Genomic DNA, 922,746 nt, shown 5'->3' with positions numbered 1-922,746 from the left:
TGTATCGGCAGCGGCTGCGTTTTGTGCCGACATATCAGTAGTAAAACAGCACAAAATGAATATAGTAGTGGCTATCCACAACTTTACGAAGCTATGGCTTTTATATTTTGTATCCATAATAATTATCTTATTTTATACCTATTATTTATTAGTGATGTTGTAAACCTCTTTATAAACGTTATAATCCGCAAGGAAACCTGAGAGCGGCACCTTGCCGCTGCCGATTAACGTTCTTGTTCTGCATTGTAGAGGGCTATGTCACCACGTTCGGCAGTGCGTATCCGGATAGCGTCTTCGATAGGAATGACGAAAATACGTCCGTCACCGATTTCTCCGGTCTGTGCAGCTTTGATGATAGCCTGCACTGTTTTCTCGGTATTTTTGTCGCGTACGACAATAGAGATCAAAATTCGTTCAATGGTGCTGGTGTCATATACTACGCCACGGTAGATACGTCCTTGCCGTGCTTTTCCAATACCTCTTACATCGTAATAAGAGAACCATTCGATGTCCGCTTCGAGTAGGGCGTCTTTTACGTCCTCGAATTTGGTTTTACGGATAATAGCTTCAATCTTTTTCATATACCTTAAATATTAGTGTTGACCTGTAAAAGAAAGAGGTATAGGGTGTGGCAGCCATAGTAGGTTACCATACAACAAACCGATAAAATCTAAACTCTAACTACCTGATCCCTATACGCTCTTTGATATTCTATATTCTCTCTCTTAAAAACTTAATCCGAATGCGAAGTAGGCTCCTTCTGTCCGTGGATTGACAGATACCTTGGCAAATGCCGGAACGGAGAAGGAATCTGTGATTTTGATATCCTTGGAAGCTCCGAGACTTACGTCTGATACGCAGAACCCACTTGTATAGCCATTGTAGAAAGTTGTCTCCCAAGGAACCATACCTAAATCTACTGTCCAGTCGAGACCTCCCAATTTGAATGGTGCGCTAAGTGCGAGGTAAGAAGAATAAGCCCTTTTGCCATTTTCTTTCACGCCGTCGGCACCTGCAAAATTTGTATACCAGTTGACTGCCAGTGGTCCGAAGTCATATCCGACTTGTGCTTCAAATACATGAGCCGTTGAATGAGCTCCGTATTTAAAATACTTGTTAGTTGCAAAGATCGTTTCTCCATCATCGTCTATGCCAGTTTCTACTTGGGTATTAAACCAATAATCCGTCACTGAAACGCTAAAACCGCCTATCGAATAACCAAGAGTTAAATCGAACTCTTTTGTGTCCGTCGATTCGAATCCTACCGATCCCCATGCTCCGAGTGAGAAACCTTTGTAAGAGATTTCCAGTGAGGGTTGAACGCTCACTCCGCCTAAATCCTGGCCGCGCCAGATGTAACCACTTACCAGATCTGCTCCAACGGAAGCTTCTACCTTATCTTGTGCCATCATTGTAGACGGGACAAGCCCTGACAGTAATAATGCTACTGTTATTACCCTCATTTTTTTGTTAATCGTCGTTTTCATCGTCTTTTTACCTTTAATAGTTAGAAAAATGTGGATGTACGGTCCATGTATATATAGTAGCGCGCGAAATACTATCAAGTAAATTGAAAAACCACTGGTTATGAATAGACTAGGAAAAGTTATTCAAAATTCTTATAGCCAGTTTTTTATTCTTCTCATCGCTTCGATACAGTCGTTGCGTTCGCCAAAGGCAGTCAGGCGGATATATCCTTCACCGCTTGGTCCGAAGCCTACACCGGGGGTACCGACCACATTGGCTTCATACAACATCTGTTCGAAGAATCGCCATGACGAAAGCCCGTTCGGAGTTTTCACCCACAAGTAGGGAGCGTTGACTCCTCCATACACTTTCAGTCCTGTGGCTTCCAATCCCTCTTTCATAATTTTGGCATTGGTCATATAATAGCCGATTGTTTCTTTAATCTGTGCTTTGCCTTCTGCACTGTAAACGGCTTCTGCTGCCCGTTGGGTAATGTAAGAAGTACCGTTGAACTTGGTGCATTGGCGGCGGTTCCACAATCTGTTGAGTGGGATGCGGTCTCCTTCCAATGTGGCGGCAGTAAGCTCTTTCGGAACTACGGTATATCCGCAGCGTACTCCGGTAAATCCTGCCGTTTTTGAAAAACTACGGAATTCGATCGCACACTTTTTAGCTCCCTTAATCTCATAGATAGAGTGGGGGACATTTTCGTCCTGGATATATGCTTCATAAGCGGCATCGAACAGAATCAATGTATCGTTTGCCAATGCATAGTCCACCCATTTCTTCAGTTCCGGTTTGGTTAAGGTTGTTCCTGTCGGGTTGTTCGGATAGCAGAGATAAACAATGTCTATCCGTTTGTCTGGAATTTCCGGAATAAAGTTATTCTCACTTGTGCAAGGCATATAAGTAACATTACTCCATTTACCCGTTTCTTCTTCCAACACTCCGGCGCGTCCGCACATGACATTGCTGTCTATATAAACCGGATAGATGGGATCTGTAACACCTACGCTATTGTCATGGCGAAGAATATCGCCTATATTTCCGGTATCGCTTTTGGCACCGTCACTGACAAATATCTCGGATGCCGAGAAATGAATCCCACGTGGAATAAAGTCATTTTTTATAATTGCTTCAATCAGAAAATCATATCCCTGTTCAGGACCATATCCGCGGAATGTATCCTTGCTGGCCAGCTCTTCTACCGCTTTGTGCATGGCTTCGATACACGCTTTCGGAAGCGGTTGGGTGACATCACCGATACCCAACCGGATAATATCCTGTTTAGGATGTGTTATCTTGAAGGTATTTACCTTTTTCGCTATGTCCGAGAATAAATAGCTTCCCGGTAACTTCAAAAAATGTTCGTTTACTAATGCCATCTTGTTATTGTTTTAAGTTCTGCAAAATCTAATACTCAATACCTGATACTTATTACTTATCCTCAATCTCCCCATCGAAAACTTTGGTTGCCGGTCCGGTCATTAATATATGTCCGGAGATTTCATCCCATTCAATGGTGACTGTCCCTCCATCCATGATTACATCGCTTTTTCTTCCTGTAAGTCCGTTGATGAAGGTGGCTACTGCTGTGGCGCAAGCACCTGTCCCGCAAGCTTGAGTGATTCCCGATCCTCTTTCCCACACCCTCATCCGTATGGTGTCTTTGCTGACAATCTGTGCAAACTCCACATTGGTTCTGTCGGGAAAAAGAGGATGATTCTCCAGTTCAGGACCGATTTCCGGTAAATTAATCTGGGTGATGTCCTCAACAAATGTGACGAGATGCGGATTACCCATTGATACTTTGGTCGACCGGAAAGGATACTTTCCTCCCCACTGAATCTCTTCTGTTTCCAACGGGCTACCCATGTCTACGGTGACTGCACTAACTGTTTTTCCCTCTACATGCAGTTTCAGGATTTTTATTCCTGATCGTGTATCCAGCGTAATTTCTGTTTTGTCAGTCAAGCCGTATTCATATACATATTTGCCTACACAACGGCTTCCGTTACCGCACATCATAGCTTCCGAACCGTCCGCATTGAAAATGCGCATGCTGAAATCCGCTTTATCAGAGACACCAATCAATATAAGTCCATCACTTCCGATTCCTGTATGAAACTTGCTCCATTCGATTGCCTTCTTTGCAGGGTCGGCTATCGGATATTGGCTTGTGTCTACATATATGTAGTCATTTCCCGCTCCATGCATTTTTGTGAACTTAATCTTTGTTGTCATTTTGATTGATATTTGTTAGTTGTTGTAACCTTTTGTTTTATTACGATGCAAAGATATGACTTTTTGCTTTATATTTTACTAAAAAGTATATCTAATATCTATTTATTTTCTTCAAACTTATAATCGCTTTATATACGGCCACATTTAGTTATAATTTGAAATTATACCTATTTATATATTAATAAACTGTTATTTGGATGAATTGTTTTGCATATTCTTCCATAATATATGAAGAATATTTAGCCTTGATAATCGGTGAAATCAGCTATAAAAACAAGAAATATATCCTTTTCCTTTTGACGATATGAAAGTGAAAACCCCTATTTATCTATCATATTGCTCACCGGATATGCTGAAGAACCTTTTTCTGTATTCATTGTTTTAGCACTATCATTAATATAAAAACGTAGAGATATGAATATAGAGAAACAATTAGAAACAGCAGTTAAGACCAACCATTTGGTGTTGGTAGTATTTTATGCCGACTGGTCACCTCATTATGAGTGGATAGGTCCTGTGCTTCGGACTTACGAAAAGAGAACTGTAGAATTGATTAGAGTGAATGCTGAAGAAAATAGAACAATAGCCGATGCGCATAATGTAGAAACAGTGCCCGCCTTTCTTTTATTGCATAAGGGACATGAATTATGGAGACAGGTAGGAGAGCTTACGGTAGGAGAGCTGAAAGAGGTATTAGATGATTTCCAGTAAATCGTTTGTAATCTTTTATTGGCATATATGAAAATGACCTTTTCTTTTTCAGATGAAAAAAATGAGTGTTCTTAATATGCTGGTATTTAGTTTGTTATAAAAGCTCATTTTTCCTTTAAAAGAAACGGGTGGTTCCTTTAAAAGGGACCACCCGTTGTACTAAATCCCGCATACGTAATAGCTAAAGTTTGCTATCTGTATGCGGGATTCCTTTTTTTTTGCTGATTTTAGTGGTGATATTTCCAATGTTCAACCAATAAACATTCTCCACTATGGCAAATTTTATTCAGCGTGCCAGTGACTCCATCTCGGGGTTTGGTCAAAGTTACGAAAAAATTTCCAAACAACTTCTTATTGAGCAGTATTCTCCTGGTAGTATAAAAAGTTATGGCCATAAGTTGGCTGCTATCAGCTTTCACTTCAAAAAACTTCCTGAACACTTAAGCGAAGATGATTGCCGCGATTATTTCAGCATGTTGCTCTCTCGCACTCCTTCACCGGGTTTGAGCTATTTCAAGCACACCGTTTACAGTCTTCGCTGTTATCGCAAGACAATGCATCTTAGTGAACTTAATTTTTCTCTTCCCCGTATCCGTAGTACGAAGAAGCTTCCGGTTGTTCTTTCACAGTCGGAAGTGAGCAGCCTTTTGCGTCACTGCGGGAGTATCCGCAGTCAAGCCCTGCTGGCTCTGATTTATTCTTGCGGGCTGCGTTTACGTGAGCTGGTCAATATGCGAATTTGTGATATTGACAGCAAGCGCATGCAGGTTTTCATCCGCCAGGGCAAAGGTAGAAAAGACAGGTACGTCCCCCTTTCCGGCAACCTGTTGCTTCTTCTCAGGGAGTATTTCATCCAGTACAGACCCGCGGTATATCTTTTCAACAATTGTTTCGGCGGACAAATCGAAGATTCCGAGATCCGCTATCTTTTTAAACAAGCGGTTCATTCGTCCTGCATCCTTAAACCCTGCACGCTTCATACCCTTCGTCACAGTTACGCCACGCACCTGCTGGAGATGGGCGAAAATATACTTCGCATCCGTGACCTTCTGGGACATGCCGATATAAAGACAACCCTGGTTTATCTTCACCTTGTCAATCTTCCTGCCGGAGGTTACGCCTTCAGTCCACTGGACCGTCTTGAGGGAGTGGGATATAACAATACGCAGCCATGAGGACGGAGTTTGAGGTCGGTCAGATTATTTCCCGCTTCAAATCATCCTTTATCAGCCAACATCATCCCTGCGGCAGGGTTCTCCAGGTCCTCTCACGCCTGGAACAGTGCCGTACCTCCGCTTTGGGAGGGCATGTGGATGCCTGTCCCCAGTGTGGAGTCGTACGTGTTAGTTACAACAGCTGCCGGGACCGGCATTGTCCCAAATGCCAGGGAGCCGAACGTGAGGTATGGATACAGGCACGCAAAGAGGATATGTTGCCCGTGAAATACTTCCATGTGGTATTTACCTTGCCGGCCGACTTGCATTCACTGGCACTGGGTAATATGAGACACACCTATTCATGCCTGTTTGCCGCTGCCTGGAAGACACTCGCAGCCTTCGCTGCCAATAAAGGCGCCCAGGCGGGAATGGTAGCCATCCTGCATACATGGGGAAGTAACCTGCACTACCACCCCCACCTGCACTGTGTAGTGCCCGAAGGAGGGATAGATGACAAGGGGGAATGGAGGAAGATCTCAGGGGCAAATCAGGACAGTCCTTTTCTATTCCCGGTCAGGGCCATGGGCAGGGTGTTCAGAGCCAAGTTCATGCAAGAGTGGAGCAAACATGTGAAAGTACCCCAGGCAACAAGAAAGAAGCTGTTTGAAAAAGAATGGGTGGTATATAGCAAAGCACCGTTCAAAGGCGTGGAAAGGGTCATAGAATACTTAGGGCGTTACTCACACAGGGCAGCCATCAGTAATGCCAGGATTAAGGGAATTACAGATACAGCCGTCATGTTTGACTATAAGGATTACAGGGATGGGGGAAAACATAAGATGATGACACTCACGGGAGAAGAGTTCGTACACAGGTTCAGTAGGCATATATTGCCGGCAGGATTTGTACGTATCAGGCATTACGGATTCCTGGCAGCATGCAACAGAAGGAAGTTGACAAGCATACAGATAAGGATGAAAGTACCACCGGCACCACTTAAAAGGAAAAGAGCCAAGTGGAAAGAACTCTGCCAAGACAAATGGAGGGAGTATAACTTATGCAAGCATTGCGGAGGGGCGCAGATGATTACAATTGAAGTTTTCAGACCAGCCAGGTCGCCACCCGGAAGAGGAAGTTCCAAACCGCTGAACGGTACTTTTTGAAGAAGAAAATATATTCACAGGAAGAATGAAGTCCTGGGAGAGAGGCTCTGTGGATATACATAACGGAAAACACGGTAAAAACACCGGATAGAAAGAAAAAGGAGGAAAAAAGGGAGATTGGAATCAAGAAAGGCTGAAAAAACAAGTATAAAAGCAAGCACAGGACATTAGGAAACTGCTGAAAAAAAATACAGATACAGAAGTAACCCCCATAAAAAATAGAAAACGTACAACAAAGGCTCCATATGCCCTAAGGGGCACACGAAGCCCTATTTCGTTCGACACCGAGAAACATCCTGTTTCTTTTAAAGGAACGAGCTGTTTCTTTAAAGACGGATTAAATAGTTTACTTTGTAATGATTTTATCTTATTGATGTTTTTTCAGTTCTTCTTGTAAGATGACTGGTTCGTTGGTGGTAATGAAATCTACTTTCTGTTCGATCAGCGATTTCATATCTTCCACTTCGTCCACAGTCCACACATTTACTTTCAAGCCGAGTTCATGAGCTTCTTTGATCCATTCGGGGTGTTTCTTAATCACTCCCATGTGATAATCAAGACCGGCAGCACCGAGTTCCTTTAATTCTTTGGGAGACAGTTCCCCGTTAAGGTAAAATACCGGAGTACCGGCAGGAGCCAGGCGGATAAACTCTTTCATGGCATGCAGGGAGAACGTGATATATTCCATGCGGTTTTCCAGTCCCATTTTCTTCACCATGGCAAGGATTCCCTGTACGGCTTTGGTTTCACGTTTCTTGTTACTATGTGCTTTCAGTTCGAGAATCAGTCGGGTATTACAGTTTTTCCCGGCTTCCAGATATTGTTCCAGGCTGGGTAAGTTTTCTCCGTTGGATAATTTAAGTCCGGTCAGTGCGTCACCTTTGGAATACTCCATCGGTCTCATCTTGTATACAGGATCATGGTTGACCACCAACTTGTTATCCTTAGCGATCCATACGTCAAATTCTGAACCGTAACAACCGATGGAATCTGCTTTTAGAAGTGATGAAATACTGTTTTGTGATGATCCCGGAGTTTTCCAGAATCCACGGTGGGCTATCACTTTTGTCTGTGCCTGCATACAGCAAGCAACCATTAGAAGGGCAGAAGCCATCATCATTTTTTTTAAATTCATTTGTTTGGTCTTTTAAAAGTTTGATAGATTTAATTTGGTTTGGCCTCAAAATTATAAAAAAGAAAACGCAAATCAGACAATAATATGCTAATCTGCGTTAATCCTTGAGATTTTAAAATAGAAATGTTACAAAAGAATAACAGAAAGAGCAGATTCTGTTATTCTTATCAGTTAAGTATAGGCCTCTTCGTGTATTCCTCTCACCGCACGTCCGCTAGGCTCATTCAGATTCCTGAAAGCAATATCCCACGCCAGCGCTTCTGCTGTGGAGCAGGCCACACTGGGAACACTGGGTACGGTGCGTGCTGCACTTTCACTGGGGAAATGCTCTTCAAAGATACTGCGATAATAGTATTCTTCTTTATTTTGTGGCGTGTTGATAGGGAAGCGTTCGGCAGCATGTTCCATTTGCTGATCGCTCACAGCAGCAGCTGTGATTTCCCTCAATGTGTCAATCCATGAATATCCTACACCGTCACTGAACTGCTCTTTTTGTCTCCACGCCACACTTTCCGGTAACATCTCGGCAAAGGCTTCGCGAACAATCCGTTTCTCAATTTCCTTTCCGGGGCACATTTTAGCTTTCGGATTCAGGTTCATGGCTACGTCGAGGAATTCTTTATCAAGGAAAGGAACACGTCCTTCTACTCCCCATGCTGACAAACTTTTATTGGCGCGGAGGCAATCGTACATGTGCAACTTTGAAAGTTTACGTACTGTTTCTTCGTGGAATGCCTGTGGAGTGGGAGCCTTGTGGAAATACAGATAACCACCGAAAACTTCATCGGCGCCTTCACCGCTCAACACCATTTTGATACCCATCGATTTGATGACACGTGCCAGTAGGTACATGGGAGTGGAAGCGCGTACCGTGGTTACATCGTATGTCTCGATGAAATAAATGACATCACGCAGGGCATCCAAACCTTCCTGAACAGTATAGTTTATTTCGTGATGGACAGTACCGATATATTCAGCCACTTCACGTGCTTTAATCAAATCGGGAGCACCTTTTAGTCCGATAGCGAAGGAGTGGAGTTGAGGCCACCACGCATCACTCGCTCCGTCTGTTTCTATACGCTTTGCCGCATATTTTTTGGCAATGGCGGAGATGACAGAACTATCCAACCCTCCCGAAAGAAGCACTCCGTACGGTACGTCACTCATTAACTGGCGGTGTACAGCCTCTTCTAATGCTATTTTCACATCAACGGTTTGTGCATCATTCTCTTTTACGGTTTCATATTCTGTCCAGTCGCGCGAATACCAACGTTTCATTTTTCCCTCTTTACTATAGAAGTAATGTCCGGGGAGAAATATTTCATATTCGTCGCAAAATCCTTCAAGGGCTTTCAACTCGCTGCCGAAGTAGATTTTTCCCTCTTTATCTTTTCCTATATATAAAGGAATAACCCCTATCGGATCACGGGCAATTAGAAATTCATCCTTTTCCTCATCATAAAGAACGAAAGCAAAGATACCGCTAATATCTTCCAGAAAATGGATGCCTTTATCTTTGTAAAGGGCAAGAATTACCTCACAGTCACTTCCGGTCTGAAAGTTATATTTTCCCGCATATTTAGCGCGAATATCACGGTGATTGTAAATCTCACCGTTGACGGCGAGCACTTGTTTACGATCGGGAGAGTATAACGGCTGTCCGCCACTTTGCGGGTCGACAATGGAAAGACGTTCGTGTGCCAGGATGGCACTTCCGCCTACATAGATTCCACTCCAGTCCGGTCCGCGATGACGGATCTTCTGGGCCATTTTCAGTGCTTTATCTCTTAGCTCTTTCGTTTGAACTTTGATGTTGAGTATACCTGCTATTCCACACATAACTTTAATTTTTAGAGGGGGTAATGTAATCTGTTGATTGTTTATTCGCTATTTCTAAGAAGCTGACTAGTTATTCTTAATTCGTTCCATAATTGTTATCGTTTAGTTCCACAACTGTTTTCCTTTAGTTCCATATCTGTTATTCTTTAGTTCTACAGATATGGAACGAACCGATAATAGCAATCGAGCTTCTTGTTGTACACTGTTGCAAACCTTATTGTATTAGATAAGCATCTATTTCCGCAGCAGCCTTTCGTCCTCCTGCCATGGCGCGTACTACTAAGCTGGCACCAGTCTCGGCATCACCGGCAAGAAATACATTCTTTGCAAATTTGGGTTGTTCCGGTTTCAGGAATCCCATCGCCAATAATACCATATCAGCCTCGATGACTTCCTTCTTCCCTGTTGGTTTCATTGTGGGACGTCCGCCATCTGCTGCCGGAATCCATTCTACTTCTTCCACTTCTACACCTGTCACTTTTCCATTCTTTCCGAGGAACTGATTGGAAGCCAGGCACCAGCGGCGTGTACAACCTTCTTCATGGCTGGAAGTCGTTTTGAAGACTGCCGGCCATTGTGGCCAAGGAGTAGCCGGATTGTAGCCGACAGGAGGTTTCGGCATGATTTCGATTTGAGTGACACTGACGGCTCCCTGTCTCACACTGGTTCCGATGCAGTCGGAACCAGTGTCTCCGCCACCTATCACGAGAACCTTTTTGCCTTTGGCATTTACCAACTTGTCTTTCGGGAAAGTCTGTCCTGCCAGAATCCTATTCTGTTGTGCCAGCATTTCGAGTGCGAAATGAATCCCTTTCAGTTCACGTCCCGGAATACTCAAGTCACGTGCAGTGGGGGTTCCGGTACAGATGCAGTAAGCATCGAATCCTTCCGGTAAATGATTAACGTCTATTTCTACTCCCATCTCAAACTGTATTCCTTCTGCAGCCAATATCTTCATCCGTCGGTCAATTACATTTTTATCCAGTTTGAAATTAGGAATACCGAATCGTAATAATCCTCCGGGCGCTTCATCCTTATCGAATAAAGTAACGCTATATCCTTTTAAATTCAGCTGATTAGCCACCACCAATCCAGCAGGACCTGCACCAATCACCGCCACTTTCTTTCCGTTTCTTTCCGGCGTCTTTACTTGTATATATCCTTCACGAAAAGCCGCTTCTACGATAGCTGCTTCATTCTCGCGAATAGTCACCGGCTGATCGCAGGAAAGTTTCAACACACACGATTTCTCGCAAAGAGCAGGACAAATACGTCCTGTAAATTCAGGAAAATCGCAAGTAGACGACAATACTTCGTATGCCTCCTTCCATTTTCCCCTGTATAATGCATCCTGCCATTCCGGTTGTTTATTTCCTATCGGGCATGCCCAATGACAGAAAGGTACACCGCAATCCATACAGCGTGACGCCTGCAATTTACGGCTGTTTGTATTCAAAGTCTGTTCTACCTGACTATAGTCAGCGATTCGCTCGTTTACAGGGCGGTATCCCGCCTCTTGTCGAGGTATATTTAGAAATGCTTTAGGATCTCCCATCTTGTTATTTACTATTTGACGATTTACTATTTACTATTTCTAGACTATCTTATCATTTGCTATTTGACTATTTACAGACTATACTATACATTCAAATAGTAAATTGTAAATAGTCAAATTGTAAATCTAATAGTCTCTTTGCATATCTGCAATTTTTTGTTGTAACTTTCTCATTTGTTCTTCCTGCAGTACTTTTTTGTATTCGATGGGCACTACTTGGATGAATTGATCTACGTAATGATTCCAGTTGTCGAGCAGGATGCGTGCCAGTTTCGAGCCTGTGTAGAGGTAATGCTGGCGGATTAGTTCGTGCAACTCTTTCCGGTAGCTGGCTTCTTCGATGAGTGACAGTTCCACCATTTCCATGTTACAGAAATAATCGAAGTTGCCGTCTTTGTTCCATACATAAGCTACACCGCCACTCATACCGGCTGCAAAGTTACGTCCGGTTTGTCCGAGGACTACCACACGACCTCCGGTCATGTATTCGCAACAATGGTCACCCACGCCTTCTACGACGGCAACTGCGCCGGAGTTACGAACAGCGAAACGCTCTCCTACACGGCCGTTGATATATACTTCACCGCTTGTTGCGCCATAAAGCAAGGTATTACCGGCGATTGTATTTTTTTCGGCTTCGAAATTGCTGCGGATAGGAGGCAATACGGAGATACGCCCGCCGCTCAATCCTTTACCCAGGTAATCATTCGCTTCACCTTCCAGTTTAAAGTTAACTCCCGGTACGAGAAAAGCTCCGAAAGATTGACCTGCCGAACCTTTGAATTTTACATTCAGCGTATGTTCCGGCAATCCTTTGGCACCATATTTCTTGGCGATTACTCCGGAAAGCATAGCACCTATTGCACGGTCTGTATTGGCAATCGTATATTCTAAAGAAATCTCTTTCTCATGTTCGATAGCTTCTTGTGCGGCATCGATGATGGTTACATCCTTTACAGCAGAAATTCCATGATCTTGGTCGATGACATGACGGATAGCCGCACTGTTGTCAACACGTGCCAGCAATTTGGTGAAGTCGATTAAAGCATGTTTCGGATTTGGGTCATTGGCATCGGACTTGCGCTCGATTAAGTCTGTACGCCCGATGATGTCATCCATCCGGGTGAATCCCATTTCAGCCAAATGCTCGCGGACTTCCTGTGCCAGGAATGTGAAAAAGTTTACTAAATATTCACTGCGTCCATGAAAGCGTTTACGTAACTCTTCATTCTGTGTGGCAACTCCCACCGGACAAGTATTCTGATGGCATTTGCGCATCATTACACACCCTAATACAATCAATGCCGAGGTGGCGAAGCCATATTCTTCGGCACCCGTTAGTGCCATTAAGATGATGTCACGTCCGGTTTTCAGTTGTCCGTCGGCTTGCAGAACTACTTGGCCACGAAGTCCGTTCAGAACCAGTGTTTGCTGTGTCTCGCTCAATCCCAATTCCGGTGAGATACCCGCATAGCGGATAGAAGAAGCCGGAGAAGCACCTGTTCCCCCTTCAGCACCAGAGATGACAATTAGGTCCGCCTTTGCTTTTGCCACACCCGCAGCAATCGTACCGACGCCGCTTTCTGCTACCAGTTTCACACTGATTTTGGCCTGTGGATTTACATTTTTCAAATCGAAGATTAATTGTGCCAAATCCTCAATCGAATAAATATCATGATGAGGCGGAGGAGAAATCAGCGAAATTCCCGGAATGGAATGACGTGTTTTCGCAATCACATCGTTCACTTTAAATCCCGGTAGTTGTCCGCCTTCACCCGGTTTGGCTCCCTGTGCTATCTTGATTTGAATTTCGTCCGCATTAACCAGATATTCTGCCGTTACACCGAAACGACCGGAAGCTACCTGCTTGATTGCACTTCGTAAAGAACTGCCATCGGGCAGCGGTTGGAAACGGGCAGCGTCTTCGCCACCTTCACCGGTATTACTGCGTCCGTGAATTTTATTCATGGCAATAGCCATTGCCTCATGAGCCTCTTTGCTGATAGAACCAAAAGACATAGCCCCCGTGACGAAACGATGCAGAATGTTTTCCACCGGTTCTACCTGATCGATTGAAATCGGATTACGACGGAATCCCAGAAAGTCACGAAGGAAAATAGGCTTCTCTTTTTCGTCTACCAGATGGGTGTACTCTTTAAATTTTTTATAACTCCCCAGTCGTGTAGCCAATTGCAGAGTGCTGATTGTTTCCGGATTCCATGCGTGCTTTTCTCCATCTTTACGGAAAGCATACAAACCGTTATTTTTTAATAACTCTTCATTTTTAATACTTTCAAATCCTTCTTTATGGAAAGCAATGGCATCTCTGGCTATTTCTTCCAGACGGATACCTCCGATCGGTGAACCGAGTCCTCCAAAATAAGCCTTGCTCAATTCTTCACTCAAACCGACAGCTTCGAAAATCTTAGCACCACGATAGGAGCGGATCGTAGAGATACCCATCTTACTCATGATTTTAAACAAGCCTTTACAGATGGATTTGATATAGTTCTTTTCAGCAGTGGTATAATCCAACTGAATATCTTTGTCTTTTACCAGTCGGTCGAGGACAGCGAATGCCATGTAAGGATTCAGGGCACTTGCTCCGAAACCCAACAATAACGCGGCGTGCATCACTTCACGTATTTCACCACTTTCTACGATCAATGCCGTTTGCACCCGTTTACCAACTGAAATCAGGTGGTGATGAACAGCGCTTACTGCCAGCAATGATGGAATGGCAGCATGGGTAATATCCACCTCACGGTCGGTCAGGACAATGTAGTTTACACCTTCCGTCACGGATTCTTCCGCCATTTTACAAAGATGGGTCAGTGCTTCCTGCAGTCCGGCTTTCCCTTTGGCAACCTCAAACAACATGGGTAGTTTGACTGTTTTGAAGCCTTTATACCGGATATTACAAAGAATATCCAGTTGGGTATTGCTTAAAATCGGATGATTCAGGCGTACCATTTTGCAATGACTTTCACTGGGCGTCAGAATATTCATACCGACTGCTCCAATGTATTCCGTCAATGACATCACCAGTTCTTCACGAAGTGGATCAATGGGCGGATTGGTTACCTGTGCAAATTGCTGACGGAAATAGTTGTAAAGCAACTGTGGTTTATCTGAAAGTACGGCGAGTGGCGTATCGTTACCCATTGAATTGATCGGTTCTGCTCCGGTGCTTGCCATCGGCATAATCAGCCTTTCGATGTCCTCTTTGGAGTAGCCGAAAGTACGAAGCATCCGGTCGTAGTTTGCTACGTGATGAGGAACTTTGCGCCCGCTTTTCAGTTCATCCAGTTCGATTCGGTTGGTAGATAGCCAGGTGCGGTAAGGCTTGGCTTCAGCCAACTGTTTTTTCAGTTCGCCGTCATAGTAGATCTCGCCTTTTTCCGTATCTACCAGCAGGATTTTGCCGGGCTGTAAGCGACCTTTTTCTTTGATGTCTCCCGGTTCGAAATCCATAACACCGACTTCCGAAGCCACTACCATCATATCGTTTTTAGTAATCAGATAACGGGCAGGGCGCAGGCCATTGCGGTCGAGCATACCTCCGGCAAATCGTCCGTCGCTGAATAGTAGTGCGGCCGGTCCGTCCCACGGTTCCATCAGGATGGAGTGGTATTCGTAGAATGATTTTAGATCCTCACTGATCGGGTTCTTCTCGTTGAAAGATTCCGGCACGAGCATAGCCATGGCATGTGGCAGGCTCAATCCTGACATCACCAGGAACTCCAGTACATTGTCCAGAGAAGCACTGTCGCTCATACCCGGTTGTATAATCGGGCGGATTTCTTTTATATCGCCTAAAGTGGGAGTGGAGAGTACACTTTCACGGGCTTCCATCCATCCTCGGTTACCACGGATGGTATTGATTTCACCGTTGTGTGCCAGCAGACGGAACGGCTGTGCCAATCCCCATGTAGGGAATGTATTGGTACTGAAACGAGAGTGCACCAATGCCAGTCCGCTGGTAAAATAGCTATTTGTCAGGTCCGGATAATAGTTGCGCAGCTGTAATGATGAAAGCATACCTTTATATATAATGCTTTTGGTAGAGAGTGACACAACATAAAAATCGTCTTTTGCCGGAATAGATGACAATCTGACTTTATTTTCGATTCTTTTCCGGATCAGATATAACTTCCGGTCGGCAGTTTCCGTTTCCGTAAATCCGGTGATGAACACTTGTTTGATGTCCGGTTCGTTTGCCAGAGCCGATTCTCCCAGGATTTCGGGGCAGGTGGGCACATTGCGCAAATGCATCAATGTGAGTCCTTCTTTTTCAATTTCTTCAATAATAATACTTAGAATAGCTGCCTGGTCTTTTTCGTTTTTCGGTAAAAACAATAATCCTGTGCCGTACCGTCCTTTTTCGGGGACAGGAATACCTTGTAATAAAATAAACTCATGCGGAATTTGAAGCATGATACCTGCACCGTCACCGGTCTTGTTATCCGCACCCTCGGCACCGCGATGGCGCATGTTTTCTAATACCTTTAAAGCCGACTCAACAATGTCGTGTGACTTTTCTCCATGAATGTTAACCAGCATACCGACACCGCAGGCATCGTGTTCGTATGCCGCATCGTACAAGCCCACCTGTTGGGGCTGTCGTTGGTAAGGGAATCCTTCTGTTACGTTGTTAAAAAGTTCTTGTTTCTTCATTCTTACTAGCTTTATTGTATGATAATACCTGTTTGATGTATCAAATTGTTTGGCAAAGTTAATATTTTAATTTCAAAATGATAGTGAAATTTAGCTTTTGTGTGACGCGAAATGAGAATAGGAATCTTTATTCTTTTAATTTGTTATTAAAAACAGGAAATTTGCTTTTAATTTGTTAGCTTATTTATCCTTATTTGAAGCTGATTGTAATTTGTTTCTTTTTGAGCTAAAAATAATATATTATTTAACTTTTTGATGTGTTTGCAACTTTTTTATGCGTTTCTGTCAAATAAATATGCTTTTTGTTGTCTTTATGTTATTTGTAATGTGTATATTTGCAGGCGAAATAAAAATATCATAATATGTGTGGAATAGTAGGCTATATTGGTAAACGAAAAGCCTACCCTATCCTTATCAAAGGGCTGAAGCGACTGGAGTATCGTGGATATGACAGCGCGGGGGTAGCAATCATTAGTGATGACCAACAGTTAAATGTGTATAAGACGAAAGGAAAAGTCTCTGATCTTGAAAATTTCGTCACACAGAAAGATATTTCCGGTACAATCGGAATTGCCCATACCCGTTGGGCTACTCACGGGGAACCTTGTTCTGCTAACGCCCACCCTCATTACTCTTCTTCCGAAAAGCTCGCTCTCATTCATAACGGTATTATTGAAAACTACGCCGTTCTTAAAGAAAAACTTCAAGCCAAAGGCTATATTTTTAAAAGTAGTACAGATACCGAAGTCCTCGTTCAATTAATAGAATACATGAAAGTCACTAATCAGGTCAGTCTGTTGACGGCTGTTCAGTTGGCGTTAGGGGAGGTAATTGGTGCTTATGCGATTGCGATTCTTGATAAGGAGCATCCCGATGAGATTATTGCTGCCCGTAAGAGCAGTCCATTGGTAGTGGGGATTGGAGAGAATGAGTTCTTTCTTGCTTCAGATGCTACTCCGATTGTAGAATATACTGATAAAGTGGTTTATCTGGAAGACGGGGAAATAGCTGTTTTGAATCTGGGGAAGGAGTTGAAGGTAGTCAACTTGAACAATGTCGAAATGATACCTGAAATAAAGAAGGTGGAACTCAGCCTCGGTCAGTTGGAAAAAGGGGGATATTCGCACTTTATGTTGAAAGAGATTTTCGAACAGCCCGATTGTATTCGTGATTGCATGCGCGGACGTATCAATGTGGAAGCTGATAATGTGGTGCTTTCTGCTGTGATAGATCATCGGGAAAAGCTGCTGAATGCCAAACGGTTTATTATTGTTGCTTGCGGAACTTCCTGGCATGCCGGACTGATTGGTAAGCATCTGATTGAGAGTTTCTGTCGCATACCGGTGGAAGTGGAGTATGCTTCCGAATTCCGCTACCGTGATCCGGTGATTGACGGGCAGGATGTGGTGATAGCAATTTCCCAGAGTGGTGAGACGGCAGATACATTGGCTGCTGTGGAATTGGCGAAAAGCCGCGGGGCATTTATATATGGTATTTGCAATGCGATTGGCTCTTCTATTCCCCGTGCCACTCACACCGGTTCGTATATCCACGTAGGTCCGGAAATCGGAGTCGCTTCCACCAAAGCGTTTACCGGACAGGTCACTGTGTTGGCAATGCTGGCATTGACGCTTGCCAAAGCGAAAGGAACAATTGACGAACGGCATTATCTTTCAATTGTACAGGAATTAAATCATATTCCGGAAAAAATGAAAGAGGTGTTGGAATTAAATGATACTTTGGCGGAGTTATCGAAAACTTTCACTTATGCGCATAATTTTATTTACCTGGGACGCGGATATAGTTATCCCGTTGCTCTGGAAGGTGCATTGAAATTGAAAGAAATATCGTATATTCACGCCGAAGGTTATCCGGCTGCGGAGATGAAGCATGGACCGATTGCCCTGATCGATGCGGAAATGCCGGTAGTGGTGATTGCTACGCAGAATGGGTTGTATGAGAAAGTAGTAAGTAATATTCAGGAGATTAAGGCACGGAAAGGAAAAGTGATTGCATTTGTGACGAAAGGAGATACCGTTATCAGCAAAATCGCTGACTGTAGTATCGAACTTCCTGAAACAATCGAATGTCTCGATCCGTTAATAACTACGGTACCTCTGCAACTTCTTGCTTACCACATTGCGGTATGCAAAGGGATGGATGTGGATCAGCCGAGAAATCTGGCGAAGTCGGTAACAGTAGAGTAATGTAATTTACAATTAGACAATTTACGATTGAAGAATCAATGATGGATAGTAAGTTGTTTGATTGGCGGGTGGTAATTTAAATTGTAAATAGTAAATCGTCAAATCGTAAATAGTATAGATGGAACAATTGAAACATGAATGTGGCGTTGCCATGATACGCTTGCTCAAACCGTTAGAGTATTACGAGAAAAAGTACGGGACATGGATGTATGGTCTTAATAAACTCTACCTGTTGATGGAGAAGCAGCATAATCGTGGACAGGAAGGTGCGGGACTGGCATGTGTGAAACTGGAAGCAAATCCGGGTGAAGAATATATGTTTCGTGAACGCGCTTTAGGTTCCGGAGCCATTACGGAAATCTTTGAAAACGTTCAAAACAATTTTAAGGATCTCACTCCCGAACAGTTGCACGATGCAGCGTATGCCAAACGAACTTTGCCTTTTGCCGGTGAAGTATATATGGGACATCTTCGTTATTCCACTACGGGAAAATCCGGAATCTCTTATGTGCATCCATTTTTAAGAAGAAATAACTGGCGTGCCAAGAATCTGGCCCTCTGCGGAAATTTCAATATGACAAATGTGGACGAGATATTTGCCCGTATCACTGCCATTGGTCAGCATCCGCGTAAATATGCCGATACATATATCATGTTGGAGCAGGTGGGACACCGTCTTGACCGTGAAGTGGAGCGTGTATTCAATCTTGCCGAAGCCGAGGGGCTTACGGGCATGGGAATCACTCATTATATAGAAGAATATATTGATTTGGCAAACGTGTTGCGCACTTCCAGCCGCGAATGGGATGGGGGATACGTGATCTGCGGATTGACCGGGAGCGGCGAGTCCTTCGCCATCCGCGACCCGTGGGGAATCCGGCCTGCATTCTGGTATCAGGATGATGAGATAGCTGTTCTTGCTTCCGAACGTCCGGTGATCCAGACTGCTTTGAATGTTCCGTTTGAGGAAATCAAAGAATTGCAACCGGGGCAAGCATTGTTAATCAGCAAAGAAGGTAAAATCCGTACTTCGCAAATTAACAAGCCGCGCGAAAATCATGCCTGTTCTTTTGAACGTATCTATTTCTCCCGTGGGAGTGATGTCGATATTTATAAGGAAAGGAAACGGTTGGGTGAAAAGTTGGTTCCGAGAATATTGAAAGCTATCAATAATGACATCGATCATACGGTTTTTTCTTTTATTCCCAATACTGCGGAGGTGGCTTTCTACGGAATGTTACAGGGACTGGACGATTACTTGAATGAGGAGAAAGTGCAGCAAATTGCTGCATTAGGGCATCATCCGGATATGGAGGAACTGGAAGTCATTCTTTCCCGCCGTATCCGTAGCGAAAAGGTGGCGATCAAGGATATCAAACTCCGTACGTTTATTGCCGAAGGAAACAGTCGTAATGATCTGGCAGCCCATGTGTATGACATTACATACGGAAGTCTGGTACCCGGTGTTGATAATCTGGTGATTATTGACGACAGCATTGTGCGTGGTACTACGCTGAAACAAAGTATTATCGGTATTCTCGACCGTCTCGGTCCGAAGAAGATTGTGATAGTATCTTCCTCTCCGCAAGTCCGTTATCCTGACTATTACGGTATCGATATGGCAAAGATGAGCGAGTTTATCGCTTTCCGGGCTGCTGTCGAACTTTTAAAGGAGCGGGATATGAAAGATGTGATTGCGGCTGCCTACCGTAAATCGAAAGATCAGGTGGGACTGCCGAAAGAGCAGATGATAAACTATGTGAAGGATATCTATGCTCCGTTCACCGATGAGGAAATCTCTGGCAAGATGGTGGAACTGCTGACTCCCAAGGGAACAAAGGCGAAAGTGGAAATTGTCTATCAACCGTTGGAGGGATTGCACGAGGCTTGTCCGCATCATAAAGGCGACTGGTATTTTAGCGGTAACTACCCTACACCGGGAGGTGTGAAAATGGTGAACCGGGCGTTCATCGACTATATAGAACAAATGTATCAATTCTAACAACCATACAACGATTCAATAATAAGAATGAGAAATGTGACATTAATCCTTGACGACGGGAGCCGGTTTTCCGGTAAGTCGTTTGGCTACGAGAAGCCGGTGGCAGGCGAAGTAGTTTTTAATACTGCCATGACCGGATATCCGGAGAGCCTTACTGATCCTTCCTATGCCGGACAGTTGATGACGCTTACCTATCCTCTGGTAGGCAATTACGGTGTTCCTCCTTTTACCATCGAACCGAATGGACTTGCCACTTTCATGGAAAGTGAGAAAATCCATGCGGAAGCGATTATCGTAAGTGACTATTCTTATGAATACAGCCATTGGAACGCAGTGGAAAGTCTCGGCGACTGGCTGAAACGCGAGCAAATTCCCGGCATCACAGGCATCGATACGCGCGAGCTGACTAAGGTTCTTCGTGAACATGGAGTAATGATGGGGAAAATCGTTTTCGATGATGAGCCGGATAATGTGCCTGAAGCAGCATACGCAGGCGTCAATTATGTAGATCGTGTATCTTGCAAAGAGATTATTTGCTATCTTCCTGCCGGAACTTCACAAACTTTCTCCATAAATAGCTCCTATGCGCAGCTTAATTCTCAATTCTCAACTTTCAATTCTCAATTTAAGAAGGTTATTCTGGTAGATTGCGGTGTAAAGACAAATATTATTCGTTGTCTGCTGAAACGTGGTGTGGAAGTAATCCGTGTGCCTTGGGATTATGATTACAACGGACTCGAATTTGACGGGTTATTTATCTCCAACGGACCGGGCGACCCGGATACTTGTGATGCTGCGGTGCAGAATATTCGCAAGGCGATGGCAAACGAGAAATTGCCTATTTTCGGTATCTGTATGGGAAACCAGTTGCTTTCAAAAGCAGGCGGAGCCAAAATTTATAAATTGAAATACGGACATCGTAGCCATAACCAGCCGGTGCGTATGGTAGGTACGGAGCGTTGTTTTATTACTTCACAAAACCACGGTTATGCTGTAGATAATAATACGTTGAGTGCAGACTGGGAGCCGTTGTTCATCAATATGAACGATGGATCCAATGAGGGAATCAAACATAAAAAGAATCCTTGGTTTTCTGCACAATTCCATCCGGAAGCGGCGAGCGGACCTACAGATACGGAATTCCTGTTCGATGAATTTGTAAACCTGCTAAAATAACCGACAATCATGAAAGAAAATATAAAGAAAGTATTGCTGTTGGGTTCCGGTGCCCTGAAAATCGGTGAGGCCGGTGAGTTCGACTATTCCGGTTCGCAGGCACTCAAAGCCTTGAAAGAAGAAGGTATTGAAACCATTCTTATTAATCCCAATATTGCTACGGTACAGACATCTGAAGGAGTGGCGGATCAGATTTACTTCCTTCCGGTGACTCCATATTTCGTAGAGAAAGTGATTCAAAAAGAAAAGCCGGAAGGTATCATGCTGGCATTCGGTGGACAGACGGCTTTAAATTGTGGAGTGGCTTTATATAAGGAAGGCATCCTTGAAAAATATAATGTAAAGGTGCTCGGCACTCCGGTACAAGCTATTATGGATACCGAAGATCGTGAACTTTTCGTTCAGAAATTAAATGAAATCAATGTAAAGACCATTAAGAGTGAGGCCGTAGAAAATGCGGAAGATGCTCGTCGTGCAGCGAAAGAGCTGGGTTATCCGGTAATTGTTCGTGCGGCTTATGCATTGGGTGGCTTGGGTTCCGGTTTTTGTGATAATGAAGAACAACTGGATCTTCTTGTAGAAAAAGCATTCTCTTTCTCTCCGCAGGTATTGGTGGAAAAATCACTGCGTGGTTGGAAAGAAGTGGAATATGAAGTGGTGCGTGACCGCTTTGACAACTGTATCACCGTTTGTAATATGGAGAACTTCGATCCGCTGGGTATTCATACTGGTGAATCTATTGTTATTGCTCCGTCTCAAACGCTTACGAATAAAGAATACCATAAACTTCGCGAGTTGGCCATACGTATCATCCGCCATGTTGGTATTGTGGGTGAATGTAATGTACAATATGCCTTCGATCCCGAATCCGAAGATTATCGGGTTATTGAAGTGAACGCCCGTCTTTCCCGTTCTTCCGCTTTGGCATCCAAAGCAACCGGTTATCCGCTGGCTTTCGTTGCTGCCAAATTGGGATTGGGTTATGGACTATTCGATCTGAAGAACTCTGTAACCAAGACTACTTCTGCTTTCTTCGAACCGGCATTGGATTATGTCGTATGTAAGATTCCTCGTTGGGATTTGGGTAAATTCCATGGGGTTGATAAAGAACTGGGTTCTTCCATGAAATCTGTTGGTGAAGTAATGGCTATCGGACGCACTTTTGAAGAAGCGATTCAGAAAGGGCTTCGTATGATCGGACAGGGAATGCATGGTTTTGTGGAGAACAAAGAATTGGTTATCTCCGACATTGACAAAGCCTTGCGTGAACCGACCGATAAACGTATTTTCGTGATCTCGAAAGCGTTTCGTGCCGGCTACACCATCGATCAGGTGCACGAATTGACTAAGATTGATAAATGGTTCTTGCAGAAGTTGATGAATATCATGAACACTTCCGAAGAGTTGCATAGTTGGGGAAATAACCACAAACAGATTGCCGATTTGCCGGACGAATTGCTTCGTAAAGCTAAAGTTCAGGGTTTTTCTGATTTCCAGATTGCCCGTGCCATCGGTTACGAAGGTGATATGGAAGATGGAATTCTTTATATTCGCAATTATCGTAAGAGTGTGGGGATCCTTCCGGTAGTGAAACAGATCGATACGTTGGCAGCCGAATATCCGGCACAAACCAATTATCTGTATCTTACTTATAGCGGTGTAGCAAATGATGTGCATTATTGGGGAGATCATAAGTCTATTGTCGTACTGGGTTCCGGTGCTTACCGTATCGGGTCTTCGGTAGAATTTGACTGGTGTGGCGTACAGGCTTTGAATACCATTCGCAAAGAGGGATGGCGCAGTGTCATGATTAACTATAATCCTGAAACCGTATCTACGGACTACGATATGTGCGACCGTTTGTACTTCGACGAATTGACCTTCGAGCGTGTGATGGATATTCTGGAACTTGAGAATCCGCATGGCGTGATTGTATCTACCGGTGGTCAGATTCCGAACAACCTTGCTTTACGTCTGGATGCACAGAATATCCATATTCTTGGTACAAGTGCCAAGAGTATTGACAATGCCGAGGACCGTGAGAAGTTCTCTGCCATGCTCGACCGTATCGGTGTGGATCAGCCTCGTTGGCGTGAGTTGACTTCTATGGATGACATTCAGGAGTTTGTTGAAGAAGTCGGTTTTCCCGTACTTGTTCGTCCGTCTTACGTGCTTTCGGGTGCTGCAATGAATGTTTGTTCTAATCAGGAAGAATTGGAACGTTTCTTGAAACTGGCAGCCAATGTATCGAAGAAACATCCGGTGGTAGTAAGCCAGTTTATCGAACACGCCAAGGAAGTGGAAATGGATGCGGTGGCGCAGAATGGAGAAATCGTGGCATACGCTATTAGTGAACATATCGAATTTGCGGGAGTACACTCCGGTGACGCAACGATTCAGTTTCCGCCACAGAAGTTATATGTAGAAACTGTTCGCCGTATTAAGCGTATCAGTCGTGAGATTGCCAAGGCTTTGAATATCTCCGGTCCGTTTAATATTCAATATCTGGCGAAAGACAATGATATCAAGGTGATTGAATGTAATCTCCGTGCCAGCCGTTCTTTCCCGTTTGTCAGCAAGGTGTTGAAGATCAACTTTATCGAACTGGCAACGAAAGTAATGCTCGGTCTGCCTGTGGAGAAACCGGAAAAGAATCTCTTCGAACTGGATTATGTAGGAATCAAGGCTTCCCAGTTCTCCTTTAACCGCTTGCAGAAAGCCGATCCGGTATTGGGGGTAGATATGGCTTCTACCGGTGAAGTGGGCTGTATCGGTATGGATACTTCCTGTGCCGTACTCAAAGCAATGCTTTCCGTGGGCTATCGTATTCCGAAAAAGAATATCCTGCTGTCTACGGGAACAATGAAACAGAAAGCTGATATGATGGATGCGGCCCGTATGTTGGTGAATAAGGGATACAAACTCTTTGCAACGGGTGGTACACACAAAACGCTTGCAGAGAATGGAATTGAGAGTACTCATGTCTATTGGCCGAGTGAGGAGGGGCATCCGCAGGCATTGGAAATGCTTCATCGCAAGGAAATCGATATGGTAGTCAATATCCCGAAGAATCTGACAGCTGGAGAATTAAGTAATGGGTATAAAATCCGTCGTGCTGCCATTGACTTGAATATACCGTTGATTACAAATGCCCGTCTGGCTAGTGCATTTATCAATGCCTTCTGTACGATGAGTGTGGATGATATAGCTATCAAGAGCTGGGCAGAGTATAAGTAAGGGAATCAGTTGTTATGTAATAACTGGAAGAAGCCGTTTCTATATTTTTAGGAGGCGGCTTTTTTAGTTGTATCATTTAAACGTAAATAGAATTTGGCTACTTTCTCTCATTTTCCTTGTAGAATTAGACATTTTGGAGTAAATTGCGCAATTATTTAAAAAAAAAACAGGAGAATAACAGGTATGGATAATCATGTTGTAATAATGGCTGGTGGCATAGGGAGCCGCTTCTGGCCGATGAGCATTCCGGAATGTCCTAAACAATTTATTGATGTAATGGGATGTGGCCGGTCGCTGATTCAGTTGACGGCAGATCGTTTCGACGGTGTTTGCCCTAAAGAAAATATGTGGGTCGTAACTTCTGAAAAATACATTGATATTGTTCGGGAGCAGTTGCCGGAAATTCCGGAAAGTAATATTTTGGCGGAGCCTTGTGCTCGCAATACTGCACCCTGCATTGCTTTTGCTTGCTGGAAGATCAAGAAAAAACATCCGAATGCTAACATTGTAGTAACTCCTTCGGATGCATTAGTCATTGATACGGGAGAATTCCGTAGAGTGATGGAGAAAGCCCTTCGTTTCACAGATGATGGCAGCGCCATTGTAACGATAGGTATCCGGCCAACTCGTCCGGAAACCGGATACGGATATATTGCTGCTGCTGATCAGCTCCAGACAGATAAAGAGATTTACACTGTAGATGCATTTAAGGAAAAACCGGATAAAGAGACTGCCGAAAAGTATCTGGCAGAAGGCAATTTCTTCTGGAATGCGGGAATCTTTGTGTGGAACGTGCGTACTATTACTTCCGTGCTGCGTGTATATGCTCCGGGCATCGCACAAATTTTCGATCGCATTTTCCCCGATTTCTATACAGAGAAAGAAAATGAAACGATCAAGAAGTTATTCCCTACTTGCGAAAGCATTTCTATCGACTATGCAGTGATGGAGAAAGCACAGGAGATTTATGTACTTCCCGCTTCTTTTGGCTGGTCAGATCTGGGTACATGGGGAGCACTTCGCGGTTTGCTTCCACAGGATAAGTCTGGAAATGCAACCGTAGGAACCGATATCCGTTTGTACGAAAGCAAAAATTGTATTGTGCATGCCAGCGAAGAAAAACGAGTAGTCATTCAAGGCTTGGATGGATATATCATTGCAGAGAAAGATAACACATTATTGATCTGCAAGCTGGAAGAAGAGCAAAGAATTAAGGAATTCTCGAAATAAAATTTATTTCGAGAATTGATATTCATGTGGTGTCATTCCTGTCATTCGCTTAAAGAACTTCGAGAAAAAAGAAGGATTAGGGAAGTTCAATTCATCAGAAATTTGATAAACAAGCAGATTGCTATGTTTTAGCAATACTTTAGCTTCTAATATAATGGACTGGTTTATCCAGTCCATTACTGTTTGTTGACTGGTTTGGCGGATGATCGTATTAAGATAACGAGGAGTGAGACATAGCTTATCCGCATAAAAACTAACATTACGTTCTTTCTTGCCATAAGCATTGACTAAAGAAATGAAACGCTGGAAAATCTCTTCCTGATGTGTCTGACAGCTCTGTTCTTTTTGATTGTTGTTTTTGACAAGATATTCTATATTGCACAAAAGACTGATTAGTAGATATTGAATAGCTTCCCGTCGGAACGTCGGTTCTTGTAATATATTCCATATTAAAGCAAAATAACTCTTAAACAAGTCGTATTCATGTGAGGTCAGAGATAATATGAGGTTTTTCTGTAACTGTGAGAGATGAGTGAAGAAATTGTCTTTTCCGGCTATAGAAAGAAATTCCGCGTCCATGGCTACCATCTGCATATCAAAATCCGGAGAGACTTCTATAATCTGAAGAATGGAATTCGGAACAATTAATAGTAGCTTGTCCGGCTGAAAAGTTTCTTCTATCAGGTTGATTAATACGCGTGCATATCCCTGTTTGATAACTGCGATACGTCCCTCTTTGATACGATAAGGTTGATCTATTGTGATAAGATTGGATTCTATTTTGGCGAAGCTGTTTACGAATCCGAAATGCGGAGATATGAAACGAGATTCGTTAAATCGGACGATATCCGGATTTTCTAAGATTTCGAGACCTATATTTAATGGTATTTTCTTTTCCATCTTTATCTGTTTTTTCCGCCAAAGATAATAAAAATCAGCAAATAGCCTTTTATTCTTTCTCTTTATCGAACTATTGGAACATTTTTACTAACTATCGGAATGTGAACGTATCTTTGAAACCTCTATCTTTGTCTTTTGAAGAAATTAAAGAAATGATGTGTATGAAAAGAATGGTTTTCAGTTTCTCCTTTTTATTGTTTGTATCGGGAATAAATGCGCAGATAACGTTGGAAGAATGTCAACGGAAGACGCAAGAAAATTATCCGTTGGTACATCAGTATGGCTTGGTGGAGAAAACAAAGGAATATAATCTTGAGAATGCGGCAAAAGGATATTTGCCACAGTTTGCCCTTTCGGCTAAAGCTTCTTATCAGAGTGAGGTAACGGAAATTCCGGTGAAGCTTCCCGGAGTGGATTTGAAAGGAGTGCCGAAAGATCAGTATCAGGTGATGTTGGAGCTACAACAGAAAATCTGGGATGGTGGAGGAATCCGGATGCAGAAGAAACAAACGACTGTGGAAGCGGAGATAGAGAAAGAAAAACTGAATGTGGATATGTATGCGCTAAATAGTCGTGTAAATGACCTTTATTTTGGGATTCTTTTGTTGGACGAGCAACTGAAACAGAATGCATTGTTGCAAGATGAACTGGAGAGAAATTATCGCCAGATTACTGCTTACGTAGAAAATGGCATTGCCAATCAGGCCGATTTGGATGCTGTGAAAGTGGAGCAGTTGAACACAAAGCAGAAAAGAGTTGAACTGGTTTCATCGCGTATGGCGTATTTGAAGATGCTTTCACTTCTGGTAGGAGAGAAGTTGCCACAGGAAACGGTTTTGGAGAAACCTGTTCCTCAAGATAAGATTTCGGCTGTCAGTGAGATTCGTCGCCCGGAATTGTCTTTGTTTAATGCGCAAGGAGTCGGATTGCAAGTACAGGAGAAAGCTTTGAATGTGCGTCATCTTCCACAGTTCGGATTGTTTGTGCAGGGAGCTTATGGAAACCCCGGATTGAATATGCTGAAAAATAAATTTTCTCCTTACTATATTGCGGGTGTTCGCCTTTCATGGAATTTCGGTAGTTTATACACCTTGAAGAATGACCGGAAGGTAATTGAAAATAAACGCCGGCAATTGGATAATAACCGGGATGTATTTCTTTTTAATACAAGATTGGAGATGACACAACAGGATCAGGCTATCCAATCATTGGAAAAGCAAATGCAGGATGATGATGAGATTATCCGTTTGCGTACCAATATTCGTAAATCGGCAGAAGCCAAAGTGGCGAATGGAACATTGACGGTGACCGAGATGCTTCGGGAATTGACCAATGAGAGTTTGGCACGTCAGTCGAAAGCGTTGCATGAAATTCAACGGTTAATGGGAATTTATCAATTGAAATATACTACGAATGATTAATATAACTTCTTTAGATATGGAACGAATGACAAAAATAGGAATGGTTGGAGTGGCATTGATAATGTTGGCTGCTTGTGGTAAGGGAATACCCAGCTATGATGCAACCGGTACGTTTGAAGCCACGGAAGTGATAGTCTCTGCCGAAGCTGCCGGAAAGTTGTTGCGACTGGAGGTAGAAGAGGGGACAAGGCTGAAAGCAGGTGAGGAGATTGGACTGGTGGATACGGTGCAATTGTATTTGAAGAAATTACAACTGGAGGCCAGTATGAAATCTGTGGAAAGCCAACGTCCGGATCTTGCTAAACAGATAGCTGCTACCAAACAGCAAATAGTAACAGCTGAACGTGAAAAGAAACGCGTGGAAAACCTGCTTGCTGCTGGAGCGGCGAATCAGAAACAGTTGGACGACTGGGATGCACAAGTCAAATTGCTTGAAAGGCAGCTTGTCGCACAGGAATCATCATTGCAGAATAGTACAAATAGCCTGATAGAACAAGGAAATTCGGTTGCCATACAGGTTGCACAGATGGAGGATCAGTTAGCTAAATGTCATGTCCAGTCGCCTATCGAAGGTACAGTATTGGCAAAATATGCAGAAGCCGGTGAATTGGCGGCAATAGGCAAACCTTTGTTTAAAGTGGCTGAAGTGGATCGCATGTATTTGAGGGCTTACATTACCTCCGAACAGTTGTCGCAAGTGAAATTGGGAGATAAGGTAACTGTGTATGCTGATTATGGAAACTCGGAGCAGAAAGCTTATCCGGGGGTAGTGACATGGATTTCCGACCGTTCGGAGTTCACTCCCAAAACGATTTTGACGAAAAATGAACGTGCTAATCTGGTATATGCAGTGAAAATTGCCGTGAAGAATGACGGAGCATTGAAGATTGGTATGTACGGAGGAGTGACATTGAAAAATTAATGATTAAAAATTAAACGCAAGGAGATGGAAAAGGGAGAACCCATAGTGGTTGTGAAAGAAGTCGGCAAGAACTATGGAAAGGTGGAGGCGCTGAAAGAAGTTTCTTTCGTTGTGGAACGGGGAGAAATCTTTGGCCTGATAGGGCCTGACGGTGCCGGTAAGAGTACCTTATTCCGTATTCTGACTACTTTGTTGCTGGCGGATAAAGGAACGGCCATGGTTACCGGACTGGATGTGGTAGCGGATTATAAACAGATTCGTACGAAAGTGGGATATATGCCCGGTCGTTTTTCACTTTACCAGGATCTTTCTGTAGAAGAGAATCTGGAGTTTTTTGCTACCGTGTTCCATACGACAGTTCAGGAGAATTATGATTTAATTAAAGATATCTATCAGCAGATAGAACCGTTCAGGAAAAGAAGGGCAGGAGCTTTGTCAGGTGGTATGAAGCAGAAACTGGCATTGAGCTGCGCTTTGATTCATAAACCGGATATTTTATTTCTGGATGAACCCACTACCGGAGTGGATCCTGTGTCACGTAAGGAATTTTGGCAAATGCTCCGAAATTTGCGTGAACAGGGTATTACCATTGTCGTTTCTACTCCCATTATGGATGAGGCTCGGCAATGTGACCGGATTGCTTTCATCAATCATGGACAGATTCATGGCATTGATACTCCCGAACGTATTCTTCATCAATTTGCGTCTATCCTTTGCCCTCCTTCCTTGGAGCGGGAGGAAGTGAAGCATGAAGTAGCTCCGGTCATTGAAGTGAAGCAGTTGACAAAGTGTTTTGGAGATTTTACCGCAGTAGATCATATCTCCTTTCAGGTGAACCGGGGCGAGATATTTGGCTTTCTGGGTGCTAATGGAGCAGGAAAGACGACAGCTATGCGTATGCTTTGCGGATTAAGTAAACCGACATCAGGCATCGGAAAGGTGGCAGGATATGACATTTACCGGGAGGCCGAACAAGTAAAGAAAAATATCGGTTATATGAGCCAAAAGTTTTCGCTATATGAAGACCTGAAAGTGTGGGAGAATATCCGTCTGTTTGCCGGAATTTATGGCATGAAGGAACAGGAGATAGAACGGAAGACAGAAGAATTGTTGGATCGTTTGGAGCTTACAGCCGAACGGGATACTCTGGTGAAGAGCCTTCCGGTGGGATGGAAACAGAAATTGGCTTTTTCAGTATCAATATTCCATGAACCGAGAATCGTTTTTCTGGATGAGCCGACCGGCGGAGTAGACCCTGCTACGAGAAGGCAGTTCTGGGAATTGATCTATCAGGCAGCCGATCAGGGTATTACCGTATTTGTCACTACCCATTATATGGATGAAGCGGAATATTGCAACCGGATATCTATCATGGTAGACGGTCAGATAAAAGCACTTGATACACCTGCCCGTCTGAAACAACAATTCGGTGCGGAAACGATGGATGACGTTTTTCAGAAATTAGCCCGCGGTGCGGTGCGCAAAGCAGATTGATTATGAGACAGTTTATAGCTTTTATAAAGAAAGAGTTTTATCATATTTTCCGTGACCGGCGAACCATGCTGATTTTGTTGGGGATGCCTGTCGTGCAAATTATTCTATTCGGTTTTGCTATCACTACGGAAGTGAAGAATGTTCGGTTGGCGGTGCTCGATCCTTCTAATGATGTGGTAACGCGAAAAATAATTGATCGTTTGGATGCCAGTGAGTATTTCACCGTTACTGCACGTTTTCATTCGCCCCAGGAAATGGAAGCTGCTTTCCTAAAGAATGAAGTTGATATGGCGATTGTCTTTAGCGAACGGTTTGCGGATGATCTCTATACGGGTGATGCTCGTGTACAGCTGATAGTAGATGCAACAGATCCCAATATGTCGACTTCGCAAGTTAATTATGCGACAGGAATCGTTTCTATGGTAGGCCAGGAGATGATTCCCCCGAATATGTCGGCTGCCCGCCTGACTCCTGATATCAAATTGCTCTACAACCCGCAGATGAAGAGTGCTTATAACTTTGTTCCGGGAGTGATGGGCCTGATCCTGATGCTGATTTGCGCCATGATGACCTCGATTTCCATTGTTCGTGAGAAAGAAACAGGTACGATGGAAGTATTATTGGTTTCACCTGTGAAGCCGCTATTTATTATTTTGGCAAAGGCTGTACCTTATTTTGTGCTGTCGTTTGTCAATCTGATAACGATCCTTTTGCTTTCGGTCTTTGTGTTGGATGTTCCGGTGGTAGGAAGTTTGTTCTGGTTAATCACCGTATCTTTGCTGTTTATCTTCGTATCCTTGGCATTGGGCTTATTGATTTCATCGGTCACACGTACACAGGTTGCGGCCATGCTGGTTTCCGGATTGATGCTGATGATGCCCACAATGCTTTTATCGGGCATGATTTTCCCTATAGAGAGTATGCCGGTGATACTTCAATGGATCTCGGATATACTTCCGGCACGTTGGTATATACAGGCTGTGCGTAAACTGATGATTGAAGGAGTACCAGTTGCATTGGTGTATAAAGAGATTGGTATCTCGTTATTGATGGCGACGGTACTTATTACGATCAGTATCAAGAAATTTAAGTATAGATTGGAATAATATGTCGATATGCCAATTGGCTGCATGAATACTATACAGTGTGCTAATGGGCAGATTGATAAATGGAAGAATTATTTATGATAAAGTTCCTGATAGAAAAAGAGTTTAAACAATTGCTTCGCAATTCGTTTCTTCCGAAATTGATTCTTGTATTTCCATGCATGATTATGCTGCTGATGCCTTGGGCGGTAAATCTGGAAATCAAGAATATACAGCTGAATATTGTGGATAATGACCATTCGGCTGTTTCACAACGTTTAGTCAATAAGATTGCCGCCTCTACCTATTTCCGTCTGGTGGAAGTGCCGGCTTCGTATGAAGAAGGCCTACGGAATATTGAAATTGGAACGGCGGATATTGTGATGGAAATTCCGAGGCATCTGGAACGGGATTGGATGAATGGAGAAGATGCCCACATACTGATAGCAGCCAATGCCGTGAATGGAACAAAAGGAGGGCTGGGGAGTTCGTATCTATCTTCTATTGTTAATGATTATGCAGCCGAACTGCGTTCTGAATATCCTGCAACTGCTACAGTCTCCGGTGCTTTCCCTTCGATAGGCATTGATACGCAAGGGGTGTTTAATCCGAATCTGAATTATAAACTCTATATGATTCCGGCATTGATGGTCATGTTATTGACTTTGATTTGTGGCTTCTTGCCTGCATTGAATATAGTTAGTGAGAAGGAAGTAGGAACAATCGAGCAGATTAATGTGACTCCGGTTTCGAAATTTGTCTTTATTTTGGCAAAGCTCTTGCCTTACTGGTTGATTGGTTTTGTCGTGCTGACTGTATGTTTCATATTAGCTTGGTTAATTTATGGCATAGTGCCAGTCGGTCATTTTCTATTGATTTACTTTTTCGCAGTTCTTTTCGTTTTGGTAATGTCCGGTTTCGGACTTGTTATTTCCAACTACTCGGCAACGATGCAACAATCTATGTTTGTTATGTGGTTCTGTTTGTTGGTTGTAATTTTGATAAGTGGTTTGTTTACTCCTATTAGCAGTATGCCGGAATGGGCTCAAATAATTACCAGGCTCAATCCTTTGAGGTATTTTATGGAAGTGATGCGAATGGTGTATTTGAAGGGGAGTGGTTTCTTTGATTTACTGCCGCAGTTTGGAGTATTGTTGTTTTTTGCAGTAGTGTTTAATAGTTGGGCAGTGATTAGTTATCGGAAGAATAACTAAGGATAATAATATAAAAACAGCTCGTTTCCTTTTCAGGGAAAGAGCTGTTTTATTACTTCTTATCACCGTTTCCGGTGAACAGCAAGTGGTTACCGTATTACTTTATTTCGATTTGCCGATTGGGCTTCTTCACTTCTTCTTCAGAGAGTTTCGGAAGTTCGATGTTTAAAACACCATGTTCTACGGATGCAGCAATTTTTTCTTTGTCCACATTGTCCGGTAGAATCATTGTTTGCTGGAACTTAGAGTATGAGAATTCGCGACGCAGATAGCGACCGTCTTTCTTTTCCTCCTTGTTTTCAGTCTTCTTCTCCATGCTGATAACGAGGTTGTTGTCTTCATCAATGCGAACATTGAAATCATCCTTCGTCATACCAGGAGCAGCCAATTCCACTTTGTACTCTTTTTCTGTTTCCAAAACATTAATTGCAGGTGCAGTAGCATTTGCTTTTACCATCCAATCGTTATCAAAGAAATCATTAAAGATACTTGGTAACCAACTTTGAGTTCTTCTAACAGGCATCATAATTTTAGTCTCCTATCTTTAAGTTAAACATTCAATTAATAAATTTAGAACTTCGGCATTTTCACTTCCGATGGTATCGGTTATCCCGCCTTCCATCGTCCGCTCTCGAACCGTTGTTCGCTTCTATAAATGCAAACCTTATGCCAAGAGATTTTAGAGACTAAAATTGTCTATTTGTCATTTTTATAATGTCATTTTTGCAATATAAATGACAAAATGTATCCTGTTTTTATTTATTTTATATAAGATAGATATTAATTTGATAACCTGTTTACTTCTTCTCGATCAGTTTGAACCTTATTCTTAGTGTTTGCCTTTCTTCGTCATAATCATAACTAATGATTTTGAAGGTACCCACTTCAGAAGTATGGGATACATGCAATCCGATGCAGGCGCAGGCATCATAATCTCCAATGCGGACAATGCGAAGAGTTTCGCTTGCATCGGCAGGTAGCTTACTTAAATCTACAATATCTTTGGCCTGTTCATGAGTCATAAACTCAACAGTCACAGGTAGGTTCTGACTGATTACCTCGTTCACTCTATCTTCAATAGACTGGATTTGTTCCGCTGTCGGACATGACGAAAGTATATAGTCACATTTGCTTTTTTTTCTTTCGATGTGGGCATTGCGAGAACGTGGGCAGCCAAAGGTTTTCACCATGGTGGCATTGAGTAAATGCTCTGCTGTATGCATAGGAGGGTATTCCTGCTTGTTGTGATCGTTGAGTTGAATTTGTTGTTCCATAAATTATTTCAATAACTTTTTATTTTTAATATCTTCTAATATGTTCATTTGTTGAATTGCTATTTGATTTAATTTGATGAGTCTATCTTGAGGGGAAAGAGTAAACGCATTTAGTCCTGCTTCTTTTTTAAACCCCTCGAATTCGAGGGGTTTAAAATGGGGGTTGTACAATATCTCCCATAATCCTAAGTATTCAATGGTCATTCTATTACGTAGCCAGTTGGCAATAACAGCATTGGCATCTGTTTTCTGAACTGTAATCTTTGCCATATTCTGATTTTTCAGTAAAGGTAGAGTTATATTTGGGAATAAAGAAACGTATATCACTTTTTATTCAGGATATGTTAAACTCACTTCCATGCATCGGAGATATCTCGCTTATTCAATTATTATTTTCTCTCCCAAGAAATGAGGTTGTTTATCTATACCTAAATCTATGAACATTTTGACTCTTGCGAGTAATTCCCGGATGTTAGTTTTCAGTCCGGCATAAGCATTTACATTTTGGGCGTTGTACCCGATGGCGTCTATTCCATTTTTCTCTGCAAGATAGATCGCTCGTTCGTTATGGAAACGTTGGGAGATGATGGTCAGACGATTTTGTCCAAACACTTCTTTGGCACGTACAACAGAGTCGAGAGTCCGGAATCCGGCATAATCTAAATAAATGGATTTTTCAGGAATACCTTTTTGCATGAGTGCTTTCTTCATTTCTTCCGGTTCATTGTAATCCTCTTTACGGTTATCGCCGCTGATGAGGATATATTTAATTTTTCCGGCTTTATATAACTCTACTGTTGCAAGAATCCGATAATCGAAATATAAATTGTTATTTCCATTTTTCAACTTGGGAGAAGTTCCGAGAAGTAATCCTACATTGTTGGAGGGGATAGTATTTACTTCCGTATATAGTTTGGAGACTGTGTGTTTCTTGATTGTCCTGTTACATACAATTATGCTGATTACACACAGGATAGCTATTATTAGAGTGGTATAAAGTAGTTTGCGTTTCATGTTTCGGATAATAATTGTGACTTTACAAAAATACCATTCTTTTTTAGGAAATCAAGCATATAGACATAAAAAAAGGAGCAACGCCTTGCTCCAACCTTTGTTAACCTTAAATCTAATACTATGAAAAACACAGTGCAAAGATACGGACTGCTATGGAATTAGCAAATAATCCAAGAAAAAACGCATGTTATATAACATAGATTAAGAAAAAACTCCTTCGACTTAACGGTTATTTGTTGTTTTGGATGCCTATATATGGAGTTTTTTTTATCTTTGCATAAAATATTATATTACTAATACTTAATATAAACATGGATAAAAGAAGATGGGGCCAATGGATATTATTGGCTGTTGTTTGCTTGAGTTTCTCGATAGGAGAAAGCTATGCACAGAAAAATGATTTTGCTAATCTACGTCGTTATTCAAAAGAAAATGCTGCACTTCCACAAGCGACAAAGAAAGACAAACGGGTTATTTTTATGGGAAATTCCATTACGGAAGGATGGGTAAGGACTCATCCGGATTTTTTCAAATCAAATGGTTACATTGGCCGTGGAATCAGTGGGCAGACTTCCTATCAATTCTTGTTACGTTTTCGGGAAGATGTGATTAATCTTTCTCCTGCTTTAGTGGTGATTAATGCCGGAACAAATGATGTCGCTGAAAATACACAAGCTTATAATGAAGATTATACATTCGGAAACATCGTTTCTATGGCGGAACTGGCGAAAGCGAATAAAATAAAAGTAATTTTGACTTCCGTATTGCCTGCTGCAGCATTTAAGTGGAGAATGGAAATAAAAGATGCTCCGCAGAAAATTAAATCTTTAAATGACCGGATAGAGGCTTATGCAAAAGCAAATAAAATTCCGTTTGTTAATTATTACAAAGCAATGGTGGTTGACGAAAACCAGGCCTTGAATCCTCAATATACTAAAGATGGAGTTCATCCGACGAGCGAGGGATATGATATTATGGAACCGTTGATTAAAAATGCCATAGAGAAGGCGCTTTGATTTATCATCACTTGAAGTAGGAAATCCAACTATAAAAAATGGGGAGGATTGCAGGAATAGATTCAGTCGTAATGAACGATCAGTCTATATCTGCAATCCTCCTTATTTATTCTTTAGAGAGTTTCCGTTATATCTTTCCAGCTGAGGCGTATAGACATAAAAAAAAGGAGCAACGCCTTGCTCCAACCTTTGTTAACCTTAAATCTAATACTATGAAAAACACAGTGCAAAGATACGGGATTCCGGTAACTTTGCAAATTATCAGCCCTTAACAGGTGTTTTTATAACACTAATTAATAGACTAAATACGAAGTTACAGGTTTGTTAAGAGTTTCAACCCTTAACAATCAGGCTATGATAGGTGAACAATGGGGAAATTTTATCCCCATTTCTCTTTCATCAAGTCCTCCAGTTTCAATAATTCGTCACGATATTGTGCGGCTTCGATAAATTCGAGTTTCTTGGCTGCTTCCTGCATCAGTTTGCGGGTACGCTCGATACTCTTTTCCATTTGCGCTTTACTCATATACTGCACTACCGGATCTGCGGCGATATTCGGAGTAGAAGGTTCTATATAAGCATGTCTTTCTTTCAACAGTTCATCTGCCTCTTTTGCATTGCCGAATACAGACAAGTTTCTGGCCTTTTTAATCTGTTGCGGGGTAATTCCGTTTGCCTCATTATATGCCAACTGCTTTTCGCGGCGACGGTTCGTTTCATCAATCGTCAGTTTCATGCTATCCGTCATCTTATCAGCATACATGATTACCTTACCGTTCACATTACGCGCGGCACGTCCCGCAGTTTGTGTCAACGAACGGTGGGAGCGGAGGAATCCTTCTTTGTCTGCATCGAGGATAGCGACGAGAGACACTTCCGGAAGGTCGAGACCCTCACGAAGCAGGTTCACCCCGATAAGTACGTCATAAACTCCTTGCCGGAGATCATCCATAATCTTCACACGTTCCAGTGTGTCGACATCACTATGGATATAGGTACATCTCACATTATTATTGAGAAGATATTCTGCCAGTTCTTCTGCCATTCGTTTGGTTAGTGTAGTGACGAGTACGCGTTCTTCCTTTTCAATACGGAGCTGGATTTCTTCCATTAAATCGTCAATCTGATTGAGACTCGGACGCACTTCGATGATAGGATCAAGCAGACCGGTAGGACGAATCACCTGTTCCACGACGATACCTTCCGATTGAATCAATTCATAATCCGCCGGTGTAGCACTGACGTAGATTACTTGTTTTGCCATCTCCTGAAACTCTTCGAATTTCAACGGGCGGTTGTCCATAGCGGCAGGCAATCGGAAACCATATTCCACAAGATTGATTTTTCGCGCACGGTCTCCCCCATACATTGCACGGATTTGGGGTACGCTCACGTGGCTTTCGTCGATAACGATCAGGAAATCATCCGGAAAGAAATCGAGCAAACAATAGGGGCGGGTACCGGCAGCACGGCCGTCGAAATAACGGGAGTAATTCTCAATTCCGGAACAATGTCCCAATTCCCGGATCATCTCCATATCGTAAGTTACTCGCTCATACAATCGCTTGGCCTCGTATTCTTTGCCGATAGATTCGAAGAAAGCTACTTGCTTGGTCAAATCATCCTCTATTTCATGAATAGCGCGGAGAGTAGCCTCTTTGGTAGTCATGAACAGGTTGGCCGGATAAATCTTATAGGCGTCAAATGGCGCGATAGTGACTCCTGTGATGGGGTCTACCTCTTCGATACCGTCAATCTCATCTCCCCAGAAGGTGATACGGAGCAGGTTGTCGGTATAAGCCAGATAAATATCCACCGTGTCGCCCTTGACCCGGAAATTTCCACGGTTCAAGTCAATATCATTGCGGACATACAAGCTGTCTACCAAACGACGTAGAAACACATTGCGGTCCATCATCCGTCCCCGTTCTATTTCGATGACATTTTTGTAGAAGTCCGAAGGATTTCCCATACCGTAGATACAAGATACCGAAGAAACCACTACCACGTCTTTTCGCCCGGAGAGTAGGGCGGAAGTGGTAGCGAGTCGGAGCTTGTCGATTTCGTCATTGATGGCGAGGTCCTTTTCTATATATGTATCACTGCTCGGCAGATAAGCTTCCGGCTGGTAATAATCATAGTAAGAAACGTAATATTCTACCGCATTATTGGGGAAAAATCCTTTAAACTCACTATATAGCTGGGCAGCCAGTGTTTTGTTATGGCTCAAAATCAAGGTGGGTTTATTGATATTGGCGATTACATTGGCAATGGTAAATGTTTTTCCCGACCCGGTCACTCCCAATAAAGTCTGTGCGGGAACTCCCTGAAGTACCCCTTCAGTAAGTTGTGTTATAGCTTCCGGCTGATCTCCGGTAGGTTTGTAAGCTGATGTTAGTTCATAATTCATAGTTAAATCCTAAAAAGTGGAGCAATATTCGGTAAAATAATCGAGATAACAAATCATTTTTCCAAATAAATCCTTTACTTTGCAACATATTAATATCAAAAAACAGATTCATACAACTAGTAATACCGGAAACACATGATTTGGAATGAGAGCATTGAGTGTATGGACCGCGAAAGTCTTCGCAAGATTCAAAGCATACGACTCAAGAAAATTGTAGATTACGTCTATCACAATACACCTTTCTATCGAAAGAAGATGCAGGAAATGGGGATTACTCCCGATGACATCAATACGATTGATGATATTGTAAAACTGCCGTTTACCACGAAACATGATTTAAGAGATAATTATCCGTTCGGACTTTGTGCCGTGCCGATGAGCCAGATTGTACGTATTCATGCTTCTTCCGGAACAACCGGAAAACCCACGGTTGTCGGATATACCCGTAAGGACTTGGCTTCATGGGCGGAATGTATATCGCGTGCTTTTACCGCTTATGGAGCGGGACGTTCTGATATTTTTCAGGTATCTTATGGATACGGACTGTTTACGGGAGGATTGGGAGCACATGCAGGAGCCGAAAATATCGGTGCTTCTGTTATTCCGATGTCCAGTGGCAACACGGAAAAACAGATAACCTTGATGCACGATTTCGGATCGACAGTGCTTTGTTGTACTCCTTCCTATGCGCTTTATCTGGCAGATGCTATCAAAGATTCCGGTTTACCACGTGAAGAATTCAAACTGAAAGTCGGTGCTTTCGGTGCAGAACCCTGGACGGAAAATATGCGTCATGAGATAGAAGAAAAGTTGGGAATCAAAGCATACGATATTTATGGATTGAGTGAGATTGCCGGACCGGGTGTCGGGTACGAGTGCGAATGTCAGCACGGGACTCACTTGAATGAAGACCATTACTTCCCGGAAATCATCGACCCGAATACATTGCAACCGGTGGAATCCGGTCAAACGGGCGAACTGGTATTCACTCATTTAACCAAAGAGGGTATGCCGTTGCTGCGTTACCGTACGCGTGATTTGACGGCTTTGCATCATGATAAATGCTCCTGTGGCCGTACATTGGTACGTATGGATCGTATTTTGGGACGTAGTGATGATATGTTGATTATCCGCGGTGTGAATGTATTCCCGACGCAGATTGAATCAGTCATTCTTGAAATGGAAGAGTTTGAACCGCATTATTTGTTGATAGTGGGTCGTGAAAACAATACCGATACAATGGAACTCCAGGTTGAAGTACGTCCGGAATTCTATTCGGATGAGATCAACAAAATGCTGGCTTTGAAGAAGAAACTGGGAGGACGTTTGCAAAGCGTACTCGGACTGGGAGTCAACGTGAAACTGGTAGAGCCTCGCAGCATTGAACGCAGCGTAGGTAAAGCGAAACGTGTAATTGATAACAGAAAAATGTAAATAAGTATTAGGTATTAAGTATTAAGTATTGACCATGCGGGTGATCTTGGAACTACGGTAATACTTGTTACCTAATACCTAATGCTTGTTACCTAATACTTAATACTTATTATTTAATACTTTAATAAATATGGTAGCAAAACAACTTTCTATTTTTTTGGAAAATAAGTCAGGCCGTTTGACGGAAGTGACTGAAGTGCTGGCGAAAGAAAATATCAATCTTTCTGCCTTGTGCATTGCCGAAAATGCTGATTTTGGTATTTTGCGTGGAATTGTATCCGATCCGGATAGAGCATACAAAGCTTTAAAAGATAATCATTTTGCAGTGAATGTGACTGATGTAGTAGGTATAAGCTGTCCCAATGTGCCGGGTGCTTTGGCAAAAGTGCTGGGATATTTATCAGAAGAGGGTGTATTTATTGAATATATGTATTCGTTTGCCAATAACCATATTGCAAATGTAGTGATTCGCCCCAGCAATCTGGATAAGTGTATCGAGGTATTGAAAGAAAAGAAAGTCGATTTACTGGCTGCAAGTGACTTGTATAAACTGTAAATATAACAGTGAGCAATAAATAATGAACGGTAAACAGTTGTGTTATCCAATTCAGGGACAACGCAATTGCTTACCGTTTTTACTATAAATATAGTGACGCTATCCGGTGAAGATAGCGACGGTATATGCCAACGATACCGTCACTATCCCGAACACATACCGTCACTATTGTGATTCGTTTATAATCTGCTGTTTATAGTTTGTCGTTTGTAATTCGACGTCATTTTCTCTCCTTTTGTCGATGTTTAACGCCTTTTATGTATTAAAAAACACAGATTAATTGCTAAATTCCCAGCGAATAAGTAACTTTGCGCATTATTTTTAAATAGGATGAAGAAAAATATCATTATAACTTTGCTTGCGGCGGCTACTCTTACATCATGTGGGGAGTATAATAAATTGCTGAAAAGCACCGATTACGAATACAAGTACGAAGCCGCCAAAAACTATTTTGCGAAGGGACAGTATAATCGTTCAGCTACGTTGCTGAATGAGTTGATAACCATTCTGAAAGGAACCGATAAAGCGGAAGAATCTTTGTATATGTTGGGAATGAGCTACTATAATCAGAAAGATTATCAGACAGCAGCCCAGACATTTATCACCTATTTCAATACATATCCTCGTGGTACTTTTACCGAATTGGCACGTTTCCATGCAGGTAAGGCTTTATTCCTGGATACTCCGGAACCACGTTTGGATCAGTCAAGCACTTATCAGGCTATCCAGCAATTGCAGATGTTCATGGAGTATTTCCCGAACAGCACAAAGAAGCAGGAAGCACAGGATATGATTTTTGCTTTACAGGATAAACTGGTTTTGAAAGAGCTTTATTCAGCAAGGCTATATTATAATCTGGGTAATTATTTAGGTAATAACTATGAGTCTTGTGTAATCACAGCTCAAAATGCATTGAAGGATTATCCTTATACTGATTATCGTGAAGAACTTTCCATTTTGGTTCTGCGTGCAAGACACGAAATGGCTATCTTTAGCGTTGAGGACAAGAAGATGGATCGTTACCGCGAAACGATTGATGAATATTACGCTTTTAAGAATGAATTTCCTGAAAGTAAATATTTGAAAGAAGCCGAGAAGATATTCAATGAATCACAAAAAGTAATTAAAGACTAAATTTAAATAGATTTATGGACTACAAAAAAACGAATGCTCCTGCTACAACAGTAACCCGTGACATGATGGAACTCTGTGCTGATACAGGTAATGTTTATGAAACAGTTGCCATTATTGGTAAGCGTGCTAATCAGATCAGTGTAGAAATCAAAAACGATCTTTCTAAGAAACTGGCAGAGTTTGCTTCTTACAATGACAATTTGGAAGAAGTGTTTGAAAATAGAGAGCAAATCGAAATTTCTCGTTATTATGAGAAATTGCCGAAACCGGACTTGATTGCTACGCAAGAATACATCGAAGGGAAAATATATTATAGAAATCCGGCTAAGGAGAAAGAAAAACTTCAGTAATTTATTTTCTGACGAAGAATTTGATAGTCAAGTAGTAAGTGGGATGATGATCCCTGCTCCTTATTGCTTGGCTATTATTGTTTAACTCAACTACTATTTAGAATACTTATGATTCAACGAATTCAAACTGTTTATTTATTGATTGTTGTAGGATTGCTGATTACAGCCATGTGTTTGCCGATGGGCTACTTCATTGATGCGATGGGAGAACATCCTTTTAAGGCATTAGGATTGGAAGTAAACGGTGTTATCCAGTCTACATGGGGTTTATTCGGAATTCTGATGGTTAGCACCATTGTGGCTGTGGCTACTATCTTTTTGTATAAGAACCGTATGTTGCAGATTCGTATGACAATTTTCAATAGCTTATTATTGGTAGGTTATTACATTGCTTCCCTTGCTTTTTATTTTGCATTGAAGAATGATGAAAATATGTTCCGTATAGGCTGGGCATTGTGTTTGCCGCTTGTTTCTATCATCCTGAACATACTGGCTATCCGTGCTATTGGACGGGATGAGGTGATGGTAAAAGCTGCGGATAGATTGCGATAAAAAGGGCTAAAGCTCCCAGAAATAGAAATCCCCACTAATTCGTTTAGAGTTAGTGGGGATTTTTTTAGTTCGTTGTGAATAGGATTTTTAAATAAGAGGTTTTAATCTCTTCCTCCTTGAAAGAGGGATTATTTCTTCAAATCAAATAAATATGTGAGCTTTATGGTAATTGTACTGTGTGCTGCACGGGCAAAAAAATCTTTCTTTGTAGTGCTGTAAAAATCGGACAAGGCAAAGTAATAGCGACCTTCAACAATGAAGCTACCTGCTTTCTTTGTTCTAAGTTCTACGCCCCCGCCACCGGCAATACCATAGTCAAATTTATTTTGAATCTTAACTCCGTACACGGCTTTCTGGGGACTATTAGTTCTCACATCATTCATATCTATACCTTTCATTGTTTCTGATTCGCTAATTAGGAATCCGATTTGGGGACCTAGATTTATAAATGCTTGCAATCCTCTATCTTTCCCAAAGGCCAAATGGGCAAGAAAAGGAATATCAAGATAGGTCATTTTGCGAGTATAAGTTTTACTAGGGTCCTTTTCTGTTACCTCATATCCATCTGCATTAGTTGTTGTTATTTCAAATAACTCATCCCAACCTCGTTGCGATATATTGAGCTCGATTTGTGCACCACAAATCATAGCAAAATACTTCTCGGATATATAACGTGCTGTCAAACCTCCGGTAATTCCCATCAGGCTATTTTGCTTGATACTAGAAGTAAAAGAAACACTGTTTAAATTGACACCTCCATTGATACCTACCGATAAATTGCTTCGTGCTTCTCCGATTTGAGCGACAGCAGGAAGGGTAAATCCTGTAAGTAGGAGTGTTGCGATCAAAAATGGTTTTATCTTTATCATTTTCGTATTATTCGAAGTCAAGTTTTACTAATTCAAAATTCTTAGTGAAACGTATGAAGAACACCTTTTTATTAATAAATCCTCCCCAGTTGTTTACACGCTCGAATTTGAATCCGGTCTGGATAGGAGTCAGGTTCATTTTAGGCAGATTGTTTTCCAGTTCCGAGCCATAAAGCGATAATCCTTTCAGGAAGAAGAAGCCGGTGTCAAAACCCAGCATTGCGTAATTAGGGTATTTGCTTGCCAAATCTTTGCTATACCATTTATGGTAAGCATTGGTAAACTGCACAGCTGCCGGGAACAACGTATTCGTATAGAATGAAGAATAGAAATATACATCCAATTCAAAGAAGTTTTCCAGATGATCTCTGGTATAGGTCTGCCATTCCGGATAGCCGAACAGATGAATATTCTCTGCAGGATTCTCTCTGACTAACAGCGTCAGTTGAGGAAGTATCTTAATTAGTAAGACGTTGTTGCCTGATGTCGGAATAAAGATGTTTTCTTTATCACTGCGGAGCGCTGCTTTCAACGTTTCTTTCGTTGCGCTTTCACTGACGGTTCTCATTGGAATTCCTTTACTTTTCAACTCTTGTTTCAAGCCGCTGATAAATTCCGCTTTCTCCTTATCAACGCTCGCCGGTTCTATGAAGATAACGTTTGCATTGGGAAATTGACGGGTGAAGTGCTCGTAAACTTCTGAATATAAGTAAGATTGAGGCGTATTGATCTGATAAACAGCCGGGTTGTTGAATACCTCTTCTCCTTTTTGAGAGAAAGGAATCACCAGGCGTATGTCGTTCTTCTCTGCGAAGTCGGACAATGGCTTTATTTGATTCTGATGCATCGGACCGAAGATGATATTCATACTTTTCATCTCGTTCTTGGCAAGAATTGTATTTAATGTAGAAACATCTTTTCCACAATCATATACATATAGATCAAGAGAAATACCTGTACGTTTCAGACTGTCTACTGCCATCAGGAAACCTTCGTAGTATTCCACCATGCGTTTGTCTTCCTGGAAAGGCAACAATAAGGCTGCTTTAATGGTAGACAGCTTTTGGGGAGTCTCTTTACTTTTGCGGAAAAGCTCGCTATTGCTGGGAGGAATAGCGTAAGGATCTTCCTTCTGTGTAGGTTGCACGGTCGTTGCTACCGGGTAAGGGATGCAAAGGAATTGTCCCTTTTTCATGCCTTTTTTCAGTTCCGGGTTAGCTGCAATTAACTCCTGCTCGCTGATTCCATATTCACGGCTCACGCTAAAAATAGTCTCTTTGCGTTTTACCTTATGCATATCCTTGCATTTCGGAACAACAGGACCTTGAATGGTGGTCTGTTCGGTAGGCGTTTGAGTTGCAGTAGCAGTTTGCTCTTCTTTTTTCTGTGGAATCAGGATAACCTGTCCGATACGGAAATTTTCGGCACTCAAACCGGGGTTTGCTTCACAAATATCTTTGGCGGATACATTATACATGGTTGTCAGTTTGTATAGTGTTTCTCCGGCTTGAATTGTATGGAATGTTTCTCCCTTCTGACTCTCTTTTCCCGTAGGGATTTTGATTGTCTGTCCGGCATAGATCTTTTCGTCACAGCCCGGATTCAGACGTATGATGTCTGATGTAGTGACATTATACATCTTGGAGATGGAGTATAAACTTTGTCCTTTTTCGATGGTATGCAAGAAATATGATTGGTTTTCCTGTGCATAACTGATAGCATATGAAACGCTTATAAAAAGCAGAAATAAGAATATACGGTTTATCGGTTTCATCAAATTATAACTATTGGTTCTTGAAATCAAGGAACAAAGGTACAAATAATGCCCTATATCTTCATAAGATTTGAGTTAAGAAAATAATATTGTGCTTTTTTAGGAGCATATTTCGGGCGGAAACATTAATTTTGCAACATTTATGGAAGGATATGAATATGCAGGAAACAGAATATATTAATGTGTACGGTGCGCGCGTGCACAATTTAAAGGATATTGATGCCGAAATTCCCCGTAACAGTTTGACTGTTATCACGGGATTGAGCGGTAGTGGAAAATCTTCTTTAGCCTTCGATACGATTTTTGCCGAAGGACAGCGTCGTTATATCGAAACTTTTTCAGCGTATGCCCGTAACTTCTTGGGCAATCTGGAACGTCCGGATGTCGATAAGATAACTGGTTTGAGTCCGGTTATCTCCATAGAACAGAAAACAACGAATAAAAATCCCCGTTCTACCGTAGGAACGACTACGGAGATATATGATTATCTCCGTTTGCTGTATGCCCGTGCTGGAGTGGCTTATTCGTATCTGTCGGGTGAGGAGATGGTGAAATATACCGAAGAGCAGATTCTGGACTTGATTCTGAAAGATTATAAAGGAAAGAAAATATATCTGCTGGCTCCGCTAGTTCGTTCACGTAAGGGACATTACAGGGAACTTTTCGAACAAATACGTAAAAAAGGATACCTGTATGTACGGGTGGACGGTGAAGTGCGTGAAATAACGCATGGCATGAAACTCGACCGCTATAAAAATCACGATGTAGAAGTGGTTATTGATAAATTAGTGGTAGCGGAGAAAGATGACCGGCGCTTGAAACAGAGTGTGGCAACCGCTATGCGCCAGGGAGATGGGTTGATGATGATTCTGGATGCCCAGTCTGAAAGCATCCGTCATTATAGTAAGCGGCTCATGTGTCCTGTCACCGGATTGTCTTATCGTGAACCGGCTCCGCATAACTTCTCATTCAATTCACCGCAAGGGGCATGTCCGAAGTGTAAGGGATTGGGAGTAGTCAATCAGATTGATGTGGACAAAGTGATTCCCGATCGTGAACTTTCCATTTATGAAGGAGCGATAGCACCTTTGGGAAAATATAAGAATGCGATGATTTTCTGGCAAATCGGTGCTTTGCTCGAGAAGTACGACGCAACACTGAAAACTCCGATAAAGGAGTTGCCGGACGATGCGATTGATGAAGTCTTGTACGGTTCTGACGAACGGATTAAAATCAAGAGTTCGCTGATCGGTACTTCCTCCGATTACTTTGTTACTTACGAAGGAGTGGTGAAGTATATTCAGATGTTGCAGGAAAAGGATGCTTCTGCAACAGCACAGAAATGGGCGGAACAATTTGCCAAAACAACGGTTTGTCCCGAATGTAAAGGGGCTCGTTTGAATAAAGAAGCTTTGCATTTTCGTATCCATGATAAGAATATCAATGAGTTGGCGAATATGGATATCAACGAGTTATACGACTGGTTGATGAAGGTGGATGAGTTCCTGTCCGATAAGCAGAAGAAAATATCGGTGGAGATTCTGAAAGAGATTCGCACACGTTTGAAGTTCTTGCTGGACGTGGGTCTGGATTATCTGGCATTGAATCGTAGCTCTGTTAGTCTTTCCGGTGGTGAGAGTCAGCGTATCCGCTTGGCTACACAGATTGGTTCGCAATTAGTGAATGTACTTTATATTCTCGACGAGCCGAGTATCGGTCTGCATCAGCGTGATAATCTGCGTCTTATCAACTCGTTGAAAGAACTCCGCGACATGGGGAACTCCGTGATTGTAGTGGAACATGATAAGGATATGATGCTGGCTGCCGATTATGTCATCGATATGGGTCCGAAAGCCGGACGTCTCGGAGGCGAAGTCGTTTTCGCCGGAACCCCGCAGGAGATGCTGAATACAGATACAATGACTTCGCAATATCTGAATGGCAAGATGAAGATAGAAATCCCTGCCAAGCGTAGAAAAGGAAATGGGAAATCTATCTGGCTGAAAGGAGCGAAGGGGAATAACCTGAAGAATGTAGATGTTGAATTTCCGTTGGGTAAACTGATTTGCGTAACTGGTGTATCAGGAAGTGGAAAATCCACCTTGATTAATGAAACTTTGCAGCCGATTCTTTCACAGAAATTCTATCGTTCTTTACAAGATCCTTTGGAATACGATTCGATTGAAGGGTTGGAAAATATAGATAAGGTAGTAGATGTGGATCAATCACCTTTGGGACGTACGCCACGCTCCAATCCTGCGACTTATACCGGTGTGTTTTCTGATATCCGTAACCTGTTTGTGGGTCTGCCGGAAGCTAAGATTCGCGGTTATAAACCGGGACGTTTCTCCTTTAATGTTGCAGGTGGGCGTTGTGAAGCATGTACGGGAAATGGTTATAAGACGATTGAAATGAATTTTCTTCCTGATGTATATGTGCCTTGTGAGGTTTGTCACGGTAAACGTTATAACCGGGAAACACTGGAAGTGCGTTTCAAGGGAAAATCAATTGCCGATGTACTTGACATGACGATCAACCGTGCTGTGGAATTCTTTGAAAATGTGCCGCAAATCTTGAATAAGATTAAAGTCTTGCAGGATGTCGGACTCGGATATATAAAACTGGGGCAATCTTCTACCACTCTTTCCGGCGGAGAAAGCCAGCGTGTGAAACTGGCAACGGAGCTATCGAAAAGAGATACGGGCAAAACTCTTTATATCCTTGACGAACCGACTACCGGACTTCATTTTGAAGATATCCGTGTATTGATGGGAGTATTGAATAAGCTTGTAGATAAAGGTAATACTGTTATCGTCATCGAGCACAATCTGGATGTGATTAAAATGGCGGATTATATTATCGATATGGGCCCTGAAGGTGGTAAGGGCGGGGGAGAACTCCTTAGTTACGGAACACCGGAAGAAGTTGCGAAGAGCCCTAAAGGATATACACCTAAGTTTCTTCGCGAAGAGCTGGGTCTCTAATTTAAATCATAGAGTGCCAACTTATCGGACAATCTTCGATGAGTTGGCACTTATCATATCATTTATCAGATATAGAACTTATAAATACAACGAAAATGAAAATCAATAAAACAAATGCCGCACGGCTGTTAGATAAAGCTAAGATAGCCTATGAATTAATTCCCTACGAAGTAGATGAAAACGACTTGAGTGCTGTTCATGTGGCAGCAAGTTTAGGAGAGAATATCGAGCAGGTCTTTAAAACGCTTGTTCTGCACGGCGATAAAAGCGGATATTTTGTCTGTGTCATTCCGGGAGAACATGAAGTTGATTTGAAACTGGCAGCTAAAGCTTCGGGTAACAAGAAGTGCGAGTTGATTCCCGTAAAAGAACTTCTGCCACTTACCGGATATATCCGGGGAGGTTGTTCGCCGATCGGTATGAAAAAGCATTTTCCTACTTATATTCATGAAACCAGCCAACAATTTCCGTATATTTATGTAAGTGCCGGTGTACGGGGACTTCAGATAAAAATAGCTCCGGAAGATTTGATTCGTGAATCCAGGGCGGAAATTTGTCGTTTATTTGAGGAGTAGTTTAACAAATCATTGTGCAAAAACTCGAGAAAAAGTATATATTTGCAAGAAATATTTATTTAAATCAATCAATTATTAATTCTAAAAACTTACATCTATGTTCAGTAAACACCCTAAAGGTCTGATTGCTGCAGCTTTAGCTAATATGGGAGAGCGTTTTGGCTTCTATATTATGATGGCGATTTTGACATTGTTTATTTCAGCGAAATTTGGATTGTCCGAGACAACTACCGGATACATTTATTCCGCGTTTTATGCTTCCATTTATATTTTAGCTTTGGCGGGAGGTGTTATTGCTGATAAGACGAAAAATTTCAAAGGTACTATTTTAGTAGGGCTGATATTAATGGCTGTCGGTTATTTGATTATTGCCATTCCAACTCCGACTCCTGTTCCTAGTATGGCTCTTTACTTGGGATTAACCTGTTTCGGGCTTTTGGTGATTGCTTTTGGTAATGGTTTATTTAAAGGAAATCTTCAGGCTTTGGTCGGTCAGATGTACGATGATCCCAAATATTCCAATCTTCGTGATGCCGGTTTCCAGATATTTTATATGTTTATCAATATTGGAGCTGTTTTTGCACCGTTTATTGCTATTGGTGTACGCAACTGGTGGTTGAAGGTGAACAACTTCGATTATGATGCTACTTTACCTGAATTGTGCCATCAATATTTAGAAAAAGGAAATGATATGGCTCCACAGGCAATGGAGAATCTGACAACTTTGGCTAAGACTGCTGTTCTCGATGGAACTCCTGTAACCGATATGGGTATGTTTGTGAATAGCTATCTTGACGTGTTTAACCGTGGTTTCCAGTATGCTTTTATGGCTGCTATTGGTGCTATGCTTGTTTCGCTGATTATTTATATGGCAAATAAGAAACGTTTCCCGGATCCTGCGACTAAAATGGAAACTGGTAAAGGGACTGCGACTGTGAACAAGGAAGAAATCCAAATGAGCGCTACTGAAATAAAACAGCGCATCTATGCTTTGTTTGCAGTATTCGGTGTTGTTATTTTCTTCTGGTTATCTTTCCATCAGAATGGTTATTCTTTGACCTATTTCGCCCGTGACTATGTGGACTTGAGTGTGATTAATATTGACTTAGGTTTTACGCAGATCAAGGGAGCTGAAATATTCCAGAGCGTTAATCCGTTCTTCGTTGTATTCCTGACTCCCTTTATCATGTGGATGTTCGGTTCAATGAAAAAGAATGGTAAAGAACCTTCTACTCCGATGAAGATTGCCATTGGTATGGGTATTGCCGCGTTAGCGTATGTATTCTTAATGGTATTCTCATTTACATTGCCTTCGAAAGAGGTGTTGGGTACTATGAGTGCTGCTGAAATCAATGCTATTCGTGTGACTCCGTGGATTATGATCGGCCTGTATTTCATTCTTACGGTTGCCGAACTGTTCATCTCTCCTCTGGGATTATCATTTGTATCTAAAGTAGCTCCTCCTCATTTGCAGGGGCTGATGCAAGGTTGCTGGTTGGCTGCAACAGCTGTGGGTAACTCACTGTTGTTTATCGGTGGTATTCTTTATACAACTGTGCCTATTTGGGCTTGTTGGTTGGTATTTGTAGGAGCAACTGGTGCTTCCATGATTGTAATGCTTTCAATGGTAAAATGGTTGGAACGTGTAGCGAAATAAAATCCTGTCATTAACTAAATAACCAAAATGCCCCGGAACATTTATAATATTTGTTCCGGGGCATTTTGGTATATCAAATATCTAGTCCCATAATATAATCATTCATATAATACCCGTTACCAATCGGGAAATCACCTTCCCGCAACTTTCTCATTCCCATGTGCTCGTAAAACTGCAAAGCCTTATTATTACGATTTACGTTGAGCTCCATCAAACAAGGTCCCGGGTGTATCTCCTTGATACACTTGATTGCTTCCTTGAATAAAAAACTGCCGCAATGCGTACCCTGAAAACGGGGGAGGACATATATCTTCTGAAGATGGAATACATCCTTTTCCTGTTGTTGAATGGAAACGTATCCGCATGGTTCATTCTCCTTATAAGCAATGGAGTACACATGTCCTTCTTCCTCCATTTGTTTGCGCACATTGGAAGGAGCATACATCCAGTCCATCATATAATCCAGTTGTTCGGGAGATAAAATTTCCTTGTAGGTGGCGGGGAATACCTCCTTTGCCATCTTATGAATAAGCTCGCAATCGGCTACTGTTGCTTTTCGAATTGTAAACATATCTATTATCTATTCTTGGTTTAACGGGCACAAATATAGCCATTATTTCTTTTTATAATAAGGTGGAGAGTCTCTAATGTTTTAATTATTATTAATTTATAGTACTTTGCAATGCAAGGTACTAAAGTAATGCATATATTTGTGCATCTAAAAGAAGTGAATAATGAAAGTAGACAATGTAAAATCACAGATGAGGAAAGGCATGCTTGAATATTGTATCATGCTTTTGTTGCACAAGGAGCCCGCTTATGCTTCTGATATTATTCAGAAATTGAAAGAAGCCCAACTGATTGTAGTGGAAGGCACCTTGTATCCATTGCTTACCCGTCTGAAAAATGATGACCTGTTAAGTTATGAGTGGGTAGAATCTACCCAAGGACCTCCCCGCAAATACTATAAACTCACTGAACAAGGAGAAGTCTTTTTGGGAGAGCTGGAAATTTCCTGGAAAGAACTTAACGATACAGTGAATCATATAGCCAATAGATAATCCGAAAAAGAAGAAATAAAAATGAAAAAGACATTGACCATAAATTTAGGAGGAATTGTCTATCATATAGATGACGATGCCTACCGATTGTTAGATAATTATCTGTCTAATTTGAAGCATTACTTTCGTAAACAGGAGGGTGCGGAAGAGATCGTAAACGATATTGAGATGCGTATTGCTGAACTGTTTGCAGAGAAAGTAACTGAAGGAAAACAGGTCATCACAGTTTCGGATGTAGAAGAAATTATCGCTCGTGTCGGCAAACCGGAAGACTTTGGAATTGCTGATGAGGATATGGACTCACAGAAAAGAACGGAACAAACATCGTCCGCTAATCAAGGCAGTACGCAAACCGCTGCTCAACGCCGCTGGTTCCGTGATCCGGATAATAAATTGTTGGGAGGCGTAGCGGCAGGATTGGCAGCTTACTTCGGTTGGGACATCACATTAGTGCGTATATTGATGATTATCCTTGTATTTGTACCTTATTGCCCGATGATTATACTTTATATTATCGGATGGATCGTTATTCCGGAAGCCCGTACTGCCGCGGAAAAATTGAGTATGCGTGGAGAAGCAGTGACCATTGAGAATATTGGCAAAACAGTGACAGACGGTTTCGAACGTGTAGCGGACGGAGTTAACAACTATATGAACTCCGGCAAACCTCGTACCTTTCTTCAAAAGATAGGCGATGTATTTGTTTCCATTGCTGCTGTTCTCTTTAAAATATTTCTGGTAGCTCTTGTCATTCTCTGCTGCCCTGTCTTGTTCGTACTGGCCGTTGTACTGGTAGCACTGGTGTTTGCAGCAATTGCCGTGGCAGTTAGCGGAGGAGCACTGCTTTACGAGATGCTGCCTGCCATCGACTGGATGCCGGTTGCTTCCGTATCTCCAATGATGACACTGCTAGGTACGATTGCCGGAGTTGCCCTCATCGGCATTCCGTTAGGAGCTTTCTTGTATACTATCTTGCGGCAATTATTCCATTGGTCACCGATGGGAACGGGTTTGAAATGGTCGCTATTGATTCTATGGATATTGGGTGCAGTCATAATGATTATTAATCTTTCAGCTCTTGGCTGGCAACTGCCTTTGTATGGCTTGCACTGCTCTTAACGAAGTCTCATTCTATTAAAAAAGGATAATATTTATTCCTTTATAAGTAAATGTACCCCGATAGTGTGTCCGGGGTACATTTTTTGTTTACTCTAATTCATCGTAAATCGAGAAATTTTTAGTAAGTTTGTAAATACGTATTCAGGAAATAAAAATGGGTGAACATATATGTTTTAGGAGAAACGAACGTTTAGCGACAGTCAACCCTTATTGGAGAGGAAATCCGATGGTGCGCGGGCGTTTTTTTAATCGGCAGCATCGCTTCCGTCCGGGGATGGGGAGTGTACTGAAATGGCGTCTTTCGCCCAATCCCCAACGCAAAGAGAAGAAAACGGTGAAATGGGATCCAAAAGTTTGTTATCTCCGTTCATTGGATGCAGTGGTGGGAGATTCCCTGATATGGCTCGGACATAATTCTTTCTTTCTCCAGTTAGCAGGTAAACGAATCATGTTCGATCCTGTGTTCGGCAGTATTCCTTTTGTGAAGAGACAGAGCGAGTTTCCCGCTAATCCTGACATATTTACAGGGATTGATTATCTACTTGTCAGCCATGACCATTTCGATCATTTGGATAAACAGAGTATAGCCCGTTTACTGAAGAATAACCCGCAAATGAAACTCTTTTGCGGCTTGGGAACCGGTGAGCTGATTCAGGGATGGTTTCCCGAAATGAAAGTGATTGAAGCCGGATGGTATCAACAAATGGAAGATGAGGGATTGAAGATTACTTTTCTACCGGCACAACACTGGAGCAAACGTTCCGTACGTGATGGTGGCCAGCGACTGTGGGGAGCTTTCATGCTGCAAGGAAATGGAATTTCTCTTTATTATAGCGGTGATACAGGTTATTCCAGTCACTTCCGTGAGATTCCCGATCTGTTCGGAGCACCGGATTATGCTTTGTTAGGCATCGGGGCATACAAACCTCGCTGGTTTATGCGTCCCAATCATATATCGCCTTACGAATCATTGACTGCCGCCGAGGAAATGCATGCTGGGCTTACCATTCCCATGCATTATGGCACATTCGATTTGTCTGACGAGCCTTTGCATGATCCCCCGAAAGTCTTCGCAACAGAGGCTAAGAAACGGAAGATTCCGGTGAAGATTCCCTATTTGGGAGAGATTGTGAAATTGAATAAACAGAAATAATTAGATAAGTACCTGCCATGAATTAATCGTTATTTTTCTAGGTACGGATTTCACGGTTTTTAGTGTTGTTATTGTTGCAAAGTAACCGTGTTAATCTGTGTAATCCGTGCCTAAATTATTATATAAACTAATTATGAATACATATTTACGAATAAAGAGATGAAGAAATTAGAAGTAAAAGATTTGAAAGAAAACTTTTTCGAAGCGATCGGAAAAGAGTGGATGCTGGTTACAGCCGGAACAAAAGAGAAGTTTAACACGATGACAGCAAGTTGGGGTGGCATCGGCTGGTTGTGGAATAAACCGGTTGCTTTCGTTTTTATCCGTCCCGAACGGTATACATACGAGTTTGTAGAGAAGAACGATTACCTGACACTTTCTTTCTTAGGAGAAGAGAATAAGAAAATTCACGCTGTTTGTGGTTCCAAGTCGGGACGTAATATAGATAAAGTAAAAGAAACCGGATTGAAACCTTTATTTACAGAAAAAGGAAATGTCCTGTTCGAGCAGGCACGTTTGAGTCTGGAATGTAAGAAACTTTATGCTGACACTATCAAACCGGAATGTTTTCTGGATAAAGAATCAATAGAAAAGTGGTACGGTGGTGCTCATGGAGGTTTCCATAAGATGTATATTGTAGAAATTGAAAATATTTATTCGGAGTAAATTTAGCGAACTTTTTTATAATTTTAGCCGATTTTGATGAATGCAATGGAGAAGCCCCTGAACTCAAAAGATTGAGAACAGGGGCTTCTTTTAGTTTATTATGTTTATTCTACTATGTAATTAACGTAAAATTTTATTTAGACGGAGCTTTTTTCACCCATTTGTCCAACCATTCAAAGAATGTGCGTTGCCATAGAACCCCATTCTGTGGCTTCAATACCCAGTGGTTTTCATCCGGATAAATTAGCAGCTCTGCAGGAACACCACGCATCACGGCAGCATCAAAAGCAGCCATAGCCTGATTAGCCAGGATACGGTAGTCTTTTTCTCCATGGATACAGAGAATAGGAGTATCCCATTTCTCTACGAATAGGTGAGGAGAGTTGGCAAACGTACGCTGTGCCACCGGATTCTGTTTTTCCCAGTATGCGCCTCCCATATCCCAGTTGGCAAACCATTTTTCTTCAGTTTCCAGATATTGCATTTCCATGTTGAAGATACCATCATGAGCAATGAACGCTTTGAACCGTTTGTCGTGATGTCCGGCCAACCAATATACGGAGAATCCTCCGAAGCTGGCACCTACGCATCCCAGACGATCTTTGTCCACATACGGCTCTTTTGCCATTTCATCGATAGCAGTGAAGTAATCCTTCATACACTGGCCACCGTAATCGCCGCTAATCTGTTCGTTCCATTCCACACCGAATCCCGGCAAACCGCGACGGTTCGGAGCAACGATGATATAATCATTAGCTGCCATAATCTGGAAGTTCCAGCGATAAGACCAGAACTGGCTTACCGGACTCTGCGGACCTCCTTCGCAGAACAGTAAAGTCGGATATTTCTTGTTCGGATCAAACTGTGGAGGATAAATCACCCATGTCAACATCTGTTTACCATCTGTTGTTTTCATCCAGCGACCTTCCACTTTACCCATTTCCAGCTGGTCATAGATTTGTTTGTTCTCCTGTGTCAGTTGAGTGGTAGAACCATCCAGTGCCACAGAGTAAATCTCATCACCCATACTCATTGAATGACGTTTCGCAATCAACTTATCTCCGAAAAGAGCTACCCTTTCGTAATCATACATTCCTGAAGTAATAGCCTTTACCGAATCATTTGCCAGGTCAAGCGCATAAATTTGTGATTCTCCATGCCATACACCTGTGAAATAGATCACTTTTGCATCTGCTCCCCAAACAAAGGCATCCACATTCGATTCGAATGCCTTACTCACAAAACGCTTCTCGCCAGTTTCCAGGTTCATGATGAACAGACGGTTCAGATCAGCCTCGTATCCGTCACGTTCCATGCTTTGCCAGGCAATATACTTGCCGTCCGGTGAGTATTGCGGATTGGTATCATATCCTTTGTTCTCTTCAGTAATGTTTTCCGTTTTCTTGGTGTTCAGGTCATATATATAAATATCCGAGTTGGTAGAAATCGCATATTCCAGGCCCGTCTTTTTGCGGCAAGTATAAGCCACTTTGTCCGAGGTTGTATTCCAGGCAAGTTGTTCGATGCCACCCCAAGGCTTCATCGGACTTTCATACGGTTCGTCGTTCAGGATATCCACGATATTGGAAATACCGTTACCATCAAAGTCAGCAATGAAAGGATGCGGAGCGGTCGTCACCCATTCATCCCAATGCTTGTACATCAGGTCGGTAACGATGATACCGGTGGCTTTCGGCAGGTCCGGATACTTATCAGCGGTGCTTTCTTTCGTCTTTACTTGTGAAATAAATAGCAGTTTTTTGCCATCCGGTGAGATGGAATATCCTTCGATATCTCCGTCGTAGCTGGTCAGCTGCTTGCGCCCGCTACCATCCGGATTCATTTCATAAAGCTGGCTGCTTCCGTTGTCATTACTTAAGAATGCCAGTTTGGTGCCTCCCTTAATCCAAGTCACCTCATTTTCCTGATACGGGGTATGAGTGATTTGTTGATTTTCGCTTCCATCTGCGTTCATTACGAAAACTTCGCGGTTACTTTTGTTTTCCGGTACGCTGTAATACGCTACCGTATACGCAATTTTCTTTCCGTCGGGCGATACGGCGAATCCGCCGATACGTCCCATAGCCCAAAGTGCTTCGGGAGTCATGCGCTTCCCTTCGATCTTAATATCCGATTTCTCGATAAGCACCTGATCTGTCTTGCCTGCGTCTTTGGTTCCTCCGCAGGCAGCTAACAACATTGCTGCCGACACCATAATTAAATTAGCTTGTCTCATATATTTTATAAAATGTTTATTTTCTTGCGAAGATAGTGAAAAAAGGATTTAAATCTTCTTTTTCTGCCAGTTTCCTTTCTTCATATACCAGTAGCAGAACATCAGCGTGAAAATACCATATACGCATTCCGTTGTCCAGGCAAATGCGACGTCCATCCGCAGGTACATGATGAAATATGCAGAGTATGTGACGTAGATAGCCAATACACAAAGTTCCATAGCCAGTGCAGTCCGCGTATTCCCTGTACCTGATACCGATTGGAAATAAACATTGGCAGGCACCAGTACCAGATAGGCAGAACACAATACCCACAGTGAAGGCACGGATGCTGCTCTCAAATCCGGCATATCTGTATAAATACGTAGGATCAGATCCGGAAATAGACAGAAGAATATCAGAATTGGCAATACAAATATATATCCAATGCGAATGTGCTGCCTGATAGTACCCCGTACACAATCCTGTTCACCTGCACCGATCAGATTGCTGACCAATGAACCACAGGTGGATGCAAATGCCATTGCAATCATAAACGGGATTCCCGACACGTTTCGGATAATGTTCGCGATTGCCAAAGAGCGCTCTCCCAAATGTTCCACAAATAGAAAGAACATAAACCAGGTAGACAAAGAAACAAAGTTCTGAATCATTGTCCACACAGAAACATTCAGTATTCGTTTCAGTGTTTTCCCTTGGAACTTAGGCAGTATATTCAATGCATACTTCCTGCAGTCAATCCGCTTCCAGGTATAGATGATAAAGAAAATCACCGATACCATTTCAGCCAGCGAAGAGCCGATAGCAGCACCGGCAATTCCCAATTGCGGGAAACCGAATTTACCGAAAATCAGGATATAATTGAATACCACATTCGAAAGTACCATCACAATAGAGTTCAAAGTCAGCGTCTTGGTCTGCGTCGTACCTACAAAGAAGGCGCGGAACATCACCATGACAAAAGAGAAGAAGAACCCGTACACACGCCAGTGAATATAACTCTCGGCTGCATCGTAAATGTGAGGAGACGAAATGATATTCTTGAGGATATATGGTGAGAATACGATGGAGAACGTGAATAAAATCACTGCCATGGCAAGCAGGAAATATATGCCCTGATAAAAAATGGGTCCGATTTCCTTGTAGTTTCCTTCTCCATTGCGACGCGCAATTAATATCTGGGCACCGATGCTGAAACCGAATGCCATCATGAAAATGGCAAGGTAATATACACCTGCAATGGCGGAAGCACCTAATTCGATTTCTCCGACACGTCCCAGAAAAGCAGTGTCCGTCATACCAATCATCTGTTCCATAATCAGACTGATTAGGATAGGGTAGGAGATTGTCCAGATTTGTTTATAAGAATATTTAGTTTTCATCTTATTTTATTTTTTAGAGAAAGAAAGCCGGGCAACCAAAATAGGATGTCCGGCTTTCTTAGAATATGATTCAGGAATTACTCCTTATTTTTTATTCTGTCTTTGCTGCTGCAATTGCTCTTGTTGCTTTTGCATCGCCTCCAGGCGAGCAGCAAATCCGGTCTTTTTCATTTGTTTCGGGTCTTTCTTTTTCGCTTCAAGAATAGCCAACAATTTAGTTTCGTCAGTCGTTCTACGAAGCAGAATCATAGTACCCACACTAATCAGCGTTGACACGAAGTAGTAATAGTTCAAACCTGACGGATAATCGTTCAAGACGAACAAGAACATAATCGGCATCAGATACATCATCCATTTCATAGCCGCCATTTGTGGCTGCGCTCCGGTATCCTGCATAGACATTGTGTACTTTGTGTTCAGAATATTGGTTACTGTCATCAGCAAGCAGAACAAGCTAAGATGGTTACCCAGGAACGGAATATGGAATGGGAATGTGATGAACGCATCATAAGTAGAAAGGTCGTCCGCCCACAAGAAACTCTGTTGACGCAGCTCGATAGCACTCGGCACGAACATAAACAAAGCCATCAGGATAGGAAACTGCAATAACATCGGCAGACAGCCGCCCATCGGGCTTACCCCGTACTGGCTGTAAAGGCCCATCACCTCCTGCTGTTTCTTCATTGCATCTTCCTGTTTCGGATATTTCTTGTTGATTTCGTCAATTTTCGGTTTCAATACACGCATCTTGGCAGAAGACATGTACGTTTTCCAGGTAGCCGGATAAACCAGTACTTTTACCATAATAGTCAGAATCAACAGAACGATACCCATGCTCAATCCCCAGCCGGACAACCAGTCGAATACGTTGATCGTGATAAACTGGTTAATCCAGCGAATCAGCGGCCAACCCAGGTAAACCAGTCGGTGAAGCTCCCATTTCTCGTCACGTCCTTTATCCAGCGCTTTCAGCGTCTTGAAGTGGTTCGGACCGAAGTAGAAGTACATCTCTGTCGGTTCTTTGCCTGACGGATCAAAGAAAGTATTCATTTCAGCAGAATAATCTTTGATATATCCGCTTCCCTGTTGTTCCATTTTTGACTTAACGGAAACCTTGTCGAAATCCTGTTCAGCGATAAATACAGACGAGAAGAACTGATTCTTGAAAGCTACCCAATCAATGCGTCCCGGCAAATCCTGACTGTCATCTTTGGCAGCAGACAAGTTGTCTACATTGTCACCTGTTACTTTATAAGTCAGTTCCGACAGACGATTCTCATAAGTGAATCCTTTTTCCAGTTGGCGGGCACGTTGTGACCAGTCGATGTCCACATACTTAGTACTAGCCAACTTGTCTTCCATGCCTGTCGCTTTGATTTCAAAGTTCATCAGGTAGCTATCCGGTTTCAGCGTATAGATGAAATCGATATAGCTTGCGCTATCCGCAGCCAGACGCATTGTAACACTACTGTCCGTCTTGTTCACAGCTTCAAAGAAATAATCTTTGGTCTGGATGGCTCCTGCCTTGTTGTAAAAGTTGAAGTTCATCGAAGCATCGTCACCGTCGAACAACATGACCGGCGTCTTTTTGTCTTGTGCCATATAATCTTTCAGCATGGCTGAATAGACACGTCCGCCTTTGGTTGTGAAAGTGATTTCCGCTACATTATTCTGGATGCTGATTTTAGAGTCGGTTCCATGCAAGGCATTGAAAAACAAAGCAGAAGAATCGGCAGCCGATGCCACCTCTTTTTGACTGTTAGCCAGTGCAGCTTCCGTTTTTGCCTTCAGCGCTTCCTCCTGCTGCTGTACCACGGCAATAGAATCGTAGTATTTCTTTTGCGCAGCTATCTGTTCCTCGCTTGGACGGCTCAAAAAACTGAATCCTACCAATAATATACCTATCAGAACGAGACCTGTGATGGTGTTTTTATCCATTCTTATTTTAATTACAAATTATATAAATTACAAACTACCGGTTGTTTACCACGTATCGTTAGCCGTTCACCGTTGCTTTTTCGTTTTCGATGGCAGCTTTCACAAAGGCGACGAACAACGGATGAGGGTTCAGTACCGTACTGCCATATTCCGGATGGAACTGTGTACCGACAAACCATTTCAAAGTCGGGATTTCAACGATTTCTACCAGATCCGATTCCGGGTTGATACCTACACATTTCATGCCGGCAGCTTCATATCGGTCTTTATAATCATTGTTGAACTCATAGCGATGGCGGTGACGTTCCTGAATATGTTCCTGTCCGTAAGCCTGATATGCTTTCGAACCTTTCTGCAATACACATTCGTAAGCACCCAGACGCATCGTACCACCCATATTGGTGATTGCTTTCTGCTCTTCCATGATATCAATCACGTTGTGCGGAGTCTTTTCATCCATTTCACGTGAGTTGGCATCTGCGTATCCTAGTACGTTGCGTGCAAACTCGATAGCAATACATTGCATACCCAGACAAATACCGAAAGTCGGGATGTCATGTGTACGTGTATATTTGATAGCGACAAACTTGCCGTCAATACCCCGTTGACCGAATCCCGGACCAATCATTACGCCCGCCATACCTTTCAAAGCTTCAGCTACATTCTCATCTGTCAGTTTCTCGCTGTTTACGAAATGAACTTCCACTTTGCGGTCATTGTAAGTACCCGCTTGCGATAAAGCTTCACGGATAGACTTGTAAGCGTCCTGCAAATCGTATTTTCCAACCAGTGCAATATTGATCGGTTCTTTTGTCTCTGCAGCGTGACGACGTTCCAGGAATTTACGCCATGGGCCGAGTCCCGGAGTTTCTCCTACCGGCAGTCCCATCTTTTCGAGGATAGTGCTGTCCAGTCCTTGCGCCTGCATCAGGATAGGTACTTCGTAGATTGTTTCCGCGTCGATAGACTGCACAACAGCTTTATCGTCTACATTACAGAATTGTGCCACTTTCTTACGCAGTCCGTCACTTAGCGGATGCTCGGCACGCAGTACCAGTACATCCGGCTGAATACCCACACTTTGGAGTTCCTTTACAGAATGTTGCGTCGGTTTTGTTTTCAATTCTCCGGCAGCAGCAAGATAAGGAACATAGGTCAAGTGTACGCAAAGAGCGTTCTTACCGAGTTCCCATTTCAACTGACGGATACTTTCGAGGTAGGGGAGTGATTCGATGTCACCTACCGTACCACCGATTTCAGTAATCACAAAATCAAACTTGTATTTATTACCAAGCAGTTTAACATTCCGTTTGATCTCGTCTGTGATGTGAGGAATCACTTGGATGGTTTTACCCAGATAGTCTCCACGGCGTTCCTTGTCGATGACACTCTTGTAGATACGTCCCGTAGTAATGTTGTTCGCTTTTGTCGTTTGTATTCCCAGGAATCTCTCATAGTGTCCCAGATCGAGGTCGGCTTCGTGTCCGTCTACGGTTACATAGCACTCCCCGTGCTCATAAGGATTTAATGTTCCCGGGTCGATGTTAATATACGGGTCAAACTTCTGGATGGTTACATTATAACCTCTTGCTTGCAGCAACTTACCGATGGATGATGAGATGATCCCTTTTCCTAAAGAAGAGGCAACACCACCGGTGACGAAAATATACTTTGTTTCTCCCACAGCTATAACTGTTTTAATAATTGTTACTTAGTAGTATTCTTACGAACTTAAAAACCGCAAAATTATAAAAAAAAGAGGAAGATTACAGTCTTTCGTCTCCACAATTTTATTAAAAAATGCAATTTTAAAAGAATCCTATGATTTCTGAACAAAATAATGTAGCTTTGCACTCTAAACCATAGACAAATATGATGAGAATTACTACTTTATGTTCAGCGTTTATCCTGTCAATCTTATCGTTATCGCTTTTTGCACAGGAGCCTGTCGAATCCGCTTTACTTCCGACTGACTCTCTGCAGCCTGCTCCTACAGCGATCAAACCTGCCAAAACGGTTAAATCTTCAACAGTGGTGGCAAAAGCCAGAGTCGTGAGGGCAGATACCCTTTCTGCAGAACTTCAGAAATATTTGATGCTCAAACTGAATATGTCGGGGCCGACTCCGAAACTGGATACCGTTTCTTATTTATATAATAAGTATGTCGCGCAATTAGATTATTTGAACGATCTGTCTGTGCCGCCACGTTATATTCCGTCTGATCCCGATTATTTTCGTCTGTTCACACCATTGGCATATTATTATGCTCCGATGGCACAATATTCGAAATTGGAATGGAAACCTATGCAATGGGACACCACTCCTCAACTGACAGCGGAACTTTTACCTTATGATACCCTGGCATTTACCAAGACCCAGCGTGCCGAGAAAATAGTGAACAGTGCATTGATGGATCTTTATTTGGAACATCCGAACTTGGTTGTCACTACAGAAGACCGTATTATGAGTCGTGATGTATTCCGTTATGATGTGAAGCCGAAGATATCTCCGAAAGCAACAGTTATCCATCTGTTCCAACCGGAAAATATGGATGATAATGTAGGGAAAGCCAATATGAAGATTAGTCGGCCGAACTGGTGGGTGACCGGAGGTAACGGATCGTTGCAGATTAGCCAGAACCACCTTTCGGATAACTGGTATAAGGGAGGTGAAAGTAACTTCTCCGGATTAGCCACTTTTCAGATTTTTGCCAACTATAATGACAATGAAAAGGTGCTGTTTGAGAACCAGCTGGAAGCTAAAGTAGGTATGACTTCCACTCCGTCAGATGAATACCATAAATATCTGTTCAATACAGACCAATTTCGTTTGTATAATAAATTAGGTTTGAGAGCTTTCAAGAATTGGTATTATACCATTTCGTCCGAGTTTAAGACACAGTTTTTCAACGGATATAAAGCTAACAGCGAAGAATTGGTTTCATCTTTCATGTCTCCGGCAGATTTGGCGGTCAGTGTCGGTATGGATTATAAATTGAGTAAGAAGAAATTTAATCTTTCTGTGTTTATGGCGCCGTTGACTTATAACTTGCGTTATATCGGTAATTCTGAAGTAGACGAAACAAAGTTTGGCTTAGACAAAGGAAAATGCTCTAAAAACGACTTTGGTTCCCAGTTGCAATCCACATTGAACTGGACCATCATCTCTGCAGTGACTTTAGAATCCCGTCTCAATTGTCTGACCAACTATCATTGGGCACGTGTAGAATGGGAAAATACATTCAACTTCGTTTTGAACCGTTATCTTTCTACTAAGCTCTATATACATACCCGTTTTGACGACAGCTCGAAACCGACTGAAGGAGACAGCTTCTTCCAGTTGAAAGAATTGCTTAGCTTCGGTATCAATTATAAGTGGTAAGTAAATCAAAGAAATAGAAATCAGGCGCGGAAATTCCGCGCCTGATTTGTTTAGGGATGTTGTATAAAATATGGGTGGTAAAATAGAACCAATGTGATAGCGGATTTTTCACGTCCAAGATAGTCTTAACTGTATATTTCTATTTGTATGTAAAAAAAGAAAGCGTTTTTTCTTGTTTACTATTTATAATTTTATCTATCTTTGTCACCGAATTCAATCCATTGCCTAAGGGGTATGGAAAAATGAGGGGTAAAAATACATGATCATTAAGAAAAATGACGATCGAAATCTTCTGCCAACAGATGTGATTGGCAGCAGCGTAGCGCACTCAAAACGTTGGTTGGTGGCAATCGTACGTATTTGTCACGAGAAAAAAACGGGTGAGCGGCTTACGAAAATGGGGATCGAAAATTTCCTTCCAATTCAACAAGAAGTCCATCAATGGAGCGACCGCCGTAAAATTGTCGACCGGGTACTGCTTCCGATGATGATTTTCGTTCACGTTGATCTGCAAGAACAAAAAGAAGTCCTGACTTTATCTTCTATCAGCCGTTACATGGTATTACGTGGGGAGAGTACTCCGGCTGTTATTCCTGATCAACAAATGTTGCGATTTAAGTTTATGCTCGATTACTCGGATGAGACGATTAGCATGAGTACATCGCCATTGGCTCCGGGAGAGAAAATACGGGTAATCAAGGGACCATTGGCAGGATTGGAAGGGGAATTAGTACATGTGAATGGGAAATCGAAAGTTGCTGTTCGATTGACAATGTTAGGGTGTGCATGTGTAGATATACCGGCTGGGTGTGTAGAGCCGGTATCTGAAAATGGGGATTTACGTGATTGAGTAATCAATCTATTTTATAGGGGTATGGGGATTTTACTGCAAAAATGTAATGAAAGTCTGTAAAATAGCAGGCAGTCTATCTGACATCGGTAACCAAACAGTGGATATATTTATCGATGACCTCTCTCAAAAATAAAAATCCATAAAGTATTATGAATTATATCTTTACAAAAGATATAGTGTAGAAATGTATGTACGTATCGAAAGATGAAGGGATTCTTTGTTGGGCTACACCAACATGGAAATCGTAGTCATAGTCCTTGTACTGATCATAATCAATCAGATAAATCAAATTTCGAAATATTATTTTATTCATTTATACTATAATGGAAAAAACATTGAAGGACATAGTGCAATATGTCCGCAAAAATTATTTCAGTTATTGGGTTATTTTAGGTATTGACACGGCAATTTCTGTATTATGTTCGTTGGTCGCTTATGCGGTAATTGTTAGCGTCCAAAAATGCCGTATAGTATAACCGATATAAAATCCAGATCTTTGCTTTCGTTAAATCAAAATCCAAGTTTATGTATAGTTACAATGATTTTGAGCGTCTATTTTTGCGCTATAAATTGGAAGGTATCCCTGCTGGTGTTTCTATTGAGAAATTTTGTATGTCCAACCAAGTTCCTTATAACCTATTTTCCAAATGGTACAAGGATACCCGAAAGAAGATAATTCCTGTTCAGGTTTTGGGTTCTCCCTCAACGGAAGCAGAAGTGCCGGAAAGTCCTTCCTCAATCCGGGAAGTAAAGCCAGAATCGGATCCTCGGCTTTCTTGTCATACCGAACTTCGAATCCTGGTGGATATCCGCATGAGCAATGGTGTTCATCTCAGTCAGAAAAATTTAAGCTACGAAGGTTTGAAAAGCTTAGTGGAGAAACTGGAGGGCTTATGTTGAATATTACAGGACTAAATCGTTTTTTCTTAGTTCGTGATTTTCATGATATGCGCTGTAAATATGATAAGGTCTTATCCATCATCCATCAACAGTTGAACCGTGAGCCTGAGGATGGTGATGTCTTTATCGTGATGTCTAAAGATTTACGTCTGGTTCGTTTGTTCAGCTATGACCGACGGTCTTACAGTATGTTTGAGAAACGTTTCAGACCCGGCTACCAGTTTATGCATGTAACCTGTAATGGTGCTGAAAGTATTTATTCAATCAATTGGCAGGATGTCATCCTCTTGTTGGAATCCCCTGTTGTTAAACGTTTAATAATCAAATAATTATCAATTAAAAAGTAGTAAAAAATTCTTTTATTTCATTGTTTTTTTGTATCTTTGAAGCAACAAAGATGCTGAATATGAATGATTTGGAAAGAATGAAACAGCTTTCTTCCGCAAGGAAATTGAAGGAACGGGAGGAGACTCCTGCACCTTTTGAAGACCCATATTCAGATATGACCCCTGACGAAAAATCAAAAATGATAATAGCGCTGATGGCTGCCCGTGAGCGTGACGCTGAACGGATCCAACGGGACGAGGCTCGCATAGATGAACTGTTGTCCAAGGTTGATGAACTGTTGTCTTTGCAGAGATCGGCCATTGCAGCTGAAAAACAGCTGGACGATTATAAACAGATGAACATCAATCTGTTGTCTAAAATATCAGCTTTGGAAGAGCGGCTTAAAGTCCGTAATAAGAATCTTTATGATGGTAAGAGCCAAAAAGGAATCCATAAAAAGAAGCGTGAGGTCGAAGAGGACCATACACGTGACAAGGATGATTTCGACGGCACTCCCCAATCCCTCGGCTCCTGCTTGCCACAATCTGGTGAGGCTCATGCGCAGGAAGAGGATTTTGAATCAAAATCAAAAGAAGCCCGTCTTTATCGTCAAGGACTTTCTTATCGCACTATGAGCGCTGACAATACGGTTTGTCATAATAGTGATATCCGCCAACTGCCGGCAGGTTCAAAAATCATCAAACGTTTCCGTAAATATGCCTATGAACAGGTAAGCAAGCTTGTCGAGCATGATTACGAGGTTATCCGCTATAAGACTTCGGACGGGAAAATTCATGAAGGCTATTTCCCTTTCAGTGGGCAGCCTGAAATCATTGACGTGGTTCCTGGAACGCACGCTTCCGGTTCTTTTCTGGCTTATCTTGCTTTCAACAAATATGTTCTGGATACCCCTCTTTATCGTGAAATGTACAGATTATCAGGTGAATCAATGCGTTTGAGCCGTATGAGTCTGACCAATTGGTTGGAGAAAGGCTCTACCCATTTCTGCGGTTTGATTGCTTATCTTAAGAATACTTGTTTGGAAAAGGATTCCATCGTGAACTGTGATGAGACCTGGTGCCGGGTAAAGCGTAAAGGCTGCTATAAGAAGAAATACATCTGGTGTCTGGTCAACAAACTGTCAAAAGTGGTTATCTATTGCTACGAGGATGGTTCCAGAGGACGTGATGCCTTGAAGCATATCTTGGGTGACAGCCAGGTGAAAGCTCTTCAGTCAGATGGCTACAATGTCTATCTGTATTTGGATGATCATATGGTCGATATAGAACATCTTTGTTGCATGGCCCATGCCCGTGCGAAGTTCAAGTATGCGTTGGATCAGGGTAATGATAAGGATGCGGCATTCATATTGGAATTGATCGGTGAGCTTTACAAGCTGGAACGCGAGTATGAAGAAGGGCAGTTGTCCCCCGAGCAGATAAAGCTTTGCCGGAATAACTTAAAGACCAAAGAAGTAATCATAAAGTTACGCAGTAAGCTTGACGTCTTGCTCAGTGACGGTCATCCGCCCCGCGGAGAGTTGATGGAGAAGGCAATAAATTATATGAATACTTTTTGGACTCAGCTGTTCGCCTACTTGAATGACGGCTCTTATTCCATCGACAATTCCATTGCCGAACGTTTTATCCGTCCCTTGGCCGGTGAGCGAAAGAACTCGTTATTCTTCGGAAGTGACAGGATGGCACACGTTTCAGCGGTATATCATACCATCATCTCAACCTGTAAGATGCAGGGTGTGTCTGTGCTTGATTATTTCAAGAGATTTTTCAGCGAAATTGTTAAAGGACGTAGGGATTATGAACATTTGTTACCCTTGACAATCGGACTGGAGTAATAACAAATATTAAAAATCAGTATCTTTTTTGACGTTATTTATGAGGGAACCGCCTTGTGGCGGCTTTCCTTGGGGTACACGTCAAAATTGGACGCTAACGCGGTAATTCATTATATGGAGCATGTTCCAATGACCGATTGGATGCTTTGCAAATTCGCTTGTGTCTCTTTGGTTGCAAGTGTTGCAGGAGCTTTATTATTTCATACTTATCGTAATACGATTCGTTTTTCACAAGCGCGTGAACTTTGGCGTATTATGTGTGCCGTATTATTCAAAATAGCTTGTTTGGCAATCGTTTCTTTTGGACTTATATCTGGGACTCAATTGCCATATAATTATAAAATATCTTATCTTCTATTTGATGGCCTACTGACTCTAGTACTCTTGACAACCTTTCGTGTATCATTGATAATCGTCTATGATTTTTTGTTGGACTGGGTGAATAAAAAGAACATCCGTATTCTTATTTATGGTACTGATGAAGAGAGTGTAGCTTTGAAACTACGTCTAAGGGATAGTGCACATTATAAGGTCGCAGGCTTTTATGTATATGGCAGAAACAACAGCCGGCGTCGATTGGCGGATCTTCCCATTTATTATTTTGAAAATGAGTCGGATGTTGACTATATCATGCGGAAGCGTGGTATTAAGGGAATTCTGTTTGCCCGTTATGAAGACACCCGTTTAGAGGAAAACCGTCTTTTGGAGTATTGCAAAAGCAATAAACTTAAAACATTGATAGCTCCTACTATCAGCGAAGCGGACTCTGACGGAAACTTTCATCAATGGATACGCCCTATTAAAATTGAAGATTTGCTGGGACGTGCTGAAATCAACATCAATCTTCGTCAGGTAGCGGAAGAGTTTCGTGGCAAAGTGGTGTTGGTGACTGGCGCGGCAGGCAGTATCGGTAGTGAACTTTGCCGTCAATTGGTGCAGATGGGAATTCAAAAACTTATCATGTTCGACTCTGCAGAAACTCCTTTGCATAATGTCCGTCTTGAGTTTGAGAAAAATTATCCTGCTATAGATTTTATTCCTGTAATCGGTGATGTGCGTGTGAAAGAACGTGTACGTATGGTGTTCGATCTTTATCATCCTCAAATCGTCTTTCATGCCGCCGCTTACAAACATGTACCGTTGATGGAAGAAAATCCTTGCGAGGCTGTCCTTGTCAATGTGACCGGTTCCCGACAGGTAGCTGACATGGCTGTGGAATATGGTGCGGAAAAAATGATTATGGTTTCTACAGATAAAGCCGTGAATCCTACCAATGTAATGGGTTGCTCCAAACGTTTGGCAGAAATCTATGTACAGAGTCTGGGATGTGCTATCCGTGAGGGAAAAGTGAAAGGTCATACCAAATTCATCACTACCCGTTTTGGAAATGTATTGGGCAGTAATGGTTCTGTCATTCCTCGTTTTAGGGAACAAATTGAGAATGGCGGTCCTGTCACTGTTACTCATCCTGATATCATCCGTTTCTTCATGACTATTCCTGAAGCTTGCCGCTTGGTGATGGAGGCTGCTACTATGGGAGAGGGCAATGAGATCTTTGTTTTTGAAATGGGAAAAGCCGTGAAGATTGTTGATTTGGCTACCCGTATGATTGAATTGGCTGGTTATCGTCCGGGTGAGGACATAAAGATCGAATTTACAGGATTACGTCCGGGTGAGAAGCTTTATGAAGAGGTGTTGAGCGATAAAGAAAATACAATTCCTACCGAAAACAAGAAAATTATGATAGCTAAGGTACGTCGGTATGAATATGCAGATATCCTTGATACTTATGCGGAGTTTGAGAATTTGTCGCGTACAGTAAAGATTATGGATACCGTCAGATTGATGAAGAAAGTCGTGCCGGAATTCAAGTCAAAGAATTCTCCACGATTCGAAGTGTTGGATAAAGAAAAATAAACTAGAATATATTATGAATAAATCATTTTACATTGCTACAAGTATGCAGAAAAAAGTCAAGGGAATACTCTCTTGTTTGATAGCGATCTTTCTGCTTGCTTCCTGTCAGGCATATAAAAAAGTTCCCTATCTACAAGATCCGGAAGTGGTGGGGCAGGCTGTTCAACAGGAAACTCTGTATGATGCCAAGATAATGCCGAAAGATCAGCTTACTGTCGTGGTATCATGTACCAATCCCGAATTGGCAGCTCCATTCAACTTGACGGGAGCTGGTTCTGCCGGTATGACTGCCGGAAATTCACAAAGCGCTTCTCAATCATCCCAACAGACTTATTTAGTGGACAATGAGGGAAATATCAATTTTCCTGTTTTAGGTGCACTGAAAGTGGGGGGACTGACTAAAAAAGAGGTAGAGCAAATGGTGATGGAAAAACTTAAACCCTACATCAAAGAAAATCCGATTGTCACAGTCCGTATGGTCAACTATAAAATCTCAGTATTGGGTGAAGTTGCCAGTCCCGGTACATTTACTATCAGCAATGAGAAAGTGAATCTGTTGGAAGCTTTGGCTATGGCGGGGGATATGACTATTTATGGAATTCGTGACAATGTAAAGTTGATTCGTGAAAGTGCTGACGGTAAACAGGAAATCATAACATTGGATTTGAATAAGGCTGAAACCCTCCTTTCCCCTTATTATTGGTTGCAGCAGAATGATATTGTATATGTGACTCCTAACAAGGCGAAGGCCCGCAATTCGGATATCAGTAACAGTACAAGTCTTTGGTTCTCTGCTACTTCTATTCTAGTATCATTGGCGAGTTTATTAGTTACAATATTTAGATAATATCGTATGATTGAGGAAAAAAAGGAAAAGCACGGAGTACAGTCTGAAGAACAGAACAATATTCAGGAAATTCTGTTTCGTTATCTGATTCATTGGCCATGGTTTGTTGGTTCGATAATAATTTGTATTGCTTGTGCTTGGGGATATTTGCGTTTGACAACCCCCATTTATAATGTTTCCGCCACTGTCTTGATGAAGGATGAAAAAAAGGGTGGGGGAGCAAATGTATCTTCTGAACTGGAAAAGATAGGGATGACTGGTTTTATCTCATCGTCAAGTAATATAGACAATGAAATAGAAGTCCTTCATTCGAAATCTTTGGCAAGAGAAGTTGTGAATCGCTTGGGGCTTTTTGTAACTTATATGGATGAAGATAAGTTTCCCCAAAGAGAACTGTATCGCACTGCTCCTGTATTGGTAAGCCTGACTCCGCAGGAAGCGGATAAACTTCCGCAGACAATGAAGGTAAATATGGTTTTACAGCCTACAGGTGCGATGACTGCACAGATCACCGTAGGAGAAAAAAAATATCAGAAAGAGTTTGAAAAATTACCGGCTGTATTCCCGACTGATGAAGGGACAGTAGCTTTTTTTGTGAATAATGACACCTTATCCTCGGTCCGTCCGGAGAGTGTGACGAAAGAACGACATATCATAGCTTTTATCAATCAGCCATTCTTTGTCGCGAAAGGATATGCTGCCTCTCTGTCAATAACTCCTACTTCAAAAGCGACTTCCGTAGTGACCGTTTCACTTCAAAATTCTAATATTCAACGTGGTAAAGACTATATCGATAAGTTGCTTGAGGTGTATAATATCAATGCCAACAATGATAAGAATGAAGTAGCGCAGAAAACGGCAGAATTTATAGATGAACGAATAAGTATTATTTCAAAGGAATTAGGCAGTACGGAGCAGGAATTGGAGAATTTTAAACGTAGTGCCGGTATTACGGATTTAAGTAGTGAAGCACAAATAGCCTTAACCGGTAATGCTGAATATGAGAAGAAACGCGTAGAAAATCAGACACAGATTAATCTTATCATGGACTTGCTAAGATATATGCAAGGAAATGAATATGAAGTGTTGCCTGCCAATGTAGGGCTACAGGATGTAGGAGTAGCCGGAGCAATCGACCGATATAATGAAATGGTAGCTGAACGGAATCGTTTATTGCGCACATCAACGGAAAACAATCCCGCAATTGTAAATCTTAATACTAGCATCCGTGCAATGCGCAGCAATGTACAGACTACTTTGGATGCCACGTTGAAGGGATTGGAGATTACCAGAGCTGATTTGGTTCGTGAGGCAAGCCGTTATTCCCGTCGTATCAGTGATGCCCCTACCCAAGAACGTCAGTTTGTAAGCATTGCCCGTCAGCAGGAAATCAAAGCAGGGTTATATCTAATGTTACTTCAGAAGCGTGAAGAGAATGCCATTGTTTTGGCAGCTATGGCCGACAATGCCAAAATTATTGACGAAGCACAGGCGGATGGCGGTCCGGTTTCTCCCAAGTGGATGACAATTTATCTGGCAGCCTTGATATTGGGAATAGGAGTTCCGGTAGGTATCATTTATTTAATAAGTCTGACTAAGTTCAAGATAGAAGGTCGTGCTGATGTTGAAAAATTGACTTCACTCCCTGTTATCGGTGATATTCCTTTAGCGGATGAAAAGAATGGATCCATTGCTGTATTTGAGAATCAGAACAATCTTATGAGTGAGACTTTCCGTAATGTTCGTACCAATCTTCAGTTTATGCTTGAAAATGGTAAGAATGTGATTTTGGTGACTTCTACTATCAGTGGTGAGGGTAAATCCTTTGTTTCTGCCAATTTGGCTATCAGTCTTTCTTTATTAGGGAAAAAGGTTGTGATTGTAGGTCTTGATATTCGTAAACCGGGATTGAATAAGGTCTTCAACATACCTAAGAAAGAGCATGGTATTACTCAATTTCTGACTAATCCTGCTATAAACCTGATGGATTTAGTACAGCTTTCTGATGTAAATAGGAATTTATATATTCTTCCCGGTGGAACTGTCCCTCCTAATCCAACAGAGTTGTTGGCTCGTGACGGGTTGGAAAAGGCTGTTGAAATATTGAAGGAGAATTTTGATTACGTAATATTGGATACGGCTCCTGTAGGTATGGTGACTGATACTTTATTGATAGGACGTGTGGCAGACTTATCCGTTTATGTATGTCGTGCTGATTACACCCGTAAGGCTGAGTTTACTTTGATCAACGAACTTGCTGAAAATAGTAAATTGCCTAATCTCTGTATCGCTATCAATGGACTGGATCTTCTGAAGAAGAAATATGGCTATTATTATGGCTATGGTAAATATGGCAAGTATTATGGTTATGGAAAACGTTATGGCTATGGTTATGGCTATGGAGAACATAGGGTGAGAGAAGAGTAAAAAATATATTGTTCCGCCAATTCTTTGAATATACATGGGCTGGATATTTTTGGGGAGGGGATATTATTATCTATTAATACTTGTTGATGTTTTGTGAAGAGAATAATGACAGTAGGTGTAAATATTGCCAATTTTAGAAGGTAAGCACTCAATTGCTTTTTTGTCTGCCTTTTCCAGATAGTTTATCTTCGTGTCATAAATCAAAAAAAAGTATTTATGGCAAGTAGTACAGATTTTAAGCTGCTCTTTGAGAAGTATCAGGAGGATGGTATTAAACAAGGAATTTCAATAGTTAAGTATTGTCAGATGAATGGCATTGTTTATTCTCATTTTGAGCGTTGGTATAAAAAACACCGTGCCGGCGTTGTTCTCCCTGTCGAGATTGTAGATGAGAGTGGTCTGCTTGATAAAAGCGATGGCGGCTCCTCGTCTATCCTCTCGGATAATACTTCTTCCTCTGTGGCGAGTGTTACTTATGTGAGTATCGTTTTTTCGAATGGCCTCGAGGTGAGTAGCCATAACTTGAGCTATCAGTCCCTACGTGGTATGATAGATAAGCTGGAGGTTCTATGTTAGCCATAACCGGTAGTATGAATATTTGGTTCATCGCCAATGTCAACGATATGCGTATGGGTCGTCGTCGCCTGATTGATATCGTCAAGGATCGTTTTCCTAATCCTTATAATGGGGATATGTTCGCTTTCATGTCCAAGAACAGGCAGTTGATGAAGCTGGTCAGATATGAAAACCGTATGTATATGCTTTATGAACTGGAATATGAACGCGGCTACAAATTTATGCATCCTGTATATGAGGATGGTTGTGTCACTCATTTCCAACTCGATTTCAAATACCTGGTGGCATTGCTCAAATGTCCTGTAGTAAGTAAGCTAAGTATTATCGGGTGTTAGTATTAATTAACTGATATACAATATATTAATCAATATTTTATTCGTTATTCTGTTAGATTTTTCGTATCTTTATGGTATGGAAAAAGATCAGAAAACGGATATTGACGGGATGATAATGGGTGCCCATTATCTCCATGCCTTGGACAAAGAGTCCTTGGCGTCCAAACCGCTATCTGAAATGGAACGTGAAGATTATTTAGATACGATTAACAGCTTGACTTCTGTCATAGAACAGTTTAAGGATTCTTACTCCCTGCTGAAAGCCGCAATGGAGTCTTCTGAGAAACGCAATGAGTCTTCTGAGAAGCGTAATGAAACCTTGCAGTCTCAGGTGGTTCGTCTTCAAGAAATAATCTGTACTCTGACAGATGAAATCCGCAGCTTGCGTGAGGAAGTCTCCAAGCAGTCTGATTATACCAAGCGTCACAATAAGATGTCCTACGGCAAGAAGAGCCTTTCTTCCCGTAGCAAGCAGGAGGAGAAGAAGAAGAGCCGTGAGGAGGAGAAGATGGATGATGACGGTTCCGACCCCCCTTCCAATGCAGGCAATGAGCCCTCTCTGGACTTGACAAAGGTGAAATCAGAGAACATCGACAAGGAACGTGGTCCCCGTGGCCCTTATACGGCTATGGAAGCGGCCAAAGTGATACATTTGAAAACCATTCTGGATGTTTCTCCTGAGGGAATGAGATTTATCGGCTATAAAACAGTAGATGAGTTCAACCGTATCAGCTACATTGAGTGCACCCGTTTCGAGGTGGCCGTTTATGAGGATGAATATGGCATCCGCCACGATTTCTATCGTCCGGAGGATTCTAATGACGCACGGCGTCCCAAGACGAATGTAATAAGCGGTACTCCGTGCACTCCTGAGTTCCTTGCCGATATGGTGGTGAACCGTTGGATGCTTCATACTCCCAATCATAGAGAGAATATACGTATGCGCATCGATAAGTTTACTTCCAGCGAGAACAGCCGTTCGAACTGGCTTAAGATAGGTGCAAAGCTTTTGAAGCCTTTATGCGAACATTTCAAAAAGAAATTGCTGAAAATGAAATCCATCCTTAATATCGATGAAACCTGGTGCAGAGTACGTATAAAATATAAAGGGGACGGCACGAAGCTCGGCAAATATCTTAAAAAGTATGTCTGGGTTTTGGTCAACAAGCTTGATGGTTTAGTCTATTTTCTGTATGATAATGATGAGAATGACAGCAGAGGTTGTCGACCGATCGAGGAGTTCCTTGGAGATTTCAAAGGTTCGATACAGTCAGACGGTTACGTGGTTTATAGACATCTGTCTCGTACTCATCCGGAAAATGTCCACCTTCTGTGTTGGGCGCATGTCAGAGCCAAGTTCAAATATGCTGAGGAGATAAGCAAGGATCCTGATGCCGCATGGTTTGTCGAACAGATTGGGCTTTTGTATATGGTTGAAGCTGAGAATATCAAGCTCCACCGGACTGTTGATGAGATAAAGCTGCGACGGTCCAGGTGTGATGTGACAAAAATACTTGCTTCTCTTCACTTCAGAGCTGAAAAGATGATAAAGAACGGGAAACATCTGCATTATGGCGACTTGATGAACAAAGCTCTTACTTATATGCTCAACGGCTGGGGTGAATTGCAGAACTACCGTATGGACGGTCATTATACTATCGACAATATGATCGCTGAGCGTGTCATCCGGCCCTTTACGGTAAACAGAAAGAATTCTTTGTTTTATAGCAGTGAGCAGGGAGTGGATGTAGCGGCTACCTATCTTACCGTAATAGAAACAGCCAAGATGCATGGTCTTGAGGTTCGGGACTATCTGGTGCGTGTATTCCGTGAAATCATGAATGGAAATAAAGACTGTTCAACATACGCTCCTGAGGCGTTTCTAGCATAAAAAAGCAATTTGAAATGTTAAAATTGAAATTATCAGCGATGTTAAGTCGCTGATATTAAACGTGGCAAAAGTAATTGAGTGCTTACTTTTAGAAGGAATATATTTATGTAAATGACTAGATACTCAGGTTGAATAAGTCGATGTTGCTTTGTGAGAAACATATGATTGTTTTCGTGCATAATTTCATAACCTAACAAGGTTAAGGCAAGGGGGATAGTTCTAAGAAGATTGTGTGTAAATGCCATCATCTAAAATATCAAGATTCTAATTTGGTTATTAAAAGAGCAAAATAACTAATATTTTCTTATTAAATTCATGTCAAACGACATATCACAAAATAACAAACGTATAGCGAAAAATACGATGCTGTTATACTTCCGTACTTTCATTACGATGATTGTGGGATTATATACAAGTCGTGTAATGCTTCAAGCCTTAGGAATTGAGAACTATGGAATAAACGCAGCGATAGGTGGCATAGTAGGTATGAGCTCAATATTAACTGTTGCAATGTCTGTAGCAATAAGTCGTTATATTACGTTTGCGTTAGGAAAAGGAGATGAGAGCCAACTAAAACAAATGTTTTCAACATCTATAAATGCACAGATATTATTATCTGTAGTAATAGCTTTAATTTTAGAAATAATTGGAGTATGGTTCTTAAATTCTGAAGCGAATATACCTGTTGAAAGATTGTATGCAGCTAATTGGGTTTTACAATGTTCAATTGTATCATTAGCCATTTCATTAATAAGTTCGCCTTTTAATGCTACAATTGTTGCTCACGAAAGAATGTCTGCTTTTGCATATGTAAGTATTGCAGAAGCTATATTAAGATTGGTCGTTTGTTTTATCATTCAAATTTATAATGGTGATCGGTTGATATTGTTTGCAATTTTACAAATTTTTGTGGCTATTGTTATTCAATCTTTTTATGCAATATATTGTAAACGCAATTTTAGTGAAGCTACATATCATCTGCGAACATTTGATAAAGGTTTATTGAAAGAACTTACAGTGTTTAGTAGTTGGACAATACTTAATAGTGGTGCTTGGACGTTTAGTACTCAAGGAGTAAATATGTTGATTAATGTTTTTTTTGGTGTTACATATAATGCTTCCAGAAATATTGCAACAACTGTAAATGGTGCCGTACAGAGTTTTGTTGGTAATTTTACAACAGCTTTTTCACCTCAAATCACCAAAAGTTATGCAATAGGAAATATAGAATATGCTGTATTATTAGTAAATAGAGCAACGAAATTTACTCTGCTTTTGATGTATATTTTTGTTGTACCTGTATGTATGGAAGCGGAAATGATATTACATTTATGGTTGGGAGATAATGTTCCTACATTAGCGCCATTATTCCTTCGGTTGGCTATGTTTGAATCTTTAACAGTTACATCAGGCTCAAATCTTCTGAAGTTAGTTCAAGCAAATGGAAATATAAAACGATATTCTATTGATACTGCCCTATATGCAGGAATGGTGTTTCCAATATGCTGGGGAGCATTTCGTTTGGGAGCTCCTGTTTGGGCTTCTTATGTGATATTTATAATCATTTTCTTTACACAAAATTTTATACGATATGCCAATGTTAAACGACTGATGCATTTTTCAGTAAAACAACACTTTAAAGATTGCTTGTGGCCATTTATGAAAGTTGCAATAATGTCGTTTACTTTACCAATATGTATATCTTACTTGCTTGAAGGTGGGATTATTCGTTTTCTAATAATATCTGGAATATCTATCAGTTGGACGATATTGTGTTGCTACATATTGGGGTTATCCAAAAATGAAAAACAATTTCTATTAAGTAAAATCAAATCATTAACAAATAGATTAGGATGATTCTTTTTAGTATATTAAAAAAGATTTATGTTTCATATCTCATAAATCGAGCACAAGAAAAGAAACAGTGTTATTTGCAAAAGTTAGGTTTGGAAATATGCTTACCTTTTGATATATCAAATGTCGAACATATCATACTTGATCTTAAGGAGAATGAATTTTGTTATATTGGTCCTAATTCTTGGATGGAGTTGAGAGGTAAATTATTTATTGGCTCTGGAACTATTATTGGACCACGTCTAAGAGTGCATACAGCCAATCATCAATGGGATGGAGAAATGCTTCCGTATGATGATAAATATCTTGTAAAAGATGTTCGAATTGGTAAAAATGTTTGGATTGGATCAGACGTATCGATAATGCCGGGAGTCCATATAGGTGACGGTGTAATAATTGCTGCTAACTCTGTTGTGACAAAAGATGTAGCCCCTTTAACTATGGTTGGAGGTAATCCCGCAAAGGAAATAAAGAAACGCGACGAGGCAAAATATAATAGTTTATGTAAAGAGAATAAAATCTATTTAACGTTAAAGAAAAACGGACAAACAATATTAGATGAGAGTCAACGTATAATAAGACTAGTATAGTGGAATTCCTCATAAAATATAATTTCTTTGAATATGGAAAACTGTATGATATATTTGATATTATTGAATAAAAGTGTAATTAGTACTGTTGAGATACAGGGTAGATTTGTATGGGAATTCTTTGGCTTTTTTATTAATAGTTTTAACAGCAGTAAACTTATTCAAACCTCTTATTAAAGAATATATAATTGACGTTATGGTTAGCGTCCAAAAATGCCGTATAGTATAACCGATATAAAATCCAGATCTTTGCTTTCGTTAAATCAAAAGCCAAGTTTATGTATAGTTACAATGATTTTGAGCGTCTATTTTTGCGCTATAAATTGGAAGGGATCCCTGCGGGTGTTTCTATTGAGAAATTTTGTATGTCTAACAAAGTGCCTTATAACCTATTTGCCAAATGGTACACGGATACCCGCAAGAAGATAATTCCTGTTCAGGTTCTGGGTGCTCCCTCAACGGAGGCCGAAATGAAGGAAAGTCCTTCCCCAATCCCGGAACGAAAGCCGGAAGCGGATACTCTGCTTTCTTCGCATAGCGAACTTCGAATCTTGGTGGATATCCGTATGAGCAATGGTGTTCATATCAGTCAGAAAAATTTAAGCTACGCAGGTTTGAAAAGCTTAGTGGAGAAACTGGAGGGTTTATGTTGAATATTACAGGACTAAACCACTTTTTCTTTGTCCGTGATTTCCACGATATGCGCTGTAAATATGATAAGGTCCTATCCATCATCCATCAACAGTTGAACCGTGAACCGGAGGATGGTGATGTATTTATCGTGATGTCTAAAGATTTACGTTTGGTGCGTTTGTTCAGCTATGACCGACGGTCTTACAGTATGTTTGAGAAACGTTTCAGACCCGGCTACAAGTTTATGCAGGTAACCTATAATGGTGGTGAAAGTGTTTATTCAATCCATTGGCAGGATGTCATTCTCTTGTTAGAATCTCCTGTTATTAAAAAGTTGATAATCAAATAAATAACAAGAAAAAAGTATCGAAATTATTCTTTTATTTCATCGTTTTTTTGTATCTTTGAAGCAGCAAAGGTACTGAATATGAATGAGTTGGAAAGAATTAAACTGCTTTCTTCCGCACGGAAGTTGAAGGAACGGGAGGAGACTCCTGAACCTTTTGAAGACCCCTATTCAGATATGACCCCTGACGAAAAATCAAAAATGATAATCGCGCTGATGGCTTCCCGTGAGCGTGACGCTGAACGCATCCAACGGGACGAGGCCCGCATAGATGAACTGTTGTCCAAGGTTGATGAACTATTGTCTTTGCAGAAAGCCGCGATGGCAGCTGAAAAAGAGCGGGACGCTTATAAGCAGATGGTTGGTAATCTGTTGTCTAAAATAACAGTTTTGGAAGAGCGTCTTAAAGTCCGTAATAAAAACCTTTATGATGGTAAGAGCCAAAAGGGAATCCGTAAAAAGAAGCGTGAGGTCGAAGAGGACCATACACGTGACAAGGATGATTTCGACGGCACTCCCCAATCCCTCGGCTCCTGCTTGCCACAATCTGGTGAGGCTCATGCGCAGGAAGAGGATTTTGAATCAAAATCAAAAGAAGCCCGTCTTTATCGTCAAGGACTTTCTTATCGCACTATGAGCGCTGACAATACGGTTTGTCATAATAGTGATATCCGCCAACTGCCGGCAGGTTCAAAAATCATCAAACGTTTCCGTAAATATGCCTATGAACAGGTAAGCAAGCTTGTCGAGCATGATTACGAGGTTATCCGCTATAAGACTTCGGACGGGAAAATTCATGAAGGCTATTTCCCTTTCAGTGGGCAGCCTGAAATCATTGACGTGGTTCCTGGAACGCACGCTTCCGGTTCTTTTCTGGCTTATCTTGCTTTCAACAAATATGTTCTGGATACCCCTCTTTATCGTGAAATGTACAGATTATCAGGTGAATCAATGCGTTTGAGCCGTATGAGTCTGACCAATTGGTTGGAGAAAGGCTCTACCCATTTCTGCGGTTTGATTGCTTATCTTAAGAATACTTGTTTGGAAAAGGATTCCATCGTGAACTGTGATGAGACCTGGTGCCGGGTAAAGCGTAAAGGCTGCTATAAGAAGAAATACATCTGGTGTCTGGTCAACAAACTGTCAAAAGTGGTTATCTATTGCTACGAGGATGGTTCCAGAGGACGTGATGCCTTGAAGCATATCTTGGGTGACAGCCAGGTGAAAGCTCTTCAGTCAGATGGCTACAATGTCTATCTGTATTTGGATGATCATATGGTCGATATAGAACATCTTTGTTGCATGGCCCATGCCCGTGCGAAGTTCAAGTATGCGTTGGATCAGGGTAATGATAAGAATGCGGCATTCATATTGGAATTGATCGGTGAGCTTTACAAGCTGGAACGCGAGTATGAAGAAGGGCAGTTGTCCCCCGAGCAGATAAAGCTTTGCCGGAATAACTTAAAGACCAAAGAAGTAATCATAAAGTTACGCAGTAAGCTTGACGTCTTGCTCAGTGACGGTCATCCGCCCCGCGGAGAGTTGATGGAGAAGGCAATAAATTATATGAATACTTTTTGGACTCAGCTGTTCGCCTACTTGAATGACGGCTCTTATTCCATCGACAATTCCATTGCCGAACGTTTTATCCGTCCCTTGGCCGGTGAGCGAAAGAACTCGTTATTCTTCGGAAGTGACAGGATGGCACACGTTTCAGCGGTATATCATACCATCATCTCAACCTGTAAGATGCAGGGTGTGTCTGTGCTTGATTATTTCAAGAGATTTTTCAGCGAAATTGTTAAAGGACGTAGGGATTATGAACATTTGTTACCCTTGACAATCGGACTGGAGTAATAACAAATATTAAAAATCAGTATCTTTTTTGACGTTATTTATGAGGGAACCGCCTTGTGGCGGCTTTCCTTGGGGTACACGTCAAAATTGGACGCTAACGACGTTATGTCGAATAGTAATAAGATATTAAGCTTTTAACGGAACTGTTTTTATGTACTGAAATAATATCTAGAATGAGGTATGACTCAAATTTGAATACTAATTTAACTTTTAAATGTATTATAAGAAATGAGATTCATTAAAAATATAATAGAGTTATTGTCAAACCCTATTTTTATTAATGCCATTTTAGCTTATGAGGGGAAGGAAGTTAAAAATGAAAATTGGGGGGATGACATTAATTATCATTTTCTTAGGGAAATTGTTCAGCAACCTATCGTTCATTACAATCATAACTCTATGGCATTGCATTTACAAATGTCCAACTATTTAGTGATAGGATCAACGATACAATGGTTGTCAAATAAAAGAACCATTGTATGGGGAGCTGGTATGATTGATGACCGAATACTGGAACAGAGACCTTACCAAGTATTAGCTGTTAGGGGACCGCTCACAAGGGAAGTATTAATAAAACAAGGAATAGAGTGCCCTGCTGTATATGGAGATCCCGCATTGTTGGTTTCCCGATATTTTCCCATGGATAAGGTTGAGAAGAAATATGATTTGGGTATTATTAATCATGTATCAACGACTTCTCCATTTATTGCTAAGCAACTTCAAAAGCAATATGGTGCAAAGGTAATATCACTAAAAGGATACGAAGATTGGAAGAATGTTATTCAAGAGATTTGTGAGTGTAAGCGTATTATGAGTAGCTCACTTCATGGGCTTATAATTGCAGAATCGTATGGTATTCCAAATGTTTGGTTTGAAACACAAAGATTAATAGGAGGTCATTTTAAATTTCATGATTTTTTTCAATCAATAGGGGTTGACAGGAAGGGACCGTTATTAGTAACGGAGCATACAACTTATAATCAGATTGACAATATGTTCCAGTTATACAAACGAGGCTATATTGATTTACAACCCTTACTAGATTCATCTCCTTTTGAACTGTTGCCTATTGATATTCTCCAAACACATTGTTAATATGAATATATTATTTTATACACCCAATGAGGTCTCTCCGGAAATTGGAGGGACAGAGCGCACAACTACAAACGTAACATCGGCTCTTACAAAATATTATGGGTTTAAGTGTTATTCGATGTACAGTGAACGTATTCCAGATAATTATATTCGTACGAAGTTTGTAGACACAATTTGTTTGGATAATTTCAGTGATGTTACAACGCAGGAGAAATTAAGAAAATTCATTGTAAAATATCAGATTGATATTTTGGTAAACCAAGGAATTTTTGGACTCACGAAAGAATTTCGTAAATCTGTAGATGGTTTATGTACAAAAATCATTCTAGTACATCATTTTGAACCAGGTGGAGAAATCCTTTTTTTACGTTTTAAAAGTGTATTTAATTATCCTGTTCGCTGTATTAGTGAAGTAGCGAAAATTTGTAAATCAATAGTATTGTATCCATTTAATCGATATATGGCTCCAATAAGATTGCGTAGAGCTTATAAGGAGGGGGTTAACTTTTCTGACAAGGTAGTTTTGTTATCAAGACGATTTATTCCTGAATTTTGTAGATATGCAGGAATTGACAATACAGTCAAAATGGATGCGATTAATAATGCATTAAGTTTTGATATGTTTTATGATGTGGATAAATTAAGTGAAAAGAAACATTATGTGTTAATAGTTAGTAGGTTGGATGAATCACATAAGAAAATTTCGTTAGCTCTAAAGGTATGGAGGTTAATAGAGAAGAATACCGAACTGAATGGTTGGAATCTTAAAATATTAGGTAAAGGAAATGATGAAATGTTTTATCGAAAATTGGTTGAAAAAATGCAATTGAAGAGAGTCGTTTTTGAAGGTGTAAAGGATCCTTTACCTTATTATGAAGAAGCTTCATTATTTATGATGACAAGCGTATCTGAGGGTTGGGGACTGACGCTTACAGAAGCACAACAGATGGGGTGTGTACCAATAGCATTTGATACCTATTCATCTCTTTATGATATTATTTCTAATGATGAGAATGGTATCATTGTGCCTTGGAAGAATTTAGAGGAATACGCTAATAAAATGACAGCATTGATGATTAATGAAGAATATAGGATGAGAATAGCAAAAGCATCGATACTGTCTGCTCATCGATTTACACAAGAGTCAATTGGTAGGCAATGGTTTAATCTTCTGTCAAAAATTTAAGGTAGATCGTATAAATGAATAGACAGCGTTTAGATTTTTTGGATATAGCTAAGGGGATTACTGTATTGTGGGTGGTATGGATGCATATGGAAATGCCAATGTATTTATGGGCGAGTTTTCAGATGCCTTTCTTTTTTATTTTATCTGGAACACTTTATAAACAGCCTGATATTAATAAAGGGATAGTATGGATAAAAAGGAAAGCTATTTCATTGTTAGTACCAGCTTTTACTTTTTTCTGTATATCAGCATTGTTAATGGAATCAAAATCAGAGATTGGTGATTTATCTTGGTTTTGGAGGTTTCATAAATATTCACAGGGGGGGATAATTTGGTTTTTACAGGCCATGTTTCTATATCTTTGTTTTCACTATTTGATTGTTCGGTATTTACAATGTAAATATTGGGGAATATTAATTTCATTAATATTCTATCCTATAGGATATTTTCTTTATGGCAAGTTGTATTATGATATTATTCCTTGTATACCGGTCGCACATATTTTGGTAAATTGGATTTATTTTGAATTGGGGTGTTTATGGGGTAGAAATTATCAAATTATAACCGATCCAAAATTGGAAAATAAAAGGTTGTTGTTTGCTTGTTTTGCTGTATTATTTGTCGTTTTAGTTTGTACACCTGTTTTTAATGAATTGTGTTTTAGAAGAATTTTTGGTGGTCAAAATCTTCTGATTCCTGTTTATGGTATGGTTTACAATATATGTATGACCTATTTGGTTGTACTCTTCAGTTATAAGGTCGGTTCATTCTTTATTGCTAGACCTTGGAGGTTCTATGGGCATAACTCTTTGGTTGTATATTTGGCACATTGGCCCATTTATATATATGCGATCAAACCATTGATAGATGATGGTATGAATAAGTTTTTAGGCTATGTCATCGTAGTGGCTTTGATTACGACATGCATTTATTTCTTTAATTTCTGCTGTCCAATATTGATAGGTAAATGTAAATGAAAAATATATTGATTGTTTCTCCTCGTGAGGTGAATCCTATGATGGGAGGAATAGAACGTGTGTCCGATGCTCTCGCTCGCCGATTGATGCAAGAGGGGTATTGTGTGGTATTCCTTTCTGATGAGCGCTCTTCTACAGAACCATATACACCTTGTACCACACAATACCTGCTTGATACCGACCATTCAAAGCGTCAAACTCAATTATTGGATGTAATACGGATACATAGAATTTCCGTGATTATCAACCAAGTAAATCTTTTTAGTATAATGCCACGAGAACTGCTGCCTGATGATGTGAAGGTCATATCGGTAATTCATGATTCTCATTATTCTATGTATCATCATATGGATATGTGCTGGTTGAGAAAGATTCGTTGGAAGTATATTGTATCAAGGGGATTGAAGTATAATTATCGACAGAGCGATAAAGTCGTATTGTTTTCTGAAAAGTTTATTCCAGAATTTCAGTTCTTTTATAAGGACAAAGATGCTTCTAAATTTGCGATTATTCCCAACTTTAATTCCTATATTTCGGTGCAGGAGTTGGAACCCAAACAACGGAAGGTGCTCTTTGTGGGTAGATTGAGTTTTGGACCTAAACGTCCGGATTATTTATTACATATATGGTCAAAGGTTTGTAAAAAGTATCCGGATTGGCAGTTGCAAATTGTTGGGGATGGAGATTATATGGATAAGGTCAATCAATTGGCGATAGAGTTGAAGCTCACGAATTGTAGTTTTGAAGGTCAACAGGATCCGCGTCCATACTACGAGCAGGCTTCTATTTTCTGCCTCACTTCAGCCTATGAAAGTTTTGGCATGGTGGTAACAGAGGCTATGCAGCATGGGGTAGTTCCTTTGGCTTTTAATAGTTATTCCACAGCTCCCGAAATCATTGCAGATGGAGAAGATGGTTTTTTAATCAAACCGTTTGACCTTGATGCTTATGCGGATAAACTTGAAGTATTGATGACTGATAATGCATTGAGAAACCAAATGAGTAAAAAGGCGAAGCGTAATGTGCAGAAGTTCTCACATATAGAAGTTGGAAAACAGTGGGTTCAATTGATTGAAAGTTTGTAGATATGGCAAAAATAACTAATTATTGGCTGTTTCTATTTTTATTAGGCAATATATGTATGCAGTATCAAATACTGACTCCTTTCGGCAATTTGTTCTTCTATCCTTTATTGGCATTAGGGGTTGTTTCGATTGCCATCAATATGAATACTTTACTTGCTCACTTGAATAAGTATAAGTTTATTGGTGCGTATATTGTTATCTTGTGGGTATATCAGTTCGTTTTTGGGTTGAGTCATATACATGAAGGAACATGGGTGTATCTTATAGCCAAGACAACCATGTTGATGATGACGGTAATTGCGATAGAAAAGATCCCGGAGTATTACCATTCGGAATTTTGCAAGAAGTTTTTACTGTTCTGCGTGGTGTTGATTACGGCTGGCTTGGCCTTTTTTGATTCAGCAGGAATAAATGGACGACATGTATTCGGATTTGGAAATCCTAATGCGGCAGGTCATTTGGCTGTCTTAACCTTTGCCGGAATGTTGATGATAAATCCGTTTGTAGGCAAAAAATGGCTTTCTCGAGGACTTATGTTAGTTTGTTTGGTGGCTGTTTTATTAACTGGAAGTCGTTCCTCGGCTGCAATGGCTGTGATAGCCATATTTATTCGGTATGGAATAAATAAAAAACTAATTATCGCATTGGTTGTATGTTATATGACAGCCACCTTGGCTCTTCCCTCTCTTGGCATTCATTTAATTGGCATTGAACGATTCACTGAAAGTGTAGAAAGTGGTGATCTTATATCCAATCGAGAATCAGAGCGTGAGGCGGCTATTTTTATGATCGATGAAAATCCGATAGAGGGTAATGGCATCATGTGCCCCAATTCGGAAGGAGCCAATATGATTAGCGAACTTGGTTCTCATAATACATATTTAGACTGGTTAAAGTGGTTTGGGATCCCATTAGCAAGCCTCTTAATACTTTATCTTGTAATAGATGTACTACAAATCTTTTTTAGGTATTGGAAAACGCAAGATGAGTATATTAAATTCCATCTTTTTGTAGTTGTATCAACAGTTCTTGATTGCTTTTTTGAAGGCTATATTTGGGGTGTAAATGAAATGTCTAATACCATATTCTTTACATCTTTGGCGGTATTGTGCAAAAGAAAAAAATATAAAGTATATTAGACGAACAATATGAAAAAAGAAATAATGTACCCGGCTTTATCTGAGAAGGACTATGGTTGCTTTCGTGTAAGCGGGCCGGGGCTGGCCAATTGTATGTATGTGGCAGCTCGTGCCTATGTAAATGCAAAAATCAAAGGTACTGACATGATTGCGCCTACATGGCGTAAGATTAGTATCGGTCCAATTCTACGAGGCGAACGCGATAAGCGCGTGTATAGTGATTTATTTTATGATAAAGGCATTACAGGATTCCGTAAGTTGTGGCTCTTGAAGATACAACCTAAGCGTTTGGTGAAGTTTATGGGTTGCGGGGACTATTTTACGGATTTAGAACCGCATTATAAGTTGGTACAAGAGTATTTTAATGGAATTATTCGACCAAAAACAATAGAACACGTAACAACTAACGGACTGCTACAAGATTGTGTGGCAGTGCATGTTAGACTGGGAGACTATGTGGAAAGTTGGCGAGTTAGCTTGGATTGGTATAAAGGTGTCATGGAAAATATTCTTAAGATTAATCCGAAACAAAAGTTTGTCATTTTCTCTGATGGATCAGACGAGGAATTGCAATTGTTGCTGAATATCCCTAATGCAGAGAGAGCTTTTTATGGCAATGCTTTTGCAGATATTTGGGCTATCTCAAAATGCAAAATGCTGATAGCTTCTATGTCAACTTTTAGTGGCTGGGGTGCCTTCCTTGGAAGAGTTCCCATTTTGTTTAATAAGAGAAACTTTCCCTCTGTCTTTTCCGGTAATGTTCCTGAAGCTGTAATAGGTGATTCTACTGAGCTCCCTAAAGAATTTAAGGCGATTATAAGTAATAGCTTGTAGAGTGTGATGTATGGGCAATCATTTTGAAATGGTAGATAAATTGTATATTACTATTACTCCATTTTTCCCTTCAAAGGACAAATTGTTTTATTCTTACGTTTATGACCAAGTGCAAGCAATCGAACGTAATAGTGACTATAAAGTGATAGTCTTTCGTCCGAAGTCTCCTTGGGAAAAATTTGAGGATTATCAATATGAAGGAGTGAAAGTGTATTATTTTAATGCGTTTGAAATGCCTTCGCTAATTCTTAATGGTATTTTTAATGGGGTTAATTCACGCTTCTTTATAGATCGCGTTAAGCAATTAGGTATTGATGTCAGTCAAATTGTAGTTGCACATGGGCATACTTCTCAATTTGCAGCTTATGCGCTTGCATTAAAGAAAATAAACTCTAGGATAAAGGCTGTAGTTCAGCATCACGATTGTGATCCATATACCATACGGAATGGTAAATGGGCCCAAAAAAGGTGGAATGCTATTTATAGAGCTCAAAAAAGCATTGAACTATTTGAGAAGGTTGATTTACATCTTTGTATCAGTGATTTTGTAAAGGATTCATTGATGTGCTTCCCCAATCCGCCAAAGAATCTCTATTATGACAGTTATCGCAAAGCGCTAACAAGCGTGGAGGGTGTAAGAAGTCCGATTATTAAGGACACTTATACATTATATAATGGCGTAGATTGTAATAAGTTTTTTCCAAAAAAAACTGCATTGGTAGGTGACGAATGTTCGAAGGAAAAATTTACAATTGGTTGTGTCGCAAATTTCGTTGAGCTAAAAGACCAAATGACTTTGTTGAGAGCAATAAAAATGTTGCGAGACAATGGTGATACATCCTTTAAAGTTGTTTTTGTTGGTTCAGGTGTCAATTTATCGGAATGCCAACGATTTATAGGGGATAATGATTTGAGTAGATTCGTAGAAATTAAGTCGGAGATTCATCACTCGGAATTGAATAAGTTTTATAATCAATTAGACCTGTTTGTGCTCCCTTCTTTTTTTGAAGGCTTTGGTTGTGTATGTACGGAAGCTGCAGCGTGTGGCGTGCCGTTTATGATTTGTAAACATCAAGGAGCGGCTGAATATATTGTAGATGAGGACAAATGGCTGTTTGAACCTCACGATTACAATATGTTAGCAAAGCTTATTTCAAATTATAAGGTGGCGAGGTATAAGCAAGTGCTCAAGTATTCTTACAATATTAATGATTTAATAGAGAAGTATTTGATTTATCTAAATCAGATAGTATAATCTTTAATGAGTTGATTATATGATTGCAAAAGGTTACTCTTTTATAGATTTAATAAAATCGGATATGTTGGCGCGTCCTTATGTGGCGCATTTTTCTTGGAAAGGACTTCTAAAGATGTATTTTACAAGTCCGCTTTTTCGCTTTCAATTTTGGCTTAGATTCTCACGATATTGTAAGAAGCATAAGCTTGTATTGTATTCTCCTATTGGCGTATATAGTTTCTTGCGATTTCGTCATTTGGAGTATAAATATGGTGTGCATATAGGCACCCATATTGAGATTGGTCCCGGCTTACATGTTGTACATGGTGATGGGATTTATGTAAATGTAAAATCAATAGGAAGTAATTTCACGGTTTATCAAAGTGTGACATTTGGCTCAATTAAAGATATACATAAACCTATTATTGGAGATAATGTAACCGTTAATCCCGGTGCTGTAATATATGGTGATGTTGTGTTGCATGATGGTTGCATTGTCGGAGCCAATTCTGTTGTAAATAAAGATGTTGCAGAAAATGATGTTGTGGCGGGAGCTCCTGCCCATTCCATTAAAAGAAAATAGGGGTTATGACAATTGTATTTGTTTCAGTAGTATTAAATATCCATCAGGCGGGTGTCGCTGACGAACTATATCGGTTGTGTGATGGAAACTTTTGGTTTGTTGAGACTGGTAATCCGGAAGGAGACAATGTTAAAGGTGGTAAAAGTGAAGATTTTGAGAAGCGACCTTATTTAATCCGAATATCAGATAATAAACAAACAGAAGAGCACGCATTGCAGTTGATACGTACTGCTGATGTGATGGTTTATGGTGCAGCTCCATTGAATTATTTTATAGAACGTGTTAGAACAGGAAAATTAACTTTCCTTTATAGTGAGAGATGGTTAAAACAGGGTTGGAAGAATTTTTTTTCACCCAATTTGATAAAACAGATGTTTGTTTATCATACTATGTGCCATAACAAACCGATATATCTTTTGGGAGCCAGTGCGTATGCAGCTAAAGATTTTAATTTGATGGGTGCTTTTGGGGGCAAGGCTTATAAATGGGGGTATTTTACACAGTGTGCCGATTTGAATATAGATTGTCTGTTGAAAGCAAAATCCAGTGCTTGTATAATCAACATCTTGTGGTGCGGCCGTTTTATTGACTGGAAACATCCTGAGGTAATGATTTCATTGGCTGAAAGACTTAAGAATGTAGGCATTGATTTTCAAATTAATATGATTGGAACAGGGTGTATGTTTGAGTCCATCCGAACGATGGTGAATAATAAACATTTAGAGGCATATATACACCTTCTTGGAGCAATGCCTAATGAAAAGGTAGTACAAGTTATGCAAGTACATCATATTGTATGTTTGACAAGTGATCGAAATGAAGGATGGGGTGCAGTACTCAATGAGTCTATGGGTAATGGATGCTGTCCTGTCAGTTCATTTGAGGCAGGCTCAACCCCTTATTTAGTCAAAGATGGAGTGAATGGCTTCTCGTTTTCACTTAGAAAAGAGAACGACCTCTTTGAAAAGGTAATGTGGTTGATACAGCACAAAGAGGAGTGTATGAAGATGTCAAAAGAAGCATACAGGACTATTCATGATGTTTGGTCACCTAAGAATGCTGCTGATAATTTTTTTAGGCTTTCTGAAGTCTTATTATCAGGCAATAAGATAACAATAACAAATGGTCCTTGTTCAAAAGCATAAAATTAATTCGGATGAAAGTATTACATTATATTCCTTCGATTGACGAAAACTCTGGTGGAGTAGGAGCTTATATGGCTTTGCTCGCGAGGGATTTGGGTAAGTTATGTGATTTGCATGTGTTGACTCACCTTTCGGAGAATGAGTTGAAGTTAGATAACTGTACCATTCATTACATGCCCTATAGGTATTTGCCTTGGAATAACTGTAAGAAGGAATTTCTACAAATACTCAATGAAGTGAGACCTCAGGTGTTTCATTCCAATTGCTGTTGGTTGCCAGTGTCAGCTTTGACTGTTATGTGGGCTAAATCTGTAGGTCTTAAGGTTGTGTATACCCCTCATGGTATGTTGGAACCATACGCCATCAAGCGTTTTTATTGGACGAAGAAATTGCCAGCAATTCTGATGTTTCAGAGAAAGGGGGTTCAAGTGTGTGATCTTATACATGCAACGGCTGACACAGAACGTGATAATTTGCTGAACCTTGGTTGGAATAGAAACGTTCATGTGATTGCCAATTGTGTGCAGGTTGATAAGATTCAGTTTAAGGATTCGTGGAAGCACACCAAGAATGTGCTTTTTTTGAGTCGAGTGCATCCGAAGAAAGGCATTAATTTCCTCATTGAAGCTGTTGCCAAGCTCAAAGATGAGTTTACTGGTTATACTTTCACTATCGCAGGTCCCGGAGAACAATCGTATGTGCAAGAATTGAAAAACTCTTGTTCAAAAAATGGGGTAACTAAACTATTTGACTTTATTGGTCCTATGTTCGGTGATGGCAAATGGGCTTTGTATCAAAAGGCTGATTTATTTGTGCTTCCTACTTTTAGCGAAAATTTTGGAATTGTTGTTCCTGAGGCTTTAGCTAGTGGAACACCGGTTGTTACAACCTATGGGACTCCTTGGGCGGAGTTAAATGACCACCGATGCGGGTGGTGTATTGAAATAGGAACAGAACCTTTGGTTTCGGCATTGCGTGAATTTTTGAAGTGCTCAGAAGATGATCTTGAGCGAATGGGACGTAGGGGAAAAAAGTTAGTTGAGGATAAGTATGCCAGTACAACTGTATCAAAACAGTTTATCGAAATGTATGAGAATTTAATAAAGTGATATATATGCAAAAATCAAAGATTGGCTTATCGAAATATGAAAATCTTCTTGGTCGAAAGCATCAATTGGTGCGTTTTGCTTGGAGTATTGTATGGGGCTGTTTAGCACGACCGTTGCCTCGTAGTATGGGAAGTGGATGGAAACGGATGTTGCTTCGATTGTTTGGGGCTAAGATTGATTCCACTGCTGTGGTATATTCATCAGCAAAGGTTTACTATCCGAAGAATTTGGTCATGGGGAGATATTCATGTTTGGCATCTAATGTAGATTGTTACAATGTAGCTCCTATAATATTAGGTGACAATGTGACTGTATCACAAGGTGCTTTTCTTTGTACAGCTAGCCATGATGTAACAGATCCATTACATCCTCTTATTACCGCTCCTATTGTGATTGAAGATGCTGTGTGGGTAGCAGTTGATGCTTTCGTGGGTATGGGCGTGACTATCGGTGAAGGAGCTGTGGTTGGAGCTCGTGCTTGTGTGTATAAGGATGTGGAACGATGGAAAATAATCGGAGGGAATCCAGCTAAAGTATTGAAAGATAGAATGTTATCTGGGGTGGTGATGTGAGGAATTATCTTAGCTTTATTTTAGCAACGAAAAGGGGGATAAGATGATCTCTCTTTTTAATCCAATACAAACAAATGGCTTGAGCCGTAATGAAAAAATTAAGAATTTATTGTGGGGGACAGTAAATAGTACCATATTTCGTTGGAGTCCCTCTCGATTGGGAATTTTTCGGAGATATCGTGTGTGGTTAACTCGTCTTTTCGGGAGTAAAATAGATTATACTTGTAGGTTACATCCGTCCTGTAAGATTGAATATCCATGGAATGTTAGCGTCCAAAAATGCCGTATAGTATAACCGATATAAAATCCAGACCTTTGCTTTCGTTAAATCAAAATCCAAGTTTATGTATAGTTACAATGATTTTGAGCGTCTATTTTTGCGCTATAAATTGGAAGGTATCCCTGCTGGTGTTTCTATTGAGAAATTTTGTATGTCCAACCAAGTTCCTTATAACCTATTTTCCAAATGGTACAAGGATACCCGAAAGAAGATAATTCCTGTTCAGGTTTTGGGTTCTCCCTCAACGGAAGCAGAAGTGCCGGAAAGTCCTTCCTCAATCCGGGAAGTAAAGCCAGAATCGGATCCTCGGCTTTCTTGTCATACCGAACTTCGAATCCTGGTGGATATCCGCATGAGCAATGGTGTTCATCTCAGTCAGAAAAATTTAAGCTACGAAGGTTTGAAAAGCTTAGTGGAGAAACTGGAGGGCTTATGTTGAATATTACAGGACTAAATCGTTTTTTCTTAGTTCGTGATTTTCATGATATGCGCTGTAAATATGATAAGGTCTTATCCATCATCCATCAACAGTTGAACCGTGAGCCTGAGGATGGTGATGTCTTTATCGTGATGTCTAAAGATTTACGTCTGGTTCGTTTGTTCAGCTATGACCGACGGTCTTACAGTATGTTTGAGAAACGTTTCAGACCCGGCTACCAGTTTATGCATGTAACCTGTAATGGTGCTGAAAGTATTTATTCAATCAATTGGCAGGATGTCATCCTCTTGTTGGAATCCCCTGTTGTTAAACGTTTAATAATCAAATAATTATCAATTAAAAAGTAGTAAAAAATTCTTTTATTTCATTGTTTTTTTGTATCTTTGAAGCAACAAAGATGCTGAATATGAATGATTTGGAAAGAATGAAACAGCTTTCTTCCGCAAGGAAATTGAAGGAACGGGAGGAGACTCCTGCACCTTTTGAAGACCCATATTCAGATATGACCCCTGACGAAAAATCAAAAATGATAATAGCGCTGATGGCTGCCCGTGAGCGTGACGCTGAACGGATCCAACGGGACGAGGCTCGCATAGATGAACTGTTGTCCAAGGTTGATGAACTGTTGTCTTTGCAGAGATCGGCCATTGCAGCTGAAAAACAGCTGGACGATTATAAACAGATGAACATCAATCTGTTGTCTAAAATATCAGCTTTGGAAGAGCGGCTTAAAGTCCGTAATAAGAATCTTTATGATGGTAAGAGCCAAAAAGGAATCCATAAAAAGAAGCGTGAGGTCGAAGAGGACCATACACGTGACAAGGATGATTTCGACGGCACTCCCCAATCCCTCGGCTCCTGCTTGCCACAATCTGGTGAGGCTCATGCGCAGGAAGAGGATTTTGAATCAAAATCAAAAGAAGCCCGTCTTTATCGTCAAGGACTTTCTTATCGCACTATGAGCGCTGACAATACGGTTTGTCATAATAGTGATATCCGCCAACTGCCGGCAGGTTCAAAAATCATCAAACGTTTCCGTAAATATGCCTATGAACAGGTAAGCAAGCTTGTCGAGCATGATTACGAGGTTATCCGCTATAAGACTTCGGACGGGAAAATTCATGAAGGCTATTTCCCTTTCAGTGGGCAGCCTGAAATCATTGACGTGGTTCCTGGAACGCACGCTTCCGGTTCTTTTCTGGCTTATCTTGCTTTCAACAAATATGTTCTGGATACCCCTCTTTATCGTGAAATGTACAGATTATCAGGTGAATCAATGCGTTTGAGCCGTATGAGTCTGACCAATTGGTTGGAGAAAGGCTCTACCCATTTCTGCGTTTTGATTGCTTATCTTAAGAATAGTTGTTTGGAAAAGGATTCCATCGTGAACTGTGATGAGACCTGGTGCCGGGTAAAGCGTAAAGGCTGCTATAAGAAGAAATACATCTGGTGTCTGGTCAACAAACTGTCAAAAGTGGTTATCTATTGCTACGAGGATGGTTCCAGAGGACGTGATGCCTTGAAGCATATCTTGGGTGACAGCCAGGTGAAAGCTCTTCAGTCAGATGGCTACAATGTCTATCTGTATTTGGATGATCATATGGTCGATATAGAACATCTTTGTTGCATGGCCCATGCCCGTGCGAAGTTCAAGTATGCGTTGGATCAGGGTAATGATAAGGATGCGGCATTCATATTGGAATTGATCGGTGAGCTTTACAAGCTGGAACGCGAGTATGAAGAAGGGCAGTTGTCCCCCGAGCAGATAAAGCTTTGCCGGAATAACTTAAAGACCAAAGAAGTAATCATAAAGTTACGCAGTAAGCTTGACGTCTTGCTCAGTGACGGTCATCCGCCCCGCGGAGAGTTGATGGAGAAGGCAATAAATTATATGAATACTTTTTGGACTCAGCTGTTCGCCTACTTGAATGACGGCTCTTATTCCATCGACAATTCCATTGCCGAACGTTTTATCCGTCCCTTGGCCGGTGAGCGAAAGAACTCGTTATTCTTCGGAAGTGACAGGATGGCACACGTTTCAGCGGTATATCATACCATCATCTCAACCTGTAAGATGCAGGGTGTGTCTGTGCTTGATTATTTCAAGAGATTTTTCAGCGAAATTGTTAAAGGACGTAGGGATTATGAACATTTGTTACCCTTGACAATCGGACTGGAGTAATAACAAATATTAAAAATCAGTATCTTTTTTGACGTTATTTATGAGGGAACCGCCTTGTGGCGGCTTTCCTTGGGGTACACGTCAAAATTGGACGCTAACCCATGGAATGTAACAATGGGAGGTCTTTCATCGTTAGGTGAACAATCATGGGTATATGCAATGGCTCCTATTACAATTGGCGAAAAATCTTGTATAGGAAAGGATGTTTATCTTCTTACAGGGTCACACGATGTTAATAGTCCACATTTTACATTGGTTACGCGTAATATTACTATTGGTAGTGCCGTATGGCTTGCTACAGGTTGTAAGGTGCTTCCAGGAATATGTATTTCCGATGGTGTAGTAGCTTCTGCTGCATCTTTAATCTGTAAGGACATTGAACCATGGACTATAGTCGGTGGGAACCCAGCTAAATTCATTAAGAAGAGAGAACTGAAAAATGAATAAACTTGATTTGACAACCATCATTCTTGTATACAATGAGGAAATACATATTCGTCGTTGTTTGGAGAATGTATGTCCATTTTCTCAAAAGGTGATAGTGGTGGATAGTCCTTCTACTGACAGAACGGTAGAAATATGTAAGGAGTTTGATAATGTGGAAGTTGTTGTTCATAAGTATCCGGGTAATCAGGCAGAACAATTTAACTGGGTATTGGATAACTTGGATATTGATACAGAGTGGATATTCCGTTTAGATGCCGATGAGTATCTTTTTCCTGAACTGATTGAGGAAATGCAACGGACGGTTCCTTCTCTTCCTGTTACTGTCACGGCTTTATCCCTGCCAAGAGCACGTGCTTTTATGGGAAAGAGACTGAAACACGGGATTGTAGAAAGTGTTAGATTGGTTAGATGCTTTAGAAAGGGTAAGGCTCGCTATGAGCAACGTCTGATGGATGAGCAATTGGTGGTGTTGGAAGGTGAAACGATTGAACTGGAAGGCTTGTTTATCGATGATAATCGAATGCCTTTAGGGGCGTTTATCGCAAAGCACAATGACTATGCATTACGGGAAGCAATTGACCAATTAAACAAGATATATCACTTTAATGGGAAGGAAGAAGGCGAACAAAATCTAAGTGATGGCGTACAGAAAAAACGTAATAAGAAGGATTTGTTTAGTAGAATGCCTTTGTTTTGGCGTTCGTTCGCATATTTTATCTATCGCTATATTGTGAAGATGGGGTTCTTGGATGGCAAAGAAGGATTCTGTTGGGATTTCTTTCAAGGCTTGTGGTACAGAATGTTGGTGGATGCGAAGATATATGAAATAAAGTCCAATTGTGGGGATGACAAGGAGAAGATCATTGCATACTTTAAGACAATGTATAATAAAGATTTGACAAATATCAAATGAAGATATCAATTGTAACAGTAACATGGAATAGCGCTGCAACGCTTCGTGACACGATAGAAAGCGTACTCAAACAAGACTATCCGAATTTGGAATACATCATTGCTGATGGCTTGTCCAAGGATGAAACCGTAAATATTATCAAAGAATATGAGCCTAAATTCAATGGGCGCATGAAATGGTTCTCAGAGAAAGACAAGGGTATGTATGATGCCATGAATAAAGGCATAAAAATAGCTACCGGTGACGTTGTGGGTATCATCAATTCGGATGACTTCTTCCATCGTACCGATGTGATCTCGAAGGTAGCAGAGGCTTTTGAACAGGATAAATCCATCGAGGTTGTGTATGGTGATGTCCGCTTTGTGAATGATGGTGATTTGGATAAGACAGTACGCTATTATTCATCGAAAAACTTTGCACCTTGGCGTTTCCGCTTTGGCTTTATGCCTGCACATCCTTCGTTTTATACCTATAAGCACAATTTTGAGAAGTATGGTTATTATCAGTATGACTACAAGATTGCGGCTGATTACGAGTTGCTGACTCGTTTCCTTTATTCAAATAAATTGAAGTCGGAGTATTTGCATTTGGATTTCATGAAGATGCGTACAGGAGGTAAAAGTACTGCTAACTGGAAAAGTAACTGGGTATTGAACAAGGAGATTGTCCGCGCGTGTCGTGAAAATGGAATATGGACATGTATGCCGTTGCTTGGATTGAAATACTTTGTGAAAGTTTTTGAATTGATTTTTACAAAAGAATAATATGAAGATACTTATAACCGGCATCCACGGCTTTGTAGGAAGTAATCTTGTTAAAGCCATGGGGCGGAATCATGAAATTTATGGCCTAGACATTGTTTCTCCGGAAAAGGAAGGTGTGGGCAAAACCTTTTCTTGGAAAGACCTTGATGAAGATAAGGTTCCACAAGTGGATGCTATCATCCACCTTGCTGGCAAGGCACACGATTTGAAGAATACCTCTGGACCAGAGGTCTATTTTAAGGTAAACACTGGTCTCACTCAAAAGATCTATGACTGGTTCCTGAAATCATCTGCCAAGAAGTTCATCTTCTTCTCATCTGTAAAGGCTGCTGCCGATTTTGTTCCGGGCGATATTCTTACTGAGGATATTGTTCCTAATCCTGTAGGTCCTTACGGTGAGTCCAAAATCAAGGCGGAAGAATATATTCTATCTCATCTAGCCGCAGATAAGCAAGTGTATATCCTGCGTCCCTGTATGATACATGGTCCCGGTAACAAAGGCAATCTCAATCTGCTTTATGGTATAGTGAAAAGGGGAGTACCCTGGCCGTTGGGAGCATTTGAGAACCGCCGTTGCTTTACTTCCATTGGTAATCTTTGCTTTGCCATTGAAAAGTTACTTATCCAGCCAGTTCAGAGTGGCATATACAATATGGGAGATGATGAGTCATTGTCAACCAACGAGCTTATTGCAATCATTTGCAATGCGTTGGGCAAGAGAACACATATTTGGCATTTACCTAAGGGGCTGATGAACGGCATGGCGAAGGTGGGAGATGTGTTGCACCTGCCACTAAACTCGGAGCGTTTGACAAAGCTAACCGAAAACTATGTGGTGAGTAATGCTAAAATAAAAAAGGCACTGGGTATAGATAAAATGCCCATACGTGCCGAAGAAGGACTTACACAAACCATTAAATCATTTGCAAATACAAAATAAGTATGGTCGTATATCTGTTAATAGCAGTATTATTGCTTGTTCTTGAATTGGTTTATTTTAAGATTGCTGACAAGTTTAACATTATAGACAAACCCAACTTACGTTCATCGCACAGTACTATTGTGTTGCGTGGCGGAGGTATTATTTTCTTGTTTGGAGCCTGGCTTTATGCTGCCTTCTATGGTTTTACATGTCCTTGGTTCCTGTTAGGGCTCACGATGTTGGGGGGCATCAGTTTTGCGGATGATATTCATTCGGTACCCAATAAGTTTCGCTTGATTGTGCACTTTGTCGCCATGACACTCATGTTCTACCAGTGGGGTATTTTGCTGCCCGAGTATTGGTGGGTGGTTATCATTGCGCTCATAGTATGCACCGGCATTATCAATGCGTATAACTTTATGGATGGAATCAATGGTATTACCGGTGGTTATTCATTGGCGGTATTGATTCCATTGTTGCTCTTGAATATGCAGGGGGAATACACCGACAATAACTTTATTATTGTGACTCTGTTGAGTGTATTGGTATTCTGCTTGTTCAACTTCCGTACCAAGGCAAAATGCTTTGCCGGTGATGTGGGCAGTGTCTCCATTGCATTTATTTTACTCTATTTCCTAGGCTCTTATATTATAAAGACTGGAAACTACTGGGGCATTCTGCTGTTGATGGTATATGGGGTGGACAGTGTGCTTACTATCTGCCATCGTATCATGTTGCATGAGAATATTGGTAAACCTCATCGCAAACATGCCTATCAACTGATGGCTAATGAGCTGCATATTAAGCATGTGACAGTCTCCACCATTTACATGGTTATGCAGCTGGTAATTTCCTTGGGTGCCATCTATCTGCCTGTGAACAAGTGTTTGTATCTCGTGGTGGTATTGGTATTGCTGTGTGTAGCCTATATCTTATTCAAAAAGAAGTATTATCATCTGCACGAAGAGTATTTGCGTGCAAAAGCGAACGAAAGGAATGATGGAAATTAATGATAAATTGCTTGATGAATTATTGTCGCAGGCCGAAACTAATGAGAGACGCCGTGTCAATCTCGATTTGCGTAATGGCAATGGAGACACTTCACAGCGTATGCTCAATGCCTTGCAACCGGGAACGCAGGTTCCTATTCATCGCCACACAGTAACTAATGAGACCGTAATTTTACTTAGAGGTCATGTCACAGAACTTTTTTATAATGAGAAAGGGATTGAATGTGGTCGCTATGATTTGAATCCCATGAAAGGTGTTTATGGTGTTCAAGTGCCTGTCGGAGTGTGGCATACTCTTGTTGTGCATGAACCTTCTGTGATTATAGAGATGAAAGATGGTGCCTATGTGCCTATTACCATGGATGATATTTGGCAATACGAATAAATCCGGTTTATTATTGAGAAAATAGAAAAACGAATGACTGACAATACAAATCCTGTCAGCCATTCGTTTTTTATTAGCTTATACCTGTGAATACTCCTTCACACACCCAAAGCACGGACACTCCTTCATCGGATTTAAATCACGATGTCCCACAATCAACGCTTTCGGGAACTGCCTTTTCAACTCCCTCAACAAAGCAAGCAAAGCTCCTTTTTGCTCCACAGTACGAGTATCCTTCGGCTTTCCGCCCGCATCCAATCCTCCCTCATAACAAACACCAACCGAATGGGCATTATGATTCCGGCAGTGTGCTCCAACCTTTTCTAAAGCACGTCCCCGGTGGATCTCCCCGTCGCGAGTAATGTAAAAATGATAGCCAATATCACGGAAGCCACGGTGCAAGATATGATCCTGTCGGCAAGCCTCCGCCGAAAGGGACTTTCCTTCCGGCGTGGCACTGCAATGAATGATAATTAATGTAATAGTCCGCATGGGGTTACATACAACTCTGTACTCCGATCAAGCCCCCGATAGCGGTGGCAACGGTGATGATTACTTTGATAATGAAGCTCCATACGGAGCGGGGAGATGATGAATTACTCATAATAAGAAGTTTTAAATAAATTGATAATAGTTTTTTTATTCACCACGGAGGACACAGAGGACGCAGAGGAAAGAAATAACCTGTGGTGAAAAAACTCAGTGTCCTCCGTGTCCTCTGTGGTGAACCTTTTAGGCAGCCGGGTCAGGCGCTTCGCCGCCACCATCCGGTTTTGGATCAGGGTTGTCACCCGAATCAGAACCTCCTCCGGCAGTTGTCGGTTTCTGATATTCCGCCTGCTGCTTCAACTGACTGTCGAGTTTCAGATTATTGGTCGACAGATTACCGGTGGCACGAGCTTTCAGACGCATACCGGTAATATTCTTCTCCAGCGAAAACTCTTCCAGCGTATCAGCCGCCTTACTGCGAATACCCACCCCAAAAATGGCAAGATCATCAATTTTCACACATTTGCCATCCAGCAACAATTCCTTGATGCAATCTACCATATCCGAAAGCACACCTTTGATGACACCGCCGGAATACGGTGAATTGTGCTTCGACATATGCTCGGCAAGTTTTGCCAAATCAAACGTCTCGTCGCTTACTGCACGGGCGAACCACTTACCCGCATTCAAGCCTTTCTTCTGCTGGTTCTGATAAATCTTGTAACGAATCATAAAACAATAAATTAAAGGGTTAAACATCGTGTCCGGGGAATTATTTCCCTTTCGACGATACAAAGATACCACCCTCAAACTCCGGAAAATCAATAGTACACAGTTGCGTACGATTGTTGTCGGTTGTGTGCAATTATGATCGATTATTCAATGAAAAAGCGTTGGCTATGTAGAAATATTTTGCTATTTTTGTAACTGTAAATCAGAAACTTATCCATTATGAACGAATTCAAAATACGTGCCTACGGGCGCATGGAGCTGGCGCAACTCTATTCTCCGGAACTTACCGATATTGCCGCTTATCGAAAAATGAAGAAATGGATCTCTCTATGTCCCGGACTTCTGCAACGCCTGTACGACTTAGGCTACGAATCAAAGCGACGTTCATTCACACCATTGGAGGTGAGAGTGATTGTGGATGCCCTGGGAGAGCCTTAAATAATGCGGCACTTTATGATGCATAAAGCACCGCTTTACGATGTCTAAAGCTTAGCTTTACACCTCCTAAAGCGATGCTTTATGCAGTAAAAACGGATGCGGTAATCAAAATGAGTGTACCGGTCCAAACGATTACAGCAAGGAAGGCGGGGACAGTGGGGACACTTTCCCCGTTTCACTCATACACACACACGCACGCGCGTAACTTCCTTTGCCGTCTACACTGATTAGCTTGCCTTGTCGGGTGAGACGTTTCAGCCAGGTGATGGCGGTGCTTTTGTTGATACCCAGAGCTGTTGCTTTTTCCAGCAACTCCGTGCGGGTAAATTCCTTACCCAGTTGCTGGAAGAGGAAATCCCGGTCGGCATTGGGGCGGTGGCTGACTTCCGTGTTGGGGAGGAACGACAGGATATGCATGGCGTGACAGTAGAGAGGTTCCGCCAAATTTAATACGGCGTGGAAATCTTCCGCCGAGATGGATACGTTCCAGCGGGTGACGATGCCGTCCTTGCGGTTGTCCGAAGGAATAGACTTGTCGGGTGTGAAGGGGGAGGAGGAGGAAATTTGGAGGCTGTAGGGATTCGGGTGTTCGAGAGCGCGCAACACGGCTACTTCTGACATGATCCTGCACAAATTGATAGCCATACGCGCCACAAAACTATACATTTCTCTGTCGTTGGCTATGCTCGAACGATCGAACAACTCCGAAAAGACGGCGTCAATTTCGTTTTTCTGCCCGCTCGTGAGCTGTAGCGTGTGAATGCCATGTTCCCTTATCACGTCCAGTTGATTTTTCCATTCCAGTCCCAGAGCGTTGAATACCTCTTCCCAGTCTGTTTCGTCGTCTACAAACTGGCTGACCCATTTGTCGATTCCGTACATGTAGTAGTACAACTGGCGGGAGGATCCTCCGTCTTCCGTTGTCGGGATGAAGGCTTTCACTTGGAGTGGGGTGCCTGACATCAGGAGCGAAAGGCAGACTTTTTTTGTTTCCCGATATTCTTGGTTACCGCGACGGTTGTAGGACAAGAAGTCGTGGTCGAATGCTTTGCGCAGCGTGTCGCTCCAATGGCCATGTTCTGATCCGATGGCGGTGGACAGTGTGTCGGCTTCCGACTCGAAGATAAGTCCTGTACCTTCGGAGTCCATAATGTTTTGTAGGATGCCTGTGCCGGTGTTGTTGCCCGAAATCAAGAACATTTTGTTAGGGGGCATTTGCGGGACTTCCATTTTCGACCGCTCTTTTCCCATCGCGTCGTATTCGGCTTTTTCTTTTTTATAGATCTTCATTTGCGCCGCCACTTTCGCGCGAATCTCGTCATGGATGGGTTGCACGAGCAGGCGGAGGTAGGAGAGGATGCCTTTGCCGGAAGCAGAGGGCGCCACGATGAAACATTGGAGGCTGGGATAATAGTATTTGCCGCCATAGAGGCATCGCACGTGGCGCGACATGCAAGCTCCCAGTGCGGTGAATGCTCCCATCAGCATGATGTCGCGTTGAATCTCATTTTTCGCAACTTTGATGATACGCTGCAGGAGTTTCGGCCAGTTTGCTTCCGGCAGAGTGGGGAGCGGGTGTTGCGGATCGCTACCGGATAGTAGTTCTTCTTTTTCTTCTGTGATCGTTTCTTCGTCTGTTTCCTCATTTGCCACCTTATTAAACGCGCGTGCCTGTGTGAGAATTTGAGGGGCTGTCCTCACTGTCCCCACTGTCTCCACATAGCTGATAGCGACTCCCGTCGCTTCGGCCAGGTGGAAAGCGGTGCCCAGGTGCACTTCTCCGCGTTGGGTGTGGAGTGCGTTGGAGAATACCCGTTCGGCATGTTCGCGCTGATATTTGGGAGACACCCGGCACAGGCGATGAAAAAAGTCACGTCCTGCTTCGCCGCAATCCGTTGCGATGGCGAATGACAATTGTACGTATTCAAGATAAGTGGGAGCAATGTCCGCTCCTGCCGCTTCGACTGCTTCGGTGAGACGGCATAAAGATTCAATATCGGTCATTTGGATTTATGATTTATGATTTATGAATTATTTGTTGGTGGTTCTGAACAATGCTTCCGGGTCGTAACTAAGGAAACAGGATCTCACGAGGTCTTTGCCGGAGAAATCTACTTTGGATTTCTTTTCGGAAGAAACCGCTGTAACTGTACCGTATGCCGTCTCTACGTACCGCATCGCCCAACTCATGTTGTCTGTGATATTGGGGACATCATTTGTCGTGGAGGAATAATGGCAGGGAACAAATGCTTTTACACCCAGTCCGCTGGGACTGATAAAGGTGAGTACAGGTTGTAGGAGAGGATCGTCATAGAGCATACGTCGCATTTCCACTGCTTCCTGATAAGAGTGGAGACCGTCCACATCTACTATCACCAGGTGAGACGGGGAGACGAAATCCTTACTGCTACGGCGGGTGAATGTGCCGCAGGGGGTCACATACGGTAGTAATGACGCTTTGGCGGTTCGTATATCTTCGGAGTTGCGTACTTGTTCGGTCAGGGCTTTGAGATTCTCGTTGCAAGTAATCATTTGGAAAACTTGTTCGATGGAGACTTCGCAGAAGGGGATAAGTGTGGGAGGAGTCATCAGTCGGCCTTGTTTGTCTTTGATAGGAGCGATAGGTGGCATGAAATAGGACATTCTGTAGTTGTTTGACATCATTTTCTTTTTATTTCAAGTTAAAATATTTATTTTTGCAAAAAATATGGGTGTGTTTCAAAACACGGCGTAAAATTAGTAAATGCAAAATAGACATCGTCCCGACATGTTGGGATGAAAGTGAAAATAATTAACCGTTACGGTTTAATTTTAACAATAAAAAAGAATGGAAAATGAAAAAGGTTTTTATGTAGCTTTAGGAGTTTACATAGGAGAGTTGCAAAAGCGTGCGGATTTGAAAAATGACGAAATATGCAAGAGCGTACACATCGGCCACTCTACTTTTAATGATTTAAAAAAGGGGCAAAACGCCCATTGAGTGATTACGTAAAAGTGGTGGAGTGCTGTCTGGATGCCTTCAATGAAGAGGAAGCCGGGGTTATCTGGGATGAATGGAGGAGAATGTATTTTCGATACAGGAGAAGAAAAGAGGAGGAGAGAGGAGAACGGTGAAAAACAGATAAAGTAAAAGCTGCAGGCGGGAAAAAGTTTCCCGCCTGCGGTCTTTATGAATGAATTTTTTTGTAGCTTTGTGAAAAATAAGATTGATATGGAAGATTTGCAAAGATTATATCCTATCGGGATACAGACTTTCTTTAAGATACGTGAGGGGAATTTTCTCTATATTGACAAGACGGAATATGTGTACCGGATGACGCATTCGGCTTCCAGCTATCTGTTTCTAAGCCGTCCCCGACGTTTCGGAAAATCATTGCTTACCAGTACCATTCACTGTTATTTCGAGGGACGGAAGGATTTGTTTGAGGGACTGGCCATGGAGACATTGGAGAAGGAATGGATACAACACCCGGTGTTGCACTTCGACATGAGTACCGCTAAACATGTGGACAGGGAGCAACTGAACGCGGAACTGGAATTGAAACTCATGGCATACGAGGAGATTTATGGACGTGTAGAAGAGGAACTGTATGTGAATCAGCGTCTGGAGGGACTTATAAAACGTGCTTATAAGCAGACCGGTAAAAAAGTGGTTGTCTTGATAGACGAATATGACGCTCCTCTGCTCGATGTGGTTCATGAAGAAAAGAATTTGCCACAGTTACGTAATGTGATGCGTAATTTTTACAGTCCGTTAAAGGCGTGTGATCCTTATCTGCGCTTTGTTTTTCTTACGGGTATAACCAAGTTTTCGCAACTTAGCGTGTTCAGTGAACTTAATAATATCACCAATGTGAGTATGCTGCCTGATTATGCTGCCATTTGCGGTATCACTGCTGAAGAACTCCGTACTCAAATGGCTCCCGATGTAAAGCATCTGGCTACCCGGTTGGGAATTACTGCAGAGGAGATGTTGGACAGACTGAAGGAAAATTATGACGGTTATCATTTTTCGTGGCCGTCGCCCGACGTTTTCAATCCTTTCAGTTTGCTGAAGGCGATGGCTTTGGGAGAGATCGGCTCTTATTGGTTTGAGAGTGGCACGCCCACTTATATCATAGAGATGCTGCGTAAATATGCTGTGTTGCCATCAGAAATTGGTGGCGAGGAAGCGTCTCCCAGTGATTTTAACGTGCCTTTGGAGTTGGCGACTAATTATATGCCGTTGCTTTATCAGGCCGGTTACCTTACGATAAAGGGTGCGGATTTGGAATTTGACGCGTATATGCTTGATATTCCAAACAAAGAGGTGCGTGTCGGTCTGATGAAAAGCCTGATTCCCTCTTATGTGACGAGTGACAGTCATGAGGTGAATAGTGTGGTGCGTAACTTAGCGCGTAACATTGTGCGGGGAGATATGGACGAGGCTTTGAAGCTGCTTCAGGCTTTTCTTTCCACTGTGCCTTATTGCGACAACACGGATTATGAGGGACATTACCAGCAGATGCTATATGTGATATTCTCATTGCTGGGCATTTATACCGATGTGGAGGTGCACACGCTGAAAGGACGTGTGGACATGGTGCTTCGCACCAAGACTACTCTTTATCTGGTAGAGCTGAAATTGAATCAAAATGCGGAGACTGCCATGAAGCAAATTGCTTTGCAGCAATATGCAGATCGTTTTGCTCTTTGTGGGCTTCCGGTGGTAAAGGTCGCGATTAATTTTAGTGCGGAGACTCGGACGATTGCAGATTGGGAGATTTCAATTAAATAATGATGTAACGAATGCATTTTTTATACTAGCAGTTTGATTTATTGGCAGGCGGGAAACATTTTCCCGCCTGCTTTTTTAGTATAATATATCAAATAGTAGCCATATCTTTCCCGTGTGCGATAACGAAAACACAAAAAATAACAATTTATTATGTATAAAAAATAAGAGAGAATGCTTCGTAGTTCACAAATAATGATTAAATTTGCCGCGATTTGTAATGCGGAGTTTGCAAAATGACGAATAATACTATAAAGCATCTAGGTATTGTGGAAAACATACAGGGTTCTCATCTGTCGGTGAGGATTGTCCAGACATCGGCTTGCGCGGCATGTAGCGCAAAGGGGCATTGTTCCTCGGCGGATAGTAAGGACAAAATCATAGATATCATAGATACCGCAGCTTCTTCCTATCAGGTGGGAGAGAAGGTGATGGTGGTCGGCGAAACGTCGATGGGCATGATGGCGGTAGTGTTGGCTTTCGTACTTCCTTTCGTACTTCTTATATTTTCGTTGTTTCTTTTGATGGCATTGATAGAGAATGAACTGTATGCAGCTCTTCTTTCTCTGGCTGTCCTTATACCTTATTATTTCGTTTTATGGCTTAACAAAACGCGACTCAAACAACAATTTTCATTTACTATAAAACCAATAAATAACTAAAAACATTATGAATTTGATTCTGATTGCAGTGATTTCATTGGGAGCTATAGCGCTCGTGCTGGCCGCTATTCTTTATGTGGCTTCCAAGAAATTTGCCGTGTATGAAGACCCGCGGATTGCCCAGGTGGGAGAAGTGCTTCCCCAGGCTAATTGTGGTGGATGTGGCTATCCCGGTTGTAGCGGCTTTGCCGACGCTTGCGTCAAAGCCGGTTCGCTGGATGGTAAATTCTGCCCCGTAGGCGGACAGCCTGTCATGGCACAAATTGCTGATATCCTAGGGCTTGCAGCCGGAGAAGCTGAACCGATGGTAGCAGTGGTAAGATGTAACGGAACGTGTATGAATCGTCCGCGTATTAATCAGTACGACGGTGCGAAGAGTTGCGCTATTGCCGCTTCGCTCTATGGTGGGGAAACGGGTTGTAGTTACGGATGTCTGGGGTGTGGTGACTGTGTGGCTGCCTGCCAGTTTGATGCCATCCACATGAATCCTGAAACAGGACTTCCGGAAGTGGATGAAGCGAAATGTACCGCTTGCGGTGCCTGTGTGAAGGCTTGTCCGAAGGCGATCATCGAAATCCGTCCGCAAGGAAAGAAATCACGCCGTGTGTATATCTCTTGTGTGAATAAAGACAAGGGAGCTGTGGCACGCAAGGCTTGTACGGTGAGTTGTATCGGCTGTGGCAAATGCGTGAAGACTTGTCCGTTCGAAGCTATCACGTTGGAGAACAACTTGGCTTACATCGATCCGCACAAGTGCAAATCTTGCCGGAAATGTGTGGAAGTCTGTCCGCAGAATACCATTATCGAGTTGAATTTCCCGCCGCGGAAACCGAAAGAAGAAGCTCCGGCTGCTCCGAAGGCTACAGAAGCTCCGAAAGTAACAGAATAATAACAGAATAAAATACAGAACTGTATGTTAAAGACATTTTCAATTGGTGGAGTTCATCCACACGAAAATAAATTGTCGGCACATCAACCTATTATCACAGCGGAAGTTCCTGCAAAGGCTGTTATTTTGCTGGGGCAGCACATTGGTGCGCCTGCAAAACCGGTTGTAGCGAAAGGGGATGTGGTAAAGGTAGGCACTAAGATTGCTGAACCTGCCGGCTTTGTTTCGGCGGCAATTCACTCTTCGGTCAGTGGTAAAGTGGCGAAGATTGATACTATTGTCGATGCCAGCGGTTATGCGAAACCTGCTATCTTTATCGATGTGGAAGGCGACGAATGGGAAGAAACAATCGACCGTAGCGCCACACTGGTGAAGGAATGTGAGCTTTCCGCAGAAGAGATCGTGAAGAAAATTGCCGATGCCGGAATCGTTGGTCTGGGCGGTGCTTGTTTCCCTACACAGGTGAAACTTTGTCCTCCTCCTTCTTTTAAAGCTGAATGTGTGATTATCAATGCCGTAGAATGTGAACCTTATTTGACTGCCGACCATCAGCTGATGCTGGAACACGCGGAAGAAATCATGGTAGGTGTTTCCATCCTGATGAAAGCGGTGAAAGTGAACAAGGCATTTATCGGAATCGAAAATAATAAGCCCGATGCTATCGAACTGATGACTAAAGTAGCTTCCAGCTATGCAGGCATCGAAGTCGTTCCCTTGAAGGTGAAATATCCGCAAGGAGGTGAAAAGCAACTGATCGATGCGATCACCAAACGTCAGGTGGCGAGCGGTGCGTTGCCTATCTCTACGGGAGCAGTCGTGCAGAACGTGGGAACGGCGTTTGCCGTTTATGAAGCTGTGCAGAAGAATAAACCGTTGTTTGAACGGGTGATTACCGTGACGGGAAAGTCGGTTGCGAAGCCGTCCAACTTCCTGGCCCGTATCGGTACACCGATGAAACAGTTGATTGACGCTTGCGGTGGTTTGCCCGAAGATACGGGTAAGGTGATCGGCGGCGGTCCGATGATGGGTAAGGCGCTCGTAAATATCGAGGTTCCTACTGCGAAGGGCAGTTCCGGCATCCTGATTATGAACCGGAAGGAAGCCAAACGTGGTGAAGCTCAAACCTGTATCCGTTGCGCGAAGTGCGTGAGTGCCTGTCCGATGGGACTGGAACCGTACTTGCTCGGAGCCTTGTCTGAAAACGGAGATTTTGAAACAATGGAAAAAGAAAGAATCATGGATTGTATTGAGTGCGGCTCTTGCCAGTTCACTTGTCCTGCCAACCGTCCGCTGCTCGACTATTGTCGTCTGGGTAAAGGCAAAGTAGGAGCTATGATTCGTGCGCGTCAAGCTAAAAAATAACGAATATGGAAAATAAATTAATCGTATCACTATCGCCCCACGTTCATGGCGGAGACAGCGTACAGAAAAATATGTATGGCGTGCTGATTGCACTGATTCCGGCTTTTCTGGTGTCTCTCTATTTCTTCGGACTGGGTGCCCTGATTGTCACGGCTACTTCCGTTGCGGCTTGTTTGTTCTTCGAATGGGCGATCGGAAAATATTTAATGAAGAAACCGACCACCACCATCTGCGACGGCTCTGCCATCATCACAGGTGTGTTGCTGGCATTTAATTTACCGTCTAACCTGCCTATCTGGATTATCATCCTCGGTGCACTGTTTGCTATCGGTGTAGGTAAGATGTCTTTCGGCGGATTAGGCTGCAATCCTTTCAACCCGGCATTGGCAGGCCGCGTATTCCTGCTGCTTTCTTTCCCGGTGCAGATGACCAGCTGGCCGGTAGTCGGACAGTTGACCGCTTATACGGATGCTACCACCGGTGCCACTCCGCTGGCCTTGATGAAGCAAGCCATTTACGGTGACACTGCCGCTTTAAGCCAGATTCCGGACGCATTGACCTTGTTGATCGGACAGAATGGCGGATGCTTGGGTGAAGTGAGTGCGCTGGCTCTACTGATCGGACTCGTTTATATGCTCTGGAAGAAAATCATCACCTGGCATATTCCAGTGTCTATCCTGGCTACTGTGTTTGTCTTTGCAGGCATCATGCACCTGGCAGATCCGGAAAAATACGTTTCTCCGGTATTGCAGTTGCTTTCCGGTGGTCTGATGCTGGGTGCTGTCTTTATGGCAACCGACTATGTGACTTCTCCGATGAGTAAGAAAGGGATGCTGATCTATGGTGTATGTATCGGTCTGCTGACGGTAGTTATCCGTCTGTTCGGCGCCTATCCCGAAGGTATGTCGTTCGCCATCCTGATTATGAATGCGTTCACTCCGCTGATTAACACCTATTGTAAACCAAAACGCTTTGGGGAGGTAGCGAAGAAGAAATGAAAAAGTTAGAATCATCTTTAAAGAATATGTTGCTGGTACTTACGGGAGTGACTGCTATTTCCGTTGCGTTGCTGGCTTATGTAAATGAACTGACAAAAGGCCCCATTGCCGAAGCGAACGCGAAGACACTGAACGAGGCCTTGAAAAAGGTTCTTCCCGAATTTACCAATAATCCGGTAGCGGAAAGCGATACGATCTTCAGCGAGAAAGACGGAAAGAAGAATGTTGACTTTATCGTTTATCCGGCTAAGAACGGTGAAGAGCTTGTAGGTACGGCTGTTGAAGCTAAATCAATGGGATTTGGCGGTGAACTGAAAGTGCTGGTAGGCTTTAATGCCGAAGGAAAAATCTATAACTACTCTCTGTTGGCTCACACGGAAACTCCGGGATTGGGCTCTAAAGCCGACAAATGGTTCGGAGCGTATGATCCTGCGAAAGGAGAAAAGGCAGTATCTCACGAAGAGAGTACGAAATCTATTTTGGGTATGAATCCGGGTGAAGCTCCGTTGACCGTCAGTAAAGATGGGGGAGCGGTGGATGCCATCACAGCTTCTACCATTACTTCACGCGCTTTCTTGAATGCCGTGAATGCTGCTTATCAAGCCTATAAGGCCGAAGGCGGGGAAGTGAACGGGGTAACCGGTGCTTCTCAAAAAGCGAAAGGCGCGGACGCAGATGCTGCTGACGCTGCTACGGGAGCTACGATCAAAGTTGAACTAACTGATTCAGTCAGTGCTAAATAAGAAAGGAGACAGATATGAATAACTTTAAAGTAATGATGAACGGGATTATCAAAGAGAATCCTACGTTTGTACTCCTGCTCGGTATGTGTCCTACATTGGGTACTACATCATCGGCTATCAATGGTATGGGCATGGGACTGGCTACCATGTTCGTATTGATCTGCTCGAATGTGGTGATCTCTTTAATAAAGAACCTGATTCCGGACATGGTGCGTATCCCATCGTTTATTGTGGTGATCGCATCCTTCGTGACCTTGCTTCAAATGGTGATGCAGGCTTACGTGCCGGGACTGTATGCTACACTCGGTCTTTTCATTCCGTTGATTGTAGTGAACTGTATTGTACTGGGACGTGCCGAAGCCTTCGCTGCCAAGAATAACGCAGTTGCTTCTATGTTCGACGGTATCGGTATGGGGCTTGGCTTTACCATCGCCCTAACCTTGCTGGGTGCTGTCCGCGAGTTTTTGGGAACCGGTAAAATCTTCGATTTGACCATCATGCCGGAAGAATATGGAATGTTGGTGTTTGTATTGGCTCCGGGCGCTTTCATCGCTTTGGGATACCTCATTGCGTTGATTAACAGTTTCAAGAAAGCCTAATTCAATTAAATAAGAAAAGAATATGGAATATATATTGATATTTATTTCGGCAATCTTTGTAAACAACATCGTGTTGTCGCAGTTCCTGGGTATCTGTCCGTTCCTGGGCGTATCCAAGAAGGTGGAAACTGCGATGGGTATGAGCGCTGCGGTTGCTTTCGTGTTGACCATCGCTACCATCGTCACTTTCCTGATTCAGAAGTTTGTACTGGATGTTTTCGGACTGGGATACTTGCAGACGATTACATTTATCCTGGTGATTGCCGGATTGGTGCAGATGGTGGAAATCATCCTGAAAAAGGTGTCTCCGGCTCTGTATCAGGCGTTGGGTGTGTTCTTGCCGCTGATTACAACGAACTGTTGTATTCTTGGTGTCGCTATCCTGGTGATTCAGAAAGACTATGATCTGCTGACAGGTGTTGTGTACGCGTTTTCTACAGCTATCGGCTTCGGTCTGGCACTGGTGCTTTTTGCCGGATTGCGCGAACAGATGAGCCTTGTGAAAATTCCGAAAGGAATGCAAGGAACTCCGATTGCTTTGATTACCGCCGGTTTGCTTGCTATGGCATTCATGGGATTCTCCGGCGTGGTGTAAGGACTTACAGTTGATAATTAAATAGGGGATTGGAAGCTCTGCTGTGTGGCGACATACAAGTGGGAGTTTCCAATTCTTTTTTGTACCTGATTGCCACCCAATCGTACCTTTATTACTTTTCTGCAAATAAATTTGTGGCAGATTATTGCAATTCCATTTTATTTCCATATATTTGTAACTCAAACAATAATAAGCCGAGAAACTAACCATTTTTTATAAAGTATATGAAAGAAAGAATTTTAGTAACAGGCGGGACAGGATACATCGGGTCTCATACTGTTGTAGAACTACAAAACAGTGGATATGAAGTAATCATCATCGATAATTTATCAAATTCAAGTGCCGACGTTGTTGACAATATAGAGAAAGTTTCCGGTATTCGCCCAGTTTTTGAAAAGCTGGACTGTTTGGACTTTGCCGGTCTGGATGCAGTATTTGCAAAATATAAAGGAATTAAGGCAATCATTCACTTTGCAGCTAGCAAAGCAGTAGGAGAGTCGGTACAAAAACCGTTGCTTTACTACCGTAATAACCTGGTTTCTTTGATTAACCTTCTCGAACTGATGCCAAAACATGGAGTAGAAGGTATTGTGTTCTCTTCTTCTTGTACAGTATACGGTCAGCCGGACGAGCTGCCGGTAACGGAAAAAGCTCCGATCAAGAAAGCGGAATCACCTTATGGAAATACCAAACAGATCAATGAAGAGATTATTCGTGATACGGTAGCTTCAGGTGCTCCGATCAATGCGATCATGTTGCGCTATTTCAACCCGATTGGCGCGCATCCTACTGCATTGCTGGGTGAACTGCCTAACGGGGTTCCTCAAAACCTGATTCCATATCTGACCCAGACAGCCATCGGTATCCGTGAGAAACTTAGCGTGTTTGGTGACGATTATGATACACCGGACGGTTCTTGTATCCGTGACTTTATCAATGTCGTTGACTTGGCTAAAGCACACGTGATTGCTATCCGTCGTATCTTGGAAAAGAAACAAAAAGAAAAAGTAGAAGTATTTAATATTGGTACAGGACGTGGTGTTTCTGTATTGGAATTAATAAATGGCTTTGAAAAAGCCACTGGCGTAAAATTGAATTATCAGATTGTCGGACGTCGTGCAGGTGACATTGAAAAAGTTTGGGCTAACCCGGATTTTGCTAATAAAGAGCTGGGTTGGAAAGCCGTAGAAACTTTAGAAGATACTTTACGCTCTGCATGGAACTGGCAGCTGAAACTCCGTGAAAGAGGGATTCAATAAAAGAGAAACTTGTTTTAAATAACATAAAAGTTTAAACAAATCGTGCATGCGATTTGTTTAATTGATGCTAATCGACCTGAAGCTGTTTATGAGTATGCGAATATACGTAGATAGTACTTATGCCTCCCCGGCATAGACAGGAAAGATTGCATAGTAGTTTTGTCGTGTTTTATTTTGTGTTTGTGTTGTGACGGTACTACGACGTGAGTCGTGGTACCGTTTTTTGTGTTTATGCTTGGTGAATATTTCAAGTGCTTTTTGTTGAAAAATAATAGAATGTTTTGTATTTCAAAACCAAATAGCTACATTTGCATAAACTAAAGTACATGAGAATAATAGCCAGGAGTAAAATAATAGATTATTATACTGATAATCCGGATGCTGAAGTAGCACTTGAAGAGTGGTATCATAAAACAAAAAGAGCGGAATGGACTTGCTTTGCTGACATGAAAAAAACATTCAATAGTGTTGATAACGTAGGTAACCAACATTATGTGTTTAATATTAGAGGTAACAATTATCGGTTAGTAGTTGTTATTAAGTTCACTATAAAAACAGTGCTGATTCGCTTTATTGGTACTCATGCTGATTATGATAAGTTAGATGTTAAAAATGCATAGTTATGGCAAAGATTCAAAATGAAATAGCTTATATGGCTGCAATGGAAAGAATAGAAGAACTTCTTCCATTGGTAGATGATGATACTCCTTTGACGGACAGAAATCTTATAGAATTAGATTTATTGTCAGGACTTGTAGAGGAGTATGAAAAAGAACATTATCCTATCAAGTCTCCATCTTTGGTTGATGTCATGAAACTACGAATGTACGAGATGGGAATAAACCAAGCTAAGTTGTCGGAACTGCTTGGCGTAAGTCCTTCTCGTGTTAGTGATTATCTTACAGGAAGATGTGAGCCTACATTGAAAGTAGCTCGTGAAATGAGCCGGAAACTGAATATTGACGCTAATATAATACTGGGGATATAAGGTTATTCTTATAATGTGCCTTTGAAGCAGAACATGTCAGTTCCCCAATCAATTTCCGGTAAGACGAATCCGGGAGCAAACAGCCCGAATACGGATGAGCCGGAGCCGCTCATGGATGCGTAGATTGCTCCTTGATGATAGAGTTCTTCTTTGATTTCTCCAATGACGGGATGTTGCGGGAATACACTTGCTTCGAAATCATTGATTAACGTATCCTTCCATTCTTGTACAGGACGCTGGATTGCCTCCCTAACCGGATATTTCGGACGATGGGGATGAATGTTTGAAAAGGCTTCCCGGGTGGAAACAAAAACATTCGGTTTTATAATCATGATTTGGTAGCCGTTTAATGAAAGTTCGACCGGGGAGAAGATGTTTCCAATTCCCTCGGCAAATATCGGTCTGTTTTTGATAAAGAAAGCGCAGTCTGCTCCCAAAGTGGCAGCGTATACTTCCAATTGTTCTTCGGATACTCCCAGCTGATAATGATCGTTGAGCAACTTTAGCATGAAAGCGGCATCCGATGATCCTCCTCCCAGTCCGGCTCCTGAAGGGATGTGCTTGTATAAGTGGATTTCGATAGGAGGGAGATGAAATTCCTTATCCATCAATAAATAGGCTTTTACTACCAGATTGTCTTCAGGGTTACCGGCTATTTCCATTCCATGTTGGTGGAGAGTGAATTTTCGGTCAGCGTTAGGGGAGGTACGGATTTCCAGTGCGTCTTCCAGAGCCACCGGATAGAAAACTGTTTCCAGATTGTGGTATCCGTCCGGGCGTTTTTCCGTGATGGAAAGTCCCAGGTTTATTTTGATATTGGGAAAAGCAATCATATTTCTATTTACTATTTTACTATTTACTATTTACAGTGCTTCACATTACAATTAATCATAGCTGGATAATGTGAATCGGGAGCAAAGTTACTAAAATCTTCATTTTTCCTTATTCATTCTTCGTGATTATATTCTATCTTTGTCGTCTCGACTGGAAGAATTCCGTGATAAATGTGATAATAGAGTCTGTCCAGTCGTAAAATAATAAATAGTAAATCGTAAAATAGTAAATATCTCGATGGCCGAACAGAAAAGAAATACCCGCAATTCAAAGTCTACTAAAATACAACCGGTAAATGATTATGGTCGTATTCAGCCGCAGGCGCCTGAACTGGAAGAAGCAGTTTTGGGAGCTTTAATGATTGAAAAGGACGCTTATTCATTGGTGAGTGAAATTCTTCGTCCCGAATCATTTTACGAACGCCGGCATCAGTTGATTTATTCTGCTATCGTCGACCTTGCGGTGAACCAGAAACCGGTGGATATTCTGACTGTAAAGGAACAACTTAGTAAACGCGGAGACTTGGAAGAGGTGGGAGGTCCCTTCTATATTACTCAATTGAGTAGTAAAGTGGCTTCATCCGCACATATTGAATACCATGCCCGTATTATTGCACAGAAATCGCTGGCGCGTGAGTTGATAACGTTTACGAGCAATATCCAGAGTAAAGCGTTTGACGAGACCCTGGACGTGGACGACTTGATGCAGGAAGCGGAAGGTAAGCTTTTCGAGATCTCACAGCAGAATATGAAAAAAGATTATACGCAGATCAATCCGGTGATTGACGAAGCCTATAAACTAATTCAGAAAGCTGCGGCTCGAACCGATGGTTTGAGTGGTCTGGAGAGTGGTTTCACGAAACTTGATAAGATGACTTCGGGTTGGCAGAATTCCGACCTTATTATTATAGCTGCCCGTCCTGCTATGGGTAAGACTGCTTTCGTTCTTTCAATGGCTAAGAATATTGCGGTGGATTACCGGAACCCGGTGGCGTTGTTCTCGCTTGAAATGAGTAACGTTCAGTTGGTGAACCGTTTGATTGCGAATGTCTGCGAGATTCCGAGCGAGAAAATCAAAAGCGGGCAGTTGGCAAATTATGAATGGCAACAACTGGACTATAAACTGAAGAATCTGATGGATGCACCGCTTTACGTGGATGATACGCCGTCTCTGTCTGTGTTTGAACTTCGAACCAAAGCGCGTCGTCTGGTACGCGAACATGGGGTGCGAATCATCATCATTGACTACCTTCAGTTGATGAATGCGAGTGGGATGGCGTTTGGTAGTCGTCAGGAAGAGGTTAGTACCATTTCCCGTTCGTTGAAAGGATTGGCGAAGGAGTTGAGTATTCCGATTATCGCACTGTCACAGTTGAATCGTGGTGTGGAAAGTCGTGAAGGTATTGACGGTAAACGACCGCAGTTGAGTGACCTTCGTGAATCGGGAGCCATCGAGCAGGATGCCGATATGGTGTGCTTTATCCACCGTCCGGAATACTATAAGATATTTCAGGATGATCGTGGTAATGACCTGCGCGGTATGGCGGAAATTGTAATCGCCAAGCATCGTAACGGTGCGGTAGGCGAGGTGTTGCTCCGCTTTAAGGGTGAGTTTACCCGTTTCTCTAATCCGGAGGACGATATGGTGATCCCGATGCCGGGCGAGCCTGCAGGAGCTATGTTAGGATCGAAAATGAATACAGGTAATGCGGGGAATACAGGAAACGGTGCCCCACTGCCCGAACCGGACTTTGTGCCTCAAAGCGGCAACCCATTCGGTGGACCTGGGGACGGACCATTACCTTTCTAAAATCAATCGTCATCTTCTTCAAAGATGCGGGCTGTATTGATGAGCGCCAAATGGGAATAGGCCTGAGGGAAATTTCCAAGTAGGCGCTTTGTTTTGAAGTCGAGGTCTTCACTGAACAACCCCACATGATTGGCATGTGAAAGGAGTTCGTCGAAGATCTCTTTTGCTTCTTCCTTATCTCCAATCTCATGGAGAGCTTGAATTAACCAAAACGTGCAAATGGTGAAAGCGGAAGTGGGGTGACCAAAGTCATCGCGATTGCGATAGCGATACATCAACCCTTCGTGATAGAGCTCTTTCCGAATGCGGTGTACAGTGTTGATGAACCGCAGATCCGTGGGCTCAATGAAACCGTATTGCGCCATGAGTAGTAGCGAAGAGTCGGCATGCGTGCTATCATACGACTGCGTGAAGCTCTGAATCTCCTCGTTCCATCCATTGAGCATAATATCTTCTTTTATCTTATCCGCTTCTTTTCGCCACGCCACCTCATAATCGGGCTGCTTGAGGTAGGAAGCTACTCTCACTCCACGATCGAGCGCCACCCAGCACATCACCTTAGAAAAGACGAAATGCTTCTCTTCATTCCTGATCTCCCAAATGCCCCTATCGGGTAGGCGCCAGATGCCATAGACCGTTTTCACAATGATCCGGACCACTTCCCACATCTCTTCTTTCTCGCCCACAGTGCCGGGGAAATTGAGGAAATAGTAATCGATGATATTCATCAAATAGCCGAAGATGTCGTTCTGCTTCTGATCATAGGCCGCATTGCCTACGCGCACCGGAAGCGAACCTTCGTAGCCCGCCAAATGCGGAAGAATCTCCTCGGTGAGTTTGCGTTCGCCATTGATGCCATACATGATTTGGAAGGAGTCTCCCTTAGAGCGGAGACATCGCTTGATGAAGGTGAGAAAACGGCAAGCGGTGTATTTATGCCCCATCTTGGAGAGGGTTTCGATGGACATGGAAGCATCGCGAATCCAGCAGAAACGGTAGTCCCAGTTGCGTACCTCACCGATGGTTTCGGGCAGACTGGTGGTAAGCGCTGCCAAGACGGCACCGGAATATTCGTAGCACATGAGTTTGAGTGTGAGCAAGCTACGCGCCACTAGGTTAGAGTAGTTGTTCAGTTTCAGCGAAGAACTGTTCCAGTCGAGCCAGTAGACCTTAGTGCGCTGATATTCCACGTACATCCGCTTGATGTCTACCACCTCCAACTTCTGGAAGTAGGAGAGTAGCAAGAACTCCTCCTGAACCAACTCCACCTCCCGACTCTCGAGAATCTGGTTGAAATCGAGGCTCGAATAGAGATACATATTATTGTTGCCATCTTCCTGCGAGAAGCTGCGGATATAGTCTTTAAAGATAAGGTGATTCACCTTCTCCTTTCCGTAGTTCATCACCGGATTATATTGCACCCTGAAGCGCGGTGTGCCCGCAATGGGGCGAATGTATCGGCAAAGCTCCGGGGGCGAATGATGTCCGAAATTAATGGTACGATAGCGAGGCATGAAGTCGAAAACCTCGAAGCTTCCCTCTTCCGATTCGAATAACGTGCGAAGAATGTTCGTCTCTTTCACATAGGTCTGCTTGCAGCGATAGTCCGCCGAAACGAGAAGGGTGAAACTACCTCCATGCTCATCGTCAATGAGTTTGGAAAACACAGAAGGGGAATCGAAAGAGGGAAAGCACAACCAGTCGATGCTTCCTCCCTCTGATATGAGTGCGGCCGTGCGGCAATTACCTACAACGCCGTAATTTAAATTGTTCATAAAGCTATATTGAATCGTTTATAAATTGATGTAATTAAATAATGAAAGGTTCGGCTCAACCATTTAGGCGACTAAGGAACGGAACCACTCGCGACTGTTCGGGAAGATTGTAGCGTGCCACCTGCGAGGTTTTTCCCACCTTAATGGTGAAGGCCGTTGCCGGCAAGGCATTGAACATATCTTCATCCGTGGTATCATCTCCGATGGCCAACACAAAGTCGTATTTATCTTCTTCCATCAAGCGCGAAGCTTCACTTCCCTTATTGCAATCGCTATGCTTCACCTCGACAATCTTGTTGCCTTTCATGATTTGTAAATTGCAACGCATGCAGGGAAGCACCAAGGCGTTGATCAACTGATTGGCACGCATCTCCGCCAACCATACGTCTACGTCGCGATAGTGCCAAACGAGCGCAGTCTCCTTGCTCTCCAGCTTGGAGTGCGGTGTCTTCTCCTGGGTGCGTTGCATGATCTCCATAATCTCGCTGTCCCATTCGTCATTATGGGCCTTGCTGTGCCATTCTCCATCCGTTTTATAGAACGTGCCATGCTCGGCCGATAAACCAATGGGAAGGTCGCCAAACCATTCGTCGAGCGTCTGGCGGTCTCTACCACTACAAATCACCACTTTATTCAGCGGATCACTTGAGAGGTTGCGCAAGAGTTGAAGCACCTCGGGAGTAGGTGATGCAGCCGCTGGATCACTGAAGAACGCAGAAAGCGTGCCGTCATAATCGAGAATAAGTAATCGCTTTTTCGCCCAGCGATAAGCCTGCTTGACCGGGTTGGAACGAAAATCCTTGATGATCTTTGCCTGCAAACGCAGGTTCTTATCTCTCACCTCAAAGAGCTCCTGCACAAAGTCCTTGGCCCACTTGCCCACATTCTGCTTAGCGATGACGGCTTGCATCTTTTCAAGGTTTTTCGCCTGAAGAGATTCGGGCATCTCGAGCGCTTCCACAAAGGCTTCTTTTAGCTCGTTGATGTTGTTAGGGTTGACAATGATGGCATCGTGCAGTTCAATGGCGGCACCGGCCATCTCACTGAGAATGAGTACCCCTTGTTTGCCTTGCTTAGAAGCTACGTATTCCTTGGCCACGAGATTCATCCCGTCGCGATAGGAGGTGACGAGCCCAATGTCGGCTATATTGTACAAAGCGGCTAGTTCTTCGAACTTGAAGGAGCGGTAGAAGTAATAGACCGGTCGCCAACCCAATGTGGAATATTGTCCGTTGATGGAACCCACAGCTTTGTCTATTTCTTCTTTGAGATGGGCATAGCGTTCAACACTATCTCGAGAAGGAGAGACAATCATGGCTAACGACACTTTCTCCCGATATTGTGGGCAGTCGGCTAATAGCTTGTCGAAACTTTGTAGCCGTGTCAAAATGCCTTTTGTATAGTCGAGCCGATCTACCGACAAGATGAGTTTTCCAGCACCGAAGTTCTCTCTAAATTTATCTGCCTTTCGTTTGATACTAACTTCTTGTATAGCGTCATGGAATTGTTGGTAATTGATCCCCATCGGGAAAGCATCGACATTGATGACCCGATTTTCTACATAAATTTCGTCGAACACACAGTCGAGTTTAAGAATACGATAGATCGCACTAATAAAGTGACGCATGTAACTATGAGTGTGGAAAGCGATGAGATCGGCACCCAACAGTCCTTTGAGAATTTCTGAACGTTCGGGAAGGCAGCGGAATAACTCGTAGGAAGGGAAAGGAATGTGATGGAAATAACCGATACAGGCGTTGGGAATGACTTTGCGAAGCAGGCCGGGGAGTAACATTAATTGATAGTCCTGCACCCAGATGATGTCGCCGGGTTCGAATATTTCGAGGGTTTTTTCGCAGAACAACTGGTTCACTTCTTTGTAGGCTTCCCAATATTCATCTTTGTGCTGCACATAACTAAAAAAATAGTGAGAGGAGGGCCAGATGATACTGTTGCTATAACCTTCGTAATAGTTTTCAACGAGATCCGGAGTAAGATAAACCGGATGGAATTGATGCTTCCTGAATTGAGATTCTATTCTGATTTGGGCAATATCATTCTCAAAATGTATGCCGGGCCAACCGACCCAATGCTTTTCCATCTTAGTTTCCAGTGAATCAAGTCCGGTAGTCAATCCGCCCGCGCTCGGGGTAATTTTATATTTATCATTTTTCTGGGTTACTGTCAATGGTAGTCTGTTCGATACAATAATCAATTTCATAGGCATATTTTATGATGAGTTTTATAAAAATAGATGATAATGAGGAGGTAATATGTGAAAGATTCTCCTCGAGTGATGATCCGGGGTAACAAACTTTTTGCAAGGTTACGCCGATACCGGATTTAACAAATATAAGGATTTTGGACTGGATACGCAACTTGTGTTAGAGGATTTAACATTTTAATGGAATAATTTTGTTTCACTTACGTAAATTCTGTCTCTTTGTACCCTTTTGTCAAGGGTTGTTTAGCCTCTCTTCACATTTTTATCTTAAATCGTTCTCCGCCAACCGAAAAATCTTATTAACTTTGCAAATCTTTTTGAGAAACAATAAAAAATTAAATATATGAATATCTCTTATAACTGGCTGAAAGAGTATGTCAACTTCGACCTGACGCCCGATGAAACGGCTGCTGCGTTGACGTCTATTGGCTTGGAAACAGGTGGTGTAGAAGAAGTGCAAACCATTAAAGGTGGTTTGGAAGGACTGGTGATCGGTGAAGTGCTGACCTGCACGGAACATCCTAATTCTGACCATTTGCATATTACTACTGTCAATCTGGGAGACGGTGAACCGGTACAGATTGTTTGTGGTGCCCCGAATGTGGCTGCCGGACAGAAAGTGGTGGTAGCTACTTTAGGTACAAAACTTTATGACGGTGACGAATGTTTTACCATCAAGAAATCAAAAATCCGTGGGGTGGAATCTACTGGTATGATTTGTGCCGAAGACGAAATCGGTATCGGTACGGATCATGCAGGTATTATCGTATTGCCGGAAAATGCTGTTCCGGGTACGCTTGCCAAGGATTATTATAATATCAAGAGCGACTATGTGCTTGAAGTGGACATCACGCCTAACCGTGCGGATGCTTGCTCTCACTATGGGGTGGCTCGTGACTTGTATGCTTATCTGATTCAGAACGGCAAACAGGCTACTTTGCAACGTCCGTCGGTAGACGGCTTTAAAGTGGAAAACCATGACTTGAATATTGAAGTGAAGGTGGAAAACAGCGAAGCTTGTCCGCATTATGCCGGTGTTACGGTGAAAGGTGTCACTGTGAAGGAAAGTCCGGAATGGCTGCAAAATAAATTGCGTCTGATCGGGGTGCGTCCTATTAATAATGTAGTGGATATTACTAATTATATCGTTCATGCTTTCGGTCAGCCGTTGCATTGCTTCGATGCCGGAAAGATAAAAGGCAATGAAGTAATTGTAAAGACAATGCCGGAAGGAACCCCGTTCGTTACGCTGGATGAGGTGGAACGTAAATTGAACGAACGCGACCTGATGATTTGTAACAAGGAAGAGGCCATGTGTATTGCCGGTGTATTCGGCGGACTGGACTCCGGTTCTACGGAAGCTACGACAGATGTATTCATTGAAAGTGCTTATTTCCATCCTACATGGGTGCGTAAGACAGCCCGCCGTCATGGCTTGAATACGGATGCTTCTTTCCGTTTCGAACGCGGTATCGATCCGAACAGTGTGATATATTGCTTGAAACTGGCTGCTTTGATGGTTAAAGAACTGGCTGGCGGTACGATTTCTTCTGAAATAAAAGACGTGTTCACTACTCCTGCACCCGATTTTATAGTTGATCTGGCTTATGAGAAAGTACATTCTTTGGTAGGAAAAGTAATTCCGGTAGAGACAATCAAGAGCATTGTGACCAGCCTGGAAATGAAGATCACTAATGAAACGGCGAAAGGGCTGACATTAGCTGTTCCTCCTTATCGTGTAGACGTGCAGCGTGATTGTGACGTGATTGAAGATATTCTTCGTATCTACGGATATAACAATGTTGAAATCCCGACTACACTGAACTCCAGCCTGACTACCAAAGGTGAACATGATAAATCGAATAAATTGCAGAACCTGATTGCAGAGCAATTGGTGGGCTGCGGATTTAATGAGATCCTGAACAACTCATTGACGCGTGCTGCTTATTATGATGGTATGGAGACTTATCCGTCCAACCACCTGGTGATGTTATTGAATCCGTTGAGTGCGGATTTGAACGCTATGCGTCAGACTTTGCTGTTCGGCGGACTGGAAAGCATTGCTCATAACGCCAATCGTAAGAACGCTGATTTGAAGTTCTTCGAATTCGGTAATTGCTATCATTTCGATGCTGACAAGAAGAATGAAGAGAAGGTATTGGCTCCTTACTCGGAAGATTATCACTTGGGCTTGTGGGTAACCGGTAAGAAGGTTTCCAATTCATGGGCACATGCAGATGAGAACAGTTCGGTATATGAATTGAAGGCTTATGTAGAAAATATATTGAAGCGTCTGGGACTGGATTTGCACAATCTGGTTGTCGGTAATCTGACGGACGATATTTTTGCTGCCGCACTTTCTGTCAATACGAAGGGTGGTAAGCGTCTTGCTTCCTTCGGTATCGTGACTAAGAAGCTGTTGAAAGCATTTGATATCGACAATGAAGTGTATTTTGCCGACTTGAACTGGAAGGAGCTGATGAAAGCTATCCGTTCTGTGAAGATCAGCTACAAGGAAATCTCCAAGTTCCCTGCTGTGAAACGTGACCTGGCATTGTTGCTTGACAAGAATGTGCAGTTTGCCGAAATCGAAAAGATTGCTTACGAAACAGAGAAGAAGCTGTTGAAAGAAGTGGAACTCTTCGACGTGTACGAAGGTAAGAATCTGGAAGCAGGCAAGAAGTCGTATGCGGTGAGCTTCCTGCTTCAGGATGAGAGCCAGACTTTGAATGATAAGATGATTGATAAGATCATGTCGAAGCTGGTGAAGAACTTGGAAGATAAGCTGGGTGCCAAACTTAGATAAACTTAAAATTTCAATCTAAAAATATAAACCAATGGGAAGAGCATTTGAATATAGAAAGGCCGCTAAACTGAAAAGATGGGGCCACATGGCTAAAACATTTACAAGACTGGGTAAACAAATCGCGATAGCTGTAAAGGCAGGCGGTCCGGAACCTGAAAATAACCCGACTTTGCGTTCGGTGATCGCTACTTGTAAGCGTGAAAATATGCCGAAGGATAATATTGAACGTGCTATCAAAAACGCAATGGGTAAAGACCAGAGCGACTACAAGAGCATGACTTACGAAGGATACGGTCCTCACGGTATTGCTGTATTTGTGGATACGCTGACAGATAACACAACCCGTACGGTGGCTGACGTTCGTTCGGTATTTAATAAGTTTGGCGGTAATCTCGGTACAATGGGATCTCTCGCGTTCCTGTTCGACCACAAATGTGTATTCACTTTCAAGAAGAAAGACGGATTGGATATGGAAGAACTGATTCTGGATCTGATCGATTATGATGTGGAAGATGAATACGAAGAGGATGATGAAGAAGGAACAATCACTATCTATGGTAATCCCAAGAGCTATGCCGCTATTCAGAAACACCTGGAGGAGTGTGGCTTTGAAGATGTCGGTGGAGACTTTACTTATATCCCGAACGACATGAAAGAGGTGACTCCGGAACAGCGCGAAACATTGGATAAGATGATCGAACGTTTGGAAGAATTTGACGACGTGCAGACTGTTTATACCAATATGCAGCCGGAAGAGGGAGAATAAGACAAGGTTATGGAATATGTGTATAGAACCCAGGGAACTTGCAGCACCAACATCGAACTGAATGTGGAAGATGGAGTGGTGAAAGAAGTTGCTTTCTGGGGAGGATGTAATGGTAACCTTCAAGGTATTTCCCGCCTTGTGAGAGGAATGAAGGTAGCGGATGTTATCGCAAAACTTGAAGGAGTGCATTGTGGTGGCAGACCGACTTCATGTCCTGACCAATTGTGTCGTGCATTACATGAGATGGGATATTAATCGACTTCTTTTATTTTTGTAAAATTTGATATTTTTCAAGACCTTCGGCAATTTATTTTGTCGAGGGTCTTTTTTTGCGGGAATCCATAGGGGGGGGTATCCGGGTGTTGTTTACTTACTTGTCGGTATTTTGAACTAAAATTGACCTTCACTCGTTATTTATAAGTATATTTGTAAGGTTAAAACTATTATGCAAAAATGAAGAATATTTTTCAAGACTTAAAACGCAAAGATCATAAACGCTATCTGGGTGGACTGGATGTTTTTAAATATATTGGTCCGGGGCTTCTGGTTACGGTAGGATTTATTGATCCGGGAAACTGGGCTTCTAATTTCGCCGCCGGTTCCGAATTTGGCTATTCCTTACTTTGGGTGGTTACATTGTCCACTATTATGCTGATTGTGCTTCAGCACAACGTTGCCCACCTGGGGATTGTTACCGGACTTTGCCTTTCGGAGGCGGCCACTAAATACACTCCCAAATGGGTGTCGCGACCTATTCTTGGTACGGCGGTATTGGCGTCGATTTCTACTTCTTTAGCGGAAATTCTGGGAGGTGCCATTGCGTTGGAAATGCTCTTTGATATTCCTATTATATGGGGAGCTGTGTTGACTACGCTTTTTGTCTCTATCATGCTTTTCACTAATTCGTATAAGAAGATAGAGCGTTCCATCATTGCATTTGTCTCTGTTATCGGGCTTTCGTTTATCTACGAACTGTTTCTGGTGGAAATAGACTGGCCGGCTGCGACAGCAGGGTGGGTGACTCCTTCTTTTCCGAAAGGAAGTATGCTGATTATCATGAGTGTGTTGGGAGCGGTAGTGATGCCTCATAATCTGTTTCTTCATTCGGAGGTGATACAGAGTCACGAATATAATAAGAAAGATGATGCTTCTATTAAGAAGGTCTTGAAATATGAGTTGTTTGATACTCTTTTCTCTATGATTGTCGGCTGGGCGATTAACAGTGCCATGATTCTTCTGGCTGCCGCTACTTTCTTTAAAAGCGGTATTCAGGTAGAGGAACTGCAACAGGCTAAGTCATTGCTCGAACCTTTGTTGGGAAGTAATGCTGCCATCGTATTTGCACTGGCATTGCTGATGGCGGGTATTTCATCCACCATTACGAGCGGAATGGCGGCAGGTTCCATCTTTGCGGGTATTTTCGGTGAATCGTATCATATCAAAGACAGCCATTCGCAGGTAGGAGTCCTTTTATCTCTGGGAATTGCCTTATTGCTGATTTTCTTTATTGGAGATCCTTTCAAAGGATTGATTATTTCGCAGATGATACTTAGTATTCAATTACCTTTCACGGTATTTTTACAGGTGGGACTGACGTCTTCCCGAAAGGTGATGGGAGATTATGTCAATAGTCGTTGGAGCACGTTTGTGTTGTATTCGATTGCCATTATTGTTTCGGTACTGAATATCATGCTTTTGTTTTCATAAAATGAATATAAATCAATATATATAGATCGATGAAGATTATTACTTATAATGTGAACGGATTACGTGCTGCCGTATCTAAAGGTTTGCCGGAATGGCTGGCGCAGGAGAATCCTGATATTCTTTGTCTGCAAGAGACGAAACTGCAACCGGACCAGTATCCGGGAGAGGTGTTTGAAGCGTTGGGTTACAAGTCTTATTTGTATTCGGCGCAGAAGAAAGGATACAGTGGAGTGGCCATACTTACCAAGCAGGAACCGGACCATGTGGAATATGGGATGGGAATGGAGGCTTATGATAATGAAGGACGTTTTATCCGGGCGGATTTCGGAGACTTATCGGTAGTCAGTGTTTATCACCCTTCGGGAACGAGCGGGGACGAACGCCAGGCTTTTAAAATGGTGTGGCTGGAAGATTTTCAAAAGTATGTGATGGAGTTGCAGAAGTCTCGTCCCAACTTGATTCTTTGCGGCGATTATAATATCTGTCACGAGCCGATTGATATTCATGACCCTGTCCGGAACGCGACCAACAGCGGTTTCCTTCCTGAAGAACGGGAATGGATGACGCGTTTCCTGTCTGCGGGATATGTGGATTCTTTCCGTACGCTTTGTCCCGAAAAACAGGAATATACCTGGTGGAGCTATCGTTTTAATTCGCGTGCCAAAAATAAGGGTTGGAGAATTGACTATTGCATGGTTAGTGAGCCGGTACGCCCGCTGTTGAAACGGGCGTATATCCTGAATGAGGCCGTACATTCCGATCATTGTCCGATGGCGTTGGAAATATTATAGGATAGTAATACTCAATTTACGGGTGTCTTATATTTTTGTGCGAAATAAAAATGCAAAATAGTTTATGGAAGATAGAATACAGAAAGCAGTGGAGCTTTTTAAGAGCGGATACAACTGTTCACAGTCGGTAGTAGCGGCCTTTGCGGATATGTATGGATTTACACAGGAACAGGCGTTGCGTATGGGTGCTTCCTTTGGCGGGGGGATAGGACGAATGCGTGAGACGTGTGGAGCTGCCTGCGGCATGTTTTTGGTGGCGGGCTTGGAAACCGGCGCTACGGAAGCGACAGACCGGGAAGGAAAAGCTGCCAATTATGCGGTGGTGCAAGAACTGGCGGCTGAATTTAAGAAGCGTAACGGCTCGCTGATTTGTGGCGAATTGTTGGGATTAAAGAAAAAAGATCCCGTTTCAACGATTCCGGAAGAGCGTACTGCTCAATATTATAGCAAGCGTCCTTGCGCTAAAATGGTGGAAGAAGCGGCAAGAATTTGGTCGGAATATCTCGAAAAGCATCCTAAATGAAAGAAAAAATGCTTTTTTATTACAAAAACGATAAAAAAGTGCTCAATAAAGTGTTATATAACATAAAAATAACTATCTTTGCCTCCGAAATAAAATCTGAAAGTCTTTTGGACCGGATGATTTTAAGCATGTCTAACTAAAATTGCAAAGCAAATGTTGAAAGAAAAAGCTGGTGTAATTGCAGGTACTATCTGGAATGCACTGAACGAAACAGAAGGAATGACTGCCAAGCAGCTTAAAAAAGCAACTAAATTGGTTGACAAAGATCTGTTCCTCGGCCTTGGCTGGTTATTGAGAGAAGACAAAGTCTCTGTGGAAGAAGTTGAAGGTGAACTCTTCATCAAATTGATCTAAGCGAGTAACTCACTTAAGCAATAAAAAAAATGCGTTGGTACATGGTCATAATGTTATCAACGCATTTTTTTTTATTCCGCCATTTACGTATCTTTGCACACCAAAAAGCTAAAAATAATAAGAATTCAGAATGAAGAATATACGCAACTTTTGCATTATTGCTCATATTGACCACGGAAAATCGACTTTGGCCGACCGTTTGTTGGAGTTTACACACACTATTCAGGTGACTTCGGGGCAGATGCTTGATAATATGGATCTGGAAAAAGAAAGAGGGATCACTATCAAGAGCCATGCGATCCAGATGGAATATACTTATCAGGGGGAGAAGTATGTCCTTAACCTGATTGATACTCCGGGACACGTGGACTTTTCGTATGAGGTGTCACGTTCTATCGCTGCATGTGAAGGGGCATTGCTGATTGTCGATGCTTCGCAGGGAGTGCAGGCGCAGACGATCTCGAATCTGTATATGGCCATTGAACACGACCTTGAGATTATTCCGGTTATCAATAAATGCGATATGGCGAGCGCCAATCCCGAAGAAGTGGAGGACGAAATCGTTGAACTGTTGGGTTGCAAGCGCGAGGAGGTAATCCGTGCATCCGGTAAAACGGGTATGGGAGTGGAAGAGATACTGGCTGCTGTGATTGAACGTATTCCTCATCCCGAAGGGAATGAAGAGGCGCCGTTGCAGGCTTTGATTTTCGACTCTGTATTCAACTCTTTCCGTGGAATTATAGCTTATTTCAAGATTGAAAACGGCACGATTCGCAAGGGCGACAAGGTGAAGTTCTTCAATACGGGAAAAGAGTATGATGCCGATGAAATAGGGGTGTTGAAAATGGATATGGTGCCTCGTAACGAACTTCGTACGGGGGATGTAGGATATATAATTTCCGGTATCAAAACTTCCAAAGAGGTGAAGGTGGGAGATACCATTACACATATTGCCCGTCCGTGTGACAAGGCTATTGCCGGGTTTGAGGAGGTGAAGCCGATGGTGTTTGCCGGAGTGTACCCGATTGAGGCGGAAGATTTTGAAGATCTTCGCGCGTCTTTGGAAAAGTTGCAGCTGAATGATGCGTCGTTGACTTTCCAACCGGAGTCTTCATTGGCTTTGGGTTTTGGTTTCCGTTGTGGTTTCCTCGGATTGCTCCACATGGAGATTGTGCAGGAGCGTCTGGACCGTGAGTTTGACATGAATGTGATTACTACGGTACCGAACGTGTCCTACCATATATATGATAAGCAGGGCAATATGAAGGAGGTGCACAACCCCGGTGGTATGCCCGACCCGACGATGATTGACCATATCGAGGAACCGTATATCAAAGCATCTATTATTACAACGACTGATTATATCGGTCCTATTATGACGCTTTGTCTGGGTAAGCGTGGTGAATTGATTAAACAGGAATATATCTCCGGTAACCGGGTGGAAATCTATTACAATATGCCTTTGGGAGAAATTGTGATTGACTTTTATGATAAGTTGAAGAGTATTTCCAAAGGGTATGCGTCGTTTGATTATCATCCGAATGGTTTCCGTACTTCGAAGCTGGTGAAGCTGGATATTTTGTTGAACGGTGAGCCTGTGGATGCTCTTTCTACTTTGACGCATATTGACAATGCTTACGATATGGGACGCCGGATGTGTGAGAAGCTGAAAGAGCTTATTCCGCGCCAGCAGTTTGATATTGCCATTCAGGCAGCTATCGGGGCTAAGATTATTTCCCGTGAAACGATTAAGGCTGTTCGTAAGGATGTGACAGCGAAGTGTTATGGTGGTGACGTGAGCCGTAAACGTAAACTGCTTGAAAAGCAGAAAAAAGGTAAAAAACGAATGAAACAAATCGGTAACGTGGAAGTGCCGCAAAAAGCCTTCCTCGCCGTACTGAAGCTGGATTAAAAATACTGCCGCAAGCAATTTTTCAGAGATCTGTTCTGAACAAATTGACTTGCGGTTAGTTTTTAATACACCAGGTGATTGCCTTCTGTCTGCAGAGCTTTCCTTGGCAATTACTTTTTAGCAACAAACAACTATAAATATGAGAAAAATTCTGTCTTTTTCGGGCTTCCTGATGTTGGGGCTCGTGGTTTCGCAATTCCTGCCGATGATGGCAGGAGATGGGTATGGAGCTGTTAAATCCATATCGAATGTACTACTCTATGTATGTCTTAGTTTTATAATGATTAATGTAGGCCGTGAGTTCGTCCTTGATAAAACACGGTGGAAAAGTTACGCTCAAGATTATTTTATAGCTATGGCTACGGCTGCTTTACCATGGTTTATGATTGCTATTTATTATGTGTTTGTATTGCTTCCTCCCGAGTTTTGGAATAGTTGGGAAGCATGGAAGGAGAATTTATTGTTAAGCCGTTTTGCTGCACCTACATCAGCCGGTATTCTGTTTACGATGTTGGCGGCTATCGGACTGAAGTCCAGTTGGATTTACAAGAAGATACAGGTATTGGCTATTTTCGACGATTTGGATACGATTCTTTTGATGATTCCTCTTCAGATTATGATGATCGGACTGCGCTGGCAGTTGATTATTGTAGTGGTAATTGTGTTCTTGTTATTGTCGATCGGTTGGCAAAGATTGAATAAGTATGATTGGCGTCAGGATTGGAAGGCTATCCTCTTTTATTCAGTGATTATATTTCTGGCTACTCAAATACTGTATCTGGGGAGTAAAGAATTGTATGGGGACGAGGGAAGTATTCATATTGAAGTCCTGTTGCCGGCATTTGTTCTGGGTATGATTATGAAACATAAGGAATATGACACACCTGTGGAACGAAAGGTGGCTACCGGGATTTCATTTTTCTTCATGTTTCTGGTGGGAATGAGTATGCCGCATTTTATCGGAGTGAACTTTGCGGAGACTCATGCAGGTTCTTATTCTGTAACGGGATCACAGGAGATGATGTCGTGGGGAATGATTATGTTTCATGTGGTGATTGTCTCTTTATTGTCGAATATAGGAAAGCTTTGTCCGATGTTCTTCTATCGTGACCGGAAATTAAGTGAGCGACTGGCTCTTTCCATCGGTATGTTTACCCGTGGTGAGGTAGGGGCCGGAATCATTTTCATTGCATTGGGATATAACTTGGGTGGCCCGGCATTGGTTATTTCAGTGCTTACTCTGGTATTGAATCTGATTCTGACGGGTATCTTCGTTCTTTGGGTGAAGAATTTGGCTTTGCGGAGTTATGCGGATTGACGTGATATGGAAATGTTGTAGAGCATTTTCTATTTAGTGTCGAGGTGTGTCGAAACACTCTCTCTAATTTTTTAGGCACGGATTATACGAATTGCACGGATAAGTTTATTTTCTTTCCGTGTTTATCGTGTAATCCGTCCCTAAATAATATCAGTTAGTAATCTGTCAAATCGTCCTCTACGTCAATAGGGAGAATCTTTTGGCTTTCTTCGTGTGGCAACTGTTCCACTTGCCGCAGTTTGCGTTCGATGGCACGTGTTCGTTTTCCCATGACTTCTTCGAGTTGGTCACCAGCGCTTTGCAAGTTCTTTTGTACTTTTTCAAGTAACCCTCCGAATTTACTGAATTCTGTTTTGACAGCTCCCAATACGGTCCAGACTTCTCCGGTACGTTTTTGGATGGCAAGTGTACGGAATCCCATCTGGAGACTGTTGAGGATGGCTCCTAATGTTGTCGGACCTGTAACTACAATCTTATACTCCTTTTGGAGTGTTTCGATGAGACTGGTACGTCGGATTACTTCGGCATATATGCTTTCAAACGGGAGGAACATGATGGCAAAATCTGTGGTAAAAGGCGGGTCCACATATTTATCATGGATGTCTTTTGCCATCTTTTTGATTGTATTTTCCAATTGTTTGCCGGACGATTCCATCAATGCTGCGTCTCCCGCTTCGAATGCGTCATAATATTGTTCGTATACATCTTTCGGAAATTTGGCGTCGATGGGGAGGTAGACGGTGCTGTTGGCGTCATCTTTTCCCGGAAGCTTGATGGCAAATTCTACAAATTCGGTTCCGCTCTTTTTTGTTTTGACATTGGCGTCGTACTGTTCGGGGCTCATCATTTGTTCTAAGAGTGCACCCAGTTGGACTTCGCCGAACGTTCCTCTCATCTTTACGTTGCTCAATACCTTTTTTAGTCCGCCGACATCTTGAGCAAGAGATTTCATTTCTCCCAGTCCTTTTTGCACGTTCTCAAGTTGCGAACGGACGATTTCGAATGATTGGCCGATACGTTCATTCAGGGTTTTCTGGAGCTTTTCTTCCACCATCAGGCGCATATCATCCAGTCGTTTCTCGGTGGATTTCAGTAATGCTTCCTGCTGGCGGGCCATCATGTCGAATTTCTGTCGTTGCAGTTCTCCGGTAGTCATCATATTCTTGTGCAGAACATCTTGGAGCTGTTGCATATTCTGGTTCAGCGTTTGCGTCATTTCCATGCGAAGTTCCCGGATGCTGCGGTTCAGTTCTTCCCGGTTTTCCTGCATTTGCTGGCGCAAGGCTATTTGTAATTGTTCTGCTTGAGTTTGATTGTTGCCTTTGGTTAGTGATAATACAAGTAGGACTATCATTAACACGGCAATAACAATAAGTAGAATCAGTTCCATTAATATGTCAGAGTTTCGTTTCCGGTTTCAGTAATCAGAATCATATTTTCCCATTGGGCGGAAGGCAGTCCGTCGTCGGTACAGACAGTCCATCCGTCGGCATCGTCTATAAACACTTCGTAGGTTCCCATATTGATCATGGGTTCGATGGTGAAGGTCATGCCCGGCACAATCATCATGCCTGTGCCCCGGCGTCCGAAATGTTCTACGTCCGGTTCCTCATGGAATTGCATCCCTACGCCATGTCCGCAGAGATCACGGACTACGCTGAATCCGTTCTTTTCTGCATGTTCCTGGATGGCGGCGCCTACATCACCCAGCTGTTTCCAGGGTTGTGCGGCAGCAATTCCTATTTCCATACATTCTTTGGTTACCTGTACTAACTTTTGCATATCAGGGTTGACGTCTCCAATCATAAACATACGGGATGCATCGGAAAAATATCCTTTGTAAATGGTGGAAACATCTACATTGATAATATCTCCGCTTTTCAGAATCTCATTTTTATTGGGTATTCCGTGGCACACTACATCGTTGATGCTGGTGCAAACACTTTTGGGAAATCCTTCGTAGTTGAGTGGGGCAGGGATGGCACCGTGACTGGTAGTGAAATCATACACTAGCACATCAATTTCTTCGGTGGACATGCCTTCCCGGATATTCTCTGAAATATAGTCCAGCAGTGCAGTATTGATTTTGGCACTTTCCCGGATACCTTCCAGTTGCTCGGGAGTACGGAGTACTTTGCGCGGTGGAAGTTTATAACCTTGCTTTCTGTATTTCTGTATTTTTGCTTCTACTTCTGCCGGATAATTAGAGGGGGTAAACCGGAATCCCTTGATAAAGTTCTTCATTATGATAGCATATTTAATCGTATGACAAAGGTACGAGAATAAATGGAAAATATGCTTTCTTGTTTTCTAAAACTTTTCGATTCCTGATTGTCGGCACGGGTTACCATTCGTATGAAACACTAATTTGAGGTATCCATTCCCATCTTTTGCGGAGGACATTGTATTGGTATTGTACCCCTGTTTTTATTTTCCAGTTTTTATTTATTTTGAGAACAACATTACTACCCAATTGGGTGGGTTCCACTTCGGAGGGGAGGCCCCGGTGTTTTCGGGTATCAAGGTTTTGTACGCCATAGATGTTGAGAGACCATTTGGGAGATAAATTATATTCTATTTGGCTTTGGATATGAAAGCAACTGGAATTTTCTGCAAAATTACTTTTACTGTGCAGCACAAGATTCTTGTTTATTCTTAACCAGGAGTAAGTGGGTAAAAAGGTGGAACCCGGTTTTAGGAATGTCTGATAAGTGCGAATGGAAGGTTTCGAAAAAATCATGGAAGATTTTAAAGTCGGTAGTGTGGGATCAAAATCTACGAACGGTTTTCGAGAGTACATGTTTTGCTCTACTTTTTCGATAAACTTTCTATTTATCTTGATCTCCTGACCGGATTCCAGCATTTGCTGAAGTCTCAATGAATCCTGTTTGTTCCATTCTTGTCCTGTTGCGGATAAGGGAAACAATAATAGGCAAAAAATATTGAATTGATATTTTCGAATGTCCATACACTGTGCTAGTAAAGTTTATTGTATGGACGGTGGAAAACAGGAAATGCTGCTCTAAACGATTAGCGACTAATAATAATTTCACATAATATGAGAATACTTTTCTTTTATTTATGATAGTTTTTTAGCCTTGAAAACCGGTTGTATCTTCTGAATCTCCGACTCAAAACCAAACCAGTAACCATGTCCTTCTTCATCGGTGGGAAGGAAACATAATCGTAGATTCTCGCGATATGCTCCGTATTCTATTTCCCAGCTTTCAGGTGGTAGCTGTCTTTTGGTTCTTACTTTTTCTGCCGGAGCTTTTTTTAATGACATACCCGCTTCTATCCATGCAATGCTGACTTGTGTCAGGTAGTCGGGATAATGATTCTTGCAGAAGTCATAGAGGATTAATCCTCTTTTTTCCAGGCTAAGAGGGGTGTCAATCACATCTGTTTGAACTAAATGATCGAGTAACTCATGTATAAAATGAGGGTTTTCGAGAATGAGTATCCGTGTGATGCTTCGCCAAGTTGGGGTATTATAGAAACCGTCTAACAGGCGGGACAGATAATGTGCTGTCTGTAATTCATCTACGGTGATTTCACGAGTTTGAAGAACTTCGTATGGAGGGAGTGGAGAGTACTGTATGCCTAATTCGTCCGCTCTTCTTTTCATTTCGGTGCCTGGAAGTAATTTGAGGAATTCCAGTTGGATTTCTCCTGCGCCATATTCTGCTAAAGTACGGACATCATCGAAAATTTCTGATAGATGGTAGAGTGGGAGCCCTGCTATTAAGTCGGCATGGGTTTCCATGTTTTCAAGTGAACATAGATACTTGAGTCCGGCCAGAGCATCGGAGAGTTTTCCTATTCTCCGGCTTTGTTCAAGCACGTTTTCCCGAAGGCTTTGGATTCCGGCTTCCAGGTGTAGCAGTCCTTTAGGAAGGGTGGCTAATTCCCGTTTGAGTTCATCAGAAAGGAGTGCAGGATGAATTTCCAGATGAAAACAGATATCCGGGTATTCGCGGAATAGATTTAGTAATTCTTTTGCCCGTTTGTTGTTGTAATTGAAAGTGCGGTCCAGTACCCGTACATTTTTGATTCCGTGTTGGTGTATCACGTCAAGACGTTTCCGGGTTGCTTCAAGAGATAGGGTGCGAACCGGTTTTTCACCTCCACTGACACAAAAGGCACAGGTGTTAAAACATCCGCGGGTAGTTTCTAATTGCACAAAGGGTTTGCTCCAATTGAAGAAACGGCTCTCTTCAGGAGGGACTAATTCGGAAAAGTTCATGACACGGGCGAGCCCGTTGTCATGGTATGCTTCCGATTCATCCAGATAGCAGAGTCCTGTGATTGATTTCCATTCTTTTCTTGGCTGATTCCACACTTTTAACCATAAAGGAAATACTTCTTCGCCTTCTCCGCGAAACACTCCGCTTACAAATTTGTTCTTATATAAGAAAGCTTCATTATCTCCTAAAAACTCGGGACCTCCGAGTATAACACAGCAGTGAGGTAGTAACGCTTTTGCGCGTGAAACGATGTGCAGGAGTTGCTCGTGATTAAATAGCCAGTTGGTAGCTGCAATGATGTCCGGTTGATGGCGGTAGATTTGATTGACGACACTACCGGTATTTTCATTGATAGTGGCGGAGACCGTACACCATTCAATGTCTGTATTATTTGCTATCTGGGCATGTAAGGCTGGCAATGCCAGCGAAGAATGAGCGTACGAACTATTTAAATCAAGCCAAAGAAGTTTCATGTGGAAAATTTAATATTATCTTTGCAAAGGTACAAAAAACTTGTGGCTTGTGATGTATAGTAAATATAAAATGCTAATTTTGTATTAATAAACGCAATAAACTAGAGAATTATGAAAATGATAAAAAGATATGCAGGTATCTTAATGATGCTGACTTTATTGGTTGGCTTTACTTCGTGTGAAGACGATGAAGATATTTATGACGATTTGATGGGACGCACCTGGGTGGGTGATTTGTGGTTCGGTTCTGATTATAATCTGATAGAAAGTGGTATTCGCTTGGATAATAATGGGCTGGGAATAGACTATCAGGTTTATGATTATAATGGTAAATCTGCAGGTGATTTGCCTTTCCGGTGGTGGGTTGATTATGGCACATTGTACCTTGATTATGGGCGTGATTTTGCTTTACGTGAGATAAGGGGCGTTCGTGTCAGTGGGCGTTATTTGCAAGGTGACCTGTATCTTGATGGAGGATATATTGATTATATTGAGTTGCAAATGCAATAGAATAAGATCTGATTTTAATAGAAAAAGGAGTTAAATCAAAATCAATTGATCTAACTCCTTTTCTTTTTTTTGAGTGTAGTTTTATTTTTTCAAAAATAGCTTCTTGAACTCTGCCGGATAAGGCGTCTCGAACTCCATCAAATCTCCCGTTACCGGATGATAGAAACAAAGTTTGAAAGCATGGAGTGCCAGACGTCCGATAGGATTGGGGGAATCTTCTCTTCCATATCTTCCGTCACCGATAATGGGATGACCTAAATCCTGCATATGCACACGAATCTGGTTCTTCCGGCCGGTTTCCAGATCGAGCTCCAACAGGGAATATCCGTTGGCACGTTTGATTGTCCTGTAGTGGGTTATAGATTTTGAGCCGCCGTCATCATACTCGCTGGAACTTACATAAAGCGTTTTATCAGTCAGCCAGGAAACGACTGTATCATAATCTTTCTCCATATTACCTTCCACTACAGCTACATATCGGCGGTCGGTCACTATATCATGCCAGTTGTCGCGCAGGGTCCGCTGTGTTTTTTCGTCTTTGGCAAACATCATCAGACCGGAAGTGTCCCTGTCCAGGCGATGAACGATAAACACACGGAATTGACGTCCGGAGCGTTGCACATATTCATTGAGTATCGTGTAGGCCGTGCGCTCTTTCTGGCGTTCCGTATTGACTGATAAAAGTCCCTGCATCTTTTCGACAACAATGATATAGGCATCTTCATACACGATTTTCAGCAGTCTGTTATTAAATTCCTTCTTTCCTTTCTCTTTGCTGATTTGTACCTTCATGCCCGGTTCCAACGGGAAGTTGAATTGCGTGGTTATCACATTATCAACAAACACCACCCGCTTGCTTAGCAACGATTTCAATTTGGTGCGACTTGCGTCCGGCATCTTGGCAGCGAGGAACTCCATTAGTTCCATAGGTTCTTTCACTGCATAATTTGTATATTGAGCGCGTGCTTTTTCAGCAGGAGTTCTTCTGGGTCTTTTTTTCATTTCTTTTTCTTCTTTTGAGATTTTATTTTTCACCACAGATTACACACATTATAATAATCAATAATAAAAATCTGTGTTAACCTGGGTAATCTGCGGTGAACTTTTTATCGAAGTTCCAGTAACACAACATTTTCTACATGGTGAGTGTGAGGGAACATATCTACCGGTTGGACGGCTTTCACTTTATACTTCTCATCAAGCAACTGCAGATCCCGTGCTTGAGTGGCAGGGTTGCAGCTTACATAAACAATCCGTTTCGGTTCAGCAAACAAAATGACGTCAACCACATCCTGATGCATGCCGGCACGTGGAGGGTCTGTGATAATTACATCCGGACGTCCATGCTGATTGATGAAATCCTGTGTCAGCATATCTTTCATGTCGCCGGCATAAAACAGTGCATTCTTGATATCATTGATTTCTGCATTTACCTTTGCGTCTTCGATAGCTTCCGGCACATATTCGATACCGATTACCTGGCGAGCCTGGCGTGATACGAAGTTGGCGATTGTTCCCGTTCCTGTATAGAGGTCATATACCAGTTCGTTGCCTGTTAATCCGGCAAATTCACGGGCTACTTTATATAAATTATAAGCCTGTTCCGAGTTGGTCTGATAGAATGATTTCGGTCCTACTTTGAAACGCAGTCCCTCCATTTCTTCAAAGATGTGATCTTTCCCTTTAAATACATGCACATCCAAATCATTGATTGTGTCGTTGCACTTATTATTAATAATGTATAGAAGAGAAGTGATTTCAGGGAAAGAGTCTGCTACGAACTGGAGTAACTGCTTGAACAGTTCCATTTCGTGATCTTCTGTAATCTTGCAAATAACGATCACCATCAGTTCGCCAGTTGAAGAGGTGCGTACAATCATATTCCGCAGCATACCTTCCTGTGTGCGCAGATTGATGAAAGAGTAATCGTGTTCGTAAGCGTAGTCACGTACAGCGTTGCGGATACGGTTGGATATATCATCCTGTAACCAGCATTTCTCAATAGCCAGCACCTTGTCAAAGGCTCCCGGGATGTGGAAACCCACCGCATTCATCTGGTCATACTTCACATCCTGACGAACTTCTTCGTTTGTCAACCAGCGTTTATTTGAGAAGGTGAATTCCAGTTTGTTCCTGTAGAATTCCGTCTTGTCAGAACCGAGAATCGGAGAAATTTCGGGAAGTTCGATTTTCCCGATACGTCTCAAATTATCTTCCACTTGCTTTTGCTTATATCTGATCTGCTCCGAATAGGGGAGCACTTGCCACTTGCAGCCACCGCATACGCCATAGTGTTGGCAGAAAGGAACAGCGCGATTGGGCGACAGCTCGTGAAACTTCACCGCTTCAGCTTCGGCATATTTATTCTTTTTACGCTTGATTTGCAGGTCTACGACATCACCCGGCACTACATAGGGAACAAAAATCACCAGGTCGTTTACTTTTGCGATGGCTTTTCCTTCGGCAGCCACATCCATGATTGTTACCTTCTCCAATAAGGGAAGCTCTTTTTTCTTTCTTGCCACTTTTACACCAGTCTAATAATTACTTTGCAAAAGTAGGTATTTTTTTTGGAAAAAATTCGGGTATACAGAAATATTCCGGATTGTAATGTCGAAATTGCATTTTGATAGAAAGTTTTTTCGCAAAAAGTTTTCAAGTTTGCGAAATATCCTTAGATTTGCGAACAGAAAAAAAACATAATGTAACTTTAAACACAATATTATGGATAAAAAAAGAGTTTATACCTTTGGTAATGGTCAGGCAGAAGGAAAGGCTGACATGAAGAATTTGCTCGGTGGTAAGGGGGCCAACCTTGCAGAAATGAATTTAATCGGAATTCCTGTCCCTCCCGGATTCACAATAACTACAGATGTTTGTACGGAATACAATACGTTAGGACGTGATAAAGTGGTTGAGCTGCTGAAAGATGAAGTGGTAAAAGCAATCACTCACGTGGAAACGTTGATGAAATCTAAATTTGGTGACGTTGAAAATCCTTTGTTGGTGTCTGTACGTTCCGGTGCGCGCGCATCTATGCCGGGTATGATGGATACGATTCTGAACTTGGGATTGAATGACGAAGTGGTAGAAGGTATTATCCGTAAGACAGGTAATGCACGCTTTGCATGGGACTCTTATCGTCGTTTTGTGCAGATGTACGGTGACGTAGTATTGGGCATGAAGCCTACCAATAAAGATGATATCGACCCGTTCGAAGCAATCATTGAAGAGGTGAAGAAAGCGAAAGGGGTAGAACTGGATAACGAGTTGAAAGTGGAAGACTTGCAGGAACTCGTAAAGAAATTTAAAGCTGCCGTAAAGGAACAGACCGGAAAAGATTTCCCGACTGGTGCATACGAACAACTTTGGGGAGCTATATGTGCCGTATTTGATTCATGGATGAATGAACGCGCTATCCTTTACCGTAAGATGGAAAGTATACCTGATGAATGGGGTACAGCTGTCAATGTACAGGCTATGGTGTTCGGTAATATGGGTGAAACTTCGGCTACTGGTGTTTGTTTCTCACGTGATGCCGGTACAGGTGAAGACCTTTTCAATGGTGAATATCTGATTAACGCACAAGGTGAAGATGTAGTGGCCGGTATCCGTACTCCGCAACAGATCACCAAGATTGGTTCTCAACGTTGGGCTGTATTGGCTGGTGTGACCGAAGATGTTCGCGCAGCAAAGTTCCCTTCCATGGAAGAGGCAATGCCGGAAATCTATAAAGAATTAGATGCTCTCCAGACTAAACTGGAAAATCATTATAAAGATATGCAGGACATGGAGTTCACCGTACAAGAAGGTAAACTCTGGTTCCTTCAGACACGTAACGGTAAGCGTACAGGTGCTGCTATGGTGAAGATCGCTATGGATTTGCTCCGTCAGGGCATGATTGACGAAAAGACTGCTTTGATGCGCGTGGAACCGAATAAACTCGATGAATTGCTTCACCCTGTATTCGATAAGGATGCTTTGAAGAAAGCCAAAGTGTTGACTCGTGGTCTTCCGGCTTCTCCGGGTGCTGCAACCGGTCAGGTTGTGTTCTTTGCTGACGACGCTGCTGAATGGCATGCTGCCGGTAAACGTGTGGTAATGGTTCGTATCGAAACTTCTCCGGAAGACTTGGCCGGTATGGCAGTTGCCGAAGGTATTCTTACGGCTCGTGGCGGTATGACTTCTCATGCTGCTGTTGTGGCTCGTGGTATGGGTAAATGTTGTGTATCAGGTGCAGGTGCATTGAATATCGATTATAAAAACCGTACCGTAGAAATTGACGGTGTTGTGTTGAAAGAAGGCGATTATATCTCTCTGAACGGAAGTACAGGTGTGGTATATAATGGTAAGGTAGAAACACAGGCTGCAGAACTTTCCGGTGACTTTGCCGAATTAATGACGCTGGCTGATAAGTATACTCGTCTGCAGGTACGTACGAATGCGGATACTCCTCATGATGCGGAAGTGGCTCGTAACTTCGGTGCGGTAGGTATTGGTCTTTGCCGTACGGAACACATGTTCTTCGAAGGTGAAAAGATCAAGGCAATGCGTGAAATGATTTTGGCGGAAAATGCGGAAGGACGTCGTAAAGCATTGGCTAAGATTCTTCCATATCAACAAGAAGACTTTAAGGGTATCTTTAAAGCAATGGCTGGTTGTCCGGTAACGGTTCGTTTGCTCGATCCTCCTTTGCATGAGTTCGTTCCTCACGATTTGAAGGGACAGCAAGAAATGGCAGATACTATGGGTGTGAGCCTGCAATATATCCAGCAACGTGTAGAATCATTGTGTGAGCATAACCCGATGTTGGGTCACCGTGGTTGCCGTCTGGGAAATACTTATCCTGAAATTACACAGATGCAGACACGTGCCATCTTGGGTGCTGCACTCGAATTGAAGAAAGAAGGAGTGGAAACTCATCCGGAAATCATGGTTCCATTAACTGGTATCTTGTATGAATTCAAGGAGCAGGAAAATGTAATCCGTGCGGAAGCTAAGAAGTTGTTTGAGGAAGTAGGAGATAGCATTGACTTCAAAGTGGGTACAATGATCGAAATTCCGCGTGCCGCTTTGACTGCCGACCGTATCGCTTCTTCTGCCGAGTTCTTCTCATTCGGTACAAATGACTTAACGCAGATGACCTTCGGTTATTCTCGTGATGATATAGCTTCTTTCCTTCCTGTTTATCTGGAAAAGAAGATTTTGAAAGTAGACCCGTTCCAGGTTCTCGACCAGAATGGCGTGGGACAGTTGGTACGTATGGCTACAGAAAAGGGCCGTGCTATCCGTCCGGATCTGAAATGTGGTATTTGTGGTGAACATGGTGGTGAGCCTTCTTCAGTGAAATTCTGTCACCGGGTAGGTTTGAACTACGTTAGTTGTTCTCCATTCAGAGTGCCGATTGCCAGATTGGCGGCGGCGCAAGCAGCAATAGAAGGATAGTCAAATACGCTGGTTAGGTACTTAACTATCTGATAAATAGACTGTAAATACTTGTGAAAGTATTTGCAGTCTATTTTATTTTATGCCTGTTGGGTATTGATGTCCGTTTACCACCCAATATTTATTTGGTATTTATTATAAAAAACTAACTGAATGTTTGTTTAATCATAAAAACAGCTTTACATTTGCACCCCAGAAATCGACCGAATTGGGGTCTAACGTTTAATTTTAAAAAACAAAGAAAATGAAAAAGGGTTTATTATTGGTAGTTGTAATGTTAGCAACTATCGCTGTAAAAGCACAAGACATTTACGTAGGCGGATCTTTGAACGTTTGGCGTAACAGCACAGGCAACACTACTTCTTTTAAAGTTGCTCCGGAAGTTGGATACAACTTTAATGAGACATGGGCATTGGGTGCTGAATTGGATTATTCACATAATTATAATGGAGGATTAACAAAGAATTCAGTTATTGTTGCTCCATACATTCGTTGGACTTACTGTGAAACCGGTGCGGTTCGCCTATTCTTGGACGGAACTGCTGCTCTCGGCTTCGTGAAGGTTAAAGACGGAGACACTACTAAAGCCGGACAAGTAGGACTTAGACCGGGTATTGCTGTTAAATTGAACGATCACTTCTCTTTCATTGCCAAGTATGGTTTCCTGGGATATCGTAGAAATATAAATACGCTTGGAGATTCTTTTGGTCTTGAACTTACTAGTGAAGATCTTTCAATTGGTTTCCATTACGCATTCTAATAAGAAGAAAACAAATCAACAAATTAGGAAAGGGAGTTCTCAAAAATAGGGAATTCCCTTTTTTTATGTATAATCTCTATAAATTGCGCACTTGTTAACGAAAAAGTTGTTTAATACAAATTACAATTATACATTTGTATTGTTAAACAATGAGGTCAATAAAAACCTTTAGTATTAATTTAAAACTTTAAAATTATGAAGAAGAGTGTTTTGTTTGTTTTATTTGTACTGATTTCAGTGGCAGGTTTCTCTCAAATTACAGGTTGGAATGCCAAAGTAGGTATGAACTTTAGTAATTACACCGGTGATCTTGATCTGAATGCAAAGGTTGGATTCAAACTTGGTGGAGGTTTTGAATATGCTTTTACTGATACATGGTCACTGCAACCTTCATTATTCTTAACTAGTAAAGGTGCAAAGAAAGATGGCAATAGCATTAATGCAATGTATTTGGAATTGCCAGTAATGGCTGCTGCACGTTTTAATGTAGCAGATAATACTAATTTGGTGGTGAATGCAGGTCCTTATTTTGCTTGTGGTATTGCCGGTAAAACAAAGTTTGACTTAGGTAATGATACGGAACGTAAAGTCGACACTTTTGGTGATGATGCTTTGAAGCGTTTTGATGCAGGTCTTGGTGTAGGAGTTGCATTGGAATTTGGTAGAATCATTGCAGGCTTGGATGGTCAATTTGGTCTGGTTGATGTGGAAAAAGTTGGCAATCCTAAAAACATGAATTTCTCTATTATCGTAGGATATAAGTTCTGATAAGAAAACACCGAAAATACAGAAAGCCGTTGCGGAAGACAATTCGCAGCGGCTTTTTTATTTTATGATTGAGAAAGTCATTTCCTTTATTGGATATACAATAGGAATGCACAGTCAGTTTACTATCGGCTTTTTATTAATCTGATAGCTTTTTCAACTTTTTAAAGTGCTCGATTACGGCTAAATAGTTCTGATCCTGACAGGCGTCGAATTTGTTCCAAAGATCTCCTAATACGACGGCTCCTCCGAAACCGAAATCTTTAATCTCCAGCAAATTATCTTCATTGATACCTCCCAATGCCATCACTTTCGAATCGATAATTTTGGCTCTTTGTGCTTCACGCAATTCTTCGGCAGTATATGTTGAATAGTAATTCACTTTGGAGATACTATCATAAATAGGACTCATAAAAACATAGTCGTAAAAATGCTTTCTGTTTTTTACCTCCTCCACTGAATGGCACGAACAGCTGATGTGACCATAATAATCATGCGGCTCTTTGGGATTACGTGCATTCAGGTGGATACCCATCAGATTAAATTCTTCTTTCAGATAGAAATGTTCATGCGTGACGATACGGCGGTGATATTTATCCGGAATAAGTGTCAATAGCCGTTCCGAATACATAGCCGGAGTTTCCGGCTTCCTAAGATGTAGGACATCCAGCCCCTCTTCGAAAAGAGCGGTAATAATCTTATCTTCTTCGACGAAGAAGGTAGGGGTGGTAACTACAATTAGTTTCATTTCTTTTGTTAAAATTGGATTGCTTAGCAAAGTTACTAATTAACTATGTCAGAAACCAACCTTTATAGTGAAAATTTGTTAGATTGCCATGTCCGCAGGTCGATTGTCCATAGTTCGCCGGCTAAAACATCTCCAAAATCACAGATTATTTTCAGCACTTCCGTAGCTTCAACGCTTCCTACAATAGCAGGAGTAACTCCCATCACACCTTTAGGCGGAGGAGGCATTCGTTGCATTTCTTCTTCGTCAGGATAAAGATCCCGGTAGTTCTTTTTCTGGTTTCCATAGTTGAATACAGAAACCTGTCCTTCAAAGCCGCAGATAGCACCATATACGTATGGCTTTTTCTGCTCTATGCAGATATCGTTAATCAGGTAGCGGGTGGCAAAGTTATCACAGCCGTCGACTACTATATCATATTCCTGAATGATATGATAAGCATTTTCTTTCGTCAACCGGGTAGAGTAGGGATGTATTCTGATCTCGCTGTTGAGAGCGGAGAGCCGTTCCGCTGCACAGATAGCTTTCGGTTTACCCAATTCCTTTTCGGAATAGAGAACTTGTCGTTGCAGGTTAGTGATGCTTACCAAATCGTCATCTACCAGTCCGAGACATCCCACACCGGCGCCTGCCAGGTAGAGAGCGATGGGAGAGCCTAGCCCTCCCACACCTACAATAAGCACTTTGGCTTCCTGCAGTTTCTTCTGACCTTCTTCTCCGATTTCGGGAAGTATGATTTGTCTGTCGTACCGCATCTGCCTATCTTTTAAAATCAAAAGACTGATCCCAATCTTTCCAAACCGGTTCGCGACCCAGTTTCTTCAAGTCACGTTCCACTTCAACCGCCTTTCGCTCATCACTTACGTGAAATTGTTCCAGGGTTTGAGGATAACTGTAATATCCTCCCGGTTCAGTTTTACTCTCCGCACTCATGGTTGTAACACCGAGCGTTGCCATGTGATTCCGGATTTCTGCACTTTCACGGGTGGAATAGGAGATATCTACGTCGTGGTCGAAGATTCGCATCGCGAATGTAAGTTGAGCCAGTTCCCGGTCGTTCATGACTACATTCGGTTGGAATCCGCCATTTTCAGACGGACGCATACGCGGGAAATTTACGCTGTATTTTGTTTTCCAATAATGCTTCTGCAGATAACGCAGATGATAAGCCATCATCGTTACGTCTGTCCGCCATTCTTCCAGACCGATCAGGACACCCATGCCAATCTTATGTACACCTGCCTGTCCCATACGGTCGAAGCCGTCTACACGCCATTCGAATTTAGACTTCATGCCTCTCGGATGATATGTCTTGTAATTTGCTTTATGGTAAGTCTCTTGAAAACATATCACTCCATTCAGACCATGATTAGTCAGTTCCTGATATTCTTCTGCTTTAAGGGGCATTACTTCAATTTGCAGGTTGCTGAAATAAGGTTTTGCCAAATCCAGCGCCCGGGCAATGTAGGGAACACCTGCTGCGGCAGGGTTTTCACCGGTTACGAGCAGTAGATTTTCAAAAGGAGCCAGTCGTTTGATGGCTTTGTATTCGTTGACAATCTCTTCCTCTGTCAGTATCGTTCTCTTCATCGGATTACTGATGTGGAAACCGCAATAGACACAGGAGTTGGTACATGAATTAGTCAGGTAGAGTGGTACGAACATGGAGATAGTCTTACCGAACCGTTCCATCGTATATTTCTGACTAAGGCGTGCCATCACTTCCAGATAAGGAGTGGCGGCAGGTGAAATCAGCGCCATAAAGTCGTTGACATCCAGATGCTCTTTTTTACCCAATGCACGGCGTACGTCGGCATCTGTTTTGGAATAGATGGCTTTTGTCGTCTCTTCCCAGGATATTTTTTCTAATTCGTCGGAGAACATTCTTATTAAATTGAGAATTGAAAATTAAAAATTAAAAATTGAAATGAGGGGAGAAGGTAGGTCAGTGGGCTGACTTTCTGTTTCTCTCCACTCATTATTTATTGGTTTTAGCGCTTTTCTTTAAATCGCGTGACAATCTCATTGCACAGAAATTAGGTCCGCACATCGTACAATATTCTCCATCGATATGATGTCCTGCACGGAAATAGGTCTGCGCCCGTTCCGGGTCGAGAGACAGGTCGAACTGATCTTTCCAGCGGAACTCATAGCGAGCTTTACTCAATGCGTTGTCCCGTACCTGTGCACCCGGGTGTCCTTTTGCCAGGTCAGCGGCGTGAGCGGCTATCTTGTAGGTAATGACTCCTACGCGTACATCCTCTTTGTCGGGTAAGGCAAGGTGTTCCTTCGGAGTGACATAACAAAGCATAGCCGTACCCAGCCATCCGATTTGTGCGGCACCGATAGCAGAAGTGATATGGTCGTATCCGGGAGCAATATCCGTCACCAACGGGCCGAGTGTATAGAATGGGGCGTCATGGCATTTTTCAATCTGACGTTCCATGTTCTCTTTGATTTTATGCATCGGAACGTGTCCGGGGCCTTCAATAAATGCCTGAACATTCTTATCCCAGGCACGAAGCACTAATTCTCCCATGGTATCCAGTTCGGCAAACTGCGCTTCATCGTTCGCATCGTAGATAGAACCCGGACGAAGTCCGTCGCCTAAAGAAACGGCTACATCATATTGTGCCAGAATATCACAAATATCATCAAAGTGATCGTATAAGAAACTTTCCTGATCGTGTACGAGACACCATTTACTCATAATGCTTCCTCCACGGCTGACAATACCGCACAACCGCTTATCGGCAAGATGAACATTATGGCGGCGGATCCCTGCATGAATGGTGAAGTAATCTACACCTTGTTCGCATTGTTCAATCAATGTATCCCGGTAGATTTCCCAGGTGAGGTCTTCCACTATGCCGTTCACCTTTTCAAGTGCCTGATAAATAGGAACCGTGCCGACGGGTACGGGACAATTACGGATAATCCATTCGCGTGTTTCATGGATATTTTCTCCTGTGGAAAGATCCATCAAGGTATCGCCACCCCATTTGCAGCTCCACAATGCTTTCTCCACTTCTTCATCTATGCTTGAAGTAGTAGCTGAATTTCCGATATTCGTATTGATTTTCACAAGGAAGTTGCGTCCGATAATCATCGGTTCAGCTTCCGGGTGGTTGATATTGGCCGGTAATACGGCACGTCCCTCTGCAATCTCCTGACGGACAAATTCTGGAGTAATGTGGGTCTTGATTCCCAATTCCTCGCAATTCATGTTCTCGCGGATTGCTACATATTCCATTTCAGGGGTGATAATCCCTCTTTTGGCGTATGCCATTTGAGTGATTGCTTCTCCTTTTTTAGCGCGATAGGGTAGAGCGATGTGCTCGAAACGTAAGTGATCGAGACTTTTATCGTCCCTTCTCATTTGTCCGTATTCCGAAGTAATTTCGGGAAGTTGTTCCACATCACCACGGCCTACAATCCATTCTTCACGCATACGGGGCAGTCCTTTTTTAAGATCAATGCTCATATCTGTATCGCTGAACGGTCCGCTGGTATCATATACATATATCTCCGGGTTCGGTGTTGCTATCTTTTCTTCGCCTTCAAAGCTGACACTGGGCACTTGTTCCACTTTCCGCATCGCTACACGGATATTCGGATAAAGTTTACCGGGTAAATAGACTTTCTGCGAGCGGGGGAATTTTATTTTTTGTTCCATAGTTTATTCGTTTTTAATCAAGAAAAGCCGTTAGAGGTGAACTTGCTTCTGCCACGAAGTCGACGGCTTGTAATCCTAATCCTGCTTCGTAAGCCTGTCTGCCGGCTTCTGTAGCCGCTTTGAATGCTTTTGCCATTTCTACCGGATTTCCGGCAACGGCTATTGCGGTATTAACTAATACAGCGGAAGCTCCCAGTTCCATTGCTTCGGCAGCATGACTGGGTGCACCGATACCCGCATCTACGACTACCGGGATACCTGCCTGTTCGATAATGATTTGCAAGAATTCTTTGGTCTGCAATCCTTTATTGGTACCGATTGGTGCACCGAGCGGCATAACGGTAGCTGCGCCCGCTTCTTCCAGACGTTTGCAGAGTACAGGGTCAGCCTGACAATAAGGCAACACGATAAAACCCAGTTTTACCAGTTCTTCCGTAGCTTTCAGTGTCTCGATAGAGTCAGGGAGCAGATAGCGTGGGTCCGGGTGAATTTCCAGTTTCAACCAGTTTGTTCCAAAGGCTTCACGAGCCAACTGTGCTGCAAAAACAGCCTCTTCTGCATTACGTACACCGGAAGTATTGGGCAATAGCTGAATATTCGGATGAATAATATGTTTCAGCATGTCATCCTCTTTGTTGTCCATGTCGATTCGTTTCATGGCAACAGTAACCATTTCCGTGCCTGAAGCCAGAATAGCTTGTTCCATTACTTCATTGGAATTGAATTTTCCTGTTCCCAGGAAAAGACGGGAGTTAAATTCGCGTCCCGCAATTACTAACTTTTCCATTCTATATATATTATAAATTAAATTACTGATTGTACATCATTGCTTTACGCATGATTCAGGATTCTACGTGTTTCTTCTATCGGATTATCCGCTCCGAGAATGGTTCCCGACAGGGCTATCCCGTTTACTCCTGTGTGAAGTATGGCAGGAATATCCTCATAAGTGATTCCACCAATCGCTACTACGGGGATTTCGATATTCGCCTCTTTCATCTGTGAAAGGATGGAGGAATAGCCTTCCAATCCCAGTACAGGGCTTAAATTCTTTTTGGTGGTAGTAAACCGGAAAGGACCGATGCCAAGATAATCGGCACCGGCACGATAGTGCTGTACAACATCTTCGAATGTATTTGCAGTGCCGCCGATGATGAAAGCCTCTCCAAGAATTTGGCGGGCCTGGTCGATAGGCATATCCTTTTTGCCCAGATGCACACCGTCCACTTCCAGCTTTCGCGCCAGTTCAACGTGATCGTCCAGAACCAGGATTGCTTCGTGCTCTTTACAAAGCGGTTTCAGTTGCAGGGCTACTGCCTCCACTTCTTCGAGAGGAGCCTCTTTCATGCGTAGTTGGATCCATTTGCACCCGCCTTCGAGTGCCATACGTGCCGATTCGAGGTACGAGTACCGTTCGGTCTGATGCGTGATAAATTGTAGACTGACCATTCCCTTATCCTCCGCAAGCAGCTTTGATAATCACCAGGTTATCGTTCTCATGCAATATGAAACCCTCCCATTCGGTACGGGGAATCATTTTGTTGTTTACGGCGATAGCAATGCCTTGAACCGGAAGTTCGAGCTGTGCTGTCAGTTGTGTAAGGGTAGAGTCGGGAGTAATTTCCACCTCTTTGTTGTTCACTTGTACTTTCATTGTCCTATCAGAATAAATAAGTTGAAAGTAAATACAAAGAGCGTGCTTGAATGGAAAGGCGATAAGAAGAAACACAATCCCTACGTCAGTACTAACTGCCTCAGGTTCCTAGGGTATAATCTCAGCCCCTCATGGGGCACCCCTTTGTCTTTACGGGGGCAAAGTAAGTGAAAAAGAAACAGAAAAACACTAAATCATTCGATTTTTTTTCATTTTTCTGTTGATTCCTGTTTTTTGATAGGATGAGAAAAGATAAACCGGGCGCCATTTTTGTAATCCTTGTCAATCCAGATATCACCTCCCATATATTGGATGGTCAGTTTGCAGATAGCCAGTCCCAATCCTGTACCCTGTACGAACTCATTCAGCTTTTCGAAACGTTGGAATACCAGCTCCTGTTTATCTTCGGGGATTCCGGTGCCAGTATCAGTTACCGAGAACAGCATACATTGCTTTTCTTCGTCCACTTCATAATCCAGCGTAATGCTTCCTCCGGCAGGAGTGAATTTCAAGGCATTGTTCAGCAGATTGATAATAATCTGTTGCAGGCGCAAGGGATCTGTGTAGAGCATGTAAGGCTCTTTAGGCATTTGCAGTTTAATGTCTACATCCATTGTCTTGTTCCGGTTGGTCAGAGTAATCATATTCTGGCAATGGTTCACCAGCTCACACCATTCATAGTTGAATTGCAGCTTTCCTGATTCCAGGCGTGATATATCCAGTACATCACTAATCAGTTGGAGCAGCAGATTGGAGTTGGTCTGGACAATATCTGCGTATTCTTTCAGTTCGTTATTCTGCTCTACCGAACCGATAATCAGGCTGGAGAAACCGACAATAGCATTTAGCGGAGTCCGTATCTCGTGGCTCATATTCGAAACAAAGGCACTTTTCAGCTGATTAGCTTCTTCGGCGCGCTCTTTAGCATCACGCAATTCGACTTCAGACTCTTCCAGCTTCTTTTTATCTTCCCGTAGTTGTTTCGTAGTTCTTTCAAGGTGATTCTTCAGGATTTTAGTCCGGTAATAGTAATACAGCGAAATCATTAGACTTCCTACTAATACGAGAAATATAATCAGGATGAATTGCACTTCTGTCTTATAGGCCACAAAGAACGGGATGGGCTGATTGATTACCATTGAGTTGACAGGTAACTTCTTGTTTCCAAATCCCCATTCCTTTAGTTTCTTCGCATCAAATTTATATCTGTTGGGTAAGATATTGATACTGCTGATATCAGTTTCCTTCTGGTCTAAAAAGCGGTAGGCATATTCTCCCATGCTTTGTCCCACTCCTTCATATTGCGGGACATATCCTCCGATAGCCCAGTAACCTATTGCAGTAGAAGTCATGCTGAACATAGGCAGGAGAGGATTGGCTTTGGAAAAAGCATAAACGGAGTTATTCATGTAAGTAATACCCCGGTTATCGATTCTCCAGATGCCAAGCAACATGACTGTGTTTCTGGGAAGATTGCGCAATTGACTGGCAGCCATATCGAGTGTATGGATGCGGCCATCGACGTAGGTGATAGACAACTGTGGGAAATGTTGCAGGTTTTTCTTGAACCATGCCAGTTCGGCAAGTCCGTTGTATGTGTTATCCGATACAAATACAAGGTGTTCTGTTTCCGGATAGAAATCCTGTATCATTTCAATGTCTTTTTTGATATCATATTCGTATGTGCTACAATATCTTACGTTGTATTCCTTCATGCGTTCCATTAAGTTGATGCTTTCAGGATTATAGCTTCGGATGTCGGTCGAATCCTCCGGAATACGGATACCGTTGCGTGATGCCATTGCACAGAAAACAGGAAGCTGCTTGTACTTTTCATCTTCGAGATGAAGAAAACTGCTCCATGCTTCACCACCCAGGAGAATAACTAATTTGGCTTTCGGATGTTTGTCCAGAATATCAGTTAATGTTTTTTTCCATTGATGCGCCTGCGTTAAGTCTGTTGCATTCATATTTTCTACCATGGTCGAATATCTTCCTCCCAATTGGGTGTAGGTTTCTACAAATGTGCTGATGTTATCGTAGGTATATTTAGTGTCAGAATTATAAGAGGTGATAAACAGAATTTCTTCCTCAGATTCTTCTGTGGTGGCAGCATTGCCGAAAAGGGGGAGGAAAAGGAGTACAGCAATGGAGACAATAAATCGTATTTTTTTTCTTTTATACAGTATCATAATTGTTTGTTATGTTGTTTTATGAGTTGCAAAAATACAACTAATGCATCTGATATACAATAAAAGTCTGTTCTTTTTAATCTGTAAAAAAGGTCGCTGTGAAAAACACAACGACTTTTTCCATAAGTATAGTTTAGCTTGTAAATTTAATTACATTCTTTTTTCAACCACATCCCAGTCGATGATATCCCACAGGGCGTTTACGTGGTCGGCACGGCGGTTCTGGTAATCCAGATAATAGGAGTGTTCCCAAACGTCAAATCCGAGAAGTGGTTTCAAACCGGCACGTACTGGATTGCTGCCGTTCCCCTCTTTAGTGATTTTCAGTTTACCGTCTTTATCTACGGATAGCCAAGCCCATCCTGAACCAAACAATCCGACTGCTGCTGCATTGAATTCTTTCTTGAAGTTTTCAAAGCTGCCAAAGTCACGTTTGATAGCTTCTCCCAGTTTACCGGCCGGTTCCTTCTTCGAAGGTTTCGGGGCAAATTGCAGGAAGTACAGGTTGTGGTTCAATACTTGTCCGGCGTTATTGAATATAGCTCCATCCGGTGCGGCTGCAACGATTTCTTCTACCGTTTTACCTTCATATTCTGTTCCGGGCACGAGGCTATTCAGATTATTTACATACGTTTGTAGATGTTTTCCGTAATGGAAATCTATTGTTTGCTGACTGATTACAGGTTCCAACGCATTGTTAGCGTAAGGAAGTTTAGGCATTTCGTAAGTCATGGTCATCATAATTAAAGACATTAATATAGTATTCATAATGTTACAAGTTTTAATTGGCTTGTTATACTATAATAACAGAAGCCCTTTGCAAAATGTTCACAGCATCTTACTTTATTTGTAAATGTACTGTATACGTTCCACTTCTTTCGGATGCTCACGGTCGGTCCGGCAGATCCATTGGCCCGTATTATCATATTCATAATAAGAATTACTATCGATCTGGTTTCCGTATTTATCGTACAGGCAGATCAGGCATCCCGATGTTTTCTGGTTATTGCCTAAAATCCGTTGGTAAACGATCTGTGTCAGATAACCGTATTTATCGTATTCATAAGCATCTTTTTGTGAAATAATCTGATCCGAAGAATTTGCAAAAAGCAGGTTTTGATGTTGGGATGAAATCAATCTGCCTTTATCATCATATTTGTTTGCGGTGTACGCCTGAAGTTCTCCATTCTTATTATACTCTTTGGTTTCGGTCAATAACCCCTGTTTATTATAGGAACTTATGATGACTCTTCCATCTGTATACTTGAGCGAATCACTCTCGATACTTCCGTCCGTACCGATACGGCGTGTCCGTCGGTAGAGATCCGTTTTGGTTTTCGGATTCGTTTGCACTTCAAAGATGCAGTGACCTTGCGGATCGTATAATCTGTTCGTTTGTATTTCATTGCTTGGCTGACCGTTCTTTACGGTAAGCGACAATGTAGAAATGAGCTGCCCCTTATCATCATACGAATAAGTGGTCGAGGTATTTCCCGTACTGTCATTTTCCGCAGACTTAATCAATCGTCCTCCATTATAGTATTTCACGGAAGTAGGAGTGGATATGATTGTTTGCAGAATAAACGGTGTCCGTAGTGCATTGGTCTGGTCACGAAATTCCTTATACCTGTGTGTGCAAAGAAAATCCTGCAGCATACTCAAAGATTCGGAATTGACAATGGCAGCTTTTAAAAGCTCAAAATCAGCTTTTTCACTAAGATATTCAAGGTCGTCCAGATGAGTACGTGCTGTGGAAGTCAGGTAAGGTGATTGCTTATACTCGTCAATAATCTGCCGGATGTCTGTTGCGTTTCCTTTCTCTCGGAGGCTGTCGATTCCTTGAAACAGAAAATCATCGTATAACGCGCGGACTTCCGGAAGGAATGGACGCGTATCTTTATCCGTGAAGAATTTCTGCATGTTGGCGTTATCAAAAAATGCCTTGAAATTCGCTGATGTCGGATTACTCTTTACAATCTGGTAAAGCCGTTTGTTTTCCGCAGTGTTGATTTGAGAGATAAATTTGCCGTTCGGATATTCCGTGATGTACGTTTGATAAATATTCAGCGTAGGTGTTTTCAGCATACCTTCCAGTAAAGCTATTTCACGGATGTCCCGTACCTTTTGCAAGATGGTAGAATCTCCCGGATAACCGCTTGACTGGATACTGTCCATCAACGTCTTGCTAAAAGGGATTTGATCTTTCGAAGCTTCCAGAATGGAGATAACAGCCAGTTCCGCTTTGTTTTGTACGTTGGAAAGTTGTATTTTCTCTTCTTCACAGATATTGGGAAAATAAGCTTTCGTTGCCCTTTCATAGCATCCGAAATAGTTGGTGGCAGCCTGTTCGCTTTGCTCGTTCCACAATCCGTTGAGCACATCCAATAATGCCAGTTCCTCGGCATAATAGGTTTGTGTCTCGTCATCTATCTTATCACGGTTTTTCTGCCATTTGTCGGCGTCATTATCGTTCAGATACCTTAGCAGCTTTTCCAGGCGGCTCTGCTTTTGTGCCATTGCCTGTGGAATGCAGGCGACCAGAAACAAACTCAAAATAATCGATAAAAATATACTTCTTTTCATTGCTTTTTGGTGTTAGGTTAAAATAGTTAGTGATGAAAATTCATAAAAATACCTTCATTCTCGAATGAATATTATACTTTTGTATTGAGAACAAATTTGAATGCCAAGGGTTTGTTAAAAATCCACATTGTTTTTATAATGCTGTTATGAATACCAATTATATAGATGAATTGAACGAGAGTCAGTGTGCTGCAGTGACTTATAATGACGGTCCTTCACTGGTGATAGCCGGTGCAGGTTCGGGGAAGACGCGCGTATTGACTTATAAAATCGCTTACTTGCTGGAACAGGAGAACGGCTACAATCCGTGGAATATCCTTGCACTGACCTTTACGAATAAGGCGGCGCGCGAGATGAAAGAGCGTATTGCGCGTCAGGTAGGTATGGAACGGGCACGTTATTTGTGGATGGGGACTTTCCATTCCATCTTCTCACGGATTCTTCGTGCCGAAGCAACATTTATAGGGTTCACTTCCCAGTTCACCATCTATGATACGGCTGATAGTAAGAGCCTGCTTCGTTCCATCATCAAAGAGATGGGATTGGACGAGAAAACTTATAAACCGGGAGTAGTGCAGGCACGTATCTCCAATGCCAAAAACCATTTGGTCACTCCTACGGGATACGCTGCCAATAAAGAGGCTTACGAAGGAGATATGGCTGCCAAGATGCCTGCTATCCGTGATATCTATACTCGTTATTGGGACAGATGCCGTCAGGCGGGAGCGATGGATTTTGATGATTTATTGGTATATACCTATATTCTGTTTCGTGACTTTCCGGAAGTGCTGGCACGTTATCGCGATCAGTTCCGTTATGTATTGGTGGACGAGTATCAGGATACGAATTATGCGCAGCATAGCATTGTTCTGCAACTGACTAAAGAGAATCAACGTGTCTGTGTGGTGGGAGACGATGCGCAAAGTATCTATTCTTTCCGTGGGGCGGATATTGATAATATTCTCTATTTTACAAAAATCTACCCCAATACGAAAGTCTTTAAACTGGAGCAGAATTACCGTTCCACACAAACCATTGTTTGTGCTGCCAATAGCTTGATTGAGAAGAATGAACGCCAGATACGGAAAGCCGTGTTTTCGGAGAAAGAAAAGGGGGAACCTATCGGCGTATTTCAGGCGTATAGCGATGTGGAAGAGGGGGATATTGTAGCTAATAAGATTGCAGAGCTACGACGGGAGTATCGCTACGGATATGCTGATTTTGCCATCCTGTATCGTACGAATGCACAAAGCCGTATTTTTGAAGAGGCTCTTCGAAAACGGAGTATACCTTATAAGATTTACGGAGGACTTTCGTTCTACCAGCGAAAAGAGATAAAAGATGTGATTGCTTATTTCCGTTTGGTAGTGAATCCGAATGATGAAGAAGCATTCAAGCGAATCATTAATTATCCGGCTCGTGGTATTGGAGATACGACAGTCGGGAAGATTATATCGGCGGCTACCGATCATGGCGTAAGTCTTTGGGCGGCACTCTGCGAACCATTGAGTTACGGACTGGATATAAATAAAGGAACGCATGCAAAACTGCAAGGCTTTCGTGAATTGATAGAAGGTTTCATTGTCGATCAGGCAGATAAGAACGCTTATGAAATAGGAACGAATATCATCCGTCAGTCCGGCATTATCAACGATGTCTGTCAGGACACATCCCCCGAGAACCTAAGCCGTAAGGAAAATATAGAAGAGTTGGTGAATGGAATGAATGACTTCTGCGCTTTGCGGCAGGAGGAGGGTAACCCGAATGTGTCCCTTACCGATTTCCTTTCGGAGATTGCATTACTTACCGATCAGGATTCCGACAAGGCGGATGATGGGGAAAAGATAACGTTGATGACAGTTCATTCGGCTAAAGGATTGGAGTTTAAGAATGTATTTGTGGTCGGTCTGGAAGAAAACCTGTTTCCCAGTGGGATGGTAGGAGATTCTCCCCGGGCACTGGAAGAAGAACGTCGTTTGTTCTATGTAGCTATTACTCGTGCGGAGGAACATTGTTATCTGTCTTTTGCCAAAACCCGTTTCCGTTATGGAAAGATGGAATTTGGAAGCCCCAGTCGTTTCTTGCGTGATATCGATGTTCATTACTTGCAACTGCCGCATGAGGCAGGAGTGAGCCGGGCTGTCGATGAAGGTGCAGGACGTTTCCGTAGAGAGATTGAAGGAGGATTCACCCGTTCAGCTTCTCCGTCGCGTGCCCCTTTCGGAAGTACATCTTCCGAACAGCGTGAACGTCCGAAAGCACAGATCATTGCTCCCAGCGTACCGAGAAATTTGAAGAAAGTTAGTACTGTTAGCCCAAGTAACGGTGTACAGGCAACCTCTTCCACTTCTGCATCGGTAGCAGGAGTACAGGCCGGACAGATGATAGAGCACGAACGTTTCGGATTGGGTGAAGTGATTAAAGTAGAAGGAACGGGAGACAATGCGAAAGCAACTATTCATTTTAAAAATGCGGGAGACAAACAACTATTATTACGTTTCGCTCGTTTTAAAGTGGTAGAATAAATAATAACACTAAATAGAGAGACTCATGAAGAAACAACTAACAGTAATTTTGCTTTCCGCTTTGATTTTGAGTGGATGTGCGTCGGGGCGTATGGGAAATCCGGGAGCTATCATGGCAGGTGCTTCTATCGGAGGTAGTCTGGGAAGTTCGATAGGTGGACTTATCGGAGATAATAATCATGGCTGGAGAGGCGGTTACCGTGGTTCTGCTATTGGGAATATTGTGGGAACCATTGCCGGTGCGGCTATTGGAAACGCGTTGACGGCGCCGAGACAAGAGCAAATAGAGGAAGATGCGTATATTCCTGAAGTGAGGGAAGTCCGTGTGCAAAAATATAAGAAGCAGCCGGTGCAGCAGCCTATTTCTCAACTGAAGTTGCGCAAGATCCGTTTTATAGATGATAATCGCAGTCATGTGATTGATGCGGGAGAAAATAGCAAGATAATTTTTGAGATTATGAATGAAGGGAGAAATCCTGTTTATAATGTAGTTCCTGTGGTAGAAACGGTGGGGAAGGTGAAGCATCTCGGCATTTCTCCTTCCGTGATGGTGGAGGAAATTCTTCCGGGTGAAGGTATCCGTTATACCGCTTCCATTCATGCAGGTGAAAAATTGAAAGACGGTGAAGTTACATTCCGTGTCGCAGTGGCGGACGAGAATGGAGTGATTTGTGATTCGCAAGAATTTACCCTGCCTACACAGCGCAGGAACTAGAAATAACAGCCCGAAATATCCGGTTTAAACATAGTGACGGTATATGCCTGGAATAGTGACGCTATCCTAAGCATATACCGTCACTATGTTGGTGGGATAGCGTCACTATTTTAATAGCTATTAATAAGGTAGTTCTTTAGATAAGTTTAAGTGAATTGAACAATGAAATTGAATGATTTTGTAGGGTTTTATAATAATATTAAGTGTCATGTAATCATTTTATTTCGTATCTTTGTTCATATTTCCAATAAAAGCATTAGAGTGGTATGAAAGAGACATTTAGAAGATATCCTATCGGAATACAGAATTTTGAGGATTTACGTAATAATGATTGTGTGTATATTGATAAAACTGCATTAATTTATCATTTGACCCATACAAATAAGATTTATTTCCTTAGTCGTCCTCGCCGCTTTGGAAAGAGTCTTCTAGTCTCTACGTTGGAAGCATATTTTTCCGGCAAAAAGGAATTATTCAACGGACTTGCAATGGAGCAATTGGAACAGGAATGGACTGTTTATCCTGTGTTGCATATTGATTTTAGCAGAACAAAATACACCACAATCGAAGATTTGCAAGAGCAATTGAATCTTTATCTAAGCGAATGGGAGAGGACTTATGGGAAAAATGAAGAAGAAACGAGCTATGCGGCCCGTTTAACCGGGTTGCTTCAACGAATCTACCAACAGACAGGAAAGCAGGCTGTCGTATTGATTGACGAATATGATGCACCTTTATTGGATAGTAATAGTGACTCTGCTTTACAAGGACAATTGCGAACTGAAATGCGGAAGTTCTTCAGTCCTCTTAAAGCACAAGGGCAATATCTTCGTTTCTTGTTTTTGACAGGAATCAGCAAGTTCAGTCAGATGAGTATATTTAGTGAGCTGAATAACTTGCAGAATATCAGTATGAGCGATGATTATAGTGCTATTTGTGGTATTACAGAGCAAGAGTTGCTAAGTCAGATGCAACCGGATATTGAGAGGATAGCTCAAGCGAATAATGAAACCTATGAAGAGGCTTGTCGGCATTTGAAACGGCAGTATGACGGTTATCATTTCAGTAAGAATTGTGAAGATATTTACAATCCGTTCAGCCTTTTCAATGCATTTTCGCAAAGAGATTATAAGAGCTTTTGGTTTTCTACCGGCACGCCTACTTTCTTGATTGAAATGTTACAGCGAATGGACTTCAGTCTTAATCTATTGGAAAAGATGGAAGTGAAAGACGAAGATTTTGATAAAGCGACAGAGGTTATTACCGATCCGATTCCCGTACTTTATCAGAGTGGCTATTTGACTATCAAAGGATATGAACCTCTCTTTCGTACATACACATTAGGCTATCCCAACGAAGAAGTTAAAATAGGCTTTATTGAGACGTTGATCCCTTCCTATCTCAATCAACCGACACGAGAAAGTAACTTTTATGTAGTCTCTTTTGTAAGAGACCTGATGAAAGGTGATATTGAGCAGTGTCTTCTTCGTACTCGTTCTTTCTTTTCTTCTATACCTTATGATTTGGAGAACAATCAGGAGAAACATTATCAGACTATCTTCTATTTATTATTCCGTTTAATGGGCCAATATGTAGATGTAGAAGTAAAGAATGCTATTGGCAGGGCTGACGTGGTAATTAAGATGTCCGATGCAATTTATGTATTTGAATTTAAAGTAGATGGAACTCCTGAAGAAGCATTGGCTCAAATTGATAGTAAACAATATGCTATTCCTTACGAGATAGATCATCGCAAGGTTGTCAAGGTGGGAGTGAATTTTGATAGTACAACACGGACTTTGGGGCAGTGGATCATAAAATAGGAAGATGATATGAAAAATGCTGTTGCTAAAGATAAATATCCGTGGTAGATATTCGTCTGAATAACGATGTGTTCCTTTTAAGGTACTATTGGCGGATTAATAATGTCTGTAATCGGGGGGAGATTTTCTTGCCGCTACTGACGTTGAAAAAAGAAGTGTTTTGTGAAAGCCAAAGCTATGCTTTAGCATCTGTAAAGCGTAGCTTTAGATTAGATAAAGCTACGGCTTTTCATAGTCTTACCAATTATTTCCGGCGTTACTGCTATTGACCAGCATCTCTACCCGCTGTCTGTATGTATTTGCTCCTTCAGCGATATTCTTTCCCGCATCCGCTGTTCCCATTCCATAAACAACGATAGGAGTCTGCCACACCATACCTGAATGGATAGCACTGCCCTGATAAGGGCGTAAAAGTTCGTCCGTAGTGAAACCATTCCTTCCTCCGCTGCGGTAAGCATCGAATTCAGATCCGGTAGTTGTTACCACTGTCAGCGGTTTACCGGCGACTGCCGGAGTCTTCGATAGGAAAGTAAAGACTTCATCCTGCCATTTCTTTAGTAATGACGGTGCAGACATCCAATAGAAAGGAAACTGATAGATCACAGCAGAGGCATCAGAGATGATTTTACTCCATTCGTCTACATTGAAAGCGATGTCAGGCGATAATTCGTAAAGGTTGAATACGGCTACTCCTTCAATGTCACTAACGGCATCAATTAATGCTTTGTTTGCTTGAGATCCTTTCATGTTTGGATGTGCCAGCAGGATCACTACTTTTCTTAAATCTTTATTCATATTCAATCAGGTATTTAGGATGATATAACTACTTATAGATTATAAAGGTGTAAAAATAAGAAAAAGTTCGCGAAAACCAATATCTTAATTAAAAATAAAACAATCCCTCTTTGCTTTTGAATTTGTATTTTTGCATCCACGTTCGTAAGGCGTTATTTTAGATAATAATTTATATATGATAGATTTTAATCAGTTCCCTTCTCCTTGTTACATCATGGAAGAAGAGCTTTTAAGAAAGAACCTGTGTTTGATAAAAAGCGTGGCCGACAGGGCGGGAGTGGAGATCATTCTTGCTTTTAAGTCATTTGCCATGTGGCGCTCTTTCCCCATATTCCGTGAATATATAGATCATTCTACGGCAAGTTCGGTGTATGAAGCCCGTTTGGCATTGGAAGAGTTCGGCAGCAAGGCGCATACATATTCTCCTGCTTATACGGAACAGGATTTCTCGGAAATCATGCGTTGCAGCAGTCATATCACATTCAACTCAATGCAGCAGTTTGAACGCTTCTATCCGATGGTGGTTGCAGAAGGAAGTGGCATCTCTTGTGGCATCCGCGTAAATCCTGAATATTCGGAAGTGGAAACCGAACTTTATAATCCATGTGCACCCGGCACACGTTTTGGGATAACAGCCGATTTGCTGCCTGAAGCATTACCGCAAGGTATTGAAGGCTTTCATTGTCATTGTCACTGTGAATCTTCTTCTTATGAGCTGGAACGTACATTGGAACATCTTGAAGCTAAATTTGCCCATTGGTTTCCACAGATTAAATGGTTGAATCTGGGTGGTGGACACCTGATGACCCGTAAGGACTATGATACCGAACATTTGATAAGACTGTTGCAAGGATTAAAAGCACGCTATCCTCATTTGCGCATTATCCTGGAACCCGGTTCGGCCTTTACCTGGCAGACGGGAGTGCTGACTTCCGAAGTGGTGGATATTGTGGAAAGTCGTGGTATCAAGACGGCTATTTTGAATGTTAGTTTCACTTGCCACATGCCGGATTGTCTGGAAATGCCATATCAACCTGCCGTGCGTGGTGCAGAGATGGGAAATGAAGGAAAATATATTTATCGTCTCGGAGGAAATTCCTGTTTGAGCGGTGATTATATGGGACTGTGGAGCTTCGATCACGAGTTGCAAATCGGAGAGCGTATCGTGTTCGAAGATATGATTCATTATACGATGGTCAAGACAAATATGTTTAACGGAATTCATCATCCTGCCATTGCCATCTGGACAAAAGAGGGGAAAGCTGAAATATACAAGCAATTTTCTTATGAAGATTATCGTGACCGAATGAGTTGATAATCAAAATGATTGTTTTGCGGTAGGTGCAAAGTGAACAGATTTCTGTGAAAAAAGTAGGCAGAATGTTTGCAGGTTTACGGAAAATCCCTACCTTTGCAACCGCAAACGAAAAAATGCGGAAATAGCTCAGTTGGTAGAGCATAACCTTGCCAAGGTTAGGGTCGCGAGTTCGAGTCTCGTTTTCCGCTCATGTTTCTTTGAAATGTTGGAACAATAATCTTTGCCCAGGTGGCGGAATTGGTAGACGCGCACGTTTCAGGTGCGTGTGTCGAGAGGCATGCAGGTTCGAGTCCTGTTCTGGGCACAAAGGTTAAACTTTAAAATTATGGAGAGGTGGCGGAATTGGTAGACGCGCTACTTTGAGGTGGTAGTGACAGAAATGTTGTGGGAGTTCGAGTCTCCTCCTCTTCACAGTTTATGAAAGTGAAATGCGGAAATAGCTCAGTTGGTAGAGCATAACCTTGCCAAGGTTAGGGTCGCGAGTTCGAGTCTCGTTTTCCGCTCTTGTTTCTTTGAAATAATGGAACTAAGTTTTGCCCAGGTGGCGGAATTGGTAGACGCGCACGTTTCAGGTGCGTGTGTCGAGAGGCATGCAGGTTCGAGTCCTGTTCTGGGCACCAATCTTTCAGATTTCTGAATGACGAAATTTAGTTTGCGGAAATAGCTCAGTTGGTAGAGCATAACCTTGCCAAGGTTAGGGTCGCGAGTTCGAGTCTCGTTTTCCGCTCCATATAAGATGAGGTTGTCAGTCGATAAGATTGGCAACCTTTTTTTTGTATAATATTGGAAGTTTACCGGACGATTGCATCGATAGATTGAACGGAAAAGCGTAATTTTGCAAACGAAAAAATCAATGTACTCCCCCCAAAAAAGAGCGTCATTGATTCACACAGACCTTTAATTAATTTAACTATTTGTGATATGTTAACACAGATCATTAATGCACGCATCCTCACCCCGCAAGGCTGGTTGAAGGATGGGTCAGTTCTTATTCGTGACAATAAAATTCTGGAAGTAACTAATTGTGACCTTGCAATTATCGGAGCCAAACTGATTGATGCCAAAGGAATGTATATTGTTCCGGGAGGTGTAGAAATCTATGTTCATGGTGGCGGTGGAAGAGACTTTATGGAAGGCACGGAAGAGGCTTTCCGGACAGCAATCAAAGCTCATATGCAGCATGGCACTACCAGTATTTTTCCTACTCTTTCTTCTTCTACCATTCCAATGATCCGTGCCGCTGCGGAAACTACTGAAAAAATGATGGCGGAGCCTAATAGCCCTGTGCTCGGACTTCATCTGGAAGGACATTATTTCAATATGGCGATGGCAGGTGGACAGATTCCCGAAAATATCAAAGATCCCGATCCCGAAGAATATATTCCGTTGCTGGAAGAAACTCATTGTATCAAACGTTGGGATGCCGCACCGGAACTTCCCGGAGCCATGCAATTTGGTAAATATATCACAGCGAAAGGGGTGTTGGCTTCGGTAGGACATACCCAGGCAGAATTTGAGGATATACAGACAGCCTATGAGGCGGGATATACGCATGCCACTCATTTTTATAATGCAATGCCGGGATTCCATAAACGGAAAGAGTACAAGTATGAAGGTACGGTAGAAAGTATTTATCTGATTGATGATATGACAGTGGAAGTGGTGGCAGACGGTATTCATGTGCCTCCAACAATCTTGCGCCTTGTATACAAGATAAAAGGAGTGGAACGCACTTGTCTGATAACGGATGCATTGGCTTGTGCGGCCAGTGATAGTCAGGTGGCTTTTGATCCGCGTGTGATTATCGAGGACGGAGTATGTAAGCTGGCAGACCATTCAGCACTGGCGGGAAGTATTGCAACGATGGATCGACTGATTCGTACCATGGTGCAGAAGGCGGAAATACCTTTGGAGGATGCCGTGAGAATGGCCTCCGAAACTCCTGCCCGGATTATGGGAGTACTCGACCGTAAAGGAACGCTGGAGCGTGGCAAGGATGCCGATATAATTGCTTTAGACAGAGACTTGAATGTGAGAGCTGTATGGGCGATGGGAGAACTGGTGGAAGGCACCAATAAACTGTTTTAAATCTAATAAATAACGAAAACTATGTTGACTCAAATAATAAATGGAAGAATATTGACCCCGCAAGGCTGGTTGAAAGATGGTTCCGTATTGATTTGTGATGGAAAAATATTAGAGGTGACCAACAGTGATTTGGCGGTTATCGGTGCAACGGTTATTGATGCCAGAGGGATGACGATTGTGCCCGGATTTGTAAGTATGCATGCACATGGAGGTGGCGGACATGATTATACGGAAGCAACGGAAGAAGCATTCTGCACGGCAACTACTGCACATCTGAAACATGGTGCTACCGGGATATTTCCTACATTATCATCTACCTCGTTCGAAAGAATCTACCAAGCAGTTGATGTCTGTGAAAACCTGATGAAAGAGAAGGATTCTCCTATTCTTGGCCTGCATATCGAAGGTCCTTACCTGAATCCGAAGATGGCGGGAACACAGTATGACGGTTTTCTGAAAACTCCGGATGAAAACGAATATATTCCTTTATTGGCGCGTACGTCTTGTATCAGACGTTGGGATATTAGTCCCGAACTACCCGGTGCACATGATTTTGCAAAGTATACCCGTTCGAAAGGAATTATGACTGCCGTAACACATACGGAAGCCGAATATGATGAAATCAAGGCTGCGTATGCAGTGGGCTTCTCTCATGCTGCCCATTTTTATAATGCGATGCCGGGTTTCCATAAACGTCGTGAGTATAAATATGAGGGTACGGTGGAGAGCGTATATTTGACGGATGGGATGACAGTGGAAGTGATTGCAGATGGTATTCACTTGCCTGCCACGATTCTAAAATTGGTTTATAAGTTGAAAGGTGTAGAGAATACGTGCCTCGTTACCGATGCTTTGGCTTATGCTGCTTATGAAGGGAATGAACCGATTGATCCTCGCTATATCATAGAGGACGGCGTATGTAAGATGGCAGATCATTCTGCATTGGCCGGTAGCCTGGCTACGATGGATGTATTGGTTCGCACCATGGTGAAGAAAGCAAATATACCTTTGGAAGATGCCGTGCGTATGGCTTCTGAAACTCCTGCCCGTTTAATAGGAGTGAGTGACCGGAAAGGGGCGTTGGCAAAGGGAAAGGATGCTGATATTGTGATTCTTGATAAGGAACTGAATGTACGATGTGTATGGTCGATGGGAAAGATTGTTCCGGGAACTGATATTCTGTTGCATAAAGAATAGTTGAAATAATCCCCAAAGAGAGTCCGGATCCGGAATGTAGTATATACTACTTCCGAATCCGGACTTATTGTAAAAGCAAATGTTCAGTATGATATTAAGAGCCCGGTGGTTTATCATCATCAGAAGCTTTCCGGACTTTTAATGTATTTCTATTCTGAAAGCAAACTGCTTTCTATCAGTTCTTTCAATTGGTTTTTATTCATTGTACCTAACTTCATTGTCGGTTTGCCGTTCAGCGGGCAAAGTAACAGGTTGGGAATGGTGCGGATTTTAAATGCACTTTCCAATTCCGGTTCCTGATCGACGTCTACTTTATAAATATCTAATTTCCCTTCGTATTCTTTAGCCAGTTGGTCTAATATAGGCGATAACGCTTTGCAATAGACGCACCACGGGGCATGAAAATCGACCAGGCAAGGTTTATTCCCTTTGAAGTTCCAGTTATCAGGATAAGATTGATAATCAGCTACCTTCTCTACAAAACTATCTTTGGTTAAATCTATTATTTTCATATATTCTATTTTTAATGGTTCATTTCATTTTCTCTACTGCAAAGATAGGGAAGTTGGGATAAAAGAAGGATAGCCATTTTTCCTGTTGTGTTTACAATTCTTCCTTTATGGCTATTTTCTAATCAAATTCTAATCTGATATGAGAGGCTTATAATGGCTTTTTCCCGTCTCTCCGGCTATAGAATTGTAATTTTGCCGCGACAACTACAATAAGGTAATAAAGATAAATATAGTAATGAACAGAGTATTTCTAATTTCTTTTTTTCTTCTGCTGACAGGAGGAATATGCGCGCAACAGGCTACCACAGGAGCATTAACGCTGAAAGAGGCGGAACAACGTTTTCTGGAACGTAACTTATCGCTGATAGCCGAACGGTACAACATTGATATGGCACAGGCACAAGTGCTGCAAGTCAAATTATTTGAGAATCCGGTAATCTCGTTAGAACAGAATGTTTATAACCGCCTGAACGGAAAGTATTTTGATTTTGGTAAGGAGGGCGAAATGGTTGTGGGGATTGAACAGGTAATTCGTCTTGCCGGACAACGGAATAAGCAGGTGAAACTGGAGAAAATCAACAAAGAAATAGCAGAATATCAGTTTGAAGAGGTGATGAGAACACTTCGTCAGGAGCTGAATGAGAAGTTTGTACAAGTCTATTTTCTCTCGAAATCCATATCCATTTATGAGAAGGAAGTGAATTCTCTGCAAGAGTTACTTGCCGGAATGAAACTGCAACAGGAGAAAGGAAATATTTCATTGATGGAAATGTCCCGTCTGGAATCTATGCTGTTCTCTTTGAAGAAAGAGAAGAATGAACGGGAAAACGAGTTGTTAACCCTTAGAGGGGAACTTAATGTCTTGTTAAATCTTCCGGGAGACACGATGGTTGAGTTATCACTGGATGAAGAGGTGTTGAAGCAATTGGATTTGTCTCAACTATCGTTCGCCGACTTGAAAGCGATGGTGAATGAACGGCCGGATCTCAAAATTGCCCGGAGTACGGTCAGTGCTTCCCGTGCAAATCTGAAATTGCAGAAATCAATGGCATTTCCGGAATTTTCGGTGAATGGTAGTTATGACCGTGCCGGAAACTTTATCAATAACTATTTTGCAATAGGAGTGAGCTTGTCAGTACCTATTTTCAACCGCAACCAGGGAAATGTGAGAGCTGCCCGTTTTAGTATCCAGCAGGCAGGAGCGGAACAGGAAAATGCGGCTAACCGTGCGGATATGGAGCTTTATACCGCTTATGCTTCGTTGGATAAAGCTGTTCAGCTTTATCAATCTACCAATATGGAACTGGAACGTAACTTCGAAAAACTGATAGCAGGAGTGAATGAGAACTTTAAGAAACGAAATATCAGCTTGTTGGAGTTTATCGATTACTATGACAGCTATAAAGAAACTTGTATTCAGCTACATGAAATAAAGAAAGATGTTTTCCTGGCGATGGAAAACCTGAATACAACTATCGGACAAACTATATTGAACTACTAATATTCATAAATTATCAAAGACTATGAACTGGAATAAATTCCTTCCTTGCATATTGTTTACTACCGTATTGGGAGCATGCTCCGGTAAAGGAGAACAAACGAATGTTGAACCGGCTGCCTTATGCCTGACAGATAGCTTATTGAGGATTGTATCTGTCGATACGGTTCACGTTCAAGAGGTGATTGACGAACTGACATTAAACGGGCGGGTCACTTTTGATGAGAATCAGGTGGCACATGTATATCCGATGTTTGGAGGTACGGTAACGGAACTGAAGGCTGAAATAGGAGACTTTGTTCGTAAGGGAGATGTGTTGGCAGTCATCCGCAGTGGAGAAGTGGCAGATTATGAAAAGCAATTGAAGGAGGCGGAACAACAATTATTACTGGCACGCAGAAATATGGATGCTACGCAGGATATGTATGCTTCCGGGATGGCTTCGGATAAAGATGTACTTCAGGCGAAGCAGGAGTTAATAAGTGCCGAAGCCGAAGAAAGAAGAATAAAGGATGTTTTCTCTATTTATAATTTCTCCGGAAATGCTTATTATCAGCTGAAATCTCCCGTTTCGGGGTTTATTGTGGAGAAACAAATCAGCAGGGATATGCAGTTGCGTCCGGATCAGAGTGAAGAGCTGTTCACGATTTCGGGGTTGTCAGACGTATGGGTGATGGCGGATGTGTATGAAAGCGATATCAGTAAGGTTTCCGAAGGTGCCTCCGTACGCATTTCTACGTTGGCTTATCCGGATAAGATGTTTGCCGGTACGATTGATAAGGTGTATCATTTGTTGAATAGTGAAAGTAAAACGATGAATGTCCGTATCAAATTGAAGAATGAAGAATATTTATTGAAACCGGGGATGTTTACGAATGTAAGTGTGAAATGTAAAGCGGATGGAACTTCCATGCCTCGTATCGATGCTCATGCACTGGTATTTGAAGGAGGAAAGAATTATGTGGTCATGGTGGAGCCGGATCAACGTTTGCAGGTGAAAGAGGTGGATGTGTACAAGCAGTTGAGCAAGGAGTGCTATATCCGTTCGGGACTTTCAGAGGGAGACAGAGTGCTGAATAATAATGTATTGTTGGTATATAATGCGTTGAATGCAGATTAAAAACAGAAAATAGTATGCACAAATTCATAGATAATATAGTGGCTTTCTCGCTGAAAAATAAATTCTTTATTTTCTTCTGTACAGCGATTGCCGTTATAGCCGGAGCTGTTTCCTTTAAACATACTCCGATAGATGCTTTCCCGGATGTGACAAATACGAAAGTGACGATTATCACGCAATGGCCGGGACGTAGTGCCGAAGAGGTAGAGAAGTTTATCACCATTCCTGTTGAGATTGCGATGAATCCCGTTCAGAAGAAAACGGATATTCGTTCTACCACTCTTTTCGGACTTTCTGTCATCAATGTAATGTTTGAAGATCGTGTCGATGATTTCACCGCACGTCAACAGGTATATAATTTATTGAATGATGCCGACCTTCCGGACGGGGTAACTCCGGAAGTACAACCTCTGTATGGACCAACGGGGGAAATATTCCGTTATACGCTTCGTAGTGACAAGCGCAGTGTGCGGGAACTGAAAACGATTCAGGATTGGGTGATCGAACGTAATCTCCGTTCGGTATCCGGCGTAGCGGATATTGTGAGCTTCGGCGGGGAGGTGAAGACGTTTGAGGTAAGTGTGAATCCTCACCAGTTGATTAATTATGGCATTACCTCTTTGGAACTGTATGATGCGATAGCTAAAAGTAATATCAATGTAGGAGGAGATGTTATCACTAAAAGTTCGCAAGCTTATGTGGTTCGTGGAATCGGTTTGATTAACGATCTGGATGAATTGAGAAATATCGTAGTAAAAAACATCAATGGCACTCCGATTCTGGTGAAGAATCTTGCCGATGTACACGAATCCTGTTTGCCTCGTTTGGGACAAGTGGGCCGAATGGATGAAAATGATGTTGTACAGGGGATTGTAGTCATGCGGAAAGGAGAGAATCCGGGTGAGGTGATTGCCAACCTGAAAGATAAAATAGAGGACTTGAATCAGAATGTACTCCCGAAAGATGTGAAGATAGTGGCATTCTATGACCGGGAGGACTTGGTGAATCTGGCGGTAAAGACTGTGACGCATAATCTGATTGAAGGAATATTATTGGTTACGTTTATTGTATTGATCTTTATGGCAGATTGGCGGACTACCGTGATTGTTGCTGTCGTTATCCCATTAGCCCTTTTGTTCGCATTTATCTGTTTACGGGTGATGGGAATGTCCGCCAATCTGCTTTCTATGGGAGCCATAGACTTCGGTATTATTATTGATGGGGCCGTGGTGATGGTGGAAGGAGTGTTTGTGGCTTTGGACAAGAAAGCGAGGGAAGTGGGGATGCCTGCTTTTAATGTGATGTCTAAAATGGGTTTGATCCGTAACACGGCAAAAGACAAGGCGAAAGCGGTTTTCTTCTCCAAATTGATTATCATCACTGCATTGATTCCTATCTTCTCTTTCCAGAAGGTAGAAGGAAAGATGTTCTCTCCTTTGGCATACACGCTGGGCTTTGCATTGTTGGGAGCTTTGATCTTTACATTGACATTGGTTCCGGTGATGTCTTCCATGTTACTGAAAAAGAATGTTCGTGAGAAAAATAACCATTTTGTCCATTTTATCAATGCGAAGTGTTCGGCTCTTTTTGATTTATTCTATGCGCACAGAAAACTGACCATCGGAATGGCAACCGTAATAGCGGGTGTCGGATTATGGCTTTTCTCTTTCCTGGGTACGGAGTTCCTTCCGCAGTTGAATGAGGGATCTATCTATATTCGTGCTACCTTGCCACAAAGCATTTCGCTTGATGAATCGGTGACTCTTGCCAATAAAATGAGAAAGAAACTATTAACGTTTCCGGAAGTGCGGCAAGTGCTGTCGCAAACCGGACGACCGAATGACGGTACAGATGCTACCGGATTCTATAATATCGAGTTCCACGTTGATATCTATCCCGAAAAGGAATGGGAGAGCAAGCTGACAAAATTGGAACTGATTGATAAGATGCAGGAGGATTTATCCATTTATCCCGGCATTGACTTCAATTTCTCACAACCGATTACCGATAATGTGGAGGAAGCTGCTTCCGGTGTGAAAGGATCTATTGCGGTGAAAGTGTTTGGTAAAGACTTGTATGAGTCGGAGAAATATGCGGTTCAGATTGAAAAAATTCTTAGTACGGTTCAGGGAATTGAAGACTTGGGTGTGATTCGGAACATCGGTCAGCCGGAGCTTCGTATAGAGTTGAATGAACGCCAATTGGCGCGTTATGGGGTTGCTAAGGAAGATGTGCAATCAATTATCGAAATGGCTATTGGCGGAAAATCGGCTTCACTGTTGTATGAGGATGAGCGGAAGTTTAATATCATGGTAAGATACAGCGAACAATTCCGTCAGAATGAAGAGGAGATAGGTAAGATATTGGTTCCGGCGATGGATGGAACGATGGTACCTATCAAAGAATTGGCAGATATAACGACGATTACGGGACCGTTATTGATATTCCGTGATAATCACGCTCGTTTCTGTGCGGTGAAATTCTCGGTGAGAGGTCGTGATATGGGTACGGCAGTTGCCGAGGCGCAGAAAAAGGTGAATGCTTCCGTACATCTGCCGGCAGGCTATTCGCTGAAATGGACGGGCGATTTTGAGAACCAGCAACGTGCCACGAAACGTCTGGCACAGGTTGTCCCTATCAGTATTGCTATCATTTTTATCATCCTGTTTATTCTATTCTCTAATGCGCGGGATGCGGGACTGGTATTGCTGAATGTACCGTTCGCTGCCGTGGGTGGTATTGTGGCTCTTCTGATAACGCAGTTCAACTTCTCCATTTCTGCCGGTATCGGTTTTATTGCCTTGTTTGGTATTTGTATTCAGAACGGGGTGATTATGATTTCCGATATAAAGGCGAATCTAAAACTCGGCTCGCCTTTGGAGAAAGCCACTAAGGAAGGAGTGCGCTCGCGTATCCGCCCTGTGATTATGACAGCGGCAATGGCAGCTATCGGTTTGATGCCCGCTGCCATGAGTCATGGAATTGGTTCGGAATCACAGCGTCCGTTGGCGATTGTCATTATCGGTGGATTGATAGGAGCGACTTTCTTTGCTCTGTTTGTCTTTCCTCTTATTGTGGAAGTGGTATATGAACGAATGTTATATGATAAAAATGGAAAGTTATTGCAAAGACGTATTTAGTTCATTTCTATCCTGTGAAAAAAACTCTCATAGATTAAATTTGTAGGTTTTCAGTAGGTAGAGGGAGAAAGGAATGAAAGAAGGGTGAATTAAAAAATCACCCGTACTTTTGTTCCTTTTTCTATTTCTGAAAATATATCCAACTTTGCGTGATAAGCAGAGATGATTTTCAGGGTCAGGCTAAGTCCGATGCCTTGTCCGGCATAGTCCCGGGTATTACTGCCCCGATAGAAAGATTGGAATATATGTTCTATTTCTTCTTGCGGAATACCGATTCCCCGGTCTTCTATATCAAGAATGACTTGTTGTTGCTCCCGGTAGAGAGTCACATTTACTTCTTTATCAGAATATTTGCAGGCGTTATCTATTATATTTTTTAATGCTATCTTCAACAGATATGGATTGGCTTTTACAGTCATCTGCGGGTCTGTCTCTTCCAAATGAAGATGGATTCTCTCATCGGAAGCTGTCAACTCTTTTAATATATCGGCCAGAATAATCTCTTCAATATTGTTTTTCAGGAGTTCTTCTTCTTGTCGTGAAAGAAAAAGAAGATGCCGGATCAGACTGGATAACCGTTTGCTTTCTGAAGAAATTCGTTGAAGGGATTCAATGTATTCTCCCGTGCTTCTTTCTTTCAGCAGACTGATTTCACATTCTCCCTGAATGGCAGTAATCGGATTGTTCAACTCATGTGAAGCATGACTGACAAAGGACTTTTCTGCCTTGAATGCACTGTCCAAACGGTCGAGCATACTATTTAATGTCTTTATCATGTCCTCCAGTTCGTCATTATTGCCAGTAGTCTTTAATCGGCGGTTCAGACTGTTGGCACGTATTCTTTTCAATTCCTTTAGTATGTGTTGCAGGGGAACCAGAATACGGCCGGAATATATTTTTCCGATAAAAAAGATCAGGACGGAACTGGCTAAGATGAGAAATATGGAAAGCAACAATAAGTGTTCCTTGATTTCTGTTCCGTAGGCATTCCGGGACATGACGAGTACGATAAAGTTGCCTTCATTATCCGGATAATAAAGGGCGGCTCCCAGTTGATCCTTATATTTGAAGGAGAAAGGGATGCTGTCCTGTCCTGCCAGCAGAAGAGCCTGCTGGTGTTGCGTGAGGTATTTATTCAGTGTATCACGTACTTCGGAAAGACTGTCCATATTTAAAAGAATCTCATGGGCTTCAGGCAGGAGTTCGTCATATTTGCGTTGGATAATCTGGTAGCTCTGTTCGTCTACTTCATCTTTTTCCCAATGCTTCTGTGCGGTCAGGTAGGCTTTTTCACGCAGGTAAGAAGCATAGAGCTTATTGATGTACTGCGTACTGAAAATATAAAATACAGCAATGATAATGACAGTAGTCAACACACTGATTAACGTATAGAAAAGAGCTATTTTGGAACCTATTTTCATAGCCGGGATTAGTGTTGGTGAGTTTAAGTATTCATGATATATCCTAATCCTACGACTGTATGGATTAGTTTTTTATCAAAGTCACGATCAATCTTTACCCGGAGATAATTTACGTAAACATCTACGATATTGGTATTGGTATCAAAATTCTTGTCCCATACATCTTTGAGCAGAGTGATACGTGAGAGGGCAACCCCTTGATGAGTCATGAAATATTCGAGCAGGCGGTATTCTTTAACAGTAAGGTCAATGTCTATGTCACCCCTTTTGGCTTTTCGGGTATTGCAGTCCAATACCAGGTTATCGCAAGTCAATAGATTGGAAGGGACTTCTTTGTTGCGTCTCAACAGGGCTTTGATGCGTGCTTCCAGTTCCTGGAAACTAAAAGGTTTGACGAGATAATCATCTGCTCCCGCATCCAGTCCTTTGACGATGTCTTCGGTTGTTCCTAAAGCTGTCAGCATGATTACCGGGATTTGATACCCGAACATTTGGCGATAAAGGCGGCAAAGCTCCAAACCATTTATTTTAGGCATGATAATGTCCAGTATTAAAAGGTCGAAAGGTTCGTCCTGAAGGATTTTCCAACCCGTATCCCCGTCATGGCAGACGCTTACCGAATGCCCGAATTCTTTGAGTCCCCGTTCGATGAAAGAGGCGATATTAATTTCATCTTCAACCAATAGTATCTTTGCCATAATTCAGATTGTTTATGTGCAAAGATACTTTTTTCCTGGCATCCGGAGAAAGAAATCTGCGCTACATTTAAGTGTTTCTTCTTTTTGAGTTGTACTATATACAAACAATAGATATGCTATGAAAATAAATTGTGTCATTGGAGCTTTTCTGTGTGCTGGGATGTTACGGGTGTAGCAGTCCGAAAACAGAAGTGAAATCACCGGACGGTCATATCAAAATGGCTTTAACAGTAGACGACAACGGCAAACCGTTATATAATGTTTTAGTAGGTGACTCATTGTTGATTGAAAATAATGAAGGCCATCCGGTTTTCCAGTTCTTCCGCGACTTCGATCCGGATTGTGACGAATCGAAAGCATTGGCAGGAGAACCGGGTGAATTTGTAGCCATCGTGCGTAAAGCAAAGGGGAACTATTTTCTGAAAATACGTTGAACATACGAATGGCTGCCGGAGGCGGACAGGCTATTTCATTTATAGCACTTAAAAAAGACTGATTGATTATAAAGTTAGACTGTTAATAATGGAAATAGGATTCGTTTTTAGGTAGAAAGATAGAAAACAGGTAGTATAAATAAAGTTGGTTAGAGGTTAGAAAAAAACGGTGGACAGTGTTGAGGCTGTCCACCGTTTTTGTTTTTATTTGCGAGAATACTTATTTTATTATTTGAGATATTATCCCTTTGCTTCCTGATACATAAAGCGTTTGATTGACTTTTTCGCAGTCTTTTCAAATTCTTCAAAATGGATTTTAATCTTGCTTATTTGAGAATAGTTAGGAAGCTGTTGATTCAATTCGATACGGTTTTGCTCCATTACTTTCTGAATATCCGTCTGCTGCAATCCATGAGCGAAAGCATCGTCGAAATCCGGGTAGATCAGGGCTACCAGCTTTTCGTGCTGTAAGACGATCAGTGACTCCGAAACATACGGCATGTTGTTCAGCTTGCTTTCAATTTCTTCGGGATAGATATTCTGTCCGCTAGAGGTGAGAAGCAGGTTCTTGCTACGTCCGCGGACTGTCACATAACCCTCTTCATCCAACGTACCGAGGTCACCGGTATGCAGCCAACCGTTAGCATCAATAATTTGTGCCGTAGCTTCCGGATTTTTATAATACCCCAGCATCATATTCATTCCTCTGCATACGATTTCTCCGGCGTGTGTTTTCGGGTCCGGTGAGTCTATGCGGACTTCCATCCGGCTGGTTGCCTTTCCGCAGGAAGCAAGTTTCAGTGTTTCCCAACGGCTGGAACAAATAATCGGACCGCATTCCGTCATACCGTAAGCGATGGTGTAGGGGAACCCTATCTTTTTAAGGAAATCCTCTACTTCCGCATTGAAAGGAGCACCTCCGATAATAATCTCGTCAAAGTTTCCACCGAAGATTTCCATGGCAGCCTGTCGTGCCAATGATTTGATTTTATCATTCACAATAGGCACTTTCAGTAATAACTTGCCGATTTTGCTGTCTACTTTAGGAAGAATGTCTTTCTTGATAATCTTTTCCACAATCAACGGTACACAAGAAATCACTCTGGGTTTGATTTCGGAGAAAGATTGGGAAATGATTTTCGGAGACGGCATACGCGTCAGGAAATAGATGTGTGCACCTGCAGAGAATCCGTAAAGGAAATCATATACCATACCGAACACGTGTCCCATAGGCAACATGGAAACGATATGGTCTCCCGGTTTAACGGGAAGCATTTCGAAGCAATAAGCCACGTTCGACCAAAGACTGCGATAGGGGAGCATCACTCCTTTAGAGTAACCTGTGGTACCGGAAGTATAGTTGATGATAGCCAGTTCTTCCGGACGATCTTTCCGGTAACAAATATGTTCCGGTCGAAAGTTCTTGGGATACTGTTGACCGTAAATAGCGTTCCGTTGTTCAAAAGCGTAAGTGAGTTTTTCGTTCCGGGACACTAATGCCGAGAAATCAGCCAGCGAAGCGATGCCCTCTAACAAAGGCATGGCATCTTCATTCAGGTTCTCCCATGCCTGGTCGCCGACGAAAAGTAATTTGGCTTCGGAATGGTTGACGATATTATGAATATTATCTGCCTTGAATTCATGCAAAATGGGAACAATAACAGCTCCGTAAGTGATGGTCGCCAGGAAAGTAACTGCCCAGTGAGCACTGTTACGTCCGCAAACGGCTATTTTATCTCCCGGCTGGATGCCGGCACTTTCCAAGACGATGTGAAATTTAGCGATTTTACGCGCTACATCCTTATATTGGAGGGTAATTCCTTTATAGTCAGTTAAGGCATCTTTGTCCCAGTTTTTGATGATGCTTTGCTCAATATAATCAATGAACTGATGTTCTTGTTCCATTCGATTTTTGCACATTTAGTTTAAAACTGCGCAAAATTAATACTTCGTAGATGTAAACCGAATTTTAAATTCAAGTTTTACGGTTAATTAACGGAGGGGGAACGAACAATTTTACCAGCCGGATAAAGGTCATTCGTGTTTCTTCCTTAGAACTAGTTCATTGGCCTATATAAAACATTTCGTCTCCACGCATGAAGATGAAACGAATGTCTTGCCAAGGCAAGAGGTTCCATGCGTGGAGACGAATCAGTTATAGTGTACTGAATAACTCTTTTTCAGATGTTATTCTGAATCAGTATCTTTTTCTTTGGATTTTTCGGAAATAAGTAATAGTTTATCTCCTTCGTGCAGTTTCAGTGTTCCGTTGGGAATCAGGAACTCATCTCCGCGCTTCACGATCATTACCAGCGTGCCTTTCGGAAGATTCATATCTTTCAATGTGTCTGCTTCTTCCAGCATACTTTTGGTGATAGTCATGTCACTAAGATCAGAGTCTATTTCTTCCGGAAGTTCCACTCCGAAGTCGTTACCGGTTTTTTCCAGCGGTTTGGAAAGATTCAAAATCCGGGCGACGAAAGAAATGGTTGTTCCCTGTACGACCAATGAGACAATGGTAATAAAGAATACAATGTTGAAAATGAGGTTCGAACCTTCTACGCCCGCCACTACCGGATAGGTAGCAAAGATGATAGGAACTGCACCGCGTAATCCTACCCAAGATACGAAAATACGTGATTTCATCGTGATTTTCCGGAATGGAAGCAGACAGAGGAACACGCTTAACGGGCGGCCGATAATAATCATGAAGACACCAATCAACAATGCCACGGAAGCTACTTCCAGCATTTCGTGCGGGTTGACAAGCAATCCCAGGCAAAGGAACATGATGATTTGGAACAACCAGGTCAGTCCGTCCATAAAGGTGTAGATGTCTTTACGATGCATGATTTTATTGTTTCCTACCATGATACCCGCAATATATACGGCAAGGTAACCGTTACCTTTCAGTAAGTCGGTGATGGAGAAAGTGAAAAATACAAATGCAAGTAATAAGATAGGATACAAGGCCTGATTATCAATATTGAGCTTATTCAACATTCGGATGGCTAGCTTTCCAAGTATATATCCGGCAGCGGCACCAACGATGAACTGGATAATGAAAGATCCGACGATGGCTCCGACTCCCATACCTGCCGACTGAATGAATTGTATCAGGACAATGGTCAGCATATAGGCCATCGGGTCATTACTTCCGCTCTCCAGTTCCAGCATGGGACGAAGGTTGTGTTTCAAGTTCATCTTCTGTGAGCGGAGGATAGCGAATACTGAAGCCGAGTCGGTAGACGACATGGTAGAAGCCAAAAGCAGGGAAGTAGTGATAGGTAAATAGATATTAGACCAGCTCATACCTGATATCCACCAGATAAAGAGTCCGGTGAAAAGGGCTGTGAGTAGTACTCCGACAGTGGAAAGCACGATACCGGGACCTAGAATAGGTTTGATTTCTCTGAATTTCGTATCCATACCTCCCGAGAAAAGGATAATACTAAGGGCCACCATACCGATAAATTGGGCGTCTTTCGCGTCGTGGAACTGCAGGCCGAGGCCGTCACTTCCAAACAACATTCCTACTACGAGGAACAATAATAAGGTAGGTACTCCAAAGCGGTATCCGGTTTTTCCAACAACGATGCTGACGAAAAGTAAGATAGAACCGATAAGTAGAGTGTTTTCTGCTGTAAATATCATAGGCAATATATTATAAAGTTATAAAATTGTCGTATTAATTCTCACCGTGCGAAGTTACACATTATTAACAACAAATAAAAACCCTTTTTGGATGTATTTTTGTGAAAAAAGGGAGTTAAATTGTCTAAAAAGACTAATTTTGCAAAGAATAATCTACATTATACTTATGGATTCAAATAATCTTACACCTTTGAGGAAAGGGATGGTGGGGGTACAATTCTTGTTTGTAGCTTTCGGTGCTACGGTACTCGTGCCGTTATTGGTGGGGCTTGACCCTTCTACAGCTCTGTTTACAGCAGGTATTGGTACGCTTATCTTTCATGCGGTTACGCGTGGAAAGGTTCCTGTTTTTCTGGGGAGTAGTTTCGCGTTTATTGCGCCTATCATTAAAGCGACAGAACTTTATGGGTTGCCCGGCACCTTATCCGGCATGGTTGGAGTAGCATTAGTTTATTTTGTAATGAGTGCGCTTGTCAAATGGCAGGGAGTGAGGGTGATTGAACGGCTCTTTCCTCCCGTTGTCATAGGTCCTGTTATCATTCTGATAGGTTTGTCACTGGCGGGAACAGGAGTGAATATGGCAAAAGAGAACTGGGTACTGGCACTGCTTTCGTTGGTTACCGCAGTCGTTGTTTCAATGAAAGCCAAAGGGCTTTTGAAACTGATTCCTATCTTCTGTGGAATTGTAGTAGGGTATCTGGCTGCATGGCTTTTCTACGATTTGGATTTGTCCGGTGTCAGGGATGCTGCCTGGATTGGATTGCCGCAGTTTGTCTTTCCTAAGTTCTCATGGGAACCTGTGTTGTTTATGATTCCGGTAGCCATTGCTCCAGTGATAGAACATATTGGTGATATTTATGTAGTTAATACGGTCACCGGAAAAGATTTCGTGAAAGATCCGGGGTTGCACCGTACTTTATTGGGGGATGGTCTGGCGTGTTTCTGTGCTGGATTATTGGGTGGCCCTCCTGTGACAACTTATTCGGAAGTGACCGGAGCCATGTCCCTGACAAAAATAACTAATCCGCAAGTGATCCGAATAGCTGCCATTTCCGCTATCTTATTCTCCGTTATCGGTAAAATCAGTGCATTATTAAGATCCATTCCAAGTGCGGTACTGGGCGGCATCATGTTATTGCTTTTCGGAACGATTGCTTGCGCGGGAATTGGTAATCTTGTGAATAATTGCATTGATTTGAGTCGTACAAGAAATATAGTCATTGTGTCTTTGACACTGACTGTCGGTATTGGCGGCGCTGCTTTTAATTGGGGCGATTTTTCATTGTCCGGCATTGGACTGGCAGCTTTGGTGGGAGTGCTTCTCAATTTAATATTGCCTAGAGAAGATTGATATTCTATTTAAAAAGAAACTATTCAAAAAGATTCCATCAACTATGCGTGCGGGATAAACATAGAAATCCTGTTCAATATAGAAAAAGATAGTGACGGTATATGATAAAGATAGTGACGGTATTGTTGTCGTATACCGTCACTATCTTTATCATATACCGTCACTATTTTGCAGCCGGGAATCTCCAATTGAAATTTCCGGCTATTCCATTGTTGTTTAGGATAGGAACTTCACAATATCCTCATCTACTGTGCTGATGCCTCCGATTCCGAATTGTTCGATCAATACGTTCTTTACGTTCGGTGAAAGGAAAGCGGGGAGAGTAGGACCCAGATGAATATGTTTCACTCCTAAAGCCAGTAATGCCAATAAAACAATGACTGCCTTTTGTTCGTACCAGGCGATGTTGTATACGATAGGCAACTGATTTACATCATCCAGTCCGAAGATTTCTTTCAGTTTTAAAGCGATGACGGCCAGTGAGTAGCTATCGTTACATTGTCCTGCATCCAACACTCTCGGAATGCCGTTGATATCACCTAAAGCCAGTTTATTATATCTGTACTTGGCACAACCGGCAGTAAGAATCACGGTGTCACCAGGTAATTTTTGAGCAAATTCCGTATAGTATTCACGGCTTTTCATACGTCCGTCGCATCCTGCCATTACAAAGAATTTGCGGATAGCTCCGCTTTTCACGGCGTCCACCACTTTATCTGCCAGGGCTGTCACCTGTGCATGAGCGAATCCTCCGATAATCGTTCCGTTTTCAATGGCTACCGGTGGCTGACATTGTTTAGCATGAGCAATCAGTGCAGAAAAATCTTTCGGTTTTCCGTCTTTACGTTCGGGGATGTAATGTGCCCCGTCCAAGCCGCAGGCTCCTGTGATGTAAATACGATCCTTGTAGCTGGCATTTGCACGTGGCGGAACGATACAGTTACTTGTGAACAAGATAGGACCGTTGAAACTTTCAAATTCCTCTTTCTGCTTCCACCAGGCGTTTCCGTAGTTTCCTGCCAGATGCTTGTACTTCTTTAGTTGAGGATAATAATGTGCAGGCAACATTTCGCTGTGAGTATATACATCTACTCCTGTACCCTCTGTTTGTTCCAATAACTCTTCCAGGTCTTTCAAGTCATGTCCGCTGATTAATATACCCGGATTATTGCGTACACCGAGACTCACTTGTGAGATTTCCGGATTTCCGTAGCTGCTGGTATTCGCTTTATCCAACTGTGCCATTGCCGATACTCCATGCTTTCCTGTTTCCAAAGTCAGCTGAACCAGTTCTTCCACTGTAATATCATTGCGGGTCAGTTCAGACAAGGCATGTTGCATGAAAGCAAATATTTCCGGTGACTCGTAGCCCAGGTTATGTGCATGCTCTACATAGGCAGCCATTCCTTTCAGGCCATAGTGTACAAGTTCTTTCAGTGAGCGGACATCCTCGTTGGGAGTGCGAAGCACACCGACAGTTTTTGATTTTTCTTCAAACTCATCTTCGCTTCCATTCCAAAGACATTCGTCGGGAGCATTTTCAATCTTTACCTTGTTGGCAAGTTCTTTTTTCAGTTTCAGTCCTTCTTTGATTTTTTCAGTGATAGCCGCTTTATCAAAATTGGCGTTGGTGATGGTGATGAACAATGCATCATAGATAAATTTGTCTGCTTGTTCGGAAGGATGTCCATCTTTACGCAGATGTTCGTTGTAGACAGCAATTCCACGTACTACGAAGAGTAGTAAGTCTTGCAGGTTAGCCACTTCAGACGTTTTACCGCACACACCTTTCAAGGTACAACCGGTACCCATTGCGGTTTCTTGACATTGATAACAGAACATACTCATAACTTTTACGTTTTTAATTAGTCCAATATTTTATTTATTGAACGCAAAAGTAGAGGAAAAGTTTCAGGTGATTCTGTAACCAATGTTACAACAATGAATATTTTTTATCTAAAACACTCATTATTCGATTCATAAATCTTTAAACTGCTCCTATTATTGAATAAGCCGTACCAGTTGTTCTTTCTGTAAAATAGTGATATGCTTGCGATCGGCTATCAATAATCCATCTTCCTGCATGTGCGCCAGTTCACGGGCGAGGGAAGGACGGGATACTCCGAAATAATCACTCAATTCCTGTTGTGAACGGTCGAGGGTGATATGCGTCTGTTGTTGCTGTTTGTATAATCGGAGCAAGTACGAAGCAAGTTTCTGACGAATCGTTTTAAACGACATAAAGAAAAGCTTATCCGATAAAGTCCGTGCATAATTGGCAGAAAGATTCATATAGTTTTCCAAAAACTGCTCGTTCTTACGGAATAAACTCAATACACTTGATTTAGGAAGTTCGATAACCTCTGTCGGTTCGTTGGCAGTCACTTCCACCGGATAGCGGTTCTCCTCACCGAACAGAAACAGAGGGGCAATCGCTCTTGGAGCAGCGATGTCTTCCACTTTGATAAGACGTCCCGAATAATCAATCATCTCTCCACGCACGCTTCCTTTGGTCAGGATGACGAGGCGATTGCACACAGCTCCTTGTTGAGCCAGGATTTCCCCTTTCTTATAAGAACGTGTATGGAAACTGATCTCTTCCAGATCGGCAAAAAGTCTTTCCGGAGTGATCCCCCGGAATAAGGGATTGTTGACGAGTGCAGGTATCATATATCAATAGTTATTTGAATTTTAAAATAAACGTTGTTTCTTTCTCCCGCAGCAAAGTGAGACTCCCGCCCGAAAGGCGCATGATCTGTCGTGAAGTACTAAGTCCGATTCCGCTACCATTTTCTTTGGTGGTGAAGAAAGGAATAAAGATATGCTCTGCTATTTCCGACGGGATTTCAGGACCGTTGTTTTTGATCTCGATCCATATTTCTTCCATATCATTGCAATAAGCCCGAAGCTCGATTCTACCATCCGGCTGGCTGCCGATTGCCTGGATGGCATTCTTCAGAAGATTGATAACTACCTGGGCGATGAGGTTTTCATCCGCATACAGAATTAAGTCCGCAGGAGAAATCTCCGTGTGGAAACAAATAGTGTCACACGGATTCTGATGGCGGGCAAGTTCAATCATCCTTTCTATGAATGCTTTCACATAGAACAATGACGGTTCCGGTGCAGGTATGCGTGTAAACTGCCGGTAAGATTCTACAAAAGAGAGCAAGCCTTTTCCTGTGGTGCTGATGGTCTGCAACCCGTGACTGATTTCTTCATCTTTACCCTCGGACATGGAAAGAAGAGTGTCACAAAGAGAAGTGATAGGCGTGACCGAATTCATGATTTCATGCGTCAGAACCCGTGTCAGGCGAATCCATGAATCTATTTCCTTTTCATCAAGTTCGGTATTGATATCATTCAGAGCCAGAATACGCAGATGCTCTTTGCGCACATTGATTTCCGATACACGTATGGATAGATTAACGGTTCCCCGTTCGTTGTGAAATATCACTTGCAGTTTGTCTCCGGGACGGCAGTTCTCTATTTTCTCCATGAGCGTAGTGTCTACTTTACTCAACTGATGGATATGCGTGAATATATTCAGCCCCAAAAGACGGAGTGCCTCCTTGTTCTTCTGATAAACAGCCCCATTGTCATTGAGTACCAGCAATCCTGTACTGACAAAATCCAGAATCAGCTCGTAATATTTCTCTTGTTGTGCGGTTTCCGCTTTTACATTATATAAGATATGTCCCACCCGGTTGAGTGCCCGGTTGATCTTTTGGCTTTCGGGAGTACCGTTTTCTTCGGGAAAATGAAAAGTGTTATCATTATTTTCAAGCGCGTTAATCATGAAAAGCACCTGCTTGGTGTGAAGCTGGTACAGGCGGATTTGCCAGATGATACTAAGTACCAGCAGACAAAGACTGATGCCCAACCAACCGTATGATTGATGAATACCGAACCAGACAGTCGATATACAGAAAAGTACAGTCAGCAAAACTCTGAACCAGTACCGAATCCCCAGTTGTTGGATCTGTGAGCTCATAATCCGAATTTTTTCATCTTGTTATAGAGCGTCTGCCGGGTTATTCCCAGTTGAGCGGCCACTGCCGATAGATTTCCCGCACAGGCATCGAGCGCTTTCCGTATCATCTGCACTTCCATTTCTTCCAGGGTGGAGATACTCTGTTCCTGAATGGCTATCCGTGGTACGGATAATTGGAATAATTCAGCAGGAATCAGCGGACTGTCATTGATGATAACCGCCTTTTCGATGACGTGCTCCAATTCGCGGATATTACCATACCAGGGATGCGCAGTCAATTTATCCTTTGCTTCGGGAGTGAACTTCATCAACGACTTGTCATATTGCTTGCAGAAGTGAACCATAAATCGTTCGGCCAATGGGATAATATCCTCTTTCCGTTCGCGCAGGGGAGGAATTTCCACATGAATGGTATTGATGCGGTAGAGCAAGTCTTCCCGGAATTCGCCTTTCGCTACCATCTCCTGCAGGTTCCGGTTCGTGGCACATATCAGTCGGATATCAATAGGAATTGGCGTGTTACTTCCCACTTTCACAATGCTTCGCCGTTGGATGGCGGTTAGTAGCTTTGCTTGCAGATGGTAGGGCAAGTTTCCTATTTCGTCGAGAAACAGCGTACTCTTTTCGGCAGCCTCGAACTTACCTGTCCGGTCGGTGTGTGCATCAGTGAACGACCCTTTTACATGTCCGAAAAGCTCACTCTCGAATAAAGATTCGGTGATGGTTCCCATATCCACAGCAATCATTTCTTTATATTTGCGGTTGGAAAGCGCATGGATTTCCCGTGCCAGCATCTCTTTTCCCGTTCCGTTTTCACCCGTTATCAAGAGGTTGGCATCGGTGACGGCAACCTTTTTAATCAAAGCCCGTAGTTGTTGCATAACCTTGCTTTCTCCCCAGTACATAGGCGAGTGAACAGGCTTTTCTTTACTTGCCGTTTTCCTATCGTTGTGCGTAGAGGTTGCTGCAGTTTGCAGCGTTTCCACCAGTTTCTGGTTGTTCCAGGGTTTGACGATAAAGTCCGTTGCTCCTTCTTTAATACCCCGGATAGCCAGTTCAATATCGGCATAAGCCGTAAAAAGTACGACCGGAAGATCCGGACGTACTTTTTTTATTTCATGTAACCAGAATAATCCCTCATTGCCGGTATTGATGCCCGATGTGAAATTCATGTCCAGCAATACCACTTCCGGCATTTCCTCCCGCAGGACGCTCGTCAGGGTGACAGGCGAGGAGAGTGCAACGACCTTTGAAAAATAACTTTTTAAAAGGATTTGTATGGCAGTCAGCACCCCTTTATTGTCGTCTACAATGATGATTGTTCCAGATTTACTCATTTTCGTTCAAGTTTGTAAAGCGCAAACTTACGAAAAAAGGATGTGATAATTCAAGAATCGTAATTCAAAATTGATTTTATCCCCCTTGTATCTCCAATCATAACCACTGGAACTTCAATCCGAATGATAAACTAAGGTAGTCACGTGGACGGAGATAACTATTGTTTACCGCACTAATCACATAAAGGTCACACGTACTTATTTCATAGAAAAAGGTTACAGACTTGGCCATAAATCTACGTTGCGGGTCAATATCATAGGTCAGGCGTTGTCCCATAAAGACATGGAAACGCACTTTGCTTGAGAAACCATAATACCCCTTCGGATAACGTTCCGGCTCGTTCACCCAGAACTGATTTCCAAATACGGTATTCACATAAAGACCACAAGCAAGAGGCTCCGTCGAGAACCCTTTTCCAATGTTAATGCTCCAGGGCATATAGTTCTGTTTGAGCGTCATGGTCACTTTTGCTTTCTTCGAAGAATATTTCGGGATGAATCCGAGCAATACATCCGTTTCCCACTGATTACGCTTTCCATAATCCCATCCTGTACCGAAAGAGAGTAATCCCATATTTCCGGCATATTGTATTTTGGAATGAGTCGGGATAATCCGCTCCCAGTTTCTGCGGAAACGGTGAACCCGATTGTCATAACGGGTATGTTGGGTCTGTTCCGGTGCGTTTGTCTGGCAGGTGGCAGACATCAGACCGGAAAGCAGGAGAAGCACGTACAGTACTCCTGCGCGTAAGATATAATTAGTATTTAACCAGCTCATATTCGTATTTTTCCGGAGTTATTGTAAATACCAGATAAGTACGGTAATCCATACAATCACTGGTAACATAATGTATTCCATCATCAAAAATCACATCGTCCTGATAGTGATGGGTATGGGCGGCCGTGCAGAACTGTATTCCTGCATACTGTTTGACATAGTGCTGGAATACTTTTGCCACATTATCATTGAACACATCCGTATAGGGACGCGCGTGCATACAAATAACTGTCTTTTCAAACTCCTCCCGCCTGTTCGTTATCTCATTTTCCATAAAGGTAAAGTCCGGTACCGGTTCGGAGTAATCATACTCCAAAGCGTTGGTATTCAGGCAGACAAACTTCACATCTCCTGCGATGAAAGAGAAGTTTGTGGGGCCGAATACAGCTTTGTAGGTTTCCGCTCCCGTTCCCAGGCAGTCATGATTTCCGATCAGAGCCACATAAGGCACATGAAGTCCGTTCATGATATCCCTTTGCCAAAGAAATTCCTTGGTCAGTCCGAAGTCACTCATATCCCCTCCGTGGATGACGAAGTCAATATCATTCCGTTGATTGATCGCTTTTACAAAATCTTCCGTTTCGTCATACCATCGTTGTGAGTCGCCCATTGTCACGAACCGTATCGTAGTTTTACCTTGGCAGCTCGCTTCTATTCTTTCGATGTTGTGTGCATTGACCTCTGTTTCTCCGCTGATGCGGACGTCATACGGATGATAGTCTATCATACCGCATCCCGAAAGGAACAGGCACGAACACAGTGCATATAAATTCTTCCTCTTCATCATTACTTTAATAGTTTATAAAACTGAATGCAAAGATAAAGTTTTCTATCGGGATGGACAATCTCCCCATGGATAATAGAGACTGTTGGAACAATTTAAAGGAGAAATGGAATAGTCTCCCGGTTGTCTAAAAATTAGACGGTACTGTCTAATTTTTAGACAATATTCAGAAAGGTTGAAATGATAAACACTTGATAATGAATTGTTATTCTTTTTTGGCATGCTTTCTGCATTCTTGAAAATAGAAAAAACAGAAATAAAATATAATATGAAACAAATCTATTATGTGATCCGTACTTTATTGCGGGGGCATGGTTCCAACGTTATCAAAATCCTCTCTTTGGCGTTGGGGCTGACGATGAGCATCCTGTTGTTTGCCCGCGTGGCTTTCGAACAGAGCTTTGACAAATGCTTCAAAGATTATGATAACCTGTATCAGATCTTCTCCGTCTTTTCCGCCAATGGCCAAACCTTTGAGCCGCAGGAAATGAACTGCGGACCGGTGGCGGGTGCCATACAGGAGAACTTTCCTAAAGAAGTGGAAGCAGCCACCAGCTATTGTGTCTGGATGAGTGCCCCTCTTTATTATGGAAGTGTCCGTTTTGAAGCTAACAAAGTGACAGCCGATTCACTATTCTTTCAAACTATGGGTATTGACGTTTTGAGCGGTGTTCCGGAAAAGGAACTGATGCAGAAAGATGTTGTCTTTCTTAGTGACCGATTGGCGCGTAAGATGTTCGACCAAGAAAACCCGATAGGCAAAGTAATCTCCTATAATAAAGAAATAGAACTGACAGTGAAAGGCACGTACGCCGACATACCCGAAAATGCCACCGTCAGACCGGATGCAGTGATTTCTCTGCCTACCGTATGGAGCCGTGGATGAGGAAACTACTCATGGAGAGGAGGCGATAGCTGGATCGCATTTATCCGTTTCCGTCCCGGAGCAGACAAATCCGTGGTGAATGCCCGGTTGAATGACCTGATAAAGAAATATCGTCCTGCGGAAGACCAGAAAGTGGTAGGTTATACCGCTTTTGTAAAGCCGATCCGTGATGTATACAGGGAAGAACCGGACGTGAAGCGGATGCGGAACATCATGTCTATCTTGGGAATAATCATCCTTTTCATCGCTACTTTGAACTACGTACTGATCTCCATTTCTTCACTCTCATACCGCGCCAAAGCCATCGGCGTACATAAGTGTAGCGGTGCAGGCAGCGGCAAAATTCTGGGAATGTTCCTATTGGAAACAGCTATCATTATTCTCTTCGCCTTGCTGCTGATGGGATTAATCTTACAGAACTTCCGCGACTTTATAGAAGACACAACCGCCGTTGAACTCGGAGCCCTGTTCTCTTTAGACCGTCTTTGGGTACCCCTGCTGACGGTAGCTATCCTGTTCCTGATAGGAGGAGCACTGCCCGGACGCATCTTTGCCAAAATCCCCGTTTCACAAGTCTTCCGCCGCTACACAGAAGGAAAGAAAGGCTGGAAACGCCCGCTATTATTCGTGCAGTTTGCCGGCGTAGCTTTCATCTGCGGACTGATGTATGTGGTGATGCTGCAATACTACTATGTCTTAAACAAAGACCTGGGATACAATCCGAAGCGCGTTGTCGTAGCCAATACTGGTTTCGGCAATAAAGAAAACCAGGACTATGCCCTGACTTTCTTCCGTGGCCTGCCTTATGTAGAGTCCGTGTCCAGTGCCGATTCCCATCCCGTCTATAGTTATAGTGGAACGATGATTCAGGATGAAAGCGGACAATCACTTTTCTCCTCCCGTTTTTGCGAAATGATGGAAGACTATCCAAAGATGATGGGTATGGTGATGAAGGAGGGGCGTATGCCACGGAATGAAAACGAAGTAGCCATCAATGAAACATACGGCGAATGGATGCACTGGGGAACAGAGCTATTGAACCGTACTGTCTATAATTCAGGCTACGTATGTAAAGTAGTGGGAGTGATTAAAGACTTCCGGATCGGTAATTTCACCAACCCGCAAGCACCCTTCATCCTGATGAGTACCAAGAATTTCGGAAACTGTGTTCATGTCCGGCTGAAAGAACCTTTTGCAGAGAACCTTCAGAAACTGAATAAAGTATCGGCAGACGCTTTCCCCGATAAAACGGTCGATTTCCGTTCGATGGAGCAGATGATAAAAGAGAGTTATAACTCCATCCGCGTCTTCAGCAATGCTACCATACTGGCGGCGGTTACCATGTTCTTTGTGATGATGATGGGATTGATAGGCTACACAACCGATGAAGTCCGCCGCCGTTCCAAAGAGATTGCCATACGTAAAGTCAATGGTGCCGAAGCCTCCGGCATTCTGGAAATGCTGGTGAAAGATGTGCTTTATGTAGCCGTTGCAGCCGTTGTGATCGGTGTGGCGGCATCATGGTACGTCAATGATATGTGGATGGATATGTTTGCCGAGCACGTGCCTGTCAGTTGGGCGGCGTATGTACTGATAGCGATTGTAAATCTTCTCGTTATCGTAGCCTGCGTACTTTGGAAATCGTGGCGGATTGCCAATGAAAATCCGGTGAATAGCCTTAAAAGTGAATAATTAAAAACATAAATAAAAAGAGTATGATTGAAATAAACAACATCAGTAAAGTATTCCGTACTTCCGAAGTAGAGACAGTTGCCTTGAATCACGTAAACCTTGAAGTAAAAGAGGGAGAGTTTGTAGCCATTATGGGCCCCTCCGGTTGTGGTAAATCCACTTTGTTGAATATTCTGGGTTTGCTCGATAACCCCACCGAAGGTTCCTACCGCTTGATGGGTGAAGAAGTGGGCGGATTGAAAGAGAAAGAACGTACCCATGTGCGTAAGGGCAAACTCGGATTCGTATTCCAGAGCTTTAACCTGATCGACGAGCTGAATGTTTACGAGAATGTAGAACTTCCTCTGACATACCTGGGCTTTAAAGCATCCGAACGCCGCCGCATGGTAGAAGACATTCTGAAACGGATGAACATCAGCCATCGTGCCAAACACTTTCCGCAACAACTTTCCGGTGGTCAGCAACAACGTGTCGCCATTGCCCGTGCCGTAGTGACCAATCCGAAACTGATTCTCGCCGATGAGCCGACCGGTAACCTCGACTCAAAGAATGGGGCAGAAGTGATGAACCTGTTGACCGAACTGAATAAAGAAGGAACAACCATTATCATGGTGACACACTCACAACACGACGCATCCTTTGCCCATCGTACAGTTCATTTGTTCGACGGCAGCGTGGTAGCCAGTGTGATAGCATAAACCAGATCAGAAGCAAGTATGAGACAAATCTATTATAGCATACGTACATTACTGCATGAGCGTACTTTGAATATCGTAAGAGTGCTCTCCCTTTCTTTAGGACTAACAGTTGGCATCTTGCTTTTCTCGCAAATAGCTTTTGAGATGAGCTATGAGAAATGTTACCCGGAAGCGGAGAATCTGATAATGGCGAGAATAGCGGCACAGAATATGACGACCGGCGAAGTGCAGGGTGATGACGGAATGAATTATGACTATACCGTCTGTGATCCGGTAGCTTTTACCTTGGCGCAGGATATGCCTGAAGAAATAGAATCAGCCACCTGTGTACTTCCTTCCCAGTTTTATCATATTTATAAGGAAGACAAACTGCTGTCAAAAGCAAATTACATGATGGTCGACACCTGTTTCTTTGAAATGATGGGTATACCCGTACTAAAAGGGAACGCGAAAGATCTCATCATCTCGAATAGCATATTTGTATCAGAACATTTTGCCCGTGAAACATTCGGTAGCGCAGACCCTATTGGGAAAACCCTTTCGGCCGACAAGCAGTTAGAGCTCACAATTCGCGGCGTCTATAAAGACATACCCGAAAATTCGATGCTCTCCCGTGACTTTGTGATTACCATCCACCGCGATGGTCGCTATGCGAGTGGTAACGGTTGGAATGGGAATGATATCTTTTATGCCTTTGCACGCTTGCGTCATGCGTCGGATATAGACAAGGTGAACAGCAAAATTCAACAAGTAATGGCAAAATACAGCCCCTTGCAATGGGATGACTGGAAGTTGGAATACAGCGTTGTTCCTCTTTCGAAACGCCATCTGGATTCTGCCGATACCCAGAAACGTTTGATGATATTCGGCTTCCTCGGCTTTTCAGTGTTTTTTGTAGCCATCATGAATTATATGTTGATTTCAATAGCCACTATCAGTCGTCGTGCAAAAAGCGTAGGAGTGCATAAATGCAGTGGAGCCAGTTCCGGAAACATCTTTGGCATGTTTCTGGCAGAAACCGGAGTATTGGTTCTACTATCCGTCCTGTTTAGCTTCCTGTTGATAATCAACATGGGCGAATTGATCGAAGACCTGTTGGGAACCAGCCTTGCCTCACTGTTTGCCTGGGACATCATTTGGATACCCTTGCTCACTGTAGTAGTCCTTTTCCTCCTGGCAGGAGGCATACCGGGAAAACTGTTCTCACGTATTCCCGTCACGCAGGTATTCCGGCACTATACGGATGGAAAAAGAGGATGGAAACGTTCATTACTATTTGTCCAGTTCACGGGTACCTCCTTTGTACTCGGACTATTGCTGGTTACCCTGTTACAATATTCTTACCTGATGAATGGAGATATGGGAATCAAGATTCCGGGACTGGTAGAAGCCGAAACCTGGATGTCCGGCGAAACAGTAGAACATGTAAAAGACGAGTTGCTCCGCCAACCGATGGTGGACGGGGTATCGGCATCCACACACAGCGTACTGGGAGAATATTGGACACGTGGATTGATTGGTAACGACGGCAAACGCATTGCCACCCTTAATTTCAATATGTGCGACTATGATTATCCGAATGTGATGGGAATCAGAATAACAGAAGGCACTACCATCAAGAAAAAAGGCGATCTATTGGTAAATAAAGAACTCGTTCGTTTGATGGAATGGACCGATGGTGCCGTAGGAAAATCAGTGAGTGGGGTAGAAGGTACCATCGTAGGAGTGTTTGATGATATTCGTAATAGAAGTTTCTATTCCAGTCAGTCTCCTATCGTATTGATTGCCGATAAAGAATCGGCCAATCACACCATCAATGTCCGTCTAAAAGAACCCTATGACGAGAACCTGAAACGCTTGAACGAATGTGTGGCAAAAACATTCCCGAATGTAGCCCTGAACTTCAATTCAGTAGACAGCATGATTCGCGAAGGCTATAAGAGCGTATACCGTTTCCGTAACGCAGTCTGGATTTCGTCCTGCTTCATCCTGCTTATTGTCATCACGGGATTGATTGGCTATGTGAATGGAGAAACTCAACGCCGCAGCAAGGAAATAGCCATACGCAAAGTGAATGGAGCAGAAGCCTCCGGCATCCTGAAACTATTGATATACGACATTCTGAATATCTCCGTAATCTCTGTGCTGATAGGTACTGCCGCTTCCTATTTTACAGGCCAAATATGGTTGGAACAGTTTAGCGAACGAATTGATATGGATTTGTTACTTTTTATAGGAATAGCCCTGCTGGTACTATTGGTTATTGTGGCTTGCGTGGTAGTGAAAGCCTGGCACGTTGCCAATGAAAACCCCGTAAAGAGCATCAAAGCAGAATAAAGAATAAAAACCAACAGGCGGAGTAAAGCAGTTAATGCTTTATTCCGCTACCGTTTCCGGATGTTGTTTAGACACTTTCTTAATGTAAATCATCAGACTGACAACCGCCGTAATAAACGCCAATGCATCCGATACCGGCATACTAATCCAGATACCTTCCAATCCCCACCAGTTGGGAAAGAGCAGCAAGCAAGGCAAAAGATAAAGCAACTGTCGCGTCAGCGAAAGGAAAATACTTATTTTAGCCTTCCCGATACTTTGGAAGAAGTTACCAATCACAATCTGCGCCCCTACAAACGGGAACATCAATACAGCCAGCCGGATACCGTCTACGGCCAAATCAATCAATTCATCGCTATCCGTGAAAAGAGCCGATACGGCATGAGGGAAGAACTCGCAGATAATAAACCCGCTACTGGTAATCACAACCCCGGAGATAATCCCCAGTCGCAATGTCTGTTTCACACGATCTATCTTCTGCGCTCCGAAGTTATACCCCACAATAGGCTGCATACCCATCGTCAGACCTAACACAATCATCACATAAAGCGTCAGCAAACGGTTAATAATCCCATAAGCACCAATCGCCATATCGCCCCCGTAATTTTGCAGACTGTTATTGATGATAATCACAATGGCACACGCACACACATTCATCAGGAAAGGAGACATACCGATGGCGAAGATACTCTCCACAATCCTCCGTTTCATCTTCCAGATATTCCCCTCAAAATGCACCGTACTGTCTTTCTTGACAAAATGGCTCACCACCCACACCATACCGATCAACTGTGAAATCACCGTTGCCGTAGCAGCTCCCCTCATTCCCCATTCAAAGTGGAAAATAAAGATAGGAGCGAGGATAATGTTCGCCACCACCGTCACCATCGAAGTCAACATCGCCTTTTTCGGGTATCCGGTAGCACGCATCACGTTGTTCAACCCAATCATCGTATAAGTGATAGGAGTACCCAATAAGATCACCTGCATAAAGCTCCGCGCATAAGGAAGCGTCTCGCTACTGGCCCCGAAGAAAACCAATATATCATCCAGGAAGATGAAAGACAAAATACCAAAGAAAAACGAATTAGTGATACAGAGCATCAACGTGTGTGACAAGATTTCCGTAGCCCCCTTCATGTCCTTTTGCCCCAGACGGATAGACGCCAGCGTAGAACCGCCCGCCGATACCAATGTACAGAAAGCCACCACCAGATTCATCAGCGGAAAGCTGATGGCTAGTCCGGCAATCGCCATTGGGCCTACACCATGTCCGATGAAGATACTATCAATAATATTATAGATAGAAGTAATCGTCATTCCGATAATTGCAGGAATGGAATATTGTAACAGCAATTTGCCGATACTTTCTTTGCCTAAGATATGTGGGTCGTTCTTGCTCATGCGCTAGTAGATTTTGTTGGATAAAAACGTATGTTACGTTTTTTTTAGCTTTGCAAAGGTACGAATTATTTGCCTGATTCGATGATTATTCGGAACTTTGCAACGACGGATACACAAGGTTTAACGTTTAGGTAAAAAGAAAGTTTATATATGAATACAACGAAAACGATTGCGGCACTCTTCGATTTTGATGGTGTCATTATGGATACAGAAACGCAGTACACAGTCTTCTGGGACGAGCAGGGACGGAAATATCTGAATGAAGAAGATTTCGGCCGCCGTATTAAGGGACAGACATTATTGCAAATCTATGAAAAGTATTTCTCGGACCAACCCGAAGCCCAGCTTGAAATAAGCGCCGAACTCTACGTTTACGAGCAAAAGATGTCCTACGAATACATCCCCGGAGTAGAAGCCTTTATAGCCGATCTTCGCCGTAACGGTGCAAAGATAGCCGTAGTCACCAGCTCCAACGAAGAGAAGATGGCTAACGTCTACAATGCCCACCCCGAATTTAAAGGAATGGTAGACCGCATCCTGACCGGAGAGATGTTTGCCCGTTCCAAACCGGCTCCCGACTGCTTCCTGCTCGGGATGGAAATCTTTGAAGCCATCCCCGAAAACACCTACGTCTTTGAAGATTCTTTCCACGGCCTGCAAGCCGGAATGACTTCCGGGGCAACAGTGATCGGACTTGCCACCACCAATACACGTGAAGCCATCACTGGCAAAGCACATTATATAATAGACGACTTCACCGGCATGACCTACGACAAGCTCCTGACCCTGCATCGTTAAGAGAAAGAATAAATCCGAAACGCATTATTGCACTTGATAAATCGCTTCCTTATATTGTTAAGGAGCTTTTACTATACCTCACAGAATCCTTCCAACCGCCTCCCCAGCTATCCAAGCGAGGTGTTTGAAAGGATTTTTTGCATTTCCTTCTCTGTTATGAATTAAATGTTATAACTTTGCCGCGATTTTTGAAGGCGCTTGACGTCGTTTTAATTTTTAATCATTAATTTTTAATTTAAAAAGACATGGCTGGTTATATATCAGATGACTCAAGAAAGGTGACTACTCATCGCCTGGTTGAAATGAAACAGAGAGGTGAAAAAATATCTATGCTGACTGCTTATGATTACACAATGGCACAGATTGTAGACGGTGCGGGAATGGACGTAATCCTGGTAGGCGACTCCGCTTCCAATGTAATGGCAGGTAATGTGACAACACTTCCTATCACACTCGACCAAATGATCTATCATGCCAAATCCGTGGTACGCGGCGTGAAACGTGCGATGGTAGTGGTTGATATGCCTTTCGGATCCTATCAGGGCAACGAGATGGAAGGACTTGCTTCAGCCATCCGTATCATGAAAGAAAGCCACGCTGACGCTTTGAAGCTCGAAGGTGGTGAAGAAATCATAGACACGGTGAGACGCATCGTATGCGCTGGCATTCCGGTAATGGGACATCTGGGACTCATGCCTCAATCCATCAATAAATACGGCACCTATACCGTGCGTGCCAAAGACGACGCCGAAGCCGAAAAACTGATTCGCGACGCCCATCTATTAGAAGAAGCAGGCTGTTTTGCCATTGTACTCGAAAAGATTCCCGCAACCCTTGCCGAACGCGTAGCATCCGAACTGACCATACCTATTATCGGTATCGGTGCCGGTGGACACGTAGACGGTCAGGTATTGGTGATTCAGGATATGCTTGGCATGAACAACGGATTCCGTCCGCGTTTCTTGCGTCGTTATGCTGACTTGTACACGGTGATGACCGATGCCATCAGCCGTTACGTTTCTGACGTGAAGAATTGCTACTTCCCCAACGAGAAGGAACAATATTAAATATAGTATATGGCAGTTAAATTGTGGACAGTTCATTTTATGCGGATATGTGTAGCTAATTTGCTGTTGTTTATATCCTTGTATGTGTTATTTCCGGTGCTTTCCGTAGAGATGGCCGACCGTCTCGGAGTGCCGGCTGCACAGACAGGAGTAATCTTTCTCTTTTTCACCTTGGGGATGTTCCTCATCGGTCCTTTCCATGCCTATCTGGTAGATGCATACAAGCGTAAGTACGTCTGTATGTTTGCTGCTGTCCTGATGGTAGTGGCGACCATCGGATACGCCTTTGTCACCAACCTCACAGAACTGATTCTGTTGGGCACCGTGCAAGGGCTTGCCTTTGGCATAGGAACAACAGCCGGCATCACATTGGCCATTGACATCACCAACTCCACACTGCGCAGTGCGGGAAACGTCAGTTTCTCCTGGATGGCACGTATGGGAATGATCGCAGGCATTATCCTCGGAGTATGGCTTTATCAAAGCCAATCCTTCCAAACCCTGCTCACTGTATCTGTCATAACCGGAGCTGTCGGAATCCTCATGTTATCAGGAGTCTACGTACCTTTCCGTGCGCCGATTGTCACCAAACTCTATTCCTTCGACCGCTTCCTATTGCTTCGTGGATGGGTTCCTGCCATCAATCTGATCCTGATAACCTTCATTCCGGGACTGCTGGTTCCCATGGTACACCCTTTCCTAAACGATTTCGTACTCGGAAACACAGGAATCCCCGTACCGTTCTTTGTAAGAACAGCCCTCGGATACATCGTTTCCCTGTTCTTTGCACGTCTGTTTTTCCTGAAAGAGAAAACACTGCGGCTGGTCATTATAGGACTCGGATTGGAAATCGTAGCCATCTCCCTACTGAATACAGACATCTCCATAGGCATTTCCTCCGTACTCTTAGGACTGGGCTTAGGCTTTATCCTGCCGGAATTTCTGGTGATGTTCGTAAAGCTATCCCACCATTGCCAACGCGGAACAGCCAACACCACCCATCTGCTGGCAACCGAAATCGGCATTTCCCTGGGAATCGCTACCGCCTGCTACATGGAATTGGATACAGATAAGATGCTACATACCGGACAGATAGTAGCATTCATTGCTTTACTTTTCTTTGTATTGATTACCTATCCTTATTATATAAAGAAGAAAGTAAGATAGGAGAGTAGCCGGAATTAATTCCGGCTAACTTGTTTTACTCCCTTTATAGTACGTAATTTCTTGATAAGAGCCTCCAAACGTCCCGTATCACCCACCATGACCGTCAGTGTTCCGGAGAACAAACCGTCGTTCGAGTCAATACCGATGGAGCGCAGCGTGATACCATTCTCTTTGGATATAATAGAAGTGATATTAGTCACGATACCAATATCATCATGCCCTACAACCCGCAGCGTGATAGGATATTGCGTACCTACCGATTTCCCCGCCCAACGAGCCTTCACAATACGATAACCGAAACGTTCGCGCATCTGATTGGCATTCGGACAGTCCGCCCGGTGTATCTTGATACCACCGCTTACCGTAACGAAACCAAACACATCATCCCCGTAAATCGGATTACAACATTTAGCCAACTTGAATTCCAACCCTTTCAGATTCTGATCGATTACCAGAACATCTTCCTTAGACGTCGTTTCCTCTTGTTGCGCAGCCTGCAAGTTATACCCTTCGGCACTGCGATACACAATTTCATCGTGCGTATCACTGTCCCGCTTCTGTTGCTCCACATACTTATCCAGAATCTCGTTAACGTCCAGTCCACCGTCGGCAATCTGCTGATAAAACTCCGTCACATTCTTGAAGCCCAAACGCTTGATGAGGCGCATCATGGTCGCTTCATCATATTCCAACTTACGATTCTTAAATTTCCGTTCCAGCGTCTCCTTGGCAAAAGCGTGCTGGCGTGCCACCATCTCTTTGAGAGCCTGCCTTATCTTGGTGCGCGCTTTGGAAGTCGTCACGATGTTCAGCCAGTCCTGCTTCGGCGTCTGGGTGTTTGAAGTCATGATCTCCACTTGGTCGCCGCTGTTCAGTTTCTGTTTGAGCTGCACATTCTTGCCGTTCACTTTCGCGCCGATACACTTGCATCCCAACTTACTATGGATATGGAAAGCAAAATCCAATACCGTAGCCCCTTTGGCGAGCTTGAACAAATCCCCCTTGGGCGTGAAGACAAACACTTCATCCTCGTAGAGATCCATCTTAAACTGATCCATCACTTTCAGTGAATCGTTGTCTGCATTCTCCAACGCCTCCCGCACAGAAGTCAACCACTCGTCCAGACCCGTTTCACCCTTGATACCTTTATATCTCCAATGAGCAGCCAATCCGCGTTCCGCGATCTCGTCCATGCGGCGGGTACGTATCTGCACTTCCACCCATTTCCCTTCCGGGCCCATCACAGTGATGTGCAACGACTCGTAACCATTACTTTTAGGGATAGAGAGCCAGTCGCGCAGACGTTTCGGGTTCGGCTGGTACATATCCGTAACAATCGAATAAACCTGCCAACATTCCTGCTTCTCCTTAGCCGGGTCCGGTTCCGAATCGAGGATGATACGGATGGCGAACAAGTCATAAATCCCCTCAAAAGGAGTCTTTTGCTTCTGAATCTTGTTCCATATCGAATGAATCGACTTCGTGCGTCCCTTGATGTCGAACTTCAATCCCGCTTCCGACACCTTCCTCTGGATCGGTTCGATAAAAGCAGCGATATACTTGTCGCGGGACGCCTTCGTCTCGTTCAGCTTATCCTTGATAAAATAATACGTTTCCTTCTGCGTATATTTGAGAGACAAATCCTCCAGTTCCGATTTCAGCTTATACAATCCCAGCTTATGCGCCAGCGGAGCATACAGGTAAGCAGCCTCGTTTGCTACCTTGAGCCGGTCCTCCTCGTTGCCCGTATCTTTGATTTTGCGCATCACGTTCACACGATCCGCAATCATAATCAGGATTACACGCATATCCTCCGCAAAAGAAAGCAGCAGATTACGGAAGTTTTCCGACTCGATAGCCGGACTCTTCGCATACAGCTCGTTCGTTTTCACCAATCCCTTGATGATACTTGCTACGTCATCCCCATATTCGGCGTTCACCTCGTCGATAGACAATACATGCCCCTTCACGATTTCGTGCAACATGATACCGACCAGGCACGAACCTTTCATGCCGATTTCCTCCGCAACGATCACTGCCGTTTGTAAATCTCTGATGACGGGATTCATCCCGAAGTTATTGCGTTGCAGACCGTTACATTGGGCCGCTTTGATAAGATGTCTCTTTAACTTTAGGCAATCCTTCCAGGAAATACTATCTCCTGCAGATTGCAACAAATGCCGGTAGAGTGAAAAAAGCTCCTTTTTTTCCTCCGATGTAAAAAAGTCGTCCATATTCAATCTTGTTAATTCGATGTAAAATTAGTTTTTTTCCCGGTTATTCGGCAAGAAGTAAATAACATTTTGTATTTTTGGGCATCAATTAATAAAATTAGATATTATGATAACGACACAGGACAAAGAGTTGCTTGCCAAGAAAGGCATCACGGAAGAGCAAATTGTAGAACAATTAGCATGCTTCCAGACGGGTTTCCCCTTTTTGAAGCTGGATGCGGCAGCCTCCATCGAAAAGGGAATATTAGCTCCCGATGCAGAAGAACAGAAGGCTTATCTGGCCGCCTGGGATGCATATACCAACACAGATAAGACTGTTGTGAAGTTCGTGCCCGCCTCCGGTGCAGCGAGTCGTATGTTCAAGAACCTGTTCGAGTTCCTGTCTGCCGACTATGACCGGCCGACTACCAAGTTCGAACAGACATTCTTCGACGGAATCAAGAATTTTGCTTTCTATGATGACCTGAATGTAGCCTGCCAGCGTATCGACGGAAAAGATATTCCTGGACTGATCGAAGACGGCAACTATAAAGCAGTGGTATCCGCCCTGCTCGAAACAGCCGGACTGAATTACGGCGCACTACCGAAAGGTCTGCTCAAATTCCATAAGTATCCCGAAGGTTCACGCACGCCGATGGAAGAACATCTCGCCGAAGGAGCCTTGTATGCTGCCGGAAAGAGCGGTAAAGTAAACGTGCACTTCACGGTATCTACCGAACACCGTGAACTCTTCAAGAAGCTGGTAGCCGAAAAGGTAGACGAATTTTCCAAACGCTATGGAGTAGACTATTACATCACCTTCTCCGAACAAAAGCCGAGTACCGATACGATTGCCGCCGACATGGACAACCAACCTTTCCGTGACAACGGCAAACTGCTGTTCCGTCCCGGTGGCCACGGTGCACTGATCGAGAACCTGAACGACCTCGATGCAGACATTATCTTCATCAAGAACATCGACAACGTAGTGCCCGACAGATTGAAAGCCGACACCGTTACTTATAAGAAACTGATTGCCGGAGTGCTCGTGACTTTGCAAAAACAAGTATTCGAATACCTTACCCTGCTCGACAGCGGTAAATACACCCACGACCAGATGATGGAAATGCTTCAATTCCTGCAAAAGAAACTCTTCTGCAAGAATCCGGAGACGAAAGACCTCGAAGATTCCGTACTCGCCATCTACCTGAAAAACAAGTTCAACCGCCCGATGCGCGTCTGCGGAATGGTGAAGAACGTAGGCGAACCCGGTGGCGGCCCGTTCCTTGCTTACAACAGCGACGGAACCATCTCCCTGCAAATCCTCGAAAGCTCACAGATCGACATGGACGATCCGGAGAAGAAAGAAATGTTCGAGAAAGGCACACACTTTAATCCGGTAGACCTCGTATGCGCCGTGCGCGATTATAAAGGACATAAGTTCGACCTGGTGAAGTATGTAGATAAAGCAACAGGCTTCATCTCCTACAAATCGAAGAACGGCAAAGACCTGAAAGCTCTCGAACTTCCCGGCTTGTGGAACGGTGCGATGAGCGACTGGAATACCGTCTTTGTAGAAGTGCCACTTTCCACTTTCAACCCGGTAAAAACAGTGAACGACCTGTTGCGTGAGCAACATCAGTAAAGAGACTGAATTTAGAAACGCAGATTAACGCAGATTACCGCAAAGGAAATAGGTTAAATTTGCGATAATTTGCGTTAATCTGCGTTTCTCAAATAAAAAAGAGTGTTTAGAATGAATCAGATAGAGAAGATCATCGATATTGCTACTTGGAACAGAAGAGAACATTACGAACATTTCAGTGCTTTTGACGATCCGTTTTTCGGAGTGACCGTTCAGGTAGACTGTACGCGCGCGTATCAGGAAGCCAAAACCAAAGGCATATCCTTTTCCCTGTTAGTCCTCCATCGGATAACGACTGCCGCTGCTGCGGTAGAAGAATTCCGTTATCGCATCGAAGGCGATAAGGTGGTGTGCTATGACAGCCTTCTGCCCGAAGCCACCGTAGGCCGTGACGACCATACCTTTTCTTTTGCCGCCTTTGAATATGATCCGGACGAACTTGTCTTTATCCGCCGGGCAAAAGCCGAAATGGAACGTTTGCAAGCCACTACGGGACTCAACAAAGGAGGCACTTTCCATCCCAATGCCATTCATTATTCGGCAGTGCCGTGGCTCTCATTCACCGACATGAAGCACCCCACCAATATGCGTTCGGGCGACAGCGTTCCCAAAATCTCCACCGGAAAGTACTTCCGTGACGGAGAAAGACTGATGATGCCCGTTTCCGTAACCTGCCATCATGGGTTGATGGACGGCTATCATGTGGCACAGTTTATTGAGAAGCTCCATTTGTAACTTCCGTTCTGAAAAGACAAACCAGACTATTATATGAGAGTACAGATACCCAGATGGGAAATCGCCGTAATCTGTTCCGCTTTGCTTTTCCCCGACACTTCGCTTAGTGCGCAGGAGGTAGGGCAGGAAGAGAAAGAGGTGAAGGAAATGCGGCAAGACGTAGAACAGCTCCAGCAGGACGTCCGCCAACTTCGTGAAGAAGTGCGGAGATTGCAGGAAGAAATTCATGGCTTCCGGCACAACAGCTTCCCGCAATGCGGAGCCGACACCGTAGCTCCCTACGTTCCCCACCATTTCATTCATCGGTTGGGGATAGAGGCGCGGCCGCAATACGTGTTCCCCACCAATCCTTTCCTGCAAGGCGAGAACGAACGGTGGAAACCCATCCAGAGTTCATTTGCCGCTCATCTGAAATACTCTTTCAAGTTTCGTCCCAACACCTGTGCCGACCGCATCTATGGCGGAGCTTATCAAGGTTTCGGCTTGGCTTTCACCACCTTTGGCGACAAAAAGCAACTGGGTGATCCGATGACGTTCTATGTCTTTCAAGGTGCACGCATTGCCCGTTTTAATCCCCGCCTTTCGCTCAATTACGAGTGGAATTTCGGTATTTCTGCCGGATGGAAACCTTATGACAACGATTACAACTCCTACAACGGAGCCGTAGGCTCACGGGTGAATGCCTACCTCAATGCGGGTATCTACCTTAACTGGTCGCTTTCTCGTTATTTCGACTTTATCATCGGCGGAGACTTCACGCATTTCTCCAACGGCAACACCAAGTTTCCCAATGCAGGTGTCAACACCACCGGAGCGAAAATCGGACTGGTGTACAACTTCAACCGGGAAGAAGCCGACCTCACTAAATCATTGGTTCATCCCTGCGTTCCCCGTTTTCCGCGACACGTCAGTTATGACCTTGTGTTGTTCGGCTCGTGGCGTCGCAAAGGCGTCTATGTAGGCGAGAAGCAGATTGCATCACCGGGCAGCTATCCCGTAGCGGGATTCAACTTTGCTCCGATGTACAATCTCAACTATAAGCTGCGTTTCGGAGTTTCGCTGGACGGTGTTTATGACGGTAGTGCTAATGTGTACACCGAAGATGCGCTGGTGGAGTACGATGCAGGCAGTGGTTCCTCCCGTCGTAAATTTCTCGTGCCGGGCATTCAGAATCAGCTTGCGCTCGGACTTTCCGGACGGGCAGAATACGTGATGCCGTTTTTTACCATCGGTGTCGGCTTGGGAACGAATGTGCTGGGGCGTGGCGATTTGCGCGGACTGTATCAGGTCTTTGCGTTGAAGATCAACGTCACCCGGAGTTCATTCCTTCACATCGGCTACAATCTTCAGGATTTCCAGACCCCTAATTATCTGATGCTCGGTCTTGGTTTCCGTTTTAATAATAAATATCCTAAAGTACGTCATTAACCCCCAATACGCCATTACCCCCAAATGGAAAATATCATTCGTAAAATCAGGCAAATCTATCCGGTTTCCGACGAAGCACTTCAAGCGCTTCAGGCGAATATGGAATTAAGGTATTATCCCAAAGATACCCGTATCGTTCAGGCAGGCGTCACAGACCGCCTGGTATATTTCATTGAAGAGGGCATCGCCCGTTCCGTATTCCACCACAACGGAGAGGACACCACTACGTGGTTCAGTCAGGAGGGCGACGTCACGTTCGGCATGGATTCGCTCTACTATCAGCAACCATCGGTAGAAAGCGTTGAAACGCTTTCCGATTGCAAAATCTACGTCATCCACATCGACAAGCTGAATGCCCTCTACGAAACATATATCGACATAGCCAACTGGGGAAGAATCCTGCATCAGAATGTGAATAAGGAGCTTAGTCACATGTTTGTGGAGCGCCTCCAACTTTCGCCTAAAGAACGCTACGAACAGTTCAACCGTCGCTATCCCGGATTGATAAACCGAGTGAAGCTGAAATATGTGGCTGCTTTTCTGGGCATTTCCATCTATACCCTTAGTCGGGTACGTGCTAAAAAATAGCGATTAGCAGGGCTTTTTTGCTTTAGAGCAAAGAAACTTCGTAGCGCAAACCGTATCTTTGCCTTCTGAAAATACTAACTTACTAATAGAAAAACAAATGTCGAACATTTCTGCTTCAGCTTTTTCAGACACCAAGGCGCATTATGATCTTCTTGACGGACTTCGCGGTGTGGCGGCTCTTATGGTGATATGGTATCACGTATTCGAGGGCTTCGCTTTTGCCAGTAATAGTGCTATTGAAACTCTGAATCACGGATATTTAGCCGTGGATTTCTTTTTTATCCTTTCGGGTTTTGTGATCGGTTATGCTTACGACGACCGTTGGGGTAAAAGTCTCACCATGAAAGATTTCTTTAAACGCCGATTGATACGTCTTCATCCGATGGTCATTATGGGTGCCGTTCTCGGTGCTATCACGTTCTGTATTCAGGGGAGTGTGCAATGGGACGGGACGCACGTAGCTATCTCCATGATAATGTTGTCTCTGCTTTGTACGATCTTCTTCATTCCTGCCATGCCGGGTGTTGGGTACGAAGTTCGTGGCAACGGTGAGATGTTTCCGTTGAATGGTCCTTGCTGGTCATTGTTTTTTGAGTATATCGGCAATATCCTGTATGCGTTGTTCATTCGCCGCTTGTCCAACAAGGCACTGACGGTGTTTGTGGTGTTGCTGGGCGTAGCGTTGGCGGCGTTTGCTGTTTTTAATGTCTCCACTTATGGAAACATAGGAGTGGGCTGGACGCTGGATGGGGTTAACTTTTTGGGCGGTTCCTTGCGTATGCTTTTCCCTTTTTCGTTGGGTATGCTTATGTCGCGCAATTTCAAGCCTATGAAGGTGAAAGGTGCATTTTGGATATGTACTATTGCGCTGATTGCCCTGTTCTCTGTTCCTTATCTGGAAGGGTTGGAGCCGCTTTGCATGAATGGTGTTTATGAAGCGTTTTGCGTGATTGTGGCTTTCCCTATCATTCTGTGGATAGGAGCGTCGAGTACCACCACGGACAAGCAATCGACAAAGATATGTAAGTTTTTGGGAGATATATCTTATCCGGTTTATGTGATACATTATCCGTTGATGTATCTGTTCTATGCATGGCTGATTGAGAATCAACTCTACACGTTAGGTGAAACCTGGCACGTAGCTTTGTGTGTCTTTATTTTGAGTATTATTCTTGCTTATCTGTGTTTGAAGCTGTATGATGAACCAATACGTAAATATTTGGCTAAACGTTTCTTGAGTAAGAAATGACGTTTTCATTTCATGAAGTTAAAAAGAAAAACTCCAGCTATGGTGACGGATAAAGTTACATTAGCTGGAGTTTTTCTTATATAAAATAAGACTTTCTTTATCTGCAAATGAGCTTTCTTCTATGTTTTCATCTTAGAAATGATTAGATGTGATTAACAGAGCTGCTTGCTCATCTTATAATTGGTGAGACACATTTGATTAGCTTTCCGCTTTTGCTCTTCATCGACCTGAAAACCTTGTTTTTCAAAAAATGGTTTTGCCGTGATGCTAACTTCCGATGTTAATCTTTTCGCACCTCTTTCTCGTGCATATGCTTCGAGATGCTTATACAAAGATGTTGCGACACCTTGATGCTGAAAGTCCTTGTGAACGAACAGCGTGTGCATATATCCGTCATCGTTTACAGAGCCAAAGCCTACAATCACGCCTTCTTCATTTTCTGCAACCACATAATGTTGTTCTTCGAAAAGCTCATTCCAGTGTGACGTATCGTCTCCGCACGAAGCCCAATCTGCTACTTCTTCGGCTGTATAATCTTTTCGGTTCACAGTCAGAACTGTATGCTGATATAGCTCTTGCAGTGCTGGAATATCAGACAGGTTTACTTGGCGGATTTTATTCATCTTATCTCTGAATTTCTTGTATTAATGAACTTCTACTTTCTCTGCAATTCTCTTAGCCTTGTCGCGCAACGCATCCAAATCAGAATCAAGCGGAGCATAACAAAGTACCACACCCATACGGCGGTTGACACGTGTAAACGGTTTGCCGAAAATGCGGAGATAAGTGTCTTCTTCTTTCGTCACTTCTTCCAGTCCGCGATATTGAGGGCGTTCCTGACTGGCAATCGGGGAAAGGATCACAGCGCTTGCACCTATCCGTTCTTGTTTGATGCCGGGAATGGGCAGGCCGAGCACGGCACGTAAGTGGAGTTCGAACTCATTCAGGTTTTGTGTGCCCGCCAGTGTCACCATACCTGTGTCATGCGGACGCGGGGAAAGCTCGGAGAAATAGACTCCGTTTTCGTGGCTTAGGAAGAACTCAACTCCCCAAAGTCCTGCGCCTGTCAGTGCACGGGTTACTTTCTCGGCCATCTCTTCCGCTTCTTTTAAATGGGCGGGATCAATGTGTGCAGGTTGGAAACTTTCACGATAGTCGCCACCTTTCTGCACGTGTCCGATGGGAGGGCAGAAGAGGGTAGGACCGTTCTTTTGAGTAACGGTGAGCAGGGTGATTTCGCTGTCGAACTTGATAAATTCTTCAATGATAAGTTCGCGAATATCGCCACGGCTGCCGCTGCATCCGTATTCCCAAGCGTGTTCGAGTTCGTCGGCACTCTTCACGAGCGATTGTCCTTTGCCGGAAGAAGACATCAACGGCTTAACGACACAAGGGAAACCTATTTTATCGGCAGCTTCTTTCAGTTCTTCCAAGGTTTTGGCATAGAAATATTTGGCCGTTTTTAATCCGAGTTCTTTAGCGGCAAGGTCGCGGATGGCTTTGCGGTTCATGGTGAAGTTCACGGCACGGGCACTGGGAACTACCTGAATACCTTCTTTTTCGAAGTCGTATAAACGTTCTGTACGGATTGCTTCAATCTCCGGAACGATAATGTCCGGGCGGTGTTTCTTCACCACTCGTTCCAGTTCTTCACCGTTCAACATGTCGAATATTTCAAATTCATCGGCCACTTGCATAGCCGGTGCTCCCGCATAGGAGTCGCAAGCAATGATGTGCTGGCCTTTACGTTGAGCTGAAATTACAAATTCTTTTCCTAGTTCGCCGGAACCGAGTAATAGTATTTTCTTCATCATTTTGAGTGTTTTATATTAAGTGGTGCAAAATTACAGCAAAAAAATGAGATAATAATTGTATAGAGCGTTATTATATTGCTCTTTTATATAAATCGGGAAGTTTATAAAGATGGATGTGGGTCTTAACGCAGGAATACGGAATATGAAAGAATGAATAGTAGGAAAACAGGGAGTCTAACTTTAAACTTTCTTAAGGAAAGCATGGAAAAACCGTCTTTTCTGTGTTCGAACACAAAACTAGTTGCCTTTGCTACTATTTTCTGTTCTGGCTAATTCATTGATTTTAAACAGGGAGATAGGAAACTGGAGGAGATAATTTAGTTTATTGATAGTTTATTAGTACTAAACTTGTTTTGCTTTTAATTTATAGCAGAAAACCGCTGGAATTGGTTAATCTGTAGTCTTTGTAGGTCTAATAAGTGTTATCGAACGACAAATAATGAAAAAGGAAGCACAACGACACGGAATTGTTTCTACATTTGCGCAGTTGTTTCTTTAACTATTTCTAAGGACAGAAGTTTATCGAATATAGAAAATAGTTGAACAAAAACTGAACTCAACTGTTTACTATAATAATGAAAATAGGTAAAACGCGAAAAATGTTCATTCCTTGTCATATTATAAAGTCAAAGGGAGAGAAAAGAATAATATAAATAAATTGAGATTGCTTATGTCACAGATTATCGGACATATCTCGCAGGTGATCGGCCCTGTGGTCGATGTGTACTTTGAAGGTACGGATGCAGAATTGGTGCTGCCAAGCATCCACGACGCGCTGGAGATAAAGAGGCCAAACGGCAAAATACTGGTTGTAGAAGTTCAGCAACATATCGGCGAAAATACGGTGCGTACCGTAGCGATGGATAGTACTGACGGACTTCAGAGAGGCATGAAAGTGTATCCCACCGGAGGCCCGATCACGATGCCGATTGGCGAACAGATTAAAGGAAGACTGATGAACGTAGTCGGTGATTCAATCGACGGTATGAAAGGACTCGACCGTAAAGGTGCATATTCTATTCACCGAGAACCCCCTAAGTTTGAGGATTTGACAACTGTGCAAGAGGTGCTCTTCACAGGTATCAAGGTGATCGACCTGCTCGAACCGTATGCCAAAGGTGGTAAGATCGGTTTGTTCGGCGGCGCCGGTGTAGGAAAGACTGTATTGATTCAGGAACTTATCAATAATATCGCCAAGAAACATAACGGATTCTCTGTATTTGCCGGAGTAGGTGAACGTACCCGCGAAGGTAACGACTTGCTGCGCGAAATGATTGAATCCGGTGTAATCCGTTACGGCGAGGCATTCAAGGAAGGAATGGAGAAAGGTCATTGGGATCTTTCGAAAGTGGATTATAACGAACTGGAGAAATCGCAAGTGTCTCTGATTTTCGGTCAGATGAACGAGCCTCCGGGCGCACGTGCCTCTGTGGCATTGTCCGGACTGACGGTGGCGGAATCTTTCCGCGACGCAGGAAAAGAAGGTGAGAAACGCGATATTCTGTTCTTTATTGATAATATCTTCCGTTTCACGCAAGCAGGTTCGGAAGTGTCCGCCCTTTTGGGACGTATGCCCTCCGCTGTTGGTTACCAGCCCACGTTGGCTACGGAAATGGGTGCGATGCAGGAACGTATCACGTCTACCCGCAAAGGTTCTATCACCTCCGTACAGGCGGTGTATGTGCCTGCCGATGACTTGACCGACCCGGCTCCTGCAACAACTTTCAGCCACTTGGACGCCACTACCGTGCTCGACCGTAAGATTACGGAGCTGGGCATTTATCCGGCGGTAGACCCGTTGGCTTCTACGTCACGTATCCTCGACCCGCACATTGTTGGCCAGGAACACTACGACGTAGCGCAGCAAGTGAAACAAATTCTGCAACGTAACAAGGAATTACAAGATATTATCTCCATCCTCGGTATGGAAGAACTCTCGGAAGAAGACAAGATGGTAGTGAACCGCGCCCGCCGTGTGCAGCGTTTCCTTTCACAACCGTTTGCCGTGGCTGAACAGTTTACGGGCGTTCCGGGTGTGATGGTGGGTATTGAAGACACCATCAAGGGATTCAAGATGATTCTGGAAGGAGAAGTGGATTATCTTCCCGAACAGGCTTTCTTGAATGTCGGAACCATTGAGGAGGCAATAGAGAAAGGTAAGAAATTGCTGGAACAGGCAGCAAAAAAATAAAAAGATAGCATGATGAAAGAACTGCATTTGAGTATAGTATCGCCCGAAAAGAGCATATTCGACGGAAATGTGAAGATTGTCACATTGCCGGGAATGATCGGTTCGTTTTCTATTCTCCCCGGGCATGCGCCCATTGTTTCGTCGTTGAAAGCGGGAACGTTGAGTTACACGACGATGGACGGAGAAGAGCACACGATGGATATTCAGGGCGGTTTTGTCGAAATGAGTGACGGTACGGTTTCTGCCTGTGTTTCCTGACGGAAACTCCTCACCGGCACAAAGACTAAGCATTAAAAAAATGAAAAAAAACGAGGTTATAATCTTACAGAAAAACACAGTAACATGGTGAATATTAGTAAAACTAAACGGAATTTTATTTGGTGGCATACCTTATTTGCGGTAATTAGCGGGGCACTCGGAGCTGTCATTCTACACTTCGCTTTGCCGGGGCATTATTTCGGAGGGTATCCGTTTATTCCGATCTATTTTTACTTCTTCGGGCTGTTTAGCATTTATGCTTTCGACGCTTGCCGTCGGCATGCTCCACAGAGAATGTTACTGTTGTATCTGGCAACGAAGATGATAAAAATGATTCTTTCGCTGATTCTGGTATTGATTTATTGTCTTGCCGTTCGCGAAGAAGCCAGAGCCTTTCTGCTGACGTTTATCTTGTTCTATTTGATATATCTGGTATTCGAAACCTGGTTCTTCTTCTCTTTTGAGTTGAATCAGAAACGGAAAAAGAAAAATAAGAAGAAAAATGAAACAGTTGCATAACATAGTAGCTCCGTTGATTCTGTTCTGCCTCATGGCGGCAGTCAGCTTGCCGGTTCTTGCACAGGAACAGGAGGGGGAAGCGATGTCACAACAGACGCAGGACGAGATTACTCCGAAAGAGGAACAGGAGAACACGGTGGATGTGAAAGAAATTGTGTTCGGTCATATCGGCGACTCCTACGAATGGCATATTACGACGTGGGGTAACACGCACATTACTATACCATTACCTATTATTGTTTATAGTAGCACTACAGGTTGGCACACGTTCCTTTCTTCCCGTCTCGAAGAGAATGGAGGGACTTATGAAGGACTTTCCATCGCTCCCGAAGGAAGTAAGTACGAGGGCAAACTGGTAGAGTATAATGCGGCAGGCGAACAGGTCCGCCCGTGGGATATTTCCATCACGAAAGTGACATTTGCTTTGCTGTTCAACAGCGTGTTGTTGCTCATCATCGTATTGAGCGTGTCACACTGGTACAGAAAACGTCCGCAAGGAGCGAAAGCGCCGGGAGGATTTATCGGATTCATGGAGATGTTCATCATGATGGTGAACGACGATATTATCAAGAGTTGTGTAGGACCCAACTATCGGAAGTTTGCACCGTATCTGCTGACAGCGTTCTTTTTCATCTTTATCAATAACATGATGGGATTGATTCCGTTCTTCCCCGGAGGTGCGAACGTGACGGGAAATATCGCTATCACTATGGTGCTTGCAGTCTGCACGTTCCTGGCAGTGAATATCTTCGGTTCGAAACATTACTGGAAGGATATTTTTTGGCCTGATGTACCTTGGTGGCTGAAAGTGCCTATACCGATGATGCCATTTATCGAGTTCTTCGGAATCTTTACGAAACCGTTTGCTTTGATGATTCGTCTTTTTGCCAATATGCTGGCGGGACACATGGCGATGCTGGTGCTTACCTGCCTGATCTTTATCTCGGCAAGCATGGGGCCTGCACTGAACGGCACGCTGACGGTGGCTTCTGTATTGTTCAACATCTTTATGAATGCGCTTGAGTTGTTGGTCGCTTTCATCCAGGCTTACGTATTTACGATGTTGTCGGCAGTGTTTATCGGTCTGGCACAGGAAGGTGCCAAAGTGAAAGCTGAAGAAAATTGAAATGAAACGCGGTGAAAACGTTGATAAAAAGAATACGGAATAAACGCGCGGAATGAATGATTAAATAATAAACAAGAGAAAATATAAACCATTTTAAAACTGAAAATTATGTTACTATCAGTATTGTTACAAGCCACTGCAGCAGCAGTAGGAGTTAGTAAATTAGGTGCAGCTATCGGTGCAGGTCTTGCAGTAATCGGAGCTGGTTTGGGTATTGGTAAGATTGGTAGTTCGGCAATGGAGGCAATCGCACGCCAGCCGGAAGCATCAGGGGACATCCGTATGAACATGATTATCGCCGCCGCCTTGATTGAAGGTGTGGCTCTGTTGGCGGTAGTAGTTTGTCTGTTGGTGTTCTTCCTCTAAAAGGGAGAACCCACCCCAGCTTTTAATTTATAGTCTTTAATTTTTAATTAAAAGATATGTCATTACTATTACCTGATAGTGGTCTGCTGTTCTGGATGTTTCTCTCATTCGGGATTGTGTTCGTGATATTGGCGAAATACGGCTTCCCCGTCATCATCAAGATGGTGGAGGGTCGTAAGACCTATATCGACCAGTCTTTGGAGGTGGCGAGAGAGGCTAATGCCCAGTTGTCTAAACTGAAAGAGGAAGGCGACGCATTGGTGGCTGCCGCCAACAAAGAACAAGGACGCATCTTGAGGGAAGCAATGGAAGAACGTGACAAGATTGTTCACGAGGCCCGTAAACAAGCCGAAATTGCCGCACAAAAAGAACTGGATGCGGTGAAACAACAAATCCAGATAGAGAAAGACGAAGCCATCCGCGACATCCGTCGCCAGGTAGCCGTGCTTTCTGTGGACATCGCCGAGAAAGTGCTCCGCAAGAGTCTTGAGGACAAGGAAGCACAGATGGGCATGATCGACCGTATGCTGGATGAAGTACTAACCCCGAATAAGAACTAAGGAAGATGGAAGTCGGAATACTCTCAATGCGTTATGCAAAAGCCATCATTGAATATGCACAGGAAAAAGGTCTGGAGGACAGGTTATATCAGGAGTTCCTGACGCTGTCGCACAGTTTTTGTGAACAGCCCGGTTTGCGCGAAGCACTTGATAATCCGGTCATCACAACGAAGGAAAAGTTGGCGTTAGTCTGCACGGCTGCCGACGGTGACGGAAAATCGACCAGAGAGTTTGTCCGTTTTATCACTTTGGTACTGCGAAACAGGCGTGAAGGCTATCTGCAATTTATCAGCCTGATGTATCTGGATCTCTACCGGAAGCTGAAGCATATCGGAGTGGGTAAGCTCATTACAGCCGTTCCCGTCAATAAGGAAACGGAAAACCGGATTCGTTCCGCAGCAGAGCATATCTTGCACGCCCAGATGGAACTCGAAACGGTGATAGATCCTTCGATCGAAGGCGGATTTATCTTCGATGTCAACGACTACCGACTGGATGCAAGCGTTGCCACGCAGTTGAAGCGAGTGAAACAACAATTTATTGATAAGAATAGGAGAATTGTATAATGTCTGAAAATATAAAAGTAAGCGAAGTATCTGATATATTGCGCAAGCAGCTCGAAGGAATCAACGCCAATGTGCAACTTGACGAAATCGGTACGGTGCTCCAGGTGAGCGACGGCGTAGTGCGTATCTATGGATTGCGAAATGCCGAAGCCAATGAATTGCTGGAGTTTGACAATGGTATCAAAGCAATCGTGATGAACCTCGAAGAGGACAACGTGGGTGCTGTGCTGTTGGGTCCGACGGACAAGATCAAAGAGGGATTCGTCGTGAAGCGTACCAAACGTATCGCCTCCATCCGTGTAGGAGAGGGCATGCTGGGACGTGTGATCGACCCGCTGGGCGAACCGCTCGACGGCAAGGGGCTGGTTGGTGGCGAACTGTATGATATGCCATTGGAACGGAAAGCTCCGGGGGTAATCTACCGTCAGCCTGTGAACCAACCGTTGCAGACGGGATTGAAGGCGGTAGACGCCATGATTCCTATCGGTCGCGGACAGCGTGAGTTGATTATCGGCGACCGCCAGACGGGGAAGACTGCCATCGCTATTGATACGATTATCAACCAGCGCAGTAACTTCCTGGCAGGTGATCCTGTATATTGTATTTATGTGGCTATCGGTCAGAAGGGTTCTACCGTTGCTTCTATCGTTAATACGCTTCGTGAGTACGGAGCACTGGACTACACGATTGTGGTGGCTGCTACGGCTGGTGATCCGGCTGCATTGCAGTATTACGCTCCTTTTGCGGGTGCTGCCATTGGCGAGTATTTCCGTGATACCGGTCGTCATGCGTTGGTGGTTTATGATGACCTTTCCAAGCAGGCGGTAGCTTATCGTGAGGTTTCTCTGATTCTTCGCCGTCCATCAGGTCGTGAGGCTTATCCGGGTGATATCTTCTATCTGCACTCCCGTCTGTTGGAACGTGCTGCCAAGATTATCAGTCAGGAGGAAGTGGCTCGCGAAATGAACGATCTTCCGGAAAGTCTGAAGGGAATTGTCAAAGGCGGTGGTTCGCTCACGGCATTGCCTATCATCGAAACGCAGGCTGGTGACGTATCGGCTTATATCCCGACGAACGTGATTTCTATCACCGACGGACAGATATTCCTTGAAACTGACTTGTTCAACCAGGGGACGCGTCCGGCTATCAACGTCGGTATCTCTGTATCCCGTGTAGGTGGTAACGCGCAGATTAAGGCTATGAAGAAAGTGGCGGGAACATTGAAGATCGACCAGGCACAGTATCGTGAACTGGAAGCGTTCTCCAAGTTCAGTAGCGACATGGACCCGATTACCGCATTGACGATTGACAAGGGACGTAAGAACGGCCAGCTGTTGATTCAGCCTCAATACAGCCCGATGCCCGTAGAACAGCAGATTGCTATTCTCTACTGTGGTACACACGGACTGCTCCACGATGTTCCTCTGGATAAGGTGCAGGACTTTGAACGTAGCTTCATCGAATCGCTGCAACTGAATCATCAGGAGGATGTATTGGATGTATTGAAAACGGGTGTGATTGATGATAATGTGATTAAGGCTATCGAAGAGACTGCCGCCATGGTCACTAAACAATTTATCTAATCGGTCATTGATTTATCTGATTGGCCTTTAAAATAAATCTGAATGGTTTTTGATTTATCTAATTGGCTTTTTTATAAATCAGATCGCCCTTTAATTTTTAATTATTAATTTTTAATTATCACTATGGCTTCACTGAAAGAAGTAAAAACCAGAATAAATTCGGTCAAGAGTACCCGAAAAATCACTTCAGCAATGAAAATGGTGGCTTCTGCCAAATTACACAAGGCACAAGGAGCCATTGAGAATATGCTGCCTTATCAGAAGAAGTTGAACAAGATTCTGACTAACTTCCTAAGCGCGGACCTGCCTATCGAATCTCCTTATGTGCAGGAACGTGAAGTGAAGCGTGTAGCAATCGTTGTTTTTTCTTCGAACACTTCTCTTTGTGGTGCTTTCAACGCCAATGTCATCAAAATGATGATGCAGACTATCGGGGAATTCCGTACTTTAGGACAGGATAATATCTTGATATTCCCGGTAGGCAAGAAGGTGGATGAAGCGGCCAAACGGATGGGTTTCAAACCGCAGGAGGTTTCTCCAACGCTCTCCGACAAACCAACGTATCAGGAGGCTGCCGAACTGGCTCACCGACTGATGGATCTGTATGTAGCAGGCGAAGTGGACCGGGTGGAAATAATCTATCATCACTTCAAATCAATGGGGGTACAGATTCTTCTTCGTGAGACGTATCTCCCCATTAATCTGACGAACGTCGTAAGTGAAGAGGACAGAGAGAATGAAGAGGAGGTACAGGAGAACGAGATTGCCAATGATTATATCATCGAACCGAACGCAGAGGAATTAATCGCGAGCTTAATCCCCACTGTATTGAGCCAGAAGATTTTTACTGCCGCTGTTGACTCCAATGCTTCGGAACATGCTGCACGTACGTTGGCTATGCAAGTGGCTACGGACAACGCAAACGAGCTGATCCAGGATTTGACGAAGCAGTACAATAAGAGTCGTCAGCAGGCGATTACAAACGAATTGCTGGATATTGTAGGGGGATCCATGAAGTAATTAATCTTCTTTCTTTTGTCTTGAAACAAAAGAAAGAAGCAAAGAAAAATTCAAGGCTGACTTTTTTCTCCTACTCGCTTCCTTCACTTCGCTAAAGGGCAGAAACTCGCTACGCTCAAACAGTCTGCCCTTCTTAACGCTCCGTTATGGGCGCTCGCCTGACGGAGAAAAAAGTAGGCCGGGGAACCTGGCGGGGTGGGTGTTGCTGCTTGAATGTTGTAGAGTAGGTTTGTGGGGAAGCTGTTCTGGATAGGGTTGTGGGGGGAGCCGTGCGATATGTCTGATATTGCTTTGGTGAGTCGCTGTTATATCGTTAATAGTTTTATTATATATTGTTCTGCTTTGCTATATTGAGTCGTATAACGTCTGCGACTTTTATATAGCAAAGCTTTTTTATAAGGGGTATAAACCTTTCATAAGTCTCTTTATACTACATAGGCTACATCGGTTATCATTCTATTAGCCTTTTATTCTATGTCCTCTTTTTATATGGTGAGTTTTTTAATAATAAAGCTTCCCACATTGTAAGGCTTCCACCCGCAGGTCTTCCGGCCTCGTTTTTCCGGCGTCAAGCGCCGGAGGAAGCACCGGAGTAACCGGAAAAACGCAGCCTTGATTCTTTCTTTTTGGTTCTTTTTCTTTCGTATCAAGACGAAAGAAAAAGAATATTCAGTAACTTTACCGAAAATTGGAAAAGCATGGAAAATAATCCGGAACTGCAGCTTGCTTGGCAGTTCATTGAAAATACAGGCACCCATTTATTTCTTACCGGAAAAGCTGGAACCGGGAAAACGACATTTCTTAGACGATTGAAAGAACATACGCCCAAACGCATGGTTGTATTGGCTCCGACAGGGATTGCAGCTATCAATGCGGGAGGCGTAACGATTCATTCTTTCTTTCAGTTGTCTTTTGCTCCTTTTGTGCCCGAAACTACTTTTAATTCTTCCCAGACGCATTATCGTTATAGTAAAGAAAAGCGGAATATCATCCGTAGTATGGATTTGCTGGTTATTGATGAGATCAGTATGGTGCGTGCTGATTTGTTGGATGCGGTGGATGCAACTCTGCGGAGGTATCGCGATAGGGAGAAACCTTTTGGTGGGGTGCAGCTGTTGATGATTGGAGATTTGCAACAGCTGGCGCCTGTTGTGAAAGACAATGAGTGGGAGTTGTTGAGAAAGCATTATGAGACTCCTTATTTCTTTGCAAGTCATGCATTGAAAGAAACGGCATATATGACGATTGAACTCAAGAAAGTATATCGTCAGAGTGATACGTTCTTCCTTTCCTTATTAAATAAAATCCGGGAGAATAAGGCGGATGATGAAGTGTTGAATGAGCTGAACCGTCGTTATCAGCCCGGCTTTCAGCCGCAAAAAGAAGAGGGATATATTCGTCTGACGACCCATAATAATCAGGCACAGAGGGTTAATGATCGCGAACTGGCATCGTTGCCCGGCAAGGCATATCATTTTAGTGCCGAGATAGAGGGGGATTTTCCTGAATATTCGTATCCTGCGGATAAACTTCTGACAATTAAGGAGGGAGCACAGATAATGTTCCTGAAGAATGATCCATCGTCCGAGAAACGGTATTATAACGGTATGATTGGTGAGGTGGTCGCGGTTAATGAAACGGGTATTGTGGTGCGTGGTAAAGGGGATAGATCCGAATTTCAGTTGTTGCCGGAAGAGTGGGGGAATTATAAATATGTGTTGAATGAGGAGACGAAGGAGATCACTGAAGTGATAGAGGGGACGTTCCGCCAGTATCCTATTCGTTTGGCGTGGGCTATTACGATACATAAGAGCCAGGGGTTGACGTTTGAACGTGCTATTATTGATGCACGGAATTCCTTTGCACATGGACAAACTTACGTGGCTTTGAGTCGTTGCAAGACGCTGGAGGGTATGGTGTTGGAGTCTCCTTTGCGCAGAGAAGCCATAATAAGTGATGCTACGGTGGATAATTTCACCAAAGCGGTGGAGCAGAATAAGCCGGGCAGCCAGCAGTTGAATGATATGCAAAAGGCGTATTTCTTTGATTTGTTGAGTGATTTGTTTAATTTCTATTCGATCGATCAGGCTTATAAACGGTTGCTTCGTCTTATGGATGAGGATTTGTATAAGCTCTTTCCGAAGCAGTTGGCTGAATATAAGGCGTTGGCTCCCCATGTTAAAGAGAAGATTGTGGAGGTGTCTCAACGTTTCCGCAATCAGTATACCCGGTTGATACATGAGAGTGAGGATTATGCGGCGAATGAGGAGTTGCAGGAACGGATTCGTTCCGGTGCCGGATATTTTCATAAGGAGTTGGAACCGGTTCGGGCTTTGTATGATAAAACTAATATGCCTCTTGATAATAAAGAGTTGAGAAAGCTGTTGGCAGAGCGTATGCAGGCGCTGGATGATGCGTTGTGGATTAAGGAGTCTCTGTTGGAAGCTGTGTCTACAAGAGGGAGGTTTGCTATTACGGATTATTTGAAGTTGAAGGCTAAAGTAATGTTGAGCCTTGAAGATGATTCTACGTCCTCCGGTTCTTCGAAGGCTTTGAAGGAGAAGAAAGAACGTAAGGAACGGAAAGAGCGTACACGCAGTGCTGAAAAGGTAAAGGTGGAAGTTCCTACGGATATTCTGCATCCGGAGCTTTATCGTGCCCTGTCTGAATGGAGAACAGCTAAAACAAGGGAGATGAATGTTCCTGCTTATGTGATTATGCAACAGAAAGCATTGATGGGAATTGTGAATCTGCTACCGGATAGTCCAAGAGCTTTGGAGGCAATACCTTATTTTGGAGCGAAAGGAGTAGAGAAATACGGGCTTGAGATTCTGGGTATTATCCGCAAGTATGTGGCGGAGAATCAATTGCAAAGACCGGAGATAACGGATCTGTTAATCTCCTCCGGTAATAGTGATGATACTGCAAGGCAACGAAAGACGAAGCTGCAGAAAGAGGCAGAGAAACAGGAGAAAGAGGCGGAGAAGGAGAAAAAGAAGGAGGCGAAGAAAGATACGAAGTTGGTTAGCTATGAAATGTTCCGTCAGGGAATGAATATAGATGAAATAGCCAAGGCTCGTGATTTGGTATCCGGAACCATTGCCGGACATCTGGAGCATTATGTCCGTTCGGGAAAGATCAAAGTGGAGCAGGTGGTGAAAGCTGAAAATATAGCGAAGATTCGCAAGTATTTGGATGAACATGAATACATGGGAATATTCGCTATAAAGGTAGCATTAGGAGACGATGTCTCCTATGCTGATATCAAGTTTGTATTGGCTGTTTCCGGGCATTAATAAATAAGGTTATTATTCCCGGACAGGGTTAAAGATTACAGAAGAAAGAAACGAAAACGGGAACGCTGATGTCAATCAGAATACCGTGCAGGATGGCGATGGGAATCATCTCTTTTCCAGAATATCTGGTGATGGAAGGCAGCAGTACATCCATCGAGTTGACTCCTGCTGCTGAAATAGGAGCGAGTTTCCCGAAGTACTTCTTGATGATCGGAGTACCAAGAAGTGCCATCATCTCACGGAAAATATTAGTCAGTAGGGCAATAGTTCCCAGTTCCGTAGCCAGTTGCAGTCCTATGGAGGGTTCTTTGAATTGGGTGATAAGGATGGAAGAGAGTGAATAGTAGGCAAATCCACTTCCCACTGCCATACAGTCGAATACGCTCCATTGACGCAATAGTAAACTTGCCAGGGCGGAGAATAACAGCGTACCGATAATCGTTCCCAATGGAATCAGCAACATTTTAGGGTGTAAATGTGAAACAATAGCTTTCAGGTTCTTATTGGAACCGATGCTGATTCCTACTTGTAGCATTAATGCATAAAGTATATACATGGAAACTGTGTGCGTATCGAACTCGAACTTATTGAAAGCTCCCATGATACAGCCTACACAAAAGAATACTATAACGATCAGACTTCCTTTCATTGTTCGCCCCCTTTCCTGAAAAATAATTGTAGTACCAAACGGGCAGCAATCAGGCTTCCCAATACACCGGACACAGCAAGAACGATAGCTTGCCATCCGAACTTACCAAGATTGTTCACAATCAGACTATTAGAACCGATAGATACACCGAGAATAAAGAGCAACAGGAATATTGTAAGAGAAATTGTCTTTTCTGTCTTCTGTAGAATACTCCAGTTACGCAATACATAGCCGATGCCGATTCCTAAAAACATGGTAGATATAATAGAGAACATAATTGTATATATTTTGGGTTAGGTTAAACTGATGATTGACAACGCACAAAAGAATTTTCAAAGAAGATATTACATCTGCTTGAAAATCAGAAAGGAATACTGCTATGGCTAACAAAACAAGTCAGCAGGTAGTTCCTGTAAAGAAATAGTTGGGGAATTTAGATGAATCCACTGAACCAATGCACATGCACGCAACAAGACTTACAGAAAATAGGTATTCCTGCAAGAAAAAGAGTAGCGTTATGTAATTGTAATGTTTGATTCATCATTGGTCTTTTTTGAATTTGGTGCAAAGATAGTTATTTATTGCATATTTTCAAAATAAATATGCAATAAATAAAGAGAAAGGAATATCCGGAACGAGATAGATGGTTGTAAAAAGTTGGTTATGTGCTCTTTCCCTTATAATTTATCCCAGTTCGCAAGAATTTCTTTTAACTTTTGGGGCCTGTATCCGAGCATTGTCCGGGCTTTATCAATACTCATCCCACTGAAGCGGGGACGGGGAGTGCTTTCATTCATTTCTTCTGTGGTGGTAGGATGGATAAGAGAACGGTCGAGTTTCATATAATCTGCTACCTGGTAGGCAATCTCTGCAATGGTCATACATTCATCGCCACAGATGTGGAAGATGCCATTCGCCGTATGTTCTATTAAACGTAGCACTCCATCCGAAACGTCTCCAACATAGGTTGGTGTCCGCCATTGATCGGATACGACACGTATTTCTTGTCCGGCTTTCAGACGGTTCATTACTAGCTGTACAATATTACCATGTTGTCCCGGTAGTGCTTTGCCATAAACGATTTCTACACGGACAATGGCATAACTGCTGCAAGTTTCTGCCACCCTCTCTTCTCCTTTCCATTTGGTATATCCGTAGTAGTTGACCGGGGCAGGGAGGTCTTTTTCTGTATATAACAGCCCGGCAGCTTTGTTTATCTTTCCATCAAAAACAAAGTCAGTAGATAAATGAATGAACCGGCTTTTGTATTCTTCGCATAAATCAGCCAGTTGGCCTACTGCAGTAACATTGGTAAGATAGGCTTCTTCGTGATGCGTTTCGCAATAGTCCGGCACGGACAGGGCGGAGCAATTAATGATTACATCGGGTTGAACCTCTTTGAAGAGATGCCTAACGTCCGCTTCATTCCGTATATCTGTTTCGATGAAACGATAATCCTCCGCGTTATTGGGAAGAATATCCGGATGCAGGGAGCAGCCCGTCAGCTTGTATTGTTTACAAGCAGATAAATCATTTACAATCTGGCGTCCGGTGAATCCGTTGGCGCCGATAATTAATATCTTCTTCATTAGGTTCTATATATAGATGTTATAGATTATTTCTACAAAAATAAAAAATAATATCAACTACGCAAATAGATTTCGTACTTCCCTTCTTACTTTGCTCCCGATAACGAGATTTATATGAATTGATAAAAGAAAAGATGTATGGAAAAAGTAATTATGGGAACACGTTTACCCGCTAAACTTTGGTTGGATGAAGTAGAGGACTCTTGTATGTCGCAGATTATGGATTTGACTTCACTGCCTTTTGCATTTAAACATATTGCCATCATGCCTGATGCGCATGCGGGAAAAGGAATGCCTATTGGCGGTGTGTTGGCTACCAATGGCGTGATTGTTCCCAATGCTGTGGGAGTGGATATCGGTTGTGGTATGTGTGCGATTAAAACGAATCTAAAAGCGGAAGATTTTAGTTATACGGATTTGACTTCCATTATGTCGAAGATTCGTGCAGTTGTTCCTTTGGGATTCGATCATCAGAATAAAAAGCAGGATCAGGGATACCGCAACGTCTGATGTTTGGGTGATGATTCACTCCGGAAGCCGTAACATTGGTTTGAAGGTTGCCAATCACTATAATAAGATTGCGCAATATTGGAATGAGAAATGGTATTCTGAAATGGTATCGGGACTAGCTTACCTGCCAATGGAGACACAGATGGCAAAGGATTATTTCCGTGAAATGAATTACTGTGTGGCCTTTGCCTTTGCCAACCGTCAGTTGATGATGACTCGTATTTGTGAAGCCATCCAGGCAGTGAAACCTGAAACGGACTTTGATCCTATGATTAATATTGCCCACAACTATGCAGCTTGGGAGAATCACTTCGATCAGGATGTGATTGTACACCGAAAAGGTGCTACGCGTGCCTATGAGGGCGAGATCGGTATTATCCCCGGATCTATGGGTACCAAGTCTTATATTGTTGAGGGACTGGGTAATCCGGAGAGTTTCAAAAGCTGTTCGCATGGTGCAGGTCGATTAATGGGAAGAAAGGATGCCTGTCGCCGTTTGTCACTGGATGAAGAGAAGGAGAGAATGGATCAGCAAGGTATCATTCACGGACTTCGTTCGCAGAACGAACTGGATGAAGCACCGGGAGCTTATAAAGATATTGCGCAAGTGATAGCGAATGAGCGGGACTTGGTGAAACCGTTGATGGAGCTGGCTCCAATGGCAGTGATTAAGGGATAATGTCATGCCATGTTTAAAGGAGTATCTAGCATATGGACATAAAAAAAGGAGCAACGCCTTGCTCCAACCTTTGTTAACCTTAAATCTAATACTATGAAAAACACATTGCAAAGGTACATACTTTTGGCAACTTAGCAAATAATCCAAGAAAAAAAGTATGTTTCATAACATAGATTAAGAATTTGATATTCCAATTCAATTTTTATTAAGACTTTTTGATTGCTTTATCTTCCTCTAATCCCTTTGACATATACTTTCAATTAGGCATCCTGAAATCATTCGGAGAACAACCTGTGATTTTCTTAAATAACCGGCTGAAATACTGTGGATTCTGAAAACCCAGCTCTTGCGTTATCTGATTGATTGTTTTATCAGTATTCACCAACCAATCTTTGGCAATCTCGAAGCGTTTGAACTCGATATACTCTTTAAATGATTTCCCCGTTTCATACTCCAGTAAGTCGTTGAAATATTCAGGAGACAAATGAAGCAGGTTCGCGCAATACTTATGTGAAAGTATATCGACAGTCGGTACCTGTTTCGTTTCAAAATGGTTATTTATGATTTTATCGAATTGTTTGATAATCGTTTTATTCGCTTCATTACGTGTAATGAATTGGCGTTCGTAGAAACGGATACAGTAATCCAGCAATAGTTCTATATACTTGGAAACTATCTTCTTGCTATGTCGGTCAATGCAACGTTCGAGTTCCTGGTTTATTTTATCCATAAACTCCAGAATGATTTGTTTCTCGCGCAAAGATATATGTAATGCTTCTTCAGGCAGATAAGAGAAGAAAGTATAGTTATGTATATTAAGTCCGAGCGGAGTGCCACAAATCAGATCGGGATGAAAAGCCAATATCCATCCTTTGGAGGGAAAATTCTTACTGTTTTCCTTCATATTGATAGACTCTCCGGGACTAAGGCAGAGCAAAGTACCATCCGAAAAATCATAATACTGGTGACCATACATATACGCTTCACATTTACACTCACTCAATAGAATCGTATAAAAGTCGAACTTGATGCCCGTATGAGCTGACAAGTCAGCCTTTGAGAGATCAATGACACTTACCAGCGGGTGTAGTGTCTTACTCCCCAGGCAACAATTGCATTGATGCACGGTTCCTATTTTGAGTACTTTATCTCCCATGATGTTGAGACTCCTGTATCTAAAATACGTCTAGTTTTTTTGTTTATATTCGTTCGGGGTGCAGCCGACATGCTTTTTAAATAACCGGCTGAAGTGCTGTGGATATTGAAATCCCAGTTCATAAGCTACCTGGCTGACAGTTTGAACACCTTCCAGTATTCTTTCTTTGGCCAGTTCGATAATCCGGCACTGGATATATTCCTGTGCCGTTTTTCCGGTTTCCTTCTTTATCAGGTCTCCGAAATAATTAGGAGAGAGGCATGCCTTGTCTGCAAAGTATTTCACGGATGGCAGTCCTTCGGTCATTGCCACCTGATTTTGGAAATATTCGTCCAGTAATTGCTCGAATTTAACGACTATATCTTTATTCGCCTGATTGCGTGTAATGAACTGCCGTTCGTAGAAACGCATACAGTAATCCAGTAGCAGTTCGATATTCCGCACGATAAGTTGCTTGCTATGCTTATCGATAGTATGCTCCAGTTCGAGCCGGATTTTATGTATGCAATCGGTTACGATTTCTCTTTCCTGATCTGAAAGATGCAATGCCTCATTTACCTCGTAAGAGAAAAAAGTATAGTTTTTGATATTCTGTCCTAATGAAGTTCCACGGATTAAATCGGGGTGGAATAAAACCCCAATCGACTTGGTACGGGGAGCCGTTCGGTTACGGATGTCTATTCCGCTCACTTGTCCTGGTGCCATGCAGACAACCGTTCCTTCCTGATAATCGTAATTCTTGCGTCCGTATTTGAGATCCCCGCATTTGGCATCTTTCAGGAACAAACAATAGAATCCGATGTTCATACGGATATACTCAACCGACTTGGTAGCTTTTGAGAAGTCGATTACATTAACTAAAGGGTGCAATGTCTCCAGTCCAAACAACTGGTCATACTGATCGACGGTTTCAATTTTTGTTATTTCATCCATATGCTTTGTTATTAATCTGATACAAAGATAAAACATTTGGAGGTATCTTTTTTATTTCATTCCTCAAATCAGTAATAAGGGTACAAGAATCAGTAATCTGTATACTACATAAACTTGCGGGAGGAAAAATAAATGGCAATGATTGCTGGAAGTAAGTCATGGAATTGATATATTTGCTCCGGAGAATATAAAAAAACAGGTTTTATGAAAGCATTATTCATTGGAGGAACGGGTACTATCAGTACAGATGTAGTTGCATTGGCGCAACAGAGAGGGTGGGAGATTACTCTCCTTAACCGCGGCTCAAAAAAAATGCCGGAAGGAATTCACAGTATCATTGCGGATATTAATGATGAAGAAGCTGTGGCAAAAGCCATCGCACTTGAACATTACGATGTGGTTGCGCAATTCATCGGTTATACGGCAGAAGACGTAAAGCGTGATATCCGCCTGTTTCAGAATAAAACGCGGCAATACATCTTTATCAGCAGTGCCTCTGCCTATCAAAAGCCATTAACCGATTATCGCATTACCGAAAGCACTCCTCTGGTCAATCCCTACTGGCAGTATTCCAGAAACAAGATAGAAGCGGAAGAGGTATTGATGTCAGCCTACCGGACAAGTGGTTTTCCGGTGACCATCGTTCGTCCCAGCCATACCTATAACGGAACCAAACCTCCCGTAGCCGTACATGGAGATAAGGGAAACTGGCAGATTCTCAAACGGATTCTTGACGGAAAACCTGTCATTATTCCCGGTGATGGCTCCTCTTTGTGGACACTGACTCACTCCAAAGATTTTGCCAAAGGCTATGTCGGACTGATGGCGAATCCACATGCTATTGGTAACGCTTTTCATATCACTACCGATGAAAGTATGACTTGGAATCAGATTTACCAGACAATCGCCGATGCGTTAGACAAACCTCTGAACGCATTGCACGTGGCATCCGATTTCCTTACCAAACATAGCGATCATTATGATTTCAGGGGGGAACTCTTAGGAGATAAAGCAGCTACGGTTGTTTTCGATAATTCGAAGATAAAGCGGCTCGTCCCGGATTTTATATGCCATATCTCCATGGCGGACGGATTGCGGCAAGCTGTACATTATATGCTTTCTCATCCGGAAACTCAAACACCCGACCCGGAATTTGATTCGTGGTGTGACCGTATAGCCAATGCAATCAGTGCGGCAGACAAAGCCTTCTGATTTTCCTGATTTTAATAAGTACCTGCCACTAATTAATTGCTATTTTTTAGGCACGGATTACACGGATTAACGCGGTTATTTTTCAGCAATGATAACCCTAAAGACCGTGACATACGTGTAATCCGTGCCTAATTATTATTTAATAAGGAACATTTCTTCCTTGCTGCACCTCAATTCGTATTCCGAAATTACCATTGGCAGATTTCAGTTCGAACGCTCCCCGGAAATTATTCCTTTCCCAAGGCATAGCGCTACGGTTAGGCACCCGCCAGCCATCCTTGTTGTAATCTCCGTAAGTATTGATTCTCATTCCGTTTTTCAGTTTGAAAGATCCCATCTGCATAAACTGTGGAGAAGAAGACAATCCCCAACCATATCCGTATCCAAAACCGGCAAACCCGGAGTAAGAAGACGAAGAAAAAGAGTCGGTGAATCCTTGAGAATAGGTAATATCCGTGTTTAAACGAAAGAGCTGATTATAATCTTTCGTCATATTAGGCATATCTAAATTAAACTTGGGAAGTTCGGGAGTTGCTACGTTCATTAACCCCATATCCAGTAGAAAACCACCAAACTCCTTGATATTGGTAGATGGAGCACGACGAATACTATCGGAAGGAATTTCCGACTGTGCGGATGCAAAACCGACCGATAATATCAGCGAAAGAAATAGAATCAGTTTTTTCATCTTCGTAAAGGTTGATTTACTACAAAGATAGATAATTTCCACCTGACTATCCGCTTCCGTTATGTTTTCTTAGAAAAAAACTGTTGTGCAAATGCGGTAGTCTATTATTCATGGCACTTTGCGGTGTTAAAGAGTTTAGTTGACAATCAGTTTATAACCGATTCCCCGTACATTGACAATACGTATCTGTTCATCTTGCGAGAGCTTATGCCGCAATTTGGTAATGAACACATGCAAGCTTCGGGAATTGAAAAAACTGTCGTCTCCCCAAAGTTCGAGCAAGACATCCTGCGTGTTGACCACCTGATTCCGGTTCTCGCAAAGCCGTTTCAAGACTTCCGATTCACGATGAGAGAGTTCCTGTCTCGTTCCTGCGTGTAATAAAGTTTGTGCAACAGGATCAAACAGATAACTTCCTATCTCAAAATGATTGGCAACCTTGTTCTCAGTGAAGAGAAAAGCCTTTCCCATCAGTGCTTTGATTCGGATAATCAGCTCTTGTATACCGAAAGGCTTTTTCAGGTAATCGTTCGCTCCGAGTTCAAACCCCTCCACCACATCATTGATGGCCGAACGGGCAGTCAGGAATAAGACAGGAGTCTGTTTATCCGTCTGGCGGATGCGACGTACCATTTCAAAGCCATCCATTTTCGGCATCATCACATCGGCTACAAGTACATCCGGATGAAGTTCGAAGAAAAGGCTTAGCCCTTCCTCACCGTCATTCGCCGTATGAATGATAAAATCATTTTCTTCAAGTGTATCCTTGATAATCATGGCGAGCGTCTGTTCGTCTTCTACCAGTAATACGGTAATTTTGTTTTTACTCATGATTTTATGGGTTTATAAAGTAATGGTAAAAGTGCTTCCTTTGTCCGGTTCACTTTTTACGGTGATAGTCCCTCCATGTTTTTCGACCATGCTCTTTACGTAGAACAGTCCTAGTCCGTAACCTTTTATATTATGAAGATTACCCGTCGGGACCCGGTAGAATTTATCAAATATGTGCTTTTGTTTATCAAGTGGAATCCCGATTCCCCGGTCGGTAACGCTGACGGTTACTGTCCCCCCAGTCTGTCGGCAGGAAATAGACAATTCGGCTTCCTCTTTCGAGTATTTCACTGCATTATCTATCAGGTTACTGATGATGTTGCTGAAATGCGTACGGTCGGCTACAATGACAAGCGTTTCCGGTTGAATATCCAATTCGATATGTACAGGCTTGTCCGCTTTTAGCTGGTGCTGCTCCATGAGCGGAGTAATCAACTCCTTCAGGTTGATTTCCTCCGGATGCAAACGAAACGTTTTGCGACGCTCCATTCCCATGGATAAAATCTGTTCCACCAGCCCGCTAAGCCTTTGCAACTGCTCCTGACTGATGCGTAGATACTGGTCGCGCTTGCTTTTCTCTTCCGCCTGGTTAAAGTTCAGTAATGCGTCATTAGCCGCATAGGCTACGGCAATGGGAGTCTTTAATTCGTGCGTGATATTATTGGTAAAATCACTTTTCATTTCATCCAGCGTTTTCTGTTTCAGAAGCGTCCGGATAAGGAACCAGAAAGAGAATCCGAGAATCAGAAGAATTACAAATGAAGTGACCAGAATACCTGTCATCTGCTTTAACACCAATGAATTGATCGGCTCGAACACCAGTTGGTAGCGTTGGCTGTGATGCATATTAAATTCATAGTCATAGCGGATTGCCTTGGGACTGGGGATATAACTGCTATCTCCCGCAATACCTAATGTATCGGTATATACAATGGAAGAATCGGCACTGATCCCGGTATAAATCAAAAGAGTGTGATGAGGAATAGAGAGATTATGCTCTTTCATCACATGGGTGAGCAAACTGTCATATCGCTGCAGGTTGACATCTATATAAGTGTCCACCCCCGAATGAATACCCTGCTGAATACTCATTAACAGCTCCTTTAGCGAATCTTGCTTTTTCAATAACACATCCAGCCCGTTCTCGCTACTTGCAACAGGTGTAGAATCTTCCGGAGCGTTACCAACGGCCTTTACCGTATCCGTGGTTGTTTCTGTCCGGGAGTGTATCGTATCCTGACGGCTACTATCCGTATAAGAAATCGTTTGTTTAGTCACTAATGAATTGCCGTCCGCATCATATCCGGCTGATACCGTCAGCGAACCGTGTTCCACATTATCTTTTTGCAAATCATTTACCCGGAGCACGACCTCGTTAAAGTCACTCGTCCGCATCGCATCTCTGATATTGCTCTCCATTTCCATCTTCATCGACCGGTAAAGCCCTGTCAACCAATAAGCTTGATAAACAAAGATTCCGATTAACGAGCAGATAACCAGTATGACGATATGTTTTAGTGGTAATTTCATACTGACAAAGATAATAGGAAACTATTCTTATTCTTCTCTTTGATAAGACTAAATAACACTAGATAAGCCAGTGATAACGCAAATTTCCATTTTTTCTACCGTATTTTGTCGTATTCCAAAAATAAAGACGAAATGAAACGGATTCACCACTCTTTTTTGACGAATCCGTTCTACAAACAGCCGTTTATCATTTTTACATAGATAAGCTTCGAGTTCACTGACTTTCTTTCCTTTGTCAAACCATTCATTGGTGATTTTATAAGCACGGAACACAACCGGACGAAGAGCCGGGGAAAATCCGGGTTCGTCAGCTTCCGATGTTCCCATTTGAGCCTCCAATTCCTTGCAGTCAGCCTTCACCTTATCTAGTCCACCCAGCATTTTAGGGCCGAGAGAAGCCAGAATCCACGCCGAACCGGCCGTTCCGAAAATATAAGTTACGGCATACGCTACCGGAATTGCATTGATGAACGTGGCTTTCTGTGCATCGCTGATTCCCAGCTGGTTGATCGTATCGCTTGCCACGCCGATAACGGCGGATATTGTTTGTGAGCCTGCCAACAGTCCGGCAGCTTCTCCTACATGATATCCCATGATTTTGGCCAGTATCCACGGGGCTACCAGACTGACAATACACATCAGTACGGCAAATCCCACTTGTGGCAGGCCGTCTTTCTTCAATCCGCGGAAAAACTGCGGACCTACCTTATAGCCAACGGCAAATAAGAAAAGCAGAAAGAACACAGCTTTCATCGGACCATCTACAGTGATATTCAGTTGTCCGACCAATACTCCGACCAGCAGAACGCTGGTGACTGTCCCCAAGGAGAATTTCCCTATTTTGAGTCTGCCAAGCCAGAACCCGGCAAAGAGCGTCAGGAAAATAGCAAGTTCAGGATGTACCCTTAGTTGATTAATAATCCATTCCATAATTAAGTTGTTGTTTTAGGTTATGTCATTTACAATAGTTATAGCGTAAAAAGAGTTTGTTGTGTTATGAAAAATAGAGATATAATATCCGCCGAACTTTAAATTTCTCTATTTCGCTTTTTTGTTATACTTTTGTTCCTTCAAAAATAAAACTAATCATATTCTGTATGAAATCAGACATAGAAATAGCTCGCAGTATTGAGCTGAAGAAGATTAAGCAAGTTGCCGAAGGTATCGGAATCCCTCGCGAGGAAGTGGAGAATTATGGCCGCTACATAGCAAAGATCCCCGAACAACTGATTGATGAAGAGAAAGTGAAGAAAAGCAATCTCATTCTGGTAACTGCTATCACAGCAACCAAAGCGGGCATTGGCAAAACTACAGTATCTATCGGTCTCGCTTTGGGATTGAATAAAATTGGAAAGAATGCGATTGTCGCTCTTCGCGAGCCGTCTCTCGGTCCATGTTTCGGAATGAAGGGAGGAGCAGCCGGTGGGGGATATGCACAAGTGCTTCCGATGGACAAAATTAACCTCCATTTTACAGGGGATTTTCATGCCATCACTTCTGCTCATAACATGATTTCTGCTTTACTCGACAATTATCTTTATCAGAATCAGGCAAAGGGCTTTGGACTGAAAGAAATTCTTTGGCGGAGAGTGCTTGACGTGAACGACCGTTCGTTGCGCAGCATCGTTGTCGGCCTCGGACCTAAATCGAACGGGATTACCCAAGAGTCCGGTTTCGATATTACTCCTGCTTCGGAGATTATGGCAATTCTTTGCCTTTCCAAAGATGTGAGTGATCTGCGTCGCCGTATTGAAAATATCCTGTTGGGCTTCACGTATGACGACCAACCTTTTACTGTGAAAGATTTGGGAGTGGCAGGAGCCATCACCGTGTTGTTGAAAGATGCTATCCATCCTAATTTAGTGCAGACTACCGAAGGAACCGCTGCTTTTGTACATGGTGGTCCGTTTGCTAATATCGCACATGGTTGTAACTCTATTCTGGCCACTAAATTGGCAATGTCTTTCGGTGATTATGTAATAACAGAAGCTGGATTCGGTGCCGATCTCGGTGCAGAAAAATTCTATAATATCAAATGCCGCAAGAGCGGACTCCAACCACGTCTCACGGTGATTGTCGCTACGGCACAAGGATTAAAGATGCACGGAGGTGTCAGTCTCGACCGTATCAAAGAGCCGAATATGGAAGGACTGAAAGAAGGATTGCGTAATCTGGACAAACATGTTCGCAATCTTCGTTCATTCGGTCAGACGGTTATCGTAGCTTTCAATAAGTTTGCGTCCGACACCGATGAAGAAATGGAATTGCTGCGTGAACATTGCGAACAGTTGGGAGTCGGTTTTACCATCAACAATGCGTTCAGTGAAGGAGGAGAGGGAGCAGTAGATATGGCCCGTCTGGTAGTAGATACCATAGAGAACAATCCGTCCGAATCTTTACGCTACACTTATAAAGAAGAAGATAGCATACAGCAGAAGATTGAAAAGGTAGCCACTAATATTTACGGAGCCAGCGTTATTACTTATAGCAGTATTGCCCGCAACCGTATCAAACTGATCGAGAAAATGGGAATTACTCATTATCCGGTTTGTATTGCGAAAACACAATATTCATTTTCTGCCGATCCAAAGATTTATGGTGCGGTAAACAACTTCGAGTTCCATATTAAAGATATTGTTATCAATAACGGAGCTGAAATGATTGTAGCCATTGCCGGAGAAATTCTTCGTATGCCGGGATTACCCAAGGAGCCGCAGGCATTGCACATCGATATTGTGGATGGAGAAATAGAAGGATTGAGCTAAAATATATACCCGTCTTTCCCTATGAAATAAAATGTGGAAAGACGGGGATGACTGTATATAGAGTCCAGTGCGCTTCTGTTTTCTCTTCTTGCACACTGTACGGTTGAATTCGTCCTTGCTATGAGTGATATATGACATCATATATTTCTTTTATAGTAAGAAAAACGAAAATATGGACAGATGGTTCGGGCGGGACCGTTAATAAATAAAAAAAGCCTGCTCCTTTCACAAAGAGCAGACCTTATAAATAAGAAATAAAGCTGATAACAGTGAAGCTATTAGCTTTGAAATCGTTTTTTAATAAGCAAAAAGAGGATATTTCTTCATTGTCTCATTGACACGTGCACGTACTTGTGCAATAACTTCCTCATTTTCTACGTTAGACAATACAGTCTCGATCATTTCAGCAATTTCGAGCATCAAATCTTCTTTTGCACCACGAGTTGTGATAGCAGGAGTACCCAAACGGATACCGGAAGTCTGGAAAGCTGAACGGCTGTCAAACGGAACCATGTTCTTGTTAACAGTAATATCGGCAGAAACCAATGCTTTTTCTGCCACTTTACCTGTCAGTTCGGGATATTTGCTACGCAGGTCGACCAACATAGAGTGGTTGTCTGTACCACCGGAAACGATGGTAAAACCACGGTCGATTAAAGCCTGTGCAAGTACAGCAGCGTTCTTTTGTACTTGTTTAGCATATTCCTTAAATTCAGGTTGCAGGATTTCACCGAAAGCAACTGCTTTAGCAGCAATTACATGTTCCAACGGTCCGCCTTGGATTCCCGGGAATACGGCAGAATCCAGTAATTGAGACATCATCTTGATCTCACCTTTCGGAGTGGTCTTACCCCATGGATTGGGGAAATCCTTACCCATCATGATGACACCACCACGAGGTCCGCGAAGTGTTTTATGTGTAGTAGAAGTGACGATATGTGCATATTTAACCGGATTTTCGAGCACTCCGGCAGCGATCAGGCCGGCAGGGTGAGCCATGTCGATCATCAGGATAGCGCCTACTTTGTCGGCGATTTCACGCATACGTTTGTAATCCCATTCACGAGAGTATGCAGAACCACCACCGATAATCATTTTCGGTTTCTCACGTAGAGCGACTTCTTCCATCTGGTCGTAGTCAACGCGTCCAGTTTCCTGATTCAGGTTATATTCGCAAGGAGTATAGATGATACCAGAAGTGTTTACCAGTGAGCCATGAGAAAGGTGTCCGCCGTGTGCAAGATTTAATCCCATGAATTTGTCGCCCGGATTCAGAACTGCGAGGAAAACAGCAGCATTAGCTTGTGCTCCCGAGTGTGGTTGTACGTTTGCCCATTCAGCGCCAAAAATTTCTTTCAGGCGGTCGATAGCGATTTGTTCGCTTTGGTCTACTACTTCGCAACCTCCGTAATAACGTTTGCCGGGATAACCTTCTGCGTACTTGTTAGTCAGGCAAGAACCCATTGCCTGCATAACCTGGTCACTCACAAAATTTTCTGATGCAATAAGCTCGATTCCTTTCAACTGACGTTGATGCTCTTTTTCGATGATGTCGAAAATGATGTCGTCTCTTTTCATTCTTTTATAAGTAAGATTAAATTTCTAATTCGAGATACCTATTTTAAGCGCACAAAGTTAATGAAAATAAATAAAGAATGAAGGAAGTACAAGAAAAATGTTAGTAAAAAGCCGGATTTAATGATATTTTATTCTTAAAGGATGAATCCCAGCGAAAAACTTAATGCACTGTCGCGGCGACGGAAAATAATGTTGCTCACTCCTGTGCTGCCATCAGAATTGATATTGTCGTAAATGATGGACTTGGAGATATTTCCGATGCCTTGTTCGTAGCGGAAATCGAAAAAGATACGGGAGATGTTGACGCCTACACCGATCACTGCACTGACATTAAACGGATACAGCCTTTCGTGAATCCCTTTCTGGTCGAAATTCTTAAAAGTGATTTCATTGTGCTTTCCCCATAAGTAGCGAAGTTTGGGGCCTGCGAAGATAGACATTCCGTAAGGCCCTTTTTTCACCACATTATAGCCGTATAAAATAGGGAAATCCACACTGTGCAACACCGATTGCACCGAAGCATAATCAGGCTCGATGGCAGGATGCTGTGAACCGAGCTTATCGAAAGATATCTCACATTTGCTTACATTATAGGACACTTCCGGCTGAATGAAATGCTTCTTCATGTTGATGCGCATAAAGAGGGCGCCGAAATAACCTATCTTGTAGTTATTCTGCACCTCATCGATAGTTACATCCTTAATTTTCAGTTCAGACACCATGAACATGGAAGAGTTGAATCCCGCCTTGATACCGATATTTATTTTTTTTGTATTGGGGCGGTCTACTTTTTCTGCGTTATAGTTCTGGCCGACAGCCGTGCAGGCTATGGCTAATAAACCGGGAAGGATGAATTTACGCAGCATATTCATGGCAATATCGCACTTTTTATGATTTCTTCTTTTCTACACTCCAACCGAATTTACCGATTTTCTCTCCCAGATTATAATATCCTCCGTGCACATATACCAGCGGATTGGCTTCGGCCAGTTCCAGCTTTCCGGTTTCAGGATTCAGGTTCCGGTCGTCCGCACGCACATTTACTACGTCAGCGATAAACATATCGTGTGAGCCGAGAGAGATGATTTCTTTCACACGGCATTCAATGCAAAGAGGAGATTCTTCAATCAACGGAGCACTGACCACCGTACACTGTCCGGGTGTCAGCTTCATCTCATCAAATTTATGATAATCACGTCCCGAACGAACTCCGCACCAGTCGGTGGCAAAAGCCATATCTTTCGTTGTCAGGTTGATGACAAACTCCATGTTTTTTTTGATAATGTCATAAGAATGGCGTTCCGGACGTACGGATATATAACACATGGGCGGGTTTGTACAAATCGTACCCGTCCATGCTACTGTGAACATATTATATTCGCTTTCTTCCTTTCCGCAGCTGACCAGTACAGCCGGCAGCGGATAGATCATCGTTCCTGGTTTCCAGTCCTGTTTCATAGGCCTATACGTTTATTCAGAGGATTGTAATCTCTTCACGTTTCTGCTCTTTCTCGCAATAATGGCATTTTACGATACAATTATCTTTATCTATCACATGAAAGATAGTGGCCATCGGTTCGTTGTTGGTGATACATTTCGGATTGGCACATTTCACGATGCCCCGAAGTTCATCCGGCATTTTCACCTCTTTCTTTTCCACTACTTCGTAATTGCGGATGATATTCAGCTTGACGTGCGGGGCAACTACTGAAATACGGTTAATCTCTTCGTCGCAGAAGAATTTATCTGCAATCTTGATGATCCCTTTTTTACCTAGTTTCTTACTGTCGAGGTTGAATCCGATAGTGATATTGCTAGTCATCTGTTCCACACCGAGCAGTTGCACTACGGTAAAGAGCTTTTCGGATGGGATATGGTCAATCACTGTCCCGTTTTTCAGGGCAGCTACTTGCAATTCTTGTTTATTTTCGCTCATAATAAAATATCGTTTTTAACGTCATCTAATGTGATACCTAATACATCGCAAAGGATTGCTTCGCGGGCATACAGACCGTTTTGTGCCTGTTGGAAATAATATGCTTTCGGATTGTCATCCACATCGTAAGCTATTTCGTTGACACGGGGAAGCGGGTGCAGGATACGCAGGTTCGGACGTGTGTTCTCCAGCATTTTATTACGGAGAATATATACATTCTTCACCCGTTCATATTCCATCAGGTCGGTGAAACGTTCGCGTTGCACACGGGTCATGTACAGAATATCGGCGTCAGCGATGATCTCTTCGGTAAAATCCGTATGTTCAACGTATTTTATTTGGTGCGTTTTACAGTAAAGTTTGTATTCTTCCGGCATTTTCAGCTCTTCGGGAGCGATGAAGTGGAAAGTCGGATTAAAGTGTCGCATCGCCATCAGCAAAGAATGTACGGTGCGGCCGTATTTCAAGTCACCCACCAGGAAAATGTTCAGATTTTCCAGCGTTCCTTGTGTCTTGTAGATAGAGTAGAGATCGAGCATCGTCTGCGACGGGTGCTGGTTGGCTCCGTCACCTGCGTTGACAATGGGCACCGGGGCTACTTCGCTGGCATACCGTGCAGCTCCTTCGAGATAGTGTCGCATGACGATAATATCTGCATAGTTGCTCACCATCATGATCGTGTCTTTAAGTGTTTCCCCTTTAGAAGAGCTGGTAGCTTTGGGGTCAGAGAATCCGATTACTCGTGCACCGAGACGGTTGGCAGCTGTTTCAAAACTCAAGCGGGTACGGGTAGAAGGTTCAAAGAACAGGGTTGCTACAACCTTTCCTTGTAATAACCGGCGATTGGGGTTCATTTCAAACTGCTTCGCCATTTCGAGCATGTAGAGGATTTTTTCTTTAGAATGTTCGGCAATGGTTACTAAACTTCTGTTTTCCATTTTGTTATCTTTTATGTGGATAGAACTTGTTTTACCGGAGCGTAAAGGTACGAAGAATTTGTGAAAAGCACAGATTTTTCGTACCTTTTTTATCAGCTTTTAATCAGTCGGTTTATTTCCGTCCGCTGGCTAACGCTGCAATGATATATTTCCCCGGTGCTCCGATTTTGCTCCAGGCTGTATTGGAGAGCAGTTTCCACACTTGGGTGCCTTTCCTGCCATAGTCCGATAGCCGGAGAATCGTCTGTTTCTCTTTTGGGTCAGTCACTTTATGGTTGTCCAGGCTCTCCATCAATCCTGCTATGTTGTGTGTAGCCAGATTGTAGGCATACCCCGGAATTTCAATCGAAACAACGTTGGTTTCTTCTTCTTCATGATTTAGTTTAGTTTCCTTTAGTTTAGTTTGTCGAGAAATGTCTGCATTTTCTTGACTCACCTCCTCTTGAGTTTCAAAAATGTCTGCATTTTCCGCGTTCAACTCTTCTTTTTGCATCCCTTTTTTCTTCTTGGTCTCTAATAAATAAGGTAGTTGGGAGAAATCAATTTTCCTTCGTGTAGTAGCTTCAAACCACACCCTTTGAATCTGTTCCGAAGTGAGTATGCCGTATTTTTCGTAGGTTTCCTTATGGAAAAATCCTTTCTCCAATAACAGATCGACAATCTTTTCCATCATATCCTCTTTAATCCCGCCGCCTACTTTACGGACAAAAATCAGGTTTTGTTCCTTTCCCCAAGAGATATAATATCCCTCTTTATATATTTTGCAAAGCAATCGCATGACAATGTAAGAAGCTAACACTCCAAATTTAGCTTCTAATAGTTCCATCACTTCTTCGTCAAAGAAGTTTGCCGGTGTCGGGAAATAAGGTATCCCTTTGTTAATCATATTCATTGTTAAATATATTTTAATCTAAGTTATACAATAGCTTTCCACTCCATCAGGTTCCCGATCATAAATCTTCTCCATCCTTTTTGTTCTTCACTCCAATAGACAATAGACTCTTGTTTTGCTGTGATATTGAATTTTCTATGAAAGAATTTTTCATATCCTACTAGTGTTCCTTTTTCCAGGCAGAATGTGCCATCCTGCCTATGAAAAGCGATCATTGCATTTCCATACAACATGCGTTCTATTAGTCTAATACACTCTTGTACAATTCTCTCTGCGCATTTATCCGAAATCCCCTTTTCAGCAGTAATACGTTTTTTCCATACTAATTTGCAAGCTTCTAACTTACTCTTCCTGATTTTTTGTCTCATTTTCTTCTGTTTTTAATTATGAAAAATAATCTGTTTGAGCGTAAATCTTCCCTTATAGATAGTGACGGTATGTTGTTGTCATAGCGTCACTATCCTTTCATTATAGTGACGCTATAACGATAGCATACCGTCACTATTTTTTTAAGAGAAAATCTGTAAGTTTTCGACCGGTTGAAAACGGCGGCGAAGGTAAGCCTTATATTCCAACTGTCCCATTATTTTTTTTAGTACTTGCTTTTGATCTTTTCAGCTTGTTCTCTTTTTTCCTTTTTTTCTTTCATGTACTCTTCTTCAACAGGTTTTCTCAATGCCCCCAATTCAGCATGTATACTGCTAAGTTCCATTAACTTATAGCCATCGTGTTTGTGGATGTATAATACTTTTTGGTCATAGATATATTGGGCTAGATTTATCAGCTTTCTTTTCTTGGGATGGCGGAAATGTCCATCAATAAAGATTTTTAAATACATGGTGAAATAAAGACGGATATCTCCATCGATTGCTATTCTGTTATCCAGTTCTTCTTCACTGATGATTTCTTCCCTTGAATGCCTCCTGGGGGCTTTTTTCATTGTTTGGACATTTCTTTTTACCTTGTCGTTTTTACTACCTTTTTTGGCATTTTTACTTTTCATAATCTACTAATTTTAACGTTGGTTAAATATGTGTTAATTCTAAAAATAATATCTGGAAAGTGAAATTGAACGTACAAAAAGATTTGTTCTTTTGTCGCTTGCCAAATAGTATATATATAAAATAACTAGTGATGCAAATGATGAATAAAAATGGATTTAGTCGATGTGGTGAGAACTACATCAATCGTTTACGAAAGGAGGGGCGCTATTCTACTGCGCACGTCTATAAGAATGCCCTTTATTCTTTCAGTAAGTTTTGCGGTACGTTGAATATGTCGTTCAGACAGGTCACCAAAGGACGTTTACGACGTTATAGTCAGTATCTTTATGAGTGTGGTTTGAAGCCCAATACGATTTCTACGTATATGCGTATGCTTCGTAGTATTTACAATCGGGGAGTGGAAGCGGGTAGTGCCCCTTATGTTCCCCGATTATTTCATGATGTTTATACAGGCGTGGATGTCCGGCAAAAGAAAGCTTTGCCTGCCGGTGAATTGCACAAACTTCTGTATGAGGATCCCAAATCGGAGCGTTTACGTCGCACACAAACTATTGCCGCCCTGATGTTCCAGTTTTGTGGAATGTCATTCGCCGATTTAGCGCATCTGGAAAAATCAGCTTTAGATCAGAGTGTATTACGCTATAATCGAATCAAGACGAAAACTCCCATGAGCGTGGAAGTACTTGATACTGCCAGGGGGATGATTAATCAACTCCGAAGTAATCAGGAACCCATTCCCGATTGTCCGAACTATCTGTTCGACATACTTTGCGGTAACAAGAAACGAAAGGATGAAAGGGCATACCGTGAATATCAGTCTGCTCTTCGGAGATTCAATAATCGTTTGAAGGATTTGGCGAGGGCTTTACGCTTGAATTCTCCCGTTTCTTCTTACACACTTCGTCATTCCTGGGCAACGACAGCCAAGTATCGTGGAGTGCCAATTGAAATGATTAGTGAATCATTGGGACATAAATCAATAAAAACCACACAAATCTATTTAAAAGGTTTTGAGCTAAGAGAACGTACAGAGGTAAATAAAGGGAATTTATCTTACATTAGAAACTATCGTTTAGGTAGATGATTAACGATAAAATGTTAGAAATCAAGGGCGAAATGTATCTGTTACTTCTTAGGTAACGGATAATTATTCGGTGCAAAGATATGCAAAAATACAAATAGTAAACAAGTAAAATCTTCTTTTTTTTCTGAATTGTTGAAATATGCAACAAAAATATATCAGGACATGATGATTCTGTTTGATCATGCCTGAAATTCCTGTACTCTGTTTCCAAAGATGTTTTCCCTTCACGTAGGTTAGAAAAACATCTTTGTAGGCAGTTCCTGTCCATGTTTTTCTGCTTTCATCTGTTTTTCTGTGAATGAGTACCTTATCCGTTACCTAAGAAGTAACGGAAAAATAAGGGGTAAAAAAAGTATGATTCTAACGAAAGAAACTTTAAGTGCTGGGCCTAGTATTGGGACAGGGGAAGGCGTAGCACACTCTAAACGCTGGTATGTCGCTCTGGTCCGTATGCATCATGAAAAGAAAGTAGCCGAGCGTTTAGATAAAATAGGGATTGAAAATTTTGTACCAGTCCAGCAAGAAGTACATCAATGGAGTGACCGCCGTAAAGTGGTTGAATCCGTGTTGCTTCCCATGATGGTTTTTGTACATGCTGATCCTAAAGAACGTAAAGAGGTTCTTTCCTTTTCTACCGTTAGTCGTTATATGGTAATGCGCGGTGAGAGCAGTCCGACTATCATTCCTGATGAACAAATGGCCCGTTTCCGTTTTATGCTCGACTATTCCGAAGAGGCAATCTGTATGAATAGTGCTCCTTTGGCACGTGGTGAGAAAGTACGTGTTATTAAAGGTCCTTTGACGGGGCTTGTAGGAGAGCTTGTTACAGTAGATGGTAGAAGTAAGATTGCTGTCCGGTTGAATATGCTGGGGTGTGCTTGTGCGGATATGCCGGTCGGGTATGTAGAGCCGATAGGTGAGAGGCAATAATCAAATTATTAATCAAAAGTATGACATAGGAGGTGCCGAATAACCTTTAAAGGTATTATAGGCATATAGTAAATATTTACATGTCTCAAGCGACAGACAACAATAAACGAATAGCGAAGAATACCTTACTTCTCTATATTCGTATGCTTTTTATGATGATCGTGAGTTTATATACTTCACGTGTCATACTAGATGCTCTAGGAGTTGAAGATTTTGGTATATATAATGTCGTAGGTGGCGTTGTAGCTATGTTTTCGGTAATATCGGGGTCATTATCTGCTTCTATCAGTAGATTTATTACCTTTGAATTGGGGAAAGGTGATCAAAGTAAGCTGAATAAGATATTTTCAGCATCGGTTACTATCCAAATATTGTTGTCTTTAATCGTAGTCATATTAATAGAGATTGTTGGTGTATGGTTTCTTAATTCTAAGATGATTATTCCAGCAGATAGAATACTGGCAGCTAATTGGGTACTCCAATTTTCTGTTGTCACTTTTGTCATAAATCTTATAAGTGTTCCATATAACGCATCTATAATAGCACATGAAAAAATGTCGGCCTTTGCTTATATCAGTATATTGGAAGCTATAGGCAAACTTATTATTGCATATTTGATCGTTATAGCTCCTATGGATAAATTGGTGTTTTATTCAATTTTGATGTGTTCTGTAGCAATAATTATTCGTTTTACTTATGGCTATTATTGTAAAAGGCATTTCAAAGAGTGTACTTATCATTTTTGTTGGGATAAAAAACTTCTAAAGAATATGTTTGGGTTTGCAGGATGGAATTTCATTGGAGCTGCTTCATCCGTGTTAAGAGATCAAGGTGGAAATGTTGTCATTAATTTGTTTTTCGGTCCGTCTGTAAATGCAGCTAAAGGTATTGCTATGCAAGTAAATTCAGCAATTTCAGGATTTGTTAGTAATTTTATGACAGCATTAAATCCGCAAATTACAAAATCTTATGCTTCTGGCAATCAAGACTATATGATGGCACTTATCTTTCAAGGAGCGAAGTTCTCATTTTATATGTTGTTGTTGCTCTCATTGCCGGTGATTATCAATACTCACTATATTCTTGGGCTATGGCTGAAATTGGTGCCGGAACATGCAGTTCTGTTTGTGCGGCTAACGTTGCTTTTTGCCATGAGTGAATCTATTTCAAATCCATTGATTACGGCCATGCTTGCCACGGGTAGAATTCGGAACTATCAGATTATGGTAGGTGGTCTGCAGATGCTGAATCTCCCTATATCATATATCTTTCTTCGTTTGGGGTGTGTACCGGAGTCTGTATTGTTTGTTGCAATATTTATATCTCAATGCTGTTTAGTTGCACGTCTTTATATGCTCAGAGGAATGATTGGATTGTCTTCTGTCAAGTATTTGAAACATGTGTATTTAAAAGTCCTGATGGTAATGTCAACATCAGCGATTGTACCGATATTATTATTAAAGAACATAAATGAAACCTTTTTATCCTTTTTAATTATATCTGTAGTGTCAATACTTACCACATCAATTTCGATATTCTATATAGGATGCAGTAAAGAAGAAAGAGTTTTTGTCTGGGCAAAGGTTAGTGCTTTATGTGAAAAAATCAGAAGATGATAGAACGAGTTTATTCAATAACTATAAGAAAAATCCGGTTGATACAATGATAAATATCAATAATCCGGCTGATTGTTGCGGATGTACCGCATGTGCCAGTATTTGCGCTCATGATGCTATCACGATGAAGCCAGATGCGCTTGGATTTCTCTATCCGGAGGTGGATCGAAGCAAGTGTGTTGATTGCGGTCTGTGTGAGAAGGTGTGTGCTTTTAATGACGATTACGATAAAAGCTTAAATATAGATAACCCTTTAGCTTATGCGGCAAGGCATAAAAATGAGGAAGAATTAAGATATAGTCGTTCTGGAGCTGTATTTGTTGCTATGTCTGATTATATTCTGGAACATGGTGGCGTTGTGTATGGTGCAGGATATGCTGACCATTTTAGAGTCGTCCATAAACGAGCAACTACAAAAGAAGAATGTAGCGAATTCAAGGGAAGTAAGTATGTACAGAGCGATATGAATACGGTGTTCCGCCAAGTGAAGCAAGATTTGAAGGCAGGTTTGGTTGTTTTATTCTCTGGTACTCCATGTCAAACAGCAGGTTTGAATAGTTATATAGGAAAAGCTCAAAGAAAAAATCTCATTCTTATAGACATTATTTGTCATGCAGTGCCCAGTCCTTCTATATGGAAAGATTATCTTGGCTATACAGAATCAAAATTCAAATCAAACGTTATCAAATTAGAATTTCGAGAAAAATCCATTGGGTGGAACCAACCACACATGGAAAGTTTTACTTTTACAGATAACTCTATTCATAAAGACTTTCTGTTAAGGTATCTTTTTTATTCAGGATTAATTTCCCGGCCCTCTTGTGAGCATTGTAAATATTGCAATCTTTCCAGACCTTCTGATTTGACTATCGGAGACTTTTGGGGATATGAAAAAGTCGTACCGAAAATGAATACAGACAATAAAGGAATCTCGCTCGTTATTTGTAACACGGATAAGGGGTGTAGTTTTTTTAGGGAATGTTCTTATATGCTGCATACAAAGCATGTAGACTTGATGAATTCATTGCAACCCAATCTGCAACATCCTTCGTCTGTAGATCCTCGTTGGCATCAATTTGCAAAGGATTATCAAAAAAGAGGATTTTTGTATGTTGCCAGGAAATATGGGAATGTAGGTTATCGTTATCAACTAAGAATGTTTATCGACAAAATTAAGCGGAAATTATCCATTTAATATGAAGATAGGAATATTGACATTTCATTGTGCTCACAATTATGGGGCCGTGTTGCAGGCATATGCTTTAGTAACGTATTTGCGGAAGAATAACTATGATGCGGAGATTATAGATTATAGACCCAAATCGTTAACCATGTCTCATGGTATTATGCCTTGGCGTAGAATTTCCCGACTTAATATAATACGAAAAGTTATCTTTGTTCTTAGAATATTACCGTTCTTAACGGAAAGAAAAGAACGTTCTGACAAATTTCAATCATTTATAGATAGCTTACCTCTTTCAACTCGGAAATATACGGAAACAGACAGTGAGGTTATAGGCTATGATATAATAATTTGTGGTAGTGACCAAGTTTGGAATCCTAGAATTACCAATGGCTTTGATAAATTCTTTTGTGGAAGTGTCAGTCATGAAGGTAAATTTATATCCTATGCAGCTAGTACTGAAGCCAAACGAATCATCTCCGATGACTATAAAAAATATAAAGAAGTGCTCTCCAATTTTGAGAATATTTCAGTTAGAGAGTCAGAACTTAAAAATATTTTGCAACCACTCATAAATAAAGAAATAACGAAAGTTGTAGACCCTGTCTTTTTATTATCAGCCAATGAATGGCAAAAGATAGCTGTTAAACCAACTTTTACAGATAAACCATACCTTCTTGTATATCAAGTAAAAAGAGACGATAGGGTACTGGATATGGCAAATAAATATGCTACATTACACCATATGAGTGTGGTTGAAGTAACAGCAGAGGCTGAATATAAAAAAATGAAGAATCGAATATTGACAGCATCTCCTTTTGAATTTGTGGGATTGTTTGCTAATGCCTCATGTGTCGTTACAACATCGTTTCACGGAACCGCATTTTCTATAATATTCAACAAGCCTTTCAAAACCGTATTGTTCAATTCGCCCGGAGATGGACGAGCTTTGGACGTAATGAATACTTTCGGCATAGAAAATTCGACAGTTGATGTAGATAGCGGGGATATTCAGGAAATGTCTCATAACATCCCTAATATAGATATTATAGTCCGGACTTCAGAAACATTTATAAAGCAGGCTATACAATGATGAATAATGCAATAGTCAAAAGATATCCATTGGCTAACTCCTTTCCGATATTATTAATAGCTTGTCTGATATTGGAACAAGGTTACGGTCTTCTTCCAACACCTAGATACTTATTTATCGTGTTGGTGGGTGTTTTCTTTTTTTATTATAAAAAAGGAACATCATACAGCAAGCCCATTTCCATCTTTGTAGTTAGTTGCTTTCTAAGTATCTTGTCGTGTATGTATTTTAGGAGTGAAAGTCCTGTCAATATTATGGGTGAATATAATATCTACTTTATGATTGTATTTTATTTTGTCTTGTGCAAATACAACGTAAGTATCGAAGTTCTTGAAAAGGTGTTGTTCTGGGCTTTTATCATATTCTGCCTTTGTTACTTATATCAAGTCTCAGTCTATCCTAAACTTGTATTTCTAGATAAAAATAATCAGTATAATGAAACAATAGATGTGTTGAACCGACGAATTCGAATGGTGGGAATGTCCATTAATTCATTGGGATATTTTTATACTTTGAATAAAATTTTGGAGAAGAAAATGAACTATATACTTCCCATGTTGCTTTCATTGATTTGTATGTTATTATTTGGATTTAGAACTTTACTGTTCTTTTCTGCTGTATTTTCTATAATAATGATTATAAGATTTAACGGCTTTTCAAAGAAACTTGTCTTATGGTGTGCATTGGGAGGATTAGGTGCTTATTTACTTTATCTTACTCCCATCTTTCAGACGGTTTTTGAAGGAATGATGGAGAGGCAAGAATCTGACCAGACTTTTGGCAATAAAGATTATATTAGATATGCAACTTTGTTCCATTATTATGGTCATCATTATAAGAGTACGGTAGAGATGTTTTTGGGTTCTGGATTATGTAACCGGGCATTAAGAACATCTTATTCTTTAGAAATTTTGAGAAATGAATCATACGGATTGCATTATTACGATTGGGGATTGTTGGGAATTAGTTGGATGACTGGAGTACTTAGTCTGATTGGAATGTTATGGTGGTCACTAAAAGCGGCATTTGCAAAACTTCCTAAGAAATATTTATATCTTTCTGTATGGTTCGGATACATTCTGACTTGTGGATTTACCTCTGCTGAATTTGTTCGCCAAGGATGTTTTTTGATACAAGCAATATGTCTATACCTCATTTATAAAATATCCTTGTATGAAAAGAATTGCTATAATGAATAATGGGACATTACCTATACCGTCAGTTTTGGGAGGTGCAGTAGAAACATTGGTTCAGCTTTTGATTGATACCAATGAAAAAGAAAAGCAAATGCAACTTGAGATTTTTTCTATTGACAATGCTAATGCAAGAGAAAAGGCAAAAAAGTATAGGTGTACCCATTTTCACTTTGTTAGTACTTCGAGTATTTTGAATCGAATAACAGATTTTCTAAAGCGTTGTTATAATTTTATAGCTTTACGGACAGGTCTGCCATTTATTGGATATTGTTATGCAAGTGCGTTGGTTCGTTTCATCAAGAATAGTAACAATATTGATGCTGTTCTTCTGGAAGGTTCCTCAATTAATGCTGATTATATAAAAAGGAAAACCGCATTGCCCGTTATACAACGCATACATAATATACCGCTCCATGGTTTGCGTCATTGGGATGATTTGAATGCAAAATCAACAGACCTTTATTTGGGGATTAGCAATTATATATGCAAAGTGTTGCAGAAAAATATTGAAGGAAAATATGGAGCTGCCATCAGGTTATTGTATAATTCAATAGATTTCGATCAGTTCAATGTAAGGACTACAATTGAAGAAAGAAATGTATTAAGAAAGTCGCTTAATATTCCTGTAAATTCCTTTCTTTTTGTTTTTTCGGGTAGATTGAGGGATTACAAAGGTATAAAAGAATTGCTGCTTGCTTTCTTGGAATCTAAAGATAAAATGCCTAATGCCTATTTGCTTATTGTCGGGAGCTTTGTGTTTTCTTCGACCTATGTGTCTCCATTCGAAAAAGAACTTGCGTCTATCATTTATCAATTGGGTGAGAGGGTTATATTTACAGGTTTTGTGAAGTATGAAGTCATCCATAAATACTATCAAATTGCAAATGTAGGTGTATTCCCTTCCACATGGGAGGAACCTTTTGCACTAACCTGCCTTGAGGCGATTGCAAGCTCATTGCCTGTTATTATAACGAGAAGTGGAGGTATGCCGGAAATTGTTGATGGGGAATGTGGTATTGTTGTCAAGAATGACGAAAATCTAGTCAATTCATTGGCCGTTGCAATGAAAAATATATATGGTATGGACAAAGTTAAATTGAAAAATATGGCTCTGCATTCTGTATTGCGGGCACAATTGTTTGACAATCAACTTCAATATAAACAATTTGTAGAATACATCCATTCTAAAATATAGTTTATGAAAAATATACTTATAACGTTCCCCAATGCTATAGATCCCACAACTGGTGGTTTAGAAAAAGTTTATCATAATCTTACCCCTTTTTTGCGTAACAATGGATATAATGTATATGCTGTATATAGAGTAAAATCTGATTATGATACACACTCTGTCTACACAGGCATCTTTTATTCTGATGATTATCGTTGTGGTGTAAAATATAACGAAATAATTGATCAAGTTATTCAAAATCAGGATATTCACATAGTGATATGCGCATTTCAATACTTTCGACTTGTGAGATACTTGTCAACCCTTTCTGATATAAAAGTTATACATCATATACATAATATACCATCGGCTTATCTGTTTGGCAGAATACATTATCTTTCAAGCAGATTACAGAATACTTTATTAGACAAGTTTTTGAGAAGAATAAGGTTTAATATCCGTCTTCACAAGGCTATGGGTAACATAGCTCATAATAATCAGAAAATAGTTATACTATCTGAATCTTTTAGAGATGATCTTAAAAGAATTTTTCAGTTTGATCAGAAGAATGTGGTGGCTATTCCAAATCCTTTTCCTTTAGATACATTTTACTCTCTAGATGATACACAGCGTGAAAAAGTGATATTATATGTTGGACGCATTTCAGAGCCCCAAAAAAGAATATCTTCACTGCTTAACATTTGGCAAAAACTACAAGATCGGCTTCCTGATTATCGTATGGACATTGTAGGAGGTGGTCCAGATAAAGAGTTTTTCGAGAATAAGGCAAAGGATATGAATCTTGAAAGAATTAATTTTTATGGTTTTAAAAATCCGGATGATTATTATAAGAAATCCATAATAAGTTGTATGACAAGTAATTATGAAGGGTTTGCAATGGTCCTTGTAGAAGCAATGCAGTATGGATGTGTACCTTTCGCATTTGATTCATTTGCTTCTGTACATGATATTATAGATGATGGCGAAAACGGGTTTATAATCAACTCGTTTGATGAAGATGAATATGCGAAACGAGTTGTGGAATTCATTAATTATCCTGAAGAAAAAAAGAATTTGATTAGAAAAGCTGCAATAGATAAAAGTTCTTTGTTTGATGTGGAAAAAGTGGGGCTTATGTGGTTGGATTTATTATCAAGTCTTGATTTCTGATAAATATAAAAGCAAATTAATCCGTTAGCGTCCAAAAATGCCGTATAGTATAACCGATATAAAATCCAGATCTTTGCTTTCGTTAAATCAAAATCCAAGTTTATGTATAGTTACAATGATTTTGAGCGTCTATTTTTGCGCTATAAATTGGAAGGTATCCCTGCTGGTGTTTCTATTGAGAAATTTTGTATGTCCAACCAAGTTCCTTATAACCTATTTTCCAAATGGTACAAGGATACCCGAAAGAAGATAATTCCTGTTCAGGTTTTGGGTTCTCCCTCAACGGAAGCAGAAGTGCCGGAAAGTCCTTCCTCAATCCGGGAAGTAAAGCCAGAATCGGATCCTCGGCTTTCTTGTCATACCGAACTTCGAATCCTGGTGGATATCCGCATGAGCAATGGTGTTCATCTCAGTCAGAAAAATTTAAGCTACGCAGGTTTGAAAAGCTTAGTGGAGAAACTGGAGGGCTTATGTTGAATATTACAGGACTAAATCGTTTTTTCTTAGTTCGTGATTTTCATGATATGCGCTGTAAATATGATAAGGTCTTATCCATCATCCATCAACAGTTGAACCGTGAGCCTGAGGATGGTGATGTCTTTATCGTGATGTCTAAAGATTTACGTCTGGTTCGTTTGTTCAGCTATGACCGACGGTCTTACAGTATGTTTGAGAAACGTTTCAGACCCGGCTACCAGTTTATGCATGTAACCTGTAATGGTGCTGAAAGTATTTATTCAATCAATTGGCAGGATGTCATCCTCTTGTTGGAATCCCCTGTTGTTAAACGTTTAATAATCAAATAATTATCAATTAAAAAGTAGTAAAAAATTCTTTTATTTCATTGTTTTTTTGTATCTTTGAAGCAACAAAGATGCTGAATATGAATGATTTGGAAAGAATGAAACAGCTTTCTTCCGCAAGGAAATTGAAGGAACGGGAGGAGACTCCTGCACCTTTTGAAGACCCATATTCAGATATGACCCCTGACGAAAAATCAAAAATGATAATAGCGCTGATGGCTGCCCGTGAGCGTGACGCTGAACGGATCCAACGGGACGAGGCTCGCATAGATGAACTGTTGTCCAAGGTTGATGAACTGTTGTCTTTGCAGAGATCGGCCATTGCAGCTGAAAAACAGCTGGACGATTATAAACAGATGAACATCAATCTGTTGTCTAAAATATCAGCTTTGGAAGAGCGGCTTAAAGTCCGTAATAAGAATCTTTATGATGGTAAGAGCCAAAAAGGAATCCATAAAAAGAAGCGTGAGGTGGAAGAAGACCATACACGTGACAAGGATGATTTCGACGGCACTCCCCAATCCCTCGATTCCTCCTTGCCGCAGCCGGGTGAGGCTCATGCACGGGAAGATAACGTGGAAGCCAAATCAAAAGAAGCCCGTCTTTATCGGCAAGGACTTTCTTACCGTACCATGAGTGCCGACAATAGGGTTTGTCATGAGAGTGATATCCGGCAACTGCCCGCCGGTGCAAAAATCATCAAACGTTTCCGTAAATATGCCTATGAGCAGATAAGCAGGCTTGTCGAACATGATTACGAGGTTATCCGCTATAAGACATCTGAGGGTAAAATCCATGAAGGCTATTTCCCTTTCAGTGGGCATCCTGCAATCATTGACGTTGTTCCTGGCACGCACGCTTCCGGTTCTTTTCTGGCTTATCTTGCTTTCAACAAATATGTTCTGGACACTCCGCTTTATCGTGAAATGTACAGATTATCCGGAGAGTCGATGCATTTGAGCCGTATGAGCCTGACCAATTGGTTGGAGAAAGGCTCTACCCATTTCTGCGGTTTGATTGCTTATCTTAAGAATAGTTGTTTGGAAAAGGATTCGATAGTGAACTGTGATGAAACCTGGTGTCGGGTAAAGCGTGAAGGATGCTATAAGAAGAAATACATCTGGTGTCTGGTCAATAAACTTTCCAAAGTAGTTGTCTATTGCTACGAAGATGGTTCCCGGGGACGTGATGCCTTGAAGCATATCTTGGGAGACAGTCAGGTGAAAGCTCTTCAGTCAGATGGCTACAATGTCTATATGTATTTGGATGATCACATGGTCGACATAGAGCATCTTTGTTGCATGGCCCATGCCCGTGCGAAGTTCAAGTATGCGTTTGAGCAGGGCAATGATAAGGATGCGGCATTCATCTTGGAGTTGATAGGTGAGCTTTACAGGCTGGAACGGGGGTATGAAGAAGGCAAATTGTCCCCCGAACAGATAAGGCTTTGCCGGAATAACTTAAAGACAAAAGAGATAATCATAAAGTTACGCAGCAAACTTGATGCTTTACTCAGTGAGCATCATCCACCCCGTGGGGAGTTGATGGAGAAGGCTCTCAACTATATGAATACTTTTTGGACTCAGTTGTTCGCCTACTTGAACGACGGCTCTTACTCAATCGACAATTCCATTGCCGAACGTTTTATTCGTCCATTGGCCGGTGAGCGTAAGAACTCGTTATTCTTCGGAAGTGACAAGATGGCCCGCGTCTCGGCGGTATATCATACCATCATCTCCACTTGCAGGATGCAGGGTGTGTCTGTGCTTGATTATTTCAAGAGATTTTTCAGTGAAATTGTTAAAGGACGTAGGGATTATGAACATTTGTTACCCTTGACAATCGGACTGGAGCAATAACAAATATTAAAAATCAGTATCTTTTTTGACGTTATTTATTGGAGAACCGCCGTGTGGCGGCTTTCCTTGGAGTACACGTCAAAATTGGACGCTAACTTTTCTCCATTATATATCATTTTTTGATTGAGAGTACTAAAAATTGATTGACTTTATGATAATACGTTCTAAAGCTCCTCTTCGCCTTGGTCTGGCTGGAGGAGGAAGTGATGTTTCACCTTATAGTGATATTTATGGAGGATTGATATTGAATGCCACCATCAATCTCTATGCTTATTGTACCATAGAAGAAACGAGGGATAATAGCATTGTTCTTAACAGTTATGACTCAAACTGTTTCAAGTGTTATCCTTCTACAAGAAGAATGGAGATAGATGGTGAAGCAAGCCTGATAAAAGGTGTGTATAATCGCATTATTAAGGATTACGGCCTCGATGCCAAATCATTCAAGATAACCACCTACAATGATGCTCCGGCCGGATCGGGGCTGGGTACCTCGTCTACTATGGTTGTTTGTATATTGAAATGTTTTGTAGAATGGCTGGGGTTACCTCTTGGAGACTACGAAATTTCCCGCCTAGCCTACGAGATAGAGCGTAAGGATTTGAATCTCTCTGGTGGCAAGCAAGATCAGTATGCGGCAGCTTTCGGAGGATTCAATTACATGGAATTTTTGCAAAATGATATGGTGATTGTCAATCCGCTTAAGATTAAGCGCTGGATTATTGATGAATTGGAAGCCAGTATGCTGTTGTTCTTTACCGGTAAGTCGCGTAGTAGTGCCGCTATTATCGAGGAGCAGAAAAAGAATACCTCTAGTGGAGAGAACGATGCCATCGAAGCTATGCACAAGATAAAACAGAGTGCCAAGGATATGAAACTGGCCATTTTGAAAGGAGACATAAACGGCTTCGCGGATATTCTCCGCGAAGGTTGGGAAAATAAAAAGAAGATGGCCAATAACATAACCAATCCTGTGATTCAAGAGGCTATGGACGTAGCTATGGCTGCAGGTGCCAAAGCAGGAAAAGTGTCGGGTGCAGGTGGTGGTGGATTCATTATGTTCATCGTAGAGCCAACGCATAAGAAAGAAGTAGAAGAAGCACTGAAGAAGCTTCATGGATTAGTTATGCCGTTCCAATTTAGCGATGGAGGTGCTCATGGTTGGAAAATATATCCTACGGATACTGTAGGTTCACTAAGCATTAAGTGATTTATGGAAGAGAAGTTAGTAAAACATGTAGATCTTTTGATAGAGAGGTATCCTGCTCTCGGTGTATGTAAACAAAATATTATCTCGGTTTATCAGATACTGGAAGAAGCCTATTCGGCAGGGCGCAAGTTGCTTGTTGCCGGCAATGGTGGTAGTGCCTCGGACAGTGAACACATTGTAGGCGAGTTGATGAAAGAATTCAAGATGAAGCGTAAAATTTATGCAGCCCAAATAGATCGCTTGATGAAGATTGATAAGGAAATGGGGACAGTGCTTGCCGATCATCTGCAAGGGTCGTTGCCTGCCATTTCACTCGTGGGTGAACCTTCACTTACCACTGCTTTCATGAACGATGCTGTGCCGGAGCTTGTCTTTGCGCAACAAATCAATGGTTTGGGGCGTGCTGGCGATGTATTCTTGGGTATATCTACTTCAGGTAACAGTAAGAATGTTCTCTATGCTGCTGTAGCTGCAAAATCAAAAGGATTGAAGGTTGTGGGACTTACGGGGGAAAAGGAAAATCGCTTGATGGAATTTACTGATGTGTGTATTCGAGTGCCCGAGACTGAAACTTACAAGATACAAGAATTGCATCTTCCGGTATATCATTGCCTGTGTTTGATGCTGGAGGAAAAGTTCTTTGGATAAGAAAAGAAATGAAAGTGTTTGTCTTGATAAACAAATAAATTCTACAATGAAAAAGTGTCTGTTGTTAGGTTATTTTGGTCATCGTAATTTGGGTGATGATTTGCTTTACGAGGAAGCTATGCTGAAACTTCCCGAAGAGTATGAAATCATGACTTTGGGTTGTGGTGAACATTTGAAAGAGATTGCTGTCCGTAAGATAACGAGACTACCTTCTTTAAAAAGTCTTATTTTCACCCCCCCCATTTAACGATATTTAACGGTGGCGGTGTATTTCCAGCCAAACAGTATCCGTTGGGGACTCTTTTAAAGCATCTGATTATTTGGATGGTTTCGAAAAAGATGATAATCAATGGTGTCGGCATTGTTCCTAAAAAGGGATATTGGAATAATTTCCGATTCAATCTTTTTCTTCATATGTTACATTATATTTCTGTTAGAGATGATGTTAGCAAACAATATGCGGAAAGTCTGATAGGAAAAAGAAGATGTGTCAATTGTCATGACTTATATTTCGGAAAAACTCTTTCTTCTGTTTCAAAGAAGAGAGAAGGTGTGTTGGTTTGTTTGGCAAATCCTTTCAGTAAAAATGAGAAGGAGAATTTTTATGTCAATAGTCGTTACTTGAAGTTGGTGGCGCAAGTACAAGAATTGCTGCTGGTGATGAAATTAAAATATGGTCAGCTTACATTTATGCCGTTTTTTCTGGGAAGTGATGAAATATTCATACAGGACGTTTGCCAGCATCCGTCATTGAATCAATCGAAGGTAATTACCCCCTACGTAGATTTTCAGCTTAAGGACGTTGATACTATCTTTTGCCAATATGAAATAGGAGTATGCATGAGATTCCATTCCTTTGTCCTTTCCGTCAGGAATGTACTTCCTTTTGTGGGGATTTGCTATGACCACAAATCGGAATCATTGTTGGCTGAGATGGGGTTAGCCGATGTCGGGGTCAGATATGGGATTCGTAACAGTCAGTTCTTTGGCATAGAACAGGATATTGATAAAGATCGATTGTGCGAATGTTTTCAATATGTTGTGCAAAACGAACGTTCTATTGTAGAGACATTGAACCAATTTAGACAAAAATACCATCAACAGGTAAACGATAATTATAAATCTATCTATTCGATAATTGGTCAATAGTGCTATATTCAAATTAGAATTTGAAGCGGTGCTAATGTGCCGCAAATATAATTCCTGGTGTGGAAACTCCCGAACGTGTCATTTGTGCATTGGGATCAACTGTCGCCGGTGGAGTGAAATAGGAATCTTATTGTATGTATGGAGGTTCACCAATTATAAAATTGAGGAGTAACGTATATCGTGATTTTGATAATGATAAAAATTCCGAAGTCTTTGGATAAAATAACGAAAAAAGAAATTTAAAATGAAGACAGTAATAATGGCCGGAGGACGTGGCACGCGTATTGCTTCTGTGGCAAATGATGTGCCTAAGCCAATGATTAATATATGTGGCAAGCCAATATTAGAGCATCAGATAGACAACCTCAAGGCATGTGGTCTGACTGATATAATATTAGTTATCGGTTATCTGGGTGAAAAGATTAAAGACTATTTTGGGGATGGAAGCCGTTTTGGGGTATGTATTGAATATTTCATCGAGGATCATCCATTGGGAACTGCGGGTGCTTTATTCAAGATGCCCCAGCTTACAGAAGATTTTCTGCTCCTTTGTGGAGATGTGATAATTGACGTGGATTTCAATCGCTTTATAGCATTCCATAAAGAAAAGAAAGCGTGGGCTAGCTTAGTGGCACATCCTAACGGTCATCCTTATGACAGTTCGCTGCTTGTTACGAAGATTGAAGCTCCAAAAATGGCGGGTGGGATGCCTGTAGATACCCATCAGGTGATTTGCTGGATGGCGAAAGAAGATGAACGTCTCTATTATAAAAACCGTGTGAATGCGGGCATCGAGTTGATCTCCCCAGAACTATTGAAGGAGACGATGAAAAATTTTGTACCCCGTCATCCGGAGACTCCCGATAAGATAGACCTCGACCGCGATGTGCTGAAAATAAATATTGGCAGCGGACGTATCTATGCTTATGATACTCCGGAATATGTTAAAGATATGGGTACGCCCGATCGCTTTTTTGAAGTAGAGAATGATATAAAGACCGGCAAGGTGCATGCTCATAATCTAAAGAACCGACAGAAAGCTATCTTTTTGGATCGGGATGGAACTATCAACAAGATGGTAGGATTTATCACCAAGCCCGAGCAATTTGAACTTCTTCCAGGCGTAGCTAAAGCTATCAAGGCTATCAATAAAAGTGGTTATCTGGCTATCGTGATCACTAATCAGCCAGTCATTGCCCGTGGTGACTGTACTTTCGAGCAATTACAGACAATTCATAACAAGATGGAAACGGAACTTGGCAAAGAGGGAGCTTTTGTTGATGCCATCTATGTTTGCCCTCATCATACAGATAAGGGATTTTCTGGCGAACGCCCTGAATATAAGTGTGACTGCGACTGCCGGAAGCCCAAACCGGGTTTGCTGCTTCAAGCAGCAAAAGATTTCAATATCGATTTGTCACAGTCCTATATGATCGGGGATAGTGACAGGGATGTGAAAGCGGGGAAAAATGCTGGGGTGAAAGAGGCGATAAAGGTGGAAAACTTATTGACAGACATATCAGACATCATTAATCGATGAAGAAAAAACTAATATTCGTGAATCCTTTGTGTTATTATGACACAGATAAGACTGTCTTGCGTTATTTATCTAAGGAATATGATGTGACTTGGTATCCCATTACACATCGTACTTCAGTAGAAAAATATAGTGTTGCTGAACTATTGGAATATGCTCAAATGTATAATATTGAATGTATTCCTTGTATATTTAACACTAGAATGCGTTCACTTAAAAATTTTTCTATCTATTATAAGTTGGTGTTTTCTATTAGAAATGCGAATGCAGATTTAGTATATACAAGCACAATCATTTTATATTGGCATATATTTGCTAGTTTATTATTAAACAAGAAGATTGTTATACAAGGCATACATGATGTGGAAATACACTCTGGTGTTAAATCTGGATTGTTATTCTCTGTTATAAATATGTTCCTTTTTAAGGCATACAAGTACTTTGTGACGTATTCAAAAAATCAACAAGAGTTATTACTGGGGAAATACAAAAAAACATCTTATTGTGTAGGAATGAGTAAAAAGAATTTTGGGCAGTCTTTGTTACATCCTCCATTAATTGAAAAAGAAATTCGAGTTTTATTTTTTGGGGGAATTAGTAGATATAAAGGAATAGATCTATTGATAGAAACTTTTGAAAAGTTATGTGTGGATGTGGATAATCACAAGATTCACTTGTCAATATGTGGGCATGGAGAATTTTGGAATCAATGCAAGCAACAAATCCGTACAAGACAGTTGTATAACTTACAAATAAGATTTATTGATAATCAAGAAATACCTGATTTGATGTGTTCTCATCATTTTCTGATATTACCTTATAGGGATGTTACAAATTCAGGTCCCATGATGATTGCTTTGAATTATAATCTTCCAATTATCGCACCTAAAATAGGTTGTTTTAATGATGTATACACAGAAGAAAATGCCGTTTTGTATGCTCCGGAAAAATTATATCAGGCTTTGATTTCTGTTAATGAGATGAAGAATTCAGAATATCTTTCAATGAAGAAATCTTGTTGCGAATTATCTGCTAAATATACAGAAGAAGAAATTGCTGAAAGATATATCAACTTTTTTAGATCTGTCGTAAACGAAAATGTAAACATTTAAATTGCTGAATATGAGTTAGCGTCCAAAAATGCCGTATAGTATAACCGATATAAAATCCAGATCTTTGCTTTCGTTAAATCAAAATCCAAGTTTATGTATAGTTACAATGATTTTGAGCGTCTATTTTTGCGCTATAAATTGGAAGGTATCCCTGCTGGTGTTTCTATTGAGAAATTTTGTATGTCCAACCAAGTTCCTTATAACCTATTTTCCAAATGGTACAAGGATACCCGAAAGAAGATAATTCCTGTTCAGGTTTTGGGTTCTCCCTCAACGGAAGCAGAAGTGCCGGAAAGTCCTTCCTCAATCCGGGAAGTAAAGCCAGAATCGGATCCTCGGCTTTCTTGTCATACCGAACTTCGAATCCTGGTGGATATCCGCATGAGCAATGGTGTTCATCTCAGTCAGAAAAATTTAAGCTACGCAGGTTTGAAAAGCTTAGTGGAGAAACTGGAGGGCTTATGTTGAATATTACAGGACTAAATCGTTTTTTCTTAGTTCGTGATTTTCATGATATGCGCTGTAAATATGATAAGGTCTTATCCATCATCCATCAACAGTTGAACCGTGAGCCTGAGGATGGTGATGTCTTTATCGTGATGTCTAAAGATTTACGTCTGGTTCGTTTGTTCAGCTATGACCGACGGTCTTACAGTATGTTTGAGAAACGTTTCAGACCCGGCTACCAGTTTATGCATGTAACCTGTAATGGTGCTGAAAGTATTTATTCAATCAATTGGCAGGATGTCATCCTCTTGTTGGAATCCCCTGTTGTTAAACGTTTAATAATCAAATAATTATCAATTAAAAAGTAGTAAAAAATTCTTTTATTTCATTGTTTTTTTGTATCTTTGAAGCAACAAAGATGCTGAATATGAATGATTTGGAAAGAATGAAACAGCTTTCTTCCGCAAGGAAATTGAAGGAACGGGAGGAGACTCCTGCACCTTTTGAAGACCCATATTCAGATATGACCCCTGACGAAAAATCAAAAATGATAATAGCGCTGATGGCTGCCCGTGAGCGTGACGCTGAACGGATCCAACGGGACGAGGCTCGCATAGATGAACTGTTGTCCAAGGTTGATGAACTGTTGTCTTTGCAGAGATCGGCCATTGCAGCTGAAAAACAGCTGGACGATTATAAACAGATGAACATCAATCTGTTGTCTAAAATATCAGCTTTGGAAGAGCGGCTTAAAGTCCGTAATAAGAATCTTTATGATGGTAAGAGCCAAAAAGGAATCCATAAAAAGAAGCGTGAGGTCGAAGAGGACCATACACGTGACAAGGATGATTTCGACGGCACTCCCCAATCCCTCGGCTCCTGCTTGCCACAATCTGGTGAGGCTCATGCGCAGGAAGAGGATTTTGAATCAAAATCAAAAGAAGCCCGTCTTTATCGTCAAGGACTTTCTTATCGGACTATGAGCGCTGACAATACGGTTTGTCATAATAGTGATATCCGCCAACTGCCGGCAGGTTCAAAAATCATCAAACGTTTCCGTAAATATGCCTATGAACAGGTAAGCAAGCTTGTCGAGCATGATTACGAGGTTATCCGCTATAAGACTTCGGACGGGAAAATTCATGAAGGCTATTTCCCTTTCAGTGGGCAGCCTGAAATCATTGACGTGGTTCCTGGAACGCACGCTTCCGGTTCTTTTCTGGCTTATCTTGCTTTCAACAAATATGTTCTGGATACCCCTCTTTATCGTGAAATGTACAGATTATCAGGTGAATCAATGCGTTTGAGCCGTATGAGTCTGACCAATTGGTTGGAGAAAGGCTCTACCCATTTCTGCGGTTTGATTGCTTATCTTAAGAATACTTGTTTGGAAAAGGATTCCATCGTGAACTGTGATGAGACCTGGTGCCGGGTAAAGCGTAAAGGCTGCTATAAGAAGAAATACATCTGGTGTCTGGTCAACAAACTGTCAAAAGTGGTTATCTATTGCTACGAGGATGGTTCCAGAGGACGTGATGCCTTGAAGCATATCTTGGGTGACAGCCAGGTGAAAGCTCTTCAGTCAGATGGCTACAATGTCTATCTGTATTTGGATGATCATATGGTCGATATAGAACATCTTTGTTGCATGGCCCATGCCCGTGCGAAGTTCAAGTATGCGTTGGATCAGGGTAATGATAAGAATGCGGCATTCATATTGGAATTGATCGGTGAGCTTTACAAGCTGGAACGCGAGTATGAAGAAGGGCAGTTGTCCCCCGAGCAGATAAAGCTTTGCCGGAATAACTTAAAGACCAAAGAAGTAATCATAAAGTTACGCAGTAAGCTTGACGTCTTGCTCAGTGACGGTCATCCGCCCCGCGGAGAGTTGATGGAGAAGGCAATAAATTATATGAATACTTTTTGGACTCAGCTGTTCGCCTACTTGAATGACGGCTCTTATTCCATCGACAATTCCATTGCCGAACGTTTTATCCGTCCCTTGGCCGGTGAGCGAAAGAACTCGTTATTCTTCGGAAGTGACAGGATGGCACACGTTTCAGCGGTATATCATACCATCATCTCAACCTGTAAGATGCAGGGTGTGTCTGTGCTTGATTATTTCAAGAGATTTTTCAGCGAAATTGTTAAAGGACGTAGGGATTATGAACATTTGTTACCCTTGACAATCGGACTGGAGTAATAACAAATATTAAAAATCAGTATCTTTTTTGACGTTATTTATGAGGGAACCGCCTTGTGGCGGCTTTCCTTGGGGTACACGTCAAAATTGGACGCTAACATTAGTGCAAAATATGAATGCGGAAAATATTTTAACTATAGGTGTTGACTATCGTATAATACGTGGTGGTGTGGCGGCTGTGGAAAATGTGTATAGTACTTTTTACAAGCCATTTAATCATGTCACTACTGTGGTTGATGGAGGACAAGTGAAGAAACTTTTTATCTTATGTAGGGCTTTCTTTCAATTTTTTGGATGGATGCTGTTTCGACCTCAAATAGAAATCGTACATGTGCATGGAGCAAGTAATGCTAGTTTTTGGCGCAAACGTATCTTTATTTATATTGCCAAATCTTTTGGTAAGAAAATTGTGTATCATATGCATGGTGGTGGTTTTGAAACATTCACTCATAAACACGAGTATGCTGTGAGAAAGCTTGTCAGCAGATGTGACGCCATTATTGCTTTGTCTGATTATTGGAAGTTTTTTTTTGAAAAAGAATTGGGGTGCAATCATGTAGAGATAATAAAAAATGTAATTTCTGCACCTCAAAATAGTCATCATTCAACAACGAATCGTTTTACGCTACTTTTCCTAGGTCTTTTAGGACAAAATAAAGGAATATATGACTTGCTTTCTGTTATTGCAGACAATAAGGATGTTTTTAATGGAAAATTACGTTTGTGTATTGGAGGAAATGGAGAAGTGGAGAAAGTTAAGAACTTAATAAAATCATATGGTATCTCTGACATGGTAGAATATGAAGGATGGGTATCAGGAGATAAGAAAACCAATTTACTGAATTATGCCGATGCTTACATACTTCCTTCTTATAAAGAGGGCTTACCTATTTCTATTCTTGAAGCTATGAGCTACGCTTTGCCTATTATTTCCACACCTGTAGGTGGCATTCCAGAAATTGTGAAAGATGGAGTAAATGGATATCTTGTTACACCGGGAAATAAAGAAGAAATTGGTCAGGCAATCAAACTATTGATGGATAATGTGGAAAAGAGAAGAGAAATGGGATGGGTATCGCAACATCTAGTAAAAGAACATTTGCCGATTTATGTGGAGAAGCAATTATGCGAACTTTATAAAAGTATTCTGACAAGTAAAAATAGTTGATTTGTAATTGTTTATAGGTAGTTGTGCTGATTTGCCAATATATTATGTCTAATTCTGAAAACAAAGATTAGAATATGAACTCACAATCCCTATTAAAGACAGCGAAAAATGAGAAAATACATAAAAGAATCTTTGAAGTATCTTTTGCGTACTCGGCTGTTCATCCATAAGTATGTGAATGAAATTAATGCTATGTATGACATGACATCGGAAGAGTTAAAAGCAAGGAATGAGAGACGATTTTTGGAAATATTTAGAAAAGCGTATTATAAGTCTGAATATTATCGGGGACTGTGTCATGCAGAAGGTATTAAGTCAGTTGATGAGATACAGCATTTGGAAGATATAGCAAAATTACCGATTCTTACTAAAGATATGCTGAAAGCTCATGGGGAAGAATTACTGACCCGTCCGAAATGGGGTTTGATAAAAAGTCATACAAGTGGAACAACAGGAACTCCGCTCACTGTGTTTCAGGATTGGGCATCGGTGTGGCGAGAACAGGCTTACTTTGTTTGTTATCGGAAGCGGTGTGGATATAACTATGGTGAACCAATGGTTTCTTTACGTGGAAATTTGGGGAGAAGTGAAATATCTCTTAAGATACATGTAAGCAATACACTTTTTCTTTCCAGTTATAATATCAATGAACAGATGGCGATAACTTATTATCGGTTAATAGAGCATCATCATGCCAAAGCGATAGAGGGATATCCAAGTTCGCTTTACAATTTAGCTTTAGTTTTGCGTGATAAAGGATTCGAATGTCATATTCCAATAGCGTTTACATCTTCGGAGACATTGCATGACTATCAGCGGGCGTTGATTGAGAAAGTATTTAATACACAGATTTATGATCATTATGGTACCACGGAGCGAAGCATCCGTTTGGAGGAATCATTTAATCATGATGGATATTTTGAAGACCCTGGCTATGGTATAGAAGAGTATCATGATGATTATGTGATTTCAACATCACTTATCAATGATGTGTTTCCTCTGATACGATATAAAACTGATGACCGTATTGTTTTAAAATCTGACACTGTTAAGACAAAAGAGTGTTTTATTGATTACATACAAGGTCGGAATGATGATTGTCTCATCTGTAAGGATGGAACGAAAATCGTGCGACTTGGTTTTGTTACTAAGGACTTTGATGAAATAGACAAAACTCAGTTTGTGCAGAAACAGAAAGGTGATGTGGAAATTCGTATTGTATGTAGCCGAACTCTCTCTGAAGAAGTGAAAGATAAAGTGAAGAAAAATTTAGAGGATAGATGTGGGAAAGGGAATATGGATATTGTAGTTCGACAAGTTGATGATAATGAAATTATTTATTCTAGTTCACTTAAGTTTAAATATGTATATTCTGAAATAGGGAGGGGATCGAATATTAGTTAGGTATTATTCTTTAGTCTGATAGGTGAGAAGATATGTCAGAAAAATGTGAATATGAATATTCAACAGATTGATGAGTCAGAGTTGAAATACACAAAACGCAATAAATTGGCTTTAGTCATTAGTAATTTATAAATCTCAATTCAAATAATCATGAACATTAGTATTTTTGGTCTCGGCTACGTAGGATGCGTAGGCGCGGCATGTTGTGCCAAGCTTGGTCACAAGGTGATTGGTGTGGACGTAAACGAGAACAAGGTCCGTCTGATGAACGAGGGTAAACCAACCATTATCGAGGAAGGTATTGCCGAATTGTGTAAGGAAGCCCACGACAAAGGACTGATGTCGGCTACAACTGTAGCAGCTGAAGCTGTTGCTCAAACAGAGGTGTCGTTTATTGTAGTGGGTACCCCTTCGAGCAAAGAAGGACATTTGAACCTAAATTATATCTATACAGTAGCTGGACGTATCGGGAAGGCTTTGAAGAAAAAGTTTGCTGGTGAAAACGCCCCCCAAAACATGCACTTGATTGCCATTCGTTCTACTGTGCTTCCGGGAACAAACCAAAAGGTAAGTGAGATTATCGAACAGGAAAGTGGTTTAAAAAGGGGAGTACACTTCACTGTAGTGAGCAATCCAGAGTTTCTGCGTGAGGGGACGAGTGTGGAGGACTATTTTAACCCGCCATTGACTTTGATTGGCACTGACTCTGAATACGCAGAGCAAGTGTTCCGTGAAATGTATAAAGATATTCACGCTGAGTTTATTTGCACTGATATAAAGGTGGCTGAGATGATGAAGTATGTCAACAATACATATCATGCTTTGAAAATTGTGTTTGGTAATGAGGTGGGTAATATCTGTAAAGGACTGGATATTGATTCACATAAGGTGATGGAGATTTTTTGCAAAGATAAACAGTTGAATATTTCTCCATACTATTTTAAACCGGGATTTGCGTATGGCGGTTCTTGTCTGCCGAAGGATATGAAGGCGTTGAAGACGCTGGCGCATGATTTGTATGTGGATGTGCCTGTTATTAACAGTATTTTCCAAAGCAACGAGATACAGAAGCGCAATGCTGTGCAAACGATTATGAGCAAGGGACACCGTAATATCGGTATCTTGGGACTGAGTTTCAAGGCGGGCACCGATGATTTGCGATGTTCTCCTATCGTGGATGTGGTGGAAAACTTACTAGGGAAGGGGTTCAATATCCGTATTTACGATCGTAATGTAAAAGTGAGTGAATTGACTGGCACAAACAAGGATTTTATTATGGCAAAAATTCCGCATTTGCAGCATTTTGTGACAGATGACTTGGATGTTGTGTGCAGAAACAGTGATGTGTTGGTAGTTACTAATAAAGAGAAGGATTTTGCAGATGTGTTGAAAAATTATCCGAAGAAGATTGTAATTGACTTGGTACGTCAATGGAAAGAGGTGGATTACAATGGTCAATATGAGGGGCTTTCTTGGGGTAATATTAATACTAATGAGGGACAGAACATGGAGTATGTGGAGGATTTTAAACAGACAGAGTTTTAATGAGCAAATGGACTTGGTATGTGAATCGATTGAAAGCTATGAACCTGCAGGAGGTAGTCTGGAGGTTGGAGCAGAAAAAGATTCAAATGAAAGAGAAAAGAAGATTTGGTGGTTATAAAGTGGCTGTGTCTTCTTTTCGTTTCAACAAGACGCTGGAAAAATTGAGGTTTGACTGTGATGCATTAGGGATTTACTTTGGTAATCGTAATTATAGTCTAAATACTTCTATTCATCTGATCGGTGGGTATGATTATAATTCTTATAAGAAGGATTGGACCGTTGGTTTTCAAACGAAGAACTGCTGGGGTGACGAGTTTAGCTACCATTTGAACTATAAACAACGGGATGATATTGGAGACGCACGTACCAATTGGGAACTGAACCGGCATTTTCAGTTTGCTTTGTTGGCAAAGGCCTATTTCGTGAGTGGTGATCGGCAGTATGCTGACTCGTTGGAGGAGTTGTTTACTGATTGGAATGAGAAGAATAGTTTTTTACATGGTATTTCATGGACAAGCGCAATGGAGGTCGCCATCCGCTGTATTCAGTGGACTATTGCTCTTAGTTTTCTTCAAAAAAAAGGTGATATTCTATATGGAGAATTGATGGAGAATATGGAGACGGGTATTGTAAACATGACGGATTATCTTTGCAATCACTACTCACGCTTTTCATCGGCTAATAATCATTTGTTGGTAGAAGCAGCTGCTATTGCTCTGTCAGGGTTTGTTTTTCACCATCAGGCGTGGCAGAAACTAGCTGTTGGCATACTGTCGGAGGAATTGCCAAAGCAAAATTATAAAGATGGCGTAAATAAGGAATTGTCTCTGCATTACCAGACATTTGGCATGGAGGCTTACGGTATCGTAGGGTGTTGTATGTTACATAATGGCGTATGTCTGCCTGATGGATGGAAAGAATGGTTAGGGAGGATGTGTGAGTTTGTAAGTCACTGTTGTTGGTGTGAACAGGCAGTATGTGAATTTGGAGATAATGATGAGGGGAAGATTCTGGACTTGGTTGGGGAACATACCGATCATTATAATTATGTGTTACAGTTGCTTTCATTGGTATTAGGGATGCGCTATCATAGTTTTGAAAAGGTGACCGAAAATGTAGGTTGGTGGTTTAGTTCTGAGTCGATTGACCGGATAAAATCTTTGCCTATATATGACAATTCTCGAAGCCGTTGCTTTAGTGAAGGTGGTAACTCTTTTTTGAGAAGTAGCGATGGAAGTATATTGATAGGTATCGACCATGCGGCACTGGGATTTGGCACTATTGCCGCTCACGGACATGCGGATGCACTGAGTTTTCAGATACTGAAAGACGGAAAAAGAATTTTCACCGATCCAGGTACTTATATCTACCATTGTCAGATAGAGGAAAGAAATATTTTCCGTCGGACTGATCACCACAATACGGTGATGATCAATAGGGAAGAGCAATCGCAGGTTTTGGGGGCTTTTCTTTGGGGGAAGAAGGCGGAAACGAAACTGTTGTCGTATTCGTTCCAAGAAGATGTAGACGAACTTACGGCTAGTGTTACAGGGTTGTGTAGTGTGGTGCACACGCGTACATTTCGTTTTGGACGATCTGAGGGGGTACTACTGATTAACGACCGTTTCGATAAAGATTGTGATTGGACGGCATCTTTCGTGATAGCAAGGGATTATGAACTATCGGTGTCAGATCGTAGGGTAACATGTGATGCATTTACATTGGAGTCGTGTGAAGGAGAAATACGAATAGAGGATATTTTTGTATCGGAGCAATATGGTATAAAAGAGAAATCCAAAGTAATCAGGATCAGAAGTCACTCGAAAAGTAACGATATCAAAATTAGTATCAATTTATTATAGAACATCATTATATCTTATGGATAGAAAAATTTTGATTGTCGTAGAGAACCTACCGGTTCCCTTCGATACACGTGTATGGCAGGAAGCTACTACACTGGCTGCAAACGGATACACTGTATCGGTGATTTGTCCTATTGGCAAAGGCTATGACAAAAAATATGAATTTTTACAAGGAGTACATGTTTATCGCCACAAATTGCCGAAAGATGGCAATGGGGCTTTGGGATATGCACGAGAATATGGGACTGCTCTGTGGCATGAATATCGTTTGGCTAGGAAGTGTTACAAAGAGGTTGGGTTTGATTGCATTCATGGCTGTAACCCGCCTGATGATATTTGGATGATTGCTTGTTTGTTTAAGAAAAAGGGAGTGGACTATATTTTCGATCATCACGACATTTGCCCAGAATTATATGAAGCAAAATTTGGAAAGACTACAGGTATGTTCTATAAAAGTCAGCTATGGCTGGAACGTCAGACTTACAAACATTGCAAATTTGCTTTTGTTACCAATGAAAGCTATAAGAAAATAGCCATTGAACGTGGGGGGATGAAAGCGGAAGATGTATTTGTTTTGCGTAGTGGTCCGAAATTGGAGCGGTTGAAGATACAAGAACCGAAATCAGAAATAAAACGTGGAAAGAAATTCATGGTGGGTTATCTGGGTGTGATTGGACAGCAGGAAGGCATTGAGTATTTACTGAAAGCTGCAAAATATATCAAAGAGTTACCAGGACGTAACGATGTGTTTTGGGGGATTGTTGGGGGCGGTCCCGACTTGGAACGTATGAAAAAGCTCTGTCATGAAATGGGACTTGATGATATTGTCGAATTTACAGGTCGCGTACCGGATCAGAAATTACTTGACTATCTGAATACTGCTGATGTGTGTGTTAACTGCGACGAGTACAATGCCATGAATGACAAGAGTACAATGAATAAGGTGCTTGAATATATGGCATTGGGTAAACCTTTAGTGCAGTTTGATCTGACTGAAGGTCGATATTCAGCACTGGATGCTTCACTTTATGCCGAGCACAATAATGCGAATGATATGGCAAGGAAAATTCTAGAATTGCTTGATAATCCAGAAAAACGTAAATGGATGGGTGAGTATGGGCGTAATCGTGTAATCAATGAATTGGGATGGGAACATACTAGTAAAGCTTTGCTTGAAGGATATGACAGATACTTTAGAAGTAGGGGGAAATAGAGATGATAAATGCGATAAGATTATATAGGATTGCCCGTTGGCTGTATTTGCATCATATTCCTTTTTTACCAAAATTATTGCAGCTTATTACTTTTCTAATGTATAACTGTTCTGTTAGTTATAAAATGTCAATTGGGAGAGGGAGCTTTTTCAACCATGCTGGCATAGGGGTACTGATAAATCCCAAAGTTGTCATTGGTAAGAATTGTAAAATAGGTAACAATGTGTCGATTGTGGGGCAAGGTCCTTATAAGGAATGTCCTAGGAAAGGTAATAATGTCTATATAGGTTCGGGTGTCGTGATACAAGGTCCCGTAATCATAGAAGACAACGTAATTATTGCTCCTAATGCGGTGGTGAATAAGAGCGTGCATACTAATATGGTAGTAGGTGGCATTCCTGCAAAGATTATTGGCGATGTGACAAAATTGGATTATGATATTTTTGCAAATGAATCGTGGAAAGAGGGGCACAAGCCATTTTTGACATGATAATATTTGCCTATTGTAAGCATTTGATTTGAATATCTTAAAACCCTAAGTTTTACTATTGTAATTTGAGACGATAGTATTATGGCTAATTTACATCAATCATAGGAAACATTTATGCAAGAAGTCCAACGTTTCAACAAAGTCCTAAAATCTTTGGTCCTTTTGGGGGATCTTATTTTGCTGAACCTGCTTTTATGGGGATTTAATTTGTTACTGGGTACCCGCTTCTGGTGTATTCATTGCGGTTCTATCTTTCAGGGAATGACTCTTATCACTCTGTGCTATTTACTTTGTAACATGCATTCAGGTGTTATTCTTCATCGTCCTGTGGTGCGTCCTGAACAGATCATGATCCGTGTTTTACGTAACATGGTTCCTTTTGTCTTTTTTTCGGTTTGTGCGTTGCTTGTTTTTCATTTTCATTTTTCTCATTCCCGCTATTTCGGACTGTTTTATGTTACACTGATAATTGTCATTATCAGCTACCGCCTAATTTCCCGTCACTTTCTGGAGCTTTATCGGAAAAAGGGAGGAAATGTCCGCAAGGTAGTATTGGTTGGGAGCCATGAGAATATGCAGGAGCTTTATCATGCGATGACGGATGATCCTACGTCTGGTTATCGTGTAATGGGTTATTTCGAGGATTTTCCTTCGGACTGTTATCCGCAGGATGTTCCATATTTGGGACAACCCAATGAAGTAAGTGTTTTTTTAGAAAAACATGCGGGAGAGATTAATCAGCTTTATTGTAGCCTTCCTTCTGTGCGCAGTGCGGAGATTGTTCCCATCATTAATTACTGTGAAAACCATCTGGTTCGTTTTTTTAGTGTTCCTAATGTCCGTAATTATTTGAAGCGTAGAATGCATTTTGAATTATTGGGTAATGTTCCTGTACTTTCCATTCGTTGTGAACCATTGGAGTCATTGGAGAACCGTATTATCAAGCGTGCCTTTGATGTTGTTTGTTCAGGGCTATTTCTTATTACAGTCTTTCCATTCGTTTATATATTCTTCGGAATCGCCATCAAGTTAAGTTCTCCCGGTCCTGTCTTTTTCAAACAGAAACGCAGTGGTGAGGATGGTCGCGAATTCTGGTGTTACAAGTTTCGTTCGATGAAGGTTAATGCGCAATGTGATACTCTTCAGGCAACAGAAAATGATCCTCGTAAAACACGTATCGGAGAGATAATGAGAAAGACTAGTGTGGATGAATTACCACAATTCATCAATGTGTTGAAGGGTGATATGTCCATTGTAGGTCCCCGTCCACACATGTTGAAGCATACGGAGGAATATTCCAATCTGATAAACAAGTTTATGGTTCGTCATTTTGTTAAACCTGGAATAACGGGTTGGGCGCAGGTAACGGGCTATCGTGGTGAGACGAAAGAGCTTTGGCAGATGGAGGGGCGTGTGCAGCGTGATATCTGGTATATAGAACACTGGACATTCCTGTTGGATTTATATATCATGTATAAGACGGTGTATAATGCTGTACGTGGAGAAAAAGAAGCATATTGATAGGATTAACAATTAACAATAGAAAAGTGATAATTAAAAATTAGGAATGAAAGGGCGTTTAATTATGAATTTAAGAATTATGATGAGAAGACTTAACAAAAGAAATTGGTGGCTATTATTGTTGCCATTCCTATTGGTTGCCTGCCAATCTTATAAGAAAGTACCCTATTTTCAAGATGTGGAAGTGGTGAACGAGGCAAACCAACAAGAGAAATTATATGATGCCAGAATTATGCCCAAGGATTTGCTGACCATTGTGGTGTCATGTACCAATCCTGAATTGGCTATTCCTTTTAATCTGACGGTGGCCAGTAGTGCCGGCTTGGCTGCGAGTACTTCGTCCAATGTGACTACGCAGGCTGCATTGCAACCTTATTTGGTAGATAATGAAGGAAACATAAATTTTCCGGTTTTAGGTGAGTTGAAATTGGGTGGCTTGACCAAAAGGGAAGCAGAACAGTTGATATTGGATAAACTGAAACCTTATATGAAAGAAACACCTATCGTAACGGTACGTATGGTCAATTATAAGATATCAGTCATCGGAGAGGTTGCCCGGCCGGGTACTTTTACTATCTCTAATGAGAAAGTGAATCTGTTGGAAGCGTTGGCCATGGCCGGGGATATGACGGTATATGGCCTTCGTGATAATGTAAAGTTGATTCGTGAGGATGCAAACGGCAAACAGCAGATTATAACCTTAGACTTAAATAAGGCGGAAACTATTCTTTCGCCTTACTATTGGTTACAACAGAATGATATTGTTTATGTAACTCCCAATAAAGCAAAGGCTCGAAATTCGGATGTAGGCAACAGTACCAGCCTCTGGTTCTCTGCTACCTCTATTTTGGTATCCGTTGTCAGCCTACTAGTAAATATCTTAAAATAATGATTTGTAATGAAAGAAACAGATTTCAACGAAGCACAAGAATCTAAGGAAGAAAATATAGACATCAAGGAACTGCTGTTTAAATATGTGATTCACTGGCCTTGGTTTGTGGGAGCGGTTGTGGCGTGTTTGATTGCGGCATGGATCTATCTTTATATGTCCACTCCCGTATATAATATTTCCGCTACGGTTTTAATAAAGGATGATAAAAAAGGGGGTAGCGCCGGAATGCTTTCCGGATTGGAGAGCTTGGGATTGGATGGTATGATCTCTCCCTCACAGAATATTGATAACGAGATTGAAGTTCTCCGTTCAAAGACTATCGCTAAAGAGGTGGTTGAGAACTTGGGCCTCTATATCTCTTATACGGATGAGGATGAATTCCCTTCTAAAAATATGTATAAGACTTCACCTGTGCAAGTGAGCTTGACTCCACAGGAAGCTGATTTGCTGGAGAAACCGATGATTGTGGAGATGGCATTGCAGCCACAAGGAGGTATGGATGTGAATGTGAAGATAGGCGATGATGAATATCAGAAACATTTTGAGAAGTTGCCGGCTGTTTTTCCTACCGATCGGGGAACACTGGCTTTCTTTCTGACACCGGATTCAATATTGCCATCTAAGAAAGCGTCAGAGGAAATAGTGGGTGTGGAAAGAACTGTACGCAATATTACGGCAACAATTAATAAGCCTTTGGCTGTAGCGAAAGGGTATTGTGGGAATATGACTATTGAACCTACTTCCAAAACCACTTCTGTGGCCGTCATATCATTGAAAAATTCAAATGTACAGCGCGGCAAGGATTTTATCAATAAGTTATTGGAGATGTATAATATCAATACGAATAATGATAAGAATGAAGTTGCGCAGAAAACAGCAGAATTTATCAATGAACGTATTAGTATTATTTCTAAAGAACTGGGCAGTACGGAAAAGGATCTGGAAAGTTTCAAACGTGGGGCGGGTATTACGGATTTGACCAGTGATGCACAGATCGCTTTGACGGGTAGTGCTGAATATGAAAAGAAGCGTGTGGAGAATCAAACCCAGATTAATCTGCTGCAGGATTTGCAGAAATATATGCAAAATGAAGGTTATGAGGTTCTGCCTAGTAATATCGGATTGCAGGATGTGAATCTTGCGGCTGCCATCAACCGTTATAATGATGTGCTTGTTGAGAGAAAACGTTTGCTGCGTACATCAACGGAGAATAATCCTACCATTATAAATCTTGATACCAGTATTAGTGCAATGAAAGAGAATGTCCAAGTATCTTTAGACAGGGTGTTGCGTGGATTGTTTATCACAAAGGCGGATCTGGATCGTGAAGCGAACCGTTATTCCCGTCGTATTAGTGAGGCACCTGGTCAGGAGCGTGAGTTTGTGAGTATTGCTCGCCAACAGGAGATAAAGGCCGGACTTTATTTGATGCTTCTTCAGAAGCGTGAAGAGAATGCGATAACTCTGGCTGCTACAGCCAATAATGCGAAGATTATAGATGAAGCGATAGCAGATGAAGCTCCTGTATCTCCTAAGGGTAAGATGATTTACTTGATTGCTTTAGTATTAGGAGTCGGAATTCCGGTAGGGGTTATTTATATGCTCGAATTAACCAAGTTTAAAATAGAGGGACGTGCAGATGTAGAAAAACTCACTAGTGTACCTATTATTGGTGATATCCCATTGACCGATGAAAAGCAGGGGGCTATTGCTGTATTTGAGAATCAAAATAACCTGATGAGTGAAACCTTCCGCAATATCCGGACGAATCTTCAGTTTATGCTTGAAAATGACAAGAAGGTGATTCTGGTTACTTCTACGGTTAGTGGTGAGGGCAAATCTTTCATTTCTGCTAATCTTGCTATTAGTCTTTCTTTATTAGGGAAGAAAGTAGTAATCGTTGGTCTTGATATTCGTAAACCGGGCTTGAATAAGGTATTTAATATTCCAAGAAAAGAAGTTGGTATAACTCAATATTTGGCCAATCCGGAAAAGAATTTGATGGATTTAGTACAGCTTTCCGATGTCAGTAAAAATCTGTATATTCTTCCCGGTGGAACAGTTCCTCCTAATCCTACCGAATTATTGGCTCGTGATGGACTGGATAAAGCGATTGAAACTCTTAAGAAGAATTTTGATTATGTGATTCTGGATACAGCTCCTGTTGGTATGGTAACTGATACCTTGTTGATAGGACGTGTGGCTGACCTGTCTGTTTATGTCTGCCGTGCAGACTATACTCACAAGAATGAGTATACTTTGATCAACGAACTTGCTGATAAAGATAAATTACCTAGCCTGTGTACTGTAATCAATGGTTTGGATCTGAAGAGAAGAAAGTACGGTTATTATTATGGTTATGGTAAATATGGCAAGTATTATGGCTACGGTAAGCGATATGGCTACGGTTATGGATATGGAGAACAATCTCATACCAAGGAAGACTAAAGCCATTAATGACCGATATTTTTTAAGTTAATAATGTCATAGAGTACTTTTAATACTTTACACGAAAGTGAGATGGAACATGTAGGTCCCTAACTTCATGCTACACACATGAAGACCCCTACATTTTGTGGTCAGGAAATACACAGCGGTGTATTCCTGATCAACGCCCTCATGTCGGTGTAAATCCGATGTGATTTCTATTATATCAACCGTCTGTGAAGATAGTTGATATTTTTTTTGTAAAGCAATGACTGATGGATATTTTTTAGTAGCTTTGTGAAAAATATGATTGATATGGAAGATTTGCAAAGACTATATCCTATCGGGATACAGACATTCTCGAAGATACGGGAGGGGAATTACCTCTATATTGATAAAACGGAATATGTTTACCGGATGACTCATTCGGCTTCCAGCTATATGTTTTTGAGCCGTCCACGACGTTTTGGGAAATCATTACTTACTTCCACGCTGCATAGCTATTTCTCCGGTCGTAAGGAACTGTTTCATGGATTGGCTATGGAGAAACTGGAGAAGGAGTGGACGGAATATCCGGTACTTCACTTCGATATGAGTATGGCGAAACATGTGGATAAAGGAGGATTGGAACGTCTTCTTGATTTTATGCTTGCTGAATATGAACGTACGTTTGCTATTAACGCAGTAGAGGGGGATGCCAATCTACGCTTAGTTAATCTTATTAAGCGTGCTTATGAGCAAACAGGTAAGAAGGTGGTTGTGCTTATTGATGAATATGATGCTCCTTTGCTTGATGTAGTACACGAATCGGAAAATCTTGGTGTTTTGCGCAATATTATGCGTAACTTCTACAGTCCGTTAAAAGCTTGTGATCCTTATTTGCGTTATGTATTTCTGACTGGTATTACTAAATTCTCACAATTAAGTATTTTTAGTGAGTTGAATAATATAAAGAATATTAGTATGGATGAGCCATACGCTGTTATCTGTGGAATTAGTGAAGATGAGATACGTTTGCAAATGAAGGATGATTTGGAAGTATTGGCAAAGAAATTGGAGATAACACCTGAAGAGGCTTTGATGAAATTGAAAGAAAATTATGATGGTTATCATTTCACTTCTCCTTCGCCCGATATATATAATCCTTTCAGTTTGCTAAATGCTTTTGCAGATGGAAAATTTGGATCTTATTGGTTTGGTAGCGGTACGCCTACATATCTGATAAATATGTTGGAGAAGTTTGGCGTAGAACCTTCCGAAATTGGAAATAATAGGGTTTCGGTCGAGGATTTTGATGCACCAACAGAAAGGATGACAAGTATTATCCCGCTGCTATATCAAAGTGGCTATATCACTATTAAGAATTATGATGAGGAATTAGACTTGTATACATTGAATATTCCTAATAAGGAAGTGAGAATAGGCCTGATGAAAAGTCTTCTTCCACATTATGTCGGTAGTAAAGCTCCGGAAACCACGACAATGGTGGCGTATCTTTCCCGTGATATCCGTAATGGGGATATGGATACTGCATTACGCCGTTTGCAAACGTTCCTGTCCACTATACCGCAATGCGATAATACGAAATATGAAGGACACTATCAGCAGGTTTTTTATATCATATTTAGTTTATTAGGGTATTATGTGGATGTGGAAGTTCGTACTCCTCGTGGACGGGTAGATATAGTACTTCGTACGAAGACTACATTGTATGTGATGGAACTGAAACTGGATAAAAGTGCGGGTGAAGCGATGGAGCAAATTGATTTGAAGAATTATCCGGAACGCTTTGCTTTATGTGGATTGCCTGTCGTAAAGGTGGCTGTCAGTTTTGATAGCGAACGGTGTACGATTGGGGGCTGGGAGATTATAAATGCTTAAGTATGTGAAAAATATGATTGATATGGAAGATTTGCAAAGACTATATCCTATCGGGATACAGACATTCTCGAAGATACGGGAGGGGAATTACCTCTATGTTGATAAGACGGAGTATGTTTACCGGATGACTCATTCGGCTTCCAGCTATATGTTTTTGAGCCGTCCACGACGTTTTGGTAAGTCATTACTTACTTCCACGCTGCATAGCTATTTTTCCGGACGTAAGGAGCTGTTTCATGGATTGGCTATGGAGAAACTGGAGAAGGAGTGGACGGAATATCCGGTACTTCACTTCGATATGAGTACCGCCAAACATGCGGATAGTGAACAGTTGCTCCAAGAATTGAATCTGAAACTATATGGTTATGAACAGATTTATGGACGGCTGGAGGAGGAGGTTAATCCCAATCAGCGTTTGATGGGACTGATAAAACGTGCCTATGAGCAGACCGGAAAGAAAGTGGTTGTGCTTATTGATGAATATGATGCTCCTTTGCTTGATGTGGTACATGAACGGGAAAATCTGGATGTATTGCGTAACATCATGCGTAACTTCTACAGCCCGTTAAAAGCTTGTGATCCTTATTTGCGATATGTATTTCTGACTGGTATTACCAAATTCTCCCAACTAAGTATTTTTAGTGAGTTGAATAATATAAAGAATATTAGTATGGATGAGCCATACGCTGCTATCTGTGGAATTAGTGAAGATGAGATACGTTTGCAAATGAAGGATGATTTGGGAGGATTGGCAAAGAAATTGGAGATAACACCTGAAGAGGCTTTGATGAAATTGAAAGAAAATTATGATGGTTATCATTTCACATCTCCTTCGCCCGATATATATAATCCTTTTAGTTTGCTAAATGCTTTTGCTGATGGAAAATTTGGATCTTATTGGTTTGGTAGCGGTACTCCTACATATCTGGTTAAGATGTTGGATAAATTCGGTGTGAAACCTTCCGAAATTGGACGTAGACAGCTGAAATCTTCAGTTTTCGATGCTCCTACTGAAACGATGACTGATGCAGTGCCTTTATTATACCAAAGTGGTTATATCACTATTAAGGATTATAATAAGATGCTAGATCTTTATACGCTGGATATTCCCAATAAAGAAGTAAGGCTGGGACTTATGGAGAGCCTTCTTCCTTATTATGTAAATAACAAGACACCTGAAGCAACTACCATGGTGGCTTATCTTTTTTATGATATTCAGAATGGTGATATGGATGCTGCTTTACACCGTTTGCAGGAATTTCTGTCTACGATTCCTTACTGCGACAATACAAGGTTCGAAGGACACTATCAGCAGGTCTTTTATATCATATTCAGTTTGTTGGGGTATTATGTGGATGTGGAAGTTCGTACTCCTCGTGGACGGGTAGATATAGTACTTCGTACGAAGACTACATTGTATGTGATGGAACTGAAATTGGATAAAAGTGCGGGTGAAGCGATGGAGCAAATTGATTTGAAGAATTATCCGGAACGCTTTGCTTTATGTGGATTGCCTGTCGTAAAGGTGGCTGTCAGTTTTGATAGCGAACGGTGTACGATTGGGGACTGGGAGATTATAGAATGCTGATTATGTTGTTGATTTATAGTTTGTTATATACTTAGGTAAATGAAAATAGCTCCGCAAGGAGCTTTTTTCTTTTCTATCCGGAATAAAAGTTTCACCTTTGCATTGTTGATCAACAAAACGTGAATAAATAAACTTGAATTTAAATCTTTAAAAAAACGTAGTATGAGTGTAATTTACAAAGTCATTACGCGGCCAACAGATCCGCGTGTTCCCAATTCTCCTAAGAGATATTATCCGCATCTGATCACTTTAGGTCAGTCCGTCAACCTGAAATATATTGCACAGAAAATGCAGGATCGTTCTTCGCTGTCTATCGGTGACATCAAGAGTGTAATCCAGAATTTTGTGGAAAAAATGAAGGAGCAGTTGTTGGAAGGTAAGTCTGTGAATATCGAAGGTTTGGGTGTGTTTATGTTGACTGCCCGTTCGAAAGGTGCGGAGTTGGCGAAGGATATTAATGCTAAAAGTGTGGATAGTGTTCGTATCTTTTTCCAAGCTAATAAAGAGTTGCGTGTCACCAAAACTGCTACCCGTGCAGATGAGAAGTTAGATCTGATCAGTCTGGATGAATATCTGAAGAAAATTAGCGTTACTGTATCTCCGGAAGATCCCGAGAAACCGGATGAAGGCGAAGGTGGCGGAGATGAAGGTGGCGGTAGCGGAGAGGCACCGGATCCCGCAGCTTAATGTCTCGTTGATTAATAGCTGACGGTTAGAGTGTTCATTTAGTGTTTAATTTAAAAAGAGAAATGTCTATGAAAAAAACGTGGAGTATTATTTTGAAAGTGATTATTGCTGTTGCCGGTGCGATTGCCGGAGTGGTAGGTGTGCAGGCAGCAACCTTGTAATTGATTATCTTATAAATAGGTATATTTATGAATGAATAACAGGCGGGATTTTTCCTGCCTGTTTGTGTTTAGATATAATAAGAGGGTTGCTTTCTTGAAAAATGCTCTTTTTTGTTTTGTTTCATGCTATTTGTTAGGAGTATCGCTCTATATTTTAACAAAATAGAAATTATAATCAAACTCGTTGGCTGAATAGCGGATTTTATCTACCTTTGCATCTTAATTAAATGCGTCATTTTAAGCGAGAAAAAACATGATTCGAAAAATAATAAAAGCTCTTTGGATATTCTTGGCAGTCATAGTATTGGCTATTGTTATAGTCTTTGTCTCCATTTCAAAGGGTTGGATTGGCTATATGCCTCCTGTAGAGGAACTCGAGAACCCGAGCTATAAATTTGCAACAGAGATTTTTTCTGAAGATGAGAAAGTGCTTGGTACATGGTCTTACAGCAAGGAAAACCGGGTGTACACGGCTTACAAGGATTTGTCACCCTGTATTATCAATGCTCTTATTGCAACGGAAGATGTTCGTTTTGTCGAGCATTCGGGTATTGATGCCAAAGCGTTGTTCCGTGCGTTTGTGAAACGTGGTTTGATGTTTCAGAAAAATGCAGGTGGGGGTAGTACCTTGTCACAACAGCTAGCTAAACAGTTGTTTACGGAAAATGTGGCTAGAAATACACTTCAACGTCTTTTCCAAAAACCGATTGAATGGGTGATTGCGGTGAAACTTGAACGTTACTACACCAAAGAGGAAATATTGAGTATGTATCTCAATAAATTTGATTTTCTGAATAATGCTGTTGGCATCAAAACTGCTGCATATACCTATTTTGGCTGTGAACCGAAGGACTTGAAGATTGAAGAAGCAGCTACATTGGTGGGTATGTGTAAGAATCCGTCACTTTACAATCCGGTTCGTTTCAACGAACGTTCCCGTGGCCGTCGTAATGTAGTGCTCGAGCAGATGCGTAAAGCCGGATATATCACAGATGCAGAATGTGATTCTTTGCAGGCTCTTCCGTTGAAACTGACTTACAATCGTGTTGACCATAAAGAGGGGCTGGCTACTTATTTCCGTGAATATCTCCGTGGCGTCATGACAGCACCGAAACCGGTAAGAAGTGATTATCGTGGTTGGCAAATGCAGAAATTCTACGAAGATTCTATCGCTTGGGAAACTAACCCGTTATATGGCTGGTGTGCGAAAAACAAGAAGAAAGACGGTACAAATTATAATATCTATACAGATGGATTGAAGATTTATACAACTATCAATTCACGTATGCAGCAGTATGCCGAAGATGCTGTAAAAGAGCATTTGGGTGATTATCTGCAACCTATATTCTTCAAAGAAAAAGAGGGAAGTAAGAATGCTCCGTATGCACGATCACTACCGGAAAAACGAGTGGAAGAGTTGTTGACGAAAGCAATGAAACAAACGGAACGTTATCGCCTCATGAAAGAGGCGGGAGCTTCGGAACAACAGATTCGTAAGGCGTTCGATACACCGGAAGAAATGACTGTCTTTTCCTGGAAGGGTGATAAAGATACGATTATGACACCGATGGATTCCATCCGCTACTACAAATCTTTCTTGCGGACGGGATTTATGTCAATGGATCCGGCAAACGGACACGTGAAGGCTTATGTGGGCGGACCGAATTATGTATATTTCCAGTATGATATGGCGATGGTAGGACGTCGTCAGGTAGGTTCTACTATTAAGCCGTATTTATATACATTGGCAATGGAGAACGGATTTTCTCCTTGCGATCAGGCACGCCACGTAGAGCAGACTTTGATTGATGAGAATGGGACTCCCTGGACACCACGTAATGCAAATGATAAGCGTTATGGAGAAATGGTAACTCTGAAATGGGGATTGGCAAACTCCGATAACTGGATTTCTGCATATCTGATGGGTAAGCTGAATCCGTATGATTTGGTACGCCTGATTCATAGTTTCGGTGTACGTAATAAAGCAATTGATCCGGTGGTTTCACTTTGTCTGGGACCTTGTGAAATTTCTGTCGGTGAAATGGTCAGCGCATACACAGCTTTTGCCAATAAAGGAATCCGGGTGGCTCCATTGTTCGTTACCCGTATTGAGGATAGTGATGGCAATGTCATTTCTACTTTTGCACCGCAAATGGAAGAAGTGATAAGCGCGTCGAGCACTTACAAAATGCTGGTTATGCTGCGTGCCGTTATTAATGAAGGAACGGGTGGACGTGTTCGTCGATATGGAATTACCGCCGATATGGGTGGAAAAACAGGAACGACCAATGATAACTCCGATGCCTGGTTTATGGGATTCACTCCTTCACTGGTATCCGGTTGTTGGGTAGGAGGGGACGAACGTGATATTCACTTCGGTAGAATGACCTATGGACAGGGTGCTGCTGCAGCTTTGCCTATCTGGGCAATGTATATGAAGAAAGTGTATGACGATCCGACCTTGGGATATGACCAGCAGGAGAGATTCAAACTCCCTGAAGGGTTTGACCCGTGTGCCGGTTCGGAAACTCCTGATGGCGAAGTGATAGAAGAAGGGGGACTGGACGATCTTTTCAATTAAAGAAGTGCACAAGTATATTGTTTGCATAGGGAGTAATTACAACAGGAAAGAGAACTTGACTTTTGCCAGGCAGAAGCTGACTGAATCGTTCTCTTCTATATGTTTTGCTCCCGAACTGGAAACTAAACCTTTGTTTTTTAAGAATCCGGCTCTGTTTTCCAACCAAGTGGTTCTGTTCTATTCCGATAAGGATGAAGAGACGGTGAGGAAAATGCTGAAAGATATAGAACAGAGGTCCGGACGTCGTTCGGAGGATAAGAAAGAGGAAAAGGTTTGTCTGGATATTGACATGCTTTTATATGATAACAAAATATTAAAACCGGAGGATTGGCAAAGGGGATATATACAACAGTCATTATCTGCTTTCCATTCTTCATTATTTATTAAGTAGATGAAATTTCTTGGAATTATACCTGCCCGTTATGCATCCACTCGTTTTCCTGCGAAACCGTTGGCTATGTTGGGCGGAAAAACAGTCATACAACGCGTATACGAACAAGTGGCAGGCGTTTTGGATGACGCTTATGTAGCTACGGATGATGAACGCATTGAAGCTGCTGTTAAGGCGTTCGGGGGAAAGGTTGTGATGACTTCCGTTCACCACAAAAGTGGTACGGATCGTTGTTATGAAGCCTGTACCAAGATTGGAGGTGATTTTGACGTCGTAGTGAATATACAAGGAGATGAGCCTTTTATTCAGCCTTCACAACTGGATGCGGTAAAGGCTTGTTTTGAAGATGTAACCACGCAGATTGCTACGTTGGTGAAGCCTTTTACTGCCGATGAACCGTTTGCCGTACTGGAAAACGTGAATTCACCGAAAGTAGTAGTCAACAAGAACTGGAACGCACTTTATTTCAGTCGTTCTATCATTCCTTATCAGCGTAATGCCGAGAAACAGGACTGGTTGAAGGGACATACCTACTACAAGCACATCGGATTGTATGCTTATCGTACAGAGGTGCTGAAAGAGATTACCATGCTTCCACAGTCTTCTTTGGAGTTGGCCGAATCTTTGGAGCAGCTTCGCTGGCTGGAGAACGGATACAAAATAAAGGTCGGTATCAGTGAGGTGGAAACTATTGGAATCGATACTCCACAAGACTTGGAACGGGCAGAAGATTTTTTGAAGAATAGAATCTAATCTTATGGATCGTACGATACAACCTGAAATACAAACCCTGAAAAATTTTCGTATACTTCCTCCCGTTCGAATGACGTTGCCAAACGGCATTCCGTTGACTGTTATTAATGCGGGTGAACAGGAAGTAGTACGCATAGATGTGCTTTTTGCCGGGGGGCGCTGGCAACAGTCGCAGAAACTGCAAGCTCTGTTTACGAACCGGATGTTGCGCGAAGGTACGAAAAAATATACGGCTGCCACCATTGCCGAAAAACTGGATTACTACGGCTCATGGCTCGAATTGTCCAGTTCGTCGGAATATGCATATATCACTGTTTATTCGTTGAATAAGTATTTGGCGAAAACATTGGAGGTGGTGGAATCCATGATTAGAGAACCGCTTTTTCCGGAAAAGGAATTGCATACCATTCTCGATACCAATATCCAACAATACCAGGTCAATATTTCCAAAGTTGATTTTCTGGCACACCGCAGTCTGTTGCAGTCGCTTTACGGTGAACAGCATCCATGTGGTAAAATAGTGGTGGAGGAAGATTATCATGCCATCACTCCGGAAGTGCTCCGTGAATTTTATGAACGGTATTATCATTCGGGTAATTGCTCTATCTTTTTGTCCGGTAAGGTGACGGAGGATATTATCAGCCGGGTGACAGATACATTCGGCACTTCTTTCGGTCAGCATCAGCAGCAGGTGTCGAGATTAAGTTTTCCTTTTACTGCTGTTCCCGGAAAGAGAATTTTTACAGAGCGTGAAGACGCCATGCAGAGTGCTGTGAAGATGGGATATACGACCATTACTCGTAATCATCCTGATTATTTGAAACTTCGGGTATTGATGACTTTATTCGGAGGTTATTTCGGCAGTCGGCTGATGTCTAATATTCGTGAAGAGAAGGGATATACTTATGGTATTTCGGCAGGAATCATGTTTTATCCGGATAGCGGACTATTGGCTATCTCGACAGAAACGGATAATGAATATGTGGAACCGTTGATACAGGAAGTGTATCATGAAATAGACCGCCTGCATCAGGAACCTGTGTCAGCCGAAGAATTGACTATTGTACGCAACTATATGTTGGGAGAAATGTGCCGTAGTTATGAGTCGCCTTTCTCACTTTCGGATGCGTGGATCTTCATTGCTACTTCCGGTCTGGATGATGACTACTTTTCACGTTCTCTGCTGGCTGTGAATGAGGTTACTCCGATGGAAATACAAGATTTGGCACAGCGCTATTTGTGCAAAGAGACATTAAAAGAGGTCATTGCAGGTAAAAAGTTGTCATAAATTGCTTTCCGAAAGTGGGCTGTTTGGGATAGAAATTGTATCTTTGTCCAAATTGTAATTCTAAAATGAGTAACGACTAAAACCAATGAGGAAATATCTATATACTACACTTTTGCTGGCTCTTCTTGCACAAGAGGGAGTGATGGCACAAGAAAATGAAGGAAAAAAAGGCGGATTTTTCGGAAAAATTAAAGATACATTCTCCACTGAAATAAAGATTGGCAACTATACTTTTAAGGATGGCAGTGTCTATACGGGAGAAATGAAAGGGCGAAAACCGAACGGAAAAGGAAAAACGGTTTTCAAAAACGGCGATGTCTTTGAAGGTGAATATGTGAAGGGGAAACGTGAAGGATATGGTATTTATATGTTTCCTGACGGAGAAAAGTACGAAGGACAGTGGTTCCAGGATCAGCAGCACGGAAAAGGTATCTATTATTTTATGAATAATAACCGTTACGACGGTATGTGGTATCAGGATTATCAGTATGGTGAAGGAACAATGTATTATCATAACGGTGATTTGTATGTAGGTAAATGGGTGAATGATAAGCGTGAAGGCGAAGGTACATACACTTGGGCGAATGGTGCCAAATATACTGGTCACTGGAAAAATGATAAGAAGAACGGCAAAGGCATCATGAACTGGGACGACGGCTGTAAGTATGAAGGAGACTGGAAAGATGATGTCCGTCACGGAAAAGGGGTATTTGAATATACCAATGGAGATAAATACGACGGTGATTGGGCGGATGATATTCAACACGGAAGAGGTACATACTACTTCCACACGGGCGATCGTTATGAAGGTTCTTATCTCTTAGGTGAACGCACCGGTGAAGGGGTTTATTATCATGCTAACGGTGACAAATATGTAGGTAATTTCAAAAATGGCATGCAAGACGGAAAAGGTACTTTTACCTGGGCGAATGGTGCTGTGTACGAAGGAAGCTGGAAAAACAATAAACGTGATGGCAGAGGAGTTTATAAATGGAGCAATGGCGATGTTTATGACGGTGACTGGAAAGACAACCGTCCCAATGGACAGGGTACTCTGAAAACCGTTGCTGGGATGCAATATAAAGGTGGCTTTGTTGACGGATTGGAAGACGGACAGGGCGTACAAATCGATAAAGATGGTAATCGCTTTGACGGATTTTTCAAACAAGGAAAGAAGAATGGTCCTTTTGTAGAAACAGATAAAGATGGAAAAGTAATCAAAAAAGGAACCTATAAATTCGGAAGACTTCAATAGATGATAGGTGATAGATGATAAATGATAGTGGGCTGCGCATTGCGTGGCCTCTTTTTTATGGTACAAAGAAAAATGGATAATAACCAAAAGCGGTCATTATCCATTTTATAATTTCCTGTTGAAAGTAACTTCAACTATCAACTATCATTTGTCACCTATCATCTATTAAATGATGTATTGTGAACTGATAGATTCGTTATTCATCACTCGTTTGATTGTTTCTGCAAACATATCAGCGATGCTTAACTGTTTTACTTTCGGGCATTTCTTTGCGTAAGGGATGCTGTCGGTAAATACCATTTCGGTTAGGGCAGACTCTTGTACACGGAAAGAAGCCGGATCAGACATTACGCAGTGGCTGGCGATGGCGCGTACAGATTTGGCACCGGCATCCAGCATGATGTTAGCTGCTTTGGTGATTGTTCCTGCTGTGTCAACGATATCGTCAATCAATACGACGTTTTTACCTTCTACGTCACCGATGATTTGCATAGATGCTACTTCATTGGCTTTTTCACGTGATTTGTTACAGAGTACCAATGGTACACCGAGGTATTTGGAGAAAGTGCTGGCACGTTTTGAACCTCCTACGTCCGGTGTAGCAATAACCAGATTTTCCAGTTGCAATGACTGGATGTAAGGGAGGAATACAGCTGATGCGTACAGGTGATCTACCGGGATATTGAAGAATCCCTGAATCTGGTCTGCATGCAAGTCCATCGTAATCAGTCGGTCGATACCTGCAACAGACAGCAGGTCGGCTACCAACTTAGCGCCGATAGATACACGGGGTTTGTCTTTTCTATCCTGACGTGCCCATCCGAAATAGGGGACTACAGCTACAACGCTCTTTGCAGACGCGCGTTTTGCAGCATCGATCATCAGGAGAAGTTCCATTAAGTTGTCTGAGTTAGGGAAAGTGGATTGAACCAGGAATACGTGTGCGCCACGAATTGACTCCTCATATGAAACTGCAAATTCGCCATCGGCAAAATGGGTAATGTTCATATTTCCCAGAGGACAATCCAGGCTTGCGCAGATTTTTTCTGCCAGATATCTCGAGTTCGTTCCCGAGAATACCATAAAGGGTGCTTTTTCGCTCATTTTGTAATAGATGTTACCTATTTGTTAATTTGCCTGCAAAGGTAGGAATTTCTCTTGTTATTTAGAAGGACTTATTGTATAAAAAATATTTTTCTCTCCAACTTATCGGAAATATTTGTAGATTTGCTTTCTGAAAACAGTTAATAGTCAAAAATGAGTTCACGCTTTCCTTTATATATAGTAGGTATAGTGTTGTTTGCCTCTTTTTTTTCGTGCACTGATATGGTGCCGACCAAAGAGGTGCGCCTGATTGATTCATTAAACGGGAAAGCGTATGCTTATCGTTATCGAAGCCTGGATTCTTCTTATAAATATGCCAATGAAGCCTATAGACAGGTGAATTTCTACAAGTCGGGGAAAGCGGAAGCATCCAACAACCTGGGGTTCTGTGCTTTTATGGCTATGGACTTTGACCGGGCGGAAGCGTTGCATAAGGAAGTATATAAACTGACTAAAAATGAACTCGAACTGTTGATTGCCGACATCGGACTGATGAAAATCTGTCAACGGACGGCTATGAATAAAGAATTTTATGATTATCGTAATAGTGCGCTCAAGCGCATGAAACGTATTCGTGAAGAGAGTGATTTGTTTGCCGACCGTCACGAGGCGCTACGGCTGGATTATGCATTCACTGAATTTTTCATCGTTTCTTCTATTTATTATTACTATCTGCAGCAACGGCAGGAGGCCATCACATCTCTTAACCGGATTCCGGAAGATGAAGCTTTGACAGATACTAATCAGTTGCTTTATTATCATTATATTAAAGGTTCGGCTTCGTTGGTGGAAGCAACCAAGCCGGAAGACCGGAAAATGCGTGAGTTCGACCAACTCTATATTACCTGGCGGACGGCTGTTCAGACTAATCATCCTTATTTCGAAGGAAATGGTCTGCAAGGATTGGCTAATCTGATGGTTTCACCTAATAATTTCGAACTTTTTCGGACGAGAAGGGGATATGCGCTGGATCAGTTTGGGTTTCCCGTAGATTCGCTTTTGCCTTTGCGAATGGCACAGCGTGCGCTTGAAAAGTTCCGTGAGTACAATGATTTGTATCAGATTGCCGGTGCGTATGTGTCTATCGGTAAATATATGAATGAGCACGGACGTTATACGGAAGCATTGGATACGCTTGCAAAAGCGTTAGATTGTGTGAATCAACATCACATGCTTTATTATCACCATGCGGCGGATACATTGGATAAACTACATGTTTTTGTAGAAGGAGATACAACTTATACCGGGGTCCCATGGATCATGCAGGAAGATGTGAGAACGGTACCTGAATGGATCTCAAGAATTCGGGAGCAATTGAGTGTGTCGTATGCGGGGCTCGGGATGAAGTATGCTTCTGATTACAACCGGAATATATATTTGGATATTTTGAATTATACCCGTCAGGATAAGGAATTGGAGAGCCGCTATCTTTCATTGGAAGCCGATTCACGACAAATGACGCTTGTACTTTCTTTGGTTATTGTCGGGCTTGTACTAGTGGTTATTCTTTGGTGGTTTTTCAATAAACGGTCTAAAATAAGGAATCAGGTAGACGTGGAGCGTCTGCAACGGATTCTGACTCTTTGTCGGGACATAACTTCGTCCATTCCGATGAATGTTCCATTAATTCAACAAGGTATTGATCAATTATTTGGGAAAGGACGTCTTCAACTGGAAATTCCGGAGGAAGGAAAAGCGGCACTGGTTCCTCTGCATCGGTTGAACCGTGATGAAAAAGCTTTGGTGCATGTGCTTGAACCGTATATTGTTTGGGCTGCGGACAATGAGCAGATGGTGGAAGCGTTGAGTGACGAGCGGATGCAGTTGGAAAAGCAACGGTATGTTTACGAACAACATATTGCGGGAAATAAACGTCAGAATCTTATAAAGAAGGCTTGTCTGGCCATTGTCAATGGTATTAATCCTTATATTGACCGTATCTTGAACGAAGTGCATAAGTTGACGGAGCGGGGGTATATTGATAATGCGAAGATTAAGAAAGAGAAGTATCAATACATTGATGAGCTGGTAACTACGATTAATGAGTACAACGATATTCTGGCTCTTTGGATTAAGATGAAGCAAGGAACGCTTAGCCTGAATATTGAAACTTTCAGTCTCAATGAACTGTTTGAGCTGCTAGGCAAGGGAAGACGTGCTTTTGAAATGAAAAATCAGAAGTTGGAAATTGAACCGACTACGGTTATGGTGAAGGCCGACCGGGCACTAACTTTGTTTATGATTAATACGCTGGCGGAAAATGCCCGTAAATATACTCCGGAAGGAGGAACAATTAAAGTGTATGCTCGTACTACGGAGGATGCCTATGTCGAGATTTCTGTGGAGGATAACGGAAGAGGTATTTCCGAAGAGGATGTGGCGCATATCATTGGTGAGAAGGTGTATGATTCCCGTGTGATCGGAATGAAGAATGCGGTCGATCCGGAAGTGTTGAAAGAAAACAAAGGTAGTGGTTTCGGATTGATGAATTGTAAGGGAATCATTGAGAAGTATAAGAAAACGAATGATTTATTCCGGGGATGCGTCTTTGATGTGGAGAGTGAACTGGGGAAGGGAAGCCGTTTCTATTTTCGTTTGCCTTCGGGAGTGCGTAAAGCGATGGGGGTGTTGTTGCTTTGCTTGTTGCTTCCGTTGGGGATGGTTTCTTGTCTGCATGATCCGATTCCTCCCATGTTGCAGGATGGCGATTCGATTGTAGTAGTTATGGATTCTGCGTATGAGGATTTGCTGGATGTAGCGTCGGATTATGCGAATGCTGCCTATTTTGCTAATGTGGATGAAAATTATGAGTTGGCTTTGCAATATATAGATTCTGCAATGTTATTTCTGAATGAGCATTATGAAAAATATGCGCGTCCGGATCGCCCACATCGGTATATGAAGTTGGTAGGTGAGGGAACGCCTGCTGAAATCAGTTGGTGGAACGAACTGTTTGATTCGGATTATCATGTAATTCTGGATATCAGGAATGAGGCGGCAGTTGCTTTTCTGGCTTTGAAACAGTTGGATGCTTATAGTTATAATAATTCGGCATTTACGGATTTGTATAAGTTGCAGGGAGAGGATCAAACTCTCGAAGCATATTGCCGGCAGTTGGAGCGTTCGAATACCAATAAGACGGTAGGGATTATTTTATGCTTTGTTTTATTGATTGTTTCGTTGGTTGGATATTATTTTCTGTACATGAGAAAACGTTTGCAGAATCGTTTGAATCTCGAACAGGTACTTGAGATTAACCAGAAGGTGTTTGCTGCATCTTTGGTGAGACCGCAGGAACAGGAAAATGCAGAGGCACTTCAACGAGAAGAGAGTACGCTTAAAGAAATTCCGCAGCGGATTGTGGATGAAGCATTCGGTTCGGTAAATGAATTACTGACGATTGACCGGATGGGAATTGCTGTTTATAATGAAACGACACATCGGCTGGAATATGCTTCTCGCCCCGGACAGGAAATGCCAAAGATGGTAGAGCAGTGTTTTAGTGCCGGAGAATATCTTTCTGAACAGCATCTTCAGGCAATTCCGCTGATGGTGGAAGCAGGAGGTGAACATCAATGTGTCGGTGTACTTTATCTAGAACGCAGAGAGGGAACGGAACAGGAAACGGACCGACTGCTTTTTGAACTGATAGCGCGCTATGTGGCTATTGTTGTATTCAATGCAGTGGTAAAACTGGCTACTAAATACCGGGATATTGAGTCGGCGCATGAAGAAACACGCAGGGCTTCCTGGGAAGATAGCATGTTGCATGTACAGAATATGGTACTTGACAACTGTCTGTCGACGATTAAACATGAGACGATCTATTATCCGAATAAAATCAAACAGATTGTAAGGCGGTTGAATACGCAGAAGCTTTCGGAAACGGAGGAGCGTGAAGCAGTGGAGACTATGACGGAATTGATCGAATATTATAAGGGAATTTTTACGATTTTGAGTTCGTGCGCTTCTCGTCAATTGGAGGAAGTCACTTTCCGACGTACTGTGATTCCGGTGCAGGAACTTTTGGATGCTGCCGGAAAATATTTCAAGAAGTTGATGAAGAATCGGCCGGAGAGGATAGAATTGGAAATAGAGTCGATGGAGGCAAAGGTGATAGGAGACGTGAATCAGTTGCGTTTTCTATTGGAAAATTTGATTGATGAAGCATTGACTGTGCGTGAAGATGGAGTGATACGTCTGCAAGCGCGCAAGGATAATGAATATATTCGTTTCCTCTTTACGGATACGAGACGTGAGAAGAGTGTGGAAGAGTTGAATCAACTATTTTATCCGAATCTGGCTCGTATGACTTCCGGTGAAAAAGGGGAGTTGAGGGGAACGGAATATCTGGTATGCAAGCAGATTATCCGCGACCACGACGAATTTGCGGGACGTAGGGGATGCCGTATCAATGCCGAGCCGGCTGAAGGCGGCGGGTTTACAGTTTATTTCACTATTCCGCGCCGATAAAAGGAAAACACATAAAAGTTATTAGATAAGGAACATGGAAGAACAGAAGTTTAAAGTTATTATTGTAGAGGATGTAAAACTGGAGTTGAAAGGGACAGAAGAAATATTCCGTCATGAAATACCGAATGCAGAAGTAATCGGCACGGCAATGACGGAAAGTGAGTTTTGGCCGTTGATGGAGGCCCAGCTTCCCGATCTGGTATTGTTGGACTTAGGACTAGGAGGTTCTACGACCATTGGTGTTGATATTTGCAAGAATATATTCAAACGTTACAAAGGAGTTCGGGTATTGATCTTCACGGGTGAGATTCTGAACGAAAAGTTGTGGGTGGACGTATTGAATGCCGGTGCCGATGGAATCATCCTCAAAACGGGTGAGCTACTGACGAAAACAGATGTACAGGCTGTGATGGATGGAAAGAAATTGGTATTTAACTATCCGATTCTGGAAAAGATTGTAGATCGTTTCAAGAAATCTGTAGCCAACGATGCCAAGCGTCAGGAGGCTGTCATCAGCTATGATATTGATGAATACGATGAACGTTTTCTCCGTCATCTGGCTTTGGGTTATACGAAAGAGATGATTGCCAATCTGAAAGGAATGCCTTTTGGTGTGAAATCATTGGAGAAACGGCAGAATGATCTTATTGGACGTCTTTTCCCGAATGGAGAACGGGTGGGAGTGAATGCTACCCGGTTGGCAGTACGTGCATTGGAATTGCGTATTATTGATCTGGATAATCTGGAGCCTGACGAAGAGTAAATTAAGTATTAACGGTAGCTTCTTGCTTAGTCGGAAAATGATGAAGAATAAATGGCGCATGCCCCATCCCGCTACGATGTTCCTTCTGCTGACAATGGCAGTGGTCTTTCTTTCATGGATATGCGATATCTATGGATTGAAAGTGACATTGCCGCAGACAGGTGAGGATATCCGTGTACAAAGCCTGTTGAGTCCGGAAGGAATCCGCTGGTGGTTGCGGAATGCTATTAAGAACTTTACAGGTTTTGCTCCATTGGGCATGGTGATTATTGCTATGTTCGGATTGGGAGTGGCACAACATTCCGGTTTTATTGATGCTTGTATCCGCATGGGGGTGGGAAACCGGCAGGAAAAGAGGAAGATCATCTTGTGGGTGATTGTGCTTGGCTTGTTGTCGAATGCCATTGGTGATGGTGGATATATCATTTTATTGCCTATTGCTGCTATGCTGTTTCAATGGGTGGGGCTTCATCCGATTGCAGGGATTGTTACGGCTTATGTTTCCGTTGCGTGCGGGTATAGTGCTAATATTGTATTGAGTACGATGGACCCGTTGTTGGCGCATACCACGCAAGAGGCTGCACTGGCACAAACGGGTTATCAGGGGAATACAGAACCTCTTTGCAATTACTTTTTTATGAGTGCTTCAACGGTGGTCATTACGGCTATTGTGTATTGGATTACTCAAAAATGGCTTCTTCCTACGTTAGGTAAGTATGAAGGCAGTATGAAGGTGGTGGCTTACCATCCTCTGTCTCGTAAAGAGCGGCGTGCCATTATGATTTCCATTGTTGTGGCAGCTATCTATGTGGCTCTTATCTTGTGGCTTACTTTTTCTTCTTATGGAATTTTGCGGGGTGTGAATGGTGGTTTGATGCATTCGCCTTTTATTGCCGGTATTTTGTTTTTGCTTTCTTTGGGAGTAGGTATTACGGGAATGGCTTATGGATTCAGTTCCGGACGGTATCGCACTGACAATGATGTGATTGAAGGACTTACGCAGCCAATGAAGCTTCTTGGAGTGTATTTCGTTATCGCTTTCTTCGCTGCGCAGATGTTTGCCTGTTTTGAATATTCCCATCTGGATAAATGTCTGGCGATTATGGGGGCTGACTTGCTTTCTTCGTTTGAACCGGCTCCTTTGTCTGCTCTTGTTCTGTTTATTCTGTTTACGGCATTGATAAATCTGATTATGGTATCTGCTACCTCCAAATGGGCTTTTATGTCTTTTATCTTTATCCCGATGTTTGCACAGATGGGAATTGCTCCGGATATAGCACAATGTGCTTTCCGTATCGGAGATAGTTCGACGAATGCCATTACTCCTTTCTTATTCTATATGCCTCTGGTGCTTACCTATATGCGGCAATATGATAAGCAGATTACGTATGGTTCATTGCTGAAATATACTTGGAGATATTCATTAGGCATCCTGGTTGTCTGGACATTGCTGTTTATCGTTTGGTATTTGTTGAAAATACCGATGGGATTGTAGGGTCAAGGAATAATTGCCGGGCTCCGGTTTATCTGATTGGAATTTTGTTTTTCTGAATTAATCGCTATATTTGCACCGTTCCTTAAAGAAAGACAACGAATGAATCTACCAGAAATCTCTGAAAATCTAATTGAACAGTTAAATCACGGTAATACAAAAGCATTTGATAAAATCTATCATACCTACTACCTTTATTTGTGTGCGATAGCTGTTTATTATGTGCATGACAAGAGGGTGGCAGGGGAGATTGTGAATGATGTCTTTGTCGCTTTTTGGCAGAATCGCCACCATATCACTCACCCGGCTCTTCCGTACTTGCGGCGTGCTATTCAAAACGCAAGTATTAGTTATCTGCGTTCTTCCTACTTCAACGAAAAACAGATGACGGAACAGATGGAAGAAATCTGGGCTTTTCTCGAAAATCATATTCTTTCTTCCGATAATCCTTTGCAGGCATTGGAGCATAGCGAAATGAATACCATCATCATGAAGAAGGTGGAGGAATTGCCAGCCAAATGCCGTGCCATATTTAAAGCAAGTTTGTATGAGGGTAAGACATACAGTGAAATTGCCAAGGAGCAGAATATTAATGTGACCACTGTAAGAGTACAGATGAAAATAGCATTGACTAAGCTACGCGAATCACTGGGTACACCTTATATGATAGCTATTTTGATGTTTCTCTAAAAAAAATCGCTTTTCTTTTAAACGTTTCTTTTTTTATTGCGTATCTAGTTATATACACCCATAGAAAAAGTACGTTTATGAATGACTCTTATCATATAGAAGAATTGGAAATCCGGATAAGCAACTATCTGTCCGGTAACTGCACCGAAGAAGAGAAAGAAGCTCTGTTCGCTTATCTGGCTTCCAATGAAGATGCAGCTAAAATTTTCCGGGAGATGTCCGCAGTATGGGCTGTTTCTTCTGTGCCTGCATTTGCCAAAGTAGAGGATGCTAATTTATCACAGATAAAAGAAAAAATAGCCGCTGCTGAGATGAAACCTGTCCGTTCGCGGAAGATAGTTCCTGTGTGGCTGAAGGTAGCTGCTGCAATTATTTTGTTGTTGGGCTGTAATTACTTCTGGTACACTTATACTGAAAATCTTACGGAAGTATATACGAATGCGGATTCTCCTTATGAAATTAAAGTGCCGGCCGGTTCGCGGACGAATATTGTGCTTCCGGATGGAACAGAGGTTTCATTGAATGCGGGTTCTGTGTTACGTTATTGCCGTGGGTTCGGTATTCGTGAACGTGATGTTACGCTTGATGGCGAAGGATATTTCAAGGTGGCGAAAAATGAGAAGATTCCTTTCTTTGTGAATACGAATGGTGTACAGGTAAAGGTGGTAGGGACTGTTTTTAATGTACGCGCTTATGATGACGATAATTATGTAATGGTATCTTTGTTGGAAGGTCGTGTCAATTTAGCCACTTTGTCCGGTTCGGTAATGAAACTATTCCCTAGCGAACAGGCTTTTTACGATAAGAATACGGGCCGCATGGAGAAAATGAAATCAAATGCTAGTTCTGCCTGTGACTGGTTGGATGGTGGCCTGACATTTGAAGATGCTCCGTTTGCCGACATCGCACACCGTCTGGAGCGCAAATTCCAGGTGAAGATCAGTTTAGAGAGTGAACGTCTGAAAGCGGAACGCTTTTCCGGATGTTTCAATAGTAATCAAAGTATCAATGATATATTGGGAGAAATCAACGTTGAGAAGCAATATACATGGAAAGTTAGTGGAGACACTATCTTTATAACTGACAAGAAAAAGGAGGTAAAATAAGAAAAAGTAAAGTATGATTGGGAACTTAGTCGATAGATATATCGGCGGTTCAGCGTTGTATAGAAAGATATTATGTTAACCTTTAATAGTGAAAAATATGAGATTAATAGTAAAAAGAATATTATTAATGCTTCTACTTTTGTCTGTAGGAAACGTTTTGACTGGTGGTTTCCAGCTATCGGCACAGGAACAAAGTAAGCGATTCAGTGTGAAAGTAGATAATATTACTTTGAAAGAAGCCATTGAAGTAATAAAGAAGCAAGGCAATTACTCTTTCCTGATTCGTAATAATGACATTGATTTGAATAGGAAAGTCTCTGTGAATATAAATAACGGTACTATTAATGATGTGATGGGACAATTGCTGGCCGGTACGGACGTCAGTTATGAAGTGAACGGAACCCGGGTGATTATGTTCCATGCAGTGACACCGCAGAAAGAACAGGAAAAAGCGTTTGTCTTAAAAGGTAGAATCACTGATCCTACAGGTGAAGGGGTGATTGGGGCAAATGTGAAAGTGGTCGATTCTACGGAAGGTACCATTACGGATATGGATGGCAATTTTTCTTTGATGGTTACTCCGAATGCCCGTTTATCCATATCGTATATTGGCTATGCCACACAGGAAGTGGTGGTGAAAGATCAACGTCCTCTCAATGTAACTTTGAAAGAAGATACCCGGTTAATAGACGAAGTAGTAGTTGTTGGTTACGGCGTACAAAAGAAAGCGAACCTGACAGGTGCGGTGAGCAGTGTGAAGATGGATGATGTTTTAGGTGATCGTCCGGTGGTGTCTGTGAGTGACGCTTTAAAAGGGGCAATGCCCGGCTTGCAGATTACAGGTAATTCAGGAAGACCCGGTGAAGAAATGAGTTTCAACATTCGTGGTGTCAACAGTCTGGATAAGAATGGGAAACCGCTGGTGCTGGTGGATAACGTGGAGATGGATATTAATATGCTCGATCCGAACGATATTGAATCGGTGACTGTTTTGAAGGATGCGGCATCTTCTGCTATTTACGGAGCACGGGCAGCTTTCGGTGTGATTTTGATTACTACAAAGAAAGGCTCGGATGCAACTAAACTCTCTATTAATTATTCAAATAACTTTTCTTTTAGCAGACCTGCCAATATGCCTCATAAGGCTACTCCGCTCCAAACGGTACAGGCTTATAAGGACATGGGGACAATCAATTATCAAAGTGGTCAGAACGTAGATACCTGGTTGGGACTTTTGAAGGAATATAATGCTAATCCGTCTGCATATCCGGATGGTTATGCAATGGTGGACGGGCTGCGTTATAGCTTGGCAGAAACTGATCTTTTCGATGATATGATGGAGACTGGTTTCCAGCAAACTCATAATATTTCGGTAGGTGGCGGTACGAAAGATATTTCTTATCGTTTCTCCTTCGGTATGGTGAATGAAAATGGGGTACTGGCTTCGGATAAAGATACGTACAAGCGTTACAATGTGTCTTCTTATCTCCGTTCAGATGTGTTTTCATGGATTACTCCGGAATTGGATATTAAATATACGAACTCTAACTCCTCTCTGCCGGAAACTTCCGGAGGATATGGTATATGGGGAGCAGCAGTCGCATTTCCTTCTTATTTTCCTACTGGAACAATGAATATTGACGGCGAAGAATTACCGATCAATACTCCTCGTAACTTGATTGATCTGGCATATCCGACAACTATTCAAAAGAATAATCTTCGTATTTTCGGAAAGGTTACGATCAGTCCTTTGAAGAATGTGAAGTTGATTGGTGAGTATACATTCAATCATCTAAGTAACGAGAAAACGAAATTTGAGAAGAAGTTCTATTATGCACATGGAGGTAACTTTGTGAAAGAGGTTTCCACTGCCAATTCCAAGTATGAATATTCCAATGGTATTACGGATTATAATGCATTGAACTTCTATGCTAACTATAACAACTCATGGGGCAAACATGATGTAACGGTGATGGGAGGTTTCAATCAGGAGAGTAGTGATTATCGTTATGCTGAGATGTCGCGTATGAATATGATTAATGAAGATCTGCCGTCTATTTCGCAGTCGACAGGTGATTATTTTGCTAAAGACAAATTTGAACGCTATACGGTAAGAGGGTTATTCTATCGCATTAACTATTCGTTTGCCGGCAAGTATTTGCTTGAAACGAACGGACGTTATGACGGTTCTTCCAAATTCCCGAAGAATAGCCGTTTCGGTTTCTTCCCTTCGGTTTCCGCCGGATGGCGTATCAGCGAGGAAGCGTTTATGAAACCTTTGAACTCTGTTCTTTCGAACTTGAAATTGCGTGGTTCTTGGGGTAATATTGGAAATCAGAGCATCACTCCTTACGCATATATTCCCGGTATGGATGCGGAACAGGCTTATTGGACTGTTTCCGGTATTAAAGTTACTACTTTGAAACCAGCTGCTTTGGTTAGCAATAGCTTTACTTGGGAAAAAGTAACGACAATTGATGTCGGATTCGATCTTGGGCTATTGGATAACAGATTGAATATGGTGTTCGACTGGTATCGTAGAGATACTAAGGGTATGCTTGCTCCGGGCTCTGAACTTCCGGGTGTATTAGGTGCAAGTGCCCCTTTACAGAACACGGCTGACCTTCGTTCTAAAGGTTGGGAAATCTCGGTTGACTGGAACGATCAGATCGGAAAAGTGAAATATAGCATAGGCTTTAATCTTTACGATGCGAAAACAAAGATTACTAAATACAACAACGAAACAGGACTGTTTGGCAAGGACAAGAACGATAATGAAACATATCGCGTAGGAATGGAACTGGGTGAAATTTGGGGGTATGTGACCGATCGTTTGTACACAGTGGATGATTTCGATGCAGATGGCAAACTGAAACCGGGTATTGCTAAAGTGGAAGGTTATAATCCGAATCCGGGAGATATATTATATAAGGACTTGGATGGTAATGATATTATCAACAGTGGTACCAGTACAACGAAAGATCCGGGAGACCGTAAAATCATTGGTAATAATACCCGGCGTTATCAGTATGGTATTCATGGTAGTGCAAGTTGGAACGGTTTTTCTCTGTCATTCTTGCTGCAAGGAGTTGGTAAACGAGATTTGTGGGTGATGAACGATCTGTTTTATCCGCATTATGATGCTTGGACTACCGTTTATGATTCACAGTTGAATTACTGGACTCCGGAAAATACGAATAGTTATTTCCCCCGTATTTATGAGAAAGCGGCCGGAAATACAGATGCCAATACACGTGTACAAACTCGTTATCTACAGGATGGATCGTATTTAAGTATTCGTAATATAACGCTTTCTTATAATTTCCCGTCTAAGTGGATGAGTAAGATTGGAGTTAATAATTTGGCTGTGTTCTTCAGTGGTGAGAATCTTTATACGTTCGACCACTTGCCGAAGGGACTTGATCCGGAACGTTCTGTCACGGATGATTTAGGACAACGTGGTTTTACCTATCCGTATATGAGACAGTATTCGTTCGGTATAAACCTTTCATTCTGATTGTTTCACAACTTAAAGAGTAATTATTATGAATAAATATATACTATGTGTAAGCGTTAGTCTTTGTTTGTTGATGTCGTCTTGTCTAAATGACGAATTTCTGGAGGTTTATCCCAAAGGACAGCAAACAGAAGCATCGGTCTTTACTACCTATGACAACTTTAAAACGTATACATGGGGATTGTATAACGTGTTCTTCGGATATACGTATGATACAGGGCAAACGGATGAAATTTTCCGTGGTGATTTTGAATCGGATAACATGATAAAAGGATTGGATGGATATGAAGGTCAGTGGGCATATCGCAAAGCAAAGGCTACGGATGAGTCTAAAGATTGGGATTATGATTATATCCGTCGTGTTAACCTGATGCTCGATAATATTGATCATTCGGAAATGAGTGAAACCGAGAGGGAGCATTGGAGAAGTGTGGGATATTTCTTCCGTTCTTATAAATACTTTCAGATGCTTTCTAAATTTGGTGATATTCCTTGGGTAGAGCATGCTTTGACTGAGGAAAGTCCCGAGCTTTATGGAAAACGTGATAGTCGTGACTTGGTGGCTTCCAATATTCTGTCTAATTTGAAATATGCGGAAACACATATTGGCAGTAATATCGAAGCGGATGGGAAAAATACAATTAATATGTATGTGGTGAAAGCTCTTATTTCCCGTTTTGCTTTATTTGAAGGAACTTGGAGAAAATATCATGGTTTGTCGGGAGCGGATACTTATCTGGAAGAATGTGCCCGTGCTTCTGAAGAGGTGATTAAGCAATATCCGAATGTGCATCCTAAATATGATGAGTTGTTTAATTCGGAAACACTGGATGGGGTGGCAGGTATTCTTTTGTATAAGGCTTATGAAACCGGACAGTTAATGCATGGTTTGACCCGTATGGTGCGTACAGGTGAATCTTATATTGAGGCAACGAAAGACGCGGTAGACAGTTATCTTTGTACGGATGGACGACCGGTTAGCACGACAACTAGTCATTATGGGGGTGATAAGAATATGTATGGACAATTCCGTGATCGTGATTACCGGTTGTATTTGACGATCTGTCCTCCATATATGGTGAAGAAAGAAAACGGACCCAGTACGGCTGATTGGAAATATACGGATAATGCGCAGGACAGAGAATTTATAGATTTAATGGCTACGATTTCCGGTGAAACTTATCATCGTTTGCCGTCTTCCAACTTTAAAGGATTCACTGTGCAAGGACAACCTCACTTTAAGAATATGAACTGGGGACAGGGCTGGAATGCTTCCCAAATGGGATTCTGGGTATGGAAATATTATAATACACATACTGTAGCTACCAACGCGAATGGGGTGAATACAACAGATGCCCCGCTGTTCCGTATAGGTGAGGTAATGGTAAATTATGCCGAAGCGATGTGCGAATTGAATAAGCTAGACCAGGCTGCTGCGGATAAGTCTATTAACAAACTTCGGGCAAGAGCTAATGTGGCGAAAATGGTGGTGAATGATATTAATGATGCTTTTGATCCGAAGCGTGATCCTTCCGTTCCTGCTCTCTTGTGGGAAGTGCGTAGGGAGAGACGAGTTGAGTTGATGGGTGAAGGTTTCCGTCTGGATGATTTGCGCAGATGGAAGAAAGGAGACTATGTTAACAAACAACCGCTGGGTGCTTATGTGACAGGGGCTTCGGCCAAGAATCTGAAAGTAACGGGTGGTGCAGGTGCTGATGAAGGATATGTTTATTTCTTTGATACCCCGCTTGGATGGCAGGAACATTATTATCTGTATCCGTTGCCTTTGAAGCAATTGGCTTTAAATACGAATCTGGAACAAAATCCGGTATGGACAAAGTAATTTTAAATTGAAATGATGCACAAGACCTGTAATATTTTAGTATATTGCAGGTCTTGAAAATTTAAGGTAGAAAATGAAAAATAGAATATCAATAAAATATGCGTTTTTTTGTGGAACAGCTTGCTGCATCTCATCTATACTACGTGCACAACAGGATGCATCCCAAATGAATGTGCTTTTTATAATGGCTGATGATATGCGTCCCGAACTGGGGTGTTACGGGGTAGATGTAGTGAAAACTCCTAATATGGACCGTTTGGCGGCAAGTGGCGTCTTGTTTCAGAATGCGTATTGTAATATTCCTGTGAGTGGGGCATCCCGGGCTAGTTTATTGACGGGTGTATATCCTCATTACCCCGATCGCTTTATTAGTTTTTCCGCCTATGCCAGCAAAGATTGTCCCGAAGCAATACCTATTTCGGGATGGTTCACCCGGAATGGTTATCATACTATTTCGGACGGCAAGGTGTTTCATCATATCAGCGATCATGCGGATTCGTGGAGTGAGCCTCCTTACCGGAATCATCCGGATGGATATGATGTATATTGGGCGGAATATAATAAATGGGAACTTTGGATGAATTCGGAATCGGGAAAAACGATTAATCCGAAAACGATGAGGGGACCTTTTTGTGAATCTGCTGATGTTCCTGATACTGCCTATGATGATGGGAAACTTGCAAACCGAGCTATTCGTGACTTGAAAAGGATGAAGGAGGCTGGCAAACCTTTCTTCTTGGCTTGTGGTTTCTGGAAACCTCATTTGCCGTTCAATGCCCCAAAGAAATATTGGGATTTATATAAACGGGAGGAAATACCTTTGGCTACCAATCGTTTCCGACCTGAAGGATTGCCGGAGCAGGTTCGTAATTCGAGCGAGATATATGCGTATGCACGGGTTGCGGATACGAGTGATATTGACTTCCAGCGGGAGGTAAAACATGGATATTATGCTTGTATGAGTTATGTGGATGCACAGATTGGCAAGGTATTGGATGCATTGGATGAACTGGGATTATCGGATAATACAATTGTGGTTTTGTTGGGAGATCATGGCTGGAATCTGGGAGAACATGATTTTATAGGTAAACATAATCTGATGAATACTTCTACTCATGTACCGTTGATTGTCCGTGTGCCGGGAATGAAAAAAGGAAAAACAAAATCGATGGTGGAATTTGTTGATTTGTACCCGACTTTATGTGAACTTTGTAAACTGCCTGTTCCCGCTGAACAGCTAAGCGGGCAAAGCTTTGCCGGGGTTTTCAAGAATCTGAAAGCTAAGACGAAAGGTGAAGTCTATATTCAGTGGGAAGGAGGAGATAATGCCGTTGACCGGCGTTATAGTTATGCGGAATGGATGAAAGGCGACGTGAAGAAAGCCAGTATGTTGTTTGACCATCGGATTGACGGGAAGGAAAACAAGAATCGGGTCGATGAAAAAAAATATAAGAATAAGGTTGAATCATTATCTTCTTTTATCAGAATAAAGAAGTCATCATTAAAGAAATAATATGAAAACAGTTTTATTACAGTCCAGCCGTTTGGTATCGGTTGTTTTATTCATGCTTTACGGAATGTCGATGTTTGCCCAGCGACAGGATATCTTGCTAAATAATGATTGGAATTTCCGGTTTTCGCATCAGGTACAGAAGGGAACAGAGGTAAGAGTTGATTTGCCTCATACTTGGAATGCGCAGGATGCTTTGTCCGGTAAGATAGACTATAAACGGGGAATTGGTAATTATGAGAAGAATTTATTTATTCGTCCCGAATGGAAAGGAAAACGTCTTTTTATTCGTTTCGAAGGAGTGAATAACATTGCAGATGTGTTTATAAATCGTCGTCATATAGGTGAGCATCGTGGGGGATATGGAGCTTTTATCTTTGAGATCACAGGAAAGGTGGAATATGGAAAAGAAAACTCTATATTAGTACGGGTGAATAATGGTGAACAGTTGGATATTATGCCTCTGGTCGGTGACTTTAATTTTTACGGAGGTATTTATCGTGATGTACATTTGTTGATTACTGATGAGACGTGTATTTCTCCTTTGGATTATGCTTCCCCCGGAGTACGTCTGATACAGGATAGTGTGAGCCATCGGTATGCTAAGGTGCGGGCTATTGTTGATTTATCAAACGGGAGTAGTGGTAATCAGGAAGTGGAGCTTAACGTACGCCTGTTAGATGGTCAAAGGGTGGTGAAAGAAGGAACAAAGAATGTGAATCTTTCTGGAAACGAAGTAATGCAGCAGGAACTTACATTTGAAATCGATCAGCCTCATTTGTGGAATGGTCGTCAGGATCCTTTCCTTTATCAGGCGGAAGTGACTCTTTTCCGGAATGGTCAGATGGTAGATCGTGTTACACAACCGTTGGGACTTCGTTTTTACCGGATCGACCCTGATAAAGGTTTTTTCCTGAATGGAAAACATTTGCCTCTTCAAGGCGTTTGCCGTCATCAGGATAGGAGTGAGGTGGGCAATGCGCTGCGCCCGCAACACCATGAGGAAGATGTGGCATTGATGTTGGAGATGGGAGTGAATGCTGTTCGTCTGGCACATTATCCGCAGGCTACTTATTTCTATGATCTGATGGATAAGAATGGTATTATTGTATGGGCTGAAATACCTTTTGTGGGGCCTGGTGGATATAATGATAAGGGTTTTGTGGATTTACCTGCTTTCCGTGCCAACGGAAAGGAACAGTTCAAAGAACTGATTCGTCAACATTATAATCATCCTTCTATTTGTGTATGGGGAGTGTTTAATGAGTTAACAGAGTTGGGAGATAATCCGGTTGAGTATATCAAAGAATTAAATGTGCTGGCACATCAGGAAGATCCTACCCGGCCTACGACCTCCGCAAGTAATCAAATGGGAGATTTGAATTTCATAACGGATGCTATTGCTTGGAACCGTTATGATGGATGGTATGGTGGCACTCCCGCTGATTTGGGGAAATGGTTGGATCGAATGCATAAGGATCATCCGGAAATATGTATCGCTATCAGTGAATATGGTGCCGGTGCAAGTATTTACCATCAACAAGATTCGTTGGTTAAAACTGTACCAACCAGCTGGTGGCATCCTGAAAACTGGCAGACGTATTATCACATTGAAAATTGGAAAACAATCTCTTCCCGTCCTTATGTATGGGGGAGCTTTGTATGGAATATGTTTGATTTTGGCGCTGCACATCGCACTGAAGGAGACCGTCCCGGAATTAATGATAAAGGTTTGGTTACCTTCGACCGGAAAGTTCGTAAAGATGCTTTCTACTTCTATAAGGCCAACTGGAATAGGGAAGAACCAATGCTTTATTTAACAGGCAAACGTAACACAGTACGTACACAACGTTTGCAAACAATTACTGCTTTCACGAATCTGTCAGGAGCCGAATTGTTTGTAAACGGTAAGAGTTATGGTAAAGCAATACCGGATTCGTATGCTATTCTGGAATGGAAAAATGTGGAACTAGAACCTGGTGAAAATGAAATAAAGGTTGTTTCCACTAATAAGAAGTTACCTTTGAGCGATAGCTTTCATTGTAGATTGTGATAGGTCGTTTAAATGATAATCGGAAAGAGCACTGTAAACAGAGTAGGTTTGCAGTGCTTTTTTCTAGGAAGGTCTCTTTGGGGAGATAATGGCCCTTCCTGAATCTATAACAGCGGATAATAATACTCCAACAGTATAACAGATCATATCTGACCATAGAAAACCATGTCCAAAGATTAATGCTCCAAGTGTGGTGTTTCGTACAGTATTTGCCCAGTCTGCTTGATATAGTTGGCTAATTTCTATACAATAAGAAAATAATAAGGAAATAACAATGGTCTTGAGTATAGATAATGACGGGAAAAGAAAGCGTATTCCACAATATACCATGGCTGCCCAAAGCGTATCGCCTGAATACTCTGCAATAAATTCGGGCAATATATCACCATGTTTTCGGGAAGCCAATCCTAACACTATAATTGCGAAAGTAATTGCTAAATAAATCCAACGTTTGTTTTTCACGCAGTAATGTTTTAGTATGGTGCAAATTTATAAAATTAAGTTGGATAACTTGGCAGGATGGATCAAACTCTGATAAAAACAGATTTTATTTACATACTAAACCTTTCGTTCTTTTGAAATGTTATAAGGTCGTTCGAGCTTTATCTCGATAAATGTGTTCATAACCAACCGATTTACGCAATTGTTGTGGAAACGGCTGCAGTTGGGCACTTAAAAAGTTAGTAATTAAAATAATAGAGTTATGAAGAATCTTTTTCGACCGTTGTTAGTACTGACAGGATGTATAGTATTGGCGAGTTGTGTAAGTCAGAAGCAATTTAAAGGTTTAAAAACTGATTATACAAAGTTGCAAACAGAATATCAGGAAAGTCAATTGCAGCTAAGAGAAAATCAGGCACGTTCAACAAGTCTTGAGGAGAGACTTGCCGAAGCGCAGCGGAATAATAGTGAGTTACGCAAGAGCTTGTCCGATATGCAAAGCATCTTGAATAAGAGTCTTACACAGAGCTCTCAAGGGAATATGAATATGGGTAAGTTGATAGATGAGATCAATGCTTCAAACCGTTTCATCCAGCATTTGGTTAAAGAAAAGAATAGATCAGACTCTTTGAATCTCGTAATGGTCAATAAACTTACCCGTTCGCTTACCCGTGAAGAGATGCGTGACTTGGATATTAAGGTATTGAAAGGTGTTGTATATATTTCCTTAGCAGATAACATGCTTTATAAATCAGGAAGTTATGAAATTAGCAATAAAGCAGAGGCTGTGCTTAGTAAAATAGCCAAAATCATTCAGGACTACAAAGATTATGATGTTTTGGTAGAAGGAAATACAGATACCGATCCGATATCTCGTACGAATATACGTAATAATTGGGATTTGAGTGCGTTGCGTGCTTCATCTGTTGTTCAGGCATTACAGAATATTTATGGTATAAATCCCAAACGCCTAACTGCTGCCGGTCGAGGTGAATTTAATCCGGTAGCCGGTAATGATACGGCAGAAGGAAAAGCTCGTAACCGCCGGACCGAGATTATTATAACTCCTAAACTGGATCAGTTTATGGATTTGATAGATCAGGCTCCTGATAATTCTTCATCAGGTATAGTGGGGGATGAGAATACAAAAGAGTAAAGGAAATATTTCCATCTAGGGCTAATAATAAAGCGATGAATTTGAATTCATCGCTTTATTATTAGCAATTTGAAACAGATACAGTAAAGTGTTAGAGGTATCTATATTTTATTTTCAGAGCTTGAGAAATTGCTCTATTTTATAGAGAGTCCGATTTGAAATGAGTATTGCTGATTTTAAATGTTTTCGGCAGATGGACCTATTTTGAAAATTCAAACTCATATGGATAAGGAGTTTGATTCCATGAAACCCATTCTATCTTTCCATAATTATGCAAATCACATGGGAAAACTACAGAATAGTCCCATGGATTATATCGATATGGTATGTCAACATATTGACAAGCATATTTATTTGAATATAGCCAATGATATCCTGTTTTAGAGTCGCTATATATTGCTACCATAAAATATTTACCAATCTTTACTTTAGCGGAAGTATATGTTTCTTTTATTGACGAGGCAAATATAGAATAAGTAGCATCAACTATGCTACCATCTTTCTTTTTAATTTTTGATTTTGACAGCAAATTCCAAGTTTCATCTTGTATTTTTTGATAATCAAGTATATTCCCTGAAAAAGTTTGCTTTTTCACATCAAATTCCTCATTGTTGTCAGCCTTAAATAATAAAAATGTGGTGGAAATATTTTCGTAATCAGACTCTGGAGTAAGAGCTTTGTATCCATTTAGCCAAATTTCCTGAATGTCACTTTTTTCTTCATCACTTTTACTACATCCAACTACTATCAGTGCAGTCATAATTAAAAATAGAAGTTTTTTCATGTCTAATTTATTGATTATAGTACAAAGGAACACACAAAACCACGTATTAGCAAATTTTACGCCAACAAATTGAGCTTAGAACTGTATTTTCAGGAATTATTCCTTTTTCATTTTCAGAACCTTCTCCAAATTATCAAAGGAATATTTCATATATACTTTATAATTTAATGCACCAAGTTAAAATGAATTTTATGTGAAAAAGAATCTCTCCCTTCTTTTTTTGAGTGGCTATTTTACATTAATCAGCAGTATACTTATGTCATAAGATAGTTCTGTTTTGATGTAAGAACGATCTTTTTTGTGAAATACAGATTAGAATGGGGAGTCTATGCAGATTGTTTTTTTAAATTCAGAAATGAACTTTTTTAGAAAAGCAAAACGCTAATTATCTGTTGATAATTAGCGTTTTATTTAAGTGATTCCGAAGCGATTCGAACGCTTGACCCACGCCTTAGAAGTTACACTTTAAAAAGGTGTGCTCTGCTTTCAAAATCTCCTGTTAATCAACTGATTATATTCGTACTATAGCTACTTCCTTTTTTTCCTTTGATACCGTTGTTTCTACTGTTGCAGTGTCTTTGGTTAATAATTATGTTATTTCATTCTTTATTATTTATTCCGTACTTTGCGCAAATACGGTATGTTACAACTTTATAAACTCATTATTTTTATAGATGATAATGAATCCATCATCTATCCCAGCATAAGATTCTCCTTTTCCTTCAGCCCCCTCTAAATTAAACATGATTTTGCCTTTCAAGGAAAAAGTGTCTTTTGCTTTTTTAATCTGATCGGGAGTCAACTCCTTGGAAGTGCATATTGTCATGCCATTATTATATTTCTTTGCAATTCGGCACTGGATTCCGTCTATTTGCCCTAGCAGATGGGAATCTTCAGTAGGTACTTTTTTAACTTTGCTATCTGGTATCTTAATAGCCATTCCTTTCACTGTAATGACAGACACAAACACCTTAGACATAAGGTCGTCAGACATCTCAACAGAAGGGATTATATTTAAATTAATGATCCCATTTGCTCCCATACGCTCCAGTTCTTTTATTATGTTTTTGAGTGCATCCTCAGTTGTAGGACGTTTCGGTCTTCCATTTACCCATCCGCCTTTCTCCGTTGCAATAATGCTACCAACAGCGGTATAATCAAAATTTACCGAATTGGATTCAGTTACAAAAATGCCAGCTTTAATCAAAGGAGTATAATCTATAACTCCTATTCTTGATTCTGGTTGCGGCAAGGAACCACACGATCCTAATACCAAGATTAGTAGAAGACCACAAATTGTTTTATTCATATGTGTGTGTGTATTTTATTAGACCAATAATTACATTTCCATTATACTAACTACCCCAACAACCAAACTCATCGAAAGAATATCTTCTTTAGGTACTGAAAAATCCGAATATTCCGGATTGTATGATACGCAACGAATCTTATCACCATCATCATATATTCTCTTAATGATAAATCCCTGTGTTGTATCCAAAACATGTATCTTTCCCCATTGAATGAAACGAGATTGATCGATGCGTCGGCATGCTATTTCATCTCCAGATTCAAACCGGGGCGACATGCTATCGCCTTTAATGAACATCGTGAAGTCATAAGACGGTATTTGATGTATTAATGGCATTTGCTCACATTGCTCTAAAGTTACTCCGATAGAGTCACCTGATAAAGAACCAGCAGCAGCGGTGAGAGGAACACGTGGCCGAGTTTGTTCCTTTCCATACTCCATAGGAGCTTTCGCAATTATATTAGTGTGGGATGATTTAAGTATTTCTCCATTACCAGTAATGAGCCAGTCAAGATTTAAATCAGGACAAGCTATAGCTATTTTTTCTATAGAATTTGCGCTAAATCCTGACTTTTGGGATATAGCTCCTCTTGATAGCCCAGAAGATTCTTCAAAAGAGGTTTGCCCAATTCCTTTTATCTTTAAGTATTCTATAAATCGTTCTTTAGTTGTCATATTTGTTTTTACTGTTATTTTAAAGTATATTTGTATCGAATTAGTTTATTAACCTCTAAAACTTATCATTATGTCAGATGATGACCTAAAAAACGTTTTGTTTGGTGTATCAATTACATGTTCTACGATTTCCATAATTATATCCATATGCACAATTATTTCTAAAATATGATTGCCAGTATTGATATTATGACTGAAATGATAGAAATGACAATTGCAAACTGACCTCTAGCTATGTCCCATTTGTGTTTTTTTGATTCAGATGGAAAATAGTTAGAGGTTAATTTTAATCTTCCGCAAGCATTTGTAATCGGAGTATATTCCGCAAGTCTTACATAACCCGTTTCAGTTTGCTCTCTTTCTTTAATAATATTCTTATCCATTAGCTTTAAAGAAAGCAATTCTTCTATTATTAGTTTCTCGAAGTATTCGTTTTCAGGATAAATATTCAATAACTGAATATATGTTTTTTCTTCCTTACTATCCCTGTTTTCCAAATATTTAAGTAGCACTAATATCTTCCTATCATTTGGATTATTCATGGATATTCTGATTATATCATATAAGTTCTCCTTCATAACCAAAACAGTTAATAAAAGTTTAAATACTGATATTTTAAAGTGAAATATTTGTTTTACTTTAAAATATCAGTAATCTTTGCATTCGTAATTCAGTTCACAATAAAACGAGCGGATACAAAAAGGGCTGTTAGAGAAGCGTCCCTATTCCTATCGCTGTTTATTTAGTCGTTTGCAAAGATAGGCAGTCCTTTTCAATTATCCAATGATATGTGAATGTTTTACGACACAATTAAAAGGTTTCGTGGCTGTTACCAGAAAAAGACATTGGACAAAGCTCTATTTGAGTAACTATCTAACAGCCACAATAGGATAGTGAAAGAATGGAGCTTTCTTCTTTTAGGAGGAGGAAAAGGATATGGATAGATTACAAGAAATTATGATGGCTGCTGAAGGCGTAACGTTCAGTAAAAATCAGTCCTCGGCTTTGGTTGGAGGGAGAAGAAGGCTGGAAAGATTAGCTTCTGAAAAGAAAATTGCTTTCGTAAAGACCACTGATAAAAAGAACGGCCGGTGGGAATGTAAAGGCTCTGATGTGTTGCGTTATGCTATGCCCCAAAACTACACTCGAGTATGAATAGGATCAGCAAGCACTTGCTAACAGTAGTTGTAGCAGTAGTGACAATAACAGGTTGTATCTATGCCGGAAGAACGGAGTACAATGATGATGTATTATCCGGTATGAGTGCAGAGAAGTATCAGTACATACACGACAGCTTGGGTTGTCGTGCCTCTAAAGAAGATGTAGTAAAAGAATACATCGCCAATCAAAAATATTATGATTCAAGAATTTATTAAAATATAAACGATATGGACGACAAAAAAAAACAGGAAGAATTAAACGCCTTGATTAATAAAAAAGAAGTAATGAAAGCTGGTAATTGTTATCCCAACCTTTATACCCAGATGTCATACTCTATGTCTGATCTGCAGAAAGAAGAACAAGCTGTGTATGATGAGATCGAAGAACTTTATGCGAATCAAGGTGATTTCACCGTAAACGAGATTTTAAAAAGCATTCATCATTCTTTCATTTTTGAATTCATGGATGGAGAAGGCAATCTTGGAAATGCAGACGAAGAAGTAACCATTACTCGTAAAAATCTATATGATTTTTCAGGAGATCTTTATGCTAAAGTAGATGCAGTAATTCATTTGAAATCAGCCTTCGACCATTTTCGGCGGATTAGAGAGTTTAAATCTCGCATTGAGTTAACAAACAAAGGAATATTACTTTAAAAATAAAAAAAAGATTATGGACTTTAATGTAAATGTAAACGTGAAATTCGATGCTACACCAGCTTTAGTAGGTGCAGTATCAACACTGGCAGGAGTGATAAAGCCTGCCGAAGTACTGAAACCTACCGTAGCATCTCCAGCTATCCCCATGCTCGAAGCAAAAGAGCCGGTAGCGAAGGAAGAGGTTAATCCGGAACCGGAGCATCCCTCTGCGTCCGTTCCAGAAACTCCATCACAACAGGCTGCATCTGCAGTACAAGAGAAAAAGTCAGATGAGATTACAGACGAAATGCTCCGAAAGATTGTTGGGCCTGTATCTAAAACTAAAGGCAAAGAAGCCGTATTCGCTATACTGGATGAATTCGGGGTGAAACGTGTGCCAGATCTCAACCAAGAGCAACGTCAGGCATTCATCGATAAAGTAAATGCCCTATGAGTCACGCTGTATTATCCCCATCTGCCGCAAGCCGCTGGTTGGCTTGCACACCATCGGCCCGGCTCGAAATGCAATTTCAGGATAAAGCTGGTGACTTTGCGCTGGAGGGCTCGTTGGCTCATGAATGTGGAGAGGTGCTACTGAAATTTGCAATAGGGATGACCAGTCTTGAAGAAGAAACTAGAGCCTTGTCGAAATTAAAGGAAAATAGGTTTTATTCGGATGAATTATTGTCTCATGCGGATAACTATGCCGCCTTTGTCTTCGATAAGTTTTATTCAGCCCAGAAAACTACGTCGGACGCAGTACTACGTATCGAGGAACGTATAGACCTTACTGCTTATGTCCCGGAAGGCTTTGGCACGGGTGATGCTGTTATCCTCGCTGATGGAACTCTGGAGATTATAGACCTTAAATACGGAAAGGGCGTTCAGGTGTCAGCCGTTGACAACAAACAAATGATGCTCTATGCACTCGGTGCTTTGGACATGTTTGGTTTTATGTATGCCATTCATACAGTACGCATGACTATCTACCAACCACGACTGGATAATATATCAGAGTGGGAAATGTCGGTAGAGGAACTCACTACTTGGGGAATGAATGAACTGGCACCACGCGCTAAGATGGCTTATGCCGGTGACGGTAGTTTCGTACCAGGTAAGCACTGTCAGTTTTGCCGTGCGAAAGCCCAATGCCGTGCATTGGCAGAAAAGAACTTGGAAGCCGCTAAACATGAATTTGAAAATGCCTCTCTGCTGTCTGATATAGAAATCTCCGAGATACTATCACAAGTAGACCTGATTAAAAATTGGGTAACGGCTGTCGAAGAATATGCCTTGCAAGCTGCTCTTGATGGTAAAAAGTTCCCGGGATTCAAATTAGTGGAGGGTCGAAGTAATCGCAAGTATTCTGATGAGATGATGGTAGCTGACCGGTTAATTGAGAATGGATTTGCAAAATCTGCTATCTATGAACCAGCTAAGTTAAAGACCATCACAGCAATGGAGAAGATGGTGACTAAAAAAGCATTTGTAGCCCTGCTTGGAGATCTTATCATCAAGCCACAAGGGAAACCGACATTAGCTCCCGAGTCAGACAAACGCCAGGAGTGGAATTCAGTAGAGAACGATTTTAAAAATGTGTAGAAGTGAAACTTATCGAAATATTAACCTCCCTGAAATTGAATCATGTAACAAATGTTCAGGGTACAAAAATCGTAGCCCGTAGACCTAGAGCCTACAGTAGCACCAATGATCCGGGATGCAAAGAATGCGTGTTTCAAAAAGAAGGTGGCGCAGCCGATTGCTCCCTAAAAAACACTTGTATGGCGCATAAGCGTCCGGACAGGAAATCAGTAATTTTTAAAATAATAAACAACGTAAAAAAGTAAAACGATTATGAACGAAAATTTGAATACCAAAGTAGTAACAGGTAAAGTTAGAATGAGTTATGTACACGTGTGGGAACCTGCCGCCATCTCGGAAGGTGGTGAAAAGAAATACTCCGTATCTCTCATTATTCCTAAAAGTGATACCAAGACTGTAGGAGCGATAAAAGCTGCTATTGACAACGCACTTAAAGCAGGTGTCGGTAAATTTGGCGGTAAGATTCCGGCAGTGTACAAGAATCCTTTGCGTGATGGCGATGCTGAACGTCCAGATGATGAAGCTTATGTTGGTTCTTTCTTCCTGAATGCCAACTGTAAGACTAAGCCTGGAGTAGTAAATGCTATGCGAAAACCTATCGAAAATGAGGACGAGTTTTATAGTGGTTGCTATGGTTATGCTTCCATTACTTTCTATGCCTTCAACACGAATGGTAATAAAGGGATTGCTTGCGGACTCAACAACCTGATGAAAATTGCTGATGGTGAACCACTGGGAGGACGTTCTACAGCTGAAAGTGATTTTGCTGATATAGAAGTTCCATTTGAGGCCCCGACAGGGGATGACGGTGATGGTTTATTCTAATCTCATACCTCAAGAACAACTTGCCAAAGTAGCGTCCGGAGTAATCCGGCGCTATCGGCAAGATGCCTCGGATCAAGACTGCGAAGAACTAACAGCCGCTTTCCTCATTCTTGCTAAGTATCTGAATAACTTCTTTACAGGCGAGTTCTACGCAAAAATAGAATGCTCCGAAAAGGAGTTCCAGCAACTGAACACCATTGCAACAAGTTATCAAAACACGTTTGAAACTTGGAGTGAACTTATCGGACTATCTCCTGCTGTAATTCGATACAATGTAAAGTTAACGAATGGTTTTTCTATCATTTGTAACGAGATTGCAGTGAAAATGAACGGCAAGGCTGCGGAATATGATCGGGATCCTATCAAAGTATTAGGTATTGATATAGAGACCTATAGTTCTGTAGATATCAGTAATTGTGGATTGTATAAATACGCTGAATCAGAAGATTTTACTATTCTGCTATTTGCCTATACTTGTGATGATAAACCGGTACAGGTTGTCGATTTTGCGTCAGGGGAAACTTTACCGGAACGTATCTTCCAGGCGTTGACTGATCCAAACATTTTAAAGACGGCTTTCAATGCCAGTTTTGAACGTATTTGTATTGGGAGATATTACGGTATTGACTTGCCGATTGAACAATGGGAATGTACTATGGTGCGGTCTGCTATGCTGGGGCTTCCCCTGTCACTCGCACAAGTTGGTAAAGTGTTGAATCTCGAAGACCAGAAGATGACCGAGGGTAAAGCTCTTATCAAGTATTTCTCATGCCCTTGTAAACCTACAAAGGTCAATGGTGGCAGAACCCGCAATCTACCGGAACATGCACCGGACAAGTGGGATATGTTTAAACGTTATTGTATCCGGGACGTGGAGGTTGAACAAGCAATACGCAATAAGACAAAAAGCTTCTTTATTCCTGATCCCGAGAAAGAATTGTATGTTATCGATCAACGTATTAATGATCGCGGTGTATTGGTTGATATGAACCTTGTAAAAAATGCTATCCAGATGGATACGCTATATAAAGGTAGGCTTAATACAGAGGCTGCAGAATTATCTGGACTGGCTAATCCAAACAGTGTGGCCCAACTAAAGGAGTGGCTAGAGAAAGAGACGGGAAGTGAAGTGACCACTCTAAATAAAAAAGATATTCCCGACCTGTTAAAAGCGGCTGGCAGTGATGTGGTAGAGCGTATGCTTCGTATTCGGCAGGAGATGGGCAAGACTTCTACTAAGAAATATGAGGCAATGGAGAAAGCGGCTTGTATTGATGATCGTGTGCGCGGTCTGTTACAATTTTATGGTGCCAATAGAACTGGACGTTGGGCTGGGCGTTTGGTCCAGGTACAGAATCTGCCACAAAATCACATCGAAGATCTCGACTTCGCACGTACATTGGTTAAAGATGGTGATTTGGATATGGTTGAAATGATGTACGGTAATGTTCCTGATACACTATCGCAGCTTATCCGTACGGCTTTTATCGCAAAACCGGGATATACCTTTATAGTCTGCGACTTTTCCGCCATTGAGGCCCGTGTAATTGCATGGCTAGCTGGTGAACAATGGCGACTTGACGTGTTCCGTACACATGGCAAAATATATGAAGCTTCTGCCTCTATGATGTTTCATGTCCCAGTAGAAGAAATCACCAAAACAGATCCACGTAGACAAAAAGGAAAAATCGCAGAGTTGGCACTCGGTTATCAAGGTGGAGTCGGGGCAATGAAGACTATGGGAGGGGAGAAGATGGGATTGTCAGAAGCAGAAATGCAGAAAATTGTTACTCATTGGCGTAAAGCTAACCCCGCAATTGTAAGCCTGTGGGATAAAGTGCAGGAAGCTGCCACGGTTTGTATCGATACCAAGACAACTACCACCATCGGACATGGAATTTATTTCTGTATGAAGTTCGGAGCCTTACTTATCCAGTTACCTTCCGGTAGATGCCTATCATATCCGCGGCCATATATTGGAGAGAACCGATTTGGGTCTAAATCGATCTGCTATGAGGGATTAAGCCAGACGACAAAACAATGGGGAAAGCAAGAAACGTATGGAGGAAAATTGGTGGAGAATATAGTACAAGCTATTGCCCGAGACTGCCTTGCTTTGACTATCCTTCGACTGGAGAAAGCTGGATACCCAATTGTGTTCCATGTACATGATGAAGTTATTATTGAAGCCCGGAAAGATGGTAGCCAAACACTAGAAGCTGTGAAAGAAGTTTTTAAACAGCCAATAGCATGGGCAAAAGATTTACCGTTGAAAGGTGATGGATATCTGACAGATTACTATTTGAAAGATTAACGTGAAAAATATAGAAATGTGCTTTTGTTAAAAGACCAAGTTTTTTAATGAATAAGACCAAGTAAAACCTTGCAAGTTCTTGAAGAATTATCAAGAATTTGCGTAATACTGAATGGATATGAGCATAAAGATAAGTAAAGAGGCGTATGAGAAACTAATCAAAGAAGATTTAGACTTTCTCGATAAACATTGTCCGGAGAGCTTAGAATTAGATCATATTAAAGCAATTATTCGCAGTTCCATCGCTTGGTATTATCCTGATAAGAACACTTGTACAGCGTTGAAAAGGATAGAGAATAGGCTTAAAGTTGAACTTCAGAAGCAAAAGGACGCAGGTAAGCAATTTCTATCCGATCAGGAAATAGACGGCTTGATTGATAGCATATTGAAAGAACTTAAAAACGAATAACTATGGGATTTACAACAGCAGCGTTTATTAGACGCAACACACCGGAGCTTCGGAAGAAGTTGGAGGAGTTGGGATATAACTGTTCTTCATTAAGACGTGATAGGTCTTGTTTGTGTACAGCTGCCTATCTTAATGTTTATCTTTCTATACACCCTGAATGGCTCGACAATGAAGATATTCGTAAAACTAATGATATTGATTGCGGAACTAACGAAGAACTTTTCTTGGCAATAGCCGCATTGAGGGATGATACAGATGAAAATCAATGGTTCACCAATGGAGAAGAATGGGCATATCATCCAAAAACAGAATGTTGTTCACCATGTAATACTGTATATAGAACATTAGCTTTTGATTCTATGCCTAAAGATACTAACATGGGGAATTACCACAAGGCTACCGTAGAAGAGCTAATCAAACACTTTAAAGAAAAGGAGGAATAAAATGGAAGATAAACTTATAACGATAAACACTTTGAATATATTATTGCAAAAAGGCTTTAACTATTATCATTTCCCAACACAATCATTAGCCCAGAAATGGCTTCGTGAAACAAATAACCTACATATTTCCATCATTAGAAACGCTTGCGGTTATGGATATGATATATGCAAAGCTGACAATGGAACTCATATAACTGATGGGATATTTAAAGGAACGAATGATGGTGGTCAGTGGGATACCTATGAAGAAGCATTGGAAGTTGGAATACAAGAATCATTAAAACTAATAAAGATATGAGCCTTGGGAGGGCTTTGTAAAACCCATAAATACAATGAAATCATTAGATGAAAAAGCAGCTGAATACTCAGCAAGATTGTGTAACCAGACAGGAAACTATACAAAAGGTGAGATTGAAACATCCTATGTTATAGGAGTTGCTGAAAACGAAGCATTGACATCCGGCGAAACCGGAACATTCGGTCAGGCTATTGTCTCTTTGCAACGAGGTTTTAATATAGCTCGTATGGAATGGGGAGGCAAATGCTTTATTGTAAAGCAGATAAATTCTGATATAGCATCAGACATAGTTCCTAAGATGCAATCACTACCTGATGCAGCCAAGAAAGAGATCGGCAAGTGTGCAGACGGCTCGATTCATTATCGAGAACAATGTTTGGTAGTATATCCAGATGCAGAATGCGGATGCATGGCTACAAATTATGTACCTGATTGGCAGGATATGTTTTCCAATGACTGGATGATAGTTGAATAATAACGTTGCCATACGGCGGTTGAATGTCCGCCGTATGGCTCAATTCAAAATAAGAAAGGAGCTAATATGGCTAGATTTATTAAATGTGAAGAACATGGTTGGAAAGGCGTATATCTTTTCCAATGTCCCGGATGTGGTTGTGCCCATTATGTAAATACTATTAAAGGAGAAATGGGAAATCCATGCTGGCAATTCAACGGAGATGTAGATAACCCAACGGTTTCCCCGTCAATACTTGTACGGTATCCTACTGCTGAAAAAATGAATATATGCCATTCATTTGTACGTAATGGTAAGATTGAATTTCTGCCAGACTGCACACATGAATTGGCTGGTAAAATAGTAGAATTAGAAAATTGGTAACTAATAACGGGAACAGTAATGAGCAAAAAGGTTTTATACAATTACAAGCCATACACTGTACCACGTAATGGATTATTTTCTATACCAACAGATGAATATAAATTACCGGACGGCTGGATTGCCAAAGAGGAAATAAGGCTCATTATCGGTGAAGCTGACGGCATGTACGTTGAAAGGCTTGCAGATTACTCAAGCGAGAGCATAATTCCCATTGGATTACATGAAAGTAGATTAGTTAGATGGTGTGAAACACAGTTGGAACTGTTTAGCTAACTAACGTAAAGAATATAATTATGAGTAGAAAGAAAAAAGCAGATGACCGTAAGCAGCTTTTAATACGGTATAAAATAGATGAAAAAGGGTGTGTATCTTTTATAGATCCTTGTTGCGATGAAATTCCAGCTCGCCTTTTCGGTAAGATAATGGAAGCTATATCCAATGTAGAGCAAGAATGGAATACTCGTAGAGGAAATAAACTTAGCGTATAACAGCTCAGAGAGGAGCTAATATGGGAAAGAATATCAAAGGTCTTGCCGGTTCAACCATCTTCAATCAAAAAATGGTTGACCAAATGAATGGCATAAATAAAAACAATAAAGGGAAAGCATCCCCAATTTATATACCAACTAAAAAACGGAAGTAATGGAAGCTAAATTCAAAATCGGAGAAAAAGTAAAAATAGTCAATCATTCAGACAAATCAATGATTGATAGCGAAGTGGAAATAATTCAATGTTATCATTCTAATTTTAGCCCTCATAAAGGTTACGTTGACGAATGGCTGTATAATGTCTGGGACGGTAAGAAGTCATTAGGATGGGCACCTGAGTGCGACTTGGTAATTAATAAACCTTCATAACAAAGTAAGAAAGGAGCAAATTATGTCAACGCATACTATAAAAACAAGTCTAAGAGGCCTAAAGAGATGGGCTTGGCGAAAAAATCTTAGTGGCTTTTTCTCTGTGAACGGAAAAGAACTTTCCGATGAACAAGCAAGAACGATGGTTGAATGGGCAATTAAAAAAGGGTACGAATACGATGCCGATATTCCCGAAGAAGAAGTTATTGAATTATTGAAATTGAACTTATAAAATTTAAGATATGAAACGAGTAGTACAATTACTAATAGAGTTACCTGATGTTGAAGCAACAGATGAGCAAATAGAAGAGTTTATCGAATTCGAAACTGGGTTCGGGTGCCAATTAAGTGCTGATAATCCTTTCAATGGTCTAACCTATGAAGTGGAAGAATGTTATGTTGAAGATAGAGAGGTGATTAACTAATAATAGGAATAACAATAGAAGTAGAGAATGATTAATGGTATTCCTTCCGAATTCGATAGAATCTATGATGTAATATTGATTAAAAGAGAAAAGGCTAAATTATGGCGGAAGAAAAAGAAATCAAAGTACAGAACAATGGTCCCTTATTTATCGCTATCGGTAACGGGCGTAAAGAACTGTGTTGGAAGAACCGGGAATGGTCATGGGAACAATTCCTCAATAAAATAAAAACGACTCAACGGACAGCCGAGACGATAGCCGAGTTTCGAAAAGTGTCTAAGTCTCGGCAAGACGAAATAAAGGACGTAGGAGGTTTTGTAGGAGGTTATGTCAATGGCGGACGTCGTAATAAAGGCAGTGTGGCAGAACGCACGATGGCAACACTTGACATTGACTTTGCAGTTGGTGATCTATGGGAAGACTTCTGCCTGATGTTTGTTTGTGCGGCTGCTGTATATTCGACGCACAAACATACCCCGGATGCCCCAAGGCTTCGTCTTGTTATTCCATTCAGTCGTCCGGTTGGTCCTGACGAGTATCAGGCTATCGGACGGTATATCGCCGGTGTTATCGGTATTGATATGTTTGATGATACAACATATGAACCGGAGCGATTGATGTACTGGCCATCTACGTCGAAAGATGGACAATATATCTTCCAGTATCAGGATGGGGCTTGGTTGGATGTAGACGCTATCTTGGATACATACAAAAATTGGCGGGATGCTTCCGAATGGCCTGTATCTAGTCGTGTAGATGTCAGTGTAAGGCGAGAAATAAAGAAACAGGGTGATCCGTTGGAGAAACCCGGTATTGTCGGTGCGTTTTGCCGTACTTACGATATCCACCAAGCGATAGAAACCTTTTTGCCGGATGATTATACGCCTTGTGCAATAGATAATCGCTATACATACGTTCATGGCTCTACTGGTGCTGGTTTAGTAGTGTATGAAGACAAATTTGCCTATTCCCATCATGGTACGGATCCATCGAGCGGGAAGCTCTGTAATGCGTTCGACTTGGTGCGCTTACACCTATTCGGTGACAAGGATGAAGACATAGACAGGAGTACTAATCGCAATATAACCAAATACCCATCCTATATTGCGATGGAGGAGTTTGCGTCTAAGGACAAGGCCATCGCGGCTACTATTGCTAGAGAAAAGATTTTAGAAGCAGGAGAAGATTTTGCTGGTATAACCGGAGATGAAGATGCGGGCTGGCTCGCTGAAATGGATGTCGATAGAAAAGGTAATTATCTTGCTACACCTAAAAATGTGGATCTCATTTTAAAGAATGATCCGAACTTGAAAAGATGTTTTGCTTACGATACGTTCAATGATCGCAAGGCTCTGCTTCGCCTCCCACCGTGGAGAGTGAAAGGAGATATAGAAATGTTTATCCGCGATGATGACGAGGCTAATCTTAGGCTGTATTTATCAAAAGAACCTTGGGGGCTGGAGGGTAAACAAAAAATTGCTGATGCTTTGGATGTAGTATGCCGTGAAAATGCTTTTCATCCCGTAAGAGAATACTTTAATGGACTCACCTGGGACGGTGTCCGTCGACTGGACACCCTGTTTATAGACTATTTAGGGGCGGAGGATACGGAGCTGAATCGATTGATCACAAGAATAGCTTTTACGGCTGCCGTTTACAGGACCTACGAACCTGGTACTAAATATGACCAAATAGTTGTATTAGTAGGTACGCAAGGATGCGGAAAATCCACAATCATTGAAAAAATGGCTATCAATCAAAAATGGTTCAGTAACTCCATGCCGTCACCGGATAAACCGGAAGATGCGGCACGACATTTACGTGGAAAATTTATAATAGAGGTCGGTGAATTAGTAGGATTCAAGAAAGCCGAAGTAGAAGCGATAAAAAACTTCTTATCAAAAACAGCAGATGATTTTCATGCCCATTACGGAAAGAATGATGTACATCGTCCCAGACAATGCATCTTCTTCGCTTCAACGAACGAGGAGCAGTTTTTGCGCGATAGTTCGGGGGAACGTCGTTACTGGCCTATTAAAAACTGTGTGATTCAGCCCAAATATAATGTTTGGGAAGATCTGACGCCTGATATTGTCGGTCAGCTATGGGCCGAAGCTATTCAGAACTACAGAAAAAGAATGCCATTGCTGCTACCTGCTGAATTATCCGATGCGCTTCATACTGTCCAAGAAGAATACAAGAAAGTAGATGAATGGCAAGGTATTATAGAAGAGTTCTTAAATACTAGATTACCCTCTGACTGGTCTAAGAGAAACAATCAGCAGAAGCACGATTATTTCTTTCAGCAAGATGCGTTATCGGCCGAAGGAGTAATCTTAAGAGATAAGGTGTGTATAGCCGAAATCTTGAACGAATGTAGTGCCTTGGGGATAAAAGGGACTCCCGGACAAATTGAGAAGAATCGTATAAGTGCCATAATGAAAGATGCAAAAGGATGGATTAAAAAGAATGGTCTATCCACTTCTTATGGAAAACAGAGAGGTTGGGTGAGGGCTGAAAAGGTATTGTTTGATGAATCTGAAGATGTATTTAGCTAAAAGAATTAGTAACTGTAGTAACAGTAATAAATTATCTTACTGTTACTGCATAAATATTTGATATTAAACATATTATACCCATTAGTAACAGAGTAACTCAATTCTATTAAAAGATTTATGATTTTATTAAAATATATGGTAATAAATATTGATTAATTTAATAAATCTAATTAATAGCTATGCTTTAATAGAAAACGGCAGTAACACGGTTACTTCGGTTACTCTAAAAAAAAACAGAATTATGAATGAAAAACTAATAGAACGGAAATTACGAGAGTCAGTTAAGAAGCTGGGTGGCCTGGCACTTAAATTCTCATCCCCCTATCATCGTGGAATGCCGGATCGCATCGTACTGATGCCTGAAGGTCAGACAGCCTTTGCCGAATTAAAGACTACAGGCAAGAAGCCAACAGAGTTACAAAAGAAAGCTATTGCAGAACTGCGGGCAATGGGGTTCAAAGCGGAGGTGATTGATTCACAGGAGGGGTTAGATAAATTTTTGGAGGAAATATCATGCTGAATGAATCAAATCTACATGAGTATCAACATACAGCCGTCCAACATATCATTGAACATCCATACGGAGCTTTACTGATGGAAATGGGACTTGGGAAAAGTATTAGTACTCTTACGGCTATAAAAAAATTGATGGACGAGTATTTAGAAGTTAGTAAGGTTCTTGTTATTGCACCTAAGCGAGTGGCCGAGTCTACCTGGAGCGATGAAATTGCAAAATGGGAGCACTTGAAAGGTTTAACCGTTAGTAAGATTCTGGGTACGGAGAAACAACGGAAGGCGGCATTAAAAGCATCAGCGGACATTTATGTCATCAATCGGGAGAATGTGGTGTGGCTTGTATCCCATCTGCAAGGATATTGGCCATTTGATATGGTCGTTATTGATGAGTTGTCATCTTTCAAGTCGTCTAAGTCTGCAAGATTCCGGGCTCTCCGGCTGGTACGACCAAAGACCAATCGTGTCATAGGCTTGACCGGGACGCCAGCCCCTAATGGTTTAATTGATCTCTGGTCACAGCTCTATTTGTTGGATTTGGGTGAAAGACTTGGAAAAACAATCACATCTTATCGTAGCAAGTATTTCCGTCCAGGGCGCAGTAACGGACAGATTGTTTTTGATTATAAGTTAAATAGTGGCAGTGAAGAAGCCATATACAAACAGATTAGTGATATTTGTATCAGTATGAAAGCAGAAGACTACTTGCAATTACCAGAACGGATTGACCAGACCGTGGAAGTACATTTATCAGAGAAAATGATGAACCAATATCTTGAATTTGAAAAGGAGCAAGTGTTAGCACTGGAGAACGAAGACGGAGATATATCAGCTATAAATGCCGCTGCGTTGTCTAATAAGTTATTGCAATTTGCCAATGGCGCCATATATGATTCGGATCGTAACGTGCATGATCTCCATTCAGAAAAGCTGGAAGCTCTGGAAGAGATAGTAGAGTCCGCCAACGGGCAGCCAGTATTAGTGTTTTTCTCTTTCCGGCATGATGTATCCCGGATACTTAGGAAGTTAAGAATCTACCATCCAAAAGAGATTGACGGTCCGGAGGACATTAAAGTATGGAATGAAGGTGGCATACCGGTATTGTTAGCGCATCCTGCTGGAGCTGGACACGGATTGAATCTACAAGCAGGAGGCCATATCGTTGTTTGGTTTGGTCTTCCTTGGAGTTCCGAACTCTATCTACAGGCTAATGCGAGATTGTATCGTCAAGGGCAGAACAAACCCGTCATCATTCACCACTTAATCGCGAAAGGTACAATGGATGAGGATGTGATGAAAGCATTGGCGGGTAAGATAGATAAACAGGAGGCTTTAATGCAAGCGGTTAAAGCCAGGATACAAAGATGGAGGAAATGATATGGAATATAAAAAACGATTATCCGTCCGCCTGGATGAGCGTACAGCTATGCTATTAGCCGAGTTATCAGAAATAACAAAAACAAGTTCATCAGTTATTATTCGTAGTATAATGCAACGAGGTATCAATGAATTGATTGATGAATCAGGGAACTGGAAAATACAGAATGAGAAAACCGAGAAGGGGAAAAGTTAACATTAAAGTTATGACCATGATTGCGCACAATTATGATCGCTTGAGGACTATGTGTATCAGTCATGGTCAAGGACTATACTGTTCTAAAAGTAAAGAAGATCTTTTCCAAGATACAATAGTTTTTGTCTCACAAGATGAAAAGGCCTCTAGTCTATCAACAGATAAAGAGCTGATAGATTATTTCTGTTACCGCTTCCGAATGATAGAATTTCAAGCTATCAATGATAATAAACTATTAAAAGAAATACCTTATGCCGACTATTTACAAACCCCAAAAACAACAGAAGAGGAATGATAACTATTATGACGCAGAACGGAGAAAAATATATAATTCTGATCGCTGGCGTCGTTTACGTGCCTGGAAATTCGCATGTAATCCACTCTGTGAAATGTGTTTAAAAGAAAACAAAACAACTCCAGCCGAAGACATCCACCACATAACTTCGTTTATGAGTACGGATGATCCGGTACAACGTAATCAATTGGCGTATGACTACGACAACCTGATGAGCTTGTGCAAAAAATGTCATCAAGCAGCGCATAATAAATTATAGCTCGTTGATGTATTCTCTGAAATCTCTGTTTAATTCATACGTCAAAAAGTAATAAAAGAAAGTTGCTCTCATAGGTTTTGATAATTCACGCTTTCCGGATAGAATGAGGCTTAAGGAGGAACGGTCGATAGCTAATTGCTTAATCAAATCGTTTCTCTTTATTCCAAACTCCTGCATCTTTGACTCTATCCAGCCAATCGTAATATCATCCACATTCAAGGAGAAGACAACCGGGATAATCTTTGCATCCGGATATACTTCTTTACCTCGTTCTATAAGTTGTTTTTGGTTCAATATATAACCATTTATCAGCCTTGATTGAGTGACTTTTACTGTTCCGTCCTGTAAAGGTTCAATGCTTATACCCAAGCGATCGTAACCTGAAATACTTTGATTCTCCATATCTTAATCTTTTTAATGAAAGAAAAAGCAAGGGGCGAACCCCTTGCTTAATTCTAATCTCTTTTATGTTTGTTAAATCGTAGATTGCAAGCTGATTGTGATTCTTTGCGAACTCTATCGCTTTGTCAATCTCCGAGTTTTTAAAGATTTTTACGCTATCGAAGTAGTATCGGTTACTGTCGGTATCGAACCATCCGCCAACCGTCTTGCTATGTTCTAAAGCGTGATTAATACCTCTGTTTAAACTCTCTTTTCCGAAGCTATCTTGCGTTTCCTTATACGCTACTGATATTCCGTACTTGACTGGTTTCATTGTCTCAACGTTAAGAGTGAAACCGTTAGGATTGATTAGTGAGTATTCCCAAACTCCGTCAATTAATTGTTTCATAATGTCAAATGATTTAAAGCCCCTTGCTTTAACTGTTACAAAGATAATATATTTATTTGCTTTACGCAAACTTTTATCATAGTATATTTGCTTTACGCAAACAAATAGGGAAATCCCTATGAATTCAACATATAATTCTTAATTTTAAGTTAATTTTAACTTTTCATTCATCAAAAAGGGGTATGGGGTCAAATTTTGAGAAAATGAGCCTTCCATACCTCGCCCTACCTTAGTTCACACACACGGCATTTTTTGAAAAAAGCCAAACTGTTTCGTTTTGTTAAAAACCGCATTTTTGTCTGACAATTGTATGGTTTTATAGTAAAACGAGTCAAAATCATGGAAAAAAAGAAGAGAATCAGCTTTAAACTACCTGAAACGATCAAGCATAAAGAAGCCCGAAAGATTATATCGGACCTTGTGAAGCAATTGAATGATAGAGGTATGCTGGAAATTGCCGATATTCCCCAGCTGCACCGGATGGCCACGGCTTATGATGCTTATCTGGAATGCGTTGAAGTTTTGGCGCGGGATGGAATGACGATGGAGAATCTAAAAGGCGAATGGGTGAAACGTCCGGAGGCGAATTTGCTTAAAGAGAACTGGAGCCAATACCTGGAACTGGCAAAAGAATATGGTTTAACCGCTAAAAGTAAGGGACAAATCAAAGCCCTGAACACAGGAGATAATGAAGAATCCCCACTTGAAGCGTATCTGAAAAGCAAGAAAGAAACTCGTTAATGCAGACAAAGACTTACTATAAATACGCTCAAGACGTTATAGGCGGGAAAGTCGTATCCGGTAAGTTTATTCAGCTTGCTGCTGAACGTTTTTTCTCCATGATGGAGGATGATCAATACGAATTCAAGGAGGAAAAAGCAGATGAAGTCATAGAATTCTTCTCTATTCTTCAGCATTTCACCGGACGCCATGCCGGTAAGTCGTTCATCCTACAACCGTGGCAGCAATTTGTAATAGCAGCTATCTATGGATTCTATATCAAAGAGACGGGGGAACGACTTGTGAAGTACGTCTACATAGAGATTGCACGAAAGAACGGAAAAACGGCTTTTGCCGCCGGACTATCTTTGTATCATCTAATCGCTGATGGAGAAATGGATGCAGAGGTGGATCTTGCAGCCAACTCTAAAGAACAGGCGAAAATCGCTTTTAAGTTCTGTTCTCAATTCGCAAAAGGAATTGATCCGAAAGGAAAAGACCTTGTTTCTTTCCGTGATAAGGTAAAATTTGAAAAGATGTTATCTCTACTACAGGTCTTTGCCGCTGACGATTCTAAATTGGACGGTTTTAATGCATCAATGTATCTGATAGACGAATACCATGCCGCTAAGAATACGGGATTGAAAGATGTACTACAGTCATCGCAAGGTATGCGTGATAATCCGATGGCAGTTATTATCACTACGGCCGGATTCGATAAGCTAGGACCGTGTTACCAGTACCGGGAAATGTGCACGGAGGTGCTGTCTGGACTAAAAGAAAACGACGCACTGTTTGCCGGAATCTTTTCTCCTGATGAGGGAGATGATTGGAAGGATCCGGAAACTTGGCAGAAGAGTAACCCCAATCTAGGAGTTACGGTCAAACCTCAATATTTGCAGACACAGGTACAGTCAGCAGTTAACGCACCTTCGGAAGAAGTCGGTATTAAAACAAAGAATTTCAATATCTGGTGTGACTCGGAAACCGTATGGATACCGGACCATTATATTTTGCAGGCTTCCGCTAATCTTGACTTTGAACAGTTCCGGGATATGGATTGCTATGCCGGTATTGACTTGTCAAGTACTAGCGACTTAACATGTGCTGATTTTATGTTTCCAACCAAAGATAAATATTATTTCAAAACTCTCTATTATTTACCAGAAGCAGCTTTACAGGAGAAGAGATTTAAGGACTTGTACGGAGAATGGCGTAGACAAGGATTAATCACCATTACTCCGGGTAATGTTACCGATTACGACTACATTCTGAATGATATAATACGTATTCGCGAGATTGTTTTCATTCAGAAAATTGCATATGACTCGTGGAACTCCACTCAATTTGTTATTAATGCAGAAGAAAAGGGGCTACCGATGGAACCATTTAGCCAAGCACTAGGAAACTTCAACCGTCCAACCAAAGAGATGGAGCGTTTGATTCTTTCTGGTAAGGCTGTCATTGACAATAATGTGATTAACCGACATTGTTTCCGTAATGTGACTATGGCACGTGACAGGAACGGTAACACAAAGCCATCGAAACAGTTTGAAGAGAAGAAGATAGATGGTGTAATTGCTAAGTTGGAAGCACTTGGAATATATCTAGTTTCACCCCGGTACGGAGAATTTTATTAATTGTCTGACAACTTTTTGGTTAGTAGAAAAAGTATATATGAAATTTCTAGGGTTCGAAATTCGAAAAGCAAGTAAACAGGAAACGTCACAGGTTACAGCCTGGAGTTTTAATGGCTCCCGTCCCATGTTTACCAGCAGAAGTAAACCAATGCTACTGTCTACTGTGTATCGCTGTGTTGATCTCATCTCGGATAGTGTAGCCGTGCTTCCGCTGAAAACCTATCATTTAGATGCAGATGGATTTAAGGCTGAGGCTAAATTGCATCCAGCATATTACATGCTCAATATGGAGCCTAATGAAGATATGACTCGGTATGTTTTCTTCAAAACTCTTATGGCTTCCGTACTGCTAACCGGTAACGGCTACGCATACATTGAACGCGATAGTAAAATGAATGCTGCACAGCTCATTTATTTGCCATCCAGCCAAGTGACGATTACTTGGGTCACTGACCGTTCTGGGATTATGCGTAAACGATATCAGGTAGTAGGTTTTAGAGAACTTGTAGATCCACGAGACATGATCCATGTGCTCAATTTCTCTTATGATGGCATTATTGGTGTGTCTACACTCGAACATGCGCGCCAATCTCTTGGAATTGCAACCAGTACAGAAGAGCACGCAGAAGGTTTTTTCAAGAGCGGTGCAAGTGTTGCAGGTATACTGACGGTTGAAGGGGCCCGACTGGATAAAGACAAAAAAGATCAGATATACCAGACATGGGAAGAACGTACAAATCCTGTAACCGGACATCCTAACGGTATTGCCGTGCTAGAGGGGAATATGAAGTATCAGCCAATTTCTATAAGTCCCAAAGACAGCCAGTTTATTGAAAGCAGACAGTTTAACGTTGTGGACCTCTGCCGGTTCTTCTCTGTATCTCCAGTCAAAGCTTTCGATCTCTCCAAATCCAGCTATTCAACTGTAGAAGCCACCCAACTTCAATATTTAACAGATACGGCCCTCGCAGTTATTACGAAAATAGAGCTAGAAATAAACCGCAAAGTCTTTCTACCATCTGAACGGGGGAGATTTATATCTGAATTCGATACTTCCGCTATTCTAAGAACCGATAAAAGTGCACAGGCTGCATTTTGGAAAGATTTGGCTACAGTAGGAGCGGCTACACCCAACGAAGTTCGAAGAGAGAATAATATGCCTAGAATAGAGAATGGAGATAAGGCTTTTGTACAAGTGAATGTACAGACATTGGATAATGCCGTGAAAGAAAAAGTGGATGAACCGCAAAATAATCCCGATTTGTCAGACAAAAATTTGGTTAGTTAGTAAAAGTACAGTTATGGACGAAAAAAGAGAAATTAGAAATACTTCATTCCAGGTGCAATTGACCGGAGATACGGAGGAAAAGAGAACTGTAGAAGGCTACGCACTGCTATTCAATACACCATCTGACGGGCTTCCATTTGAGGAAGTTATAGAGCGTGGGGCTTTAGACGGAGTTATTGAGAAAAGCGATGTATTTGCATTGCTGAATCACAATCAGACCCGTGGTATTCTTGCAAGAAGCAAAGAAGGGACCGGATCATTATTTCTATCCGTGGATGACAAGGGATTGAAATATCGATTCGAGGCACCGAAAACAGCACTCGGAGAAGAATTACTGGAAAACCTTCGTCGCGGAGAGATAGACCAGAGTTCTTTTTGTTTCGATGTTGAAAAAGACACTTGGGAAAAGAAAAATGACGGAACCTGGAAACGTACGGTTCATAAAATTGCCAATTTGTACGACGCTTCACCGGTGTATAATGCGGCATACAGCAAAACGTCCGTGTGTTTGCGTGGTAAAGAGCAAGTCGAAGAAGAACTTCGTAAGAAAGAGCAGACAGTCCCTGAAGAATATTACCAAGGCATAGAGAAATCACTAAATTTATAAATTTATGGCAAAAGAAAAAAGTATTACAGAGTTAAAGGACGAAAGAAATCAGTTGATTGCTCGTTCTAAAGAGATTATTAATGGCGCAAAGACTGAAAAACGTCAGTTCAAACCGGAAGAAGCCGAAGAACTGGGAACAAACCAGCAGCGCAGAGCAGAAATTGATCTTGAGATCGAAGAACACGAGGTTATGAATCGTCAGCAAGGAAAGAGACATCAGCCGAAAACAAATGAAAGTTTTTCACTCCGTCGTGCTATCCTGGCGCAGATGAATAAAACAGAGCAACGTGCCAGTGAAGCATCGGTTATTGAGGATGCAACCAAATTACACCGTTCTGTAGCCGCTACTGCTGAAAATTGCGGTGAGTTGATTGTCCCTCTGACATATCAGAAACGTGCGGCTTACACTGCAGGGATAGAAGCTACTACAGGTGTCGTGATTGACGAAGAACAACAGGAATTGTTGTTGCCTTTAGAGGCTAATCTCGTATTGTCCCAAGCTGGAGTACGTATGATGACCGGATTAGTCGGAAATATCTACTGGCCAAAGCACAGTGCCGCACAAGTTTTCTGGGAAGGAGAAAATGACGAAGCAAAAGACGGTAAGGGAGAATTTTCCAAAGGTAAACTTTACAGCCCGAATCGTTTGACAGCTTACGTAGACATTTCCAAGCAATTACTGATCCAAGAGAATCGTTCTGTGGAAGGTCTAATCCGCCAATTATTAGCTGTCGCTATTGCACAAAAGGTGGAGAAAACCGCATTGAGCAATGCTGCACATGAAGATAACGTCCCTGACGGAATGTTCCAAACTCTCGGAAGTGTTAACGGTGCCATGGATTGGGCTAAAATTGTAGAATTGGAAACCAATGCCGACCTAAACAACGCCCTGTTCGGAAATTTAGGGTATATCATGCATCCTTCATTAGTGGGAAAAGCGAAAACCAAAGTAAAAGATGCCTCCGGTGCCGGTGGGTTCATCTTTGGTAACGATGGTATTGGTATGCTGAATGGATACCGTGCTTTACGCACAAACAATATTCCGAAGGGATTACAGGAAGCAAAAGATGAATTCGGTATTGTATTTGGTAATTGGGCAGATTACTTCCTTGGACAGTGGGGGGCTATTGACTTGACTGTAGATCCGTACACGCAAGCAACTAAGGGTATGGTTCGTTTGGTGGTTAACTCTTACTGGAATATGGGTATGATTCGTCCTGAATCATTCACTATTGCATCAATGAAGTAATATGGCATACGTGACCTTAGATATGGCAAAAAGGCACTTGAATATAGAGCCCTCGTATACGGATGAAGATTCGTATATAGAGGCTCTTATTAAAGTAGTCGAGGAGAAAACAGCGAAGGAACTTTGCGTATCCGTGGAAGAACTTGCTACCATTGATGGCGGTAAGAATATTCCTATGCCACTGGTTCAGGCGATGTTGCTGTGTCTTGGTGCCTATTATACAAATCGGGAAAATACCGCGTATGCCGCTCTAAAGGAAATTCCTCAAGGGGCAAAATACTTAGTTGATCTTTATAGAGACTATTCAAAATGAGAGCAGGATTATTACGTGAAACACTTGTATTCAAATCCCCTATTGAGACACAAAGCCCTACGGGTGCAGTGAAGAAGGAATATAAAGAAGTATTCCAATGCCGGGCATGCAGAAAGAAAATGTCTCTTATCGCAGATCGGGATGGAGTTAGTGCGATGGAGCAATTTATCGGGCATACACTCGTTTTCCAAGTGCGTAATTATCCGGCTATCAAAGAGAATCTTCATGTTGTTTACAACGGTAACGAGTATAATCTCAAAATGGTTAATCCTCAAATGAACGATAACAGTCTGCTATTAACTCTTGAAAAAATTGATACATGATTGAGGTTAAACAAATAGACCGGGAAAACATTCAGTACCTCGTAGACAATTTAGAGGACTTTGAAAAGGACAAGGCTATTAGAAGCGGGCTTCGATCTGCTGTCAATGTTTTCAGAGTTAAAGGTAGGGCTAATCTCCGGTCTCGTCTTCTTCATCGTGGGAAACAGACTAACCACTTGATGAACTCGTTTACAAACCGGGTCAAACGAAATAAACTTGGAGCACTTGCGGGTTTTGATCGTCCGGGTGGTAATCATTCTCACTTGGTGGACTCCGGAACAAAAGTTAGAAGAACAAAGAGTGGGGCGAATCGAGGTATTATGCCGGCTAATCGTTTTTGGTCAGATGCAAAAGTGAGTGAAGAGAGTAGGGCCATGAATGCACTCTATCAAGGTGTTCAAAAAGCCGTTCAACGAATAAATAACAGAAGCTAATGAATAAACTGGCGATTACAACCGAGATTAGAAATATTTTACTTGATTCAGAAGATATCACCTCTCTGATAGGAAAGAAAATATTTCCTGTTGTTGCCCCAATGAAGACAGAGGGTGACTTCATCATATATCAGCGTGATGGTTACAAACAAGAATATACTAAAATGGGCGTTGCCCGGCAAATTCCTACTGTATTCGTAAACGCTGTTAGTGATGATTATGATCGTAGCTTAGAACTAGCTTCTCTTATATATGAGGCTTTAGAAGGTGACTTCTCTAATCCGGATATGACAATACACCTGGAAGATTCCACGGAAGATTATTCAGAGGGGAAATACTTTCAAGTGCTTCAATTTTCAGTAGAATAAAAATAAAACGTAAAATTAAAATTTTTAAATAGTATGACAGCAGTTAAACATGACTCAAGTAAAGACATCGTAAGAGGTCAGTTATTTCTTTTCCTTGGTGAAAATCCGGTAGCGTTCGCGTCCAGTTGTTCTTTGGAAGTGTCAGTTGAAGAAATTGATATCTCCAATAAAATGTGCGGCGATTGGGCAGCGTCGTTACCTGGGAAAAAGAGTTTCACCATCAGTAGCGAATCATTGCTTACCCGGTTACAAGGAGCAACCAGTTATGACGAACTACTGAAACATGTAGATACTGGTGAAACATTCCAGTTTGTAGTTGGTGAGTCAACTATCACCGATAAAACCAACGTTGGTGGTAGCTTCGCAATTGATACTGCCAAACCGAATTATAAAGGTGAGATTATGCTTACCTCTTTGTCTTTAAAGAGTGATAATGGGCAAATTGCAACGTGTTCCGCATCTTTTAAAGGTGTTGGTGCCTTGCAAAAGGTTGAAGCCGTTCCTGCAGAAGGATAAGTCAAAAAAGTAATAAACGTGAAGGCGGTCAGATGATGGCCGCCTTTTTTAATTAGAACAACTATGAGTTTATTTATCACAATCATAATGATCGTATTTACCCTAGTTACAGTAGTTGCAATTATTGATAGTAAATGCTGTCGCCCGGGTCCAACAGTGGTAAATAGCCCTGCACCGAGGAAAAGATTTCGTTTTGATCCGAAAGTAAAACTGAATATTCAATCAATAATCAGATGGGAACAGCTTCGGGGAAAATCATTCTCCTTAATGGACTATTCTGATAAGGATGATGTAGATGCATTACTTTACACAACTACAGTATGCAACAATGAAGGCAAGATGTATACGTTTGAAGTATTCCGGCACACCCTATCAAACGAAAAGATAACTCGTGAAATGGTTATGGCTTTGGAGCGAGAAACAGCAGTTCTCGCTCAATTTCAAAAAAAGCAAAAAGAGGATGACATAGCAAATCACGACGTCACACCTGGGATGATTGGTGAATTGGTTGCGACACTTATCATGGCTGGACTTGATGCGCATTATGCTCTGGAAGAAATGGAACTATGTGATCTTCCAATATACATAGATGCCTACGAACGGAGAAAAAAGGAGCAGATGGAGAGTGATAGGCTATGGACCTACTATAAAATCCTTCCACATATTGACGCAAGTAAGTTAAAGAATGGTGTTAGAGATCTGATAACATTTCCTTGGGAAGAGATGGAGGATATGAAAGAAGCGGAAAGAGCATTGACGGAAGATGCGGAAACCTTTGAAATATTCATGGATAACGGAATAAATAATTATAAATAAAGATGTTATGGCTGGACGTTTAAGCTTTAGTATAGCAATAAATCTCTTGACAGAGAACTTCAAGAGAGGATCAAATCAAGTGAAAGCTGCATTTAGATCAATGCAAATGCAGCTTCTTACCTTTGCTGCAGCCTTGGGAGCCGGTGGCTTAGGTTTGAGTAATTTTGTCTCACGGCTCATTGAAGTAGCCCGCGAAACCAATCGAGTGACTACCGCACTAAAGAATGTGTCCGGTAGCATGTCACAGTATGCCGACAACCAGCGGTATCTATTAGACCTGGCAAAGAAGTACGGGCTGGAGATTAATGCTCTGACTGCAAACTATGCGAAATTCACGGCAGCTGCTTCTATTTCCGGTATGTCCATGATGAACCAGCGTAAAGTATTCGAATCTGTGTCCCGGGCATGTACGGCTTTTGGAATGAGTGCAGACGATAGTAATGGGGTTATGCTTGCACTTTCTCAAATGATGAGTAAAGGCAAGATTAGTTCCGAGGAATTACGTCTACAGATGGGAGAACGTCTTCCGGTTGCATTACAGGCGATGGCAAAAGCCGCTGGTGTCTCTGTTGCTGGACTTGACAAATTAATGAAGAAGGGTAAGCTAATGAGCGCAGATGTACTTCCTAAGTTCGCAGAAGCGCTCAACGAGATGATTCCTAACGTTGATACTGATAACTTGGAAACATCTGTAAATCGCCTGAAAAACGCATTTACAGAATTTGTAAACGGGACGGACGCACAGAGTAAATATAAAGCCTTGATTGATTGGTTGACCGGAGCCATTCAAGGATTAGGGGAAAACTTAAAAAACATATTAACTCTGGCTTTTGCTGCACTTGTTTTTGTCGCAACGAGTGCAGCAACTAAAGTTTGGCGTGGGTGGTCATCTGCTTATGATAATGTAGCAGCTAGTGGTGAAAGAGCTTCCGCAATGGCTATCAAGGCTACTGAAAGACGAGTTGCAGTTGAAGGAACTTTGGCGGTTAAGAAAAAAGCAGAACTAGCCGCTCTAGCAGAGTATGAGGTTGCATTAGCAGAAGGGACAGCGAAAGATGTGTTAGCCGCTGAAATTAAAAAAGATAAAGCTATACGCGCCCGAATAGGTGCTGAAAGCTCATTGGAAAAAGCACGTACGATAGAACAGAAGGCACTTGATAAAGAAAAGCAAATATCCGCTACTACGTCGGCTATGGCAGGAGCTAATATATTTAAGAAAGCAGGTATTATTATAGGAGCACAAGCGAAAAGATTAATGATTTCATTGAAAGGGATGTGGAACTCTTTCGCCCCTGCTTTGTTGGTTTCCGTCATTGTTGGTATTATAGGATACTTTAAAAATTTGCGAGAAGAAGCAGAACGTGTAAAGAAAATCTTTTCCGATTATAAAAAAGAATCAGAAGGGATAACTCACACTCCTGAAATAATTCAGCTTAAGGTGATTCAAGATTTGTATAATAAGGCGGCTGATGGTTCTAAGTTAAAGGAAAAATATCAAAACCGCATTATAGAATTATTAGGAGGGGAACTAAAGAAGAATCAAGATATAAATGATGCAGTCCGTGAAAGAATCAAACTATTGGAGGCTACTGCTAAAACTGATTATTTCACAAGAAAAAAAATAGAAGCAGAAGATAAATTAAAAGGATTATACGATAAACGGGGCGGCGAAAAAGCCTTTAACTTCCAATATCAAAACGCAAAAGAGAATGAGGGAGTGGTAAACTTCGGTGGTCAGGCTCCTATTATTCAAGAAATGGAAGAAGCTGTAGGACTTAGGAAGATTATAACAGATGCAGATGCAAATATACGGGAATACACAGAGTTTCTCGAAAAAAATAAGCCTCCAATATCTCCTATTACTGATCTCGATGACGACAAAAAGAAAAAGACTCCTCTACAGAAAGAGCAGGAATCTTTTGATAAACAATTCGAAGAACTAGGTGCAGAGCTGGAAATCGGCAAAATTACGCAGGCTGAATATAACAAGAACCTTGGTGAATTGAACATCAAGATGTATGCTCAAGCTAAAGGAACAGGTAATAAAGAAGTGCTAGAAAGTGAATATTTGAAAGCTAGAAAACAAGCTGCAGAAAAGGCAATCAAAGATCAAGATAAAAATACTGCTCTCGTTGAATTTGAAAAGGTTCAGAAAGACTATAACACAAAGGTCGAAGAGGCCCGTGCACAGCAGGCCAAAGGTTTAATGTCTCAAAAGGAGCTGAATACCAATATAGCGTCTCTTTCTATTGAAGCTGCCAAATCCGCTGCCGGTATCAAAGGTATCGGAGATGAGGCTGATGTATTTATCTCCGCTATGCAGTTAAATGCAAAACTACTTTCATCTTCTACTAAGATAAAACCCCGTGATACTACATTTGATTACAAAAAAACAAAAACAGATATTGCCTCTGAAAATCTGGACAAAGCTAAAGAGTTAGCGGATAAATATAAAGAAGAAGCCCGTAATATTGGAAAAACATTATCAGATGAGGTTGCCAATGCTATGGCGAATGTTCCGTCATTAGAAGAAGCTTTGAAATTAGCACAGGTAAAAGAGGATATAAAGAATCTCAATAAAGAGCTTAATGAATCATTGTATTCTGGCGTCAAAGACATTGCAAGCAGTTCAGACCGTATTGTTAGTGCGTTCAGTAACCTTCGTGATGTAATGAATGACGTAGATGCGTCTGGGTGGGAAAGAATTATGGCTGTCTGGAATGCAATGACAAACGTAGTAGACACTTTCTTATCTATCATTAAGATGATTGAGAGTCTGACAGAACTAACTAATAAACTTATACAGGCCAAAGAAGCAGAAGAGGCTATTGATACTGCTGTAACAGGAACAAAGGTTGCTAATGCAGCGACTGAAACTACGGCAGAAATTACGGCAATAGCAACTCAAACGGCGGCTTCAGTATCGGCGAATGTAGCAAAGACAACCGCAGCAACTACTACGATGGCAGCTGAAAGCACAGCGGCCTACGCAGGAATACCTTTCGTTGGAGTGGGGCTTGCTGCGGCTCAAATAGCTGCTATGGAAGCTATGATTTTGGCGGCTTCTATTCCTAAATTTGCTACAGGAGGCGTTATAACCGGTGGTCCCACTTCTGGAGATAAAATACTAGCCCGTGTCAATGCCGGCGAAATGATTTTAAACCAAGGGCAGCAGTCACGACTATTTGAAGCTATCAATTCCGGAAGGTTGGGTGGAAGCGGAAATATGTCCTCCACCGTAACTACTAGAGTCCGGGCTAAAGATCTCATTCTTACGATTAATAATGAACTTAAATCACAGGGAAAGAAACCTATATCATGAGTTACGCACTTATATATACAGTACCGTTCGCCACACTGGACAATGTTCAATGTGTGGTAGAAATCGAAAAAGAAAACTATACAGGTAAGTCGAAAGAGTTAATCCCTGCTGGTGATTCTCCTTTTACAGTTGATATAGAGGATGAAGAATTTCTTTATACTCCTACTCGATTTAGTACAGCAACGATCCGGGTTGTTGGTAGCGACTACCTGCAAAGTTTGTTTTCTACAGGTTATCAAATGTATCGGGTGACCTTGAAAGTAGATGGCTTAGTTACTTGGTGTGGATTCATAAAGCCAGAGCTTTATACACAAGATTATACCCTGAAGACATTTAATCTTGATCTGGAGTGCATAAGTGCCATGTCCACTCTCGAGTTTATTGATTACAAACAAATAGGGGAGAGCCGCACATTTGTGTCTTTTTGGGACTTGATAAAAAAATGTATTACTTCGGCTTCTGCTCAATACAACGCCATATATTTCCCACACGTATATGCAAAAGACACAGAAAGTTATGCAGAAGGAACTAATGTACTGGAAAATATGACAGTAAGTGAACAGAATTTCTTCGATGAAGATGATAAGGCTATGAATTTGAAAGAAGTATTAGAAGAGGTTTGCAAATTCCTTAATTGGACTTGCGTTGATTGGAGAGGGGCTTTATACTTCATAGATATAGATCATATCGGGGAATTCTATAAATATGATCCTGTAACATTCGAGAAAATAGGAACAGAGGGATTGAACTTGCTTAATGTACAAAGTATAGGTTTCGCTGGATCCGATCATGCATTAGATATCTTGCCGGGCTATAATAAAGTTACAGTAAAAGACAGCAATTACCCTGTTGATTCACTTATTCCTGATTTATTTGGAGATTCTTTATTAAATCCTTTGATTAAAAATAGCCCATATTATCGAAAAATAGAGGGGGATCGTTTTTCATTCTTTGTTAAATTTTACATAAATCCTCGGTTCAACAATGTATTTAGTGACAAAGATTCATTGCAAAAGATCAACATCGATTTGGAGTCATTAGGAAGCAATGCTGATAATGCTGTTATTAATAATATAGGATCGTTAATAAGCAAGCAGGCGAAATATAAGTGGGAAGATGGCACACCATCATCGTTAAGCTTTGAAGATGTGCTAATTATAGGAATGGGATTAAGCAACAAGAATTATGGTTCTTTGACTGACTTAACGCTATTCCTAAATAAAGATATTCCAGTATTACAGATTAATCCTGATTATTTGGTAGAAACTATTATTTCCCCTTCCGATGAATCTACAAGTTATCTATTACTTTCTGGGCAATATTTTCAATCTGATTCACTATACACCAGCCCGGCGCAGGGGGGAGACGGAACTTGGAATAATACAGCCGGAGATAATTGTTGTAAATTCAAATTAAAAATAGGTGATAAATATTGGACCGGTGGAAAATGGACCAAGGAAGAATCTCGTTTTATTATTAAATGCGGTGGATATGGGAAAAGTAAGATTTGGTATGAATGGAATGATTTTGAAAACAACGTTACTTATGACATGAATATAGATTCAAAAGGATATGCGATACCAATTAAGGCATCAGATAAACTTTTTGGCAAAATCGAGCTTACAGTATTACGTCCTTTTCCCAATAATTACGGAGAAGGCGGTCGGATTAAACGTTATCCATATTATACTTTCATGCGTGATTTAAAACTACAATTATTTTCCGGGATACCAGAACAAGACGAAGAAAAAAATAATGATACAGATCGTATTTATGAAAATATAGCAAATGAAAATTATATCAATGAATTGGATGAAATAGAATTTAAAATTACTTCTCATAATAATGATGGAGCTTGTTATAGTAAAGTCATTATAGGGGATAACTATCTGACTGATAACTTATACTCCGCAATTGAAGGAACAACCATCCGGCCGGAAGAGCATCTAATAAGAAGAATAATTAAACGGTATAGTGCCCCCCGTATAAAGTTAACACAGGTAATAAAAGGGACATCTGATTTAACGCCTTTAACTCGTTTGTCTGACAATTATATGGTTAATAAGAGATTTATCAATGCTGGAGGCACAATCGACTATAAGATGAATCGGTTTGAATGTATAATGATAGAAGTATGAGTGATGCGATATTAATAAAGTCAAAAGCAATTCCATCTAATCCCCGGTCGAAGAATTATCCGGCTGGGGCTACTGTTGTACGCTCTGGTAACAGTGTAGGGGGTGCGGTAATAACAGGAGGTGGCGGGACTAATATTGATATCATAAAGGTTGATGATATGCGATCGTTAACCGACAAAAATGTTCTTTCATCGCTTCGGGTGCTTGCTGAAATATTATCCAGAATAATAGCAAAGGATGATGAGGTGACGGAACTTTCAGATAGCAATGTTCTCTCGTCTCTTCGGGTGAATAAAGAACTTGATACAATCTCCGACAGATTTAAGGAGGCTATCGAATCTTTAAAAGACTTGTATCTATCCAAGGTCAAAAATGACACAGCTTCTGGCCTTATAACCTTCTTGAAAGGTATTGTTTCGGAAGGCGGTATTGAAGTCGGTGGCTTCATCGACAGCCTGATCTCCGGCACTGGCATTGGATTATTCCCAGATGGGAAAATCCAAGCTTCTAGTATGGAGCTTCGCAGCTCTCTCACCGTCTTAGAGTTAATTTTCAACCGCCTATCTGCCCAAGAAAGTGATACAGCCTTCTCCGAATCTGGAGTAATAGAAAGCATTGAATTATTAGGAGACGGAACCTACCGTCTACCTTTGCGTAAACGACATACAACGGACTTCACAGCCTTCGACTGGAACGATGTCATATACGGTTCTGTCAATGACCTAGCCACCGGAGGCGGTAACTACCGCACCTCATGGATGCGAGTAGTAGGAGTCAACACCGTAGACAACTACATTGAAGCAGTCCTCTATCCTGATTCAGAAGTACCGGGAGGTAAGAACTATCCACCTGAACCATTAATGATCATTACCCGTAGAGGTAACACTTCGGATGAAGACCGGCAGAGTTATTGGTATATCTCCAGCTATGAGAAATGTATCTGCATGCTCGATGGAGTAACAAAACCTATCTTAGAAGAGAACAACTACTCTATCCTGATTGGAAAGATGAAACGTCTGTCTTTGTTCGACAATCTGCCGATCAACTACCGACAAAGTTATGTCTATTGCCGTGGCCTTATCCGTCAGGATGATATTCGCATAGATGTAACCGGCAAGCCTGTCTACGAGTTTGTCAACCGTGGAATCTGGAGTTTATCGGTTGCCACCTCTGAAGAACCATACCTTTTCGAATCAAAGAATCCTATAACGGGTGTCAATGAGACCAGCACCGTCTACCAGCGTGGAGCAAAATGGCAATGCCTAAAGTCCCGCACACTGCTAGAACCTAAATGGAACTCCACCGATTGGGCGTTCTTGGAAGGTAACGGAGAATTCTCAATAGACTTTCAAAGCTCGAAAGGGTTCAGCTTCTTCTATGGTTTGATTGATACGGTAATCGAAGCCAGATTCTATCACGGTACAACCGACATCACCGAAGATGTAATGAGTACTTCCGGAACGGTAATCACATGGAACAGAGATACAGGAATAGCAGCAGAGGATAATGCTTGGTCACCCACCTTTGTAGATGGCAAAAAAAACAAGATACACCTCATATCTTCCGATATGGGATCGCAGTGGTTAAATGCCCGGTCCGTCACATTTAAGATAACAGCAGTTATTCCACTAGGCGAAGAGAATTATTTACGGGAATCAGAAGAATTACAATTTAATCTTTAATTAATATGCAACAAAAAAGAATAGTCAACATTCAAGTCAAGCCGTTGAACGCCAGTTCCGGGATGAAAATCATCGGTGAAGGCTCTTTTCAACAGAAGTACAGCCGTGACGATAACGCATTCTATCCGTCTTATTCTTCTATCCTTCCTTTGATGGTAACGGTTGCCGTCAACTTGCAAGATCCGGACGGAGTGATAGCCAACGGACCTGTAGCCCTTGACCGTATCGACTGGTATCTGAACGAATACAAACCCGCTAACAAAATAGCCGATAACGACCCTAACTATGAAATAGCCACGGTTAATGGCCTCCTTGTTTTAAAGGTAAAACGGAATACTCCTGTAAGTGAACCGTTCCTTCTGATTGGTGAAGCGTTCTACACTAACCCCAAAACAGGCCGTCAGGAATCACGCATCGAACAACAGCTTCTAAGTACTATCTACTACGAGGCATCTTTGCTGTCTTTGATGGCGGATTCTCCTACAGAGGTAATTGTAGACCCCACCAAAATAGATGATACCAATCCTGCCAATTGGTACGTCCAATTAAAAGCAATGCTAAAATCAGGTGAAATTGATCTGACAGAAGATAATGCGGTATATTGGTGGTACGTTAAAGATGGCAAATACACCCGTCTGGTTACTACTTCAGATACATGGCTGGTCACTACGCCGAATGCTGACGGTACTTTCCCCCGCACGCTTATCGTGGATGCTTCCCGTTTTAAGAACTTGAAGCTGGAATGCCGTGCCGCTTACAAGGGAGCCGCCGATCCCGCACCCGCGTCACCGACCAACGCCGCATTATTGACGCAATACAATGTCCGTGTAGATTTGCCTGTGTTCCAGAACGCCAGGCAAATACCCATTGCCGGAGCGTATATCACCGTGAAGGACATCAATACTGCCAAGGCAATCAAGTCCCGCTGCGAGATCACTGCCGGCGGACGTGTGATCGAGAATCCGGAGAAGTACTACAATATCACATGGAAAGCGACCAATGCCGATGGTACATCTTTCATCATCGGATATGGCGAATATATCGAAACGACCGTCAAGGCGTTGGGCATCACCTATACGAATCCGGTAGTACTGGAACCGTCCGTCATGCCCAAGATCGGTTCATGGAATGTTGAAGGAAGCGTATACAATGGTATTGGTGCTACGCCCGCATTCCAGTTTGGAGTGAATCAGATTGCGGACAAGCTGGGCGCTTATCTGGTTAAATGCGAAGATGGAGTAAACGTGGAAATCATCGGGAAGCTCAAAAACAACAACTGGATGCGGTTTGAGGACGGCTCACTGGCTCCCACTACCGTAAACTCGCCCGAAGAGGATAAAGGTTATAATATCATGTACGGATGGATACAAACTATCCATACGATTGAAAATGTAACGATAGGCAGCGAGGTAGTCGCTCTATTTGGTGAAGAACCATTCGAATACAATGGAATACAATCAAGGACTATTCCCCCGACACTGATTTGTCCGGGATTGCCAGCGGTGGTTAATGGTAAATTCCGGTCCATGTATTTCAAATACAGAGCTGGAGATGGTGGTTCAAACGGATTACTAGGAATTACAGAGTTTAATAAGCAGGACAGGACATATCCGAGAACCGCTTTAAGTCAATTGACTACAAATGACTTCGCTATAGCCCATAACGCTGACCCGGTAAAGACTATTCCGTTCGCTCCACTGATGGACTGGAATCTTTTACACATCACCAATGCCCTGATGAACAAATTCGGGACAGTATATCTACACGATCCAAATAAGTTTGGAGGAGGAATCTCAAGTAATGTGAGCGTAACTAGCGAAAATGCCACAAAAACAACCAATGTGGGGTATATAACGAACGAGTCAGACCCATGGACATACCAAAGATTATCTGAACAACCGCCTTTCTGCACTGACGATAAAGGCACAAAACGCAATTGGAGTGCTATTCTATCTAATGAATACCCCCGTATGGAATGTCTTGAAATTCAGATGGCTCTCTCTTATGCGGCAGAGAATAACATACACCCTGATACATCGTTTACTTTTAATGGAGGTTCTTATCAGTATTCCAATGTTCCCGGCACAAAAACACTTCTTGAAGGGGAAATGAACGCCAGGTTGAGGAAGGTGGTATCCTTGGAAAATATCAATGTATTCGACGCGTCTGGAAATCCTGTTGTAGTAAAGGATATAACTATAAGCTTGCAAACTTCAGCAGTCTATGGTATGGACTTAGTATCTGCCGACGTCTTCCAATACGCCGGAGCAGGGATTGAAAAGGTAGCTACGATACAAGAAGACGGGAGACATCTAACTAAAGTATTTATTTGTCTTGATCAGCCCAATTTGACGCTTAATAAGACAGTAGAAAAAACAAGTGGCGATTTTGATTTTGAATCTGCTTATGATCAAGCTGGCGCATATACGATGAGTAATAGCGGATATTTCACCGATCTGATACGAGGAACCAGAGTCGGCACAACCAAAAAAGGAGGATTATCCGATAATACTTGCTATATGGATACAGGAAATGGTATAGGCGTTTCTCCTATTGGTAAGAAGGTTCGCATAGGTCATCGCGTGCGTGGTACCGGCTCTTGGGGCGTCTGCTCTGCTCGCAATTTGTCTGCGTCTTATCCGCTTTCGTCTACGCATGCGTCCTACGCTGGCGGCTTTCAAGTTCGTTTACCAGAAGGGACGTCAAGTGCAACGGCGCAAAACGCTAGTGGCGAAAGCGCAGCCGTGAGTGAGTGAAACGAACATGCGAGGGAGGCTCGTCCTCCCTATCTCTAAGGTTTTACGAGTAGCGTGGTAACGGCAATTGGGGCGTCTGCTCCGCTCGCAATTTGAATGCGAATAATCCGCTTTCGAATACGAATGCGAACTACGCTGGCGGCTTACAAAAGAACTAATTTGCACGTAAAACCTCGTCAGTAGTACGAAACATAAAAGACAATCCCTATATACGAGGAGATAGGGAAATGGGCTAGTAAAAACATGAAAGTCCGTTAATAAGGCTTCCGCTTGGATAAAATAAAGATGAAAAGAAAAGGGAACATAATGAGCCGTTTAACGCTTGAATTAATAAATCAGGCAACAGTTAATGCTTCTAAGAAGCATGCAAGTAAACAAGAAACAATAAAATTTATACAAGATAAAGAAAATGAATATAATATATACCGACAGCTCTTAAATGGGCAGCTTGCAAATGTAAGATACCGATATAAAAACATTGTATCTCCTAACGGGAAGAATAGAACCGTGGCTATCAGTAAATTTAAAGATAGAGTATCTATGCATGCTTTAATGCTTATGATGAAACCGGAATATGACAACAGATTATCTGACGATTGCTACAACTGCATCAAAGGAAGAGGGATAAATTCTAAAAAACGAAGGTATGACCCCGTACGTCAGATAAAACGAATTATAAACGTTTATCATCCTTGGGGATATCTACAGCTTGACATTAAAAAGTGTTATGAGCGTACCAATCCGGACATTTTGTTTTCCCGTCATGAAACGATCTGGAAAGATAAGCGATTTCTGAATATGCTGAAACAAATATCCTTTTGTGATACCGGAATGCCGATAGGAACGCCTCCGTCTCCGATCAATCAACACATCATGATGATGGGATTTGACCGATTTGTTCGCCAAGATTTAAAGATTCCTCATTATGTGAGATATGCTGACGATATCCTTCTCTTTGGAGATAAAGACAGGCTCCATGAAGCTAAATGGAGAATAATAAATTACCTCTGGTATAATTTAGGATACGAGCTAAAGAAAGACGCTCGCCCTACACCAATGAAAGTTGCTCCGGATATTTTAGGGTATGTATTTCACACCGATCATACGGAAATAAGGAAGAGCACAAAGAAAAGAATTAAAAATGCATGGCATAAGCCTCGTTCAAGAGCTTCTTACCGAGGAATCCTCAAAGGAGCTGACGCCATAAACTTAACAGGAAAACTAAATATGAAATTATCATTCTTGACAACCAAGGAAACGATGGTCAGAAGGCGGATGGATTCTCCTTTGATAGATATATCCGAACTAGAAGGAAAGACTTTTGATGTTCTCGACTTTGAGGTACGCGAACCTGACCGCAAGAAAGGGAAATACTGGATGCGCATGCAAGTACGTTACGCAGACATTGAAAACGAAACAGAGGTGACAAAGACCCGCCTCGTAAAAGGTTATCACCCTGCTATCTGCGAGTTCCTTAACAACATGATTCAATATATCAATAAAACGGCAGCTATTGGTCGTATGTCATTTGAGGAAGCCTGGAAGACTACATTACCTTTTGAAGACTGCGAAGTAGAGAATGACAAGGGGTGGTGCTTCAAAGGTACTCTCAAAAAAGAAGAATAGTATTAACTTAAAAACGATAACATTATGAATTACCTATTAGTCAAAAAAGCGCAGTTGGTAGAAAAAGGAATCTATATTGATGCGCAGGAATTGAGTGACGGTCGGGCCGTACTTAGTATTAACGCCATGAAAGTGATCGGAAGTGACCTGCAAGACGTTGAGATTATCACGCAACAAACCTTAGACGCTCTGTTGCTAGAAGAGAAAAACAAAAGTAAAACATCAAAAAAGTAAGGAGGACATAAAATGAAGAAGATAAATGGAAGTTTTCAGCTTTTTGCATTGATGAACGGTGTGAATATCCGAGCACGTATGGGTGTCATCAACGGGCCACTTCGTCAGGAGTATAAGAAAGGGACAAATATCTGCAATCCCGATTGGGAGACATCAGCAACGAAGCCTCTTATTTACGCACACTTAAACCGTGATGATAACGGAGCGGTATTGAATCCTGTGACACTGGATCTATTCTACAATGGTGTTCAGGTTGCCTTTGGCGGTGACGGGTTGAGCACTACCGGAGCACTTGCCGGAGTATTCAAGAAGTCAACAAAGACGGTGAATATTGGCGGGCGTGACTATCCGAATATGATTGTCTTTGAGATCGTGAAGAATATCGTACCGGTATCCAATTACGATAATGATACAATCTTATTGTCCGGCACAACGGAAGTAAGCGGGCAATCCCTCGCCTTTGACGCTATTTCCGAAACTGTTGAGATCGTGGAGACTGTCGGTAGCTCCACTACCTTGTATCTGGACGGAGATACGGACGTCACAACATCTAGCCCCGTAGCAACGCTGAATGCTCATCCTTTGATAGATGGAGTAACCCCATCTGATTTGTCGGCATATACCCCTAAATGGAATAAGGTAGTAGGAGAAGTCTCTACGCAGGTCGCTACCGGTGTGTGGTCACTTGAAGTTCCGGCTTCCGAAATTGACGGTACGGCTACTTACCGCTGTGACCTATATCGTAAAGACGATTCTACGTTACTGGCCAGTGCTTATATCAATGTTACGGATTACACCGATCCTTATCGGGTTAATTTGTATGTAGACGGAATTACAGGAGAGCAAATCAAAGAAGGTGAAACGGCTGTATATACGGCAAAAGTAGAAAAAGACGATGGCACGGAAGACACTACGGCTCAAACTACATTCACGGTAACGGATAATTCCGGTGCTAAGATTGATTCCTTGTCCGGAGTAAAGAAGAGCATCAATGTGGCTTTTCAGAATGTGATCAATGCCGGTGGAGGAATCTCCGGTTATGTAAGCGCAACAATAATATCTTAAACTATGGCTAAGAAACTGTCTTCAAATCTATTCAAAGTGAGCATAGCCCCTGAAAATGGGGCGGATGCTACTACTTATTGGTTGGTCCCATCCGTTACTCAGGTAAAGAGAAAAGCTGACGGGTCACATTTACCGGAATATGTATCGTGCGAATGCTTTAGCAAAACGGGCGATGGGAATCCTGTCTCCGGAGGAGGTACAATCAAGTTTGTGCTGACATACAAAACAGGAAGTAATTCGGCTGAATTTGTATATGGGTCACGGATCATCGTCACTTCCGATATGGCGGCAATCTCATTCCGGTTATATGTAGGAGGTACACAGGTGGATGAGAAGACGGTTTCTGTTGTAGAGGATGGGCAGGAAGGGTTGCCGGGTCCTGCTGGTGTTCGAGGTAGATTACCATTTCCTTCAGGTGCTTTTGATCTATCAACAGTTTACACCTGTACAGATGACATAACTCCTATTGTCTACTACGAAGCAGGAAAGACATATTATACAATGCGTAAAAATGGAAACTCTGTAGGAATCGATCCCGCTGAAGATTATGCTTCAAACGGAAGCGATTCTACCTGGATTCCTTTTGAAAACTACAAAGCAATATTCACGGAGATTCTGATGGCTAACTTTGCCAAGCTGGCTAGTGCTGTGTTTTATGGGGATTATATGTTTTCGCAACATGGAGTTGATAGTAACGGGAACGATACTATGGCTTATGAAGGCTTTGGTACAAATGCGTTTACTCCTAATACATTAGTAGACTGGTTAACAGGAACTATTACAACAAAGAAACTAGTAGCAGATGGAGCAGAGCTTACAAATGTGAAAGGATTAACAGGAGCTTTTAAAAAGCTAGTAGCGAATGATACACAAGGGAGGGAGGCTGGATCAATTACATTTGGGCAAGAAGCATCTGGACCGGAGAATGCTTCTTTGAATATAAAATTTAATAAAACTTGGTTTGACGGAGATTTATACCATCAGGGACATAATTATGAAGAATCTCGCTCTCACCGATTTTATACTTCTGACTTATGGTGTAGAGGACAATTCGGACATTATCAAATGACAAATCTTTCTTTTAATTCCGCTTCGACTAGTGATTTCTTTGCGCATATTTATAATTATGGAACTGACACAACTTATCACAAATATGCAGAATCTGGTCAGCCCATTGATTGTATAATCCTAAATGGGACAGGGAATTATGTATTATACGTTTGTGACTCTTCACAATTCAAAATGTTAACCATTATAAATGCTTCTGGATATCCCAAAAGGATAATGGTTACATTCCAAGAATCAGCAGTGTTCACCCTTGAACCATATAGATTTAAGATTTTCATAACAGCAGAAATCAATACTTCTAAAATAAATCCAAATCGAGCAAATAATTTACGTATGATGCAATAATGAAAATAGACTTTAGAAAAATTTCAATAAACCTACATAACCTAGAATAAAAAGAATGAAACAAATAATAAAGAAATATCTCGGATGGCTGAAGGATAGTAACCGTCCGAAACACATGAAAGCCGGAATGTTGGTTTTCATAGCGATGCTGGCGGTGTGTTTGACACTTGGAGTGGGATTAATTCCCTCGACTGTGATTGCTTTCGTAGCGACTGTTATTGTTGCGGTAGCAGTCGATTATAAAGATAAACTCTACGGGAATACATTCGATTGGTTGGATGTATTGGCTACTGTGTTGTTGCCTGTAGTGATCACATTAGTAGTACTAATATTAAATTGTATTTTATGAAAGGATTAGATGAATTGTTTGTAGTGGCTTGGATGCTATTTGGTATCTATATAGAAGTCTTTATTATGATACTCGCTGATTTGTGGAGTGGTACTCGCAAGGCAAAACAACGTGGCGAAGTCCGTTCTAGCTACATGTATAAGAAGACAATTGATAAGATAGCCAGATACTATAATGCTTTAATCGCCTTAACTGTAATTGATGCAATGCAGATGGGCGGCGTGTGGTACCTGGATGGATACTATAGCTGGTCTATTCCTATTTTCCCGGTCGTTACATTGCTTGGTGCTTTGGGAATATCATTGGTAGAACTGAAATCCATCTATGAAAAGGCAGATGAAAAAGTAAAGGGTGACTATAAAGAAGTCGCTTTACTTGCTTCAGAGATTGCAAAACACAAGGCAGACCCTACGGAGATAGCGGCTGCTGTAGTAGAGTATATGAATAAAGGAGAAGGAAAGGAGGAGGAAAAGAAATGAAAACTATTGATTCGATTATTATTCATTGCTCGGCCACACGTGCCGGGCAAGATTTACGTGCTAAAGACATTGACCGGATGCACAAACAAAGAGGCTTTAGTCAGATCGGTTATAACTTCGTCATTGACTTGGACGGAATGGTAGAGAATGGACGACCAATGAGCATTGATGGGGCGCATTGTAATACGAAGGGGTTTTCAGAGTCTTCGTATAATAAGCATAGTGTTGGCATCTGTTATATCGGAGGCCTGGACGCATCTGGAAAACCTGCAGACACAAGAACGATTGCCCAAAAAGCGACTTTGCGCGAGTTGGTCGCGAAGCTCTGTAAGGAATATCCTATAATTGAAGTACTCGGACATCGTGATACTTCACCCGATCTGGACGATTCAGGTGAAGTAGAACCGGCAGAATACATCAAGGCGTGTCCCTGTTTTGATGTGCGTTCCGAGTTCTCTAATTTTCTTCGTAATACAGTGATTCGGCCATGAAGCGAATAATATACATTATCATATTGCTGATGTCAGCAATATGGTTAAGTTCCTGCAAGGCTTCCCGGAATATGGAGACGGAGAAGCAGGTGGACTATTCCGGAGAATTCCAATACCAGAGAAACATGATTGAGTCTCTAAAGATGGACGTGAATAGACAGACCAAGATTACTACTGACAAATTGAGTGATTTGAAGATTGAGAATAAAACAGTTTACTTGTCTGCTCCGGATTCAACTGGAAAGCAATATCCGATTAAAGAAAGTACTACTACTGCATCCAAGCAGGATCAGGAAAGAACAGAAGTTGATGAAACATTATCTATTGCCTTGCAACAGTTCTCTAATAGATTGGATTCATTGAGTTATAAAGTAGATGCTGTATTGAATCAAAAAGAAACGGTTCTTGAATTGTCTTGGTGGGATTTACATAAGGATAAAGTGTATATAGGTCTCATTTTCTTAATAATAATTGGCGGAATAGTATTCAAATTAAAAAAATAATAGTATATTTGTGTACAGACGTGGATGTCTGTTGTATCATCTCTCTATAGAAAAGTTGCTAGATTTCAGAGGAGAGAGACAATACGTTATGTACTCCAAAAGGAATGAGCCTCGACTAAGTGTAGTCGGGGCTTTTTTAACTGGGATACAATAATAATGAGAGATAGCTTATTCGGCTACCTCTTTCTGTTTACATCATCATCATTTGCATTTGCGACCGCATTTCAATGAATGGTTTGAACACCTCTGGATCATTTACATACTCAATAACCCTTTGTATTGCTGCATCTGCCTGATGTTGTTTTACTCTTACATACGAATTTATAGTTATATTAGTCTTGATAGAATGACCAAGGCAATATTCAATGATAGGATAGGGGATGCCTATTTCAGCAGCGAATTGTGCAAAGGTCTTACGAGCGGAATAATAGGTTAATCCTTCTTTTATATTAAGCTCGGTCGCTAAAAGCTTTAGACATTTATTTATATAGCGTTGTAAATTGCCGGTGGTGTACTTGTAATCAAACTTTAGCTTTCCGTTTTTCCCAATATATTTATTTATTATGCTTTTCGCTTCCGGGCAGATCGCTATACTTGTAGTTCGGTTTTTCGTTTTATGCTCACCACTTTTTAATCGTATGTAGCTAATTGCATCTTCTGATAAATCTACTCGAATAAGATCTGCATAATTGATACCTCCCAAGTAGAATGATAGCAAAAACATATCTTTAGCTAAAGACAGCTGTTTACTCTTTGAGACATCTGCGCTAATAATCTTTCTTATTGAGTCTACAGGTATATCAAGACTTCTTGGTTCTGGAATAGGTATCTTAGTATATGCGAACGGGTGCTTATCACATCGTATTATCCCTAACTTAATAGCTTCATTAATCCGTGCTTTTATGTGACTTAACCGAATCTGTCGGCCCCCGTCAGTATGGCCATGGAGTTTCATCCATCTATCAAAATGTTCAACGGTAATGTGATTCATAATAATTATCGGTACCTCACCTTCTGCGCTCTCAAAGATCTTTAATGTGTCTTCTAGCATTTTAGCATGACTAGTCTTTCCTTCTTCTTTTTTTTCCTTGATCCTCTGTCGCATGAAATCATTGAATGTACGTATGTCTGGAGCGATTTTATCTTGCTGTGTTAGTATAATTTTTAGTTGTTTGGCGGTATAACAATCGTAGTTGTCAATATACTGCAAACGTTCTTTGTATTTTTTCAACTCATATATAAGTTGTTTGTTCATCATTGTAGCATCATTGCGGGCTACTACTTTTCCGTTATACCATTGGCAAGCATCGTCCAATTGATATTCCGTTTTAATGTACTCCTTATCATTCTTGACTGATACGCGGATAAGAATAGGAAATTTGCCAGCCTTGGTGGGCTTAGCGGTTAGGATAGTTAATGATAGTGTTGCCATAAGCTATAAGTTTTTAAAGACACTGTTTTTCCACTGTTGGTGACTTTCCGGCGAGAAATGGTATCTTTTTTTTATAGCCTTTCGACTTTTTATAGAAAAGAAAAAAGGACTGATTATCAATGAATTATAATTAGTCCTTTAAGTGATTCCGAAGCGATTCGAACGCTTGACCCACGCCTTAGAAGGGCGTTGCTCTATCCAGCTGAGCTACGGAACCAGCCTTATTTGCGGATGCAAAGGTAGTGCTTTTTATGAAAACTCAAAAACTTTCTGGCATTTTTTTATTCATATATTTCTTTGTGACTATGAATCAGTAGTTTATAATAGAGATAGAATTTTGTTTATTTATATGGTTTGGGAAGAATGAATAGAAAAACGCCATTTTTACGAAGAATAACGAACGTTATATAGGTTTCAAAAAGCTCAAAAAAATAAAATAGGGTTGTGTTTTTCTATTATAACTTTTACTTTTGAGCGATAAACAACTAAAAAACACATAAAGTTATGAAGAAATTGATTTTTTTATTTGCATTTTGTATTGTAGTGACTAATGTTTTTGCACAAACCGACCCAGAGCAATTGAAAAAAGAAGGAAATGATGCATTTAATGCTAAAAATTATCCTGTAGCGTATGCGAAATTCAGTGAATATTTGAAACAAACGAATAATCAAGATTCTGCAACCGCTTATTATTGTGGTATAGCTGCCGATGCTGTGAAGAAATATCCGGAAGCTGTGACTTTTTTTGATATAGCAATTCAAAAGAAGTTCAATATCGGAAATGCCTATGCTCGCAAAGCTTTGGCTTTAGATGCGCAAAAGAAGACTGCTGAATATGTAGCTACATTGGAAGAAGGATTGAAAGTAGATCCTAAGAATACAACAATGGTGAAGAATTATAGCCTTCACTATCTGAAAGCAGGACTTGCAGCACAGAAAGCAGGAAAAGCAGAAGAAGCTGAAGATTGTTTTAAGAAAGTAATTCCTTTGGATCACAAGCAATATAAAACAAATGCATTGTACAGTTTAGGAGTTCTGTGCTATAATGATGGCGCTAATATCCTGAAGAAAGCTGCTCCTTTGGCAAATTCTGATGCAGATAAATATGCTGCAGAAAAAGAAAAAGCTGATGGTAGATTTAAAGAAGCATTAGACTATCTGGAAGAAGCTGCTAAGATCTCTCCGGAAAATGAAAATGTGAAGAAGATGCTTCCTCAAGTGAAAGCTGTTATGAAGTAATTTGACCAATTTTATAAATGATAAAGGGTTGCCGATATGACACGTCGGACAACCCTTTTTTATTGCTATCTTTTTCTAATCTATACTTTTTGTGTACATTTGCCTTCCCTAAACGTAGAAGTATTTTATATGCACTTATATAATAAGGAACAGGCTATTAAACGAATGAACCAGTTGGGACAACTCCACCGTCCTTTCATTTTCATTATAAATTATCTACAAGATGTATCTTATATAGAGGAGGTTGCCGCTGTTGATTCCGCTGAAGTTTTATATAATCTGAATGGATTTACCAATCAGATCATATCAGCAGAAGATAATATAGCCACTTACTCTGCAAAAACTATGCCTTCACTACATTGGCAGCCTTTCGCAGAATCTTTCTTTTCCTATCAACGTTCGTTTAATATCGTGCGACAGAACATCCTGGCAGGAAATAGCTTCCTTACAAATTTGACGTGTCGCACTCCGGTAGAAACCAATCTCACTCTGAAAGATATTTATTTTCGCTCAAAAGCGATTTATAAGTTATGGGTTAAAGACCGTTTTACGGTTTTCTCTCCTGAAATATTTATTAGAATTCATCAGGGAAAAATTAGCTCATATCCGATGAAGGGAACCATTGATGCTTCAATTCCCTCCGCTGCTCAATTATTAATGAATGATCCGAAAGAGACTGCCGAACATGCTACCATTGTAGATCTGATTCGTAATGATTTAAGTATGGTTGCCAACCGAGTTTCAGTTTCCCGGTATCGGTATATGGATAGGTTACAGACTAATCGGGGAGCCATTTTTCAGACGAGTTCTGAAATTCAGGGTATATTGCCTGAAAATTATCAGGAGCATTTGGGAGATATTATTTTCAGATTACTGCCAGCCGGTTCTATTACCGGTGCTCCAAAGAAAAAGACGATGCAGATTATCCAGGAAGCTGAAACCTACGACAGAGGATTTTATACAGGAGTTATGGGATATTCTGATGGCATTGATTTAGATAGTGCCGTTATGATACGTTTTGTAGAACAGGAAGGAGAGAAGATGTATTTTAAAAGTGGAGGTGGGATCACCTGCCAGAGTGATGTGGAAAGCGAGTATAATGAAATGAAACAAAAAGTATATGTACCCATTTATTGAGACTATCCGGATAGAGGATGGACAGATTTATAATCTTGATTATCACACAGAGCGCTTTAATGAAACCCGTGCAGCTTTTTGGAAAGACAGCACTCCGCTGGATTTACGGGAATTTATATCTCCGCCAACTTTAAATGGAATTCATAAATGCCGGATTGTATATGGAAAAGAAGTGGAAGAAGTTACGTATGCGCCCTATCAGATGCGACAGGTATCTTCTTTGCATTTGGTTGTGTCCGATACCATTGATTATACTTATAAAAGTGCGCATCGGGAAGAACTGAATGCCTTGTACGCTCAAAAAGGAATGGCGGATGATGTTTTAATTGTGAGAAATGGCTATCTGACAGATACCTCTATAGCTAATGTTGCTCTCTATGACGGAGATACCTGGTTCACACCAGCTCATCCGTTACTCCGGGGGACGAAACGAAGCGAATTTCTGGACAGGCAGCTCATTGTTGAGAAAGACATTCCGCAAATATGTTTGAAAGACTATTCCCATATCATGTTATTCAATGCAATGATTGACTGGAAACACATTATATTGCCTATAAATGAGAAACATTTAATTCTATAAACTATAATTAACTGAAATATACAGAGAACTGCTGAACAAAAGTCTCTTTTGTACTGTTATATTTATGTGTTTTTCATAGTATTAGATATAAGATTAATTAAAGAGATTGTACTTCACTTGTGAAAGCTAAAGTACGTCAGAGACAGAAGAGTCTGTTTTTTTGATAAATGTGTTAGAGCATCGGTTTTACCAGGCCGATGCTTTTTTTATGTCCTTTTACCCCCTTTTGTAGTTTATATGAAATAAAATTTGTACGTTTGTAGAGTAATAATAGAAAATGATAAAGATGAACATACCCGTTATCTTTCAGTTTTTAAAAGATCTTTCCGCGAATAATAATCGTGAGTGGTTTAATGAGCATAAGGCAGAATATGAAACAGCCCGTGCCGAGTTCGACAACTTTTTGGCAACAGTGATCGCCCGTATTTCCCTGTTTGATGAAACTATCCGGGGGATTCAGCCCAAAGACTGTACTTATCGTATTTACCGGGATACCCGCTTCTCTGCGGATAAAACACCTTATAAAATACATTTCGGAGGTTATATCAATGCCAAAGGAAAGAAGTCCGATCATTGTGGATATTATGTACACTTGCAGCCGGATGGTTCTATGCTTGCCGGAGGAAGCCTGTGTCTGCCTACCAATATCCTGAAAGCAGTGCGACAATCTATCTATGATAATATCGAAGAGTTTGTTGCGATCGTAGAAGATCCGGAGTTTAAGAAATACTTCCCGGTGATAGGAGAGGATTTTCTGAAAACAGCTCCGAAAGGTTTTCCGAAAGATTTCAAGTACATTGATTATTTGAAATGTAAAGAATATGTTTGCTCTTATAATGTTCCCGATAACTTCTTCACCCGACCGGATATGTTGGAACAGATAGACAAAGTGTTCCGGCAATTCAAACGGTTTGCCGATTTTATAAATTATACAATTGATGATTTTGAATAAATAATGCCTAGAATATAAACTTTAAAATTTAACTTATATGGTAGTAGATACTTTAGAAAATCTGGAGAAATATGCGTCTTTAAACCCTCTGTTTGCACAAGCTATTGAATTCTTGAAGTCTCATGACCTCCAAGCCATGGAAGTTGGTAAGACAGAACTGAAAGGAAAAGATCTGTTGGTGAATATTGCACAAACCAAACCTAAAACAAAAGAGGAAGCCAAACTGGAAACTCATAACGAATTTATTGATATTCAAATCCCATTGTCGGGAACAGAAATAATGGGGTATACTGCTGCTAAAGACTGTGTTCCGGCAGATGCACCTTATAACGCAGAAAAAGATATTACTTTCTTCGAAGGATTAGCAGAAACATACGTTGCCGTGAAACCGGGAATGTTTGCTATCTTTTTCCCGCAAGACGGTCATGCTCCCGGTATCACTCCGGATGGTGTGAAGAAAGTAATCGTAAAAGTAAAAGCATAATCCTAATTCAATTCTGATATGGAAAAGACACTTAATCTCATAAAAAACGATCCCTGGCTGGAACCTTTTGCCGGTGCTATTACCGGGCGTCATCAGTATGTATTAGACAAAGAAGCTGAATTGACGAATAAGGGAAAACAAACCCTTTCAGATTTTGCATCGGGGTATCTTTATTTTGGATTGCATCGCACCGATAAGGGGTGGACTTTCCGTGAATGGGCCCCCAATGCTACTCATATTTATATGGTGGGTACATTTAATAACTGGGAGGAGAAAGCTGCTTATAAGCTGGAAAAACAAAAGAATGGCAATTGGGAAATCAATCTGCCGGCGGATGCCATTCATCATGGCGATCTCTACAAACTGAATGTATATTGGGAAGGCGGACAAGGCGAGCGTATTCCTGCGTGGGCTACACGTGTGGTACAGGATGAACAGACCAAAATATTCAGTGCACAAGTCTGGGCTCCGGAGAACCCCTATAAATTCAAGAAGAAAACATTTAAGCCCGACACGAATCCGCTGTTGATTTATGAATGTCATATCGGAATGGCACAGCAGGAGGAAAAAGTGGGCACATATAACGAATTCCGCGAGAAAATACTTCCTCGTATTGCTGAAGAAGGATATAATTGTATCCAGATTATGGCTATTCAGGAACATCCATATTATGGAAGCTTCGGCTATCATGTATCCAGTTTCTTTGCTGCTTCTTCGCGTTTTGGTACCCCCGATGAATTAAAAGCACTGATTGATGCTGCTCATGAGATGGGGATTGCTGTGATTATGGACATCGTTCATTCACATGCAGTGAAGAATGAAGTAGAAGGATTAGGAAACTTTGCCGGTGATCCGAATCAGTATTTTTATCCGGGCGCTCGTCGCGAACATCCGGCTTGGGACTCTCTCTGCTTTGATTATGGCAAGAATGAAGTGATCCACTTCCTGTTGTCAAACTGCAAGTACTGGCTGGAAGAATATAAATTTGACGGATTCCGTTTTGATGGAGTGACTTCTATGTTATATTACAGCCATGGACTGGGTGAAGCTTTCTGTAACTACGGAGATTATTTCAACGGTCATCAGGATGATAATGCGATTTGTTACCTGACACTGGCTAATGAAGTGATTCATCAGGTAAATCCGAAGGCGATAACCATTGCCGAAGAAGTTTCCGGTATGCCGGGACTGGCTGCCAAAGTAGAAGATGGCGGTTACGGCTTCGATTATCGTATGGCCATGAATATTCCGGACTACTGGATCAAGACAATCAAAGAAAAGATCGATGAAGACTGGAAGCCTTCCAGCATGTTCTGGGAAGTAACCAACCGTCGCCAGGATGAAAAGACCATTTCGTATGCAGAAAGTCATGACCAGGCATTAGTAGGAGATAAGACGATTATCTTCCGCCTGATTGATGCCGATATGTACTGGCACATGCAGAAGGGAGACGAAAATTATGTTGTCAACCGTGGTATTGCTTTGCATAAAATGATCCGCCTGCTGACCTCTTCGACTATCAACGGAGGTTATCTGAACTTTATGGGAAATGAATTCGGGCATCCCGAATGGATTGACTTCCCGCGTGAAGGTAACGGATGGTCGTGCAAATATGCCCGCCGCCAATGGGATTTGGTGGACAACAAAAATCTGACCTATCACTATATGGGTGATTTTGATAAAGAAATGCTGAAAGTTCTCAAGAGTGTGAAAGATTTCCAGGCAACACCTGTTCAGGAAATATGGCATAATGATGGCGATCAGGTATTGGCATACGAACGGAAAGACCTTATATTTGTCTTTAACTTTAATCCAAAGCAGTCATTCACTGATTATGGATTCCTGGTAACTCCGGGAGCTTATGAAGTGATACTGAACACCGACGATGTAGCATTTGGAGGAAATGGTTTGGCAGACGACTCTGTCGTGCACTTCACTATTACTGATCCGCTGTACAAGAAGGAAAAGAAAGAGTGGCTGAAACTCTATATTCCTGCCCGTACCGCTGTAGTACTTAGAAAGAAAAAATAATTTTATCTTTAAATCAAGAAGCCCCCGCAAATATTATTGAATATCTGCGGGGGCTTTCTCGTTTATTACCCTATTATATAATTCAGTTCCTAGTTTTCCAGAAAGGTACTTGGCCCGAGAATATCATACATATCACTAACGTTGCGCGTTTTGAGCAATACCCCTTGTGGAGTATAGAATAACTGATATTTGATGTCGACATTATCTTGCCCTACCTTAATTACTATAATAGCCTGCCATTTGGGAAACTCCACCATTGTCACATTATCTACCACCCAATTTGCGTATGGGCCGGATACAAAGGCATTATAGACTGTTGGGGTCAGCCGGTCGAGACTGACAAGATCAGTCTGCGTCATCACCCATTGTCCCCGAACGTTGAACCATACATTTTTAGTAAATCCGTTCATTGCAAAGTTGGCACAATAATATCCGTCGTCTTGTGACCAGGCGACGCCATTTGCTTTAGGATACATTTTCTTGAAAGTCGACTGTACATTGCCGGGAGGGGTATCTCCAAAGACAGATGTAGATAATAGCAGAAACAATGCGATTGCACAAATCATAAATTTCTTCATAAGCTTTGAGTTTAGAGGATTATTTATCTACCTAAACAGCCTTTGAGAATATTTGTTTGAGTGATGTGCATAAAATAATCCCCCGGTCATTCATAAGTGACCGAGGGATGAAGAGTATACAGATCTTAGTCTTTTTACTTAAAAAGTAATCTTTAAAATCTTTCCGTTATAGCCTCCGACTGAAACATCCGTGGGCTTATAAGGTAATAGACTGATTTCTTCTTTAGCGCCCGTCATCAAATCAGTGGCCTGATAAGATTCCATTTGAGGAATCTGTAAAAAGTCGAAAGCATGTGAAGGCACATTGATAGCAACATCTACCAGTTGACTGTCGAAATTAATAATGAAAAACAGAATCTCATTTTTATATTTTCGCATAAAAGTATATTGTTTATGCTCATTGAAACGCCATCCGTTTATATTGGCATACATTAAATCAAAGAATACTCCCTTGCTGATTGCCTGCTCTTCATTACAAATCGTCAGTACTTTTTGGTAGATAGAGTAGAGGTGTTTATGCTCTTCAGTAAGCATCTTCCCGTCAAATTTACCTCCGTTGCGCCAGCGTCGTATGCTGTCTACACTCCAATAATCGAATATAGTAGTCCGTCCGTCTCTTCCGCTAAATCCTTCACTATCCATGCCCAGTTCTCCAAACTCCTGACCGAAGTAGATCATCATAGGATTAGTGTTCATACAGGCTGAAACGATCAGTGCGGGAATTCCTTTACGCGGGTTGCCGGCAAAGAAATCAGAAGCGATACGTTGCTCGTCGTGATTCTCCAGGAAGTTGAGCATCTTTTTCTCTATTCCATTCAGACTTTGCCAGCAATGAGTGATAGCGGATGCAGATTCATATCCACAAGCTACATTGCGTAACGTGTCATATAGCCCTACCTTATCATACAGGTAATCAAACTTGCCGCGGAACAGATAGTTACGGTATTCACCTGGATTGTAAACCTCTGCGATGAAAAGTATTTCAGGATAAGCCTCTTTTACTTGAGGAATAGCCCATTCCCAGAATTCAACAGGAACCATTTCGGCCATGTCGCAACGGAAACCGTCAATGTCTTTTGATGCCCAGAAAAGAAGAATGTCCAGCATCTTTATCCAAGTATCCGGAGTCGGGGAGAAGTGGCAGGTACCGCCATTCTGATAATCCACTCCATAGTTTAATTTCACTGTTTCATACCAGTCGGTGATATTGGGAGTAGCATCAAAACGATTGTTACCGGTAGCTTTCGCCGGGAATTCCCGGTAAGGCTCTGCTGCACCGTCTTTCATATCAAACTGGGCATGAAGTTCCGCTTGCGGAATATAATAGAAATTATTATATGGGCTGAAAGATTGGCTGGAGTCATCGTTAGCTCCCAATTCGGTCGTACCGTCCGGTTGTGCATCCGAGTGATATTGGCGTGCTACGTGATTAGGTACAAAATCAATAATTACTTTCAAACCTGTACGATGTGTGCGATGTACCAGATTCTCAAATTCTTTCATACGCCCTTGCACGTCGTTAGCCAAGTCAGGATCTACATCATAATAATCCTTGATAGCATAGGGAGAACCCGCTTTTCCTTTTACAACAGCAGGATGATCCGGTCTGATGTTATAACGGCGATAGTCCGTTTGAGTGGCATGCTCGATGATGCCCGTATACCATATATGCGTAGTACCCAGTTTCTTGATTTCACCAAGTGCTTTGAGAGTGAAATCAGCCATTTTCCCACAACCATTGGTGGCAATGTCTCCATTGTAGACACAGTGGTTGTTGTTATTTCCAAACAGGCGGGTGAATACTTGGTAGATAATTATTTTATTTTCGTCATTCATATAGAGTAGATTATTAATATTCGTATTCATTCTTATTTCTGATGGATAGGAGGTTATTTCCATATTTTTCCCTTTTCTTCCAACAGCTGATTAAGTACTTCGTTAGCTGTATTATAGCCTTGCCCAAAGATTTCTTCTGCTTTTTCCAGTTCGGTGTTACTGTATCCGTATAGGTTGTATGGTTCGATTAATAAATCGCATTTTTCTCTTTCGGGAAAGGTATTGGCGCGGAACATGAAATGAAATGAGCGCATAGCAATGCTTACAATATTCATTTTGTAATCCTGTGCCATGATAGGACTTACATTGACAGCGACCACCTTATCGCAAACCCTGCGCAGGGTAGAGACCGGAAGATTCATCATCAATCCTCCATCCACATAGTTAGTGCCATCTATGTTGACCGGAGAAAACATGACAGGCATACAGCAGGAAGCGGCGACCCGTTCCGCTATGTTTCCCCGATGAAAGTGAACCATGCGACCATGATCGAGGTCAGTTGCTGTGATAATCAGGGGAAGTTGTAGTTCTTCCAGATTTTTTGCTTTTAAGTTAGTCCGGAGAAAATCAATAAATTCACAGAGGTCAAATAGCCCCTTCTTGGGAATCACCAATTTCGTTAAATCCTGGAATTTATGTCCGGAGAAATAATCAAGTACTTTGTGTGGCTCGTTGCCGTCCGCGTAAAAGACACCCGCAAGTGCCCCTGCACTTACTCCAGAGATGATTTCCGGTTTAATATCATGTTCCAAAAGAGCTTGCATGACTCCCAAATGGGCAAATCCTTTAATAAATCCTCCGCTTAGTGCATAGCCAATCTGATATTTCCGGCTATTCCAGTTATTTGTGAATACCTCCATGAATTGCTTTCTTTAGTTCGCCACGAATTTAGTGAATTTATTGAAAGTAGGAGGAATATAATGGATAGTTTTTTTTAAATCCATACCATCTGTCTTATTCACATTTGAAATAAACCGTCATAGAACATAAAACACGGATGGAAACTCTGCTCCGGCACCATGCCGGTCAGAATCCGAAATCGTCTATCTCAACTTTGTGCTCTTCGCTTTCTTTGAATGGTTTTGCTTCTTTTTGTACGGGATTTCCTTCGATATAGATGGCACGGAATGGACGGGCTGGGCAAACATATTCACATCCTCCACAACCTACACATATTTCTTTATTTACATGAGGAATCGTCAATCCGTCCTTATACGGCACCATCGCTACTGCTTGTGTGGGACAGTGTTCGGAGCAGGCTCCGCAACTGGTTCCATCAGTATAAACAATGCAATTTTCCTCGATGAAAACAACATATCCCATTTGTGTAAGATGTTTTTGCTCTACACTTATGGGAAGAATTGCTCCATTGGGACAGACATCTCCACAGACAGTACAGTCAAAGTTACAAAATCCTTTCTCAAAGCTAACAGTAGGTTGCATCATGCCTGCCAAGCCATATTCCATAAAAGCCGGTTTCAAGATATGAGAAGGGCATTTGCTGACACAAAGATGACAGGATGTGCATTGCTGTTGGAAGTGTTCCCGACTGATAGACCCCGGAGGAGTGATCGGATTTTCCTTTTTGTATGCCTTCTTACCTTCCAGGCTTGCTACAGATTCCTTGGCCTGGGAGATGAGTTTGGGGGTTGCTCCGGCAGTAACAAGACCGGCAACCAAAAAACGGCGTTTGGATGAATCCAAATCCGGTGATGATGGTGCAGGAGTTTCTACGTCAGACTGTTTTTTTAAAGAAGGGGCGTAAACTAATGCTTTTTGTTTGCATGCTCCCAAACAGTTGAAACAATCTACACAACGACTATAATCAATAGCGTGTTCTTTACTATTGATGCAAGCTGCTTTGCATTTGGTGGCACAAAGCCCGCATCCATTACATTTGGCAGTATCAATACGGACTTTGAATAATGAAAATCGGCTCAATAACCCCAATATTGTTCCTACGGGACAAATCGTATTGCACCATGTCCGTCCATGTTTCCATGCCATTACAAAGATGGCTGCAAGAGTAATAATAGCGATGAGAAGGGAAGAAATGCTCAAGATGGAGGTGTCTACCTGATAAAATGTATAATTGTCAAATCTGGCAAAGAGTGATTCCAGCAGATTATTCCCCAGCATATAGATAGGTTTGAATATGTGCACTACTACACGTCCATACGCACTGTACGGATCGAGCAAACCAACAATAAATGTAAATCCACATAGAAACCCGACCACTGTCAGTCCGAGCACACCCCAGCGCAATTTGTTTTTTGCAGGACTGTAACTATATCTTTTTTTCTTTTTTCCCGTTGCTTTGGAAATTCGTGCAATCACATCCTGCAAGATACCCATAGGGCAGATTGTAGAACAATATACACGCCCGAATAAAAGCGTTAACACAATGAGAAATAATAAGATACCTATACTTAGTGAAAGGATGGCTGGAATAAATTGCAAATGTGCCAGCCGATGAAAACTGTTCGGTAATATTTCTGCGAAATCGAGAAAAAAGAAAGAAATCAGCACAAATAAAAGTGCTGATATTCCAATACGTAGCCTTCTTAACATGGTTGTTTTACATCTTAATTCGCTTGACATTCAATTTGTCAATGTTCATGGTTCCTATTTTCAATGCTTCCCCATTGGCGAGATGTCCTACTGTATCCAGTGGCATCTCACGTACTTGATTGAAGAACTTGGCAGCAGCCGTATCCACGGCTACAATATCCGGTGAGATAAACAATCCTTTTGCCAGTACAACATCGGATGCAGAGCGTCCCCGGGGACCGTTTGTTTTCATGATCCGGTAGGCGTCTACTACGTTGAGTACAGCTTTCTTCTGTAATGTACAGATATCTGCGATGCATTGTTGCAAATCGTTCTGGTGGAAGAATCCGCGATCCCACACAATCCCCATGTGATTTTTCATGGAGATAGTCAGATTGGCACCTCCGTGATTCTTCAGAATAGGAACATTGATCCATACATCACAATCCAGAATCGCTTCGTGCACTTTGGCTTTCTTCATCTTTTTGCCTTTTGGCAGATCAATTGGTTTGTAATACGACTCCAGATGTGCAGGCATTACTTTGGCTCCGGCTTTTTTGGCAGCAGCTTCAATACCACTGTTTTTGTAGCATTTCTGCCAATCGTCACAAGTATGGTCGAACACGACCACTTCTTTAGCTCCGGCGGCAAAACATTGTCTGACGATTTCTTCAATCAGTTTCGGATTCGTATTTCCTGCCAGTTCCGGCACTTTATCCCAACCGATATTAGGTTTTACAACCACTTTCTGTCCCGGTTTCACGAATTGCTTCATACCCCCCAGTTCGCTTATGGCACGGCGGAACATCTCTTCGGGTTCTCCGCCCATAACGGCCACCAGATCAGGATTGCTTCCGTTTGCTTTATTGATTGTTTGAGTTAACACCTCCATAGCCTCCGAACGCTGTATAGTCAAGGCGGCTCCGGTGATAGCTACTGTTTTTAAAAAATCCCTTCTGTCCATCTTTCTATATTAGTTTAGAGTTTGGCAATTGCTTTCAGGAGGGCGTATCCGCCGAACCATTGCAGTAACATTCCCGGAATACCGATACGGAAGTCCTGTACTGCTTCGTAGAAACTTCCGACGATGGCCCATTCAAATGCAACGCCTATGACCTGATAAGTGAGTACGACACCAAGAATGGCCAGTAATGAAACCGATTTTATAGTACGTGCTGCAAGAGCTGAAGCTCCGGCGAGTAAGGACGATTTGATTAATAGGATGGGAAGTACCGCTTCCGAGGGCATGGCAAACAATAAATGATTGATGACTGGTGAAAGAATAGCAGTCAATAATCCTACAAGAAAACCATATTTATAAGCCGCAATCAGCGTGAAAAAATAAATAGGTAACAGGGTAGGACCACCATAAGGTACAAGATGGCATAATTGTGGAAGTGCAATGTTACCCGCTACGAATAGTAAGGCGAACAGGTAGGTTTTCACATTGCTGTGTTTCAGCGAATAGAGTTTGACGGATGTTTCCATTTTCGTTGATACTTTAATGTTGAATAGAACGATAATATATTAATAATAAGACTTTTCTCCAGATAAAAGGTTTAATCCGACTGATATATTATTTTAATCCTGTAGGAAAATAGGACAGGCAGGGAGCCACCAGCACGCAGGTTTTGATTTAGGCTTTTCTGTTATACTTCCTGTTTCACTTTAATATATTATGAATACTCTTCCTGTTTTACCTTACTTTCTTTATAAAGTAAGAAAGCACACGCAGCTGCTGCAAATACGCTATAATCGAATGGGGCTTTCACATTCAAGGAGAACGACATGGAGAATGCAAAAGTCAATAATAGAATGCCGCTAAGAAGAGCGACCCAACGTTTCTGGAAACCTATTAATAGCAATATACCGAGAATCGTTTCTGCTATGGTAGCCGTCCATGCCAATAATGGTATTAGAAATTTGGGGACCCATGGCAACAAAACTCCGGTATAAGCAGTAAAGCTTTCCATATTGCCCCAAACTACATTTTCGCTTCCCAACAAAGGAGTCCATAAATCTAAGCGGTCTGCAACTGCCGACAAGAATCCGATAGCAAGCGCAAGGCGCGCAAACAAAGATATATAATCTATTTTTTTAGTCATATTGGTTCGTATAACAAGGATTGATATTCAGAAAATATCTGTCTTGATAATGAATTGTCAGTATCAAGTGGCAGTTTCTTTCTATAACAACGAAAGAGAAGCCTTGTATGTTCGGAATAAGATACCTAATGTCCCGATAATTGTATAATGATATGCAATTTCGTTATGGGAAATTATCCGTTCATCCTTTCTTTAATCTTTCCCCATGCATGCGTATCGAATAGACAACTTTGGCGCATCGTCTCATACATCTCTTTAAATCTGGACATAGGTATGGTATAGCTTAGTTTGTCAGCTTCGAAATGAGGGCGAACCGATGGGTCGAAGAAACCGAGGAAAGTGCGTTTGCCTCCTTTACGATTCTCTATCGTGGCTTGCGTCACTACAGCACTACAGCCGGAACCAAAGGTGGAAACGACGCAATCTGCTGCATTATTATCATAAAAAGCCCAAGTGGTCAAACCCGAAAGCATATCCGGATTTGCCAGAAATACGACACCTTCTATTTCTTCAAGGCTTTCTACCTTATCTATACGTGCAAAATGAAGATACTTGTTTTCAGTTCTGGAAACGCCCATTTGTTCTATGTAGTCGATAACCTGTTCCGGGGTTTGTTTGTATTTCTCCTTGAGGGAGACGAAAGTCGGTACGTGTTCGGGCATTTCGGTGAAGCCAGTATAGAATTTACCGCCGCCACAACCGATGTTCTCGGCATTCAGGCTGATAATACCACCATCTCTTACCGTCTTCATACCTTTGAAGAAGCAACCGTTTATCTTTTCTGTTTCTCCTTTTTGCTCGTCCGAGTACCAGAAAACAAGAGGCAATTCAGCATTTTCTCCGAATGCCTCTTTGAAATTTTGAATAAAAGTTTGGATGTCCATAAGCTTATCAATTTTAGTTCTGTATGTAGGCCTTTCTACAAAGTTAGAATAAAAAAGGATAAGCGCAAGTGATTTAAAAGTTAATGTTTGATACACTTTTCTTACACTCTTCCAGCTTTTCCAATCCCTCTTTCGACAGTTTGGGGTAATGTAAATCCAATTGCTGCATCCGGTCACAAATAATTCGTCCTACTGCGTAACGCATGAACCATTTATTATCGGCAGGGATTACATACCATGGAGCCAGTTCCGTCGATGTCTCCGTCAGTACATCGGCATAAGCATTCATATAGTCCTCCCAGAATTGACGCTCTTTGATGTCCGCCGAAGAGAATTTCCAGTTTTTAGATGCATCGTCCAGTCGCTCCATGAATCGATTTTTCTGTTCGGCTTTCGATACATTGAGAAAGAATTTCAGGACAATCGTTCCATTCTCTGTCAGATAGCGTTCAAAATCGTTGATTTGTCGATAACGACGCTTCCAGAAGTCGGGATCAATGTCATTTATGGTTTCGACACCTGGTAACTTGTTGGATAGAATAATTTCCGGATGCACTTTGGCAATCAGCACATCTTCGTAGTGCGAACGGTTGAAAATGCCGATTCGTCCTCTTTCCGGGAGAGAGCGATTGATACGCCAGAGATAATCATGGTCCAGTTCTTCAGCAGACGGTTGTTTGAACGAATACACCTGGCATCCCTGTGGGTTAATGCCGGACATCACATGCTTGATAGTCCCGTCTTTTCCTGCAGCATCCATCGCCTGAAAGATAATTAGGATTGAATACCGGTCTTGTGCATAAAGCATACTTTGCAGCTCCGAAAGCTTCTCAATATCCTTTGCCAGTTGCTCTTTAGCGTCTTGTTTGGATAAATTGCCAGTGAATGACGAGTCAAAATCCGATACCAAATGTTTCTTTCCGGGCTTTGCCAGCAGGTCTTTTAGAATATCCTTTTTCATGTGACGGTAGTTTTAATAGTTCTATTCAAATAAAACAGTTGAGGCAGTCAATTGGTTTTTATAATCAGTATGTTTGAGACATTTCATGAGAAAGAGGCTTCTTGACGGATAATGACCAAAAATGAACGGATATTGCTCTGGTATCATGAAGGAATTTATCCGAAATTTGCAATCGAATTAGTACTATATAATAAAAGAAACAATGAAGTATTTGAATAAAGAAACCAATGGTATCACCCTTTCACGTATCGGACTGGGTGCCATGAGAATGGCTGACGTTCAGCAGGGAGTCGACACGATACATGCCGCGCTGGACAGTGGAATTACGTATCTGAACACGGGGGACTTTTATGGTCACGGAGAAAGTGAACTGGTGATCCGCGAGGCTTTGAAAACCCGGAAGCGCGAAGACATTTTTATCGCCGTCAAGTTTGGTGGAATGCTCACTCCAGATGATCGGTTCTATGGTATTGACGTCCGTCCGCAGAACGTACAAAATTATCTGGCTTACACCTTGAAACGATTAGGCACAGATTATGTTGACCTCTATCAGCCAGCACGTATCAATCCGCACATCCCGGTGGAAGATACTATTGGTGCCGTTCTCCGTCGCCATACCTATGCCAGCGGCAGTTGTCAAGGTCAAAGAATAGATTTATAATCTGATTCTTGATGACATAAGAGTGGTAGACGTGTTCTTTATCAGGAATATAACTTTTAATGAGTTCAACCTGTTTTCTCAAACGCAGGCTTTCTTCCTCACTCAACTCTTGCCTGGTATGTAATTTCTTCAACTGACCCGCCTGTTGCAGACGGATGCCGGATGTCATAGCCATTATTTCCTTTTTCAATTCAGCAGAATGAATGATGAGATAGCCCTTGAAATCGGCTGAATAAGCTGTGTGCTCTATAATATCATCCGGATACACCTGCATCACCATGTTCTTTTTCAGTGTATGCGATAAATAGTTTATTCCTATTGTAATTTCTCCGGAAAGAACAAAGATGAGGGAATAGCCTTTTAAGCGTATCGGATAGTTTTTGACTTGAACCGGCGAACGACGGGAGTTATCTATATCTATGACGGACAATTGCTCCTGAAAGGTAGCTTCTGCGGATATTCTTTCAAAGTATTCTGGTAAAGCTAAATCTACCACCTGTTCCATAAAAACACTATTATAATTTGTAGAAAACAAAGTTCGCACTATTCTTACAGAAAAAAGAGAGTATAGGCCACTTTGTTTTAGTCAGAATCCGATATTACATATTTTTAAGACGATAGCGTCTTCAATCGGGAGAAAAACAGACATTCAACTTCGTTTTCCATAATAATTACTTATATTTGTCCGGATATGGAATAAGAAAAACCGATATGAAGTATTTGTTAATATGTGCAGGCTTGCTTCTCATAGTCTTTCACTCATGGGGACAGGAGAGGCTTGCGGATAGAATCGCTCCTCCGTCAGGATATGTTAGAGAGACCTGCTCCGATAATTCGTTTACAACTTATTTGCGCAATTTGCCATTATTGCCTAAAGGCAGTAAAGTGTTACTTTACAATGGAAAAGAAAAAGCCAATCAGGCAGCCGCATTTGCAGTCGTAGATATGGAGATAGGCAATCGTGATTTGCAGCAGTGTGCCGATGCAGTGATACGCTTGCGGGCGGAATATCTGTGGAAACATAAACGGTATGCAGACATAAAATTCAACTTCACAAGTGGATTTACTGCCGAATATAAGAAATGGGCGGAGGGAAATCGAATAAAAGTCAACGGTAATCAGGTTCAATGGTATGCTTCGGGCAAGGGAGTGGATTATTCCTATAAAACTTTCCGTAACTATCTCGATATGGTTTTTATGTATGCCGGAACTGTCTCTTTATCTCGTGAACTCCCAGCTGTGCTTTATACTTCCTTGCAACCCGGGGATGTCTTTATTAAAGGCGGTTCACCCGGTCATGCTGTGATTGTTATGGATGTTGCCATTCATCCGAATACCGGGAAGAAAGTATTTCTCCTGGCACAAAGCTATATGCCTGCCCAACAGATTCATATCCTGGTCAATCCAACCAGCCGAAACCTTTCTCCCTGGTACGAGCTGACCGAAACGGATACTGGGAAACTATACACTCCGGAATGGATTTTTGAGAAGAAAGATCTGAAGCGTTTTAAATAGGATAATAGACATAAATGCAACATAGCAAAGAAATAATTAAATCTTTTCTTACTTGATTTTCCATCTTTTCCTTATCTTTGGCATTCAACAAACCGTTTTAATCATACAACAACGAAAAACAACCGATTATGAATTATGATTTATCAATGAATGCTAACCAGTTGGTGGCATTCCTTCAAAAACCAACTTCAGAGTTTACAAAAGCTGACATTATCTCATTTATCCAGCAAAAAGATATCCGCATGGTTAATTTTATGTATCCGGCGGGAGACGGGCGTCTGAAAACTCTGAACTTTGTCATCAACAATCAAGCTTATCTGGAAGCTATTCTCACATGTGGAGAACGGGTAGACGGTTCCAGCCTTTTCTCATTTATAGAAGCGGGCAGTAGTGACCTTTATGTGATTCCCCGTTTTTGCACAGCATTCGTTGATCCGTTTGCCGAGATTCCGACGCTGTCCATGCTTTGCTCTTTCTTCAATAAAGACGGTGAACCACTTGAAAGTGCACCAGAACATACTCTTTACAAAGCAAGCAAGACTTTTACAGAAGTTACCGGAATGGAATTTCAAGCAATGGGCGAATTGGAATATTATGTAATAGCTCCGGACACCGGTATGTTCCAGGCAACCGATCAACGCGGTTATCATGAATCGGGTCCTTATGCTAAATTCAATGAATTCCGTACCCAATGTATGTCTTACATCGCACAGACAGGCGGACAAATAAAGTATGGACACTCCGAAGTAGGTAATTTTACGCTGGATGGTTATATCTATGAGCAGAATGAAATAGAATTCCTGCCGGTTCCCGTATCGCAGGCAGCAGATCAATTAATGATTGCCAAATGGGTGATTCGTAACCTGGGATTTAGATATGGATACAATGTAACCTTTGCTCCAAAGATTACGGCAGGTAAAGCAGGTTCGGGCTTGCATGTCCACATGCGTATCATGAAAGACGGAAAGAACCAGATGCTGAAAGACGGTGTTTTGTCGGAAACAGCACGCAAGGCAATTGCCGGAATGATGGTGCTTGCTCCGTCAATTACTGCTTTTGGAAATACCAATCCTACTTCTTATTTTCGTCTCGTTCCTCATCAGGAAGCACCTACCAATGTTTGTTGGGGAGATCGTAACCGCTCTGTATTAGTACGTGTACCTCTGGGATGGGCTGCAAAAACAGATATGTGTACATTGGCAAATCCGTTGGAAGCTGAAAGTCATTTTGACACCAGCCAGAAGCAGACTGTAGAAATGCGTTCTCCGGATGGTTCGGCAGATTTGTATCAACTGTTGGCTGGTTTGGCTGTTGCCTGCCGTCATGGTTTTGAGATTGAAAATGCGCTGGACATTGCTGAAAAAACTTATGTAAATGTGAATATCCATCAGAAAGAAAACGAAGATAAGCTGAAATCACTGGCGCAACTGCCGGATAGCTGTGAAGCTTCTGCCGATTGCTTGCAACAACAACGGGCAATCTTTGAACAATATAATGTATTCAGCCCGGCAATGATTGATGGTATCATCCGCAGACTTCGTGGTTATGAAGATAAAACATTGCGTGCGGATTTGGAAGGAAAGCCGATGGAGATGTTAGATCTCGTACATAAGTATTTCCATTGTGGATAATTAAAAAATGATATACGGATAAAAGACTATCTTCGGTTGAAAGGTAGTCTTTTATTTTTTTATATAATACATTCAGACCAAACAGGCTACAAATTTACAGGTTTGGTCTACTTAATGCCGGGTTTGGTCTACAAACTCTCTACGCAGATCGGTAAAACTCTACTTTTGTCTCATTCAAACCCTAAAACAGATAAAAGAATGAGGATTATTTTGTTAAGTGCGTTCGCCTTGTTTCTATTACTTCCTGAAAATATACAGGCACAGGTTAGTGTGAAAACCGGGTATATATCTTCTTCCCGATATAAAGATGAAAACGGACAGTATCCCGGGAAAGGGGATATGTGCTTTGTGGAAGGGAACGTCAATATTCCCGTATCACAGAAAATGAATGAAAGAAATCAGCCCACAATTTGGATGATTTCGGCAGGAGGAAGCTATACGGCAATGAATAATAAGAATCTTCAATCTTACATAGACATAGATCAAATCATAAATATGCAGTTGAGCGTAACCAATATTCGCCCTATCAGCAAAAAATGGCTCTTGTTGACGACAGTTGGTGCAGGTGTTTATACCTCTTCTGATGTAAAACTGAAGAATGTCCTGGGACAGGGAGGAGTTATTTTCATCCGGCAGTTCAAGTCCAATTTATCTCTTGGAGCCGGATTGGCTATAAATAACACGTTTGGTTATCCGATGGTATTTCCTGCTATTTATTTTGATTGGAGCACCGAAGGACGTTATCAGATTAAAGTTTCGATGCTGAATGCCATGGAAGTATCGGCAGGAATGAAAATGAATAGATATCTGAATCTAAGGTTAGTAGCAGAAATGAACGGGTCATTGGCATTGTTGGAAAGAGAAGGAAAAGATACTATGTTTTCCCAGCAATTTATTATTGTAGGTTTACAACCGGAAGTAAGTATGGGGAATTCTTTTTCAATCACTGCTACTGCCGGTGTGTCGTGTAGCAGAATAGCTTATTACACTACCCGCACTTTAAAGGCTTTCTTCGAAGATATGTCTAAAGATACTGATCCATATTTTAAACCGGCAATGTATGTTTCGGTGGGAATGAAGTATAAGTTCTAAAAAAATGGTAACTTTATCGCCTGATGTCAGTTAAGATACTATTATATACGTTACTGAAGCAAATTGGGATATTTCTTGTAGTCTCCTTTTTAGTGTTCAGAGGCACTTTTGTCGAAAACGATAGTTTAGGGCTAAATCTTTCTACGGGAGTTAGTCTTTTACTTTCTGTCATTCAATGGGGAATCATAAATCTGCATACTTACTGGTTAATTCCCGGTTATCTGTTTCAGCGTAGATATAAAAAGTATATCATATATTTGAGTTGCCTTGTTGGATTTATGCTGACCGCTATGGTTGGTGCTATTTGTTTTCTAGGGCAATATTATGTTATACCCGAACAGATGCAAAGACTAAACAGTGATCTCCCTTTCTTTCTGTTGATAAATGCATTGGCACTGATACTCTATTTCCTGGCTTTTTCTTTTACTATTTTTCTGCATCGTTGGGTGGCCTATCAACAACGATTAAATGAATTGGAGAATATTAGCATACAGACTGATCTAAATCATTTGAAAGATCAACTCCAACCGGAGTTTTTTTCGAGAATATTGAATAAGGTACGAACCTTGCTGGGAGAAGATGGAGAAAAGGCGTCATTGCTTATCTTTAAATTAAGTCGGTTGCTTAGATACCAACTTTATGAAAGTGAACGGCAACAGGTGTTGTTGGGAGATGATATCGATTTTATGGCTGATTATATGAAGTTGGAGAAACTATGTAATCCGGAGTTTAATTTTGAAGTCAACATCCTGAATGAAGTGCGTTATATACAAGTTCCTCCTTTATTGTTTATGCCTGTGATAGAATATGTGATTCGGACAACGGTATGTGGAGAGAATGGAAAGGGAGAAAATATAAAGATCGATTTTCAAATGGAAGAGAATCAGCTTCGATTCATTTGTACATACTGTCTGCGAAAAAAGGAAAGTCTGCAAGTAGCACCTGCTTTTGACAAGTTACGGCAACGATTGGACTTGTTATATCCGGGAGGTTATCAATTAAAAAGTGACTATAATGATGAGGCACTGTGTACCATTGGTTTAATGTTGGAATTATGAAAGATACCTGGAATGTATATGATTGGGGGAAGAATCTGGTAAATGACCGTTTCAGGCTTATCAGTAACTTACTATTGCTATTTATTATACTCTTTTTGGGCTTTCAGAATGTATATGGAGATTTTACTAGAGAAGGTTTCCTATATGCATATCCGGTTAGTATATTGGTTTTTGCATTTCCTATCTATCTGAATATATATTGGTTAGTGCCCCGTTTCCTGTATAAGGCCAAGCGCAAGTTATGGTGTTATTGGATTTCGTTTCTCGGAATCAATATCGTAAGTGTATTATTAGGATTTATATTTCTGTCTCCATTATATCAACGATACGGTATTCGTGAGTTTTGTATACAGGATAACCATGTTGTTTCTTTTGATAGTATTGCTTATGGAGTATTAGTACTGCTATTAAGTGCAGGTGGCTGTACGAGCTTTGAACTATTCCGCCGTTGGGTTGTCTCCGATAAAAAGATTCTTGAATTGGAGAAGGCGACTAAGCAGACAGAACTGCAACAATTAAAGAAACAGATCAATCCGCATTTTCTTTTTAATATGCTGAATAATGCCAATATTTTGGTAAAGGATGCTCCGGATGAGGCTTCACAGATATTGGAGAAACTGGACAATCTACTTCGCTACCAGTTGAATGACAGTACAAGAAGAGAAGTATTTCTTACTGCAGATATACAGTTTCTCACCAGCTTTCTTGAATTGGAGAAGGTGAGAAGGGATCATTTTGAATATACAATCTTTCAAGAGGGAAATATGGAGAATATCTGTATTCCTCCGTTATTGTTTATCCCTTTTGTAGAGAATGCGGTGAAACATAATTTGGATAGCGACAATTTATCTTATGTTCACCTGTATTTTTCTGTGCATAATAAACGGTTGACGTTTCGTTGCGAAAATTCTAAGCCCCGTGTTCCTGTTAAGCGGGAAGGGGGAATAGGGTTGGCCAATGTGAAATGCAGACTGGATTTACTTTATGAATCACGGTATACGTTACAGATAGAAGATAAAGAAACAACTTATAATGTCAACTTACATCTAAACTTATGAATTGTATTATTGTTGATGACGAGCCGGTAGCTCGCAAAGGTATGAAGTCATTGGTGGAGCAGATTCCACAACTGACATTGGTGGGTAGCTTTAATAATGCTATCGCAGCGTCCGCTTATATAAATGAATATACGGTTGATCTGATTTTCCTTGATATTCAGATGCCGGGAATTACCGGAATAGAATTTGCGCAAAGCATTCCCGTGAATACGTTGATTGTCTTTACAACGGCGTATGCGGAATATGCACTCGATAGTTATGAAGTAAGTGCCATTGATTATCTGGTGAAGCCCATTGAAATGAACCGTTTTCTGAAAGCAGTCAATAAGGCAATAGCATATCATAAACTGTTATTGTCGGAAACAGCCGAAAGAGTGGAGGAGATACAGGAAGAATATATCTTCATCAAATCGGAACGACGCTATATCAAGATAAACTTCAGTGATATTCTTTTTATTGAAGGACTAAAGGATTATTCCATTCTCCAATTGGAAGATCAGCGGGTGATTACTAAGATGAATCTGAAAAATATTCATGAGCAACTGCCCGCTAAACAGTTTCTCCGGATAAACAAGTCCTATATTGTCAATACCTCACGGATCGACTCTTTTGATACCAATGATATTTTTATTAAGTCTTATGAGATAGGAATAGGAGGTGGAAACTATAAGAAAACGTTTTTTGAGGAATTTGTAGCGAAGAATTTGCAGAAAGACTAATCCGATAGTTTACATGGAATGGCTTGGTATAAAAAGAATAAGAACGTTAAGTATTGGCTTATTTTCATAAAAAAGATGTTTTGCAGAAAGAAAAAGGAGAGAATATAGTGCAATATCCCCAAATAATGCCTTTCTTTGCATCAACAACAATAAAGAGGTTTATTACGATTTGATTTTTTTACATGAATCTTCTCATTTATTTGAGCATATCCATCTCTAATTAAGATCTTCCTAAAACTTTCTTATTGAATTATTAATTTTTTATATTTGTATTTTATGAATTTGTACATTGGAAATCTTAGCTATAATGTTAAGGAATCAGATTTGAGACATGTAATGGAAGAGTATGGAACAGTTGCTTCAGTAAAGTTAATCACAGATCGTGAAACTAGAAGATCAAAAGGTTTTGCGTTTATCGAAATGCCGGATGATGCAGAAGCTGCTAAAGCTATCGAACAATTGAACGGTGCAGAATATGTAGGTCGTTCAATGGTAGTAAAAGAAGCATTGCCAAAGAATTAATACTGAATACATATACAGTAATAGAGAAGGGCGCACTAGGTAACTAGCGCGCCTTTCTTCTGTTAATCCTCATTGTTATCTTCTTCATCATCCTCCATATTATTGAGTTCCAATTCCAGGTCTACCAGCTCTTGTTCCCATAATTTCAGGATATTCTTCGGTGTATCTTTTGCAGCTTTCTTTATTCTTTCTTGAGCAACAGATACTTCATGCTCTAATTGTATACGTCTGCTCATATTTCTATTGTTTTGATTATAAAATGATAACAACTCGTGTGGGGAATAGTTCGACGGGATAAAATTAAAAGTAATGGGGTGAACTATTCACAAATAAAGGATGTTTTGTAATCTGAATCTTTAAAAACATACAGTCATGCTCAATTTAATAGCCGTTTTCTTAGTATGTTCAGGTATCGGAATTGCAGTACATATTGCCATAGACCTGACACATCGTCCGCAATCAATGAAGATAATGAATGCAGTCTGGATATTATCTGCATTATGGGGAAGTTATTTAGCTTTATGGGCGTATAATAAGTTTGGACGGAGTGTTCCGATGAAAGTGGAGGATGATGGGATGAAAATGGATATGTCTGGCATGAAAGATATGTCTGATATGAAGGGAATGGATATGTCCGGTATGAAAGATAATATGGCGATGGATATGGCCATGCCGGGAGAAATGTCGATGCAAGGAATGCAACGTCCTTATTGGCAATCGGTAGCTTTGTCAGCGCTTCATTGTGGTGCAGGATGTACATTGGCAGATATCATAGGAGAGTGGTTTACAAACTACGTTCCTGTAACTGTGGCAGGAAGTCAGCTCTTTGGTAATTGGGTACTTGACTTTATTCTGGCTTTGATGATTGGTGTTTATTTCCAATTCTATGCTATTCGGGAGATGGAAAAAATTTCGGTAGGTAATGCCTTGGCTCGTGCTTTCAAAGCGGATTTCTTTTCTCTTTTGTCCTGGCAGGTAGGAATGTATGGCTGGATGGCGATTGTCTATTTTGTATTGTTCATCAATGAACCGTTACCCAAAGACACATGGATATTCTGGTTTATGATGCAGTTGGCTATGCTTTTCGGCTTCTTCTGTGCATATCCTATGAATGCTCTTCTTATAAAATTAGGTATAAAGAAAGGTATGTAAAATAAATGCAGATTTACTCTAAACGATAAGTATGTAATTACTTATTTGAGGGAGTGAATCTGCATCTGTTATGATATGACTACTTTTGTCTTTTCTTTCTCTTTGGGAGTTTATCTTTTCAATAATTTCGGTATATCCGAAGGTTCTTGTGCTACCCGGATACCGGCAGCTTCTAAAGATTCAATCTTCTCTTTTGCCGAACCGGAACTTCCCGAAATGATAGCTCCTGCATGTCCCATCTGCTTTCCCGGAGGAGCTGATTGCCCGGCAATAAATGCTACCACAGGTTTGGTTACATTATTGCGGATATATTCGGCCGCTTGCTCTTCCGCATTTCCTCCAATCTCTCCAATCAGAACGATTGCTTCTGTTTCCGGATCATTTTGGAACATCTCCAGCAGTTGACGGAAATGAAGACCTACAACAGGATCGCCCCCGATGCCGATAGCGGTGGATTGTCCCATACCATTAGCTGTTAAGTGATACACAATCTCGTAAGTAAGTGTTCCGCTACGACTGATAACTCCGAGATTCCCTTCTAAAAAGACCTGTCCCGGTAAAATGCCTACCATGCTTTTTCCCGGAGAGATCAGTCCCGGACAGTTGGGGCCGATCAGCATAGCACCTTTTTGTTCGACAAACTGGTGCGCCTTAATTACATCCAGCGTGGGGATTCCTTCCGCAATACAGACAATTAACCGGATGCCCGCATCTGCTGCCTCCATAATGGCATCTGCCGCAAAACGTGCCGGAACAAAAATGATAGAAGTATTGGCTTTCGTTTGTTCAACCGCATCATACATAGTGTTGAATACGGGGATGCCGTCTACATCTGTTCCTCCTTTGCCCGGAGAAGTTCCTCCAACAACATGAGTTCCGTATTCTTTCATCTTCTTGGCATGGAAAAGCCCGTCTCTCCCAGTAATTCCCTGTACAATCAGGCGGGTGGATTTATCTATTAATATGCTCATAATTGCTTTATTTATTAATTAATGATTTGGGTACTTATTATGCTTTCAGAGCCATAAGAGCAGCTTCTTTCATCGTTGTGGCTATTTGGAAACGGTTGTAATTCCGTAACAGTTCCCGTCCGATATGCTCATTAGTGCCTGTAAGCCGTACGATAACAGGTACATTACTGTTTATCTGCTCGAATGCCTGAAGAAGCCCCATTGCTACATCATCACAGCGGGTGATTCCTCCAAAAATATTAATCAGGACCACTTTCACTTTTTCATCCTGCAATAAAAGTTTCATGGCTTCAATTACCTTGACAGGATTGGAACTACCACCAATGTCGAGAAAATTGGCTGGCTGACCTCCATAAAGTTTAATCATGTCCATAGTAGCCATAGCGAGTCCGGCACCATTTACCATACAGCCGATGTTGCCATCCATGTGGACATAACTGAATCCTTTATCTTTAGCGTCTGCTTCTATTCTTTCTTCCTCCGTCGGATCAAATAAAGCATGTACCTCCGGATGGCGATAGAGCGCATTGTCATCAAAAACAATCTTTGCGTCAATAGCCATCAACGTACCTTTCTTGGTTAGTGCCAGCGGATTTACTTCCACTAATGATGCATCATTTTCCATGAAGATCTTATAAAGTTCCTGAAGGATGGCCGCCATTTTACCCGCCTGCTCCATTTGAGGAAAGAGGGAGAAAGCAAAACGCCTTGCCAGATAGTCGGGAAGACCAATAAATGGATTGATTGAATATCGGATGATTTTCTCCGGTGTTTGACGGGCTACCTCTTCGATATCCATACCGCCGGATGCACTCATCATCAGAACGACAGAACGTGTATTTCGGTCGATGGTGTAACTGACATAATATTCGGCAGCAATATCTACCGCCTCACTAACCAGTACTTGATTGACCGGAAGTCCTTTAATACTCATTCCGAGAATATTTTTAGCTTCCTGATAAGCATCTTCCGTATTGTTTACCAGTTTCACTCCTCCGGCTTTTCCCCGGCCTCCGGTTAATACCTGTGCTTTTATAACCACCCTGTCTGTTCCCATCCTCCGGTAAGCGGCTATGACACCTGCGGCTGTACGGCATAAAGTGTGCCTCTCGACAGGTATTCCGTACTTGGAGAAAATCTCTTTCGCTTGATATTCATGTATTTTCATGGCTCATAAATTTGAGTAAATGATTCCTGTAATAAAAACAATAGCAAGATACGGAAAGTTTGCCAGAAAAGAAAAGTAACGGGGTGTTATACAACATGTTAATCCGTATGCTATGAATAGGCTTAATATAAAAAAGCGTGTTGGCAATAGTTACCAACACGCTTCATATATTTAAAGATAAAGTCTTTCTTACGGATGCTTATGCAATACCGTGAGCGTTGACAGTACCGTCAATTTTCTTAATCAGTCCTTGAAGTACTGCACCCGGGCCACATTCTGTAAAATCAGTAGCACCGTCGGCAACCATATTCTTAACAGACTGTGTCCAGCGTACGGAAGCAGTCAGCTGGGCAACCAGGTTCTTTTTGATTTCTGCAGGATCAGTGTGAGGAAGTGCGTCTACATTCTGATATACCGGACATTTAGGAGTATGAATTTCCGTAGCCTTGATAGCAGCTTCCAATTCAACTTTGGCAGGGTCCATCAATGGAGAATGGAAAGCACCACCTACTTTCAGCGGAAGGGCACGTTTAGCTCCAGCAGCTTTCATCAGTTCGCAAGCTTTTTCGATACCTGGTACAGAACCGGAGATAACGATTTGTCCCGGGCAGTTGTAGTTAGCCGGTACGCAAACTTCACCTTCTGCATTTACTGCTGCGCAGATTTCTTCTACTTTCTCATCAGGCAATGCTATAATGGCAGCCATAGTAGAAGGAGTAGCTTCACAAGCTTTCTGCATAGCCATTGCACGTGCATAAACAAGTTTCAAACCATCTTCAAAACTCAATGCACCGGCAGCTACCAATGCAGAGAATTCGCCGAGTGAGTGGCCGGCAGTCATTTCCGGTTTGAAGTCATCACCCATGCAAAGAGCAGAGATAACAGAGTGAAGGAATACGGCAGGCTGAGTAACCTTTGTCTGACGGAGATCTTCGTCTGTACCATCGAACATGATATCTGTAATGCGATATCCGAGGATATCATTAGCTTTTTCAAACAATTCTTTTGCTAAAGCTGAGTTTTCATACAGGTCTTTACCCATTCCTACAAATTGAGCGCCTTGACCGGGAAATACAAATGCTTTCATATTTTTATTATTTAATTGATTTTTAATTGCGGGTGCAAAGTTACGTATTTTTATGATACAACCGCACAAAAAGTACACATTTGTGCAACGGTGTCCGGAAAATGCCATAAGGGGCCGTTGCCATGACCGATATTCAATTCTTTTCCTGCGATAATGGCTTGAGTGATATATGTTTTCGCATGCTGGATGGATTCTCGCATGGGGTAGCCTTTGGCAAGATAGGTGGCAATAGCGGAAGAGAGGGTACATCCCGTTCCATGCAGATTATGGCTTTCTATTTTTTTCTCCTCATATATATGGTAGATAAATTCGGACGTATGCAAAAGGTCGCACATATTGTCTCCTTCCAGATGTCCGCCTTTTAGTAAGATATTAGTCTGATAATCATCCGTCAGCATTTTGGCAGCGGTCTGCATATCCTGAATGTTGTGAATACTTTTACCTGTAAGTACTTTTGCTTCATCAATATTAGGGGTGATTAATGTGACAAGCGGTAAAAGTTCTTTTTTGATTTCTTCTATCGCTTCATCTGTCATAAGTTTCTTTCCGCTGGTAGACACCATTACCGGATCGTAAACGACGTATGCAGGCGAATATTTTTGTAGACAGTCGGAAATTACACGAACGATCTGAATGTCATTTATCATTCCTATTTTGATGGCAACCGGTTGCAGGTCGTCCATCACGGCTTCTATTTGCCCACGAACCATATCCGGAGAAATGGACTGTACGGCACGTACCCCCAGTGTGTTTTGTACGGTGATGGCAGTGATGGCCGATGCTGCATAGCCTCCTAAAGCCGAGATTGTTTTTATGTCTGCCTGAATTCCTGCGCCTCCCGAACAATCGGAGCCGGCAATGGATAAAATGACTGGGTGACGTTCCATTTTAGATTTTTTAATATTTACCCGACAAAGATAGAATAAAAAACGATAAGGTACAAAATGACATATCGTTTAAAATACAATAAGTACCTTTACTGGCGTCTGTTGGAAAAGATATGAAAAGTACTGATAATAAAGCGTCCATCTAGTTTTTGTACTTTATACAATTACTCACCCGTGGAAATACTAAAATACATATTGTAATTCGTAAGATAACACTAACTATTCATATTGTAGAATGTATGATATGTATTTATATGAAAAACAATGTTTTATAGCATGTTTCTTATTTTGTTTTGATGGTTTGTAGCCTCTATATTTGCATCGTCTTAAAGAAATGTATATGCAAAATTTACAGAAAAATACACCTCTAGCAAACAATCATATATCAGTAGACTGTGTAGTGATTGGTTTTGACGGAGAACAACTGAAAGTGTTGCTTGTAAAACGTGCAGGTGAGGATAATGGAGAAGTATATCATGATATGAAACTTCCCGGAAGTCTTATCTATATGGATGAAGCCCTGGATGAAGCTGCACAACGAGTTTTGTATGAACTGACAGGACTTAAAAATGTGAATCTGATGCAGTTTAAAGCATTTGGTTCTAAAAACAGAACGAGTAATCCGAAAGATGTACGCTGGTTGGAAAGAGCTATGCAGTCAAAAGTGGAGCGTATTGTTACCATTGCATATTTGTCGATGGTGAAGATAGATCGTACGTTGGATAAGAATCTGGACGATCACCAGGCTTGCTGGGTCGCTTTGAAAGACGTGAAAACACTGGCTTTCGACCATAATCTGATTATAAAGGAGGCAATGACTTATATTCGTCAGTTCGTAGAATTTAATCCTTCCATGTTGTTCGAACTGCTTCCACGTAAATTTACAGCCGCACAATTAAGGACTCTTTTTGAATTAGTATACGACAAAGCCGTGGACGTGCGTAACTTCCATAAAAAAATAGCAATGATGGAATATGTAGTTCCTTTGGAAGAAAAACAACAAGGAGTGGCTCACCGTGCTGCCCGTTATTATAAATTTGATAAGAAGATATATAATAAGGTAAGAAGGTAGCCCCTGTTCAAGTATTAAGTATCAAGTATTATGTATTAGGCGTTGAATGTTAAAGTATTAATTGTCGGACATTGAGCGTAAATCGTAAATAGTAAATCGTTAAATCGTAAATAAAATTATGTTTCTATTAGGTTATGACATAGGTAGCTCGTCTGTAAAAGCGAGTTTGGTAAATGCGGAGACAGGTAAATGTGTATCCTCGGCATTTTTTCCGAAAACAGAAGCGAATATTATTGCAGTGAATCCCGGATGGGCGGAACAAGATCCTGAAAGTTGGTGGGAAAACTTAAAGTTGTCCACGCAGGCTATTATGATCGAATCCGGAGTGAGTGCCGCTGAAATTAAAGCCATCGGTATCTCTTATCAGATGCACGGATTGGTTTGTGTTGATAAGAATCAGCATGTATTGCGTCCTGCTATCATCTGGTGTGACTCTCGTGCGGTGCCATACGGTCAGAGAGCGTTTGAGACAATCGGGGAGGAGAGATGTCTTTCTCATTTGTTGAATTCGCCGGGAAATTTTACCGCTTCCAAGTTGGCGTGGATTAAAGAAAACGAACCTGCCATCTATGAGCAGATTGATAAGATAATGCTGCCGGGCGATTATATTGCCATGAAGTTGAGTGGAGAAATCTGTACAACTGTTTCCGGGCTTTCGGAAGGTATGTTCTGGGATTTCAAGAACAACCGGGTGGCTGATTTCTTAATGGATTATTACGGATTTGATTCTTCCTTGATTGCAGATATTAAGCCGACCTTCGCGGAACAGGGACGTGTAAATGCAATAGCTGCCAAAGAGCTTGGACTGAAAGAAGGGACACCGATTACTTATCGTGCAGGCGACCAGCCTAACAACGCACTTTCTTTGAACGTGTTTAATCCGGGCGAAATTGCTTCTACGGCAGGAACATCAGGGGTGGTTTATGGTGTGAACGGTGAAGTGAACTATGATCCGCAGTCACGCGTCAATACCTTTGCGCATGTCAATCATACCATAGATCAGACACGTTTGGGAGTATTGCTTTGCATCAACGGAACGGGTATTCTCAATTCATGGGTAAAACGCAACATTGCTCCCGAAGGAATATCTTATAATGAAATGAATGTATTGGCTTCCAAAGCTCCTATCGGCAGTGCGGGAATCAGTATTCTGCCCTTTGGTAACGGTGCCGAACGTATGCTGAACAATAAAGAAATCGGTTGCAGCATCCGTGGATTGGACTTCAATGCACATGGTAAACACCACATCATCCGTGCCGCTCAAGAAGGTATCGTATTCTCTTTTAAATATGGCATTGATATCATGGAGCAGATGGGAATTCCCGTGAAGATGATCCATGCCGGACACGCTAATATGTTCTTGAGTTCTATCTTCCGCGATACTTTGGCGGGAGTCACAGGAGCTACTATCGAGCTTTACGATACAGATGGTTCCGTAGGCGCTGCGAAAGGTGCGGGCATCGGTGCAGGTATCTACAAGGATAACAATGAAGCATTTGCTACGCTTGACAAACTGGATGTGATTGAGCCTAATGTGGCAAAACGACAGGAATATGCTGACGCGTACGCAAAATGGAAATACCGTCTTGAAAAGTCGATGACCGGTAACATACCGACTCCGGTTCTGTCTTCAGATAAATAATTAACAATTTAAATAATAACCATTTTAAAAATAAAAGAATTATGACAACAAAAGAATTTTTCCCGGGAATTGAAAAGATTAAGTTCGAAGGTAAAGATAGTAAAAATCCGATGGCATTCCGTTACTACGATGCTGAAAAGGTTATCAACGGTAAGAAGATGAAAGATTGGTTGAGATTTGCTATGGCATGGTGGCATACTTTGTGTGCTGAAGGTGGCGACCAATTCGGTGGCGGAACAAAACAATTCCCTTGGAATAGTAATGCTGACGCCATACAAGCTGCAAAAGATAAAATGGATGCAGGTTTCGAATTCATGCAGAAAATGGGTATCGAATACTACTGTTTCCACGATGTAGACTTGGTTTCTGAAGGTGCAAGCATCGAAGAATACGAAGCTAACTTGAAAGCAATCGTAGCTTATGCAAAACAGAAACAAGCTGAAACTGGCATCAAACTGTTGTGGGGTACTGCCAACGTATTTGGCCATGCACGTTATATGAACGGTGCTGCTACTAACCCTGATTTTGACGTAGTAGCTCGTGCTGCTGTTCAGATCAAGAATGCAATCGATGCAACTATTGAACTGGGTGGTCAGAACTATGTATTCTGGGGTGGCCGTGAAGGCTATATGTCTCTTCTGAATACAGATCAGAAACGTGAAAAAGAACACCTGGCAAAAATGCTGACCATCGCTCGTGATTATGCTCGTGCCCGTGGTTTCAAAGGTACTTTCCTGATTGAACCGAAACCGATGGAACCGACAAAACATCAGTATGATGTAGATACAGAAACAGTAATCGGATTCCTGAAAGCTCATGGCTTGGATAAAGATTTCAAAGTGAACATTGAAGTAAACCACGCAACTTTGGCTGGTCACACTTTCGAACACGAATTGGCAGTAGCAGTAGACAACGGCATGTTGGGTTCTATCGACGCTAACCGTGGTGATTATCAGAATGGTTGGGATACAGACCAATTCCCGATTGACAACTACGAATTGACACAAGCTATGATGCAAATAATCCGCAACGGCGGCTTGGGTAACGGTGGAACAAACTTCGACGCTAAAACTCGTCGTAACTCTACTGACCTGGAAGATATCTTCATCGCTCACATCGCAGGTATGGATGCTATGGCTCGTGCATTGGAAAGTGCAGCTGCTTTGCTGAACGAATCTCCCTATAAGAAAATGTTGGCTGACCGTTACGCTTCATTCGATGGTGGTAAAGGTAAAGAATTTGAAGATGGCAAGTTGACTTTGGAAGATGTAGTTGCTTATGCAAAAGCAAACGGTGAACCGAAACAGACTAGCGGTAAACAAGAACTTTATGAAGCAATTCTGAATATGTATTGCTAATTAACCCCACCACAGATTACACGGATTGTCACAGATTGATTTTCTTCTCTCTTATTTTGAATTTTATCTGTGTCAATCTGTGAAATCTGTGGTGATATAAATCCAACTACTACAACACTACTTTATCTACTTATAACCATGATTAATACAACGAACGAGGGTAGTAAACTCTACCTATATTCGATAACCTCTGTCGCCATTTTGGGAGGACTGCTTTTCGGATACGATACAGCGGTTATTTCCGGTGCAGAGAAAGGCTTGGAGGCTTTTTTTCTTTCGGCCTCTGATTTTCAATACAATAAAGTAATGCATGGAATCACATCTTCCAGTGCATTAATTGGCTGTGTACTGGGTGGTGCTTTGTCCGGTATATTTGCTTCCCGTTTGGGACGTCGTAATTCTCTAAGGCTTGCTGCCGTACTCTTTTTCCTTTCAGCATTAGGTTCTTATTATCCGGAAGTCTTATTCTTCGAATATGGAAAGCCGAACATGGATTTGCTGATTGCTTTTAATTTGTATCGTGTTTTGGGCGGTATCGGTGTTGGACTGGCTTCTGCAGTCTGTCCGATGTATATTGCTGAAATTGCTCCTTCTAATATTCGTGGAACGCTTGTATCGTGTAACCAGTTTGCTATCATCTTCGGTATGTTGGTAGTATACTTCGTGAATTTCCTGATTATGGGCGACCATCAAAATCCTATTATTTTGAAAGATGCAGCCGGTGTACTGTCTGTTAGTGCTGAATCTGATATGTGGACTGTTTATGAAGGATGGCGTTACATGTTCGGTTCGGAAGCTTTCCCTGCCGCTTTCTTCGGTCTGTTATTGTTCTTTGTTCCCAAGACTCCTCGTTATCTTGTATTGATACAGCAAGATGAAAAGGCTTATTCGATCCTTGAAAAGATCAATGGTAAGACAAAAGCACAGGAAATTCTTAATGATATTAAAGCTACTGCTCATGAAAAGACAGAGAAAATCTTTACTTATGGAGTGGCAGTAATTGTGATCGGTATTTTGCTTTCTGTATTCCAACAGGCTATCGGTATTAATGCGGTACTTTATTATGCTCCTCGTATTTTCGAAAATGCAGGTGCAGAAGGAGGTGGTATGATGCAGACAGTTATTATGGGTATTGTAAACATTGTCTTTACATTGGTTGCAATCTTCACTGTAGACCGCTTCGGACGTAAACCACTATTGATAATCGGTTCTATTGGTATGGCTGTAGGTGCATTTGCGGTAGCAATGTGTGATAGCATGGCAATAAAGGGTGTTCTCCCGGTACTTTCAGTGATTGTGTATGCAGCATTCTTTATGATGTCTTGGGGGCCGATTTGCTGGGTGTTGATCTCGGAAATATTCCCGAATACCATCCGTGGTAAAGCGGTAGCAATCGCCGTAGCATTCCAATGGATATTCAATTACATTGTATCTTCTACTTTTCCGGCACTGTACGACTTCAGCCCGATGTTTGCATATAGTTTATATGGCATTATCTGCGTGGCTGCTGCCATCTTCGTTTGGCGTTGGGTACCCGAAACGAAGGGTAAGACACTGGAAGATATGAGCAAACTTTGGAAAAAAGATAAATAAATTAGGTTAGTGTTATTTCATCATGTCATTATGACTTTGGCCTCCTGACATGATTCTATTGAGATTATGACATCATACCAATGGTATGGTGTCATAATTGTTTATATACATATCGTACAGTAAATCAATCTTTTATTTTGCATTAATTGTTTTATCGTTGGTGTTACAATTAATGTTTTTGCATTTTTGAGTAAATATGTTCTCCAATGATGCGCTTATCTTTGCATTATAAAAATTGAAGTATGATAACAGAGCAATATAAAGATACTGTTTATTTTTCGAACCTTTTTGTACGTCACTACCCTAAAGTTTATGAAGAATTATCTAATATTCTTTCTCGCCATCATATAGCGCATGGGACTTTGATGCACACTAAAGATTATTGGTGCCGAGATTATATGCCAATACAGTGGGGAGTTAATACTTATATTCAATTTCGCTATGAACCTGATTATTTGACGGATAAACCACAGTATAAAACTAATATTATTCCCGTACTTAAAGCCACGAGTATCAAGATAGATATTATTCAATCGCCACTTATAGTTGATGGAGGGAATGTTGTTGTGTGTGAGGGAAATTCTAAGTGGGTGGGATCATGTATAAGAGAACGGAAACCAATTATTATCATGACAGAAAAGGTGTTCCAAGAAAATTCGCAGATTGATCAAGGAGAAGTACTGGCAATATTAAAGGCAAACTTTTATGGAGCAGATATTATATTTCTACCATGGGATAGATATGATATCTGTGGTCATACAGATGGAATTGTTCACAATATTGGCGATGGTAAGATTTTGGTCAACTTGAAAGTGTATCCTCAAAAGATAGAACGGGAGATGAGACGTAGATTGAATGACGTTTTTGTAGTTGTGGATTTGAAACTTAGTAAGTATTATGAGAATAGTTGGGCATACATAAATATGCTTCAGACACGTGATATAATCATTGTTCCCGGACTTGGATTATCTACAGATGGAGAGGCTTTAGAACAGATAAAAGAGTTATATCCTTCCTATGAGGGACGAATTTACCAAGTTAATATAGCTCCGATTGTAAAGAAATGGGGAGGTGCATTGAATTGTTTGTCTTGGACTGTGAGTAAATTATAGAAATTATATGATATCAGCATTACCGATTTCCAAACCTATACTTTATATTGATATGGATAATGTTCTGGTTGACTTTCAATCAGGTATTAACAACTTGAGTGAATACGAAAAGAGAGAATATGAAGGACGATATGATGAGGTACCTAATATTTTTGCAAGAATGAGTCCGTATGAAGGAGCAATTAATGCCTACCATCATTTAGTGCGTTTTTATGATGTATATATTCTTTCCACGGCACCTTGGAATAATCCTTCTGCCTGGTCAGATAAACTAATATGGGTGAGAAAATGGTTAGGTACAGATGGTTATAAACGATTAATTCTTAGTCATCATAAAAATTTGAACAAAGGAGACTTTTTGATAGATGATCGCCTCAAAAATGGTGCTGAAAATTTTGGTGGTGAATTAATCTTATTTGGTTCGGAACTGTATCCGAATTGGGACTCTGTTGTTGACTATTTGATATCATCTAAGTGAGAAATAAAAAAGTTGATATATTCGGAACAACTCTTTACTAAAAAGATTATCTTTACCCAAAGAAATATTAATACTATAACCCGTTGGCGGAATTAAATAAGCGCATATTTAAGTCTGCCAATAGGTTTGTTGTTAATGTGGTTTATATATTGAAGGATTGTAAATGCACTTATTTTCCCGAGTATTCTGGTAAACAATCCTACTGTATCTTTAGCATAATTTCTCACTATCATGAACTGATCGCATAGTTGTGAGAAATCCGTTTCGATTCTTTTCCTGGCTTTAGCAAATGGGATGAATGTAGGACTCCAGTCCTTTTGGTTCAGTCTATATGGAACTTCAAGTCTTATATTTGCAGTCTCAAACAAATCCAGTTGCACATTCTTACTAATATATCCTCTATCTCCGAAAATGCTGCAGTCATGATATTCATATCTGATATTTTTAAGATAATTGATATCGTGAACACTTGCTTTTGTCAGGTCAAAGGAATGGATAACTCCACTTAAACCGCAAATAGCGTGTAATTTATATCCATAGTAATAATTCTTCTGAGAGGCACAATATCCGAATGATGGAGCTTTACTATAATCGTTTCTGCCCATTTTACAACGTTTCCCTCTAGCTACCCGGCATACCTCTATAGGTTTTGAATCAATACAGAAATATTCTTCACCACCATCTATCTTCTCAGCTATTCTTTTACGGATAGTGTCGCATAAGGTTGATGTAGTTTTACGCCTGTCATTATACTGGCGTCTTGAAATCAGATTGGGCATTTTATCCTTATACTCAGAAAGTCTAATGAAAAGATTACTTTCACTATCTATACCCATGGCTTCGGATGTAAGGTTCAAAGCTATAACTTCTATATCTGAAAACTTGGGAACAACACCTGGACGAGGAATATTTCCCTTCTCATTTATGAGGTTATCGCCAAATTGCTTGCAAATCTTAAGAATTTTACTGAATATTGTATATAAGTTGTGCATATATTGATGATATATTAAAGGTTTGACCATCTCTAATATACTATAAATCAATAATATGCACAACTTTTTAAACATCAATATATTATCTTTTTAATTCCGCCAACGGGTATACTATAATAATTATGGATACTTTGAAAAAGGAAATTGCAGTTTTAATGCAATGTATTGATTTTAAGGAAATAGAGAAACAGCTTCAAGTAATTAATAAGCTAATAGTCACAAACTATATGTTTGAACTAAGTAATGGGCTACGAATTTACCCTATTGAAGTAGAAGCTTATTTTAAAGATGCAAAATTTAATGATGAGTTTGTGCATGGAAATGAACTGCAAAAAAATAATTATGGAAGATTTTATGTTCATCGTACAGGTATAACAAAGAATTCAAAATTTAAAGGTGGAACAAGAGGAGGTATTGATATTTGTTTATCTGATGACGTTAATGCATATTATGGCATCTTAATAAGAAGTGCTAAGTTTGATGATGGCACAATTAAATTTGGACCGAATAATGTTTTAAAATTTATTGTTGAGGATAAGAATGTAGATTATGATACTTTGGAAAAAGAATCTGTTTTAAAAGAAGCTGTTAAAGATTGCCGTGATGGAGAAAGTAAATCAATCATCATGCATTCTACACGTGTTGGTCTAAGTGACAAGCAAAGTGACGATTTTAAAAACTTGCAATTACGAACGATCATAGGGCCGCTGCTTTCATCTTATGCATATAAAGAAAAGGAAAAGGTATTTAGGAACTATATCGTTAGTGATAACATCTCAAAAGAAGAAGCCGAGAAAATTTCTATTGACATCCTCGGATATTGTCCTAAGTCTTTGATAGAAAGTGTATATCAGGCATGATAGCTACTAATTTTGTATAAGGGTGCAATATCGCCCTTATACAAAATTATTTAACGATTGGAATCCAAACTTCAGTAAGAAGCTCTTTCACATCTGTGTCGGTGGGAGAGTTCAAGTAATGTTCCAGGATTGGAGTTTCTCCTAAGCTATAAAATTGCGGTAATTGTTTCAATATTGTCTCATAAAAGGCATCTAACAATGCATAATCTCCTTGATGGATATAAACTGCGTATGTACCTTGAGGTAAATCCATGTGTTTTATTGGACTAGTAAGAGGGGGATTGGATCTTATTCCTTTTTGAATAGCTATACAAGCGTAAAAACGGCATTTTTCTAATGAGGTAATGTCCGTGTCATCATAAGCTATCCCCCAATAATCTTCCTTATCTAGCAATAAAGAGTTTTCTTTTGCATATTCATATAGGCAGTCCCAAGTGTATGTCTCAAAAGCAACTGTGCTACAAGTGTCATAATTGCCAATATAAGATAAAAATAAGACAGGTATTGTTTCTGATTCCACTATGCGGTAAGGAGAAATATATGAAGGATAAGTATGACTTATTTCCAATAATTTCTTTTGTAGTTCTAGAGGAGTGAGATTGTATTTTTTTTGAAGTGTATTATTTAAAGCTGACTGGTTAGCAAATCCAATATATTCATATATTTCAGCTATACTTTTTTTATTATCTTTGAGTAATTGCTGGGCATATTCCATGCGTGTACGAATGATATATTGATGTAATGTTTCGTTGGTGTAAGCTTTAAACATCAGCTGAAGATTACGAACAGACATACATGCCATTTTAGCTAATTCAGGTATGGATATCAAACGATTGAACTCATCGGCAGTTTTACCTGTCCAATTCTTTTGTATCATGGAATTTAGATAATGAAGAATTGTCTCGATTTGTCCTTGATAGGAGAATTTGTTGGAATTCATATCTTTTCTTTACCTTTTGGGTTACTCTTTTATTTATGATCGATATTCGCAAAGATAGTATTTATATACGCATCCTATATGAAAATGATTCAAAAGTTGATTTTATGACTTCTCATATCGGTTTCTGGCTTAAAAAAATACCTTTGGAAAATCTAATTGTTTTGCCTTTAGAATTTTCCAGACTAGAGAGAAGTGGATAGAAGAAGCAGAATCAAATAAAAGCAGCTATTTTCCGCAACTAAAGCATTGCTTTAGCCTACTTAAAGCACCGCTTTCCTTCTCTTAAAACACTGCTTTTTTCTCTTTCTGTTTAAGCAGCATTCTCTATATATAAGAAACATTTTTTTATCTACTCCTTCATCTTTCTTCTGAATTACCTGTGAATAAGTGTTTTGTGGGTGAAGGAGTGCTTCTTCACCTTTGGAATTTTCAGAAAAAGAGTGCATAAAATAGATAGTATTGTTAATTATTTCTTGGTTTGAAAACACAATTAAAGGAATAGCTATACCTTTGCACTATCTTTTATAAAACACGTATTGTTATGGAACAACATCCGATAAAAATTAATAAAGTGCAGATACGCAATCTGCAAATAGAAGATTATGTACAGTTATCCCAGTCGTTTACCCGCGTCTATTCAGATGGTAGCGATGTGTTTTGGACTCGTGAGCAGATCCAGAAGTTAATTAAGATTTTTCCGGAAGGTCAGATTGTCACAGTAGTCGATGATAAAATAGTTGGTTGTGCTCTTTCTATCATTGTTGATTATGATAAAGTAAAGAACGACCATACGTATGCACAAGTGACAGGGAAGGAAACATTCAATACACATAATCCTGAAGGAAATATCTTGTACGGCATTGAAGTGTTCATTCATCCGGGTTATCGTGGTTTGCGCCTGGCACGTCGTATGTATGAATATCGTAAGGAACTATGCGAAACATTGAACCTGAAAGCTATCATGTTTGGCGGACGTATCCCGAATTATCATAAATATGCTGACAAAATGCGTCCGAAAGAATATATCGAACGAGTGCGTCAACGCGAGATTTATGATCCGGTATTAACTTTTCAGCTATCGAATGATTTTCACGTGCGAAAGGTGATGACCAATTATCTGCCGAATGACGAAGAATCGAAACATTATGCCTGTTTGCTTCAATGGGATAATATCTATTATCAACCACCTACGCAAGAATATATCAGTCCTAAAACTACGGTTCGTGTAGGATTAGTGCAATGGCAGATGCGTAGCTATAAAACGTTGGACGACCTGTTCGAACAAGTAGAATTCTTCGTGGACGCAGTATCCGATTATAAAAGTGATTTTGTTCTTTTCCCGGAATATTTCAATGCTCCTTTGATGTCGAAGTATAATGATAAAGGAGAATCACAGGCTATTCGCGGATTGGCAAAGTATACCGATGAGATTCGGGAACGGTTTATGAATCTGGCTATTAGCTATAATATTAACATTATAACAGGAAGTATGCCATACGTAAAAGAGGATGGGCTACTTTATAATGTCGGTTTCCTTTGCCGACGGGATGGAACCTACGAAATGTACGAGAAATTACACGTTACCCCCGATGAAATAAAAAGCTGGGGACTGAACGGTGGCAAACTTCTGAACACTTTTGATACGGATTGTGCAAAGATCGGAGTTTTAATCTGCTATGATGTGGAATTCCCCGAACTTTCCCGCCTGATGGCAGATCAGGGAATGCAGATATTATTTGTTCCTTTCCTGACAGATACCCAGAATGCCTACTCCCGTGTTCGTGTTTGTGCACAGGCGCGTGCTATTGAAAATGAATGTTTTGTAGTCATTGCCGGAAGTGTCGGAAATCTTCCCCGTGTGCACAATATGGATATTCAATATGCTCAATCGGGTGTGTTTACCCCATGCGATTTTGCTTTTCCAACGGACGGAAAGAGGGCAGAAGCAACTCCTAACACAGAAATGATTTTGGTATCGGATGTTGATCTGGATTTGTTGAACGAACTGCATACGTATGGTAGTGTACGTAACTTGAAAGACCGCAGGAATGACCTCTATGAGGTTAGATTCAAAAAATAAAAGAGTGACGCTATGCTGTCAAGATAGCGTCACTATGTGCCTTGGATAGCGTCACTATCCGGGGCATATAGTGACGCCCTTTTTATAGAATATTTTTTATTTGGAAGACGTGCCGCTCTCCAATATACTAACGATAGAAAACAGCGTAAAGCATATCGCTCCGAGCCCTGATAAAACACGTGCCGGAATGAAGTAATCTGCATTTACGGTGGCAAGCTCGAATACAAAAGCCGCTAAAAACAGACAAGCCAATGCAGTCAATACCCGAATTAAAGGAATACGATTGGCGAGTTTGAACTCATGTCGCCAGATTTTAGCCAAAAGAATGACTTTACTGGAAATACTGTAACAGACTAAACCTAGTCCAAGCATGATATATCCGGTAGTACCGTTGGCGCTGCCTGAATCGGCTAAGATTATAAAAAATCCCCAGATAAAAGAAATGGAGCCCATCAATAAAACGAGTTTGGGCCATTGTGAACGTTCTTTTTCTGAATATACATTGCGTATCTGACGGGCTATAGTAGCTACCAATGCGATCAGACTGGTACAAATGCAGGCAAGCCCTGCCATTACATGACCAGCTACAAAATAAGCCGGATGCACATGGCTGTTAGCCAATAAAACAAACGCCCATATCCATGCGATAAGAGAAATGAGAATGACAATGATTTCCAATGCCCGTTCCTGACCTAAAGAAAATGCGCCTTCAGGAACTTCATTGCCCGTACCTCTGGAATTTCCCGGAATCAAAGAAAAACGGGTAGAGGAGGTGGCAGCAGTGGCTACACAGCCTGTAATAAAACCTACGCCGGTTATTACATGGCCTGCCACAAAAGCTGAAGTACCGTCGGCATTACTGAAAACACAGATACCTCCGATTATAGTCACTATAGCTGCCAGATAACCGAGTATCGGTAAACCGTACTTCGCAGCTTGATTATATGTATGTATGATTTGCCGGATAATAGTGGCAGCCGTGCAGAACAGCGCAATGCATATCATACCTAATGAGAATATCACAGGGCCCGCTACAACACGACCGCCGGCATCTCCATAACCATAAATGAACGCTCCGTATCCGAAGCAAAAAATAGCCATCACCAAAGGGATTGCCCTGAATAAAATACTAATTCCATAATTCATAAGTTAAGTGTTTTTAGGTTTCCCACTAAAACAAGGAGATACCTGTTTTGTTTAGGCTGTAGGCGGTTTATAATCGTTAACTTCACACGAATCCGATTAAAAGTCTTAGCTTTTTGCTCAACTAAACAAATGTTTTTGTAAATTTGCACCCTTAAAAATGGGGATACCCCTCAAATTGTAAATTGTAAATAGTAAAATCGTAGACAGCTATGGGTAAGAGATTTACTGAATATTCGCAGTTTGACCTTTCGCAGGTAAACAAAGATGTGCTGAAGAAATGGGACGAGAACCAGGTTTTCGCCAAGAGTATGACAGAACGTGATGGCTGTCCTTCGTTCGTGTTTTTCGAAGGACCTCCCTCGGCTAATGGTATGCCGGGTATTCACCATGTAATGGCTCGTACCATTAAGGACATTTTCTGCCGTTACAAAACGATGAAGGGTTATCAGGTGAAGCGTAAAGCCGGATGGGATACGCACGGACTGCCTGTGGAACTAAGTGTAGAAAAAGCATTAGGTATCACAAAAGAAGATATTGGTAAGAAAATCTCTGTTGCCGACTACAATGCGGCTTGCCGGAAGGACGTGATGAAATATACCAAGGAGTGGGAAGACCTGACTCATCAGATGGGATACTGGGTGGACATGAAGCATCCTTATATCACGTATGATAATCGTTATATTGAAACACTGTGGTGGCTATTGAAGCAACTGCATAAAAAAGGATTGTTGTATAAAGGATATACGATCCAACCGTATTCACCGGCTGCAGGAACAGGATTGAGCTCACATGAGTTGAATCAACCGGGCTGTTATCGGGACGTAAAAGATACAACAGCCGTTGCCCAATTTAAAATGAAGAATCCTAAACCGGAAATGACGGAATGGGGAACTCCTTATTTTATCGCTTGGACAACTACTCCGTGGACATTGCCTTCAAATACGGCTCTTTGTGTGGGACCGAAGATTGACTATGTGGCTGTACAGTCTTACAACGCTTATACCGGAGAACCTATAACAGTGGTTCTGGCAAAAGCTTTATTGAATGTACATTTCAATGCAAAAGCTGCTGATCTGAAATTGGAGGACTACAAAGCCGGAGATAAACTTGTACCGTTTAAAGTGATTGCCGAATACAAAGGCACTGATCTTGTCGGTATGGAATATGAGCAGTTGATCCCTTGGGTGAAACCGGTTGAGGTAGCGGAAGATGGTAGCTGGAAGGCTAGTGATAAGGCTTTCCGTGTGATATTGGGAGATTATGTAACTACAGAAGATGGTACAGGTATCGTTCACATTGCACCTACCTTTGGTGCGGACGATGCGAATGTGGCACGTGCTGCAGGAATCCCGTCACTGTTCATGATTAATAAGAAAGGTGAAACTCGTCCGATGGTAGATCTGACAGGTAAGTTCTATCTATTGGATGAGCTGGATGAGAATTTCGTAAAAGAATGTGTTGATGTAGATAAATACAAAGAATATCAGGGTGCTTGGGTGAAAAACGCCTACAATCCTGAATTCATGGTAGATGGTAAGTTTGATGAGAAAGCTGCGCAAGCTGCCGAATCTTTGGATATTGTCATTGCCATGATGATGAAAGCAGACAACAAGGCTTTCAAGATAGAAAAGCATGTCCACAATTATCCGCACTGCTGGCGTACAGACAAACCGGTGCTTTATTATCCGTTGGATAGCTGGTTTATCCGTTCTACCGCTTGCAAGGAACGAATGATGGAATTGAATAAGACCATCAACTGGAAACCGGAATCTACCGGAACCGGCCGTTTCGGTAAGTGGCTGGAAAATCTGAATGACTGGAACCTTAGCCGTTCCCGTTATTGGGGTACTCCATTGCCTATCTGGCGTACGGAAGATAATACGGATGAGATATGCATCGAATCTGTAGAAGAGCTTTATAATGAAATCGATAAATCGGTAGCAGCCGGATTTATGAAATCCAATCCATACAAGGATAAAGGTTTCGTGCCGGGCCAATATTCGGAAGAAAATTATGATAAAATAGATCTTCACCGTCCTTATGTAGACGACATCATATTGGTATCAAAAGATGGCCAACCGATGAAGCGTGAATCAGACTTGATTGATGTATGGTTCGATTCGGGTGCTATGCCTTATGCGCAGATACATTATCCGTTCGAAAATAAAGAACTATTGGATAGCCGTCAGGTATATCCGGCTGACTTTATCGCAGAAGGGGTAGACCAGACACGTGGTTGGTTCTTTACCTTGCATGCTATCGCTACGATGGTATTTGACAGTGTGTCATACAAGGCTGTTATTTCTAACGGTCTGGTGCTCGATAAGAACGGCAACAAGATGTCTAAACGTCTGAATAACGCTGTCGATCCGTTTACTACGATTGAAAAGTATGGTTCCGACCCGTTGCGTTGGTACATGATTACCAATTCTTCTCCGTGGGATAACCTGAAATTTGACGTTGAAGGAGTGGAAGAGGTTCGTCGTAAATTCTTCGGTACCTTATATAATACGTATTCATTCTTTGCGCTTTATGCGAATGTAGACGGATTTGAGTATAAAGAAGCGGATGTACCGATGGCAGAACGTCCGGAGATCGACCGCTGGATCTTGTCTGTATTGAATACATTAATAAAGGAGGTAGATACATGCTATAATGAATATGAGCCGACAAAGGCAGGACGTTTGATTTCTGATTTTGTGAATGATAATTTGTCCAACTGGTATGTTCGCCTGAATCGTAAACGTTTCTGGGGTGGTGAATTTACACAGGATAAATTGTCTGCTTATCAGACATTGTATACTTGTCTCGAAACAGTTGCCAAATTGATGTCTCCTATATCTCCGTTCTATGCAGACCGGTTGTACACGGACTTGATTACAGCAACAGGACGCGACAGTGTCGTTTCTGTTCACCTTGCCGAATTCCCGAAATATCAGGAAGAAATGATAGACAAGGAATTGGAAGCCCGCATGCAAATGGCACAGGATGTTACATCTATGGTGTTGGCATTGCGTCGTAAGGTGAATATCAAGGTACGCCAACCACTGCAGTGTATCATGGTTCCGGTAGTAGATGAAGAGCAGAAAGCTCATATCGAAGCTGTGAAGAACCTGATTATGAACGAAGTGAACGTGAAAGAAGTCAGATTCGTTGATGGTGCGGCCGGTGTATTGGTGAAGAAAGTGAAATGTGACTTTAAGAAACTGGGTCCGAAGTTCGGCAAGCAAATGAAAGCGGTAGCCGCTGCGGTTGCAGAAATGTCACAGGAAGCAATCGGTGAATTGGAGAAGAACGGAAAGTATACATTAAATCTGGATGGTGCGGAAGCTGTTATCGAAGCATCAGACGTCGAGATCTTTAGTGAGGATATTCCGGGATGGTTGGTTGCCAACGAAGGTAAACTGACTGTAGCACTTGAAGTTACTGTTACCGAGGAATTGCGTCGTGAGGGTATTGCCCGTGAATTGGTGAACCGTATTCAGAATATACGTAAGTCAAGCGGCTTCGAGATTACAGACAAAATAAAAATAACAATCTCGAAAAATACGCAAACAGATGATGCGGTAAATGAATATAATACTTATATTTGTAACCAAGTTTTAGGCACATCTCTGGAACTTGTAGATGAAGTGAAAGACGGAACAATGCTGGAGTTTGATGACTTCTCACTGTTTGTAAACGTGATAAAAGACTAATACTATATTGATTAACCTTTTTAAAATTGTAAAATTATGGCAGAAAAGACTAGATATTCGGATGCGGAACTCGAGGAATTCCGTGCCATTATTATGGAGAAACTGGAATTGGCACAACGTGACTATGAACAGTTGAAGAAAAGTTTGATGGGACTGGACGGTAATGATACCGACGATACATCTCCTACGTATAAAGTATTGGAAGAAGGAGCTAACACGCTCTCCAAGGAAGAAACAACCCGCCTGGCACAACGTCAGCTGAAGTTTATCCAAGGATTACAAGCTGCTTTGGTACGTATTGAGAACAAAACGTACGGCATTTGCCGTGAAACCGGAAAATTGATTCCGGTAGAGCGTCTGCGTGCTGTTCCTCATGCTACATTAAGCATTGAAGCAAAGAACAGTGGTAAAAAATAACAGATAGCAAGTAGGCTACAGGTAACGAGCTACAAGTAGCTGCGCAAAGTTTACGCACGGCACTTGTAGCTCGTTATGTTTAACTTATAATAAACACATGAAGAAACTATTCACGAAGGGGAGAATTGCCCTTCTCGTTATCTTTTCCGTATTGATTATTGACCAGATCATCAAGGTCTGGATTAAAACTCACATGTACTGGCACGAAAGTATACGTGTGACCGATTGGTTTTATATCTATTTCACCGAAAACAACGGGATGGCTTTCGGTATGGAAATCTTCGGCAAGTTATTCCTGACAACATTCCGCATTGTTGCAGTGGCATTGATAGGGTGGTATCTCTATAAAATAATAAAGAAAGGGTTCAAAACAGGTTATATCGTCTGTGTGGCTCTTATTCTGACCGGTGCTTTGGGGAACATCATAGATAGCGTGTTCTATGGAGTTATTTTCAATGAAAGCACTCATTCGCAGATTGCCAGTTTCATGCCCGAAGGTGGTGGATATTCTACCTGGTTTTACGGAAAAGTGGTGGATATGTTTTACTTTCCGATTATAGATACAAACTGGCCTACATGGATGCCGTTTGTGGGTGGAGAGCATTTTATATTCTTTAGTCCGATCTTTAATTTTGCGGATGCCGCTATCAGTTGCGGTATCATTGCCTTGTTACTCTTTTATAGTAAATATTTGAATGAGTCTTATCATTCGCTGGATAAAGATAAAAAGGAAGCTACGGATCATGAAAAATAAATTTCGGTTTCATCTGTGTCTCATCTGCATGTTCGTTTTTGCGGTAGCCGGGTGTAAAGTGAAAAGACCCAGTGATGTAATCTCGGAATCGAAGATGGAGAATTTGCTGTATGATTATCATGTGGCAAAGTCTATGGGAGATAATTTGCCTTATAGTGAAAACTATAAGAAAGCATTGTATATCGACGCCGTTTTCAAGAAATACGGGACTACACAAGCTGCATTTGACTCATCCATGGTTTGGTATACCCGTAACACAGAGATTTTATCGAAAATTTATGATAAGGTGAAAAAACGCTTGAAAGACGAACAGGAACTTGTTGGCGACCTGATAGCCAAGCGTGATAAGAAACCGAAAATGACTAAGCAGGGTGATAGCATCGATGTCTGGCCGTGGCAGCGTATGGTACGTTTGACCGGTGAAATGATGGATAATCAATATGTATTTACTTTGCCGACCGACTCTAACTACAAAGACCGGGATACACTGGTATGGGAAGTGCGGTATCGTTTCTTGGAGCCGATGCTTGCCGACTCTTTAAGAGGTGTCACTATGGCTATGCAGGTGATTTATGAGAAAGATACGATCAATCATTGGAAAACGGTGACTGAACCGGGTGTGCAACAAATTCGTTTGTTTGCAGACACATTAGGTTCGATGAAAGAAATAAAAGGGTTCATTTATTATCCGATGGATAGCCAGGAAAAAGGCGGGGCAGTATTGGCCGACCGCTTCATGATGACTCGTTATCATTGTACGGATACGCTCGCATTTGCCGTACGCGATTCTTTGAATAAGATAGAAGCATTGAAAGCGGATTCTTTGAAGAAGATAGCTACTAAAGAAAATGCCGACTCTTTACATAAGGTCATAGACAAGAATAAAGATGACATTCAGCGTCTAACACCGGAAGAGATGAACCGTCGTCGTACGGGAACTCATCGTGAGAAGAAGCCGGAGCAGATTCAGGTGGAACAGCATATCCAAAAGGAACGGATAGAGCAAAGAAAAGAACGCCAGATGAATCAACGCAGGCAGCAACAACAAAGACGTTCAAACAACTGATTGTAATGAAACGCTTTGCTTCTCATTATTTGCTGATACCTGCCGTCGGATATATGAAGCAGCAGGTAGTGGAGATCACTGACGAAGGAGTTGTCCGAGGTGTGTTCCCATTGACCGAAGAGATTGAATCGGTTGAATGGATGCCGGGAGTGATAGTGCTGCTTTCTGAAAGTCAGATGGAAGAAATAAAAAACACTGGGATGATTTTAAAAAACATCCCAGTGTTTCAAATTAATCTTCCCAGTGTTTCGAATCAATCTTCCCAATGTTTTAATGAGTATCTGCAGGAAGCAGAAAAGAAGGGGGAAGCTTTATTTCCTTATTTGTTTTATCCTTTTGATTTTACTTCCATGCAGCCTGTCGACGGAACTCGGCACAGATTACTGCGGTAGCAATGGCTACATTCAGAGACTCGGATGTCTCTTGGCCTGCCGGATAATTGGGGATATATAATTTTCTATTGATTAATGTGGCTACCTCTTTCCCTATGCCATTCCCTTCATTTCCCATTACGATCAAGCCATTGGCCGTTAATGGTTGTTCATACATATTTTTTCCATCCAGGAACGTACCGAACACAGGAGTATCTCCGAGCGACCGGATAAAATCGGGGAGGGAAGTATAATGTACTTTCACCCGGGCAATTCCACCCATAGTGGCTTGTATGGTCTTAGGGTTATATACATCTACCGTATTCTGCGAGCAGATAATATGTTCGATGCCAAACCAGTCGGCCAGACGGATAATGGTACCTAGATTTCCGGGATCCTGCACATCGTCCAATGCAAGGCAAAGTGATGAACGAACTGCCTCCGGATCCAAAGTATATTGTGGTTGTTCGAAAATAGCAAGTACCTGTTGGGGAGTTTTCAATAAACTGGCCCGTGAAAGATCTTCCTGTGAAACTTCTACCAGTTCACTTGCGTCAATACCCGGATGCTCCTGAAGCCAGGAGGGAGTGGCTGCTAAAAAACGACAGGGAAAATGTCCGAGTAAATCACCTACCAATTTAGGACCTTCAGCCAGAAATACCCGCTCTTCTTTACGTATTTTCTTCAGTTCCAGCGAGTGGATATACTTTATTTTGTTTTTACTTAATGATGCCATAGATTTGATATTCTTTTGCAAAGCTATAAAGATATTTCCAATCTATCCTTACTTTCCTCTCTTTTTCTTAAATTATTTTCCCCGTCAGAAAATATAATTTATCTTTGTAGGCGCATTTTTCATGCTATCGATGTAAAACCGTATGAGGAGAAATTTTCTTTGTTTGCTTGCTTCTGCTGCTGTCTTGTCACTTGCTTCGTGTACTACCACTAAGTTTGTGCCGGATGGTTCTTATTTGCTGGATGAAGTTAAAATTCGTACGGACCAGAAAAACATACGGCCTTCTTCCTTACGCATGTATGTTCGTCAAAATCCTAATGCCAAGTGGTTCAGCCTGATAAAGACTCAACTTTATGTCTACAATCTGTCGGGGCGTGATTCAACCAAATGGGGAAACAAATTTTTAAGAAGGATAGGGGATGCTCCTGTAATATATAGCGAGGACGAAGCGAAACGCTCTGAAGAAGAGATCACTAAGGCTGTGCACAATATGGGATATATGGCGGCAACCGTGAAGCGTTCGACTAAAATAAAAAAGAAAAAGATTAAGCTGTATTATGATGTAACGGCCGGCAAACCCTACGTTGTTCAATCTATCAAATATGATATTTATGATCCTAAAATAGCCTCTCTTCTCAAACAGGATTCTGCCAGAAGCTTGTTGAAGGAAGGAATGTATTTGGATGTGAATGTATTGGATGCGGACAGGCAACGTATCACGAATAAGTTGCTTCGGAATGGCTATTATAAATTTAATAAGGATTATATCGGATATACGGCCGATACGGTTCGTAATACTTATAATGTAGATCTGACTCAACATTTGCAGATGTATAAAGCGCATGCGAGTGATTCGGCAAGGGCACATCAGCAATATTGGATCAATAAGATTAATTTTATTACGGATTATGACGTTTTGCAGTCTTCTGCCTTGAGCAGTGTGGATATTAATGATTCGGTTCATTATAAGGGATATCCGATTTACTATAAGGATAAGCTCTATTTACGTCCTAAAGTGCTTACGGATAACCTCCGGTTTGCTTCCGGCGATTTGTTTAATGAGCGTGATGTGCAGCAAACTTATTCCAGTTTCGGGCGTTTGTCTGCATTGAAATATACGAATATCCGTTTTATCGAGACTCAAGTTGGAGATTCAACAATGCTCGATTGTTACGTGATGTTGACTAAGAGCAAGCATAAATCGGTATCCTTTGAGGTAGAGGGAACCAATTCTGCCGGTGACTTGGGAGCGGCAGCTTCCGTTTCTTTCCAGAATAGGAATCTCTTTCGCGGGTCGGAAACGTTTATGATAAAATTCCGTGGAGCGTATGAGGTTATTTCCGGGCTTCAGGCAGGCTATTCAAATAATAACTATACGGAGTATGGAGTGGAAACGAGTATCAACTTTCCTAATTTCCTGTTCCCATTCATTTCCTCTGATTTTAAACGGAAAATCAGGGCTACAACAGAGTTTGGTTTACAGTATAATTATCAGTTGCGACCGGAGTTCTTGCGTACGATGGCTTCTGCTAACTGGAGTTACAAGTGGACACAACGCCAGAAGATACAACACCGTATTGATTTGATAAATATTGCTTTCCTTTATTTGCCCCGTATCTCTGAAAGATTTAAAGAAGACTATATAAATAAAGGACAGAACCATATATTCCAGTATAATTATCAGGATCGACTGATTATAAATATGGGATATAGCTATAATTATAATAGCGTGGGAGGATCGATTATCAATAATACGATTGCTTCTAATTCATACTCCATCCGTTTTAATTTCGAATCGGCGGGAAATGTAATGTATGCTCTGTCAAAGGCTGCAAACATTCGGAAGAACAGTAATGGTGAATACGCTATTCTGGGAATTCCTTATGCTCAATATCTGAAAGGGGAGTTTGATTTTGCTAAGAATATCAGAATCGATTATCGTAACTCTTTTGCGTTTCATGCTGGTGTGGGAATAGCTGTACCTTATGGAAATGCGAAGACTATTCCGTTTGAGAAACAATATTTCTCTGGTGGAGCCAATAGTGTCCGCGGATGGAGTGTTCGCGATTTGGGACCGGGCTCTTTTGCAGGAAATGGGAATTTGCTCGATCAATCCGGAGATATTAAACTGGATGCCAGTATTGAATACCGAAGCAAGTTATTCTGGAAGTTTCAGGGGGCGGTATTTATTGATGCTGGTAATATCTGGACCATCCGGAGTTATGCCAATCAACCGGGAGGGGTTTTCAAGTTTGATAGGTTTTATAAGCAAATAGCAGTGGCCTACGGATTAGGTCTCCGCCTGGATTTGGATTTCTTTATTTTGCGTTTTGACGGAGGTATGAAAGCTGTCAATCCTGCCTATGAAACGAGGAAAGAGCATTTCCCCATCATTCATCCTAAATTCAGTCGTGACTTTGCTTTCCATTTTGCTGTGGGATATCCTTTCTAATCAGCCATTTATTATTTACTCTTACTAATTCGAGCGTATCTTGCAGGGAACTTACGTATTCCATTTTTCCTCCGATGGGATGAATGACGAATGCATTTTTGATTTGGCAGACAACCGACGCTTCTTCTAAATTAGCATCTATCTCACTTGAAATAACAGAAACTTTTGCAGCGCCTCGTGTCTTAAGTTGCTCCAGATGGGTTTGCCCGACATTAGATGCTAAGAAACTAAGATAAGATTGAGAAGAAGGCGTGCTCCATTCTTTGGCGACCGTATAATTGAAATTATAAAAGGCTTCACAGAAATCTATGGCTGTCTGTTCTATTTGAGTTTGAGGAGTTTGTTGCTGACAAGATAGACAGGTGAAGATTAGAACAGAATAGATAAGTGTATATAGTTTATTCATAGTACAAAAGATTCTTGATAGAAGAAGATAAGATTGAAAAAGGAGATGAAACTCCTATATGATGTTTCATCTCCTTCGTATTTGTTTTTATTTTTAGCGGGCGGCAAACATAAAATTGCTCATTGTAGCCTGGCGTGCTGCCAGCATGCCTTGAGCATCCAGCGTTACATTCATCTTTTCGCCATTTGGCAAGAACAAATCAGCAGTGCCATCATTGTTCATTTTTACTAATTCAGCGCTTTCACCGTTTGCAACGACATTCCATGTGTTGGCTTCTTTGTTGTAGATCAGGTCCATTGAAGCAGTTTCGCCCTCTTTAGTAATGGAATATCCATTCTCAAGAGTTTTCACCATGTAGTTGCCGTTTTCTCCTTTTACTTTCTTTACGTCACCTACATTAGCCATCGGATTGGAGCCACTCCAGAATTCGATTGAGTTGATAACTAAAGCATCAGCCAGGTAAGCTACACCATAAACCGGAACAATGTTGAAAGCAAGGAATACGAGTTCGTTTACAAACTTGTTTCCAACTGATTGATTCCAGGAAGACAGGCGGTTGAATAAACCAAATGATCCTACACAAGAACTGAATAATAAGCTACCACTAAGTACTACTGCGACTAAAGTCAGTTTTCCTCTTTTCATGTTAAAATGTTTTTGATTAATAAAAAATATTGATAATTTCTCTCTTATGTGTATGCAAATATAATATTTTTTAATTAATCGGGGCTATTATTTCTAATTTTTGTATACTCTTGACTTCCGCCGTGACAATTCGTTTCCTATGATATGGTCTATTGAAAATTTACCGGGACCGGCAATATACATCAATATAAATACAACTAAATAGATGAAAGCTAGCTCTTTAACCGCAAATACGTCATTAGCATGAACAACAAAGAAGGCTACTATCATTGTGAAAATCATCGGGATCATTGCCAAGCGATACAGGAATCCGATGATAAATGCCATCGAACATACGAGTTCGCCAAAAATTGCTAATCCGAGAGATAGGGGACTTCCTATTCCAAGCGGATCAGGAAATACTGCTGACATCTCCTGGAAGTTACTCCATTTCTGGATACCGTGGTTCATTAATAATATACCGAAGATGATCCGGACAGCCAATAGCAACAAAGATACTTTCGTTGTATTCGATTTTGTGGGAAATAAAAAACTATAAATCATAAGTTGTTCTATTTTTAAGTTTATATCTATTTATATAAACATAAAAAATATTGAATTTGTTCTCTATTGATAGCAAAATTTGTTTGGACCTTATTCCTTATTTAAAACATAATGGTCTGCAAGTTCTCCGGTTATTTCTTGTTTATCCATTGTTAGTTTGCGTAAATGATTTTCTTCTACTTTATAATAAGAAAGTTCTCCGCCTTCTTCATTAAGAGTCAATAGGTTGTCTTTTAAAGTATATGTACCTTTTTCGTCAAATGAGCTGTCTCTATCGATATATACGGAATGGAGGCTGAATGTTTTGTCCGGATTTAATGTCAGGGTTGTTTCAATACCCGGACAATCGGCAGCGGGGAAAACTCCTTTATAAGTTCCTTCGTAATCAAGTGAATTTTCCGCATTATGGATATCAGTTACTTCGATTGAAGTACTGTCTGCACCGGCACTCTTGTTTGTTTTCGCGCTATTGTTGCATGCTGCCAAAAGAGCACATGAACATACTAAAATGAAAATTTTCTTCATTATTATTGTTTCTATTAGTTAGTCTAATTGAGTATATTGGACGTAAAGGTATAAATTTAAAATGGAATCTTTATAGTAAAAAGAAACGAACAACTTTATTTATGAATAAATAAACTTTGTATCTTTGCGGAAAATTCTAAAGATATGGCACAACATACTTATGACAATGAAGCTGTTCAGGAATTATTGAACTGGGCAAAAAAGATGATTGAGACAAAGAATTATCCAACAGAAAGATATCAGGTCAATAAATGTACTACCATTATTGATGGTAAATCGTATTTGGAGTCTTTGATTGCAATGATTTCCAGAAACTGGGAGAATCCGACTTTTCATCCCACTATTGAGCAATTATGGGAGTTTAGGGAAAAGTGGGAAAATAAAGAAGCGTAGCAAATTGCGATTCAATGTTGAATGATAAATCATTTATGAATATAGAAATGCACTCTAATCATGTCAGATAAGAGTGCATTTCTATTTTATTTGTTTGATATTTATCAGCTTCCTAAAAAGGCAGCCATCTTTTCTTCTTTTTCAGGGATGTTTTTTCTTCTTCTCCGTTTTGGCTATAGATATCTGCAAACGTCTTTTTCTCTTTAATCATTTCGTAAATGACTCCCCAGTCTGGTAAACCACCCAGATTTCGATCGTCAATGAACATGTCGGCTTTCAACTTTCGAGAGAATCCCTGATGGCCTTTCTGCTCTTCAGGATAATCCTTATTAACGGCATAAAATTCTAAACCTCTGGCTTTACACCATTCGACAGCTTCGTCCAGAAGTGCTCCTTCACGCACACTCCACAGTATTAAACGATGCTTTTCTTGTTGCAATAACTTCAATGTGTCAACAGCGAATGGAATCTCTTCACCAATGCGTGGATAACGATGTTCAACAATCGTTCCGTCAAAATCAACAGCTATAATCATAGTTTTTAATTACCTAATTTGGAACAAAGATACGGACAGTAAGCCAAAAAAACGTATCTTTGTCTCAAATTAACATTTTAATAAAAATATAAATACATGAACAATTCCCCTCAGCGTGCTGCTAAAGGCTTTACGAGAGCATTTTGGGTCAGCAACACAGTCGAACTGTTTGAGCGTATGGCATATTATGCCGTTTTTATCGTTCTCACTATTTATCTATCTTCCATTTTAGGTTTTAATGATTTCGAAGCAAGTATGATTTCCGGGCTTTTTTCCGGTGGATTGTATCTGCTTCCTATTTTTTCCGGTGCTTATGCTGACAAGATCGGTTTCCGGAAATCAATGATTATAGCATTTTCCTTATTATCCATCGGATATTTAGGGTTGGGTGTACTGCCCACTTTACTGGAAGCTGCCGGTTTGGTTAGTTATGGTGCCACTACTCAATTTAATGGTTTGCCTGATAGCTATACCCGGTGGATCATCGTGCCGGTTTTGTTTGTGCTTATGGTGGGAGGTTCTTTCATTAAGTCCATTATCTCCGCTTCTGTGGCTAAAGAAACAACGGAAGCAACCCGTGCCCGTGGTTATTCCATATTTTATATGATGGTAAATGTGGGTGCTTTCACCGGTAAAACGATTATCGATCCTTTGCGTAATGTCATTGGTGAACAAGCGTATATCTATATTAATTATTTCTCCGGTGCGATGACAATAGTTGCTTTACTTGCTGTTATTCTTCTTTATAAATCGATGCATACGGCAGGTGAAGGAAAAAGTCTCCATGAGATTGGACAGGGATTTATGCGAATCATCACAAACTGGCGTTTATTGATTCTTATTTTGATTGTTACTGGTTTCTGGATGGTGCAACAGCAGCTTTATGCCACTATGCCTAAATATGTGATTCGTATGGCTGGCGAGACGGCAAAACCGGGTTGGATTGCCAATGTGAATCCGTTTGTGGTGGTTTGCTGCGTTAGTTTTATCACCCGTTTGATGGCCAAACGCAGTGCGATTACTTCGATGAATGTGGGAATGTTTTTGATTCCTATTTCGGCATTACTGATGGCATGTGGAAATCTGCTGGGTAATGATCTTATTACAGGCATGAGTAATATTACTCTGATGATGATTGCAGGTATAGTTGTGCAGGCGCTTGCCGAATGTTTCATTTCACCGCGTTATCTGGAATATTTCTCTTTACAGGCTCCTAAAGGAGAAGAAGGAATGTATTTAGGATTCAGTCATTTGCATTCATTCCTTTCTTCCATTTTCGGTTTTGGTCTGGCGGGAATTTTGCTCACTAAATATTGTCCGGATCCGGCTTTGTTCGAGACGCGGGAAGCATGGGAGGCAGCTAGCGGAAATGCCCATTATATATGGTATTACTTTGCTGCTATAGGCCTGATTGCCGCTGTAGCGCTACTATTATTTGCAAAAATCACCGAATCCATCGACAAAAAGAAGGAGGCTTCTCGGTAATTCTCTGCTTTTTTATGTATATTTGCCGTCACTTTGCTGTAAAAGTTGACGGCATTTTGCATTTTAATAAAGAGGATAAAACATGAAAGTAAAATTTATAAGCCTGGCGAGTGGCAGTAGCGGGAACTGTTATTATCTGGGCACTGAAACCTATGGGATACTGATAGATGCCGGAATCGGCATACGTACTATCAAAAAATCACTGAAAGATTATAATATCTTGATGGATAGTATTCGTGCGGTATTTATAACGCACGATCATGCTGACCATATTAAAGCAGTGGGTAATCTGGGAGAAAAAATGAACATTCCTGTTTATACAACCGCACGTATTCATGCTGGAATTAATCGTAGCTATTGTATGACGGAGAAACTTAGCTCGTCAGTTCGTTATCTGGAAAAGCAAGAGCCTATGACGCTGGAAGATTTTCACATCGAATCTTTTGAAGTGCCACACGATGGAACGGACAATGTGGGGTATTGCATTGAAATTGATGGCAAAGTCTTTTCTTTCTTAACCGACCTTGGAGAGATTACTCCTACAGCTGCTCATTATATCAGTAAAGCCCATTATCTGATACTTGAAGCCAACTACGATGAGGAAATGCTCAAAATGGGGCCTTATCCTCAATATCTGAAAGAACGGATTGCAAGTAAAACCGGACACATGAGTAACTCTGATACTGCAGAGTTTCTGGCGGAAAATATCACTGAACATTTGCGATATATCTGGTTATGCCATTTAAGTAAAGACAATAATCACCCGGAGCTGGCTTATAAAACGGTGGAATGGAAATTAAAGAACAAAGGTGTTATTGTAGGCAAAGATGTGCAACTACTTGCTTTAAAGCGAAATACGCCTTCCGAGCTTTATGTGTTCGAATAAAGACGAAAAAAAGATAGTAAAAAAGCTGCATGATTGTTTGGTCAAATAAAATAAAAGACCTACTTTTGCAACCGCAAACGAGGAATTAAGCACTCTTAGCTCAGTTGGTAGAGCAACTGACTCTTAATCAGTGGGTCCAGGGTTCGAATCCCTGAGGGTGTACAAATTCAACGTTGCAATAAAAATAAAATGTTGCACTCTTAGCTCAGCTGGTAGAGCAATTGACTCTTAATCAATGGGTCCAGGGTTCGAGTCCCTGAGGGTGTACAAAGATTATTAAAAGGGGAACTTAAAAGGTTCTCCTTTTTTGTTAAGAGCTTTTTGGGTTGTTACTGTTCAGCTATAGGAATAAAAAATACCGCTACTCAAAGCTATATTCGACTTTGGTAGCGGTTTTTTTATAGTGTAACTACTATCTATTAGAACTTGAAGAAGTTCTTGGCATTGTTGTAGCTGATATCTTCAATCATTTGGTTTACACGATCCATTTCAGATGCCGGAATTTCTCCGTTTTCTACGTCACGTCCTACCAGGTTACACAATGTACGGCGGAAATATTCATGACGCGGGTAGGATAGGAAGGAACGAGAGTCGGTCAACATACCTACGAAGCGGCTCAAAAGACCAAGTACTGACAAAGCATTCATTTGTTTTTCCATACCATCCTTTTGATCGAGGAACCACCATCCAGAACCAAATTGGATTTTTCCCGGGATAGAACCATCCTGGAAGTTACCCAGCATTGTTGCAATCACTTCGTTGGCGCATGGGTTCAAGTTGTAGAGGATTGTTTTAGTCAATTTGCCATTAGTGTTCAGGCGATCAAGGAATTTAGCCATTGCTTTGGCGGTTGTAAATTCACCGATAGAATCGAAACCTGTATCAGCACCCAGTAATTTAAACATCTTCGTGTTATTGTTACGAATAGCGCCGTAATGGAATTGTTGAGTCCATCCTTTTTCCCAGTCCATTTCACCGAAGATCACAAGCATTGCCGATTTGAATTTCAGAATTTCTTCCTTGGTCAATTCTGCGCCACCATATACCTTATTAAAGATGGCTTTGATTTCAGCATCTGTATAATCTTCTGCGTAGAATTCTTCAATACCATGGTCAGACAGACGGCAGCCTTGTTCTGCGAAGAAGTCATGACGTTTGCGCAAAGCAGCGATCATATCATCAAAGTTGGAGATGATAACACCACTTACCTCTGCCAGTTTTTCTACATAACTGCGGAAATCTGCAGGGACTTCTACAGCCATAGCCTTATCAGGACGCCATGTTGGTAACATCTTGATTTCAAATCCGCTTTCGCGTGTTTTGATATGATATTCCAATGAATCGATAGGATCATCCGTTGTGCAAACGGCTTCTACATGATAACGACGCATCATTCCACGAGCTGAATATTCGGGTTGAGACAGTTTCTCGTTACATTCATCGTAAATTTCACGTGCGGTTTGTGGATTCAATATTTTATTGATACCAAATGCCGTTTTCAGTTCAAGGTGAGTCCAGTGGTACAATGGGTTGCGGAAAGTGTAAGGTACTGTTTCCGCCCATTTTTCAAATTTTTCCCAGTCTGTGGTATCTTTTCCCGTACAGAAACGTTCGTCTACACCGTTTGTACGCATTGCACGCCATTTGTAGTGGTCACCGCCCAACCAGATTTCAGTCAGTGATTTAAACTTGTAGTCGTCAGCTACCATTTGAGGGATAAGGTGACAGTGATAGTCGATGATCGGCATTTTAGCCGCATGCTCGTGATACAACTTTTGCGCAGTTTCTGTTTGCAGCAAGAAGTTTTCGTCCATGAAGTTCTTCATTATTACTGTGTTTTAAGTATATAAAATTATTACTTTCTATATTTATACCTATATAGTATTGATTTTAAAGCTAATAGGCGTAAATCTTGTTTTAGTTTTATTAACCGTTATCGAACACAAAAATAGAAAATTTACTTGGAGTAACAAAATAATTCGTATATTTGCAGCGATTATTTATAATATTTAAGTTTTAGCACTATGGAGGACCAGAACTATACCATTAAAGACATTGCCCGTATGGCCGGTGTTTCCGCCGGAACGGTTGACAGGGTGTTGCACAATCGCGGTGACGTGTCTCCCAAAAGCAAAGCCAAAGTACAAAAGGTGTTGGATGAGATTCATTATCAGCCCAATGTGTTTGCTATCGGTTTGGCTGCTAAAAAGAAATATTCTTTCCTCTGTTTGATACCTTATTATATAGAGCATGATTATTGGCATTCGGTAGTAGGGGGGATTGAGCGTGCCCGGCAAGAATTACGTCCTTTTAATGTGAGTATAGATTATTTGTGCTATCACCATGGGGATGAGAAGAGTTATCAGGAAGCCTGCCTTTCTATAAAAGAAAAGAATGTGGATGCGGTATTGATTTCTCCGAATTTTCGGGAAGAGACACTGGCGCTGACAGCCTATTTACAGGAAAATAAGATTGCTTATGCTTTTGTCGATTTCAATATGGAAGAAGCGAAAGCGTTGACGTATATCGGGCAGGATTCATATAAGAGCGGATATATCGCAGCGAAAATATTGATGCGCAATTATTCGGCAGGAGAAGGCCAGGAGTTGGTTTTGTTTTTAAGTAACAATAAAGATAATCCGGCTGAAATACAGATGCAACGCCGTTTGGATGGTTTTATGAGTTACATTGCCGAAGAATATAATAACTTGGTAATCCATGAGGTAGTACTTAATAAATCCGATCAGGAAAGTAACCAACAGACATTGGATGAGTTTTTTCAGGCGCATCCGAAGGCTTTACTGGGAGTTGTATTTAATTCCAGAGTGTATCAGTTGGGAGAGTATCTTCGTCATGCGGGACGTAGCATGAAAGGACTGATAGGATATGACCTTCTGAAAGCAAACGTAGATTTATTAAAATCCGGTGATGTGCATTATTTAATCGGGCAACGTCCGGGTTTGCAAGGATATTGTGGGGTGAAGGCGTTGTGCGACCATGTCGTGTTTAAGAAGTCTGTTGAACCTGTAAAATACATGCCTATTGATATCCTGATAAAGGAAAACATTGATTTTTATTTTGAATTTGTATAATATCAACTTTATAAATTACAACTAACATGAAAGCATTAAACAAAGAAACTGCTCCTAAAACACAACGTCCGGAGCGTATTATCCAATTTGGCGAAGGTAACTTTTTGCGTGCATTTGTAGATTGGATTATTTATAACATGAACCAGAAAGCTGATTTCAACAGCAGTGTAGTAGTGGTTCAACCGATTGATAAAGGTATGGTCGATATGCTGAATGCACAGGATGATCTTTATCATGTAAACCTTCAAGGATTGGATAAAGGAGAGGCTGTTAACAGCTTGACAATGATTGATGTAATCAGCCGCGCTTTAAACCCATATACTCAAAATGACGAGTTTATGAAGTTGGCAGAGCAACCTGAAATGCGTTTTGTTATTTCAAACACTACAGAGGCTGGTATTGCTTTTGATCCGGCTTGTAAACTTGAGGATGCTCCTGCTTCATCTTATCCGGGTAAGCTGACTCAATTACTCTATCATCGTTTTAAAACATTCAATGGTGATAAGACAAAAGGTTTGATTATTTTCCCTTGCGAGCTTATTTTCCTGAATGGTCATAAGTTGAAAGAAACAATTTATCAATATATTGAATTGTGGAACCTGGGTAATGAGTTTAAAACTTGGTTTGAAGAAGCTTGTGGTGTATATGCAACATTGGTAGACCGTATTGTTCCGGGATTCCCGCGCAAGGATATTGCTGCTATCAAAGAAAAACTGCAATATGATGATAATCTGGTTGTTCAGGCTGAAGTTTTCCATTTGTGGGTTATTGAAGCTCCGCAGGAAGTTGCAAAAGAGTTCCCGGCTGACAAGGCAGGCTTGAATGTATTATTTGTACCGTCAGAAGCTCCTTATCACGAACGTAAGGTTACTTTGTTGAATGGCCCGCATACTGTTCTTTCTCCGGTTGCCTATCTCTCGGGAGTGAATATTGTACGTGATGCTTGCCAGCACGAAGTGATTGGCAAATATATCCACAAGGTAATGTTTGACGAACTGATGGAAACTTTGAACTTGCCGAAGGATGAGTTGGAGAAATTTGCAAATGATGTATTGGAACGCTTCAACAATCCGTTCGTGGATCATGCAGTAACCAGCATCATGCTGAATTCTTTCCCTAAATACGAAACTCGTGATTTGCCGGGATTGAAGACTTATCTGGAACGTAAAGGTGAACTTCCTAAAGGACTGGTACTTGGTTTAGCCGCTATCATTACTTATTATAAAGGTGGTGTACGTGCTGATGGTGCTGAAATTGTTCCGAATGATGCTCCTGAAATCATGAACCTGCTGAAAGAACTTTGGGCAACAGGTTGCACAAAGAAAGTTGCTGAAGGTGTTCTGGCTGCAGATTTTATCTGGGGAGAAGATTTGAATAAGATCCCGGGATTGACAGAAGCCGTAAAAGCTGATTTGGATTCTATCCAGGAAAAAGGAATGCTTGAGACCGTTAAAGGTATTCTGTAATTAGAAGACTAAATAAAAAATAGCGCCACTTGTTCAGAGAACAGTGGCGCTATTTTTTATTATCAAGTTATTTATTATTCTTGTTCAGCCGTATGCAAAATAAATGTAGTAGCTCCAATTGTCACAATAGCGCCATCTTCAATACGTACACGGTCTTTATCTCCCAGAATTTCATTCATAAGGAAAGTACCTGTGAGACTAGGAGCATCTCGTAATGTGTAGACTAGCTTTCCTTGCTTATTACGCTTTATATTGATGATGCAATGGCGTCGATCCATGCTCATATCACCACTTTCAATGGGAGTATTAATGTTTGTTCCTACACAACGGCGGCCTATGACATTGTCACCTTCCTGCAAGGGAAGTAACTGTTTAAAACCAAATACATTTTCGATTACAGTGATATATCCGAACTCTTCTTTATGAGATTCAGCTTCTTCTTCCAGGTTTTCTTCCTTTCTAAGAGCCTTAACTTTACTTTTTCCTAACCGGATACTGAATTGCTTGCCACAATGTTCGCATTCAAATACCAGTGATTGGCCTTCACTATACTTGGTTTCATCAAAATAAAGATAATTCTCACATTTAGGACAAAGGACTCGTTTCATGCTTTTTAAAAGGGATTTTTATTTAGCCAGTAACCAGGCATTCTTATAAGTTTCGTTTTTTCTTAGCTCAAGTAATTGCTTGGTCGCTTCATCACGGTTGTTAAATGAACTGATACTGACACGTACTTTACCATCAGTGTTCAGAGCTTTTGCATCTGCAAATCCTTTTGATTTTAATTGGTTCGCAATAACTTCTGCATCTTTCAGGCTGATTCCTCCTGCCACAATGATATGAAAAGGATGATTTGCACTTTCTTGAGATTTCACCGCAGGAGCAGGAGTCGCTGTTTCCTGTTTTACCACTTTCACTTCTCTTACTGCGATCGGTTTGGAAGTCTTGGCTTTATCCGTTGTATGCTTTTTAGCAGATGAAGTTTTGGTTGAAGCAGAAGAAGCAGAAAGCTTCTTTGCTTGTTGCGCAACATCGTTCTTAACATAAACAGGAGTTACTGCAACCGATTGCTTTTCTATTTGCTCAAAAAGCTCGCTGGGCAATAACTGTGCATAATTGTTCTTTTGAACGTCGGTATTCTCTACCGGAGTTGAAAAGGCAAAGAACAGTACGATGGCAGCAATCATTGCTGCAGCATTGCGGAGATACGCGCGGTTGATACTAATTTCAAAAGTCTTCTTTTCCTTTTCCTGATAAGTCGGTACCAATACTTTTTCTTTCTGCTGCAGAGCCGAAAGTTCATGTATTTCAAAAGAGTCGAGACCATATAATGAAGGAGTTGTTATCTTATAATCATAAGGAACGAACTCGTAGTTGCCATAAATGTTAGATTGAATCTCGCCTATATTATCCAGATGGGCTTTCCCTTCCTCATGAAGGAGACCGATAAATTCGTTTACTTCTTTTTCTACTATACGGCTGGCGTCAGCAAAACTTGTGTCGTATGCTGACATATAAGATTGCACCAGTACGCCGTCATTCAGTTTTAATTGAGGATTAAAACCGATTGTACGGGTAGGAGGTAAAAATATATTTTCTTCCTTTACGCGGGTTGCGGGCGAATAATGTGCTACAAAACCACCAAATCCCGGAACAATGACGCAGTCGTTTTCCAGTAGTAAAGTCTCTATATGTTGTGCCAATTCAATCATGTCTGCAAAATTAAGAGATAAATTGAATATATCCCAGAAAACTTCGAAAAATTCACTACTTTTGCATCGTTTTATTTATCACTATCAATAATGAACTATATACAGACAGAAATAGACGGAGTATGGCTGATCGAGCCTAGAGTTTTCTCCGATGAACGGGGCTATTTTATGGAAGCCTATAAGAAAGAAGAGTTTGAAGCCAATATTGGTCCCGTAAACTTTATACAGGACAACGAGTCGAAATCATCTTTTGGTGTATTGCGTGGATTGCACTATCAAAAAGGAGAACATAGTCAGGCGAAACTAGTTCGTGTTCTTAAAGGAGAAGTGCTCGACGTTGCCGTTGATTTGCGTAAATCATCGCCTACGTTTGGAAAGCATGTTTGTGTATTGCTTAGTGAAGAAAACAAGAGACAATTTTTTATTCCCCGTGGTTTTGCTCATGGCTTTGCTGTCTTGAGTGAAGAAGCTGTTTTTACATATAAGGTAGATAACAAGTATGCTCCGCAGGCAGAAGCCTCTATTTTATATAATGACGAAGCATTGGGGATCGACTGGCCGTTGGCAGAGTCGCAAATGTTATTATCTGCGAAAGACAGAGAGGGAACTGCTTTCAAGGACGCCGTTTATTTTGAATGAATTTCTAAACAAACAATAGATTAAGTATGAAAATTGCAATCGTGGGAACAGGGTATGTGGGTCTGGTGTCAGGCACATGTTTTGCCGAAATTGGCGTGAATGTAACGTGCGTGGACACGAACAAAGAGAAAATCGAATCTTTGCAAAAGGGGAACATTCCAATTTATGAAAATGGATTGGAAGAGATGGTACTCCGTAATATGAAAGCAAAGCGATTGAAGTTTACTACCTCATTGGAAAGTTGTCTGGATGAAGTGGAAGTTATATTCAGTGCAGTTGGAACTCCTCCGGATGAAGATGGCAGCGCTGATTTGAAATACGTATTGGAGGTGGCCCGTACCATTGGTCGCAATATGAAACAGTATAAATTGGTAGTTACCAAAAGTACCGTTCCGGTAGGCACTGCCAGTAAGGTTCGTGCGGTTATTCAGGAAGAACTGGATAAGAGAGGCGTGACGGTTGATTTTGATGTGGCTTCTAATCCGGAATTCCTTAAAGAAGGAAATGCTATCAGTGACTTTATGAGCCCGGACCGCGTGGTAGTGGGAGTGGAGTCGGCACGTGCGGAGAAATTGATGTCCAAACTATATAAACCATTCTTATTGAATAATTTCCGTGTGATTTTCATGGATATTCCGTCTGCGGAAATGACTAAATATGCGGCAAATTCGATGCTGGCAACCCGTATAAGCTTTATGAATGATATTGCAAACTTGTGCGAGATTGTTGGTGCGGATGTGAATATGGTGCGTAGTGGGATAGGTTCGGATACTCGTATCGGACGTAAGTTTCTGTACCCGGGTATCGGATATGGTGGTTCCTGCTTCCCCAAAGATGTGAAGGCATTGATTAAAACAGCAGAACAGAATGGTTATACCATGCGGGTACTTACGGCTGTGGAAGAAGTGAATGAGAACCAAAAAAGCGTCTTGTTCGAAAAGTTAATGAAACAGTTTAATGGTGATTTGCAGGGTAAGACTGTTGCTTTGTGGGGATTGGCATTTAAACCGGAAACGGATGATATGCGTGAGGCTCCGGCATTAGTCCTGATCGATAAATTGCTGAAAGCAGGTTGTAAAGTACGCGCATACGATCCGGCTGCCGTGCAAGAATGTAAGCGCAGGATTGGTGATACTATCTATTATGCTTGCGATATGTATGATGCCGTACTGGATGCTGATGTGTTGATGTTGGTTACCGAATGGAAAGAATTCCGTCTGCCTTCATGGGCCGTTATCAAGAAAACGATGTCCCGGCAGATTGTGTTGGACGGACGTAATATATATGATAAAAAAGAGATGGAAGAACTCGGATTTGTTTATCACTGTATTGGTAAATAAAAAAATAAGAGTATCTTTATATAAAAACTAAAATAGATGATGAAAAATGTGGCTGTATCGTTAATGGCAATCTTTTTCGCGGCATGTAGCGGCAATAAGAGTCCCCATTCTCTTCAACAAGAGAAAGAGGATCTTAGTGCAAAAGGACTACTGCAGGGAATTTGGCTGGACGATGAAACGGAGAGCCCGTTGATGCGTGTAGAAGGAGATACTATCTACTATGCAGATGTACAAAGTACTCCCATTGCATTTAAAATAATACGGGATACTCTTTATACTTATGGAAATGATACTACTTATTACAAGATTGATAAGCAGGCAGAACATATATTCTGGTTTCATTCCATAACGGATGATGTAATTAAGTTGCATAAATCCGAAGATGCCAATGATTCAATCTATTTTGTCCGTCAGGAATTAGTCATTCCGGCATATACGGAAGTAACCAAACGCGATAGTGTAGTGACCTATAATGGCACTCGCTATCGCGCATACGTATATATTAATCCTTCTAAAATGAGAGTCATCAAGACGACTTATTCCGAAGACGGGATTAGCATGGATAATGTATACTATGATAATGTGATGCACATTTGTGTGTATGAAGGTAAAAAGAGCCTGTTTGCCAGCGATGTTACCAAACAGATGTTTGACAAAGTACTTCCTGTCGATTTTCTGGAGCAATCCATCCTGTCAGATACAAAGTTTATGAAAGTAGACCGGAACGGTTTTCATTATCAAGCTGTCCTGGCCATTCCGGAAACTTCCATATATAGCATTGTAAATATGGAAGTAAGTTTTAAAGGAGATTTGACTATCACTTCATCCAAATAAAAAAGCACCATACATTCAGATCGTATAGTGCCGGATTAAAAAAGCCTTGCTTTAATTTTGTCTGGGGGGAGACGGACGGTTATTTCTCTTTCCTCCGTTATTATTATTCCTTTTTCCCCGGAAATCTTTTCTTTTGTAGTTGCCACCCTTGCCCTTGCTAAAAGAACGTGGCTTGTATTCCGGAGCTTCTCCCAATTCTTCGGGAATAGGAATTTTATAAATCTCTTTTTCCAGGAAGTTCTCAATACTTTTGAAGTTACTTTGTTCTTTCTCGCTGATGAACGTAAGTGCTACACCATCATTGTTGGCACGTGCTGTACGTCCGATACGGTGTACATAGTCTTCGCTGTCGTGAGGCACGTCGAAGTTGATAACCAGGCGGATATCATCGATATCTATACCACGTGCAACGATGTCCGTAGCTACCAATATATTGATTCGTCCGGCTTTAAACTCATGCATAACAGTTTCCCGTTGAGTCTGTTCCAGATCCGAATGCATTTCCCCTACGTTCAGTTTCATGGATTTCAAAGCCTTGGCTACTTCCTTGACCTTGATTTTAGAAGATGCAAAGACAATCACACGTTCCGGAACTTCATCCATAAAAAGACTGCGTATGATTCCCAGCTTTTGATTTTCGTAGCAAACGTATGCTGCCTGAATAATCTTTTCTGCAGGTTTGGAAACTGCGAGCTTTATCTCTGACGGATTATTTAAGATTGTGTTTGCCAATTGCTGAATCTTTGCAGGCATTGTTGCAGAAAACATGATTGTCTGTCGTTCCTTCGGCAGATATTTCGCAATTTGCATGATATCTTCATAGAATCCCATGTCGAGCATCCGGTCCGCTTCATCCAGAATAAAATAAGAAACCTTGGAAAGATCTACATATCCAAGGCTTAAATGGGCGATCAGACGTCCGGGAGTAGCAATAACAACATCAGCTCCTAAAGTGAGTCCTTTTTTCTGTTGTTCGAACAATATTCCATCATTTCCACCGTATACGGCAACACTCGATACCGGCATGAAATAGGAAAACCCTTCCATTTGCTGGTCGATCTGTTGGGCCAATTCCCGGGTAGGAGACATGATGACACAATTAATCGCATCTTCCGGATGTTTACCTTCAGATAATTTATTCAATACAGGCAGTAGAAACGCGGCCGTTTTACCTGTTCCTGTCTGTGCTACTGCGATCAAATCTTTACCCTCAAGTATGATTGGAATTGCCTGCTCCTGTATAGGCGTACATTCGTCAAATCGCATGGCATCAAGCGCCTCAAGCACATTTGCATTTAATTGTAGTTCGGAAAACTTCATTCTTTTATTTAATTTGTCAGCAAAGATAATCTATTTTTTGGTCTAATTACATATTCAAGTAAGAATCTTTGAATCCGAGGAAATAGAGCACTCCATCCAGCCCGATGGTGTTGATCGATTGCTTGGCATTTGCCACCACTTTAGGCTTTGCGTGGAAAGCAATTCCCAGTCCGGCAACCCCTAGCATAGGGAGGTCGTTAGCTCCGTCTCCTACGGCTATGGTCTGTGCAATATCCACCTTTTCCACTTGTGCAATGAGGCGGAGCAGTTCGGCTTTCCGTTTTCCGTCTACTACATCTCCCAGGTAACGTCCGGTCAGTTTGCCGTCGATGATTTCCAGTTCGTTGGCATAGACGTAATCTATACCGTATTTCTTTTGCAGGTATTGGCCGAAATAAGTGAATCCTCCCGAAAGGATGGCGATTTTGTAACCGTACTTCTTCAATACATACATCAGCCGTTCTACGCCCTCCGTGATAGGCAGGCTCTCGGCTATTTCCTGCATGACCGATTCGTCCAGCCCTTTCAATAGTGCTACACGGCGGGTAAAGCTCTCTGTAAAGTCTATTTCTCCACGCATGGCGCTTTCCGTGATGGCCTTTACTTCGTCGCCTACACCGGCACGGATAGCCAGTTCGTCAATCACCTCTGTTTCGATTAATGTAGAGTCCATATCAAAACAGATCAGACGGCGCATACGACGGTACATATTATCCTGTTGGAAAGAAAAGTCCATTTCCAGTTCGCTGGCCAACTTCATCAGCTTCTCTTGCATCGCAATGCGATCTTTCGGAGTACCTCTCACTGAAAATTCGATGCAAGCCCTGGTGCGTGCATCTGCCTGACATTCATCCAACGGGATACGACCTGTCAGACGTTTGATAGCATCAATATTCATGCCCTGCTCGGCCAATATGCTTGTAGCGGCAGAAATCTGTCGGGCGGAAAGCTTGCGTCCCAGAACCGTCAGGATATAACGGTTTTTCCCTTGCATACCTACCCAGTTTTCATATTGCTCGGTGGTGATAGGTTCAAACCGGATGGTCACTCCCAGAGAAGAAGCCTTGAACAACAGTTCCTTCATAATGAATCCGGAATGTCTTTCTTCACTCTTGAACAGGATACCCAGCGATAATGTATTATGAATATCTGCCTGGCCGATATCGAGAATCGTGGCATCATATTTGGCAAGGATTTCGGTCACGGAAGCAGTCAGTCCCGGGCGATCTTCGCCGGTAACTCGAATCAGAATCAATTCAGTATTTGATGGTTGCATAAAAAATAGACTTTAACTCTGCAAAAGTAGAGAAAAAAGTTCGTTTTTATGCTAAATAACATAAAAAGTTATACCTAAAAAGTGAGATTTTTGCTTATTTGCTTGGAAGTTAATTTAATATTTACTTACCTTTGCACCCGGTTTCAAAAATAAAGGCTCTGATAATCAGCGGATTCCTCTTCGCCTGATGCCTGAAAAGACAATGTTTCGGGAAGAAACCACTGTTTAAGGACAGTCCCGGATAGTATTAACTAAAACCGAATTACATGAAGCATGTAAAATGGATTTTTGTTGTATTACTGATTTGTTCCTTGACCGCTTTCGTTGAGAAAGACAAACCTACCGGAGGTTTGAGTGAGGGTGACGTAGCCCCTGATTTTAAAATCGAATCTACGTCAAACGGGCAACCCGCCTTTAAATTGGGAAATTTGAAAGGTAAATATGTGTTGCTAAGTTTTTGGGCAAGTTATGACGCGCAGTCCCGGATGCAAAATGTAAGTTTGAGCAATGCGCTTCGTTCTTCTCATAATGTGGAAATGGTTTCTATTTCATTTGACGAATATCAGTCAATATTTAAGGAAACCGTTCGTAAGGATCAAATAGTTACGCCCACTTGTTTCGTGGAAACAGAAGGCGAGGATTCCGGCTTATTTAAGAAGTACCGTTTAAACCGGGGATTCACTAACTATTTATTGGATGGAAATGGTGTAATTATAGCCAAAAACATCTCTGCTGCAGATCTTTCTGCTTATGTAAAAGAAGTCGGTTAACGATTTTAAGAATGTAAGGAGAAAGAGGGATTTTCCAAATCACCGTCAGGTGAAAACAATGGAGAATAGACAAAAGAGGAAATGGATACAACAAAAAAGTTCCGCCTACACTTGCATTAGCAAGAATAGGCGGAACTTCTACTTTTATACTCTTCGTTTATCCGGTGCATCTAAAACCTTGGGGCAATCTATGGATAGAATCCGTGAAGATTGCGGAAGGCTTGCCTACCTTTTATTTAGGCGCCTTCTGGTACAAGAAGAATGCGATACCCGCATAAAGGATATTAGGAATCCAGACTGCAACGGCAGGTGGCACATTTCCGTTCACGGCAAAGGTGGAAGTAATCGTCTGGAACAGGATATAAGAGAAACTTAACCCTAATCCGATACCCAGATGAAGCCCCATACCGCCTTTCGTTTTTCGGGACGAAAGCGATACACCGATGATGGTAAGGATGAAAGAGGCGAACGACATAGCGATTCGTTTGTGATATTCAATCTCAAACTCCTTGATGTTGGCAAATCCTCTTCGTTTCTGTTTGGCGATATAATCGCTTAATTCGGGACTGGTCAGCATTTCCTGCTGGTTTTTCATGATAAGAAAGTCAGAAGGTTCCATGTTGATGATAGAGTCTATCCGGTCTCCTTTAGTGATTTTTTCCTTTAAACCATCCAGTTCGCGTACCATATAATCGTGGATCGTCCATTTATGAACGGTGGTGGTGTCGTACGTAATCCGTCGTGCAGTCAAATGCGAAACCAGCTTTTTATCCACAAATTTGTCCAATGAAAAGCGGTTACCGGTTTTCATTGCGTTGTTATAGTTGTCGATATATGCAATCACTCCGCTATCCACTTCCAGCTGCACATTGCTTACCGAGTTTTGTTTCTTTGGTTTGATATACCGGTCTTCAAAATTCAGACGCGTAACACTTCCTTTCGGAATCACATACGAACTTAGTGTGAAAGTGACGAGAGCGATGATAGCGGCAGAAATCATATAAGGGCGCATCATCCTCTTAAAGCTCATACCGGTGGAGAACATCGCGATAATTTCGGAGTTTTCTGCCAGTTTGGAGGTAAAGAAAATAACAGCAATGAATACGAACAACGGACTGAACAGATTGGAGAAATAGGGGATAAAGTTCATGTAGTATTCAAAGATAATTTTATCCCATGGAGCTTCATGCTCCATTAGTTTGTCCATCTTTTCGTTGAAGTCAAATACCACTGCAATAGAAATGATTAGTGCAATAGCAAATACGTATGTCCCCAAGAACTTCTTGATGATATACCAGTCCAGCCGTTTTATAAATCGATTGCTTTTCATTTCTTATAATCTAGTTGATACTCTTTTAACCATCATCGGCTTCCAGGTCGAGAAATCTCCGGCAATAATGTGCTTTCTTGCTTCCCCTGCCAGCCACAGATAGAATGCCAGATTGTGTATGGAAGCGATTTGCATAGCCAGTAGCTCTTGTGCATGGAAAAGATGGCGCAAATAAGCCTTGCTGTACAATGTATCCACGCAAGAGGCTCCGTCGGCTTCAATAGGAGAGAAGTCTGTTTCCCATTTTTTGTTCCGCATATTGATAATGCCATCTTTGGTGAACAACATGCCATTTCGTCCGTTTCTTGTAGGCATAACGCAGTCGAACATATCCACGCCGCGTTCTATTCCTTCAAGAATGTTGACAGGAGTTCCGACCCCCATCAGGTAACGGGGTTTGTCTTTGGGAAGTATTTCATTGACAATCTCGATCATTTCATACATCTTGTCTACCGGTTCACCTACCGCCAAACCGCCGATAGCATTCCCGTCAGCACCTTTGGACGCTACAAACTCTGCAGATTGCTTGCGCAGGTCAGGATAAACGCATCCTTGGACGATGGGGAAGAGAGACTGGTTGTAACCGTATTTAGGTTCTGTCTCATTAAAACGTTGTATACAACGGTCGAGCCACCTGTGGGTTAATCCTAATGACTTTTTGGCATACTCGTAATCCGAGTCGCCCGGAGGACATTCGTCAAAAGCCATCATAATATCCGCACCGATAGTCCGTTCAATGTCCATCACCTTCTCCGGAGTGAAGATGTGCTTGCTTCCGTCGATATGCGAACGAAATTCAGCTCCTTCTTCACGCAGCTTTCTGATTCCGGCTAATGAGAATACCTGAAAACCACCGCTGTCAGTCAGCATGGGGCGGTCGAAACCGTTAAAGCGGTGCAGTCCGCCTGCTTTCTCGATCACGTCCAATCCCGGACGCAAATAGAGGTGATAGGTATTACCCAGAATAATCTGTGCCTGAATGTCTTCTTTTAATTCGGTCAGATGTACTCCCTTCACAGTGCCCAGTGTGCCCACCGGCATGAAGATAGGTGTTTGTATCTGCCCGTGGTCTGTTGTTATCAGACCGGCACGGGCATTACTTTTAGTGTCTGTATATTGTAACTCAAATGTCATTCCTGGCTGGGTTTCTTAACAGATAAATCAATAGGATCCGTTACTTTTTCGTTGGCCAATGCAATAGCGAATACCTCTTTTATATCGTTTACATAGTGGAAAGTCAGTCCTTTCAAATAAATATCCTGAATTTCATCTATGTTCTTTTTGTTCTCGGCACTCATGATGATTTCCTTGATTCCGGCACGTTTGGCTGCCAATATCTTCTCCTTGATGCCACCCACAGGAAGCACTTTGCCGCGAAGAGTGATTTCTCCCGTCATGGCAATGTTGGCTTTCACTTTTCTTTGAGTCAGGGCAGAAGCCAGTGAAGTGGCCATCGTGATACCTGCTGATGGACCGTCTTTCGGAATAGCCCCTTCAGGAACGTGGATATGGATATTCCAGTTGTCAAAGATCTCTTCGTCCAGACTAAGGACAGAAGCATGCGCCTTGATATATTCAAGTGCCAGCATGGCAGATTCTTTCATCACATCTCCCAAGTTACCGGTCAATGTAAGACGTCCGCCCTTGCCGCGGCTCAAACTGGTTTCTACAAATAAGATTTCGCCTCCGACAGCTGTCCATGCCAATCCGGTGACTACACCTGCGTAATCATTTCCCTGATACTTGTCGCGTGTATATTCGGGTGCTCCGAGGAAATCATACAAATCTGTCGGTTTGATTTCCGTCTTAGCGAAATAACCGTCCGTAGCATATTGGCGAGCCGATTTGCGAAGAATCTTACCGATCTTCTTTTCCAGTTCGCGAACGCCGCTTTCACGGGTATATGACTCGATTATAGCTTCCAGCGTATCTTTAGGAAGCTTGATATCCGTTTTTTTGAGTCCGTTGGCTTCCAATTCTTTGGGTAGCAGATGCTTGCGGGCAATCTCGACTTTCTCTTCCGTGATATATCCGCTTACTTCAATCAATTCCATACGGTCCAGCAACGGACCGGGGATTGTGTTCAGGTTGTTGGCTGTTGCAATAAACAATACCTTGGAGAGATCGTAGTCTACATCTAGGAAGTTATCATGGAAAGAAGTATTCTGTTCCGGGTCGAGCACTTCCAGCAATGCAGAAGAAGGGTCCCCCTGACGGTCGGCACTGACCTTGTCTATTTCATCTAAGATGAAAACAGGATTGGAAGCACCGGCTTTTATCAAGCTCTTGATGATTCGTCCGGGCATAGCACCGATATAAGTCTTACGATGACCGCGAATCTCCGCTTCGTCATGCACACCACCTAAAGACATACGTACATATTTCCGTTTGAGCGCAGATGCGATGGATCTTCCAAGAGATGTTTTACCCACTCCCGGAGGGCCATACAAGCAGATAATCGGTGATTTCATATCACCTTTCAGCTTCAATACGGCTAAGTGTTCCAAAATACGTTCTTTTACTTTCTCCAGTCCGTAATGGTCTTTGTTCAACGTCTTTTCTGCGTTTTTAAGGTTCAGATTGTCAGTTGTATAAGTACCCCATGGGAGATTGAGCATCGTTTGCAGATAGTTGAGCTGTACGCTGTAATCCGGAGATTGCGGGTGAGTACGCTCCAGTTTGGCAAGTTCTTTCATGAACGTGTCTCTGACTTCTAAATTCCAGCGCATTTTTTCTGCCTTCTGGCGCATTTCCTCTATTTCCTGCTCTTGGCCGCCGCCACCCAGTTCATCCTGAATAGTCTTGATCTGCTGTTGCAGGAAGTATTCGCGTTGTTGCTGGTCGATATCTTCACGGGCACGCATTTGGATGGATGCCTTGATTTCTGCCAACTGCACTTCACGGTTCAGAATTTCCAGTAAGTGATAAGTGCGTTCACGCAATGAGTTGATGCTCAACAAGTCCATCTTCTCATCTTTCTTGAACGGCAGGTTTGAGCAGATGAAATTGACCAGGAACATTGGGTTGTTGATGTTTTTAATAGCAAACGACGAATCCTGATGCATCACATCTGACGATTTGATGTATCTCATTGTCAAGTCCTTGCAAGTTTCCACCAAGGCTTGAAACTCTTTATCATCTTTGCCAGGGACATCTTCCTCCAAAAGTTCTATTTCACCTTTCAGGTACGGATGAGTTTCGATGATGTTTGTCAGACTTAAACGTTTCATTCCCTGAAGAATGACAGTTGTTGTCTGATCGGGCATTTCCAATATCCGCACAATTCGTCCTACGGTACCGATATTGTGTAAATCCTCCAGTTTCGGATCTTCTGTATGTGCCGATCTCTGGCATACTACTGCAATATCTTTATGTTTCTTGTCGGCATCTCGTACGAGTTTCAGAGAAGACTTGCGGCCTACCGTGATCGGCAGGAATACTCCAGGAAACAACACCATATTACGTAAGGGGAGTACTGGAAGAATTTCACCAGATTTCACATTTACATCAAATGCTTGTTCATCGTTCCCATCATAGTCTGTGATTAGCGAGAAGCTGTTATCGCCTCCATCTTCCAATAAATATCTTTCTTTCATCTTTTCGTTTTAATTTAGTTTATGTCATACTGATATGCATAAATCGTTTGCAAAGTTAATTGATTCTCTCTAATAATAAAGCACTGCGCAGAATAAAAACACAAAAACAATGCCAAAATATCGGCTTATAAAGGGAGTATTCCATAATTATTATTTATTTTTGGCGATTTGCAATAAAATAATAGTATAAAACGGCTTTAAGATAAACGGATAAAATGTCGAATCCTTATTTTAAATTTAAGCAATTTACGGTATGGCATGATAAATGTGCCATGAAAGTCGGTACGGATGGAGTACTTCTGGGGGCTTGGACTCTCGTTGAGAGTGCGCACCGGATTCTGGACATTGGGACGGGAACTGGGTTGGTGGCTTTAATGTTGGCGCAACGCAGTTTGCCGGATGCAAATATTGTAGCGTTGGAAATAGACGAAGCGGCTGTTGGGCAAGCCAGGGAAAATATCATTCGTTCGCCTTGGAAGGAGCGGGTAGAAGTGGTGCAGGCTGATTTTAAGAAATACAGGTCTTCGGATAAATTCGACGTAATTGTTTCTAATCCTCCTTATTTTGTCGATTCGCTGGAATGTCCGGATCGTCAGAGAGCCGCGGCTCGTCACAATGATTCTTTGACTTATGAAGATTTGTTGGAAGGAGTAAGCGGATTATTGGCAGAAGACGGATTTTTCACAATGGTGATTCCGGCAGATGTAGCTGAACGGGTAAAAAAGATAGCTTATATGAGAAAGCTATATGCAGTCCGTCAACTGAATGTAATCACTAAGCCCGGCGGTATTCCGAAACGTGTTTTGATTACTTTTTCTTTTTCCAATCAAGAGTGTATTGTAGAAGAACTATTGACTGAACTGGCTCGTCATCAATATAGTGAGGAATATATGACGCTAACCCGGGATTATTATTTGAATATGTAAAAGGGTGACGCTATCCGGTAAAGATAGTGACGGTATATGACAGCGATACCGTCACTATCGCGAGCATATACCGTCACTCTTTCAAAGCTGGTTCAAATACGCTATTTTGAGATCTTTGTTTTGTTCCTTTCTAACTCATAATTCAAGAGAGTAATTTCTAGCTTTTGAACACTATTTTTTAGCAGTACTTTCTGAAGTTGCTCTCGAAGTGAAATTATTATTTTGTCTTTTGATAGTCTTAAATTCAATAAGCTGCTGCAATAACTAAACTACTCTCTTAAATTATTTGTTTTGTATATGCTTTATTTTAAATTCTTTCAGTGACTTTTCTATCTTTTGATAAAGGTCTGTCGTTTTTGTTGAGTATGTAGATAAAGAGCCCCTAGGCTCATCTGCAAATCTGAATAATTCATCTGCATCTGCATATATTGATACTAACTCATTATAAGCATCTTTACAGTTTGAAGGATAATCATTTAGTTGTGGCATTATAGTCTCAATTGAATCTTTCTTTTGTTTGAGTCTCTTATAGGTGTCTGTTGTGATTATAAACTCCTGATGCTTCGCTAAGGCTTCATTGAAATCAGTACAATATTCTCCATTGTATTCATGATCATAAATCACTTTTCTCCAAGTATCACAATAATGAAGAGCTATTGCTTCACTTAAATCAGCTTCTTTCTCAATCATGGAAGCGGTATTAGAGAGCTTTGCTATATACTCCTTTTCTGAATTACATGAAACCAAAACGATGGCTAGTATCGCACTCAAATAAAAAAACTTTTTCATCATATCGTTACTTTTGTTATACAATCAATTTATTGGAATCCTGTTTGTAATACTGTATTAGAGTATTACAAGGTTGATATTTTATATTCAAAAAAAACATCTATTTTATTACTTGAAGAATATCCAATGATACGCTTATTTGATTTTTCTGGAATTCTAAAATTCAGAAAGGGACTTTGTGAATGCGAATATAATGAAATGAAAATAATAACGAGTATCAGCAGAGTTTTCTTCATGTGTTTAAGTATTTTGTTTGTTATCGTTTTCTCTATAAACAATGTTTGTATTTCCGCTATAAAGTTAACGCAAAACATTGATAACGCCAAAATAAAAGGGGAATAAAGTTAACAAAATAGATTTTTACTCTAAATTAAATAAGAAAATGAAGATAATGCTAGGAATCTGTTCAAAGATATTTCAAAGAATTGCCCTTTTTATTTATCCCCAAACGGGGATAATTGCACTTATCCTATATATAATAAAAAGCCAATACTAATTGTACTGGCTTTATTTTGTGAATCTTGACTTGATTTTCTTCGTCGGGGTAGCGGGATTCGAACCCACGACCCCCTGCTCCCAAAGCAGGTGCGCTAACCGGACTGCGCTACACCCCGAAAAACTTTGAACTTAATAACCCTCTTTTTGTAGTCGGGGTAGCGGGATTCGAACCCACGACCCCCTGCTCCCAAAGCAGGTGCGCTAACCGGACTGCGCTACACCCCGAAAACTTTGGGGTTATTATTTCCAAAAGCGGTGCAAAGATAGGGAGTATTTTTTAATTAACAATAGCTAAGCGAATGTTTTTTATTTATTATTTTTCAATACCTTGAATCTCATTGTTTTGCGGCTTCACTTTTTTTCTTGGCAGAGATCAGAAGCATCATGGGGCGTCGTAGTTCATCTTTCATTCCCGGAATAGTATCCAACAACTTTTCGTCGGGTTGTGGCTCTATCAGTTCGCATATCTCAAATCCGGTTTGAAGGAGGCTGTTTATATAGGTAGTCAATGTTTTGTGGTATTTGACCACTTCTTCGCCCTGAAAGACTGCCGTGCGTTTACCTTCTGTAAAATAACGATCTACCGGCCAATGGATAGGATTCCCCTCCTGGTCGTAATGCCAATCCTGATTGCCGTAAGCTGTAAATATAGGATGCTCGACAGAAAAGACAAAAGCCCCTCCCGGAGTTAAGCAATGATTAATTTTCCGGCATATATCTATAAAAGATTCGAGGTAATGGAAAGCTAATGAGCTGATAACTATATCATAAGAATCCGGCTGAAAATCAAAGTCCTCAATAGCCATACATTGATATTCAATGAGTGGAGACGGGTTTCTTTTCCGGGCTTCTTCGAGCATTTTTTCAGAAATATCAATTCCGGTAACGTGTGTCGCTCCATGTTCTATTGCATAAATGCAATGCCATCCGAATCCACAGCCTAAATCCAACACCCTTTTTCCTGCAAAATTGGGGAGCATTTTCTGTAATACGTGCCATTCTCCAGCACCTTTCAAACCTTCCACCGAACGGGACATTTGCGAATATTGACTAAAGAAGCGATTATTATCGTATTTGTTTTCTTTCATAATTTATTAAGAGGATAAGTGGAATGAAAGCACAAATATAAGATTTAGTTTGTATATGACGGAAAAGATATACATAAATAATCTGCGGGTATGAACCATCTTTCGCTGTTTTCTGTTCTCTAAATAAGAAATTTAAAATGAAAAGTCTTATGAAAACAAAAAAACAAAACGAAGCAAGTGAAAAAGAAGTGCACTTGTTAGAGCAAAAAGGATATGAAAGAATGGTGAATGAGATTGTCCCCGTACAACAGGGGGAAGCATACCGCAAGCCGAGTAACAAAGCAGTCAAAGAGGCTGTAAAGGAGCTGAATCCCGATGCGAATAGCCTGGGTAGCAGAGGATAATTCCTCTGCTGTTACCCTGATTATTACATCAGTCTCAAAGGTTCAGGAGGCTTTCAGTGATTCTCATTTAGGGAAAGTAAGAATAAAATAACTTTCTTTCCCTGATTCCGATTTTATATTGATACTTCCGTCATGCAAAGTTATGATTTGTTTGCACAGGCTCAATCCGATGCCCGAACCGGATGTTTGGGTAGTAGAGAATTGGATAGGAGGGGTGAGGTAAAAAACAGAGGTTCCGTTTGTTTGAAACGAAGCCTCTGAATGTATCAAACGGAGCCTCTTCCGCACAGGTTTGGAGCCTTCATTTAGGGGATAAAAAAGCGTCTTTTTCCTGAACGCATTGCGAAGGACACGGAAAATATTCCGTCGCAAATTGCGAGAACGGTTTGAAGCCATTGATGATGTAGGTTTCCGTGCCTGTTTTGTCTTCTTTCATTATAAAAAATTAAATTGTATATCAAACCTGTACTGTCGGCTTAATTTCCCGCAAAAGTATGAAAAGGAATTGATTTATAACTGTAAAATAAATTGATTTTTAAGGACGTAAATTAGGTGTGTCAAAATCTATTTTTAGTTTTGTTTTGTCGAATAAATTCGGCTGTTAAATCAGTAAACAATAATTATTAAAAAAGCTGATGAAGAAAGAAGATTTGATTTCGTTTATGGAAGAAATCGCTGTCTTGATAAGTTCAACGAGTTTAAAGTGAACAGCGAAAAATATGAACTCACACTAGCGCTTAACGTGAAAAAGGGTGATTATGCCGCTATCAAGGCCGAGCTGACCAGCAGTAAAGGAATGGAAGTAGCTATTGTAAAAGTTACCACTCGTGCAGCTGCTACTCCCTGGGGTGTAGAACTTACCAGTCCGACATTCAAAGAAGATAAGACGATTGATGTTAACGCTAAGGAAACTTTCTCCTACCGGCAAATACAGTCTGCCAGATGGTCGTTAATAAACCCTGCTGCCTGCAAGTGAGCATAACAAATCGTAGCTCCAAAGAATTTAAATCCTCGTTTCTTCATATCCTTGCTCATGGCATCAGATTCGGGAGATGATACCGGAATCTCACTCAATGACTGAAAGGTATTGATGATCGTTTTTCTATCGGGAAAGAACGACAGTGTATAGTCGTAAAAACTATCGAATTCTTTTTGTATGGCTAAGAACTGTCTTGCATTTGTAATTGTCGCTTTGATTTTCAGACGGTTTTTCACAATGCCATCAAATTGCATCAGTCGTTCAATATCTTCATCGTTCATTTGTGCCACTCGTTCAGGGTCGAAATCACAAAAGGCTTTGCGATATCCCTCTCGCTTTTTAAGGATAGTTATCCAACTCAATCCTGCTTGAGCACTTTCCAGCACAAGAAACTCAAACTGTGTCTTGTCGTCGGTCACTAACTTTCCCCACTCCTGATCGTGGTATTTCACATACAGTTCGTCAGTTCCGCACCAACCGCAGCGTCCGTTTACTATATCTTGCATAATCACACATATTGTTGTAGGCGTAAAGATAATAAAAAAGTCTGATACATTACTGTACCAGACTTTTTTAGATGATTTATATAAATCGGATTATAAAATATCCAGTGCTTTAAATGCCTTAACCAGCTTCTCTACAGCGCGGTCAATTTGATCTTTTGTATGAGTAGCCATCAATGCCACACGTACCAAAGTGTCTTGCGGTGCACATGCCGGAGGAATAACCGGATTGATAAATACACCCTCGTCGAAAGCCAATTTAGTGACCATGAATGTTTTTTCCGTGTCTCGTACATAAAGAGGGATGATAGGTGATTCTGTTGCACCGATTTCAAAACCTGCTTCACGGAAACGCTTCAATGCATAGTTGGTAGCTTCCCACAGCGCTTTAAGTCTTTCCGGTTCATCTTGGATGATGTGGAGAGCTTCAAGAGCAGATGCGGTAGCAGCCGGAGTGTTGGATGCACTAAATATATAAGTACGTGCGTTGTGACGTAACCAGTTGATGATAGAAGAATCAGCAGCAATGAATCCACCGATAGAAGCCAGCGATTTGCTGAAAGTACCCATAATCAGGTCAACTTCGTGAGTCAGACCGAAATGGTCGCAAACGCCACGTCCTTGTTTTCCGAATACCCCCAATCCATGAGCTTCGTCTACCATGATAGTAGCGTTGTATTTATGTTTCAAGCGTACGATTTCGGGCAAGTTTGCCAGGTCGCCTTCCATAGAGAACACGCCGTCTACTATGATGAGCTTCACTGAATCCGGGTTGCACTTTTGAAGTTGCTTTTCCAGATCCGCCATATCGTTATGCTTATATTTCAGTTGTTGAGAGAAGGAGAGGCGACGGCCATCTACGATAGATGCATGGTCGCGGTCGTCACAAATGATATAATCATTGCGATCTGTCAAAGCAGGAATAACTCCGGAATTCACCGTAAAACCGGTTGAGAAGCAGAGTGCTTCATCTTTGCCTACAAAGGCAGCCAGTTCTTTTTCCAATTGAACGTGCAGGTCAAGTGTACCATTCAAGAAGCGCGAACCTGCGCATCCGGAACCATATTTATGCATGGCCTTGACACCCGCTTCAATCACTCTTTCATCTCCCGTAAGGCCAGTGTATGCATTGGAACCGAACATCAACACTTCGTGTCCGCCCATTTCTACCTCTGTACCCTGTTTTCCTTCTATCTCACGGAAATATGGGTAAACGCCCTGTGCCATAAACTTTTGTGGCAGGTCGTACTTAGCTAACTTCTCTTGTAATAATCCCATGAATTATAATTTATTATACTCATAATCAGATCGTTCGCTGACGATCTAGCATCTTTTTATCTTAACAAGTGTTTAAAAACAGGGGGCAAAGATAACAAAATTTGCTTTTATCTGTTCTTTTTAAGAGAAAAAAGTTGCTTGCATGTGATTAGAAACCTCTAATAGATTAAAATTTAAGATATTTATATTACTTTTGTCGTCTACAATTGACAAAAATGGCATGAACGAAAGGATGAAAAAAATAAAATTCGTCGTCAACCCTATTTCGGGAACACAAAGTAAAGAATTGATTCTTAACTTGCTGGACGAAAAAATAGACAAGGCGAGATACTCTTGGGAAGTAGTGTATACGGAAAGAGCCGGTCATGCAGTAGAAATAGCTGCCAAAGCTGCCGAAGAGAAAACTGATATAGTAGTGGCTATCGGCGGGGACGGGACAATCAATGAAATAGCTCGTTCGTTGGTGCATACTGATACCGCACTGGGAATTATTCCTTGCGGATCGGGCAATGGACTGGCGCGGCATTTGCATATACCGATGGAACCGAAAAGGGCGCTGGAAGTGCTGAATGAAGGTTGCATGGATGTTATAGATTATGGTAAGATTAATGGTGTGGATTTTTTCTGCACTTGCGGATTGGGGTTCGATGCTTTTGTTAGTCTGAAGTTTGCGCATGCCGGTAAACGCGGGCTGTTGACTTATCTGGAAAAGACCCTGCAAGAGAGTCTTAAATATGAACCGGAAACGTATGAACTGGAAACGGAAAACGGAGTTTCCAAGTATAAGGCTTTCCTGATTGCCTGCGGAAACGCGTCGCAATATGGAAACAATGCTTATATCGCCCCGCAAGCTACGCTGACGGATGGCTTGCTGGATGTGACCATTCTTGAACCATTCACCGTATTGGATGTCCCCTCATTGGCTTTCCAGTTATTCAATAAGACAATCGATCAGAATAGCCGTATCAAGACTTTCCGTTGCAAGCAGTTGTGTATCCGCCGCACTTCTCCGGGAGTAGTGCACTTTGACGGCGACCCCATGGAAACGGACGCTAATGTGAACATTGAGTTGATCCAAAGGGGATTGCGCGTAGTGGTGCCGCAAGCGTCGGAAAAGGATGCTGCCAATGTGCTCCAAAGAGCGCAGGAATATATGAATGGCATCAAATTGATGAATGAAGCCATCGTCGACAATATAACAGACAGAAACAAGAAAATATTGAAAAAGCTGACAAAGAAAGTCTGATAAAATAACGGATTACTGACTACGAATTACAAATTATTGCGTACTTTTGCGCAGTTTTGGTTCAATCAAAATAAAAACGCGAGTGATAATCGTTTAAATAAAAAATATATGTTCAGAACGCACACATGTGGAGAACTAAGAATCTCTGATGTAAACAAGCAAGTTACGCTGTCCGGATGGGTACAGCGCAGCCGTAAAATGGGAGGAATGACTTTTATTGACCTCCGCGACCGTTACGGAATTACCCAGTTGGTCTTTAACGAAGAAATTAATGCTGAACTCTGTGAACGTGCTAATAAATTGGGACGTGAGTTCGTCATTCAAGTGACAGGAACGGTTAATGAACGTTTCAGCAAGAATGTAAACATTCCTACCGGAGACATTGAAATTATCGTTTCCGAACTGAACGTACTAAATACTGCAATGACTCCCCCGTTCACCATTGAGGATAATACGGATGGTGGTGATGATATCCGCATGAAATATCGTTACCTGGATTTGCGTCGTAACGCTGTCCGCTCTAATCTGGAACTGCGCCACAGAATGACGATTGAAGTTCGCAAATATCTGGATAGTCTGGGCTTCATCGAAGTGGAAACGCCTGTTTTGATCGGTTCTACTCCTGAAGGTGCACGTGACTTCGTGGTGCCGTCACGTATGAATCCGGGACAGTTCTACGCACTTCCGCAATCTCCGCAGACATTGAAGCAATTGCTGATGGTTTCCGGTTTCGACCGTTACTTCCAGATCGCAAAATGTTTCCGCGATGAGGACTTGCGTGCCGACCGTCAGCCGGAATTTACGCAGATTGACTGCGAAATGAGCTTCGTTGAGCAGGAAGATATTATCACTACTTTCGAAGGAATGGCTAAACATTTGTTCAAAACACTGCGTGGTGTGGAACTGGCTGAACCGTTCCAGCGTATGTCTTGGGCGGATGCCATGAAATATTATGGTAGCGACAAACCGGACTTGCGTTTCGGCATGAAATTCGTGGAATTGATGGATATTATGAAAGGTCACGGATTCTCTGTTTTCGATAATGCTGCTTATGTGGGTGGTATCTGTGCCGAAGGTGCTGCAACCTATACCCGTAAACAACTGGATGCATTGACGGAATTCGTAAAGAAACCGCAGATTGGTGCAAAAGGTATGGTATATGCCCGTGTAGAAGCGGACGGAACTGTGAAATCGAGCGTGGATAAATTCTATACGCAGGAAGTGCTTCAGCAAATGAAAGAGGCATTTGGTGCTAAACCGGGTGACTTGATTCTGATCCTGTCCGGCGACGATGTGATGAAAACGCGTAAACAACTTTGTGAGCTTCGTCTGGAAATGGGCGCTCAACTGGGATTGCGTGATAAGAATAAGTTTGTTTGCCTTTGGGTGATTGACTTCCCGATGTTCGAATGGAGCGAGGAGGAAGGCCGTCTGATGGCTATGCATCATCCGTTTACTCATCCGAAGCAGGAAGATATTCCTATGTTGGACACTGATCCGGCAGCTGTACGTGCAGATGCTTATGATATGGTAATTAATGGTGTGGAAGTTGGCGGCGGATCTATCCGTATCCACGATGCGAAATTACAGGCGAAGATGTTCGAGATTCTTGGATTCACTCCGGAGAAGGCAGAAGCACAGTTTGGCTTCCTGATGAATGCCTTTAAGTATGGTGCACCTCCTCACGGTGGTTTGGCATACGGACTCGACCGTTGGGTATCTTTGTTCGCAGGTTTGGATTCTATCCGCGACTGTATTGCGTTCCCGAAAAACAATTCCGGACGTGATGTGATGCTGGATGCACCGTCTGTAATCGACCAGACTCAACTTGATGAACTGAATTTGATCGTTGATCTGAAAGAGGGCGAGTGAAAGAATCTGTACGTATATTCCGTTTTATAGTCATCGGTACAATGAACGCCTTAATTATGGCGTTGGTTGTATGGTTAATGATGAAAGAAATGTCATTCGACGGTGACTATATGGTGGCTAATATAACAGCGTATCTGATAGCTCAAATCCATAACTTTATCTGGTGCAAATACTGGATATTCCCCGTAGAAAATAAAAAGAATAGTATCTGGAAACAGATACTGCTCTTTTGTTCTGCTTTTGCCGTGGCTTACACCGCACAGTTCTTATTTCTTGTGTTATTGGTAGAAGGATTGGACGTGAATGAATATCTGGCCCAATTCCTGGGATTGTTTATTTATGGAGGGGCTAATTTCCTAGCCAACAAAAAAATAACGTTTCAATGAAATAGTTATTTATGATAATATATTGAAAGGGCACAGAGTTCTAAAATTAGATTTGAACTCTGTGCCTTTCTTTTTTTCTTTATTAGATAAACTTTATATAGGAAACTTTATGTGATAAAATTCAGGCAATAAATTTCCTGTAATAAACTTTTTGCAGTAAAGTTATGTGGAGCAATCTTTAATCCAGAAAGCGTTTGGTTAGCCCATCATATTCGTCAATCCGGCGATCACGAAGGAAAGGCCACCAACGGCGAACGTTTTCCGAACGTTCCATATCTATTTCCACTACCATGTTTTCCGGGTGATCGTTTCCGGCTTGTGCCAGAAATTCCCCTTGTGGTCCCGCTACAAAACTGTTTCCCCAGAATAAGATACCGTTTGTCTGTCCGGATGGATCAGGCTCGTGTCCTACACGGTTGACGGAGATAACAGGAAGTCCATTGGCAACGGCATGAGCGCGTTGTGAAATAATCCAGGCATTGAGTTGACGGGCTTTTTCATCGTCCGTATCGCTGCTTTCCCAGCCAATGGCGGTAGGATAAATTAAAAGTTCTGCACCTTTCAGTGCCATCAGACGGGCAGCTTCCGGATACCATTGATCCCAGCATACTAATACGCCCAGTTTTCCTAAAGAAGTTTGAATCGGTTCAAAACCGATGTCTCCCGGAGTGAAATAGAACTTTTCGTAGTAAGCCGGATCATCGGGAATATGCATTTTCCGGTATTTTCCTGCAATGCTTCCGTCTCGGTCGAATACGACAGCGGTGTTATGATAAAGTCCGGGAGCACGTTTCTCAAAAAGAGAGGTGACAAGGACTACTTCATTAGCTGCTGCCAACTCGGAATAAAAGCCTGTGGAAGGCCCGGGAATTGGTTCGGCAAGATCAAACAGGTTAGTGTTTTCTGTCTGGCAGAAATAAAGTGAATTGTGCAACTCCTGGAGCACAATCAGTTGTGCACCGTGAGCGGCACAAGCCTCGATACTCTTTGCGAGGTTCATCAGATTGGCTTTAATATCTGCGGTATTGGATTGTTGGATGATTCCGACTTTTATCTTTCTCATGATGAATAATTAGTGGGTTGATTCATTCATTATTTTATAATTCCTTTATATCTCCTTTGTAATTCCTTTATGACTCCTTTATAACACCCAGCGGATATTGCATGGTGATGCAGTGTAGGGAACCGTGCTGTTTAATCAGGGCACGGCAGTCTATTCCAATTATTTGATGGCTTGGAAAGGCTTGCTGCAATACTTCTCCTGCTTTTTTGTCATTCGCCGGCTGATTGTATGTCGGGTAGAGAATAACGTCGTTCATAATCAGGAAATTGGCGTAAGTTGCAGGCAGGCGTTCGCCGTCTTCTTCTATCTTGTCTGCCATGGGTAAGGCCAATAGGCGATAGGGCTCTCCTGCTAAGGTGCGGAATGTTTTCAGCTGTTCTTCCATTGCGAGCAGTGCTTCGTAATGTTCGTCTTCTTTGTTTTCGCATTTCACGTAAGCGATGGTGTCGGTAGAACAGAAGCGTGCCAAAGTGTCGATGTGGCTGTCGGTATCATCACCGGCCAGATAACCGTGATCTAACCAAAGCACCTTTTGCAGGTGGAAGGTTGATTTTAGGTATTCTTCTATCTCTACTTGGTTCAGTCGTCCGTTTCGTTGGGGAGAGAGCAGACATTTGGAAGTGGTAAGCAATGTACCCATTCCGTCGCTTTCGATAGAACCTCCTTCGAGTACGAAGTCGAGGTGGTCTATATACTGGCCTTTCAAGGCTCCGGCTTCTACGGCATGTTTAGTAATTTGATTATCCAGTTCGGAAGCAAATTTCAGTCCCCAGCCGTTGAAGGTGAAGTCGAGCAGGGAAGGGGTGCCGGTATCTATCATTGTAATGGCTCCGTGGTCGCGGGCCCATGTGTCATTGGTGGCACATTCCAGAAAGCGGACGTTATTCATATTGACAGTAGCAGCTATCTGCTTTTTCACTTCTTCCGGTTCGGGAGTGACGATCAATAATAATTCACGCTTCGCTATTTCTCTGGCAATATTGATAAAACACTCTTGCACTTCCGCCAGCATGTAGGCCCAATCTGTATCGGCATGTGGCCATGTTAACTGTATACCGCTCTGCATGTGCCATTCGGCAGGCAAATGAGGTGCTCTCATTTCTACCTGCACAGTCATATTTTTGCCGAAGTTCAACTGCAAATCTTTCTCCGAGCCGCTTGGGCTGGGGAGTCCAACCATGATTCCCATTAGACTATATATATTTAGTTATTTATAAAATCAGTTTATTGTCTGCATCTAAAATCTGTTTGTTTTCTGCATCAATGTGACTGTTATACATTGGTTTCCTGCTTCGGTTTCCGGTCAAAGAACGGATTCTTGGAGGATGCGCTTACGGGGATTGCCATTACCATCTTGCAGTCTTTCAGCCAGTTCAGGCGTTGTGCTGCCAATCCGGCGGAGAACATGACGCGTGTGTCTACGCGTAAATCGGCTGCCGTGGCGCACGCGGAACCTATTGCGATACCTACATCTATGCTGTTCAATGCGCAGGGAACTCCATCAGTACGTCCGGCACAGGTGGTAAATCCGCAATGGCCGCAATTCAAGCCCTGTGTCTGCTCGCGCGTTCCTATTAATACAACACATTCGGCACTTAGGATGTTGTCGGCATCACGAAGGAAGAATTTCATTCCGTGTTCTTCTACCATAGCTATCATAGTGTCCGATAATTGCTTAATCTCTTCATCAGTGATTAGGGCCACTTCAATAATATCGATTCCTTTTCCCTTGGGAGCAGTGCGTGCAGCCGTCATCATCTGGCGGGCTACCTGCAATATATGCTCGTGACGAGTGTCTCTTTCATTCAGCATCATAACTTTCTTGAATTAATTAGTAAGGCAAAGATAAATGAAAATTGGCAAAATCACACTAGATGATGAAATAAATAGGAGTATTGGCGATGTTATTAGTCATGGATTTAGTAGTGTTGTTAGTGATAAACTTAGCACTGTTATTATTAGTGGTGAATTTGGGACTGTTGTTAGTCGTGAATCTGTTTCTGCTATTATATGAATTAAAGGACTTGTTGTATAGATAGATGTAAGTACTGATGTTGATAATAATGATGGAGCTAATAGTGGTGTTGTTGATAGAACTTAGAATTCTGCCGTATTTTCTTGTTTTTGTAATCATTTACGCTTAAAATGAGTTATAACACATTGGTATATAGTGAATTAAAATAAATATTGCACTATCATTTTGAATTGACATATATAGTGCTATTTTTGTCAAGAAGTCAATTGAGTGACTTCTTGATATAACTATTAATTTAAATATTTATTATTATGGCTATACGCTATAGAAAGAAAAAAATCGTGCTGAACTTTGATAAGGAGAACAAGCAAGAGAAGTACGTTGCTGCTAATGTTCTTATTGGTAGTATTAGTTATGAAAAACTATGTAATGAAGTAAACCAGAGAACTGGTATACATCGTGCCATGGTAGATGTCATACTAAAAGGTGCAGAAGATACCATGATTACTTTCTTGGAAGAAGGTTTCTCTGTGAGGTTTGGTGAGTTCGGTTCATTTCGCCCTGCTATTAATGCTGCGAGCAAGGATAAAGAGGAGGATGTAAATGCTGCTACTATTATTCGAAGAAAAATTGTATTTACTCCTGGACCCAAATTCAAAGTAATGCTTGGTAATGCAAGTATTGAATTGTTCTCAGATAGAGAAGTAAGTGCAAGTGCTGGTGATGAAGATGAAACCGGAGGTGAAAAACCAGATGGAGGTGGAGGTTCTGGTGGCGAAGCACCCGATCCAGCAGCGTAGTTTTTATTCTAATCTTTATGAAACAGGGAAAGTCAATAAACTTTCCCTGTTTTTTTGCAATTTTGCATATTCTATGCAAAATTGCCGTTGGCTGACGAACAATTTCCCATTAGGCAATGACGATTTCGCCGTTGCCTAATGGGAAATTGTTTTATAATCAATGGGTGTTGAAGATAATTGCCTATATAAATACTTTTATAAACCATCATTGTTTTTTAGATGTGACAAAAATATAATTAATAACTAGATTAGTTTATACTTTTTTCATTATATTTGCATAGTTTTCCACGCCGATGCCTTTTCATAAGGTGGATGGGGTGGGGGAATTATTATATTAAAGAAAGACGTTTACTTGACGTTTTGTCTTTGGCTTATCAAAACTTCGAACACTTTGAGCAGCAGTCAAAAACAAAGCAACAGTAGGTGTCTACGGGATATGTTTATATCTATTCAATGTACCTTTTGTATAAAAGATATGTTAAGTTTATACATATCGGCGTGGGCTACTGCGTTGCTCGTTCAGACTACTGCGGGCAGTTCGAAGGCCTTGATAAGCGGGACGAGTAACAGGTGCAGATTCCCGCGTATTCTATGCTAATATCCTAATCTCTTATTCCGTTTAACAATAAATTAACTTCTCGTTCTTTTTCCTTTCTATAACTTCTCGTTCTTCATAATATTTGTATGTATTTTGATCATATGGTACTTTCTTCCTGACTAATGCCACTATGATTCTTATGAGTTTGTTCTTGACATTATTTAAAGCCACTTGAGGCTTCTTTCCCTTACTAATCAGTCTTTGATAGTAATCTCTAATTTCGGGATTATATATTTTGGCTATATGAGCTGCTTGTCCTAATAATGATTTAATAAGTTTATTGGCGAAATGGCTTGTATGAGCAGGTGTATTTACACTCGTTCCGGATTGTTTACCAAAGGGGGCAACTCCATAATAGCATGCAATCTTTCTTGGGTCATATCCGAATTTTTTGAAGTTGTTTGTGTAGACCAACATACAGGTTGCGTTTTGCCTGGCTACGCCTTTTATTGAGGTTATAATAGCATAATTTTCTTTCAGTTCCTCATCCGCCTCTATTATGCTATCAATGGCCTTATCGCATTCGGCAATTGTTTTGTTTATCTCCGCAATAAGGTGTTTGCTCTTGCGGTTGATGAAGGATATTGCTTTTGACTTGTTTGATTGTGATTTGTCCTCTTTTCGTAATTCCATTGCCACTCTTTGCCCAACTAGCTTATGCCTATAGAGGAAAATCTCCCTTAGTTGCGCAAGGGATTCATTCAATGGTTCAAAGGGTACAACCTTGTCCTGTTGCCTCCATGCGTATTCAGCAATGATTGCTGAGTCCGCCTTATCGTTTTTCACACGCTGGATACCACTGCTATGTTTTATGGCGTAAGCGTTCTCAATCCATATGTCATAGCCTTTTCCGTAAAGCCATTTGCTCAGTCCTATACTACATGAACCTGTGTCTTCTCCACAGAATAGCCATTCCTCAGCAATTGTATTCCAAGCGTTTGTTTTAACCCAATTACATAACTTGCGGTAGCCCGTAGTGTTATTTGGGAAACACCCATACTCACGGGAGCCTATTTCGTTCATTCCACATGCGAGAATTATCGTCGCGTCAAGTTTCTCCTTTGAAAAATCAATTCCAATAAATAATTTTTTCATATTTTTGCTGTACTTTTCTAAGACTGGTAAAAGCTGTTTGAACTCTAAACTCTAAATAGGCTCGCAACCTTGATATTCTATCGGAGCTTTGCAGCTTGGCGGAGAGAGGCCGTTACGTGGGCTAGCCTCAAGTGCTTTCTCTTTTATGGTGTCCTCTTCCCGCCTATCAGTCTTTATCTTAATACAACAAAGATAATAAGACTGATATTTTCCTGATAAGATGCGGAGGTAATTATTCGTCTCGCTTGACTTTTTTAAAATAAATTTCCGACCTCTTATCTATTAACTGCAAACTTAGAGCTTTTTCTTTTTATAATAAATACTTTTCTAAAAATGAATCGTTCGATTCGGGAATCTGTCGGGCAAAAAACTTATAGTTATGAAATTGAGTTTTTTATTGCTAATTAGCTTTTGTTTTTATTTAAACTGTAATGCACAAACGTCTTTATCAGAACCTGATTTTATAGGTGAGGTCATGGTTGTTTCGGCAGATGGAGAGGGAGTTGCGTTGGAGAAAGTAAGTGCTCAAGTCAAAGTGAAAGATCAACTAATGGGGTTTGAGAAGAAAATTTATGTTCAAGGAAAAAAATCGCCAATAAGATTACCTAAAGGAAAAATTCAATTAATAGTTCGGGCTGTAGATAACAATACTGATCCTATGTCTATTGTTCGAGTATTTAAGTTCTCTGTCGAAAAGACAAGAAAAGCTACAGTGGCAAAACAGAATGAAATAACGGGTAATGTATCTGAAAATCATTTTAAACATGTTCCTTTCTCCGGCAAAAAGTATGGAATAAGTTCATACTTACTTACGATTAGTAATATAGAAGAAGGAGAATATGGTATAACCATAAATAATCCTAATACAGTTGACGAAAAGATGTTGATTGTTTCTTGTTTTGGGGTGGATGAATAATGAATAGAGCACATTTTAATAAATAAAGAAGAATATGGAAGAAGCTATCAATGATTATGAACTACTAGGGCTAGTACAATCTATTTACCATGCTGCTAATAATGGTATATTTATCCCGTCATTAGTGAAAATGCATATACCGACTACTCATTTAACACTTCATCCCCTTGTAAATATGGCAATGATTGATTGTTGTATTAATACAGGATACAACAAGGACGCTATTGAATTTGTAGAAAAAGGTTGTCAGTCAGAGTATTCAATAAGCACATCTAAATATTTTGAAAATCTTTATGTTGAAGCTGTAGCTCAATGTTTAGGCAAGTCTTTTTGTTATTGTTCCCCAATACTAAATATCTCTGCAAATAAGCTTAGTGCAATAGCTTATACTTTATTGTCTAAATCAATAATATTGAGTGGTAAATTAGACTCACCAGATTCATTCCGCACTCGATCTATTTTAATAAACAAAGCTCAGGAACTAAGGTATAATATAAATAATTCTTTTCTTCATGGATTCTCTGATTTGGATTGCTTATGTATGAGAGTTGCTGATAAGGCATTAGCGCAGCAGGCATATAAAAAAGCAGGAGATATGCAAGAAGCAAATCAATTACTTCAAGATGGTAAGTATTTAATATCATTATCACCATTAATGGCTATGGAAGCTATAGAAAGAGGACTTCTTTTGCATAAGAAACTATCAAATAGATTATTACAAGAGTATCAAAATGGTACATTGTATATGGAAAGTATAGACTTATATAATGTGTTTCCTTATGCTAGTATGTGATTAACTATAATATTATGATGCCTAGAAATTTATTAGAAATATTTCATGAAAATAAGGAGTTGGAGTCTGGTGCACTAGTTGGATCAACATTGATAAAAAAAAATGAAATATATGGCTTTATTCCTCACAATGATGCCGACACAGATTCAAATTCTTATTTCCCATTAAGCATGATTCCTGCTATAGTTGCTGCAGATCGTATAGCTTTCCCTATAGTGAAAAACCAATTTGAATCTGCTGAAAAATATGTAATAGTTCCTGTTTATAGAAAAATTAGATATAGTTCTGATATACATAAATTATTATTAAAGAAATTATATGTTTATTCTTTACTCAATAATGACAATTATAAAAGATTAAGGAATAATAGAAATCCTAATCTAAGTCGATTAGGAGAATCCTCTTCTCAAGTATCGGTAGACAAAGATATTAGTCAGGTTTATTATATAACAAGCCCTAATGAAATATTGATGTATAAAAAAATATCCTATTCAATAGACAGTATATCTGCGGTAGCTCCGAGTTTTTTAGTCATATGCCGTTTCATAAATTCAGTGACCGGAGAAATCTCGTATGCTATATATCCCCCAGAAGATTTATTTCCCTTATCTAAATAAAAAGAATGGCATATTTTCAGCACCTAGATGATGAGTTTGACTTTGGAAAATATAAAGGCTTGTCATTAAGTGATGTAATGGATATCAATCCAGAATATATAGTCTGGTGTATGATGAATATTTCTAATAACCAATATTGTAGTTTTATTATCACAGATGAAGCTATGCAAGAATTGATATCTATATATCCGGATTTTCTCGTAATTCAAGATTTTGAAGATATGCGAAAAAAACATTTATATAATAGTTATGATTACGAGAGATGTGATGATTCTGATTTTTGTGATGACGAGCAGAATACTTTTGAGTGCTATAATGGTTTTTATGTCCAAGATGAGATGGGATATAGCGATGATGACATAGATACTATTTTTGATGGAAACCCTGATGCCTATTGGAATATAGACTGATAAATTTCAAATATTTGGATAATTGTTAATTTAATATTGTTATGGATAAAATTTCTAGTATTGCTAATGAAGCAATTGATTTTTATGAGAACTGTGATATTTATAATTGTATGGATATATTAGGAAATCTGTATAATGTAACGGCACGGGCAGGTAGCATGGCGTTAATTCAGACAGAAGATAAATTTAAAGTTGGTAAAGCATTTGCTTTATTTACAGTTATGGCTAAAGTGCAAGATAAGGATTTACTAAGTGTAGCTGCGGAGAATTCTTTTTTTTGTTTATATACAGTATGTAAAGACGATGCAGATTTAAAAGCAGTTGCTGCGTATTATATTTGGGCTATTCTAAAATATGCTCCTGAAACATTGCAGGATAAAATAAAAGAGACGTACATAGCAAATTATTCAAATCATGTAATGCCTAATTTTAGACCTGGATTTGGATTTATTAATCCATATGGCGATAAATCTACAATTGATAGTGCTATGCAATATGTGGCGTTTTTGAAATCATATTATATAACTCTATTCTATAATCCTAATAATCAACAATTACTATTTAAGGAAAAAGGAATAGTAATGGATGAAGTATTATATAGCATAAAATTAGAATATAATATGTCACTTATTGAAAAGCAAAGTATAGGAAGTCTTTTCTCTCAACAGCTGTTTGATGAAATAGAAGATACTTTGTATAAGGATTATTCATCTCAACATTAATATTAAAATAATGTACTATTTTAATATAGTAAGTAGTTATTCATAATTATTTCACATATGTCGAAATTGCATTATCTTTGTCTCGAACCAAACCGCAAGACAAATGAAAATCAAGAAATTGACGTTGAGCGATTCCGAACGTCGGGAACTTACCACCGGTTTCCGTACAGGCGAAAGCCATTGTTTTCGTATGCGTTGCCGCGCCATATTGCTCAAAGCAGAGGGCTTGAGTGCGCCCCAAGTGGGAGCACAAACGGAAATGACCGCCCAAACCGTTGGCAGTTGGGTCAAACGTTTCGAAAACCAAGGAATCCAAGGATTATATACACGTCCGGGACAAGGTCGCAAAGCCATCATGGACTGTTCGGACGAGGAAGCTGTGCGCAAAGCCATCGAGTCGGACCGACAGAGTGTGCGTGCAGCCAAAGAAGCCTGGCAGAATGCTTCGGGCAAGGAAGCGAGCGAATCGACGTTCAAACGTTTTTTATCCGCATTGGCGCAAGATATAGACGTATAAGAAAACGTCCTAAGGGTAAGCCCTCGCCGCAGCTCTATGCGTATAAGACCGAGAAGCTGCAAGAACTTGAAGTACTTTTTGAAAAAGGCTCCATCGACCTCTTCTATGGTGACGAATCTCATATCTGCACGGAAGGCTATGTCCCTTACGGGTGGCAGTTTTCCGGAGAAGACGTTTACATTCCTGTCGAAAAAGCCAAACGGCTCAACATCTTTGGTATGATTGACAGGAATAACCGCTTTGAAGGTTTCTGCACCTGCGATTCTGTTGATGCAGAGAAAGTCGTGGATTTCCTCGACAGGTTCTCTTTCAAGCTCAACAGAAAGACATTTGTTGTGCTTGACAATGCAAGTGTACACCGTAATGAGAAAATAAAGCGAATGCGTCCAATATGGGAAAAACGGGGACTTTTTCTTTTCTACATTCCCCCATACTCTCCTCATTTGAACATTGTGGAGACCCTTTGGCGTATTATGAAAGGGAAATGGCTCCGACCGCAAGATTATGTCACTACAGAATCGCTGTTTTATGCCACAAATAGGGCTTTGGCGGCGATAGGAACACAACTGAATATTAACTTTAGTCATTATGCTGCTTAATTTTGATTAGTTACTTAAGATTGTAATTTAGATATCACCTGTTTACTTTAAGTCCGGTACGAAAAAACTTTCGTACCGGACTTTGTGTTATTGGGCGGAAAAGCCTATCTTTGTATCTGTCAACTCCTAAATAATATGAGTATATGAGTAATAAAATTTATCCTATCGGCATACAGAACTTTGAAAAAATCCGTAAAGGTGGTTATTGCTATATAGATAAAACTGCCTTGATTTATCAGATGGTGAAAACTGGCAGTTATTATTTTCTAAGTCGTCCACGTCGTTTTGGAAAGAGTTTGTTACTATCTACTCTAGAGGCTTATTTTCAAGGAAAGAAGGAACTTTTCAAAGGATTGGCGATAGAGAAACTGGAAAAGGATTGGATAAAATATCCCATTTTGCATTTAGATTTGAATGCAGAGAAATATACGACTCCTGAAGCGCTCGATCAAGTCTTAGAAAGTGCTTTACGCGGGTGGGAAGCCCTCTATGGTGCACAGGATTATGAGAAAACATTCGCCTCTCGCTTTCAAGGTGTTATTCAGCGTGCTTGTGAGAAGGAGGGACAGAGTGTTGTTATTCTAGTGGACGAGTATGATAAGCCTATGTTGCAGGCAATCGGTAATGATGAGCTCCAAAAGAGTTTTCGTGATACATTGAAGGCTTTCTATGGAGCTTTAAAAAGCAAGGATGGCTGCATTAAATTCGGTATGCTTACGGGAGTGACAAAATTCGGAAAGGTGAGCGTGTTTAGTGACCTGAATAACCTGGAGGATATATCTATGCGTCAACAATATATCGAAATCTGTGGGATAAGCGATCAGGAGTTGCATGAGAACTTTAAAACCGAACTGCATGAATTTGCTGATGAACAAGGATTGACGTATGATGAAATACATACTGAAATGCGCGAAAGATATGATGGTTATCACTTTACTTATAATTCTGCAGGCATGTACAATCCATTTAGCGTCCTTAATACTCTTAAATATAATGTATTTGGCAACTATTGGTTTGAAACGGGCACACCTACATATTTAGTTGAATTACTGAAAAAACACCATTACGATCTTTATCGGATGGCACATGAAGAAACCAGTGCTGACGTACTGAACAGTATTGATTCTACCTCCGACAATCCAATTCCTGTGATTTATCAGAGTGGTTATCTGACTATTAAAGGTTATAATCGCGAATTTGAAACATATCGTTTGGGATTTCCGAATCGTGAGGTGGAGGAAGGCTTTGTGAAATATCTCATGCCTTTTTATACCAATACAAATGCAGTCGAATCACCCTTTGAGATTCAGAAGTTTGTCCATGAAGTTCGTTCCGGAGATTATGACTCTTTTTTCCGGCGCCTTCAAAGTTTCTTTGCCGACACCCCTTATGAACTGGTTCGTGACTTAGAATTGCATTATCAAAATGTGCTCTTTATTGTATTCAAATTAGTCGGTTTTTATGTAAAGGCTGAATATCACACAAGTCAGGGGCGTGTCGACCTTGTATTGCAGACAGATAAATTTATCTATGTCATGGAATTCAAGCTGGAAGGTACAGCTGAAGAAGCTTTGCGACAGATCAATGAGAAGCATTACGCGAAACCTTTTGAGAGTGACGAGCGCCGACTTTTCAAAATAGGAGTGAATTTCAGTGCTGAGACAAGAAACATTGAAAAGTGGGTGGCAGAGCAAGATTTGAATCATACACAACTTCAATAAATATAATTTTGGCGAAAATTTCAAGAGAACAAATAGATGTTACATATTAATAATGCCTGTATTGCTTTTGGTACGGAAGTGCTTTTCTCCGGTTTCAGTATGAAGTTGGAAAGGGGAGAAACGGCTTGCATTGTCGGTCAATCCGGTTGTGGAAAGACTTCGTTGCTGAATGCGGTAATGGGGTTTGTGCCTTTGAAAGAAGGATCTATACAGGTAGGGGAAACATTGCTTGATATATCGACTATCGATAGTGTCCGCAGACAGATTGCATGGATTCCTCAAGAATTGGCACTACCTTTTGAATGGGTCAAAGAGATGGTGGCTCTCCCGTTCGGATTGAAAGTGAATCGTTCTGTTCCTTTTTCGGAAGAAAGACTTTTCACTTGTTTCGATGAATTGGGGCTGGAACACGAATTATATACAAAGAGGGTGAATGAAGTATCGGGTGGTCAACGCCAACGTATTATGTTGGCTGTGGCTGCAATGCTCAACAAACCTCTCATTATCATAGATGAACCGACTTCTGCTTTGGATGCCGGATCGACCGGTAAAGTCCTGTCTTTTTTCCGGCGACAGGCGGAAAGGGGAACGGCTGTGTTAGCCGTATCACATGATAAGGACTTTGCTTCGGGTTGTCATTATTTAATAGAACTGTAATTAATTGAACTGTAACGCAAATCGGATAGAATTGTTAAGAATATATTGTGGGAACGATTGATATATCATATTATAATCTCTTTATAGGGCTGCTATTGCTTGCCATTCCGTTTTTTTACCTTTGGAAATTTAAAACGGGATTGCTAAAACCTGCCGTGATTGGTACATTACGGATGATTATCCAGCTGTTCTTTATCGGCGTGTATCTGAAATATCTCTTTTTATGGAACAATCCCTGGATTAATTTTCTTTGGGTGATAATTATGGTATTCGTGGCCGGGCAGACCGCATTGGTACGTACCCAGTTGAAACGTAGTGTTTTATTAATCCCTATTACGGTAGGATTTCTTTGTAGTGTTGTATTGGTAGGCATCTATTTTATCGGTATTGTTCTCCAACTGGATAATATATTTAGCGCCCAATACTTTATTCCAATATTCGGAATTCTGATGGGTAATATGCTGTCGAGCAATGTAATAGCTTTGAATACTTATTATAGTGGATTGAAACGTGAACAGCAACTATATCGGTATTTATTGGGAAACGGAGCGACAAGGCAGGAAGCACAGGCTCCATTTATCCGGCAGGCCATCATTAAATCGTTTAGTCCCCTGATTGCGAACATTGCTGTGATGGGATTGGTGGCTCTTCCGGGCACGATGATCGGACAAATTCTGGGAGGAAGCAGCCCGAATGTCGCTATCAAGTATCAGATGATGATTATGGTGATTACTTTCACAGCATCTATGCTATCGCTAATGATTACTATTTCATTGGCTTCGCGTCGATCTTTTGATGCATACGGAAAACTGCTGGAGGTAACAAAAGAACCCAGGAAATGACTGTTATTGACCAGATATTCCATAAAGTAGCTGAAATAGTTATTCCACACTTCTTTATAACAGTGGAGTTTTCAGCATCCGGCACAGAAATGCCGGAACATATCGAGGCTTTCCTGCAGGAAAAATACGAAGCAATTCTTCGTGGAGCCAGTGGACGTAAATTTATCTATAAGGAAGGAGAGTGGCGGCTTATTTTCACTTTCTTCCCTACGGACAGAGTCGTAGATGAACGGTATGCACTGAAAAACAAGGTACAAATGATAAATAAGGTGCAAATGAAAAGCAAAAGCTAACCGGTTATTTTTATTATTTGCCTTTCAACATTCCCCATAAGCAGCGAAGCTGCACGAATTGTTCTCCGGGTTGCACATAACCGCCTTCAAACATTTTTTCCGTTACTTGAAATTTGGAGAGGTGATGGCGTATATACTTCTCTACATCAGGTGATTGTTTCTTGACGAATGACAGCAAATCAACCTTCCCGTCTTCGCGAATGAGCACCTTAGCTTTGATTGTGCGAAAACCGTACTCTTTGCAGTGTTTGGTTTCTACTTTATCAATCCAGAAGATAGCGGTAGCTTTGACCGTATCTGCCGCACAATCTTCGATATTGTCAATCTTTGCAGCCTCGGCTACGGACATTTCGATACTATCACTTTTCTTGGGCTGGCAAGAAACCATCATAACTAGCAGGAACAGTAAAGTCAAATTTGTTTTCATCGTATTCATTATTTAGATGAAGTAAAAGTACAGAATTTCAATAAATAACGGAAGTTTTAGGCGAAAATTTATAATTAGTTTTTATTCCGGAACCGGTTTTATCCGAATTTATCCGATGAAAACAGGCAAAAGGCAAAAAGAATTTACACTCTCTTTGCCTTTTGCCTATTGATAAAACTGAAAAATGAAATCAATTGTTTAATCTGAAACTGATGTAGATATAGTTATGGTTTAGCGGAAGTCTTTCAGTTCTTCCTGTAATTTTTACGGGTAAAGAAGATCCGACTTTTTACGGTACCCAACGGAAGATTCAGTTTTTCTGCTATTTCGCGGTATTTGAATCCGGAAACGTGCATAGCGAACGGAACCCTGTATTCTTTCGGAAGAGCATTGACTACACGGTGCATCTCTTTCAGGTCGTATGTCCTTTCAGTACTTTCAAACCCTGCATCTTGCGGTAAATTAAGATGATAAAGGTTATCGGTCTTGTCGACAAATGTCTGGTCGCGAACTACCTTACGATAATTATTGATAAAGATATTGCGCATGATGGTGTACATCCATCCTTTGAAATTTGTATCGGGTGTATATTTATCTTCATTATCTAATGCTTTCAATGAGGTTTCCTGCAGCAAATCGTTTGCTTCTTCGCGGTCTGTTGTCAGTTTGTATGCGAAACGTAGTAATTCTTCCTGAACTCCTACCAAATCTTTTCTGAAGCTTAAACTTTTCATATGTGTTGTATTTAAAATGTGAGTATTCGTTGTAAAAATTTTGATGATGCAAGTTTAAGATATTTTGTCGACCTTGGTAGGGGAGAATCAGACGTAATTTAGGGGAATTTCTATCAACAGATAGTTTTTAGGTCATTTTTGATAGTTTCTGGGTGGTATTTTATATCTTTTACGGGGATCTCAAAAAATGGATAACAATAAATTCTCTAAAAAACGATCACTTAGTATGTTAATTCCTATTTTATTTATTATCTTTGCAACCAAATTTTCTACCAATAATGAAAATTAAGGAAATAGTAAGCGCCCTTGAACGATTCGCGCCTCTGCCATTGCAAGACGGATTTGATAATGCCGGCCTGCAAATCGGATTGACAGAAGCGGAAGCAACAGGGGCTTTGTTGTGTCTTGACGTTACCGAAGCTGTGTTGGATGAAGCTATCGCGCTGGGGTACAATCTCGTTATATCGCACCATCCGCTCATTTTCAAGGGCTATAAATCTATCACGGGCAAAGATTACGTGGAACGCTGCATACTGAAAGCAATAAAGAATGATATTGTGATCTATTCAGCACATACTAATCTTGATAATGCACAAGGTGGAGTCAATTATAAGATAGCAGAGAAAATAGGGTTGAAGAATCTGAAAGTGCTCGAACCGAAAGAGAACAGTCTGATTAAGCTGGTGACTTTCGTGCCGGATGCACAAGCCGATAGTGTGCGTGAAGCATTGTTTGCAGCCGGATGCGGAAATATAGGTAACTATGATTCATGCAGTTACAATCTGAAAGGAGAGGGAACTTTCCGGGCAAAAGAGGGAACGCATCCTTTCTGTGGAACAATCGGTGAACTGCATCATGAAAATGAAGTAAGGATTGAAACCATTCTTCCTGTATATAAGAAAGCAGAAGTTATAAAGGCGTTATTGTCTGTACATCCTTATGAGGAACCGGCATTCGACTTGTATCCGTTGCAGAATGACTGGTCGCAGGCAGGTTCGGGAATTGTAGGTGAATTGGATGAATCGGAAACGGAACTCGAGTTTCTGAAACGCATCAAGAAAATCTTCGAAGTGGGTTGTGTACGTCATAACAAACTGACAGGGAGAGAAATACAGAAGGTCGCCTTGTGTGGTGGTGCCGGAGCTTTTCTGCTTCCACAGGCAATTCGGACGGGTGCGGATGTCTTTATTACGGGAGAAATCAAATATCATGATTATTTCGGCCACGAGGGTGATATTCTGATGGCAGAGATTGGTCATTACGAAAGCGAACAATATACAAAAGAAATTTTTTATTCCATAATCCGGGATTTATTTCCTAATTTTGCACTCCAATTGAGTAAAATAAATACGAATCCCATAAAATATTTATAAGTAAAATGGCTAGAGAAGCAAAAAAAGATCCGAATGAGTTGACGGTAGAACAGAAACTGAAGACACTGTTCCAACTGCAAACGATGTTGTCTAAGATTGATGAAATCAAGACATTGAGAGGTGAACTTCCGTTGGAAGTGCAAGACCTTGAAGATGAAATTGCTGGTTTGAGTACCCGTATCGACAAGATCAAAGCTGAAGTGGATGAACTGAAATCTGCTATTGCCGGCAAGAGAGTAGAAATTGAAACAGCAAAGGCTTCAGTAGAAAAATATAAGTCACAACAAGACAATGTTCGCAATAACCGTGAATATGATTTCTTGACGAAAGAAATCGAATTCCAGACATTGGAAATCGAACTTTGCGAAAAGAGAATTAAGGAATATTCTGCTGATAAAGAAGAAAAAGAGGCTGAAGTAACGAAGAACGATCAGATTCTTAACGAAAGACTGAAAGACCTTGAGCAGAAGAAGAGCGAACTGGACGAAATTATCTCTGAAACCAAACAGGAAGAAGAGAAATTGAGAGACAAAGCTAAAGATTTGGAAACTAAGATTGAACCACGTCTATTGCAGTCTTTCAAACGTATCCGTAAGAACTCTCGCAACGGATTGGGTATTGTATACGTACAGCGTGACGCTTGTGGTGGTTGCTTTAACAAGATTCCGCCCCAGAGACAACTGGATATCCGTTCTCGTAAGAAAGTAATCGTTTGTGAATATTGCGGACGTATTATGATTGACCCGGAATTGGCTGGCGTACAAATCGAACACAAGGTGGAAGAAGCTCCGGTAGCTACTACCAAAAGAGCTATCAGAAGAAAAACTGCTGAATAAGAAGAGCAGTGAAGTAAGTAAAGTTACTTTTTTGATATATAATAAGCCCTGCAGCAATGCAGGGCTTTTTTTGTTTTAACAAGTGCTCGTATAAAAAAGAATCGATAAACAAACTTACCCTTTAGTTGTTATCTTTTCATTTCATAAAAACCTGAACTGATATGAATATACGAGTGTGGGGCACATCGCTCCTTATGTTTCTTTCAACTGTGACCGCGGTTGGACAGACCGCAAACCGTTATTTGAAAGCTCCGCTTCCTCAAGATTGGGAAGAGAGCGGGGAAGTGTTTCAACAGATACTTCCGGTGGATGACCATTGGTGGAAGTCATTCCAAGACACCAAACTGGACTCTTTGATAGCTCTGGCAGTAGATCGTAATTACTCCGTTGCCATGGCAATCAACCGTATAGCTGCCGCTCGTGCCAATCTTTGGATAGAACGCAGTAACTTTTTTCCTTCCATCGGATTGAATGCAGGATGGACCCGTCAGGAAACCAGTGGAAATACAAGTTCACTGCCCCAAACAACCGATCATTATTATGATGCTTCGCTAAGCATGAGCTGGGAGCTTGATATTTTCGGCAGTATCCGGAAACGGGTAAAAGCGCAGAAAGAGAATTTTGCCGCCAGCAAGGAAGAATACACAGGAGTCATGGTCTCATTAGCTGCAGAAGTAGCCTCGGCTTATATCAATCTAAGGGAGTTGCAACAAGAGCTTGAAGTGGTGAAGAAAAACAGTGCTTCGCAGGAAGAAGTCCTGAAAATCACGGAAGTACGCTATAATACCGGGCTGGTTGCTAAACTCGATGTGGCACAGGCCAAGTCTGTATTATATAGCACAAAAGCCTCCATTCCCCAGCTGGAAGCGGGTATCAATCAGTATATCACAACATTGGCTGTCTTATTGGGAATGTATCCCCAGGACATTCGTCCTGTTCTTGAATCCAGTGGCACATTGCCCGATTATATGGAACCTATCGGAGTGGGAATGCCTGTCGATTTATTACTGCGACGGCCTGATGTACGAAGTGCGGAATTGAGCGTAAATGCGCAGGCAGCATTGCTCGGAGCTTCGAAAGCGGATTGGTTGCCGAAAGTTTTCTTGAAAGGTTCATTTGGATATGCCGCCCGTGACCTGAAGGATCTCACCAAAAGTAAAAGTATGACTTATGAAATTGCTCCGTCATTGAACTGGACTATTTTCAATGGAGGACAGCTGGTGAATGCAACCCGGCTGGCAAAAGCGCAACTAGATGAAGCGATCAACCAGTTTAATCAAACGGTTTTAACTGCCGTACAGGAAACGGACAATGCTATGAATTCCTACCGGAATTCAATCAAACAGATTGTAGCCCTGCGGGAAGTACGCAATCAAGGAATTGAGACATTGAAACTTTCACTGGAACTTTATAAACAGGGACTTTCGCCTTTCCAAAACGTACTTGATGCACAACGTTCTCTGTTATCTTATGAGAATCAGCTGGTACAGGCACAAGGAAGTTCGCTTTTGCAACTGATAGCCCTCTACAAGGCTTTAGGGGGTGGTTGGAGAGAATAAAAATCAATCTATAAAATATATAACCTAACAGATATGAAAAAACTGATGTATATCTTTCTTGCACTGCCTATATTGACGGGTTGCAAGGAGAAGAAAAGTACAGGAGCGATGGGAGGTATGCCAACTCCGGAAATTAGCGTGACCAAACCCATAGTGGAGGATATTACTTTGACGAAAGATTATCCGGGTTATCTGACAACAGAAAAAACGGTGAATCTTGTAGCCAGGGTGAACGGAACCTTGCAGTCTACCTCTTATGTTGCAGGTGGACGGGTGAAACAGGGGCAACTGTTGTTTGTCATCGAACCAACCTTATATAAAGATCAGGTGGAGCAAGCAGAAGCAGAACTGAAAACTGCCCAGGCACAATTGGAATATGCTCGTAATAATTATAGCCGTATGAAAGAGGCTGTAAAGAGTGATGCGGTCAGCCAGATACAGGTACTTCAGGCTGAATCTTCTGTGAAAGAAGGTGTTGCAGCTGTCAGCAACGCGGAAGCAGCTTTGAGCACTGCTCGTACAAACTTGGGATATTGTTATGTCCGTGCACCGTTTGACGGCACCATCAGTAAGGCGACTGTAGATATAGGAAGTTATGTAGGCGGTTCGTTGCAACCGGTCACATTGGCTACTATTTATAAGGATAATCAGATGTATGCTTACTTTAATGTTGCTGATAATCAATGGTTGGCAATGACTATGGATACCCAGCAGTTACCGACTGATCTTCCTAAAAAAATAATGGTTCAACTGGGAAAGGGGGGAACTGAAAGTTATCCGGCTACGCTCGATTATCTTTCACCAAATGTAGATGTGAATACAGGAACACTGATGGTTCGTGCCAATTTTGATAACCCGAAAGGGATATTGAAGAGCGGATTATATGTAAGCATAACTTTACCTTATGGAGAAGCTAAAAATGCCATGTTGGTGAAAGAGGGCTCTATCGGAACCGACCAGTTAGGCAAATACTTATATATTGTAAATGATTCGAATATAGTTCATTACCGGCATATTGAAATAGGGCAGTTGGTCGACGGCACTTTACGGCAGGTATTGGGGGGACTTTCCCCGCAGGAACAGTATGTCACGGAGGCTTTGATGAAAGTCAGAGACGGAATGAAAGTAAAGCCACTTCCTGATTCCCTCCCTAAAAGAGGGAAATAAGGTCTTTTGGATAACTGATTGATTAACAAACGAAATCAATAAAGGTGATGTACTTAAAACCGATTAATTAACAAAAGTAACTTTCTGCTCCCTCTCCTTGGGAGAAGGTTGTGGAGAGACTGCTTTTAAACCTATATATTATGTTTTCTAAGTTTTTTATCAACCGACCGATATTTGCTACTGTCCTTGCCCTGCTTATTGTAGTAGCCGGTCTGGTCACACTCAATATATTGCCTGTGGCGCAATTTCCGGAGATCACACCGCCAACGGTGCAGGTCTCTGCCGTTTATCCCGGGGCAAATGCTGAAACTGTTGCTCAAACAGTGGGTATTCCTATCGAACAGCAGGTGAATGGCGTGGACGGCATGCTTTATATGTCTTCCAATTCTTCATCTTCGGGAGCATATTCTCTGACTATTACATTCGCTGTTGGTACGGACATCGATATGGCAACTGTGCAGGTACAAAACAGGGTCAGTATCGCACAATCATCGCTGCCGGAACCGGTGGTGGTACAAGGAGTTACTGTGCAGAAACAATCTTCAAACATTGTGATGTTTTTGACAATGACTTCGCAGGACTCTGTGTACAACAGCCTGTATCTGACTAATTATGCCAAATTGAATTTAGTGGACCAGTTGACACGTGTGCCTGGAGTGGGTGCTGTGAATGTGATGGGAGCAGGGGATTATTCGATGCGCATCTGGCTCGATCCGGAGGCTATGCGTATACGGAATATTTCACCGCAGCAAGTCTATCAATCCATCCAGTCGCAGAATGTGGAAGTATCTGCCGGATATATCGGCCAGCCTATCGGACAGGATAATAATAATGCTTTTCAGTATACGTTGAATGTTCAGGGACGATTGAAATCTCCGGAACAGTTCGGGAATATTATTATCCGCCGTGAGCAGGACGGAGCGATGCTTCGTCTGAAAGATATTGCACGCATTGATTTGGGGTCTGCTTCATACAGTGTAGTGTCGCGATTGAATGGAAAACCTACGGCTGCTATTGCTATTTACCAGCAACCGGGTTCCAATTCGCTGGATGTTTCAAAAGGAGTGAAAGCTAAGATGGAAGAACTTGCAGAAAGTTTCCCGTCAGGAGTGGCCTATAATGTCACTTTGGATACGACTGATGTTATCCATGCTTCCATTGATGAAGTGATGGTTACTTTCTTTGAAACAACTTTGTTGGTGATACTCGTTATTTTCTTGTTCCTGCAGAATTGGCGGGCAGTGATTATTCCTTGTATTACTATCCCGGTATCGTTGATCGGTACATTTGCCGTAATGGCGGTATTTGGTTTCTCTATCAACACATTAACATTGTTCGGACTGATTTTAGCAGTTGCTATTGTGGTGGATGATGCGATAGTGGTGGTGGAGAACGCTTCGAGATTATTGGAAACTGGGCAGTACTCACCTCGTGAAGCCGTGACAAAAGCGATGGGAGAGATCACGGGCCCGATTGTCGGGGTGGTTCTCGTATTGCTTGCCGTGTTTATTCCGACGATGATGATTAGTGGAATTTCCGGTCAGCTGTATAAGCAGTTTGCACTGACTATTGCCGCTTCTACCGTATTGAGCGGTTTTAATTCATTGACATTGACTCCTGCACTTTGCGCACTGTTTCTTGAAAAGAGTAAACCTTCTAACTTCTTTATATATAAAGGTTTCAATAAGGCTTATGACAAGACGCAAGGGGTATATGACAAAATTGTCAAATGGTTGCTTCAACGTCCGGGAATGGCTCTCGCTTCTTATGGCGCTTTAACTGTTATTGCTCTATTGCTCTTTATGCATTGGCCTTCAACTTTTATCCCGGACGAGGATGACGGATATTTTATTGCTGTTGTTCAACTTCCGCCTGCCGCCAGCCTTGAGCGTACGCAAGCAGTGGGAGAAAAGATAAACGGTATTCTGGATTCTTATCCGGAAGTAAAGAATTATATTGGTATTTCCGGCTTTTCTATCATGGGTGGTGGTGAACAGAGCAACTCCGCAACTTATTTTGTGGTGCTGAAAAACTGGAATGAGAGGAAAGGGAAGGAGCATACGGCTGCCGCCATAGTTAACCGTTTTAATGGTGAAGCGTATATGACTATTCAGGCTGCGGAAGTGTTCGCCATGGTTCCTCCGGCTATTCCGGGGTTGGGTGCATCCGGTGGTTTACAGCTTCAGTTGGAAGACCGGCGTAATCTGGGGCCGACGGAAATGCAGCAGGCCATCAATGCCTTGCTTGCTTCTTATCACTCGAAACCGGCTTTAGCATCTGTATCCAGTCAGTATCAGGCAAATGTTCCTCAATATTTCTTGAATATCGACCGTGACAAAGTCCAGTTCATGGGAATTGCCTTGAACGATGTTTTCTCTACATTGGGCTATTATATGGGAGCGGCTTATGTGAATGATTTTGTTGAATTCGGCCGTATTTACCAGGTGAAGATTGAGGCACGCGATCAAGCACAGCGGGTAATTGATGATGTCTTGAAGCTAAGCGTGCCGAATTCGGCAGGAGAGATGGTGCCTTTTTCTTCTTTCACCAAAGTGGAGGAACAGTTAGGCCAAGACCAGATTAACCGCTATAATATGTACTCGACTGCTTCTCTGACTTGTAATGTTGCTCCGGGAAGTAGTACCGGGCAGGCTATTCAAGAAGTGGAAGCATTGTTTAAGGAACAGCTGGGAGATGAGTTTGGGTATGAATGGACTTCCGTTGCCTATCAGGAAACCCAGGCTGGGAATACGACTACCATTGTTCTGATTATGGCGTTAATTGTTGCTTTTCTGGTACTTGCTGCACAGTATGAAAGTTGGACCAGCCCGGTAGCAGCCGTCATCGGATTGCCGGTAGCATTATTAGGTGCCATGATTGGCTGTCTGATTATGGGAACTCCAGTCAGTATTTATACGCAAATCGGTATCATTCTGTTGGTTGCACTTTCTGCAAAGAACGGAATTTTGATTGTGGAATTTGCCCGTGATTTCCGTGCCGAGGGTAATTCAATTAGGGAAGCTGCCTTTGAAGCGGGGCATGTCCGCTTGCGTCCGATCCTGATGACTTCTTTTGCTTTTGTATTAGGAGTGATGCCCTTGTTATTCGCCACCGGTGCAGGTGCACAAAGTCGTATAGCATTGGGTGCTGCTGTTGTATTCGGTATGGCCATGAACACTTTATTGGCTACCATTTATATTCCTAATTTCTACGAATTGATGCAGAAATTGCAAGAGCGGTTCAGCAAAAAGAAAGGAAATGAGGATGGTGGGAAAGATACTGTCATATAGAAGTAAAAAACTGTTTGAAGGCTATCTGAAAGGGTAGTTGATATAGTGACGCTATCTGTTTGGGATGGTGTCACCATAGTAAGCAAATAGCGTCACTATCTTGAATGGATAGTGACGCTATTTTATTCTTGCAGGTAAGTACGTTTTTTTGTGGCAAATGAAGCGGAACATTTTTATAAAGATTTGTAATCAGGAATATCCTGAAGGAACGTATAACTCTGATTCTCATAATCCATCCGGCAACAATAATGTTGCATTCCGTTGCTGACAATCAGATAATCTACTTTCAATACCATATTATACCGGGTGATCTGATCGAAAACAGCCTGTGTGATTTCGATATGGGGTGCTTTATATTCCACAATCATCCGGGCTGATAAATCCCTCCGATAAAGTACGGTGTCGCATCGTTTGGTAGTACCGTTCAACTTTACCATTACTTCATTGGCCAGGAGGGCAGTCGGATATCCTTTGTGTGCAATAAGAAAGTGAACAAAGTGTTGCCGTACCCATTCTTCAGGGGTAAGGGCGACATATCGTTTACGAATTACGTCGAAAATTACATTTTTTCCGTTTCGTACGTTTATTTTAGTGTCGAATACTGGTAGGTTTAACGATAACATTTATTATTTTTGTAAGTTAAATAATGGTTCCCATTATTGGGAGCACAAATTTAATAGATAATTATGAAAACAAAAGAAGAAATCGTAGCTAATTGGCTGCCCCGTTACACAAAACGTAACCTGGAGGATTTTGGAGAGTATATTCTGTTGACTAACTTCAACAAGTACGTCGAGATTTTCGCAAATCAGTTTAATGTTCCCATCTTAGGAAGGGATGCAAATATGATTTCTGCTTCTGCCGAAGGCATCACTATGATTAACTTTGGTATGGGAAGCCCCAACGCTGCTATCATCATGGACTTGCTGGGAGCTATTCAACCCAAAGCTTGTTTGTTTTTGGGAAAATGTGGTGGCATCGACAAGAAAAATCAGCTTGGCGACTTGATTCTCCCCATTGCAGCTATCCGTGGAGAGGGAACTTCTAACGATTATTTTCCTCCCGAAGTTCCTGCATTACCTGCATTTATGTTGCAGCGTGCCGTTTCTTCATCCATCCGTGACAAAGGTCGTGACTATTGGACCGGTACCGTATATACCACCAACCGCCGTATCTGGGAACATGATGATACATTCAAAGAATATCTGAAAAAGACCCGGGCTATGGCAGTTGATATGGAAACTGCAACTTTGTTCAGTTGTGGCTTTGCCAATCATATTCCTACCGGCGCATTATTATTAGTGTCCGATCAGCCAATGACTCCCGACGGAGTAAAAACAGATAGAAGTGATAATTTGGTTACTAGAAATTATGTGGAAGAGCATGTTGAAATTGGTATTGCTTCTTTGCGTATGATTATTGATGAAAAGAAAACTGTTAAACACTTGAAATTTGACTGGTAATCCGGTCTTTCTGAAAATTATATATGGCAAAACAAGAACTGACCTGTGATGACATCCTCAAGGAATTGAGAGCAAAGCAGTATCGCCCTATCTATTACCTGATGGGAGAAGAGTCGTATTATATCGACTTGATTGCAGATTACATAACGGATAATGTGTTGAGTGAGACGGAAAAAGAATTCAACCTGACTGTTGTGTATGGGGCTGATGTGGATGTGGCAACGATTATAAATGCTGCAAAGCGTTATCCCATGATGTCGGAACACCAAGTAGTAGTAGTAAAGGAAGCGCAGGCGGTACGTAATATGGAAGAGTTGTCGTATTATCTTCAAAAGCCTTTGCTTTCCACCATTTTAGTGATATGCCATAAGCATGGAACGTTGGATCGTAGAAAGAAGCTGGCTGCCGAGGTGGACAAAGTTGGTGTGCTGTTTGAATCTAAAAAAATAAAGGATGCACAACTCCCCGGTTTTATAGCTTCATATATGAAACGGAAAGGAGTTGATATGGAACCTAAAGCAACTGCTATGCTTGCTGATTTTGTAGGTTCAGATTTGAGTCGTCTGACCGGAGAGCTTGAAAAGTTGATTATCACTTTACCTGCCGGACAAAAACGCGTAACTCCTGAACAGATAGAAAAAAACATAGGCATAAGCAAAGATTATAATAACTTTGAATTGCGCAGTGCTTTAGTGGAAAAGGATATATTGAAAGCAAATAAGATAATAAAATATTTTGAGGAAAATCCGAAAACTAATCCGATCCAAATGACGCTGTCTTTATTATTCAGCTTTTACTCCAACCTAATGTTGGCTTATTATGCACCGGATAAATCAGAGCAAGGGATTGCAAATATGCTAGGGTTAAGAACTCCTTGGCAGGCTCGGGATTATATGGTAGCAATGCGAAAATATAGCGGAGTAAAGACCATGCAAATTGTTGGAGAAATACGATATGCTGATGCAAAATCCAAAGGAGTCCAAAATAGTTCTATGACAGATGGAGATATTCTTCGTGAATTAGTGTTCAAAATTTTGCATTAAGTAGGATTAAGAATTACCTATATAATCAGACATATACTTTTACCGTAGATAGAAACGGGAAGTATATGTCTTTTTTTTGGTATTCCCGCAATTACTTCCATTATAAAAAAGACTTTCACAATACCAGTGATTATTTTACAAATAGATTTACTCCTTTTATAGTTTTATAGATTTACCCATTTAACGAACTACACAAAGTCTATTTTTAGAATTTTGTATTGATCTACCTTCAAGGAAACTTTTTCTTTTAAATAGGAGCTTTAATTTTTAAACGAGAAAAATTTACTTATTCTTGAGTTTATCAAAAAAGCATTTTGGATTTTAAAGGTATCGTTTTATAGTGAGAATGGAGATTTTTTCTTTTCTCTAAAATCATCCATTAGTGTCATTTTGATAATCCAGGAGTATATTTGATTACTATAAGCCTATTTTTTCTAGTTTAATAGAAAAATAGAATATGAATTATAGTGGTAAGTCTTTGTCTTTCATTTATTTATGCTAAAAATGAACCTCCTAGAATTGAAAAAAAATAAATAAGTGGAGATCGGTACGGAAATATTGCAAGGATTTTCTTTTTAGAGAAGATTGTAAAGGATGATTAGAAAAAAATAGCAATATACATTGGTAAAGTATGAGTGGCTCCCTTCCTTTTATTGCTTTTGCAACTATCAATATTTACTTTTGTGCATATATGTAATTACAAATGTGTAATATATTTATGTGAATATACTCCAAATGTAATCAATGGTTAGTGTTTACAATAATATATTTGTGTATTTACAAAAATAACACCTGATATACAAATGTAGTTGTTGGGGCATTAACAAATGCTTTTATATCTATTATCTTATTGTAAGCCAGCATTATATAGTTTATTATGTCAATTTGTACTATAAAAGTCTTCTCTATGTGGTATGTATATTTGTGAATACTCCTATTTGAGGTTTATTTATATTATATATATATCTGTATATCTGTATTTTGCATTTTATAGTTAAACTGAAACTATATATTTATAATAGCTCGTTTTATTCTATATACAAGCGTAATATTCGATTTGTATAATACTCTATACTTTTGTAATATTGATATTTTTATATTTGTAATTTGCTTTTGTGAATCTAAATATTTACCTTTGTATAATCAATGAGATCGTGCGTATTTTTGTGAAATAGATACATAACACATACAATTGTAATATAAAGAAGGTAGTATGGAAATAAAAGACAGAATCAGAATGATAATGGAAAGAGAAAAAGTTCCTCCTAGAGTTTTTGCTGAAACAATTGGAGTGCAACAATCTACTCTCTCTCATATTTTAAACGATCGGAATAAACCCAGCTTAGAGGTCGTTATGAAGGTTCATCAAAAGTATGACTATGTAAATCTTGAATGGTTGCTTTATGGTAAAGGCGAAATGATGGTGTCTGAAGAAGGAACTTCCTTTTCTTCTTCTAACCACGATTACCTGCCTTCTTTATTCGACGAGAATCCCGTAAATCCGTCCAAAGAGCCGACTCTTCCGGAAAATCGCAAGGAAATGCCGTTAAGAAACGCCGAAAATGCCCCCAAAGAGATTGTAAAACAAGAGATTAGGTATATAGAAAAGCCTGCCAGGAAAATCACGGAAATAAGAATATTTTTCGATGATAACACCTATGAGACGTTTCGACCTGAAAAATGAAGAGTAAAATCGGTGGTTTGAGCAATTTCCTGTATCTTTGCATCCGGAATACGAATTTATACTTTTATATCCATACATGAAGAAATTTATTTTAGATCTGACAGTGACTGAGAATATCAGATTGAATGCAAACTATGTATTGCTAAAATTGACCTCTCAGTCATTACTGCCCGAAATGTTACCTGGGCAGTTTGCCGAACTCCGGGTGGACGGTTCGCCTACTACATTTTTACGACGTCCCATTTCTATTAACTTTGTAGATAAACAGCGAAATGAGGTATGGTTTCTGATCCAGCTGGTTGGTGATGGAACAAGACGTTTGGCAGAGGTTAATCCCGGTGAAACAATAAATGTAGTGCTTCCGTTGGGAAATGCATATACAATGCCTCTGGAGGCTTCTGATAAGCTCTTATTAGTTGGTGGAGGTGTCGGAACAGCCCCTATGCTTTATTTAGGTGAGCAGTTGGCTAAAAAAGGCCATAAACCTACGTTCCTGTTAGGTGCTCGTAGCGACAAAGATCTGTTGCAGCTGGAAGAGTTTGCCAAATATGGAGAGGTATATACTACTACGGAAGATGGTAGCCATGGAGAAAAAGGATATGTTACCCAACATTCTATATTAAATAAGGTACGATTTGAGCAGATTTACACTTGTGGTCCCAAACCGATGATGGTGGCTGTGGCAAAATATGCCAAAAGTAATCAGATAGAATGTGAAGTATCTTTGGAAAATACAATGGCTTGTGGTATCGGAGCATGCTTATGTTGTGTGGAAAATACGACAGAAGGTCATTTGTGTGTATGTAAAGAAGGTCCTGTTTTTAATATAAATAAACTACTATGGCAGATTTAAGTGTAAACATTGGTGAATTACAAATGAAAAACCCGGTGATGACAGCATCTGGTACATTTGGATATGGTGAAGAGTTCTCCGACTTCATTGATATAGCGCGAATAGGTGGTATTATTGTAAAAGGAACTACTCTTCACAAACGTGAAGGAAACCCTTATCCGCGTATGGCAGAGACTCCTTCTGGGATGTTAAACGCTGTAGGACTGCAAAATAAGGGTGTTGATTACTTTGTGGAGCATATATATCCCCGTATAAAAGACATCCAAACGAATATGATTGTAAACGTTTCGGGATCTGCCATCGAAGATTATGTAAAAACAGCTGAAATCATTAATGAACTTGACAAAATTCCTGCTATAGAGCTAAACATCTCTTGCCCTAATGTAAAGCAAGGTGGTATGGCTTTTGGTGTGTCAGCAAAAGGGGCGTCAGAAGTAGTAAAAGCAGTGCGTTCAGCTTACAAAAAGACACTTATCGTAAAACTCTCCCCGAACGTTACGGACATCACTGAAATAGCTCGTGCAGCAGAAGAAAGTGGTGCGGATAGCGTGTCATTAATCAATACATTGCTGGGTATGGCGATTGATGCGGAACGTAAACGCCCTATTTTGTCAACTATAACAGGCGGAATGTCGGGAGCAGCCGTAAAACCTATCGCATTACGTATGGTATGGCAAGTTGCCAAGGTGGTAAATATTCCTGTCATTGGATTGGGAGGTATTATGGACTGGAAAGATGCTGTTGAATTCATGCTTGCAGGTGCGACGGCCATCCAAATTGGTACGGCAAATTTCATAGATCCTGCTGTGACTATTAAAGTGGAAGATGGTATAAATAATTACCTGGAAAGACACGGATGTAAGTCTGTAAAGGAAATAATTGGTGCGCTTGAGGTATAATTGAAAACATACAATAACCCTTCGCATTAAGTCTGCAAGAAAAATGCTATTTCTCTTTTAAATAAAGAAAGTATAAACAGGCAGGTAGTGGCAGATGAAAAAGAAGTTCGTGTTTAGAGGAATTGTCTACGGACAGAATCTTTAGATTGAAGATAAAATAAAAACGACGGTGAGGATTTACGTAATCTTCACCGTCGTTTTTATTTACACTTTATTTTACTCCCCTAATAGGTCGGGACGAAGTTTTCTGGTGCGTTCCAGGGACTGTTGCAGTTCCCATTCTTTGATCTTTGCTTCATGCCCGGATAATAGAATATCGGGAACTTTCCAGCCTTTATAATCAGCAGGTCGTGTATATACAGGTGCTGCCAGCAAATTATCCTGGAAAGAATCGGAAAGTGCGGATTGTTCATCGGAGATGACTCCGGGAATGATACGTACGATAGCATCTGCCATCACTGCTGCCGCTAGTTCTCCTCCTGTTAATACATAATCGCCGATACTGATTTCTTTAGTAATCAGATGTTCGCGAATACGGTAATCGATGCCTTTAAAGTGTCCGCAAAGAATAATGAGATTCTGTGCCAGAGAGAGAGTGTTGGCCATCGGTTGGTTGAATTGTTCTCCGTCAGGGGTCGTGAAGATAACTTCATCGTAGTCACGTTCTGCCTTTAGAGCATTGATGCAGCGTTCGATAGGTTCTATTTTCATCACCATTCCGGCAAATCCTCCAAAAGGATAATCATCGACACGACGATATTTATCTTCGGTGTAATCACGTAAATTGTGAATGTGTATTTCTGCAAGTCCTTTATCTTGAGCTCGTTTCATGATAGAACAATTGAAGAAACCTTCAATCATTTCGGGTAAAACTGTTATAATATCAATGCGCATAATCTTTTAATTTTTCGCAAAAGTACAAATATTCAAAGATAAACATGTATTTTTGCCTTAAACAATCGAAGAAATATGGATATAAAAGAAAAAATAGAGGAATTGCGTGCCGAACTTCATCGGCATAATTATAATTATTATGTGTTGAATGCTCCTGAAATCTCGGATAAAGAGTTTGACGATAAGATGCGTGAACTTCAGGATCTGGAACAAGCACATCCGGAATATAAAGATGAAAATTCACCCACTATGCGCGTGGGGAGCGACTTGAACAAGAATTTTACGCAAGTGGCTCATAAATATCCTATGCTGTCATTGGCAAATACATATTCGGAAGCGGAAGTGACGGACTTCTACGATCGTGTCCGTAAAGCGCTAAATGAGGATTTCGAGATTTGTTGTGAAATGAAATATGACGGTACTTCTATTTCGTTGACCTATGAAAATGGGAAGTTGGTTCGTGCCGTCACCCGTGGAGATGGAGAAAAAGGCGATGATGTGACGGATAATGTGAAAACAATCCGTTCTATCCCGCTTGTATTACATGGTGATAATTATCCCGCTTCTTTTGAGATACGTGGGGAAATTCTTATGCCATGGGAAGTGTTTGAAGAGTTGAATCGGGAAAAAGAGGCACGTGAAGAACCGCTTTTTGCCAATCCAAGAAATGCGGCGTCCGGTACATTGAAGTTGCAAAATTCTTCTATTGTAGCTTCTCGCAAGCTGGATGCTTATTTATATTATTTATTGGGAGATAATCTGCCTTGTGACGGACATTATGAAAATCTTCAGGAAGCGGCAAAATGGGGCTTTAAAATCTCTGATTTGACGCGTAAGTGCCAGACATTGGAGGAGGTCTTTGAATTTATCAACTATTGGGATGTAGAACGTAAAAATCTACCGGTTGCCACTGATGGGATTGTTTTGAAGGTGAACAGTTTGAGACAACAGAAAAATTTGGGTTTTACGGCTAAGTCTCCTCGATGGGCTATTGCCTATAAATTCCAGGCAGAACGTGCATTGACCCGATTGAATAAGGTGACCTATCAGGTAGGAAGAACCGGAGCAGTCACTCCGGTAGCTAATCTGGACCCTGTACAGCTTTCGGGAACTGTCGTAAAACGTGCATCCTTACATAATGCGGATATCATCGAAGGACTTGATTTGCATATCGGAGACATGGTTTATGTGGAAAAAGGTGGTGAAATTATTCCTAAGATTACGGGGGTAGATAAAGATGCACGTAGTTTTATGCTTGGGGAGAAGGTTCGATTCATCGTCAATTGTCCTGAATGTGGTAGTAAATTAGTCAGGTATGAAGGGGAAGCCGCTCATTATTGCCCTAATGAAACAGCGTGTCCTCCTCAAATCAAAGGCAAAATCGAGCATTTTATTAGTCGAAAGGCTATGAATATTGATGGATTGGGACCGGAAACTGTGGATATGTTCTATCGTTTGGGATTAATTAAAAATACGGCCGACTTATATAAACTCACAGCTGATGATATCAAAGGTTTGGATCGTATGGGAGAAAAATCGGCGGAGAACATTATAACGGGGATTGCACAAAGCAAAACCGTTCCTTTCGAACGTGTTATTTTTGCTTTGGGAATTCGTTTTGTTGGTGAGACTGTGGCCAAAAAGATAGCAAAATCGTTTGAGAATATAGATGATCTGCAACAGGCAGATCTTGAAAAATTGGTAAGTATCGATGAAATCGGAGAAAAAATAGCCCAGAGTATACTTGCATATTTTGCGAATGAGTCTAATCGTGAGTTAGTTGCCAAGCTAAAAGAGGCCGGACTGCAGCTTTATCGCACCGAGGAAGATTTAAAAGGATATACGGATAAGTTAGCGGGACAGTCTATCGTTATCAGCGGTGTGTTTGTCCATCATTCACGTGACGAATATAAAGAGCTTATCGAGAAAAATGGAGGGAAAAATGTAGGAAGCATTTCTGCGAAAACAAGTTTTATACTGGCTGGGGACAATATGGGACCTGCAAAGCTTGAAAAAGCAAAAAAACTTGGAATAACCATATTAAGCGAAGACGAATTTCTGAAACTTATATCGTAAGATAAGAAAAATATTCGTACTTTTGTGGCTAAATAAATTAGAGATTATAATTAAAACTCATGATACAGACTAAATTGAAAGGAATGGGGGTAGCACTGATTACTCCTTTCAAAGAGGATGAGAGCGTTGACTATGACGCGTTGATGCGTATGGTGGACTATCTATTACAGAATAATGCGGATTTCTTGTGTGTGCTGGGGACTACAGCTGAAACACCGACTCTGACCGAGGAAGAAAAGAAAACTATAAAAAAGATGGTAATTGACCGCGTTAACGGAAGAATTCCTATTCTGTTGGGTGTAGGTGGTAATAATACTCGTGCTATTGTAGAAACATTGAAAAACGATGATTTCACAGGAGTTGATGCTATATTGTCTGTTGTGCCGTATTATAACAAACCTTCTCAAGAAGGTATTTATCAGCATTATAAAGCGATTGCGGAAGCTACGGAGCTTCCCATCGTATTGTATAATGTTCCGGGACGTACGGGGGTAAATATGACTGCTGAAACTACTTTGCGGATTGCCCGTGATTTTAAGAATGTAGTTGCTATTAAAGAAGCATCCGGCAATATTACGCAAATGGATGATATTATTAAAAATAAACCGGAAAATTTCAATGTAATCTCCGGAGATGATGGTATAACCTTTCCGCTTATTACATTGGGAGCCGTTGGTGTGATTTCAGTAATCGGTAATGCTTTTCCTCGTGAATTTAGCCGTATGACGCGCCTGGCGCTTCAAGGAGACTTTGCCAATGCATTAACCATTCACCATCGATTCACGGAATTATTCAATTTATTGTTTGTTGATGGAAATCCGGCAGGAGTAAAATCAATGTTGAATGCCATGGGTATGATCGAGAATAAACTTCGGTTGCCACTGGTTCCTACTCGTATTACCACATTTGAGGCAATACGCAAGGTTTTGAATGAGTTGAATATTAAATGCTAATGCTTCTTCAGCGAGGAATTCATAATAAACATCTAAGTGTTTAAAATAAATATCCCAATGATTGAATTCAATCATTGGGATATTTATTTTAAATCAGCCTATGATTTATTTTAAAACGGCCGCTGTCTATTGTGAAAGAGGTATATTTCTTATTAATTACGTTTTTTGATACAGGTTTTTCACCTTTCTAAAGCATAGCTTTAGGGAACGGAAAGCTACGCTTTAGCCTATCTAAAGCATAGCTATTTGAGGGCTTGATAAGAATTCTAATAGCCATTGACATATTTCATTTCCAAACAAGGTAAAAAGGCTGTGTAAGAGTTGCCCTTCACCCGTAAACGACTTATTTGTAGGGAGCCCGGAAGAAAGGTGAAGGTGAAGAGGGTATTGAAAACAAGGGATATGAGGGGATGTATTGCTTGTTTATAATGGCTGACTTTTGAATCTTTTAGTTTAGTTATAGCTAATTTCTTCGATGAAATGGGGGAAAATAAAAATCCTCCGCATCAAATGCAGAGGATTTCGTGATCGCGACAGGATTCAAACCTGTAACCGGCTGATCCGTAGTCAGCTACTCTATTCAGTTGAGCTACGCGACCTCAAATAATATAACTTGTAAATTTTTCAGTGACCGCGACAGGATTCAAACCTGTAACCGGCTGATCCGTAGTCAGCTACTCTATTCAGTTGAGCTACGCGGCCATTCTGTTAATTCAAAAAAGTGATCGCGACAGGATTCAAACCTGTAACCGGCTGATCCGTAGTCAGCTACTCTATTCAGTTGAGCTACGCGACCGTTATTTTGTTTTAACGGGTGCAAAGATACGGACTTTTCCCGAATTAGCAAGCTTTTCACCGACTTTTTTTGTAGAAAATTATTCTATGAACCGATAATTGAATAGTTGTAAACCTATACTTAGTCCGACATTCCACTCCCTTTTCGGTGAGCTATAATGATTTACATATGCAGAGATATCTCCAAAAGGCAATTGACATACAACAGAAATTTCTCCTAAATATTCAAACTTGGAGAAAGCTTTTCCGTAATATGCTTTATTCAACGAGTTTTTTTCGATTGGATAAATAGGCATAAAACCATAAAATTCTCCCCGAAGATGGAACATCTGGCTTAAACGGTAAATAGGCCGAATGCCGGCTCCGACAAATTGATTGGCACGAAAGGCTTCGTTGTAAGTCAATTTGCTATGTAATGTAGGAGAAAACTCTCCAGCTTGCATCATTGTGGCCGTATAGTTCTCGGAGAAGTTTTTGGAGGCATACAGGGCTTTCAAATACCATCCTAAAACCCAATGTTCACTCATATTATGATATTTCTCTTTCATATAAGATAATTGCAGCCAGGAGTGATGATCTTTGTTGTTACTGGTCGTACTTCCTTCGCCCGGATAGAATCGTTCTTTTCCAACGAAAATCTGGGCTACAAGGGCTTCTCTGTATCCACGTGTAGGATATTGTTTGGAATTAAGAGTACTTCCATTAAAACTAATTGATCCACCAAATAAATCATAGCGGCTTTTATCAAATTTGTCATTTCCGAAGTCAATGACACTTTTTTGAAAATATTTATCCTCTATTCTTGCAATTCCTACTCCAAACTCTGCTCGCTTGCTCGAAAGGAAAGGTAATCCAACCTGTAATTTCAAGAAACGTTCGTCTTTCTGGTTAAAGGCCGGTTTGTTATTTCGCGAAAAAAGTTTGTCCTTCTTAAAATAGTCGAAAGTACTGATCGAACCTATAAGACGATACGAGGTAGGAATGGCAGTGGCAAAGTCTATTTTTGCCATAAATTGCACGTTGTTATATACCTTTCCAAGTTGCCCGTCAAGAATAAACTCTTTGGCATAGTAGTTTAAGTCCTGATAACTAAGTCCCAGGTAGATCTGATTCGAATTGGAGGTGGATATGTTACCTCCCAGCCGTACAGCAAAGTTGTTTTCCAGTTTGACTTTTAAATGCAGATCATAGGTGTCATCTTCCGGATTATAAATTGCATGCGGTATGATTTCTGAAATCATTTTATCTGATAGCAATCGAAAATAACCTTGCTTTAAATCTTCATAGGTGAATTCTTTGTTATCCGACTTATGAAATTCTTTCTTCATATATGCCTGTTGTTGTGGATTAGCTCCATCAATGATGATATTTTTAAAACGTAGTTCCGGGAAATTACTACGGTATACCATTCTCCTTAAACGAATATTGTCCAGATTCACACGCCGATGGATACGGCTTTTGATAGAATCCATCATGCTGATGGTTCGATTATATCCTATATCATGTAATTCGTCGATGCGTTGAAAATCCATCAGATTGACGTTGTCATATTTGAACGTCATTAAAATCCCCATAGAGTCCGGAATAGAATAGTCGGTTTTCTGCATCACCATATTCTCAATTTGACTCATGAGGTCATTTTCCTTGGGTTTAGTGGGATTGGTGGATACAACGCTTCCTATAATGACATCCGGATGAAAATCATCTCTCATGACGTCCGTGGGAAAGTTATTATAGATACCTCCATCGTAGGCCAGTACATTGTCTATTTCAATGGGTTTAAACATGAAAGGGAAGCTCATGGAAGCTCTGACGGCATCTCCTAAATCTCCTTCCTTCATGACTAACTGTTTTTTATTGTACACATCGGACGCAATGCAACGGAAAGGAACAAAAAGTTTATCAAAATCTCCCTTACAAGCGGCCGTAGCACGTGCATATAGGTCAACAAACACGAGATTCATTTGAATCGGGTTGACAACACTGGTAGGCAGGAATTGAGGTTTTAAACTCTTCAGTGAATCTTTGAATGAAAAACGAATATTGAAAAATTCGGGAGTGGGAAGATTCTTTTTGAAATGATATACGTATTTCTCTTCCACTTCTCCGGAATACCATCGTTTAAAGTCCTCCGATTTGAGTAGTTCTACCATGTCATCAGGAGAGTATCCCATGGCATACAAGGAGCCGATAATGGCTCCCATGGAAGTACCAGCAATGTAGTCAATAGGGATGTTGTTTTCTTCCAATGCGCGAATGATGCCGATGTGCGTCATTCCTTTGGCGCCACCACCGCTTAATACAAGTCCTACTTTTTGGGCATGGATAGCCGGGATAATCAGCCATAAAGTAATGAACACTAAAAAAATCTTTCTCATAACCCAAATCAAACAATTGAATTTTTTGTCTATTAAGTGTTCAAATATATACAATACTTTTCAATTAATCGATATTTTGCCGATCGTTTTAAATTGAAAAAGAGCATTACAACGTGTATTTAACGTTGAATGCTCTTTCTTGAAGTATGTGTAATGTTTAAAGGGGCGATATTAAATCAGCTCAATGCTACGTTTTACGAAGTTATTCAAAGCTTCACCTCTTAACATATTGTTTTGAAGTAAGGCCAGATCGATAAGCTGGCGGATAACTTTGTTATTGCTTGCATAGCCGATAAAGATAGCTTCCTTCTTGCTTTTCAGATCATCCCACTTCTTGTCGAGATCGTTTAATTCATCTTTTTCAGCTGTTGGGATGTCTTCTTCCTTTTTATCCTTCTGTTTGTCTTTCAACTCATTACGTTGTTTGTTGACGTTATCCATTTCGGAGAGTATCGGAGCTACTTCTGCTTGACAGGCATTCTCTTCTTCATTCAATACTTGTTTTATCAACTTGTGGTCTGAATTCAGGATCAGATTGAACATGTCAGGCATTTCGCCGTAGAAGCTCATTCCGGCTTGAATATTTGCCATTTCTTTCATACGACGCATATATTCGCTTTGAGTAATCATGACCGGAGCCGAATTTTCTCCCAACGCTTGCGTCATCACATTGAATTCAACCTTATCCATTTTAGGCAATTGGCTCTTGAAGGCTGTTGTGATTGCATCTTGTTTGTTGGCTTCCAGAGTTTCACCTTTCTTGTCTTCTTTTACAATCAGATTGTCAACAACATCACTGTCTACACGGGTGAAACGGGATTTCTCAAGCTTTTGCTCCAACATACTTACCATAGCTACATCTAACTGGCCATCCATGAGCAAGACATTATAGCCTTTATTGGTTGCAGCCTCAATATAGCTGTATTGTTCGTCCTTGTTATTTGCATACAGATAGATTAGATTTCCATCTTTGTCTGTCTGGTTATCTTTAATAAGGGTCTGATATTCCTCGAATGTGTAATGTTTGTCATTTGTATCGGTGAAAAGGGCGAATTTTTGCGCTTTATCATAGAAATCCTCTTGTGTGAGCATTCCATAATTGATAAATATTTTCAAGTCGTTCCACTTTTCTTCAAACTGCTTACGATCATTCTTGAATATAGACTGTAAACGGTCGGAAACTTTCTTGGTGATATAAGTTGAAATCTTCTTCACGTTTGAGTCGCTTTGCAAGTATGAACGGGAAACGTTCAACGGAATATCCGGAGAATCTATTACTCCATGTAACAAAGTCAGAAAGTCTGGTACAATGCCTTCAACAGAGTCTGTTACATATACTTGATTGCAATATAACTGAATCTTGTTCTTATTTAATTCTATATTGCTCTTTACCTTCGGGAAGTAGAGAATACCAGTCAGATGGAATGGATAATCCACATTCAGGTGAATCCAGAAGAGTGGTTCATCAGACATCGGATATAGCTTGCTATAGAATGATTTGTAATCTTCATCCGAAAGTTCGCTAGGTTTGCGTGTCCACAAAGGAGTGGTATCATTGATTATATTATCTTCAGCCGTTTCTACCTGTTTGCCGTCTTTCCATTCTTTCTTTTTTCCAAATGCAATAGGAACAGGAAGGAAGCTGCAATATTTCTTCAGAAGTTCGGAGATACGTGCTTCTTCGAGGAATTCTTTGCAGTCGTCATCAATGTATAAGATGATATCTGATCCACGGTCGGCTTTTTCTATTTCTTCAATAGTGAATTCAGGGCTGCCATCACAAGTCCATTTTACGGCTTTTGCATCGTCTCTGTATGATTTAGTGATAATCTCCACTTTCTTTGCAACCATAAAGGCAGAGTAGAAGCCAAGTCCGAAATGTCCGATAATGGCATTTGCATCGTTCTTATACTTCTCCAGGAAGTCATTAGCTCCAGAGAAAGCTATTTGATTGATGTACTTCTCTATTTCTTCTGCAGTCAAACCGATACCACGGTCAGAAATGGTAATAGTATCTTTGCCTAATTCAACGTGAACAGTTAAGTCACCCAGTTCACCTTTGAATTCGCCAATAGAAGCAAGCGTATTCAGCTTCTGAGTGGCATCTACCGCATTGGATACTAACTCGCGCAGAAAAATTTCATGGTCACTGTACAAAAACTTTTTAATGATAGGGAAAATGTTTTCTGTTGTAACCCCAATATTACCTTTTTGCATAATACGTATATTTTTTTAGTTTATCTATTGATTAATTTTAATTGATATTTGTCCATACAGAGACAAAAAAAATGCCAGACCCGAAGGTCTGACATTATGGCATATTAAATTATTTTCTTATTCAGGAAATAACTCTATTCCGGAGAAACAACTTTCATCTCCAATTCGCCTTTTTCTTCATTAAGGGTTACTTGAATAGTATCTCCCTCTTTTAAAGACGAGGAAATGATGAGCTCGGATAAACCATCCTCCAGATAGGTTTGAATTGCGCGCTTCAAAGGACGGGCGCCATATTGTATGTCATATCCCTTGCTAGCGATGAATTCTTTCGCCTTATCTTCAATAACAAGCTTGTAACCAATAGATTCTATTCTATCGTACAATCCTTTTAGCTCTATGTCTATAATCTTTGTTATCGCTTCCAGAGAAAGTTGATCAAACGTGATAATCTCATCTACACGATTGATGAATTCAGGCGCGAATGATTTATTTAGAGCTTTTTGTATAACACTTCGCGAGAATTCTTTATCATCCAGGCGGCTTTGTGTCGCAAAACCAACACCACGTCCAAATTCTTTCAGTTGGCGGGTTCCGATATTGGAAGTCATGATAATAACGGTATTTTTGAAATCTACCATTCTGCCATAACTGTCAGTCAGACGACCCTCATCCATTACCTGAAGCAGGATATTGAATACATCCGGATGTGCTTTTTCTATTTCATCAAGCAATACAATAGAGTATGGTTTACGGCGCACTTTTTCTGTCAGCTGGCCTCCTTCTTCATATCCTACGTATCCCGGAGGTGCCCCAACCAAGCGTGAAACAGTGAACTTTTCCATATATTCACTCATATCGATACGAATCAGTGCATCGGCAGAACCGAACATATACTTGGCCAACTCTTTTGCTAGGTGAGTTTTACCAACTCCTGTCGGACCTAAGAACATAAACGTGCCAATGGGCTTATTAGGATCTTTGAGTCCTACACGGCTTCGCAAAATGGCTTTGACCAACTTTTCTATCGCCGTGTCTTGTGCGATGACTTTAGCTTGCAAATCTTCTTTCATACCTGCTAACTTGATGCCTTCAGCCTGTGCCATTCGTTGTACTGGAATGCCTGACATCATTGAGATAACATTGGCAATTTCTTCTGCATCAACAGTTTGCCTGTTTTCTTTTAGATTGGCTTCCCATTCTTTTTTCATCTCATCCAATTGGATAGAAAGCTCTTTTTCCTTATCGCGGAAGCTAGCTGCAAGTTCAAAATTCTGCGATTTTACAGCTTCATTTTTCTTATTTTTAGCTTCTTCGATCAGTTTTTCCTGTTCTTCTATCTCTTTGGGTACATTGACATTAGTAAGATGTACACGTGAGCCGGCTTCATCTAAAGCATCAATGGCTTTATCAGGGAAATTACGATCTGTGATATAGCGGTCTGTCAGCTTGACACATGCTTCCAATGCTTCATCCGTATAATACACATTGTGATGATCTTCATACTTATCCTTGATATTACGCAAAATCTGCAGAGTTTCGGCAGCAGTAGTCGGTTCTACGATTACTTTCTGGAAACGGCGTTCCAAAGCGCCATCTTTCTCAATATTCTTACGATATTCATCAAGAGTGGTGGCACCGATACATTGTATTTCTCCTCTTGCCAATGCTGGTTTTAACATATTGGCAGCATCCATAGAACCTGCTGCAGAGCCTGCACCAACAATCGTGTGAATTTCATCAATGAATAATATAACATTCGGATTCTTCTGCAATTCATTGAGAATGGAACGGATACGTTCTTCAAATTGTCCACGATACTTTGTTCCCGCTACAACAGCAGTCATGTCAAGAGCAACGACTCGTTTATCAAACAGGATACGTGAAACCTTTTTCTGAATGATTCTCAATGCAAGGCCTTCAACAATCGCTGATTTTCCTACACCGGGTTCACCAATCAGAATCGGGTTATTCTTTTTGCGCCGACTTAAGATCTGCGCTAAACGTTCGATTTCTCTTTCTCTGCCCACGACAGGATCCAACCGCCCTTCTTCTGCCGCTTTTGTCATGTCAGTACCAAAATTGTCAAGTACCGGCATATCATTAGACGGCTTCTTGGAAGCGGTTTGCGCCTGTTGGCGTTCATCCGAACCACCTCTGCCGGAACGAGGAGAAGACATTTCTTCGTCATCCTCATCGTCTTCCGAAAAGCCCATACCGGAATTGATATCCGGCTGCAATGTAGCTTGCTCCAGTACTTTCACATAGTTTATATCGTTTGCTTCAAGTACGGAAGCCGCCATATTGTTTTTTTCTCTTAAAATAGCCAATAATACATGTTCTGTATCAGCGATGTTACTTTTCATTCCACGAGCTTCTAAAATACACATTTTTAATATTTTTGCCGCATCATTAGATAACGGTACCTCTGCATCAGGCAATAACATATCATCAGCTTCTGCCTTCAGCTGAGCTTCAATCTGTTGCTTTATAGCAGCCAGATTGGTGTTGAGTTTAGACAATATCTCGATAGCTTTTCCTTCACCGTCACGGAGTATTCCCAGAAGCAGGTGTTCGGGACCTATATACCTACTTCTCAACCGATTCGCTTCTTCCTTACTATAGACGATAATGTCGGAAACTCTTTGTGAGAATTGATTATTCATACTTTTTTCCTCTTCTTCTAAGGGTTATTCACTGGCAAATATACGCATTTAATCAAGTTTGTATTGCAATATTTGCTTTATTTCTTATATCTACAAATGGCGTGCCATAAAAACAGTGTATTTGTATTATATATATAAGGTATAACAAATAACAGGCTCTTTTTTGCCGATGTTATTTATCTTTCCATATTATATTTATCGTTTTTATCTTTTTATTTTCGTATTTTAAAGTTTAGTGGGTTATCGTCCCGGTCATGATAAAACTTTCTTTCTAAAAACTTTCGTATATCGGGGAAAAGTAGTACTTTAGCGTGGTTTTTCACAAACCGTAGAATGTATAATTAATAATCATTTTAAATGCTTGAACAAGACAGAATTATAAAGATTAACATCGAGGAGGAAATGAAGTCATCGTACATTGACTACTCCATGTCGGTCATCGTTTCGCGTGCCCTTCCGGATGTTAGAGATGGATTTAAGCCTGTTCACCGTAGAATTTTATACGGAATGATGGAATTAGGCAATACTTCAGACAAACCTTATAAAAAGTCAGCGAGAATCGTGGGTGAGGTACTTGGTAAGTATCATCCTCATGGGGATTCTTCTGTCTATTTTGCAATGGTACGTATGGCGCAGGAATGGGCAATGCGTTATCCTTTGGTAGATGGACAGGGGAACTTTGGTTCTGTGGATGGTGATAGCCCTGCTGCTATGCGTTATACAGAAGCTCGTCTTAATAAGTTGGGTGAAGCAATGATGGATGACCTGTATAAGGAAACCGTTGATTTTGAACCTAACTTTGATAATACACTGGTGGAACCTAAGGTGATGCCGACGCGTATCCCGAACCTTCTGGTGAACGGAGCATCCGGTATTGCTGTTGGTATGGCTACCAATATGCCTCCTCATAATCTTTCGGAAGTGATTGAAGCATGTGATGCATATATTGATAATCCGGAAATTACGGTAGAGGAACTGATGGAATTTGTCAAAGCACCGGATTTCCCTACTGGCGGATATATATATGGTGTGAGTGGGGTACGCGAAGCATATTTGACAGGTCGCGGACGTGTAATTATGCGTGCGAAAGCTGAAATTGAAAGCGGACAAACACATGACAAGATCGTAATAACAGAGATTCCTTATAATGTAAATAAGGCCGAACTGATTAAATATATTGCTGATCTTGTAAATGATAAGAAGATAGAAGGTATCTCAAATGCCAACGATGAGTCTGACCGTGATGGTATGCGTATTGTTATTGACATAAAACGTGATGCAAATGCAAGTGTAGTGTTGAATAAACTCTATAAAATGACAGCTTTGCAGACCTCTTTTGGCGTTAACAATGTGGCTTTGGTTCATGGACGTCCAAAAACGTTGAATCTAAGAGATTTAATTAAATATTTCATTGAGCATAGACACGAAGTTGTTATTCGTCGTACTCAGTTCGATCTTCGTAAGGCGAAAGAGCGTGCGCACATTCTTGAAGGTCTGATCATTGCTTCGGATAATATTGATGAAGTAATTCGTATCATTCGTGCTGCAAAAACTCCGAATGATGCTATAACAGGCTTGATTGAGCGATTTAACCTAACAGAAATTCAGGCTCGCGCAATTGTAGAAATGCGTTTGCGTCAGTTAACTGGTCTGATGCAGGATCAACTTCATGCAGAATACGAAGAAATAATGAAGCAAATAGCTTATTTGGAAAGTATTCTGGCTGATGAGGAAGTATGCCGTCAGGTAATGAAAGAGGAATTGTTAGAAGTTAAAGCGAAATATGGAGATGTACGTCGTTCTGAAATTGTTTATTCTTCAGAGGAATTTAATCCGGAAGACTTCTATGCAGATGATCAGATGATTATTACAATTTCTCATATGGGGTATATTAAACGTACACCATTGACCGAATTCCGTGCACAAAATCGTGGTGGAGTAGGTTCGAAAGGAACGGAAACCCGTGATGAAGACTTTGTTGAGCATATTTATCCTGCTACTATGCACAATACCATGATGTTCTTTACACAAAAGGGTAAGTGTTATTGGTTGAAAGTATATGAAATACCTGAAGGAACGAAGAATTCTAAGGGCCGTGCTATTCAGAACTTGTTGAATATTGATTCAGATGATAATGTAACTGCATACTTGCGTGTGAAGAGTTTAGAGGATTCAGAGTTCATCAATAGTCACTATGTATTATTCTGTACTAAGAAAGGTGTAATAAAGAAGACATTGCTTGAACAGTATTCTCGTCCCCGTCAGAATGGTGTAAATGCTATAACTATCCGTGAAGATGATAGCGTAATTGAAGTTCGTATGACGAATGGAAATAATGAAATCATCATTGCAAACCGCAATGGACGTGCAATTCGTTTCCATGAGGCAGCAGTTCGTGTAATGGGACGTACAGCAACAGGTGTACGTGGTATTACGTTGGATAATGATGGTCAGGATGAAGTAATAGGAATGATTTGTATTAAAGATTTGGAGACAGAATCTGTAATGGTAGTTTCTGAACAAGGATATGGTAAACGTTCTGAAATTGAGGACTATCGTAAAACGAACCGTGGAGGTAAGGGTGTGAAGACTATGAATATTACCGAAAAGACAGGTAAGTTGGTAACAATCAAATCAGTAACCGATGAAAATGACTTGATGATTATCAATAAGTCTGGTATCACTATTCGTTTGAAGGTAGCGGATGTTCGTATAATGGGCCGTGCTACTCAAGGCGTTCGTCTGATAAATCTTGAAAAACGTAACGACCAGATTGGTTCAGTATGTAAGGTTATGACAGAAAGTCTTGAAGATGAAATTCCGGCAGAAGAGGCAGAGGGTACAATCGTGAGTGATCCGAATGCTGATGCTCCTGATATTGATGTAGCGGACGTAAATGAAAACGAAAGCAATAACGAAATTGAGGAATAGACATAATATTAATAATTAATCAAACAACAATCATGAAAAGAGTATTATTTTCGATGGTTTTATTGATGGCTGTTAGCTTCTCATTCGCACAAATGAAGAATGTAAAGGAAGCAAAGAGCATGGCTAATGACGTAAAACCTAATTTTAAGCAGGCTGAACAGCTTATTAAGGAAGCTATGAAGAATCCTGAAACGAAGGATCTTGCTGACACATGGGACGTTGCTGGATTTATTCAGAGACGTATCAATGAGGAGCAAATGAAAAATGCTTTTTTGAAAAAGCCGTATGATACATTGAAAGTATACAATAGTATTTTGAAAATGTATGAGTACTATAATAAGTGTGATGAATTAGCGGAAATACCTAATGAAAAGGGAAAAGTTAAAAACAAATATCGGAAGGCTAATGCTTCCAGTATGTTGGCTGAACGTCCAAATTTGATTAATGGTGGTATTCAGTATTTCAATCTGGACAAGAATAAAGAAGCTTTGAAGTTTTTTGCAACCTATGTGGAGTCAGCTTCTTATCCGATGTTAGCTGATAAAGAATTGGCTAAAAATGATACTCTTATTCCGCAAATTGCTTATTACGCAACATTAGCTGCTGATAGAGTGGGTGATAAAGATGCAATTATCAAATATGCTCCTATGGCTTTATCTGATAAAGATGGTGGCAAATTTGCAATGCAGTTGATGGCTGATGCTTACAAGGCTAAAGGGGATACTGCTGCATGGATTAAGTCTTTGGAAGAGGGCATCCTTAAGTTCCCTGGAAATGATTATTTCTTCGCTAATTTGGTTGATTATTATAATAGTTCTAATCAAGCTTCTAAAGCTATGGAGTTTGCTGATAGAATGTTAGCTAATGATCCTAATAACAAGTTGTATTTGTATGTAAAAGCATATCTTTATCATAATATGAAAGAATATGATAATGCAATCGAATACTACAAAAAAGCTATTGCTGCTGATCCGGAATATGCAGAAGCATACTCTAATGTAGGTTTGGTATATTTGATGAAAGCACAGGATTATGCTGATAAAGCAACAACGGACATCAATGATCCTAAGTATGCTGAAGCACAGGCTGTGGTTAAGAAATTCTACGAAGAAGCTAAACCATTCTATGAAAAAGCCAGAGCTTTAAAACCCGATCAACAAGATTTATGGTTGCAAGGTCTTTACAGAGTTTACTATAACTTGAATATGGGACCTGAATTCGAAGAAATCGATAAGATGATGAAGTAAGATCGTTTTCTGAAAAAATATAAGAAGGCTACTAGAAATAGTAGTCTTCTTTTTTATTCATATAATTTAAAGTAGTAATTGAAAAATCTTATATTTGATATGGACTTGAGTGGAACAAGTAATTTTCTTCATTTAAATAAAAATAGAAAAAGGAGTAAGGTCATTATATTACTCCTTTTTCTATTAAACATAATATATATTATTCCCTAATCTTGGATGCTCATTTTTTGCCTGATTTGATCAGCTAGCTGTTAATAACAAGCAATGGTGTATCTGAATGAAAAATCATCTTTCTGGCAATACTTGGATTAAATAATCGAGCAAATATATTCCTTTTGTAAGAAGTCAAAGTGATTATATCTATATGATTATCTTTGATATACTGATCAAGTCCTTTTAATAAATTATCATTCATCACTACGTCATAATGAATTTCAAGCCCCGGATATTGCTTGTGAAAATATTCTTTTATACCTGCTAGTTTTATTTCATTCCAGGTATCTTTAGAATCTGTAAGGTGTATCAAAGATACAGAAAAATGGAATGATTTCCAAGTATTAAAGAATGCCTCGAAAGCAATTAGATCTCTTTGATCAAAATTGGTAATAAAGGCAATCCGTTTTACTTCACTAAACTGTTTAAATGGTGTATTTTCCGGAATAGCCAATACAGGCGTGCGACTTCTGTCAATAACTTCAGCGGTTACACTACCAATTAAATCAATGTCTTTCTGATTTTTGCCTCGGGTACCCATAATGATAACCATAGGACGCTGTTCTTTAGCATATCTTAAGATTTCCTCCTCTGGAATACCTTCACGTAAGATGCAGCTATATTTAACGTTGGGAAATTCGCCTGATGCAACTTTTTCTTTTATCTTCTCTGATAAAGCATTGAGATCAGAATGGACTTTTTGGATAATCGTTTTTACAGATTCTTCATCTCCAATCTGGTAATTGAAAACATCCCCATAAGGCAACGACGATGCATAAATAGGCGTGAAATAGACATGCAACAGGATGACTTCTGCATTTTCTGTTTTTGCCAGATTGAATGCAAATTCACATGCTTTCATCGAATAATTAGAGAAGTCGACGGGAATTAAAATCTTATTTGATTTATCTTTTACTTTGGGCTCCTTCTCTCCCACTATACTTTCAGACAGCCATGTAGAACTTTCTGTTATTTTCAAAGCACGTGGCAGATCGCTTTCTTTAATTCGTAAACGCACTCCCGATGAAACAACCGGTTGTATTTGATTAACGTTATGAATGTAGGTTTCTATACCTTCATTTTCCAAGACATTCTTTAAGATCTGCGCTTTGGTGTATGTCAGAATGGCCAGGGTTACTAATTTGTCTTCCATAAATGTACATTTTATAAGGTGAAAACAAATAAGAAATCCCAATTGTTTGATTCAATTGGGATTCAGTTTGTTATATTTTAAACTTGCACAGATTCGGTAGCCTGTTCTTTTTGCATACTCATATTCAATTCATCTAGGATTTTTAAAGCCCGATCAAGAACGGTCGTGTCATCCAACATTACAAGCCCACCATCTGGACCGGGCTCGAGATGTATTCCGACGCTTTTTCCCTCCTTGAAATTGTGTCCTCCGAAGAAGTTTCGCACTGTATCTACATGTAAACCAAGTTCGTCTGCTATTCTATGCATGCTACCGCTAGGCAATGAATCTTTAATTTTACGAAGTTCATTAAACGTTATTGTTCTCATGTCTCATAAATTTAATGGTTAATACTATGTGATTTTTTTATTACGCTATAAACTTAAGCAAAAAAAAAGATAAAACAAATTATTTGCTTATCTTTTTTTCTTGAATATATAAAATCTATTAATGACCTTTATATCACCTCGATAGCAGAAGCTGGTACCCACCCGACTTTTCCATCTTCCAGTCGAATTTCTTTCCATTCTTTCATGGAGTTGTCTTTGACACTTACCTTTCTCCCTTCATGGAGAATAAACAAGGTAGTTCCACTTTCGCTTGGAGTACTCCGTACTGTTACACTCGGATTCATTACTATCGCCTCACTTCGATTAACCAAATGTTCTTTTTGTTGCGAAGCAAAAAGATTAGAGCAAATGGTGACAATCAGCAAAATGAGTCCTGATATGAATCCTATTTTCTTTAACATAATCTGTTTGGAGAATATAAAGAAATAGAGAGCGATAATCAATAGAATAAAGGAGACAATCCCCCATGTGGCCCATGCATCTACACTCATACTATTTGTCAGAGACTTGATCCATGAAACAAAGAACACTTCAGGAACAGGTTCAACCTTGTCTATTGTTTTTGCACGTGCCACTTCAAGATTAGCACGGATGTCACCATTTCCTGGTTGTAATAGCAGAGCACGCTCATAATTTAAAACAGCTTTCGCTATCTCCCCTATTTTATAATAACTATTTCCCAGATTGTAATAGACATCGGCAGCTTCTCCATTTTTCAGTAATGCTTCATATATCTGAATAGCTGCTGCATAATCTTCTTTTATATATGCGGAATCTCCTTCAGCTTTTGTTGCATCTTCCAGTGTATTACTGGAAAATGTGGTATGCGAAGCGTGGATAGAATCAACTCCATTCGTTTGTCTAGTATCAATGCTTAACGAATCTTGTCCGAAACAAGTAAGCGACATTGATAATAATATAAAAAATAATATCTTTTTCATGACATAATCTCTTCTGGGTTAATGTTTTATTGAATTCTCCATTTTGCTTATTACTTCTATTGAAGAAGAATAAACTTTATCCATAGCTTGATTCTCATCACCTGGAGCAAACCGGGCAAATTCACAATCATTCAATGCGTTCAGGAATTCTTTGATCAGTTCCTCATTTACTCCGTGATTTCTTAGTTTCTCTTCAATATTATCTTTAGATAAACGAGATACCGGAATATTCAGTTTGTCACTTATATATCCCCACAATGCCTTTAATACCTCATCGTAGAAAGCATCTTTTTTATTTTCGGAGAGTAATTTTCCTGCAAGCTTCATTCGCTTCGTTGCCACTTTATTTGCTTTTTTCGTACGCATTTTAGCAACATTTGCATTTTCAGCAGCTTGTTTACGATAAATAATGAAGAAAATAATAAAGGCAAGAGCCGGAATGATATAGAACAACCAATATGTCATTGAACCATAGAAGAAACTTCCTTTAGGTTGGAGAGTAACTTCATTCTGTTTGATATAACGGATGTCTTCACCTAATACTTTCAAGTCCTCTTTATTCGTGAAGTTAGCAATTACTTGATCCGCATTACCTGCACCTTTCTCAACATTTACTACATAATCTTCTGTTTTCAGTGTTTTGTAAGACTTGGAGCGAATATCAAAATAGCTGAAAGATACTCCCGGAATCTTATATGTTCCGGCATGTCTCGGAATTGCCAAATATTCAATAACTTTATTGCCTGTGAGTCCTTCCCGGGTTAATCTGACTTGATTGTCTACTTTGGGATCATATACTTCAAAATCATCCGGGAATTTAATTTCCGGATTAGAAATCAACTTCAGGTTACCTGTACCGGATATTACCAGTTTAATAGTAATAGCATCATTGGTTTTCAGTTCCTTACTGTTGATAGAAGAAGATATATTGAACTCTCCCACTCCACCTGAAAAATCTGCAGGTTTACCCGTAGGAAGCGGATTGACATTTATTGCTATCTTAGGAGTGGAAATATTTTTTTTAATTTCAATGACATTACTTCCTCCATTGAAGAAGGCATCAAAAGGATCATCTGATTGCACAGGTTTTCCGATAGTCATCTGGAACTGTGCCGGATCAATATATAGCTTTCCTGATTGTTGTGGGAAGAGAACAAACTGGCGATAAACCGTTGTATAGTAATTACGTCCCTGATAATGCTCCGGAGTCCATCTTGCATTAGTTGTCATTTCTATTTCTTGAGAATGGAAACCTTTGAAGTCGGGCAATTTCGCATTATTAAGTTGTAAGTTGGATTCTCTGGTGTATATTTTATAGGTCAGGACAAAAGCCTCCTGTTCATACACATTTGTTTTACTGGCACTTGCCATAATAAAAAGGTCCTGATTAGAGACACTTGTACTAGATGAGGAATGTATAGAACCACTACTACTATTATTTTGCCCGTTATTGCCACCTTGATCTTGTGGCAATACCTTAATCTTTACTGAGTTTGACACCATTTGGTCACCATCGGCAACAATGGAGGCACCGGGTATTGTGTATTCTCCGGCATTATTAGCCATTAATATGTATGTAAATGTAATACTGCTAGTAGATGTAACATTACCATTCACTATTTGAGTACTACTTTGTTGTGAACGGCTTGGACCCATCAATACATCAAAACCTTTGATTGATGGTGCCCGAAAATCTTTCACTTTTTGTGTAGTTACAATATACGACAGCCTGAATTGTTCGCCTACTACCACTGCATCAGGAGCAGAAGCTGTAAAAGACACCTTATCAGCAAACACATGAGTGCTATATGCTATCAATGCCATCAATATAATAATCAGTTTTTTCATTGCTTATGAAATTTATATCATCAACTTTATATTACCAATCTTTTTCCAAGCGACCGCCTTGCATAACTTTTTGTTGTTTCTTCACTTTATCCTGCACATCTTTCTCGTCCTGCATGACAGAATTCAGTAATTGTTCAGCATTCTCCTTCGACATCTGATTGTCTTGTTTCTTTTCAGATCTCGGTGGTTGCTGCTGATCTTTCTTTTCATCTTGTTTCTGATCCTTCTGTTTGTCTTTATTCTGGTCTTGTTTCTGATCTTGCTTTTGCTGATCTTTGTTTTGGTCCTGATTTTGATCTTGATTCTGCTGATTTTGTTGGTCTTTCAGCATTTTCTGTGCGAGAGCCAAATTGTACCTGGTTTCATGATCGGTAGGATTATTACGCAGTGACATTTTATATGCATCTACAGCTTTGGCATAGTCTTTACCAGCCTGGAAAATTACTCCCATATTGTGGTAAATATGGGCGAGTTTCATTTTATCTTTTTCTATTTTGCTGGCCGATACATATTGTTCCATGGCATCCTGAAACTTTTGCTGTTGCGAAAGGGTATTTCCTAGATTATACATGGATACCGTAGACTTGGGATTAGCTTCCAAGGCCTTCCGGTAGTTCACCTCTGCATCAACAAATACGCTATCATTAAACAGACGGTTTCCCTTACGGATATAGTCGCGTTCTGCTTTCTGAGCCGATACACCAGCTGCCGCTAACAGAAATACAGCGAATAGAATATATTTACTTTTTAACATACGTATAACTATTTCTTATTAGAAAACAGGTGAATGTTCTTAAATAAAGGATTTTTGCGATCCAGAATTAAGATTTCTGCCAATAACAATAGTAGAATAACCCATGCAATAGCCTGGAATTGTTCGTTAAACTCCGTATATACTTTCGACTCTACATCAGACTTCGCCATTTTATTTACTTCTTGATTGATGGCCTTTTGGGCTGAATTAGAATTATCTACTCGTACATATATACCTTTTCCTTCTTTTGCAATTTCCTGACACATAGCTTCATTCAAACGGGTAACGATCACATTACCTTCCCGGTCGCGGCGGTAATCATTCGTTCCTTCCACCGGTATTGGAGCGCCATCAGGCATACCTACTCCCAATACACTTACCTGAATACCCTTTTCTGCCGCAGCTTTGGCAGCTTCCACTGCACCACCTTCATGATTTTCACCATCAGTAATGACAATAATGGTGCGACCTACCCCTTCTTGCGGGGTGAAACTACGGGCTGCCAGATTGATTGCTTCCCCAATAGCTGTACCCTGTTTAGAAATCAACGAAGGACTAATGGATTCTAAGAACATCTTAGCGGAAATATAGTCACTTGTAATTGGCAGCTGTGTAAAAGCGTCACCGGCAAATACAATCATACCTACCTTATCATTATCAAGCTCATCTACTAACCTGGATATTAATCTTTTTGCTTTTTCCAAACGGCTAGGCTGTACATCCTGCGCTAACATAGAGTTTGAAATGTCCAAAGCAATAATTACCTCTACTCCCTTACGTTTAACCGTTTCCAGTTTTGAACCGAATTGAGGGCGTGCCAGTAATACGGAGAACAAACCAATAGCAACAAAAATAATCCAGAATTTTACATCCGGACGATATTTGGATACGTCAGGCATTAACTGAGCCAACAAAGTCGGATCTCCGAAATGTCGGATATTCTTTCTCCTCTTGTAATTGGAATACAAGTAGAAAGCTGCTAAAAAAGGTAATAGCAACAATAAATATAAATATGTAGGTTCTCCAAATCGAAACATCTTCTTACTATTTTATGATTGGCAAATAACGATTGACAAACATCCTTATGGAATTTTCTTGAGTACCGAATTACGTAATAGTACTTCCAACAAGACACAGAGGAAAGCTGCTAAAGCAAACCAATGATATTCTTCGTCCCGCTTACTATACTCTTTTACATTCAGTTTCGTCTTTTCCAGTTTATCAATTTCTTCATATACTTCTTTAAGCTTCGAGTTGCTCGTAGCCCGGAAATAGTTACCATCTGTCGTTCCGGCAATCTCTGTCAATGTCTTTTCATCAATTTCTACCGGCATACTTACATATTGCACCGTATTTCCGACTGGATAAGGATAAGGAGCCATTCCATTGGTACCTACTCCGATGGTATATACACGAATACCAAAGCTTTTTGCTATTTCTGCCGCTGTCATAGGCGAAATATCTCCCTTGTTATTTGTACCATCCGTCAATAGGATAATAACTTTGGATTTCGCTTTGCTATCTTTTAAGCGGGTTACAGCATTTGCAATACCCATACCGACAGCAGTACCGTCAGTGATAAGACCACATTTGATATTATGTATCATATCCAACAATACAGCATGGTCTACAGTCAACGGACATTGGGTGAAAGTTTCTCCTGCAAATAATGTAATACCGATATTATCATTGGGACGTCCATTGATAAACTCTGCAGCTACGTCTTTAGCAGCTTCCAGTCTGTTCGGCTTCAAGTCTTCAGCCAGCATACTGGTAGAAACGTCGATAGCCAGCATAATATCAATTCCTTCTATCTCACTGTTCTGCCACTTATTAGTAGTTTGCGGGCGTGCAAGAACCAAAATAACCAGTACTAAAGCAAGGCAGCGTAATAGAAATGGAACATGCAACAAATAATTCTTATAACTTTTAGGTGTATGCGCATATACCCGGGCATCTGAAATTTGAAGAGTTGCTTCACTTTTCTTTTGCTTCAGGATATACCATACAATATACGGTATAAGCAATAATAGCAAAAACAGATATTCAATATTGGCAAAAACCATTTTATTTATGATTTAACAGTTTACTATTTAGTATTAAGCTATACATCCTTTATACAAAAAGATTGTATAACTGTAGACCTATATATATAAAGGTACCGATCAATGCTGCTGATAACAATGCAATTCCACAAATCAGCATAGCTTTAACACGTAAAGAACGTTTCTCAATAATAGTGATTTCCGTTGGTTGCGGTTTCTGATTTTCCTCTTCCGGTTGTTTGGTCTCATTGATAAAATCAATGGCATTAATCAAATTGGCATCGTTTTCATTCATCTGAGGATTATGCTTGGCGAACTTCACTAAATCAGCAGTCTGGAACAATAGTTTTAGGTCTGATATGGCCTCTTTATCATTCATTTCCAGTAACTGATCAATTATTTCAGAAGAAGTCATTTCCAATGCATTAAATCCGAAACGATCCTTAATATATGTACGAATAGCATCGGTAAGTTCGGTATAGTACTCCTTCGATTGCCCTTTCTGCCACACCTTCTCTGTCTTGATACGTTCTATCTCTTTCATTGCAGCCTGATGTGGCGGCAATTTAGGTTCAACTTTAATTTTACGGATAATCGGTTTATTATCACGTATGCGAACAATCAGATAGATCAGCAAACCAAGCAAAGGTAAAGCCAAGAATGAACAAGCGATCAATCCATACCAGTCTTCCCATGCAAAAGGAGCTTTCATCACAGATTTTTGTCCGAAGAACTGGTCCGGATGTAAGGTGTCAACCGGCATTGAATATACTTTTAATGCGAGAGCTTTGGAGTTGTACACTTTCCCATCTACGGTAACTGGCATTGGCGGGAGATAATATAGAGCAGAGTCAAAAGAAGTGATAATGTACTCCTGCGTAATCACCATCCGCTGACGATCATTCAGGAATTGGGTATCTGGTTTGACTGTTTCTATAATTTCCACACCTCTTACCAGTGTATCAGTGTAAGCAGGAAAAATAGCACGCTGTTTGGCATCCATGGCTACTTGCAGTTGCACTTTCGCCTGTTCGCCGATCAGTATCTGCAGTGAATCAATTTTTGCTTCTACTGTAACAGACTGTGCTACTGCTTTACTGACAAACAATAGACCTAATAATGCTATCAGAATAATATTTCTATTCATCTTTGATTCCATTAATTTCGTTTGGCAAATAAATTCAACAATGCCTTTACGTAATCCTGATCGGTTTTGACGGATACAGCATCTACGTTACTTTTGGTAAAAGTATCGTTCAGTTCAGTCTGCTTTTGTATCCACCAGTCGCGATGTGCCCGGCGTACAGCTTTGGAAGAAGTGTCAATCCATTGTTCATGCCCAGTTTCTGCATCTTTGATTCGCATCAGTCCTACTGGAGGAAGATCACTGACTCTCCTGTCGTATACTTGCAATGCTACTACATCATGTTTCCTGTTAGCAATGGTCAGCGCATTCTTAAAGCTTTCCTGGTCAATAAAATCTGATAAGATAAATGCAGTGCAACGCCTTTTCATTACGTTTGTCAAATATTCCAAGGCAAGACGAATATTTGTGCGACGGCTTTCCGGTTGGAAATCAATTAATTCACGGATAATATACAAGATATGTTTACGTCCTTTCTTGGGAGGAATAAACTTCTCTATCCGGTCTGAAAAGAAAATCACACCTATTTTATCATTATTCTGGATGGCAGAGAAAGCAAGAGTAGCAGCGATTTCCGTCACCATATCTTTCTTTAACTGCTTGATCGTACCAAATTCCAAACTTCCGGAAACATCAACCATTAACATAACTGTCAGTTCACGTTCTTCTTCAAACACTTTCACATAAGGTTTATTGAAGCGCGCAGTCACATTCCAGTCTATGTCACGTATATCATCACCGAATTGATATTCACGGACTTCCGAAAATGACATACCCCTACCTTTGAAAGCCGAATGATACTGGCCTGCAAAGATATTGTTAGACAATCCTCGTGTCTTTATTTCAATTTGGCGAACTTTTTTTAGTATTTCACTTGTTTCCATTTATACAGTAGTTAATTAGTAGGTAGTTAAGTAGTCATGCATAGATATTTATGACTACTTATTGACTGTATTATAACTACAAATTAGGGTACTTCAACCTTATTCAGAATCTTACTGATGATTTCGTCCGAAGTCATGTTGTTAGCTTCAGCTTCGTATGTCAATCCGATACGGTGACGAAGAACATCGTGTGCTACAGCACGTACATCTTCCGGAATAACGTAGCCGCGACGTTTGATGAATGCATACGTACGAGCAGCTAAAGCCAGATTGATAGACGCACGAGGTGAACCTCCGAATCCGATCATATCTTTCAGTTCCTTGAGATCATATTTTTCAGGGAAACGAGTTGCAAATACGATATCTACAATATAACGCTCGATCTTCTCATCCAGATAGACTTGACGAACAACCTTACGTGCTTCAATAATTTCATCCGCTCTTAGAATAGGTTTCACATTGAACTTCTCACCATTGATATTCTGACGAATAATCAATTTTTCTTCTTCCAACTTCGGATAATCAATGACTACTTTCAGCATGAAACGGTCAACCTGTGCTTCAGGAAGCGGATAAGTACCTTCCTGTTCGATAGGGTTCTGAGTTGCCAATACAAGGAAAGGTTCCGGTAACATGAATGTTTCTTTACCAATAGTAACCTGACGTTCCTGCATTGCTTCCAGCAAAGCACTTTGTACTTTTGCAGGAGCACGGTTAATTTCATCAGCTAATACAAAGTTTGCGAAAATAGGTCCGCGCTGCACTTTAAAAGATTCATCTTTCTGACTGTAAACCATTGTACCGATAACGTCTGCAGGCAATAAGTCCGGCGTAAACTGGATACGGCTATATTTCACATCAATCAGAGAAGCGAGTGTCTTAATAGCCAAAGTTTTCGCCAAACCAGGCACACCTTCCAAGAGGACGTGGCCATCGGAAAGTAATCCGATAAGCAGTGATTCAACCAAATGTTTCTGACCAACAATGATTTGGTCCATACCTGTCGTAAGATTGGTAACGAAAGCACTTTGTCTTTCAATCCGCTCATTTAGCTCGCGGATATCAATTGATTCAGCCATAAATACTTAATATTTTATTATTTAAATCCCATTAATTTTATGTAAGCCTTGCCTGTGTCATAAGGCTTTTTATTTTGCCCCAAAAGTACGCCATATAATTAACGATTGCAACTAATTTTTATTAAAAAACAATGCGAAATCTTTAGATTAAGGTACTTTCATACGCTTTTGTACATCCATAACACTTCACCCGACCAATACAGGATTTGCATGGTCGGGTGAATGGATTATAACTACTTATTCTTTTGTAAGTTCTGGTATTTCAATAGTTGTGCCATACGGTACATTGTTGGGGTTCTTAATAACCTTCGGATTGTGTTTCACAATGTATGGCCACATTGCCTTTGTACCATAAAAACGCAAGGAAACCCTAGTCAAAGTTTCTCCTTCTTTGATTGTATATTTTGTCTTGGTTCCCGTAATCTTATAAGATGCTGAATCCAGATAGGCAGAAGTAGCAGGTTGTTGTGTAACCGTTTGAGGTTCTGCTTTGACAGGAATAGCTTCTTCTTTTTTGGCAACCGGTTGTGTCGTGGTAGCGACTTTGGATACATCAGGCGTTATTACCTTTGTAGTATCCTTATGTGCAATCGTATCAGAAAGCTGCGCTTCCGGTTGAACGGGTTGAGTGGTCACAGGCGGCATATCCAGTGCATTCTTGTCAGATGAAGAAGAGGATAAATCCGGATAATAAATAAAAAGAATGACACCTCCGCATAATAACAAAACGACTACAATAACAGCTATTAAATAAGGTACAGGAGATTTTTCCTTCACTGGGGCTGTCTTTTTAGAAACCGGTTGGGATACTTGTTCCGGTTGGACCGGTTTTATCGTTTCTTTTTCAGCAGGAGGCACTATAGGAGTCACAGGTTGCAGATTTGCTTTTAGAAGCTCTTGCTCTATAATCTTTTCGGCAGTGATCTCTTCTTTTTCTTCTTCTATAAATGCTGCTTGCTGCTCATTGATTATCACTTCCTCTTCCGGAACCTCTTCATCTTCCAGCTGTTCTACCTTTTCTTCGATATCAGTCTCTGTAATGGCTTCTTCGGGCTCTTTAGGAGACGTCTGTTCTGTCGATTCCTGTGCTATTGCAGATTCCTCAGTAATAGCAGGTTCTTCAATGGACTCTTCCACAAGTGGCTGACTGGCTATTTGCTCTTCCTGAATCGGCTCTTCTTCCGAAAGACCATCATCAGTACCTTCATTTTCTTCTATCACAGTAGTTTCAGAGTCATCCCCCATCTCATTCAAGACTGCCTGTGCTGACGCTTCCTCTCCTGTTTCTTCTTCCTCAGTCTCTTCTATCGGAGTATCTTCCAGAATTGTATTTTCATTCAATACAACAGTCTCAAAGTGTGCAAAAGGTTTATTTATCGTATCCCTTAGATTTGCATCCGGAGAAAATGAGACTTTTGTATGTCCTTTTATCTGGAAACGCTCGCCTGTGTTGACATTGACACTTTCCCGGCTATCTACATCAATAAGTTTGAAAGTTCCCAATCCTTTGATTTTTACAGTCTTTTCGTTCTCCAAGGCTTGTTCTATCAAGAGGAAAAACTCTTTAACAAACGCTTCGGCGTCTTTCTTGGTCATGCTATGTTTGGCTGCCAATAAGTCAGTAAGGTCTTGAATTGTTAGTCTTTCATTCATAACGGGAAATATTTATTTAAACTTATCTTTCAATGTATTGCTAGGTCTATACGATAATACCAATTTAGGTGGAACCAGCATGCGTTGTTTGCTTGCCGGGTTGATTGAAATCCGTTCCGCTTTCTTTTTCACTTCAAAAGAACCGAATCCTTGAATTGCAATCACATTACCTTCTTCCAATTCTTGTGTCATACTGGACAACAAAGAATTCATCAATTCGGAAGTATCCTTGATTGTGTATCCCAATCTTTCCGCTAGTTCGGATGTAAATTCCTTATTATTCATAGTCATTTATAATCTTTGCATATAAATCAAAATCGTCCGCATTCACCACTTCTACCTGATAAAACTGTCCGATCTTAAGTTCTCTCTCTGAACGATCAATCAATACTTCCGGATCTACTTCCGGTGAATCAAATTCTGTCCGTCCGATATAATAATCTCCTTCCAGACGATCGATGATCACTTTCATCTGTTTACCGATCTTTTCTGCACTTAACTCTGCCGAAATACCTTGCTGGATATCCATCAATTCATCAAGTCGGGCTTGTTTAACCTCTTGTGGAATAGAATCTTCGTATGTCTCTGCAGCATAAGTCCCTTCTTCTTCGGAATATGCGAAAGCACCCATTCGATCAAAACGTACTTTACGTACAAATTCTTTGAGATCCTCGAAGTCTTCCTCGGTTTCTCCGGGATGTCCTACCATTAAAGTCGTCCTCAGGTGAATGCCCGGCACTTCTCTGCGGAATTGTTCGATCAATTGGTAAGTATCCTCTTTGCTCACTTGTCGGCGCATTAACTTCAACATATTGTCACTGATGTGCTGAAGGGCAATGTCCATGTATTTACATACATTGTCACGTTCGCGCATAACCCGGAATAAATCTGTTGGGAAATGTGCTGGATAGGCATAATGCAGGCGAATCCATTCCACCCCGGGTATATCAGAAATACGCTCAATCAATTCCGGAAGCATTTGTTTCTTATACCGGTCTATGCCGTAATAAGTCAATTCCTGTGCGATCACCTGAAATTCTTTCACGCCTTGCGATACCAGGTATCGTACTTCGTCCAGAATTTCTTCCATTGGTTTGGAAATATGGTGTCCTGTAATAATAGGGATAGCACAATAAGAACATTTACGATCACATCCTTCTGAAATTTTCAGGTAAGCATAATGCTGGGGAGTTGTCAATGTCCGTTCGATATATAATTCATCGTGATAGACCTTTCCCAAGTCCTGTAAAAGCTCCTTCCAATTAAACTTCCCATAAAACTTATCTACCTGTGGTATCTCAACAGCTAATTCCTTGAGATAGCGTTCGGAAAGACAACCCATCACGAAAAGTTTCTTTAAATCCCCTTCTTCCTTTCTTTCAGCGAACTCCAGAATCATATTTATGGATTCTTCTTTGGCATCACCAATAAAACCACATGTATTGATTACCGCAATTTCTCCTTGCGGATTTTCAGTGTCATGAGTTACGCTGTATCCGACTTCCTCCAATTGGCGCATTAGCTGCTCGGAGTCAACCAGATTTTTAGAACATCCTAAAGTAATTATATCTATTGTCTTTCTTTTCATGCATTTTCTCCAAACAAGGAATCAACGAATTCATTTTTACGGAATACCTGTAAGTCTTCCATGCCTTCGCCTAGTCCGATATACTTAACAGGAATCTTGAATTGATCGGAAATACCAATCACAACACCACCTTTGGCGGTTCCATCAAGCTTAGTGATGGCCATAGCGGTAACTTCCGTCGCCAAAGTAAATTGTTTGGCTTGCTCAAATGCATTTTGTCCGGTGGAACCGTCCAGTACCAATAAAACTTCATCCGGTGCATCAGGTACCACCTTCTTCATCACATTCTTAATTTTGGTCAGCTCGTTCATTAAGCCCACCTTATTGTGCAGACGACCGGCTGTATCAATAATAACCACGTCTGCGTTATTGGCAACAGCCGAACTAAGGGTGTCATAAGCTACAGATGCGGGATCTGCTCCCATTTTCTGTTTGACTACGGGAACTCCTACCCGTTCTCCCCAAATCATTAGCTGTTCCACAGCTGCAGCGCGGAAAGTGTCGGCGGCTCCCAGATAAACGGATTTACCTGCTTTCTTGAATTGATAAGCCAGTTTACCAATGGTCGTAGTTTTACCTACCCCATTTACTCCCACAACCATGATGACATAAGGTTTTCTTGCGATGGGTACGTCGAAATCAGCTACATCACCCGAATTATTTTCAGTAAGCAGAGCTGCTATTTCGTCACGTAATATAAGATTCAGTTCCTGAGTATTTACATACTTATCTGCAGCTGCACGTTTTTCGATGCGCTTGATAATATTTAAAGTTGTTTCTACGCCGACGTCAGATGTAATCAGCACTTCTTCCAGATTATCTAATACTTCATCGTCTACTTTTGACTTGCCAGCCACAGCACGAGCTATTTTACTGAATACGCTCTCTTTGGTTTTAGATAATCCTTTATCTAAAGTTTCCTTCTTCTCCTTTGAAAAAAAACTAAAAAATCCCATATTTACACTTGTTTGTATAATACATTTGCTACAAAGATATAACAAAGGATTGGAAAAGTAAAAAAAGAAGCAATAAAAAATCCCCTCATTGTTCGCCAATGAGAGGATTTTGCAGTTATAGCGTATATGCTATTTCGATTATTTTTTGAAAAAGTCTTGTACTTTTTCGTTCGGAACCATTTGTTCATCAAAAACGTATGCTCCAGTTTTCGGAGATTTTACCATTTTGATAACCTTGGTATAAGCACGACCTTCTTTAGAACCTTCGTGCAAACTTGCTACTGTTTTCTTTGCCATGGGTTATACTACTTTATTATTTAATTTCCTTGTGTACTGTTACTCTCTTCAGAATCGGGTTGTATTTTTTCAACTCAAGTCTTTCTGTAGTATTCTTTCTGTTCTTAGTTGTGATATAACGAGATGTTCCCGGCATTCCACTGTCTTTGTGTTCTGTACATTCCAGAATCACTTGTACTCTGTTACCTTTTGCTTTCTTTGCCATTGTAAGTTTTCTCCTCTACGTTTAGCCGATTACTTTAATGCTTTTCCAATCACAATAACCTTTAGCCACTGCTTCAGTCAGCGCAGCATCCAGTCCTTTTTTGTTGATAATACGCAACCCGTTAGCACAAATGCTAAGGCTGATCCAACAATCTTGTTCTACATAATAGAACTTTTTGTTAAACAAGTTCAAATCAAAGGTTCTTTTAGTTCTTCTCTTTGAGTGTGAAACATTGTTGCCAATCATGGCTTTCTTTCCGGTAATTTGACAAATCTTCGACATTTCTATCTTATTTTTATAGTTTTATATCTATACTTCTTTCAAACAGGACGCAAAGTAAGCACTTTTATCCGTATAAAACAAGAATTTCCTAAAATAATTCACTTCCAGGCACCTATTTTTCTTTATTTGAGTAAATCACGAAGCATTAATAGTGCATTATTGCCTGCTCTTTCGATATTCATGCTTCTTCCGCGGTTCGTTTCCTGTTTGTAAGTACGAATTTCGTTTTTATAACCAGCGGCTATCCAAACAGTTCCCACCGGCTTCTCGGGAGTACCCCCTCCAGGACCTGCTATCCCTGAAGTAGCAACGGCGCAATCGGTTTTTAGTGTTTTCATCGCACCTTTTACCATTTCAATCACAGTTTCTTCGCTGACAGCCCCATGTTGCTCCAATGTTTCGGAGGAAACGTGTAAAAGTCCCATTTTTACTTCATTAGAATAGGCTACTACGCTTCCGTTAAAATATTCAGAACTACCGGCAATGGAGGTCAAACGTGCGGCAATACTGCCTCCGGTACAACTTTCTGCGGTGGAAACGGTCAATTTCTTCTTTTTTAAAAGTTCACCGACTATAACTTCCAATGGCGTATCTTCTTCACCGAAAATGTCTTCACCAAGTATTTTCTCTAATTTTACCTTTTCACGTTCAAGAAGAACTTTTACTTCTTCCCTGTTTTGTCCGCGTCCTGTCAGTCTAAGACGAATAATCCCCAGCTTAGGCAAATATGCCAATTTGATACATTCTGGCAGAGCACTCTCCCACGGTTCCAGTTTTTCTGCCAATACGGATTCCGGATAGTGTTGTACAAGAAATGTTTGATGCATAATCACATCCGTTTGAAACCTCTCGTGCAGCTTAGGTAATACACTTTCTGTCATTACGGCAGTCATCTCTTGCGGAACGCCCGGCATGGAAACAAGTACCTTTCCATCTCTTTCGAACCAGCTGACAGAAGCACTTCCTACAGGATTATTTATCACTGTACAATCTTTCGGAACCATTGCCTGGCTTTTGTTGAGTGCATTCATTGGTATTTTCCCTGCCAGTACCCGTTTTACATTTTCGAATACTTCTTCGCTGAAAACCAGTTCTGTATGAAAGTATTTGCATAAAGTTTGTTTGGTGATATCGTCTTTGGTAGGTCCGAGTCCTCCGGTTACTAAAACAATATTCACCCTTTCCATCGCATTATCAATCGCTTCCAAGATTTCCTTTTCCCGGTCACGGATTGAAACAATACGAAGAACCTCAATGCCTATTTTATTTAATTCCTGCCCCATCCAGGCTGAATTAGTGTCGACAACCTGTCCTATCAACAGTTCGTCGCCAATGGTTATTATTTCGGCAAACATACTTCTTAGTTTTTATCCTATTATATATAATAAGGTATACCCAATTATAACGTCACACGAGAATAAGCCGGAAGATCAATAGAACAAAAGTCCTTATCCAGATATTTGAAATATCCGGTAATGGCGATCATGGCTGCATTATCAGTCGTATAACTGAATTTAGGGATAAAAATGTTCCAGCCATATTTCTCGGCATGTTCCCGGAAAGCATTACGCAATCCATTATTTGCAGAAACTCCTCCGGCCACAGCTATTTCGTTAATCTTATATTCTTTGGCGGCTTTTCGTAATTTATCCATCAGAATATCCACTACAGTAGCCTCCAATGATGCTGCAAGATCTACTTTATGGTGTTCTATGAAATCAGGATCTTCCTTTAACCAGTCGCGTAATGAATATAAAAAGGAAGTTTTCAATCCGCTGAAGCTGTAATCTAAACCAGGAATATGCGGTTTGCTGAATGTAAAAGCTTTCGGATTTCCCTGACGAGCCAGTTTATCAATGATCGGTCCGCCGGGATAACCAAGTCCCATCACTTTAGAGCATTTATCAATAGCTTCACCTGCGGCATCGTCAATAGTCTGTCCAAGAATCTCCATATCATTATAGGCTTTGACCAGTATGATTTGTGAATTTCCTCCAGATACCAGCAAACAGAGAAATGGGTAAACAGGTTGTCTCTCTTCTTCTCCTTCCGCTTTAATAAAATGAGCTAAAACATGTCCGGTCAAATGATTAACATCAATCATTGGGATGTTTAAAGAACGAGCGAATCCTTTTGCAAAGGAGACTCCAACAAGCAAAGACCCCATCAATCCCGGTCCGCGAGTGAAAGCTACCGCGCTCAACTCTTCTTTGGTGACGCCGGCACGTTTTAATGCTTCATGTACTACCGGTACGATGTTTTGTTGGTGTGCCCGTGAAGCCAACTCGGGTACTACTCCACCGTATGCTTCATGTACGGCTTGACTTGATACCACATTTGACAGCAAATAACCATCCTTGATTACGGCTGCCGACGTATCGTCACAGGAGGATTCAATTCCTAAAATTATTGCACTCATAAGTATTTAAACTATTAAACGGTGCAAAAGTAATCATAAAACTACGATTCGTAACGAACTATTTTATATTTTTGTTCGCAAAATAAAAGTTATCGCATATCAGAACGCTGAAAAAGACTGTACGCTGGGTAGTAGGTATTGTACTGGGAGTATATATCGGGACTATTGTTTTGCTGAATATACCAAACATTCAGCAAGCAATGAGTGTATTTGTAGCTGAAGAACTTTCTGAAGTTTTAAATACAAAGGTAGTGATTGGTAGAATTAATATGGGTCTATTGAACCGTATTATTATTGATGATGTATTGCTTGACGATCAGAGTGGTCAGGAAATGCTCAAAGTCACACGTTTGTCTGCCAAGTTCGATATTATGCCCTTTTTTAAAGGAAAGATATCCATTAGCAGTGTCCAGCTTTTCGGATTTAATATCAATCTCCGGAAAGAGACTCCGGATTCCCCTCCTAATTTTAAGTTTGTTTTGGATGCTTTTGCTTCCAAAGATACCGTGAAGAAAGAAAACTCCCTTGATTTGCGTATTAATTCCATCCTGATTCGTCGTGGAAGGATGTCTTATCATGTGTTGTCGGAAGAAGAAACACCGGGGAAATTTAACGCTAAGCATATTCAGCTTCAAAATATCATCGCTAATATATCGCTGAAGGCATTAAGTAAGGACTCTTTGAATTTAGGGATCAAGCGATTGAGCCTTGATGAAAAAGCATCCGGCTTCTCTTTGAAAAAAATGAGTTTGAAACTGGTTGCCAATAACAAGCAGACAAACATTGATAATTTTACAATAGAATTGCCCGAAACCTCTCTCAAGCTTGATACCATTCATTTGGAGTATGATAGTTTGAAAGCTTTTGACCGTTTTACAGAACAGGTGCATTTCTCTTTCCGTACTTTGCCATCGCAAGTTACTTTAAAAGATATTTCTCCTTTTGTCCCTATCCTCTCGCATTTCAAGGAACCGGTGACGTTGGATATGGAGGTGAAGGGAACTGTGGATCAGTTGACTTGTTCGCATCTGGAGATTACAGCCGATGACCGTCAGTTCCGTCTGCGAGGAGATGTATCGCTTCAGGACTTATCGCGTCCACAAGATGCGTATGTATATGGAACTCTTTCCGAACTTTCGGCCAATACCCGCGGAGTCGGTTTTTTAGTGCGTAATTTGAGTCCTAATTATAATGGAGTTCCTCCTCTTCTCGAACGTTTGGGCAACGTGAGTTTCCAGGGAGAAATTTCGGGATACTTCACGGACTTAGTTACTTATGGACAATTACAAACGAGTCTTGGAAATGTAAAGACCGACTTAAAATTGAGTTCTGATAAGACAAAAGGATTGTTTGCGTATTCCGGAGCTGTCAAAACAGAGGATTTTCAACTAGGTAAATTATTGGATAATGAGGAATTGGGAGAAATTACTTTCAATCTGGATGTACATGGCCGGCATATTGCTGACCACTTGCCTGCCGTAGAATTGAAAGGACTGATTGCTTCGATAGATTATAGCAGATATAGATATGAAAATATCACACTGGACGGAGAATACAAACAAGGCGGATTTAATGGAAAGATTGCGTTGGATGATCCTAATGGCTCTATTTATCTGAATGGAGACGTAAATGTTGCATCCAAAGTTCCTACTTTTAATTTTCTTGCAGTAGTCAATAAAGTACGCCCACATGATTTGAATCTTACGACCAAATATCCTGATGCAGAGTTCTCTTTAAAACTGAAAGCCAATTTTACAGGTGGATCAGTGGATGAGATGATTGGAGAAATCAATGTGGATAGCTTGGAATTTACAGCTCCGGATAAAGCATATTTCATGCAGAATATGAATATCCGGGCAACCAAACAAAATGGAGAAAATCAGCTTAGATTGACTTCCGAATTCCTGAAAGCAAGCATAGAGGGAAAATTCCAATATCACACATTGCCTGCCAGTATTCTGAATATTATGCGGAAATATGTGCCGTCTTTGATATTACCTCCCAAGAAGCCGATTGAAACCCATAATAACTTTTTGTTTGATATACATATATATAATACGGACATTTTATCTACGATATTTGATATACCGTTAACGGTATATACTCATTCTACGTTGAAGGGATATTTTAATGATGCTTTACAACGCTTGCGTATAGAGGGATATTTTCCCCGTCTGCAATATAAGAACAACTATATTGAGTCAGGTATGATTCTGTGCGAGAATCCGGCAGATCATATTCGTGCACGGGTTCGTCTGACTAATTTGAAAAAGAAAGGGGCAGTCAATCTATCTCTGGATGCACAAGCTAAAGATGACAATGTCAGTACGACTTTGGATTGGGGAAATAATGCTGCAGCAACATATAGCGGGAAATTAGCAGCTGTTGCCAAATTTCTACGTACAAGCGGAGAAAAGTCATTGTTGAAAGCGATGGTGGATGTGAAGCCTACTGATGTTATTTTAAATGATACTCTCTGGAAGATACATCCTTCGCAGGTGGTGGTCGATTCTGGACGAGTGGATGTGAATAATTTCTATTTTAGTCATCAGGATAGGTATGTACGTATTAACGGCCGGCTTTCCGAGAATCCTAAAGATACTGTAAAGGTTGATCTAAAGGATATAAATATGGGATATGTATTTGATATTGCAAGTATATCCGACGATGTAAATTTTGAGGGCGATGCAACAGGAACGGCTTATGCAAGCGGAGTGTTTAAAAAGCCTATCATGAATACCCGTTTATTTATAAAGAATTTCTCACTCAATCACGGTCGTTTGGGTGAACTGGATATATATGGTGAGTGGGATAATGAAAACAGAGGTATCCGGTTGGATGCATCCATTCAGGATATATCTCCTTCTCCGTCGCGTGTCACGGGTATTATTTATCCATTAAAACCCGAGAGCGGACTTGATTTAAATATTGAAGCAAATGAATTGAATCTGAAATTCCTCGAACATTATATGAAGTCTATTGCCAATGATATTAAAGGGCGAGGAACAGGAAAAGTACATTTCTATGGAAAATTTAAAGGATTGAACCTGGATGGTGCGGTTATGACAGATGCATCCATGAATTTTGATATTTTAAACACACATTTTGCGGTAAAAGATACTATTCATTTGGCTCCTACCGGATTGACATTCAATAATATACATATCTCTGATATGGAAGGGCATTCGGGGAGAATGAATGGATATTTGCATTTCCAGCATTTTAAGAACCTAAACTATCGTTTCGAGATACAGGCAAATAATATGCTTGTGATGAACACAAAAGAATCGACAGATATGCCTTTCTATGGTACGGTATATGGTACCGGGAATGTATTGCTCTCTGGAAACGCCATACAGGGGCTCGATGTAAATGTGGCCATGACTACAAATCGAAATACTACCTTTACCTATATTAATGGTAGTGTAGCATCGGCTACTAGCAATCAGTTTATCAAATTCGTGGATAAAACACCTCGTCGTACTATCCAGGATTCTGTTCAAGTAATCTCATATTACGAACAAATACAGCAAAAACGTCAGGAGGAGGAAGAGCAGAAAACAGATATCCGTTTGAATATTCTCGTGGATGCAACTCCCGATGCCACCATGCGAATCATTATGGACCCTATTGCCGGAGATTATATCAGCGGAAAAGGTACGGGAAATATCCGGACGGAATTTTATAATAAGGGCGATGTGAAAATGTTTGGTAATTACCGGATCAATCAAGGAGTATATAAATTTAGTTTGCAGGAAGTGATTCGTAAAGACTTTATTATCAAAGATGGAAGTACAATAACGTTCAATGGTGCACCTTTGGATGCTAACATGGACATACAAGCTTCATATACAGTGAACTCTGCCTCTTTGAATGATTTGATACCGGATGCTTCGGCTATTATACAACAACCCAATGTGCGTGTAAATTGTATCATGAATCTAAGTGGTATGCTGGTACGACCGACTATCAAACTGGGTATTGAGCTTCCGAATGAAAGAGATGAAATACAAACATTGGTACGTAATTATATCAGTACGGAAGAGCAAATGAATATGCAGATTCTTTATTTGCTGGGTATTGGCAAGTTCTATACGGAAGATGCCCGTAATAATAATCAGAATTCGAATGTGATGTCATCGGTGCTCTCATCTACTCTCTCCGGCCAGTTGAACAATGCACTTTCACAGGTCTTTGAAACGAATAACTGGAATATCGGTACGAATTTGAGTACGGGTGATAAGGGTTGGACAGACATGGAAGTAGAAGGTATTTTGTCGGGACAATTATTGAATAACCGTTTATTGATAAACGGAAACTTCGGTTATCGGGATAATCCGATGGCTAATACTAACTTTGTAGGAGACTTTGAAGCAGAATGGCTGATTACCCGTTCGGGAGATATTCGTTTGAAGGCTTATAATGAGACAAATGACCGTTATTACACAAAAACAAACTTGACTACACAAGGTGTAGGTATCATGTATAAAAAGGATTTCAATAAATGGAGTGATCTATATTTCTGGAATAAATGGCGGTTACGCAATAAGCGGAAACGGGAAGAAGCTGAAAAGGTGAAACCGCAACAAACGGACAGCATCACTGATAAAACTGCTAAATCGGCAGTGAAAAGAAAACGTGTACAGGAGCAGTAAAAAATAATAAACGATGACATATCCCCCAGGAATTATGTCATCGTTTGTTGTTTGTGAGAATTATGTTTCAGAATTATGCACTTTGACCTATGAAAGGACAGTACTGTTCTCGCCTATGTTTACTACTTTATCTACATCCCCCTTCTCAAGTTCAATTCGATAATATATGCTACCATCTGCTTTTTCAATATACTCCGCTTCGTCAAAACGATATTCTCCATATTGATTATTGAGAGTATTGTTTACTGCTTCAGGCAATTCATTCTGACGTATTTCCCATGAAGTAGAATACCAATTTCCAGTCTGGTTGAACAATACATCTTTTGAGATTCCATTATGAATGATATCTACCTCTGTAAATCCAAAATCCCAATCATTTCTATCATCTTCAACGTCTACTTCCATGATTCTTGCATTCGGATACTTTTCATTGATGAAGTTTTTCATAGCTTCAGTCAATTGTACAGGAAGATGTTCGCTGTTATCATCATCAGTGTCTACAATGCTTTTAATCAGAGTTCCATCAGCAGAATAATACAAATCGACCTCCTGATTCTGCTTTTCGACTTCAATTACGAAAACAGTTTCAACGCCTGTCCGTTCCAGTTTGTCTATATCATCCCGCTTCCATGAGGCATATTCGCTGTTCTCAAAAGACATTTTTACTGCTTGTGGTAATGCATTGTAAGGAATGTCCGTTTCTGTCATTTGCCATTTACCATCTTGGGTGAACCATGCAGATGCTTCATATCCGTCATAGAAATCTGCTACATAATATCCAGACTTAGTTTCCCACTTCACATTTGCAGCATTAGGGAATTTGGATGAAAATGCACTTTGAAGTTCGGCAGGAACAGCTATTGAACCATCGTCATCGTTGTCACAACTTTGCAGACTCCATGTGACGCTTAGTGCCAGTAAAAGTGTATAAATCTTTAGTTTCATCTTTGTTCAATTTAAATAGGTTTAGAAATCAATATCAATCAAATTAAATTTCAGGTCAAACTTCAGTTCCGTACGGTTGGACAGTTTTACTTCATAATCTTTCTTATCTCTCTCAATTTTTAGAATTTTAGCATCAGGGTAATTGGTCGTTACGTATTTCTGAATAGCTGCCGGAATAATTGCTGTAGGTACAGAACTATATTTGCAGTTCACTTCTTCCCAGTTGCCTTTGTTGTCAAACTCCACTTTATCGCCATTCGTGAAAATCACTTCATAACTTTTATAAAAGAAATCACTCTCCATTTTGGCTAATGCTACTTTGCTGTCGGCAAAATGCTGTTTGATAAACTGCTGTGCCGGTTGTGGCATTTGAGTTACCTGGATTGGTTTGTCGTCATCTGCACGAGCTACTGTTTGCAAAGTGAAAAGACACACTAATAAGAATACTAACTTTTTCATAATCGTTGTTTTTTAATATTGGTTTTTACTATTATTATTAATTTGATAATGCAAAGATGAGAGGAGAATCTGAAAAGATTTGGGAATTTTGAGAATTTCCGAAAAAAAATCGAAAAAATATAGTGACGCTATCCGGTTAACATAGCGTCACTATACATAAAGGATACCGTCACCATCCTATAGGGATAGTGTCACTATAATTTCTTCTTGAAATTAGATTCTTTAGGATTCTTTTAAAACTACTAATAGATACATCGTTTATTTTTGCACACACAAATTTGACAATATTCATATTAAACAACCATAAGAACTTTTGTATGACTATGAGAACAAATTATTTTTTATTATTAGCTATTCTATTGGGGATGATCCCTATGAGTTACACGCACGCCAATGATTCAATACCTAAGAGCGTGATTCTGTACACACCTTACACAAAAATCTCCGTATCTCCCGGAGCGTCAATTGACTACAGTATTGATCTTATCAACAACACAGACCAGTTGACGAATGCGAATCTTTCTGTCAGCGGATTGTCCTCCAGTTGGAAACACGAGATGAAATCCGGTGGCTGGAGCCTTAGCCAACTATCGGTACTTCCCAAAGAGAAAAAGACTTTCAATTTAAAAGTCGAAGTCCCATTAAAAGTGAATAAAGGTAATTATCACTTTGTGGTATATGCCGGAAACGCCAAACTTCCATTGGATGTAGTGGTTGCTCAAAAAGGAACATACCAGACTGAATTTACTACCGACCAACCCAACATGCAGGGAAATTCCAAATCAACCTTCACTTTCAGTGCCACTTTAAAGAATCAGACTGCTGACCAGCAGCTATATGCTTTGATGGCTAATGCACCCAGAGGTTGGAATGTAGTTTTTAAACCTAACTATAAGCAAGCCACTTCTGCACAAGTGGAAGCCAACAGCACTCAAAATGTAAGTATAGATATTACTCCTCCTGCCAATGTAGAAGCCGGCAGTTACAAAATTCCGGTACGCGCCGCTACAGGTACCACTTCTGCCGAATTGGAACTGGAAGTGGTTGTTACCGGCTCTTATCAAATGGAACTGACTACTCCCCGTGGGTTATTGAGTACAGATGTCACAGCAGGTGATATAAAGAAAATAGAACTGGAAGTCAGAAATACAGGTTCTTCATTACTGAAAGATATTCAGCTGTCTGCTAATAAACCAGCTGACTGGGAAGTAACTTTCGAACCTTCAAAAATCGATGCGCTAAAAGCCGGAGAGACATCAACGGTTATGGCTACTTTGAAAGCTTCTAAAAAAGCATTGCCAGGCGACTATGTGACTACCATCATGGCAAAAACTCCTGAAGTAAATGCAGATGCGCAGTTCAGAGTTGCAGTAAAAACTCCGATGATATGGGGATGGGTAGGCGTTCTTATCATTATTGCCACCATCGGCGTGGTTTACTATCTGTTCCGTAAATATGGAAGGAGGTAAATTATGGGCGAACAAGTGATCGTACTTACCGATTTGACCAAACAATACGGTAATTTCACTGCTGTAGATCATATTCGCCTGAATATCCGGAAAGGAGAAATCTTCGGATTACTGGGACCGAATGGTGCTGGAAAATCAACTACTATCTTAATGATGTTGGGATTGACAGAGCCTACTTCGGGAACAGTTGAAATTTGTGGAATCAATTCTACTACACACCCCATTGAAGTAAAAAGGAAAATTGGGTATTTGCCAGAAGATGTAGGATTCTATGATGATATGACAGGACCGGAGAATTTGATCTATACAGCGCGATTAAATGGTATTTCTGATAAAGAGGCAAAAACCAAGGCTATGGAACTGATGAAGCGGGTAGGCCTTGAAGATCAGTTAGCCAAAAAGACAGGGAAATACTCTCGTGGTATGAGACAGCGGTTGGGATTGGCTGATGTACTTATTAAAAATCCGGAGATTATTATTCTCGATGAGCCGACTTCAGGGATTGACCCTGCAGGTGTTCAGGAATTTATCGAACTGATTCGCTGGTTGAGTAAAGAAGAAGGACTGACAGTGCTTTTCTCTTCCCATCATCTGGATCAGGTACAGAAAGTGTGCGACCGGGTAGGTTTGTTCAGTAATGGCCAATTACTTGCTTTGATCGATATGGCAGAATTGAAAGATAAGAAGCAGGAATTGTCTGATATTTATAACCATTATTTTGAGGAAGGAGGAGAAAGACATGAATAAAGTCAATCATCCTTTTTGGGTTATCGTCAACAAGGAAATTTCCGATCATGTCAAAAGTTGGCGTTTTATTATACTAATAGGTATTATAGCACTTACCTGTATGGGGTCGCTATATACAGCACTCACCAATATTAGTGAAGCCATCAAACCTAATGATCCGGACGGTTCGTTTCTTTTCTTGAAGTTGTTTACGGTTTCAGATGGGACTCTCCCCTCTTTTGTGCTGTTTATTAACTTCTTAGGTCCCCTATTGGGAATCGCTTTGGGATTTGATGCAGTCAATTCCGAACAAAATAAAGGAACATTGAGCCGTATGCTGTCCCAGCCTATTCATCGCGATTGCATTATCAATGCGAAGTTTGTGGCTGCTTTGATTGTGATAGGTATCATGTTGTTTGTATTGGGCTTTCTGGTGATGGGATGTGGGCTGATTGCTATTGGTATTCCTCCTACGGCAGAAGAGTTTTGGAGAATTGTTTTCTTCATCATTACCAGTATCTTTTATGTAGCGTTCTGGTTGAATCTGGCTATTCTGTTCTCACTCCGTTTCCGTCAGGCAGCGACTTCTGCCTTAGCATCTGTGGCTGTTTGGCTGTTTTTTAGTGTATTCTATACCATGATTGTTAATTTGGTGGCAAAAGGGTTGAGTCCGTCACAGATGGCATCACCTTATCAGATTATCAGTTATCAGAAGTTTATTCTAGGGTTGATGCGTTTGGCACCGAGTGAACTGTTTAATGAAGCTACCACCACACTATTGATGCCTTCTGTCAGAAGTTTGGGGCCATTGACTATGGAACAGGTACAGGGAGCTATCCCTAGTCCGCTCCCATTGGGACAAAGTCTTTTAGTTGTATGGCCACAGTTGACCGGATTGATTGCGGCAACGGTTATTTGCTTCGCTATTTCTTATATCATGTTTATGAGGAGAGAAATACGATCCCGATAACCTGCTCACTATAAAAGACGCAGAGGACACGGAGAAACAGGTGAATGGATATACCTGACAAATTGGTTTTATGATAACCGACAGGTCGTTCACTTAAAATCCGTGTCCTCTGTGTTTTTCAGATGAATCTTATGATTGGGAAATCTCGAAGCAATGTTCATTCTGCTTGAAGTAATATTTTATATTCAGATGTTGCAAACGACAGATGGAATCGGCTATAGCTAATCCCAGCCCTGTAGATCCTTCTTTTTTGCTACCCTGATAGAAACGTTCGAAGATATGTTCCTTGTTCAGCGGATGTTCCACTCCCGAATTTCGGAAAGTAATACCGTTCTTAGTAACGGTGATTCGGATATGTCCCCCATCAATATTATGTACAAATGCATTTTTCAGGAGGTTAGTGAGTAAAGCAACAGCCAGGGATTCGTTCATTGTCACCTTGAAAACGCCTTGTTCATCTATCGTGACTTCTATGTTGCGATAATCATAAACTTCTTCGTAATCTTGCAGATATTGTTTGAGAAGTACATTGAGTTCCAATTCTTTGGTATCCGTAAACTGACCATTATCGATCTTGGAAAGCAATAATAGGGACTTGTTTAATTTAGTGATGTATTCTAAAGTCTGATGCGTTTTCATCAGTTCTTCCAGTTGTTTTTCTGATAGCGAATCATCTTCCATCAACATTTCCAATCGATTACGGCAGATAGCAAGTGGAGTTTGTATCTCGTGTGAAGCATTTCCGATAAACTGTTTTTGTTGTTCGAACATCTGCTCCGTACGTTCCACATAACGAATGGCAGCCTCATTTAATTTCCGGAATTCCGTGATTTGAGTATCGTTACTCAAAGGTTTATTTCTTTTTCCTGTTTGATAACCGTCCAGCCAGTGTAGAAGTACATAGAGCGGTCGCATATTCCGGTAAAATACCCATACGGAAATGATAATAATGCAGAATAATAAAGCTACATATAGAAATATAATCCACATTTGGATGGCATCTCTCAAATCATCTTTTTCAATGCTGGGGGTCGATACTGTCAGTTCGTGGTATCGTCCTTCATCATCTTTAAAGATAGTAGTAAGAATACGTGCCGGCTCGGTCTCTCCTTTTTCTTCAATGTATACCATAGAGTCTTTATACTGAATATCCTCCCGGCTTTCCGCATACTCTTTGCTTACTTCCATCATATAATATTGATTGTTGGAGCCATTGGTTTTAGAAGGTAGCTCCTCTCCTGCCAATGCCCGGATAATGATGGTTTCCGAATAATCTTCCAAAGCATCATCCACTTCATCGTTGACTTCATCGATCATCGTAACATAAAAGAAGATAGCCCAGACCGTCAGTATGAGAGTCAGAGCAAGGGTAATACGAAGAATGATGTAATATATTAATTTCATGGACAATAATCTCTTTCCTTTTTATTCTACTATCATTTTATACCCAAATCCATAGACTGCTTTAATTTCAATAGTTGCACCCGAATCCTTGAGCTTTTTGCGAAGATTCTTGATTTGTGCATATATGAAGTCAAAATTATCGACCTGATCGATATGGTCTCCCCACACTGATTCGGCCAAAGTGTTTTTATTGATTAATCTCCCAGGGCGATTGATAAAATATAACAGGATATCATATTCTTTTCTATTTAGTTCCACTTCCTGCTCGTTGACAAATACACGATATTTATCCGGTTCTATCCGTACGTTGCCTTGGCGGATATCAATCTCTCCATCATGCTGATGGCGACGAATCACGCTTTTAATTCGTGCATTTAGTTCAACCAAATGAAATGGCTTTGGCAAATAATCGTCCGCTCCCAGTTCTAATCCCAAAACTTTGTCTTCCAGGGAGTCCTTTGCGGAAATAATAATCACGTTCTCCCGCTTATGGAGAGCTTTCAGTCGTTCAAGAAGATCAAGTCCGCTTCCGTCCGGTAGCATGATGTCCAATAAGATACAATCATAGTCGTAATCTTCAATTTTGCGTAGAGCAGAATTGAAGTCACTGGCTGTTTCTACAACGTAACGTTCTTTTTCAAGTGAACATTGAATCAGTTCTCTCAAAGAGGGTTCGTCTTCTACAATCAATATCTTCATAATTTTGTCTCCTTTCTTTTTTACATACTACAAAGAAAAGGGATATTTCTGAAATAAAACTGAAATGGATTGAAAAAAAGAGCTTGAAATAACTATTGAATGTCTAATGAACTGTTAGGACAGGCCATAAATAATATAATATGGAAGGAAAAAAAGAAAAGGATGAAAGCGATTGAGCCGTTTCCATCCTTTTTATAATTATGTGCGAATTTTGTTTAATAAGAACGTGCAAATATCACGCGGCAAGCAGATGGTTTACCTGTTACCATACATTTACCAGGTTCTTTGTCTCCCGGAACAAATGACTCGAACGGAATACAACGAATGGTTGCTTTAGTTTCTTCCTTAATTTTTTCTTCGGTTTCAGTAGTTCCATCCCAATGAGCCAGAATAAATCCGCCTTCTTCGATTTTTTCTTTAAATTCGTCATAGGTGTCTACTGTTGTAATCTTGGAGTTACGGTAGTCCAATGCTTTCTTGTAGATATTAGCTTGCATTTCTTCAAGCAAATTCTGAACGTATGTTTCAATGCCTTCACAAGTAACCGTTTCTTTTTCCAGTGTATCACGGCGCATCACTTCCATCGTGTTGTTTTCAAGATCGCGGCCACCCATAACCAAACGAACAGGTACACCTTTCAATTCATAGTCGGCGAATTTAAAGCCCGGACGTTTATTATCTGCATTGTCATATTTAACAGAGATACCTAATGCTTTCAACTTAGCTACAATGCCTTCTACTTTAGCGTCGATTTGTTTCAGTTGTTCGTCATTCTTATAGATAGGAACGATTACTACCTGAATCGGAGCCAAATGCGGAGGTAATACCAATCCGTTGTCATCCGAGTGAGTCATAATCAATGCGCCCATCAAACGAGTAGAAACCCCCCATGAAGTAGCCCAAACATACTCCATCTTGTTTTCCTTGTTAACGAACTGAACATCGAATGCCTTTGCAAAGTTTTGTCCCAGGAAGTGGGAAGTACCACTTTGCAATGCTTTTCCGTCCTGCATCATGGCTTCTATTGTGTAAGTGTCAAGTGCACCTGCAAAACGTTCATTAGCTGATTTCACTCCCTTTACAACAGGAACAGCCATATATTTTTCTGCAAATTCACCATATACATTCAGCATTCTGATTGCTTCTTCCTCTGCTTCTTCACGGGTAGCGTGAGCAGTATGTCCTTCTTGCCACAGGAATTCGGCAGTACGCAGGAAAAGACGGGTACGCATTTCCCAACGGAAAACGTTAGCCCATTGGTTGCAGAGAATAGGCAGGTCACGGTATGACTGAATCCAGTTCTTATAAGTATTCCAGATGATTGTTTCTGATGTCGGACGGATAATTAATTCCTCTTCCAATTTAGCTGCAGGATCTACTACGACTCCTGAACCGTCTTCTGCATTCTTCAAGCGATAATGTGTTACTACGGCACACTCTTTCGCAAACCCTTCTACGTGTTCTGCTTCGCGGCTTAAGAATGATTTCGGGATTAATAGCGGGAAATATGCATTTACGTGTCCTGTTTCCTTGAACATGTCGTCCAATTGACGTTGCATTTTCTCCCAGATAGCGTATCCGTAAGGCTTAATCACCATACATCCGCGCACAGCAGATTGTTCTGCCAAATCAGCTTTTACCACCAAATCGTTATACCACTGTGAGTAGTTTTCACTACGTTTGGTAAGGTCTTTCAGTTCTTTTGCCATTATATTTTTCTATTTAAAGTTTTCTTGAGTGTTAAAACAGGGTGCAAAAATACGAAAAATGCATGAACTGCCCTATTCTTCATGCATTAATTTTCTAAAGTCATTTGCTTCTATATTACATCTCTCATTTTTCATATTCGTTATATCGTTGCATCCGCGACTATGCTTGTTCAGCATAGCGCCTTTTTGAGAACTAAAGGCACTATGACCCGATGAAAAGGTTTTATACAAAAGAAATAAGCCTTTCCTACCCAATTATGGTATTTTACTAATGTGGTAACCTCAATCATTTGTTTTCCTGTTTCCAATGGTGTAATGAAAATATCGACATAAAACAACAAATGTTTATCGTCTTTTCTCATAATTGCTTCTTGCTTGTCTTCCTCTATAATAAGTTCTTCACTTTCAATAGCTTTAGTTTCTATACCGAAAGGTTTGACTAAACAGGCCCTTATTGCATACAACATTCGGAGCCAAGCGGGGTTATGAGCAAAGACTTTTAAAATAATATCTTTAGGAGACAAACGATTTTCTGTAACTTCTATGGAAAAACTGTCACTGTAATCTACGGGGAGATATTTCTCTATTTTCTTAGCCATATTGGTTATTCAATTAGGGTTATTCTACAATATGTTCAGTTTAGGTTTCCTCCGATAATAGATAAAACCATAGAAAAGGGGGCTTGAAAAATAAAAAATCAGGCAGTTTTTTTAAGATAACCACCTGATTTTCAAAAGAGCGGTAAACGAGGCTCGAACTCGCGACCCCCAGCTTGGGAAGCTAGTGCTCTACCAACTGAGCTATTACCGCATATTTACTGCATTTCTCGACTCAAAAGCCTTATGAAATGGTGATGCAAAGGTAAACATAATTTTTATATCTCAAATAAAATCGCAGAAATTTTAATGCAAGAAAAAAGAGAAATCAAAGCCTCTTCAATTCTTTTGTTTTGATGAAAAACAACCGGATATGAAAAAACGCATATTAGTAGCCCGTATAATTAAAAATATACAGATTGACGATAGTCGCTATAGAAAAAACTCCAGGATTTCCGGTTAATAAGATTCAGATATAAACTATTTTAGTGAATAATCTATCACTAGGCTCTAAATAGAGAATGAATATTGAATATGTGAGAATAAAGTTGCTTATATTGTTTCAAATTGACAGATTTAGTTTCTGGCAAAATAAATAAGATTTAGAAACAAACAGGTACTTTATGGGCTGTTTGGTAGCTTCCTTTTAAAGGGAGAACACGCTTCTCACCGACCAACGGTTGGTTGTACTAAATCCCGCATACGTAATAGCTAAAGTTTGCTATCTGTATGCGGGATTCCTTTTTTTTTGCTGATTTTAGTGGTGATATTTCCAATGTTCAACCAATAAACATTCTCCACTATGGCAAATTTTATTCAGCGTGCCAGTGACTCCATCTCGGGGTTTGGTCAAAGTTACGAAAAAATTTCCAAACAACTTCTTATTGAGCAGTATTCTCCTGGTAGTATAAAAAGTTATGGCCATAAGTTGGCTGCTATCAGCTTTCACTTCAAAAAACTTCCTGAACACTTAAGCGAAGATGATTGCCGCGATTATTTCAGCATGTTGCTCTCTCGCACTCCTTCACCGGGTTTGAGCTATTTCAAGCACACCGTTTACAGTCTTCGCTGTTATCGCAAGACAATGCATCTTAGTGAACTTAATTTTTCTCTTCCCCGTATCCGTAGTACGAAGAAGCTTCCGGTTGTTCTTTCACAGTCGGAAGTGAGCAGCCTTTTGCGTCACTGCGGGAGTATCCGCAGTCAAGCCCTGCTGGCTCTGATTTATTCTTGCGGGCTGCGTTTACGTGAGCTGGTCAATATGCGAATTTGTGATATTGACAGCAAGCGCATGCAGGTTTTCATCCGCCAGGGCAAAGGTAGAAAAGACAGGTACGTCCCCCTTTCCGGCAACCTGTTGCTTCTTCTCAGGGAGTATTTCATCCAGTACAGACCCGCGGTATATCTTTTCAACAATTGTTTCGGCGGACAAATCGAAGATTCCGAGATCCGCTATCTTTTTAAACAAGCGGTTCATTCGTCCTGCATCCTTAAACCCTGCACGCTTCATACCCTTCGTCACAGTTACGCCACGCACCTGCTGGAGATGGGCGAAAATATACTTCGCATCCGTGACCTTCTGGGACATGCCGATATAAAGACAACCCTGGTTTATCTTCACCTTGTCAATCTTCCTGCCGGAGGTTACGCCTTCAGTCCACTGGACCGTCTTGAGGGAGTGGGATATAACAATACGCAGCCATGAGGACGGAGTTTGAGGTCGGTCAGATTATTTCCCGCTTCAAATCATCCTTTATCAGCCAACATCATCCCTGCGGCAGGGTTCTCCAGGTCCTCTCACGCCTGGAACAGTGCCGTACCTCCGCTTTGGGAGGGCATGTGGATGCCTGTCCCCAGTGTGGAGTCGTACGTGTTAGTTACAACAGCTGCCGGGACCGGCATTGTCCCAAATGCCAGGGAGCCGAACGTGAGGTATGGATACAGGCACGCAAAGAGGATATGTTGCCCGTGAAATACTTCCATGTGGTATTTACCTTGCCGGCCGACTTGCATTCACTGGCACTGGGTAATATGAGACACACCTATTCATGCCTGTTTGCCGCTGCCTGGAAGACACTCGCAGCCTTCGCTGCCAATAAAGGCGCCCAGGCGGGAATGGTAGCCATCCTGCATACATGGGGAAGTAACCTGCACTACCACCCCCACCTGCACTGTGTAGTGCCCGAAGGAGGGATAGATGACAAGGGGGAATGGAGGAAGATCTCAGGGGCAAATCAGGACAGTCCTTTTCTATTCCCGGTCAGGGCCATGGGCAGGGTGTTCAGAGCCAAGTTCATGCAAGAGTGGAGCAAACATGTGAAAGTACCCCAGGCAACAAGAAAGAAGCTGTTTGAAAAAGAATGGGTGGTATATAGCAAAGCACCGTTCAAAGGCGTGGAAAGGGTCATAGAATACTTAGGGCGTTACTCACACAGGGCAGCCATCAGTAATGCCAGGATTAAGGGAATTACAGATACAGCCGTCATGTTTGACTATAAGGATTACAGGGATGGGGGAAAACATAAGATGATGACACTCACGGGAGAAGAGTTCGTACACAGGTTCAGTAGGCATATATTGCCGGCAGGATTTGTACGTATCAGGCATTACGGATTCCTGGCAGCATGCAACAGAAGGAAGTTGACAAGCATACAGATAAGGATGAAAGTACCACCGGCACCACTTAAAAGGAAAAGAGCCAAGTGGAAAGAACTCTGCCAAGACAAATGGAGGGAGTATAACTTATGCAAGCATTGCGGAGGGGCGCAGATGATTACAATTGAAGTTTTCAGACCAGCCAGGTCGCCACCCGGAAGAGGAAGTTCCAAACCGCTGAACGGTACTTTTTGAAGAAGAAAATATATTCACAGGAAGAATGAAGTCCTGGGAGAGAGGCTCTGTGGATATACATAACGGAAAACACGGTAAAAACACCGGATAGAAAGAAAAAGGAGGAAAAAAGGGAGATTGGAATCAAGAAAGGCTGAAAAAACAAGTATAAAAGCAAGCACAGGACATTAGGAAACTGCTGAAAAAAAATACAGATACAGAAGTAACCCCCATAAAAAATAGAAAACGTACAACAAAGGCTCCATATGCCCTAAGGGGCACACGAAGCCCTATTTCGTTCCATTTAAAGGAACGGAGCTTTTCCTTTAAAGAAACAACTCCAATATGCATTTATATTTTGTATAATCAAGTAGTTTATATCCATTAATAACATGCTTATTGCATATACTTACATTATTTTATGCATCATTTTTTCTATCTGATAGAAATGATACAAACGTGATTCAAAGAGAAGATGAAAAATAGAACATCTTATAAAAAAGCGTTGAAACCTTCTTTTGTTGTATTGCTATATTCTTTCTGATGAACAAACCTCTCTTTTCATCTGTTAGAATATCTCAAATTCAGATATAACCTAACCAGTATGAAAAAAAATAAGCGACTTTTTATACTATTGACTTTGTCTTTTTCCATCGGTCAGATAGATGCACAGACACCATTAAGTTTCGAAGAATCACTGCATCTGTTGAATCAAGGAAATCAGAGTCTGAAAATAGCAGATAAGAGTATTGAGATTGCGAAGGCTGAACGTGATAAGTTGAATGCTTTTTGGTATCCCAGTCTTCAGTCTACAGGTGCGTTTGTACACATGTCGGAGAAGATCGAAGTCAAACAGCCTTTATCGCAGTTTACCGATCCGGCTAAAGACTTTGTACATTCCATTATTCCGGATGACCAAATCATTTCGTCTATACTGGATCAAATTGGGGCAAATACCCTTATATTTCCTTTGACTCCAAGAAATCTGACAACTGTTGATTTATCAGCCGAGTGGGTACTCTTTTCCGGTGGTAAACGCTTCCGTGCCACCAACATCGGAAGAACGATGGTCGACTTGGCACGGGAAAGTCGGGCACAGGTATCGGGCAATCAGCAAAATCTATTAGTTGAAAGTTATTATGGGCTTCGACTGGCACAACAAATTGTGACGGTTCGTGAAGAAACCTACAACGGATTAAAGAAACATTATGAAAATGCCTTGAAGTTAGAGGCAGCAGGAATGATTGACAAAGCAGGCAGGCTTTTTGCCCAAGTAAATATGGATGAAGCCAAACGTGCACTGGAGGCTGCGCGAAAAGAAGAAACAGTAGTGCAAAGTGCCTTAAAAGTTTTGCTGAATAAAAAGGATGCAGATGCCAATATCATTCCTACCTCTCCCCTTTTTATGAATGATTCATTACCACCTAAAATGCTATTTGATCTTTCTGTAAACAGTGGGAACTATACACTCAACCAATTACAGCTGCAGCAGCATATTGCCAAACAAGAAGTGCGGATTGCCCAAAGCGGCTATTTGCCGAATATAGCCCTTTTCGGAAAACAGACCTTGTATTCGCATGGCATTCAGAGTAATTTATTACCGCGAACCATGGTAGGCATTGGTTTTACATGGAACCTCTTTGACGGACTGGATCGTGAAAAAAGAGTGCGGCAATCGAAATTAACGGAACAAACTCTGGCTTTAGGGCAGATGAAAGCCCGTGATGATCTGGCTGTTGGGGTAGATAAGCTTTACACGCAGCTGGAAAAGGCACAGGATAATGTAAAAGCTTTAAATGCAACGATTGCCTTAAGTGAAGAATTGGTACGCATCCGAAAGAAATCATTTACAGAAGGGATGGCAACTTCTACCGAAGTTATTGATGCTGAAACCATGCTTGCCAGTGTAAAAGTGGCTCGCCTGGCAGCATATTATGAATATGATGTGGCACTAATGAATCTACTCTCGCTTTGTGGCACACCGGAACAATTTGCAAACTATCAACCTAAACCGTAACAAACAATGAAACCAACTAGTAAAACCCTATCATGGGCTTTTGTCATCATTCTTCTGGCTGTCGGTATTTTCACCGGCCTGGGAGTTATATTATAATGCATAAACAGCCGTTGGTCTTGCAGGGACAAGCTGAAGCAACAGAAATCCGTATCAGTGGGAAACTTCCCGGCCGTATCGACACTTTCTTCGTTCAGGAGGGAGACTGGGTACACCAGGGAGATACCCTTGTCGTCATTAATAGCCCTGAAGTACATGCCAAGTATCAACAAGTGAATGCCTTGGAACAGGTGGCAGTGCAACAGAACAAGAAAATAGATGCCGGAACCCGTCGTCAGATTGTAGCTACTGCACTGCAATTATGGAATAAAACGAAGAGTGACCTTACTCTCGCCCAGACAACTTACAACCGTATTCTTACTTTATATAAGGACAGTGTCGTCACTTCTCAAAGAAAGGATGAAGTAGAAGCTATGTATAAAGCGGCTGTAGCAGCCGAACGCGCTGCCTATGAACAGTATCAGATGGCTGTAGATGGTGCACAAAAAGAAGATAAAGCGTCTGCTGCCAGTATGGTGGATGCTGCCCGAAGCACAGTGGATGAAGTTTCGGCTTTGTTAGTCGACGCCCGGTTGACCGCTCCGGAAAACGGTCAGATAGCAACAATCTTCCCTAAACGTGGAGAGTTGGTTGCACCGGGAACTCCCATTATGAATTTGGTAGTGATGGATGATATACATGTTGTTCTTAACGTGCGGGAAGATCTGATGCCGCAATTTAAAATGGACGGAACATTTGTTGCGGACGTGCCTGCTATCGGTAAAAAAAATATTGAATTTAAAATCTATTATATTAGTCCGTTAGGCAGTTTTGCTACCTGGAAATCAACCAAGCAAACCGGAAGTTATGACTTACGTACCTTTGAGATTCATGCCCGTCCAACCCAAAAGGTGGATGACTTGCGTCCCGGTATGTCCGTGTTATTAACTTTAGATTAATCGACATCAAATAAACCAGAGAATGGATGAATCACAAACATATTCCCCTTTTCGTTCCGTACTGCTCAGAGAGTGGCGACGAATGACTTCACGGCGCCTTTATTTTGGTGTCTGCATTGTCTTGCCATTGTTCACCCTTTTTTTTATGGCTACAATCTTTGGTAACGGACAGATGGAAAACATTCCTATCGGTATTGTCGATCAGGATCATACTGCTACTTCCCGGACGATAGTCAGGAACATTTCCGCCGTACCGACTTTTAAAGTGACAAAGCATTTTGTAAATGAAGCAGCTGCCCGCGAGTCTGTGCAAAAGAAAGAGATTTATGGATATCTTTCCATACCTCCCCAATTTGAACAAAATGCGATTACCGGAAAGAATGCAACACTCTCCTACTATTATCATTATGCATTAATGTCGGTAGGTGGTGAGTTGATGGCGGCATTCGAAACTTCCTTAGCTCCGGTGGCTCTTTCTCCTGTGGTGATGCAAGCGGTGGCACTCGGAGTAGAACAGGATCAGATTACCACCTTTTTATTACCCGTACAGGCTAATAACCATCCGATATATAACCCTAGTCTGGATTATTCGGTATATTTAAGTCAGCCCTTTTTCTTTGTTCTGTTTCAGGTTTTGATTCTGTTGATTACCGTGTATGCGGTTGGCATTGAAATCAAGTTCCGCACAGCAGATAATTGGCTGACAACTGCAAAAGGCAATATAGTGACAGCTGTTTTAGGTAAATTATTACCTTATACCATTATATATATACTGATAGGATGGTTGGCTAATTACGTCATGTTTGGTATTTTGCATATTCCTTTTCAGGGGAGTTGGTGGTTAATGAATATCATGACTGTGCTTTTCATCATTGCAACACAGGCTTTAGGGCTGTTTTTATTCTCGCTGTTTCCGGCAATATCGTTGGTTATAAGCGTAGTTTCTATGGTAGGTTCTCTGGGGGCTACTTTGTCCGGAGTAACCTTTCCGGTTCCCAATATGTATCCGTTGGTGAGGGATGCTTCCAATTTGTTCCCTGTCCGTCATTTTACGGAAATGATGCAAACCATGCTCTATGGAGGCGGTGGGTTTATCCATCTTTGGCCATCGGCTGTGATACTCTGTATCTTCCCGTTGCTGGCCCTGTCGCTGCTTCCTCATTTAAAACGAGCTATAGAAAGTCATAAGTATGAAAACATTAAGTAAGTTACAACAGTTATCATTCATCATTCGTCGTGAATTTCTAGCTATCAGTACCAGTTATGCGGTTTTACTGGTGTTGATGGGAGGAATCTTCGTTTACGGGTTGCTCTACAATTATATGTATGCACCGAATATTGTAACCGATGTACCTGTTGCCGTAGTCGACAATTCGCACAGTGAATTGAGCCGTGATTTTATCCGTTGGCTGGATGCTACTCCCCAGGCAGAGATTTCCAGTCAGGCTATGGACTATCATGAAGCAAAAGAATGGATGAAAGAAGGCAAAGTACAGGGAATACTCTATCTGCCTCATGACTTTGAGGAACGGGTGTTCCGGGGAGATGAAGCCGTATTTTCCCTTTATGCAACTACTGATGCCTTCTTGTATTTCGAAGCTTTGCAAGGTGCTTCTTCACGTGTCATGCTGGCTATTAATGATAAATACCGACCAGATGAAGCGGTGTTTCTTCCACCACAAGGATTGCTCGCCGTAGCTATGGCGAAACCGATCAATGTGGAAGGCACTGCACTCTACAATTATACCGAAGGATATGGTTCCTATCTTATTCCGGCAGTCATGATGATTATAATTTTCCAGACCTTGCTGATGGTTATTGGTATGGTGACCGGAGAAGAATACAGTAGTAAAGGAATCCGTGCATATACTCCTTTGGGGTATGGCTGGGGAGTTGCTATTCGTATAGTGGCAGGAAAAACGTCCGTGTACTGTACTCTTTATGCCATCTTTGCCTTTTTTCTATTAGGCTTGCTCCCTCACTTTTTCAGCATCCCCAATATTGGAAACGGATTGTACATCGTACTATTATTGATTCCATATTTGATGGCAACTTCTTTCTTGGGATTGGCTGCATCCAGGTATTTTACGGATTCAGAAGCTCCCCTACTCATGATTGCCTTCTTCTCTGTAGGATTAATCTTTCTTTCCGGCGTTTCTTATCCAATGGAACTAATGCCCTGGTATTGGAAAGTAGTCCATTACATTTTCCCAGCTGCACCAGGCACACTCGCTTTTGTGAAACTGAATTCTATGGGAGCCAGTATGGCTGATATCAGACCAGAATATATAACTCTCTGGATACAAGCACTTATTTATTTTACAATAAGTATATGGGTCTATAAGAAGAAGCTGGAATCAAATTTGATTGGTTAAATTAACAAAAACAAAACATGCGCTAATTATAACATATAGCAAAAGAACACTTTCAGATAAATCAACTTCGCAAAGTAAATAATCAACTTTGGAAATAAAAATGTTTCTAAATAGATGTTTTCTTGTAGAATCTCTCCTATTTCTTTGCATTTGTCATTGCTTTTGTCTAGTTTCGTTAACTGTTATGTTTATATGATCGTTAGAAGTAGTTTAAAAACAACTGTTTATATGAAATACATTGTATATATTCTTCTCTTTTTTCCTGTTTGGGTTACGGCACAAACATACAAATATATAGGAATAGAAGATGGCTTGAGCAATCGCCGGATATTCAATATTCAGAAAGATGCTCAGGGCTATATGTGGTTCCTTACAAATGAAGGGATGGACCGATACAACGGTAAAGATATAAAACACTATAAATTAAATAAAGAAGGTAATACTTTAGATGCTCCCATACGTCTGGGATGGCTGTATACAGAACCTCATATAGGTATCTGGGTGATTGGCAAGCAAGGGAGAATCTTTCAATATGACGCTAATAAAGATGATTTCAGAATGGTATATAGATTACCGGATACTTCTGAAACAATTAGCTGTGGTTATTTGGACCGGAATAATAATATTTGGTTATGTCGCAAGGATACTGTATTGCTTTATAATATTAAAGATGCTCGTATCTTCCAATTCCCTAATGTGCTTCACAGTAGTATCACGGCAATAGAGCAAGTAGATGAGCACCATTTCTTTATAGCAACGGAGACAGGCGTACGATATGTCAAACAGGAAAATAATGTTTTAGAGATTATACCTGTTGAAACATTAGACTATTTCCATGCTCAGGTGAGTGAACTGTATTTTCATCAGCAATTAAAAAGACTGTTTATCGGTTCATTTGAAAGAGGAGTTTTTGTGTATGATACGAATACGCAGGAAATTATACGGCCGGACGCTGACCTTAGTGACGTAAACATAGCTCGTATCAGCCCTTTGAATGAAACGGAACTGTTGATTGCAACCGAAGGGATGGGAGTATATAAAGTTGATGTAAACACGTGTAAACTGGAACATTACATTGTAGCCAACTATCAGAGTTATAATGAAATGAACGGAAATAACATCAATGATGTCTTTGTAGATGAAGAAAAACGAATATGGCTCGCCAATTATCCTACCGGGATCACAATAATGGATAACCGCTATGAAAATTATCATTGGATGAAACATTCCATGGGTAATCACCAATCGCTAATCAACGATCAGGTACATGCGGTTATTGAAGACGAGGATGGCGATTTATGGTTTGGAACCAGTAATGGTATTAGTCTTTATCAGTCAAAAACTGGTAAATGGCATTCGTTCCTAAGTTCTTTTGACCAACAGATAAAAGATAAAAACCATATCTTTATTACTTTATGTGAAGTATCTCCCGGTATTATATGGGCAGGGGGATTTACTTCCGGCATTTATAAAATAAACAAGAATACATTGTCGGTTGAATACTTCTCTCCTTACCTGCTTTCTCACGTCAATATGCGCCCGGATAAGTATATTCGTGATATAGTTAAGGATTCAAGAGGATATATCTGGTCGGGAGGGTACTATAATCTAAAATGTTTTAATCTGGCGGCTAACAGTGTTCGTTTATATCCGGGGTTGAATTCTATCACATCGATTGTTGAAAAAGACAAAGACAATATGTGGATCGGAACCGTTGGAGGATTGTATTTATTAAATCGAAATACCGGCGAATATCAGTTTATTGAAATGGAAATAGGAGCTGCTTATATCAATACGCTTTATCAGGCAGATGATGGCTTGCTATATATCGGAACAAATGGTGTGGGAGTATTTGTGTACAATCATCAAAATAAAACATTCGAGCACTATTTTTCTGATAATTCTGCACTGGTTTCAAACAGGATATTTACAATACTGCCGGAAGTGAACGGGCGTATAATGATGAGTACAGAGAATGGAATTACCTGTTTTCATACTAAAGAGAAGATATTCAATAACTGGACCAGAGGAGAAGGATTGTTACCTGCCTATTTTAATGCATCTGCAGGAGCAGTGCGTAAGAATAAAGGCTTTGTATTTGGAAGTGCGGATGGAGCGATTGAATTTCCGGAGAATGTGAAGTTTCCAAAGTATGAGTTTTCCAGACTGATATTCAGCAACTTTTATCTTTCATATCAACCTGTTTATCCGGGTGTTGAGGACTCTCCTTTACAGAAGAGTATTGATGAAACGGATGTATTGGAACTCAAATATGATGAGAATACATTTTCATTCGAAGTCTCTACGATCAATTATGATTCACCGGGAAATGCACTATACTCCTGGAAGCTGGAAGGATTTTATGAGAAATGGACACAACCGGGAGATAATAATTTGATTCGTTTCACCAATTTACCTTCGGGTAAATACACTCTTCATGTACGTGCAGTATCCAGAGAAGAACATGATATTGTCTTTCAGGAACGTAGTATGAAAATCATCATCACACAACCTTTCTGGTCGAGTTGGTGGGCTATTTCATGCTATATCTTGTTTGTGATCGGAGGATTTTATTTCATTCTACGTGTGATAAATCTAAGAAAACAAAAGAATGTATCTGATGAAAAAACGCAGTTTTTCATTAATACAGCTCATGATATACGTACTCCGTTAACTTTGATAAAAGCACCTTTGGAGGAATTGCTGGAAGAAGAGAATCTTACCGACAACGGAATAACCCGTACGAACATTGCATTGAGGAATGTGGAAGTTCTTCTGCGGTTGGTCAGCAATCTGATTAATTTTGAACGAACGGATGTATATTCCTCTAAAATGAGTGTTTCCGAGTATGAGCTGAATACTTATATGAATGAAATATATGATACATTCTCTTCTTATGCAGCCATTAAGCGTATTGAATATACATACGAGAGTAATTTCAGCTATATGAATGTATCGTTTGATAAGGAGAAGATGGATTCTATTTTGAAGAATATAATATCGAACTCGCTAAAATATACTCCGGAAAGTGGAAAGGTCAGCATTTCTGTATCTGATACGAACGATTCATGGAAAGTGATTATCAAGGATACAGGTATAGGTATTCCTGCCAGTGAACAAAGTAAGTTGTTCAAGCTACATTTTCGTGCCAGCAATGCCATTAACTCCAAAGTGACAGGTAGTGGTATAGGATTAATGCTGGTAGGAAAACTGGTCAGCCTTCATGGTGGTAAGATTAGTGTAGAGAGTGTTGAACATCAAGGTACGACAATCAAAATTGTTTTTCCGAAAAGCAATAAAAACTTTCAAAATACCGGGGAGGAAACGCACTCTAAATTTGAAGCGTTGGCTCTTGTACTTCCCGCTCCGAATGTACCTGCAAATACAACAGTCACTGTAAATAATCCAAATTCACGACGAATTCTGGTTGTAGAAGACAATGATGAGTTACGCTCTTATCTGGTCAGTTCATTATCTTCCATCTATAATGTGCAAGCTTGCGCCAATGGAAAGGAAGCATTGATTATTATAAAAGAATTTTGGCCGGAACTGGTACTTTCTGATATTATGATGCCGGAGATGGGAGGAGACGAACTGTGTGTCGCTATTAAAAGCGATATTGAGACTTCACATATTCCTGTATTGTTGCTCACAGCTTTAGGAGATGAAAATAATATTCTTGACGGTCTGTCCATTGGTGCGGACGAATACCTCATCAAACCTTTCAGCGTGAAAATTCTGCGGGCAAATATTGCTAACTTACTGGCAAACCGGGAACTGTTGCGCATGAGATATGCCAATCTGGATATAGAAAAAACGATGGTTCCATCTGCAAACGGCACTAACAGCCTTGATTGGAAGTTTATATCAAATGCTAAGAAAATCGTGGATGAGAATATAAACAACCCTGAATTTTCCGTTGATGTGCTCTGTGAATCAAGTGGCATGAGCCGTACCAGTTTCTATTGTAAATTGAAAGCATTGACGGGACAGTCTCCGACAGAGTTTATTCGGGTGATGCGTTTGAAACGTGCTACCGAATTACTGAAAGAGGGTAGATATGCTATTAATGAGATTTCAGACATGGTTGGATTTTCTGAAACTAAATATTTCCGGGAAGTATTCAAAAAATACTATAAGATGAGTCCGAGCAGGTATGCTAAAGAAGGAGGTAATCCCGCTGCTAGTGATCTGGAAGATGACGACGAAGAAGATTGATAAATAAAAAGCGAATAGATACGTTGTATTTAAAAAAGTTCTCCTCTGTTATGGGTATCTATAACAGAGGAGAACTTTCTTTTTCAAGGCTTATAACTCTTTTCAGGGAAAAGCGGTTATTGATAAGGAAGTTATTTGCGAATCAAATATCTAATGAATAAATAACCTCCGAATACTTGCAGGCACATTCCGGGAATTCCAATGCGGAAATTCTGAACGGCATTGTAGAAATTACCTATATACATCCACTCTCCCAATGTCCCCACAGCTTGATAGGTAAGTACCACGCCAACCAATACCGGGATGGAGATACGTCCGAAACGTTGTGCGGCCCAACCGGCAGCAATGGCGAGCAATACGGACTTTAATAAAATAGCAGGCAGCACCGCCGGCATCGGCATACCAAAAAGTAAGGAGTTGATAATAGGGGAAAGAACAGCAGTCAGCAGACCGACTTTCCATCCGTACTTATAAGCTCCGATCAGTGTGAAGAAATAGATAGGCAGCCAGGTTATTCCTCCTTGCGGTATGAGATGAAAAAATTGGGGAAAAAGGATGTTGCCAACGATGAATAACGAGGCTGCCAGATAAGTTCTCACATTGCCGTAATTCAGCGAATAGAGTTTTACAGTAGTTGATTCCATATCATTTTATTATTTAAAAGTTCAAATTAATACCACCCATAAACGTAGCTTTGGGCATGGGATAACCTGCATTTATTTCATAACGCTGTGCCAGCAGGTTCTCTCCTTTTATGAAGAGGTTAGCGAAACGGCAGACACGATAATTCCCACGAAGATTCCATAAAACAAAATGATCCTGTTGCTCGCTACCCTTTACAACAGAAGTATAAAGTCCTTTCACATATTGTACTCCAGTCGATATACTCCAACGTCCGGAAGTATAGTCCGCCCCTGCATACAATTTATGTTCGGGAGCAGCAAGAACGGGATTCTCCATGTGCAACCAGCTATAATTAGCGTTCACATTCCAGTGTGAATTGATGTGGTAGCCTATATTCGTTTCAACTCCCCAATTCTCTATCTCTCCGGAATTGATATTCAATGGAGGAAAGAGTCCGTTTGACATAATCAGATTGTCGCCATTGATATAGTAAAGGCTGATTCCATAGGACAATGCCCCTTCCAGCAGACGTTGTGAATAGGAAAGTTCATAGTTGATTAGTTTTTCCGGTTTCAATTCCGGGTTGGCAGGAGGAAACATATACATCTCACGAATGGTTGGATTACGGTATCCTTTGCTGACCATTGCTTTAAGTTCTGCATTCTTGGGTAAATGAAAAGCCAGTCCGCCTTGTGGAATCCATTCTGTACCTACGTGTGAATGGTGGTCTACACGAATACCTGCGTCCAGTGAGAACCAACTGCTGATATCCTGACGGAAATCAACGTATCCGGCAAACTCATCCATTTGCTTATCTACTCCCGGAGTATGTTCACCCGTAGCCAGTACTTTGTTCCATGATTCACCTCCGAAGTGTTGATAATCAAATCCTACGGTCAAACGATTACCGGTAAAGAAAGTGGCACTCTGATACCATGATACACCCAGCATTTTGTCTTTAGAGTTGAAATGTGATTTTTGCGGTTCTTTTCCTATCTGATAGCCATCATTGATTTTATGCCGTCCCCAGTTATAGAAAAAGCTCAAACCTCCTGAAGTCTTTTCATAATGATTTTCCAAAGCGAACGATGTCATTCCACGAGTGATACGAGAATCGTTGTCAATCAGTGGTACTTGGATAGTCCCCGGATTGGAAGCATTAAAATGGGTTACATTCACATCTCCCCATACTTTCCAGAAAGAACTGATATCATAACCTAACTTTGCGTATCCACCATATTGCTCGAATCCCATATCGGGACGATGTCCATCTGTACGATTATATGATCCGGTTACGACGCTACTGAAACGTCCCTTCTTGACACGGTTGGAAAATTCAGTCTGCAACGTGTTATATGAACCGTACCCAACTTGCATATTCGTCTTCACACCTTCTTCCTGTTGCCGACGGGTAACAATATTAATCACACCACCCATGGCATTCGAACCATAAAGTACAGATGCAGGACCACGTAAAACTTCCACTTTCTCTGCCATCATAGATTGATAAGCATCCGCTATCGGATGTCCCATCAACCCCATGTACTGGGGATGACCGTCAATCAGTACCAATAATCCCGCTGTCGGACTACCACCGATACCACGCAAGCTCATGCCACCTGCAGCTCCGGTAGATACGCCATATCCCATGATGCCACGACTGGTAGTGAATAATCCCGGTACCTGCTCCGTTAACAACGGCAAAAGAGAAGGCTCATATCTTTTCTCAATTTGTTGCCTGCCGACTACGGAAATGGTCATCGGAAGATGACGCACATCGGTTTCATTACGTGTTCCGGTGACTACGACTTCATCAATCATATAATTTCTTCCGGCCTGTATGCTATCCTTTTTAGTCTGTGCCATTCCCGAGATGGAAAGCAAGCTACCGAACAGGAATAAACAGGCTGTATTTCTTTTCATACTTTATTTCGTGTTTCAAGTTTCTTCTTTTTACTTCTTATTTCTGATCTTTTCCAGAAAATCGCGGATCAGTGGTAATATTTCTTCTGCTGATTCCACTTCGCTGCACATTGTCTCTACAGGACATCCTTCTGTATGGTTACGGTTCCAGATAAAAGGTACTTCCTCTGTAAAATCAACTTTTATATCTGATTTCTGAAGCAACTCCAGAGCTTTGGTACTGATAATATCAGTATATAACTCTTTGATACCTCCCAGAATCATCAGGGCGGCAGCTCCCTTTCCGACCACCTTATCAGCAATCGAGGCTCCTTTAAGAAACTCCGGTTCCTGAGTCAGTAAATCATAGATATCAGCCACACCGCGTTGAGTGAAAGTGCGGATTTCTCCTTTGTTGGCAATAGTACAGGAATATCCTCCCGTATGTAGTAAATTGATTAATTCTTCCATCTTTTTTTTATAAAGTACCTTGTTTCAATTGTTCTACGAACTGATCTATCCGATGCAGCTCTTTCGGAATATCAATGTTCTGCGGACAGTGTGCCACACACTGGTTACAACCGATGCAATGGCTTGCCTGACGAAGTTTGGGCACGCTACGGTCATATCCGACTAGAAAAGCACGCCGGGCTTTTGCATAATTCTCATCCTGCCCGTTCCTGGGGACATTCCCTTCATTGACGCAACGGTTGTAATGTAACAACACAGCAGGTATATCCAACCCATACGGACATGGCATACAATATTTGCAGTCGTTGCAAGGGATCGTTGGATATTTCAACATTAATTGTGCCGTTTCTTCGAGAAACTCTTTTTCTTCATCTGTCAACGGTTCCAAAGGAGAATAAGTGCGGAGATTATCTTGCAGATGCTCCATATAAGTCATGCCACTTAACACAGTCAGAATGTCCGGAAATGAACCGGCAAAACGGAAAGCCCAGGAAGCGACACTGCTTTCCGGACGGCGTTGTTTGAGCCGTGCCACCAGGTTGTCATTCAATTTAGACAAACGACCTCCTAAAAGCGGTTCCATAATGATAGATGGAATTCCTCGTTTATGCAGTTCTCCATACAGATATTCAGCATCCGTATTCCGGGTATTGGTTTCTTTTGCATGTTTCCAGTCTACATAGTTCAATTGTATCTGTACGAAATCCCACTTGAATTCATCGTGCCGTGAAAGCAGATAGTCATACACTTCGATATCCCCATGATAGGAGAATCCCAAATTGCGGATACGTCCTGCCTCCCGTTCTTTCACCAGAAAGTCAAGCATTCCGTTATCCAGGTAGCGTCCTTTAAGGGCTTCCATTCCTCCCATGCCGATGCCGTGAAGCAGCATATAATCAATGTAATCTACCTGCAGGTCTGCAAACGATTTGTGGTACATCTTGAGCGATGCTTCACGAGACCATGTATCGGGAGAGAAATTGGATAACTTGGTGGCGATATAATATTTGTCACGGGGATGACGGCTCAATGCAATACCCGTTGCCTTTTCGGAAAAGCCCTGTACGTATGCCGGAGATGTATCGAAATAGTTTACTCCGTGAGCGATTGCATAATCAATCAGTCCATTCACGGCATCCTGGTCGATTACTTCACCATTACCGTTGGGAGCAGGTTTGAGAGGCCAACGCATACAACCATATCCCAAGAGTGAAACACGGTCACCGGTAGTCGGAGACGTGCGGTAAGTCATTTTATCGGTAGGCACCTCTCCTTCTCCTGTTGCGCTGCTTGAAGAGGAAGTACCTTTTGAAGAGCATCCGTATAATAGCCCTGTCGACGTGGCTGCACTAATACCTACAATCTTAATGAAATCTCTTCTATTTATATCTTTCTTATTTTTATCTTCCATAATCTTATACTGATTTAGATCAAATAATTCTATGCATCTGATGTCCTGTCACATAAATAGCGCTGAAAGGACGGGACGGACAAAGGTTCTCACACGCCCCACAACCGATACATTTTTCTACATTTACTACCGGAATCTTTGGAGAATCTGTTTTTTCAGGATCGGAAGCCACCATCTGTATGGCACCTGTCGGGCAATGGCGGGCACAGTTGCCACACTCCATTCCATCCGTCAAAGGCACACAGTTCTCTTTAATCCATACGGCATGTCCGATCTGAATAGCTGATTTCTCGGCAAGACTGGTGAGATGAATAGCGCCGGCGGGACAAACTTCCGAACATTTAGTACATTCGGGACGGCAATACCCACGTTCGTATGACATTTCCGGTTGCATCAATGTCAATAGGTTGTCTGACGGACGCAATACCTGATTGGGACAAACAGAGACACATAATTGGCAGGCTGTGCAATGTTGAGTGAAATTGCGTGCGCTTAATGCACCGGGAGGATAGATAGGATTTTCTCTTTGGGGAATCTTTTTATCTTCGATAGTAGCCAATCCTCCGTCTACTTTCTTCTCTTGTGCTTTCAGTACAGAAGTTGTTGCAAAAATGGCCGATGCTGAAAGGAAGCTACGACGGGCGTTGTCTACCTGTTCAGTAGTGACAGACTTTGCTTTCGAATCTTCGCTCGTAGCTGTTTCGTTCTTAGGTTTCCGTCTTGTGTATGTAATGGCTCCATGCTTACACTTTCCGATACAATCCATACAAGTCACACAACGGCTATAATCTATTTCATGGGCTTTCGGATTAATACACGATGCTTTGCAATTGCGGGCACACAAACCGCAACTATTGCATTTGGAAGTATTAATTACCGGTTTGAATATCGCATATTTGGATATAAACCCTAATACAGTACCTACGGGGCAGATCGTATTACAATAGGTTCGTCCGTTGCGCCACGCCAGAATGAAAAGAACAACAAGGGTGGCAATGGCAATCAACATCGTCGAAAGACTCTTCATCCATACATCTACCTCATAAAAAGCATAACTATCCATTCGTTCGGCGAAATACGCCAACAGGTTGTTTCCCCATTGCCAGACTGGTGCAAAAAGACTGGAAGCTATCCGGCCATAAGCACTATACGGTGCCAGCAAGATAGCCAAAGAGTTCAATCCTGCAACCATCATGATAATGAATACTCCTAAAACGCCATACCGAAACCATTTCATTGCTGGTGAATAACGGAACCGGTTTTTCTTTTGTTTGCCGGACACCCACGAAACAATGTCCTGAAACACTCCCAACGGACAAATAACAGAGCAGTAGATACGTCCGAACAGGAATGTAAGTACAACTAAAAACAATACGACACCTATGTTCAAGGCTAATAAAGCCGGCAGAAATTGAATTTTCGCCAACCATCCGAACCATGTGTGCAATGTACCCGTGAAGTCGAGGAACAGAAAGGTGATAAGCGTAAAGCACACAATGGCAGTTGTAAGTCTGATAGTACGCAGCATAAATTTATTAATTTTCAAATTATAGTAGTTATATCTCAATATCCGAAACGTTCCGTCCTAATATACGATATTCCATCAGAATTGATTTTTGTACTTTTTATCGCTGCAAATTTAATCAGATAGATTCGGTTATCAAGTATATATATTACCGAATGTTATACCAAAATTACAGATTCGTGATATTTGATTATAACGCTGCCTGTCAATACAGCGAATTGATATTGGCAGGCAGCGTTATAATGATTATCTTATTGTAGAACTATTTTAAAGGAGTAAGTTCCAAATATTCTCTCGACATATGTATCTGACCATATTCTCCCCATCGGTCATAAACGGCAAACTTTTTTGTAGTAAGTTCTTCTATATCCCAATAGTGGTCATCGCCGAAGTATATCGTTTTGGAACTCGGATCATAGAAACTCCATCGTCCGGTGATACTGTTTTCATTCACTTTCCCATCAGTGTCAATACTTATAAACTTTCTTATATACGTGCCGTTTTTCTCCAATTTATATACGGTATAGTGTGTATTGCCTTCATCATCGACTATTTTCTCACTCGCCCATGTATTATCACATATCAAGGATATGGTATCTTCTTCTCCATTAGAATAATATCCCGTTTTCTCAACGCAACTGGATGCAAGAATCAGAGTTACAAAAACGATAAAAATAGATTTCTTCATTAGTGTAGGAAATTAAGGTTCGCGATATGAGCATCTCCATTTGTGTTTATCACTTCAAAATTCCAGTCTACATCATTTCCTTGATTGGCAGACCACTCAAAACTGGGATTGATATGAAAACCTACACCACAAAATAATACACTGGCCAATTCTTTATTACCATTATATCCCACTCTACAAGTGACAAGAAATGCCCACGCGGCATTTTTATAAGATTGGGGATATAATTCTATTACTGTTTCTATGTAATCGCTCGAATTGATATAAAACTGTTCCTTATAATCCGTTATGTTGCATGTTGCTATTAAAGAACGGCTCATACGGTCATCGGATAGTTTTCTCTTCAAGTGGACAGGTGAGTTACCTTTTGTCTGACTGATATAAATTTCACTTTCAGTAATCATAACAATGTAATCTACTCCATGAGAAGATGACAATTGACCGGACAGACTGTTTATCTGACTAATGCTCTGCTTGAAACTGTTAAGATTAACAGGATTTACAGCGTTAAATTCTTCCGCATCTGTATTCGTTAAATAAGAAAGTGCAGTACTTTTTTTGTTTGGGTTGACATAATACTCATGAGTAGTCTTGTTAATATCCACAAAATCATTTAAAACTGCAATATCCTGTTGATAATTCCGGCTGGCTGGTACTGGAAGGGTCAGATTGTTTTGGCAACTCTGTAGGAACAAGGTTATTAACACTACTAAAAAGAATAGATTTGTTTCATAATAAAAGGATTTAGTAAATTTATGTTGAGAAATATTTCTTCACAAAGTTATCATTTTCCTCTGGAAACAAACCGTTTACAGTGTGAATAATACGTAATGAGTTTAGATTTAACTTCCTTTCATTGCAAGATCACTATTTCACCAATTACAGGCATCAATACATCCAAAGAATCTTTATTCTTCATCTCTTCTGCATTTTTGAGAGGTTCATCCCAACGATGTTTGGCCAGTGCATATTTAGAATGATGTACGGTCAGGACTCTCTTCGCTTTTAAGTCTCTGGCTGTCTGCGCCATATATTGGGGCATGAGGTGAATTAAGCTCCACTCTTTGTCGTATTGTCCATTTTCAAGAATGGCGAGGTCAATATCGGAAAAACGTTCACCTATTTCTGCATAATGGGTATCATACCCTCCATCTCCGCTGATATAGATCTTCTGTGAAGGTGTCTCCAATAGAAAAGAAGCCCAAAGTGACTGGTTGGCAGTAAGTCCGCGGCCGGAGAAATGACGGGCGGGCAAACAATGTATCATAAAGCCGGGAGCAAGACGTGCATCTTCATTCCAGTCAAGTTCTACTATACGATCTTTATCAAATCCCCAGTAGTCAAAATGCTCACCGACACCTAACGGACAAATCACAGTTTCAATACGGTCTTTTAGTCTTTTGACCGTATGATAATCCAGATGATCCCAATGGTCGTGACTAATCACCAGATAATCAATATTCGGCATATCATCCGGTTGATAAAGTTCCGTGCCTTTGAATGGCTTGTTAACAAAAGAAACGGGAGAAGCCATACTAAATACCGGGTCAACCAATATTCGCTTTCCTCCCGTTTGAATCAAGTAAGATGAATGTCCGAACCATACCAATATTTCTTCATTACGGTCAATCTTCCGTAAATCCGTTTTGATTGCTTTGACAGCCTGTTCGGGGCGCAAACCGTCTATCTTTTTGAAAATGAACTCCCAGATTCCGATAAAACGTCCCCTGTCGGAAGTCATCAATAGGGTTTCATGCTGATTTTTAAATTCTCCGTTTCTGTAATTAGGAGATTTCATGACTCTTTCCAGCCGTTCCCCACGGGGAGTTCTGCCGAAACTGGCTTGATTGATAAAAACAATGACTGACACCGCCAGCAATGCTATTACAGCTAATATACATCCTACAATCATACGTGCTTTGAATTTTTTGAATATGATACGCATATAATTCATCACTAAATTATTTCACGCAGCAAATATACAGGTATTCAGAGAGCTTGTTAGTATATATATTACAGATTGTTATACCATAATTACTGAAAGCAGTTGTCTGTTGGGTGTCAATCTATTGTGTGAACAAACCCTTTTCTTGTTCAGTTCTTTAGAAATAAATTTTGTAGCTGATGTTCGGAATCAGACCCGCTCCGTCTTTTTCTTCGACTACGTTCGTTCTTTCATTGTATTGATAGAAATGCATTCCGGTACGCATGCCTACATTCAGTATCTTTAGAGAAAACTCATGAGATACTCTTTTCTTATTGATCCGGAAGCTGATGGAAACATCACCGTTTATAGATGGATTGAATCGTTTAGTATATGCTTTGCTCTCGTCAAAGACAATGTCTTTTTCTTCCTGACTTTTTTCTTCATCCACAGGTGTATAGCGTCCTCCTCCCTGAAAGAACAGGCGACCGTTTATACTTAATACATTCTGTTTGAGTCTGCCAACCATCCATTCTTTTCCGGCGAGCAGGTTCACTAAAAAACTTTTATCCAGTCTCGTATTTCGCCAGATACGGTCTCCTCCCCTATATTTCGATTTGAATAATGAAGCTGTAAGCATATAGTAGAAGCCATTTTTCATGTATTGTTCTAGTGTTATATCTATTCCATAGTTTTTGGCTATTCCGGTGTTTGTCAATATGCGGTCTAAATAGAATTCTTCGTAATTGATAATCGAAAAGGAGGAGTTTTCCTCAACCGGTATGTGGAACAAGTATTGATAATAGGGTTCTATTTTCAGATGTAGGCTCTGATTGATATTCCAGTCATAAGTAAATCCGAAATGATGCGCCTTTGAGAAGTCCAGGTACCGGTTTGATTCCTTTTTACCATTGATTATCTGTTCAACAAAGTAATAGTCGAGCCTTTCCCGGCGGCTATGCAAGCCGTAAGCTGCTGCTAAAGAATGTGCAGGATTTATTTTCCATTTGAGGGCAACTCTCGGTTCTATCGACCAGTTCTTGTTTAAAGTAAAATATTGTCCGGTAACCCCTAAACTGGTTGTCAGATTGTTGCTCAAGTTTATTACGGAATTACTATATGCCGAGAGGACTGTACTTTCTCCACTGCCTTTCGATATTTGTTCCATAGGTTTGTTTAATCCCAAATAAGGGCTGACTTTGTAATCAAGATCATATTTAAGTTCCGTAATGGTAATCCCTGTTCTGTTGGTATGCCTCGGACTGAATTTCTTATTCAGATATGAATTGAATACTAAATTCCATCTGCTATTCTGAATATCTGCTACATTAATAATAGCGTCGTCGGTATGTAAGTCCGCCAATGAACGGTCTTTGGAATAGGTAGCGGATAGAGAAGAACGGATATAAGTATTTTCATCCAGTACATATTTGTGCGCTAAGCCACCTGCCAGTTTATCCAGTTTATTATATCCCGACGACCGGTCTCCCATCGTTTCCCATTCGGAACGTTCCAAAACATCTGCTTTATTCCTGTCTATCAATCCTAATCCCCAGATCGAAAAGGTTCCGGCTTTACGTGTGGGAAAATTTAGTTTGAAGGCTAAATCCTGATATTTCAGGTTGATGTCATTACCCGATGCTAGTGAAGTAGTAGAAAAGCGATAATTCACCAGATAGGAACTTCCCCGTTTTTTACTGATAGGACCTTCCGAAGCTAAATCTATGCCCATGAGTCCGACCTGAAAGGCATGTTCGTACTTCTGATTATTACCATTGCGCAAATGCATATCGAAAACACCGGATAAGGCATTACTGTATTCCGCTGGGAAAGCTTCATTGTAGAAATCGGAGTTTCCGATAACTTGCGTACTTAAAGCAGACAGGAATCCCCCTCCCAACCCTGCTAAATCGGCAAAATGAGTCGGATTAGGTATTTCAATTCCCTCCAGTCTCCATTGGGTAAATTGCGGAGCATTTCCCCGGATGGCGACCGCATTGGTACCGACATCTCCTGCCACTCCAGCAAATGCAGAACTTAACCGTGCCGGATCATCAAACCCATTGGCAAATCGGGACGCTTCTTCAATACTAATCATACGTCCTCCCGTAATAGCCATCGGGTTGAGTGTCCGGTCTTTTTTTATTTCCGGTTTGACAAGCACTTCAGCCAAATCCTGCACATTTTCATCCATAGGGATTTCTACAAATACTTCTTTGGATGATGTGACAGACACTTCGCTAATGATACTTGGGCGATACCCCATAAAAGATGCCTGAATATTATAACGTCCTATCGGGACGTTATTAATCCGGAAATTTCCCCGGTTGTCAGTTGAGCCTCCCAGTGAAGGTTTCTCTGCTATACAGACGGAGGCATATTCTATTGGCGTATTGGTTTTGGAATCAACAACGATTCCTCTTATCGTTTGAGTCAGTTTTTGTGTATCGTCATTGGCAGGCTTTTGCCGGTTATCTTGCAAAGAAATAATAATATGATATCCTTTTATTTTATATACATATCTGGTTTCTTTTAAGAGTTGAGTCATCGCTTTGTCGACAGCTACATTTTTAAGAGATAAAGACTGCTTCTTTTCTAAATCCAGATTCGATTGTTCGTAAGCGATGCTATATCCGGTTTGTGATTCAATTTGGGCAAAGGTCTCTTTTAATGATATCCTTTTATTTTGTATGGTAATCTTTTTTTCTTTATTCTGCGCGACTGTTGTAAGAGAGAGAAAAGCAAAAAATAAAAAAATGGCGAGCTTAGCTGCCCGTTTATTCGTATTAATTCGATTCATTATTCTATATTTGTATGTTGATACTTCATTTTACGTCACTTGTTGAATGAGGATAGACATTTCAGAACTGGGAAGAGGGTCTCAAGCTGCTTCCCGGTTCTTTTTGTTCATAGGCTGTTTCTTTTTATGGTTGGGTTAATACTATTTTATTTTCATGTTGTTGATAATCAAAGCCGATGATATCTTTCAAGATATTCAGTATTTCATCCAGATCTTCATCTTTCAGAAATTTGACAGTATATCGTTTGGACACAGGGATATTTGCCTCATTATCAATCGTGGTGTTATAGTGTCTTTCGAGGGTTCGGAATATTTCTCCGGCAGTAGCATTGGTAAAGATCAATTTTCCCACCACCCAACTGTTGGTATCATTAGTATCTATCACTGATATATGGATGTCTGACGACTTCTTATCGTATGTAAGCTGTTCATTGGGTTTAAGTATGCGGGGAGGTTGGGACTGGACGCTCACTTCTACCTTGCCGCTCGTCAGTGTAGTCGTTATTTTTTCATCATTAGGATAGGCTTTCACGTTGAATTTGGTTCCAAGAACCTTCACGGAAAGTTGGGAAGTTTCCACGATGAAAGGACTTGCAGTATCTTTTTGGACAGAGAAATAAGCTTCACCGTTAAGAATGACCAAACGTTTATCTTTAGCAAAAGTTTCCGGATATACAATGGTGCTTCCCGCATTCAACCAAACTTCTGAACTGTCCGGCAAGATTAGACGCTTCTGTTCTCCGTAGGCAACGGATACCTCTATCATCTCGTTTTGGGGAGAAAGATAGCAGAACATTCCTCCTGCCAATAAAAGCAATGGAACAACAACAGCAGCAACACGGGCAAACCTCTGATAAGAAGCGATACTCGCCAGATGTTCCTTGTTGTATCCGGTTCTTAAATTTACCCGTTCCAGTGAGGCATAAGTGCTCGAATCGGCTTCTACGTCCAATTCATTCCAATAATCCAATGAAGCTTTTGCTTTCGCCTGTTGGTTTTTATCTTTAATGATCCATTTCTGCACTTTCTCTTCCGTTTCAGATGGAAAGCGGGCGGAAAGGAACATTCTGATGATTTTGGTGATATTACTTTTCTTCATTTTTGCTGCACTTTACTATATATACAGTTTGGTGGCAAAAAGCTCAATAAGAAAATGAATATTTTTTATGAAAAAATAAGTAAAGAAGAAAATAAAGTTACAATAATGATAACAGAAAACATGAAATGACCTTCCGTATCTCTTTCAAAGCGAGGCTTAGCTGGCTTTCAACATTTCTTTTGGTAGTGTTCAGTCGTTCGGCAATCTCGGCATTGGATAATCCTTCATTGCGACTTAATGTATAGATCATTCTCCGTTGTTCGGGCATTCCTCCGACAAGTTTGTCAATCAACATTTCCAATTCCTTGGCAATAAGGTCTTCTTCGGAAGTAGAGCTATATCCTGTTTCTTGATTATGGTTCAGGTAGGCATCGGACACATATTTATGTTTCAGAAAGTTGATTGCTGCATTTCTTGCAATGGTGTGCAAATAAGAATTGAATGATTTAGACATATCAATCGAATGACGGTTGATCCAAAGATTGACAAATAAATCCTCTGTCAGCTCTTCTGCATCAGGCTCCGATTTTATATATCCGTCAATAAATGCTTTGGTTTTGTTGTAGTATGCAATAAAAATAGTCTCAAAGGCCTTGTGATTCCCATCCTGAAAGGCCTCCAACGTTTTTATATCAATATTGTTATTCATACTATTTCCCAACTTTCATTTCATTGGGACAAAAGAAGCAATAATTTATTTTATAAAGATGGTCTTTTTTGAAATATTAATGATATTAGAAAGATTTATTCTATTTTAATGACCGATAGAGAATACCAAATACATTCAGCAGATACCCCAATAAACACAATAACGGGGCAATGCGTATACGTGTTCCACTAAATATATCGGGATTATAGGCGGCAGAGGTACTCCCCTCGCCGCTCATTAATATATATCCTATGATAATCAATATCGAGCCGATAATTAAGATGACGTAATTTCTTTTGCCCAATACAGTTTTTATTTCTTCTTCTCTTATTCTTTTCGATTTCATATTCTTTGAATTTAGTTGTGATCATTCATTAGTTGAGTAAAGCGCATATATTTCTTTTCAAATTGCTGAATCCTCTGTTCATATCTCTCTTTATCCATATTCTTCAGTAATTCATTGCACTGATTCCATTGCCAGAACCTATACAAACAATCCCGTTGAACCATCCCTATCCGGTTATCTCCCAATGAGAAAGCCCAGTCGATATAATTTTCCGATTCTGCTATCAGATGATTCAATAGATCGGTCGCTCTCTGCGTTTCTCCTATGGAAGCATAAGCGGTGGCTATATCATACGAACCACTCTCGAATACTTCGGGAACATTATATGCCGGAATAGCTTGCCTAGCATATTCCAATACTTTTCTGGCACGGATGTCGTCTCCTTGTTTCACCAGTTCTTTAGCCAATTGTGCAAAGAGCCTTCGATGAGAATAACAGATGCGCAGGGTTGTTTCGTCCAGATAAAGTCCGGGAGTATCCAATCCTCCGTATTTATATCTGTTCATCACATTCTCGTAGAGTTTCTCCGTATCTATGGCATATCCATTGCCTTCTTCTACGTCTCCCCATTCTTTATAGTTGAAAGGAGTAAACCGGAATGCTAACCCTTCCTGAACAAAGTAGTCATCAAACTTCAGTTTACTGGAGTTGCCTACCGAGATAGCCATGTACAGGGGACGTTCCCAGTTACAGTTAGCCAAAATCTCGAGCATGAGTAAGTCTACTTTAGTCAGCAGACGTATATCTTTTAGAGAAATAGACAGTTTATCCGGTATTGCATCTCTTAGTTCTTCCCCTTTTAAATGACGAATGGCTTCAGGCAACATCATTCCCGAACGGAGTACTGCATCCTTATCAATATGGATATTTATTGTATCGGTAGGTATCACATGGAATTCCTGTTTCTCCGCAAACACCCAATATTTCAGGATATTCTTTATTTCATACGGATCATCTCCAAAACTATCACGGGCTTCTTCGGGATGTTTCTGATACAATGCTTCTATCTGTTTCTTCAATTCCGGACGAACAGCCACATATTCGTTCTTCCCTTCCTGGTATTGATTTTGATCCCAACTGATCGGTAGTCCGGGAGCATCGTATAGAGGACATTGTTGCTGATAAATGTACCAGTCGGTCTGCGCATAACTTAAATTGCAGATACGTACATCTCTGCGTACTTCTTCCGTATCCTGATTATACCACAAGGGGAACGTATCATTATCCCCGTTACAGAATATGATTGGATTTCCTTTGTCGGAAAGTGTCATCAGATAGTTAGCTCCAAAGTCACGACAGGTATACCGGTTGCTTCGATCGTGGTCATCCCAAGTCTGGCTTGCCATTTGTATGGGGACAAACAGGCAAAGCAGCATGAGTAAGTTGACCGGGAGGATTTTTGCCTGTTTTCTGCGAAACATGTCACAGCATCCGGCGGCTCCCATTCCAATCCAGATAGCGAACGCATAAAACGAACCTGCATACGCATAATCCCGTTCACGAGGTTGTCCGGGAGTCTGATTCAGATAGAGCACAATAGCCAATCCCGTCATGAAGAAAAGGAAAAATAAGACACTGAATTGCTGCTTGCCTTTTTTCCCGCGTGTCCATTGCCAATAGATACCGAGTAATCCTAATAATAATGGTAAGCCATAGAACACATTGTGACCTTTGTTCTCACGCAAAGATTCCGGCAAAAGTTTTTGATCCCCCAGCCGCAGATTATCGAGCCAGGAAATTCCTGTAATCCAGTTACCATGTTCCGGTTCACCGCTTCCTTGAATATCATTCTGTCGTCCGACAAAATTCCATAGAAAATAGCGCCAGTACATGTAGTTGAGTTGGTATGTGATAAAATAAGTCAGGTTCTCTTTTTGTGTGGGAGCCTCATTTGCACCTCCTCCGGACCATCCTTTGTAAGAAGCGGCCGAACGATCATTCCACATTCGTGGAAACAACATATTTTGAGTGTAGCACACGTCTTCTTTATAGCGGATAATTTTATACTTGCCTTCTTTCTTATCCGGTCGATAGATAGCAGTCCCTTTTTCGGTCTTTACCTTGTAATAGTCTCCTTCGGGCACATACTCCGGTTCGGATGCATAGGTTCTCCCATAAAGTAAAGGAGCACTTTCATACTGTTCGCGATTCAGGTAGCTTTTGAGCGTGAAAATATTATCCGGTGCATTCTCGTTGAGCGGCGTATTAGCATTGGCACGAATGAGTATGACCGTATAGGTGGTATATCCTATGGTGAGCATGAGTAAACACCACAAACCGGTATTCACAATGCGTTTTCTAAACCGATAAATGGCTCCTATCAGTAAAAACAGGACCAAACCCAGAAAGACGATCAATCCTGACTGGAAGGGTAATCCCATCACATTGACAAAGAATAATTCGAACCATCCTCCTACATCAGCCATTCCGGGTATATAAATAAAAAGAATCAATACAATAAGAATACCGGATAATGCAATGGCCCCAATAACTCCCTTGAGTGATAGAGTCTGATATTTTTGGTAATAGAACACTAATACAATGGCAGGAATACAAAGCAGATTAAGCAAATGCACTCCGATTGAAAGACCTATAATATAGGCTATCAGGATAATCCAGCGGTCACCGGACACAGAATCTGCTTCATCCTGCCAGCGAAGAATCATCCAAAATACCAAGGCTGTAAGGAAAGAAGAGAAAGCATATACCTCCCCCTCTACCGCACTAAACCAGAATGTATCACTGAAAGTATAAGCTAAAGCTCCCACAAAACCTGCTCCCAGAATGATAATAACATCCATGACAGATAATTTCCGTTCATCGCCCACAAGCAAGGCTCTCACTAATCGGGTAATACTCCAGAAAAGAAACAAGATACAACCGGCACTCAATAGTGCATTTAAAAAGTTAACCATTCCCGATACTTGCGAAGCATCGGAAGCAAACTGGGTAAACAGGTTTCCGACAAGCATATAGAAAGGTGCTCCCGGTGGATGCCCTATCTGTAATTTTTCAGCACAAGAAATAAATTCGGGACAATCCCAAAAACTTGCGGTTGGTTCGATGGTCATTCCATACACAAACGCTGCTATCAGAAAGACCAGCCACCCACCGAAATCATTCCATCTTTTAAATAATAAGTTGCTCATTGTTCTGTACTTTTTTGTTTGCAAAGTTACAGGACATGTTGCCAAAACTGGTATTTTTTACCGGACGGTTACGGACGGGAGTTAACGATAAGATATTGATAATCAACAATAACAAAGATGAAAGAATAGACGAAAACAGACAGAAGATAAATCAGGTACAAATAAAGCAATGGCATAGGATAGTAAATGGCATGAGAATGCCAAGGTGTCACATATGGATTCATTAGGATATTAGGAAAAACAAGTGTCACTCTTGCTTTTTACTATTTAATTTCGTATCTTTAGTGATTTCAATCTTTTTGAAGACAGATAATCATATTACAGAATGACAAATATCACCTTATACAGGGCAGACGCATTAAAAATCATTATCCTGTAAAAGTTTTGATAAATATTTTTCATCCCACCCAGCTTTTAGCCTTTTTAGATTCATACTTCCTTTAGTTGTTTTATCCTTCTTCAGGATAGTAAGTGCCATTTTTGTTGCTGCGGAAAAGTTTCTGGCTGCATTTTTGACCTTTTTACTATAGTCTTCTCGAAAGGTAACATCCAGTTGCCAATGCAGATTATTTTCAATAGACCAATGCTGTCTGATGGCAGAGGAAATTTCGTCCGGTTTGGTATTATCCATTGAAGTTACATAGTATCTTACCTCTTGTGTATATTCTCCTGTTGCCACTATTGTTCTTTCCGATTTTATCCCAACAACAGACTTCAGTCCCACAAGTTTCTTTTTAAACATTTTTTCCATTATAGGTCCATAACTAACTACAGTACAAGTTCTTGTCTCTATCCTTCCATGTCCGGTATTTTGGGACACATGCCTGGTGACTCTATTGATTATTTCGTCTTTATCCTGATAATCTTCAATGATCTGTTTGGCCAGTTGATAGTTTTTCTTCTTGTTATCCTTTATAGCTATAATATAATTTGCGTCACGCTCAATGATGGTCCGTGTTATATCTGTCTGGCAGCCCATCGCGTCAATTGTGACAATGCAATCATTGAGATCCAAAGAGTTTAGTAACAATGGAATAGCGGTAATTTCATTACTTTTATCATCCACCTTCACTTGTCCTAAAGAAATTCCATTGGCAGCGGACCATGCGGAAACCATCCATAATTTGAATCCTTCCTTTCCCGTCGTATGTTCTCCGTCACATTTACTTGGACCACGCATAAGTTTGCCATCTATAGCTATAACCCCTTTCACCTCCTGACAGACTTGTTTGACCCAATTACGGAAGATCAATTCAAAATATTCGGGCTTTATGATGCTAAAGAATCTATTAAAAGTATCATGGCTGGGGATGAACTCCAGATTAGGTATGCGACTTTTGAAAAAAGCAATTTTGGCATTGCCAAATTCCTCAATCTCATTCCAGGATTGGGCACCACAAATTACAGCAGCAATGGATATATAGACGATGGTTTCCATTTTATGGACTTTTTTACGGTTCATTCTAGGATCTTCTATTTGTTTACAAAGGTCAATTATCCCTATTTTCATGTTAGTTTATGTTTTATAATATCTTATAAAGATAAGGAAAATAGTCGAAATAAGAAAGAATTAATAAGTTAATAATCAATTATATAAATAGAATGAAAACAGGAGTAGGATAGTAAAAAATATAATGCGTCTGCCCTGTCACCTTATAAAGTGACATTTGTCACCCTATAGGATGACCATCGTCCCGTTATAACGGGACAACTACCCGACTGCATAAAAGATTACTAATTTCTGTACTAAAAACCATTAATCTCTGCAACGAGAATCCTTAAATGTAGTAAGGAGATAATGAATCATTACCAGATAATAATTAATTGCTGTACTAAAATGAAGGAGCCCCCAATGATTTCACAATATCTTCCAGTGACTCTTTAGAATTTGCCAACATCAGTTTCTCCGTTTTTATTCTGGAGATTCTCCGGGTCAGCGTTTCTGTAGTCAGTTTCATTAAATCAGAAAAGCAAGCAGGTTGGACTCCCTCCCGCAGAAAAGCACATACCCTTAAATCCTCTTCCGTGAGCTTCGGACCTATTTCTTTTAATTTAGATACAAGTCCATAAACATTTTCCTGAAGTCGCAGTAACTCTGTCCAGTCTTTCTCGGAGAAAGAAGGGATCTTAGAAGACAAAACATTCCGTTCTTTAAACTGTCGTACTTTTGAGATAACGGGAGAACTTTCATAGATATGTAGTTGAAGAGACTGATACTTCTCTTCAAGGTGGTTACATTGCAACATCAGCTTATCCGATTCAACATCTTTCTTCAGTATTTCTTCTTTGAAAAGATCCAGTTGGGAAAGTACGTGCCGGTTTTTCTTCCAGAGTAGTCCAAGCAATAAAGACATCACACCAAACATTCCTAAAGCAGAAGAAAGAATCACTGAGGAATCGTTTTTACCGTCATTCAACATCAACTGACTGGCGTATGCCTTTCTTTCCATTTCCAGTGCTTCATCAAAGTTACCGTATTTCTGATAATAAAGACTACATCGTTTGCAGATTTTTGCCAGATGATCGTATACCTCTGTTTCTTTGGCAAGTTTGATTGCCTCCTTAAAGTGGATTTCTGCCTCCTCTTGCTGTTCCAGATCACTTTCTACACACGCAAGATAATAATATGCTTTTGATTTTTGATATTCATTGCCATTCTTCTCATAATAAGATGCCGCCTGCCTGATCTGCTTATCAGAAGAATGAGGAATACTTTTGTCCTCGTTGAGCTGGGTACACAATAAATTATATTCTGCCAGTTGAGCTTCATTCATTTGACTTGTCTGAATAGTCTCAAGAATAATAGATGCCGTATCCGGGTCCTGTGCCATGAGTTGTGCGGCTTTGTCTAACCCTTGCTTCACACTCGTTCCTTCCGGATGACATGCAGCCAATGAAAGGAGCATCATATACAATAAAATTCGAAGGTTATTCATAACTCTATTTTTGTCTTTACAAAGGATTGATTGGATTTGCAAATATAAAAAATAATCGGTATTTATCCTTCCCTAAGTCATACAAAAAGTATAGTGACGCTATCCTCTCCTTATAGCTACGCTATCCGGGTGTGATAGTGACACTATTTGGCAAGGATAGCGTCACTATGTTTTTTTGACAAATATCAAGCCGTTGTGCACTGTTAATTAAGAAGATAAGCCGTATCTTTGTAGCAAACAAAAAAATTATATATCATGATTAAAAACATTGTATTTGATTTTGGAGGGGTGATTGTAGATATTGATCGTGACAAAGCGGTTCAGGCATTTATCAAACTGGGACTGGCAGATGCTGATACCCGGCTGGATAAATATCACCAGACCGGCATCTTTCAAGAACTGGAAGAAGGAAAGCTAAGTGCGGATGAGTTTCGGAAACAACTGGGGGATTTATGTGGCCGTCCATTGACGATGGAGGAAACCAAACAGGCATGGCTGGGCTTTTTCAACGAAGTAAATCTAAATAAGCTCGATTATATATTGGAATTGAGAAAGTCCTATCATGTGTATATTTTAAGTAATACCAATCCTTTTGTTATGTCGTGGGCATGCAGCCCCGATTTCTCATCGAAGAAAAAGCCGTTGAATGATTATTGTGACAAACTATATTTGTCTTATCAGGTCGGTCACACGAAACCTGCACCCGAAATTTTCGAATTTATGGTGAATGATTGTAATATCATTCCTTCCGAAACTTTATTTGTTGATGACGGCGCTTCTAATATCCAAATCGGCAAAGAACTGGGATTTGAAACGTTCCAACCGAAGAATGGTGAAGATTGGCGGGAAGAAATGACTGCTATCTTGGAGAAATGATAATTGAGCAGTTAGTACCATACCGCAAATAAGAAATATGCAACCACAAGTCATACTTATCACCGGAGCATCTTCCGGATTCGGTAAGATTACCGCTCAAATGTTATCGGAACGTGGGCACATCGTTTATGGAACAAGCCGGAAACCTTCTGAAGGCATGAATCATGTAAAAATGCTTGTTGTCGATGTCACCAATTCCTTTTCCGTTTGTCAGGCCGTAGAGCGGATTCTATCGGAGCAGGGACGGATTGATGTATTGATTAATAATGCTGGAATAGGTATCGGCGGCGCATTGGAACTTGCCACTGAAGAAGAAGTGAATATACAAATGAATACAAACTTCTTCGGTGTAGTGAATATGTGTAAAGCTGTTTTGCCATCTATGCGAAAGGCACGAAAGGGCAAGATTATCAATATCAGTTCTATCGGTGGTGTAATGGGAATCCCCTATCAGGGATTTTATTCTGCTTCGAAATTTGCAGTGGAGGGATATAGCGAAGCATTGGCTTTAGAGGTTCATCCGTTCCATATAAAGGTTTGTGTAGTAGAACCGGGAGACTTCAACACCGGATTTACTGATAACCGGAATATTTCTGAACAGACAAGACTGGATGCCGATTACGGAGAAAGTTTTCTGAAATCATTAGAGATTATAGAAAAAGAAGAACGTAATGGATGCCATCCGCGGAAGTTGGGTGCTGCCATCTGTAAGATAGTGGAACGTACCAATCCTCCTTTTCGGACGAAAGTAGGTCCCTGGATACAGGTATTGTTTGCGAAGAGTAAAAAATGGTTGCCTGATGCAGTGATACAATATGCCTTACGGATATTCTACGCAATTAAGTAAACGATACGATATATAAAAGAAACTGTTCTCAAAGTTCCTAAAAGAAAAATCGTCCTTACTATAGTCTATCGTAGTAAGGACGATTTTATAAAATCAAGGTTTTTTGAACAGCCTCTTTTTTTGATTTGAATATCTTCTATGTTTCCGAATTAACCTTTCGGAACCAATTCCAAAAACATGGTAGTAGTCAGCAACACGGCCAGTCCGACGCAAACGCTTATCAACAGCCAATTGATATATTTTGCTTTCGGCTTGGTGTCGGCATGCAGATTATTCAGGAAATATTCCCTAAAGAAAAGATACAGGCCGGGGATCGTGGCACTTGCCAATAAGAAATCTTCCGGAATCTGAAAGAAATAAGTTTTGGATAATCCGATCAGTGACCAATGGCAAAGGAACAATACCAAAAACATATTGACCTTTTGCGCAAACAGCAATAACAATCCGATGGTAAACACCACTACCGAACAAGGCATGACCGGAGAAGTCATTTCCGGGAATGAAAGTCCGCGTGCCAATGAAACCAAAGGATATATAAAAGGCATTGCTAACAGCACATAAGACAGTAGATCATATTTGTGGGTACGTTCAAAGGTAGTATATCCCGTAATCGCATCCCATATCCAAATGATAGCCATCACACCCCAAAACATAGCCATTACTCCATTATAACTACGCTCTTCACAATAGATATAATAGTAGACCAGAGAAATCCACGTATACAGACCTATCATATAGAACTTCATCGCCATTTTCACCCACGGACGTGGTCGGCCGATAAGCAATCCGGTCAATGCAATACCAATCAGAATGATAACTATCTGTAACAGCCAGGTAGCTGAATTATAATATGCAATTGTTCTCCAAAAAATCTCCATAAAAGTTCGTTTTAATGTCTTGTTAATGAAAAGGCTCTATGTGGGAACAGGAACATCGGGAACGTAGCTCCTACCGCCAACATGAAAATCACTGTGCTTGCTATCAGAGTATTAGAGAAGAACATCGACATAAACTTGTCCAGCTTGTCCGGATCATTCACATTTTGCAGACACATGATAAGTGAAAATACCATGTTGTATGCAAACTTTCCCGGAATCATGGGAAGTAACGCCGGAATGTACAATACCGTCATCGGGCAATATACTTTTTTCCCTAACCACAAACTGCCGAAGCCGATGACTAATCCGGCAAACAACGAACCTGTGGCAATATCCACGCCTAAATAAGTCATTAAACAAAAACGACAAGCGTGTCCCAATGCTGCCAGTATGGCAATCATCTTGAATGCACGCAAAGGAGGATCGGAAATTGCACCAAATCCTATACCTGCTACTGCTGCAAAAAATCCATCCGTAAGAATGTCAAGTGCTATCATATCAAATTAAACTGTTTTTTACCATTAATAATGTGAAGGAAAGTCCGATAGCGATGCTGACAATCAGCAAAGAAGCCTCTGTCAGACGGGCAAATCCTGTTAATACATATCCCTCTACTACATCAATCACGCCATTAATCAAAGGCACCCCAGGCACAAGATAAAGCACGCTGGTTGCCATGGCAATCTCCGAAGTTGTGTCGAAAATCAGCGCGGTGGAAGCACACAGGGAAGCAACAAAAGCCGAGACTATAAATACAACATAATGATTGATCTTTTTCGCCTGCATTTGTTGTTTCAGGTAGAATCCTGTAATGGTAGCCGAGAACACAATTCCCATCGAAATTAAATCACCGCCGAACAATTTACAGAAAGACGCATTGGCAAATCCTACCAGTAGTAAAACGAAAAGCGGATGTATCCGCGGAGCAGAAATAATCTTCTTGTATTTGTCTTTCAATTCTTCCAATGACAAATGATTGTCTACTGCTTCCCAGCTTAATGCGCTTAACTCTGAATTATGTTCAAAACTGATCGGGTGTGCAGGAATGTCTATGACCTCGTTACAAGCCTCGTTTGTTTCTTTGTCTATAATAGTCAGAATGATGTTTCTATGAAATACGCTTAATTTGACATCTAGTCCGAAAGCCTCTCCAATACGCTTTGTGTTACGTACTACCCGCGAGGTGTGTACTCCGGCTCCCATTAAATGGGCTGAATATTCTGCAATAAATTTACCTATGGATAATAAAGATTCGCCTGTCTTCATGAATATGATATTTTTAAATCGGGCGCAAAAGTACAAAAAAAATAGATACCTTTGCCGCGATTAAAAATAAAAAATGCATGAATAACCAATTTACGCATCCAAAAGAGAGAATACGTTTTGCCATATTGACTTTTTTCTTTGCCCAAGGACTTTGTATGGCAAGTTGGGCTAGCCGAATCCCTGATTTTAAAGACGTTTTTGCCGCAAATTATGCTTTCTACTGGGGACTGATTTTATTTATGATCCCTGTCGGAAAATTTGTCGCGATCCCCTTGGCTGGTTATCTTGTTTCGAAGTTAGGAAGCCGGAGCATGGTACAGGTCAGTATCCTGGGATACGCTTCATCTCTGCTTTGCATCGGGCTGGCTCATGAGGTCTATCTTTTAGGCTTTCTGCTCTTCTGCTTCGGGGTGTGCTGGAATTTGTGTGATATATCATTCAATACACAAGGCATTGAGGTGGAACGTATCTATGGTAAAACCATTATGGCCACTTTTCATGGAGGATGGAGTCTGGGGGCATGTGCAGGAGCACTTATCGGCTTCGTAATGATTTTGGCAGGAGTCTCCCCTATTTGGCATTACACACTGATATTTATAATCATCCTTATAATTGCACTTTCCGGGCGGAAATATTTGCAGGAGAGCGCACCGCAGGAAGCGGAAGTTTCTGATACAAAGACGCAGGAAAGAAATACGGCCAAAGCTCCCAATGGTTTTCGCCTGTTATTTCAAAAACCGGAAATGTTGCTTTTGCAGTTAGGACTTGTCGGACTGTTTGCGCTGATTGTAGAAAGTGCGATGTTCGACTGGAGTGCCGTTTATTTCGAATCAGTGGTTCATGTACCTAAATCATTGCAAATCGGTTTTCTTGTATTTATGATTATGATGGCAACGGGCCGTTTCCTGACTAACTATGCTTATCAGCTTTGGGGAAAGAAGAAAGTCCTGCAACTGGCGGGCAGCTTTATCTGTATCGGCTTTTTTGTTTCTGCCCTGTTAGGAGGAGTTTTCGAATCTATGGCTATGAAAGTAATCATCAATTCTTTAGGTTTCATGCTGGTCGGCTTGGGTATTTCCTGCATTGTGCCTACTTTGTACAGCTTCGTGGGAGCCAAATCAAAAACACCGGTCAGTATTGCACTTACCATTCTGTCAAGCATCAGTTTTATAGGTTCGCTGATTGCTCCCCTGCTTATCGGTGCCATCTCGCAGGCGTTCGATATCCGTATCGCTTATATGCTTATCGGCATATTGGGCGGATGTATCGTATTAATAGTCAGTTTCAGTAGTGCTTTCGATATTCAGGAATCTGGCGATAAACCTGAATAGAACAAATAAAAAACGCAGCCTTTCACAGTGTTTAAAATTAAACCTCCTGTGAAAGGCCGCGTCAATCTTTTAATGCCTTAACTAACCTAACTACTTTATCTTAACTATACTAACCTATCTACAAAATACCCGAAAAATCTTTTATACTACTAATAATCCTATCTTTCAATTCGTTATTTTCAACTATTGAGAAGCCACAGTCTACATTTGCCGGAGCCAATAATACAGCTTTAGCTTCTTCTGCATCTACCATCTCTTCCGGGTGCTCTCTGAAATAAGTTTCCCATTGGGAAGCTGATTGCGGAGTTACACCCAGCACATAGTTGATAAAATCATCATCCGTCAAAAAATCCATTACCTTTGAGCACATATCGCATCCTTTTTAAGCGTTTACATAAGTAGGACGGCGTTATCCTGTCTATGTACTCAATCCATTTACCTTTTTACTAAAATTAACTCGCCAGACTACGCAATTTTGTCAATCCGCGATGCATCAAATTGCGTACAGACTGATAATTCATATTCATAATCTCGCAGATATCCTCGTATTTCTTTTCCTCTATATAATATAATGTAAGCGCTTCACGTTGGCGGGGAGATAATTGATCCAGCAGACGTCTAACCAATGAAAATTCATTCTTGCGTTGCTCTTCTTCCATATAATCATCTTCTACATCTGTAGGAGTGGATATGCTAACTTCTTCTACTGCCGTATCAGACATATACATACGTCTGCGAAGTTCATCACACAACTTATTCTTTAAGGAGATGAATAAATAAGATCTCAAATTATCAATGGTGCCTAATTCATCTTTCTTTGTATAGAGTTTCACGAAGATGTCATGAATACAATCTTTCAGTAACTCTTTATCAATGGTCAACTTCAATCCGTAATTAAAAAGGACGTTGATGTGCAAGTTATACAGCTGTGAAAAAGCTGCCATGTTTCCCGCTTGAAAAGAAGCGAGCAAAGTGTCGGTTGAATGATTAGTCTGTTCCATCATAGCATTAATTCGATTGATTTGATGTTGCAAAACTAAGCAGTATCGACCGCAACGTTAGGTAAAATCTGGTTTGTGGATTGAAAAAACAAGTATCATGTTTTATAACACTCTTTTACTAGAAATTACCAATAAAAAGCAAAAATCCCGCTGAATGGTCTTCAACGGGATTCTCTGCTTTATAACTTATGGAACCAATAAATGCCTTCTTTCTTATCTGGCACCTTTAGATTGTATAAGCCATTTATTTTCAGTGATTTATTTATCGTTTCAATCTTTCCGGAAGCAGGATGAATGTACTTTAATACATACTTTCCGGACGATAATTGAACAGGAATTTCTGTTTCGGACTTGGAATAAATGATACTTCCAATATCAGATTTTACCATTTTCTTGTACTCATCCGTATTTGTTTCTTCCACTTCCATGGCTGCTGCATCCTTCAGGAACGCTTTATCTGTGCACGGAATTACAGGACATGAACCTCCTGCCATAAACACAGCCCATCCCATAGCCGGATAATTCTGTGCGTAGAATGTCACTGCCTTTTGAGGAAATTTCTGACGATACTCATTGACAGCTTTATATGCTTCTGTGAAAGTTACCTTTCCCACTTTCATCTTCCGCATGTGCTGACGTGGTGCCATATTTTTTCCACCTTCCGGCGCAAAGATTCCATCCGTCTTATAATGCCAATACCGGATATCAATAATATCTACTACGGCAGCGCGTTTAGGATCTGCAAGGATTGCATCCTGTACGTCTTTCGTTGTACTCAATGCCACTTTTGCTTTCTTCCCGGTTTCAGTTTCCCATTCAGCTATCACGTCCAACCAAAATTGTACGAAGTGCAACGGGCCTGTAAATTCGGCGCTTGTCAACTGAATAACATTCGAATTGTCTGCGAAGTTATTCAGGCACTGACGGATATATTGTCTGTGCAATTCACGACGAACAGGATGACTGATATCATAGAACATATCCGCCACAAAGATTCGTTTGTCTCCGGCAAATGGAGCAGGTTCAGGAAATCCGGTCTGATTGATGTTATTGCTGCTTCTCCATGGAGAATCTACCCAATGCGCACCGGCTTCCAATATATTGTGCTGGAAATAGTTTTCATGGAACAACAGCAGTCCGTCCTTATTTCCTTTTTCCGCAAACTCTTTTAAGCGGTTCCAGTACCATGCATTAGGGCGTTTCAAATCATATTTGCTCAATCCTTCCCATGCTGTTCCCTGACCGCTACGACCGAATGGCTGTTCATAGAAAGGTCCCCATACATCGCCATCCCGACGGCGAACCCGTTCGTGGTCATCCCGGCGACGATCATACCAAAGACCATAATTCTGATCGAAAACAAGAATGTTTTTCTGTTTCATAAAGTCGACTACAGAATCAATGCGGTCGGTTAATCCCAATCCCTCGCGTCCCGGCACAAAGCGGGTGATGGCCGGACTTGCCTTTTTTAGATAATTGGTTTTGAGCTTTCCGTTCCACCAAGGGGTGGTATGACTGCCTCCCACCAATAGAGCACCGTTCATCTGAATACGTCCATTGGTTACAGTTACTTCCGGTTGGGTTAATAATTTAGCAGCAGCAGAAAAAGAAGAAGAATTTGCAAGTGCAGCGCTCTTTTTCTCTTTAATATCATCAATTGATTTTACTCCGGTTGATGCCACCGAAGGAGCAAACTTGTTATCGCCGATCCAATGTTCCAATGTCAATCGTGGTTTATATGCTTCTTTAGCGAGTTCCATAGCTACTTCCACTGTAGGACTACTGGTTGCACTTGTATTTCTGGGCAGAATACGTGCACGTTCTGCACATTCTTTGTTCAACCGTTCTTCCAATTGAGCATAAAAAATACTGCGAGGTTGTACATGATTGTTGGACTGTGCCCATTCACCGTCACCGGAGAATTGTGCCCAACAACCGTATGCACGGTTCATCGCATCTTTTGTCGGGGCATAACATTCGATTTCCGCTGCGGTACATTGCCAAAACAAGCTGTTTGCCGTATTCCAACCGGCTCCGTTTTTATCTTGTCCCAAATTCTTGAAAGTCAGGTTATGACCGTCGATATTTACTACGTCAAACAATAGTCCGCATGCCCAGGCATCAATAGAGCCACTGAATCCCAAAGATTCATACGAATCACATTGTACAAAAGCATTGGGACCGGCTGCACAATATCCGGCAGCAAAGTCATGAATACCCTGTTCCGAATAGCAGCGTTGAAATAAAGTTTGTTGTCCCAGCGTATGGAAAGTGCAACGACGCATCCCTCCGATTTCTGAAACGGGTTCTTTCGAGATACAGTCTTCAACGGTAATTTTGGAACCTGTACGCTGAACAATTACAGCACTTCCTGCAAAATGCTTGAAATTAACCAGTCTCACCCAACAGTTTTCCGCATCTTCAATGGAAATACCTGTCCAGCAATGATCCTCGTCTTTAGGATAACGTTTGTCGTAATCAGAAATCAGTGTCATATTTTCTACGCCACAATCGTGAATACGTCCGTTCCATTGATAAGTCAACAGAGAAGAAGTTCCATAGTTGGCATCCAAAGCTACGGTCAGCGGAGCATCCAGTGTTACTTGGTTGCCGTTTACTTCGCAGACTGTTCTGTCCCAAGTCAGATCCATGTCACCTTCTTTCCATCCCAAAGCGCTGATACCTCCTCCAAAGATATCACAACCCAAAGAGGCAATCCATTCTTTGCCGGAAGGACGGGTAACCATGACACGGTCTCCTTTTTTCAGAGAAACACCCGAAGCGACTTCCAATGTTCTCGCGTTTACCGGAACATAGTGGGAAAGCACCTTCAATGTGTCTTGTACATTCAGGTCGTCCACTCCTTCCATATAGATAAGCGCACCTCTGTCTACGCCCTTTTTCAGCAGTATTGTTTTTTCTTTATCCGTACCCCGCAATACAATTCCGGATGCGGAGATACGAATACTGCCGGACAGGGAAAATTCTCCCTGATCGAGTAATACGGCTCCCCGAAAACCAGAAGCGTCAGGAGTCAGCGAAGCTACATAATCAATGGCACGTTGAATACGTGCAGTATTATCTCCGGCTTTCCAGGGTACAAACACCACATTGCGGACAGAAGGAATATCCTGTTCGGAGGATTTATATCCGCATGTAGAGAAATCGAGAATCCGGTTTCCCCGATCATCATTCAGGTAAGTGATCTGGTCATTCTTAACCTGTAAAGCAAAGGTTTGCGCATAACTTTGCACAAACCCAATGCTCAATAATCCTAAAAGGATCGTTCTTACTTGTATATTCATTACAATAAACTTTATCATCTTTTCATCCGGTTACAACAGACTTTTCCGTTTAGACAATGTATCGTAATTGTTCTTCAAGTCTGTCCAGTCCACTTTCTTTCTGGTGTCTATACCATTGATGTATTTTTCAATATTGGTATATCCGTCACCGTTGCAATCCATGTTTGCGTCAGCCGGGTCGTTTGGATTCAATCCGTTGGCAATTTCCCAAGCATCCGGCATACCGTCGCCGTCCGAGTCTACTACCGCTTCACCTTTATATTCGGGCAGTCCGCCTACCTGACGAATATCTGTGATGATACCTTGCTTGTAAGAATCAGCCGGTAACCGTCTCTTCACGTAAGGAGAGACAAACTCCGGTGCATCTTTCGCATAAATGGCCTTTCCTGTTTGTACGGTTTTAATGACACGTGCATCTACTGCGTCACGTTTCGGAAAATTAGCTCCTACATTATCTAATACAAAGGTATAAGCTTTTTTGGTATCCATTACAGTTACCGGTGGCATTTTAAAAGCCTCGTCCGATTTAATTAGCGGCAGAAACTTTGCGGCGTCCACCTCTTCTTTAAGTTGTACGCCTCCGTCCCAATTATCTTTTGTAACTTTGGCATTGCCATGGATAATATTTCCATTTACGTATGCTTTTCCGAATGAAAGCGGTCTGTTTTTGTCACGTCCCGCTTCCGGTTTGAGAATACGATAAGAAATCGGTTTACCTATCGGAGTGATCGGACCGGGCTTGAAGTAGTTGTTTATCATATTGTAGAAACTGTTGTGATCGCCTCCGTCTACGGAACGGTTCCACCAGTTGAAAACAACATTATTGACGAAGTTAAAGTCGCCGTCCATACCTACCGAACTATTCCGGCTGATATTGGAAGCAAAGAGATTACGGCAGAACATACTGTTATGCCCACCGATGGTTGCACCGAAAGCATGATTGTAGGTATCCAATGCTTCAGAGAAAATAGAATTCTGGATGGTAATGTTTACCGTCGGAAGTTTCAGCCCGTGTCCATCTGCTCCTCTGTTGTATACATGACGGTAGATAGACATATTTTCATCCAATCCCCAACTGGCGGAGCAATGGTCTACCATGATATTCCCCACTGCATTCCCTCCTACTGCATCATCACGGAAAGCTACGTCCTGCGCACCGCGGCGGAAGCGCATGTGACGAATCACGACATCGTGTGTATCGATCAGGAAAGATTGTCCGGTGACGCAGATACCATCTCCGGGAGCCGTTTGTCCGGCAATCGTTACATAAGGGGCACGTACACTAATCGGGCTTTTCAAACGAATCACTCCCGCTACATTGAATACAATAATACGTGCACCTCCCGTTTCGCAGGCTTCGCGTAATGTTCCGGGACCGGAATCTTCCAGCGAAGTGACCACGATCACTTTACCTCCACGACCACCGGGAGTATACATGCCTCCGCCTTCCGCTCCGGGGAAAGCCGGGATATTACTTTTTATCAAATCTTCGGGTTTGGAGGCCCAAGGCTTATAGGGACGACCTTTCTTTGCTTCTTCTAACACTGTCGGCAAAGCTTTTTCCCATGCCGCATCCGATTTCCGTTCAAACTCCGCTTCTTGTTTTGCTCCTCTTGCTTTTACCGAGTCCGGAATCACAGGATACTGGGCTGCCACAGGTAGTACACAGGCAACCAGCATCCACGCTGATAATACTTTCTTAATGTTGTTCATTCTTTCGAATCTTAATTAGGTTTCTAAAAGGACGATTAAGAAAGCATTTTGTAATCGGTTATCTCTCTCCTTTCCGCCATTCATTCATATATTCGCGAGGGGACTGATTATATTTTTTCCGGAAACACTTGCTATAGTAACCCGAATCTTTGAATCCGACAGCAAAAGCAATTTCGGAAACACTTAAATCCGTATTTTTAATCAGCTCGATAGATTTATTCAAACGGATCTCCTTTACCAGGTCAACGGGTGCCAGGCCGGTAAGACTCTTCAGTTTCTTAAAGAATGCCGAACGGCTCAATCCGATACCGGATGCTATGGTGTCAATGTTAAAGTCACTGTCGTCCATATTTTCTTCAATGACCTGATGTATCTTTTCGAGGAACTGTACGTCTTTCTTTACCAAAAATTGTTCGTAGCTGTCTTCTTCGGTCGTTGTCTGGTTTTCCATTTGCTGACGGATTCGTTCACGAAACAGTTTCCGTTCGGCAAGCAACTGGTCGATACGTGCCAATAGATATTCCTTACTAAAAGGTTTGGTGATGTAGGCATTTGCCCCTAAAGTGATCGCTTTGGTCTTGGCGCCTTCATCATTCTTCGCAGTCAGGATAATGACAGGGATATGGCTGATCTGGAAATCTTTGCGGATGGATTGCAACATTTCAAGCCCATCCATTTCGGGCATCATCTGATCGGTCACTACAATATCCGGATGATACAGATGTACTTTCTTCAAACCTTCTACTCCGTTATTGGCAATATGGATATTGAACTTGTCTTCCAACTGAAGCTTTATCAACTGGCAAAGGTCTTTATTATCTTCCACCAACAGAAGGGTCGGTAATGAAGCGTCGATTTCTGGTTCTTCTTCCGTACTGTCTTCGGATGTGGCATTTGCAACAGGATTTTGTTCTACAGAAACAGGAGCTGTCTCCGTATCTCCCACATAAAAGTCTACTTCCGACGGGCGGTAATGTTCCTTATCCATCAGGAGTTCCACTATAAACACCGCCCCTTGTCCTTCGGGACTTTCGGCACGAATCTGTCCGTGATGCAGATTGACGATCTCTTTTGAAAGTGCCAATCCGATACCAGTGCCCTGATAATAGGAGTTTTTTGCGTTCTCTCCTTGCGAGAAGCGTTCGAAAATCTCGGTCAGTTTATTTTGTGGAATACCTACTCCATTATCTTCTACTCGTACATAACAACGTTTACCGTCGTCTGTCAATCCGGTAGTTATATAAATACTTCCTCCGGAATGAGTGAATTTGAATGCGTTGGATATGATATTGCGGATAACAATGCTCATTTTTTCCTTGTCCGCCCATACCATAATTGGTTCATCCGGCAACTGGAAAGTAAAACTGATTTCGTTTTCTTCGGAAAGTACCCGGAATTCTTTTTGGAAAGAAGCTATCATCTCATTAAAATCAATTAATGACACATGCAAACGCATCTTGCCGTTCTGAATCTTCCGGAAATCAAGTATCTGATTTACTAATTGCAACATCTGATTGGTGTTCTTTTCCATCAGTTCCACATATTGTAATCCTTTCGGGGAGAGCTTTTCGCGTTCTCTCAGTTCTTGTATCGGACCTTTTATCAATGTCAAAGGAGTCCTCAATTCATGGGAAATATTGGTAAAGAACTTAATTTTCATTTCTGATACCTTCTGTTCGATATAAATATCATTCTTCATTTTGAGCATGAAGAAGGCCAGGCGCAGACTGAAATAGAGAGCTGCCAAACCTAAAATTACATATATAAGAGTTGCCCACCAGCTTAACCACCATGGCGGAAGGATAGTGATGGCCAATGTGCAGTTGGAAACCAGCTCCGGATTGGCTTCATCTACGGTTTCTACACGGAATGTATAATCTCCGGGAGGTACGTTGGTATAAGAGGCGATACGGTTTTTCCCATTATAGTGCCATTCTTTTTCATATCCTTCAAGTATATACCGGTAAGATACCCGGTTCTGATTGTAGAAATTTAATGCGGCAAATTCAATCGTGAACATGGATTGATTGTAGTTCAGCTGGATTGCTTTGGCGTATGTAATGGATTCTTTCAGGATCGGACATTCGCGAAAACTACGCAAATCATGGTTGGAAACTTTAAAGTCAACAATACGTGTATCGTAGTTTGTATGCAATGTTTCCAGTTTGTCGGGAGAGAATGCCAGGATTCCCTGCCGGGTACCAATCCACAAGTCTCCATTCAAGGTACGAAGGGCGCTACCTTCTTCCAATTCCACGTTCAGAAAACCGTCGTATTTGTCGTAGTTACGAAATTGTTCGGTAGCTTTATTGAAACAAGACAAGCCAATTTCCGTTGTAAACCATAAGTTACCGTTTTTATCTTCTACGATGGATTTGACTACATCGTTATTCATTCCTTCGCGTATGCCATAGGATTTGAAGATCGGTTCACGTTTTTCTTTATCATAGCGGACTAATCTATTCAAACCGCCTCCGAACACACTTACCCAGATTTGCGAATCAGTATCTTTGTAGAGTACATAAATATCATTATCCGCTACATTTGAATTTTCGCTGACCTGGCGGTACGTTTCAAACTGGATCTGTTCGGGGGCAGTGAAATGTCCGTCGAAAGACATCAAGCCATCCATTGTTCCTACCCAAATACGTCCGTCTTCATCTTCTGTCATGGTACGCACCTCCATATAAAGACCGTATGCAGGATATTGTTTCAAGCCATTGTATTTATGTATAAAGGTAATTGTTCCTTTTTCTTCGGAAATTAGATTCAGACCTCCTCCCAGTAATCCTACCCAAATGCGCCCCTGGCTGTCTTGATAGGTAAAGTACACATCGTTGTTACTGATAGAATTCGGATTTTTGGGGTCATTGATATAACGGGTAAAACGCAACCCATGCGGTGAATTCATGTCCGGTTCGGCTTTGACAAGCCCGTTTCCTTTGGTGGAAAACCAAAGATTACCGTCTTTGTCTTCCATAATATGATATACGGCTCCCAACAAGTAATTCTTATCCGAGAAGATTTGTTTCACTTGTCCATTACGATCCAGGCGATACAGAGCTTGCCAGCGGGTTCCTACCCAAATATCCCCATTTTGCGCCTGGAAGAGAGCTCGTATTCCCTGGTTCCAGGAAGTTGATCTCTCGGGCACTACCGGAGATGGAGAAACTTCTGTCAGCAGTTGGAATTGCTTCTTGGGGAAATTAAGCCTGTATACTCCGCTGCTCGTAGATGCCAGCCAAAGGATGCCATCTTTATCCAACAGAAGATGGAAGAAAAGCTGATTGGGAAGATCGTCGGAGAAAGGCTTCAATTGGTTGATACGGGTCATTTCCAGTTTCTCCCTGTCGAATAGAAGAATTTCTCCTCCCGGAGTCATAAAGAACATGCCTTGTTCGCCGGCATCCTGCATTTCAAAATTGCCGATTGCGTTCTGATTGGGGAATGTAAAGCGGTGGTGGCTCCTGTTCAGGGGATCATAATAGGTCAATGCCTGGTTGCCTTCCTGAAACCATACCTTATCGTATTTATCATAGAATATAATTCCATTGTCTTTTTCGGGGATGGTAAAGGGGAGCTTGGTCAACTGCTTGTAGCCGATATTGTACTCGTATGCTCCTTCGTTGGTGGTAATGTACATCAAACCGGATTCCGTTACCAACAAATTAGAAACCGGCTGTTTGATTTCCGGTATCTCGTAACGGTTGACAACTCCGTTTTGCGGATCAATGCTATAAATGTGGCCTTTCTTGTCTCCCAACCATAAGAATTTAGAATTATAAGAGGCACAAGTAAACTGATCCGGGTTGGCAGATACCTTTTTCTGTATAAAGTCGGCAGGTTTGTCTTTCAGCGCTTCCCCTTTCCGTAGGGACAGAATCTGATAATCCATACCGATCCAATTGATAAACTCGGCTGTTTCACAGAATATGTTGTGTTTCAGACGCATGTCGTACACGTTCACGTTAGGACGCGAATCATGCAATTGTTTCATCGTTATTTTACCTTCCTTGTCGGTATACGCACGCAAAAGACTTTTATCTTTTGTCAGCAACAATACGTCGCCGTCTTCGGTCGTCTGAATCTTGATAATCTGAATGTTCTCGGAATATTCTTTCACATCATCGTAGACGGCATGAAAGCTCTCATGCCGTTTATCGAACAGATAGAGTTTACGGTCGATAGTCTTAATCCACAGAAAACCATTCTTATCTTCTACGATACGCTGAATTTTACGCGGCGGAATGTCTGTGGAATAAAAGCCGTCATGATTATCGTAGGAACGGAATTTACTTCCGTCAAAGCTGCATAGTCCATACCAGGTACCGAACCAGATAAATCCGTCTTGTCCTTTTAATGTACAGTTTACGATATTATTAGGCAAACCACGTTCAGCCGTGTAGTGTTCTACAATCATATTTGGATAGGCAAAAGCATACATGCCTATCATGGATAGTAATAGTATTAGAATATTCCGTTTTCTCATTGATGGCTATAATTGGAATTAAACGTACTCAAAGATAGTCTTTTTTTTGAATAGTGCTTTAGTAACATATAAAAAACAAGTTGGCAGATCACCCTGCTAATCACTTATCACTAACCTGCTAATCACTTTTATCGTACTATTTTTCAGTTCCAAATTCAGTCTGTTGACGTTCTACTTCATCCAACACCCGTTGGCGTTCTTCCTCTGTCAGTTGCACTTTTCCTTCAGATGATTCTTTGCCCGGGTTTACATTGAGAGTGGACGGTGTTGTCCTTTGTATTTCATAAGTCTGTTCCTCATAGCAGAAAGGAAGTTCTGCAGGAACACTTTCCAGTTCAATTTCAGTAGCTGTCGGAGCTTGAGTACCCTCAAACTGTACGCGGGCTTTCACCTTTATTTTTCCGGCTTTCCGGGTAGAACGAATCAATACCGGAGCGGAGCCGAACTCCACCGCACGGGGATTAGCGCCAATAGTAGCATCTCCGATGATTTCTCCTTCACCTTCTACCGTGAAAACGATATTCTCTTTTGCCAGACGGCGCACATTTCCACTATCATCGGTTACTTCAGCAACTACGACGATAAAGTCGGAGCCGTCAGCTACCAGGTTCACTTTTTGAGTATCTACATAAAGACGTAGTTTGGTGGAACGTCGGGAAGGCATTTTCTTTTGAGTGCATACCACTTTTCCGTCGATGATTCCTTCGGCAACCATGTTCACTTTTTGCCAGTTTTTTTGAGTATAGCTATATCCGCGTGCTTCCCAAAAGTCCCAGACATTCTCGAATATAACGGGAGCATTCGGCATGTGCCCTTTGGCATGAACCACCGGTTTCGTCCAGGTTTTCGTTCCATCATAAATAGAAAGACGGACTGAATCACAGTTTGTGAATACAACTACGTCCTTATCGGAGAACTGTGACATTTCATGAGCAATGAATATCATCGGGCCACATTCTGCCAATGGGTGTTGAAGGCTGGCCGGCGACTGGCTGCGAAATACTTCATACGCATATTTCTTCTGACGGAAAGCATCATAAATACCACCCCAATAAGGATCCGGATGGTAACCACGCTGATGGTCGAACGGATGCCATTGAGCGCCACCGATAAACAAACCGGTCGTGCGGTACATCTCGTCATAGCTCTTTGCCAAGGACATAGCCTGTACCAGTAACGGGCGTTCTCCCCAACTGCGGCTGGCACGGTTATTATTGTTGTGAGCATACCAGTCGTCTACATTCTCCCCGAATTCACGGGTAAAGATACATTGCTTTGGCTTGTCTTCTTTTTCATCATCACCCGGCCAGCCATAAACAACGTCATAATGCTCTTTCACTCCGGCCGAATGGACATCGGCAGCCGCTACTGGACGTCCCGGATAGGGATATTCTTCTTTGGTAATCTCAAGAGCTTTCAAGGCAAAATCGAGCGGATAGCGGGTTTCATTCAAGATGGGTTCCCACATCAATACAGAAGGGTGATTACGGTCACGACGAATCATTTCGCGGGTATTCTGATGAACCAACTCTCCGAATTTCGGGTCTTTGTTCCAGTACTGCCATCCCGGAGTAGCGACAATCACGAACAGACCGAGCTCGTCACAGGCATCCATAAAGGCAGGGTCTTGGGGATAATGGGCTACCCTAATAATGGTGCATCCGACATCACGCAGACGTTTGGCGTCACGCCATTGCTGTGAGTTCGGCAAAGCATTGCCTACGTATGCAAAATCCTGATGGCGATTGGCTCCTACCAGTTGTCCGAAAGGTTTGCCATTCAGCCAGAATCCGTCTTTACCACGGAATTCTGCCAGACGAATACCGACACGGGTAATGCCTCCGTCAATGGATTTATTTCCTTTTTTAATACGTGATTGTACCCTATATAAATAAGGTGTATCCGGTGACCAAAGAGTAGGATTCTTTACTTCCATCTGTTGACGGATGGATTTCTTCTCTCCCGGCTTTAAAGAAAGTTTTCCTGAACTGCGTTTGATTACTTTTCCATCCGCATCTGTCAAAGTCGTTTCTACAGTGACTGACTCGGAACGGGCGTCGTCATTCTGAACTTCGGTGTTTACATATACCTGCGCACTCTTTTCACTGATCTTATCAAAATGAACGAAGACACCTCCACCGCCAACGATTTGTGAATCAATAGCGTCAGTAATAGCTACCGGAGATTTGGCAATCATCCATACATCACGGTAAATGCCACCATGATAAGCAAAGTCTAATGTATATTGACGTTTTCCGGGAGGATAGGATTTGTCATCACTGTTGTCCGTGAAAACAGCGAGCAGACAGGAGTCTCCGGCTTGTACGCCATTGGCGGTCAAGTCTAAAGTAAAAGGCAGATAACCTCCCAGATGTTCCTGGATGCGTTTACCATTCAGATAAAGAATCTGTTTGCCCATAGCTGCTTCAAAATGAAGCACTACCCGTTTCCCTTTTGTTTCGGCGGGGAGGACAAAGTGCTTACGGTACCAGGCCGGTCCCTGATAATTGCGGCATCCGCTGCCTTCGGCCGGCATCAATTCTACGGTATGAGGAGTGGAAACGACGTTCCAGGAACGGTCATCAAAGTTTACCGCTTCTGCTCCCCGGACATCACCTCGGAAAAAGCGCCATCCCGGATTGAAATTATAGACTTGTCGCCCGCTACCGGGAAGCTGGATGAATCCGGCAACCGATGTCTCGGGACGGTAAGTTTCTGTAGCCTGCCCTTTTTCTGTCAAGAAGAATAGCAACAGAAAAGCTGATAAGATGATAAATGGTCTTTTATTCATAATTCTTTATTTATATATTTCATTCGTTAAATGATAATTTATTTTCCACCACAGAGGATACAGAGGTTTAATCTTTTTTATTCACTATAGAGTAACACAGGGTCTCACATATTTATAATCGTATTTGTCGCTCTTCTTTACTTGCGGAAAGAGAGAGAAGAACTCTGTGTCCTCTGTGGTGAACTATCATTTCTCATTTTCAATCATTATGATAATATCCTTTTTTCTACTTTCCGGTAAAACTTTCAAGTCCGTCACTTTTCCGTTTTTGAGAGTGGCTTCTACTGTTGTTTCGCCCGGAGCATGAAGTTTGAAATGTACGTTCCATTCTTTCGGCCATGCTGGGAAAAGGAGTATTTGTTCTCCATTTGTTTGCAATAGCATTTCCTGAAGTCCTATCATGCCGCTACCTCCCCAGTTGTGATCGGGTGTCCAGTCATATCCCGGTCCCCAAAATGCGGGGAAACGATGCGGTCCATTTGATAATTTGGCTAAAGATAATTTCTTTGCTTCTTCGGTCAGGCCTAAACAAGCAGCCCATATATTATCTTGTTTCCATCCGGTATGCGAACGGAACTTGATTGCATCCGGGTCATAAAAGTAGGTATTACGTGCTATATCCAGCTTCTCTTTGCCTACTCCGTAAATCCTCCACGGAAATACAGGGTATAGTTGTGGCGTTTCTACATTATTGATTCGCTCCCAACTTACAGCGGGGGCGATTATTTGTTTTAAAAGCGATGAATCTCCTACTTCTATGTATCGCAATGGAATCGGAGGTATTGTTTTTAGCATCTCCTCTTTCTTTCCATAGGTTTCTAATACAACTTTCAGTGCGGCGATGGTGCTGCTTGCGTTATTGGTCATCTTATATGTTTCACAGGCAGAACCTGGGAAAAGAATCAGATGTCCGTTGCCATCCAACGCTTTCCGTCCCCGGCAGGAGGCCAGTTGCCGATAATGTTCGTCGAAGAATGTCAGCGAACTCTCGATCAGAGGTAAATAAGGGGTAATATCAGCATTTGCATAGTTCTTTGTTTCCAATATCATTTGGCAGAATTCAAGAACCGTATCCCATTCATATTCCAGCCAGGCATTATATTCCAATCCTTTGTCGAACCAGTCCGGTCGTTTGAAACCATATTCTGCGGGGTTCGGCAAACCGAAATTTTCGGTCTGCTCGCTAAAGCAAGCTCCATCATGTTGCCAATATACACGGCTCCGGAGTTCTGCATTCTTCAACATGCGGTTATAAAAATCAAACTGGGAAGGCATCATATCAAAATCTCCGCTTTTCAGCATTGGCCAGTATACTAAACGTTGATTCTGTGCAGTCATCGTGCCACCTCCCCATTTCCGGTAGTCGGGAGTAAAAGATTGTTTTTTATCGACATGGCAAGGATCAAAGGTGAATAGTCCGCCATTGAATTTAGTCGGTACGCTGCCATAAGCATTACATCCCAGCATATAGCGGAAAAGGGTGTAGTTTACAGTTATTTCTTTTGCTTCTCCTTCTGCTTCGATAAAACTACGTTGCCAAAAGGAATTCCACCACGAACGGGTCTGTTTTTTATCCTGTATGATAGTCTTCGATGAAACTTTACCTTTGGGGGCTATTCTATGCAAAGCTGTTTGTACTCCCTGCTCCCATTCTTCTATTGTTTCTGTCTGGTCTGTATGCAACACAATGCAGAAATGTTCTTTCCTGACTGCTTTGAAAGAACGGAATTTCCAGGCACGATAGTCTGTTCCGGCATATACATCATCCGCAGTACCTGCAAATTCTAAGTTTTCACCAAAAAGAGTTCCTCCGAAAGTCAAGTTTTTCAAAGGATTCATCATTTGAGATTTAACTTCGTTCATCCCTTGTTGAGCCACAACTACATCAAAAACGGTCTGTTCGGGATTGCGATGATAGAACAGAAGTTGATTTGTGTTCACGGAAACACAGTCGGCCTCTGTCACAGAGCCTTTCGGGGGAGCCCATTTGTAGGAACACTGTTGTCCCTCTCCTTTTCTGACAGGTCGTTCCTGATAGCGCCAATTTTCATAAAAGACTTCAGTCTGCAACGGTTGTGTATTTGTTACCTCTACATGTATAACTGGATGAAAAACATCTACCCAAAATTGCATCTGTGTGTTTCCTGCCGCGATTTCTACATATCCGTCTTTCAGCTTCAACTCCTGACGAAAATCTTTAGCGTCTTTGAAAGGATTGGGCGACAGGCGGAGACGTACACGCCCTTGTTTTAACTGGCAGTTGTTTTCGTCGAATGTACCGCTACGGCTCACATAGAACATAACATCACCGTCTTCTACCCATATATTCATCCCAATATCTCCACCACCACAGGGCATAGATTCAGAAGAATTACGACTGGGAGTATTCCAAATGACATTGGCATGCTGACTCCAAAGAGCCGACACGCCAACAAACAGTATGGTTATAATCAGATAAAATCTCTTCATATATTTTTCATCTTTTACCTTGTCTATTTACGATTACCAATCATCCGAACGAAAAGATCCTAAAGGTAATCCGTCGCAATATACATCTCCTTCCACATAGTTTTCAAAACAATATCGAACAGCTACCGGGTGCGACACTTTATCGCTTTTCACCAGCATCTTACTACGTTCTATCCATGCTTTAGCCGGATAAAAAACTTTATCTTCGCCGGCTACCTGAAAGTTTTTCGATTCGAAACAGTTCTTGCCGCTGATCCACATATTGGCACGTTCGAAGCTGACAACTATGGTGTCGTTCTTTATTTCAATGCTTTTATAATAAGGACTTTCGCCATTTACACCTTCCACCCCATACGTTTTAGTTAAAGCCAGAAGTGCCAGACGTTCACCTGCAACCTGTTTCTTTGCGGGATGAATACCTTTTTCCATTCCTGCATCCAGTAATACAGCCATACCGCTGTTAGCTACACGATGTTCTACTTTTGCCTGTGCCTCCCGGAGATATGCCGAATTTATCACATCCTTTCCTTTTTCGGTAATAATCCCGTAATCATACGGAGCTATCTGGCAATAATAAAAGGGAAAATCACCCTGTTTCCATTCGGCACGCCAACCGTTAATCAATCGGGTAAACATATCAGCATACGTATGGGCACGATTCCAGTTATCTTCGCCCTGATACCAAATCACTCCTTTCATGGTCATACCGATTAACGGATGTAACATACCGTTATAAAGCACGGTCGGAGTGCGGTTTTTAGATTTTATGTCGGCTTCCGTTTGAGGAATCTTCGCTTCCGGGAAGGCTTTCAGCCAGTCCGCCGTCATCCATGCTTCACAGGCGGAACCACCCCAGGCTGCTACAACCAACCCAACCGGAACATCTAATATTTCATTTACCAGTCTCCCGAAATAATAGGCTGTTGCGCTGAAATCACGGACGCTGGCCGGGGTTGCTTCTTTCCACGAACCGATAACGTCATTCTGCGGAGTGAATGTAGAAGTACGTTTCACCGTAAACAGACGGATTTGCGGATTCTTGCTGTGAAGAATGTCCATATTGGCATTTTCTACCGGTTGGTTTTTGAAGCCTTTCATCGGCATTTCCATATTACTTTGTCCGGAACAAAGCCAAAGTTCGCCTATCAGAATATTATTCAGTGTCTTTTGGGTTCCATCATCAAAGGTCACAGTATAAGGGCCTCCAGCTTCGGGAGTGGCTACTGTCAGTTTCCATGCCCCATTTTTATCTGCTGTTGCTGCATATTGTTTTCCATTCCAGCTGGTGGTCACTGTTACTTTTTTATGAGGAGTCGCCGTCCCCCAAAGGTTTGCATTGGTCTGTTGCTGCATCACCATGCCATCAGAAAAAATAGCCGGTAGCTTTACTTCTGCGTGTGTTGACAGGCAGGCAGCAAGCAGAAAACCTGCCAACATTGTACCTGTTTTAATAATTGAACTTTTCATACTTTAGCTATATTATAATGAATTGGGCACGGATTACATGGATTGCGCTGTTACTTTATGTAATACGATTCTCATAAACCGTGTAATCCGCGTAATCCGTGCCTTAAAAATCTATTTTATTCTGTGGTAGAAAAACTCAAAGGTCCGAGCAATCCTGCCGGAAGCAACGTTTTCTCTGCCCTGCGATATTTTGCATTAGTCCAAATGCCATCAAACGGCGCTTTTCCTTCATCAGCTCCTGTCAGTGCATTCGCCCAAGTATTTGTAACCTCTATTTCAAGCTCATTAGTTCCTTTTTTCAGGACACCTGTAATATCTGCACGATAAGGAGCTGTCCAGATTGTGCCACAATCTACACCATTCACACGAACAGTTGCCAAATTATAAACTGTTCCCAGATTCAGATAAATCTGTTGGTCTTTATTCGGTTTATTTTTCCAGCGGAAAGTGGTCTTATAGGTCGCTGTCCCCGAATAGTAACGTATCTGTTCATCCGATTCCTGACTCCAGTCGAAAAGTACTTTTCGTGTGAGCGTTTTTTTGTTAGCTGCAAAAGTTATAGTATATTCCTTTGCTTCCATAGCTATGTCTAAAGGCTCTTTGGCTGTATCTTTTTTCTCCTTTTGCAGTTGGAGAGAGGATTCTCCATAGCCTTCATGTACTCCCTCCGCAGGATATACGATGAATACGGACTCATTAGGAGCCAATGTGAGAGTAACTTCCGTCCGGTTTCCGTTGATACGATAGGAAGGATGAACATTCATTTCACCCGTCACCGGGTTCCAACATTCCGGTTTCTTACCGTTGATACGCATACTTGCAGTAAACGTGCGTGTTTCGTCCTTTTGGTTGGCTACGAAATAGAGTTCGCCAAGTTCGCCACGACGATGCGTCCAGGCAATATCTTCCGGCACGATCATGTCACGTTCCAAGCCATACACGGAAAAATCTTCTTCTGTATAAGGTAAAGAAGGTACCAAAATGCCAGCTTCTTTTAGTTCATTGATTTTTTTCTGCACTTCCGATGACAATACAGGTTCGGGATTCATTGGACGCGAAAGAGGCAGTACTAACACTTTATAACTTGCTCCACCCGGCAACGTTATTCGTCCGTTTTCTGCTTTCGCCAAACGAAGGATTGCATCTTTATTAAAACTATCGTATGCATATCCACGAAGCGGATTCACCCATTTCTCCGGATCAGCCATGTTAGCTGAATGAGTAACACCTACCGGGCGTACACGTAAAGGCTGTCCCTCATTGGCCAGACGGATGCGTTCACTTTCCACTCGTTCTGCACCGAAGATTCCTGGCAGAGAGGGAACCAATCGTTCCGGTAATATCGAACGCCTCGGCACTTCTTCACCTGTAAAGACTGCGATGTCTGTTACCGGATGCCCATATTGCAACAACGACTGGCAACGGGTAGCATATTCGGAAAAGGCTTTTGCCCCTTTATTCCACCAGGTCTGATCCCGTTGGAAGAATAGTCCGATGCCATCCAATGTCATGCCGGGCTTGCGGTCCAACCAGGGATTATGTACATATACATGGTAGAAAAGGCGGTTGATTCCTAATGCGTAATTACGATCCAATAAGGCTTTCAACATTCCGGGGTATTCATCCCACGTGCCACGCACTTCGGTGAATCCTTCAGCCTGAATAATATTCTTTCCGTAGATATGCGCTCCGCTAATAGCGTCGAGCATATCATTCGGTTTGTCATGTGTAGGACTGTTCAACCAAAATTCACCCATCGGAAGATCTACTTTTTGATAATGTAGTAGACCATCGCTTACCATCGTCGGAGCTACACATTCTGCCGAAAACTGGCAATCATATTCTCTCGCACAGTCCGCCAATACCTGATAAAACACATCTACGACGAGTTCTGATATGGTAGTACGTACGTCTCGCAGAATCTTTTCACTTTGTTCGACACTTTCCATCGGAATACCTGCCAATAGAGGTAGATAAGGCATCAAATCGTAGCCACGACGTTTCTGAAATTCAATAGCGAAACGTTTATTCCAGTTTTGGCTGCCACATTCCCAACTGTCGACATGCATATATTTCAGTACGCGACGAGCTACTTCGGGATTGGTCTTTGCAAATGCCTGCGCAAACCAGTTATCGAATTGTTTCCGTACCGTTTTCGGGTTAAACTTATCACATTCCAATCCTTTTCCGCCTCCCGCTGTGGCATTGGTATGTCCAGTAGCTGTATGTCCCATGCGTAGTAATTTCCATTTTCCTTTGGGGAGAGTGGCGGTCAATGTTTTTCCATTCGAATGACTAGTATATTGCTCTGTCAGATTGATGACTTGTGAAAGTGAATAGCAGTCCTGTTTCCCAACTTCCTCTTCTTTGGTAGCTTGAGCAACACGCCATACCAGTCCGGCTTTTCCTTCCCACTGGTTCAGACGGGCTTCCCGATGCAGGCGTAATTCTTTTATTTTCAGATTGGGCTTCCATTTGGCAGCATCCATATCTTCACTTCCCGGTTCGCTTCCTTCAGGAGTCCAGTAGAAACGGAAGAAACGGGCGGTAGTCGGAGGAATACTATGAGTTGAATTCTCATCCGTATTCTGCCATCCCTGACGGGCAGGAACCAACTGCTTAACCAAACGATAATTCACTCCGTCATCACTGGCCATTACTTTCAAGCGGTGTGCCTGATAATTATTACCATTTAAAACGATTTCGATGTTCCGGCAAGTGAAAGGTTGCTCGTATTCATACTGGATATAGCATGGATAGGATGAACGGATCACTCCTGCCGCATCCATATTCACTGTTTGAGCAGCTTTTACATTTCCTGTTGTGGCTAGATTGACACAGGTAATTTTTGCCTGCATTTCGTCCGCTGCGCCTTCTACTGGCAAAGCGAATAATGCAATATCTTCATAATAGTTTTCATAAGCCTCCGGTTGTGGCAAGCGAATAGCCATCAGCTTTCCTCCGTTTACAATCGTATCGCTCCAAACCACTTTTTGCATAGATTCTTCGGGAGTAATCCAGGGGCCTCCCGCCAATGCGAAACCATCACAAATGTGCATCCCCAATTTCAGCCCCAAACGATCTGCTTCTTCCATGCTGAAACGTACCATCTCCCACCATTCGGGAGTTAGCTGCTGCGCCTTGCCATCGCATTGGGCACCTTCATGAATACCTTTAATCGGCATCAGATAAGTACCTCCTAATCCGGCATGTTTCATTGCCTCCAAGTCGGCTGTAATCCCTTCTTTAGACACGGCACCATACATCCAATACCAAAAGGTCCAGGGTTTTGCTTCGTCTGACGGATTTTGAAATTGCTCCCTAAGTGAGCGTGTTTGCTGTGCATCGGCAGGGCATACGGCTGTCCATGCTAATAGAGAAAGTGCAAATATTTGTTGTTTCAGTCGGCTTTTCATTCCAGTCTATATTTTTACTAAAGTAAAGACGAAAATCACTCTGTTTTGTACTCACTATTAGCTTATGAGATCAGGAATATAACAACTTTAATCAAAAAAAGGCGCACCTCCTTTCCCACTCCAGGTAGAAGGTGCACCACACAAACAAAACAAACAATAGACGACCTTCACAGGCAGTATTTCGTATATTACTTAACTAACTATAAATCATGATCTATCTGAATAAAAATTCTTTCTCTATAATCAGACGGTGTCATGCCGGTATGTTCGCGAAAGAACCTTGTCATAACGGAATTCGACTGGAAGTTTGTACGTGATGCCACTTCTTTTATTTCAAGGTCCGAATCCCGTAGAAGAGCCTTTATCTCAAGAATGGAATATTCTATAATCCAGTCTTTTGCCGAACGGCCGCTCATATCCGTAATTACCATTGTAAGGTGTTTAGCGGACACGCACATCTTTTGCGCATAAAACGCAACATCCCGGCTTACGGTATGAAATTCGATCACCAAACAAAAGAAGTCGAATAAAAGTTTTTCCTTACGGGTATATTTTACTAATTCGGCAGCTTTCGGATTTCTTTTATAAGCCACATAGATATCCCAATAGAAAACACGTAATAGTTGCATAATAGACTCCCGTCTGAATAAGTTCCGAGGCAAGTTGATACGATAAATCAGTATATGACAAAAGTGAATGAAGCGTTGACATTCTTCATCGGATAGCGGAATACTGAAATTCTTCCGCATGTAAAAGAAAAAATCAAGAGTAGGTATACATACTCCGCTTATCGTATCCATAAACAGGTTTTTGGATATTTTTAGAAATGTCATTGAAAAGTCATCGCTAATCTCTGTGACAGCAGCCAACTGGAAAGGAAAAATAACCACCAGATCATTGGGAACAATCCGTCGTTTATTACCAAAAACATTGAAAAGCGCACTTCCTCCCGTACATATCCCGTTTATCCCTTCTTCAAGATATGCAGGAGTTTCATTAAGCGGTAAATCGTCTATTTTAGTATAGACATTAAACTCTTCTGTTTCTGATATATTATCAAATACTTTATTTTGCCTATATGGCTTATTATCTTTCATTGACTGCAATTTATGCTATTATGCTGTTTGTCTTTATTTCTTGCTTCTATCATATACATATGTTAATCGTGACATTTTGATTAAGTAAATTGTACAATCAAAGATATGGGAAAGATATATAAGAAACTTTCTTTATCTTTCATCAGAATCATCAGTGCCAGAAAATATTCACCTTCATCAATATCAGGAATGGTTGTATACACTTTATCGTCCGAATATTTATGAATATCACCACATTCTATCAACATTCTGTCATTTACTGAAGACACAAGGTATAGATTGGCGCTATCCCATGTTAACATATCCAAGTGATGTCCAGTGATGACAATGAGGGCTTGTGGTGTAATCCTCCCATTACATTTTTTACTTGAAGGATCATATACTTTTTCAATGGCAGGGAATGGTGCTCCTTCAATCATTAATATTTCGGCTTTTATCGTTTTCATTTTGTATGATAATAAGTTTGTATATAAACAGATGATGATTTTGTTCGTAACTCATTTTAATGGAATATCCCGGATACAGCGGAGATAAAGAGTATTAACCTTAGAAATAGGACCTGATGTATATTTCACTGCCGTAGGATAAAATTTTATAGACCATGCATTCGTACTACTATTATTTTCTGTTGCCAACCAATAAGCTGTCCCCTTACTATCATCTGACGAAACGTTAAATGGCTGGAAATCGGTACCTTTATCCTTGGTTCTCTCTAATTCCTTATAAAAAATCATAATTAGGCTTCCCTCCCGTAATGTAGGTACCCGCCATGTCCCGGGTTCATCTTTCCCGTTCTTTCCACGATACATTGCACATCCTTTGGGTACTGCAAAACTTGCCGTAGTGTAACTATTTGTGTTTGCCGTAGCGAGGTAGCCATTTGCAGTAGCCCATTTCATTGTTTTCTCTCCCACATTCTTTCCATCATTATCATTTCCATCGCTATATACATTATCCGGAGAAATGATAAAGTATTCTGATACTTTCCAAACGATTTTTATTGTTTGATTATTCTCGTTGTTAGGATGTCGTGTAATCCGTTTTACATAAACATTCTCACCGTTAACTAGAATGGGGGCAGTATCCATACCGCTGTCGGTGTACTCAAATAATTGAATAGTTTTATAAAAGTCAGGTTTTTCACTTCTATTTTCCACCCTGTTTGCTGGTAACTCTATTGATTTAATAGCTGCATACTTAATTCCCGCCTCTTCATATATTTCAATCTTTTGAGAATACCCTTTCAGCAGGATAAAAAAAGATACGAAGATTATGACTGTTATTCTTTTCATTTTGTTCTTTATTTATTTTAGTTCATGTTAGCATTAATCAGTATTGAGCGAGAGATCTATATCTCTGACACATCTGGAAGATGCGGTTTGCATTTTTTGATAAGAATTCACCCCTTGGTACCATCTTTTGACATTGTCATTTCCGTCTTCTGTTGTTGCACCACCAGGAAAGTTTTCGTTATTTAAAAAGCTGCCTATATACATACCAATCATTTGATTAGAGGCCGGGAAATACCATTCCATTTCCTCTTTATCAATTCGTCCGTTTCCATTTTTATCCCTGTTTTTGTCATAGCAAACTCTCGCTGAAAAGGAGCTGGCCGGATATTGATATTGATAGAGCAATACATATCCAGATGCATTTTTTTGCGGAGCAGCTATTTTTTCGTTATTCCAAGTGAGATTTTTAATATTCTCAGCCAAATTTCTCGTTGCCTCTTTTCCGTAATCCATATTATCGGTTCCGTATGAGTATGTAGCTGTTTCAACTTTATCATAACCATATTGTATTGTTCCAACTGTTATGTCTTCCAAATATTTAGAGCTGCCGCGCGCAGGCAATCTGTCATGCACTAATCCCATCATATAGTTCCCGTCTGCATCTTTCCCTCCTCCGAAACGTCCGGCATATACAGCTGGTCGCTGATCCATCTTGAATATATGATAAGCTTGTATAGGCTCTCCTTCGTCACCCTCGGTTGTAGTAGTCACTTTAATATACAGGGAACGCTTTCCGTCCTTATCATTTTCACCAGGATTGACCAGTTTACCGTTTTCATCATAAACATATTCATCATTGTAAAGATAAAACTTCACTTGTGTAGGAAGTATGGTATTTGCTTTGGCAGATGTAGCCAATGGCTCATCAGTATTGTTGAACGCATCTGTATAATTAGATGAGGAAGACAGATAGAGCCAACTCTTATCAGAAGAAACTTTTGTGATACAGAGATTATCCGTATATATCCCAACTTCCACTTTCCGTCCTTGAGTCTGTATAACTATGGGACGTACATCATAGGCTGCATCAAGATCATAGCTTACGCCCGCTTTGTTGTATTTTGTATAATCAAATTTCGCTCCTCCACCAACGTCTGTATTCTGACTGGCATGAAACTCTACATACTGACTGGCGGTATACGTTCTGATCCGTTCGTCATTCTTTGCTGAAGTTAGGTCTGCATTTATGGTAGTACGTAGGTTGTAAAAATGGTTGGGTTCTACGTCAAAGTTATTGGTATTGTTATTTCCAACATACATCTGGTAAATTGCATATTCGTCAGTTGCAGATGCAGTTGTCGGGTATGCCCATGCCTCAATCTGCGTACCCAATGGCGGTGCATCCCCAGCAGGGGTTTTATCAACAATTTTATAGTAGCGTTGATTTTCACTAAGAATTTTTTCTATCGTCCCTTGACAATTCTGTGCAACATACCAGGTTACCGAATAGAAATCATTGGAATCGGGTCCCTCAAAATCAACAGTTTCAAGCGTGGCATAAGTGTCCTCGGTGGTATTTTTTGAAAGGTTGGTAAGTCGAATCGTATTGTTGACATTCAATAATTTCAGTCCTTGTAATTGGTAATTCTCCACTTCAAATTTATAGCGTAATGTAATGCGTGCCATCAACCTCCTGATTTCAATACCTCCTACAAAACCGACGGGCTTGTTGTATTCCACCAGGCCACGTTTACCATCATCAACGTTTACGACAGTGACTCCTGACACTTCTCCGGCAAATGGCACCTCATTATCAGCTGTGATAAGCGATTGGGTATGTCCTTCTACATTAGTTAGATATTTGAAATTCCATTTCTTGAGATCATCAAGTGTTCCCACTTCACTCATATCATAATCAAGTTTAGGTCCCAGTACAAGCAGGTATAAAGTCTGATTATCTGCCACAACTAAGGGAACATCTATAGTTACCATGTCATTAATAGCTGTCTTTACATCACTAAGTTTGTGAGGTTTTCCGTTGATCGAACCATTCTCATGAAACTGGAAAAGCCAAAGATTATATAACGAGGTTGTACCATCGGATACCCGGGTATTAGAGTTTATTGCATATTCCTTTTGCCCCTCTCCCAAAATCACCGTAAACGGCGAATCAGCATTGGTTCTGTTTCTAAAAAATGGCTTGGTAACTGCATACCTGCTCACAGATGTTGGCTCTACAGCAGGGGGAAGGCTGACATTCAGGCTGACCATTACCATTTTACCGGTAGCATTTCCAGGACTGAATTCTTCCAGTTTATCTTTTGTACAGCCTGTGAATATCAGTGAAAACAAAGCAATGCAAGCTGTCCGGAAATACGCATTATATTTTATATTTATTGTCATATTGTATCTATTTATCATCATACTTTCATCTCAATTCTCATTGTCGGAGGATATTGTCCCGTTCTGCTTAATTATCGGACTGCCAAGAGAAACTGTATAGTTGTTTTCATACTCTAAATATATATTTCCTATAAGTTCAACGATACTTGGACTATTGTTTTCCGGAATGGTAATATCAACATTATAACTATATTTACCCGATTCAATATCTACTTTAGTACTTTCACACCTTACAGTACCTCCGTAAGTAATTTGTAAATACAACTTTCCAGCAGGCAGGGTTACGTCTGTAGGAGTAAGGGCAATAGTCGTAGTATAAGAGTGTTCTCCTTGTGGTATATTACCTATGCTACTTAATCCTGTCTTCGCACGTAAAATATACCCGCTTTGAGAAACTGTGAGTATTTTATTGACTGTCTTTCCTTCCAAACCGATCCCCTCCACTTTCACTCTAAATGAACGGGATGAGGTGCTTTCTTTACGTTTGACGTATATAGGAATGTTTTGAGTGTTACTGCCATGGGTGGTATGTATTGTTTCTCCGGCTACAAATGAGAAATCGTCAAATTCGGTTGTTGATCCCACATCTGCTCCTTCTGTGACAAGTGTTGCTGTCCAGTAAGGAATATTCGAGATAATACCAAAATAAGCATTTCCACTTGTTTCGGTTCCCTGATAAGTCGGGCTGCTGACGATACCTACTTCCAGTTGGCTTTTTATCATCTCATTGCGCACACAACGGATCATATACGCGTTTTGCCTGTTCATATTTTCTTGAATTCCTGCATTTTGCGGATTTTCTCCGGAAAAATTGAATACGGTAGCATTGTTGTCCCAATACCATCCATTGGAACGGTCTCCTTGCGATATACCGTTTGTATCCCTATACCTGTTATGTGGAGAAAACAACCAATGGAATGAAGGATAACCCCGTGAATTACTTTCATTATCCGCTGCCGTTTTCAGTATTTGATTTTCAGCCGGAGTAGCCATGCGCCACTGCTTATTATCCACAATCCCCAAAGTCTTAATTTGGGATTCGGATAGTCCGGCAAGTTTGCAAGGGTCTCCCTTTCCCGCTGTCACTTGGGCGATTGTATTATCTGTGGGTATTTTATCCGTTTCCAGATAAGGAATATCCGCCCATTCCGTAATATTTAAAGGAGTGTACGAGCCCGGATACCAAAGTACATCGTTCAATGTAGTGGCATTGGCAGGTGGGGTGAATCCCGTATCTGCATCCGGTGAACTTATGGCTATCAGGCTGCCGTATTTAAATAGGATATCCTTGTATCCTGTTCCTGAATGATATGCTTTCAGTATCCCTGAATAAACACTAAAGTCATTCCATATATTCACATTTCTGGACGTATCAGCTACGGCGTCATAGTCTGCAGCCTTGTCACTTACAATGACCAGCCCGTCAATCGGTTTCCAGTTGATAGTGATATCATGTTCCTCCATTGCCACTATTTCTGCATAAAGTCCCATTGCTCCCATGCCGGTAATGGTGGCGTATATTTGATAATGGTTGTTTCGTATCAGGTTATGATTCTTAGGAGGCTCCTGACCGATATTCAGCAGATAGATGCAGTTCAGCACCTGTGTGCTGCCGTTTTTAAGAACGCATTGTGCATCTATTTTAAGATAGGTTGCTTGTGAAGCATTTTGAGGGTCGGCCAATATGTGTTCGGGAATATAAGTAGTAGGAATCGTTATGAAATCTATGTTATCAGGAATGGTGTAGTTATTTCCATTTATCGTATACGTACCGTTATTATCGAGCTCGCCTGTTCCTGATATAGTAAGATCATCCGACCATATATTTTCCGTATATGCCTGCCCCTCCTCTATAGTAGTGGCAACCGGCATTCGACACACTTTTACATTCAGTCTGGTTACTTTAAAATCTTCATCCTCATTGGCGATATTTTTAATTGCCGTAAAGCTGATGCGGGACACCATGCGGTTTACCTCAATCGGCAGTTCCGTTGTCGTAACATTATTGATGGTAACTGTGGCATTTGTTCCGTCGCTACGGGATTCCACATAGGCACGTGACACATTTCCATACATAGGTGGCGGAGCAACAATACCTATGGCGGAGAATGTCACTTTTTCTATTTCATTTTCCAATGTAATGGCAGCGAGCTTTTCCGTAAGCTCCGGTGTTTCGTTACAGATGATGTAAATGTTATTATATCCCCGTGCCGCTCTTATGGAAGCGGTGTATATACCATCAGCATTTATGGAAGCGTCAGAAACGTCGTTGTATACCAATTCGTTTTTGTCATTAAACACAATTGCACGTACGGATTTTATGACTTCATCTTCGTCGACGGTAGTATTGCGTGTCCCCATTTTAATACTCATCGGTATCCTTTCTCCTTCGTAAATACGTGCGCCTGTTGTTTCATTCTCCTTTGTACAAGAGTATGTAAACAGGGCAAACATCGTCAAAAGCAGAATAATTGCCGAAAATTTTATGTTGATAGTTATATTCATCCTTTATCGTGCCATAATTCCGTTTCAAAGAAACGTCTTACGTATCCGTTGGTTGGAACCAGTAGGTCCAGTTGTTAATAGTGATACTTAATGCTATGTAACCGTTCTCTTCCTTATCTCCGATGCGGATGTTAATGTCCCACTGATATCTGCGGTCGAGATATTCCTGGTCCCCCATCGTTTCTGGTTTACTTTTCAGCAAGTAGTCAATAAGGTTTATGGTTGTTTCTCCTCCAATGTCTATCGCTTTTCCTGATGTTTGCTCCGTAATGGAAAAAGGCATAGCGACATCTTTGACGAATCTAAGCGTGTGGAGCCGGGTCTGAAGAGATAGTTTGTTGTCTTCCTCATCTGCACAAGGGTGGTAAATTATGTTCTTGTTTCCATCTCCAAAATTATTTTTATAGTCATAAATACTGTTTGCCGCTATCAATTGTATATTGTATTTTGAAAGATCGACCTGATTGCTGCCTCGTGTAATGCCTATCGTTATATCATTGGTATTACGTATCAGGCTGACAGTTTCTGTATTGCTTATGTTCTCCGGAGAAAACATTTGCAGGGGACCGCTATGCCATAATGCATCAAGATGATTGTTGCTCATGTCATTATCGGGTTCGTATTTTAAGGATAGTTTGTCTATCGGATCACCTGCAGTCATTGATGATAGCCGGTAAAACTCATCTGTTTTTCCGGCCCATACAACAGCCGTACAGCCTTTCAGTCGATAAGGGATCAGCATACGATAGTCCGTATTTTTCAGCGGATTACCTTTTTCGATGAATGTCTGAAGATATTTCCCTTCTGCATCGAACACATAGACTTTTACTTCCTCCACCTGATCGGCAAACCAGTCTTCATTTGCCATGTTATAGTCATACCTGAATTCAAGAAAAAGGTCACACTGGTCAAGATCGTCATGAAAGACGTCGCAACCGGTAATCCCTGCCGCCATAAAAGCGGCAAGGATTATTATGTATTTCTTTATGTGTCTCTTGATTTTCATCTATTAATGCAAATCAACACCTTGTGTCCAGTAAGTCCATGGATTGATAGTGATTTTTACAGAAATGTATGCGTCTGCTTCATCATCATCGGTACCCGGAGGTGTAGGATTAGTGGGATCAGGGTCAGACGGATCGGGAATCCACGGTGTTCCGGGACCGCTCACGCTCTGAAGGTCAAGGTGATACCAATTGTTGCGCACTACTCCGTATCGGCCTAAAGCCATCTTTTCGGTTACATTCTGGTCGTGACGGATCAGGACATCGTAATAGCAAACAGATTCATGATAGTAACGCACGGCACAAAAACGTCCGATGATACCGGTTTTCGCAGTAAGTCCGCTCGATTGAAGGTTTGTAATAAAATTGTCTATAGCACTTTGATCGGCACTTTCATCCACGAGCTTTGCTTTCTTTAAGAATATAGGCAAATCTGTTTTTAGTCCGCCACTACCAGTTTTTGTGTATTCTTCTTTAAGCTGGTCTAATGTATAATAGTTTCCTTTCCAAGAGAAATAACTACTATTTGAGGTCAAACCATTAGGAGTGTACGTAGCCTTTACTACCACCTTGGTAGTGAATCCTAATTGCTGTGCATTAGCGTCCATGGTGTTTTCAAGACAGTAGCAGCTCGTTCCTTTATCTCGTTTAACTTCAGGTATAGGGTCAGTATCACTGTCTATATTTTTTAGATAATTGAAAGCTGCATCCATATTAGTTTCCATAGTACTATTATCACTAATATCAGGTTGTTCGCTCTTTAAATAGTTCTTATCCCGACGATAAACCGCTCCAGTCGTGGCATTATCGTAAGTGATAAGTTCACTATACAGTTTTACACTCTTATTGGTAACGCTTAATTCCCAACCGCCGAAAGTAAATGTAGCACCGTCAGGTTTGGTAGTAAAAGACTCCTTAACCGCAAGCTCTACTTTTGCACTTAATCGATCCACAGAGATTTCTGCAGGATGGTCTTTTGCTTCTTTTTTTGCCGCATCTATTTTGTCTTGGGTATATCCATCCGGCTTATGCACCGTTACTCCCATCAATGCTCCTTCTATGCCAGCTCCTTCGCCTACACTCGCCATCATGAAATTATCATTGGTAGCGACATTGGCAATAACCGCCTCAATAGCAGTGTTTATTGCAGACCAAGGTTTACCTTTTACTGTTTCCGCAGCTAAATTCCATCCTTTATTCCCGTCGGTGTAAGGATTGATAACCACAAATACTTTTTTAGTCTTCTCCGGTACTAATTGAGCTTCACTAGCTGCAGCTTCCGGGGTCCCTGTTCCACCGGATTCTCCTTCGCTATTCCCAACGGTCAAACCATCAAAATTAACCACATCAAGGCACACATCTTCCTCGTCAAATAATAGAACTCTGACTGTCCCTGCTTTACTTTCCCCTGAACTTCCCGGTTTTTCTACTACACCCTCTGCTCTTGTAGTGGATGTGTGACTTTGCAGGGAAAGCGACAGATACGCCTTTCCATTCAGCTCACCGCTCGGAATATTCCCTTCCCGAGCATCTTCACTACTACAGCCGGCAAATATAAAAACTGCCAATGTAGATAATAGAAAACTTCTTGTTTTCATCATTGTTAAATTTTAAAATGTTGTAAATAAAAAGATAATTATAATATATAAAAAATCAATAATCTAGTTTACTCATCAATTCGATATTCTCTTCTTTTTTGGCTAATTCCTCCAGATTGAAATTTGCTTGTTTCAATCCGGATTCAGCAGCCTTATTTAGATGTAACTTTGCTTGTTCATAGTCACCTCTTAGCAGATGTAATACTCCCACGGCATTTTCGTATTCCGGTGTGGAAGTCTCTGCTCTCTTTAAGTATTTTTCTGCCAAAAGAGTGTCTTTACGTGAAAGTGCAGCCGAAGCGGCATTCAGATTGGCAATCTTATCATCAGGAAAGACGCTAACGGCTGTTTCAAATAATTCGATAAACTCTGGTGAACCATTTTTGTAAGTTAGAGCGACCAAATAAATTTCATTCAGGCTCAAATTTTGTGGCCGACTATGAATCAGCACTTTTGCCTGTTCTATATTAAAATTCTGAACATCGTACTCTATTTTACAGATCGCTTTACGCAGATGTGGGTAATACTCACGCAACATAAACCGATAAGGATTGCCCTGTTTATATAACATCAACGATTTCTTGCGACTGGTATTCGTTCGGTAGTTTATTTCAACTGGTATGTGATCTATAATATGAAGAATTCCATCCTTTTCTGCCATGTCAGACTCTGCAACCATTTTACGTAGTCCTTCCCAGTTTTCGCCACCATATTCCACCTTGTATAATTCTTTAGAGAAAGGGAAACGAGGGAGAAGGTAATTAACAAGTGCCTTTGCACGTCCTTCGGAAAGCTATTTGTTAAAAAGGACAGAACCCTCCGGTGAAGCATAACCAATGACTGATATTCCACGAATGGTAATGGCTGTATCATTTTTCACTTCGGCAAGCATGGAGGATATCTTTTTTAGTTCAGTCGGATTATTCGTATAGTCCGGTTTAATATCGGTTTTTGATACGACAAAGTCCAGAAATGCTTCACATGACATCTCACGACTTTTGACTGGTTCAACTTTTGGCTGTACGTAACTAATATGTGGAGTGATTTGATAAGGGACGGGAAGTTTCTCCAAAGTAACAGCACTAAAAAGAGGAATAGCTGATAGTAACCTGCCTGGCCTGCAACAGCCCATTTTACATTCAGATATGCATCCTTCATCCATGGCTCGAATGGAATTATCAACGAGTACCGAATCTGTTCTTTTCCAGTCATTCCATACCCTTTTAATATGGAGTATGGAGCTTCTGACTGGTAAAAAGCACGTTCCTGCGTATTCATCAAAGCAAGTTTACGTTTCAGATTCTGATGGTTCTTACGACCTTTAATAGATATTTCCGGTAATTCCATCTGATGGTTTGCAGCAATCAATACCGGTATCAGTTCTATAGAATGATTGGAGCAGACTTGTATATTATCAAAGTTATAAAGTATTTGAATATGCAATGAATCTCCCGCTTGCTGTAGTTCAAGAGCTGTTGGTTGTATAATTCCTGTATACCATTTCTTGGGATTTTCTTCTCCGTATGATAAAGAAGAAATGGTCAGGAATATGATTAACAGGTATAGGAATGATCTTAATTTTGTCATGGTTGTATTATTTTATAAGAAATATAAGTGAGATTGCAGCTTTAGTTGGTCCAAAATAATTGCGGTTTTCTGTTCCGACCTTTTCACCACAAGTCTCACACCGGAACTTGTCATAATGTAGCCGCACATATCCTGCACCTATATTTGCTTCAAGGCTCCAACGATTACTAAGGAGGAAGTGATAACCATACGAGATGCCTCCTCCTGCTCCCCATCCTTCATATCGGTAATGGCTGGAATTATCCCCGAATAAAAGTGGCAAGTGATGACCCGCTATGTTATATTGTGTTCCTATTATGTGTATTCCCCCAAAATGTCCGCTAAATCTTTCACATGTCCAATAACGATATTCCATTGTACCGAGCCAGTGTACCAGTTTTTTATTTGAAGATGCTTTATTGGGTGTAAACCAGTTAAGTACAGCGCCAAGTTCTATTGTAGTGCGTGGAGAAAGTCCCCACTCTACTCCCAAGTTGGGAGTACCTGAATATGCACCGTAGAACAGGTTTGTTTTTACTGCTACCTTTTGGGCCGAACATTTTAAAATGCTTCCCCAACATATCAAAAGTAGAATTGCTATATATTGTATTTTCATCAGATGCGTATATTGAATATTTTGCTTTTGCTTGCGTTTAATAAAATTATTATCAGATGCGAAATTACAAAATAAATATATATTAAAGTAAAACGTTCTGAAATTGCACATGGATTCCGAAATTTCGTCCAAAATAGTTCTATAAATCACTTAAATGAGGGTTAGATAACTATAAAAAGGACTTATCGGATAAACATTGTTAAATTATTATCCAACTTATTCAATTATCTTTTGTGACATACTAAACGTTTATACACGCGCAAAACAAACGATGTGCAAGGGTGGTTATTTATATTTACATATTACTTATGGTACTTCAACTATGCGTTTTGAAAGATCAGAATATTACAACTAGTTTTGTTCCCGGATTTTAAGGAGTCATCCGTTTCTTTAAAAGGAACGAAATAGGGCTTCGTGTGCCCCTTAGGGCATATGGAGCCTTTGTTGTACGTTTTCTATTTTTTATGGGGGTTACTTCTGTATCTGTATTTTTTTCAGCAGTTTCCTAATGTCCTGTGCTTGCTTTTATACTTGTTTTTTCAGCCTTTCTTGATTCCAATCTCCCTTTTTTCCTCCTTTTTCTTTCTATCCGGTGTTTTTACCGTGTTTTCCGTTATGTATATCCACAGAGCCTCTCTCCCAGGACTTCATTCTTCCTGTGAATATATTTTCTTCTTCAAAAAGTACCGTTCAGCGGTTTGGAACTTCCTCTTCCGGGTGGCGACCTGGCTGGTCTGAAAACTTCAATTGTAATCATCTGCGCCCCTCCGCAATGCTTGCATAAGTTATACTCCCTCCATTTGTCTTGACAGAGTTCTTTCCACTTGGCTCTTTTCCTTTTAAGTGGTGCCGGTGGTACTTTCATCCTTATCTGTATGCTTGTCAACTTCCTTCTGTTGCATGCTGCCAGGAATCCGTAATGCCTGATACGTACAAATCCTGCCGGCAATATATGCCTACTGAACCTGTGTACGAACTCTTCTCCCGTGAGTGTCATCATCTTATGTTTTCCCCCATCCCTGTAATCCTTATAGTCAAACATGACGGCTGTATCTGTAATTCCCTTAATCCTGGCATTACTGATGGCTGCCCTGTGTGAGTAACGCCCTAAGTATTCTATGACCCTTTCCACGCCTTTGAACGGTGCTTTGCTATATACCACCCATTCTTTTTCAAACAGCTTCTTTCTTGTTGCCTGGGGTACTTTCACATGTTTGCTCCACTCTTGCATGAACTTGGCTCTGAACACCCTGCCCATGGCCCTGACCGGGAATAGAAAAGGACTGTCCTGATTTGCCCCTGAGATCTTCCTCCATTCCCCCTTGTCATCTATCCCTCCTTCGGGCACTACACAGTGCAGGTGGGGGTGGTAGTGCAGGTTACTTCCCCATGTATGCAGGATGGCTACCATTCCCGCCTGGGCGCCTTTATTGGCAGCGAAGGCTGCGAGTGTCTTCCAGGCAGCGGCAAACAGGCATGAATAGGTGTGTCTCATATTACCCAGTGCCAGTGAATGCAAGTCGGCCGGCAAGGTAAATACCACATGGAAGTATTTCACGGGCAACATATCCTCTTTGCGTGCCTGTATCCATACCTCACGTTCGGCTCCCTGGCATTTGGGACAATGCCGGTCCCGGCAGCTGTTGTAACTAACACGTACGACTCCACACTGGGGACAGGCATCCACATGCCCTTCCAAAGCGGAGGTACGGCACTGTTCCAGGCGTGAGAGGACCTGGAGAACCCTGCCGCAGGGATGATGTTGGCTGATAAAGGATGATTTGAAGCGGGAAATAATCTGACCGACCTCAAACTCCGTCCTCATGGCTGCGTATTGTTATATCCCACTCCCTCAAGACGGTCCAGTGGACTGAAGGCGTAACCTCCGGCAGGAAGATTGACAAGGTGAAGATAAACCAGGGTTGTCTTTATATCGGCATGTCCCAGAAGGTCACGGATGCGAAGTATATTTTCGCCCATCTCCAGCAGGTGCGTGGCGTAACTGTGACGAAGGGTATGAAGCGTGCAGGGTTTAAGGATGCAGGACGAATGAACCGCTTGTTTAAAAAGATAGCGGATCTCGGAATCTTCGATTTGTCCGCCGAAACAATTGTTGAAAAGATATACCGCGGGTCTGTACTGGATGAAATACTCCCTGAGAAGAAGCAACAGGTTGCCGGAAAGGGGGACGTACCTGTCTTTTCTACCTTTGCCCTGGCGGATGAAAACCTGCATGCGCTTGCTGTCAATATCACAAATTTGCATATTGACCAGTTCACGTAAACGCAGCCCGCAAGAATAAATCAGAGACAGCAGGGATTGGCTGCGGATATTCCCGCAGTGCCGCAAAAGGCTGATCACTTCGGACTGGGAAAGAACAACCGGAAGTTTCTTCGTGCTACGGATACGGGGGAGAGAAAAATTAAGTTCGCTAAGATGCATCGTCTTACGATAACAGCGGAGACTGTAAACCGTGTGCTTGAAATAGCTCAAACCCGGTGAAGGAGTGCGAGAGAGCAACATGCTGAAATAATCGCGGCAATCATCTTCGCTTAAGTGTTCAGGAAGTTTTTTGAAGTGAAAGCTGATAGCAGCCAACTTATGGCCATAACTTTTTATACTACCAGGAGAATACTGCTCAATAAGAAGTTGTTTGGAAAATTTTTCGTAACTTTGACCAAACCCCGAGATGGAGTCACTGGCACGCTGAATAAAATTTGCCATAGTGGAGAATGTTTATTGGTTGAACATTGGAAATATCACCACTAAAATCAGCAAAAAAAAGGAATCCCGCATACAGATAGCAAACTTTAGCTATTACGTATGCGGGATTTAGTACAACAAGGCGTTCCTCGGTGAGAAACAGGTCGTTCCTTTAAAAGGAACGGCTCCTTGGTTTTAAACCAAAAAATAGTATCTATAATACACTGTATATCAATTTATTATAAAAAGAAGAATTCCGTCCCGATAACCATGGGAATATTCTCAATAAACCAAACGGAATTCACAGTCCAAGGGGCTGTATATACATACTTTTTTATTACAAACTTAAAAAAAATCCCATGGTTACAGTCACAATTAATATCAAGCCATATTTGGCTGGATATATGTATGTCCGATATCGACAAAGTTTAGAACCCGATCCAGAGAACCAGTCTCATTCCTCCTCTCCTTCTTCTTCCAAACGACTTATCCCTATCCATCTCTCCCACATTACTCCAGTTTATCACTTCCTTCATCAACTATCTGTCCCTCATCCGCAAAATACTTCATGGAAAGAAATTGGAAATATTTGCTTTGTACTGCCCAAACCGCGTAATGGGAAGAATCCGGAAGTCTATAACTATATCGGAAACGATAGTGCATTGATTATAGAAAAGGAAATAGAAACGGAGATGAAAGCGGAATTATACTCCTTTCTATTGGATAATAAGTTTAATAAAGGAGTGATGTTTAAAAAGTCAATAGAACAATTTGTAGAGCACTACGAAATGGTAGGACTGGTACAGGAAGAAACGCTGATGAGGGCATTTCAAAGATGGAGGAAGTTGGTGAAAGAAGAAAAAGCTATAAAGCTATAATGAAAGTATATTGATTTTGACTTAATCCATAATGAAACGTGATATACTATACTAATTAATTGGAAGAAAGAAGGAACTTTTCTATCTTTGCTAATATTAATCTTTTTCGCTAATTGATTAAGATAAGAAAGGAGAAAATAATATGACCCTCAAAGAAAAACAATTAGAGTTTATTATCTATTGTATAGAGAATACAGCCGAACGGTTAGGACGCTATAGTGCGGATGTATATAATAAACTAAAAGAATTAGGTGCTATAGACGGCTATATAAATGCTTTTTATGATACTTTGCATACCCAAGGCAAAGCCTACATAGTAGATTCTTTATTAGAATATATCTATCATCGTGATCCACAATGGTTACCGGAAGATTATCGTCCTTTTCAAGTTTCGACACAGCAAAAAGGAGATAAGTCATGTTAACTGTTTATCATGGTTCTACTTACCGTGTAGAACAACCATTAGCTGGCGTATGCCGACCGAATCTTGATTTCGGAGTGGGCTTTTATCTTACTGATTTAAAGGAACAGGCAGTTCGTTGGGCTCTTCGCACAGCTGATATTCGCCATGAAAATAGTGTGTGGCTCAATATTTATTCATTGGATATAGATGCCTGCCGCAACTCTTCTTTTAATTATTTGCACTTTACCACTTACGATGCACATTGGCTGGATTTTGTTGTAGCATGTCGACAAGGGAATGTTATATGGCAGGATTATGACATAATAGAAGGCGGTATAGCAGATGACCGTGTGATACGTACTATTGACCTTTATATGCGTGGTGATTACACTCGTGAAGAAGCGTTGTCACGTTTGATTCATCAAGAGCCTAATAATCAAATTTGTATTACGAACCAAAAAGTAATTGACGAACACTTACATTTTGTGGATGCTATACTTTTGCCTTTCCCATCTCTCTCAAAAGAAATCCCCAATGCTGATATTGTAATGCAAGGCAAATATTACAGCATTGTAGAACTTCTTGCTACCCGTCTGCATATTTCCAGTCTACAGGCACTTGATATATTTTATAATAGCGAAAGCTACCAGCGCATTGTCCACCGACTTGGAGATCTATATCTCATGAGCGATGCATATATTGTAGATGAATTGATGAGGGAGCTACAAAAAAGACAAGGTTGACATTAGCCTTGTCTTTTATCCCTATTGTTAAGCTGTTCGAGAAGTCTTCTTCCGATGAAATAGTCAGGCCATCCGGATCGGTGACAGTACTCATATTGTGAATGGCAAAGAAGACATTAAGAAGTTAGCGAAAATTTATAATATGAGTGAACATCTACTAACTTTTTCTTGTTTTTTTCTATAAAAAAGAACTACTTTAGGTATTATACCAGTATTAATGACTACATTTGCCAATAGTTATTCTTTTATATGAGGGATATAACTTAAATTTTTTAATGAGCATGGCACATTTAATTGTAACAGATTTTGGGGCTATAAAATCCGCAAATATAGAAATAAAGAAATATAATTTCTTTATTGGACATACTTCTAGTGGAAAAAGTACTATTGCAAAACTTCTTGCAATATTTAACAATTCGATTTTTTGGACTATTAAAGAAGGAGATTTCAATAGTTTCTTAAGGTTATTGGATAAATATAATATTAATTTTGAATTTACGTCTACAACCATTATTCGTTATAGCAATGAAAAATACTATTGGGAAATAGGCTTAAATAAATTTCACAGTAACTACGAGGATGCTGATTTGATGAAAATGGCTAATACTTCAAAGTCATATGATTTTATTTTAAAATTTATAGAACGAAAAGAAAATAACTTTGCATACAAAGAATTTATCAAAAGTCTTAAAAACCTCTTAGATTTAAAAGATAGCGCAATGGTAGAGTTAATAAAACCTGCCTTAGTTGGACTCCTTTATGAAGAATGTATACCAGTATATATTCCAGCTGAAAGATTGTTGATTTCAACATTTTCTAATAGCATATTTTCTTTACTTCAAGCAGGAGCTAGTATTCCCGATTGCATAAAGGATTTTGGTAGCTTATACGAAAAAGCAAGAATTCAGTATAAAAATATTGATATAAACATTCTTGACATTAAAGTGTCATTCAATAACAATGGTGACACAGTATATCTAATGAATGAAAACAAAGAAGTAAAACTATCTCAAACTTCTAGTGGAATTCAATCAATTATTCCGTTGTGGATTGTATTTAACCAATATGTTGAAAGCAAGAAAAAACAGATATTAGTAATAGAAGAACCTGAATTAAATTTATTTCCTTCTACTCAACACTTCCTTATTGATTGGATCATGAGAAAGATGAGAAAATCAAATGGAAGTATTGTAATTACGACACATAGTCCATATGTGTTATCAGTAGTAGATAATTTAATTTTAGCACAAGAAATATTAAAGAAAAGCAATAAAAAGAAGTTGGTGCTATCTAAAATTAAAGAACTCATTCCATCAATGGCGCTAATTGATTTTGATGATGTATCATCCTACTTTTTTCATTCAGATGGAACTGTTAAAGATATAAGAGATACTGACATAAAATCTTTGGGAGCTGAATACATAGATACGGCTTCTGACAAATTAGGATATATTTTTGACGAACTATGCAATATTGAAAGAAATGAGTTGTAAATGTTTTAATAGAAGATTCGTATTCAAGAATACAGATTCTTTTGATCATAAATATGTTAATTCAAAGTGTAAATGCACTTCTCGTTTTACGATTTGTGAAAATAAAAGTAAGTTCACTATTGCATCTAAAGATATTTCCGAAGTTGATAAAATAAAAATTGATGGTTATTTTGATAGTTCATCAGAGCATAGAAAGTGTGATTACTTATTTGTATACACATCACCCCTTAGTTGTGTTTATATTTTTGTAGAACTAAAAGGAACGGATATTGCACACGCTATAACACAAATCGGCAATACAGTGAACTTATTCTACAATCAAGGATATCTAAAAGATAAAAAAGTTATAGGAGCTATTGTTAGTTCACGACATCCATCCAATGACGGTACGTATCGTAAAGCAAAACAAACCCTAGAAAAATCACTTTCATCAAAAATAAAAAGCTTTCGTATAGAAAAGAAGAATAAAGAAATGACATACGATCCTATTAATGATAAAGTTATTTAAGGGCCTCTTCAATTCGAGATATAAATTGTGGATTACTGGGACGTGCCGTAGTTCCGAAATCTACAATTTGCCCTTTTCTATTAAGCAACAGATAATAGGGCATTCTATCTATTTTCCATTGTTTGCGAATTTTCTGTAAGTTATCTTTTCCAAAATAATCAGATGCATAAATACATTCAATTCCCCGGTTTTTCAATGAATACTCATTCAGACATTCTTCCCATTCTTCCTTGGGTTCACTTACACATATGGAGTATATAACCAGGTCTTTGGTGGAATACTTACTCCGCAATTGTTTCAAAGGTTCCATTTCTGCCAGGCATGGTGGACACCACCTAGCCCAAAAATCGAAATAGATCACTTTTCCGTGATTCTTCTCAAGTATATTATAGACGGGTTCCATGTAAGGCATAGATGTTTTTAGCTTTAAGTTTTCGTGGAACTCACCATATAATAAATTATTGGAAACTGGTTGCGGATTTTCCAGGTAAGATTTAGTCTGATTATATATCTGCATCACTTGTGCACGCAAATGCGGCATTTTTACGATCGAATCAAACTGCGTGTGCCTCGTTGTTAAAGCAAGTGTATCATTCGCATTCAAAGAGCCAACTGTCATTTTGGTATATATATACTGGTTCAGTTCATTCTCTCCTACTGCCGACATAATCTCTTCTACAGATGGATTTTTTTTATCTTTGTATGTTATCCCATAAGCTATATAGCGTTCTACCTCATCAGCAATATCATATAAACGTGCTGAAAGAATCCCTTTATTATAAAGCTTATTGATTGCAGGCAGAAGTTTATGATACCGATCCATTTCTTTTCTCGTTTTAAACTGGCATTGGTTACCATAGGATAACAAAGCGTAATAATAGTCCTGTTTCAGTAACTCTTCAGTAAATAACGTAACATCGCCCATTGGCTTATACTTCGTCAGATACTCGTTTCTCCGCTCCAAACGAAAGTCATATTCTTTCTTTAATTCAGCCTCAAAATCCTTAATATTCAAATTCGGGTTTATACTATAATTCTGTATGTAATAGTAGGCGCTTTCTGTAAATGCCAGTATTTCTTGATTCAGTTTTTCTGCATCACCTGTTACTTTGGGATGAAAAAGATCTTTGAAGTCTATTTCCACGTGTATGCTATCTCCCGGGTGGATATACAAATGTTCCGCATAATTGCGAATGGAAACTTCTCTTAATTTTGCATAAACCGGAAAGCGGAATGAAAATGAACCATCTTCTTGTATGGGGGTACGATATTGATTTTCCATTTTCCAAAAAAATGGAATGATGAGAGTTAATTCCTTTTCTTGAGGATAAAAATCCCGGTTCAACACTTTTCCTGTGATAACAGCTTCTTTAATATATTCTTTCGCTAATGGATAACTGTCTTCTGTCTGTACAGATGATTCGAATTGAGATTTTGCCCGGTCTTTTTGCCCGCATCCGGTTAATAACAAAGAGGTTATTATCAGAAAGGAATAATAGTGTTTCATCGTGCCTGAATATTAGAAAGTTCGCAAATCTAAATAAATAAGAGTTCTTGCTCCTAAATATATGAAATTAATTTTAGGGGCAAAAACTCTTGACAGACAATTCGTCTCAATTTTAAATCTTTTACAATATATACATTTAATTTGCGAGATAAACAGACAAAGCTATAACCAGCGCACAAACTTCCTGATATACCAGTTCTTCACGATCTGCGTCAAAATGCAATAAGAGAGTAAAATTCCAATCAGCCAGGGGAAATAGCTCAAAGGAAGAGCTGTCAATCCGATGGAACGGCCGAAAGCGGTGAAAGGAATAAGAATACCTATTGCCATGATTAAGAAGGTCAGTCCCATCACAGGCCATGTGGCACGGCTTTGTATGAACGGTATCTTGCGGGTACGTATCATGTGGACAATCAATGTCTGTGATAACAAACCTTCCACAAACCATCCGGTCTGAAACAGTGTCTGATGTTCGGGGCTGTTGCAGCTAAATACGTACCACATGACCAGATACGTGATAATATCAAAGATAGAACTGATGGGACCTACATAAATCATAAAACGACTTAGATCGGACGCATCCCATTTACGGGGTTTCTTCAGGAACTCCGGGTCCATACGGTCAAATGGAATGGTTGTCTGTGATATGTCATACAATAAGTTCTGGATCAATAGATGTATCGGCATCATGGGCAGAAACGGCAGGAATGCACTGGCAAACATCACACTGAACATATTACCAAAATTGGAACTGGCAGTCATCTTGATATACTTATTGATATTGCCGAATGTCTTTCTTCCTTCAAGCACTCCGTCTTCCAATACCATCAAATCTTTTTCCAACAAGATAATATCTGCGCTTTCTTTGGCTATATCCACAGCAGAATTGACTGATATACCAATGTCCGACTGACGCAATGCACCTGCATCATTGATTCCATCTCCCAAGAACCCTACTGTATTACCTTGCTCCTGTAACAGAGAGATGATTTGTGTCTTCTGCAATGGAGTTAGTTTTGAAAATAAAGTGGTATTCTTTACCGCTTCTTTCAATACCGTTTCATCCATATTCTCTATTTCTATCCCGGTAAGAAAATGACTGGTGTCAATTCCTACCTGTCGGGCAATGGCTTTTACCACGATATCATTATCTCCCGACAATATTTTAACAGCTACTCCATGTGCATATAATTGTTCGATGGCTTCAACAGCAGAAGGCTTCGGAGGATCAAGAAAGGCAAGATACCCGATCAGTACCATTTCTTTTTCATCTTCGATGGCAAAATTACAATCTTTCTCGATAAAACTTTTTTGGGAGACTGCCAACACTCTCATTCCCTGCTGATTCATTTCTTCACTAATCATCTTTGCTTTGATTTTCAAAGCATCAGTCAAGGGATGAATCTGCCCGTTGAACTCGGCATAGGAACAGACATCGAGAATCTCTTCTACCGCTCCTTTAGTAATGATCTGCCGTTTTCCTTGCTTGTCTTCTATCACAACAGACATTCTTCTGCGTGTAAAGTCGAAAGGTATTTCATCCACTTTGGTGTAGTCATCCTTCAAATGTTCCAGATTCAGATCTCTTACATGAGAAAGAATCGCTTTATCCATCAGATTTCTTAAACCGGTCTGGAAATAACTGTTAAAGTAGGCATGACGAAGAATACGTTTACTGTTGTCGTCGCTACCATCTGCATTGATATATTTCTCCAGCACGATTTTATCGCAAGTCAATGTACCGGTTTTATCAGTACAGAGTATGTCCATTGCTCCAAAATTCTGAATAGCATTGAGATTCTTTACTATTGTTTTCTTTTTGGACATGGCTATCGCTCCTTTAGAAAGGTTGGCAGTCACAATCATTGGCAACATTTCCGGGGTAAGCCCCACTGCAACGGATATGGCAAAAATGAAAGCCTCGAACCAGTCTCCTTTCGTGAAACCATTCACGAAAAACACAAATGGAACCATTACCAGCATAAAGCGAATCAACAAGAAGCTGACTTTACTAATACCTTTATCAAAAGCTGTAGTGGCACGGTGTCCAACCAGACTTTTTGCAATCGTACCCAGATATGTTTTATTCCCTGTTTCATAAATAATACCTTTTGCTGCGCCACTTATCACATTGGAACCCATATAACAAATATTGTCCAACTCAATGACGCTTCCTTTCCGAAATTGTTGGCTCTGTATCTCGGGAAACTTCTCTATCGGCTCGGACTCTCCTGTCAATGAAGCCTGACTGATAAACAAGTCTTTTGAATCGATGATCCGAATATCAGCGGGAACCATATCCCCAGCTGCCAGATACACAATATCCCCCGGAACGAGTTCCGTGATATCAATCTCTTCTTCCTGTTCACCGGCACGTTTAGCAAGACAGGTGTTCTTTACCATCTTCATTAAAGAATCCGTAGCTTCACTTGCTCGCCATTCCTGCCAGAAACGCAGGATAGCGCTGAATATCACCATGGATGAGATAATGATTACCCCTGTCCATTCCTGTTCTCCGGGTTCGGCCATCAGTACATCCAGAAACAAGGATATAATGGCAAGTCCGGTCAGAACACCAATGAAAGGATTGATAAACGTTTTGATAAACAGTATAAACGGGTTCTTTTTTTGTTCATGGACCACTTCGTTTCTTCCATAAATGGACTGTCGCTCTTGCACTTCTCCCAGCGTTAATCCAAGCTTTGTTGTCTGCAAGTATGAATAGATTGACTTACCGGGTTGTGTGGCAACCAGAAATACTTTCTCTGAATTGAATGTGTACTGTGATGAACGCAGTTTTTTCTTCCATACCATACTCTCTAATTTTTTTAAGTTACTAACTGCATTTATTAATTCGATGCAAAAGTAAGAAGGATTTCACAAGGAAGCTGTTAGAGAATGATTAGAGTGGTATTAGAAAACGATTAGAATTTCTTAGATATGCGGGAGTTTTACCACAAAGGTAGTGCCCTCATCCTTATGGGAAGATACGGTAAGTTCGCCTTTGTGAAGGTGAATAATCTTTTGTGTCAGGGTCATGCCTATACCATTTCCGGGAGCAATATTCTTGTTTTCTCCACGATAAAACAGTTTAAACAGGTTTTCCTTATCTGCATCGGACATTCCTACACCATTATCGGATAAGCGGATGATTGCCCATTGTTCCCAATAGGCGATCAGGACTGATGAAGTACGGTTGGAAGAATATTTGCAGTTATTCTCTACCAGATTTACAAAGGCGGTAGTCAGCAGATAGCTATTTCCGATGACTGTCAGTACATTATCCTCTTCGGCTTCCTGTTCAAAGACTAATTCGATATGATAATCCGGATGCGCTTTCAATACCAGTTCTCTGGCATCCAGCAACAGCTCATCCAGACGGACTTCTTCCATTGTTATCTGTTCTGGCTGATAATCGGCTTTTGCCAGGTTCAATAATCCGTCGATCAGGTTTACAATTCGGTGGGAGTCTTGAAGAGCATTGCCAATAGCCATCTGATACTGTTCGGAGGTACGTTCTTTCAATAAAGCTAAATCCAATTCCGCTGTAAGGGCCGCCATGGGAGTACGCAATTCATGAGATACATTACTGACAAACATCTTCTGTGAGTTGAAAGACTTCTCCAGGCGTTCCAGTAGAGCATTGAATGTCGTACTTAATTCTCCCAGTTCATCCTGTTCATTTTTTACGGGCAGTCTTTTATCGATACGCGATGCGGTGATTTTCTCCGCTTCTTTGACAATGCTGCGTATTGGTTTTAAAGTGCTTCGAGACAGGATATAACCCACAATCACCAATACACTTAATCCTCCGATAAATGACAGGATGAGTATATTTCTTAGCGCATCCCGATTGGCGTATCCGTAACCATCATAGGCGGCAGCGGTAACAATATAATCTTTACCTTCAAATGGATACACCAATCCTACTGCCTGATATTCGTCCACATAGAAATTGATATCCCTCTGTTTCAGAATTCGCTTTATCATCTCCGGTGTTTCCTTGACAATATCGTTCTGCAGTGCATCGTGATATAATATTTTAAAATCGGTTGTATAGACAGCAACTTCTACTTCATCAATAAACTTCTGATTATTTAGATAAATAGACTGCATAGTTTGCGCATCTACTTGATTTTTAAGGAATAAATGTGCTTTGGTTATAGCCTCACTTTGAAGATTACGAAAGAAAGCATTACTACGTGAATGTTCACTCACATAGTAGACGGCTATGACAAATATGAAGAATACCGCAGCTGTCAGCCCTGCATATTGTAGGGTCAGTGTTGTTCTGATTTTCATAACTTATCAGTCAGTATAAAACCCATTCCGGCTTTGGTATGAATAAGTTTTGGTTCAAAATCCCTGTCTATCTTCTTACGGAGATAGTTGATATATACATCTATGAAATTCGTTCCTGTATCAAAATGGGTGTTCCATACTTTTTCTGCTATTTCAACCCTGCTCAATACTCTTTCAGCATTTTCTACCATATATAACAGCAAGTTGTATTCCTTAGGAGAAAGTTTTATGGATATGCTGTTTCGTTCTACGTCCTTACGTTGAAGGTCAATACGTAAATCTGCATAAACAAGTTCCTGCGGCAATTCCTGTGTATTGCCCGTCACACGTTTCAATAGTACTTTGATTCTGGCGTTCAACTCTCTGAAATCAAAGGGTTTCACCATGTAATCGTCTGCACCGGCATCGAAACCATCCAGTTTATCATTCGTTGATCCTAATGCCGTCAACATTAATATAGGGATATGGGGATTGGTTTTGCGAATTTCTTTCGCCAGTTCAAATCCGTCCATCTTGGGCAGAACAATGTCGGATATGACCAAATCGAATGTATGGGCCTGGAAAAGCCGTAACCCCATCAATCCGTCATAAGCCACCATTGCCTGATAACCATTTTCTTCCAGCCCGTTCATCAGCAAACTTGCAACTCTGGGTTCATCTTCTATAATTAGTATTGTGTACATAGGAAAGAATTCATTTATCTGAATGTATAAAACGAAACAAAAATAATGATTATTCCCCACTTATAGCCTTTTTCCTTGAAAAATCGGTGAGAAGGCCAAATAAAAAAGGTACCCAACGCAATGTGGATACCTTTATATGATTCATTTACATAAACCGGAAAATGACTCGTCCGGTTTGTGGACCATTTACCCATTTCGGTTGTGAAGAGGGCCCACACAAATCGGTGGAATTTACTTTATTACGTACCGGAGGAATCACGTTCAGGACAGAGATTCCGCTTTCGGGAAGAGTATAAAGCAAACGGTCGCGGCCATCACGAGGCTGATATACTCCGATATACGTGTCGGGAGTTTCGTTTGTCAGACTGATAGTGCCTTCTTTCGTTTGGATATTCATCCAGGAAACATCACCAAAGTATCCTTTGAATTCGGGATATGTGAAAGTCTCACCCGGAATAGGATCGTTATAGTCGTTTTCCCATACATCGTATTGCGTTCCGTGAATACGGTTTTGCCATACACGGTAAGGTCCGGCACCCAGCCAGCGTTTGCTGATTACCTGATCTTCAGGATAGTCGAAACGAATACCCATCAAATCTACAACACCGGAGAAATTGTAGGTGTAATCCAAAGCCAAATCCCCACTCGGGTTGATTGTCCATTGAGCTTTATCCAGATTGCCCAGTTTATAATTGGCGGTAACAACCAGATTACCTCCGTCTTCTTTCACATCCAGTTTCGTAAATACGGCAGCATCCGGGAATTCGCTGTATGTGCGGTCTTTTTCTTTTGCTTTCTCATCATCGTGGTTATAGAACTGATCCAATGAGCGGTCTGCACGACGGGCTCCAATGAAACGGGGGCCATTGGCGAAACTAATCTTACGGTTATCTACAGATACCCCTTTCAGTTGTCCGTCTTTCTTTGAGAAGATGAATGTACGCTTATTCGCTTTCACAGTAAGATCATTTTCTGTCTCTGTATAAGTAGGACGACTGGACAAGGGAGAAAGCTGTTCTGTCTGCTGATTCAGTTTGTTGACCGGGAAAGTCCAGCGCCAAAGTTCATGGCCGTATGGATCGATTGCTGTCAGGAAGAGGGCGTCTGCATTGGGGAGGATATTTGTTTTTATATCCAAAATGCCTGCCGAGTGAGCAACCACGTCACTGCCTTGCACTTCACCTTCTTTCAGTACTTGAACAGCGGCATTGGAAGCATCTGTTGCCAACGGGAATTTTACTTGCTTCCAAAGGAAACGGCAAGTATTCAGATTCAGATAATCGTAACGGTTTTCTACGGAGAATTTGCCATCAAATTGCTTGTCGATAGAAGTATTCATGATTTGCACCGGACTCCATAACTGCTTGATAGTGTAGTAGCTACCCTCCTTTTCGTGATGTGGTCCTACAATACCGTCTGCTCCAAAGTTTCCTTGGTTATCAATGAATCCGTCCATATCTACACGCTTCACACCTTCGTCTGCCAATACCCAAAGGAAGCCACCGATACAACGGGGATGCTTGCGCATCATTTCCCAATAATCGTATAATCCGGCACCATGGCCGCCATCGTACAAACCATGCAAGAATTCCGTAGGCATAAAGATTTCCGGTAAGCGCATGTAGTTCTGGCTTTCTCCGTAAGAGCGGTAATGCATGGTTTCAAAACCGGAGAAGTTACCTTGCGGGTGAATAACCGGACGTTTCTGCGGATCGTATTTATGAAACTCTCCATCCAGTTCGGTATTCCATCCTTTTTCATTACCATTACTCCACCAAATAATAGACGGATGATTCACGTCACGTTCTATCATGCCTTCAATCAGACGTACTCCGGTGGGGGTATCATACTTGCCATGCCATCCTCCCAATTCGTCCATCACATAAAGTCCGAGAGAATCACAAGCTTCCAAAAATTCCGGGTCTGCCGGATAATGGCTCAAACGGACAGAATTCATATTCATGCTTTTCATCAAAAGAACGTCTTCGATATTCTTCGCTTTACTTAATGTACGGCCACTTTCAGGACGGAAGCTATGACGATTGACACCACGTACATTGATACGCACTCCGTTTATATAAAGTCCGTCGCTTTCACGTACTTCAATCGTGCGGAAACCAAAATTTTCCGTTTCACTATGCAAAACCTTACCGGCCTTATCCAATAGAGAGAATTGCGCTTTATAAAGATTCGGAGTTTCCGCTGTCCATAATGCGGGGTTAGATACATTCAGTTGCAGGGAAGTCCAGTCACCTCCAGCTTTTACGGGTACGGTGGTTTCCGTTATCTTTTTCCCTTTTTTATCTAAAATCTGTGTACGGATGCTCATTCCGTCATTAGAGATATTTGTGTAGCAGTTGGCACGGAAAGTTCCATCCATCTTTGCGTCAATGGCAATGTGCCGCAGGTTTACGGCTGGTTTCACCTCCAGGAATACCGGACGGAAGATACCGCCGAAATTCCAATAATCAGCACGACGTTCGGCAAGGTTCACACTGGCATTTTCACTCTCTTTGGCAACAGTGACTTCCAGTAAATTCTTTTTGCCATATTTCAGGAAATCCGTGACGTTGTACGAAAAACGATAGAAGGCTCCCTGATGTTTGGAACCAACTTTGCGTCCGTTCACTTTTACTTCCGTATCTGTCATTGAAGCTTCGAATACAAGATTGACCTGTTTGCCGCGGAATTTTTCCGGAACTTCAAACTCATACTTATACATACCTTTTTCATTGGCAACGCCTTCAGGGAATGGTTTACCATAGAAAGTGATTCCATACTGATAGGTGCCGAATCCTTGCAGCTCCCAACAGGAAGGTACACCGATTTTCGTCCATTTGCCGGAATTGCGTCCGTCGGTACAAAAGAAGTCCCATTCAACCATATCGTCGCATCCGTGACCGGAAAGATATTGCCTTTCCGTTTGTGGAAGGTTTTGAGCAGCCAGGGTAGTTGCCAACGCCAAGGTCGATAATAAAGTGGTTACTTTTTTCATTGTTACTTTTATAATTGTGTTAGTTATTTATTGCTATCATTGTTTACTACTGATACGGATATGCAGCGTATGTTCTTTTTTCTCTATGGCATATTTCCTCAATACACCCGGTCCGCAACTACTGTTTCCTAATCCAAGTACGGCAGCATCCATACTTAGAATAACTTCCGCACGTGGTTTTAAATTACAATCGTGAGTTTCTTCATAGATGTCCTGTACAGTATAATGCAGGGAAGATGCAGAAAATACGTTTTCTACCGCGTCAACACGGATACCTTTATTCTGTTTGTCGGTCAGGGTCAGATAATGTACTTCCTCTTTGTTTCCACTGTCCTGCGGACGTGGATAATGTACGTACTGTTCTGCAACGCTTCCTTTCCAAAGCCCTATCATAGCAGATGTTTTGCGGTCTGGATAGTTATCCTGTGGCCCTCTGCCATACCAGGTAAATGTATCATAAGCAGGCGCCAGACAGAATGCGATTCCTAAACGGGGAATTTCAGGAAGAACTCCTTGTGGCAAGAAAGTTGTTTCCAGATCAATCGTTCCATCTGAAAAGACCGTATAGACAGAAGTCGTCGCCACTTTTCCTTCTTTATATAAATTACTTGTTTGAATCCGGACAATGGCCGCCCCGTCTGCACGTTTTTCATGGTGGAAAGATTCCAGATTTATCTGCGGATGATCCATTCCATGCAATTTCCAGTCTTTAGCCAACCAGTTTCCAAAGCTCTTGTCATTATCTGTCGGAGCACGGAAAACTTGAGTGACGGGCTGAACCGGAAAATCATCGGAGTGAGCCAGCATTTCTTTGTTCTTATATATAAGGGAGGTCATACTTCCGTTCACTTTCTTTTCCCACTGAACAGAAAAACCGCGTCCGCTAATCAATAAAGATTTATCATCCTCTTCCACTTGAAGCGTTCCTTTATTAATTAAATCAGCAGAAGCTAAATCTCCTTTTTGCAAACAGAATTGTTCCCAAGCCACTTCATGTCCCGCCTTTGCCCAAAGAGCATCCGATTTCAAAACAATGCTTACTTTCAGTTGGCAATCGGAAAGAGGATTCAATGAACGGAAAGTCGGCAAATCTATTGTTCCACTTTCTCCTGGAGCTATTTCTGGCAATGTAATTTCTCCTTGTTCTTTCTGTTTTCCATCCACAGACAATGTCCATAAGCAGCGATAAGATGATAAATCGATATGATGGTTCCGGTTCGTCACTTTCAGCTTCCCATTTTCCATTTTCAGTTCAACTGGTGCATATACCTTCTTTACCTCCCAATATTTAGGCGTAGTTTCACGGTCACTCATCAGTAATCCATTAAAGCAGAAAGCTTTTAAGTTCGGCTTATCGCCAAAGTCACCACCATAAGCCACCATGGTACGACCGTCGGGTAAAGTCTTGTAGATTCCCTGATCTACCCAATCCCATATAAAACCACCCAGCATACGGGTATTACTATATATCTCATCCCAATATTCCTTGAAATTTCCTAATGCATTTCCCATGGAATGTGCATATTCGCTCGTCATTACCGGACGGTCGTCATTGGTGCGTTCCGCAATCTCCAGCAACCGTTCCCAGCGTGCATTTTCAGCGCGTTCTTTATCCTCTCCTTCTGCAATACCGGGATTTAAATATTCTTGTTTCACCCGGGTATAAAAGCGGCTGATAACATCGACCGTCTTCGGGTCAGGATTTCCGTCCACTCCCTGTGCCCCCTCATAGTGTACAGGGCGAGTGGGATCGAAATCATGCAGCCATGCCGAAATAGCAGCGAAGTTTGGTCCGTAACCGCTTTCGTTTCCCATGCTCCACATTACAATACATGGATAATTCTTATCACGTTCCGCCATACGGACTGCACGGTCCATAAATGCCGCATGCCAGTCGGGGGTACTTGCGAGTGTTCCACGCAATCCGTGTTCTTCTATATCCGCTTCGTCCATCACGTACAATCCCAAGCTGTCGCATAGCTCGTACCAACGGCTGACATTGGGGTAATGGCTGGTGCGTACAGCATTTATATTTGCCTGTTTCATTAAAAGAATATCCTGAAGCATTCGTTCTTCGCTCATGACACGTGCCGTCCGTGGATCATGTTCGTGACGGTTCACTCCACGAAAACGAACCGGATTACCATTCACTAACAGTTGTCCTTTTTTGATTTCTACAGAGCGGAAGCCCACGGCCTGTTCTATCTGTTCTACGACTTTTCTTTCTTCATTTTGGAGAGTTAAGTGTAATTTATAGAGATAGGGCGTTTCTGCCGTCCATCTTTCCGGTGATTTTATAATGGCTGACAAACGTCCCATCTTACGCGGGCCACGCTGCGGATACCATTCATTCATCCGGCTTGCTTTATGCTCCAAATCAAGAATATCTTCCACATCGCCTTTCAATGTGGCAACTTCTTTGCCTGAAGCATCCTTTAATACTCCCTGTAAGACATACCCTTTTCCGGTCATCCCTCGATATACACTGAATTGCGGATCAATCTGCAAAATAAAGTCTTTATAATCACCCACAGATGCGGGAAGAGTGCGTACCGCATAATCACGGACATGAATATCCGGTGTATGTATCAGATGAATACTACGATGAATACCACCAAAACGCCAGAAATCCTGATCTTCCAGATAAGAACCGTCACTATATCGGTAGACTTCCAGTGAAATCTGATTTTCTCCGGATTTCAGATACTTCGTGACATTAAATTCGCTCGGTTCCATACTGCCTTGGCTATACCCTACCCGCTCACCGTTGATCCAAACATAAAAGGCGCTCATTACGCCCTCAAACCGTAGAAAAGTCTGTCCATTCACTTCCCATCCGGTCGGCAATACAAAAGTGCGGCGATATTGCCCTACCGGGTTTCTTTCTTTATACGTGGTATAGTCAGTTTTCGGTTCTCCCATCACCCGTGGAGGATCTATTTTAAACGGATAGCCTGCTGAAACATAGATAGGCGTGCCATATCCGTTCACTTCCCAGTTGGCGGGAACAGGCAAATCCGTCCAATCTTTATCATCAAAATTTATCTGATAGAAGTTCACGACTCTTTCATTGGGAACGGGAGTCCAACGGAATTTCCAGGTTCCGTCTAAAGAGATTGAGCCGTCTCCTTTCTGTACAGAGAAAGGGGTAAAAGTAGCTCTTGCCGGTTCACGGTTGATCTGGAGAACATGATGATTCTCCCAATCATGCATTGTTTGTGCCTGTGTAGGACTTACAAACAATGCGCCAAGCAGTAAAGTATATATTTTCATTCGTTCTTTTTTCTTCATATCAAGTAGACGAACGAAAGGGCATTTTGTACCCCTTTCTTTTACAGAAATATTAAAGAACAATAAAAGGAGTAACACTCTATAAAGAAAAGCTTTACCTTGTGGCGTATAATTACTTCTAATATTATGATGATGAAAAAACTACTATTTAGCAGCCTCTTTTTATTAGGCAGTCTCGTTTCACAAGCACAACACGAGTATACGATTGAAGGTAAAGTGGAAGGTGTAAAGGATGGAACTCTTGTTTCTCTTTTTCTACTTGACGGAAATGTAGGAAGTACAGTAGCCATGGATACCATACAAAACGGTACTTTCTTCTTCAAACGAAATGCCGGAGAAGATGGTTTAGACAAATTATCTCTAATGTGTACCCGTAATGATGATTTTCCTTCCATGTCGCTGGAGATTTATGCAACTCCTAATGCAAGAATCAAAGTAACCGGAACGAATACCTTGATACATACGTGGACAGTAGACAGCCCTGTAAAGGAACAAATAGAATATAATAGGTTTATTGAAGATTCACACGATTTATGGGATGAGTATCAACGTTTGTCTATCAAAGCAAGAAGTCTGCGTTCTGCCCCGGAAGCCGAACGGAAGGCTCTACGTGCGAAAGAAGACAGTATTTCAGCTTTAATCAGCAAACGTGAAATGAAACTGATGCAGGAACTTCCTGTATCAAACATTTGGATGGACAGGCTATATAAATTGAGCATGTCGGTGAAGTACAATCCAAATTTCTCTTATAAAGATGAAACACTGGCTTTGTATAATAGAATGAATGAAGCACAAAAGACTTCTATAACAGGACAGGAAATTACAGTTAATCTTTTCCCACCTACAGTTGTGAAAGAGGGAGATAAAATGGCAGATACCGAACTTTTCGATTTGGATGGAAAGATTCATCATCTGACTGATTTCAATGGAAAATATATATTGCTTGATTTCTGGAGTAGCGGTTGCGGTCCTTGCATTATGGCTTTACCAGAGATGAAAGAGATTCAAGAACAATATAAAGAGCGTCTTACTATCATTAGTCTAAGCTCCGATACGAAAAGCAGGTGGAAGGCAGCTTCGGCAAAACATGAAATGACCTGGCAGAATTTAAGTGACTTAAAACAAACAGCCGGATTATACGCTAAATATGGAGTTCGAGGTATTCCCAACTATGTCCTTATCTCTCCCGAAGGCAAAATCATGAAAATGTGGTCGGGTTATGGCAAAGGTAGTTTGAAACTAAAAATGCGCAGGTATCTGGATGCTGTCAAACATGAAATGAGTATTACATGGCAAGGAAATACAAAAGTCGTTAACTATCCGGTGTCGGAATCAACCAATACCGATATTCTTGAAGTCAAGCAAGTGGTACTGACAGACACCGCTACCATCGTACATTTCAACGCTTATTATATTCCCAAATACTGGATACGAGTCAGCCCGAATTGTAGATTGGTAGATGAGAAAGGTGAAACGTATACCTTAAAGAAAGCAGATGGGATTAAACCCGGTGAGCACTTTTATTTGCCTGAAAGCGGCGAAGCAGAATTTTCACTCACATTCGAACCGTTGTCTTCTTCTGTGCAATCATTCAATTTCACTGAAGGAACAGAAAAAAATGACTGGCAAATAAACGGAGTGAGGCTTAATAAATGAGTATCGAATCTTAAAAAAGGAATATCGTATTAACATTCAATGTGTTGCAAATTAAAATAGCTATATAAACAGGTACAAAAGGTTTGTTGAAATAATGTTTTCTTCAGTAAAATGGCTTTCTTTGTTATGAATTTAATTATTATCTTGTACATTGAACGAAAAATAACAAAATATGGAAGCGAACGGACAAACACTCTACAATGATGATTTGCTGAATATCCTACCTGACGGAGTTATCATATTGGATATAAATAGAGAAGTCATACAACTGAATCAGCAAGCTTTTACGGAACTTCATGTACATTCGTCAGTCAATGCGATGATGCCTCTTCCGACCAACAAGATATTCAAGCTGTTAAATAAGAAAGAAGATATACTCTCGACCATTTTGGAAGAAATCCGTCAAGGCAAAAAAGTATACTCGCTGCCTGAACATACATTTATGCAGGAACAAGTTGACTATACACAATTCCCGATAAGAGGAGAATTTGCTACAATGGAAAATGAAGAGGGCGAAAAAAACATCTTGTTCTTTTTCCGTAATATTACTGTGGAACTGACACAAGAATATATATTAAATACAGCCTTGCAAAGAACTAGGATATATCCCTGGTATTATGACATAAGCCGTAGTGAATTTACTCTTGATGATCGTTATTTTGAACATTTAGGTATTCCAGCCGGAGAGAATAATACTTTGACAATGGAGGAATATGTGAATATGATTCATCCGGACGATCGGCAAACTATGGCTGACGCCTTTGTTGTACAACTTAGTGGTAATACAACTTTTGACAAAACAGTTCCATTCCGTTTGCGCCGGGGGGATGGTACTTGGGAATGGTTTGAAGGGCAGTCTACTTATATTGCAAACATATCCGGTCATCCCTATCGGTTAGTGGGAATCTGCTTGAGTATTCAGGAATATAAAGACATAGAAAACACCTTAATCGAGGCACGTAAAAAAGCAGAAGAAAGCGATCGTCTTAAAATGGCATTTTTAGCCAATATGAGTCATGAAATCCGTACGCCGCTGAATGCAATAGTCGGCTTTTCTGATGTTATAGGTTCTACTTATGATGAGTTAAGTGAAGAGGAACGTGCCGATTTCGTGCGACTAATCAGCATCAATAGCGAACATTTAGTACGATTGATTGACGATATACTTGATTTGTCCAAGATTGAATCAAACACTATCAAGTTTACTTATTCCAATTACTCCCTCAAATCCATAATGAAGGATATAGAGAAAGAGCAGGTCGTGAAAAATGTGCCGGAAATCGAAATAAAAGCAATCTTGCCGGATGATGATATTTACATAACTACTGACGCTACACGCTTGAAACAAGTAATATGCAATTTCATAAATAATGCCCGGAAATTTACAGAAGAAGGATATATTCATTTCGGTTTTATGGTTAATCCGGAAAATGACGATTCAGTTTGTCTGTTTGTGGAGGACACGGGGGAAGGTATTCCCCAAGAATGCCAGAAAGAAATATTCGACCGTTTTTATAAAGTCAATACTTTCAAGTAGGGTACGGGGTTGGGACTCTCTATCTGCAAAACGATTGTAGAACATCTGCAAGGGAGTATTTATGTTGTATCGGAAGTAGGAAGAGGCAGCCGTTTTACCGTTACATTACCGCTCGAAAAACAGCTGGTGGAAGTTTAATGCCCCCTGTATTCCTGTGGGGTAACACCCGTATGTTGCTTAAAAAACTTATTGAAGAAAGAGATATTATTAAATCCCAAAGATAAGGCTATATTCTTCACCGGTTCATTGGTTGACTTCAGCCGGGATTTGGCATCCATCAGAATGATGGAAGCTATGACTTCTAAAGGAGTGTTTCCTGCAACCTTTTTTATTGTTGAACAGAAATGCGCAAGCTAAGTCCTAGATGTTCGGCATAAAAAGAGGTTCCGTGATGAATAGTATAATATTTCATGACCAATTGCAAAAAATCCTGATAAATTTCGTACTTTCTTGACTGGGAAGATAAATACAAGTTATTTTGCATTTTATAAATTTCAGTGGCTCCCTGAAGGAACATGGTAAGAACCGCCTTTACTATTTCCTTGTTTGCCAATGTTTTTGGAGAAGCATACGAAAGAATTGACGATTCATAGAACATTTTATAACTGCAAGCCTGCAATGGAGATAATCTTATTATCGGATTTTCCATAATTATAGGGAGAAGATGTTCTGTAGACTTCATTAGATTTATACCCTCTATGAATTCGGATGAGAACCCGGCATAATAGATATGAATATCCGGTGAAAAATCAAGAATTTCCATAAAATATCCGGGCGGTAAGGTTATCAAATCATTTTCACCAATATTTTGAAGATTCCCATTGATTGTCGCTTGCATTATCCCTTTTACACAAAGAATGAAAAAACCGGCTTTTACCCTGCAAGGAAAGTTTTTATACCTTTTTAATAAATTTATCCCATACCCTTCTCCAACAATATAATCAGACGGCAAATCAAAATTAGGTAAATCGCTCTCCATTGTGTTATTTTGTTTTTGATTTCAAATATAGGGATTATTTGAAGTTTCTCCCTCGAATAATTAAAATCAGAACATCGAATCTTAAAAAAATAACATCTATAACCCGTTGGCGGAATTAAAAAGATAATATATTGATGTTTAAAAAGTTGTGCATATTATTGATTTATAGTATATTAGAGATGGTCAAACCTTTAATATATCATCAATATATGCACAACTTATATACAATATTCAGTAAAATTCTTAAGATTTGCAAGCAATTTGGCGATAACCTCATAAATGAGAAGGGAAATATTCCTCGTCCAGGTGTTGTTCCCAAGTTTTCAGATATAGAAGTTATAGCTTTGAACCTTACATCCGAAGCCATGGGTATAGATAGTGAAAGTAATCTTTTCATTAGACTTTCTGAGTATAAGGATAAAATGCCCAATCTGATTTCAAGACGCCAGTATAATGACAGGCGTAAAACTACATCAACCTTATGCGACACTATCCGTAAAAGAATAGCTGAGAAGATAGATGGTGGTGAAGAATATTTCTGTATTGATTCAAAACCTATAGAGGTATGCCGGGTAGCTAGAGGGAAACGTTGTAAAATGGGCAGAAACGATTATAGTAAAGCTCCATCATTCGGATATTGTGCCTCTCAGAAGAATTATTACTATGGATATAAATTACACGCTATTTGCGGTTTAAGTGGAGTTATCCATTCCTTTGACCTGACAAAAGCAAGTGTTCACGATATCAATTATCTTAAAAATATCAGATATGAATATCATGACTGCAGCATTTTCGGAGATAGAGGATATATTAGTAAGAATGTGCAACTGGATTTGTTTGAGACTGCAAATATAAGACTTGAAGTTCCATATAGACTGAACCAAAAGGACTGGAGTCCTACATTCATCCCATTTGCTAAAGCCAGGAAAAGAATCGAAACGGATTTCTCACAACTATGCGATCAGTTCATGATAGTGAGAAATTATGCTAAAGATACAGTAGGATTGTTTACCAGAATACTCGGGAAAATAAGTGCATTTACAATCCTTCAATATATAAACCACATTAACAACAAACCTATTGGCAGACTTAAATATGCGCTTATTTAATTCCGCCAACGGGTCATCTATATTTTATTTATAAGAAAGTATCAGAATATGAAAAGCAGGACACCGGAAGTATATTCAAACTTCTTAATGTCCCGCTTCTATTTTTCTGTTTATATGTGTGTTTTTCTAAAAAACTTATTGAACATCCAATGCATCGAATGCCAGACCGTCCATATTTTCTGCCGAAAGTAATACTTTGTAATGTCCGGCATTGATAAAGGTTCCGGTAGTGGTGCTCATCATCTTCCATTTATCCGGTGTTTCCGGGAAGTTCAATACGTCCTCTTTCAATACTACTCCTTTTGAATCAATGAATTTCATCAAGACAGGTATTGGCTTTCCGGTAGTATTCATATACTTAAAGCGAAGGGCGTACACTTGCGCCAATCCGGTAGAAACATTCCATTCAATACTGTTGCCTTTTCCTTTACCAAAAAACACTCCCATCTGTTTGCGATGTTCTTTCTTTTGGAATTTGCCTTTCAGCACAGCGGTTTCCGCTTCGTATGATATACTGACACGAGCATTTTTGTCTTCCGGAAGTAACTCTTTCGGAGTCTTTTCCATCACTTCTTTATCCGCCTTTTCCCAACTCCAGCCGGACGCAGGGAATACTGTCGGTTTCACTTCCTGATCTGTGCTGGCAATAGCAATGCCCGAAATCAAGGCTTGTCCTGCTTTCACTTCCGGGAAATGAATTTTCAACATTCCACCCTTCACTGTGGCATATACTATCTTCTTACAAACTCCGTCATGACCGCTTTCAGCCCAAATATCCAAGTCGTCTAATACAACAGAATCATTCACGGCAACATCGAATATACGCAGTCCTTCACAGTCGGTAGAAGCGCTTCCGCCCGTACCATGCCAAGGCTCTGTGAAATACAGTTCAATACGATATGTTCCGTCTGCCACAGGGAAACGATATTCCAACTGATGACGTCCGAAGCGGAAATGTTGGAATAATGTCCAGTCGCGGGTGCCACGAATCGGATCATTGGTGGTACGTTGACTGGCAAGATAAGGATTCAGATCCTTAAAATTCTCCGCCCATGAGCGGGAATAATTCGTATTGTCCTGCAACCACAACTGTCCGAAACTATCTGTATAATCATCCCCTCCACAGTTGAGACGATACAGATAATTATATCCTGCCTCTCCTCTCAATATCTTTTTATCATCCTGATAAAGAAGTTCGAAGTTAGGGGCTTGTTCCAAACCATTGAATACTATCAGGTCTTCTGCCACCGGCTTACCTTTGTAATACCCTACAGCACGAAGTATGTTATAACGAATATCCCGGTTTTCCCACATAAAATGAGTGCCTGTTCCGTTGTTCTTTTTACGTCCGAGGAAGGTTGTCTTTTCATTTGTCAGATCGTTGTATAGCAATACAGAATCACAATTGCTGTAAGCCTCGATGGTGGCACGGCGACGTCCTTTTTCAAAACGGTCGGTCCATGTATGTGATACCAGGTAAACCATCGGGTCTTTCGCAGCCGGAACATAGTTGGCACGATACATATAATATACGTCCAACGGTTCTTCCCACGGAGTAACCAATCCTTTATAATTGAACGGACCTACTTTATCTATTTTGCGATACGCTTCATCCGGCTGGCGACGTCCGGGATTATCATGACTGCTGTATATCCACTGGAATTGTCCGCAAACACTATCTTTAGCCTGTTCTGCCAAACGGATTTTAGTTTCCATCAGCTGACACATACGGTCTTCACTCCACACTCCGTTCACCTGGAAATCTCCCGGTTCCGTATGCAGGTCGATACTTCTCCACGCTCCATATTCCCCATTCAATAATTGGTTCGCTTGAGAGAGCTCACGACCATATTTTGTCACATCTCCTCCATACGTACCACTCCAATTTTGAATCACATTCCAGTCTGTACCCTCACCACCATTGCAGGTTGTTATGACACGCATTGTCTTTGCAGTCGGATCCATCTCCCGAATAATATCACTGCACTCCTGTGCAAACTCACGAGGCAAAGTGCTTTCATTCTGCAATCCCCACATCACCACTGACGGAGAATTACGACGTTCTTTCACCCATTGACGAAGCAACTTTTTAAAGTTCTCACGAAACTCCGGAGTATCATACCACACGTGGGCGGAAAATTGTGTCCAAAACAAGATTCCCTCTTCATCCCAATACTTCTGATAATCGAGATGATGGGGCTGATGAGCATCCCGGAATGCATTGAAACCGGCTGCGCGTATCTGCTTTACCCTTGCGGCAACCTGTTCATTACTGAACGCATGGCTTTGTCCGAACTGATGTTCATACTCGCATACTCCATTGATAAACACGGGTTTCCCATTCAGGTAAAAACGTCCGTCTACATCGTTTCGTTTTACCGGCCAGCTAATGGTACGAATACCGAAGGGTGTCGAAATTTCATCCGTCGTCTTCGTATCACGCTTTATCATGCTGGCCAATTTATAGAGATATGGATTTTCCGTATTCCACAAGACAGGATTCTCAACAGGAGACTGCTGGCGAATCACTTTCATTTCTCCCGGAGCTAAAGTAACTTTCTCAACCAAACGGAAAACTTGTTTTCCATCGGCATTGCTTAGTTTATTGACCAACTCTACCGTTTCTGTTGTTTTACTATAATTCTTAACCTCTGTTTCAACAAATACGTTAGCGGCCTTTTCATCATTCCAAATATGTACACCAAAAGGTTCTATGCGAATCTCATCCGTTACTTCCAATACCACAGGACGGAAGATACCTAACGGCTGGGACCCCTCACTGAATCCCCATTCCGACGAACATCCTCCACATACCCAAGGCATATCGGCAATCATTTCAGGATGCTCTGCTTTCACTTCCAGGCGATTTACTCCCTGTTTTAATTCATCTGTGACATCCAAAGTCAACGTAGTGCGCCCTATGGGATGACGACCGAAGTCCTTTCCATTCACTGTAATGGTGGCGTATGTACCCACTCCATCAAAACGAAGGAAATACCGTTTCCCGGATTTTACATCCACTGTGAAATCTTTCACATACATAGCCGTTCCATGCATGTTTCCATGTGTCAACTGGCGGTATCCATAATAATCGTCCCAATTATGAGGAATATTCACCATTTTTGCAGGCATCATAAAATGACCTTTTAAATGAGTTGCCTCTGTAATCCAGGTTTTCCAACCCTCATTCAATGTCGTGATCTGCCGGCGATTCTTACTCTCCGGAGTCGGGAAACGGACAGCCGAACGTCCCATCGGCTTACTGGTAGCTATGGCAATGCCACGTTGCTCTGCATTGTTTACCGCACAATAGAAATGATAAACCACTCCATCATGTTTTACCACATAGCTCTTATGAGCAAACAGTTCATCGTAGTTCTTGGAAGGGATAATCAAGTCGGCTCCTTTCCAATCGGTCCAGTTCACCAAATCATAACTGGCAGCAAATGTATTGAATGCTTTATATTTACGCGAAGGTTCAAAAGCCGAGAAGTAGAACATCACATATACATCTCCCATCTTTTGGATATGCGCATCTCCTGTAATGGTTCCATCAGCTTCATGCGCAAAGACCGGATTTCCGGAGTAGCGTTTCCATGTCTTCATATCTTTGGAAAGCGCAATGCCGACACGTTCGCCTTTTAAATCCGTTTCCGGATGACGGCCGCCCGCGTTGTAATACATCACAAACGGAGCTCCCAATGTTTTATCTTTATCCCAATAAACGGTACTCTTATATTGAGTCAGTTTTTCCCACCATTGGGCATCTTTATCATGGATGCTCAAAATCGGTTTGTCCAGAGATTCCCATTCATGTGCCGTAGAAATATCTTCTTTCGTCCATGCCAGTCCGACATAAAGCGGGGCTTTTACAGCTTCGTAGCCCGTTCCTTCACCACCGATATAAGTCATCCAATGGCGACCTTTATAAGTCTGAAGCTCATAGCTTCCACCCCATTCCATATCCGGTAATGCAGGAAATCCGCCACGCTGATTGCAGTCCCATTTTCCGTCCCGATAAGAAAGAACCCGTCCCAAAGTGCGCCATTCGAGTAGATTGTCACTTTCTGCTATCCACGTTTCGTAACCACGACCATCGGTTCCACCTTTACCGTTGTAAACCACATAAGTCATCAGCCACTTGTTCCCCTGGCGAAAAACGGTAGGACAATCAATCTTATGATAATTGTCTGCCGGGACAACTGCAAGCCCGTATTTGTATGGTGTCTTTACTTCCTCGTAAATCTGCTCCATTCGTTGCTGCGGAACTTCCCGTTGCGCATATAGAGAGAAAGTGGTAGTTATACTAAAAACTGCCAACAATAACTTCTTCATGATACTTTTCGTCTATAATCATTAAATTAATGATCCGGTGTATCACTGCTTGTCTTAAAAAATGAAACAAACAGTTACACACCGGATTTCTAATGAGATTAGTAAAACAACCAATCCATTGTCTCTTCATCCCCGGCAAGCCCGGCATTACGAACTTTCGTTTCCACAGCCGTGAATCCCAGCACTTGCAGATAACCTTTGGGTAACATCAACGTATGCTTTCCAGCCGGAAAACTATATGCATGCACATTTGCCAAAGGCATTCCATTGATACGGACAGCATTCGTCAACACGGGTTCCGCCTGACCGTAATCATTGGCTGACGCATCGATTTCCAGTTTCGGAGCTTTTGCATATTTTTTCTGGTCGTCTTTGAAATAAGCGACTAACAATTTCACCGGAGCATCCGTTTCGAAAGTGATACTTGTGCCTTTCTCTCTCTGCTCATTTCCATTGAAGCGAAGCGCCTTCATTCCTTTCAATTCCGGAGCTACTGCTTCTATCTTACCTGGAACATCCACAAATAAAGAAATACCCTCATCTACTTTCACTGTCGGATAATTAGAGATCAGTTTCACGTTTGCAGGAGTCCAGGCAGCAATCTCGACAGTTTCAGTCACCGCATTTCCATTCTGTTTTTCTTTCAACAAAGCGAGGTTGGCTTTGAAATTCTCCAATTCCTTCTCATAGTGTACCAGCAATTCTTTCCAAGTCTTATTCTTTCCATCATCTCCACCGATAGGAATACGACGTTGGGCAGTCTGCATACTGTTGGCATACAAGTAATGTTCGTCCGTCAGTTCCACCAATTTGCGATAGTGTTCCAAGCTTTGTTCCATTAAAGGAATAGCTTCTTCAAGATTCTTAATCTCTTTTCCCCATTGATAATCCAATACCAGTTTGGCAGCTTTCACTTTCAGGTTGAACGCATACGCAAATTCACGATAACAATGCATATCATTCTGTAGACGTGCAAATTCATCCTTATTTGAAGAGACGGAACCTGCTGCTTTATCAATAGCCGCTACTGCTTTATCTCCATGTTCTATCACTTGAGCAACAATATCCAAAGGCATTTCACCTACATGAGGTTGCTTTTTCCATTCTTTTTCTACATACTCTATCAGCTTCTCTCCTTCCGGTCCGCAGCTTTCATAGAATCCCGGATAGATCGTATATTTGTATGGATTGACAAGCTGACTCATAAACATACCCAGTAATAACGTTTGGCGATTTCCCTCTGTGATACCGAAACGACGTAACAACTTCGGAGCGATCTCTCCGCTTTCTTCGTATGCTACACGGATATTACTTGCATTTTCGTCAGAGGTTCCGTAGAATTTGCCTAACTGATGGTCCCAGTAACCCATTTCATCTGTACGGTCGCGATGGCAGTTCCATGCATAGCGTCCCCAGGTCTGATACCAGATCCAATCACGATCCAACTGGAATTCACGTTCATTGTTCGGTAATTTGTCCGCCGTATAAGGCCAGTCCCAATATGAGGCCTGCGGATAAAGGTGCAACGCATTGGCACCGTGTACATTGTGCATGGCAGTGACCGCCTTCTGAACGAAATCCGGAGAACCCCAGCGGAACGGTTCCAAATTTGCCAGGATATGTACGTTACTGATATGAATGGAACCCAACGAACTCAAATCCGTATGAATTTTCGACCAGGGACCACGAGGTTCGTAGGTAGTCAACGATTCACCATTATACTTATGCATCGTATAAAGATTCTTATAGAGCGGCAAGGCAGCGTCCATCACCAGTTTGCAGTCCGTGTCGTGCGCACGCAACAAAAGAGGCGGTTCATCCGTACGTCCCAATGCCTGTAATCCGTCTTTCACTCCCGGAATAATTGTTTTAGTAAACCATTCCACATCGTCCTCCACTGTACACATCGCTTCACCCAGACAAACCAGTAATCCTACATTGGGATATTTTTCAATGAAAGCGGCAATACTCTTGCGTGTATAATCGGCAATCAGAGGAGTAATAGGACGGTTACGGTCCTGTGTTTTCAGTCCGTAATGTTCAGCAAAAGGTTTGGAAAGAATGATATTGTAAAACATCTGTATGACAAAGATACCGCGCTTGTCTGCTTCTTCTGTGAGGAAAGAGAACATTTCTTCGTTCATTTTGAACGTTTCTTCATCTACTTCCAATGCAAACGGATAATCTTCCAGTTTCACCAATGATGCAAACGGATGACCGTTCCAAAGGTACAGTGAATTCATGCGGTTGGCAACCAGCATATCCAAGTATTTAATCCATTGTTCTTTATCATAAAACCAAGGGAAACTTTCCGGTGTATATGGATATTCGTATACGCCATGTCCTGGCAGGTAGGTCATCTTCTGTAACCCTACACATGCACCGCGTAATACCATTTCAGGACCATCTTCCAGTTCCTCCGGGAAGTTCAACTTACCATCCGAATCATTTACACGGTCTATCAGTTCACGACACCCGTAGATGACACCACTTCCATCCCTGCCGGACACTCTGGTCAGATTGCCCGTCGTCGAAATATGAAAACCTTCTTTCTTGAGTGTCGTGTCATTTACTTCCGTCAACAGAATCGTTTTGATTTCAGGATCGGAGAATGTCGTGTCTCCCTGTTGCATCATTACCTGATAACCGGCTTTATCTAAGGTAGTCTGTAACTGCTCCGCACCAAACAAAACACGATTTGACGCATCCGGCGGAGTCATAATCTTCACGGTTTGCCTGCCACACGCTGCCAAAAAAAGTGTGCATGCCGCAAACATGAATAATCTGGTATTTTTCATTCTTCTGATATATATTATAGATTATATAATTCACTTCTTCACTAAGAGAAAGACGAAATAATCCTCTGTTTGTACTCATTTGTCTCTTTTTCCACTTTTCAGCACCAAATTTCCACTTTCACCCTGCTGTGATATGCAAATTCCTCATTATTTAAAAGTTATGCTTATCTTTGCCGGCTAGCTTATAATATAAAACAGAAAACAAGAGCAAACAATATGAAAGAACAAACAAATTATGACTATGAAAAATACGTTCAGATAGCACAAATGGCCAAAATGGGATGGTGGGAGTCAGATTTGAAAAATAAAGAATATATCTGCTCTGACTTTATTGTTGACTTACTCGGCCTTGAAAGTAACCGCATCAGTTTCACCGAATTTCACCAAAGAATACGTGAAGACCACCGGCTGCGTCTTAAAAATGAATATATGTCTCTTTCTTATCTGGAGACATACGAACAAATGTTCCCAATCCGGGCAAAAGACGGGGAAATATGGGTGTACTCTAAGATTAATTTCCAAAAGCCCGATGAAGAGGGATATAGGAACATGACGGGCTTTCTGCAATATATTGACAGACCAATCGATACTACGAATGGAAACATTGATTTCTTTCAAGTGAGCAATTTGCTTTACCAACAAACTAATATTTCATATTCATTGCTTGCTTTTCTGCAATGTGATGATGTCACTCAAGTGGTTAACAAGACGTTAGGAGATCTCCTTCACCAATTTTTGGGCGATCGTATCTATATCTTCGAAATAAACAGAAAAGAACAACGCCAGGATTGCACTTATGAGGTTACCGCCGAAGGAATATCCAAGGAACAGGAATTCTTGAGTAATATTCCCTGGGACCCTTCTACCTGGTGGAATCATCAGATAGCTGAAAGAAGGGCTATCATACTGAACACGCTGGACGACATGCCCGAAGAAGCTGCGGATTATCGTCAGACGTTGGAGATGCAGGATATCAAGTCGCTGATGGTAGTTCCGCTAATCTCTAAAGAAGAGGTATGGGGCTATATGGGAATTGATATGGTAAGAACGCAGCGTAGTTGGAGCAATGTGGATTATCAATGCTTCTCCTCTCTTGCTAATATTATCAGTATTTGCATCGAATTGCGAAAGTCGGAGTTACAAGCCAAAGAAGATCGTCTTGCTTTGGACAACAGCGAGAAGATATTAAGAAACATCTATAAGAATCTTCCGGCAGGGGTCGAACTTTATGACAAAGACGGTTATTTGGTAGACATTAATGATAAAGAGCTTGAAATATTCGGCTTGTCTGACAAGCATGAGGCATTGGGAGTTAATCTGTTCGACAATCCCAATATTCCTTTAGAGGTTAAAGAAAGATTGAGAGCGAAAGAAGATGTAAACTTCTCCATCAATTATGACTTCTCAAAAATAAATCAATATGTAGATAGCCGGAGAAATGGGATTATTAATCTTACCACTAAAGTTACTGCTCTCTATGATTCTCAAAATCGATTTATCAACTATCTGTTTATCAATATCGATACGACGGAAACGACCAATGCATACACCAAGATACAGGAGTTTGAGAATCTGTTTCTTTTAATCGGTGATTATGCCAAGGTAGGATTTGCTCATTTCAATGTATTGACAAGAGACGGGTATGCCCAAGATACATGGTACAGGAATTTGGGAGAGAAAGAAGGTATTCCCATGCCACAGGTTATCGGAGTATATGCTCATGTGGTTCCTGAAGATCAGGCTGTTCTGAAAAACTTTGTACGCGAAGTGAAAGAAGGGAAAGCAACCAGTTTGCGTAAAGAAGTTCGTGTATGCAGGGAGAATGGTAAATATACATGGACCAGCATTAACGTTATGGTCAGAGATTATCGTCCGCAAGACGGCATTATTGAGATGTTGTGTATCAATTATGACATCACGCCTTTGAAAGAGACTGAACAGAAATTGATTATTGCCCGCGATAAAGCGGAAGAACTGGATCGTCTGAAGTCGGCTTTCCTGGCTAACATGAGTCATGAGATCCGTACTCCTCTCAATGCTATTGTCGGCTTTTCCAGCCTTTTGGCAGAAACGGACAGCAGAAGCGAACGGCAGGAATATATCAAAATTGTGCAAGAGAATAATGAACTTCTTTTGCAACTGATATCGGACATTCTCGATCTTTCGAAAATAGAAGCGGGAACATTCAATTTTGTATATACAAACGTGGATGTTAACGAGACTTGTTCTGAAATTATCAAATCAATGGGTATGAAAGTGGGTAAAGGCGTTGAACTGATTTTGGAGGAACCATTCCCAGAATGTTATATCTATACGGATAAAAACAGATTCACCCAAGTAATCAGTAACTTTATAAATAACGCGTTAAAGTTCACCCAGCAAGGCAGTATCACCCTGGGATATGAACAAGTATCCCATCAAAAAATAAAATTCTATGTGCGCGACACCGGAATGGGAATACCGGAAGAAAAGCAAAAGAGCGTATTTGAACGTTTTGTGAAGCTGAATACTTTTGTTCAGGGTACAGGACTCGGACTTTCTATCTGTAAGAGCATTGTTTCCCAAATGGGAGGAGAAATTGGCGTGGATTCGACGGAAGGAGTAGGCTCCTGCTTCTGGTTTACACATCCGTACCACGCTGCTGACTAGACAGACTATATTATGAAAGGGGGCATTCAATGAATGATGGTTAATACTTATAATAACGAATAACTTCCAATAAGGAAAAAGAATTGTACCTTTGCATTCTATTATTATCATAGTTATGCAAAAGTATATAGAAACACCCCGTCTGATTCTCCGCGACTGGAAAGAAGAAGACATCCCGTTTTTTGCCCGTATGAACGCCGATCCGAATGTGATGGAGTTTTTTCTTAATTCATTGTCATCGGAAGAATCATTTGCCTTTTATCAGCGTATTCAAAATGAGTTCCAAACCTGTGGCTTCGGTTTGTATGCCGTAGAACGAAAAGAAGATCATGCTTTTATGGGCTATACCGGACTACATCAGATTACATTTGATGTTGACTTTGCTCCGGGCATAGAAATAGGCTGGCGGTTAGCACACGAATATTGGGGACAGGGTTATGCTCCTGAAGCTGCAAATGCATGCTTGGAGTATACGCGCAATAAAACGGATATAAAAGAACTCTTTTCTTTTACTTCCCTTCTCAACCAACGGTCAGAACGTGTAATGCAGAAAATAGGAATGGAACGAGTGAGGGAATTCGATCATCCGCTTGTCCCTGGTGAACATCCGTTGTGCAGACATGTGTTGTATCACATCTCTTTAAGATAAAAATATAATTATATTTTTATCAAACATCCCAATTTTAAAGAAGCTATTGACTTTGCCCTTTTTATTTTGTATATTTGCAGTAACCAATTAGCTGACAACAGATATGATATATATAAAAATAAAGACATAAATAGATTTTTCAGACAGATAAATATATGTCTGATAGAATAGAAATGGGGTGGAATCTGCAAAGATTCCACCCCATTTTGTTTAATATATTCGCATTTGATTAGTGAATGACCCAGAATATCGTTTATTATAAATGTAAGACCCGTTTATAATAAACTGTTTCACTTTTTATTATAAACGTCTCATGGGGTTATTAATGTCTTGTATAAGAAAAAGAAAATAGCGTAAAGGTAGTAATGGTATCAACGAGACAAATACAAATATATCTACACATTTACAGCAATGAACTACCTTTACAACTTGATTCTTTTTTATAGTTTATTCCTTTGAACATCGGGCGTAAAAGGACCGATCTCAATGGGAATTATTTAGTTAATGAACGAATACATTCCACTTCTTCTGTCGAATAAGGAGTTCCATCACTACGGAATATATCATGGAACCACAATAGAGGTTCAGAATCATCAAGTAATGGAGTGTCCCATGCATAGATCGTATTTGTTTTTCCGGCTACAAGTCCCCAATTGATTGCACCGATATTTTCTTTCTTCAGCATTGGCATAATATCCTGGAAAGTGCTATTTTGGCTACGCGCCATATATTCCGTACAAATCATCGGACGACCGTATTGCTTCAATGTATCAATGAGTTGCTGATGCGAATCCAAACCTTCATACGTGTGATATGTTATCACATCCGAATTTTCCAATTGGAACTTATTTAGATTAGTCAAACTCATATCCCAAACTCCGGCCGACAGAGGTTGTGAGGGATTCACTGTTCGTCCCCACATAAATATTTTCTGCAATAACGGCAAACTCCTTTCATTGTATCTGTATCCTCCCGAACCTCCGGGCTCATTATATAAGTCCCATAATACGATTCTCTTATCATCCTTAAAGGTAGTCAGGATATCTTTCACATAACTTTCCAATACCGGAAGTATAGTTGCCGTATCACCTTTATAATACAGATCACCCGGATCACGCGCCCATCCCGAATTGTGTACTCCCGGCTGTGGTTCCGGTTGTTTACCAGCCTGATAAACAGGATTCCAGCAATCATCCAGGAAGACGAAGATGGTAGAAATATGATGCTTGTCGGCAATAGTAAGGTATTCATTGATACGTTTCTTAAAGCCTTCCTTGTCTGTTTCCCAAACCAGGTGATGTAAATATACGCGCATACAGTTCATGCCTATTTCATCCGCCCAACCCAGTTCACGATCAATAGTAACCGGATCAAAAGTATCTGCCTGCCACATCTCCATTTGGTTGATTGCCGTACTTGGAATAAAATCGCATCCACGAAGCCATCCCCATTGTTTATACCATTCATTAGCTTGCTCTTTTGTCCAGACTTCACGAACAGAAACAGTTTTCTGACTGCAGGCAATCAACATAATACCAATAAAAAATGAGAGTAATATCTTTTTCATATAATCGTTTTACTTTATCAAATTAAAAATCTTTTTTATTTTCTCCAATACAATTACAAGAAGCCAAAGGTTATCTTGCAATTTCAAAAGGTACCCGGACTAAAACACCCGCTTTCATTAGTTCAGTGATATTAGGAAGAACGCGTTTCTTAAAGGATTCCCAACCACGATTGTCCATTTGTGTCCAACCTGCTTCTGCCAGTGCAAAAGCACGTGGATATGTCATGTATGTAGCACGATTTATATCGATAATGGCTTCCCCCCATAATGCCCCCATTACTCCCCAAATATGCTTCTGTGCCTCCAAAGGACGACCATATCCAGGATCTAATTTATATGCATGTTCTAATGTGGTAATAGGCATCCCCCAATTATTATATTCCGGTAATTCTCCCTTATATTGTGGATAATCAAAATAAGTATATTCGCTAGGGGCCATAATTACATTGTGTCCTTTCTTGGCAGAAATATTCGGACCTGTTGGAGTCATTCCTTCACGCCAACTGACTAATGTCACATCCAAAGGATACGGGAATAGATAGTCGTCAGCAAACGGATATTCTTTGTTCAATTCAAGCCACAATATTGGCTTCTTTCCATATTTGCGAACAGATCCTAAAATATTCTCAAAAAAAGGAATCATTAATTGAGAAGGTTCGGTATATCTTCTCTTTTCCATCAAAGTACGACACAAATCACACTGTGCCCAGTTCTTAGGTATATCAGCCTCATCACCTCCTAAATGAATCAACGGAGATTTAAACATTCCAGCAACTTCTCTAATTATGTCATTTGTCACAGCATAAACCTCCTCGTTACCGGCACAAAGCATCATGTGGCCTGTCTTACCTATAATTTTTTCAGTTTGACGCTGATGAATACAAGCCAAATTTGGATATTTTGATAATAGAAAAACCGTATGTCCCGGCATATCTACTTCTGGAACCACTTGTACATGACGCATAGCTGCATAATCTACCAATTCCTGAATATCCTTTTTGGTATAGAATCTCGCACCCGCCAGACTAGGATGACTTTCAATCCAAATACTCCAACCGTGATCATCTGTCAGATGAAGTTGTAATACATTAAATTTGTATTTAACCATTTGGTCAATATAGAATTTAATATCATCAATAGGTAAAAAGTTACGTGCCGGGTCAAGCATCAATGCACGATAATCAAACCTCGGACAATCATCAATTTCAACAGATGCTATTGTTTTTCGTTTTGTAGCACAAATATCACCAGCTAAAATCTGATCCAAAGTCATCAATCCATAAAATACAGCAGCAGAAGTAGCTCCTTTAATTACCAATCTCTTTTCATTTACACTCAATTGATAATGCTCTTTTGTTTTTAAAGATTTATCAATCAATAGCTGTACTACTGATTTCGAGCTCTCTGTAGAACGTTTCACATTGATTCCGAATCTCTTATTAAAAATAGAAGAAAGCGTATTCAACTCAAACTCCAAACTATCAGCCTCAATATAACAATTGACTTGATTTTCTAACACAAACACCATGTCTGAATCTGATGTGACCTTATTGGGCATCGGAATCAATGCAGAAAGATTATCTTGTGCGTTGATACAACAAGGTATTATCAAAAGCAGAAATAAAGCCACATTCAGAAACTTATTTTTCATAATACTTAATAAATATTTTTCCATTTATTCGCTGTTGTGAATTCTTTTTTATTATCAGAAAAAGACGACAAATTTTATTGGGTATATTATCTTTCTCTTATTTCAATAATCCTTCCACCATTACAGGAAAATGATCTGAAGAGTACTTATTATACTTTATATCATCATCAATGGTGTGATAAGAAAGTATTTTTATTTTTGGAGTCACAAAAATAAAATCTATACGCTTAGCTGTTTTTCCAGTTTTGTCATAGGCATAAAAACTACCGGACGGTCCTTTAGGAGGCGTCAGAGTACATTTATATGAATCCAGTAATAAATAATCTTTCAGGAGAAGTTGTATCGGTTCTTCGTCCGGAGTGGCATTAAAATCACCGGTGCAAAAGGTCGGTTTACCTTTAGCGATTTTCCTTACCTGTTCCAACAACATGAACGAAGATTGTCGTCTTGCTTCTGTTGCTTCATGATCCGTATGCGAATTAAACACATAGAATTTCTTCCCAGTCCGGAGGTCTTTAAAATATCCCCAAGTGCAAATCCGACGACAACGTGCTCCCCAACCATAAGAAGGTATATCCGGAGTTTCCGAATACCAGAAATCACCATGTTTCAACACCTTAAAGCGATCTTTTTTATAGTAAATGGCACAATGTTCTCCTTTATTATCCCCGTCACGATCCCGACCGATATAAGAATATTCGTTCAGAATCATCATATCCTTTAATTGAGAGGTCCGTCCTTCCTGTATGGCAAACATATCGAATTTATTCCGTCGCACAACATCTACCAATGCGTTCAGACGGACTTCCCAAGCCTTATCCCCCTTGTCTCCTTTGGTACGGATGTTATAAGATGCAAGGCGAATAATATCTTCTGGTTTCGTCTTGTCTAAGTTGGAAGATTTTGCCGGAAGACCTCCGGCAAAAAGTAAAATCAAAAGTAGAAAATAATATTTCTTATTTATAGAACACTTCATATTACAAATCATTAAATATCAAATTATTTACTCCATTTAAATACCGGATAGCCGTTGCCTCCTTCTTTCCAAAGAGAAGAGTCCCAGTTTATGACAGTGTTTTTCAGCTCGTTAGCAGATTTAGCTACTCCCTGGAAACTACTACCGGACGGTGATGTCTCATCTGAAACGGTAAATGTAGCCTCTCCTGCTTTCAAAATCATACCGTCATAAGCATAGCAGTTTTCATAAGTAGCATTGGCAGTACCTCCGACTATACGTCCCACCTTTACTTTATCGGTACTAGCCAACATACTATTCCAAGCAATACAATTTTTTATGACTAGTTTACCACCATCCACTTTGCCGACTATACCTCCGGCATTTCCTCCACCTATGGCATTGATATCACCACTAGTATAACAGTTTTCAATACTGCTTCCACTGGCATTGCTATTCACCCTTCCGATGATTCCACCGGCTTTACCTGTATTGTTAGCAATTTGATCAATAACAGTAGCACTGGAATAGCAATTTTTGATATATCCCGAACCACCAAGTACACCGCCAATTCCACCTGCTGCTCCCGACCCCTTCAGTACTCCGGTAGTATAGCAGTTTGTTATCTTTCCAATATAATTCTCTGCGCCGGCAGCCAATCCTACATAACCAGCTATGATGCCAATACCAGTATTCGGAGATGAAATATTTGCATCCACAAATCCCACATTTCTACATTCTCCACACAATACCCCGAAGAAGCTTCTATACGTGCCTGACTCACAAGTAAGGTTTTTAATTACATGATTGCGTCCATCAAAATCAATCCATTTATGGTAACCATTAGCATCATTTAGAGGCGCCCACTTGATCCCTTGCATGTCAATATCCGCACTCAAGACAAAATAAGTCGTTTGTTTTTCAATGAGGGCTTTACTCATATTCTGAATATGGATAGCATTAGCAATCACATAAGGGTTATTTTGAGTTCCGTCTCCATTGGCAAAATCTCCTTCCGGTTCGTTGTCATGTCCTCCATAACTAGCGTAATCTCCTCTATCCAATTGCCACTCTAAAATAGGGAATCCCATATCTATATTCCCAACATTATGCCATGGAGTTCCCCAATTGGCAATGCTATTCTGCAAAGTCAGAGTACTTTCGCCCACTCCATCATATTTTCCTGTCGAAACGGAACCTGCATTATCTTCCGGAGTAAATCCTGTACAAATCATATCCTCCCATGCATAACATTCAGATGCGACAGGGTCTGCCTGAAATCCACTTTCACCTTGAGATAAAGCTCCACTGATACGTCCTGATTTGGCAGCAGGTCCCGTTATTTTCCAGTTCCAGGCAACACAGGCAGTTATTTTAGCTCCTTCGGAAGGAAGGGCAGCAATACCGCCCACAGAATTGGCTCCGATTAATACACCTGTAGAATAGCAATACGACACCTCACTATTTTCAAACATAGAGCCTACAATTCCTCCACATTCATCTCCCGTGGATATTACTTCTGCCGTGGAATAACAGTTTTTGATGTAACAAATTTGTCCCCCATACGGTCTTCCCATACGGGAAGCTATCCCACCGGCAAACTTTCCTTTCACACTTCCGGAAACATAACAGTTTTCTACTTGTCCCGTCTTCCCTACAGCATTCGGGAATTTCACTCCGATATATCCACCGATAACTCCTGCCCCACTATTAGCGGATGCTTCTATATGAGCATTATAAAAACCGACACTCTTACATGTTCCGGCCAAAATACCGAAGAAACTGGCATACGCTTTATCCGTACAGGTAAAATTCTTTATAATATGGTTATTTCCATCAAAATAGATATAATAGTCACCGTCAGGGTTCAATGGATCCCAATTAGATACAGACTTCATATCAATATCAGCTCCCAATTGGAAATAAATCATCTTTCCTTTCACCAAAGCTTCACTCATATTCTGAATCTGTGTCACATCCATGATGAGATAGGGCTTGCTCACTGTTCCGTAACCTTTTTCAAAAAGACCGCCTGCTCCGTCACCCTCGTCTCCGTCATCTATGTCTGTGTTCCTATCCGGCGGAATACGGCTATAGGAATCCATTGGATTAAAATCAGAGCATGAGAAAGACAAAACAGCCATCCATAAAATGGTCCAACATCTCATTACCGAGATCACACTTATATGATAAAATTTGTTTTTCATAATCTTCATTTTTTATTTTAGATTTCTGCTACGATCACCATAGGATAATGATCGGATAAAGAACTGACAATAGTGCGGGTAGAAAGCACCGTAGCATGTTTCACAAAAACAAAATCAATTCTGGTCTTTTTAGAAGGAAATGTAAAGAGAGCTCCATGCTGAACGGCCGCTTCCCGATACGCATCTTTTAATATACCACTTTGACAAATCGTAGTGGCTATTTCGGGAGCATCGGGAGTAGCATTAAAGTCGCCGGTACAAAATGCGGGAGTATTGTCTTTTGCTTTATCGGAAACTGCATCCACCAGCATTTGACATGCGTGTTTTCTGGCATTATCAGCCAAAGGCATGTGAGTTTCAAAAAGATAAAATTCTTTTTGAGTCTTGCTATCCTTGAATTTTCCCCATACACAGAAACGTTTGAAATTAGTTTCATCCCATCCGTTGGAAGGAATTTCCGGAGTTTCGGAAAACCAGAAACGTCCGGCATCCAGTAATGTGTAGCGGCTCTTCTTATATAAAATGCCACTCATCTCTCCTGCCTTGTTATCGTCATTTCCAGTGTCACGACCATAAGCGAGAATCTGATAATCACTCGCAAGTTGAGTTCCTAAGTAGGAACGTTGTTCCCAACTGGCTTCTTCGAATCCACAAATCTCAAAATCGTAGTCTTTGATTAATTGTGCCACACGTTCCCGGCGATTAGTCCATCCTGTACCGGTCTCCACTTGTAAATTATAAGTTGCTACACGCATGGACGTTTCAGTCACGGGGTCTTCGTCTTCCTCGCCATTTCCTGTATCCCACGTGAAATCAGGATAGTACAATGAATTGTCTTTATTATCTTCACAACTGCTGGCAAAAACAGAGAATATGAAGGAAATCAATGTGTATATTACTATCTTTTTCATAAATCTATTATTTATATCTTTTATACTTGTTATTCATTCCATCCCGGATTTTGGGTTACAACACCGTCAGATAGTGTTATTTCCTGTCTTGGTACCGGATATAGATAATCACGGTTCTCATTCCAAGTACGGTCGATCCAGCTATAGCACAACAAATTACCATAATTACCTTCTGACAATGAGGTGCCGCTTCCATCGGAAGCCAATTTTACATACGTCACACTTCCAACATTGGGCTGAGAAGATGTGGTGTAGAAACAGACATCATTTGTTCCGTCTCCGTCAATATCATACGCTTTGTTGATAGCTGTGGAAGGAAGATAAAACCCTTTAAAGGATTGGGCCATACATTGTCCCTCTTTCCAGCGCATCAGATCATAATAACGGAAACCTTCCATGACCAACTCTATCGCACGTTCCCGGCGGATTTCCAGAATCACCCCTTTATTATCTCCTGTGACATTCACATAACCGGTTTCCGGAGCACACATATAAGGGTCCGGAGAAAGGTTTGCTGCGTTCATATTCAGTTTTCCCGTAACTCCTGCACGTGTTCGTAATTTGTTTACCGTATTGTCGATATCAGTTTGCGTCAGTGTGCCTAATTCTGCCTTTGCTTCGGCATAGTTCAAATAAACTTCTGCCAATCTGAACAGAGGAAGGTCATTGCTTGAATCACCTGTATAGCTCATATTATCATTTGCATATTTCAGCAGGTGGTATCCGGTCATCGTGACATTCATGTTTATATTTGAAGTACGGATTGTTTGCGCTAAACGCGGATCACGATTGACTATTTCATCCTTGAACTCCATTGTTGCATAATTGGGCTGGTCGGTGAAACGGTTGCCGTTCTTCATTAAATAATAATTGACCAGTTTTTTCGAAAGTCCGGGGCGACCTAATGTCGGAGAATTCTCAAAAGCCTGTACTTTATGAACCAGACTCAAATCATTATTATAATCCCTTGCCAATATGATTTCCGCATCAATCGCATTCTCGGATTTAAATAAATTACGATAGGATTGTGAACCGGATTGATATAATGAATATCCTCCTGAAGCAGCCATAATTTCATTAGAGGCACTCACACAGTCATTCAAATATTTTTCATAATCACCCAATCCATGGTATTTACGATAAGTACCTTCAAATAATCCTACACGTGACTTCAATGCCTGGGCAGTCCACCAGGTTACACGATAAAGTTCTTTTGTCCGATTGGTTTCTTTAAAAACCTCTATGGCAAAATTAAGATCTTCCATTATCTTTCCCATCACAAATTCGCGTGAATTTCTGGCTTTGTATAAATCAGCATCATCCGAGCCAAGTACTTTATCATACCAAGGTACATCCCCAAAACGTTTCACCTTTTCAAAATAGAAATAAGCACGGAAGAAGCGTGCCAGGGCTTCATATTTGTCGCGCACTTTCTGGTCTTTACAGTTTCCCAGATTATCCAATAAAAAATTAATTGATCGCAGTGCACCCCAACTCCATCCTCCACCCGTTTCCGGAATGACACGTTGTCCACTCACTTCATCGTCCAAAGGTGATACGATCAATACATCAGCATTATCCTTGTAAATATCGCCATCACCCGGGAAGTTATTCGAATAGAATTGATTACTGTACAACTGTAATTGCTCTTCATTCGTAAAATAATCCTTAGTCGTCAAGCGATCTTTCGGATTTATATCCAATATGCTTTCACAAGAAGCAAATAACAACGACAGCCCAACAGTCGCCCACAATGTATATTTCATTATTTTCATACTATATTCCTTTATATTCGTTATTATCAGAACGTTATATCTACACCAAAAGAGTACGTCTTTGCCCAGGGATAAATATTCGCATCACTTTTACTCGTTTTCCAGCTGTTACTTGCCGATGCTTGTTCCGGATCAATATAATTGGAATGTAGCTTAGTGAATGTCAGCAAGTTCTCACCACTAAAGTAAACACGTATTTTCTCGAAACCTATTTTAGAAAGCCATTTATCCGGCAATGTGTAACCAATAGAAAGATTCTTCAACCGACAATAAGCGAGGTTCTGCAAATACTTAGTATTAACCACTGCTAATTCACGATTACTCCCGAGAGCCACATATCCTCTGGGACGTGGGAAATACGCATCTGTATTTTCTTCACTCCATACCTGACTCATGAAATCGGAAGGAATAAAACTAATGTATGGTCGGGAATAAGGTCCCCAAAACATAGACGTTTCAGCACCAGGATACCAATTTTGTTTGCCAATGCCCTGAAAAAGAACTGAAAAATCAATTCCATACCAATCTGCAGAGATTCCGAAATTATAATTATAGCGCGGCAATGAGTTACCAATCACTTTCATATCTTTCCGGTCATTAACCGATGTTGTCTGTTCAATCTTGTTGTTACCATCCAAATCGACAAATTTGAGGTCACCGGCATGAAGTCCATTATCCAAAGCGCTTGCATTAATCATTTGGTTAACGAACGATTGGTCCACTTTATAATTCTTCGCTTCTTCATCCGTTTTAAAATATCCGTCTACTACGTATCCCCATATTTCGCCTAACTGCTGTCCTTCGTAAGGATCAGTCAGTGTCCGGTTAGGATTATCATATTTCGTCACTTTGGAAGTATTATCTCCGATACCAGCCATTATCCGGTAGTTGAAAGGCTTGCTTGCCAAAGTAAAACTATCTCCCCAAGTAATAGATGCTTCCCATCCTTTCGTACGCAAGTCTGCCACATTCATTCTGGGAGAAGAGGCACCATATACGCCAGGCAAAGTCTTTCCTGCCATCAACATATCTTTGGTATCACGAATATATGCATCAAAAGATACATTCAAACGGTTATTAAGAAAACCCAAGTCCAAACCTATATTTTTTGTGATTACAGTTTCCCAGGTCAAATCGGTAGAGTTTGGAGCTGACTCATAGGCATAATCGCCTTTTGTCGTACCTCCGAAAGCATAGTTCATTACCGCTCCGGTATTAATCAGTTGCAGATAGTCATAATAACCTACCGTTTTCTGATTTCCTAATGATCCGTAAGATAGTCTTAGTTTCAGATTGCTTACATAGTTTTTGGCTTGTGTAAAGAAGGCTTCTTCACTGACACGCCATCCGGCAGAGAATGACGGGAAGAAACCGAAACGATGTCCTCGACGGAAGCGGGAACTACCGTCATAACGTCCGCTGGCTTCAAATAGATAGCGGTCTTTATATCCATAATTCAAACGATAGAAAAAACCAAGAATCGCATATTCCTCTTGTCCTCCCGTTATGGATATATCATCACCTTTTGCCAGGTTAAAATCATCGAGAGATTCAGAGAGTAACCCGTTACGTTTCATTCCCAATTTCTTGAAATACTTATAATCATAGTTACCTCCCACAATGACCTTTACAGAATGTGCATTTGCGAAGGTATTGTCATACGTTCCGTATAAGTTGAAAGTTTGGCGTATCTGGTTGTTTTGTATTTCCGACAAATAGTTGCCTCTGGTACGTCCGTTATCCATTGTGATTGTTTCTCCCGGATTTCTGGAGTATAATACATCTACGGAACGATTCAAATTCTGCTGGTTGTAATGCGCCCAGCTGTAATTTGCACGAACCTCAAAATGCTTGATGGGTTTCAATACGGCCTCGAACGTAGTTACAAACTCATATTCACGATCCCGGTTATGGTGACCGCCATTCAATAATACGGCACTAACACCATCTGCTACTTCTCCTGTATCTGTCAGACCTGTTCTGTAAACCAGAGTTCCATCCGGATGCATCGGCACAATACTTGCCAAAGCGTGCCTCCCAGCTCTGGTGAAAACGTCATTTACTCCCGATAGTCCCGGATAAGTATATTCAGAATGGTAATAGGAAGTATTGTTACTTAATTCAAACCAGGAAGTGATATTGGCAATGATTTTCGAACGGAACGTATATTTCTTAAAACGGTCCGGATCTATTCTGATAATTCCTTTCTGATTATAGTAGTTGCCTGATAGCATATATTTCACCTTTTCGCTCCCTCCTGAAACTGTTAAGTTATGCTCCCAAGTGGGACGGGTATTATCAAACAAACAATTATACCAGTCAAAGTTGCCGTAATATTTATACTCTCCATTTTTTTCTACTACCCATGGACGAGAAGGATCTTCCACTTTATCATTACGGCGAATCCATAATTCATGGTAATCCTCTTGGGAATAATGTGTATAGGGGACGCCCTGGTATGTTTTGTAGAACATATCATTGATACCAGCCGAATAATAACCACGCGTCTCAAAGTCCGTAGAAGTTGTCGTTTCACCAAAACTAAAACGACCGTTATAGCTGACATTGGTCTTGCCTACCTTTCCATTCTTTGTTGTAACCAAAATAACCCCATAAGCAGCACGGGCGCCATATACGGCGGCAGCCGAAGCATCCTTCAAAACACTGATGGATTCTACGTCATTGGGATTTACCTTATTTATATCTCCCTCAATTCCATCAATGATAGTCAGTGGTGCTGCATCCGCACTAATTGAGTTGACACCACGAATATTGAAACTTCCCCCTTGTCCGGGACGTCCCGAACTAAAGTTTACGTTCATATTCGGTACAGAACCTTGCAGAAGCTGTGATAAGTTGGCAGCAGAACGAGTCGTTAGTTCGTCACCCGAAACTACGGCAACGGCACCGGTCAGATTTACTTTCTTTTGTGTACCATATCCCACTACCACCACTTCTTCCAGTGTCTTACTATCTTCGCGAAGAACTACTTGGGACAGATTTTTGCTGGTAGCAGTGTAATTAGCCGTAATATATCCGATGTATGAGACTGTAATCATACTGCTTTCGGGAACATTAGCCAAAGTATAACGTCCGTCTACATTCGTTATTGTACCCAAAGAGCTGCCTTGCACCATCACACTGGCGCCAATAATCGGCTCTCCTTTCTCATCGACTACCCGGCCGGATATATTTCTTTTGTTCGCATTACTGGTCTGTTGTTCAGAATCCGTAACTTTCTCCTTCAAATAAATTTTTGTTTTTCCGATCTCATAGTTTACGTTTGTACCGAGAAACAAATCATTCAGAACTTTAGATAGTTCCTGATTCTTTGCTTCTACCGTCACTATTCGATCCGGATTGACGATCGTACGGCTATAAGCCACCGTAAGACCAGTTTGCTGTGTAATAGCAGAGAATATCTTCTCCAGCTTTACTTGTTTAAGATTCATTGTCACCTTTTGGGCAGAAGCGGAAACGCTTATGATTATCCCCAGCAACAATACGAGCAGAACTTTGTGTTTCATACTACTTGCTTTGATTAAAGTTAAACTTAGATTTAAAATCTCATTTATGCTTAGTAGACACACAAGTCAAAAAAGCGGGTGAGAGAAAAAAGAGTTTTTTTGCATAAGCCTAATTTATTTCATAACATTCTTATTCTAAAACAGTAAAGGCTGCGTATATACACAGCCTGTCCTCATTCTATTATTTTATCCAGTATATTCTTACTTCTTTCCGTCCTGTTTCATTCGGACTGTCACTTCTTTCCGGACTTCATCATATTCAAATTTTACCGGCGCAATCTTTTCCAAATCCTGAAGCACCTTCTCCAGTATCGTATTATCCGAGGTCAACGTATATACATATTTCGATGCCTGCTCATCCTCTATCTTAAAGTTTACATTATACCAGCGGTTCAGAGCCTTGACTACTTCTGTCAGAGGAGTATCTTTAAAAGAAATCACATTGTCTTTCCACATTGAGACTTGCTTTGAATGATCGTTCTTGATTATCCGGCACTGGTCACTTTCTTTATTATATATCAGTCTTTCACCCGGCAGTAACGGGTATTCTTTTGCAGAGGAGAGAGTCAGATTTACATGTCCTTCATCCAAACAGATCACAATATCTTTATTCTCCGGGTAGGCTTGTACATCGAAAGAAGTACCCAATACATGAATGGAAGGTCCGTTCAGATTAACAATAAACGGACGTTTTTTATTCTTGGCTACCACGAAATAGGCTTCTCCTACAAGGAAAACTTCCCGCTTACTCAATCCGAACTTTTTAGGATACTTCAACCAAGAATCCGAATTGATATAAACTCGTGTCCCGTCTTGAAACATCATCTGTATCCGCTCTCCTTTGGCAACACGAATTTCCTCATACTCCGTAGTGCCGAATAAATCCACCCGGGAATTGATCTGTAAATAAAGACCTATCAGGAAAATAACGGGAATCAAGATTGCAGCTACACGGAAGCAGAAACGTTTGATCTGTTTACGTGATATGCTCTTTTGGATTTGGTGGTACATCTTTTCTGAAGGTATAATATGGTTCACATATATTTCTGCCGTTTCGGCACTTAAACATTCTGCCTCCCGGGTCATCACAACATCCAGATAAGTGTTCCCTTCTTTTGTGGCAAACCATTCCGCCACAAACTTTGCATCCTCCGGTGTAGCAACTCCGGCAAGCACTTCTTCTATTTGCTTATCAGTGGGTCGATTCATTCTCTTTTTATCTTAAATAGTGGACACTCAAATATGTCATTAGTGTGACAAAAGTAACAATTATTAGCATTTTACTTAAATGAATACGTAGCATTTTCAATGCTTCCGAATAATGCGTTTTGACTGTATTAACAGACAGATTCATCCGTTCGGCTATTTCCTGATTCGTTAGTTCCTCTTTCACTTTCATCAAACAAATACTACGTTTCTGTGGCGAAAGCATATCTACCGCTTTATAAAAAGAGGCCATCAATTCTTTCTTCTCCAGATTTTCTATCAAATTATCTTCGTAGACAGGCGTCGATTGTGCTATCTCATAGTTCTTGCTGATTGCACTATTTTCATTACGAATCAGATTTAAGACATGATTTTTCGTCATAGTGAACAGATAGTTCTTAAGGCTGATTCCTACATGTAGTTCCGACCTAAATTCCCATAAACGGGCAAAGACATGTTGCACTACATCTTCTGCCATGTCTGCATTCATTAAATAACGGTAAGCTAATACATATAGCAGCTTATGATATCTGTCATAAGCCTGTGTAAAAGCTCCTTTATCTCCTTTTTCTATGAAGGAAAAGAGCTTCTCGTCATCTGTATTAGTGTATTGAGCTGATTTATCTAACATTCCTTGGATTTTGTTTAATTGTTTTTCCAAAAGAACAAAAGGCGTATTACAATTATGTGTCTTTCACGAAACAAAAGTAGTAAAATTTAGAAAAGGTGATGCATATTCCAATAAAAAAAGTCCCTGATTAACAATTCCTCTTTTCAAATGAGGAACCGTTAATCAAGGACTACTCCACTAACTAATTAACAATGTATTATAAATGATAGGTAACAATTCTTTCTTCGGGTGAATCGATCCAGAGCCGCCATACTCCTTCCGACACTTTCTCCGGTGTTCCGATATTTGCTTTGGGGGAACGACGACTTTTGATTGTCAGATAGCCTTTTCCTTCTGTTGCTTTCACTTTCATCGTTTTGCTGTTCATATAGACATGGATATTGCCATTCGGAGTGGGTACAGTGCCTTCCATCCATTTCAATCCTCCCAACACAGGAGCAATAGCAAACTCTTTATATCCTTCTTTTACAGGTTTTACTCCCAAATAATATTTGCCCAACAGGTAGATAGGACTCGCTCCCCAGGCATGGCACAAACTCTTTCCATAAGGACGGCCATACATGGCAAGATGTTGCGTTCCGGTTTCTTCCGGGTTATATTTTTCCCAGAAGGAGGTAGCTCCTTCCTTCAACATTCCACCCCAATAGCTTTTCATTTCTTTCATTACAGCATCCTGTTCGCCAAGAGCACAAAGTGCTTCCAGTTCGTAAAAACGCATATAGGGAGTTGTTATTTTCAGAATACTGTCATTCAACAGAACAGACTGTTTTATGGCTTGTTGCTTATCTTCATTCAAATATTGAAAGAAGACAGAAAACATATTCGCATAGCGGGTGACCGCATCACTTTGCTGACCGTTGACGCAGTTATGTACAAATGCCTGTTTCTGATTATTCCAGAAGGCAGGTTCTAACTTTGCTTTCAACGCAGCAGCCAGCTTCTCGTATTTCTGTTTGCCATTGGCATCTCCAACCAATTCCGCACACAAAGCCATCGTTTCCAGACTTCTGCAAAATAAGATTTGTTCAAAAGAGAGTTCGCCTTTTTTATCCAGATAGCCGTCTGCCCAGTCCACAAAAACCCAGTCGCCAGTCATGCCTTCTACCATGCCATTCTTATTGGTACGTCCTAACACGTAATCCATCATAGTTTGCATACGCAGATATAGTTGGTTGACAAAATGGTGGTCGCCACTATACATATAATAGTCATATACGCTAAGGAACCAGTAGAAAGTATAGTCCATGATCGTATTACTATGACTGGTCACAGGGTCCTTGCCACGAAGCAACCAGATTGTACGTTTGACGGATTCGTTGTCAAAGAAAAGATAGTAGTTCATCAAATAACTTTGGATGGCATCGCCACTCCATACCCAACGGTCGCGTTTGATACCGTCAATGAAGAATTCGCGGGTAGTGAGATGCATGGTGTATGCGCCAACTTCCCAAATACGATTCAGTTCTTCATCATTGCAACGGAAACTTCCGCGGTATTCTTCAGGAAGATATTCATATTGCATGGAGACTTCTCCAATCTGTACACCCGGCTCGTGAGTTACATAGACATAGCGGAAGGCTTTACTGTTCTCCAATGTATATTCATTTTCAGAATTACTCAAGGGAGAAGTGCTGCGGATGGCGAGGTTGGTCACTTGTCCCGGTTCGAGCAAGAGTTTGTCCAATGTTTCGCAATATGCTTTATCTTTTGCTTCTTCCGGGCTTTCACCATAATAAATTTCTATTTTTCCTTTTCCGGAAAGATTCTTCAATGTGATAAACCCGAATGTTTCTTTTCCAAAATCATAAAGAATACCTCCTTCGGACTGTTCTGACTTCGTAACAGGTTGCTGCGGTTCACGCATCAGACTGAATTGGGAAGGACGTTGGGTAGCTCCGTCAAAGTTCCAGCATCCGGCATCCATATAGATAGTGGCAGATGTGTCACTGGCTTTTCCGCTCTCGTCAATCCATTCTTTATCTTCGTAAGTCACACGCCAGGAAGAGTCTGAATTCACTGTTTTTCCCTTCACATAAATAGTGGGAGGAGTAGCCTGATTCCAGACTTTGATGTTCAGATTATGTTTTCCGGCCGGAAGCAACATGGTTTCCGGCATACCGAACTGGAGCTTTCCATCCAGTTTGACGTTGTACTTTCCTTCGGCAGCAATAAAGATCTCTTCCGGCTCGGAAAGATTCAGTTGCTTGCTGAATTCTACGACAACATAATGACTGTCCGTTTTCCAAAAAGGAGGAAAAAATGCACCTCGTTCCGTACGACGGTTATTCATTTGATTTCCCAACCAGATTTCGTAGTCTCCCGGATACCATATCCAGGTCTGGGCAAATGTGCTGCTTGCCAAAGACAAGGCACTAAGCAATATCATGTATTTCTTTTTCATTTTTCTTTCTATTACTAACAAACTGAATCGTAAGAAATAATTCGTTCCACAGTGGTTGACGTTTAGTTCCACATCTGTTTTCCTTTAGTTCTACAATTGTTTTCCTTTAGTTCCATATCTGTGGAACGAATCACGTATTACAGTTAAATGACTTGTCAATACCTACTGGATATTTAGTAAATCCTTATATCCTGCTTCCAGTCCCGCACGTTCACGAATAACACTATCCACTTTCGGGCCATTGTTTTCCCATACATTTCCCGGACCATTGGCATTTTGCAGATACTTCTCTCCTTCTGTCCAATTATCACGTACAGTAGTAAAGGAAGAACCTTCATCCGTATAAAGATAGAACCAGTGATTAGGATCGTGTACATACCCCGGCTTATAAATACTATGCACGCAATTCTCCGTTACATAACTTTTCGGCTGCGAACCGAGTGTGTAAATACCTGCCACATCATACATGTGTTTCGCATAATGATGAATCAGATTGGCATGTACTCTGTTATTACGCATACAATTCACAGTTTGCGTCCATCCCCAACCAAGGCTGATGCCACTATAAGGCACTTCACTGATTTCATTATGCTCGATATTGACGTCCCCTACATATCCCGCAGCAATGGCAAGACATCCCCAATCTTCATTGCCTATTTCCGTGAAATAGCAGTTATTGATTTGTTGCTGTGTGCATACTTCCCGACGATCAGCAGGATCGTATGGCAAATGCGTTTCATGGGCAGCCGGAGAAAAACTGCCGACTAACAGACCATTTCCGGCAATATCGCGGAAGAGACAGCCACGAACAACACCGCCTTGCACCGCTTCTTCATAATCCAATCCGGTTGAGCCTAAATGCTCGAATCGGCAACGTTCGAAATCAATCTGCCTTGCAGCAACCACACGAACAGCAGCTGCGGGACGTCCCAACCATCCTTGGTTATCCAACGGATGATTCAAGTAGTTCCGTTGCATTTTCGGATCAATCCGGTAACCATCTGTCAGATACATACCTGCCTGAAGAGGTACATGTCCTTTTTCTGACGGACGCATCCACGTAGTATAGGAAAAAGTAATTTTCTCAAAACGAATATGACACACAGGACGATCCAAAGTTCCTTCCACCCGTACTAATGTCTCAACAGCAGGCACGATCACTTCCGCCTCCTGCATCTTCTCTCCTTCCCGTGGATAATAATATACTTTACGGGCATCTATATCATGATACCATTCTCCGGGTACATCCTGCAATTCGCGGGCATTTGTCAGATAGAAAGCAGAATTATGTCCGTCCGTCGTCACCATCGGACGCGGCCAGGGATGCTCAAACTGAATCCGGCTTTCCGGTTGATGAAAACGTATTGCCGCGCTATCTCCCTGCACTTCAACTGAACGAATCCGAAGATTGGCAACACACCACATCTGATGTAATACCATCTCGGCATATTTAGCTTTCAAATTCCCTTTATTATCAATAAGTCTGCGAATGGAAACTGCAGGTACATAAAGAATTTCATTCTTCTCATCCACACTGCAAATGCGATTCATCTTTTCGAAATCCTCCACATCACGGGCACGAACTGCCTTTTTTCCATTCACCCACAACTGGCGGAAATCCAATGGACGTCCATTAAATACCGGTACATCTGCCACCCAAACTTTCCCTTGCTTCTTCCAGCCATTTATGCTGATTCCTCCACTCAATATCACTTTTTCATCGCCTACCGAACGAATGATTGTGGGCGATTCTTTGGTTCCGCTATCTTCCGGACGGATAAAAACCGGTTCATAGAAGGCATAGGTTCCACCTTCCATATAGATTGTAATTCCACCTTGAATACGATTATCCTCTGTCCTGCGCCATTCTCGTGCTTGTCGTAAGGCAGAAGTCAGCGTGGCTTTAGGAGATTGACAAGTTCCGTCGTTGAAGTCACTGCCCTTGGGAGAAATCCATATCTCACCGGCCAATAGCCAGTGACTGCACAAGATACATATAGCCGTTACAAATAACTTTTTCATGATTTTTTTCATTTCTGTATACTAAACAATCCGGACTATCTGGCAAGAGGCATCCATACAGTCATTTCTCCCTTTCCTCTGTTTCCCCAGGCATAATAAGGAATCAAGCGGATATTTACTGTCTTTTCAGCCTGAACAACCGGCCGGTAAAGCACTCCTTCCCACGAAGTTGCAGATGCCAGACGTGCCATTCCTTCAAGTGCAACAATCGGACTGCCTTCAATTGTGATTTTCTTCGGAGTTAGTTTTATATCAGCGGGAATCAATACGTTATCAATCTTTTCCCCGTTTGCAATATCCATACTTTCCAGACAGTAAACCAACGGTCCGCGCTTCACCACCACCTGATTACGAATCTCCTCTGCTAACGGATGAGCTTCGAGCAAACGGACAGGCATATCCATCACTAACTCCACTACATCCCCCTTTTTCCATGCACGATTTACTTCCGCATACGAATTTGCCTTCGCATTGACTTGCAACGGCTGTCCATTCACCCTAAGCGTAGCCTTTTCACACCATTCAGGAATACGTAAGAAGAGCGAGAAAGTACCCGCCTTACGAGGAACTTTATCCAACGTTACGCGTACATTTCCATCCCAAGGATAATCCGTTTCCTGCGTCAGAGCTACTTCTCCCTTCTCTTTCCAAGTCGTTGTCAATGTATTTGCCCCATACAAATTGCAATAAATCCCTTCCGGACTCAATGTATATGCATAGTTTTGTGCCTGACACAGCGTACGCAATGTGTTCGGAGGACAGCAGAAACAACTGATATATTCCGTCCGTTCCTTCGGCCAACGAAGCGTGTAAGGAAGATCGGCACTGATACGAAGCGGATTCGTGTAGAAATACTTCTTTCCATCCAGACTAATACCGCTCAATACACTGTTATAAAGACAAGTCTCCACAAGATCAGCATATTTCGCATCCCCTGTCACCTCCAGCATCCGCCAGTTAAACAGCATATTACCGATATTGGCACACGTTTCATTGTGAGCAGTGCTATTCGGCAACTGATAGGGACGTCCATAACTCTGATGCACTTTCTGAATACTATCCGGTTCATAACACGTTCCATCAGGCGATGTACCATCATAAAGAGCACCGCAAGCACCGGTCACATACATTTTCCGGGTCACGATATCATTCCAGATACTAGTCAGGTTCTTCATTAATTGCTGCTCACCGGTTTCTGCATATACATCCGCTACTCCGGCATACAGATAGTTGGCGCGTACGGCATGTCCCATCGCACGATATTGATCGCGGAAAGGAATACGGTCCTGATTATCGTCCGTACCGTTCTCCACCATACCACGGATATCAATCAGATTCTTTGAAAGTTCCAGATAACGGGGATTTCCGGTAGCCCGGTACATTTCAACTACCCCCATATAATGAGAGGGACAAATAGCATTGCGAGCCAGTTCAGCAGAAGCCGTTTCATAAAAATGACAGAGGAAATCCGTCGCTTTCACTGCAGCATCAAAAAGAGTAGTCTTTCCGGTGGCACGACGATGCACAATACCCGCCATCATCAAGTGTCCCAGATTATAAGTCTCAAAGTTCAGCCGATTGGCAAAAGCTCCTTTTTCATCCTCGTCACCTACTTTCGTTCCAATGACCGTTTGTTTATGCTGATCCTCCAATGCATGAGAGTCAATCCCTTTATTCAGTTCTTCGATAACAACAGGCGTATGTATATAACCGTCTGCACGTTGCGCTTTTACGACACAAGTAATAAAGTTATCCATTAACTTGTCCAACTCTGGATCTTTATTAACTGCATAGACAGAAGCCACACCTTCCATCCATTTATACATATCTCCGTCATGAAATGGAGGTCCCCAATGCTCTCCTTTGCATACCCCGGCAGCAATCTCAAAATTACGGAAACCGTGAGAGATCTCCGGCGCGTTCCAAGTGTTCCACATACTCTGCAGGGAAGTCCGGCTAAATACCTGAAAGCGATCTCCCCAGAATCCATCCGTCCAATGTACGGCACCAATTCCGGTATTCGCCATCTTCGCAAAACGGCTCTGACTCATATCCGTCAATCCATTGCTTTGCGCAAGTGCTCCCGTAACGGAGGCGGAAGCTAAAAGAAGTAACAGTTTTATCTGTTTCATTAATATGGATAATTTAAAATTTACACAATATCTTTATAAAAAGACGTGATTATCCGTATTTTGTACTCAATAAAACAAAAAAGCGAAGATTGCCAAGCAACCCTCGCTTTCAGTAAAAAATATCTGAACTAACCTTTTATTTCTTGTTTATCAGGCGTATAATTCAATCCAGCCTTCCTCGCCTGCGAATGTTGAAACTGTCGGGCAATCTTGTATTCATGTCCCTCTTTCAGCAAAAAACTCCCAGTCTGCTTGAACCAAAAGCCGACATTCGCATCTATACATTGCTGCCGGATATCCAGCACCCACTCGTAGTCACACATTCGGGCTTCCTTTCCCGACTCTCCTCCGGCAACCACCTGTTCCACCCAATCCCCTAACTCACCTCTAAAATCAATCCGGCTAAGAAGCGGCTCGCAGATAATAATTTTATGTTTAATAGGAATTTCTCTATAAATAGGTAGACGAAAATCCACCCTATCCTGATTCTCCATTGTGCAGCAGATTGTAACGTTCTCATACCCATCACCCCAATCCGGAGGCAGACACTGTTGTAATCGATCGATTCGTTTGGTGATAAAAAGGAAATGCAAGTCCTGCCGTATCCGTATCATCTCCCATGCTTCGGCACGCCATTCGTCGGCATCTTCTATCAGAAAATCCGAAGTAAAACAGGTATATACCAGATTTCCCGAAGGTATCTTATACGTACCGTTCTTTTTTCGAAGCAAAGGTAAATCAAACTTCTCTGTCTTTGTCACCACCGAACTGTCTTTTCCATATTTACCATCCGTCCGGTACACATAACAATGCCGACAGCCCTCACTCAATTTGTGACAGCCGTGCCAGAGATTCCACATTGAAGCCTTTTCACCCATCTTCTTTTTTTTCAAAGATATATTTAATCTATGATATAACCATAAAAAGAGTGCACCTTATTCTTCAACAGAATAAAGGTGCACCAAAACACAAACAAAACAAACAATAGAGCGACCTTCACAGGCAGCCGATCCACGAGGGATCTTTATCTTAGTCAGCCCATCTTGACGATGGCAGCTTTCTTTTACCATATTTTTTTATCCAGGCATAAGATTTTCTTTTCCTTAGATAAAGTGAATCTCCACAATGTATCGACGCTTCCCAGTCGAAAATGGAGTGATTCCGGAACATCCGTTCCACCCAATACAGGAAATGATATGCGGACAAAGGTATCAACATAAACCACCATGATATCCACAGCGATACCCCTACTGCCGGCACCAATGTAGGCAAAAAGCATTCCGTGTATTGCCTTACATGAATCCGGTTTTCCATTTCCTCCCAAAATTCTAATTGCTTATAACGGGTAAAGTAGCACCCAAAAATCATAAAAGAATGTTTCTTTTTATCGAGAAGACATTTTGCTAATCGACTATTATATATAATCATTAATCCCTAATATTGTTTGTTAGTTACCTTCTGCAAAGGTCCGTATAATCACAAATACGGCAAATTATATTCATGTCTAAGAGAACAATATCTGTTTACAAACAAGACTAATAGCAAATATTATAAATAGCCTGTTTCGATATATGCAAAATTCAAACTCAAAAGCTACCACTTTTACGTTATTCGCACATTTAGGGCTACACAATTCCAATTATCACAATAAAAAATTTCGCCCTCATTCTCATTGTATATCCCGATGATGAATATGAATATTATTGAACAATCACTCCATTAAGCCCGATATACCTCTACAAAGATAGTATTATTCTATATATTTCTATGCAAATCCTCAAAAAAGAATTCTCCTCTTTTTATAAATAAAGTAAAGTAACATCAATGCCGATATACTAATTATTAGCCTCCAACTTATATTTTTCCTATAATATAAGCTATTCTCTTCCTCCTCACAAACCACTTTATGATGATTCGTGTCGATGAAAGATGATATTTGAATATCCTCTTTCTCATCTATCCTCTCTTTCTTTTCAAAAACCTTATTCACCGTCTTTCTGCTACCTGAAATAAAACAGGTGGAAGAGAAATCCCCTGTCGCAGTATCTTTCCCCAATACCACCAATATTTGTTCGGTAGACTCCTCCATCCGTTCCAGCATCTTCCTTTCCTGATTAACATCATACGAAGCCACATGGGAAGAATGCCCGGAAGAACTTGAATCCATCTGCACCTCATTGCTTCTACTGATAACTTCCTTCTTACTCCTGCATCCCGACAACACCCCCGGAAGAACAAGAATCAGCAATAAAACAAACAGCAGCTCCCTCCCACTCTTCATAAACTCCCTCACATCAAAACAAGGACACGCTTTCACATATTCATAAGGTTCGATCACCCCGTCTCCATTCAAATCCGGCGAAGTATCCCGGTGTCCCAATACCTGAAGAATAGCATATTGCCGTTGCAAATCCATTATTACTTGATAAAGTACACGTTTTTGAGCATTTGTCCGGGTATCTGCCGGATGTCCGTTCTCATCCAGTCCCCCGATATAACAGATCCCGACACTTCGCTCATTCCAACCTTTACAATGCGCTCCTGCCAAATCAATCTCCCTTCCTTTCTCCAGTCTTCCGTCCAGACGGATAACATAATGATAACCGATACCATTGAACCCACGTTCCCGGTGCCAACGGTCAATATCTGCGGCGGTAAAATCCTGTCCGGCTTTTGTAGCCGAGCAATGCACTATAATAGAATCTATCTTTCTCATGACATTTTATTCTTATCAACTAACCTCATTAATATGGGGCACTTGCAAAAACCTGTGTTTAGCCAAATATCTTTGAGAGTCTGAATAAGAAGAACTTTACATCTATAACCCCATGTAGTTGTGCTCGAAACTGCTTGATCTTTGAATTAAGAGATTCAGCAGACGCATTGGTAGACCGATTGATGAAGTAGTTGAGAATCTCTCCCTGCCGTTCATAGATGGTTGCTGCAACAGTGTTGAAGTTTTCGTCTCCGAACTCTCCGACTTTTGCATACCATTGGGCGAGGCTTTTCTTCCCGCTTTCCCTTGTGGCGTTTTTGTTATTGAAAATCATGCGCAAAGAGTGCGAGATTGAATATGCGGTCTTCATATCAGGATAGAGTTCAAACAGCAGTCTTGCACGGATTTTCTGAGTCGCTGTCCATTTATCTGCCGATGTCATCAGCAAATAGCGTGAGCGCGTCAGGAGTTCACAGACGGTATCTCCGTTTGACAGCCTCACAGGCTCGTACTTCTCATTCTTGCGGTTAGGCTTCCGTCCTTGTTTTCCTTTCCGTTTGCCTCCATTCTTCTCAAGACGTCTCTTTCGTGCCTCGGCATTCTTCTTGTTACGGAGCTTGTGCTGCTCGCGCGCTTCCACTTCGGTACGTTGGGCCTCGCGCCTGTGCCTGATACGCACTTGCTGCATGGCATCGTAGCAGTCCTTCTGGACATGGAAGCGGTCGATGGTTATCGTGGCATACGGGAAGCACTGCTTTACTATGGAATGCATGCTCTCGGAGAAGTCCATCGTTACCTCCAGCACCTTAGCCCTCTCGTACCAAAGGATGCGCATCAACGCCTTTACGACATCCTCGACCTTTGTCCCCTTGATAATGGCCACGATAGCTCCCTTGCCGCCATGGGCAGCCTTGTTGGAGATTATTGTATAAAGTTCACCGTCAGAGAGCGCTGTCTCGTCAATGCTCAGTTGTGGCCCTATGTTCTTATAGAAGACAAGCCAGTCCTCCGCATGTGACAATTCTTTCCACGTGCGGTAACCGCTGAGGAAATCCTTGTAGGCACGTTCGAACTCGTCAGCCTTGATGTGATACGGTTTCTGGAGTGATCTGGCTGTAATCGGGGATGTATCCAAGGAATTCTTTTAAAAAAGCGGCAAACTCCTTAGTGTGCCGTGTTCCTTTTGCTGTCAACTCCCAATCTCTGCTATACGTCCTGCCCAAACCGTCCTTCCAACGGCGACGGCATACGTGCAGAACGGTACGGTGCTCGTTGAGAGGAAAGTGGTTGATGCATGATTCCGGGTAGAAACCGTTGGGAGACAGCTCTGTGTGACCATCCGGCTGAAGGTTCTTCTCGTGAAGATACAGATGGAGAATCTTCTCCACGCCACGTTCTTCTTCCTTAACATCGGTAAGGTCAAAATATTCGTTGAACTCCGAAGGGAGTATGTAGCTTAATAGCTTTACTAATGGATTCTCTGACATTGCTATATGATTGCAAAACAAAGGTACTACAAAGATTTTTTATAGCAAAAAATAACAAACGAAAACACAGGTTTTTACACGTGCCCCATTAATATTCCGAAGGAGGAATGCGCTTCACACACCCTCTGATCTCACACTTTTTCACCTCCGACTCTTTCTGTGCCAACTCTACTTCATGGCATTTATGTATCCAGTCGATCTTCTCTTCCTGCTCCTTGCGAAGCTCGATATAAAGCCCGTCTATTTTCTCGTCCCGCTGTGTCAGGCGATCTTCCAGCCAATCCACCTTTTTACGGTGATTTTCTTCTTCCAGATTGCTCACGTCTGCCTCTTCTTTCCGTGCATCCGTTTTCCGGCAAGAGATATATCTCACCATCCATTTCACCGCTTCCAAACCACCCATAGCAGTAATGAAAGCAAGGATTGTAGTTATTTGCATATTGATCTATTTATGTAGTTATAAAGAAAGAATGAGGCCGAAGCCCCATTCCATACAAAGTCGCTAATTCCCGACTTCCCGTTTATCAAGCTGCCGGATCGGGTGCTTCACCACTACCTCCTGTACCTTCATCAGGGTCCGGTGCTTCACCTCCTTCGCCTGAGCCACCATCAATGATACTCGAATCATTGATATGATCCAAATCCTTAAACTTCAATCCATCCGAACGTGTCGAAGTTCCTGTAAAGAGACGAATATCCGAATTCGCACGAAAACAAACCCGCAGACCGCTAATGTCAGATACAGTAAAGTCTTCCGCCTTTTCCGTTCCTTTGCTTTGAGCAGCCAAATAGAAATACCCCAGTCCTGCGATATTTACCGAACGTCCGGAAAGTAATGTCTTACGCAGAAGTGTACGAAAATCTTTCAATACACTAATGGTTTCACCTTCACTTACACCGGAAGCAGAGGATATTTCTTTCGCAAACTCATCCAATGTAGCACTCGTATCGTATTGATAAGAAATTACCGGATACACTTTCTTTCCTGCCTCTTTGTTTGTTGGGTCACACAGACGTTGAACCCTTTTAAATCTAATTGCCATAATACTTTTCTTTTTTAAATGAATACTGTTTAATTATTACTTCGCTAACGTTAACGGTACAAAAGTGCGGTATTCTCCAGAAAAGTGAAACGACACAAATTTATAATACTCACAAGATCTTCAAGGACGTTTTACATACCCACAGACAGTTTAGAAAATACAAAAAACGACAAGAAGAGAAATAAAAACCAGAAAAAGGCGACAAGAATGCCAAACAGGGAGAGAAGAATAACTTGGCCTCCAAAAGGTATCTATTATTTCATAGTAGATCAAGAATGGAAAATATTTGAGCTTTTTGCTCAACAAATCGTATTTTTGATCTGTTTTATACTATATTTGTAGTCTATATTGAGATTTAGACTCATATATTCATTGTTGCATAGCTAAAAAACAGATAACCATGTTACTTGAATTTACAGTTAAAAACTATCGCTCATTCCATAAAGAATGTACTTTCTCGCTCGAAGCGCAGAATATTGTGGAAGAACCTAAAACTAATGTTGTTTCGTTGGATGGATACAAAATAGTAAAAACTACCGCAGTTTATGGTCCCAACTCCAGCGGAAAATCCAATTTGATAAGCGCGTTGGATAATATGAGAAATTGCGTTATCAACTCTGTGCGACTAAACGATAACGAAATGCTTCCGTATGATCCGTTTCTTCTATCAGAGACTTCAGACGACACATACGAGCCGACTCATTATGAAATACTCTTTTTGATGGACGGAATTCGATACAGATATGGGTTCGATTATACCTATACCTCTATTGCTGGCGAATGGCTGTTTACCAAGGTAGGAACAAAAAAAGAAAAGACTCTATTTATCCGTACAGAAGAAGGTATTGGCGTTTCAGAAAAAGACTTTTCCGAGGGCATAGGATATGAATCTAAAACAAATGAAAATCGGCTATTCCTTTCTTTGTGTGCACAATTAGGGGGAACTATTTCTAAGAAAATCATTAATTGGTTCAATAATGGGTACAGAATAATTTCCGGTTTGCAGAGTATAGGTTACAAAACACTTTCAAAACAAATGTTTCATGAAAAGAAAGAGGGCTATCAAGAAGCTCTTGCCTTTTTCAAAACTCTACAATTGGGCTTTGAAGATTTACTTTCAGAAGAAGAAAGCACAACTAAAGTTAGTTTTGTATCAGGAAAAAGCATGGTTCTTGAAAAAAATATAAAACTTAGTACAGTTCACAACAAATATAATGATAAAGGGCAAGTGATTGGTGAAGAGGTATTCAACCTCGAAAACCAGGAATCGGCAGGAACATTAAAGTTAGTAGAGTTATCCGGTCCCATCTTTGAGACTTTACTGAAAGGTTCCATTTTAGTTGTCGATGAATTGGATGCAAAAATGCACCCTCTTATTTCCCAATACATTATCAAGTTATTTAATAATGCGGAGACGAACCCAAAGAATGCTCAACTGATATTCTCCACGCATGACACTCACTTGCTTTCTGCACGTCTGTTGCGTAGAGATCAGATATGGTTCACAGAGAAAGACACTTTGGAGCAAACAGACCTATATTCAATGATGGACATCATTTTGCCTGATGGTTCCAAGCCCCGTAATGACACGAACTATGAGAAAAATTATATCAATGGAAGATATGGGGCGATTCCATTTATTATGAATGATTAGAACCATAAGAAATAATGGCACGAGTAATTAAGATAGACAATGCTTTGCAAAAGCGGCATGAATATAAAAAGAACAAACGAAAAGTAAGAACGGTCATTTGTCGTATACTAATCGTTTGTGAAGGAGAAAAGACCGAACCCAACTACTTCCGTTCCTTTGACCGGTATAGAAAAGGTAACGTCGTTTATGAACTTACTTTAGATGGCGGACGTATGAATACAGTTGGTGTAGTTGATAAAGCCATTAGTTTACGAGACAAAGCCAATATTCCTTATGACAGAGTTTGGGCTGTATTCGATAAAGATGGCTTTCCTGCCAAGAACTTTAACACAGCAATTGCTAAAGCTAACCAGAATCATATAGAATGTGCCTGGAGTAATGAAGCTTTCGAATTATGGTATTTGTATCATTTTCATAACCGAATTACAGGAATGACAAGAGATGAATATGCCGTCGCCATTACCAAAGCTGTCAACGCATCTCCTTTATATAAAAAGAAAACGCCTTACCAATATGCTAAAAATGACAAAAGTAGTTTTGATATAGTCACCACTTTTGGTTCGCAGGATAATGCTATACGCTGGGCAGAAACAAAACATTGTGAATATACAGATGAAAGATATGCGATGCACAACCCTTGCACTACGGTTTATAGACTGGTACGTCAACTGACGGGAACTGATGAAGAACTGAATGAAGAAATTATCCGCAAGATTGACGAATAATCATCTGTCCCTTTTGAAATACAAAAAAAGTGCACCTCTTTCCCCACCGGAAAAAAGATGCACTACACAAACAAAACAAACAATAGTCTACCTTCACAGGCAGGCGAATCCATTATTCCATTTTCTAAATATTGCTATGTAGAGAATGACAGGGGATGGATTCTAACGGGCCACTTCACAGCGGCAAAACATAAACTTTAGCCTTTTCAATTAATTACGCTATCCTAAAGTTACTTTAATCATCCCATTCTGATGGCGGCAACGATTTCTTGCCATACCACTTCATCCACGCATAAGATTTCCTTTTTCTCAAATAAAGCGTATCACCACAATGTTCCAATGCCTCCCAATCAAATGACGAGTGATGTCCAAACCACCTCTCCATCCAGTAAAGCAAATGATAATTGAGTAATACAAACAGCATACACCACCATGAAAGAAATAAAGACAGTATCAATGCAGGGAGTAATGCCAATAACAAGCACTCAATATACTGCCGTTCATGAATACGGAGTTCCATCTCTTTCCATACTTCCAGATACTTGAATCGAGTAAAACAACAACCGAATATCATGAAATAGTACTTTCTTTTATTCAAGAAGGTTTTTGCCAACAAATTATTATATAAAATCATATTTTATGTTCCACTTTTACTTCAACCGATTTCTGCAGAATATACTCGAAAAATAGATATAATCAATAAAAATGATATAGCTACAAGCAAACTGCAGATAAAGGAGAATAGATAAATAATTTTAAATAAGAAACTTATTAAAATCCATATATAGACTGTGACTTTCATCTTCATTTATTCATCACGGACACAACGAATAGAAGCGGCTGCACTACGATCTAACCAGTAATGAGCCTCTTTCGAACCAAAACTACAGCCAAAACCAAATGAAGATGGAATATTAAAAGCAAAGGAAACTACATCATTTCCTCCATTACCATCATCATGAAGTAGAGTACCTGCAAGCGATCCGCCATAATACATCCCTTGAAACCCTTTAAATCCTGTATCTCCAAAACGAACATTACCTGTAAAATAGACCCTTTGCATGCTACCCTCACCACAATAAAAATAGGCTCCATACTTAGTAAATGACGGAGGATAAAATTTTTCACCGTCCATCGTTCCGTAATGATAATCAGAACTCGGCAGACGATCGGTTACTGATCCTTCTATTATCTTTTCTTTCAAAAATGCTCCATACACATCTGGTGGAGATACTTTATACCCAGCAGGACATGGATCATAGAGTGTCTTCATTGTTTTTATATTGACCATTTTGTACTCTGAATAAGGGTTATTTCCCCATAAATATTGATTTCCAGTCATCGAAGAAGACTGATAAATAGGAGAAATATAATATAACCAATCACCTCCACTATACGCAGCACCATTACTTATAATAAAGACATTAGGATGTCTTATTGCATACTCAATTGTTCCTATACTTTTTGTTTTTTGTATCTCTTCAAAAAACAAGTCGGTACCACGAACATTATACATTGGAGCACTTTCTGTACTTTCAAAAGAAGCTGAACCTATAAAGGGATCTTTACGTCCCCATTGATACCCCATGCCACGAGTAGTCAATTCGTCCGGAGTACAAGTAGTTGCTCCTAAATCCCTATCCATTATCCTATAATTTATTCCACTGTAAACTTCCCCATTGGTCGGTAACCCTAATTCGATAATATCAGGTTGCTCTGTACACCAAATATTCCAACTCCAAAGCACATTGGCGTCTGCTGCATTGGGATCAGAGTTATCATAAACAGCAACAACTCCATTTCCTGCTCCATTACTTAAAAATTCAACTCTATTAGTCTCTGAATTAAATGCAACCTGTGATATTAGATTATCCTTATCCTGCCAAATTAACTTGGCAGATTTAGGTTCAACTGCCACATTTTTAGAAACAGAGATATCCTCTCCCATAGCATTCTTAAAATGATACATTGCAAGATCGTCTTTAAGTTGCCCAGACCATGCCGGCTTATTTTTTGTTTCAGCCACAATGCCATCCACTCCATTTCCTATTACTGTGGCATCAAATGAGTAAATACCATAAGTAATCGGAGTGATAAAACTATTTGCCGGACCACTCTCGTCAATTGGATTTGCCTCCGAATGTTCTATAGCTTTAATAGGAATATATTTAATAATATTGCCAATAGTAATTTCCAAATACCCTTGAAATTCAAGGTTTGCATTGCTCACACAAGCATATATCCAATACTTATTGCTATTAACAGGAAGATCTACTTCACTATCCGAGAGGTTACTTTCCGTCGTTTTCTTTATAGGTATCAGAGTTTTGTTATCAATACTATAATACATTTGCATCTGGCTATAAGGGAAAAGAGTTTTTTTGTCCATTCCTAAAGCACGAATCCTGCGCGTTGTTACATTATCAAAATTTGCATTACCTGAGTCATCAGCCTGCAACTCAATTTTCACCATTACTACAGGATCTTCTATACCTCTCAATAATTCAATACTTTCCCTATCTGTTTTCAGCAAATACTGCCCGTTTGAAGCAAATCCTTGCGACCAATTATCAGAAACCGTCACCGAATACTCAATATTACTTCCCGGGTTCTGAATCGCTTCCAATGTTGTAGCATAACCTTTACTTTTTAGTTTAGATATATTAAAATTATAAGAATGATTGCGCAATATATCCCAATACGCTCCCGTGGATTTATTCCAAAAGTCCAAACGATAATATTCCTTATCTGATCCATCCATATTCTGTACTGTCAACAACATTGCTCGATCTACAGAGAATTTATTCTTATCCACTTCCTTTCCTAAAGCATATATAGAATGTTTATATTCCAAAGGATAATAGCTAGTCACCAACCCTTTAGACTCATCGATGGGAGTTATGGCCGATAATAAGTCGTGTTTTTCCGAAATGCCATTCTCGTTGATATTCCCTTTATAAATATCTCCTTGATTGTCACTATCCAATATAAAATCTGAAAAATTTAGATTTTTCCATTCCCAATAGACCTTTTTATCAGGAAATAATTGCTCCAAATTCGCATTCACAACAATTTTTGCCAAACAACGAGTTAACAAACATACATTAGAAGTAGCCGCCTCGTTCCATTCTATCCAACCATACATCGGAATGGTTCGCTCCTCTTTTTGTGAACTCGAAAATCCTTTCATTTGTCCCTGGCTACTGTAATTTTTGAGCTGATCTTCGCTTGTTGTTTCATTTATTGAAGTACGGTCAGTCATATTACAAAGCACATAAACACGATCTCCATTTTGAGGAATATAATCCGTCAATGTTATGGTTGGAGATGCTGTGCCATTTCCGAACAGAAAAGACAGCTGTGTGCTTTTTCCCTCCTGATAATATACCGGAGCAGCGGTATGAGCGTCATTGTAGATAAGAACCTGTAAATTACTAATCATACATTCCTTTCCCGTAGCTACACTACGCACTTGCACCAATTCCGCATCTGGTATGGATAACTGAATCACATTTGCCGGGGAAGAATTTATAGTTCCTGTTTCATTGTCATCAACACAACTACTCAATATCAGAATACCTAAAATGCTAAAGAATATCAAGCATCTTGGATGAGAGAATAACGGTATTTGTCGTTTTTTCATGTCATTAAAACTTTCAATTTATTATATTTATTCTTTGATGCAACGTACTGATCCTACATCTACAAACCTTCTGTTAACGGGCAGCATGTAACTACCTTGCAAGGTGAAAGTGAATGTAAAAGCTTTTTTTTCACCATAAAGCGAAGAAGTCCAGTATTTACCCGATAAAGATAAATCTCCAGCCACCCAATTAGTATGTCTGCCCTAAGTTTACAAATGCTTTCCGTACGTAATCCCAGACGGTCTGCCCCACTCCCCAAATGTGACAAATAGCTTTCGTTATCAAAGGCTCTTAATAGAAGAATGATTGGTATGTATCCTATCGTTTTATCTTCCTTAATTTGAGTGCTAAGTATATCTCCGCTTATTCCATTCACATTGTCGTCAATAATGATAGCATCAGGATTTTGACTGATAGCCGTATCCATCAGCAGCTCCGGATTATCAAGAACAGAGATCTGAAAATAGCGTGATAAGGTTTTCTTTAAATAATCACTAAATAACTTATCTGCCATTACTAATAGGATATGGGAAGTTTCTCTCGTTTTAGTATTTTGTTTATTGGTCTTAGGATTCTCGCAGGAGTCATTTGTTGGCGTCTTCGTTTTTGTAGAAGAATGTCTCAACACCGGGCATGACTGATTCAGGCAATGGCAGTCTGTCGGAATGACGATTTGGAAAGTAGCTGCTTTACCATGTCTGCATCCGGTTATTTTTCCACCATGCAGACGGATGATTTTTCTTACCGTCCATAAATCACTATATCCATACACAGGAAATATAATAGGAATAAAGGGGAACATTTTCTCTGTTCTTTGCCCGGCTATTTCATTATTGCTAATCTGCAACTGCCAGGAATTCATTGTGTGGGTTACGTTGATCGATATGCAACAGCCTGACTCGGAAATCAAAATCATCTTGTTGATAAGGTGCTGAAGTGCTGCAGTCATTATGTTTTCGTTTATCCTGCAACTGACGCAATCCGAACATTCACCAACAGTCAGCTGTATCTGGCGGGAATTGGCATAAGCCCGGCATTGATTGACAATGGAAGTAACATAAGTGGAAAGTTCCAAATTTACCGTTGACGTTTTAGGAGGAATTCTCTTAGTTACTTTATTGAGAGTTGCAATATTCTGGTTACAATATATGATACATTCGGCATATCCCAGTGCTTCTTCCACTTGTTGGGAAAGAGGTTCAGGGAGGTTGCCAGTTTTGAGTTCTTCCAATTGATTCCGCAGCAATATTAACGGTGTATGTGCTGTATGGAGCATGTTCATGGCAATCTTAAATTTTTCATGCGATAATAACTGCACATTGTATTCTATTATAAGATACGCAAATAGAATCACAAACAGTCCAATACCGAAACTTTCCACAGGGACCGCATATCCAAGCAACGACAAATCGGGTAAAATGATGCCAATAGTTTGTTTGCTGTTTACTAAATTGGCTCCAGGATCTGCAGAGAATAAAGCTCGGAAGCTTACTAATAAATTCAGGTAACAATCATTCATACTAATATCGGATTTGATTAATATTTTACACCTTTAGTAAAACACGCTTGATAATCTTTTAACGTGCTTAAAATCCGATGCAAGTATAAACTTTTCAACGTACATACAGGAGGTGGTTTCCAACAAAAACAATGGGTGTTTTCTATCAAAAATGGTAACAATATCTTTTGTTACCGAAATATTAAGGGGGTATACGATCAGATCTTCATTTTACCCAATCGTCCCCATTTAGTTAATTATTTTCATTAGAAATAACACGGTCATAATATCATAAAAGTTAATTGAATCATCAAAACAATAGAGTATATTGAATTATAAAGCTACGTATATAATTAGAAAATTATATATGTAAGTGAGTATCATTTAATCATAAGGAATATATATATTACAGGAATACCTCATCATACAATGGAATGTTCTTCGCATCGTAGACATGAGTGACTGCAAATACATCGTCTTTCTTGATTAGTAACCAGTCTCTGTCCTGGTCGTCCATATTCGTATGGATAAGGGTAAACAGGCCTTTGAGCTTATGACCATGTAATTTGAATTCAAGTATTCCGTTTTTAATGGCAGCGGAAATGTTACGATTATTACCGACATAAGCATAGGTTCCACTATCCCATATTTCCACTGTACCTGCTCCATAGTTGCCTTCGGGTATAACTCCCTCAAAATGTGCGTAACTCAAAGGGTGATCTTCTACCTGTATGGCCAGTCTTTTATCTTTCGGATTCATGGAAGGGCCTTTAGGAACTACCCAGCTTTTCAACACTCCATCCACTTCCAGACGGAAATCGAAATGAAAATGACTGGCTTCATGCTTTTGGACAACAAAAACAGGTATCCGGCTTGGAGTTTCCACGGTATCCGCCATCGGTTCGGGAGTCTCACTGAATTGTCTTTTTGCTTGGTACTCTTTGAGGTTACTAAAAGAGGGATCTACCTGCTTTTCTACCATCTTTATACTTTTTCCTTCATCGGGAGAATTCTTTGCCATAATCTGTATTTTTTCAGGTGAATAAAAAAAACGAATGATTCATTGTCACAACAATCAGCATATCTGTTTGTTGCCGGAATTCATCTATTTTAATGGCTTTAAAACCGTATTTAAGTTTGCTAACTTATTTTTCTACTCGTTTTCACCCTTCTCCCAGGAATGTATCCCCCAATTATCATGTATTATGTTTGTTTATAGCAAAAAAGCGGGTAAATATGTAACATAGCACATATTTACCCGCTTTCTGCAAAGATCTAATTTCTTACTTGCCGGAAATTGAGTCTTTCTTGCCTTGCTTATTTACAATAGAAGGATTTCCTTTATATTCAATATCTCCGCTGCCACTGGCTTTTGCGTCCAACTGTTTGGAAGCGTAACAAGATATATCACCGGAACCTGAAACAGTAGCAACTACATTAGTAGCAGTCAACTTGTCGGCACTGATATCGCCGGAACCATTCACAGTCAGCATAGCCATTTGAGTAGAACCTTTCATTTCCACATCGCCGGAACCGCTAACTATCGTTTTTACAGTAGTGGCCTTCACATTCTTCACGTTAATATCTCCACTACCTTTTACAAAAGCAGAAAGATTGGTATATTGCAGATTTTCGGCTTCAATATCTCCGGAACCTGTTATATTCAGATTTAAATCAGCTCCTTTGAGGGTACCTTTCAGATATACATCGGCCGATCCTTTAATATCTACATCATCCAATGAAGGAGAAGAGGCAATCACTTTCAACCGGCGTTCTCCGCTAAGAATCTTAACGCCTTTCTTTATATTTACCTGCAGCACTCCATTTACTGTAGATACTTCCAACAGGTCAACCAGATTATCTGATCCATATATAGAAACTGTTGTTTTAGAATCACTACTCTGACGATACTCAACGTCGGGACTACCCAGAACTCTGATTGAACTGAAATTACTCACGTTATTCAGTTCTTTCGTGATATATTTCTTACTAGGAGTAACGGTCTGTGCCTGTATTCCTGTAAAGCACAAGAACATCAGCACCACTAGCATAGATGTAACATTAAAACTTTTCATAATTTCTTCTTATTAAATATTCTACTGACAAATATAGGAAGTATATTTCAATTTACAAGAAAATAGTTATCTTTGAAACAGAATCATTGTGAATATGCAACCAAAAGAGACGATTATATTTAAATATTCCGACATCATCTTCAGTTTTCTAGTGAATGATGACACGGTATGTACTCATAAAGCTGTATCGCATTTGCTGATCTATGTGTATTCGGGAAAGATGTCGATTACGGAGCAAGGGGATGAACTGACTGTGACTGCCGGGGAATGTGTGTTTATCCGCCGGGACCACAAGGTGGTGATTACTAAAGGACCTTATAATGGAGAGCAGTACAAAGGAATCACGATGCAGTTCAACCGGGATTTCCTGATTAAACGCTACAAAGCATTGGATAAGAAAGAGATATGCGCACAGCTCGCTCCATTTCAAAATTCGGTTGTAAAATTATCCAAGTCTGCAGATATTGACAGTATATTCCTGTCGATGATTCCTTATTTTGACTCTTCCAACAAGCCAAATGACGAATTGATGAAGCTAAAACTGCAGGAAGGGTTGCTTACTCTCCTTTATATGGATAAGAGCTTCTACCCTACTCTGTTTGATTTTACAGGACCTTGGAAGATTGATATCATCAATTTTCTGAACGAGAATTATATGTATGATTTGTCCATAGGTGAAATTGCTTTATACACCGGACGCAGTCTTGCCACTTTTAAAAGGGATTTCAAAAAGATCAGCAATTTATCTCCCCAGAAATGGATTATGCAAAAGCGCTTGAATGTGGCATACGAGAAAATAAAAGAGGGTGGCGAAAAGATTGCGGATGTATGTTTTGATGTCGGTTTCAAGAATAGATCACATTTCACTACTGCATTCAAAAAGCAGTTCGGTTTTACGCCGACACATTAAGATCTTTTTCATATTGAGCTTTTCAGAAAAGGACATTTGAGCCAAAGGGAAAAACTGTTAGATTCTATCCTCCGTATCTTTGCATCAGTAAAAAGTACGAATAATAATAGAATCTAAAAACTATCTACAATGAAGAAGAATGTAACTTTCAAGAATCGCGCTATCAATATGGCGGGGAATCTTTATTTACCCAATGATTTCAGTGATAATAAGAAGTATGCAGCTATCGTCTGTGTACATCCCGGAAGTAGCGTAAAAGAACAGACTGCGGGCATTTATGCCGGAAAAATGGCAGCACATGGGTTTGTAACTCTTGCTTTTGATGCTTCTTATCAGGGAGAAAGTGGCGGAGAACCTCGATATATTGAGGAACCGGCTGCACGTGTGGAGGACATACGAAGTGCAGTGGATTATCTGACAACGTTGGAATTCGTTGATCCGGATCGTATTGGAGTATTAGGTGTTTGTGCCGGAGGCGGCTACTCTGTAAATGCAGCCATGACAGAGCATCGTATCAAAGCAGTAGGTACAGTGGTAGGTGCCAATATAGGCAGAATATATCGTGAAAATAATCCTATTCAAACATTAGAGGCAATCGGTAAGCAGCGTACAGCGGAAGCTAATGGTGCAGAGCCTATGATTATCAATTGGACACCAAGTAGCCCTGAAGAAAGGGAGAAACAGGGAATAACGGATATAGATATCGTGGAAGCTGTAGAGTACTACAGAACACCCAGAGGAGAATATCCCACATCCTGCAACAAACTTCGTTTTGTCAGCATGGCATCCGTCTTGGCGTTTGACGCTTTCAATCTGGTAGAACAATTGTTGACACAGCCTCTGCAAATCATAGTTGGCGATAAACAAGGGGCATTCGGCTCATACAAAGACGGACAGGAACTTTATCGACGGGCAACTTGTGAAAAGGATTTGTTGGTTATAGAGGGGGCCAGTCATTACGATTTGTATGACATTCCTAAGTATGTGGATCAAGCTGTCAAAAAGTTGACAGAGTTTTATGGAAAGCATTTGAAATAATAACATTCCAAATTTCTAAATAGAGACTCTCTAAATTTATTTTAGAGGGTCTTTTCTTTTATTCGTTTCCATAAGTGTTCTTTTTATTAAATAACTTTCCATCGTCATAACTTCTTTTGCCTACATACTAGGTACAAAATTCCCTATTAAACGTCCTTTTATAAAAGTATAAAAGCAGTTAGATGGAAATGAATAAAAAGAGATTAATCGGGTATTTGTTTGTACTGATGTCTGTGGGCTGCATTCATGCGCAGGAAACGAATGTGTCTGCACAAGAATATAAACTATGGTATGACTGCCCGGCACAGGTATGGACAGAAGCACTACCTTTGGGAAATGGACGCCTGGGAGCCATGGTTTATGGGACACCAGGGACAGAACAAATACAACTAAACGAAGAAACTATCTGGGCAGGACGCCCCAATAACAATGCTAATCCGGACGCGCTGGAGTATATTCCCAAAGTGCGTGAATTTGTTTTTGCCGGAAAATACCTGGAAGCACAGACTCTCGCTACAGAAAAAGTGATGGCAAAGACGAATTCCGGAATGCCATATCAAAGTTTCGGTGATTTGCGAATTGCCTTTCCCGGTCATACCCGTTATTCCAACTATTATCGGGAGTTAAGTCTGGATTCAGCCCGCGTGATAGTGCGTTATGAAGTAGACGGAGTGCAATATCAACGCGAAACGATTACTTCATTTACCGATCAGGTAGTAATGGTGCGACTGACTGCCAATCGTCCCGGACAAATTACATTTAACGCTCAACTGACTTCGCCTCACCAGGACGTAATGATCGCTTCTGAAGAAGGAAACTGCGTAACTCTTTCAGGAGTATCCTCCTTGCATGAGGGATTGAAAGGGAAAGTGGAATTTCAAGGCAGATTGACTGCTAAAAATAAAGGTGGAGAAATAGCTTGTGCCGATGGGATACTTTCTGTTGAGAAAGCTGACGAAGCAATCGTCTATGTATCTATTGCAACTAATTTCAATAATTATCAAGACATCACCGGTAATCAGATAGAACGGGCAAAGAACTATTTGGAGAAAGCAATGGTTCATCCATTCATCGAATCGAAGAAGAATCACATTGATTTCTATCGGCAATACCTGACACGCGTTTCTCTCGATTTAGGAAAAGACCAATATTCAAATGTGCCAACCGATAAGCGTGTGGAAAATTTCAAGAACACCAATGATGCCCATCTGGTTGCCACTTATTTCCAATTTGGACGTTATCTGCTGATCTGTTCTTCCCAACCGGGAGGACAGCCCGCCAACCTGCAAGGAATCTGGAATGATAAATTATTCCCTTCCTGGGACAGCAAATATACTTGTAATATCAATTTGGAAATGAATTACTGGCCTTCGGAAGTAACAAATCTAAGTGAGTTGAATGAACCGTTATTCCGCTTGATAAAAGAGGTTAGCGATACAGGAAAAGAGACGGCTAAGGTTATGTATGGAGCCAACGGATGGGTATTACATCATAACACGGATATATGGCGCATCACAGGGGCGGTTGATAAAGCTCCTTCAGGTATGTGGCCCAGTGGTGGTGCATGGCTTTGCCGACATCTCTGGGAACGTTATCTATACACCGGAGATATTGAGTTCCTGCGTTCTGTTTACCCGATACTGAAAGAGTCCGGACGTTTCTTTGATGAAATCATGGTGAAAGAGCCGGTACACAACTGGTTGGTAGTCTGCCCCAGTAATTCACCGGAGAATGTACATTCGGGGAGTAATGGGAAAGCCACAACAGCTGCCGGATGCACCATGGACAACCAATTGGTCTTCGATCTTTGGACAACAATTATATCTGCTTCTCAAATACTGGACACAGATCAGGAATTTGCCACTCACCTGGCCCAACGTCTCAAAGAAATGGCTCCTATGCAAGTAGGACACTGGGGACAACTACAGGAATGGATGTTCGACTGGGATGACCCGAAGGATGTACACCGCCACATTTCTCATTTATACGGACTATTCCCCAGCAATCAGATTTCTCCTTATCGTACTCCTGAATTATTCGATGCAGCACGTACTTCTCTGATTCATCGCGGAGACCCGTCGACCGGATGGAGCATGGGATGGAAAGTTTGCCTCTGGGCACGCCTTCTTGATGGTGACCATGCTTACAAACTGATTACAGATCAGTTGACTCTTGTGCGCAATGAGAAGAAAAAAGGAGGCACCTATCCTAACCTGTTCGATGCGCATCCGCCATTCCAGATTGATGGAAACTTCGGTTGTGCCGCAGGTATTGCAGAAATGTTGATGCAAAGTTACGATGGTTTTATTTATCTGCTTCCTGCACTTCCTACCGTCTGGCAGGAAGGTTCTATCAAAGGAATTATTGCACGTGGAGGTTTCGAGCTTGATTTGAGCTGGAAAAACGGAAAAGTAAGCCGTTTGGTTGTGAAATCTCATAAGGGAGGTAACTGTCGCTTACGTTCACTCAACCCATTAACAGGCAAGGGGCTGAAGCGTGCCAAAGGTGAAAATCCGAATCCTCTTTATGCTGTTCCCACTATTCCCGAACCATTGATTAATGAAAAGGCAAACCTGAATAAGGTGGAAATTGCAGAAACTTACATCTATGATCTGCCTACCAAAGCAGGGCAAGAATATATATTGATTGGAAAATAATAACTCGACCGATATGAACAAAAACTTATTAAAACTGATGGTGGCTTGTGGAACGGTTTGTTTCCTGGCATGCACAGCACCTCAAAAAGTAGAAACGGAAAAATGGAGTGAACGCATGGCACGCTCCGAAATGAAACGTTTCCCCGAACTCTGGATGATTGAAAAAGCTAAGAAACCACGTTGGGGATATACCCACGGACTGGTAGTGAAATCCATGTTGGAAGAATGGAAACATACCGGAGATAGCACATATTATGATTATGCCAAGATCTATGCGGATAGCTTGATTGATGCCGACGGACGTATCAAAACCATGAAATATCTTTCATTCAATATTGATAACGTCAACGGCGGAAAGATTCTTTTTGATCTTTATGCACAGACCGGAGACGAACGTTACAAAATTGCCATGGATACTTTGCGCAAACAAATGACAGAGCAGCCCCGCACCAGTGAAGGAGGGTTCTGGCATAAATTGAGATACCCTCATCAAATGTGGCTGGACGGAATCTTTATGGCTTCTCCCTATCTGGTTCAATATGGAGCCACTTTCAATGAACCGGCTTTATTTGACGAAGCGAAGAAGCAGATTCTTTTAATAAATAGTAAGACTTATGATCCTGCAACAGGATTGTATTATCACGGATGGGATGAAAGCCGGGAACAGAAATGGGCAAATCCCGAAACGGGTTGCTCTCCTAATTTCTGGAGTCGCAGCATCGGATGGTACGGAGCGGCTATCGTAGATGTACTGGACTTCCTGCCACAGGAAACTGCCGGACGCGACAGTATTATACAGATTTTGCAAGGATTGGCAAAAACGATTGTTAAATATCAGGATCCTCAATCAGGAACCTGGTATCAGGTGACCGATCAGGGAGCACGGGAAGGTAATTATCTGGAGTCATCTGCTACTGCCTTGTTTGTCTACACTCTCGCCAAAGCTATCAATAAAGGATATCTTGGCAACGAATATATCGAACCGACAAAGAAAGCCTTTGATGGAATGGTAAAGACATTCACCCGTCTTGAAGAAGATGGTAGCTATACAATCACTAACTGCTGTGCAGTGGCAGGATTGGGCGGAGACTCGAAAAGATACCGTGACGGCTCATTTGAATATTATATCAGTGAACCGATCATAGAGAATGATCCGAAATCGGTCGGTTCATTTATTCTGGCTGCTATTGAATACGAGAAACTCACCACAAAGTAATAAACTAAAAACGATAAAATACAATGAGAAAATTCAAGATTCTTCCTCTCTTATTGCTGTTGCTAACTTTAGTTATCCCGGCAGCAGCACAGAAGAAAACGCAAAAGACGTACATTCCCTGGAACAACGGAAAGCTTGTAGTTTCCGAAGAGGGACGTTACCTGAAACATGAAAACGGTGCTCCTTTCTTTTGGTTAGGCGAAACGGGATGGTTATTACCCGAACGCTTGAACCGGGATGAAGCCGAATATTATCTGGAACAATGTAAACGCCGCGGATATAATGTGATTCAGGTTCAAACATTGAATAATGTTCCATCTATGAATATCTACGGACAGTATTCGATGATTGACGGATATAACTTCAAAAACATCAATCAAAAAGGTGTATACGGTTATTGGGATCACATGGATTATATTATCCGTACAGCAGCAAAGAAGGGTTTGTATATTGGTATGGTCTGTATTTGGGGAAGTCCTGTGAACCGGGGTGAAATGACTGTTGACCAGGCAAAAGCATACGGTAAGTTTCTGGCAGAACGTTATAAGGACGAACCGAACATTATCTGGTTTATCGGCGGAGACATCCGTGGCGATGTGAAAACCGCTGAATGGGAAGCTCTGGCCACTTCTATCAAAGCTATCGACAAGAATCACCTGATGACATTCCATCCGCGTGGAAGAACAACTTCTGCTACTTGGTTTAACAATGCTCCCTGGTTGGATTTCAACATGTTTCAAAGCGGACACCGCCGCTACGGACAACGTTTCGGAGACGGTGATTATCCTATCGAAGAAAATACGGAAGAAGATAACTGGCGTTTCGTAGAGCGTAGCTTGGCCATGAAGCCTATGAAACCCGTGATTGACGGTGAACCGATTTACGAAGAAATTCCTCATGGCCTGCATGATGAGAATGAATTGCTCTGGAAAGACTATGATGTACGCCGGTATGCTTACTGGTCGGTATTTGCCGGTTCTTTCGGACATACATACGGTCATAATTCTATCATGCAATTTATCAAACCGGGTGTAGGTGGTGCTTATGGCGCTAAAAAGCCTTGGTATGAAGCACTGGATGATCCGGGTTACAATCAAATGAAGTATCTGAAAAACCTGATGCTGACTTTCCCGTTCTTCGAACGCATACCCGATCAGTCTGTCATCGTAGGACAGAATGGAGAACGCTATGACCGCGCCATTGCTACACGTGGTAATGATTATCTGATGGTATACAACTACACCGGACGTCCAATGGAAGTTGATTTCAATAAAATTAGCGGTGCGAAAAAGAATGCCTGGTGGTACACTACGAAAGACGGTAAACTGGAATACATCGGAGAATTTGATAACGGAGTGCACAAATTTCAACATGACAGTGGTTATTGCAGTGGAAACGATCATATCCTGATTGTAGTGGACAGCAGTAAAAACTATATGGAAAAGGACTGGACAGAGTTACCAGACCGGCAAGGTGCCGGAGCCTAGTTTCCATTCGGTGCCAAAGTAAGCAATTACTCTTTTTATATAACTTATGCTCATGAATAAAAGAATATTTATATTATTCCTATTTTCTCTTCTGCTCTTTACCGGGTCCATATACGCAGCCATAGGTATCACTGACCTGCGAACAGAACAGTTGAAAAATCCGGCAGGTATTGATGTGCGCCAACCTCGATTGAGTTGGCGCATCGAATCGAATGAACAGAATGTGATACAAACTGCGTATCACATTCTTGTTGCATCTACCCCGGAGCTATTGGAACAAGGAAAAGGGGATATCTGGGATTCAGGAAAGATTGAATCTGACGTTTCCCAATGGATCGCTTATCAGGGAAAAACGCTAAAGCGTAATGCTCCCTACTATTGGAAAGTGAAAATCGACACCAACAAAGGGACAACAGATTGGAGTACTCCGGCTTTCTGGACTACAGGACTGTTTAATGAAGCAGATTGGCAAGGGCAATGGATCGGTTTGGATAAAGCTGCTCCCGGAGACAGCGAAACACAATGGAGCCGCTTGGCAGCTCGCTATCTCCGCAAAGAATTTGCATTGAAGAAAGAAGTGAAACGTGCCACTGTGCACATCGCCGGAATGGGATTGTATGAACTGTTTATCAACGGACAACGTATCGGCAATCAGGTTCTGGCTCCTGCTCCTACCGACTATCGGAAAACGATTCTGTACAACACCTATGATGTCACATCGTTGCTTCAAACAGAGAATGCTATTGGAGTAACTCTCGGAAATGGTCGTTTCTATACGATGCGCCAAAACTATAAACCGTATAAGATACCGACTTTCGGCTATCCTAAACTTCGGTTGAATCTGATTGTGGAATATGCAGACGGCAGCAAAGAAACGATTGCTACAAACACTACCTGGAAATTGACTACTGACGGTCCTATTCGTAGTAATAATGAATACGATGGTGAAGAGTACGACGCCCGTAAAGAGTTAGGAAACTGGACTCAAACCGGGTATGATGATAAAAGCTGGATGCCGGCACAACGTGTGAGCATTCCTTCGGGAACATTGCGTGCGCAAATGATGCCGGGTATGGAAGTCACAGAAACGTTGAAACCTGTTTCCATTAAAAAGCTCGGCAATAAATATATCTTGGATATCGGTCAGAATATGGCAGGATGGGTACGTTTCCGAGTTAAAGGACAGGCTGGTGACAGTATCCGCCTCCGTTTCGCAGAAAGTCAGCAAAGCAACGGTGAACTTTACACCAGAAATTTCAGGGATGCCCGTTCTACAGATGTGTATGTTGTCAGTGGACGTGAAACAAAAGATGCTACCTGGGCACCTCGTTTTATCTATCATGGATTTCGCTATGTAGAAGTTAGTGGTTATCCGAATGCGAAGGCTGAAGATTTCGTTGCCGAGGTAGTAGAAGATGAAATGGAACATACCGGAACTTTCAGCTGTTCTGACGAGACTCTGAATAAGATTATCCGTAATGCATTCTGGGGAATCCGGAGTAATTATAAAGGTATGCCGGTAGACTGTCCACAACGGAATGAACGCCAACCATGGTTGGGCGACCGTACCATGGGGTGTTGGGGAGAGAGTATGCTTTTCGATAATTATGCAATGTACACCAAATGGACGCGTGACATTCGCGAAGCACAACGGGAAGACGGCTGTATTCCTGATGTGGCCCCGGCATACTGGAATTATTACTCGGATAATGTGACCTGGCCTGCCGCTTTACCTATGGCCTGCGACATGCTTTTCACAAATTTTGGAGACAAACGTCCGATCGAGGAGAATTATCCGGCTATCAAAAAATGGGTATCTCATATCCGCGAATACTACATGACAGAGGAATATATCATCACCAAAGATAAATATGGTGACTGGTGCGTTCCACCCGAATCATTGGAGTTGATTCACAGTAAAGACCCATCCCGCAAGACTGATGGAGATTTGATTGCAACCGCCTATTATCTAAAAGTGTTACAACTGATGCACCGCTTTGCAAGTCTGCAAGGGCTGAAAGCTGATGCAGAAGAATGGGAAGATTTGGAACATCGCATAAAAGATGCATTCAATGCTCGTTTTTTGCATGTAAAAGAAAGTACCTCTCCCGTACCGGGGCATGCCTTATATCCGGATAGTATTTTCTATGGCAACAACACGGTTACTGCCAATATTTTGCCACTTGCTTTCGGACTGGTTCCTAAAAATCAGATCAATGCAGTAGCCCAAAATGCTGTAGCTTCTATTATTACGACCAACAAAGGACATATAAGTACTGGAGTAATCGGTGTACAATGGTTATTACGTGAATTAAGCCGCCGTGGACATGCCGATGTAGCTTATTTACTGGCTACCAATAAAACATATCCTTCCTGGGGATATATGGTTGAAAAAGGTGCTACCACTATTTGGGAATTATGGAATGGTGATACAGCCAATCCTGAAATGAACAGTGGTAATCACGTGATGCTTTTAGGCGATTTATTACCTTGGTGTTTCAATAATCTGGCAGGTATTCGTGCAGACCGCTGGAAGTCCGGTTACAAACATATCGTTTTCCAACCGGCTTTTGAAATCCAGGAATTAAGCAATGTAGATGCATCATACATGAGTATCTACGGGAAAATAACCAGTCGGTGGGCAAAGACTCCTACTCACCTGGAATGGGATATCGAGCTTCCTGCCAATACAACAGGCGAAGTACATCTACCAGATGGACGGAAGGAAAAGATCGGATCGGGAAAATATCACTTCAGTGTAGACATCCCCACCCGGAATACGGCTATTCTAAGTGATGAATTCCTGTACGAAAAAGCTTCTTTCCCCGAATGTCACGGAGCTACAATTGTAGAACTGAAGAACGGTGATCTCGTAGCCTCTTTCTTCGGAGGCACCAAAGAACGCAATCCGGATTGTTGCATCTGGGTATGTCGTAAGCCGAAAGGTTCCAAAGAATGGACTGCCCCAAAACTTGCCGCTGACGGTGTGTTCTCGATCAAAGATTCACAAGCTGTATTGGCTGGAATCGATTCAACTTGTACACCTGTGAAAGATGAGAAAGGAAAACTTATTGCCCGCAGAAAAGCTTGTTGGAATCCGGTTCTTTTCCAGATTCCCGGAGGTGACTTGATTTTATTCTATAAAATAGGTCTGAAAGTGAGTGATTGGACAGGATGGCTGGTTCGTTCACGTGACGGAGGAAAGACTTGGAGCAAACGTGAACCGCTTCCGGAAGGTTTTCTTGGACCTATTAAGAATAAACCGGAATATATCAATGGACGTATCATCTGCCCTTCCAGTACGGAAGGAAGTAACGGATGGCGTGTCCACTTCGAGATTTCCGATGACAAAGGCAAGACCTGGAAGATGGTAGGTCCATTGGATGCCGAGTTATCCGTCCCCACTCAAAACCGTAAAAAAGGTGGCATGAATGTGGACGATCAGGAAGGAGGAGAAGCGATCAGAGGAGAAGGAGCCAAACCTGTTTATGCGATACAACCTAGTATTCTGAAACATAAAGACGGAAGATTACAGGTACTCTGCCGTACACGTAACGCACAAGTAGCAACTGCATGGAGCAGCGATAATGGTGATACGTGGAGTAAAGTAACGCTGCTGGATGTTCCGAATAATAATTCCGGAACGGATGCTGTGACAATGAAAGACGGCAGACATATACTTATCTACAATAATTTCTCTACATTACCCGGAACTCCGAAAGGTCCGCGTACTCCGCTTTGTGTGGCAATATCAGAAGATGGCATCAACTGGAAGCCTGTTCTTACATTGGAAGATAGTCCGATCAGCCAGTACTCTTATCCCAGTATTATTCAGGGAAAAGACGGGAAACTGCATGCCATATACACTTGGCGTCGCCAACGAATTAAATATGCAGAGATAGATCCGACGAAGTTTTAAATTGAACCGTCATCTGAATAAAATCGACCGCTCCTTTGTCCGCAAAAGAGCGGTCGATTCTTTGTATTTATCCATTTTATATTTTACATTTGCCAAGAAATAAAAAAGAACGATGGCAGATAATTATATAGAAAGGCAACAGGAACAATATGAAGCCAGAAAGGCTGCTTGGAAACAAGCACAGAAATATGGTAAGAAGAAATCTACAACAGTTCATCCGACCGAATCGGCTTCGTGTACTCCAATGACCTCAAAATCATCTCCCTCCAAAAGAAGAGTATTTATAACAGGAGGAGCGGAAGGTATAGGCAAGGCAATAGTAGAAGCTTTTTGCCTGTCCGGCGATCAAGTCGCTTTTTGTGATATAAATGAAATAGCGGGACAAGAGACTGCAAAAGCAACCGGATCTATATTCCATAAAGTCGATGTCAGCGATAAGGATGCGCTTGAAAGTTGCATGCAACGTATTCTTTCCGAATGGAATGATATTGATATTATTGTCAACAACGTCGGTATTAGTCAATTTTCGTCTATCACCGAAACGAGCGTAGAGGATTTCGACAAAATTCTTTCTATCAACCTACGCCCTGTATTTATCACCTCCCGCCTGCTTGCCATACATCGTAAAGAACAGTCTTCTCCTAATCCATACGGCCGGATTATCAATATCTGCTCCACACGTTACCTGATGAGTGAACCAGGAAGTGAAGGTTATGCAGCTTCGAAAGGTGGTATCTATTCTTTAACTCATGCACTGGCCTTGTCGTTATCCGAATGGAATATCACCGTCAACTCTATTGCTCCGGGATGGGTACAAACTCATGATTATGACCAACTCCGGCCGGAAGATCATTCACAACATCCTTCGCGACGGGTAGGCAAACCGGAAGATATTGCCCGTATGTGTTTGTTTTTCTGTGAAGAAAACAATGATTTCATCAATGGAGAAAATATCACGATTGACGGAGGAATGACGAAAAAGATGATTTATCTGGAGTAATTTAAAGTATCATATTATTCATTGTCGAGAAATTCTTTCAACACGCTTCGGGTAACTTCCACTCCTGTCTTCACTATCGAGGCTGCATGATGAAACTCCAACATATCATAGGTATCACCGGACATCTGAATTAAGATATCCGGCTGACAACGCTCTATCTGGTAACGAGTGATTTGTTGCATCATCATTCTTGAAGATTCTGTCAATAGATTATAAGGAGATATTTTCTTTTTCTTTCCGGAATCGAGGGGTGCATTCACATCGACAGCTATCAGGATATCTCCTTCAATGCGTTTTACATGAGCCAATGGAAGAGGATTCAGAATGCCTCCGTCAATCAAAACCATACCGTCTTTTCTCAACGGACGGAAAAGCATGGGGATAGAAATAGATGCACGGATAGCTTCATGTAAGCTCCCCCTGTCAAACCTCACTTCCTGATCGCGGACAATATCCGTAGCCATTGCTACATAAGGGACAGGCAAGTCTTCAATATTCATGTCCGGAATAATCTGTTTCAGTTCTTTGATAAAACGGTCACCTTTCACCAATCCATCCCGGCTTAAAGTAATATCCGCCAATTCCCACATCTTACGTTTATCCCAACTATATAGCCACTCCTTACATTCTTCCATTTTTCCTGAAGCGTACATCGCCCCCACCATAGCTCCCATCGAGCTTCCTGCAATAGAGGTGATCTCAAAATTGTGACGGAGCAATTCTTCAATTACTCCTATATGCGCTATTCCACGTGCTCCTCCCATAGAAAGGACCAATGCTACTTTTTGCTTATCCATATCATATATATTTCTATTAGCCATCCACAAAATAACACATTTTCTGCGAAAAAGATGTTTAAATCAATTTAAGAATCTGTTAATCGAAGAAAAACACACTGTTCAAATAATAAACAAAAGAATTTAGTAACTTTGCGGCCTCAATAGGCTTATAGTTAATTATAGAGTAATCATAAAATGAAAGAAGCTTTCATCAAGCTGCATATATCCATTATTATTGCAGGCGCTACAGGAGTATTCGGGAAGTTGATAACACTCAATGAGGGATTGTTAGTCTGGTGGAGAATGATGTTTGCAACTTTGATACTGGCAGGTATTCTATACTTTGCGAAAAAGTTACCAAAACTTCCTTTGAAAGAAATACTAAAGATTAGTGGTGTCGGAGTACTGTTGGCACTGCATTGGATATTCTTCTATGGAAGTATCAAAGCCTCCAATGTTTCTATCGGGGTGGTTTGTTTCTCAATGGTGGGTTTCTTTACGGCTTTTCTGGAGCCACTGATTAATCGGCATAGAGTGTCACTGAAAGAAGTTACATTCAGCCTGCTTACCCTATTCGGAATTGTCCTGATATTCCATTTTGATACTCGTTATCGTATGGGAATAACATTAGGTATTATATCTTCTGCATTGGCGGCGCTATTTACTATAACCAATAAGAAGACGGCAAAGAATCATGCTTCAAGTGCCCTGTTACTGTATGAGATGTTTGGCGGATTTATTGGAGTTTCCTGTATTCTTCCTTTCTATTTGCATTATTTTCCGGTGTCCACTATCGTGCCCGGTATGGGAGACTTAATCAATCTACTATTACTCGCTTCTTTCTGTACTGTCGGACTATATTTATTGCAAATTCAGGTTCTGAAAAAGATTTCAGCATTTACGGTCAATTTAAGTTATAATCTGGAACCTATATATAGCATCATTCTGGCCATGATTATTTTCAATGAGGCCAAAGAACTGAATATTGCTTTTTATTCCGGGCTCGGGATGATTATCTTATCTGTTATTTTGCAGACACTAAGTGTTACATTTCAAAAGAAATTTAGTATACCACAACAATCATAAGAATTTAAAATAAGATCCCTATCCGGGATAGTTAAAACAAAAAGGTAGCAATCCTCTACATCATACGGATTGCTACCTTTTTTAGCTTCTTATATTCAAATCAAGTAATTCTATTTCTTTTCTTGAGCCTTCTTTTCTTCCTGTCGTTTATTCACATAATCCTTGAACATCTGACGCCAGTTACGACCATGCTCATTGAAATACTGTTCGCATTTGGTTTTATAAATTTCGAAGATGGCAGAGATCTGCTTCATATTCTTATAGTCAATAGCCTGTTCGCGAGCCAGCTTCAACTGTTCCAGGACGTAAGCAGTTTCCTCCTCTGTCATATTGGGCACAATGGTCTGATAACCTTTCAAGGTAAAAGCGACTTTACCTACCGTATATTTATCGAGGATTTGTTCTATCTGTTCTTCAGTCAATACTCTGCGTAACTCTTTCATTAGCCTTTCATGTACTTCTTTCGGCATAGCAGAATCTGCAATCATTTCACGGTCGAGCTTGGAAAGCGGCTTGCCTGTAAGAGGATTGATACCCTCGGGAATTGTTGTATAGGGATGCTCATTGTGCCAGTCGCGAACTTTACGAAGATGGTTATAAATAGCTGTTGCCGCAAAACCTGCCTTTTTCTCATCATCCAACTTTAAAGAAGCTACCCAGTCCATGGCTTTCTTTTCAAGAGAAGCATCTGATTTTAAATCAGCAAAGGTCTTCTTGTCAAAATAGGCGGCTACCTTGTCAAATGACCGGATTGCACCTTCGGGAAGCAAAGCTCCTTTTTCTCCAAAACTATACATAGCAGATTCCGGTTCAATGGTAACTTTGCTTTCGTCCAGCATCTTTTTGTCCAACTTGAACACGTCTGCGAAGAAATCATAAACAGCATTCCGTTTGTTCGGACCAAAGTCATGTTTCTCCTTGGGGAGATGTACATTCGTTACTTTGTCTTTCGCGTTATAGAATCCATAAATTCGTTGCAAATAAGGAAATTCAAGAGTAGGAACACTAGCCGTCCAGTCGCCACCATCAGATACCACGAGTTGTGGACGAGGGGCAAAAGTAGCAGCTAGCTCCGCATTACAGGTTCCTCCTGCAGAAAGTTGAATGGGCATTCCGCTTTCACACGGACAGCCACCGTCAAAGTGAGAAGCAAGGCTCACCACGGGAGCAGAAGCAGTAAAACGATCATCTAATACACTCAACAAAACAGTATGAGTGCCCCCTCCTGAACCACCATTTGTACCGATACGACTGGTATCAATATCCTTACGGGAAGCAAGCATAGACTCAAGAATCAACAAGCCATTCATTGCCTGAATAGTGTGCGCCGCACTACTACGATGTGCCGCACTGCCAACTTGTAAAGCCGACTCTCCCCATCCGAACAAATCATAATCCACACAAATAGCTCCCATACGTGCTAAAGTGCCCATACGTTGTTGCTGGTCCTCACGATAACGTCCGCCACCAAAATGTCCGTTAGGACAAATAATCAACGCATGTTTTCCTTTTGATTGAGGTGTGTAGATAGAACCGCAAACATATAAGCCGGGAAGTGTTTCAAGTGCAAAATTCTGCACTGTATAGCCATCAAACTTACGTATCTTCGAAAGAATAGGTTTGGATTTAACACATTGAGCTAGTAAAGTGTCGATACCCAAACGTTGACGCACTTCTTTTTTCAAAGAATCAACGCGAAGTTCAAAAGCCTGTCGATCTGCATAAAGAGTATTCAAATAAGCCAGCATCTTTTCTCCGTCTGCATCCGTACGACGTGGATATTCATACGCTTTTAGCTTATACATATTTCCTTTCTGTTTGACAAATTTATAATCGAAAGGTGCCAATACATTCGTCAGGGATTCTTCTACAGAATAAGGACGAATACGAAAGTCGGCATAAGGCAACACTTTTCCCACTGTATCAATATCATATTTCAGGCGGACTCCGAAACGGTTTTGAATATCCGTCAGTACTTCATTCAAGGGACGGGCAAATTCCGTCTCGTATGTTTGTGTCTGCGCTTCAGCCGAAAGAGATGCGGCAAGAAGCATGGTAAAAAGGATTCGTTTCATTTTTAATTATTTGATTCTAAGTAAGTCATCATAAAGACATCAGATGCAGAGCAGGATTACATTTTAATCTCTTCACCATTGACGATCACATCATCCATCGTGATACGCTCACAATTTTCAAAGATACATTTCTGTTTTCCTCCCTGAATATGAATATCACGCAAAACAATGTCAGATATCGGCGCTTCTTCCAAACCCACTATTTTGATTGGAGTCTTTACATCTGTCACAGTCATTCCACTGATATGTACGTTACGGAAGATCGGAGTGCGTTCACTCTTTGGTTCCGCAGGCATTTTACTATATTTCAAATTCAGCACGACTGCTTCCTGTTTAATATTACTCATAACAACGTTGCTAACGCGAATGTCTTCAACGACTCCTCCCCTTCCACGGGTTGACTTGATGCGGATTCCACGATCCGTTCCGTCAAATACGCAATTGGAAATAGTCACTTTACGCACACTTCCACTCATCTCACTGCCGATAACAACGCCTCCATGGCCGGAAAGCATGGTACAGTTGGTTATGGTGATATTTTCGCAAGGTACTCCCAAACGACGGGCCTGCGCATCTCTTCCGGACTTGATTGTTATGCAATCGTCCCCCACTGATATATGGCAGTCACTGATATGCACATTGCGGCAGGATTCCGGATTAACCCCGTCTGTATTTGGTGAAGGGGCATTATCAATAGTTATCCCCTTTATTATTACATTATCGCAAAATTCAGGATTCACCGTCCAGAAAGGAGAATTGATAATTTTCACTCCTTCAATCTTTACTTTCTTACAACGAACGGGCTGGATAAACAGAGGACGGAAAAAGCGACGCTGCAACGTAGTTACATAATCCTTATTCGTTTCAGCATAAATCGCTGTCGTATCGTTTGCTGCATCCCACATCGGCTGATATTTATTTATATCACGCATGCCGTTATCTTTCAAATCAATCATGACACGAAAGAACTCCATCCACCATTTCTTTCCCTGTCCGTCCAAAGTTCCTTCTCCTTTGATGGTAATATTCTCGGCATCTACCGCATAGATCAAAGGCTGGAAACTTTTCATCATCACTCCTTCGTGACGAACCTCGACAAAAGGAAGATAGTCATCGAAGTTGTCAGAAAAGAGCAAAGTAGCTCCGGCTTCCAACTCCAGTGTAATGTTGCTTTTCAGATGAATACTTCCTGTCAGATAAGTCCCGGCAGGAAAGAAAAGAGTACCTCCGCCGCCACGGTTCAAACGATCAATCGTTGAATTGATTAGCTTTGTATTAAGAGCCTTACCATTTGCTTTTGCACCGGTCTTCAACATATCCACACGCTCGGCACGGAGAATTGTGGTTGCACAGAAGCAAAGAAAGACGAGAAAAGTTGTCCGTAAATTCATAATCGATATTATTAAATTATATTTCATCATTGTCTTCTAAAAAATCATGCTAATAGAATCTTTTTTTCTTCCCAATGTTTGAATACAATCATTAAAATGTTTTTTTCAAACATGCTATATGATTAAAATAAAGATGCTGCGTGGCTTTTTCTATGAATACATTGTTTTTTTAATTCTACAAATATATGCAAAAGGTTCTTTCATCTTGCACAAACCAATTGATATGTTCCACTCTGTATCTCTTTGGGTTCTTTTTCTCCCGGAAGATAAACGACAGCCGTAGTATTCACCGGAACAGATATGTTTAAAGTGAAAATTCCGTTCTGGCTAGTCCAATCTACAACAATAGTACCGTATAAAGTTTCATACGATGCTTTGACATATTTCAAATCTCCTACAGGCTGGGGAGCGATGATAAACTTTTGATAGGTAGTAGATGGGCGGATACCGACCAGCGAATTAAAGAACCATTCATCAATCTGTCCCATCATAAAGTGATTCCAGGAAGAACCTTGGCGGGGATCCCATTGCTCGGTTAAGGTGGTAGCACCGAATTTCAACTGGAAGCCATATCCTGGAGCTTCTTCGTGATTGAACATCTTATAAATAAGTTCGTGCTGACCATTACGCGCCAACGTCTGAATCAGATAGCGGTTACCCACATCACCGGTCGTTAAGCGATTGCCATGTGCTTCCACATCTTTAATCAGATTCATAAGTACTTTCTCATCCAACTTTGCATCCGGTTGATAACTGCCTTGTTCATCTGAATCCTGCGTCATCTGGAGGAATAACGGAAGTGCATTACTACATTGGCTCCCTGTACCATACTGTGCTGTCTCTTTATTGAGAAAACATTTATTAAATGAGGCAAGTATTTCATGTGCCAAAGAAGTATAATAATGAATGTCAAAGTCATTGCCAACCATTTTCGCAGCTTTTATTAAAAACATTACTGTCATATAATAATGCGCGGTAGCCACCAGGGGAACCGGTGTATTCCTAGAGAATCCGGCACGAAAATCTCCGTAATCATACCAATCTCCCAAGCCGAAAGAAAGAATACCCATCTCTGCACGAGTCTTCAGATAATCCACATAACGGCGCATATTCGGATAATATTTCTTAATCAACGAGTCATCTCCATACGTCTCATAGTACATAAATGGGAAAATAACCAGAGAACCACCCCATTCCGGAGATTCGGCAAATGCATCCATGCCCGGACCTTCAAAAACCACGTATTCCGGAGCAGTTGTCGGCATGGCACCGTTGGCATGTTGCGCATCTGCCATATTCTGCATAATCTGCGGAGCATAAGCTGTCAAATCATAGTTGTATAATAGCCCAGGACCATTCAGATGCACCTGTTCCAGCCAGCCTAGTTTTTCACGATGCGGACAATCTGTAAACACAGACTGCATATTGCTACGCACTGCTTTTTCGATCAATCGATGGGCAGCATTAAATATTCGGTTGGATGATTCGAAAGTGGAAACTTTCTTAGCTGAATTAAAGACGAAACAGGATTGAATATTCTTCAACACAGGCAATCTCTGCGGATTCTTTTGACCTTTTAAGACAGCCCCCTCGACTTGAATATATCTAAAACCGTAATAAGAGAAACGAGGATGCCAGGTTTCGTCACCTTCACCTTTCAGTGTATATTCATAATAGTGTTGACGTCCCGTTTGTCGCTGATTACAGGCACCTTCATCTGTCAATGCTTCGGCTACGAGCAGAGTTACTTTCTGTCCACGTTTACCACGTACTGTTATTTCCGGAAAGCCAGCCAGATTTTGCCCCATATCCAACACGAAAGCAGAAGGATCGACAGTTCTTTTAGTCGATTTAGAAGCTGAAGCAATCTGTTCTGCATTTAGTTTGGTTACCTTTTGAATATCATATCGTTCCATGATTTTCACCGGAGGCGCCATCTGTGGACGTAGTATTCCTTTAGGAGCTTCCTGTATAACTACCGGACGCCAATGACTATCATCAAAGCCAACCTGATTCCATCCTTTTTGCTCACGACGAGCATCGTAATCCTCACCTCCATATATGCAATTGAAAGTTACCGGACTAAAATCATATTTCCAGTCATTGTCAGAACGAAGTGTTGTAGATGTTCCATCTTCGTAATTAATAACCAGTTCAAATAAAAGTGTAGGAGGACCAAAACTTATCTGTAATTTGCGATAACGTCCTCCTTGCACATTATAGAATCCATTCCCCAATAAGATTCCCACGGCATTCTCACCATGCCGCAATTGTTCCGTTACATCATACGTGTTATAGTAAACAGTTTTATCATAATCACTCCACAGCGGAGCAAATTCACTGTTGCCTACTTTCTTGCCATTCAAAGAGAATTCATAGAATCCCAAACCACAAACGTATGCAGTTGCTTCTACTATTTTCTTGCCCGATTGGCGGTTTGTATTCCCTTCTGTCCTATCTCCCACCTGGAATGTTCTTCGCAAACAAATACTTTTCTTTGCTAAAGTGTCCACTGCTTCCCAAGCTGCCTTTACCTCCGGTTTCTTCAACTCTCCACCATGAAACTTGCGTCCTTCCGGTAAATGAGCATTCTGACGAGTGATAGCTCCAATCCATTTTCCTTCGGAAAGTCTTGAAGAAGCAGAGCGAAACTTTGCTTCACGACTCCATTCAGAGGGTGCATCTGTCTCATCCCAAACACGAACCCGCCAACTATAATTAAATTGATTATCAGGTCGTATATCTGCCCCCTCTATAGAAACCAGCTGGCTCTGTGTAGAATAGACTTTTCCACTATTCCAAACGGAACGTCCTGTAAAAGCTTCCCGGATGTCAATCTCATAAGCTGATTGTCGCGTTCCATTTTCCGGCGATTCCATCACCCATCCCAAGCGAGGTGAACCTTCGACCACTACCAGACCTTCCTGCATTTCACAGGTAAGGCGGCTGATTGTTATAGTCTTTGCCTGCATAAAACATGGCAGGCAAAGAAAAAGAAGGAGATATTTCTTTATATTCATTGTTCAGACTATCCTATCTATATTATCAGATAAATGATTATTTGAGTACATCCTTGCAAACGATTCTTGTCAATGTATCTGCATAACCGACTTCTTTACCATCCACAAAAATGCGTAAACCTTTTCCACAATGATAACGATCGCCGTTCTTATCCCAAAGAATCGTCAGATTATGACCGTGATATAGCACATTATCCAAGCAGAACCAATCCCATTTGTCGACAGGGATCAACGGATTTACTTCAATTGTATTATCCAGACGCGGACGAAGTCCAATCGGTCCTGTAATCATCAGATCGTTGAAAGTAGAATGATTATAGTAACGGCTGCGCTCCTGATCCCCTTTCAACCAATAACCGGTCACTTCATCCAGATATTCGCCAATGTAAGGACGACCACGATGGTACTGTGACTCCACATACAATTCCATCTGACGGAAATATACACTGTCAGACAATACGGTCTGCGGATAATTATTCATAAAGTTAGCCATTGCTGTCAATGTCTGTGCAGAAGCAAACGGCCAGATAGCTCCGTCCCACTCACACTTACCCACTCCACGTGTACGGAATTCCGGATGACGACGCTCTGCAGTAGTCAATCCGTAAGGAGCAGAGAAACCTTTTTCATCCAGAATCTCTTTCCAGGCAACTTCATATTTCTTTGTCGTATCCGGCAGGTTGAAATACCAGGGAATATATCCGATTGCTTCACGGACATTTGCTGAAGAATCCGTACGCATCGTTTCAAAAAACTGGTGACGGGTATTCCACAACTCATTCTCTACCAGATTTCTCAACGTGTCTGCTCTCATACCATATTTCATAGCCATCCCCTCGTCACCGGAAAGAATTCCCATACATGAAAGTGCTTTGGCATTGCCATACATATAACTATTGATTGTCGGGCGGGCATATTTTTTCTTCCGTCCACCACTGATAGATTCTTCCATTCCATCCTGTACATCCCCCTGCCAGTACAATCCATTCTTCAAACGGTTCGTACGTTCCCAACGTTGATATTCAGTTTCCAGATCTTTTTTCATATCCAGCATAAAATCTTTATCCCCGTCTACCATATAACGGGCCAATACAGCATCCGCATTCCATGAGCTGAACTTATCCATTTTCTTCATCGGACCGCCGTCATTGCCACGATACCATGTATGAATAATCTGATCCAGATATTTCGGGTCACGTAACCAACGGCTCTCATAAATATGATGTCCGATCGCACAAGCGATCAGGTTATATTTATCAGAATAGGAACGCTGAACGAGGAACTCCGTCATACCATATCCTACAGGAGTTTCTTTGATATGCTTACGCAATGACCACCAACGATAATAATACATCTCTTCAAAGTTATGTTGCGGGCATTCAAACAAAGGTATATTTTCCTCCATCCATTCCGAGGCTTTTGCATTAGGAATTGCCTGAACGATGTTCTCATCTTCCATGTGGTTGAAATAGTCTGCATAATGACTGAAATCAGCATACTTTAAAAAAGCAGAAGATGCATCTTTATCCGTAGAAGATGTTTTCACATTGGCAATACCATATTCTGCCAATGAATCTTGTGCACCTGCATTTGGCAGATCATAAGTCTGATCGGCAGGAGTATCTACAGTCGGGAATGTACGAGGTACACCGGTACGGAATACGATCCGTTCAACAGCAGCCACAGGTGTGTAGAACATACGCAGTCCTACTCTTTTACCATCTACATATACTTGAATATTACGATCGGCAGTTGAAAGAACTGCTTCCACGTGATAAACCTTTCCTGCTTCATATTTCATCATATTTGCAAACCGAGAGCCACCTTTCATTCGGAAAATTCCATCATCAGTAAGTTCCATACGGGAACATGCTATTCCGTTCTCATCCAGGAATTCAATCTGAAGGGTACCTTTATCATTTTGCCCGGCTTTCAAATCGAATGATACTTTCAACTCTTTAGAAGCCGGTATTTTTCGTTCCACTTTAGCATAATCAAACGGGTCTTTATCTTGCAGTTTCAGCCATTGACCTTCCAGAGAAACCGGAGCCCAAACCGGAGAATAAATATTCCAGTCAGTCAGTTCTGCAATTGATTTATTGTTTGAGAAATCATCGTCCGCATGTGCTGAAGCATTTATCTCTACCGGAACAGGAATGTGGGAAATCCACATATCTTCCTTATTCACACTGTAAGAAACCCATAAATCACCATCTGCAGGTATTCCATTACCTTCCTGAATACCACGTGGATATTGGGGACCGTATGATTTATAATTTCCTCCATAACGCATTGGAGTGATTTCACCATGCACTAAATTTAATGTCGTATATTCCAACCCATCTTTACTCAAAGAGATAGCTAGCGGCCAACGAAATTCCGATGGATTATATACTGTAGCATACGTTCCGTCACTTAGACGTTGTCCCCAGATTTTTGCATTGCTATTGACAAAGCCTTTTGCACGAAGCACTGGTTCTGCCCAAGTATGTCCGCCATCCTCACTGATAGAAGTAAGTGCATGTTTCCAAAGACTGGCAATACGTCCATCCGGCAATGTATAACAATTGAATGCTTTATATCCTTTCTTCAACGGAATGAGAGGATCTTCACGGTCGGCTTCTTCCACCCACTGCATCATATACAGCGGATTATCGAGAATTTCCTGGCAAGCTTTCACAAACTCACGATCCTTACTTTTCTTAAAATACGGATAATCGGTATTCTTTTCATTAAATCCATGATTATAATAAATGAAATAGATCGGCCCGAAAGAACCGTCTTTCTTTATTTCACGAACTACGCGGCCAATACCATTTCCATCATTGGGGTCATCCTTTTTGTCCAAAGCAACTCCATAATTCCCCATTGTAATCAGTTTGCCGGATTTAGAGACATAGAATCCAACACGTTGGTGCATAATGGCAATCAGATCTTTGGCCTGCACACCCGGACGAGATTCTTTGGTATATCCATCAGGCACTTTATAAGGAGGGAATACAATTTCCGGATTCGTCCAGTGATATCCATCCTTTGAAGTCATCAGAAAAGTCTGTGAAGGCGGTATGTGTTCATCAGAAGGGTCTGCCAGGTACTGATAGAAAAACTGGTCATTCCAATAAGCGAGCATCGGCTGGTGATTATAAGTCCATCCATTGCCGTTCGAAGCATCCGGATGTTCGCGATTGGCACGTACCAATTGAATATTATGCACTCCAACTACCGGAGACAGTTGCCCGTCGTGATAAGCAGGATTTGATAATTCTTTTCCTGTATAATGGATTCTATCTTGTGCAAAGGCTGTAGTAGTCAACCATCCGGCAGCCAGTACAAAAAGAATTTTAGCAGAGTTGTTCATGATTTATTTCTGATTTTAAATTAGTTCCGGATTTATTTCTTTTCTTCCAGCAATGCCTTTACTAGTGATTCCGGAGCTTTGAATATTGTTCCATGTTTATGTCCCACAGGGATGCTTACCTCTTCTGTTACATCTGTAAAGTTCCGGAAATCCTTTGTACGCATAGCACCATATATTTTTTTCTTATACACATCAAAATAGATTAGATAATCATCGTCCAACTTCTCTACAGACGGTCCTTCTACAAAGGATTCAGTAAAAGGCTGGGATGCCGGCGAATAAGGTCCGGTCATAGAATCGGAAAAAGCAATTTTCAGATTACGCTCCGGACGGGTATTATCCTTAAGCACCATGACATAGTCATTCTTCGCCTGTTTCACTATGACAGCATCAATGGTGCTGAATCCCGGGTCGTACAGAAGTTTTGCTTTCGAAACTGTCTTAAAATCTTTTGTAGTGATATAGTATAAACGATGATTGTTATTCTCTTCCTCTATCCCCTTTTCAAAACGCCCGGGGACACAAGAGGCCCATACGACCATAAACTGTTCACTCTCGTCGTCATAGAATATCTCCGGAGCCCATACATTAATGGTAGTCGGTTCGTCTGCCATTACAGGAATCATCTGTTGCTCCGACCAATGAATCAGGTCTTTGGAATGTGCGTAACCAAACCCCAAATCGCCTTTCCAACTTGTAGTCCAGACCAAATGGTAAGTTCCATCCGGAGTGCGCACCATTGAAGGGTCCCGCATTAGTTGATGCTGCCCCAATTCCGGTTTCAACCAGATTCCCGGAATACTATCCCAATGCATTCCATCCTCACTATATAAATATCTCAATCCCTCATCAGCCGGTTCATGAAACGAAGTGAACATATAGTAGTCTTTGTTCCCCCCACAAGAAGCCAGAAACAGAAGACTTATTGCGGCTAATGTATTTCTTAACTTTTTCATTTGTATATTCTATATTTGTATCTTTTATACAAAGGAGACGATAGAAAGTGACATTTGTACTCAAATAGATTAGAAGAATCATTAGATTCAAAACTTATATACGATAAAAGGGCGACTCTCCGAGCCACCCTTTCCACCATCAAACAAACTAACCATTTACAATGGGAAAGAATTTCACCTCTTTTTATAGTATCTTATTTTTTTAATTATAAAGATCCTCCACGGGCTTTCACGCGTTTGTACCACTCCTCACGCTCTTTCTTCAGGTCATATCCACGTTTGGCCAGATAGTTGTTGATACGTCCCTTGTATTTTCCGAAAGCCGCGTGTTTCTTATCCGAATTTTCCGCATCCATGGCAAATTCGCGGGCTTCTATCAGCCACGCGTAGATTTGGACCTTCTCTTCCTCCTTCAAGGTCGGAATCATGTCGAGGTGCGAATCGTATGTCACTTTCACCACTCCGTAGGTCATGCCGTCCTTTACCGCTTCCACCTGTTTTTCGTCCAGAAAGAGGGACAGAGAAGCGGGGAAAGCGAAATGAGAACGGTAGAGAGCCGCGTCCTTCTCGTTTTCGGCAGCCTTCAGGGCTTCGGCCTTTGCGTCGCCTGTCAGGTTCGAGTCTTTGGCCGCCTTGACTTTCGCGTCACGCACCGCATAAATGTCGTTCAACTCGAAATAGCGGTTGGCGATGACGTTGCGGACATCTTCAGCAACATTCGCATCGGAAAGCCCGAGCTTGTCGACTATCTTTTGTGAACGGTTGACGATGGACTCCACGTATTTTGGGTCACGGTTTTCCTTGTTCAAGTCGACTACCCCAGCAGACAGGAAACCGGGAAGGATGAACAGGAAAATGAATAATAGCTGTTTCATTCTATAATTTTTTTTGAAGATTGTTTTTATGTCGGCATCCGAAAACGAGATGCCGAAAGGAGATTCGAATCCGGCATCTTGCCGACGGTTACATTAATTTTCCTTTTTCAGCCAACGTGTCGTAGTTATTCTTCAAATCGCGCCAGTCCACTTTGTGCCTGGTACTGATGCCATTGATGTACTTCTCGATGTTAGTATATCCGTCGCCCGTGCAATCTTTGTTGGCATCGCTCGGGTCGTTCGGGTTCAGTCCGTTAGCTTTTTCCCATTCGTCCGGCATGCCGTCACCGTCCGTATCCACGTAAGGAGTCCCCTTATATTCGGGATAGCCGCCCATCTGGCGAACGTCGGTGATGATACCTTGCTTATAAGAATCTTTTGGCAAGCGACGATATTTGAACTGTCCGTCTTCGCCCATCGACTTTGGAGATAGGCCGGTGAGGTCGCCGTAAGCGTCTTTCGGAAGTTTCTTTTCATAATAAGGAATGCCTGTGCGCACTTCGTCGACGATGCGTTGGTCTACGAGGTCGCGGCAAGGGATGTCGGCACCCACGTGCTTCAACACGTAGTCGTAGGCATCACCGGCTCCCATAATGTTGATGTATGGCATTTCAAAGGGACGGTAGCTGCGCATGTTCTCGGTGAACCCGTCGGTGTTGGGTTCGGACTCGATTTGTATGCCGCCGTTCCAGTTGTCCTTCGTGATTTCGGGAAAGCCTTCCATGATGTTTCCGTCGGCATAGACACGTCCGTAAACGTGGTGGTCGAGTTTGCTGCGTCCGGATTCGGGCTTGAGGATGCGGTGTCCCACGTTGGAGTCTTTCGGGGTGGCGGGTCCCGGCTTGTAATAGTTGTTGATCATGTTGAACATGGCGGTGTAGTCGCCCCCGTCAGAGGAGCGGTGCACCCAGTTGAAGACGACGTTGTTGACGAAATTGAAGATCCCGTTCCATCCGATGGAAGGGTTACGCCCGGAGTTGCTTGCCCAAAGGCTGCGGATGAAGGCGCAGTTTTCACCTCCCAAGGTGCTGCCGAAAGCGTGGTTGTAGGTGTCGAGCGCCTTGGCGGAGATGGTGTTTTGGATGGTGACGTTGACAGTGGGGAGCTTCAAGTCCGTGCTTTTATATTGCCCTTCGCTGGGGTCGTACATGTGGCGGTAGAAAGAGATGTTCTCGTCCAGTCCCCAGGTGCAGGAGCAGTGGTCTATCATGATATTGCCCACGGGGTTCCCTCCGAAGGAGTCGTCGCGATGGGACACCAGTGTTTCGCCACGGCGGAAACGCATGTGGCGGACGATGACATCGTGCGTGTCTACCCAAAAGGATTCTCCGGCGATGCAGACTCCGTCGCCGGGAGCTGTCTGTCCGGCAATGGTGACGTAAGGGGCACGGACGGTTATCGGTGTTTCCAGACGGATAATGCCCGCCACGTTGAAGACGATGATGCGCGCGCCACCGGTTTCGCAGGCTTCACGGAAGGAACCGGGTCCCTTGTCGTTCAAGTTGGTCACGGTAATCACTTTGCCGCCACGGCCACCGAAGGTGTACATTCCACCGCCTTCCGCTCCGGGGAACGATGGGATGTCGGCTTGCGGCAAATCATACGGGCGGGAAGCCCATGGGATGTAAGGGCGACCCTCTTTCGCCTCTTTTTCTACTATCTGCAACGCTTTTTCCCAAGCTTCTTTTTCCCGTTGCTTATCTTGCTTGGCTTCGTAACTTTTCTTGGCTTCTTCCGTGATTTGCGGGTATTGCGCCCATGCAACGGTCGGAATCAACATGGTTGCAGCGAACGCTGCCAAAAATACTTGTCTTTTTTTCATCTTTAATCTGTTTTTCTGATATGGTAAGTTCAAAAACACATGAATAGGACGAAATTTAGGATGCTTTGTAATCAAATAAAGCGGATTATTTTCTAAAAAGAGTCTTTTTCTACCAGCCGTTTCTCTCGAAACCAGCATCCTCCGGAGATTTTCAAAATCCGCCACGCTACTAGGGTAAGTTTTATTGCTCAAATAGCTTAGCGTAAAAAAAAAGGGAGTTTTATACTCCCCCTTCCTTTGGCTTCCGCTTCCTTTTGGCTTCCGCTTCCATTAGCTTTCACCTCCCTTGGCTTCCACCTCCTTTGGCTTTCGTTTCCTTTGGCTTTCGTTTCCTTTGGCTGCCGTCATGCCGCCGGATCGGGAGCTTCACCGCTACCGCTTCCGCCACCCGGATTGGGGTTGGGAGCTTCACCTCCGCCGGTGTTTCCCGAACCGTTGACCTCGGCTTTCTGTCCCAGCACTTGACGCTTGTAGCGGACAATCAGTGCATTCATCAAGTCGACGAACGCCACATAATTCGTGTCCCCTTCAATCAGCGCATAAGCGTTTACGTACTTGATGAGCAACCGATAAGCCTCATCCACTGCGACGCGGGCGGCTTTCATGGCTCCCACCTGGCGGGTGGAACTTTCAGCATTACGGGCGGACATGGCGGTGCGCACTTTCTCGTTGGCGGTTTTCAAGGCAGATACAAGGCTGTTGAGTGACAGAGCCTTGACCTCGGTGCTGTATTTGCCTTCCAAATCGCCGATCAGATTTATCAACAATCCGGTTTCCTTGTCAAGTTGCATGGAGGTGTCTATCTTATAGTCTTTAAGCAGTTGCGACAGCACCTTGTAGGCTTGTTGCATGGTGGCATCGGGAATGTTGGCAAAGGCTTTCACCGTGTTTTTCAATCCGAGGTAGAAAGCATCACGCTGCGTGTCCGCCTCGGTGATTTCGTCGGTAAGGAAGCTTTTCTGCGAGATTTTCAGTGCCTGGTCTTCCGCGGCGAGCGCGGTTTTGTAGGCTTGCAGCTGGGCAGATACTTTGTTTTTTACCTTGGTGTCGGCTTCAATGCATCCCACCGTTTCCGTGTGATAGGCGAAATGTGCTCCATGGCTCATTCTGTCTGTACTGATAGAAGAAATTTCAATCATTTCGTTCTTGTTTTTATGAATAATTGCGGGAAAACATTTCCCCGCATTGGTTGTTTCTTTTTTTAAGGGAGAAAACGATGTTTTTGCTTTCGAAATTTTTCCGCGAAACTGGAAACGCGGTTTCCGGTCCCTCAAAAAATTCGCGAGACTGGAAACGTCGCTTTTTTCTTCCCGATTTTCTTTTGATGGAAAATGCGGCGCTTTTTTCTTCAAAAAAAACAAAGGAGGCAGGAAACGCCGCTTCTTGGTCTTTTTTTTATTTTTGAGCCTAAATACCGTGTTTCTTTCTCTTCCGAGAACAAATGTAAACAAAATAATATGTTTCCGACAACTTTTCCCTATTTTTCATGCCGGACAATAAGAAACAAAGCCCGGCTCCTCTTCACAGAGAATGCCGGGCATCCAATTATTAAACTTTAAATTTTAAAAATGAGAGATTTATAAATTTTATTCCGCCAACGGGTCGAACGTTCCGTCGGCTCCGCCTTTCCAATAGTCGCCCCAGCCGATGTTCTGCTCCAGTGATACGTTATTCTGCATGGCGTTCTTCTTGAATCCGAAGATATAGCAATAAATTTTGTAAGTGGGGATGACCGTCTCGTCGTTGGTGTCCGTATTCAGATTCTTGCGTTTGAAGTTCTCTTGATAGAAGTCGGCCAACGCCTTCACACGGGTGTTTGCATAAACAGGGTCTTCGCCCGACTCGTCCACGGTCATGGCTTCGGTGAGGTTCAAGGCTGCCGGACGCTGATTCCAAAGTTCGTCATACTGCGTCTTGATAGTCTTGTCCTCATTATAGACGTTGTTTGCCTTAGCGGCCAGGAAATTTTTCGCATAGACTTCAATGCGGTGGCACATCTGCCCGTTGAGAGGCGCAACGCCTAAATAGGAACACGTGTTTCCTCCGAATCCCACCAGTTTCCAAGAACTCTTCAGCGTTTCCTGTCCCACTCCACCGTCGAACAGCATCCAGCGGCGAACGTCTTCAAAGCGTTTTCCCTCGTAAGCGAGTTCTATCTGGCGTTCGTAGAGAATGGCTTCAAACAGGCGGGCACGGTCATTCGCAATGGTGGGATCCAGTCCGAAGTTCTTCTCGGCCGTGTAACCCACCCGTCCGCGAATCTGCGTCAAGGCCGTGTATGCCTCGTCCAGATGGTTGGCACCGCAAGCGGCTTCCGCATAATTGAGCAGCACTTCCGCAAAACGAATTTCCATATAAGGAGCGGCAGATTGCCTGAATCCGTTGCCTGCCGTCTTCTCGAAGATGTAAAGCGGGCTCGAATTGACTTTCAAATCATCGGTACGCTTGCGGAGATAAATGCCGGAGTTCTTGGTACCCAGACAATCGGCCGCATAGCCCGACTTCGTTTCGCTGATGCGGTCGTCCAGCGTTTCATACCAGCAGTAATTCCACAATTTGTAGCCGCTGCCCGTGGTATATCCGTTGATGCCGTAAGCCAGTTGCCCCTTGGCCCCGAAGTCTGCCAAGTCGCCGCTGCTGAACTGCCATTCCACACCCGGGAAAGCGAACGTTCGATAGAAACGCGGGTCGCGGTTGAGGAAGAACAATTCCGGATTATACGTGTACGTCCCGTTTTGGTCGGTCGGTCGTTTTCCGTCCGCCATCGGGAAAAGGTCCACCATTTCGGCTGTCGGTGTTTTCCCGCCACTGCCGCCTGCATTGGTCGGGCGAATGGCCTGTTCCCATCCGTTCCACTTTTCCGGGTTGAGGTGGTCCACAGGCGAAACGTTATTGTACAGTGTCACCAATACGGCTTCCGACACGCTTCCGTCCGAACCGGTATAGTCGGAAAACATCTTCGCCCATCCAGTAGCGTTCACTCCCGGGTTGCTTTCGTATGCCAACCCGAAATTGCCCGACTTCAGCCGGTTGATGGCTTCCTTGTTGGTCTGATAAGCCGTTTCCCAGCGTGCCACGTCATCCGCGCGGTTGAATACAGGGCTGGCGTAGAGCAATTCCACACGTCCCTTCAAAGCCAGTGCCGCACCGGAAGTGATGCGTCCGAAATTCTTTTCGTTCGAGTCCCAACGGGCGGGCAGGTAGTCCGCAGCCGTCTGCAAGTCTTTGCAGATAAAGTCCACGCAAGCCTTCGTGGTAGAACGCGGCACAACCAGGTGGCGTCCTTCGCTGTCACCGATAATCGGGTTCTGCACCTTGTCTACGATAGGCACGCCACCGTACATCTTTACCATCAGATAATAACGCCACGCACGGAAGAAATAGGCTTGTCCGAGCAACAGGTGCTTCTCGTTTTCGGTCAGGCTTTCGCTGCCCGACACACCTTCTATCACATCGTTACACTCGCGGATACGCACGTAAGGAGAATAGTTGTTGTCGATGTTGAAATAGTCCGTCGTATTCTCATAGTCCAACTCCACGAGGGGGTTCTTCAAGCCGGAAAGACCTCCGTATTCTTCCGTGCAGGTAGAATACTGGTCGCTGCTTCCGGTGCTCGGCATGTCGGTCATCTGGTCGGAACCTCCAGTCGCATTGGGAAGCATACAAGCATACAAATACCCAACACGGTTATCCGCAGACACGTAATTCTCATAAATAGTTGTCCCGTTGAAACTGCCATACAGTTTTTTGTCTTGCAGAAACTCGTCGCTGCATCCGGTCGCCAGCCCTGCTGTGACCGCTATAAGTGCGACAGAAATATATTTATTCATCTTTTTCATCATTACTATCGGTTTTATTAGAATGAAACATTGACACCCAGCGTGAACTTACGCAGATTGGGATAATACCCGTAGCTTCCAGCCCATGATGCCCACGCGTGTTCGGGATAAGGGTTGAGGAACTGAAGTGCATTCTGGCACGTGAGATTGAGGCGTGCACTGCTGATTCCTATCAGACGCAACCACTCTTTGGGCAAATCGTAAGCCACTGTCACGTTGCGAAGATCCATCGTGGCGGCACTCACTTTCCAGAAAGTGGAAGGAGCACCATTCACACCACTATAGCGGATATTAGGATATTTGGCATTGCGGTTCTGCGCCACAGTCACCACATTGTTGGCATCGTAGATGTCTTGATACACAAACATGTCTTTCCACATGGCGGACACGTTGCTATATTCGGAGTAGCTCTCCTTCGTCATTGAGGAAGAAACCAAGGCGTATGCTCCCCAGCTGGCGGTGAACTGTGCGCTGATGGAGAAATCTTTCCAAGAGAATCCTAAGTTCATCGTAGCTCCGTAAGGGTTGCTCGAACGGTGGGAAATTTCGATATAATCCTGGGCATCCACCACTCCGTCCGCAGGTCCGAATGTACCAGTCGACTCGTCATACTGTCCGCGCACGTTTTTATAAATCAGCATACCCGGATGTACATTTTCAATCGTATTATTCAGATACTTCGTGATGTGATATTTGTCGAAGTATTCCTGAATCTCCTGATAACTGCGGAACATGCCCAGACATTCATATCCCCAGAGTCCCCTGTCGGCACGCTCGTCCTTCACCAGCTTGTCAAAGTCGTAAGCGGCTTTCCAACCGGTTTCCCGGATCTTGTTGTCGCTATAGCCCGTAGAAAGTTTCACCCAATAAGACATATCCTTTCCAATCTTGTCCTTCCAGCCCAGCGAAAGTTCCACGCCATACGTGTCGATTTCACCGAAATTCTCGGGGGCAGGTTGTATTCCCACCGTATTGGGATAATAAGAAGTGCCCTGATGAGAAGCGAACATCTCACGTCCCATGTCATAATAGAAATCCAGGTTTGCGCTCAAACGGCTCTTCAGGAAAGACATGTCGATACCGAAATTCGTCTTATACGTCTTGTCCCAATGCACGTCAGGGTTCACGCCCTGTTTCGGCATACGGATGGTAGAACTGGTGTCCGTGCTCGAACTGGTGCCGAAAATCGGTCCCTTATCTGCGTTGCGTCCGTAAAGCTGTGTCCAAAGCCAAGCCTTCACGTTGTCCTTACCCAAGATACCGAACGATCCGCGTATCTTCAGGAAGTCTATTTTCGTTTTTTCCTTATCAAACCAACTTTCGTCCGAAATCACCCAACCGGCAGACCAAGACGGGAACAATCCCCAATAATTCGAGGGTGCGAACTTGGCGGAAGCATCCGAACGGAGCATGAACTCAAACAAATACTTGTCATCATACGAGTAATTCAAACGTCCCACGTAAGAAAGCATCCCCGATTCGGTACGCCCGAAAGTCGTCGTCTGCGCAAAACCGTCAGCATTCGTATCTACAGAATTGGACTGCCCGTCCGTAAACGGCAACGGGTCTGTAAGGCTACCCGCCAAATCTTCCATCTCCGACTCCGCCCTCTCGATGGAAAACAGGCCGCTCACGTAATGCTTGCCGAACTGGCGGGCATAACTCACCGTCAAGTTCATCTGATAGCTGTCCGCACGGTTCATGCTACGAGACAGCGTATTACCATTGTTCAACTCATAAAGCCCCAACGTAGTGGCATCATATACCACGTCATCCCCCGTATAAAGGTGACCGCCACTTCCACCGCGTGTCATGAGCCGGTATACATCCATCTTAGTACCGATGCTGTTCGTTTTTCCCGTACTGATGTTTTTTGAATAGGAAGCTTTAATCTTCAATCCCCGCAAGTACTTGCTCCATCCAAAATCATATTCCAAAGCAGCATTCATCGAGAAATTTTGGTTCTGGGTTTCTACATTGTCCGAAGCATTCTGCACTGCTGCGAAATTATACTTCTGCTGGTCACTCGGATTGGTGATGTTCTCCATCCCCGAATGGAAAATATAGTAACCATTCACCTCGTCAGGCACATAAGGCACATGCGTCATCAACGATTCAAAATCACCGTCGGAGCCACCGCCCTTCACGTTCTTGGGCTTATTCGTCTCACCGTAATTCCCGGAGACCTGCAAAGAAGCCTTCATCCATTTAGAGATATTGGCGTTCACCCCTGCACGGTAATTCCAGCGGTTATAATCCAGACGACCGATATTACCCTCTTGCTGATAATAAGAAACACCACCAAAATAAGTGGCTTTCTCCGTACCGCCACTGATATTCACGCCATGACGCTGCGTCAATGCCGCACTCCATTCCTTATCCAACAAATTATAATTGATGTTCTTCATCGCCTCCAACTCATCCGCCTGGAAAAGTTGCAACCGCAAGTCGTCCGACTCCTGGTCCTTCGTCGACGTATTAGCTGCGCGGGCAGCATTGTAAATGCGCCCATAATCATAGGCATTCAGCATCTCTGGCAATTTCAGAGCATCCGTATAGCCGAACTGTCCCGAATAGGAAATCTTAGGCGTGCCCGCCTTGCCTTGCTTCGTCTTCACCAACACTACACCGTAAGCGGCACGCGCTCCATAAACAGCAGCTGCTGCATCTTTCAGGACAGTCACGCTCTCCACCTCATTTACATCCAAATTATTGAAAGCACTCTCACCTGAGATAAAGCCGTCAATGACATACAACGGTTTAGGACTGGCATCGCCACCCAAATCACCACTCGGAGTCAGCCCCGTGTTAACATCACTCTGGCGAATCTGCAGGCTAGGCGTACTTCCCGGTCGTCCCCCGCTCGCGGAAACATGCAGGCCGTTGAACTTACCAATCAGCGCATCTCCCAGACTACCTACCGACATATCCTTCAACTCTTCCGACGAAATAGTTTCAATGGCACCCGTAGCATTACGCAATTTCTGCGAACCATAGTCTCCCAACACCACAACCTCGTCCAGTTTCAACTGGTCTTCCGCCAGTATAATCTTCGGATTATTGAGATTGGAAATAACCTGCGAAGTATATCCGATAAACGAAACCTTCAGCTTGCTCTTCGGAGCAACCTTTATACTGAACTTTCCATCGATGTTTGTAATCGTACCGTTCGTTCCATTCACCACTTGAATGGAAGCCCCTATGACGGGATCGCCACTGGCGTCTACGACAACTCCCGTGACCGTTTGATTCTGTGCGTGCAACGGCAAAGCAAACAGCAGCAGTACGCCCATGCACAAACCGAGAAATATATTTTTCTTACTCATTTTTCTTTTTTATTTCATATTGTCACATTTTCTCTATCATCACTCTTCAACAATCGGAAGCCAACGAGGATCGCCCGTTCTCTTCTCAAGTTGCTCCGTTCCGTTCACGGTAAAGTTACCATTGGCGGCATCCGTGAAAGCCGGATCTGTTCCCAATGCGTTCGTGTCATACTTGTCATTGCTGCGAACGCCATTATACCAATAAGTGTTATACTCAAATTCTCTACCCATATTGGCATTCCCCATAATCTTGTTCGTCATGTCTCCCCTTCCGCAATCAACAAAAATATTCTTGAAGAATTTAAGCGTAACGACAGACTGTCCTCTATAACTGTTCCAGTTGGTAAAGTCCTTACTGTAAGCAATGTTATGTAACGTGCAACTTTCGAAAGCGAACGTAGCGGTAGAATATCCCGTAATCTTATTCGGCCTGTTTCCGTTCACCTGCGCAAAATAACTGCCATTTTGTACCGTACTATACATCGTGCTTTCTTTAAATGTCATATTGATATAGCTGCCCGATTTAAAAAGTACCAATGTGTTCGACTGATTGAATCTGACGTAACAGCCTTTTACGGTCAAGTTTTCCACACAATACTTTTTACTGGAATCATAAAACAAATGCCGGTTGACATCATAGATATTGCAGTTTTGCAAAACAATAGGTTCTTTGATTACATATTCACCGGACGCTACTTTCAATGCCTCGTTAGGAGTCGTACTCAACGCTATCAGTGAAGATGAGGAATTATCCTTATCTTGTGCACCGCAAAAGATGTTCATAAACTTTAATTTCAAGCCATTCTGTGTCTCAAATCTTCCAGATTCGCCCAAAGTCACTTTGGCACGGTTTACCTTACTACCACGAAGAGTGACCTTACGCGCTCCCAAATCGACAGGAGCAGAAACCGTATATTCTCCTCCGGGTTCAAGTTCATAAGCCAGTTCCTTCAACGTGCCGTCCTCATTCGGAGTTTCATCCGTCTCCGGAAGAGGATTCTCCGCAAACCACGTTGCCAAGTCCGCCCCGTTAGGAATGGACTTATAAGTTTCGACAAGAGTGGAATAATTAATTTCACAGGCACTTTCCGCATCCTTGTTATTAAAATTCTTGCTACCAATCGTTCTTATCAGGAATTTGTAATTGGTATCTTCCAAAACGTTCAGTTGAATACGGCATCCATCTACAAACTCATTTTCTACTATAGGTAGCGGATTGTTCGGATCATCTACGTTATACCAGGAAAATTCATAACCTTCTGCCCCATGAACCACCGCCCACTCAACTGTGACGACCTCCCCGGCAGCATCAATAGAAACATCCACATCTTCCAATGTGGGAGATTTCAATGTCGAATTCTTCACATCTGATTCAAAGATTTCGTTGTCGTGGTATCCTATGGTACAGCCATTGAACCAGAATAGCGACATGACAAGCAGCAGCCTGCTTGTCCCCCTTCGCAAAAAACTGCAATTCTTTTTCATACATTAAATTTAAATTAAACAATAGATTTTAATCAATCTAAAAATTAGTATCTTTTAGATTGATATATCTAAGACGAATGAATAAATATCATGTAATCACTTAAAAGATAAAAAAAAAGAATTATCTTTTTTTTTAATTTTCCGAATCCGCTCATCATTATTCCATGAAGCTCTATATCCAAGACTAAAAGAAGGTGTACACATTGACAAAGTGCCTCCCAAAAGTCAGACAAGAAAGTTTTGGGAGGCACTTTACCTTTTCTTCAATATTTTACAGAAAATCAGTTCTATTCTATGTCATTACTCGTTCAAATCCTTTTCAGAAATTCCCGTATATCTAAAGACTACATCCATCGGCATACCATCCGACATCATTTGCCGGGCAATTTTAATCTGCTCTTTCCGTTTGCCCTCTTCACGTCCTTCTTCACGTCCTTCTTCACGTCCTTCAGCGCGTCCTTCAGCGCGTTCCGTGAATATATTATCGCGAAGAATAACAATATTATCCAAATGACGGTAATATGCATCCAGTTCTGCCTTATTCATTCGATCCAATTTTAAGCGGGAACGTGCTTCGTCCAGTCCCGGAGCCGTAGCGGAATCCGGTATGTCACCCGTATTCAAATAATAGATCCACTCTTCCAGCGGACTTTTAGCTATCTGATTGAAATCATTTACCTTTAGTATATAATATTCCGGATAGAGCTGGCTTACGGTATCGACCTTAAAAGTTTGTTTTTGGAATGGGGTCAATTCTAATATATCATGCTGATGTATGCCACGAAATTCAGTCTTGCCATGATAGACTATATCCTTACCATTGCCTAAAGAAAAATATACGATATTCACGCTATATATTTTGCGGACTTTATCATACCCTTCTCCTCTATTGATATACTCCGTCACCAACTTTGAAGTTCCAAATAACATTCGCTGGAAGTAGGCATATTCATTATTATTCTGAACTTCAATGAGAATCAACTCACCTTTTGAGTTTTCGGCAAGCATATCCACACGATTGTATTTGTCGAACTCATCCTCTTGATTGCTTTCACTTTCCAAGAGTTTCTGAATGACTATCTTTTCATTCAGAAGAGTGGTCAGAAAACCTTCCAATACAGAAAAATTAGCCTTATTACGTAATAAGCGCTTCATTGCCCAATCAAAACGGATATAGTTACTTGTAGCCATAGAGTTCTCTCCTTTCCTATTTTCTTTTATAGGAACAAAGGTACGCAGAATATTGTTGATATAACCATTACTGAAACACTTTTTTCAAGTATTCAATATTCGTCCCATAATTCTTCCTCACGTTCCGTACGTCATCCTTATCCCGCGAACGCTCCACGACCAGCCATCCGTTCCATCCCATCTTATCGAGCGTCTTTTTCACCTTATTCATGTCCAGACGCTTATTGAAAGGCAAGGTAACTCCGTCCGTATCCGTACAGTGAATCTGGCAAATCCTCTTTTTCCCCAGAATCTTCAACTCCTTGCACAAATCCCTTCCATTCTCCAACGCATTTTGAAATTTAAAATAAATCCGGATTCCGGAAGAACCAATTTCTTTCAGCAGTTTCACCTCCCCTTTTGCATCCAGTTGAGTTTCAATACCAATCACCACTCCTTCGGAAGCTGCCAACTCTCCTACCTCCTTCAAGCGTCTGACAACTTCTGCTCGTAGTGACGGACTCTTTTCCCATCCGGCTTTGATTCCTCCCAAAGGAAGAAAGGCTACTTTGGCATTCATCACTTTCATGGCATGAAGGCAATCCTGAACTAAATCTTTATAGTTAGCCCGCTCCAGAAAAGACTGCCCATAAAAACCGGACATGGCAACCGAAGGAACTTCTAATTGATATTTTTGAGCAGCCTCACGGAATAACTGTTGGAAATGAGGTTCACGCAATTTGTTATCAAACATTTCCCTCTTGCCAAGACCACCCATATCCAATTCTACACCGTCACCATTCAATTCATGTACCAATTGGAATGAACCGATTTTCTGACGTTTCAGAATCATCCAGTCACATACAGCTATTTTATAACGTTGTTCCTTTTGCTGCGATCCGGCAATCGCTAATAGAGGGAAACACTCTGCAAGTATTAATATCCAAAGGATATGTTTGAATAAATTTCTTCTTGTTTTCATCTTATTGCCTACAATTTACATAGTAGACGTATGAAAGAGATTTTTGTAATCACCTATAAAACAGAGAATAACTATAAATGTGGCAGAGTATAGTCTAATGAAAATAAGATAATGACGGTATCCGGGAGAAATAGTGACGCTATTTTAGCCGGATACCGTCACTATCCCGAGCATATAGTGTCGCTATTTTCCGAGAAGTAACAATAAAAGTAAATGTAAAAAAATGGGCTGCCGGACCATAAGAAGTCCGACAGCCCTGTCAACCCAAAAACGATACCTATGAAACACTGTGTGTTATTTCAATTCAAATTTTAAATATTTGCCGTGAACAAGTTCATCATGTGTAATATGATATTTATTAAACTTTTGACCATTCAACAGTACCTTATCAATATATAAAGTTCCTGGTTGAGTGCGATTAGTTTCAATTATTAGCTCTTTCTCTTTATACCATTTCGGATCTAACCGAATCGTTACCTTATTAAAAACCGGAGTCGTCAATGTATATTCGGGTAGTCCGGGACAATCAGGATAAAAACCAATCATATTGAAAATAGCCCAGGAAGACATCGTTCCCGTATCATCGTTTCCTGGAATACCATCAGGTTTGGTAGTAAAATACTTGTCTATTAAACGTTGCGTCTCTTTCTGTGTGCGCCATTCTTCACCTTTAAAGTATGAGAATAAATAGGCATAAGCAATATCCGGTTCATTTGCCGGGTCATAAAGCCCTTCGTCAAAAACCATTTGTAGCTTATCAATAAAAGGTTTCTTCCCACCCATTAGTTTTGCCAAACCATATACATCATGTGGCACATAGAATGTATAATTCCAGGAATTACCTTCATGGAAACCGGGATTCGGTTCAAAGTTCTCTCCTTGTCTCGGATTAAACGGACTGTAAAAAGTTCCATCCGGAAGAATCGGACGGAAAGTTCCAAATTCTTTACTATAATAATGTTTGTATCCCAGAGAACGCTTGTAGAACATCTCTGCATCTTTCTTTTTACCCAAAGCCTCTGCAAAGCGAGATAACGCAAAATCAGCAATATAATATTCCAATGCATGAGATACGGAATTGTCATACTGTTCGCGAAGAGGCACATATCCCTTGGACATATAATCATCATTATCGGGACGCATCAAGTTTTCCGCTCCGGGTAATGTAGCAGATTTGTACATTGCTTCATAAGCCAGATCAACATCAAAATCACGCAAACCTTTCATCCAGGTATCTACAATTACCGGAATACTCGGATCACCTTCCATTGTCAATGTTTCCCTGCCATATAATTCCCATTTAGGCAACCATCCATGTTCGCGATACATATCGAGCATTGTACGTACCATTTCCATCTGACGTTCCGGATAAACCAAAGTCAACAATTGATGAACATTGCGGTAAGTATCCCAAAGAGAAAAGACAGTATAGCGATCTCCTTTTGTTGTCAGAATCTTATCACTTTCCATTGCCGGATATTCTCCGTTTACATCCTGCAAAATATTAGGATGAATCAGCAAATGGTAAAGTGCTGTGTAAAATACAGTTTTTTGAGCATCCGTACCACCTTCTACAGTTATGCGTGACAAGTCATCATTCCATTTGGAGCGTGCTTCAGCATGAATCTGCTCGAAATTCTTTCCAGCCTGTTCACGATCCAGATTCAACCGGGCATTTTCTATACTTACAAAAGAAACTCCCATTTGTACTTCTACTTGTTCACCTTCTTCTGTGTCGAAGGAGAAATAAGTACCGATGTCATCTCCTGCTATTTCTTTTCCGTAGCGAGTATAAAGTTTATACTTTCCCTGATCCGGATCCCATTCAGCCTCAACACCCGTCATCGCACGTTGTTTCTTCCAATACCCTGTTGCAGAAGGGTTCTTTTTAACCCGTAATACAAAGTAAATGGGGAATACAGCTTGAGGATTATAACAAAATGTACCAAGTAGTTTGACTCCTTCCACTTCGCTATCGCTTACACGACGAAGCATAGCGCCACTCTCATTCGTTAATCCCTCCCCCAGATTCAGCAGGATATGGCTTTTTCCTTTCGGGAAAGTAAACCGGGCAATACCGCTACGCGGAGTAGCCGAAACTTCTGTTTTTACATTATATTTAGTCAGATAATTAGAATAATAGCCCGGTGAGGCCTGTTCATCCTTATACTTACTACCATATTCTTTATAATCCACATTCAGTTCTCCGGTAGTAGGCATCAATAATAAAGAACCTAATTCCGGACAACCGACTCCACTCAAATTCACATGAGCATATCCGGTAAAGAAACAATTTGTATATTCATAAGGCGTAGACCACCATCGGGCATCTTTATCGTATGTGTTTTCGGAAGATCCCATCACATTGAAAGGAACCACAGACATCATACCATTTGGACAAATTGCTCCCGGATTGGTCGTTCCGAAATTTGTAGTTCCGATAAAAGGATCCACATAATCTATCAAAAGACTTTTATCCGTATTTTTAAGGGGAGGGCTTCCCCCTTCCCCCGCAGATGCGGAAAGAAGGGAAAAAGCAAGTGTGTAAGTTAATATAATACGTTTCATATCTTTATTAAATGATACTCGTTCGTTTCGTAAAATCGATAATCTCTTTTATATATCCGAAGGCCATACCTACCACAGTATCTGCCGCACCATAATAAACAGCAACACGTTCACCATCTTGCAAAGCAGCACAGGGGAATACTACATTAGGAACGTCACCCTGAAGTTCGTAAGGAGCAGCCGGACCTATCAGATATTCACGTGTACGATAAAGAACTTTTTCCGGATGATCTTTATCCAATATGGCAGCTCCCATAGCGTAACGGAAACCATTACAAGTAGTGATTACACCATGATAGAACAGCAACCAGCCTTCATCTGTAAGGAAAGGAACTGAACCTGCACCAATCTTTGTACACTGCCAAGCGCTTTCCGGGAAAGGAGTCACTTTCATTACACAACGGTGTTCACCCCAATATTTCATATCCGGGCTATAGCTGATGTATATATCGCCAAACGGAGTATGTCCATTATCACTGGGACGACTCAACATCGCATACTTGCCATCGATCTTCTGCGGAAAAAGTACACCATTACGATTGAAAGGCAAGAAAGCATTCTCGCACTGGAAAAACTCCTTAAAGTCAAAAGTATAGGCAATACCAATCGTAGGGCCATGATAACCATTACACCAAGTCACCCAATAGCGGTCTTCAATCCATGTAACACGAGGGTCGTATTTATATTCCGACTCGATCATTTCCGTGTTACCTGCTTTAAACTGAATAGGTTCATGATTGATATCCCAATGAATTCCGTCCTTACTAAAACCTGCAAAGATATTCATCTGTACAGCTTTGTTATCACAACGGAATACGCCTGCAAAACCATCCTCAAAAGGAACAACAGCACTATTGAAAATACTATTAGATGAAGGAATATGATAACGTCCGATAACTGGATTTTGTGAGTAACGCCACATAACGTCCGTACATCCGACAGGACGATCTTCCCAAGGAATTTGAATTTTATTCATAATCGTTGATTTTATATTATTTATTTTTTGAGTCATCATACGTGAAAGGTATAAAATAAGTAATCAGAAAAGCTGGAATAGTTGCAATTAACACATAGATAAAGAAATTACGATATCCTAATAAGTCACTAAGATAACCACTAACCATTCCCGGAAGCATCACTCCCAGATTCATGATTCCTGAAGCAAATGCGTAATGTGACATTTGATGTTTGCCTGGAGCAATCTGTTGCATCATAAACAACGTCAGTCCGACAAAACCAAAGCCATAACCAAAATATTCCATTGTTATACAAGTTCCGATCAGATATACATTAGTAGGCTGTGCAACTGCCAAAAAAGTATAGGCTACAAACGGAAGATTAAAAATACAGCAGAGAGTAAATAGTGTCTTTTTCAATCCGAACTTAGAGACATAAATACCTGCTAACAATGAGCCTAAAACGAAAGCAGCGGAACCAAAGATACCATTTAGCGTGCCGATCTCTGTCAACGACAGTCCTAAGCCGCCTACATCCCTTGAAGCACGTAAAAACAGCGGAGCTATTTTCATGATAAAGCCTTCTGCCAAACGATATAAAATAATAAAACAGATATAGTAGAGAATATGCTTTTTAGTAAAGAAGTTAGCAATGACTGCTACCAGTTCGTGCCCAACTTCTGATGCTGTTTTCTTCGTTGTTGACGGAACCTGTGTAGAAGGTAACATTTTTATATGATAAATACCGATCAGTACCATTATTGCCGCAATTACGCTGAAAATAATCATCCATGCAGATGAATACGCTCCTTTGTTAGCATCTATCGAAGCACCTTCTATTGCTCCGAAGTGCTCTGCCAATGCTCCTGCCATAGCAACTAATCCTCCATTAGCAACCAATTTGGCTACATTATAGAAGGCACCCTGCACTCCGATATATTTTGCCTGATCTTCTTTGTTCAATTCAGCCATATATACACCATCACAAGCAATATCGTGCGTTGCTCCACTAAAAGCAATCACTGCCATCGTAGAGATACTTATGGCGAAAAAGTAATCGAAAAACAAAGAAAAGGCTACTATTCCAAACAATACACCACTCAATAATTCTGTAATCAATACGAAGAATTTTTTCGTCCGATACATTTCAAGAAAAGGACTCCACAAAAATTTCAGTGTCCAAGGCATCATAATCAGAGAAGTCCAGAATGCAATTTGCGTATCCGAAATTCCAAGATCCTTAAACATGAAAACAGAAACCAGATTAATAGCAATAAAGGGAAGTCCCATTGCAAAATAAGCAGTAGGTACCCAGCAAGCCGGGTTAATAGTTTTTCGTTGAGAAGCAGTTTTATTCTGTTGCATAAATCATAGTATATAGATGAAAAAATTCATTTTTCTGACCCATCTATATATAATACAACTAAAAGGGGGAAACTACTAACGTCTCCCCCCTACTTTTTTTATTTTATTATCACTTCGTCTATAAAGAACCACGAAGGATGGCCTACACCATAATGCCAAGTCGGACATTCTTTCGTTCCAGTGACTTCTACTTTTACATAACGAGTTTTTATCGGTTCAGCTGATTCAGCCTTGACTCCACGGAATTTTACCTCACCGGTACGTTCTTCCGGTAAATCAATCGTTTTCCAATGCGTATAATGTTCACCGTCATCAGCGTATGAATAAACCACCTTTAGAGGAAAAAGAATCCAGGCCCCTATTTGATGAAGAAAATCTGTTTCCACACTATGTCTCTTTTTCGCTTCGCCCAAATCTATAACGAATGCACCATCGGTTCCTTCCCAACCAATCCAGCTATCAACAAAGGTTGCTCCACCAAACAAACCGTCAACCAATGCGTTCTTTCCTAATGCCGCATATTTTCCGGTAGGAGGAATTAGATAAGTAACTTTTGCACCCAAAGCTAAACTTCTTTCTTTCTGCGGCATGTAACGTTCGCGATACAATTTGCAATAGTCTACCGGTGAATTGGAACGCTCATTCAATGTAGGAACTTGAAACTCTTTCACGCGTTCCTCAAAAAGGTCTAACTTTTTATTGATATCTACTAAATCTTTTTCTGTCTCTGTTCGTGCAATCTCCAGTTCTGAATACTGAATTGGCAGGCGTGCCCGTTGAACTCGTTTTAAGAAATCTGGTTCTGCTGTAACAGCCTTTTCAGCCAAATCAAATAAATGATTATAACGACGCATCAAAGCAGGCTTTAGCATGCCATATTTATGTGATACGGGTGAATCATATATCCACAACCTCTGTCCACTACCAATTAATGCGCCTTCCATTATCTTTATGTACTGATAAAGATATGGCGCTGCTTCACCATAATATCCATGTAGAAAATGTTGCATCAATGAGTCTACATTAACTTCGGGATTCCACATCAACTTTGACACTAAATAAGCGCGAAGTTCTGCAAAATCTCCTCCCCTGCTCCCTGCAATTTGAGAGAAATGCATGGTGGCATGATTCTTTTTGAAAAGACGGATATTGTCCTGTAAAATATGGAAATTAGGAAATGGAGCCAGATAATTATCAAAGTTAATACCGTAATCCCACACGAAAATATTATTGGTAATCTTAGACCATCCTTCCATGGCTTTCACAAACTCTTTTCCCGAAGCATTCTCCGTCAAAGTTACTTCACGGTCACAGTCAATATCACACAACATAATATTCACATTCGGCAAAGGTTTCACATGTTTCGGAGGATTCATCGTATATAGATAAGCCAATGTGGAAAATTCTTTATCCGGGAAACGGGCAGCCAACTTATTCAGAAAAGTGATGATACTTCCTGATAATGCTCCTTCATAATCATCAATTGCCTTACAAGCATCACACGTACAATTTGTATAATTACCATCATTCTGACTTACAGACATGATATGTTTATCTGGATTTGCTTTGAAAATAGAATCAACACGTTGAGCAACAATCTCGAAAACCTCCGGATTACTCAAACACCACTGACTGGCCTTTCCCGGGTGGCGTTTTCCTTTGAAGTAAGAATAATATTCCGGATGTTCTTTCCCATAAATAGATGAAGGCAGAAGCTTATCAAAAGTATGCACCCAATAACCGGCAGCAAACACTTCATTCGGTTCCTCTAAACGATTCCACCACTTATAAATAGAGTCTGTATGGATAGCATAACATTGTGTCTGACGGTAACGAAAGCCCGGGTTTTCGACTTTATTAATTAAAGGCAAAATCACCGTCTTTTGAGGAGTAAAAGAGTATTCATTCTCTCCCCAATAATCAACTCCCAGATATTGTTCCAACAAAGTGACAACTCCATATACAACTCCTTTTTCTTTTCCTGATATTCTTAAAATACCATCTTGAGTAGAGATAGAGAAACCATCTTCCGTCACTGTTTGCGGAGTTTGACCGCCAATCAGTATATCTCCTTTCCGAGGCGTTTTATCATTTTCAATTGGAAGCTTGCTTTTCGAAATATGATAGAGAAAATGTTGTAAGAGTTGCGCTGATGTCTTAGTATCTGGCATCTTGTCCTGCACAATGATACGAGCATTACTCTTTCCATCTTTTACTAGTGTTACTTGTGCTGAAACGGCACCACACACCACCAGCAAAACAGATAATAACCAATGTTTCATGTTTGTTAGAATTTAAGTTTATACGAGCATTTATTATAATACAGTTCAGGAGAATGAAGTTCTAAAAAATTATGAATACTTTAACATATAAAGAAAAAGGATATGCCACAATGGACATATCCTTCTCTTTCATATAAATTATTTGTCTAGCACATTTTATTTATCAAATCTGATATTATGTTCCCACTTCTGAAGAGCTCCATTAGAAGTTGCATCATGCCCATTTCCTGTTGCATCTCTAAAGGCAGTACCTTCTCCTTCATCCATTGGCCAGAGGGCAATCAAATTTGGATTCTTTGGATTAACTTCAAAGTACATATTGTTTGCAATTTCCGATTCAGTACGAGCAACTTTCCAAAAGCGAACCTGACTCATAGTACAGTTATTTTGGAAATAGCTACCACTATCAACTATCTTCATATAATCAATACGTACATTTCCACCTTTTGGTGCAGGAGGATCGAAGAATGTTTCTTGTTTTCCGTTTTTATAAATGGTGAGTGTTGTTCCGTTGTAAACGAAAGCCCAATGATACCATGTATTTACCTCCAAATCACTGGCAGTTTGTTTCTGCCCTCCTAAAGTTTTTATCTGCAGATAATTATAAGGTTTATTGGCATCTCCAAAACGAATATAAATTTCATGGTCACCACTACCCGAAGTGAAAATAGCCTGATTATTCTTTTTGTAGCCATCCATACGTACCCATGCTTCCAATGTCCATGCATCTACCGTAATTCCCCAGTCTGTTGCCGGCAAGGTCGATACATTTCCGGCATTACCACGCAATACAGGAGCAGAAACATTCAAAGGTTTAGCCAATACATAAATGAATTTGCTTTGAGCTTTTGATTTCGTAACATCACCTTTGATAACATTTCCCAATGCAAGGGGAATAGCATAAGTAATACCATTCGTTGCAAAATCATTCACATGAAGCCGATAATTGGCACTAATTTCACCTGCCGGAATCGTAACCGTAGCATTCTGTGGAAGCATGTTTGCAGGCAGAACTTCATATTCTGTACCACTGATCGTATTGTATTCGGTCAGTAATTCGGGAACAAATTGAATTTCAACCTCTACATCTTCCGTAACCTTTTGAGCTAAACGTACCACAACATTAATGTCTGCACCATCATCCATAGTGATAGCAGCAGCAGTGGCTATATCAGCTGCATCTGTTATATAAAGACTGTTTGTCTGCGCCTTGTATTCAGCATTTTCACATCCCATAAAAAAGACTGTTGAGAATGCGATCATAAGACTTGATAAATAGATATATTTCATAATTTTCATTCTTATAAAATTCGTTTAACCATTATTCTTCATTCGCAGTAGCATTCATACGGCTATAGAAATTCTTGTATATGTTCGTAATGCCTTGACGCAGAAAATAGTATTCCGGTGAACCATCATAATCACCCTTACCCTGTGCATAATCAAAGCCTACACGATAAAGCCCGCATCCACCAATCAACTGATCTATTTCATACGATTTTCCACCGGTGGTATACGTTGTTTTATATACATAATTTGACATGCCGAGGAACCCTCCCCCTGTATTTGCATACGATTCAAAGTTTTCAGTGGCTATGGTTCTACGAACGATTTCATCCGGAGTAATAATTCCCTGCTGAATCCAATCGCTCATATCGTCAAGAACCCCTTTCATTCTGTAGTCTGCCATTCCACCATAAGCCTGCAATACAAAATAATCTACATAATATGACAGCCATTCCTTATCCATACCTGTTCGAATACCGACCTCACCGTCAATCAAGAAGAGAAGGCGTTTTTCCGGCATAGCGCGATCTCCACGATCACGGTTGGGATCCATTGCTCCATGTCCAAACCAGTAGGAAAGTTCCTCTACAAATATAGTTCTCTGAACTTTATTTGACCAGAGCGGACCTACTCCCATTCCACCACCAGGTTCATAATCCCAGTCATAACCATCATATCCACATTCAAGGCAAGCCTTGTAAATATCCTCAGCATAGGCTTTGATTGCAGGTCTCACTTTTTCCGGATCACTACTGGTTCCGGCTTCGTGATAAATTTCTTTATCAGGAAGATCATCACCAATGTTTTGAGAAAAGAGAGTAACGACAACCTTTGTTCCTTTCACTTTTTGCACATATTCCATATCAGCTTTTCGTTCCGGAGTTAAATCAAATTTAGGATGACCACCCCAGTTGGACGCAATGGTGATAGAATCAGGCAAACCTCTTAAGCTATTTTCACCTGTAGGAGAAGTCCCTGTCCAGTTGTCGAACCATACAAACACTTGCGGAAGTCCCGGTGTCTCTTTCCATTCACGCAAAGCAGCATAATATTCATCTGTTTTAGTTGTTTGATTCAAATCTATGTCATTAATAGATTCCACATCCGTACATCCAACAAAGAATGTCGCAGCAAATGCAAATCCTAACATTTTCTTTATATGTTTCATATTCTATGTTTTATCAGGTTAAAAATCAGTTCTTTTTCGCCCACCATAAATCTGTAGACCCGGTGTCCGGACCACCTAACATAGTTGCAATAGCAGCTTCTACATTGGCAGAGTTACTGGATTTTTCTGTTGTAGGATATGGCAAGCGGCGTACCATGCGTTTGCTATCAATATCACCGATATAACCGGCAGAACTTAGATTGTCACGTGCAGTAAACAATTCGGGATAGCCGGTACGACGATAATCACACCAAGCTTCGATTCCCATCGGATAGTTGGCAATCCATTTTTGGGTAATAATCTTTTGAAGTTTATTAGTTCCATCTCCCCATGCAACACTGGGCACGCTGGTAAATGAGATATTGTTCTTTGAATTCAATCGATCTGTGTAACCTTGTGGAACAACAGTGCTTGAAAGATAATCACCAATCTCTACACCATATTGACTCATTGACATTTGAATACCTTGTTCGTAATAGCTTTTGGCCGCTGCGTCTCCACCAGCAATCCATCCCTGCAGAGCAGCTTCAGCTTTCAAGAAATAAGTCTCCGCTGCATAGAAAACAGGCATAGGGGAATCTGCTGTAAAAGCAGGTTTAGAATATCTTGCTGCGCTACCCTCTACGGCTTTGCTTGTATCACTAATACCCATACGTACTCCACGGTAGTCTCTGTATGAAGTCGCAGTATTCATATACTTACTGATGCGCGGATCACTATATCCGGTCATATATGCGGAAAGTGTTGCGTTAATAGCCAAGTCACCCCAGCCGGAAGCAATCTCAAATGGATTGTATGGCATAGCAGGGAAGAAAGCATTATCTCCATTAGACTCTATAACTCCTCCCTCAATTGCTTCAGCCATGATTTGTTTGGCATATTCCGTGTCCGCAGTATTAGAAGCGATACGTACTGCCATACGAAGTTTCAAAGAGTTGGCATACTTAATCCATTTGCTGAAATCACCATTGTATATGATATCATATTCAGCAACCGGAACCTCTTTTCCTGCATTCTCCTGCACAAAAGCAGAAAGTACCTCAATACTACGTGTCAAATCACTAATCATATTATGATAGAGTGTTTTTACGTCGTCATATGCTACTTGAAATTCTCCTTTTCCCATTTCAGAGTAAGGAATAGGTCCATAGATATCGGCTACGCGAATCATTACGCCTACTCTAAGAATAGACGCCCATGCATAGATGTATCCAGACCCTCCTGTTGACTCTTTGACTGTTTGAAAATTCGGATAAAATTCAGTAAACATATCTTTGTAAGGAACACAATACAGGCAATTACGAGATTTCTTATCAGGTTTTGTCTTTTATCTTAAATGGAGTGTCATTAAAGTCTGTACGGTTGAGAAAACGTTTTAGGATCTAATACAACATTCTGATTATTAGTTATTTGTGCTAAAGATATCATCCGGTTTATTTGGCCAATTCGTTGATTCTTTATATCTTTATGCCATGAAAAAGGATGAGATCATAGAGTTATTGAAGGAACAAATCAAGGGATTACGAGATGACAACAACAGACTCTTGGACCAAATAGATGCTTTGATAAAGGAGGTTTCTTCCCTTAAAGAGGCACTCCTTCAAAAAGGCGAATCTCTTAGCAAGCAACAGCGCCTTACTAAGGGACTCGCCAAACTTGTATCCAACACATCCGAACAGCAACAGGCTCCCCAATCTGCCATATCCGAAGAAGAGCGGCAGAAGATAGAAGCGGAAAAAGCAGATAAGCGTAAAGCAAGAAAGAACAATGGGGCCAAACGTGACATGCATTATGAGATGGAGGAAGAAGAACATGTCGTTTATCCCGATGATCCCGATTTTGACATCAATAAGGCCCGGTTGTTTACCACTGTTCCCAGAATATGCGTCCGCTATGAATGTGTACCCATGCGCTTCATCAAGCATGTCTACAAGATACACACCTATACGCAAGAAGGTCGCCTGTTTGAGGGAAAAACACCGGCTTCGGCCTTCTTGAATTCCAGCTATGACGGTTCATTTATTGCCGGATTGATGGAATTACGTTATATACAATCGCTACCTGTTGAAAGAATCATCAACTACTTCGAGAGTCATGGCTTTACGCTGAAGAAACCTACGGCTCATAAGTTGATAGAAAAAGCCTCAAGCCTCTTCGAAAATCTTTATAAGTGCATCCGGCAGACAGCTTTGAGTGATCCTTATAAGGCAGCCGATGAAACCTATTACAAAATACTCGTCCCGGAAAAGAACAGCAAGGGAAAAGGAGTCAGGAAGGGATACCTTTGGGTGGTTGTCGGCATAAACACCAGGATGATATACTTGCTCTATGATGACGGCTCCCGGTCTGAAAGAGTTATTCTTAACGAATTAGGCAGTTGCAAAGGTATCATACAAAGCGATGGTTACTCACCTTACCGGAAGCTCGAAAGCGATGCTTATCCCAATATCACACGCATCCCGTGCTTGCAACATATAAAACGGAAATTTATAGATTGCGGTGAGAAGGACCCGGATGCAAAAAGAATCGTGGAGCTGATAAACGCACTTTATCAAAACGAGCATAAGCATAAAGTTGGGGTTGAGGGATGGACGGTAGAACAGAATCTTATGCATCGAAAAAAGTATGCGCCGGACATACTCGGAGAAATAAAAGATGTGCTTGATGAAATAGAAGAACGGGGGGATTTGTTACCTAAGAGCGAACTGCAGGAAGCCATTACCTATCTTCGCAATGAGTGGAATGCAGTGGTGGACATCTTTAATTATGGTGACACTTATCTGGACAACAATATGGTTGAACGGATGAACCGGTACATATCCTTATCAAGAAAAAACTCATTGTTCTTCGGCAGCCATAAGGGGGCCGAACGAGGCGCCATACTCTATACGATAGCACTCACTTGTAGGATGCATAAAGTGAATCTATTTGAGTATCTCACGGATGTGATAAACAGAACAGCCGAATGGCAACCGAACACACCAATTGAAAAATACAGGGAACTGCTTCCTGACAGATGGGAAAAGGCTAATGACTAAAAAGGGATCATTAGCCTTTTTATTTTAATACACTATATAGAATCGCGGAGACGCTTACTTTCCAAGTAAGGTGAAAGAGTGTGTGAAAGAGTCACCCTTCACTCGTAAACGTCCTGTTTATCGGGAGTCCAGAAGAAAGGTGAAGGATAGAAAAAATATGGTGGTGGTGAATTGTAGAGGCAAGACACTACAATCATACACATGATGCCGTTTAATTTTGAACAATTACTTATTGATAAATAATAAAGGTGGCATAAATTTTATTTCCTAATCATAATAATGCACAGTTTCTCCCAAGCAATCACGCTTGCCAATGCTCAACCCCTTAAAGTCACCTTAGGAGAAGATACACAAGTATTGGACGAAGTAGTTGTTACTGCATTGGGTATCAAGCGTGCAACTAAGGCATTAAGTTATAATGTACAAGAGGTAAAAGGTGACGAATTGACAGCTGTAAAGGACGCCAATTTTATGAATTCACTATCAGGAAAGGTTGCCGGTGTTCAGATTAATAGTGGTGCAACCGGTGCTGGTGGTGCCACTCGTGTTGTTATGCGTGGTATGAAATCTCTGACTAAAGATAACAATGCATTGTATGTAATTGATGGTGTACCTATTTTTAATACAGGAAAAAGCGGTGGCGAAGGATTATTTGGAGAGATGGGAGGATCAGATGCTGTTGCTGACTTAAATCCGGATGATATTGCTAGTATTAGTATGATGACCGGTCCTTCTGCGGCAGCATTATATGGTTCCGCTGCGGCAAATGGTGTTGTTTTAATAACGACTAAAAAAGGCCAAACAGAGAAAACTACCATAACAGTATCCAACAGTACTACTTTCTCTAAAGCATATATTATGCCGGATATGCAGAACCGTTATGGTACAAGTTCCGGATTATTCAGCTGGGGAGAATTGACAAACCGTCGATATAACCCATCTGACTTCTTTGAAACAGGATCCAATGTTATCAATTCGGTAGCATTATCTACAGGAAATACCAAAAACCAGACCTATCTTTCAGCTTCTACAACTAACTCCGGTGGAATTCTTCCGAATAACTCTTATAACCGTTATAATTTTACGGCACGTAATACCACCCATTTCCTGAATGATAAACTTACTCTGGATATCGGTGCACAATATATCGTTCAGAACAACAAAAACATGGTTTCTCAAGGACAGTATTATAACCCTCTCCCATCACTGTATCTATTCCCTCGTGGAGACAACTTTGACGAAATTCGTCTGTATGAGCGTTATAATACTAACTACGGCTATATGGAACAATATTGGCCTTATGGTGATGCAAGTTTGTCATTACAAAATCCATATTGGATACAAAATCGCATCAACCGTACTTCCAACAAGAAACGTTATATGATGAACGCTTCTTTGAAATGGCAGGCTGCAGATTGGCTCAATGTTGTCGGTCGTGTCAATCTGGACAACTCCGACTACCGGAATAAAAACGAAAAATCTGCTTCTACATTAACAACATTCTGTGGTGTAAGCGGTGGTTTTGAAGATGCCATGCGTCAGGAACGTTCTTTATATGCCGATTTCCTGGCTAATATAGATAAAACATTTGGTGATTTTCATTTAACAGCCAATGTTGGTGCTTCCATATATCATACTTCAATGGATCAGTTATATATTGCAGGTGACCTGGTTATTCCCAACTTCTTCCAGATCAACAATATTAATTTCTCCGCCAACTATAAACCGGACCCTACCGGATATGAAGATGAAATTCAAAGTATTTTTGCCAGTGCTGAATTAAGTTGGAAAAATCAACTGTATCTAACCGTAACCGGACGTAATGACTGGGATTCAAAACTCGCATTCTCCAAACAAAAATCGTTCTTTTATCCGTCAGTCGGTTTATCGGCTTTATTATCAGAAATGGTTAAACTACCAGAGGTGATTTCTTATGCTAAAATACGCGGTTCGTATACAGTGGTAGCCTCTTCTTTCGATCGTTTCCTTACTAATCCGGGTTACGAATACAACAGCCAGACACATAACTGGGCGAATCCGACCGTATATCCGATGGACAATATGAAACCTGAAAAGACTAAATCCTGGGAAATCGGTTTGAACTTGAAATTCTGGGGAAATCGTTTTAATTTAGACGCTACTTACTATCGTTCTAATACACTGAACCAAACATTTAAGGTAGATATCCCTTCTTCTTCCGGATATAAACAAGCGATTGTACAAGCTGGTAACGTGCAAAATCAGGGTATTGAATTAGCTTTAGGATTCAGTGATAAATGGGCAGGATTCGGATGGTCTTCTAATGCAACCTTCACTCTAAACCGTAACAAGGTGAAACGACTGGCAAGCGGCAGCGTGAATCCCGTGACAGGAGAAGCTATCCAAATGGATGAAATGAATGTGGGTTGGTTAGGTAAAGAGAATGTAGCTCCTCGCGTCATCCTAACAGAAGGAGGTTCCATGACTGATATCTATGTATACAACCAGCTGACAAAAGACAATAACGGTAATATAAAAGTCGATCAGAATGGTAATCTGGGTATCACTTCATCAAACACTCCGGTAAAAGTAGGTAATCTGGATGCTGATTTCAACCTCGGATGGACCAATCATTTCACTTATAAAGGAATTGATTTAGGAGTTGTATTATCAGCCCGTGTAGGCGGATTAGCTTATTCGGCTACTCAAGGTATTTTAGATTATTATGGAGTATCCGAAACATCTGCAACAGCTCGTGATAATGGTGGTATACCTATTAATAACGGCAAAGTTAACGCCCAAAAGTATTACCAGACTATTGGTACGGGTGAAGGTGGCTACGGTCGTTATTATCTATATAGTGCAACCAATGTACGTTTGCAGGAATTGAGTCTAAACTATACACTTCCTAAAAGATGGTTTAAAAATGTGGCGAATGTTACTTTGGGTATTGTAGGACGTAATTTATGGATGATTTATTGTAAAGCCCCATTTGACCCGGAATTGTCTGCCTCTACCTCCAGTAACTATTATATGAATGTAGACTACTTTATGCAACCCAGCTTGCGTAACTTCGGTTTTAATGTGAAAGTTCAATTCTAAAAGAAAAGCTAATGTTATGAGAAAATATTTAAGAAATATCACAGTCGGTGCCGCTCTGTTGTTACTGGCAGGAAGTTGTACCGATAAATTTGAGGAGTATAATACGAATCAATATCAAATTCATGATGCAGACCCTGCGACTTTGATGAAGTCTATGATTGAAACAATTGTGAATATTCAGCAGAATGACTCTCAAATGCAAGATCAGATGGTGGGACAGTTAGGTGGCTATCTATGCTGTTCTAACACATGGAGTGGTACAAACTTCAGCACATTCAATCAGAGTGATGCCTGGAATGCTACCCCCTGGAACACTCCGTTTGAAAAAATATATGGAAACTTTTTCCAAATACAGGAAGCAACTAATTCTACGGGACATTATTATGCTTTTGCGTGTATGATACGTGCAATAACGATGCTTCGCGTTGCGGATTGTTATGGACCGATGCCTTACAGCCAAGTAAAGAAGGGTAATTTCTATGTATCTTATGATACCCAGGAACAGGTCTATACCAGTATATTAAGTGATTTAGCCAATGCAGCTGATGTTTTGTACAACTATTATGTAGAAACAAATGGCAATGCCCCATTGGGGGCCAATGATCCGGTTTTTGATGGAAATTATTCAGGTTGGGCTAAGCTAGCCAATTCAATGCGCTTACGTGTTGCAATGCGAATCAGCGGAACATGGCCTGGCATTGCTCAAGAGGCAGCTGAAGCAGCAGTAACACATAAAGCAGGATTGATTGAAAGTAATTCGGATAATGCTATGCTTTCTTGTGGCACACAGAGTAATCCATATCAACTGGCAGCTGTAAGTTGGGGTGATCTGCGTGTGAATGCAAATATTGTAGATTATATGAATGCATATGGCGATCCACGTATGCCGAAGTTCTTTAATAAGTCTACCCTTGCCGGGAAAACAGATAAATATGTAGGTATGCGTACAGGAGATGCTGATTTTAAAAAGGCAGACGCTGCAGGATTTTCTATTCCCGCATATACGGCAACCTCTAAATTAATGGTTTTCTGCGCTGCAGAAACGGCTTTTTTACGTGCAGAAGGAAAATTGCGTGGTTGGAATGTCGGTTCTAAAACAGCAAAAGCCTATTACGAAGATGGTATTAATTTGTCAATGGAACAATATCAGGTTTCAGCCACTGAATACTTGAAGATTGACGAGGCTCCTGTCGTATCACATGAAAGTGATGCTGTGCAAAATGCTACTGCTACAATTACCAATACAGTGAGTGTGATGTGGGATGACAGTGAGGCTGATAACGTAAATGGAAAAAATTTCCAACGTGTCATTACTCAAAAATGGATCGCCAATTATCCATTAGGATTGGAAGCATGGGCTGAATATCGCCGTACAGGTTATCCGGAACTTTATCCTTGTATCGACAATCTATCAGATTGTGGAGTGAGTAGCCAACGCGGTATGCGTCGTCTAAGCTTCCCTTATACAGAGGCACAAAACAATAAAGCCAATTATGATCTGGGAGTAGCAGAACTTGGCGGTGCTGATAATGAAGCTACTGACTTAAAGTGGGCTAAAAAGATCTAATTTATATAATGCATAAAAAGGACTTTTATGAAGAAAATTTATTTATTATACATTGTACTCATATCACTGGCAACGACCTCATTGATCGGTTGCAGTGACTGGACGGAGTCGGAAGCAAAAACTTTTCCCGAATCGATCGTATCGGATGAATATTATGCGGCCTTGCGTGCCTATAAGCAGACAGATCACCAAGTTGCCTTTGGCTGGTTTGGTGGCTGGAGTGGTGAAGGTGCTTTTATGAAAAGCTCTCTAGCTGGTATTCCGGATAGCGTAGATATTGTTTCTATTTGGGATAATGGAACGAATCTTTCTGAAGCTCAACGTAAGGATATGGCTTTTTGCCAGAACATGAAAGGTACAAAAATTATATACTGTTCAATTATCGGTGGTGTAGGAGACAAACTGACTCCACAGAATATACTGGATAATTGGGAAGAAATGGGATACAATAGTAAACAGGAAGCTATTAATGATTTTTGGGGATACCCGTCAGACGAAAGTAATATAGAAGCAGTAGAAACTTCAATCCGCAAATATGCAAAAGCGATTGTAGATACTTTAAATCTATATGGTTATGATGGATTTGATATAGATTACGAACCTGTGGCCGGACCCTACACCGGAAATATAGTCAATTCAGATGAACATTTGTTTTTCTTTATTGACGAATTAGGCAAGTATCTGGGACCGAAATCCGGAACAGGAAGACTATTGGTCATTGATGGTGAACCTCAAAGAATTACTACCAAGCCTGAAATTGGAACTTACTTTGATTATTTCATTATCCAAGCCTACAAACCGGGAAGTGATTCAAATTTAGACAAACGACTTATTGATGGTAAGGTTTGGGGACCAGGGTTGGTAGAAACTTTTGGCGGAGTAATGACCGAAGAGGTAATTACGAGAAGAACTATAATGACTGAAAACTTCGAAGCGACCGATGCTGCGATGGATGGCGGTTATCCCTATACCGACCGTTATGGGAATAGTATGAAATCTTTGGAAGGCATGGCACGTTGGCAGCCTAGAAATGGTTTCCGTAAAGGTGGGGTAGGAACTTATCACATAGAAGCAGAATTTGGTACTTCACCGGAATATAAGAATATACGTCGTGCCATCCAGATTATGAATCCATCATCACATTCATTACTTAAAAATTAATGTAAACTATGAAACGTATGAATTATATAAGAACTTTATACTTCTCTGCAATTATAGCAGGCTTAGGAAGTATGGTAAGTTGCGGAGATGCGAAATATGATGCTTTAGACACACATGCTTATATTGAAGAAGCACTTTCAAGTACAAGCCAAAAAGTAACTGTACAAGCCTCTGGCGAAAGTTTTACTACTCTAAATGTGCATCTTAGCAATCTTTCTTCTACAGACAACCATTATAAGTTGGTCACGGACCAATCTGTATTGGATGCCTATAACCACATTAATGGAACCGGATATATAATGTTGCCCGAAGGATATTATACACTACCGGAAACTATTACAGTGAAAGCCGGACAGTATGCCACTGATGCCCTCTCTATTGCCTTGAAAGCTTTTAGTCAGGAAATGATGAAGTCAGGAGAATCATATGCGCTGCCTGTAAAACTTGTATTGCAGGATGGAAGCATTTCACCAATGGCAAATACCGGAACTTTTGTTATTTTAGCTGAAAGTATTATTGAGTTTTCAGCCCCGATGTTTACCGGTTCTGCTAATTTAACTTCTAATAAATATGCAGAATCATCTGAAACGTATGCACAATATACGATAGAGGTTCGTTTTCAAGTAAGTAATATGAATAATCGAAATCGTGCTATTTTTAGTAATGGTAACGGTGATGCCCTGAATAATATCTTGTTGCGTTTTGAAGACCCGCAGTCTGATAATGAAAATTTCAAGGCTCATTCATTAGTACAAGTTGTGGGCCGTAATAGTCTTTATTTGAATCCAAGCAATTCTTTTAAGCCTAATGAATGGCAACATCTAGCTCTAGTATGCGACGGTTCATCTTACCGTCTTTATATTAACGGAATAGATTCAGGTGTCTTGAGTATTCCATCGGGACCCACTATTTTTTCCAGTATAAGTTGGTTTTCTGCCGATACATGGTGGAGTGGTTGTAAGATTTTGATGAGCGAAGCACGTATATGGTCTGTAGTTCGTTCCGCTTCTCAAATTCAAAATAACATGACTCAAGTTAGCCCAAAATCTGTGGGTTTGGAAGCCTATTGGCGATTCAATGAAGGACAAGGCAATGTATTCGAAGATGCAACCGGCAAAGGTCATACTTTGACTACTTCTGCTACTCCTACCTGGATTGACGGTATTTTATCTACAGATAAATCTACCGAATGGAAATAGTAATAATTTAATCGTATGTACATATGAAAAATATATTTCAATCACTATCAATAGCAACTCTACTCGGCTTGTTTGTCCCGTTCATTTCGTCCTGTAGCGATGATGAAGAAGTTTTTAACGAATGGAATGCTACGTATGTGTCTCTACAGAGAAATGACTATTTATCGGGGAATGTAAAAAAGTTCAATCTGACTCATGATGCGAATGGAATCGGAGGAGATGAAATTAAGATGGCTTTTACTGTAAAAACACAGAAAGCAGTCTCTACAGATATGGTTATCGCATTAAGTGCAAAAAGTGAAACAGAAGGGCTTGATGCAAGCCAGATCGTTTTAAGTTCCTCACAGGTTACTCTCAAAGAAGGACAGATGACTTCTGAAGAAATCACTGCGACGGTTGATCCGACGATATTTGCCAGTATCATGGAAAAAACAAGTTTCTCTTTCAGTGTCTCAATCAGTAATGTAACTACCAATGATAAGAACACTGTTATTAGCAGTAGTTTAAGTACATTGCCTGTCATTATTAATAAAGCTGCCTATTGTAATCTAAAAAGCGGTATTCCTAGTAATAGCCAACTTATCAGTAATCGCGCCGGCTGGATTATTAATGTAGAAGAAGGAGTAGAAGGCGCACCCAATAATTTAATCGATGGCAAGACTGGAACTGACGTTGCTCTAAATAATAAAGGATTCTGGTTTACTGTTGATTTAGGAGAAGCTAAGGTTTTAACAGGTATCAAAACGAATCATTGGGCCAATGCATATGCTCCTAGAGAAGTGGAAATATTACAATCTGAAAATGGTACGACATGGAAATCTTGAGTTCATTAGCAATCTCCGGTGGTACACAGAATATTACGTTCATTTCTCCTATTACTACGCGATATCTGAAATATCAGATTATTACTATCTCTACAAACGGTCGTACGGATGTTACAGAATTTAATGTTTACGAACCCAAAAGTGAGTAAGTATTTATGAATAGATAACTATAAAAATATAGAATAGAGGCTATCAAACAGGCCTTAAGTTCATAAAATCACCCTCATTACAATGAACTGCACCCCAAAAGTTGAACACAAAACTTAAGGAGTGCAGTTCAGTCATGTAGTGAGGGTGATTTCTCGTTTTAAAGACTATCTAATCAAATCCCATTCCAATCAGTTTGCCACTACATATATGTGAAATGCCCCCAGAAAGTTATGTATCTAACTTTTGGGAGCACTTCACATCTTTATATAACGAACAAACCTTAATCTGTCAAGATCTAATTAGACAGCCTTTTAGAAACACTAACCTATCTCTTATTTCTTCATCACTCGGACAATCCGTCCGTCTTTCTTATAAGAGAAATGATTGGTATGCATTAATACATTCAGTATCTCATCAGCAGTGCTATCAGTAGAGAATTCACCGGTAAACCGTTCTGATTTCAATGCTTCATCCTTATAGATAAATTTGATGTCGTACAACTTCTCCATAATATTGGTTATTTCCAATAAAGACTGTTGCTTAAATTCCAACTTGCCATTAATCCAGAGAAGCACATCTGTAGGTTGGTTATATTCAATTAACTCTGCTTGATAAGTATCCGTATTTACATTCAATGTCTGTCCCGGTTTCAACAAATAACCATTCTCTTCCGTTCGCGGAGAATCTACCCGTACCAGTCCTTGAAGCAAGGTAGTCACTACCCTATTCTCATCTTGGCGTGCACGCACATTAAATTTCGTACCAAGCACACAAGTCTTGATTTGCTTACTATTTACTATAAATGGAGCATGTTTATCATGAGACACTTCAAAATAGGCTTCACCCGACAAATCGATTTGACGATCCGAACTCCATAAAGAATTATGATAAACTATTTTTGAAGATGCATTCAGCCATACCTTACTACCATCCGGCAACACAGTCTGCGCTCTCTGTCCGGCAGCAGTTATCACCTCATAATCCGAAAGCTTATTAGAAAGTAATCCCCAGGCAATTCCACCGGCAAAAACGAGTCCGGTAAGAAAAGCAGCCGCCACAGTAGCATAACGTCCCCAACGGATTGAAATACTTTTCCGCTTAGCCTTTTTCTCCTTTTCTCTGATAGCTGATTTAAATTGATCCAATGACGCCTCTGTATCTACAGTATTCATCACCGCTATACGCTCACCTACAAAGAGAGTGTAATAAAGTTGCTCCAAAGTTTTCCGGTTTTCCGGCCCTTCCTCGCACCAAGCTTCCACCCGAGCAGCTTCTTCATCATTACATTCACCTTGCAGGTAATTCACCAAGATAGTTTCATCCATGCTCTTTTATCTTTTTACAAAAAAAACTATAATACCTTTGTAGTAATACAGTTGTGAGCACAAATATACTAAAGAGAAAAAGAAAAAAATATTTTTTCTCGCATTTTTATTTCATTTATCTACTTCTTTCATTATTTTTGTCTTACATAAATTAAAAGAGAATGTCACAATCTCCGATATATTTGGATATTAATAATAATAAGTCCGTTATCACTGCCCTAAAAGCAGGAGAAGAAAAAGTTTTTGACGTCGTCTACAGACATTATTTCCGTAGGCTATGTGCTTTTTGTTCCCAGTATGTAGGTGAGCAGGAAGAAATAGAGGAGGTTGTACAAGAAACGATGATGTGGCTGTGGGAAAATCGTTGCACTCTTATGGAAGAGTTGACACTCAAAACACTTCTTTTTACGATTGTCAAGAACAAAGCTCTCAACCGTCTTTCCCATTTTGAGATCAAACGAAAAGTTCATCAGGAAATCGTTGATAAATATGATAGTGAGTTCAATAACCCGGACTTCTATTTGAGTGATGAGCTTTTCCGTTTATATGAAGAAGCACTAAAAAAACTTCCGAAAGAATATCTCGAAGCTTACGAGATGAACCGCAATCAACATCTGACGCATAAAGAAATTGCCGAGAAGCTGAATGTATCTCCACAAACGATTAATTACAGGATTGGACAAGCCTTAAAGTTATTGCGAGTAGCTTTAAAAGACTATCTACCTTTATTCATACTTATTTTCGGACCTAATTTTTTCGAACAATCATGAAATCAAAATTTGTATTTAGTAGTTCAAGCCTGTTTATCGGACTTTTTCTTTTCTTCTTCACTGAAAACGTGTGTTCACAAGAATCCGCTGATAACTGGACTCTTAAACAAGCCCGTCAATGGACACAAAAACAAGAATGGGCAAACGGACTGAAGGCAATGCCTCATAAAACAACCGATTATCAGGAATTTGCGTCACAATATCATAAGAACCAGAAAGTGTGGGACAAGACTTTCCAATGGCTAGCTACCCACGACCTTGCGAATATGCCTGCCGGACGATATGAAGTGGATGGCGAACATTGTTACATCAATGTACAGGATGCAACAACACAAGATGTCAGTAAACGTAAAATCGAAGCACACCGCCATGGTATTGATCTGCAATATGTAGTGAAAGGCACCGAACGTTTCGGAATTACTTCAGCAGAATATGCAGAGCCTATCACTGAATACAAACCGGATGTTACTTTCTACAAAGCCAAGAAAATAAAATATGTAGATTCCACTCCGGATACATTCTTCATGTTCTTCCCCAAAAACTTTCATCAGGCATTGGTAAAGGCAGGGAAAGAACCGGAGGACATACGGGTCATTGTTGCTAAAATCGAATATATCCCATAAACAGAAACATGAGTGAACTTTTAGTCTATAAAGCCTCCGCAGGTTCGGGTAAGACATTTACCCTGGCAGTGGAATATATCAAACTGTTAATTCTCAATCCCCGCGCCTACCGGCAAATTCTCGCTGTCACCTTTACCAATAAGGCAACTGCAGAAATGAAAGAACGCATTCTTAGTCAGCTTTACGGCATACAGATAGGCGATAAAGATTCCGAAGCCTACCTCAACCGAATTAAAGAAGAGACAGGAAAAACCGAACAGGAGATACGGGAAGCGGCAGGCGTCGCCCTTAGCTATATGCTGCATGATTACAGCCGGTTCAAGGTAGAGACTATCGACTCATTTTTTCAATCTGTCATGCGCAATCTCGCACGGGAACTGGAACTTAGCCCGAATCTGAATATTGAGTTAAATAACACCGAAGTTCTTAGTGACGCTGTAGATAGCATGATTGAGAAACTAGGACCCACTTCTCCCGTTCTCGCATGGTTACTCGATTATATCAACGAACGAATTGCCGACGATAAACGTTGGAACGTGTCGGACGAAGTAAAAAGTTTCGGACGCAATATTTTCGATGAAGGTTATATTGAAAAGGGAGAAGGACTCCGGCAACGGTTACGAAACCCTGATACCATCAAAGAGTATCGCAAGCAACTGAAAGCGCTGGAAACGGAAATTCTGGAGCAAATGAAAGGATTCTACGACCAATTCGAAGGAGAACTGGATGGACACGCACTGACTGCTGATGATCTGAAAAACGGTTCACGCGGAATCGGAAGTTATTTTCGTAAACTTAATAATGGTATTTTAGGCAATGATATCCGTAATGCTACAGTAGAAAAATGTCTGGAAGACGCAAAGAACTGGGCAACCAAGACTTCTCCCCGCTACGCGGACATCATTAATTTAGCCAACTCTAGTCTCATGCAAATTCTGGAAGATGCTGAAAAGTTACGTTCCAAGAATAATTTGTTACTGAATAGTTGCCGATTATCCCTGCAACATCTCAACAAAGTGCAACTCCTCGCCAATATCGATGAAGAAGTACGTCAGTTGAATCACGACAACAATCGTTTTCTATTATCAGATACGAATGCCCTGCTCCATCAACTGGTGAAAGACGGTGACTCCTCTTTTGTATTCGAAAAGATAGGAACGAATATCCATAACGTCATGATAGATGAGTTTCAGGATACCAGCCGGATGCAATGGGGAAATTTCAAATTGCTCTTACTGGAAGGATTGTCTCAAGGAGCAGACAGTTTGATTGTAGGAGACGTTAAACAATCCATTTATCGTTGGCGAAATGGCGATTGGGGAATTCTCAACAGCCTGAATAATCACATCGAACATTTCCCGATCCGCGTCAAGACATTAGCTACCAACCGGAGAAGTGAAACCAATGTTATCCGGTTTAATAACCAAATCTTCACAGCTGCCGCCAACTATCTGAACGGAGTATATAAGCAACAGTTAGGCAAGGATTGTGAGGATCTGCAGAAAGCCTATGCCGACGTTGTGCAGGAATCTCCCCGAAGTACAGAAAAAGGATATGTAAAAGTCTCTTTTCTCGAACCCGACGAAGAACATGGTTATACCGAACAGACATTAATCAGTCTGGGAGAAGAAGTGCAACATCTCCTCACCTCCGGAGTACGACTGAATGATATAGCCATCCTGGTACGAAAAAATAAAAGTATTCCCCGAATCGCCGACTACTTCGATAAGGAGCTACACTATAAAGTGGTATCAGACGAAGCCTTCCGCCTTGACGCCTCTCTTGCCATTTGTATGATGCTGGATGCACTGCGATTCCTTTCCGATGAAAATAATAAAATAGCACGTGCCCAACTGGCCGTAGCCTATCAAAACGAGGTTTTACATAAAGGACTGGATTGGAATACTCTCCTACTCCTCCCTGCCGAGAATTATCTTCCCGCCGCTTTTCTTGAAAAGACAAAGGAACTAAGGCTAATGCCTCTTTATGAGCTTTTAGAAGAACTTTTCAGCATATTCGAGATGAATCTTATCAAAGATCAGGATGCTTATTTATTCGCTTTCTTTGATGCGGTGACCGATTATCTGCAAAGCAACTCTTCCGAGCTAGACGGATTCATCCGGTATTGGGACGAAACATTATGCAGTAAAACAATTCCGAGTGGAGAAGTAGAAGGTATCCGGATTTTCTCCATACACAAATCCAAAGGATTGGAATTCCATACCGTACTCCTTCCTTTCTGCGACTGGAAACTGGAGAATGAAACCAATAATCAGCTTGTATGGTGTGCCCCGCAAACAGCACCATTCAATACATTGGATATTCTTCCTATTAACTATTCCACCCAAATGGCTGAATCGATTTATGGTAACGACTACCTGCAAGAACGTCTTCAACTTTGGGTAGATAATCTCAATCTACTATACGTTGCTTTTACCCGCGCTGGAAAAAATCTCATTATCTGGAGTAGAAAAAGTCAAAAAGGTACCATGTCCGAACTATTGGCAAACACCCTACCGATAGTAGCCCAAGAAGAAGGGATTGACTGGGAAGAAGACTGTTACGAGCAAGGACAACTATGCCCTTCCGAAAAAGAAAGAATCAAGACATCCACAAACAAGCTAACCCAGAAACCAGAGAAACTCCCTATTCGGATGGAATCCATGCGGCATGATATTGAATTTCGTCAGTCCAACCGCTCTGCTGACTTCATTCAGGGCATTGAAGAAGAAGATTCGGACGACCGCTTTATCAACCGCGGACGTATGTTACATACTTTATTTTCTGTCATCGAAACTGCAGAAGATATCGATCCAGCCATCGAACGGCTTATTTTTGAAGGAGTTATCAGAAATGACGAGAAAGAAAAAGTGGCTCGTGAAGTTGCAAAGAAAGCTTTTTCTTCTCCTGAAATTCAAGATTGGTATTCCGGAAAATGGACACTGTTTAATGAATGTGCTATTATCTATAAAGAAAAAGGAATTTTGCAAACCCGTCGTCCGGATCGTGTAATGATGAAAGACGATCAGGTTGTTGTAGTCGATTTCAAGTTTGGTAAGGAAAATCCTAAATATAACAAACAAGTGAAAGGATATATGCAACTTCTTACCAAGATGGGATATAAGAATATCACCGGCTACTTGTGGTACGTGGATGAAGAAAAAATAGAAAAAGTATGAAAGCTGTTCCTCTCATCGGCATTGCCCGCCATCGACTAACGATTGACGGTGAAGGAGTTACAACATTAGTTGCTTTCCATGGCTGTCCGTTGCGTTGCAAATATTGTCTCAATCCAACTTCTCTACAGCCTGATGGCGTTTGGGAGAGATACGATTGTAACCAACTCTATGAGGAAGTACGCAAAGACGAACTTTACTTTCTGGCGAGCTGCGGAGGAGTCACATTTGGAGGTGGAGAACCATTATTACAAAGCGAATTTATCAGGCAATTCCGCCAACTCTGCGGACCGGAATGGAGAATCACTGTCGAAACCTCTCTCAATGTTCCGCAACAGAATGTAGAAGAACTGATTTCTATTATAGACAATTACATAATCGACATCAAAGATATGAATAATAACATCTATCAGCGATATACCGGAAAGAATAATGAAAACGTCTTAGGTAATTTGCGATATTTAATCGGGAAAGACAAAGCCAAGCAAATCGTTATTCGGACACCACTCATCCCTTCCTATAATACGGAGAAGGATATTGACCAAAGCATAGAACTTTTGAAAGAAATGGGAATCACCCAATTCGACCGATTCACCTATAAAACCCCTAATGATTAATGCCATGGCAAGAGGAAAACAAACCTGTAAAATCTTAAAAGAGATTCGTCGGCAGATAGCCGAAGCGAATGATATTGAATTCATCACCTCTGAATGTCAGTATCAGGGAGATTGTTTGGGTACTTGCCCCAAATGCGAAGCTGAAGTTCGATATTTGGAGCAACAACTTGAACGAAAACGCCGTGTAGGTAAGGCCATCGCTCTGTTTGGACTATCAACTGGTATACTTACAATAATACCTCCTACTTCATTGGACGCAGAAACACTGCAATGCCCTAAAATGAATTGGACCATTACTGCTGACAGCCTGATACAAGAAAAAGACATGAAAGGGGAAGCCCCCTTTTATGGTCCGGAAAAGCTACCGGAATTTCCCGGAGGAACAGAAAAATTTATAGAATTTCTGAAAGAAAATCTTCGTTATTCAGAAATAGATAGTATTGCTAATAATACATACACTGATGTAAAATTCACTATAGATTATGACGGACAAGTTATCAACCCTAAGATTACCCGCAAGATACACCCCAAAGTTGAAGCTGAAATATTAAGGGTCATGTCTCTCATTCCTCGTTGGACACCCGGCATGTTGGCAAATGAGACAGTACAAGTGACATACAATCTGATGCTTTCATTCAGTGCGATGTATGGCCCGGAATTGAGAATCACTTATACTCGTATAAACTATCCTGACGTTTACGAGAAAGTACCTGTTATGCCCGATTTTCCTGAAGGCCAGCAAGCTCTCATGGAATTTCTTGCAAAAAAGATTCAATACCCTAATACAGGAACAGAAGGTAATGGTGTACAGGGGCGTACTATTATTCAGTTCATCGTTGATAAAGAAGGAAATATAGTCAAACCAAAAGTTTTACGTGGCGTAGATCCTTATCTGGATAAAGAAGCTTTACGCGTCATTAATCAAATGCCTAAATGGAAACCGGGAGAACTGGAAGATGGTACTAAAGTTGCTGTTTATTTCACCGTACCTGTTATGTTCCGATTACAATAAATACAAGAATCAGAAAATAGTTTAATCAATATGCAATCATTTCTCCAACTAGTCGCTCATGATTTATATACCAAGATAGGAAACGACCTGTCACGTACGGTACTCGTTTTCCCTAATAAACGTGCTAACTTGTTCTTCAATGAATATTTAGCAGGAGAATCCGATAAACCGATCTGGTCACCAGCTGCCATGAGTATCAGCGACCTGTTTCAGAAACTATCCGTACAGAAAAGCGGCGATCCTATTCGATTGGTCTGCGAACTTTATAAAGTGTTCAAAGAGGAAACACGGAGTCAGGAAACATTGGACGATTTCTACTTCTGGGGCGAATTGTTGATTAGTGATTTTGATGATGTAGATAAGAATATGGTCGATGCCGACAAATTATTCAGTAATCTACAAGATTTGAAAAATCTGATGGATGACTATGAATTCCTTGACAAAGAGCAGGAAGAAGCCATACAACAGTTTTTTCAGAATTTCTCCATTGAAAAACGGACCGAACTAAAAGAAAAATTTATTTCCCTTTGGGACAAGCTAGGTACTATCTACCATCGTTACCGTGCGAACCTGACAGAGTTAGGCATTGCTTACGAAGGCATGCTCTACCGGAACGTGATCGAACAACTCGATACCGACCAACTCAAATACGACAAATACATATTTGTCGGGTTCAATGTTTTGAACAAAGTAGAAAGTGACTTTTTCAGAAAACTGAAAGATGCGGGCAAGGCACTCTTCTATTGGGACTATGATATCTTCTACACCCAACAAATCAAAAAACATGAGGCCGGAGAATTCCTGAAACGTAATCTCGAGGAATTTCCGAACGAACTCCCGGAAAGCTTTTTCAACACCTTTAAAGAACCGAAGAAAATACGTTATATTTCCGCTTCTACCGAGAATGCCCAAGCACGTTTCCTTCCCGGATGGATTAAGGCGATAACAAACGATCATTCACAAATTACCGTAGAAAAGGAAAAAGAAAATGCTGTAGTGCTTTGTAATGAAGCTCTGTTGCTTCCCGTACTTCATTCCATTCCGCAGGAAGTGAAGAATGTCAATATCACCATGGGATTCCCATTGGCTCAAACTCCTGTTTATAGCTTTATCAATGCCGTAATGGAACTGCAAACCAATGGTTACCACTCCGATACCGGCCGATTCACTTACGAGGCAGTATCCGCCATATTGAAGCATCCCTATACCCAGCAATTATCATCCCATGCCGGTCCCCTGGAACGTGAACTGACCCAAACAAACCGTTTTTATCCACTTCCGTCAGAACTTAAACAGGATGATTTTCTAACTACCCTCTTCACTCCCCGTAATGGTATAAAAGAACTATGCGATTATCTGATCGAATTAATCAAAAACATTTCAACCATTTATCGGAAAGAAGGAGAATACAATGATATCTTCAATCAACTATATAGAGAATCGCTCTTTCAAAGCCATACCAAAATCAACCGTCTCTACAGTTTGATTGAAAGCGGAGAACTAAATATACGCACCGATACTCTGAAACGACTGATTACCAAAGTACTGACATCTTCTAACATTCCTTTCCACGGAGAACCTGCTATCGGAATGCAAGTCATGGGAGTATTGGAAACACGTAATCTGGACTTCCGGAATCTCATTATATTGTCTCTCAACGAAGGACAACTTCCAAAATCCGGAGGAGATTCCTCTTTTATTCCCTATAATCTCCGGAAAGCATTTGGCATGACCACTATCGAACACAAAAATGCAGTGTATGCCTACTACTTTTATCGACTGATACAACGGGCAGAGAATATCACGCTACTCTACAATACTTCTTCGGACGGTCTCAACCGTGGAGAAGAATCCCGCTTCATGCTGCAATTACTTGTAGAAGGTCCACATGATATCACTCGCGAGTATCTGGAAGCCGGACAATCTCCGCAAAGTACCCAAGAGATACGAGTAGAAAAAACACCTGAAGTACTAAGACGAATCTATCGTGCTTACGATAGCACTCATCCAAATTCACTGGTTCTCTCTCCTTCCGCCCTTAATGCTTATCTGGATTGCCGGTTGAGATTCTACTACCGTTATGTAGCGGGCTTGAAAACACCGGACGAAGTGAGTGCTGAAATTGATTCCGCTCTATTCGGAACCATTTTCCACCTCTCCGCCCAATTAGCATACACCGACCTGACTGCAACCGGAAAAACGATACAGAAAGAAGATCTTGAACGCTTATTACGCAATGACGTGAAGCTACAAAGCTACGTTGACCAAGCCTTCAAAAAAGAATTATTCAAAGTTTCTCCCGAAGAAAAACCGGAATATAACGGCATACAACTTATCAACTCCAAAGTAATTGTTTCCTATCTGAAACAATTGCTGCGTAACGACCTTCAATATACTCCTTTCGAAATGGTCGCTATGGAAAAGAAAGTTTCAGAAGAGATTACTATACAAACAGGACAAGGACCGTTCACTCTCCGTCTGGGTGGCACAATCGACCGTATGGATGCAAAAGAAAGTACCCTGCGGATTGTTGACTACAAAACAGGAGGAAGCCCTAAAATACCTGCTAATATCGAGCAACTGTTCACCCCATCGGAAACACGCCCGAACTATATCTTCCAGACTTTTCTGTATGCTGCTATCATGAGCCGGCAACAATCGTTAATGGTAGCTCCTGCTCTGCTCTACATCCACCGGGCAGCATCGGAAAACTATTCGCCTGTTATTGAAATGGGAGAACCTCGTAAACCGAAAATACCGGTAAACAACTTCGCTTTCTTTGAAGATGAATTCCGTGAACGCCTGCAAACATTATTAGAAGAAATATTCAGCGAAGAAGAGCCTTTTACGCAGACAGAAGATACTAAAAAATGTTCGTATTGCGATTTTAAGGCTATCTGCAAACGATAAACCGAAAATAGAATATACCAATTAAATAAGGGCACGATTTACATATTCATGCAAACCGTGCCCTTATTATTTCTAGTCGTATTATCTATAGTTATCTTATTTCTCCAACAATGGAATTGAGAAACTAAATGTAGACCCGTCTCCCTTCTTTGAAGTAAACCAAAGTTTACCGCCATTTTTGACAACAAAGTCCTGACACAATAACAATCCGAGTCCCGAACCTTCTTCATTGTTTGTACCAAAGGTACTGAAATGAGTATCGGTATGCAGCAACTTCTTCTGATTTTCGTCATCAATACCGCAACCACTGTCTTTCACACTTACGATTGCCATACCGTCTTCTTCTGCCAGTGACACCACTACTTCCGAACCTTCATTGCTAAACTTAATCGCATTACTGATTAAATTACGAATCACCGTCTTAATCATGTCAATATCAGCACGAACAGCCACATTCTCTACAGGCACATCTTGTACTATCTTAATATTTTTCAGACTGGCCACCATCGTAAAGATTTCACTTACGCCCTCTACGACTTCCACCATATTAATATCCTGATAAACCACTTTCAGTTTACCAATCTGGCTCTTCGTCCATTTCAGCAGATTATCAAGCAATGAGAATACATCTTCTGTTGTCTGATTAGCCATTGTCAGCAATTCATACATCTCATCACCAATTGTTTCGCTTGGCAGATTCAGAATCAGCATATTCAGCACCATCTTGATAGATCCCATTGGTGAACGCAAGTCATGTGCAATCACAGAATAGAGTTTGTCGCGTCCCATGATCGTCTTACGCAACTCTTCCGTTTGTGCAACAATGATTCTTTTCGCTGCAACCAACGAAATCTGGTGCGTCACACGAATAATCAATTCTTCTTTATTGAATGGCTTTGAAATAAAGTCATTACCACCCACCTGAAATCCTTTTACGATATCCGCCGTACTATTTAGAGCAGTCAGGAAGATAATGGGAATTTCAGCCATTTCGGGGTCTGCTTTCATTTGTTGAGCTACCTCAAAGCCACTGATATCCGGCATCATTACATCCAGTAATACAAGATCCGGATTTTCCTTCTTCACTTGTTCCAACGCCTGTGTTCCATTACCGGCAGTCACAATTTTGAATTTCTCGTTGGTCAAAAGTACCTTTAATAAAAGGACGTTTGATATTACATCGTCCACAATAAGGACTTTATATTCAGAAGGATTAATTTCCATATTCATAATTTTCTTTTTTTATGCTTCAGACATTTTTAAAATATTCAATCATACGCTTCAGCCCCTCTTCAAGTTCAACAGTAGGCTGCCAGCCCAATTTCTCTTTAGCCAATGTAATATCCGGTTGGCGTTGCTTCGGATCATCATCCGGTAAAGACTTAAATACAATCTTCGAAGATGAACCGGTCATACTAATGATCCTTTCCGCCAATTCCAATACCGGAAATTCATTCGGATTCCCCAGGTTTATAGGACCTGTAAACTCGTCCTCCGTATTCATCATTCTTATCATTCCTTCAATCAAATCATCAATATACTGGAAGCTGCGTGTCTGCTTCCCATCACCATATATTGTTATATCTTCATTATTCAACGCTTGAAGAATAAAATTAGAAACAACCCGTCCGTCATTCGGCAACATTCGCGGACCATACGTATTAAAAATACGGATAATCTTCACACGCACATTGTTCTGACGGTGATAATCCATAAATAATGTTTCTGCGCAACGCTTTCCCTCATCATAGCAAGACCGGTAACCTACCGGATTCACATTTCCCCAATAGCTTTCCGGTTGCGGATGAACGATTGGATCTCCATATACCTCACTCGTAGAAGCTTGCAGAATCTTGGCATCCAGTCTCATTGCCAATCCCAGCATATTAATGGCTCCCATCACAGATGTTTTGGCAGTTTGAATCGGGTCATGTTGATAATGAATGGGAGATGCCGGACAAGCCAAATTATAAATTTCATCTACTTCAGCCGAATAAGGATAAGTGACATCATGCCTCACCACCTCAAAATGATGATTATCCATCAAGTGAATGATATTATCTTTCGAACCCGTAAAAAAATTATCCAGGCATATCACGTCGTGACCTTCGTTTATAAGCCGAGTACAGAGATGAGAGCCTATAAAACCGGCTCCGCCACTTACCAATATTCTTTTCATTCTAAATATTTCTATTGTTTACTAAAGAGACGCTGTCTCTTCGTTTTGTTTATGGTCACAAATGTAACCGATTTGCTTAAAATAAACAATTTTCGGAGAGGATATTTTAAAAAAAAGAAGATTTAAATAGTTTCAATTTCCGAAACAACTTGCCACTGACAAATGTTTATAATAGAAAAGTATTATTTATTAGAACTATTATGATGACAAATAATCCAAATGCAAACCTCATAGAAGCGATGAAAGAAAAGCTTCCGCTCAAAGGACAACTGGCAGATATGTTAATGGACACGCTATACATAGGAAAAGAGGCAGTATACAGAAGCTTGCGCGGTGAAGTACCTTTCACCTTACAAGAGTCAGCCCTTATTTCAAGAAAACTGGGAATATCGCTAGACAAGATTATAGGACTAAGTTTCAAATCGAACGCCATGTTCAATATAAACATTGTAGATTATGACGACCCGTTCGAGAGTTACTACAATATCCTTGAAAAATATGTCTCGCTAATCAATACGATGCCGGATGACCCGAATTCTGTAATGGGAACTTCTGCCAACATTATTCCCCAGACTCTCTATCTGAAACATGAACTTCTGGCAAAATTCCGTTTATTCAAATGGATGTACCAGAATAAATATATTGATTGCAAGAGTTTCGAAGAATTGGATATTCCACCGAAACTGGTCAATATCCAGAAAGACTATGTAGCAATGACACGTCATATCCACTCCATAGACTATATATGGGATAATATGATTTTCCAACACCTTATCAACGATATCCAATACTTCGCCAGCATCCATCTCATTTCCGACGAAACAAAAGAAGAAATCAAAAATGAATTATTCTTATTGGCGGACGAACTGGAAGAACTGGCTATCAATGGCAAGACAGCCGATGGCAATCGTGTACGCATCTATGTGTCGAATATCAACTTCGAGGCAACATATAGCTATGTAGACACCAATAACCTGCAAATGAGCCTCATACGTATTTATTCCATCAACTCCATTACCACGATGGACAACGAAATTTTCTGTACCTTGAAAGAATGGATTCAATCTCTGAAAAAGTTCTCCACTTTGATATCCGAAAGCGGTGAAATGCAGCGTATTCAATTCTTCAAGCAACAGCGAGAAATTATTGACGCTCTTTAATTTTATTTTCGCAGATTAGAACTTCAAAAAAAAATCAGTTCCAATAAATGAAAGTAGATAAGATTCTTATCTACTTTTTTTCATTCCCTGTTCCCATCCTACCCACTTGATTCCCAATCAGAAAAAGACCTGCACGCTCATCTCTGTTTTACCACACAAATCTTTCAAACACAAGACGTAATTTTGCATAGAATGTATCACAGAGATTATTAACATTAAAATTAAAGGAACAAACAATGAAAAATGGTATTCTAAACGAATTAATATCTACAATGAGGGAGCGAATTCCTCAAGATATGAATCTGGCCAATACTTTGGCTGACATTTTATGCATGGGAAAGGAAGCTGTCTATCGCAGATTGAGGGGTGAGGTGTCTTTTACAATAGACGAAGTAGCGCTGCTTTCTCAAAAACTCGGTATTTCTATCGACCAGATTGTCGGTAGCCATGTATCTAATAAAGTTACTTTCGACCTGAACTTGCTTCATGCTTCCAATGCGCTGGAAAGTTATTACGAAATAATCAACCGTTATCTGCAAATTTTCGACTATGTGAAAACAGATAATACGACGGAGGTGTATACTGCATCCAATTCCCTTCCCTTTACACTGTATTCTTCCTATGAGAATTTGTCTAAATTCCGTCTTTGCCGATGGATGTATCAGAATGGAGATATAAAGACGCCACATTCTTTGGAAGAGATGTCTGTGGATGAACGGATCGTCAATGTGCATAAGAAGCTGAGTGAAAGTATAAGACAGTGTCCAAAAACGTTTTTCATCTGGGACACAAATATCTTTTATTCTTTTGTGAAAGAGATCAAGTACTTTGCCAGTCTGAATCTGATAAGCAAGGACGATGTCATGCATTTGAAGGAAGAGCTTCTTCAGTTACTTGGTGTGGTAGAACATCTGTCCATAAAAGGAGAGTTCAGCGAAAACAAGAAAGTATCTTTCTATCTGTCCAATATCAGTTTCGAAGCCACTTACAGTTATATCGAGAAACATGATTACCAAGTCAGCCTGCTGCGGGTATATTCTATCAATTCGATGGATTCCCAAAGCTCGTATATTTGCCAGATGCAACGCAATTGGATTCAATCGTTGAAGCGCCACTCTATTCTGGTTTCAGAAAGTGGAGAAGCACAGCGTATCGCTTTCTTGCAAAATCAGTTGGAAGTTATCAATACCTTGTAAACAATTGTAGATTTTAGGATATAAAGGAGGGGGGTAAAAGACGAGCTGTATCAAAATGAAGACAAACAACATTCTGATACAGCTCTTTTCTTTTAGCTTTTATTCTATTGTGCGCACACAACGATACCAAGCCCAATCTGTGGATTCTCCAGTAGTCCATGCGCCGAATTCACCATTATTATGTCCGACCACCCAATAGCCGCCATCGCGTGAAGTCAATGTCCAATGTACAGCGCTAATCTTCTCGAATCCGCTCCCTGTCCAAGTAGTCGAACCACCGAAACCTTGGTTTTCAATGCTGGTAACGGCCCCTCCCATACTGAGCACCAGATACATCTCACGCTGGGTAGGCAGACGCCAGCCACTCCCTTTGTTTTCGCATGCCGCTTTTGCTTCCGACCAAGTTTTACCATTACTACTGGAATTTTCAATCTGAAACTTAGGAGCAACCTTATTCATCGCGTCACTTGTATCCGGAGTTTCACCTGAAGCAAATAACACCGAAGAATCCGTTCCTCCACTGGCATCGCGAGAGACAATAGTGGCCCCTGAGGATTCTACCGTTAGATAAGGGTACTTCTTTCCGCTATTTGCATTATTCCTCACGCAACGAAAATAATTATTATTACTAACAGGTGCGGAATCCAGATAACCTGCCGACATTTCTATCCAAAAACGTGTAGCAGAGCCTTTAGCCTCATAGTATGATGAAGACCAGTAGTTACCGGTCCAGTTTTGGTACCATCCATATATATTCTGACTGTCATGATTATTAGAATTCTCCGCATTGCCACCCAAAGCATTTTCATAGGCAAATGACATCAATAGTTCACTGGCAGTAGGCAGACGCCAACCATCGCCTATATTCCTACAGATATCCTCCGCATCAGCTACATTTTCCAACCGCCCAACACTTTGCTTGGCTTCGCCTATTTCCTTATAATATATCCTGTTATCAAACCGAAGCGGATAAAGAAAGAAAAGAGGTTCTCCGGCAGTTGTATAAGATTTGGTTTCGGACACCATCTGAAGGTCAATCGTACGATAAAACGGGAATTCTTCATCCTCCACGGTATGCATTACATTTCTGAACGTAATTCTTATCGTTCCGATTTTTCCCTCTTTCCACTTGCCGGGGTGAAGTTTCAGTCTGAAATCGTATCCGTGACCAACCACATCATCTCCCTTGCCGTCATCAAAGCCTACGATAGACTCAACATACATCTTTTCGTCCGCATTCTTTCTGCTTACAATCACATCATTATCCGGATCGGTCCGAATCAGTCCGGTACCATCATCGTTCGTTATATTCAATTCCTCAATATTCATAATTTCCCAATTGTTATTGACAAACAATTGCAAGTATTGTTCCGCACCCAGATTGACTTTATAAGTACGACTATTGACTGTAGTGGGAGTATATCGGAGTGAAAACTCCAGCTCCCCCTGGTTGATAGGGAATGGTACTTGAGCGAGGTGTCCCTCCTTATCGTACAGGTCGAACAATATGAAGTCCCAACGCCACCACCAGCCTGTACCATCTTCAACAGTACCATCGCCCGCTCTTCGCGGATTAGGCTGTATGGTAAATGCCTGCACCCTTTCACTGAACGGTATCGCATTCGTCCTGTTTAATTGCGGAATTAAGCCGCCAACATTATATTGAACCATACCGATACCGTCGCTGCCATAAAGCTTACCTTCTATCTTATCCACGGAAAACATGACATACACCGTCTGCGATTCGAGAGGGAGTTCGTCGCCATCGGGATTTCTAATCGGAAAAAAAAGACCTCTCTCCAACACATTTCCGTATGCATCGACAAATTTGATAATTCCCGGATCTATTGTATACTGCGTCACTTCAATATTGTGAGTCAAGCGCCCTGCCGTCAACGTAACAGTAGCCTTACGCTCAACACCTATATTTTCATTATTAAAATAAGGAATCTTCAATTTGAGTTGGGTATCATCGTTCGCAACGCCCGATGCCGCATTGGCTCCACCTTCAAATTTGAGCCAGTCGCTCCCTGCAGTAACGGTAGCCTTCCAGCCGCCGGGACTGTCAGTAAAAACGTCTATGGCATAACTATTATTCTGGTATTGAGTTACAGCGACCTCCGATTCACCCACTCCAAGCATATATTGCCCATTGTAGACTACATCTTTGACCTTATCACGGTCATAGTGTATCAACCGGAATTTCAGGTTGGACATGACTGTATAGGATAACAACGCCTCGCTAAAACTTGCATAACCGGTTCCCAACGCCTGGGTAATGGTAATGATGTATTTATGGTTTCGCTTCAAAGGCAAATATTCCACCTGCTCTCCTGTATTTCCGGTTTTGGTGAAATCCACCCGGTAAAATGTCGATTTCCCCGTACCGATCTTTCCTTTCACAATCAGGCAAGTGGCATCCTTACGGCTCGCTTCTCCGTCTTGTCCCGCACCACCGGCATCCTCTGCCGCCAGGGATTCAAATGTATAAATCTCCCCATCGTAGGGTGTGTTACCATTTACGGAATAAAGGATTGCATCCCCTTCCGCCGTCATTTTACCGCTGTCCGCGGGGATAACCGGAGTATCTGGAGCCGGTTCGGTGGCCTGTCCGTTCGTGTTCCATGCCGGAGCAATGTATCCGGTGGTATTGTAATTGGCCAGATAAACCTCTTCGACCGTGAAATTCGAAGTGACGCTGTTATTATGGATATCGATACGCGCCAGCATACGTTTCATATTTATACCGGTTATCGGAGTCATCGAAGGATCAATTTTGGTTATTACCTTCTCCCCGTACATCGGAATCCGCGTATACCCACCAGTCGTCGAGCCGTCTGCCAGCCATTTGCCGGTCTGGATGTGAAGCATCGCTTCCATTGCCTGAACCTTGGTGGTCACTCCCTTCGTGAAGCCCGACACAATATCATCAAGTTCCTTATTCGCCACAACCACAATGCAGGTAGATGCGGTAGTGGGAGAAAGCACGGCAGAGAAACTCACAGTGGAATTGTCAGCCAAGTCCTGCGTGACTCCTGTAGCGCTGGTCCATTCCAGAAATACCGCCGGTGTTTTTGATACGTCAAAAACAAGAATATCCACCGTTTCTATTTCGTCTTCTTTCTTTGCTGTTCCCGTTCCGGTCATCGTACGCGACGATACAGACGGGAGGTTTACATCGGGAACCGTTAATGTAAACCGGATACCGTTCCCTGCCGGAGAAGGGGTCGCCCCTAATTCTTCCTGTACGCATCCGGTAAGCCATACCGTCACCAACAGAACAGACAAAAAATAACACCTTCTTATTATTGAAATCCCATATTGCATATTTCTATTTCCTTTCCTTAAACTTTGATATTGCATATTCGCCATTATGGTGCGGTCAATGTCACCGGTATTGCCAGATTATCACCATTCGTATTGGTTAGTATGAGTGTAGCCGTATCACCGGACACGGCATCGGCTCTGAAGTAGAAGTAAACTGCATCACCGCTCACGCCACTTGTTTCGAGCATTGTCTCACTATTAAGCAGAATTCTATCCGGGTCCTGTATCTGGATTATCTGCCACTCCCACGTTCCCGGATTGCCCGAAGTAAAGACAAGCTTGCGACGTCGCATATTTCCGGTTCCATTATCACTGCTGTCCAATTCTACGTTCGAGGTCAACCACTCGCCGTCTTCCCCCCACTGACTCAACTGTACATGGTGTCTCAGGTTACCGGCATTGATATAAAAACCTGTTTCCCGCTTAGTTCCGATTCCTAAATTAAATTCGGGCATCACAACCTGAATATTATACGTATACACATCTCCCAAAAGGGATGTCTGGGTCATATTAACCGTTGGCCACGTATCCATAGTACTTTTGTTTAAAGACGCACCCGGCAGATAGCCCGTATCCGGATTGGCATCATAATTCGTTTTCGCTTCTATATTGACAGTGACACCATCACCAGCCGTCTGTACTTTGGTCTGCGATAATTTGAGATAATACTGTTTGTCGAAAATCACATTCACCGGGCTTTCCGTCCATTCAAGAGGGGTGGCTGAAAGCTGATAGGTTTCGTTGGATATCGTAAGATTGTAGTTGATGTACTCGCCCGACTCCCAAGAGTGCGGGTTCTTGGCGATAATATCACTGAACAGGAATTCCCGGTCGCCAAAGTTGGTGGTGACAACGATTTTGGCGGTTGCGGAAAAAGCATCGGTCGGCAGCATGAGGAATGTATCACCCATCAAGGTGGCATCTTCGGTCACCGTTTTGTTGCCGGTGGGAGTAGAAGCGACCTTTCCGGTGGCAACATCGCTCCAGACAAACTTCGGTTTGCCGTTTTTCGTCGTGGCGGTTGGAATTTCAGCCATGACAAGCTTACCGCTTTTTCCCACATTCTGGAATTCTATTCCCTCGATAGTCACCTCATCCGGTACAGGAGCTACTTTCTTGAATGTAAAGGTAACCTTGGTCAATGTGTGGTAGAAGTGTATATTCACACCTTCAACCCATACAGGGCCCGATATAGCCGCCAGTACATCGACATGATTGGCGGCGGATGCATTCGCAGTATAATTCAGCACCATTTCTCCGGGATCAGTGAAACTCGCAGTAGGCGCATTCGCATCGCTGTAGGGATACCAGGAGAAAAACGTCATACTCGCATTCATCAATCCGGGCCAATATTGCAACGGCGAGATGGCGGCTGTCAGGTCGGCGTTAACCGTGGCGCTTGCATTAAAGTATGGTTGGGGAACGGAAGCATTGGGAGTCAGTGAGCCGTAAAGACCGAAAGTCTCTTCTTTCAGATCGGTATTCGAAGAGATTACCGCACCACGAGTGTAGACATAGCCACCTTCTCCGATACGTTGCACAACAATTAATTCCTTATCGCACGTCATCTCTTCTCTGACACACGAAAAGAGGACAGCCGAAAGGACAGCCATTGTCATAATCATTCTAATATTATTTATAGTCTTTATCATCTTACTTCTTTTCCGAAATTAAAAACAATCAATGAAAGATATTACAAGTCCATATCCAGATCAATGTCTTGTCTTTCACCCCAATCTTCCACGCTTATCGTCAGTATCTGAATACCTATTTTTCCGACGCGTGCCGTTACCTGATACACGTTGTTCCGACGGATCTCCGTAAAAGGTTGCGCTGTCGGACTGCCTGTGCCGTCAACCTTCGTTACGGTTTCAATTACTTTCTCGGTTATTCCGGTGACGTCCGAAGGCCCTTTCGGGACATTAGCCATACTGATAGACAGTCGGTCGGAATAATCCGACTTGAATAGGCGTTCGGCCGTGTAGAACGAGCAAAGCAACTTCCGGTTTTCAGCTCCGGAGGCCGATGAATATGCCCAGGTTTCTGTAGTCGCAGCCGTCCAGCTATGCGTTAACAAATTGCTTTCCGACACGTCTTCCTTCACTTTTCCGTAGTTTTTTGAAGAGTCGGCGTTATCACGTGTGCCGTTGTCCACGTTTCCCATCACGAAATAACTATCGTGGGAGAAATTGTGCAAGGTGACACTGGTGCTTCCGGCAGTATATCCGGTCACCGCCCCGCCGTCTATAGCTTCAATAAAGACATCTACCCGGGCTACGGCACGTTCGATAACCATTTGCACTGTTTTGGTTTCATCCGGTGCTATGGATATATCCCGGATCACTCCTGTCATAGGCATTCCGGTCGTCGAAATGATCTGCCCGTCATTATTCAGTATGCTGGAGATATCGTAAATCATCTCTTGCAACGTCAAAAGATTGGCTATACCGTCAAGTTTGCTTGTGAGACTCTGCGGTTCGTTGGCAATCACTACGACCAGAATATCATTACTGGAAGTCACTTTGAGAAGTTGCGCATCTATATCAGTAGCTGTCTCCGGAGTACTCAACAGGATGTGTTCATTCACATCCAGCCTCACGCCACCGGGCGTGCTGCCGAATACGATAAACCGCATGGAGTTTATCTTCTCCTGTTGTTCCACATCCCTATTGTTCACCAAGTCGATGCTAAGTTGCGCCCGGGTAGTATGGGCAGGCAACTCATAAGCCACATCAGCTTCTCTACTACATGAGAACAAAAGGATGGTGGATGCCAGACAAATGATATGTAATAGCTTTTTTCTCATTCTTAAACTTCCATCCCGTGGAGCCAATAAATCCAGGTCCCCACGACAATACCAATCTGAAGGAATCCTCCTCCGGTTTTTTCAACAACTGTAAATATCAGGTTCCATTCACTCTGCCTGTCAAGATATTCCTGAAAGGGAAGTTCCGTCCCGTCGTAACGGAAAACCGGCCGGGCAATGCTCAATAGTGTCATCAGATTGTAGCTCCAGACTTCGGCTTCGGTATCCGCATCCCTTATAATAAACTTATAATCCCATCCGCTCCTGTTGAGCAAACGCATCGTATTCAGGCGTGCGGACATAACCACGTCGGATATTTCACCCGGACCTATATAGTAAGGCACATAAGTAACCGGTCCTTGTCCTGCGGGTTCGTTTTCCCAAGAATAAACCGCATTTTCCGATGCCTGAATTTCAAATGTATACTGTGTGCCATCCACTTTATTTTCCTCATGTCCCATTAACGCAAGATTAAACCGATTGGTGTCACGTATCAGGTTTACCGGATAAATTTTATGGTTGGTATTGGATGGCAGGTGGTCCACTTCCACAACTTCTCCGAAGTAAAGATGCTGAAACTCGAAATTAACAACATCTGTCTCCCGTTTCAGCGATACAATGACCTGTTGGAGGGTGGTTGTTCCCGGCACCAGTTTATTACCTGTATTGTCCGAAAGCCGGAATCTGTCAGACAGACTTCCGACGGTCAGTACTTTATAACTTCCGAAATCGAGCTCGTCGGTCAACGACATCCGGTTTCCACCAACCAGCGCAGCACCCCCGGCACTTTTGGTGAAAAGCAATTTATCATCGCTGTCGAACACAAGTACATCCACCGATTTAACCTGCGGATTAAATGCATCCGCATATTCCATATTGTAGTCGAATACAAATTCCAACCAAAGTTCGCACCGTGGCAAGTCTTCGCGTATACTGTCGCACGAAGCCATACATAGCATCGAAGCAACGATAAGGAACAGCGATTTAGTTTTTCCGCACATATCTTTTTCTTTTAGGGGCAACCCTATCGGTTTGCCATTTTATATTGTCAGAGATCTCCATTTAGTGACCTCCGGTTATTTCCTCTTTTTGGGGAGCGCTTTGCATTTCATTACATCTCGGATGCGCCGGTATATTTCAGTGCTGTTTTTGGGAAGCCTGTCACCGGCTTGTTTTTACTTTTTTCGGCGGTCTGTTCCGCACGGAATATCTATTAAAAAAAAGTACAGGGCAGGCAGTCCGCACTGCCCTGTTTTTCTTTGAAAGCAAAGAGTTTATTTAGATTTCGAAATTTGTAGTCCAGTATATCCACGGAGCAACTTTAATCTCAAAATGGAGATAAGCACCTTTCTTATCGATATCTTCTTCTTCATCCGGATCTTCGGGACCACCACCAGGATACCACGGTGTACCGTTACCATTCACCTTTGTCAGCGTAAGCGTATAATAGTTATTACGTACTACACCGTATTTTCCATACTCCATGTAAGAATTGGCTGCATTATCATGACGAATCTCATAGTAGTAATAGTTGAGACTCTTTGGATACCAATAGATGCAACCTTCTTCTTTGCACAGTTCACCGCCATTCTTAATATTGTTGGCATCAATAATAGTCTGCGTAAGAAGAGCAAAACTACCTGGATCATTGGTGGTAAGTTCAGATTTTATCTGATTATAGAATAGTTCGCATGCCGTAACCAAGAGTTTCTCCTGAGCGGTCATAGGATCCGAGTTTGTTTCTTTAAGTTTGGCAGGTGTATAAGCAGCCAGCAAGTCGGCAAAACTCTTGAAGTTTACAGAGTTAGTTCCGTTAGGAAGACGATACCAGTCATCTCCTAAAGTAAATTCACCGGACTTCCAAGGTGCATATTGTCCCTTAAGTACCAGACGTGTAGCCGCACCGAACTTCTGATATCCTGCGGCCATCGTATTCTCGATACAGTATTTGTAATTATCACCCGCAGTCGCACTTTCAGTAACCCATTCTACCTTAGGTTCGCGAGTAGTAACTTCGAGTGTATTCTTAACAATGCCTGTAAGATATTCACTTCCACCTGCAGTCGTAAAGTTCGGGTCAACTGTATAGAAGTTACTTTTGTAGAATCCTGTAGTATGAGACGACTCTGTGGTAGTCTTCTTTGCAAAAGGAAAGAACAGTGAGTTGTAGTAGTCTATAGTCCAATTTCCAAAATCAAACTGTCCAAGACTTGCATTTGTTACATCTTCAAAAGGGCCGACTTCTAATGAACCGCCAATCATAACCTCCAATTTTGCAGCAAGGCGTTCTATCTCAAGAGTAGCCGGATTACTTTTCGCTGCATTCTGAGCTTGCGCTTCCGATTTATAGTCGCTGACCAAAACAATCTTGTCCGATACATCGAGCAGACATTCATCTTCCCATGCATGATTGGCTGGATCTGAATCGGAATCATCGTAGAATCCGACATTAATCATTGCACAACCATTGGAGTGTACAACCTCCTCTACCAGATAAGCATTGTTGGGCTTAGAATTGTTCGTAGGAACTGTAATCATTGCATTGATGGTAGCATAGGTTGCAACCGCTGAAAGATTATCCAAGCGATCCTTTAATTCGAAACCCGGATTGGCAATAACAAGCAAATACTTAGTATTCGGGTCCACTTTAACCGGAGTATTCGGAGTCGTAACTCCACTATTTGTTCCGAAAGAACTTGATCCCAATACCGTAGCATACTTAGTTGCATTTTCATCCTTAGTCACTACCTTACTCGAATTGAACGTAATCAAATAGAGCTCATTAATCGCGCTTTCCGCAGGCAAAGCCGGCTGTTCCGTAGAACCTGGAGCACGTGAACCAGGCACTTTTGGATTAGTCAGACTAATTGATATGTAGGCTACATCATAACCTGCTCCCCCTTCAACCTCTGGATTTTCCTCCAGATTCTCATTTGAACAACTTGCCAATGCCACAACGGCCAGCAACGAAACTAAAATTGATTTAATCTTTAGCATAATACAAAAAATTATTAGAATTAATACATATATAATTTCTCACTTAATCAGTAAGTTTTACTTACTATTCTTTCTCATTTCGGCAGCATTAGCCTTCTTCTTGACTAATTCTTCCAGATTGCCCCTAGCTGCATCCAGACCTGACTGCTCTGCAACCTTCAAATACTTCTTCGATAATTCATAATCTCCCTTCATTAACATTAATATTCCCATAGCATTATTATATTCCGGCAAATTCTTATTCGAATTCACCATGCCCAGATAACGTTCGGCCAAAACCAAGTCATTGCGTGATAAAGCGGCAGTAGCAGCATTTATATTTGCAATTTCACTCTGCGGATACATCCGGACAGCCGTTTCGAACACATCAATAAATTCTTTTGAGCCTGTTGGATAGGTATTAGCTACCAAGAACATTTCATTCAAGCTCAAATTCTGCGGGCGCGTCTTGATAATCTCTTTCGCTTCCTCCACACTGAAATTCCTCACTTCGTAATTCACTTTACAGATAGCCACACGCAGACTTGGAAAAATATACTTCAACAAGTACCGGTAAGGCGTTCCTCCGTGAAGTTGCATCAGTTTTGTTTCTCTTCCTTTTTCAATTGGTATGTTCCTGATAATATCCAGCACTTCGTCTTTATATTCCAATTCGAATGTTTCAAGCGCCTTCTCCAGTCCGTCCCAGTTTTCACCTCCAAAGACAATGTAGTATTGGTTTCTCGGAAAATCGTATCCGTATGCCAAATAATCCCGAAGCGCCATGGCACGTCCTTCAGACAGACGTTTGTTTGCAGCCAATGTTCCTTCCGGAGAAGCATAACCGATAATATCCAGACGGTTCACTTTCACATTCGGATCGGACTTCAGCTCATCGATCATCTTGCGGATTTTAGCCAGTTCCTGAGGGTTATTCATGTATTCGGGACGAATATTGACTTTATTCACCTCGAAATCCAAAAAACATTCTGCTTGAATATCCCGTTGTTTGATTTCTTCCGCTTTCGGTTGCAGATAAGCAAACTGAGGAACCACTACGTAAGGCGTCCATACACGTTCCAATGTCACTTTGCCAAATTCCTCTATGTTCATCAATGCCGTTTCGCCGCAACCACATTCATCACGCTGCACGTCCAGACGGGCATCCTTCATCCATGATTCGAACGGAACCAGATATTGATACCGAATCGTATCATTTCTTAGTTTTCCAGCTTTTTCCACTATATATGGCTTCTCGTAGTTTCTCTTCTCTTTGGCACTCATCAACGCAAGCTCACGCTCATACGCCAGATACTCGTCACGACCTTTAATAGAAACTTTCGGAAGATTTTGAGTGCGTCCGAGAGTCACCAGCTGCGGAATAAAATCCATTCCCCGGGCAGATTTCACTTTCACATTATTCAAAACAAAATCTATGTTGACATGAATAAAATCACCTTTCTGTTCCAACCGCACCAGATTCACAGTAATGCCACCTTCGTAAGAGCGGGATTGAGCCATAGCTGTGTTTATATTCAGGCTGCAAACCACCAACATACACACAAGGAAACCTATTTTTCTTATTATCATACTCCTTATTATTTAATTACATAAATAAGTGACACACTTGCTTTAGTAGGGCCAAAATAGTTTTTGCTGCTTTCCTTTAGTCTCGTACCACAAGTAGCGCAAGGATACTTGTCATATACAATGTGCACATATCCCACTCCAACAGACGTTTCTATACTCCAGCGTTTTTTCAGAATCCACGAATATCCTACGGAAAAGCCACCACCATAAAAATATCCCTGATAACGTGTATGCTGCATATTGTCACTGATAAAAGACCAGTCGGGCCATCCTCCTACATTGAAATCGGCATAATGTCCATGCATTCCGACAAACATACGCCGAAAACTCTCGCAAAACCAGTAACGGACTTCGGGTTGTATTCCCCAATGACGGAGACGTTTGCCGTCGGAAAGTTTCCACGGATTATAATTGACCGGAATGTCCAGCGTCCATTTACGCGTCAGTCCGATCTCCAGCCCCAGATTCATGGTAGTAGTAGCGTCATACAGCAGATTGCTTTTCAGCGCAACCTTCTGGGCATGACCCTCGGAAATAGCACATCCGAGCATGAATAATATGAGTATAGCAACTTTCTTCATTTATATCACATTTACTGTTGTTTATTGCCCTAATTGAGTAACATCTATTTTTATGCGTTGCACATTACTGATGCCCGTTTTAACGGAAGACACCATTGTTGTGAGATGTACGATTCCATTTCTGGAATCCGCCTCTATATTGGGCAATACCTTAATATATATCTTACCATCTTCAACGATAATGCGTTCTTCCCCTGTATGTTCCTCCGGCATTACGGAAGAATATAGGCGGATCCAATTTTTAGCACTTTCATCCACTTCGCCCGTAAGGCAGAAATAATTGATTTCATACACCTCCGAATTTGAATTTTCAGTAGGCATGAACTGAAGCATACTTCCTGTAGCAGGAACAGCTTTCTTTTGTCTAATATGAATTTCTTTTTCCAAATTTCCTGTTTTTAATGTTATATACACATTATCTATCACCTATTCCTCTTTGTCCTTCTTCATACCACATCAGCCAGTCAGAGCCCCCAACTGTTACCGGTGTTATCACCAGACCAATGGAAGTGACTATTGGTATCTTGTAATAAGAGTCTTGATTGTTGTAAGTCCCTTGAATGTTCGAACAGGTGTTGTTCAGAGGGCCGGACTCATACATAATATAATTCACAAGGATAGTTTCTTGAGTGTCACTATAAGATAGAGAGCCAAGCAAAGGATTGCTCAACGGTTTAGTCAACAACCCGGCATATATATCCGCACAAGTTGTCACCTCCGGCGTTAATTGGATGAGAATGCCAGTCACATTCAACTCCTGCACACACCCCACCACAGATAATAAAAAAGTCAAATTCAAAAAACTGGTTGTAAGTCTTGTTATTTCTCTCATTAATTCTCTAATGTACTTTCTTCTACTTCTCTTCTCTCTCTCTTATTTCTCTTTTTGCTTTTCTCTCAGGACAATATTTTTTGTCCAAATCTCATATTGCAAATTTCGGAATATTAAAGGAGATACAAAATTGTATTCATTTCTGTTACAGAGAATCAATTCAGAATAAAGGGGCTAATTATGCAGGTAGCAAGCAAGGAGATTACGAAATTCACAACAAAAATATTCAATATCCTTATTTCTTTCGATATGCGAACATTTTAAAATTTTCAAGTTTCTCTCATAAAAACTTGGGTAATGGAAAGGAGTTATAGTTTTTCGTGTCATTTAGATACAATTTAGGCACAAATTAGACAAAAGACATAGCTATTTTATACCACAAAATAGACTAATAACTTGTATAATTTGTGCCTAAATGACAAAATATTCAATTTCTGTATATATATAGCTATCAGATTATAAGGTTTTGCGCTCTGTTTCAGTAGGAGCAACCTCATCAGGAATACTGAATTCACGATTAGCAAACAGATCAGCAAGTCCTGAAATTTGTTTCAGGCGCAACAATTCATCACGGTCCATACCAATATTTTTCATTATCCATTGATCGGACATACCAGCCTTGTCAAGCTCCGCAACAATGTTGCACATCAATTCAATGTTATGCATTCCACGCGCACGGTTGTGCCGGATTGTCGAACTCATACGGTTAGACAGGTCTTTGTCTATCACTACAATTGGCAACAAGCCGTTTTCACGCTTATAGATTCGTTGGGAAGTTTTTAATACCGTATAGCGATGGTAACCATCCACCAGGATATAACGATCTTCATCTTTATCGTAGTAACATACACATGGCATCGTAAAGCCATCTTCCCAAATAGAAAGTTCCAGCAACTTCATTTCAGGCGGTGCAACGACATTCGGATTATAATCGTTCGCATATACTTTTTCTACAGGTACCGCTTTTACCTCGTAAACAGGGCTTTTATCTACACTCATGATACAATGATTCTATATTGTTCCATAATTTGACTTCTCTTACTCATCTCCTCCTTTGTGGGCGAGAATCCCATATATTTGCAGGCATGATCATTCTTAAGAATACAAACACACATCCGCTTATACGTAGGTATTTCTTTGAACTCCGGAATGTCGATATCATCCTGATATTCCATACGTACCGGTTTTTTCAGCGTTTTGTAGTTACTATTATCCATAACGATAATCGGTACTTTTGCATCAATCAGCTTTTGGATGGTGGCATCACTCAGGCATCCGCCTTTCGTCCGCCAGAAATTCACACTCACCGAAAGTTTCCGGAGATAGTTTTTCCTCGCCCGTTCCGGCAAAGTGGACAGCAAGAAATACATAAACTCGCGCCATGTATATCCTTCGGGAAGTTTCACCGACTGCCATCCCATCGCGTGAGTACCACCATACATACCGGTAAAGTTCACACCATTCACCCTTCCGACCATTTTACCCCAGGTATTGGGATCAAGCACCCGGTAAAGCTGCAAGCTTTCTTGCGCTTCATTAATAAAAGGACTCGCTACACGCTGACGCTCCAGATTGACTCCGGCACGATAGTAAAGGTCATATAAGGTATTATAATCCCACTGGAATTTCCCATTAGCCGTCCATACATCCGTAGTCTTCCAGTCGTAAATAGGATAGGCATTATAAATATCATTCCCTACCTTGGAAGTCCATTTGTATTTATGATACATCTGGAATTTGCGGCTCATATAGATACATCTCCACCGATTGAAACTTTCCTGTGTACGGATTCCGATCAGACAACAAGTGCGCACTGCGTCATTTTTATTATGTATCCATTGCGCAAAACGCATCTGGAATTCATAATCCCACATGGTTGTATTATAAAAAGGAAAATCATCTTTGGTCATTGCCTTTTTAGGCATGGAACGAACCCATATATTCTTTTTATTATCTTCCCAGGGACGCCAAAAAGATTGATACATTGAGGTGCAAGTAGCCACACGGAAAGGAATACACACCCGGTACACATCCAGAATATCCTTGTTAGCCTCCAGCATCCGGTCTACATAGTCAATAGTCATTTTGTACTGGATTTCATAATCCATGTGAAAAACTCCCAGACGTATCTTCAGATTATTCTTCCGGATATAATCGATACACATATTCAGCAATACCCCACTATCTTTGCCCCCGGAGAATGACACATATATATTATCAAATTCATTAAATATAACTTTCAATCGTTCTTGTGCTAATTTATATACGTTCTTTGTGCCTGCTATTTTCTTTTTCGTCATAAGTTATCTATACATTTTTACATACCGTGTCCATTTCTTGTCCATGGATACAAATTCAAACTTTTCAAATGTTTCTTTATCTTGTACCAGTGTGACCGAATTGAGCAACCAACTCTCAGGTCCGAATTCTGCAATGACAACAGGCAACAAATACGACAGGATTTCCTCCCGTCCGGCGCCTTCTGCCTTCACATAATAATTATTGATTACAGCTTTCTTCCGGCTTTTCTGTTCCACCGGGACAAAGCCCACCACTTCTTTATCTTCAATCGCAATAAACCACACATACTCTTCGCCCGTCTTGAAAGGGTAATTATTGTTTGCGCGTATCACTTCTGGATCCATCACTATCGGCGCCAGAAGCCGATATAAGTGTTTGTCTTTTCCTTTTAATCGTATTATCTATATCATATCATTCAAAAATGGACACACAAAAATAAGGAAAAAATATCAAATTCGTCATTTCTGTTCCTAAAACATTTGTTTTTCATGTTATTATCTCTATATTTCGATATTTTTGAAATCACCCGTCCGTCATTTCTCTTTCGCGTTTAATGTAAGTCAGTATGGTAGCAAAGCTTAGATATTCCCGTCCGGGAATATGTGACCGACTTTGAGATTGATAACGGACAAAGATAATTTCGCATGCCAATTCATATTTGAAATGTAGCTTTAAACGGTGCTGCAAAAACTCATACACCCGGCAGAGATAACGTCTCCCACCTTGGCATTGGGAATCACTCGTGGCTCACGATACGTATCCGATATTTGTTCCATTTTCTCTTTCTGACGGATGTACTGTTTCCGCTTTCGTTGTAAACGATCTTTTATGATCTCTATTCCTTTCGACATTATAAAATTTAGTTATATATAAACGGTTTAACATTACTGATTATTAACCGGCAAAAACGTCATATAAATTCAATTTCATATGCAAATATAGAGAAGATTGTTTAAATAATTAGATTTTTATTTAAAAATATTCATACTTATAACACATTTAAATTACCGGCATCATAAAATCGGTTTTTCTTTCCAATGAAATGAATCACACTTTTGCTGAATATATAAATATTTTAAACAATGGGTAATCAATCTTTTGGCAGGCTGCTTCATGGCTGCCATGTACTGTCCGAAGTGGTAGTAGCTTATTTTCCCAACTATCAGCATAATTGTTCAGCAGTGAAAGCATTCCGCCGAACCATAAAAGAACACGCGGTATTGCTGAACCAACTCACGGAAACGGGATTCACGTTTGAAACAAGTTTCATTCTTTTACTATGAATCGCCCCTTATTCATCAGAATAAGGGTACAAATTCACCGAATAGATAGGTAAAAAACATATCCTCAATATAGAAATCAAAAAAACTTTTTACTTTTTGTGTAGAATAGCCAATATGTCGTTTTTATGCCCAAACAAGCTGCTCGGCAAACTTTTTAGTTGCCAATATTGGAATAGTTCTCACAATCCTCTATTAATCAAACGTTTACGACAGTCAATTACCTTATATAAAAAATGGTCAATTAAAAATTTAGACAAAATTTGGTCAAATATTCCTTTTTATTAATTAAAATGGCTACAGTTTCACATACTAGTATTGGATTTCAGTCTCTTTTCTATATATTTGCGCCCGCATTTTTATTTTCGAATTAACCTCCTTATTCAATTTACCAAAGCTAGATAAAACAAATGGAAAAAATAAACGCAGTAATTACAGGAGTCGGAGGATATGTACCCGATTATATCTTGACCAATGATAAGATTTCAAAAATGGTAGATACCACCGATGAATGGATTATGGGGCGTATTGGCATTAAGGAAAGGCGTATTCTGAAAGATGAAGGACTGGGAACTTCTTACATAGCTCGTAAAGCTGTCAAACAACTGATAAAACGCACCCATACAAATCCGGATGATATTGATCTGGTAATTGTAGCTACAACAACTCCTGATTACCGCCTTCCTTCCACTGCTTCTATTTTATGTGAGAGACTGGAACTGAAAAGAGCTTTTGCTTTCGACATACAGGCTGTTTGCAGTGGTTTTTTATATGCATTGGAGACAGGAGCTAACTTTATCCGTTCCGGAAATTACAAGAAAGTGGTGGTTGTAGGTGCTGAAAAGATGTCGTCAATAATAAACTATACCGATCGGGCAACTTGTCCTATTTTCGGCGATGGCGGAGCAGCCGTCATGCTTGAACCTACCACTGAAGATTTGGGTATTATGGATGCTGTGTTAAGGACAGATGGCAAAGGATTACCTTTTTTACATATTAAAGCCGGTGGTTCCGTATGCACCCCTTCTTATTATTCATTGGATAATCAAATGCACTACATCTATCAGGAAGGACGCACTGTATTCAAATATGCAGTATCTAACATGGCAGACGCCTGTGAATCTATCATTGCAAGAAACCATCTAAGTAAAGACAATATCGACTGGGTAATTCCTCATCAAGCTAATCAACGTATTATTACTGCTGTAACACAGCGCTTGGAAGTTCCTGCCGAAAAAGTCATGGTCAATATCGAACGATACGGGAATACCAGTGCGGGCACTCTCCCACTCTGCCTTTGGGATTTTGAAGATAAACTTAAAAAAAGAGACAACCTGATTCTTACAGCATTTGGAGCAGGGTTTGCCTGGGGAGCTATTTATATAAAATGGGGATATGACGGAAAAAGAGATAGTATTTATTAGATATGCATACAACTTATCGCTGCTTACATATATAGGCGTACCGAGAAATACCCGCACTATTTATTAAGTCTTTATCAACGTTCAGACTTGATTTCTCTTACCCCGCATTAGACGATTTAGTAAATAATGAGGAATTAGGCAATAAATTAACTGTGCATGTGTCCATTTATAGCACTGCTGAAAAAATAGCATTCCCATTGCGATAAACAATGTAGCACCGATAAGTACTTGAAATGGCAGCCATGGCAATGCCTCAATCGGAAGCAACATCGGTATAAGTGCAATAGCTCCCACTGGTGCAAAGAACTTGCCAAGCCATTCGAACATTGTGAATAATACAATGAATATAAAAAGAGCAACTAAAGTTTCAGATCCTCCTAAATAGTAATAACCTATTAACTGAAAAACAGTACCTACCAACGAACCTGTAAAAAGTAACAAAACAGTCAGTACAGGGCGGTTTCTAAATCCCGCTTTTGAATTAACAAACTCCACATATGCAACTATCAATGGAGGAATAATAAAATAAAAGTTAGAGGTATATACCGCCAAGCAGGTAACTACAAACACACTAATCATCAGACAAAGCCATAGAATACTATCTCTTCCCCAATGACGTTCCACAGCTTCATAAGTATTCGTTTTTCGTAGTCCGAGACGTTCCATCCAACGCTGAATAATAATTATTATTAGTGTCATAACAAAGACAGATAATGGATAAGCCCAACTCTCTGTTTTTAACAATACGGGAAGTACACAAGCGGAGATTAAAGGAAATAGCGAAGCACGGGTAAAAAGCAGACCAATCGCAGAACATAAAAAGGCTATGGAGACATTAACAATCATAGGAAACGGAGAGTAAAGCACTATAAAAACTCCAGCACAAGCACCCAAAGTCATCAGCAACAACATTTGCCAGTGTTTCACGCGCCATACCCGCTTATCCACAATCCACATTCCAATAGTAAGTGCAGCCATTTCAGGAAAAATAATTTCCTTTTCATGCAAAAGTTCAGCTACTCCAATCATCAACAATATCATGCCCAATGCGCATAAATATCTCTTCCGTAATTGAACATTACTAAATAGTGGAAAAGGTCTTGATATATTCTCTGTTTTGCCTAGATGTTTCATATCATTCATTAATTAATAAGAAGATAACTATATTGAATGAGCATATAAAATATTTATAATATAAAAAGCCTCTATATTCCACTATTAATCACATACAACTCTTTCAATATTAATAATAAAAAAGAGAATGACCTTCATCATCCTCCTAGAGCGGTGCGTACGGGGCAGTAACATATATACTTACTGGCATATAGTGATACATACAGGTACATTGATTGTCTTGTGATGCAAGAAAGTTTGTTGCCTGTTGTTTCATTGGGTATCACAATATGCCACAGAATTGAGACCCAGATTGAGACCCGTGTTTTCAATATGACTACTCGTCATATCAAGGCAGACACACGTCATATTCTATCAAATCACTATATGACGGCTCGTCATATTTCTATGCAAAGGAACGATTCTTGAAAAAATCTTGTCGAACAATAGAATTAGAATATGAACAAGAAAGATTTGTGCAATGCTCTTGCAGAGAAAACAGGGCTGACTAAAACAGAAGCTCAAAAAGCCTTTAATGCTGTTATTGAAATCGTAGCCAATGAAATGAAAAAGAATGGCAGAATCACCCTTATCGGTTTCGGTTCGTTCTCCGTCAAACAGAAAGCTGCGAGGAAAGGGATGAATCCGACTTCTTTCGCCCCGATTGATATTCCTGCTAAAAAGGTTGTAAACTTTAAGCCCAGTATCTATCTGAATCACCTCTTAAACGTTAAGAAAAGAGGGAGAAAAAGGAAAGATGAAAATAATATCAGCTTATAACATACTTGCAATTATGCCGTTGAGCATATCTTCGGCTCTCTGGTCATAATCCCGATTAGACAAATGGCTTTCAAGTTCATCAAAGCCGTTTGTCTTTTCGATTATAGACAGCAATGTCCTTAAATCATAAAAATCGGTCTTTTTGCGCTGAATGTTAGCGGTATTATTATATACACGCAAGGAATATATTTTACTGTAAACCAATATATTATATTCCGATATACAGTTTTTAACAATTTAGATATTGTATAAATTTGTAGATTTTGTAGATTATGCGTATTTTTGTAGAAAATAATTCTAAAAAATATATGGGAAATCACGGTATAAAATGTCCTTATTGTAACAAAGAGGAAGATATTGTCAAAAATGGAATAATCAAACATAAAGCCAAAGAGAGGCAACGTTTTTTGTGCAAAAACTGCAATAGAAACTTTTATCCAGAGTTTACGCAATCCAAAATTGACAAATGCCGACAAGCTATTATCATGTATTTGGAAGGTATGAATAAAGTAGAAATTGAGGCTATCCTAAAAGTGGATCGTTATGACGTACGACGGTGGATAAAGAAATACGGAAAAGATTTAGAAGAGATAAGAAACAACAGGATAGTAGAATCTATGAAAATAGAAGAAGTCTATGCTGTAACTCCCAATGAAAGCAAGGATGCCGAATATCCATACAAAAACACATACCACAACGATGGATTTACAATTATTGAAAAAGAAGATAAAACCCATATTACATTCTTGAAAGGCAAGCAACGATTTACTGTTGTTTTTAGAGCAAACAAAGAAAAACCAATTGAACATATATTGGAGCCAGAATAACACTGCCAATTAGTAGCCAAAACAGACCTCAACCGACTGCCAACTTTTGATGAAAGAAAGAAAAAGTAACAGGCTGAGCGTTTCGGGAGACCAATGGGGGAGACCAACTTTATTTGCGTGAATGAATAATGTAACCATTCTATTTTCCGCCTTGACATAAGTTGTTAGCCGCCATATCTTTGCGCCGTAACCTTTAACAAGAATGATTATGGCAAAAGAAAAAGTAAACTATCAGGAGGTATATGACCTCTACCAGTTATGCAGCGAGACCAAAGATCTTCGAGAGTTCTGTGCTGATTATGGTGTAAATTACGACAAGTTCATGAACTGGCAGCGTCACCAGTTGTGGAGTGAGAAGTTAGGCAAGACAGTCCAGGTTGAGCAGCCCAAGGTTGCCAAAGTCCAGATAACCGGGAAACCATGCAATAGTCCAACTGTGAAGTTGGACGTGAAACATCCTGAAGGTGAACCACCAATAAAATGGATCAAGTTACAGCTGGCGTCTGGCGCAACACTGTTCCTGAGAAACACCACCGTTCTTGATTTGAGCCTGTTGCTTAATAAAATGATAGGATGATATGCTTGGACTGAGTGCTAACCTTAACTATTACCTGTTTAACGGTAATGTTGATTTGCGGAAAGGCATTTTCCGTCTGTGTGAGAGTATAAGGGAAGAAATGTCCCTTGACCCGAGCGATGCGTCCAATGTATATATGTTCATGTCCCGGAACCGAAAGGTTGTGAAGATACTTCATTACGAACGCGGTTTTTATGTGCTTTACGAAAAACGTCCTGTTATGGGCAAATTCAAGAAACCTGTATTTGATGAAGTCTCCAGGTGCTACCGGATACAGTGGTCGGACATGGCTTATCTTACGGAAAGCATTGTAGTTGACAAGATGTACGTTAGTCCGAAAGGCTAATATTAACATACTGATTATCAACAGGATAGTATAAAAAATAAACGGTAAAAAGTTTGCGTAAGTGCCTGATTTTTCGTACCTTTATATCATGATTGATGAAAGAGCATACGAGTTACTTTGCTGCCAGCTGGGTCTGGCGAATGAGGAAAAGGCAGGTCTTCGCAAACAGAATAAAGAATTGATTGCGAGGCTTGAGTCTATTGAAGAATCCAACAGGGAGAACTCTAAAAATCTGATAGATACCATCAATGATCTCAAAGATACCATCGAAAAGCAGTCAACCACGGTTGAACATTACAGGAAAGAAATGGAACTTATGAGAAAGCAGCTTGAAGCAAAGGATGAGGTGAACAGGATGCTGGCAAACGAGATCTCCAATCTCAGACTTCAGCTTGAGGACAGCAGGAAACACCGTTTCGGCCGTACTTCCGAGCAAAGAAGGCTGTTGAACAACCGTAATCTCGACAAGTCCGCTCTGGAACAATCCGAGTATGACGGTTCTGACAGGAAGGATGATAATAATAAGACCGATGATAACGAAACCGGCAGCAATACCTCTTCCGGCAACATACCTGCCCAGAACAGCAAACCTTCAAGGAGAAAGGAAACCGCACCACGTGCCGAGAAAACAAAATTGAAAGTTGACAAGGTGGTAGTACATGAAGTGGACGAGTATTACACGCTTCCAGAAGGGGGACGGTTTATGAACCGCAACGGTATGCCTGATGTGTGGGAATACAGGGTCATAGAACATGTAAGGGCTTATAACGTGGAGCATGTTTACAAGGTGGCAAGGGTAAAGCTTGCGGACGGCACTTTCACAAGCACCATGGAACATCCGCTGAAAAACCTTGGAGGTATCTTCTCTCCTGAACTGCTTGCCCGTCTGCTTTGTCTGAAATATGACTTCAGCATGCCTGAGAACAGACAGATAAGACTGCTTGCAAGAGAGGGTATCCACATAAGCAATACCACGCTGAACAGCTATATCCATAACGGAATCGCCAAACTAAGGGAGTTCATGGAAGATGTCTTCAAGGAGTTTGTACAGAGAGCTAATTACCTTATGGTTGATGAGACTACTGAGCTTGTTGGAGTGGAAACAAAGGAAGGTAAGGCTTACAGGAGAAAGTACTTATGGGCTTTCTTTGCCAAGCATATTAAGATGGTCTATTATCACTATAATAACGGCAGCAGGTCGTCCGATGCGGCAAAATCATTCCTGGAATATTTTATGGGAACCATATCCACTGACGGATATACGGTTTACAGGATGTTTGACGGAGACGACTCAAAGGTGCTTCATATAGGATGCTGGACGCATTGTAGAAGGTTGTGGGTTGATGCCCTGCCTTCAGACAGAACAGCGATGGACATAATAGATCCTATCGGTGAGATGTTCAGAAATGAAGACCTGTTCCGTATGATGAAACTCAGCGGTGAGCAGATTAAGGAAAGAAGGCTTAAGCTAACAGGACCGATTCTTGAACGTATCCATCATAAGGTGGTCATTATGATGCAGGATGCGAAGATTATGGCTAACGAACTGATGAGAAAGGCCGTGAACTATACGATAAACCAGTGGAAATCCTTGAGAAATATCCTCAAGGACGGTTCAGCGGAAATCTCGAACAACCTCTGTGAGCAAAGGATGAAACCTGTAAAGCTGCTGCTCAAGAACTGTATGAACATAGGCAGTGAGGATGCGGCAGAAAACTCAGCATTCATCTTCTCTTTGATAGAGAGTTGTAAGTTAAATGACATAGCCCCTCAGGACTACCTGAAACACTTGTTTGAATGTATTCTTTATGGTAAGGACTGCGACAAGAAGGCGCTTCTGCCATGTTTCTATAAACCGGAATGTTAAAACAAAAATATTTTCTTACGGGCATTTTTATTTTATCGGCTGAAAGACAGCCGATAAAATTGTCGTGGCGGAAAATAGTATGGTTACATGAATAATGGGGTGATAAGAGTTGGTATTCTGCCTACATACTATAATAAGGTATAGAACAAAAACGGTGTAGCCCACAGTATGCGTATTGTACTGTGGGCTACACCGTTGATCTCCCTGTCGGTATCAATCAGGGGACTATGCAAAAATTATTGGGGTATTTCGTCAAAACATGAACACAGTAATTTGTGGGAAAAGGCTATTTGCAGACAGGAATATAATAAGAGGGTGGTTTACAGCAAACTGCAATGTATCAGAATGCATCACGGTGTATTATCGGATTGGTCTCCCGATTGAGACCCCAAGAAAAAGCCCTTGAAAGTGATTGACTTTCAAGGGCTTTGGAATATTGTTGCGGTGCGTACGGGACTCGAACCCGTGACCCCATGCGTGACAGGCATGTATTCTAACCAACTGAACTAACGCACCAAAATATTCACTAAAGCATCTCTCTCGATTGCGGATGCAAAGGTAGATATTTTTTTGAAACCTGCAATAGCTTCAGTATCTTTTTTCTGAAAAAGTGGGTTTATTAAGAATTATCGTGTACATTTGCAGCTACTAATAAAATAGAAAATAGAATGAAAAATACACCAATTGAACGACATCTGATTGATGAAACTATAAATGAGTTTCAAATTGTCGATTTTTCAAAAGCTACCATTCGGGAAGTGAAAGCTATTGCTTCGAAAGCAGAAGCTGCATCGGGAGTTGAATTTATTAAAATGGAAATGGGCGTTCCGGGACTTCCTCCTTCCGCAGTAGGTGTGAAAGCAGAGATTGAAGCGTTGCAAAATGGCATTGCCAGCCTATACCCCGATATCAACGGATTGCCGGAACTGAAAAAAGAAGCGTCCAACTTTATTAAAGCATTTATTAATGTAGATTTAAATCCGGAGGGATGCGTACCTGTTACCGGCTCTATGCAAGGCACATTCGCTTCATTCCTTACTTGCAGTCAATGCGACGAAAAGAAAGATACGATTTTATTCATCGATCCCGGATTTCCGGTACAGAAACAGCAGTTGGTAGTAATGGGACAAAAGTTCGAAACGTTTGATGTATATGACTACCGCGGAGACAAGCTGAAAGAGAAACTGGAAAGCTATCTGAAAAAAGGAAATATATCAGCTATCATTTATTCGAATCCCAATAACCCCAGCTGGATTTGCCTGAAAGAGGAAGAATTGCGGATTATCGGTGAATTGGCTACACAGTATGATGTGATCGTTTTGGAAGACTTGGCTTATTTCGCGATGGATTTCCGGCAGGATTTAAGCAAACCATACCAACCTCCTTTCCAGCCATCAGTTGCCCATTATACAGATAATTACGTATTGCTGATTTCCGGTTCGAAAGCATTCAGCTACGCCGGACAGCGCATTGGAGTGAGCTGTATCTCTGATAAATTATACCACCGAAGCTATCCGGGACTGACCAAACGATATGGCGGCGGTACTTTTGGAACTGTTTTCATTCATCGCGTACTTTATGCACTTTCATCAGGAACGAGTCATTCCGCACAATTCGCCATGGCTGCCATGCTGAAAGCTGCCAACGAAGGACAATATAACTTCCTCAACGAAGTGAAGATCTATGGTGAAAGAGCACAAAAATTAAAAGAAATCTTCCTCCGCCACGGTTTCCACCTGGTATATGACAACGACTTGGGCGACCCGATTGCGGACGGATTCTATTTTACCATCGGATATCCGGGAATGACCAGCGGCGAACTGGCCAAAGAACTGATGTACTACGGAGTGAGCGCTATCTCTTTGGTTACAACAGGAAGCCATCAGGAAGGATTGCGCGCGTGTACCTCCTTTATTAAAGATCATCAGTATGCGCAACTGGATGAAAGAATGAAACTATTTGCTGAAAATCATCCGATAGCCTGATTATTTGACATGAGATATTCATAAAAGCCATTCTTAAAATGAAAAAAAACGGAAAGAACGATTGTTATTCCGTTTTTTTTCTTACTTTAGTGGCATGAATATCGACTCTGACATATTTAAGATTCAATCGAATAATGTGTTACCATCAAGAGGAAAGATTTTAATATCTGAACCTTTTCTGCGTGACGCGACGTTTGGCAGATCCGTAATTTTACTGGTCGATCATACGGACGAAGGAAGTATGGGATTGGTTATCAACAAACAACTGCCATTATTTCTGAATGATATCATCATGGAATTCAAATATCTGGACGAGATTCCTCTATACAAGGGTGGACCTATTTCCACTGATACTTTATTTTACCTTCATACACTATCAGACATCCCCGGATCTATCTCTATCAGCAAAGGACTTTATCTGAATGGAGATTTTGATGAAATAAAGAAATATATATTACAAGGGAATAAAATCAGTGAATGTATCCGTTTCTTTCTGGGGTATTCCGGATGGGACAGCGAACAGTTGAGCAATGAAATCAGAGAAAACACATGGTTGGTGTCTGAAGAAGAGAAATCATATCTGATGAAAAACAATATCAAGGATATGTGGCGGACTGCTTTAGAGAAGCTAGGCAGCAAGTACGAAACGTGGTCACGCTTCCCACAAGTGCCTACTCTCAATTAGTGTTTTATTTCTTAGGATTCAAACATTGGAGGAGCAACGCATCTTTGTAGCAGCCCTCCACTTGCAGCCATTTTTTTAATAATCCGCATTGAACGAAGCCACAAGACGTAAACAGCTTTACACAAACGTCATTATCTGTCGTGACATGGGCATAAAGCTGACTTAAAGACAGAAAATCAAAAGCATATTCACAAAGCAGCTTCAATGCGTCGGTGGCATAACCTTGCTGACGATAATCCTTATGCACGGCAATTCCGACTTCTCCCCGTGAATGAAGGGGAACGAAATCCGTAATATCAATCGTACCAAGTATACACTGGTCGGATTTGCGTACAATCATCAGACGTAATTGCTTATCTGCAAACACATCACACTGTGAACCTTCAATATATTGGCGCAACACGTAACGGGAGTATGGAACCGTAAAGTTACCGATGTCCCACATGGAAGGGTCATTTTCCATCTCGTACATAATATCCATATCTTCCGGTTCTACTGCACGAAGATAAATACGTTCGTTCATTAAGAAAGACTGTCTCATAACTTTTCTTCTTTTGCAATGTGAAGTTCGTTACGCAATCTCTTCTCGCTGGGCAGGCAGAAAAGTGACGCCGTGAGGCCAATCAGCATACAGAGGTTACCCGTACTGCTCAACGTCAGGTAGTAACACAAAAGGTTCACTACAATAGCTACTTCAAGCACTCCCAAGCGAACAATGTTCCATTGCACATATCGCTTCAAGGCAAGCGTGATAGTCATGTGATCTATCTTTTTCTTAAGCACCAAGCTAAATAATTTGAGAGAAAGAGGCACACATAAAGCAGTGAGCAAAATGCCGACCGTCTCAAAATAGTAGATAGCCGGTGCGTTATCTACCAAACCTCCTACGGGAAAGAGTTCAAACTCTCCTGCCCCAAGCAAAAATGCCGGGAGTACCCAAAAGAAAACATAACTGATATTCAAATTTCTGACAGCTCGTTTTATCTGTTCTTCCATGTTCGTTCTTAAATGATTAATAATGATTATACAGTTCCGGTAAAAAGCGTCCGGTTCACAATACTGCGTCCTAAAGTTACTTCATCGGCATATTCAAGTTCATCACCAACCGATATGCCACGGGCTATCACACTTAGTTTAACCCCTAGTTTATCCAGCTTGCGATAGATATAGAAGTTGGTAGTATCCCCCTCCATCGTAGTGCTCAATGCCAGAATAACTTCTTTGATTCCACCTTCAGCCACCCGCTGCACCAGGCTTTCAATTTGAAGGTCACTCGGTCCGACTCCGTCCATTGGAGAAATAACCCCACCCAAAACATGATAAAGCCCGCGATACTGCTGGGTTGCCTCCACCGCCATTACATCACGGATATTTTCCACCACACAGACAGTGGAAGCATCCCGTTGCGGATTAGCACAAATCTGGCAAGTTTCAGTATCGGATATATTATGACACACTTTGCAGTATTTCACCTCACGTTTCAACGTTATGATAGAATTTCCGAAAGCTTCCACCGTAGCCGTATCCTGACGGAGCAGATGTAGAACAAGCCTCATAGCCGTCTTACGCCCGATACCCGGAAGTTTGGAAAATTCGCCGACTGCCTTTTCAAGCAGTATAGAAGGATATTGTTGGTTCATAGATAATATTTGCTGTTCTATCGATAAAACCTTGCAAAGATACAGATTATTGTTTTTAATACCTACAAAAATTGCTACCTTTGCATCTGTTATGATGATACTAGTCACTATTCTTTGCTACTTCGCGGTATTATTACTAATAGCCCGTATCACCGGACGTAAGGGAGGATCGAATGCAGCGTTCTTCAAGGGAGAGAACCAATCACCTTGGTATATAGTCTCTTTTGGAATGATTGGCGCCTCTATCTCCGGAGTCACTTTCGTCTCTGTACCGGGAATGGTGCGCGGAATGGATATGACGTATATGCAAACGGTACTCGGATTTTTCTTCGGATACATGGTCGTAGCCCATATCTTACTTCCTTTATATTATAAGTTGAATCTGACAAGCATCTACGGATATCTCGGCACCCGCATCGGAGTGCGCGCCTATCGCACCGGTTCCTTTTTCTTTCTGCTGTCACGCATGTTGGGAACCGCAGCCAAACTTTATCTGGTATGCCTTATTCTCCATACGTATGTATTCCAAGAAATGCACGTTCCCTTTTGGCTGATTGCTGTCGGTTCGGTTGCATTGGTATGGATATATACTCATAAAAGCGGAATAAAGACCATTGTGTGGACAGATACCTTACAAACATTTTGCCTGATTGCCGCTCTGATTTTTATCATCTATTTTACGATCCAAAGATTAGACCTTAACTTCAGCGGCATTGTGCAAACAATCCAAAACAGCGAACACAGCCGTATTTTTGTATTTGACGACTGGGTATCCCGACAGAACTTCTTCAAACAGTTCTTCAGTGGTATCTTCATCGTCATCGTAATGACCGGACTGGATCAGGATATGATGCAAAAGAATCTTTCTTGCCGGAACCTCCAGGAAGCACAAAAAAACATGTACTGCTACGGTTTCTCATTCATTCCGCTAAATTTCCTTTTTCTATGCTTGGGAATTCTATTAATAGCGCTAGCGGGACAGATGCACCTCGAACTGCCAGTCATGAATGATGATATACTACCCATGTTTGCAGCCCAAGGTTATCTGGGACAATCCGTATTGGTACTTTTTACAATCGGTATTATCGCAGCAGCTTTCAGCAACTCGGATTCCGCCCTGACAGCCATGACAACCAGTGTATGCGTAGACCTGCTGAATACGGAAAAAGACACAGAAGAAACGGCACGTCGCAAAAGAAGCAAAGTGCATTTATCGTTATCAGTCTTATTGGCATTCTTCATCTGCCTGGTAGAAATACTTAATAATAAGAGCGTTATTGACGCCATATATATCATCGCCTCCTACACATACGGCCCCCTGCTTGGAATGTTTGCTTTCGGACTTTTTACACGCAGGCAAACGAACGACCGGTGGGTTCCTCTCATAGCCATCCTTTCACCACTGATCTGCTATCTTGCCGACTGGTGGATTGGAAAAGAAACCGGATATAAATTCGGTTATGAATTGCTAATGTTAAATGGAACGCTTACCTTTGCGGGGTTAATTTGTATGTCTAAAAAAGGGAAAAACGATTTTACAAAGAAATAAATGACAAGAAAATGGAAATAACAAGTGCTGAATTTGTGATTAGCAATACGGACGTGAAGAAATGCCCAGCCGGTATTTTCCCGGAATATGCCTTTATAGGCCGTTCGAATGTGGGTAAATCAAGTCTTATCAATATGTTGACCAGTCGTAAAGGTCTGGCCATGACCTCCTCTACTCCGGGAAAAACGATGTTAATCAACCACTTCCTTATCAATAAGAATTGGTATCTCGTCGACCTTCCGGGATATGGCTATGCCCGACGCGGACAAAAAGGGAAAGACCAGATACGCACCATAATCGAAGATTATATTTTGGAACGGGAGCAAATGACCAACCTCTTTGTCCTGATAGACAGCCGGCTGGAACCTCAAAAAATAGACCTTGAGTTTATGGAATGGCTGGGCGAGAACGGTATCCCCTTCTCTATCATCTTTACCAAAGCCGATAAACTCAAAGGTGGACGTTTAAAAATGAATATCAATGCCTATTTACGTGAGTTGAGTAAACAATGGGAAGAGCTCCCTCCTCACTTCGTATCTTCCTCGGAAGACCGCACAGGACGTATTGATATACTCAACTACATAGAAAACATAAACAAGGATCTCAATGTTAAATGAAAGAAGAATGAAAATGAAAAAGAGTTTTTTATCTATTGCCTTTATGGCAGTATTTATGCTGATGGCGACTAACAGCCAGGCGCAATCATGGTCCGACTTATTAAATAAGGACAACATTTCAAAAGTAGTGAATGCCATCACCGGAACCACCGAATCTATCGACATGACCGGAACATGGAACTACAAAGGTTCGGCCGTAGAGTTCGAATCGGATAACTTACTAATGAAAGCAGGCGGAGCTGCCGCAGCCACTATGGCTGAAAATAAGCTGAACGAACAATTAAGCAAAATAGGTATTAAAGACGGCCAAATGAGTTTCACTTTCAATGCCGACAGTACTTTCACCAGCACGGTGGGCAAGAAAACATTGAAAGGCACTTACTCCTACAATGCTTCAACCAAACAAGTTGATTTGAAGTATTTGAAACTTCTGAATCTGCACGCTAAAGTAAATTGCAGTTCCAGTTCACTGGAGTTACTGTTCAACTCGGACAAACTGTTGAAATTAATGGCTTTCATCGGCAGCAAAAGCAGCAGTACCGCACTGAAAACAGTTAGTTCACTGGCCGAAAATTACGATGGAATGATGCTCGGATTCCAACTCTCAAAATAGCAAAAGAGAATCGTTTAATACTATTTCGCACTCCATAAAGTATATTTTAGGGGAAAAGCATTATCTTTGTCGTTTGTAATCAAAAAGAGAAGGAAAAATGAAAAAGATACTTTTTTTAATGACCCTGTTAGTAATGGGCGTAAGCTTTGCATTTGCGCAAACAAATGCAGATATCAAGTTTGACAAAACAACTCACGATTTCGGTAAGTTTTCTGAAAACAGCCCGGTTGTCAGTTGCACATTTACCTTTACTAATATCGGCGATGCCCCTCTGGTGATCCATCAGGCTGTAGCCTCTTGCGGATGTACAGTACCCGAATATACAAAGGAGCCCATCATGCCGGGCAAAAAGGGAACAATCAAGGTGACTTATAACGGAACAGGCAAATATCCGGGACATTTCAAAAAATCAATCACCTTGCGTACCAACGCCAAAACAGAGATGGTAAGATTGTATATCGAGGGCGATATGACGGCAAAAGATGCAAAGTAGGAAAAAATAGACTATTACATAAAGGAGAATCTTTCGGTTCTCCTTTTTTTTTGTTTACTTTGAGGACGGAAATGTAAATTAACACATTAGCAAATTATAAAAACTATGAAACAAGAAGAAGACAAATTCACCGGGTTACCCGAGAATGCGTTCAGAGAGTTGAAACCCGGGGAAGTGTACAACCCGTTGATGGGTCCCTCTAAAAATCATCCGGAAGTTAATATCTGGTCAGTAGCATGGGGTATTGCCATGGCAATCCTTTTTTCGGCCGCCGCTGCCTATCTGGGGTTGAAGGTCGGACAGGTATTTGAAGCAGCTATTCCAATTGCGATCATTGCCGTAGGAGTTTCCGGAGCTGCCAAAAGAAAAAATGCGTTGGGCGAAAATGTGATTATCCAGTCTATCGGAGCTTGTTCCGGAGTAATCGTTGCCGGAGCAATCTTCACCCTCCCCGCTCTTTATATTCTCCAAGCTAAATATCCCGAGATGACGGTTACCTTCATGCAGGTATTCATCAGCTCTTTATTGGGTGGCGTATTGGGTATTCTATTCCTGATCCCTTTCCGTAAATACTTCGTCAGCGACATGCATGGAAAATATCCTTTCCCGGAAGCAACAGCCACTACACAGGTGTTGATCTCCGGAGAAAAAGGCGGCAGCCAGGCTAAACCGTTATTGATGGCAGGTATGATCGGCGGATTATATGACTTCATCGTAGCGACATTCGGATGGTGGAACGAGAACTTTACCACCCGTGTTTGTAGTGCCGGAGAAATGCTGGCAGAAAAGGCAAAATTGGTATTCAAGGTAAACACCGGTGCCGCCGTGCTTGGTTTGGGATATATCGTCGGACTGAAATATGCTTCCATCATTTGTGCCGGTTCATTGGCTGTGTGGTGGATTATCATTCCGGGAATGTCTGCTATCTGGGGTGACAGTGTACTGAATGCATGGAATCCGGAAATCACCTCTACCGTAGGTATGATGAGTCCGGAAGAAATATTCAAATATTATGCCAAGAGCATCGGTATCGGCGGTATCGCTATGGCGGGTGTGATCGGTATTATCCGTTCCTGGAGCATCATCAAGAGCGCTGTCGGACTGGCAGCCAAAGAGATGGGCGGTAAAGGGAATGTAGAGAAGAGCATTATCCGTACCCAACGGGATCTTTCCATGAAGATTATCGCCATCGGTTCCATCATCACACTGATCTTAATCGTATTATTCTTCTACCTTGATGTCATGCAAGGGAATCTGTTGCATACATTGGTAGCCATTGTTCTGGTTGCCGGTATCTCTTTCCTGTTCACCACAGTAGCAGCTAATGCCATTGCGATTGTTGGTACTAATCCGGTTTCGGGAATGACATTGATGACACTGATTTTGGCTTCCGTAGTGATGGTAGCTGTCGGACTGAAAGGTCCTTCGGGCATGGTTGCCGCATTGGTAATGGGTGGTGTAGTATGTACCGCACTATCGATGGCAGGAGGTTTTATCACCGACTTGAAGATTGGTTACTGGCTCGGAAGCACGCCTGCCAAACAGGAAACATGGAAGTTCTTGGGAACAATCGTATCGGCTGCAACAGTAGGCGGTGTAATGATTATCCTGAATAAGACATACGGATTTACAAGTGGCGCACTGGCTGCTCCGCAAGCAAATGCGATGGCGGCCGTTATCGAACCGCTGATGAGTGGTGTAGGTGCACCCTGGTTGTTATATGGTATTGGGGCTGTCTTAGCTATTATTCTGACTCTTTGTAAAATTCCTGCATTAGCTTTCGCATTGGGTATGTTTATTCCGTTGGAACTGAATGTGCCGTTGGTAGTGGGTGGAGCAGTGAATTGGTTTGTTACAACACGTAGCAAAGATGCATCTCTGAATACGGAAAGAGGTGAAAAAGGAACTTTACTGGCATCCGGTTTCATTGCCGGAGGTGCATTGATGGGAGTAATCAGTGCCGCGATGCGCTTTGGTGGAATCAATCTGGTTAATGAGGCATGGTTGAACAATACTTGGTCAGAAGTGTTGGCATTAGGAGCGTATGCCTTACTGATTCTTTACTTTATAAAGGCTTCAATGAAAGTTAAATAAATAATTATGAGGAGACTATTATCCATTATAGTATCACTTGTAACTGCCATATCATTTGCGCAGCAGCCCGTCGAGCTACCTTTGTGGCCCGACGGTGCTCCCAACTCCAGTGGACTAACCGGAGAAGAGCAGGAAACGCGTCCTCATTTTGTCACGAATGTCACGCATCCCACCCTGACGGTCTACCATCCGGAAAAGCCGAATGGAATGGCTATTATCATGTGTCCCGGAGGCGGTTATCGTGGACTGGGTATGGATGGAGAAGGGTATGATATGGCTCCCTGGTTCTGCGGACAAGGTATTACCTATATGGTATTAAAATACCGGATGCCGAACGGACATTGGGAAGTCCCCGTATCAGACGCCGAACAAGCCATTCGCATGGTACGCCAACATGCCAAAGAATGGAATGTCGATCCTTACAAGGTAGGATTAATGGGAGCCTCTGCGGGAGGGCATTTAACTGCTACACTCGCCACTCACTACAATTCGGAAACACGTCCGGACTTTCAGATATTACTTTATCCGGTAGTTACGATGATGCAAGTCACCCGGGGAAATACAAGAACTGCATTGCTAGGCAAAAATCCAACAATGGAACAAATACAGAAGTTTTCTGCCGAATTGCAAGTAACGCCCGATACTCCACAAGCATTTATCGCTCTTACCTCCGACGACCCTTCCGTAGCACCTTATCACGGAGTGAACTATTACCTCGCTTTACAAAAAAACAAGGTTCCGGCAACTCTCCATGTTTATCCTACCGGAGGACATGGCTGGGGATTTCAGGATCATTTTAAATATAAGCAACAATGGACACAGGAGTTGGAGAAATGGTTGCGCGACGGCGTTGTATTCCCGGAAAATCCCGAACCCATGTTACGAATCGGGAAATCTTACCTGGGAACTAAATACGTGGCTAACACATTAGATCAAGACGGAGAAGAATCATTAGTGATCCGGACCGATGCCGTAGATTGCCTCACTTTCGTAGAATACACGTTGGCACAGGCACTCGGTTCTTCCTTTGCCGACAATCTGCAAAAAATACGTTATCGGGACGGCATCATCAACGGATATCCTTCCCGGTTGCATTATACTTCCGAATGGATAGAGAACGGAATCCGCCACGGATTCCTCACCGACATTACTGCCAAAAACAGTGCACATACCCAGAAAATCTCTCTTTCGTATATGTCTACCCATCCCAAGCAATATAAAAAATTGGCTGATTCGCCGGAAAATGTACGACAAATGGCCGAATATGAAAAAGCAATCTCCGGAAAAGTCGTACATTGGTTGCCGAAAAGCGAACTGCCGGAAGCCGGATTGCCTTGGATTATGAATGGAGATATTATTGCTATTACAACGAAAATGTCCGGATTGGATATAGCTCATGTGGGAATAGCAGCATATAAAGAGGGAAAACTGCACCTGCTACACGCTTCTTCTACATTGGGAAAAGTAGTTGTCAGCGATGAACCTCTCAATCACATGCTAAACAACAATAAATCATGGACAGGCATACGTGTTGTCCGGATGTCTCACTCTAAAAATAACTGATTATGAAACGAGTAAAACATTTCCTTCTCATCTTGTGCTTATTCCCTACTTTGCTGGGAGCACAAGAAATGGCAAACGCCTACTTTCTGGAACTTACTCCGGACGCCCAATCGGCAGGTATGGCAGGTACAGGATTAGCTACCACCGATAACGGTAGTACAGCTATCTTTCATAATGCTTCTACCATCGCCTTCTCACAGGAAGTGATGGGGGCGAGTTATTCATACGCCAATATCAACAAAGACTATGCGCTACATAGTGCCTCCCTTTTCTATCGGATCGGCAGGGAAGGCATACATGGATTTGCTATAGGTTTCCGGCATTTCAAAGATCCCAAAGTATTTGATTACCGTCCGCATATATGGGATCTGGAAGCTGCCTATTTCAGAAATGTAGCCAAGAATCTATCTATGTCATTAACGTTCAGATACCTGCAAGCCAAAGCCGCAGAAGGTGCAGACACCAAGAATAGTGTTTGCCTGGACTTCGGTGCGACTTACTATCGCAGCATGGCTCTGTTGGACGAAATGGCTTCCTGGAGCATTGGTTTCCAAGCTGCCAACTTAGGCAAAAAACTGGATGGACAGAAGTTACCTGCCAGATTAGGCTTAGGAGGTACGATCGACCTGCCATTCAGTATAGAAAATCGTTTGCAGGTTGCGCTCGACTTTAATTACCTGCTTCCTTCTGAAATCCGTCATTTACAGGCCGGTATAGGAGCCGAATATAATTTCCTGAAATATGGTGTTGTCCGTGCAGGATACCATTTTGGAGACAAAGACAAAGGAATAGGTAACTACGGCACTTTAGGCTGCGGAATCAACTTCTGGCCGATACGTGCAGACTTCTCTTATGCCTTGGCTGACAAGGATTGCTTTATGCACCGCACTTGGCAGCTGGGAGTTGGAATAGTTTTCTAAGCTCATCTTCGAGACGTTGCTTCACTTCGTCCATCGGCACATCGTGCTTTAATTCCTGACGAAGAGAAGTGACGCCTTTATCTATAAACCCACAAGGGTGGATATAGCTGAAATAACGCAAATCCGTATTCACATTCAAAGCCAGTCCGTGCATAGTGACAAAGTGACTGCTCCTCACTCCGATAGCACAAATCTTACGTGCACGGGGCGTATCACCCTCCAGCCACACTCCTGTTGCTTTCTCTAAACGTCCGGCTTCAATGCCATAAGAAGCACATACACGAATCACCGCTTCTTCCAACAGATGGACGTATTCTTTCAATCCTAACTGAAATTCTTCAAGATTCAGTATCGGATAGCATACCAGTTGTCCGGGGCCATGATAGGTAATATCCCCTCCCCGATCAATATGATAAAGAGTAGCGTCAATAGCTTTCAGCTGTTCACCACTCAACAGCATATTATTTTCTTTCCCGCTACGCCCTAATGTATAAACATGGGGATGCTCGCACATTACGACACGATTTTCATAACTCCCGCCCTGAACTTTTGCCCGGACAATCTCATCAAACCATTCTGTCTGCCGTTGCCATGCTTCGGCATATGGGATAAAATTCCAATCAATAAAAACTGTTTTCATGAAAACAAAGGTAAGAAATAAAAAGAAAATGTGTACATTTGTTGGCCTAATATAACAAACACAACTATGAAAATGGACTTTCCACAGGTAGACTTGCCTACCGAAGTATTAGCATGGACGAATGTTACGGAAGACATTCTCAATATTTATAAGCAATCGTGCCGGTTGCAGGCATGTATTGTTGCCATCTGTACCGAAGGTTCGATGAAAGCCTCCATCAATCTGCTTGATTATGAAATTCGTCCTAATGACCTGATAACATTGTTACCGGGAACAATCATCCAGTTTCGGGAGAGAACAGAAAAAGTATGTCTTTGCTTTGCCGGCTTCTCTGCCCATTGTGCCGGACGAATCAATCTGATGAAGAATATCGGTAATGCATATCCCAAACTGATAGAGCAACCGGTGGTTCCTCTTAATGAAGAAGTAGCCAGTTATCTGAAAGACTATTTTGCTCTATTATCACGGGCCAGTTGCAATGAGAACTTCGAAATGGATTCCGAATTGGTTGAGTTATCCCTTCAGACTATCCTGACAAGCATACGACTGATATATCATAAATTTCCGGGTGAGAACAGCAGTTCGAATCGCAAAAAGGAAATCTGCCGGGAATTGATTCAAGCCATCACCGAGAATTATAAGAATGAACGTCGTGCACAATTCTACGCAGACAAACTGGGAATCTCGCTTCAGCATCTAAGCACAACCGTGAGACAAGTGACAGGTAAAAGTGTATTGGACACCATTGCTTATATTGTAATCATGGATGCCAAAGCGAAACTGAAAGGCACTAATATGACTATCCAAGAAATAGCTTATTCTTTAAACTTCCCCAGCGCCTCATTCTTTGGTAAGTATTTTAGGCGGTACGTAGGAATGACGCCATTGGAATTCAGAAACAGATAATTCTTATGAAGAGCGATAGAGGATAAAATTATAAACAACGAATTACAAAAAAACGAACGGTGAACAAATTGCGCATGATCCGCAAAGTATTCACCGTTTATTATTTACTTACAGTTTGTTTTCTTTTTACAGTCGCTTACTCATTTTCTTCCCAAGCTCAATGAATTGAGCACTACACTCACACTGGAGAAGGCCATTGCAGCACTTGCCAACATCGGATTCAATAACAAACCGTTCAATGGAAATAAGATACCGGCAGCAATAGGAATCCCGATCAGATTATAAATAAACGCCCAGAAAAGATTCTGATGAATCAGTTTGACCGTCTGCTTTGACAGCTGAAAAGCTTTAGGAAGCAGCAATAAATCCGATGTCATCAAGGTTACCATAGCTACGTCCATAGCAATATCAGTTCCTTTCCCCATGGCAATGCTCACGTCAGCCAGTGCTAGAGCCTGCGAATCATTGATACCATCTCCTACCATAGCGACTTTCTTTCCCTGCATTTGAAGCTCGCGCACAAATTCGGCCTTATCGTCCGGCAGAGCGTCAGCAACAAAACGTTCAATTCCTAAACGGGAAGAAACAGCTAATGCCGTCCGCTGCCCGTCACCCGTCAACATACAGATGTCAATACCTTGACGTTTCAGTTCTTTTACCGCTTCGGCAGAAGTAGCCTTTATCGGGTCAGAAACAGCAATGATAGCCAATAACTCGTTTTCGCGTCCAAAGTAGATAATACCATTGCCATCCGATTCATAGCGAACCAGCATTTCAGCCATCACATCATTTACTGTCGCACTGAAATCTTTTAGGAGTTTATGACTACCTACCCAGTAGGTATGTCCTTCATAAGAGACTTTGATTCCTTTTCCCGTAATACTTTCGAAACTATCCAACGTAGCAGGTTTTATTTTCTCTTCATCCTGAAGTGCAGAAACGATAGCACCGGCAAGCGGATGCTCCGATTTCATTTCTGCGGCTAAAAGCACATCTTTGAAATGAGGTTCCTGCGATTGTGCCCATAACCATCCGGTAGCAGTAGGGTGTCCTTCAGTCAATGTCCCGGTTTTATCCAGTACAACGACATCCACTTTACGCATTTGTTCCAAAGCTACTGCATCTTTAATCAGAATATGCTGGCTGGCAGCTTTACCTATTCCCACCATCAATGCAGTAGGCGTAGCAAGTCCCAAAGCACACGGACAAGCAATGACAAGAACAGAAACAGCCGACAGAATACCATAAGAGATATATTCACTACCACCGATGGCAACCCATAAAACAAATATCAGGATGGCAATACCCAATACGACAGGTACGAAAATTCCAGTAATACGGTCGACGATACGTTGCACGGGAGCTTTGCTACCCTGTGCTTCCTGCACCATGGAAATGATGCGGGCAAGCACCGTTTCACTACCTACCTGTGTGGCGTGTATGATAAATGAGCCACGCTGGTTGATCGTTCCTGCCAAGACTTTATCGCCTTTCTTCTTTTCTACCGGAACCGGTTCACCACTAATCATGCTTTCGTCAACATACGAATCGCCTTCGGAGAGTTGACCGTCCACAGGTATCTGTTCTCCCGGACGTACAACAACCATATCACCTATCTGGAGGTTCTCGATCAAAATCTCCTCTTCCACTCCATTGCGCAGAACCCGGGCAACTTTAGGCTGCATTCCCATCAACTTGCGAATAGCAGTCGAGGTATTGCCTTTAGCACGCTCCTCCATCAATTTTCCGGTAAGAACGAAAGCGATAATCACTGCAGAAGCCTCATAATAGACGTGCGGTTCCAATCCGCGAGCATACCAAAATTCGGGGAAAAAAGTATTGAACAGACTGAACAGAAAAGCAATGGAAGTACTAAGTGCAACCAGTGTATCCATATTGCTCCGTCCCAGTTTAGCCTGTTTCCAAGCCCCGGTAAAGAAACCACCTCCAAAAAAGACCATGACAGGGATAGCAAGTAGCATTTGAATCTCATTAGAGTATGGTACATGCATCAGTATCATGGAAAATACCAACAACGGTACTACCAAAATCCAAGCCCCAATCACTTTCCACTTCAAACGAGTGTAACGCATCTGCTGCTCCTCTTCCCGGCGTTCCTCTTTGTGGGCTTCTTCCACAATCAGATCATAACCTGCCGCAAGCACAGCCGCACGGATTTCTCCGGGAGTCAGCTGGTCTTTCTCATAAGAAACGGTCAATGTATTGGTAGCAAAATTAACGGAAGCCTCAATGACTCCCGGCAATTTTTTCACTGTTTTTTCTACATTATTGGCACATCCTGCACAATGCATATTAAGCACAGGAAATGCCTTTTTTATTGTGTTACCCATATAATTATTATTTATGGTCTTCCCTTCCTCCCGGAAAGAAGTCGGGGAAGAACCATTGTTTGTTTATAGAAACAAGCTAATACAGGTATTTGTTCAATTACTTCTTATCAGTCTTCTGATCGTCTTTCTTTGTTTCTTTTACAAATTCAGCTTCATAATTAAACTTGTTAAATCCTGCTTGCAAGTTCTTTACATTCGTTTTTTCAGCATCATATGTGATAGTCACCAATTTAGTTTTTACTTCGGTCGCAATATCCTTCAATCCTTTTTCAAAACGCATATTGTCTTTTACTTTCTTTTCGCATTTCTCACAATGCATCTGGGACACTTTAAATACGACTACACGAATATCTTTTGCCAATACAGCTGCTACACTCAAAAGAGCCACCACGCAAGTGGCCATCCATCTTTTTGTTTTCATTTTTCCTATCAGTTTAAAATTAGTATTCTTTATTTTCTATGCGATCGTTTCGCTACTCACTATTCTTCTGTTTTTACTCACTATTCCTAGCTAAATTAAAACGTATTCCGATATATCCTTTTGCCCCGTGTACCGGTCCCCATATCATCGTGGAATCAAAGTTGCTTCCCCAAGGATTTGCCGCATCGATAATCGGATTCTTTTGTTTGAAATTGGTCAGGTTCTCGCCTCCTACATAGATAGACCAGCGGCGGAAGTAACGTGTCACCTGTAAGCTCAACTGCTCAAAACTACCATAACGGCGTTCCCAAGACAACTGTCCATCTCCCAATTCATAAGGAGTAGGCATCCTACCTCCACCATTCAGTTGCAGTGTTGCATCAAACTGCCAAATTCCCAGCGGAGTCTGGTAGGAAGCAGTGAGCAAGCCTTTGTATTTGCTGGTTAGAGGTTTCTCCATTCGCACTCCCTTGTAAGTCGTTTTTGCATCCGTGAGTCGGTAGGCTCCTGTCAAGGTAAATCCTTTAAAGAAAGGATAACTTGCTTCCACCTGAAATACATGCGAGTAAGAACGTCCATCCAAATTATAGAAAGCCACTTCATGAGGGTTGCTATCCATATCCACTATTACTTGTTTCAAGAAATCCGTGTAATAGTATTCCGCATTTACATTCAGCGTCTTGCCGAATATAGGAATATAAGTAGATACACTAGCACCGTAATTCCATGCTTCTTCCATATCCAGATTCTTAGCTATTTCTACCCTACGACTACTGGAAAGCAGATAATTGTTTTCTGCCAGCACATGATTGGTACGATACCCTTTTCCGGCAGAAAGACGGAAGTTCACATAATCATTCGGATTGTATTTAAGATGTGCACGCGGAGTCACAAAGAAACCATGTTCGTTACTGTAGTCTCCACGCAAACCCGCCATCACCATCCATTTATCATTCAGGTTCAACGTATATTGCACGTATGCACCGGGAACAGCTTCCTTTTCAAAAGCTTTGAGAGGATTATCCGTATTATTCTCCAAACGATAATGCTGGTCGTAAGCGTCATAATTGAAGCTTAATCCTGCGGAAAAACTGTTCTGCGGATTAAATTCCGTTTCAAACATCAGCGAAGCATAAACGTTGGTTTGATCCACATTATACAGTTTGCGCCCATACGTAGCATCCTGATTGTGCAAAGTAGCGGAAAGAATCAAAGCCAGATTCGTATTCTTCTCCTTATTAAATATGTACGCATTCTTGGTGAAGAATTCATAACGTTCCGTATCAATCCCCACTTTATATAAATCACCGGAGTGTATTGCCCCTCCATGATTGGCTTGTCCGCTGGTACGTGTTTCGGAAAGAACTTTGATACCTGCCTGAAAAACATAATGGTCGCCCATATATGTCCATCGGTTCCACACGTTATACTGCTCTACTTGAGGAATATCCACAAATCCGTCATCATTACCATCATGTGCTTTAGTCTCATTTTCATAATGCGCCAGCAGAGAAGTGCTCCACCGTTTGGAAAGTTTCAATGTAGCATCTGCATTGGCTTCATACCGGTTGGTAGTGCTTGCAAAAAGATTGGCAGATACCCAGTCGGCTTCCGGCAACTGCGGCTTCTTAAATTCCACGTTAATCTGTCCCGTGATGGCTTCATAACCATTCTTTACTGAAGATGTTCCTTTGGAAACTTGTATACTCTGCATCCACGGACCCGGGACATACCCTAGTCCATAAGGAGAAGCCGCTCCACGATAATTCGGAATATTTTCCGTCAACATCTGCACATAAGTGCCGGACAGTCCCAACAATTTAATCTGCTTGGCCCCTGTTGCTGCATCAGAATAGCTCACATCTACCGAAGGATTGGTCACAAAACTTTCACCCAGATTACAACAAGCAGCTCTACTCAGTTCAGCACTGCTTATCATATCTTCGTTCATCACGCTACTGCGTAATTTCATCGTTCCTAATTTGCGAGTGACAATATTCACCTCATTCAATTCCACTCCATCACGAAGCACAATATCCAACTGCTGATTTTTACTGCTCACATGAATGGTATCATTCTGGAAACCAATAAAACTGATTATTAACATGTGGCTTTTGGAAGGTTTTACAATAGAAAAACTACCATCTTCCTTAGTTGTCACTCCTTGTCCTGTATTCATCCAGAACACATTTGCACCCGGAATAGCCTCCCCAGCACTATCTTTCACTGTTCCCCGTACTTGCGCATATATATTACCGGCAAATAACAGGAACAGTCCTATTATCATATATTTCATTCTTTCTAAAGTTACTTTCGAGATACAAAATTAATTCATTTCTCATGCAACTTAGTTGCATTCAGTTTTGCTTTACTTTCATATTCAATAGAAAGCAAAGGAATAAATAAGAAAGAAATAGTGGCTAAATAATATAAGTGGAATATAACGCCAGCTTCTGCCTCGAACAGAGAGGTGGCGGAGAGGTCAGACTATCATATTCTACCGGTTTATCCGCATAGGTCGGAGTCAACAGATAGCAAAAATGCTCACACAAAAGATCGACTACTAAAGCAGATGTTGTCAGTTCAGTAGCATGTTTCATCAAATCGAGCTTATAGATAGTAGCTGTACAACCTTTATCTTTACAACCTTTTTTTGAATCACAAGTATGAGCCTTTTTACACTTCGGACAGCCTGTATCACAACAGCTCTGCACCGTTTCACAACGGGCGCAGCAATAACGCACAATAGAGACTCCGCCTCCTGAATAGATAATCAGGAGAGAGAGGATGAGTGCTGTTATGTAGGCTAGTCTTTTCATTTCAGAGGACAAAGATAAGAATAAAAACAGATTTTCCTATAATTTTTCGTAATTAAGATTCAATCAATCCGTTACAGACACCATTCCCTTTCCTTTATTTGGCTATTTTAGAGTCATATCAGCACTATTAACTCTTTTTACTCAACAATAAAACCTATCTTTGCCCCAATAATTCCTCTGATTTTTAAGTAAACACTATGCTTACATATTTACTGATTATTATCACTCTTTATCTGGTAGGTAATGCCTACATATTTATCAGAGCAAAACAAGCTCTGAAGGTTAAATCTCTCGGAGTAAAAATATTCCTGACCGTTTTATTCTGGATATGTGCTTTATCCTTTTTCGGCACGATGCTGGCTCGTAACCTTGAGATACCTGTCTTTATCTCCCATTCGATGTACACCATTGGAACAAGTTGGCTGATATTTACTTTATACATGGCATTATTCCTACTTTTGTTTGATATCTTGAAATTATTCAAAGTTGTCTGCAAATATAGGTTCTATCTGTCTTTAGTGTTCACGTTGGGACTGCTGGGATATGGAGTGTATAACTATCATCATCCGGAAACCAATGTAGTCAGCATTTTAACCAATAAACAATATGAAGATACTCCCCAAGCAATTAAAATCGTTGCAATCAGCGATGTTCACTTGGGAAATGGTACAGGGAAAGCCGCATTAAAAAAATATGTGGAAATGATAAATGCACAGCATCCCGACTTGATACTGATTAGTGGCGACTTGATTGATAATAGCGTCGTACCTCTTTATACAGAGAATATGGCGGAAGAATTGGGCGACTTGAAAGCTCCTATGGGTATCTATATGGTTCTCGGCAATCACGAATACATTAGTGGTATCGATGAAAGTATCCGATATATAAAAAGCACTCCAATACAATTATTGCGCGATTCAGTAGTCACACTTCCTAATGGCATCCAACTGATAGGACGTGATGACCGCCATAACCGCAAGCGTCGTTCCCTGCAAGAATTAATGGTGAATGTCAATAAAAGCAAACCTATCATTTTATTGGATCATCAACCTTTTGATTTAGAAGAAACAGAAGCTGCCGGCATCGACCTGCAATTCAGCGGGCATACACACCACGGACAAATATGGCCTATTAGTTGGGTGACCGAATCTATATTCGAGCAAAGCCACGGTTATCGCCAATGGGGAAACAGTCACGTGTATGTATCTTCCGGATTATCTCTTTGGGGACCACCTTTCAGAATAGGAACGTATAGTGAAATGGTTATTTTCAATTTTCAATGAATATTATGCAGTTTTGTCACATATGTTACAGTTTCTGAGTAATCTCTGCCCTATCTTTGCAGAAAAAAAAGATTATGGAACAATTACATGCTCATGAAGTCCTCCACATGATGGAAGGAAATAGCTACTCGGAATCATCATTGCGGGAAGCAATCATTAAGAAGTTTGGCTCACAGCAATGTTTTTATACTTGCTCGGCAGAAAACATGGATGTAGATACCCTTATCGAATTTCTCAAAATGAAAGGGAAGTTTATGCCTGCTGAAGATGGATTCACAGTAGATATCACTAAAGTTTGCAAGCATTGATTGGCGGATAATATCCGCCAATCCCATTTTAGGGGATAAATAGCTGCAAATTTTTCTGTTTTTATTAGCCCGATTCACGAATTTCATCTATATTTGTCAATAGTGAATGATAAAACAAATGTTGAATTTACAGAAAAAACGGGTATGAAAAAACAATATGTCAGTCTGCTTGCAATTATACTTTCGGTAAGCGGCTTTTTGTTTTCTTGTCATGACAAGATGAACAAAAACACAGGTGCGTTACAGTTTGATAGCATTCAAGTGAATAAGACAGCGCACCTCTTCAATGATACAGCCAAACCGGCCTGCAATATTATTATTAATTTTGCTTATCCGGTAAAATCATCGGATGATATGCTGAAAGACAGTCTGAATACTTATTTCATTTCGGCCTGTTTCGGTGATAAATACATCGGTGAAAAACCGGAAGAAGTTGTAAAGCAATATACCGAGAATTATATCAGTGAATACCGTCGCGATCTCGAGCCTATGTATACCGAGGATGAGAAAGACAAGGAAGACGAATCATCCATCGGTGCCTGGTATTCTTATTATAAAGGTATAGAAAGCCATGTGCAACTGTATGATAAAGACCTACTTGTATATCGCATCGACTATAACGAATATACCGGAGGTGCACATGGAATTTACATGGCAACTTATTTAAATATGGACCTCACCCTGATGCGTCCGCTCCGTCTCGATGATATTTTTGTCGGAGACTACAAAGATGCATTGACCGACCTGATCTGGAATCAGCTCATGGCAGATAACAAAGTGACCACTCACGAAGCATTGGAAGACATGGGATATGCTTCAACCGGTGACATCACTCCGACAGAGAATTTCTACCTAAGCAAAGAAGGAGTCACCTTCTATTATAATGTATATGATATCACTCCTTATTCTATGGGACCTGTAAAGGTAACAATCCCATTTGCTATGATGGAACATCTATTAGGCAGTAACCCAATTCTGGGAGAACTGAAAAATTAAAAATCATAAAAAGCTGAACACCAATGAATATCCTGTTGTTATCACTTCCATGTGACAGAATAGGATATTCATCCACATCTATCATTCAAAACTTATAATTCAAAATTCAAACAGTGGAAATCATACTGAAATATTTTCCTGATCTGACGGAAGAGCAGCGCAAACAATTTGCAGCTCTATACGACCTCTACACTGACTGGAATTCAAAAATCAACGTTATCTCCCGCAAGGACATTGAGAATTTATATGAGCATCATGTGCTCCATTCATTAGGCATTGCCAAAGTCATCCAATTCCGCCCCGGAACCAGCATCATGGACTTGGGTACAGGAGGAGGTTTTCCCGGCATTCCTTTAGCAATCCTGTTTCCCGAGGTAAAATTCCACCTCGTAGACAGCATCGGCAAGAAAGTACGTGTAGCAACCGAAGTGGCAAATGCCATCGGACTGAAAAATGTGATTTTCCGCCATGCCCGTGCAGAAGAGGAGAAACAAACGTTCGACTTTGTTGTCAGCCGTGCCGTAATGCCTTTGGCGGATTTGATTAAGATTATCAAAAAGAATATCTCTTCGAAACAACAGAATGCATTGCCCAACGGACTTATCTGTCTCAAAGGCGGTGAACTGGAGCACGAAACAATGCCGTTCAAACATAAAACGGTCATTCATAGCTTGAGCGACAACTTCGAGGAAGAGTTCTTTAAAACAAAAAAAGTGGTATATGTTCCGATTTAAACAAGACTATATGTTCTGATAGATGATAAATCATAGAGAAACCATGAAAATAAAAAGATTTGAATTTAATATGTTTCCCGTAAATTGCTACGTATTATGGGATGACACTAAAGAAGCAGTCGTAATTGATCCGGGCTGTTTCTATGAAGAAGAAAAGCAGGCACTGAAAAAGTTCATTCTGACCAATGAACTGAATGTAAAGCATCTGCTGAATACTCATTTACACCTGGATCATATCTTCGGAAATCCGTTCATGCTAAAAGAATTCGGATTATCGGCAGAAGCAAACAAAGCAGACGAGTACTGGATTGACGAAGCACCGAAACAAAGCAGAATGTTTGGTTTTCAGTTGCAGGAAGAACCTGTACCACTGGGCAAATACCTGCATGACGGAGATATCATCACTTTCGGACATACCAAACTGGAAGCGATACACGTGCCCGGACATTCACCCGGTAGCTTGGTGTACTATTGCAAAGAAGACAACTGCATGTTCTCCGGCGACGTCCTGTTCCAAGGCAGCATCGGCCGCGCTGATCTCACAGGAGGTAACTTCGATGAACTGATAGAACATATTTGCAGCCGTTTATTTGTTCTCCCCAACGAAACAGTCGTTTATCCGGGGCACGGTGCTCCCACGACTATCGGAATGGAGAAAGCTGAAAACCCATTTTTTAGATAATAAAAAAAGAATAAGTATCAAGTATTAGGTATTAACAAGGTGAATCGCCCATTAACTGCGGTAATACTTAATACTTGATACTTAACACTTAATTTAATACTTGATTATTATGAAAACCGATTTGTTAGCTAGCCGTCACATCGGCATCAATGAACAAGATACAGCCATAATGCTCCGCAAAATTGGCGTGAACTCACTGGACGAACTGATTAATCAGACAATTCCCGCCAATATACGGCTGAAAGAGCCACTAGCATTGACTAGTCCGCTGACGGAATACGAATTTGGAAAACACATCGCTGAACTGGCAGCTAAAAACAAACTATATACTACATATATCGGTTTGGGATGGTACAACACGATCACTCCGGCCGTTATCCAGCGGAATGTATTCGAAAACCCGGTATGGTATACTTCTTACACTCCGTACCAGACAGAGGTATCGCAAGGACGTCTGGAAGCATTGATGAATTTCCAGACAGCCGTATGTGATCTTACTGCCATGCCACTCGCCAACTGCTCACTTCTGGACGAAGCAACTGCCGCCGCCGAAGCCGTAAGCATGATGTATGCCTTACGCTCTCGCGCACAACAGAAAGCCAATGCGAACGCAGTCTTCGTAGACGAGAATATTTTTCCGCAGACATTAGCTGTTATGACTACACGTGCCGTACCCCAAGGCATCGAACTACGTGTAGGCAAATATAAAGATTTTGAACCTTCACCGGAAGTGTTTGCCTGTATTCTGCAATATCCGAACTCACATGGAAACGTAGAGGACTATTCCGAATTTACCGAAAAGGCACATGCTGCAGACTGCAAAGTAGCTGTTGCCGCTGATATTTTAAGTCTCGCCCTGCTAACTCCTCCGGGAGAATGGGGAGCAGATATTGTATTCGGAACCACACAACGTCTGGGTACTCCAATGTTCTATGGCGGTCCGTCGGCTGCTTTCTTTGCTACCAAAGATGAATATAAACGGAATATGCCGGGACGAATCATCGGATGGTCCAAAGACAAATATGGCAAGCTCTGCTACCGAATGGCTTTACAGACACGTGAACAACATATCAAACGGGAAAAAGCAACTTCAAATATCTGTACCGCACAAGCACTATTAGCTACTATGGCAGGCTTTTATGCTGTTTATCACGGTCAGGAGGGTATCACTACAATTGCATCGCGTATACACAGCATTACTGTATTTCTTGAAAAGCAATTAAAGAAATGCGGATATACACAAGTCAACGCTCAATACTTTGACACCTTACGTTTCGAATTGCCCGAACACGTTTCGGCACAGCAAATCCGTACGATAGCACTTACCAAAGAAGTTAATCTGCGCTATTATGAAAATGGCAATGTCGGTTTCAGCATTGACGAAACAACAGACGTGGCAGCTGCCAATGTGTTGCTCTCGATTTTTGCCATTGCCGCCGGAAAAGATTATCAGAAAGTGGACGATATTCCGGAAAGAAGCAATATCGACAAGGCTTTGAAACGTACAACGCCTTTCCTGACACACGAAGTATTCAGCAAGTATCACACGGAAACAGAGATGATGCGTTACATCAAACGTCTGAACCGCAAAGATATTTCTCTTGCACAATCTATGATTTCCCTCGGTTCATGTACAATGAAGCTGAATGCAGCCGCGGAAATGTTGCCTTTAAGCCGTCCCGAGTTTATGGGTATGCACCCGCTGGTCCCGGAAGACCAGGCAGAAGGTTATCGTGAATTAATCAAGAACCTAAGTGAAGATTTGAAAGTTATCACCGGATTTGCAGGAGTCAGCCTACAACCCAATTCGGGTGCTGCGGGAGAATATGCAGGCCTTCGTGTAATTCGTGCCTATCTCGAAAGTATCGGTCAGGGACACCGGAACAAAGTCTTGATTCCAGCTTCGGCTCACGGAACAAATCCTGCGTCTGCTATACAGGCAGGCTTCGTAACTGTTACCTGTGCATGCGACGAGCAGGGGAATGTAGAAATGGCTGACCTACGTGCAAAAGCTGAAGAAAATAAAGATGAATTGGCTGCACTGATGATTACTTATCCTTCTACACATGGTATCTTCGAGACCGAGATAAAAGAGATTTGCGACATCATTCACGCCTGTGGTGCACAAGTATATATGGACGGAGCCAACATGAATGCACAGGTAGGATTAACCAATCCGGGATTCATCGGTGCAGATGTCTGTCACTTGAATCTTCATAAAACATTCGCTTCCCCTCATGGTGGCGGAGGTCCGGGAGTCGGTCCTATCTGCGTAGCCGAACATCTGGTTCCTTTCCTTCCCGGACACGGAATCTTCGGCAATTCACAAAATCAAGTATCGGCAGCCCCATTCGGCAGTGCAGGTATTCTGCCTATCACATACGGATATATCCGTATGATGGGTGCAGAAGGACTGACACAGGCAACTAAAATTGCGATCCTGAACGCTAATTATCTGGCTACTTGTCTGAAAGATACGTATGGAGTTGTTTATCGGGGAGCCAACGGTTTCGTAGGACACGAAATGATTCTGGAATGCCGGAAAGTACATGAGGAAGCAGGTATCTCGGAGAATGATATTGCCAAACGTCTGATGGATTATGGTTATCATGCTCCTACCCTCTCTTTCCCTGTCCACGGTACGTTGATGATTGAACCGACAGAAAGTGAAAGTCTGGCAGAACTAGACAATTTCGTAGATGTCATGCTGAATATCTGGAAAGAAATTCAAGAAGTAAAGAATGGCGAAGCGGATAAAGATGATAATGTATTGATTAATGCTCCTCATCCGGAATACGAAATTGTAAGTGATCGTTGGGAACACTCATATACACGCGAGAAAGCAGCCTATCCTATAGAAAGCGTACGTGATAATAAATTCTGGATAAATGTAGCTCGCGTAGATAATACCTTGGGAGACCGCAAACTGTTGCCAACCCGATATGGATCTTTTGACTGATATGTCCTTTTGAAACAGGGCAGACAGTCTACCTAAATCAGGAAAAGATAGTATAAAAATAAAGCGGCGTTTTAGGAGTCCTAAAGTGCCGCTTTACAATGTGTAAAGCACCACTTTAAGTATCGTAAGACACCGCTTTAAGCGTATTGAGGTGTCGGACCAAGAACATCAAGGTACCGCTTCAAGAATAATGAAATGTCGTTTCACAAATAGAGTGCCGGGTATTTCTATTCCACGATGGTTATCGCACCGGCTTTTATCTTTTTCTCTTTCATCGGAATCTTAGGATCGGCATATCCCAGAGCTACACAACCGTAGACTTTATGATTGGCAGGAACACCTAAAGCAGTAATAAATTCACGAACCTCCGGATCGTCACATGTTGTTCCCAACTGATTGATCCAACAAGAGCCGATACCTAAAGACTGGGCAGCCAGAAACATATTTTCTATAGCACAGGCACAATCCATACCAGCCCACCATTGAGTAGGCTCATTAGATACAATCACTAAAGTCGGAGCATGATAATAGCAACAATAAGTCTTGCTATGTCCACGTTCCTGCAAACGAGAATCGTCGCTTTTTGCAAAAGCTCCTTTAATCCGTTCATTCAGTTCTGTCAACTTATCCATATTTTGAATAGCTGTAAAATGCCATGTTTCCAAATGCATTCCACTCGGTGCATAAGTTGCAGCTTCCAAAATGGCCTGCAAATCCTCTTCTGAAACTTGCTGGCCTGTATAAGCCCGTACGCTACGGCGTGCTTTCATGTTCTCTAAAACTTCATTTGTTTTCATGGATAACAAGTATTTTATATAAGTATGTCATCATTATTAGTTTGACTCATCAATGCTTCGTACTTTTCTACCGTTTGACCAGCCCAATCTTTGCATTCAGTTTGAAATAATAGACTCCATTCTCCCTCTCCAAAAATCCGTATTTGTCTTTCTCTAAAGATCCTTTTTCTAAACGAGTATTTAGAAACAAGAAATCCTCCATTATTTGCTTTTCCGATTTATGATAACAGAGCACTTCTCCACTTCCATCCACCAACAGAATACCTTCCACAGCCGAATCCAATCCATTGTAAATCTTTGCAGGACGCATTCCCAATGCTAATGCCATCAAGAACTGCTTCATCTTGAATTCATAGAACTTATGCTTATTGATTAGTTCATCTTTAATCTTCAACGGATTCATTTGTTTGATAATTTCTGTCAACTCACCAATACGGGAGATGCCATCCAAATGCATGATACGAACCATTTCTGTCAGTACACGTGGAAAATGCAGATCAATCATCAACAGATTACTGCGGAACACACGGTCGGCTACATCAGCGTATTTAAGTACGCCACCCAAACGTTCGATCATCATCATCCGTTCGGCAACCTCATTCGGAGATTCAGGCAAAGCATTGATTTTATTCACTGTTGGAGTAGCAAATTTGATTCCGCTCTGTTCCAATTTAAGATTCGCTGCACGTCCTCCGTCCAGCAACGGATTCATTGCGCCCAATCGTGAGCGGACATTGAACCCTCTTAACGGAGCTTTCGGATGCCAAAATGCAACGGAAAAATCTGTACGATCTTCTGTTTTTGCTTCCAAATCGAAAATGGCAGCTTCGTCTAAAAACTCTTCTACTCCTTCCGGAGAAGCAACATCATTTTCCGAAGAAGATTTCACTGCCTGCAATATCAGATCAGCTACAATACCAAAATCTTCACGAGGCATGGACTTACTCCCATTCTCTCCTTCTATACGAATCGTATCTTCTTCAATATAATATTGACGTGTTCCATCATGTTCTTCCCGTTGAATCATTGCAACAGGCCAAAATGTATCTCCCGCCTTTGCTTCTGCCGTGCCTAACACTACTTTTCCGTCTGCTAAGAGACGAAAGAAAGAATAGAGTTCGCACCATTCTTTTTTGGTTGCTTCAAATGCCATATATTTTTGTTCTTCTTTATTTTACTACAAATGTTTTATCTTAATCCTACTACTGAATTTTCCTAACTATGAGTTGCTTCTACTGATTGATAACCTGCGGTAAGGCTACAGACGACACAACCGGAGGAACTATATGAGTCACCTCCTCCAATGGAGGGAGCTTGCCTACTTGTGCAAACAGGGAATTTCGTATCCATTCTCTAGGAGTGACTATGATAAATCGTCCCGTCCAACAACCATCAAAATAGGAAGGGTTACCCGGCTGTTTCTTAATAGGATAACAGATGTTTTCTCCTTTAGTCCGCATCTCCGGCGAACGTCCGGGATCATTCACCCACACATGTTTATCATCAATGCCGCGAAGTACCATCCAATGCCCTCTCGGACCGGGACGCAAACCACGAACTGCGCCTGTATATCTCACATTCACAAGCACAGGAATGCCACGATCAATATAATCTTTCAATATCCGGTAATCTTTCTGCTGGAAATGTTCGGCACTTATCATGTTTTCATAATAACGTGTCAACGAATCAATTTCAAAAGAATAATATCCTCCCTGCCCTATCGAAGTACGGCGACGGAAAGGAGCACGTTTTTTCAGAAAGTAATTCCGCTGATATTCAATTAGTTTCTTTTCTGCATCCTGGGCTGTACGTTGTGTATCAGCCGTCATTCCCTTAAAATAATCAAAGACCATTAACGAAGAAGCCAAAGAGCAATGCGAGTAAGGACATCCCGCGATTTTCTGCGAATACCACGGAACAGGAATATTATTAGGAGCCAGTTTTTGAGCCTCCTGTACTTGTGCCTGCGCCTGAACGCTTATCCATACAAAGGAACTTAAAAACAGACTAAAAAATATGTGACATTTATTTATCATGCGATCCACTCTCTATCTCTATTACCACTCTAATACTTTACCTACAACATATTCTCATCATCAAGAATCCGCGCTGTCTCCACCTTCTCCAAACGTGCACGCAACTTAGACATCATCGAACGACGAATCCGCAATGTCATGCTACAATCCATATCATACGACTGATTAAGAATCTCCGGTTCTTCTTCTTTCACAATGCGCATAACATCGTTCATAAAAGGATATTCAAACATTACCGTCACCTCCTCATCTACCGTCTTTTCTATAATGGTAGCGGCAGCAATAGCTTCAGCAGCAGCAGCCTTGTAAGCAACGATCAATCCGCTCGTTCCCAATTTGATTCCTCCAAAATAACGGACTACTATAATCAGTATATCCGTCAGTTCATTCGAGTTTATCTGTCCGAGAATGGGTTTACCCGCTGTTCCGGAAGGTTCTCCATTATCATTGGCACGGAAATCCTTTCGTGCAGCTCCCAACATATAAGCATAGCATACATGCCGTGCATCATAATACTTTTTCTGATACGTTTCAAGATGCATCTTTATCTCATCGAGAGTACGCACAGGAAGGGCTATAGCAATGAACTTGCTTCGTTTTTCCGTATAAATACCTTCGGAAGGCTCAATGATGGTTTTATAAGTATCTTCAGCAGTCATGTTGCAAAGATACGGCTTTAATAAGAAAAGTCAATCTATCGTTTGGAAATATTAATGTTCCACTTATCAATGATAGGTAGTTGGAGGGATTGAAAATAGTGACGCTATCCAATAAAAATAGTGACGGTATACCACAACGATACCGTCACTATCCCGGGCATATCCCGTCACTATTTTTTCTACATCAATCAAGCGTCACATCTATTGATATAATTCCCGTCAACAATGATTTTCGCATAACAGATATTTCTTAATCTAACTTATGAATCACCAGCCCTGAACGGAGTTTCGGTTCAAACCAAGTAGTCTTCGGCGGCATAATATTGCCTGTATCTGCAATATCCATCAACTGTTTCATAGATACAGGATAGAGAGCCAAAGCCACTTTCATTTCACCACTATCCACACGTTTCTTGAGCTCTCCCAATCCACGGATACCACCTACAAAATCAATACGTTTATCAGAACGCAGATCCTTTATGCCTAAAATTTCATCCAAAATCAGGTTGGAAGAGATTGTAACATCAAGCACCCCAATAGGGTCGTTATCATTATACGTACCGGCCTTAGCGGTCAAGCTATACCATTTACCACCCAAATAGAGTGAAAAATTATGCAAGCCGGACGGTTTATAGATGTCCGCGCCTTTTTCTTCTACTACAAAGTTTTTATCAAGTGCAGCCAAGAATTGTTCAGGAGTCAAACCATTAAGATCTTTCACCACACGGTTGTAATCAATGATGGTCAACTGATTTGCCGGGAAGCAAACAGCCATAAAGTAATTATATTCTTCATCACCGCGATGATTTGGATTCAGTTTTGCTTTCTCTGCTCCCACCAATGCAGCAGCGGCAGAACGGTGATGGCCGTCAGCAATATAAAGGGCAGGCATTTTAGCAAATTCGGCAGTAATTGCAGCAATATCTGCCTCCTGGTCGACAATCCAGAAAGTATGTCCAAAACCATCACCCGGAGCGATAAAGTCATAAACCGGCTTATTTGCTGTATATTTCTTTATAATAACATCCAACTTCTCATTGTCAGGATAAGCAAAGAAAACAGGCTCAATGTTTGCGTTGTTCACACGTACATGTTTCATACGATCCTCTTCCTTGTCACGACGGGTAAGCTCATGCTTTTTGATAATACCATTCATATAATCGGGAACATAAGCACCGACCACCAGTCCGTATTGCGTTTTCCCGTTCATCGTCTGGGCATAGATATAATAGTTTTCCTTATTATCCTGCACCAACCAGCCTTTGTCCTGAAACAGTTGGAAATTCTCGGCAGCTTTAGCATACACCTGTTCGTCGTGTTCATCCGTACCAACAGGGAAATCTATTTCCGGTTTAATAATATGATAAAGAGACTTTTCGTTACCTTCCGCTTCTGCGCGGGCTTCTTCAGAGTTCAATACATCATAAGGACGTGAAGCGACCTGTTCTACGAGGTTTTGCGGAGGACGAATGCCCTTGAAAGGTTTGATTATTGCCATGATATTAGTATTTTATATGTAAAAAATTAAAGCCACAGACTTCTTGAAAATCTGTGGCTCAAATATACTACTTATTTCTAAAAAAGACATTCTGCAACGGATTGTTTTTATTCAGATACTATCATAGTTATCCTGAAAAATCCGGCAGACTTATTCAGAATCTTATTTGTTTACTCTAAATTTCTCGCAACCATCTTTCAGGAAGCCAACAATTTGTTGAGCGGCAGCAATACCGGCATTGATATTTGCTTCAGCAGTTTGAGCACCCATCTTCTTAGGAGTTGAGAAATAACGTCCGGCAAACTTTTCAGCAAACTCTGCGTTAGCAGCAGGCATAATATCTGTGATATATTTGAAGTCTGCACGATCTTCCATCAATTTGATTAGTTCTGCTTCGTTAATCACTTCCTTACGGGCAGTGTTTACCAACATAGCACCTTTCGGCATATCTTTCAACAGAGCATAATTGATAGAGTTCTTTGTTTCGGCAGTTGCCGGAATATGAAGAGATACCACCTGGCAAGTCTTGTACAATTCTTCTGCAGAATCAAGTGCTTTCACACCATCTTTTTCGATTACTTCTTTCGGACAGAATGCATCATAAGCATACACTTCCATTCCGAAACCTTTGGCAACACGAGCTACATTGCGGCCTACGTTTCCATAAGCATGGATACCCAATTTCTTGCCCATCAATTCTGTACCGGAAGTTCCGTTATAGAAGTTACGGACAGCATATACCATCATACCCAAAGCAAGTTCGGCAACAGCATTAGAATTCTGTCCCGGAGTGTTCATCACGCATACATTGTGAGCAGTGGCAGCAGCCAGGTCAACGTTGTCATATCCTGCACCGGCACGGACTACGATTTTCAATTCTTTAGCAGCATCCAGCACCTCTGCATCAACAATATCGCTACGGATAATGATAGCATTAGCATCTTTTACTGCATCCAGCAATTGAGCCTTATCAGTATATTTCTCAAGTAAAGCAAGCTCAAATCCGGCTGCTTCTATTTCTTTACGGATACCATCTACTGCAACTTTAGCAAACGGTTTTTCAGTAGCTACAAGTACTTTCATAATCTAATTCTGTTTATAAAGACTCACCACAGATTACCCAGATTCTCACAGAATTAAAAAATCTGCGTCCGTCTGTGTAATCTGTGGTGAAAATATTATTAATGAAGTTTTTCAAATTCCTGCATGCAGTCGATCAAAGCCTGTACGCTTTCTTTCGGCAGAGCATTGTAGCAAGATGCACGGAAACCACCTACAGAACGGTGTCCTTTGATACCTACCATGCCTCTTTCAGTAGCAAACTTTAAGAAGTCTGCTTCAAATTCCTTGTATTCAGGAGCCATTACGAAACAGATATTCATGCGTGAACGGTCTTCTTTGGCAGCAGTACCAACAAACATTTTGTTACGATCGATTTCAGCATACAGCATATCAGCCTTTTCGATGGCACGACGTTCCATTTCTTTCACACCACCCTGTGCTTTGATCCAGCGCAGGTTCAACAATGCAGCATAGATAGGCACTACCGGAGGAGTATTGAACATAGAACCGTTATCAATGTGTGTCTGATAGTTCAGCATTGACGGGATGTAACGGGAAACCTTACCTACAGCGTCATTCTTAACGATAACGAATGTAACACCTGCAGGAGCCAGATTCTTTTGTGCACCACCATAAATACAGATATATTTAGAAACGTCGATCGGACGTGAGAAAATATCAGAAGACATATCGGCAATCATCGGAACTGGAGAATCGAGGTCTTTCTTCAATTCTGTACCGTAAATTGTGTTGTTAGTCGTGATGTGGAAATAATCTGCGTCTGTTGGGATTGTATAATCTTTGGGGATATAAGTATATGTAGCTTCAGCAGAGGAAGCAACTTCTACAACTTCACCAAACCCTTTAGCTTCTTTCATTGCTTTCTTTGCCCATACACCAGTGTTCAGGTAAGCAGCCTTTTTTTCGAGGAAGTTATAAGGAACCATGCAGAACTCCATACTAGCACCTCCGCCCAAGAACAGTACCGAATAGCCTTCGGGGATATTGAGTAATTCCTTGAATAATGCCTCTGCTTCGTCAACCACAGGTTGGAAGTCTTTGGCGCGGTGGCTGATTTCCATCAAAGAGAGACCAGAGCCGTTGAAATCTAAAATAGCCTTCGCTGTATCCTCTATCACCTCACGCGGAAGAATGGAAGGTCCTGCATTGAAATTATGCTTTTTCATTTGAAGTTTGTTTTTGGTTTAACAATTTCGTTACTTTTGTCTTTTGACCTTGCGAATTTACGAATTTATTTCCGCCGCACAAATCTTTCCTTATAAAAATACTGTTTTAAAGCAGATTTTCCTTTCTTTTTATTGGTTTATACAGGATATATACACCATTTTGTTATCCATAGATGTCAAGTAAGGTATCTTACAGAAAAGATCTTTACTTCGCTTCTTCTATAATAGTCTTCATTCCTTTGATTTTCTCCCCCTGAATCAGATTCAAGAGTTGCTTCACCTTAGCCCGGCGAACAGCGACAAAAGCATAATGTTCTTTGACGTCAATCGCTCCGACATCTTCGCGCGTCAGATTACCTTTTTTATATAAGAATCCGGCAATATCTATCCGGCTAAGTTTCTCCTTTTTTCCTTTACCTATATAAATGGTAGCCCAAACCGATTTCGGAGGACGGGGAGGATTTTCAGGTAACACAACTGTTTCCATATCTTCCGGGATATACGGAGGAAGTTTCTCTTCGGCATGCAAAATCAGATAGGACGTTCCGGTAGCATCCCAACGTGCTGTTCGTCCATTGCGGTGCGTAAAAGCTTCTTCATTCACCGGCAAATGATAATGAACAATATGTCCCACCTCCGGAATATCCAGTCCACGGGCAGCCAAATCGGTAGAAATCAACACATGACAACTGCCGTTACGGAATTTATAGAGCGCACGTTCGCGGTCCGGCTGTTCCATACCACCATGAAAACGTTCCGCAGACAGTTTTTTATCCGCCAATAACTGATGCACACGATCCACTGCATCCCGATGATTACAGAATACGATGCTCGAACTGCTTCCCAATGTACAAAGCAGATTATATAAAGTATCAATCTTATCTTTGGAAGGAGAAAGCACCTTCATCAGTTTCAAACGGGACTCCTGCTCTTCAGAAGCGTCCGAAAGGAAGTCCAACTTCACCGTGCGGTTCAATCCTGTAAATTCAGGAATCTCTTCAGCATCGGTAGCCGAAAGCAATATACGTTTTTTTAATCCCGGAAGTTGTGTGATAATCTCTGCCATTTCATCATGGAAACCAAACTCCAAAGATTTGTCAAACTCATCGATAATTAAAGTCTCGATGGTTTCGGGATTGAAATAACCTTTCGACAGATGGTCGGTGATACGTCCCGGAGTACCGATGATGATAGCAGGGTGATTACCCACTATACTCTTCTTTTCTTCAGCGATAGGATGTCCACCATAACAACAACAGGTTTTCCAGGAAGTCCCCATTGCTTTGAACACAGAGTCTATTTGCAATGCCAACTCACGTGAAGGAACCAGAATCAGTACCTGCACGCTGTCATCATTCGGTTTTAGGGTAAGGAGCAAAGGTAACAGATAAGCCAATGTCTTGCCCGATCCTGTCGGTGACAACAGTATAACGTCTTTTCTTCCGGTAGCTTGTTCAAGTGATGCTTCCTGCATCGGATTCAGCTCTTCAATCTTCAAATTGCGGAGAGCCGCTTGTATAATTTCATTTTTCTCTAACATGGAGGCAAAGATACAAAAAGGAAAGGGTACGGAGACAAAAATACAATCAAACTTTAGCCATACCGGTCAATATATAATAACCTTTCAGGTTGTTCTCTTTCATGTAAATGGTTACTTCTGCCCTACAAGCCGTTACTAATGCATATCCCGTTAAGTTCGAACTCATTGCTTTAACAAATGAATACTCTGTATCATTGTGGATGAAAGATATACGATGATATTCCATAACCTATTGTGTTTAAAAATTCTATTGTGTAGCCAAATATACGAATATAATAGATAAGTACAGATAAAAAAGGAGAACTATCTTTTAAACAGACATAAAATAGATAGAAAACATTGCGTAAAGACATCATGGAACACCCTAAAAAAGAAGCGGGAAACCCAAGAAGCACTACTGCTTTTCAGATTTCCCGCTCTGTTTGATATATTCTTTCCGGTCATTTTACCGACCGGTTGTTCTCTTCCGCGAATTATCCTCCGAAGTTATCGAACATCAGGTTCTGTGCCGGAACGCCAAGATCGTCGAGCATCTTCTCAACAGCTTTCGACATCGGGCCAGGACCACACATATAGTATTCAATATCTTCAGGAGCTTCGTGATTCTTCAGGTAAGTTTCGTAGATTACGTTGTGAACGAATCCCGGAGTATACTTCACGCCTGCAGCATCAGCAGCAGGATCCGGACGGTCGAGTGCCAGATGGAAAGTAAAGTTCGGGAAATCCTTTTCGATTTGCAAGAAATCTTCCAGATAGAACACTTCATTCAGCGCACGAGCACCGTAGAAGTAAGACATCTTACGGTCAGTAGTATGCAATGTCTTGGTCAAGTGCATGATTTGCGCACGCAACGGAGCCATACCGGCACCACCACCAATCCACATCATTTCCTTCTTAGAATCGAAGATTGGGTGGAAGTCTCCGTAAGGACCGCTCATTATTACCTTGTCACCCGGTTTCAGGGTAAAGATATAAGAAGAAGCGATACCCGGCATTACGTCCATAAATCCAGGACCTTGTTCTTTCGGTTTGAACGGCGGAGTAGCGATACGTACTGTCAACATGATACGGTCACCTTCGGCAGGATAGTTGGCCATAGAGTAAGCACGGATTGTTTCCTCGTCGTTCTTACACTTCAGACCCAGCAAACCGAATTTCTCCCATGCAGGAAGATATTCGTCACCAATCAAGCTCTTATCAATGTCCTTATCATAGTCCATTGAAAATTTAGGAATCTTAATCTGTGCGTAAGAACCCGGGATAAAGTCCATGTGTTCGCCTTTAGGCAGAGCAACGATGAACTCTTTGATAAATGTAGCCACATTCTTGTTGGAGATTACTTCACACTCCCACTCTTTCACACCAAGTACAGATTCGTCAATCTTGATTGACATATCGCCTTTCACTTTCACCTGACAACCCAGACGCCAGTGGTCTTGCTGCTGTTTGCGACTGAAGTGAGGAACCTCAGAAGGCAGGATTTCGCCACCTCCTTCGAGTACTTGGCATTTGCACTGTCCGCAAGATCCCTTACCACCACAAGCAGATGACAGGAATATCCCATTTACAGACAGCGTATTCAACAAAGTAGAACCGGAAGCCACTTCCAATTCCTTTTCGCCGTTGATTGTCAGTTTTACGTTTCCTGATGGTACCAAGAAATTCTTGGCAACCAACAAGATTACAACAAGCAACAGAATAACCACAAGGAATACCCCAATGCTCGCTAATATTAAATTCATATCCATTGTCTTATTCCTTTCTTTTTAGATGTTCAAACCAGAGAAACACATAAATGCGATTGCCATCAGACCTACTGTGATAAATGTGATACCCAAGCCCTTCAACGGAGCAGGCACGTCAGAGTAAGCCATTTTCTCGCGGATAGCAGCCAGACCTACGATAGCCAGCAACCAACCGATACCGGAACCCAATGCATAAGAGAGGGCATCCCAAATATCACCAATGTATTTCGGATCACTCGGACCAACGTTAATACGTTGTTGCATAAACAGAGAGGCACCCATGATCGCACAGTTAACGGCAATCAACGGCAGGAAGATACCCAGCGAAGCATACAGTGACGGAGTGAAGCGTTCTACCACCATCTCCACCAATTGCACGATACCGGCAATTACGGCAATGAAAAGAATAAAACTCAAGAAGCTAAGGTCGACACCTTCAATGATAGCATTGGCAGCCAGCACCTTAGTTTGCAACAGGTAGTTGACCGGAAGCGTCACCAGCAACACGAAAGTCACGGCGATACCCAGTCCTACGGCAGTCTTCACATTCTTCGAAACAGCCAGGTATGAACACATACCCAAGAAGAATGCGAATATCATGTTGTCCACAAAGATAGAGCGGACGAATAAACTTAATAAATGTTCCATAATTCTTTTTGATTTATGATTTATGATTTATAATTTATGATTCAGCAGACTTATCATGCGACTATGACTATAAAGCTAGACATAAATCATAATTCAGAAATCAGAAATAATTAATTACTTTGTTCTTGCAATTCTTTATGACGTGCACGTTGATACCAGATAATGCATGCTACGATAATCAATGCCATCGGCGGCATCAACATCAAGCCGTTGTTTACGTATCCGATATTTTGAATCGGTTCATAATTCAGGATATTGAAACCAAGCAATGTTCCCGAACCAAACAATTCGCGGAAGAAAGCAACGATAATCAAAATCTTAGCATAGCCTAAACCATTACCTACACCATCCAAGAAAGACTCCCAAGGACCGTTCTGCATGGCAAATGCTTCCAGACGTCCCATCAAGATACAGTTGGTGATAATCAAACCTACATAAACAGAGAGCTGTACGCTTACGTCGTAAGCAAACGCTTTCAGGATTTCACTTACGATAGTTACCAAAGCAGCTACCACAACCAACTGGACGATGATGCGGATGCGGTTAGGAATCGTCTTACGCAACAGTGAAATAACAACGTTGGCAAATGCAGTAATCACCGTTACTGAAAGTCCCATCACGATGGCAGGCTCCAGCTTTGCGGTAACAGCAAGTGCAGAACAGATACCGAGCACCTGTACGGTTACCGGATTATCAATTCCCAGCGGAGCAGAGAATACTTCTTTATTTTTCTTTGAAAACAGTTGTCCCATATTCTATCTTTCTCCTCCTTATTATTTAGTTAAAAAACTCAAGTAACTATTCAGGCAAGACTTCAACATGGCATCTACACCTACTGAAGTGATTGTACCACCGGAGATACCATCCACTTGGTAATCAGGTTTCTCTACCTTGCCATTTTTTACGACTCCCAAAGTGATAGCTCCATTTTCCAAAGTCTTCTTACCTACAAATTCGTTTTGGAAATGTTCGGTTGCAATTTCAGCACCCAGACCCGGAGTTTCACTAGCGTGTGAGAAGTAAGTACCGTAAACGGTATCTTTATCTTCGTTCAGTGCAACGTATCCCCAGATAGCGCCCCAAAGACCGGCACCGTAAACAGGAACTACATATTTAGTCTGACCGTCCACTTCGCACACAAACACGTGCAGACGTTGTTGTTCTTTCGCTTCTTTCTCGTAGTTGGTAGCAAATTCGCCTGTATTTTCAGTCAGCGTACCGTCTACGTTCATCAGCATGTCCCCTTTCACATATTTCTGATATTCAGCATCCGCATCTTCCACATTCTTAATGTTCAATGCAGCGAGGATTTGTTTCTTAGTGTCCAACTGCACATTCTTGTCTTGTGTAGATTTCAGTGAAGAACTAACGAATGCCAGCAGGAATGCTACGATAATAACCATTACCGAAGCATAAATGATAGTATAACTATTACTATTCGTATTCATTTTCTTTCGGTATTTATTGGTTAGACTTGATAGTGCGTTTCTCGCGACGGCTGATATTGCTTTGTACTACACAGTAGTCAATCAGCGGAGCGAAGATGTTCATCAGCAGGATGGCAAGCATCATACCTTCCGGATAACCCGGATTCAATACGCGGATAACGATAGCCATCACACCGATCAGGAATCCGAAGATATATTTACCTCTTTCTGTACGTGCGGAAGTCACAGGGTCGGTAGCCATAAATACGGCACCGAAGCAGAAACCACCGAGAACGAGGTGTTCGTACCAAGGCATTTGAGCCATTGTGTTGTTTTCCATGCCGATTGAGTTGAATACCCATGCCATAAATGCACCACCGACAAATACGGAAATCATAGTCTTCCAACTAGCAACGCCTGTCCAAAGCAAGATAACCGCACCAATCAGAATAGCGATCACACTGGTTTCACCGATCGAACCCGGAATCAGACCTGTAATCATATCCATGTTGAATGCAGGAACACTACCAGATGTAGCAGCTTGTCCCAGCGGAGTAGCAACGGTAAGTCCGTCTACGCTTTGTCCCAGACCGAAGATACTGTCGCCTGACACCCAAACGGCGTCACCGGACATCTTAGTCGGATATGCGAAGAACAAGAATGCACGAGTAATCAACGCAACGTTGAAAACGTTCATACCTGTACCACCGAATACTTCTTTTGCGAAAATAACAGAGAATGCAGTAGCTACGGCAAGAATCCACAGCGGACAGTCTACCGGAACGATCATCGGGATCAAGATACCGGAAACGAGGAATCCCTCCTGTATTTCTTCTTTCTTCCATTGAGCTACCACGAACTCAATACCCAAACCTACTACATAAGATACGATAATTTTAGGCAGTACTGCCAGGAATCCGTATGCAAACATTTCGATAAAGCTACCACTAGCACCCGTGTGAGTGAAATGCTGGTAACCTACGTTATACATACCGAACAGCAAAGCCGGTACCAACGAAATAACCACAATCGACATGATACGCTTGCTATCAATTGCGTCATGTATGTGCGTTCCCGTTTTCGCAGTCTTGTTGGGCACGAACAGGAATGTTTCGAAGCCGTCAAACACCGACTGGAATGCGTGGAATTTGCCGCCCTCTTCAAAGTTCGGCTTTATCTTATCGAGATAATTTCTTAACGCTTTCATTTATTAAATTGAGAATTGAAAATTGAGAATCGAGAAAAGGCTACGCTGTGTTTACCAGAAGACAATTTCATAAAGTCTCAACTATCATTTTTAATTTTTACTTTTTACTTTTTTTAATTCTCCTATGCCATTTCCGAACGGAGCATATCAAGTCCGGCACGAACGATGCGTTGCAGTTCCATCTTCGAAGAGCAGACGAATTCGCAAAGAGCGAAATCTTCAGGAGCCACTTCATAGATGCCAAGCGCTTCCATACGGTCGATGTCACCGGCGATGATTGCTTTAATCAGATATTCGGGCAGAATGTCCATCGGGAATACCTTATCGTATTCACCCGACATAATCATGTGACGTTCACCACCTTTGATACGGGCATCCAACGTATATTCCTTCTTACCCATCAACCAGCTGAAATAAGAATGGTTGGCACTGAACTGGTTGAAGCGCGGCATGATCCATCCGAGCATTTCGTGAATGTCGTCACCTTCGGGGATAACAGTCAGTTGGCTGTGGAATGCGCCCAAGAATCCGTTCGGAGAAACTTGCTTTCCTGTCAGTACGTTACCGCTGATATAGCGTAAGTCTTTGTCTTTTGTTACATTGCCGGCAAACACGTTGGTGAGCAATGCGCCTACCTGGAGTTTGCAGTATGCAGGTTTCAACACTTCGGAACCTGTCACAGCTACTGTACGGGTGAAATCTACATGGCCTGTATTGAAAAGGCGACCGATGAAGATTACGGCTTGCGGATCAATGGTCCATACCGTTTCGCCCTTGGATACGGGGTCGAGGTGGTTGATCTGAACGCCTACATTACCTGCAGGGTTCGGTCCGTCGAATGCGGTGATTGTAACGTTCTTAGCCTGTGTCAGTGCAGCAGCGTTCTGTTTCACACTGATGTTCAGGTAGGTTTTTGCCAGTTTGGCAAGAGCATCAAGCCCTGTCTGGAAGTTTGCTTCTTCGCCTTTGAGGGCGAACTCGAAATCCGGAGCCAATGGATTGGTATCGAATGCGGAGATGAAGATTCCTTTCGGGGTTACCGTCGGATCTGCAATGATGTCATAAGGACGCTGTTTGATAAACGCGAAAAGTCCGGCTTCCAACAGAGCGGATTTCACAGCTTCAGCATCCATTGAAGCAACATTCTTTTTCCCAAAATCTTCATAGTCCTGCTCTGCAGCAGCTTCTACTACGATGTTCAATACCTTACGACGAGCACCACGTTCTACACTCGTCACCACGCCGCTCACCGGCGAAACAAATTTCACTTCAGGATGATACTTGTCGATAAACAAGGGTCCACCAGCCATTACATATTCCTGCTCTTTCACAACTACCTTAGGCGTCACTCCAGGAAAGTCATCGGGTACAAGTGCGTAGAATCCCGGTTCTTTTACTGTTGCGTACGTTTCAGCAGCTTTTCCTTTCAGGTTTATGTCAAGGCCTTTACGTAACTTTATTACATTTGCCATGCTATATAAAATAATGGTTTCATAAATTTGCCGCAAAAGTAATAAATAAGATTGGGATTCGGGAGGAAAAAAGAAAGGAATTACGGATATTTTTCCGTAATTCCTTTCGTGTTCGTGCACATATCTTCTTTCTTTTGTCTTGAAACCAAAGTAAGAAGCAAAGAAAAAGAGCTATTCGGCAAACATAGGATCCCAGGCAGGAAGTCGGATAGGCTTCTGTTTCAACACCTCGAGAGTTTTTTTCGATGCATATTTCGTTTCTACTACCAGACGGAACATATATTCGTTAAACCAATCATCCGTCATGATGAGATAACCCTGATAACCGGCAGCAGGGCCCCAACTATTTTCAACCATCCATTTCGTCGGTTTTCCGTTTTTGTCAAGATCAACAGCCATAAGAGTCATGGCGTGACTGGAGCCACTGGCAAAACTTTGAATGCGTTGCTTCTTGTTCATGCCAAAAGAAGTACCCATAAGAGATTCGTAGTCGTAGTTTTTGACATCCAGCAGACCACGGTCAGAATTCAGGAACTTACCTACATCGCAAGAGAAATACATCATCGTGCTATCCTTGAGAGAAGAAATAGCCATTTCTTTGATATCCTCGATGGGAAGATTGACATACGTCCAGTTTTTGCCGTCGTAACGGTGGCGGTCGTAGTCTATCTCATAACACTTATAATATTCACGGCTCGGATCGTTCATTAACATGACATAATTATCAATCAGTTTTTCATCACCATACTTTTTCAGGAAAGAAAGCGGAGTGTAAGTTTCGGTAGACACAGGCTCACCCTTAGCGTTATATTCAGCCCAGGTAAATTCAGTAGGAGGAACACCGAGATTCAACACTAACATGCGGTAGATGGTGCTCAACATCTCTGTTTTTGTTTTCTCAAGGGCAGCAGGCTTGACACCTTGCGCGGCGAGATCACGGAGTTGAAGCCCCTGTTCACGAAGTTTCAGGGCGATCAGACCTGCCATACGGGAGGTATTCTCACTACTGTTGGTTTCCGGCATCACATCTTTGGGAACAAGCCCGTATTTACTGACGATATCGGCTACACCGGTAAATGTTCCACCGTCACTCAAAGGATTACGGAAGAGCCATTCCACCATTTTATCATCCATCGGCTTACTGCTGGTGTCGATAATACCTTGTAGAAAGAGGTTGGCTTTCTCCAGCTGATCGAAGAAGAAAGGATAAGTTTGCGAGAATTCGAAGGAACCGAGGTTATGCTTGGCGATCGCTTTGGCACGCATCACATTCAAACCTGTGAAAAGCCAGCAACGGCCGGAAGATTTCTGATCGGTGATACCTTTGGAAGGCACTTTGATGGAGAAATGCGTATCCATCCCTTTCAGGTTATCCTGATTGAGAGCCAGTTTACGAATGTCGTTGCTACCGACAGCATTGCGGATAGCCTTGTCGGTAGGAGTGTTTGCGTAACTCTGCTTGATTTGTTGCATCATGGAGTCGCTGATGCCTCCTTTCACTTCTTGCGCTTGTGTAGAATAAGAAAAAGCACATAAAACAAAAATTGATAAAATCTGTTTATTCATTGATATAAGTAATTAATTAATAGGCTGACGGATCATGATACACTAATAAATACGGTTTAAATGTATGAGATTAAATCATGCGATTTTATTTATCAGCATATCGAAAAACATCATATTCCGCAAAAATACGATTCTTTTTTAGATTTATTATCTAAGAATATCAAAACTAATCGGAATAAAAGAGTTTTCTTTGCAGTCGAATTCCTCACAGAGAAATTATGAAGAAATATATAATAGGAATATTGATGATGCTTCCATCCATCAATATGATGTCAGCCGCGGCTGACAGTACGGCAGTAAAGAGCGATGAACTGCAAAGGTCTACAACTTCTATCAGTGATACTACTCCTACAGATATTGAAGACATCCCGTCAGATACCATTCCTGCCCTTTCAAAGCGCGAGTTGCGCCGCCAGCGTGTAGCAAAACGAAATTTGCACTATAACATATTAGGTGGTCCCAGCTACACACCGGACTTCGGTGTATTGGTAGGCGGTAGCGCCTTGATGACGTTCCGGATGAATCCGAGTGATACCACCCAACGACGTTCGGTAGTGCCAGTGGCCATTGCCTTGATGTTCAAAGGTGGGCTGAACTTGATGACAAAACCACAACTTTTCTTTAAAGGAGACCGCTTCCGTATCTTCGGAACTTTTTCTTATAAAAATACGATCGAGAACTTTTATGGCATCGGCTATTCCACTAATAAAGATTATGAACGTGGAGAAGATACCAGCGAATACCGTTACAGCGGCATCCGAGTAAACCCCTGGTTCCTGTTCCGTCTGGGAGAAAGCAACATTTTTGCAGGTCCCCAAGTCGATTTGAACTATGATAAAATTACCAAGCCGGCTGCCGGAATGGTTAATGAACCCTCGTATATGGCGGCAGGAGGTACAGAAAGCGGATACGAAAATTTCAGCTCCGGACTCGGTTTCCTGCTGACGTATGACACACGTGATATTCCCGCCAATGCTTATAACGGAACTTACCTTGACTTCCGGGGAATGATGTACAATAAAACGTTCGGCAGTGATAATAACTTTTACCGTTTGGAAATCGATTACCGCCAATACAAAACAGTAGGACGCCGCAAAGTGATAGCCTGGACAGTGCAAAGCAAAAACGCATTCGGAGATGTACCCCTAACGAAATATGTACTTAGCGGAACTCCTTTCGATCTTCGCGGTTACTACATGGGACAGTTTCGCGACAAGTCCTCACATGTCATGATGGCCGAATACCGCCAGATGATAAATACGGACAAAAGCACTTGGGTAAAAAAGATGTTAAGTCATATAGGATATGTGGCCTGGGGAGGATGCGGTTTCATGGGCCCCACTCCGGGCAAGATAGAAGGTGTGCTTCCCAACCTCGGATTGGGATTACGTATCGAAGTTCAACCCCGTATGAATGTACGCCTTGATTTCGGCAGAGACATGGTGAACAAGCAGAATTTGTTCTACTTCAACATGACAGAAGCCTTTTGACGCCATTTACGCGACAAATTGTGCACAATTTACAAGAAAGATTGTAAAATAGATAATAAAAGACTGCACATAAATGAAATTAATCCTTATATTTGCGCAAGCTATAACACAGCAAGAGCAAATAATAGGATTTTTTTATGAAGCAATTTATATGTTTTTTTTCAGGGTTATTACTTCTGTTCGTCTCTACCACCCGTGTAGTTGCACAAGAAGTGTCTGACTATTCTCAACTAAGTGAAGAAGATTATAGTAAAATAGTTCTCCCCCCACTATCCGTTTTATTCGAAAATGCCAAGAACAGCCCCATTTATGAGATGGCGGACGTAAAGGCGAGAATCGAGCGCAAATTACTCCAAAAAGAGAAATGGTCATTTCTAGGTTTCTTCAGTCTACGGGGAAGCTATCAATACGGAATGTTCGGTAATGAGTCCACCTATACGGACGTGGCAGTCGCCCCATATCTTACCTACTCCACCCAGGCACAAAATGGTTACACAGTAGGCGCAGGTTTGAGCATCCCATTGGACGACCTATTCGACCTCAAGGGTAAAATCAGCCGGCAAAGGCTCACATTACGTAGTGCAGAATTGGAACGGGAAGTGAAGTACGACGAAATTAAGAAGAATATTATTGAGATGTATGCGATGGCTACCTCACAGATAAGAGTACTTAAAATGAGAAGTGAAAGTTTGGTACTTGCTAATGTGCAATATGAAATTTCTGAAAAGAATTTTGCCAACGGAACCATAGATTCTTCCGACTTGGCCGTAGATAAAGAAAGGCAGTCAACTGCACGTGAGGCATATGAGAATAGCAAGTTTGAATTGACCAAAAGCTTGATGATACTCGAGGTTATTTCGCGAACTCCCCTAATACGAAAATAAAAGAATAAAATATGAACTTCATCATTTCTATCATACGGACCCTCTTTCGCCACCGTTGGCTAATACTGATAGGGACCGCTATCTTCACATTACTCGTTTTCTACTATACGCGTCACATGCAAGGTGGATACGACGTGAAAGCAACACTTTATACGGGAGTAGCTTCAGGATATAACCTGGAAAGCGATAAACGCACAGACTGGGCGACAGTACAAAATTCGATGGACAACTTGATAAGTATCATGCAAGCCGAGAGCACGCTGAAAAGAGTATTCCTGCGATTATTTGCCCGTGTACTTATCCAGGGAAATCCGGACAATGACAACGACGGAGTCACCCCATCCAGCTACAATTACACCTATAACCACTTAAAAAACAGTCCGCATGGACCGGAAATATTAAAGCTGATCGACAAATCGAGCGAAGATAAAACAGTTGCCAATCTGGAAGCATATATGCGTCCGAAAAAAGGTAACTACATCTATGAAATGTTCTACTACAATCACCCTTTCTATAGCTACAACGCTTTGAAAAACATCAAAGTGCAACGCCGGCTCACGAGTGATTTGCTGGACATCAGTTATACTTCCGGCGATCCCGGCATAGCCTACAACACGGTAAGCATCCTGATGGACGAATTTGTGGAAGAATACCGCCGTATTCGCTACGGAGAAACAGACAAAGTCATCAAATACTTTGAGGAAGAGTTGAAACGCATCGGCAAAAAACTCAACTCGGAGGAAGACGACCTGACCAAGTACAACGTAGAAAAACGTATCATCAACTATCTGGACGAAACCAAAGAAATCGCGGCCATCAGTAAAGAATTCGAGCTACGGGAACAAGATGCACTTTTTGCATATAACAGTACCAAGTCGATGCTCGAAGAACTGGAGAAGCACATGGACAGCAATGCCAAGCAAGTGCTCAAGAATATGGAATTTGTGGACAAATTAAGAGAAGCATCCAATATCACCAGTAAAATCTCAGAAGTGGAAGCGATGAGCGACTCCAAACAAAAAGATACCGAATCTCTGACAGGTGACAAAAAACGATTGAGCGAACTTAAACAGGAACTGAATGATTTAACCACTTCCTACGTAAGTCATAAATACACCAAAGAGGGCGCCAGCCGGACCAATATCATCGACCAATGGCTGGAGCAAACTCTGTTGTTTGAAAAAGCTAAGGCCGAACTACTAATTGTGCAAAATGCCCGTCAGGAATTGAACGACCGTTATGTATTTTTTGCCCCTGTAGGTACCACCATCAAGCAAAAAGAACGTTCCATCAACTTTACGGAACGCAGTTACCTGACCGTGTTACAGAGCTACAACGAAGCCCTGTTGAGAAAGAAAAATCTGGAAATGACTTCTGCTACATTGAAAGTGCTCAATGAACCGACCTATCCGATTGCATCCAATTCAACCAACCGCAAGCAGATTGTCATTGCCGCCTGCATAGGTAGTTTTCTGATAATCATCGCTCTATTATTATTAATCGAGATTCTTGACAGAACGTTGCGTGATGCAAACCGAACCAAACGAGTGACCGGATTTAAGGTAATAGGAGCCGTTCCCAGCCCCTCCTCTTCCCGTTATGGCGGACTAGCCAAAACTTACGTCCAACTCTCCATCAAAGAATTGAGCAACTCCATACTCCGCTTCCTGACAAAGCGGAAATCCCCCGGAGTATTTATCATCAACCTGTTCAGTACCAGCGAAAACTCCGGTGAGGACATCGTTGGAAATCTGATCTGCGGATATATGCAAAGCCGGATGTTAAATACGAGATTCATCACGTATGGAGAAGATTTTAACACAGATTCTACTCAATATCTGCTTGCAAAAAACATTACCGATTTTTATACCCTGCAAGGAGAAGACATACTAATCGTTGCCTATCCGCCATTGTCGTCAAGCAATATCCCGACTGCACTGTTGCACGACGCTAATGTCAACATTTTGGTCAGCCCGGCAGACCGCGGATGGAAAACCATCGACAAACAACTTTGCGAACAGCTCACGACACAAATGGGTAAAACGGATGTTCCGTTCCGTGTGTGCCTGACCAACGCCAAGCGTGAGGCAGTGGAAGATTTCACCGGACAACTTCCGCCATATACCTTATTACGTAGAGTCAGCTATCGTTTCAGCCAATTGTCACTTACAGAAAAAATCATATTCAATCTAAGTAGAAAAGCGAAAGAGACTGAAGAAGACGATGACGAATAATAAGATAGTGACTTTCCATATCCTGCTTGCTTTACAATTTGTGTTGGTTGCAGCAGGAATGTTAGTAAATATCAAGGTAGGGTTATTCTCTATGATCATTATCTTGTTATTTACTACTATCTGTTTGATACAACTTAACAATGATGAACAAACCAACTGGAAAGCAGGTCAAAACATCATGACCTATATGTTCACAATCTGGTTGTGCTTCTATCTTCTCGAAATTCTTAATCCCAACAACGTGCTGGCAGCATGGAACATCAACCTTACACCTTATGCGCTGATACCTTTAATATGCGCCTTTGTTGTTCCGCTCGTTGTCCGCACAAAAAAAGACATCGAGCTGCTATTAATCATCTGGTCGGTATTCGTCCTCGTCTTTACGATAAAAGGTTACTGGCAAAAAAACTATGGTTTCAGCTCCAAAGACCTCTATTTCCTGCACGTGCTGGGCGGATGGCGTACACATATCATCTGGTCGGGTATCCGCTATTTTTCCTGCTTCTCCGACGCAGCAAACTACGGAGTACATGCCGCCATGTCCGCTGTAGTCTTTGCCATCTCCGCCTTCTTTGTGGAGTCCAAATGGCTACGCATTTACTTCCTCTGCATCGCCGTCGGGGGACTTTACGGAATGGGGATTTCGGGAACCCGTGCAGCTATGGGAGTCATCATGGGAGGAATGTTGATGATAACCGTCATTGCCAAAAATTGGAAAGCGTTATTGGCAGGTATATTCATATCCATCAGCGTTTTCGTGTTCTTCAGTTATACCAATATCGGAAGCGGGAACCAATATATCCACAAGATGCGCTCCTCTTTCCATCCGTCCGAAGACGCTTCCTACCAGGTGCGTGTCGAAAACCGGCAAAGAATGAAAGAGTTGATGGCAAAGAAACCGTTAGGCTACGGCATTGGACTCTCCAAAGCCGGTAACTTCGATTCACGAGAGCAAATGCCCTACCCTCCCGACTCATGGCTAGTCAGCGTATGGGTGGAAACGGGAATTGTGGGACTGATACTCTACCTTTCCATACACGGCATTCTCTTTGCCTGGTGCTCCTGGATACTCATGTTTAAAGTACGCAACAAAGGCCTGCGTGGACTTATCGCGGCATGGCTTTGTATGGATGCCGGATTTTTTATCGCCACTTATGTCAACGACATTATGCAGTATCCCAACCAGTTGCCCGTATACATAGGCTTTGCACTCTGTTTTGCAGCTCCACATATCGACAAGCGTATCAGTGAAAAAAAAGAAGAAAGCGAAGAAAAAGAACGGCTGCTATCTAATAACGAAATCAACGAATAAGAATGACAAACAGTAGTCCCGACATATCATTTATTACCATCTGTTACAACGGGTTCAAAGACACCTGTGAACTAATAGAATCACTGCACAAAAAGCTGAAGTCTGTGAGCTATGAAATCATAGTGGTAGACAATGCTTCACGCGAAGATGAAGCAGCCAAAATACACGAATTATACCCAACGGTTATCAGCATCCGCAGCAATGAGAACGGAGGTTTTTCCGGTGGTAACAACATTGGCATCCGTGCAGCAAAAGGCAAATACATTTTCCTTATCAATAACGATACCTATATCGAATCCGATGAAATCGCCTACCTGGTGGAACGATTGGAAAGTCGTCCGGAAATCGGGGGCGTGTCTCCTAAAATACGTTTCGCCTTTCCGCCGCAACACATACAGTTTGCAGGATTCACCCCGCTGACAAAGATAACATTGCGCAACAATATGCTGGGTTTCGACTGTCCCGATGACGGAAGCTACGATACCCCCCATCCTACCCCCTATCTACACGGGGCAGCCATGATTATCAAACGCGAAGTGATCGAAAAAATCGGAATGATGCCGGAAATCTTCTTCCTTTATTACGAAGAACTCGACTGGAGCACAAGTATGACCCGTGCCGGCTACGAGCTATGGTATGAGCCGCGTTGCACTGTTTTTCATAAAGAAAGCCAAAGCACCGGTCAACTAAGCAAACTACGCACCTATTTCCTGACACGAAATCGCCTGCTCTATGCCCGCCGTAATATGAAAGGCATGGAACGATTGATGTCCGTACTTTACCAGAGCACCATTGCAGCCGGCAAAAACAGTCTGTCATTCGCTTTCAAAGGCCGTTTCGACCTGTTTTGTGCCACCTATTATGGAGTCTGCACAGGGCTATTCATGTCTTCATCAGATACTAACAATAGCACACTTAAAAAACTCTAGATACTATGAACATTATTGACTGGATTCTCTACATTCCCCTGGTATTTTGCGTATGCTACCTATTGCTATACGCTATTGCCTCCAAGTTTTACCGGGCTCCCCAATACCCCGAAGCCCGTACGCTCCGACGCATCGTCGTGCTCTTTCCCGCCTACAAGGAAGACCGCGTGATTGTTGCTTCCATACAGAGCTTTCTTGAACAGGATTATCCGAAGGAACTCTATGAGATCATAGTCATTTCCGATCAGATGCGACCGGAAACAAACGACGCTCTGGCAGCCCTTCCCATCCGCCTGTTGATGGCAAATTACAAGGAAAGTTCGAAAGCCAAAGCACTGGCAATGGCCATGGATTCCATTGATACAAATGCATTCGACATTGTAGTCATCATGGATGCCGACAACATAACCACGCCCGATTTCCTGTCTACCATCAACCGTGTTTTTGACAGCGGCATAAAATCCGTACAGGCGCACCGTACAGGAAAGAATCTGAACACAGACATTTCCGTGCTCGACAGCGCCAGCGAAGAAATAAACAATGGATTCTTCCGCAGCGGACACAACGCTGTAGGACTTTCTGCCGGGCTATCAGGTTCGGGAATGGCTTTTGAAGCAAAATGGTTTCACCAGCAAGTGAAATATCTCCAGACAGCAGGTGAAGACAAAGAATTGGAAGCCATGCTTTTACAACAGCACATCTACACCGTTTATCTGCCCGACCTGCTTGTGTTCGATGAGAAAACACAAAAAAAAGAAGCCATCAGCAACCAGCGCAAACGCTGGATAGCCGCACAATTTGGCGCTCTTCGCGCTTCGTTGCCACATTTACCCAAAGCACTTTTACAAGGGAATATAGACTATTGTAATAAGATACTCCAATGGATGCTTCCTCCACGGCTGGTTCAATTGGCAGGAGTCTTTGGACTGACATTCGTTTTTACCGTTATCGGCATTATATTAAGTTTGTACAATGGCGGCCACGAATGGATGATAGCAATAAAATGGTGGATATTGTCAGCGGCACAAGTAGCGGCCATGACGCTACCTATATCGGGCGGTAAATTATTCACTAAGCAGGTAGGAAAAGCCATTCTAAAAGTTCCGATGCTGGCAGTCACCATGATAGGTAACTTATTCAAATTAAAAGGGGCCAATAGAAAGTTCATCCATACAGAACATGGCGAACATCGTAAATAAATAAGGATTGATAAATAGACAACTGATAAACAGACAGTGCAGCAAACAGACAACGCAACAAACAAAACAGAGCGAAGTTTCTTCAGAAATACCTCGCTCTGTTTGTTTACCCTATGATGTATTAATACACTTTTTTAAGCATCCCACTCTTTTTTCACATCAAAGCACGGACACGCTTTAATCCACTCTTCGGGTTCGATCTCCCCGTTTCCATTCAGGTCGGGACTTAGATCGCGATGTCCGCAAATGCGACAACCAGGATAATCACGAAGTAGCGTCAGTATGAGTACGTGCATTGAATGAATCTGCCACTCGGTGCGTGTATCGGCAGGACGACCATGGCAGTCGAGTCCTCCCTCATAACAAATGCCAATACTGTTCTGGTTGTGTCCTTTTGCGTGCGCACCGATTCGTTCAATCTCACGGGTGGTCTTTATATCCCCATTTTTGCGGATATAAAAATGATAACCCGTCCCGTTGAAACCACGCCTACGGTGGCACACTTCCAAATCATCTTCCGTAAAATTCCTATCTACCCTTGAGGCGGAACAGTGGATCACAATCAAATTGATGGTTCGCATAAATTCATCCCTCCGTTTCAGTGACCATCTGTACTCGTTGCACACATTCCTTGCTGCTACACTGCAGAGCCGCAGCTTGCGTCAACTGTCCTCTCAACGAGAAAATCTCCGCGTGCATCTCTTTCACTTTCGAACTAAGGTCGAAATAATCCTTCAACACTTTCTCCAGCTGTTGCATCAGAAAAGTATATTGATCTTTCACCAGTTCGCTGAACTCTTTCATTTCTTGTGCCATCATCTGGCGCTTCTTACGACTATTGCCAAGAAAAGGCAGAATCGTCATGATGATTTCGATAATTTTATCTAACATTTTAATAGATTGAGATGATAAATTAATAAATTGAGAACAGAGTCAATCAAAGCGGTTTATGCTGCCGGATCCGGAGCTTCTCCTCCACCGCTACCACCACCGGGTTCTCCCCCATCGCCTTTACCATCATCATCGGAGCCGTCACCGCCGTTTCCTCCGGCAGCGGACTTCTTCTCCGTATACAATTCGAACATCATGTTATTATCCCCGCCACGAGTAGTTGCCGTGCTGTCATTGGCAAGACGCAATGAGTTGTCGACTTTGAAACGGAGATTGATGCGAGTGATATTTTTCACCGTACAATCCTTTTCCTGTTCCACACCCGGACAGGTCAGCGTGGTATAAAAAATACCCAGTCCATCCACTTTCACCTTATTCCCTGCCACAAGCACTTTTTTCATCGCACGGACAAAGGATTTCATCACATGCGACACGTCTTCCACCGAAAGCGACCCGATAGACTCGATTTCCTGTGCCAGTGAATCAATTGAATAGATTTTCGACTCCCCAGCCTTGGGCTTGAGAAGATACATCATCGGTGATTTATCATCACCGAGCCGTTTTCTGCGCTCGTAGCGCACAACTGTAACTGTTGCCATAATATAACTTGTTTCTACGAAAAGAAGTACATTCTCCCTTTCTGTTGATGAAACAAAGATACGACAACACGTTGACGACTTGCCGGATTGCACCGGACTACACCGGATTATGCCGGATTAAAACGGATTACACCGAATTATACAAATTATACCGGAATATGTGGAAATATGTAGGAATATGTAAGATCATTCCCTAGTTTTCAATGATCCATTCTCCAATAGTTCGCATACTACTGTCGAAATTAACTCCCACTTTAACGACTTTCCGATGATCTGCCTGATAAGGAATCGCATACTGTTTACTATTGATCTGTGCCAACGCTTCCTCAGGAGTACCGTCTACTTTGAATTCGAATACGTAGATAGCGTCCTGCATCTTTATCACAACATCGGCCCTGCCAACAGCGCTCTTCACTTCTGCATCCACATATTGCCCCATCAGCCGGAACAGCAGGTAGAAGATGGTCTGATAGTGTTTCTCCTCCTTATTATTCATATCATTGGGGATAGAGGCGAAAAATGATTTGATCCGCTCCATACATTGATCCAGATTGCCGACCCGTAAGTCTTTGATAAACGATACTACATAAAATGTATTCTCGCGAGCAGGCAAATGCACATAAGCCGGCATTAATGATTCGATAAAGCCTTTCCGAACTTCTTTGTTAGGATAAGCCAACGTATAGATCTGAAAATCCTGGTCATACTCTTTGATAGTGAGATAACCGCTTTGGTAAAGTACCGGAAGCGGGTCTGTAATGACATTGGTAGGTGCATCAAACTGCTCGGCAGTAGCCGAAACGCCATCCAGTTGACGAATATCGAAATCGCTTTGCTGCAAGATGTCTATCAGGAAAGTGGGAGTGCCGGTAGAGAACCAGAAATTGGCATATTTCTTTTGAGCAAATGCATTAAACAAACTAAACGGATTGTAAATGTCTTCACTATTTTCACTGAAATGATACCCATCATATTGTTGTTTCAAATGTATACAAGCTTCATCATACGTTTCACCGTTCGCCTCGGCCATCCTTCTTATATCTTCTTCCAACTGTGTACGCAATTCATTTTCCGTTATACCGCAAATGGCACTATAAGCATCTTGCATACTTATGTTCTGAAGATTGTTCAATTCACTAAAGATGCTCATCTGACTAAATTTACTGATACCGGTCAGAAAAAGAAAACGAAGATATTCTCCCTGCGCTTTCAACGGACTGAAAAAGTCGCGCATGATGCCACGTATTTCAGCTTGCAACTCCTCATTGTTGTTGCTATCCAACATAGGAGAATCATATTCGTCTACAAGTAACACAACCTGACGTCCGCTCTGCTCGTAAGCACGTTTGATAATACCTTTCAGACGGAGACTGAAAGTGTCTTCGCTCGTGTCACATCCGTAAATTCGTTCCCATTCCACCAAGCGATTGTTGATAGCGGAGCGCAGCATCCCCGCATTCATATACTTACTGATACTGAAATCAATATGCAACACGGGATAAACCGTCCAGTCTTTCTCCAACTGTTCCATCATCAGACCCTTAAACAGGTCTTTTTTACCAGAGAAATAGGCTGCAAGAGTGGAAACTAACAGACTCTTTCCAAAGCGTCGGGGACGGCTAAGAAAACAAGCCTTAGCCGAATTAGCCAAACGATAAATCAACTCTGTCTTATCAATATACACACAATTATCATTGCGTAGTCTCTCGAAACTCTGTATCCCTATCGGATAGCGTCTGAATGTTCCTTCCATCCTCTTTCTATGCTTTTAACGTGAAACATAAACAAAGATACAATAAATTTCAAGAATTGGCATTCTATTATTATCAATTCTTTTATGAATACGCCCGAACATCTGCTCTCAAAATTTGCCTATTCCACTAAAAATGAGTAACTTTACTTCAAATACAACAACCTAAAAGCACAACTATAAATGAAAACAAAAAACAAGATTCTCCCCGAACAAGAAGAAGAAAAAACATTCCAATACCGCACCTATGGGAAAGGCGAACTTGCCTTGTTATACCTCCCCAATATCCTGCAACAAAGCGCAGTAGACCGATTCAACGAATGGATTGAAGCTGCACCCGGACTAAAAGAACGGCTCCTGGCCACCGGCATGAATCCACGCGCCAGATACTACACTCCCGCACAAGTAAGGCTCATCATCGAAGTGCTACAAGAACCCTAATTAAAGTATCAAGTATTAGGTATCAAGTATTAACCGTGGTAAACACATCACAACAACGGATAACATCATAATGCTTAACATCATAATACTTAATACTTGATACCTAACACCCTAAAACAGTTCTTTTTCAGGTAGCCAGCAGGAGTTGTCGAACATCGTATTTCGGACACGCTGGTCAGCGGAGAGAGAAGGGTCATGAGATTCTTCACAGGGCAGGTATCGTCCGCTTACGGGATCGTAGACAAAGGATGCCATTCCACCGACACCAAGATGCTTGAATTTCACCTTGTCCACATATACGCGGGTGACACCAACCTCCTTGTCACGTTCCACAATGATACCGTAATCCGCTTTGTTATAGAAATCGGCAGAGCCGTTGATGTCGTACATTTCCACACGAGGGGTAATGCCCGTGACAGGATTACGGTTCATTTTACGAGGATGGACTACAACCACGAGCAGGCAATTATGTTGCACTGCAAATTCTGTAAATTTATTCAACAGGTTGGAAATATATTGCGTTTCCGTCTGTCCCGGTTGCGGGTTGTGGTCGAAACGGTTGAGCGGGTCGAAGACAATAATGCGGCAGCCGCGGCGGACAACGAGTTCATGAGCCTTGGCCAGTACACGATCCGGAGAAACATTACCTTTCAGAGAGATATGAGAGACGTTTTCAGTCAGAAAATCTTCCGAGTTCGCAAGGAGTCCCTCCGTCATGCCACAGCCGTTTTGAAAACGGTGTCCGGTGAGTTTCTCAATCAGTTTGCGGAGATGATAGACGATAGGGGTATTTTCCGGGCTAAAGAACCCGATTTTCCATTGATGCCGCAGGCAGAGACGCAACACCAATTCGTCCACCCACTCGGATTTTCCTGCACCGGGAACTCCGGTGACGTAGACACTTCGCCCACGTTCATACGTGCAGATCTTATCCATCTCCTCCCATCCCGTTTCCGCTCCGGGACCGAAGCCGTTGTCGAAAAGAGCCCGCAGATCGTCATGCAAGTCGGCAGCGGTGAAGATCCCTTCGAGCGGAACTTCTGCTGCCTGTTCGATGGCGATACGGAGACTGGCGATACCATATTTGCAGAGATGCTCGTTGGCATCTTTACACTCCGGACCGTAAGTCACCACCCGGCAGCGTTCAGCCCCTAGCCGATTGATGAGTTCATTGCGCAACCGGATTCCAGCAGAATCGGCATCAACGGCAATGATGATTTCTTTCAGGTCCTCGAAGTGCGTCTCCATAAAACGGTCGAGCCAGGAGAGGTTCGAATTGGCTCCGGCCGGCACGGAGATGACACTTTGAAATCCGGCGGCGATGGAGGAAGCAGCATCCAGTTCGCCCTCGTGGATGATGCAGGAGGTCTGCCCCACAATGGAGTCGATGTTGTAGGGAATCAGTTCGGCACCCTGCACCATTTTGAACAGTTTCGGGAGAGCGCGAAATTTGGTGTTTATCAGTTGCTCCCCTTCAAAATAGTTGAAACAGATGCAACGTTCCTTTTTGCCGGATTGCGGCATAAATTCTTCCTGTTCGGTGATGCGTAGGGCAGCTATGACGGACTGCGGGATGCAACGCGTCTCCACCAGCCAACGCTCCGTGTCTTCGGAAAGCGTGGTTTTCGAGGCATCAAACACTGGACGCTGAAAATGCTGCGGAATGGCTGCCGCACGACGCTTGCGGGCTACCGCACGTTCGGCATTCTTGCGCTCTTCCACATCATCGGGAACATAAAAATCAGCGCCACAATGATAACAGTGACAGTGGCCCGTGTCGACGTTGACACGTAGCGAACGGTCGCGCTTATTCTTGCGGGTAGGAAGACATTTTTTACAAATCGTCTTGAGGACTCCACTCGATTTACCGTGGATGTCGACATCATAGTTGGCAAAATTTCTCATATTTTTTTCCTTTTTTCTAATTAAAAAATAGTTTAAAATAATCATTCACACGCAGAGGACTTACCTGCCGGACGAGTGTCTGCCACCTGCCGGACGAGCTTCCGTTACCTGCCAGACGAACATCAACAACCTGCCGGACGAAGCCAGTCATCTGCCGGATTAATGCGCCCATCTTTTCTTCACATCATCCCACACAGCCGATGCATCGGGACGTGGCGGCGCATCAACCGGAATAAGATGTCCCAGATACGTTCGCCGCCCGTCGACGACGCTTTCAAAGCGGTTTACATCCTTGTCGACCGTATTCTCAAGCTCTTTCAGCAAGGTTTCCCTCAACGTGCGGCAAGTAACGGAACCGGCCGCGATATAATTTGAAAAATACCGTTTCACGTCCTCCGGGAAAAGCAGTCCGGCTCCCTTGTCATAAAGGCGGATATGTTTTTTGAAGATTTCCAGAATAAGTTTTTGATGGTCAACAAAGAGCTTTCCCAAACCGGAATGTTGCCCGGCCAATTCCATATATGACTGGAAAGTAGAAAGTTGGTCCACCAACTTTTCCCAAGGCAACACGGGTTGTAACGGGCCATGATTGCCTTCATCCGCCAAACGGCTCACAAGAGACGTTTTTTTTATATTACTACTGTTATTATTTACAACAGAAATATTTCCTTTACTCTCCTCTTCTTTACTCTCCTCTTCTCTACTCTTCTGGTTTTCATTGGCTTTTCTCCCTTTATCGACGGGCGTTTCAGCACGTTCTACCACCTTTTTCGGACGCCCTCCTTTTTTACCGTTTTCGCTATTCGTTTTCCGCTTCTCTTCCAAGCTTTTCATCACCCTATCCAAGTAGGAAGAACGAAACATCTGCCGTTCCTCATCCACTTCGAAGAGATCGAATTCGCGAAGCACCCGCTCCACCGCCACTTCATCCATATCATACCGCCGGGCCATAGCCTTCAGTAAAACCGGTTTGCACGACGCCTCGTAAGCATCTTTAGTGCGCAGATGCAACAGCAACATCACATAAATTCCGAGTGCTTCCGCAGCATTCATCTCCGACATCATACTGGCAATATTGTCGTCATTCAACAAATTTACCTCCAAATTGAAATACTGATCTTTCTTCATTTTCAATCATCATTTATTCATTATTCCACATTTAATACTTCCGGGGCGCAAAGGTGCGAAATGTATTTTATTCCAGCTATCGCAAAAATGAGAGTTGGATTATATATTTTTTATCAGACCTTTGCCAAATATTATTAATAACCCCAAACAATATGGATACAAAACGCAACCAAACTTTGGAAGAAATAGAAGAAAATAAAATAGTAAGCGAGCATTATCAGAACAGAATAAAGCTGATAAAAGAGCTCCTGAATACGTCACAGCTAGCCACAGTAGAGCTCTGCGTGCATATCAACATCAGTGAAGCCTCCTACTACCGTTACATAAATTTCACCAGCTATATGAAAGCAGCCATTTTCATACATGCTTGCATCTTTCTCAAGCAATATATCGAAAGTCACCACATTCCTTATACCCAAGAAGAAAAACGGCTTATAAAAACATTAGACCTGTTTCAGATTTCCTCAAATAGCAACTTAAACTGCAATTAAAACACAGAAAAGGAGAAACTTATCATAAGTTTTATTACATTTGCAATGTAATAAAGGTCTTTAAAACTTAAAAAATGAGTGATAGCGAAACAGACAGCCAATCAATAAAAGCACTGATCGTATTCAGAGAAAACGGAGAAACCGACAATCTATTTGTTCCTATCTTATGCGATGCTATCAGAATGGCCGGAATCGACGTGCGATGTTCCACAAAAGAGTTTTGGGAATCGGATAAGCATTATGATATCATCCATTTCCAATGGCCGGAGGAGGTAGTGGGATGGACATGCGAAGACCCCGACGTCATCCGCCGACTGAAAGAACGTATTGCCTTTTTCCGCTCGCGGGGGGCTCATTTCATATACACACGACACAACATCCGCCCCCACTATGCAAATGATATCATCAGCCGGGCCTACGACATCATCGAATCGGAAAGTGACATCGTGGTACACATGGGACATTACAGCCAGACGGAATTCATGCAAAAATATCCCGACAGCCGGAATGTCATCATCCCGCACCACATCTACCAATATACCTACAAGGAAGATATCAGCATAGAGAGCGCGCGCCAATATCTGAACCTCCCACAAGAAGCATTCATCGTCACCGCCTTCGGAAAGTTCCGCAACCGGGAAGAAAGACGCATGGTGCTCGGAGCTTTCCGTGCCTGGGACGAGGAGCACAAGATGCTGCTGGCTCCCCGCCTCTACCCTTTCTCGAGACGCAACAGCTATGGCAGGAATTTCATCAAACGATGGATCTCAAAAGCCGGATACTATCTGCTCATGCCGCTGCTCAACCGTATGTATAAACTACAGGCAGGAGCCAACGACGAACTGATAGACAACTGCGATCTGCCCTACTATATGGCTGCTTCAGACGTGATATTCATCCAGCGGAAAGATATACTGAATTCGGGCAATGTCCCCCTCGCCTTCCTCTACCACAAAGTCGTGGTGGGTCCCAAGGTGGGAAACATCGGCGAACTGCTTTCCGAAACCGGCAACCCGACTTTCGATCCCGACGACAAAAAAGACATCCTGCGAGCACTCGAAGAAGCCCGCCGGCTTGCCGCATGGGGACAAGGGGAAGTGAATTACACATACGGTATGGAAAACATGAGCATCCGCAAAGTGGGACAAGCATATGCGCAAACATATAAACAGGCAATCAATGGCTAATAACATTAAGAGTCAATTATTTTCGGGGGTATTTTACACAGCGCTGGCCAAATACAGTGGCGTCCTCATATCCCTTGTTGTGGCGGGAATTCTGGCCCGTCTGCTATCACCGGACGACTTCGGCATCGTAGCTGTTGCCACCGTAATCATCGCCTTCTTCAATCTTCTCACCGACATGGGAGTGTCTCCCGCCATCGTGCAGCACAAATCGCTGACTAAAGATGATTTGTCGGACATCTTCTCATTTACTATATGGACGGGCATCGGAATCAGCATCCTGTTTTTCGCTTCTTCGTGGATCATCGCCGATTACTACCAAAGTGACACCCTGCGCATCCTGTGCCAACTGCTGTCCGTCAACCTGTTCTTCGCCTCCGCCACCATTGTGCCGGGAGCCATGTTCTACCGGAACAAAGAATTTAAATTCATTGCTATCCGTAGCTTCGTCATTCAGATTTCGGCAGGTGCAGCCGCGGTAACCGCCGCCCTCTGCGGAGCAGGATTGTACGCATTGATTATCAATCCAATCGTATCCAGCGTACTGATCTTCGTGATTTCCTTTCAGCGTTATCCACAACGGTTGCGTTTCACACTCGGACTGACGGTACTCCGAAAGATATTTTCCTATTCCGCCTATCAATTCCTGTTCAATGTCATCAACTATTTCAGCCGCAATCTGGACAAACTGCTGATTGGTAAATATATGAGTATGTCCGATCTGGGATATTACGAAAAATCGTATCGCTTGATGATGCTGCCCTTGCAGAATATCACGCAGGTAATCACTCCGGTGATGCACCCTATCTTCAGCGATTTCCAGAATGACAAGGGAAAACTGTTGAGTTCCTACGAACGCATCGTCCGTTTCCTCGCCTTTATCGGTCTGCCGCTTAGCGTGCTGCTTTTCTTCACGGCAGAGGAAGTGACGCTTATTATTTTCGGCGATCAATGGATGCCGTCCGTACCCGTGTTCCGGATACTGTCGCTCTCCGTAGGGATTCAGATTATACTCTCTTCGTCCGGCTCCATCTTTCAGGCGGCAGGCGATACACGAAGTTTGTTTGTGTGCGGAGTGTTTTCGTCCGCATTCAACGTGGCGGGAATTCTGCTCGGCATCTTCCATTTCGGAACCCTGACAGCAGTGGCCAGTTGCATTGTGGTGACATTCACCATCAACTTCATACAGTGTTATTGGCAGATGTACCGGGTGACCTTCCGGCAAAGTGCCTGGCCGTTCATCCGTCAGCTTATTTCTCCGTTGGTGATTAGCATTTTGATAGCATTAGCCCTCATTCCAATGCAATATGCACTGGAAGGGATGAATATTTTTGTGACAATTATTGCTAAAGGTATCGTTAGTTTTATTATCTTTGGCATTTATATACAGATGACGCATGAGTATGACATTATCGGTAAAGTGCGGTCGTTAAGAAAAAAAAGTCTATAGCTATGAATATACGCAACATTTTTATAACGCTACGTTATAAAATAAAGTATGGCAGCACCGTGGAATGGTACAATTTTTGGTACATCGTCTTGCGGAAAAAGAGAAAAATCACACCGCAAGTAGCATCCATCGACGAAACGATACGTAAAATCATCGACGACCGTTGCTCTGTCAGTCGTTTTGGCGACGGTGAAGTGTTGCTCACCAGTCCGGAAAAGGAAATCCGTTTCCAGAAAGGTGATCCGTTATTGGCTAAAAGACTGACCGAAGTGCTGCAAAGTCACGAAGAAGGACATATTGTCTGCATCTCCGACGCATTCCGCGATTTGTATCGCTACAATCGCAAAAGTCGCCGGTTCTGGAGGACTCATTTTTATCTGTACGGTTCGTGGTGGGACCGTCTGCTAATAGCGGGACGAAAATATTACAATACATTCGTCACCCGTCCGTATATGGATTTTGCCCGCAAGGAAGATTCCGCCCGATGGTTTCACGACATGAAGGGCATTTGGGACAACCGGGACATCGTCTTCATCGAAGGGGAGAAAAGCCGGCTTGGAGTGGGCAACGATCTTTTCGACAATGCCCGGAGCATCCGGCGTATTCTTTGTCCGCCCAGAGATGCATTCGAACGCCTGGAAGACATCAAGCGGGAGGCCTGCAAAGTAGAAAAAGAAGCATTGTTTCTTATTGCCCTCGGTCCCGCAGCCACTGTGTTGGCCTACGATTTGTTTAAAGCCGGTTATCAGGCCATCGACGTTGGTCATGTGGACGTAGAGTATGAATGGTGGCGGATGGGAGCCCATAAAAAAGTGAAACTGGAACGAAAATATGTCAACGAAACTGCCATTGGCAGCGAAGTGGCGGATGCCGGAGAAGAATACCGGAAACAAATCATCGCCCAAATCGTTTGAGGAAGAAAAAACAGAATAAACAATTATTGAATACTGAAAATAAGAATGAAAGCTCTTTTCCTTATATTTCACGGCTTCAATGAGGCCAACGGAATTAGTAAGAAGATACGTTATCAGGTGAAAGCCCTCAAAGATTGTGGAGTGGATGTTCGCTTGTGTCATTATGATGTGACCTCTTATGGCGAACGGCGTTGGATGGTGGATGACGAAGTGATCGCCGATTTCGGCACGGGCTTTGCCGCAAAGATTTGGAAACGTGTCTACTACTCTCCTATTCTTGACTATGCACGCCGCGAAGGAATCGACTTTGTATATATGCGCTCTTTTCACAATGCCAGTCCGTTCACCCTCCGGCTGGTGAAGTCGTTGAAACGTACAGGCGCAAAAGTGGTGATGGAAATTCCTACTTATCCTTACGATCAGGAGTACGTCACCCGTTCCATGAAATTTCATCTAGCCATCGACCGCTGTTTCCGTCACAAGCTGGCAAAGGCTCTGGACGGTATTGTCACTTTCTCCAATGCGGAAGAAATATTTGGCGGAAACACCATACGCATCTCCAACGGAATTGATTTTGAAGCGATTCCGATGAAGCAGCAGCAGAATGACACTTCGAAAGAGTTGCACTTGATCGGAGTGGCGGAAGTGCACTACTGGCACGGCTTCGACCGCCTTGTGCGCGGATTGGCAGATTATTACCGCAGCAATCCGGAATATAAAGTATATTTCCATATTGTAGGCCCGCTGTCCGGCGAACGGGAACGGGCGGGGATCTTGCCTGTTGTCCGTGACAACCATCTCGAACCGTATGTTCTTCTGCATGGTCCTTTGCATGGCGACGAACTGGATGCGATGTTCGAAAAAGCAGATTTTGCCATTGGCAGCCTGGGACGCCACCGCAGCGGAATTACGTATATCAAAACGTTGAAAAACCGCGAGTATGCCGCACGTGGCTTCGCGTTCACTTACTCGGAAACCGACGACGACTTCGACCACATGCCGTATGTATGGAAGGTGGAACCCGACGAATCTCCGGTGGATATTCAAGGACTGATCGACTTCCGGAAGACCCTGAAAATGACGCCTGCCGAGATACGCGAATCGGTCTGCCCGCTATCGTGGAAGACGCAAATGCAGAAAGTGATCGACGCCATAAAGACCAAAGATAAATAAGCAAAAACACAATTAATAACAAACAATATTCTGATAAACATGAAAATAGCCTACTGCATCCCTTCGCTCGATTACCCCAGTGGCATGGAACGGGTACTGACACTGAAAGCAAACTACTTTGCCGAAGTGTTCGGTTATGAAATACATATATTCCTGACAGACGGTGAAGGACGGAAGCCTTATTATGAGTTGCATCCATCTATCACGGTACACCAAATGGATATTAATTATTCGCATCTGAATAATTTACCTCTTTATAAGAAGATTCCTCAATATATGGCGAAACAGAAGTTGTTCAGAAACAAACTGAATGAACACCTGTGCCGGATCAAACCGGATATCACTATCTCTCTGTTACGGCGTGACATCAACTTTATCAATAAGTTGACGGACGGCAGTGCCAAACTGGGTGAGATACATTTCAACAAGTCTAATTACAGGGATTTCAGCAACAGCCGTCTGCCCTCTTTCATACGCGCTATCGTCAGAAAATTCTGGAGAATCCAACTCATCCGGCAACTTCGCCAGCTGAAGCGTTTTATCGTATTGAGCCATGAGGATGCCCGTGAATGGACTGAATTGGATAATGTGGAGGTGATCTACAATCCTCTTCCTTTCTTCCCCGAACAAGTGTCCGACGGTAACCGCAAACAGGTGATAGCCGCGGGACGTTATGTGCCGCAGAAAGGATTCGACCGTTTAATCCCTGCCTGGCAACTTGTTGCCCGAAAGCATCCGGACTGGGTGTTGCGTATTTACGGGGATGGTATGCGGGCGGAACTTCAACAGTTGATTGATTCTTTGGGAATCACTTCCAGTTGTATTCTCGAACCTACCGTGCCGAATATTGTTGAAAAATATTGCGAAAGTTCTGTTTTCGTGCTTTCCTCCCGCTTTGAGGGGTTCGGAATGGTGATTATTGAAGCAATGGCCTGTGGTGTGCCGCCGGTATCGTTCACCTGTCCGTGCGGTCCGCGCGACATCATCGACGACGGAAAGGACGGGTTGCTGGTGGAAGATGGGAATATAGAAGAATTGGCGGAGAAGATCTGCTATCTGATTGAAAACGAAGAAACCCGCAAGGAAATGGGACGACAGGCACGCGTGGATGTGCAACGGTTTAAGATAGAAAATATTGCCGAGCAATGGAAACAGTTGTTCGAAAGTCTGGTTCCCCCGGTAAAAACAACCTAAAACGCCCGATCATGAAAATCGCATACTACTTACCTTCGCTTTATGCTCCCGGTGGTTTGGAGCGTATCGTCACTTTTAAGGCTAACTATCTGGCCGAACATTGTGAGGGGTATGAGGTGTATATCATCACGTCGGAACAACGGGACAGGCAAATTCATTTTGCTCTTTCGCCAAAGGTGAAGCATATAGACCTGGATGTAGCGTTCGACTGGCCGTTCAATCAGTCGACGATTGGCAAATTGCTGAAATATCCTTTCCGTTATCATAAATTCCGCAAGCGTTTCACGCGTCTATTGATGGAAATACGGCCGGATATCACGCTTTCAACGATACGCCGGGAGGTGAAGTTTATTCATTCCATCGCGGATGGGAGCAAAAAGGTGGGTGAGTTTCATGTCACACGCTATTCCTATGGGGTAGGCAAAGGAGGGTTCTTTGGCAATATGATGCAGAAGAGGTGGGATAATGAACTGCAAGGGAATTTAAGAAAGTTGGATCAATTTGTGGTTCTCACGCATGAGGAGGCTGCTTTCTGGCCTGAACTGAATAATATCCGTGTCATCCCGAATCCTATTATTACGCAGACAGAGCGTTTTTCGGAATGTACTTCGCATCAAGTGATCGCTGTGGGGAGGTATGCTCCTCAAAAGGGGTTTGATTTATTGATAGAAGCCTGGAATATAATTGCTAAAAAATACCCGACGTGGAAATTACGCATTTACGGGGATGGTTCGTTAAGAGATTCTTTCCAGCAAAGAATTGACGAACTGGGTATGACGGACTCATGTATACTGGAGCACACGGTGTCTAATATTGTAGATAAGTATTGCGAAAGTTCGATTTTCGTCCTCTCCTCGCGTTTCGAGGGGTTCGGAATGGTGATTACCGAGGCCATGTCATGTGGTGTGCCGCCTATTTCTTTCGACTGTCCGTGCGGACCGAAAGATATTATCGACGACGGAAAAGATGGTTTGTTGGTTGAAAACGGGAACATAGAAGAGTTGGCGGAAAAAATCGCTTATCTGATAGAGAATGAGAAGGTACGTATGGATATGGGAAAACAGGCTTGTATGAATGTCCAACGCTTCCAAATGGAAAATATTGTAAAACAGTGGAAAGGATTGTTTGAGGAACTGACCAACAACAGTCAACAGCCGCAAAATTGATAAATTGATAGCTCATGGAATGGTATTCTAAGTATTTACAGGTATATGAGAAACCTTTTGCGGAAGCTCCGCAAGCCGTTATCGAGGAAGTACGCCGCAATCTGGCCGGATTGCAGAGTAACGAACCGCTTGTCACTGTATCGCTCATCGGATACAATGAGGAAAAACATCTGCTCGCCTGTCTCTGGTCGTTGAGCGAGATGCAATGTAAATATCCTGTAGAAATCATTGGTGTGGACAACGAATCGAAGGATCGCACAGCGGAGATTTACGAGGCTTGCGGTGTGCCTTATTTCACGGAAACGCAACATAGTTGTGGTTTTGCCCGTCTCTGCGGACTGAACCATGCCCGTGGAAAATATCATATCAACATTGATTCTGACACGATGTATCCGGCAAAGTATGTGGAAACGATGGTGGATGCGCTCGAAAAGCCGGGTGTAGTGGCTGTCAGCTCGCTTTGGAGTTATATTCCTGACAAGGATCATTCTTGGATGGGGCTGAAAATCTATGAGGCTGCACGCGACTTGCATTTATGGTTGCAGTCTTTCAAGCGTCCGGAGCTTAGTGTGCGCGGACTGGTATTTGCTTACCGGACGGAGTATGCGAGGAAAACGGGAATTCGCACGGATATTATCCGCGGCGAAGACGGGTATCTGGCTTTGCAGCTCAAGCAATTTGGAAAGATTGCATTTGTACGGAAAAGACGTGCGCGTGCCGTGACGGGGTACGGGACGGTGGGAGCCGACGGAACTTTGTTCAATAGTTTCAAGGTGCGTGTCGTCAGCAGATTGAAAGGAATCGGAGGACTTTTTACCAAGAAGAAGGAATATAAGGATGAGGAGAGTAATCTTGTAAAAAAGAAGTAAAGGTATGCGGAGCGTAAAGACTATTAATAAAATTATCGTTTTCATATTATGCACAATAAACATAGGTTGCATAAAGGAGAAGAATCTTTATGATGACGAACTTGCAGAAAAAGAGGTCATCAGCGATCCGGAATTTTTCTATCCATTTATAAATGAACCTATCGATCATACAGCCGAGATTACAATTCGAGTAAAAGAAGGAGTGCAGCTGCCAATTCAGCCAACAGCTGTAATTCCACGACTTAAATATAATAAATCGTGGTTATTTATGCTCACACAGGATGACTGTAAGCATGCTGCTTTCTGCTATACTTGGGCGGCCATTCATGGAAAGCCATTATCCAAAAAGTCATTCTATGATCTAGCTCATCTGCAAAGGAATGAACTCCCTTCTGATTACTACTACCTTGGAAAAACTCTGGGAAGCACAGATGGGGCAGGTAATGAAGTCCGATTCTCATTTGGCACAACTCTTTCTCCTGAAGAATCATGGATGGATAAAACGACAACTATAAATAAAAAAAACTATGGTTTTAACGGACAAAAAGGGCTGGTGTGGGGAAATGTCAAAGAAATGCTGAACTTTGGCGTAGGTATTGCTTTTCATGATGTAATGGTGACAGATGTATACGACCCGGAAGATATTTTATCACATTACAAAATAGCACAAGACATTATCCTTGATCGTTTGAAAGGACGAGGATGCAAAATGCTGGCAGAACCTAACGGAAATAAAACTTATGTGGAAGCCGCGCGTGACTATCCCATCATCAAAACTCTTACAGCGCAAGCGGGGGCTGTAAAACTATATCCATTCAAATTGAAAGGAGATCTTGAAAAGGTGTTGATTGAAAGAGTTTTCTACGAACCACGCCCTGAAAGCGGACTGACAACCATGGATGTGATAAAACCTGTCGTTCTTGAGGAACTTAGGTATGATAGACAAGAACGGACAGCCATCTCTATCGGTGTTCATAGCACAGATACCGGATGGATAGATCTCTTTGAATGGCTCAACGACACCTACGGACAGGATGGTGACGACTCAATGTGGTTCACCAGTCAGGAGGAATATTATGAATATAATTACTATCAGGTACATGGTACAACGGAGGTGAACTATGAGGATGAGCACACGATCAAACTGATAGTTCATTTACCCGGGCAGGAGTATTTCTATTATCCCTCTGTTACAGTCAATTTATCCGGTGTCAAGAAGGAAGATATCAAACAAATATCATCCAATGATGAAGTAACCGGTTTATCTTATGCAAACTACGGAAACGGTATCATGCTAAATATCGACTGCCGGAAATACCTGGCGGAACACGCCGAGAATTTCGTGAAACGATATGAAGCGAATCCGACAAATGCTTCTGCCAAAGCGGACGCAAACTACTTTGTGAATATGCTGAAAGATTCGGATAAAAAGACGGAGTTGAAGAAACGAGCTGAATAAAATGAAATAAGAGGCTAATAAGAGCTGAATGTAAACGATACAAGAAAAATAAACAAATATAGCTATGAACGAAACCATTACCCCTTGTCTTGAAATTATTTTCTGGCTTGCCCTGTTCGTTGTGTTCTACACCTATTTGGGCTACGGAATTGTGCTTTACGTTCTTGTCAAGTTGAAAGAGCTTTTCGTGAAACCTGTGAAGCGTTCGTTGCCGGCATCGGACGCAGACCTGCCGGAAGTTACCCTCTTCATTACGGCATTCAACGAAGAAGATGTTGTAGACGAAAAGATGGAGAACAGTCTTGAACTGGACTACCCTGCGGACAAACTGCATATCGTATGGGTGACGGACGGAAGCGATGACGGTACGAACGAACGATTGCAGACGCGTTGGCAGGGGAAAGCGACCGTACACTTCCAACCCCTACGACAGAGTAAGACGGCTGCAATGACACGTGGAATGACGTTGGTGGACACTCCGCTCGTCGTCTTTACGGACGCCAACACCATGGTAAACCGGGAGGCAATACGGGAAATCGTACTTGCTTTCCAAGACCCGAAAGTGGGCTGCGTGGCCGGCGAAAAACGGATCGCCGTACAGACCAAAGATGGAGCCGCTGCCGGTGGTGAAGGTATTTACTGGAAATACGAATCAACCCTGAAAGCACTTGACGCCCACCTCTACTCTGCTGTAGGAGCAGCAGGCGAACTGTTTGCCGTGCGTCGTGAACTATTCGAAGCAATGGAACCGGACACGTTGCTCGATGATTTTATTCTTTCGCTCCGGATCACCATGAAAGGTTACACCATTGCTTATTGCACCAATGCTTACGCCATCGAAAGCGGTTCGGCAGATATGCGCGAAGAAGAAAAGCGGAAAGTGCGCATCGCTGCCGGAGGATTGCAGTCCATCTGGCGACTTCGTCCGTTACTGAATCCTTTCCGCTACGGGATACTTAGCTTTCAATATACGTCTCACCGGGTATTGCGGTGGTCTATTACTCCGTTCCTGTTGTTTGCTCTCTTCCCGCTGAATATTGCGATTCTGCTGTTGGGCGGTTCCGCGATATTCTACGGAGTGCTGCTTGCCATGCAGGTTCTTTTTTACGGATTGGGATATTGGGGATATTATCTATCCACCAAACAGATAAAAAACAAGTTGCTTTTTATCCCCTATTATTTCTTATTTATGAATGTCAATGTGCTGAAAGGCATCCGCTATCTCAAGAAGAAAAAAGGAAGCGGAGCTTGGGAAAAGGCAAAACGCGCTGAAAAGTAAGAACAAACGCTATTATCTTTTGTTATCCTTAATTATAAGACATAAGTCTCTATCATCTAATAAAAAACAGACATGAACAGAATATTACATGATGCGAATAACGCACAAAGAATATTGAAACTGACGGCAGATACAATGCTATTGGTTGACAGGCACGGAGTCTGCGTAGACATTGAGCCTCATTGTGATCTATGGTTTCTGCAAGAGGATATACTTTTAGGAAAAAATATATTTGAGCTTTTACCAGAATATACGAGAGAGAGGGTGATGCCCATCTTCCAGATTGTACTCGAAGAACAAAGAAGCATCAGCAAGAACTTCAAGTTGGTGCTGAAAGGCGAAACTTTTTACTTCAAATGCCTCATGTTCCCTTATGACGGTATGGTGCTTTGCCAATATCGCGACATCACGCAAAGAAGCAACGTAAAAAGACAGTTGGAACAGGCAAATCTCACCCTGCGGGCTATCCAAAAGGTAGCCCAGATAGGACAATGGACGTACAATACGAAACAGAATATTTTTCATTATCTTGGATATACCGGTGTTTTGTGCGAGGAAAATGTGCAAAACCTTGCCATTGAGAAATATGTGGAACTGATTGTAGAAGAAGACCGTCAGAGTTTTATGGAATGGTGTCGGGTGAACGAAAAAGAACTCAACATGGAAAGCATCAGCTACCGTGTCCGCCTGAACGGAGAAATCTTCTATATGCGTATCCAGACTTATCTGCGTGAACAGCGCTCCGACGGTAGTTTCAACATCGAAGGCTATATCCAGAACATCACAGACATACAGCATCGCAGAAATGACATCAATACACTGACTCATGCCATCAACAACGCCAAAGAAAGTATCTTTGCCGCCAGACCCGATGGTACGATCATCTTCGCCAATCGTCGTTTCCTGCACAATCACGGTATTCCCGAAAGTGAGGATATCAGTCAGTTGAAAATCTACAATGTCGCCGCAGATATACCTACGCAAGAGGCTTGGGACGAACGTTGTAAAGATGTCATACACGGTGGCAGCAGCAACTTTGTGGCTCATCATCCATCGAAAATCAATAAAGGTATATTGGCTTACGAAGGTACGATGTACAACGTCACCAATGACTCCGGAGAAGAAAGTTACTGGTCGTTTGCTCATGATATTTCCGAGAGGATTCGATACGAAGCCCAAATCAAACGGCTCAATCAAATCATGGATACGACAATCAATAATCTCCCTGCCGGGATTGTAGTGAAGGAAATCAACAATGATTTCCGGTACATTTATCGAAATCAGGAGGCTTATAACCGCGATCTTTACAAGAACGATCCTGTCGGTAAGAATGACTTCGATTTCTATCCGCCTACCGTGGCCGAGAAGAAGAGACAGGAGGATATTCAAGTGGCCACCAGCGGAAAAGGTATGCACTGGACGGTGGAAGGAAAGGATCGGAACGGAAACCTGATTATCCTTGACAAGCGGAAAATCCGGGTGGATGGGGACGAACTGTCTTCGCCTATCATCGTCACCATCGAATGGGATGTCACGGAACTGGAAATGATGAAGCGGGAGCTACTGTCTGCGAAGGAAAAAGCAGAAATGTCTGATAGTTTGAAATCGGCTTTCCTTGCCAATATGAGCCATGAGATACGTACTCCGCTGAATGCTATTGTGGGGTTCTCGCATCTCATTGCCGAAAGTGATGATGCGGAAGAACGAAAGACGTACTACAACATCGTAAACGCGAACAACGAGCGTCTTTTGCAACTCATCAATGAGATTCTCGATCTCTCGAAGATTGAATCGGGGACTATTGAGTTTTCTTTCGGACCTGCCAGTCTACATAATCTCTGCCGGGAAGTGCACGATGCTCATATATTCCGTACTCCGCAGGGAGTAAGCCTTGTCTATGAGTCTTCGGACGAGAGTCTGATGATTGAGACGGACAAGAATCGGGTATTCCAGGTGATTTCGAATCTGATTGGGAATGCTGTTAAGTTTACGAAAGAAGGAAGTATCAGTTATGGTTATAAGCTGGTGGATAACCAGATTGTTTTCCACGTAACGGATACCGGAACAGGAATTGAGCCGGAGAAAGTGGGTCTTGTGTTCGAACGTTTTACCAAGCTAAACAATCATGCACAGGGCACTGGGTTGGGATTATCTATCTGTAAGTCTATCGTTGAACGGCTCGGGGGCAAGATTTCCGTCAGCTCCGAATTTGGTAAGGGAACGACGTTTACATTTACTTTGCCATACACGATTGCAAATCCTGCAAATGTGGATTCTTCAAAGAAAGAGAATGGTGAAGGAAACATCGCTGGAATAGCATCTGCCGGAAAAACTGCTGATTCGAGTGTTGACAATTCTGCAAATACACGGCATGCCTGTATTTTGGTTGCCGAAGATACGGACAGCAATTTCGACTTATTGGAGGCCATTCTAGGTAAAGAACATCGGCTTATACGTGCGCATGACGGAATGGAAGCTGTCACGATGTTCGATGAGGTGAAACCGGATCTTATCTTGATGGATATCAAGATGCCGAATCTGGACGGACTGGAAGCTACAAAAATCATCCGTGAACTGTCTGCCACTGTTCCTATTATTGCTCAAAGTGCCTTTGCATACGAACAGGACCGGAAAGCGGCTGAAGAAGCGGGGTGCAATGATTTTATAGCTAAACCAATAGCGGATGATAAGTTGAAAGCAATGATTCATAAATGGTTGCTTCCTTCGTAGAGAGCTTAATCCCTCATGATATAACCAGCAAATAATTTAGATTAAATGAAAGCCTTTTACAGACTGTTTTATTACATATCCATCGTGCTGACCAGTATTTTGGCAGGAGTTACCATTGCGGGTGCTTTCGTAGGCAATGCCGCACCGGATAGTTTCAAATTTATGCCTTTCATCGGTTTGGTACTACCGATACTTTTATTGGCTAATCTTGCTTCTGCTATCTACTGGACGATTCGTTGGCGGTGCTGGGTTTTCATCCCTCTGATTGCTATATTCAGCAATTGGGGGTATATGAGCTGTGTATTACAATCGCCTTTTTTCAGTCCGGCTTCGTCACCGATGGTTAAAATGAATGTATATACTCCGGGGGTGTTGACGGTTGCTACTTACAACGTCGATGCCTTTAACCACGAGCATACCGGCTACTCATGCAAGGAGATTGCTTCTTACATGAGAAACCTGCAAGCAGATATTCTCTGTTTTCAAGAATTTGGCATAAACGATGAGTTTGGCATCGATAGTATATCCGCAGCTCTTTCTAATTGGCCGTATCATTATATTCCTTCTTCGCCCGAAGGGAAAAATCTGTTGCAACTGGCTGTTTTCAGCCGTTATCCTATCAAGGAGGAGCATCTTATCATCTATCCTGATTCGAAAAATTGCAGTCTTGCATGTGATATTGAAATCAATGGTCGCACCATCCGCCTGTTCAACAATCATCTCCAAACAACGGAAGTAAGCCAGAACAAGCGCAAACTGGAAAAGGGACTTCGTACGGATGATTCCCAAAGAGTGGAACATGCTACCCTGGGACTTATCGACGGCTTACATGAGAATTTCCGGAAACGGGCCGTACAAGCTGATCTTCTCAAGCAACTGATAGCCGCCTCCCCCTATCCTACTCTAGTCTGCGGTGACTTTAACTCTCTGCCGTCTTCGTATGTTTATCACACTGTAAAAGGTGATAAGTTGCAGGATGGCTTTCAAACGAGCGGACATGGGTATATGTATACTTTCAAGTACTTCAAGCATCTGTTGAGAATCGACTATATTCTCCATTCACCGGAACTGAATAGCACGGATTACTTCTCGCCGGATCTTAATTATAGCGACCATAATCCGGTGGTGATGAGGATGAAATAAAAAAGATGCTCCGTTTATTGAACGAAGCATCTTTTTATATAAATATTCTAGAATGTAAACTTAACGCCTAACTGCATCTGCCATGCACTACCTGTAGAAGCAGTATAATCCCATTTAGAATTTTTCTGGAACACCTCGCGAGAAGATGCATTCATCTGATAAGTAAGAGGTTCTCCTACCTTACTTGCTGTTTTTAACAACCTTACATTATCATAACTCTGCAAACCGCAAGAGCGATAAGCCCCCCACTTCGAATTTAATAAGTTACCAATATTCAACATATCAAGACTTACTTGAATACCGTACTTACGGCTACCAATCTTAGCATAAAAATCCTGTGCTATCTTCATGTCAAAACGGTGAATCCACGGTTCTAAAGAAGAAGCACGTTCTACATACTGCCCCTTGTGATCATTCAAATAAGAGTCATTATTTACATAGTTCCAAAAATCTTCTTGTTGGTCTACCGCCGAATAAGTCACATTATTTTGTTTATCTTTAATATCCACAAATGTCATTTCTTCTTTAGAAGCAGGCACATACATCAAATCGGAATAGTTTCCGTCACCGTTCATATCATTAGAATAGGTATAAGAAAAACGTCCTTGTTGGTAACCTGTATAGAACAAAGAAACAGTCGTTTTCATATTCGCATAAGCAACTTCATAAGAAGCATTAGCTATCAAACGATGCGGGGTAGAAAATAAAGAATAAGAGACACCCGGATCATTCAATGAATTAACTGCAACATTATTCTGCCATACTGAAGCCGCCGATGAACCTGGATTTGCCGTCATATCTTTAGCCATTGTATAAGTGTACCCAAATGAACCTGTAAAGCCAAAATCAAATTTCTTCGTTAATACTGCATTAAAAGAATATTGATAACCTTTTTCATCCCCATTAGTCAACTGTATAACGGTTTTCGTCTTAGGATTGTCATAGTAATTATTCTTAGTCCAATATACACGTCCCGGTTGTTCATTATAGGTTCCAGAAGGGGCCTTTTCGTTCATATTCTTCTGAACAACATTATATATATCACGTGTATACATAGCACCAACAGAAAGCATAAATCCATAAGGTAACTGAAACTCTGCATTTACATTACTACGCCAAACTTGAGGCATTTTAAAATTCGGATCCACATAAGCTATAGCACCGGGGACCTCATTTCCCGGAGTTGATGGAAACTTATCCGGATTTTGGGTAAGAGTTTCTTTATAATTTGGATTAAAAGCAAAGTTTGCCGGTAATTCCGAAGTCTCAAATTCGACCATATTTTGCATCTGACCTGCATTTGTCGGTTGGTTAGTGAACCATACAAATGGTAATAACCCTGTAAACAAGCCTGTACCTCCAGTCAAAACAATAGAACGGTCACCTTTTATATCCCAATTAAATCCTAAACGAGGAGATATTAACAATTTACTTTTCGGCCATTCGGATACGTCAACATTCGTTCCATTAAATGACTGTTCTTTGATAGCCGCATTCCCTAACAAATCATCAAAATATAACGGTAAATCAAAGCGTAATCCATATGTCAATTTTAAATTAGGTGTAATAGAATATTCATCTTGTGCATAAGCTCCCAACATACCAAATGTCAGTTCAGCTCCCGGAGCGTCTTTTCCATTATATCCATAAGTAATGCCATACAGCATCGGTTTTTCTCCCGTCATAAAATCTTTTATTGAAGCATAACGATAATATCCATAAGGAGCACGTAAATATGAATTCATGAAATACTGTCTTTCAAATGTTGCACCGGCAGTTATCAAATGGTTTCCTTTATTAATAGTTACATTGTCAGTAACACTAAATACATTATTCTCGACATCATTAAAAGGAGTAAACAATTCTGTACCCAATGTCATATACTGCTTACCGTCCTTGTAAATATCAACCATTGGAAACGCATCTCCCTTAGTTGTACGAGAATCTCGGATATGGGTATAAGTCACTAATAATTTGTTTTGTACTGAAGAAGAAAAATTGCTATTCAACTCACCGGAAAGAGACGTTACAATATTTCTAAAACCATAGTTGGAATTTCCAAATGCAAATGCATCAACCCCATAACGGTTTGAATTAGCTTTAGTGATTACCGAAGAGGTTGAACTAATACTAGCATCATTTTCTGATTTCACTGTGTTAAAACGTAATGACAGTTTATGACTTTTATTAATATTCCAATCCAAACGAGCCATAAGCTTCCAATTTTTACTCTCGAAATCATCAAATTTATCATAACTTCCCGGATCATATCCATATTTATCCTTTACAAAATCACTTATTGTCTTCAAATCCTCTATCCAAGTTCTAGAAATATGATTTTGATTATCCCCACTTCCAACTTCTTCTTGACTAGGAGTCCACAAAATACCAGGGCTAGTACTATTTTCTAATTCTCCATTTACAAAAAAGAATAGTTTATTTTTTATTATCGGAGCTCCTAATGTAAAGCCATACAAACTGGATTTATAACTTTCCACATTAGGAACGTCAACATCGTTAATAGATTTTCCTATAAAATTCTTTGGTTTCTGATATGTATAAACTGTTCCCTTTAATTCGTTTGTACCACTCTTGGTTACAGCATTAATAGAAGCTCCCGTAAAATTGGAATACGTAACACTATAAGGAGAAACATTAACGCTAATTTCATCAATTGCATCAAGTGAAATAGGCTGCGCATCTCCACCCGGCAAATTATTAGTACTCAAACCAAAATTATTGTTCAAAGCTGCACCATCCACAGTTATTGTATTATAACGTCCATCACGTCCGGCAAAAGAATTACTGCCACCCGCATAAGGAGAAAGTTTAGTAAAGTCAGTAATACTACGATTAATAGTAGGCAATGTCGTTAACTGACGCTCACTCACATTCGTTACAGTCCCCATCTTCTCTACTGTTTTCTGTGCTGTTACTATAACTTCATCCAATAATTCAGAACTTTCCTTTAAAACTACATTTAAAGTGTATACTTCTCCTAACGATAAATTTACACCTTTATAAATAGCAGTCTGATAACCAACATAAGAAACTTCAACTTTGTAAGGACCACCGGTACGCATACCTTGCAAATTAAATTGACCACTGATATTAGTCACTGTACCATAACGTGTACCTGACGGCTCGTGGATTGCAACCACAGTCGCTCCAATGATAGGTTCATCTTGTGCTGTAACCTTACCACTCATACTAGAAGTGGTAACCTGCGCACTAACGGTAGCAATGACCATGAGCATCACCGCCACTAAAAAAGATCGCATTCTCTTTAACATAAATGTAGTTGATTAGTTAATATAAATTGTTTGCTTTTAAAAACTGTGCACAAATATAATTAATAATATTTAGAACTACATTACGATTATACTACAATTTTTTAAGAGAGATAAACGTTTCACTACCTTATAAAATGATAAAGGCTCTACAATATTTGCAGAGCCTTTTATTTTGAAACAGAAAGCATTAGAAATGCTTCAATCTATTACTTTATACTAGTCAGTCATTAACTTTCTATAACGAACACGCTTCGGCTCTTCATTTCCCAAACGTTTCATTTTGTTTTCTTCGTATTCTGAATAAGAACCTTCAAAGTAGAATACATTGGAGTCTCCTTCAAAAGCAAGGATATGTGTACAGATACGGTCGAGGAACCAACGGTCGTGCGAGATAACTACTGCACAGCCGGCGAAATCTTCCAAACCTTCTTCCAAAGCACGTAGTGTGTTTACGTCGATATCATTGGTAGGCTCATCGAGCAACAGTACATTGCCTTCTTCTTTCAAAGCCATCGCCAAGTGTAAACGGTTTCTTTCACCACCGGACAGTACACCGCAAAGTTTTTCCTGATCGCCTCCGGAGAAATTGAAACGGGAAAGGTATGCACGCGCATTGATGTCACGTCCTCCCATGCGGATCAACTCATTGCCACCGGAAATTACTTGGTAAACACTCTTATTCGGATCAATATCTCTGTGTTGCTGGTCTACATACGCCACCTTTACAGTCTCTCCTACTTCAAACTCTCCTTTATCTACTGTCTCCAATCCCATAATCAGACGGAACAGTGTCGTTTTTCCCGCACCATTGGGACCGATCACACCAACAATACCATTAGGAGGAAGCATAAAGTTCAAATTGTCAAACAATAGTTTATCGCCGTATGCTTTGGCCACCTGTTTCGCTTCAATGACTTTATTACCCAGACGCGGACCATTCGGAATAAAGATTTCAAGTTTCTCTTCTTTCTCCTTCACGTCCTCATTCAGCAACTTGTCATAAGAGTTAAGACGTGCCTTACCCTTTGCCTGACGGGCTTTCGGAGCCATGCGCACCCATTCCAACTCACGTTCCAGTGTTTTGCGACGTTTACTGACGGTCTTTTCTTCCATTTCCATGCGTTTTGTCTTCTGTTCCAGCCAGGAAGAGTAGTTACCTTTCCAGGGAATACCTTCACCACGGTCTAGTTCGAGAATCCATCCGGCAACATGATCGAGGAAGTAACGGTCGTGCGTCACGGCAATAACCGTACCTTCATATTGCTGAAGATGTTGTTCCAACCAGTCGATAGATTCTGCATCCAAGTGGTTGGTAGGTTCGTCCAGCAAGAGCACATCCGGTTTCTGCAACAACAAACGACATAAAGCTACCCGACGACGTTCACCTCCGGACAGGTTTTCTACCGGCTGATCTTCAGGCGGACAACGGAGAGCATCCATCGCACGCTCCAGTTTGCTATCCAGATTCCATGCATCAGTCGCATCAATGATATCTTGCAGTTCACCCTGACGGGCAAAAAGAGCATCCATCTTATCCTGATCCTCATAGTACTCCGGTAAACCGAACTTCTGATTGATTTCTTCGTATTCTGTCAGTGCGTCAACAATGGGTTGCACGCCTTCCATTACTACTTCTTTTACTGTCTTTGTGTTGTCTAAATAAGGTTCCTGTGCCAAGTAACCCACGGAATATCCCGGAGAGAACACCACTTCTCCCTGATAGGATTTCTCCAAACCGGCGATGATCTTCAATAACGTTGATTTACCGGAACCGTTCAAACCGATAATACCGATTTTCGCTCCATAGAAAAACGACAGGTAAATGTCTTTCAGCACATTCTTATTAGGAGTGAAAGCTTTGCTCACTCCTACCATTGAGAAGATAATTTTTTTATCGTCAGCAGCCATAATGTATGATTATATATTGTTGATAATGGCACAAAGATAAGAAAAATGTTTGAATTCTTTTGGAGTTATAAAAAAATGTTCTACCTTTGCACCCGCATTCGAAAGAAAGCACTGTAGGATTGATTCGCTAGCTCAGCAGGTAGAGCACAACACTTTTAATGTTGGGGTCCTGGGTTCGAGCCCCAGGCGGATCACAAAACATAAAATTAATCCCTTGATAATCAGTCGTTATCAAGGGATTTTTCTTTTAATGTTCTTCACATATACTTATTCAACAAGCATAGAGCGACACGGTAATTCGATTATAAAAGTAGTACCTATCCCCAGTTGGGAATCGACTAATATCCGCCCGTTCATCTTCTCGACGATCAATTTGCAGATAGGTAAGCCCAGACCGGCCCCTTGAGCAAAGGAATCCAACTTTTCAAACCTTTCGAATATCTTTTCAAGCATATTCTGTGGGATGCCCCGACCGGTATCTTTAACACCGATTCTGACAGATTGGTGATCTACCTCATAGAAGACTTCCACGTGTCCGGTGGTAGTGTTCTTTAAGGCATTCGAAAGGAAATTACTCAAGATCTGTTTGATACGCAATTTGTCCAGTTCTACCAGAGAATCATGTGCCGGATAGTTAGTCAGAAGTTCAACGCCGGATGGTACTTGATGAGCATACTCCGCTACACTCTCGTCAAGAAGCTCGGTAAGGTTAACCCAGTCCGGACGCAATTCCAGATAACCGGATTCTATTTTAGAAAGATCAATTACATCATTAATCAGATTTAATAATAGTTTGTTGTTATGTCCAATCAGAGAATTATATAGTTCCTTTTCCGCTGCACTTTCCGTACTAGTCAACAGGCTTGAAAAGCCGACAATAGCATTTAAAGGAGTACGGATTTCGTGACTCATATTAGCCAGGAAAGCAGACTTTAACCGATCGGACGCTTCAGCTTTATCACGTGCCTTGACAAGCATTTCTTCTGTCCTTTTCAGTTCTGTGATATCATAATTGATGCTGATAATTTCGATAATCCGGTCCTGCGGGGCATATTTCTTTACTAACAGATTGACATGCGTCCATGTGTATGTGCCATCCTCCCTAAGGACACGCATCTCTTTGCTAAGTTGGGTAGTAAGTCCCTTTCGTGCGTCGTCCAAAAACCGAATCAACAAGGCACGGTCATCGGGATGGAAATGCCGGTACGTACCAAAGATGTCGGACAACGGAGTTTCATCCGCTTCACCCACATTTCTGTACCAGCTTTTTTGGGCATAGCCGTGTCCACTCAAAATATTGAAATGAGCATAACCGACCTTGGCATAATCACCGACCAATTCAAAAAACTCCTCAAACTCCTGAATCTTATTATAGGCTACCGTTGTTTCTGTCTTATCCGCATTAATCAATAGATAGTTTATTGGCTGATGCTCACTATTATATAATGTAGTCACTTTAGTCATCAGATCAATCGTACCCTGTTTTTGGGTATTCTGATAATACGATCCAACCTTCGAGAAGTCATAACGGAAAGTAAAGTCGGCATCTTCATTTTTCTTCAGCCGTTCTTTCATTTCTTTCGGAAAAATAGGATTATCAAAAATATTGATACCCAATACATCTTCTTTCTTCTCTATATGAAACATTTCTAATTCCTTATCGTTCAAATCCACCAATACCCCATCCATATCGTATAATTCGATACCAATAGGCAAACACTTGAAAATGTTAGATAAGAGACGCTCACTGTATTGCAAAGCTTGGTAAGCAGATGCCATATCAGGACCATCTTGCACTTCAGATATACCATAAATGACTTCGTTTCCGTCTTCATCCGTTTCTTGAAAGCATACCTTGCTACGTACCCAAACAGCTCCTTTCACCGTATCAAGCAAATACACCACCTCCGGTCGTTGATACACACCATAAGAATGAACTGTTGTAGAAAGTTGTTCCTCTTTCTGAATACGTTTATTGAAATCTTCAAAACTAATAACTCCGGTCTGATCCAGACCTAATAACTCTACTATAAAGTCAGAACATTCATAATTCGCAGTTGATAAATTGGCTTTCCACCACCCCATATTAGCGTTAGCCATCAACTGCGAGAAAAAGGTAAAATCTTGTAGTCTATTCATAACGCTATTTATCATTTTATTATTTTTCGGGCGCAAAAATACAGATTGGTAACAAATCTAACTTTCAGAAAGACACTTTTTTAGCATATTATAAGAAGATTATTTGTGATTAAACTAAAAAATTTCCGGTTAAAACTTTCTCTAAAAGAGATTATTTCAACCGGAAATTTTACAATCGTCAAGTTCCTTATTTTACTTTTTCAAGGACTGATAAACAGCTTTTGCCATCACTTTAGCCCCTTCTTCATTCGGATGGATCTTATCCGGAAACAATTGGGGCATTCCGTCCATTGCTGCGTGAAGATCGATGACAGACAAGTTATTTTTCTTGGCAACCTTCTTTATCATCGGAATGATTTGTTTAGAGATGATGTCATCGTTGATATTATCACCGGTCTGATAGGCTTTAGAAGGATAACAAAGATAAATCTTCGGTTGAGCTGGCAACGCTTTGAAAGCATCGACCATCGTTTGCAGATCTTTCGTGAAGTCGGCCTTATATTTCCAGTTGAATGATTTACTGTCATTCGTACCCAACTTGATAACAACGATATTAGGATTGAAAGCCAGCGCATCCTGATAAGCCTTTTCATTCATATAAGGATGATCGCCCTTGTTCAGCAGAGTGCGGGCACTGACTCCGAAATTCTTTACCCAATAAGCCTCTCCCAACATACGGCTCAACACGGCCGGATAACTGTCACGATCACGATTCTTGATACGTGCTCCATACGTAATACTATTTCCAATGCAAGCTACACGGATAGCATCTTTATGAGGTACTTTGAAACTACGGAGCCAAGACGTCAGTTCGTCCAACATTTCATTCTTATAGAGGAAACCCTCGCGAATTCCCCATCCATGTCCACCGGAAGGATAAATATGAAGCACTGAAGGAACATTGTTCTTGTTCAGCGCCAAATAATAATTAACTCCGTTAGCAGGCGGAACGACTTTATCATCATCACTATATACGATAAAAGCACGCGGTGTATCTTTCGTCACTTGCTTTTCATTAGAATATTCAAGTTCCAATTCAGCAGAAGCATCTTTTCCCAAAAGGTTGTCGTGAGAGCCCCTATGGGTATAAGATTTATCCATCGTAATCACAGGATAAAAAAGAATCTGAAAGTTCGGACGAAGTTCGGGCTTAGCATGAGTGGCAATGGTAGAAGCCAGATGTCCACCGGCAGAAGAGCCCATGATACCAATGTCATTCGGGTTCAAATTCCAGACATTGGCACTGTCACGCACCAATTTCATTGCTGCTTCAGCATCCGAAATGGGTAATGTACGATCACCATTCGGCATCCGGTATTTTAGCACAATCAATGCAATACCTTGTTTATTGAAATAGGGCGCCCAATCACAGCCTTCGTGTTCGAATGCCAAATGTGAATATCCACCTCCCGGACACGCAACCACAGCACGTCCTGTAGCCAGTTCCGGCGCAGGAAGAAATACGCGAAGTGAAGGTTGTTCAATATCAAAAGGGTTCGGAGCATTTTGCGCTACCACTCGTGAACCAGCAAAAAAGAGAAGCAGCAAGATAAAAATAGTAGAAAATTTCTGTTTCATAGTATCTATGTACTTTGATTAATGAATAATTAGATGCGCGAAGATAGTAATTTTGCGTATCTTTGCACCCCATTTTGATTAGAAAAATTATATGCAAGGAATAAAGAATCTGACACAAGGCCCTATCAACCGTCAACTGTTTAATCTGGCAATGCCGATCATGGCAACGTCGTTTATCCAAATGGCATATAGCCTCACAGATATGGCGTGGGTAGGACGACTGGGAAGTGAAGCCGTAGCCGCCATCGGTTCTGTCGGAATCCTGACCTGGATGTCCGGTTCTATCTCCTTATTAAATAAGGTGGGATCTGAAGTGAGTGTCGGACAATCCATCGGTGCGCAAAGCCAGGAAGATGCCCGCAGTTTCGCATCTCATAACATCACGATTGCTTTGATTATTTCCATCTGTTGGGGCACACTCCTTTTTATATTTGCAGAACCTATCATACGCATCTATGAACTCGAGGATCATATTACGGCCAATGCCATCCAATACCTGCGGATTATTTCTACCGGATTGCCTTTTATTTTCCTTTCCGCTGCCTTCACCGGAATTTATAATGCGGCAGGGCGCAGTAAAGTCCCGTTCTTTATCAGCGGCACAGGATTGATACTGAACATCATTCTGGACCCGCTCTTCATTTTCGGTTTCGGGCTGGGAACCAATGGTGCGGCATACGCTACCTGGATTGCGGAAGCAAGCGTTTTCCTGATTTTCGTCTATCAGTTGCGTTGCCGGGATGCCCTGCTTGGCGGTTTCCCTTTCTTCACGCAGCTAAAGAAAAAATATACACGGAGAATCTTTAAACTGGGATTGCCCGTGGCTACTTTGAATACGCTATTTGCTTTCGTCAATATGTTCCTTTGCCGCACCGCCTCGGAACAGGGAGGACACATCGGACTGATGACTTTCACCACCGGAGGGCAAATTGAAGCAATCACCTGGAATACCTCACAGGGATTCTCCACCGCACTAAGTGCCTTCATCGCCCAAAACTACGCTGCCGGACGAGTGGAACGGGTACTTAGAGCCTGGTATACGACTTTATGGATGACGGGAATCTTCGGAACATTCTGTACATTGCTATTCGTGTTCTTCGGGAATGAAGTTTTTGCCATATTCGTCCCCGAACAGGCGGCCTACGAAGCCGGAGGTGTATTCCTTCGTATCGACGGATATTCCCAGCTCTTTATGATGCTCGAAATCACCATGCAGGGAGTTTTCTACGGCATCGGCCGCACAATACCCCCTGCCATTATCAGCATCAGTTGCAACTATATGCGTATTCCGCTTGCTATCCTGTTTGTACGGATGGGTATGGGAGTGGAAGGAATCTGGTGGGCAGTCTGCGTCACCACCGTTGCCAAAGGTTTAATTCTTTTGAGTTGGTTCATTATTATCAAAAAGAAGTGCTTAAGTATTCCTTCAACGATAAAAGGATAATGTTCGTTTTCCTTTATTAACAAACAAAGGGATTCATCCGAGTTATTTTAACTTAAAAAGTACATGTTTGCCAAATAATATGTATCTTTGCATTGTTATTTATAATACGAAGCGATTCGTATAAAAACATTATTTATAAACCAATTAAAAAAAACATCAACATTATGAACAAGATGAAATTTATGGTTCTCTTCATGAGTATTGCCATGATATTTGGTAGCTGTGGAAGTATGAACAACACTGGTAAAGGTGCTGCTATCGGTGGTGGTTCGGGTGCTGCACTGGGTGCAATCCTGGGAGGTGTTATCGGTAAAGGTAAAGGTGCCGCTATTGGTGCTGCTATCGGTACGGCAGTAGGTGCAGGTACGGGTGCTCTTATCGGTAAGAAGATGGACAAAGCAGCAGCAGAAGCAAAACAAATTGAAGGCGCACAAGTAGAACAGATAACAGACAACAACGGATTGCAAGCCGTGAAAGTAACATTCGACTCGGGTATTCTTTTCACTACCGGTAATGCAAATCTAAGTGCTGCTGCTAAATCTGCTTTAAGCAAGTTTGCCAACAATGTGCTCAATCAGAACCGGGATATGGACGTGTCTATCTACGGATACACTGACAACCAGGGCTGGAAAAACAGCACTGCCGCACAAAGCCAGCAGAAAAATCTGAACTTGTCACAAGAACGTGCACAGAGCGTGTCTAGTTATTTGTTGAGTTGTGGTGTTTCCACCAATCAGATCAAAGGTGTACAGGGAATGGGTGAAAGCGATCCCGTTGCAAGCAATGACACTGCTGCCGGTCGCGAACAAAACCGTCGTGTAGAAGTATACATGTACGCAAGTGAACAAATGATTAAAGATGCACAAGCAGCTGCTAATTAAAAAAATTCTGCGCTATACGCGCAACCTGCTGATTTTCTTCTTTGCATCCACTCTGTTGGCAGTGATTGTGTATCGGTTTATGCCGGTTTATGTCACTCCGTTGATGGTTATCCGAAGCGTTCAGCAGATTTTTTCAGGAGATAAACCCACGTGGAAGCACACGTGGGTTTCTTTTGATAAGATATCTCCCAACCTGCCGATGGCGGTCATAGCCTCCGAAGACAACCGTTTTGCCGAACACAACGGATTCGATCTTGTAGAAATCAAGAAAGCGATGAAAGAGAACGAAACACGCAAACGGAAACGCGGAGCAAGCACCATTAGTCAGCAGACAGCCAAGAATGTGTTCTTATGGCCGCAATCTTCGTGGGTACGCAAGGGACTCGAAGTCTACTTTACGTTTCTCATCGAACTGTTCTGGTCGAAAGAACGAATCATGGAAGTCTATCTCAACTCTATAGAAATGGGAAATGGCATCTACGGTGCGCAAGCTACCGCAAAGGTCAAATTCGGAACAACAGCTGCCCAGTTGACCCGGGGACAATGCGCACTTATCGCCGCTACTCTGCCCAATCCGATACGGTTTAACTCGGCGAAACCTTCGTCATACATATTAAAACGACAAAATCAGATATTACGGCTGATGAATCTGGTTCCTAAATTTCCATCTGAAGAAAAAGCCGTAGAAAAGAAAAAAAGCAAAAACAAGAAAGGCAAGTGATAATTGAATCATAAATAAAAAGAAAGGAGCAACGAGGATCTATCCCCTTGCTCCTTTTGCTTATAAGCTTGTTTGTATGCGTTATCCTCATTTATACAAAATCTTTCAACTCTTGTTGTAAACGTTGACGGGTGAAGAATATACGGCTTTTCACTGTACCTAATGGTAATCCTAATTTTTCTGCAATCTCACGGTATTTGAAACCTGATACATGCATGGAGAAAGGAATCTTATACTCCCGGGGGAGTGCGTTGACGATGCGATGCATCTCTTTCAGGTCATAAGCACCTTCGGTACTTTCAAATCCTGAATCTTGTGGCAGATTTAAGTGATAATAATTATCAGTGGTATCAACAAAGGTCTGATCGCGTACTATTTTGCGGTAGTTATTAATAAAGATGTTACGCATGATTGTGTACATTCATCCTTTGAAATTTGTGTCCGGAACATATTTCTCTTCATTGTCTAATGCTTTTAAAGATGTTTCCTGCAATAAATCATTTGCTTCTTCACGGTTGGCCGTTAATTTATAAGCGAAACGAAGCAACTCCTCCTGTACTCCAATTAAATCTTTTCTGAAACTTAAACTTTTCATACTTTAATGGTTTTATGGTTAATATTCGTTTTTTCTCGACATTTGCAAGTTTAAAGGTATTTTGTGTATCCAACAGGGGATAATTCGTCATTTTTTAGGGGGTTATTCTATCAAATGATAGATTTTAGGTGCTTTCTGATAGTTTTTAGGTGGTATTTAGTAAATATATTCTCTATCTCTTGGTTAAAAGAACCAAATAGATTACTTTTGATTTTATATTACTAAATAAAACAAAAGGCTATGACCATACTTATTATTGTAGGAATTATTGTATTGCTGGGCATTATTTTCGCCTCCATGTACAACCCATTAGTGAAATTGAGAAACAATCGTGAAAACGCATTTGCCGACATCGATGTGCAGTTGAAACAACGTCATGATCTCATTCCACAACTGGTAGACACAGTGAAAGGATATGCCGCACATGAGAAAGAAACGCTCGACCGGGTGATTCAGGCACGTAACGGTGCAGTCAGTGCAAAAACGATTGACGATAAGATAGCTGCCGAAAACCAATTAAGCTCCGCTCTTGCCGGATTGAAGATTACCCTCGAAGCTTACCCCGATCTGAAAGCTAATCAGAATTTCCTGCAATTACAGGAAGAAATTTCTGACGTAGAAAATAAACTGGCTGCTGTCCGCCGCTACTTCAACTCGGCCACTAAAGAATACAATAATGCCGTGCAGACATTCCCGTCGAATATAATAGCAGGAATGACCGGATTCCAAAGAGAAATAATGTTCGACTTGGGAAAAAACGAACGTGCGAATCTGGAGCAGGCACCTAAAATTAGTTTCTAAAACCTTTATTTACACCGTCCATCCAATTACAAAAGTCGAACACGCATGCAATACGTCGGAATCCAAACACAGCAGAGCCGGAATAATCTGCGCTCTGCGTTTCTGCTATTCCTGTTTCCTTGTCTCGTAGCGGCACTCCTCTATTTATCCTGTTACCTGTTGGTTCTTTTTGGATACGGAAAGAGTATGGAAATAGAAATAATGCCAATGGTCAATCATTTCTTCTTCTCTTCGTTGCCATATACCATGGGGATCGTATTAATTTGGTTTCTGATTGCCTATTGGGCTAACACAAGTATTATCAATTCCGCCACCGGTTCCAAGCCGTTGAACCGTCGGGAGAATAAACGAGTTTATAATCTGGTGGAAAACCTTTGTATGTCTCAAGGCATGAAAATGCCGAAAATCAATATCATCTATGACAGTTCCCTGAATGCATTTGCCAGCGGTATCAACGAACGCACATACACCGTTACCCTATCGGAAGGTATCATCCGGAAACTAAATGATGAAGAACTGGAAGCGGTAATTGCGCACGAGCTAAGTCACATCCGTAACCGTGACGTGCGCCTGCTGATTATTTCCATCGTCTTTGTCGGGATCTTTTCCATGCTGACAGAAATCACATTTTATGCCATCACGCACATACGCGTGCGTAGTAACAATAAAGGTAGCGGCGGCGTGTTCCTCTTTATTCTTATCGCTTTAGTGATAGCCGCCATCGGCTATCTCTTCGCAAGCCTGATGCGCTTTGCCATTTCACGCAAACGCGAATACATGGCAGATGCAGGTTCGGCAGAAATGACGAAAAACCCATTAGCACTGGCCAACGCTCTCCGCAAAATATCGGCAGACCCTGCCATCGAGGCAGTAGAAAGGAAAGACGTGGCACAATTATTTATTCAGAATCCCAAAAAGAATTCTAAAAGTATATTCAGCGGACTTAGCGGGTTGTTCGCCACTCATCCTCCTATCGAAAAGCGAATTGAAATACTGGAACAGTTCTAAATCGGGCTAAACTTATAAAAGACAGGGATTTCTGTTTAATTTTCATTAAAAGAAACAGAAGTATCCCTGTCTTTTTAGTATATTTGGTTGTTATACATATATACATCAACCTAAATACAACAGATATGAGAACGAAGAAACAAATCTTTATGCTGTTATTAGCCTTATTAATGGGAATCCCTACCCTTTCGGCTCAAAGTAAGAAGGAAAAGAAGGAACAGAAAAAAGAAGCGGTAAAGAAACTGATTGAATCAGAAAACTACAAGATAGATGTCAATACTGCCATGCCGATGCGCGGACGCTCCATCCCTTTGACATCTTCCTACTCACTAACAATCAGAAATGATTCTGTTATTTCTTATTTGCCTTATTATGGACGGGCTTATAGCATCCCGTATGGCGGAGGTGACGGACTGAATTTCAAAGCCATCCTTAAAGAATATAATATGGAAATGGACAAGAAAGGGAATGCCGTTATCAAATTCGTTGCACGTAATCCTGAAGACAGATATGAATTCAGAGCCAAAGTCTTCCCCAACGGTTCGGCAAGTATCGATGTCAATATGCAAAACCGTCAGTCCATTAGTTTTCAGGGAGAACTGGATATAAAGGAGGAAAAGTAATGCCGTCCTTATTCTTCCGGCTCTTCACTACCTTTTAATATAGGCAGGCAGATATGATATTTGACAGCTAAGATGCGGGTCAGGAATACCGCCAGTCCGCCAATCAACTGACAGGCGTATGATTCCAGACCTGTGGCGTCGCAAATCCAGTATGCAATACCACCTACGACGCAGGCCATTGCATAAATTTCTTTTCGGAAAATGAGAGGTATTTCATTGATAAAAACGTCACGAATCACTCCACCTGCTGCTCCCGTAATGCTACCCATGATAATCGCCACCCAGAAAGGATAGCCTAAAGCAATGCTCTTGCCTACACCTACCACGGTAAACAATGCCAAGCCGATAGTGTCGAAAATAAAGAAAGTATTATTGAGCCGTATGAGCGAACGTCCGAAACAGATCACCCACAGCAAAGCCAGTCCCGTACAAATCAGATATATGGGATCAGTCATCCATCCCGGTGTCACATCGAGCAGGACATCACGGATGGTACCGCCACCGATAGCTGTAGCAAGTCCTACCACATAAGCACCGAACCAGTCGAAACGTTTCGCCGAAGCCAGCCGGATGCCACTAATAGCAAAGGCAAATGTGCCTATAAAATCAAGAATTTGAACGAATGTGGGCATATATTTGTTATTTTGTATGCAAAGTAACAAATAAATTCCGTAAGAAAATGTACTTTTGCTTCACGAATTAAACCGAATAAGATAGAAACAATATGAAAATAACAATTGTTGCGGGGGCACGCCCCAATTTTATGAAGATAGCTCCCATTACACGCGCTATTGAGGCCGCACGGGCGCTGGGTAAAAGTATCTCTTACCGACTGGTATATACAGGAAGGAAAGACGATACAAGTCTGGATGCTTCTCTCTTTTCGGACCTTGATATGAAAGCTCCCGATGTTTATCTGGGAGTGGAAAGCAGTAATCCAACGAGTTTGACAGCCGGAATCATGATAGCCTTCGAACAGGAACTGACGGAGAATCCGGCACACGTAGTTCTCGTGGTAGACGATCTGACTGCCACCATGAGCTGTGCCATCGTTGCTAAGAAACAAGGAATCAAGGTAGCGCATCTCGTAGCCGGAACCCGTTCTTTCGACATGAAGATGCCGAAAGAGGTCAACCGCATGATTACAGATGGAATATCCGACTATCTATTCACTGCCGGCATGGTTGCCAACCGCAACCTGAACCAGACAGGAACGGAAAGTGAAAATGTATATTATGTAGGCAACATTCTCATAGATACCGTTCGTTACAACCGGAACCGTTTGCTCAAACCGATATGGTTTTCCGTATTGGGACTGCAAGAGGGAAATTATCTCCTGCTCACCCTCAACCGTCGCGTATTGCTGAACAACAAAGGAAACCTGCGTCAGTTGCTGAAAACAATCATTGAAAAATCTGCCGGTATGCCTATCGTAGCACCGCTGCACACATACGTACGAAATGCCATCAAAGAATTAGGCATCGAAGCTCCGAACCTCCACATAATGCCGCCACAGAATTACCTGTTCTTCGGTTATCTGATAAACAAGGCAAAAGGAATCATTACGGATTCGGGCAATGTGGCCGAAGAAGCAACATTTATGGGTATTCCATGTATCACGCTCAACACGTATGCCGAACATCCCGAAACATGGCGCATGGGAACCAACGAACTTGTCGGGGAAGATCCTGCCCTGCTTGCCAAAGCAATGAACACCCTGATGCAAGGTGAATGGAAAAGAGGCGAACTTCCCGAGCGTTGGGACGGGCGTACAGCAGAACGTATCGTGCAGATATTGACTGATAAAAAATAGTACTGCTACAGGGATACATTTCATCTTCCGGCACGTTACTTTCCATTTCATGCCGGAAGACTTTATTTACCCCGTAAGGGAACTGTTGTTTCCCCGTAGAGAAACAAGAGTTTCCCCATAGGGGGAACAAAGGTTTCCCATAGAGAAACAATCACTATCTACGCGGGAAACTAATTTATCGAAAGGTGAATTGCCCCATTCCCTTTCATTGACGGACAACCAAAGCTTGTAAACAACAAAAAACGATGGGTAAAAAAAGTTATATATTCTGTTATCCTTAGAGTTATTTGTTAACTTTGCGCCCTACTACGTACGTTATGAAACAACAATATAGCAAAATACTTATACTGTTCTTACTCGTATTGGCAGCTTCAAATGCTTTTGCGCAGCAAATAAAAGGGGTAGTCACTGATTCTGTTACCCACGAGCCATTGATGTATATCTCTGTTTACTATCAGGAAAAGAGAGATATGGGTACCATCACCAATATTGACGGAGAATACAATCTTGAAGCCCGCAGAAACGGAGGAACTCTTGTGTTCTCCGCTGTAGGTTATATCAGTAAAACAGTTAAAGTCGGTTCCAACAATCAGACGGTAAACGTTAAGCTGGCTCCGGATAATGTGCTCCTGAACGAGGTTGTAGTGAAACCTCAAAAAGAAAAATACTCCCGTAAAAACAACCCGGCAGTCGAATTCATGAAGAAAGTAATCGAACACAAAAAGGCACAAGTCCTTGAAGTGAATGAATACTATCAGTACGACAAGTACGAGAAAATGAAGATGTCTATCAACGACCTCACGCCGGAAAAACTGGAAAAAGGAATCTACAAGAAATATTCATTCCTAAAAGATCAGGTGGAAGTTTCGGAAACAACCAATAAATTGATTCTCCCGATTTCCGTACAGGAGACGGCTTCGCAAACCATCTATCGCAAAAATCCCGAAAACAAAAAAACGATCATCAAAGGCAAGAACTCCAATGGTATAGAAGAATTCTTCTCCACAGGAGATATGCTCGGCACTGTACTGAAAGACGTATTTGCTGACATCAATATCTACGACGATGATATCCGGTTGCTCCAACAGCGCTTCGTGAGCCCTATCGGTAACAATGCCATCTCATTTTATAAATATTATCTGATGGACACATTGATGGTAAACAGGCGCGAATGTGTCCACCTCACGTTTGTTCCGCAAAACTCGCAGGACTTCGGATTCACCGGACATCTTTACGTATTGAACGACTCTACTTATGCCGTTCAGAAGTGTACGATGAACCTGCCTAAAAAGACAGGGGTAAACTTCGTCAACCGCATGGACATCGTGCAACAGTACGAGCAACTTCCTAACGGCAACTGGGTATTGGCGGATGATGACATGACCGTAGACCTATCCTGGAATTCCAACAAAACGGCAGGCGGATTGCAGGTGGAACGAACTACAAAATATAGTAATTATAAATTCGATCCTATCGAACAACGACTGTTCCGGTTGAAAGGCAGCGTGATAAAAGAAGCGGATATGCTTTCGAAAAGCGATGAATATTGGGCAAGTGTCCGTCAAGTACCGCTGACGAAGAAAGAAAGCTCGATGGATGTATTCGTCAACCGCCTCGAACAGATACCGGGATTCAAGTACATCATCTTCGGAGCGAAAGCACTGATTGAAAACTTTGTGGAAACAGGAAGCAAAGGCCATCCGAGCAAAGTGGATATCGGCCCTATCAACACCATGATTTCGAGCAACTACATTGATGGTACCCGTTTCCGGTTGAGCGGCATGACAACGGCTCATTTCCATAAACACTGGTTCTTGAACGGATACGGAGCTTACGGTCTGAAAGACGAACGCTGGAAATATAGCGGTACGGTGACTTATTCGTTTAATAAACGCGATTATGTAGTCTGGGAATTCCCGAAACATTATCTTTCGGCTACGTACAGTTATGACGTAATGTCTCCGATGGATAAATTCCTGTTCACGGATAAAGACAATATCTTCCTGTCGGTAAAAACAACGACAGTAGACCAAATGTCGTATATGCGTGACGCCACCATTAATTATGAACTTGAAACGCTGACAGGATTCGGAGTGAAAGCCATGCTGCGCCATCGCAACGACGAACCTACCGGCAAACTGGAATATCTGCGCAATGATGCCGCACAAACCCGTGTACATGATGTCACGACTTCGGAAGCAAGTCTGACGCTGCGTTATGCTCCGGGCGAATCATTTGTCAACTCCAAACAACGCCGCGTGCCCGTATCGCTGGATGCTCCTATCTTTACATTGACTCACGCCATGGGTTTCAAAGGAGTACTAGGCGGAGATTACAGTTTTAACCGTACGGAAGCAAGTGTGTGGAAACGTTTCTGGCTTCCCTCTTCCTGGGGAAAGATTGACTGTAGCTTAAAAGCAGGCGCAGAATGGAACACGGTTCCTTTCCCATTGTTGATCTTGCCGGAAGCTAACTTGTCCTACATCACCCAGCGCGAAACGTTCAACTTGATTAATAACATGGAATTCCTGAACGACCGTTACGCCTCCATGTCATTATCTTATGATATGAATGGAAAACTATTCAACCGTATTCCCCTTATCAAGAACTTGAAATGGAGGGAAATGTTCCGCGTACGTGCCTTGTGGGGAACATTGACGGATAAGAATAATCCGTTTAAGAGCAACAATCCCGATTTGTTCCGTTTCCCGACACGCGACGGTAAGTTCACCAGTTTCGTAATGGACCCGAAAGTGCCGTATATCGAAGGAAGTGTAGGTATCTACAACATTTTCAAGTTGCTGCACATTGAATATGTACATCGTTTCACTTACCGTGATAATCCGGGTATCAACAAAAACGGTATTCGTTTCATGGTATTAATGGTATTCTAAAAAATTATGCAACCTTTAGCAGAACGGTTACGGCCAAAAACTTTGGATGAATATATCGGTCAGAAACATTTAGTTGGACCGGGAGCCATCTTGCGGAAGATGATTGACGCAGGACGCATCTCTTCTTTTATTCTCTGGGGACCTCCCGGAGTAGGTAAAACGACTCTTGCACAGATCATTGCCAACAAACTGGAGACGCCTTTCTATACTTTGAGTGCTGTAACTTCCGGTGTGAAGGATGTGCGCGAAGTGATAGACCGTGCCAAGAGCAACCGTTTCTTTTCGCAGTCCAGTCCGATTCTGTTTATCGATGAAATCCATCGGTTCAGCAAGTCACAGCAGGATTCACTGTTAGGAGCTGTAGAGAACGGAACAGTCACGCTGATTGGTGCAACAACGGAAAACCCGTCGTTCGAGGTCATCCGCCCTCTCCTGTCCCGTTGCCAGCTTTATGTACTCAAATCTTTGGAAAAAGAAGATTTGCTGGAACTTCTGCAACGCGCCATCACTACGGATACCGTGCTGAAGGAACTAAAAATTGAATTGAAAGAAACAACAGCCATGCTGCGCTTCTCCGGTGGAGATGCCCGCAAACTGCTTAATATATTGGAACTTGTTGTACAATCGGAGACGGAGGAAATAGTTGTCATCACCGATGAAATGGTGACCGAACGCTTGCAACAGAATCCACTGGCTTATGACAAAGATGGAGAGATGCATTATGACATTATCTCGGCTTTCATCAAGTCTATCCGCGGCAGCGATCCTGACGGAGCGATCTACTGGCTTGCCCGTATGGTAGAAGGAGGCGAAGATCCTGCTTTCATTGCCCGCCGGCTTGTGATCTCTGCTTCCGAGGACATTGGTTTGGCAAACCCGAATGCATTGCTTCTCGCTAATGCGTGCTTTGATACATTGATGAAAATCGGTTGGCCCGAAGGACGGATTCCTTTGGCTGAAACAACGATTTATCTGGCTACCAGCCCTAAAAGCAACTCGGCATACAGTGCAATTAACGATGCATTAGAGTTAGTCCGGTCAACCGGTAATCTGCCTGTCCCCTTGCATCTGCGCAATGCTCCGACCAAACTGATGAAACAGTTGGGATACGGACAGGAATATAAATATGCACACAGCTATGAAGGTAACTTTGTCAAACAGCAATTTCTTCCGGACGAATTGAAAGACAAACGGATATGGCAACCGCAAAACAATCCGGCAGAGCAGAAACATGCCGAGCGAATGATACAGTTGTGGGGAGACAAATTTAAGAAATAAGTGTTCGTAAAATAAGTCACTCCCTTCTGTAAGAAAAGCTAAAAGCAAAATAAAGCAGTAGGAAACATTATAACATATTAATAATATTGAAATTGAAATGAAGATTGTAGTTTTAGACGGCTATGCCGCCAATCCCGGAGATTTATCCTGGGAGGGTATGAAGGTGCTTGGAGAATGTACAATTTATGACCGTACAGCTCCGGAAGAGGTATTAGAACGTGCAGCCGGTGCAGAAGCAATTCTGACTAACAAGGTAATCATCAATGCAGACCACATGGCTGCACTGCCCGAACTGAAATATATCGGTGTGTTGGCTACCGGATACAATGTGGTAGACACAGCTGCTGCAAAAGAACGGGGAATCGTCGTTACTAATATTCCTTCATACAGCACCGCTTCCGTTGCTCAAATGGTATTTGCGCATATCCTGAACATCACTCAACAAGTGCAACACCACTCTGAAGAAGTGCATAAAGGTCGTTGGACCAACAACAAGGATTTCTGTTTTTGGGACACTCCGTTGATGGAACTGCGGGAAAAGAAAATCGGTCTGGTAGGACTGGGAAATACCGGATATACTACAGCGCGTGTTGCGATCGGTTTCGGTATGCAAGTGTATGCATTGACTTCTAAATCGCACTTCCAGTTACCACCGGAAATCAAGAAGATGGATTTAGATCAGTTGTTCAGCGAATGTGATATTATCAGTTTGCACTGCCCGCTTACTCCGGAGACACGCGAAATGGTAAATGCACGCCGTCTCGCCATGATGAAGCCGACAGCTATCTTAATCAACACCGGTCGCGGCCCGCTTATCAACGAACAAGACCTTGCAGACGCTTTGAACAGTGGCAAAATTTATGCAGCCGGAGTAGACGTGCTTTCTACTGAACCGCCTTGTGCCGACAATCCATTACTAACTGCAAAGAACTGCTACATCACTCCGCACATTGCCTGGGCAACCATCGAGGCTCGTGAACGTCTGATGAATATTGCAATCAGTAACCTTCAGGCTTATATCGCCGGAAAGCCGGAGAATATAGTCAACAAATAAAAAGCGATCTATTTGAAAAGATAGAAAAGGCTTATACATAAAAAAACTCCCCTCATTTAACTTCTCTACCATGACATAGAGAATTAAATAAGGGGAGTTTATTTGCTCCTGCAAGAATCTCAATGTTGAAATTCTATACAGACAACATATATGAGTCGAACAAAGTATTAATATGAGTGTCCTCCTTCATCCATTTCCTTCTCGGTAATTTTGTGACGATCGATACTACGCCAAGCATAGAAAATATATGCAATTACGAACGGAACAAGAATAGAGACATAGGCCATTGTCTTTAGCGTAAATTCGCTGGAACAGCTATTGGCTAAAGTTAATGAGCTTTGCAAGTCTGTATATGACGGATAATAAGCAGTATTGTTGTACCCTGCTACCAGCAATAAAGATAAAACAGTCAGTACCGTACCGATTCCCGTAAACCAGATTCCTTTGTCAAACGTCTTTTTAAGCAATGTCTTTCCAATGCCGAAAAGAACCAGTACCACACCAATCAGGAATAAAGCTAGCACTACCGGCATTTCGATAAAGTTAGTGAGATACTTATATGGTTGCATATAAATTTCCTGTGTATCCGGATTAACGGCAAAACCATCAGATACCAATGTACGAATGACAAATGCCAAAAAGAATACAAGGAACAAAACTGTATTATTGCGTACTGCACGACGACATTTATCGGTCAACTCTTTATCATCAATATTATTAATGAAGTAGAGCGATCCCAACACACGCGCAAGGAAGAAGACAGCCAATCCAAGAATTACATTCCAAATGTTGGTCAACGCATCCAATCCGTGCCAGCCATTTCCCCAATGACTGATTACCGGCATAATGGTATCCGTCATATTAGCCTTATTAATATAGAAATCAGAACCGGTAAAGAATGTAGCCACTGCCCCACCAAGTAACACAGGACCTACCACTCCATTAATCACCAAAAAAGTCCGGTATGTCTTTTTACCTAACAGATTTCCGGCCTTACTCTGAAACTCATAACTGACAGCCTGCAATACAAAACTGAAAAGTATAATCATCCAAAGCCAATATGCACCACCGAAACTGGTACTGTAAAACAACGGGAAAGAAGCAAAGAAAGCTCCCCCAAACGTAACCAATGTAGTAAACGTAAACTCCCACTTACGTCCGGTAGAATTCACCATCATCTTACGATGTTCTTCGGTTTTACCCAGACAGAACAACAATGAATTACCTCCTTGTACAAACAATAAGAACACGAGTATGGCCCCTAACAAGGAAACGACAAGCCACCAATATTGTTGCAAAAATATATACATATAGCTAAAATATTAAGTAATAAGAAATAAGTATTAAGTGATAAGTATTAAGTATTAAGCTTCGCCGTTGAAGGCTCATCACAAGTACCAAGTATTAACAAAGCCCAAAAGGCATATCTGAAGCCACGCTTCATACTTAATACTTGATACTTAATACTTAAAACGGTCCTTTTTTGATAGCCTTTACCATAATTCCAACACCTGCAATCAGCATCACTGTAAACAGGAGCAGGAAGATAAAGAAAGTCGTTTGTACAGAGCTTACATCCAGCTTGGAGATGGCAGCCATTGTCGGCAGCATATCGCGGATCGCCCACGGTTGACGGCCACATTCGGCAACCACCCATCCGGCTTGTCCGGCGATGTATCCCAAAGGAATCGTCAGCAGAGCAATCCAGTGCATCCAACGCATCTGGCTTAAATCTTTCTTATAGATAAAGAAGAGAACGACAATAAAGAACAGGATGAAGTATCCGCCCAAGATTACCATTACACGGAACGCATAGAAGTTCAGAGGAACATTCGGAACCAGTTGGTTCACATCTTTGATATATCCGTAACCGAAATATGGAATATTCTCCTGCAATACTTTATATGCAATTTGAGCATCCTCCTCGTGTCCTGCACTCTTTGCAGCACGATAGGCAGCCAATGCACCGATAGCCGTTTTTCCACGTTCTATCTTCTCGGCAGCAGAAAGAGCTGTCGATCCGTCTTTCTGTTGATAACCACCCTCGATGATATTCGTAATGCCCGGAACGTAGCCGTTTACATCACGTTCTGCAAGGAAAGAAAGCATGCTGGGGATTTCAAAACGGAAGAGGAAAGGATCTTTTCCATCATTGTAAGTCTTCTTTTCCGGATTCAATACTCCTATTCCAACCAGACCTACATGGGTGCCGCCTTCATACAAACCTTCCACAGCAGCCAGTTTCATCGGTTGCGTCTGGGCAATCTGATAACCGGAACCGTCACCTGTCCAAGCAGAAAGCAATGATGCCACTAATCCGAAAATAGCACCAATCTTGATGCTGGCAAGCGCAAACTCACGATTACGTTTCTTCAGCAGATACCAACAACTGATGCCGACTACAAAAACAGCGCCCAGCACCCAGCCGGACAATACCGTATGGAAGAATTTATTGACCGCTACGGGTGACGTAGCCACTGCCCAGAAATCTACCATCTCATTACGAACCGTATCGGGATTGAATTCCATGCCTACCGGATGCTGCATCCATGCATTGGCTACGAGAATCCACCAGGCAGAAATCGTAGCTCCCAAGCCTGTCAGCCAGGTGGAAGCCAAGTGGAAACGTTTACTTACTTTTCCCCATCCAAAGAACATGACGGCGATAAATGTGGCTTCCATAAAGAATGCCAAAATTCCTTCTATAGCCAACGGAGCACCGAAGATATCCCCTACAAACCACGAATAATTGCTCCAGTTCGTACCGAACTCAAACTCCAGAATCAAACCGGTTGCCACACCAATGGCAAAGTTTATACCGAAGAGTTTCATCCAAAACTGGGCAGTCTTTTTCCAAAATTCATTGCCTGTTTTATAATACAGCGTCTCCATGATTCCCATCACCACTGCCAGTCCGAGTGTGAGAGGAACAAAAATCCAGTGGTACATGGCTGTCATCGCAAATTGGGCTCTCGACCAATCGATCAGCGAGGTGTCAATACTTTCAATCATAATCCTATGTAGTTTAAGAGTTAAAAATCAGTAGATTTACCGGGGATGGCACGTTCTATCAGTTCGTTTCCCACGTATGTTCCCTTGTCGTCATCCGTAGGATGGTCACGGAGGAAATCAGGGAAAAAGAACATTTTAAGGATGAAGAACATGACGAATAATTTCAGCAGAATGATAACCCAAAGGGTACGCCCCAAGGTCATACTACGGAAGCCCTCCAAATAGAAGTTCCAGATCGTAAGCAGTGTATTCTTCATATGTTGACGTTATAATTTGTAATGAGTACAAATATACATTTTTTATAATTAAAACAAACAACTAGTCAAAAAAGTTGTGTGATTTGTTGTGTTTTTCTTCAAAAACCTGCCTATCGACAGAAAAAAAACATTTAACGGCGAAAATCCGTCATCCGTCTATCGTTTTTGCGGCATATATAATATGTACGTACCTTCGCCAACAGTAAATCAATAGAAGTATGAATATGATAAATGTAAGAAGATTGACAGTGATGACATTTCTTGGAGCAGGTATGCTGTCCGGCATATCCGCCCAAGTTTCTCCGCTGCAAGTCGATACGCTGAAAGAAACGAAAATTCCGGCTCAATGGGATTTGCAGTCATGCATCGACTACGCAAAAGAGCAGAACATCACGATTCGCAAGAACCGGATCACTGCGGCTAGCACGCAGATTGATGTGAAGACAGCTAAGGCTGCCTTGTTTCCCAGTCTTTCGTTCTCTACCAGCCAGCAAGTGGTGAACCGTCCGTATCAGGAGACGAGTAGCCGGGTGAGTGGCAGCGAAATTATCAGTAGTAACAGCAAAACAAGCTACAATGGTAATTATGGACTGAATGCGTCGTGGACTCTATATAATGGTAACAAAAGACTGAAAACCATCCAACAGGAAAAGTTGAACAATCAGGTAGCCGAACTGGACGTAGCGACTTCCGAAAATAACATTCAGGAATCTATCGCCCAAGTGTATATCCAGATTCTTTATGCAGCCGAGTCTGTTAAAGTAAACGAAAGTACCCTGCAAGTTTCTATTGCGCAGTGCGACCGCGGACAGGAACTTCTGAACGCCGGAAGCATTGCCAAAAGCGATTTTGCCCAACTAGAAGCACAAGTGAGCACAGACCGATACCAACTTGTCACAGCGCAAGCCACTCTTGAAGATTACAAATTACAACTGAAACAACTGCTCGAACTGGATGGGGAGAATGAAATGAACATCTATCTCCCCGCCCTGTCCGACGAAAATGTACTGGCTCCATTGCCTACAAAAAAAGATGTGTACATTAGTGCATTGAGTCTTCGCCCCGAAATTGAAGCGAGCAAACTTAATGTAGAAGCTTCCGAACTGGGTATCGATATTGCCAAATCGAGTTATTTTCCCACGATCAGCCTTAGCGCCGGAATCGGCACCAACCATACCAACGGCAGTGACTTCACTTTTGGAGAGCAAGTGAAAAACGGATGGAACAATTCCATCGGATTATCTGTCAGTGTGCCGATCTTCAATAACCGTCAAACTAAAAGTGCCGTACAGAAAGCTAAACTGCAATACGAGACGAGCATGTTATCCTTGCTCGACGAACAAAAGACGCTGTACAAAACCATTGAAGGACTCTGGCTGGATGCTAACAGTGCACAGCAACGCTATGCAGCAGCAAACGAGAAGTTGAAGAGTACACAAATCAGCTATGAGTTGATTAGCGAACAGTTTAATCTGGGAATGAAGAATACCATAGAACTTCTTACTGAAAAGAATAACTTGCTGCAAGCACAGCAGGAACAGCTTCAGGCTAAATATATGGCCATACTGAATATGCAACTGCTGAAGTTCTATCAGGGAGATCAATTAGCAATCTAAATAAAAGCATAATAAACGAATGAAAACTAAAAAGATTATCTTAATCGCTGTGGCAGTCGTTGTGGTAGCAGGTGCAGGAATCTGGTTCTTTGCAGGTTCACCGGCCAAGCACAAAGTCACCTACGCCACTGCCAACGTGAGCAAAGGCGATATTTCAAATTCGGTGACTGCTACCGGAACCATCGAACCGGTGACGGAAGTAGAAGTCGGTACACAGGTTTCCGGTATCATCGACAAGATTTACGTAGATTACAACTCGGTAGTAACCAAAGGACAGTTGATTGCCGAAATGGACCGTGCCACATTGCAAAGTGAACTGGCATCACAACAGGCAACGTACGATGGTGCAAAAGCCGAATATGAATATCAGAAGAAGAATTATGAACGCAGCAAAGGCTTACATGAAAAGTCACTGATTAGTGATACGGATTTCGAACAGGCCCTCTACAACTACCAGAAAGCAAAAAGCAGCTATGACAGCAGTAAGGCATCGCTCGCAAAAGCGGAACGTAACCTGGCTTATGCTACTATCACCTCACCGATTGACGGAGTAGTCATCAGCCGTGATGTGGAAGCAGGACAAACCGTTGCTTCCGGATTCGAAACTCCGACACTGTTCACCATCGCTGCCGACCTGACACAGATGCAAGTGGTAGCCGATGTGGATGAAGCCGATATAGGCGGCGTAGTAGAAGGCCAGCGTGCCAGCTTCACGGTAGATGCTTATCCGAATGATGTATTCGAAGGTGTAGTTACACAGATTCGTCTGGGAGACGCAAGCAGCACGAGCAGCACAAGTACCACTACTACAGTGGTTACTTATGAAGTTGTAATCTCTGCTCCCAACCCTGATCTGAAACTGAAACCGCGTTTGACGGCTAATGTCACGATCTATATTATTGATAAAAAGGATGTGTTGTCCGTTCCGAACAAAGCACTGCGATTCACACCGGAAAAACCTCTAATCGGCAATAATGACATCGTAAAAGATTGCGAAGGCGAACACAAACTCTGGACTCGTGAAGGAACTACATTCACCGCTCATCCGGTAGAAATCGGAATCAGCAACGGTATATCTACAGAGATTATCAGTGGTATTTCCGAAGGAACAAAAGTTGTGACAGAAGCTACCATAGGAGCAATGCCCGGTGAAAATGTAGCCGCTGAAGGGAATCAGGAAAGTGGCGGAGAAAGAAGTCCGTTCATGCCTAGCCGTCCGGGAAGTAAGAAGAAATAATAATTATTAAAGAGGGTGCCATAATGAATAATAAAATGCAGATTAACGCGATTTATCGCAAAAATAATTGTATAAGTCGTTGATTAATATATCAATATAATTGAAATAATCTGCGATAAATTGCGTTAATCTGCGTTTTGACACACTCTCTTAACACATTATTTACGATGAAAAAAGTAATTGAAATACAAAATATCAAACGTAACTTTCAGGTAGGCGACGAAACTGTCCACGCATTGCGGGGCGTTTCGTTCAATATCAATGAAGGGGAGTTTGTCACCATCATGGGGACTTCCGGTTCGGGGAAATCCACGCTGCTTAATATATTAGGCTGTCTGGACACCCCAACCAGCGGAGAGTATCTGCTCGACGATATTCCTGTACGTACGATGAGCAAGCCTCAACGTGCGGTACTAAGAAACCGGAAGATTGGCTTCGTGTTCCAAAGCTACAACTTGTTACCTAAAACAACGGCTGTAGAAAATGTGGAACTACCGCTTATGTACAACTCTGCCGTGAGCGCTTCCGAACGCCGTCGCCGTGCCATCGAATCCTTACAGGCTGTAGGATTGGGAGACCGCCTGGAACATAAATCCAACCAGATGTCCGGTGGACAGATGCAACGCGTTGCCATCGCACGCGCATTGGTCAACAATCCGGCAGTGATTCTTGCCGACGAAGCGACCGGAAACCTCGACAGCCGTACCTCTTTCGAGATACTTGTACTATTTCAAAAGCTTCATGCAGAGGGACGTACGATTATCTTTGTCACACATAATCCCGAACTTTCGCAATATAGCAGCCGGAATATCCGTCTGCGTGACGGTCAGGTTATAGAAGATACAACCAATCCGAAAATTCTGTCTGCCGCCGAAGCGCTGGCTGCATTGCCGAAAAACGACGAGGATTAATAATTATTCAATGTGCCGATATACTAATGTGCCGATTGCTGTACAATAAACAGCTTGGGTGACTATACCTTCAGGAAATTACCCCATTAGTATATGGACAAATTAGCAAATTATTCATTATGAATGGAACTAATTTATTTAAGATAGCTCTCCGGGCATTGGCGAACAATAAGCTGCGTGCTTTTCTAACCATGCTCGGTATCATTATCGGTGTTGCTTCCGTCATCACGATGCTGGCTATCGGACAAGGTTCGAAGAAAAGCATCCAGCAGCAGATTTCCGAGATGGGATCGAACATGATTATGATTCATCCGGGAGCCGATATGCGTGGAGGTGTCCGTCAGGACCCGTCTGCCATGCAGACTTTGAAGCTTGCCGACTACGAAGCCTTGCGCGATGAGACAAGTTTCCTGTCCGCCATCAGTCCCAATGTTTCATCATCGGGGCAACTCATTGCCGGAAACAACAACTACCCGGCTTCCGTGAATGGTGTCGGAACAGAATATCTCGACATCCGCCAACTGACTGTTGAAAACGGAGAGATGTTCACAGAAGCCGACATACAAAGTTCGGCCAAAGTGTGTGTGATCGGAAAGACGATAGTAGACAATCTTTTTCCGGACGGAAGTGATCCGGTAGGTAAGATTATTCGTTTCAGCAAAATACCGCTTCGTGTGGTAGGTGTGCTCAAAGCCAAAGGCTACAACTCTATGGGACAAGACCAAGATGCAGTAGTGCTTGCACCATACACCACAGTGATGAAACGTCTGCTTGCCGTTACATATTTGCAGGGAGTGTTTGCCTCTGCCCTCACCGAAGATATGACGGATTATGCTACTGACGAAATCAGTACGATCCTCCGTCGCAACCATAAACTGAAAGCTTCGGATGACGATGATTTCACCATCCGTACCCAACAGGAATTGAGCACGATGCTCAACTCAACCACCGACCTGATGACAACCCTGCTGGCTTGTATTGCAGGCATTTCGCTGGTAGTGGGTGGTATCGGAATTATGAATATCATGTATGTATCCGTTACGGAACGCACCCGTGAAATCGGTCTGCGTATGTCCGTCGGTGCACGTGGAGTCGATATTCTAAGCCAATTCCTTATCGAGGCCATCATGATTAGTATCACGGGAGGTATCATCGGAGTAATTATCGGTTGCGGGGCCAGCTGGATTGTCAAGAGCGTAGCGCATTGGCCTATCTATATCCAGCCGTGGAGCGTATTCCTTTCCTTCGCAGTATGTACCATTACGGGCGTCTTCTTCGGATGGTATCCGGCTAAGAAAGCAGCAGATTTAGACCCGATAGAAGCCATCAGATACGAATAATTGATTGACAACCGTCGGTTGTCAATTAAAAAAATTATCTTTGTCTTTATGAAACAAACCTTTACATCCGCACGTCGTCCCCTGGAGATACTGATACACATTATCAGCTGGGGGATTATGTTCGGTTTCCCGTTCTTCTTCGTTGAACGTGGAAACGGGAACATTAACTGGATGGCCTATATACGCCATCTTGCTGTACCACTCTCTTTCATGATTGCGTTCTACGTGAATTATTTCATTCTTGTTCCCCGTTACCTGTTTCAGAGTCAGGCCAAAAGATATATCGTCTACAACATTATCTTTTTATGTGTCATCGGCATTTTGTTACATCTCTGGCAAAGCCTGACATTCGATCCGTCATTTATGCCAAAATCCAAAAGACCGGGGATGCCTCCGGGATGGTTGTTCTTCCTTAGAGATATGTTGAGCCTCGTATTTACTATCGGCCTAAGTGCCGCTATCCGTATGAGCGCGCGATGGACGCAGAATGAAGCAGCCCGCAAAGAAGCGGAACGAAACCGTGCGGAAGCGGAACTGAAAAATCTACGGAACCAACTGAACCCTCACTTTCTGCTGAATACGCTGAATAATATCTATGCACTGATTGCATTTGATTCGGACAAGGCGCAACAAGCAGTTCAGGAGTTGAGCAAACTGCTTCGTTATGTGTTATATGATAATCAACAGACATACGTTCCTCTCTGCAAAGAGGTTGATTTTATCCGGAATTACATTGAACTGATGCGCATCCGCTTGTCGGCCAATGTACAGATGATTACTAAATTCGATATTCAGCCCGACAGCCAGACGCTTATAGCCCCGCTTATCTTTATCTCATTGATAGAGAATGCTTTCAAGCATGGCATCTCCCCTACTGAATCGAGTTTCATCAGTATTCATCTTTCGGAGAATGATAAGGAGGTGATTTGCGAAATCCGCAACAGTAATCATCCAAAGACAGTGGAGGATAAAAGTGGCTCGGGTGTGGGACTGGAGCAAGTCAGCCGCCGGTTGGAGATTCTTTATCCCGGGGCTTATACTTGGTCGAAAGGCATCTCAAAGGATGAAAAAGTATACGAATCGAGATTAAGCATCAAGATCAAAGAGTAGATTTCAAAACATTGGATATAAGAACTTTAGATATAAATTAGTATGATATTACGTTGTGCAATTGTTGACGATGAGCCGTTAGCTCTTAGCTTGTTAGAGAGTTACGTGAATAAAACCCCGTTCCTGCAACTCATAGGAAAGTATTCCAGTGCGGTTCAGGCAATGAAAGAATTGCCTGGCGAAGAGGTCGATCTCCTGTTTCTGGACATCCAGATGCCGGAGCTTAATGGTTTGGAGTTTTCGAAGATGGTAGATCCGCACACCCGCATTGTGTTTACCACTGCTTTCGGACAGTATGCCATCGACGGTTATCGTGTCAATGCACTCGATTACCTGCTGAAACCGATCTCATACGTCGATTTCCTGCAAGCCGCCAACAAAGCCCTTCAATGGTTCGAACTTGTGCAGAAACCGGAAGAGATAGACAGTATCTTTGTGAAAAGTGACTACAAACTGGTGCAAGTGGACTTGAAGAAAATCATGTATATCGAAGGACTGAAAGATTATATTAAAATATATACGGAAGATGCCTCCAAACCCATTCTATCACTGATGAGTATGAAAGCAATGGAGGAACTTTTACCTTCCAGCCGTTTCATACGTGTGCACCGCTCATTCATCGTACAAAAAGATAAGATACGCGTGATCGACCGCGGCCGTATTGTTTTTGACAAGACATATATTCCTATCAGCGATAGTTACAAACAAGTTTTTCAGACTTTTCTTGACGAAAGGAGCTAATTATTCATGAATTTATCGGTAAAAAAGTGATTTTTGTCGATTATAGTTTGTCAAAACCCGTTTTATATCTACCTTTGCAAAGAACAGAAAGGGATTGTGAAATTCCAAGAATAGAATAGTTTAGTTAAGTCTAGTTTAGTTTTTGTGTTGAATGGCTTCCTCGTCGGCGGACGAACTAGGAAGCCATTTTTATATACTATAAATCAGCTATTTACATATCGTTTCCGAACTTTTTTCATCTTCATTAGTACCTATAATTGAGAGTTAAAACGTCACTTTTGACGCTATTTTCTTGTCCGATTCTTGTCCAAAAAACAGTTTTTGTTGCTGTTTTCTTGTCCGGGAATTGGCGATTATTCTTAAAATAATGAATTATGGCAACTTTCTCTATAGTTATTCTGCCTGCAAAAAAAATGGCAAATGACAAACACAAGGTTAGGATTATGGTTTCCCACAACTCACAAACCAGATATATAGTAACAGATATTATACTAGACTCTATTTCTGAATTAAAAAACGGGAAAGTGGTAAAACGTCCCGATAAAGATTTCTTGAACCTACAAATCAAGAAACTATACGATATCTATTTCGATAGATATATGAAACTAGAATATGCTGACTCTCTTACATGCTCCCAACTGGTCAAAATGATAACCAATCCGTTAAATGGTGAGAAACATCGCAAATTTGAGGACATTGTAGATGAATACCTTTCTCAAATTGACGATGAAGAACGTGCTTCAACATACAAACTTTATAAGTTGGCAACAAACAAGTTTATGCAATTCGTTGGTACTGGTTCTCTGATGGAACACATTACACCTATCAGAATAAACCAATATATATCATGGTTGACGAAAGCAAAGCTTTCAAGCACAACAATCAATATCTACATCACTCTATTGAAAGTCATCATCAACTATGCAACAAAAATGAAATACGTAAGCTATGAGGTAGATCCTTTCATTACTGCCAAAATTCCATCAGCGAAAAAGAGGGAAACACAGATTACAGTTGAAGAGCTGAAAATAATCAGAGATGCAAATTTAGAGCATTACAATCTCAATGTGACACGAGACATCTTCATGCTTACTTATTATCTTGCTGGCATGAACCTAGTAGATATACTTGCATACGATTTCCGGACGGATGAAATAAACTACGTCCGAAAAAAAACAAAAAACACAAAGGACGGTGATTGCCTGATTTCCTTCTCAATACCTGAAGAAGCAAAACCCATTATTAAAAAGTACATGAAAAAGAGCACAGGAAAGATAATATTCGGGAAATATAAGAATTATGTCTCCTGTTACAATTTACTGGCCAGGAAGATTAACAAACTAGGGAAAGTTGCAGGTATTAAGCATAAGTTTACACTATACTCAGCCCGAAAAAGTTTTGTTCAGCACGGCTACGATCTTGGCATACCTCTTAGCACATTGGAATACTGTATTGGTCAATCAATGAAAGAAGATAGGCCAATCTTCAATTATGTCACAATAATGAGAAAGCACGCAGATAAAGCAATTAGAGAAATACTTGATAATCTGAAATAATTCGTATCTTTGCAACATCAAGATAATACGGACATAATTCGGATTATTTTGGTTTGACTTTAGTGAGGGGGTGGTTCCCCTCACTTTTTTTATACCCATACCGAACTTTTTATTTATATATTAGTACTATCTTATGTAAGCCTTCTTGAGAGTGTGTTGATTGTGTGTGTTGTTGATCGGAAGGATTACAAAACAAAGAGGTAGCTTATTTGGCTACCTCTTTCATTTTTTCCCTGAATGGAGTCATGATTGTAATTATTCTCCATATATTTATTGATTACCTATAATCTTTCTAAAATCCAATTCTAATTTTTCAGATATTTCATCAAGCAGAGAGTCTGATTTTGTTATCAAATCTCTCATATTTTGGCATAGTTCATGATTCTTATTGTGTTCATAATCTTCTTTAAACTGAGCATACATATCAATATTTCCTCTAACACTCTTAAAGAAAGAATAAATATCATCTCTTAACTTTGGCTCAAAATATATAATATTACATTGAAAATATTCATAAGCTTCCCAAAAGGCTTGATAACTATCTACTATTTTTTTATTAGAAGGCTCTCCTTCATATATTTTTTCATAAGGACTTATATACCTTCCAACAGCCCATTTCATTTTTTGAAATTTAGAAAATAAGACTCCAGCAGATTCACATTTTTTTTCATGTAACTTTGAAAAACGAGTTTGTTTCTTAAATATTTTTAAATCAAGTCTTATTCTTAATATTAAGAATATAATAAACACCACTCCTGCAATAGTTACTATGGTAAGACTATACTTTCCATTTAACAAATTCATTATAATATCTAAAGCATCTTTCATTATTATATCTTTTAGTTACGTCACAAAGGTAAGTTTTTAAATTTATGATTTAGAGAGATGTCACATCAAATTGCAAAATAGAAAGCCCCGGCCATTCGGTCAGGGCATGATTTCCGCCGTCGCGGATTTGGAATTAAAGGGATTCCGATGTAAAAGTACTACTTATTTCTCAACTTGGATACTCTCCATCCACTTATTATTAGAACTATAATACCTATATAAATTTTATCTTTATGTAAATCCCACCATGACAGTTCAATAACCTTTTCCTTTTGCTTCAGCACTGCATCTACTTTATAATTCAAAGAATCCAGACTATTAGAAAACTGCTGTAAAGTGATAGATAATGTTTCATCAACTTCCGTCCGTTCCTGGTCCTGCTTGGATGCAGTAGTAGTACTTTCTTTAATCGGATGTTGTTTTCCTGTTGAATCCGGAGCAGACAAGTAAACTGTTTTATTCTCAATCTTCAGATCACTCAACTTGTCAGTAGTAACCTTCGTTTGCTTACTTACATCTACTCGCAGTGATTCAATCATGCTTTGAATACGACTCAATTCACCGGAATAGTCTATCTGCTTTTGAGTTTCCATATTCCGGGAAGTCTTGCAGGAAGCAAACCATATTCCCGCCATCATGAACATGGTTATATAGATTAGAGCCTTCATAAGCCTAGATATTTAACAATACCCTCAATATGAATCCGAGCAATATCCTCTTTGCCCTCCCGAGACAAAAGGTACTCAACATCCTCTTTATTGTCCTGAAAGAAGTTTTCGACCAATACTGCCGGACAATTCGTATCGCGACAGATAGCAAGATTCTGCTGCCAGTATGGTTGTCCAGGCATAGGTTTACGGACCGATACTGGAATACTCTCTGCAACCTCTGCCAGACAACTAGCCAACTTCTTGCTATTACTTGATGCGTTGTTAGATACAAACACACTCCATCCCTTTGCGTTCATCCAATTTGCACCGGAACCGGCAGCATTACAATGAATAGAAACTAGGATAGCCTTCTTTCCTGTCTCTTTGTAGATTGCATTAGCCCGTTGGCAACGCTCAAACAAAGGAACATCCGTATCTTCTTTCACGATCCGTTCTGCATCAATACCTTTCTTGCGCAATTCAGATACTACTCTATCAGCAATTTCCCTTGAATACGCCCACTCTCTTAATCTCCCATCTGGCGAACGTTTACCAGGTGTATTTTCACCGTGACCATTATCAATCAATACTTTCATATTTTTTCCTCCTTATCTAATTCGTTCTCAATCCTATCAATAATTCCCTGTACATGTGCAGGTGTAGCACGTTTAAATTCAAAGCGTATTACATGATAGATAATACGGAACCCTTTGTTTTTAGGATAAGCAATAATCAAGTTTTTGAACGCATTTTGAAGATACACGTAAGAGAATACATACGTAATAGTCTTAATTACCAATAATGAGTTCTCACCGTCTCCTATCAAGGTCATAAATGTGAAAACAACCTCTATAATTACAAGATAAAGAAGAAGCTCTACCAAAGCATTTTTAAACTTACTCCACTTGAAGTTTTTACAACGTACAATCGAAACCCCATCAGCCCTCATTCCACACCAAATGTTGAATCCGAACATAATAACTAAAGCTATCAAAAAGCCTTTGGTCGGTGTCAAATAAGCAAGAAGAGAGCTGAACATAGACACGAAAATAATTCGTATCTGGTCTACATTAAATAGCTCATACAACCATTTCATAATATTAATCATAAAGTTAAAGCTATCAATATTGAAAACACAGTAATCAGCCCTGGCAATAAGACAGTAGCTAATGCGTCAAGCCAGTCAAAGACAAATCCACACTTCTTCTGAATGTACTCAACAATTATCGCAGCAATGGCAGTTGTCGTAAAAGAGACAATAGCAGATTTGCAGAAACCAATGTTTAATAGAAAAAAACAGAAGGCAAGCATCACAACAAAGACGAACACTCCAGCTTTTACATGCGCTGGCCGGTTAGACTGTAAAATCCAATCATACAATACTTTTATACCCATACTCGTAGCGTTTAATTATTAATAAAATATTCTGTATGAGACAAATGTATTGAGTATAGTAACCGGTTTGCCAAAAGTGAAAAATCTTGGAAAGTCATTTCCTTTTAATAAGCTATTTATTAACGACTTACAAAACGGACTAATTTTATAGGAAATAAAAAAGGTAGTCGAAAAGCGACTACCTTACATCTATCTATTAAGAAGAGACTTATTGATATAAACTTAGATCAACAGCATCTTTCTTTTTCCAACCAGCAGCTAATGTGCGCTGAACAAAAACCATTTCCTTAGTATAAAAGTCCGTCAGATTTTCCAAGGTGTTAAATTCATAGTAGACAGGTTCATCATCTGTTCCAAATTTAAATCTTACTGGTAAAGAGGTACCGTCTGTTTGCACTGCAAGATCATAGGCTGATTTATAATTGAACTGGTTTTCCTGTGATAACCATACAGGTATGCCATTATAGGTAAATCCGGACATAATCTCGTTATTTATCTCCTGATTATACCAGTCTATAACCATTTTCTTGATTTCTTCACCGTCAGGCTTATAGGGAAATTCTTCTTCCATATAAGATACAGAATCATCCTGTTCGTTATGTTGCACATCCCAACGGACACGCCATTTATCCTTTACCGGATTAACGCACTCTAATAGCGATATACCGGAACTTCCTTCAACTCGTTTCATATCAAGTAAATTTATATTTGACTTTGTTTCCGTCAAATGTTTCAGATTCTATAATGGTTTCAAACGGAAAACCATCTTCAACATCACTAATCTGATTCAGAATAGCTTTCATCTCCTCTGAATTAGTGAAGAATTTTTTCCACTCACCTGTTTTCTTTACTTTCAGAGATACAAGATATCTACCCTCTCCCTCCTTTGTTGTTATATCCGATTCATAATCGTGAATCTCAACTTCCAAGTTAATGAGCGTTTTCAACGATACAGTTTGACCGGGGAAACGTTTCTTCCCATCAGCCGGGGTGTACACAATCCCCATTTCACTAAATTTCTTCATACTTTTTCCTGTTAATTTACGAAATAAGTTTCTGCAATCAGCATGTTTCACAAGTCCATAAAAAGAAGCGATCAATTCTTTTCGGCGTTTACGGCTTTTCACTTTATGCATCTTGCGTGCAAAATTCTGTTTATTACGCTTACGCACACGAGTATGGTCCGGATAAATAACATAACCCAAAAAATCAATGCCCTGTTTGATTGGAAATACTCTCTCAATCTTTTTAATCACAAGATTTATCTTAGCAGCTTGCTTACACACAATATCACGCATCTTCCAAAGTGCTTTTTTACATCCACTAAGAATACGCCCATCATCACAATAACGGAAATAATGTTTCACAGCTTCTCTATCTTTAAGCACATGATCTATAAAAATAGAGAGTAGCAGGTTGCCAAGACCTTGTGAACTCCTTAACCCTAAACTTATTCCACGGCGCATGACATCAACAAATCCTGTGAGAATACGAATCAACTTGTTGTCTTTAAAAACTCGCTTTACACAATAGTTCATAAAGCCATGATCTACGTTCTCGTAAAACTTCTGAACGTCAAAAACGTAACACAGCTTTGTGCCTTCAGGATCATCCGCTATGGAATCACGGACACAACACAGTAAGTCATGCGTGCCACGTCCTTTAATTGACGCCGAAGAAGTGCGGATAAAGCGAGGTTTCAGATACTTGTCTACAACTTTCATTATGGCATGAACACCAATTCTTTCCTTTAGAGAAAAAATCTGGATTTTCCGATACTTACCTGCTTCAAAAACCTCCTTCTCAAAATACCTACTTACGCGAAAGATACCGTTACTTATTTGATAGATCAAATCGTCTATGACATCATCAATATGTTCAATAAGATATCTTCCGGAACGGCTATGTTTACGCTTGCTACCACGTAAAACCGTCCAGAAAGACTCTATCATATTGGAGCGATCTATGATCTGTTCAATTATGTAACCTTCTCTATGCATTTTATTTTTGCCTTCAATTTTCTGGGCCTAACTTCTTCGAGAATCCAAACAGGAAACCTACCAAACTCTACCCAACGCTGTATGTTCCAGTTTTCCAGTCTTGCGACTGCTGTTACTGAGGCTCATCCCCCTCGGCTCAATGATGAGTAACTCGTACTCCTTATCGTACGCCGATTAATTTCTTCAGGCACTAACGTCCAAATTCGTTTAAATTGTTTCCGAGCCGGGAACCGTTGTTCGCAGACGAATACGATGAATCGTTGCCGCAATTCGCATACGCAACACCACCGTTCGTGTTCGCGTTGTTGTTCGACCGAAAGACCACACGAGTCTCATAGGGGAATCCACCTTTCGGGGCACAAAATTAACAATTTATTCATCTTGACAAAGGATTAAGAGAGTTATATTTTCGCCGGGCTTCGCCCGGATTTGTGCCTTGCGGTAGGCACGCACAAATCCGCACTAAGCTAAACGTTTTCCGCTTTAGTCGCTTCGCTCCCGCTTTACGATTCCGACTTCAACGATTTATACGCCGCCACGCTCTCCGCAACCACGATTTCGCCTCTGAAGGCGAGCCGGGAACCGTTGTTCGCAGACGAATACGATGAATCGTAGCCGCAATTCGCATACGCAACACCACCGTGCGTGTTCGCGTCGTTGTTCGACCGAAAGACCACACGAGAAGCTGCCGACGATGGTTGAAACTCATCACAATAATAGGTTGTACTACTACCGGCTTGTGAGAAAGCACCAATTATATCACAGTATTTTTGATGAACCATGCCGGTTGCAAAGCCGCCGGTTACACCGGAACGAACTTTACGCACCGTACCGTCAGGCATCTCAATATTTAACTTATACTGCTCTTGTGCATTAGTATTAGGTAAACCAACTTTATCCATCCATTCATATTTGTCACCATACCAACTTTCATAACCCATACAGTTACTTGAAGGAATACGAGTATGAACTATTCTACCATCGGCATCCTTTGAGATATACCAAGAATATTCAGTTTTATGCACACCATCTGAATCATAGCTTACAGTATCCTGCATACCGATTACGGCAGTAGTTCCGACTATCCGGTTATTTGTATTTTGACCATAACCGCATTGATCTTGTGCATCACGACGACCATATGCTGCATAGAACAAGTTAGCTACATCTTTGTGCATCTCCCAGTCCACAAGTTGCAAATTACGTTGTTGTGCATAATAGTGAAAATCGGATTGAGACATACTATCAACACTTGCAGAAGTATTAAAAGCAGAATAAAGAGAATTACCAATAGAGATTGCTTCACCGACACCTGTCAGACAAGGCAGGTGTTCAACCCAATCCGGCTCCATATCCTCAATCTTGTCACTGTTGGATAATACAACAAGGTCAAATTCTGCGTTATTGAAGATCGTGAAATAAAGGAAAGCAGCTCTTTCCGGAACGTCTGCAATAAGATACATTCCTTCAGCAAACTTATTGTTAAGACTCGGAATGGTCAAATCCTTTATAACATTACCGGATGCGTCTACGAAGATACTGCCAATCAAGCCGGTTCCTAACGTGGTCGGGAAACGGACACGCTTATGCTTGGAAACATCGACACCGCAAACACTATAATTCGTGTCTGAAGAATAGCTGTCCGTCAAGGTAGCACGACCAATCAGAATCTTAGATTTCTCCTTATAAAGCCCGGATTCCCGGATATTGGAAAGATAAACTTTATCACATACCGGTATATCCGGAATTTCGGTATTGGAACTGTAACAGGTGTACTTCTTGTTGTTAAGGTAGTCATTAATTCCTTTATACCAATAGTGAGGTTCATACATCCAAAGATCACCCTCCGTACTATCCAATTTGGCAGGAGTAGCACCGGATATTTTCTCTGAATCGGCATAATAATTAGAGTTCTCATCGTGTAGATTGCAAATCACCATTTTACCTTTCTCAGTCTGCTTACCTAAAACACGATGACGTTTAGCCAGGATCTTAGTAATATGTCCGTTGGCTACATAGCTGTTACCGTATTTATAGCCGGTCAGATTGTCGAGGTTGCTGATATTAGCATCATCGGCAACAGTGTCATCAAACTCAATCATCGTATATTTAGGCTGAATGATGGTCAGCTCCGGGAAATGAGCAACGGCTGCTTCATATTCTTCATCAGTCATGGAACGGGTAAGACGATAGGTTCCCACCAGGCGACAGGAAGATACATTACCGCCATTCTCATCAACACCTCCCATTTCCATAAGGTTTCTAATCAGCGTACCGTCTCCTTCCATATCAATACCAGTAATACGAAGGTATCTGACAGCCGGACACGCTGTGAGCAGTCTTTGCCAGTCGATCAGTGCGCAACTATCGACAACAAGGCGATTAGTATTAACCGTACCCTCTAATGTCAGATTGTCGTTAGATAATTTATTCAAGTATCGTAATTCAAGCGTCTGAAGAGTAGCAGGAAGAACAGCAACGGACAAGGGAGAACCAGGTGCAAAAGATACTCCCGTTAATGCAGATTTACCAGCACGGAAAGTCTCAAGTTTGGAATTTGAAGATAAATCCATAGAAGTAAAGTTTTCACTTTGCAACCCGGTAAGGTTCAACTCACGCAGATTCTTACACTTGTCAACTAAAAGTGCGTTCATGGTCTTTTGCGTAGCCGAACAACTGATATTCAAAACTCGCAATGCTACGCAATTGCTTAGATTTAGAGTACCGACAATAGCATGGCTAACATTAGTCAGATCAAGACCTAACATACGGGATGCACCGTAGAAGTATTGAGGATCATTGACTATCAAATCCGTGTCGAGCGTCAGTTCGACAATACTGCCGGCATCTTCAGCGAGCACACCACTTTGTTTCGGTTCGCCGGACGTGTACCCATAGCCGAAGTAATAACGTTCGCTGGCGGTTATCTTAACCTTACGCTTATCAGTAGAGAACTTATAACCAAAATAGATAGGGAATGAATCCTGTCGGTATGTACCTGCAAGATATTGGCTATCCAAAAGAGCAAAACGGTTTTGGATCGTGAATGTACGGTGAGCGTAACGACTACCTTGAAGGGCGTACAGGTAGTCATAGTATTTTGTACCCTCCGAAGTCGTAACACCCTCTGTTAAAGGCTTGATATACTTGTATTCTCCGTCCTTATTATAAATCCTCTCGCACCAATTACCCATCAGTTGGTTATTGAAGATATCAAGTACATCCTCGGTGCTCATATTACTACGGATATTCCCGGCAACTTCCTGCAATTTCTCCGGCCAAGAGCGGACAAGTTTCCAAAGTATGGAGTCGTGACCGGCCATTGCATAGGAGCCAATAGAATCATCAAAGGTTTCCCATGTCATAGTATAGTCATACTTCAGTACGGAGTCATTACGTCCGCCTAAAATCGTATCCATGTCATAAGGAAGAATATACCAGTGAACACCGTCCCAAGTGCAGAACATCATGTTCTTTGCCCGGCTGTCAACAGCCATCAAATAGTCAGTGATTATGTACCAACCGAACAAGCTGTTTACATTAAAGTAATCGGCACATTCTGCACGGAACCGGGCGGGGTCATTTTTTACCGAATTAATCCATGTCCAAAGGCGGGTTACAGCGTCTTTATCCTCTTGGTCGGCATCTTCCCATGTCTTATCCGGCTTAAAACGGAATTCCAAACCGTCAGCGAAGTTTTCAGCAGTTATGTTGGAAGTACCGAAGAGGCACAACGGATGAGAATTGTTCAAGAACTCAAGGCAGATACATTTGTTACGGTCGCCATTCAAAGCGGCTAAATCATTGAATCCGGCAATACCTTCAAAACCGTAGACATTGTGAGAATCGCTCTTTTCGTTATTGAAATTGTACTTACCCAAATAGGTATTTACACCGGTATTATCATTATCGTAGAACAAGTCCATCGGAAAACCATCAACACCGATACGAACACTGCCGTCTATTTCCTGTGGGGGTGTCAGCCAGCCACATTTCTTCCATGTGTCATTGACCAGTCTCACACCACCAGTATTGTGCGTTGATGATGAGTCGGAGAAATCAGCCTTCAAACAGAAAATACCCACACGTTTGGCGCCGGGTTTGAATGAATACATCAAGTCCGGAACATCGACACCATTCACTTCCAAAGTCGTTCCATATTTATCGAAACGTTCAAAGTAGATACGGTAGTTCTTTCGCGGATAGGTAGTAGACGATGTACCCTGTATCCGAAGTCCTGCATTACGAAGTACAAAATCATACTCCTTGCCATATGCAGAATAGAAATACACGTCAACAGGCACTTCAAACTTTTTGTTGTTCGTTGCATTAACAAGTTCGACATCACCAACAAAGCGCATGACAGATTTACCTTGTACACGAAGCTTTTCTATATCCACATCCGAGCCGTCGTCATTCATAACATCGTTTTTCTGGAATAGAACAACCATTTCCTCTGATGTCGGACGGTCTACCATGTAGTTGGTCAGCTCTTCATCATCAGTCAGACCACGCCGGTAGATACGCAAATTGCGCAACTCGATATCGGCTGCATCGGAAGATACAGTAATATTTACCGGAGCTTCCTGCTTCATACTTTCAGTCTGTGAGTACTGTTTCGCACCACAACGGATACCATTTACGTACAATTCTATCAAACGAGTACCGGACTTCTTGCCGATAACGAAAGCTATTTTCAGATTCAGATCGGAAGCAAAAAGTGTATTGACAGAACTTCCTCCGGAAGCGGTTATTTTCGCTTCCTGTGTTGTCATCTGGAATCCTATTCCACCGGACATACACGAAAGAATGACACCGTTACGATCAGTTACATTCGAACACTTCAATTCAAATTCATACGTAGCACCGTTCGATACGGCATCATTGGCAAGGGGTTGTTTAAGAATCTCTATTGTAGCTCCATTAGTTAACTGCAAAGAGTCACCAGTCCAACCATTACTATTCCAATCAAACCCGGTAAACTTGGTTGTTACCTCGCCATCAGTCCAAACTGCCGGATTTTCTTCGGTGTTACTACGACCGGCAGCCGAAAGTTTTAAATCAAGGTCTGCTTGTACTTCCTCGATATCAATAGAGGATTTTGCAACGTGGACTAAGAAATCATATTCAGTGTTGCCGCAAGAGAACCGCATTGCATACTCTCCCTGCTCGGTGAACCGGTTTGTATATACCTGAACGGTACGCGGCACACTTACTGTCTGTGTTTTGGTGCCATTGTTGTACACGGACATTTCAGCAGGGGTTTTGCTCGGATCGTAAACAACAAAATCGAATTGCAGTTTCTCATATTGACCGACTTCAAGGCGTGGTGTCAAATGATCATCCGTAAAGATGCGGCCGTCCGGGAAGCGATGCATCATGCCGATACTGGGAGCAGAAGAACCCTCTTTGAATATATCCAAGTAGATACTTTCAGAGCGAACGGTAAGATCGGCAGAAGCTTCCATTTCAGCAACCATCTGCACGGTATGCCGACCAGGTAAAAGGTCAGACATGGAAATACTGAAGCTGCTGTTCGTTTGCCCGGATTTAGTAATAGTCTTGGAGTCTTTCTGAACACCATCAACATACAACATGACAACTTTGTTGCCTGTTCCCGAAATGGTGAACGGAATGGATGCAGTTGCACCGGCTGCATAGCCGCCAACAGGAGAAGCAATGTTATAAGTAGAACTCAAAGATAACGTAATAACTTTGACGGACGTGTATGCCTGTTTAGTCTGCTTCTTGCCTTCCGGATCGGTAGTTGTTGCCTTTACATAGATATCCGTTGTTCCCAAAAGCAAATACTTACTCAAATCAAGGGTATATGTACCCTTAGATACATCGTTAATAGTCTCTGTGTACACAGTTTGAGCACCTCGAAGCATCTGTATGGTAAGCGTAGCTTTCTGCCCAGTAGATTCGCCCTTGTCATCTCCGGAACTATATTGGTGATCGTAGAAATAGGTAAGATGAGAAGAACCACCCTCTTTGATAATGCTGTTATCTACCGAAGCATTGAGGACAATCTTTGTTGCAGTACCGGTTTCTCCGCCGCCACCGCCTGTACCGCCTTGAAATTCCGTACTGGCTATTTCTGCACCGGACTTGTTTTTCAAACTTAGCTTAACAGTATTATTATCCTCGTCAACCTCGGATTCGAGTGTGAAAACAGTATTGGCTTCAATCTCATTAAATTTAGCAGTTACAGGAGCGTTCTGAATGGCATTTGTTGAGTTGGCATCCAAACTTTCATCTGTTTGAGGAATTTCGACATTGAAAGATACACCACCACTTTCATCCGGAGTATGCTTTTCACCGTTGAAAGTAATTTCTTTCACAGCTCCTGCACCACCGTATTCATTCCAAGCAGCCGGCTGATCGAAAGCTGTTATGTCGTTTGATTCAAAACGATAATCTTTCCATTTCCCAGCAGACTCCTCGAAAGTAATAATCATGCCGGGCTTCTCTTCATCCTTGACTTTAGCTCCAGAAACGGCTGTTACTGCTGTTTCTTTTGTATAGAAGCCAGTATTTAAAGGATGAAGTTTAGTTACGTTATAAAAGCCACTACCTGAACCGGAACCACCGGAGATTTCTTCCCACTCACTCCACTTCTCACCTGTCATCTTACGTTGTTTCAACACACCACCGGTATAATACGTAGACAGGAAGATTTGGGTAATGGCATCATCCTCACCGTACCGGGACACAACTAAAATATCACTTGAATAAGTGTCTGCATCAGCCACAATATAATAGCCGGAGTTAACAACAGAATCAATATCAGTATAAAGGACTGTATTGAAAAAATGAAGCATATCTATATTTGACAGATTCTTGTAGAAATCCTCTTCAGTACCCTTATACCCTTTGCCTTTTGCATCTTCATAGGTATTAACCTCATTCCATGAGTCCGGTACATAATCACTGCCGACATATACATAAGTATGATATTTACCTACTTTATCTAAGAATGAACATTTGATACCAATGTTCCTTAGCTCAATAGGAACAAGGTATATAGCCTTATCTAATGTGAATCTGTTTGTATTATCACTCGGATCGACATGATATAAAGATACATTATAGTCAGTAACGCTCGTTATTCTCCAACTACCCCACTCTCCGTTTTTTCGCTGTCTCTGATATACGAACCCACACTCATAGCGTATTTGTTCATAAATGTTCTCATCAAGTATCGTAGTAGCCAAAAGACCTTTTATATCCTTGAATTCATTTCGTTCATCTTCATTATACCGATAAGTAAACAAGCCGGCAGTACCAAACACCTCATCTAAATTTCTTAGATCGTTCAAGAAATCCAAGTCTATAACAATACTACCACAAACATTTATGGCTGCCAATAGTTTTTTCAATTCTCCCCAAACAGAGCCATCATCACTTTTAGATGTCTCTTTTGTTCCAAGAGCTTCCTGTAATTTAGCTTCGGTTGACATCCATTTCCCCCAAGTTGTGTTACCACTGGAAACAACACCACTCCGGGACAAAGTAATAACCGGTCCTACGGTTACTTCAGTAGCCGTACTGTTATTCATTGCATCAAGTTGGATGCACGATGTAAACGACTGATAAACATTATTGAGTCCCAACCGCTCTACTTGAATATTGAGAGGAATACTGGTAGAACCAGGCGCAAATACACAACGGTAATTTCCAACAGAGGAATTACCTTCATATAAAGAATTGAGTTTTGATTTTAAGTTAGCCAGTGAATCAATCGTACCCAAACTTTTAAAAGGATCAGTAAGAGGATTTGATTTTGTTGAAGTGCCTAATATCCTTTTCAACAGTTCAGCATCTCCTTCAGTTATACTCTTCTCTGCATCTGTAATACGATTCTTAAAATCCTCCAAATCTTTATTAATATAAGCGGATATAGCGTCAGTTAAATCCTGTACCAATATTTTCCGCCCACCACTAATCTCAACATACATATCATCAGACAAAGATTTCACGGCAGTAAGCTGCTCTATCGTGAAACTATTTGTCTTTAACGCTTGCAGCACAAGGCTGACAATCTGCTGTTTCTCCGTTTCTGTCATAATTATTCTTTTAATGAATTATCTAATCATTATCATATACCCACGTTAACTCAATGGTCATACCAATATTATCAATATCATAGTCATACATGTAATCAAGATAAAGCTGGAATTCTTTTCCGGTACCTACATCTCCGGCATCTACTCCCTTTAAAATATAGACTCCATCTCTACTAACTACACTACCCTCAATAAGATTACTATATGGACCACCTGTGTATAGAATGGCACGTAAATTTATCAAACTGTCATCCAAAGAACTTTTCAAGCTATCAAGTCCGGTTATCACCAGTTTACCATAACCTTTCCTGCCAATATACTTACTGTCTATGTCAGTAGTCTTAATGGTGATTAAATCCCAATATGATTGTTCATCACCGCCCGGATGATGAATACTGTTCACTGTGATCATTGTATCACTGTTGATAGAAGTGCCAGTATTTGGAGTAGCATTAGACATATTGATATAAGTTCCAATTTCTGCTACAGGTTTTTCTGTACCAAATTTGATACTACGCATATCCCCAGTATCCGTTTTTCTGTAATTATCACCTTGTACACGTCTCATCGCAACCTGATTATTCCATTCCAAAACAGGATCAAGCGATTTTATCTGCTGTAACTGCTGATTGAAGACAAAGCTTTTCAATCCCTCGATTTCTTGATTCAATTCAGGAACACCACCGTCTTTTCTTGCATAACGTACACCATCAAAATAGATATAGTTACAGCATAGAATACGGTTAAGAAAGTCAGCAAACCACACTGGGCAACCAATAGAATTACCTAAAGTAAATATCTTCTGTGTAGCTTCACGGCTATACAATTCTACGATATCACCATCAGCAGTGGTAAACTGTTCGTTATCTACTGTGAATGACCAGTTATTATCTTTGAATCCACCGGGGGCACGGAAATCGAAGAAATATTGCATACCATCAATCCAAAAGATACAATCCGTCCGTTGTCGGTTATCTTTCATTGAATACTGTATTACAGTAGTCTCATTAAGTTCGGCACTATCATTCGTAACTTTGAATATCTCACTCCAGGAATCACCAATTAACACATCGTAGTAACCGCTATTCAGCCCTGTAATAATGTGAAAGTAGATTATCTGATTATTATTCATATTCCATGTGTGCCACTCAATAGAATCCTGACGTTCATTAATTAAATCTCGTACAACCAAGGCAGGCACTGCATCTGATTTGTCACCTATCAACTCAATGAATATGATATCAGAGCTTGCAAATTTCTGAATGTATTTACTCTTCGCACCGAACCGGTCCGTAGTAGGGTTAAAAAACAAAGGGGTAAAAGGACTTATTTTCAACATAATATTTTAAGCTTTAGAGATAGATTTCACTATAAGTTCATATTTAAGCCCGTCAAACCGTTCTATTTGTCCGTCTGCTTCACTCAAAAATCCCTTATACAAATACTCATCTTTAACAAGAGTAATTATACCATCCACAGGAGAAGGAATAACTTCATCATAGGTATTAAATCCAACTTTACCACAAGTGGCCAACTTTTCAGATATCACAAAATTATCTTTTAACGCAATGTTGTTAATCACAACATCACTGTTGCCATCAGAAGAAGTAAATTCAAGCTTATCAGCGCTAATACCAATATACTTGCTGTTTGCAAGCAACATAGCACGCTGGTTATACATCACATTAAACATCTTATCCGGATTCAACACGCCGCTGATATTCCATCCGGTTCTAATGAGTTTATAGCACATCACCCCAGACGTTAATATAGAATCAGCAGCTCCAACAAAAAACACGTCATTATCACTTTCATTATCAGTAGTATTCTTACCTCTCTTTTGTGCTAAGAACTCAATACCATAGGCATCTGCACGATAAGGACTAATAAGCTCCAGTTTATTATCAGTAATATCTACGCCAGTCATGTATTCTGTCGTAAACCGGAATTCATCACGTCCGTTAATGGAATCATAATCCTGTTTGTCATAGCCGACACGAACAGACGAATAAATCAGCTTCTCATCAACAGAATAAGTAAATTCAGTATGGTCGACTTCAAATTCTTTGATTATACTTGTGGAAAACAGTGTATCTCTGTGAACGAACTGAACAATATTTCCATCAATTACAGGAACAAAGCCGAACACAGATCCCATCCAGTCAACAAACTTTGTATAAGAAGTATATAACTTCGCATCTGGTATGCCACGAATACTTTCAGCAGCTACTATAACACAATTATCAAGTCTGGAATCATAATTGCTTGCAATCTTACCGGTAATGCCTTCTTTTCCTCCATTGATACTTTTAAGCAAACAATTCAATACCCTTGTAGGTGTTATTGCATCAATGTAGATAGGATCACTGATAGAATTATAAGTTACCTTAAACTCTTTAATCTTCTTAATGTTGATTTTTGCATAAGTAGTATGAGAAGCTTTCAAACTGATAGAAAAATACACCATCTTTCTTTGACCATAAGAATCAAATGAAGCCTTACTCACGCTAATGCTCAATATTATTGTTTTAGTTTCTCCTTTACTGATATTCACTGCTTGAGTATTCCCACAAGAGGAAAGAGTGAATGTTGCATATTCAGCATCCCCGCTATTCTCATATTCAACATCCATTTCCACATAAGCCTTAATGCCCGATGCCGGGACACCGAGCAGATCAGCAACTACGCCTTTTTCTCCTTTGTCATATTCAAGATAGCCTCCTTTGGATATCTCATTACTATAACTGGAAACATAGACATCTGCAAGTTCAATGGGGTTTACGGTATATGTATCACCAATAGAGAAGTTTAGTATATTTTGCATATCTAGCCTATCATAATATAGCTGATGCACTGCCTTTATTTCATCTACAAGATACTCGTATTGTGTTCCCTTGTTAGCCTTAATAAGAGTAGCAGTACTATTATCAACCGTATTCATTGATATCGTATAGCCCGAATTATCGAAGGTACCGAAATCCAGTTTACTATTGATAACAATATCATAGGTGTGCTGATTATTGATTTCGTAAATTGCGATCCGAGCGTCTGCAAACAGATATTTTTCTACCCATTCATCGAGAAGCAACTCATAAGCTTCTCCTACAAACTCAAACTTAGATGTGAATGTTCTAATAACTCCACCGAATCCATCACGTTTGAGTGTACGTTTTATCTCATCCCAATTCCGGATACAAGATTTAGGAAGTTCATGCGTGGTACCAGCTACTGTAAGAACATATTTGCAAAGCATTTTTATAGGGTTAAAACTTTCATGGGCAAATATAAAGAAAAAGCCAACCGGTTTCCCGATTGGCTAAATTCTTGAAAATAACACTTTGCGAAAACGTTCTATAACTACCTGTCTTTCAACACCATTTCTATGCCAAGGAACAAAAACGACTTTTCGACATTCGCCAAGCTAATTTTTCCATTGCCTTTTAAAAAGGCATTGAGAGAACTTCTATTTATATCCAAATGCCTGGCTAATTCAATCTGCTTTATTCCCCTTTTCTTGAGGGCCTCAATTATAATTTCACGTATCATAAATAGTATTTTGAGACAAATATATGATTCTTGAACGACAATTCGCCCCAGATGTGGGGCAAATGTCTAACCTCTTTCAGATTTTTGTTTCCAAAGGCACATTCTCAAAGGGTTCGCATCGAAAACTAAGCCATGCGCATTTATTTTTATTCTCCTAACAAATAAACAATATTTTCATCAATGGATATTTCACCTATTGCTTCGTTTGAGTGATCAGCACTTAACAGTCGAACTTCTTTTGATTTATCTTCAATTTGAATCAGCTTATTTATTAGCTCTTGTACTATCATTATTAAATTCCTCCCTTATTTATTATGCTAATCAAGTTGTTTATAACTAAATATTGGCATTTTTTTAGGCCGTGGACATTCTTTTAGGTAGTTTCTATCTTTTGCAATAACATCCCGCAAAGTGCTTTTCTTTAACGCTTTCTTTTGTTTTCGAGGAAGTCTTATTAATTTTTTGTATCCGTAAATACCACCTACAATATGCCACATAGTGAAATCAATTCTTAATCCTTCGTACATCATTGTTTATAGTTTTATTTGAACATTTTATGCAAAGATAAATAATAAGCGGTAAATCCAATGTAGAAAAGAGCTAATTCCTACTTAGTAAGACTCGGTTTACCTCATTTTCTATTCTATAATACGGTCAATCCTTTCTTGCTCTTTTTTAACAAAATCATATAATTCCTTTTCAAAAGCTTGTTTGTGACCTTGGACTTGCCTTGATATTTCTGATTCAAAAATGTTCATTACATCCTTGGCTATATCTACTATATTTGTTCTTTGTTTATGAATACCCTCTATTATCAATTTATAATTAGGATCTATCTTTTTACACTCTTCTTCCATCTGAGTTACTATATTTGCAATATTTACCTCCCGTTCCTCTGCCGTGAGTTTATCTTCAGATTCTAAAAACATATGTAGTAAGTTGATACATTTTACCCATAATCCATAAGTTTCTCTGGTTTTATTTAGGTGGACTAATAATGGATTCGCAACAGGATAGTTTTTTAGTTTTATTAGTTGAATCCTTAACCGGATATTATTCAATTGATCTTGATCTGCCATGCGGTCAATTTTGCGTCTATCCTCTGTCGTAAATGTTTTATCTATCCACTTTGAAGAAAAGTCAAGAATATCAATAGGCTTCATGGAGTGACTAATATCTAAAATATTATTTACCATTTCATCAAGCCTTTTTTGTTCTTGTTCTCTACGAATTAATAAAACTTGAAGTTTGCGATTCTCTCTATTTTGTTTATTAGATACGCTTATAGACCTAAAAGCAATTATCATAGCAATTGCAGTTGCTATTGATCCTATAGCAGTCCAATCAATTGTATATAAATCAACATTCATCATATTATAGTGTTCATTTGAATTTATTTCATAGTAGTTTCTATTTCATATTTCTACCGTATAAGTCAAGAAACTGTATAAGGAGCTTATTACAAACACAAAGGTAACAATTTAAGAGAATAATGTAGAATTATCGTTTTTATTTATTTCATTTCTATCTTTAATTACTCCTTTTCAAACATACTAAAAAACCTATATCCATTCAGGCTTTACCACTTCGTATCTTTCTTTTAAGTACTCATCCGTTCTACCATCCGGGCGTTGTTCTGAATAGATTATTTGCCCCGAATCCCATTCAATATCAGACCATCGGAATCCGTCTTTTAACGGTTCGGGAGTATAATTTCGAAATATCAACATACCGCGTTCAGTACGTTCTATAATACTATCAGCGGTATCATATCCATCAATGCCATCCCACCCCGATCGATTAGTCGGTCGGTAAATTATGCCATCTTCACGTGTCGGGTCAATGTCTGTGATTACTCCTTCATAACCAGAACAAGTTTCTATGAACTCTGCCCCAACATGAAGCCAGTATGGCAGTGTGAGCATTAGTGCGAGTTGCCGCTCTTTTTCTTCAGCAGCTTTCTTTTTCGCAAGCTGCATTGCTGCCCATCGAGCGCGTATCCTCAACACAGAGGAACTTACTTGCCGAAAAAGACGACAGGTGATTGTTTTGTATGGATCGAAATATATATTTTTCTTGTCACAGAAATATCGTAATCCATCAACAGGTTCAGCATCGTTGCAAAACTCGCAATCAGTGCATGATTTTTTTCTTCTTGTCATATTTAAAACTGTTACATTTCTTTATTTTTATTAACTTAATACCTACTCAATAAGTTGTAAAACATTCGTTTCTTCTCAATGTATTTTAGTCCGTTCCTGCGAAGTCCCCTTTTAGTCCTGGACACAATCATTTGACAACCTCTAACGCCAACATATATGAAACACGAATGATGTCTTTTAGTTTCTTTAAAAGCCCACCAAATCGCTTCACGACAATATCTGTAACTATCATTTTGAACACCTTCATAGCCTTTTCGCATTATGAAATGTCCAATTTCGTTAGCTTCTTCTTCTGAATAGCAAATTGTAAATATATTATTCATATCTTTATTATTATATATGTTCACTAAAATCCTTAATACGCACATCTATCTGCTTTACCACTTCCTGTAAGATGCTAATACATTCATCAACCGGATATTCAGCTAACAGATCGTCGATATTTTGAATGATATCATTGGCTGCAATACTATTACTCATCTATTCTGTTATTAGTTGTTTCCAAAATGGAAAACTCTGATTCATATTTAAAAATTGGGGTTCTCTAATGCTTCTGTAAGTTCTTCTTCAGTAATGCTCTCACAGATGTTTGAATCATCTATGTAAACATTATATCCAGTCTCATTGCGAGACACTTCCAATACACGAACTTCACCGGTTGGTGATTCTACTCTATAAATTGTTTTCATATTTTCTGAAATTAAAAGGTTAGAACATAGTATCATCACACACAATAGCGTCACCGGCTATATAATCATCGGGAAAAATAGCACTATTCATTAATGCAATCCGAGTAGCCTCAACATTCAACTCAAAGTGGAATTTACCCTCCTCATTCATTATCATTATTTTATTAGGGCAAATATCAATGACTTGAACATAGCCATTTACTAAACTCTGCGCTTCTTTTAGGGTAAAGCAGTTCCCATTCACCGGAGAAATCTCAACTGTTTCTCCGGTAACTTTCAACAAAGTGGCTTTCATATGCTTACCCTTCTGTGGTTAGTGTCAGGCAGATACTTTCAAGCATATCTCCCTTTTGCTTTTCCAGTTCAATACGGCTTGTTAGCTGCTGTAATTGTTGAGAAAGCATTTTTATATTCCCAATATTACTCCCTTGATTAGTATGGGTGTTGAGGCTGTTATGTGTATCACCTATGAGCTGATTAGCTTGTGCTATGAGGGTAGCAAGCTCTTGCCTGCTATCCTCTTTTCTCTTTGAGTAGTATTCTAATGGAGTCATATCAATACACGGTTACAAGATTCTCAATTTTGAAGCTTCTAAACTCCTGCTTATCAACATCGAAGTAAGAGAAAGTCTTATAAGAAGGCTTTGTCATACGTTTACCCTTGTTTGTCGCACCTGCAGGCACATTTTTAAGAGTGCCGATAGCATAACGAATACTGCCATTCACTTTCTCATAGGCGAATTTAACTTCACCGCTTCTCATTCTTTTAGCAAGTCTGTAAAGCTCCCACGCTTTTAGCAGACAATATTTCCAACTCTTTTTTGTTGTTGAAAGGAGGTGATGAGCATACTTCATCACTCTGGCTCTAAAATTAGACTTTGTTTCCATAATTCACTTTTTTTGGTTTGACTTTTATGTTATTTGGTATTGCAAATATAGCCATTTGTTAGGTAATAGCCTAACAAAATAGATATTTTTTTTCTTCAACAGCCTTTTTCAAACCATTTTTAACGAATTAATAATCAAGTTCTTGATATAACATCTTCCGACCAAATGAAATGCGGCTTCGGACTGTTCCAGTCGGGACATTCAACAGTTCACTTATTTCGTCATAGGAATATCCCTGGGCACAATATATTAAGCTATCCATACAACATGATTTTTGGGCACACCGGCGAATGGCAGACACAACATCATTAAACATTGCCAAATTAGAAGCATAATCAGAAGAAGCATTTTCAACTGCTGAATCATATCCAATAAAATGTATGAGAGAATTTCTATTGTACTGCGTAATATAAGTATTCTGCATGACAGCAAGGCACCACGGTTTCAAAGGTTTTGATACATCGAACTTATCACGATTTATAAGCATTTTGTACACCGTGTCACCGGCTAAATCTTCTGCATCCTGCATAGATCGGCAGAATCTTTTCGCTACACGTAATATCCAGGGATATATTTCTGATACTTCCTTTTCAAAGTCCATTGTCAGCCCTCCTTATTAGGTGTATCTTAGGTTCACCATTAATGCACCTTTCCACATATTCCCGATGCATTATGCTTTGTTCGTGCATTTCTTTAGCAGAACGCTCGATAGAACTAATGATAGTGCCTATGTCAGGGGGTAACGAGGCAATCATTTCTTTTACTGCGGATACTTCAAATGTTATCCGATCACACTTCGTTTCCAAGGTACGAAGTTCTGACAATAAAACATTGCATAAACGCTTATTTATGCAGTTTGCGTTGTTCTTTCTATTCATAAAAAAGGTCGTTTGTGATTCCTAAAAAGGAGTTACTAACGACCTTCGAAAAAATTCGATTGTTATTGAGATTTAATTAATTCTATATCAATATGAAATATAACATTTACGTCCTTTTCTTCTTCATGCTTATCTCTACATCTGCCTGATGGACGATGTTTGCATAAACAGCAGCATTTATGTTCCGGACATCAATATTCATTTTAAAAAAAGTCATAAGAAAAGCTATTTCAGCATCAAAAGAAGAACGTATCTGTTCCGGAGTAGCTTTTTCTTTCTTCTCATCAGAACGCATATCATCGCTTCTCTTTTGCTCAAATAAAGCAGATCGCAACAATTCTTCAACTTTAGACTTAACTTGTTCATCAGACATGGATTTCGTATCATATGATAACAAAGCCAAAGTCTCCCGGACATCTTCATAAGCATCAATAGCAATCAGAGAAATACAAACTTTAAAAAGCAAAACACGTGCCCTCTCTTTTATCATATCCTCACGATCAACTAACACAGATTTCAATCCGGACGGATTAGTTATCTTCTTGTACTCTATTATCAAATCAGATGAACGTTTCTTTAATTCCATCTCATTAATATCCTCATCTGGTGAAAGTAATACGGAGCAATCACCACATGAAAGCTCTATAAAATCATATAGAGATAATTGGTTCAATCTTTCAATCATAACCGGGAAAGCATATAATATTTATAATCACGGGCACACGCATCTTTATGTTGCTGCTTACCAATACTGCGTAGTTCATGACGTAAGCCCTTTATTTCATATTTCAAATCACTATAATCATTGAAAATAATAGGTTCACCAGTAGTATCCACTCCTACAAAGGTGGGAGAAAGAGAGGGAACATCCCATTCCGGAACATCCCAATCAGGCAAATCAATAGAGCTCACATCCGGAAATACCTGTGCACCTTTAGGAAGATCCACAAGTGTAGGAGTATCGGGTGTCACCCATGCTTTACCGGCATACATGACAACCTCATGTTTACCAGCATCACCCACGAGCGCCTTACCGCCCGGATGAGCACCGTCTTTCGTTCCTTCAGCATAAGAAGGAATCGGTGTAGCGAGAATAGTTGCCACTTGAATAGCTCCCAATGCTCCTATCAAGATTGATAACGGGATATTGGGCAACGCTTCAGTAATAGCAAGTGCAGTCGCTATTCCAGCCTGGGCAATACTCGTTGCTTTCTCCCATACAGCTTGTTTATGAGCAATCTCTTGCTTTTTCTTTTCAAGCTCCTCATTCTTGGCTTCAGTAGCAGCTTTTGCAGAACGTTTACGGGCTTCGGCTTCCTCTTCCGATATGGCACCTTGTTCAGCCTGCTTTTCATAACGTTCTACATCTTTTTCATACTTCTCATCGTTTGCATCCTGTTCTTCCTCTATTCGGTCAATCTGACCGTCATAAACAGTACTGACAAGACTACCGATTGCACCGACAGCTTGAGATGCAGTCTGCAACCATTTTTTGAGATTCTTTTGACGTTCTTTCTGCGCTTTTTCATCTGCCTTGGTAACACTATTGATAGCAGCAATCTCTGCTTCTGCTTCCTCTTCGGCAAGATCAGCCTTTAATTTCTGCAACTGTTCGGCAATCTTAGCCCTATCATCCGCACTAAGGTTATCAGCTTGAAGTTCCAATTCTAAGGCATCAATAGCGGCTTCGGTAGTCTTTCGAGCATAATCAAGCCGTAACCGGTATTCCTCTGCCGCATATTCCTGCTGTGTAATTTGCTTAGAAGCCAGTTTCTTTTTCAACGCAAGCATATCCATGATGTGTTCTTCATCACGAATCTTTTGCTCATGAGATGCATTTTCAGCGATCAATGAAATTTGATCGGAAGCATACTTCTCATACAACTCCTTTTTCTTCTTTGCATACTTTTCAGCAATGAGGAACACATCTTCACCAGTTTTCTCTGCTGCATCAATTTCACTCTCACGTTGAAGTTCCAACTGTTGAAGTTTTAAATCCAATTCCTCTTTAGAACCTTTTCTAACAACAGTAAGGGCGTTTTCAATATCCTTCTTTTCACGATCTGAATTATACTTGATGGAATATTCATCAAGAGCACGCTGCATCTCTTTAGCAAGATTCTTCCGGGTTGCAATCTCTTCCCTACTATATCCCTTAACAGCAGCTATCTTCTTTGAATACTCAATACCAATACGGGCAAGTTCTTTCTCTAATCCCTCATCCATAAGGGAAAGTTCTGATTCTTGGTAAGTCTGTTGGATTTTCAATTTCTCCTGTGCAGCTTTCTCCAATTCGCGTTTTTCCTTATCAGTGAGAGGTTTTTTGAAAGTACTTTCTGTATTTTCATTCTTTGGATTAAATTTTTCTGCAATTTTATCAAGTCCAGCATTAAATTCATCACTCGAATATATCCTAAAGAAATTTTTAGAAAACTCTAATTGCGCCCTATCAGCTTTTTGAGCTTCTTTTGTATATACTCCAAACATCTTAGCACCTGCATTTTTAAACCATGACATATTTTCAAATTCTGATGTAGAGTACAGGGCACCAGTTTTCATTCTTTCTAAAGCCTTACGTTCTTGAGCTGTCACTTCAATTCGTTTATTCTTCATTTGAATAACAGCTTTGGTATATGCTTCTTCCTCTGAATCGCCTGCATCAAGAAGTCTCTTATACTCACTTTGAAACTCTTTTTCAGCTTCCAATATTTTATTATTTGCATCCTTTTGTGCAAGTCCTCTAAAGTTTGTTTCTATTTGAGTTATTTTATCTTCGGGAGATTTTAAATCATTAGCTATGCTTCTAATCTTATCGGCCATCCAATTAAGAAACTCTTTTGCAGGACCTGTTGATTCAGAAAATGAGAGCATGAATGCTTCCCATGCAGACGAAAGATTAGCCAAAGCTCCCTGAACATTATCTCCCATTGTGTGTGCCATATTAGCAAGCTCTCCATCTACACCAGTTATTTGATCACGTAATGGAACAATCTTATCAGCGGCAGTAAGGAAAGCGTTGAAAGCTGCTACACTCCGTTTATCCGTCATTTCAAGAGTAGTATTCAAATCTACTCCCTGCTCTTTCAACTTCTGTAAACCAATAACCAATTCAGGCAATGTCTTTACAGGACCTCCCAGTGATTTTGCAAGTACACCATTAGTATCAGCTAAATTTAATAGAATATTACGTGTAGCGGTAGCAGACATAGAAGCATCAAAGCCAGCATCTGCAAGTTTTCCAACCAATGCTAAAGTATCCTCTATGGTAAAATTGAAAGCTTTAGCAACCGGGCCTACGATAGGTAATGCAGTAGCAAGGTATGAAAAAGATAAAGCGCTTTTCGAGGTTGCAACTGCCATAGCAGAAACATAGCGTTCAGTTTCTTTGGTATCTGCATTAAACATTCTCAAAGCTGCACCTGATAAAGCGGCAGCATCTGATAATTCAGCACCAGTCGCTTGAGCAAATTTGAGTACAGCTTCTGTTGATTCTAAAATTTCTTTTCTAGTAAATCCTAATTTTGCTAACTCTATTTGTAATTCAGTAGCTTCCGAAGCAGTATATTTAGTAGTAGCTCCCAAACGTTGAGCATCAGAAGTTAATTCTTTTATTTTATTTGAAGTAGTACCTAATATAGCTGCAAGACGGCTATTGGCATATTCAAACTTAACGATATCCCCAACCCCTTCACGTAATTTGGTGAATAAAGCAACAACACCTGTAACAACAGCTTGTGCACCAATATATCCAGCAGCTATGCCTTTTAACCCCATGCCGACTTGACTCAAGCCTTTACCCATGTGCTGTTGAAGCATCAAACCGGAATTTCGAGCAATAATACCCATGTTTTTCATAGATCTATTGCCATTCTCTAATTCAATGATAGCAGCTTTGATTTCTTCCCGATATGCACCTACTGTCATCTTCTGCTGTGTGTACCGGTCGGAGTTACGTTTCACATAATCGGTATTAATACCTATTGTGGAGTTAAGGCGTGCAAGAGTCCGGATATAGTTCTCATCAGTATCTTTCAATACATCTACAGCCTTTTGAAGCTGTTTATTCATTTCTTTTGCTTGTGCCTTACTATGTACTTCCTGATTGGTTAGAGTGATAGCTGTCCGGATGAGCTTTAACCGTTCTTCCTCTGTCAATACAGTTTTCTTACGAGTACTATTACCTGCATTTTGAGCTTTGGTTAAGTTGGCTTCTGCTTTAGCACTTTTTTCTAAAGAAGAAGCATTATCAGCACTCGCCTTAGTAAGTTTCTTGATTTCAGCAGTGGAAAGCTTTTCTGCATTCAACTTTTCCTCTATACGTTTTATCACAGTCTGGGATATTTCCGACTGTTTTCTAAGAGCTTCGGTCAATTCATTAGAAGCGGAACTCGCATTTTTAGATTGAGTAGTATATATAGAGCCTAACTTTTCAAGATCGGCAATTCCGTCCACATTAATCTTTAACCCTTTTGCAAGATCTTTGGCCGCATTGGCATACGTTGCCCTTACACGCTCAATAGTATTATCCAGTTCAACCAATGTCTGAATCTCACCATCCTTTACAAGTCCTTCTATTACTAATTCTGCCATAATTATAGGTAATGTCTATATTCGATAATCTTTCCTTTAATCTCATTCCCAACCTTATCAAAAGCATAGGTACCGTCCTCTTTTTGATAAACAACATACATACAGCCATCCAAAATAGCTGCTTTCTTCGCCAGTTCACTGATACGATCCAGTTCACTTTGCATTTTCTTTATCTCGCATCCACAAGCCATAGCCTACCGGTACCCACATTCAGAAAAGAAACGCTCTAACCATGGACGAAGATACATGATGTTGAAATACTCCTTTGCAGTATCTCCAACGCCAAGAACCTGCTCACCATACTTTCTTTCAATGGATGGCCCCTCTTTAAAACCTTTTGTTTCAAAACGTAATCCGGAATCTATTTTTTGCGCAAAAATGCTATCATAAAAAGTACCAGTGATAAAAAGGTTAGGAACCTCGACCGGGCGTGGTGGCAAATAAAGCATCTCTCCCCTAAGAGGTGGGGTTATCTTCTCTTTCCAATGTTTATACCTTTCTGCTTGATTTTGCCAGGGACCGGGTTCATTGAAATAGGTATCGTTATCATAAGTGGGATTCAATAAATGTTCGGTACCATCTAAACCACTATATAACTGTTCCTGTATGCAATCAATAAGCACATTCTTATTTTCCTCCATACATTTGACACACTCTCCCTTAAACCCGGAAGCAATGGAATGAATCACGTCATAAACTTTATCGAAATCTGCCATATAATAAATAATGAAATGGGCCGGGCTGCAACTACACCCCAGCCCATTAGTTACTTAGTTATCGTATCGAACACATCAGAGAGCTTCTTCCGGCGCTTTTCCTCTTTCAAGTTTAGCCACACCACATTGATATGAGCTTCAATAAATTCTTCCTTCGTCATATCCTTTACTACGGAATCAACGAACGTTACACCATCTGTTTTCATGCTACCTGCTCAATACCTCTAATTCCTTTTTCAAACAACACAGAAGGAGATTTCAACGAAGGAACAGCACCAGCTTTGGGGACAATGGTTATTACACCATCAGCATAAGAAGCAGAAGTTGTATTATTCATAACCTCGGCGGCACCATCAGCGATGAGGCTTCCGAATTCTTCTGTACGATCGTAGCCACCAATCTTCTCGATAATCTTGTAGGCATTTTCCGCTTCTGTCTTTTCAAAAACGACATCAACCAAGCCCATCAAGAAGTTTTTAGGATTGAAATCTAACTGCACATAATCAAAATTCAACAGGCTTTCTTCTGCATCCTCATGAGCGAAACTTACTGTCATAGTTGATTTTGCGCCGCTTGTCGGGAAACGGGTTACAGTCGGATAAACAGAAGACATCGAGATGCCTGCCAACACATCTGTACCATCATTAAAGCCAATCAAGGTGTTATCCTGATTCCAAAAGTAAACGTTCCACCCCTTGTTAGCACACCTCAAAAGTTGGGCATTCAAAACTTCGTCGAAACTCTTTAAAGTAAAGGTATCTGTAAGAGCATTAAGCCCGTTGTACTCACTTGCACCATAACCAGTCGCATTTACCTGTGGATCACCTCCATTCGAAGCATATTCCAGGAATGGGAAAATAGGATAAATACGATCCGGACGGTCTGCATGGCACAATTCGAGCAACTTCTCACCTGTTATATCAGCAGGGAGTTTGACACCATGTTCTGTCAAGATAGCACCTTTGACTTTTTTCCAGTCAATGCTACAAGCAGAACTACCAGTGTTCATCCGGGAACCCTTACACGTTCTAATCTTTCTCATTTTCTTCTACAATTAAGATTATTAATTTTTATTTCCATCGAGCGTATGTTTATGGCATCTATGGGCTCGCTCACAGCCTTACCGGAATCTGTATAGGCTCCGTATCTACCATACGAATAATTCTCTGAATAACTATGTTTCACTTTCTCGTCACAGTCGCAGTCGAACCGGAAATCTTCATATAATACTTCCAACAAACGTTTATAGATTGGACGGAGAATATTCTTGAAAGATGTAGTTCTACGTTCCTCATTACTCCACTCCTTACAGGATGAACAAACTATAATCAACGAAACCTTTGCCTTAGAAAAATAATTTGGATCACTTCTATCTTCATAAATTGGAGTAAAGAGTGCAACCAGCGGGAACTTTTTTTCAGACTGACCAGGAGATTTACTGTATTCATCTAATATGTCCTTGATATATTGACTGCTACCAAAGATGTAATTCAATCTTGGTGACTTTACAATTTTTGCCCCACCTTTCCCATTAGGGTAGAGGATTCCAAGTCCTTCAGGAAGTTTTCTAACTACTTCTTCAAACAGTTCTGTTATATCCAATTCCATCATAAATTGAAAGCATTAATGGGAGTTAATAGGTTCTTTTGAATCTTCAAACCGGTGAAAGGACAATCATCGGACATCGCCCATTCTACAAAGAGTCGGTTCTTCTTCACCATGCTGTTCCAGACACTAACCTGTCTCTTAATCGGAGATATATACTCGTTAGCACATTTTAATCTTACAAGGCCGGTGATAGTAGCCTGTGTATTCATGTCACGTAAAATGTGAAAGAACACATAATCGGCGAACGGTTCACTTAGCTTTTCACATAAAAGTGCATATCCGGATTGAGGTTCATCTTTTTCCAAGATATCAACCTCATCTGAAGAATCCTCTTTTTCCTGTTCTACGATCTCCAAATAATCAGTAATAGCTTGTGAAAGACTAAAACCAACAGCAGTATGAAGAAATTCGGACTGAAATGCCTTGATATACCCATTTATCACTTCATTTACAGCAAGAGAGTTGGGTGAAGGCATTTCAGCTACCGAAGCGTTTTCTATATGCCTGGGACCTGACGTAAAATATGAAACATCAATCAACATAGCAATAGTTATTTAGAAGCCTTACCCTTTCCGGTTTTCTTTTCATCTTCCACGGAAACGGATTTATCATCAACAACAGTTACTTCCTTAGCATCTCCAGCGGGCAAATCCTTTGAATCGGCAGCCGGAAGATTCTTATTATCAGAAGGAACTAAGGCTTCAAGTTCTGCAATACGGGCTTTCATTGTATCACGTTCATCTGTCAGTTCAACAATAGCTTTATCTTTCTCCGTAATGGATTCAGTAAGTTCGCCGATTTTCGCATCTTTCTCTGCGAGCATACATTCCAATGTCTTTCGGGCATCTTCCTCTGTTACAAGTCCGCATTCGGAGATAGGGGTGAATGAAACCACCCCTCTACCAATCCGAATGCGTTGCTCTTTAAGTACATTGGCTACATCCTTATCATTACCTCTAAGTATGTAATCCATAATATTACTTTTTAGTGATTGCTTCTTTCAGTTCAGCCAAATCTCCATAAGCGAATGCCCAAGGATTGTAAACAGGAAAAATCACCTCTTCACTGGCGATAAGAACCACCTCATTACACAACTTCGTTTCCACATCTTCAGCCCACTCTAACGCAAGATTAGTGTAGTCAACGATAGATGCACCCATGTGCATATCACCAATAAAGTATTTACCGGGTAACATACCGGTACTCTCTACAATCGGACGATTAGCAATATGCTTAACACCATTGACAACCTTAATAATGCCAAGGTTACGCCCTGTAGTATCCTTCTCTGATTCCATCGCATTAACATCTGACGGATTGAGAGTAATAGCATTGGGATAATACTGTGCATAGGTCATCACGGCAAATGCCGTCTTAATAATATCTTCCGAGTTAGGAGCTTCGATACTTTGGAAGAATGAGTTGTTGACAGTAAATGTCATATTTGCAATGGCTGTTTCCTCACCGGCAAAAGCAACGTCTTTCAACAAGATTTGACGGTCATTCATCTTGATAATAGGATTCGCTTTGTTCAAGTCTGTCACAACAGCAGCATTGGCAAATGTAATAACCATACCATTGAGCATCAGATCGTACGGTTTTGTGAACTCAACAATCGTGTCTTTACCCCCATTATGGCTTTCGACAGACTTCACACTACCGGCTTCTCCCTTAATGATAGTATCTTTGATGATATTTTCAACTGGAAGTACTCCAATGTGATTAGTAATACCTAACAGGTTCTCACCGTTCCCATCACCAAATAGCATGTTCCAATCTTCAGCAAGCCATACAGCCTCCGGTAGCATATTCAAAATATAACTTCTGATGAAAACACGACTCTTCAACATACGCTTGGAAATTCTGATATGGGTACCAAGTCGTTTTGTACCTGTCTGAATTTCCTTCATCTTAATGCTTGATTCCGGTAAACGACCGTTTTCAGTTACGTACCGTGCATTCCTGTCGAAGTCATACACCTGTGTAAAGGCGAGTTGCGTGTATGTAGGATCACCCTGCAAAGTCGTAATGACATTACGCATATGAATCTTCTGATTACTTACCTGGCTAACAACACGGTTCTGCTGTTGGGTAATCATAATTTCACCACTGTAATTGTCGGTCATGGACACAATATCTTTCAAGCTGAATCCCTCAAAAGAACCTGTTTTACGGCTGTGACCGGCTGCAAACTCTTTGAACTTCTCGCTATCAAGCATTTCGCTTAATTTCTCATCAAACTTGTTAATGGTATCCATAGACAAGCCTTTTTGCTTCATCTTTTCAATACTTTCACCAAGATTCTTTACTTGATCAACAAGGGTTTCATTATCTTTCACAAGCTGTTTGAAAGTATCACTATCATAAGCCTTAAGCGAATTGTTGATGCCATTAAATTTTTCAATCACTTCATCAGGAGTAAGCATCCCTTCAAGCGACTTATTAATTACATCACACATCATGTTTGCGATATTTTCCATAAAGGACTTTTGCTCTGCAGGAAGTCCATCCATTTTCAGACTCAAATCTGATACTGTAAATTTTTTAATTGGCATAAAATTTAAATTTTAAGTTATTTATTATCGAAACAACTATTCAAACTTTTGAAATCGAATAAAGTGCCATTATCAGCGGCTTTAGACGTTACTTCATCGTTACTATTTTCCCCGTCATTCTTTTCTTGAGTGTCAACGGACGGCTCATTCTTTCCGGTAGTATCTTCAGAAGTGTTTTGTAGAATAGCATTCGAACGATATACTTTTCCCCAACAGTGGGGACATCTTACATAATTCATAAGATCCTGCAAACTCTTTTGAGTGAAATCTTTCTCCTTTGACTTTACAGAATCAATAAGAGAAATTACTTGAGTTCTAATCTCTGGAGTGAGCTTCTCCATTTCTTCTCTTACGATGTCCTGCGTTATCCACCTCTGATAATCGGCGGCGTAATCTAATACCTGTTGTGCAAAGGTATGCTCCGTTTCTGCGTCATAATCAAATTGATAACCGCAATGAGGACATGAGACAACGGCACCACCGTTGAGGCTCTTTAGCAATAAACTTAATTCCATATCGTAACCTTTTAAACGTTCATCACTATATCCATGCTGCAAGAACGCTTTTCGAACGAAATCAACAGCTTCCTTTACTTGGTCGGCAGTAGCAGATTTGATATTCACAAGGAATGTTTGAGGATTACTTCCCCAACTTGTCAATGTAGAATATTCCATCATACGCCATTCAAGCACTTTACAAGGATCAGTCAAATCCCTTTTGATAGCTTTTACTCCGATAGAGTGTTCAAGGGTTCTTCCATTCTCTGCAAACAGCTTATAATCAGCTAACGTGTCACGACCAATCTGTTTTTCAAGATTCAACTGGCCAACCATAACTAAATTACCCTCTGTTTCCTTACCACTTAATGGAACCCCCAACAATTGATCCGGACGGTGATTCAAGAACCAACGCATACGACCAATATTTTCCTTTAAAGTCTTGTTGAATGATCCGGGCATGGATACGTCTTTCTGTGAGTCCTTCACACCGATACCGTTCACCGCGACGGTAACGATACCCTTCTCATCAACATCATTTGCCTTTGTCTTGTACTGAAGGCTTTTGATTTTCTCTTCCATTTTCAACTTCACTTTTTGTGTTAAGACTAAATATTTGTTTAACTATCTCTCGTTCCTGGTCCGACATCTCAAATAATGTTTTATCGAACATAGGTTCTTCAAATTTACTTTCACCGATTTGCGCCCTCCAATCATTGTACGTTATCAATCCACTAAGGAACTGGTCTTTGCACCGGCTATTGATATTGGTCTTTACTTCCTCGGCTTCTTTCAATCCCTCCTGCAGGCAATCTACATCAGAGAAATCACAATCCAAATAGTACCCGCTTGATTCAAGTCCTAAAAATTGAGTAAACTCACGGCAGAACTGTTTCGCAAATGGAATGATAACAGAGCTATAAACACTCTTCTCTGCTGTAGATTGATTACTAAATGTAGATTGATCTTTACGTGGAACTAATACAGCAGGAATACCATAAGCGCCTGAAATACTGATTGCATCAGCAAGTGTTTCCTCAAACGGTTGCAGTTCTGCAATAGTGAGATTGGTACGTACAAAACTCAATGGAATATCAGACAGCCCATATGGTAACTGGTCCTTACCTACTCCGAACTTACCGAAATGTTGTTGCAAAATTTCTTTCTTCTCATTATCAGTCATAGCAATGGGCCCGGATTCATCTTGTTTCATATTGATAAGAAATCCTAAGCCACCTCGTTTTACATAAATTACATTACGGGCTTCATATACAGCAATAAGGTTCGATATCGGTTTCATTTGTGACATAAGACGACTTTGAGATTTCATAAACCCAAATCCGGAATAATAACTCACACACCCGTCTCTATCATGCCATACCTGATAAGCAGGAATCTTCATAGTACTCAAAGCACCATAATTTAAACGATAACCTCTAATAATATCCTCTTGGTCAGCTATACCAAACAATGGAATATTACTACCTAAAACAGGCAGGACTTCCATTGCATCAGCAGGAAGTTCCCAGTAGTTAGAGCAATAACGCCATTTTTCTACATTAGTGAAGCTATCAGACATTGCAGCACGTGTAAAACTATTGCCAAGACACAGTTTATATACAAAATGTTGATACACATTCTGTTTCCATGTCATCAAACAATTTGGTCTAAGAAGTATCTGATTCAAACTCTTATTAGCCCAAATAACACTATCATCCTTAACTTTCTTAAACTGAAAGTTAGCACTGGAAATACGAGAAGCGATGTAGTCAATTGGAAAAAAGACTTCTGGTACAGACTGAAAAAGCGTAAGAAAATTTTGAGAACAAACATATGGAGAAGAAAATAACTCTTCAACAGTTATCTTTTTCCCTTCCGGAAGCTTCTTCTCTTCAACAGTCTCACTTACAACTTCTACGTTAGCATCCTGTACAGTATCTTCCTCTGACTTAGATTTTTTACGAAACCAACTCATTTATTTCTTATTTGAAACAAATGTAGGAATATGAATAATCGGTTTCTCAAAACACTAAAATCTTGAAAAATAAGAAATGTACAAATTTAGTTATAACAAACTATATAACAACAAATTACGCAGCAGATGATTCGGGAAACGATTTTATTATATGATATGCAAGACCACTTAAAATAATGCTTGCACTTTTATTCTCACTATTTATGTTATAGTCCATCAGGTTAGTTATGAAATCACTGTAATCTTGAGATTCCTCTAACATCTTTGGTGATAGCAAAAAGTTATTCCTTATAAAATCAGATGTAGCAGCTATTCGCTTATCCACATCGGCAAACTCTTTCTTAACTCTTACTTCTGTATCTTTCACAATTTCCCTCAACTCACGTACTGTCTGATAATAGGCAGATGAACATTCAAAGAGGCACGTATTGGCATTGCGCTCCAAACATGCGGTCTTAATTTCCTCTATGGAAGATGTCTCTCTAAACAAGGCATCAGTTAAATGCCACTTATCACCACAACGGGATGCCTGAACAAGAACAAATGTACCATCTACATTCGGCATGACATAAATAAGCCGCTGCGAGTAGACATTTTGTGCTTCCGGATTAAAGAAACCAAGCATACCCTTACCACCATAGAGATTCCTTTTTCGCCGGTTACTAAATTCAGTGTACTGCTCATTACACAAATCCACAACGACATATCGGAACGTATCAGACAGGTGCCCGTGCTCCTCATAAGTCTGCAAGGTAGTTTTATTCTTGACCTTGGTTTTAAGAATAGCACCGTTAGCATCCTTCTGTACACTCATGTAGTCCTCGATAGATACAGAACATGATTCGTCAATGTATATCTCTATACCAGGAACAGTACAATCAAAGATAGCATTGATAAACTCACCAGTCATGGCAACACTCGGATTCTTATTGCCTACTTTATCCTCAATCTCGAATCCTTCTTTCTGCAATGTATCTATGAATAAGTCCATCCAAGAGCGTTTTTCATCATCAATGCTATTGGCCGCCTTTGTTGAGGCATCACCATGCACATAGACTTTATCACTATACTCAATGGATTTTAAATACTTGGCCACAAGTTTAGAGGATTTCTTTACCGTATTATTCGGGCTTTCACCACACGTCTCATGGAATTGCCAAACCTTGATACCGGTAGTGAAATCTACTTGCCAGTACGACACACTGATATATGGCAGTACATTGTTATCAACTGATATATGAATAGGCAGGCCTGGGACGTATCTATGTTCACCGGAATGTTTGCCACGGTTGAACGAACCGAAGAACTCGCTACCGGTACGAATAACACCCCACTCTCCCAATGCGTACACATTATAATAATCCGGATCGTGAACTCTATCATACTCAAAGTCGGCAACACATTGCTCATCATAAAAACCGTATGTACCATCAGGTGAACCAACAACCCAAAAGTTATTCAGATAGGTAGATTGGATAATAACTGTATTTGAGTCCTGTTCCTCGATCTGCTTTGTACGAGGATTAAGTATTTGCCGAGGCGCATTCTTCTTTACGGATTTGACCTTAGTAAGCTCCTCCGGCAACTCTTTGCCGGCAATGGTAACAGACATTGGCACATCATGCCATTTGTCCTTATCAATGAACTCTTTCTTTATCCAGTGGCTTTCACTGATCGGATTAAAGGTACAAATAATCTGCTGCCCTTTCTTACCACGCAAACGCTTACGTAGCTGCTTGAAATCCGGATGCTCGAACTCTGACCATTCCTCTAACTGAACACGCTTATAGTTGGAGATACCTTTTATCTTCTCCGGATCATCAAGACCGGAGAAATCTATCTTCGCACCATTAGTCAGGCATTTAATAGTATTCTGTTGGAACTTGAACAAATGGGAGATGCCAAGACCGGCCGCAGCGACTTTATAATCTTCATAAATGGTTTTGAGAATAGAAGCTCCTACCTTACGCATGACAAGAGTGTTCTCACCGTCCTGTAATGTCTGTATCAGTATAGTTTGCGCAACACTGTACGATTTACCGGAAGATGAGCCACCATACAAGATAATGAAACGGATAGTCTCATCATTCAAGTACTTTAATAGATAAAATCCGTTAGGATTTAGCTTCTTATAATTTATAACCATATTGTTCTAAAAGTAAGGTTTCTCCGTAGGGTGAATACCGGATTTTGCAGTTCAATTTGTTCTATTCTTCCGAATCTCCATTTTCATCAAAGCCGATACGAAGTTCACCGATTTTATTTCCCTCACCACCTTTGATGTTAACATTCTTATCAGCTTCCCAACCATTCCAGGCACCAAGTATCCGGGCAGCTTCTGTCTTACCGTTGAACTCATAGGTAACTTCTCCTCTCTTATTCTGTATCTTCTTCAATGCGTTACGGGCACGTTTTGGAAGTTGGGAAGGAGTTCTCATTTTTGTTTTCCCAGTTGCAGGGTCAACAAAATGAAGATCATCGGGATTGGCAAGCACTATATCCATTAATACCCTCTCAACAGTTTTCCTCTCTACTTCAGACTCTTTCGCTCTCTGCGCCTTAATCTCATTTATCCTTGTACCAACCTTGCTATTTGCTAATAGTCTACTCGCAGCGCTCCAAATTGTCTCTGGCTTCATGTTGGAAGTATTATAAGACATTCGATATGCTTCACTTGCATTACCTTCTGTATCAACGTAATATTTACAGAATTTCTCTTGCTTAAATGTTAATGGTTCCTCTCGCTTTCCCATATCAATTATTGTTTATTCCTATGAGAAAAAGAAGCTGCTCACTGTCTTTCAATAACTCATAGGTGGCAAGTAATGTACTGCCGGTTGTTAATATGTCATCGTACACTATTATCTTCTTTTCCCTTATCGGACGAAGAAGAAAGAATTCCGGATTCAATCTATCTTTAGTTAGGCACTGGATTGCATTCTCATAGAATGGTATTTTCACCGCCCCAGCTATTTTCGTGCAGATAGAGGTTGCAAAATGAAAGCCCTCGTAGTGTCTCCGTCGCGGTGTGGTGACTATACACCATCCTTCGCATCCCCCTACAATAAAACGGTGGAGAAACTCACACGCTCTCTCTGCAAAGAATGATGCGAGTTCCTCCGACTGTTTGATTTCTGAAAAGCTGGTACCAGTCTTGGAACGGGCGAACTGGGAGATGTAATAGATATCACCCTTTTTATGAAGTGATACCTTTTCTTTCAGATCACATAACCGTTCCTGATGAGACCAGCTCTTATATTTCACCGCTTCCGGCTTATCCCAGTCGTCAATACGACATATCTTTCCCTTTCCTTTCATCAAAGATCTTCTTTACTCCGTCCTCGACAGATGTGTAAGACAAAGGTACTAAATAGATATCCCGGTTCACCGACTGCTCCAAATTGTCAAAATCCCGTTTTTCATTAATTAGCTCAATTTCAAGCGGTTTGTAGTATTTTACTAAAGTAGCAAAATACATCGTAGTCACCGGTTGTACATTACAGATGTTGATTAGCTGACGGTTACATCCTATCGCATAGATAAGTCCTTCGACAACATCATCCATGTAAGTAAAGCTCCGGATATTCTGACCGCAGTTGTATAATGACACCCTTTCCTCATTAAGCAGGAACCAGAGAAGAGTTCTTTCACGTGGGTTTGGTGAATATACATTATGCAGCCGGCATCCGGTAGCAGTCTTACAATAGACAGATGCGTACTGTTCATCGAAATGTTTACTTATTCCATACATGGAAGTAGTGTTCACAGGATTCGCTGTTGACGAGCTGGCGTACACCAACTTCACCCGGTATAGGTTACAGGCATTGGCAACACTCATAAAGGTATCAATGTTATCTTTCCGGATCTGCTCCAAATTTTCATTGAAAACACTTGTTTGTGCTGCAAGGTGAAATACGCAGTCGATATCACCTTTTTTCAAAAGTTCATGAACATTTGATGCTTCAGTTCCGTTCTTTCGGTCAATACCAATGACTTCAACACCTCTTTTTGACAATTCCCGGCAAAGAGCTTTACCAATAAAACCCTCGCTACCAGTTACAATTATTTTCTTCATCATCACAAAAAATAAAGGGCGCATCTTAAAAAGACGCACCCAGGTTCAACATTAATTTAAAGAATTAGTTATATTTGCGGCAGATACCAAATAGGTATCATTGTGACGTTCAGTCTCTCCTTTGTAGAAAGCGGCAATTTTCAACAAAGTAAGGTGATAGATTGAACGGTGTTCGCGTTTTGTATTATCACAAATATGCGTGCCCGTTTAATATCTATGCTTCCTTACTTGGGTTGTTTGCCGCACCTCTACGAAGGGTGTATTTATTGAATTGGGCACGTTTTTATTTTTAACATACAAAACATGAGTAACTTTAGATCATTCAAAAGCTTCTTCTATTTCAATAGAGAAATAGTGTACTTAATCACCTTTGGGTATATAGTACTAATCTTTATCATCGTAATACTAAGTGTGGTAATCAGAGAACAAAATCAAACTATTAAGCTCCTGCAAAATGGGATACTCAGGAATTATCCGGAATCACATATTATTCATAAGCCTCGCATAAATGGACTGTTAGACTGCGAATACAGAATGATAATGAACTCAAAGATTAATCACAGGTAAACTATGTGCTTACTACTTCCCATTCACTTTCCATGATCACATAGCCACATTTATTGCAACTATGCAAATAACGTTGGATATGGAGCTGTTGTGTAATCTACAATAGCGATTTCATGGCTGCCACATTCCGGACATTCGATTGTTACTTACTTCAGTCCATCAAAATCCCAAAAAGAAAGTTTTCCCTTTGCAGGTATAGGTTCCGAGAATAATACAGCATTGGAAAGTACCCAATTATATACCCCTTTCTCCGCCCATACAGACGGATGATTAACAACACAATCAACTATCATCACACTACCGATAATAGCAGAATTGACAATACTATCACCACATATAAGCTCACGTTGAAACCCAATAGAAAACCGGTCCCATTGAGCTTTTGTAAATACACTATTAGGATTTACCATTTCTATCGGTACTGCGCTTGCATGGATTAGTACACGTTTTCCTATGTACTTCTTAGGGCATGGCCATGTACGATTTTCAATATCTTTCACTCCGGAACATATCAAATAAGCCCACGGCTGCTTTACTGAAATAGTTTTCATCTGCGTTTTTTAGATTTGACTTTAATAGGATTCCATTTCTCACCGGTACCAAACAGGTTAAGACGGATTCCTTTCAATCTTAGACAATACTTAAACGCACCAATACTCATTTGTCCCATAATTATATATGATTATGTAGGAACTTCTTCCAAATCAGACTCTAAAAATTCTTCAAATACCATCTTTCCACTCTCATCATGAAGCATTACCATATAAGTATTTTCTTCCCATTGACGACCCTCTTCATCTTCACATAAGGCATCGAGTTCGTCTACTTCTGCAATTACCCCAATCTCCGGTTCTTCACTTCCTTGTCTTGTACATAGTACATGTTGATTCAATTTAAATTTTGTTTCCATAAATGTTTCTTGATTTGATTTTACTTAAATCCCCATTCTTTCATATAATTAATATTATCCGGGAATCCTTCTACTTTTATTGGGCTTAGGAAAATTCTTTCACTTTTTAAATCTGTACCACCCCATATTATAGGTTTACATTCATCGAAGCCTATTTTATCAGATTTATTCAATGAGAAATTAGGCTGAAAACCATATCCTTGTACACTCTGTCCCAAATATCCACATGCCTTTATAGCCCAATTAAAAGCAATCTCTTTGTGATAATAATTATTGGAATATACAGCAACATAAATTTTATGTTGAAACAAACCGGTTTCCGTTAAATCAGGCTGGCAACTAATGCAGAAATACTCAATCTTTGAAAGTATTTCTTTCACAAACGTCTCATACTTTTCACACTCTTCTTTAGATAAGAATTCTTTGTTGTCATCTGCAACATAGATTTTCTTAGTAACTTCTTTTTCTAACATAATTTACTCCTTTCACGATGTTACACATTAATTCCAAATAGGATGTTCACAGTTCCGGCAATATCCGGCTGTCAATTCACCACTATCTTTCAGATAATTCACTTTCTTGCAATTAGGACACATATATCGCTTGTAACCTAATATGCGCCCCCATACGTTTAATACCAATCTTTTCATTGTAATCCGTATTTTTCGTTAAACACTGAATCAGCTTGCCGAAATTGCTTCGTGAAGCGGTTCTCTTTATATTTTCTCGGTGGAACACATCCTGCCATCAGGACAAGAAGTGTGCAGATAAATAGTATCTTCTTCATCTCTATTTTGCTTTAAATAATAGTTACATTTAAAACCCTTCCTTGGTGAGAAGTCTGCAAAATCGCAGGTTTTAAATATCTGATGCTTGTTAGCCCATTGTGCAATATCCTTTTCATATAAAGTCGGTTTGCGATCATTATTAAAATCCCGGTATGGTTGTACAAACGGAGAAATTCCTAATTCCTTAAGCCTGTTTAGACGATATATATCCTGCTCAATGGTTGAGTTAAAGCCTATCAGAACATAACAAGACAAATTACGAGGCTTGATATACTTTATCACTTCTTTCAACTTGTCTGTAAGATCAATTTCCGGCAAATCCCAAGCAATATGGATTCTTCTTTTTAATTTCAATTTGCTTAAATAGAATGCTTGTTCCTCGTTCATAATACGTACATCGACACCATGTAGATTGACCATCTGATTTTTCTTTTGCAGATAATTAATGGCATCTTTCCATTCGGGATTTGCAAAGAAATTATTATCCAGCACCTCAATCCATTCTCCTTTAGGATTCAACTCAACCGGTTCTACTGCCCGGATATACCCCTCTTTTTCACGAACCAAACAAAACGGGCATTTCCGGATGCAACCACGTGAGAAAAACTGAAGAGAAAAGTTATATTGAGGATAAATGGAATAGTCCATTAACATACTACTTTCAATCTCACATGATAATTGCTTCTTTATGTCATAGCCAGTCCCTCCTTTCTCTATTATGTCAGCTTGCAAAGTCAAGTAATTGAAGTCTGGAGTGAAAGTAAACACTTTGCTTGCCAATACCTTGTCATATTGATTGAAAGGGGTAGCCCATTCCACTTGGTCACCTCTCGCCTTATGATATGCAGATGCACGCATAAGAGCGAAGTTAGGGAAGTGATGACCGTCTACATCTACAATTCCAATATTCATTATTTTTCTTATGAGAGTTATTTATTCCGATTATTATATCTCCAAGCTCTGATAAACCACTTTGCTAATTCCCAAAGAACCCGTGGAGAAAATATAATCTTTTTAATTACATAGAATGGTATTATAGTTTCCATTGCTACGTAGTAATTATCTTTAAACTTTCTATGCCTTGTACATGATTCTGCTAATTTCCTCTGGTTTAAATCAACCCAGCCATGATAATGTACACCGATAAAATTTTTGTGTAACCAAAATTCGGTTAGTCTCTTTCGGTTCTTGCAATCAATCTGACATATAAAAAATCCCCATCCCATAATTATTCCTCATATTCTTCCCAAAAGTAAAATTCGCCTTCTTTGATACAAAGACGAGTATTTTCTTCTTGTATATCCTCTGCACTCATATCAGATTTAGGTACCGTATATTGTCCCCATTCTGAATTTGTGTAATGTTCTTCAGCAGTTTTTTCCAACGAAATAGTAACTAATGTATTTCCATTCTTCAAAAATTTAGCTTCACTTTCTAATTCACTACCATCCATATTATTGATGATATTTTTAATTTCTTTCCAGGTCATAATTTTAGTTATATTGGTTTGACTTTTAGTTCCTTACATCTATAAAGGTAATCGTTATTGACAAGTTATACAAACAGAAACTTCGCCTTTTTAACGCCATTTTATTCAGTCTTTTTCTTCAACAATTCAAGTACTTTTCTTTCCCCTTCTTTTAGTCCATCGACGTAGCCTTTTGCATGTTCACCGGCATTATATACTATAAAAGAGAGGATCAACAGAAATAGTCCGAGTGAACGATGCCAGTACGGAAGCTGGACCGCAAACGGTTTGATTGTTATAGACAAGTGCCCTACATATAGCAGGAACACAAACAAAATCACACATGAAATAATTGTTGTTTTCATATTACTCTGTAAATAAATTAAGTTGAGTTGTAAACTCGGGTTTATAAATTCTAAATTTACGGTTAAAGAAAGTCTCAAAGGCTGTTACAATTTCAGAGATGGTATTATCCGCAATTCCTAATAATTTATCATCGGCAACTATAAGAGATAAAGCCTTGTCAAGAGTCATTTTCTTCTCAATAAACAGGGAATACACTAAATATCTACGGGTATATTCCCCAGCCTTGAGTGACTCAACTTCTTCAGGAGTGGCCTTTCTCTTGTACAATACTTTATACCAATGTGTTTCAGCAGTACGGGCTCGCTTTTGTCTAGGTAACAAGTCATAAAACACGGCAATTTCATTCTTTTGGATACACTTATGTTTTTTCCGAACACCATACATCACATAAGGAGTGTTCCAATCCGGATGAGTCTTTCGATATTCAAGTTCCAGCTCTCGATCAATAAGATCTTGCTCAAAGTCTTGTTTCATTAACCATTCCTCGAACCAGGCAGCAAGTGCTTCTTCTCGATTATAATAATCTCTTCCATTTACACATATGGGAATCATAATAACTCTTTCTATTGCATTTCACGTTTAAATCTTTCCTCTAAATCAAAAATGGTTTCTCCACTATTACGCCGATAGGGCCTATCGGTATTTAACTGAAGTTCTTTCAGCTTTTTCCAATACCATGGAAGGTACAAATACATATTCTTCAACTCCTTCAAGTTCTTATTTCCACAACACCAGCAACTCACACGATCAAGTAGTTCATATAGCCTTACTCCATCCTCACACCAAACAAAGCCTTTTGTATAACAGTACTGGAGTGCATCTGCTTCTGTAACCCCCCAGTCACGAAGTGGTAAAACCCGATTAGCCCGATTTTCTTTTTCAAAGCGATGCATCTCATCGGCAGCAATACCGACATAATCAATTCCATCTTTTGTGTGAGCTTTCAACGCACGAAGTTTTTCACTCGTTCCCCACCGGCATGTTCCCCCACACCAACTATATCCTTTTTTATGGATAATATTAGTCCCTCTTTTCTTAACCGGCTTTTCAAACATTGTCCAAAGAAAAGGTTGCTCCGGATGCAGTTCTGTATATTTAATGCCAAGTTTTTTAAGAATTGGAAGAACAGCATCACGAGTGTTATAGATTGCCTGAAATTCCATACCTGTATCATAGAAAACGACTTCATCCAACTGATATCCTTTTTCTATTAGCATGAAAAGCATTGCCAAAGAATCCTTGCCAAAACTAACTGAAGCATAATATCTCATACAAGAAACTTATTATTAGGTGAGTCCTTTTTTTTGCTTTGCCCTCTCGCTATTAACCTGTGACATACACATACGGCACCATGACGATAAACACCGGTATTTTTTTCCATGCGAAGTAATCGTATTTGCGTAAAACCGATTGAGATAGAAATAGTGGCCGCAATGGGTACATTTTTTCATCTCTCTACCACCTGCATCAAACTTTCTATTTCGAGGTTTACGACGAATAAGAGTACATCCCTTACAATAATTATCTTCACCGCGATATCGACGGCAATGCGAAAGGGATTTTATTCCACATTTCGCAAATGCTTTGCAATCAACACGTACAAATGAATGTGTACTCATAGCCTTCGTTTATTTTGAAACTTATTTAACACACGAGAAATTACCTCCATATTATCAGTCATCATCCATTCTTTTGCAACGTTCCAAGCAAGACTCATAACTGGATTAAAATTATCTTTCCTTACCGTATGGTGAGATAAACGTCCTTCAGTTGGTTTCAAATTCTTATCATGTAAAATACATAACCCATTTTCAAAGAAAGCACAATACTCTTTGCCAGCAACAGGTTGAATCATCGGAATAGCAATATTAATAACCCCTAAGAATATACCAGCAGCCCAGTTCGTCAGCGCTAACCTGTCGGCATAACCTGCATCAATAATCCTTTCAATATCATCAGGAGTACCAAGACAAGGAGTATGACATTGTTGTTTACAAATGCTACATGAACATTGAACAGGTACACGACCTGATGCCCTCATTACCCTTTGTAATGAGGCTTCTCTTGACAACTCCCCCATCATTATTCAGTAATTGAATTTAAGATAACTTTCGCACGCTCTATACACCAACGATTGAGGTATGACTGCCAGCAACCAATAGAGGGAGTCCACCTAAAAGTATTATTTTCTTTCAACTGTGACCGGATTTCCTTACTCGGAATACCGGCAAAAAATAACTGCAGACGGTTCTCTTTAGCATTCTCAACGACACGTACACCACTGATAGTGTATTCTTTATCTTCTGTCTCTTTTAGCTTTCTTGCTCGATCACGACGCTGCTTCGCATCCCGGATACGTGCATTATTATTAGAAAGCATATAAGAAGGAAAACCATACTCGCCATAACGGTCAGGTTTAGTTAGCTCGATAGCTTTATTCTCTGAAAAACCTAAAGTTTGCAGTTGTTCAACCTTTGCAATATCATTTAGTTTTTTACTTCTAACTATCTTATTAGCAGCTTTCATCATCCCTTGAGCTTTCTCTAACGCATCGACCTTTTCTTGTAATCTGTCTACTGCGTCATCATCTCCTAAATAAATGGAGTTATTATTTTCAGCAGCTTCGGCTTTACGTTCAAAGTATTCTGCCTTCTCACCTAATTTAACTGACTTTCCCAGAGCATTCCAGGAGCGGTTCAAAAGACTGCGATGCCCCCTTTCTGAATGATGCCCTACAAGTATAGGTTGTCCAGGAGGAATGTGCTCAACCATTTTGTAGCTCTGATTATACGCCTCTGTTGACTGTTTCGCTGCATTTACTGAAAGCTCTCTTAGTCTGTTAGCTCTGGCTTCCTGCCTTTCTTTTCTGTTCATAATTCTTTGGTTTAATTTGGTTTGACTTTTATAAAATTTAAAGACCACAGCTAAACCGTGGTCTTATCATTACTTCGACTTATCAGTAGGAAGCAAATCATCAAATAATCCGGGAACTCGCGGCTGTAACGCTTCAAATTCTTCCCGGAAAAACTCTTCTTTGGTCCTACCTTGCTTTTTCCCTTTCCTTGTATGTACATCAAAAGTATATACTGGGATGGCAATAGGATAACGTCTAACATCATCTATCCATTTTTCTATGTCAACATCTCTTCTGTCATAAATCAAGTTCTGCAAATGATCTGCATCCCGGTTCTTCCTACATTCACAAAGAAGAATAACCGCTTTGCTGACAAATATCCTGCCTTTGGGGGCAGTAGCATTTTTATTTACCAGCTCATGACCTTGCCATAATGCTTCTATCTCTTTTGTTATGATACCGAAGCAATCCTCTGCACTAATGGTATATAAACGCTTCCACACATAGTCGCGGTATCCACTCGCCCATAATTCCAAGGCAAAAAAGCCGGCTACCCCGGTATCGGCTCGCCGGATCGCTTTTTGCATTGCAGAACTCACCTCGAAGAAATCATATCCGCAAACTGTTCTAATAATCATAATTCTAATTTAATGGTTTGACTTTTAATTGATTACATCAGTAAATTTAGCTAAAAAAGACGGATATAGCAAACAGATTGAACGCCATTTAAACGCCTTTTTTACAGGTTATTAGAACTTGAATTTGCAGGATATGTTATACTGTACAAGCTGCTTAGTTTTATCCTTTCCATTATTGGTAGCACTCTTCAATAGGATGCTATCACCAAAATTCTTTTTGATGAATAGAATGGATCTACGCTCCTCTTCTTGATTCCGGATAGAAGCAAGTCCACCGGAATTCACGAAAGTGCTCTTTTGCTCAAAATTGTAACGCAAATCGGTCAAAATCTTACGCTCTTTGTACTTCATATAACAGGAAATCCAAAAATCTTCCTTCAAGCGTATTTCTTCATTCCACCAGGTATTTTTATTATAGATTACTCCATAGCTGCAACCGGTTATCATTTTAGACAGGGAAAGAAAACCGGTTTCGTCATACATCACAGGTGATATTCGAGAAGTGAAACCGAAAAGATGAACATCCATCATACCGGCCATCTCAAATAGAGATTGAATAATATTGGTGATTCTATCCTTATCTTTCACCCGGCACGGTTCACCTTTTTCTGCATAGATCGCTTTACAGGCATGAACATCATCGTCGAGCATGAAAAGTTCACCAAAATGTTTCGCCATCCAATTACGTTTAGGGATGAGGCCGATTACATCGTCCGGATGAGTAACTATTTCACATTCCGGGTTAAACTGCTGGTACAAGTCAGCTTGACTTTCAGCAACGCAAATTATAGGATCGTTCACCAACTTTTTAGCGAACACCCGGTCATGGCGCTTATGACTTGGTATTACTATTTTGCAGGGCATGGCGAACATCTTTTATGTCGATTACATTACTCTTACTTACTTTCCCGGTCTTGTACGACTTCATGTGCTGCATATCCAGCCTTTCACGAAGCCAATTACTATCTACCTCATTGCTTGAGGTTATGATAAACAACTCATGCTTTTCGTCATATTTAGGAATAAGGGGGTAAATGGCTGTATCATCTGTGATGGCATCGAAGCGCTCTTTAAATTCATCCTCCTTCTTCTTCGGCCCGAACTCGATACCCCAGTCTTGGAGTTCTGCTTTATTCCATTCATTTTCCATAACGTCCAAATCATTCTCACCGAAATTGACGTTATCCTTTGTAGCATACTCTCTCAACTTTTTAACAGGGGTATCAGGTGCCAGGACCTTACATGGAAGCTCTTTGTAACCAAGCTCCTTACATGCACGCAAACGTAAATTCCCACAAACAACAATATACCGGCCATCATTATAGGGAAATATTATGAGCTCCCTAAGTTCAAGCATTTCAGGCGAATCCTGAATGCTTTTCTTCATCGCTTCAAAGCGATAGTCACGGAAAAAGCGCGGATTTTTCGGTAATCCCGTGAGCTGCCCCTTATTAAAATCAAGTAGGCAGACTTGAATTGTCTCTGTCATAACCAACTATATTAAAATCAACAACACTAACAGTCAGCCAGCAGACTTGAATTATCTCTGCCATAACCAACTATATTAAAATCAACAACACTAACAGTCAGTAACAACACCTTAATCACCTCTCTCTGACTCCTCAGAAAGCAAATCTATTGCTCTCTTAATTTCAGCCTCGATATCCTTACATCCGTAATGTTTTAGAAAAGCAACGGTAACTATTATAATATCAGCAGCTCTCTTTTTATATTCCGGATGGTCTTTTATATCGTCGCATGGTAATTCTGATAATTCATCAAACTTCCTCCAGGCAGCCGATATTTTTAAACTGAAAGCCTTTTTAGAAGTATTATCATTCAGATGAAAGCGGCGCTCTATAATCTTTAATATTTTAGGGGCCAACTTATTCAATGTTATCATAAATGATTAGGTTAAATTGTTAGACTAATAATAATCTCACACTGTTTGATGCAGGCTGGTCCCTTATATGGAATCTGTAAATAGTCCTTTTATACATACACATGATAATTAAAGTTTTTCTTGTAGCTTTTCCATCGCTTCAGTTGCACAAAGCAAAGCGTAATTACTATCAATGGAAATATACGTTTGAATTGTAAACCAAAAACCTAATATCCTAACTTGCAAGAAATAGGCAGTCTGGAAATTCTTTGCTTGAAATTGCCCTTCTAAACGCATATACTTAGAAAGACTAAAGTAAGTAGCATCTACTTTTTTTATTCTTAATTTTTTCATTCTATACTTTTGGAGATGAATACGTTTTTCACTGGCCATAGGAATATTATCAAAACTCACAAAATTCATGGGAGTAGTAGCAAGAATACCTATTGGCATATTATTGGGATGCCCATTTTTAATAGGGAACATTTTCGGATTGCTCCTGTATGCCTCACGAGCCATTATCATATTTTGGATCGCATGAATATGTATGACTTCCTCTCTGATATCTGATACATGAAACACAGGGAGATTACAAAATAAATTATGCAGTTTACAGGAAACTTCAATGACCTCTCTTTCTTTATCTGTCAACATGCAACTACTTATTTATAGGGTCCGTTGTATCCATATATTTCCTGTATTCCAGTTCTGTTTTAGCAAGGTTAATAAGAGTATTGACACCTTGAAAAACCTGTTTGGCCTGATTTACTTTATTAGGATCTTCTTTCACGTCCTTTATTTGTTGTAGAACCAAGTCTCTCATATCCTGTAAGATAGTAGGATTCACAGTAGATACCTTATTCAACCGTTCATTTGCCAACACAACAACTGTATTTGTTATCGACCGGAAACGGTTCAACTTGGAAGCTAAATCAAACATACTAAATATCAGCACTTTGCCATTGTTCAAGTATATTTCAACTTCGGTTCCATCATCACCGGTACCGTCACAGTAGTTGAGAATTACAATTTCTTCATTCTGATAAAGGAACGGTTTGTTAACCATTTCCTTTAATCTATCTATTGCATTATCACTCATGATTCATTCTTTTTTGTTGCTTTATTAATTTGTCTATTCAAAACTCCTTTTAGCTTGATGAGGTACTGAACATCTTCCGGATACCGGGCATACATTGAGTTTTGCGTTTTCATTTGTTCAGAACGACTAATCATGTATAGGTTCTCGATACAAATATTTTGCTTATCTCCATCTTTGAACTGAATATTGTAACCAGAAGGAATTTCTCCATTATGCTCAATCCATACAAGCCGGTGTTTAAGCTCAAAGACATTCGGTTCAGCAGTTTTCACTTCAATGTAACCGTCACGGGTTATGCGTTCATATCCAACCTCTTTATGATTCTTTGGGATACATCCCTTTTTGAAACGTGTAGCTTTCGTTTTTTCAATTTGAGCATCAGACATATATTCTGTTTGCTTACGTCCCTTATTCATTGGTTGATGTCCTTTGGGAAAGAAACTTTTAGAAGCACATTGGAATTTGAACTCTTTAGATTTAAAGAGTCGTAATTTGAACGCTATTCCATTTACGGCAGAATAAGTTGTACCTAATATCTGTGCTATTTCCTCATTAGTATGATTGGGATACAACTCTTTTAATTTTTCAACCCTCTCACTATTCCAAAATCCAGTTTTTGGAGAGCGCCTAAGCTTTCGATTCAAAGCCTTTGCTTTTACAGCAGTAAGTGTTTTGCAAAGGCGTTTGGCAAGCTCTTTCAAATCAGCAGTTGAATACTCGCTATCAAGTATAGCGAGTTGTTCATCAGTCCACGTTTTCATAAGCATATCAATAAAGAGAGGAAACCGTTAGGCTTCCTCTGTGTTATCGTTTTCAAGTTCTTTCAATCTCTCATTGAGTTTCTTTTGTTTCTTGTCGAAAGAAGTAGCGAGCTGCTTACCAAGTTCAGTGTAATCATCAGGATATTGTTCTGCAAAGAGAATGTTTTGGCATTTCTGCATATACGGATAGAACATCACATCATTGCTTGAAAGATTGTTAGCAATAAAAGCGCGATACCATTGATTACGATCAGCTTGGTTGTTCTTCACGTATTTAACAAAATCAGACTCTTTCTTATAAGTAGAAAGTTTTAGTGTTTCCAAATATTTACTACTACAATTCCGGAGAATCATTACATCGAACACAGTTTGTTCATCAACGGATAACTCTTTATTACGCTTATAATAGGGCTTTTCCTGTGCCCATTTTCTCATAGTTTCAGAACTCTTCTCGATTACCTTATCCTTAGCTTTCTTCAACTTTTCATTTATCTTCTCCCTTTCTATATCTTTAGGATCTGCAAGAGCTGAAGTACTGGAAGATAGCTCTTTTCTTATATAATAGTATTCTACATCAAATTCAGGACAATAATAATTCCACAATGATATACAACGATAAATCTCACCATCCTCAAGCATTTTTTGAGTACGCTCATCATTTTCAGCATACCAACACTTACCCTTAAATACTTCATCCGGATTTATCATTTCAAATCCAAGGCTTCTAACAGCTTCGAGTGTCTGTTCCAAGAAAGCTTTTCTCGAATCACTGCAATAAGTGTCAAGTTTAGTCTCCATTATAACAGTTTTCCCGAATGAAAGCGGTTCACCAGCTTTAACAAGGAACTCACTTTCAAGTTGGATTTTACGTATCAGATAAGCTATCTGTTTTTTTCTAAAGCAATCAGGATTGATGCATCTTGCATTTTTATTATTCATTTCATAGAATAGGCAACCGTGATTGACAGTGTTGTTCTCACATTGTGCGCATGGTTTAAATTCCCCGTTATCCCAATTATCTGCATTTTCTTCAATCCAATCAGCTTTATCAATTTCAAGAAAAGAACTGCCTACAAACCTTCGAATCATATCTGTACTACACTGATTCTGATTCCCTTTATGAAATTCCATTTGCGAGCTATCCTCCAATTTAGAAAGAATCATAGCACCGGATAATGGTATATCTCCATTTCTTACACGTTCTTTCAGTTCCGGAATAAGACCATTTAGCTTTATACGATCAAAGACAAAGCGAGTAGACTTTCCGAATTTAAGAGCGATATCTTCCAAAGTCCGTCCTTTTTCCGTGAGTTGAGCAAAGGCAAAAGCTTCTTCAATAGGATCAACATCCTTCCTTTGAAGATTTTCTGTGATCATTGCTTCAAAAGCCTCATCATCTGTCATCTCTCTGACAATGCAGGAGATTGTTTGAAATTGCTCAGACTTTTTCCGGTGGGCCTTGATTTTAGCAACATTCTCTTTATCTTCCTTTTCTTTCAATAATGATACAGCACGAAAACGACGCTCACCACAAACAATCTCATACGAACAAGGGATTGTTGTTACATCACCGGTCTCTAAATCGGTCACATCTTCGGATTTGGCTACTCTGACAGTGATAGGCTGCAATAAGCCTTGTTTCTCAATGTTACTTGCAAGCTCTTGAAGAGCTGCTTCATCAAAAGTCTTTCTCGGATTCAAAGGAGAAGGACTGATAAGGTCAATTCTAATGTTTTGTACTTCCATAATTTAATTATATTGGTTTGACTTTTAGTTTATTACATCAGTAAAGTTATCGTAAAATGACAAGTTATGCAAACAGAAACTTCGCCATTTTAACGCCATTTTCATTGAGGTTTATTACGTATTTGAATAAATCCTCTTCTTTCAGTTTCCCGAAGAAGTTCCATGTCTTCTTCTCGTATTTCAGCAGGTGTTTCACCGTTCACACTTCGATAAGTTCCAATACCGAAACGCTCTCTGATACGAGCAATTTTATCCGGATCTTTAGTAACCCAGTAAATTATAACTTTCATAGTAGCTATATTCTACGGCTCTCACCACACAGAGGGAGAACATTAAACGTTTTAAAGCGATCCACTAATCTTGGCCCGAAACGTTTCTTAAATTCGGCTATGCCAAGATTCGATGTTATATGATACTTCTTGCCGTATTGCTGAAAAATCTCATACCGGGCATAAAGAAATTCATCAATAACCGAATCGAGGCTGGTACCATACGATTTTTGATTTTCCGTTTCCAGACCGATATCATTCAAGCAGATATTAAAGGGGTTTGGTTTAAACCCTTTAGATTGATTCTCATTGTAAGTGTACAAGTCAATATGCCCATGAATTTTATAGTAATTCATCATTTGAGTTACAGACAAGTTTTCAAAAGCATTGGGGTTACAAGTAAGTTTCAAATAATCTGCAAAAATCTGCATCAACATTGTTTTCCCAGTGCCAGGTTCACCAACAAGCAAAAGATTCTTATGAACCTTGTAATTCTCTTCCGGAAACACATTTTGAGCATACCGGCATCCGTTGAAGTAGTACAGAAGAAACTGAATTAGTTTAGAGTTGTTATCATCAACATCAAATTTTCTAAACTCCCGTTCTGTATAATCCGTACCAAGGTTAGAAATTAAATTCCAATGGCTGTAATACTCTTGTGTATCAGTTAAATCATACTCAGAAACGTCCTGAATACTTTCCTTGTGCCTTTGTATCAGATTCTCTATCTGTTGGAGCGTCAGCTTGCGCTTGCCGGCTTCCTTCTCCATCAAATTTTGAAGTTTGCTTGATAGATTCTTTTCCTCTTCCGTCATGGTCTAATTCATTTTTTCGATTTTCACGAATACGATCCAGTATCCAAAGGTTTGCTTTGGAATCCCACCGCTCTATTTTCACTCCATTGGCATTCTTCCACCCTATCGAGTCAAAGTGATTGAAGAATATTTCTGCTTGCTCTTGCCAATCATCTAAACGTTCCGGAGCATTTTGCTTGATGAAGTGTTGGATAACCTCATCAAGCGTAGGAGCAATAAATTCTTTTGCGACTCTTTTAGGTTTCTCCGGTTTAAAGGGTGGGAAAAGCTCGCCAGAGCTACTTTCTTTCTTACCCCCTTTAGGGGGTTCTTTCTTTGTCTTTGTCTCTGTCTTATATTCTTCTTTAGGGGGTATGGGGGAGCTTTCTTGAAAAGGTGTACCTAAAGGGTGCCCTAAAGGTGTACCTAAAGGTTGCTGTAAAGGTGGTATATTTTGCATACCTTTTTGTACACCTTTTATAGAATACGTTGATTTATTGCCTCTTCCATTGCCTTGTTTACATTCAATAAGACCTGCTTGAAATAATCTATTTCGGGCGGACTTGAATACTTTTACAGACACTCCCACGTCAGATGACACCTTTGTATCACTACGTGTCCAGTTATCCTCCCAGCCTAAACGATTCGCAATTTTTAGCAAGTAAAAATAAAGCCTCGTTTCACAGCAGGAAAATTGCCAGCTTTCATCAAGTTCCCAAAACCTATTGATAAGTTCAATATAAGTCATATCAATTTATAATAATTCCGTAAGACATTGTTTATATAAGGTTGAGGGTCAGCTTTCAGATAATAGCAAACGCTATTAATGAACTCAATCAACCCATGACAAACGACATATACACTACCATATTTCTCAACTAATGCCTGCCACGCTTTTTGCTCATCAGACTGCGTTCCGGCACGTTTACCTTTTACATGTGGAGTTTTCATCTCTATGCAAAGACTGCTCTTACCACCGCGAGGAAAAAGCAGAATCAAATCAGCAACACCAGCGATGGCACCTTCATATTTACGCATAGCACCGCTTTTCTTTGTCCTGACGCCGCCGTTTGGTATAGCAAAGAGTAAAGGGCCTACATTGGGAAACGTTTCTCTGAACCAAGTTACACAAATGTGTTGTATCTTAGTTTCAGAATATTTCACCTCCAATTTACGAATATCTTCTTCAGTCATTTTTCTGCTTGTTTTTTGAAATCGTTGCACATTCATTTAGAAGGTCAACGATTTGTTTACACCTGTTCTTGCAACCGACAAAGGATATTATGGTTTCCCATTCAGGACCGAACAACATTTCTTTCTTGTATTCCTGAATATGAGTTTTCTGCCCATTTATAACTAATCTAAATGGCTTCATAATTTATCCCTAAACAAGTCCATTGCAAGATTCACCATATTCTCTTCTACTTGATCGTCCGTACCAGTAACACCATTGGCAATGTTCTTCTTAGTCTGAATCACATCATACATATACTTGTCGATAGTATCCTTACCTAAGAAGTAATAGCAGTTAACGTTGTTCTTCTGACCATTACGATGCGCACGATCTTCTGCCTGTTCGCAATCGCTGAAAGTCCAAGGGAACTCTATAAAAGCAACACGACTGGCAGCCGTCAAAGTAAGTCCGGTACCACCCGATTTGAAGTTCAGAATAATCAGCTTGCAATCGGGATTATTTTGGAAAGAATCAACGGCATATTGCTTTTGGTTGACATTATCGGAACCTGTCACAGTAACAGCTTTAGGAAATTCCTTTTTCAATTCTGCTACAACTTCTTTCAAGTAACCGAAAAGTATCAGCTTCTCACCACCATCGATAACATCATGGACAAATTCACAAACAGCCTTGATTTTACCTCTGGCGGATATCTGTTTTAAAAGCTGCATCTGCACCATGACGGCACCATTCATTGATTTCTGCACTTGTGCGTCCGAAGCATTTTTGTACTTCTTTAAGTATTTTACCATATCAGCCTCAGCAGCCTTATACTCTTTGGTGGTAGTGATATCAACTGTCAAGTATTGACGGGTCTTGTCCGGAAGTTGTGTAAGCACCTTTGACTTCTCACGACGAAAAAAGCAAGTATTCCATAGTCGCCAATTTAGCTCTTTAACGTTGGATGCCTGTTTGGGACCATCACAATACCTTTCAACATACCGGCTATATCCTCCAAAGTCCTCTAATCGACCTAATATTTTTAGCTGTTGTATCAAGTCTGTATTATTGTTGACAACAGGAGTACCGGTCAATGCGAATACATACCGTTTTCCTTTGCAGATACCTTCTACAAACTTTCCTTGCTGTGTCTTACTTGATTTACATTTGTGAGATTCGTCAATGATAACAGACCTGAACAAAGAAACACGCTGATCGAAAGCAATACTTTTCATTGTGAACTTGGATTCCTTATTTACAGACCTCACAAAAAACTTATTCAGTGATTCATAATTCGTAATGAATACCTCACAAAGTGGGCTGCCATCAGACTTCTTACACTCATAAAAAGATTGCCAGGACTGGCGGTTTCTGTCATCAAGTATAATGGCGTTAATCCCTGCGAATTTCTTGAATTCACGTTGCCAGTTGACTTTCAATGCAGCAGGGCAAATTACAAGTACAGGAAAAGATTCACCGTATATAGGCGCTTCCTTATGTGCCTTAACAGCTGCACATATAGCTTGCAACGTTTTACCTAACCCGGGCTGGTCTCCGAAAAAACAGCGTTTGTGCTCTATTGCATACTGTACTCCCTCAAGTTGATACTCGTAAGGTTGAAGTAACATATAGTGTTCACCGACAAAAGGTTTCATCGGAGGAATATCATAATTAATATCTTCAGTAACCTCACGTTCCTTAACAGTAGAACAGAAACGCATTTGAACAGCCCATTGCGAAAAAGCTCTCACATACCAATTGGCATCACGTCCAACAGGATAACGCACATCATTGATACTAACAAGCCACGCCCGGTCTGTCCCGTCGTAGCGTGGCTTACTTGGTATCATCTTTATGACCTCGACCAACTTTGGGTGATACTCGAACTGAATCCGGTACAGATTTGGCGTCTTAGTCACATAGATTGGTTTCATGAAGCAGGTTCTAATACTAATTCTTGATGTTCAACAGTTGAGAATACCTCATTATCTTCACTCTCATTCATTGCTTCAGTAGCTTCATCTGTCTTTTCAAACGGGTCCTCACCATCTTTAAACTCGAACTCCCTTTGAATCTCTGAACATTTATTCTCTGTAACATAGAGTTCTGCTTCATACAAGAAATTGTAAACTGCATCACGAAACTCCTCACAATGCACATACGATTCGTTGTCCGGATCGAAACCAATACCAGGAGAACAAAGATTAAGAACTTTGCTCGTCATAAGAGTTCGCTTACCAGTCAGCACACAAACTTCAAAGGAAGAGTCACCACCAATGCTAACACCGGTTACATTGAACTTCTTGAAAAACTCATCTTCAAGACATGAATCCGGACGTTCCCAATTAATGTACCCGGCTTCTTTCTGCTCTGTAATATCGACAATGTAAGGGATAAGCTTATTAAGCGAATCCTTCAAATCCGGATGAACAGGATTAATCCCCTTGAAAACAATATCGTTTCCCTCCTTGTCTGCATAGACCACTTCAAGACATCCCTTTTTGGTCAATTTTGCTTTTGAAATATTCAAATCCATTTTAATTAAATTTTTAGTTAATACTTACCTATGCAGGTATTCATTAATAAAATCTTTATAGTACTGGTCAACAGGCAATGGCAAATTGATTCCTAATTCGGTGGCAGCATCAGCCTGAACCTTATCCATGAAAGTTTTCATTTGGATCGTATTCAATTTAGAAGTACTTCCAACAACCGAAACAATATTTCCATTCATACATATTTGCCGTGGAAGAAACTTCCGACAATAGTAATCATGAACATCTAACTTATCCGTACCTGTCTCCCTCTCAATACAAGCGAACCACAACCACATTAGTGCATTCTGTGACAGTGTACGTGGTTCTACCTTTCTCTTGATACTTACAGTGTAAGTTCCATTTTTGAGCGTGGAACAGAGGTAGTCAAACGACTTATCCATTGTGACTACCCCGTTTTGTTTTGTTAGAATAGCTTCTGCCATATATTAGAATGGTAAATCATCAGGCGGTGGTGCCTGTTGAAACGACTGTTGCTGATATGCAGGCTGTTGTACCTGTTGTTGCTGCCTCTGTGTAGGCTGTTGCGTTGGTAATGGTGGAGGTACAGGAGCAGCCTGTTGCTGAACTTTCGGTGTAAGCATCTCGATACTATCAACAAAGACTTCAGTGATGTAGCGCTTAACTCCTTTGCTATCGTCATAGTTACGAGTGCGTAACTTACCTTCTATATACAACTTATCTCCTTTATGGACGTACTTCTCAACTATTTCAGCAGTCTTATTCCAAAAAATAAGATTATGCCATTCTGTACGCTCCGGTACCTGGGTTCCATTTTGCAAGGTGTACGCTTTATCTGTTGTGGCAAAAGATAAAGAAGCTACTTTTGCTCCACCGTCCAATGTTCTCACGTCCGGGTCTTTACCGGCACGTCCTATAAGAATTACTTTATTGACACTCATTTTCCTTCCTCCCTTATAGTTACACGAATACTATCCGCTTTAATTGACGTTTTTAAATATTGAGAATAAAGTTCCGGGTGATCTTCCTGAAACTTCTTTGTATCAAAACTCTTACCCGTTGAAGAAGGAGTATAACTAACACGTAACCGGCCAGCGTCCCATGATTTAACACCATTCTCACGCATGGCACTTTTAAGCTGTTCTTTATAACCTTTCTGCACTTCAGTGATATAGCTCGCTTGTTCCTCAATATCAATGATAGTATCTACTAATTGCATGGGAATAAGCAGCTTCTCATCGACAGGAACAGGAGTATTAGGCAAGAAGTGTTCACCCTTAATCTCACACTCCAGTAATCTCTTAACCTCTGCATCCGGTTTACGTCCAATCTCAACCAATTCAGATTTATCACCTCGTAGCCAAATGCCAAACAATTTATCAACTTTGATAAGTGGATTTTGAAGTTCAAACAAATAGGCATAGATTGATAACTGCCAACTCAAATACTCACGGTCAAGGCTTGCAGTAGTCTTGATGTCGCCAAGGCTGATTTTCTCGTCCTTTTCCCAAACACAATCAATGTTTGATGCAAAGTATTCGTTATCAGACACAGTGTACTCATTAGCAAAAGCCTTATATCCGGCTTTCGTCCGCTCTTTCAAATAATTCTCCGCTTCAACACTTTCAGGCGTGAAACCGGTAGTATCAACAAACTGACATTGAGCATGGATACGGCTACCTTTTTCAGCAGCTCTCTTCAATATAAATTCAGGAACAGCCTTATATTTATCCGGGAATAATTGCCGGCTTATCATTCCCGTTATACCTTTCAACTGTTTTTCACCAAGAAAATAGGTGTGGTTTTCTTCATTGAAAACTACACCTGACCTAACTAATTCTATCATTGTGCAGGATAAATTTTGCCCATTTCCATACAGGCATTTCTAAATTCATTATCATTTTGCATTGCTTCATGTCCATACCAAACCTTTTCAAGTTCAGCACGACTTTTAACAGCAAGCATTTCAGCAATAGCATTTTTCAATTGAGCACCTGTATATACTGCCTTATCCGTACTTACCGGTGTTTTTGCAGGTTGTTGAGTCTCTTCTTTACCATGAGTATTGGTCGAATCGCTGTCTTTTGCATCATCAATGCAAAACAGACCGTTAAGAGCGTACTTTCTTGCATAAGAAGATGAGGCCCCAGTGATTTGGCTCCCATCCATTCCTTTCTTTGTCTCTTCTTCCCTTGCAAAAGCAGTAGTTACTTCTTTTTCTCCCTTGTCATTAGTCAAAGTGACAGTCGCTTTTACATAGATCCTATCACCTACTGCGATCATCTCATCACTTAGAGTTAATGTACATTTTGTTTCAGCAAGAACAGGTTTCACTGATTCAAGAATGTCCTCACAACTACGGTACTTGTATTTACCGAAAGTATTATACTGCCCTTTGGGGGCTTTCAGCTTTTGCTGAATGGTTACTAATTCTTTCATAATTCTGAAATTAATGGTTTGACTTTTAATTCTTTACATCTATAAAGTTATCTTTTATTGACAAGATATGCAAACAGAAACTTCGCCATTTTAACGCCTTTTTTGTAACAAAAAACTGCCTGTACGATATTGTACAGGCAGAAAAGCATATGTTACAAAAAAGTCCAATGTACCTTATGGATCGGCTACGCTTAAAGGGTGTACGGCTCCCGCTGATTTATGCACATCTAAATATGTGGACGGTGCCGGTATCGAACCGACCTCTTTACATTGTGCGCACTCTGTAATGTTTCATCCAAGAATACTGCCCGCCCAAATAAAAAAAGATGTACTATTCTCACGAACCATTACATCTTATCATGATACAACACTAAATAAAGACACAACATCTATAACTGGTTAGGTGTGGAGAAACCCGGATTCGAACCGGGACGATAGATTACCTATGTATGACTTTCTTCAATCTATCTGCATACTTGCGTCTACCAATTCCGCCATTTCTCCAATTAAAAAAGGTACACTATTCTCACGAACCATGTACCAAACACACAAAATAAAACACGACAAAACTACTAAATAACTCTCACGAGCTTGTGAAGCTTGCAGGACTCGAACCTGCACTGGGTGTCTACTTTCTCGAAGGGTCCTACGATACTCATATACAGATTTCCACTGAACCAACTCTGATATTGAGCGCGCCTACCAATTACGCCAAAGCTTCATATAAGTGAACTATTCTCACGAACCGTCCACTTGGAAACACAAACACAAAAATAAAAAACACGGCAAACAATCATTTAGCTATAATAAGCCATTGTGGGGCAGTTTAGGAGTCGAACCTAAATAATTGCATCTGCAATACATAAAGCACTTCGTACGCTTTCTTTATGCTCTCTTTACCATTGAGAATACCTCCCCGTTTTTGCCACATCAACGCTATGATGTGGACTTCAAGTTCTAATACTATGAAAAACATGAGTTCACTCTCACGAGTTACTTTGCTCCCGGATAGCCGATCAAAACACACCGGGATAGATGTAGAACACTTAAATCAAATAAATAAGGGACTCACACCCCACGAAGCTCCTTACTTCGGTATTGTTAGTTAAACATAAATGAGAATTATCTCTGTGAAGGAACCCGGAATCGAACCGGGATGAGTTGTCATGCTCACTACATCTAAGGGCTGACATTCCCTATTGTTGAGTAGCGCGTCTGCCTCTTTCGCCATTCCTTCAATTCGTAGCCGGACACTACCGGCTACTTTGATTGATTTGATATATTCACCCTCACGGGTTACTTAACTCATTTAGAGTTGAGCCGGGAAACGGATTCGAACCGCTGACCTCATGTAAAACATGCGCTCTACCAATTGAGCTACCCCAACAAGTGCCCGGCGAACCGGGCTAATCATGACTAATAAAATTAAGCAATGCAAACCTTCACAGGCTATCTTTATTTTGTTTCTTATCTTCATAGATGAATCTAGCAGCCAGCAAAGCAACAACTATGAAGAATATGATATATGACCAAGCAATATCACTTCTTGACGCTTCGATTCCTCCTCCTATATACATAGCTGCTATTAATGCAACTACTGTGAAAATATTATGAATGATCTTCAATGTTTTCATCTTTTATCTAAATTAGCTTCGACAATAACAGGTATAATATCTATCCACTTTTCAATAGCATTACTATCAACAGGATTTCCATCACTGAATGTACGTATAGTAATGTGTGGAGTTTTATTCATACAAGAAAGCCAAGATGGAACACATTTGAATGCCATAGCTTTATCATTCCATCCAATTGCCACTATATTAACTAAGAATTTTTTGCCTCCATGGAATTCAAATGCACGCATTATTGTCTCGGCTTTAGCTTTGCCATTCTGACTCTTATGTAGTAGAGTGCAGTGGTCTAAGTACATTTTCCCTTCAAATGGAGGCAACAAATCCAATAGTTTATTTCTACTTTCTTTAGTAAGAAATAAACCGATGTATTCAAATTCATCCATAAATTTCTATTTCTTTTTTGATTTACCCTTCTTTCTTGCACACCGGCAATGAAGTAATACATGTGCTGCATTACAATGCCATTTACCATTTTGAGCGTTCACAGGCTTGTCACTTTCAATCTTACCTGCTTCAATGAGACTAATCAACTTTTTCTCGCCACCTACATAGTATGCTGACCTATCTTTCCCGAATATCTCTGTCGAAAACAAACGGAGTATATTGTCTAGCAATATTTCAGCCATTTCACCTCTAATCATCTCAATAAGCAAATAAGTTAAGTAGTTCTAGTAACCTTTAATATTCCATCCTGAACATAAGATTTAGTAGTCCAGGACATGCCATCCCCTTTTTCCTTATATAATCTCTGATTTAAAGTGAAAACCACAGACGTTTTTTGAGTAATGGGAAACACTTCTTCATCACCGACATCCATGTTTCGCAAAACATTGATTATACTGCGTTTCTGAATTTCTTTTTCCATACAATTAAATTTTAAATTAAACTTGAAGCGATGAACGGATTCGAACCGCTGACCTCTGTTTGTGGTGCTCTTCCGTTAAGCTAAGAGTGTTTCTTGAGAGACTCGAACTCTCAACCATCCACCACACACAGCGCTCTAACCAGCTTGAGCTACATCGCTCTTATATGTTATTCACATTAATTCTATCTATATACTTACCGAAATCCTCTGCTATTCGGTTGCAGGGCAATTTTTGAACCTCGCCTTTATCGCTTATCACGGTTCTACTCCGGTGTACCAAACCACCGTCTTACTACAGCCTAACTACCTACCCTCACGGGCTTCATATTCCTGCTACGTAAGCCATATATGTTCCAAGATGTTAAAGAACTCTTCTCTGTTGTTCCCAGTCTCCCTTCAAGGGCAGGCTCAAAGACCGGACTGGGTTCCGGATAACCGGCGGTTTGGTTTGACTTTAGTGAGGGCTAGTTAATAGCTTCATAGGTGATCGCCCGAAAAACGATAGAAGCAGCTTTCAAAGATTCTTTAATCTTTTCTAGTTTTTTAGACTCACTTTGCCACCACCCACGATAATTTTCAACAGAACCCTTCAAATCTATATTTTCTTTCTTGAGCGAATCGTTTTCTGCACGAAGCTCATTTTCAATTTTCTCAAGTTCCAGTACCTTTGCTGCTAATTCATCGTTACGATAAATATTCTCATCAAGACTGGTAGATAATTCTTCTACCTTTTCGATTAACTGTGCTTTAGTCATTTCCTGTAGTTCCATAATTGAAATATTTATTGGTTATTAATCTCCGACGTAATGTGCACCGTATTGAGTGCTATTTGGGTTGTAATAAGCAGAAGCGGGAATATTAAGATTATTGTATTCCTTGCTAGGTGTAGCTTTAGCAGCCTTGCTAAATTCTTCTTGCTTCTTAGCTAAGAATTTATCAGTTCTCTCTTTCACCGCTTCCGGTGAGAAACTTTCTTGAAGTTTTGCAAAGCTCCATGCAGATTTTAAACACTCTGAAAATGTTTTTCCACCTTTCTTGTAATTGCGGTGTGCAGACTTCATGATTTGTGATAAATTGTAGCTCATAATCGTTATTTTTTAATTGGTTTTATCAATCATTTTTTGTATGTTTGTATGATTGATTGATTTATGATGCAAATATAATCGCATTTGCGTTATTATAAAAACAGAAAGACTTTTATTTTATCGCATTTGCGTTTTATTAACTTTTGATTGATTTGATTTATGGCAAATAACGACACGATTAATGGAAGAATTAGAGAAATAATTCTGTCTGCTGGCATTACAGATAGCGCATTTGCGAAAAAAATAGGTGTAACACAATCTGTAATAGCATCAATGTTTCAACGTGGAACAGAACCTTCCGCAAAAGTATTAACTTCAATTCTACTGACCTATGAAGATATTTCCGCAGAATGGCTACTTCGCGGAAAAGGTCAAATGTTACTTTCAGAAGAAACACCTGACCCAAATATTGAACGCATGGAGCGTTTGGTAGACACGATAGCTACGCTTCAAGGAACGCTTAATGAATATATGAGAACAAATCAGCTACTCACTGATGAGCTTAAAAAAGCGAAAGGGGAACTGGCTATGTTGAAGAATGAACGAAATGCAGGATAATCATATAAAACTACATACAAACATGAAGAAAAGCTTCTTATTTATTTTGGCATTTTTGCCAATAATCTGTTTTGCTCAAAAAGTAAATACACAGATTGATGATTTCACAGGTGAAAAAGTAATTACCACTTCATGGGAAAAAATATATTCAGGTGGTGCAACTGGTAAAAATCAAACACGCATAAGATTCAGACACGAAGGTGGTACAGACTTCATTGAGTTTCGTATTTTCACAGATTGTGTGGCATCATGTGATAAAGGAAAGGAAATTCTACTAAAGACGAATAGTAACATTATAAAAGTCTACAATCTCGAATACACACTTACAAAACCAGGAGACTGGAATCCCAATGGGATTAATAACAAACTAGGAATCTACTTAACCTGTTCAAGTAGCGAACTTAATAAACTCTCAAACGAAAGTGTTACAAAGATGCGAATTACACTTAGCGATGGATATAGAGATCTAGAATTAAAAGAGAAAGATTCATCCAAATTGCAGAGTTTATACAATCAATTCAATCAAGCTAAATAATATAAAAAGCATGAAATTAGACAGCACATAAAGTAATTTGTTTCCGTATTCTTGTCCAAGACAAAAATACAGCATAGGTATATACACTGAAAATGAAGTCGTTCTATAAGAAACAAAATAATTAGTCTAGTTTAGTTTTTGTGTTGATAGCTCCCTCGTCGGCGGACGAACAAGGGAGCTATTTTTTATTTATTACAGGAATATAATTGCATAAAATATACATATTTTCCATAACTTTGCAGTGACAAAGGATCACACAAATGGAATATAGTGTAGAAGAACTAAAAAGTGAATTAATAGAGAAATGCAAGAGCGAAGGTATCCTGTATGCAACGGTTGCAATGGACCGTCATACTAAAGAAATGATTCTTCCTGATACTTTACAAGGAGCTCTGAAACATCCGGAATTCTTCGTATGTACTTGCAAGAAAGTAAAAGACCAATATGTAGTGGAGGAGATTACCAAAGTGTAATCCTCCTCCAGTCTTTTATTTTTTATTCGCCCAGTTCACCCAGTAAATCGTAGGAAGGAGCAAAGAAAAGTGTTCCCGTTACTGCTGTACTAAAGTCCAGTAAACGGTCGGTATTGCCTACCGGATTGCCAATAAACATACTTTCCAACATCTGCCGGGTAGTAGTGAACGTACTTGCATAACCGATGAAGTAGGTACCATATTCTCCTTTAGACGTATTGGCGAACGGCATATTGGCACGCACTATTTTCAGGTCATCACCAATATTAGTGACGGCATTATGCGCATTTTGAGGTTTCTCCTCATCAGACAGTTCGACATCGTTAAACTTGCGACGCCCGATCACTTTCTCCTGTTCTTCCACAGGCAAGGAGTTCCACGCAACCATATCGTGAATATACTTCTGCACAAAGACATAGCTGCCTCCTGCAAAATCAGCATCTTCCTCTCCTACAACTGCAAAATGATAGGGATTTTCATCAACTGCCGGATTCTCCGTTCCATCCACAAAGCCGATAATGGCCTTGCCATCCATATATCTGAAACCGTGAGTTTCGTCGACAGGCTCAACTACGCCTTGAAGTTTCTCATCGATGATAGATGCAAACTCAAAACATAATCCCATCTGTTTTGCACGGATATGAAACAATAAGTCGCCCGGAGTAGAAACTGCCGTATGCTTCTCGCCTTTTATCTCTTCGAAAGTGTTCAGTTCTTTGGGTTTTCCCTGTTCCGGGAAAAGACGGCTCCAGGCATCAGCTCCAAATCCCATGGTACAACTGAACATCATATCGGGAAAACGGTTACGCATACTGCGAATCAGGGCCGAAAAATTGGCACACACATCTTTTACTTTGTCAAGAGTTTCAGGCGAATCTTTTAAAGCATAAACAATAAAGATAACATTTTCGCCTTGTTTCCCAGCTACGTCTTGCGGGATATTACCACCAAATGAAGGTTGATAAGGATTCATATTCTTCTTTTTTCTATTAGTTTCGTCAATGAAATAGTTATGTTCTAACTCATCTTTTTATTAGGATCTTCAATATATGCGGCAGCCCCTTTATCCATAAACAGTTCTACATTTTGCGCATGATGAGCCACATAGGCTGCGGGACCAGTGTCTCCCGAATTACAGATTTCTTCTACTACATCGGCTTTGTTTTTTCCGGTAATCAGGAAAATGACATAGCGGGCATTCTGAATGGGGTATCCCGTCATTGCGATACGCTTCTGCCCGTTACGGGGATGTGCACTGACCACATAAATAGAGTTTGAAGTCAGCAAATCTTCTTGTCCGGGAAAGATGGAAGAAGTGTGTCCGTCATCTCCAGCCCCCAACAGTATAATATCGAATTCGGGCCAACCACGTTTAAACGGCACTTGCTGCCGGACTAACTCCGAATAGCGAACCGCCTCTTTCGCAGGCTTTTCCTCTCCACGGATGCGGAATACATTCTCATAAAGAATAGGAGTTATGCCCAGAAGAAGGTTGCGCATCATTCCGTAATTACTGTCCGAATCATCGGGAGGCACACAACGTTCATCCACCCAATAAATCCGCATACGGTCCCAAGGGGTGATTTCCAGATATTCATTCGCCCATAAATCGAACATCAGAGCAGGGGTATTACCACCGCTGACTGCGATATTGAACACTCTGTCCGGCTCTTCATTCATGATTTCCACCAGGCGGAGTATCAATGCTCGTGAAGTTTCAATAGATGAGGGAAAAACTGATATTTTCATAATTCACAATATTGATCTGTATTTGTCAAATTCTTACAAGGATTCGTCCAGTCGGCCCCATGTTCATGCATCATCGCTTCGCTTTCCAAAGGCCCCCACGTACCTGCGGGATAACCGTAAAGAGGCGCGTCGGGATTATCTTTCCAATAGCGCAGCACCGGATCGAAAAATTTCCATGAGGCTTCTACTGCATCACTTCGAGTAAATAAAGTCGGATCACCCTGAATACAATCGTCTATCAGACGGGCATAAGCGTCGCCACTAGGCACACCGCCCAACTGTGCATAACTGAAATCCATCGTCACCTGACGGACTTCGAAGCCTGCACCGGGGACTTTCATTCCGATCTTGAGCACTATTCCTTCATTCGGTTGCAAACGAAGAATCAATTTATTCGCCCGCGGACAGTTGCCACCGGCACAATGAAACATCTGATGAGGTGTTTCACGGAAATGAACAACGATTTCCGTTACTTTCGTCGGCATTTGTTTTCCTGTACGAATGTAGAACGGAACGCCACTCCAGCGCCAGTTACTGATGCCCAGTTTCATGGCAATATAAGTTTCCGTGCGCGAATCGGGAGCCACTCCTTTTTCTTCACGGTATCCCTTTTTACTACCGGAGGCTGTATATTGTCCGCGAACAATATGTTCGTTCAAATCGACATCGTTCAATGGAGTTAGAGATTCGTAGACCTTCACCACTTCATTACGGAAATTGTCTGCATTGAAAACAGCAGGCGGTTCCATAGCCGTAAGGGCTACAAGCTGTATCAGATGGTTCTGCACCATATCCCGCAGCGCACCTGCCGTTTCATAGAACCCGCCACGTTGCTCGATACCCAGATTTTCTACGGCTGTAATCTCAACGTAGTCGATATAGTTACGGTTCCAGAGAGGTTCGAAGATACCATTAGCAAAACGGAAAGCCAGTACATTCTGGGCCGTTTCCTTACCGAGAAAATGGTCGATACGGTAAATTTGATGCTCATTGAAAACAGAGGCATACGTTTTATTCAGTTCAAGTGCCGATTCGAGATCATAGCCGAAAGGTTTTTCGACGATGATGCGCGAATGGGGAGTGTTAAGTCCGGCAGCTTTCAAGTAGATGGGCACTACTCCGTAAAGTGATGGCGGAGTGGCAAGGTAGAACAGCAGATTGTCCGGATCTACCTCGTTAGTCAATTCCATCAGACGTTGGCGGAGTTGTGGGTAACCTTCTTCTTTTGCCGGGTCCATCGGTAAATAGTAGAGATGGGAGACAAACGAAGCCATAAGAGCTGCGTCCTGTTCTTCGGACTTGACGAACTGTTGCAGTTCTTCTAATATATAGGAACGGTAGTTATCGTCAGAATAGACCGTACGCCCGATACCCAATATGGAAAACTCTCCGGTCAACCGGTTTTCACGGTAAAGGGAGTAAAGGGCAGGCATCAGCTTACGCTTGGTCAAGTCACCCGACGCACCGAAAATTATCATTGCAAATTTATCCATCATTCAAGAATTGTTTTGATTTATGTTTTGAAATGGTAAATAATCATTTATGAGTCCACCACAGAGGACACGGAGAACACAGAGTTCTTCTCTCTCTTTCTGCAAGTAAAACAGAGCGATAAATACAATTATAAATACGTGAAACTCTGTGTTACTCCATAGTAAATAAAAATATAAAACCTCTGTGTCCTCCGTGTCCTCTGTGGTGAAATATAATTTATCATTTCAAAACTATTTTTCTATTTAAACATTATATGTACCCGATTTCGTATCTCCTCCGTGGCCTGTCCAGTTCTCGTGGAAGAACTGTCCGCGCAACTCATCCTTACGCTCAAAAGTGTGCGCACCGAAATAATCGCGTTGTGCCTGCACAAGGTTGGCGGGCAAATCGGCAGAAGTGAGCGAATAGAAATAGTTCAGGGCAGAAGAGAAAGCAGGAACGGGAAGTTCTTCTTTCATGGCTTCCGCCACCAGACTCTTCCATCCGGGAAGCAATGTCTTCATTTCTTCTTTAAAATAAGGAGCCAACAACAAGTGTTTAGGCTTGTCGGTGGCTTCGAAGGCAGCAGCAATATCGTTCAGGAATATACTGCGGATGATGCATCCCCCACGCCACATACGTGCAATGGAAGCCAGGTCGAGATGCCAGCCGAAAGCATCGGAAGCACGTTGCAACACGGCGAATCCCTGGGCATAAGAGACGAGTTTGGAAGCATAAAGAGCAGAAAAAATATTCTTTACGAGTTCCGCCTTATTATATATAGGTTGTGTATGTTGACACTGGAATTGCTTGGAAGCCAAGTGACGCAAGTCTTTCTGTGAAGAAAGGCTTCGTTCGAATACCGCCGTGGCAATTAGCCCTAACGGCATACCGAGTTCCATCGCATTGATAACCGACCATTTACCGGTTCCTTTCTGTCCGGCTGCATCCAGAATTTTATCAATGAGATAACCTCCGGATTTGTCTTTATGCCGCAGAATGTTGGCGGTGATTTCAATCAGATAACTGCGAAGTTTGCCTTCGTTCCAACGGGCAAAGACATCAGCCATTTCCTCATTGGTCAGATCAAGCAACTTTTTCATCACCCAATAGGCTTCGGCAATCAGTTGCATATCACCATATTCGATACCGTTGTGAATCATCTTCACAAAATGACCGGAGCCGGCAGGACCCACCCATTGGCAACAAGGAGTGCCGTCCGGAGCTTTTGCCGCAATACTCTGAAGAATCGGTTTCACTTCCGGCCATGCTTTTTCCGAACCGCCGGGCATAATAGAAGCGCCATTCAAGGCTCCCTCCTCACCACCGGACACACCGCTACCGACGAAAAGAAATCCCTTTGATTCCGCCAGTTGGACACGACGGTTGGTATCTTCGTAATTAGAATTACCGCCATCAATAAGAATGTCTCCCGGTGAAAGCAACGGGAAAAGCTGATCCATCAGTTCGTCTACCGGACTTCCGGCACGAACCATCATCATAATCTTACGGGGAATAGCTATCGAATCTACAAATGCCTTTATATCCGTGAATCCTTCGATGTTTTTACCTTTTGCACGACCATTCAGGAAGCGCTCTACCACCCCCTCTTCTACTCCGGGAACAGTACGGTTATATACCGACACGTGCCATCCCTTACTCTCCATGTTTAAAGCAAGATTCTCGCCCATCACAGCCAAGCCGATAAGTCCGATATCTGTTTTATTCTGATTTGCCATAACTTGTATATTTTGAATATTCTTTATCTTAGTAACATTTAAAATGCACATTTGTTCGCAAGATTTTAGATTAAAACATTATTTTTGTAGTCTACAAATAAAATCAAGGATGAAGAAGATCAAAATCGGTTTGTTGGCACGCATCGTTATCGCCATCATTTTGGGTATTGCCATCGGCACAGTTTTCCCGGCTCCGCTAGTGCGAATATTTGTTACGTTCAATGGTATTTTCAGTGAATTTCTCAATTTCTCTATCCCATTGATTATCGTCGGGCTGGTCACTGTGGCTATTGCCGACATCGGGAAAGGTGCAGGAAAAATGCTGCTCCTGACTGCTTTGATCGCTTACTTCGCTACTCTTTTTTCCGGCTTTCTCTCCTACTTCACAGGAGTCACAATATTTCCCTCACTTATCGAACCGGGTGCGCCACTTGAAGAAGTAAGCGCAGCGCAGGGAATCCTCCCCTACTTCTCCGTTTCCATTCCGCCGCTGATGAACGTGATGACAGCCCTGGTTTTAGCTTTCACACTGGGGTTAGGACTGGCGTCACTCAACAGCGACGCATTGAAAAATGTGGCACGTGATTTTCAGGAAATTATCGTACGAATGATAAGTGCCGTCATTCTGCCTTTGCTGCCGCTTTATATTTTCGGCATATTCCTCAACATGACACATTCGGGACAAGTATATTCTATCCTGATGGTGTTTATTAAAATTATCGGAGTCATCTTCGTTCTTCATATTTTCCTGTTGGTTTTTCAGTATTCCATTGCGGCATTGTTTGTGCATAAAAATCCATTCAAATTGCTTATCAAAATGCTGCCGGCTTACTTCACGGCATTGGGCACACAATCATCCGCAGCCACCATCCCCGTGACGCTGGAACAGGCCAAAAAGAACGGAGTATCTGCCGAAGTGGCCGGATTCGTGATTCCGCTATGTGCCACCATCCATCTATCGGGCAGCACATTGAAAATCGTAGCCTGCGCACTGGCATTGATGATGATGCAGGGAATGCCGTTCGACTTCCCCCTGTTCGCCGGGTTTATCTTTATGCTGGGTATCACAATGGTAGCCGCTCCGGGAGTTCCGGGTGGAGCAATCATGGCTTCCCTGGGGATTCTGCAATCCATGCTCGGTTTCGACGAATCGGCACAAGCTTTGATGATTGCGCTTTACATCGCCATGGACAGTTTCGGCACTGCCTGCAATGTGACGGGAGACGGAGCTATCGCTTTGATTATCGACAAAATAATGGGAAAAAACCGTGCTGAATGACTGTGCTGAAAAATAATTGGAAAGTCACTTGGCTGGGTCACAAAAAATGCCGACATTTGCACCCACATTTTCAATTATATAAATAATTAGCGTATGAAAAAAGCCCTAATTTCAGGCATCACCGGACAAGATGGTTCTTATCTTGCCGAATTTCTATTGCAAAAAGGTTACGAAGTACACGGTATACTCCGTCGTTCTTCTTCGTTCAATACAGGACGTATTGAACATTTGTATTTTGACGAGTGGGTGCGCGACATGAAACAGAAACGTACGATTAATCTGCATTATGGGGATATGACAGATTCTAGTTCGTTACTTCGTATTATTCAACAGGTGCAACCGGATGAAATCTACAATCTCGCAGCTCAAAGCCACGTGAAGGTTTCGTTCGACGTTCCGGAATACACTGCCGAAGCAGATGCTATCGGTACGTTGCGTATGCTCGAAGCTGTACGCATCCTGGGACTGGAAAAGAAAACCCGCATCTATCAGGCTTCTACTTCCGAATTGTTCGGTAAGGTGCAGGAAGTTCCACAAAAAGAGACAACTCCATTCTATCCCCGTTCTCCGTATGGGGTAGCCAAACAATATGGTTTCTGGATTACTAAAAACTACCGCGAAAGCTATGGTATGTTTGCAGTAAACGGTATTTTGTTCAATCATGAGAGCGAACGCCGTGGTGAGACGTTCGTTACCCGTAAAATTTCGCTTGCTGCCGCACGTATCGCACAGGGCGAACAGGACAAGCTGTATCTGGGTAATCTGGATTCTCTTCGCGACTGGGGATATGCCAAGGATTACATCGAATGTATGTGGCTGATCCTGCAACATGATGTTCCCGAAGATTTCGTTATTGCTACTGGAGAAATGCACACGGTGCGCGAATTCGCAACGTTAGCATTCAAAGAAGCAGGGATCGAACTTCGTTGGGAAGGTGAAGGCGTAAATGAAAAAGGTATCGATGTAGCTACCGGAAAATCTCTGGTAGAAGTTGATCCGAAGTATTTCCGTCCATCAGAAGTAGAACAGCTGCTGGGCGACCCGACAAAAGCTAAAACACTATTGGGTTGGGATCCGCGTAAAACATCATTCGAAGAACTGGTAAGCATCATGGTTCGCCACGATATGGAGAAAGTGAGACGAATGATTGCTACCAAACACTAAATGAATTTCATTTCACCACAGAGGACACCGAGGACACAGAGGAAAAAATAAAATCCTCCGTGTCCTCTGCGTCCTCTGTGGTGAACTAATAAAAGATAGAATGGAAAAGAATGCAAAGATATATGTGGCAGGACACCGCGGACTTGTGGGATCTGCTATCTGGAAGAATTTGCAGGATAAAGGATACACAAATCTGGTAGGCCGCACTCACAAAGAGCTTGATCTGCTGGATGGCGCGGCTGTCCGTAATTTTTTCGATGAAGAACAACCGGAATATGTATTCCTTGCTGCTGCCTTTGTGGGTGGTATCATGGCGAACAGCATCTACCGTGCCGACTTCATCTATAAGAATCTGCAAATTCAACAGAATATCATCGGAGAGAGCTTCCGCCACCATGTAAAGAAGTTGCTCTTTCTGGGTAGCACGTGTATTTATCCACGTGACGCCGAACAGCCGATGAAGGAAGACGTATTGCTTACTTCACCGTTGGAATATACCAACGAACCGTATGCAATCGCTAAAATTGCCGGACTGAAAATGTGCGAAAGTTTCAACCTGCAATATGGAACGAACTACATCGCTGTGATGCCGACAAACCTTTACGGACCGAATGATAATTTCGACTTGGAACGCAGTCATGTACTGCCTGCCATGATCCGTAAGATTCATCTGGCACACTGTCTGAAAGAAGGAAACTGGGAAGCTGTACGTAAGGATATGAATCTGCGTCCGGTGGAAGGTGTGAATGGCGACAGTCCGAAAGAAGAAATCCTGGCTATTCTGCAAAAATACGGAATCAGCGAAACGGAAGTCACTCTTTGGGGTACAGGTACTCCACTCCGCGAGTTCCTTTGGAGCGAAGAAATGGCGGATGCCAGTGTCTTTGTTATGGAGCACGTAGACTTCAAAGATACCTATAAAGAAGGTAGCAAAGATATCCGCAACTGCCACATCAACATCGGCACCGGTAAGGAAATCACCATCCGCCAACTGGCCGAACGTATTGTAGAGACTGTAGGGTATCAAGGAAAACTGACCTTCGACAGCAGCAAACCGGACGGCACTATGCGCAAGCTGACCGATCCTTCGAAACTGCACGCTTTGGGGTGGCACCATAAAATTGAAATCGAGGAAGGCGTACAAAGAATGTACGAATGGTACTTGAAATAAGAATCTAAAGAATCAATCAATATGCTATGAGCAGAATTATTTTTGATTATAGCATATTTTTTTTTGATTATAGCATAATGAAATTAGCTATAATCATATTCTTTCCTCCTACCGGCCTGTCGCAATCTCACCGCATCGCCCTTCCCCCATTTCCAAAAATTCTTCCCTCTTAATTCTTCATTCTTAATATAATTGCTATATTTGCACAAATTAATACCAAATGTGCAAAACAATGGAACAAAGTTTTATAGCCTACATTGAGAATAGTATCAAAAATAATTGGGACTTGGATGCCCTGACCGATTATAAAGGTGCAACATTACAGTATAAAGACGTAGCTCGCAAGATCGAAAAACTCCATATCATTTTTGAAGAAAGTGGAATCCGCAAAGGAGATAAGATTGCTGTTTGCGGAAGAAACAGCTCTCATTGGGGAGTCACTTTCCTTGCTACACTGACGTATGGGGCAGTTGTTGTACCCATTCTCCATGAATTTAAAGCGGACAATATACATAACATCGTCAACCATTCCGAAGCAAAATTACTGCTTGTAGGAGATATGGTATGGGAAAACCTGAATGAGTCGGCAATGCCGCTACTGGAGGGTATCCTGATGATGAACGACTTCACCCTGCTAGTGTCACGCAGCGAACGACTGACTTATGCACGCGAGCATCTGAACGAAATGTTCGGCAAAAAATATCCGAAGAATTTCCGCACAGAGCATATCGCTTATCATAAGGATGAACCGGAAGAACTGGCTGTTATCAATTATACTTCAGGAACAACAAGTTACTCGAAAGGAGTAATGCTCCCCTATCGCAGTCTGTGGTCGAATACCAAATTTGCTTTTGAAGTATTAGACCTGCAAGCCGGAGATAAGATCGTATCCATGCTCCCTATGGCACATATGTACGGACTGGCTTTCGAATTCCTTTATGAGTTCTCCGTGGGTTGCCACATCTACTTCCTTACTCGCATGCCGAGTCCGAAAATCATTTTCCAAGCTTTCGAAGAGGTGAAACCGAATCTGATTGTTGCCGTACCGCTTATCATCGAAAAAATCATCAAGAAGAGCGTACTTCCGAAACTGGAAACTCCTGCAATGAAGATCTTACTAAAAGTACCTATCATCAATGACAAGATAAAAGCAACGGTACGCGAAGAAATGATTAAGGCATTCGGCGGAAACTTCAAAGCTGTTATTGTAGGAGGTGCTGCTTTCAATCAGGAAGTAGAACAGTTCTTGAAAATGATTGATTTCCCTTATACAGTAGGATATGGAATGACGGAATGTGGTCCGATTATCTGCTACGAGGATTGGAGAAGATTCAAACCGGGTTCATGCGGAAAAGCTGTGCCACGTATGGATGTGAAAGTGTTGTCATCTGATCCCGAAAACATTGTTGGCGAAATCGTATGTAAAGGCCCGAATGTGATGTTGGGATATTACAAAAACAAAGAAGCTACCCAAGAAGTTATCGACAAAGACGGATGGCTGCATACAGGTGACCTGGCTTTGATGGATGCCGAAGGAAATGTTACGATCAGAGGACGCAGCAAGAACCTGTTATTGAGTGCCAGCGGACAGAATATCTACCCGGAAGAAATTGAAGATAAATTGAACAACCTGCCATACGTGGCTGAAAGTATTATCGTTCAGCAAAACGAAAAACTTGTCGGACTTGTTTATCCTGATTTTGACGACGCTTTCGCTCACGGTCTCAAGAATGAAGACATCGAGCAAATAATGGAAGAAAACCGTGTGGCACTGAATGATATGCTACCGGCCTACAGCCAAATATCCAAGATGAAAATCTATCCGGAAGAATTCGAAAAGACACCGAAGAAGAGCATCAAACGTTATTTATATCAGGAAGCAAAAGGCTAATATAAAGCTGCATAGAGATATAACTTAAACCGAAAAGAGAAAGGAATGAAGATAAAGAAAACAATATTCACGGCAGCTATACTAATGGCTGCCGTTTGTTTACCGGCACAGAACAAGAGTGCAGGTATTAATATATCCATCTGGAAAGATATTTGTACGCAACCGCATGACAGTACACAGACGACTTATGTGAACATCGGTCTCCTGTCTACAATGAACCGTCTGAACGGTGTGGGCATCAATGCATTGGGAAGTGTGGTACATGGTGACATGAACGGAGTACAGATCACCGGATTAGCCAACCTGGCAGGCGGAACAATGAGGGGTGTCCAGCTAGCCGGCATCAGTAATATCAGCGGTAACAACACCGTAGGGCTTTCTGCTGCCGGATTGGTAAATATCACCGGTGACAGAACGCAGGGAGTAATCATATCCGGCTTAACCAGCATCGGAGGAGATAATACCTCGGGGGTAATGATGAGTGGTTTCATGAATGTGACGGGCAACATGGCTTCGGGGTTACACTTTTCCGGAGCGGCAAATATCACAGGACAGAGCTTCGGCGGTTTGATGGCTTCCGGACTTTTGAATGTGGTAGGCGAACACATGAACGGCTTGCAGATTGCAGGTATTGCCAACATAACCGCATCGAAACTGAATGGGGTGCAAATAGCATTATGTAATTATGCAACGCAGGCACGCGGACTTCAAATTGGCCTTGTCAATTATTACAGGGAAGATATGAAGGGGTTCCAACTCGGACTGGTGAATGCGAATCCTGATACAAAAGTGCAAATGATGGTGTATGGTGGAAATGCAACACCTGCCAATATAGGTGTACGTTTCAAGAACCAATTGTTTTATACTATTCTGGGAGTCGGCTCCATGTATCAGGGGTTGAATGATAAGTTTTCGGCAAGTGCATCTTATCGTGCCGGTCTGTCATTTCCTCTTTACAAAGGCTTATCCATCAGCGGAGACCTTGGCTACCAGCATATCGAGGCGTTCGATAACAAAGACGAGGTGATTCCGAAACGTTTGTACGCATTGCAGGCACGTGCCAATCTGGAATATCAATTTACCAAGAAGTTCGGTATCTTTGCGACAGGCGGTTATGGGTTAACCAGATTCTATAATAAATCAAGCAATTACGATAAAGGAGCGATTATAGAAGCAGGTATTGTTCTTTTCTAAACAGGAATCGGGCAAGATATACTGCTGAAAGGATTAAAACACTAATATCAAGATATTGCTTTACTAATGATAATTCGTTCCACCTGGATGTTTGTTTCGTTCCACCATGGTTTTCCTTTCGTCCCATCCGGGTCACCGTTTAGTCCCACCTAGGTGGAACGAATCACTCAATGCACTAAAAGTTATTGAATTTCATATTGCAAAGGAATAACATTCATTTCAAACCTTCTCCTTTATCAGACCAGTACGATAAGCAACAAGCAATTTCTTCAAATCCTGTATTTGAGTCACCAGTTCTTTTCCCTTATCGGTATCTTTCACCATCATTCGTTGCGAATTAAATTCGAGAACAAAGTTGGTCGATTTAATATCAAGCCCCTCTTCAATGGCTTTCTGACGGGACTGGAACGGTTCATGCTGTACGAGCTGCATACCATGAGAATGATAAACAAGTGTATATCCCGCAATTCCCGTTTCCGGTTGATAAGCTTTCGAAAAGCCACCATCAATAACGAAAAGCTTGCCATTGGCTTTCATGGGTTGTTCTCCCTGAATCGTTTTCACAGGCACATGACCGTTGATAATATGCGAATGAGGCCCTAAAACTCCAAACTCTGTCAAAATCTGGTCACAAATATCTTCCCGGTTACGCAATGTGTAATAATAGCCCTTCTTTTCTTTATGTAACTCTTTATCTTCTAGGAAATAACGCTCAAAAGTCGCCATCTTATCCTTATCAAACAAGGGAGCCTCCGGACCACACCACATATACCAGATATAATCCATAGCAAATTCCTTATCCTCCTCTCCTTCTTCATCGAAGTAAGCGGTACGGATCAGT

776 protein-coding genes, 20 tRNA genes, 17 pseudogenes and 1 riboswitch (2 of these 814 running past the window's edge) are annotated in these 922,746 nt (G+C 41.3%); of the genes and pseudogenes, 415 read left to right on the top strand and 398 right to left on the bottom strand.

All coding sequences use genetic code 11. From position 1 onward, the window contains the following. From CJF29_RS14120 to dapF, 5 genes are all read right to left on the bottom strand, one after another. Nucleotides 1-117, bottom strand: partial view of an ammonium transporter gene (locus CJF29_RS14120; protein WP_061447584.1) — the 5' portion only. Its footprint begins 1,323 nt before the window's first position; only the first 117 of its 1,440 coding nucleotides appear in the window; it begins with the start codon at nt 115-117; its stop codon lies off the left edge, out of view. 107 nt (nt 118-224) lie between these two features. Continuing rightward, a complete protein-coding gene (locus CJF29_RS14115) occupies nt 225-581 on the bottom strand; it encodes a P-II family nitrogen regulator (RefSeq protein WP_004303701.1) in 357 nt (118 codons plus the stop codon). A gap of 144 nt (nt 582-725) precedes the next feature. After that, nucleotides 726-1,487, bottom strand: a complete 762-nt coding sequence (locus CJF29_RS14110) for a hypothetical protein (RefSeq protein ID WP_004303700.1) — start codon at nt 1,485-1,487, stop codon at nt 726-728. A 132-nt stretch (nt 1,488-1,619) separates the two neighbouring features. Continuing rightward, the gene (locus tag CJF29_RS14105; protein WP_004303699.1) at nt 1,620-2,852 is read right to left on the bottom strand and encodes an LL-diaminopimelate aminotransferase; all 1,233 of its coding nucleotides are present in this window, start codon (nt 2,850-2,852) and stop codon (nt 1,620-1,622) included. Between the two features lie 52 nt (nt 2,853-2,904). Next, nucleotides 2,905-3,711, bottom strand: coding sequence for a diaminopimelate epimerase (dapF, locus tag CJF29_RS14100; RefSeq protein ID WP_099147568.1), 807 nt, complete (start codon nt 3,709-3,711; stop codon nt 2,905-2,907). 414 nt (nt 3,712-4,125) lie between these two features. Here dapF and CJF29_RS14095 point away from each other — a divergent pair, with 414 nt between their 5' ends. The 3 genes from CJF29_RS14095 (at nt 4,126) to CJF29_RS14085 (ending at nt 6,742) form a co-directional block, all read left to right on the top strand. After that, nucleotides 4,126-4,422 (top strand): thioredoxin family protein, encoded by a 297-nt coding sequence (locus tag CJF29_RS14095; protein WP_004300083.1) that lies wholly within the window; start codon nt 4,126-4,128, stop codon nt 4,420-4,422. 272 nt (nt 4,423-4,694) lie between these two features. Further along, entirely contained in the window at nt 4,695-5,597 is a 903-nt protein-coding gene (locus CJF29_RS14090) for a tyrosine-type recombinase/integrase (RefSeq protein WP_413544490.1), read from the top strand. Beyond that, nucleotides 5,594-6,742: an IS91 family transposase gene (locus tag CJF29_RS14085; RefSeq protein WP_164727153.1), complete on the top strand. Its 1,149-nt coding sequence runs from the start codon at nt 5,594-5,596 to the stop codon at nt 6,740-6,742. Before CJF29_RS14090 ends, CJF29_RS14085 begins: the two co-directional genes overlap by 4 nt. A gap of 367 nt (nt 6,743-7,109) precedes the next feature. Here CJF29_RS14085 and CJF29_RS14080 read toward each other — a convergent pair whose 3' ends face one another. From CJF29_RS14080 to gltB, 4 genes are all read right to left on the bottom strand, one after another. Further along, nucleotides 7,110-7,877 carry a glycerophosphodiester phosphodiesterase family protein gene (locus tag CJF29_RS14080; protein ID WP_004300081.1) on the bottom strand — a complete coding sequence of 256 codons (768 nt, stop codon included), beginning with the start codon at nt 7,875-7,877 and terminating at the stop codon, nt 7,110-7,112. Between the two features lie 171 nt (nt 7,878-8,048). Continuing rightward, nucleotides 8,049-9,716: an asparagine synthase B gene (gene asnB, locus CJF29_RS14075; RefSeq protein ID WP_004309309.1), complete on the bottom strand. Its 1,668-nt coding sequence runs from the start codon at nt 9,714-9,716 to the stop codon at nt 8,049-8,051. A gap of 214 nt (nt 9,717-9,930) precedes the next feature. Further along, nucleotides 9,931-11,271 (bottom strand): glutamate synthase subunit beta, encoded by a 1,341-nt coding sequence (locus CJF29_RS14070; protein WP_004303693.1) that lies wholly within the window; start codon nt 11,269-11,271, stop codon nt 9,931-9,933. A 126-nt stretch (nt 11,272-11,397) separates the two neighbouring features. Then, nucleotides 11,398-15,948 carry a glutamate synthase large subunit gene (gene gltB, locus CJF29_RS14065; RefSeq protein WP_099146959.1) on the bottom strand — a complete coding sequence of 1,517 codons (4,551 nt, stop codon included), beginning with the start codon at nt 15,946-15,948 and terminating at the stop codon, nt 11,398-11,400. A 362-nt stretch (nt 15,949-16,310) separates the two neighbouring features. Here gltB and glmS point away from each other — a divergent pair, with 362 nt between their 5' ends. From glmS to CJF29_RS14040, 5 genes are all read left to right on the top strand, one after another. After that, complete coding sequence (gene glmS, locus CJF29_RS14060) at nt 16,311-18,155, top strand: glutamine--fructose-6-phosphate transaminase (isomerizing) (protein WP_099146958.1); 1,845 nt, start codon at nt 16,311-16,313, stop codon at nt 18,153-18,155. Between the two features lie 118 nt (nt 18,156-18,273). Next, entirely contained in the window at nt 18,274-20,157 is a 1,884-nt protein-coding gene (locus CJF29_RS14055) for an amidophosphoribosyltransferase (RefSeq protein ID WP_099146957.1), read from the top strand. Nucleotides 20,158-20,184: 27 nt separating this feature from the next. Further along, nucleotides 20,185-21,333, top strand: a complete 1,149-nt coding sequence (gene carA / locus CJF29_RS14050; protein WP_074558392.1) for a glutamine-hydrolyzing carbamoyl-phosphate synthase small subunit — start codon at nt 20,185-20,187, stop codon at nt 21,331-21,333. A gap of 9 nt (nt 21,334-21,342) precedes the next feature. Next, the gene (carB, locus tag CJF29_RS14045) at nt 21,343-24,570 is read left to right on the top strand and encodes a carbamoyl-phosphate synthase (glutamine-hydrolyzing) large subunit (protein ID WP_074558390.1); all 3,228 of its coding nucleotides are present in this window, start codon (nt 21,343-21,345) and stop codon (nt 24,568-24,570) included. 183 nt (nt 24,571-24,753) lie between these two features. Next, complete coding sequence (locus CJF29_RS14040; protein WP_074558388.1) at nt 24,754-25,800, top strand: mannose-1-phosphate guanylyltransferase; 1,047 nt, start codon at nt 24,754-24,756, stop codon at nt 25,798-25,800. Between the two features lie 3 nt (nt 25,801-25,803). Here CJF29_RS14040 and CJF29_RS14035 read toward each other — a convergent pair whose 3' ends face one another. After that, nucleotides 25,804-26,700, bottom strand: a complete 897-nt coding sequence (locus CJF29_RS14035; protein ID WP_099146956.1) for a helix-turn-helix domain-containing protein — start codon at nt 26,698-26,700, stop codon at nt 25,804-25,806. A 161-nt stretch (nt 26,701-26,861) separates the two neighbouring features. Here CJF29_RS14035 and CJF29_RS14030 point away from each other — a divergent pair, with 161 nt between their 5' ends. The 5 genes from CJF29_RS14030 (at nt 26,862) to CJF29_RS14010 (ending at nt 32,836) form a co-directional block, all read left to right on the top strand. Next, complete coding sequence (locus CJF29_RS14030) at nt 26,862-28,121, top strand: TolC family protein (RefSeq protein ID WP_099146961.1); 1,260 nt, start codon at nt 26,862-26,864, stop codon at nt 28,119-28,121. Between the two features lie 16 nt (nt 28,122-28,137). After that, nucleotides 28,138-29,043, top strand: coding sequence for an HlyD family secretion protein (locus CJF29_RS14025; RefSeq protein WP_099146960.1), 906 nt, complete (start codon nt 28,138-28,140; stop codon nt 29,041-29,043). Nucleotides 29,044-29,067: 24 nt separating this feature from the next. Then, nucleotides 29,068-30,537, top strand: coding sequence for an ATP-binding cassette domain-containing protein (locus CJF29_RS14020; RefSeq protein WP_099146955.1), 1,470 nt, complete (start codon nt 29,068-29,070; stop codon nt 30,535-30,537). Nucleotides 30,538-30,539: 2 nt separating this feature from the next. After that, complete coding sequence (locus CJF29_RS14015) at nt 30,540-31,643, top strand: ABC transporter permease (protein WP_099146954.1); 1,104 nt, start codon at nt 30,540-30,542, stop codon at nt 31,641-31,643. A 77-nt stretch (nt 31,644-31,720) separates the two neighbouring features. After that, nucleotides 31,721-32,836: an ABC transporter permease gene (locus CJF29_RS14010; RefSeq protein WP_074558381.1), complete on the top strand. Its 1,116-nt coding sequence runs from the start codon at nt 31,721-31,723 to the stop codon at nt 32,834-32,836. Nucleotides 32,837-32,933: 97 nt separating this feature from the next. Here CJF29_RS14010 and CJF29_RS14005 read toward each other — a convergent pair whose 3' ends face one another. From CJF29_RS14005 to CJF29_RS13990, 4 genes and pseudogenes are all read right to left on the bottom strand, one after another. Beyond that, complete coding sequence (locus CJF29_RS14005) at nt 32,934-33,362, bottom strand: Hsp20/alpha crystallin family protein (RefSeq protein ID WP_004300008.1); 429 nt, start codon at nt 33,360-33,362, stop codon at nt 32,934-32,936. Nucleotides 33,363-33,633: 271 nt separating this feature from the next. Further along, nucleotides 33,634-34,110 (bottom strand): hypothetical protein, encoded by a 477-nt coding sequence (locus CJF29_RS14000; RefSeq protein ID WP_004303639.1) that lies wholly within the window; start codon nt 34,108-34,110, stop codon nt 33,634-33,636. 87 nt (nt 34,111-34,197) lie between these two features. Then, nucleotides 34,198-34,380: pseudogene (locus CJF29_RS13995) on the bottom strand (KilA-N domain-containing protein); the annotation flags it as partial. Nucleotides 34,381-34,488: 108 nt separating this feature from the next. Then, a complete protein-coding gene (locus tag CJF29_RS13990) occupies nt 34,489-35,124 on the bottom strand; it encodes a vancomycin high temperature exclusion protein (RefSeq protein WP_099146953.1) in 636 nt (211 codons plus the stop codon). 311 nt (nt 35,125-35,435) lie between these two features. Here CJF29_RS13990 and CJF29_RS13985 point away from each other — a divergent pair, with 311 nt between their 5' ends. Continuing rightward, nucleotides 35,436-36,140 carry an SGNH/GDSL hydrolase family protein gene (locus CJF29_RS13985; protein WP_074558376.1) on the top strand — a complete coding sequence of 235 codons (705 nt, stop codon included), beginning with the start codon at nt 35,436-35,438 and terminating at the stop codon, nt 36,138-36,140. Between the two features lie 379 nt (nt 36,141-36,519). Here the strand turns inward: CJF29_RS13985 and uvrB are convergent, their stop codons facing one another. Next, a complete protein-coding gene (uvrB, locus tag CJF29_RS13980) occupies nt 36,520-38,550 on the bottom strand; it encodes an excinuclease ABC subunit UvrB (protein ID WP_099146951.1) in 2,031 nt (676 codons plus the stop codon). 135 nt (nt 38,551-38,685) lie between these two features. Here uvrB and CJF29_RS13975 point away from each other — a divergent pair, with 135 nt between their 5' ends. The 5 genes from CJF29_RS13975 (at nt 38,686) to CJF29_RS13955 (ending at nt 42,576) form a co-directional block, all read left to right on the top strand. Continuing rightward, the gene (locus CJF29_RS13975) at nt 38,686-39,984 is read left to right on the top strand and encodes a phenylacetate--CoA ligase family protein (RefSeq protein WP_074558373.1); all 1,299 of its coding nucleotides are present in this window, start codon (nt 38,686-38,688) and stop codon (nt 39,982-39,984) included. Between the two features lie 130 nt (nt 39,985-40,114). After that, complete coding sequence (locus CJF29_RS13970) at nt 40,115-40,540, top strand: amino acid-binding protein (RefSeq protein ID WP_032847305.1); 426 nt, start codon at nt 40,115-40,117, stop codon at nt 40,538-40,540. Between the two features lie 330 nt (nt 40,541-40,870). Next, the gene (locus CJF29_RS13965; protein ID WP_074558372.1) at nt 40,871-41,674 is read left to right on the top strand and encodes an outer membrane protein assembly factor BamD; all 804 of its coding nucleotides are present in this window, start codon (nt 40,871-40,873) and stop codon (nt 41,672-41,674) included. 14 nt (nt 41,675-41,688) lie between these two features. Further along, on the top strand, nt 41,689-42,024 hold the full coding sequence (locus CJF29_RS13960; RefSeq protein WP_004299989.1) for a DNA-directed RNA polymerase subunit omega: 336 nt from the start codon (nt 41,689-41,691) through the stop codon (nt 42,022-42,024). A 108-nt stretch (nt 42,025-42,132) separates the two neighbouring features. Beyond that, the gene (locus CJF29_RS13955) at nt 42,133-42,576 is read left to right on the top strand and encodes a DUF4293 domain-containing protein (RefSeq protein ID WP_074558371.1); all 444 of its coding nucleotides are present in this window, start codon (nt 42,133-42,135) and stop codon (nt 42,574-42,576) included. 128 nt (nt 42,577-42,704) lie between these two features. Here CJF29_RS13955 and CJF29_RS13950 read toward each other — a convergent pair whose 3' ends face one another. Continuing rightward, a complete protein-coding gene (locus CJF29_RS13950; protein ID WP_074558369.1) occupies nt 42,705-43,445 on the bottom strand; it encodes a porin family protein in 741 nt (246 codons plus the stop codon). 7 nt (nt 43,446-43,452) lie between these two features. Continuing rightward, complete coding sequence (locus CJF29_RS13945) at nt 43,453-45,219, bottom strand: LysM peptidoglycan-binding domain-containing protein (protein ID WP_008776611.1); 1,767 nt, start codon at nt 45,217-45,219, stop codon at nt 43,453-43,455. 158 nt (nt 45,220-45,377) lie between these two features. On the opposite strand from CJF29_RS13945, the gene uvrA reads away from it, so the two are divergent. From uvrA to CJF29_RS13930, 3 genes are all read left to right on the top strand, one after another. Then, nucleotides 45,378-48,203 (top strand): excinuclease ABC subunit UvrA, encoded by a 2,826-nt coding sequence (uvrA, locus tag CJF29_RS13940; protein WP_004303626.1) that lies wholly within the window; start codon nt 45,378-45,380, stop codon nt 48,201-48,203. Nucleotides 48,204-48,298: 95 nt separating this feature from the next. Further along, nucleotides 48,299-48,778: a Cys-tRNA(Pro) deacylase gene (gene ybaK, locus CJF29_RS13935; RefSeq protein ID WP_004309260.1), complete on the top strand. Its 480-nt coding sequence runs from the start codon at nt 48,299-48,301 to the stop codon at nt 48,776-48,778. Nucleotides 48,779-48,875: 97 nt separating this feature from the next. Then, nucleotides 48,876-50,435: a peptide MFS transporter gene (locus tag CJF29_RS13930; protein ID WP_004303622.1), complete on the top strand. Its 1,560-nt coding sequence runs from the start codon at nt 48,876-48,878 to the stop codon at nt 50,433-50,435. Nucleotides 50,436-50,508: 73 nt separating this feature from the next. On the opposite strand, the gene CJF29_RS13925 is transcribed toward CJF29_RS13930, so the two are convergent. Beyond that, on the bottom strand, nt 50,509-51,006 hold the full coding sequence (locus CJF29_RS13925; RefSeq protein WP_004325725.1) for a GNAT family N-acetyltransferase: 498 nt from the start codon (nt 51,004-51,006) through the stop codon (nt 50,509-50,511). Between the two features lie 163 nt (nt 51,007-51,169). On the opposite strand from CJF29_RS13925, the gene CJF29_RS13920 reads away from it, so the two are divergent. The 4 genes from CJF29_RS13920 (at nt 51,170) to CJF29_RS13905 (ending at nt 54,434) form a co-directional block, all read left to right on the top strand. Continuing rightward, nucleotides 51,170-51,496, top strand: coding sequence for a PadR family transcriptional regulator (locus tag CJF29_RS13920; protein WP_004299980.1), 327 nt, complete (start codon nt 51,170-51,172; stop codon nt 51,494-51,496). 21 nt (nt 51,497-51,517) lie between these two features. Next, complete coding sequence (locus tag CJF29_RS13915) at nt 51,518-52,615, top strand: PspC domain-containing protein (RefSeq protein WP_004299979.1); 1,098 nt, start codon at nt 51,518-51,520, stop codon at nt 52,613-52,615. Between the two features lie 154 nt (nt 52,616-52,769). Further along, nucleotides 52,770-53,768 carry an MBL fold metallo-hydrolase gene (locus CJF29_RS13910; protein WP_004309258.1) on the top strand — a complete coding sequence of 333 codons (999 nt, stop codon included), beginning with the start codon at nt 52,770-52,772 and terminating at the stop codon, nt 53,766-53,768. A gap of 159 nt (nt 53,769-53,927) precedes the next feature. Next, nucleotides 53,928-54,434, top strand: a complete 507-nt coding sequence (locus CJF29_RS13905) for a flavin reductase family protein (protein ID WP_004303618.1) — start codon at nt 53,928-53,930, stop codon at nt 54,432-54,434. A 133-nt stretch (nt 54,435-54,567) separates the two neighbouring features. On the opposite strand, the gene CJF29_RS13900 is transcribed toward CJF29_RS13905, so the two are convergent. The 4 genes from CJF29_RS13900 to CJF29_RS13885 all read right to left on the bottom strand — a co-directional run bounded on the left by CJF29_RS13900 (nt 54,568) and on the right by CJF29_RS13885 (nt 61,672). Then, nucleotides 54,568-56,670 (bottom strand): alpha/beta hydrolase family protein, encoded by a 2,103-nt coding sequence (locus CJF29_RS13900; RefSeq protein ID WP_099146950.1) that lies wholly within the window; start codon nt 56,668-56,670, stop codon nt 54,568-54,570. A 48-nt stretch (nt 56,671-56,718) separates the two neighbouring features. Continuing rightward, on the bottom strand, nt 56,719-58,050 hold the full coding sequence (gene bexA / locus CJF29_RS13895; protein WP_004303606.1) for a multidrug efflux MATE transporter BexA: 1,332 nt from the start codon (nt 58,048-58,050) through the stop codon (nt 56,719-56,721). An 84-nt stretch (nt 58,051-58,134) separates the two neighbouring features. Further along, nucleotides 58,135-59,988, bottom strand: coding sequence for a membrane protein insertase YidC (yidC, locus tag CJF29_RS13890; RefSeq protein WP_099146949.1), 1,854 nt, complete (start codon nt 59,986-59,988; stop codon nt 58,135-58,137). 58 nt (nt 59,989-60,046) lie between these two features. Then, entirely contained in the window at nt 60,047-61,672 is a 1,626-nt protein-coding gene (locus tag CJF29_RS13885; RefSeq protein ID WP_004299973.1) for a CTP synthase, read from the bottom strand. A gap of 188 nt (nt 61,673-61,860) precedes the next feature. Between CJF29_RS13885 and CJF29_RS13880 the strand changes: the two genes are divergently transcribed. The 36 genes and pseudogenes from CJF29_RS13880 (at nt 61,861) to CJF29_RS13705 (ending at nt 98,881) form a co-directional block, all read left to right on the top strand. Further along, the gene (locus tag CJF29_RS13880; RefSeq protein ID WP_099146948.1) at nt 61,861-63,369 is read left to right on the top strand and encodes a DUF3078 domain-containing protein; all 1,509 of its coding nucleotides are present in this window, start codon (nt 61,861-61,863) and stop codon (nt 63,367-63,369) included. 259 nt (nt 63,370-63,628) lie between these two features. Beyond that, nucleotides 63,629-64,219, top strand: a complete 591-nt coding sequence (locus tag CJF29_RS13875) for a UpxY family transcription antiterminator (RefSeq protein ID WP_099146947.1) — start codon at nt 63,629-63,631, stop codon at nt 64,217-64,219. A gap of 528 nt (nt 64,220-64,747) precedes the next feature. Beyond that, entirely contained in the window at nt 64,748-65,122 is a 375-nt protein-coding gene (locus tag CJF29_RS13870) for a hypothetical protein (protein ID WP_099147684.1), read from the top strand. Next, nucleotides 65,116-65,451 carry an IS66 family insertion sequence element accessory protein TnpB gene (gene tnpB, locus CJF29_RS13865; protein WP_099147683.1) on the top strand — a complete coding sequence of 112 codons (336 nt, stop codon included), beginning with the start codon at nt 65,116-65,118 and terminating at the stop codon, nt 65,449-65,451. The genes CJF29_RS13870 and tnpB (CJF29_RS13865) overlap by 7 nt, the downstream gene beginning before the upstream one ends. A 68-nt stretch (nt 65,452-65,519) precedes the next feature. Further along, nucleotides 65,520-67,304 carry an IS66 family transposase gene (tnpC, locus tag CJF29_RS13860; protein ID WP_413544489.1) on the top strand — a complete coding sequence of 595 codons (1,785 nt, stop codon included), beginning with the start codon at nt 65,520-65,522 and terminating at the stop codon, nt 67,302-67,304. A gap of 87 nt (nt 67,305-67,391) precedes the next feature. Beyond that, nucleotides 67,392-69,221, top strand: a pseudogene (locus tag CJF29_RS13855) (polysaccharide biosynthesis protein); the annotation flags it as partial. 13 nt (nt 69,222-69,234) lie between these two features. Continuing rightward, entirely contained in the window at nt 69,235-70,068 is an 834-nt protein-coding gene (locus CJF29_RS13850; protein WP_099147616.1) for a polysaccharide biosynthesis/export family protein, read from the top strand. 6 nt (nt 70,069-70,074) lie between these two features. After that, nucleotides 70,075-72,495, top strand: coding sequence for a GumC family protein (locus tag CJF29_RS13845; protein WP_099147615.1), 2,421 nt, complete (start codon nt 70,075-70,077; stop codon nt 72,493-72,495). Between the two features lie 216 nt (nt 72,496-72,711). Next, nucleotides 72,712-73,071, top strand: coding sequence for a hypothetical protein (locus tag CJF29_RS13840; protein ID WP_074637954.1), 360 nt, complete (start codon nt 72,712-72,714; stop codon nt 73,069-73,071). Beyond that, on the top strand, nt 73,065-73,406 hold the full coding sequence (tnpB, locus tag CJF29_RS13835) for an IS66 family insertion sequence element accessory protein TnpB (RefSeq protein ID WP_081352712.1): 342 nt from the start codon (nt 73,065-73,067) through the stop codon (nt 73,404-73,406). The genes CJF29_RS13840 and tnpB (CJF29_RS13835) overlap by 7 nt, the downstream gene beginning before the upstream one ends. 76 nt (nt 73,407-73,482) lie before the next feature. Further along, nucleotides 73,483-75,297: an IS66 family transposase gene (gene tnpC / locus CJF29_RS13830; protein ID WP_074637953.1), complete on the top strand. Its 1,815-nt coding sequence runs from the start codon at nt 73,483-73,485 to the stop codon at nt 75,295-75,297. Between the two features lie 315 nt (nt 75,298-75,612). Further along, nucleotides 75,613-77,154 (top strand): hypothetical protein, encoded by a 1,542-nt coding sequence (locus CJF29_RS13825; protein ID WP_413544488.1) that lies wholly within the window; start codon nt 75,613-75,615, stop codon nt 77,152-77,154. 311 nt (nt 77,155-77,465) lie between these two features. Further along, nucleotides 77,466-77,741, top strand: a pseudogene (locus CJF29_RS13820) (DapH/DapD/GlmU-related protein); the annotation flags it as partial. A gap of 278 nt (nt 77,742-78,019) precedes the next feature. Continuing rightward, nucleotides 78,020-78,394 carry a hypothetical protein gene (locus tag CJF29_RS13815; RefSeq protein ID WP_009041306.1) on the top strand — a complete coding sequence of 125 codons (375 nt, stop codon included), beginning with the start codon at nt 78,020-78,022 and terminating at the stop codon, nt 78,392-78,394. Then, a complete protein-coding gene (gene tnpB, locus CJF29_RS13810) occupies nt 78,388-78,723 on the top strand; it encodes an IS66 family insertion sequence element accessory protein TnpB (RefSeq protein ID WP_008998566.1) in 336 nt (111 codons plus the stop codon). The genes CJF29_RS13815 and tnpB (CJF29_RS13810) overlap by 7 nt, the downstream gene beginning before the upstream one ends. A gap of 78 nt (nt 78,724-78,801) precedes the next feature. Next, nucleotides 78,802-80,577 carry an IS66 family transposase gene (gene tnpC, locus CJF29_RS13805; RefSeq protein WP_413544487.1) on the top strand — a complete coding sequence of 592 codons (1,776 nt, stop codon included), beginning with the start codon at nt 78,802-78,804 and terminating at the stop codon, nt 80,575-80,577. Between the two features lie 228 nt (nt 80,578-80,805). Further along, nucleotides 80,806-81,672 carry a polysaccharide pyruvyl transferase family protein gene (locus tag CJF29_RS13800; protein ID WP_413544486.1) on the top strand — a complete coding sequence of 289 codons (867 nt, stop codon included), beginning with the start codon at nt 80,806-80,808 and terminating at the stop codon, nt 81,670-81,672. Between the two features lies 1 nt (nt 81,673). Then, nucleotides 81,674-82,858 (top strand): glycosyltransferase, encoded by a 1,185-nt coding sequence (locus tag CJF29_RS13795; RefSeq protein ID WP_413544485.1) that lies wholly within the window; start codon nt 81,674-81,676, stop codon nt 82,856-82,858. Nucleotides 82,859-82,872: 14 nt separating this feature from the next. Next, a complete protein-coding gene (locus CJF29_RS13790; RefSeq protein WP_413544484.1) occupies nt 82,873-83,835 on the top strand; it encodes an acyltransferase family protein in 963 nt (320 codons plus the stop codon). Next, on the top strand, nt 83,832-84,920 hold the full coding sequence (locus tag CJF29_RS13785; RefSeq protein ID WP_099147607.1) for a glycosyltransferase: 1,089 nt from the start codon (nt 83,832-83,834) through the stop codon (nt 84,918-84,920). Before CJF29_RS13790 ends, CJF29_RS13785 begins: the two co-directional genes overlap by 4 nt. A 2-nt stretch (nt 84,921-84,922) precedes the next feature. After that, on the top strand, nt 84,923-86,059 hold the full coding sequence (locus CJF29_RS13780; protein WP_099147606.1) for an O-antigen ligase family protein: 1,137 nt from the start codon (nt 84,923-84,925) through the stop codon (nt 86,057-86,059). Nucleotides 86,060-86,068: 9 nt separating this feature from the next. Next, nucleotides 86,069-86,893, top strand: a complete 825-nt coding sequence (locus tag CJF29_RS13775) for an alpha-1,2-fucosyltransferase (RefSeq protein WP_099147605.1) — start codon at nt 86,069-86,071, stop codon at nt 86,891-86,893. A 10-nt stretch (nt 86,894-86,903) separates the two neighbouring features. Continuing rightward, complete coding sequence (locus CJF29_RS13770; RefSeq protein ID WP_099147604.1) at nt 86,904-88,148, top strand: glycosyltransferase family 4 protein; 1,245 nt, start codon at nt 86,904-86,906, stop codon at nt 88,146-88,148. A gap of 19 nt (nt 88,149-88,167) precedes the next feature. After that, nucleotides 88,168-88,713 (top strand): serine O-acetyltransferase, encoded by a 546-nt coding sequence (locus CJF29_RS13765; protein WP_099147603.1) that lies wholly within the window; start codon nt 88,168-88,170, stop codon nt 88,711-88,713. Nucleotides 88,714-88,718: 5 nt separating this feature from the next. Next, nucleotides 88,719-89,858 (top strand): glycosyltransferase family 4 protein, encoded by a 1,140-nt coding sequence (locus CJF29_RS13760; RefSeq protein ID WP_099147602.1) that lies wholly within the window; start codon nt 88,719-88,721, stop codon nt 89,856-89,858. Between the two features lie 11 nt (nt 89,859-89,869). Continuing rightward, on the top strand, nt 89,870-90,967 hold the full coding sequence (locus CJF29_RS13755; protein WP_099147601.1) for a glycosyltransferase: 1,098 nt from the start codon (nt 89,870-89,872) through the stop codon (nt 90,965-90,967). A gap of 5 nt (nt 90,968-90,972) precedes the next feature. Next, the gene (locus CJF29_RS13750) at nt 90,973-91,539 is read left to right on the top strand and encodes a putative colanic acid biosynthesis acetyltransferase (RefSeq protein ID WP_099147600.1); all 567 of its coding nucleotides are present in this window, start codon (nt 90,973-90,975) and stop codon (nt 91,537-91,539) included. Between the two features lie 344 nt (nt 91,540-91,883). Further along, nucleotides 91,884-92,258 carry a hypothetical protein gene (locus CJF29_RS13745; protein WP_099147684.1) on the top strand — a complete coding sequence of 125 codons (375 nt, stop codon included), beginning with the start codon at nt 91,884-91,886 and terminating at the stop codon, nt 92,256-92,258. Further along, nucleotides 92,252-92,587, top strand: coding sequence for an IS66 family insertion sequence element accessory protein TnpB (tnpB, locus tag CJF29_RS13740; RefSeq protein ID WP_099147683.1), 336 nt, complete (start codon nt 92,252-92,254; stop codon nt 92,585-92,587). The genes CJF29_RS13745 and tnpB (CJF29_RS13740) overlap by 7 nt, the downstream gene beginning before the upstream one ends. Nucleotides 92,588-92,655: 68 nt before the next feature. Next, nucleotides 92,656-94,440, top strand: coding sequence for an IS66 family transposase (tnpC, locus tag CJF29_RS13735; RefSeq protein ID WP_413544483.1), 1,785 nt, complete (start codon nt 92,656-92,658; stop codon nt 94,438-94,440). A gap of 69 nt (nt 94,441-94,509) precedes the next feature. Further along, nucleotides 94,510-94,887 carry a hypothetical protein gene (locus CJF29_RS13730; protein ID WP_141561010.1) on the top strand — a complete coding sequence of 126 codons (378 nt, stop codon included), beginning with the start codon at nt 94,510-94,512 and terminating at the stop codon, nt 94,885-94,887. Next, entirely contained in the window at nt 94,880-95,800 is a 921-nt protein-coding gene (locus CJF29_RS13725; RefSeq protein ID WP_099145932.1) for a glycosyltransferase family 2 protein, read from the top strand. The genes CJF29_RS13730 and CJF29_RS13725 overlap by 8 nt, the downstream gene beginning before the upstream one ends. Then, a complete protein-coding gene (locus CJF29_RS13720) occupies nt 95,797-96,564 on the top strand; it encodes a glycosyltransferase family 2 protein (protein WP_099145931.1) in 768 nt (255 codons plus the stop codon). The genes CJF29_RS13725 and CJF29_RS13720 overlap by 4 nt, the downstream gene beginning before the upstream one ends. Before the next feature lies 1 nt (nt 96,565). Next, nucleotides 96,566-97,504: an NAD-dependent epimerase/dehydratase family protein gene (locus tag CJF29_RS13715; RefSeq protein WP_099145930.1), complete on the top strand. Its 939-nt coding sequence runs from the start codon at nt 96,566-96,568 to the stop codon at nt 97,502-97,504. 2 nt (nt 97,505-97,506) lie between these two features. Beyond that, nucleotides 97,507-98,496 carry an MraY family glycosyltransferase gene (locus tag CJF29_RS13710; protein WP_099145929.1) on the top strand — a complete coding sequence of 330 codons (990 nt, stop codon included), beginning with the start codon at nt 97,507-97,509 and terminating at the stop codon, nt 98,494-98,496. Then, nucleotides 98,486-98,881 carry a WbuC family cupin fold metalloprotein gene (locus CJF29_RS13705; protein WP_099145928.1) on the top strand — a complete coding sequence of 132 codons (396 nt, stop codon included), beginning with the start codon at nt 98,486-98,488 and terminating at the stop codon, nt 98,879-98,881. Before CJF29_RS13710 ends, CJF29_RS13705 begins: the two co-directional genes overlap by 11 nt. Nucleotides 98,882-98,959: 78 nt before the next feature. On the opposite strand, the gene CJF29_RS13700 is transcribed toward CJF29_RS13705, so the two are convergent. From CJF29_RS13700 to CJF29_RS13690, 3 genes are all read right to left on the bottom strand, one after another. Next, nucleotides 98,960-99,373 carry an N-acetylmuramoyl-L-alanine amidase gene (locus CJF29_RS13700; protein ID WP_099145927.1) on the bottom strand — a complete coding sequence of 138 codons (414 nt, stop codon included), beginning with the start codon at nt 99,371-99,373 and terminating at the stop codon, nt 98,960-98,962. Between the two features lie 4 nt (nt 99,374-99,377). Beyond that, a complete protein-coding gene (locus tag CJF29_RS13695; protein ID WP_004297473.1) occupies nt 99,378-99,485 on the bottom strand; it encodes a smalltalk protein in 108 nt (35 codons plus the stop codon). Nucleotides 99,486-99,613: 128 nt separating this feature from the next. After that, on the bottom strand, nt 99,614-100,102 hold the full coding sequence (locus CJF29_RS13690) for a DNA-binding protein (protein ID WP_099145941.1): 489 nt from the start codon (nt 100,100-100,102) through the stop codon (nt 99,614-99,616). Nucleotides 100,103-100,321: 219 nt separating this feature from the next. Between CJF29_RS13690 and CJF29_RS13685 the strand changes: the two genes are divergently transcribed. Further along, nucleotides 100,322-100,540, top strand: coding sequence for a DUF4248 domain-containing protein (locus CJF29_RS13685; RefSeq protein ID WP_004297475.1), 219 nt, complete (start codon nt 100,322-100,324; stop codon nt 100,538-100,540). Nucleotides 100,541-100,672: 132 nt separating this feature from the next. Here the strand turns inward: CJF29_RS13685 and CJF29_RS13680 are convergent, their stop codons facing one another. Both CJF29_RS13680 and CJF29_RS13675 read right to left on the bottom strand, forming a co-directional pair. Then, complete coding sequence (locus tag CJF29_RS13680; RefSeq protein ID WP_099145926.1) at nt 100,673-102,544, bottom strand: DUF3987 domain-containing protein; 1,872 nt, start codon at nt 102,542-102,544, stop codon at nt 100,673-100,675. 27 nt (nt 102,545-102,571) lie between these two features. Continuing rightward, complete coding sequence (locus CJF29_RS13675) at nt 102,572-103,201, bottom strand: BT4734/BF3469 family protein (RefSeq protein ID WP_099145925.1); 630 nt, start codon at nt 103,199-103,201, stop codon at nt 102,572-102,574. A gap of 166 nt (nt 103,202-103,367) precedes the next feature. Between CJF29_RS13675 and CJF29_RS13670 the strand changes: the two genes are divergently transcribed. The 12 genes from CJF29_RS13670 (at nt 103,368) to CJF29_RS13615 (ending at nt 113,409) form a co-directional block, all read left to right on the top strand. Next, nucleotides 103,368-103,520: a hypothetical protein gene (locus CJF29_RS13670; protein WP_008022717.1), complete on the top strand. Its 153-nt coding sequence runs from the start codon at nt 103,368-103,370 to the stop codon at nt 103,518-103,520. A 231-nt stretch (nt 103,521-103,751) separates the two neighbouring features. Further along, nucleotides 103,752-105,317 carry an ATP-binding protein gene (locus CJF29_RS13665; protein ID WP_099145940.1) on the top strand — a complete coding sequence of 522 codons (1,566 nt, stop codon included), beginning with the start codon at nt 103,752-103,754 and terminating at the stop codon, nt 105,315-105,317. 233 nt (nt 105,318-105,550) lie between these two features. Further along, a complete protein-coding gene (locus CJF29_RS13660; protein ID WP_004303573.1) occupies nt 105,551-105,976 on the top strand; it encodes a SoxR reducing system RseC family protein in 426 nt (141 codons plus the stop codon). Nucleotides 105,977-105,983: 7 nt separating this feature from the next. After that, nucleotides 105,984-106,865 carry a Fe-S cluster domain-containing protein gene (locus tag CJF29_RS13655; RefSeq protein WP_074636129.1) on the top strand — a complete coding sequence of 294 codons (882 nt, stop codon included), beginning with the start codon at nt 105,984-105,986 and terminating at the stop codon, nt 106,863-106,865. A gap of 24 nt (nt 106,866-106,889) precedes the next feature. After that, on the top strand, nt 106,890-108,227 hold the full coding sequence (gene rsxC / locus CJF29_RS13650; protein WP_008998542.1) for an electron transport complex subunit RsxC: 1,338 nt from the start codon (nt 106,890-106,892) through the stop codon (nt 108,225-108,227). 5 nt (nt 108,228-108,232) lie between these two features. After that, nucleotides 108,233-109,225 (top strand): RnfABCDGE type electron transport complex subunit D, encoded by a 993-nt coding sequence (locus CJF29_RS13645; protein WP_004303572.1) that lies wholly within the window; start codon nt 108,233-108,235, stop codon nt 109,223-109,225. Next, entirely contained in the window at nt 109,222-109,968 is a 747-nt protein-coding gene (locus CJF29_RS13640; RefSeq protein ID WP_004309218.1) for an RnfABCDGE type electron transport complex subunit G, read from the top strand. Before CJF29_RS13645 ends, CJF29_RS13640 begins: the two co-directional genes overlap by 4 nt. Before the next feature lie 14 nt (nt 109,969-109,982). Then, nucleotides 109,983-110,567, top strand: coding sequence for an electron transport complex subunit RsxE (gene rsxE, locus CJF29_RS13635; protein WP_004295586.1), 585 nt, complete (start codon nt 109,983-109,985; stop codon nt 110,565-110,567). A 22-nt stretch (nt 110,568-110,589) separates the two neighbouring features. Next, on the top strand, nt 110,590-111,162 hold the full coding sequence (gene rsxA, locus CJF29_RS13630) for an electron transport complex subunit RsxA (protein WP_004295587.1): 573 nt from the start codon (nt 110,590-110,592) through the stop codon (nt 111,160-111,162). A 224-nt stretch (nt 111,163-111,386) separates the two neighbouring features. Further along, nucleotides 111,387-112,421, top strand: a complete 1,035-nt coding sequence (gene galE / locus CJF29_RS13625; RefSeq protein ID WP_004295588.1) for a UDP-glucose 4-epimerase GalE — start codon at nt 111,387-111,389, stop codon at nt 112,419-112,421. A gap of 326 nt (nt 112,422-112,747) precedes the next feature. Continuing rightward, nucleotides 112,748-113,041 (top strand): type II toxin-antitoxin system HigB family toxin, encoded by a 294-nt coding sequence (locus tag CJF29_RS13620; RefSeq protein WP_049702616.1) that lies wholly within the window; start codon nt 112,748-112,750, stop codon nt 113,039-113,041. Nucleotides 113,042-113,043: 2 nt separating this feature from the next. Next, nucleotides 113,044-113,409, top strand: coding sequence for a helix-turn-helix domain-containing protein (locus tag CJF29_RS13615; RefSeq protein ID WP_049702617.1), 366 nt, complete (start codon nt 113,044-113,046; stop codon nt 113,407-113,409). Between the two features lie 8 nt (nt 113,410-113,417). Here the strand turns inward: CJF29_RS13615 and ispE are convergent, their stop codons facing one another. Then, nucleotides 113,418-114,242 (bottom strand): 4-(cytidine 5'-diphospho)-2-C-methyl-D-erythritol kinase, encoded by an 825-nt coding sequence (ispE, locus tag CJF29_RS13610; protein WP_074557042.1) that lies wholly within the window; start codon nt 114,240-114,242, stop codon nt 113,418-113,420. Nucleotides 114,243-114,480: 238 nt separating this feature from the next. Here ispE and dnaB point away from each other — a divergent pair, with 238 nt between their 5' ends. Beyond that, on the top strand, nt 114,481-116,052 hold the full coding sequence (dnaB, locus tag CJF29_RS13605; RefSeq protein ID WP_074557041.1) for a replicative DNA helicase: 1,572 nt from the start codon (nt 114,481-114,483) through the stop codon (nt 116,050-116,052). 2 nt (nt 116,053-116,054) lie between these two features. Here dnaB and CJF29_RS13600 read toward each other — a convergent pair whose 3' ends face one another. Further along, entirely contained in the window at nt 116,055-117,827 is a 1,773-nt protein-coding gene (locus CJF29_RS13600) for a glycoside hydrolase family 15 protein (protein ID WP_074557040.1), read from the bottom strand. A gap of 55 nt (nt 117,828-117,882) precedes the next feature. Further along, nucleotides 117,883-120,048 (bottom strand): bifunctional alpha,alpha-trehalose-phosphate synthase (UDP-forming)/trehalose-phosphatase, encoded by a 2,166-nt coding sequence (locus CJF29_RS13595; protein ID WP_074557059.1) that lies wholly within the window; start codon nt 120,046-120,048, stop codon nt 117,883-117,885. 346 nt (nt 120,049-120,394) lie between these two features. Between CJF29_RS13595 and pheT the strand changes: the two genes are divergently transcribed. The 9 genes from pheT (at nt 120,395) to CJF29_RS13550 (ending at nt 130,228) form a co-directional block, all read left to right on the top strand. Next, nucleotides 120,395-122,857, top strand: a complete 2,463-nt coding sequence (pheT, locus tag CJF29_RS13590; protein ID WP_074557039.1) for a phenylalanine--tRNA ligase subunit beta — start codon at nt 120,395-120,397, stop codon at nt 122,855-122,857. Between the two features lie 31 nt (nt 122,858-122,888). Then, complete coding sequence (locus CJF29_RS13585) at nt 122,889-123,623, top strand: YebC/PmpR family DNA-binding transcriptional regulator (protein ID WP_004295595.1); 735 nt, start codon at nt 122,889-122,891, stop codon at nt 123,621-123,623. Between the two features lie 9 nt (nt 123,624-123,632). Beyond that, complete coding sequence (locus tag CJF29_RS13580) at nt 123,633-123,878, top strand: TIGR03905 family TSCPD domain-containing protein (RefSeq protein ID WP_004295596.1); 246 nt, start codon at nt 123,633-123,635, stop codon at nt 123,876-123,878. Between the two features lie 198 nt (nt 123,879-124,076). Further along, nucleotides 124,077-125,330 carry an Nramp family divalent metal transporter gene (locus tag CJF29_RS13575; protein ID WP_004295597.1) on the top strand — a complete coding sequence of 418 codons (1,254 nt, stop codon included), beginning with the start codon at nt 124,077-124,079 and terminating at the stop codon, nt 125,328-125,330. Nucleotides 125,331-125,359: 29 nt separating this feature from the next. Beyond that, nucleotides 125,360-126,121 (top strand): exodeoxyribonuclease III, encoded by a 762-nt coding sequence (locus CJF29_RS13570; protein ID WP_004303567.1) that lies wholly within the window; start codon nt 125,360-125,362, stop codon nt 126,119-126,121. A gap of 64 nt (nt 126,122-126,185) precedes the next feature. Continuing rightward, entirely contained in the window at nt 126,186-126,644 is a 459-nt protein-coding gene (locus CJF29_RS13565; protein WP_004295601.1) for a C-GCAxxG-C-C family protein, read from the top strand. Nucleotides 126,645-126,797: 153 nt separating this feature from the next. Continuing rightward, the gene (locus CJF29_RS13560; RefSeq protein WP_004295603.1) at nt 126,798-126,998 is read left to right on the top strand and encodes a winged helix-turn-helix domain-containing protein; all 201 of its coding nucleotides are present in this window, start codon (nt 126,798-126,800) and stop codon (nt 126,996-126,998) included. A 130-nt stretch (nt 126,999-127,128) separates the two neighbouring features. Further along, nucleotides 127,129-128,910 (top strand): translation elongation factor 4, encoded by a 1,782-nt coding sequence (lepA, locus tag CJF29_RS13555; RefSeq protein WP_074636118.1) that lies wholly within the window; start codon nt 127,129-127,131, stop codon nt 128,908-128,910. 139 nt (nt 128,911-129,049) lie between these two features. Next, a complete protein-coding gene (locus tag CJF29_RS13550; protein WP_074636117.1) occupies nt 129,050-130,228 on the top strand; it encodes a sodium:proton antiporter in 1,179 nt (392 codons plus the stop codon). A 154-nt stretch (nt 130,229-130,382) separates the two neighbouring features. On the opposite strand, the gene CJF29_RS13545 is transcribed toward CJF29_RS13550, so the two are convergent. From CJF29_RS13545 to CJF29_RS13530, 4 genes are all read right to left on the bottom strand, one after another. Continuing rightward, nucleotides 130,383-131,618, bottom strand: a complete 1,236-nt coding sequence (locus CJF29_RS13545; RefSeq protein ID WP_004303563.1) for a DNA recombination protein RmuC — start codon at nt 131,616-131,618, stop codon at nt 130,383-130,385. Continuing rightward, nucleotides 131,618-132,472, bottom strand: a complete 855-nt coding sequence (gene map / locus CJF29_RS13540) for a type I methionyl aminopeptidase (RefSeq protein WP_099145924.1) — start codon at nt 132,470-132,472, stop codon at nt 131,618-131,620. Before map ends, CJF29_RS13545 begins: the two co-directional genes overlap by 1 nt. Nucleotides 132,473-132,572: 100 nt before the next feature. Beyond that, complete coding sequence (locus CJF29_RS13535; RefSeq protein ID WP_004295608.1) at nt 132,573-133,196, bottom strand: DUF4858 domain-containing protein; 624 nt, start codon at nt 133,194-133,196, stop codon at nt 132,573-132,575. Nucleotides 133,197-133,307: 111 nt separating this feature from the next. Next, nucleotides 133,308-134,948 carry a B12-binding domain-containing radical SAM protein gene (locus tag CJF29_RS13530; RefSeq protein ID WP_099145923.1) on the bottom strand — a complete coding sequence of 547 codons (1,641 nt, stop codon included), beginning with the start codon at nt 134,946-134,948 and terminating at the stop codon, nt 133,308-133,310. 111 nt (nt 134,949-135,059) lie between these two features. Between CJF29_RS13530 and CJF29_RS13525 the strand changes: the two genes are divergently transcribed. After that, nucleotides 135,060-135,458, top strand: coding sequence for a hypothetical protein (locus CJF29_RS13525; RefSeq protein ID WP_099145922.1), 399 nt, complete (start codon nt 135,060-135,062; stop codon nt 135,456-135,458). Nucleotides 135,459-135,539: 81 nt separating this feature from the next. Here CJF29_RS13525 and CJF29_RS13520 read toward each other — a convergent pair whose 3' ends face one another. Next, the gene (locus tag CJF29_RS13520) at nt 135,540-136,460 is read right to left on the bottom strand and encodes an RluA family pseudouridine synthase (RefSeq protein ID WP_099145921.1); all 921 of its coding nucleotides are present in this window, start codon (nt 136,458-136,460) and stop codon (nt 135,540-135,542) included. Nucleotides 136,461-136,564: 104 nt separating this feature from the next. Then, the gene (rlmD, locus tag CJF29_RS13515) at nt 136,565-137,929 is read right to left on the bottom strand and encodes a 23S rRNA (uracil(1939)-C(5))-methyltransferase RlmD (protein WP_099145939.1); all 1,365 of its coding nucleotides are present in this window, start codon (nt 137,927-137,929) and stop codon (nt 136,565-136,567) included. Between the two features lie 253 nt (nt 137,930-138,182). Here rlmD and ppdK point away from each other — a divergent pair, with 253 nt between their 5' ends. The 3 genes from ppdK to CJF29_RS13500 all read left to right on the top strand — a co-directional run bounded on the left by ppdK (nt 138,183) and on the right by CJF29_RS13500 (nt 142,431). After that, entirely contained in the window at nt 138,183-140,903 is a 2,721-nt protein-coding gene (ppdK, locus tag CJF29_RS13510; protein ID WP_004317964.1) for a pyruvate, phosphate dikinase, read from the top strand. A 244-nt stretch (nt 140,904-141,147) separates the two neighbouring features. Next, nucleotides 141,148-141,663 (top strand): outer membrane beta-barrel protein, encoded by a 516-nt coding sequence (locus tag CJF29_RS13505; RefSeq protein WP_074557033.1) that lies wholly within the window; start codon nt 141,148-141,150, stop codon nt 141,661-141,663. Nucleotides 141,664-141,858: 195 nt separating this feature from the next. Then, on the top strand, nt 141,859-142,431 hold the full coding sequence (locus tag CJF29_RS13500; RefSeq protein ID WP_099145920.1) for a porin family protein: 573 nt from the start codon (nt 141,859-141,861) through the stop codon (nt 142,429-142,431). Between the two features lie 136 nt (nt 142,432-142,567). Here the strand turns inward: CJF29_RS13500 and CJF29_RS13495 are convergent, their stop codons facing one another. From CJF29_RS13495 to CJF29_RS13450, 10 genes are all read right to left on the bottom strand, one after another. Then, the gene (locus CJF29_RS13495; protein ID WP_004295702.1) at nt 142,568-143,176 is read right to left on the bottom strand and encodes a thiamine phosphate synthase; all 609 of its coding nucleotides are present in this window, start codon (nt 143,174-143,176) and stop codon (nt 142,568-142,570) included. A gap of 62 nt (nt 143,177-143,238) precedes the next feature. Further along, nucleotides 143,239-143,931 (bottom strand): HesA/MoeB/ThiF family protein, encoded by a 693-nt coding sequence (locus CJF29_RS13490; RefSeq protein WP_004303541.1) that lies wholly within the window; start codon nt 143,929-143,931, stop codon nt 143,239-143,241. 4 nt (nt 143,932-143,935) lie between these two features. Continuing rightward, entirely contained in the window at nt 143,936-145,060 is a 1,125-nt protein-coding gene (gene thiH / locus CJF29_RS13485) for a 2-iminoacetate synthase ThiH (protein ID WP_004295704.1), read from the bottom strand. Between the two features lie 94 nt (nt 145,061-145,154). Further along, entirely contained in the window at nt 145,155-146,852 is a 1,698-nt protein-coding gene (gene thiC / locus CJF29_RS13480; RefSeq protein ID WP_099145919.1) for a phosphomethylpyrimidine synthase ThiC, read from the bottom strand. 13 nt (nt 146,853-146,865) lie between these two features. After that, complete coding sequence (locus CJF29_RS13475) at nt 146,866-147,639, bottom strand: thiazole synthase (RefSeq protein WP_004295706.1); 774 nt, start codon at nt 147,637-147,639, stop codon at nt 146,866-146,868. Nucleotides 147,640-147,683: 44 nt separating this feature from the next. After that, entirely contained in the window at nt 147,684-148,301 is a 618-nt protein-coding gene (locus CJF29_RS13470) for a thiamine phosphate synthase (protein WP_004312310.1), read from the bottom strand. 4 nt (nt 148,302-148,305) lie between these two features. Then, nucleotides 148,306-148,506 (bottom strand): sulfur carrier protein ThiS, encoded by a 201-nt coding sequence (gene thiS, locus CJF29_RS13465; RefSeq protein WP_004303537.1) that lies wholly within the window; start codon nt 148,504-148,506, stop codon nt 148,306-148,308. Between the two features lie 60 nt (nt 148,507-148,566). Continuing rightward, a riboswitch (TPP riboswitch) is annotated at nt 148,567-148,660 on the bottom strand. Between the two features lie 55 nt (nt 148,661-148,715). Beyond that, a complete protein-coding gene (locus CJF29_RS13460) occupies nt 148,716-150,698 on the bottom strand; it encodes a sensor histidine kinase (RefSeq protein ID WP_176553092.1) in 1,983 nt (660 codons plus the stop codon). A 150-nt stretch (nt 150,699-150,848) separates the two neighbouring features. Further along, a complete protein-coding gene (locus tag CJF29_RS13455; RefSeq protein WP_004295710.1) occupies nt 150,849-151,466 on the bottom strand; it encodes a superoxide dismutase in 618 nt (205 codons plus the stop codon). A gap of 75 nt (nt 151,467-151,541) precedes the next feature. Next, entirely contained in the window at nt 151,542-153,281 is a 1,740-nt protein-coding gene (locus CJF29_RS13450) for a hypothetical protein (protein WP_099145917.1), read from the bottom strand. 146 nt (nt 153,282-153,427) lie between these two features. On the opposite strand from CJF29_RS13450, the gene CJF29_RS13445 reads away from it, so the two are divergent. The 3 genes from CJF29_RS13445 (at nt 153,428) to CJF29_RS13435 (ending at nt 158,344) form a co-directional block, all read left to right on the top strand. Beyond that, nucleotides 153,428-155,806, top strand: coding sequence for an ATP-dependent helicase (locus CJF29_RS13445; RefSeq protein WP_099145916.1), 2,379 nt, complete (start codon nt 153,428-153,430; stop codon nt 155,804-155,806). A gap of 25 nt (nt 155,807-155,831) precedes the next feature. After that, a complete protein-coding gene (locus tag CJF29_RS13440) occupies nt 155,832-156,521 on the top strand; it encodes a glycine zipper family protein (protein WP_099145915.1) in 690 nt (229 codons plus the stop codon). Nucleotides 156,522-156,787: 266 nt separating this feature from the next. Then, nucleotides 156,788-158,344: an ATP-binding protein gene (locus CJF29_RS13435; RefSeq protein ID WP_099145914.1), complete on the top strand. Its 1,557-nt coding sequence runs from the start codon at nt 156,788-156,790 to the stop codon at nt 158,342-158,344. 237 nt (nt 158,345-158,581) lie between these two features. On the opposite strand, the gene CJF29_RS13430 is transcribed toward CJF29_RS13435, so the two are convergent. Next, complete coding sequence (locus CJF29_RS13430) at nt 158,582-159,139, bottom strand: NAD(P)H-dependent oxidoreductase (RefSeq protein ID WP_074557026.1); 558 nt, start codon at nt 159,137-159,139, stop codon at nt 158,582-158,584. Nucleotides 159,140-159,314: 175 nt separating this feature from the next. Here CJF29_RS13430 and nspC point away from each other — a divergent pair, with 175 nt between their 5' ends. From nspC to nagA (CJF29_RS13385), 9 genes are all read left to right on the top strand, one after another. Next, nucleotides 159,315-160,454, top strand: coding sequence for a carboxynorspermidine decarboxylase (gene nspC, locus CJF29_RS13425; RefSeq protein ID WP_074557025.1), 1,140 nt, complete (start codon nt 159,315-159,317; stop codon nt 160,452-160,454). A 118-nt stretch (nt 160,455-160,572) separates the two neighbouring features. Continuing rightward, nucleotides 160,573-160,645 (top strand) — tRNA-Gly (locus CJF29_RS13420). 34 nt (nt 160,646-160,679) lie between these two features. Further along, nucleotides 160,680-160,761 (top strand) — tRNA-Leu (locus tag CJF29_RS13415). 23 nt (nt 160,762-160,784) lie between these two features. Continuing rightward, nucleotides 160,785-160,868 (top strand) — tRNA-Leu (locus tag CJF29_RS13410). A 19-nt stretch (nt 160,869-160,887) separates the two neighbouring features. Continuing rightward, nucleotides 160,888-160,960, top strand: a tRNA-Gly gene (locus CJF29_RS13405). 32 nt (nt 160,961-160,992) lie between these two features. Further along, nucleotides 160,993-161,077 (top strand) — tRNA-Leu (locus CJF29_RS13400). Nucleotides 161,078-161,111: 34 nt separating this feature from the next. Continuing rightward, nucleotides 161,112-161,187, top strand: a tRNA-Gly gene (locus CJF29_RS13395). 191 nt (nt 161,188-161,378) lie between these two features. Then, complete coding sequence (gene nagA / locus CJF29_RS13390; protein WP_099145913.1) at nt 161,379-162,545, top strand: N-acetylglucosamine-6-phosphate deacetylase; 1,167 nt, start codon at nt 161,379-161,381, stop codon at nt 162,543-162,545. A 21-nt stretch (nt 162,546-162,566) separates the two neighbouring features. Next, nucleotides 162,567-163,742, top strand: coding sequence for an N-acetylglucosamine-6-phosphate deacetylase (gene nagA / locus CJF29_RS13385; RefSeq protein WP_099145912.1), 1,176 nt, complete (start codon nt 162,567-162,569; stop codon nt 163,740-163,742). Nucleotides 163,743-163,891: 149 nt separating this feature from the next. Here the strand turns inward: nagA (CJF29_RS13385) and CJF29_RS13380 are convergent, their stop codons facing one another. Then, the gene (locus CJF29_RS13380) at nt 163,892-164,254 is read right to left on the bottom strand and encodes a thioredoxin family protein (RefSeq protein ID WP_004310042.1); all 363 of its coding nucleotides are present in this window, start codon (nt 164,252-164,254) and stop codon (nt 163,892-163,894) included. Between the two features lie 235 nt (nt 164,255-164,489). Here CJF29_RS13380 and CJF29_RS13375 point away from each other — a divergent pair, with 235 nt between their 5' ends. The 3 genes from CJF29_RS13375 to CJF29_RS13365 are packed head-to-tail and all read left to right on the top strand — an operon-like array spanning nt 164,490 to nt 170,012. Then, nucleotides 164,490-165,755: a TolC family protein gene (locus tag CJF29_RS13375; RefSeq protein ID WP_099145911.1), complete on the top strand. Its 1,266-nt coding sequence runs from the start codon at nt 164,490-164,492 to the stop codon at nt 165,753-165,755. Nucleotides 165,756-165,777: 22 nt separating this feature from the next. Continuing rightward, a complete protein-coding gene (locus tag CJF29_RS13370) occupies nt 165,778-166,872 on the top strand; it encodes an efflux RND transporter periplasmic adaptor subunit (protein WP_099145910.1) in 1,095 nt (364 codons plus the stop codon). Between the two features lie 14 nt (nt 166,873-166,886). Beyond that, nucleotides 166,887-170,012: an efflux RND transporter permease subunit gene (locus CJF29_RS13365; protein ID WP_099145909.1), complete on the top strand. Its 3,126-nt coding sequence runs from the start codon at nt 166,887-166,889 to the stop codon at nt 170,010-170,012. Nucleotides 170,013-170,101: 89 nt separating this feature from the next. On the opposite strand, the gene CJF29_RS13360 is transcribed toward CJF29_RS13365, so the two are convergent. Further along, nucleotides 170,102-171,433 carry a sensor histidine kinase gene (locus tag CJF29_RS13360; RefSeq protein WP_099145908.1) on the bottom strand — a complete coding sequence of 444 codons (1,332 nt, stop codon included), beginning with the start codon at nt 171,431-171,433 and terminating at the stop codon, nt 170,102-170,104. Between the two features lie 23 nt (nt 171,434-171,456). After that, the gene (locus tag CJF29_RS13355; protein WP_099145907.1) at nt 171,457-172,131 is read right to left on the bottom strand and encodes a response regulator transcription factor; all 675 of its coding nucleotides are present in this window, start codon (nt 172,129-172,131) and stop codon (nt 171,457-171,459) included. 118 nt (nt 172,132-172,249) lie between these two features. On the opposite strand from CJF29_RS13355, the pseudogene CJF29_RS13350 reads away from it, so the two are divergent. Further along, a pseudogene (locus CJF29_RS13350) lies at nt 172,250-172,627 on the top strand (hypothetical protein). A 178-nt stretch (nt 172,628-172,805) separates the two neighbouring features. Here the strand turns inward: CJF29_RS13350 and CJF29_RS13345 are convergent. Then, complete coding sequence (locus CJF29_RS13345; RefSeq protein ID WP_099145906.1) at nt 172,806-174,470, bottom strand: long-chain fatty acid--CoA ligase; 1,665 nt, start codon at nt 174,468-174,470, stop codon at nt 172,806-172,808. A 282-nt stretch (nt 174,471-174,752) separates the two neighbouring features. Then, nucleotides 174,753-176,219, bottom strand: coding sequence for a potassium/proton antiporter (locus CJF29_RS13340; protein WP_099145905.1), 1,467 nt, complete (start codon nt 176,217-176,219; stop codon nt 174,753-174,755). A gap of 166 nt (nt 176,220-176,385) precedes the next feature. Between CJF29_RS13340 and CJF29_RS13335 the strand changes: the two genes are divergently transcribed. Next, nucleotides 176,386-177,570, top strand: coding sequence for a uracil-xanthine permease family protein (locus tag CJF29_RS13335; RefSeq protein ID WP_099145904.1), 1,185 nt, complete (start codon nt 176,386-176,388; stop codon nt 177,568-177,570). A gap of 216 nt (nt 177,571-177,786) precedes the next feature. Here CJF29_RS13335 and hcp read toward each other — a convergent pair whose 3' ends face one another. From hcp to CJF29_RS13305, 6 genes are all read right to left on the bottom strand, one after another. Further along, nucleotides 177,787-179,418: a hydroxylamine reductase gene (gene hcp / locus CJF29_RS13330; protein WP_176553091.1), complete on the bottom strand. Its 1,632-nt coding sequence runs from the start codon at nt 179,416-179,418 to the stop codon at nt 177,787-177,789. A gap of 153 nt (nt 179,419-179,571) precedes the next feature. Then, a complete protein-coding gene (locus tag CJF29_RS13325; protein WP_004325775.1) occupies nt 179,572-180,240 on the bottom strand; it encodes a Crp/Fnr family transcriptional regulator in 669 nt (222 codons plus the stop codon). Between the two features lie 10 nt (nt 180,241-180,250). Beyond that, on the bottom strand, nt 180,251-181,564 hold the full coding sequence (locus tag CJF29_RS13320) for a sensor histidine kinase (protein ID WP_099145902.1): 1,314 nt from the start codon (nt 181,562-181,564) through the stop codon (nt 180,251-180,253). After that, the gene (locus tag CJF29_RS13315) at nt 181,561-182,901 is read right to left on the bottom strand and encodes a sigma-54-dependent transcriptional regulator (RefSeq protein WP_099145901.1); all 1,341 of its coding nucleotides are present in this window, start codon (nt 182,899-182,901) and stop codon (nt 181,561-181,563) included. Before CJF29_RS13315 ends, CJF29_RS13320 begins: the two co-directional genes overlap by 4 nt. A gap of 97 nt (nt 182,902-182,998) precedes the next feature. Continuing rightward, nucleotides 182,999-183,607 (bottom strand): hypothetical protein, encoded by a 609-nt coding sequence (locus CJF29_RS13310; protein WP_413544546.1) that lies wholly within the window; start codon nt 183,605-183,607, stop codon nt 182,999-183,001. 52 nt (nt 183,608-183,659) lie between these two features. Then, nucleotides 183,660-184,463, bottom strand: coding sequence for a metallophosphoesterase family protein (locus CJF29_RS13305; RefSeq protein ID WP_099145938.1), 804 nt, complete (start codon nt 184,461-184,463; stop codon nt 183,660-183,662). A gap of 268 nt (nt 184,464-184,731) precedes the next feature. Here CJF29_RS13305 and CJF29_RS13300 point away from each other — a divergent pair. From CJF29_RS13300 to CJF29_RS13290, 3 genes and pseudogenes are all read left to right on the top strand, one after another. Further along, nucleotides 184,732-187,041 (top strand): annotated as a pseudogene (locus tag CJF29_RS13300) (ABC transporter permease). 23 nt (nt 187,042-187,064) lie between these two features. After that, nucleotides 187,065-187,739, top strand: coding sequence for an ABC transporter ATP-binding protein (locus CJF29_RS13295; protein ID WP_004303508.1), 675 nt, complete (start codon nt 187,065-187,067; stop codon nt 187,737-187,739). 18 nt (nt 187,740-187,757) lie between these two features. Next, on the top strand, nt 187,758-190,076 hold the full coding sequence (locus CJF29_RS13290) for an ABC transporter permease (protein ID WP_074557010.1): 2,319 nt from the start codon (nt 187,758-187,760) through the stop codon (nt 190,074-190,076). Between the two features lie 39 nt (nt 190,077-190,115). Here the strand turns inward: CJF29_RS13290 and CJF29_RS13285 are convergent, their stop codons facing one another. Continuing rightward, complete coding sequence (locus CJF29_RS13285) at nt 190,116-191,480, bottom strand: MATE family efflux transporter (protein ID WP_004295740.1); 1,365 nt, start codon at nt 191,478-191,480, stop codon at nt 190,116-190,118. A gap of 150 nt (nt 191,481-191,630) precedes the next feature. Between CJF29_RS13285 and CJF29_RS13280 the strand changes: the two genes are divergently transcribed. The 3 genes from CJF29_RS13280 (at nt 191,631) to CJF29_RS13270 (ending at nt 194,512) form a co-directional block, all read left to right on the top strand. Continuing rightward, nucleotides 191,631-192,278 carry an HAD family hydrolase gene (locus tag CJF29_RS13280; protein ID WP_074557009.1) on the top strand — a complete coding sequence of 216 codons (648 nt, stop codon included), beginning with the start codon at nt 191,631-191,633 and terminating at the stop codon, nt 192,276-192,278. A 245-nt stretch (nt 192,279-192,523) separates the two neighbouring features. Then, nucleotides 192,524-193,345 carry a 3-methyl-2-oxobutanoate hydroxymethyltransferase gene (gene panB, locus CJF29_RS13275; RefSeq protein ID WP_004295743.1) on the top strand — a complete coding sequence of 274 codons (822 nt, stop codon included), beginning with the start codon at nt 192,524-192,526 and terminating at the stop codon, nt 193,343-193,345. A 9-nt stretch (nt 193,346-193,354) separates the two neighbouring features. After that, nucleotides 193,355-194,512 carry an MFS transporter gene (locus CJF29_RS13270; RefSeq protein WP_074636078.1) on the top strand — a complete coding sequence of 386 codons (1,158 nt, stop codon included), beginning with the start codon at nt 193,355-193,357 and terminating at the stop codon, nt 194,510-194,512. Nucleotides 194,513-194,526: 14 nt separating this feature from the next. Here CJF29_RS13270 and CJF29_RS13265 read toward each other — a convergent pair whose 3' ends face one another. Next, complete coding sequence (locus CJF29_RS13265; protein WP_099145899.1) at nt 194,527-196,746, bottom strand: RelA/SpoT family protein; 2,220 nt, start codon at nt 196,744-196,746, stop codon at nt 194,527-194,529. 106 nt (nt 196,747-196,852) lie between these two features. Here CJF29_RS13265 and CJF29_RS13260 point away from each other — a divergent pair, with 106 nt between their 5' ends. The 5 genes from CJF29_RS13260 (at nt 196,853) to CJF29_RS13240 (ending at nt 202,370) form a co-directional block, all read left to right on the top strand. After that, nucleotides 196,853-198,370: a DUF4301 family protein gene (locus CJF29_RS13260; protein WP_099145898.1), complete on the top strand. Its 1,518-nt coding sequence runs from the start codon at nt 196,853-196,855 to the stop codon at nt 198,368-198,370. 111 nt (nt 198,371-198,481) lie between these two features. Further along, complete coding sequence (locus CJF29_RS13255) at nt 198,482-199,105, top strand: chloramphenicol acetyltransferase (protein ID WP_004303471.1); 624 nt, start codon at nt 198,482-198,484, stop codon at nt 199,103-199,105. Between the two features lie 33 nt (nt 199,106-199,138). Then, nucleotides 199,139-200,533 carry an acyloxyacyl hydrolase gene (locus tag CJF29_RS13250; RefSeq protein ID WP_099145897.1) on the top strand — a complete coding sequence of 465 codons (1,395 nt, stop codon included), beginning with the start codon at nt 199,139-199,141 and terminating at the stop codon, nt 200,531-200,533. Between the two features lie 24 nt (nt 200,534-200,557). Then, nucleotides 200,558-201,121, top strand: coding sequence for a Crp/Fnr family transcriptional regulator (locus CJF29_RS13245; RefSeq protein ID WP_004295749.1), 564 nt, complete (start codon nt 200,558-200,560; stop codon nt 201,119-201,121). A 97-nt stretch (nt 201,122-201,218) separates the two neighbouring features. Then, nucleotides 201,219-202,370, top strand: coding sequence for an acyltransferase family protein (locus tag CJF29_RS13240; RefSeq protein ID WP_074636071.1), 1,152 nt, complete (start codon nt 201,219-201,221; stop codon nt 202,368-202,370). Between the two features lie 152 nt (nt 202,371-202,522). On the opposite strand, the gene CJF29_RS13235 is transcribed toward CJF29_RS13240, so the two are convergent. Both CJF29_RS13235 and purT read right to left on the bottom strand, forming a co-directional pair. Next, nucleotides 202,523-202,993, bottom strand: a complete 471-nt coding sequence (locus tag CJF29_RS13235) for a GNAT family N-acetyltransferase (protein ID WP_004295751.1) — start codon at nt 202,991-202,993, stop codon at nt 202,523-202,525. A gap of 21 nt (nt 202,994-203,014) precedes the next feature. After that, complete coding sequence (gene purT, locus CJF29_RS13230; RefSeq protein WP_099145937.1) at nt 203,015-204,181, bottom strand: formate-dependent phosphoribosylglycinamide formyltransferase; 1,167 nt, start codon at nt 204,179-204,181, stop codon at nt 203,015-203,017. A gap of 673 nt (nt 204,182-204,854) precedes the next feature. Here purT and atpD point away from each other — a divergent pair. The 10 genes from atpD to CJF29_RS13180 all read left to right on the top strand — a co-directional run bounded on the left by atpD (nt 204,855) and on the right by CJF29_RS13180 (nt 215,669). Then, entirely contained in the window at nt 204,855-206,375 is a 1,521-nt protein-coding gene (gene atpD / locus CJF29_RS13225; protein ID WP_074636145.1) for a F0F1 ATP synthase subunit beta, read from the top strand. 12 nt (nt 206,376-206,387) lie between these two features. Then, nucleotides 206,388-206,633 (top strand): ATP synthase F1 subunit epsilon, encoded by a 246-nt coding sequence (gene atpC, locus CJF29_RS13220; RefSeq protein ID WP_004303467.1) that lies wholly within the window; start codon nt 206,388-206,390, stop codon nt 206,631-206,633. A gap of 84 nt (nt 206,634-206,717) precedes the next feature. Beyond that, entirely contained in the window at nt 206,718-207,152 is a 435-nt protein-coding gene (locus tag CJF29_RS13215) for a hypothetical protein (protein ID WP_004303466.1), read from the top strand. Beyond that, nucleotides 207,136-208,278 carry a F0F1 ATP synthase subunit A gene (gene atpB, locus CJF29_RS13210; RefSeq protein WP_099145896.1) on the top strand — a complete coding sequence of 381 codons (1,143 nt, stop codon included), beginning with the start codon at nt 207,136-207,138 and terminating at the stop codon, nt 208,276-208,278. The genes CJF29_RS13215 and atpB overlap by 17 nt, the downstream gene beginning before the upstream one ends. A gap of 108 nt (nt 208,279-208,386) precedes the next feature. Beyond that, complete coding sequence (gene atpE / locus CJF29_RS13205; RefSeq protein ID WP_004308863.1) at nt 208,387-208,644, top strand: ATP synthase F0 subunit C; 258 nt, start codon at nt 208,387-208,389, stop codon at nt 208,642-208,644. A 56-nt stretch (nt 208,645-208,700) separates the two neighbouring features. Further along, nucleotides 208,701-209,204 (top strand): F0F1 ATP synthase subunit B, encoded by a 504-nt coding sequence (atpF, locus tag CJF29_RS13200; RefSeq protein WP_004295759.1) that lies wholly within the window; start codon nt 208,701-208,703, stop codon nt 209,202-209,204. A gap of 5 nt (nt 209,205-209,209) precedes the next feature. Next, complete coding sequence (locus CJF29_RS13195; RefSeq protein ID WP_004295760.1) at nt 209,210-209,770, top strand: F0F1 ATP synthase subunit delta; 561 nt, start codon at nt 209,210-209,212, stop codon at nt 209,768-209,770. After that, nucleotides 209,770-211,353 carry a F0F1 ATP synthase subunit alpha gene (atpA, locus tag CJF29_RS13190; protein ID WP_004295761.1) on the top strand — a complete coding sequence of 528 codons (1,584 nt, stop codon included), beginning with the start codon at nt 209,770-209,772 and terminating at the stop codon, nt 211,351-211,353. Before CJF29_RS13195 ends, atpA begins: the two co-directional genes overlap by 1 nt. Nucleotides 211,354-211,476: 123 nt before the next feature. Next, nucleotides 211,477-212,373, top strand: coding sequence for a F0F1 ATP synthase subunit gamma (locus CJF29_RS13185; RefSeq protein ID WP_004325794.1), 897 nt, complete (start codon nt 211,477-211,479; stop codon nt 212,371-212,373). Between the two features lie 698 nt (nt 212,374-213,071). Then, a complete protein-coding gene (locus CJF29_RS13180) occupies nt 213,072-215,669 on the top strand; it encodes a helix-turn-helix domain-containing protein (protein WP_099145936.1) in 2,598 nt (865 codons plus the stop codon). 28 nt (nt 215,670-215,697) lie between these two features. Here the strand turns inward: CJF29_RS13180 and CJF29_RS13175 are convergent, their stop codons facing one another. From CJF29_RS13175 to CJF29_RS13165, 3 genes are all read right to left on the bottom strand, one after another. Then, nucleotides 215,698-216,318, bottom strand: coding sequence for a lysine exporter LysO family protein (locus CJF29_RS13175; protein ID WP_004295766.1), 621 nt, complete (start codon nt 216,316-216,318; stop codon nt 215,698-215,700). Then, nucleotides 216,315-216,593: a LysO family transporter gene (locus CJF29_RS13170; protein ID WP_004303461.1), complete on the bottom strand. Its 279-nt coding sequence runs from the start codon at nt 216,591-216,593 to the stop codon at nt 216,315-216,317. Before CJF29_RS13170 ends, CJF29_RS13175 begins: the two co-directional genes overlap by 4 nt. Nucleotides 216,594-216,995: 402 nt before the next feature. Continuing rightward, entirely contained in the window at nt 216,996-217,907 is a 912-nt protein-coding gene (locus tag CJF29_RS13165) for an SDR family oxidoreductase (protein ID WP_099145895.1), read from the bottom strand. A gap of 138 nt (nt 217,908-218,045) precedes the next feature. Here CJF29_RS13165 and CJF29_RS13160 point away from each other — a divergent pair. Further along, nucleotides 218,046-219,096: pseudogene (locus CJF29_RS13160) on the top strand (RtcB family protein). A 256-nt stretch (nt 219,097-219,352) separates the two neighbouring features. Here CJF29_RS13160 and CJF29_RS13155 read toward each other — a convergent pair. Beyond that, a complete protein-coding gene (locus tag CJF29_RS13155) occupies nt 219,353-220,252 on the bottom strand; it encodes a helix-turn-helix domain-containing protein (RefSeq protein WP_099145894.1) in 900 nt (299 codons plus the stop codon). Between the two features lie 30 nt (nt 220,253-220,282). After that, nucleotides 220,283-221,185: a helix-turn-helix domain-containing protein gene (locus CJF29_RS13150; RefSeq protein ID WP_099145893.1), complete on the bottom strand. Its 903-nt coding sequence runs from the start codon at nt 221,183-221,185 to the stop codon at nt 220,283-220,285. Nucleotides 221,186-221,389: 204 nt separating this feature from the next. Here CJF29_RS13150 and CJF29_RS13145 point away from each other — a divergent pair, with 204 nt between their 5' ends. Further along, the gene (locus CJF29_RS13145) at nt 221,390-222,397 is read left to right on the top strand and encodes an SDR family oxidoreductase (protein WP_099145892.1); all 1,008 of its coding nucleotides are present in this window, start codon (nt 221,390-221,392) and stop codon (nt 222,395-222,397) included. 139 nt (nt 222,398-222,536) lie between these two features. On the opposite strand, the gene CJF29_RS13140 is transcribed toward CJF29_RS13145, so the two are convergent. The 4 genes and pseudogenes from CJF29_RS13140 to CJF29_RS13125 all read right to left on the bottom strand — a co-directional run. Next, nucleotides 222,537-223,085: a hypothetical protein gene (locus CJF29_RS13140; protein WP_004295778.1), complete on the bottom strand. Its 549-nt coding sequence runs from the start codon at nt 223,083-223,085 to the stop codon at nt 222,537-222,539. A gap of 135 nt (nt 223,086-223,220) precedes the next feature. Continuing rightward, nucleotides 223,221-223,916: a response regulator transcription factor gene (locus CJF29_RS13135; protein WP_099145891.1), complete on the bottom strand. Its 696-nt coding sequence runs from the start codon at nt 223,914-223,916 to the stop codon at nt 223,221-223,223. 12 nt (nt 223,917-223,928) lie between these two features. After that, complete coding sequence (locus CJF29_RS13130) at nt 223,929-225,446, bottom strand: sensor histidine kinase (RefSeq protein WP_004295781.1); 1,518 nt, start codon at nt 225,444-225,446, stop codon at nt 223,929-223,931. A gap of 144 nt (nt 225,447-225,590) precedes the next feature. Then, nucleotides 225,591-226,376: pseudogene (locus CJF29_RS13125) on the bottom strand (aspartate-alanine antiporter); the annotation flags it as partial. Between the two features lie 167 nt (nt 226,377-226,543). Between CJF29_RS13125 and CJF29_RS13120 the strand changes: the two are divergent. Further along, a complete protein-coding gene (locus tag CJF29_RS13120) occupies nt 226,544-228,211 on the top strand; it encodes a formate--tetrahydrofolate ligase (RefSeq protein WP_099145890.1) in 1,668 nt (555 codons plus the stop codon). 297 nt (nt 228,212-228,508) lie between these two features. Here CJF29_RS13120 and glyA read toward each other — a convergent pair whose 3' ends face one another. The 8 genes from glyA to CJF29_RS13080 all read right to left on the bottom strand — a co-directional run bounded on the left by glyA (nt 228,509) and on the right by CJF29_RS13080 (nt 234,558). After that, nucleotides 228,509-229,789: a serine hydroxymethyltransferase gene (glyA, locus tag CJF29_RS13115; RefSeq protein ID WP_004308877.1), complete on the bottom strand. Its 1,281-nt coding sequence runs from the start codon at nt 229,787-229,789 to the stop codon at nt 228,509-228,511. Nucleotides 229,790-229,923: 134 nt separating this feature from the next. Further along, a complete protein-coding gene (locus tag CJF29_RS13110; RefSeq protein ID WP_074636048.1) occupies nt 229,924-230,661 on the bottom strand; it encodes a porin family protein in 738 nt (245 codons plus the stop codon). Between the two features lie 16 nt (nt 230,662-230,677). Then, complete coding sequence (locus tag CJF29_RS13105; protein ID WP_004325806.1) at nt 230,678-231,247, bottom strand: flavin reductase family protein; 570 nt, start codon at nt 231,245-231,247, stop codon at nt 230,678-230,680. A 16-nt stretch (nt 231,248-231,263) separates the two neighbouring features. Next, the gene (gene pyrI / locus CJF29_RS13100; protein WP_074556995.1) at nt 231,264-231,725 is read right to left on the bottom strand and encodes an aspartate carbamoyltransferase regulatory subunit; all 462 of its coding nucleotides are present in this window, start codon (nt 231,723-231,725) and stop codon (nt 231,264-231,266) included. Continuing rightward, nucleotides 231,722-232,663 carry an aspartate carbamoyltransferase gene (gene pyrB, locus CJF29_RS13095; RefSeq protein WP_004325807.1) on the bottom strand — a complete coding sequence of 314 codons (942 nt, stop codon included), beginning with the start codon at nt 232,661-232,663 and terminating at the stop codon, nt 231,722-231,724. The genes pyrI and pyrB overlap by 4 nt, the downstream gene beginning before the upstream one ends. A 112-nt stretch (nt 232,664-232,775) precedes the next feature. Then, nucleotides 232,776-233,555, bottom strand: coding sequence for a DUF4373 domain-containing protein (locus tag CJF29_RS13090; protein ID WP_004318109.1), 780 nt, complete (start codon nt 233,553-233,555; stop codon nt 232,776-232,778). A gap of 23 nt (nt 233,556-233,578) precedes the next feature. After that, a complete protein-coding gene (locus tag CJF29_RS13085) occupies nt 233,579-233,923 on the bottom strand; it encodes an SH3 beta-barrel fold-containing protein (RefSeq protein ID WP_004318110.1) in 345 nt (114 codons plus the stop codon). 224 nt (nt 233,924-234,147) lie between these two features. Beyond that, nucleotides 234,148-234,558: a DUF4119 family protein gene (locus CJF29_RS13080; protein ID WP_074556993.1), complete on the bottom strand. Its 411-nt coding sequence runs from the start codon at nt 234,556-234,558 to the stop codon at nt 234,148-234,150. Nucleotides 234,559-234,689: 131 nt separating this feature from the next. Here CJF29_RS13080 and CJF29_RS13075 point away from each other — a divergent pair, with 131 nt between their 5' ends. The 38 genes from CJF29_RS13075 (at nt 234,690) to CJF29_RS12890 (ending at nt 278,078) form a co-directional block, all read left to right on the top strand. Next, nucleotides 234,690-235,643, top strand: coding sequence for a tyrosine-type DNA invertase cluster 3b (locus CJF29_RS13075; RefSeq protein ID WP_099145889.1), 954 nt, complete (start codon nt 234,690-234,692; stop codon nt 235,641-235,643). A 354-nt stretch (nt 235,644-235,997) separates the two neighbouring features. Continuing rightward, on the top strand, nt 235,998-236,573 hold the full coding sequence (locus tag CJF29_RS13070; RefSeq protein ID WP_099145888.1) for a UpxY family transcription antiterminator: 576 nt from the start codon (nt 235,998-236,000) through the stop codon (nt 236,571-236,573). Between the two features lie 80 nt (nt 236,574-236,653). Beyond that, the gene (locus tag CJF29_RS13065; RefSeq protein ID WP_099145887.1) at nt 236,654-238,189 is read left to right on the top strand and encodes an oligosaccharide flippase family protein; all 1,536 of its coding nucleotides are present in this window, start codon (nt 236,654-236,656) and stop codon (nt 238,187-238,189) included. Nucleotides 238,190-238,235: 46 nt separating this feature from the next. Next, nucleotides 238,236-239,384, top strand: coding sequence for a Coenzyme F420 hydrogenase/dehydrogenase, beta subunit C-terminal domain (locus CJF29_RS13060; RefSeq protein ID WP_099145935.1), 1,149 nt, complete (start codon nt 238,236-238,238; stop codon nt 239,382-239,384). Nucleotide 239,385: 1 nt separating this feature from the next. Then, entirely contained in the window at nt 239,386-240,465 is a 1,080-nt protein-coding gene (locus CJF29_RS13055) for a polysaccharide pyruvyl transferase family protein (protein WP_099145886.1), read from the top strand. Continuing rightward, complete coding sequence (locus CJF29_RS13050) at nt 240,462-241,664, top strand: hypothetical protein (protein ID WP_255299308.1); 1,203 nt, start codon at nt 240,462-240,464, stop codon at nt 241,662-241,664. Before CJF29_RS13055 ends, CJF29_RS13050 begins: the two co-directional genes overlap by 4 nt. Continuing rightward, entirely contained in the window at nt 241,639-242,856 is a 1,218-nt protein-coding gene (locus CJF29_RS13045) for a glycosyltransferase family 4 protein (RefSeq protein ID WP_099145885.1), read from the top strand. The genes CJF29_RS13050 and CJF29_RS13045 overlap by 26 nt, the downstream gene beginning before the upstream one ends. A 3-nt stretch (nt 242,857-242,859) precedes the next feature. Further along, entirely contained in the window at nt 242,860-244,002 is a 1,143-nt protein-coding gene (locus tag CJF29_RS13040) for a glycosyltransferase (protein ID WP_099145884.1), read from the top strand. A gap of 102 nt (nt 244,003-244,104) precedes the next feature. Beyond that, a complete protein-coding gene (locus CJF29_RS13035) occupies nt 244,105-244,479 on the top strand; it encodes a hypothetical protein (protein WP_413544481.1) in 375 nt (124 codons plus the stop codon). Continuing rightward, on the top strand, nt 244,473-244,808 hold the full coding sequence (gene tnpB, locus CJF29_RS13030; protein WP_099147683.1) for an IS66 family insertion sequence element accessory protein TnpB: 336 nt from the start codon (nt 244,473-244,475) through the stop codon (nt 244,806-244,808). Before CJF29_RS13035 ends, tnpB (CJF29_RS13030) begins: the two co-directional genes overlap by 7 nt. A gap of 68 nt (nt 244,809-244,876) precedes the next feature. Further along, a complete protein-coding gene (tnpC, locus tag CJF29_RS13025) occupies nt 244,877-246,664 on the top strand; it encodes an IS66 family transposase (RefSeq protein ID WP_413544482.1) in 1,788 nt (595 codons plus the stop codon). Between the two features lie 151 nt (nt 246,665-246,815). Continuing rightward, complete coding sequence (locus tag CJF29_RS13020; protein ID WP_004303436.1) at nt 246,816-247,874, top strand: dehydrogenase; 1,059 nt, start codon at nt 246,816-246,818, stop codon at nt 247,872-247,874. Nucleotides 247,875-247,877: 3 nt separating this feature from the next. Then, nucleotides 247,878-248,522, top strand: a complete 645-nt coding sequence (locus CJF29_RS13015; protein ID WP_099147625.1) for an SIS domain-containing protein — start codon at nt 247,878-247,880, stop codon at nt 248,520-248,522. 46 nt (nt 248,523-248,568) lie between these two features. Then, nucleotides 248,569-248,769 (top strand): hypothetical protein, encoded by a 201-nt coding sequence (locus CJF29_RS13010; RefSeq protein WP_141561039.1) that lies wholly within the window; start codon nt 248,569-248,571, stop codon nt 248,767-248,769. A 44-nt stretch (nt 248,770-248,813) separates the two neighbouring features. Beyond that, nucleotides 248,814-249,671 carry a polysaccharide pyruvyl transferase family protein gene (locus CJF29_RS13005; protein ID WP_369689160.1) on the top strand — a complete coding sequence of 286 codons (858 nt, stop codon included), beginning with the start codon at nt 248,814-248,816 and terminating at the stop codon, nt 249,669-249,671. 244 nt (nt 249,672-249,915) lie between these two features. Next, a complete protein-coding gene (gene gmhB / locus CJF29_RS13000) occupies nt 249,916-251,211 on the top strand; it encodes a D-glycero-beta-D-manno-heptose 1,7-bisphosphate 7-phosphatase (RefSeq protein WP_099147628.1) in 1,296 nt (431 codons plus the stop codon). Next, nucleotides 251,208-252,320 (top strand): glycosyltransferase, encoded by a 1,113-nt coding sequence (locus CJF29_RS12995; RefSeq protein ID WP_099147629.1) that lies wholly within the window; start codon nt 251,208-251,210, stop codon nt 252,318-252,320. The genes gmhB and CJF29_RS12995 overlap by 4 nt, the downstream gene beginning before the upstream one ends. Nucleotides 252,321-252,413: 93 nt before the next feature. Beyond that, the gene (locus CJF29_RS12990; RefSeq protein ID WP_413544481.1) at nt 252,414-252,788 is read left to right on the top strand and encodes a hypothetical protein; all 375 of its coding nucleotides are present in this window, start codon (nt 252,414-252,416) and stop codon (nt 252,786-252,788) included. Beyond that, nucleotides 252,782-253,117 carry an IS66 family insertion sequence element accessory protein TnpB gene (tnpB, locus tag CJF29_RS12985; protein ID WP_099147683.1) on the top strand — a complete coding sequence of 112 codons (336 nt, stop codon included), beginning with the start codon at nt 252,782-252,784 and terminating at the stop codon, nt 253,115-253,117. Before CJF29_RS12990 ends, tnpB (CJF29_RS12985) begins: the two co-directional genes overlap by 7 nt. 68 nt (nt 253,118-253,185) lie before the next feature. After that, a complete protein-coding gene (tnpC, locus tag CJF29_RS12980; RefSeq protein WP_413544480.1) occupies nt 253,186-254,970 on the top strand; it encodes an IS66 family transposase in 1,785 nt (594 codons plus the stop codon). A gap of 40 nt (nt 254,971-255,010) precedes the next feature. Next, the gene (locus tag CJF29_RS12975; RefSeq protein ID WP_255299363.1) at nt 255,011-256,138 is read left to right on the top strand and encodes a glycosyltransferase family 4 protein; all 1,128 of its coding nucleotides are present in this window, start codon (nt 255,011-255,013) and stop codon (nt 256,136-256,138) included. A gap of 108 nt (nt 256,139-256,246) precedes the next feature. Then, on the top strand, nt 256,247-257,542 hold the full coding sequence (locus CJF29_RS12970; RefSeq protein ID WP_099146661.1) for a phenylacetate--CoA ligase family protein: 1,296 nt from the start codon (nt 256,247-256,249) through the stop codon (nt 257,540-257,542). A gap of 150 nt (nt 257,543-257,692) precedes the next feature. Beyond that, nucleotides 257,693-259,087: a nucleotide sugar dehydrogenase gene (locus CJF29_RS12965; RefSeq protein WP_074911286.1), complete on the top strand. Its 1,395-nt coding sequence runs from the start codon at nt 257,693-257,695 to the stop codon at nt 259,085-259,087. Beyond that, nucleotides 259,087-260,949 carry an alginate lyase family protein gene (locus CJF29_RS12960; RefSeq protein WP_255299364.1) on the top strand — a complete coding sequence of 621 codons (1,863 nt, stop codon included), beginning with the start codon at nt 259,087-259,089 and terminating at the stop codon, nt 260,947-260,949. Before CJF29_RS12965 ends, CJF29_RS12960 begins: the two co-directional genes overlap by 1 nt. 16 nt (nt 260,950-260,965) lie before the next feature. Further along, nucleotides 260,966-262,162, top strand: a complete 1,197-nt coding sequence (locus CJF29_RS12955) for a glycosyltransferase family 4 protein (RefSeq protein WP_099146662.1) — start codon at nt 260,966-260,968, stop codon at nt 262,160-262,162. Nucleotides 262,163-262,287: 125 nt separating this feature from the next. Then, nucleotides 262,288-262,653, top strand: coding sequence for a serine O-acetyltransferase (locus CJF29_RS12950; protein ID WP_255299365.1), 366 nt, complete (start codon nt 262,288-262,290; stop codon nt 262,651-262,653). Between the two features lie 114 nt (nt 262,654-262,767). After that, nucleotides 262,768-264,174 carry an undecaprenyl-phosphate glucose phosphotransferase gene (locus CJF29_RS12945; RefSeq protein WP_099146664.1) on the top strand — a complete coding sequence of 469 codons (1,407 nt, stop codon included), beginning with the start codon at nt 262,768-262,770 and terminating at the stop codon, nt 264,172-264,174. 64 nt (nt 264,175-264,238) lie between these two features. Then, a complete protein-coding gene (locus CJF29_RS12940) occupies nt 264,239-265,063 on the top strand; it encodes a polysaccharide biosynthesis/export family protein (protein ID WP_374693531.1) in 825 nt (274 codons plus the stop codon). A gap of 9 nt (nt 265,064-265,072) precedes the next feature. Then, nucleotides 265,073-267,514 (top strand): GumC family protein, encoded by a 2,442-nt coding sequence (locus CJF29_RS12935; RefSeq protein WP_099146665.1) that lies wholly within the window; start codon nt 265,073-265,075, stop codon nt 267,512-267,514. A gap of 285 nt (nt 267,515-267,799) precedes the next feature. Continuing rightward, nucleotides 267,800-269,374 (top strand): ATP-binding protein, encoded by a 1,575-nt coding sequence (locus tag CJF29_RS12930; protein WP_099146666.1) that lies wholly within the window; start codon nt 267,800-267,802, stop codon nt 269,372-269,374. Between the two features lie 13 nt (nt 269,375-269,387). Further along, on the top strand, nt 269,388-270,962 hold the full coding sequence (locus CJF29_RS12925; RefSeq protein WP_099146667.1) for an ATP-binding protein: 1,575 nt from the start codon (nt 269,388-269,390) through the stop codon (nt 270,960-270,962). 162 nt (nt 270,963-271,124) lie between these two features. After that, entirely contained in the window at nt 271,125-271,649 is a 525-nt protein-coding gene (locus CJF29_RS12920) for an HU family DNA-binding protein (RefSeq protein WP_004295818.1), read from the top strand. Between the two features lie 68 nt (nt 271,650-271,717). Then, a complete protein-coding gene (locus CJF29_RS12915; protein WP_004295819.1) occupies nt 271,718-271,810 on the top strand; it encodes a smalltalk protein in 93 nt (30 codons plus the stop codon). Nucleotides 271,811-272,063: 253 nt separating this feature from the next. After that, nucleotides 272,064-274,391 (top strand): transglycosylase domain-containing protein, encoded by a 2,328-nt coding sequence (locus CJF29_RS12910; RefSeq protein WP_099146668.1) that lies wholly within the window; start codon nt 272,064-272,066, stop codon nt 274,389-274,391. Between the two features lie 4 nt (nt 274,392-274,395). Beyond that, the gene (locus tag CJF29_RS12905; RefSeq protein WP_004318143.1) at nt 274,396-274,782 is read left to right on the top strand and encodes a 2-amino-4-hydroxy-6-hydroxymethyldihydropteridine diphosphokinase; all 387 of its coding nucleotides are present in this window, start codon (nt 274,396-274,398) and stop codon (nt 274,780-274,782) included. Then, complete coding sequence (kdsB, locus tag CJF29_RS12900) at nt 274,783-275,535, top strand: 3-deoxy-manno-octulosonate cytidylyltransferase (protein WP_008777025.1); 753 nt, start codon at nt 274,783-274,785, stop codon at nt 275,533-275,535. It begins immediately after the preceding gene. Between the two features lie 4 nt (nt 275,536-275,539). Further along, nucleotides 275,540-276,823, top strand: coding sequence for a M16 family metallopeptidase (locus tag CJF29_RS12895; RefSeq protein WP_099146669.1), 1,284 nt, complete (start codon nt 275,540-275,542; stop codon nt 276,821-276,823). A gap of 85 nt (nt 276,824-276,908) precedes the next feature. After that, nucleotides 276,909-278,078 carry a phosphatidylinositol-4-phosphate 5-kinase gene (locus CJF29_RS12890; RefSeq protein WP_074556970.1) on the top strand — a complete coding sequence of 390 codons (1,170 nt, stop codon included), beginning with the start codon at nt 276,909-276,911 and terminating at the stop codon, nt 278,076-278,078. Nucleotides 278,079-278,243: 165 nt separating this feature from the next. Here CJF29_RS12890 and CJF29_RS12885 read toward each other — a convergent pair whose 3' ends face one another. Further along, the gene (locus CJF29_RS12885) at nt 278,244-279,182 is read right to left on the bottom strand and encodes a ribose-phosphate pyrophosphokinase (RefSeq protein ID WP_004295826.1); all 939 of its coding nucleotides are present in this window, start codon (nt 279,180-279,182) and stop codon (nt 278,244-278,246) included. Nucleotides 279,183-279,335: 153 nt separating this feature from the next. Between CJF29_RS12885 and CJF29_RS12880 the strand changes: the two genes are divergently transcribed. The 9 genes from CJF29_RS12880 (at nt 279,336) to CJF29_RS12840 (ending at nt 296,629) form a co-directional block, all read left to right on the top strand. After that, entirely contained in the window at nt 279,336-283,655 is a 4,320-nt protein-coding gene (locus CJF29_RS12880; protein ID WP_176553137.1) for a DUF5113 domain-containing protein, read from the top strand. 34 nt (nt 283,656-283,689) lie between these two features. Then, the gene (locus CJF29_RS12875; RefSeq protein ID WP_004295828.1) at nt 283,690-284,418 is read left to right on the top strand and encodes a DUF5932 domain-containing protein; all 729 of its coding nucleotides are present in this window, start codon (nt 283,690-283,692) and stop codon (nt 284,416-284,418) included. A 40-nt stretch (nt 284,419-284,458) separates the two neighbouring features. After that, on the top strand, nt 284,459-285,913 hold the full coding sequence (locus CJF29_RS12870) for an AbgT family transporter (protein ID WP_099146670.1): 1,455 nt from the start codon (nt 284,459-284,461) through the stop codon (nt 285,911-285,913). Nucleotides 285,914-286,012: 99 nt separating this feature from the next. Beyond that, nucleotides 286,013-286,600, top strand: coding sequence for an RNA polymerase sigma-70 factor (locus tag CJF29_RS12865; protein ID WP_059365507.1), 588 nt, complete (start codon nt 286,013-286,015; stop codon nt 286,598-286,600). A gap of 77 nt (nt 286,601-286,677) precedes the next feature. Then, a complete protein-coding gene (locus tag CJF29_RS12860) occupies nt 286,678-287,706 on the top strand; it encodes a FecR domain-containing protein (protein ID WP_004295831.1) in 1,029 nt (342 codons plus the stop codon). A 127-nt stretch (nt 287,707-287,833) separates the two neighbouring features. Next, on the top strand, nt 287,834-291,223 hold the full coding sequence (locus CJF29_RS12855) for a TonB-dependent receptor (protein ID WP_032852499.1): 3,390 nt from the start codon (nt 287,834-287,836) through the stop codon (nt 291,221-291,223). 28 nt (nt 291,224-291,251) lie between these two features. Beyond that, the gene (locus CJF29_RS12850; RefSeq protein ID WP_099146671.1) at nt 291,252-293,066 is read left to right on the top strand and encodes a RagB/SusD family nutrient uptake outer membrane protein; all 1,815 of its coding nucleotides are present in this window, start codon (nt 291,252-291,254) and stop codon (nt 293,064-293,066) included. 73 nt (nt 293,067-293,139) lie between these two features. After that, on the top strand, nt 293,140-294,579 hold the full coding sequence (locus CJF29_RS12845; RefSeq protein ID WP_165863206.1) for a sulfatase: 1,440 nt from the start codon (nt 293,140-293,142) through the stop codon (nt 294,577-294,579). Between the two features lie 52 nt (nt 294,580-294,631). Further along, on the top strand, nt 294,632-296,629 hold the full coding sequence (locus tag CJF29_RS12840) for a glycoside hydrolase family 2 TIM barrel-domain containing protein (protein ID WP_413544545.1): 1,998 nt from the start codon (nt 294,632-294,634) through the stop codon (nt 296,627-296,629). 63 nt (nt 296,630-296,692) lie between these two features. Here the strand turns inward: CJF29_RS12840 and CJF29_RS12835 are convergent, their stop codons facing one another. Continuing rightward, nucleotides 296,693-297,091 (bottom strand): DUF2809 domain-containing protein, encoded by a 399-nt coding sequence (locus CJF29_RS12835; protein WP_099146673.1) that lies wholly within the window; start codon nt 297,089-297,091, stop codon nt 296,693-296,695. A 241-nt stretch (nt 297,092-297,332) separates the two neighbouring features. On the opposite strand from CJF29_RS12835, the gene CJF29_RS12830 reads away from it, so the two are divergent. Beyond that, nucleotides 297,333-298,226 carry a flagellar motor protein MotB gene (locus CJF29_RS12830; protein ID WP_004325852.1) on the top strand — a complete coding sequence of 298 codons (894 nt, stop codon included), beginning with the start codon at nt 297,333-297,335 and terminating at the stop codon, nt 298,224-298,226. Between the two features lie 199 nt (nt 298,227-298,425). Here the strand turns inward: CJF29_RS12830 and CJF29_RS12825 are convergent, their stop codons facing one another. The 4 genes from CJF29_RS12825 to CJF29_RS12810 form a co-directional block, all read right to left on the bottom strand. Then, nucleotides 298,426-299,010, bottom strand: coding sequence for a hypothetical protein (locus tag CJF29_RS12825; RefSeq protein WP_008998379.1), 585 nt, complete (start codon nt 299,008-299,010; stop codon nt 298,426-298,428). Nucleotides 299,011-299,653: 643 nt separating this feature from the next. Continuing rightward, nucleotides 299,654-300,319, bottom strand: a complete 666-nt coding sequence (locus tag CJF29_RS12820) for a hypothetical protein (RefSeq protein WP_074558073.1) — start codon at nt 300,317-300,319, stop codon at nt 299,654-299,656. 30 nt (nt 300,320-300,349) lie between these two features. Further along, complete coding sequence (locus CJF29_RS12815) at nt 300,350-300,997, bottom strand: helix-turn-helix transcriptional regulator (protein ID WP_099146674.1); 648 nt, start codon at nt 300,995-300,997, stop codon at nt 300,350-300,352. Between the two features lie 161 nt (nt 300,998-301,158). Further along, nucleotides 301,159-301,575 (bottom strand): hypothetical protein, encoded by a 417-nt coding sequence (locus tag CJF29_RS12810; protein WP_074558076.1) that lies wholly within the window; start codon nt 301,573-301,575, stop codon nt 301,159-301,161. A gap of 358 nt (nt 301,576-301,933) precedes the next feature. On the opposite strand from CJF29_RS12810, the gene CJF29_RS12805 reads away from it, so the two are divergent. From CJF29_RS12805 to CJF29_RS12690, 24 genes are all read left to right on the top strand, one after another. After that, on the top strand, nt 301,934-302,152 hold the full coding sequence (locus CJF29_RS12805) for a hypothetical protein (RefSeq protein ID WP_099146675.1): 219 nt from the start codon (nt 301,934-301,936) through the stop codon (nt 302,150-302,152). Continuing rightward, the gene (locus tag CJF29_RS12800; RefSeq protein WP_099146676.1) at nt 302,149-302,373 is read left to right on the top strand and encodes a hypothetical protein; all 225 of its coding nucleotides are present in this window, start codon (nt 302,149-302,151) and stop codon (nt 302,371-302,373) included. The genes CJF29_RS12805 and CJF29_RS12800 overlap by 4 nt, the downstream gene beginning before the upstream one ends. A 12-nt stretch (nt 302,374-302,385) precedes the next feature. Beyond that, on the top strand, nt 302,386-302,814 hold the full coding sequence (locus tag CJF29_RS12795; RefSeq protein WP_099146677.1) for a hypothetical protein: 429 nt from the start codon (nt 302,386-302,388) through the stop codon (nt 302,812-302,814). 16 nt (nt 302,815-302,830) lie between these two features. Continuing rightward, on the top strand, nt 302,831-303,250 hold the full coding sequence (locus CJF29_RS12790; protein WP_099146678.1) for a hypothetical protein: 420 nt from the start codon (nt 302,831-302,833) through the stop codon (nt 303,248-303,250). Beyond that, nucleotides 303,247-304,398: a DUF2800 domain-containing protein gene (locus CJF29_RS12785; RefSeq protein WP_099146679.1), complete on the top strand. Its 1,152-nt coding sequence runs from the start codon at nt 303,247-303,249 to the stop codon at nt 304,396-304,398. The genes CJF29_RS12790 and CJF29_RS12785 overlap by 4 nt, the downstream gene beginning before the upstream one ends. A gap of 252 nt (nt 304,399-304,650) precedes the next feature. Next, entirely contained in the window at nt 304,651-305,223 is a 573-nt protein-coding gene (locus tag CJF29_RS12780; protein ID WP_099146681.1) for a DUF2815 family protein, read from the top strand. Next, complete coding sequence (locus tag CJF29_RS12775) at nt 305,210-307,537, top strand: DNA polymerase (RefSeq protein ID WP_218014237.1); 2,328 nt, start codon at nt 305,210-305,212, stop codon at nt 307,535-307,537. Before CJF29_RS12780 ends, CJF29_RS12775 begins: the two co-directional genes overlap by 14 nt. A 118-nt stretch (nt 307,538-307,655) precedes the next feature. Then, the gene (locus tag CJF29_RS12770; RefSeq protein ID WP_141561021.1) at nt 307,656-307,946 is read left to right on the top strand and encodes a hypothetical protein; all 291 of its coding nucleotides are present in this window, start codon (nt 307,656-307,658) and stop codon (nt 307,944-307,946) included. Nucleotides 307,947-307,948: 2 nt separating this feature from the next. Beyond that, nucleotides 307,949-308,389, top strand: a complete 441-nt coding sequence (locus CJF29_RS12765; protein ID WP_099146683.1) for a hypothetical protein — start codon at nt 307,949-307,951, stop codon at nt 308,387-308,389. Between the two features lies 1 nt (nt 308,390). After that, entirely contained in the window at nt 308,391-308,687 is a 297-nt protein-coding gene (locus CJF29_RS12760) for a hypothetical protein (RefSeq protein WP_099146684.1), read from the top strand. A gap of 34 nt (nt 308,688-308,721) precedes the next feature. Further along, nucleotides 308,722-309,162, top strand: a complete 441-nt coding sequence (locus tag CJF29_RS12755) for an MW1434 family type I TA system toxin (RefSeq protein ID WP_099146685.1) — start codon at nt 308,722-308,724, stop codon at nt 309,160-309,162. 66 nt (nt 309,163-309,228) lie between these two features. After that, nucleotides 309,229-309,525, top strand: coding sequence for a DUF6527 family protein (locus CJF29_RS12750; RefSeq protein WP_002560429.1), 297 nt, complete (start codon nt 309,229-309,231; stop codon nt 309,523-309,525). A gap of 18 nt (nt 309,526-309,543) precedes the next feature. After that, complete coding sequence (locus CJF29_RS12745) at nt 309,544-309,798, top strand: hypothetical protein (protein WP_099146686.1); 255 nt, start codon at nt 309,544-309,546, stop codon at nt 309,796-309,798. A 20-nt stretch (nt 309,799-309,818) separates the two neighbouring features. Continuing rightward, nucleotides 309,819-310,013: a hypothetical protein gene (locus CJF29_RS12740; protein ID WP_099146687.1), complete on the top strand. Its 195-nt coding sequence runs from the start codon at nt 309,819-309,821 to the stop codon at nt 310,011-310,013. A 20-nt stretch (nt 310,014-310,033) separates the two neighbouring features. Beyond that, complete coding sequence (locus CJF29_RS12735) at nt 310,034-310,168, top strand: hypothetical protein (RefSeq protein WP_255299366.1); 135 nt, start codon at nt 310,034-310,036, stop codon at nt 310,166-310,168. Beyond that, nucleotides 310,168-310,383, top strand: a complete 216-nt coding sequence (locus CJF29_RS12730; protein ID WP_099146688.1) for a hypothetical protein — start codon at nt 310,168-310,170, stop codon at nt 310,381-310,383. Before CJF29_RS12735 ends, CJF29_RS12730 begins: the two co-directional genes overlap by 1 nt. A 22-nt stretch (nt 310,384-310,405) precedes the next feature. Further along, a complete protein-coding gene (locus CJF29_RS12725; RefSeq protein ID WP_141561022.1) occupies nt 310,406-310,615 on the top strand; it encodes a hypothetical protein in 210 nt (69 codons plus the stop codon). Between the two features lie 10 nt (nt 310,616-310,625). Next, on the top strand, nt 310,626-310,808 hold the full coding sequence (locus tag CJF29_RS12720; RefSeq protein WP_055229952.1) for a hypothetical protein: 183 nt from the start codon (nt 310,626-310,628) through the stop codon (nt 310,806-310,808). Between the two features lie 101 nt (nt 310,809-310,909). Then, a complete protein-coding gene (locus CJF29_RS12715; protein WP_099146689.1) occupies nt 310,910-313,366 on the top strand; it encodes a virulence-associated E family protein in 2,457 nt (818 codons plus the stop codon). Between the two features lie 241 nt (nt 313,367-313,607). Then, entirely contained in the window at nt 313,608-313,886 is a 279-nt protein-coding gene (locus tag CJF29_RS12710; protein ID WP_099146690.1) for a VRR-NUC domain-containing protein, read from the top strand. After that, complete coding sequence (locus tag CJF29_RS12705) at nt 313,880-315,256, top strand: SNF2-related protein (RefSeq protein WP_099146691.1); 1,377 nt, start codon at nt 313,880-313,882, stop codon at nt 315,254-315,256. The genes CJF29_RS12710 and CJF29_RS12705 overlap by 7 nt, the downstream gene beginning before the upstream one ends. 1 nt (nt 315,257) lies before the next feature. Next, the gene (locus CJF29_RS12700) at nt 315,258-315,452 is read left to right on the top strand and encodes a hypothetical protein (protein ID WP_099146692.1); all 195 of its coding nucleotides are present in this window, start codon (nt 315,258-315,260) and stop codon (nt 315,450-315,452) included. Between the two features lie 10 nt (nt 315,453-315,462). Beyond that, nucleotides 315,463-315,747: a hypothetical protein gene (locus CJF29_RS12695; protein WP_099146693.1), complete on the top strand. Its 285-nt coding sequence runs from the start codon at nt 315,463-315,465 to the stop codon at nt 315,745-315,747. Continuing rightward, nucleotides 315,704-316,006 carry an HNH endonuclease signature motif containing protein gene (locus CJF29_RS12690; protein ID WP_099146694.1) on the top strand — a complete coding sequence of 101 codons (303 nt, stop codon included), beginning with the start codon at nt 315,704-315,706 and terminating at the stop codon, nt 316,004-316,006. Before CJF29_RS12695 ends, CJF29_RS12690 begins: the two co-directional genes overlap by 44 nt. Here the strand turns inward: CJF29_RS12690 and CJF29_RS12685 are convergent. Continuing rightward, complete coding sequence (locus tag CJF29_RS12685) at nt 316,001-316,408, bottom strand: hypothetical protein (protein ID WP_074558115.1); 408 nt, start codon at nt 316,406-316,408, stop codon at nt 316,001-316,003. The two genes, CJF29_RS12690 and CJF29_RS12685, sit on opposite strands and share 6 nt — an antisense overlap. Continuing rightward, on the bottom strand, nt 316,359-316,796 hold the full coding sequence (locus tag CJF29_RS12680; protein ID WP_176553138.1) for a hypothetical protein: 438 nt from the start codon (nt 316,794-316,796) through the stop codon (nt 316,359-316,361). The genes CJF29_RS12685 and CJF29_RS12680 overlap by 50 nt, the downstream gene beginning before the upstream one ends. Nucleotides 316,797-317,135: 339 nt before the next feature. Between CJF29_RS12680 and CJF29_RS12675 the strand changes: the two genes are divergently transcribed. From CJF29_RS12675 to CJF29_RS12565, 23 genes are all read left to right on the top strand, one after another. Further along, the gene (locus CJF29_RS12675; protein ID WP_099146695.1) at nt 317,136-317,537 is read left to right on the top strand and encodes a phage terminase small subunit P27 family; all 402 of its coding nucleotides are present in this window, start codon (nt 317,136-317,138) and stop codon (nt 317,535-317,537) included. Beyond that, the gene (locus CJF29_RS12670; RefSeq protein WP_099146696.1) at nt 317,537-319,156 is read left to right on the top strand and encodes a terminase large subunit; all 1,620 of its coding nucleotides are present in this window, start codon (nt 317,537-317,539) and stop codon (nt 319,154-319,156) included. Before CJF29_RS12675 ends, CJF29_RS12670 begins: the two co-directional genes overlap by 1 nt. A 37-nt stretch (nt 319,157-319,193) precedes the next feature. After that, nucleotides 319,194-320,444, top strand: coding sequence for a phage portal protein (locus CJF29_RS12665; RefSeq protein ID WP_099146697.1), 1,251 nt, complete (start codon nt 319,194-319,196; stop codon nt 320,442-320,444). Nucleotides 320,445-320,457: 13 nt separating this feature from the next. Continuing rightward, on the top strand, nt 320,458-321,051 hold the full coding sequence (locus CJF29_RS12660) for an HK97 family phage prohead protease (RefSeq protein WP_099146698.1): 594 nt from the start codon (nt 320,458-320,460) through the stop codon (nt 321,049-321,051). A 4-nt stretch (nt 321,052-321,055) separates the two neighbouring features. Next, the gene (locus CJF29_RS12655; protein ID WP_099146699.1) at nt 321,056-322,300 is read left to right on the top strand and encodes a phage major capsid protein; all 1,245 of its coding nucleotides are present in this window, start codon (nt 321,056-321,058) and stop codon (nt 322,298-322,300) included. 22 nt (nt 322,301-322,322) lie between these two features. Then, a complete protein-coding gene (locus tag CJF29_RS12650; protein WP_099146707.1) occupies nt 322,323-322,613 on the top strand; it encodes a head-tail connector protein in 291 nt (96 codons plus the stop codon). Further along, entirely contained in the window at nt 322,610-322,936 is a 327-nt protein-coding gene (locus CJF29_RS12645) for a head-tail adaptor protein (protein ID WP_008998303.1), read from the top strand. The genes CJF29_RS12650 and CJF29_RS12645 overlap by 4 nt, the downstream gene beginning before the upstream one ends. Then, nucleotides 322,933-323,370: a hypothetical protein gene (locus CJF29_RS12640; protein WP_099146700.1), complete on the top strand. Its 438-nt coding sequence runs from the start codon at nt 322,933-322,935 to the stop codon at nt 323,368-323,370. Before CJF29_RS12645 ends, CJF29_RS12640 begins: the two co-directional genes overlap by 4 nt. Beyond that, complete coding sequence (locus CJF29_RS12635; RefSeq protein WP_074558126.1) at nt 323,370-323,738, top strand: DUF3168 domain-containing protein; 369 nt, start codon at nt 323,370-323,372, stop codon at nt 323,736-323,738. Before CJF29_RS12640 ends, CJF29_RS12635 begins: the two co-directional genes overlap by 1 nt. Before the next feature lie 33 nt (nt 323,739-323,771). Further along, complete coding sequence (locus tag CJF29_RS12630; RefSeq protein ID WP_099146701.1) at nt 323,772-324,254, top strand: phage tail tube protein; 483 nt, start codon at nt 323,772-323,774, stop codon at nt 324,252-324,254. A 63-nt stretch (nt 324,255-324,317) separates the two neighbouring features. Further along, nucleotides 324,318-325,070: a hypothetical protein gene (locus CJF29_RS12625; RefSeq protein WP_175486894.1), complete on the top strand. Its 753-nt coding sequence runs from the start codon at nt 324,318-324,320 to the stop codon at nt 325,068-325,070. 7 nt (nt 325,071-325,077) lie between these two features. After that, a complete protein-coding gene (locus tag CJF29_RS12620; RefSeq protein ID WP_255299368.1) occupies nt 325,078-328,392 on the top strand; it encodes a tape measure protein in 3,315 nt (1,104 codons plus the stop codon). Nucleotides 328,393-328,445: 53 nt separating this feature from the next. After that, nucleotides 328,446-330,530 (top strand): hypothetical protein, encoded by a 2,085-nt coding sequence (locus tag CJF29_RS12615; RefSeq protein ID WP_413544479.1) that lies wholly within the window; start codon nt 328,446-328,448, stop codon nt 330,528-330,530. Further along, nucleotides 330,527-332,212: a hypothetical protein gene (locus tag CJF29_RS12610; RefSeq protein WP_413544478.1), complete on the top strand. Its 1,686-nt coding sequence runs from the start codon at nt 330,527-330,529 to the stop codon at nt 332,210-332,212. Before CJF29_RS12615 ends, CJF29_RS12610 begins: the two co-directional genes overlap by 4 nt. Nucleotides 332,213-332,217: 5 nt before the next feature. Next, entirely contained in the window at nt 332,218-334,968 is a 2,751-nt protein-coding gene (locus CJF29_RS12605) for a hypothetical protein (protein WP_413544477.1), read from the top strand. A 285-nt stretch (nt 334,969-335,253) separates the two neighbouring features. Further along, on the top strand, nt 335,254-336,594 hold the full coding sequence (locus CJF29_RS12600) for a reverse transcriptase domain-containing protein (protein WP_141561037.1): 1,341 nt from the start codon (nt 335,254-335,256) through the stop codon (nt 336,592-336,594). Nucleotides 336,595-336,618: 24 nt separating this feature from the next. Next, nucleotides 336,619-336,828, top strand: a complete 210-nt coding sequence (locus CJF29_RS12595) for a hypothetical protein (protein WP_099147623.1) — start codon at nt 336,619-336,621, stop codon at nt 336,826-336,828. Nucleotides 336,829-336,840: 12 nt separating this feature from the next. Then, nucleotides 336,841-337,893, top strand: coding sequence for a hypothetical protein (locus CJF29_RS12590; protein ID WP_099147622.1), 1,053 nt, complete (start codon nt 336,841-336,843; stop codon nt 337,891-337,893). A gap of 3 nt (nt 337,894-337,896) precedes the next feature. Then, the gene (locus CJF29_RS12585) at nt 337,897-339,306 is read left to right on the top strand and encodes a hypothetical protein (RefSeq protein ID WP_176553191.1); all 1,410 of its coding nucleotides are present in this window, start codon (nt 337,897-337,899) and stop codon (nt 339,304-339,306) included. Between the two features lie 55 nt (nt 339,307-339,361). Then, nucleotides 339,362-339,655: a hypothetical protein gene (locus tag CJF29_RS12580; protein WP_099147621.1), complete on the top strand. Its 294-nt coding sequence runs from the start codon at nt 339,362-339,364 to the stop codon at nt 339,653-339,655. Next, the gene (locus CJF29_RS12575; RefSeq protein WP_074558146.1) at nt 339,652-340,134 is read left to right on the top strand and encodes a hypothetical protein; all 483 of its coding nucleotides are present in this window, start codon (nt 339,652-339,654) and stop codon (nt 340,132-340,134) included. The genes CJF29_RS12580 and CJF29_RS12575 overlap by 4 nt, the downstream gene beginning before the upstream one ends. Then, a complete protein-coding gene (locus CJF29_RS12570; RefSeq protein ID WP_099147328.1) occupies nt 340,131-340,625 on the top strand; it encodes an N-acetylmuramoyl-L-alanine amidase in 495 nt (164 codons plus the stop codon). Before CJF29_RS12575 ends, CJF29_RS12570 begins: the two co-directional genes overlap by 4 nt. Continuing rightward, nucleotides 340,622-341,128, top strand: a complete 507-nt coding sequence (locus tag CJF29_RS12565; protein ID WP_099147327.1) for a histidine kinase — start codon at nt 340,622-340,624, stop codon at nt 341,126-341,128. The genes CJF29_RS12570 and CJF29_RS12565 overlap by 4 nt, the downstream gene beginning before the upstream one ends. A 190-nt stretch (nt 341,129-341,318) precedes the next feature. Here the strand turns inward: CJF29_RS12565 and CJF29_RS12560 are convergent, their stop codons facing one another. Together CJF29_RS12560 and CJF29_RS12555 are read right to left on the bottom strand one after the other, a co-directional pair. Then, entirely contained in the window at nt 341,319-342,560 is a 1,242-nt protein-coding gene (locus tag CJF29_RS12560; protein WP_099147326.1) for a phage integrase SAM-like domain-containing protein, read from the bottom strand. Between the two features lie 143 nt (nt 342,561-342,703). After that, nucleotides 342,704-342,777 (bottom strand) — tRNA-Arg (locus tag CJF29_RS12555). A gap of 287 nt (nt 342,778-343,064) precedes the next feature. Between CJF29_RS12555 and CJF29_RS12550 the strand changes: the two genes are divergently transcribed. The 6 genes from CJF29_RS12550 to CJF29_RS12525 all read left to right on the top strand — a co-directional run bounded on the left by CJF29_RS12550 (nt 343,065) and on the right by CJF29_RS12525 (nt 348,983). Further along, on the top strand, nt 343,065-343,799 hold the full coding sequence (locus tag CJF29_RS12550) for a tetratricopeptide repeat protein (protein WP_008998286.1): 735 nt from the start codon (nt 343,065-343,067) through the stop codon (nt 343,797-343,799). Nucleotides 343,800-343,928: 129 nt separating this feature from the next. Beyond that, nucleotides 343,929-344,936 (top strand): aminodeoxychorismate synthase component I, encoded by a 1,008-nt coding sequence (locus CJF29_RS12545; RefSeq protein WP_099147325.1) that lies wholly within the window; start codon nt 343,929-343,931, stop codon nt 344,934-344,936. Next, nucleotides 344,920-345,516 carry an aminotransferase class IV family protein gene (locus tag CJF29_RS12540; RefSeq protein WP_099147324.1) on the top strand — a complete coding sequence of 199 codons (597 nt, stop codon included), beginning with the start codon at nt 344,920-344,922 and terminating at the stop codon, nt 345,514-345,516. The genes CJF29_RS12545 and CJF29_RS12540 overlap by 17 nt, the downstream gene beginning before the upstream one ends. 277 nt (nt 345,517-345,793) lie before the next feature. Next, nucleotides 345,794-346,468, top strand: coding sequence for a DUF2461 domain-containing protein (locus CJF29_RS12535; protein WP_004295842.1), 675 nt, complete (start codon nt 345,794-345,796; stop codon nt 346,466-346,468). A gap of 37 nt (nt 346,469-346,505) precedes the next feature. Continuing rightward, nucleotides 346,506-346,952 (top strand): YhcH/YjgK/YiaL family protein, encoded by a 447-nt coding sequence (locus CJF29_RS12530; protein ID WP_004295843.1) that lies wholly within the window; start codon nt 346,506-346,508, stop codon nt 346,950-346,952. A gap of 18 nt (nt 346,953-346,970) precedes the next feature. Further along, nucleotides 346,971-348,983 (top strand): alpha amylase C-terminal domain-containing protein, encoded by a 2,013-nt coding sequence (locus CJF29_RS12525; RefSeq protein WP_099147323.1) that lies wholly within the window; start codon nt 346,971-346,973, stop codon nt 348,981-348,983. Nucleotides 348,984-349,072: 89 nt separating this feature from the next. On the opposite strand, the gene CJF29_RS12520 is transcribed toward CJF29_RS12525, so the two are convergent. The 9 genes from CJF29_RS12520 to CJF29_RS12480 all read right to left on the bottom strand — a co-directional run bounded on the left by CJF29_RS12520 (nt 349,073) and on the right by CJF29_RS12480 (nt 357,897). Further along, nucleotides 349,073-349,561, bottom strand: a complete 489-nt coding sequence (locus CJF29_RS12520) for a PepSY-like domain-containing protein (protein WP_004303340.1) — start codon at nt 349,559-349,561, stop codon at nt 349,073-349,075. 138 nt (nt 349,562-349,699) lie between these two features. After that, entirely contained in the window at nt 349,700-351,397 is a 1,698-nt protein-coding gene (locus tag CJF29_RS12515) for an alpha-amylase family protein (protein WP_099147329.1), read from the bottom strand. 53 nt (nt 351,398-351,450) lie between these two features. Further along, nucleotides 351,451-352,257 (bottom strand): patatin-like phospholipase family protein, encoded by an 807-nt coding sequence (locus CJF29_RS12510; protein WP_099147322.1) that lies wholly within the window; start codon nt 352,255-352,257, stop codon nt 351,451-351,453. A gap of 166 nt (nt 352,258-352,423) precedes the next feature. Further along, nucleotides 352,424-353,968 (bottom strand): 4Fe-4S binding protein, encoded by a 1,545-nt coding sequence (locus CJF29_RS12505; RefSeq protein WP_074558158.1) that lies wholly within the window; start codon nt 353,966-353,968, stop codon nt 352,424-352,426. A 7-nt stretch (nt 353,969-353,975) separates the two neighbouring features. Continuing rightward, entirely contained in the window at nt 353,976-354,911 is a 936-nt protein-coding gene (locus CJF29_RS12500) for a DUF362 domain-containing protein (RefSeq protein ID WP_004295850.1), read from the bottom strand. A gap of 14 nt (nt 354,912-354,925) precedes the next feature. Beyond that, a complete protein-coding gene (locus CJF29_RS12495; RefSeq protein ID WP_004295851.1) occupies nt 354,926-355,435 on the bottom strand; it encodes a hypothetical protein in 510 nt (169 codons plus the stop codon). A gap of 188 nt (nt 355,436-355,623) precedes the next feature. After that, entirely contained in the window at nt 355,624-356,052 is a 429-nt protein-coding gene (locus tag CJF29_RS12490) for a MauE/DoxX family redox-associated membrane protein (RefSeq protein WP_074558159.1), read from the bottom strand. A gap of 173 nt (nt 356,053-356,225) precedes the next feature. Continuing rightward, entirely contained in the window at nt 356,226-356,936 is a 711-nt protein-coding gene (locus tag CJF29_RS12485; RefSeq protein WP_074558160.1) for a DUF169 domain-containing protein, read from the bottom strand. A gap of 73 nt (nt 356,937-357,009) precedes the next feature. Beyond that, on the bottom strand, nt 357,010-357,897 hold the full coding sequence (locus CJF29_RS12480) for a polyphosphate kinase 2 family protein (protein WP_099147321.1): 888 nt from the start codon (nt 357,895-357,897) through the stop codon (nt 357,010-357,012). A gap of 202 nt (nt 357,898-358,099) precedes the next feature. On the opposite strand from CJF29_RS12480, the gene CJF29_RS12475 reads away from it, so the two are divergent. Beyond that, a complete protein-coding gene (locus CJF29_RS12475; protein WP_074558163.1) occupies nt 358,100-358,558 on the top strand; it encodes an aldo/keto reductase in 459 nt (152 codons plus the stop codon). Here CJF29_RS12475 and CJF29_RS12470 read toward each other — a convergent pair. Further along, nucleotides 358,488-359,063 (bottom strand): hypothetical protein, encoded by a 576-nt coding sequence (locus CJF29_RS12470; RefSeq protein ID WP_004295857.1) that lies wholly within the window; start codon nt 359,061-359,063, stop codon nt 358,488-358,490. The genes CJF29_RS12475 and CJF29_RS12470 overlap by 71 nt on opposite strands. A 206-nt stretch (nt 359,064-359,269) precedes the next feature. Here CJF29_RS12470 and CJF29_RS12465 point away from each other — a divergent pair, with 206 nt between their 5' ends. From CJF29_RS12465 to CJF29_RS12435, 7 genes are all read left to right on the top strand, one after another. Further along, nucleotides 359,270-360,073: a DUF4846 domain-containing protein gene (locus CJF29_RS12465; RefSeq protein WP_099147320.1), complete on the top strand. Its 804-nt coding sequence runs from the start codon at nt 359,270-359,272 to the stop codon at nt 360,071-360,073. A 128-nt stretch (nt 360,074-360,201) separates the two neighbouring features. Beyond that, on the top strand, nt 360,202-361,704 hold the full coding sequence (locus tag CJF29_RS12460; protein WP_022200158.1) for a glutamine synthetase family protein: 1,503 nt from the start codon (nt 360,202-360,204) through the stop codon (nt 361,702-361,704). A gap of 198 nt (nt 361,705-361,902) precedes the next feature. Then, the gene (locus CJF29_RS12455; protein WP_099147319.1) at nt 361,903-362,796 is read left to right on the top strand and encodes a DUF6268 family outer membrane beta-barrel protein; all 894 of its coding nucleotides are present in this window, start codon (nt 361,903-361,905) and stop codon (nt 362,794-362,796) included. A 341-nt stretch (nt 362,797-363,137) separates the two neighbouring features. Beyond that, nucleotides 363,138-363,854, top strand: coding sequence for a histidine kinase (locus CJF29_RS12450; RefSeq protein ID WP_229128480.1), 717 nt, complete (start codon nt 363,138-363,140; stop codon nt 363,852-363,854). Further along, complete coding sequence (locus CJF29_RS12445; protein ID WP_176553174.1) at nt 363,851-364,912, top strand: sensor histidine kinase; 1,062 nt, start codon at nt 363,851-363,853, stop codon at nt 364,910-364,912. Before CJF29_RS12450 ends, CJF29_RS12445 begins: the two co-directional genes overlap by 4 nt. Next, a complete protein-coding gene (locus CJF29_RS12440) occupies nt 364,909-365,631 on the top strand; it encodes a LytR/AlgR family response regulator transcription factor (protein WP_008777003.1) in 723 nt (240 codons plus the stop codon). Before CJF29_RS12445 ends, CJF29_RS12440 begins: the two co-directional genes overlap by 4 nt. A gap of 276 nt (nt 365,632-365,907) precedes the next feature. Beyond that, a complete protein-coding gene (locus CJF29_RS12435; RefSeq protein ID WP_004295865.1) occupies nt 365,908-366,153 on the top strand; it encodes an RNA recognition motif domain-containing protein in 246 nt (81 codons plus the stop codon). A 62-nt stretch (nt 366,154-366,215) separates the two neighbouring features. Here CJF29_RS12435 and CJF29_RS12430 read toward each other — a convergent pair whose 3' ends face one another. Then, the gene (locus tag CJF29_RS12430) at nt 366,216-366,389 is read right to left on the bottom strand and encodes a hypothetical protein (protein WP_175486937.1); all 174 of its coding nucleotides are present in this window, start codon (nt 366,387-366,389) and stop codon (nt 366,216-366,218) included. A 136-nt stretch (nt 366,390-366,525) separates the two neighbouring features. Here CJF29_RS12430 and CJF29_RS12425 point away from each other — a divergent pair, with 136 nt between their 5' ends. Continuing rightward, nucleotides 366,526-367,305, top strand: a complete 780-nt coding sequence (locus tag CJF29_RS12425) for a DUF4396 domain-containing protein (protein ID WP_099147316.1) — start codon at nt 366,526-366,528, stop codon at nt 367,303-367,305. A 110-nt stretch (nt 367,306-367,415) separates the two neighbouring features. Here CJF29_RS12425 and sucD read toward each other — a convergent pair whose 3' ends face one another. The 4 genes from sucD to thiD all read right to left on the bottom strand — a co-directional run bounded on the left by sucD (nt 367,416) and on the right by thiD (nt 371,418). Next, nucleotides 367,416-368,276 (bottom strand): succinate--CoA ligase subunit alpha, encoded by an 861-nt coding sequence (gene sucD, locus CJF29_RS12420; protein ID WP_099147315.1) that lies wholly within the window; start codon nt 368,274-368,276, stop codon nt 367,416-367,418. A 37-nt stretch (nt 368,277-368,313) separates the two neighbouring features. After that, nucleotides 368,314-369,444, bottom strand: a complete 1,131-nt coding sequence (sucC, locus tag CJF29_RS12415; protein WP_074638307.1) for an ADP-forming succinate--CoA ligase subunit beta — start codon at nt 369,442-369,444, stop codon at nt 368,314-368,316. Nucleotides 369,445-369,643: 199 nt separating this feature from the next. Further along, nucleotides 369,644-370,531 (bottom strand): ACP S-malonyltransferase, encoded by an 888-nt coding sequence (gene fabD / locus CJF29_RS12410; RefSeq protein WP_004295871.1) that lies wholly within the window; start codon nt 370,529-370,531, stop codon nt 369,644-369,646. Nucleotides 370,532-370,581: 50 nt separating this feature from the next. Continuing rightward, a complete protein-coding gene (gene thiD, locus CJF29_RS12405; protein ID WP_004316408.1) occupies nt 370,582-371,418 on the bottom strand; it encodes a bifunctional hydroxymethylpyrimidine kinase/phosphomethylpyrimidine kinase in 837 nt (278 codons plus the stop codon). A 340-nt stretch (nt 371,419-371,758) separates the two neighbouring features. Here thiD and CJF29_RS12400 point away from each other — a divergent pair, with 340 nt between their 5' ends. From CJF29_RS12400 to CJF29_RS12375, 6 genes are all read left to right on the top strand, one after another. Next, nucleotides 371,759-372,490, top strand: coding sequence for an NUDIX hydrolase (locus tag CJF29_RS12400; RefSeq protein WP_004295874.1), 732 nt, complete (start codon nt 371,759-371,761; stop codon nt 372,488-372,490). Between the two features lie 118 nt (nt 372,491-372,608). Then, the gene (locus CJF29_RS12395) at nt 372,609-374,132 is read left to right on the top strand and encodes a xylulokinase (protein ID WP_074560420.1); all 1,524 of its coding nucleotides are present in this window, start codon (nt 372,609-372,611) and stop codon (nt 374,130-374,132) included. Between the two features lie 41 nt (nt 374,133-374,173). Beyond that, nucleotides 374,174-375,490 carry a xylose isomerase gene (xylA, locus tag CJF29_RS12390; RefSeq protein ID WP_074560423.1) on the top strand — a complete coding sequence of 439 codons (1,317 nt, stop codon included), beginning with the start codon at nt 374,174-374,176 and terminating at the stop codon, nt 375,488-375,490. Nucleotides 375,491-375,628: 138 nt separating this feature from the next. Further along, on the top strand, nt 375,629-377,083 hold the full coding sequence (gene xylE, locus CJF29_RS12385) for a D-xylose transporter XylE (RefSeq protein WP_099147314.1): 1,455 nt from the start codon (nt 375,629-375,631) through the stop codon (nt 377,081-377,083). A 242-nt stretch (nt 377,084-377,325) separates the two neighbouring features. Then, the gene (locus CJF29_RS12380; RefSeq protein ID WP_004309347.1) at nt 377,326-378,195 is read left to right on the top strand and encodes an agmatine deiminase family protein; all 870 of its coding nucleotides are present in this window, start codon (nt 377,326-377,328) and stop codon (nt 378,193-378,195) included. Between the two features lie 7 nt (nt 378,196-378,202). Then, on the top strand, nt 378,203-378,673 hold the full coding sequence (locus tag CJF29_RS12375; protein ID WP_004309348.1) for a 5' nucleotidase, NT5C type: 471 nt from the start codon (nt 378,203-378,205) through the stop codon (nt 378,671-378,673). A 92-nt stretch (nt 378,674-378,765) separates the two neighbouring features. Here CJF29_RS12375 and CJF29_RS12370 read toward each other — a convergent pair whose 3' ends face one another. Beyond that, complete coding sequence (locus tag CJF29_RS12370) at nt 378,766-379,740, bottom strand: IS982 family transposase (protein WP_004310694.1); 975 nt, start codon at nt 379,738-379,740, stop codon at nt 378,766-378,768. 47 nt (nt 379,741-379,787) lie between these two features. Between CJF29_RS12370 and CJF29_RS12365 the strand changes: the two genes are divergently transcribed. After that, nucleotides 379,788-380,525: a hypothetical protein gene (locus CJF29_RS12365; protein ID WP_008022456.1), complete on the top strand. Its 738-nt coding sequence runs from the start codon at nt 379,788-379,790 to the stop codon at nt 380,523-380,525. 46 nt (nt 380,526-380,571) lie between these two features. On the opposite strand, the gene CJF29_RS12360 is transcribed toward CJF29_RS12365, so the two are convergent. Further along, complete coding sequence (locus CJF29_RS12360) at nt 380,572-381,402, bottom strand: AraC family transcriptional regulator (RefSeq protein WP_255299390.1); 831 nt, start codon at nt 381,400-381,402, stop codon at nt 380,572-380,574. Between the two features lie 604 nt (nt 381,403-382,006). Here CJF29_RS12360 and CJF29_RS12355 point away from each other — a divergent pair. After that, nucleotides 382,007-383,545 (top strand): carbon-nitrogen hydrolase family protein, encoded by a 1,539-nt coding sequence (locus tag CJF29_RS12355; protein WP_074558559.1) that lies wholly within the window; start codon nt 382,007-382,009, stop codon nt 383,543-383,545. Between the two features lie 96 nt (nt 383,546-383,641). Here CJF29_RS12355 and CJF29_RS12350 read toward each other — a convergent pair whose 3' ends face one another. Continuing rightward, nucleotides 383,642-384,691, bottom strand: coding sequence for a DUF2776 domain-containing protein (locus CJF29_RS12350; protein WP_099147028.1), 1,050 nt, complete (start codon nt 384,689-384,691; stop codon nt 383,642-383,644). Nucleotides 384,692-384,900: 209 nt separating this feature from the next. On the opposite strand from CJF29_RS12350, the gene ileS reads away from it, so the two are divergent. The 5 genes from ileS (at nt 384,901) to CJF29_RS12325 (ending at nt 391,018) form a co-directional block, all read left to right on the top strand. Next, on the top strand, nt 384,901-388,389 hold the full coding sequence (gene ileS / locus CJF29_RS12345) for an isoleucine--tRNA ligase (protein WP_099147029.1): 3,489 nt from the start codon (nt 384,901-384,903) through the stop codon (nt 388,387-388,389). 36 nt (nt 388,390-388,425) lie between these two features. Beyond that, nucleotides 388,426-388,806 (top strand): TraR/DksA family transcriptional regulator, encoded by a 381-nt coding sequence (locus CJF29_RS12340; protein WP_099147030.1) that lies wholly within the window; start codon nt 388,426-388,428, stop codon nt 388,804-388,806. Nucleotides 388,807-388,903: 97 nt separating this feature from the next. Beyond that, nucleotides 388,904-389,560: a lipoprotein signal peptidase gene (locus CJF29_RS12335; RefSeq protein ID WP_004295884.1), complete on the top strand. Its 657-nt coding sequence runs from the start codon at nt 388,904-388,906 to the stop codon at nt 389,558-389,560. After that, nucleotides 389,550-390,626 carry a DUF4296 domain-containing protein gene (locus tag CJF29_RS12330; protein ID WP_032846274.1) on the top strand — a complete coding sequence of 359 codons (1,077 nt, stop codon included), beginning with the start codon at nt 389,550-389,552 and terminating at the stop codon, nt 390,624-390,626. Before CJF29_RS12335 ends, CJF29_RS12330 begins: the two co-directional genes overlap by 11 nt. 5 nt (nt 390,627-390,631) lie before the next feature. Then, nucleotides 390,632-391,018 (top strand): hypothetical protein, encoded by a 387-nt coding sequence (locus CJF29_RS12325; RefSeq protein WP_004303301.1) that lies wholly within the window; start codon nt 390,632-390,634, stop codon nt 391,016-391,018. Here the strand turns inward: CJF29_RS12325 and CJF29_RS12320 are convergent. Beyond that, nucleotides 390,969-391,733, bottom strand: coding sequence for a TrmH family RNA methyltransferase (locus CJF29_RS12320; protein ID WP_074558553.1), 765 nt, complete (start codon nt 391,731-391,733; stop codon nt 390,969-390,971). The two genes, CJF29_RS12325 and CJF29_RS12320, sit on opposite strands and share 50 nt — an antisense overlap. A gap of 142 nt (nt 391,734-391,875) precedes the next feature. On the opposite strand from CJF29_RS12320, the gene CJF29_RS12315 reads away from it, so the two are divergent. Then, nucleotides 391,876-394,185 (top strand): BamA/TamA family outer membrane protein, encoded by a 2,310-nt coding sequence (locus CJF29_RS12315; protein WP_004303299.1) that lies wholly within the window; start codon nt 391,876-391,878, stop codon nt 394,183-394,185. Here CJF29_RS12315 and CJF29_RS12310 read toward each other — a convergent pair. The 4 genes from CJF29_RS12310 to CJF29_RS12295 form a co-directional block, all read right to left on the bottom strand. Further along, nucleotides 394,139-394,591, bottom strand: coding sequence for a hypothetical protein (locus tag CJF29_RS12310; RefSeq protein ID WP_074558551.1), 453 nt, complete (start codon nt 394,589-394,591; stop codon nt 394,139-394,141). The two genes, CJF29_RS12315 and CJF29_RS12310, sit on opposite strands and share 47 nt — an antisense overlap. 93 nt (nt 394,592-394,684) lie before the next feature. Continuing rightward, nucleotides 394,685-395,236 carry a DUF3332 domain-containing protein gene (locus CJF29_RS12305; RefSeq protein WP_004295891.1) on the bottom strand — a complete coding sequence of 184 codons (552 nt, stop codon included), beginning with the start codon at nt 395,234-395,236 and terminating at the stop codon, nt 394,685-394,687. A gap of 93 nt (nt 395,237-395,329) precedes the next feature. Continuing rightward, the gene (locus CJF29_RS12300; RefSeq protein WP_004295892.1) at nt 395,330-395,779 is read right to left on the bottom strand and encodes a DoxX family protein; all 450 of its coding nucleotides are present in this window, start codon (nt 395,777-395,779) and stop codon (nt 395,330-395,332) included. Nucleotides 395,780-395,869: 90 nt separating this feature from the next. Then, a complete protein-coding gene (locus CJF29_RS12295) occupies nt 395,870-396,304 on the bottom strand; it encodes a copper resistance protein NlpE (protein WP_004295893.1) in 435 nt (144 codons plus the stop codon). A gap of 144 nt (nt 396,305-396,448) precedes the next feature. On the opposite strand from CJF29_RS12295, the gene CJF29_RS12290 reads away from it, so the two are divergent. Continuing rightward, nucleotides 396,449-396,697 (top strand): DUF6965 family protein, encoded by a 249-nt coding sequence (locus CJF29_RS12290; protein ID WP_004295894.1) that lies wholly within the window; start codon nt 396,449-396,451, stop codon nt 396,695-396,697. Nucleotides 396,698-396,809: 112 nt separating this feature from the next. On the opposite strand, the gene CJF29_RS12285 is transcribed toward CJF29_RS12290, so the two are convergent. Then, nucleotides 396,810-397,232 carry a BT0820 family HAD-type phosphatase gene (locus tag CJF29_RS12285; RefSeq protein WP_004295895.1) on the bottom strand — a complete coding sequence of 141 codons (423 nt, stop codon included), beginning with the start codon at nt 397,230-397,232 and terminating at the stop codon, nt 396,810-396,812. 96 nt (nt 397,233-397,328) lie between these two features. Between CJF29_RS12285 and CJF29_RS12280 the strand changes: the two genes are divergently transcribed. The 4 genes from CJF29_RS12280 (at nt 397,329) to CJF29_RS12265 (ending at nt 399,870) form a co-directional block, all read left to right on the top strand. After that, nucleotides 397,329-398,717 (top strand): peptide MFS transporter, encoded by a 1,389-nt coding sequence (locus tag CJF29_RS12280; protein WP_074558550.1) that lies wholly within the window; start codon nt 397,329-397,331, stop codon nt 398,715-398,717. 82 nt (nt 398,718-398,799) lie between these two features. After that, the gene (locus CJF29_RS12275; protein ID WP_004295897.1) at nt 398,800-399,603 is read left to right on the top strand and encodes an MBL fold metallo-hydrolase; all 804 of its coding nucleotides are present in this window, start codon (nt 398,800-398,802) and stop codon (nt 399,601-399,603) included. An 89-nt stretch (nt 399,604-399,692) separates the two neighbouring features. After that, a tRNA-Lys gene (locus tag CJF29_RS12270) sits at nt 399,693-399,765 on the top strand. A gap of 32 nt (nt 399,766-399,797) precedes the next feature. Next, nucleotides 399,798-399,870: transfer RNA gene (locus CJF29_RS12265), tRNA-Lys, on the top strand. A 152-nt stretch (nt 399,871-400,022) separates the two neighbouring features. On the opposite strand, the gene uxaC is transcribed toward CJF29_RS12265, so the two are convergent. Further along, on the bottom strand, nt 400,023-401,429 hold the full coding sequence (gene uxaC / locus CJF29_RS12260; protein ID WP_004303152.1) for a glucuronate isomerase: 1,407 nt from the start codon (nt 401,427-401,429) through the stop codon (nt 400,023-400,025). Nucleotides 401,430-401,627: 198 nt separating this feature from the next. On the opposite strand from uxaC, the gene CJF29_RS12255 reads away from it, so the two are divergent. Further along, nucleotides 401,628-402,695: a substrate-binding domain-containing protein gene (locus CJF29_RS12255; protein ID WP_004303151.1), complete on the top strand. Its 1,068-nt coding sequence runs from the start codon at nt 401,628-401,630 to the stop codon at nt 402,693-402,695. Nucleotides 402,696-402,721: 26 nt separating this feature from the next. Further along, complete coding sequence (locus tag CJF29_RS12250; protein WP_004295900.1) at nt 402,722-404,161, top strand: tagaturonate reductase; 1,440 nt, start codon at nt 402,722-402,724, stop codon at nt 404,159-404,161. Between the two features lie 74 nt (nt 404,162-404,235). On the opposite strand, the gene CJF29_RS12245 is transcribed toward CJF29_RS12250, so the two are convergent. Together CJF29_RS12245 and CJF29_RS12240 are read right to left on the bottom strand one after the other, a co-directional pair. After that, the gene (locus tag CJF29_RS12245; RefSeq protein ID WP_004295901.1) at nt 404,236-404,769 is read right to left on the bottom strand and encodes an FHA domain-containing protein; all 534 of its coding nucleotides are present in this window, start codon (nt 404,767-404,769) and stop codon (nt 404,236-404,238) included. Nucleotides 404,770-404,787: 18 nt separating this feature from the next. Further along, nucleotides 404,788-405,873, bottom strand: a complete 1,086-nt coding sequence (locus CJF29_RS12240; RefSeq protein WP_099147031.1) for an SPOR domain-containing protein — start codon at nt 405,871-405,873, stop codon at nt 404,788-404,790. 90 nt (nt 405,874-405,963) lie between these two features. On the opposite strand from CJF29_RS12240, the gene rfbC reads away from it, so the two are divergent. From rfbC to CJF29_RS12225, 3 genes are read left to right on the top strand one after another with little or no spacing between them, the layout of a single operon-like run. Next, nucleotides 405,964-406,512 (top strand): dTDP-4-dehydrorhamnose 3,5-epimerase, encoded by a 549-nt coding sequence (rfbC, locus tag CJF29_RS12235; protein WP_004295903.1) that lies wholly within the window; start codon nt 405,964-405,966, stop codon nt 406,510-406,512. Nucleotides 406,513-406,538: 26 nt separating this feature from the next. Continuing rightward, nucleotides 406,539-407,852, top strand: coding sequence for a UDP-glucose dehydrogenase family protein (locus tag CJF29_RS12230; RefSeq protein WP_099147032.1), 1,314 nt, complete (start codon nt 406,539-406,541; stop codon nt 407,850-407,852). Nucleotides 407,853-407,888: 36 nt separating this feature from the next. After that, on the top strand, nt 407,889-408,686 hold the full coding sequence (locus CJF29_RS12225; protein ID WP_004295905.1) for a DUF4738 domain-containing protein: 798 nt from the start codon (nt 407,889-407,891) through the stop codon (nt 408,684-408,686). Between the two features lie 51 nt (nt 408,687-408,737). On the opposite strand, the gene CJF29_RS12220 is transcribed toward CJF29_RS12225, so the two are convergent. Both CJF29_RS12220 and serB read right to left on the bottom strand, forming a co-directional pair. Continuing rightward, nucleotides 408,738-410,006 (bottom strand): DEAD/DEAH box helicase, encoded by a 1,269-nt coding sequence (locus tag CJF29_RS12220; RefSeq protein WP_074558545.1) that lies wholly within the window; start codon nt 410,004-410,006, stop codon nt 408,738-408,740. 46 nt (nt 410,007-410,052) lie between these two features. After that, complete coding sequence (gene serB / locus CJF29_RS12215; protein ID WP_004295907.1) at nt 410,053-411,282, bottom strand: phosphoserine phosphatase SerB; 1,230 nt, start codon at nt 411,280-411,282, stop codon at nt 410,053-410,055. Nucleotides 411,283-411,548: 266 nt separating this feature from the next. Between serB and CJF29_RS12210 the strand changes: the two genes are divergently transcribed. Continuing rightward, complete coding sequence (locus CJF29_RS12210) at nt 411,549-412,052, top strand: thioredoxin-like domain-containing protein (protein WP_004295908.1); 504 nt, start codon at nt 411,549-411,551, stop codon at nt 412,050-412,052. A gap of 232 nt (nt 412,053-412,284) precedes the next feature. On the opposite strand, the gene CJF29_RS12205 is transcribed toward CJF29_RS12210, so the two are convergent. From CJF29_RS12205 to lon, 3 genes are read right to left on the bottom strand one after another with little or no spacing between them, the layout of a single operon-like run. Further along, nucleotides 412,285-413,382 (bottom strand): LptF/LptG family permease, encoded by a 1,098-nt coding sequence (locus CJF29_RS12205; RefSeq protein WP_004295909.1) that lies wholly within the window; start codon nt 413,380-413,382, stop codon nt 412,285-412,287. A gap of 3 nt (nt 413,383-413,385) precedes the next feature. Continuing rightward, nucleotides 413,386-414,516: a tRNA guanosine(34) transglycosylase Tgt gene (gene tgt / locus CJF29_RS12200; RefSeq protein WP_004295910.1), complete on the bottom strand. Its 1,131-nt coding sequence runs from the start codon at nt 414,514-414,516 to the stop codon at nt 413,386-413,388. Further along, a complete protein-coding gene (lon, locus tag CJF29_RS12195; RefSeq protein ID WP_099147033.1) occupies nt 414,513-416,978 on the bottom strand; it encodes an endopeptidase La in 2,466 nt (821 codons plus the stop codon). The genes tgt and lon overlap by 4 nt, the downstream gene beginning before the upstream one ends. A 215-nt stretch (nt 416,979-417,193) precedes the next feature. Here lon and CJF29_RS12190 point away from each other — a divergent pair, with 215 nt between their 5' ends. Beyond that, the gene (locus tag CJF29_RS12190) at nt 417,194-417,904 is read left to right on the top strand and encodes a tRNA1(Val) (adenine(37)-N6)-methyltransferase (RefSeq protein ID WP_099147034.1); all 711 of its coding nucleotides are present in this window, start codon (nt 417,194-417,196) and stop codon (nt 417,902-417,904) included. Nucleotides 417,905-418,186: 282 nt separating this feature from the next. On the opposite strand, the gene CJF29_RS12185 is transcribed toward CJF29_RS12190, so the two are convergent. The 4 genes from CJF29_RS12185 to CJF29_RS12170 all read right to left on the bottom strand — a co-directional run bounded on the left by CJF29_RS12185 (nt 418,187) and on the right by CJF29_RS12170 (nt 420,279). Then, nucleotides 418,187-418,696 carry a hypothetical protein gene (locus CJF29_RS12185; RefSeq protein ID WP_255299391.1) on the bottom strand — a complete coding sequence of 170 codons (510 nt, stop codon included), beginning with the start codon at nt 418,694-418,696 and terminating at the stop codon, nt 418,187-418,189. A 536-nt stretch (nt 418,697-419,232) separates the two neighbouring features. Beyond that, nucleotides 419,233-419,307: transfer RNA gene (locus CJF29_RS12180), tRNA-Pro, on the bottom strand. Nucleotides 419,308-419,341: 34 nt separating this feature from the next. Further along, nucleotides 419,342-419,416: transfer RNA gene (locus tag CJF29_RS12175), tRNA-Pro, on the bottom strand. A gap of 110 nt (nt 419,417-419,526) precedes the next feature. Then, nucleotides 419,527-420,279, bottom strand: a complete 753-nt coding sequence (locus CJF29_RS12170; RefSeq protein WP_099147035.1) for a class I SAM-dependent methyltransferase — start codon at nt 420,277-420,279, stop codon at nt 419,527-419,529. A 149-nt stretch (nt 420,280-420,428) separates the two neighbouring features. On the opposite strand from CJF29_RS12170, the gene CJF29_RS12165 reads away from it, so the two are divergent. Further along, complete coding sequence (locus CJF29_RS12165; RefSeq protein WP_074558541.1) at nt 420,429-420,623, top strand: hypothetical protein; 195 nt, start codon at nt 420,429-420,431, stop codon at nt 420,621-420,623. Nucleotides 420,624-420,686: 63 nt separating this feature from the next. Here CJF29_RS12165 and CJF29_RS12160 read toward each other — a convergent pair. Continuing rightward, a pseudogene (locus CJF29_RS12160) lies at nt 420,687-420,830 on the bottom strand (ATP-binding protein); the annotation flags it as partial. 496 nt (nt 420,831-421,326) lie between these two features. Here CJF29_RS12160 and CJF29_RS12155 point away from each other — a divergent pair. Then, the gene (locus CJF29_RS12155; protein WP_176553158.1) at nt 421,327-421,599 is read left to right on the top strand and encodes a hypothetical protein; all 273 of its coding nucleotides are present in this window, start codon (nt 421,327-421,329) and stop codon (nt 421,597-421,599) included. On the opposite strand, the gene CJF29_RS12150 is transcribed toward CJF29_RS12155, so the two are convergent. Both CJF29_RS12150 and spt read right to left on the bottom strand, forming a co-directional pair. Further along, nucleotides 421,542-422,108 carry a DNA-3-methyladenine glycosylase I gene (locus CJF29_RS12150; RefSeq protein WP_099147036.1) on the bottom strand — a complete coding sequence of 189 codons (567 nt, stop codon included), beginning with the start codon at nt 422,106-422,108 and terminating at the stop codon, nt 421,542-421,544. The two genes, CJF29_RS12155 and CJF29_RS12150, sit on opposite strands and share 58 nt — an antisense overlap. Nucleotides 422,109-422,198: 90 nt before the next feature. Then, nucleotides 422,199-423,383, bottom strand: coding sequence for a serine palmitoyltransferase (gene spt, locus CJF29_RS12145; RefSeq protein ID WP_099147037.1), 1,185 nt, complete (start codon nt 423,381-423,383; stop codon nt 422,199-422,201). 220 nt (nt 423,384-423,603) lie between these two features. On the opposite strand from spt, the gene CJF29_RS12140 reads away from it, so the two are divergent. The 3 genes from CJF29_RS12140 (at nt 423,604) to CJF29_RS12130 (ending at nt 426,887) form a co-directional block, all read left to right on the top strand. Next, a complete protein-coding gene (locus CJF29_RS12140) occupies nt 423,604-424,629 on the top strand; it encodes a diacylglycerol/lipid kinase family protein (RefSeq protein WP_167511853.1) in 1,026 nt (341 codons plus the stop codon). A 108-nt stretch (nt 424,630-424,737) separates the two neighbouring features. Continuing rightward, on the top strand, nt 424,738-426,501 hold the full coding sequence (aspS, locus tag CJF29_RS12135; protein WP_099147039.1) for an aspartate--tRNA ligase: 1,764 nt from the start codon (nt 424,738-424,740) through the stop codon (nt 426,499-426,501). Then, nucleotides 426,498-426,887: a GtrA family protein gene (locus tag CJF29_RS12130; RefSeq protein WP_004295929.1), complete on the top strand. Its 390-nt coding sequence runs from the start codon at nt 426,498-426,500 to the stop codon at nt 426,885-426,887. Before aspS ends, CJF29_RS12130 begins: the two co-directional genes overlap by 4 nt. Nucleotides 426,888-427,065: 178 nt before the next feature. Here the strand turns inward: CJF29_RS12130 and CJF29_RS12125 are convergent, their stop codons facing one another. From CJF29_RS12125 to CJF29_RS12110, 4 genes are all read right to left on the bottom strand, one after another. Then, on the bottom strand, nt 427,066-427,950 hold the full coding sequence (locus CJF29_RS12125; protein ID WP_099147040.1) for a carbon-nitrogen hydrolase: 885 nt from the start codon (nt 427,948-427,950) through the stop codon (nt 427,066-427,068). A gap of 67 nt (nt 427,951-428,017) precedes the next feature. Next, a complete protein-coding gene (locus CJF29_RS12120) occupies nt 428,018-429,139 on the bottom strand; it encodes an agmatine deiminase family protein (RefSeq protein WP_099147041.1) in 1,122 nt (373 codons plus the stop codon). 83 nt (nt 429,140-429,222) lie between these two features. Beyond that, the gene (locus CJF29_RS12115; protein ID WP_099147042.1) at nt 429,223-429,765 is read right to left on the bottom strand and encodes a ferredoxin domain-containing protein; all 543 of its coding nucleotides are present in this window, start codon (nt 429,763-429,765) and stop codon (nt 429,223-429,225) included. Nucleotides 429,766-429,820: 55 nt separating this feature from the next. Then, nucleotides 429,821-430,084, bottom strand: coding sequence for a hypothetical protein (locus CJF29_RS12110; RefSeq protein WP_141561026.1), 264 nt, complete (start codon nt 430,082-430,084; stop codon nt 429,821-429,823). 152 nt (nt 430,085-430,236) lie between these two features. Between CJF29_RS12110 and CJF29_RS12105 the strand changes: the two genes are divergently transcribed. Then, nucleotides 430,237-430,725 (top strand): HU family DNA-binding protein, encoded by a 489-nt coding sequence (locus tag CJF29_RS12105; protein WP_099147043.1) that lies wholly within the window; start codon nt 430,237-430,239, stop codon nt 430,723-430,725. 619 nt (nt 430,726-431,344) lie between these two features. Here the strand turns inward: CJF29_RS12105 and CJF29_RS12100 are convergent. Further along, nucleotides 431,345-432,418, bottom strand: a complete 1,074-nt coding sequence (locus CJF29_RS12100; RefSeq protein ID WP_008645115.1) for an IS110 family transposase — start codon at nt 432,416-432,418, stop codon at nt 431,345-431,347. Nucleotides 432,419-432,797: 379 nt separating this feature from the next. On the opposite strand from CJF29_RS12100, the gene CJF29_RS12095 reads away from it, so the two are divergent. The 11 genes from CJF29_RS12095 (at nt 432,798) to CJF29_RS12045 (ending at nt 440,505) form a co-directional block, all read left to right on the top strand. Then, nucleotides 432,798-433,334: a hypothetical protein gene (locus CJF29_RS12095; protein WP_099147649.1), complete on the top strand. Its 537-nt coding sequence runs from the start codon at nt 432,798-432,800 to the stop codon at nt 433,332-433,334. Nucleotides 433,335-433,368: 34 nt separating this feature from the next. Continuing rightward, complete coding sequence (locus CJF29_RS12090; protein ID WP_099147650.1) at nt 433,369-434,127, top strand: hypothetical protein; 759 nt, start codon at nt 433,369-433,371, stop codon at nt 434,125-434,127. 14 nt (nt 434,128-434,141) lie between these two features. Continuing rightward, the gene (locus CJF29_RS12085; protein WP_099147651.1) at nt 434,142-434,744 is read left to right on the top strand and encodes a hypothetical protein; all 603 of its coding nucleotides are present in this window, start codon (nt 434,142-434,144) and stop codon (nt 434,742-434,744) included. A gap of 5 nt (nt 434,745-434,749) precedes the next feature. Continuing rightward, nucleotides 434,750-435,154 carry a hypothetical protein gene (locus CJF29_RS12080; RefSeq protein WP_099147652.1) on the top strand — a complete coding sequence of 135 codons (405 nt, stop codon included), beginning with the start codon at nt 434,750-434,752 and terminating at the stop codon, nt 435,152-435,154. A 41-nt stretch (nt 435,155-435,195) separates the two neighbouring features. Next, on the top strand, nt 435,196-435,876 hold the full coding sequence (locus CJF29_RS12075; protein WP_099147653.1) for a hypothetical protein: 681 nt from the start codon (nt 435,196-435,198) through the stop codon (nt 435,874-435,876). A gap of 103 nt (nt 435,877-435,979) precedes the next feature. After that, complete coding sequence (locus tag CJF29_RS12070; RefSeq protein WP_099147678.1) at nt 435,980-436,393, top strand: helix-turn-helix domain-containing protein; 414 nt, start codon at nt 435,980-435,982, stop codon at nt 436,391-436,393. Beyond that, nucleotides 436,309-436,992, top strand: coding sequence for an IS630 family transposase (locus CJF29_RS12065; protein ID WP_141561047.1), 684 nt, complete (start codon nt 436,309-436,311; stop codon nt 436,990-436,992). The genes CJF29_RS12070 and CJF29_RS12065 overlap by 85 nt, the downstream gene beginning before the upstream one ends. 143 nt (nt 436,993-437,135) lie before the next feature. After that, on the top strand, nt 437,136-438,713 hold the full coding sequence (locus CJF29_RS12060; RefSeq protein ID WP_099146798.1) for an ATP-binding protein: 1,578 nt from the start codon (nt 437,136-437,138) through the stop codon (nt 438,711-438,713). Between the two features lie 36 nt (nt 438,714-438,749). Next, on the top strand, nt 438,750-439,370 hold the full coding sequence (locus CJF29_RS12055) for an ATP-binding cassette domain-containing protein (protein WP_004308918.1): 621 nt from the start codon (nt 438,750-438,752) through the stop codon (nt 439,368-439,370). Between the two features lie 47 nt (nt 439,371-439,417). Further along, the gene (locus tag CJF29_RS12050) at nt 439,418-440,212 is read left to right on the top strand and encodes an ABC transporter permease (RefSeq protein ID WP_004295936.1); all 795 of its coding nucleotides are present in this window, start codon (nt 439,418-439,420) and stop codon (nt 440,210-440,212) included. Then, complete coding sequence (locus CJF29_RS12045) at nt 440,209-440,505, top strand: hypothetical protein (protein WP_099146797.1); 297 nt, start codon at nt 440,209-440,211, stop codon at nt 440,503-440,505. The genes CJF29_RS12050 and CJF29_RS12045 overlap by 4 nt, the downstream gene beginning before the upstream one ends. 13 nt (nt 440,506-440,518) lie before the next feature. Here the strand turns inward: CJF29_RS12045 and CJF29_RS12040 are convergent, their stop codons facing one another. Together CJF29_RS12040 and CJF29_RS12035 are read right to left on the bottom strand one after the other, a co-directional pair. Then, a complete protein-coding gene (locus tag CJF29_RS12040) occupies nt 440,519-440,932 on the bottom strand; it encodes a DUF4891 domain-containing protein (RefSeq protein WP_099146799.1) in 414 nt (137 codons plus the stop codon). Nucleotides 440,933-441,163: 231 nt separating this feature from the next. Further along, a pseudogene (locus CJF29_RS12035) lies at nt 441,164-441,666 on the bottom strand (RNA polymerase sigma factor). A 278-nt stretch (nt 441,667-441,944) separates the two neighbouring features. On the opposite strand from CJF29_RS12035, the gene CJF29_RS12030 reads away from it, so the two are divergent. The 5 genes from CJF29_RS12030 (at nt 441,945) to CJF29_RS12010 (ending at nt 449,891) form a co-directional block, all read left to right on the top strand. Beyond that, nucleotides 441,945-443,039: a Nif3-like dinuclear metal center hexameric protein gene (locus CJF29_RS12030; protein WP_099146796.1), complete on the top strand. Its 1,095-nt coding sequence runs from the start codon at nt 441,945-441,947 to the stop codon at nt 443,037-443,039. Nucleotides 443,040-443,044: 5 nt separating this feature from the next. Beyond that, nucleotides 443,045-443,875, top strand: a complete 831-nt coding sequence (locus tag CJF29_RS12025) for a zinc ribbon domain-containing protein (RefSeq protein WP_004295942.1) — start codon at nt 443,045-443,047, stop codon at nt 443,873-443,875. Nucleotides 443,876-444,036: 161 nt separating this feature from the next. Further along, entirely contained in the window at nt 444,037-445,434 is a 1,398-nt protein-coding gene (locus tag CJF29_RS12020) for an efflux transporter outer membrane subunit (protein WP_004295943.1), read from the top strand. A 33-nt stretch (nt 445,435-445,467) separates the two neighbouring features. Beyond that, nucleotides 445,468-446,601: an efflux RND transporter periplasmic adaptor subunit gene (locus CJF29_RS12015; protein ID WP_004310407.1), complete on the top strand. Its 1,134-nt coding sequence runs from the start codon at nt 445,468-445,470 to the stop codon at nt 446,599-446,601. A 140-nt stretch (nt 446,602-446,741) separates the two neighbouring features. Then, complete coding sequence (locus CJF29_RS12010; RefSeq protein ID WP_099146795.1) at nt 446,742-449,891, top strand: efflux RND transporter permease subunit; 3,150 nt, start codon at nt 446,742-446,744, stop codon at nt 449,889-449,891. Between the two features lie 173 nt (nt 449,892-450,064). Here the strand turns inward: CJF29_RS12010 and CJF29_RS12005 are convergent, their stop codons facing one another. Continuing rightward, a complete protein-coding gene (locus CJF29_RS12005; protein WP_004295946.1) occupies nt 450,065-450,514 on the bottom strand; it encodes a type I restriction enzyme HsdR N-terminal domain-containing protein in 450 nt (149 codons plus the stop codon). 63 nt (nt 450,515-450,577) lie between these two features. Here CJF29_RS12005 and CJF29_RS12000 point away from each other — a divergent pair, with 63 nt between their 5' ends. The 5 genes from CJF29_RS12000 (at nt 450,578) to CJF29_RS11980 (ending at nt 455,833) form a co-directional block, all read left to right on the top strand. After that, nucleotides 450,578-451,354 carry an AMP nucleosidase gene (locus tag CJF29_RS12000; protein ID WP_099146794.1) on the top strand — a complete coding sequence of 259 codons (777 nt, stop codon included), beginning with the start codon at nt 450,578-450,580 and terminating at the stop codon, nt 451,352-451,354. 23 nt (nt 451,355-451,377) lie between these two features. Continuing rightward, the gene (holA, locus tag CJF29_RS11995; protein WP_074558529.1) at nt 451,378-452,397 is read left to right on the top strand and encodes a DNA polymerase III subunit delta; all 1,020 of its coding nucleotides are present in this window, start codon (nt 451,378-451,380) and stop codon (nt 452,395-452,397) included. 1,213 nt (nt 452,398-453,610) lie between these two features. Beyond that, the gene (locus CJF29_RS11990) at nt 453,611-454,081 is read left to right on the top strand and encodes a helix-turn-helix domain-containing protein (RefSeq protein ID WP_074558527.1); all 471 of its coding nucleotides are present in this window, start codon (nt 453,611-453,613) and stop codon (nt 454,079-454,081) included. 76 nt (nt 454,082-454,157) lie between these two features. Beyond that, nucleotides 454,158-454,934, top strand: coding sequence for a dihydroorotate dehydrogenase electron transfer subunit (locus CJF29_RS11985; RefSeq protein ID WP_004295951.1), 777 nt, complete (start codon nt 454,158-454,160; stop codon nt 454,932-454,934). Then, entirely contained in the window at nt 454,922-455,833 is a 912-nt protein-coding gene (locus CJF29_RS11980; protein ID WP_004318239.1) for a dihydroorotate dehydrogenase, read from the top strand. Before CJF29_RS11985 ends, CJF29_RS11980 begins: the two co-directional genes overlap by 13 nt. A gap of 216 nt (nt 455,834-456,049) precedes the next feature. On the opposite strand, the gene trmD is transcribed toward CJF29_RS11980, so the two are convergent. Continuing rightward, nucleotides 456,050-456,727, bottom strand: coding sequence for a tRNA (guanosine(37)-N1)-methyltransferase TrmD (gene trmD / locus CJF29_RS11975; protein WP_004295953.1), 678 nt, complete (start codon nt 456,725-456,727; stop codon nt 456,050-456,052). Between the two features lie 75 nt (nt 456,728-456,802). Between trmD and ligA the strand changes: the two genes are divergently transcribed. Together ligA and dapA are read left to right on the top strand one after the other, a co-directional pair. Beyond that, nucleotides 456,803-458,803 (top strand): NAD-dependent DNA ligase LigA, encoded by a 2,001-nt coding sequence (gene ligA, locus CJF29_RS11970; protein WP_074637784.1) that lies wholly within the window; start codon nt 456,803-456,805, stop codon nt 458,801-458,803. A gap of 59 nt (nt 458,804-458,862) precedes the next feature. Next, on the top strand, nt 458,863-459,756 hold the full coding sequence (dapA, locus tag CJF29_RS11965) for a 4-hydroxy-tetrahydrodipicolinate synthase (protein ID WP_004303039.1): 894 nt from the start codon (nt 458,863-458,865) through the stop codon (nt 459,754-459,756). Nucleotides 459,757-460,281: 525 nt separating this feature from the next. Here dapA and CJF29_RS11960 read toward each other — a convergent pair. The 6 genes from CJF29_RS11960 to CJF29_RS11935 all read right to left on the bottom strand — a co-directional run bounded on the left by CJF29_RS11960 (nt 460,282) and on the right by CJF29_RS11935 (nt 467,809). Beyond that, nucleotides 460,282-460,355, bottom strand: a tRNA-Arg gene (locus CJF29_RS11960). Nucleotides 460,356-460,384: 29 nt separating this feature from the next. Then, a tRNA-Arg gene (locus CJF29_RS11955) sits at nt 460,385-460,458 on the bottom strand. 20 nt (nt 460,459-460,478) lie between these two features. Beyond that, nucleotides 460,479-460,552, bottom strand: a tRNA-Arg gene (locus tag CJF29_RS11950). 79 nt (nt 460,553-460,631) lie between these two features. Beyond that, nucleotides 460,632-462,929 carry a patatin-like phospholipase family protein gene (locus tag CJF29_RS11945; protein WP_004295962.1) on the bottom strand — a complete coding sequence of 766 codons (2,298 nt, stop codon included), beginning with the start codon at nt 462,927-462,929 and terminating at the stop codon, nt 460,632-460,634. Between the two features lie 171 nt (nt 462,930-463,100). Next, entirely contained in the window at nt 463,101-465,146 is a 2,046-nt protein-coding gene (htpG, locus tag CJF29_RS11940) for a molecular chaperone HtpG (protein WP_004306065.1), read from the bottom strand. 134 nt (nt 465,147-465,280) lie between these two features. Beyond that, nucleotides 465,281-467,809, bottom strand: coding sequence for an ATP-dependent Clp protease ATP-binding subunit (locus tag CJF29_RS11935; RefSeq protein ID WP_099146793.1), 2,529 nt, complete (start codon nt 467,807-467,809; stop codon nt 465,281-465,283). A 357-nt stretch (nt 467,810-468,166) separates the two neighbouring features. On the opposite strand from CJF29_RS11935, the gene gyrA reads away from it, so the two are divergent. Continuing rightward, complete coding sequence (gene gyrA, locus CJF29_RS11930; protein WP_099146792.1) at nt 468,167-470,740, top strand: DNA gyrase subunit A; 2,574 nt, start codon at nt 468,167-468,169, stop codon at nt 470,738-470,740. A gap of 32 nt (nt 470,741-470,772) precedes the next feature. Beyond that, on the top strand, nt 470,773-471,987 hold the full coding sequence (locus CJF29_RS11925) for a tetratricopeptide repeat protein (RefSeq protein ID WP_074559631.1): 1,215 nt from the start codon (nt 470,773-470,775) through the stop codon (nt 471,985-471,987). 244 nt (nt 471,988-472,231) lie between these two features. On the opposite strand, the gene CJF29_RS11920 is transcribed toward CJF29_RS11925, so the two are convergent. From CJF29_RS11920 to tsaD, 19 genes are all read right to left on the bottom strand, one after another. Beyond that, a complete protein-coding gene (locus CJF29_RS11920) occupies nt 472,232-473,353 on the bottom strand; it encodes a universal stress protein (RefSeq protein ID WP_074559633.1) in 1,122 nt (373 codons plus the stop codon). A gap of 77 nt (nt 473,354-473,430) precedes the next feature. Further along, nucleotides 473,431-473,721 carry a hypothetical protein gene (locus CJF29_RS11915; protein WP_004295969.1) on the bottom strand — a complete coding sequence of 97 codons (291 nt, stop codon included), beginning with the start codon at nt 473,719-473,721 and terminating at the stop codon, nt 473,431-473,433. A gap of 128 nt (nt 473,722-473,849) precedes the next feature. Continuing rightward, the gene (locus CJF29_RS11910) at nt 473,850-474,683 is read right to left on the bottom strand and encodes a tetratricopeptide repeat protein (RefSeq protein WP_099146790.1); all 834 of its coding nucleotides are present in this window, start codon (nt 474,681-474,683) and stop codon (nt 473,850-473,852) included. Between the two features lie 18 nt (nt 474,684-474,701). Further along, nucleotides 474,702-476,531 carry a BatD family protein gene (locus tag CJF29_RS11905; protein ID WP_074559637.1) on the bottom strand — a complete coding sequence of 610 codons (1,830 nt, stop codon included), beginning with the start codon at nt 476,529-476,531 and terminating at the stop codon, nt 474,702-474,704. A gap of 31 nt (nt 476,532-476,562) precedes the next feature. Next, on the bottom strand, nt 476,563-477,285 hold the full coding sequence (locus CJF29_RS11900) for a tetratricopeptide repeat protein (protein ID WP_175486922.1): 723 nt from the start codon (nt 477,283-477,285) through the stop codon (nt 476,563-476,565). An 8-nt stretch (nt 477,286-477,293) separates the two neighbouring features. After that, nucleotides 477,294-478,322, bottom strand: coding sequence for a VWA domain-containing protein (locus CJF29_RS11895; protein WP_074559641.1), 1,029 nt, complete (start codon nt 478,320-478,322; stop codon nt 477,294-477,296). 45 nt (nt 478,323-478,367) lie between these two features. Then, nucleotides 478,368-479,351, bottom strand: a complete 984-nt coding sequence (locus CJF29_RS11890; RefSeq protein WP_004295974.1) for a vWA domain-containing protein — start codon at nt 479,349-479,351, stop codon at nt 478,368-478,370. A gap of 49 nt (nt 479,352-479,400) precedes the next feature. After that, nucleotides 479,401-480,489 (bottom strand): hypothetical protein, encoded by a 1,089-nt coding sequence (locus tag CJF29_RS11885; RefSeq protein WP_004312449.1) that lies wholly within the window; start codon nt 480,487-480,489, stop codon nt 479,401-479,403. Beyond that, a complete protein-coding gene (locus CJF29_RS11880; RefSeq protein WP_074559643.1) occupies nt 480,489-481,358 on the bottom strand; it encodes a DUF58 domain-containing protein in 870 nt (289 codons plus the stop codon). The genes CJF29_RS11885 and CJF29_RS11880 overlap by 1 nt, the downstream gene beginning before the upstream one ends. Before the next feature lie 83 nt (nt 481,359-481,441). Then, entirely contained in the window at nt 481,442-482,437 is a 996-nt protein-coding gene (locus CJF29_RS11875; RefSeq protein WP_074559645.1) for an AAA family ATPase, read from the bottom strand. Between the two features lie 237 nt (nt 482,438-482,674). Then, complete coding sequence (locus tag CJF29_RS11870) at nt 482,675-484,090, bottom strand: HU family DNA-binding protein (protein ID WP_074559647.1); 1,416 nt, start codon at nt 484,088-484,090, stop codon at nt 482,675-482,677. A gap of 12 nt (nt 484,091-484,102) precedes the next feature. Beyond that, nucleotides 484,103-484,375 carry an HU family DNA-binding protein gene (locus CJF29_RS11865; RefSeq protein ID WP_004306073.1) on the bottom strand — a complete coding sequence of 91 codons (273 nt, stop codon included), beginning with the start codon at nt 484,373-484,375 and terminating at the stop codon, nt 484,103-484,105. Next, nucleotides 484,368-485,678, bottom strand: a complete 1,311-nt coding sequence (rimO, locus tag CJF29_RS11860; protein ID WP_004306074.1) for a 30S ribosomal protein S12 methylthiotransferase RimO — start codon at nt 485,676-485,678, stop codon at nt 484,368-484,370. The genes CJF29_RS11865 and rimO overlap by 8 nt, the downstream gene beginning before the upstream one ends. Continuing rightward, complete coding sequence (gene ftsY / locus CJF29_RS11855) at nt 485,675-486,634, bottom strand: signal recognition particle-docking protein FtsY (RefSeq protein ID WP_004295981.1); 960 nt, start codon at nt 486,632-486,634, stop codon at nt 485,675-485,677. The genes rimO and ftsY overlap by 4 nt, the downstream gene beginning before the upstream one ends. A gap of 138 nt (nt 486,635-486,772) precedes the next feature. Then, complete coding sequence (locus CJF29_RS11850) at nt 486,773-486,931, bottom strand: DUF4295 domain-containing protein (protein ID WP_004295982.1); 159 nt, start codon at nt 486,929-486,931, stop codon at nt 486,773-486,775. A 16-nt stretch (nt 486,932-486,947) separates the two neighbouring features. Beyond that, entirely contained in the window at nt 486,948-487,136 is a 189-nt protein-coding gene (gene rpmG / locus CJF29_RS11845; protein ID WP_002560155.1) for a 50S ribosomal protein L33, read from the bottom strand. 21 nt (nt 487,137-487,157) lie between these two features. Continuing rightward, nucleotides 487,158-487,418, bottom strand: coding sequence for a 50S ribosomal protein L28 (gene rpmB, locus CJF29_RS11840; protein ID WP_004295983.1), 261 nt, complete (start codon nt 487,416-487,418; stop codon nt 487,158-487,160). Between the two features lie 122 nt (nt 487,419-487,540). Beyond that, entirely contained in the window at nt 487,541-488,773 is a 1,233-nt protein-coding gene (locus CJF29_RS11835; protein ID WP_004325927.1) for a competence/damage-inducible protein A, read from the bottom strand. Nucleotides 488,774-488,817: 44 nt separating this feature from the next. Next, entirely contained in the window at nt 488,818-489,837 is a 1,020-nt protein-coding gene (gene tsaD, locus CJF29_RS11830; RefSeq protein WP_004306076.1) for a tRNA (adenosine(37)-N6)-threonylcarbamoyltransferase complex transferase subunit TsaD, read from the bottom strand. Between the two features lie 200 nt (nt 489,838-490,037). Between tsaD and CJF29_RS11825 the strand changes: the two genes are divergently transcribed. Further along, nucleotides 490,038-494,492: a translocation/assembly module TamB gene (locus CJF29_RS11825; RefSeq protein ID WP_074559649.1), complete on the top strand. Its 4,455-nt coding sequence runs from the start codon at nt 490,038-490,040 to the stop codon at nt 494,490-494,492. An 87-nt stretch (nt 494,493-494,579) separates the two neighbouring features. Here the strand turns inward: CJF29_RS11825 and CJF29_RS11820 are convergent, their stop codons facing one another. Then, a complete protein-coding gene (locus tag CJF29_RS11820; RefSeq protein ID WP_099146789.1) occupies nt 494,580-495,437 on the bottom strand; it encodes a PepSY-like domain-containing protein in 858 nt (285 codons plus the stop codon). A 21-nt stretch (nt 495,438-495,458) separates the two neighbouring features. Then, nucleotides 495,459-495,896 (bottom strand): PepSY-like domain-containing protein, encoded by a 438-nt coding sequence (locus tag CJF29_RS11815; RefSeq protein ID WP_004306079.1) that lies wholly within the window; start codon nt 495,894-495,896, stop codon nt 495,459-495,461. Between the two features lie 317 nt (nt 495,897-496,213). Between CJF29_RS11815 and CJF29_RS11810 the strand changes: the two genes are divergently transcribed. The 3 genes from CJF29_RS11810 to CJF29_RS11800 are packed head-to-tail and all read left to right on the top strand — an operon-like array spanning nt 496,214 to nt 499,061. Further along, complete coding sequence (locus CJF29_RS11810) at nt 496,214-497,365, top strand: NEW3 domain-containing protein (protein WP_009041127.1); 1,152 nt, start codon at nt 496,214-496,216, stop codon at nt 497,363-497,365. A gap of 3 nt (nt 497,366-497,368) precedes the next feature. After that, nucleotides 497,369-498,112, top strand: a complete 744-nt coding sequence (locus tag CJF29_RS11805; RefSeq protein WP_004295990.1) for an ABC transporter ATP-binding protein — start codon at nt 497,369-497,371, stop codon at nt 498,110-498,112. Next, nucleotides 498,105-499,061 carry an ABC transporter permease gene (locus tag CJF29_RS11800; RefSeq protein ID WP_004295992.1) on the top strand — a complete coding sequence of 319 codons (957 nt, stop codon included), beginning with the start codon at nt 498,105-498,107 and terminating at the stop codon, nt 499,059-499,061. Before CJF29_RS11805 ends, CJF29_RS11800 begins: the two co-directional genes overlap by 8 nt. Nucleotides 499,062-499,190: 129 nt before the next feature. On the opposite strand, the gene CJF29_RS11795 is transcribed toward CJF29_RS11800, so the two are convergent. The 5 genes from CJF29_RS11795 to CJF29_RS11775 all read right to left on the bottom strand — a co-directional run bounded on the left by CJF29_RS11795 (nt 499,191) and on the right by CJF29_RS11775 (nt 503,683). Continuing rightward, on the bottom strand, nt 499,191-500,465 hold the full coding sequence (locus CJF29_RS11795) for a sensor histidine kinase (protein WP_099146788.1): 1,275 nt from the start codon (nt 500,463-500,465) through the stop codon (nt 499,191-499,193). 21 nt (nt 500,466-500,486) lie between these two features. Next, nucleotides 500,487-501,164: a response regulator transcription factor gene (locus tag CJF29_RS11790; RefSeq protein WP_004295994.1), complete on the bottom strand. Its 678-nt coding sequence runs from the start codon at nt 501,162-501,164 to the stop codon at nt 500,487-500,489. A 215-nt stretch (nt 501,165-501,379) separates the two neighbouring features. Next, a complete protein-coding gene (gene proS / locus CJF29_RS11785) occupies nt 501,380-502,873 on the bottom strand; it encodes a proline--tRNA ligase (protein ID WP_004318252.1) in 1,494 nt (497 codons plus the stop codon). 170 nt (nt 502,874-503,043) lie between these two features. Continuing rightward, on the bottom strand, nt 503,044-503,472 hold the full coding sequence (locus CJF29_RS11780; protein ID WP_004295997.1) for a DUF2867 domain-containing protein: 429 nt from the start codon (nt 503,470-503,472) through the stop codon (nt 503,044-503,046). Nucleotides 503,473-503,610: 138 nt separating this feature from the next. Continuing rightward, nucleotides 503,611-503,683: transfer RNA gene (locus tag CJF29_RS11775), tRNA-Gly, on the bottom strand. Nucleotides 503,684-504,271: 588 nt separating this feature from the next. Here CJF29_RS11775 and CJF29_RS11770 point away from each other — a divergent pair. From CJF29_RS11770 to CJF29_RS11740, 7 genes and pseudogenes are all read left to right on the top strand, one after another. After that, nucleotides 504,272-505,174 (top strand): tyrosine-type recombinase/integrase, encoded by a 903-nt coding sequence (locus tag CJF29_RS11770; RefSeq protein ID WP_413544490.1) that lies wholly within the window; start codon nt 504,272-504,274, stop codon nt 505,172-505,174. Further along, nucleotides 505,171-506,319, top strand: coding sequence for an IS91 family transposase (locus CJF29_RS11765; protein WP_164727153.1), 1,149 nt, complete (start codon nt 505,171-505,173; stop codon nt 506,317-506,319). The genes CJF29_RS11770 and CJF29_RS11765 overlap by 4 nt, the downstream gene beginning before the upstream one ends. A gap of 583 nt (nt 506,320-506,902) precedes the next feature. Next, nucleotides 506,903-508,315, top strand: coding sequence for a TolC family protein (locus CJF29_RS11760; protein WP_099147475.1), 1,413 nt, complete (start codon nt 506,903-506,905; stop codon nt 508,313-508,315). 6 nt (nt 508,316-508,321) lie between these two features. Further along, a pseudogene (locus CJF29_RS11755) lies at nt 508,322-509,310 on the top strand (HlyD family secretion protein). A 22-nt stretch (nt 509,311-509,332) separates the two neighbouring features. Beyond that, nucleotides 509,333-510,517: an ABC transporter permease gene (locus CJF29_RS11750; protein ID WP_099147474.1), complete on the top strand. Its 1,185-nt coding sequence runs from the start codon at nt 509,333-509,335 to the stop codon at nt 510,515-510,517. Further along, the gene (locus tag CJF29_RS11745) at nt 510,501-511,685 is read left to right on the top strand and encodes an ABC transporter permease (RefSeq protein ID WP_099147473.1); all 1,185 of its coding nucleotides are present in this window, start codon (nt 510,501-510,503) and stop codon (nt 511,683-511,685) included. Before CJF29_RS11750 ends, CJF29_RS11745 begins: the two co-directional genes overlap by 17 nt. Nucleotides 511,686-511,913: 228 nt before the next feature. Then, entirely contained in the window at nt 511,914-515,903 is a 3,990-nt protein-coding gene (locus CJF29_RS11740; protein ID WP_099147472.1) for a two-component regulator propeller domain-containing protein, read from the top strand. A gap of 131 nt (nt 515,904-516,034) precedes the next feature. On the opposite strand, the gene CJF29_RS11735 is transcribed toward CJF29_RS11740, so the two are convergent. The 15 genes from CJF29_RS11735 to CJF29_RS11665 form a co-directional block, all read right to left on the bottom strand. Beyond that, entirely contained in the window at nt 516,035-516,547 is a 513-nt protein-coding gene (locus CJF29_RS11735; protein WP_099147471.1) for an ECF transporter S component, read from the bottom strand. A 13-nt stretch (nt 516,548-516,560) separates the two neighbouring features. After that, entirely contained in the window at nt 516,561-518,450 is a 1,890-nt protein-coding gene (locus CJF29_RS11730; protein ID WP_022198944.1) for a TonB-dependent receptor, read from the bottom strand. A gap of 30 nt (nt 518,451-518,480) precedes the next feature. Continuing rightward, the gene (locus CJF29_RS11725; protein WP_008775685.1) at nt 518,481-518,900 is read right to left on the bottom strand and encodes a DUF1893 domain-containing protein; all 420 of its coding nucleotides are present in this window, start codon (nt 518,898-518,900) and stop codon (nt 518,481-518,483) included. Nucleotides 518,901-518,907: 7 nt separating this feature from the next. Further along, on the bottom strand, nt 518,908-520,311 hold the full coding sequence (locus CJF29_RS11720; RefSeq protein ID WP_007760340.1) for an aldo/keto reductase: 1,404 nt from the start codon (nt 520,309-520,311) through the stop codon (nt 518,908-518,910). 19 nt (nt 520,312-520,330) lie between these two features. Then, nucleotides 520,331-521,839: a 4Fe-4S binding protein gene (locus CJF29_RS11715; RefSeq protein WP_099147470.1), complete on the bottom strand. Its 1,509-nt coding sequence runs from the start codon at nt 521,837-521,839 to the stop codon at nt 520,331-520,333. A gap of 259 nt (nt 521,840-522,098) precedes the next feature. Continuing rightward, nucleotides 522,099-522,524 carry a hypothetical protein gene (locus tag CJF29_RS11710; RefSeq protein ID WP_099147469.1) on the bottom strand — a complete coding sequence of 142 codons (426 nt, stop codon included), beginning with the start codon at nt 522,522-522,524 and terminating at the stop codon, nt 522,099-522,101. Next, the gene (locus tag CJF29_RS11705) at nt 522,524-523,129 is read right to left on the bottom strand and encodes a hypothetical protein (protein WP_255299442.1); all 606 of its coding nucleotides are present in this window, start codon (nt 523,127-523,129) and stop codon (nt 522,524-522,526) included. The genes CJF29_RS11710 and CJF29_RS11705 overlap by 1 nt, the downstream gene beginning before the upstream one ends. A gap of 248 nt (nt 523,130-523,377) precedes the next feature. Further along, the gene (locus tag CJF29_RS11700; RefSeq protein WP_099147467.1) at nt 523,378-524,478 is read right to left on the bottom strand and encodes an MBL fold metallo-hydrolase; all 1,101 of its coding nucleotides are present in this window, start codon (nt 524,476-524,478) and stop codon (nt 523,378-523,380) included. Between the two features lie 148 nt (nt 524,479-524,626). Beyond that, nucleotides 524,627-527,248, bottom strand: a complete 2,622-nt coding sequence (locus CJF29_RS11695) for a carboxypeptidase-like regulatory domain-containing protein (protein WP_099147466.1) — start codon at nt 527,246-527,248, stop codon at nt 524,627-524,629. A 124-nt stretch (nt 527,249-527,372) separates the two neighbouring features. Further along, the gene (locus CJF29_RS11690) at nt 527,373-528,347 is read right to left on the bottom strand and encodes a FecR family protein (protein ID WP_074559033.1); all 975 of its coding nucleotides are present in this window, start codon (nt 528,345-528,347) and stop codon (nt 527,373-527,375) included. Between the two features lie 97 nt (nt 528,348-528,444). Then, a complete protein-coding gene (locus CJF29_RS11685; RefSeq protein ID WP_074559032.1) occupies nt 528,445-528,996 on the bottom strand; it encodes an RNA polymerase sigma-70 factor in 552 nt (183 codons plus the stop codon). A 100-nt stretch (nt 528,997-529,096) separates the two neighbouring features. Continuing rightward, nucleotides 529,097-529,342 (bottom strand): DUF3098 domain-containing protein, encoded by a 246-nt coding sequence (locus tag CJF29_RS11680; protein ID WP_074559031.1) that lies wholly within the window; start codon nt 529,340-529,342, stop codon nt 529,097-529,099. Between the two features lie 11 nt (nt 529,343-529,353). Further along, nucleotides 529,354-532,491 carry a DUF2723 domain-containing protein gene (locus CJF29_RS11675; protein ID WP_099147465.1) on the bottom strand — a complete coding sequence of 1,046 codons (3,138 nt, stop codon included), beginning with the start codon at nt 532,489-532,491 and terminating at the stop codon, nt 529,354-529,356. 358 nt (nt 532,492-532,849) lie between these two features. Beyond that, nucleotides 532,850-534,001, bottom strand: coding sequence for an ISAs1 family transposase (locus CJF29_RS11670; RefSeq protein ID WP_099147672.1), 1,152 nt, complete (start codon nt 533,999-534,001; stop codon nt 532,850-532,852). A 322-nt stretch (nt 534,002-534,323) separates the two neighbouring features. Then, a complete protein-coding gene (locus tag CJF29_RS11665) occupies nt 534,324-535,427 on the bottom strand; it encodes a tetratricopeptide repeat protein (RefSeq protein WP_099147302.1) in 1,104 nt (367 codons plus the stop codon). 255 nt (nt 535,428-535,682) lie between these two features. Here CJF29_RS11665 and CJF29_RS11660 point away from each other — a divergent pair, with 255 nt between their 5' ends. Both CJF29_RS11660 and CJF29_RS11655 read left to right on the top strand, forming a co-directional pair. Next, a complete protein-coding gene (locus CJF29_RS11660) occupies nt 535,683-536,303 on the top strand; it encodes an HAD family hydrolase (RefSeq protein WP_015531094.1) in 621 nt (206 codons plus the stop codon). Nucleotides 536,304-536,340: 37 nt separating this feature from the next. After that, nucleotides 536,341-537,150 carry an SDR family oxidoreductase gene (locus CJF29_RS11655; protein WP_099147303.1) on the top strand — a complete coding sequence of 270 codons (810 nt, stop codon included), beginning with the start codon at nt 536,341-536,343 and terminating at the stop codon, nt 537,148-537,150. A gap of 149 nt (nt 537,151-537,299) precedes the next feature. On the opposite strand, the gene CJF29_RS11650 is transcribed toward CJF29_RS11655, so the two are convergent. Genes CJF29_RS11650 through CJF29_RS11640 form a run of 3 tightly spaced genes read right to left on the bottom strand, consistent with a single transcriptional unit; the run spans nt 537,300 to nt 539,294 of the window. After that, entirely contained in the window at nt 537,300-538,028 is a 729-nt protein-coding gene (locus CJF29_RS11650) for a DUF6064 family protein (protein ID WP_004296021.1), read from the bottom strand. Between the two features lie 11 nt (nt 538,029-538,039). Then, a complete protein-coding gene (locus CJF29_RS11645) occupies nt 538,040-538,525 on the bottom strand; it encodes a threonine/serine exporter family protein (RefSeq protein WP_004318282.1) in 486 nt (161 codons plus the stop codon). A gap of 1 nt (nt 538,526) precedes the next feature. Further along, nucleotides 538,527-539,294 carry a threonine/serine exporter family protein gene (locus CJF29_RS11640; protein ID WP_004296023.1) on the bottom strand — a complete coding sequence of 256 codons (768 nt, stop codon included), beginning with the start codon at nt 539,292-539,294 and terminating at the stop codon, nt 538,527-538,529. Between the two features lie 77 nt (nt 539,295-539,371). Between CJF29_RS11640 and CJF29_RS11635 the strand changes: the two genes are divergently transcribed. Next, a complete protein-coding gene (locus CJF29_RS11635; RefSeq protein ID WP_099147304.1) occupies nt 539,372-540,625 on the top strand; it encodes an MFS transporter in 1,254 nt (417 codons plus the stop codon). 118 nt (nt 540,626-540,743) lie between these two features. Here CJF29_RS11635 and CJF29_RS11630 read toward each other — a convergent pair whose 3' ends face one another. From CJF29_RS11630 to CJF29_RS11535, 20 genes and pseudogenes are all read right to left on the bottom strand, one after another. Then, complete coding sequence (locus CJF29_RS11630) at nt 540,744-540,995, bottom strand: hypothetical protein (protein ID WP_099147305.1); 252 nt, start codon at nt 540,993-540,995, stop codon at nt 540,744-540,746. Between the two features lie 82 nt (nt 540,996-541,077). Further along, nucleotides 541,078-541,629: an RNA polymerase sigma factor gene (locus tag CJF29_RS11625; protein WP_004296026.1), complete on the bottom strand. Its 552-nt coding sequence runs from the start codon at nt 541,627-541,629 to the stop codon at nt 541,078-541,080. 176 nt (nt 541,630-541,805) lie between these two features. Then, nucleotides 541,806-544,931, bottom strand: a complete 3,126-nt coding sequence (locus CJF29_RS11620) for a DUF6298 domain-containing protein (protein WP_099147313.1) — start codon at nt 544,929-544,931, stop codon at nt 541,806-541,808. A 30-nt stretch (nt 544,932-544,961) separates the two neighbouring features. Next, nucleotides 544,962-546,644 (bottom strand): thrombospondin type 3 repeat-containing protein, encoded by a 1,683-nt coding sequence (locus CJF29_RS11615; RefSeq protein WP_099147306.1) that lies wholly within the window; start codon nt 546,642-546,644, stop codon nt 544,962-544,964. 58 nt (nt 546,645-546,702) lie between these two features. Then, complete coding sequence (locus CJF29_RS11610) at nt 546,703-551,133, bottom strand: two-component regulator propeller domain-containing protein (protein WP_099147307.1); 4,431 nt, start codon at nt 551,131-551,133, stop codon at nt 546,703-546,705. Between the two features lie 136 nt (nt 551,134-551,269). After that, the gene (locus CJF29_RS11605) at nt 551,270-553,924 is read right to left on the bottom strand and encodes a glycoside hydrolase family 2 protein (protein ID WP_099147308.1); all 2,655 of its coding nucleotides are present in this window, start codon (nt 553,922-553,924) and stop codon (nt 551,270-551,272) included. A 186-nt stretch (nt 553,925-554,110) separates the two neighbouring features. Then, nucleotides 554,111-556,393: a DUF5703 domain-containing protein gene (locus CJF29_RS11600; protein ID WP_074559018.1), complete on the bottom strand. Its 2,283-nt coding sequence runs from the start codon at nt 556,391-556,393 to the stop codon at nt 554,111-554,113. 33 nt (nt 556,394-556,426) lie between these two features. After that, nucleotides 556,427-557,860, bottom strand: a complete 1,434-nt coding sequence (locus CJF29_RS11595; RefSeq protein WP_074559017.1) for a sialate O-acetylesterase — start codon at nt 557,858-557,860, stop codon at nt 556,427-556,429. A 116-nt stretch (nt 557,861-557,976) separates the two neighbouring features. Next, nucleotides 557,977-561,276: a glycosyl hydrolase gene (locus tag CJF29_RS11590; RefSeq protein WP_099147309.1), complete on the bottom strand. Its 3,300-nt coding sequence runs from the start codon at nt 561,274-561,276 to the stop codon at nt 557,977-557,979. A gap of 200 nt (nt 561,277-561,476) precedes the next feature. Then, nucleotides 561,477-562,373: an AraC family transcriptional regulator gene (locus tag CJF29_RS11585; RefSeq protein WP_099147310.1), complete on the bottom strand. Its 897-nt coding sequence runs from the start codon at nt 562,371-562,373 to the stop codon at nt 561,477-561,479. A gap of 80 nt (nt 562,374-562,453) precedes the next feature. After that, nucleotides 562,454-562,819 carry a DUF4469 domain-containing protein gene (locus tag CJF29_RS11580; RefSeq protein ID WP_099147311.1) on the bottom strand — a complete coding sequence of 122 codons (366 nt, stop codon included), beginning with the start codon at nt 562,817-562,819 and terminating at the stop codon, nt 562,454-562,456. A gap of 51 nt (nt 562,820-562,870) precedes the next feature. After that, on the bottom strand, nt 562,871-563,665 hold the full coding sequence (locus tag CJF29_RS11575) for a DUF1566 domain-containing protein (RefSeq protein WP_074559014.1): 795 nt from the start codon (nt 563,663-563,665) through the stop codon (nt 562,871-562,873). A 33-nt stretch (nt 563,666-563,698) separates the two neighbouring features. After that, the gene (locus CJF29_RS11570) at nt 563,699-566,008 is read right to left on the bottom strand and encodes a DUF4906 domain-containing protein (protein WP_074559013.1); all 2,310 of its coding nucleotides are present in this window, start codon (nt 566,006-566,008) and stop codon (nt 563,699-563,701) included. 30 nt (nt 566,009-566,038) lie between these two features. Continuing rightward, on the bottom strand, nt 566,039-568,513 hold the full coding sequence (locus tag CJF29_RS11565) for a fimbrial protein (RefSeq protein WP_074559012.1): 2,475 nt from the start codon (nt 568,511-568,513) through the stop codon (nt 566,039-566,041). Between the two features lie 37 nt (nt 568,514-568,550). Further along, a complete protein-coding gene (locus tag CJF29_RS11560; RefSeq protein WP_099147312.1) occupies nt 568,551-569,519 on the bottom strand; it encodes a FimB/Mfa2 family fimbrial subunit in 969 nt (322 codons plus the stop codon). A 3-nt stretch (nt 569,520-569,522) separates the two neighbouring features. Further along, nucleotides 569,523-571,115 carry an Mfa1 family fimbria major subunit gene (locus CJF29_RS11555; protein ID WP_074559010.1) on the bottom strand — a complete coding sequence of 531 codons (1,593 nt, stop codon included), beginning with the start codon at nt 571,113-571,115 and terminating at the stop codon, nt 569,523-569,525. Between the two features lie 55 nt (nt 571,116-571,170). After that, nucleotides 571,171-572,702, bottom strand: a pseudogene (locus tag CJF29_RS11550) (DUF3868 domain-containing protein). 7 nt (nt 572,703-572,709) lie between these two features. Beyond that, nucleotides 572,710-573,297: a DUF3575 domain-containing protein gene (locus CJF29_RS11545; protein ID WP_074559008.1), complete on the bottom strand. Its 588-nt coding sequence runs from the start codon at nt 573,295-573,297 to the stop codon at nt 572,710-572,712. Nucleotides 573,298-573,973: 676 nt separating this feature from the next. Next, a complete protein-coding gene (locus tag CJF29_RS11540) occupies nt 573,974-575,122 on the bottom strand; it encodes an IS91 family transposase (protein WP_413544494.1) in 1,149 nt (382 codons plus the stop codon). Continuing rightward, complete coding sequence (locus CJF29_RS11535) at nt 575,119-576,021, bottom strand: tyrosine-type recombinase/integrase (protein WP_413544495.1); 903 nt, start codon at nt 576,019-576,021, stop codon at nt 575,119-575,121. Before CJF29_RS11535 ends, CJF29_RS11540 begins: the two co-directional genes overlap by 4 nt. Before the next feature lie 338 nt (nt 576,022-576,359). Between CJF29_RS11535 and CJF29_RS11530 the strand changes: the two genes are divergently transcribed. The 5 genes from CJF29_RS11530 (at nt 576,360) to CJF29_RS11510 (ending at nt 580,025) form a co-directional block, all read left to right on the top strand. Then, nucleotides 576,360-576,878 (top strand): hypothetical protein, encoded by a 519-nt coding sequence (locus CJF29_RS11530; protein WP_004314798.1) that lies wholly within the window; start codon nt 576,360-576,362, stop codon nt 576,876-576,878. A gap of 142 nt (nt 576,879-577,020) precedes the next feature. Beyond that, nucleotides 577,021-577,302 carry a DUF3791 domain-containing protein gene (locus CJF29_RS11525; RefSeq protein ID WP_004296045.1) on the top strand — a complete coding sequence of 94 codons (282 nt, stop codon included), beginning with the start codon at nt 577,021-577,023 and terminating at the stop codon, nt 577,300-577,302. Then, nucleotides 577,296-578,024, top strand: coding sequence for a DUF3990 domain-containing protein (locus CJF29_RS11520; protein WP_022198995.1), 729 nt, complete (start codon nt 577,296-577,298; stop codon nt 578,022-578,024). The genes CJF29_RS11525 and CJF29_RS11520 overlap by 7 nt, the downstream gene beginning before the upstream one ends. A gap of 281 nt (nt 578,025-578,305) precedes the next feature. Then, nucleotides 578,306-579,517, top strand: a complete 1,212-nt coding sequence (locus CJF29_RS11515; protein ID WP_255299445.1) for an AAA family ATPase — start codon at nt 578,306-578,308, stop codon at nt 579,515-579,517. Further along, a complete protein-coding gene (locus tag CJF29_RS11510) occupies nt 579,507-580,025 on the top strand; it encodes a hypothetical protein (protein WP_004325968.1) in 519 nt (172 codons plus the stop codon). Before CJF29_RS11515 ends, CJF29_RS11510 begins: the two co-directional genes overlap by 11 nt. On the opposite strand, the gene CJF29_RS11505 is transcribed toward CJF29_RS11510, so the two are convergent. From CJF29_RS11505 to CJF29_RS11480, 6 genes are all read right to left on the bottom strand, one after another. Continuing rightward, nucleotides 580,018-581,532, bottom strand: coding sequence for a TlpA family protein disulfide reductase (locus CJF29_RS11505; protein WP_074638034.1), 1,515 nt, complete (start codon nt 581,530-581,532; stop codon nt 580,018-580,020). The two genes, CJF29_RS11510 and CJF29_RS11505, sit on opposite strands and share 8 nt — an antisense overlap. A gap of 162 nt (nt 581,533-581,694) precedes the next feature. After that, nucleotides 581,695-584,346 carry a magnesium-translocating P-type ATPase gene (mgtA, locus tag CJF29_RS11500; protein WP_074559577.1) on the bottom strand — a complete coding sequence of 884 codons (2,652 nt, stop codon included), beginning with the start codon at nt 584,344-584,346 and terminating at the stop codon, nt 581,695-581,697. A gap of 120 nt (nt 584,347-584,466) precedes the next feature. Continuing rightward, entirely contained in the window at nt 584,467-585,834 is a 1,368-nt protein-coding gene (locus tag CJF29_RS11495) for a sensor histidine kinase (protein WP_074559575.1), read from the bottom strand. Beyond that, nucleotides 585,831-586,517: a response regulator transcription factor gene (locus tag CJF29_RS11490; protein ID WP_074559588.1), complete on the bottom strand. Its 687-nt coding sequence runs from the start codon at nt 586,515-586,517 to the stop codon at nt 585,831-585,833. The genes CJF29_RS11495 and CJF29_RS11490 overlap by 4 nt, the downstream gene beginning before the upstream one ends. Before the next feature lie 145 nt (nt 586,518-586,662). Further along, a complete protein-coding gene (locus CJF29_RS11485; RefSeq protein ID WP_074559573.1) occupies nt 586,663-589,512 on the bottom strand; it encodes a glycoside hydrolase family 2 protein in 2,850 nt (949 codons plus the stop codon). Between the two features lie 36 nt (nt 589,513-589,548). After that, the gene (locus tag CJF29_RS11480) at nt 589,549-592,803 is read right to left on the bottom strand and encodes a glycoside hydrolase family 2 TIM barrel-domain containing protein (RefSeq protein WP_074559571.1); all 3,255 of its coding nucleotides are present in this window, start codon (nt 592,801-592,803) and stop codon (nt 589,549-589,551) included. 126 nt (nt 592,804-592,929) lie between these two features. Here CJF29_RS11480 and CJF29_RS11475 point away from each other — a divergent pair, with 126 nt between their 5' ends. Both CJF29_RS11475 and CJF29_RS11470 read left to right on the top strand, forming a co-directional pair. Further along, the gene (locus CJF29_RS11475) at nt 592,930-594,459 is read left to right on the top strand and encodes a TlpA disulfide reductase family protein (protein ID WP_099147522.1); all 1,530 of its coding nucleotides are present in this window, start codon (nt 592,930-592,932) and stop codon (nt 594,457-594,459) included. 172 nt (nt 594,460-594,631) lie between these two features. Further along, nucleotides 594,632-596,134 (top strand): annotated as a pseudogene (locus CJF29_RS11470) (ATP-binding protein). Here the strand turns inward: CJF29_RS11470 and CJF29_RS11465 are convergent. After that, nucleotides 596,131-596,975, bottom strand: a pseudogene (locus tag CJF29_RS11465) (helix-turn-helix domain-containing protein). The pseudogenes CJF29_RS11470 and CJF29_RS11465 sit on opposite strands and share 4 nt — an antisense overlap. A 134-nt stretch (nt 596,976-597,109) precedes the next feature. Here CJF29_RS11465 and CJF29_RS11460 point away from each other — a divergent pair. Beyond that, complete coding sequence (locus CJF29_RS11460; protein ID WP_004310694.1) at nt 597,110-598,084, top strand: IS982 family transposase; 975 nt, start codon at nt 597,110-597,112, stop codon at nt 598,082-598,084. A 135-nt stretch (nt 598,085-598,219) separates the two neighbouring features. On the opposite strand, the gene CJF29_RS11455 is transcribed toward CJF29_RS11460, so the two are convergent. Both CJF29_RS11455 and CJF29_RS11450 read right to left on the bottom strand, forming a co-directional pair. After that, nucleotides 598,220-602,419, bottom strand: coding sequence for a malectin domain-containing carbohydrate-binding protein (locus CJF29_RS11455; RefSeq protein WP_099147381.1), 4,200 nt, complete (start codon nt 602,417-602,419; stop codon nt 598,220-598,222). 98 nt (nt 602,420-602,517) lie between these two features. Continuing rightward, complete coding sequence (locus tag CJF29_RS11450; protein WP_176553179.1) at nt 602,518-605,217, bottom strand: hypothetical protein; 2,700 nt, start codon at nt 605,215-605,217, stop codon at nt 602,518-602,520. A gap of 216 nt (nt 605,218-605,433) precedes the next feature. On the opposite strand from CJF29_RS11450, the gene CJF29_RS11445 reads away from it, so the two are divergent. Both CJF29_RS11445 and CJF29_RS11440 read left to right on the top strand, forming a co-directional pair. Then, a complete protein-coding gene (locus CJF29_RS11445; protein ID WP_099147382.1) occupies nt 605,434-607,866 on the top strand; it encodes an ATP-binding protein in 2,433 nt (810 codons plus the stop codon). Between the two features lie 115 nt (nt 607,867-607,981). Then, nucleotides 607,982-608,515 carry a GNAT family N-acetyltransferase gene (locus CJF29_RS11440; RefSeq protein WP_087318076.1) on the top strand — a complete coding sequence of 178 codons (534 nt, stop codon included), beginning with the start codon at nt 607,982-607,984 and terminating at the stop codon, nt 608,513-608,515. Between the two features lie 493 nt (nt 608,516-609,008). On the opposite strand, the gene CJF29_RS11435 is transcribed toward CJF29_RS11440, so the two are convergent. The 19 genes from CJF29_RS11435 to CJF29_RS11345 all read right to left on the bottom strand — a co-directional run bounded on the left by CJF29_RS11435 (nt 609,009) and on the right by CJF29_RS11345 (nt 634,746). Further along, on the bottom strand, nt 609,009-610,082 hold the full coding sequence (locus CJF29_RS11435; protein ID WP_099147383.1) for a cellulase family glycosylhydrolase: 1,074 nt from the start codon (nt 610,080-610,082) through the stop codon (nt 609,009-609,011). Nucleotides 610,083-610,152: 70 nt separating this feature from the next. Continuing rightward, nucleotides 610,153-611,733, bottom strand: a complete 1,581-nt coding sequence (locus tag CJF29_RS11430) for a beta-N-acetylhexosaminidase (RefSeq protein WP_099147393.1) — start codon at nt 611,731-611,733, stop codon at nt 610,153-610,155. A 97-nt stretch (nt 611,734-611,830) separates the two neighbouring features. Next, nucleotides 611,831-612,721: an endonuclease/exonuclease/phosphatase family protein gene (locus tag CJF29_RS11425; protein WP_176553180.1), complete on the bottom strand. Its 891-nt coding sequence runs from the start codon at nt 612,719-612,721 to the stop codon at nt 611,831-611,833. An 11-nt stretch (nt 612,722-612,732) separates the two neighbouring features. Further along, nucleotides 612,733-614,895 (bottom strand): hypothetical protein, encoded by a 2,163-nt coding sequence (locus CJF29_RS11420; RefSeq protein WP_099147395.1) that lies wholly within the window; start codon nt 614,893-614,895, stop codon nt 612,733-612,735. 17 nt (nt 614,896-614,912) lie between these two features. Next, nucleotides 614,913-615,806, bottom strand: a complete 894-nt coding sequence (locus CJF29_RS11415; RefSeq protein WP_099147384.1) for an endonuclease/exonuclease/phosphatase family protein — start codon at nt 615,804-615,806, stop codon at nt 614,913-614,915. A gap of 29 nt (nt 615,807-615,835) precedes the next feature. Beyond that, nucleotides 615,836-617,581: a RagB/SusD family nutrient uptake outer membrane protein gene (locus CJF29_RS11410; RefSeq protein WP_099147385.1), complete on the bottom strand. Its 1,746-nt coding sequence runs from the start codon at nt 617,579-617,581 to the stop codon at nt 615,836-615,838. A 26-nt stretch (nt 617,582-617,607) separates the two neighbouring features. Continuing rightward, entirely contained in the window at nt 617,608-621,108 is a 3,501-nt protein-coding gene (locus CJF29_RS11405; protein ID WP_099147386.1) for a TonB-dependent receptor, read from the bottom strand. 201 nt (nt 621,109-621,309) lie between these two features. Further along, nucleotides 621,310-622,317 carry a FecR family protein gene (locus CJF29_RS11400; RefSeq protein ID WP_099147387.1) on the bottom strand — a complete coding sequence of 336 codons (1,008 nt, stop codon included), beginning with the start codon at nt 622,315-622,317 and terminating at the stop codon, nt 621,310-621,312. A 7-nt stretch (nt 622,318-622,324) separates the two neighbouring features. Then, nucleotides 622,325-622,945, bottom strand: a complete 621-nt coding sequence (locus CJF29_RS11395) for an RNA polymerase sigma factor (protein WP_099147388.1) — start codon at nt 622,943-622,945, stop codon at nt 622,325-622,327. Nucleotides 622,946-623,141: 196 nt separating this feature from the next. Beyond that, entirely contained in the window at nt 623,142-625,346 is a 2,205-nt protein-coding gene (locus CJF29_RS11390) for an alpha-L-rhamnosidase C-terminal domain-containing protein (protein ID WP_176553181.1), read from the bottom strand. 162 nt (nt 625,347-625,508) lie between these two features. Next, nucleotides 625,509-627,368 (bottom strand): right-handed parallel beta-helix repeat-containing protein, encoded by a 1,860-nt coding sequence (locus CJF29_RS11385; RefSeq protein ID WP_099147390.1) that lies wholly within the window; start codon nt 627,366-627,368, stop codon nt 625,509-625,511. Nucleotides 627,369-627,403: 35 nt separating this feature from the next. After that, on the bottom strand, nt 627,404-629,500 hold the full coding sequence (locus CJF29_RS11380; RefSeq protein WP_074558327.1) for a glycoside hydrolase family 127 protein: 2,097 nt from the start codon (nt 629,498-629,500) through the stop codon (nt 627,404-627,406). Nucleotides 629,501-629,628: 128 nt separating this feature from the next. Further along, nucleotides 629,629-630,378: a DUF5131 family protein gene (locus CJF29_RS11375; RefSeq protein WP_008999576.1), complete on the bottom strand. Its 750-nt coding sequence runs from the start codon at nt 630,376-630,378 to the stop codon at nt 629,629-629,631. Between the two features lie 151 nt (nt 630,379-630,529). Further along, a complete protein-coding gene (locus tag CJF29_RS11370) occupies nt 630,530-630,928 on the bottom strand; it encodes a hypothetical protein (protein WP_074558326.1) in 399 nt (132 codons plus the stop codon). Nucleotides 630,929-631,277: 349 nt separating this feature from the next. After that, nucleotides 631,278-632,216 (bottom strand): N-acetylmuramoyl-L-alanine amidase, encoded by a 939-nt coding sequence (locus tag CJF29_RS11365; RefSeq protein ID WP_099147391.1) that lies wholly within the window; start codon nt 632,214-632,216, stop codon nt 631,278-631,280. A gap of 58 nt (nt 632,217-632,274) precedes the next feature. Beyond that, nucleotides 632,275-633,351, bottom strand: coding sequence for a transposase (locus CJF29_RS11360; RefSeq protein ID WP_002558306.1), 1,077 nt, complete (start codon nt 633,349-633,351; stop codon nt 632,275-632,277). Then, on the bottom strand, nt 633,293-633,703 hold the full coding sequence (locus tag CJF29_RS11355) for a hypothetical protein (RefSeq protein WP_002558307.1): 411 nt from the start codon (nt 633,701-633,703) through the stop codon (nt 633,293-633,295). Before CJF29_RS11355 ends, CJF29_RS11360 begins: the two co-directional genes overlap by 59 nt. 88 nt (nt 633,704-633,791) lie before the next feature. After that, on the bottom strand, nt 633,792-634,142 hold the full coding sequence (locus CJF29_RS11350) for a hypothetical protein (RefSeq protein ID WP_074638925.1): 351 nt from the start codon (nt 634,140-634,142) through the stop codon (nt 633,792-633,794). 85 nt (nt 634,143-634,227) lie between these two features. Continuing rightward, nucleotides 634,228-634,746: an HU family DNA-binding protein gene (locus tag CJF29_RS11345; RefSeq protein ID WP_074638924.1), complete on the bottom strand. Its 519-nt coding sequence runs from the start codon at nt 634,744-634,746 to the stop codon at nt 634,228-634,230. Nucleotides 634,747-635,146: 400 nt separating this feature from the next. Here CJF29_RS11345 and CJF29_RS11340 point away from each other — a divergent pair, with 400 nt between their 5' ends. Together CJF29_RS11340 and CJF29_RS11335 are read left to right on the top strand one after the other, a co-directional pair. Continuing rightward, a complete protein-coding gene (locus CJF29_RS11340) occupies nt 635,147-636,400 on the top strand; it encodes an AAA family ATPase (protein WP_074558320.1) in 1,254 nt (417 codons plus the stop codon). A gap of 14 nt (nt 636,401-636,414) precedes the next feature. Further along, nucleotides 636,415-637,125 (top strand): RloB family protein, encoded by a 711-nt coding sequence (locus CJF29_RS11335; protein WP_074558319.1) that lies wholly within the window; start codon nt 636,415-636,417, stop codon nt 637,123-637,125. A gap of 235 nt (nt 637,126-637,360) precedes the next feature. Here CJF29_RS11335 and CJF29_RS11330 read toward each other — a convergent pair whose 3' ends face one another. The 5 genes from CJF29_RS11330 to CJF29_RS11310 form a co-directional block, all read right to left on the bottom strand. Further along, nucleotides 637,361-637,759 carry a hypothetical protein gene (locus tag CJF29_RS11330; RefSeq protein WP_074558317.1) on the bottom strand — a complete coding sequence of 133 codons (399 nt, stop codon included), beginning with the start codon at nt 637,757-637,759 and terminating at the stop codon, nt 637,361-637,363. Between the two features lie 174 nt (nt 637,760-637,933). After that, nucleotides 637,934-640,768, bottom strand: coding sequence for a hypothetical protein (locus CJF29_RS11325; RefSeq protein ID WP_099146891.1), 2,835 nt, complete (start codon nt 640,766-640,768; stop codon nt 637,934-637,936). A gap of 59 nt (nt 640,769-640,827) precedes the next feature. Next, entirely contained in the window at nt 640,828-642,288 is a 1,461-nt protein-coding gene (locus CJF29_RS11320) for a hybrid sensor histidine kinase/response regulator (RefSeq protein ID WP_254780833.1), read from the bottom strand. 385 nt (nt 642,289-642,673) lie between these two features. Continuing rightward, nucleotides 642,674-643,288, bottom strand: coding sequence for a DNA polymerase ligase N-terminal domain-containing protein (locus CJF29_RS11315; protein ID WP_074558314.1), 615 nt, complete (start codon nt 643,286-643,288; stop codon nt 642,674-642,676). A 262-nt stretch (nt 643,289-643,550) separates the two neighbouring features. Next, nucleotides 643,551-644,342, bottom strand: coding sequence for a head GIN domain-containing protein (locus CJF29_RS11310; RefSeq protein WP_074558313.1), 792 nt, complete (start codon nt 644,340-644,342; stop codon nt 643,551-643,553). A gap of 94 nt (nt 644,343-644,436) precedes the next feature. Between CJF29_RS11310 and CJF29_RS11305 the strand changes: the two genes are divergently transcribed. From CJF29_RS11305 to CJF29_RS11275, 7 genes are all read left to right on the top strand, one after another. Then, nucleotides 644,437-645,252: an AraC family transcriptional regulator gene (locus CJF29_RS11305; protein WP_008999540.1), complete on the top strand. Its 816-nt coding sequence runs from the start codon at nt 644,437-644,439 to the stop codon at nt 645,250-645,252. A 129-nt stretch (nt 645,253-645,381) separates the two neighbouring features. Next, nucleotides 645,382-646,290 carry an alpha/beta hydrolase gene (locus CJF29_RS11300; RefSeq protein WP_074558311.1) on the top strand — a complete coding sequence of 303 codons (909 nt, stop codon included), beginning with the start codon at nt 645,382-645,384 and terminating at the stop codon, nt 646,288-646,290. A gap of 188 nt (nt 646,291-646,478) precedes the next feature. Next, nucleotides 646,479-648,947 carry a glycosyl hydrolase family 95 catalytic domain-containing protein gene (locus CJF29_RS11295; protein WP_176553151.1) on the top strand — a complete coding sequence of 823 codons (2,469 nt, stop codon included), beginning with the start codon at nt 646,479-646,481 and terminating at the stop codon, nt 648,945-648,947. Nucleotides 648,948-648,960: 13 nt separating this feature from the next. Next, on the top strand, nt 648,961-650,163 hold the full coding sequence (locus CJF29_RS11290) for a glycoside hydrolase family 105 protein (RefSeq protein ID WP_074558343.1): 1,203 nt from the start codon (nt 648,961-648,963) through the stop codon (nt 650,161-650,163). A gap of 23 nt (nt 650,164-650,186) precedes the next feature. Then, complete coding sequence (locus CJF29_RS11285; RefSeq protein ID WP_074558308.1) at nt 650,187-651,650, top strand: glycoside hydrolase family 140 protein; 1,464 nt, start codon at nt 650,187-650,189, stop codon at nt 651,648-651,650. A gap of 52 nt (nt 651,651-651,702) precedes the next feature. Then, nucleotides 651,703-655,569, top strand: coding sequence for a family 78 glycoside hydrolase catalytic domain (locus CJF29_RS11280; RefSeq protein WP_099146896.1), 3,867 nt, complete (start codon nt 651,703-651,705; stop codon nt 655,567-655,569). Between the two features lie 112 nt (nt 655,570-655,681). Continuing rightward, nucleotides 655,682-656,569: an SDR family NAD(P)-dependent oxidoreductase gene (locus CJF29_RS11275; protein WP_074638041.1), complete on the top strand. Its 888-nt coding sequence runs from the start codon at nt 655,682-655,684 to the stop codon at nt 656,567-656,569. A gap of 14 nt (nt 656,570-656,583) precedes the next feature. Here CJF29_RS11275 and CJF29_RS11270 read toward each other — a convergent pair whose 3' ends face one another. Next, the gene (locus tag CJF29_RS11270; protein WP_032853583.1) at nt 656,584-657,390 is read right to left on the bottom strand and encodes a patatin-like phospholipase family protein; all 807 of its coding nucleotides are present in this window, start codon (nt 657,388-657,390) and stop codon (nt 656,584-656,586) included. Nucleotides 657,391-657,543: 153 nt separating this feature from the next. Here CJF29_RS11270 and CJF29_RS11265 point away from each other — a divergent pair, with 153 nt between their 5' ends. Then, nucleotides 657,544-658,434: a DMT family transporter gene (locus CJF29_RS11265; protein WP_008999532.1), complete on the top strand. Its 891-nt coding sequence runs from the start codon at nt 657,544-657,546 to the stop codon at nt 658,432-658,434. 110 nt (nt 658,435-658,544) lie between these two features. Here CJF29_RS11265 and CJF29_RS11260 read toward each other — a convergent pair whose 3' ends face one another. The 20 genes from CJF29_RS11260 to CJF29_RS11165 all read right to left on the bottom strand — a co-directional run bounded on the left by CJF29_RS11260 (nt 658,545) and on the right by CJF29_RS11165 (nt 693,629). Then, nucleotides 658,545-660,509 carry a DUF3826 domain-containing protein gene (locus CJF29_RS11260; RefSeq protein ID WP_099146889.1) on the bottom strand — a complete coding sequence of 655 codons (1,965 nt, stop codon included), beginning with the start codon at nt 660,507-660,509 and terminating at the stop codon, nt 658,545-658,547. A gap of 56 nt (nt 660,510-660,565) precedes the next feature. Beyond that, nucleotides 660,566-661,900 (bottom strand): glycoside hydrolase family 28 protein, encoded by a 1,335-nt coding sequence (locus CJF29_RS11255; RefSeq protein ID WP_008999530.1) that lies wholly within the window; start codon nt 661,898-661,900, stop codon nt 660,566-660,568. 200 nt (nt 661,901-662,100) lie between these two features. Further along, nucleotides 662,101-664,920: a glycoside hydrolase family 78 protein gene (locus CJF29_RS11250; protein WP_074558303.1), complete on the bottom strand. Its 2,820-nt coding sequence runs from the start codon at nt 664,918-664,920 to the stop codon at nt 662,101-662,103. 37 nt (nt 664,921-664,957) lie between these two features. After that, nucleotides 664,958-668,278 carry an MGH1-like glycoside hydrolase domain-containing protein gene (locus CJF29_RS11245; RefSeq protein ID WP_099146888.1) on the bottom strand — a complete coding sequence of 1,107 codons (3,321 nt, stop codon included), beginning with the start codon at nt 668,276-668,278 and terminating at the stop codon, nt 664,958-664,960. Nucleotides 668,279-668,310: 32 nt separating this feature from the next. After that, complete coding sequence (locus tag CJF29_RS11240; protein ID WP_176553150.1) at nt 668,311-669,234, bottom strand: glycoside hydrolase family 43 protein; 924 nt, start codon at nt 669,232-669,234, stop codon at nt 668,311-668,313. 206 nt (nt 669,235-669,440) lie between these two features. After that, complete coding sequence (locus tag CJF29_RS11235; RefSeq protein WP_099146887.1) at nt 669,441-670,109, bottom strand: DUF3826 domain-containing protein; 669 nt, start codon at nt 670,107-670,109, stop codon at nt 669,441-669,443. Between the two features lie 88 nt (nt 670,110-670,197). Then, nucleotides 670,198-671,931: a polysaccharide lyase gene (locus CJF29_RS11230; RefSeq protein ID WP_099146886.1), complete on the bottom strand. Its 1,734-nt coding sequence runs from the start codon at nt 671,929-671,931 to the stop codon at nt 670,198-670,200. Nucleotides 671,932-672,275: 344 nt separating this feature from the next. Continuing rightward, on the bottom strand, nt 672,276-673,205 hold the full coding sequence (locus tag CJF29_RS11225) for a DUF6261 family protein (protein WP_176553149.1): 930 nt from the start codon (nt 673,203-673,205) through the stop codon (nt 672,276-672,278). A gap of 312 nt (nt 673,206-673,517) precedes the next feature. Then, on the bottom strand, nt 673,518-675,770 hold the full coding sequence (locus CJF29_RS11220) for a RagB/SusD family nutrient uptake outer membrane protein (protein WP_099146893.1): 2,253 nt from the start codon (nt 675,768-675,770) through the stop codon (nt 673,518-673,520). A 17-nt stretch (nt 675,771-675,787) separates the two neighbouring features. Then, entirely contained in the window at nt 675,788-679,096 is a 3,309-nt protein-coding gene (locus CJF29_RS11215) for a SusC/RagA family TonB-linked outer membrane protein (protein ID WP_099146885.1), read from the bottom strand. 39 nt (nt 679,097-679,135) lie between these two features. Further along, nucleotides 679,136-680,581: a DUF4992 family lipoprotein gene (locus tag CJF29_RS11210; protein ID WP_099146884.1), complete on the bottom strand. Its 1,446-nt coding sequence runs from the start codon at nt 680,579-680,581 to the stop codon at nt 679,136-679,138. A gap of 300 nt (nt 680,582-680,881) precedes the next feature. Beyond that, nucleotides 680,882-681,772 (bottom strand): Rpn family recombination-promoting nuclease/putative transposase, encoded by an 891-nt coding sequence (locus CJF29_RS11205; protein ID WP_099146883.1) that lies wholly within the window; start codon nt 681,770-681,772, stop codon nt 680,882-680,884. A 67-nt stretch (nt 681,773-681,839) separates the two neighbouring features. Then, the gene (locus tag CJF29_RS11200; protein ID WP_099146882.1) at nt 681,840-682,733 is read right to left on the bottom strand and encodes a sugar phosphate isomerase/epimerase family protein; all 894 of its coding nucleotides are present in this window, start codon (nt 682,731-682,733) and stop codon (nt 681,840-681,842) included. 294 nt (nt 682,734-683,027) lie between these two features. Next, the gene (locus CJF29_RS11195; RefSeq protein WP_099146881.1) at nt 683,028-685,301 is read right to left on the bottom strand and encodes a GH92 family glycosyl hydrolase; all 2,274 of its coding nucleotides are present in this window, start codon (nt 685,299-685,301) and stop codon (nt 683,028-683,030) included. A 7-nt stretch (nt 685,302-685,308) separates the two neighbouring features. Further along, nucleotides 685,309-686,277 (bottom strand): 1,4-beta-mannosyl-N-acetylglucosamine phosphorylase, encoded by a 969-nt coding sequence (locus tag CJF29_RS11190; RefSeq protein WP_004318517.1) that lies wholly within the window; start codon nt 686,275-686,277, stop codon nt 685,309-685,311. 16 nt (nt 686,278-686,293) lie between these two features. Then, nucleotides 686,294-687,622 (bottom strand): MFS transporter, encoded by a 1,329-nt coding sequence (locus tag CJF29_RS11185; RefSeq protein WP_032844745.1) that lies wholly within the window; start codon nt 687,620-687,622, stop codon nt 686,294-686,296. A 98-nt stretch (nt 687,623-687,720) separates the two neighbouring features. After that, entirely contained in the window at nt 687,721-689,904 is a 2,184-nt protein-coding gene (locus tag CJF29_RS11180) for a DUF4838 domain-containing protein (protein ID WP_099146880.1), read from the bottom strand. Nucleotides 689,905-690,060: 156 nt separating this feature from the next. Beyond that, nucleotides 690,061-691,140: a DUF1735 and LamG domain-containing protein gene (locus CJF29_RS11175; RefSeq protein WP_413544543.1), complete on the bottom strand. Its 1,080-nt coding sequence runs from the start codon at nt 691,138-691,140 to the stop codon at nt 690,061-690,063. A gap of 85 nt (nt 691,141-691,225) precedes the next feature. Then, a complete protein-coding gene (locus tag CJF29_RS11170; protein WP_008999515.1) occupies nt 691,226-692,359 on the bottom strand; it encodes a glycoside hydrolase family 18 in 1,134 nt (377 codons plus the stop codon). A 25-nt stretch (nt 692,360-692,384) separates the two neighbouring features. Next, nucleotides 692,385-693,629, bottom strand: a complete 1,245-nt coding sequence (locus tag CJF29_RS11165) for a SusD/RagB family nutrient-binding outer membrane lipoprotein (protein ID WP_254780832.1) — start codon at nt 693,627-693,629, stop codon at nt 692,385-692,387. Nucleotides 693,630-693,646: 17 nt separating this feature from the next. On the opposite strand from CJF29_RS11165, the pseudogene CJF29_RS11160 reads away from it, so the two are divergent. From CJF29_RS11160 to CJF29_RS11130, 7 genes and pseudogenes are all read left to right on the top strand, one after another. Beyond that, a pseudogene (locus CJF29_RS11160) lies at nt 693,647-693,745 on the top strand (IS66 family insertion sequence element accessory protein TnpB); the annotation flags it as partial. 86 nt (nt 693,746-693,831) lie between these two features. Then, nucleotides 693,832-695,397, top strand: a complete 1,566-nt coding sequence (tnpC, locus tag CJF29_RS11155; protein WP_121765588.1) for an IS66 family transposase — start codon at nt 693,832-693,834, stop codon at nt 695,395-695,397. Nucleotides 695,398-695,676: 279 nt separating this feature from the next. Then, nucleotides 695,677-698,478, top strand: coding sequence for a SusC/RagA family TonB-linked outer membrane protein (locus CJF29_RS11150; RefSeq protein WP_074560402.1), 2,802 nt, complete (start codon nt 695,677-695,679; stop codon nt 698,476-698,478). A gap of 16 nt (nt 698,479-698,494) precedes the next feature. Beyond that, the gene (locus CJF29_RS11145) at nt 698,495-700,045 is read left to right on the top strand and encodes a SusD/RagB family nutrient-binding outer membrane lipoprotein (protein ID WP_074560399.1); all 1,551 of its coding nucleotides are present in this window, start codon (nt 698,495-698,497) and stop codon (nt 700,043-700,045) included. 27 nt (nt 700,046-700,072) lie between these two features. After that, nucleotides 700,073-701,206: a glycoside hydrolase family 18 gene (locus CJF29_RS11140; protein ID WP_074560396.1), complete on the top strand. Its 1,134-nt coding sequence runs from the start codon at nt 700,073-700,075 to the stop codon at nt 701,204-701,206. A gap of 8 nt (nt 701,207-701,214) precedes the next feature. Continuing rightward, a complete protein-coding gene (locus tag CJF29_RS11135; protein WP_004308164.1) occupies nt 701,215-702,405 on the top strand; it encodes a DUF1735 and LamG domain-containing protein in 1,191 nt (396 codons plus the stop codon). A gap of 23 nt (nt 702,406-702,428) precedes the next feature. Further along, nucleotides 702,429-703,378: pseudogene (locus CJF29_RS11130) on the top strand (DUF4999 domain-containing protein). A 333-nt stretch (nt 703,379-703,711) separates the two neighbouring features. Here CJF29_RS11130 and CJF29_RS11125 read toward each other — a convergent pair. Next, the gene (locus CJF29_RS11125; protein ID WP_004306246.1) at nt 703,712-704,704 is read right to left on the bottom strand and encodes a FecR family protein; all 993 of its coding nucleotides are present in this window, start codon (nt 704,702-704,704) and stop codon (nt 703,712-703,714) included. A 161-nt stretch (nt 704,705-704,865) separates the two neighbouring features. On the opposite strand from CJF29_RS11125, the gene CJF29_RS11120 reads away from it, so the two are divergent. From CJF29_RS11120 to CJF29_RS11095, 6 genes are read left to right on the top strand one after another with little or no spacing between them, the layout of a single operon-like run. Continuing rightward, nucleotides 704,866-705,474, top strand: coding sequence for an RNA polymerase sigma-70 factor (locus CJF29_RS11120; protein ID WP_074557265.1), 609 nt, complete (start codon nt 704,866-704,868; stop codon nt 705,472-705,474). Next, nucleotides 705,471-706,097: a YhcH/YjgK/YiaL family protein gene (locus CJF29_RS11115; protein ID WP_004308167.1), complete on the top strand. Its 627-nt coding sequence runs from the start codon at nt 705,471-705,473 to the stop codon at nt 706,095-706,097. The genes CJF29_RS11120 and CJF29_RS11115 overlap by 4 nt, the downstream gene beginning before the upstream one ends. An 8-nt stretch (nt 706,098-706,105) precedes the next feature. Further along, nucleotides 706,106-709,276 (top strand): UvrD-helicase domain-containing protein, encoded by a 3,171-nt coding sequence (locus CJF29_RS11110; protein ID WP_074636509.1) that lies wholly within the window; start codon nt 706,106-706,108, stop codon nt 709,274-709,276. Then, nucleotides 709,273-709,890 carry a radical SAM protein gene (locus tag CJF29_RS11105; protein WP_008640556.1) on the top strand — a complete coding sequence of 206 codons (618 nt, stop codon included), beginning with the start codon at nt 709,273-709,275 and terminating at the stop codon, nt 709,888-709,890. Before CJF29_RS11110 ends, CJF29_RS11105 begins: the two co-directional genes overlap by 4 nt. 4 nt (nt 709,891-709,894) lie before the next feature. Next, complete coding sequence (locus tag CJF29_RS11100) at nt 709,895-710,902, top strand: energy transducer TonB (RefSeq protein ID WP_008640558.1); 1,008 nt, start codon at nt 709,895-709,897, stop codon at nt 710,900-710,902. A 30-nt stretch (nt 710,903-710,932) separates the two neighbouring features. After that, nucleotides 710,933-713,812 (top strand): PD-(D/E)XK nuclease family protein, encoded by a 2,880-nt coding sequence (locus tag CJF29_RS11095; protein ID WP_015531216.1) that lies wholly within the window; start codon nt 710,933-710,935, stop codon nt 713,810-713,812. Between the two features lie 96 nt (nt 713,813-713,908). Here CJF29_RS11095 and CJF29_RS11090 read toward each other — a convergent pair whose 3' ends face one another. Then, nucleotides 713,909-715,042 (bottom strand): hybrid sensor histidine kinase/response regulator, encoded by a 1,134-nt coding sequence (locus CJF29_RS11090; protein ID WP_004300451.1) that lies wholly within the window; start codon nt 715,040-715,042, stop codon nt 713,909-713,911. Nucleotides 715,043-715,061: 19 nt separating this feature from the next. After that, nucleotides 715,062-715,991, bottom strand: coding sequence for a UDP-glucuronic acid decarboxylase family protein (locus CJF29_RS11085; RefSeq protein ID WP_004300450.1), 930 nt, complete (start codon nt 715,989-715,991; stop codon nt 715,062-715,064). Between the two features lie 200 nt (nt 715,992-716,191). Here CJF29_RS11085 and CJF29_RS11080 point away from each other — a divergent pair, with 200 nt between their 5' ends. Both CJF29_RS11080 and CJF29_RS11075 read left to right on the top strand, forming a co-directional pair. Then, the gene (locus CJF29_RS11080) at nt 716,192-717,151 is read left to right on the top strand and encodes a hypothetical protein (protein WP_074557261.1); all 960 of its coding nucleotides are present in this window, start codon (nt 716,192-716,194) and stop codon (nt 717,149-717,151) included. Nucleotides 717,152-717,387: 236 nt separating this feature from the next. Then, on the top strand, nt 717,388-718,347 hold the full coding sequence (locus CJF29_RS11075) for a hypothetical protein (protein WP_074557259.1): 960 nt from the start codon (nt 717,388-717,390) through the stop codon (nt 718,345-718,347). Nucleotides 718,348-718,446: 99 nt separating this feature from the next. Here the strand turns inward: CJF29_RS11075 and CJF29_RS11070 are convergent, their stop codons facing one another. From CJF29_RS11070 to CJF29_RS11010, 13 genes and pseudogenes are all read right to left on the bottom strand, one after another. Beyond that, complete coding sequence (locus tag CJF29_RS11070) at nt 718,447-721,674, bottom strand: fimbrial protein (protein WP_099147271.1); 3,228 nt, start codon at nt 721,672-721,674, stop codon at nt 718,447-718,449. A gap of 44 nt (nt 721,675-721,718) precedes the next feature. Next, nucleotides 721,719-723,326, bottom strand: coding sequence for a fimbrillin family protein (locus CJF29_RS11065; RefSeq protein WP_074557258.1), 1,608 nt, complete (start codon nt 723,324-723,326; stop codon nt 721,719-721,721). Nucleotides 723,327-723,367: 41 nt separating this feature from the next. After that, entirely contained in the window at nt 723,368-724,480 is a 1,113-nt protein-coding gene (locus CJF29_RS11060; RefSeq protein WP_074557256.1) for a hypothetical protein, read from the bottom strand. 2 nt (nt 724,481-724,482) lie between these two features. After that, entirely contained in the window at nt 724,483-725,481 is a 999-nt protein-coding gene (locus tag CJF29_RS11055) for a FimB/Mfa2 family fimbrial subunit (RefSeq protein WP_074557254.1), read from the bottom strand. A 277-nt stretch (nt 725,482-725,758) separates the two neighbouring features. Beyond that, a complete protein-coding gene (locus CJF29_RS11050) occupies nt 725,759-727,477 on the bottom strand; it encodes an Mfa1 family fimbria major subunit (protein ID WP_074557252.1) in 1,719 nt (572 codons plus the stop codon). A 57-nt stretch (nt 727,478-727,534) separates the two neighbouring features. Next, nucleotides 727,535-729,046, bottom strand: coding sequence for a DUF3868 domain-containing protein (locus CJF29_RS11045; protein ID WP_074557250.1), 1,512 nt, complete (start codon nt 729,044-729,046; stop codon nt 727,535-727,537). A gap of 8 nt (nt 729,047-729,054) precedes the next feature. Further along, nucleotides 729,055-729,627, bottom strand: coding sequence for a DUF3575 domain-containing protein (locus CJF29_RS11040; protein WP_074557248.1), 573 nt, complete (start codon nt 729,625-729,627; stop codon nt 729,055-729,057). 21 nt (nt 729,628-729,648) lie between these two features. Continuing rightward, nucleotides 729,649-730,014 (bottom strand): hypothetical protein, encoded by a 366-nt coding sequence (locus CJF29_RS11035; protein ID WP_074557281.1) that lies wholly within the window; start codon nt 730,012-730,014, stop codon nt 729,649-729,651. Nucleotides 730,015-730,042: 28 nt separating this feature from the next. After that, a complete protein-coding gene (locus CJF29_RS11030) occupies nt 730,043-730,426 on the bottom strand; it encodes a hypothetical protein (protein ID WP_254780802.1) in 384 nt (127 codons plus the stop codon). A gap of 489 nt (nt 730,427-730,915) precedes the next feature. Next, the gene (locus tag CJF29_RS11025; RefSeq protein ID WP_074557247.1) at nt 730,916-731,458 is read right to left on the bottom strand and encodes an IbrB-like domain-containing protein; all 543 of its coding nucleotides are present in this window, start codon (nt 731,456-731,458) and stop codon (nt 730,916-730,918) included. Further along, entirely contained in the window at nt 731,455-732,759 is a 1,305-nt protein-coding gene (locus tag CJF29_RS11020; RefSeq protein ID WP_074557245.1) for a DUF3440 domain-containing protein, read from the bottom strand. Before CJF29_RS11020 ends, CJF29_RS11025 begins: the two co-directional genes overlap by 4 nt. A 3-nt stretch (nt 732,760-732,762) precedes the next feature. After that, nucleotides 732,763-733,104 carry a hypothetical protein gene (locus CJF29_RS11015; RefSeq protein ID WP_371126704.1) on the bottom strand — a complete coding sequence of 114 codons (342 nt, stop codon included), beginning with the start codon at nt 733,102-733,104 and terminating at the stop codon, nt 732,763-732,765. A 178-nt stretch (nt 733,105-733,282) separates the two neighbouring features. After that, a pseudogene (locus tag CJF29_RS11010) lies at nt 733,283-733,611 on the bottom strand (hypothetical protein). 231 nt (nt 733,612-733,842) lie between these two features. Between CJF29_RS11010 and CJF29_RS11005 the strand changes: the two are divergent. Beyond that, on the top strand, nt 733,843-734,043 hold the full coding sequence (locus CJF29_RS11005) for a DUF4248 domain-containing protein (protein WP_139164932.1): 201 nt from the start codon (nt 733,843-733,845) through the stop codon (nt 734,041-734,043). 407 nt (nt 734,044-734,450) lie between these two features. After that, entirely contained in the window at nt 734,451-735,464 is a 1,014-nt protein-coding gene (locus CJF29_RS11000; RefSeq protein ID WP_074557242.1) for a beta-ketoacyl-ACP synthase III, read from the top strand. A gap of 81 nt (nt 735,465-735,545) precedes the next feature. On the opposite strand, the gene CJF29_RS10995 is transcribed toward CJF29_RS11000, so the two are convergent. Next, nucleotides 735,546-736,598: an HPP family protein gene (locus CJF29_RS10995; RefSeq protein ID WP_254780801.1), complete on the bottom strand. Its 1,053-nt coding sequence runs from the start codon at nt 736,596-736,598 to the stop codon at nt 735,546-735,548. A 438-nt stretch (nt 736,599-737,036) separates the two neighbouring features. On the opposite strand from CJF29_RS10995, the gene CJF29_RS10990 reads away from it, so the two are divergent. The 5 genes from CJF29_RS10990 to tnpC (CJF29_RS10970) all read left to right on the top strand — a co-directional run bounded on the left by CJF29_RS10990 (nt 737,037) and on the right by tnpC (CJF29_RS10970) (nt 740,974). Beyond that, complete coding sequence (locus CJF29_RS10990) at nt 737,037-737,357, top strand: HU family DNA-binding protein (protein WP_074557238.1); 321 nt, start codon at nt 737,037-737,039, stop codon at nt 737,355-737,357. 272 nt (nt 737,358-737,629) lie between these two features. Beyond that, nucleotides 737,630-738,184, top strand: coding sequence for a hypothetical protein (locus CJF29_RS10985; RefSeq protein ID WP_074557234.1), 555 nt, complete (start codon nt 737,630-737,632; stop codon nt 738,182-738,184). A 208-nt stretch (nt 738,185-738,392) separates the two neighbouring features. Then, nucleotides 738,393-738,761, top strand: a complete 369-nt coding sequence (locus CJF29_RS10980; protein ID WP_170834904.1) for a hypothetical protein — start codon at nt 738,393-738,395, stop codon at nt 738,759-738,761. Nucleotide 738,762: 1 nt separating this feature from the next. Continuing rightward, nucleotides 738,763-739,107 (top strand): IS66 family insertion sequence element accessory protein TnpB, encoded by a 345-nt coding sequence (tnpB, locus tag CJF29_RS10975; protein WP_004297053.1) that lies wholly within the window; start codon nt 738,763-738,765, stop codon nt 739,105-739,107. A gap of 88 nt (nt 739,108-739,195) precedes the next feature. Further along, nucleotides 739,196-740,974: an IS66 family transposase gene (gene tnpC / locus CJF29_RS10970; RefSeq protein WP_413544508.1), complete on the top strand. Its 1,779-nt coding sequence runs from the start codon at nt 739,196-739,198 to the stop codon at nt 740,972-740,974. Between the two features lie 442 nt (nt 740,975-741,416). Here the strand turns inward: tnpC (CJF29_RS10970) and CJF29_RS10965 are convergent. After that, a tRNA-Asp gene (locus tag CJF29_RS10965) sits at nt 741,417-741,490 on the bottom strand. Nucleotides 741,491-741,642: 152 nt separating this feature from the next. On the opposite strand from CJF29_RS10965, the gene CJF29_RS10960 reads away from it, so the two are divergent. After that, entirely contained in the window at nt 741,643-742,959 is a 1,317-nt protein-coding gene (locus tag CJF29_RS10960) for a pyridoxal phosphate-dependent aminotransferase (RefSeq protein WP_074557232.1), read from the top strand. A 94-nt stretch (nt 742,960-743,053) separates the two neighbouring features. Beyond that, nucleotides 743,054-743,644, top strand: a complete 591-nt coding sequence (locus CJF29_RS10955) for a YqgE/AlgH family protein (protein WP_074557279.1) — start codon at nt 743,054-743,056, stop codon at nt 743,642-743,644. A gap of 4 nt (nt 743,645-743,648) precedes the next feature. On the opposite strand, the gene CJF29_RS10950 is transcribed toward CJF29_RS10955, so the two are convergent. Genes CJF29_RS10950 through recR form a run of 3 tightly spaced genes read right to left on the bottom strand, consistent with a single transcriptional unit; the run spans nt 743,649 to nt 745,284 of the window. Beyond that, nucleotides 743,649-744,185, bottom strand: a complete 537-nt coding sequence (locus CJF29_RS10950; RefSeq protein WP_099145771.1) for a GNAT family N-acetyltransferase — start codon at nt 744,183-744,185, stop codon at nt 743,649-743,651. Continuing rightward, entirely contained in the window at nt 744,182-744,640 is a 459-nt protein-coding gene (locus CJF29_RS10945; protein ID WP_004306271.1) for a hypothetical protein, read from the bottom strand. The genes CJF29_RS10950 and CJF29_RS10945 overlap by 4 nt, the downstream gene beginning before the upstream one ends. Before the next feature lie 26 nt (nt 744,641-744,666). Beyond that, nucleotides 744,667-745,284 (bottom strand): recombination mediator RecR, encoded by a 618-nt coding sequence (recR, locus tag CJF29_RS10940; protein WP_004306273.1) that lies wholly within the window; start codon nt 745,282-745,284, stop codon nt 744,667-744,669. 91 nt (nt 745,285-745,375) lie between these two features. On the opposite strand from recR, the gene CJF29_RS10935 reads away from it, so the two are divergent. The 7 genes from CJF29_RS10935 to CJF29_RS10905 all read left to right on the top strand — a co-directional run bounded on the left by CJF29_RS10935 (nt 745,376) and on the right by CJF29_RS10905 (nt 753,133). After that, the gene (locus CJF29_RS10935) at nt 745,376-746,833 is read left to right on the top strand and encodes a sodium:solute symporter (protein ID WP_099145772.1); all 1,458 of its coding nucleotides are present in this window, start codon (nt 745,376-745,378) and stop codon (nt 746,831-746,833) included. A gap of 11 nt (nt 746,834-746,844) precedes the next feature. After that, nucleotides 746,845-747,450 carry a ribosome biogenesis GTP-binding protein YihA/YsxC gene (gene yihA / locus CJF29_RS10930; protein ID WP_004311636.1) on the top strand — a complete coding sequence of 202 codons (606 nt, stop codon included), beginning with the start codon at nt 746,845-746,847 and terminating at the stop codon, nt 747,448-747,450. After that, complete coding sequence (locus CJF29_RS10925) at nt 747,440-748,063, top strand: DUF4923 family protein (RefSeq protein WP_004306277.1); 624 nt, start codon at nt 747,440-747,442, stop codon at nt 748,061-748,063. Before yihA ends, CJF29_RS10925 begins: the two co-directional genes overlap by 11 nt. 97 nt (nt 748,064-748,160) lie before the next feature. After that, nucleotides 748,161-748,556, top strand: a complete 396-nt coding sequence (locus tag CJF29_RS10920; protein ID WP_004300420.1) for a DUF1573 domain-containing protein — start codon at nt 748,161-748,163, stop codon at nt 748,554-748,556. 105 nt (nt 748,557-748,661) lie between these two features. Then, the gene (locus CJF29_RS10915) at nt 748,662-750,650 is read left to right on the top strand and encodes an OPT family oligopeptide transporter (protein ID WP_074557223.1); all 1,989 of its coding nucleotides are present in this window, start codon (nt 748,662-748,664) and stop codon (nt 750,648-750,650) included. 6 nt (nt 750,651-750,656) lie between these two features. Next, on the top strand, nt 750,657-752,213 hold the full coding sequence (locus tag CJF29_RS10910) for an N-acetylmuramoyl-L-alanine amidase-like domain-containing protein (RefSeq protein ID WP_074557221.1): 1,557 nt from the start codon (nt 750,657-750,659) through the stop codon (nt 752,211-752,213). 2 nt (nt 752,214-752,215) lie between these two features. Further along, nucleotides 752,216-753,133 carry a PorV/PorQ family protein gene (locus CJF29_RS10905; RefSeq protein WP_074557219.1) on the top strand — a complete coding sequence of 306 codons (918 nt, stop codon included), beginning with the start codon at nt 752,216-752,218 and terminating at the stop codon, nt 753,131-753,133. On the opposite strand, the gene lipB is transcribed toward CJF29_RS10905, so the two are convergent. Next, nucleotides 753,090-753,773: a lipoyl(octanoyl) transferase LipB gene (gene lipB / locus CJF29_RS10900; RefSeq protein ID WP_074557218.1), complete on the bottom strand. Its 684-nt coding sequence runs from the start codon at nt 753,771-753,773 to the stop codon at nt 753,090-753,092. The two genes, CJF29_RS10905 and lipB, sit on opposite strands and share 44 nt — an antisense overlap. 66 nt (nt 753,774-753,839) lie before the next feature. Here lipB and CJF29_RS10895 point away from each other — a divergent pair, with 66 nt between their 5' ends. Continuing rightward, nucleotides 753,840-754,679, top strand: a complete 840-nt coding sequence (locus tag CJF29_RS10895) for a helix-turn-helix domain-containing protein (protein WP_074636520.1) — start codon at nt 753,840-753,842, stop codon at nt 754,677-754,679. 140 nt (nt 754,680-754,819) lie between these two features. Here the strand turns inward: CJF29_RS10895 and CJF29_RS10890 are convergent, their stop codons facing one another. The 4 genes from CJF29_RS10890 to CJF29_RS10875 all read right to left on the bottom strand — a co-directional run bounded on the left by CJF29_RS10890 (nt 754,820) and on the right by CJF29_RS10875 (nt 760,270). Beyond that, on the bottom strand, nt 754,820-757,030 hold the full coding sequence (locus CJF29_RS10890) for a heavy metal translocating P-type ATPase (RefSeq protein WP_074557214.1): 2,211 nt from the start codon (nt 757,028-757,030) through the stop codon (nt 754,820-754,822). Between the two features lie 97 nt (nt 757,031-757,127). After that, complete coding sequence (locus CJF29_RS10885; protein WP_074557212.1) at nt 757,128-757,451, bottom strand: heavy-metal-associated domain-containing protein; 324 nt, start codon at nt 757,449-757,451, stop codon at nt 757,128-757,130. A 73-nt stretch (nt 757,452-757,524) separates the two neighbouring features. After that, a complete protein-coding gene (locus tag CJF29_RS10880) occupies nt 757,525-759,747 on the bottom strand; it encodes a TonB-dependent receptor (RefSeq protein ID WP_099145773.1) in 2,223 nt (740 codons plus the stop codon). Nucleotides 759,748-759,871: 124 nt separating this feature from the next. Further along, entirely contained in the window at nt 759,872-760,270 is a 399-nt protein-coding gene (locus tag CJF29_RS10875) for a hypothetical protein (protein WP_074557273.1), read from the bottom strand. A gap of 197 nt (nt 760,271-760,467) precedes the next feature. Between CJF29_RS10875 and CJF29_RS10870 the strand changes: the two genes are divergently transcribed. The 6 genes from CJF29_RS10870 to gcvP all read left to right on the top strand — a co-directional run bounded on the left by CJF29_RS10870 (nt 760,468) and on the right by gcvP (nt 767,232). After that, nucleotides 760,468-761,553, top strand: coding sequence for a metallophosphoesterase (locus tag CJF29_RS10870; RefSeq protein ID WP_074557208.1), 1,086 nt, complete (start codon nt 760,468-760,470; stop codon nt 761,551-761,553). A 74-nt stretch (nt 761,554-761,627) separates the two neighbouring features. Continuing rightward, the gene (locus CJF29_RS10865; protein WP_099145774.1) at nt 761,628-761,861 is read left to right on the top strand and encodes a YecH family metal-binding protein; all 234 of its coding nucleotides are present in this window, start codon (nt 761,628-761,630) and stop codon (nt 761,859-761,861) included. A gap of 144 nt (nt 761,862-762,005) precedes the next feature. Further along, a complete protein-coding gene (locus CJF29_RS10860; protein WP_074557205.1) occupies nt 762,006-762,857 on the top strand; it encodes an RsiV family protein in 852 nt (283 codons plus the stop codon). A 113-nt stretch (nt 762,858-762,970) separates the two neighbouring features. Beyond that, nucleotides 762,971-763,591 carry a 16S rRNA (guanine(527)-N(7))-methyltransferase RsmG gene (gene rsmG, locus CJF29_RS10855; protein ID WP_099145775.1) on the top strand — a complete coding sequence of 207 codons (621 nt, stop codon included), beginning with the start codon at nt 762,971-762,973 and terminating at the stop codon, nt 763,589-763,591. A 43-nt stretch (nt 763,592-763,634) separates the two neighbouring features. Beyond that, the gene (locus CJF29_RS10850) at nt 763,635-764,273 is read left to right on the top strand and encodes an MBL fold metallo-hydrolase (RefSeq protein ID WP_004311627.1); all 639 of its coding nucleotides are present in this window, start codon (nt 763,635-763,637) and stop codon (nt 764,271-764,273) included. 109 nt (nt 764,274-764,382) lie between these two features. Further along, nucleotides 764,383-767,232, top strand: coding sequence for an aminomethyl-transferring glycine dehydrogenase (gcvP, locus tag CJF29_RS10845; RefSeq protein WP_099145776.1), 2,850 nt, complete (start codon nt 764,383-764,385; stop codon nt 767,230-767,232). Between the two features lie 227 nt (nt 767,233-767,459). Here gcvP and CJF29_RS10840 read toward each other — a convergent pair whose 3' ends face one another. The 16 genes from CJF29_RS10840 to CJF29_RS10765 all read right to left on the bottom strand — a co-directional run bounded on the left by CJF29_RS10840 (nt 767,460) and on the right by CJF29_RS10765 (nt 784,076). After that, on the bottom strand, nt 767,460-768,029 hold the full coding sequence (locus CJF29_RS10840) for a nitroreductase family protein (protein ID WP_074636536.1): 570 nt from the start codon (nt 768,027-768,029) through the stop codon (nt 767,460-767,462). A gap of 67 nt (nt 768,030-768,096) precedes the next feature. Next, nucleotides 768,097-769,182, bottom strand: coding sequence for an HpaII family restriction endonuclease (locus tag CJF29_RS10835; protein ID WP_099145777.1), 1,086 nt, complete (start codon nt 769,180-769,182; stop codon nt 768,097-768,099). 79 nt (nt 769,183-769,261) lie between these two features. Further along, a complete protein-coding gene (locus tag CJF29_RS10830; RefSeq protein ID WP_229128642.1) occupies nt 769,262-770,065 on the bottom strand; it encodes a C39 family peptidase in 804 nt (267 codons plus the stop codon). Between the two features lie 41 nt (nt 770,066-770,106). After that, nucleotides 770,107-770,724, bottom strand: coding sequence for an IMPACT family protein (locus CJF29_RS10825; protein ID WP_074636540.1), 618 nt, complete (start codon nt 770,722-770,724; stop codon nt 770,107-770,109). 250 nt (nt 770,725-770,974) lie between these two features. Continuing rightward, entirely contained in the window at nt 770,975-772,222 is a 1,248-nt protein-coding gene (locus CJF29_RS10820; protein WP_099145778.1) for a DUF1015 domain-containing protein, read from the bottom strand. Nucleotides 772,223-772,384: 162 nt separating this feature from the next. Further along, nucleotides 772,385-773,305: an NAD(P)-dependent oxidoreductase gene (locus CJF29_RS10815; protein ID WP_099145779.1), complete on the bottom strand. Its 921-nt coding sequence runs from the start codon at nt 773,303-773,305 to the stop codon at nt 772,385-772,387. A 98-nt stretch (nt 773,306-773,403) separates the two neighbouring features. Beyond that, nucleotides 773,404-774,471: a 3-phosphoserine/phosphohydroxythreonine transaminase gene (gene serC, locus CJF29_RS10810; RefSeq protein ID WP_099145780.1), complete on the bottom strand. Its 1,068-nt coding sequence runs from the start codon at nt 774,469-774,471 to the stop codon at nt 773,404-773,406. Between the two features lie 205 nt (nt 774,472-774,676). Continuing rightward, nucleotides 774,677-776,011: a DEAD/DEAH box helicase gene (locus CJF29_RS10805; RefSeq protein WP_099145781.1), complete on the bottom strand. Its 1,335-nt coding sequence runs from the start codon at nt 776,009-776,011 to the stop codon at nt 774,677-774,679. A 46-nt stretch (nt 776,012-776,057) separates the two neighbouring features. Continuing rightward, a complete protein-coding gene (locus CJF29_RS10800; RefSeq protein ID WP_074557187.1) occupies nt 776,058-776,237 on the bottom strand; it encodes a hypothetical protein in 180 nt (59 codons plus the stop codon). Between the two features lie 247 nt (nt 776,238-776,484). Continuing rightward, a complete protein-coding gene (gene nqrF / locus CJF29_RS10795; protein ID WP_008022130.1) occupies nt 776,485-777,759 on the bottom strand; it encodes an NADH:ubiquinone reductase (Na(+)-transporting) subunit F in 1,275 nt (424 codons plus the stop codon). Nucleotides 777,760-777,777: 18 nt separating this feature from the next. Beyond that, on the bottom strand, nt 777,778-778,404 hold the full coding sequence (gene nqrE, locus CJF29_RS10790) for an NADH:ubiquinone reductase (Na(+)-transporting) subunit E (RefSeq protein ID WP_004306319.1): 627 nt from the start codon (nt 778,402-778,404) through the stop codon (nt 777,778-777,780). Nucleotides 778,405-778,514: 110 nt separating this feature from the next. Beyond that, nucleotides 778,515-779,156: an NADH:ubiquinone reductase (Na(+)-transporting) subunit D gene (locus tag CJF29_RS10785; RefSeq protein WP_004300389.1), complete on the bottom strand. Its 642-nt coding sequence runs from the start codon at nt 779,154-779,156 to the stop codon at nt 778,515-778,517. 21 nt (nt 779,157-779,177) lie between these two features. Then, nucleotides 779,178-779,852, bottom strand: a complete 675-nt coding sequence (locus CJF29_RS10780; RefSeq protein ID WP_004300388.1) for a Na(+)-translocating NADH-quinone reductase subunit C — start codon at nt 779,850-779,852, stop codon at nt 779,178-779,180. Between the two features lie 13 nt (nt 779,853-779,865). Then, on the bottom strand, nt 779,866-781,038 hold the full coding sequence (locus CJF29_RS10775; RefSeq protein ID WP_099145782.1) for an NADH:ubiquinone reductase (Na(+)-transporting) subunit B: 1,173 nt from the start codon (nt 781,036-781,038) through the stop codon (nt 779,866-779,868). A 122-nt stretch (nt 781,039-781,160) separates the two neighbouring features. Next, nucleotides 781,161-782,510, bottom strand: a complete 1,350-nt coding sequence (locus CJF29_RS10770; protein WP_099145783.1) for a Na(+)-translocating NADH-quinone reductase subunit A — start codon at nt 782,508-782,510, stop codon at nt 781,161-781,163. Nucleotides 782,511-782,681: 171 nt separating this feature from the next. Then, nucleotides 782,682-784,076 (bottom strand): C1 family peptidase, encoded by a 1,395-nt coding sequence (locus CJF29_RS10765; protein WP_099145784.1) that lies wholly within the window; start codon nt 784,074-784,076, stop codon nt 782,682-782,684. 218 nt (nt 784,077-784,294) lie between these two features. Here CJF29_RS10765 and CJF29_RS10760 point away from each other — a divergent pair, with 218 nt between their 5' ends. The 6 genes from CJF29_RS10760 (at nt 784,295) to CJF29_RS10735 (ending at nt 792,124) form a co-directional block, all read left to right on the top strand. Then, entirely contained in the window at nt 784,295-785,566 is a 1,272-nt protein-coding gene (locus tag CJF29_RS10760; RefSeq protein WP_176553088.1) for a BamA/TamA family outer membrane protein, read from the top strand. A 137-nt stretch (nt 785,567-785,703) separates the two neighbouring features. Next, nucleotides 785,704-786,450 carry a TolC family protein gene (locus tag CJF29_RS10755; RefSeq protein WP_099145786.1) on the top strand — a complete coding sequence of 249 codons (747 nt, stop codon included), beginning with the start codon at nt 785,704-785,706 and terminating at the stop codon, nt 786,448-786,450. Nucleotides 786,451-786,461: 11 nt separating this feature from the next. After that, on the top strand, nt 786,462-788,684 hold the full coding sequence (locus CJF29_RS10750; RefSeq protein WP_099145787.1) for a GumC family protein: 2,223 nt from the start codon (nt 786,462-786,464) through the stop codon (nt 788,682-788,684). Next, nucleotides 788,674-789,996 (top strand): O-antigen ligase family protein, encoded by a 1,323-nt coding sequence (locus CJF29_RS10745; RefSeq protein WP_099145788.1) that lies wholly within the window; start codon nt 788,674-788,676, stop codon nt 789,994-789,996. Before CJF29_RS10750 ends, CJF29_RS10745 begins: the two co-directional genes overlap by 11 nt. A gap of 2 nt (nt 789,997-789,998) precedes the next feature. Then, entirely contained in the window at nt 789,999-790,925 is a 927-nt protein-coding gene (locus tag CJF29_RS10740; protein ID WP_099145789.1) for a glycosyltransferase family 2 protein, read from the top strand. A 5-nt stretch (nt 790,926-790,930) separates the two neighbouring features. Further along, nucleotides 790,931-792,124, top strand: coding sequence for a glycosyltransferase (locus CJF29_RS10735; RefSeq protein WP_099145790.1), 1,194 nt, complete (start codon nt 790,931-790,933; stop codon nt 792,122-792,124). Nucleotides 792,125-792,258: 134 nt separating this feature from the next. Here the strand turns inward: CJF29_RS10735 and CJF29_RS10730 are convergent, their stop codons facing one another. From CJF29_RS10730 to CJF29_RS10720, 3 genes are read right to left on the bottom strand one after another with little or no spacing between them, the layout of a single operon-like run. After that, nucleotides 792,259-792,705, bottom strand: coding sequence for an N-acetylmuramoyl-L-alanine amidase (locus CJF29_RS10730; RefSeq protein WP_099145791.1), 447 nt, complete (start codon nt 792,703-792,705; stop codon nt 792,259-792,261). Nucleotides 792,706-792,709: 4 nt separating this feature from the next. Beyond that, nucleotides 792,710-793,015: a hypothetical protein gene (locus CJF29_RS10725; protein WP_074557172.1), complete on the bottom strand. Its 306-nt coding sequence runs from the start codon at nt 793,013-793,015 to the stop codon at nt 792,710-792,712. A 56-nt stretch (nt 793,016-793,071) separates the two neighbouring features. Next, nucleotides 793,072-793,614, bottom strand: coding sequence for an HU family DNA-binding protein (locus tag CJF29_RS10720; protein ID WP_099145792.1), 543 nt, complete (start codon nt 793,612-793,614; stop codon nt 793,072-793,074). A gap of 47 nt (nt 793,615-793,661) precedes the next feature. On the opposite strand from CJF29_RS10720, the gene CJF29_RS10715 reads away from it, so the two are divergent. Continuing rightward, a complete protein-coding gene (locus tag CJF29_RS10715) occupies nt 793,662-793,811 on the top strand; it encodes a hypothetical protein (RefSeq protein ID WP_181982438.1) in 150 nt (49 codons plus the stop codon). On the opposite strand, the gene CJF29_RS10710 is transcribed toward CJF29_RS10715, so the two are convergent. Next, nucleotides 793,808-795,367, bottom strand: coding sequence for an ATP-binding protein (locus CJF29_RS10710; RefSeq protein WP_099145793.1), 1,560 nt, complete (start codon nt 795,365-795,367; stop codon nt 793,808-793,810). The genes CJF29_RS10715 and CJF29_RS10710 overlap by 4 nt on opposite strands. Nucleotides 795,368-795,547: 180 nt before the next feature. Here CJF29_RS10710 and CJF29_RS10705 point away from each other — a divergent pair, with 180 nt between their 5' ends. Next, the gene (locus CJF29_RS10705) at nt 795,548-795,805 is read left to right on the top strand and encodes a DUF4248 domain-containing protein (protein ID WP_004300371.1); all 258 of its coding nucleotides are present in this window, start codon (nt 795,548-795,550) and stop codon (nt 795,803-795,805) included. 111 nt (nt 795,806-795,916) lie between these two features. On the opposite strand, the gene CJF29_RS10700 is transcribed toward CJF29_RS10705, so the two are convergent. Genes CJF29_RS10700 through CJF29_RS10690 form a run of 3 tightly spaced genes read right to left on the bottom strand, consistent with a single transcriptional unit; the run spans nt 795,917 to nt 798,838 of the window. Beyond that, nucleotides 795,917-797,710 (bottom strand): bifunctional DNA primase/helicase, encoded by a 1,794-nt coding sequence (locus CJF29_RS10700; RefSeq protein ID WP_099145794.1) that lies wholly within the window; start codon nt 797,708-797,710, stop codon nt 795,917-795,919. Nucleotides 797,711-797,726: 16 nt separating this feature from the next. Further along, complete coding sequence (locus CJF29_RS10695) at nt 797,727-797,882, bottom strand: hypothetical protein (RefSeq protein WP_004300369.1); 156 nt, start codon at nt 797,880-797,882, stop codon at nt 797,727-797,729. Continuing rightward, nucleotides 797,870-798,838, bottom strand: coding sequence for a Lin1244/Lin1753 domain-containing protein (locus tag CJF29_RS10690; protein ID WP_099145795.1), 969 nt, complete (start codon nt 798,836-798,838; stop codon nt 797,870-797,872). The genes CJF29_RS10695 and CJF29_RS10690 overlap by 13 nt, the downstream gene beginning before the upstream one ends. A 152-nt stretch (nt 798,839-798,990) precedes the next feature. On the opposite strand from CJF29_RS10690, the gene CJF29_RS10685 reads away from it, so the two are divergent. From CJF29_RS10685 to CJF29_RS10630, 12 genes are all read left to right on the top strand, one after another. Beyond that, nucleotides 798,991-799,329: a hypothetical protein gene (locus CJF29_RS10685; RefSeq protein WP_074557165.1), complete on the top strand. Its 339-nt coding sequence runs from the start codon at nt 798,991-798,993 to the stop codon at nt 799,327-799,329. A gap of 74 nt (nt 799,330-799,403) precedes the next feature. After that, nucleotides 799,404-800,516, top strand: a complete 1,113-nt coding sequence (locus tag CJF29_RS10680; RefSeq protein WP_099145796.1) for a hypothetical protein — start codon at nt 799,404-799,406, stop codon at nt 800,514-800,516. Next, nucleotides 800,509-801,963: a lipopolysaccharide biosynthesis protein gene (locus tag CJF29_RS10675; protein ID WP_099145797.1), complete on the top strand. Its 1,455-nt coding sequence runs from the start codon at nt 800,509-800,511 to the stop codon at nt 801,961-801,963. Before CJF29_RS10680 ends, CJF29_RS10675 begins: the two co-directional genes overlap by 8 nt. 2 nt (nt 801,964-801,965) lie before the next feature. After that, nucleotides 801,966-802,877, top strand: a complete 912-nt coding sequence (locus CJF29_RS10670) for an SP_1767 family glycosyltransferase (protein ID WP_099145798.1) — start codon at nt 801,966-801,968, stop codon at nt 802,875-802,877. Nucleotides 802,878-802,922: 45 nt separating this feature from the next. Then, on the top strand, nt 802,923-804,050 hold the full coding sequence (locus CJF29_RS10665) for a glycosyltransferase (protein ID WP_099145799.1): 1,128 nt from the start codon (nt 802,923-802,925) through the stop codon (nt 804,048-804,050). A gap of 39 nt (nt 804,051-804,089) precedes the next feature. After that, nucleotides 804,090-805,244 carry a glycosyltransferase family 4 protein gene (locus CJF29_RS10660; RefSeq protein WP_008999380.1) on the top strand — a complete coding sequence of 385 codons (1,155 nt, stop codon included), beginning with the start codon at nt 804,090-804,092 and terminating at the stop codon, nt 805,242-805,244. An 11-nt stretch (nt 805,245-805,255) separates the two neighbouring features. Then, complete coding sequence (locus tag CJF29_RS10655; protein WP_008999379.1) at nt 805,256-806,410, top strand: glycosyltransferase family 4 protein; 1,155 nt, start codon at nt 805,256-805,258, stop codon at nt 806,408-806,410. A 14-nt stretch (nt 806,411-806,424) separates the two neighbouring features. Beyond that, nucleotides 806,425-807,279, top strand: a complete 855-nt coding sequence (locus CJF29_RS10650; RefSeq protein WP_008999378.1) for a glycosyltransferase family 2 protein — start codon at nt 806,425-806,427, stop codon at nt 807,277-807,279. A 4-nt stretch (nt 807,280-807,283) separates the two neighbouring features. After that, nucleotides 807,284-808,738: a hypothetical protein gene (locus CJF29_RS10645; RefSeq protein ID WP_099145800.1), complete on the top strand. Its 1,455-nt coding sequence runs from the start codon at nt 807,284-807,286 to the stop codon at nt 808,736-808,738. Between the two features lie 64 nt (nt 808,739-808,802). Further along, nucleotides 808,803-810,017, top strand: a complete 1,215-nt coding sequence (locus tag CJF29_RS10640; protein WP_099145801.1) for a glycosyltransferase family 2 protein — start codon at nt 808,803-808,805, stop codon at nt 810,015-810,017. Nucleotides 810,018-810,089: 72 nt separating this feature from the next. Next, on the top strand, nt 810,090-812,747 hold the full coding sequence (locus tag CJF29_RS10635; protein ID WP_099145802.1) for an ATP-binding protein: 2,658 nt from the start codon (nt 810,090-810,092) through the stop codon (nt 812,745-812,747). 45 nt (nt 812,748-812,792) lie between these two features. Then, complete coding sequence (locus CJF29_RS10630; RefSeq protein ID WP_074557158.1) at nt 812,793-813,890, top strand: endonuclease/exonuclease/phosphatase family protein; 1,098 nt, start codon at nt 812,793-812,795, stop codon at nt 813,888-813,890. 47 nt (nt 813,891-813,937) lie between these two features. Here the strand turns inward: CJF29_RS10630 and CJF29_RS10625 are convergent, their stop codons facing one another. Continuing rightward, nucleotides 813,938-817,183, bottom strand: coding sequence for a TonB-dependent receptor domain-containing protein (locus CJF29_RS10625; protein WP_099145803.1), 3,246 nt, complete (start codon nt 817,181-817,183; stop codon nt 813,938-813,940). Between the two features lie 216 nt (nt 817,184-817,399). After that, nucleotides 817,400-819,091: an energy-dependent translational throttle protein EttA gene (ettA, locus tag CJF29_RS10620; protein ID WP_099145804.1), complete on the bottom strand. Its 1,692-nt coding sequence runs from the start codon at nt 819,089-819,091 to the stop codon at nt 817,400-817,402. A gap of 121 nt (nt 819,092-819,212) precedes the next feature. Here ettA and CJF29_RS10615 point away from each other — a divergent pair. After that, nucleotides 819,213-819,285 (top strand) — tRNA-Lys (locus CJF29_RS10615). A gap of 73 nt (nt 819,286-819,358) precedes the next feature. Here the strand turns inward: CJF29_RS10615 and CJF29_RS10610 are convergent. Further along, nucleotides 819,359-821,230, bottom strand: a complete 1,872-nt coding sequence (locus tag CJF29_RS10610) for a PAS domain-containing sensor histidine kinase (protein WP_099145805.1) — start codon at nt 821,228-821,230, stop codon at nt 819,359-819,361. A gap of 192 nt (nt 821,231-821,422) precedes the next feature. Beyond that, nucleotides 821,423-822,808, bottom strand: a complete 1,386-nt coding sequence (locus CJF29_RS10605) for a GDSL-type esterase/lipase family protein (protein WP_099145806.1) — start codon at nt 822,806-822,808, stop codon at nt 821,423-821,425. A 91-nt stretch (nt 822,809-822,899) separates the two neighbouring features. Between CJF29_RS10605 and CJF29_RS10600 the strand changes: the two genes are divergently transcribed. From CJF29_RS10600 to mtgA, 3 genes are all read left to right on the top strand, one after another. Next, the gene (locus CJF29_RS10600) at nt 822,900-824,252 is read left to right on the top strand and encodes an MATE family efflux transporter (RefSeq protein ID WP_099145807.1); all 1,353 of its coding nucleotides are present in this window, start codon (nt 822,900-822,902) and stop codon (nt 824,250-824,252) included. Between the two features lie 164 nt (nt 824,253-824,416). Then, entirely contained in the window at nt 824,417-825,133 is a 717-nt protein-coding gene (locus CJF29_RS10595) for an OmpA family protein (protein WP_004300348.1), read from the top strand. Beyond that, nucleotides 825,111-825,854, top strand: coding sequence for a monofunctional biosynthetic peptidoglycan transglycosylase (gene mtgA, locus CJF29_RS10590; RefSeq protein WP_004306355.1), 744 nt, complete (start codon nt 825,111-825,113; stop codon nt 825,852-825,854). The genes CJF29_RS10595 and mtgA overlap by 23 nt, the downstream gene beginning before the upstream one ends. A 91-nt stretch (nt 825,855-825,945) precedes the next feature. Here mtgA and CJF29_RS10585 read toward each other — a convergent pair. Continuing rightward, a pseudogene (locus CJF29_RS10585) lies at nt 825,946-826,449 on the bottom strand (RNA polymerase sigma factor). A gap of 240 nt (nt 826,450-826,689) precedes the next feature. Between CJF29_RS10585 and CJF29_RS10580 the strand changes: the two are divergent. The 3 genes from CJF29_RS10580 to CJF29_RS10570 all read left to right on the top strand — a co-directional run bounded on the left by CJF29_RS10580 (nt 826,690) and on the right by CJF29_RS10570 (nt 828,881). Beyond that, the gene (locus tag CJF29_RS10580) at nt 826,690-827,250 is read left to right on the top strand and encodes a LemA family protein (RefSeq protein ID WP_099145808.1); all 561 of its coding nucleotides are present in this window, start codon (nt 826,690-826,692) and stop codon (nt 827,248-827,250) included. A gap of 45 nt (nt 827,251-827,295) precedes the next feature. Continuing rightward, nucleotides 827,296-828,258 carry a M48 family metallopeptidase gene (locus tag CJF29_RS10575; RefSeq protein ID WP_074557146.1) on the top strand — a complete coding sequence of 321 codons (963 nt, stop codon included), beginning with the start codon at nt 827,296-827,298 and terminating at the stop codon, nt 828,256-828,258. 125 nt (nt 828,259-828,383) lie between these two features. Then, nucleotides 828,384-828,881, top strand: a complete 498-nt coding sequence (locus tag CJF29_RS10570) for a DUF4251 domain-containing protein (RefSeq protein WP_074557144.1) — start codon at nt 828,384-828,386, stop codon at nt 828,879-828,881. Nucleotides 828,882-828,889: 8 nt separating this feature from the next. Here CJF29_RS10570 and CJF29_RS10565 read toward each other — a convergent pair whose 3' ends face one another. Then, nucleotides 828,890-829,513 (bottom strand): trimeric intracellular cation channel family protein, encoded by a 624-nt coding sequence (locus CJF29_RS10565; RefSeq protein ID WP_074557143.1) that lies wholly within the window; start codon nt 829,511-829,513, stop codon nt 828,890-828,892. Nucleotides 829,514-829,605: 92 nt separating this feature from the next. Here CJF29_RS10565 and wecB point away from each other — a divergent pair, with 92 nt between their 5' ends. The 4 genes from wecB (at nt 829,606) to CJF29_RS10545 (ending at nt 835,920) form a co-directional block, all read left to right on the top strand. Next, complete coding sequence (gene wecB / locus CJF29_RS10560; protein WP_074557142.1) at nt 829,606-830,694, top strand: non-hydrolyzing UDP-N-acetylglucosamine 2-epimerase; 1,089 nt, start codon at nt 829,606-829,608, stop codon at nt 830,692-830,694. Between the two features lie 317 nt (nt 830,695-831,011). After that, the gene (locus CJF29_RS10555; RefSeq protein ID WP_074557271.1) at nt 831,012-833,588 is read left to right on the top strand and encodes a DUF5686 and carboxypeptidase-like regulatory domain-containing protein; all 2,577 of its coding nucleotides are present in this window, start codon (nt 831,012-831,014) and stop codon (nt 833,586-833,588) included. Nucleotides 833,589-833,594: 6 nt separating this feature from the next. Next, entirely contained in the window at nt 833,595-834,866 is a 1,272-nt protein-coding gene (locus CJF29_RS10550; RefSeq protein ID WP_099145809.1) for a replication-associated recombination protein A, read from the top strand. Nucleotides 834,867-834,963: 97 nt separating this feature from the next. Further along, on the top strand, nt 834,964-835,920 hold the full coding sequence (locus CJF29_RS10545; protein WP_099145810.1) for a D-2-hydroxyacid dehydrogenase: 957 nt from the start codon (nt 834,964-834,966) through the stop codon (nt 835,918-835,920). Nucleotides 835,921-836,087: 167 nt separating this feature from the next. On the opposite strand, the gene cydB is transcribed toward CJF29_RS10545, so the two are convergent. From cydB to CJF29_RS10530, 3 genes are all read right to left on the bottom strand, one after another. After that, entirely contained in the window at nt 836,088-837,230 is a 1,143-nt protein-coding gene (gene cydB / locus CJF29_RS10540) for a cytochrome d ubiquinol oxidase subunit II (RefSeq protein ID WP_004300336.1), read from the bottom strand. Nucleotides 837,231-837,387: 157 nt separating this feature from the next. Next, nucleotides 837,388-838,932, bottom strand: a complete 1,545-nt coding sequence (locus CJF29_RS10535; protein ID WP_099145811.1) for a cytochrome ubiquinol oxidase subunit I — start codon at nt 838,930-838,932, stop codon at nt 837,388-837,390. A 20-nt stretch (nt 838,933-838,952) separates the two neighbouring features. Then, nucleotides 838,953-839,189, bottom strand: coding sequence for a DUF4492 domain-containing protein (locus CJF29_RS10530; RefSeq protein ID WP_004300334.1), 237 nt, complete (start codon nt 839,187-839,189; stop codon nt 838,953-838,955). Between the two features lie 218 nt (nt 839,190-839,407). Here CJF29_RS10530 and CJF29_RS10525 point away from each other — a divergent pair, with 218 nt between their 5' ends. The 7 genes from CJF29_RS10525 to CJF29_RS10495 all read left to right on the top strand — a co-directional run bounded on the left by CJF29_RS10525 (nt 839,408) and on the right by CJF29_RS10495 (nt 847,700). Further along, on the top strand, nt 839,408-840,805 hold the full coding sequence (locus CJF29_RS10525) for a TolC family protein (protein WP_176553089.1): 1,398 nt from the start codon (nt 839,408-839,410) through the stop codon (nt 840,803-840,805). A 19-nt stretch (nt 840,806-840,824) separates the two neighbouring features. Beyond that, nucleotides 840,825-842,042: an efflux RND transporter periplasmic adaptor subunit gene (locus tag CJF29_RS10520; RefSeq protein WP_099145812.1), complete on the top strand. Its 1,218-nt coding sequence runs from the start codon at nt 840,825-840,827 to the stop codon at nt 842,040-842,042. 167 nt (nt 842,043-842,209) lie between these two features. Continuing rightward, nucleotides 842,210-842,953, top strand: coding sequence for an ABC transporter ATP-binding protein (locus CJF29_RS10515; RefSeq protein ID WP_004300330.1), 744 nt, complete (start codon nt 842,210-842,212; stop codon nt 842,951-842,953). 119 nt (nt 842,954-843,072) lie between these two features. Beyond that, nucleotides 843,073-844,293, top strand: a complete 1,221-nt coding sequence (locus CJF29_RS10510) for an ABC transporter permease (protein WP_099145813.1) — start codon at nt 843,073-843,075, stop codon at nt 844,291-844,293. 48 nt (nt 844,294-844,341) lie between these two features. Then, on the top strand, nt 844,342-845,403 hold the full coding sequence (locus CJF29_RS10505) for a sensor histidine kinase (RefSeq protein WP_099145814.1): 1,062 nt from the start codon (nt 844,342-844,344) through the stop codon (nt 845,401-845,403). 42 nt (nt 845,404-845,445) lie between these two features. Continuing rightward, nucleotides 845,446-846,144, top strand: coding sequence for a LytR/AlgR family response regulator transcription factor (locus CJF29_RS10500; protein ID WP_099145815.1), 699 nt, complete (start codon nt 845,446-845,448; stop codon nt 846,142-846,144). Nucleotides 846,145-846,518: 374 nt separating this feature from the next. Then, nucleotides 846,519-847,700: a tyrosine-type recombinase/integrase gene (locus tag CJF29_RS10495; protein ID WP_099145816.1), complete on the top strand. Its 1,182-nt coding sequence runs from the start codon at nt 846,519-846,521 to the stop codon at nt 847,698-847,700. A 270-nt stretch (nt 847,701-847,970) separates the two neighbouring features. Here the strand turns inward: CJF29_RS10495 and CJF29_RS10490 are convergent, their stop codons facing one another. From CJF29_RS10490 to CJF29_RS10125, 74 genes are all read right to left on the bottom strand, one after another. Then, the gene (locus CJF29_RS10490; RefSeq protein WP_099145817.1) at nt 847,971-848,528 is read right to left on the bottom strand and encodes a hypothetical protein; all 558 of its coding nucleotides are present in this window, start codon (nt 848,526-848,528) and stop codon (nt 847,971-847,973) included. 158 nt (nt 848,529-848,686) lie between these two features. Further along, complete coding sequence (locus CJF29_RS10485; RefSeq protein WP_099145818.1) at nt 848,687-849,196, bottom strand: histidine kinase; 510 nt, start codon at nt 849,194-849,196, stop codon at nt 848,687-848,689. Continuing rightward, the gene (locus tag CJF29_RS10480) at nt 849,193-849,774 is read right to left on the bottom strand and encodes an N-acetylmuramoyl-L-alanine amidase (RefSeq protein ID WP_099145819.1); all 582 of its coding nucleotides are present in this window, start codon (nt 849,772-849,774) and stop codon (nt 849,193-849,195) included. The genes CJF29_RS10485 and CJF29_RS10480 overlap by 4 nt, the downstream gene beginning before the upstream one ends. Further along, entirely contained in the window at nt 849,771-850,274 is a 504-nt protein-coding gene (locus tag CJF29_RS10475) for a hypothetical protein (RefSeq protein WP_118299488.1), read from the bottom strand. Before CJF29_RS10475 ends, CJF29_RS10480 begins: the two co-directional genes overlap by 4 nt. Nucleotides 850,275-850,282: 8 nt before the next feature. Further along, complete coding sequence (locus CJF29_RS10470; RefSeq protein ID WP_099145821.1) at nt 850,283-850,573, bottom strand: hypothetical protein; 291 nt, start codon at nt 850,571-850,573, stop codon at nt 850,283-850,285. 208 nt (nt 850,574-850,781) lie between these two features. After that, a complete protein-coding gene (locus CJF29_RS10465) occupies nt 850,782-851,264 on the bottom strand; it encodes a hypothetical protein (RefSeq protein ID WP_099145822.1) in 483 nt (160 codons plus the stop codon). 1 nt (nt 851,265) lies between these two features. Continuing rightward, nucleotides 851,266-852,573 (bottom strand): reverse transcriptase domain-containing protein, encoded by a 1,308-nt coding sequence (locus CJF29_RS10460; RefSeq protein WP_099145823.1) that lies wholly within the window; start codon nt 852,571-852,573, stop codon nt 851,266-851,268. Between the two features lie 503 nt (nt 852,574-853,076). Then, on the bottom strand, nt 853,077-860,642 hold the full coding sequence (locus CJF29_RS10455) for a CotH kinase family protein (RefSeq protein ID WP_413544542.1): 7,566 nt from the start codon (nt 860,640-860,642) through the stop codon (nt 853,077-853,079). Nucleotides 860,643-860,664: 22 nt separating this feature from the next. Beyond that, the gene (locus tag CJF29_RS10450) at nt 860,665-861,978 is read right to left on the bottom strand and encodes a hypothetical protein (RefSeq protein ID WP_055228951.1); all 1,314 of its coding nucleotides are present in this window, start codon (nt 861,976-861,978) and stop codon (nt 860,665-860,667) included. A gap of 9 nt (nt 861,979-861,987) precedes the next feature. Further along, nucleotides 861,988-863,895, bottom strand: coding sequence for a hypothetical protein (locus CJF29_RS10445; protein ID WP_099145825.1), 1,908 nt, complete (start codon nt 863,893-863,895; stop codon nt 861,988-861,990). A gap of 104 nt (nt 863,896-863,999) precedes the next feature. After that, nucleotides 864,000-864,188 (bottom strand): helix-turn-helix domain-containing protein, encoded by a 189-nt coding sequence (locus CJF29_RS10440; RefSeq protein WP_055228868.1) that lies wholly within the window; start codon nt 864,186-864,188, stop codon nt 864,000-864,002. Between the two features lie 317 nt (nt 864,189-864,505). Beyond that, nucleotides 864,506-864,718, bottom strand: a complete 213-nt coding sequence (locus CJF29_RS10435; protein WP_055228869.1) for a hypothetical protein — start codon at nt 864,716-864,718, stop codon at nt 864,506-864,508. A gap of 108 nt (nt 864,719-864,826) precedes the next feature. Beyond that, complete coding sequence (locus tag CJF29_RS10430) at nt 864,827-865,561, bottom strand: hypothetical protein (protein WP_017142211.1); 735 nt, start codon at nt 865,559-865,561, stop codon at nt 864,827-864,829. A 189-nt stretch (nt 865,562-865,750) separates the two neighbouring features. After that, on the bottom strand, nt 865,751-866,350 hold the full coding sequence (locus tag CJF29_RS10425; RefSeq protein ID WP_099145826.1) for a hypothetical protein: 600 nt from the start codon (nt 866,348-866,350) through the stop codon (nt 865,751-865,753). Nucleotides 866,351-866,683: 333 nt separating this feature from the next. After that, on the bottom strand, nt 866,684-866,830 hold the full coding sequence (locus CJF29_RS10420; protein WP_007759743.1) for a hypothetical protein: 147 nt from the start codon (nt 866,828-866,830) through the stop codon (nt 866,684-866,686). Nucleotides 866,831-866,877: 47 nt separating this feature from the next. Next, entirely contained in the window at nt 866,878-867,039 is a 162-nt protein-coding gene (locus CJF29_RS10415) for a hypothetical protein (RefSeq protein WP_007759742.1), read from the bottom strand. Between the two features lie 19 nt (nt 867,040-867,058). Further along, the gene (locus CJF29_RS10410; RefSeq protein ID WP_007759741.1) at nt 867,059-867,334 is read right to left on the bottom strand and encodes a DUF3846 domain-containing protein; all 276 of its coding nucleotides are present in this window, start codon (nt 867,332-867,334) and stop codon (nt 867,059-867,061) included. Between the two features lie 4 nt (nt 867,335-867,338). Continuing rightward, the gene (locus CJF29_RS10405; RefSeq protein WP_007759740.1) at nt 867,339-867,593 is read right to left on the bottom strand and encodes a hypothetical protein; all 255 of its coding nucleotides are present in this window, start codon (nt 867,591-867,593) and stop codon (nt 867,339-867,341) included. Between the two features lies 1 nt (nt 867,594). Next, nucleotides 867,595-867,927 (bottom strand): SH3 beta-barrel fold-containing protein, encoded by a 333-nt coding sequence (locus CJF29_RS10400; protein WP_007759739.1) that lies wholly within the window; start codon nt 867,925-867,927, stop codon nt 867,595-867,597. Nucleotides 867,928-868,054: 127 nt separating this feature from the next. Next, nucleotides 868,055-868,528: an RNA polymerase sigma factor gene (locus tag CJF29_RS10395; protein ID WP_007759738.1), complete on the bottom strand. Its 474-nt coding sequence runs from the start codon at nt 868,526-868,528 to the stop codon at nt 868,055-868,057. 383 nt (nt 868,529-868,911) lie between these two features. Beyond that, on the bottom strand, nt 868,912-869,490 hold the full coding sequence (locus CJF29_RS10390; protein ID WP_007759734.1) for a hypothetical protein: 579 nt from the start codon (nt 869,488-869,490) through the stop codon (nt 868,912-868,914). After that, the gene (locus tag CJF29_RS10385; RefSeq protein ID WP_099145827.1) at nt 869,487-873,395 is read right to left on the bottom strand and encodes a phage tail tape measure protein; all 3,909 of its coding nucleotides are present in this window, start codon (nt 873,393-873,395) and stop codon (nt 869,487-869,489) included. Before CJF29_RS10385 ends, CJF29_RS10390 begins: the two co-directional genes overlap by 4 nt. A gap of 2 nt (nt 873,396-873,397) precedes the next feature. Then, entirely contained in the window at nt 873,398-873,559 is a 162-nt protein-coding gene (locus CJF29_RS10380) for a hypothetical protein (protein ID WP_229109707.1), read from the bottom strand. A 30-nt stretch (nt 873,560-873,589) separates the two neighbouring features. Continuing rightward, on the bottom strand, nt 873,590-874,111 hold the full coding sequence (locus tag CJF29_RS10375) for a hypothetical protein (RefSeq protein WP_055228876.1): 522 nt from the start codon (nt 874,109-874,111) through the stop codon (nt 873,590-873,592). Between the two features lie 50 nt (nt 874,112-874,161). After that, the gene (locus tag CJF29_RS10370) at nt 874,162-874,317 is read right to left on the bottom strand and encodes a hypothetical protein (RefSeq protein WP_007759726.1); all 156 of its coding nucleotides are present in this window, start codon (nt 874,315-874,317) and stop codon (nt 874,162-874,164) included. Beyond that, entirely contained in the window at nt 874,314-875,153 is an 840-nt protein-coding gene (locus tag CJF29_RS10365; protein ID WP_099145828.1) for a hypothetical protein, read from the bottom strand. The genes CJF29_RS10370 and CJF29_RS10365 overlap by 4 nt, the downstream gene beginning before the upstream one ends. After that, nucleotides 875,150-875,722: a hypothetical protein gene (locus CJF29_RS10360; RefSeq protein WP_099145829.1), complete on the bottom strand. Its 573-nt coding sequence runs from the start codon at nt 875,720-875,722 to the stop codon at nt 875,150-875,152. The genes CJF29_RS10365 and CJF29_RS10360 overlap by 4 nt, the downstream gene beginning before the upstream one ends. Continuing rightward, nucleotides 875,719-876,261 (bottom strand): hypothetical protein, encoded by a 543-nt coding sequence (locus CJF29_RS10355; protein WP_099145830.1) that lies wholly within the window; start codon nt 876,259-876,261, stop codon nt 875,719-875,721. Before CJF29_RS10355 ends, CJF29_RS10360 begins: the two co-directional genes overlap by 4 nt. Nucleotides 876,262-876,269: 8 nt before the next feature. Then, nucleotides 876,270-876,692, bottom strand: coding sequence for a hypothetical protein (locus tag CJF29_RS10350; RefSeq protein ID WP_099145831.1), 423 nt, complete (start codon nt 876,690-876,692; stop codon nt 876,270-876,272). Nucleotides 876,693-876,696: 4 nt separating this feature from the next. Further along, on the bottom strand, nt 876,697-878,274 hold the full coding sequence (locus CJF29_RS10345; RefSeq protein WP_099145832.1) for a phage major capsid protein: 1,578 nt from the start codon (nt 878,272-878,274) through the stop codon (nt 876,697-876,699). 17 nt (nt 878,275-878,291) lie between these two features. Continuing rightward, nucleotides 878,292-879,353 (bottom strand): phage prohead protein, encoded by a 1,062-nt coding sequence (locus CJF29_RS10340; protein ID WP_099145833.1) that lies wholly within the window; start codon nt 879,351-879,353, stop codon nt 878,292-878,294. Beyond that, complete coding sequence (locus tag CJF29_RS10335; protein WP_099145834.1) at nt 879,307-880,746, bottom strand: phage portal protein; 1,440 nt, start codon at nt 880,744-880,746, stop codon at nt 879,307-879,309. The genes CJF29_RS10340 and CJF29_RS10335 overlap by 47 nt, the downstream gene beginning before the upstream one ends. Nucleotides 880,747-880,861: 115 nt before the next feature. Continuing rightward, complete coding sequence (locus CJF29_RS10330) at nt 880,862-882,892, bottom strand: PBSX family phage terminase large subunit (RefSeq protein WP_099145835.1); 2,031 nt, start codon at nt 882,890-882,892, stop codon at nt 880,862-880,864. Nucleotides 882,893-882,953: 61 nt separating this feature from the next. Then, nucleotides 882,954-883,499 (bottom strand): terminase small subunit, encoded by a 546-nt coding sequence (locus tag CJF29_RS10325; RefSeq protein ID WP_099145836.1) that lies wholly within the window; start codon nt 883,497-883,499, stop codon nt 882,954-882,956. 1 nt (nt 883,500) lies between these two features. Next, nucleotides 883,501-884,064, bottom strand: a complete 564-nt coding sequence (locus tag CJF29_RS10320; protein WP_099145837.1) for a phosphoribosyltransferase — start codon at nt 884,062-884,064, stop codon at nt 883,501-883,503. After that, the gene (locus CJF29_RS10315; protein ID WP_099145838.1) at nt 884,033-884,824 is read right to left on the bottom strand and encodes an NAD-dependent epimerase/dehydratase family protein; all 792 of its coding nucleotides are present in this window, start codon (nt 884,822-884,824) and stop codon (nt 884,033-884,035) included. The genes CJF29_RS10320 and CJF29_RS10315 overlap by 32 nt, the downstream gene beginning before the upstream one ends. Before the next feature lie 710 nt (nt 884,825-885,534). Then, entirely contained in the window at nt 885,535-885,939 is a 405-nt protein-coding gene (locus CJF29_RS10310) for an ASCH domain-containing protein (RefSeq protein ID WP_099145839.1), read from the bottom strand. Nucleotides 885,940-886,070: 131 nt separating this feature from the next. After that, the gene (locus CJF29_RS10305) at nt 886,071-886,298 is read right to left on the bottom strand and encodes a hypothetical protein (protein WP_099145840.1); all 228 of its coding nucleotides are present in this window, start codon (nt 886,296-886,298) and stop codon (nt 886,071-886,073) included. Between the two features lie 20 nt (nt 886,299-886,318). Beyond that, a complete protein-coding gene (locus CJF29_RS10300) occupies nt 886,319-886,771 on the bottom strand; it encodes a hypothetical protein (protein WP_099145841.1) in 453 nt (150 codons plus the stop codon). 27 nt (nt 886,772-886,798) lie between these two features. Further along, the gene (locus tag CJF29_RS10295; RefSeq protein ID WP_172556629.1) at nt 886,799-886,948 is read right to left on the bottom strand and encodes a hypothetical protein; all 150 of its coding nucleotides are present in this window, start codon (nt 886,946-886,948) and stop codon (nt 886,799-886,801) included. Nucleotides 886,949-887,014: 66 nt separating this feature from the next. Beyond that, nucleotides 887,015-887,998, bottom strand: a complete 984-nt coding sequence (locus CJF29_RS10290) for a hypothetical protein (protein WP_255299305.1) — start codon at nt 887,996-887,998, stop codon at nt 887,015-887,017. A gap of 316 nt (nt 887,999-888,314) precedes the next feature. Next, nucleotides 888,315-888,575, bottom strand: coding sequence for a hypothetical protein (locus tag CJF29_RS10285; protein WP_099145843.1), 261 nt, complete (start codon nt 888,573-888,575; stop codon nt 888,315-888,317). A 101-nt stretch (nt 888,576-888,676) separates the two neighbouring features. After that, a complete protein-coding gene (locus CJF29_RS10280) occupies nt 888,677-888,919 on the bottom strand; it encodes a hypothetical protein (protein WP_099145844.1) in 243 nt (80 codons plus the stop codon). A gap of 1 nt (nt 888,920) precedes the next feature. Further along, a complete protein-coding gene (locus CJF29_RS10275) occupies nt 888,921-889,472 on the bottom strand; it encodes a hypothetical protein (RefSeq protein ID WP_099145845.1) in 552 nt (183 codons plus the stop codon). Nucleotides 889,473-889,483: 11 nt separating this feature from the next. Then, nucleotides 889,484-890,191, bottom strand: coding sequence for a phosphoadenosine phosphosulfate reductase family protein (locus tag CJF29_RS10270; RefSeq protein WP_099145846.1), 708 nt, complete (start codon nt 890,189-890,191; stop codon nt 889,484-889,486). A 344-nt stretch (nt 890,192-890,535) separates the two neighbouring features. Then, complete coding sequence (locus tag CJF29_RS10265; RefSeq protein ID WP_099145848.1) at nt 890,536-891,000, bottom strand: hypothetical protein; 465 nt, start codon at nt 890,998-891,000, stop codon at nt 890,536-890,538. A 2-nt stretch (nt 891,001-891,002) separates the two neighbouring features. Beyond that, nucleotides 891,003-891,794 (bottom strand): DUF3560 domain-containing protein, encoded by a 792-nt coding sequence (locus CJF29_RS10260; RefSeq protein ID WP_099145849.1) that lies wholly within the window; start codon nt 891,792-891,794, stop codon nt 891,003-891,005. A 69-nt stretch (nt 891,795-891,863) separates the two neighbouring features. Beyond that, nucleotides 891,864-892,412 (bottom strand): hypothetical protein, encoded by a 549-nt coding sequence (locus tag CJF29_RS10255; RefSeq protein WP_099145850.1) that lies wholly within the window; start codon nt 892,410-892,412, stop codon nt 891,864-891,866. A gap of 111 nt (nt 892,413-892,523) precedes the next feature. Further along, nucleotides 892,524-893,276 (bottom strand): hypothetical protein, encoded by a 753-nt coding sequence (locus CJF29_RS10250; protein WP_099145851.1) that lies wholly within the window; start codon nt 893,274-893,276, stop codon nt 892,524-892,526. Then, on the bottom strand, nt 893,245-893,901 hold the full coding sequence (locus CJF29_RS10245; protein WP_099145852.1) for a ParB N-terminal domain-containing protein: 657 nt from the start codon (nt 893,899-893,901) through the stop codon (nt 893,245-893,247). The genes CJF29_RS10250 and CJF29_RS10245 overlap by 32 nt, the downstream gene beginning before the upstream one ends. Nucleotides 893,902-894,012: 111 nt before the next feature. Next, nucleotides 894,013-894,315 carry a hypothetical protein gene (locus CJF29_RS10240; protein ID WP_099145853.1) on the bottom strand — a complete coding sequence of 101 codons (303 nt, stop codon included), beginning with the start codon at nt 894,313-894,315 and terminating at the stop codon, nt 894,013-894,015. Nucleotides 894,316-894,423: 108 nt separating this feature from the next. Beyond that, on the bottom strand, nt 894,424-894,948 hold the full coding sequence (locus CJF29_RS10235; protein ID WP_229109713.1) for a hypothetical protein: 525 nt from the start codon (nt 894,946-894,948) through the stop codon (nt 894,424-894,426). A 4-nt stretch (nt 894,949-894,952) separates the two neighbouring features. Next, the gene (locus CJF29_RS10230; RefSeq protein WP_055228898.1) at nt 894,953-895,393 is read right to left on the bottom strand and encodes a hypothetical protein; all 441 of its coding nucleotides are present in this window, start codon (nt 895,391-895,393) and stop codon (nt 894,953-894,955) included. Then, a complete protein-coding gene (locus CJF29_RS10225) occupies nt 895,390-896,154 on the bottom strand; it encodes an HNH endonuclease signature motif containing protein (protein WP_099145880.1) in 765 nt (254 codons plus the stop codon). Before CJF29_RS10225 ends, CJF29_RS10230 begins: the two co-directional genes overlap by 4 nt. Before the next feature lie 27 nt (nt 896,155-896,181). Then, nucleotides 896,182-897,900, bottom strand: coding sequence for a ParB/RepB/Spo0J family partition protein (locus CJF29_RS10220; RefSeq protein ID WP_099145854.1), 1,719 nt, complete (start codon nt 897,898-897,900; stop codon nt 896,182-896,184). Between the two features lie 101 nt (nt 897,901-898,001). Then, the gene (locus CJF29_RS10215) at nt 898,002-898,190 is read right to left on the bottom strand and encodes a hypothetical protein (protein WP_081030069.1); all 189 of its coding nucleotides are present in this window, start codon (nt 898,188-898,190) and stop codon (nt 898,002-898,004) included. 5 nt (nt 898,191-898,195) lie between these two features. Beyond that, nucleotides 898,196-898,939, bottom strand: a complete 744-nt coding sequence (locus CJF29_RS10210; protein WP_099145855.1) for an AAA family ATPase — start codon at nt 898,937-898,939, stop codon at nt 898,196-898,198. After that, nucleotides 898,848-899,711 (bottom strand): hypothetical protein, encoded by an 864-nt coding sequence (locus CJF29_RS10205; protein WP_099145856.1) that lies wholly within the window; start codon nt 899,709-899,711, stop codon nt 898,848-898,850. The genes CJF29_RS10210 and CJF29_RS10205 overlap by 92 nt, the downstream gene beginning before the upstream one ends. Continuing rightward, nucleotides 899,708-900,157 (bottom strand): VRR-NUC domain-containing protein, encoded by a 450-nt coding sequence (locus CJF29_RS10200; RefSeq protein WP_099145857.1) that lies wholly within the window; start codon nt 900,155-900,157, stop codon nt 899,708-899,710. The genes CJF29_RS10205 and CJF29_RS10200 overlap by 4 nt, the downstream gene beginning before the upstream one ends. 177 nt (nt 900,158-900,334) lie before the next feature. After that, nucleotides 900,335-902,071: a DEAD/DEAH box helicase gene (locus CJF29_RS10195; protein WP_099145859.1), complete on the bottom strand. Its 1,737-nt coding sequence runs from the start codon at nt 902,069-902,071 to the stop codon at nt 900,335-900,337. Continuing rightward, nucleotides 902,068-902,673, bottom strand: coding sequence for a hypothetical protein (locus tag CJF29_RS10190; protein ID WP_099145860.1), 606 nt, complete (start codon nt 902,671-902,673; stop codon nt 902,068-902,070). The genes CJF29_RS10195 and CJF29_RS10190 overlap by 4 nt, the downstream gene beginning before the upstream one ends. Before the next feature lie 24 nt (nt 902,674-902,697). After that, on the bottom strand, nt 902,698-903,117 hold the full coding sequence (locus CJF29_RS10185; protein ID WP_004311528.1) for a hypothetical protein: 420 nt from the start codon (nt 903,115-903,117) through the stop codon (nt 902,698-902,700). Nucleotides 903,118-903,120: 3 nt separating this feature from the next. After that, on the bottom strand, nt 903,121-903,594 hold the full coding sequence (locus CJF29_RS10180) for a single-stranded DNA-binding protein (protein WP_099145861.1): 474 nt from the start codon (nt 903,592-903,594) through the stop codon (nt 903,121-903,123). Continuing rightward, nucleotides 903,591-904,499 (bottom strand): hypothetical protein, encoded by a 909-nt coding sequence (locus CJF29_RS10175; protein ID WP_099145862.1) that lies wholly within the window; start codon nt 904,497-904,499, stop codon nt 903,591-903,593. The genes CJF29_RS10180 and CJF29_RS10175 overlap by 4 nt, the downstream gene beginning before the upstream one ends. Continuing rightward, nucleotides 904,496-905,092, bottom strand: a complete 597-nt coding sequence (locus tag CJF29_RS10170) for an ERF family protein (RefSeq protein WP_099145863.1) — start codon at nt 905,090-905,092, stop codon at nt 904,496-904,498. The genes CJF29_RS10175 and CJF29_RS10170 overlap by 4 nt, the downstream gene beginning before the upstream one ends. Nucleotides 905,093-905,498: 406 nt before the next feature. Continuing rightward, nucleotides 905,499-905,596 (bottom strand) — tRNA-OTHER (locus CJF29_RS10165). 90 nt (nt 905,597-905,686) lie between these two features. Then, nucleotides 905,687-905,813: transfer RNA gene (locus tag CJF29_RS10160), tRNA-OTHER, on the bottom strand. Nucleotides 905,814-906,410: 597 nt separating this feature from the next. Further along, nucleotides 906,411-906,479 (bottom strand) — tRNA-Lys (locus CJF29_RS10155). A 55-nt stretch (nt 906,480-906,534) separates the two neighbouring features. Beyond that, a complete protein-coding gene (locus CJF29_RS10150) occupies nt 906,535-906,726 on the bottom strand; it encodes a hypothetical protein (RefSeq protein ID WP_099145864.1) in 192 nt (63 codons plus the stop codon). Further along, a complete protein-coding gene (locus CJF29_RS10145; RefSeq protein WP_099145865.1) occupies nt 906,723-907,112 on the bottom strand; it encodes a hypothetical protein in 390 nt (129 codons plus the stop codon). Before CJF29_RS10145 ends, CJF29_RS10150 begins: the two co-directional genes overlap by 4 nt. Nucleotides 907,113-907,118: 6 nt before the next feature. After that, entirely contained in the window at nt 907,119-907,370 is a 252-nt protein-coding gene (locus tag CJF29_RS10140) for a hypothetical protein (protein WP_099145866.1), read from the bottom strand. A 17-nt stretch (nt 907,371-907,387) separates the two neighbouring features. Beyond that, nucleotides 907,388-907,594: a hypothetical protein gene (locus CJF29_RS10135; RefSeq protein ID WP_099145867.1), complete on the bottom strand. Its 207-nt coding sequence runs from the start codon at nt 907,592-907,594 to the stop codon at nt 907,388-907,390. A 464-nt stretch (nt 907,595-908,058) separates the two neighbouring features. Next, nucleotides 908,059-908,364 (bottom strand): hypothetical protein, encoded by a 306-nt coding sequence (locus CJF29_RS10130; RefSeq protein WP_099145868.1) that lies wholly within the window; start codon nt 908,362-908,364, stop codon nt 908,059-908,061. Nucleotides 908,365-908,385: 21 nt separating this feature from the next. Continuing rightward, the gene (locus tag CJF29_RS10125; RefSeq protein ID WP_099145869.1) at nt 908,386-908,679 is read right to left on the bottom strand and encodes a hypothetical protein; all 294 of its coding nucleotides are present in this window, start codon (nt 908,677-908,679) and stop codon (nt 908,386-908,388) included. A gap of 159 nt (nt 908,680-908,838) precedes the next feature. Between CJF29_RS10125 and CJF29_RS10120 the strand changes: the two genes are divergently transcribed. The 3 genes from CJF29_RS10120 to CJF29_RS10110 all read left to right on the top strand — a co-directional run bounded on the left by CJF29_RS10120 (nt 908,839) and on the right by CJF29_RS10110 (nt 910,245). Further along, nucleotides 908,839-909,237 (top strand): helix-turn-helix domain-containing protein, encoded by a 399-nt coding sequence (locus tag CJF29_RS10120; RefSeq protein ID WP_099145870.1) that lies wholly within the window; start codon nt 908,839-908,841, stop codon nt 909,235-909,237. A gap of 22 nt (nt 909,238-909,259) precedes the next feature. Then, a complete protein-coding gene (locus CJF29_RS10115; RefSeq protein WP_141561009.1) occupies nt 909,260-909,772 on the top strand; it encodes a hypothetical protein in 513 nt (170 codons plus the stop codon). Nucleotides 909,773-910,032: 260 nt separating this feature from the next. Beyond that, nucleotides 910,033-910,245, top strand: coding sequence for a hypothetical protein (locus CJF29_RS10110; RefSeq protein ID WP_099145872.1), 213 nt, complete (start codon nt 910,033-910,035; stop codon nt 910,243-910,245). 22 nt (nt 910,246-910,267) lie between these two features. Here the strand turns inward: CJF29_RS10110 and CJF29_RS10105 are convergent, their stop codons facing one another. From CJF29_RS10105 to gnd, 4 genes are all read right to left on the bottom strand, one after another. Further along, nucleotides 910,268-911,218 (bottom strand): Dyp-type peroxidase, encoded by a 951-nt coding sequence (locus CJF29_RS10105; protein ID WP_099145873.1) that lies wholly within the window; start codon nt 911,216-911,218, stop codon nt 910,268-910,270. A gap of 44 nt (nt 911,219-911,262) precedes the next feature. Then, nucleotides 911,263-911,994: a 6-phosphogluconolactonase gene (gene pgl, locus CJF29_RS10100; RefSeq protein ID WP_176553090.1), complete on the bottom strand. Its 732-nt coding sequence runs from the start codon at nt 911,992-911,994 to the stop codon at nt 911,263-911,265. Then, nucleotides 911,991-913,487: a glucose-6-phosphate dehydrogenase gene (zwf, locus tag CJF29_RS10095; protein WP_099145882.1), complete on the bottom strand. Its 1,497-nt coding sequence runs from the start codon at nt 913,485-913,487 to the stop codon at nt 911,991-911,993. The genes pgl and zwf overlap by 4 nt, the downstream gene beginning before the upstream one ends. Nucleotides 913,488-913,730: 243 nt before the next feature. Continuing rightward, complete coding sequence (gene gnd, locus CJF29_RS10090; RefSeq protein ID WP_074559685.1) at nt 913,731-915,206, bottom strand: decarboxylating NADP(+)-dependent phosphogluconate dehydrogenase; 1,476 nt, start codon at nt 915,204-915,206, stop codon at nt 913,731-913,733. A 109-nt stretch (nt 915,207-915,315) separates the two neighbouring features. Between gnd and CJF29_RS10085 the strand changes: the two genes are divergently transcribed. The 5 genes from CJF29_RS10085 (at nt 915,316) to CJF29_RS10065 (ending at nt 921,905) form a co-directional block, all read left to right on the top strand. Further along, entirely contained in the window at nt 915,316-916,485 is a 1,170-nt protein-coding gene (locus CJF29_RS10085; RefSeq protein ID WP_074559687.1) for a dicarboxylate/amino acid:cation symporter, read from the top strand. 93 nt (nt 916,486-916,578) lie between these two features. Next, the gene (gene gmd, locus CJF29_RS10080; protein WP_099145874.1) at nt 916,579-917,649 is read left to right on the top strand and encodes a GDP-mannose 4,6-dehydratase; all 1,071 of its coding nucleotides are present in this window, start codon (nt 916,579-916,581) and stop codon (nt 917,647-917,649) included. 100 nt (nt 917,650-917,749) lie between these two features. Then, complete coding sequence (locus CJF29_RS10075) at nt 917,750-918,820, top strand: GDP-L-fucose synthase family protein (RefSeq protein ID WP_074559690.1); 1,071 nt, start codon at nt 917,750-917,752, stop codon at nt 918,818-918,820. Between the two features lie 232 nt (nt 918,821-919,052). Then, nucleotides 919,053-920,711, top strand: coding sequence for an AMP-binding protein (locus CJF29_RS10070; RefSeq protein ID WP_074559692.1), 1,659 nt, complete (start codon nt 919,053-919,055; stop codon nt 920,709-920,711). Nucleotides 920,712-920,756: 45 nt separating this feature from the next. Next, nucleotides 920,757-921,905, top strand: coding sequence for an LA_2272 family surface repeat-containing protein (locus CJF29_RS10065; RefSeq protein WP_074559694.1), 1,149 nt, complete (start codon nt 920,757-920,759; stop codon nt 921,903-921,905). Between the two features lie 219 nt (nt 921,906-922,124). Here the strand turns inward: CJF29_RS10065 and CJF29_RS10060 are convergent, their stop codons facing one another. Beyond that, nucleotides 922,125-922,746 carry the 3' end of a fructose-1,6-bisphosphatase gene (locus tag CJF29_RS10060; RefSeq protein ID WP_074559697.1) on the bottom strand. It continues 1,373 nt past the right edge of the window, so 622 of the gene's 1,995 nt are visible here — the last part of the coding sequence; its start codon lies beyond the right edge, outside the window — the gene reads right to left on this strand; the stop codon is at nt 922,125-922,127.

Source organism: Bacteroides celer (assembly GCF_002632415.2).
GTDB lineage: Bacteria > Bacteroidota > Bacteroidia > Bacteroidales > Bacteroidaceae > Bacteroides.
This window is presented reverse-complemented; position numbering and strand designations above follow the sequence as displayed.

Bases quoted from the DNA above. Each gene is read 5' to 3' on its own strand.
- CJF29_RS14115 (WP_004303701.1), bottom strand. From the start codon at position 581: ATGAAAAAGATTGAAGCTATTATCCGTAAAACCAAATTCGAGGACGTA.
- CJF29_RS14110 (WP_004303700.1), bottom strand. From the start codon at position 1,487: ATGAAAACGACGATTAACAAAAAAATGAGGGTAATAACAGTAGCATTA.
- CJF29_RS14105 (WP_004303699.1), bottom strand. From the start codon at position 2,852: ATGGCATTAGTAAACGAACATTTTTTGAAGTTACCGGGAAGCTATTTA.
- dapF (WP_099147568.1), bottom strand. From the start codon at position 3,711: ATGACAACAAAGATTAAGTTCACAAAAATGCATGGAGCGGGAAATGAC.
- CJF29_RS14095 (WP_004300083.1), top strand. From the start codon at position 4,126: ATGAATATAGAGAAACAATTAGAAACAGCAGTTAAGACCAACCATTTG.
- CJF29_RS14090 (WP_413544490.1), top strand. From the start codon at position 4,695: ATGGCAAATTTTATTCAGCGTGCCAGTGACTCCATCTCGGGGTTTGGT.
- CJF29_RS14085 (WP_164727153.1), top strand. From the start codon at position 5,594: ATGAGGACGGAGTTTGAGGTCGGTCAGATTATTTCCCGCTTCAAATCA.
- CJF29_RS14080 (WP_004300081.1), bottom strand. From the start codon at position 7,877: ATGAATTTAAAAAAAATGATGATGGCTTCTGCCCTTCTAATGGTTGCT.
- asnB (WP_004309309.1), bottom strand. From the start codon at position 9,716: ATGTGTGGAATAGCAGGTATACTCAACATCAAAGTTCAAACGAAAGAG.
- CJF29_RS14070 (WP_004303693.1), bottom strand. From the start codon at position 11,271: ATGGGAGATCCTAAAGCATTTCTAAATATACCTCGACAAGAGGCGGGA.
- gltB (WP_099146959.1), bottom strand. From the start codon at position 15,948: ATGAAGAAACAAGAACTTTTTAACAACGTAACAGAAGGATTCCCTTAC.
- glmS (WP_099146958.1), top strand. From the start codon at position 16,311: ATGTGTGGAATAGTAGGCTATATTGGTAAACGAAAAGCCTACCCTATC.
- CJF29_RS14055 (WP_099146957.1), top strand. From the start codon at position 18,274: ATGGAACAATTGAAACATGAATGTGGCGTTGCCATGATACGCTTGCTC.
- carA (WP_074558392.1), top strand. From the start codon at position 20,185: ATGAGAAATGTGACATTAATCCTTGACGACGGGAGCCGGTTTTCCGGT.
- carB (WP_074558390.1), top strand. From the start codon at position 21,343: ATGAAAGAAAATATAAAGAAAGTATTGCTGTTGGGTTCCGGTGCCCTG.
- CJF29_RS14040 (WP_074558388.1), top strand. From the start codon at position 24,754: ATGGATAATCATGTTGTAATAATGGCTGGTGGCATAGGGAGCCGCTTC.
- CJF29_RS14035 (WP_099146956.1), bottom strand. From the start codon at position 26,700: ATGGAAAAGAAAATACCATTAAATATAGGTCTCGAAATCTTAGAAAAT.
- CJF29_RS14030 (WP_099146961.1), top strand. From the start codon at position 26,862: ATGAAAAGAATGGTTTTCAGTTTCTCCTTTTTATTGTTTGTATCGGGA.
- CJF29_RS14025 (WP_099146960.1), top strand. From the start codon at position 28,138: ATGGAACGAATGACAAAAATAGGAATGGTTGGAGTGGCATTGATAATG.
- CJF29_RS14020 (WP_099146955.1), top strand. From the start codon at position 29,068: ATGGAAAAGGGAGAACCCATAGTGGTTGTGAAAGAAGTCGGCAAGAAC.
- CJF29_RS14015 (WP_099146954.1), top strand. From the start codon at position 30,540: ATGAGACAGTTTATAGCTTTTATAAAGAAAGAGTTTTATCATATTTTC.
- CJF29_RS14010 (WP_074558381.1), top strand. From the start codon at position 31,721: ATGATAAAGTTCCTGATAGAAAAAGAGTTTAAACAATTGCTTCGCAAT.
- CJF29_RS14005 (WP_004300008.1), bottom strand. From the start codon at position 33,362: ATGATGCCTGTTAGAAGAACTCAAAGTTGGTTACCAAGTATCTTTAAT.
- CJF29_RS14000 (WP_004303639.1), bottom strand. From the start codon at position 34,110: ATGGAACAACAAATTCAACTCAACGATCACAACAAGCAGGAATACCCT.
- CJF29_RS13990 (WP_099146953.1), bottom strand. From the start codon at position 35,124: ATGAAACGCAAACTACTTTATACCACTCTAATAATAGCTATCCTGTGT.
- CJF29_RS13985 (WP_074558376.1), top strand. From the start codon at position 35,436: ATGGATAAAAGAAGATGGGGCCAATGGATATTATTGGCTGTTGTTTGC.
- uvrB (WP_099146951.1), bottom strand. From the start codon at position 38,550: ATGAATTATGAACTAACATCAGCTTACAAACCTACCGGAGATCAGCCG.
- CJF29_RS13975 (WP_074558373.1), top strand. From the start codon at position 38,686: ATGATTTGGAATGAGAGCATTGAGTGTATGGACCGCGAAAGTCTTCGC.
- CJF29_RS13970 (WP_032847305.1), top strand. From the start codon at position 40,115: ATGGTAGCAAAACAACTTTCTATTTTTTTGGAAAATAAGTCAGGCCGT.
- CJF29_RS13965 (WP_074558372.1), top strand. From the start codon at position 40,871: ATGAAGAAAAATATCATTATAACTTTGCTTGCGGCGGCTACTCTTACA.
- CJF29_RS13960 (WP_004299989.1), top strand. From the start codon at position 41,689: ATGGACTACAAAAAAACGAATGCTCCTGCTACAACAGTAACCCGTGAC.
- CJF29_RS13955 (WP_074558371.1), top strand. From the start codon at position 42,133: ATGATTCAACGAATTCAAACTGTTTATTTATTGATTGTTGTAGGATTG.
- CJF29_RS13950 (WP_074558369.1), bottom strand. From the start codon at position 43,445: ATGATAAAGATAAAACCATTTTTGATCGCAACACTCCTACTTACAGGA.
- CJF29_RS13945 (WP_008776611.1), bottom strand. From the start codon at position 45,219: ATGAAACCGATAAACCGTATATTCTTATTTCTGCTTTTTATAAGCGTT.
- uvrA (WP_004303626.1), top strand. From the start codon at position 45,378: ATGCAGGAAACAGAATATATTAATGTGTACGGTGCGCGCGTGCACAAT.
- ybaK (WP_004309260.1), top strand. From the start codon at position 48,299: ATGAAAATCAATAAAACAAATGCCGCACGGCTGTTAGATAAAGCTAAG.
- CJF29_RS13930 (WP_004303622.1), top strand. From the start codon at position 48,876: ATGTTCAGTAAACACCCTAAAGGTCTGATTGCTGCAGCTTTAGCTAAT.
- CJF29_RS13925 (WP_004325725.1), bottom strand. From the start codon at position 51,006: ATGTTTACAATTCGAAAAGCAACAGTAGCCGATTGCGAGCTTATTCAT.
- CJF29_RS13920 (WP_004299980.1), top strand. From the start codon at position 51,170: ATGAAAGTAGACAATGTAAAATCACAGATGAGGAAAGGCATGCTTGAA.
- CJF29_RS13915 (WP_004299979.1), top strand. From the start codon at position 51,518: ATGAAAAAGACATTGACCATAAATTTAGGAGGAATTGTCTATCATATA.
- CJF29_RS13910 (WP_004309258.1), top strand. From the start codon at position 52,770: ATGGGTGAACATATATGTTTTAGGAGAAACGAACGTTTAGCGACAGTC.
- CJF29_RS13905 (WP_004303618.1), top strand. From the start codon at position 53,928: ATGAAGAAATTAGAAGTAAAAGATTTGAAAGAAAACTTTTTCGAAGCG.
- CJF29_RS13900 (WP_099146950.1), bottom strand. From the start codon at position 56,670: ATGAGACAAGCTAATTTAATTATGGTGTCGGCAGCAATGTTGTTAGCT.
- bexA (WP_004303606.1), bottom strand. From the start codon at position 58,050: ATGAAAACTAAATATTCTTATAAACAAATCTGGACAATCTCCTACCCT.
- yidC (WP_099146949.1), bottom strand. From the start codon at position 59,988: ATGGATAAAAACACCATCACAGGTCTCGTTCTGATAGGTATATTATTG.
- CJF29_RS13880 (WP_099146948.1), top strand. From the start codon at position 61,861: ATGATGAGAATTACTACTTTATGTTCAGCGTTTATCCTGTCAATCTTA.
- CJF29_RS13875 (WP_099146947.1), top strand. From the start codon at position 63,629: ATGATCATTAAGAAAAATGACGATCGAAATCTTCTGCCAACAGATGTG.
- CJF29_RS13870 (WP_099147684.1), top strand. From the start codon at position 64,748: ATGTATAGTTACAATGATTTTGAGCGTCTATTTTTGCGCTATAAATTG.
- tnpB (WP_099147683.1), top strand. From the start codon at position 65,116: ATGTTGAATATTACAGGACTAAATCGTTTTTTCTTAGTTCGTGATTTT.
- tnpC (WP_413544489.1), top strand. From the start codon at position 65,520: ATGCTGAATATGAATGATTTGGAAAGAATGAAACAGCTTTCTTCCGCA.
- CJF29_RS13850 (WP_099147616.1), top strand. From the start codon at position 69,235: ATGAATAAATCATTTTACATTGCTACAAGTATGCAGAAAAAAGTCAAG.
- CJF29_RS13845 (WP_099147615.1), top strand. From the start codon at position 70,075: ATGATTGAGGAAAAAAAGGAAAAGCACGGAGTACAGTCTGAAGAACAG.
- CJF29_RS13840 (WP_074637954.1), top strand. From the start codon at position 72,712: ATGGCAAGTAGTACAGATTTTAAGCTGCTCTTTGAGAAGTATCAGGAG.
- tnpB (WP_081352712.1), top strand. From the start codon at position 73,065: ATGTTAGCCATAACCGGTAGTATGAATATTTGGTTCATCGCCAATGTC.
- tnpC (WP_074637953.1), top strand. From the start codon at position 73,483: ATGGAAAAAGATCAGAAAACGGATATTGACGGGATGATAATGGGTGCC.
- CJF29_RS13825 (WP_413544488.1), top strand. From the start codon at position 75,613: ATGTCAAACGACATATCACAAAATAACAAACGTATAGCGAAAAATACG.
- CJF29_RS13815 (WP_009041306.1), top strand. From the start codon at position 78,020: ATGTATAGTTACAATGATTTTGAGCGTCTATTTTTGCGCTATAAATTG.
- tnpB (WP_008998566.1), top strand. From the start codon at position 78,388: ATGTTGAATATTACAGGACTAAACCACTTTTTCTTTGTCCGTGATTTC.
- tnpC (WP_413544487.1), top strand. From the start codon at position 78,802: ATGAATGAGTTGGAAAGAATTAAACTGCTTTCTTCCGCACGGAAGTTG.
- CJF29_RS13800 (WP_413544486.1), top strand. From the start codon at position 80,806: ATGAGATTCATTAAAAATATAATAGAGTTATTGTCAAACCCTATTTTT.
- CJF29_RS13795 (WP_413544485.1), top strand. From the start codon at position 81,674: ATGAATATATTATTTTATACACCCAATGAGGTCTCTCCGGAAATTGGA.
- CJF29_RS13790 (WP_413544484.1), top strand. From the start codon at position 82,873: ATGAATAGACAGCGTTTAGATTTTTTGGATATAGCTAAGGGGATTACT.
- CJF29_RS13785 (WP_099147607.1), top strand. From the start codon at position 83,832: ATGAAAAATATATTGATTGTTTCTCCTCGTGAGGTGAATCCTATGATG.
- CJF29_RS13780 (WP_099147606.1), top strand. From the start codon at position 84,923: ATGGCAAAAATAACTAATTATTGGCTGTTTCTATTTTTATTAGGCAAT.
- CJF29_RS13775 (WP_099147605.1), top strand. From the start codon at position 86,069: ATGAAAAAAGAAATAATGTACCCGGCTTTATCTGAGAAGGACTATGGT.
- CJF29_RS13770 (WP_099147604.1), top strand. From the start codon at position 86,904: ATGGGCAATCATTTTGAAATGGTAGATAAATTGTATATTACTATTACT.
- CJF29_RS13765 (WP_099147603.1), top strand. From the start codon at position 88,168: ATGATTGCAAAAGGTTACTCTTTTATAGATTTAATAAAATCGGATATG.
- CJF29_RS13760 (WP_099147602.1), top strand. From the start codon at position 88,719: ATGACAATTGTATTTGTTTCAGTAGTATTAAATATCCATCAGGCGGGT.
- CJF29_RS13755 (WP_099147601.1), top strand. From the start codon at position 89,870: ATGAAAGTATTACATTATATTCCTTCGATTGACGAAAACTCTGGTGGA.
- CJF29_RS13750 (WP_099147600.1), top strand. From the start codon at position 90,973: ATGCAAAAATCAAAGATTGGCTTATCGAAATATGAAAATCTTCTTGGT.
- CJF29_RS13745 (WP_099147684.1), top strand. From the start codon at position 91,884: ATGTATAGTTACAATGATTTTGAGCGTCTATTTTTGCGCTATAAATTG.
- tnpB (WP_099147683.1), top strand. From the start codon at position 92,252: ATGTTGAATATTACAGGACTAAATCGTTTTTTCTTAGTTCGTGATTTT.
- tnpC (WP_413544483.1), top strand. From the start codon at position 92,656: ATGCTGAATATGAATGATTTGGAAAGAATGAAACAGCTTTCTTCCGCA.
- CJF29_RS13725 (WP_099145932.1), top strand. From the start codon at position 94,880: ATGAATAAACTTGATTTGACAACCATCATTCTTGTATACAATGAGGAA.
- CJF29_RS13720 (WP_099145931.1), top strand. From the start codon at position 95,797: ATGAAGATATCAATTGTAACAGTAACATGGAATAGCGCTGCAACGCTT.
- CJF29_RS13715 (WP_099145930.1), top strand. From the start codon at position 96,566: ATGAAGATACTTATAACCGGCATCCACGGCTTTGTAGGAAGTAATCTT.
- CJF29_RS13710 (WP_099145929.1), top strand. From the start codon at position 97,507: ATGGTCGTATATCTGTTAATAGCAGTATTATTGCTTGTTCTTGAATTG.
- CJF29_RS13705 (WP_099145928.1), top strand. From the start codon at position 98,486: ATGGAAATTAATGATAAATTGCTTGATGAATTATTGTCGCAGGCCGAA.
- CJF29_RS13700 (WP_099145927.1), bottom strand. From the start codon at position 99,373: ATGCGGACTATTACATTAATTATCATTCATTGCAGTGCCACGCCGGAA.
- CJF29_RS13695 (WP_004297473.1), bottom strand. From the start codon at position 99,485: ATGAGTAATTCATCATCTCCCCGCTCCGTATGGAGCTTCATTATCAAA.
- CJF29_RS13690 (WP_099145941.1), bottom strand. From the start codon at position 100,102: ATGATTCGTTACAAGATTTATCAGAACCAGCAGAAGAAAGGCTTGAAT.
- CJF29_RS13685 (WP_004297475.1), top strand. From the start codon at position 100,322: ATGAACGAATTCAAAATACGTGCCTACGGGCGCATGGAGCTGGCGCAA.
- CJF29_RS13680 (WP_099145926.1), bottom strand. From the start codon at position 102,544: ATGACCGATATTGAATCTTTATGCCGTCTCACCGAAGCAGTCGAAGCG.
- CJF29_RS13675 (WP_099145925.1), bottom strand. From the start codon at position 103,201: ATGTCAAACAACTACAGAATGTCCTATTTCATGCCACCTATCGCTCCT.
- CJF29_RS13670 (WP_008022717.1), top strand. From the start codon at position 103,368: ATGGAAAATGAAAAAGGTTTTTATGTAGCTTTAGGAGTTTACATAGGA.
- CJF29_RS13665 (WP_099145940.1), top strand. From the start codon at position 103,752: ATGGAAGATTTGCAAAGATTATATCCTATCGGGATACAGACTTTCTTT.
- CJF29_RS13660 (WP_004303573.1), top strand. From the start codon at position 105,551: ATGACGAATAATACTATAAAGCATCTAGGTATTGTGGAAAACATACAG.
- CJF29_RS13655 (WP_074636129.1), top strand. From the start codon at position 105,984: ATGAATTTGATTCTGATTGCAGTGATTTCATTGGGAGCTATAGCGCTC.
- rsxC (WP_008998542.1), top strand. From the start codon at position 106,890: ATGTTAAAGACATTTTCAATTGGTGGAGTTCATCCACACGAAAATAAA.
- CJF29_RS13645 (WP_004303572.1), top strand. From the start codon at position 108,233: ATGGAAAATAAATTAATCGTATCACTATCGCCCCACGTTCATGGCGGA.
- CJF29_RS13640 (WP_004309218.1), top strand. From the start codon at position 109,222: ATGAAAAAGTTAGAATCATCTTTAAAGAATATGTTGCTGGTACTTACG.
- rsxE (WP_004295586.1), top strand. From the start codon at position 109,983: ATGAATAACTTTAAAGTAATGATGAACGGGATTATCAAAGAGAATCCT.
- rsxA (WP_004295587.1), top strand. From the start codon at position 110,590: ATGGAATATATATTGATATTTATTTCGGCAATCTTTGTAAACAACATC.
- galE (WP_004295588.1), top strand. From the start codon at position 111,387: ATGAAAGAAAGAATTTTAGTAACAGGCGGGACAGGATACATCGGGTCT.
- CJF29_RS13620 (WP_049702616.1), top strand. From the start codon at position 112,748: ATGAGAATAATAGCCAGGAGTAAAATAATAGATTATTATACTGATAAT.
- CJF29_RS13615 (WP_049702617.1), top strand. From the start codon at position 113,044: ATGGCAAAGATTCAAAATGAAATAGCTTATATGGCTGCAATGGAAAGA.
- ispE (WP_074557042.1), bottom strand. From the start codon at position 114,242: ATGATTGCTTTTCCCAATATCAAAATAAACCTGGGACTTTCCATCACG.
- dnaB (WP_074557041.1), top strand. From the start codon at position 114,481: ATGGCCGAACAGAAAAGAAATACCCGCAATTCAAAGTCTACTAAAATA.
- CJF29_RS13600 (WP_074557040.1), bottom strand. From the start codon at position 117,827: ATGAACAATTTAAATTACGGCGTTGTAGGTAATTGCCGCACGGCCGCA.
- CJF29_RS13595 (WP_074557059.1), bottom strand. From the start codon at position 120,048: ATGAAATTGATTATTGTATCGAACAGACTACCATTGACAGTAACCCAG.
- pheT (WP_074557039.1), top strand. From the start codon at position 120,395: ATGAATATCTCTTATAACTGGCTGAAAGAGTATGTCAACTTCGACCTG.
- CJF29_RS13585 (WP_004295595.1), top strand. From the start codon at position 122,889: ATGGGAAGAGCATTTGAATATAGAAAGGCCGCTAAACTGAAAAGATGG.
- CJF29_RS13580 (WP_004295596.1), top strand. From the start codon at position 123,633: ATGGAATATGTGTATAGAACCCAGGGAACTTGCAGCACCAACATCGAA.
- CJF29_RS13575 (WP_004295597.1), top strand. From the start codon at position 124,077: ATGAAGAATATTTTTCAAGACTTAAAACGCAAAGATCATAAACGCTAT.
- CJF29_RS13570 (WP_004303567.1), top strand. From the start codon at position 125,360: ATGAAGATTATTACTTATAATGTGAACGGATTACGTGCTGCCGTATCT.
- CJF29_RS13565 (WP_004295601.1), top strand. From the start codon at position 126,186: ATGGAAGATAGAATACAGAAAGCAGTGGAGCTTTTTAAGAGCGGATAC.
- CJF29_RS13560 (WP_004295603.1), top strand. From the start codon at position 126,798: ATGTTGAAAGAAAAAGCTGGTGTAATTGCAGGTACTATCTGGAATGCA.
- lepA (WP_074636118.1), top strand. From the start codon at position 127,129: ATGAAGAATATACGCAACTTTTGCATTATTGCTCATATTGACCACGGA.
- CJF29_RS13550 (WP_074636117.1), top strand. From the start codon at position 129,050: ATGAGAAAAATTCTGTCTTTTTCGGGCTTCCTGATGTTGGGGCTCGTG.
- CJF29_RS13545 (WP_004303563.1), bottom strand. From the start codon at position 131,618: ATGGAACTGATTCTACTTATTGTTATTGCCGTGTTAATGATAGTCCTA.
- map (WP_099145924.1), bottom strand. From the start codon at position 132,472: ATGAAGAACTTTATCAAGGGATTCCGGTTTACCCCCTCTAATTATCCG.
- CJF29_RS13535 (WP_004295608.1), bottom strand. From the start codon at position 133,196: ATGGACATTCGAAAATATCAATTCAATATTTTTTGCCTATTATTGTTT.
- CJF29_RS13530 (WP_099145923.1), bottom strand. From the start codon at position 134,948: ATGAAACTTCTTTGGCTTGATTTAAATAGTTCGTACGCTCATTCTTCG.
- CJF29_RS13525 (WP_099145922.1), top strand. From the start codon at position 135,060: ATGAAAATGATAAAAAGATATGCAGGTATCTTAATGATGCTGACTTTA.
- CJF29_RS13520 (WP_099145921.1), bottom strand. From the start codon at position 136,460: ATGAAAAAAAGACCCAGAAGAACTCCTGCTGAAAAAGCACGCGCTCAA.
- ppdK (WP_004317964.1), top strand. From the start codon at position 138,183: ATGGATAAAAAAAGAGTTTATACCTTTGGTAATGGTCAGGCAGAAGGA.
- CJF29_RS13505 (WP_074557033.1), top strand. From the start codon at position 141,148: ATGAAAAAGGGTTTATTATTGGTAGTTGTAATGTTAGCAACTATCGCT.
- CJF29_RS13500 (WP_099145920.1), top strand. From the start codon at position 141,859: ATGAAGAAGAGTGTTTTGTTTGTTTTATTTGTACTGATTTCAGTGGCA.
- CJF29_RS13495 (WP_004295702.1), bottom strand. From the start codon at position 143,176: ATGAAACTAATTGTAGTTACCACCCCTACCTTCTTCGTCGAAGAAGAT.
- CJF29_RS13490 (WP_004303541.1), bottom strand. From the start codon at position 143,931: ATGCGGTACGACAGACAAATCATACTTCCCGAAATCGGAGAAGAAGGT.
- thiH (WP_004295704.1), bottom strand. From the start codon at position 145,060: ATGTTCTCCGACGAATTAGAAAAAATATCCTGGGAAGAGACGACAAAA.
- thiC (WP_099145919.1), bottom strand. From the start codon at position 146,852: ATGGAACAAAAAATAAAATTCCCCCGCTCGCAGAAAGTCTATTTACCC.
- CJF29_RS13475 (WP_004295706.1), bottom strand. From the start codon at position 147,639: ATGGAAAAGTTAGTAATTGCGGGACGCGAATTTAACTCCCGTCTTTTC.
- CJF29_RS13470 (WP_004312310.1), bottom strand. From the start codon at position 148,301: ATGGTCAGTCTACAATTTATCACGCATCAGACCGAACGGTACTCGTAC.
- thiS (WP_004303537.1), bottom strand. From the start codon at position 148,506: ATGAAAGTACAAGTGAACAACAAAGAGGTGGAAATTACTCCCGACTCT.
- CJF29_RS13460 (WP_176553092.1), bottom strand. From the start codon at position 150,698: ATGATACTGTATAAAAGAAAAAAAATACGATTTATTGTCTCCATTGCT.
- CJF29_RS13455 (WP_004295710.1), bottom strand. From the start codon at position 151,466: ATGAATACTATATTAATGTCTTTAATTATGATGACCATGACTTACGAA.
- CJF29_RS13450 (WP_099145917.1), bottom strand. From the start codon at position 153,281: ATGAAAAGAAGTATATTTTTATCGATTATTTTGAGTTTGTTTCTGGTC.
- CJF29_RS13445 (WP_099145916.1), top strand. From the start codon at position 153,428: ATGAATACCAATTATATAGATGAATTGAACGAGAGTCAGTGTGCTGCA.
- CJF29_RS13440 (WP_099145915.1), top strand. From the start codon at position 155,832: ATGAAGAAACAACTAACAGTAATTTTGCTTTCCGCTTTGATTTTGAGT.
- CJF29_RS13435 (WP_099145914.1), top strand. From the start codon at position 156,788: ATGAAAGAGACATTTAGAAGATATCCTATCGGAATACAGAATTTTGAG.
- CJF29_RS13430 (WP_074557026.1), bottom strand. From the start codon at position 159,139: ATGAATAAAGATTTAAGAAAAGTAGTGATCCTGCTGGCACATCCAAAC.
- nspC (WP_074557025.1), top strand. From the start codon at position 159,315: ATGATAGATTTTAATCAGTTCCCTTCTCCTTGTTACATCATGGAAGAA.
- nagA (WP_099145913.1), top strand. From the start codon at position 161,379: ATGTTAACACAGATCATTAATGCACGCATCCTCACCCCGCAAGGCTGG.
- nagA (WP_099145912.1), top strand. From the start codon at position 162,567: ATGTTGACTCAAATAATAAATGGAAGAATATTGACCCCGCAAGGCTGG.
- CJF29_RS13380 (WP_004310042.1), bottom strand. From the start codon at position 164,254: ATGAAAATAATAGATTTAACCAAAGATAGTTTTGTAGAGAAGGTAGCT.
- CJF29_RS13375 (WP_099145911.1), top strand. From the start codon at position 164,490: ATGAACAGAGTATTTCTAATTTCTTTTTTTCTTCTGCTGACAGGAGGA.
- CJF29_RS13370 (WP_099145910.1), top strand. From the start codon at position 165,778: ATGAACTGGAATAAATTCCTTCCTTGCATATTGTTTACTACCGTATTG.
- CJF29_RS13365 (WP_099145909.1), top strand. From the start codon at position 166,887: ATGCACAAATTCATAGATAATATAGTGGCTTTCTCGCTGAAAAATAAA.
- CJF29_RS13360 (WP_099145908.1), bottom strand. From the start codon at position 171,433: ATGAAAATAGGTTCCAAAATAGCTCTTTTCTATACGTTAATCAGTGTG.
- CJF29_RS13355 (WP_099145907.1), bottom strand. From the start codon at position 172,131: ATGGCAAAGATACTATTGGTTGAAGATGAAATTAATATCGCCTCTTTC.
- CJF29_RS13345 (WP_099145906.1), bottom strand. From the start codon at position 174,470: ATGGAACAAGAACATCAGTTCATTGATTATATTGAGCAAAGCATCATC.
- CJF29_RS13340 (WP_099145905.1), bottom strand. From the start codon at position 176,219: ATGATATTTACAGCAGAAAACACTCTACTTATCGGTTCTATCTTACTT.
- CJF29_RS13335 (WP_099145904.1), top strand. From the start codon at position 176,386: ATGGATTCAAATAATCTTACACCTTTGAGGAAAGGGATGGTGGGGGTA.
- hcp (WP_176553091.1), bottom strand. From the start codon at position 179,418: ATGAGTATGTTCTGTTATCAATGTCAAGAAACCGCAATGGGTACCGGT.
- CJF29_RS13325 (WP_004325775.1), bottom strand. From the start codon at position 180,240: ATGATACCTGCACTCGTCAACAATCCCTTATTCCGGGGGATCACTCCG.
- CJF29_RS13320 (WP_099145902.1), bottom strand. From the start codon at position 181,564: ATGAGCTCACAGATCCAACAACTGGGGATTCGGTACTGGTTCAGAGTT.
- CJF29_RS13315 (WP_099145901.1), bottom strand. From the start codon at position 182,901: ATGAGTAAATCTGGAACAATCATCATTGTAGACGACAATAAAGGGGTG.
- CJF29_RS13310 (WP_413544546.1), bottom strand. From the start codon at position 183,607: ATGTCTGCCACCTGCCAGACAAACGCACCGGAACAGACCCAACATACC.
- CJF29_RS13305 (WP_099145938.1), bottom strand. From the start codon at position 184,463: ATGAAGAGGAAGAATTTATATGCACTGTGTTCGTGCCTGTTCCTTTCG.
- CJF29_RS13295 (WP_004303508.1), top strand. From the start codon at position 187,065: ATGATTGAAATAAACAACATCAGTAAAGTATTCCGTACTTCCGAAGTA.
- CJF29_RS13290 (WP_074557010.1), top strand. From the start codon at position 187,758: ATGAGACAAATCTATTATAGCATACGTACATTACTGCATGAGCGTACT.
- CJF29_RS13285 (WP_004295740.1), bottom strand. From the start codon at position 191,480: ATGAGCAAGAACGACCCACATATCTTAGGCAAAGAAAGTATCGGCAAA.
- CJF29_RS13280 (WP_074557009.1), top strand. From the start codon at position 191,631: ATGAATACAACGAAAACGATTGCGGCACTCTTCGATTTTGATGGTGTC.
- panB (WP_004295743.1), top strand. From the start codon at position 192,524: ATGGCTGGTTATATATCAGATGACTCAAGAAAGGTGACTACTCATCGC.
- CJF29_RS13270 (WP_074636078.1), top strand. From the start codon at position 193,355: ATGGCAGTTAAATTGTGGACAGTTCATTTTATGCGGATATGTGTAGCT.
- CJF29_RS13265 (WP_099145899.1), bottom strand. From the start codon at position 196,746: ATGGACGACTTTTTTACATCGGAGGAAAAAAAGGAGCTTTTTTCACTC.
- CJF29_RS13260 (WP_099145898.1), top strand. From the start codon at position 196,853: ATGATAACGACACAGGACAAAGAGTTGCTTGCCAAGAAAGGCATCACG.
- CJF29_RS13255 (WP_004303471.1), top strand. From the start codon at position 198,482: ATGAATCAGATAGAGAAGATCATCGATATTGCTACTTGGAACAGAAGA.
- CJF29_RS13250 (WP_099145897.1), top strand. From the start codon at position 199,139: ATGAGAGTACAGATACCCAGATGGGAAATCGCCGTAATCTGTTCCGCT.
- CJF29_RS13245 (WP_004295749.1), top strand. From the start codon at position 200,558: ATGGAAAATATCATTCGTAAAATCAGGCAAATCTATCCGGTTTCCGAC.
- CJF29_RS13240 (WP_074636071.1), top strand. From the start codon at position 201,219: ATGTCGAACATTTCTGCTTCAGCTTTTTCAGACACCAAGGCGCATTAT.
- CJF29_RS13235 (WP_004295751.1), bottom strand. From the start codon at position 202,993: ATGAATAAAATCCGCCAAGTAAACCTGTCTGATATTCCAGCACTGCAA.
- purT (WP_099145937.1), bottom strand. From the start codon at position 204,181: ATGAAGAAAATACTATTACTCGGTTCCGGCGAACTAGGAAAAGAATTT.
- atpD (WP_074636145.1), top strand. From the start codon at position 204,855: ATGTCACAGATTATCGGACATATCTCGCAGGTGATCGGCCCTGTGGTC.
- atpC (WP_004303467.1), top strand. From the start codon at position 206,388: ATGAAAGAACTGCATTTGAGTATAGTATCGCCCGAAAAGAGCATATTC.
- CJF29_RS13215 (WP_004303466.1), top strand. From the start codon at position 206,718: ATGGTGAATATTAGTAAAACTAAACGGAATTTTATTTGGTGGCATACC.
- atpB (WP_099145896.1), top strand. From the start codon at position 207,136: ATGAAACAGTTGCATAACATAGTAGCTCCGTTGATTCTGTTCTGCCTC.
- atpE (WP_004308863.1), top strand. From the start codon at position 208,387: ATGTTACTATCAGTATTGTTACAAGCCACTGCAGCAGCAGTAGGAGTT.
- atpF (WP_004295759.1), top strand. From the start codon at position 208,701: ATGTCATTACTATTACCTGATAGTGGTCTGCTGTTCTGGATGTTTCTC.
- CJF29_RS13195 (WP_004295760.1), top strand. From the start codon at position 209,210: ATGGAAGTCGGAATACTCTCAATGCGTTATGCAAAAGCCATCATTGAA.
- atpA (WP_004295761.1), top strand. From the start codon at position 209,770: ATGTCTGAAAATATAAAAGTAAGCGAAGTATCTGATATATTGCGCAAG.
- CJF29_RS13185 (WP_004325794.1), top strand. From the start codon at position 211,477: ATGGCTTCACTGAAAGAAGTAAAAACCAGAATAAATTCGGTCAAGAGT.
- CJF29_RS13180 (WP_099145936.1), top strand. From the start codon at position 213,072: ATGGAAAATAATCCGGAACTGCAGCTTGCTTGGCAGTTCATTGAAAAT.
- CJF29_RS13175 (WP_004295766.1), bottom strand. From the start codon at position 216,318: ATGAAAGGAAGTCTGATCGTTATAGTATTCTTTTGTGTAGGCTGTATC.
- CJF29_RS13170 (WP_004303461.1), bottom strand. From the start codon at position 216,593: ATGTTCTCTATTATATCTACCATGTTTTTAGGAATCGGCATCGGCTAT.
- CJF29_RS13165 (WP_099145895.1), bottom strand. From the start codon at position 217,907: ATGAAGAAGATATTAATTATCGGCGCCAACGGATTCACCGGACGCCAG.
- CJF29_RS13155 (WP_099145894.1), bottom strand. From the start codon at position 220,252: ATGGGAGATAAAGTACTCAAAATAGGAACCGTGCATCAATGCAATTGT.
- CJF29_RS13150 (WP_099145893.1), bottom strand. From the start codon at position 221,185: ATGGATGAAATAACAAAAATTGAAACCGTCGATCAGTATGACCAGTTG.
- CJF29_RS13145 (WP_099145892.1), top strand. From the start codon at position 221,390: ATGAAAGCATTATTCATTGGAGGAACGGGTACTATCAGTACAGATGTA.
- CJF29_RS13140 (WP_004295778.1), bottom strand. From the start codon at position 223,085: ATGAAAAAACTGATTCTATTTCTTTCGCTGATATTATCGGTCGGTTTT.
- CJF29_RS13135 (WP_099145891.1), bottom strand. From the start codon at position 223,916: ATGAGTAAAAACAAAATTACCGTATTACTGGTAGAAGACGAACAGACG.
- CJF29_RS13130 (WP_004295781.1), bottom strand. From the start codon at position 225,446: ATGAAATTACCACTAAAACATATCGTCATACTGGTTATCTGCTCGTTA.
- CJF29_RS13120 (WP_099145890.1), top strand. From the start codon at position 226,544: ATGAAATCAGACATAGAAATAGCTCGCAGTATTGAGCTGAAGAAGATT.
- glyA (WP_004308877.1), bottom strand. From the start codon at position 229,789: ATGAAAAGAGACGACATCATTTTCGACATCATCGAAAAAGAGCATCAA.
- CJF29_RS13110 (WP_074636048.1), bottom strand. From the start codon at position 230,661: ATGAATATGCTGCGTAAATTCATCCTTCCCGGTTTATTAGCCATAGCC.
- CJF29_RS13105 (WP_004325806.1), bottom strand. From the start codon at position 231,247: ATGAAACAGGACTGGAAACCAGGAACGATGATCTATCCGCTGCCGGCT.
- pyrI (WP_074556995.1), bottom strand. From the start codon at position 231,725: ATGAGCGAAAATAAACAAGAATTGCAAGTAGCTGCCCTGAAAAACGGG.
- pyrB (WP_004325807.1), bottom strand. From the start codon at position 232,663: ATGGAAAACAGAAGTTTAGTAACCATTGCCGAACATTCTAAAGAAAAA.
- CJF29_RS13090 (WP_004318109.1), bottom strand. From the start codon at position 233,555: ATGAATATGATTAACAAAGGGATACCTTATTTCCCGACACCGGCAAAC.
- CJF29_RS13085 (WP_004318110.1), bottom strand. From the start codon at position 233,923: ATGAGACAAAAAATCAGGAAGAGTAAGTTAGAAGCTTGCAAATTAGTA.
- CJF29_RS13080 (WP_074556993.1), bottom strand. From the start codon at position 234,558: ATGAAAAGTAAAAATGCCAAAAAAGGTAGTAAAAACGACAAGGTAAAA.
- CJF29_RS13075 (WP_099145889.1), top strand. From the start codon at position 234,690: ATGCAAATGATGAATAAAAATGGATTTAGTCGATGTGGTGAGAACTAC.
- CJF29_RS13070 (WP_099145888.1), top strand. From the start codon at position 235,998: ATGATTCTAACGAAAGAAACTTTAAGTGCTGGGCCTAGTATTGGGACA.
- CJF29_RS13065 (WP_099145887.1), top strand. From the start codon at position 236,654: ATGTCTCAAGCGACAGACAACAATAAACGAATAGCGAAGAATACCTTA.
- CJF29_RS13060 (WP_099145935.1), top strand. From the start codon at position 238,236: ATGATAAATATCAATAATCCGGCTGATTGTTGCGGATGTACCGCATGT.
- CJF29_RS13055 (WP_099145886.1), top strand. From the start codon at position 239,386: ATGAAGATAGGAATATTGACATTTCATTGTGCTCACAATTATGGGGCC.
- CJF29_RS13050 (WP_255299308.1), top strand. From the start codon at position 240,462: ATGATGAATAATGCAATAGTCAAAAGATATCCATTGGCTAACTCCTTT.
- CJF29_RS13045 (WP_099145885.1), top strand. From the start codon at position 241,639: ATGAAAAGAATTGCTATAATGAATAATGGGACATTACCTATACCGTCA.
- CJF29_RS13040 (WP_099145884.1), top strand. From the start codon at position 242,860: ATGAAAAATATACTTATAACGTTCCCCAATGCTATAGATCCCACAACT.
- CJF29_RS13035 (WP_413544481.1), top strand. From the start codon at position 244,105: ATGTATAGTTACAATGATTTTGAGCGTCTATTTTTGCGCTATAAATTG.
- tnpB (WP_099147683.1), top strand. From the start codon at position 244,473: ATGTTGAATATTACAGGACTAAATCGTTTTTTCTTAGTTCGTGATTTT.
- tnpC (WP_413544482.1), top strand. From the start codon at position 244,877: ATGCTGAATATGAATGATTTGGAAAGAATGAAACAGCTTTCTTCCGCA.
- CJF29_RS13020 (WP_004303436.1), top strand. From the start codon at position 246,816: ATGATAATACGTTCTAAAGCTCCTCTTCGCCTTGGTCTGGCTGGAGGA.
- CJF29_RS13015 (WP_099147625.1), top strand. From the start codon at position 247,878: ATGGAAGAGAAGTTAGTAAAACATGTAGATCTTTTGATAGAGAGGTAT.
- CJF29_RS13010 (WP_141561039.1), top strand. From the start codon at position 248,569: ATGAAAAAGTGTCTGTTGTTAGGTTATTTTGGTCATCGTAATTTGGGT.
- gmhB (WP_099147628.1), top strand. From the start codon at position 249,916: ATGAAGACAGTAATAATGGCCGGAGGACGTGGCACGCGTATTGCTTCT.
- CJF29_RS12995 (WP_099147629.1), top strand. From the start codon at position 251,208: ATGAAGAAAAAACTAATATTCGTGAATCCTTTGTGTTATTATGACACA.
- CJF29_RS12990 (WP_413544481.1), top strand. From the start codon at position 252,414: ATGTATAGTTACAATGATTTTGAGCGTCTATTTTTGCGCTATAAATTG.
- tnpB (WP_099147683.1), top strand. From the start codon at position 252,782: ATGTTGAATATTACAGGACTAAATCGTTTTTTCTTAGTTCGTGATTTT.
- tnpC (WP_413544480.1), top strand. From the start codon at position 253,186: ATGCTGAATATGAATGATTTGGAAAGAATGAAACAGCTTTCTTCCGCA.
- CJF29_RS12975 (WP_255299363.1), top strand. From the start codon at position 255,011: ATGAGGGAACCGCCTTGTGGCGGCTTTCCTTGGGGTACACGTCAAAAT.
- CJF29_RS12970 (WP_099146661.1), top strand. From the start codon at position 256,247: ATGAGAAAATACATAAAAGAATCTTTGAAGTATCTTTTGCGTACTCGG.
- CJF29_RS12965 (WP_074911286.1), top strand. From the start codon at position 257,693: ATGAACATTAGTATTTTTGGTCTCGGCTACGTAGGATGCGTAGGCGCG.
- CJF29_RS12960 (WP_255299364.1), top strand. From the start codon at position 259,087: ATGAGCAAATGGACTTGGTATGTGAATCGATTGAAAGCTATGAACCTG.
- CJF29_RS12955 (WP_099146662.1), top strand. From the start codon at position 260,966: ATGGATAGAAAAATTTTGATTGTCGTAGAGAACCTACCGGTTCCCTTC.
- CJF29_RS12950 (WP_255299365.1), top strand. From the start codon at position 262,288: ATGTCAATTGGGAGAGGGAGCTTTTTCAACCATGCTGGCATAGGGGTA.
- CJF29_RS12945 (WP_099146664.1), top strand. From the start codon at position 262,768: ATGCAAGAAGTCCAACGTTTCAACAAAGTCCTAAAATCTTTGGTCCTT.
- CJF29_RS12940 (WP_374693531.1), top strand. From the start codon at position 264,239: ATGAATTTAAGAATTATGATGAGAAGACTTAACAAAAGAAATTGGTGG.
- CJF29_RS12935 (WP_099146665.1), top strand. From the start codon at position 265,073: ATGAAAGAAACAGATTTCAACGAAGCACAAGAATCTAAGGAAGAAAAT.
- CJF29_RS12930 (WP_099146666.1), top strand. From the start codon at position 267,800: ATGATTGATATGGAAGATTTGCAAAGACTATATCCTATCGGGATACAG.
- CJF29_RS12925 (WP_099146667.1), top strand. From the start codon at position 269,388: ATGATTGATATGGAAGATTTGCAAAGACTATATCCTATCGGGATACAG.
- CJF29_RS12920 (WP_004295818.1), top strand. From the start codon at position 271,125: ATGAGTGTAATTTACAAAGTCATTACGCGGCCAACAGATCCGCGTGTT.
- CJF29_RS12915 (WP_004295819.1), top strand. From the start codon at position 271,718: ATGAAAAAAACGTGGAGTATTATTTTGAAAGTGATTATTGCTGTTGCC.
- CJF29_RS12910 (WP_099146668.1), top strand. From the start codon at position 272,064: ATGATTCGAAAAATAATAAAAGCTCTTTGGATATTCTTGGCAGTCATA.
- kdsB (WP_008777025.1), top strand. From the start codon at position 274,783: ATGAAATTTCTTGGAATTATACCTGCCCGTTATGCATCCACTCGTTTT.
- CJF29_RS12895 (WP_099146669.1), top strand. From the start codon at position 275,540: ATGGATCGTACGATACAACCTGAAATACAAACCCTGAAAAATTTTCGT.
- CJF29_RS12890 (WP_074556970.1), top strand. From the start codon at position 276,909: ATGAGGAAATATCTATATACTACACTTTTGCTGGCTCTTCTTGCACAA.
- CJF29_RS12885 (WP_004295826.1), bottom strand. From the start codon at position 279,182: ATGAGCGAAAAAGCACCCTTTATGGTATTCTCGGGAACGAACTCGAGA.
- CJF29_RS12880 (WP_176553137.1), top strand. From the start codon at position 279,336: ATGAGTTCACGCTTTCCTTTATATATAGTAGGTATAGTGTTGTTTGCC.
- CJF29_RS12875 (WP_004295828.1), top strand. From the start codon at position 283,690: ATGGAAGAACAGAAGTTTAAAGTTATTATTGTAGAGGATGTAAAACTG.
- CJF29_RS12870 (WP_099146670.1), top strand. From the start codon at position 284,459: ATGAAGAATAAATGGCGCATGCCCCATCCCGCTACGATGTTCCTTCTG.
- CJF29_RS12865 (WP_059365507.1), top strand. From the start codon at position 286,013: ATGAATCTACCAGAAATCTCTGAAAATCTAATTGAACAGTTAAATCAC.
- CJF29_RS12860 (WP_004295831.1), top strand. From the start codon at position 286,678: ATGAATGACTCTTATCATATAGAAGAATTGGAAATCCGGATAAGCAAC.
- CJF29_RS12855 (WP_032852499.1), top strand. From the start codon at position 287,834: ATGCTTCTACTTTTGTCTGTAGGAAACGTTTTGACTGGTGGTTTCCAG.
- CJF29_RS12850 (WP_099146671.1), top strand. From the start codon at position 291,252: ATGAATAAATATATACTATGTGTAAGCGTTAGTCTTTGTTTGTTGATG.
- CJF29_RS12845 (WP_165863206.1), top strand. From the start codon at position 293,140: ATGAAAAATAGAATATCAATAAAATATGCGTTTTTTTGTGGAACAGCT.
- CJF29_RS12840 (WP_413544545.1), top strand. From the start codon at position 294,632: ATGCTTTACGGAATGTCGATGTTTGCCCAGCGACAGGATATCTTGCTA.
- CJF29_RS12830 (WP_004325852.1), top strand. From the start codon at position 297,333: ATGAAGAATCTTTTTCGACCGTTGTTAGTACTGACAGGATGTATAGTA.
- CJF29_RS12825 (WP_008998379.1), bottom strand. From the start codon at position 299,010: ATGAAAAAACTTCTATTTTTAATTATGACTGCACTGATAGTAGTTGGA.
- CJF29_RS12820 (WP_074558073.1), bottom strand. From the start codon at position 300,319: ATGAATAAAACAATTTGTGGTCTTCTACTAATCTTGGTATTAGGATCG.
- CJF29_RS12815 (WP_099146674.1), bottom strand. From the start codon at position 300,997: ATGACAACTAAAGAACGATTTATAGAATACTTAAAGATAAAAGGAATT.
- CJF29_RS12810 (WP_074558076.1), bottom strand. From the start codon at position 301,575: ATGAAGGAGAACTTATATGATATAATCAGAATATCCATGAATAATCCA.
- CJF29_RS12805 (WP_099146675.1), top strand. From the start codon at position 301,934: ATGGATAGATTACAAGAAATTATGATGGCTGCTGAAGGCGTAACGTTC.
- CJF29_RS12800 (WP_099146676.1), top strand. From the start codon at position 302,149: ATGAATAGGATCAGCAAGCACTTGCTAACAGTAGTTGTAGCAGTAGTG.
- CJF29_RS12795 (WP_099146677.1), top strand. From the start codon at position 302,386: ATGGACGACAAAAAAAAACAGGAAGAATTAAACGCCTTGATTAATAAA.
- CJF29_RS12790 (WP_099146678.1), top strand. From the start codon at position 302,831: ATGGACTTTAATGTAAATGTAAACGTGAAATTCGATGCTACACCAGCT.
- CJF29_RS12785 (WP_099146679.1), top strand. From the start codon at position 303,247: ATGAGTCACGCTGTATTATCCCCATCTGCCGCAAGCCGCTGGTTGGCT.
- CJF29_RS12780 (WP_099146681.1), top strand. From the start codon at position 304,651: ATGAACGAAAATTTGAATACCAAAGTAGTAACAGGTAAAGTTAGAATG.
- CJF29_RS12775 (WP_218014237.1), top strand. From the start codon at position 305,210: ATGGTTTATTCTAATCTCATACCTCAAGAACAACTTGCCAAAGTAGCG.
- CJF29_RS12770 (WP_141561021.1), top strand. From the start codon at position 307,656: ATGAGCATAAAGATAAGTAAAGAGGCGTATGAGAAACTAATCAAAGAA.
- CJF29_RS12765 (WP_099146683.1), top strand. From the start codon at position 307,949: ATGGGATTTACAACAGCAGCGTTTATTAGACGCAACACACCGGAGCTT.
- CJF29_RS12760 (WP_099146684.1), top strand. From the start codon at position 308,391: ATGGAAGATAAACTTATAACGATAAACACTTTGAATATATTATTGCAA.
- CJF29_RS12755 (WP_099146685.1), top strand. From the start codon at position 308,722: ATGAAATCATTAGATGAAAAAGCAGCTGAATACTCAGCAAGATTGTGT.
- CJF29_RS12750 (WP_002560429.1), top strand. From the start codon at position 309,229: ATGGCTAGATTTATTAAATGTGAAGAACATGGTTGGAAAGGCGTATAT.
- CJF29_RS12745 (WP_099146686.1), top strand. From the start codon at position 309,544: ATGAGCAAAAAGGTTTTATACAATTACAAGCCATACACTGTACCACGT.
- CJF29_RS12740 (WP_099146687.1), top strand. From the start codon at position 309,819: ATGAGTAGAAAGAAAAAAGCAGATGACCGTAAGCAGCTTTTAATACGG.
- CJF29_RS12735 (WP_255299366.1), top strand. From the start codon at position 310,034: ATGGGAAAGAATATCAAAGGTCTTGCCGGTTCAACCATCTTCAATCAA.
- CJF29_RS12730 (WP_099146688.1), top strand. From the start codon at position 310,168: ATGGAAGCTAAATTCAAAATCGGAGAAAAAGTAAAAATAGTCAATCAT.
- CJF29_RS12725 (WP_141561022.1), top strand. From the start codon at position 310,406: ATGTCAACGCATACTATAAAAACAAGTCTAAGAGGCCTAAAGAGATGG.
- CJF29_RS12720 (WP_055229952.1), top strand. From the start codon at position 310,626: ATGAAACGAGTAGTACAATTACTAATAGAGTTACCTGATGTTGAAGCA.
- CJF29_RS12715 (WP_099146689.1), top strand. From the start codon at position 310,910: ATGGCGGAAGAAAAAGAAATCAAAGTACAGAACAATGGTCCCTTATTT.
- CJF29_RS12710 (WP_099146690.1), top strand. From the start codon at position 313,608: ATGAATGAAAAACTAATAGAACGGAAATTACGAGAGTCAGTTAAGAAG.
- CJF29_RS12705 (WP_099146691.1), top strand. From the start codon at position 313,880: ATGCTGAATGAATCAAATCTACATGAGTATCAACATACAGCCGTCCAA.
- CJF29_RS12700 (WP_099146692.1), top strand. From the start codon at position 315,258: ATGGAATATAAAAAACGATTATCCGTCCGCCTGGATGAGCGTACAGCT.
- CJF29_RS12695 (WP_099146693.1), top strand. From the start codon at position 315,463: ATGACCATGATTGCGCACAATTATGATCGCTTGAGGACTATGTGTATC.
- CJF29_RS12690 (WP_099146694.1), top strand. From the start codon at position 315,704: ATGCCGACTATTTACAAACCCCAAAAACAACAGAAGAGGAATGATAAC.
- CJF29_RS12685 (WP_074558115.1), bottom strand. From the start codon at position 316,408: ATGGAGAATCAAAGTATTTCAGGTTACGATCGCTTGGGTATAAGCATT.
- CJF29_RS12680 (WP_176553138.1), bottom strand. From the start codon at position 316,796: ATGAAACAATTAATTGACGGAGTTTGGGAATACTCACTAATCAATCCT.
- CJF29_RS12675 (WP_099146695.1), top strand. From the start codon at position 317,136: ATGGAAAAAAAGAAGAGAATCAGCTTTAAACTACCTGAAACGATCAAG.
- CJF29_RS12670 (WP_099146696.1), top strand. From the start codon at position 317,537: ATGCAGACAAAGACTTACTATAAATACGCTCAAGACGTTATAGGCGGG.
- CJF29_RS12665 (WP_099146697.1), top strand. From the start codon at position 319,194: ATGAAATTTCTAGGGTTCGAAATTCGAAAAGCAAGTAAACAGGAAACG.
- CJF29_RS12660 (WP_099146698.1), top strand. From the start codon at position 320,458: ATGGACGAAAAAAGAGAAATTAGAAATACTTCATTCCAGGTGCAATTG.
- CJF29_RS12655 (WP_099146699.1), top strand. From the start codon at position 321,056: ATGGCAAAAGAAAAAAGTATTACAGAGTTAAAGGACGAAAGAAATCAG.
- CJF29_RS12650 (WP_099146707.1), top strand. From the start codon at position 322,323: ATGGCAAAAAGGCACTTGAATATAGAGCCCTCGTATACGGATGAAGAT.
- CJF29_RS12645 (WP_008998303.1), top strand. From the start codon at position 322,610: ATGAGAGCAGGATTATTACGTGAAACACTTGTATTCAAATCCCCTATT.
- CJF29_RS12640 (WP_099146700.1), top strand. From the start codon at position 322,933: ATGATTGAGGTTAAACAAATAGACCGGGAAAACATTCAGTACCTCGTA.
- CJF29_RS12635 (WP_074558126.1), top strand. From the start codon at position 323,370: ATGAATAAACTGGCGATTACAACCGAGATTAGAAATATTTTACTTGAT.
- CJF29_RS12630 (WP_099146701.1), top strand. From the start codon at position 323,772: ATGACAGCAGTTAAACATGACTCAAGTAAAGACATCGTAAGAGGTCAG.
- CJF29_RS12625 (WP_175486894.1), top strand. From the start codon at position 324,318: ATGAGTTTATTTATCACAATCATAATGATCGTATTTACCCTAGTTACA.
- CJF29_RS12620 (WP_255299368.1), top strand. From the start codon at position 325,078: ATGGCTGGACGTTTAAGCTTTAGTATAGCAATAAATCTCTTGACAGAG.
- CJF29_RS12610 (WP_413544478.1), top strand. From the start codon at position 330,527: ATGAGTGATGCGATATTAATAAAGTCAAAAGCAATTCCATCTAATCCC.
- CJF29_RS12605 (WP_413544477.1), top strand. From the start codon at position 332,218: ATGCAACAAAAAAGAATAGTCAACATTCAAGTCAAGCCGTTGAACGCC.
- CJF29_RS12600 (WP_141561037.1), top strand. From the start codon at position 335,254: ATGAAAAGAAAAGGGAACATAATGAGCCGTTTAACGCTTGAATTAATA.
- CJF29_RS12595 (WP_099147623.1), top strand. From the start codon at position 336,619: ATGAATTACCTATTAGTCAAAAAAGCGCAGTTGGTAGAAAAAGGAATC.
- CJF29_RS12590 (WP_099147622.1), top strand. From the start codon at position 336,841: ATGAAGAAGATAAATGGAAGTTTTCAGCTTTTTGCATTGATGAACGGT.
- CJF29_RS12585 (WP_176553191.1), top strand. From the start codon at position 337,897: ATGGCTAAGAAACTGTCTTCAAATCTATTCAAAGTGAGCATAGCCCCT.
- CJF29_RS12580 (WP_099147621.1), top strand. From the start codon at position 339,362: ATGAAACAAATAATAAAGAAATATCTCGGATGGCTGAAGGATAGTAAC.
- CJF29_RS12575 (WP_074558146.1), top strand. From the start codon at position 339,652: ATGAAAGGATTAGATGAATTGTTTGTAGTGGCTTGGATGCTATTTGGT.
- CJF29_RS12570 (WP_099147328.1), top strand. From the start codon at position 340,131: ATGAAAACTATTGATTCGATTATTATTCATTGCTCGGCCACACGTGCC.
- CJF29_RS12565 (WP_099147327.1), top strand. From the start codon at position 340,622: ATGAAGCGAATAATATACATTATCATATTGCTGATGTCAGCAATATGG.
- CJF29_RS12560 (WP_099147326.1), bottom strand. From the start codon at position 342,560: ATGGCAACACTATCATTAACTATCCTAACCGCTAAGCCCACCAAGGCT.
- CJF29_RS12550 (WP_008998286.1), top strand. From the start codon at position 343,065: ATGAAGAAATTGATTTTTTTATTTGCATTTTGTATTGTAGTGACTAAT.
- CJF29_RS12545 (WP_099147325.1), top strand. From the start codon at position 343,929: ATGCACTTATATAATAAGGAACAGGCTATTAAACGAATGAACCAGTTG.
- CJF29_RS12540 (WP_099147324.1), top strand. From the start codon at position 344,920: ATGTACCCATTTATTGAGACTATCCGGATAGAGGATGGACAGATTTAT.
- CJF29_RS12535 (WP_004295842.1), top strand. From the start codon at position 345,794: ATGATAAAGATGAACATACCCGTTATCTTTCAGTTTTTAAAAGATCTT.
- CJF29_RS12530 (WP_004295843.1), top strand. From the start codon at position 346,506: ATGGTAGTAGATACTTTAGAAAATCTGGAGAAATATGCGTCTTTAAAC.
- CJF29_RS12525 (WP_099147323.1), top strand. From the start codon at position 346,971: ATGGAAAAGACACTTAATCTCATAAAAAACGATCCCTGGCTGGAACCT.
- CJF29_RS12520 (WP_004303340.1), bottom strand. From the start codon at position 349,561: ATGAAGAAATTTATGATTTGTGCAATCGCATTGTTTCTGCTATTATCT.
- CJF29_RS12515 (WP_099147329.1), bottom strand. From the start codon at position 351,397: ATGAATGACGAAAATAAAATAATTATCTACCAAGTATTCACCCGCCTG.
- CJF29_RS12510 (WP_099147322.1), bottom strand. From the start codon at position 352,257: ATGGAGGTATTCACAAATAACTGGAATAGCCGGAAATATCAGATTGGC.
- CJF29_RS12505 (WP_074558158.1), bottom strand. From the start codon at position 353,968: ATGTTAAGAAGGCTACGTATTGGAATATCAGCACTTTTATTTGTGCTG.
- CJF29_RS12500 (WP_004295850.1), bottom strand. From the start codon at position 354,911: ATGGACAGAAGGGATTTTTTAAAAACAGTAGCTATCACCGGAGCCGCC.
- CJF29_RS12495 (WP_004295851.1), bottom strand. From the start codon at position 355,435: ATGGAAACATCCGTCAAACTCTATTCGCTGAAACACAGCAATGTGAAA.
- CJF29_RS12490 (WP_074558159.1), bottom strand. From the start codon at position 356,052: ATGACTAAAAAAATAGATTATATATCTTTGTTTGCGCGCCTTGCGCTT.
- CJF29_RS12485 (WP_074558160.1), bottom strand. From the start codon at position 356,936: ATGGACATCCAAACTTTTATTCAAAATTTCAAAGAGGCATTCGGAGAA.
- CJF29_RS12480 (WP_099147321.1), bottom strand. From the start codon at position 357,897: ATGAAAAAGGATATTCTAAAAGACCTGCTGGCAAAGCCCGGAAAGAAA.
- CJF29_RS12475 (WP_074558163.1), top strand. From the start codon at position 358,100: ATGAAGTATTTGAATAAAGAAACCAATGGTATCACCCTTTCACGTATC.
- CJF29_RS12470 (WP_004295857.1), bottom strand. From the start codon at position 359,063: ATGGAACAGGTGGTAGATTTAGCTTTACCAGAATACTTTGAAAGAATA.
- CJF29_RS12465 (WP_099147320.1), top strand. From the start codon at position 359,270: ATGAAGTATTTGTTAATATGTGCAGGCTTGCTTCTCATAGTCTTTCAC.
- CJF29_RS12460 (WP_022200158.1), top strand. From the start codon at position 360,202: ATGAATTATGATTTATCAATGAATGCTAACCAGTTGGTGGCATTCCTT.
- CJF29_RS12455 (WP_099147319.1), top strand. From the start codon at position 361,903: ATGAGGATTATTTTGTTAAGTGCGTTCGCCTTGTTTCTATTACTTCCT.
- CJF29_RS12450 (WP_229128480.1), top strand. From the start codon at position 363,138: ATGCAAAGACTAAACAGTGATCTCCCTTTCTTTCTGTTGATAAATGCA.
- CJF29_RS12445 (WP_176553174.1), top strand. From the start codon at position 363,851: ATGAAAGATACCTGGAATGTATATGATTGGGGGAAGAATCTGGTAAAT.
- CJF29_RS12440 (WP_008777003.1), top strand. From the start codon at position 364,909: ATGAATTGTATTATTGTTGATGACGAGCCGGTAGCTCGCAAAGGTATG.
- CJF29_RS12435 (WP_004295865.1), top strand. From the start codon at position 365,908: ATGAATTTGTACATTGGAAATCTTAGCTATAATGTTAAGGAATCAGAT.
- CJF29_RS12430 (WP_175486937.1), bottom strand. From the start codon at position 366,389: ATGAGCAGACGTATACAATTAGAGCATGAAGTATCTGTTGCTCAAGAA.
- CJF29_RS12425 (WP_099147316.1), top strand. From the start codon at position 366,526: ATGCTCAATTTAATAGCCGTTTTCTTAGTATGTTCAGGTATCGGAATT.
- sucD (WP_099147315.1), bottom strand. From the start codon at position 368,276: ATGAGCATATTAATAGATAAATCCACCCGCCTGATTGTACAGGGAATT.
- sucC (WP_074638307.1), bottom strand. From the start codon at position 369,444: ATGAAAATACATGAATATCAAGCGAAAGAGATTTTCTCCAAGTACGGA.
- fabD (WP_004295871.1), bottom strand. From the start codon at position 370,531: ATGAAAGCATTTGTATTTCCCGGTCAAGGCGCTCAATTTGTAGGAATG.
- thiD (WP_004316408.1), bottom strand. From the start codon at position 371,418: ATGGAACGTCACCCAGTCATTTTATCCATTGCCGGCTCCGATTGTTCG.
- CJF29_RS12400 (WP_004295874.1), top strand. From the start codon at position 371,759: ATGCAAAATTTACAGAAAAATACACCTCTAGCAAACAATCATATATCA.
- CJF29_RS12395 (WP_074560420.1), top strand. From the start codon at position 372,609: ATGTTTCTATTAGGTTATGACATAGGTAGCTCGTCTGTAAAAGCGAGT.
- xylA (WP_074560423.1), top strand. From the start codon at position 374,174: ATGACAACAAAAGAATTTTTCCCGGGAATTGAAAAGATTAAGTTCGAA.
- xylE (WP_099147314.1), top strand. From the start codon at position 375,629: ATGATTAATACAACGAACGAGGGTAGTAAACTCTACCTATATTCGATA.
- CJF29_RS12380 (WP_004309347.1), top strand. From the start codon at position 377,326: ATGATAACAGAGCAATATAAAGATACTGTTTATTTTTCGAACCTTTTT.
- CJF29_RS12375 (WP_004309348.1), top strand. From the start codon at position 378,203: ATGATATCAGCATTACCGATTTCCAAACCTATACTTTATATTGATATG.
- CJF29_RS12370 (WP_004310694.1), bottom strand. From the start codon at position 379,740: ATGTTTAAAAAGTTGTGCATATTATTGATTTATAGTATATTAGAGATG.
- CJF29_RS12365 (WP_008022456.1), top strand. From the start codon at position 379,788: ATGGATACTTTGAAAAAGGAAATTGCAGTTTTAATGCAATGTATTGAT.
- CJF29_RS12360 (WP_255299390.1), bottom strand. From the start codon at position 381,402: ATGATACAAAAGAATTGGACAGGTAAAACTGCCGATGAGTTCAATCGT.
- CJF29_RS12355 (WP_074558559.1), top strand. From the start codon at position 382,007: ATGGAACAACATCCGATAAAAATTAATAAAGTGCAGATACGCAATCTG.
- CJF29_RS12350 (WP_099147028.1), bottom strand. From the start codon at position 384,691: ATGAATTATGGAATTAGTATTTTATTCAGGGCAATCCCTTTGGTGATG.
- ileS (WP_099147029.1), top strand. From the start codon at position 384,901: ATGGGTAAGAGATTTACTGAATATTCGCAGTTTGACCTTTCGCAGGTA.
- CJF29_RS12340 (WP_099147030.1), top strand. From the start codon at position 388,426: ATGGCAGAAAAGACTAGATATTCGGATGCGGAACTCGAGGAATTCCGT.
- CJF29_RS12335 (WP_004295884.1), top strand. From the start codon at position 388,904: ATGAAGAAACTATTCACGAAGGGGAGAATTGCCCTTCTCGTTATCTTT.
- CJF29_RS12330 (WP_032846274.1), top strand. From the start codon at position 389,550: ATGAAAAATAAATTTCGGTTTCATCTGTGTCTCATCTGCATGTTCGTT.
- CJF29_RS12325 (WP_004303301.1), top strand. From the start codon at position 390,632: ATGAAACGCTTTGCTTCTCATTATTTGCTGATACCTGCCGTCGGATAT.
- CJF29_RS12320 (WP_074558553.1), bottom strand. From the start codon at position 391,733: ATGGCATCATTAAGTAAAAACAAAATAAAGTATATCCACTCGCTGGAA.
- CJF29_RS12315 (WP_004303299.1), top strand. From the start codon at position 391,876: ATGAGGAGAAATTTTCTTTGTTTGCTTGCTTCTGCTGCTGTCTTGTCA.
- CJF29_RS12310 (WP_074558551.1), bottom strand. From the start codon at position 394,591: ATGAATAAACTATATACACTTATCTATTCTGTTCTAATCTTCACCTGT.
- CJF29_RS12305 (WP_004295891.1), bottom strand. From the start codon at position 395,236: ATGAAAAGAGGAAAACTGACTTTAGTCGCAGTAGTACTTAGTGGTAGC.
- CJF29_RS12300 (WP_004295892.1), bottom strand. From the start codon at position 395,779: ATGATTTATAGTTTTTTATTTCCCACAAAATCGAATACAACGAAAGTA.
- CJF29_RS12295 (WP_004295893.1), bottom strand. From the start codon at position 396,304: ATGAAGAAAATTTTCATTTTAGTATGTTCATGTGCTCTTTTGGCAGCA.
- CJF29_RS12290 (WP_004295894.1), top strand. From the start codon at position 396,449: ATGGCACAACATACTTATGACAATGAAGCTGTTCAGGAATTATTGAAC.
- CJF29_RS12285 (WP_004295895.1), bottom strand. From the start codon at position 397,232: ATGATTATAGCTGTTGATTTTGACGGAACGATTGTTGAACATCGTTAT.
- CJF29_RS12280 (WP_074558550.1), top strand. From the start codon at position 397,329: ATGAACAATTCCCCTCAGCGTGCTGCTAAAGGCTTTACGAGAGCATTT.
- CJF29_RS12275 (WP_004295897.1), top strand. From the start codon at position 398,800: ATGAAAGTAAAATTTATAAGCCTGGCGAGTGGCAGTAGCGGGAACTGT.
- uxaC (WP_004303152.1), bottom strand. From the start codon at position 401,429: ATGAAGAACTTCATGGACGAAAACTTCTTGCTGCAAACAGAAACTGCG.
- CJF29_RS12255 (WP_004303151.1), top strand. From the start codon at position 401,628: ATGGAGGACCAGAACTATACCATTAAAGACATTGCCCGTATGGCCGGT.
- CJF29_RS12250 (WP_004295900.1), top strand. From the start codon at position 402,722: ATGAAAGCATTAAACAAAGAAACTGCTCCTAAAACACAACGTCCGGAG.
- CJF29_RS12245 (WP_004295901.1), bottom strand. From the start codon at position 404,769: ATGAAACGAGTCCTTTGTCCTAAATGTGAGAATTATCTTTATTTTGAT.
- CJF29_RS12240 (WP_099147031.1), bottom strand. From the start codon at position 405,873: ATGATTGAATTGGCACAACATATAGAGACTTTACTACTGGAAAACGAC.
- rfbC (WP_004295903.1), top strand. From the start codon at position 405,964: ATGAACTATATACAGACAGAAATAGACGGAGTATGGCTGATCGAGCCT.
- CJF29_RS12230 (WP_099147032.1), top strand. From the start codon at position 406,539: ATGAAAATTGCAATCGTGGGAACAGGGTATGTGGGTCTGGTGTCAGGC.
- CJF29_RS12225 (WP_004295905.1), top strand. From the start codon at position 407,889: ATGATGAAAAATGTGGCTGTATCGTTAATGGCAATCTTTTTCGCGGCA.
- CJF29_RS12220 (WP_074558545.1), bottom strand. From the start codon at position 410,006: ATGAAGTTTTCCGAACTACAATTAAATGCAAATGTGCTTGAGGCGCTT.
- serB (WP_004295907.1), bottom strand. From the start codon at position 411,282: ATGCAACCATCAAATACTGAATTGATTCTGATTCGAGTTACCGGCGAA.
- CJF29_RS12210 (WP_004295908.1), top strand. From the start codon at position 411,549: ATGAAGCATGTAAAATGGATTTTTGTTGTATTACTGATTTGTTCCTTG.
- CJF29_RS12205 (WP_004295909.1), bottom strand. From the start codon at position 413,382: ATGAAAAGCAATCGATTTATAAAACGGCTGGACTGGTATATCATCAAG.
- tgt (WP_004295910.1), bottom strand. From the start codon at position 414,516: ATGACATTTGAGTTACAATATACAGACACTAAAAGTAATGCCCGTGCC.
- lon (WP_099147033.1), bottom strand. From the start codon at position 416,978: ATGAAAGAAAGATATTTATTGGAAGATGGAGGCGATAACAGCTTCTCG.
- CJF29_RS12190 (WP_099147034.1), top strand. From the start codon at position 417,194: ATGTCGAATCCTTATTTTAAATTTAAGCAATTTACGGTATGGCATGAT.
- CJF29_RS12185 (WP_255299391.1), bottom strand. From the start codon at position 418,696: ATGATGAAAAAGTTTTTTTATTTGAGTGCGATACTAGCCATCGTTTTG.
- CJF29_RS12170 (WP_099147035.1), bottom strand. From the start codon at position 420,279: ATGAAAGAAAACAAATACGATAATAATCGCTTCTTTAGTCAATATTCG.
- CJF29_RS12165 (WP_074558541.1), top strand. From the start codon at position 420,429: ATGAAAACAAAAAAACAAAACGAAGCAAGTGAAAAAGAAGTGCACTTG.
- CJF29_RS12150 (WP_099147036.1), bottom strand. From the start codon at position 422,108: ATGCAAGATATAGTAAACGGACGCTGCGGTTGGTGCGGAACTGACGAA.
- spt (WP_099147037.1), bottom strand. From the start codon at position 423,383: ATGGGATTATTACAAGAGAAGTTAGCTAAGTACGACCTGCCACAAAAG.
- CJF29_RS12140 (WP_167511853.1), top strand. From the start codon at position 423,604: ATGAACGAAAGGATGAAAAAAATAAAATTCGTCGTCAACCCTATTTCG.
- aspS (WP_099147039.1), top strand. From the start codon at position 424,738: ATGTTCAGAACGCACACATGTGGAGAACTAAGAATCTCTGATGTAAAC.
- CJF29_RS12125 (WP_099147040.1), bottom strand. From the start codon at position 427,950: ATGAGAAAGATAAAAGTCGGAATCATCCAACAATCCAATACCGCAGAT.
- CJF29_RS12120 (WP_099147041.1), bottom strand. From the start codon at position 429,139: ATGGGAATCATGGTTGGACTCCCCAGCCCAAGCGGCTCGGAGAAAGAT.
- CJF29_RS12115 (WP_099147042.1), bottom strand. From the start codon at position 429,765: ATGATGCTGAATGAAAGAGACACTCGTCACGAGCATATATTGCAGGTA.
- CJF29_RS12110 (WP_141561026.1), bottom strand. From the start codon at position 430,084: ATGATTACAAAAACAAGAAAATACGGCAGAATTCTAAGTTCTATCAAC.
- CJF29_RS12105 (WP_099147043.1), top strand. From the start codon at position 430,237: ATGGCTATACGCTATAGAAAGAAAAAAATCGTGCTGAACTTTGATAAG.
- CJF29_RS12100 (WP_008645115.1), bottom strand. From the start codon at position 432,418: ATGAAAAAATTATTTATTGGAATTGATTTTTCAAAGGAGAAACTTGAC.
- CJF29_RS12095 (WP_099147649.1), top strand. From the start codon at position 432,798: ATGAAATTGAGTTTTTTATTGCTAATTAGCTTTTGTTTTTATTTAAAC.
- CJF29_RS12090 (WP_099147650.1), top strand. From the start codon at position 433,369: ATGGAAGAAGCTATCAATGATTATGAACTACTAGGGCTAGTACAATCT.
- CJF29_RS12085 (WP_099147651.1), top strand. From the start codon at position 434,142: ATGATGCCTAGAAATTTATTAGAAATATTTCATGAAAATAAGGAGTTG.
- CJF29_RS12080 (WP_099147652.1), top strand. From the start codon at position 434,750: ATGGCATATTTTCAGCACCTAGATGATGAGTTTGACTTTGGAAAATAT.
- CJF29_RS12075 (WP_099147653.1), top strand. From the start codon at position 435,196: ATGGATAAAATTTCTAGTATTGCTAATGAAGCAATTGATTTTTATGAG.
- CJF29_RS12070 (WP_099147678.1), top strand. From the start codon at position 435,980: ATGAAAATCAAGAAATTGACGTTGAGCGATTCCGAACGTCGGGAACTT.
- CJF29_RS12060 (WP_099146798.1), top strand. From the start codon at position 437,136: ATGAGTAATAAAATTTATCCTATCGGCATACAGAACTTTGAAAAAATC.
- CJF29_RS12055 (WP_004308918.1), top strand. From the start codon at position 438,750: ATGTTACATATTAATAATGCCTGTATTGCTTTTGGTACGGAAGTGCTT.
- CJF29_RS12045 (WP_099146797.1), top strand. From the start codon at position 440,209: ATGACTGTTATTGACCAGATATTCCATAAAGTAGCTGAAATAGTTATT.
- CJF29_RS12040 (WP_099146799.1), bottom strand. From the start codon at position 440,932: ATGAAAACAAATTTGACTTTACTGTTCCTGCTAGTTATGATGGTTTCT.
- CJF29_RS12030 (WP_099146796.1), top strand. From the start codon at position 441,945: ATGAAAATTAAGGAAATAGTAAGCGCCCTTGAACGATTCGCGCCTCTG.
- CJF29_RS12025 (WP_004295942.1), top strand. From the start codon at position 443,045: ATGGCTAGAGAAGCAAAAAAAGATCCGAATGAGTTGACGGTAGAACAG.
- CJF29_RS12020 (WP_004295943.1), top strand. From the start codon at position 444,037: ATGAATATACGAGTGTGGGGCACATCGCTCCTTATGTTTCTTTCAACT.
- CJF29_RS12015 (WP_004310407.1), top strand. From the start codon at position 445,468: ATGAAAAAACTGATGTATATCTTTCTTGCACTGCCTATATTGACGGGT.
- CJF29_RS12010 (WP_099146795.1), top strand. From the start codon at position 446,742: ATGTTTTCTAAGTTTTTTATCAACCGACCGATATTTGCTACTGTCCTT.
- CJF29_RS12005 (WP_004295946.1), bottom strand. From the start codon at position 450,514: ATGTTATCGTTAAACCTACCAGTATTCGACACTAAAATAAACGTACGA.
- CJF29_RS12000 (WP_099146794.1), top strand. From the start codon at position 450,578: ATGAAAACAAAAGAAGAAATCGTAGCTAATTGGCTGCCCCGTTACACA.
- holA (WP_074558529.1), top strand. From the start codon at position 451,378: ATGGCAAAACAAGAACTGACCTGTGATGACATCCTCAAGGAATTGAGA.
- CJF29_RS11990 (WP_074558527.1), top strand. From the start codon at position 453,611: ATGGAAATAAAAGACAGAATCAGAATGATAATGGAAAGAGAAAAAGTT.
- CJF29_RS11985 (WP_004295951.1), top strand. From the start codon at position 454,158: ATGAAGAAATTTATTTTAGATCTGACAGTGACTGAGAATATCAGATTG.
- CJF29_RS11980 (WP_004318239.1), top strand. From the start codon at position 454,922: ATGGCAGATTTAAGTGTAAACATTGGTGAATTACAAATGAAAAACCCG.
- trmD (WP_004295953.1), bottom strand. From the start codon at position 456,727: ATGCGCATTGATATTATAACAGTTTTACCCGAAATGATTGAAGGTTTC.
- ligA (WP_074637784.1), top strand. From the start codon at position 456,803: ATGGATATAAAAGAAAAAATAGAGGAATTGCGTGCCGAACTTCATCGG.
- dapA (WP_004303039.1), top strand. From the start codon at position 458,863: ATGATACAGACTAAATTGAAAGGAATGGGGGTAGCACTGATTACTCCT.
- CJF29_RS11945 (WP_004295962.1), bottom strand. From the start codon at position 462,929: ATGAGAAAGATTTTTTTAGTGTTCATTACTTTATGGCTGATTATCCCG.
- htpG (WP_004306065.1), bottom strand. From the start codon at position 465,146: ATGCAAAAAGGTAATATTGGGGTTACAACAGAAAACATTTTCCCTATC.
- CJF29_RS11935 (WP_099146793.1), bottom strand. From the start codon at position 467,809: ATGAATAATCAATTCTCACAAAGAGTTTCCGACATTATCGTCTATAGT.
- gyrA (WP_099146792.1), top strand. From the start codon at position 468,167: ATGCTTGAACAAGACAGAATTATAAAGATTAACATCGAGGAGGAAATG.
- CJF29_RS11925 (WP_074559631.1), top strand. From the start codon at position 470,773: ATGAAAAGAGTATTATTTTCGATGGTTTTATTGATGGCTGTTAGCTTC.
- CJF29_RS11920 (WP_074559633.1), bottom strand. From the start codon at position 473,353: ATGGAAGACAAATTAGTAACCCTGGCCATTCTGACATACACCAAAGCG.
- CJF29_RS11915 (WP_004295969.1), bottom strand. From the start codon at position 473,721: ATGAGAACAATAACGTTTAATGAACTTCGTAAAATTAAAGATTCATTG.
- CJF29_RS11910 (WP_099146790.1), bottom strand. From the start codon at position 474,683: ATGAAAAAGATATTATTTTTTATATTATTATCAATGTCGCTTACTTGT.
- CJF29_RS11905 (WP_074559637.1), bottom strand. From the start codon at position 476,531: ATGAAAAAACTGATTATTATATTGATGGCATTGATAGCATATAGCACT.
- CJF29_RS11900 (WP_175486922.1), bottom strand. From the start codon at position 477,285: ATGTTAAAAAGTAAATATATTCTATTCGCTGTATTTCTGTTAGCGGCA.
- CJF29_RS11895 (WP_074559641.1), bottom strand. From the start codon at position 478,322: ATGTTTCGATTTGGAGAACCTACATATTTATATTTATTGTTGCTATTA.
- CJF29_RS11890 (WP_004295974.1), bottom strand. From the start codon at position 479,351: ATGGTTTTTGCCAATATTGAATATCTGTTTTTGCTATTATTGCTTATA.
- CJF29_RS11885 (WP_004312449.1), bottom strand. From the start codon at position 480,489: ATGGAATCAAAGATGAATAGAAATATTATTCTGATAGCATTATTAGGT.
- CJF29_RS11880 (WP_074559643.1), bottom strand. From the start codon at position 481,358: ATGGAAACAAGTGAAATACTAAAAAAAGTTCGCCAAATTGAAATAAAG.
- CJF29_RS11875 (WP_074559645.1), bottom strand. From the start codon at position 482,437: ATGGCTGAATCAATTGATATCCGCGAGCTAAATGAGCGGATTGAAAGA.
- CJF29_RS11870 (WP_074559647.1), bottom strand. From the start codon at position 484,090: ATGAATGAAAGACTAACAATTCAAGACCTTACTGACTTATTGGCAGCC.
- CJF29_RS11865 (WP_004306073.1), bottom strand. From the start codon at position 484,375: ATGAATAATAAGGAATTTACATCCGAACTAGCGGAAAGATTGGGATAC.
- rimO (WP_004306074.1), bottom strand. From the start codon at position 485,678: ATGAAAAGAAAGACAATAGATATAATTACTTTAGGATGTTCTAAAAAT.
- ftsY (WP_004295981.1), bottom strand. From the start codon at position 486,634: ATGGGATTTTTTAGTTTTTTTTCAAAGGAGAAGAAGGAAACTTTAGAT.
- CJF29_RS11850 (WP_004295982.1), bottom strand. From the start codon at position 486,931: ATGGCAAAGAAAACAGTAGCAAGTTTGCACGAAGGTTCTAAAGAAGGT.
- rpmG (WP_002560155.1), bottom strand. From the start codon at position 487,136: ATGGCAAAGAAAGCAAAAGGTAACAGAGTACAAGTGATTCTGGAATGT.
- rpmB (WP_004295983.1), bottom strand. From the start codon at position 487,418: ATGTCGAAGATTTGTCAAATTACCGGAAAGAAAGCCATGATTGGCAAC.
- CJF29_RS11835 (WP_004325927.1), bottom strand. From the start codon at position 488,773: ATGTTTGCCGAAATAATAACCATTGGCGACGAACTGTTGATAGGACAG.
- tsaD (WP_004306076.1), bottom strand. From the start codon at position 489,837: ATGAGTGCAATAATTTTAGGAATTGAATCCTCCTGTGACGATACGTCG.
- CJF29_RS11825 (WP_074559649.1), top strand. From the start codon at position 490,038: ATGAGTGTATTTGTAGCTGAAGAACTTTCTGAAGTTTTAAATACAAAG.
- CJF29_RS11820 (WP_099146789.1), bottom strand. From the start codon at position 495,437: ATGAAACTAAAGATTTATACACTTTTACTGGCACTAAGCGTCACATGG.
- CJF29_RS11815 (WP_004306079.1), bottom strand. From the start codon at position 495,896: ATGAAAAAGTTAGTATTCTTATTAGTGTGTCTTTTCACTTTGCAAACA.
- CJF29_RS11810 (WP_009041127.1), top strand. From the start codon at position 496,214: ATGACTATGAGAACAAATTATTTTTTATTATTAGCTATTCTATTGGGG.
- CJF29_RS11805 (WP_004295990.1), top strand. From the start codon at position 497,369: ATGGGCGAACAAGTGATCGTACTTACCGATTTGACCAAACAATACGGT.
- CJF29_RS11800 (WP_004295992.1), top strand. From the start codon at position 498,105: ATGAATAAAGTCAATCATCCTTTTTGGGTTATCGTCAACAAGGAAATT.
- CJF29_RS11795 (WP_099146788.1), bottom strand. From the start codon at position 500,465: ATGAAATTAATATATTACATCATTCTTCGTATTACCCTTGCTCTGACT.
- CJF29_RS11790 (WP_004295994.1), bottom strand. From the start codon at position 501,164: ATGAAGATATTGATTGTAGAAGACGAACCCTCTTTGAGAGAACTGATT.
- proS (WP_004318252.1), bottom strand. From the start codon at position 502,873: ATGGCAAAAGAACTGAAAGACCTTACCAAACGTAGTGAAAACTACTCA.
- CJF29_RS11780 (WP_004295997.1), bottom strand. From the start codon at position 503,472: ATGGCTAAGAAAATAGAGAAATATCTCCCCGTAGATTACAGTGACAGT.
- CJF29_RS11770 (WP_413544490.1), top strand. From the start codon at position 504,272: ATGGCAAATTTTATTCAGCGTGCCAGTGACTCCATCTCGGGGTTTGGT.
- CJF29_RS11765 (WP_164727153.1), top strand. From the start codon at position 505,171: ATGAGGACGGAGTTTGAGGTCGGTCAGATTATTTCCCGCTTCAAATCA.
- CJF29_RS11760 (WP_099147475.1), top strand. From the start codon at position 506,903: ATGAAAAAAAATAAGCGACTTTTTATACTATTGACTTTGTCTTTTTCC.
- CJF29_RS11750 (WP_099147474.1), top strand. From the start codon at position 509,333: ATGGATGAATCACAAACATATTCCCCTTTTCGTTCCGTACTGCTCAGA.
- CJF29_RS11745 (WP_099147473.1), top strand. From the start codon at position 510,501: ATGAAAACATTAAGTAAGTTACAACAGTTATCATTCATCATTCGTCGT.
- CJF29_RS11740 (WP_099147472.1), top strand. From the start codon at position 511,914: ATGAAATACATTGTATATATTCTTCTCTTTTTTCCTGTTTGGGTTACG.
- CJF29_RS11735 (WP_099147471.1), bottom strand. From the start codon at position 516,547: ATGGAATCAACTACTGTAAAACTCTATTCGCTGAATTACGGCAATGTG.
- CJF29_RS11730 (WP_022198944.1), bottom strand. From the start codon at position 518,450: ATGAAAAGAAATACAGCCTGTTTATTCCTGTTCGGTAGCTTGCTTTCC.
- CJF29_RS11725 (WP_008775685.1), bottom strand. From the start codon at position 518,900: ATGGAAGAATTAATCAATTTACTACATACGGGAGGATATTCCTGTACT.
- CJF29_RS11720 (WP_007760340.1), bottom strand. From the start codon at position 520,311: ATGGAAGATAAAAATAAGAAAGATATAAATAGAAGAGATTTCATTAAG.
- CJF29_RS11715 (WP_099147470.1), bottom strand. From the start codon at position 521,839: ATGCTGCGTACTATCAGACTTACAACTGCCATTGTGTGCTTTACGCTT.
- CJF29_RS11710 (WP_099147469.1), bottom strand. From the start codon at position 522,524: ATGAAGAAATCTATTTTTATCGTTTTTGTAACTCTGATTCTTGCATCC.
- CJF29_RS11700 (WP_099147467.1), bottom strand. From the start codon at position 524,478: ATGAATTATATGCGTATCATATTCAAAAAATTCAAAGCACGTATGATT.
- CJF29_RS11695 (WP_099147466.1), bottom strand. From the start codon at position 527,248: ATGAATCGAATTAATACGAATAAACGGGCAGCTAAGCTCGCCATTTTT.
- CJF29_RS11690 (WP_074559033.1), bottom strand. From the start codon at position 528,347: ATGAAGAAAAGTAATATCACCAAAATCATCAGAATGTTCCTTTCCGCC.
- CJF29_RS11685 (WP_074559032.1), bottom strand. From the start codon at position 528,996: ATGAATAACAATATTGATATAAAAACGTTGGAGGCCTTTCAGGATGGG.
- CJF29_RS11680 (WP_074559031.1), bottom strand. From the start codon at position 529,342: ATGAAATCGAAAAGAATAAGAGAAGAAGAAATAAAAACTGTATTGGGC.
- CJF29_RS11675 (WP_099147465.1), bottom strand. From the start codon at position 532,491: ATGAGCAACTTATTATTTAAAAGATGGAATGATTTCGGTGGGTGGCTG.
- CJF29_RS11670 (WP_099147672.1), bottom strand. From the start codon at position 534,001: ATGAAAATAGGGATAATTGACCTTTGTAAACAAATAGAAGATCCTAGA.
- CJF29_RS11665 (WP_099147302.1), bottom strand. From the start codon at position 535,427: ATGAATAACCTTCGAATTTTATTGTATATGATGCTCCTTTCATTGGCT.
- CJF29_RS11660 (WP_015531094.1), top strand. From the start codon at position 535,683: ATGATTAAAAACATTGTATTTGATTTTGGAGGGGTGATTGTAGATATT.
- CJF29_RS11655 (WP_099147303.1), top strand. From the start codon at position 536,341: ATGCAACCACAAGTCATACTTATCACCGGAGCATCTTCCGGATTCGGT.
- CJF29_RS11650 (WP_004296021.1), bottom strand. From the start codon at position 538,028: ATGGAGATTTTTTGGAGAACAATTGCATATTATAATTCAGCTACCTGG.
- CJF29_RS11645 (WP_004318282.1), bottom strand. From the start codon at position 538,525: ATGATAGCACTTGACATTCTTACGGATGGATTTTTTGCAGCAGTAGCA.
- CJF29_RS11640 (WP_004296023.1), bottom strand. From the start codon at position 539,294: ATGAAGACAGGCGAATCTTTATTATCCATAGGTAAATTTATTGCAGAA.
- CJF29_RS11635 (WP_099147304.1), top strand. From the start codon at position 539,372: ATGAATAACCAATTTACGCATCCAAAAGAGAGAATACGTTTTGCCATA.
- CJF29_RS11630 (WP_099147305.1), bottom strand. From the start codon at position 540,995: ATGTGCTCAAAGGTAATGGATTTTTTGACGGATGATGATTTTATCAAC.
- CJF29_RS11625 (WP_004296026.1), bottom strand. From the start codon at position 541,629: ATGATGGAACAGACTAATCATTCAACCGACACTTTGCTCGCTTCTTTT.
- CJF29_RS11620 (WP_099147313.1), bottom strand. From the start codon at position 544,931: ATGAATATACAAGTAAGAACGATCCTTTTAGGATTATTGAGCATTGGG.
- CJF29_RS11615 (WP_099147306.1), bottom strand. From the start codon at position 546,644: ATGAACAACATTAAGAAAGTATTATCAGCGTGGATGCTGGTTGCCTGT.
- CJF29_RS11610 (WP_099147307.1), bottom strand. From the start codon at position 551,133: ATGAGAAAACGGAATATTCTAATACTATTACTATCCATGATAGGCATG.
- CJF29_RS11605 (WP_099147308.1), bottom strand. From the start codon at position 553,924: ATGAATAAAAGACCATTTATCATCTTATCAGCTTTTCTGTTGCTATTC.
- CJF29_RS11600 (WP_074559018.1), bottom strand. From the start codon at position 556,393: ATGAAGAGATTTTATCTGATTATAACCATACTGTTTGTTGGCGTGTCG.
- CJF29_RS11595 (WP_074559017.1), bottom strand. From the start codon at position 557,860: ATGAAAAGTTCAATTATTAAAACAGGTACAATGTTGGCAGGTTTTCTG.
- CJF29_RS11590 (WP_099147309.1), bottom strand. From the start codon at position 561,276: ATGAAAAGCCGACTGAAACAACAAATATTTGCACTTTCTCTATTAGCA.
- CJF29_RS11585 (WP_099147310.1), bottom strand. From the start codon at position 562,373: ATGAAAGATAATAAGCCATATAGGCAAAATAAAGTATTTGATAATATA.
- CJF29_RS11580 (WP_099147311.1), bottom strand. From the start codon at position 562,819: ATGAAAACGATAAAAGCCGAAATATTAATGATTGAAGGAGCACCATTC.
- CJF29_RS11575 (WP_074559014.1), bottom strand. From the start codon at position 563,665: ATGAAAAGAATAACAGTCATAATCTTCGTATCTTTTTTTATCCTGCTG.
- CJF29_RS11570 (WP_074559013.1), bottom strand. From the start codon at position 566,008: ATGACAATAAATATAAAATATAATGCGTATTTCCGGACAGCTTGCATT.
- CJF29_RS11565 (WP_074559012.1), bottom strand. From the start codon at position 568,513: ATGAATATAACTATCAACATAAAATTTTCGGCAATTATTCTGCTTTTG.
- CJF29_RS11560 (WP_099147312.1), bottom strand. From the start codon at position 569,519: ATGAAAATCAAGAGACACATAAAGAAATACATAATAATCCTTGCCGCT.
- CJF29_RS11555 (WP_074559010.1), bottom strand. From the start codon at position 571,115: ATGAAAACAAGAAGTTTTCTATTATCTACATTGGCAGTTTTTATATTT.
- CJF29_RS11545 (WP_074559008.1), bottom strand. From the start codon at position 573,297: ATGAAAATACAATATATAGCAATTCTACTTTTGATATGTTGGGGAAGC.
- CJF29_RS11540 (WP_413544494.1), bottom strand. From the start codon at position 575,122: ATGAGGACGGAGTTTGAGGTCGGTCAGATTATTTCCCGCTTCAAATCA.
- CJF29_RS11535 (WP_413544495.1), bottom strand. From the start codon at position 576,021: ATGGCAAATTTTATTCAGCGTGCCAGTGACTCCATCTCGGGGTTTGGT.
- CJF29_RS11530 (WP_004314798.1), top strand. From the start codon at position 576,360: ATGGTTACAGTCACAATTAATATCAAGCCATATTTGGCTGGATATATG.
- CJF29_RS11525 (WP_004296045.1), top strand. From the start codon at position 577,021: ATGACCCTCAAAGAAAAACAATTAGAGTTTATTATCTATTGTATAGAG.
- CJF29_RS11520 (WP_022198995.1), top strand. From the start codon at position 577,296: ATGTTAACTGTTTATCATGGTTCTACTTACCGTGTAGAACAACCATTA.
- CJF29_RS11515 (WP_255299445.1), top strand. From the start codon at position 578,306: ATGGCACATTTAATTGTAACAGATTTTGGGGCTATAAAATCCGCAAAT.
- CJF29_RS11510 (WP_004325968.1), top strand. From the start codon at position 579,507: ATGAGTTGTAAATGTTTTAATAGAAGATTCGTATTCAAGAATACAGAT.
- CJF29_RS11505 (WP_074638034.1), bottom strand. From the start codon at position 581,532: ATGAAACACTATTATTCCTTTCTGATAATAACCTCTTTGTTATTAACC.
- mgtA (WP_074559577.1), bottom strand. From the start codon at position 584,346: ATGGTATGGAAGAAAAAACTGCGTTCATCACAGTACACATTCAATTCA.
- CJF29_RS11495 (WP_074559575.1), bottom strand. From the start codon at position 585,834: ATGAAAATCAGAACAACACTGACCCTACAATATGCAGGGCTGACAGCT.
- CJF29_RS11490 (WP_074559588.1), bottom strand. From the start codon at position 586,517: ATGTACACAATACTAATTATAGAAGATGAACCCAGAGTTGCAAGTTTG.
- CJF29_RS11485 (WP_074559573.1), bottom strand. From the start codon at position 589,512: ATGAAAAAAGTAACCACTTTATTATCGACCTTGGCGTTGGCAACTACC.
- CJF29_RS11480 (WP_074559571.1), bottom strand. From the start codon at position 592,803: ATGAAGAAAAAAGAACGAATGAAAATATATACTTTACTGCTTGGCGCA.
- CJF29_RS11475 (WP_099147522.1), top strand. From the start codon at position 592,930: ATGATGATGAAAAAACTACTATTTAGCAGCCTCTTTTTATTAGGCAGT.
- CJF29_RS11460 (WP_004310694.1), top strand. From the start codon at position 597,110: ATGTTTAAAAAGTTGTGCATATTATTGATTTATAGTATATTAGAGATG.
- CJF29_RS11455 (WP_099147381.1), bottom strand. From the start codon at position 602,419: ATGAAGAAGTTATTGTTGGCAGTTTTTAGTATAACTACCACTTTCTCT.
- CJF29_RS11450 (WP_176553179.1), bottom strand. From the start codon at position 605,217: ATGAAAAATACCAGATTATTCATGTTTGCGGCATGCACACTTTTTTTG.
- CJF29_RS11445 (WP_099147382.1), top strand. From the start codon at position 605,434: ATGAAAGAACAAACAAATTATGACTATGAAAAATACGTTCAGATAGCA.
- CJF29_RS11440 (WP_087318076.1), top strand. From the start codon at position 607,982: ATGCAAAAGTATATAGAAACACCCCGTCTGATTCTCCGCGACTGGAAA.
- CJF29_RS11435 (WP_099147383.1), bottom strand. From the start codon at position 610,082: ATGAAAAAGATATTACTCTCATTTTTTATTGGTATTATGTTGATTGCC.
- CJF29_RS11430 (WP_099147393.1), bottom strand. From the start codon at position 611,733: ATGAAAAATAAGTTTCTGAATGTGGCTTTATTTCTGCTTTTGATAATA.
- CJF29_RS11425 (WP_176553180.1), bottom strand. From the start codon at position 612,721: ATGATTTGTAATATGAAGTGTTCTATAAATAAGAAATATTATTTTCTA.
- CJF29_RS11420 (WP_099147395.1), bottom strand. From the start codon at position 614,895: ATGAAAAACAAATTTTATCATATAAGTGTGATCTCGGTAATGAGATGT.
- CJF29_RS11415 (WP_099147384.1), bottom strand. From the start codon at position 615,806: ATGAAAAAGATAGTAATATACACATTGATTTCCTTCATATTCTCTGTT.
- CJF29_RS11410 (WP_099147385.1), bottom strand. From the start codon at position 617,581: ATGAAAATAATGAAATATACATTGTGGGCGACTGTTGGGCTGTCGTTG.
- CJF29_RS11405 (WP_099147386.1), bottom strand. From the start codon at position 621,108: ATGAAACACAAAGTTCTGCTCGTATTGTTGCTGGGGATAATCATAAGC.
- CJF29_RS11400 (WP_099147387.1), bottom strand. From the start codon at position 622,317: ATGAATCGACCCACTGATAAGCAAATAGAAGAAGTGCTTGCCGGAGTT.
- CJF29_RS11395 (WP_099147388.1), bottom strand. From the start codon at position 622,945: ATGTTAGATAAATCAGCTCAATACACTAATACAGATGACGAGAAGCTC.
- CJF29_RS11390 (WP_176553181.1), bottom strand. From the start codon at position 625,346: ATGAAAAAGAAATACATGATATTGCTTAGTGCCTTGTCTTTGGCAAGC.
- CJF29_RS11385 (WP_099147390.1), bottom strand. From the start codon at position 627,368: ATGAAAAAGTTATTTGTAACGGCTATATGTATCTTGTGCAGTCACTGG.
- CJF29_RS11380 (WP_074558327.1), bottom strand. From the start codon at position 629,500: ATGAAACAGATAAAACTGTTACTTCTTTTAGCTTCCGCCTCCGTTACG.
- CJF29_RS11375 (WP_008999576.1), bottom strand. From the start codon at position 630,378: ATGGGTGAAAAGGCTTCAATGTGGAATCTCTGGCACGGCTGTCACAAA.
- CJF29_RS11370 (WP_074558326.1), bottom strand. From the start codon at position 630,928: ATGATTATATATAATAGTCGATTAGCAAAATGTCTTCTCGATAAAAAG.
- CJF29_RS11365 (WP_099147391.1), bottom strand. From the start codon at position 632,216: ATGAGAAAGATAGATTCTATTATAGTGCATTGCTCGGCTACAAAAGCC.
- CJF29_RS11355 (WP_002558307.1), bottom strand. From the start codon at position 633,703: ATGTCAGAGAATCCATTAGTAAAGCTATTAAGCTACATACTCCCTTCG.
- CJF29_RS11350 (WP_074638925.1), bottom strand. From the start codon at position 634,142: ATGCAAATAACTACAATCCTTGCTTTCATTACTGCTATGGGTGGTTTG.
- CJF29_RS11345 (WP_074638924.1), bottom strand. From the start codon at position 634,746: ATGGCAATTAGATTTAAAAGGGTTCAACGTCTGTGTGACCCAACAAAC.
- CJF29_RS11340 (WP_074558320.1), top strand. From the start codon at position 635,147: ATGTTACTTGAATTTACAGTTAAAAACTATCGCTCATTCCATAAAGAA.
- CJF29_RS11335 (WP_074558319.1), top strand. From the start codon at position 636,415: ATGGCACGAGTAATTAAGATAGACAATGCTTTGCAAAAGCGGCATGAA.
- CJF29_RS11330 (WP_074558317.1), bottom strand. From the start codon at position 637,759: ATGATTTTATATAATAATTTGTTGGCAAAAACCTTCTTGAATAAAAGA.
- CJF29_RS11325 (WP_099146891.1), bottom strand. From the start codon at position 640,768: ATGAAAAAACGACAAATACCGTTATTCTCTCATCCAAGATGCTTGATA.
- CJF29_RS11320 (WP_254780833.1), bottom strand. From the start codon at position 642,288: ATGAATGATTGTTACCTGAATTTATTAGTAAGCTTCCGAGCTTTATTC.
- CJF29_RS11315 (WP_074558314.1), bottom strand. From the start codon at position 643,288: ATGGCAAAGAATTCTCCCGATGAAGGAAAAAGTATAAAGATGGTAGAA.
- CJF29_RS11310 (WP_074558313.1), bottom strand. From the start codon at position 644,342: ATGAAAAGTTTTAATGTTACATCTATGCTAGTGGTGCTGATGTTCTTG.
- CJF29_RS11305 (WP_008999540.1), top strand. From the start codon at position 644,437: ATGCAACCAAAAGAGACGATTATATTTAAATATTCCGACATCATCTTC.
- CJF29_RS11300 (WP_074558311.1), top strand. From the start codon at position 645,382: ATGAAGAAGAATGTAACTTTCAAGAATCGCGCTATCAATATGGCGGGG.
- CJF29_RS11295 (WP_176553151.1), top strand. From the start codon at position 646,479: ATGAATAAAAAGAGATTAATCGGGTATTTGTTTGTACTGATGTCTGTG.
- CJF29_RS11290 (WP_074558343.1), top strand. From the start codon at position 648,961: ATGAACAAAAACTTATTAAAACTGATGGTGGCTTGTGGAACGGTTTGT.
- CJF29_RS11285 (WP_074558308.1), top strand. From the start codon at position 650,187: ATGAGAAAATTCAAGATTCTTCCTCTCTTATTGCTGTTGCTAACTTTA.
- CJF29_RS11280 (WP_099146896.1), top strand. From the start codon at position 651,703: ATGAATAAAAGAATATTTATATTATTCCTATTTTCTCTTCTGCTCTTT.
- CJF29_RS11275 (WP_074638041.1), top strand. From the start codon at position 655,682: ATGGCAGATAATTATATAGAAAGGCAACAGGAACAATATGAAGCCAGA.
- CJF29_RS11270 (WP_032853583.1), bottom strand. From the start codon at position 657,390: ATGGCTAATAGAAATATATATGATATGGATAAGCAAAAAGTAGCATTG.
- CJF29_RS11265 (WP_008999532.1), top strand. From the start codon at position 657,544: ATGAAAGAAGCTTTCATCAAGCTGCATATATCCATTATTATTGCAGGC.
- CJF29_RS11260 (WP_099146889.1), bottom strand. From the start codon at position 660,509: ATGAAACGAATCCTTTTTACCATGCTTCTTGCCGCATCTCTTTCGGCT.
- CJF29_RS11255 (WP_008999530.1), bottom strand. From the start codon at position 661,900: ATGAATTTACGGACAACTTTTCTCGTCTTTCTTTGCTTCTGTGCAACC.
- CJF29_RS11250 (WP_074558303.1), bottom strand. From the start codon at position 664,920: ATGAATATAAAGAAATATCTCCTTCTTTTTCTTTGCCTGCCATGTTTT.
- CJF29_RS11245 (WP_099146888.1), bottom strand. From the start codon at position 668,278: ATGAACAACTCTGCTAAAATTCTTTTTGTACTGGCTGCCGGATGGTTG.
- CJF29_RS11240 (WP_176553150.1), bottom strand. From the start codon at position 669,234: ATGAAAAAGTTAAGAAATACATTAGCCGCAATAAGTCTTCTGTTTCTG.
- CJF29_RS11235 (WP_099146887.1), bottom strand. From the start codon at position 670,109: ATGAAACAGCTATTATTCATTTTCCTGTTCATCCTTCCCGGTTTCCTG.
- CJF29_RS11230 (WP_099146886.1), bottom strand. From the start codon at position 671,931: ATGAAAAAAAGACAAGTATTTTTGGCAGCGTTCGCTGCAACCATGTTG.
- CJF29_RS11220 (WP_099146893.1), bottom strand. From the start codon at position 675,770: ATGAAAAAGATGAATAAATATATTTCTGTCGCACTTATAGCGGTCACA.
- CJF29_RS11215 (WP_099146885.1), bottom strand. From the start codon at position 679,096: ATGAGTAAGAAAAATATATTTCTCGGTTTGTGCATGGGCGTACTGCTG.
- CJF29_RS11210 (WP_099146884.1), bottom strand. From the start codon at position 680,581: ATGAAAAAGAATTGCAGTTTTTTGCGAAGGGGGACAAGCAGGCTGCTG.
- CJF29_RS11205 (WP_099146883.1), bottom strand. From the start codon at position 681,772: ATGGCTACAAGTAACTATATCCGTTTTGATTGGGCAATGAAGCGCTTA.
- CJF29_RS11200 (WP_099146882.1), bottom strand. From the start codon at position 682,733: ATGAAAACAAGAAGAAATTTATTCAAACATATCCTTTGGATATTAATA.
- CJF29_RS11195 (WP_099146881.1), bottom strand. From the start codon at position 685,301: ATGAAACGTATTATATTAACTTACACACTTGCTTTTTCCCTTCTTTCC.
- CJF29_RS11190 (WP_004318517.1), bottom strand. From the start codon at position 686,277: ATGAATAAAATTCAAATTCCTTGGGAAGATCGTCCTGTCGGATGTACG.
- CJF29_RS11185 (WP_032844745.1), bottom strand. From the start codon at position 687,622: ATGCAACAGAATAAAACTGCTTCTCAACGAAAAACTATTAACCCGGCT.
- CJF29_RS11180 (WP_099146880.1), bottom strand. From the start codon at position 689,904: ATGAAACATTGGTTATTATCTGTTTTGCTGGTGGTGTGTGGTGCCGTT.
- CJF29_RS11175 (WP_413544543.1), bottom strand. From the start codon at position 691,140: ATGGGATGTGAAAATGCTGAATACAAGGCGCAGACAAACAGTCTTTAT.
- CJF29_RS11170 (WP_008999515.1), bottom strand. From the start codon at position 692,359: ATGAAACATATAAAGAAAATGTTAGGATTTGCATTTGCTGCGACATTC.
- CJF29_RS11165 (WP_254780832.1), bottom strand. From the start codon at position 693,629: ATGTTTACTGAATTTTATCCGAATTTTCAAACAGTCAAAGAGTCAACA.
- tnpC (WP_121765588.1), top strand. From the start codon at position 693,832: ATGAAAAAGGATGAGATCATAGAGTTATTGAAGGAACAAATCAAGGGA.
- CJF29_RS11150 (WP_074560402.1), top strand. From the start codon at position 695,677: ATGCACAGTTTCTCCCAAGCAATCACGCTTGCCAATGCTCAACCCCTT.
- CJF29_RS11145 (WP_074560399.1), top strand. From the start codon at position 698,495: ATGAGAAAATATTTAAGAAATATCACAGTCGGTGCCGCTCTGTTGTTA.
- CJF29_RS11140 (WP_074560396.1), top strand. From the start codon at position 700,073: ATGAAGAAAATTTATTTATTATACATTGTACTCATATCACTGGCAACG.
- CJF29_RS11135 (WP_004308164.1), top strand. From the start codon at position 701,215: ATGAAACGTATGAATTATATAAGAACTTTATACTTCTCTGCAATTATA.
- CJF29_RS11125 (WP_004306246.1), bottom strand. From the start codon at position 704,704: ATGGATGAAACTATCTTGGTGAATTACCTGCAAGGTGAATGTAATGAT.
- CJF29_RS11120 (WP_074557265.1), top strand. From the start codon at position 704,866: ATGTCACAATCTCCGATATATTTGGATATTAATAATAATAAGTCCGTT.
- CJF29_RS11115 (WP_004308167.1), top strand. From the start codon at position 705,471: ATGAAATCAAAATTTGTATTTAGTAGTTCAAGCCTGTTTATCGGACTT.
- CJF29_RS11110 (WP_074636509.1), top strand. From the start codon at position 706,106: ATGAGTGAACTTTTAGTCTATAAAGCCTCCGCAGGTTCGGGTAAGACA.
- CJF29_RS11105 (WP_008640556.1), top strand. From the start codon at position 709,273: ATGAAAGCTGTTCCTCTCATCGGCATTGCCCGCCATCGACTAACGATT.
- CJF29_RS11100 (WP_008640558.1), top strand. From the start codon at position 709,895: ATGGCAAGAGGAAAACAAACCTGTAAAATCTTAAAAGAGATTCGTCGG.
- CJF29_RS11095 (WP_015531216.1), top strand. From the start codon at position 710,933: ATGCAATCATTTCTCCAACTAGTCGCTCATGATTTATATACCAAGATA.
- CJF29_RS11090 (WP_004300451.1), bottom strand. From the start codon at position 715,042: ATGAATATGGAAATTAATCCTTCTGAATATAAAGTCCTTATTGTGGAC.
- CJF29_RS11085 (WP_004300450.1), bottom strand. From the start codon at position 715,991: ATGAAAAGAATATTGGTAAGTGGCGGAGCCGGTTTTATAGGCTCTCAT.
- CJF29_RS11080 (WP_074557261.1), top strand. From the start codon at position 716,192: ATGATGACAAATAATCCAAATGCAAACCTCATAGAAGCGATGAAAGAA.
- CJF29_RS11075 (WP_074557259.1), top strand. From the start codon at position 717,388: ATGAAAAATGGTATTCTAAACGAATTAATATCTACAATGAGGGAGCGA.
- CJF29_RS11070 (WP_099147271.1), bottom strand. From the start codon at position 721,674: ATGCAATATGGGATTTCAATAATAAGAAGGTGTTATTTTTTGTCTGTT.
- CJF29_RS11065 (WP_074557258.1), bottom strand. From the start codon at position 723,326: ATGATAAAGACTATAAATAATATTAGAATGATTATGACAATGGCTGTC.
- CJF29_RS11060 (WP_074557256.1), bottom strand. From the start codon at position 724,480: ATGAGAAAAAAGCTATTACATATCATTTGTCTGGCATCCACCATCCTT.
- CJF29_RS11055 (WP_074557254.1), bottom strand. From the start codon at position 725,481: ATGTGCGGAAAAACTAAATCGCTGTTCCTTATCGTTGCTTCGATGCTA.
- CJF29_RS11050 (WP_074557252.1), bottom strand. From the start codon at position 727,477: ATGCTAAAGATTAAATCAATTTTAGTTTCGTTGCTGGCCGTTGTGGCA.
- CJF29_RS11045 (WP_074557250.1), bottom strand. From the start codon at position 729,046: ATGATAATAAGAAAAATAGGTTTCCTTGTGTGTATGTTGGTGGTTTGC.
- CJF29_RS11040 (WP_074557248.1), bottom strand. From the start codon at position 729,627: ATGAAGAAAGTTGCTATACTCATATTATTCATGCTCGGATGTGCTATT.
- CJF29_RS11025 (WP_074557247.1), bottom strand. From the start codon at position 731,458: ATGAGTGTAGATAAAAGCCCTGTTTACGAGGTAAAAGCGGTACCTGTA.
- CJF29_RS11020 (WP_074557245.1), bottom strand. From the start codon at position 732,759: ATGACGAAAAAGAAAATAGCAGGCACAAAGAACGTATATAAATTAGCA.
- CJF29_RS11015 (WP_371126704.1), bottom strand. From the start codon at position 733,104: ATGGATCCAGAAGTGATACGCGCAAACAATAATTACCCTTTCAAGACG.
- CJF29_RS11005 (WP_139164932.1), top strand. From the start codon at position 733,843: ATGGGTAATCAATCTTTTGGCAGGCTGCTTCATGGCTGCCATGTACTG.
- CJF29_RS11000 (WP_074557242.1), top strand. From the start codon at position 734,451: ATGGAAAAAATAAACGCAGTAATTACAGGAGTCGGAGGATATGTACCC.
- CJF29_RS10995 (WP_254780801.1), bottom strand. From the start codon at position 736,598: ATGAAACATCTAGGCAAAACAGAGAATATATCAAGACCTTTTCCACTA.
- CJF29_RS10990 (WP_074557238.1), top strand. From the start codon at position 737,037: ATGAACAAGAAAGATTTGTGCAATGCTCTTGCAGAGAAAACAGGGCTG.
- CJF29_RS10985 (WP_074557234.1), top strand. From the start codon at position 737,630: ATGCGTATTTTTGTAGAAAATAATTCTAAAAAATATATGGGAAATCAC.
- CJF29_RS10980 (WP_170834904.1), top strand. From the start codon at position 738,393: ATGGCAAAAGAAAAAGTAAACTATCAGGAGGTATATGACCTCTACCAG.
- tnpB (WP_004297053.1), top strand. From the start codon at position 738,763: ATGCTTGGACTGAGTGCTAACCTTAACTATTACCTGTTTAACGGTAAT.
- tnpC (WP_413544508.1), top strand. From the start codon at position 739,196: ATGATTGATGAAAGAGCATACGAGTTACTTTGCTGCCAGCTGGGTCTG.
- CJF29_RS10960 (WP_074557232.1), top strand. From the start codon at position 741,643: ATGAAAAATACACCAATTGAACGACATCTGATTGATGAAACTATAAAT.
- CJF29_RS10955 (WP_074557279.1), top strand. From the start codon at position 743,054: ATGAATATCGACTCTGACATATTTAAGATTCAATCGAATAATGTGTTA.
- CJF29_RS10950 (WP_099145771.1), bottom strand. From the start codon at position 744,185: ATGAGACAGTCTTTCTTAATGAACGAACGTATTTATCTTCGTGCAGTA.
- CJF29_RS10945 (WP_004306271.1), bottom strand. From the start codon at position 744,640: ATGGAAGAACAGATAAAACGAGCTGTCAGAAATTTGAATATCAGTTAT.
- recR (WP_004306273.1), bottom strand. From the start codon at position 745,284: ATGAACCAACAATATCCTTCTATACTGCTTGAAAAGGCAGTCGGCGAA.
- CJF29_RS10935 (WP_099145772.1), top strand. From the start codon at position 745,376: ATGATGATACTAGTCACTATTCTTTGCTACTTCGCGGTATTATTACTA.
- yihA (WP_004311636.1), top strand. From the start codon at position 746,845: ATGGAAATAACAAGTGCTGAATTTGTGATTAGCAATACGGACGTGAAG.
- CJF29_RS10925 (WP_004306277.1), top strand. From the start codon at position 747,440: ATGTTAAATGAAAGAAGAATGAAAATGAAAAAGAGTTTTTTATCTATT.
- CJF29_RS10920 (WP_004300420.1), top strand. From the start codon at position 748,161: ATGAAAAAGATACTTTTTTTAATGACCCTGTTAGTAATGGGCGTAAGC.
- CJF29_RS10915 (WP_074557223.1), top strand. From the start codon at position 748,662: ATGAAACAAGAAGAAGACAAATTCACCGGGTTACCCGAGAATGCGTTC.
- CJF29_RS10910 (WP_074557221.1), top strand. From the start codon at position 750,657: ATGAGGAGACTATTATCCATTATAGTATCACTTGTAACTGCCATATCA.
- CJF29_RS10905 (WP_074557219.1), top strand. From the start codon at position 752,216: ATGAAACGAGTAAAACATTTCCTTCTCATCTTGTGCTTATTCCCTACT.
- lipB (WP_074557218.1), bottom strand. From the start codon at position 753,773: ATGAAAACAGTTTTTATTGATTGGAATTTTATCCCATATGCCGAAGCA.
- CJF29_RS10895 (WP_074636520.1), top strand. From the start codon at position 753,840: ATGAAAATGGACTTTCCACAGGTAGACTTGCCTACCGAAGTATTAGCA.
- CJF29_RS10890 (WP_074557214.1), bottom strand. From the start codon at position 757,030: ATGGGTAACACAATAAAAAAGGCATTTCCTGTGCTTAATATGCATTGT.
- CJF29_RS10885 (WP_074557212.1), bottom strand. From the start codon at position 757,451: ATGAAAACAAAAAGATGGATGGCCACTTGCGTGGTGGCTCTTTTGAGT.
- CJF29_RS10880 (WP_099145773.1), bottom strand. From the start codon at position 759,747: ATGAAATATATGATAATAGGACTGTTCCTGTTATTTGCCGGTAATATA.
- CJF29_RS10875 (WP_074557273.1), bottom strand. From the start codon at position 760,270: ATGAAAAGACTAGCCTACATAACAGCACTCATCCTCTCTCTCCTGATT.
- CJF29_RS10870 (WP_074557208.1), top strand. From the start codon at position 760,468: ATGCTTACATATTTACTGATTATTATCACTCTTTATCTGGTAGGTAAT.
- CJF29_RS10865 (WP_099145774.1), top strand. From the start codon at position 761,628: ATGGAACAATTACATGCTCATGAAGTCCTCCACATGATGGAAGGAAAT.
- CJF29_RS10860 (WP_074557205.1), top strand. From the start codon at position 762,006: ATGAAAAAACAATATGTCAGTCTGCTTGCAATTATACTTTCGGTAAGC.
- CJF29_RS10850 (WP_004311627.1), top strand. From the start codon at position 763,635: ATGAAAATAAAAAGATTTGAATTTAATATGTTTCCCGTAAATTGCTAC.
- gcvP (WP_099145776.1), top strand. From the start codon at position 764,383: ATGAAAACCGATTTGTTAGCTAGCCGTCACATCGGCATCAATGAACAA.
- CJF29_RS10840 (WP_074636536.1), bottom strand. From the start codon at position 768,029: ATGAAAACAAATGAAGTTTTAGAGAACATGAAAGCACGCCGTAGCGTA.
- CJF29_RS10835 (WP_099145777.1), bottom strand. From the start codon at position 769,182: ATGGCATTTGAAGCAACCAAAAAAGAATGGTGCGAACTCTATTCTTTC.
- CJF29_RS10830 (WP_229128642.1), bottom strand. From the start codon at position 770,065: ATGATAAATAAATGTCACATATTTTTTAGTCTGTTTTTAAGTTCCTTT.
- CJF29_RS10825 (WP_074636540.1), bottom strand. From the start codon at position 770,724: ATGACTGCTGAAGATACTTATAAAACCATCATTGAGCCTTCCGAAGGT.
- CJF29_RS10820 (WP_099145778.1), bottom strand. From the start codon at position 772,222: ATGGCAATAATCAAACCTTTCAAGGGCATTCGTCCTCCGCAAAACCTC.
- CJF29_RS10815 (WP_099145779.1), bottom strand. From the start codon at position 773,305: ATGAAAGTACTTGTAGCTACTGAAAAACCGTTTGCTAAAGTTGCAGTA.
- serC (WP_099145780.1), bottom strand. From the start codon at position 774,471: ATGAAAAAGCATAATTTCAATGCAGGACCTTCCATTCTTCCGCGTGAG.
- CJF29_RS10805 (WP_099145781.1), bottom strand. From the start codon at position 776,011: ATGTTAGAGAAAAATGAAATTATACAAGCGGCTCTCCGCAATTTGAAG.
- CJF29_RS10800 (WP_074557187.1), bottom strand. From the start codon at position 776,237: ATGGAATATCATCGTATATCTTTCATCCACAATGATACAGAGTATTCA.
- nqrF (WP_008022130.1), bottom strand. From the start codon at position 777,759: ATGGATATGAATTTAATATTAGCGAGCATTGGGGTATTCCTTGTGGTT.
- nqrE (WP_004306319.1), bottom strand. From the start codon at position 778,404: ATGGAACATTTATTAAGTTTATTCGTCCGCTCTATCTTTGTGGACAAC.
- CJF29_RS10785 (WP_004300389.1), bottom strand. From the start codon at position 779,156: ATGGGACAACTGTTTTCAAAGAAAAATAAAGAAGTATTCTCTGCTCCG.
- CJF29_RS10780 (WP_004300388.1), bottom strand. From the start codon at position 779,852: ATGAATACGAATAGTAATAGTTATACTATCATTTATGCTTCGGTAATG.
- CJF29_RS10775 (WP_099145782.1), bottom strand. From the start codon at position 781,038: ATGAAAGCGTTAAGAAATTATCTCGATAAGATAAAGCCGAACTTTGAA.
- CJF29_RS10770 (WP_099145783.1), bottom strand. From the start codon at position 782,510: ATGGCAAATGTAATAAAGTTACGTAAAGGCCTTGACATAAACCTGAAA.
- CJF29_RS10765 (WP_099145784.1), bottom strand. From the start codon at position 784,076: ATGAATAAACAGATTTTATCAATTTTTGTTTTATGTGCTTTTTCTTAT.
- CJF29_RS10760 (WP_176553088.1), top strand. From the start codon at position 784,295: ATGAAGAAATATATAATAGGAATATTGATGATGCTTCCATCCATCAAT.
- CJF29_RS10755 (WP_099145786.1), top strand. From the start codon at position 785,704: ATGAAGCAATTTATATGTTTTTTTTCAGGGTTATTACTTCTGTTCGTC.
- CJF29_RS10750 (WP_099145787.1), top strand. From the start codon at position 786,462: ATGAACTTCATCATTTCTATCATACGGACCCTCTTTCGCCACCGTTGG.
- CJF29_RS10745 (WP_099145788.1), top strand. From the start codon at position 788,674: ATGACGAATAATAAGATAGTGACTTTCCATATCCTGCTTGCTTTACAA.
- CJF29_RS10740 (WP_099145789.1), top strand. From the start codon at position 789,999: ATGACAAACAGTAGTCCCGACATATCATTTATTACCATCTGTTACAAC.
- CJF29_RS10735 (WP_099145790.1), top strand. From the start codon at position 790,931: ATGAACATTATTGACTGGATTCTCTACATTCCCCTGGTATTTTGCGTA.
- CJF29_RS10730 (WP_099145791.1), bottom strand. From the start codon at position 792,705: ATGCGAACCATCAATTTGATTGTGATCCACTGTTCCGCCTCAAGGGTA.
- CJF29_RS10725 (WP_074557172.1), bottom strand. From the start codon at position 793,015: ATGTTAGATAAAATTATCGAAATCATCATGACGATTCTGCCTTTTCTT.
- CJF29_RS10720 (WP_099145792.1), bottom strand. From the start codon at position 793,614: ATGGCAACAGTTACAGTTGTGCGCTACGAGCGCAGAAAACGGCTCGGT.
- CJF29_RS10715 (WP_181982438.1), top strand. From the start codon at position 793,662: ATGAAACAAAGATACGACAACACGTTGACGACTTGCCGGATTGCACCG.
- CJF29_RS10710 (WP_099145793.1), bottom strand. From the start codon at position 795,367: ATGGAAGGAACATTCAGACGCTATCCGATAGGGATACAGAGTTTCGAG.
- CJF29_RS10705 (WP_004300371.1), top strand. From the start codon at position 795,548: ATGAAAACAAAAAACAAGATTCTCCCCGAACAAGAAGAAGAAAAAACA.
- CJF29_RS10700 (WP_099145794.1), bottom strand. From the start codon at position 797,710: ATGAGAAATTTTGCCAACTATGATGTCGACATCCACGGTAAATCGAGT.
- CJF29_RS10695 (WP_004300369.1), bottom strand. From the start codon at position 797,882: ATGGGCGCATTAATCCGGCAGATGACTGGCTTCGTCCGGCAGGTTGTT.
- CJF29_RS10690 (WP_099145795.1), bottom strand. From the start codon at position 798,838: ATGAAGAAAGATCAGTATTTCAATTTGGAGGTAAATTTGTTGAATGAC.
- CJF29_RS10685 (WP_074557165.1), top strand. From the start codon at position 798,991: ATGGATACAAAACGCAACCAAACTTTGGAAGAAATAGAAGAAAATAAA.
- CJF29_RS10680 (WP_099145796.1), top strand. From the start codon at position 799,404: ATGAGTGATAGCGAAACAGACAGCCAATCAATAAAAGCACTGATCGTA.
- CJF29_RS10675 (WP_099145797.1), top strand. From the start codon at position 800,509: ATGGCTAATAACATTAAGAGTCAATTATTTTCGGGGGTATTTTACACA.
- CJF29_RS10670 (WP_099145798.1), top strand. From the start codon at position 801,966: ATGAATATACGCAACATTTTTATAACGCTACGTTATAAAATAAAGTAT.
- CJF29_RS10665 (WP_099145799.1), top strand. From the start codon at position 802,923: ATGAAAGCTCTTTTCCTTATATTTCACGGCTTCAATGAGGCCAACGGA.
- CJF29_RS10660 (WP_008999380.1), top strand. From the start codon at position 804,090: ATGAAAATAGCCTACTGCATCCCTTCGCTCGATTACCCCAGTGGCATG.
- CJF29_RS10655 (WP_008999379.1), top strand. From the start codon at position 805,256: ATGAAAATCGCATACTACTTACCTTCGCTTTATGCTCCCGGTGGTTTG.
- CJF29_RS10650 (WP_008999378.1), top strand. From the start codon at position 806,425: ATGGAATGGTATTCTAAGTATTTACAGGTATATGAGAAACCTTTTGCG.
- CJF29_RS10645 (WP_099145800.1), top strand. From the start codon at position 807,284: ATGCGGAGCGTAAAGACTATTAATAAAATTATCGTTTTCATATTATGC.
- CJF29_RS10640 (WP_099145801.1), top strand. From the start codon at position 808,803: ATGAACGAAACCATTACCCCTTGTCTTGAAATTATTTTCTGGCTTGCC.
- CJF29_RS10635 (WP_099145802.1), top strand. From the start codon at position 810,090: ATGAACAGAATATTACATGATGCGAATAACGCACAAAGAATATTGAAA.
- CJF29_RS10630 (WP_074557158.1), top strand. From the start codon at position 812,793: ATGAAAGCCTTTTACAGACTGTTTTATTACATATCCATCGTGCTGACC.
- CJF29_RS10625 (WP_099145803.1), bottom strand. From the start codon at position 817,183: ATGTTAAAGAGAATGCGATCTTTTTTAGTGGCGGTGATGCTCATGGTC.
- ettA (WP_099145804.1), bottom strand. From the start codon at position 819,091: ATGGCTGCTGACGATAAAAAAATTATCTTCTCAATGGTAGGAGTGAGC.
- CJF29_RS10610 (WP_099145805.1), bottom strand. From the start codon at position 821,230: ATGAATAGACTACAAGATTTTACCTTTTTCTCGCAGTTGATGGCTAAC.
- CJF29_RS10605 (WP_099145806.1), bottom strand. From the start codon at position 822,808: ATGAAACAGAAATTTTCTACTATTTTTATCTTGCTGCTTCTCTTTTTT.
- CJF29_RS10600 (WP_099145807.1), top strand. From the start codon at position 822,900: ATGCAAGGAATAAAGAATCTGACACAAGGCCCTATCAACCGTCAACTG.
- CJF29_RS10595 (WP_004300348.1), top strand. From the start codon at position 824,417: ATGAACAAGATGAAATTTATGGTTCTCTTCATGAGTATTGCCATGATA.
- mtgA (WP_004306355.1), top strand. From the start codon at position 825,111: ATGCACAAGCAGCTGCTAATTAAAAAAATTCTGCGCTATACGCGCAAC.
- CJF29_RS10580 (WP_099145808.1), top strand. From the start codon at position 826,690: ATGACCATACTTATTATTGTAGGAATTATTGTATTGCTGGGCATTATT.
- CJF29_RS10575 (WP_074557146.1), top strand. From the start codon at position 827,296: ATGCAATACGTCGGAATCCAAACACAGCAGAGCCGGAATAATCTGCGC.
- CJF29_RS10570 (WP_074557144.1), top strand. From the start codon at position 828,384: ATGAGAACGAAGAAACAAATCTTTATGCTGTTATTAGCCTTATTAATG.
- CJF29_RS10565 (WP_074557143.1), bottom strand. From the start codon at position 829,513: ATGCCCACATTCGTTCAAATTCTTGATTTTATAGGCACATTTGCCTTT.
- wecB (WP_074557142.1), top strand. From the start codon at position 829,606: ATGAAAATAACAATTGTTGCGGGGGCACGCCCCAATTTTATGAAGATA.
- CJF29_RS10555 (WP_074557271.1), top strand. From the start codon at position 831,012: ATGAAACAACAATATAGCAAAATACTTATACTGTTCTTACTCGTATTG.
- CJF29_RS10550 (WP_099145809.1), top strand. From the start codon at position 833,595: ATGCAACCTTTAGCAGAACGGTTACGGCCAAAAACTTTGGATGAATAT.
- CJF29_RS10545 (WP_099145810.1), top strand. From the start codon at position 834,964: ATGAAGATTGTAGTTTTAGACGGCTATGCCGCCAATCCCGGAGATTTA.
- cydB (WP_004300336.1), bottom strand. From the start codon at position 837,230: ATGTATATATTTTTGCAACAATATTGGTGGCTTGTCGTTTCCTTGTTA.
- CJF29_RS10535 (WP_099145811.1), bottom strand. From the start codon at position 838,932: ATGATTGAAAGTATTGACACCTCGCTGATCGATTGGTCGAGAGCCCAA.
- CJF29_RS10530 (WP_004300334.1), bottom strand. From the start codon at position 839,189: ATGAAGAATACACTGCTTACGATCTGGAACTTCTATTTGGAGGGCTTC.
- CJF29_RS10525 (WP_176553089.1), top strand. From the start codon at position 839,408: ATGAATATGATAAATGTAAGAAGATTGACAGTGATGACATTTCTTGGA.
- CJF29_RS10520 (WP_099145812.1), top strand. From the start codon at position 840,825: ATGAAAACTAAAAAGATTATCTTAATCGCTGTGGCAGTCGTTGTGGTA.
- CJF29_RS10515 (WP_004300330.1), top strand. From the start codon at position 842,210: ATGAAAAAAGTAATTGAAATACAAAATATCAAACGTAACTTTCAGGTA.
- CJF29_RS10510 (WP_099145813.1), top strand. From the start codon at position 843,073: ATGAATGGAACTAATTTATTTAAGATAGCTCTCCGGGCATTGGCGAAC.
- CJF29_RS10505 (WP_099145814.1), top strand. From the start codon at position 844,342: ATGAAACAAACCTTTACATCCGCACGTCGTCCCCTGGAGATACTGATA.
- CJF29_RS10500 (WP_099145815.1), top strand. From the start codon at position 845,446: ATGATATTACGTTGTGCAATTGTTGACGATGAGCCGTTAGCTCTTAGC.
- CJF29_RS10495 (WP_099145816.1), top strand. From the start codon at position 846,519: ATGGCAACTTTCTCTATAGTTATTCTGCCTGCAAAAAAAATGGCAAAT.
- CJF29_RS10490 (WP_099145817.1), bottom strand. From the start codon at position 848,528: ATGAAAGATGCTTTAGATATTATAATGAATTTGTTAAATGGAAAGTAT.
- CJF29_RS10485 (WP_099145818.1), bottom strand. From the start codon at position 849,196: ATGAAGGCTCTAATCTATATAACCATGTTCATGATGGCGGGAATATGG.
- CJF29_RS10480 (WP_099145819.1), bottom strand. From the start codon at position 849,774: ATGAAAGTATTGATTGATAATGGTCACGGTGAAAATACACCTGGTAAA.
- CJF29_RS10475 (WP_118299488.1), bottom strand. From the start codon at position 850,274: ATGAAATGGTTGTATGAGCTATTTAATGTAGACCAGATACGAATTATT.
- CJF29_RS10470 (WP_099145821.1), bottom strand. From the start codon at position 850,573: ATGGGTATAAAAGTATTGTATGATTGGATTTTACAGTCTAACCGGCCA.
- CJF29_RS10465 (WP_099145822.1), bottom strand. From the start codon at position 851,264: ATGAAACGAGTTGAAGGAAGTTCCGGTATATCGCTATTAGAGTGCGTT.
- CJF29_RS10460 (WP_099145823.1), bottom strand. From the start codon at position 852,573: ATGCATAGAGAAGGTTACATAATTGAACAGATCATAGATCGCTCCAAT.
- CJF29_RS10455 (WP_413544542.1), bottom strand. From the start codon at position 860,642: ATGACAGAAACGGAGAAACAGCAGATTGTCAGCCTTGTGCTGCAAGCG.
- CJF29_RS10445 (WP_099145825.1), bottom strand. From the start codon at position 863,895: ATGCTTTGCAAATATGTTCTTACAGTAGCTGGTACCACGCATGAACTT.
- CJF29_RS10440 (WP_055228868.1), bottom strand. From the start codon at position 864,188: ATGATACGTGAAATTATAATTGAGGCCCTCAAGAAAAGGGGAATAAAG.
- CJF29_RS10435 (WP_055228869.1), bottom strand. From the start codon at position 864,718: ATGATGTACGAAGGATTAAGAATTGATTTCACTATGTGGCATATTGTA.
- CJF29_RS10430 (WP_017142211.1), bottom strand. From the start codon at position 865,561: ATGATGAATGTTGATTTATATACAATTGATTGGACTGCTATAGGATCA.
- CJF29_RS10425 (WP_099145826.1), bottom strand. From the start codon at position 866,350: ATGACAAGAAGAAAAAAATCATGCACTGATTGCGAGTTTTGCAACGAT.
- CJF29_RS10420 (WP_007759743.1), bottom strand. From the start codon at position 866,830: ATGAGTAATAGTATTGCAGCCAATGATATCATTCAAAATATCGACGAT.
- CJF29_RS10415 (WP_007759742.1), bottom strand. From the start codon at position 867,039: ATGAAAACAATTTATAGAGTAGAATCACCAACCGGTGAAGTTCGTGTA.
- CJF29_RS10410 (WP_007759741.1), bottom strand. From the start codon at position 867,334: ATGAAAGCCACTTTGTTGAAAGTTACCGGAGAAACAGTTGAGATTTCT.
- CJF29_RS10405 (WP_007759740.1), bottom strand. From the start codon at position 867,593: ATGACTCCATTAGAATACTACTCAAAGAGAAAAGAGGATAGCAGGCAA.
- CJF29_RS10400 (WP_007759739.1), bottom strand. From the start codon at position 867,927: ATGGAAACAAAGTCTAATTTTAGAGCCAGAGTGATGAAGTATGCTCAT.
- CJF29_RS10395 (WP_007759738.1), bottom strand. From the start codon at position 868,528: ATGGACTTTGAAAAGGAAGTATCAGAAATATATCCCTGGATATTACGT.
- CJF29_RS10390 (WP_007759734.1), bottom strand. From the start codon at position 869,490: ATGATTGAAAGATTGAACCAATTATCTCTATATGATTTTATAGAGCTT.
- CJF29_RS10385 (WP_099145827.1), bottom strand. From the start codon at position 873,395: ATGGCAGAATTAGTAATAGAAGGACTTGTAAAGGATGGTGAGATTCAG.
- CJF29_RS10380 (WP_229109707.1), bottom strand. From the start codon at position 873,559: ATGCAAAGTGAACTGGATCGTATCAGTGAACTGGCGAAGAAAGCAGCT.
- CJF29_RS10375 (WP_055228876.1), bottom strand. From the start codon at position 874,111: ATGGCAGATTTCGATAAAGTTTATGACGTGATTCATTCCATTGCTTCC.
- CJF29_RS10370 (WP_007759726.1), bottom strand. From the start codon at position 874,317: ATGAAAACAGATGGTGTAACGTTCGTTGATTCCGTAGTAAAGGATATG.
- CJF29_RS10365 (WP_099145828.1), bottom strand. From the start codon at position 875,153: ATGAGAAAGATTAGAACGTGTAAGGGTTCCCGGATGAACACTGGTAGT.
- CJF29_RS10360 (WP_099145829.1), bottom strand. From the start codon at position 875,722: ATGATGGAATTGGATATAACAGAACTGTTTGAAGAAGTAGTTAGAAAA.
- CJF29_RS10355 (WP_099145830.1), bottom strand. From the start codon at position 876,261: ATGTTGATTGATGTTTCATATTTTACGTCAGGTCCCAGGCATATAGAA.
- CJF29_RS10350 (WP_099145831.1), bottom strand. From the start codon at position 876,692: ATGGATTACATACTTAGAGGTAATGATAAGGATGTAGCCAATGTACTT.
- CJF29_RS10345 (WP_099145832.1), bottom strand. From the start codon at position 878,274: ATGCCAATTAAAAAATTTACAGTATCAGATTTGAGTCTGAAAATGGAT.
- CJF29_RS10340 (WP_099145833.1), bottom strand. From the start codon at position 879,353: ATGGAAGAGAAAATCAAAAGCCTTCAGTACAAGACAAAGGCAAATGAT.
- CJF29_RS10335 (WP_099145834.1), bottom strand. From the start codon at position 880,746: ATGAGTTGGTTTCGTAAAAAATCTAAGTCAGAGGAAGATACTGTACAG.
- CJF29_RS10330 (WP_099145835.1), bottom strand. From the start codon at position 882,892: ATGGTTATAAATTATAAGAAGCTAAATCCTAACGGATTTTATCTATTA.
- CJF29_RS10325 (WP_099145836.1), bottom strand. From the start codon at position 883,499: ATGGGAAAGCGAGAGGAACCATTAACATTTAAGCAAGAGAAATTCTGT.
- CJF29_RS10320 (WP_099145837.1), bottom strand. From the start codon at position 884,064: ATGAAAGGAAAGGGAAAGATATGTCGTATTGACGACTGGGATAAGCCG.
- CJF29_RS10315 (WP_099145838.1), bottom strand. From the start codon at position 884,824: ATGATGAAGAAAATAATTGTAACTGGTAGCGAGGGTTTTATTGGTAAA.
- CJF29_RS10310 (WP_099145839.1), bottom strand. From the start codon at position 885,939: ATGAAAACTATTTCAGTAAAGCAGCCGTGGGCTTATTTGATATGTTCC.
- CJF29_RS10305 (WP_099145840.1), bottom strand. From the start codon at position 886,298: ATGGAAACAAAATTTAAATTGAATCAACATGTACTATGTACAAGACAA.
- CJF29_RS10300 (WP_099145841.1), bottom strand. From the start codon at position 886,771: ATGTTAGAAAAAGAAGTTACTAAGAAAATCTATGTTGCAGATGACAAC.
- CJF29_RS10295 (WP_172556629.1), bottom strand. From the start codon at position 886,948: ATGAAAAGATTGGTATTAAACGTATGGGGGCGCATATTAGGTTACAAG.
- CJF29_RS10290 (WP_255299305.1), bottom strand. From the start codon at position 887,998: ATGAATATTGGAATTGTAGATGTAGACGGTCATCACTTCCCTAACTTC.
- CJF29_RS10285 (WP_099145843.1), bottom strand. From the start codon at position 888,575: ATGACCTGGAAAGAAATTAAAAATATCATCAATAATATGGATGGTAGT.
- CJF29_RS10280 (WP_099145844.1), bottom strand. From the start codon at position 888,919: ATGAAAACAACAATTATTTCATGTGTGATTTTGTTTGTGTTCCTGCTA.
- CJF29_RS10275 (WP_099145845.1), bottom strand. From the start codon at position 889,472: ATGATTCCCATATGTGTAAATGGAAGAGATTATTATAATCGAGAAGAA.
- CJF29_RS10270 (WP_099145846.1), bottom strand. From the start codon at position 890,191: ATGAGATATTATGCTTCAGTTAGTTTTGGCAAGGATTCTTTGGCAATG.
- CJF29_RS10265 (WP_099145848.1), bottom strand. From the start codon at position 891,000: ATGGGGGAGTTGTCAAGAGAAGCCTCATTACAAAGGGTAATGAGGGCA.
- CJF29_RS10260 (WP_099145849.1), bottom strand. From the start codon at position 891,794: ATGAACAGAAAAGAAAGGCAGGAAGCCAGAGCTAACAGACTAAGAGAG.
- CJF29_RS10255 (WP_099145850.1), bottom strand. From the start codon at position 892,412: ATGATTATTAGAACAGTTTGCGGATATGATTTCTTCGAGGTGAGTTCT.
- CJF29_RS10250 (WP_099145851.1), bottom strand. From the start codon at position 893,276: ATGCCCTGCAAAATAGTAATACCAAGTCATAAGCGCCATGACCGGGTG.
- CJF29_RS10245 (WP_099145852.1), bottom strand. From the start codon at position 893,901: ATGACAGAGACAATTCAAGTCTGCCTACTTGATTTTAATAAGGGGCAG.
- CJF29_RS10240 (WP_099145853.1), bottom strand. From the start codon at position 894,315: ATGATAACATTGAATAAGTTGGCCCCTAAAATATTAAAGATTATAGAG.
- CJF29_RS10235 (WP_229109713.1), bottom strand. From the start codon at position 894,948: ATGTTGACAGATAAAGAAAGAGAGGTCATTGAAGTTTCCTGTAAACTG.
- CJF29_RS10230 (WP_055228898.1), bottom strand. From the start codon at position 895,393: ATGAGTGATAATGCAATAGATAGATTAAAGGAAATGGTTAACAAACCG.
- CJF29_RS10225 (WP_099145880.1), bottom strand. From the start codon at position 896,154: ATGAAAACGTGGACTGATGAACAACTCGCTATACTTGATAGCGAGTAT.
- CJF29_RS10220 (WP_099145854.1), bottom strand. From the start codon at position 897,900: ATGGAAGTACAAAACATTAGAATTGACCTTATCAGTCCTTCTCCTTTG.
- CJF29_RS10215 (WP_081030069.1), bottom strand. From the start codon at position 898,190: ATGAAAGTTATAATTTACTGGGTTACTAAAGATCCGGATAAAATTGCT.
- CJF29_RS10210 (WP_099145855.1), bottom strand. From the start codon at position 898,939: ATGGAGAAGGAAGCCGGCAAGCGCAAGCTGACGCTCCAACAGATAGAG.
- CJF29_RS10205 (WP_099145856.1), bottom strand. From the start codon at position 899,711: ATGACTTATATTGAACTTATCAATAGGTTTTGGGAACTTGATGAAAGC.
- CJF29_RS10200 (WP_099145857.1), bottom strand. From the start codon at position 900,157: ATGACTGAAGAAGATATTCGTAAATTGGAGGTGAAATATTCTGAAACT.
- CJF29_RS10195 (WP_099145859.1), bottom strand. From the start codon at position 902,071: ATGAAACCAATCTATGTGACTAAGACGCCAAATCTGTACCGGATTCAG.
- CJF29_RS10190 (WP_099145860.1), bottom strand. From the start codon at position 902,673: ATGGATTTGAATATTTCAAAAGCAAAATTGACCAAAAAGGGATGTCTT.
- CJF29_RS10185 (WP_004311528.1), bottom strand. From the start codon at position 903,117: ATGGCAGAAGCTATTCTAACAAAACAAAACGGGGTAGTCACAATGGAT.
- CJF29_RS10180 (WP_099145861.1), bottom strand. From the start codon at position 903,594: ATGAGTGTCAATAAAGTAATTCTTATAGGACGTGCCGGTAAAGACCCG.
- CJF29_RS10175 (WP_099145862.1), bottom strand. From the start codon at position 904,499: ATGATAGAATTAGTTAGGTCAGGTGTAGTTTTCAATGAAGAAAACCAC.
- CJF29_RS10170 (WP_099145863.1), bottom strand. From the start codon at position 905,092: ATGAAAGAATTAGTAACCATTCAGCAAAAGCTGAAAGCCCCCAAAGGG.
- CJF29_RS10150 (WP_099145864.1), bottom strand. From the start codon at position 906,726: ATGAAAACATTGAAGATCATTCATAATATTTTCACAGTAGTTGCATTA.
- CJF29_RS10145 (WP_099145865.1), bottom strand. From the start codon at position 907,112: ATGGATGAATTTGAATACATCGGTTTATTTCTTACTAAAGAAAGTAGA.
- CJF29_RS10140 (WP_099145866.1), bottom strand. From the start codon at position 907,370: ATGATTAGAGGTGAAATGGCTGAAATATTGCTAGACAATATACTCCGT.
- CJF29_RS10135 (WP_099145867.1), bottom strand. From the start codon at position 907,594: ATGGAAAAAGAAATTCAGAAACGCAGTATAATCAATGTTTTGCGAAAC.
- CJF29_RS10130 (WP_099145868.1), bottom strand. From the start codon at position 908,364: ATGGAACTACAGGAAATGACTAAAGCACAGTTAATCGAAAAGGTAGAA.
- CJF29_RS10125 (WP_099145869.1), bottom strand. From the start codon at position 908,679: ATGAGCTACAATTTATCACAAATCATGAAGTCTGCACACCGCAATTAC.
- CJF29_RS10120 (WP_099145870.1), top strand. From the start codon at position 908,839: ATGGCAAATAACGACACGATTAATGGAAGAATTAGAGAAATAATTCTG.
- CJF29_RS10115 (WP_141561009.1), top strand. From the start codon at position 909,260: ATGAAGAAAAGCTTCTTATTTATTTTGGCATTTTTGCCAATAATCTGT.
- CJF29_RS10110 (WP_099145872.1), top strand. From the start codon at position 910,033: ATGGAATATAGTGTAGAAGAACTAAAAAGTGAATTAATAGAGAAATGC.
- CJF29_RS10105 (WP_099145873.1), bottom strand. From the start codon at position 911,218: ATGAATCCTTATCAACCTTCATTTGGTGGTAATATCCCGCAAGACGTA.
- pgl (WP_176553090.1), bottom strand. From the start codon at position 911,994: ATGAAAATATCAGTTTTTCCCTCATCTATTGAAACTTCACGAGCATTG.
- zwf (WP_099145882.1), bottom strand. From the start codon at position 913,487: ATGGATAAATTTGCAATGATAATTTTCGGTGCGTCGGGTGACTTGACC.
- gnd (WP_074559685.1), bottom strand. From the start codon at position 915,206: ATGGCAAATCAGAATAAAACAGATATCGGACTTATCGGCTTGGCTGTG.
- CJF29_RS10085 (WP_074559687.1), top strand. From the start codon at position 915,316: ATGAAGAAGATCAAAATCGGTTTGTTGGCACGCATCGTTATCGCCATC.
- gmd (WP_099145874.1), top strand. From the start codon at position 916,579: ATGAAAAAAGCCCTAATTTCAGGCATCACCGGACAAGATGGTTCTTAT.
- CJF29_RS10075 (WP_074559690.1), top strand. From the start codon at position 917,750: ATGGAAAAGAATGCAAAGATATATGTGGCAGGACACCGCGGACTTGTG.
- CJF29_RS10070 (WP_074559692.1), top strand. From the start codon at position 919,053: ATGGAACAAAGTTTTATAGCCTACATTGAGAATAGTATCAAAAATAAT.
- CJF29_RS10065 (WP_074559694.1), top strand. From the start codon at position 920,757: ATGAAGATAAAGAAAACAATATTCACGGCAGCTATACTAATGGCTGCC.